Source organism: Pseudomonas sp. ZS1P83 (assembly GCF_054897825.1).
This window is the reverse complement of record NZ_CM142706.1, coordinates 2,853,248-3,647,500: the sequence shown is the minus strand read 5'-3', so window position 1 is coordinate 3,647,500 and position 794,253 is coordinate 2,853,248. Positions and strand designations below refer to the sequence as shown.

The 794,253-nt window shown below is 58.9% G+C and carries 702 protein-coding genes, 6 tRNA genes, 5 rRNA genes and 50 pseudogenes (2 of these 763 only partly in view); 381 read left to right on the top strand and 382 right to left on the bottom strand.

All coding sequences use genetic code 11. The features are described 5' to 3' along the window. Both ACYZT0_RS17405 and rrf (ACYZT0_RS17400) read left to right on the top strand, forming a co-directional pair. Window positions 1–1,745 (top strand): 23S ribosomal RNA (locus ACYZT0_RS17405); it begins 1,147 nt to the left of the window's first position. 160 nt (window positions 1,746–1,905) lie between these two features. Next, window positions 1,906–2,021: ribosomal RNA gene (rrf, locus tag ACYZT0_RS17400) — 5S ribosomal RNA — on the top strand. Window positions 2,022–2,136: 115 nt separating this feature from the next. Here rrf (ACYZT0_RS17400) and ACYZT0_RS17395 read toward each other — a convergent pair. Together ACYZT0_RS17395 and ACYZT0_RS17390 are read right to left on the bottom strand one after the other, a co-directional pair. After that, window positions 2,137–2,421: a hypothetical protein gene (locus tag ACYZT0_RS17395; protein WP_462046658.1), complete on the bottom strand. Its 285-nt coding sequence runs from the start codon at window positions 2,419–2,421 to the stop codon at window positions 2,137–2,139. Next, window positions 2,306–2,704 carry an LLM class flavin-dependent oxidoreductase gene (locus ACYZT0_RS17390; RefSeq protein ID WP_462042286.1) on the bottom strand — a complete coding sequence of 133 codons (399 nt, stop codon included), beginning with the start codon at window positions 2,702–2,704 and terminating at the stop codon, window positions 2,306–2,308. The genes ACYZT0_RS17395 and ACYZT0_RS17390 overlap by 116 nt, the downstream gene beginning before the upstream one ends. Window positions 2,705–3,040: 336 nt before the next feature. Between ACYZT0_RS17390 and mrdA the strand changes: the two genes are divergently transcribed. Beyond that, window positions 3,041–4,933 carry a penicillin-binding protein 2 gene (mrdA, locus tag ACYZT0_RS17385; RefSeq protein ID WP_462042285.1) on the top strand — a complete coding sequence of 631 codons (1,893 nt, stop codon included), beginning with the start codon at window positions 3,041–3,043 and terminating at the stop codon, window positions 4,931–4,933. 12 nt (window positions 4,934–4,945) lie between these two features. Here the strand turns inward: mrdA and ACYZT0_RS17380 are convergent. Both ACYZT0_RS17380 and ACYZT0_RS17375 read right to left on the bottom strand, forming a co-directional pair. Continuing rightward, window positions 4,946–5,065, bottom strand: a pseudogene (locus ACYZT0_RS17380) (LysR family transcriptional regulator); the annotation flags it as partial. After that, window positions 5,064–5,357: pseudogene (locus tag ACYZT0_RS17375) on the bottom strand (LysR substrate-binding domain-containing protein); the annotation flags it as partial. The pseudogenes ACYZT0_RS17380 and ACYZT0_RS17375, both read right to left, overlap by 2 nt. A 4-nt stretch (window positions 5,358–5,361) precedes the next feature. Between ACYZT0_RS17375 and peaD the strand changes: the two are divergent. After that, a pseudogene (peaD, locus tag ACYZT0_RS17370) lies at window positions 5,362–5,937 on the top strand (quinohemoprotein amine dehydrogenase subunit beta); the annotation flags it as partial. A gap of 27 nt (window positions 5,938–5,964) precedes the next feature. Here the strand turns inward: peaD and ACYZT0_RS17365 are convergent. Continuing rightward, window positions 5,965–6,366 carry a lysozyme inhibitor LprI family protein gene (locus tag ACYZT0_RS17365; protein ID WP_462042284.1) on the bottom strand — a complete coding sequence of 134 codons (402 nt, stop codon included), beginning with the start codon at window positions 6,364–6,366 and terminating at the stop codon, window positions 5,965–5,967. A gap of 60 nt (window positions 6,367–6,426) precedes the next feature. Further along, window positions 6,427–6,825 (bottom strand): GFA family protein, encoded by a 399-nt coding sequence (locus ACYZT0_RS17360; protein WP_462042283.1) that lies wholly within the window; start codon window positions 6,823–6,825, stop codon window positions 6,427–6,429. A gap of 221 nt (window positions 6,826–7,046) precedes the next feature. Between ACYZT0_RS17360 and ACYZT0_RS17355 the strand changes: the two genes are divergently transcribed. Then, the gene (locus ACYZT0_RS17355; protein ID WP_462042282.1) at window positions 7,047–7,535 is read left to right on the top strand and encodes an SRPBCC family protein; all 489 of its coding nucleotides are present in this window, start codon (window positions 7,047–7,049) and stop codon (window positions 7,533–7,535) included. Between the two features lie 598 nt (window positions 7,536–8,133). Here the strand turns inward: ACYZT0_RS17355 and inhA are convergent. Continuing rightward, window positions 8,134–8,829, bottom strand: coding sequence for an isonitrile hydratase (gene inhA, locus ACYZT0_RS17350; RefSeq protein ID WP_462042281.1), 696 nt, complete (start codon window positions 8,827–8,829; stop codon window positions 8,134–8,136). An 89-nt stretch (window positions 8,830–8,918) separates the two neighbouring features. On the opposite strand from inhA, the gene ACYZT0_RS17345 reads away from it, so the two are divergent. Next, window positions 8,919–9,902, top strand: a complete 984-nt coding sequence (locus tag ACYZT0_RS17345; RefSeq protein WP_462042280.1) for a GlxA family transcriptional regulator — start codon at window positions 8,919–8,921, stop codon at window positions 9,900–9,902. On the opposite strand, the gene ACYZT0_RS17340 is transcribed toward ACYZT0_RS17345, so the two are convergent. From ACYZT0_RS17340 to ACYZT0_RS17325, 4 genes are all read right to left on the bottom strand, one after another. Then, on the bottom strand, window positions 9,871–10,773 hold the full coding sequence (locus ACYZT0_RS17340; RefSeq protein WP_462042279.1) for an alpha/beta fold hydrolase: 903 nt from the start codon (window positions 10,771–10,773) through the stop codon (window positions 9,871–9,873). The genes ACYZT0_RS17345 and ACYZT0_RS17340 overlap by 32 nt on opposite strands. 34 nt (window positions 10,774–10,807) lie before the next feature. Further along, complete coding sequence (locus tag ACYZT0_RS17335) at window positions 10,808–11,197, bottom strand: hypothetical protein (RefSeq protein WP_462042278.1); 390 nt, start codon at window positions 11,195–11,197, stop codon at window positions 10,808–10,810. 177 nt (window positions 11,198–11,374) lie between these two features. Then, entirely contained in the window at window positions 11,375–13,201 is a 1,827-nt protein-coding gene (locus tag ACYZT0_RS17330; protein ID WP_462042277.1) for a glycoside hydrolase family 15 protein, read from the bottom strand. Continuing rightward, window positions 13,194–13,994: an SDR family oxidoreductase gene (locus ACYZT0_RS17325; protein WP_462042276.1), complete on the bottom strand. Its 801-nt coding sequence runs from the start codon at window positions 13,992–13,994 to the stop codon at window positions 13,194–13,196. The genes ACYZT0_RS17330 and ACYZT0_RS17325 overlap by 8 nt, the downstream gene beginning before the upstream one ends. A gap of 320 nt (window positions 13,995–14,314) precedes the next feature. Here ACYZT0_RS17325 and ACYZT0_RS17320 point away from each other — a divergent pair, with 320 nt between their 5' ends. The 5 genes from ACYZT0_RS17320 (at window position 14,315) to ACYZT0_RS17300 (ending at window position 40,428) form a co-directional block, all read left to right on the top strand. Beyond that, a complete protein-coding gene (locus ACYZT0_RS17320; protein ID WP_462042275.1) occupies window positions 14,315–15,487 on the top strand; it encodes an MFS transporter in 1,173 nt (390 codons plus the stop codon). 198 nt (window positions 15,488–15,685) lie between these two features. Continuing rightward, window positions 15,686–16,420, top strand: coding sequence for a thioesterase II family protein (locus ACYZT0_RS17315; RefSeq protein WP_462042274.1), 735 nt, complete (start codon window positions 15,686–15,688; stop codon window positions 16,418–16,420). A 125-nt stretch (window positions 16,421–16,545) separates the two neighbouring features. Further along, window positions 16,546–27,537 (top strand): amino acid adenylation domain-containing protein, encoded by a 10,992-nt coding sequence (locus ACYZT0_RS17310; protein WP_462042273.1) that lies wholly within the window; start codon window positions 16,546–16,548, stop codon window positions 27,535–27,537. Further along, entirely contained in the window at window positions 27,537–39,302 is an 11,766-nt protein-coding gene (locus ACYZT0_RS17305; protein WP_462042272.1) for a non-ribosomal peptide synthase/polyketide synthase, read from the top strand. The genes ACYZT0_RS17310 and ACYZT0_RS17305 overlap by 1 nt, the downstream gene beginning before the upstream one ends. Before the next feature lie 169 nt (window positions 39,303–39,471). Further along, the gene (locus ACYZT0_RS17300; protein ID WP_462042271.1) at window positions 39,472–40,428 is read left to right on the top strand and encodes an alpha/beta hydrolase; all 957 of its coding nucleotides are present in this window, start codon (window positions 39,472–39,474) and stop codon (window positions 40,426–40,428) included. Window positions 40,429–40,615: 187 nt separating this feature from the next. Here ACYZT0_RS17300 and ACYZT0_RS17295 read toward each other — a convergent pair whose 3' ends face one another. The 5 genes from ACYZT0_RS17295 to pvdM form a co-directional block, all read right to left on the bottom strand. Beyond that, window positions 40,616–43,093 carry a TonB-dependent siderophore receptor gene (locus ACYZT0_RS17295; RefSeq protein ID WP_462042270.1) on the bottom strand — a complete coding sequence of 826 codons (2,478 nt, stop codon included), beginning with the start codon at window positions 43,091–43,093 and terminating at the stop codon, window positions 40,616–40,618. A 214-nt stretch (window positions 43,094–43,307) separates the two neighbouring features. Next, complete coding sequence (locus ACYZT0_RS17290) at window positions 43,308–44,957, bottom strand: cyclic peptide export ABC transporter (RefSeq protein WP_462042269.1); 1,650 nt, start codon at window positions 44,955–44,957, stop codon at window positions 43,308–43,310. A gap of 238 nt (window positions 44,958–45,195) precedes the next feature. Next, complete coding sequence (pvdO, locus tag ACYZT0_RS17285) at window positions 45,196–46,059, bottom strand: dihydropyoverdine dehydrogenase (RefSeq protein WP_462042268.1); 864 nt, start codon at window positions 46,057–46,059, stop codon at window positions 45,196–45,198. A gap of 22 nt (window positions 46,060–46,081) precedes the next feature. Then, window positions 46,082–47,362, bottom strand: coding sequence for a pyoverdine-tailoring periplasmic protein PvdN (gene pvdN / locus ACYZT0_RS17280; protein ID WP_462042267.1), 1,281 nt, complete (start codon window positions 47,360–47,362; stop codon window positions 46,082–46,084). Between the two features lie 30 nt (window positions 47,363–47,392). After that, window positions 47,393–48,742: a pyoverdine-tailoring dipeptidase-like protein PvdM gene (pvdM, locus tag ACYZT0_RS17275; protein WP_462042266.1), complete on the bottom strand. Its 1,350-nt coding sequence runs from the start codon at window positions 48,740–48,742 to the stop codon at window positions 47,393–47,395. A gap of 250 nt (window positions 48,743–48,992) precedes the next feature. Here pvdM and pvdP point away from each other — a divergent pair, with 250 nt between their 5' ends. Further along, window positions 48,993–50,612, top strand: a complete 1,620-nt coding sequence (gene pvdP, locus ACYZT0_RS17270) for a pyoverdine maturation tyrosinase PvdP (RefSeq protein WP_462042265.1) — start codon at window positions 48,993–48,995, stop codon at window positions 50,610–50,612. Between the two features lie 111 nt (window positions 50,613–50,723). Here pvdP and ACYZT0_RS17265 read toward each other — a convergent pair whose 3' ends face one another. Genes ACYZT0_RS17265 through ACYZT0_RS17255 form a run of 3 tightly spaced genes read right to left on the bottom strand, consistent with a single transcriptional unit; the run spans window position 50,724 to window position 55,272 of the window. Further along, a complete protein-coding gene (locus ACYZT0_RS17265) occupies window positions 50,724–52,118 on the bottom strand; it encodes an efflux transporter outer membrane subunit (protein ID WP_462042264.1) in 1,395 nt (464 codons plus the stop codon). Window positions 52,119–52,125: 7 nt separating this feature from the next. Then, window positions 52,126–54,099, bottom strand: coding sequence for a MacB family efflux pump subunit (locus ACYZT0_RS17260; protein ID WP_462042263.1), 1,974 nt, complete (start codon window positions 54,097–54,099; stop codon window positions 52,126–52,128). Further along, window positions 54,100–55,272: an efflux RND transporter periplasmic adaptor subunit gene (locus ACYZT0_RS17255; protein ID WP_462042262.1), complete on the bottom strand. Its 1,173-nt coding sequence runs from the start codon at window positions 55,270–55,272 to the stop codon at window positions 54,100–54,102. Window positions 55,273–55,555: 283 nt separating this feature from the next. Between ACYZT0_RS17255 and ACYZT0_RS17250 the strand changes: the two genes are divergently transcribed. The 6 genes from ACYZT0_RS17250 (at window position 55,556) to ACYZT0_RS17225 (ending at window position 65,129) form a co-directional block, all read left to right on the top strand. Continuing rightward, window positions 55,556–56,038 carry a sigma-70 family RNA polymerase sigma factor gene (locus ACYZT0_RS17250; protein ID WP_033061135.1) on the top strand — a complete coding sequence of 161 codons (483 nt, stop codon included), beginning with the start codon at window positions 55,556–55,558 and terminating at the stop codon, window positions 56,036–56,038. Window positions 56,039–56,187: 149 nt separating this feature from the next. Beyond that, window positions 56,188–57,525: a lysine N(6)-hydroxylase/L-ornithine N(5)-oxygenase family protein gene (locus ACYZT0_RS17245; RefSeq protein ID WP_462042261.1), complete on the top strand. Its 1,338-nt coding sequence runs from the start codon at window positions 56,188–56,190 to the stop codon at window positions 57,523–57,525. A gap of 417 nt (window positions 57,526–57,942) precedes the next feature. Then, window positions 57,943–60,645, top strand: coding sequence for a magnesium-translocating P-type ATPase (gene mgtA / locus ACYZT0_RS17240; protein ID WP_462046593.1), 2,703 nt, complete (start codon window positions 57,943–57,945; stop codon window positions 60,643–60,645). 93 nt (window positions 60,646–60,738) lie between these two features. After that, complete coding sequence (locus ACYZT0_RS17235; RefSeq protein ID WP_462042260.1) at window positions 60,739–61,152, top strand: response regulator; 414 nt, start codon at window positions 60,739–60,741, stop codon at window positions 61,150–61,152. 110 nt (window positions 61,153–61,262) lie between these two features. After that, entirely contained in the window at window positions 61,263–61,898 is a 636-nt protein-coding gene (locus ACYZT0_RS17230; protein WP_462042259.1) for a response regulator, read from the top strand. A 12-nt stretch (window positions 61,899–61,910) separates the two neighbouring features. Then, window positions 61,911–65,129 (top strand): ATP-binding protein, encoded by a 3,219-nt coding sequence (locus ACYZT0_RS17225; RefSeq protein ID WP_462042258.1) that lies wholly within the window; start codon window positions 61,911–61,913, stop codon window positions 65,127–65,129. 3 nt (window positions 65,130–65,132) lie between these two features. On the opposite strand, the pseudogene dkgB reads toward ACYZT0_RS17225, so the two are convergent. Continuing rightward, window positions 65,133–65,225: pseudogene (gene dkgB / locus ACYZT0_RS17220) on the bottom strand (2,5-didehydrogluconate reductase DkgB); the annotation flags it as partial. On the opposite strand from dkgB, the pseudogene ACYZT0_RS17215 reads away from it, so the two are divergent. Further along, window positions 65,225–65,293: pseudogene (locus tag ACYZT0_RS17215) on the top strand (hydrolase); the annotation flags it as partial. The pseudogenes dkgB and ACYZT0_RS17215 sit on opposite strands and share 1 nt — an antisense overlap. Window positions 65,294–65,413: 120 nt before the next feature. Continuing rightward, a complete protein-coding gene (locus ACYZT0_RS17210; protein WP_462042257.1) occupies window positions 65,414–66,856 on the top strand; it encodes a mechanosensitive ion channel domain-containing protein in 1,443 nt (480 codons plus the stop codon). Between the two features lie 11 nt (window positions 66,857–66,867). Here the strand turns inward: ACYZT0_RS17210 and ACYZT0_RS17205 are convergent, their stop codons facing one another. Beyond that, the gene (locus ACYZT0_RS17205) at window positions 66,868–67,119 is read right to left on the bottom strand and encodes a hypothetical protein (protein WP_462042256.1); all 252 of its coding nucleotides are present in this window, start codon (window positions 67,117–67,119) and stop codon (window positions 66,868–66,870) included. A gap of 128 nt (window positions 67,120–67,247) precedes the next feature. On the opposite strand from ACYZT0_RS17205, the gene ACYZT0_RS17200 reads away from it, so the two are divergent. Continuing rightward, window positions 67,248–67,688, top strand: coding sequence for a carboxymuconolactone decarboxylase family protein (locus tag ACYZT0_RS17200; RefSeq protein WP_462042255.1), 441 nt, complete (start codon window positions 67,248–67,250; stop codon window positions 67,686–67,688). 11 nt (window positions 67,689–67,699) lie between these two features. On the opposite strand, the pseudogene ACYZT0_RS17195 reads toward ACYZT0_RS17200, so the two are convergent. Further along, window positions 67,700–67,863: pseudogene (locus ACYZT0_RS17195) on the bottom strand (DHA2 family efflux MFS transporter permease subunit); the annotation flags it as partial. A gap of 200 nt (window positions 67,864–68,063) precedes the next feature. Next, window positions 68,064–68,828 carry an AraC family transcriptional regulator gene (locus tag ACYZT0_RS17190; RefSeq protein ID WP_462042254.1) on the bottom strand — a complete coding sequence of 255 codons (765 nt, stop codon included), beginning with the start codon at window positions 68,826–68,828 and terminating at the stop codon, window positions 68,064–68,066. A gap of 102 nt (window positions 68,829–68,930) precedes the next feature. On the opposite strand from ACYZT0_RS17190, the gene ACYZT0_RS17185 reads away from it, so the two are divergent. From ACYZT0_RS17185 to queC, 4 genes are all read left to right on the top strand, one after another. After that, on the top strand, window positions 68,931–70,067 hold the full coding sequence (locus ACYZT0_RS17185; RefSeq protein ID WP_462046591.1) for an MFS transporter: 1,137 nt from the start codon (window positions 68,931–68,933) through the stop codon (window positions 70,065–70,067). Between the two features lie 114 nt (window positions 70,068–70,181). Further along, window positions 70,182–70,979, top strand: a complete 798-nt coding sequence (locus tag ACYZT0_RS17180) for a hypothetical protein (RefSeq protein ID WP_462042253.1) — start codon at window positions 70,182–70,184, stop codon at window positions 70,977–70,979. A 53-nt stretch (window positions 70,980–71,032) separates the two neighbouring features. Beyond that, the gene (locus ACYZT0_RS17175) at window positions 71,033–71,896 is read left to right on the top strand and encodes a hypothetical protein (protein WP_462042252.1); all 864 of its coding nucleotides are present in this window, start codon (window positions 71,033–71,035) and stop codon (window positions 71,894–71,896) included. A 398-nt stretch (window positions 71,897–72,294) separates the two neighbouring features. Then, window positions 72,295–72,984, top strand: a complete 690-nt coding sequence (queC, locus tag ACYZT0_RS17170; RefSeq protein WP_462042251.1) for a 7-cyano-7-deazaguanine synthase QueC — start codon at window positions 72,295–72,297, stop codon at window positions 72,982–72,984. A 52-nt stretch (window positions 72,985–73,036) separates the two neighbouring features. Here queC and ACYZT0_RS17165 read toward each other — a convergent pair whose 3' ends face one another. Then, complete coding sequence (locus ACYZT0_RS17165) at window positions 73,037–73,900, bottom strand: queuosine precursor transporter (RefSeq protein WP_462042250.1); 864 nt, start codon at window positions 73,898–73,900, stop codon at window positions 73,037–73,039. A gap of 7 nt (window positions 73,901–73,907) precedes the next feature. Next, window positions 73,908–74,504 (bottom strand): helix-turn-helix transcriptional regulator, encoded by a 597-nt coding sequence (locus tag ACYZT0_RS17160; RefSeq protein ID WP_462046590.1) that lies wholly within the window; start codon window positions 74,502–74,504, stop codon window positions 73,908–73,910. 462 nt (window positions 74,505–74,966) lie between these two features. Here ACYZT0_RS17160 and ACYZT0_RS17155 point away from each other — a divergent pair, with 462 nt between their 5' ends. Then, complete coding sequence (locus ACYZT0_RS17155; protein ID WP_462042249.1) at window positions 74,967–75,353, top strand: DUF6124 family protein; 387 nt, start codon at window positions 74,967–74,969, stop codon at window positions 75,351–75,353. Window positions 75,354–75,386: 33 nt separating this feature from the next. After that, the gene (locus tag ACYZT0_RS17150; RefSeq protein ID WP_462042248.1) at window positions 75,387–75,641 is read left to right on the top strand and encodes a hypothetical protein; all 255 of its coding nucleotides are present in this window, start codon (window positions 75,387–75,389) and stop codon (window positions 75,639–75,641) included. A 145-nt stretch (window positions 75,642–75,786) separates the two neighbouring features. Here the strand turns inward: ACYZT0_RS17150 and ACYZT0_RS17145 are convergent, their stop codons facing one another. Beyond that, window positions 75,787–76,938: an MFS transporter gene (locus tag ACYZT0_RS17145; RefSeq protein WP_462042247.1), complete on the bottom strand. Its 1,152-nt coding sequence runs from the start codon at window positions 76,936–76,938 to the stop codon at window positions 75,787–75,789. Window positions 76,939–77,103: 165 nt separating this feature from the next. Between ACYZT0_RS17145 and ACYZT0_RS17140 the strand changes: the two genes are divergently transcribed. Continuing rightward, complete coding sequence (locus tag ACYZT0_RS17140; protein WP_462042246.1) at window positions 77,104–78,096, top strand: diaminopimelate epimerase; 993 nt, start codon at window positions 77,104–77,106, stop codon at window positions 78,094–78,096. A 48-nt stretch (window positions 78,097–78,144) separates the two neighbouring features. Here the strand turns inward: ACYZT0_RS17140 and codA are convergent, their stop codons facing one another. From codA to ACYZT0_RS17120, 4 genes are all read right to left on the bottom strand, one after another. Next, entirely contained in the window at window positions 78,145–79,392 is a 1,248-nt protein-coding gene (codA, locus tag ACYZT0_RS17135; RefSeq protein ID WP_462042245.1) for a cytosine deaminase, read from the bottom strand. A gap of 209 nt (window positions 79,393–79,601) precedes the next feature. After that, window positions 79,602–80,432 (bottom strand): alpha/beta fold hydrolase, encoded by an 831-nt coding sequence (locus ACYZT0_RS17130; protein WP_462042244.1) that lies wholly within the window; start codon window positions 80,430–80,432, stop codon window positions 79,602–79,604. A gap of 84 nt (window positions 80,433–80,516) precedes the next feature. Beyond that, entirely contained in the window at window positions 80,517–80,873 is a 357-nt protein-coding gene (queD, locus tag ACYZT0_RS17125; RefSeq protein ID WP_008152165.1) for a 6-carboxytetrahydropterin synthase QueD, read from the bottom strand. A 94-nt stretch (window positions 80,874–80,967) separates the two neighbouring features. Beyond that, entirely contained in the window at window positions 80,968–82,047 is a 1,080-nt protein-coding gene (locus tag ACYZT0_RS17120) for a patatin-like phospholipase family protein (protein ID WP_462042243.1), read from the bottom strand. A gap of 223 nt (window positions 82,048–82,270) precedes the next feature. Between ACYZT0_RS17120 and ACYZT0_RS17115 the strand changes: the two genes are divergently transcribed. Genes ACYZT0_RS17115 through ACYZT0_RS17100 form a run of 4 tightly spaced genes read left to right on the top strand, consistent with a single transcriptional unit; the run spans window position 82,271 to window position 84,884 of the window. Further along, window positions 82,271–82,579: a PepSY domain-containing protein gene (locus ACYZT0_RS17115; protein ID WP_462042242.1), complete on the top strand. Its 309-nt coding sequence runs from the start codon at window positions 82,271–82,273 to the stop codon at window positions 82,577–82,579. Further along, a complete protein-coding gene (locus tag ACYZT0_RS17110; protein WP_462042241.1) occupies window positions 82,579–82,902 on the top strand; it encodes a PepSY domain-containing protein in 324 nt (107 codons plus the stop codon). Before ACYZT0_RS17115 ends, ACYZT0_RS17110 begins: the two co-directional genes overlap by 1 nt. Window positions 82,903–82,905: 3 nt before the next feature. Next, complete coding sequence (locus ACYZT0_RS17105; protein WP_462042240.1) at window positions 82,906–83,574, top strand: response regulator transcription factor; 669 nt, start codon at window positions 82,906–82,908, stop codon at window positions 83,572–83,574. Further along, complete coding sequence (locus tag ACYZT0_RS17100; protein ID WP_462042239.1) at window positions 83,571–84,884, top strand: sensor histidine kinase; 1,314 nt, start codon at window positions 83,571–83,573, stop codon at window positions 84,882–84,884. The genes ACYZT0_RS17105 and ACYZT0_RS17100 overlap by 4 nt, the downstream gene beginning before the upstream one ends. Before the next feature lie 112 nt (window positions 84,885–84,996). On the opposite strand, the gene ACYZT0_RS17095 is transcribed toward ACYZT0_RS17100, so the two are convergent. After that, a complete protein-coding gene (locus tag ACYZT0_RS17095; RefSeq protein ID WP_462046589.1) occupies window positions 84,997–85,752 on the bottom strand; it encodes a methyl-accepting chemotaxis protein in 756 nt (251 codons plus the stop codon). Between the two features lie 102 nt (window positions 85,753–85,854). Continuing rightward, window positions 85,855–86,001, bottom strand: a pseudogene (locus tag ACYZT0_RS17090) (HAMP domain-containing protein); the annotation flags it as partial. 1,336 nt (window positions 86,002–87,337) lie between these two features. Here ACYZT0_RS17090 and ACYZT0_RS17085 point away from each other — a divergent pair. From ACYZT0_RS17085 to ACYZT0_RS17075, 3 genes and pseudogenes are all read left to right on the top strand, one after another. Further along, entirely contained in the window at window positions 87,338–88,654 is a 1,317-nt protein-coding gene (locus ACYZT0_RS17085) for a Na+/H+ antiporter family protein (RefSeq protein ID WP_462046588.1), read from the top strand. A 206-nt stretch (window positions 88,655–88,860) separates the two neighbouring features. Beyond that, window positions 88,861–89,637, top strand: a pseudogene (locus ACYZT0_RS17080) (cache domain-containing protein); the annotation flags it as partial. Between the two features lie 84 nt (window positions 89,638–89,721). Beyond that, on the top strand, window positions 89,722–90,543 hold the full coding sequence (locus ACYZT0_RS17075; RefSeq protein WP_462046587.1) for a methyl-accepting chemotaxis protein: 822 nt from the start codon (window positions 89,722–89,724) through the stop codon (window positions 90,541–90,543). Between the two features lie 151 nt (window positions 90,544–90,694). Here ACYZT0_RS17075 and ACYZT0_RS17070 read toward each other — a convergent pair. Further along, window positions 90,695–91,372 (bottom strand): annotated as a pseudogene (locus ACYZT0_RS17070) (substrate binding domain-containing protein); the annotation flags it as partial. Between the two features lie 258 nt (window positions 91,373–91,630). Here ACYZT0_RS17070 and ACYZT0_RS17065 point away from each other — a divergent pair. The 3 genes from ACYZT0_RS17065 to ACYZT0_RS17055 all read left to right on the top strand — a co-directional run bounded on the left by ACYZT0_RS17065 (window position 91,631) and on the right by ACYZT0_RS17055 (window position 92,817). After that, complete coding sequence (locus ACYZT0_RS17065; RefSeq protein WP_462042238.1) at window positions 91,631–92,125, top strand: DMT family transporter; 495 nt, start codon at window positions 91,631–91,633, stop codon at window positions 92,123–92,125. Then, window positions 92,125–92,580, top strand: a complete 456-nt coding sequence (locus tag ACYZT0_RS17060) for a DMT family transporter (protein WP_462042237.1) — start codon at window positions 92,125–92,127, stop codon at window positions 92,578–92,580. Before ACYZT0_RS17065 ends, ACYZT0_RS17060 begins: the two co-directional genes overlap by 1 nt. Window positions 92,581–92,652: 72 nt before the next feature. Next, entirely contained in the window at window positions 92,653–92,817 is a 165-nt protein-coding gene (locus ACYZT0_RS17055) for a metallothionein (protein ID WP_462042236.1), read from the top strand. Between the two features lie 26 nt (window positions 92,818–92,843). Here the strand turns inward: ACYZT0_RS17055 and ACYZT0_RS17050 are convergent, their stop codons facing one another. From ACYZT0_RS17050 to ACYZT0_RS17040, 3 genes are all read right to left on the bottom strand, one after another. Further along, window positions 92,844–93,122, bottom strand: coding sequence for a hypothetical protein (locus ACYZT0_RS17050; protein WP_462042235.1), 279 nt, complete (start codon window positions 93,120–93,122; stop codon window positions 92,844–92,846). A gap of 38 nt (window positions 93,123–93,160) precedes the next feature. Further along, the gene (locus tag ACYZT0_RS17045; RefSeq protein WP_462042234.1) at window positions 93,161–93,388 is read right to left on the bottom strand and encodes a DUF6555 family protein; all 228 of its coding nucleotides are present in this window, start codon (window positions 93,386–93,388) and stop codon (window positions 93,161–93,163) included. Window positions 93,389–93,556: 168 nt separating this feature from the next. Continuing rightward, entirely contained in the window at window positions 93,557–94,513 is a 957-nt protein-coding gene (locus ACYZT0_RS17040; protein WP_462042233.1) for a nucleoside-specific channel-forming protein Tsx, read from the bottom strand. Between the two features lie 241 nt (window positions 94,514–94,754). Here ACYZT0_RS17040 and selD point away from each other — a divergent pair, with 241 nt between their 5' ends. Further along, the gene (gene selD / locus ACYZT0_RS17035; protein ID WP_462042232.1) at window positions 94,755–95,789 is read left to right on the top strand and encodes a selenide, water dikinase SelD; all 1,035 of its coding nucleotides are present in this window, start codon (window positions 94,755–94,757) and stop codon (window positions 95,787–95,789) included. Next, window positions 95,789–96,898, top strand: coding sequence for a tRNA 2-selenouridine(34) synthase MnmH (gene mnmH / locus ACYZT0_RS17030; protein WP_462042231.1), 1,110 nt, complete (start codon window positions 95,789–95,791; stop codon window positions 96,896–96,898). The genes selD and mnmH overlap by 1 nt, the downstream gene beginning before the upstream one ends. A gap of 36 nt (window positions 96,899–96,934) precedes the next feature. Here mnmH and ACYZT0_RS17025 read toward each other — a convergent pair whose 3' ends face one another. Then, on the bottom strand, window positions 96,935–97,609 hold the full coding sequence (locus ACYZT0_RS17025) for a histidine phosphatase family protein (RefSeq protein WP_462042230.1): 675 nt from the start codon (window positions 97,607–97,609) through the stop codon (window positions 96,935–96,937). Between the two features lie 309 nt (window positions 97,610–97,918). On the opposite strand from ACYZT0_RS17025, the gene ACYZT0_RS17020 reads away from it, so the two are divergent. The 3 genes from ACYZT0_RS17020 (at window position 97,919) to hemB (ending at window position 100,596) form a co-directional block, all read left to right on the top strand. Continuing rightward, window positions 97,919–98,617 carry a glutathione S-transferase family protein gene (locus ACYZT0_RS17020; RefSeq protein WP_462042229.1) on the top strand — a complete coding sequence of 233 codons (699 nt, stop codon included), beginning with the start codon at window positions 97,919–97,921 and terminating at the stop codon, window positions 98,615–98,617. A 33-nt stretch (window positions 98,618–98,650) separates the two neighbouring features. Then, window positions 98,651–99,493, top strand: a complete 843-nt coding sequence (locus ACYZT0_RS17015; RefSeq protein WP_462042228.1) for a PhzF family phenazine biosynthesis protein — start codon at window positions 98,651–98,653, stop codon at window positions 99,491–99,493. A gap of 128 nt (window positions 99,494–99,621) precedes the next feature. Next, window positions 99,622–100,596 (top strand): porphobilinogen synthase, encoded by a 975-nt coding sequence (gene hemB, locus ACYZT0_RS17010; RefSeq protein ID WP_462042227.1) that lies wholly within the window; start codon window positions 99,622–99,624, stop codon window positions 100,594–100,596. A 122-nt stretch (window positions 100,597–100,718) separates the two neighbouring features. Here the strand turns inward: hemB and ACYZT0_RS17005 are convergent, their stop codons facing one another. Beyond that, complete coding sequence (locus ACYZT0_RS17005; protein ID WP_462042226.1) at window positions 100,719–102,254, bottom strand: FAD-dependent oxidoreductase; 1,536 nt, start codon at window positions 102,252–102,254, stop codon at window positions 100,719–100,721. Between the two features lie 158 nt (window positions 102,255–102,412). Between ACYZT0_RS17005 and ACYZT0_RS17000 the strand changes: the two genes are divergently transcribed. Further along, window positions 102,413–103,507 (top strand): DUF1615 domain-containing protein, encoded by a 1,095-nt coding sequence (locus ACYZT0_RS17000; protein WP_462042225.1) that lies wholly within the window; start codon window positions 102,413–102,415, stop codon window positions 103,505–103,507. A gap of 133 nt (window positions 103,508–103,640) precedes the next feature. Here the strand turns inward: ACYZT0_RS17000 and ACYZT0_RS16995 are convergent. Next, a pseudogene (locus tag ACYZT0_RS16995) lies at window positions 103,641–104,060 on the bottom strand (anti-sigma factor); the annotation flags it as partial. Further along, on the bottom strand, window positions 104,003–104,548 hold the full coding sequence (locus ACYZT0_RS16990) for a DUF3455 domain-containing protein (RefSeq protein ID WP_462042224.1): 546 nt from the start codon (window positions 104,546–104,548) through the stop codon (window positions 104,003–104,005). The gene ACYZT0_RS16990 and the pseudogene ACYZT0_RS16995, both read right to left, overlap by 58 nt. 154 nt (window positions 104,549–104,702) lie before the next feature. On the opposite strand from ACYZT0_RS16990, the gene ACYZT0_RS16985 reads away from it, so the two are divergent. Then, on the top strand, window positions 104,703–105,326 hold the full coding sequence (locus ACYZT0_RS16985; protein ID WP_462042223.1) for a glutathione S-transferase N-terminal domain-containing protein: 624 nt from the start codon (window positions 104,703–104,705) through the stop codon (window positions 105,324–105,326). A 12-nt stretch (window positions 105,327–105,338) separates the two neighbouring features. Here ACYZT0_RS16985 and ACYZT0_RS16980 read toward each other — a convergent pair whose 3' ends face one another. Both ACYZT0_RS16980 and ACYZT0_RS16975 read right to left on the bottom strand, forming a co-directional pair. Continuing rightward, the gene (locus ACYZT0_RS16980) at window positions 105,339–105,779 is read right to left on the bottom strand and encodes a CBS domain-containing protein (protein ID WP_462042222.1); all 441 of its coding nucleotides are present in this window, start codon (window positions 105,777–105,779) and stop codon (window positions 105,339–105,341) included. 9 nt (window positions 105,780–105,788) lie between these two features. Beyond that, window positions 105,789–105,953 (bottom strand): hypothetical protein, encoded by a 165-nt coding sequence (locus ACYZT0_RS16975; protein WP_462042221.1) that lies wholly within the window; start codon window positions 105,951–105,953, stop codon window positions 105,789–105,791. Between the two features lie 84 nt (window positions 105,954–106,037). Here ACYZT0_RS16975 and ACYZT0_RS16970 point away from each other — a divergent pair, with 84 nt between their 5' ends. Continuing rightward, a complete protein-coding gene (locus ACYZT0_RS16970; protein WP_462042220.1) occupies window positions 106,038–108,398 on the top strand; it encodes a DNA polymerase II in 2,361 nt (786 codons plus the stop codon). Here ACYZT0_RS16970 and ACYZT0_RS16965 read toward each other — a convergent pair. From ACYZT0_RS16965 to ACYZT0_RS16955, 3 genes and pseudogenes are all read right to left on the bottom strand, one after another. After that, window positions 108,363–108,833, bottom strand: a complete 471-nt coding sequence (locus ACYZT0_RS16965) for a DUF1810 domain-containing protein (RefSeq protein ID WP_462042219.1) — start codon at window positions 108,831–108,833, stop codon at window positions 108,363–108,365. The genes ACYZT0_RS16970 and ACYZT0_RS16965 overlap by 36 nt on opposite strands. Before the next feature lie 29 nt (window positions 108,834–108,862). Then, on the bottom strand, window positions 108,863–109,684 hold the full coding sequence (locus ACYZT0_RS16960) for an aldo/keto reductase (protein WP_462042218.1): 822 nt from the start codon (window positions 109,682–109,684) through the stop codon (window positions 108,863–108,865). Window positions 109,685–109,852: 168 nt separating this feature from the next. After that, window positions 109,853–110,086 (bottom strand): annotated as a pseudogene (locus ACYZT0_RS16955) (galactose-1-epimerase); the annotation flags it as partial. Between the two features lie 238 nt (window positions 110,087–110,324). Here ACYZT0_RS16955 and ACYZT0_RS16950 point away from each other — a divergent pair. From ACYZT0_RS16950 to ACYZT0_RS16930, 5 genes and pseudogenes are all read left to right on the top strand, one after another. Beyond that, a complete protein-coding gene (locus ACYZT0_RS16950) occupies window positions 110,325–111,074 on the top strand; it encodes a hypothetical protein (protein WP_462042217.1) in 750 nt (249 codons plus the stop codon). A 102-nt stretch (window positions 111,075–111,176) separates the two neighbouring features. Next, entirely contained in the window at window positions 111,177–111,962 is a 786-nt protein-coding gene (locus ACYZT0_RS16945; RefSeq protein ID WP_462042216.1) for a sulfite exporter TauE/SafE family protein, read from the top strand. A gap of 185 nt (window positions 111,963–112,147) precedes the next feature. Then, window positions 112,148–112,747 (top strand): biliverdin-producing heme oxygenase, encoded by a 600-nt coding sequence (locus ACYZT0_RS16940; RefSeq protein WP_462042215.1) that lies wholly within the window; start codon window positions 112,148–112,150, stop codon window positions 112,745–112,747. Further along, window positions 112,744–114,225, top strand: a pseudogene (locus ACYZT0_RS16935) (GAF domain-containing protein); the annotation flags it as partial. The gene ACYZT0_RS16940 and the pseudogene ACYZT0_RS16935, both read left to right, overlap by 4 nt. A gap of 75 nt (window positions 114,226–114,300) precedes the next feature. Continuing rightward, a pseudogene (locus ACYZT0_RS16930) lies at window positions 114,301–114,954 on the top strand (sensor histidine kinase); the annotation flags it as partial. A gap of 20 nt (window positions 114,955–114,974) precedes the next feature. Here the strand turns inward: ACYZT0_RS16930 and ACYZT0_RS16925 are convergent. Next, entirely contained in the window at window positions 114,975–115,343 is a 369-nt protein-coding gene (locus ACYZT0_RS16925) for a VOC family protein (protein ID WP_462042214.1), read from the bottom strand. A gap of 180 nt (window positions 115,344–115,523) precedes the next feature. Between ACYZT0_RS16925 and ACYZT0_RS16920 the strand changes: the two genes are divergently transcribed. Continuing rightward, a complete protein-coding gene (locus tag ACYZT0_RS16920; protein ID WP_462042213.1) occupies window positions 115,524–116,072 on the top strand; it encodes a DUF4174 domain-containing protein in 549 nt (182 codons plus the stop codon). A 434-nt stretch (window positions 116,073–116,506) separates the two neighbouring features. Further along, window positions 116,507–116,875, top strand: a complete 369-nt coding sequence (locus tag ACYZT0_RS16915; protein WP_462042212.1) for a DUF6124 family protein — start codon at window positions 116,507–116,509, stop codon at window positions 116,873–116,875. A gap of 104 nt (window positions 116,876–116,979) precedes the next feature. Here ACYZT0_RS16915 and ampC read toward each other — a convergent pair whose 3' ends face one another. The 3 genes from ampC to ACYZT0_RS16900 all read right to left on the bottom strand — a co-directional run bounded on the left by ampC (window position 116,980) and on the right by ACYZT0_RS16900 (window position 120,967). Continuing rightward, entirely contained in the window at window positions 116,980–118,137 is a 1,158-nt protein-coding gene (gene ampC, locus ACYZT0_RS16910) for a class C beta-lactamase (RefSeq protein ID WP_462042211.1), read from the bottom strand. A gap of 115 nt (window positions 118,138–118,252) precedes the next feature. Beyond that, a complete protein-coding gene (gudD, locus tag ACYZT0_RS16905) occupies window positions 118,253–119,596 on the bottom strand; it encodes a glucarate dehydratase (protein WP_462042210.1) in 1,344 nt (447 codons plus the stop codon). 24 nt (window positions 119,597–119,620) lie between these two features. Next, complete coding sequence (locus ACYZT0_RS16900; RefSeq protein WP_462042209.1) at window positions 119,621–120,967, bottom strand: MFS transporter; 1,347 nt, start codon at window positions 120,965–120,967, stop codon at window positions 119,621–119,623. Between the two features lie 279 nt (window positions 120,968–121,246). On the opposite strand from ACYZT0_RS16900, the gene ACYZT0_RS16895 reads away from it, so the two are divergent. After that, the gene (locus tag ACYZT0_RS16895) at window positions 121,247–121,960 is read left to right on the top strand and encodes a FadR/GntR family transcriptional regulator (RefSeq protein WP_462042208.1); all 714 of its coding nucleotides are present in this window, start codon (window positions 121,247–121,249) and stop codon (window positions 121,958–121,960) included. A 92-nt stretch (window positions 121,961–122,052) separates the two neighbouring features. Then, complete coding sequence (locus ACYZT0_RS16890) at window positions 122,053–122,283, top strand: hypothetical protein (RefSeq protein WP_462042207.1); 231 nt, start codon at window positions 122,053–122,055, stop codon at window positions 122,281–122,283. Between the two features lie 163 nt (window positions 122,284–122,446). On the opposite strand, the gene trhP is transcribed toward ACYZT0_RS16890, so the two are convergent. Then, complete coding sequence (gene trhP / locus ACYZT0_RS16885) at window positions 122,447–123,772, bottom strand: prephenate-dependent tRNA uridine(34) hydroxylase TrhP (RefSeq protein ID WP_462042206.1); 1,326 nt, start codon at window positions 123,770–123,772, stop codon at window positions 122,447–122,449. Window positions 123,773–123,948: 176 nt separating this feature from the next. Here trhP and ACYZT0_RS16880 point away from each other — a divergent pair, with 176 nt between their 5' ends. Beyond that, window positions 123,949–125,010, top strand: a complete 1,062-nt coding sequence (locus tag ACYZT0_RS16880) for an AI-2E family transporter (protein WP_462042205.1) — start codon at window positions 123,949–123,951, stop codon at window positions 125,008–125,010. Here the strand turns inward: ACYZT0_RS16880 and ACYZT0_RS16875 are convergent. The 3 genes from ACYZT0_RS16875 to ACYZT0_RS16865 form a co-directional block, all read right to left on the bottom strand. Then, window positions 125,007–125,189, bottom strand: coding sequence for a hypothetical protein (locus tag ACYZT0_RS16875; RefSeq protein ID WP_462042204.1), 183 nt, complete (start codon window positions 125,187–125,189; stop codon window positions 125,007–125,009). The genes ACYZT0_RS16880 and ACYZT0_RS16875 overlap by 4 nt on opposite strands. Before the next feature lie 101 nt (window positions 125,190–125,290). Further along, window positions 125,291–125,485 carry a hypothetical protein gene (locus ACYZT0_RS16870; protein ID WP_003179723.1) on the bottom strand — a complete coding sequence of 65 codons (195 nt, stop codon included), beginning with the start codon at window positions 125,483–125,485 and terminating at the stop codon, window positions 125,291–125,293. A gap of 234 nt (window positions 125,486–125,719) precedes the next feature. Next, window positions 125,720–126,085: a hypothetical protein gene (locus ACYZT0_RS16865; protein ID WP_462042203.1), complete on the bottom strand. Its 366-nt coding sequence runs from the start codon at window positions 126,083–126,085 to the stop codon at window positions 125,720–125,722. Between the two features lie 244 nt (window positions 126,086–126,329). On the opposite strand from ACYZT0_RS16865, the gene ACYZT0_RS16860 reads away from it, so the two are divergent. Together ACYZT0_RS16860 and ACYZT0_RS16855 are read left to right on the top strand one after the other, a co-directional pair. Further along, on the top strand, window positions 126,330–127,184 hold the full coding sequence (locus tag ACYZT0_RS16860; protein WP_462042202.1) for a shikimate 5-dehydrogenase: 855 nt from the start codon (window positions 126,330–126,332) through the stop codon (window positions 127,182–127,184). Window positions 127,185–127,196: 12 nt separating this feature from the next. Beyond that, window positions 127,197–127,715 carry a cupin domain-containing protein gene (locus tag ACYZT0_RS16855; protein ID WP_462042201.1) on the top strand — a complete coding sequence of 173 codons (519 nt, stop codon included), beginning with the start codon at window positions 127,197–127,199 and terminating at the stop codon, window positions 127,713–127,715. Between the two features lie 7 nt (window positions 127,716–127,722). Here ACYZT0_RS16855 and ACYZT0_RS16850 read toward each other — a convergent pair whose 3' ends face one another. Beyond that, window positions 127,723–128,370: a YceH family protein gene (locus ACYZT0_RS16850; RefSeq protein WP_462042200.1), complete on the bottom strand. Its 648-nt coding sequence runs from the start codon at window positions 128,368–128,370 to the stop codon at window positions 127,723–127,725. A 315-nt stretch (window positions 128,371–128,685) separates the two neighbouring features. Here ACYZT0_RS16850 and ACYZT0_RS16845 point away from each other — a divergent pair, with 315 nt between their 5' ends. The 6 genes from ACYZT0_RS16845 (at window position 128,686) to ACYZT0_RS16820 (ending at window position 133,852) form a co-directional block, all read left to right on the top strand. Next, window positions 128,686–129,663: an NAD-dependent epimerase/dehydratase family protein gene (locus tag ACYZT0_RS16845; RefSeq protein WP_462042199.1), complete on the top strand. Its 978-nt coding sequence runs from the start codon at window positions 128,686–128,688 to the stop codon at window positions 129,661–129,663. A 48-nt stretch (window positions 129,664–129,711) separates the two neighbouring features. Next, on the top strand, window positions 129,712–130,452 hold the full coding sequence (locus ACYZT0_RS16840; RefSeq protein ID WP_462042198.1) for a glycosyltransferase family 2 protein: 741 nt from the start codon (window positions 129,712–129,714) through the stop codon (window positions 130,450–130,452). Continuing rightward, complete coding sequence (locus tag ACYZT0_RS16835; RefSeq protein ID WP_462042197.1) at window positions 130,449–130,727, top strand: lipid-A-disaccharide synthase N-terminal domain-containing protein; 279 nt, start codon at window positions 130,449–130,451, stop codon at window positions 130,725–130,727. Before ACYZT0_RS16840 ends, ACYZT0_RS16835 begins: the two co-directional genes overlap by 4 nt. A 3-nt stretch (window positions 130,728–130,730) precedes the next feature. Then, window positions 130,731–132,251: an ArnT family glycosyltransferase gene (locus ACYZT0_RS16830; RefSeq protein ID WP_462042196.1), complete on the top strand. Its 1,521-nt coding sequence runs from the start codon at window positions 130,731–130,733 to the stop codon at window positions 132,249–132,251. Then, window positions 132,248–133,186 carry an SdiA-regulated domain-containing protein gene (locus ACYZT0_RS16825; RefSeq protein WP_462042195.1) on the top strand — a complete coding sequence of 313 codons (939 nt, stop codon included), beginning with the start codon at window positions 132,248–132,250 and terminating at the stop codon, window positions 133,184–133,186. Before ACYZT0_RS16830 ends, ACYZT0_RS16825 begins: the two co-directional genes overlap by 4 nt. 156 nt (window positions 133,187–133,342) lie before the next feature. After that, window positions 133,343–133,852: a DUF1993 domain-containing protein gene (locus tag ACYZT0_RS16820; protein ID WP_008148402.1), complete on the top strand. Its 510-nt coding sequence runs from the start codon at window positions 133,343–133,345 to the stop codon at window positions 133,850–133,852. A gap of 175 nt (window positions 133,853–134,027) precedes the next feature. Here the strand turns inward: ACYZT0_RS16820 and sstT are convergent, their stop codons facing one another. Next, the gene (sstT, locus tag ACYZT0_RS16815) at window positions 134,028–135,260 is read right to left on the bottom strand and encodes a serine/threonine transporter SstT (RefSeq protein WP_462042194.1); all 1,233 of its coding nucleotides are present in this window, start codon (window positions 135,258–135,260) and stop codon (window positions 134,028–134,030) included. Between the two features lie 280 nt (window positions 135,261–135,540). On the opposite strand from sstT, the gene ACYZT0_RS16810 reads away from it, so the two are divergent. Beyond that, entirely contained in the window at window positions 135,541–136,695 is a 1,155-nt protein-coding gene (locus ACYZT0_RS16810) for an MFS transporter (RefSeq protein ID WP_462042193.1), read from the top strand. 4 nt (window positions 136,696–136,699) lie between these two features. Here the strand turns inward: ACYZT0_RS16810 and nhaR are convergent, their stop codons facing one another. Then, window positions 136,700–137,599 (bottom strand): transcriptional activator NhaR, encoded by a 900-nt coding sequence (gene nhaR, locus ACYZT0_RS16805; RefSeq protein ID WP_462042192.1) that lies wholly within the window; start codon window positions 137,597–137,599, stop codon window positions 136,700–136,702. Between the two features lie 135 nt (window positions 137,600–137,734). Here nhaR and ACYZT0_RS16800 point away from each other — a divergent pair, with 135 nt between their 5' ends. Next, window positions 137,735–137,977, top strand: a complete 243-nt coding sequence (locus ACYZT0_RS16800; RefSeq protein ID WP_462042191.1) for a hypothetical protein — start codon at window positions 137,735–137,737, stop codon at window positions 137,975–137,977. Between the two features lie 29 nt (window positions 137,978–138,006). Beyond that, window positions 138,007–138,756 carry a TerC family protein gene (locus ACYZT0_RS16795; protein WP_462042190.1) on the top strand — a complete coding sequence of 250 codons (750 nt, stop codon included), beginning with the start codon at window positions 138,007–138,009 and terminating at the stop codon, window positions 138,754–138,756. A 77-nt stretch (window positions 138,757–138,833) separates the two neighbouring features. Here the strand turns inward: ACYZT0_RS16795 and ACYZT0_RS16790 are convergent, their stop codons facing one another. Then, window positions 138,834–139,004, bottom strand: coding sequence for a hypothetical protein (locus ACYZT0_RS16790; protein ID WP_462042189.1), 171 nt, complete (start codon window positions 139,002–139,004; stop codon window positions 138,834–138,836). Window positions 139,005–139,171: 167 nt separating this feature from the next. Between ACYZT0_RS16790 and ACYZT0_RS16785 the strand changes: the two are divergent. The 3 genes and pseudogenes from ACYZT0_RS16785 (at window position 139,172) to ACYZT0_RS16775 (ending at window position 140,432) form a co-directional block, all read left to right on the top strand. After that, window positions 139,172–139,901: pseudogene (locus ACYZT0_RS16785) on the top strand (peptidase C39 family protein). A gap of 91 nt (window positions 139,902–139,992) precedes the next feature. Next, window positions 139,993–140,199 (top strand): DUF6021 family protein, encoded by a 207-nt coding sequence (locus tag ACYZT0_RS16780; RefSeq protein ID WP_462042188.1) that lies wholly within the window; start codon window positions 139,993–139,995, stop codon window positions 140,197–140,199. A 17-nt stretch (window positions 140,200–140,216) separates the two neighbouring features. Further along, window positions 140,217–140,432 (top strand): hypothetical protein, encoded by a 216-nt coding sequence (locus tag ACYZT0_RS16775; RefSeq protein ID WP_462042187.1) that lies wholly within the window; start codon window positions 140,217–140,219, stop codon window positions 140,430–140,432. Window positions 140,433–140,484: 52 nt separating this feature from the next. Here the strand turns inward: ACYZT0_RS16775 and pbpG are convergent, their stop codons facing one another. Together pbpG and folD are read right to left on the bottom strand one after the other, a co-directional pair. Beyond that, window positions 140,485–141,423: a D-alanyl-D-alanine endopeptidase gene (gene pbpG / locus ACYZT0_RS16770; RefSeq protein WP_462042186.1), complete on the bottom strand. Its 939-nt coding sequence runs from the start codon at window positions 141,421–141,423 to the stop codon at window positions 140,485–140,487. Between the two features lie 237 nt (window positions 141,424–141,660). Beyond that, complete coding sequence (folD, locus tag ACYZT0_RS16765; RefSeq protein WP_282376466.1) at window positions 141,661–142,515, bottom strand: bifunctional methylenetetrahydrofolate dehydrogenase/methenyltetrahydrofolate cyclohydrolase FolD; 855 nt, start codon at window positions 142,513–142,515, stop codon at window positions 141,661–141,663. A 279-nt stretch (window positions 142,516–142,794) separates the two neighbouring features. On the opposite strand from folD, the gene ACYZT0_RS16760 reads away from it, so the two are divergent. The 10 genes from ACYZT0_RS16760 (at window position 142,795) to ACYZT0_RS16715 (ending at window position 153,102) form a co-directional block, all read left to right on the top strand. Then, window positions 142,795–142,871: transfer RNA gene (locus ACYZT0_RS16760), tRNA-Arg, on the top strand. A gap of 40 nt (window positions 142,872–142,911) precedes the next feature. Continuing rightward, window positions 142,912–142,987: transfer RNA gene (locus ACYZT0_RS16755), tRNA-His, on the top strand. Window positions 142,988–143,041: 54 nt separating this feature from the next. After that, window positions 143,042–143,126: transfer RNA gene (locus ACYZT0_RS16750), tRNA-Leu, on the top strand. Window positions 143,127–143,548: 422 nt separating this feature from the next. Then, the gene (gene tig / locus ACYZT0_RS16745; protein ID WP_462042185.1) at window positions 143,549–144,859 is read left to right on the top strand and encodes a trigger factor; all 1,311 of its coding nucleotides are present in this window, start codon (window positions 143,549–143,551) and stop codon (window positions 144,857–144,859) included. A gap of 93 nt (window positions 144,860–144,952) precedes the next feature. Beyond that, window positions 144,953–145,594: an ATP-dependent Clp endopeptidase proteolytic subunit ClpP gene (gene clpP / locus ACYZT0_RS16740; RefSeq protein ID WP_105344076.1), complete on the top strand. Its 642-nt coding sequence runs from the start codon at window positions 144,953–144,955 to the stop codon at window positions 145,592–145,594. Window positions 145,595–145,700: 106 nt separating this feature from the next. Next, a complete protein-coding gene (clpX, locus tag ACYZT0_RS16735) occupies window positions 145,701–146,984 on the top strand; it encodes an ATP-dependent Clp protease ATP-binding subunit ClpX (protein ID WP_462042184.1) in 1,284 nt (427 codons plus the stop codon). A gap of 161 nt (window positions 146,985–147,145) precedes the next feature. Next, window positions 147,146–149,542, top strand: coding sequence for an endopeptidase La (gene lon, locus ACYZT0_RS16730; RefSeq protein WP_462042183.1), 2,397 nt, complete (start codon window positions 147,146–147,148; stop codon window positions 149,540–149,542). A gap of 147 nt (window positions 149,543–149,689) precedes the next feature. Continuing rightward, window positions 149,690–149,962: an HU family DNA-binding protein gene (locus ACYZT0_RS16725; RefSeq protein ID WP_002552737.1), complete on the top strand. Its 273-nt coding sequence runs from the start codon at window positions 149,690–149,692 to the stop codon at window positions 149,960–149,962. A 233-nt stretch (window positions 149,963–150,195) separates the two neighbouring features. Further along, complete coding sequence (locus ACYZT0_RS16720; protein ID WP_462042182.1) at window positions 150,196–152,067, top strand: SurA N-terminal domain-containing protein; 1,872 nt, start codon at window positions 150,196–150,198, stop codon at window positions 152,065–152,067. Window positions 152,068–152,295: 228 nt separating this feature from the next. Continuing rightward, window positions 152,296–153,102: a DUF2242 domain-containing protein gene (locus ACYZT0_RS16715; RefSeq protein ID WP_462042181.1), complete on the top strand. Its 807-nt coding sequence runs from the start codon at window positions 152,296–152,298 to the stop codon at window positions 153,100–153,102. Window positions 153,103–153,452: 350 nt separating this feature from the next. Here ACYZT0_RS16715 and ACYZT0_RS16710 read toward each other — a convergent pair whose 3' ends face one another. Both ACYZT0_RS16710 and ACYZT0_RS16705 read right to left on the bottom strand, forming a co-directional pair. Next, complete coding sequence (locus ACYZT0_RS16710) at window positions 153,453–154,493, bottom strand: AraC family transcriptional regulator (protein ID WP_462042180.1); 1,041 nt, start codon at window positions 154,491–154,493, stop codon at window positions 153,453–153,455. Window positions 154,494–154,496: 3 nt separating this feature from the next. Then, a complete protein-coding gene (locus ACYZT0_RS16705) occupies window positions 154,497–155,627 on the bottom strand; it encodes a carbon-nitrogen hydrolase family protein (protein WP_462042179.1) in 1,131 nt (376 codons plus the stop codon). Window positions 155,628–155,835: 208 nt separating this feature from the next. Here ACYZT0_RS16705 and ACYZT0_RS16700 point away from each other — a divergent pair, with 208 nt between their 5' ends. Continuing rightward, window positions 155,836–157,875, top strand: coding sequence for an oxidoreductase (locus tag ACYZT0_RS16700; RefSeq protein ID WP_462042178.1), 2,040 nt, complete (start codon window positions 155,836–155,838; stop codon window positions 157,873–157,875). A gap of 50 nt (window positions 157,876–157,925) precedes the next feature. Continuing rightward, window positions 157,926–158,840, top strand: coding sequence for a 1-aminocyclopropane-1-carboxylate deaminase/D-cysteine desulfhydrase (locus ACYZT0_RS16695; protein ID WP_462042177.1), 915 nt, complete (start codon window positions 157,926–157,928; stop codon window positions 158,838–158,840). A gap of 10 nt (window positions 158,841–158,850) precedes the next feature. On the opposite strand, the gene ACYZT0_RS16690 is transcribed toward ACYZT0_RS16695, so the two are convergent. From ACYZT0_RS16690 to ACYZT0_RS16680, 3 genes are all read right to left on the bottom strand, one after another. Next, window positions 158,851–159,399 (bottom strand): cytochrome b, encoded by a 549-nt coding sequence (locus tag ACYZT0_RS16690; protein WP_462042176.1) that lies wholly within the window; start codon window positions 159,397–159,399, stop codon window positions 158,851–158,853. Between the two features lie 184 nt (window positions 159,400–159,583). Further along, window positions 159,584–160,411 (bottom strand): phosphonoacetaldehyde hydrolase, encoded by an 828-nt coding sequence (phnX, locus tag ACYZT0_RS16685; protein WP_462042175.1) that lies wholly within the window; start codon window positions 160,409–160,411, stop codon window positions 159,584–159,586. A gap of 62 nt (window positions 160,412–160,473) precedes the next feature. Continuing rightward, the gene (locus ACYZT0_RS16680; RefSeq protein WP_462042174.1) at window positions 160,474–161,583 is read right to left on the bottom strand and encodes a 2-aminoethylphosphonate--pyruvate transaminase; all 1,110 of its coding nucleotides are present in this window, start codon (window positions 161,581–161,583) and stop codon (window positions 160,474–160,476) included. A gap of 109 nt (window positions 161,584–161,692) precedes the next feature. Here ACYZT0_RS16680 and ACYZT0_RS16675 point away from each other — a divergent pair, with 109 nt between their 5' ends. Then, window positions 161,693–162,556, top strand: coding sequence for a LysR substrate-binding domain-containing protein (locus ACYZT0_RS16675; protein WP_462042173.1), 864 nt, complete (start codon window positions 161,693–161,695; stop codon window positions 162,554–162,556). A gap of 106 nt (window positions 162,557–162,662) precedes the next feature. On the opposite strand, the gene ACYZT0_RS16670 is transcribed toward ACYZT0_RS16675, so the two are convergent. Next, window positions 162,663–163,535, bottom strand: coding sequence for a LysR family transcriptional regulator (locus tag ACYZT0_RS16670; protein ID WP_462042172.1), 873 nt, complete (start codon window positions 163,533–163,535; stop codon window positions 162,663–162,665). Between the two features lie 268 nt (window positions 163,536–163,803). On the opposite strand from ACYZT0_RS16670, the gene ACYZT0_RS16665 reads away from it, so the two are divergent. After that, window positions 163,804–165,129, top strand: a complete 1,326-nt coding sequence (locus ACYZT0_RS16665) for an MFS transporter (RefSeq protein ID WP_462042171.1) — start codon at window positions 163,804–163,806, stop codon at window positions 165,127–165,129. 10 nt (window positions 165,130–165,139) lie between these two features. Further along, complete coding sequence (locus ACYZT0_RS16660) at window positions 165,140–166,531, top strand: FAD-dependent oxidoreductase (protein ID WP_462042170.1); 1,392 nt, start codon at window positions 165,140–165,142, stop codon at window positions 166,529–166,531. A gap of 3 nt (window positions 166,532–166,534) precedes the next feature. Here ACYZT0_RS16660 and ACYZT0_RS16655 read toward each other — a convergent pair whose 3' ends face one another. Next, a complete protein-coding gene (locus tag ACYZT0_RS16655; protein ID WP_462042169.1) occupies window positions 166,535–167,959 on the bottom strand; it encodes a type VI secretion system Vgr family protein in 1,425 nt (474 codons plus the stop codon). A 232-nt stretch (window positions 167,960–168,191) separates the two neighbouring features. Here ACYZT0_RS16655 and ACYZT0_RS16650 point away from each other — a divergent pair, with 232 nt between their 5' ends. Further along, entirely contained in the window at window positions 168,192–168,899 is a 708-nt protein-coding gene (locus tag ACYZT0_RS16650; protein ID WP_282376489.1) for a YebC/PmpR family DNA-binding transcriptional regulator, read from the top strand. A gap of 118 nt (window positions 168,900–169,017) precedes the next feature. Here the strand turns inward: ACYZT0_RS16650 and ACYZT0_RS16645 are convergent, their stop codons facing one another. From ACYZT0_RS16645 to ACYZT0_RS16630, 4 genes and pseudogenes are all read right to left on the bottom strand, one after another. After that, the gene (locus ACYZT0_RS16645) at window positions 169,018–170,331 is read right to left on the bottom strand and encodes a leucine-rich repeat-containing protein kinase family protein (protein WP_462042168.1); all 1,314 of its coding nucleotides are present in this window, start codon (window positions 170,329–170,331) and stop codon (window positions 169,018–169,020) included. 81 nt (window positions 170,332–170,412) lie between these two features. Then, a pseudogene (locus ACYZT0_RS16640) lies at window positions 170,413–170,519 on the bottom strand (cell division protein ZapE); the annotation flags it as partial. 86 nt (window positions 170,520–170,605) lie between these two features. Further along, a complete protein-coding gene (locus ACYZT0_RS16635; RefSeq protein ID WP_462042167.1) occupies window positions 170,606–171,358 on the bottom strand; it encodes an anti-sigma factor family protein in 753 nt (250 codons plus the stop codon). Then, the gene (locus tag ACYZT0_RS16630; protein WP_462042166.1) at window positions 171,355–171,861 is read right to left on the bottom strand and encodes an RNA polymerase sigma factor; all 507 of its coding nucleotides are present in this window, start codon (window positions 171,859–171,861) and stop codon (window positions 171,355–171,357) included. The genes ACYZT0_RS16635 and ACYZT0_RS16630 overlap by 4 nt, the downstream gene beginning before the upstream one ends. A 160-nt stretch (window positions 171,862–172,021) precedes the next feature. Here ACYZT0_RS16630 and ACYZT0_RS16625 point away from each other — a divergent pair, with 160 nt between their 5' ends. Together ACYZT0_RS16625 and ACYZT0_RS16620 are read left to right on the top strand one after the other, a co-directional pair. After that, window positions 172,022–173,110, top strand: coding sequence for a catalase family peroxidase (locus tag ACYZT0_RS16625; RefSeq protein ID WP_462042165.1), 1,089 nt, complete (start codon window positions 172,022–172,024; stop codon window positions 173,108–173,110). Further along, entirely contained in the window at window positions 173,107–173,652 is a 546-nt protein-coding gene (locus tag ACYZT0_RS16620) for a cytochrome b (RefSeq protein WP_462042164.1), read from the top strand. Before ACYZT0_RS16625 ends, ACYZT0_RS16620 begins: the two co-directional genes overlap by 4 nt. Window positions 173,653–173,695: 43 nt before the next feature. Here ACYZT0_RS16620 and ACYZT0_RS16615 read toward each other — a convergent pair whose 3' ends face one another. From ACYZT0_RS16615 to ACYZT0_RS16585, 7 genes are all read right to left on the bottom strand, one after another. Continuing rightward, window positions 173,696–174,847 (bottom strand): M14 family metallopeptidase, encoded by a 1,152-nt coding sequence (locus ACYZT0_RS16615; RefSeq protein ID WP_462042163.1) that lies wholly within the window; start codon window positions 174,845–174,847, stop codon window positions 173,696–173,698. Window positions 174,848–175,330: 483 nt separating this feature from the next. Next, window positions 175,331–175,672, bottom strand: a complete 342-nt coding sequence (locus tag ACYZT0_RS16610) for a DUF6124 family protein (RefSeq protein WP_462042162.1) — start codon at window positions 175,670–175,672, stop codon at window positions 175,331–175,333. Between the two features lie 327 nt (window positions 175,673–175,999). Then, on the bottom strand, window positions 176,000–177,991 hold the full coding sequence (locus tag ACYZT0_RS16605; protein ID WP_462042161.1) for a TniQ family protein: 1,992 nt from the start codon (window positions 177,989–177,991) through the stop codon (window positions 176,000–176,002). Beyond that, a complete protein-coding gene (locus tag ACYZT0_RS16600) occupies window positions 177,988–178,917 on the bottom strand; it encodes a TniB family NTP-binding protein (RefSeq protein WP_462042160.1) in 930 nt (309 codons plus the stop codon). The genes ACYZT0_RS16605 and ACYZT0_RS16600 overlap by 4 nt, the downstream gene beginning before the upstream one ends. After that, window positions 178,910–180,838 (bottom strand): hypothetical protein, encoded by a 1,929-nt coding sequence (locus ACYZT0_RS16595; RefSeq protein ID WP_462042159.1) that lies wholly within the window; start codon window positions 180,836–180,838, stop codon window positions 178,910–178,912. The genes ACYZT0_RS16600 and ACYZT0_RS16595 overlap by 8 nt, the downstream gene beginning before the upstream one ends. Window positions 180,839–181,075: 237 nt before the next feature. Continuing rightward, window positions 181,076–181,663, bottom strand: a complete 588-nt coding sequence (locus ACYZT0_RS16590) for a hypothetical protein (protein ID WP_462042158.1) — start codon at window positions 181,661–181,663, stop codon at window positions 181,076–181,078. Next, window positions 181,660–182,313, bottom strand: coding sequence for a hypothetical protein (locus tag ACYZT0_RS16585; protein WP_462042157.1), 654 nt, complete (start codon window positions 182,311–182,313; stop codon window positions 181,660–181,662). Before ACYZT0_RS16585 ends, ACYZT0_RS16590 begins: the two co-directional genes overlap by 4 nt. A 1,047-nt stretch (window positions 182,314–183,360) precedes the next feature. Here ACYZT0_RS16585 and ACYZT0_RS16580 point away from each other — a divergent pair. After that, on the top strand, window positions 183,361–183,630 hold the full coding sequence (locus ACYZT0_RS16580) for a hypothetical protein (protein ID WP_462042156.1): 270 nt from the start codon (window positions 183,361–183,363) through the stop codon (window positions 183,628–183,630). Window positions 183,631–184,052: 422 nt separating this feature from the next. Here the strand turns inward: ACYZT0_RS16580 and ACYZT0_RS16575 are convergent, their stop codons facing one another. After that, complete coding sequence (locus ACYZT0_RS16575; RefSeq protein WP_462042155.1) at window positions 184,053–185,027, bottom strand: DNA-binding protein; 975 nt, start codon at window positions 185,025–185,027, stop codon at window positions 184,053–184,055. Window positions 185,028–185,218: 191 nt separating this feature from the next. On the opposite strand from ACYZT0_RS16575, the gene ACYZT0_RS16570 reads away from it, so the two are divergent. From ACYZT0_RS16570 to ACYZT0_RS16555, 4 genes and pseudogenes are all read left to right on the top strand, one after another. Beyond that, the gene (locus tag ACYZT0_RS16570; RefSeq protein ID WP_462042154.1) at window positions 185,219–186,127 is read left to right on the top strand and encodes a site-specific integrase; all 909 of its coding nucleotides are present in this window, start codon (window positions 185,219–185,221) and stop codon (window positions 186,125–186,127) included. 644 nt (window positions 186,128–186,771) lie between these two features. After that, a pseudogene (locus ACYZT0_RS16565) lies at window positions 186,772–187,042 on the top strand (type II toxin-antitoxin system RelE/ParE family toxin). Between the two features lie 12 nt (window positions 187,043–187,054). Continuing rightward, window positions 187,055–187,456 (top strand): annotated as a pseudogene (locus tag ACYZT0_RS16560) (addiction module antidote protein); the annotation flags it as partial. Between the two features lie 308 nt (window positions 187,457–187,764). After that, window positions 187,765–188,670 (top strand): annotated as a pseudogene (locus ACYZT0_RS16555) (transposase); the annotation flags it as partial. A gap of 23 nt (window positions 188,671–188,693) precedes the next feature. Here the strand turns inward: ACYZT0_RS16555 and ACYZT0_RS16550 are convergent. The 7 genes from ACYZT0_RS16550 to ACYZT0_RS16520 all read right to left on the bottom strand — a co-directional run bounded on the left by ACYZT0_RS16550 (window position 188,694) and on the right by ACYZT0_RS16520 (window position 195,739). Continuing rightward, window positions 188,694–189,617 (bottom strand): CobW family GTP-binding protein, encoded by a 924-nt coding sequence (locus ACYZT0_RS16550; RefSeq protein ID WP_462042153.1) that lies wholly within the window; start codon window positions 189,615–189,617, stop codon window positions 188,694–188,696. Next, window positions 189,617–191,362: an amidohydrolase gene (locus ACYZT0_RS16545; RefSeq protein ID WP_462042152.1), complete on the bottom strand. Its 1,746-nt coding sequence runs from the start codon at window positions 191,360–191,362 to the stop codon at window positions 189,617–189,619. Before ACYZT0_RS16545 ends, ACYZT0_RS16550 begins: the two co-directional genes overlap by 1 nt. A gap of 61 nt (window positions 191,363–191,423) precedes the next feature. Next, on the bottom strand, window positions 191,424–192,605 hold the full coding sequence (locus ACYZT0_RS16540) for a pyridoxal phosphate-dependent aminotransferase (RefSeq protein ID WP_462042151.1): 1,182 nt from the start codon (window positions 192,603–192,605) through the stop codon (window positions 191,424–191,426). A gap of 49 nt (window positions 192,606–192,654) precedes the next feature. Further along, window positions 192,655–193,344: an ABC transporter permease gene (locus ACYZT0_RS16535; RefSeq protein WP_462042150.1), complete on the bottom strand. Its 690-nt coding sequence runs from the start codon at window positions 193,342–193,344 to the stop codon at window positions 192,655–192,657. Between the two features lie 12 nt (window positions 193,345–193,356). Further along, window positions 193,357–194,070 (bottom strand): ABC transporter permease, encoded by a 714-nt coding sequence (locus ACYZT0_RS16530; RefSeq protein ID WP_462042149.1) that lies wholly within the window; start codon window positions 194,068–194,070, stop codon window positions 193,357–193,359. 51 nt (window positions 194,071–194,121) lie between these two features. Next, a complete protein-coding gene (locus ACYZT0_RS16525; protein ID WP_462042148.1) occupies window positions 194,122–194,895 on the bottom strand; it encodes a transporter substrate-binding domain-containing protein in 774 nt (257 codons plus the stop codon). Between the two features lie 49 nt (window positions 194,896–194,944). After that, complete coding sequence (locus tag ACYZT0_RS16520; protein WP_462042147.1) at window positions 194,945–195,739, bottom strand: ABC transporter ATP-binding protein; 795 nt, start codon at window positions 195,737–195,739, stop codon at window positions 194,945–194,947. 232 nt (window positions 195,740–195,971) lie between these two features. On the opposite strand from ACYZT0_RS16520, the gene ACYZT0_RS16515 reads away from it, so the two are divergent. From ACYZT0_RS16515 to ACYZT0_RS16505, 3 genes are all read left to right on the top strand, one after another. Next, complete coding sequence (locus ACYZT0_RS16515; protein WP_415765008.1) at window positions 195,972–196,892, top strand: LysR substrate-binding domain-containing protein; 921 nt, start codon at window positions 195,972–195,974, stop codon at window positions 196,890–196,892. Between the two features lie 129 nt (window positions 196,893–197,021). Further along, the gene (locus tag ACYZT0_RS16510; protein ID WP_415765007.1) at window positions 197,022–198,632 is read left to right on the top strand and encodes a 5-guanidino-2-oxopentanoate decarboxylase; all 1,611 of its coding nucleotides are present in this window, start codon (window positions 197,022–197,024) and stop codon (window positions 198,630–198,632) included. Window positions 198,633–199,083: 451 nt separating this feature from the next. Beyond that, window positions 199,084–200,577, top strand: coding sequence for an aldehyde dehydrogenase (locus ACYZT0_RS16505; RefSeq protein WP_462042146.1), 1,494 nt, complete (start codon window positions 199,084–199,086; stop codon window positions 200,575–200,577). Window positions 200,578–200,647: 70 nt separating this feature from the next. On the opposite strand, the gene tnpB (ACYZT0_RS16500) is transcribed toward ACYZT0_RS16505, so the two are convergent. Continuing rightward, complete coding sequence (gene tnpB, locus ACYZT0_RS16500) at window positions 200,648–201,130, bottom strand: IS66 family insertion sequence element accessory protein TnpB (protein WP_462042145.1); 483 nt, start codon at window positions 201,128–201,130, stop codon at window positions 200,648–200,650. Between the two features lie 27 nt (window positions 201,131–201,157). Here tnpB (ACYZT0_RS16500) and tnpB (ACYZT0_RS16495) point away from each other — a divergent pair, with 27 nt between their 5' ends. Both tnpB (ACYZT0_RS16495) and tnpC (ACYZT0_RS16490) read left to right on the top strand, forming a co-directional pair. After that, the gene (gene tnpB, locus ACYZT0_RS16495) at window positions 201,158–201,562 is read left to right on the top strand and encodes an IS66 family insertion sequence element accessory protein TnpB (RefSeq protein WP_462042144.1); all 405 of its coding nucleotides are present in this window, start codon (window positions 201,158–201,160) and stop codon (window positions 201,560–201,562) included. 17 nt (window positions 201,563–201,579) lie between these two features. Continuing rightward, window positions 201,580–202,474 (top strand): annotated as a pseudogene (tnpC, locus tag ACYZT0_RS16490) (IS66 family transposase); the annotation flags it as partial. Here the strand turns inward: tnpC (ACYZT0_RS16490) and ACYZT0_RS16485 are convergent. The 4 genes and pseudogenes from ACYZT0_RS16485 to ACYZT0_RS16470 form a co-directional block, all read right to left on the bottom strand. Further along, window positions 202,424–202,621, bottom strand: a complete 198-nt coding sequence (locus ACYZT0_RS16485; RefSeq protein ID WP_462042143.1) for a hypothetical protein — start codon at window positions 202,619–202,621, stop codon at window positions 202,424–202,426. The pseudogene tnpC (ACYZT0_RS16490) and the gene ACYZT0_RS16485 sit on opposite strands and share 51 nt — an antisense overlap. Before the next feature lie 865 nt (window positions 202,622–203,486). Then, window positions 203,487–203,819: a hypothetical protein gene (locus ACYZT0_RS16480; RefSeq protein WP_462042142.1), complete on the bottom strand. Its 333-nt coding sequence runs from the start codon at window positions 203,817–203,819 to the stop codon at window positions 203,487–203,489. 183 nt (window positions 203,820–204,002) lie between these two features. After that, window positions 204,003–204,206 (bottom strand): annotated as a pseudogene (locus ACYZT0_RS16475) (transposase); the annotation flags it as partial. Window positions 204,207–204,270: 64 nt separating this feature from the next. After that, window positions 204,271–205,473, bottom strand: a complete 1,203-nt coding sequence (locus ACYZT0_RS16470) for an NAD(P)/FAD-dependent oxidoreductase (RefSeq protein WP_462042141.1) — start codon at window positions 205,471–205,473, stop codon at window positions 204,271–204,273. 347 nt (window positions 205,474–205,820) lie between these two features. Between ACYZT0_RS16470 and ACYZT0_RS16465 the strand changes: the two genes are divergently transcribed. From ACYZT0_RS16465 to ACYZT0_RS16450, 4 genes and pseudogenes are all read left to right on the top strand, one after another. Further along, the gene (locus ACYZT0_RS16465) at window positions 205,821–206,384 is read left to right on the top strand and encodes an RrF2 family transcriptional regulator (RefSeq protein WP_462042140.1); all 564 of its coding nucleotides are present in this window, start codon (window positions 205,821–205,823) and stop codon (window positions 206,382–206,384) included. Between the two features lie 168 nt (window positions 206,385–206,552). Beyond that, a pseudogene (locus ACYZT0_RS16460) lies at window positions 206,553–207,881 on the top strand (efflux RND transporter permease subunit); the annotation flags it as partial. 44 nt (window positions 207,882–207,925) lie between these two features. Further along, window positions 207,926–209,365 (top strand): efflux transporter outer membrane subunit, encoded by a 1,440-nt coding sequence (locus ACYZT0_RS16455; protein WP_462042139.1) that lies wholly within the window; start codon window positions 207,926–207,928, stop codon window positions 209,363–209,365. A gap of 202 nt (window positions 209,366–209,567) precedes the next feature. Beyond that, a pseudogene (locus tag ACYZT0_RS16450) lies at window positions 209,568–209,738 on the top strand (tyrosine-type recombinase/integrase); the annotation flags it as partial. Between the two features lie 818 nt (window positions 209,739–210,556). Here ACYZT0_RS16450 and ccmI read toward each other — a convergent pair. The 24 genes and pseudogenes from ccmI to moaA form a co-directional block, all read right to left on the bottom strand. After that, window positions 210,557–211,390 (bottom strand): annotated as a pseudogene (gene ccmI / locus ACYZT0_RS16445) (c-type cytochrome biogenesis protein CcmI); the annotation flags it as partial. Continuing rightward, on the bottom strand, window positions 211,387–211,857 hold the full coding sequence (locus ACYZT0_RS16440; RefSeq protein WP_462042138.1) for a cytochrome c-type biogenesis protein: 471 nt from the start codon (window positions 211,855–211,857) through the stop codon (window positions 211,387–211,389). The gene ACYZT0_RS16440 and the pseudogene ccmI, both read right to left, overlap by 4 nt. Beyond that, on the bottom strand, window positions 211,854–212,390 hold the full coding sequence (locus ACYZT0_RS16435) for a DsbE family thiol:disulfide interchange protein (RefSeq protein WP_462042137.1): 537 nt from the start codon (window positions 212,388–212,390) through the stop codon (window positions 211,854–211,856). The genes ACYZT0_RS16440 and ACYZT0_RS16435 overlap by 4 nt, the downstream gene beginning before the upstream one ends. Next, window positions 212,387–214,375 (bottom strand): heme lyase CcmF/NrfE family subunit, encoded by a 1,989-nt coding sequence (locus ACYZT0_RS16430; protein ID WP_462042136.1) that lies wholly within the window; start codon window positions 214,373–214,375, stop codon window positions 212,387–212,389. Before ACYZT0_RS16430 ends, ACYZT0_RS16435 begins: the two co-directional genes overlap by 4 nt. A 3-nt stretch (window positions 214,376–214,378) precedes the next feature. Continuing rightward, a complete protein-coding gene (gene ccmE / locus ACYZT0_RS16425) occupies window positions 214,379–214,834 on the bottom strand; it encodes a cytochrome c maturation protein CcmE (RefSeq protein WP_008026817.1) in 456 nt (151 codons plus the stop codon). Next, window positions 214,831–215,007 (bottom strand): heme exporter protein CcmD, encoded by a 177-nt coding sequence (gene ccmD / locus ACYZT0_RS16420; protein WP_008145547.1) that lies wholly within the window; start codon window positions 215,005–215,007, stop codon window positions 214,831–214,833. The genes ccmE and ccmD overlap by 4 nt, the downstream gene beginning before the upstream one ends. Continuing rightward, the gene (locus ACYZT0_RS16415; RefSeq protein ID WP_462042135.1) at window positions 215,004–215,759 is read right to left on the bottom strand and encodes a heme ABC transporter permease; all 756 of its coding nucleotides are present in this window, start codon (window positions 215,757–215,759) and stop codon (window positions 215,004–215,006) included. Before ACYZT0_RS16415 ends, ccmD begins: the two co-directional genes overlap by 4 nt. A 97-nt stretch (window positions 215,760–215,856) precedes the next feature. Beyond that, entirely contained in the window at window positions 215,857–216,021 is a 165-nt protein-coding gene (locus tag ACYZT0_RS16410; RefSeq protein ID WP_462042134.1) for a hypothetical protein, read from the bottom strand. Window positions 216,022–216,024: 3 nt separating this feature from the next. Beyond that, on the bottom strand, window positions 216,025–217,311 hold the full coding sequence (locus tag ACYZT0_RS16405) for a cbb3-type cytochrome c oxidase subunit II (protein ID WP_462042133.1): 1,287 nt from the start codon (window positions 217,309–217,311) through the stop codon (window positions 216,025–216,027). 2 nt (window positions 217,312–217,313) lie between these two features. Continuing rightward, window positions 217,314–218,771, bottom strand: a complete 1,458-nt coding sequence (locus ACYZT0_RS16400) for a cbb3-type cytochrome c oxidase subunit I (protein WP_462042132.1) — start codon at window positions 218,769–218,771, stop codon at window positions 217,314–217,316. Further along, window positions 218,764–219,270 carry a c-type cytochrome gene (locus tag ACYZT0_RS16395; RefSeq protein ID WP_462042131.1) on the bottom strand — a complete coding sequence of 169 codons (507 nt, stop codon included), beginning with the start codon at window positions 219,268–219,270 and terminating at the stop codon, window positions 218,764–218,766. The genes ACYZT0_RS16400 and ACYZT0_RS16395 overlap by 8 nt, the downstream gene beginning before the upstream one ends. Beyond that, complete coding sequence (locus ACYZT0_RS16390; protein ID WP_462042130.1) at window positions 219,267–219,617, bottom strand: hypothetical protein; 351 nt, start codon at window positions 219,615–219,617, stop codon at window positions 219,267–219,269. Before ACYZT0_RS16390 ends, ACYZT0_RS16395 begins: the two co-directional genes overlap by 4 nt. 1 nt (window position 219,618) lies before the next feature. Next, window positions 219,619–220,857 carry a molybdopterin-dependent oxidoreductase gene (locus tag ACYZT0_RS16385; RefSeq protein WP_462042129.1) on the bottom strand — a complete coding sequence of 413 codons (1,239 nt, stop codon included), beginning with the start codon at window positions 220,855–220,857 and terminating at the stop codon, window positions 219,619–219,621. Beyond that, a complete protein-coding gene (locus ACYZT0_RS16380) occupies window positions 220,854–223,382 on the bottom strand; it encodes a fimbria/pilus outer membrane usher protein (RefSeq protein WP_462042128.1) in 2,529 nt (842 codons plus the stop codon). Before ACYZT0_RS16380 ends, ACYZT0_RS16385 begins: the two co-directional genes overlap by 4 nt. A 173-nt stretch (window positions 223,383–223,555) precedes the next feature. Then, window positions 223,556–224,308: a fimbrial biogenesis chaperone gene (locus ACYZT0_RS16375; RefSeq protein WP_462042127.1), complete on the bottom strand. Its 753-nt coding sequence runs from the start codon at window positions 224,306–224,308 to the stop codon at window positions 223,556–223,558. A 69-nt stretch (window positions 224,309–224,377) separates the two neighbouring features. After that, window positions 224,378–224,983, bottom strand: coding sequence for a fimbrial protein (locus tag ACYZT0_RS16370; protein WP_462042126.1), 606 nt, complete (start codon window positions 224,981–224,983; stop codon window positions 224,378–224,380). Window positions 224,984–225,105: 122 nt separating this feature from the next. Further along, complete coding sequence (locus tag ACYZT0_RS16365; RefSeq protein WP_462042125.1) at window positions 225,106–225,753, bottom strand: response regulator; 648 nt, start codon at window positions 225,751–225,753, stop codon at window positions 225,106–225,108. A 56-nt stretch (window positions 225,754–225,809) separates the two neighbouring features. Next, the gene (locus tag ACYZT0_RS16360) at window positions 225,810–229,046 is read right to left on the bottom strand and encodes a hybrid sensor histidine kinase/response regulator (protein ID WP_462042124.1); all 3,237 of its coding nucleotides are present in this window, start codon (window positions 229,044–229,046) and stop codon (window positions 225,810–225,812) included. 80 nt (window positions 229,047–229,126) lie between these two features. After that, window positions 229,127–230,320, bottom strand: a complete 1,194-nt coding sequence (gene pvrR, locus ACYZT0_RS16355; RefSeq protein ID WP_462042123.1) for a response regulator cyclic di-GMP phosphodiesterase PvrR — start codon at window positions 230,318–230,320, stop codon at window positions 229,127–229,129. Beyond that, window positions 230,307–233,135 carry a response regulator gene (locus tag ACYZT0_RS16350; protein ID WP_462042122.1) on the bottom strand — a complete coding sequence of 943 codons (2,829 nt, stop codon included), beginning with the start codon at window positions 233,133–233,135 and terminating at the stop codon, window positions 230,307–230,309. The genes pvrR and ACYZT0_RS16350 overlap by 14 nt, the downstream gene beginning before the upstream one ends. Before the next feature lie 64 nt (window positions 233,136–233,199). After that, entirely contained in the window at window positions 233,200–234,000 is an 801-nt protein-coding gene (locus ACYZT0_RS16345) for a fimbrial protein (RefSeq protein WP_462042121.1), read from the bottom strand. A 469-nt stretch (window positions 234,001–234,469) separates the two neighbouring features. Then, window positions 234,470–235,084, bottom strand: a complete 615-nt coding sequence (locus ACYZT0_RS16340) for a thiol:disulfide interchange protein DsbA/DsbL (RefSeq protein WP_462042120.1) — start codon at window positions 235,082–235,084, stop codon at window positions 234,470–234,472. A gap of 234 nt (window positions 235,085–235,318) precedes the next feature. Beyond that, window positions 235,319–236,599, bottom strand: a complete 1,281-nt coding sequence (locus ACYZT0_RS16335) for a serine/threonine transporter (protein WP_462042119.1) — start codon at window positions 236,597–236,599, stop codon at window positions 235,319–235,321. A 30-nt stretch (window positions 236,600–236,629) separates the two neighbouring features. Further along, a complete protein-coding gene (gene moaA / locus ACYZT0_RS16330) occupies window positions 236,630–237,628 on the bottom strand; it encodes a GTP 3',8-cyclase MoaA (protein ID WP_462042118.1) in 999 nt (332 codons plus the stop codon). Window positions 237,629–238,168: 540 nt separating this feature from the next. Between moaA and ACYZT0_RS16325 the strand changes: the two are divergent. Both ACYZT0_RS16325 and ACYZT0_RS16320 read left to right on the top strand, forming a co-directional pair. Beyond that, window positions 238,169–238,459, top strand: a pseudogene (locus ACYZT0_RS16325) (IS66 family transposase); the annotation flags it as partial. 249 nt (window positions 238,460–238,708) lie between these two features. Next, entirely contained in the window at window positions 238,709–239,686 is a 978-nt protein-coding gene (locus tag ACYZT0_RS16320; RefSeq protein WP_462042090.1) for an IS5 family transposase, read from the top strand. 336 nt (window positions 239,687–240,022) lie between these two features. Here ACYZT0_RS16320 and ACYZT0_RS16315 read toward each other — a convergent pair whose 3' ends face one another. Further along, entirely contained in the window at window positions 240,023–240,211 is a 189-nt protein-coding gene (locus ACYZT0_RS16315; protein ID WP_462042117.1) for an AbrB/MazE/SpoVT family DNA-binding domain-containing protein, read from the bottom strand. A gap of 288 nt (window positions 240,212–240,499) precedes the next feature. Between ACYZT0_RS16315 and ACYZT0_RS16310 the strand changes: the two are divergent. Then, a pseudogene (locus tag ACYZT0_RS16310) lies at window positions 240,500–240,622 on the top strand (transposase); the annotation flags it as partial. Window positions 240,623–240,675: 53 nt separating this feature from the next. On the opposite strand, the gene argE reads toward ACYZT0_RS16310, so the two are convergent. Genes argE through ACYZT0_RS16290 form a run of 4 tightly spaced genes read right to left on the bottom strand, consistent with a single transcriptional unit; the run spans window position 240,676 to window position 244,230 of the window. Beyond that, window positions 240,676–241,821 (bottom strand): acetylornithine deacetylase, encoded by a 1,146-nt coding sequence (argE, locus tag ACYZT0_RS16305; RefSeq protein WP_462042116.1) that lies wholly within the window; start codon window positions 241,819–241,821, stop codon window positions 240,676–240,678. Further along, window positions 241,818–242,495 (bottom strand): DUF1028 domain-containing protein, encoded by a 678-nt coding sequence (locus tag ACYZT0_RS16300; RefSeq protein ID WP_462042115.1) that lies wholly within the window; start codon window positions 242,493–242,495, stop codon window positions 241,818–241,820. Before ACYZT0_RS16300 ends, argE begins: the two co-directional genes overlap by 4 nt. 11 nt (window positions 242,496–242,506) lie before the next feature. Next, window positions 242,507–242,917: a RidA family protein gene (locus ACYZT0_RS16295; protein ID WP_223513339.1), complete on the bottom strand. Its 411-nt coding sequence runs from the start codon at window positions 242,915–242,917 to the stop codon at window positions 242,507–242,509. A 23-nt stretch (window positions 242,918–242,940) separates the two neighbouring features. Then, window positions 242,941–244,230, bottom strand: coding sequence for a flavin-containing monooxygenase (locus tag ACYZT0_RS16290; RefSeq protein ID WP_462042114.1), 1,290 nt, complete (start codon window positions 244,228–244,230; stop codon window positions 242,941–242,943). A 155-nt stretch (window positions 244,231–244,385) separates the two neighbouring features. Here ACYZT0_RS16290 and ACYZT0_RS16285 point away from each other — a divergent pair, with 155 nt between their 5' ends. From ACYZT0_RS16285 to ACYZT0_RS16270, 4 genes are all read left to right on the top strand, one after another. Next, window positions 244,386–245,264, top strand: coding sequence for a response regulator transcription factor (locus ACYZT0_RS16285; protein ID WP_462040931.1), 879 nt, complete (start codon window positions 244,386–244,388; stop codon window positions 245,262–245,264). A gap of 31 nt (window positions 245,265–245,295) precedes the next feature. Continuing rightward, window positions 245,296–246,678: an aspartate aminotransferase family protein gene (locus ACYZT0_RS16280; RefSeq protein ID WP_462042113.1), complete on the top strand. Its 1,383-nt coding sequence runs from the start codon at window positions 245,296–245,298 to the stop codon at window positions 246,676–246,678. 151 nt (window positions 246,679–246,829) lie between these two features. Continuing rightward, entirely contained in the window at window positions 246,830–248,209 is a 1,380-nt protein-coding gene (locus ACYZT0_RS16275; protein WP_462046586.1) for an APC family permease, read from the top strand. Window positions 248,210–248,519: 310 nt separating this feature from the next. After that, window positions 248,520–250,010 carry an aldehyde dehydrogenase gene (locus ACYZT0_RS16270; protein ID WP_150748332.1) on the top strand — a complete coding sequence of 497 codons (1,491 nt, stop codon included), beginning with the start codon at window positions 248,520–248,522 and terminating at the stop codon, window positions 250,008–250,010. 108 nt (window positions 250,011–250,118) lie between these two features. Here ACYZT0_RS16270 and ACYZT0_RS16265 read toward each other — a convergent pair. From ACYZT0_RS16265 to ACYZT0_RS16200, 14 genes and pseudogenes are all read right to left on the bottom strand, one after another. Next, window positions 250,119–250,415 (bottom strand): annotated as a pseudogene (locus ACYZT0_RS16265) (IS3 family transposase); the annotation flags it as partial. 914 nt (window positions 250,416–251,329) lie between these two features. Continuing rightward, window positions 251,330–252,601 carry a condensation domain-containing protein gene (locus ACYZT0_RS16260; protein WP_462042112.1) on the bottom strand — a complete coding sequence of 424 codons (1,272 nt, stop codon included), beginning with the start codon at window positions 252,599–252,601 and terminating at the stop codon, window positions 251,330–251,332. A 9-nt stretch (window positions 252,602–252,610) separates the two neighbouring features. Beyond that, window positions 252,611–254,035: an MFS transporter gene (locus ACYZT0_RS16255; RefSeq protein ID WP_462042111.1), complete on the bottom strand. Its 1,425-nt coding sequence runs from the start codon at window positions 254,033–254,035 to the stop codon at window positions 252,611–252,613. Between the two features lie 74 nt (window positions 254,036–254,109). Then, window positions 254,110–254,694, bottom strand: coding sequence for an aminodeoxychorismate/anthranilate synthase component II (locus tag ACYZT0_RS16250; RefSeq protein ID WP_462042110.1), 585 nt, complete (start codon window positions 254,692–254,694; stop codon window positions 254,110–254,112). Further along, the gene (locus ACYZT0_RS16245) at window positions 254,691–256,091 is read right to left on the bottom strand and encodes an anthranilate synthase component I family protein (protein WP_462042109.1); all 1,401 of its coding nucleotides are present in this window, start codon (window positions 256,089–256,091) and stop codon (window positions 254,691–254,693) included. Before ACYZT0_RS16245 ends, ACYZT0_RS16250 begins: the two co-directional genes overlap by 4 nt. Continuing rightward, window positions 256,088–257,413 (bottom strand): phenylacetate--CoA ligase family protein, encoded by a 1,326-nt coding sequence (locus ACYZT0_RS16240; protein ID WP_462042108.1) that lies wholly within the window; start codon window positions 257,411–257,413, stop codon window positions 256,088–256,090. Before ACYZT0_RS16240 ends, ACYZT0_RS16245 begins: the two co-directional genes overlap by 4 nt. After that, a complete protein-coding gene (locus ACYZT0_RS16235; protein WP_462042107.1) occupies window positions 257,410–262,911 on the bottom strand; it encodes an amino acid adenylation domain-containing protein in 5,502 nt (1,833 codons plus the stop codon). The genes ACYZT0_RS16240 and ACYZT0_RS16235 overlap by 4 nt, the downstream gene beginning before the upstream one ends. A 34-nt stretch (window positions 262,912–262,945) precedes the next feature. After that, window positions 262,946–264,064: a DNA glycosylase AlkZ-like family protein gene (locus ACYZT0_RS16230; RefSeq protein ID WP_462042106.1), complete on the bottom strand. Its 1,119-nt coding sequence runs from the start codon at window positions 264,062–264,064 to the stop codon at window positions 262,946–262,948. Window positions 264,065–264,095: 31 nt separating this feature from the next. Continuing rightward, a complete protein-coding gene (locus ACYZT0_RS16225; RefSeq protein ID WP_462042105.1) occupies window positions 264,096–264,830 on the bottom strand; it encodes a flavodoxin family protein in 735 nt (244 codons plus the stop codon). Window positions 264,831–264,920: 90 nt separating this feature from the next. Beyond that, window positions 264,921–266,276 carry a serine hydroxymethyltransferase gene (locus ACYZT0_RS16220; RefSeq protein ID WP_462042104.1) on the bottom strand — a complete coding sequence of 452 codons (1,356 nt, stop codon included), beginning with the start codon at window positions 266,274–266,276 and terminating at the stop codon, window positions 264,921–264,923. After that, on the bottom strand, window positions 266,273–267,274 hold the full coding sequence (locus ACYZT0_RS16215) for a phosphopantetheine-binding protein (protein WP_462042103.1): 1,002 nt from the start codon (window positions 267,272–267,274) through the stop codon (window positions 266,273–266,275). The genes ACYZT0_RS16220 and ACYZT0_RS16215 overlap by 4 nt, the downstream gene beginning before the upstream one ends. Then, on the bottom strand, window positions 267,267–268,445 hold the full coding sequence (locus ACYZT0_RS16210) for a hypothetical protein (protein WP_462042101.1): 1,179 nt from the start codon (window positions 268,443–268,445) through the stop codon (window positions 267,267–267,269). Before ACYZT0_RS16210 ends, ACYZT0_RS16215 begins: the two co-directional genes overlap by 8 nt. A gap of 639 nt (window positions 268,446–269,084) precedes the next feature. Then, a complete protein-coding gene (locus tag ACYZT0_RS16205; protein WP_462042100.1) occupies window positions 269,085–269,654 on the bottom strand; it encodes a DJ-1/PfpI family protein in 570 nt (189 codons plus the stop codon). A 980-nt stretch (window positions 269,655–270,634) separates the two neighbouring features. Continuing rightward, on the bottom strand, window positions 270,635–272,131 hold the full coding sequence (locus tag ACYZT0_RS16200) for an aminotransferase-like domain-containing protein (protein ID WP_462042099.1): 1,497 nt from the start codon (window positions 272,129–272,131) through the stop codon (window positions 270,635–270,637). A gap of 177 nt (window positions 272,132–272,308) precedes the next feature. On the opposite strand from ACYZT0_RS16200, the gene ACYZT0_RS16195 reads away from it, so the two are divergent. From ACYZT0_RS16195 to ACYZT0_RS16170, 6 genes are all read left to right on the top strand, one after another. Further along, complete coding sequence (locus tag ACYZT0_RS16195) at window positions 272,309–273,079, top strand: transporter substrate-binding domain-containing protein (RefSeq protein WP_462042098.1); 771 nt, start codon at window positions 272,309–272,311, stop codon at window positions 273,077–273,079. A 57-nt stretch (window positions 273,080–273,136) separates the two neighbouring features. Then, window positions 273,137–274,252 carry a succinylglutamate desuccinylase/aspartoacylase family protein gene (locus ACYZT0_RS16190; protein ID WP_462042097.1) on the top strand — a complete coding sequence of 372 codons (1,116 nt, stop codon included), beginning with the start codon at window positions 273,137–273,139 and terminating at the stop codon, window positions 274,250–274,252. 151 nt (window positions 274,253–274,403) lie between these two features. Next, window positions 274,404–275,090: an ABC transporter permease gene (locus ACYZT0_RS16185; RefSeq protein ID WP_462042096.1), complete on the top strand. Its 687-nt coding sequence runs from the start codon at window positions 274,404–274,406 to the stop codon at window positions 275,088–275,090. A 2-nt stretch (window positions 275,091–275,092) separates the two neighbouring features. Beyond that, window positions 275,093–275,797 (top strand): ABC transporter permease, encoded by a 705-nt coding sequence (locus tag ACYZT0_RS16180; protein WP_462042095.1) that lies wholly within the window; start codon window positions 275,093–275,095, stop codon window positions 275,795–275,797. A gap of 30 nt (window positions 275,798–275,827) precedes the next feature. Further along, window positions 275,828–276,592 carry an ABC transporter ATP-binding protein gene (locus tag ACYZT0_RS16175; protein ID WP_462042094.1) on the top strand — a complete coding sequence of 255 codons (765 nt, stop codon included), beginning with the start codon at window positions 275,828–275,830 and terminating at the stop codon, window positions 276,590–276,592. A 266-nt stretch (window positions 276,593–276,858) separates the two neighbouring features. After that, complete coding sequence (locus ACYZT0_RS16170) at window positions 276,859–277,356, top strand: Lrp/AsnC family transcriptional regulator (RefSeq protein ID WP_462042093.1); 498 nt, start codon at window positions 276,859–276,861, stop codon at window positions 277,354–277,356. A 196-nt stretch (window positions 277,357–277,552) separates the two neighbouring features. Here the strand turns inward: ACYZT0_RS16170 and ACYZT0_RS16165 are convergent, their stop codons facing one another. Further along, on the bottom strand, window positions 277,553–278,599 hold the full coding sequence (locus tag ACYZT0_RS16165) for an ornithine cyclodeaminase (RefSeq protein ID WP_462042092.1): 1,047 nt from the start codon (window positions 278,597–278,599) through the stop codon (window positions 277,553–277,555). Window positions 278,600–278,814: 215 nt separating this feature from the next. Here ACYZT0_RS16165 and ACYZT0_RS16160 point away from each other — a divergent pair, with 215 nt between their 5' ends. Next, window positions 278,815–278,928 carry a hypothetical protein gene (locus ACYZT0_RS16160; RefSeq protein ID WP_462046585.1) on the top strand — a complete coding sequence of 38 codons (114 nt, stop codon included), beginning with the start codon at window positions 278,815–278,817 and terminating at the stop codon, window positions 278,926–278,928. Window positions 278,929–279,400: 472 nt separating this feature from the next. Here the strand turns inward: ACYZT0_RS16160 and ACYZT0_RS16155 are convergent, their stop codons facing one another. After that, window positions 279,401–279,733 carry a hypothetical protein gene (locus tag ACYZT0_RS16155; protein ID WP_095131797.1) on the bottom strand — a complete coding sequence of 111 codons (333 nt, stop codon included), beginning with the start codon at window positions 279,731–279,733 and terminating at the stop codon, window positions 279,401–279,403. Between the two features lie 554 nt (window positions 279,734–280,287). On the opposite strand from ACYZT0_RS16155, the gene ACYZT0_RS16150 reads away from it, so the two are divergent. Beyond that, window positions 280,288–281,010 (top strand): hypothetical protein, encoded by a 723-nt coding sequence (locus ACYZT0_RS16150; RefSeq protein WP_462042091.1) that lies wholly within the window; start codon window positions 280,288–280,290, stop codon window positions 281,008–281,010. A gap of 596 nt (window positions 281,011–281,606) precedes the next feature. Here the strand turns inward: ACYZT0_RS16150 and ACYZT0_RS16145 are convergent. Then, complete coding sequence (locus ACYZT0_RS16145; protein ID WP_462042090.1) at window positions 281,607–282,584, bottom strand: IS5 family transposase; 978 nt, start codon at window positions 282,582–282,584, stop codon at window positions 281,607–281,609. A gap of 34 nt (window positions 282,585–282,618) precedes the next feature. On the opposite strand from ACYZT0_RS16145, the gene ACYZT0_RS16140 reads away from it, so the two are divergent. Further along, a complete protein-coding gene (locus ACYZT0_RS16140) occupies window positions 282,619–283,248 on the top strand; it encodes a LexA family protein (protein ID WP_462046584.1) in 630 nt (209 codons plus the stop codon). A 39-nt stretch (window positions 283,249–283,287) separates the two neighbouring features. Here the strand turns inward: ACYZT0_RS16140 and ACYZT0_RS16135 are convergent, their stop codons facing one another. From ACYZT0_RS16135 to ACYZT0_RS16120, 4 genes are all read right to left on the bottom strand, one after another. Beyond that, window positions 283,288–285,237 carry an acetyl/propionyl/methylcrotonyl-CoA carboxylase subunit alpha gene (locus ACYZT0_RS16135; RefSeq protein WP_462042089.1) on the bottom strand — a complete coding sequence of 650 codons (1,950 nt, stop codon included), beginning with the start codon at window positions 285,235–285,237 and terminating at the stop codon, window positions 283,288–283,290. Then, window positions 285,237–286,052 carry a gamma-carboxygeranoyl-CoA hydratase gene (locus tag ACYZT0_RS16130; protein WP_462042088.1) on the bottom strand — a complete coding sequence of 272 codons (816 nt, stop codon included), beginning with the start codon at window positions 286,050–286,052 and terminating at the stop codon, window positions 285,237–285,239. The genes ACYZT0_RS16135 and ACYZT0_RS16130 overlap by 1 nt, the downstream gene beginning before the upstream one ends. Window positions 286,053–286,171: 119 nt before the next feature. Beyond that, entirely contained in the window at window positions 286,172–287,779 is a 1,608-nt protein-coding gene (locus ACYZT0_RS16125) for a carboxyl transferase domain-containing protein (protein ID WP_462042087.1), read from the bottom strand. A 12-nt stretch (window positions 287,780–287,791) separates the two neighbouring features. Beyond that, complete coding sequence (locus tag ACYZT0_RS16120; protein ID WP_462042086.1) at window positions 287,792–288,955, bottom strand: isovaleryl-CoA dehydrogenase; 1,164 nt, start codon at window positions 288,953–288,955, stop codon at window positions 287,792–287,794. A 252-nt stretch (window positions 288,956–289,207) separates the two neighbouring features. On the opposite strand from ACYZT0_RS16120, the gene ACYZT0_RS16115 reads away from it, so the two are divergent. Then, entirely contained in the window at window positions 289,208–290,902 is a 1,695-nt protein-coding gene (locus ACYZT0_RS16115) for an AMP-binding protein (RefSeq protein ID WP_462042085.1), read from the top strand. Window positions 290,903–291,568: 666 nt separating this feature from the next. On the opposite strand, the gene ACYZT0_RS16110 is transcribed toward ACYZT0_RS16115, so the two are convergent. The 3 genes from ACYZT0_RS16110 to ACYZT0_RS16100 all read right to left on the bottom strand — a co-directional run bounded on the left by ACYZT0_RS16110 (window position 291,569) and on the right by ACYZT0_RS16100 (window position 294,019). Further along, window positions 291,569–292,468 carry a hydroxymethylglutaryl-CoA lyase gene (locus tag ACYZT0_RS16110; RefSeq protein WP_462042084.1) on the bottom strand — a complete coding sequence of 300 codons (900 nt, stop codon included), beginning with the start codon at window positions 292,466–292,468 and terminating at the stop codon, window positions 291,569–291,571. Between the two features lie 128 nt (window positions 292,469–292,596). Continuing rightward, on the bottom strand, window positions 292,597–292,995 hold the full coding sequence (locus ACYZT0_RS16105) for a MerR family transcriptional regulator (protein ID WP_283180941.1): 399 nt from the start codon (window positions 292,993–292,995) through the stop codon (window positions 292,597–292,599). Window positions 292,996–293,089: 94 nt separating this feature from the next. Beyond that, entirely contained in the window at window positions 293,090–294,019 is a 930-nt protein-coding gene (locus tag ACYZT0_RS16100) for a LysR family transcriptional regulator (RefSeq protein WP_462042083.1), read from the bottom strand. A 165-nt stretch (window positions 294,020–294,184) separates the two neighbouring features. Between ACYZT0_RS16100 and ACYZT0_RS16095 the strand changes: the two genes are divergently transcribed. Beyond that, the gene (locus ACYZT0_RS16095) at window positions 294,185–295,414 is read left to right on the top strand and encodes an acyl-CoA dehydrogenase (RefSeq protein ID WP_462042082.1); all 1,230 of its coding nucleotides are present in this window, start codon (window positions 294,185–294,187) and stop codon (window positions 295,412–295,414) included. Window positions 295,415–295,459: 45 nt separating this feature from the next. Here ACYZT0_RS16095 and ACYZT0_RS16090 read toward each other — a convergent pair whose 3' ends face one another. Next, the gene (locus ACYZT0_RS16090; protein WP_462042081.1) at window positions 295,460–296,266 is read right to left on the bottom strand and encodes a TatD family hydrolase; all 807 of its coding nucleotides are present in this window, start codon (window positions 296,264–296,266) and stop codon (window positions 295,460–295,462) included. Window positions 296,267–296,501: 235 nt separating this feature from the next. Here ACYZT0_RS16090 and ACYZT0_RS16085 point away from each other — a divergent pair, with 235 nt between their 5' ends. From ACYZT0_RS16085 to ACYZT0_RS16075, 3 genes are all read left to right on the top strand, one after another. Continuing rightward, window positions 296,502–297,923 (top strand): MltF family protein, encoded by a 1,422-nt coding sequence (locus ACYZT0_RS16085; RefSeq protein WP_462042080.1) that lies wholly within the window; start codon window positions 296,502–296,504, stop codon window positions 297,921–297,923. A 103-nt stretch (window positions 297,924–298,026) separates the two neighbouring features. Then, window positions 298,027–298,461 (top strand): DoxX family protein, encoded by a 435-nt coding sequence (locus tag ACYZT0_RS16080; RefSeq protein ID WP_462042079.1) that lies wholly within the window; start codon window positions 298,027–298,029, stop codon window positions 298,459–298,461. 246 nt (window positions 298,462–298,707) lie between these two features. Then, a complete protein-coding gene (locus ACYZT0_RS16075; RefSeq protein WP_462042078.1) occupies window positions 298,708–299,016 on the top strand; it encodes a class I SAM-dependent methyltransferase in 309 nt (102 codons plus the stop codon). Window positions 299,017–299,034: 18 nt separating this feature from the next. Here the strand turns inward: ACYZT0_RS16075 and greB are convergent, their stop codons facing one another. The 3 genes from greB to ACYZT0_RS16060 are packed head-to-tail and all read right to left on the bottom strand — an operon-like array spanning window position 299,035 to window position 302,768. Continuing rightward, window positions 299,035–299,532 carry a transcription elongation factor GreB gene (gene greB, locus ACYZT0_RS16070; protein ID WP_008148506.1) on the bottom strand — a complete coding sequence of 166 codons (498 nt, stop codon included), beginning with the start codon at window positions 299,530–299,532 and terminating at the stop codon, window positions 299,035–299,037. Window positions 299,533–299,580: 48 nt separating this feature from the next. Continuing rightward, window positions 299,581–302,085, bottom strand: a complete 2,505-nt coding sequence (locus ACYZT0_RS16065; RefSeq protein ID WP_462042077.1) for an ABC transporter permease — start codon at window positions 302,083–302,085, stop codon at window positions 299,581–299,583. Next, complete coding sequence (locus ACYZT0_RS16060; RefSeq protein WP_033057202.1) at window positions 302,085–302,768, bottom strand: ABC transporter ATP-binding protein; 684 nt, start codon at window positions 302,766–302,768, stop codon at window positions 302,085–302,087. Before ACYZT0_RS16060 ends, ACYZT0_RS16065 begins: the two co-directional genes overlap by 1 nt. A 10-nt stretch (window positions 302,769–302,778) precedes the next feature. Between ACYZT0_RS16060 and ACYZT0_RS16055 the strand changes: the two genes are divergently transcribed. The 3 genes from ACYZT0_RS16055 to ACYZT0_RS16045 all read left to right on the top strand — a co-directional run bounded on the left by ACYZT0_RS16055 (window position 302,779) and on the right by ACYZT0_RS16045 (window position 304,810). After that, window positions 302,779–303,384, top strand: a complete 606-nt coding sequence (locus ACYZT0_RS16055) for an arylesterase (protein ID WP_462042076.1) — start codon at window positions 302,779–302,781, stop codon at window positions 303,382–303,384. Window positions 303,385–303,440: 56 nt separating this feature from the next. Continuing rightward, a complete protein-coding gene (locus ACYZT0_RS16050; protein ID WP_462042075.1) occupies window positions 303,441–303,734 on the top strand; it encodes a hypothetical protein in 294 nt (97 codons plus the stop codon). 101 nt (window positions 303,735–303,835) lie between these two features. Further along, window positions 303,836–304,810, top strand: a complete 975-nt coding sequence (locus ACYZT0_RS16045) for a L,D-transpeptidase family protein (protein WP_462042074.1) — start codon at window positions 303,836–303,838, stop codon at window positions 304,808–304,810. 124 nt (window positions 304,811–304,934) lie between these two features. Here ACYZT0_RS16045 and oprI read toward each other — a convergent pair whose 3' ends face one another. Next, window positions 304,935–305,186, bottom strand: a complete 252-nt coding sequence (gene oprI / locus ACYZT0_RS16040; RefSeq protein ID WP_002553018.1) for an outer membrane lipoprotei OprI — start codon at window positions 305,184–305,186, stop codon at window positions 304,935–304,937. Window positions 305,187–305,822: 636 nt separating this feature from the next. Between oprI and ACYZT0_RS16035 the strand changes: the two genes are divergently transcribed. Beyond that, a complete protein-coding gene (locus tag ACYZT0_RS16035) occupies window positions 305,823–306,110 on the top strand; it encodes a GNAT family N-acetyltransferase (RefSeq protein WP_008057026.1) in 288 nt (95 codons plus the stop codon). Window positions 306,111–306,173: 63 nt separating this feature from the next. Here the strand turns inward: ACYZT0_RS16035 and ACYZT0_RS16030 are convergent, their stop codons facing one another. Both ACYZT0_RS16030 and ACYZT0_RS16025 read right to left on the bottom strand, forming a co-directional pair. After that, complete coding sequence (locus ACYZT0_RS16030; RefSeq protein WP_462042073.1) at window positions 306,174–307,250, bottom strand: 3-deoxy-7-phosphoheptulonate synthase; 1,077 nt, start codon at window positions 307,248–307,250, stop codon at window positions 306,174–306,176. Between the two features lie 128 nt (window positions 307,251–307,378). Further along, window positions 307,379–307,822 (bottom strand): PilZ domain-containing protein, encoded by a 444-nt coding sequence (locus ACYZT0_RS16025; RefSeq protein ID WP_462042072.1) that lies wholly within the window; start codon window positions 307,820–307,822, stop codon window positions 307,379–307,381. On the opposite strand from ACYZT0_RS16025, the gene ACYZT0_RS16020 reads away from it, so the two are divergent. From ACYZT0_RS16020 to cysB, 5 genes are all read left to right on the top strand, one after another. Then, entirely contained in the window at window positions 307,821–308,207 is a 387-nt protein-coding gene (locus tag ACYZT0_RS16020; protein WP_462042071.1) for a YbbN family protein, read from the top strand. The genes ACYZT0_RS16025 and ACYZT0_RS16020 overlap by 2 nt on opposite strands. Then, window positions 308,204–309,160, top strand: coding sequence for a putative 2-dehydropantoate 2-reductase (locus tag ACYZT0_RS16015; RefSeq protein ID WP_462042070.1), 957 nt, complete (start codon window positions 308,204–308,206; stop codon window positions 309,158–309,160). The genes ACYZT0_RS16020 and ACYZT0_RS16015 overlap by 4 nt, the downstream gene beginning before the upstream one ends. 25 nt (window positions 309,161–309,185) lie before the next feature. Beyond that, on the top strand, window positions 309,186–310,091 hold the full coding sequence (locus tag ACYZT0_RS16010; protein ID WP_462042069.1) for a 5'-nucleotidase: 906 nt from the start codon (window positions 309,186–309,188) through the stop codon (window positions 310,089–310,091). Window positions 310,092–310,185: 94 nt separating this feature from the next. Next, window positions 310,186–310,689 (top strand): universal stress protein, encoded by a 504-nt coding sequence (locus ACYZT0_RS16005; protein ID WP_462042068.1) that lies wholly within the window; start codon window positions 310,186–310,188, stop codon window positions 310,687–310,689. Window positions 310,690–310,962: 273 nt separating this feature from the next. Continuing rightward, window positions 310,963–311,937, top strand: a complete 975-nt coding sequence (cysB, locus tag ACYZT0_RS16000) for an HTH-type transcriptional regulator CysB (protein WP_449645428.1) — start codon at window positions 310,963–310,965, stop codon at window positions 311,935–311,937. Window positions 311,938–311,946: 9 nt separating this feature from the next. On the opposite strand, the gene ACYZT0_RS15995 is transcribed toward cysB, so the two are convergent. Both ACYZT0_RS15995 and ACYZT0_RS15990 read right to left on the bottom strand, forming a co-directional pair. Continuing rightward, window positions 311,947–312,429, bottom strand: a complete 483-nt coding sequence (locus ACYZT0_RS15995) for a GreA/GreB family elongation factor (protein ID WP_462042067.1) — start codon at window positions 312,427–312,429, stop codon at window positions 311,947–311,949. A gap of 14 nt (window positions 312,430–312,443) precedes the next feature. Beyond that, complete coding sequence (locus tag ACYZT0_RS15990) at window positions 312,444–312,854, bottom strand: hypothetical protein (protein WP_462042066.1); 411 nt, start codon at window positions 312,852–312,854, stop codon at window positions 312,444–312,446. A gap of 124 nt (window positions 312,855–312,978) precedes the next feature. Between ACYZT0_RS15990 and earP the strand changes: the two genes are divergently transcribed. Beyond that, entirely contained in the window at window positions 312,979–314,121 is a 1,143-nt protein-coding gene (gene earP, locus ACYZT0_RS15985) for an elongation factor P maturation arginine rhamnosyltransferase EarP (protein ID WP_462042065.1), read from the top strand. A 48-nt stretch (window positions 314,122–314,169) separates the two neighbouring features. Further along, window positions 314,170–314,739 carry an elongation factor P gene (locus ACYZT0_RS15980; protein ID WP_028619992.1) on the top strand — a complete coding sequence of 190 codons (570 nt, stop codon included), beginning with the start codon at window positions 314,170–314,172 and terminating at the stop codon, window positions 314,737–314,739. Window positions 314,740–314,923: 184 nt separating this feature from the next. Here the strand turns inward: ACYZT0_RS15980 and ACYZT0_RS15975 are convergent. After that, window positions 314,924–315,118: pseudogene (locus tag ACYZT0_RS15975) on the bottom strand (alpha/beta hydrolase); the annotation flags it as partial. Window positions 315,119–315,203: 85 nt separating this feature from the next. Next, window positions 315,204–316,160, bottom strand: a complete 957-nt coding sequence (locus ACYZT0_RS15970) for a LysR family transcriptional regulator (RefSeq protein WP_462042064.1) — start codon at window positions 316,158–316,160, stop codon at window positions 315,204–315,206. A gap of 127 nt (window positions 316,161–316,287) precedes the next feature. On the opposite strand from ACYZT0_RS15970, the gene ACYZT0_RS15965 reads away from it, so the two are divergent. Then, window positions 316,288–317,022 (top strand): sulfite exporter TauE/SafE family protein, encoded by a 735-nt coding sequence (locus ACYZT0_RS15965; protein WP_462042063.1) that lies wholly within the window; start codon window positions 316,288–316,290, stop codon window positions 317,020–317,022. Here ACYZT0_RS15965 and ACYZT0_RS15960 read toward each other — a convergent pair. Next, on the bottom strand, window positions 317,012–317,866 hold the full coding sequence (locus ACYZT0_RS15960) for a LysR substrate-binding domain-containing protein (protein WP_462042062.1): 855 nt from the start codon (window positions 317,864–317,866) through the stop codon (window positions 317,012–317,014). The genes ACYZT0_RS15965 and ACYZT0_RS15960 overlap by 11 nt on opposite strands. Window positions 317,867–317,962: 96 nt before the next feature. On the opposite strand from ACYZT0_RS15960, the gene ACYZT0_RS15955 reads away from it, so the two are divergent. Beyond that, the gene (locus ACYZT0_RS15955; RefSeq protein WP_462042061.1) at window positions 317,963–318,178 is read left to right on the top strand and encodes a DUF1127 domain-containing protein; all 216 of its coding nucleotides are present in this window, start codon (window positions 317,963–317,965) and stop codon (window positions 318,176–318,178) included. 62 nt (window positions 318,179–318,240) lie between these two features. Continuing rightward, window positions 318,241–319,470: a winged helix-turn-helix domain-containing protein gene (locus ACYZT0_RS15950; protein WP_462042060.1), complete on the top strand. Its 1,230-nt coding sequence runs from the start codon at window positions 318,241–318,243 to the stop codon at window positions 319,468–319,470. Between the two features lie 113 nt (window positions 319,471–319,583). Here the strand turns inward: ACYZT0_RS15950 and ACYZT0_RS15945 are convergent, their stop codons facing one another. Beyond that, window positions 319,584–320,930 carry a class II 3-deoxy-7-phosphoheptulonate synthase gene (locus tag ACYZT0_RS15945; RefSeq protein WP_462042059.1) on the bottom strand — a complete coding sequence of 449 codons (1,347 nt, stop codon included), beginning with the start codon at window positions 320,928–320,930 and terminating at the stop codon, window positions 319,584–319,586. Window positions 320,931–321,082: 152 nt separating this feature from the next. Between ACYZT0_RS15945 and ACYZT0_RS15940 the strand changes: the two genes are divergently transcribed. Further along, on the top strand, window positions 321,083–321,838 hold the full coding sequence (locus ACYZT0_RS15940; RefSeq protein WP_462042058.1) for a spermidine synthase: 756 nt from the start codon (window positions 321,083–321,085) through the stop codon (window positions 321,836–321,838). Between the two features lie 174 nt (window positions 321,839–322,012). Here ACYZT0_RS15940 and ACYZT0_RS15935 read toward each other — a convergent pair whose 3' ends face one another. Next, on the bottom strand, window positions 322,013–322,804 hold the full coding sequence (locus ACYZT0_RS15935) for a crotonase/enoyl-CoA hydratase family protein (protein ID WP_462042057.1): 792 nt from the start codon (window positions 322,802–322,804) through the stop codon (window positions 322,013–322,015). Between the two features lie 422 nt (window positions 322,805–323,226). On the opposite strand from ACYZT0_RS15935, the gene ACYZT0_RS15930 reads away from it, so the two are divergent. After that, window positions 323,227–324,900, top strand: a complete 1,674-nt coding sequence (locus tag ACYZT0_RS15930) for a DEAD/DEAH box helicase (protein ID WP_309677529.1) — start codon at window positions 323,227–323,229, stop codon at window positions 324,898–324,900. A gap of 148 nt (window positions 324,901–325,048) precedes the next feature. On the opposite strand, the gene ACYZT0_RS15925 is transcribed toward ACYZT0_RS15930, so the two are convergent. The 8 genes and pseudogenes from ACYZT0_RS15925 to minC form a co-directional block, all read right to left on the bottom strand. Beyond that, window positions 325,049–327,205 (bottom strand): mechanosensitive ion channel family protein, encoded by a 2,157-nt coding sequence (locus ACYZT0_RS15925; protein WP_462042056.1) that lies wholly within the window; start codon window positions 327,203–327,205, stop codon window positions 325,049–325,051. Between the two features lie 78 nt (window positions 327,206–327,283). Then, on the bottom strand, window positions 327,284–327,460 hold the full coding sequence (locus ACYZT0_RS15920) for a hypothetical protein (RefSeq protein ID WP_462042055.1): 177 nt from the start codon (window positions 327,458–327,460) through the stop codon (window positions 327,284–327,286). Between the two features lie 139 nt (window positions 327,461–327,599). After that, a complete protein-coding gene (locus ACYZT0_RS15915; protein ID WP_462042054.1) occupies window positions 327,600–328,889 on the bottom strand; it encodes a M18 family aminopeptidase in 1,290 nt (429 codons plus the stop codon). A gap of 106 nt (window positions 328,890–328,995) precedes the next feature. Further along, window positions 328,996–329,551: pseudogene (locus tag ACYZT0_RS15910) on the bottom strand (hypothetical protein); the annotation flags it as partial. A gap of 82 nt (window positions 329,552–329,633) precedes the next feature. Continuing rightward, window positions 329,634–330,269 carry an RluA family pseudouridine synthase gene (locus ACYZT0_RS15905; RefSeq protein WP_028941050.1) on the bottom strand — a complete coding sequence of 212 codons (636 nt, stop codon included), beginning with the start codon at window positions 330,267–330,269 and terminating at the stop codon, window positions 329,634–329,636. A 181-nt stretch (window positions 330,270–330,450) separates the two neighbouring features. Beyond that, window positions 330,451–330,705, bottom strand: coding sequence for a cell division topological specificity factor MinE (gene minE / locus ACYZT0_RS15900; protein WP_007898843.1), 255 nt, complete (start codon window positions 330,703–330,705; stop codon window positions 330,451–330,453). Then, window positions 330,705–331,517: a septum site-determining protein MinD gene (gene minD / locus ACYZT0_RS15895; RefSeq protein ID WP_462042053.1), complete on the bottom strand. Its 813-nt coding sequence runs from the start codon at window positions 331,515–331,517 to the stop codon at window positions 330,705–330,707. The genes minE and minD overlap by 1 nt, the downstream gene beginning before the upstream one ends. 201 nt (window positions 331,518–331,718) lie before the next feature. Beyond that, window positions 331,719–332,456, bottom strand: coding sequence for a septum site-determining protein MinC (minC, locus tag ACYZT0_RS15890; protein WP_462042052.1), 738 nt, complete (start codon window positions 332,454–332,456; stop codon window positions 331,719–331,721). 118 nt (window positions 332,457–332,574) lie between these two features. Here minC and ACYZT0_RS15885 point away from each other — a divergent pair, with 118 nt between their 5' ends. Further along, window positions 332,575–333,507 carry a lipid A biosynthesis lauroyl acyltransferase gene (locus tag ACYZT0_RS15885; protein ID WP_462042051.1) on the top strand — a complete coding sequence of 311 codons (933 nt, stop codon included), beginning with the start codon at window positions 332,575–332,577 and terminating at the stop codon, window positions 333,505–333,507. A 35-nt stretch (window positions 333,508–333,542) separates the two neighbouring features. Then, a complete protein-coding gene (locus ACYZT0_RS15880) occupies window positions 333,543–334,697 on the top strand; it encodes a patatin-like phospholipase family protein (RefSeq protein WP_462042050.1) in 1,155 nt (384 codons plus the stop codon). An 84-nt stretch (window positions 334,698–334,781) separates the two neighbouring features. On the opposite strand, the gene ACYZT0_RS15875 is transcribed toward ACYZT0_RS15880, so the two are convergent. The 8 genes from ACYZT0_RS15875 to puuE form a co-directional block, all read right to left on the bottom strand. Next, on the bottom strand, window positions 334,782–335,567 hold the full coding sequence (locus ACYZT0_RS15875) for an outer membrane protein OmpK (RefSeq protein ID WP_462042049.1): 786 nt from the start codon (window positions 335,565–335,567) through the stop codon (window positions 334,782–334,784). Window positions 335,568–335,943: 376 nt separating this feature from the next. Next, a complete protein-coding gene (locus ACYZT0_RS15870; RefSeq protein ID WP_462042048.1) occupies window positions 335,944–336,729 on the bottom strand; it encodes an outer membrane protein OmpK in 786 nt (261 codons plus the stop codon). 90 nt (window positions 336,730–336,819) lie between these two features. Next, complete coding sequence (locus tag ACYZT0_RS15865; protein WP_462042047.1) at window positions 336,820–338,178, bottom strand: nucleobase:cation symporter-2 family protein; 1,359 nt, start codon at window positions 338,176–338,178, stop codon at window positions 336,820–336,822. 140 nt (window positions 338,179–338,318) lie between these two features. Then, a complete protein-coding gene (locus ACYZT0_RS15860; protein ID WP_462042046.1) occupies window positions 338,319–339,611 on the bottom strand; it encodes a urate hydroxylase PuuD in 1,293 nt (430 codons plus the stop codon). Between the two features lie 50 nt (window positions 339,612–339,661). Then, the gene (locus ACYZT0_RS15855) at window positions 339,662–340,165 is read right to left on the bottom strand and encodes an ureidoglycolate lyase (RefSeq protein ID WP_454836626.1); all 504 of its coding nucleotides are present in this window, start codon (window positions 340,163–340,165) and stop codon (window positions 339,662–339,664) included. A 139-nt stretch (window positions 340,166–340,304) separates the two neighbouring features. Further along, a complete protein-coding gene (gene alc / locus ACYZT0_RS15850; protein WP_462042045.1) occupies window positions 340,305–341,300 on the bottom strand; it encodes an allantoicase in 996 nt (331 codons plus the stop codon). Window positions 341,301–341,388: 88 nt separating this feature from the next. Then, complete coding sequence (gene uraD / locus ACYZT0_RS15845) at window positions 341,389–341,904, bottom strand: 2-oxo-4-hydroxy-4-carboxy-5-ureidoimidazoline decarboxylase (protein ID WP_462042044.1); 516 nt, start codon at window positions 341,902–341,904, stop codon at window positions 341,389–341,391. Beyond that, a complete protein-coding gene (gene puuE, locus ACYZT0_RS15840) occupies window positions 341,901–342,827 on the bottom strand; it encodes an allantoinase PuuE (RefSeq protein ID WP_462042043.1) in 927 nt (308 codons plus the stop codon). Before puuE ends, uraD begins: the two co-directional genes overlap by 4 nt. A gap of 432 nt (window positions 342,828–343,259) precedes the next feature. Between puuE and uraH the strand changes: the two genes are divergently transcribed. After that, the gene (gene uraH / locus ACYZT0_RS15835) at window positions 343,260–343,613 is read left to right on the top strand and encodes a hydroxyisourate hydrolase (protein ID WP_462042042.1); all 354 of its coding nucleotides are present in this window, start codon (window positions 343,260–343,262) and stop codon (window positions 343,611–343,613) included. Window positions 343,614–343,718: 105 nt separating this feature from the next. Here uraH and ACYZT0_RS15830 read toward each other — a convergent pair whose 3' ends face one another. The 3 genes from ACYZT0_RS15830 to ACYZT0_RS15820 form a co-directional block, all read right to left on the bottom strand. Then, entirely contained in the window at window positions 343,719–344,345 is a 627-nt protein-coding gene (locus ACYZT0_RS15830; RefSeq protein ID WP_462042041.1) for a LysE family translocator, read from the bottom strand. Window positions 344,346–344,424: 79 nt separating this feature from the next. Continuing rightward, window positions 344,425–345,774: an NCS2 family permease gene (locus tag ACYZT0_RS15825; RefSeq protein ID WP_462042040.1), complete on the bottom strand. Its 1,350-nt coding sequence runs from the start codon at window positions 345,772–345,774 to the stop codon at window positions 344,425–344,427. Window positions 345,775–346,102: 328 nt separating this feature from the next. Continuing rightward, the gene (locus tag ACYZT0_RS15820) at window positions 346,103–346,537 is read right to left on the bottom strand and encodes a MarR family winged helix-turn-helix transcriptional regulator (RefSeq protein ID WP_462042039.1); all 435 of its coding nucleotides are present in this window, start codon (window positions 346,535–346,537) and stop codon (window positions 346,103–346,105) included. A gap of 81 nt (window positions 346,538–346,618) precedes the next feature. Between ACYZT0_RS15820 and ACYZT0_RS15815 the strand changes: the two genes are divergently transcribed. Next, window positions 346,619–347,785, top strand: a complete 1,167-nt coding sequence (locus ACYZT0_RS15815) for an aminotransferase-like domain-containing protein (protein ID WP_462042038.1) — start codon at window positions 346,619–346,621, stop codon at window positions 347,783–347,785. A gap of 166 nt (window positions 347,786–347,951) precedes the next feature. Here ACYZT0_RS15815 and ACYZT0_RS15810 read toward each other — a convergent pair whose 3' ends face one another. The 19 genes from ACYZT0_RS15810 to ACYZT0_RS15720 form a co-directional block, all read right to left on the bottom strand. Next, window positions 347,952–348,323: a glutathione S-transferase N-terminal domain-containing protein gene (locus ACYZT0_RS15810; protein ID WP_462042037.1), complete on the bottom strand. Its 372-nt coding sequence runs from the start codon at window positions 348,321–348,323 to the stop codon at window positions 347,952–347,954. 100 nt (window positions 348,324–348,423) lie between these two features. Further along, window positions 348,424–348,969: a GTP cyclohydrolase I FolE gene (gene folE, locus ACYZT0_RS15805; protein WP_010456659.1), complete on the bottom strand. Its 546-nt coding sequence runs from the start codon at window positions 348,967–348,969 to the stop codon at window positions 348,424–348,426. A 22-nt stretch (window positions 348,970–348,991) separates the two neighbouring features. After that, window positions 348,992–350,137 carry a tyrosine-type recombinase/integrase gene (locus ACYZT0_RS15800; protein ID WP_462046583.1) on the bottom strand — a complete coding sequence of 382 codons (1,146 nt, stop codon included), beginning with the start codon at window positions 350,135–350,137 and terminating at the stop codon, window positions 348,992–348,994. Next, window positions 350,041–350,382, bottom strand: a complete 342-nt coding sequence (locus ACYZT0_RS15795) for a hypothetical protein (protein WP_462042036.1) — start codon at window positions 350,380–350,382, stop codon at window positions 350,041–350,043. The genes ACYZT0_RS15800 and ACYZT0_RS15795 overlap by 97 nt, the downstream gene beginning before the upstream one ends. Window positions 350,383–350,857: 475 nt before the next feature. Continuing rightward, window positions 350,858–351,187: a hypothetical protein gene (locus ACYZT0_RS15790; RefSeq protein ID WP_462042035.1), complete on the bottom strand. Its 330-nt coding sequence runs from the start codon at window positions 351,185–351,187 to the stop codon at window positions 350,858–350,860. A gap of 64 nt (window positions 351,188–351,251) precedes the next feature. Then, window positions 351,252–351,584 (bottom strand): hypothetical protein, encoded by a 333-nt coding sequence (locus ACYZT0_RS15785; protein WP_462042034.1) that lies wholly within the window; start codon window positions 351,582–351,584, stop codon window positions 351,252–351,254. A gap of 124 nt (window positions 351,585–351,708) precedes the next feature. Continuing rightward, window positions 351,709–352,161, bottom strand: coding sequence for a hypothetical protein (locus ACYZT0_RS15780; protein ID WP_462042033.1), 453 nt, complete (start codon window positions 352,159–352,161; stop codon window positions 351,709–351,711). Window positions 352,162–352,175: 14 nt separating this feature from the next. Further along, entirely contained in the window at window positions 352,176–352,733 is a 558-nt protein-coding gene (locus ACYZT0_RS15775; RefSeq protein ID WP_462042032.1) for a hypothetical protein, read from the bottom strand. Continuing rightward, window positions 352,730–354,787: a DNA cytosine methyltransferase gene (locus ACYZT0_RS15770; RefSeq protein WP_462042031.1), complete on the bottom strand. Its 2,058-nt coding sequence runs from the start codon at window positions 354,785–354,787 to the stop codon at window positions 352,730–352,732. The genes ACYZT0_RS15775 and ACYZT0_RS15770 overlap by 4 nt, the downstream gene beginning before the upstream one ends. 40 nt (window positions 354,788–354,827) lie before the next feature. Beyond that, window positions 354,828–355,988 (bottom strand): RNA-directed DNA polymerase, encoded by a 1,161-nt coding sequence (locus tag ACYZT0_RS15765; RefSeq protein ID WP_462042029.1) that lies wholly within the window; start codon window positions 355,986–355,988, stop codon window positions 354,828–354,830. A gap of 211 nt (window positions 355,989–356,199) precedes the next feature. Further along, window positions 356,200–356,556 (bottom strand): four helix bundle protein, encoded by a 357-nt coding sequence (locus ACYZT0_RS15760; protein ID WP_462042028.1) that lies wholly within the window; start codon window positions 356,554–356,556, stop codon window positions 356,200–356,202. A gap of 54 nt (window positions 356,557–356,610) precedes the next feature. Beyond that, on the bottom strand, window positions 356,611–357,240 hold the full coding sequence (locus tag ACYZT0_RS15755; RefSeq protein WP_462042027.1) for a DUF1566 domain-containing protein: 630 nt from the start codon (window positions 357,238–357,240) through the stop codon (window positions 356,611–356,613). Between the two features lie 76 nt (window positions 357,241–357,316). Further along, window positions 357,317–357,919, bottom strand: a complete 603-nt coding sequence (locus ACYZT0_RS15750; protein WP_462042026.1) for an Lcl C-terminal domain-containing protein — start codon at window positions 357,917–357,919, stop codon at window positions 357,317–357,319. A 33-nt stretch (window positions 357,920–357,952) separates the two neighbouring features. Continuing rightward, complete coding sequence (locus ACYZT0_RS15745) at window positions 357,953–358,201, bottom strand: hypothetical protein (protein ID WP_462042025.1); 249 nt, start codon at window positions 358,199–358,201, stop codon at window positions 357,953–357,955. A gap of 81 nt (window positions 358,202–358,282) precedes the next feature. Further along, window positions 358,283–358,591 carry a hypothetical protein gene (locus ACYZT0_RS15740; RefSeq protein ID WP_462042024.1) on the bottom strand — a complete coding sequence of 103 codons (309 nt, stop codon included), beginning with the start codon at window positions 358,589–358,591 and terminating at the stop codon, window positions 358,283–358,285. Continuing rightward, window positions 358,588–358,878 carry a hypothetical protein gene (locus ACYZT0_RS15735; protein WP_462042023.1) on the bottom strand — a complete coding sequence of 97 codons (291 nt, stop codon included), beginning with the start codon at window positions 358,876–358,878 and terminating at the stop codon, window positions 358,588–358,590. The genes ACYZT0_RS15740 and ACYZT0_RS15735 overlap by 4 nt, the downstream gene beginning before the upstream one ends. A 444-nt stretch (window positions 358,879–359,322) precedes the next feature. Continuing rightward, window positions 359,323–359,484: a hypothetical protein gene (locus ACYZT0_RS15730; RefSeq protein ID WP_462042022.1), complete on the bottom strand. Its 162-nt coding sequence runs from the start codon at window positions 359,482–359,484 to the stop codon at window positions 359,323–359,325. A 62-nt stretch (window positions 359,485–359,546) separates the two neighbouring features. Further along, a complete protein-coding gene (locus tag ACYZT0_RS15725) occupies window positions 359,547–359,930 on the bottom strand; it encodes a LuxR C-terminal-related transcriptional regulator (protein WP_462042021.1) in 384 nt (127 codons plus the stop codon). A gap of 357 nt (window positions 359,931–360,287) precedes the next feature. Then, window positions 360,288–360,929, bottom strand: coding sequence for a LexA family protein (locus ACYZT0_RS15720; RefSeq protein WP_462042019.1), 642 nt, complete (start codon window positions 360,927–360,929; stop codon window positions 360,288–360,290). A gap of 99 nt (window positions 360,930–361,028) precedes the next feature. On the opposite strand from ACYZT0_RS15720, the gene ACYZT0_RS15715 reads away from it, so the two are divergent. From ACYZT0_RS15715 to ACYZT0_RS15520, 40 genes are all read left to right on the top strand, one after another. Further along, window positions 361,029–361,220, top strand: a complete 192-nt coding sequence (locus ACYZT0_RS15715) for a hypothetical protein (protein WP_462042018.1) — start codon at window positions 361,029–361,031, stop codon at window positions 361,218–361,220. Between the two features lie 171 nt (window positions 361,221–361,391). Further along, the gene (locus tag ACYZT0_RS15710; protein WP_462042017.1) at window positions 361,392–362,096 is read left to right on the top strand and encodes a phage antirepressor KilAC domain-containing protein; all 705 of its coding nucleotides are present in this window, start codon (window positions 361,392–361,394) and stop codon (window positions 362,094–362,096) included. Further along, entirely contained in the window at window positions 362,096–362,845 is a 750-nt protein-coding gene (locus tag ACYZT0_RS15705; protein ID WP_462042016.1) for a DnaT-like ssDNA-binding domain-containing protein, read from the top strand. Before ACYZT0_RS15710 ends, ACYZT0_RS15705 begins: the two co-directional genes overlap by 1 nt. Next, complete coding sequence (locus ACYZT0_RS15700) at window positions 362,842–363,525, top strand: replication protein P (protein WP_462042015.1); 684 nt, start codon at window positions 362,842–362,844, stop codon at window positions 363,523–363,525. The genes ACYZT0_RS15705 and ACYZT0_RS15700 overlap by 4 nt, the downstream gene beginning before the upstream one ends. Beyond that, entirely contained in the window at window positions 363,518–363,727 is a 210-nt protein-coding gene (locus ACYZT0_RS15695; protein WP_462042014.1) for a hypothetical protein, read from the top strand. The genes ACYZT0_RS15700 and ACYZT0_RS15695 overlap by 8 nt, the downstream gene beginning before the upstream one ends. Continuing rightward, window positions 363,718–364,020, top strand: a complete 303-nt coding sequence (locus tag ACYZT0_RS15690) for a nuclease domain-containing protein (protein WP_462042013.1) — start codon at window positions 363,718–363,720, stop codon at window positions 364,018–364,020. Before ACYZT0_RS15695 ends, ACYZT0_RS15690 begins: the two co-directional genes overlap by 10 nt. A 106-nt stretch (window positions 364,021–364,126) precedes the next feature. Further along, window positions 364,127–364,558, top strand: a complete 432-nt coding sequence (locus ACYZT0_RS15685; RefSeq protein WP_462042012.1) for a VRR-NUC domain-containing protein — start codon at window positions 364,127–364,129, stop codon at window positions 364,556–364,558. Beyond that, complete coding sequence (locus tag ACYZT0_RS15680) at window positions 364,555–365,835, top strand: tyrosine-type recombinase/integrase (RefSeq protein ID WP_462042011.1); 1,281 nt, start codon at window positions 364,555–364,557, stop codon at window positions 365,833–365,835. Before ACYZT0_RS15685 ends, ACYZT0_RS15680 begins: the two co-directional genes overlap by 4 nt. Window positions 365,836–365,837: 2 nt before the next feature. Then, window positions 365,838–366,158 carry a hypothetical protein gene (locus ACYZT0_RS15675; RefSeq protein WP_462042010.1) on the top strand — a complete coding sequence of 107 codons (321 nt, stop codon included), beginning with the start codon at window positions 365,838–365,840 and terminating at the stop codon, window positions 366,156–366,158. Window positions 366,159–366,161: 3 nt separating this feature from the next. Then, window positions 366,162–366,857 carry a hypothetical protein gene (locus ACYZT0_RS15670; protein ID WP_462042009.1) on the top strand — a complete coding sequence of 232 codons (696 nt, stop codon included), beginning with the start codon at window positions 366,162–366,164 and terminating at the stop codon, window positions 366,855–366,857. 233 nt (window positions 366,858–367,090) lie between these two features. Continuing rightward, window positions 367,091–367,423, top strand: a complete 333-nt coding sequence (locus ACYZT0_RS15665; RefSeq protein WP_462042008.1) for a phage holin, lambda family — start codon at window positions 367,091–367,093, stop codon at window positions 367,421–367,423. Between the two features lie 3 nt (window positions 367,424–367,426). Beyond that, complete coding sequence (locus tag ACYZT0_RS15660) at window positions 367,427–367,621, top strand: DUF7940 domain-containing protein (RefSeq protein WP_007995563.1); 195 nt, start codon at window positions 367,427–367,429, stop codon at window positions 367,619–367,621. A gap of 71 nt (window positions 367,622–367,692) precedes the next feature. Then, the gene (locus tag ACYZT0_RS15655) at window positions 367,693–367,872 is read left to right on the top strand and encodes a YebO family protein (RefSeq protein WP_462042007.1); all 180 of its coding nucleotides are present in this window, start codon (window positions 367,693–367,695) and stop codon (window positions 367,870–367,872) included. Continuing rightward, window positions 367,863–368,237, top strand: coding sequence for an HNH endonuclease signature motif containing protein (locus ACYZT0_RS15650; RefSeq protein ID WP_462042006.1), 375 nt, complete (start codon window positions 367,863–367,865; stop codon window positions 368,235–368,237). Before ACYZT0_RS15655 ends, ACYZT0_RS15650 begins: the two co-directional genes overlap by 10 nt. A 159-nt stretch (window positions 368,238–368,396) precedes the next feature. Next, entirely contained in the window at window positions 368,397–368,882 is a 486-nt protein-coding gene (locus ACYZT0_RS15645; protein ID WP_462042005.1) for a phage terminase small subunit P27 family, read from the top strand. Continuing rightward, window positions 368,882–370,603, top strand: a complete 1,722-nt coding sequence (locus ACYZT0_RS15640) for a terminase large subunit (RefSeq protein ID WP_462042004.1) — start codon at window positions 368,882–368,884, stop codon at window positions 370,601–370,603. Before ACYZT0_RS15645 ends, ACYZT0_RS15640 begins: the two co-directional genes overlap by 1 nt. Continuing rightward, the gene (locus tag ACYZT0_RS15635; RefSeq protein WP_462042003.1) at window positions 370,603–371,874 is read left to right on the top strand and encodes a phage portal protein; all 1,272 of its coding nucleotides are present in this window, start codon (window positions 370,603–370,605) and stop codon (window positions 371,872–371,874) included. Before ACYZT0_RS15640 ends, ACYZT0_RS15635 begins: the two co-directional genes overlap by 1 nt. A 17-nt stretch (window positions 371,875–371,891) precedes the next feature. Further along, on the top strand, window positions 371,892–372,566 hold the full coding sequence (locus tag ACYZT0_RS15630) for an HK97 family phage prohead protease (RefSeq protein ID WP_462042002.1): 675 nt from the start codon (window positions 371,892–371,894) through the stop codon (window positions 372,564–372,566). After that, on the top strand, window positions 372,566–373,726 hold the full coding sequence (locus ACYZT0_RS15625) for a phage major capsid protein (RefSeq protein WP_462042001.1): 1,161 nt from the start codon (window positions 372,566–372,568) through the stop codon (window positions 373,724–373,726). The genes ACYZT0_RS15630 and ACYZT0_RS15625 overlap by 1 nt, the downstream gene beginning before the upstream one ends. A gap of 42 nt (window positions 373,727–373,768) precedes the next feature. Beyond that, window positions 373,769–373,969 carry a hypothetical protein gene (locus ACYZT0_RS15620; protein ID WP_462042000.1) on the top strand — a complete coding sequence of 67 codons (201 nt, stop codon included), beginning with the start codon at window positions 373,769–373,771 and terminating at the stop codon, window positions 373,967–373,969. After that, entirely contained in the window at window positions 373,966–374,298 is a 333-nt protein-coding gene (locus ACYZT0_RS15615; protein WP_462041999.1) for a head-tail connector protein, read from the top strand. The genes ACYZT0_RS15620 and ACYZT0_RS15615 overlap by 4 nt, the downstream gene beginning before the upstream one ends. Then, a complete protein-coding gene (locus ACYZT0_RS15610) occupies window positions 374,295–374,630 on the top strand; it encodes a phage head closure protein (protein ID WP_462041998.1) in 336 nt (111 codons plus the stop codon). Before ACYZT0_RS15615 ends, ACYZT0_RS15610 begins: the two co-directional genes overlap by 4 nt. Next, a complete protein-coding gene (locus ACYZT0_RS15605) occupies window positions 374,623–375,114 on the top strand; it encodes an HK97-gp10 family putative phage morphogenesis protein (protein WP_462046582.1) in 492 nt (163 codons plus the stop codon). Before ACYZT0_RS15610 ends, ACYZT0_RS15605 begins: the two co-directional genes overlap by 8 nt. Further along, the gene (gene gp17 / locus ACYZT0_RS15600; protein WP_462041997.1) at window positions 375,111–375,479 is read left to right on the top strand and encodes a tail completion protein gp17; all 369 of its coding nucleotides are present in this window, start codon (window positions 375,111–375,113) and stop codon (window positions 375,477–375,479) included. The genes ACYZT0_RS15605 and gp17 overlap by 4 nt, the downstream gene beginning before the upstream one ends. A 58-nt stretch (window positions 375,480–375,537) precedes the next feature. Further along, window positions 375,538–376,029: a phage tail tube protein gene (locus ACYZT0_RS15595; RefSeq protein WP_462041996.1), complete on the top strand. Its 492-nt coding sequence runs from the start codon at window positions 375,538–375,540 to the stop codon at window positions 376,027–376,029. Between the two features lie 9 nt (window positions 376,030–376,038). Further along, window positions 376,039–376,386 (top strand): phage tail assembly chaperone family protein, TAC, encoded by a 348-nt coding sequence (locus ACYZT0_RS15590; protein ID WP_462041995.1) that lies wholly within the window; start codon window positions 376,039–376,041, stop codon window positions 376,384–376,386. A 26-nt stretch (window positions 376,387–376,412) separates the two neighbouring features. After that, the gene (locus tag ACYZT0_RS15585; protein ID WP_462041994.1) at window positions 376,413–376,670 is read left to right on the top strand and encodes a phage tail assembly protein T; all 258 of its coding nucleotides are present in this window, start codon (window positions 376,413–376,415) and stop codon (window positions 376,668–376,670) included. A 25-nt stretch (window positions 376,671–376,695) separates the two neighbouring features. Next, window positions 376,696–379,386 carry a phage tail tape measure protein gene (locus ACYZT0_RS15580; RefSeq protein WP_462041992.1) on the top strand — a complete coding sequence of 897 codons (2,691 nt, stop codon included), beginning with the start codon at window positions 376,696–376,698 and terminating at the stop codon, window positions 379,384–379,386. Continuing rightward, window positions 379,376–379,714, top strand: a complete 339-nt coding sequence (locus ACYZT0_RS15575) for a phage tail protein (protein WP_462041991.1) — start codon at window positions 379,376–379,378, stop codon at window positions 379,712–379,714. The genes ACYZT0_RS15580 and ACYZT0_RS15575 overlap by 11 nt, the downstream gene beginning before the upstream one ends. Window positions 379,715–379,723: 9 nt before the next feature. Further along, window positions 379,724–380,473, top strand: a complete 750-nt coding sequence (locus tag ACYZT0_RS15570) for a phage minor tail protein L (RefSeq protein WP_462041990.1) — start codon at window positions 379,724–379,726, stop codon at window positions 380,471–380,473. Between the two features lie 2 nt (window positions 380,474–380,475). Continuing rightward, on the top strand, window positions 380,476–381,231 hold the full coding sequence (locus ACYZT0_RS15565; RefSeq protein ID WP_462041989.1) for a C40 family peptidase: 756 nt from the start codon (window positions 380,476–380,478) through the stop codon (window positions 381,229–381,231). A gap of 33 nt (window positions 381,232–381,264) precedes the next feature. After that, entirely contained in the window at window positions 381,265–381,687 is a 423-nt protein-coding gene (locus ACYZT0_RS15560; protein ID WP_462041988.1) for a hypothetical protein, read from the top strand. Between the two features lie 43 nt (window positions 381,688–381,730). Beyond that, window positions 381,731–382,339, top strand: coding sequence for a tail assembly protein (locus ACYZT0_RS15555; protein WP_462041987.1), 609 nt, complete (start codon window positions 381,731–381,733; stop codon window positions 382,337–382,339). Window positions 382,340–382,395: 56 nt separating this feature from the next. Further along, a complete protein-coding gene (locus ACYZT0_RS15550; RefSeq protein WP_462041986.1) occupies window positions 382,396–385,974 on the top strand; it encodes a TipJ family phage tail tip protein in 3,579 nt (1,192 codons plus the stop codon). Window positions 385,975–386,022: 48 nt separating this feature from the next. Then, window positions 386,023–386,331, top strand: coding sequence for a hypothetical protein (locus ACYZT0_RS15545; RefSeq protein WP_462041985.1), 309 nt, complete (start codon window positions 386,023–386,025; stop codon window positions 386,329–386,331). Beyond that, window positions 386,328–386,987 (top strand): hypothetical protein, encoded by a 660-nt coding sequence (locus tag ACYZT0_RS15540; RefSeq protein ID WP_462041984.1) that lies wholly within the window; start codon window positions 386,328–386,330, stop codon window positions 386,985–386,987. Before ACYZT0_RS15545 ends, ACYZT0_RS15540 begins: the two co-directional genes overlap by 4 nt. 38 nt (window positions 386,988–387,025) lie before the next feature. Further along, window positions 387,026–388,222: a phage tail protein gene (locus tag ACYZT0_RS15535; protein ID WP_462041983.1), complete on the top strand. Its 1,197-nt coding sequence runs from the start codon at window positions 387,026–387,028 to the stop codon at window positions 388,220–388,222. A gap of 383 nt (window positions 388,223–388,605) precedes the next feature. Next, window positions 388,606–388,935, top strand: coding sequence for a phage tail protein (locus tag ACYZT0_RS15530; protein ID WP_462046581.1), 330 nt, complete (start codon window positions 388,606–388,608; stop codon window positions 388,933–388,935). A gap of 60 nt (window positions 388,936–388,995) precedes the next feature. Beyond that, complete coding sequence (locus tag ACYZT0_RS15525) at window positions 388,996–389,421, top strand: cell wall hydrolase (RefSeq protein ID WP_462041982.1); 426 nt, start codon at window positions 388,996–388,998, stop codon at window positions 389,419–389,421. Between the two features lie 81 nt (window positions 389,422–389,502). Then, complete coding sequence (locus tag ACYZT0_RS15520; protein WP_462041981.1) at window positions 389,503–389,802, top strand: hypothetical protein; 300 nt, start codon at window positions 389,503–389,505, stop codon at window positions 389,800–389,802. Between the two features lie 251 nt (window positions 389,803–390,053). Here ACYZT0_RS15520 and ACYZT0_RS15515 read toward each other — a convergent pair whose 3' ends face one another. The 3 genes from ACYZT0_RS15515 to ACYZT0_RS15505 form a co-directional block, all read right to left on the bottom strand. Next, window positions 390,054–390,611 carry a Smr/MutS family protein gene (locus ACYZT0_RS15515; protein ID WP_007898817.1) on the bottom strand — a complete coding sequence of 186 codons (558 nt, stop codon included), beginning with the start codon at window positions 390,609–390,611 and terminating at the stop codon, window positions 390,054–390,056. Window positions 390,612–390,687: 76 nt separating this feature from the next. Beyond that, window positions 390,688–391,008 (bottom strand): hypothetical protein, encoded by a 321-nt coding sequence (locus ACYZT0_RS15510; RefSeq protein ID WP_462041980.1) that lies wholly within the window; start codon window positions 391,006–391,008, stop codon window positions 390,688–390,690. A gap of 131 nt (window positions 391,009–391,139) precedes the next feature. Next, a complete protein-coding gene (locus tag ACYZT0_RS15505) occupies window positions 391,140–391,730 on the bottom strand; it encodes a cysteine hydrolase family protein (RefSeq protein ID WP_462041979.1) in 591 nt (196 codons plus the stop codon). A 239-nt stretch (window positions 391,731–391,969) separates the two neighbouring features. On the opposite strand from ACYZT0_RS15505, the gene prmB reads away from it, so the two are divergent. Beyond that, entirely contained in the window at window positions 391,970–392,878 is a 909-nt protein-coding gene (gene prmB / locus ACYZT0_RS15500) for a 50S ribosomal protein L3 N(5)-glutamine methyltransferase (RefSeq protein ID WP_462041978.1), read from the top strand. A 115-nt stretch (window positions 392,879–392,993) separates the two neighbouring features. On the opposite strand, the gene ACYZT0_RS15495 is transcribed toward prmB, so the two are convergent. Together ACYZT0_RS15495 and ACYZT0_RS15490 are read right to left on the bottom strand one after the other, a co-directional pair. Further along, the gene (locus ACYZT0_RS15495) at window positions 392,994–393,785 is read right to left on the bottom strand and encodes a hypothetical protein (RefSeq protein WP_462041977.1); all 792 of its coding nucleotides are present in this window, start codon (window positions 393,783–393,785) and stop codon (window positions 392,994–392,996) included. Window positions 393,786–393,879: 94 nt separating this feature from the next. Further along, entirely contained in the window at window positions 393,880–394,890 is a 1,011-nt protein-coding gene (locus tag ACYZT0_RS15490; protein ID WP_462041976.1) for an alpha/beta hydrolase, read from the bottom strand. A gap of 83 nt (window positions 394,891–394,973) precedes the next feature. Between ACYZT0_RS15490 and aroC the strand changes: the two genes are divergently transcribed. From aroC to mtnC, 5 genes are read left to right on the top strand one after another with little or no spacing between them, the layout of a single operon-like run. Beyond that, window positions 394,974–396,065, top strand: a complete 1,092-nt coding sequence (gene aroC / locus ACYZT0_RS15485; protein WP_462041975.1) for a chorismate synthase — start codon at window positions 394,974–394,976, stop codon at window positions 396,063–396,065. Window positions 396,066–396,099: 34 nt separating this feature from the next. Then, window positions 396,100–397,245, top strand: a complete 1,146-nt coding sequence (locus ACYZT0_RS15480; RefSeq protein ID WP_462041974.1) for an MFS transporter — start codon at window positions 396,100–396,102, stop codon at window positions 397,243–397,245. Next, the gene (locus ACYZT0_RS15475; protein WP_462041973.1) at window positions 397,242–397,868 is read left to right on the top strand and encodes a methylthioribulose 1-phosphate dehydratase; all 627 of its coding nucleotides are present in this window, start codon (window positions 397,242–397,244) and stop codon (window positions 397,866–397,868) included. Before ACYZT0_RS15480 ends, ACYZT0_RS15475 begins: the two co-directional genes overlap by 4 nt. A gap of 35 nt (window positions 397,869–397,903) precedes the next feature. After that, a complete protein-coding gene (locus ACYZT0_RS15470) occupies window positions 397,904–398,449 on the top strand; it encodes a 1,2-dihydroxy-3-keto-5-methylthiopentene dioxygenase (protein WP_462041972.1) in 546 nt (181 codons plus the stop codon). 4 nt (window positions 398,450–398,453) lie between these two features. Then, window positions 398,454–399,137: an acireductone synthase gene (gene mtnC / locus ACYZT0_RS15465; protein WP_462041971.1), complete on the top strand. Its 684-nt coding sequence runs from the start codon at window positions 398,454–398,456 to the stop codon at window positions 399,135–399,137. Between the two features lie 203 nt (window positions 399,138–399,340). On the opposite strand, the gene ACYZT0_RS15460 is transcribed toward mtnC, so the two are convergent. Further along, window positions 399,341–399,619, bottom strand: coding sequence for a DUF3509 domain-containing protein (locus ACYZT0_RS15460; protein ID WP_008146103.1), 279 nt, complete (start codon window positions 399,617–399,619; stop codon window positions 399,341–399,343). A gap of 343 nt (window positions 399,620–399,962) precedes the next feature. Between ACYZT0_RS15460 and ACYZT0_RS15455 the strand changes: the two genes are divergently transcribed. Both ACYZT0_RS15455 and ACYZT0_RS15450 read left to right on the top strand, forming a co-directional pair. Continuing rightward, a complete protein-coding gene (locus ACYZT0_RS15455; protein ID WP_462041970.1) occupies window positions 399,963–401,801 on the top strand; it encodes a long-chain-acyl-CoA synthetase in 1,839 nt (612 codons plus the stop codon). Window positions 401,802–401,911: 110 nt separating this feature from the next. Next, window positions 401,912–402,430 carry an ankyrin repeat domain-containing protein gene (locus ACYZT0_RS15450; protein ID WP_462041969.1) on the top strand — a complete coding sequence of 173 codons (519 nt, stop codon included), beginning with the start codon at window positions 401,912–401,914 and terminating at the stop codon, window positions 402,428–402,430. A 208-nt stretch (window positions 402,431–402,638) separates the two neighbouring features. Here ACYZT0_RS15450 and ACYZT0_RS15445 read toward each other — a convergent pair whose 3' ends face one another. Both ACYZT0_RS15445 and xthA read right to left on the bottom strand, forming a co-directional pair. Beyond that, window positions 402,639–403,979, bottom strand: coding sequence for a substrate-binding domain-containing protein (locus ACYZT0_RS15445; protein WP_462041968.1), 1,341 nt, complete (start codon window positions 403,977–403,979; stop codon window positions 402,639–402,641). A gap of 201 nt (window positions 403,980–404,180) precedes the next feature. Continuing rightward, complete coding sequence (xthA, locus tag ACYZT0_RS15440) at window positions 404,181–404,993, bottom strand: exodeoxyribonuclease III (protein ID WP_462041967.1); 813 nt, start codon at window positions 404,991–404,993, stop codon at window positions 404,181–404,183. 247 nt (window positions 404,994–405,240) lie between these two features. On the opposite strand from xthA, the gene ACYZT0_RS15435 reads away from it, so the two are divergent. The 7 genes from ACYZT0_RS15435 to ACYZT0_RS15405 all read left to right on the top strand — a co-directional run bounded on the left by ACYZT0_RS15435 (window position 405,241) and on the right by ACYZT0_RS15405 (window position 416,365). After that, a complete protein-coding gene (locus tag ACYZT0_RS15435; protein ID WP_462041966.1) occupies window positions 405,241–405,891 on the top strand; it encodes a GNAT family N-acetyltransferase in 651 nt (216 codons plus the stop codon). Window positions 405,892–405,956: 65 nt separating this feature from the next. Next, complete coding sequence (locus ACYZT0_RS15430) at window positions 405,957–407,684, top strand: autotransporter assembly complex protein TamA (RefSeq protein WP_462041965.1); 1,728 nt, start codon at window positions 405,957–405,959, stop codon at window positions 407,682–407,684. Beyond that, complete coding sequence (locus ACYZT0_RS15425) at window positions 407,681–411,355, top strand: translocation/assembly module TamB domain-containing protein (protein WP_462041964.1); 3,675 nt, start codon at window positions 407,681–407,683, stop codon at window positions 411,353–411,355. Before ACYZT0_RS15430 ends, ACYZT0_RS15425 begins: the two co-directional genes overlap by 4 nt. A 242-nt stretch (window positions 411,356–411,597) precedes the next feature. Next, window positions 411,598–412,071 (top strand): MarR family winged helix-turn-helix transcriptional regulator, encoded by a 474-nt coding sequence (locus ACYZT0_RS15420; protein WP_462041963.1) that lies wholly within the window; start codon window positions 411,598–411,600, stop codon window positions 412,069–412,071. Further along, window positions 412,068–413,537 (top strand): efflux transporter outer membrane subunit, encoded by a 1,470-nt coding sequence (locus ACYZT0_RS15415; RefSeq protein ID WP_462041962.1) that lies wholly within the window; start codon window positions 412,068–412,070, stop codon window positions 413,535–413,537. Before ACYZT0_RS15420 ends, ACYZT0_RS15415 begins: the two co-directional genes overlap by 4 nt. A gap of 15 nt (window positions 413,538–413,552) precedes the next feature. Then, complete coding sequence (locus tag ACYZT0_RS15410) at window positions 413,553–414,770, top strand: HlyD family secretion protein (protein ID WP_462041961.1); 1,218 nt, start codon at window positions 413,553–413,555, stop codon at window positions 414,768–414,770. Between the two features lie 65 nt (window positions 414,771–414,835). Next, window positions 414,836–416,365 carry a DHA2 family efflux MFS transporter permease subunit gene (locus ACYZT0_RS15405; RefSeq protein ID WP_462041960.1) on the top strand — a complete coding sequence of 510 codons (1,530 nt, stop codon included), beginning with the start codon at window positions 414,836–414,838 and terminating at the stop codon, window positions 416,363–416,365. Window positions 416,366–416,472: 107 nt separating this feature from the next. Here ACYZT0_RS15405 and lpxH read toward each other — a convergent pair whose 3' ends face one another. Then, entirely contained in the window at window positions 416,473–417,216 is a 744-nt protein-coding gene (lpxH, locus tag ACYZT0_RS15400) for a UDP-2,3-diacylglucosamine diphosphatase (RefSeq protein WP_462041959.1), read from the bottom strand. Continuing rightward, window positions 417,213–417,716, bottom strand: coding sequence for a peptidylprolyl isomerase (locus tag ACYZT0_RS15395; protein ID WP_462041958.1), 504 nt, complete (start codon window positions 417,714–417,716; stop codon window positions 417,213–417,215). Before ACYZT0_RS15395 ends, lpxH begins: the two co-directional genes overlap by 4 nt. Before the next feature lie 260 nt (window positions 417,717–417,976). Here ACYZT0_RS15395 and ACYZT0_RS15390 point away from each other — a divergent pair, with 260 nt between their 5' ends. Together ACYZT0_RS15390 and cysS are read left to right on the top strand one after the other, a co-directional pair. Beyond that, window positions 417,977–419,674, top strand: a complete 1,698-nt coding sequence (locus tag ACYZT0_RS15390; protein WP_462041957.1) for a glutamine--tRNA ligase/YqeY domain fusion protein — start codon at window positions 417,977–417,979, stop codon at window positions 419,672–419,674. 21 nt (window positions 419,675–419,695) lie between these two features. Next, window positions 419,696–421,078 (top strand): cysteine--tRNA ligase, encoded by a 1,383-nt coding sequence (gene cysS / locus ACYZT0_RS15385; protein WP_462041956.1) that lies wholly within the window; start codon window positions 419,696–419,698, stop codon window positions 421,076–421,078. Between the two features lie 100 nt (window positions 421,079–421,178). On the opposite strand, the gene ACYZT0_RS15380 is transcribed toward cysS, so the two are convergent. Then, window positions 421,179–422,348, bottom strand: coding sequence for an IS4 family transposase (locus tag ACYZT0_RS15380; RefSeq protein WP_462041955.1), 1,170 nt, complete (start codon window positions 422,346–422,348; stop codon window positions 421,179–421,181). A gap of 217 nt (window positions 422,349–422,565) precedes the next feature. Further along, complete coding sequence (locus ACYZT0_RS15375; protein ID WP_462041954.1) at window positions 422,566–424,398, bottom strand: sigma-54-dependent Fis family transcriptional regulator; 1,833 nt, start codon at window positions 424,396–424,398, stop codon at window positions 422,566–422,568. Window positions 424,399–424,671: 273 nt separating this feature from the next. Between ACYZT0_RS15375 and ACYZT0_RS15370 the strand changes: the two genes are divergently transcribed. The 6 genes from ACYZT0_RS15370 to ACYZT0_RS15345 are packed head-to-tail and all read left to right on the top strand — an operon-like array spanning window position 424,672 to window position 430,608. Then, window positions 424,672–425,766: an ABC transporter ATP-binding protein gene (locus ACYZT0_RS15370; protein WP_461970117.1), complete on the top strand. Its 1,095-nt coding sequence runs from the start codon at window positions 424,672–424,674 to the stop codon at window positions 425,764–425,766. Further along, the gene (locus ACYZT0_RS15365) at window positions 425,766–426,863 is read left to right on the top strand and encodes an ABC transporter ATP-binding protein (RefSeq protein WP_462041953.1); all 1,098 of its coding nucleotides are present in this window, start codon (window positions 425,766–425,768) and stop codon (window positions 426,861–426,863) included. The genes ACYZT0_RS15370 and ACYZT0_RS15365 overlap by 1 nt, the downstream gene beginning before the upstream one ends. After that, a complete protein-coding gene (locus ACYZT0_RS15360) occupies window positions 426,860–427,726 on the top strand; it encodes a carbohydrate ABC transporter permease (RefSeq protein WP_283180876.1) in 867 nt (288 codons plus the stop codon). The genes ACYZT0_RS15365 and ACYZT0_RS15360 overlap by 4 nt, the downstream gene beginning before the upstream one ends. An 8-nt stretch (window positions 427,727–427,734) precedes the next feature. Then, window positions 427,735–428,535, top strand: coding sequence for a carbohydrate ABC transporter permease (locus tag ACYZT0_RS15355; RefSeq protein ID WP_017339615.1), 801 nt, complete (start codon window positions 427,735–427,737; stop codon window positions 428,533–428,535). Between the two features lie 10 nt (window positions 428,536–428,545). Next, window positions 428,546–428,818 (top strand): DUF2160 domain-containing protein, encoded by a 273-nt coding sequence (locus ACYZT0_RS15350; protein WP_449644666.1) that lies wholly within the window; start codon window positions 428,546–428,548, stop codon window positions 428,816–428,818. A gap of 47 nt (window positions 428,819–428,865) precedes the next feature. Next, a complete protein-coding gene (locus ACYZT0_RS15345) occupies window positions 428,866–430,608 on the top strand; it encodes an ABC transporter substrate-binding protein (protein WP_462041952.1) in 1,743 nt (580 codons plus the stop codon). Window positions 430,609–430,842: 234 nt separating this feature from the next. On the opposite strand, the gene ACYZT0_RS15340 is transcribed toward ACYZT0_RS15345, so the two are convergent. Beyond that, window positions 430,843–431,100 carry a hypothetical protein gene (locus tag ACYZT0_RS15340; protein WP_462041951.1) on the bottom strand — a complete coding sequence of 86 codons (258 nt, stop codon included), beginning with the start codon at window positions 431,098–431,100 and terminating at the stop codon, window positions 430,843–430,845. A gap of 325 nt (window positions 431,101–431,425) precedes the next feature. On the opposite strand from ACYZT0_RS15340, the gene ACYZT0_RS15335 reads away from it, so the two are divergent. Further along, window positions 431,426–431,890, top strand: a complete 465-nt coding sequence (locus tag ACYZT0_RS15335) for a GNAT family N-acetyltransferase (RefSeq protein ID WP_462041950.1) — start codon at window positions 431,426–431,428, stop codon at window positions 431,888–431,890. 67 nt (window positions 431,891–431,957) lie between these two features. On the opposite strand, the gene nuoN is transcribed toward ACYZT0_RS15335, so the two are convergent. The 22 genes from nuoN to ACYZT0_RS15225 form a co-directional block, all read right to left on the bottom strand. Beyond that, window positions 431,958–433,421, bottom strand: coding sequence for an NADH-quinone oxidoreductase subunit NuoN (nuoN, locus tag ACYZT0_RS15330; RefSeq protein WP_008146054.1), 1,464 nt, complete (start codon window positions 433,419–433,421; stop codon window positions 431,958–431,960). Window positions 433,422–433,428: 7 nt separating this feature from the next. Further along, window positions 433,429–434,961: an NADH-quinone oxidoreductase subunit M gene (gene nuoM, locus ACYZT0_RS15325; RefSeq protein ID WP_129436914.1), complete on the bottom strand. Its 1,533-nt coding sequence runs from the start codon at window positions 434,959–434,961 to the stop codon at window positions 433,429–433,431. Between the two features lie 39 nt (window positions 434,962–435,000). Beyond that, complete coding sequence (gene nuoL / locus ACYZT0_RS15320) at window positions 435,001–436,854, bottom strand: NADH-quinone oxidoreductase subunit L (protein ID WP_462041949.1); 1,854 nt, start codon at window positions 436,852–436,854, stop codon at window positions 435,001–435,003. Then, window positions 436,851–437,159, bottom strand: a complete 309-nt coding sequence (gene nuoK / locus ACYZT0_RS15315; RefSeq protein ID WP_007946416.1) for an NADH-quinone oxidoreductase subunit NuoK — start codon at window positions 437,157–437,159, stop codon at window positions 436,851–436,853. The genes nuoL and nuoK overlap by 4 nt, the downstream gene beginning before the upstream one ends. Before the next feature lie 2 nt (window positions 437,160–437,161). Continuing rightward, window positions 437,162–437,665: an NADH-quinone oxidoreductase subunit J gene (nuoJ, locus tag ACYZT0_RS15310; protein WP_348058466.1), complete on the bottom strand. Its 504-nt coding sequence runs from the start codon at window positions 437,663–437,665 to the stop codon at window positions 437,162–437,164. A 9-nt stretch (window positions 437,666–437,674) separates the two neighbouring features. Continuing rightward, a complete protein-coding gene (gene nuoI, locus ACYZT0_RS15305) occupies window positions 437,675–438,220 on the bottom strand; it encodes an NADH-quinone oxidoreductase subunit NuoI (protein ID WP_218192018.1) in 546 nt (181 codons plus the stop codon). 12 nt (window positions 438,221–438,232) lie between these two features. Continuing rightward, window positions 438,233–439,240, bottom strand: a complete 1,008-nt coding sequence (gene nuoH, locus ACYZT0_RS15300) for an NADH-quinone oxidoreductase subunit NuoH (RefSeq protein ID WP_462041948.1) — start codon at window positions 439,238–439,240, stop codon at window positions 438,233–438,235. Beyond that, entirely contained in the window at window positions 439,237–441,951 is a 2,715-nt protein-coding gene (nuoG, locus tag ACYZT0_RS15295; RefSeq protein WP_462041947.1) for an NADH-quinone oxidoreductase subunit NuoG, read from the bottom strand. Before nuoG ends, nuoH begins: the two co-directional genes overlap by 4 nt. Window positions 441,952–442,088: 137 nt before the next feature. After that, a complete protein-coding gene (nuoF, locus tag ACYZT0_RS15290) occupies window positions 442,089–443,444 on the bottom strand; it encodes an NADH-quinone oxidoreductase subunit NuoF (RefSeq protein ID WP_462041946.1) in 1,356 nt (451 codons plus the stop codon). Then, window positions 443,441–443,938, bottom strand: coding sequence for an NADH-quinone oxidoreductase subunit NuoE (gene nuoE / locus ACYZT0_RS15285; RefSeq protein ID WP_462041945.1), 498 nt, complete (start codon window positions 443,936–443,938; stop codon window positions 443,441–443,443). Before nuoE ends, nuoF begins: the two co-directional genes overlap by 4 nt. Before the next feature lie 2 nt (window positions 443,939–443,940). Continuing rightward, window positions 443,941–445,725, bottom strand: coding sequence for an NADH-quinone oxidoreductase subunit C/D (nuoC, locus tag ACYZT0_RS15280; RefSeq protein WP_008146037.1), 1,785 nt, complete (start codon window positions 445,723–445,725; stop codon window positions 443,941–443,943). Between the two features lie 72 nt (window positions 445,726–445,797). Beyond that, window positions 445,798–446,472 (bottom strand): NuoB/complex I 20 kDa subunit family protein, encoded by a 675-nt coding sequence (locus ACYZT0_RS15275; protein ID WP_008146035.1) that lies wholly within the window; start codon window positions 446,470–446,472, stop codon window positions 445,798–445,800. A 10-nt stretch (window positions 446,473–446,482) separates the two neighbouring features. Then, on the bottom strand, window positions 446,483–446,896 hold the full coding sequence (locus ACYZT0_RS15270; RefSeq protein ID WP_003223812.1) for an NADH-quinone oxidoreductase subunit A: 414 nt from the start codon (window positions 446,894–446,896) through the stop codon (window positions 446,483–446,485). A gap of 620 nt (window positions 446,897–447,516) precedes the next feature. Continuing rightward, the gene (aceA, locus tag ACYZT0_RS15265) at window positions 447,517–448,842 is read right to left on the bottom strand and encodes an isocitrate lyase (RefSeq protein ID WP_282377694.1); all 1,326 of its coding nucleotides are present in this window, start codon (window positions 448,840–448,842) and stop codon (window positions 447,517–447,519) included. Between the two features lie 494 nt (window positions 448,843–449,336). After that, window positions 449,337–450,098: a secretin N-terminal domain-containing protein gene (locus ACYZT0_RS15260; protein WP_462041944.1), complete on the bottom strand. Its 762-nt coding sequence runs from the start codon at window positions 450,096–450,098 to the stop codon at window positions 449,337–449,339. A 214-nt stretch (window positions 450,099–450,312) separates the two neighbouring features. After that, window positions 450,313–450,738: a GNAT family N-acetyltransferase gene (locus tag ACYZT0_RS15255; RefSeq protein ID WP_017339601.1), complete on the bottom strand. Its 426-nt coding sequence runs from the start codon at window positions 450,736–450,738 to the stop codon at window positions 450,313–450,315. Further along, window positions 450,731–451,900, bottom strand: coding sequence for a ribosomal protein uL16 3-hydroxylase (locus ACYZT0_RS15250; RefSeq protein ID WP_462041943.1), 1,170 nt, complete (start codon window positions 451,898–451,900; stop codon window positions 450,731–450,733). Before ACYZT0_RS15250 ends, ACYZT0_RS15255 begins: the two co-directional genes overlap by 8 nt. Window positions 451,901–451,986: 86 nt before the next feature. Further along, window positions 451,987–453,357 carry an adenylosuccinate lyase gene (gene purB / locus ACYZT0_RS15245; protein WP_074878189.1) on the bottom strand — a complete coding sequence of 457 codons (1,371 nt, stop codon included), beginning with the start codon at window positions 453,355–453,357 and terminating at the stop codon, window positions 451,987–451,989. 126 nt (window positions 453,358–453,483) lie between these two features. Next, entirely contained in the window at window positions 453,484–454,107 is a 624-nt protein-coding gene (hflD, locus tag ACYZT0_RS15240) for a high frequency lysogenization protein HflD (protein WP_131062367.1), read from the bottom strand. After that, complete coding sequence (gene mnmA / locus ACYZT0_RS15235; protein WP_462041942.1) at window positions 454,104–455,249, bottom strand: tRNA 2-thiouridine(34) synthase MnmA; 1,146 nt, start codon at window positions 455,247–455,249, stop codon at window positions 454,104–454,106. Before mnmA ends, hflD begins: the two co-directional genes overlap by 4 nt. Before the next feature lie 59 nt (window positions 455,250–455,308). Then, window positions 455,309–455,755: an NUDIX hydrolase gene (locus ACYZT0_RS15230; RefSeq protein WP_462041941.1), complete on the bottom strand. Its 447-nt coding sequence runs from the start codon at window positions 455,753–455,755 to the stop codon at window positions 455,309–455,311. 75 nt (window positions 455,756–455,830) lie between these two features. After that, window positions 455,831–458,056 (bottom strand): NADP-dependent isocitrate dehydrogenase, encoded by a 2,226-nt coding sequence (locus ACYZT0_RS15225; protein WP_462041940.1) that lies wholly within the window; start codon window positions 458,054–458,056, stop codon window positions 455,831–455,833. Window positions 458,057–458,566: 510 nt separating this feature from the next. Here ACYZT0_RS15225 and icd point away from each other — a divergent pair. After that, window positions 458,567–459,823: an NADP-dependent isocitrate dehydrogenase gene (gene icd, locus ACYZT0_RS15220; protein WP_010458895.1), complete on the top strand. Its 1,257-nt coding sequence runs from the start codon at window positions 458,567–458,569 to the stop codon at window positions 459,821–459,823. Between the two features lie 78 nt (window positions 459,824–459,901). Here the strand turns inward: icd and cspD are convergent, their stop codons facing one another. Further along, complete coding sequence (gene cspD / locus ACYZT0_RS15215; protein WP_462041939.1) at window positions 459,902–460,168, bottom strand: cold shock domain-containing protein CspD; 267 nt, start codon at window positions 460,166–460,168, stop codon at window positions 459,902–459,904. Window positions 460,169–460,393: 225 nt separating this feature from the next. Here cspD and clpS point away from each other — a divergent pair, with 225 nt between their 5' ends. The 3 genes from clpS to ACYZT0_RS15200 all read left to right on the top strand — a co-directional run bounded on the left by clpS (window position 460,394) and on the right by ACYZT0_RS15200 (window position 464,616). Further along, window positions 460,394–460,777 (top strand): ATP-dependent Clp protease adapter ClpS, encoded by a 384-nt coding sequence (clpS, locus tag ACYZT0_RS15210; RefSeq protein ID WP_034146919.1) that lies wholly within the window; start codon window positions 460,394–460,396, stop codon window positions 460,775–460,777. A gap of 30 nt (window positions 460,778–460,807) precedes the next feature. Further along, entirely contained in the window at window positions 460,808–463,078 is a 2,271-nt protein-coding gene (clpA, locus tag ACYZT0_RS15205; RefSeq protein ID WP_449644685.1) for an ATP-dependent Clp protease ATP-binding subunit ClpA, read from the top strand. Window positions 463,079–463,311: 233 nt separating this feature from the next. Continuing rightward, window positions 463,312–464,616: an IS4 family transposase gene (locus tag ACYZT0_RS15200; protein ID WP_462046491.1), complete on the top strand. Its 1,305-nt coding sequence runs from the start codon at window positions 463,312–463,314 to the stop codon at window positions 464,614–464,616. A gap of 136 nt (window positions 464,617–464,752) precedes the next feature. On the opposite strand, the gene infA is transcribed toward ACYZT0_RS15200, so the two are convergent. From infA to trxB, 4 genes are all read right to left on the bottom strand, one after another. After that, on the bottom strand, window positions 464,753–464,971 hold the full coding sequence (infA, locus tag ACYZT0_RS15195; RefSeq protein ID WP_002553999.1) for a translation initiation factor IF-1: 219 nt from the start codon (window positions 464,969–464,971) through the stop codon (window positions 464,753–464,755). A gap of 111 nt (window positions 464,972–465,082) precedes the next feature. Further along, window positions 465,083–465,790 carry an arginyltransferase gene (locus ACYZT0_RS15190; protein WP_449644686.1) on the bottom strand — a complete coding sequence of 236 codons (708 nt, stop codon included), beginning with the start codon at window positions 465,788–465,790 and terminating at the stop codon, window positions 465,083–465,085. Between the two features lie 55 nt (window positions 465,791–465,845). Beyond that, window positions 465,846–466,526, bottom strand: a complete 681-nt coding sequence (aat, locus tag ACYZT0_RS15185) for a leucyl/phenylalanyl-tRNA--protein transferase (protein ID WP_462041938.1) — start codon at window positions 466,524–466,526, stop codon at window positions 465,846–465,848. A 72-nt stretch (window positions 466,527–466,598) separates the two neighbouring features. Next, window positions 466,599–467,558: a thioredoxin-disulfide reductase gene (trxB, locus tag ACYZT0_RS15180; protein ID WP_462041937.1), complete on the bottom strand. Its 960-nt coding sequence runs from the start codon at window positions 467,556–467,558 to the stop codon at window positions 466,599–466,601. 98 nt (window positions 467,559–467,656) lie between these two features. Here trxB and ACYZT0_RS15175 point away from each other — a divergent pair, with 98 nt between their 5' ends. The 7 genes from ACYZT0_RS15175 to cysG all read left to right on the top strand — a co-directional run bounded on the left by ACYZT0_RS15175 (window position 467,657) and on the right by cysG (window position 475,486). Continuing rightward, window positions 467,657–467,869, top strand: coding sequence for a hypothetical protein (locus ACYZT0_RS15175; protein ID WP_462041936.1), 213 nt, complete (start codon window positions 467,657–467,659; stop codon window positions 467,867–467,869). Further along, the gene (locus ACYZT0_RS15170) at window positions 467,866–470,265 is read left to right on the top strand and encodes a DNA translocase FtsK (protein ID WP_462041935.1); all 2,400 of its coding nucleotides are present in this window, start codon (window positions 467,866–467,868) and stop codon (window positions 470,263–470,265) included. Before ACYZT0_RS15175 ends, ACYZT0_RS15170 begins: the two co-directional genes overlap by 4 nt. Before the next feature lie 77 nt (window positions 470,266–470,342). After that, on the top strand, window positions 470,343–470,966 hold the full coding sequence (gene lolA / locus ACYZT0_RS15165; protein WP_449644690.1) for an outer membrane lipoprotein periplasmic chaperone LolA: 624 nt from the start codon (window positions 470,343–470,345) through the stop codon (window positions 470,964–470,966). 132 nt (window positions 470,967–471,098) lie between these two features. Then, window positions 471,099–472,421, top strand: a complete 1,323-nt coding sequence (locus ACYZT0_RS15160) for a replication-associated recombination protein A (protein ID WP_462041934.1) — start codon at window positions 471,099–471,101, stop codon at window positions 472,419–472,421. Continuing rightward, entirely contained in the window at window positions 472,421–472,795 is a 375-nt protein-coding gene (gene crcB / locus ACYZT0_RS15155) for a fluoride efflux transporter CrcB (protein ID WP_462041933.1), read from the top strand. Before ACYZT0_RS15160 ends, crcB begins: the two co-directional genes overlap by 1 nt. A gap of 15 nt (window positions 472,796–472,810) precedes the next feature. Further along, entirely contained in the window at window positions 472,811–474,091 is a 1,281-nt protein-coding gene (serS, locus tag ACYZT0_RS15150) for a serine--tRNA ligase (RefSeq protein WP_462041932.1), read from the top strand. Then, on the top strand, window positions 474,092–475,486 hold the full coding sequence (cysG, locus tag ACYZT0_RS15145; protein ID WP_462041931.1) for a siroheme synthase CysG: 1,395 nt from the start codon (window positions 474,092–474,094) through the stop codon (window positions 475,484–475,486). 131 nt (window positions 475,487–475,617) lie between these two features. Here the strand turns inward: cysG and ACYZT0_RS15140 are convergent, their stop codons facing one another. The 9 genes from ACYZT0_RS15140 to ACYZT0_RS15100 form a co-directional block, all read right to left on the bottom strand. Further along, on the bottom strand, window positions 475,618–476,619 hold the full coding sequence (locus tag ACYZT0_RS15140; RefSeq protein ID WP_462041930.1) for a glutathione S-transferase family protein: 1,002 nt from the start codon (window positions 476,617–476,619) through the stop codon (window positions 475,618–475,620). 90 nt (window positions 476,620–476,709) lie between these two features. Further along, entirely contained in the window at window positions 476,710–477,711 is a 1,002-nt protein-coding gene (locus ACYZT0_RS15135; RefSeq protein ID WP_462041929.1) for a glycosyl transferase family protein, read from the bottom strand. Further along, window positions 477,708–478,043 carry a TusE/DsrC/DsvC family sulfur relay protein gene (locus ACYZT0_RS15130; RefSeq protein ID WP_462041928.1) on the bottom strand — a complete coding sequence of 112 codons (336 nt, stop codon included), beginning with the start codon at window positions 478,041–478,043 and terminating at the stop codon, window positions 477,708–477,710. The genes ACYZT0_RS15135 and ACYZT0_RS15130 overlap by 4 nt, the downstream gene beginning before the upstream one ends. Then, window positions 478,040–478,333 carry a sulfurtransferase complex subunit TusB gene (tusB, locus tag ACYZT0_RS15125; protein ID WP_462041927.1) on the bottom strand — a complete coding sequence of 98 codons (294 nt, stop codon included), beginning with the start codon at window positions 478,331–478,333 and terminating at the stop codon, window positions 478,040–478,042. The genes ACYZT0_RS15130 and tusB overlap by 4 nt, the downstream gene beginning before the upstream one ends. After that, on the bottom strand, window positions 478,333–478,695 hold the full coding sequence (gene tusC, locus ACYZT0_RS15120; RefSeq protein ID WP_462041926.1) for a sulfurtransferase complex subunit TusC: 363 nt from the start codon (window positions 478,693–478,695) through the stop codon (window positions 478,333–478,335). The genes tusB and tusC overlap by 1 nt, the downstream gene beginning before the upstream one ends. Window position 478,696: 1 nt before the next feature. Further along, on the bottom strand, window positions 478,697–479,089 hold the full coding sequence (gene tusD / locus ACYZT0_RS15115) for a sulfurtransferase complex subunit TusD (RefSeq protein WP_223430577.1): 393 nt from the start codon (window positions 479,087–479,089) through the stop codon (window positions 478,697–478,699). A gap of 65 nt (window positions 479,090–479,154) precedes the next feature. Beyond that, a complete protein-coding gene (locus tag ACYZT0_RS15110; protein ID WP_462041925.1) occupies window positions 479,155–479,859 on the bottom strand; it encodes a YoaK family protein in 705 nt (234 codons plus the stop codon). 35 nt (window positions 479,860–479,894) lie between these two features. Further along, window positions 479,895–480,224, bottom strand: a complete 330-nt coding sequence (locus tag ACYZT0_RS15105) for a DUF6388 family protein (RefSeq protein ID WP_462041924.1) — start codon at window positions 480,222–480,224, stop codon at window positions 479,895–479,897. A gap of 20 nt (window positions 480,225–480,244) precedes the next feature. Then, complete coding sequence (locus tag ACYZT0_RS15100) at window positions 480,245–480,493, bottom strand: hypothetical protein (RefSeq protein ID WP_008154823.1); 249 nt, start codon at window positions 480,491–480,493, stop codon at window positions 480,245–480,247. Between the two features lie 161 nt (window positions 480,494–480,654). Between ACYZT0_RS15100 and ACYZT0_RS15095 the strand changes: the two genes are divergently transcribed. Continuing rightward, entirely contained in the window at window positions 480,655–481,005 is a 351-nt protein-coding gene (locus ACYZT0_RS15095) for a hypothetical protein (RefSeq protein WP_283188462.1), read from the top strand. 5 nt (window positions 481,006–481,010) lie between these two features. Here ACYZT0_RS15095 and ACYZT0_RS15090 read toward each other — a convergent pair whose 3' ends face one another. Then, a complete protein-coding gene (locus tag ACYZT0_RS15090; protein ID WP_462041923.1) occupies window positions 481,011–481,439 on the bottom strand; it encodes a GNAT family N-acetyltransferase in 429 nt (142 codons plus the stop codon). A 151-nt stretch (window positions 481,440–481,590) separates the two neighbouring features. Here ACYZT0_RS15090 and ACYZT0_RS15085 point away from each other — a divergent pair, with 151 nt between their 5' ends. Beyond that, window positions 481,591–482,028: a hemerythrin domain-containing protein gene (locus tag ACYZT0_RS15085; RefSeq protein WP_462041922.1), complete on the top strand. Its 438-nt coding sequence runs from the start codon at window positions 481,591–481,593 to the stop codon at window positions 482,026–482,028. 61 nt (window positions 482,029–482,089) lie between these two features. Continuing rightward, window positions 482,090–482,683 carry an NUDIX domain-containing protein gene (locus ACYZT0_RS15080; RefSeq protein WP_462041921.1) on the top strand — a complete coding sequence of 198 codons (594 nt, stop codon included), beginning with the start codon at window positions 482,090–482,092 and terminating at the stop codon, window positions 482,681–482,683. An 8-nt stretch (window positions 482,684–482,691) separates the two neighbouring features. Here the strand turns inward: ACYZT0_RS15080 and ACYZT0_RS15075 are convergent, their stop codons facing one another. Then, window positions 482,692–483,207 carry a methylated-DNA--[protein]-cysteine S-methyltransferase gene (locus ACYZT0_RS15075; protein WP_462041920.1) on the bottom strand — a complete coding sequence of 172 codons (516 nt, stop codon included), beginning with the start codon at window positions 483,205–483,207 and terminating at the stop codon, window positions 482,692–482,694. A 149-nt stretch (window positions 483,208–483,356) separates the two neighbouring features. On the opposite strand from ACYZT0_RS15075, the gene ggt reads away from it, so the two are divergent. After that, on the top strand, window positions 483,357–485,084 hold the full coding sequence (ggt, locus tag ACYZT0_RS15070) for a gamma-glutamyltransferase (RefSeq protein ID WP_462041919.1): 1,728 nt from the start codon (window positions 483,357–483,359) through the stop codon (window positions 485,082–485,084). 67 nt (window positions 485,085–485,151) lie between these two features. After that, window positions 485,152–485,685, top strand: coding sequence for a cysteine hydrolase family protein (locus ACYZT0_RS15065; RefSeq protein ID WP_462041918.1), 534 nt, complete (start codon window positions 485,152–485,154; stop codon window positions 485,683–485,685). Here ACYZT0_RS15065 and ACYZT0_RS15060 read toward each other — a convergent pair. Further along, window positions 485,682–485,876: pseudogene (locus tag ACYZT0_RS15060) on the bottom strand (LysR family transcriptional regulator); the annotation flags it as partial. The gene ACYZT0_RS15065 and the pseudogene ACYZT0_RS15060 sit on opposite strands and share 4 nt — an antisense overlap. Before the next feature lie 89 nt (window positions 485,877–485,965). After that, window positions 485,966–486,373 carry a hypothetical protein gene (locus tag ACYZT0_RS15055; protein WP_462041917.1) on the bottom strand — a complete coding sequence of 136 codons (408 nt, stop codon included), beginning with the start codon at window positions 486,371–486,373 and terminating at the stop codon, window positions 485,966–485,968. 159 nt (window positions 486,374–486,532) lie between these two features. Here ACYZT0_RS15055 and ACYZT0_RS15050 point away from each other — a divergent pair, with 159 nt between their 5' ends. From ACYZT0_RS15050 to ACYZT0_RS15030, 5 genes are all read left to right on the top strand, one after another. Then, window positions 486,533–487,555 carry a helix-turn-helix transcriptional regulator gene (locus tag ACYZT0_RS15050; protein WP_462041916.1) on the top strand — a complete coding sequence of 341 codons (1,023 nt, stop codon included), beginning with the start codon at window positions 486,533–486,535 and terminating at the stop codon, window positions 487,553–487,555. 151 nt (window positions 487,556–487,706) lie between these two features. Then, window positions 487,707–489,566, top strand: coding sequence for an amidohydrolase (locus tag ACYZT0_RS15045; protein WP_462041915.1), 1,860 nt, complete (start codon window positions 487,707–487,709; stop codon window positions 489,564–489,566). 319 nt (window positions 489,567–489,885) lie between these two features. After that, window positions 489,886–491,154 carry an IS110 family RNA-guided transposase gene (locus ACYZT0_RS15040; protein WP_462041914.1) on the top strand — a complete coding sequence of 423 codons (1,269 nt, stop codon included), beginning with the start codon at window positions 489,886–489,888 and terminating at the stop codon, window positions 491,152–491,154. A 143-nt stretch (window positions 491,155–491,297) separates the two neighbouring features. Continuing rightward, on the top strand, window positions 491,298–492,710 hold the full coding sequence (locus ACYZT0_RS15035; protein WP_462041913.1) for a purine-cytosine permease family protein: 1,413 nt from the start codon (window positions 491,298–491,300) through the stop codon (window positions 492,708–492,710). Between the two features lie 140 nt (window positions 492,711–492,850). Next, window positions 492,851–493,309, top strand: a complete 459-nt coding sequence (locus ACYZT0_RS15030; protein ID WP_462041912.1) for a GNAT family N-acetyltransferase — start codon at window positions 492,851–492,853, stop codon at window positions 493,307–493,309. 15 nt (window positions 493,310–493,324) lie between these two features. Here the strand turns inward: ACYZT0_RS15030 and ACYZT0_RS15025 are convergent, their stop codons facing one another. Both ACYZT0_RS15025 and ACYZT0_RS15020 read right to left on the bottom strand, forming a co-directional pair. After that, window positions 493,325–494,185, bottom strand: coding sequence for a phosphotransferase (locus tag ACYZT0_RS15025; protein WP_462041911.1), 861 nt, complete (start codon window positions 494,183–494,185; stop codon window positions 493,325–493,327). Between the two features lie 209 nt (window positions 494,186–494,394). Beyond that, window positions 494,395–494,685: a DUF7693 family protein gene (locus ACYZT0_RS15020; RefSeq protein WP_462041910.1), complete on the bottom strand. Its 291-nt coding sequence runs from the start codon at window positions 494,683–494,685 to the stop codon at window positions 494,395–494,397. Window positions 494,686–494,794: 109 nt separating this feature from the next. Here ACYZT0_RS15020 and ACYZT0_RS15015 point away from each other — a divergent pair, with 109 nt between their 5' ends. Further along, window positions 494,795–495,184: a c-type cytochrome gene (locus ACYZT0_RS15015; RefSeq protein WP_462041909.1), complete on the top strand. Its 390-nt coding sequence runs from the start codon at window positions 494,795–494,797 to the stop codon at window positions 495,182–495,184. Window positions 495,185–495,257: 73 nt separating this feature from the next. Here ACYZT0_RS15015 and phnE read toward each other — a convergent pair whose 3' ends face one another. The 8 genes and pseudogenes from phnE to ACYZT0_RS14975 all read right to left on the bottom strand — a co-directional run. After that, a complete protein-coding gene (gene phnE / locus ACYZT0_RS15010; protein ID WP_462041908.1) occupies window positions 495,258–496,025 on the bottom strand; it encodes a phosphonate ABC transporter, permease protein PhnE in 768 nt (255 codons plus the stop codon). After that, window positions 496,022–496,849, bottom strand: coding sequence for a PhnE/PtxC family ABC transporter permease (locus tag ACYZT0_RS15005; protein WP_462041907.1), 828 nt, complete (start codon window positions 496,847–496,849; stop codon window positions 496,022–496,024). Before ACYZT0_RS15005 ends, phnE begins: the two co-directional genes overlap by 4 nt. After that, window positions 496,843–497,640, bottom strand: a complete 798-nt coding sequence (locus ACYZT0_RS15000; RefSeq protein WP_462041906.1) for a phosphonate ABC transporter ATP-binding protein — start codon at window positions 497,638–497,640, stop codon at window positions 496,843–496,845. Before ACYZT0_RS15000 ends, ACYZT0_RS15005 begins: the two co-directional genes overlap by 7 nt. Further along, on the bottom strand, window positions 497,637–498,488 hold the full coding sequence (locus ACYZT0_RS14995; protein ID WP_462041905.1) for a putative selenate ABC transporter substrate-binding protein: 852 nt from the start codon (window positions 498,486–498,488) through the stop codon (window positions 497,637–497,639). The genes ACYZT0_RS15000 and ACYZT0_RS14995 overlap by 4 nt, the downstream gene beginning before the upstream one ends. 176 nt (window positions 498,489–498,664) lie before the next feature. Further along, window positions 498,665–500,380, bottom strand: a complete 1,716-nt coding sequence (locus ACYZT0_RS14990) for an amidase (protein WP_462041904.1) — start codon at window positions 500,378–500,380, stop codon at window positions 498,665–498,667. Window positions 500,381–500,631: 251 nt separating this feature from the next. After that, a complete protein-coding gene (locus ACYZT0_RS14985) occupies window positions 500,632–501,060 on the bottom strand; it encodes a nuclear transport factor 2 family protein (RefSeq protein WP_462041903.1) in 429 nt (142 codons plus the stop codon). A 35-nt stretch (window positions 501,061–501,095) separates the two neighbouring features. Further along, window positions 501,096–501,668 (bottom strand): chorismate mutase, encoded by a 573-nt coding sequence (locus ACYZT0_RS14980; protein ID WP_462041902.1) that lies wholly within the window; start codon window positions 501,666–501,668, stop codon window positions 501,096–501,098. Between the two features lie 156 nt (window positions 501,669–501,824). Beyond that, window positions 501,825–501,923, bottom strand: a pseudogene (locus ACYZT0_RS14975) (phage infection protein); the annotation flags it as partial. A 13-nt stretch (window positions 501,924–501,936) separates the two neighbouring features. Between ACYZT0_RS14975 and ACYZT0_RS14970 the strand changes: the two are divergent. From ACYZT0_RS14970 to tnpC (ACYZT0_RS14935), 8 genes are all read left to right on the top strand, one after another. Next, on the top strand, window positions 501,937–502,302 hold the full coding sequence (locus ACYZT0_RS14970; RefSeq protein ID WP_462041901.1) for a hypothetical protein: 366 nt from the start codon (window positions 501,937–501,939) through the stop codon (window positions 502,300–502,302). A gap of 292 nt (window positions 502,303–502,594) precedes the next feature. Beyond that, window positions 502,595–504,133, top strand: a 16S ribosomal RNA gene (locus tag ACYZT0_RS14965). Between the two features lie 161 nt (window positions 504,134–504,294). Further along, window positions 504,295–504,371, top strand: a tRNA-Ile gene (locus ACYZT0_RS14960). 30 nt (window positions 504,372–504,401) lie between these two features. Continuing rightward, window positions 504,402–504,477 (top strand) — tRNA-Ala (locus ACYZT0_RS14955). A gap of 236 nt (window positions 504,478–504,713) precedes the next feature. Further along, window positions 504,714–507,605: ribosomal RNA gene (locus ACYZT0_RS14950) — 23S ribosomal RNA — on the top strand. Between the two features lie 173 nt (window positions 507,606–507,778). Next, window positions 507,779–507,894 (top strand): 5S ribosomal RNA (gene rrf, locus ACYZT0_RS14945). Together the 16S, 23S and 5S rRNA genes with 2 tRNA genes alongside form the textbook arrangement of a ribosomal RNA operon. Before the next feature lie 252 nt (window positions 507,895–508,146). After that, complete coding sequence (gene tnpB, locus ACYZT0_RS14940) at window positions 508,147–508,506, top strand: IS66 family insertion sequence element accessory protein TnpB (RefSeq protein WP_076962084.1); 360 nt, start codon at window positions 508,147–508,149, stop codon at window positions 508,504–508,506. A 17-nt stretch (window positions 508,507–508,523) separates the two neighbouring features. Next, on the top strand, window positions 508,524–510,059 hold the full coding sequence (gene tnpC, locus ACYZT0_RS14935) for an IS66 family transposase (protein WP_462044750.1): 1,536 nt from the start codon (window positions 508,524–508,526) through the stop codon (window positions 510,057–510,059). 156 nt (window positions 510,060–510,215) lie between these two features. Here the strand turns inward: tnpC (ACYZT0_RS14935) and tnpB (ACYZT0_RS14930) are convergent, their stop codons facing one another. Further along, complete coding sequence (gene tnpB, locus ACYZT0_RS14930; RefSeq protein ID WP_462044751.1) at window positions 510,216–510,575, bottom strand: IS66 family insertion sequence element accessory protein TnpB; 360 nt, start codon at window positions 510,573–510,575, stop codon at window positions 510,216–510,218. 43 nt (window positions 510,576–510,618) lie between these two features. Then, a pseudogene (locus ACYZT0_RS14925) lies at window positions 510,619–511,031 on the bottom strand (hypothetical protein). A 218-nt stretch (window positions 511,032–511,249) separates the two neighbouring features. Between ACYZT0_RS14925 and ACYZT0_RS14920 the strand changes: the two are divergent. Together ACYZT0_RS14920 and ACYZT0_RS14915 are read left to right on the top strand one after the other, a co-directional pair. Next, window positions 511,250–511,500 (top strand): annotated as a pseudogene (locus tag ACYZT0_RS14920) (group II intron reverse transcriptase/maturase); the annotation flags it as partial. A gap of 2 nt (window positions 511,501–511,502) precedes the next feature. Beyond that, window positions 511,503–512,127: pseudogene (locus tag ACYZT0_RS14915) on the top strand (transposase); the annotation flags it as partial. A 334-nt stretch (window positions 512,128–512,461) separates the two neighbouring features. Here the strand turns inward: ACYZT0_RS14915 and ACYZT0_RS14910 are convergent. From ACYZT0_RS14910 to ACYZT0_RS14900, 3 genes are all read right to left on the bottom strand, one after another. Continuing rightward, window positions 512,462–512,875, bottom strand: a complete 414-nt coding sequence (locus ACYZT0_RS14910; protein ID WP_462046480.1) for a VOC family protein — start codon at window positions 512,873–512,875, stop codon at window positions 512,462–512,464. Between the two features lie 200 nt (window positions 512,876–513,075). Then, complete coding sequence (locus ACYZT0_RS14905) at window positions 513,076–513,678, bottom strand: TetR/AcrR family transcriptional regulator (RefSeq protein ID WP_462046479.1); 603 nt, start codon at window positions 513,676–513,678, stop codon at window positions 513,076–513,078. Beyond that, window positions 513,665–514,516 carry a 3-hydroxybutyryl-CoA dehydrogenase gene (locus tag ACYZT0_RS14900; protein ID WP_462046478.1) on the bottom strand — a complete coding sequence of 284 codons (852 nt, stop codon included), beginning with the start codon at window positions 514,514–514,516 and terminating at the stop codon, window positions 513,665–513,667. Before ACYZT0_RS14900 ends, ACYZT0_RS14905 begins: the two co-directional genes overlap by 14 nt. 165 nt (window positions 514,517–514,681) lie before the next feature. On the opposite strand from ACYZT0_RS14900, the gene ACYZT0_RS14895 reads away from it, so the two are divergent. Further along, window positions 514,682–515,701: an AraC family transcriptional regulator gene (locus ACYZT0_RS14895; protein WP_462046477.1), complete on the top strand. Its 1,020-nt coding sequence runs from the start codon at window positions 514,682–514,684 to the stop codon at window positions 515,699–515,701. Continuing rightward, window positions 515,698–517,512 (top strand): ABC transporter ATP-binding protein, encoded by a 1,815-nt coding sequence (locus tag ACYZT0_RS14890; RefSeq protein ID WP_462046476.1) that lies wholly within the window; start codon window positions 515,698–515,700, stop codon window positions 517,510–517,512. The genes ACYZT0_RS14895 and ACYZT0_RS14890 overlap by 4 nt, the downstream gene beginning before the upstream one ends. Before the next feature lie 143 nt (window positions 517,513–517,655). Here the strand turns inward: ACYZT0_RS14890 and ACYZT0_RS14885 are convergent, their stop codons facing one another. The 5 genes from ACYZT0_RS14885 to gspG all read right to left on the bottom strand — a co-directional run bounded on the left by ACYZT0_RS14885 (window position 517,656) and on the right by gspG (window position 522,849). Further along, the gene (locus ACYZT0_RS14885) at window positions 517,656–518,654 is read right to left on the bottom strand and encodes an NAD(P)H-quinone oxidoreductase (RefSeq protein WP_462046475.1); all 999 of its coding nucleotides are present in this window, start codon (window positions 518,652–518,654) and stop codon (window positions 517,656–517,658) included. Between the two features lie 166 nt (window positions 518,655–518,820). Beyond that, a complete protein-coding gene (locus ACYZT0_RS14880; RefSeq protein WP_462041914.1) occupies window positions 518,821–520,089 on the bottom strand; it encodes an IS110 family RNA-guided transposase in 1,269 nt (422 codons plus the stop codon). A 327-nt stretch (window positions 520,090–520,416) separates the two neighbouring features. Then, window positions 520,417–521,067 (bottom strand): hypothetical protein, encoded by a 651-nt coding sequence (locus tag ACYZT0_RS14875; protein ID WP_462046474.1) that lies wholly within the window; start codon window positions 521,065–521,067, stop codon window positions 520,417–520,419. A gap of 145 nt (window positions 521,068–521,212) precedes the next feature. Beyond that, window positions 521,213–522,400, bottom strand: a complete 1,188-nt coding sequence (locus ACYZT0_RS14870; protein WP_462046473.1) for a type II secretion system F family protein — start codon at window positions 522,398–522,400, stop codon at window positions 521,213–521,215. A gap of 14 nt (window positions 522,401–522,414) precedes the next feature. Next, complete coding sequence (gspG, locus tag ACYZT0_RS14865; protein ID WP_461964671.1) at window positions 522,415–522,849, bottom strand: type II secretion system major pseudopilin GspG; 435 nt, start codon at window positions 522,847–522,849, stop codon at window positions 522,415–522,417. Window positions 522,850–523,044: 195 nt separating this feature from the next. Here gspG and ACYZT0_RS14860 point away from each other — a divergent pair, with 195 nt between their 5' ends. The 21 genes from ACYZT0_RS14860 (at window position 523,045) to ACYZT0_RS14760 (ending at window position 546,763) form a co-directional block, all read left to right on the top strand. Continuing rightward, entirely contained in the window at window positions 523,045–523,653 is a 609-nt protein-coding gene (locus ACYZT0_RS14860) for a lytic transglycosylase domain-containing protein (RefSeq protein WP_462046580.1), read from the top strand. Window positions 523,654–523,857: 204 nt separating this feature from the next. Further along, the gene (gene mnxG / locus ACYZT0_RS14855; RefSeq protein WP_462046472.1) at window positions 523,858–529,689 is read left to right on the top strand and encodes a manganese-oxidizing multicopper oxidase MnxG; all 5,832 of its coding nucleotides are present in this window, start codon (window positions 523,858–523,860) and stop codon (window positions 529,687–529,689) included. Window positions 529,690–529,823: 134 nt separating this feature from the next. Next, complete coding sequence (locus ACYZT0_RS14850; protein WP_462046471.1) at window positions 529,824–531,776, top strand: YncE family protein; 1,953 nt, start codon at window positions 529,824–529,826, stop codon at window positions 531,774–531,776. A gap of 12 nt (window positions 531,777–531,788) precedes the next feature. Continuing rightward, entirely contained in the window at window positions 531,789–532,445 is a 657-nt protein-coding gene (locus ACYZT0_RS14845; RefSeq protein WP_462046470.1) for an SCO family protein, read from the top strand. Next, on the top strand, window positions 532,442–533,080 hold the full coding sequence (locus tag ACYZT0_RS14840) for an SCO family protein (protein ID WP_462046469.1): 639 nt from the start codon (window positions 532,442–532,444) through the stop codon (window positions 533,078–533,080). Before ACYZT0_RS14845 ends, ACYZT0_RS14840 begins: the two co-directional genes overlap by 4 nt. A 9-nt stretch (window positions 533,081–533,089) precedes the next feature. After that, on the top strand, window positions 533,090–534,634 hold the full coding sequence (locus tag ACYZT0_RS14835; RefSeq protein WP_462046468.1) for a cytochrome c/ABC transporter substrate-binding protein: 1,545 nt from the start codon (window positions 533,090–533,092) through the stop codon (window positions 534,632–534,634). A 15-nt stretch (window positions 534,635–534,649) separates the two neighbouring features. After that, the gene (locus tag ACYZT0_RS14830; protein ID WP_462046467.1) at window positions 534,650–535,603 is read left to right on the top strand and encodes a peptidylprolyl isomerase; all 954 of its coding nucleotides are present in this window, start codon (window positions 534,650–534,652) and stop codon (window positions 535,601–535,603) included. Between the two features lie 222 nt (window positions 535,604–535,825). Then, the gene (locus ACYZT0_RS14825; protein WP_462046466.1) at window positions 535,826–536,359 is read left to right on the top strand and encodes a response regulator; all 534 of its coding nucleotides are present in this window, start codon (window positions 535,826–535,828) and stop codon (window positions 536,357–536,359) included. 84 nt (window positions 536,360–536,443) lie between these two features. Continuing rightward, window positions 536,444–538,150, top strand: coding sequence for a GspE/PulE family protein (locus ACYZT0_RS14820; protein ID WP_462046465.1), 1,707 nt, complete (start codon window positions 536,444–536,446; stop codon window positions 538,148–538,150). Further along, window positions 538,131–538,934: a hypothetical protein gene (locus tag ACYZT0_RS14815; protein ID WP_462046464.1), complete on the top strand. Its 804-nt coding sequence runs from the start codon at window positions 538,131–538,133 to the stop codon at window positions 538,932–538,934. Before ACYZT0_RS14820 ends, ACYZT0_RS14815 begins: the two co-directional genes overlap by 20 nt. 1 nt (window position 538,935) lies before the next feature. Beyond that, the gene (locus tag ACYZT0_RS14810) at window positions 538,936–539,481 is read left to right on the top strand and encodes a pilus assembly protein (protein WP_462046463.1); all 546 of its coding nucleotides are present in this window, start codon (window positions 538,936–538,938) and stop codon (window positions 539,479–539,481) included. Continuing rightward, window positions 539,468–540,016, top strand: coding sequence for a GspMb/PilO family protein (locus ACYZT0_RS14805; RefSeq protein ID WP_462046462.1), 549 nt, complete (start codon window positions 539,468–539,470; stop codon window positions 540,014–540,016). Before ACYZT0_RS14810 ends, ACYZT0_RS14805 begins: the two co-directional genes overlap by 14 nt. Beyond that, window positions 540,016–540,534: a hypothetical protein gene (locus tag ACYZT0_RS14800; protein ID WP_462046461.1), complete on the top strand. Its 519-nt coding sequence runs from the start codon at window positions 540,016–540,018 to the stop codon at window positions 540,532–540,534. The genes ACYZT0_RS14805 and ACYZT0_RS14800 overlap by 1 nt, the downstream gene beginning before the upstream one ends. Beyond that, the gene (locus ACYZT0_RS14795; protein ID WP_462046460.1) at window positions 540,531–542,360 is read left to right on the top strand and encodes a secretin N-terminal domain-containing protein; all 1,830 of its coding nucleotides are present in this window, start codon (window positions 540,531–540,533) and stop codon (window positions 542,358–542,360) included. The genes ACYZT0_RS14800 and ACYZT0_RS14795 overlap by 4 nt, the downstream gene beginning before the upstream one ends. A gap of 2 nt (window positions 542,361–542,362) precedes the next feature. Then, a complete protein-coding gene (locus tag ACYZT0_RS14790; protein ID WP_462046459.1) occupies window positions 542,363–542,836 on the top strand; it encodes a type II secretion system protein in 474 nt (157 codons plus the stop codon). 4 nt (window positions 542,837–542,840) lie between these two features. Beyond that, entirely contained in the window at window positions 542,841–543,215 is a 375-nt protein-coding gene (locus tag ACYZT0_RS14785; protein ID WP_462046458.1) for a type II secretion system protein, read from the top strand. Beyond that, complete coding sequence (locus tag ACYZT0_RS14780) at window positions 543,190–543,729, top strand: type II secretion system protein (protein WP_462046457.1); 540 nt, start codon at window positions 543,190–543,192, stop codon at window positions 543,727–543,729. The genes ACYZT0_RS14785 and ACYZT0_RS14780 overlap by 26 nt, the downstream gene beginning before the upstream one ends. Continuing rightward, window positions 543,726–544,115: a curli production assembly/transport protein CsgE gene (csgE, locus tag ACYZT0_RS14775; protein WP_462046456.1), complete on the top strand. Its 390-nt coding sequence runs from the start codon at window positions 543,726–543,728 to the stop codon at window positions 544,113–544,115. Before ACYZT0_RS14780 ends, csgE begins: the two co-directional genes overlap by 4 nt. Before the next feature lie 29 nt (window positions 544,116–544,144). After that, window positions 544,145–544,531: a curli assembly protein CsgF gene (locus ACYZT0_RS14770; RefSeq protein WP_462046579.1), complete on the top strand. Its 387-nt coding sequence runs from the start codon at window positions 544,145–544,147 to the stop codon at window positions 544,529–544,531. 31 nt (window positions 544,532–544,562) lie between these two features. After that, window positions 544,563–545,429 (top strand): CsgG/HfaB family protein, encoded by an 867-nt coding sequence (locus ACYZT0_RS14765; RefSeq protein WP_462046455.1) that lies wholly within the window; start codon window positions 544,563–544,565, stop codon window positions 545,427–545,429. A 965-nt stretch (window positions 545,430–546,394) separates the two neighbouring features. Further along, window positions 546,395–546,763, top strand: coding sequence for a DUF6124 family protein (locus ACYZT0_RS14760; RefSeq protein WP_462046454.1), 369 nt, complete (start codon window positions 546,395–546,397; stop codon window positions 546,761–546,763). Between the two features lie 173 nt (window positions 546,764–546,936). Here the strand turns inward: ACYZT0_RS14760 and ACYZT0_RS14755 are convergent, their stop codons facing one another. Genes ACYZT0_RS14755 through ACYZT0_RS14740 form a run of 4 tightly spaced genes read right to left on the bottom strand, consistent with a single transcriptional unit; the run spans window position 546,937 to window position 552,560 of the window. Continuing rightward, window positions 546,937–548,382: a curlin gene (locus ACYZT0_RS14755; protein WP_462046453.1), complete on the bottom strand. Its 1,446-nt coding sequence runs from the start codon at window positions 548,380–548,382 to the stop codon at window positions 546,937–546,939. 27 nt (window positions 548,383–548,409) lie between these two features. Then, on the bottom strand, window positions 548,410–548,871 hold the full coding sequence (locus tag ACYZT0_RS14750; protein WP_462046452.1) for a curlin: 462 nt from the start codon (window positions 548,869–548,871) through the stop codon (window positions 548,410–548,412). A gap of 60 nt (window positions 548,872–548,931) precedes the next feature. Next, the gene (locus tag ACYZT0_RS14745; RefSeq protein WP_462046451.1) at window positions 548,932–551,178 is read right to left on the bottom strand and encodes an Ig-like domain-containing protein; all 2,247 of its coding nucleotides are present in this window, start codon (window positions 551,176–551,178) and stop codon (window positions 548,932–548,934) included. 35 nt (window positions 551,179–551,213) lie between these two features. Next, entirely contained in the window at window positions 551,214–552,560 is a 1,347-nt protein-coding gene (locus ACYZT0_RS14740; RefSeq protein ID WP_462046450.1) for a hypothetical protein, read from the bottom strand. Window positions 552,561–552,837: 277 nt separating this feature from the next. Between ACYZT0_RS14740 and ACYZT0_RS14735 the strand changes: the two genes are divergently transcribed. From ACYZT0_RS14735 to ACYZT0_RS14715, 5 genes are all read left to right on the top strand, one after another. Next, window positions 552,838–554,286 (top strand): sensor histidine kinase, encoded by a 1,449-nt coding sequence (locus ACYZT0_RS14735; RefSeq protein ID WP_462046449.1) that lies wholly within the window; start codon window positions 552,838–552,840, stop codon window positions 554,284–554,286. Window positions 554,287–554,470: 184 nt separating this feature from the next. Next, window positions 554,471–557,278, top strand: a complete 2,808-nt coding sequence (locus ACYZT0_RS14730; RefSeq protein ID WP_462046448.1) for a multicopper oxidase domain-containing protein — start codon at window positions 554,471–554,473, stop codon at window positions 557,276–557,278. Between the two features lie 17 nt (window positions 557,279–557,295). Next, window positions 557,296–558,306 (top strand): SCO family protein, encoded by a 1,011-nt coding sequence (locus ACYZT0_RS14725; RefSeq protein ID WP_462046447.1) that lies wholly within the window; start codon window positions 557,296–557,298, stop codon window positions 558,304–558,306. Window positions 558,307–558,408: 102 nt separating this feature from the next. Further along, window positions 558,409–559,902 (top strand): sensor histidine kinase, encoded by a 1,494-nt coding sequence (locus tag ACYZT0_RS14720; RefSeq protein ID WP_462046446.1) that lies wholly within the window; start codon window positions 558,409–558,411, stop codon window positions 559,900–559,902. Next, the gene (locus ACYZT0_RS14715) at window positions 559,871–561,301 is read left to right on the top strand and encodes a sigma-54-dependent transcriptional regulator (protein ID WP_462046445.1); all 1,431 of its coding nucleotides are present in this window, start codon (window positions 559,871–559,873) and stop codon (window positions 561,299–561,301) included. Before ACYZT0_RS14720 ends, ACYZT0_RS14715 begins: the two co-directional genes overlap by 32 nt. Before the next feature lie 2 nt (window positions 561,302–561,303). On the opposite strand, the gene ACYZT0_RS14710 is transcribed toward ACYZT0_RS14715, so the two are convergent. Next, entirely contained in the window at window positions 561,304–561,690 is a 387-nt protein-coding gene (locus tag ACYZT0_RS14710) for a hypothetical protein (protein ID WP_462046444.1), read from the bottom strand. A 178-nt stretch (window positions 561,691–561,868) separates the two neighbouring features. On the opposite strand from ACYZT0_RS14710, the gene ACYZT0_RS14705 reads away from it, so the two are divergent. After that, a complete protein-coding gene (locus tag ACYZT0_RS14705; protein WP_462046443.1) occupies window positions 561,869–562,675 on the top strand; it encodes a class I SAM-dependent methyltransferase in 807 nt (268 codons plus the stop codon). Between the two features lie 58 nt (window positions 562,676–562,733). Here the strand turns inward: ACYZT0_RS14705 and ACYZT0_RS14700 are convergent, their stop codons facing one another. Further along, window positions 562,734–563,780 carry an AraC family transcriptional regulator ligand-binding domain-containing protein gene (locus tag ACYZT0_RS14700; RefSeq protein WP_462046442.1) on the bottom strand — a complete coding sequence of 349 codons (1,047 nt, stop codon included), beginning with the start codon at window positions 563,778–563,780 and terminating at the stop codon, window positions 562,734–562,736. Between the two features lie 71 nt (window positions 563,781–563,851). Here ACYZT0_RS14700 and ACYZT0_RS14695 point away from each other — a divergent pair, with 71 nt between their 5' ends. Then, window positions 563,852–564,766, top strand: coding sequence for a LysR family transcriptional regulator (locus ACYZT0_RS14695; protein WP_462046441.1), 915 nt, complete (start codon window positions 563,852–563,854; stop codon window positions 564,764–564,766). Between the two features lie 28 nt (window positions 564,767–564,794). On the opposite strand, the gene ACYZT0_RS14690 is transcribed toward ACYZT0_RS14695, so the two are convergent. Beyond that, window positions 564,795–565,751: a LysR family transcriptional regulator gene (locus ACYZT0_RS14690; RefSeq protein WP_462046440.1), complete on the bottom strand. Its 957-nt coding sequence runs from the start codon at window positions 565,749–565,751 to the stop codon at window positions 564,795–564,797. A gap of 94 nt (window positions 565,752–565,845) precedes the next feature. Between ACYZT0_RS14690 and ACYZT0_RS14685 the strand changes: the two genes are divergently transcribed. From ACYZT0_RS14685 to ACYZT0_RS14660, 6 genes are all read left to right on the top strand, one after another. Next, the gene (locus ACYZT0_RS14685) at window positions 565,846–566,685 is read left to right on the top strand and encodes an AraC family transcriptional regulator (protein ID WP_462046439.1); all 840 of its coding nucleotides are present in this window, start codon (window positions 565,846–565,848) and stop codon (window positions 566,683–566,685) included. A 141-nt stretch (window positions 566,686–566,826) separates the two neighbouring features. Continuing rightward, window positions 566,827–568,086, top strand: a complete 1,260-nt coding sequence (locus ACYZT0_RS14680; RefSeq protein ID WP_462046438.1) for an IS256 family transposase — start codon at window positions 566,827–566,829, stop codon at window positions 568,084–568,086. Between the two features lie 210 nt (window positions 568,087–568,296). Next, window positions 568,297–570,123 (top strand): DUF1302 domain-containing protein, encoded by a 1,827-nt coding sequence (locus ACYZT0_RS14675; protein WP_462046437.1) that lies wholly within the window; start codon window positions 568,297–568,299, stop codon window positions 570,121–570,123. An 11-nt stretch (window positions 570,124–570,134) separates the two neighbouring features. Then, window positions 570,135–571,472 (top strand): DUF1329 domain-containing protein, encoded by a 1,338-nt coding sequence (locus ACYZT0_RS14670; RefSeq protein WP_462046436.1) that lies wholly within the window; start codon window positions 570,135–570,137, stop codon window positions 571,470–571,472. 168 nt (window positions 571,473–571,640) lie between these two features. Beyond that, on the top strand, window positions 571,641–572,990 hold the full coding sequence (locus tag ACYZT0_RS14665) for a DUF1254 domain-containing protein (RefSeq protein WP_462046435.1): 1,350 nt from the start codon (window positions 571,641–571,643) through the stop codon (window positions 572,988–572,990). Beyond that, window positions 572,987–574,372, top strand: a complete 1,386-nt coding sequence (locus tag ACYZT0_RS14660) for a DUF1254 domain-containing protein (RefSeq protein ID WP_462046434.1) — start codon at window positions 572,987–572,989, stop codon at window positions 574,370–574,372. Before ACYZT0_RS14665 ends, ACYZT0_RS14660 begins: the two co-directional genes overlap by 4 nt. 35 nt (window positions 574,373–574,407) lie before the next feature. On the opposite strand, the pseudogene ACYZT0_RS14655 reads toward ACYZT0_RS14660, so the two are convergent. After that, window positions 574,408–575,668: pseudogene (locus tag ACYZT0_RS14655) on the bottom strand (IS110 family RNA-guided transposase). 326 nt (window positions 575,669–575,994) lie between these two features. Then, on the bottom strand, window positions 575,995–577,968 hold the full coding sequence (locus tag ACYZT0_RS14650) for an alkyl/aryl-sulfatase (RefSeq protein ID WP_462046433.1): 1,974 nt from the start codon (window positions 577,966–577,968) through the stop codon (window positions 575,995–575,997). 137 nt (window positions 577,969–578,105) lie between these two features. Between ACYZT0_RS14650 and ACYZT0_RS14645 the strand changes: the two genes are divergently transcribed. From ACYZT0_RS14645 to ACYZT0_RS14610, 8 genes and pseudogenes are all read left to right on the top strand, one after another. Beyond that, complete coding sequence (locus tag ACYZT0_RS14645) at window positions 578,106–578,774, top strand: ABC transporter ATP-binding protein (protein ID WP_462046432.1); 669 nt, start codon at window positions 578,106–578,108, stop codon at window positions 578,772–578,774. Window position 578,775: 1 nt separating this feature from the next. Beyond that, window positions 578,776–581,247: an FtsX-like permease family protein gene (locus ACYZT0_RS14640; RefSeq protein ID WP_462046578.1), complete on the top strand. Its 2,472-nt coding sequence runs from the start codon at window positions 578,776–578,778 to the stop codon at window positions 581,245–581,247. Beyond that, window positions 581,237–582,301 (top strand): lipocalin-like domain-containing protein, encoded by a 1,065-nt coding sequence (locus ACYZT0_RS14635; protein ID WP_462046431.1) that lies wholly within the window; start codon window positions 581,237–581,239, stop codon window positions 582,299–582,301. Before ACYZT0_RS14640 ends, ACYZT0_RS14635 begins: the two co-directional genes overlap by 11 nt. A gap of 62 nt (window positions 582,302–582,363) precedes the next feature. After that, window positions 582,364–582,606, top strand: a complete 243-nt coding sequence (locus ACYZT0_RS14630; protein WP_462046430.1) for a hypothetical protein — start codon at window positions 582,364–582,366, stop codon at window positions 582,604–582,606. Window positions 582,607–582,617: 11 nt separating this feature from the next. Then, window positions 582,618–582,785 carry a hypothetical protein gene (locus tag ACYZT0_RS14625; protein ID WP_462046429.1) on the top strand — a complete coding sequence of 56 codons (168 nt, stop codon included), beginning with the start codon at window positions 582,618–582,620 and terminating at the stop codon, window positions 582,783–582,785. A gap of 778 nt (window positions 582,786–583,563) precedes the next feature. Continuing rightward, the gene (locus ACYZT0_RS14620; RefSeq protein WP_462046428.1) at window positions 583,564–585,270 is read left to right on the top strand and encodes a ShlB/FhaC/HecB family hemolysin secretion/activation protein; all 1,707 of its coding nucleotides are present in this window, start codon (window positions 583,564–583,566) and stop codon (window positions 585,268–585,270) included. A 25-nt stretch (window positions 585,271–585,295) separates the two neighbouring features. Continuing rightward, window positions 585,296–586,111, top strand: a pseudogene (locus tag ACYZT0_RS14615) (filamentous hemagglutinin N-terminal domain-containing protein); the annotation flags it as partial. Then, window positions 586,065–586,562 carry a hypothetical protein gene (locus tag ACYZT0_RS14610; RefSeq protein WP_462046667.1) on the top strand — a complete coding sequence of 166 codons (498 nt, stop codon included), beginning with the start codon at window positions 586,065–586,067 and terminating at the stop codon, window positions 586,560–586,562. The pseudogene ACYZT0_RS14615 and the gene ACYZT0_RS14610, both read left to right, overlap by 47 nt. Here the strand turns inward: ACYZT0_RS14610 and ACYZT0_RS14605 are convergent. Next, window positions 586,493–587,655 (bottom strand): IS3 family transposase gene (locus ACYZT0_RS14605; RefSeq protein WP_462042754.1). Its coding sequence is split into 2 segments (ribosomal slippage): window positions 586,493–587,400 and window positions 587,400–587,655, totalling 1,164 coding nucleotides; the frame shifts between segments, so codons are not numbered across the junction. The two genes, ACYZT0_RS14610 and ACYZT0_RS14605, sit on opposite strands and share 70 nt — an antisense overlap. A 181-nt stretch (window positions 587,656–587,836) precedes the next feature. On the opposite strand from ACYZT0_RS14605, the gene ACYZT0_RS14600 reads away from it, so the two are divergent. The 4 genes and pseudogenes from ACYZT0_RS14600 to ACYZT0_RS14585 all read left to right on the top strand — a co-directional run. Continuing rightward, window positions 587,837–588,280, top strand: coding sequence for an HNH/endonuclease VII fold putative polymorphic toxin (locus tag ACYZT0_RS14600; protein WP_462046427.1), 444 nt, complete (start codon window positions 587,837–587,839; stop codon window positions 588,278–588,280). A 7-nt stretch (window positions 588,281–588,287) separates the two neighbouring features. Continuing rightward, a complete protein-coding gene (locus ACYZT0_RS14595) occupies window positions 588,288–588,680 on the top strand; it encodes an Imm50 family immunity protein (RefSeq protein ID WP_461964637.1) in 393 nt (130 codons plus the stop codon). Between the two features lie 146 nt (window positions 588,681–588,826). Then, window positions 588,827–589,408 carry a hypothetical protein gene (locus ACYZT0_RS14590; protein WP_462030396.1) on the top strand — a complete coding sequence of 194 codons (582 nt, stop codon included), beginning with the start codon at window positions 588,827–588,829 and terminating at the stop codon, window positions 589,406–589,408. A 129-nt stretch (window positions 589,409–589,537) separates the two neighbouring features. After that, window positions 589,538–590,069: pseudogene (locus ACYZT0_RS14585) on the top strand (hypothetical protein); the annotation flags it as partial. 148 nt (window positions 590,070–590,217) lie between these two features. On the opposite strand, the gene ACYZT0_RS14580 reads toward ACYZT0_RS14585, so the two are convergent. Continuing rightward, complete coding sequence (locus ACYZT0_RS14580) at window positions 590,218–590,736, bottom strand: Hcp family type VI secretion system effector (protein ID WP_461964634.1); 519 nt, start codon at window positions 590,734–590,736, stop codon at window positions 590,218–590,220. Window positions 590,737–591,183: 447 nt separating this feature from the next. Between ACYZT0_RS14580 and ACYZT0_RS14575 the strand changes: the two genes are divergently transcribed. Continuing rightward, a complete protein-coding gene (locus tag ACYZT0_RS14575) occupies window positions 591,184–591,861 on the top strand; it encodes a type 1 glutamine amidotransferase domain-containing protein (RefSeq protein ID WP_462046426.1) in 678 nt (225 codons plus the stop codon). Between the two features lie 61 nt (window positions 591,862–591,922). On the opposite strand, the gene hglS is transcribed toward ACYZT0_RS14575, so the two are convergent. The 3 genes from hglS to ACYZT0_RS14560 form a co-directional block, all read right to left on the bottom strand. Next, on the bottom strand, window positions 591,923–593,302 hold the full coding sequence (gene hglS / locus ACYZT0_RS14570; protein ID WP_462046425.1) for a 2-oxoadipate dioxygenase/decarboxylase HglS: 1,380 nt from the start codon (window positions 593,300–593,302) through the stop codon (window positions 591,923–591,925). Window positions 593,303–593,453: 151 nt separating this feature from the next. Beyond that, a complete protein-coding gene (locus ACYZT0_RS14565; RefSeq protein WP_462046424.1) occupies window positions 593,454–594,395 on the bottom strand; it encodes an alpha/beta fold hydrolase in 942 nt (313 codons plus the stop codon). Window positions 594,396–594,417: 22 nt separating this feature from the next. After that, window positions 594,418–595,872 (bottom strand): flavin-containing monooxygenase, encoded by a 1,455-nt coding sequence (locus tag ACYZT0_RS14560; protein ID WP_462046423.1) that lies wholly within the window; start codon window positions 595,870–595,872, stop codon window positions 594,418–594,420. Window positions 595,873–596,065: 193 nt separating this feature from the next. On the opposite strand from ACYZT0_RS14560, the gene ACYZT0_RS14555 reads away from it, so the two are divergent. After that, window positions 596,066–597,139: a diguanylate cyclase gene (locus ACYZT0_RS14555; RefSeq protein ID WP_462046422.1), complete on the top strand. Its 1,074-nt coding sequence runs from the start codon at window positions 596,066–596,068 to the stop codon at window positions 597,137–597,139. Between the two features lie 151 nt (window positions 597,140–597,290). Beyond that, complete coding sequence (locus tag ACYZT0_RS14550) at window positions 597,291–598,532, top strand: M20/M25/M40 family metallo-hydrolase (RefSeq protein ID WP_462046421.1); 1,242 nt, start codon at window positions 597,291–597,293, stop codon at window positions 598,530–598,532. Window positions 598,533–599,521: 989 nt separating this feature from the next. Here ACYZT0_RS14550 and ACYZT0_RS14545 read toward each other — a convergent pair. From ACYZT0_RS14545 to ACYZT0_RS14495, 11 genes are all read right to left on the bottom strand, one after another. Continuing rightward, on the bottom strand, window positions 599,522–600,391 hold the full coding sequence (locus ACYZT0_RS14545; RefSeq protein WP_449645535.1) for an isocitrate lyase/PEP mutase family protein: 870 nt from the start codon (window positions 600,389–600,391) through the stop codon (window positions 599,522–599,524). A 207-nt stretch (window positions 600,392–600,598) separates the two neighbouring features. Further along, a complete protein-coding gene (locus ACYZT0_RS14540; protein WP_462046420.1) occupies window positions 600,599–600,775 on the bottom strand; it encodes a hypothetical protein in 177 nt (58 codons plus the stop codon). 38 nt (window positions 600,776–600,813) lie between these two features. After that, window positions 600,814–601,455 (bottom strand): transposase, encoded by a 642-nt coding sequence (locus tag ACYZT0_RS14535; protein WP_462046419.1) that lies wholly within the window; start codon window positions 601,453–601,455, stop codon window positions 600,814–600,816. Further along, on the bottom strand, window positions 601,452–602,228 hold the full coding sequence (locus tag ACYZT0_RS14530) for a hypothetical protein (protein WP_462046418.1): 777 nt from the start codon (window positions 602,226–602,228) through the stop codon (window positions 601,452–601,454). Before ACYZT0_RS14530 ends, ACYZT0_RS14535 begins: the two co-directional genes overlap by 4 nt. 380 nt (window positions 602,229–602,608) lie before the next feature. Beyond that, window positions 602,609–603,643, bottom strand: a complete 1,035-nt coding sequence (gene astA / locus ACYZT0_RS14525; protein WP_462046417.1) for an arginine N-succinyltransferase — start codon at window positions 603,641–603,643, stop codon at window positions 602,609–602,611. Between the two features lie 61 nt (window positions 603,644–603,704). Continuing rightward, on the bottom strand, window positions 603,705–604,721 hold the full coding sequence (locus ACYZT0_RS14520; protein ID WP_462046416.1) for an arginine N-succinyltransferase: 1,017 nt from the start codon (window positions 604,719–604,721) through the stop codon (window positions 603,705–603,707). Window positions 604,722–604,840: 119 nt separating this feature from the next. Next, a complete protein-coding gene (locus ACYZT0_RS14515; RefSeq protein WP_462046415.1) occupies window positions 604,841–606,190 on the bottom strand; it encodes an APC family permease in 1,350 nt (449 codons plus the stop codon). Between the two features lie 56 nt (window positions 606,191–606,246). Beyond that, a complete protein-coding gene (locus ACYZT0_RS14510; protein ID WP_462046414.1) occupies window positions 606,247–606,999 on the bottom strand; it encodes an N-formylglutamate amidohydrolase in 753 nt (250 codons plus the stop codon). Next, the gene (locus ACYZT0_RS14505) at window positions 606,983–608,314 is read right to left on the bottom strand and encodes a type I glutamate--ammonia ligase (protein ID WP_462046413.1); all 1,332 of its coding nucleotides are present in this window, start codon (window positions 608,312–608,314) and stop codon (window positions 606,983–606,985) included. Before ACYZT0_RS14505 ends, ACYZT0_RS14510 begins: the two co-directional genes overlap by 17 nt. Further along, complete coding sequence (locus tag ACYZT0_RS14500) at window positions 608,311–608,955, bottom strand: cysteine hydrolase family protein (protein ID WP_462046412.1); 645 nt, start codon at window positions 608,953–608,955, stop codon at window positions 608,311–608,313. The genes ACYZT0_RS14505 and ACYZT0_RS14500 overlap by 4 nt, the downstream gene beginning before the upstream one ends. A gap of 2 nt (window positions 608,956–608,957) precedes the next feature. Continuing rightward, entirely contained in the window at window positions 608,958–609,812 is an 855-nt protein-coding gene (locus tag ACYZT0_RS14495; protein WP_462046411.1) for a MurR/RpiR family transcriptional regulator, read from the bottom strand. Between the two features lie 230 nt (window positions 609,813–610,042). Here ACYZT0_RS14495 and ACYZT0_RS14490 point away from each other — a divergent pair, with 230 nt between their 5' ends. The 3 genes from ACYZT0_RS14490 to cobF are packed head-to-tail and all read left to right on the top strand — an operon-like array spanning window position 610,043 to window position 611,479. Next, window positions 610,043–610,228, top strand: a complete 186-nt coding sequence (locus tag ACYZT0_RS14490; protein ID WP_462046666.1) for a hypothetical protein — start codon at window positions 610,043–610,045, stop codon at window positions 610,226–610,228. Then, the gene (locus ACYZT0_RS14485; protein WP_462046577.1) at window positions 610,152–610,724 is read left to right on the top strand and encodes a histidine phosphatase family protein; all 573 of its coding nucleotides are present in this window, start codon (window positions 610,152–610,154) and stop codon (window positions 610,722–610,724) included. The genes ACYZT0_RS14490 and ACYZT0_RS14485 overlap by 77 nt, the downstream gene beginning before the upstream one ends. Then, complete coding sequence (gene cobF / locus ACYZT0_RS14480) at window positions 610,724–611,479, top strand: precorrin-6A synthase (deacetylating) (RefSeq protein ID WP_462046410.1); 756 nt, start codon at window positions 610,724–610,726, stop codon at window positions 611,477–611,479. The genes ACYZT0_RS14485 and cobF overlap by 1 nt, the downstream gene beginning before the upstream one ends. Before the next feature lie 124 nt (window positions 611,480–611,603). Here cobF and ftrA read toward each other — a convergent pair whose 3' ends face one another. Continuing rightward, complete coding sequence (gene ftrA, locus ACYZT0_RS14475) at window positions 611,604–612,578, bottom strand: transcriptional regulator FtrA (protein ID WP_462046409.1); 975 nt, start codon at window positions 612,576–612,578, stop codon at window positions 611,604–611,606. 101 nt (window positions 612,579–612,679) lie between these two features. Here ftrA and ACYZT0_RS14470 point away from each other — a divergent pair, with 101 nt between their 5' ends. Beyond that, window positions 612,680–613,114: a rhodanese-like domain-containing protein gene (locus ACYZT0_RS14470; RefSeq protein WP_462046408.1), complete on the top strand. Its 435-nt coding sequence runs from the start codon at window positions 612,680–612,682 to the stop codon at window positions 613,112–613,114. On the opposite strand, the gene ACYZT0_RS14465 is transcribed toward ACYZT0_RS14470, so the two are convergent. Next, window positions 613,115–613,756, bottom strand: coding sequence for a type 1 glutamine amidotransferase (locus ACYZT0_RS14465; RefSeq protein ID WP_462046407.1), 642 nt, complete (start codon window positions 613,754–613,756; stop codon window positions 613,115–613,117). It abuts the gene before it with no gap. A gap of 249 nt (window positions 613,757–614,005) precedes the next feature. Between ACYZT0_RS14465 and ACYZT0_RS14460 the strand changes: the two genes are divergently transcribed. From ACYZT0_RS14460 to ACYZT0_RS14450, 3 genes are all read left to right on the top strand, one after another. Then, on the top strand, window positions 614,006–614,785 hold the full coding sequence (locus tag ACYZT0_RS14460) for an ABC transporter substrate-binding protein (RefSeq protein WP_462046406.1): 780 nt from the start codon (window positions 614,006–614,008) through the stop codon (window positions 614,783–614,785). Between the two features lie 98 nt (window positions 614,786–614,883). Beyond that, on the top strand, window positions 614,884–615,996 hold the full coding sequence (locus ACYZT0_RS14455) for a succinylglutamate desuccinylase/aspartoacylase family protein (RefSeq protein ID WP_462046405.1): 1,113 nt from the start codon (window positions 614,884–614,886) through the stop codon (window positions 615,994–615,996). A 117-nt stretch (window positions 615,997–616,113) separates the two neighbouring features. Continuing rightward, window positions 616,114–616,830, top strand: a complete 717-nt coding sequence (locus ACYZT0_RS14450) for an alpha/beta hydrolase (RefSeq protein WP_462046404.1) — start codon at window positions 616,114–616,116, stop codon at window positions 616,828–616,830. A 3-nt stretch (window positions 616,831–616,833) separates the two neighbouring features. Here ACYZT0_RS14450 and ACYZT0_RS14445 read toward each other — a convergent pair whose 3' ends face one another. The 3 genes from ACYZT0_RS14445 to ACYZT0_RS14435 all read right to left on the bottom strand — a co-directional run bounded on the left by ACYZT0_RS14445 (window position 616,834) and on the right by ACYZT0_RS14435 (window position 619,310). Then, window positions 616,834–617,421 carry a DcrB/PsbP domain-containing protein gene (locus ACYZT0_RS14445; protein WP_462046403.1) on the bottom strand — a complete coding sequence of 196 codons (588 nt, stop codon included), beginning with the start codon at window positions 617,419–617,421 and terminating at the stop codon, window positions 616,834–616,836. A 124-nt stretch (window positions 617,422–617,545) separates the two neighbouring features. Beyond that, window positions 617,546–618,457, bottom strand: coding sequence for an aromatic amino acid exporter YddG (gene yddG, locus ACYZT0_RS14440; protein WP_462046402.1), 912 nt, complete (start codon window positions 618,455–618,457; stop codon window positions 617,546–617,548). A 58-nt stretch (window positions 618,458–618,515) separates the two neighbouring features. Further along, entirely contained in the window at window positions 618,516–619,310 is a 795-nt protein-coding gene (locus tag ACYZT0_RS14435; protein WP_462046401.1) for a hypothetical protein, read from the bottom strand. A gap of 155 nt (window positions 619,311–619,465) precedes the next feature. Here ACYZT0_RS14435 and ACYZT0_RS14430 point away from each other — a divergent pair, with 155 nt between their 5' ends. Further along, window positions 619,466–620,785: an Nramp family divalent metal transporter gene (locus ACYZT0_RS14430; protein ID WP_462046400.1), complete on the top strand. Its 1,320-nt coding sequence runs from the start codon at window positions 619,466–619,468 to the stop codon at window positions 620,783–620,785. Window positions 620,786–620,787: 2 nt separating this feature from the next. Here ACYZT0_RS14430 and ACYZT0_RS14425 read toward each other — a convergent pair whose 3' ends face one another. Further along, complete coding sequence (locus ACYZT0_RS14425) at window positions 620,788–621,684, bottom strand: LysR family transcriptional regulator (RefSeq protein WP_462046399.1); 897 nt, start codon at window positions 621,682–621,684, stop codon at window positions 620,788–620,790. A 109-nt stretch (window positions 621,685–621,793) separates the two neighbouring features. Here ACYZT0_RS14425 and ACYZT0_RS14420 point away from each other — a divergent pair, with 109 nt between their 5' ends. After that, window positions 621,794–622,396 (top strand): NADPH-dependent F420 reductase, encoded by a 603-nt coding sequence (locus ACYZT0_RS14420; protein WP_462046398.1) that lies wholly within the window; start codon window positions 621,794–621,796, stop codon window positions 622,394–622,396. Between the two features lie 102 nt (window positions 622,397–622,498). On the opposite strand, the gene ACYZT0_RS14415 is transcribed toward ACYZT0_RS14420, so the two are convergent. From ACYZT0_RS14415 to ACYZT0_RS14405, 3 genes are read right to left on the bottom strand one after another with little or no spacing between them, the layout of a single operon-like run. Then, window positions 622,499–623,680 carry an acetyl-CoA C-acetyltransferase gene (locus ACYZT0_RS14415; RefSeq protein WP_462046397.1) on the bottom strand — a complete coding sequence of 394 codons (1,182 nt, stop codon included), beginning with the start codon at window positions 623,678–623,680 and terminating at the stop codon, window positions 622,499–622,501. A gap of 11 nt (window positions 623,681–623,691) precedes the next feature. After that, window positions 623,692–624,357: a CoA transferase subunit B gene (locus ACYZT0_RS14410; RefSeq protein WP_462046396.1), complete on the bottom strand. Its 666-nt coding sequence runs from the start codon at window positions 624,355–624,357 to the stop codon at window positions 623,692–623,694. 35 nt (window positions 624,358–624,392) lie between these two features. Further along, window positions 624,393–625,091, bottom strand: a complete 699-nt coding sequence (locus tag ACYZT0_RS14405; protein ID WP_462046395.1) for a CoA transferase subunit A — start codon at window positions 625,089–625,091, stop codon at window positions 624,393–624,395. Window positions 625,092–625,241: 150 nt separating this feature from the next. On the opposite strand from ACYZT0_RS14405, the gene ACYZT0_RS14400 reads away from it, so the two are divergent. Further along, the gene (locus ACYZT0_RS14400) at window positions 625,242–626,138 is read left to right on the top strand and encodes a LysR substrate-binding domain-containing protein (protein WP_462046394.1); all 897 of its coding nucleotides are present in this window, start codon (window positions 625,242–625,244) and stop codon (window positions 626,136–626,138) included. Between the two features lie 132 nt (window positions 626,139–626,270). Here ACYZT0_RS14400 and ACYZT0_RS14395 read toward each other — a convergent pair whose 3' ends face one another. The 4 genes from ACYZT0_RS14395 to ACYZT0_RS14380 all read right to left on the bottom strand — a co-directional run bounded on the left by ACYZT0_RS14395 (window position 626,271) and on the right by ACYZT0_RS14380 (window position 630,973). Continuing rightward, window positions 626,271–627,440 (bottom strand): IS4 family transposase, encoded by a 1,170-nt coding sequence (locus ACYZT0_RS14395; RefSeq protein ID WP_462041955.1) that lies wholly within the window; start codon window positions 627,438–627,440, stop codon window positions 626,271–626,273. Between the two features lie 115 nt (window positions 627,441–627,555). Next, window positions 627,556–628,398 (bottom strand): NAD-dependent protein deacetylase, encoded by an 843-nt coding sequence (locus ACYZT0_RS14390; RefSeq protein ID WP_462046393.1) that lies wholly within the window; start codon window positions 628,396–628,398, stop codon window positions 627,556–627,558. Between the two features lie 132 nt (window positions 628,399–628,530). After that, window positions 628,531–629,577, bottom strand: a complete 1,047-nt coding sequence (locus ACYZT0_RS14385; RefSeq protein WP_462046392.1) for a class I SAM-dependent methyltransferase — start codon at window positions 629,575–629,577, stop codon at window positions 628,531–628,533. Window positions 629,578–629,995: 418 nt separating this feature from the next. Continuing rightward, window positions 629,996–630,973, bottom strand: coding sequence for an AraC family transcriptional regulator (locus ACYZT0_RS14380; RefSeq protein ID WP_462046391.1), 978 nt, complete (start codon window positions 630,971–630,973; stop codon window positions 629,996–629,998). A 195-nt stretch (window positions 630,974–631,168) separates the two neighbouring features. On the opposite strand from ACYZT0_RS14380, the gene ACYZT0_RS14375 reads away from it, so the two are divergent. Together ACYZT0_RS14375 and ACYZT0_RS14370 are read left to right on the top strand one after the other, a co-directional pair. After that, window positions 631,169–631,438 carry a DUF4242 domain-containing protein gene (locus ACYZT0_RS14375; RefSeq protein ID WP_059402840.1) on the top strand — a complete coding sequence of 90 codons (270 nt, stop codon included), beginning with the start codon at window positions 631,169–631,171 and terminating at the stop codon, window positions 631,436–631,438. Between the two features lie 37 nt (window positions 631,439–631,475). Beyond that, window positions 631,476–632,288 carry a class I SAM-dependent methyltransferase gene (locus tag ACYZT0_RS14370; protein WP_462046390.1) on the top strand — a complete coding sequence of 271 codons (813 nt, stop codon included), beginning with the start codon at window positions 631,476–631,478 and terminating at the stop codon, window positions 632,286–632,288. A gap of 69 nt (window positions 632,289–632,357) precedes the next feature. On the opposite strand, the gene ACYZT0_RS14365 is transcribed toward ACYZT0_RS14370, so the two are convergent. Beyond that, window positions 632,358–633,284, bottom strand: coding sequence for a universal stress protein (locus ACYZT0_RS14365; protein WP_462046389.1), 927 nt, complete (start codon window positions 633,282–633,284; stop codon window positions 632,358–632,360). 157 nt (window positions 633,285–633,441) lie between these two features. Between ACYZT0_RS14365 and ACYZT0_RS14360 the strand changes: the two genes are divergently transcribed. Continuing rightward, a complete protein-coding gene (locus ACYZT0_RS14360; RefSeq protein WP_462046388.1) occupies window positions 633,442–634,515 on the top strand; it encodes an NAD(P)-dependent alcohol dehydrogenase in 1,074 nt (357 codons plus the stop codon). A 66-nt stretch (window positions 634,516–634,581) separates the two neighbouring features. Here the strand turns inward: ACYZT0_RS14360 and ACYZT0_RS14355 are convergent, their stop codons facing one another. The 3 genes from ACYZT0_RS14355 to ACYZT0_RS14345 form a co-directional block, all read right to left on the bottom strand. Further along, the gene (locus ACYZT0_RS14355) at window positions 634,582–635,022 is read right to left on the bottom strand and encodes a hypothetical protein (protein WP_462046387.1); all 441 of its coding nucleotides are present in this window, start codon (window positions 635,020–635,022) and stop codon (window positions 634,582–634,584) included. A 173-nt stretch (window positions 635,023–635,195) separates the two neighbouring features. Continuing rightward, entirely contained in the window at window positions 635,196–636,101 is a 906-nt protein-coding gene (locus ACYZT0_RS14350; RefSeq protein ID WP_462046576.1) for a carbohydrate kinase family protein, read from the bottom strand. 72 nt (window positions 636,102–636,173) lie between these two features. Then, window positions 636,174–637,124, bottom strand: a complete 951-nt coding sequence (locus tag ACYZT0_RS14345) for an AraC family transcriptional regulator (protein WP_462046386.1) — start codon at window positions 637,122–637,124, stop codon at window positions 636,174–636,176. 293 nt (window positions 637,125–637,417) lie between these two features. Between ACYZT0_RS14345 and ACYZT0_RS14340 the strand changes: the two genes are divergently transcribed. The 5 genes from ACYZT0_RS14340 (at window position 637,418) to ACYZT0_RS14320 (ending at window position 642,602) form a co-directional block, all read left to right on the top strand. Further along, window positions 637,418–638,725, top strand: coding sequence for an ABC transporter substrate-binding protein (locus ACYZT0_RS14340; protein ID WP_462046575.1), 1,308 nt, complete (start codon window positions 637,418–637,420; stop codon window positions 638,723–638,725). 143 nt (window positions 638,726–638,868) lie between these two features. Next, a complete protein-coding gene (locus ACYZT0_RS14335; protein WP_462045979.1) occupies window positions 638,869–639,795 on the top strand; it encodes a carbohydrate ABC transporter permease in 927 nt (308 codons plus the stop codon). Between the two features lie 10 nt (window positions 639,796–639,805). After that, on the top strand, window positions 639,806–640,636 hold the full coding sequence (locus ACYZT0_RS14330) for a carbohydrate ABC transporter permease (protein ID WP_462046385.1): 831 nt from the start codon (window positions 639,806–639,808) through the stop codon (window positions 640,634–640,636). Between the two features lie 32 nt (window positions 640,637–640,668). Further along, complete coding sequence (locus tag ACYZT0_RS14325) at window positions 640,669–641,766, top strand: ABC transporter ATP-binding protein (protein WP_462046384.1); 1,098 nt, start codon at window positions 640,669–640,671, stop codon at window positions 641,764–641,766. A 62-nt stretch (window positions 641,767–641,828) separates the two neighbouring features. Continuing rightward, entirely contained in the window at window positions 641,829–642,602 is a 774-nt protein-coding gene (locus ACYZT0_RS14320) for an L-iditol 2-dehydrogenase (RefSeq protein WP_462046383.1), read from the top strand. 116 nt (window positions 642,603–642,718) lie between these two features. Here the strand turns inward: ACYZT0_RS14320 and ACYZT0_RS14315 are convergent, their stop codons facing one another. The 3 genes from ACYZT0_RS14315 to ACYZT0_RS14305 form a co-directional block, all read right to left on the bottom strand. Beyond that, a complete protein-coding gene (locus ACYZT0_RS14315; RefSeq protein WP_462046382.1) occupies window positions 642,719–642,886 on the bottom strand; it encodes a hypothetical protein in 168 nt (55 codons plus the stop codon). Window positions 642,887–643,101: 215 nt separating this feature from the next. Beyond that, window positions 643,102–643,587, bottom strand: coding sequence for a GNAT family N-acetyltransferase (locus ACYZT0_RS14310; RefSeq protein ID WP_462046381.1), 486 nt, complete (start codon window positions 643,585–643,587; stop codon window positions 643,102–643,104). 59 nt (window positions 643,588–643,646) lie between these two features. Continuing rightward, window positions 643,647–645,326, bottom strand: coding sequence for a thiamine pyrophosphate-binding protein (locus tag ACYZT0_RS14305; protein WP_462046380.1), 1,680 nt, complete (start codon window positions 645,324–645,326; stop codon window positions 643,647–643,649). 339 nt (window positions 645,327–645,665) lie between these two features. On the opposite strand from ACYZT0_RS14305, the gene ACYZT0_RS14300 reads away from it, so the two are divergent. From ACYZT0_RS14300 to ACYZT0_RS14275, 6 genes and pseudogenes are all read left to right on the top strand, one after another. Further along, window positions 645,666–646,589: a diguanylate cyclase domain-containing protein gene (locus ACYZT0_RS14300; protein WP_462046379.1), complete on the top strand. Its 924-nt coding sequence runs from the start codon at window positions 645,666–645,668 to the stop codon at window positions 646,587–646,589. 113 nt (window positions 646,590–646,702) lie between these two features. Next, a complete protein-coding gene (locus ACYZT0_RS14295; RefSeq protein WP_461979780.1) occupies window positions 646,703–646,969 on the top strand; it encodes a ParD-like family protein in 267 nt (88 codons plus the stop codon). Continuing rightward, a complete protein-coding gene (gene map / locus ACYZT0_RS14290) occupies window positions 646,966–647,757 on the top strand; it encodes a type I methionyl aminopeptidase (RefSeq protein WP_462046378.1) in 792 nt (263 codons plus the stop codon). Before ACYZT0_RS14295 ends, map begins: the two co-directional genes overlap by 4 nt. 206 nt (window positions 647,758–647,963) lie before the next feature. Then, window positions 647,964–648,977 (top strand): GlxA family transcriptional regulator, encoded by a 1,014-nt coding sequence (locus ACYZT0_RS14285; protein WP_462046377.1) that lies wholly within the window; start codon window positions 647,964–647,966, stop codon window positions 648,975–648,977. Window positions 648,978–649,424: 447 nt separating this feature from the next. After that, the gene (locus ACYZT0_RS14280; RefSeq protein ID WP_462046376.1) at window positions 649,425–650,021 is read left to right on the top strand and encodes an eCIS core domain-containing protein; all 597 of its coding nucleotides are present in this window, start codon (window positions 649,425–649,427) and stop codon (window positions 650,019–650,021) included. A gap of 23 nt (window positions 650,022–650,044) precedes the next feature. Beyond that, window positions 650,045–650,656 (top strand): annotated as a pseudogene (locus tag ACYZT0_RS14275) (transposase); the annotation flags it as partial. Window positions 650,657–650,734: 78 nt separating this feature from the next. Here ACYZT0_RS14275 and ACYZT0_RS14270 read toward each other — a convergent pair. After that, window positions 650,735–652,021 (bottom strand): MFS transporter, encoded by a 1,287-nt coding sequence (locus tag ACYZT0_RS14270; RefSeq protein ID WP_462046375.1) that lies wholly within the window; start codon window positions 652,019–652,021, stop codon window positions 650,735–650,737. 135 nt (window positions 652,022–652,156) lie between these two features. Between ACYZT0_RS14270 and ACYZT0_RS14265 the strand changes: the two genes are divergently transcribed. Continuing rightward, window positions 652,157–652,615, top strand: coding sequence for a winged helix-turn-helix transcriptional regulator (locus ACYZT0_RS14265; protein WP_462046574.1), 459 nt, complete (start codon window positions 652,157–652,159; stop codon window positions 652,613–652,615). A 125-nt stretch (window positions 652,616–652,740) separates the two neighbouring features. Here the strand turns inward: ACYZT0_RS14265 and ACYZT0_RS14260 are convergent. The 3 genes and pseudogenes from ACYZT0_RS14260 to ACYZT0_RS14250 all read right to left on the bottom strand — a co-directional run. Next, window positions 652,741–653,133 (bottom strand): annotated as a pseudogene (locus tag ACYZT0_RS14260) (contractile injection system protein, VgrG/Pvc8 family); the annotation flags it as partial. A 56-nt stretch (window positions 653,134–653,189) separates the two neighbouring features. Further along, window positions 653,190–653,405, bottom strand: a pseudogene (locus ACYZT0_RS14255) (Hcp family type VI secretion system effector); the annotation flags it as partial. Window positions 653,406–653,426: 21 nt separating this feature from the next. Next, window positions 653,427–654,326, bottom strand: a complete 900-nt coding sequence (locus tag ACYZT0_RS14250) for a LysR family transcriptional regulator (protein WP_462046374.1) — start codon at window positions 654,324–654,326, stop codon at window positions 653,427–653,429. Window positions 654,327–654,433: 107 nt separating this feature from the next. Between ACYZT0_RS14250 and ACYZT0_RS14245 the strand changes: the two genes are divergently transcribed. The 11 genes and pseudogenes from ACYZT0_RS14245 to ACYZT0_RS14195 all read left to right on the top strand — a co-directional run. Beyond that, window positions 654,434–655,603 carry an MFS transporter gene (locus ACYZT0_RS14245; protein ID WP_462046373.1) on the top strand — a complete coding sequence of 390 codons (1,170 nt, stop codon included), beginning with the start codon at window positions 654,434–654,436 and terminating at the stop codon, window positions 655,601–655,603. A gap of 45 nt (window positions 655,604–655,648) precedes the next feature. After that, window positions 655,649–656,480, top strand: a pseudogene (locus tag ACYZT0_RS14240) (hypothetical protein). A 166-nt stretch (window positions 656,481–656,646) separates the two neighbouring features. After that, window positions 656,647–657,888 carry an ATP-grasp domain-containing protein gene (locus ACYZT0_RS14235; protein WP_462046372.1) on the top strand — a complete coding sequence of 414 codons (1,242 nt, stop codon included), beginning with the start codon at window positions 656,647–656,649 and terminating at the stop codon, window positions 657,886–657,888. Between the two features lie 87 nt (window positions 657,889–657,975). Beyond that, on the top strand, window positions 657,976–659,010 hold the full coding sequence (locus ACYZT0_RS14230; RefSeq protein WP_282375888.1) for an AbrB family transcriptional regulator: 1,035 nt from the start codon (window positions 657,976–657,978) through the stop codon (window positions 659,008–659,010). Between the two features lie 39 nt (window positions 659,011–659,049). After that, window positions 659,050–659,580 carry a beta/alpha barrel domain-containing protein gene (locus ACYZT0_RS14225; RefSeq protein ID WP_462046371.1) on the top strand — a complete coding sequence of 177 codons (531 nt, stop codon included), beginning with the start codon at window positions 659,050–659,052 and terminating at the stop codon, window positions 659,578–659,580. 3 nt (window positions 659,581–659,583) lie between these two features. After that, entirely contained in the window at window positions 659,584–659,901 is a 318-nt protein-coding gene (locus tag ACYZT0_RS14220) for an FxLYD domain-containing protein (protein ID WP_462046370.1), read from the top strand. 472 nt (window positions 659,902–660,373) lie between these two features. Further along, window positions 660,374–661,344: pseudogene (gene ltrA, locus ACYZT0_RS14215) on the top strand (group II intron reverse transcriptase/maturase); the annotation flags it as partial. A 158-nt stretch (window positions 661,345–661,502) separates the two neighbouring features. Beyond that, a complete protein-coding gene (locus ACYZT0_RS14210; protein ID WP_462046369.1) occupies window positions 661,503–662,063 on the top strand; it encodes a hypothetical protein in 561 nt (186 codons plus the stop codon). A gap of 66 nt (window positions 662,064–662,129) precedes the next feature. Then, window positions 662,130–662,543 carry a hypothetical protein gene (locus ACYZT0_RS14205; RefSeq protein ID WP_462046368.1) on the top strand — a complete coding sequence of 138 codons (414 nt, stop codon included), beginning with the start codon at window positions 662,130–662,132 and terminating at the stop codon, window positions 662,541–662,543. Between the two features lies 1 nt (window position 662,544). Beyond that, window positions 662,545–662,928 carry a hypothetical protein gene (locus ACYZT0_RS14200; protein ID WP_462046367.1) on the top strand — a complete coding sequence of 128 codons (384 nt, stop codon included), beginning with the start codon at window positions 662,545–662,547 and terminating at the stop codon, window positions 662,926–662,928. Window positions 662,929–663,014: 86 nt separating this feature from the next. Beyond that, a pseudogene (locus tag ACYZT0_RS14195) lies at window positions 663,015–663,293 on the top strand (cell wall hydrolase); the annotation flags it as partial. 21 nt (window positions 663,294–663,314) lie between these two features. On the opposite strand, the gene ACYZT0_RS14190 reads toward ACYZT0_RS14195, so the two are convergent. The 5 genes from ACYZT0_RS14190 to ACYZT0_RS14170 all read right to left on the bottom strand — a co-directional run bounded on the left by ACYZT0_RS14190 (window position 663,315) and on the right by ACYZT0_RS14170 (window position 665,736). Continuing rightward, on the bottom strand, window positions 663,315–663,578 hold the full coding sequence (locus ACYZT0_RS14190) for a hypothetical protein (protein WP_462046366.1): 264 nt from the start codon (window positions 663,576–663,578) through the stop codon (window positions 663,315–663,317). 147 nt (window positions 663,579–663,725) lie between these two features. Further along, complete coding sequence (locus ACYZT0_RS14185) at window positions 663,726–664,376, bottom strand: SOS response-associated peptidase family protein (protein ID WP_462046365.1); 651 nt, start codon at window positions 664,374–664,376, stop codon at window positions 663,726–663,728. A 114-nt stretch (window positions 664,377–664,490) separates the two neighbouring features. Beyond that, the gene (locus ACYZT0_RS14180) at window positions 664,491–665,138 is read right to left on the bottom strand and encodes a hypothetical protein (RefSeq protein ID WP_462046364.1); all 648 of its coding nucleotides are present in this window, start codon (window positions 665,136–665,138) and stop codon (window positions 664,491–664,493) included. A 94-nt stretch (window positions 665,139–665,232) separates the two neighbouring features. Beyond that, entirely contained in the window at window positions 665,233–665,442 is a 210-nt protein-coding gene (locus ACYZT0_RS14175) for a hypothetical protein (protein WP_462046363.1), read from the bottom strand. 206 nt (window positions 665,443–665,648) lie between these two features. Further along, a tRNA-Ser gene (locus ACYZT0_RS14170) sits at window positions 665,649–665,736 on the bottom strand. 123 nt (window positions 665,737–665,859) lie between these two features. Here ACYZT0_RS14170 and ACYZT0_RS14165 point away from each other — a divergent pair. Next, on the top strand, window positions 665,860–666,531 hold the full coding sequence (locus ACYZT0_RS14165; protein WP_034147218.1) for a Bax inhibitor-1/YccA family protein: 672 nt from the start codon (window positions 665,860–665,862) through the stop codon (window positions 666,529–666,531). Between the two features lie 65 nt (window positions 666,532–666,596). Here ACYZT0_RS14165 and ACYZT0_RS14160 read toward each other — a convergent pair whose 3' ends face one another. Further along, a complete protein-coding gene (locus tag ACYZT0_RS14160) occupies window positions 666,597–667,034 on the bottom strand; it encodes an Lrp/AsnC family transcriptional regulator (RefSeq protein WP_008155029.1) in 438 nt (145 codons plus the stop codon). A gap of 135 nt (window positions 667,035–667,169) precedes the next feature. Between ACYZT0_RS14160 and ACYZT0_RS14155 the strand changes: the two genes are divergently transcribed. Continuing rightward, entirely contained in the window at window positions 667,170–668,063 is an 894-nt protein-coding gene (locus ACYZT0_RS14155; protein ID WP_462046362.1) for a DMT family transporter, read from the top strand. Window positions 668,064–668,070: 7 nt separating this feature from the next. Here the strand turns inward: ACYZT0_RS14155 and ACYZT0_RS14150 are convergent, their stop codons facing one another. Both ACYZT0_RS14150 and ACYZT0_RS14145 read right to left on the bottom strand, forming a co-directional pair. After that, on the bottom strand, window positions 668,071–669,090 hold the full coding sequence (locus ACYZT0_RS14150) for an FUSC family protein (RefSeq protein ID WP_462046573.1): 1,020 nt from the start codon (window positions 669,088–669,090) through the stop codon (window positions 668,071–668,073). 68 nt (window positions 669,091–669,158) lie between these two features. Further along, window positions 669,159–670,784, bottom strand: a complete 1,626-nt coding sequence (locus ACYZT0_RS14145; protein ID WP_462046361.1) for an NADP-dependent glyceraldehyde-3-phosphate dehydrogenase — start codon at window positions 670,782–670,784, stop codon at window positions 669,159–669,161. 287 nt (window positions 670,785–671,071) lie between these two features. Between ACYZT0_RS14145 and ACYZT0_RS14140 the strand changes: the two are divergent. Together ACYZT0_RS14140 and ACYZT0_RS14135 are read left to right on the top strand one after the other, a co-directional pair. Further along, window positions 671,072–671,319, top strand: a pseudogene (locus ACYZT0_RS14140) (hypothetical protein); the annotation flags it as partial. A 70-nt stretch (window positions 671,320–671,389) separates the two neighbouring features. Then, window positions 671,390–672,508: a glycosyltransferase 61 family protein gene (locus tag ACYZT0_RS14135; RefSeq protein ID WP_462046360.1), complete on the top strand. Its 1,119-nt coding sequence runs from the start codon at window positions 671,390–671,392 to the stop codon at window positions 672,506–672,508. A gap of 49 nt (window positions 672,509–672,557) precedes the next feature. On the opposite strand, the gene ACYZT0_RS14130 is transcribed toward ACYZT0_RS14135, so the two are convergent. Continuing rightward, window positions 672,558–673,229 (bottom strand): class I SAM-dependent methyltransferase, encoded by a 672-nt coding sequence (locus ACYZT0_RS14130; protein ID WP_462046359.1) that lies wholly within the window; start codon window positions 673,227–673,229, stop codon window positions 672,558–672,560. A gap of 191 nt (window positions 673,230–673,420) precedes the next feature. Here ACYZT0_RS14130 and ACYZT0_RS14125 point away from each other — a divergent pair, with 191 nt between their 5' ends. Further along, a complete protein-coding gene (locus ACYZT0_RS14125; protein ID WP_462046358.1) occupies window positions 673,421–673,813 on the top strand; it encodes a GFA family protein in 393 nt (130 codons plus the stop codon). 349 nt (window positions 673,814–674,162) lie between these two features. Here ACYZT0_RS14125 and katG read toward each other — a convergent pair whose 3' ends face one another. The 4 genes from katG to ACYZT0_RS14105 all read right to left on the bottom strand — a co-directional run bounded on the left by katG (window position 674,163) and on the right by ACYZT0_RS14105 (window position 680,265). Beyond that, on the bottom strand, window positions 674,163–676,418 hold the full coding sequence (gene katG / locus ACYZT0_RS14120) for a catalase/peroxidase HPI (RefSeq protein WP_462046357.1): 2,256 nt from the start codon (window positions 676,416–676,418) through the stop codon (window positions 674,163–674,165). Window positions 676,419–676,891: 473 nt separating this feature from the next. Beyond that, complete coding sequence (gene scpB / locus ACYZT0_RS14115; RefSeq protein ID WP_462046356.1) at window positions 676,892–677,686, bottom strand: methylmalonyl-CoA decarboxylase; 795 nt, start codon at window positions 677,684–677,686, stop codon at window positions 676,892–676,894. Then, the gene (locus ACYZT0_RS14110) at window positions 677,683–678,909 is read right to left on the bottom strand and encodes a CaiB/BaiF CoA transferase family protein (protein WP_462046355.1); all 1,227 of its coding nucleotides are present in this window, start codon (window positions 678,907–678,909) and stop codon (window positions 677,683–677,685) included. Before ACYZT0_RS14110 ends, scpB begins: the two co-directional genes overlap by 4 nt. 30 nt (window positions 678,910–678,939) lie before the next feature. Further along, window positions 678,940–680,265: an MFS transporter gene (locus tag ACYZT0_RS14105; protein ID WP_462046354.1), complete on the bottom strand. Its 1,326-nt coding sequence runs from the start codon at window positions 680,263–680,265 to the stop codon at window positions 678,940–678,942. Between the two features lie 165 nt (window positions 680,266–680,430). Between ACYZT0_RS14105 and ACYZT0_RS14100 the strand changes: the two genes are divergently transcribed. The 3 genes from ACYZT0_RS14100 (at window position 680,431) to ACYZT0_RS14090 (ending at window position 683,364) form a co-directional block, all read left to right on the top strand. Further along, window positions 680,431–681,348 (top strand): LysR substrate-binding domain-containing protein, encoded by a 918-nt coding sequence (locus ACYZT0_RS14100; RefSeq protein ID WP_462046353.1) that lies wholly within the window; start codon window positions 680,431–680,433, stop codon window positions 681,346–681,348. A 130-nt stretch (window positions 681,349–681,478) separates the two neighbouring features. Further along, window positions 681,479–682,699, top strand: a complete 1,221-nt coding sequence (locus tag ACYZT0_RS14095) for a helix-turn-helix domain-containing protein (protein ID WP_462046352.1) — start codon at window positions 681,479–681,481, stop codon at window positions 682,697–682,699. A 35-nt stretch (window positions 682,700–682,734) separates the two neighbouring features. Beyond that, the gene (locus tag ACYZT0_RS14090; protein WP_462046351.1) at window positions 682,735–683,364 is read left to right on the top strand and encodes a Vgb family protein; all 630 of its coding nucleotides are present in this window, start codon (window positions 682,735–682,737) and stop codon (window positions 683,362–683,364) included. A gap of 16 nt (window positions 683,365–683,380) precedes the next feature. Here the strand turns inward: ACYZT0_RS14090 and ACYZT0_RS14085 are convergent, their stop codons facing one another. Both ACYZT0_RS14085 and ACYZT0_RS14080 read right to left on the bottom strand, forming a co-directional pair. Further along, window positions 683,381–683,908 carry a CAP domain-containing protein gene (locus ACYZT0_RS14085; protein ID WP_462046572.1) on the bottom strand — a complete coding sequence of 176 codons (528 nt, stop codon included), beginning with the start codon at window positions 683,906–683,908 and terminating at the stop codon, window positions 683,381–683,383. Window positions 683,909–683,986: 78 nt separating this feature from the next. Then, window positions 683,987–684,877: a DMT family transporter gene (locus ACYZT0_RS14080; protein ID WP_462046350.1), complete on the bottom strand. Its 891-nt coding sequence runs from the start codon at window positions 684,875–684,877 to the stop codon at window positions 683,987–683,989. A gap of 83 nt (window positions 684,878–684,960) precedes the next feature. Here ACYZT0_RS14080 and ACYZT0_RS14075 point away from each other — a divergent pair, with 83 nt between their 5' ends. From ACYZT0_RS14075 to ACYZT0_RS14045, 7 genes are all read left to right on the top strand, one after another. After that, complete coding sequence (locus tag ACYZT0_RS14075) at window positions 684,961–686,292, top strand: aminotransferase-like domain-containing protein (RefSeq protein ID WP_462046571.1); 1,332 nt, start codon at window positions 684,961–684,963, stop codon at window positions 686,290–686,292. Between the two features lie 444 nt (window positions 686,293–686,736). Continuing rightward, entirely contained in the window at window positions 686,737–688,854 is a 2,118-nt protein-coding gene (gene nosR, locus ACYZT0_RS14070; protein WP_462046570.1) for a transcriptional regulator NosR, read from the top strand. A 60-nt stretch (window positions 688,855–688,914) separates the two neighbouring features. Further along, the gene (gene nosZ, locus ACYZT0_RS14065; RefSeq protein ID WP_462046349.1) at window positions 688,915–690,834 is read left to right on the top strand and encodes a TAT-dependent nitrous-oxide reductase; all 1,920 of its coding nucleotides are present in this window, start codon (window positions 688,915–688,917) and stop codon (window positions 690,832–690,834) included. Between the two features lie 84 nt (window positions 690,835–690,918). Then, entirely contained in the window at window positions 690,919–692,172 is a 1,254-nt protein-coding gene (locus ACYZT0_RS14060; RefSeq protein WP_462046569.1) for a nitrous oxide reductase family maturation protein NosD, read from the top strand. Continuing rightward, window positions 692,169–693,092 (top strand): ABC transporter ATP-binding protein, encoded by a 924-nt coding sequence (locus ACYZT0_RS14055; RefSeq protein ID WP_462046348.1) that lies wholly within the window; start codon window positions 692,169–692,171, stop codon window positions 693,090–693,092. Before ACYZT0_RS14060 ends, ACYZT0_RS14055 begins: the two co-directional genes overlap by 4 nt. Beyond that, window positions 693,089–693,919: an ABC transporter permease gene (locus tag ACYZT0_RS14050; RefSeq protein WP_462046347.1), complete on the top strand. Its 831-nt coding sequence runs from the start codon at window positions 693,089–693,091 to the stop codon at window positions 693,917–693,919. The genes ACYZT0_RS14055 and ACYZT0_RS14050 overlap by 4 nt, the downstream gene beginning before the upstream one ends. A gap of 24 nt (window positions 693,920–693,943) precedes the next feature. Next, window positions 693,944–694,456 (top strand): nitrous oxide reductase accessory protein NosL, encoded by a 513-nt coding sequence (locus ACYZT0_RS14045; RefSeq protein WP_462046346.1) that lies wholly within the window; start codon window positions 693,944–693,946, stop codon window positions 694,454–694,456. A 70-nt stretch (window positions 694,457–694,526) separates the two neighbouring features. On the opposite strand, the gene ACYZT0_RS14040 is transcribed toward ACYZT0_RS14045, so the two are convergent. Beyond that, window positions 694,527–694,841: a c-type cytochrome gene (locus ACYZT0_RS14040; protein WP_462046345.1), complete on the bottom strand. Its 315-nt coding sequence runs from the start codon at window positions 694,839–694,841 to the stop codon at window positions 694,527–694,529. A gap of 693 nt (window positions 694,842–695,534) precedes the next feature. Then, window positions 695,535–696,323 (bottom strand): alpha/beta hydrolase, encoded by a 789-nt coding sequence (locus ACYZT0_RS14035; RefSeq protein WP_462046344.1) that lies wholly within the window; start codon window positions 696,321–696,323, stop codon window positions 695,535–695,537. A 73-nt stretch (window positions 696,324–696,396) separates the two neighbouring features. Here ACYZT0_RS14035 and ACYZT0_RS14030 point away from each other — a divergent pair, with 73 nt between their 5' ends. Then, window positions 696,397–697,341, top strand: a complete 945-nt coding sequence (locus ACYZT0_RS14030; protein WP_462046343.1) for an aldo/keto reductase — start codon at window positions 696,397–696,399, stop codon at window positions 697,339–697,341. A gap of 18 nt (window positions 697,342–697,359) precedes the next feature. Here the strand turns inward: ACYZT0_RS14030 and ACYZT0_RS14025 are convergent. Both ACYZT0_RS14025 and ACYZT0_RS14020 read right to left on the bottom strand, forming a co-directional pair. Beyond that, window positions 697,360–697,671, bottom strand: a pseudogene (locus tag ACYZT0_RS14025) (glutathione S-transferase family protein); the annotation flags it as partial. Window positions 697,672–697,792: 121 nt separating this feature from the next. After that, window positions 697,793–699,184 carry an aldehyde dehydrogenase family protein gene (locus ACYZT0_RS14020; protein ID WP_462046342.1) on the bottom strand — a complete coding sequence of 464 codons (1,392 nt, stop codon included), beginning with the start codon at window positions 699,182–699,184 and terminating at the stop codon, window positions 697,793–697,795. A gap of 100 nt (window positions 699,185–699,284) precedes the next feature. On the opposite strand from ACYZT0_RS14020, the gene ptrR reads away from it, so the two are divergent. After that, window positions 699,285–700,169 carry a putrescine utilization regulator PtrR gene (gene ptrR / locus ACYZT0_RS14015; protein WP_462046341.1) on the top strand — a complete coding sequence of 295 codons (885 nt, stop codon included), beginning with the start codon at window positions 699,285–699,287 and terminating at the stop codon, window positions 700,167–700,169. A gap of 36 nt (window positions 700,170–700,205) precedes the next feature. Here ptrR and ACYZT0_RS14010 read toward each other — a convergent pair. Further along, window positions 700,206–700,438, bottom strand: a pseudogene (locus ACYZT0_RS14010) (MarR family winged helix-turn-helix transcriptional regulator); the annotation flags it as partial. After that, a pseudogene (locus ACYZT0_RS14005) lies at window positions 700,436–700,549 on the bottom strand (peroxiredoxin); the annotation flags it as partial. The pseudogenes ACYZT0_RS14005 and ACYZT0_RS14010, both read right to left, overlap by 3 nt. A 102-nt stretch (window positions 700,550–700,651) precedes the next feature. On the opposite strand from ACYZT0_RS14005, the gene ACYZT0_RS14000 reads away from it, so the two are divergent. Further along, window positions 700,652–701,659, top strand: coding sequence for an Ldh family oxidoreductase (locus ACYZT0_RS14000; RefSeq protein ID WP_462046340.1), 1,008 nt, complete (start codon window positions 700,652–700,654; stop codon window positions 701,657–701,659). A 34-nt stretch (window positions 701,660–701,693) separates the two neighbouring features. On the opposite strand, the gene ACYZT0_RS13995 is transcribed toward ACYZT0_RS14000, so the two are convergent. The 15 genes from ACYZT0_RS13995 to ACYZT0_RS13925 all read right to left on the bottom strand — a co-directional run bounded on the left by ACYZT0_RS13995 (window position 701,694) and on the right by ACYZT0_RS13925 (window position 716,923). Next, window positions 701,694–703,274 (bottom strand): aldehyde dehydrogenase (NADP(+)), encoded by a 1,581-nt coding sequence (locus ACYZT0_RS13995; RefSeq protein WP_462046339.1) that lies wholly within the window; start codon window positions 703,272–703,274, stop codon window positions 701,694–701,696. 62 nt (window positions 703,275–703,336) lie between these two features. Next, window positions 703,337–704,734 (bottom strand): fosfomycin efflux MFS transporter AbaF, encoded by a 1,398-nt coding sequence (gene abaF / locus ACYZT0_RS13990; RefSeq protein WP_462046338.1) that lies wholly within the window; start codon window positions 704,732–704,734, stop codon window positions 703,337–703,339. 71 nt (window positions 704,735–704,805) lie between these two features. Then, window positions 704,806–705,723, bottom strand: a complete 918-nt coding sequence (locus ACYZT0_RS13985; RefSeq protein ID WP_030132201.1) for a dihydrodipicolinate synthase family protein — start codon at window positions 705,721–705,723, stop codon at window positions 704,806–704,808. Window positions 705,724–705,856: 133 nt separating this feature from the next. Beyond that, entirely contained in the window at window positions 705,857–706,885 is a 1,029-nt protein-coding gene (locus tag ACYZT0_RS13980; RefSeq protein ID WP_462046337.1) for a trans-3-hydroxy-L-proline dehydratase, read from the bottom strand. Between the two features lie 9 nt (window positions 706,886–706,894). Further along, window positions 706,895–707,617 carry an amino acid ABC transporter ATP-binding protein gene (locus ACYZT0_RS13975; RefSeq protein WP_462046336.1) on the bottom strand — a complete coding sequence of 241 codons (723 nt, stop codon included), beginning with the start codon at window positions 707,615–707,617 and terminating at the stop codon, window positions 706,895–706,897. Then, the gene (locus tag ACYZT0_RS13970) at window positions 707,610–708,260 is read right to left on the bottom strand and encodes an amino acid ABC transporter permease (protein WP_462046335.1); all 651 of its coding nucleotides are present in this window, start codon (window positions 708,258–708,260) and stop codon (window positions 707,610–707,612) included. Before ACYZT0_RS13970 ends, ACYZT0_RS13975 begins: the two co-directional genes overlap by 8 nt. 10 nt (window positions 708,261–708,270) lie before the next feature. Continuing rightward, on the bottom strand, window positions 708,271–708,936 hold the full coding sequence (locus ACYZT0_RS13965) for an amino acid ABC transporter permease (RefSeq protein WP_008157202.1): 666 nt from the start codon (window positions 708,934–708,936) through the stop codon (window positions 708,271–708,273). Continuing rightward, window positions 708,929–710,707, bottom strand: a complete 1,779-nt coding sequence (gene lhpI, locus ACYZT0_RS13960) for a cis-3-hydroxy-L-proline dehydratase (RefSeq protein ID WP_462046333.1) — start codon at window positions 710,705–710,707, stop codon at window positions 708,929–708,931. The genes ACYZT0_RS13965 and lhpI overlap by 8 nt, the downstream gene beginning before the upstream one ends. Window positions 710,708–710,717: 10 nt before the next feature. After that, the gene (locus tag ACYZT0_RS13955) at window positions 710,718–711,536 is read right to left on the bottom strand and encodes an ABC transporter substrate-binding protein (protein WP_462046332.1); all 819 of its coding nucleotides are present in this window, start codon (window positions 711,534–711,536) and stop codon (window positions 710,718–710,720) included. A 250-nt stretch (window positions 711,537–711,786) separates the two neighbouring features. After that, a complete protein-coding gene (locus ACYZT0_RS13950) occupies window positions 711,787–712,536 on the bottom strand; it encodes an AraC family transcriptional regulator (protein WP_462046568.1) in 750 nt (249 codons plus the stop codon). A gap of 74 nt (window positions 712,537–712,610) precedes the next feature. Beyond that, window positions 712,611–713,867: an FAD-dependent oxidoreductase gene (locus ACYZT0_RS13945; protein WP_462046331.1), complete on the bottom strand. Its 1,257-nt coding sequence runs from the start codon at window positions 713,865–713,867 to the stop codon at window positions 712,611–712,613. After that, on the bottom strand, window positions 713,864–714,100 hold the full coding sequence (locus ACYZT0_RS13940) for a (2Fe-2S)-binding protein (RefSeq protein WP_462046330.1): 237 nt from the start codon (window positions 714,098–714,100) through the stop codon (window positions 713,864–713,866). Before ACYZT0_RS13940 ends, ACYZT0_RS13945 begins: the two co-directional genes overlap by 4 nt. Next, complete coding sequence (locus ACYZT0_RS13935) at window positions 714,093–715,208, bottom strand: NAD(P)/FAD-dependent oxidoreductase (protein ID WP_462046329.1); 1,116 nt, start codon at window positions 715,206–715,208, stop codon at window positions 714,093–714,095. The genes ACYZT0_RS13940 and ACYZT0_RS13935 overlap by 8 nt, the downstream gene beginning before the upstream one ends. Beyond that, entirely contained in the window at window positions 715,205–716,137 is a 933-nt protein-coding gene (locus ACYZT0_RS13930) for a 4-hydroxyproline epimerase (protein ID WP_462046328.1), read from the bottom strand. The genes ACYZT0_RS13935 and ACYZT0_RS13930 overlap by 4 nt, the downstream gene beginning before the upstream one ends. 114 nt (window positions 716,138–716,251) lie before the next feature. After that, on the bottom strand, window positions 716,252–716,923 hold the full coding sequence (locus ACYZT0_RS13925) for a GntR family transcriptional regulator (RefSeq protein ID WP_462046327.1): 672 nt from the start codon (window positions 716,921–716,923) through the stop codon (window positions 716,252–716,254). A gap of 150 nt (window positions 716,924–717,073) precedes the next feature. On the opposite strand from ACYZT0_RS13925, the gene ACYZT0_RS13920 reads away from it, so the two are divergent. Continuing rightward, window positions 717,074–717,877, top strand: a complete 804-nt coding sequence (locus ACYZT0_RS13920; RefSeq protein WP_462046567.1) for a hypothetical protein — start codon at window positions 717,074–717,076, stop codon at window positions 717,875–717,877. Between the two features lie 41 nt (window positions 717,878–717,918). Here the strand turns inward: ACYZT0_RS13920 and ACYZT0_RS13915 are convergent, their stop codons facing one another. Together ACYZT0_RS13915 and ACYZT0_RS13910 are read right to left on the bottom strand one after the other, a co-directional pair. Further along, the gene (locus ACYZT0_RS13915) at window positions 717,919–718,662 is read right to left on the bottom strand and encodes a hypothetical protein (protein WP_462046326.1); all 744 of its coding nucleotides are present in this window, start codon (window positions 718,660–718,662) and stop codon (window positions 717,919–717,921) included. 302 nt (window positions 718,663–718,964) lie between these two features. Beyond that, window positions 718,965–720,455 (bottom strand): M15 family metallopeptidase, encoded by a 1,491-nt coding sequence (locus ACYZT0_RS13910; RefSeq protein ID WP_462046325.1) that lies wholly within the window; start codon window positions 720,453–720,455, stop codon window positions 718,965–718,967. 262 nt (window positions 720,456–720,717) lie between these two features. Between ACYZT0_RS13910 and ACYZT0_RS13905 the strand changes: the two genes are divergently transcribed. From ACYZT0_RS13905 to ACYZT0_RS13860, 10 genes are all read left to right on the top strand, one after another. Then, window positions 720,718–721,290, top strand: a complete 573-nt coding sequence (locus ACYZT0_RS13905) for a hypothetical protein (protein WP_462046324.1) — start codon at window positions 720,718–720,720, stop codon at window positions 721,288–721,290. A 304-nt stretch (window positions 721,291–721,594) separates the two neighbouring features. Continuing rightward, the gene (locus tag ACYZT0_RS13900; protein WP_462046323.1) at window positions 721,595–722,722 is read left to right on the top strand and encodes an AraC family transcriptional regulator; all 1,128 of its coding nucleotides are present in this window, start codon (window positions 721,595–721,597) and stop codon (window positions 722,720–722,722) included. 148 nt (window positions 722,723–722,870) lie between these two features. Next, complete coding sequence (locus tag ACYZT0_RS13895) at window positions 722,871–724,307, top strand: J domain-containing protein (RefSeq protein ID WP_462046322.1); 1,437 nt, start codon at window positions 722,871–722,873, stop codon at window positions 724,305–724,307. A 354-nt stretch (window positions 724,308–724,661) separates the two neighbouring features. After that, entirely contained in the window at window positions 724,662–725,162 is a 501-nt protein-coding gene (locus tag ACYZT0_RS13890) for a Csu type fimbrial protein (RefSeq protein ID WP_462046566.1), read from the top strand. Further along, window positions 725,156–725,689, top strand: a complete 534-nt coding sequence (locus ACYZT0_RS13885; RefSeq protein WP_462046321.1) for a Csu type fimbrial protein — start codon at window positions 725,156–725,158, stop codon at window positions 725,687–725,689. Before ACYZT0_RS13890 ends, ACYZT0_RS13885 begins: the two co-directional genes overlap by 7 nt. Before the next feature lie 17 nt (window positions 725,690–725,706). Beyond that, window positions 725,707–726,243, top strand: a complete 537-nt coding sequence (locus ACYZT0_RS13880; protein ID WP_462046320.1) for a Csu type fimbrial protein — start codon at window positions 725,707–725,709, stop codon at window positions 726,241–726,243. Between the two features lie 4 nt (window positions 726,244–726,247). Next, the gene (locus tag ACYZT0_RS13875) at window positions 726,248–726,748 is read left to right on the top strand and encodes a Csu type fimbrial protein (RefSeq protein WP_462046319.1); all 501 of its coding nucleotides are present in this window, start codon (window positions 726,248–726,250) and stop codon (window positions 726,746–726,748) included. Window positions 726,749–726,774: 26 nt separating this feature from the next. Beyond that, window positions 726,775–727,560, top strand: coding sequence for a fimbrial biogenesis chaperone (locus tag ACYZT0_RS13870; RefSeq protein WP_462046318.1), 786 nt, complete (start codon window positions 726,775–726,777; stop codon window positions 727,558–727,560). Window positions 727,561–727,608: 48 nt separating this feature from the next. After that, window positions 727,609–729,999 carry a fimbria/pilus outer membrane usher protein gene (locus tag ACYZT0_RS13865; RefSeq protein ID WP_462046317.1) on the top strand — a complete coding sequence of 797 codons (2,391 nt, stop codon included), beginning with the start codon at window positions 727,609–727,611 and terminating at the stop codon, window positions 729,997–729,999. Window positions 730,000–730,016: 17 nt separating this feature from the next. Next, entirely contained in the window at window positions 730,017–731,000 is a 984-nt protein-coding gene (locus ACYZT0_RS13860) for a Csu type fimbrial protein (RefSeq protein WP_462046316.1), read from the top strand. On the opposite strand, the pseudogene ACYZT0_RS13855 reads toward ACYZT0_RS13860, so the two are convergent. Beyond that, a pseudogene (locus ACYZT0_RS13855) lies at window positions 730,997–731,375 on the bottom strand (anti-sigma factor family protein); the annotation flags it as partial. The gene ACYZT0_RS13860 and the pseudogene ACYZT0_RS13855 overlap by 4 nt on opposite strands. 143 nt (window positions 731,376–731,518) lie before the next feature. Here ACYZT0_RS13855 and ACYZT0_RS13850 point away from each other — a divergent pair. Next, window positions 731,519–731,917, top strand: coding sequence for a YfeK family protein (locus ACYZT0_RS13850; RefSeq protein ID WP_462046315.1), 399 nt, complete (start codon window positions 731,519–731,521; stop codon window positions 731,915–731,917). A gap of 198 nt (window positions 731,918–732,115) precedes the next feature. Then, the gene (locus ACYZT0_RS13845; RefSeq protein ID WP_462046314.1) at window positions 732,116–733,306 is read left to right on the top strand and encodes an MFS transporter; all 1,191 of its coding nucleotides are present in this window, start codon (window positions 732,116–732,118) and stop codon (window positions 733,304–733,306) included. Window positions 733,307–733,354: 48 nt separating this feature from the next. Here the strand turns inward: ACYZT0_RS13845 and ACYZT0_RS13840 are convergent, their stop codons facing one another. Beyond that, on the bottom strand, window positions 733,355–742,024 hold the full coding sequence (locus tag ACYZT0_RS13840; RefSeq protein ID WP_462046313.1) for a GH36-type glycosyl hydrolase domain-containing protein: 8,670 nt from the start codon (window positions 742,022–742,024) through the stop codon (window positions 733,355–733,357). 759 nt (window positions 742,025–742,783) lie between these two features. On the opposite strand from ACYZT0_RS13840, the gene ACYZT0_RS13835 reads away from it, so the two are divergent. The 4 genes from ACYZT0_RS13835 (at window position 742,784) to ACYZT0_RS13820 (ending at window position 750,115) form a co-directional block, all read left to right on the top strand. Further along, on the top strand, window positions 742,784–743,908 hold the full coding sequence (locus ACYZT0_RS13835) for an HDOD domain-containing protein (RefSeq protein ID WP_462046312.1): 1,125 nt from the start codon (window positions 742,784–742,786) through the stop codon (window positions 743,906–743,908). A gap of 259 nt (window positions 743,909–744,167) precedes the next feature. Then, window positions 744,168–748,715 carry a PAS domain-containing hybrid sensor histidine kinase/response regulator gene (locus ACYZT0_RS13830; RefSeq protein WP_462046311.1) on the top strand — a complete coding sequence of 1,516 codons (4,548 nt, stop codon included), beginning with the start codon at window positions 744,168–744,170 and terminating at the stop codon, window positions 748,713–748,715. Continuing rightward, on the top strand, window positions 748,715–749,665 hold the full coding sequence (locus ACYZT0_RS13825) for a diguanylate cyclase (RefSeq protein ID WP_462046310.1): 951 nt from the start codon (window positions 748,715–748,717) through the stop codon (window positions 749,663–749,665). Before ACYZT0_RS13830 ends, ACYZT0_RS13825 begins: the two co-directional genes overlap by 1 nt. A gap of 27 nt (window positions 749,666–749,692) precedes the next feature. Next, on the top strand, window positions 749,693–750,115 hold the full coding sequence (locus tag ACYZT0_RS13820) for an EAL domain-containing protein (RefSeq protein WP_462046565.1): 423 nt from the start codon (window positions 749,693–749,695) through the stop codon (window positions 750,113–750,115). A gap of 52 nt (window positions 750,116–750,167) precedes the next feature. On the opposite strand, the gene ACYZT0_RS13815 is transcribed toward ACYZT0_RS13820, so the two are convergent. Further along, on the bottom strand, window positions 750,168–750,584 hold the full coding sequence (locus ACYZT0_RS13815) for an SRPBCC domain-containing protein (RefSeq protein WP_462046309.1): 417 nt from the start codon (window positions 750,582–750,584) through the stop codon (window positions 750,168–750,170). 197 nt (window positions 750,585–750,781) lie between these two features. After that, window positions 750,782–750,985: pseudogene (locus tag ACYZT0_RS13810) on the bottom strand (hypothetical protein); the annotation flags it as partial. Window positions 750,986–751,089: 104 nt separating this feature from the next. Between ACYZT0_RS13810 and ACYZT0_RS13805 the strand changes: the two are divergent. Next, entirely contained in the window at window positions 751,090–751,251 is a 162-nt protein-coding gene (locus ACYZT0_RS13805; RefSeq protein ID WP_462046308.1) for a DUF2986 domain-containing protein, read from the top strand. 437 nt (window positions 751,252–751,688) lie between these two features. Beyond that, window positions 751,689–752,192 (top strand): DUF2867 domain-containing protein, encoded by a 504-nt coding sequence (locus ACYZT0_RS13800; RefSeq protein WP_462046307.1) that lies wholly within the window; start codon window positions 751,689–751,691, stop codon window positions 752,190–752,192. Between the two features lie 383 nt (window positions 752,193–752,575). Here the strand turns inward: ACYZT0_RS13800 and ACYZT0_RS13795 are convergent, their stop codons facing one another. The 5 genes and pseudogenes from ACYZT0_RS13795 to ACYZT0_RS13775 all read right to left on the bottom strand — a co-directional run bounded on the left by ACYZT0_RS13795 (window position 752,576) and on the right by ACYZT0_RS13775 (window position 755,246). After that, on the bottom strand, window positions 752,576–752,887 hold the full coding sequence (locus tag ACYZT0_RS13795; protein WP_462046306.1) for a DUF6966 domain-containing protein: 312 nt from the start codon (window positions 752,885–752,887) through the stop codon (window positions 752,576–752,578). Window positions 752,888–753,105: 218 nt separating this feature from the next. After that, window positions 753,106–753,831, bottom strand: coding sequence for a leucine-rich repeat domain-containing protein (locus ACYZT0_RS13790; protein ID WP_462046305.1), 726 nt, complete (start codon window positions 753,829–753,831; stop codon window positions 753,106–753,108). Window positions 753,832–753,970: 139 nt separating this feature from the next. Then, window positions 753,971–754,441 (bottom strand): hypothetical protein, encoded by a 471-nt coding sequence (locus ACYZT0_RS13785; protein WP_462046304.1) that lies wholly within the window; start codon window positions 754,439–754,441, stop codon window positions 753,971–753,973. Window positions 754,442–754,706: 265 nt separating this feature from the next. Continuing rightward, a pseudogene (locus ACYZT0_RS13780) lies at window positions 754,707–754,946 on the bottom strand (hypothetical protein). Window positions 754,947–755,033: 87 nt separating this feature from the next. Further along, complete coding sequence (locus tag ACYZT0_RS13775; RefSeq protein ID WP_462046303.1) at window positions 755,034–755,246, bottom strand: DUF1059 domain-containing protein; 213 nt, start codon at window positions 755,244–755,246, stop codon at window positions 755,034–755,036. 302 nt (window positions 755,247–755,548) lie between these two features. On the opposite strand from ACYZT0_RS13775, the gene ACYZT0_RS13770 reads away from it, so the two are divergent. Then, window positions 755,549–755,785, top strand: a complete 237-nt coding sequence (locus tag ACYZT0_RS13770) for a hypothetical protein (RefSeq protein WP_462046302.1) — start codon at window positions 755,549–755,551, stop codon at window positions 755,783–755,785. Window positions 755,786–756,026: 241 nt separating this feature from the next. On the opposite strand, the gene ACYZT0_RS13765 is transcribed toward ACYZT0_RS13770, so the two are convergent. The 4 genes from ACYZT0_RS13765 to ACYZT0_RS13750 form a co-directional block, all read right to left on the bottom strand. Then, window positions 756,027–757,592, bottom strand: coding sequence for an amino acid permease (locus ACYZT0_RS13765; protein ID WP_462046301.1), 1,566 nt, complete (start codon window positions 757,590–757,592; stop codon window positions 756,027–756,029). A 94-nt stretch (window positions 757,593–757,686) separates the two neighbouring features. Then, window positions 757,687–758,847 (bottom strand): iron-containing alcohol dehydrogenase, encoded by a 1,161-nt coding sequence (locus tag ACYZT0_RS13760; protein ID WP_462046300.1) that lies wholly within the window; start codon window positions 758,845–758,847, stop codon window positions 757,687–757,689. 3 nt (window positions 758,848–758,850) lie between these two features. Next, the gene (locus tag ACYZT0_RS13755) at window positions 758,851–760,242 is read right to left on the bottom strand and encodes an aldehyde dehydrogenase family protein (RefSeq protein ID WP_462046299.1); all 1,392 of its coding nucleotides are present in this window, start codon (window positions 760,240–760,242) and stop codon (window positions 758,851–758,853) included. 7 nt (window positions 760,243–760,249) lie between these two features. Next, a complete protein-coding gene (locus ACYZT0_RS13750) occupies window positions 760,250–761,623 on the bottom strand; it encodes a glutamine synthetase family protein (RefSeq protein WP_462046298.1) in 1,374 nt (457 codons plus the stop codon). A gap of 196 nt (window positions 761,624–761,819) precedes the next feature. Between ACYZT0_RS13750 and ACYZT0_RS13745 the strand changes: the two genes are divergently transcribed. Further along, the gene (locus tag ACYZT0_RS13745) at window positions 761,820–762,137 is read left to right on the top strand and encodes a carboxymuconolactone decarboxylase family protein (protein ID WP_449643590.1); all 318 of its coding nucleotides are present in this window, start codon (window positions 761,820–761,822) and stop codon (window positions 762,135–762,137) included. 107 nt (window positions 762,138–762,244) lie between these two features. Here ACYZT0_RS13745 and yghX read toward each other — a convergent pair whose 3' ends face one another. Further along, window positions 762,245–763,132 carry a YghX family hydrolase gene (gene yghX, locus ACYZT0_RS13740; RefSeq protein WP_462046297.1) on the bottom strand — a complete coding sequence of 296 codons (888 nt, stop codon included), beginning with the start codon at window positions 763,130–763,132 and terminating at the stop codon, window positions 762,245–762,247. A 479-nt stretch (window positions 763,133–763,611) separates the two neighbouring features. Here yghX and ACYZT0_RS13735 point away from each other — a divergent pair, with 479 nt between their 5' ends. After that, window positions 763,612–765,072 carry an MFS transporter gene (locus ACYZT0_RS13735; protein ID WP_462046564.1) on the top strand — a complete coding sequence of 487 codons (1,461 nt, stop codon included), beginning with the start codon at window positions 763,612–763,614 and terminating at the stop codon, window positions 765,070–765,072. A gap of 70 nt (window positions 765,073–765,142) precedes the next feature. Here ACYZT0_RS13735 and ACYZT0_RS13730 read toward each other — a convergent pair whose 3' ends face one another. From ACYZT0_RS13730 to ACYZT0_RS13710, 5 genes are all read right to left on the bottom strand, one after another. Continuing rightward, window positions 765,143–765,544 (bottom strand): heme-binding protein, encoded by a 402-nt coding sequence (locus ACYZT0_RS13730; RefSeq protein WP_462046296.1) that lies wholly within the window; start codon window positions 765,542–765,544, stop codon window positions 765,143–765,145. After that, a complete protein-coding gene (gene glcF / locus ACYZT0_RS13725) occupies window positions 765,541–766,782 on the bottom strand; it encodes a glycolate oxidase subunit GlcF (RefSeq protein WP_462046295.1) in 1,242 nt (413 codons plus the stop codon). Before glcF ends, ACYZT0_RS13730 begins: the two co-directional genes overlap by 4 nt. 3 nt (window positions 766,783–766,785) lie before the next feature. After that, window positions 766,786–767,850, bottom strand: coding sequence for a glycolate oxidase subunit GlcE (glcE, locus tag ACYZT0_RS13720; RefSeq protein WP_462046294.1), 1,065 nt, complete (start codon window positions 767,848–767,850; stop codon window positions 766,786–766,788). Further along, window positions 767,850–769,349: a glycolate oxidase subunit GlcD gene (glcD, locus tag ACYZT0_RS13715; protein WP_462046293.1), complete on the bottom strand. Its 1,500-nt coding sequence runs from the start codon at window positions 769,347–769,349 to the stop codon at window positions 767,850–767,852. Before glcD ends, glcE begins: the two co-directional genes overlap by 1 nt. Window positions 769,350–769,579: 230 nt before the next feature. Beyond that, a complete protein-coding gene (locus tag ACYZT0_RS13710; RefSeq protein WP_462046292.1) occupies window positions 769,580–771,343 on the bottom strand; it encodes an L-lactate permease in 1,764 nt (587 codons plus the stop codon). Between the two features lie 171 nt (window positions 771,344–771,514). On the opposite strand from ACYZT0_RS13710, the gene ACYZT0_RS13705 reads away from it, so the two are divergent. From ACYZT0_RS13705 to ACYZT0_RS13690, 4 genes and pseudogenes are all read left to right on the top strand, one after another. After that, window positions 771,515–771,751, top strand: coding sequence for a hypothetical protein (locus tag ACYZT0_RS13705; protein ID WP_462046291.1), 237 nt, complete (start codon window positions 771,515–771,517; stop codon window positions 771,749–771,751). Window positions 771,752–771,792: 41 nt separating this feature from the next. Then, on the top strand, window positions 771,793–772,227 hold the full coding sequence (locus ACYZT0_RS13700) for a DUF1801 domain-containing protein (RefSeq protein ID WP_462046290.1): 435 nt from the start codon (window positions 771,793–771,795) through the stop codon (window positions 772,225–772,227). A 45-nt stretch (window positions 772,228–772,272) separates the two neighbouring features. Continuing rightward, a pseudogene (locus ACYZT0_RS13695) lies at window positions 772,273–772,857 on the top strand (hypothetical protein); the annotation flags it as partial. 995 nt (window positions 772,858–773,852) lie between these two features. Further along, window positions 773,853–774,293, top strand: a complete 441-nt coding sequence (locus ACYZT0_RS13690; protein WP_462046289.1) for a cupin domain-containing protein — start codon at window positions 773,853–773,855, stop codon at window positions 774,291–774,293. 13 nt (window positions 774,294–774,306) lie between these two features. Here ACYZT0_RS13690 and ACYZT0_RS13685 read toward each other — a convergent pair whose 3' ends face one another. Next, window positions 774,307–775,737 carry an MFS transporter gene (locus ACYZT0_RS13685; RefSeq protein WP_462046288.1) on the bottom strand — a complete coding sequence of 477 codons (1,431 nt, stop codon included), beginning with the start codon at window positions 775,735–775,737 and terminating at the stop codon, window positions 774,307–774,309. A gap of 134 nt (window positions 775,738–775,871) precedes the next feature. Here ACYZT0_RS13685 and ACYZT0_RS13680 point away from each other — a divergent pair, with 134 nt between their 5' ends. From ACYZT0_RS13680 to ACYZT0_RS13655, 6 genes are all read left to right on the top strand, one after another. Further along, window positions 775,872–776,762, top strand: a complete 891-nt coding sequence (locus tag ACYZT0_RS13680; protein WP_462046287.1) for a LysR family transcriptional regulator — start codon at window positions 775,872–775,874, stop codon at window positions 776,760–776,762. Between the two features lie 499 nt (window positions 776,763–777,261). Beyond that, window positions 777,262–778,599, top strand: coding sequence for a TackOD1 domain-containing metal-binding protein (locus tag ACYZT0_RS13675; RefSeq protein WP_462046286.1), 1,338 nt, complete (start codon window positions 777,262–777,264; stop codon window positions 778,597–778,599). 6 nt (window positions 778,600–778,605) lie between these two features. Further along, the gene (locus ACYZT0_RS13670; RefSeq protein ID WP_462046285.1) at window positions 778,606–779,934 is read left to right on the top strand and encodes a glycosyltransferase family 2 protein; all 1,329 of its coding nucleotides are present in this window, start codon (window positions 778,606–778,608) and stop codon (window positions 779,932–779,934) included. A gap of 1 nt (window position 779,935) precedes the next feature. Then, window positions 779,936–780,784: a hypothetical protein gene (locus ACYZT0_RS13665; protein WP_462046284.1), complete on the top strand. Its 849-nt coding sequence runs from the start codon at window positions 779,936–779,938 to the stop codon at window positions 780,782–780,784. Between the two features lie 6 nt (window positions 780,785–780,790). Next, the gene (locus ACYZT0_RS13660) at window positions 780,791–781,906 is read left to right on the top strand and encodes an HlyD family secretion protein (RefSeq protein ID WP_462046283.1); all 1,116 of its coding nucleotides are present in this window, start codon (window positions 780,791–780,793) and stop codon (window positions 781,904–781,906) included. A 3-nt stretch (window positions 781,907–781,909) separates the two neighbouring features. Further along, on the top strand, window positions 781,910–782,857 hold the full coding sequence (locus ACYZT0_RS13655; RefSeq protein ID WP_462046282.1) for an NAD-dependent epimerase/dehydratase family protein: 948 nt from the start codon (window positions 781,910–781,912) through the stop codon (window positions 782,855–782,857). On the opposite strand, the gene ACYZT0_RS13650 is transcribed toward ACYZT0_RS13655, so the two are convergent. Then, window positions 782,829–783,116: a hypothetical protein gene (locus tag ACYZT0_RS13650; protein ID WP_462046281.1), complete on the bottom strand. Its 288-nt coding sequence runs from the start codon at window positions 783,114–783,116 to the stop codon at window positions 782,829–782,831. The two genes, ACYZT0_RS13655 and ACYZT0_RS13650, sit on opposite strands and share 29 nt — an antisense overlap. Before the next feature lie 32 nt (window positions 783,117–783,148). On the opposite strand from ACYZT0_RS13650, the gene ACYZT0_RS13645 reads away from it, so the two are divergent. Together ACYZT0_RS13645 and ACYZT0_RS13640 are read left to right on the top strand one after the other, a co-directional pair. Then, a complete protein-coding gene (locus ACYZT0_RS13645) occupies window positions 783,149–784,234 on the top strand; it encodes a hypothetical protein (protein ID WP_462046280.1) in 1,086 nt (361 codons plus the stop codon). 2 nt (window positions 784,235–784,236) lie between these two features. Further along, window positions 784,237–784,590: a DUF1428 domain-containing protein gene (locus tag ACYZT0_RS13640; protein WP_462046279.1), complete on the top strand. Its 354-nt coding sequence runs from the start codon at window positions 784,237–784,239 to the stop codon at window positions 784,588–784,590. 13 nt (window positions 784,591–784,603) lie between these two features. On the opposite strand, the gene ACYZT0_RS13635 is transcribed toward ACYZT0_RS13640, so the two are convergent. Then, window positions 784,604–784,798 (bottom strand): hypothetical protein, encoded by a 195-nt coding sequence (locus ACYZT0_RS13635; RefSeq protein WP_462046278.1) that lies wholly within the window; start codon window positions 784,796–784,798, stop codon window positions 784,604–784,606. Window positions 784,799–784,857: 59 nt separating this feature from the next. On the opposite strand from ACYZT0_RS13635, the gene thpR reads away from it, so the two are divergent. Further along, window positions 784,858–785,394, top strand: a complete 537-nt coding sequence (thpR, locus tag ACYZT0_RS13630) for an RNA 2',3'-cyclic phosphodiesterase (protein ID WP_462046277.1) — start codon at window positions 784,858–784,860, stop codon at window positions 785,392–785,394. A 173-nt stretch (window positions 785,395–785,567) separates the two neighbouring features. Here the strand turns inward: thpR and ACYZT0_RS13625 are convergent, their stop codons facing one another. The 5 genes from ACYZT0_RS13625 to ACYZT0_RS13605 form a co-directional block, all read right to left on the bottom strand. Further along, window positions 785,568–786,665 (bottom strand): polyamine ABC transporter substrate-binding protein, encoded by a 1,098-nt coding sequence (locus tag ACYZT0_RS13625; RefSeq protein ID WP_462046276.1) that lies wholly within the window; start codon window positions 786,663–786,665, stop codon window positions 785,568–785,570. A 216-nt stretch (window positions 786,666–786,881) separates the two neighbouring features. Beyond that, window positions 786,882–787,766 (bottom strand): ABC transporter permease subunit, encoded by an 885-nt coding sequence (locus ACYZT0_RS13620; protein ID WP_462046275.1) that lies wholly within the window; start codon window positions 787,764–787,766, stop codon window positions 786,882–786,884. Next, window positions 787,763–788,644, bottom strand: coding sequence for an ABC transporter permease subunit (locus tag ACYZT0_RS13615; RefSeq protein ID WP_462046563.1), 882 nt, complete (start codon window positions 788,642–788,644; stop codon window positions 787,763–787,765). The genes ACYZT0_RS13620 and ACYZT0_RS13615 overlap by 4 nt, the downstream gene beginning before the upstream one ends. A 29-nt stretch (window positions 788,645–788,673) precedes the next feature. Continuing rightward, window positions 788,674–789,816 (bottom strand): polyamine ABC transporter ATP-binding protein, encoded by a 1,143-nt coding sequence (gene potA, locus ACYZT0_RS13610; protein WP_462046274.1) that lies wholly within the window; start codon window positions 789,814–789,816, stop codon window positions 788,674–788,676. Window positions 789,817–790,174: 358 nt separating this feature from the next. Continuing rightward, window positions 790,175–790,936 carry a gamma-glutamyl-gamma-aminobutyrate hydrolase family protein gene (locus ACYZT0_RS13605; protein WP_462046273.1) on the bottom strand — a complete coding sequence of 254 codons (762 nt, stop codon included), beginning with the start codon at window positions 790,934–790,936 and terminating at the stop codon, window positions 790,175–790,177. 281 nt (window positions 790,937–791,217) lie between these two features. Here ACYZT0_RS13605 and ACYZT0_RS13600 point away from each other — a divergent pair, with 281 nt between their 5' ends. Both ACYZT0_RS13600 and ACYZT0_RS13595 read left to right on the top strand, forming a co-directional pair. After that, window positions 791,218–792,594, top strand: coding sequence for a glutamine synthetase family protein (locus tag ACYZT0_RS13600; protein WP_462046272.1), 1,377 nt, complete (start codon window positions 791,218–791,220; stop codon window positions 792,592–792,594). Window positions 792,595–792,849: 255 nt separating this feature from the next. Beyond that, on the top strand, window positions 792,850–794,253 hold the 5' portion of the coding sequence (locus ACYZT0_RS13595; RefSeq protein ID WP_462046271.1) for an aldehyde dehydrogenase. It continues 87 nt past the right edge of the window; 1,404 of the gene's 1,491 nt are visible here — the first part of the coding sequence; the start codon lies at window positions 792,850–792,852; the stop codon falls past the right edge of the window.

The following is a 794,253-nucleotide window of genomic DNA, read 5'->3' as shown; positions in this document are numbered from 1 at the left end:
AGCTACGGGTATCACTTAGGTGATGCGGTAGAGGAGCGTTCTGTAAGCCTGTGAAGGTGAGTTGAGAAGCTTGCTGGAGGTATCAGAAGTGCGAATGCTGACATGAGTAACGACAATGGGTGTGAAAAACACCCACGCCGAAAGACCAAGGTTTCCTGCGCAACGTTAATCGACGCAGGGTTAGTCGGTCCCTAAGGCGAGGCTGAAAAGCGTAGTCGATGGAAAACAGGTTAATATTCCTGTACTTCTGGTTATTGCGATGGAGGGACGGAGAAGGCTAGGCCAGCTTGGCGTTGGTTGTCCAAGTTTAAGGTGGTAGGCTGGAATCTTAGGTAAATCCGGGATTCTAAGGCCGAGAGCTGATGACGAGTTACCCTTTGGGTGACGAAGTGGTTGATGCCATGCTTCCAAGAAAAGCTTCTAAGCTTCAGGTAACCAGGAACCGTACCCCAAACCGACACAGGTGGTTGGGTAGAGAATACCAAGGCGCTTGAGAGAACTCGGGTGAAGGAACTAGGCAAAATGGCACCGTAACTTCGGGAGAAGGTGCGCCGGTGAGGGTGAAGCATTTACTGCGTAAGCCCATGCCGGTCGAAGATACCAGGCCGCTGCGACTGTTTATTAAAAACACAGCACTCTGCAAACACGAAAGTGGACGTATAGGGTGTGACGCCTGCCCGGTGCCGGAAGGTTAATTGATGGGGTTAGCTAACGCGAAGCTCTTGATCGAAGCCCCGGTAAACGGCGGCCGTAACTATAACGGTCCTAAGGTAGCGAAATTCCTTGTCGGGTAAGTTCCGACCTGCACGAATGGCGTAACGATGGCGGCGCTGTCTCCACCCGAGACTCAGTGAAATTGAAATCGCTGTGAAGATGCAGTGTATCCGCGGCTAGACGGAAAGACCCCGTGAACCTTTACTATAGCTTTGCACTGGACTTTGAATTTGCTTGTGTAGGATAGGTGGGAGGCTTTGAAGCGTGGACGCCAGTTCGCGTGGAGCCAACCTTGAAATACCACCCTGGCAACTTTGAGGTTCTAACTCAGGTCCGTTATCCGGATCGAGGACAGTGTATGGTGGGTAGTTTGACTGGGGCGGTCTCCTCCTAAAGAGTAACGGAGGAGTACGAAGGTGCGCTCAGACCGGTCGGAAATCGGTCGTAGAGTATAAAGGCAAAAGCGCGCTTGACTGCGAGACAGACACGTCGAGCAGGTACGAAAGTAGGTCTTAGTGATCCGGTGGTTCTGTATGGAAGGGCCATCGCTCAACGGATAAAAGGTACTCCGGGGATAACAGGCTGATACCGCCCAAGAGTTCATATCGACGGCGGTGTTTGGCACCTCGATGTCGGCTCATCACATCCTGGGGCTGAAGCCGGTCCCAAGGGTATGGCTGTTCGCCATTTAAAGTGGTACGCGAGCTGGGTTTAGAACGTCGTGAGACAGTTCGGTCCCTATCTGCCGTGGACGTTTGAGATTTGAGAGGGGCTGCTCCTAGTACGAGAGGACCGGAGTGGACGAACCTCTGGTGTTCCGGTTGTCACGCCAGTGGCATTGCCGGGTAGCTATGTTCGGAATAGATAACCGCTGAAAGCATCTAAGCGGGAAACTAGCCTCAAGATGAGATCTCACTGGGACCTTGAGTCCCCTGAAGGGCCGTCGAAGACTACGACGTTGATAGGTTGGGTGTGTAAGCGCTGTGAGGCGTTGAGCTAACCAATACTAATTGCCCGTGAGGCTTGACCATATAACACCCAAGCAATTTGCTGACCCGAGAGGGCACCAGATTGCGGTGTGTGAAGACGAAACGAACCGAAAGTTCGAGATACTCACAAAACACCAAACTATCGCATACCCATTCGCTGGAGCGTGAACCTGAAAAGGCCCACGACCTGGCTCCCGAATTTCTTGACGACCATAGAGCATTGGAACCACCTGATCCCATCCCGAACTCAGCAGTGAAACGATGCATCGCCGATGGTAGTGTGGGGTTTCCCCATGTGAGAGTAGGTCATCGTCAAGATTAAATTCCGAAACCCCTATCTGCGTATGCAGGTAGGGGTTTTGTTTTGTCCGCAGGAAAGTGGCGTGACGAAAAAGGGATAGTCGACGGACTATCCCTGGTTCCAGCAGCATCGTTAGTGAAACTTCGGCAGCACGTATTCAGCGATCTCGTCAATAACCTCGGCAACCGGTCGTTCGCTACGACGCAGATGCAAGCCAACGTGCTGCACACTGGCCTCATGCAACGCCTGAAGCTCATCGATTAAGGCTGCCAGATCCAGGTGCACGAAGCTGATATAGGGTTTATCGCCACCGACCTCCCGCCATAGCCCCACTCGACGACGATGTTCCCCTGGAGTGCCGGGGTAGGCGAGCCAGCCGCCCATATTGGCCAATCCACGCCGGGGATTGCTGCCCAAGACCCGCAACCAGCAATGGCACTGGCAGATCTCGCTGCGGTAACACGCGAGCACCTTCCGGCAGGCGACCTTCACCTTGGCTGCGCAACAACTTAACCTTGCCGCGAAAGATCTCCCCCCACTGATCGTAGTCCACACCCAACAACGGATACTCCATCGGTCGGTCGCCACTGGCCACGCCAAGTAGCAAGCGTCCTTCACTCAACTCATCAACACTGTTGACTGCCTTGAGCGTTAACCAAGGCTGACGTAGCAGCAATACAACCGCCGCCGTACCCAGCATGATGTTGTCGGTGATCCCTACCAGGTAGCCAAGGTAGGGAAAGGTTTCGAAGACCTGTGCGGCGTCGCCGAAACCGGGGTCGTAAACCGGGACTCGCGCTCCCGCAGAGCCCGGGAACCAGCCTTGTCAGCCAAGCGTGCCATGGCCGCATTCTTGAGCAAACGCACGAGTCATAAAAATCCGACCGTCATTTTGGCTTTCAAGGACAACCGTTAGAGGAAATCGCACTAAAGTGACCGCACGGTTTTTGGTATGGTGCAGCTCGTTTTTGAACGGACTGATTTTCAAGCCTACGGATCGGCACCCCTCCTTTACAGTCAAAGAGCTGCTGCAGAAATGCCCCAACCGATACCGATCAAGGACCACGAAAAAGAGACGCGCCTGGTCAACAAAAGACTGATGGCTTGCGCCCTGTTCGTTGTTGCCATTACCTGCGCGCTGGTCGTGCGCATGTATGTCCTTCAAGTGGTCGAATTTGACTATCACTCGACGATCTCCGAAAACAACCGCGTCCATGTCCTGCCGATCACCCCAACCCGCGGGCTGATCTACGACCGCAACGGCGTGGTTCTGGCGGATAACCGGCCCAGCTTCAACCTGACCATCACCCGCGAACGCGCCTCCGATGTCAAAGAAGAACTGGATGAGGTGGTCAACCTTCTGCACTTGCCGACGGAAGATCGAACGCTGTTTGACAAGGCAATGAAGCAGGCCCGGCATCCATTCGTGCCGGTCACCTTGTTCTACGAGCTCAGCGAAGAACAAATCGCCGTGTTGGCGGTCAACGAGTTCCGTCTGACGGGGATCGACGTAGAGCCACAATTCGTTCGCCACTACCCGATGGGCGCACACTTTGCGCATTCGATTGGCTACGTCGGCCGCATCAACGAGAAAGAATCCAAAGCCCTGGACACGGTGGAATACCGTGGCACTCAATCCATCGGCAAGACCGGCGTCGAAAAATTCTACGAGTCGCAGTTGCACGGCCAGGTGGGTTACGAAGAAGTCGAAACCAACGCTCAGGGCCGGGTCCTGCGGATACTCAAGCACACCGATCCGATCCCCGGCAAAAACATTGTACTGAGCCTCGACGTCAAGCTTCAGGAAGCCGCCGAGGAGGCCTTGGGCGACCGTCGCGGTTCGGTGGTGGCTCTCGATCCGTCGACCGGTGAAGTGCTCGCGATGGTCAGCAAGCCAAGCTTCGACCCGAACCTGTTCGTCACCGGGATCAGCTTCAAGGAGTACGCGGCGCTGCACGACTCCATCGACCGGCCGTTGTTCAACCGCGTACTGCGCGGCCTCTACGCGCCGGGTTCGACCATCAAGCCGGAAGTGGCCATAGCTGGCCTGGACGCCGGCGTCGTCACCCCACAGACCCGCGTCTTCGACCCTGGTTACTACCAGCTGCCGGACTTCGATCATAAATACCGTAACTGGAACCACAGCGGCGATGGCTGGGTGGACATGGATGCGGCGATCATGCGCTCAAACGACACCTACTTCTACGACCTGGCGCACAAGCTGGGCATCGACCGACTGCATGACTACATGGCCATGTTCGGCCTCGGCGAGAAAGTCTCGCTGGACATGTTCGAAGAGTCTGCCGGCCTGATGCCATCGCAAGCCTGGAAGCGCGCCACGCGCCGTCAGGCATGGTTTCCGGGTGAAACCGTAATCCTCGGCATTGGCCAGGGCTACATGCAGGTCACGCCGCTGCAGCTCGCCCAAGCCACAGCGCTGATCGCCAACAAAGGTGTCTGGAATCGCCCGCACCTGGCCAAGACCGTGGACGGTGTTGCACCAGTGGATGAGCACCCGATGCCAAACATCCTGTTGAAAGACCCGCGTGACTGGGAGCAGGTCAACCATGGAATGCAAATGGTGATGCACGATGCTCGCGGGATTGCCCGGGCGGCAGCGGCGGGGGCTCAATACCGCATCGCCGGCAAGAGTGGTACCGCGCAAGTGGTGGCGATCAAGCAGGGCGAGCGCTACAACCGGGCGAAAACCCTGGAGCGTAACCGCGACAACGCTTTGTTCGTCGGTTTTGCCCCGGCCGAACATCCGAAGATTGTCATCTCGGTGATGATCGAAAACGGCGAGGCCGGCGGTCGAGTCGCCGGTCCTGTGGTGCGGCAGATCATGGATGCCTGGTTACTCGATCAGGACGGTCACTTGAAGCCGCAATACGCTACACCGAGCAAAGTGCCGGGCGACCCTCACGTCTAAGCGGTCAAAGCTTCACAGCACCGGCTCACGAATACTGAGCATGTACTGGAAGCTTTCGAGAAACACGGCTTTTGCCTGACTCATTTTCTGCACACGACTCCATAACAGCTGGATATCGAAATCCACAACCCCACACCTCGATCAGGTCCTTCGCCAGAATACGGTGCAGTACTGCCACACCCATTCCTCGCCTCACCGATTCGAGCTGAACCGCGAACGAGTTCACGCTGATCTGCGCGCGCTCCAGACCCGCGGCCCTTGCCGCACGCATTTGCGGCAACATGTCCAGCGGAGGAAGCAAGGCAATATTGACCGCAGTGGCCGGAGTCACCCCTGGATACCGCTTCAGATAACCTGCATCAGCGAAGACACCGTAAGCGAGCCTGCCTATTGGTCGATAAATCAGCGACGGCGCGCCCAGATGAACACCAAGGCAATTGACGATCATGCAGAGCGGTGACGACGGCACGCTGTATGTGGCGGGGGCGGACATCTACAAGGTCGATGTAAAAACCGGCAAGTTCGATGTGCTGATCCCCAGACGTCACTGGAAACGGGCAAACTACAGCGCGCCGGACGTGCTCTACGTGTGGAACCAGCAGACCTATCGCCATGACTTCTCGTTGCTCTACACCGCCGCGAAATTCAAGGACAAGAAGCAGGATCCGTTGACCGCCGAGTACCTTTACGGGCTGTTCAGCATCGACCTGAAAACCGGCAAGACCGAAACCACCGACTTCGGCCCTCTGACGGAAATCTACTTCAGCGGCATGCGCTCGCCGAAGGATCCGAACCTGATGTTCGGCGTGCTCAACCGCTTGGCGAAGTACGACATCAAGGGGAAGAAAGTGCTCCAGGCGGCGACGCTGGATCATTCCTACTACTGCATTTCCTTCAACAAGGACGGCAGCAAGATCTACGTGGCGGGGACGTTTAACAATGTGGCGATTTTTGATCCCGAAAGCATGAAGCAGATTGGCAGCATCAAGTTGCCGGGTGGCGATCCTACGAACCTCACTAACAATCGAGTATCAAGATCCGGGCACCGGGCAACTCAAATCCCCCTCCTGACACTTCAAATAATTCTTGAAAGTCTCCACCCGCGCCTTGGTCAACTCAGTCACACAGGTGCTGTAGATCAGCGGATACACACTCCCACCTTCCACCCCGGCGCTCGAGAACTTGCACTCGGCATCGCGAAACGCAATCCACGAACGCTGCGCCCCGATCAGCAGTTTTTTGCTTTCGGGGTTGCTCTTCAAACGCGCGTTGATCTGCTGGTAAAGCGCGTTCAACTCCTTATCCGCCGCCTTGTGCTGCTGCGCCACGCACTGATTCATCGCGGCCTGATCGGCGGCGTTGTCGCAGTCCACAGCATAAGCAGCGGTGGTGAACAGCAGAGGCGTCAGCGCCAGAAGAAAGCGTGGGTGCATAGGGATTCTCGCTTTGACGTGGAAAGTTGAGGTGCAGTGTAGCGCGACGCATTGGCCTGGCTATGCCTGCCATTCAAGGTAATTTTCGATCGACTCGTAGTTGAGCCACGGCACATCATGTGACGTCCAGATATGGGCCTGCGGCGTCATTTTAGGATCATCGTCCAGGGTTGCCACACGAACAATGACGTGGGGTTGGGCCAAGCGCTCCGCCATCAAATGTGAACCGCATACCGAACAGAAATGCCGAAGCTTGCCCGGCGAAGATTCATAGCTGCTCAGATGGTCCTGACCTTTGGTCCAGCGAAAATGTTCGCGCATGACCCCGGCTGTCGAGGCGAATGCCCCAGCATGTGCTTTTCGGCAGGTTTGACAGTGACAATGACTGATGGGCATGTCGAGACAATCGAGTTCGTATTCGATGGCTTTACACAAACAGCTGCCATGAAGGCTATTCATGATGTTTCCCTGAGAGCGTGAGTGAGTGTGGGGCTAATCTTCTTGTCTGGTTTGCAAACGTTAGCAGCTTCAATCCGCTGACTCTTTTCTTCAAACCGGTGCTCAGGGGCAGAAATGCCGCCGGATATTTCGTACAGGGTTGATTGCGATACCCGATTGATACAACTATAGGGTTGGTCTTGTGGTCTTACAGGCCTACTGTTCAGTACAGGAGGTGACTTATGAATCCAGCATCAGATCGCATCGAAAGGAAGATCCTGCTCAAAACGCCGCGTTCGCAGGTCTGGCGCGTGCTGGCCAATGCCGAAGCCTTCGGGCAGTGGTTTGGCGTGGCGCTGGAAGGCAAGCGTTTTGTCGCCGGTGAATGGACCCAGGGGCAGATTACGTATCCCGGATATGAGCACTTGCTGTGGAATGCGCTGGTGGAGCGGGTCGAGCCGGAACGAGTGTTTTCGTTTCGCTGGCACCCGTATGCCGTGGAGCCGGAAGTCGATTACTCCCAGGAGCCCACCACGCTGGTGAAGTTCGAGCTCGAAGACATGGATGAAGGCACGTTGCTCAAGGTCACCGAGTCCGGTTTCGATCACATTCCTCAGGCGCGCCGGCTCAAGGCGTTTCGCATGGACAGCCGCGGTTGGGATGAACAGATGAACAACATCGAAGAGTTTCTCAAAGTCAGTGCCAAGGAACGCGAGCGCCAGGAAGAGTGATGGCTGTTCGAACCTAATTGCGACGTATGCTGCCGAAGGTCAGCTGCAGGCCGCTGAACTCGCGGCCTCTATGAATAAAGCCTGACCGGTCTAAGGGTTTTCGGAAGGGCTGTTATAGCGAATGTCTTACACGCGATGGTAGCTATGTCGACTATTGCCGATTGGATCCTAAGCGTAATCTAGCTTCATCAACCGAAGCACAGGAGGTGCTCGGGATCACGGATGATCGACCATAAGCAAGGAATCGCTACCGACAGGGAGTCGTAATGGTCTTGGAAAAACCCGCTTCGGCGGGTTTTTTTTCGCCTGTCGAAAATGCCCCTGGCAGCTGCTAACAGGGGAGGGCTTCATGGCTGAATGGTCAATGGCTTACACCAGAGCGCTGGTATGTCGTCTTTTGATGCGTCGCCGATGTGTTTAATCTGGGTCTATCAACTGAGTCGCAGGATGCACTCAGGATCACGGATGATCGACCATAGGCCCGGATGGCTGCTGACAGGATGTCGCAATGGTCTTGAGAAACCCGCTTAGGCGGGTTTTTTTGTGGGCAATGGAAAGTCCTCGATGCAGCCGGGCGCTGGCAGCACCGAGGAACGGATCAACGTACTGACGCCCGATCAAGCTTCGCCGCAACACGCTCGGTAATTTCCGAGCGCAATTTCAACGATCCGGCAGCACGTTTCCGTGCTTCCTCCAGCACGCTGACCGGCGCTGTCTCAGGACTGCCTGAAGTAAACGGCGGCGCCGGAGCATATTCCAACTGCAACTGCACCAGCTCTGCCGTGTCCTTATCGAACAACTCCGCGGCCAGCGTCAGGGCAAAATCGATGCCCGCCGTGATCCCGCCACCGGTCAGCAGATTGCCGTCGCGCACCACTCGATCCTTCACCGGGATCGCACCCAAAGGCGCCAGCAATTCGTGATAGGCCCAATGAGTGGTGGCGCGTTTGCCCTTTAGCAGACCCGCCGCGCCGAGCACCAGCGCGCCGGTGCAGACCGACGTGATGTAACGCGCGTTGGCGGCCTGAACTTTGATGAAGGCCAGCGTCTCTTCATCCTCCATCAACGGCCCGACGCCGCTGCCGCCGGGGATGCAGATCACATCCAGCGGCGGGCAATCGTCGAACGTGGTGGTCGGTTTCAGCACCAGGCCCGTGCTCGCGGTGACCGGCATCAGGTCCTTCCAGATCAAATGCACCTTCACGTCCGGCAGCGAGGCCAGTACGTCGTAAGGGCCGGTGAGGTCCAGTTGCTGAACCTGTGGAAACAACAGAAAACCGATCTGCAACGTCATGGCATTTTTCTCATGTGGGGGTAGACGCCTTCACTTTAGGCTCGTAGGATTTGGCGTATACGCCAATAACCCCACGAATTACGCCAATCATGCCGAAAACCATTCACGTACTTGCCTTTGCCCATGTGCAATTGCTCGACGTCACCGGGCCGTTGCAGGTGTTCGCCTCGGCCAACGATATTGCTCGCCAGAAAGGCTTGCCGCCGCCTTACGCGCCGACGGTGATTGCCAGCGGCGGCGGGGCGGTCATGTCGTCGGCGGGGCTGGCGCTGCTCGCCGAACCGTTGCCCGAGCAGGGCAGTGACACGTTGATCATTGCCGGTGGCTGGGGTGTTTACGACGCGGCGCAAGACCTACCGTTGGTGGCGTGGGTGCGTGAGCATGCGACGGGGTGTCGGCGGGTGTCGTCGGTGTGCACCGGGGCATTTTTGCTGGCGGCCAGCGGCTGGCTCGATGGCCGGCGGGTGGTCACTCACTGGACGCGTTGCGAGCAGTTGGCGCAAGAGCATCCGCGGCTGCAGGTTGAACCTAATCCGATTTTCATCAATGACGGCCCGGTCTGGACCTCGGCCGGGGTCACCGCTGGCATCGACCTTGCGCTGGCGATGGTTGAAGAAGATCTTGGCCGCACGATGGCCATGGAAGTCGCCCGGCAACTGGTGGTGTTCCTGAAACGGCCCGGCGGCCAGTCGCAGTTCAGCGTGACCCTCTCTTTGCAAAAGGAGGGCAACCGTTTCGACGAACTTCACGCCTGGATCAGTGAAAACCTCACAAAGGATTTGGGCATCCCGACCCTGGCCTTGCAGGCGGGCATGAGCGAACGCAGCTTCGTGCGTCACTACCGCGCCGACACCGGCCAGACGCCAGCCCGGGCCATCGAACTGATTCGGGTCGAGACCGCCAGACGTTTGCTCAGCGACACCGGTGTGCCGATCAAGCGGCTGGCGGTGCAATGTGGATTCGGTAGCGAAGAGACGCTTCGGCGCAGTTTTCTGCGGGCCATGGGCGTGACCCCGCAGGCCTATCGCGAGCGTTTCAGCGTCAGCCCTCCAGCAGATCCAGTAACGCTCTGACCGTCGCCTCGGGCGCTTCTTCGGGAATGTTATGCCCGACGCCCGCCAGCACTCGCCGCTCATAACGCCCGGTGAAATGGGCGATGTCTTCGTCGATCCCCAGTGCCGGTCCAACGCCATCGTCAGCGCCGCACAGGGAAATCGTCGGTACGCTGATCGGCGGCTGTCGGGTCAGCGCTTCTTCAATCCACTCCAGCGCCGGGTCGCCGGGTGCGTACTTGAACCGATGGCGGTAGGAGTGAATCACCACATCGACGAAATCCGGATTATCGAAGGCCGGTGCGCTTAACGGGTACAACTCAGGGCCTTTGCTCCAGGTGGGTGACCACAACGTCCAGAGCAATTCGCACAAGGCTCGGCGATTTTTCGTCAGGCCTTCGACGCCGCGTGGTGTGTGGAAGTAGTACTGATACCAGAGGCGGTGCTCGGTTTGCGGGTCCAACGGTTCGGTGGAATGGGGAATGTTCTGAAGGTTGTAACCGTCGCCGGTCACCAGGCAACGAACCCGCTCGGGCCATAGCGCCGCCACGATGCACGCCGCCCGACCGCCCCAGTCGTAGCCGCACAGGGCGGCTTGTTGAATGGCGAGGCCGTCCATCAAATCCAGCAAATCCTGGGCGAGCGCGGCTTGTTGTCCGGAGCGCAGGGTGTCGGAGTTGTTGAAACGGGTCGGGCCGTAACCGCGCAGGTAGGGGACGATGACGCGGTAGCCCTTTGCGGCGAGGGCTGGGGCGATTTCGTCGTAGGCGCGCGGGGAGTAGGGGAAACCGTGGAGGAGGATGACGGGGTCGCCGGTTGTGCGGCCGTGTTCTTCGTAGGCGAGAGACAAGCTTGGAGTTTTGGTGAAGTGGATCCGCGCTTCATTGTTCATTCGACACTCCAGAGAGGTTGTTCTTGCGGATTTCCTAGACTTCGATTTCCGCCACCTGATTAAAGTACTTTGACCGATCCGGCGTAAACGTCACCACCATTTTTGTCCGCGAACAGGTCAACGCCCGTTCTTCACTCAGATCGATATCCAGATCTTCCCCGCGCAACCCCTGCCACTGAGCGAGGTATTTGAGGGATCCGTATTTTTCGAGTTTTCTCAGGCTCCGGCTGACGCCACCTTTCCAGCCCAGCACCGGCAGTTCGCCGGCAAGGCATCGTTGGGCGAGTTCGGGGAAGCGGGCGGCACGTTGGCGGCCGATCTCCCAGCATTTGATCAGGCCTTTGTCGTGGGCTTCCCACAATTCGTCGCGGTTCAGGCCGGACCTGAGTGGGGTGTCAATGCTGCGGTGGATGCGCTGGGTCATTCTGGTTCCTTGAATTCGGGTTTTGTTGGACAGCTCCGCTGTACCCGTTGACGGTGGATGGTAGGGGGGGATGTAACGGCTGGCAACAAAGGATTTTCGGGGGGTGGAGGCGGGTTTTGTTTATGAAATGTAAGGCTTTGGCCTACACACAACCTGTGGCAAGGGGGCGACTCGGTCTCAAGGCTGCCAGAAATTCTTCTCCCCATTCAGTTTCCGATCCAGAAAACTCGCCGCACTGATCAGCGCCAAATGCGTCAGCGCTTGCGGCGTATTCCCCAGATGCCGCGCATGGCTGTCGAACTCTTCGGCGTATAACCCCAGCGGGTTGGCGTACCTCAGCAGCTGTTCAAATTCCAGATGCGCCTTTTCCACCTGGCCGGCGCGGGCCAAACATTCGACGTACCAGAACGAGCACGCGGCGAATGCACCTTCGGTGCCGTCGAGGCCGTCTATTCGAGCGTCGTCATTGCGATAGCGGTAAACCATTCCATCGCGCACCAGATTCTTTTCGATAGCGTCGAGGGTCGCGAGCCAGCGCGGATCCTTGGCGCTGACGAAGCGCACCAGCGGCATCAGCAGCATTGAGCCGTCGAGGGCGGTGCCGCCGATGTGCTGGACGAAGTGCCCGCGTTCTTCGTTCCAGAAGTTTTCCCAAATGTCGGCGTAGATCGCCTGTCGGGTCTGGTCCCAGCGGGCGAACGGGGCGGGCAGTGAGCGTTTGGAAGCCAGGCGAATGGCCCGGTCCAATGCGACCCAGCACATCAGTCGCGAGTGCAGGAAGTGATGTTGTTCGCCGCGCATTTCCCAGATCCCGACGTCCTTTTGCTCCCAGGTTTCGCAGACCTGATCGACCACTTCCACAGCGTGTTTCCAGCCTTCATGGGAGATGGCGTCGCCGTACTTGTTGACCAGGTACACCGCGTCCATCAACTCGCCGAAGATGTCGAGCTGGATCTGGTCGTAAGCCTGATTGCCGATCCGTACCGGTGTTGCCCCGCCATGGCCAGAGAGGTGCGAGAGTTCGGTCTCCGGCAATTCCTGGCGGCCGTCGATGGCGTAGAGAATGTTGAGTTTCATCGATTTACCGTGGCAATCGCTGACTCGCCCGCGCAACCAACTCATGTAGGCGTTGGCTTCCTCGACGAAGCCCAGGCGCATGAACGCGTAGACGGTGAACGAGGCGTCGCGGATCCACGTGTAGCGGTAGTCCCAGTTGCGCTCGCCGCCAGGCGTTTCCGGCAGGCCGAAGGTCGCGGCGGCGAGGATTGCGCCATGCTTGCGCGAGGTCAGTAGCTTCAGCGCCAGGGCCGAACGATTGACCATCTCCCGCCAGCGGCCGCGGTAGTTGGATTGGCCGATCCAGTCACGCCAGAACTTCAGGGTCCGCTCCAGGCATATCGTGGCGGCGCCTTCCTTGAACCGCGGGTCGTCGATACCGCCCAGCATGAATTCGGCGCTCTGGTCCTGTTCAAGGGTGAATTCGGCGACCGCCGCATGGCCGTCGATACGTAAAACCTGGTCCGAAGACAGGCGCAGGGACGGCTGATCGGCGGCCTCGAAAGTCACGTCCTCTTCATCCATGCGCGCGCGGGTCTTGGCGCGAGCGTAGTCATGACGCACGGCGCAGCGCATGTGAAACGTTGCCTGGCCGCTGACCACACGCACCCGGCGCATCAGCACCGGCGTGTCATCTTCGTTGTCGCCGATGGGCAGCAGATCGGTGACTTCGACGACTGCGCGGTCGCTGAGCCATCGGGTTTGCAGCACATTGGTGTCGGGCAGGTAAATCTGTTCACGGCGAGCGTCGGGTAAATCCGGGGACAATTGGAAAATCCCGGCCTCAGGCGTGTCCAGCAGCGAGCAGAAGATCGATGGGCTATCGAATTCGGGCCAGCAGAAAAAATCCACGCTGCCCTTGTCGTTGACCAGTGCCGCGCTGCGCATGTCGCCGATGATGCCATGGGCATCGATAGCGCTTTGTTTTTCGGGATGATGATCAGCCATTGCCGCGAAACTCCGGATAAAGGCTCATGCCGCCGTCGATGAACAGGGTGGTACCGACAATGTAGTCGGAGGCATCGGAGGCGAGGAAGACCACCCCGTTGGCGATATCCTCGACATCGCCAACGCGGCCATAAGGAATGAGTTTGAGCAGTTCCTGCTCGTGCTCGCCTTCGGTGGCGGCGCGGTTGATCGCCGTGCGAATGGCGCCCGGCGCGATGCCGTTGATGCGGATCCGCTGGTGGCTGACTTCCTGGGCGAGGGTTTGCATCAGCATGTCCACGCCGCCCTTGGACGCGGCGTAATTGACGCGACCGGCCCAGGGAATGCGCTGGTGCACCGAACTCATGTGAATGATCTTGCCCGCGGCCCGCGAGACGCCTTCGCGAATGCCTTGTTGGTTGAAAATTCGCAGGGCGGCGCGGGCGCAGAGGAACTGGCCGGTGAGGTTGACGCCGATCACCTGGTTCCAGTCGTCGAGGCTCATGCCCACCGCCGGTGCGTCTTTCTGCAGGCCTGAGTTGGCGACCAGAATGTCCAGAAAACCGAAGGCTTCGAGGGTTTGTGCAAATAACCGTTCGACGTCTTCTTCTTTGGAGACATCGGCGCCAATGGCGATGGCTCGACCGCCTTCAGCATTGATCGTCCGGGCGAGCTCCTCCGCGGGGGCGGCCTGGGAATTGTAGTTGATCACCACGGCGGCACCGGCGGCGGCCAGGGCCTTGGCAGCGCCTGCGCCGATGCCGGAACTGGCGCCGGTGATCAGGGCGACTTGTTGGTCGAGGGAAATCTGCATGAAGGTTAAGGCCTTGAGTCGAGGGCTTAATTAGCTGACTGGCGTGCGATGGCGAGAGTTCACGTCGAACCATGAAAGTTTCGTCAGCTGATTGCCTGGCCGCCTGATCGTTCCCACGCTCTGCGTGGGAATGCCTCACCGGACGCTCCGCGTCCATTCGGGACGCAGAGCGTCCCAGGCTGCATTCCCACGCGGAGCGTGGGAACGATCAAAAACGATCAGGTCTAGGGGGGACAGCCTTCACATTCAACCAACAATTAGCCGCTTTCCCCTCGCTCAGCGTTTGTGGCAACTTGCAGGCCCTTGTTGAGACCCGAACCATGGCAAACCCCTACCGCGAACTATTCAACGCCCCCGGCAGCCGAGCGTTCGTGCTGGCCGGCATGATCGCGCGCATGCCGATTTCCATGACCGGCATCGGCCTGATCACCATGCTCTCGCAATTGCAGGGTGGTTACGGATTGGCTGGTGCGGTGGCGGCGACGTTTGCCCTGGCCACGGCGTTTTGCGCGCCGCAGGTTTCGCGGTTGGTGGACCGTTTCGGGCAGCGGCGGATCTTGCCGGTATCGGCGCTGATCGGTGGCGGGGCGTTGTTGCTGGTGTTGCTTTGCACTCGCTTGCAGGCGCCGCAGTGGACGTTGTTTTTGTTCGCAGCGCTGGCCGGTTGCATGCCGAGCATGTCGGCTATGGTGCGGGCACGCTGGACCGAGGTGTATCGCGGCAAGCCCGAACTGCAAACTGCCTATGCCCTGGAGTCGGTGCTGGACGAAGTCTGCTTTATTGTCGGGCCGCCACTGTCGGTGGGGTTGTGCGTGGCGGCGTTTCCCGAAGCCGGGCCATTGGCGGCGTTACTGATGCTGGCGATCGGGGTCACGGCGTTTGTGCTGCAACGTAACACCGAGCCGGCGATTCATCCTCATGAAGAACATCATCAAGGTTCGATCATTCGTTCTGGCGAGATTCAGTTGCTGATGCTGTTGATGGTCGCGATGGGCACTATCGTCGGCGTGGTGGACGTGGTCAGCGTGGCGTTCGCCCAGCAGCAGGGCCAGCCGGCGGCGGCGAGCATTGTGCTGTCGGTGTATGCCATCGGTTCCTGCCTGGCGGGATTGGCGTTCGGGGCGTTGCGCTCGAAAGTGCCGCTGCCGCGACTGTTTCTTTACGGCGGAGTGGCGACGGCGGTGACCACGTTGCCGTTGCTGCTGGCGACGAACATTCTCGGGCTGTCGCTGGCGGTGTTCGTCGCCGGGTTGTTCTTTGCGCCGACGCTGATTGTTGCGATGGCGTTGGTGGAGCGCATCGTGCCGCCGGCCAAACTCACTGAAGGCCTGACCTGGCTGGTGACCGGGTTGAGCATCGGCGTGGCGATCGGCGCGGCCAGTTCCGGGTGGCTGGCGGATGCGTTCGGGGCGCGTAGCGGGTTCTGGGTGGCGATTGTGGCTGGCGCCGTGGTGCTCGGTTCGGCAGTCCAAAGCTTCCGCCACCTTAAATAGGCATTCGTTCAGTGACATTCGCGGCGTCTCTTTCGCGGGCAAGTCGGATCGCCGCCCGCTCGCTCCTACAGGCTCAAACCGGACCGTAGGAGCGAGCGGGCGGCGATCCGACTTGCCCGCGAAGGCGTCTTCAGAGACGACTAATTCCCCGCGGCGCTCATCCGTTCTCTTAACAGACAACTTTTCGAGGTAAGCCCGGTGACCCAGCTGACATTGCTCTGCCTGCCCTATTCGGGCGCGAGCGCCATGGTCTACAGCCGCTGGCGGCGCAAACTGCCGGAGTGGCTCAAGCTGCAACCCGTGGAACTTCCGGGGCGTGGCGCCCGGTTTGGCGAACCCTTGCACACCGACATGCGGCGCTTGGCGCTGCAACTCGCACAGGAACAAAAAGCCTCGCTCAAGGCGCCGTACGCGCTGTTCGGCCATAGCCTTGGCGCGTTGCTGGCCTGTGAGATGGCCCATGCGTTTCGCTCGCTGGGCTGTCCGGAACCGGTGGCGCTGTTTGCGTCGGGCACCGCCGCACCGACCCTGCGTGCCGACTACGATCGCGGTTTCGCCGAGCCTAAAACCGATTCCGAATTGATTGAGCAATTGCGCACCCTCAACGGCACCAGTGAAGAGGTGCTAGCCAATGAAGAGCTGATGAGCCTGACGCTGCCGGTGCTGCGCGCGGACTTTCTATTGTGCGGACGTTTCGACCCGCAGCAGCGCCCGTTGCTCAAGTGCCCGATCCATGTGCTCGGCGGCAAGGCCGACCGCGCCACCACCGAGCAGCTGATCGGCTGGAGCAAGGAAACCCGTGGCAGTTTCTCGGTGGACATGCTCGCAGGCGGTCATTTCTTCATCCATGAGCACGAGGCCAAGGTGTTGCGGGTGATCAAGGATCAGCTTGAGGTTCATCATCGGCGGCATGCCATGGCCGCCAGCGCCTGACACGGTCTCCCCTCGTTTACCTCCTTTCTGATACTTGTTCTCATTCGCTAATTTTTCCGGTCTGCATTCGTTTTATAGGGACGACGTGCCTTTGTGCTTCCCGCCACTGATCCGGATGCTAAGAAATGAATGCTGAAGACTCCTTGAAACTTGCTCGCCGGTTTATCGGGTTGCCCCTGGAAAAGCGCCAGATGTTCCTTGCGGCCTTGCAAAAGGAAGGCGTTGATTTCGCCCGGTTTCCGATTCCTGCCGGCGTCGAAGCCGAAGATCGTCAGGCGTTGTCGTACGCCCAGCAGCGCATGTGGTTTCTTTGGCAACTGGACCCGCAAAGCGGCGCGTACAACCTGCCGGGCGCGGTGCGTCTGACCGGGCGTTTGAACCTGTCAGCGCTGGAGCAAGCGTTCGCCAGCCTCGTTGAACGTCACGAAACCCTGCGCACAGTGTTCCAGCGTCAGGCCGACGGCAACCTGCTGCAAGTGCCGGCCAGTACGCCACTGGTGATCGATCAGGTGGATCTCAGCGCATTACCGGCGATTGAGCGCGAGCAGGCAGTGGCTCGCGTGGCCGAGCAACAATCAATGCTGCCCTTCGATCTCTCGGCCGGCCCGCTGCTGCGCGTCACCTTGTTCAAACTCGCCGAGCAGGAACACGTCCTGCTGCTGACCCTGCACCACATCGTTTCCGACGGCTGGTCGATGAACGTGCTGATCGACGAATTCATCCGCTGCTACGACGCCTTCGAGGCGGGCGCGCAACCGCAATTCTCGTCATTGCCGATCCAGTACAGCGACTATGCCCTGTGGCAACGCCGTTGGCTCGAGGCCGGCGAACAGGCGCGCCAACTCGACTATTGGCAGGCGCAACTGGGCGCCGAGCATCCGGTGCTGGAGCTGCCCACCGATCATCCGCGTCCGGCGATGCCAAGCTATCGCGGCACCCGTTACGAGTTCGCCGTCGACGGTCAGTTGGCCGAGCAACTGCGGGCCACGGCGCAGAAACACAACATCACCCTGTTCATGCTGTTGCTCGGCGCGTTCAACGCACTGCTGCATCGCTACACCGGGCAGACCGACATCCGCGTCGGCGTGCCGATTGCCAACCGCAACCGCGCCGAAATCGAAGGGCTGATAGGCTTCTTCGTCAACACCCAGGTGCTGCGCACCCAGCTCGACGGCCAAACCCAGGTCGACGACTTGCTGCGCGCCATTAAGGAAACCGCGCTCGGTGCTCAGGCCCATCAGGACTTGCCGTTCGAGCGCCTGGTCGAAGCGCTGAAACTGGAGCGCAGTCTCAGCCACACGCCGCTGTTCCAGGTGATGTACAACCACCAGCCGCAGGTTGCGGACATTTCCACCGTCAGCACCGCGTCTGGTCTGGCGCTGGGCGTGATCGAGTGGGAAGGGCGCACCACCCAGTTCGACCTGACCCTCGATACCTATGAAAAGGGCGGCAAGCTGCACGCCGCGCTGACTTACGCTAACGACCTGTTCGACGCTACGACCATCGCGCGTATGGCGCAGCACTGGACGCATTTGCTGCACGGCATGGTCAGTGATTCGCAACAACGCCTCAGCGATTTACCGCTGCTTGAGCGGGCGGAATATCAGCGCATCGTGCATGACTGGAATCGCGCTGACGAGGGCTTCGCCCAGGACCTGTGCATTCATGAGTTGATCGCCCGGCAAGCCGCCGCGAGCCCGGAGGCATTGGCGGTGACCTTCGGCACGAAGCAACTGACTTACGCCGAGCTCGACACTCGGGCCAATCGTATGGCCCACAAGTTGATCGAACTGGGCGTGGGCCCGGAAGTCCGGGTTGGCGTGGCGATGCAGCGTTCGGAAAACTTGCTGGTAGCGTTGCTGGCCGTGCTCAAGGCCGGTGGCGCCTACGTGCCGCTGGACCCGGATTACCCCGCCGAACGCGTTGCCTACATGCTTGAAGACAGCCGCGCCCTGGTGCTGCTGACGGAACAGGCTGTCGCCGCGACATTGACCGTCGCCGCCGATACCCAAGCCCTGCTGATGGAGGGTATGGAGTGGGCCGATTACCCAAGCAGCGCGCCGGTGACCCGCGTCACGCCGGATAACCTCGCCTACGTCATTTACACCTCCGGTTCCACCGGCAAACCCAAAGGCGTGGCCATCGCCCATCGCAACGTGCTGGCGCTGATCGACTGGTCGACATCGGTTTACAGCCGTGAGGATATTCAAGGGGTGTTGGCCTCGACGTCAGTGTGCTTCGACCTGTCGGTGTGGGAGCTGTTTGTCACGTTGGCCAACGGCGGTTCGGTGATCATCGCCCGCAATGCCCTGGAATTGCCGCAACTGCCGGCCCGGGATCAGGTGCGCCTGATCAACACCGTGCCGTCGGCGATCAATGCGTTGCAGCGCGATGGGCAGATCCCGCCGAGCGTGCGCATCATCAACCTCGCCGGCGAGCCGCTGAAGCAGAGTCTGGTGGAGGCGCTGTATCAGCAGCCGACCGTCGAGCATGTCTACGATTTGTACGGTCCGTCGGAAGACACCACTTACTCAACCTGGACCCGTCGCGAGGCCGGTGGTCGCGCAAACATCGGCCGGCCACTCAAGCACACCGCCAGCTACTTGTTGGACGCTGACCTGCAACCGGTGCCTCAAGGCGTGTCAGCCGAGCTGTACCTGACCGGTGCGGGCATCACCCGCGGCTACCTGGCGCGACCGGGCATGACCGCCGAAAAGTATGTGCCAAGCCCGTTTTCCAGCCATGGCGAGCGCCTGTACCGCACCGGCGACCTGACCCGTTATCAGGCCGACGGCACGCTGCAATACGTCGGTCGCATCGACCATCAGGTCAAGGTCCGTGGATTCCGAATCGAACTCGGCGAAATTGAAGCGCGGCTGTTGCAGCAGGACGCCGTGTGCGAGCTGGCGGTGTTGGCGCAGGACGGCGTCAACGGTCAGCAACTGGTCGCCTACATCGTGCCGGCCGATCTTGTGTTGCTGGGCGATCTCGACGCTCAAGCGACCCTGCGTGAAACCCTGAAAGCTGCGCTGCGCCAACATTTGCCGGACTACATGGTTCCGGCGTTTCTGCTGTTTCTCGAACACCTGCCGCTGACCCCCAACGGCAAACTCGACCGCAAGGCCTTGCCGGCGATTGACGGCTCTGAGCAACAACGTGAACACGTCGCGCCACGCAGCGTTCTGGAAAAGGCCCTCGCTGCAATCTGGCAGGACGTGTTGGCGATCGAAAACGTTGGCCTGGAAGACAACTTCTTCGAACTGGGCGGCGACTCCATCGTTTCCATGCAAGTGGTCAGCCGTGCGCGTCTGGCCGGGATCGTATTGAGCCCGAAAGATCTGTTCCAGCACCAGACCCTCCGCAGCCTGGCCCAGGCCGCTCGTAGCGGCGAGCAGCCGGTGATCGACCAAGGTCCGGCCATTGGCGCAGTGGCGCTGGCGCCGGTGCAACAGTGGTTCTTCGAACAAGCCATTCCTGAGCGTCAGCACTGGAACCAGTCGCTGCTGCTGGTGCCGCGTGAGGCGTTGAGCGTCGAGGCGCTGGATCGTGCTTTAGAGCAACTGCTGACTCATCACGACAGTTTGCGTCTGCGCTACGAACAGACCGAAAACGGCTGGCAGCAAACCTATTCCGCACCAACCACTGAGTCGGTGTTGTGGCCGCGTCAGGCGCAATCGGTCGAAGCACTCAACGCCCTGTGCGACGAAGCCCAGCGCAGCCTCAATCTGCACAATGGTCCGTTGCTGCGTGCGCTGCTGGTGGCGATGACCGACGGCTCTCAACGTTTGCTGCTGGTCATTCATCACTTGGCGGTGGACGGTGTTTCCTGGCGCGTTCTGCTGGAAGATCTTCAGCAGTTCTACAGCGGCAGCCCTGTTTCGCTGGCCAAAACCAGCACCTATCAACGCTGGGTCGCCCGTCTGCACGATCATCTTCCAGCCTTTGAAAACTGCCTCGGTCACTGGCAGGCCGAACTGCGCGACGCGCCGAACGATCTGCCGTGCGACCGCCCAACCGGCGCGCTGGAAAACCGCTTCGAACAGAAACTCGAACTCAAATTCGACGCCGAGCAAACCCGCAAACTGCTGCAACAGGCCCCGGCGGCCTATCGCACGCAGGTCAACGACCTGTTGTTGACTGCCCTGGCGCGAGCGGTGTGCCGCTGGAGCGGGCAGGGCAGCACGCTGATCCAACTCGAAGGCCATGGCCGCGAAGACCTGTTCGATGACATTGACCTGACCCGCACTGTCGGCTGGTTCACCAGCCTGTTCCCGGTCAACCTGATGCCTTCCAGCGATCTCGGCGCGTCGATCAAAACCATCAAGGAACAACTGCGCGCCGTGCCGGACAAAGGTCTCGGCTATGGTGTATTACGTTACCTCGGCACCCCGGCGATTCGCGCGGAACTGGCCGCGTTGCCGCAACCGCGCATTACCTTCAACTACCTGGGGCAGTTCGATCGTCAGTTCGACGACGGCGCGATGTTCGTGCCGTCCACCGAAGGCAATGGTGTGGCGCAGGATCCATCGGCGCCGTTGGGCAACTGGCTAACGGTCGAAGGCCAGGTTTACGGCGGCGAGTTGTCGCTGAGCTGGGGCTTCAGCCGCGAGATGTTCGACACCGCGACTATTCAGCGTCTGGCGGACGATTACGCACGGGAACTCAACGCGCTGATCGAGCATTGCTGCACGCTTGAGGCAACTCAGGCCACACCGTCGGACTTCCCGTTGTCGCGCATCAGTCAGGTGCAACTCGATGCATTGCCGGTCGCCCTCTCGACCCTCGAAGACCTTTATCCACTGTCGCCGATGCAGCAGGGCATGCTGTTCCACACGTTGTACGAACCGGAAGTCGGCGCCTACATCAGTCAGTTGCGTTTGGACATCCAGGGCCTCGATCCCGTGCGATTTGCTCAGGCCTGGCAAACCGCGCTGGAGCGTCACGATATTTTGCGCAGCAGCTTCCACTGGCAGGGCCTCGATACCGCGCATCAGGCGATTGTCCGCCAAGTGGCGCTGCCGCTCGAAGTGCTTGAAGCGACCGACACCGATACGCTCGCGGACGCCGAACGCGCCCAGGGTTTTGATCTGGGCATCGCGCCGCTGTTCCGTTTGAAACTGGTCCGCACGGGCGTCAATGACTGGCACCTGATCTACACCAGTCATCACATTTTGATGGACGGCTGGAGCAACGCGCAGTTGCTCGCCGAAGTGATCCAGCACTACGCCGCCGGGCAATCGCTGCCAGCACCGACCGGGCAATATCGCGATTACCTGGGCTGGTTGCAGCAGCAATCCGCCGTCGCTGGCGAGCAGTTCTGGAAAGCTGCATTGGCATCGTTGCAAGCACCAACGTTGCTGGCCGAAGCGTTGCGGCCGCCGGTCGGTGCCGAGGGTAGCGAGGAATATCGCGTATCACTCGACAGCCGTGCTACCCAACGTCTGGCCGAGTTCGCCCGTCAGCAGAAAGTCACCCTCAACACCCTGCTGCAAGCGGCCTGGAGCCTGTTGCTGCAACGCTACACCGGCCAGGATTGCGTGGTCTTCGGTGCCACGGTAGCCGGCCGATCCGCGCCGCTGCCGGGGATCGAAGAGCAACTCGGGCTGTTCATCAACACGTTGCCGCTGGTGTGCACGATGAAGCCGGATCAAACCGTCAGCCAGTGGTTGGGCGAGCTGCAAGGGCTGAACCTGGCCATGCGCGAGTTTGAGCATGTGCCGCTTTACGACATTCAGGGCTGGGCGGGGCAGCAGGGTTCGGCGCTGTTCGACAGCCTGCTGGTGTTCGAAAACTTCCCGGTGGCTGAAGCGCTGAAACAGGGCGCGCCGGCCGGGCTGTCGTTCGGCAACTTGCACAACCATGAGCGCACGCACTATCCGCTGACGCTGGGCATCGAACTGGGCAAAGGCCTGAGCCTGGACTTCAGCTACGACGCGGCGCGGTTCAGTGCGGCGCAGGTCGTTGAGTTGTCGGCCAATCTGCAGCACCTGCTGGCGCAATTGGTGGCGCTGCCGGACGCGGCATTGGGCGCGCTGGAGTTACTCGATGAGGCCGGAAAACGTGCTGTGCTCGCTCTCAGCCAACCGGCTGCAGTTAAGTTATCCACAACACTTTTGGCGCACGAACAAATCGCGACTCAGGCCGCCGCTACCCCAGACGCGATGGCGTTGCAGGTGGGCGGTCAGTCGTTGAGCTATGGCCAATTGAACGCCCAGGCTAACCGTCTGGCCCATCGCCTGATCGCCAACGGCGTCGGTCCAGGCTCGCGCGTCGGTCTGGCGCTGCAACGCGGTCCGCAACTGATCGTCAGCCTGTTGGCGGTGCTGAAAAGCGGTGCCGCGTATGTGCCGCTGGACCCGAAATACCCGGCTGAACGCCTGGCCTACATGATTGATGACAGCCGTCTCGACGTGCTGCTGTGCGAGTCCGGTGTGCTGGAAGATGTGTCAGGCGTGCGACGTCTCAGCCTTGAAGACAGCACCGACTACCCCGACAGCAATCCGCAAAACCAGGCGGGCGCCGACAATCTGGCCTACGTCATCTACACCTCCGGTTCCACCGGTCAACCCAAAGGCGTGGCCATCGCCCATGCCGCGCTGCGCGAGTTCTGCCAGACCGCCGCCGACTATTCGGTGCTGTCGGCGTCCGACCGCGTGTTGCAGTTCGCGACCTTCAGCTTCGATGGCTTCGTCGAGCAGTGCTTCCCGGCGCTGTGCGTCGGTGCGGCGTTGATCATGCGTGGCGATGACGTATGGGATGCCGGCCGACTCGCCGCTGAAATCGTCAAGCAGGGCGTGACCGTGGCGGACTTGCCGGCTGCTTACTGGTATTTGCTGGCCCGAGAATGCGCGAGCGGTGTGGTGAGTAACCTGGGTGATTTGCGCCAGGTTCACGTTGGCGGCGAAGCCATGTCGGTCGAAGGTCTGCGCTTGTGGCATCAAGCAGGTTTGAGCCATGTGCGTTTGCTCAACACGTACGGCCCGACCGAGGCGACGGTGGTGTCCAGCGTTCATCAATGCCGACTGATCGATGCCAGCGATGCGTTTGGCATCCCGATTGGTCGAGCCATCGCGGGCCGGGCACTGTACGTGCTGGACGCGGCCGGCCAATTGTTGCCAAACGGTGGTGTCGGCGAATTGTGCATCGGCGCCCCGGCCAGCCTGGCGCAACGCTACTTTGATCGCCCGGCGTTGACCGCCGAACGTTTCCTGCCAGACCCGTTTGCCCGTGAGCCTGGCGCTCGCCTGTACCGAAGCGGCGACCTGGCGCGTTACAACGCTGAAGGGAATCTGGAATACGTCGGCCGCATTGACCATCAAGTGAAGATTCGCGGTTTCCGCATTGAAATGGGCGAAATCGAAGCGTGCCTGCAAGCGCGGGATCAGGTGCGCGAAGCGGCCGTGATCGCTCAGGACGGCTCGCAACTGGTGGCGTACATCGTGGCCAGCGACGACACACTTATCCACAGCGCTGCGGCGACTCAGGCTGACTATCTGGAAACGCTCAAGACCGTTTTGCGCCAGTCGTTGCCTGAATACATGGTGCCAAGCCACCTGATCCTGCTGGCCCAATTGCCGCTTAACAACAATGGCAAGCTCGACCGCAAAGCCTTGCCGCGTGCGGCAGTCGCCGATGCAAAACGGGCGTTCGTGGCGCCGACCGAAGGGCTTGAAACGCAACTGGCGTTGATCTGGCAAGCGGTGTTGCAGGTCGAGCAAGTGGGCCGCGACGACAACTTCTTCGAGTTGGGCGGGCACTCGTTGCTGGTGCTTCAAGTGATCTCCCGGGTGCGTCAGCAACTGCAACTCGAACTGTCCGTGAGCAGCCTGTTCTCCGCCGCCAATCTGGCGGAATTTGCCGAGCGTGCCGCACTGGCGAACGCCAGCGGTCAACCGCTCCTGCAACGTGCAACGGCCGATCAGCCGCAGGTGCTGTCGTACGCCCAACAGCGCCAGTGGATTCTCTGGCAGTTGAACCCACAGAGTTCGGCCTACACCATTCCCGCCGCGCTGCGCCTCAAAGGCTCGCTGAACCGCGACGCCTTGCGCGAAGCCTTTGCGCAATTGCAGGCCCGTCACCACACCCTGCGCACGACCTTCGAACAAGATGGTCAACAGGCGCGTCCGGTGCTGCACGACAACCTGGCGCTGCAATTGGATGAACGCACACTCGATCAGCCCTCAATCGACAGTGCTGTGGCCGAAGAAATCGCCCGGCCGTTCGACCTGCGCAACGGTCCGTTGTGGCGCGTATTGCTGCTGCAAGTGAACACCGACGAACACGTGCTGGTCCTCACCGTGCACCACATCGCCGCCGATGGCTGGTCGATGCAGGTCATGGTCGATGAGTTCAGCGCGCTGTATCAGGCCGCCGTCGAAGGGCATGCGGCAAACCTGTCCAGTCTGCCGGTGAACTACAGCGACTACGCCCGTTGGCAGCGTGACTGGCTGGAGGCCGGGGAGGGCGCACGCCAACTGAGGTGGTGGAGTGAGCAACTGGCGGGCAGCCAGGCACCGCTTGAGTTGCCAAGTGAGCTGACCCGTCCGGCCCGTCGCACCGAGCGAGGTGCCAGCCTGGCGCTGAACGTTGACCGCGAGTTGCTGGCCGGTTTGCGCCAACGCGCCCAGGAACAACAGGTGACGTTGTTCATGTTGTTGCTGGCAAGTTTCCAGACCTTGCTGCATCGCCAGAGCGGGCAGTCGAGCATCAGCGTCGGCGTGCCGAGCGCCGGCCGTTCGCGCCTCGAAACCGAAGGCCTGATCGGCTTCTTCATCAACACCCAAGTGCTGCGTGTCGAGATCGACGGGCAGCAGACGTTCAGCACCTTGCTGCAACAGGTTAAACAGGTAGCACTTGGCGCGCAGGCGAACCAGGACGTGCCGTTCGAGCAGTTGGTCGACGCCTTGCAGCCCGACCGCAGCCTCAATCACAGCCCATTGTTCCAGGTGCTCTACAACCATCAACAGCAGATGGGTGCGAGCGTCGAGCGCACGGTTGCCGACTTGCAGGTCGAGCGTCTGCACTGGCAGCAACACACCACGCAATTCGATCTGGTGCTCGACACTCAAGAGCAGGGCGAAGCGCTGGATGCCAGCCTGACCTACGCCACTGATGTGTACGATGAGGCGTCGATGAACCGCCTCGCCGAGCAGTGGCTGAACCTGCTGCGAGCGGTGGTCGCGGATCCGCAGCAACGCGTCGCCGAACTGCCAATAATTGACCGGCTGCAACGGGATGCTTTGGTGCAGCACTGGAACCCAGCGTTCGAGGCGCAACCGCAATCGCCCACCTTGCATCAGTTGTTCGAAGCCCAGGCTGCCGAGCGGCCGAACGCAATCGCCCTGGTCTACGAAGGCGAGCAACTGACCTACGCCGCGCTCAACGCTCAGGCCAATCGACTGGCGCGCAAACTGCGTGAGCAGGGCGTCGGGCCAGAGGCGCGGGTCGGCATTGCCACCGAGCGGGCGATGCCGCTGGTGGTTGGCTTGCTGGCGATTCTCAAGGCCGGTGGCGTCTACGTGCCGCTGGACCCGCACTACCCGGCCGAGCGCTTGAGCTACATGATCGAAGACAGCGGCATCACGCTGCTGCTGACCCAGCAACACCTGATCGACGGTTTGCCGTCCCGCGACGGTGTGCAAGTGCTGAGCCTGGAGTCGTTGCAACTGGACGACTACAGCACCGACAACTTGCCAGCGCTGGCGTCCGCGGAAAACCTCGCCTACGTGATCTACACCTCCGGCTCCACCGGCCGGCCAAAAGGTGCATTGCTCAGCCACGGCAACGTCGGGCGTCTGCTCACCGCCACCGCTGACGAATTCAACTTCGGCCCGGACGATGTCTGGACGCTGTTCCATTCCTACGCCTTCGACTTCTCGGTGTGGGAGCTGTTTGGTTCGCTGTGCACCGGCGGGCGTCTGGTGATCGTGCCGTATTACGTCAGCCGCGAGCCGCAAGCGTTCCACCGCTTGCTCTGTGATGAGGGCGTGACGGTGTTGAACCAGACGCCGACCGCGTTCCGCCAACTGTTGCCGATTGCCTGCGCCAGCGAGCGAAACCTGGCGTTGCGTCAGGTGATTTTCGGCGGCGAAGCCCTGGAAGTCGCGAGCCTGCGTCCCTGGTTCGAACGCTTCGGCGACCGTCAGCCAACCTTGGTCAATATGTACGGCATCACCGAAACCACGGTGCACGTGACTTACCGCGCTATCCGTTTGGCCGACCTCGACGGCAAGGCCCAGAGCCCGATTGGCCTGCCGATCCGCGACCTGCGCTGGTACTTGCTCGACAGCCAGTTGCAACCGGTGCCGGTGGGTGTGGCGGGTGAGTTGTACATCGCCGGCGCCGGTCTGGCGCGCGGTTATCACGGTCGCTTCGGCCTCACCGCCGAGCGTTTTGTACCGAGCCCGTTCGACGCATCGCAGCGCCTCTATCGCAGCGGCGACCTGGCGCGTCAGCGTGCCGACGGCAGCATCGATTACCTCGGGCGGATTGACCAGCAAGTGAAGATCCGTGGCTTGCGCATCGAACTCGGGGAAATCGAAGCTGCATTGCTGGCCCAGTCGGGCGTGCGCCAAGCGGTGCTGAGCGTGCATGCAGGCGAAAGCGGGCCGCAGCTGTGCGCCTACGTGGTGGCCGAGCAAACTCCGCATGACCCGATCGCCTGGCGCGACAACCTGCGCGTCGCGCTCAAGATTGATCTGCCGGATTACATGGTGCCGAGCCACTGGTTGCTGCTCGATGCCTTGCCGTTGACCGGCAACGGCAAACTCGACCGCAAGGCCTTGCCGGTGCCCGATGCCGAGGACTGGCAACGACCGTTCGAAGCCCCCGAAGGCGATCTCGAACGGCAACTGGCAGACATCTGGGCCAGCGTGCTGGGCGTGGCGCAGATTGGTCGGCGCGACAACTTCTTTGAATTGGGCGGGCATTCGCTGCTCGCCGCTCAGGCCAGTGCCCGTGTGGAACTGGAACTGGGCATCGAGCTGCCGCTGCGCGCGCTGTTCGAATCCACCGACCTTCAGGCTTATGCCGCCATGGCCGGGCAACACGCCCCGGCTGACAACGATGCACGTCTTGATGCGCTTGAGTCGCTTCTCGACGAGATGGAGATCAACTGATGGAACACACCACTGCCCAGCGTATCGCCACCCGCTTCGCCGGCCTGCCTGCCGACAAGCGACGCGAGTTTCTGCAACGCATGCAAGAGCAGGGCGTGAGCTTCGGGCAACTACCGATTCCGTCGGCTGCCGAGCCGCAAACGACCTTTGAACTGTCGTACGCGCAGCAGCGCCAATGGTTCCTCTGGCAGCTCGATCCGCAGAGCTCGGCCTACAACATTCCTGCTGCGTTGCGTTTGCACGGGCCGCTGAATGTCGTGGCGTTGCAGCAGAGTTTCGACGTGCTGCTGGAGCGGCATCAGAGCCTGCGCAGCCGTTTCGTCGAGGACGACGGTCAGGTGGTGCAGACACTGGCTGAATTCACTTCGCTACCGGTCGAACAGATCGACCTGCGCGCACAACCTCAGGAACAGCGTCTCGATCTGGCGATGAAAAGCGTCGAGCAGGAGATTGCCCGTCCGTTCGATCTTCAGCACGGTCCGTTGTTGCGGGTCAGCCTGTTGCAGCTCGATGCTGAAGACCACGTGCTGTTGCTGACGCTGCACCACATCGTCACCGATGGCTGGTCGATGGGTGTGCTGGTGGAGGAATTTTCCCGGCTCTACGCCGCGCATTGTCAAGGTCAGAACGCAGCGCTGGACGCGTTGCCGATCCAGTATTCCGACTACGCGATGTGGCAACGCCGCTGGATGGAAGCTGGCGAACTGGAACGTCAGCTCAACTGGTGGCGCGAAACACTGGGCAGCGAACAACCGCTGCTGGAATTGCCGACTGACCGCCCGCGCCCGGGGCAACCGAGTCAGCGCGGTGCGCGTCTGGATTTCGCCCTCGATGCGACCTTGGCCAGCGGCTTGATGACCCTGGCCAAACAGCGCGGCGTCACGCCGTTCATGCTGTTGCTGGCGAGCTTCCAGGCGTTGCTCTACCGCTACAGCGGTCAATCCGACCTGCGGGTCGGTGTGCCGATCGCCAACCGCAATCGTGCGGAAACCCGTGGTCTGATCGGTTTCTTCGTCAACACTCAAGTGATGCGCGCCGAGCTCGATGGACGTCTGCCGTTTAGCCAATTGCTCGACCAGACCCGCGTGGCATCGCTGGACGCCCAGGACTATCAGGACTTGCCGTTCGAACGTCTGGTGCAAGCGTTACAAGGTGAACGCAGCCTGAGCCACAGCCGGCTGTTCCAGGTGATGTTCAACCACCAGCAAGCCAAATCGGCAGCCGTCAGCGGCTTGCTCGCAGGCCTGCGCGTCGAAGCACTGACCGCCACGGCTCACACCACTCAATTCGATCTGCAACTGGACACTCAGGAAGAGGGCGACAAGCTGGTCGCCAGCCTGACGTATGCCACCGATCTGTTCGACGCCGAGCGCATCGAACACCTCGCCCGTCACTGGCGCAATTTGATGGCCGGGGTGCTGGCGAATCCGCAATGCCCGCTCGCCGAGTTGCCACTGCTGGATGCCAACGAGCGCCTGCGCATTCTTGATGACCTCAACGACACCGCCCAGGACTATCCGGGTGAGGTCTGCGTGCAACGGCATTTCGAAGCGCGCGTGGCTGAAGACGGTGAAGCGACGGCGCTGGTGTTCCAGGGCCAGCGCCTGAGTTACGCCGAGCTGAACCGGCGCGCCAACCGCTTGGCCCATCACTTGCGCGCCCAGGGAGTCGGCCCGGAAGTGCTGGTGGGGATTGCCTGCGACCGCTCGTTTGAGATGGTCGTCGGCCTGCTGGCGATCCTCAAGGCCGGTGGCGCTTATGTGCCGCTGGACCCGGAATACCCGCTCGATCGCCTGAGCTACATGATCGAAGACAGCGGCATTTCGCTGTTGCTGACTCAGGAACATCTGCTGGCGCAATTGCCGACGCCGGACAACGTGCGCACCTTATGCCTGCACGCCGAAGGCGATTGGCTGAGCGATTTGCCGGGTACTGATTTACCCAACCTGGCAATCGCTGAAAACCTCGCCTATGTGATTTATACCTCCGGTTCCACCGGCAAACCCAAAGGCGCGGGCAACCGCCATGTGGCGCTGCATAACCGTCTGGAATGGATGCAGGAAGCTTACAACCTGCTGCCGAGCGACCGTGTGCTGCAAAAAACGCCGTTCAGTTTCGACGTGTCGGTGTGGGAGTTTTTCTGGCCGCTGATGAAGGGCGCCACGCTGGTGATCGCCACGCCGGGCGAGCATCGCGATCCGCAACGCCTCGCCGCGTTGATCGTCGAGCAGGCGATCACCACGCTGCACTTTGTGCCGTCGATGCTCTTGGCGTTTATCGGTGCCGACGAGGCGTTGGCCTGCACCTCGTTGCAACGGATCATTTGCAGCGGCGAAGCGCTGCCGATGGAGCTGCAACGCCAGACCCTGCGCAGCCTGCCGCAAGCCAATCTCTACAACCTGTATGGCCCGACCGAAGCGGCCATCGACGTGACTCATTGGACGTGCGTGGAAGAGGGCCGCGACAGCGTGCCGATCGGCCGCCCGATCGCCAACCTGCGCACCTGCATCCTCGACAGCGAACTGCAGCCGTTGCCACTCGGCGCGGTGGGCGAGTTGTACCTCGGCGGCGTCGGCCTGGCGCGTGGTTATCACCGTCGTGGTGCGCTGACCGCCGAGCGTTTTGTGGTCGACCCGTTTGGCAGCGGCGAGCGCCTGTACCGCACCGGTGACCTGGCGCGTTATCGCGCTGACGGTGCCATCGACTACTGCGGTCGTATCGACCATCAAGTGAAGATTCGCGGTTTGCGCATCGAGCTGGGTGAAATTGAAGCGCGTCTGCAAGAGCATGCCGACGTTCAGGAAGCCGTGGTGTTGGCCCTCGACGGCCCGAGCGGCAAGCAATTGGTTGCGTACATCGTGCCGCAAGATCGAGCCTTGGTCAGCGACGATGCCGAGCAGCAAGGCGCATGGCGCGAAACCCTGAAAAGCCATTTGCTCGCCAGCCTGCCGGATTACATGGTGCCGGCGCAGACCGTGCTGATTGAGCAGATGCCGCTGAGTCCCAACGGCAAACTCGACCGTAAACGCCTGCCCGCGCCGACCGCACAGGTCAGCCACCGCGCGTTCGAAGCGCCACGCAACGAACATGAACAGGTGCTGGCGCAGATCTGGCAGGACGTGTTGGGCGTGGAGCAGGTTGGGCGTCAGGACAACTTCTTCGAACTGGGCGGCGACTCGATCATTTCGATTCAGGTGGTCAGCCGTGCCCGTCGCGCCGGCCTGAGCCTGCAACCGCGTGACCTGTTCCAGCAACAAACCTTGCAAGCGCTGGCCGCCGTGGTCAAAGAACAGGCGGCACCGCTGGCGCAACAGGGGCCAGTGGACGGTGTGCAAAAACTTACGCCGATCCAGCGCTGGTTCTTCGACGAACCGATTCCGCAGCGCGCGCACTGGAACCAGGCGGTGCTGCTGGTGCCCCGCGAAACGCTGGAATTGCTGCGTCTGCAAGCCGCGCTGCAACGCCTGCTCAAGCAACACGATGCGCTGCGTTTACGCTTCAGTCAGGTCGACGGTCAATGGTCGGCGCGCTACGTCGGTGCCGACAGCTGCGATGTCATCGACATGCTCTGGACCGCTCGCGTGGCCAGCGATGCCTCGCTGGAAGCGGTGTGCGACGAAGCCCAGCGCAGCCTCAGTCTGCAAGACGGTCCGCTGTTGCGCGTGGCGTTGATCGCCCAGGCTGATGGTTCGCAGCGTTTGCTGTTGGTGATCCATCACTTGGCTGTGGACGGTGTGTCCTGGCGGGTATTGCTGGAAGATTTGCAGGCCGCTTATCAAGGGCAGGACCTGCCGCCGAAGACCAGCGCCTTCCAAGCATGGGCCGATAAGCTCGACGCTTATGCACGCTCCGAAGCGGCCGCCAGCGAACTGAATTGGTGGCAGTCGCAACTGAGCCTCGCGAATGATTCGCTGCCAGCGGCCAATGCCGAGGCCAGTCAGGCTGGGCATCTTCGACAGGGCGTCAGCATCGGTCTGGACCGCGAGCAGACCCGCCAGTTGCTGCAACAGGCGCCAGCGACCTACCGCACTCAGGTCAACGACCTGCTGCTGACCGCGCTGGCCCGCACCCTCAGCCGCTGGACCGGCCACGCATCGGCGTTGATTCAGCTCGAAGGCCATGGCCGCGAAGAGCTGTTCGACGACATCGACCTGACCCGCACCGTTGGCTGGTTCTCCAGCCTGTTCCCGGTGCGCCTGACGCCGACCGCCGACCTTGCCGGTTCGATCAAGGCAATCAAGCAGCAACTGCGCGAAATCCCCGGCAAAGGCATGGGCTATGGCCTGCTGCGTTACATGGGCGATGCCGCGACCCAAGCGGCGTTGGCCGCGTTGCCGCAAGCGCGCGTGACCTTCAACTACCTCGGCCAATTCGACCAGAGCTTCGCCGAAGACGCACTGTTCACCCCGGCGCGCGAATCCAGCGGTGCCGCGCAATCGGCGGATGCACCGTTGCCGAACTGGCTGTCGGTGGACGGCCAGGTGTATGGCGGTGAACTGAAACTCGACTGGACCTTCAGCCGCGAATGCTTCGACTTACGCGAGATCGAAATGCTGGCGGCAGATTTCCGCGGTGAGTTGCTGGCGCTGATCGCCCATTGCCTGAGCAATGGCGCGGGCGGCGTGACCCCGGCGGACTTCCCGCTGGCGCGCCTGACCCAGGCGCAACTCGACGGCCTGCCGGTGCCTCCGGCGCAGATCGAGGACCTGTATCCGCTGTCGCCGATGCAGGCCGGTTTGCTGTTCCATAGCGTGTACGAAGCCGATTCCGGCGCGTACGTGAACCAGCTCAGCGTCGAAGCTCGCGGGCTCGACGCCGAGCGTTTGGGCCGCGCCTGGCAAGCGGTGCTCGACACCCATCCGATCCTGCGCAGCAGCTTCCACTTCCCCGACGGCTTTGAAGCGCCGGTGCAACTGGTGCATCGTCATCTGCAATTGCCGCTGACCTGCCTAGACTGGCGCAACCGCAGCGATCAGGCCGACGCGCTGGCGCAGTTGATCGACAGTGAACGCTTGCAGCTCGACTCGACCCGGGCGCCGTTGATGCGTTTGACCCTGGTGCGACTCGACGATGAGCGTCAGCAACTGATCTACACCCACCATCACTTGTTGCTCGATGGCTGGAGTCACTCGCTGCTGTTGAGCGAAGTCCTGCAGCGTTATGCCGGGCAAGACGTGCAGGCGCCGATTGGGCGTTTTGCCGATTACATTGGCTGGCTGCAACGTCAGGATGCCCATGCCGACGAGATCTTCTGGCGCGAGCAACTGGCGACCCTCGACAACCCGACCCTGCTGGCGCAGAGCCTGGCGCATGTCGATCTCAAACAGCAGGCGACGGCTGAGTTCGCCGACCATCGCCAGACCTTCGACGTCGCCACTAGCAAGCGCTTCAGCGAGTTTGCCCGTCAGCAAAAAGTCACGCTCAACACCTTGGTCCAAGGTGCCTGGGCACTCTTGCTGCAACGCTACAGCGGTCAACGCAGCGTCGCGTTTGGCGCGACGGTGGCGGGGCGTCCGGTGGACTTGCCGGGTGCCGAAAGCCAGCTCGGCCTGTTCATCAATACCTTGCCTGTGATCAGCAGCCCGGACGCGGTCGAAAGCGTCGGTCAGTGGCTGACTCGCTTGCAGGCGCAAAACCTCGAGTTGCGTGAGCATGAATTCACTGCCCTCGGTGACATTCAGCGCTGGGCCGGGCGTGCCGGTGAACCGCTGTTCGACAGCCTGCTGGTGTTCGAAAACTTCCCGGTGGCTGAAGCGTTGCAACAGGGCGCGCCGGCCGGTTTGAGTTTCTCGATCCCGCAGAACCACGAACGCACCAACTTCCCGCTGACATTGGCGGCCACTGCCGAAAGTCAGTTAAGCCTGAACTGGAGCTACCAGTGCGCGCACTTCAGCAGCGAGGCCATCGCCCGCATGAGCGAGCATTTGGCTGCGCTGCTGGCGGCGATGGTCGCCGCGCCACACGCTGCACTGAGTGAACTGGACCTGCTGACCGCGCCGGAACGCGCACAGCAGTTGCTGGAGTGGAATCCAGCATTCACCGCGACGGAAAACCCGCTCTGCGTGCATCAGTTGATCGAGGCTCAGGCCGTCGCCCGACCGGACGCCACGGCACTGATCTTCAACGATCTGGAATTGAGCTTCGACCAACTCAACCGCAGCGCCAATCAATTGGCCCACCGACTGCGCGCACTGGGCATCGGTCCGGAAGTGCGGGTCGGCCTGGCGATGCAGCGAACGCCTGCGATGATCATTGGTCTGTTGGCGATCCTCAAGGCGGGCGGCGCTTACGTGCCGCTGGACCCGGCGTACCCGGCCGAACGCCTGCATTATCTGATGGAAGACAGCGGCATTTCGCTGCTGATCAGCCAATCGTGGCTGCGAGAAAAACTGCCCTTGCCGCAAGGCTTGTCGGTGTTGGAAATCGACCGCGAACCGCTGGAGCTCATGGCGGACACCAACCCGGTCAACCTGACGTGCGGTGAAAACCTCGCGTACCTGATTTACACCTCGGGCTCCACCGGGCGGCCGAAAGGCGTCAGCGTGGCCCATGGTCCGTTGGCCATGCATTGCCTGTCGATCGGCGAGTTGTATGGCATGACCCCGGACGATCGCGAATTGCAATTCGCCTCGATCAGCTTCGACGGTGCCCACGAACGCTGGCTGACGCCGCTGGTGTTCGGCTCGGCGGTGATGCCGCGCGACGACGAGTTGTGGAGCGTGGAGCGCACTTGCGCTGAAATCGAACGTCACGGCATCACCATCGCCTGCTTCACCCCGAGCTACCTGCTGCAGATGGCCGATTTCATGGGCGAAGCGGGGCGCGATTTGCCGATCCGTTCCTACACCCCGTGCGGTGAAGGGATGGCCAAGCACGCGTTCGACGAGGTGCAGCAGGTGCTGCAACCGAAGCGCCTGATCAACGGCTACGGGCCGACCGAAACGGTGATCACGCCGCTGATCTGGCTGGCGTATCCGGATACCGAATTCGACTCAGCGTTCATGCCGATTGGCCGGCCGGTCGGTAACCGCAGCGCCTACATTCTGGACGGCGGTTTGCAGCCGTTGCCGGTTGGCGTCGCGGGCGAGTTGTACCTGGGCGGCGAGGGCGTCGCGCGTGGCTACCATCAGCGTCCGGACATGACCGCCGAACGTTTCGTGCCGGATCCGTTCGTGCCAGGCGCACGTTTGTATCGCAGTGGTGATCTCGCGCGGTTCCGTGCCGATGGCGTTGTTGAATACCTCGGCCGTATCGACCAGCAAGTGAAGATTCGCGGGTTCCGTATCGAACTCGGCGAAATCGAAGCCTGCCTGCTCGAGCACGAAGGTGTGCGTGAAGCGTTCGTGATCGATCGCGAAGGCCCGGTGAGCCGCCAGTTGGTCGGTTATGTGGTGCCGCGCGATCCGCTCGCTGATGAGCAGGATCTGCGTGAAGCGCTGACGTTGCACCTGCGCAGCCGTCTGCCGGCGCACATGCTGCCGGCGCACTTGATGTGCCTGGCCGCGTTGCCGCTGACGCCGAACGGCAAGCTCGACCGTCAGGGCTTGCCGGCGCCTGAAGCGTCGCGTCAGAACCACGATCAAGTGGCCGCCGCGTCGCCGGCCGAAGCGTTGCTGGTGGAGATCTGGCAAGCGCTGTTGGGGCTGGAGTCGGTGGGCGTCACCGAGAACTTCTTCGAACTGGGTGGTGACTCGATCATCTCCCTGCAAGCGGTGAGTCGTGCCGGGCAGCGCGGGCTGGTGTTCAGTCCGAAGCAACTGTTCGAGCAGCAGACCATTCGTGCTCTGGCCGCAGTCGCCAGCAGCCGTGAAGCGGCGTTGATCGAAGCGCCGAAAGTCGAGGCTTTTTCGCTGGTGCCGCACATCGACGTTGCCGCACGCGAGGGGCTGCAAGACTTGTATCCGCTGTCGCCGATGCAGCAAGGCATGTTGTTCCATTGCCTCGATTCGCCGGAGCTGAACCCCTACGTCAACCAGTTGAGCGTGGCGGTGGACGGTTTGCAGGTGCCGCGTTTTCGCGCGGCGTGGCAGACGCTGGTCGAGCGTCACGAAGTGCTGCGCGCGGCGTTCCGCTGGCGCGATGGTTTGGCCGATCCGCTGCAAGCGGTGTTCGCCGACGTTGAGTTGCCGATCGAAGAGTTCGACTGGCGCGACCGCACCGACACCGAGCAGGCGCTGAGTGAATTGGCGGCTGCGGAACAAGCCAAAGGCTTCGACCTGAGCTGCCCGCCGTTGATGCGCTTTATCCTGGTGCGTCTGGGCGATGACCGTTACCAGATGATCTGGATCTACCATCACCTGTTGCTGGACGGCTGGAGTGCTTCGCGCCTGTTGGGCGACATGTTGCGCCTGTACCACAACGACGGCCTGCCGACCCTGACCGGTCGATACGCTGACTACATTGCGTGGTTGCAACGTCAGGACGGCGCGCAGGCAGAAGGTTTCTGGCGTGAGCGACTGGCATTGCTCGAAGCCCCGACCATTCTGGCCAAGGCATCGGGTGCCGCAGGTTCCGGTCATGGCGTGATGTACAGCAACCTCGACGCCGAGGCGACGCGCAAACTGCACAGCTTCGCCAAGCGTCAGCGCGTGACACTCAACACGCTGGTGCAAGGTGCCTGGCTCTTGTTGCTGCAACGCCATAGCGGCCAACGCAGCGTCGCGTTCGGCGCCACGGTGGCGGGGCGTCCGACGGGACTTGCCGGTGCGCAGGACATGCTCGGCCTGTTCATCAACACCTTGCCGGTGATTCAGACCCTCGATCCGCAACAGCCATTGGGCGAGTGGTTGCGCGCGTTGCAGGATTACAACCTGATGGTTCGCGACTACGAACACACGCCGTTGTCGGACATTCAGCGCTGGGCCGGGCAGGGTGGCCAGGGCTTGTTCGACAGCATCATCGTGTTCGAAAACCATCCGGTGGATCGTGTCTTGAAAGGGGGCGAGGAAGGTGAGCTGCGCTTTGCCGAAGTCGGCAGCGGCGGGGTGACCAACTTCCCGATGGACTTGATGGTCAGCGCCAACGAAGAAGGCCTGGAAGTCGAATACCTGTTCCTGCGTGATCGCTTCAGTGAACTGGAAGTGCAGCGGATTCGTGCGCAGCTCGAGGGATTGCTGCGTGCGTTGCCTGAGGATGCTGCTCGTCTGCTCGGCAACATTGGCTTGCCTGAAGCGCGTTTGAGTTTGCCGCAGGTGTCCGACGACAACGCCGATTTGCTCCACGCCTTCAATCAACATGTGCGCATTCAGCCGCAGAAAATCGCCCTGATCTGCGAGGATCGGGACGTCAGTTATGCCGAGCTTGAGGCGCAGGCCAATGGGTTGGCGCAGCAATTGATCGGTCGTGGTATTGGCCCGGAAAGTCTGGTGGCTGTGGCGTTGCCGCGTTCCGAGCGCACCATCGTCGCATTCCTCGCGGTGCTCAAGGCCGGGGCGGCTTATCTGCCGCTGGACCTCGCGTACCCGGCCGAGCGACTGGCCTACATGCTCAGCGATTCGGCCGCCAGCCTGTTGCTTTGCGACAGTGATCTGGGTGAACGGTTGACGCTGGCTGATAGCCCGCCACGGCTGTTGCTTGATCAGTTGAGCGTTGCCGACAACGTTGCGTGCCCGGTTTCCCAACCATTGCCGGGGAACCTGGCGTACCTGATTTACACCTCCGGTTCCACCGGTCAGCCAAAGGGCGTGGCGGTCGCGAGGGGTCCGATTGCCCGGCATTGCCGCGGCATCATCGAACTCTACGAATTGGCACCGCGCAGCCGCGAGCTGCACTTCATGTCGTTCGCTTTCGACGGCGCTCAGGAGCGTTGGCTGAGTGTGCTGTTGGCCGGTGGCAGTCTGGTGATCCGCGATGACAGTGTGTGGACGCCGGAGCAAACCCTGGACGTTCTGCATCGTCATGGCGTCACCGTGGCCTGCTTCCCGCCGGCGTACCTGCAACAGATGGCCGAAGTGGCTGAACGTCTCGGCAATCCACCGGCGGTCGAGGTGTATTGCTTTGGCGGTGATGCGGTGCCGGAGGCCAGTTTCGAACAGGTCAAACGGGCTCTGCGTCCACAGCGTCTGGTCAATGGTTACGGCCCGACCGAAACCGTGGTCACGCCGCTGTTGTGGCGTGCCGAAGTCAATGAAACCTGCGACGCGGCCTATGCGCCTATTGGTCGGGGTGTGGCCGGGCGTGGGCTCTATGTGCTCGACGCCGACCTCAATCCGTTGCCGGTCGGTGTCAGCGGCGAGTTGTACCTGGGCGGCGAATGCCTGGCGCGCGGTTACCACCAGCGTCCCGGCATGAGCGCCGAACGCTTCATCCCTGATCCTTTCGAGGTCGGTGGCCGCATGTACCGCACCGGTGACCTGGTGCGCCAGCGCGAGTGCGGGTTGATCGACTATTTGGGGCGTCTTGACCAGCAAGTGAAGATCCGTGGTTTTCGCATCGAACTGGGTGAAACCGAAGCCCGTCTGCGCGACTGCGCCGGGGTGCAGGATGCCGCCGTGGTGGTGCATGACACACCGACCGGCAAACAACTGGTTGGCTATGTTGTTGCGGCGGGTGCGACGGGGCTGGATCGTCGACTCAAGGCTGAACTGCAAGCGCAACTGCCGGACTACATGGTGCCGGCGCGGATCATGGTGCTGGAACGCTTCCCGCTGTCGGCCAACGGCAAGCTCGACCGTCGCGCACTGCCTACGCCTGAATGGGCGCTCGGCGGTTATCGTGCGCCGCGCAATGCGCTGGAAACGGCATTGACGGCGATCTGGCAAGACGTGCTCGGCGTGCCGCAAGTGGGCATCGACGACAACTTCTTCGAACTGGGCGGCGACTCGTTGCAGGTGCTCAAAGTCATCTCGCGGGTGCGCAGTCAGCCGCAACTGGGCTTCGAATTGAAGCTGCGGGATTTGATGCAGAAGCCGTGCATTGCCGAACTCAGTGGCTATCAAGCTGCGGAGCCAGTTGCAGCGGCGCCGGACCCGTTGCTGGCGCTGAATGCGCGAATCCCGAACGTGCCGGCGCTGTTCTGCCTGCACGCCGGTTTCGGCACGGTGTTCGACTACGAACCGCTGGCTCGTCGACTGGAAGGACGGCGCACGGTGTACGGCCTGCAATGCCGCATGCTGCTCGACCCGCAGTGGCAGGACGAGTCGCTGCTGGCCATGGCTCAGGCCTACGCGCAACGGATTCGCAGTCAGCAGGCCAAGGGGCCGTATTACTTGCTGGGCTGGTCCTTGGGCGGCGCGTTGACGCAACTGGTCGCTCACGAACTGGAAACCCAGGGTGAGACGGTGGTGTTTGCCGGGCTGGTCGACAGTTACGTGGCCGGCACCGCAGAAGCGGCGGACTGGCGCGAGGACCTGGGCGACTTCCTGACGTTTGTGCTGGGGCTGCCGGCTGATGAGGCTCAGGCGTTGATTGCGCTGAAAGCCGCTGGCTTGAATGAGCGCGAGGGTGCAATCGCGGTGATTGAGGCGGCCATGCACGGTTCCAATGAACAATCTGCGTTGGGCGCGGGGGAACTCACGCAGATCTTCGCCACCGGTTCACGCCTCAAGCAATTGGCCCTGGCGTATCGGCAACTGCCGGCGATTCAGGTCACGGCGCATCGCTGGTGGGTGGCCGAGCGCGACGACGAACGCCGTGTGTTCGAGGCTCAGGTTGGTAGCCACGGCATTGATCGTTTGTTGGCGGGTGGGCATTACGAGTTGCTGCGCGGTGACGAGTTGCTCGATGAGCTTGAAGACCTGTTGGAACGCCATCCAGCCATTGCGTAACTCCTGTGGGAGCGAGCTTGCTCGCGAATGCGATGTGTCAGCCACATCAATGTCGACTGACACTCCCTCTTCGCGAGCAAGCTCGCTCCCACAGGGTTCGCGGATAGTTTCAGGATTGTGTGAAAAACCTTGCTGGATTATTGATTATTTTGTTTGAAGGATTCGTCCCATGGCTGTTTTGCCAGAACTTGAAGCATTTTTAGAACTCGCCGAGTTCGGCCGGATGACCGGCAAAAGTCGTGCGATGCATGAACAGTCGCCACAACAGGCGCGGATCGATTTTGAAGCGTCCTCCGGGTTTCTCGATGTGCCGCTGGACAGTGTTTCCTGGGAGGACTTCACCATTGCCGCGCGGGACGGCTACAGCCTGTCGGCAAGGGTGTATCGCGATGGGCAAGCGGTCGATGGGCTGCAACCGGTGGTGTTGTATTTCCATGGCGGCGGGTATGTGGTCGGCAGCCTCGATTCCCATGATGCGCTGTGCCGGCGATTGGCGGCACAGGGTGGTTTTGCGCTGTTGACGGTGGATTATCGCCTGGCGCCGGAATGGCGTTTCCCGACGCCGGTGCAGGATGCCTGCGATGCGGGTAACTGGCTGGTTCGCGAAGGCGTGGCGCATGGCTTGGACGCGACGCGGGTGGCCGTGGCTGGTGACAGCGTGGGTGCGACGCTGGCGACGGTGTTGTCGATCATGGCGGTGCGTGAACCTCAGGAACTGGCGTTGAAACCGAAGGCGCAATTGCTGGTGTACCCGGTGACGGATGTCACGACGAAACGGGCGTCGCATCGGGATTTCGCCGAGGGTTATTTGCTGGAGACGCCGACGCTGGACTGGTTCTACGGGCATTACGGGCGCACGCCAGAGGATTTGGCGGATTGGCGTTGTTCGCCGTTGCTGGCAGCGGATCTGTCCGGTGTGGCGCCGGCATTGGTGTATTTGGCCGGGCATGATCCGTTGCATGACGAAGGGTTGGCGTACGCCGATTTGTTACGTGCTGCGGGGAATGAGGTGACGTTGTTGGAGCAGCCGGGCATGACCCATGACTTTTTGCGCATGGGTGGGTTGTTGAGCGAGGTGGAAGGGGTTCACGCGGAAGTGGCGGGGTGGGTTCGTTCGCGGGTTTGAGGTGGAATCAGATCGTTCCCACGCTCTGCGTGGGAATGCCGCCAGGGACGCTCCGCGTTCCGCTTCTGAAGGTGACGCAGAGCGTCACGGGATGCATTCCCACGCGGAGCGTGGGAACGATCATGGAGTAGCCATAAAAAATGCCCGCATCTCACGATGCGGGCATTTTTCATTTCAGCTCAGCGACTCAGAAATCATACTTCGCGGTGAGCTGCAGGTTGCGTGGCTCGCCGTAGAACGTGGTGCCGAAGTTGCCCAGGCCCGTCAGGTACTTCTTGTCGAAGACGTTGTTGGCATTGGCGGTGAAGCTCAGGTGCTCGTCGTACTGAAAACGGGTCATCAGGTCCACGAGGGTGTAGCCACCTTGCTTGAGCAGGGTGCTGCCGCCCTCGCCACCGCCCACGTTGGGGCTGTAGCTCTGGCCGTAAAAAGCGCTCTGCCAGCTGACGCCGCCACCGACGGTGAACTGGTCCAGCGCGCCGGGCAGACGGTAGGTGGTGAACGTACGAATCACGTGTTCCGGTTTGCTGGTGGCCAGCGGGAAACCGAAGATGCGTTGTTCGTCCTTGTCACGGGTGCGGGCGTAGGTGTAGCCGGCAGACACGTTCCAGTCCTGAGCCAGTTCGCCGGCCAGTTCCAGTTCTACACCATTGGTGGTGCCGCCGTCGGTGGCTTTGAAAATGCCATCGCCGGTATTCAAATCGGTGCCGACCGATTGAGCGACGTTATCCTGCTCAATGCGGAAGAATGCCAGGCTGGCGTTCAGTTTTCCTTCGAAGTAGGCCGCTTTCAGGCCGGTTTCGTAGCTGTCGCCTTCGACCGGTGCCAGGGTCGCACCGTTGATGTCCTTGTTGATCTGAGGCTGGTAGATCTTGGTGTAGCTGGCGTAGGCCGAGTACGTGTCGTTCAGGTCATAGACCACGCCGGCGTAAGGCGTGACGACGCCATGTTCCTTGTAGCCGGCGTGAGTGTCGCTCAGGGTGCCGCCCGGAGTGTAGGAGTAATCCTCGTTGTACTTGAAGGTGCTCAGACGGCTGCCGAGGATGAACGACAGGTCGTCGGTCGGACGTAGGCGCGTGGCCAGGTAAATACCGTTTTGGCTTTGGGTGCGTTCGTATTTGCCGTTTTTCGGGAATTCCTGTTTCGGCAGGCTACCGTTCCAGTCATAGATGCTGCCCGGCACCAGTTCGAAAGCGCTGGTGTCGTAGGTCGAGCCGGTCTGGCGTGAGTGGGACGCCATGAAGCCGGCCACCAGTTCGTGCTCGCGACCGCCCAGGGAGAACGGACCGGAGACGTTCACGTCAGCCATGTTCTGCACGCGATGGCCTTCCCAGCGCCCCCAGTAAAGGAAATTGCCTTCGCCAGTGGTGCGGTCCGCGGAACCACCGCTGGCCGAGGCCAGCCGGGTATCGTGATCGGTGGTTTTCTGGTCGAAGCTGGCCTTGAATTTCCAGTCATTGGCCAGTGCTTGTTCCAGCGACGAGAAATAGGTGACGCTGTCGAAATCACGACGGCTCCAGTCGGCACCGGGGTTGAAACTGCGAGAGAAGTCGGTACGGCCACCGTCGGTGAAGTACGGCGCGTTACCGGTCCAGGAGCTGCCGCGTGGGGTTGCACTGGACTTGTCGACGCCGAGGGTTAACAGGGTATCGTCGGTGAGGTCGGCTTCGAGGATGCCGTAGAACAGGTCTTTCTTCTGGCTGTAGTGATCGATGTACGAATCTTTGTCCTGGTAGGCGCCCACAAAGCGGCCGCGCACGCTGCCGGAATCGTTCAGCGAACCGGAGATGTCGCCTTCGGTGCGGTAGTTGTCCCAGGAACCGGCGGTGGCGCTGACCGACGCCTTGAATTCCTTGGTCGGCTTCTTGCGCACCAGGTTGACGGTGGCGGACGGGTCGCCCGAGCCGGTCATCAGGCCGGTAGCACCTTTGATGACTTCGACGCGATCGAGGCTGGCCGCGTCGTCGCTGTTGTTCGGGTTTTCACCGTACACACCGTCGTAAGGCTGGTTGACGCCATCGTACTGAAAGTTGGTGATGGCAAAGCCACGGGCGGAAAACTCGGTACGGTCACTGTCGTACTTCTGCGACGTGATGCCGGGGGTGTTGCGCAATACGTCACCGACGCTCTTGGCGCCGCGATCGTCCATCTGCTGACGCGTCACCACGGTTACCGATTGTGGTGTTTCACGCAGGGTCAGCGGCAGCTTGGTCGCGGTGGTGGTCGCGCCGGTGGTGTAGGAACCGGTGTCTTCGGTGGTCAGGCCCAGGGCCTGGCCGGTAATGGTGGTCGCGCCCAGTTGCAAGCTCGAGGAACCGCCGGACACCAGGGTGACGCTGTTGCCGTTGATCTGGAACGAGATGCCGGTGCCTTGCAGCATGGCCTTCAGGGCGTCGGACGGTTCCAGCGAACCGGACACCGCGCGGGACTTGATGCCGGCAACCTGGTCCGGGCTGTAGAGGATTTGCAGATTGGTCTGCATGCCCAGCTCGGTCAGCGCGTTGGAAAGCGATTGACCTGCGATGTTCACTTTCACAGGTGCAGCATTGGCCATCGAGCTCCCCAGCAAGGTGGCGGTCAGCAGTACGCTAATGAACAGGGTGCGATGCAAAGTCGGGCGCTGTACGGCCAGCGCGAGAGGTGTGCGGCGTGGTTGAGGTCGCATTACTTACCTGAGCTCCAGAAAAAGTGTTGTGCAGAGTATTTGTTAATAGGAATGATTATTAGACGCAGCGCGAACGAAAAACCGGAAAGAAACTGGAAAAATAAATGTCGGAAGGCGGTTGTAGGAGCCAGGCTTGCCGGCGAAGGCGTCCTCAAGATCGCTTTCGCCGGCAAGTCGGATCGCCGCACCGCTGGCTCCTACGGGGGCCGGGTTGTCAGGCGGGGGCCAGCTCGGTGACGACCCGGCCGCTTTCCATGCGCACCAGTTGGTCCGCCACGTCGAAGTAACGGTCATCGTGGGAGATCACGATGATGGTCTTGCCCAGACGTTTGAGGTCCGGCAGCAACTCGGTGTAGAAAATCCGGCGGAAGGTCGGGTCCTGATCGGCCGCCCATTCATCGAACACCAGCACCGGACGTTCCTCCAGCCAGGCATTGACCAGAGCCAGGCGTTTGCGCTGGCCGGTGGAGAGGTCGGTGGTGGTGAAGTGGCCGTCCTTGACGCTGACCTTGTGCGCGATCTCCAGCCGTTGCAGGTATTTGTTGGCGTCTTCGGGGATGTGCTGATCGCCTTGGACCACATCATCGAACAGGTAATAGTCGGCGAAGATGGTGGTGAACAACTGGCGATAGTCATCGCGGTTTTGCGCATCGATCGCCTCGCCGTTGACGCGGATTTCGCCCTGTTGCGGTGTGTACAGGCCCAGCAGCAGCTTGATCAGCGTGGTCTTGCCGCAGCCGTTCTCGCCGACAATAAAGGTGATGTCGCCTTGCTTGATCGTCAGGTTCACCGGCCCGAGCTGGAACGGCGCAGCACCTTCGGCAGCCGGGAAGCTGAAACGCACATCGGCCAGTTTCAGTTCGTGTACCGCTTGCTTGACGTTGCCTCTATCGCTGAGCAGCAGGTGAGGTTCCGGGGTGGAAAACTGCTCCGAGAGTTCGGCGATGCGGCGGAAGGCAATCTGCGCGCGGCTGACAATCGGCAAGGTGCTGATCAAATGCTCTAGCGGGCCTTTCATGTACAGCAGCACCAGCACAAAGCCGCTCATTACGGTTTTGTCGGCACTCGGCCAAAAGGTTTGCAGGGCCAGGGCCAGGCCGATCACCACAAAGAACAGCATCGAGCCGAACGTCTTGGCAATGACGAAAGTGTTGATCGAGCGCACCTGAGTGTTGCAGATGAGCTCGGCCGTAGCCTTGATTCCCGAGACGAACATGCGCTGGCGGCGGGGACGATGAATGCGCAGTTCCTTGGCACCTTCGGCAATTGCGTTGTAGTGCTTTTGCAGTTCGTCTTCGGCCTCACGGGCGGCCATGAAACCCTGCACCCCTTTGCTCTGGGCGTAAGCCTGAATGGCCGTGCCGATCAGGATCGCGGCGACCATGATCAGGAACATTGGCCACGACAGAATGGCCAGGTAGCCCATGCAGCCCAGGGTCACGGTGACGGAAATGGCCAGCGGCGCGAAGGCGAAAGCGAAGTCGCTGATGGTGTCGACGTCGTGGGTCAGCACCGGAATCAACCGGTGGCTGCGATAGCGCTCGATCTGTTCGATCGGTGCCGAGAGAACCTTTTCACCCAACTGTTTACGCAGCTTGGCGATGATGTGCTGGCCCACATAGTTGGTGCCGATGTCCGAACAAATCGAACTGGCCAGTGCCAGCAGGCACAGGCCGGCGAACAGGGCGACGACGCCTTGGGTCAGGCCGGTGTCCGAATGCAGGGCGTTGTTGATGGTCGCCAGCAATACCGTGACGCTCAGGCCGCCGACCATGCCCAGGAAAATGGACGCGGCGACGATGAGCCGAAAGGGTTTCAACAGGGCGAACAATTCGCCGATGGCGCCACAGGTAGGCTGGGTCATGGAAGACAGTTCCTTGGGTCGTAAAAGGCAGATACCCAGTAGAACGTCTGGTGGAAGGCTTAATTTACAAGGTCGCCGACTGGTGGCGATCCGATAATAACTGCGTGCCTGATGATCGTTCCCACGCTCCGCGTGGGAATGCATCCCGTGACGCTCTGCGTCACATTCACCAGCGGAACGCGGAGCGTCCCTGGCGGCATTCCCACGCGGAGCGTGGGAACGATCAACACCAGAAAGCTTAAAGGTCACGCACGATGCGGAAACCCATCCAGTCGCCGCGTTCTTGCGGGTACTGGCTGTTGCGGTTGCCGGAGCGCGAGAACACCGGCGCTTCACCCCAGTCGTTGCCGCGAATCCGCACGGCTTCGCAAGTGGGCTCGACCCAGGCGCTGCCATCGGTGGGGGCACCGACGTAATCAGGGTGTTCGCAGTCTTCGACCCATTCGTAGACGTTGCCGTGCATGTCGTACAGGCCGAAGGCGTTCGGCGGGTAGCTGCCTACTGGCGAGCTGTAGCTGTAACCGTCCGCCGGGCCATAGGTGTTGGCGTGTTTGCTGATGCTGTATTCCTTGCCTTCATCGAACGGGAAGGGGAACGGCCCTTTGCTGCCGCCACGCGCGGCATATTCGCGTTGGGCTTCGCTGACCATGTGGTACGTCTGCCCGGTCTTTTTCGACAGCCAGGCGACGTAGTTCTTCACGTCATCGAAGTTCATGCACACCGCCGGCTGACGCGGGCTCTGCGGATAACGCGGCTTGCTGGCGACGCACTCGCGACCCGGCCGGGTGTCGCCATTGGCGATGGTCACGCCACTTTCGCGTACGTAGCTGTCCCATTCGCCAGCGGTGACCTGGAAGCGGCTCATGGCGAACGGTTTGACAAAGGTCACCTCGTGCATCGGACTTTCATCAGGCTCGCGCCCGACTTCCTCGTCCGGCGTACCCATGGTGAAAGTGCCAGCCGGCAGCACGACCATCTCCGGGCAGTCCCGGCAGTCCTTGAACACTTTGCCCGGTTGCGCGGGTGCGGCAGCCTGGGCGGCAGTCGGCAGCAGTCCTGTGAGGAGGGCAGTCAGCGTCAGAGTCAGCAGATCACGGTTCATGAATCAACTCGATTAAAGGAAATCACAGGCTCTTGCTCAACACGGCCATAAAACGGTCGATATCGTTTTCGGTGTTGAGCAGGCCGGGGGCGATGCGGATCACCGGGCCGACGTCGCGGTCCACCGAATCGCAGACCACGCGGTTTTCCATCAGCTGGACGGCGACTTTTTCGCAGTCCCGATCCTTGATTCGGAAGAAGGTAAAGCCGGCCGACAGGTCCGGACTTTTTGGCGTGACCAGTTCGACTTGTGGGTGCTCCAGCAAGCGGTTTTTTGCGTAAGTATTGAGCGCGTGGATGCGCGACTGAACGTCGGCCTTGCCCAGCTCCAGGTGCAGCTTGAAGGCTTCGTCCAGCGCCCAGCGATGCTCAAAGCTGTGATAGCCGCCGGGGGTCATGATGGTCGAGAAGGTGGTGGCTTCGGAGAACGTCGGGATGGTCGGTGTGACGTCCTTGAGCTCGGCCGAACGCGCGCAGATGATTCCGGTACCGCGCGGGCCAAACATCCATTTGTGCGTCCCGGCAATGAAGAAATCGCAGTGCATGTCGGGGAAGTCGAGGTTCTCGACGCCGAAACCATGGACGCCGTCGACCACATACAGGATGCGGTCCTTGTCTTCGCGGTTGCGGTTCTGTTCGTCCACCAGTTTGCCGATCTCGCCAATCGGCAGTTTCACACCGCTGCCCGATTGCACCCAGGTCATGCCGAGTACGCGAGTGTTGCGGCGAATGCCTTTGGCGATCGAACCGAGTACTTCATCCACTGAAACGTCGTGACTGTTCTCGAACAGCTTGAGCTTGCGAACGTTGACGCCGTCCTTTTGCTGGCGGTACGCCAAGGCGTAGTTGGTGGCGTAATGTTCGTGTTCGCTGGTAAGGATTTCCTGGTCGGGGCGCACATGTATGCCGCCGTAAATCAGCGACAGGCCCTCGGTGGTGCTGCCGGTGAGGGCGATTTGCTCAGGTTTGGCCTTGAGGTAACGACCGGCCCAGACGCGCACTTCCTGCTCGCGCTTTTCGGTTTCCCCCAAGTCCCAGTCCATGGCCCGACCGGGATTACGGTCGAGGTTGGCACGGTGCATGTCGATGGCTTCACGCACCGGTCTTGGGTGTGAGGTCACCAGAAAATTGGCGAAGTGCAGGTAATCCGGGTCCTGATTGAACATCTGGCGTAGGTGCGCCCATTTATCCTTCGGCAGCGGCGCCGGATTGGCGGCCAGCGCCGGCAGGTTCACGGCAGCACCCAGGGGCAGGCCGGCCGCGAGAATACCGGCCTGCTTGAGGAATGAACGACGGTTGGTCATGAGCTCGATTCGCTTTTGCAAAAGGGTGGATCAGTTATTGGCGACAGGCTTGGACGATTTTTGCACCTGGTCCCAGACCCGCAGGAAATTGCCGCCCCAGAGCTTGGCGATATCGGCTTCGCCGTAGCCACGGCTGATCAGCTCGGCCGTCACGTTGCGGGCCTCGCTGACATCCTTCCAGCCCTCCAGACCACCGCCATCATTGAAGTCGGAACTGATGCCGACGTGGTCAATGCCGATTTTCTTCACGGCATAGTCGATCGCGTCGCCGTAGTCCTTGAGGTTTGCCTTGGGCTCCTCGTCGACGATGGCGTAGAGCTGACTGGCGTACTCACCGAAACGTTGTTCGGGCCAGACGGTGATCACTGGATCCCCCGGCATCAGCGCCATCTCCAGGCCTTGCAACGGTTGCAGGTCGAAGCGTGCGCGCAGGGCGTTGAGTTTGTCCTGGGTGGCCTGGCTGAGTGGGCGGATGTAGGTCGGGAAACCGACAATCTGCACCACGCCGCCGCTGTTCTTGATCAGCTGCATTTCCTGGTCGCTGAGGTTGCGCGGGATGTCCACCAGCCCGCGTGGCGCCGAGTGGGAAGCGACCATTGGTGCACGGCTCAGCTGGGCGACTTGCTCCAGCGCCTTGGTCGACATTTGCGAAACATCGATGATCACGCCGAGGTCGTTGAGACGGTGCACGGCTTGTTTGCCAATCTCCGAGAGGCCGCCGAGGGCGTCCCGCGAGTCATTGAAAAACGGCAACGGCCGGGACGAGTCGGCCCAGGCGTTGTTGCCCACGTAACTGAAGCCAAACATGCGCATGCCCCGGGCCGCCCATTTGTCCAGGCCGTTCAGGTCGTTGCCCAGCGGATAGGCGTTGAGCATGCTCATGAAGATCGCGAACTTGCCTTCGCCGTGCAGGCGGCGGAAATCGTCGGGGGTGTAGGCGATGGCGACCTGATTGGGGAAGTCACGAACCAGGGTACTGATGATTTTGTAGCGGGTTTCCTGCTCGAACCGTGCCTCGTCGACAAAACCTGCAGTGGGCCGGTGAGGGGCGTTGGCACCGTTCCAGATTTCCGGCCAGCCGAAAATCGTCAGGGCTGCGCCAGACAAGCGTCCGCGCCCGGTCTTGACCAGGTCGAACTGCCCGGTGCCGTCCTTGTCCGCTTCATTGCCGGCGGTGCCGAAGTCCAGCGGGACGGTGACGTGGCTGTCGAAGGAGAGGATTCGCTCGTGCAACTCATCGGCCTGTTTCATCACCTTGACCGGGTAACCGGGATTGTCCTTGAACCCGTAATCCCAGGCTGCAAAGCCTGCACCGGCGCTGATCGCCAGGGCCAGCGGCAGGCCGATGTAAAGCGCCTTTTTCGAACGTGGTTTTGTCATTGCCGTCTCAGTCAGGTTCGCCGTTGGGTGCAGGCGCAGGGGCCTTTGCTATCTGGGAAGAACGAGTGGCCTGCCAAGGAATTTAGTGTTTGTGCCGGCCTCTTCGCGAGCAGGCTCGCTCCCACAGTTGATCTGTGTACGCCTCGGTCCAATGTGGGAGCGAGCCTGCTCGCGAAGCTCTTAAATTTTTTGAGGCAACAAACGTTCTAGCTTGGATAAAGCCTGCTTCATGGCTGACACAGGTAGGGCAATGACGATTTCTCGACGATGGTTCATGGCAGGCCTGGCGCTGACCGGCGCCGCCGTGCCTGCAGCTTTTTATGGGCATCGTGAATGGACGAAACCGGATCCGACGATCAGCCCCGGCGAAGCTTCGTTCGATGTCGCGGATGTCGCCGGCCAGCACCTGGCGAACACCCTTCGCGGTGTCTGGCAGATTCGTTTCGAAGGTCGTGATGCCGGCATCGAAGGCCTGCCACGGGACGGGCTGGAAGTGTTTCTCGACATCGGTCACAAAGGTCGCGGCTTGAACGGGTTCCTCGACACCGCTGCACGTTTGCGTTCGAGCGATGCGCCGCGTTATCGGGTGCTCGGCGACCTGGCCGGCGCCAACTCGGCGCAATTGAGCTGGCGACTGCTCAGCGCCAGCGGCTCAGCGGATTATGAATTCAGCATGGCGCTGGACGAGGTCTGGGCCGGTTTCGGCAACGCCGGCAGCAGCACCCTCAGCGGTCGGGTGTTGAATCTGGACCGTCCGTTGATGTTGACCGCGCAGGACAATCGCTTCATTGCCATCAAGCGCGTGTTCCCCGAAGCCCGCGAGCGAACCGGTCTCAACCCGACGCTGCTGGCCTGGCTGATTTCGCCCGAGCATCGACTGTTTCATCAGCTCTGGCATGCCTCCCGGGACAAATGGCACACGCTGTCCGAAGACAAGCGCGCAGCCCTGCGCGGCATTGGTTGGCAGCCTGGCCCGCGAGACAAGGAGCGTGATGCCCGTGGCGCGCGCAAGGATCGCAACGGCTCGGGTGTGGATTTCTTCTTCATGCACCGGCACATGCTCGGCAGGGCGCGCTCCCTGCAGGACTTGCCGTCCTGGTCGCACTTCCCATTGCCACAGCCGGAGCTGGCGCGGGATCGGCTCGGGTTTGCCGATTATTTCGACAACCACGACGGCACCGCGCTGCCGCCTACCTGGCTGGCCGACGACGATGCCGAGTACTCGCAATGGGTCAGCGACATCAAGACCGCCGAGACCTACCACAGCAATTTCCAGGTCTGGGAGTCGCAGTACCGCGATCCGCGTTATCTGTCGACATTGACCCTGGGTCAGTTCGGTTCAGAGGTGGAATTGGGGCTGCACGACTGGCTGCACATGCGTTGGGCCTCGGTGCCGCGCGATCCATCCAATGGCCAGCCCGTGCCATTTGCCCGGGATCGGGCGGATTTTTCCGCGCGCTGGTATGCGCCGGAAAACGACTTCCTCGGCGATCCGTTTTCGTCCCACGTAAACCCGGTGTTCTGGCACTTCCATGGCTGGATCGACGATCGTCTGGAAGACTGGTTCCGCGCGCATGAGCGCTTTCATCCGGGGGAGGTCAGTCGGCTTGAGGTGAAGGGCGTGCCCTGGTTTGCGCCCGGCCGTTGGGTCGAGATCGACGACCCGTGGCTCGGCCCGAGCACCCATGGTTGCAGCACCACACCGGGGTTGCAGACTGGCAAGTCGGTTGAGATGGATCCGGAAACCATGAAGCTGGCGTTGCGGATTACCTTTGGTGATGACGAGAAGACATTGGCGGATTTGTTCCGCAAAGTGCCGCAACGGCCTTGGTATGCGCGGCATTTGAAGGCCAAACCGGTCGTCACATGATCGTTCCCACGCTCTGCGTGGGAATGCCTCAACGGACGCTCCGCGTTTGGCTCTCGATGGGACGCAGAGCGTCCCGGGCTGCATTCCCACGCGGAGCGTGGGAACGATCAATTACAAAACATGCCACCCGCCACCCAGCGCCTTGTACAACGCAATACTCGCCTGCAACCGCGACAACCGCAGCTGCACATTCAAATCCTGCGCTGCATATAGCGTGCGCTGTGTCTCCAGCACCGTCAGCAAATCCTCGGCACCGGCCTGATAACGGCTTTGCGCAATGTTGAATGCCGTCTGCGCCTGGTTCAGTTCTTCACTTTGCCACTGCCGCTGCTCGTCCAGTCCGCGAATGCTGTTGAGGGCTTTTTCCACATCGGCGAACCCATTGATGATCGCCCCGCGATACGTCTCCAGCAGTTCTTCCTGGCGGGCCGTGGCCTTGTCGCGTTTGGCACTCAGGCGACCGTTGTTGAAGACCGGCGCGAGCAATCCAGCGGTCAGGTTGTAGAACGGGCTGCGCAGGATGTCGGCGGCGCGGTCGGCACCGGAGCCGATGTCTGCGCTCAGGGTCACGGCTGGCAGCATGGCGGCGCGGGCGACGGTGACGTCGGCTTGTGCGGCGGCCAGTTGTGCTTCGGCGCGGGCGATGTCCGGTCGACGGCTGATCAGTTCACTGGGCACACCGGCCGCGATGGTTGGCCATGACAGTTGATCAAAGCGTTCCTGACCCAAAGATAATTCCTGTACCGGCCGGCCGAGCAGGGCGGCAAGACTGATCTGCGCATCCTGAGCCTGTTGCTGCACCAGCGGAAATTGCCGTTGTTGCGCAGCGACCAGACTTTTCTGTTGCGCCAGTTCCAACGCTGTCGCCGAGCCCGAGTCGAAACGCGTCTGCACCCGTTGCAAAACGTTCTTCGCGTTCGCCAGGTTCAGCTCGGCAATGCGACTTTGCTCGTGCAAAGACAGGGTTTGCGCGTAGCCGTTGGCGACGCCGCTGAGCAGCGTCAACTCCACCGTCGCCTGATCGAACTCGCTGGCCTGCAGCCCGAATTGCGCACTGGCGCGGGAAGCGCGTTGCCCGCCCCAGAAGTCGATTTCGTAACTGGCGCTGAGGTTGGCGTCGAAGTAATCCACCGCCTTGTTGCTGCTGTCGGCATCCAGTTGGCTGTAGCCGTTACCGCGCAGCAACTTCTGGCGGTTGGCGTTCAGGGCGGCCGTGACCTCAGGCAGTAGCGTGCCGCCGGCAACCACCATGTCGGCCTGAGCCTGGCGCACCCGGGCGATGGCGGCAGCCAAATCGTAACTGCCGACCCGGGCCTGTTCGATCAGGCGATCAAGCTCGGGGCTGCCAAACTGCGTCCACCATTGCAGGTTGTTGCGCGTGGCGCTTTCAGTGTGTGGCGATTGCCAGGAGGAGGGCGGCAAGACTCCGCTGTCCGGGCGTTGCGCAGGGCTACCACAGGCGCTTAGCAACAGGCAGAGGGTCAGCAAACTCAGTTGCGGCTTCATGGAGAGATCATTCACTGGTAAGGGCCGTGACCGGGTCGAGTCGGGCAGCTTTGCGGGCCGGCATGAAGCCGAAGACAACACCGGTGACCAGGGCGCAGCCGAAGGCGCCGAGCACCGCTATCAAGGAGAACGCGACAGCGACTTCGCTGAGGATCAGCACGCCGCCGACGATCAGCGCCAGGGCGATCCCGGCGAGCCCGCCGACCACCGAAAGCATCACCGCTTCGGTGAGGAACTGGCGCAGGATGTCGCGTTGGCGGGCGCCGGTGGCCATGCGGATGCCGATCTCGCGGGTGCGTTCGCGCACGGTCATGAGCATGATGTTCATCACGCCAATCCCGCCCACCAGCAACGAAATTGCGGCAATCGAACCGAGCATCAGCGACAGGGTATTTTGCGTGCGTGCCTCGGCTTGAATCATTGCCGCGTTGTTGGTCAGTTCGAAATCCTTTTTGCCGTTGTGCAGTCGCAGCATCAATTGTTTGATGGCTTTTTCGGTCTCCTTGACCTTGCGTGCATCGGTAGCGGCGATGGCCACGTATTCGGGATTGTGGGTGCCGAACAGCCGCACACTCGCAGCGGAATACGGAATGGCAATGCGGTCGTCGCTGTCGGAGTCGCCGGAGCTGGCGCCTTTTTCGGCCAGTACGCCGACCACCTGGAACGGCACGTTCTCGATCAGGATGTACTGGCCGATCGGGTTGGCGACGTCCTTGAGCAACTTGGTCCGCACCTTATGCCCGATCACCGCGACCGCCGCCGCATTACGTTCATCGTCTTGAGTGAAATAGCTGCCTTCCACCACCGGCCAGTTGAAGATGGTCGGGAAGTTGGTGTCGTTGCCGCCGACGTAACTCAAGTGGTCGAGGTTGCCGAAACGCACCCCGGCCTCTTGGCCATTGACCGGCATGATCCGCATCACCTGCGGCAGGCTCGCCACCGCTGCGACGTCATCCAGGCTGACGATGCCCAGCGGTGTTCGCGGGTTTGGCGACGAGCCGCTGAGGTAAATGATGTTGGAACCGAACGCGCCCATTTGCGCCATCACCTGGCGCTTGCTGCCTTCACCCACCGCCAGCATCACCACCACCGACGCGACGCCGATGATGATGCCGAGCAGCGTCAGCGCGGTGCGAAAGCGGTTGATCCACATCACCCGCCACGCGGCTTGCACCGCATCGACCAATTCGCCTTTCCAGGCACCGGTGGCGTCGGCGCCTTCGGTGAGGCGCTTGCGCAAGTCCACCGCTTGCAACGCACCGGGATCGGCCGACGTCTGTGCGTAGGGGTTGTCACGGGCGCTGTCGCTGATGATCAGCCCGTCGCGAATTTCGATGATGCGTTTGGCCCGCGCTGCCACTTCGCGGTCGTGGGTGATGAGGATCACCACGTGGCCTTGGCTCGCCAGTTCGTCGAGCAGGGTCATGACCTCAGCGCCGCTGTGGCTGTCGAGGGCGCCGGTGGGTTCGTCGGCGAGGATGATGTGGCCGCCGTTCATCAAGGCGCGGGCGATCGACACCCGTTGTTGCTGGCCGCCGGAGAGCTGGTGCGGACGATTACCGGTGCGTGAAGCCAGGCCGAGACGGTCGAGCAGGGCGGCAGCGCGGGCGTGGCGTTCGGCGGCCGGAGTGCCGGCGTAGATGGCCGGCATCTCGACGTTTTCCTGGGCCGAACCGGACGGGATCAGGTGATAACCCTGAAAGACAAAGCCAAAGGCTTCGCGACGCAGCCAGGCCAGCTGGTCGCTGTCGAGTGCCGCCACGTTTTCCCCGGCGAAGCGGTATTCGCCCGAGGTTGGACGGTCGAGGCAGCCGAGGATGTTCATCAGCGTCGACTTGCCGGAGCCGGAAGCGCCGACGATCGCCACGAATTCCCCGGCATGAATCGACAGGTCTATACCGCGCAACACGTGAACTTCAGGTGAGTCGCCGCCGCCATAGGCTTTGCGGATGTCTTGCAGGTCGATCAGGGGCGTCAGCATTCAGCCGCCACTCCCGTCGGCCGGGCCGATCAACAGGTGATCGCCTTCCTGCAAGCCGTCGAGGATCTGCACCCGCAGGCGATCGCTGATGCCGATGCGAACGTCGCGCTGCTCGATGCGGCCATTTTTGGCGACAACCTGTGCGGTCTGATTGTCGGTTTGAGCGCCGGCTTGCAGGGCCGCGATGGGCGCGGTGAGGACGTTTTTCGCCTGCTCGGCGACGAAGAATACTTGCGTGGTCATTTCCGCCATCAGCGCGTTGTCGGCGTTGTCGACGTCCAGCAGTACGGTGTACAGCACCACGCGAGCGCTGCCGCTTTTGCTCGAACTGGCGGGGCTGCCGCCGCCCTGGCTGGTCTGGTCCAGCGGCTTGGGCGGCACCGGCAGAATCTGCCGCACGGTGCTGTTCCAGCGACGGTTGCCGCCGCTGAGGGTGGTGAACCAGACGGTCATGCCGGGTTTGACGTGACCGATGTCCGCTTCCGACACCTCTGCCCAGACGGTCATCGGCGACAACCTGGCGATGCGCAGAATCAGTGGCGTCTGCTGCTGTGCGTTGAGGGTCTGGCCGACCCGGGCGTCGAGTGCGACGACGGTTCCGCTCATGGGCGCATAAATTCGGGTGTAACCCAGTTCCGCCTGATCGCTGCGCAGGCTGGCCTGGGCCTGGCGGATCTGCGCCTGGAACATGTCGATACGGGCCTGGGTGGCGCGCAGTTCGGCCTCGGCAGTCTGCACATCTTCTTCACGGGTGGCGCCACCGGCCTTGAGGTTCTGCTGACGCTGGAATTTCTGTCGGGCGAGGTCGTGCTGCGCCCGTTGTTCCAGGAGCTGTGCCTTGAGATTTTCGATGGAGAAACGCCCGGCGTCGAGTTTGGCCTGCTGTGTGGAGGGATCGATTTCCACCAGCAACTGGCCTTCCTCGACGGTGTCACCGACTTCCACGTGGATCTTGTGGATCTGCCCGGACGCCTGGGCACCCACGTCGACATAGCGTCGAGGTTGCAGAGTGCCCAGCGCGGTGACGCTGCTTTCGATGTCGGCGCGGGTGACCTGAACGGTGGCGAACTGGTCGCGGCCGGGCGGGATGATCTGCCAGGTGGCCACGGCCATAACGGGGATCAGACATAGTGCTACAAGCAGGGCGCGTCGGGTCTGTCGGGGACGTTTCATGCAGGGTTCCGGCCAATGAATATCGGCCCGTCGTTCAAAACCGTTGAATAGGGACGGGGAGCTGTCCTGTAAACGAGGAAAGTGGCAGGAAATTTAGGCGACGACACAAGCCCGCTCCCACAGGTTCAAGACTATTTGTCGAGCAAGGTGAAGCAACACTTTAAATCTATATGAGAATTACTATAAATTACGCACCTCGAACTGCCACTATCGTGCCACTGCCTATTTCGGCGGTCGTCGATCTGGCTCAAGGACAGAAACCGCACCCCTGCGGCCGGGAGTCATGTTGGAAAACTACTATCGCGAGCTGGTGTGTTTTTTGAACGCCAAGCTGGGCAACCGTCAGGTGGCCGAAGATGTGGTGCATGACGCTTATCTGCGGGTACTGGAGCGTTCCAGCGACACGCCGATCGAGCAGCCTCGGGCGTTCCTGTATCGCACCGCGCTCAATCTGGTGATCGACGACCATCGGCGCAATGCCCTGCGTCAGGTCGAATCCCTGGAAGTGCTCGACAACGAAGAACGCTACTTCACGCCATCCCCCCATCACAGCCTCGATCACGGTCAACGACTGGAGATGCTCCAGCGTGCATTGGCGGAATTGCCACGGTTGTGCCGCGAGAGTTTTCTGCTGCGCAAGATCGATGGCTTGTCGCACCCGGAGATCGCCGAACACCTGGGCATTTCCCGGGCCCTGGTGGAGAAACACATCGTCAATGCGATGAAGCATTGCCGTGTGCGGATGCGCCAATGGGATGCCCATTGATCCGTCCTGCTTCGTAAACAAACAGTATTAAATTTTATTTCATTGTCCTCGTTCCCTATCAACAGACGACCTGCTGTCCTGCTCAAGGCCGGCCAGGTCACTTAGGCTTACTCCCCGATGCTCGGGGGTTCATCCAGAGGACACTGGAAATGACACAGGCAATTGCATCGCCCATCGTTCACGACCTGATCGGCGTCGGCTTCGGCCCTTCGAACCTGGCGCTGGCCATCGCGTTGCAAGAGCGCGGGCCGAGTCAGGGCGAGCTGGATGTTCTGTTTCTCGACAAGCAGGCCGACTACCGCTGGCACGGCAACACCCTGGTGACCCAGAGCGAGTTGCAGATTTCCTTCCTCAAGGACCTGGTGACCCTGCGCAATCCGACCAGCCCTTACTCGTTCGTCAATTACCTCAAGCACCACGGCCGTCTGGTGGACTTCATCAACCTCGGCACCTTCTATCCGTGCCGTATGGAGTACAACGATTACCTGCGTTGGGTCGCCGGGCAATTCACCGAGCAAAGCCGTTACGGCGAAGAAGTGCTGACCATCGAGCCGGTGCTGCACAACCAGCAGGTCGAAGCACTGCGGGTGATCTCGCGCGATACCCAAGGTCATCAGCACGTTCGCACCACCCGTTCGGTGGTGGTCAGCGCCGGCGGTACACCGCGCATTCCCGAAGCATTCAAGGCGCTCAAGGGTGACAGCCGAGTATTCCACCACTCCCAGTACCTGGCGCAGATGGCCAAGCAACCGTGCGTGAACAACCAGCCGATGAGCATCGCGATCATCGGCGGTGGGCAGAGCGCGGCGGAGGCCTTTATCGATCTGAACGACAGCTTCCCGTCGGTGCAGGTGGACATGATCCTGCGTGGCTCGGCCCTGAAGCCGGCGGACGATAGCCCCTTCGTCAACGAAGTATTCTCGCCGGAGTTCACTGACCTGGTGTTCCAGCAGGCGAGCAGCGAGCGCGAGCGACTGGTCAACGAGTACCACAACACCAACTATTCGGTGGTGGACATCGACCTGATCGAACGCATCTACGGCATCTTCTATCGTCAGAAAGTGTCGGGCATCGCGCGCCATGCGTTCCGCACCCTGACCACGATCGAAAAAGCCACCGCCACCGAGCGCGGTATCGAGTTGGCAGTACGCAACAACGCCACGGGTGAAGTCAGGGTCCGTCATTACGACGCCGTGGTGTTGGCCACCGGTTACGAGCGCCAGATGCACCGCAAACTGCTGGCGCCGCTGGAGCAGTACCTGGGTGATTTCGACGTCGATCGCAACTACAAACTGATCACTGACGAGCGCTGCAAGGCTGGCATTTATATGCAGGGCTTCTGTCAGGCCAGCCACGGCTTGAGCGACACCTTGCTGTCGATCCTGCCGATCCGCGCCGATGAGATTGCCGGCTCGTTGTATGACCATGGCAAGGCACGTGGGCAGGGTCGGTCGGTGATGGATTTGTTGTTGGCGACTGCCAGCTGACCCCTCACCCTGATCGTTCCCACGCAGAGCGTGGGAACGATCATCCTGAACCCTTCCTGAAGAATCCTCCGATTCCCCCTGCACACGCCCAAGCATCGTTTACTCTCCAGAAATCGGGGCGTAAGCTTCGCGCGTTTTCAATCAATAGTGGAGACCCACAGTGGGTACTTGTTCGAGTGACAGTAGTCGGCCGGTTTCGATAACCGGCACCTTCCCGGCAAGATAACGCGCCATTTCTCGTGCCGTTGTCTTGCCGAAAAGCGAGCAGCGGCATCCCGAACACGGCCAGTTCTGGCCCGATTCCCGACGTCCTCTCATCGACGCTGAACCGTGCGTGATGTTCGACTTTTTCGTCGTCATCGCGGCGTATCGACACGCCTGCTCGAAGGTTTCCTGGCCGACCCTGGGGGAATTGCCATGAACCTGACCCTGCTCAAAGAATTCTTCGCCGGATTCCTGCGCACCCGCCACATCGCCCGACACTTCCGTCGACTGGCGCTGCTGGAAAACTTCACCGCCACCACGGTCAGCCGCGAGGTGCCGCCCACCCTGGCGCAAACCCTGGTGAGCGCCGCCAACAGCGACACCGGCCAACTGCTGGACAATCTCGGCAGCCACACCGATGGCTTGAGCGAACTCGAAGCCGATGCACTGCGCGTGCAATACGGCCTCAATGAAGTCGAGCACGAACAGCCTCTGCCGTGGTGGATTCACCTGTGGCACTGCTACAAAAACCCGTTCAACCTGTTGCTGACATTGCTCGCGATGATCTCCTGGCTGACCGAAGACATGAAAGCCGCCATCGTGATTTTCTCCATGGTGGTGCTCTCGACCTTGCTGCGCTTCTGGCAGGAAACCAAATCCAACCAGGCCGCCGACGCCCTCAAGGCAATGGTGAGCAACACCGCCACGGTGCTGCGTCGGGACGCGGCACGTACCGAGTTGCCAATCAAGCAGTTAGTACCGGGCGATCTGATCGTATTGTCGGCCGGCGATATGATCCCCGCCGATTGCCGGGTGCTCGGCGCCAAGGACTTGTTCGTCAGCCAGGCCGCGATGACCGGCGAATCGATGCCGGTGGAAAAATTCCCCCGTCAACAGGACAGCGACACCCGCAACCCGCTGGACCTCGACAACATTCTGTTCATGGGCACCAACGTGGTGTCCGGCACGGCCATGGCGGTGATTCTCACCACCGGCAACAACACCTATTTCGGTGCCCTGGCCCAGCGGGTCGGCGCTACGGATCGCGCACCCACCTCATTCCAGACCGGCGTCAACAAAGTCAGCTGGCTGTTGATCCGCTTTATGTTCGTGATGGCGCCGCTGGTGTTGTTCATCAATGGCTTCACCAAGGGCGACTGGACCGAAGCGCTGCTGTTCGCGCTGTCAATTGCCGTGGGCCTGACCCCGGAAATGCTGCCGATGATCGTCACCTCGACCCTGGCCAAAGGCGCGGTGTTCCTGTCGCGCAAAAAAGTCATCGTCAAACGCCTCGACGCGATCCAGAACTTCGGCGCCATGGACGTGCTCTGCACCGACAAGACCGGCACGCTGACTCAAGACAAGATCTTCCTGGCGTGCAATGTCGATGTCTGGGGCAACGACTCCGATGACGTACTGGAAATGGCCTACCTCAACAGCTACTACCAGACCGGCCTGAAAAACCTGCTGGACGTAGCGGTGCTGGAACACGTGGAAATCCACCGTGAACTGAAAGTCGGCACGGCATATCGCAAGGTCGACGAGATCCCGTTCGACTTCACTCGCCGGCGAATGTCAGTGGTGGTCGCCGAGCGAGATCATTCGCACCTGCTGATCTGCAAGGGCGCGGTGGAAGAAGTGCTGGCGGTCTGCACGCGGGTGCGTCACGGCGAGGTCGATGAAGCACTGAGTGATGAACTGTTGGCGCGGATTCTTCAGGTCGCGGCCACGTTCAATGCCGAGGGCTTGCGAGTGGTGGCGGTTGCCGCGCGGCCGATGATTGAAGGGCGCGAAACGTACAGCCTGGCCGATGAACAGGCGCTGACGCTGATCGGTTACGTGGCCTTCCTCGATCCACCCAAAGAAAGCACCGCGCCAGCCCTCAAAGCGCTGGCCGCCCACGGCGTCGCGGTGAAAGTGCTGACCGGCGACAACGAACGGGTGACCGCGAAAATTTGCCGCGAAGTCGGTCTGGAGCAGCAAGGTCTGCTGATGGGTAACGACATCGAACGCATGAGCGACGCCGAACTGGCGGTGGCGGTGGAGACCACCAATGTCTTCGCCAAGCTCACCCCGTCGCACAAGGAACGCATCGTCCGTCTGCTCAAGGGCAACGGTCATGTCGTCGGCTTCATGGGCGACGGCATCAACGACGCGCCAGCCCTGCGTACCGCCGATATCGGTATTTCGGTGGACAGCGCCGTGGACATCGCCAAGGAAGCGGCGGACATCATCCTGCTGGAGAAAAGCCTGATGGTGCTGGAGGAGGGCGTATTGGAAGGGCGCCGGACCTTCGCCAACATGCTCAAGTACATCAAAATGACCGCCAGTTCGAATTTCGGCAACGTGTTTTCAGTGCTGGTGGCCAGCGCGTTCATTCCGTTCCTGCCGATGCTGCCGATGCACCTGCTGGTGCAGAACCTGCTTTATGACATTTCGCAGATCGCCATCCCGTTCGATAACGTCGATGAAGAAATGCTCAGCAAACCCCAGCGCTGGCAACCGGCGGACGTCGGTCGTTTCATGCTGTTTTTCGGACCGATCAGCTCGATCTTCGACATCACCACTTTTGTCCTGATGTGGTACGTGTTTGACGCCAATACCCCGGATCACCAGACCCTGTTCCAGTCCGGCTGGTTCGTGGTCGGCCTGCTGACCCAGACCCTGATCGTGCACATGATCCGCACGCCGAAAATTCCGCTCCTGCAAAGCCGCGCGGCGATGCCACTGATGGTGATGACTGGAGTCATCATGGCCGTGGGCATCTTCCTGCCGATGGGACCACTGGCGCACTACTTCAAATTGCAGGCGCTGCCGTCGCTGTATTTTGTGTTTTTGCCAGTGATTTTACTGGCGTACATGGCACTGACCCAGGCAGTGAAAGGCTTCTACATTCGCCGGTTTGGCTGGCAGTAAAGCGTGCACATTTAGGAAAGGTCCTACAGAAAACTCGACAGGTCTTCCGTAGCCTGCGCCCTCACGAATCCGACACCCTCCTGGGGGCCCCTGTTGTCGAACAAAGCCTTACGCATCCTGATCGCCGACGAACTGCATTTTCACCGCATGAAGGTTGAGCGACTGTTCAATCAACTTGACTACTACCGGATAGCACCGGTGCCCAGCCTGGAAGAGCTATTGGCCCTGGTCGAATACGGTTGCGAGCCATTTGATCTGGTGGTCATCAATGCATCGCTGGCGGGTGGAGCGTTGAACCTGCTCGATTTCTTCCTCGATAACCAACAGGTTCATCACGCCTTGATCTACGACGGCCAGCAGGCGCAGTTGCCGCCCATTCCTGCCTGCGTTCAACAGACTGTTCAGGTGAGCCATGCGACGTTGCCTGATCAGGCGTCCATCCAGCGGCTGATGGCGATCATCGATCCTCGTCTCCCGTTCGTCGGCACTGTCATTTCTGTCAGGTAGTTGCGTCCGGATTTTCATGCAAAAGTCTTTGCGCAGCCGGTGCGTTTAACCGGGCCGGGCTCATGGGCATTGAGCGCTCAATCGTCGTGTTTTTTGCACAGGAAGTTGCCATGAAGTCAGTGCCGTCAGTACTGGTTGGAGACGATCATCCGGTGGTCCGTGCCGCGGTCAAAATGGTATTGAAAGAAGAAGGCTTCAAACAAATATACGAAGCGTCCAGCGGGAACGAGGTTTTATCGATTGTCCGGGAGCATTCACCCGATCTGGTGGTGCTGGATCTGGTGATGCCCGGTGGCGACGGGCTGGATGTGCTGGCGCGGATCCAGGCCAGTCAGGTGCCGTGCCGAGTGCTGGTCTTCACGTCGCAGGAGCCTATGTTTTATCAGGATCGGTGCATGCGCGCCGGTGCCGCGGCCTATGTCACCAAGACCAACACGTTGCAGCATTTGCACAAAGCGGTTCACGCCGTGATGGCCGGTTATACCTATTTCGCCCAGCTTCCCTGCGCGTCGGTGTCGCTGAGCAAGTTGCAACTCAGCGAAAAACAGATGATCGACACACTCTCCGACCGCGAACTGGCGATCTTTCAGCATCTGGCTCGAGGCATGAGCAACAAGGTGATCGCCGACATCATGCACCTGAGCCACAAGACCGTCAGTACCTACAAGACCCGTTTGATTGAAAAACTCAACGTGGAAGCGTCGGTGCACCTGAGGGATTTTGCCAAGCGTAATCATCTGATCTGAGTGAGCCTGATCATGCGCAATTGTTTGTGGGCTTTGTTGCTGTTCTGTGTACTGGGAGCACCGGTTGCGGAAGCTGACGAGCCACAGCTTTTGCATTTGCTGGGGCGTTCCTCGGTGGAGGGCTATCAGGTCCAACTGAATGAAAAGGACTGGCAGTGGCTGCGCGACAAGCGAGTCTTGCGCCTCGGGGTGTCGGGGCCGGACTATCCGCCGTTCGAGATCACGCGCAACGTTGATGAGCTGGAAGGCATCACCGCAGACTATGCCGCGCTGGTGGCGCAACTGCTGCACGTCAAAATCGAGGTGCTTCGTTACCGCACACGCGAAGCGGCCATGAATGCGCTCAAACACGATGATCTGGACCTGCTCGGCACGTCCAACAACTTCGAGGCGGCCGATCCCGAGCTGACCCGTTCCAGTGCTTATGCTGAAGATCAGCCTATTCTGGTGAGCCGAGTGGACGAGCAAATGCCCGTCGATCTGGCGGGTAAGCGCATCGCCATGGTCGATGACTATCTGCCGTCGCAGACCGTCGAAGCCTTCTATCCCGAGGCAAGCCTGCAACGTTATGCCTCGGTGGTCGATGCGCTTGGGGCGGTGGCGTATGGGCAGGATGACGTGTACCTCGGTGACCTCATCAGCGCCAATTACCTGGTCAACTACAACAACCTCAATAACGTTCATCTGGTGGGGCCGTCCGGACTCGACGCTAACCCCTTCGGTTTCGCATTGGCTGGGGGCAATGTGCGTTTGAAAAGCATTGTCGACAAGGCCCTGACGGCGATCCCCATGGATCAACGCTCGGCCATCGAGCATCGCTGGAGCGCGGGCAAGGCCAAAATGATGGGTCAGCAGCGCGTGAGTCTGAGCGCGAGTGAAAAGCGCTGGCTGGATCAGCACCCGACGGTAAATGTCGGCGTGGTCGAGAATTTTGCACCGTTGACGTTTTACGACGCCGAGGGACAGTTCAGCGGGTTGACGGCGCAATTGCTGACGCTGATCAGCCAGCGCAGCGGCTTGAACTTCAACGTGCTGCGGGGGCATTCCCTGGACCAGCAAATCCAGCAACTCAAGGCTGGCGAGATCGACGTGTTGCCCGCCCTCATCCCCACGACTGAAGGCGTCGCCGAGCTGCGTTTTACCAGCCCTTACGTGACGAATCCGTACACGTTGGTCAGTGCAATCAGCCCCGGTAGCCCAAGGACGCTGGACGATCTGGCGGGCAAACGCCTGGCGATTTACCACAGCCATCCGATGCGCTCATTCATTCAGGCAAAGGCGCCGGATGTGCAGATGGTGGATGTCGAAAACCCGGCCCAAGGTCTGGAGTTGGTCATGAAGGGGCAGGCCGATGCCGCGCTCAGTTCATTGTTCATGACCCGTTACCTGATTGCCCGGTATTACCGCGAGCGCCTGCGGATCAGCAGCACCGTGGGCGATGAACCGGCGCGCATCGCCCTGGCCATCGGCCGTGATGCGCCGCAGTTGCAGTCGATTCTAAACAAGGCGTTGCTGAGCATTTCGCCCCAGGAGATGGACGAGCTGGTCGCCCGTTGGAGCAATGATGTGGTGGTGGATGACAGCTATTGGCTGCGTCATCGCGGAGGGATTTTTCAGGCATTTGCTGCGGCGGGCGTCTTGTTGTTGCTCGCACTTGCCTGGATTGCCTGGCAGCGTCGGCAGATCCGTCAGCGCCAACAACTGCTCGGGCAATTGCAAGACGCCAAGAACGCTGCCGATGATGCCAATCGCGCCAAAACCACGTTTTTGGCGACCATGAGCCATGAAATCCGCACGCCGATGAATGCCCTGATCGGCATGCTGGAAATCGCCGAGAAGCGCGCAGAAGAGGGTGTCGCCGACCGTTTCGCCCTTGACGTGGCGTCCAATGCCGCGCAGCAATTGCTGGCGTTGATCGGCGACATCCTGGACATTGCCCGCATTGAATCCGGGCATTTGTCGCTGACACCTGAACGGGCCAATCTACGGACGCTGGTGGCGTCGGTGTGTCGGGTTTTTGAGGGGCTGGCACGGCAGAAAACGCTGGGATGGCGAGTCGAACTGGACGAGCGTAGCGACCGCGACGTGTTGATCGATCCCACGCGATTCAAGCAAGTACTGTCCAATCTGCTGAGCAACGCCATCAAGTTCACCCCTGCCGGTGAGGTGAGCCTGACGCTGCGGGTGGCGTCTGGTTTGCCGGGGCATCTGGCGGTCAGCGTGCACATTGAGGACAGCGGCATTGGCATCAGCACCGCCGACCAGCAGCGGCTGTTTAGCCCGTTCGTCCAGGCCCGGAACTCCCGACAATCTGGCCGGAGCGGGTCTGGGTTGGGGCTGGTGATCAGTCGCACCCTGTGCGAAATGATGGGGGGGCGGTTGCAACTCGACAGCGTGGTCGGACGGGGCACGCAAATCGACGTCAGCCTTGATCTGCTCGCGTTGCAAGCGTTGCCCGCAAGCGAACAGGTCGATAGTGAATGGCAGACAAGCACGCGAACACTGAATATTCTGGTGGTCGACGATTACGCGCTCAATCGACTGTTGATGTCATGGCAACTGAGTGATCTAGGGCACAACGTTCTGGAGGCAGAGGATGGCGAATGCGGACTTGAGCGGTGGCGCGAAAATGAACTCGATCTGGTCATCACCGACTGCAATATGCCAATGGTCAGTGGTTATGAGCTGGCAGGTGCGATTCGCGATGAAGAGCGCGCCCATGGATTACCGCCGACGCTGATTCTGGGATTTACCGCCAATGCACAACCCGAGGAGAAGGTGCGCTGCCTTGAAGCGGGCATGGATGACTGCCTGTTCAAACCGATCCGGCTGGCAGATTTGCGTACCTGGTTGGCGTCCCGATTTGTGAGTGAGCCGCCAGCGCCGGTTGAAGAGCAATCACCGTCCGAGATCGACTTGACCGGCCTGGAGCTATACGTCGGTGAGGACCGGACGCTGATCAATCATTTGTTGCGCGAACTGGCCGAGACCAACCGCTACGATCGCGATGATCTGCTTGCAGCGCACGTCAGTGGCAATTGCCACCGCCTGGAAGACTTGGCGCACCGTATCAAAGGTAGTGCGCGCATGGTCCGTGCAGAACGTTTGATCGAGTGTTGCGAACATCTGGAAACTGCCTGCGCCGAGGGGCGCGCGGCGTTGATCGACGAGGCCGTCGATCAATTGCAGCACGCCATGGCACGCCTGGATCAGAGCCTCAAGCGAGACTGAAGCTTAATCCCAGTATGGCGCGATGCCTTGGGGGCTGGTCAGTCGATGGCCGCGATCAAGACCCGCGATCAGCGCCATGTCGGCGTTGCTCAACGTTCTCCAACCACATCCCGGACTACCGCAACTTGATGACCAGCTACAACACGCTGACCAACAGCAAGTAATGTTGGATTGATGTATAGAAAAGGGCCTCTTTCGAGGCCCTTTTTTGTTTTTCAAAGCTATAACGCCACAAGGGAAATGTGTGCGATCTTCCGTTCCTTGGCCTTCGCTGGAGTTGCTTGATGCTGTCACTGCTCACCGATCACCCGCTGTTCTGCGCGATGACTTTGATCCTTATCGATCTTGGGCTTTGGCGCCTACTCAGTGCCAATGGCAGCCATTGGAAACTGTTCGTGCGGCTGGTGATTTTCTCGTTGTTCAGTGTCCTGCTGTTCAACGAAGGCATGAACCCCATGGAGACAGCGCCCTGGGCCGACAACGTCCCGCTGCACCTGGCGGCCACCGGTTTGCAGATCGGCTGGTGGCTGTTCGGCGCACGAACCCTGACAGTGCTGATCGGCGCGGTGATGATGCAACGGGTCGGGCACACCGGGCGCTTGCTGCAAGATTTGCTCGGCGCGGTGATTTTCCTGATTGCAATCATCGCCGCCCTGGCGTATGTACTCGATCTGCCGGTCAAGGGCGTGCTGGCGACCTCCGGGGCGTTGGCGATCATCGTCGGCCTGGCCTTGCAAAGTACCCTCAGCGACGTGTTCTCCGGGATCGTCTTGAATACCACCAAACCCTATCAACTGGATGACTGGATCTCCATCGACGGCACCGAAGGTCGAGTCACCGATATCGACTGGCGCGCGACGCGCCTGCAAACGGCCCAGGGCAGCATGGCGGTGATCCCCAACTCCCTGGCGGCCAAGGCCAAGATCATCAACTTCAGCCGGCCCAGTGATATTTTCGGCGTATCTATGAGCTTGCAACTGAGTCCGCACGCTCGTCCGCAAACGGTGATCGACGCGCTGGAACGGGCGATGCAAGGATGCCGCTATCTGTTGAACAAACCGGCGCCGAGCGTAGCGTTGAAGGGCTCCAGCGCCACCGGCGTGGAATACGAAATCAGCGGTTTCGTGGTCTCAATGGACCAGAAACGCATGGTCCGTAATCTGCTGTTCGACCTGGCGTTCCGGCACTTGCAGGCCAGTGGTGTCAGCCTGTTGTCGAACGTCGAACCTAATGCACCTGCCAACCTGTCACGGCCACGGGCACTGCTGGACGCGTCGAACATTTTCTCGACCCTGCGTCAGGAAGAGAAAGAAACTTTCAGCCAGAACATGACACTGCAAACCTTCCGCGCCGGTGAAATGATCCTGCCGGCGGGGGAGGTCAGCGACCATTTGTTCATCATTGAATCCGGCGTCGTGTCGGTGGAGCTGAGCCGAGGCGGGGTCAAGTTCGAAACCGGGCGCATGGGGCCGGGAGAGGTGATCGGCGAGGGCGGGATTTTGTCGGATACGGCGTTGCCGGCGGACTTCAGCGCCAAGACGGTCTGCAGCTTGTACCGGATCGAGAAGGAATACCTCCAACCGTGTCTGGACGCGCGGCATGACATTAGCGAAGCGATGAAGACTTTGCTGGATTTCCGCTTGAACAAGGCCCAGAGGTTGACTCAAGAAGTGCCTAAGGTTGTGCAGAAGAAGGGATTTTTGCAGTGGCTGCGCAATCGAGCGTAGGGGCTCGAAGGTCACGGGCGCCCAACGGGGCAGGCGATCAACAGCAAGGCTAGATAAGCCAGGGTTTGTCGACGCGTCAGCGGTTTTTTGTGCACCGACTGCTGCGCTGCGATCCGGGTGCGGTCATGTCCGTGAATCTGGGAGAGCAGAAAGGCTTCACGCGCCTGTTCCGGCATTTCCCACAACAAGGACTCCAAGTGCCAACGTGATTCGGAATTCGGCGAAGTAGCCGGTGGCAAAGGCATTTCGGATGAGGACGACATGGCAATTACCCATGTGGATTATTTTCAAGCCCCCCCATTGGCATCCTCAACTTCCCAATAATTGGCTATTTGCTGCAGGTCAGTGCGCAATTAACGTAGCCCCACACCCTTTGTGACTGGATCCCACCATGCAACCGCGTATCGATTTCTACACTGCTTCCCCTGACGCACTCAAAGCCATGATCGCTCTGGAAACCGCTGTGTCGAAGCTGCCTTTGGAAAAGACGCTGATCGAACTGGTCAAGCTGCGCGCCTCGCAGATCAATGGCTGCGCCTTCTGCGTCGACATGCACACCGACGATGCCCGCAAGGGTGGCGAAACCGAACGTCGGCTGTACGCGGTATCGGTCTGGCGTGAAACGCCGTTCTTCACGCCCCGCGAACGTGCGGCGCTGGCCTGGACCGAATCCTTGACGCTGCTGAGCCAGACCCATGCCCCGGACGAAGACTACGAACTGGTCACGGCCCAGTTCACTCCCAAAGAAATGGTCGACCTGAGCGTGGCGATTTCCACCATCAACAGCTGGAACCGCCTGGCGGTAGGCTTCCGCAAAATGCCTCAGGAGTAACACTAACGGCTGTAGGTCAGCAGCCAGAGCTGATGCAGGCTGGCGGTGACGCCCACGTCACCGCTTTGGCCGAACGCGGCGAAGTTGTTGCCGACTTGGGACAGCCACTGATTCAGCGCTTCGTTGGTGCTGTTAAGGTTTCCGCCAGGCGGGTGAAGTGCAGGTTGGTGCGGTCGGCAATCCCGCGCCAGCCAAGGGCGAAGTTGCGATCTTTCAAGGCGCGCAGATCGACGATCGGATTGGTGAATGATCACCCGTTGCCCCGGCGTCATCCTCGCCAGTTGATCTTCCTTGAAGTTCGCGTCGACCCACAGCCCGAACGCTAGCAGTTCAGCCTGGGCCCGGGCACTGAGGGCCTGGCCGGTCGTCAGTTGCTTATTTGAGCCAGGCGCCAGGGGTGATGCCGGTCATGTCCTTGAAGAAGGCGATGAACGCGCTGTCACTGGCAAACCCCAGGTCGAAGGCGCTATAGCCAATGTTCCGCCCGGTAGCGAGCAGTTCGATGGCGCGCATCAGCCGCCATTGCTGGCGCCATTGCTGATAGCCCATGCCGGTTTCACGCTGGAAGATTCGCCCGATGGTTCGGCCACTGGCTCCGATCTGTTGTTCCAGGGCTTGAAGTTCCGGTGGCAGTTGCTCGAGCATTGCGAGCAGCGGCGCCAGGCGTTTGTCCCAGGGCAATGGCAGTAGCATCGGTTGCGGCACGGCATCGCGGATTTCGCTCAAGCACAGACCCAACAGATTAATGAATTTACCCTGCTGCCAATCGGTGTCGAATTCAGCAACGGCTATGGGTTCCAACACCGCCCGCAGCAACGGGCTGACTTCAATCACACAGACCTGTTGCGGCAGCTCGGCGCACAACGACGGTGTCAGGTAAATCGAGCGATAGTCGACGATCTGCTGCATCACCGCGCGGTGGGCAACCCCAGGCGGAATCCACGCGGCGCGAGAGGGGGGCAGCAGGCACAACTGCTGCGCAAGGGTAATGCGGGTGCAACCCTGACGGGTGAACAGCAACTGTCCGCGTTCATGCTGATGCAGTCCGGAATCGTGATCGCCCAAGATTGCGGCGATGCCGATGACCGACGCCGGGTGGCTATCGGGATCGAATTGCGCGTGGGCATCGAGCCAGGCCATGGATTTGTCCGATTTCAACGATTAATTGGCAGGGTTTGGATAATACGCCAGTCACGGCTTCTTAAACTGCTCGCCAGTTTTTCCTGGAAGAGTGAAGTCGTGATGAACTCCAAAAGCCTGTTGGTATTGGCGATTGCCTTGCTGATGTTTCCGCAGATCGCCCAAACTCTTTACAGCCCGGCGCTGGGAGACATTGGCCGTGCCTTTGCCGTCGGGCCGCAAGAGGCGGCGCAAACCCTGTCTGTGTATTTTCTGACTTTCGCATTGGGCGTGGTGGTGTGGGGCCGGATGTGCGACCGGATCGGACGTCGACCTTCGATGCTCGCCGGCCTGGCGTTGTACGCCGGTGCCTCGATGCTGGCGCTGAATGCGGGCACCTTCGATGCCCTTTTGATGGCTCAGGCGCTGGCCGCGTTTGGTGCGGCGGTCGGCTCGGTCGTGACGCAAACCGTGCTGCGCGACCGTTTCAAGGGTGCGGAACTGGCGCAGGTGTTTTCGGTGATGGGAATCGCGCTGGCGCTCAGCCCGGCGATTGGCTTGTTCACCGGGGCGAGCCTGGTGCAAGGCTTCGGCTATCGCGGCGTGTTGGGATGCCTCCTGCTGCTGTCCTTGGTGTTGTGGCTGTGGTGCCTGCGGACCTTACCGGAAACCCGTCCACTGAATCTGACCACGCCTGCTCTGTTCGAGACGTTGTGGAAAATGCTCCAGGACCGCGATATCTGGCGTTCCACGCTCTTGGTGGCGTTATTCAATATTGCCCTGTTCAGCTATTACAGCCTCGGTCCCTTCATGTTTCAGCGATTGGATTTGAGTGCGCAGTTGTTCGGTTACAGCGGGATAATCCTGGCCTTGGGCTCCGGCCTCGGCGCCTGGCTCAACAAACGCCTGCTGCATCGAGGGCTCAATGGTTTGCAGTTGATCCGGCTGGCGGCGGTGTTGGCGTTGGCGGGCGGTGGCGGCGTTTGGCTGATGCAGGGCCGCGGTCTGTTTGTGCTGCCGATGATGCTGGTGGTGCTGGCGTTCGGCATGGCGATCCCGAATATCCTTGGCTCGGCACTGGCGAACTATGGTGATCGACTGGGCACGGCTGGCGCGTTGTTTGGATTGCTGTATTACCTGCTGATTGGTTTTGGGTTGCAACTTGCAGCCTGGGGGCAGGCGTTGGGTGAAACCTTGGTGGTGTGCGGCGCGTTGGCGTTGCTGCTGACAAGGATCAAGCAACGCCCTGTGGATCGATGAAATGATGATTCGCTGTTTCGCTCGCCGAGACCAGGGCGTAAGAAACATCCTGAAAAAATGCTTATGAACAAGGCCCTTTGCCGCCTGTGCTAGCTTTATTGGCAGGTTTGAAGCGTGCGCAAAACGGAAATTTTGCCAATGGCGGTTCAAATCGATTTTCAGGGACATCGAAAACCGAACTTGCAAGGATGCTCGATTATGCCGCTACAACGGCCCATTTCCTCCTTACCAGCCTATGACACCTTTGGGAATCCCTTCCAGGTGAAAGTCTGCGTCGTCCCAATGACAATAGCGTTAGCGAAACAATGGCACGAAAAGGTTCAGCCTCTCGTCAATAGCAATTACTCACATGATGGCGCAACGAACAGGAAAGTTCGTGCTGACGTTGGATGGCGCTGGCCAACGTATCTAAAACTTGTGGCGATCCATAACTACCTCACCAAATTGCCTGGTAATTCCTCCGAAAAAGGAAAGGCAATGTGTGTTGTCGTCTCGAAAGGTGAGCAAAAGTTTCCGATAGGAATGCTATCCATCGTTCCGAAATTGCATTGCAACGTCGAGGGAGCGGAACGGCAACGCGCTTTCACTTGGTACCTTTCCGACGCACCGTCAGAAGCTTATGAGCAGTTTTTGGAGCAGCCAGCGGTTCGTGGTGTTGCCAAGGCACTGATTGATTGCACGATTCAAGCTGCTTTGGACGAAGGCAATGACGGAGAAATGCTGTTGCATGCAGATCCCAAAGGAGGCAGGAAACTCATCGATTTTTACGAGGCTGGATGCAAAATACGCCGGCTCTCACCCAACAACGGCTGCGTCACGGTGGCATGGCGCAGGAGTCGCCCAGATGAATATTTCCACTTCAATGGGGCAGATGCTCAGGCATTTTCTTCTCGCTATGACACACGGCGATAGGCGGTCATGGTTCCACTCTGCGCTACGGACCACCGGGAGGTAGAGTAAATTTTATGAATGATGCCAGACCCCAACTTTCAAAGGCCGAGCTTGCCTACGCGCTTCGCGAGATGAAGGGGTTCAATGCCGATCTGGAAACGCAAACCGGTTACGAAGCATCCGCGGCGTTGCTCTCTGAAATAATGGCTGACCCCGTTCAGCGAGATCAGCTCGTTGCATTGCTGGAGCAATTTGATGAGTGCGGGGCGGAGCGATCGGATGTTAACTGGGTAAATGATGGTTCACCTTTTGACCTGTCCTCAAGATCATTGGTTCTGGATGATCTTTACTTTGATCTTCCAACGGGGGCTGAAGAGGCGGGTCTGATATCGGGCTCTTCTGTTGCTACTGTCAAGAATTTCCTGAGTAAGTACAAAGAGGAAATGTCCGCTTCCTATGGTTTTAGGTATGAGTCTCCCCCGTTGACTTGTGGCACCTATGTGGCAGTGGCCGAACCACGCTCGTATGAATGTCAGAGGTGTCCGGATCATATTTATTACGATGCCGAGGCTTGGAGCCAAGTGCTGATTTTAGCGAAACAGAAGTTGCAGGACGAGGCGACTCGCCGCACTTCATTTTTATCCCGGCTTGCCCAGGTTTTTAACAGGAATGAGCCGCCAGAGTGGGAAGTCGAAAAGTGCCCGATCGCCCGGGACTCTATTTTAGTTATCTTGCATCATGGCAATGATCACGCCTCTATCGGTTTTGTAGGCAGCGGTCAGAGTGCTTATGTCATGGTGTCGATCAACGATACTGCGTTGACAATGAATGAGTCTTTCCTAAATACCCAAAAGTTTGCGTCTCGTATCGCGGATTTTTTTACCGATGCTCCCAAGTCCGGCCACAAAGCCATCCACCATATGCTCAAAGCATTGTGACGTTGAGTTCTTCAATCCCCCGCGCTTCTACGAGGGATTGGTGAACTGTTTTTGAGCGGCCAACCTGGCACTGGCCACCGTTAACCCATCCTGGCCATCCCGACTGCCAACCCCGGCAAGCCACGCCTCCAGCATCGTCGGATGAGCCTTCAACCACGCCTTGACCGCCGCTCGCGGTTTCTGATGCTGATTCAACACCGAGGAGAACCCTGTTAGGCGCGTTGCAACCGCAAGCGCACGCGCTCCCTTTAACGGTTGACGCTCGGGAGTCAACAAAACTAACAAAAACGGAAATCGGAGACGGTCATTTCGGAAACCTCCCACACCCAGAATTTGAGCTTCCCGGTAGGGTCAACGGCCCCGGCACCCTGTCGGGCACCCCCAAGGAAGAACGAACCATGAACAGAAAGGCCGTTATCGTTTTCAGCGGCGGACAAGACTCAACCACCTGCTTGATCCATGCATTGCCGATGTACGATGAAATTCATTGCATCACGTTTGATTATGGCCAGCGCCATCGTGCGGAAATCGAGGTGGCACAACAGCTTTCAAAACAGCTTGGCGTGAAGGTACACAAAGTATTGGACACTTCATTGTTAAGCGAACTGGCCATTAGCAGCTTGACGCGTGACAACATTCCAATTGCAAGGAGCACGGGGAACGGCGTGCCTGATACGTTCGTGCCTGGCAGAAATATTCTGTTTTTAACCCTGGCTTCTATTTATGCCTATCAAGTAGGCGCTGAAGCTGTCATCACAGGTGTTTGTGAAACAGAGAGCTCTGGCTACCCTGATTGTGGGGATGAGTTTGTCAAGGTGTTGAACAGCGCCATTCACTTGGGCATGGACTATAAGGTACGAATCGAGACGCCGCTTATGCGGTTGAATAAGGCAGAGACTTGGGCTTTGGCTGATTACCATAAGCAACTGGATTTGATTCGTTACCATACATTGACTTGCTACAACGGGATAATGGGAAGTGGGTGTGGTGACTGTGATGCGTGTGCTCTTCGTGCAAAGGGATTGAGTGAGTTTCTGGGGGGCAGAGCGGAGATCTGGAACAGCCTAAAAATAAAACTAGCACTATAAAAGTCAATTTGCTGCTGGGGGAGTTGGCTATTGACGCTGACTCCCCCAGGCTTTATACGGATTGATCTACAGCTATATACCTTTTAAATAGTGATCTTGCTCCGTAGGCGGGTAGGATATTGAAAACGGCGAAACACATTTTTATGGCTATCTGGATATAGGCTATGTGTAGTATTTCGCTGTTTTGCATGGATCCATAAAACGCAATAAAGCAAAAAAGTAGGCTGTCGATTATCACTGCAAAGAATGTACTGAAAAATACTCGCAAAAAGAGAAATCTCGAGTTTGTAAGTTTTTTTATTTTACATAATAAATAAGAGTTTACGTACTCGGAAAAAAGAAAAGAGACGGAGGATGCCACTAATACGGATGAGACATGGTTAATGAGCTCGCCATAGGAAGTATCAAGCTTCCAACTAGGCAGTCCGGGAAGATAGCTAGTGGCGCTTAGCAGTGCAAATATAAAAGCATTACTTGCAAATGCAAACAAAATAGCTTTTCTTACAAGCCTAAATCCATAAAATTCATTCAATAGATCTACTATTAGAAAAGTTAATGGATACAGGAACACACCTGGGGTAACAACGACGTTAAATTGCTCCAAGTAAAACAGCTTCGCTGCTGCAAAATTTGTAAAGATGTATAGCGTAAAAAGTATTAGATTTAATACAACGAAAATAATCCACGCCCCTTCGTGGCGATCATTTATTTCGTATGCGGTCAATGCAGTGCCACGAGAATAGAACTTCCTATACACGCTTTTTATTTCTGCCTTGTTCAAGTTATCCAATATCTCGCTTTTTAATAGCTCGCTCAGCGTTATTTTTATGACTTTACCAGTGGAGAGAATCATTATTATCGCTAGGTTCTTATTGTTTTCGAACCCTAATAATTTGTATTTGCTGTTCTCGATCACGTAATTATTAACCATTAAATCTTTCCTCTACTATTTCTCCTACGACACAGAAAACATCAGAAATAGGAAGGTGGCCACTAATAATAAATAATTTTCTCGTGATTTTGTTGTACATCAATTTCTCTCTGTCGCTATTTAAAAGTCCCTTGTTTATTATCAACAGGTCTCCAGGTTCATTGGCTCCGCTGATTTCACTTTCAAGAAGTACTCCGATTAAGTTGCATGCCGCACCGAAGTAGTATGTCAAGGGATGAAGCGTCGCTAGCTCACCGATTCTTTTGTCCAGATTCTGAATAAGCAAGCTTTCTTTGATTATGGGGACTGCGGCTGGATTCATGTTTCCGTGAAGCGAAATACTACTTTCTATTATCTCTTTCTTCTCAAAGTCTACGCTCTCTATTTCTTTATATGAGACGCCGAAGAAATCAGAAATTTTGCGAATTGTGGACTGTTGAACATTTACAACCTTTCCCTCCAATATGTTGTATATCGTAGTTCTGGTTAAACCAATGGAGTTGCACAAAGATAGCTGCGTCTCTCCTCGACTTTTTATTAAGTATTTAATGTTGTTTTTTAAGTTTTCTGTTTTTTCTTTTCTGTGCATTGAAAAATTACCATTTGGTTGTTGCTGCAAAAAAATCTCCCGGTCTAAACAAAGTAGTCATGGTCATACTATTTTTGGGAGCCCTGCATCCCGTTATGCATGAATTATGTACAAAATCAGGTCGGACGCACGGTGGGCAAACGTTAGATGATGTTTCGCTGCGGGGCATGCCGGTAAAACAAAGAATTTTCTTACAGAAACGAGGAAGTAAGCGTGAGTTTGTGTGTGACACAGTTTGCAGCGACCACTATCGTCTGTTTTTTGTAGCTGCCGTATTGCGCGGGGATGCACAAATATTAACCACTTATATTCATTTTTTTGCACAAGTGTTCAATTGTTTGATTAACAAAGTTGAATTTATTATTAATGTTTTTACCTCTCCGATAACACGCGTACAGTAGCCAATCTAGTCCCGGTTGGCAGTGTGGGACTTGCATTTTTAACTTTGCAAGGAACTATGTTATGAAAAAATCCGCCCCCCAATCCGCGGAATCACCAAACCATTCCCCCAACGACACCGTCGATTCATCCAGTCCCGCCAAAGCCACCGAACAACTCGTCAGCGTGCCCCTGCGCAATCACCCACGTCCCGAATCTGACAAGTATTTCTTCGCCGTCGTTCCGGATGTCGACATGGAATCCCTGCTCTGTCACGCCTCTGAAACCCTCGCCTCCCTCAGTGTCATGGCCACCGATCTCGCCCGTGAACTGGAAGGCCCTCGTCGCCATGTCATTGTGGGTATTCAGCAACTGTCCGCGCTGGGCGAATTGCTGGTCAATCGAGCGCTGGACAACCTGGAGCCGCCCCGGGGATCGTCTGAAGGTCGTCCAACTGCCAACGCTGAATAATCGTGTGCCTTTACCCAATGGAGGTTTTTCATCATGGATCGATACATGCCTATCACTGGCATCGACTGCAACATCCCATCATTGCTGATTGACACTGAAGCACCACTGGACGTGTTGCATGAAACCGCGGCCTACCGCATTCGAACCGCAACGCAACTGCTGGAGAGCTTTGCGTTTGGCGAGGGTGTCCACAGTGAGCTGGCGCGGGTGTTGGTGACGTCACTGCGCGATGGCTGTGATTTGATGGATGTCGTCGGACGACGACTGCAGGTGCACGTTTCAACGTAGAAAAAGGGCGCCATTGGCGATTACCGGCTGATTTGCTGCCGGCGGCGCACCGTCTTGACGGCTGAAGATCAAAAGATCGCAGCACCGGCAGCTCCAGGATGTACGCCATCCAAAGGAGCTGCCGGAGGCTGCGATCTTTTCACTTTCAGACTTTCAACACCTTCCCGCCAATGGCCACCGCCACCAGCAACACCGCCATCAACCCAAAGGCAAAACTCAAACTGCTGCCATGGGCGATAAACCCGATCAACGCAGGCCCCGCAAGAATTCCGGCATACCCCAGTGTGGTAATGGCCGGCACGGCGATGCTTTCGGGCATCACCGTCTGTTTGCCCACTGCGGTGTACAGCACCGGCACAATGTTCGAGCAGCCAACCCCCAACAATGCATAACCTACCAGCGCCGCTTCCCAGCTTGGTGCGAAGGTCGCGACAAACAGGCCCGCCGCAGCCGTCAACCCACCGAACACAATCACCCGCGTGGCGCCGAGACGACGCACGATCACATCACCGGTCAAGCGTCCGACGGTCATGGTCAACGCAAACGCTGCATAACCCAGCCCCGCATACGCTGTGTCGATTCCCCGTTCCTGCGCCAGAAACACTGCGCTCCAGTCGAGCGCCGCGCCTTCGGCGAGGAACACGATGAAACACATCCCGCCGATGAACAGCACGATGCCGTGGGGAACGGCAAACGCCGGCCCCGAACTTTCGCTGCCGTAAGGCAATAGGTGTGGCGCGGCCTTGAACAGGGCGATCAGCAGCATCACGATCACTACCAGCGTTGCCCCTAACGGTGAAACCCCGAAGCCGAGCAGGGCGCTGACGCCCGCAGCACCGACAATCCCGCCGAGGCTGAACAGCCCATGAAAGCCCGACATCATGGTCTTGCCGCTGGCCCGTTCGACGATCACCGCTTGCAGGTTCACCGTCGAATCCACCGTGCCAAGGCCCGCGCCGAACATGAACAACGCGGCAATCAACGCCGGAATCGTCGACACCGTCGCCAACATCGGCAGGGCCGCACAGATCAGCAACACCCCGGCGCTCACCACCCGGCGACAGCCGAAACGCGTGGCCAGAATCCCCGCCATCGGCATCGCCAGAATCGACCCCACCCCCAGGCACAACAGCAGCAAACCGAGCGTCCCTTCATCCAGCCCGGCCCGAGCCTTGGCGTAGGGCACCAGTGGCGCCCACGCGGCGATGCCTAAACCGGCAATGAAAAAGGCGATGCGCGTAGACATCTGTTCCAGGCGTCCGGGAACAAAGGCTGTTTGGGTGTTGAGGTGGGTCATATTGATCCTTGGCAAAAAACGTCGCGTACCCAAGGGACAGTGACTCACCGGTGTGGGTTCGATCAGCGTCCACCCGGGTTTGCGGTCAGGCAGGGTGACATCCTTGCACAGCCCGTTGCGGTTTCGCGATATGTTGTCGCCTTCGATGTTTGTACAGGAGGCGCCATGACGCCGTTCTACGATGCTCGAGGCAACCTCTACGCGGTAGTGGCGCCTGACGCGGTGCGTCGCTTAGGGATTGATTTGCCGGAACAGGCCAGCCTGGCGGCGCAAACCCGTGCGGCATGGGCGTTATCGGCTATCGAGGCCTTTTGTGCCTGGGCACCGGGCGCGCAACTGCCCGGCAGCAAGAGCCATCGCTGCGATGGGATGCTGGTGGGGCCCTTTCAATCAGCGTCGCCGTTCGATCTGTTGATCGTCAACACCGACGGCACCTTGGCTGAACGCAGTGGCAACGGGTTGACGATTTTTTCCCAGGCGCTCAGCGACCAGGGGCTGTTCCCGGAATACGAGGCGTGCCTGCTCAGGGTTCATCACGACAAGACCGATACGCCATCGCCGGGTGAAACATCGGTGAGCGCTGCGCAGGTCGATGAAGTGCAGGGTTTCTGGCTGGATCTGGGCAAACCTGCGTTCGGGCCGGGGGCGGTCAGCGCGCAAGGCGTTGCGGGCGTGGCCTTCAACGGTCGCGAGCTCAGCCACGTTCAACCGCTGTCGGCACTCGAGCCGGCCTGGTCTCGCAGCCAGTTCGTGCGGGTCGGCAATCCGCACTGCGTGACCCTTGTGGACGATGCCGGGGCATTGCCGGCCAATGAGCAGATGCGCGAAGCGGGATTGTCCGCAGGGTTGACGCACATTGCCTACGCCATGCCGACCGGGGCAGGGCGCCCGTGTCCGGCGGGGATCAATCTGCAATGGGCGATGCTTGAGTCCGAGGGGCGAATTGCTGCTCGGGTGTTTGAACGCGGGGAAGGGCCGACAGCTTCGTCCGGCACCAGTGCCAGTGCGGTGGCTTGCGCCGCATGGCGGGTGGGTTGGGTCAGTGCCGGTGAAGTGAAAGTGGTGATGCCCGGCGGCACCGCGCCGATTTTGTTGGAAGAACAAGACGGCGAGTTGAGTCGGGTCAGGTTGTTCGGCGCGGCGCAGTTGATGGGTTGATCATTCGATTGCCTGCTCGCGATAGGCGTCAGCCCAGTCAACCAAAATTCAGTGTTGATCACCAAAAAACTCCACCACCGGCATCTGCCGCCTCATCAACACCTTGCCATCACGCACCGAATACAGCGGCAGGCCCTGGCTGCGGACCACCTCGTAATCGCTGTCCGCCGACAGAATCAGCAAATTCGCCGGCCGCCCGCGTTCCAGTCCATACCGATCACCGAGGTTCATGGCCTTGGCGCTGTTGTCGGTGACCAGGTCCAGCGCGCTTTGCAGGTTGCGGTAACCGAGCATGTGGCAGATGTGCAGGCCAGCTTCGAGCACCCGCAAGATATTGCCGTTGCCCAGCGGATACCACGGGTCGACGATCGAATCCTGGCCGAAACACACGTTCATCCCCGCTTCCAGCAACTCATTCACTCGGGTCACGCCACGGCGTTTCGGGAAGTTGTCGAAGCGTCCTTGCAGGTGAATGCTTTCGGTGGGGCAGGAGACAAAACTGATCCCCGAATGCCCGAGCAGGCGAAACAGTTTGGCGCAGTAAGCGTTGTCGTAAGAGCCCATGGCCGTGGTGTGGCTGGCGGTGACCCGCGAGCCCATATCGCGGCTGCGGGCTTCTTCGGCCAGCACCTCCAGAAAGCGTGAGTGCGGATCGTCGGTTTCATCGCAATGCACATCCACCAGGCAACCGGTGCGCTCGGCCAGGTCCATCAGGAATTTCACTGAGCTCACGCCTTGATCGCGGGTGTACTCGAAATGCGGAATCCCGCCGACCACATCGGCGCCCATGCGGATCGCTTCTTCCATTAACGCCCGACCGTTGCGGTACGACTCGATGCCTTCCTGCGGGAACGCAACGATCTGCATATCGATCAGGTGACGGCTTTCCTCGCGTACTTCGAGCATCGCCTTCAGCGCAGTGAGCTGCGGGTCGGTGACGTCAATGTGGGTGCGTACGTGCTGGATACCATGGGCGGCGAGGGTCTGGATGGTTTTTTTGGCGCGGGTTTTGGTGTCCTCCTCGGTGATCGTCACCTTGCGCTCGCCCCAGCACTCGATGCCTTCGAACAGCGTGCCACTCATGTTCCAGCGCGGCTCGCCGGCAGTGAGCGTAGCGTCGAGATGGATGTGCGGCTCGACGAAGGGTGGCACCACCAGGTTGCCGCCGGCGTCCAGATCATCGGGGCCCAGGGTTGGCGCTTCTGTCTGTCGGGCGATGTTGCTGATCAGACCGTTTTCCAGGTGCAACTCATGCAGGCCATCTTGGTTGCGCAGGCGGGCGTTGATGATGTGCATCAGGCGAATCCTTTTATAGATCTTTTAATGGTGCGTTGGCAGTACGGGCACCCAGCACGCCGGTCAGTAACACATACGTTAGCGCGGCAGGGGCGATCCCTGCCAGCGGCGCGGTCCATGGCGAGCTGAACGCGGCGACGGTGCGGACCGCGTAGACGCCCAGGCCGGACCCCTATATCGCGAGCAAGCCCACATTTAATCCGGTTTTTTCAGGGGGATTTTTGTAGGGGCAAAAACTTCAGGAGCGCCGCGACGATCGCTTCCGGTGCATCTTCCTGTACCAAATGCCCTGCATTGGGAATGGGGTGAAATTGTGATCCTGGAATCATCTGATGCAACTCCCGCCCACGCTCGATGGGAATCCACTGATCGTCTTCCCCCCAAAGAATCTGCACCGGGCAGCGAATCGTTGGGTACAACCCTTCGGCCTCACGGGTATAACGCTCATCCATCTGCGCGATCTGCCGATAGAACGCCGCTTGTCCCGGATCGCCCAGCCACGGCTGTACGTAAGGCGCGAGTTCGTCGTCCGGGATTTCACGCTTGATCGCCCCGCGAATATAGGCCGGCACGATCGCCTGCTGAATGTACTCAGGCAGGCCAATGAACGCCGCCTCATGCTGACGCACATGCTGCACGAACGGCGAACCCCAGGGCGTCAGCGCCACAGGATCAATCAACGTCAGGCTGCGGTAGTCCTTGCCGTTCAGCAGGTGAGCACGCAGGGCAGTGGCGCCGCCGAAGTCGTGAGCGACGACGTCTGGTCGTCCAAGCCCCCAGTGATCCAGCAAGTGAGCCAACAGGTCGTTTTGCACACCCAGCGACACATCGCCCTCGATTTTCTCCGATTGCCCATAGCCCAGCAGGTCGAAGTAATGCACCCGGTGCGTGGCGATGAAGTGCGGCGCAATCCGGTGCCACACATAAGAAGAGAAGGGCGTGCCATGCACAAACACCAACGGCGGGCCGTCACCCCGTACGGCGTAGCGAACGGAGTGCCCGTTGAAGCGGTAGGTCTGAGCCAGCGGCCAGTCAGCCATGCGCGTGTCCTCTTGGCGTGTTCTAGCCAAAAAGCATAGGCATAAAAAAACCACCGGTCTCGGTGGTTTTTTTGATCTATCGGCTTACTCGCCGTGATAGATGCAGCCACTGGTGCACGTCTCGTGGATACGAATCGCGCTGAGCTCCGGCAGCAGAGGCTTCAATTCTTTCCAGATGAATTTGGCCAGGACTTCACTGGTCGGGTTTTCCAGGCCGGGAATGTCGTTCAGGTAGTTGTGGTCCAGACGCTCATAGAGCGGCTTGAAGATCGCCTTGATTTCCGAGAAATCGCGGATCCAGCCCGTGTGCGGATCGAGGTCGCCGCTGAGGTGAATCGCCACTTTGAACGAGTGACCGTGCAAGCGGCCGCACTTGTGGCCTTCCGGCACGTGGGGCAGGCGGTGGGCGGATTCGAAGGTAAATTCTTTGAAGATTTCCACAGTGGTTTGAGCTCTGTCAGGTGGCGATCGCCGCAGCGATTTGGGCAGGCGGCGAGTTTAACAGTTTGCGTTTGGCATTGCGGGAAAACACTGACTAAAGGGTCAGCAAGCGCTCCCCGAGGCGACCGCTGGCGGCCAGTTCGAGGAATTCGTCACCGAGCCTGCGGCTTTCATCCATCGTCGTGCGCCAGTATTTCTGCCGGCTCGGGGCGTCGCCCATGAAGCGCTTGAAGTCGTTTCGGTCCGGGAGTTTGCCGTAGGGCAGGCGCGCCAGGTATTCCTTCGACGGTGACAGCAACAGGACATCCTGCAAACGCGCAGGACAAGCGCGGCGCCACGGCAGGGTCTTGTCGAACCAGCCGGGAATCACCCGGTCGGTGAAATGCGGGTAGAGGACGATGTCGTTGCCGCTGTAGGGCAGGTCGAGGTGATAGTCCAGCAGACCGCCGTCGCGAAATGTCCCAATACCTGCGCCCGGCAGGTCACGCACGCCTTCCATCACCATCGGGATCGAGCCCGAGGCGAGCAAGGCCTGGCGCAGGTTGCCGGTCTCCAGCGCAACGAAGCGCGAGGGGAAATCGTTCAGTGCATTGACCGGCGGTGCCCGGCGCGGATCGTGAATGATCAGCCGCTCGAAATGCCGCGACAGCCGCGCGCGACCGCGCAGGTTGTCGGCGATCACCGATGACAGGCCCAGCGCCAGTCGGCCGCGATGATCGTCCGCCAACAGGCCGTGGCTTTTGACCACCATGATGTTCAGTCGGTAATGAGCGTTGTCCAGAATCGAGGCGTCGCGGCCGTCGAGCAGGTCATCGAGCATGCGCCGGGAGCTCTGGCTGACCTGCGCCATGGTCACGCCCTTGGCGAAGTTCTGCTCGGTGTAGAGGTGACCGAGGCGGCGGATGCCTTCGGCGGCATCCGGCAGACAAGCGCTGGCGAAGCGCCAGGAGCCCACCGACGCACCGATCAGCGAACGTTCCCGGGGCGCCGCCGGTAGCCATTCACCGAACAACGCCAGGTCCAGACCTTGAATCCCCAACGCCTTGGGACCACCGGCGGCACCTGGCAGTGTGCCGACATCGGCGGCGCTCAAACCGTTTTCACGGATGCGCGTCAAGGCGCGAGGGCCGGCCTTGAGGGTCAGGGAGGGGAACTTGATGTGGATTGCGGTCATGCCGGTCTCAATAGTTGGCGAACGTGCGGATTATAAACGGGTGTCATACGATCTGTAGGAGCCAGGCTTGCCGGCGAAGGTTTCAAGCACGCCTTCGCCGGCAAGCCTGGCGCCTACGGGGATTGCGTAAGCCATGGCCAATGATGGCAATTCAGTTTCAGTTAAGTTCAGATCGCTAAGGTGGCTTACGTCGGCAACACACAAAAAAATACGGAAACACCCCATGAAAACCCTGACTGCCCTGTTCACCGCGTCCATCATTGGCATGACCGCCAGCATCGCCCACGCTCGCGACCTCGGCCCCGACGAAGCCCTGAGACTGCGCGACGCTGGTACCATTGTGTCTTTCGAGAAGCTCAACGCCACCGCTCTGGCCAAACATCCGGGCGCCAAGCTCACCGCAACCGAATTGGAAGAAGAGTACGGCAAGTACATCTATCAGGTGGAATTGCGCGACCCACAGGGCCTTGAGTGGGACCTGGAATTGGACGCTGTCAGCGGGCAGGTTCTCAAGGATCATCAGGATACGTAATGAAGGTGTCTTCTTTTTCACAGCGGTGCGCGAGCGGTCGAATGGCGCTGGCGCTTCTGGCTTTTTGCTCGGTGGTCATGGCCCGCGACCTGGATCAGGACGAGGCCCTGCGCCTGCGTCAACAGGGCGTGATCCTGCCGCTGGAGCAGCTGTTGCAGCAAGCGCTGGGCCGCTATCCCGGGGCCAAATTGCTGGAAGCCGAGCTTGAAGAAAAACACGACGCCTACGTTTATGAAGTCGAGCTGCTGACCACCGAAGGCGTGGTCCGCGAACTGGACCTCGACGCCACCACTGGCCAGTTATTGAAAGACAAGGAAGATTGATCGATGCGTTTGCTTCTGGTGGAAGACCATGTGCCGCTGGCCGACGAATTGATGGCCGGCCTCAATCGGCAGGGGTACGCCGTGGACTGGCTGGCCGACGGTCGCGATGCGGTGTATCAAGGCAGCAGCGAGCCTTATGATCTGATCATCCTCGACCTCGGTCTGCCGGGTTTACCAGGGCTCGACGTGCTGACCCAATGGCGGGCCGGTGGCCTGGCCACGCCAGTACTGATCCTCACCGCCCGTGACTCCTGGGCCGAACGGATCGAAGGCCTCAAAGCTGGCGCTGACGATTACCTGACCAAGCCCTTCCACCCCGAAGAGCTGCATTTGCGGGTCCAGGCGCTGTTGCGCCGCTCCCATGGCCATGCCAACCAGCCGACGCTCAAGGCTGCCGGACTGCATCTGAACGAAGGTCGTCAATGCGTGGCCCGCGACGGCGCCGACATCCAGCTCACCGCCGCTGAATTCCGTCTGCTGCGTTATTTCATGCTGCACCCCGAGCAGATCCTTTCCAAAAGCCACCTCGCCGAACACCTTTACGACGGTGAAACCGAGCGTGACTCCAACGTGCTCGAAGTCCACGTCAACCACCTGCGGCGCAAACTCGGGCGCAGCGTCATCGAAACTCGTCGCGGCCAGGGTTACCTGTTCGGAGGGCAAGCCCAGTGAGGTCGATCCAGCGCCGCTTGAGCCTGGGTCTGATCAGCGTGATGGTGATCGTCGGCCTGGTGCTGGCGCAGACCAGCCTGTGGCTGTTCGAAATGGGTTTGCAGCGCTACCTCGAAGCCGGGCTGCGCGACGACAGCGAAAACTTGCTAGTGGCGCTGGTGCGTGGGCCGCAGGGGTTGCAGCTGGATGAGCGGCACCTGTCACCGGCCTATCAGCGACCGTTTTCCGGGCATTACTTCCGCATCGACTTCGCCGACAGCCATTGGCGCTCCCGTTCGCTATGGGATCAGGACATGCCGCGCCTCGACCATGTCGGCCTGCACAGCAACCTGCAATTGGGGCCGGAAGGGCAGCAATTGTTGGTGCTGCGTTCGGACTATCGACGGCTCGGCCAATCAATTTCGATCAGCGTGGCCCAGGATTACACGCCGGTACGCGAGAGCTTCCTGCGTATGCAACAGGTGGGTCTCGGTCTGGGGCTGGCGGGGTTGCTGCTGATTCTGCTGCTGCAACGCATCACCGTGCGCCGCGCCTTGCGCCCACTTGAAAAGGCTCGTGAGCAGATCGCCCAGTTGCAGCAGGGCCAGCGCTCGCAACTCGATGATCAGGTGCCGGTAGAGCTTGAACCGCTGGTGGCGCAGATCAACCATTTGCTCGCTCACACCGAAGACAGCCTCAAGCGCTCACGCAATGCGCTGGGCAACCTCGGCCACGCCTTGAAAACCCCGCTGGCGGTGTTGTTGAGCCTGGCTTCAAGCGAGAAGCTCGACGCGCATCCGGAACTGCGCAAGGTGATTCAGGCGCAACTGGAGCAGGTCCAGCAACGACTCAATCGTGAACTCAATCGCGCACGGTTATCCGGCGACGCGCTACCGGGGGCGTTATTTGATTGCGATGCGCAATTGCCGGGGTTGTTGGCGACGTTGAACATGATCCACGGTGAGCATCTTGAGCTCAGCTACCGTGCACCGGCCGGTTTGCAACTGCCGTGGGACCGTGAGGATTTGCTCGAACTGCTCGGTAACCTGCTGGACAACGCCTGCAAGTGGGCGGACGCCGAAGTTCGGTTGAGCGTGGTCGAGAAGGCCGAAGGGTTTGAGTTAAGCGTGGAAGACGATGGGCCGGGGATTCCCGAACACCAGCGCGATCAGGTGTTCAGCCGGGGAACTCGGCTTGATGAGCAGACGGATGGGCATGGGTTGGGGTTGGGGATCGTGCGGGATATCGTTGATACGTGGGGCGGGGTTTTGAGTTTGGAGGCGAGTGAGTGGGGTGGGTTGAAGGTAGTGATCGGATTACCTCGTCGATGATCGTTCCCACGCTCTGCGTGGGAATGCATCCCGTGACGCTCTGCGTCACCTCAAGAAGCGGAACGCGGAGCGTCCCTGGCGGCATTCCCACGCAGAGCGTGGGAACGATCATTTACACGCGAAACTGATCCATCAAACTCTGCTGCTGATTCGCCAGGCTATTGAGCGACTGACTCACCCGCGCCGACTCATTGGCCTGCTCCGACAGCGACTCCGTCACATCCCGAATGGTCGCCACATTGTTGTTGATTTCCTCAGCCACCGCACTTTGCTCCTCTGCGGCACTGGCAATCTGCAAGTTCATGTCGCTGATCACCGTCACCGCCTCACCAATCTGCCGCAGCGCCGTCACCGCCTGACCCACCTGTTCGACACTGCCCTGAGCCTGACGATGGCTGTTGTTCATCGAGCCAACCACGTCCTGAGTGCCACTCTGCAACTGCTCGATCACCAGACGGGTTTCTTCGACAGACTCCTGGGTCCGACGTGCCAGGTTGCGCACTTCATCGGCCACTACGGCAAAACCGCGTCCGGCTTCACCGGCACGCGCCGCCTCGATGGCGGCGTTTAGCGCCAGCAGATTGGTCTGTTCGGCGATGGCGCGAATCACTTCCAGCACCGAACCGATCTTCTCGCTGTTGGCCGCCAGGCCTTCGACTTGAACCATCGCCGCGCTCATGTCGGCGGCGAGGTTGTCGATGCTGGTGGTGGTGCGGTCGATCACGGTCAAGCCGCGACGGGTTGCCTGATCCGCATCCCGTGCCGCCTGGGCCGCTTGTGCTGCACTGCGAGCGACGTCTTGAGCAGTGGCGCTCATTTCGTGGGAAGCGGTAGCGACCTGATCCACCTGACGGTATTGCTGCTCCATGCCGGCGCTGGTCTGCGTGGCGATGGCGGACGACTGATCCGCCGTGCTGCGGGCGTCCTGCACCGAGCGTTTGACCTCGGCGATGATCGGTTGCAGTTTGTCGAGGAAGCGGTTGAACCAGCCGGCCAATTGGCCCAGTTCGTCCTGCTTGTCGTAGGCCAGGCGGCGGGTCAGATCGCCTTCGCCGCTGGCAATGTCTTCGAGCATGTGTGCCACACCCAGGATCGGTTTGGTCACGCTGCGGGCCATCAGCCACACCAGCAACAGGCCAATCAACGCGGCCAGCACACCCAGGCCGAGTTCGACCAGAGTGCCCGCGGTGTTGCTCTCATCGAGTTGCCTTTTCAACGCTTCGGCTGGGCCGACCAGGACTTTCTCCGGCACATCGAGCAGCACGCCCCAGGACTTGCCACCGGGAATTGGCTGGAACGGCGACAGCACTTTGAGCTGTTGATTATTGTGCAGGCTTTCAGTCTTGCCGCTGGCGGCGAGCAGGCGGATCAGCTCGGCACCGTTGGTTTTGTCCACGGTGTCCAGGCGCTGGCTGAGCTTGCTGGCGTCCGGGCTGTAGCCGGCCAGCAAACCGACTGGGCTAATGATGCTGACGTTGGTCTGGCCGTCATAGAGCTTCTTGCTCGCGCCCTGGCTGATGGCTTGCAGGCTGTTGAGGTTGATGTCCACCGACAGCGAAGCGATGACTTTGCCGTTGACCATCAGCGGGAAAACGATGCTGGTCATCAGCACATTCTGGCCATCGATCACATAGAAGTAGGGTTCGATCACGCAGGGCTTGAGGGTCGTGCGCGGGCAGGTGAACCAGGCGTTGGCCGGTTCGCCGCTGGGGCCGGTGCGGGTGTCGGCCATGTCGCTTTCGGGCAGCGCCATGGACGTCACCTTGCCCGGTGTCGGTTGCGACCAGTACAAGGCGAAACGACCCTTGTCGTTGCTGCCCAGCTCCGCTTGACCGGTGAACAGTGGGTCCTTGCCGTCCAGCGCATTGGCTTCGAACACCAACGACAGACCGAGCAGTTCCGGGTTGGCTTGCAGGGCCGATTTGACTTGGCGAGTCAGGTCTTCACGCAGGTCAAAGGCATCGAGGAAGCGCTTCTCGGCCTGGTCGCGCAGGAACAGCACCTGACGCGAAAAGCCGTGGCCATATTGATAGGCGTCCATGAACTGCTGGCGAATCCCCAGCGCCTGGTTTTCACCCTGGGATTCGATCCGGGCCTGGGCGGCTTCGGTGAGCATCTCCATGCTCGAGGCTTTCACCAGTGCGGAGCTGTGCTCCATGCGATACAGCGAAAGACCCACCAGCAGGGTCACGATAGCCGCCAGGCAAAGCCCGGCCAGCAGGGTGATTTTCCATTGAATGGAAAGTTGTCTGAGCGACATGGAGACGTCCTTTATTCGATAAATATCTGAGACTTTGCACTGTAACGGCTGCAAATCGGCTTTCTTGAGGCTTGCAGCTTGCTGCTGCTTCCTTCAAAGTGCGCGCCCTCTAATAAAACCCCCTCTTTAATCCGCTGGCGGCTCTTTGCAGACTGCCGGCCGGGCTCATTCTGTCTGCTTTGAGGTAACGATGATTAATGCTGTAATTGCCGCGGTCGGCGTCATGCTGATCCTCAGCCTGTCCCGCGTGCACGTAGTAATCGCGCTGATCGTGGGCGCCCTGGTGGGTGGTTTGACCGGTGGCCTGGGCATCGACGCGACACTGAAAGCCTTCAACAGCGGCCTCGGTGGCGGCGCGACGGTCGCGTTGTCCTACGCATTGCTCGGCGCTTTTGCCGTGGCCATTGCCAAGTCCGGCCTGGCCCATGCCCTGGCAGACAAAGCCTTGCTGATGGTCGACCGCCAGCACGCCAGCGGTGGCCGCCAGGTCAAATGGCTGTTGATCGGTTTGCTGTGGGTGGTGGCCATCGCGTCCCAGAATATCTTGCCGATACATATCGCCTTTATTCCGTTGCTGGTACCGCCACTGTTATATGTACTGACCAAGCTGCAACTGGATCGTCGACTGATTGCCTGCGTCATGACGTTCGGTTTGATTACGCCTTACATGTTCCTGCCCGTGGGCTTCGGCAACATCTTCCTGAATGAAATCCTGCTGGCCAACGTCGCCCGTAGCGGCGTGGACATCAGCGGCATCAACGTCACCCATGCCATGGGTATTCCGGCATTGGGCATGGTCGTCGGGCTCGCGGCAGCGTTTGTCAGCTATCGCAAGAAGCGCGTCTACGATCTGGAAAAGATCGAGCAAGTCGAACAGGTCGCGGTGCAGTACAACCCGCTGAGCCTGATGGTCGCCGGTCTGGCCATCGCGGTGGCGTTCATCATTCAGCTGCTGCTGGACTCGATGATCATCGGCGCGCTAACAGGTTTCCTGATCTTCTCGGTCTCGGGCGTGGTGAAGTGGCGCGACACCGATGACCTGTTCACCGAAGGCATGAAGATGATGGCGATGATCGGCTTCATCATGATCGCCGCGTCCGGTTTTGCCGAAGTGATGAAAGCCACCGGCCAGGTACAGACATTGGTCGAAGCCTCGGCCTCGTGGATCGGCCACAGCAAAGGCATTGGCGCGTTGCTGATGTTGCTGGTTGGCCTCTTGGTGACCATGGGCATCGGTTCGTCGTTTTCCACCGTACCGATCCTGGCAGCGATTTTTGTGCCGTTGTGTGTGCAGCTAGGCTTCAGCCCATTGGCGATCGTTTGCATTGTCGGCACTGCTGGCGCTTTGGGTGACGCTGGTTCGCCAGCCTCGGACTCGACCCTCGGACCGACCTCCGGCCTGAACATCGACGGCCAGCATCACCACATCTGGGACACCGTGGTCCCGACCTTCCTGCACTACAACATCCCGTTGCTGGCGTTCGGCTGGGTGGCGGCGATGGTCTTGTAACCACATCTCCCCTCGACTGATCGTTCCCACGCTCTGCGTGGGAATGCAGCCCGGGACGCTCCGCGTCCCAACAGCGTGACGCAGAGCGTCACAGGAGGCATTACCACGCAGAGCGTGGGAACGATCAACCAGGCGCATTCAACTTTTGGTTTCGCGTGCCGTTAAAGCCTTTAACCACGCCAATAGAATCAAAAGAGTGAACCGTCATGCGCATGAGTCTGAAGGCTAAAGTCCTGTCCCTTGCCGTCCTCCCGGTGTTGCTCTTTGCGCTGGTCATCAGCCTGACCACGCTGTTCATTCTGCAGGAGCAAGCCCGCAAGGAAGTCGAGGAAACACGCCAGCGCCTGCTCAGTGATGCCAAGGCGACGCTGCAAAGCTACGTCGCTGTGGCCATGACCACGATCAAACCGCTCTACGATGCGGCCGCCCCCGGTGATGACGCAGCGCGGGCCCAGGTGGTCAAGCTGCTGTCGAGCATCACTTACGGCAAGGACGGCTACTTCTTCGGCTATGACTCCAACACCGTGCGCCTGTTCAAGGCCAACAGCCCGGAAGGCGTGGGCCAGAGCTTCAAGGACAACCGCGATCCGAACGGCGTCTACGTCAACCGCGACCTGGTGAAGGTTGCCAAGGACGGCACCCACTACCTGCAATACAGCTCGCCACTGCCCGGCAATACCCAAGTGCTGGTGCCTAAACTTGGCTACACCGAATACCTGCCGAAGTGGGACATGGCGGTCGGTACTTCGGTGAACCTTGACGGTATCGAAGCGCAAGTCGCGCTGGTTGAGGCAAAGGTTCAGGAGCGCATGCAAGGCGTGGTGCTGAGCATCGTCGGGATTGCCGTGGTGGTGCTGTTGGTGATCGCCGCCGCCGGGATGCTGCTGGCCAACACCATCCTGCGTCCACTGAACCTGATGAAAGCCAACCTTGATGACATCGCGGCGGGCGAGGGCGACCTGACTCGTCGCCTGACCATCACCAGCCAGGATGAGCTCGGCGAACTGGCCGGCTCGTTCAACCGCTTCGTCGACAAAATCCACGGCCTGGTGGGCCAGATCACCGAAATGACCTCGCAACTGACCGGACTGGTGAATCAGGTCTCCGATCAGGCCCAGCGTTCGGATCAGGCGATGGAACGTCAGCGTCACGAGACCGATCAGGTCGCCACGGCGATCAACCAAATGTCGGCGGCGGCCCAGGAAGTGGCGAAGAGTGCGCAAAACGCGGCGGTGGCTGCCCAGCAGACCGACGAAGAAGGCCAGGCGGCCAAGCGCGTGGTGGCCGGCAGCATTGTGAAGATTCATGCGTTGGTGGACGACATTCGCAATAGCGGCGTGTCCCTCGACAGCCTGCAAAAAGACGTGTCGTCGATTGTCAGCGTGCTTGGGGTGATTCGTTCAATTGCCGAGCAGACCAACCTGTTGGCACTCAACGCCGCCATTGAAGCCGCCCGTGCCGGTGAGGCTGGTCGTGGTTTTGCCGTGGTGGCTGACGAGGTGCGAGCGCTGGCCAGTCGGACACAAATCAGCACCCAGGAAATCCAGGGCATGATCGATCGCCTGCAGGCCGGTACCCAATCGGCTGTGGAAGCGATGCGCCGTTCCAGTGAGGCTGGCGACGGCACGTCGGCTCAGGCCAACGAAGCGGGTGCATCGCTGGATACCATGGCCCAGCTGATCGGCACCATCAATTCGATGAACGCGCAGATCGCCAGCGCTGCCGAAGAACAGACTGCCGTGGCCGAAGAGATCAACCGTAACGTGCATCAGATCGCCGTGGCCGTGGACAGCGTCGCCGATGAAACCCAACTCGGCGCCCAGACTTCCCGCAGCCTCGCCGACCTCGGTCAACGCCTGGGCAAACTGGTCGGGCAGTTCCGCATCTGAGTCGCGACGCATAACTTGTAATTGGCGCAGCCTGCGTTCGGCTGCGCAGCAGTCGTGAAATCAGGCAGTGCGGTGTATCAGGGAAATCGCGCGTGCAGGTTTTACGACTGCTTCGCAGCCGAACGCAGGCTGCGCCAGCTGCTACAGGGATTTAGGGCCTGTCCCAGTAGGGCACCGTGCCGAAGCATTCCACGAAGAAATCAATCACCGTCCGCACCTTCACCGACAACCGTCCGCTGCCGGGCCAGAGCACGGCAATCTGCTGCGGCTCAAGGCTGTTGGACACCTGATACGCCCCGAGCACCGGCACCAGCGTGCCGTTGCGCACCGCTTCACCAATCAGCCACGACGGAAACATCACCAACCCCAAGCCTTGTTCGGCGGCTTGAGTCAGGGTGTCGGCGTGGTTGCCGGTGATCGGCCCCTTCACCGAATAGGGCGTCCAGTCCTGCTGATCCTTGCGGAAAAACCAGCGTTGCTGGCCGGCCACGCCTTTGTAGGCCAGGCATTGATGCGCGGCCAATTCTTCGGGATGGTGCGGCGTGCCGTGACGTTCTAAATAGGCCGCGCTCGCGGCGACTTGAAAACGATGGGGCGCCAGAATGCGCGCCTGCATGCTCGAATCGTGCAGCGGCCCGATGCGAAACAGCAGGTCGGCGCCTTCCTGCAACGGGTCGACGTAGCTGTCGGTCTGCTGGATATCCAGTTGCAATTTCGGGTAGCGCTCGCAGAGCTGCCCCAGCCAGGGCATCAGGTGCCGTTGGCCAAACACCACTGGCGCATTGATCCGCACCAGTCCGCTCGGTTCGCTTTGCTGTTCCTGCAAAGAATCCCAGTTCATTGAGACTCCGTGCATGGCGAGTCCTGCTGTGCGAATTGCGCAGAAGTGTTGTCAGGATGCTCCCATTTATCGCAAAGGATCGCCAGCCGATAATGCGCGCCACCACCATCCCCTGTAGGAGCGAAGCTTGCTCGCGAAGACGTCGTACCAGGCGCAGTAGATGCCGTCTGACACGCCGCCTTCGCGAGCAAGCTTCGCTCCTACAGGGGTCGTGTGTTTTATCTGATGACTGGCAGGTGTTTCCCTATGCAATCTTCTTCAATCGAACACGCCGGCGTCGTTATAACGCCTGCGGTAAAACCAAGGTTGCGGCTGTTGCTGCTGCCGCTGGTGATTCTGGCGGGCATGGGCCTTTCCGTGGAAGCCGGTTTGCTCGGGCCGCTCGGGGTTCAGGTCGGGCACTTGTGGGCGACCTTGAGCATCTTCGGTGTGGGTTCGGCGATTCTGTTTTTGCTGTTGCTGTTCAGCGGCCCGCAACAGGGCCCGGCCTTGAATAAGCTGCCACGCTGGCAATTGATCGGCGGTTTCCTGGGGCCGATGTACGTGATCGTGCTGACCATGGCCACGCCGCACATCGGCGTTGCGATGACGATGATCGCGATCCTTTCCGGGCAGGTCGGCAAAAGCGTGTTGATCGACCACTTCGGCTGGTTCGGCGCCACACGCAAAAAGGTCAACGGTGAACGTTGGATAGCCTTGTTGCTGATTGTCGTGGCACTTGTTCTGATCGCTCGGGGTTGATGATGAGTCTGATTATTTTGTTGGCGGTGGTCGTGGCCGCCGGCGCGGTGTTGAGTGTGCAGGCGGCGATTAATGGACGGCTGGGCGAAACGGTTGGCGTGTTGCGCAGCAGTTTTCTGACCTTCGTGGTCGGTGCAGTGACCACCGGGCTGCTGACCGTGTTTTTCGACCCGGCCCATGCCGTGAGTTTGCTGGACGTGCCGAAATGGCAGCTCAGCGGCGCGCTGTTCGGGGTGGTTTACATGATGGTGATGGTCGGCGCGGTGCCACGGGTCGGCACGGCGGTGGCGACTGTGGCAGTGATCGTCGGGCAACTGGGCATGGGGATGTTGATTGATAACTTCGGCTGGCTGGGGAACCCGGCGATCGAGTTGTCGAGTAGCCGGATGCTGGCGATGGTGTTTCTCGCATTGGCGTTGGTGTTCATGTATCGCAGCAGTACGCGGCAGGGCTGACGCAAGCTCCTACACTGGTGGTACGGGCCTTATTTGCGAGACCCGGACGACCACAACCCTGGAGTCAGACTCATGATCAGCAGTGACAGTAAATGCGACTGCCCCAAATGCTCATGCAAACTGGGCGAGCACCCGATCGCGCGCCACGGCAAGCACTATTGTTGTGAAGCCTGCGCCAAGCACCACGAAAATGGCGAAGAATGTGCCAGCAAGGGCTGCAAGTGCGCCAAAGGCTGACATCAGCCACGCACAGAACGTGGAGCCTATTCGGGCTCCACTTCCAGTTTCAGACTTTGATCTTCCAGCCGTTCGGTATGGCGGATGACTCCATTGAGTCGTCGTCCATCCACCTTCACCAACACCGTTTTTGCCTGTTCCAGATCTTGCGGTATAGGGGGCTGGATGCGTAGTGCGAAGCGGGTCGGGTCATGCTCGACTTGTTCAAGGCCGACCTGGCACTCGGCGCTTTTGGTGATTCGACCGAACAGCGTATCGAGGCCGTAGTCGAGGTGTGCCGTGCTGGTGAGTTGCGTTGATTTCATGCGCCGATCCCTCCAAATGTCCAAAGCTGCGCCATCCGTTAATTCGCCGACCGCCACTTGACGTTTTCCACGCCGAATTTTTCAGCCATCGGTTTGCTGGTTTTTTGCACCTTCTCTCGGCCGAAGCGAGGGATTCGTCCGACCCCCGCGTCGCAACTCGCCCAATGCCAGGCCTCCGCGTTATCCATCTTGTCCAGGCGGATGATGAAAGACTTGGGCGCGCCATGAAGGGTGTATTCAATGACGAAAAGTTTTGCGTTGTTCATAGAGCCCGTATTCCTCCCGTGGTAATACAAGGATCGTTTGGGTTACGGAAAATTCACTCGGATTGTCAGATGGATGCCGCCAGTAGCGACGAGACGGGTGGCTCGTTACCCTGCAATCTCTGAAACCTCCAATGATTGCTGCCCATGGGCCTTGCCGCCCACCCAAGTTTAAAACTGATAACCGACACCGGCGTAGTAACCCCAGCCGTCGGAACGGGCGCGGAAGTTACCGTCGCCAAAATTCAACTCGCTGCCATCGTCCCAGTTGCCGCCGTTGTGGAAATAACGGCCGACCAGGGTGAAACGCAAGTGGGTGAACGAGTACAGCAAGACGTTGGTGGCGACGGTGGCGTTGGCGGTGCGAGCCGGGTTGTCCTTGTGCAGGTCCGAGCCGAAGTCGACGTTGGTGAAACCGATGTAGGTCAGTGACGCGCCGTTGCTGAAGCTACTGATCGGCACGATGTATTTGAACTGGGCGCGATAGCCGTCCCACGAATATTCATTGCTGGCGCCGTAGTTTTCCCACTGGTAGCGACCATAGAAGTTGGCCGACAGGTTGACCCGCGAATGGGTGTCGATGTCGGTGCCCAAGCCGCTGTACAGCGTATTGGCGCGGTTGGCGCTATTGCTGCCGTGGTCATAGATCCAGTCGAAGGCGACGTACCATTCCTTGAACGGCCCGATGGCCAGACTGCGGCCGGCGAGGTAGTCGATGGAAATTCGTGGTTCGTGCTCCATGAACACCGGCGAGCCGTGGTCCCACACACCTTTGTCATGGCTGTTACCGATGTCGAAAATTTTCGGAATATCGATGTAGCCATACAACTCGAACGGCCCCTTGCGCCCGAAGTACTCGTATTCCAAGTAGATATCGTCGGCCGGTTGCGGGCCGAAACTGATGTCTTTGCTGCCAATGACGGTCAGGTCCTGGTTGAACCAGTCCGAGAGGTACGCGCCTTTTTTCGGTGGGCTGGCTTCGGGGCTGAGGGTTTCGCCCTGGGCGGATTCTTCGGCGGAGGCGGGTTGCGCCAAAACGGTGCTGCTGAGTAGTCCTGTAACGCTGGCCAGCAGCAAGGAAACAGCAAAAGTGCGCGAGCAAGTCACGCGGCTGGACGTGCGGTGCATTAAAAGTCCCTTTTCGTGCGGATTGAAGGCCCGGTTCTGCGGGCTTGCGCGGTTATGTAGCGAAAACGCTCATATCAGCGACTAGCAAACGTTTGCACAAGGCATACCAGTTTTGCTCAATGCACGGAAAACGCTAAGAAATGGGTGGGTTAACTGTCCTTTCGGTCAAGGATTTGCGGGGCCTCGGGGCGATGACGTTGATGTAGACTCCTCGGCAATGACTTTACGAGGTGTGCCCCCCATGAGCGAACCGATTCGACTGACCCAATACAGCCACGGCGCAGGTTGCGGCTGCAAGATTTCTCCCCAGGTGCTGGAGGTGATTCTGGCCGGCAGCGGGGCGCAGAACCTTGACCCAAATCTCTGGGTCGGCAATGCCTCGCGCGATGACGCCGCGGTGTATGCCATTGACGAAGAACGCGGCGTGGTGTCGACCACCGACTTCTTTATGCCGATCGTCGACGACCCGTTCGATTTCGGCCGCATCGCCGCCACCAATGCCATCAGCGACATCTACGCCATGGGTGGCGATCCGTTGATGGCGATTGCGATCCTTGGCTGGCCGGTCAACATACTGGCGCCGGAGATTGCCCGGGAGGTGATTCGCGGTGGGCGTTCGGTCTGCGATGAAGCGGGGATCCCGCTGGCCGGTGGGCATTCCATCGACGCACCAGAACCGATATTTGGCCTCGCTGTGACCGGTTTGGTGGAAAAGCGCCACATGAAGCGCAACGACACTGCCACCGTCGGTTGCCTGCTCTACCTCACCAAACCGCTGGGCATCGGCATCCTCACCACCGCCGAGAAGAAGGGCAAGTTGCGCCATGCCGACATCGGCCTGGCCCGCGACTGGATGTGCACCCTGAACAAATCCGGCAGCCGCTTCGGCAAACTCGAGTGCGTCACCGCGATGACCGACGTTACCGGTTTTGGCCTGTTGGGGCATTTGGTGGAAATGGCCGACGGCAGCCACGTGACCGCTCGCATCGAGTACGACCGTGTGCCGCGTCTGCCGGGTGTCGAGTATTACCTCGACCAAGGCTGCGTGCCGGGTGGGACGCTGCGTAACTTCGACAGCTACGCCAGCAAGCTTGGACGTCTTCAGGAAATGCACAAACGCGTGCTCTGCGATCCGCAGACCAGCGGTGGCCTGCTGGTTGCGGTCACCCCCGAAGGCAACGAACACTTCCTCAAAGTGGCTGCTGAACTGGGCCTGACTCTTGAGCCGATCGGTGAGCTGATCGAGCGACAGACCAACGCGGTTGAGGTGTTTTGATGTCTATGGAATTCACCGATTACCGCGACATCTTCCTCAACGACCGGCCGATGATGGATGCCCGCGCACCGGTTGAGTTTCTCAAAGGTTCGTTCCCCGGCGTCATCAACCTGCCGCTGATGAATGACCTCGAGCGGCAACGGGTCGGCACTTGCTACAAGGAGCACGGTCAGCAAGCCGCCATCACGCTGGGGCACCAGTTGGTGTCCGGCGAGATAAAAGCCGCTCGCATCCAGGCCTGGGCCGATTTTGCCCGCGCTCATCCTGATGGGTATTTGTATTGTTTTCGCGGTGGTTTGCGTTCGCAGATCGTCCAGCAATGGCTTAAGGATGAGGCGGGCATCGACTATCCGCGCGTCAGTGGCGGCTATAAGACCCTGCGCACCTTCTTGCTCGACACAGTCGATCAGGCGCTTGCCCAGTGTGATTTTGTCTTGCTGGGCGGCATGACCGGCACCGGTAAAACCGAAGTGCTCACGCAGTTGAGCAACGGGCTGGACCTTGAAGGTCACGCCAATCATCGCGGCTCCAGTTTCGGTAAACGCGCCACCGGCCAACCGTCCAACATCGATTTTGAAAACTGCTTGGCGGTAGACATGCTGAAGAAGCGCACCCATGGCATCGAGCAGTTTGTGCTGGAAGACGAGAGCCGCATGGTCGGCAGTTGCGCCTTACCGCTGCCGCTGTTTCAGGGCATGCAACAGTTTCCGATGGTCTGGCTTGAAGACAGCCTGGAAGGGCGGGTCGAACGGATCCTGCGCGATTACGTGGTGGACTTGTGTGCCGAGTTCATCGGCGTGTATGGCGATGAAGGATTTGCATTGTTTTCCGAGCGCTTGCTGGAGAGCCTGAACAATGTGCAGAAACGTCTGGGCGGTGAACGCCACCGGCGGATGTTGATTTTGATGGAAGACGCGCTGGCGGCGCAGGCGAGCAGTGGGGCAGTGGACCTGCATCGGGGCTGGATCGAAGGGTTGCTTCGCGAGTATTACGACCCGATGTATGCGTTTCAGCGGGAGAAGAAGGCGTTGCGGATTGAGTTTGCCGGGGAGCGGGCTGCCGTACTCGAATACCTGCGAGCGCGTAGCAGCCAGAGGGCTGAGGGGTAAGCAGCGCCGCCCCGATCAACCCGCTGCGGCCGACACTTACGTTGGACAGGTCTCGCGCCCGTTATTCAGGCCTTGCTTGTAGGCGTGGCTCTGTACGCTGGCCTTGCCGTTGTGCCAGGTCAGGGTGAGCACGTACAGCGAGTCGTAGTCGCTGGACTCCCAGTCATCCACGATGTTCTGTTTCTTGCCGACGGCTTCTCCAGCGACCTTGTTGATCAGCTCGGGCAGGTAGCCGTGGGACCAAGCGGTGTAGATGACCGAGTTGTGATACTTGTCGTGGAGCAATTCATCCGCCAGGTCGCTGGTGTCGTTGGCCGAGAAGTTGATGTTCACCGGCAAGCCGAGCTTGATCGCGCTGGGACTGATGGTTATCAGGGGGCGGAGGTAGCTATAGGAATTGTCCAGTTCGCCTTCCTCGACATTGCGTGTCGGGTTGGCGGCAAACACGTAGTTGGCCTTGCCGAATTTTTCCGGCAGCAAGGTGGCCAGGTCGATGGCGCGATTCAGACCCTGGCAGTTGAGCTGGCCGAGGCCACCCTCTGGCTTTTCCGCGTGACGCAGGAACACCAGCGTCTGAGTGCCGTTTGCTGGTTGGGCGCGGCTCTCGCGGGACTCCAGCACCAGAAACAACGCGCCGGCCGCCAACAGGGCGGGCAGGAACAGATAAGCGCGATGTTTGAAGCGGTTGGCGAATTTCAGAGGATTCATCATGGGATTAGGGGTTCTTCAATGCATTTAGTTAAGGCTGACAAACCTTATACCGCGAAATTCCTGCATCGGGTGTTTTCCATGTCATTAAGCCGGTCGGTTTCATAGGGGCGGTGCTCAGAGTCCTGTGTTACCCATTTGGTTTGATTCCGGCGGTACCGGCAACCTTGAACGGGTTGGCGCTTAGGTTATCGACAGGATGTTGCCAATTTGTGGACACGTTACACGTAGTGGAAATTACGCCAAAAGGTCGCCGTTCTTCGGTCGCTGACATTATGATCCTCACTCTCAATTTTCTCGTGGATCCTTCCCATGACCGATTTGTCCGCGTTCCCGATTACCCAAAAATGGCCGGCTCAATATCCCGAGTGGATCCAGCTTTACTCCTTGCCGACACCCAACGGCGTCAAGGTGTCGATCATGCTCGAAGAGATCGGATTGCCCTACGAACCGCATCGTGTGGGCTTCGACACCCATGATCAGATGTCCCCCGAATTTCTTTCGCTGAACCCCAACAACAAGATTCCGGCGATCCTCGACCCCCACGGTCCGGGGGACCAACCCCTGGCGCTGTTCGAGTCCGGGGCGATTCTGATCTACCTGGCCGACAAGAGCGGGCAGTTGTTGGCCCAGGAATCGGCAGCGCGTTACGAAACCATTCAGTGGCTGATGTTTCAGATGGGAGGCATCGGGCCAATGTTCGGTCAGCTCGGGTTTTTCAACAAATTTGCCGGCAAGGACTACGAGGACAAACGTCCGCGCGACCGCTACGTTGATGAAAGCAAACGTCTGCTCAATGTCCTCAACAACCGTCTGGAAGGTCGCGACTGGATCATGGGCGAGCGTTACACCATCGCGGACATCGCGACCTTCCCCTGGGTGCGCAACCTGATTGGCTTCTATGAGGCCGGCGAGCGGGTGGGCATCAAGGACTTCCCGAACGTCACGCGGGTGCTGGAGCGCTTTCTGGCGCGGCCGGCGGTGATGCGTGGGCTGGAAATCCCCAAGTAAAACGCTTCGATTTGATCAAGACCAAGGCAGGCCATGCACTCATTCGATTTCAAGCAAGTAGATGTCTTCAGCCGCGTTGCACTCAAGGGCAATCCGCTGGCGGTAGTGTTCGGCGCCGATGAGCTCAGCGATGAGCGCATGGCGGCGTTTGCCAGCTGGACCAACCTCAGCGAAACCACATTCATACTCGAACCGCGCGACCCTCGCGCCGACTACCGGGTACGGATCTTCACCACGCTGAACGAATTGCCGTTCGCCGGTCATCCGACACTGGGTACCTGCCATGCCTGGCTTGAGGCCGGTGGCGTGCCCAAGGGCGAAGACATCATTCAGGAGTGCGGGGTGGGGCTGGTGCGGGTTCGTCGACAGGGTACGGAGCTGGCCTTTCTCGCGCCGCCTCTGATAAAAATCGGGCCGGTGGACGCCGACTTGATGGCGCGTGTGCGGTCAGGGCTCGGGCTGGAGCAGGGCGCGATAGTCAGGGCCCAGTGGGTCGATAACGGCGCCGGATGGTTGGCGGTAATGGTCGAGGATCGCCAGCAGGTGCTGGACCTGCAACCGGATCATTCGCAAATGCTCGGCCTGGCCGTGGGTGTCATCGCGCCCTGGCATCCGGAGCGCGATGGCGATGACGCACAGTTCGAGGTGCGGGCGTTCATCTCCGGCGACGGCATGCCGGAAGACCCCGCCACCGGCAGCCTGAATGCCGGGATTGCCCAATGGCTGCTCAGCGAAGGACTGGCGCCAGCGTCCTATGTGGTCAGCCAGGGCCTGACGATGGGCCGCGTCGGGCGCATTCAGGTCGAGCAAGTGGGCGACGAGATCTGGATCGGCGGCGCAGTGGTGACCTGTATCAGCGGAACCTTGACGCTGTAAGAAGCAGTGATTATTGCCGAACCGGTAAGGGCTTATTCCGCGCCTGAGGTTTGTGCCCTGCGCCTTGCAGGGCATAAGCTTCGTCCCCTACGACTTTCGTCTCGTCCTCCGTTTTTCAGGAACCCCTTATGTCCAGTCAGTTCCCCGAAGCTCGTCCACGCCGTCTGCGCCGCAATGCGAGCCTGCGCAGCCTGTTCCAGGAAACCGAGTTCAGCTTGAACGATCTGGTGCTGCCGATTTTCGTCGAGGAAGACATCGACGACTTCGTCGCCATCAAAAGCATGCCAGGCGTGATGCGTATTCCGGAGTCGAAACTGGCGGGTGAGATCGAGCGTTATGCCCGGGCCGGGATCAAGTCGGTGATGACGTTCGGCGTGTCGCACCATTTGGACGGCAACGGCAGCGACACCTGGAGCGATAACGGTCTGGTGTCGCGCATGTCGCGCATCGCCAAGGATGCAGTGCCGGACATGATCGTGATGTCCGACACCTGTTTCTGTGAGTACACCGACCACGGCCATTGCGGCGTGCTGCACAACCATGAAGTCGACAACGACCAGACCCTGATCAACCTCGGCAAACAAGCGGTGGCTGCGGCCCGTGCCGGCGCCGATGTGATCGCCCCGTCGGCAGCCATGGACGGGCAGGTTCAGGCCATTCGTCGAGCGCTCGATGAAGCGGGTTTCAGCCAGACCGCGATCATGGCCTATTCGACCAAGTTTGCCTCGGCGCTCTACGGTCCGTTCCGTGAAGCCGGCGGCAGCGCGCTCAAGGGCGACCGTAAAAGCTATCAGATGAACCCGATGAACCGCCGCGAAGCCGTGCGCGAATCACTGATGGATGAGCAGGAAGGTGCCGACGCGCTGATGGTCAAACCGGCCGGCGCGTACCTGGACATCATTCGCGACATCCGTGAAGCCTCGCGTTTGCCGCTGTCGGCGTATCAGGTGAGCGGCGAGTACGCGATGATCAAATTCGCGGCGCAGGCCGGGGCAATCGATGAGGATCGCGTGGTGCGTGAGAGCCTTGGCGCGATCAAACGGGCCGGGGCGGATCTGATCTTTACCTACTTTGCGATGGACCTGGCGCTGGCCGGGATCTAAGTATCACCGCAGATGATCGTTCCCACGCGCAGCAAAGGAATGCAGCCCGGGACGCTCCGCGTCCCAGAAGCGGACGCGGAGCGTCTATTGAGGCATTCCCACGCGGAGCGTGGGAACGATCATCAGGGAGCGCCAAAAAACGGCCGAATCCCGTGATCCCGCAAGTACCGCTCAATCACCTTGGGGTCGGCAGAGTTGTCGGCGATCGCCACATACGTATCCGGCCGCAACAGATAAAACCCGTTACGCCCCAGGCCAGCCGCTTCAAACGCCGGCCGCCAATCAAACACATGCAACGGCAAATGATGTTCGTGGCACCAGGCGATCATTTCGTCGCTGGTGTCGCCATACACATGCACCTGCCAGGTCGGACACTTCAGTGATTCGAAATTGTCCCCCTCACCGTCGTGAGCCCAGGGCAGGCGGTCGCCACCGTGAACATGACCGGCAGCGCCCGTGCTCAAAGGCATGCCGCGATAATTCAGGGTGATCTGCGACACCGTCCGAAACAGAAACTCGCGGAATGCCTCAAACGAGGCCATTTTCGGCAGCACGAATGGCGCCAGACGCGTGCGCAGCAAATCGGCTATGCGCCCTTCGGCCGTGACGAAACTGAACACCCGATCGGTGGAGGCGACCAGTTTGCGGGCAAACGCGATGCGTTCGGTTTCGTATGTGTCGAGAAGTTTGGCCTCAGCGCCGCCGCTCAACACCGCCGCGAGTTTCCAGGCGAGGTTGATGGCATCGCCAATTCCGGTGTTCATGCCTTGGCCACCGGCGGGGCTGTGGACGTGGGCAGCGTCACCCAAAAGAAACGCGCGCCCGGTGCGAAAGTGATCCGCCACCCGATGATGCACGCGGTAAGTCGAGAACCAGTTCACCTGTTCGATCTGCACCTTCAAATGTTCGATGGCCCGGCTGCTGACGTCTTCAAACTGGAGGGTTTCGGCATGATCGGCGCGCTCGTCGCGTACCGTGCCGATCAGGCGGGCGCGGCCTGTACCGGCCAATGGAAATATCGCGAGAAAATCCGCTTCATCGAGATCCACGTGCAGTTCGCCGTTGAACGTCGGCCCGCTGGCCTGCACGTCGGCGACGTAGAAAATCTGCTGGTAGGTGCCACCCGGGAAACCGGTGTCCAGGGTCTTGCGCACAATCGATCGGGCACCGTCGCAACCAGCCAAATAGCAGGCCTGGCAGGTTTCCTGCTGACCATCGGGCAGGCGCAGATGGGCGGTGATGCCGTCTCCGGTTTCCTCGAAACTTTCCAGTGCGGTCTTGCGCTCCACCTTGATGCCAAAGGCTTCGAGGCGGTCTATCAGCAACCGTTCGTGCTCATCCTGAGGAAACATTTCGAGGAACGCGTAGGGCGTCAGGCCCTCGCCGATGCGGGTCAGCGGCAAGCGCGCCACGGGTTCGCCCTTGACCCAGAAGTTCGCCGCGCCCACTCGATGACCGTTCTGCACAACGGCAGTGCTGAGGTCGAGCTGGCGATACAGCTCCAGCGTCCGCGCCTGGACGGCCAGCGCCCGCGAAGTGGTTCCGGGTGCCGACGTCTTGTCGAGAATCCGCACCCGGATCCCCAGTTTGCTCAGCCACAGCGCCAGCACCAGCCCGGTCGGGCCGGCGCCGATGATGAGTACGTCGCTACGGTTCATGAGCCTTTCCTTCTCGGGTTGTGGCTCAAGTATGGTTCAGCCCAGGCGTGAGGTCAGGCAGACTGCCCAACGGAACAGGGCGCGGCAGCCACAGTCATAGCCTGCGCCATGCCATTGATCGTATGGTTAACCCGGCTCAACGGATTTGATGGAGCAACATGCAAGCCAATCGATTGATGATGAGTGTCGCCGCGCTGCTGATTCTGGCCGGTTGCGGCACTCAGCGAACGCAGGAACTACCTGCGCGCAAGCCCGCGGAGGTCAAGGCCGAGATCGTGCGCCTGCTGCCGGCCAAAGCCACTGATCGCCAAGGCTGGGCCACCGATATTTACGCGGCATTTGCTGTTCAAAACATTTATCCGTCCACCCAAAACCTGTGCGCGGTACTGGCGGTCACCGAGCAGGAGTCGACCTTTCAGGTTGACCCACCCGTGCCGGGCCTGGGCAAGATCGCCCGTGACGAGATCGACCGCCGCGCCGCCAAAGCCCATATTCCCGGCCTGCTGGTGAGCGGTGCGCTGCAGGTGAGTTCATCCAACGGAAAAAGCTACAGCGACCGACTCAACGCGGCGCGCAGCGAAAAAGAGCTCAGCGCGATCTTCGATGATTTCATCGGCATGGTGCCGATGGGCCGGACGCTGTTTGGTGGCTTTAACCCGGTGCACACCGGTGGGCCGATGCAGGTCAGCATCGATTTCGCGGAGCAACAGGCGAAGGTGTATCCGTACCCGGTGAACGGTTCGATCCGGCATGAAGTGTTCAGTCGTCGCGGCGGCATGTACTTCGGTATCGCCCACTTGCTCGGTTATCCGGTGAGCTACAAACAACCGCTGTATCGCTTCGCCGATTTCAATGCCGGTTGGTACGCGAGTCGCAACGCCGCGTTTCAGAACGCGGTGAGTCGCGCTTCGGGCATACCGCTGGCGCTGGATGGGGACCTGGTCCGCTACGATTCGATCATGTCTGGCACCACGGAATTGGCGGTGCGCACCCTCGGCAAGCGACTGGACATGCGCAATCCGACCATTCGCGATCAATTGGAGGAGGGCAAAAACCTCGAGTTCGAGGACACCCAGCTCTATGCGCGGGTTTTCGCCCTGGCCGAGCAGGCAGAAGGTCGGCCATTACCGCGTGCGGTGTTGCCAGGGATCGTGCTGCAAAGCCCGAAAATCACCCGCAAACTCACGACGGCGTGGTTCGCCAAACGGGTCGATGAACGCTATCAGCGATGTATGGCACGTGCGGGAAAGTGACCGACCGCAACACACAAGCGTAAAAACCCGGCGGATGAGGCCGGTTTTTTCATTGACAAGGCGCCAGTCGCGCTCAGGTGTTTGCCGCCGGAACCTGGGGCGGGGAGTGGCATCCGCGCTTGGGTGATCGCCGTCAGATCACTTTCACCGCTCGACCGATGAACTGAATCGGCCCCGTAGGTTTGCCGGTCGGCGAGCCATTGGGGTTTTCCAGGGTCAACTCGAACAGCTGGTCGGGTTGCAGTGGCGGCAACTTGTCCAACGGCACCGAGAGCATCTGCCCCGGTTTGACCAAGCCCAGGGACACCGGTCCTTGCCAGCCTTCAGCCTTGGTCCAGAACTCCAGTGCCTTGTCGGCCGGAACTTCCCCCACGCCCAGTGGGATCAACTGGATTTCCCTTGAATTGCTGGCCTGAATCACCCAACCCGGCGCTTTGTCTTGAGGGGCGACCAGTACCACCAGATAGGTCGGTTTGACCGTGGTTTGCGTCAACATCAAGGCGCCGAGCAACAAGGTCGCCGCCAACCCCGCCCCCGCGAGCCCGCGCCACAGCACTTCACCGCTTCCTGCTCGCCCTTGTTGGCGGCTGTGCACTCGGCGCTTGGGGCCACGCCACCCTTGAGGGCTACGCGCTGGATGTAACTCACGCCGCTCATCGCGCCTTTGCCCTCGGCCGGGTTGGCCTTGACCAATTGGTAGGGGAGATTACCCGGGCTCGACGGTGCGACGGCCAGTTGGGTGCCGGTGACTTTCGAGCCATCTTTCGCCTGCCAGGTAGCGGGGGGGCCGAAGTAGGTGCCGACCTGTTTGCCGCTGCGATCATTGAGCACCGCTTTGGGCCCGACAAAAACCCATTCGGTCTGGCCGGCTGCATTGGCCTTGTCACGGCATTCGTAAGTGATCTCGCCGACCCCGGTGGTTTCCATGGCGACCTTGTGCCCCTCCGGCACCTTGATGCTGTCGGGCAGACCCGTCTGGGCATAAGCTGCAGGTAGGGCAGCGAGTAAACCGGCAAGGCAAATCAGGTGTTTGGCGTTCATGAATTTCTCTCCGAAAATGAGTAACCCGCTCGGCAGCATCAGGACTGCTACAGGTACTACCCATCGGAAAGCGATTTGGATGCAGTGGGGAAAAGAAATTTTCTAACATTGCCAGCGTCAGCTGCTACAAAGAGACAATCGCAAGGAGGTGTTTATGTATCAGCTCTACGGACACAAGAACTCTGGAGCTGCGGCGATAGAAGCCGCCCTTGAGCTCTGCGAGATTGCTTACCGTTTCATCGACGTTGAGTCCTCTCCTGAAGCGACCCACGCGCTGGAGAAGCTCAATCCGCTCAAGCAGATTCCGACACTGCAATTGCCCGACGGCAGCGTTCTCACCGAGAGTGCGGCGATTCTGATTCATCTGGGGCTCACCTTTCCCGAGTCGAACCTGCTGCCGAAAAACGCCGCCGCGCGGGATCAGGTCATTCGCGGCCTGGTGTACATCGTCAGCCATTGCTATTCGGCGATTGGCATCATCGATTACCCGGAGCGATGGTTGGCCGAGGCGGATGAATCGTCCAGGCAAAACCTCATGGCCGGCACCCGCGCGCGATTGCACTGGAGTTGGGAGGTGTTTGCCGATCAGTTTTCGGGCGATTTGTACCTGGGCGATGAAACGCCGGGGGCGCTGGATGTGCTGGCTGCGGTGGTTTCCAGATGGGCGGGCAGTCGGGAGCATTTACGCAGTGCTCGCCCCGGATTTTTCGCCTGGCTGGAACGCATCGACCGGCACCCGACATTGGCACCGGTCTTCGCGCGGCATTGGCCAGCCTGAAAAGGGCTGCTCTTATTCGCCGCGGATGTACTGTTCCAACTGACGAATCAGTTCAGCCTGTTCGGCGATGGCCTCCTTGACCAGGTCGCCGATCGACAGCAAGCCGATCAATGTACCGTTTTCCACCACCGGCAAGTGGCGCAGGCGTTTGTCGGACATGATGCCCATGCAGGTTTCGACGGTTTGATGGGTGTCCACAGTGATGACCGGCGAGACCATGATGTCTTCGACCGGCGTACCGACGGAGGAGCGGCCCTTGAGCACGAGTTTGCGCGCATAGTCGCGCTCGCTGATGATGCCGACGACATCGCCATTCTTCACGACCGGCAATGCGCCGACGTTTTTCGCGGCCATGACCATCAGCGCTTCCAGCACCATTTGATGCGGCGCAATGGTGTGGACTTCATGATTCTGTTCAGCCTTTAACTTCAGCAGTTGGGCGACGGTTTTCATGGCGGTTTCTCAGGTGTTGTCGTTGTCCTTGAAGAATCGTAGACCCAGGCGCTGAGGGCAAGGGAGAAAGCGGCAGATAACACGCAAAAAACGCCATTCAGTGGTTTTTCTTCTGAAAACCTTACGTACCAGATCGATAAACGCCTGCAATTCGGCAGCGACTTCAAGAGCCACAGGCTGCCAAATCCTTAAGCCTCCACGCTATCCATCCCGATCCCGCGTAGAATCCCCCTCTGAATCAGATTCGAGGTTGCAGTGGTGGATTTACAGCAGGGCTTCGTCCTGACCCGGCATTGGCGCGATACCCCGGCTGGTACGGAAGTCGAATTCTGGCTGGCGACCGATGCCGGTCCCCAGCGGATCCGCCTGCCTCATCAACCGTCCGTGGCGTTCATCCCCGCAGTACAACGAGAGCAAGCCGAAGTGCTGCTGCGCGGCGAAAAGAACGTCGAGCTGCGGCCGTTGGCGTTGCTGGATTTCGAGCACCGTCCGGTGCTTGGCTTGTATTGCCAGCAGCACGGTCAGCTGATGCGCCTGGAAACCACGCTGCGCAAGGCCGGCGTCGACATGTTCGAAGCCGACGTGCGTCCGCCGGAACGCTACATGATGGAGCGTTTCATCACCGCGCCGGTCCGGTTCAGTGGCACGCCGAATACCGAGGGCCTACTGCTCGATGCGCAGATGAAACCCGACCCCGACTACCGACCGAGCCTCAAGCTGGTATCCCTGGACATCGAAACCACCGCTCAGGGCGAGTTGTACTCCATCGCCCTGGAAGGCTGTGGTGAGCGCCAGGTCTACATGCTCGGCCCGCCCAACGGTGATGACAGCGAGGTGGATTTCCAGCTCGAATACTGCGACTCCCGAACCCTGCTGCTGAAAAAACTCAACGAGTGGTTCGCCCGCCACGACCCCGACGCGATCATCGGCTGGAACGTTGTGCAGTTCGACCTGCGCGTGCTCCATGAACACGCCCGGCGTCTGGCAGTGCCGCTGAAACTGGGCCGTGGTGGCGAAGAAATGCACTGGCGCGAACACGGTAGCCGCAACCATTACTTCGCCTCGGCCGCCGGCCGGCTGATCATCGACGGTATCGAATCCCTGCGCTCGGCGACCTGGAGTTTTCCCTCGTTCAGCCTGGAAAACGTTGCGCAAACCCTGCTCGGCGAGGGCAAGTCGATCGACAATCCGTACCAGCGCATGGACGAAATCAACCGGATGTTCGCCGAGGACAAACCGGCCCTGGCCAAGTACAACCTCAAGGACTGCGAGCTGGTGACGCGGATCTTCGCCAAGACCGAACTGCTGACCTTCCTGCTTGAGCGGGCCAGCGTCACCGGGTTGCCGGCGGATCGCAGCGGCGGCTCGGTGGCGGCGTTCACTCACCTTTACATGCCGCTGATGCACCGCCAGGGTTTCGTTGCGCCGAACCTCGGCGGACGGCCACCGCAAGCCAGCCCTGGCGGTTTTGTCATGGACTCGCAACCGGGTTTGTACGAGTCGGTGTTGGTGCTCGACTACAAAAGCCTCTATCCCTCGATCATCCGTACCTTCCTCATCGACCCGGTGGGCTTGATCGAGGGGCTTAAACATCCCAATGACAGCGAGTCGGTGCCGGGTTTTCGCGGTGCGCGGTTTTCAAGAACCCGGCATTGCCTGCCCGCCATCGTCGCCCGGGTTGCCGAAGGTCGCGAAACCGCCAAGCGCGAACACAACGCGCCGCTGTCCCAGGCCCTGAAAATCATCATGAACGCCTTTTACGGCGTGCTCGGCTCCAGCGGTTGCCGCTTCTTCGATACACGCCTGGCGTCATCCATCACGCTGCGCGGCCACGAGATCATGCTGCGCACTCGACAGCTGATCGAAGCCCAGGGGCACACAGTGATTTACGGCGACACTGACTCGACCTTCGTCTGGCTGCGCCGTGCCCATGGTCAGCAGGAAGCCGCACAGATTGGCCGCGCGCTGGTGGATCACGTCAACCAGTGGTGGCGCGAGCATGTGCAGCAGGAGTACGGTCTGGAAAGTGCGCTGGAGTTGCAGTTCGAAACCCACTACAAGCGCTTTCTGATGCCGACCATTCGCGGTGCCGAGGAGGGCAGCAAGAAGCGCTATGCGGGGCTTGTGACCCGAGCCGATGGCACCGACGAAATGGTCTACAAAGGCCTGGAAACCGTGCGCACCGACTGGTCGCCGCTGGCCCGGCAGTTCCAGCAGGAACTGTACCTGCGCATTTTCAATCGCAAGCCCTATCAGGACTATGTACGCGACTACGTGCGCAAGACGTTGGCGGGGGAGTTCGACGACCGCCTGATCTACCGCAAGCGCCTGCGCCGCACCCTCGATGACTATCAGCGCAATGTGCCGCCCCACGTGCGGGCCGCGCGGATTGCCGATGATTACAACGACCAGCAGGGCCGCCCGCGACAATATCAGAACGGTGGCTGGATCAGTTACGTGATCACCGTCGCCGGGCCCGAACCGCTGGAAATCCGCAGCGCGCCCATCGACTACGACCACTACGTCACCCGCCAACTGCAACCGGTGGCGGACGCGATTCTGCCCTTCGTGGACGACGACTTTTCAACCTTGATTGGGGGGCAACTGGGCCTGTTTTGAATCCAGCAGCAACAACGTCCAGTCATCCAGGATGCCGTGGAAATACCGGTCCAGTGCTTGATGAAAGTCGCTGTTAGCGCCGGCAATCTGAGCGAACAGTGTCATGGAAGAGTGAAACTTGAGATCGTCGGGGTGGCCGAATATGGCGGCAATCGAACTCTTTTCGATGTTTAGCACCAACTGAGTGCAGGTGCGCAATCGTGAACCCAGCAGCGGATGATTCAGGTACGCCGCCGCTTCCTCTTTGGAACGAATGGCAAAGTGGCGGGACATCTCGCTGCCGCCTAACCCTGCGAATTGCGGAAAGATGAACCACATCCAGTGACTGCGCTTGTGACCGGCGTTCAGCTCGGCCTTGACCCGTTTGAACACTGGGTCTTGTGCCTGGGTAAAGCGTTGCAGATTAAAGGAATCGAGCTGATCGGTGCTTCTCATGCCGAAGCCCTCTGACAGACTGCGATGGCTCAGACCATGGCCAACCGCTGTTTGCGTTGTGGCGCGCGAAAGGCCTGGTCCAGCGCCTCCAGATCCCCAGCTTCGAGCCGTAATTGCGCGGCTTGCGCATTCAGTTGCACATGTTCAGGTTTGACCGCTTTGGGGATGGCGATCACACCTTCCTGTCGCAGAATCCATGCCAGCGATACTTGGGCCGGCGTCACCCCGTGACGGGCGGCAACCTGCTTGAGGGTTGAATTGACCAGCATATGCCCACCCTGGCCAATCGGACAGTAGGCCATGACTGGCAGGTGTTGCTGCTGGCACCAGGGCAGCAAGTCGAATTCGATGCCGCGCTCTTCCAGGTTGTAGAGCACCTGATTGGTGGCATAGGCCGGCGAGGCCAGTTCTTCCAGGTCGTCGACGTCGAAATTGGACACTCCCCAGCGACCAATCTTGCCTTCTTCGCGCAAACGTTCAAAGGCCTCGACCGTTTCTTCGAGGGGATACTGGCCGCGCCAGTGCAGCAGGTAGAGATCGATGTAATCGGTATCCAGTCGCCGCAGACTGCGCTCGCACGCTTGGGGGATGCCTTTGCGGCTGGCGTTGTGCGGGTAGACCTTGCTGACGAGAAAGACTTTGTCACGCAGGCCTGCAATGGCTTCACCGACCACTGTCTCAGCACCGCCCTCGCCGTACATTTCAGCGGTGTCGATCAGGGTCATGCCCAATTCAATGCCCAGGCGCAATGCAGCTAATTCTTGGGTGTTGAGGGAACGATTTTCACCCATGCGCCAGGTGCCTTGGCCGATGACCGGTACATTGACGCCGGCCAATTCGAGGGTCCGCATCCAAACCTCCTTTCTGAATTCCAATCGATACTTCAGTGGGCAGCAGAATAGCCCGGTGGTTCCGTCGAATTCCAGAAAAGGCGGTAACAGCAAATGCGTCGGCGTCGCAGGTTTATTGGGCAGAAAACTTCAGGACAGTGCTCTGGGTATAGGTCTTGCCCGGGTCCAGTCGAACTTGCCGTTTTTGTCCGGCACTTTCAGCGACTGCAGGATGTCGCCATAGGTAATGACCGTGGCGGTCAGGCCATGGCTGTTGCGCAAGATGTATTGCTCGACGGGTGTGCCGTCATTGGTTTTGCCGAAGACCTTGTGTTCGCTGGACAGGCCCGCAGCCTGGGCGGAGAGGGTGGCGATCATCAGGGACAGTCCGAGGGCGCAGAGTGGGTGTCGGAATTGAAGCATGGTTACCTTCCTTTTTGTTGTTTTTGGATAAGTAGTAATACTAATAAGCGCGTTTTAATGCGATCAAGGCAGGATTTATAACTTATGTATAAGCTGTTGCAATTATAAAGTATGACTAATGTAATTGCTCCCAGCGCTTACGGACCGTCGGCACTGCACTTTTTCAGGATTCACGGCTCTATCCTTGGCCAGCCTGCGGCGATCCCCACCGCCGGCAAATGCCCAAGTTCAAGAACCCATGGCTCGAGTTTTACCCTTCACCACCACGCCAATCCGCCGCCATTGCCTGCTGTTGGCCTGCATGTCGATGCTCGCAGCCTCTGGGTGCAGTCAGCAGCAGGGCAGTGACATCGTTAGCCAGTTCCGCGAAGGCAAACCCCAGGAATTCCTCCAGACGAGCGTCGACCGCATGGCGACCCTGGCGATGCGTGACAACCTCGACAGCCTCTATCTGCTGATGAGCAAGCTCTACCTTCGCAACCCGGACGAGCTGAAAAAATCCGGTTTCCTCGATGCCCGCACCGCTGGCAAGCAAGTGCGCATGGCCATCGAACAGCAACAGCCGCTGCCGACCCTGGGTGGCAAAAAAGACCTGGCAGCGCTGAGTTACGCCATGAGCCCGGAATTTCTCGGCGACCGGGTCGGTGCTTTCATCTATGCCATCGGCAGCATGCTCGTCACCGCCCACGGCAATCGGCTCGAGTTCTACATGACGGATGCGATCAACCCGACGTTCGTCAGCAACGCTGCCCGCAACATCGAGAAAGCCACCTGGATACTCAGCCAGCGGCAAAACAAGCACGGCGAGCCTTTGCTGTTCTCCAACGAAATTTCGGAGGAGGGCAGCAACCTGAGTTTTGCCGTGGAGTTCGGCAAAATCGTCGCGCGGCTGGACCTGCTGACGCAGTTGCTGGACGAACGCTACCGCCGGATCGGTTTGAATTACGCGCAGAGTTTGTTGTTTTTGAATTTCCTGCCGGTGCAGTAAGCGAGGAAGTGCATAAAGATAGATCGCATCGATATAAGTGGTTATAAGAAAAATCGCTATGCTGCGGGCCAGATTTTTCATGCGTTTTTTGTGGGCGTGTTAATGGAATTCGGTAATTTCGGTTTAGTCGTTGCAGGTCTGGTAGTTGGCTTTATTGTCGGGATGACTGGCGTGGGTGGCGGTTCGTTGATGACCCCCATTCTGTTGTGGTTCGGCGTCAATCCGGCCACCGCAGTGGGCACGGATTTGCTGTACGCGGCGATTACCAAGTCCAGTGGCGTGCTGGTTCATAGAAAGAACAAGAACATCGACTGGGCCATTACCGGTTGGTTGACCCTCGGCAGTGTGCCGGCGGTGGCGCTGACGCTGTGGTTCCTGAGCACCTTGCAGGCATCACCCGAGGCGATGAACGCTGTTATCAAACAGGCGTTGGGCTTTGTATTGTTTGCAACGGCGCTGGCGATTTTCTTCAAGAAACGCCTGCTCGATTTCGCCCATAAGCGTGCGGGTGGCAACTACAACCCCAACGGCAACCGCTTGAATGTACTGACCGTGATCACCGGCCTGGTCCTCGGCACCATGGTTGCCCTGACCTCCATCGGCGCTGGCGCCCTGGGCACCGTCGCGTTGTTCATTCTTTATCCGCTGCTGCCGACCCGCCGTCTGGTGGGCACGGAAATCGCGCACGCCGTACCACTGACCCTGGTTGCAGGCCTCGGACATGCGAGCATGGGCAACATGGATTGGCACGTGCTGGGTTACTTGCTGGTCGGTTCGCTGCCGGGGATTTACCTGGGCAGCCACCTGACGGGCCGCATCTCCGATGAAGTGTTGCGTCCTTGCCTGGCCACGATGCTGGTGCTGATCGGTTACAAACTGGCCTTTTAGGCCGACACAGGTTCCAGAAACAAACCACCTCCTGCGCCGTATAGGTGCTACGGTGGAAAGCCCGCCTTCATTTACCCGTGAATGACCTGTCGGCATTTCCCCGTGATCGACAAGAGGTGGCACGTGTACACGCTAATCGCTGAATATCAAAGCCACGAAGCCGGGTATTGCTTCGACACACTGTCGTGACCGCCCTGCCCAAAAGCCTGCCGCTGATTCTCAGTGAGCTGCGCACCGCCACGACCCGGCAGCATCAAGTGCTGGAAAAACGCATTCCGTTTTTTACCGCCGATTTATTGCTCTACACCCGCCTGATCGAGGCTTACTACGGTTTTTATCGGCCGCTGGAAAACCTGCTGTGCCAGATGGCGATGACCATTCCCGATCTGGACTGGCTGATCCGTAGCAAAACTCCATCGCTTGAAGCCGATCTGTATGCCTTGGGTCTGGACGCTAGCGCCATCGATGCCATCCCTCTCTGCCAGTTTTCCTTTCAGCCCCGCTCCATTGCCGATGTGCTGGGCGTGTTGTACGTCCTTGAAGGGGCGACGCTGGGCGGGCAATCGCTGCGCAACGGCCTGTATTCGCGCCTCGGTGTCGATGAACACACGGGCGGCCGGTTTTTTGCGGTGTACGGCACGTCGACCTTGTTGATGTGGCGCGGTTTCCTGGCGTGCCTGTATGAGGTGTGTGATCCCGTTGAACGGGCGGCGTCGGTGACCGCGGCCCAGGCGACGTTCGAGGCCTTCGAAGGTTGGCTCGAGCACTGCGAGGTATTGGTATGAATCGCCTCACTGATGAGCAACTCGACGCCGCGCTCGTCGAGTGCGCCCGCGAAGCGATCCGGATTCCGGGGTCGATCCAGCCCCATGGCGTTCTGCTGGCCCTGAGTGAGCCTGAATTGATCATCCAGCAGATCAGCCGCAATTGTGCGTCGTTGCTCGGTCAGTCGGCGGCGGCGTTATTGCAGCAACCGTTGACGATGCTGTCAGGTGTCACGGCGGCAGAGCAGGTTCGCCAAGCGCTGTTGTTGCATGACCTGGAGGAAGCCAATCCGTTGGTGCTGGAGGTGGGGGCGCAGCGGTTCAACGGATCGCTCAACCGACATGACGGCGTGATTATTCTTGAGCTGGAGCCGTTGCACGACGCTGCGCCGGACAACACCGGCATCCTGCTTCGGGCCCTGCGGCGGATGCAGGCAGCCAGCACGCTGGACGACTTGTACACCGTCAGTGTCGATGAAATCCGCTGCCTGACCGGCTTCGACCGGGTGATGATTTATCGTTTCCAGCCAGCGGGGCATGGGCAAGTTATCAGCCAGGCGCTGGGTGGGATTTTGCCCGGTTATCTGGGTCAATGTTTCCCCGCCTCGGACATTCCCCCGCAGGCGCGTGAGCTGTATCGCCTGAACTGGATCCGGGTGATCCCGGATGCGCGCTTTGTACCGGTGCCGATTCTTCCGGTGTTGCGCCCTGACACCGGACAGCCGCTGGACCTGGGGTTTTCGGTCCTGCGCAGCGTGTCGCCGGTGCACTGCCAATACCTGGAAAACATGGGTGTGCGGGCCTCCATGAGCCTGTCTTTGCTTGCGAGCGATCAGCTTTGGGGACTGATCACGTGTGCCCATCCTGAACCGCTGCTGGTGAGCCATTCGGTGCGCACGATGTGCGCCGCGATTGCCCAGTTGCTCAGCGTGCAGATCACGGCACTGCAAACCCGGGACGAACAGAGCCAGCGTGAACAGAAATCCCGCCTGATCAACGAACTGACCGCAGCGATGCGCCTGGCTGACAGCGATGTGCTGGAGGGGCTGCTCAACCACCCGCAGCCATTGCAAGCCCTGACCGGGGCCAGTGGCGTCGCCGTATTGATCGAAGACCGATTGCAGATGTTCGGTGAGTGCCCAACGGTTGAGCAGGTACGAGCCCTTTACCTGTGGGTGCGCGAACAATGCCTGGAAAGCGGCGAGCCGCTGTTGACCGACCACCTGCAAGGCCTGCACGGTGCCAGCGCCCTCTACAGTGACGTGGCCAGCGGTCTGTTGGCGTTCGTGCTGCCCAAACCGGTGGACAACGGCGTCCTGTGGTTCCGCCCGCAACAGCGATCCAGCATGAAGTGGAGCGGCAATCCTGATGAGCATTTCAGTGCCGGAGGCGACAACCGTTTGCAGCCGCGTACATCCTTTGCGCTATGGGAACAGCAAGTGGAGGGCAGGGCGCGCGAATGGAGCGCGGCGGATGCTTATGCGGTCAGAGAGCTACGCCGCAATGCCATCGAAAACGACCTCGCCCGTCAGGTTCTCCGCGAGCATGAAGCAGTACGCAAGCGTGATGAGTTGGTGGCGGTTGTGTCCCATGACCTGCGCAATCCGATGACCATTATCATCATGCAATGCGGAATGATGCAGCGCCTGGTCGCCAAGGACGAAGGCAAACATACCGTGCGCCTGAGCGCGGCCCTGGGCACCATGGAGGAAGCCACCGCAAGGATGAACACCCTGATTGCCGATCTGCTGGACAAGTCGAAACTCGATGCAGGCGAGTACCCACTCGAGTGCAAGCCGCTGGATGTGGTGAACCTGCTTCAAGAGGCCTGTGGGTTGCTGGTGACCCTCACGTCCCACAAAAACATCGAACTCAATTGCAGCAGTTCTGAAGGATTGAGCATCGACGCAGATCCCCAGCGGTTGTTCCAGGTGCTGTCGAACCTGTTGGGCAACGCGATTAAATTCACCCCCTCGGGCGGACGTATTGACCTTAGCGCCCGCCAGGTAGACGGCAAGGTGCTGATCTCGGTGCGCGACAATGGCGGCGGTATACACGCCGTGCATTTGCCGCACATCTTCGAGCGCTACTGGTCGGTTCGTGACGGTAATCCCAACGGCAGTGGCCTGGGGTTGTACATCTGCCGCAGCATCGTGCAGGCCCATGGCGGAGAGCTTTGGGCCGAGAGCGAACCGGGGATTGGCAGCGTGTTTACCTTTTCCATTCCGACGTTGGTGGCTGACGCGGCTTAGGACCGGGTCAGAATCTCCAGCAGATGCCCGTCCGGGTCATCGAAATAAACCCGCCGGCCACCGCCGTAATCGTTGATCTCGTTCGGTCGTTGCTTGCCGGGGTCGGCCCACCAGGGTTGTTTTCGTGCTTGCAGGCGGGCGAAGGCCGCATCGAAATCGTCGTCACCGATCAAAAACGCGTAGTGCTGGGAGGCAATCGGCGGGTCATTGTCGTAGAAGTCCAGTGACACACCGTTGTCGAACTTGACGATCAGCATCGGGCCGAAGGGTTCGGGGCTGGGCAGGCCGAGGATTTCTGCCAGGTAGTTTGCTGATGTCTGCTTGTCGCGGCACCAGACAATGGTGTGGTTCAGCTGAGCGCTCATGCAGAGGTCCTCACGGCGGATCAGGGCTTTGTTGTTGAGCCATGAGATTAGCTCAGCCTGTTGCGCAATGACCGCCCTGACCTAAGCTTGGGACAAGGCGGAACACAATTGCGGTGCGTCACCCGGAACGAACGCCGCGATGCGCAATCATTAGAGCGTGGATATCAAAAGGAGATGCGCATGCTCATCAGGTCATTGACCCTGACTACTTTGCTGGCTTTCGCCGGCCCCTTGTTCGCTGCCGATAGCGACTCACCTCTGGATATGGACAAGGGCAGGTCCCGGCCACTGATTGTCATCGCTCCGAGTACGGTCGATCCCACGTGGGTCAGTCTTAAAAAGTCGCTGGATGAGCCGGCCAACCGCAAGGGTTTCACCGAGCGAAACATGGTCCTGTATACCGTGCTCAATTTGATGGGCCAGCGCGACGGCCAAGACCTGGGTCCACAAGACACGGCGGCATTGATCCGCGCGCTCAAGTTGGGTGCCGGCGCGAAGAGCAAAGTCATCCTGGTGGGCAAGGACGGGGAAAAGAAACTTGAACAATCGGGTGCGATTGAGCTGACAGAGCTTTTCAAAGCCGTCGACGAATTACCGGCGACAGAGAAAGAAGCCTCGGTGCCGACGCCGGCACCGGTCGCCGAGGTGGCACCGGCCAAGGGCGCCAAGGGTGCAAAACCGGGCAAACCGGCGAAGCCTGCCAAGCCGGCTGAAATGCCGGATGATTAAAAGCAGACTTTTGTAGCCGCCGGATGCAAGCGGCGCCAGCTGATCACGGATCTCGCCTGCAAACTGGAAAGCTCCAACCGCAATGTAGCGCTCGCGCCGGTGTTGGCGATTCAGATGCGCGACGGTTGTGATTTGATGGATGTGATCGGGCGACGATTGCAGACACAACAGTGAAAAATGGGCGACCTCAAGAGGTCGCCCATTTTTTTGCTCGGCAGCTGCTAAAAAAACCGGGTGTTCCAGGGAGAGATGTATTGGCTTCTATTGGTCTCGGAAATTTCCTTCAAGTCCTGTCGGACTTCATGAACTGGTTTCTGTCAGAGCGCACCGCTACCCTTCGTCAGCCACCGCAAAATCACGTAGGACGTGTGAGTCCGCGACATTGAGGGATCCAGGGACGAAAAACACCAATGGCACAAAAAGGAGCCTCGTCTGTGAAAAAATTCAGCAAGAATCAACCGCAAACCCTAACCGACGCCGATCATCTCGATCCCGCGAAGCTGTGTGAAACCTCAAAAGACGCAGTCATCCGAAGTCCCAGGCGTACCGCCACGACCAAGCAGATCTTCACTGTTGCCCCCTGTGTCGACACACTTTCCCTGCTAAATCAGGCCTGTGAAACCCTTGCCTCCCTAAATGTCCTGATTGCGAATTTTACCGGCAAACTGGAAGGCTCGAACCGCAATGTGCTGCTGTCGATTCAGCAATTGGCGTCGGTCGCCGAGTTGTTGGTGAATCAGGCACGGGAAAATCTTGATCCGAGAAGCGATGCGCCTGACGCTCAGCCGCCGACTCGGCATTGAGCTGACGGAGTAACAACAATGGGCGATCTGAAAGGGGGCGCCCATTTTCTATTACTGATATTGACCCCCGCGCGACAGGCAAGTGATTGTCTCCAGAGAACGATCTATTTGAGTAGTGCGCTCAATATTTTGTGAGCGATCTTGATTCGCTCCGGGTTCGGATAATTCTTGTTGGCCAGGATCACGATGCCGATGTCTTTCGACGGCACGTACGCCACGTAAGTCCCGAAGCCGCTCGTTGAGCCGGTTTTGTTGATCAATACGTTTTCTGGTTGAGGTTGCGGCGGGGTCAGCCACTGAGCTTCGTGCGCCTCCATCGCCATCTGCGTCGAGTTACCCGCCAGCAATGTATCGAGGGTGACCGGGTAGTTGTAGTACTCCCAGCCCAACCCCTGAGTCATCTCGCCAACCTTGTAGTAACCGGTATGTGTCGTAGCAATTGCCCGCTGCAGCGGATCTTCAAGGCTGGTCGGTTTCATGTTCGCCTCAACATACCGAATCAGGTCCGCGGCGCTGGTTTTTACGCCATAAGCCTCCGAATCCAGTGCCCCCGGCCCAACCCGCACAGGCTTGTCATCCTTGTTGTAACCCTGAGCATAAAGTCCCATTTGAGCCTGTGGTACCTTGAGGTAGGTGTGCTTTAACCTGAGTTTCGGCAGCAAGGACTTTTCCATCAGCTCATCAAACGGCTGACCCATGCTTTTGGCCGCCAGATAACCGAACAACCCCAGGCTCGGGTTTGAATACTGCCGATGGGTGCCGGCGCCATAGGTCGGTTTCCACTGCTTGAAATAGCCGAGCATCTTGTCCGGTGCATCGGCATCGCCGGGTAATTGCAGCGGCAGTCCGCCGGCGCTGTAGGTGCCCAGTTGCAGCACGCTGATGTGATCGAACGCGCTGCCACGCAGTTCCGGCAGAACGCTGCTGGCCTTGTCGGACAGGGACAGTTTGCCGGTGGCCTGAGCGTAGGCGGCGAGGGTAGCGGTGAAGGTTTTGCTCACCGAACCGATCTCGAACAGGGTGTCTTCGGTGACGGCTTTGCCGTTTTCCTTCGAGACCACGCCGTAGTTAAAGTAATGCGATTGGCCGTTGACGGTGATGGCCACGGCTATTCCGGGGACGGCCTGGGCTTGCATGACCGGTCGTATGGCGGCATTCACCACCGTCTCGATTTGATCCTGTGCGACACATTGGCCGGTGGCGAGCACCGCCACGCAAACGGCGAGAGTCTTCAGCCTATCCATGTTGGTTTTGTCCGTCATTGATTCGATTGCGTGCCATTTTAGGGTGTTAAACGCTACGCTCCGAGCGGTTTTTAAACCCGGCGCCCATAGACGGGCCGGGCTGATTGTTAATAGGCCAGGTGCGACCGCTGAATTAGCGCACCAGACACGGCCGCTTGTTATCGAACTTCCATCCCGGCATCAGAAACTGCATCGCCACGCTGTCATCCCTCGCGCCCAATCCCATGCCTTTGTACAGCTCATGAGCCTTGGCCACCTGATCCATGTCCAGTTCGACGCCTAACCCGGGTTTCTTCGGCACCTGCACGCAGCCGCCGACGATTTGCAGCGGCGCTTTGGTCAGGCGCTGACCGTCCTGCCAGATCCAGTGGGTGTCGATGGCGGTGATTTCACCCGGTGCGGCCGCTGCGACGTGGGTGAACATGGCCAGGGAAATATCGAAGTGGTTGTTGGAATGCGAGCCCCAGGTCAGGCCCCATTCATGGCACATCTGCGCCACGCGGACCGAACCCTGCAGGGTCCAGAAGTGTGGGTCGGCCAGCGGGATATCCACCGATTGCAACTGGATCGCGTGGCCCATTTCCCGCCAGTCGGTGGCGATCATGTTGGTGGCGGTTTTCAGACCCGTGGCTCGACGAAATTCAGCCATGACTTCACGTCCGGAGTAACCGTTCTCCGCGCCGCACGGGTCTTCGGCGTAAGCCAGCACATGATGCTGATCTCGGCACAGGCGAATGGCTTCTTTGAGTGACCACGCGCCGTTCGGATCAAGGGTGATGCGCGCGTCGGGGAAGCGTTCGGCCAGGGCGGTGACGGCTTCGATTTCTTCATCGCCACTGAGCACGCCGCCCTTGAGTTTGAAGTCCTTGAACCCGTATCGGGCGTGGGCGGCTTCGGCCAGGCGGACCACGGCGTCGGCGGTCATGGCTTTTTCGTGACGCACGCGAAACCAGTCGTTGTCGGCGTCCGGTTCGCTGCGGTAGGCAAGATCGGTTTCGTTGCGATCACCGACATAAAACAGATAACCCAGCATCTTCACTTCGTCGCGTTGCTGGCCTTCGCCGAGCAGAGCGGCCACCGGCACGTCCAGGTGCTGGCCCAAGAGATCAAGCAGCGCAGCTTCAAGGCCAGTGACGGCGTGGATGGTGATGCGCAAATCGAACGTCTGTAGCCCGCGACCGCCGGCATCGCGATCAGCGAAAGTCTGGCGTACCTGATTGAGGATCTTTTGGTAAGTGCCAATCGGACTGCCGACCACCCACTCACGAGCGTCTTCGAGGGTCTGGCGAATGCGCTCGCCGCCCGGTACTTCACCGACGCCAGTGTGACCGGCGTTGTCCTTGAGGATCACGATGTTGCGGGTGAAAAACGGCCCGTGAGCGCCGCTCAGGTTGAGCAGCATGCCATCGTGGCCGGCCACCGGGACAACCTGCATGCTGGTGATGATCGGGGCTTTTGCGGCTTCTTGTGCGTTCATTTTCATGTCCTTCAACACAGATATTCAGGCGTGCTTGGGCGCTGGTTTGCCCAGAGCAACAGCCGGTGCGGGTTTCGGTTTATTGCGTGCGGCGAAGACGATTATCGCGGCAATGATCGAGGTCGCGGCCAGGCCGTACAGCCCGCCCTGAATCGAACCGGTGCGTTCTTCCAACAGACCGAACGTGGTCGGTGCGACGAAGCCGCCGAGGTTGCCCACCGAGTTGATCAGCGCGATCACGCCTGCCGCGATTCGTGCATCCAGATAGGCCTGGGGAATCGGCCAGAACAGCGACGACGCCGATTTGAAGCCCAGCGCAGCAAAGCAGATCGCAACGAAAGCGAAGATCGGCCCGCCGGTGGTGGACATGAACATTCCGGCCGCCGCGATCAGCAGGGCAGCGGCGACCCAGGCTTGTTGATGCTTCCATTTGGCCGACAGCGAAGCGAAGGCGTACATGCCGATGATCGACAGCAGCCACGGAATCGAATTGAACAGCCCAACCTGTATGTCGCTCAGGTCGCCCATCTTTTTGATGATGCTCGGCAGCCAGAAGGTCGCGGCGTAGATGGTCAATTGGATGAAGAAGTAGATCAGGCAGAACAGGATGATCTGGCGATCCTTGAGCAGTGTGCTTAAAGAAGGCTTGATCGGCGTCGCGGCTTCGCGGGCCAGTTGTTCGTCGTCGATGGCTTTGACCAGAGCGTCCTGTTCTTCCCGGCTCAGCCATTTGGCGTCGTGGGGTTTGGAGTCCAGCCAGAACCAGACGAACACGCACAGCCCGACTGAGAACAGCCCTTCAATGAAGTACATCCATTGCCAGCCGTGCATGCCGAATCCGTTGATTTGTAGCAGCAGCCCGGACAGCGGACCAGAGATCAGCGAAGCAATGGCCGAACCGCTGAGGAAGATGGCAATCGCCTTGCCGCGCTCCACACCGGGCAACCAGCGGGTGAAGTAATAAATCACTCCGGGGAAGAAGCCGGCTTCGGCCACGCCCAGCAGGAATCGCAGAATGTAGAAGTGGGTTTCGTTCTGGATGAACGCCATGCAAGCGGCCACCAGGCCCCAGGTCAGCATGATGCGGGTCAACCAGATTCGTGCGCCGACTTTTTGCAGGAGGATGTTGGAGGGGACTTCAAACAGCGCGTAACCAATGAAGAACAACCCGGCACCGAGGCCGTAGGCGGCAGCGCCGATCCCCAGGTCATGTTCCATGTGGGCACGGACGAAGCCGATGTTCACGCGGTCGATGTAGTTGACGATGAACATGATCACGAACAGCGGCAAGACATGGCGTTTCACTTTCGAGATGGCGGACTTCAGGACCGAATTGGCGCCATCGTTCATCCCGGATATGGATGTATTCACTTGGTTATCTCCCACTGATTATTTTTATGCGGGGTGTGGCGGCACTGCGATGTTGATAGACATCATACAACTACATTTTTCCGCACTGCAAGCGCCGCGGGCCAACAAAATGGCGATGTATAAAAGAACTTTTATTCTTTTGCGGTTATTCGGCGGCTGATTTGTGGCCGCTGAGGCCGTCTCTGTTGAATGTTGTCATACAAGCTGTCGACGGTTTTCTGAGATTCCCGCCGAGCCGCAGTGCTACGATTCCGTTAGCCCTGCTCTCGGATGATCGCCATGCAAGAAGACCTCGACGCGCCTGCCCGCAAGCGCACCCACAACCTGGCCTATGACTTGGTCGCCACACTGACCCAGAGCATCTTGCTCGGCCAAATGCTGCCCGGGGACAAGCTGCCGTCCGAGAACACGATTGTTCGGGAGCATGGGGTCAGTCGCACGGTGGTGCGCGAGGCGATCTCGAAGCTGCAGGCGTCCGGGTTGGTGGAGACACGGCACGGTATTGGCACCTTTGTTATTGAGCGAGCGCCGGAGCAGGGACTTCGGTTGAACGTCGATACCGCGCTGGGGGTGCGCAGCATTCTGGAGTTGCGCATGGGTCTGGAAACCCAGGCCGCCGCACTGGCTGCAACCCGTCGCACGGATCATCAATTGGCGCAGATGCGCGATGCGCTAGACGACTATCAGCGCCTGCTGGCCAACAATGACAGCTGCGTCGAAGCCGACAAGCGTTTCCATCTGCTGATCGCCGAAGCCACCGGCAACGTGTGCTTCACCGAAATCATGCAGCACCTGGGCAGCGCCATGATCCCGCGAACCCGCGTCAATGCCGCCGAGCGCGGCGCAGTGGACTTGAGCAAGCTCGGGCAACTGGCCAACCTTGAGCACGAGGCGATTCTCAACGCCGTCAAACGCCAGGATCCGGATGCAGCGCGGGCGGCCATGTGGTTGCACCTGACCAACAGTCGCGACCGGTTTTCGGCAGATCGCTGACAGCCGTTTGTCTACTCGATAGCACCTCATTCGCGGCCCTGCTTCCAACGAGTACGGCCCAGAGTTGCTGGACCTCATCAGTGAGGTGCGTCATGGCTAACGATTCGATGTTCCAGGGTGGAACGCCCAATACCGACCCTTCCAGACCCATGCCCGGCACTGACGAGCCGACCCTGGATCATGACGCGCCACCCGGCATGGACCCTTCGCGGGACCCGGCCGAGGCTGACGCAGATCGACCTGAAGACTGGATGGATCCTGAGGCGGGCGAGGACGTTCCTCCGGCAGATGAGCCAACACCGCTGTCCGATGACAGGCGATAAACAGAACCCGGCCAGTGCGCCGGGTTTTTATGCCGTGCAGTTCAACCGCGTCATCGTTCATCGCCGGCAAGCCCGCTCCCACAGGTTTCGAGTCGGATGAGAATAATGTGATCGCCACAGACCCTGTGGGAGCTGGCTTGCCCAGCGCCAGTTGCACATGAATCTAAACTGTGCCCACATCCCGCATCAACAACCCAAACCCCAAATCCACCGCATCCGGAATCGGCAGGTACACGGTGTGCCCATCCCCCGGTGCCACCTCGATCGGCTCGCCTTTGACGTTTTGCAGCTGATGCAAGTCGAATTGGAAGTTGCCCTTGGGTGTCATCAGTTCCATGTGATCGCCCAGGCCAAATCGATTCTTCACCTTGACTTGCGCCATCTGGTCACGCCGCTCACCGGTCAGCTCGCCGACAAACTGCTGCCGCTCCGACACCGAACTGCCGTGCTGGTAGTTCTGGTATTCGTCATGCACATGCCGCCGCAGAAAACCTTCGGTGTAGCCGCGCTGAGCGAGGGACTCCAGATCCGTCATCAGGCTGCGGTCGAACTCGCGACCGGCCACCGCGTCGTCGATCGCCCGGCGATAAACCTGAGTGGTCCGCGCGCAGTAAAAGTGGGATTTGGTCCGGCCCTCGATTTTCAATGAGTGCACGCCCATCTGCGTCAGGCGTTCGACGTGCTGCACCGCGCGCAGATCCTTGGCATTCATGATGTAGGTGCCGTGTTCGTCTTCAAAGGCCGGCATCAGTTCGTCGGGCCGGTTGGCTTCCTGCAACAGGAACACCTGATCGGTCGGGGCGCCGATGCCCAGGGTCGGTTCAGGCTGGAAGGTCTGCACGATCTCGCCAAGCTGATTTTCCGTGGCCGGCTGCGCCGAATACTTCCAGCGACAGGCGTTAGTGCAGCTGCCCTGATTGGCGTCGCGCTTGTTCATATAACCCGATAGCAGACAGCGGCCGGAATAGGCCATGCACAAGGCGCCGTGGACGAACACCTCCAGCTCCATCGCCGGGACCTGCTCGCGGATTTCGGCGATTTCTTCCAGGGACAGTTCCCGCGACAGGATGATCCGGCTCAAGCCTTGTTGCTGCCAGAACTCGACACTGGCCCAGTTCACCGTGTTGGCCTGTACCGAAAGGTGAATCGGCATCTGCGGATAATGCCGGCGGACCAGCATGATCAAGCCCGGGTCGGACATGATCAGCGCGTCCGGCGCCATGGCAATCACCGGCGCCAGGTCTTTGAGGAAGGTTTTTAGCTTGGCGTTGTGCGGGGCGATGTTCACCACCACATAGAAGCGCTTGCCCTGAGCCTGGGCCTCGTGAATACCGAGGGCGAGATGGGCATGATCGAATTCGTTATTGCGCACCCGCAGGCTGTAGCGCGGCTGACCGGCGTACACCGCATCGGCGCCATAAGCGAAGGCATAACGCATGTTTTTCAGGGTGCCGGCGGGGGCGAGCAGTTCCGGGGGGAGCAGGATCATGGCAGTGTCGGTCGCAAAAGCCGCCGAGAGTAAGCGGCTTGCCCGCGGGGTTCATTGATCTGGATCTATGCTTGATGAACAAACGGATGGCACTCGCGCGAACCGTGGCGGACTAAGCATCAGGACGGCTTTTCAGTACAAAAGCCTGCACCCCTGCGGACTGACTTGGATCGGACATGAACGAAGAGACAGTACAAAACAAATCACTGGTGATCTTGCTAGGGCTGGTCACCGTCGCTTTCATCTGGATTTTGCTGCCGTTTTACGGCGCGGTGTTCTGGGCGGTCATCCTCGGCATCCTCTTCGCGCCCCTGCAGCGACGACTGCAACTGAAGTTCGGCTGGGAGCGCAACGTGACATCGCTGCTCACCCTGAGCATCTGCCTGGTGATCGCGATCCTGCCGGTGATCATCCTCAGCATCTTGCTGGTCCAGGAAGGGGCCGCGCTGTACAAGAGCATCGAAAGCGGCGAACTGGACATCGCCGGGTATGTGACGCATTTCAAACACAGCCTGCCGCCGTACTTTCAGCACTTGCTCGATCGGGCCGGGGTAGGCGAGTTGGACGGGCTGCGGGAAAAAATCATCAAGAGTGCGGTGACGGGCAATGAGTTTATCGCCACCAAAGCCTTCAGTTTCGGCCAGGGTACGTTCGATTTCGTGGTGGGGTTTTTCATCATGCTGTACCTGTTGTTCTTCTTTTTGCGCGACGGTGCAGAACTGGCGCGAAAAGTACGCGCTGCCGTGCCGCTGGATGAACAACAGAAACGCCGTCTGCAGCTCAAGTTCAATCGCGTGGTGCGGGCGACAGTGAAGGGTAACCTGCTGGTGGCAATTACACAGGGCGCATTGGGCGGTTTGATTTTCTGGTTTCTGGACGTCCCGAGCGCGTTGCTCTGGGCGGTATTGATGGCGTTTCTATCCCTGTTGCCAGCGGTGGGGGCAGGGATCGTCTGGGCGCCGGTGGCGGCGTTTTTCCTGTTCACCGGGGCGATCTGGCAGGGCGTGGTGCTGGGGCTGTTCGGGGTTTTCGTGATCGGTCTGGTGGATAACGTGCTGCGACCGATCCTGGTGGGCAAGGATACGAAGATGCCGGACTATCTGATCCTCATCTCGACCCTTGGCGGTCTGGCGGTCTTCGGCCTCAATGGCTTTGTGATCGGGCCGCTGATCGCCGCGCTGTTTATGTCGAGCTGGGCCATCTTCATTGAAACCAAACCGCAGGTGCAGCTGCCTTAGGCGCTGAGCTGACTCTGTCCGATTTGTTGTGACAAGGCCTGGGCGGCCGGCAGCGAGGTGAGCGGTCCGCTGATCGGTTCGCCGTCCTGCACCAGGTACCAACAGGCGAGCAATCCTAGCTCTCTGAGCGGTGCGGGAACGGCGCTGCCGATAACGGACATGATCTGAACCTGGGACATAAGTACCTCCATCAATCTATGGAGCTACCTTACGGCCCCGACGCCTTGGGCGGACAATCAACGCTTTCGATAGTCGTCATTGACGCCAATGGGCCTTCGGTTCAGTCGACCACCAAATCAAGCATATGGACCACTTCCTGCTCGTTGAGCAAGCCTTTACGCACCAGGTTTTCTGCCAGCAGCGAAAGAAATTTGGCGCTGCGATGGCCTTCCAGGTGCTTGAGTTCGGTCAGTGCGTTGTACACCTTGCTGGAAGTGCACAAGCCGACAATGCGGTGCGGGTTTTGCGTGGGCATGAGGTCGTCCTTGTTTTTATCAACCTGTTGTTAACGGACAGATCCAAGATTGCGGACCTGACATGACATAAATATGACCGTCATCCCCAACGCGGGGGAAGGGTGGCGCGTCAATCTTGCCAACTTGAACCGCAAAGACTGTCCCGACAGCGACCTTGGCGAGATTTATCCAGACCTCTACCGACGGACGGTCACAAAAAAGGCCCTGCTGTTGAGGCGGGGCCTATGATTCTGTTACCAGCGGTCATAACCGTGGGGAGGACCGTAGTAACCGCGCGGTGGACCGTAATAACCACGTGGCGGACCGTAGTAAACCGGCGGCGGGCCGTAATAGATCGGTTGTTGCACGTACACCGGTGCCGGTTGGTAATAAACCGGTGGAGGTTGTTGTACGTAAACCGGCTGAGGCTGAGCGTAAACCGGTTGCTCTACATAGACCGGGCGGTTGCTGTTGATAATGGCCGAACCGACGATGGCCGAGCCAACGATCGCGCCAAATACCGCCGGTCCTCCCCAACCGTGACCGCCGCCAGCTTCTGCCTGCCCTGCGATAGCCAGAGCACCGATCAGCAAGGCAACTGTGGGGATTTTACGGATCATGATAATTCCTCGGTTCTTCGACCCGGCGCTTGCGTCTGCAATAGACCCAAGGATTGTCGCGGGGATACTTCTAAGACAGCGTAATTTTAAAAATCAGCACAGCCGTTGGGTAAATTTTGTGTAAGGTCTATTCCAGCGTCTTTACGCTCCAGTAATGCCGCGTGCAGACACGCCGTCAGATCAATCAGACCCAATGGAATGGCTAATCCCGTCCATCTGAAAGTGCTATTGAAGGAGATATTTCATGCAGATGAACCCCAACAGAGACACTCAGTTGTGCATGTCGCTTTCCGGACGTCCCGGCAATTTTGGCCTGCGGTTTCACAATCATCTGTATGAGCAACTGGACCTGAATTTTTACTACAAGGCCTTCAGCAGCCAGGATCTGCCAGGCGCCGTTGGCGGCATTCGCGCCCTGGGGATTCGTGGTTGCGGCGTGTCGATGCCGTTCAAGGAGGCGTGCATTGCGCTGGTCGACGAACTGGACGCCTCCGCGGCGGCCATTCAATCGATCAACACCATCGTCAACACTAACGGCCATCTCAAGGCGTACAACACCGACTACATCGCGATCGCCCAGTTGCTTGAAACCCACGAGGTGCCGAAGGAATCGACCTTTGCGCTGCGCGGTAGCGGCGGCATGGCCAAGGCGGTGGCCAGTGCCTTGCGCGATGGTGGCTACAAAAATGGCCTGATCGTTGCCCGTAACGAGCGTGCCGGACGTGCGTTAGCCGAATCGCTGGGCTATCAATGGCAAGCGGAACTGGGCTCTGAGCGGCCGCAGATGCTGATCAACGTCACACCGATTGGCATGACCGGCGGCCCCGAGGTCGATCAGCTGGCGTTCGATGCTGACACCATCGCAGCTGCCGAGACGGTCTTCGATGTAGTGGCAGTCCCCTCGGAAACACCGTTGATAGTGCGCGGTCGTGCAGAAGGTAAGCGAGTGATCACCGGGCTGGAAGTGATCGCGATCCAGGCGCTGGAGCAGTTCGTGCTGTACACCGGCGTGCGGCCGACCGATGAGCAGTTTCACAAAGCCGTGGAATTTGCCCGCGGTAGCCTTGCCAATCCTGGTGCCCAGCAAGCGAAACCGTAACTGAGGTTATTCATGCATCCTGCCATTCTTAATCTGGATCAAGCCGAACTTGAGGCACTGCCCGAAGCGTTTGCCCCTACGGGAGACACTGCCGGCCGCTATCAGCAGCGGCAGGCGCGAATCGGCCAGCAACTCGGCGCGCAGAAGCTGGGTTATCGCCTGTACGCGCTGGAACCGGGGATGCGTGGCAGCCCGTTTCACAGTCATCGAGTCAACGAGGAGATGTTTTACATCGTGGCCGGGGAAGGGGAGATTCGCTTGGGCGCCGAACGCTTTCCCGTTCGCGCCGGGGATGTCATTGCCTGCCCGCCGGGCGGCCCTGAAACCGCGCACCAGATCATCAACACCAGCAACGATGAGCTGCGCTACCTGGCGATCAGCACCCAGCAATCACCCGAGATTTGCGAGTACCCGGATTCCGGCAAGTACGCGGTGATGGACGACTTCAAGGTCGACGCCGAGGGCAATGCCTCGGGCTTCGTCGCTGTCGCCCGGCCGGGCGATGGCGTGAATTATTGGGACGGCGAGTAGCGCAGGGTTATTCGAGGCGGGCCAGACGCTCTTCCAGCGCTGCAATTCGCGCCTCAAGTTCTTCGATCCGCTCAACCGATACGCCGCCGCCAGTGCCACGTTCGACCGGGTTCTGCCGTGCCGCCAGGATCACTTCGATGTCCGCCGGGTCGCCCAAGGCGTGCATATAGCGGTCTTCCCGCTGCCCAGCCTGACGCGGAATCAGCAGTGCCAGATCGCGAGCAATCAGCCGTTCCAGTTGATGCACCACCTGTTCGGCATCTTCGAAGTCATGCATGCGGCCGCTGCGGGTCAGCAGTTCATTGACCGTTTGTGGGCCGCGCAGGAATAACAGCCCCGTCAAAATCACCTGAGCGGGCACCAATTCAAGTGCCTTGTCGACCTTATGCTCCCAGCGGTCCGCACGGCTGCCCATCACCAGTTTGGTAAAACCGCGTCCTTCGAGGGCGCGCAGACTCTGGCCGACCTGACCCTGGGTAAGGTTCATCACCGGCTCGCGGCTGGTTTTCTGGTTGCAGGCAATCACCAGCGCATTGAGGGTCAGTGGATAGGTTTCCGGGCTGGTGGCCTGTTTTTCGATCAACGAGCCCAGAATGCGGATTTCCGTGCTGTTGAGTCGCGGCTCGTCGAAGGTCGTTTCTTGCTCAGTGCTCATGATTCTGCATCCTTCCAGGGTTCATGTTTTTCTACTGCAGGCATGCACTTTAGATTGACGTGTGCCAATGGCAACTGAATTCGTCGCTCCTTCTTCGCAATCGTCACAAAACCTAAATGAATTCTTAACGCCATTTTTACAATCTGACGAGCAACGTATGCATGGCCGAGGACCGCCGCTACTTGTTGCGGGATATTGCGGGTTATTGCATTCTCCCATCGACGACACGAACCTTATTGACTGGACTATGGAGCAAAGCATGAAGCTGACGTGGGTATTGGCCAAGGACAATACGCGGATCGGTGCGTACCCCCTATGACAGTTCTGGTCACTGGCGCTGCCGGTTTCATCGGGTTTCACACTGTTAAGCGTTTGTGCCGGGAAGGTCTTGAAGTCATCGGTATCGACAACCTCAACGACTATTACAGCGTTGAGCTCAAACGCGCACGGCTCAACGAGCTTGCATCCCTGCCAGGCTTTCGTTTTCAGACCCTGGATATTGTCGACAAATCGGCATTGATGGCGTTGTTCAAAGAACATCGTTTTACCGACGTTGTGCACCTGGCAGCCCAGGCGGGTGTTCGCTATTCACTGGACAACCCGGACGTCTACGCGCAATCGAACCTGGTCGGTTTTCTGAATGTGCTGGAAGCTTGCCGTTACTACCGCCCCGAGCACCTGATCTATGCCTCAAGCAGCTCGGTGTACGGTTCCAACAGCAAAATGCCTTTCAGTGTCGAAGATGCTGTCGATCACCCCATTTCACTGTACGCGGCCAGTAAACGTGCAAACGAGTTGATGGCTCACAGTTACTGTCATTTGTATGGTCTGAGGGCCAGCGGCCTACGCTTTTTTACCGTTTACGGACCTTGGGGGCGCCCCGACATGGCGCTGTTCAAATTTACCGAAGCGATCCTCAACGGCCTGCCGATCGATATCTATAATCATGGCCGGATGGCGCGCGACTTCACTTACGTTGACGACATTGTCGAAAGCATCGCCCGCCTGCGCCCACGGCCGCCGATACCGGACGGGGAGGGCGACGGCGTTAACCGAATTTTCAATATCGGGCGTGGCATGCCGGTAGCATTGCTGGAGTTCGTCGATTGTCTGGAATCGGCGCTGGGGATCAAAGCGCAGCGCAACTTTCTACCCTTACAACCTGGCGATGTGGTCAATACCTGGGCTGACGTGTCGGCATTGACCCAGTGGGTCGACTTCCACCCTCAGGTGACGGTGGAATCGGGTGTAGTGGAATTTGTGAAGTGGTATCGCCACTTTTATCAGAGATGAAATGTTCGCCCTTGATAATAAGAAACCAAGGAATAAAGGGGGGACCCTATGAGTCATGAAGTTTTTGTATCTGTATTGATTCCGGCAAAAAACGAAGCGAGCAATCTGAAGCCCTTGATTGAGGAAGTGCGCACGGCCTTGGCCGACGAGGCGTACGAAATCATCGTTGTGGACGATGGCAGTACCGATGCCACCTTGCACGAGCTGCGGCAGATCAAAAACAGCGGCCTGAGCACGCTGCGTATCCTGCGTCATGAGCGTTCGCTTGGGCAAAGTACCTCGCTTTACCATGCGGCAATTGCTGCCAAGGGGCAGTGGCTGGCCACGCTCGATGGAGATGGCCAGAACGATCCTGCGGACATCCCGGGGATGTTGGCGTTGGTGCGCGGTGAACAGGGGCTGGTCGGCGTTCAGTTGGTGGCCGGGCACCGGGTCAACCGCCGCGACAACGCGAGCAAGCGCTGGGCTTCGCGGTTTGCCAATGGATTGCGCAGCCGCATGCTCAAGGACCAGACACCGGACACCGGTTGCGGATTGAAATTGATCGACCGAGCGGCGTTTCTGCGCCTGCCGTACTTCGATCATATGCATCGGTTCATTCCTGCACTGATCCAGCGTCACAACGGCCGAATGATCACCCATCCGGTCAACCACCGTCACCGCACATCAGGGGTCTCCAAATACGGCAACCTCGACCGTGCCCTGGTGGGCATTCTCGACCTGATCGGTGTTTGGTGGCTGATCAGGCGCACGCGCCTGAACGCCAATGCGCAGGAAATCGAAGGATGAATTTCTCCCGTGAAACCCTTTGGCTAGTAGTCGGCTTCGCCGGCCAGCTAGCTTTTACCGGTCGCTTCGTCTTGCAGTGGCTGTACAGCGAATACAAGAAGCGCAGCGTGATTCCAGTGAATTTCTGGTACCTGAGCATCGTCGGTAGTGTTCTGCTGCTCGCTTACGCCATTTACCGGCAAGACCCGGTATTCATTGCCGGTCAAGCCTTTGGCTCGATCGTTTATCTGCGCAATTTGCAGTTGATTGCCCGCAGCAAACACTTAAAGGACTGAGTCATGCGCAGAACGTTATCACCCCGGGTCGAATGCCTGGGTTTGATGTTACTCGCCCTGGTTTTGATCGGTGCCGGGCTGTGGCTACGTCAGCCACAGAATGTCGACGAGGAGCGATTCCTTGGCGTTGCGCTAGAGATGCTGCAGCACGGCTCGTGGCTGATTCCGCACCGTGCGGCAGAGATCTACGGCGACAAACCGCCGATTTTCATGTGGACGGTGGCGTTCTTCGCCTGGCTCACCGGTAAACCCGCCATCGCCCTGTATCTGCCGGGTCTTCTATCGGCCGTGACGGTCACCGCAGTGGTCTATGATCTGGGCCGCCGGTTATGGCATCAACGTGCCGGTCGGACGGCGGCGCTCTTGTACCTGGCGACTTATCAGACCTACAGCATCCTGCAGACCGGCCAGATCGACAGCTTTTTGATTCTGTTCACCTCCGTGGGTATGTACGGTCTGGCGCGGCACCTGTTGCTCGGACCGGCCTGGCGCTGGTTTTACCTGGGCTGCGCCGCCATGGGCATTGGTGTGATCACCAAAGGGGTTGGCTTCGTTCCGGCCCTGATGCTGATTCCGTATGCCTACGCGGTGCGCAAAGGTTGGCCCGGTGTGGTGGCCATGCCGGGCGAGGCGCGCAAGTGGCTCCTGGGACTGTTGGTCATGCTGGGCGCCATCGCGATCTGGTTGCTGCCCTTGGCCTTGTCCATCGCGCTCAATGGCACTGCTGACGAGGTCGCCTACGCGCGAGAAATTCTTTTGCGTCAGACAGCAGGACGCTATGCCGCCGCCTGGGACCATCGCGAGCCGTTCTGGTATTTCTTCGTTCACGTGATCCCGCAATATTGGCTGCCGTTGGTGCTGGTGTTGCCGTGGCTGGTGCCCGCGTGGCGCCGGCAACTGCGCAAGCGCGACGGCCGAGTGCTGGTATTGCTGGGCTGGGTCGTGCTGGTGGTACTGTTTTTCTGTATCAGCAGCGGCAAGCGCAAGTTGTACATCTACCCGGCGCTGCCCGGGCTGGTGCTGGTGGCTGCACCACTGATCCCCTGGTTGCTCAAGCGCTGGTTCAGTCAGCGTCCGCGTGGTCGGCGGGTATTTCAGGCGTTGGTCGTGACCTGGTTTGCGCTTTGGATTGCCCGCAGTTTCATCGAGCCGATCAAGGACGGCCCCAACCCGCATGAGGCGATCATGGCGCAGGCGGCGACCATGACTCAAGGTGCCGACCTGGTATTGGTCAGTTGGCGCGAGGGCCATTGGCTGTTCGCGCGACAACCGATCGTGCACTTCGGGATCGCCGGCTCCACGGTCGAGCAGGCGGCACAGTGGCTGCGCGAACACCCTCAGGCGTACGCCTTGGTCCCCGACGAACTGTTGAGCCAGTGTTTCAATCCCCGGGCCGCGCGTGAGTTGGGTGAAACCTCCCGTGCACACTGGTCGATAGTCGGCGCCGATGCCGATAACGGCCAATGTCGTCCGGGACAACCCATTAATGTCTATCGATTTACTTGGGACCGGAAAAAAACATGAGTAAAACATGGAAGGCTGGAGTTCTGCTTATCGCCGCGCTGGTCGGCGTTAGCGTGGTGTTCGTTTATTATGGCTGGCACCGGCAGTTGTACGCTCACTGGCATAACAGCTGGTATGGCAATCTGGCGCCAGACAAAAACATCTGGCTGCCAGACTACAAGGTCGCGATCGAAGGCAAACCGATCCCGGGCATCACCGATTTGTCCGGTATCGCCTATGACCCTGATCACGACCGCTTGTTGGGTATCACCAATGGTACGCCTATGGAAATTCTGGCGCTGACCCGTGACGGCGATTTGCTCGAACGCTACCCATTGATCGGTTTCCAGGACACCGAAGGCATTGCTTACATTGGCAAAGGGCGAGTGGTCATCGTCGATGAAAGGCTGCAACGGCTGCACATTTTCACCCTGCCGGACACCGCTGGCCCCATCCGTGCAGAGCAAACCCAGTCACTCGCCATTGAGATCAACCTGAGCGAGCATAACAAGGGGTTTGAAGGTGTGACCTATGACCCGGCCAATGACCGCATCTTCGCCATCAAGGAGCGTGATCCGCGGCAACTGTACTCGGTCGACGGCATGCTCGGCTCCATTGGCGGCCAATTGCAGATCCGTATCAAGGACTTGACGAACTGGGTCGATCGCAGCGTTTTCAGCAAAGACCTTTCCGAGGGTTACTACGATTCCCGGACCGGCCACTTACTGTTGCTGAGCGAACAGTCCAGCAACCTGACTGAACTGGACCAGCAGGGTAACTTCGTCAGTATTCTCTCCCTGCGCGCCTTGGCGGGTGACCTCAAGCATTCGCTGCCGCAAGCCGAAGGCATGACCATGGACACCACTGGCGAGCTTTACATTGTGAGCGAGCCCAATCTGTTTTACCGGTTCACTCAATCGAAGGCTGGCCTGTCGGCGAGTGCAGAAAAACACTGATGAAGTTGAAGTTTTAATGCCGGCGAGGGGCTAGCTTGCGCAGATCGTTCAGAGGTTGCGCTGCGTGTTCCCTACCGGATAAAAGAGCCGCCGCAGGGGGACCGCGCATGGCTATAATCGCCCCACGTTTCCCTCCTGTCACAACACGAGACTGCCATGACTATTTCCCTGTACGCCGCTTCCGTTCCGGTTTTCAAACAAATGCTCAACGCCCTGAGCGACGTTTTGAACAAGGCCGAAGCCCACGCCACCGCCAAGAACATCGACCCAAACGCTTTCCTGCAAGCCCGTCTGTACCCGGACATGTTCCCGCTGGTACGTCAGGTGCAGATCGCCGTTGATTTCGCCAAGGGCGTTTCGGCGCGCCTGGCCGAAGTTGAACTGCCGAAATACGACGACACCGAAACCACCTTCGCCGAGCTGCAAGCGTTGATCGCCAAGGTGCTGGCCTTCATCGGCGAGATCAAACCAGAACAGATCGACGGCAAGGAAGGCATCGAGATCATCACCCGTCAGGGCACGCCGAAAGAGAAGCGCTTCACCGGCCAGGCTTACCTGCTGAGCTACGGCCTGCCGCAATTCTTCTTCCACGTCACCACCACCTACGCACTGCTGCGTCACAACGGTGTGGAAGTGGGCAAGCGCGATTACATGGGCGCGTTCTAAACCGCCCTGCGGAAAATAAAGCCCGCCAGGTTCACGCCTTGGCGGGCTTTTTTGATCCTGCGGATCGGGGGATGCTCGGGATTGGCGGCTCATGCAATACCTGTAGGAGCCAGGCTTGCCGGCGAAGGCGATCTCAGGTGCGCCTTCGCCGGCAAGCCTGGCTCCTACAGATACGCTATGCGAGACGTTCAGCCTTTTGCTCTTCACCCAAGCACGCCGCCGCAGTGAACAATACGTCGGTGGAGGAATTCAGCGCGGTTTCCGCCGAGTCCTGCAACACACCGATGATGAAACCGACCGCCACCACCTGCATGGCGATTTCACTGGGAATGCCAAACAGGCTGCACGCCAGTGGAATTAACAGCAGCGAGCCGCCCGCCACGCCCGAAGCGCCACAGGCACAAATCGCTGCGACGACGCTCAGCAGGATGGCCGTAGGAATGTCCACGGCGATGCCCAATGTATGCACGGCCGCCAGGGTCAGCACCGTGATGGTAATCGCCGCGCCGGCCATGTTGATGGTGGCGCCGAGCGGTATCGAAACCGAGTAAGTGTCTTCGTGCAGGCCCAGGCGCTTGCTCAATTCCAGGTTGACCGGAATGTTCGCCGCCGAGCTGCGGGTGAAAAACGCGGTGATGCCGCTTTCCCGCAGGCACATCAGCACCAGCGGATACGGGTTGCGACGAAGTTTCCAGAACACGATCACCGGGTTCATCACCAGTGCCACGAACAGCATGCAGCCCAGCAGCACCGCCAGCAGATGCACGTAGCCGATCAAGGCGCCGAAGCCGGATGTGGCGAGGGTCGAAGCGACGAGGCCGAAGATCCCCAGCGGCGCGAAACGAATCACCAAGCGAACGATCAAAGTCACGCCATTGGACAGGTCACCGAGCACTTCGCGAGTCGTGTCACCTGCATGACGAATCGCAACGCCCATGCCAATCGCCCACGCCAGAATGCCGATGAAGTTGGCATTCATCAGTGCGCTGACCGGGTTGTCGACCACGCTCAGCAACAGACTTTGCAACACTTCACTGATACCGCCCGGCGCGCTGACCGCAACGTCGTGAGTCGCCAATACCAGGCTCGACGGGAACAACGTACTGGCGACAACGGCCACCACCGCCGCCGCAAAAGTCCCCAGCAGATACAGAAACAGAATCGGCCGGATGTGGGTTTCCTGGCCATGCTTATGGTTGGCGATCGACGCCATGACCAGCACGAACACCAGAATCGGCGCGACAGCTTTAAGCGCCGATACGAAGACTTTGCCGATAAACGCAGTGGACTTCGCCACCTCTGGCGCGAACAACGCCAAGGCAATTCCGGCGATCAGGCCGATGATGATTTGTGTGACCAGGCTGGTGCGTTTCAGGCGTAACCATAGCGAAGGGGATAAAGCGGTCATAAAACGGCATCTCTGATTTTTTTAGGTGCGGGGGTATTGCGACATCAATGCCATCAATGGCCGATGAATAGGGTGTACGTATCGCAGGGCGCGGACTCTATCACAGCGTGGCCTTTATCCTTCAGACCTGTGACGATCTGCCGCCCGTGGGGTCAACGAGATCGGCAGGTTCGTGCAACCCTGATTGGAAACACTCTGTTAAGATTCGCCATCCTCATTTTCAAGTCATGCCAGTGGGCCTTCGGGCTATCGCTGGTGTCGTCGTTTTCTGGAGTTCTGCATGTTGTTGCCCATCCTTCTGTTGTCTGCGGCCGGTTTCACGGTGCTGACCACGGAATTCATCATCGTCGGCCTGTTGCCGGCCATCGCTCGAGACCTTGAAGTCACTATCCCTCAGGCGGGTTTACTGGTGACCTTGTTTGCCTTCACAGTCGCCGCATTCGGGCCGTTCCTGACCGCGTATTTTGCCCGGTTCGAGCGCCGCAAGTTGTTCATCTCGGTGCTGATCATGTTCGGCCTGGCCAACACCCTCGCAGCGTTTGCGCCGAACATCTGGGTGATGGCCATTGCCCGGTTGATTCCGGCGCTGGGCTTGCCGGTGTTCTGGGCGCTGGCCAGTGAGACGGCGGTGGGTATTGTCGGCCCGGACTACGCCGGCCGCGCCATCGCCAAGATCGGTTTCGGCATTGTCTGCGCCACAGTGTTCGGCATCCCTGTGGGCACACTGATCTCCGATGCATTCGGTTGGCGCAGTGCCTTCGGCATTCTGGCGGTGATCGCGTTTGCCAAGGCGTTGCTGCTGTTTATCTACCTGCCGAAAACCAATCTGCATCAGCATCAAGTGAGTTTCCGCTCGCAGTTAAAGATCCTGCGCAGCCCGCTCATGGTGGGGCATGTGTTGCTGTCGATCCTGGTGTTCAGCGGCATGTTCACCGCTTACACCTACCTGGCGGACATTCTTGAGCGCTTGGCCGGTTTCAATGGCACCGTGGTCGGCTGGTGCCTGATGGGCTTCGGCGCGGTCGGGTTGATCGGCAACTCACTGGGCGGCCGCGCGGTGGATCGTCATCCGTTGATCGCCTCGATGATGTTCTGCGCGTTCATGATCGCCGGCCTGGTGGCGTTGGTGCCGAACATTCATTCGCCCCTCGGTCTGGCGGCGGCGATGGGGATTTGGGGCGTGACGCAGGCGGCGTTGTTCCTGGTCAGTCATGTGCGCTTGATGAAAGCTGCACCCGAAGCGCCGGCGTTCGCGGCATCGCTGAACATTGCCGGGGCCAACCTCGGGATCGGCCTGGGCGCCATGATCGGCGGCCGGGTCATCGACGGTGTCGGACTGCAAGGCCTTGGTTTCGCGGCCGCCGGTTTTATCCTGGCCTCGATCCTGTTGGCAATCGCGCTGATGACCTTCAAACCCCGCGAAGTCTGCGCCTGACACCTCACAGCTCGGTGAACAGTTCGCGTCGGGCACCTTCGGTAATGGCCACAATGCCGGGGTGCTTGACCTTGCGTTCCACCGAAATGGCGTAGAACGACTCGGTCACCGCGTCGGTCTGGCCAATCAATTCCACGCCGTATTGGCGCTTCACTTCATCGGCAATCACGCTTGGGCCGATGAAAATCCCGCTGCCGGATTGACCGAAAGCCTGCATCAAGGCGCTGTCGTCGAACTCGCCGACGATGCGTGGCTGGATCTGCTGTTCGGCGAACCAGCGCTGTAAGCGACTGCGCACCACGGTCTCCGGCCCGGGAATCAATAGGGGGGCGCCGTGCAGGCTGCGTGGGAAGTCCTGACCGTAACGCGCCGCCAATTCAGTGGTGGCAAAGAAGCTGATCCCGCATTCCCCGAGTTTCTGGCTGTAGCCCTTGATGTCCAGGTGCGATGGCATCGGGCTGTCGGAAATAACCAGATCCAGGCGCTGGATGGCCAGGTCGGCGAGCAGGCGTTCGAGTTTGTCTTCGCGACAGGTGATGCGCAGCGGCTCGCTCAATTCCATGGTCGGCGCAATCAGCCGATAGACGATGGATTTGGGTACCACGTCAGCCACACCCACCCGGAACAGAATCTGCTGCTCATTGGGCTGCGCTCGTAACATCAACTCCAGTTCACCTCCCAGCTGAAACATTTGCTCGGCGTAGGGCAGGGTCTGACGTCCAGCTTCCGTCAGTTCAAGCTGTCGGCCGACTCGGCGAAACAGCTCGATGCCATAGGTTTGTTCGAGTAGCGAAATCTGCCCGCTGATGGTCTGCGGTGTCAGATTCAGCTGCTCGCAGGCGCGCACAATGCTGCCGGTCTTGGCCACCACCCAGAAGTAATGCAATTGTCGATAATTGAGCATGACAACCTACAGTTCGTGAAAACCGAAGTATAACCGCTAAAAATACGAATTTTCCTGAAGTGTTTGCCTCCCTAGAATGCCCCGCTATCGACGGGCGGCCTTTTTGGCCCTGTCTGTTCTATCGAGGGAAGCATCATGAAGCTCAAAATGACGGCGCTGTTGATCACGTCTTTAATGGTATTGGCCGGTTGCGACCAGGCCGAGAAAAGCGCTCAGCAATTGATGGGCAAGGCTGCCGAAACCGCCAAGCAGGCGATCGACGACACCCATAAAGCCGCAGAGCAGGCAATCAGTGATGCCACTGGCGGGCTGATCAGCAAGAAAGAACAACCGGCCAAAGAAACGGACAAAACCGAATCTTCGTCCCAGGAAATTTAAACCGTCTTAAAAAGAGTCAGGACTGACCCATGGAATACCTTTTAGAGCTTGCTGTAAGCCCCACCGCCTGGGTCGCCCTGGCCACGTTGATCGTCATGGAAATCGTGCTCGGGATCGATAACCTGATCTTCATCTCGATCCTGACCAACAAGCTGCCCGAGCAGCATCGGCAGAAGGCGCGGCGCATCGGCATCGGCATGGCACTGATTCTGCGACTGGCGCTGCTGAGCACCATTGCGTTCATCGTCCAGCTGACTGAGCCTGTGATCGATATCTTCGGCCATGCGTTCTCCTGGAAGGACATGATCCTGATCGCCGGTGGCCTGTTCCTGTTGTGGAAGGCGACCACCGAGATCCATCACAGCATGGACCCGGCACCGGATGACCCGAAGTCGGCTACTTCGGCCGTGACGCTGGGCTTCGCTGCCGCCATCGGTCAGATCCTGCTGCTGGACATGGTGTTCTCCATCGACAGCATCATTACCGCTGTCGGCATGACCGAGCATCTGCCGATCATGATCATCGCAGTGGTGGTGTCGGTGCTGGTGATGTTGCTGGCGGCTGATCCTCTGGCCAAGTTCATCAACGACAACCCGACGGTGGTGATGCTGGCGCTGGGCTTCCTGATCATGATCGGCATGACGCTGATTGCCGAAGGCTTCGGCGCCCACGTACCGAAAGGCTACGTCTACGCGGCCATGGCGTTCTCGGCGACGATCGAGGGTTTGAACATGATGTCGCGGCGGTCAAAGCAAAAGCGTGTAGCTACTGAAGCTTAACGGGCGATAAACGAAACGGCCGCCTGCGCTCGAAAGAGGGCAGGCGGCCGTTTTTTTTGCTGTTAAAAAAGTGCCAGTCAATGCGCGCTGGCGTGGTGTGCAGTGGTTTCATCCGTTTTCACCACCGGCGCCGATTGAGCAGGGTGGTGATGGTGCCGACGGGTAATTCGCAGGACTCCCCACAACATGGCGGCAGCAACGGCCAGCCAGCCAGAAATCAACATTGCAATGGTCATTGTCAGGCTCATCAGTGCCTCCTCTTCGCCCTGCCGCGGGCTCACACTCTTTGCAAAGGACAGTCTAGTCGCTGCTGTGTTTCAGGCTATTGACCAAAGGTCGGCTGTCACCAATCAGTTCGCTCTATCGAATGCAATCATCTGCCGGTTAAGGCTATACCGCTGTCGCTCGGCGTCCTATGATCGACGGCCAAGCCGGGCGCGCGAGTGTCTGGCGTCTAAATCAAGAGAGTGATGATGGTGCGGGTATTTTCTCGAATTCGATCTTTAGTGCTGGTCGTCGGCTGCGTTGCAGGTCTGGCTGGCTGCGCGGGGAGTGTGGCGCCTGAAATCAAGCGCCTGCCGGAGCGTGTCGAACTCAGTGGCACGTTCTACCGTGGCGTGGCGAATCAAAGCGGGCCCCAAGTGCTGGCCAGCATGTTGTCCCAGCAAGGCATTGTGATTACGCCAGGTTTGCTCGAAAAACCCTTGCATTTGCCGGGAGCCGAAGCCCAGTTGCAGCAGAACATGCAGAACCTTGCCCGTGAGTACGGCATGGTCGTCTATCCCCTCGACAGCAACCTGCCAGCGCTGTTGACCCAGGTCGCGGCTGGATATCCAGTGATGGTGCGCTTTACTGAAGGCTCGGCGTTCTGGGCTGAACCCCGTTACGCCATTCTTGCCGGGTACAACCGCCAAAAGCGCACTGTGCTGCTGCGCTCGGGAATGAATCGTCGGGAGTTGATGGGCTTCGGTTCGTTTGAATCGGCGCTCAAGGATGCCGGTGGCTGGGCCGTGCTGATCCAGAAGCCGAATCAGCTGCCGGCCAATGTCGATCACCAGCGATGGCTCAAGGCTGCGAGCGATCTTGCCCAGGCAGGTCAGGAGCAAGCGGCAGCCAGGGCGAAGAAAGCGCTGAACGCGCAGTAAGTCCGTTCGTCATCTGTCGGGCACCCCTGCGTTTTGCCGACTTCTAAGGTGTAGAGCCCGGATTTCTACGGGCTGTGAACAGGAGGCGCCCATGGCTCATTCCAATACCCCCGTCGGCCCGCACTCGTCCGAGCATTCGTCGGGTGATGAGTTGGGGTTCGACCCCGATTCACCGGACCTCGCCGATCCTCAGGTGGACCCCATCGGACCCGCCAAGGCCCCTAGGGATGTGAAGCCGGGCGACCATCCCAAGGCGCCTGCGAAGCCTTACGATCCACTCGCCGATCTGAAACCCTGAGCCTTAGTGAGGTGCGTATGTCTACCGATTCGAGTTTTAACGACAAACGTCCGGACAGTGTTCCAACCACCCCTGAAAACGACATCGATCCCGTGTTGGATCCGGACAGCCCGTTAAGGGATCCTCTGGCCAGACCTGTAGTCGTGCCGACGGAGCATCCACAGGGCTGGAAAGACCCAAGTACTGGGGACGGCATTCCGGACGACGATCAGATGCCGCTGCCCAATGATTAACGCAAGACGAAAAAAAGCCCCGAATGATCGGGGCTCTTTTGCTGTCGCTGACTTACTTTGACGCTTCAACAACGCCGCTCTGACGATGCTTGAGGTTCTTGTCGGATTTGTACTGCAAGGCTACAGACGGCACGTTCGCGCCCTTGCCGGTTTCCACCCAGCTGCGAATACGGCTTGCATCGGCAAAGTGTGTGTACTTGCCAAAGGCGTCGAGGATGACCAGTGCAACAGGGCGATTGCCCATGCTGGTGACCAGCACCAGGCAGTGGCCGGCCTCGTTGGTGAAGCCGGTTTTTGTCAGCTTGATGTCCCAGTTCGGCTTATTGACCAAATGGTCGGTATTACGGAATCCCAGGCTGTAGTTGGGTTTACGGAACGAGACGGTTTTTTCCTTGGTGGTACTTAGCTCGGTCAATAGTGGGTACTTGTGTGCGGCGATGAGCAATTTGCTCAGGTCGCGAGCCGTCGACACGTTACGTGGCGAAAGGCCGGTGGGTTCGACGTAATGGGTGCTGGTCATGCCCAGCGCCTTGGCCTTGGCGTTCATGGCGGCAATGAACGCGACATAACCGCCCGGATAGTGGTGGGCGAGGCTGGCGGCGGCACGGTTTTCAGAGGACATCAGCGCGATCAGCAGCATTTCCCTGCGCGGCATTTCGCTGTTGAGTTTGACCCGGGAGAACACACCTTTCATTTCCGGCGTATCGCTGATGTTGATGGAGATGTACTCATCCATGTTCTGTCGAGCTTCAACCACGACCAGCGCGGTCATCAATTTGCTGACCGACGCGATCGGCACGACCACGTCCGGGTTGCTGGCGAAAATGACTTTGTTGGTCTGCAGATCCATCAGCAATGCGCTACCGGAAGCGATCTTCAGTTGTTTGGTGTCACGTGGTGCCTCAGTGGTGTCGGCAGCATTGACCGTTGGCGTGATGAACGTCCCTGTAAATGCAAAAAATAGGCTCAGGATGGAAAGACGAATTTTCACGCTGGCAGACTCATAAGGTGTGGATTAGCCGTTTGTAACGGACTGTTTCTTAAAAACCGACGCATTTTAGGAGTATGGCTGAAGAACTGTCGATGGTTGTTCAATGAACAAGTGAAAGTCCTTGAAAACCCCTACAGAACAGCAGGTTTCCGGCGAGTGGTAGCGTTTTTTATCCGGTCAAAAAGAACCCGCCAATGGCGGGGTTCTTTTGTTCGTCGCTGATGTCGAAACGCGAACTCAGCTGTGCAGTGTTTCGGCTGCGTACAGCGTGTTTTCCAGCAGGCAAGCGCGAGTCATCGGGCCAACGCCACCCGGGACTGGAGTGATCCAGCCGGCGCGGGGCAGGGCGGTTTCGTAGATTACGTCACCGACCAGTTTGCCGTCTTCCTGGCGGTTGATGCCGACGTCGATCACGATCGCGCCTTCCTTGATCCATTCTCCCTTGACCAGCCCCGGCTTGCCGGCGGCGACCACCACCAGGTCGGCACGGCCAACATGGCCTGCCAGATCCTTGGTGAAGCGGTGGGTGACGGTCACGGTGCAGCCGGCCAGAAGCAATTCCATCGCCATCGGTCGGCCAACAATGTTGGAGGCCCCGACAACCACGGCGTCCATCCCGTAAAGATCGACACCGGTGCTTTCCAGCAACGTCATGATGCCTTTAGGGGTGCACGGACGCAGCAGCGGAATACGCTGGGCCAGGCGGCCGACGTTATAAGGGTGGAAACCGTCGACGTCTTTGTCTGGACGAATACGCTCCAGCAGTTTGGAGGCGTCCAGGTGTTCAGGTAATGGAAGCTGAAGGAGAACGCCATCAATCGCCGGGTCGTCGTTTAAACGATCAATCAGATCGGTCAGCGCTTCTTGAGTGGTTTCGGAAGGCAAGTCATAGGCTTGGGAAATGAAGCCGACCTCTTCACAGTCTTTACGCTTGTGCGAGACATAAACCTGAGAGGCAGGATCGCTGCCGACCAGGATCACCGCGAGACCGGGCGTGCGCAGGCCTTGCTGACGACGCTCGTTGACGCGTTTGGCGATCTGCTGGCGCAGGCTGGCGGCGATCGATTTGCCGTCGATTAGTTGTGCAGTCATTGCGCGTGATTAACCATCGAGAGGGGAAAAAAAGAGAACGCATTCTCGCATGTCATGAGGTAAGGGCAAAGGCGCTTGGTCTGCAAATTCCCCTAACCCCTTTAATTAAATGAATTTTTTTTAAAAAAGAGTTGACGACCTCCAGGCTCACCTATAACATTCGTCGCACTTGTCGGGCACAGCCTAGCACTGGTTAAGAAGGTCGAGCAGAGTTGATGTTTAATTCGGTGAGACTGAAAGCACTTAGTTTGTAATCGTCCAAGAATACAGATTAACAAGGCGCCCGTAGCTCAGCTGGATAGAGCATCCGCCTTCTAAGCGGATGGTCGCAGGTTCGAGTCCTGCCGGGTGCGCCATTAGGCAGCTTTGGCACAAGTAACGCAACATGGCAATATGGTGGGCGTAGCTCAGTTGGTAGAGCACGGGATTGTGACTCCCGTTGTCGAGGGTTCGATCCCCTTCGTCCACCCCATATTTAGAAAGGCGCCGGATTAACAGTCTGGCGCCTTTGCTTTAAAAGCTTGATGCGGATGTGGTGGAATTGGTAGACACACTGGATTTAGGTTCCAGCGCCGCAAGGTGTGAGAGTTCGAGTCTCTCCGTCCGCACCATTACAAGTAGCTATTTAATAGCAGAAAACGGCGCAGCACCTGAAAAGGGCTGCGCCGTTTTTGTTTTAGAAGTCTGGATTTTCAAAGCGGCCGCAGGTTCTGGGTCGAGAGGGCAGGTCGGGTCGTCGGATTTATGTTTCTCGATGATGCTGATTCGCCCGTTGATCCCCTCGTGGGGTCGACTGTCAGGGATGGAATGCCGATGGCTTCTATATATAGAAGGATTGGTGCAGAGCCCTGGCATGATTGGCTGTATTTGCTAACAGGGCCAGGCACAACCGTTTGTCCCCGTCTATAAATTGCCTGCTGCTTTTTTACCCGTTTTCAGTAGGGTGACTTCTTGAGTTTGACCCACTAGAATGCATGCCCTTGATTCTGGGGTCGGAAACGGCCGGCTAACGTCTGTGCAACGAGGAATATCCATGCAAGTTTCTGTTGAAAATACTTCTGCTCTTGAGCGCCGCATGAGCATCACCGTGCCGGCTGAGCGCATCGAGACTCAGGTCAACAAGCGTCTGCAGCAGACTGCCCAAAAGGCCAAGATTGCTGGCTTCCGTCCAGGCAAAGTGCCAATGAGTGAAATCAAGCGCCGTTTTGGTGCTGATGCGCGTCAGGAGGCCGTGGGCGATTTGATCCAGTCTTCGTTCTACGAAGCTGTTGTCGAGCAAAAGCTGAACCCGGCTGGCGCTCCTTCGATCGAGCCTAAATCGATGGAAGCCGGCAAAGATCTGGAATACGTCGCCATCTTCGAAGTGTTCCCTGAGTTCACCGTTGCCGGTTTCGAAGGTATCACTATCGAGCGTCTGAGCGCTGACGTGGCTGATGCCGATCTGGACAAAATGCTGGAAGTCCTGCGCAAGCAGAACACCCGTTTTGAAGTGGCTGATCGCGCCGCTCAAAACGAAGACCAGTTGAACATCGATTTCGTCGGCAAGGTCGACGGTGAAGTGTTCGCTGGCGGTTCCGCTAAAGGTACTCAGCTGGTTCTGGGTTCCGGCCGCATGATCCCTGGTTTTGAAGACGGTCTGGTTGGTGCTAAAGCCGGCGAAGAGCGCGTTCTGAACCTGACCTTCCCAGAGGACTATCAGAACCTCGACCTGGCAGGCAAAACCGCTGAGTTCACCGTTACCGTGAACACTGTTTCCGAGCCAAAACTGCCAGAGCTGACCGAAGAATTCTTCGCTCAATTCGGTATCAAGGAAACGGGTCTGGAAGGCTTCCGCACCGAAGTTCGCAAGAACATGGAGCGTGAACTGCGTCAGGCGATCAAATCCAAGGTCAAGAATCAGGTAATGGACGGTCTGCTGGCCACCAACCCGATCGAAGTGCCTAAGGCTCTGCTGTCCAACGAAGTTGACCGTCTGCGCGTGCAGGCTGTTCAGCAGTTCGGCGGCAACATCAAGCCTGAGCAACTGCCGGCCGAGCTGTTCGAAGAGCAAGCCAAGCGCCGCGTTGTGCTGGGTCTGATCGTGGCTGAAGTGGTCAAGCAATTTGACCTCAAGCCTGACGATGCCCGCGTTCGTGAAATGATTCAGGAAATGGCTTCGGCTTACCAAGAGCCTGAGCAGGTTGTGTCCTGGTACTACAAGAACGACCAGCAACTGAACGAAGTTCGTTCGGTTGTGCTGGAAGAGCAAGTTGTGGATACTGTTCTGCAGAAAGCTAGCGTGACCGACAAAGCGGTCTCTTACGAAGAAGCAGTCAAGCCGGTAGAAGCTCCACAAGCCGACTGATCGTTTTTGCGGTAAGAAGTACACACCATAAGCCAGCCTTCGTGCTGGCTTATGCGTATTCAAGACATAACTATTTGGGAGTGACTGCGAGACATGTCCCGCAATTCTTATTATCAGCAGAGCTCTGACATCCAGGCCGCAGGCGGCTTGGTCCCGATGGTTATCGAGCAGTCCGCCCGTGGCGAACGTGCCTATGACATCTACTCGCGTCTGTTGAAGGAGCGAGTGATCTTCCTGGTAGGTCCGGTAGAAGACTACATGGCCAACCTGGTTGCGGCGCAACTGCTATTCCTTGAAGCGGAAAATCCGGACAAGGACATCCATCTTTACATCAACTCACCAGGCGGCTCGGTGACTGCAGGCATGTCGATCTACGACACCATGCAGTTCATCAAGCCAGACGTGTCCACCACCTGTATCGGTCAGGCCTGCAGCATGGGCGCCTTTCTGCTCGCTGGTGGTGCCGCCGGCAAGCGTTTCTGCCTGCCGAACTCGCGCATGATGATTCACCAGCCGTTGGGCGGCTTCCAGGGTCAGGCGTCGGATATCGACATCCATGCCAAGGAAATCCTCCACATCCGTTCGCGTCTGAACCAGCTGTTGGCTCATCACACCGGTCAAAGCCTCGAAACCATCGAGCGCGATACCGAGCGCGACAACTTCATGAGCGCAGAGCGTGCGGCTGAGTACGGCCTGATCGACTCCGTGATCGACAAGCGTAAAATGCCCGCCTAAGCAGCCCAAATGTAGGTGGTCGGGTTAACTGACCGCCTGCGGACTTGAAAAAGCCCGCAATAGCCTTCATCTTGTGTTGCAAGCCTATCGGATTTGGATCGATCGAATGACTGACACCCGCAACGGCGAGGACAACGGCAAATTGCTCTATTGCTCCTTCTGTGGCAAAAGCCAGCATGAAGTGCGTAAGTTGATTGCCGGCCCCTCGGTCTTTATTTGCGACGAGTGCGTCGACCTGTGCAACGACATCATCCGTGAGGAGGTGCAGGAAGCCCAGGCCGAAAGCAGCGCGCATAAATTGCCTTCGCCTAAAGAAATCAGCGGCATCCTTGATCAGTACGTGATTGGTCAGGAACGTGCGAAAAAGGTTCTGGCCGTAGCGGTGTACAACCACTACAAACGCCTGAACCAGCGTGACAAAAAGAATGACGATGTCGAACTCGGCAAAAGCAACATCTTGCTGATCGGCCCGACAGGCTCGGGTAAAACCCTGCTTGCCGAAACACTGGCCCGCTTGCTGAACGTTCCGTTCACCATCGCCGACGCAACCACCCTCACCGAGGCGGGTTACGTGGGTGAAGATGTCGAGAACATCATTCAGAAGCTGCTGCAGAAGTGCGATTACGACGTAGAAAAAGCCCAGATGGGCATCGTCTACATTGATGAGATCGACAAGATCTCGCGCAAGTCTGACAACCCGTCGATCACCCGGGACGTTTCCGGTGAAGGCGTGCAGCAGGCCTTGCTCAAGTTGATCGAAGGCACGGTCGCTTCCGTTCCGCCTCAAGGTGGTCGCAAGCATCCGCAGCAGGAATTCCTTCAGGTTGACACCCGTAACATCCTGTTCATCTGCGGCGGCGCGTTCTCCGGTCTGGAAAAGGTTATTCAAAACCGTTCCACCCGTGGCGGCATCGGTTTCAACGCAGAAGTGCGTAGCAAGGAAGAAGGCAAGAAAGTCGGTGAGTCCCTGCGTGAAGTCGAGCCTGACGATCTGGTCAAGTTCGGTCTGATCCCGGAGTTCGTCGGTCGTCTGCCGGTACTTGCCACGCTGGACGAGCTTGATGAGGCTGCGTTGATGCAGATTCTCACCGAGCCGAAAAATGCTCTGACCAAACAGTATGCCAAGCTGTTCGAGATGGAAGGTGTGGACCTGGAATTCCGGGCCGACGCTTTGAAATCGGTCGCCAAGCGTGCCCTGGAACGCAAAACCGGTGCTCGTGGACTGCGTTCGATTCTCGAGGGTGTATTGCTCGATACTATGTATGAAATCCCCTCGCAATCCGAGGTGAGTAAAGTAGTGATCGACGAAAGCGTTATAGAAGGCAAGTCCAAGCCACTGTATATCTACGAAAACAGTGAGCCGGCTGCCAAGGCAGTGCCAGACGCCTAAGCGTCACGCTGCTGGAATAAAGAAGGGGCCTTCGGGCCCCTTTGCTTTTTGCGCGTTTTAACACCTTCTTTAAGCTTGTTTTTTTTGAAGGTAGCCCCCATCTTGGTTTCAAGCTCACTTCCATCTGTTTACGGCCTTACGGCCGCCGTAGAGGCGAAATCATGAAGACAACCATCGAATTGCCTCTCCTGCCATTGCGTGATGTTGTGGTTTATCCGCACATGGTTATCCCGCTGTTCGTGGGGCGCGAGAAATCCATCGAAGCCCTCGAGGCTGCGATGACGGGCGACAAGCAGATCCTTCTGCTGGCTCAGAGAAACCCTGCTGACGACGATCCCGGTGAAGACGCACTTTATCGAGTAGGTACCATTGCTACCGTTCTGCAGCTGCTCAAGCTGCCTGACGGCACGGTCAAGGTTTTGGTCGAAGGCGAGCAGCGGGGCGCGGTTGAGCGTTTCAGCGAAGTGGACGGCCACTGCCGTGCCGAAGTCTCATTGATCGACGAAGTCGACGCGCCGGAGCGCGAGTCGGAAGTGTTCGTCCGCAGCCTGCTGGCTCAGTTCGAACAATATGTGCAGCTGGGCAAGAAAGTCCCGGCTGAAGTCCTGTCGTCGCTCAACAGCATCGACGAACCGGGCCGCCTGGTCGACACCATGGCCGCGCACATGGCCCTGAAGATCGAGCAGAAGCAGGAAATCCTCGAAATTATCGATTTGTCGGCCCGGGTCGAGCACGTTCTGGCATTGCTGGATGCTGAGATCGATCTGCTGCAAGTCGAAAAACGCATTCGCGGTCGCGTTAAGAAACAAATGGAGCGCAGTCAGCGCGAGTACTACCTGAATGAGCAGATGAAGGCCATTCAGAAAGAGCTCGGCGACAGCGACGAAGGCCACAACGAAATCGAAGAGCTGAAAAAGCGCATCGATGCCGCCGGTCTGCCGAAAGATGCCTTGGCCAAAGCCCAGGGTGAACTGAACAAATTAAAACAAATGTCGCCAATGTCTGCGGAAGCGACCGTGGTCCGCTCGTATATTGACTGGCTGGTTCAGGTGCCGTGGAAGGCCCAGAGCAAAGTGCGCCTGGACCTAGCGCGCGCTGAAGACATTCTCGATGCCGACCACTATGGTCTGGAAGAAGTCAAAGAGCGGATTCTCGAATACCTCGCCGTGCAAAAACGCGTGAAGAAAATTCGTGGTCCGGTGTTGTGTCTGGTCGGTCCTCCAGGGGTGGGTAAAACTTCGCTGGCGGAGTCGATTGCTCACGCCACAAACCGCAAATTCGTGCGCATGGCCCTCGGCGGCGTACGCGATGAAGCGGAAATTCGTGGTCATCGCCGTACTTATATCGGTTCGATGCCAGGAAGATTGATTCAAAAGATGACAAAGGTCGGCGTCCGCAACCCGTTGTTCCTGCTCGATGAGATCGACAAAATGGGCAGTGACATGCGTGGCGATCCGGCGTCGGCGCTGCTGGAAGTGCTTGACCCTGAGCAGAACCACAACTTCAACGATCACTATCTGGAAGTCGACTACGACCTGTCCGATGTGATGTTCCTTTGCACCTCGAACTCGATGAACATTCCACCGGCGCTGCTGGACCGGATGGAAGTGATTCGTCTGCCGGGTTACACCGAAGACGAGAAGATCAACATCGCCGTCAAATACCTTTCGCCAAAGCAGATTACGGCCAACGGTTTGAAAAAAGGCGAGCTGGAATTCGACGCCGAAGCGATCCGCGACATCATCCGCTATTACACCCGCGAAGCCGGTGTGCGGGGGCTGGAGCGCCAGATTGCCAAGGTTTGCCGCAAGGCGGTCAAAGAGCATTCACTGGAAAAACGCTTCTCGGTGAAGGTCACGGCCGAGATGCTGGAACACTTCCTGGGTGTGCGCAAATTCCGCTACGGTCTGGCTGAATCGCAGGACCAGATCGGTCAGGTGACCGGTCTGGCGTGGACTCAGGTAGGTGGTGAATTGCTGACCATCGAAGCCGCCGTCGTGCCGGGTAAAGGCCAGTTGATCAAAACTGGTTCTTTGGGTGACGTGATGGTCGAATCGATCACAGCGGCACTGACCGTTGTCCGTAGTCGCGCGAAGAGCCTGGGGATTCCCCTGGACTTCCACGAGAAGCGCGACACGCACATCCACATGCCGGAAGGGGCGACTCCGAAGGACGGCCCTAGCGCCGGTGTAGGCATGTGCACGGCTCTGGTGTCGGCATTGACCGGGATTCCTGTACGCGCGGACGTTGCCATGACTGGCGAAATTACGCTGCGTGGTCAAGTACTGGCGATTGGTGGTCTGAAAGAAAAACTGCTCGCTGCTCACCGTGGCGGGATCAAGACCGTGATCATTCCTGAAGAGAACGTACGCGATCTGAAGGAAATTCCTGACAATATCAAGCAAGATCTGCAGATTAAACCGGTTAAATGGATTGACGAAGTCCTGCAAATTGCGCTGCAATACGCGCCGGAGCCCTTGCCCGATGTAGCTCCAGAGATAGTTGCAAAGGATGAAAAACGTGAGTCTGAATCTAAGGAAAGAATTAGCACGCATTAGTACGCATTTGCCTGGGGGCTTCCTTGACAGCTTTTTAGAGCCCTTGTTATAAAGCGGCTCTTAAGTGTCTGTAGGCCATTCAGCACTCGTTTTTGCTTTCACCAAAAAACTTAGAATCATACTCAAATAGATATAAGGGGACTTAGAGTGAACAAGTCGGAACTGATTGATGCTATCGCTGCATCCGCTGATATCCCGAAAGCTGCTGCTGGCCGTGCGCTGGACGCTGTAATCGAATCCGTCACTGGCGCTCTCAAGGCTGGCGACTCTGTTGTTCTGGTTGGTTTCGGTACTTTCTCCGTCACTGATCGTCCAGCTCGCATTGGTCGTAACCCACAGACCGGTAAGACGCTGGAAATCGCAGCCGCTAAAAAACCAGGTTTCAAAGCCGGTAAAGCACTGAAAGAAGCTGTTAACTAAGTTCGATTCAGGTTTTTGCCTATCCGGGTCGGGGTCATGCCTGACTTGGCAGCGGAGCGGTAGTCCAGTCGGCGAGTCGCCGATCCGAGACGCCGAGGCTCGCAAGTTCGAGTCATCGGTCCGCTCCGCCAGTTACGAGAAGGCGCATCCTCGGATGCGCCTTTCTTCTATCCGGATTCTACCCACGCTCCACGGTTGCCTAATTTTGAAGTTCAACCGTTTCTGGGGGACGCATGCTGCAGAATATCAGGGACAATTCACAAGGCTGGATTGCCAAGACCATTATCGGGGTCATCGTTGCACTGATGGCTTTGACCGGTTTCGACGCCATCTTCAAGGCCACGACGAACAGTAATGATGCGGCCAAGGTCAACGGCGAAGAAATCAGCCAGAACGAACTGAGCCAGGCGGTCGACATGCAACGCCGTCAGCTCATGCAACAGCTGGGCAAGGATTTCGATGCTTCCTTGCTCGACGAAAAAATGCTGCGCGAATCGGCCCTCAAAGGCTTGATCGATCGCAAGCTGCTCCTGCAAGGCGCAGAAAACTCGAAGTTCGCTTTTTCCGAAGCTGCTTTGGACCAGGTGATCCTGCAAACGCCTGAATTCCAGGTTGACGGCAAGTTCAGCCCTGAGCGTTTCGACCAGGTTATTCGCCAACTCGGCTACAGCCGCATGCAATTCCGCCAGATGCTGGCTCAGGAAATGCTGATCGGTCAGCTGCGCGCTGGTCTGGCGGGTAGCGGTTTCGTCACCGACGCACAGGTTCTGGCATTCGCCCGTCTGGAAAAACAGACCCGCGATTTCGCTTCCCTGAACGTCAAGGTTGACCCGGCGGCTGTGAAGCTGACCGACGTTGAAGTCAAAGCCTACTATGACGAACACGCCAAGGAATTCATGACGCCGGATCAGGTGGTCATCGATTACCTCGAGTTGAAAAAGGCTTCCTTCTTTGATCAGGTCAGCGTCAAGGACGAAGACCTGCAAGCGGCGTATCAGAAAGAAACTGCGAACCTGTCCGAACAACGCCGGGCCGCGCACATTCTGATCGAAGTGAATGACAAGGTGACCGAAGCGCAAGCCAAGGCCAAGATCGAAGAGATCCAGGCACGTCTGGCACAAGGCGAGAAGTTCGAGGCCCTGGCCAAAGAGTTCTCCCAGGACCCTGGTTCGGCGAACAACGGCGGTGACCTCGGCTATGCAGGTCCTGGTGTCTACGATCCAGCCTTCGAAACAGCGCTGTATGCGTTGGCCAAGGATCAGGTCTCGACGCCGGTTCGCACCGACTTCGGCTTTCACCTGATCAAACTGTTGGGTGTGGAAGCACCTGAAGTGCCGACGTTAGCGAGTTTGAAAGACAAGCTGACCCGTGAGCTGAAAACCCAGCAGGTCGAACAGCGTTTTGTCGAGGCGACCAAGCAACTGGAAGACTCGTCGTTCGAATCCTCTGATCTGGCTCAGCCGGCGCAGGACCTGAAGCTGACCGTTCACACCTCCAAGCCGTTCGGCCGTGAAGGTGGCGAAGGTGTTACGGCCAACCGTGCCGTGGTCACTGCTGCGTTTAGCCCTGAAGTGCTGGATGAGGGTGCCAATAGCACCGCCATCGAGCTCGACCCGGAAACCGTGATCGTGCTGCGCGCCAAGGAGCACCTGAAACCTGCGCAACTGCCGCTCGAAAGCGTTGCTGCCAGCATTCGCGTGCAATTGGCCAAGGAGCACGCCAGTGCTGCCGCCAAGACCAAGGCTGAAGAGCTGATTGTCAGCCTGCGCGATGGCAAGACACCGCTGGACAAGGCAATCGACGGCCAGAACTGGAAAGTTACCCAGGCAGCCACTCGTGGCCAGGAAGGGGTTGACCCAACCGTATTGCAAGCGCTGTTCCGCATGCCGAAGCCGGCAGCCAAGGACAAGCCGACCTTCAATAGCGTGACCCTGGCCGATGGTAGCCTGGTGATCGTTCGTCTGAACGCCGTGAACGAAGCCGCTACGCCGACTGAAGAGGAGAAGGCTCAATACCGTCGCTTCCTCGCCTCACGCATTGGCCAGCAAGACTTTGCGGCTTACCGCAAACTGCTGGAAAGCCAGGCTGAGATCAAGCGCTTCTGATGCCTGACTGAGCTTGTCGCGACACAAAAACCCTAGCCGAAAGGCTGGGGTTTTTTAGGGGCGAAACAAATGCAGGGCGGGTTACCCGTCGCCTGGGTATTTACCGTGCGACTTTTTCCTGTAAATGACAGTCAGTAGACGTGTAACTGTTTTAGGCACTAATCGATACTCCGCTAAGCATCGATCTGTTGCACAATACGCCCCGGACCGTTTTCCTCAGGATGTTCAATGTTTAAATCATTTCCCATGCGTGTTGCCGGGTTGGCGTTGTTGCTGGCCGCCGCTGCCGGCTGCTCGTCGAAGAAAGCCCCTATCTATGAGCATGAGAACTTCGATGACTCCGGAACGTTTTCGCGCAGCTACCCTGTGACTGATGCGCAGACGTGCGAAGCCGCCCGTCGGGCGTTGCTCAGCCAAGGCTACATCATCACCAGCTCCGACCCGAAACTGGTCAGCGGACACAAAAGCTTCCAGCAGACTGGCGAGAGCCACTTGGAGATCAGCTTCAGTGTGGTCTGTGCCGATGATGGCAGTGAGGGGCTCCACGCGACCATGTTCGCCAACGCCCTGCAGGACCGCTATGCGCTGAAGAAGACCAATAACTCCGCCAGCGTTGGTGTGGGCGTGCTGGGTTCGGTGTCGATGCCGATCGGCTCGTCCGACGACTCGATGGTCAAGGTTGCCAGCGAAACCGTATCGTCGCCCAAGTTCTACGAGCGTTTCTTCACCTTGGTCGAATTGTTCCTGCCGCCGGAAGCGAAAAAGGCCGCGCACATCAAGGAGAAGCCGAAACCTGATCTCGGCGTGCCTGAACCCAAGGCCGCACCGGCACCTGCGGCAGAACCCGCGCCGGCACCCGCCGAAGCCGCTCCAGCAGCCTCTGAGCCGGTCGCACCGCCGGCCGAAGCCGCTCCGATTGCTCCGGCCGAGAACACCGAACCGTCCCCGGCCACGGAAACTGTCACTCCGCCGCCGCAATCAAGCCTGCCTCCACCCACCGAGCCTATTTCGGCCATTCCTGCTTCTGGCCGTTAATCGGTTCTTGCGCTGTGGGATCGGGTCAGACGACATCGATTGCGCAGCGACTTTCAAGATTGATCCACGTCAACTCAGGCCGTAGTCCTACGGCCTGTATCGAAAAAATCCTGTGATAAATTCCTGACCGCCTGCTACGTTTTATTAAGTAGCCGCTGAGCAGCGTGCCTGCGTCATTTTTCTTTCACGTGGGCACTTTATGCTCGGGGTGCTGGTCATTTATTCAAGCGTTTTTTTCAACGAGTTGTGGGAGATTTAAGATGGACGAATATCAAGAAGAGTTGCTTGAGTATCAGGCATTTGAACTGGATCCGCTGGAGCCGGCTGAAGACGCTACCGAGCTGTAAGCGTCAAGCGGATTGGCGATGACTGCGGCGAAACTCGCCGGGTGTCTGGCCGCTCCAGCGTTTGAAGGCGCGTTGAAACGCTTCGGCTGAGGCAAAGCCCAGCAGGTAGGCGATTTCTCCGAACGCGAGTTCGGTATCGCGGATGTAGGTCATGGCCAGGTCGCGACGTGTGTCGTTGAGAATCGCGCGAAATTGCGTGCCTTCCTCGGCGAGTTTGCGGCGCAAGGTCCAGGTTGGCAGCTTCAGGCGTGCCGCCACTTCTTCCAGGTCGGGTTCCCGCCCACCATTGAGTAACGGCCCCAGTAACTGAGTGATACGTTCACGCAGGCTGCGGGTGCGTGTCAGTTGCTCCAGTTCCCGTTCACACAGTTGCAGCAGGTGTCGCCAAGTGCTTGGGCAATGTTGCGGGTTACGCTGTGCGAGGCTGGCAAGGCTCAAGCGCAGTTGATTGTGTTCGCAGCCAAACTGGATCGGACAGTCACCCAGCACCTCATAAGCTTTGCGGTAATCCGGTTCATCAAACTCGATTTCGATGCGCTCGGCCCGCAACGGGGCAGGGCTTATGCTGGACAATTGCTGCAACCAGCCAGCGATGATTGAGTCCACCACGAAGCGGTTGTAGGCGTTGTAAGGGCTGATGGAATAGAACCGGAGCCAGGCGCCTTGGGCGTCTTCGTGAAAGCTCGATTGCCCGCGATAGTTGGAGCCATATAAGGCTTCGAAGCGAATCAGGCAGCGCGCTGCTTCTCGCACCGTCGGCGCCTGGGTGGCGGTAACCCCGGCCAGGCCGGCCTGGCTCAGGCGACTGAGTTGACCCATGCGCAAACCAAGTGCCGGGTTGTCGGTCAGTTGAATGGCGCTGTGACCCAGACGCATGTAGCGCGGGATCGAGAGCCGGGCGCCTGCTTCGCTCAGGCGAGCCGCGTCGAGGCCGTATTGCTCGAGCAGCGTCTGAGGGTCTACACCGTGGCTGCGCACGGCGTCGGCCAGGCTATGAACAAAGCCCACCGACAGATCGCCGAGCCGCATCGGCAACGGTTTCATCGGTTACAACCAGAGGTTCAGCAAGCGCGCGCCACGGGCATTGCCGTCGGCGAACTGCTGCCCGTTGCTGCTGAGAAAACTTTGACCGGCGCTGCCTTGATCCCAGAACTGACCGCGCAGGAACACGCTCATGCCGGCGATTGCCTGGCTGCTGGGCGGTTGAGCGGTGAGCGTAAGACGATGCCAGGCTTGGCCTTCACTGAGCTCCCCGGCCTTGAGACTGACGGAGCCAGGTGTCGATAACCCCTTGTAACCACGCCACGGTTTATCCCAGGTGCCGCGCCCGACCACAAATGCCGGGACCGCGACGAACTGCGCACCCTGATAGTCGAGCTTGCGGTAATTGTCCGGGTACCAGCTGTCGCTGCCGATCAGCACACCCAGGCGTCCGGCCGGGGTGTCGACGACGTTGAGCGTATGCTCGCCATTGGCTGCGATGACTTCATGTTCATCGAAAATCGGATGCATCTGACGCTGGGGCTGGCCGATCGGCAGGCCATCGCGGCCGAACACCACGGTGCTGTTGTACAACGCTCCGCGGCCGATTTTCAGGGTGCCGTCAATGACGCTAGGCTCGGGCAGCACGATGGAGCCCGCCACCAAGGTCACGTGGAACTCTTTCGCCAGACCACCAAACAGTGCCTGGTAGTCTTTGGCCATGCCTTTGGCTTTCATGCGCAGGTGCGCGTCGTCCAGACGGCTGTCGCCCTTGGCACTGATTAGCGCGCGGACGAACTGCAAGGGATTGCTCACCGCCAGCCAGTTCATAGCTTCCTTGAGCGTGGTGGCCTGGTACAGCTCATCTTTCTCGCCGCTGACCATCAACCAGGTGCCGACATGTTCGGGCAGTACGACGATGGTTTTTTCATTCAGCAAGTCCTGGTCCTGAGCCTTCTGCAAATAGGCCGCCAGCTTGCGGTGCAAGCGCTCGGGGCTTTGGTAGTCGGTGGGAAACAGCTCGGGCTGGATGCCCAGCAAATTGCCGCGATCAGCGGGCGTGCCTTGGTCGACCGCAAGATTGATTCGCAGGTCCGACAGGTAATGACCCACCGGACGGTCCGCGGCCCACATTGCGTAGGTCGTAAGGGCGGCAATGAATGCCATGGAAAAGGTCAGGTACAGAAGTTTGCGCATGGGGAAACAGTCAACGGCCGTGTGCAGGGTTCGCGACTAGGGTAGGGCGCATGCCGGCACTTGCCAAGGGGCGCTGCACATTTGGATCAATAAGTTGTCAGTTACGGTCATTGAGTGACGGCGGCGCGACTCTTAGTCTGTTCAACATGACTGATGGGGGCCGTAGAGCTCCTGCACTTTTCCGTGATCGCTCGATGTGGAGTTACCGATGGCCGCCGCTCATTACCCGCACCTGTTGGCCCCGCTGGACCTGGGTTTTACCACGCTGCGCAACCGTACCCTGATGGGGTCGATGCACACCGGTCTTGAGGAAAAGCCCGGCGGTTTCGAGCGCATGGCGGCGTACTTCGCCGAACGTGCCCGTGGCGGCGTTGGCCTGATGGTCACCGGTGGTATTGGCCCGAACGATGAGGGCGGGGTGTATTCCGGCGCGGCTAAACTAACCACCGAGGAAGAAGCGATCAAGCACCGGATCGTCACCCGCGCGGTGCACGAGGCGGGCGGCAAGATCTGCATGCAAATCCTTCACGCCGGTCGTTATGCCTATAGCCCGAAACAAGTCGCGCCGAGTGCCATTCAGGCGCCGATCAACCCGTTCAAGCCAAAAGAGCTGGACGAAGAAGGCATCGAGAAACAGATCAGCGATTTCGTCACCTGTTCGACCCTGGCGCAACAGGCCGAGTACGACGGCGTCGAGATCATGGGCTCCGAAGGTTATTTCATTAACCAGTTCCTCGCCGCCCATACCAACCACCGTACTGACCGCTGGGGCGGCAGCTATGAAAACCGTATGCGCCTGCCGGTGGAAATCGTCCGTCGGGTGCGTGAAGCCGTAGGCCCGAACTTCATTATTATCTTCCGCCTGTCGATGCTCGATTTGGTGGAAGGCGGCAGCAGCTGGGAAGAAATCGTCCAGTTGGCCAAGGCCGTCGAACAGGCCGGTGCAACGATCATCAACACCGGCATCGGCTGGCACGAAGCACGGATCCCGACCATCGCCACCAAAGTGCCGCGCGGCGCGTTCAGCAAAGTCACGGCCAAGCTGCGTGGCTCGGTGAGCATTCCGCTGATCACCACCAACCGCATCAACACCCCGGAAGTCGCCGAGCAGATTCTGGCCGAAGGCGATGCCGACATGGTGTCCATGGCGCGGCCGTTCCTCGCCGACCCGGACTTCGTCAACAAGGCAGCGGCCGGCCGTGGCGATGAAATCAACACCTGCATCGGTTGCAACCAGGCGTGCCTGGACCACACCTTCGGCGGCAAGTTGACCAGTTGCCTGGTGAACCCGCGCGCCTGCCATGAAACCGAACTCAATTACCTGCCGGTGCAACAGATCAAGAAAATCGCTGTGGTCGGTGCCGGTCCTGCGGGGCTGTCGGCGGCTACCGTGGCTGCCGAGCGCGGGCATCAGGTGACGCTGTTTGATTCGGCCAGCGAAATTGGTGGCCAGTTCAACATCGCCAAGCGCGTGCCAGGCAAGGAAGAGTTCTTTGAAACCCTGCGCTACTTCAATCGCAAGCTACAGACCACCCACGTCGAGGTGTGCCTGAACACCCGCGTCGATGTCGCACAGTTGGTAGACGGCGGTTACGACGAGATCATTCTCGCCACCGGCATCGCCCCAAGAACCCCGGCGATTCCGGGCGTCGAGAACGCCAAGGTGCTGAGCTACGTGGACGTGATCCTTGAGCGCAAATCGGTGGGCAAACGTGTCGCGGTGATCGGCGCCGGTGGTATCGGATTTGATGTGTCAGAGTTTCTGGTTCACCAGGGCGTGGCCACCAGCCAGAATCGCGAGGCGTTCTGGAAGGAGTGGGGCATCGATACGCATCTGGAAGCGCGCGGCGGTGTCGCCGGCATTAAGGCTCAACCCCATGCCCCGGCTCGTGAAGTGTTCCTGCTGCAACGCAAGAAATCCAAGGTCGGCGACGGCCTGGGCAAGACCACCGGCTGGATTCACCGCACGGGGCTTAAGAACAAGCAGGTGCAGATGCTCAACAGCGTCGAGTACCTGAAGATCGACGACGAAGGTTTGCACATCCGCATCGGCGAAACCGGCGAGCCGCAAGTGCTGCCGGTGGACAATATCGTGATCTGTGCCGGGCAGGATCCGCTGCGCGAATTGCAGGAGGGTCTGGTGGCGGCCGGGCAGAACGTGCATTTGATTGGCGGCGCGGATGTGGCGGCGGAGCTGGATGCCAAGCGCGCTATCGACCAAGGGTCGCGTCTGGCTGCGCAGCTGTAATCACCACAACGGCTGTTAAGATGCCGGCTATTCACCCAGAGCCGGCATCGATGCTACTCCCCAACGAATGGCTACCCCAGGCTCCCCTCGAACCCCTTCATCTTGATTGGCTCACCCGATCAGGCATCGAAGCCGCGATCCTGCGTCTGGACCAGATCGATCCACTGATCAGCGGCAACAAGTGGTTTAAACTCATCGAACACCTGAAATCCGCTGACCGCATCGGTGCCAAAGGCATCATCAGTCTCGGCGGTGCCCACTCCAATCATTTGCATGCACTGGCCGCCGCGGGCAAGCGTTTCGGTTTCAGCACCGCTGGCCTGCTGCGCGGACATCCACAAGAAACGCCGACGGTGAAGGACTTGCAAGCGTTCGGTATGCAGTTGCATTGGCTGGGTTACGGCGGTTATCGAGCGCGGCACGAGCCGGGTTTCTGGCAACCCTGGCAGGCGCAGTTTCCCGATCTGTATCCGGTGCCGGAAGGTGGCGGCGGTTTGCAGGGAGCCAAGGGCTGCCTGCAGCTGAGGACAATGGTCAGCGAGCAGCTGAACGGTCTGGGCTGGAACGACTACGACGGCTGGTGGCTGGCCTGCGGAACGGGCACGACCCTGGCCGGTCTGGTGCTGGCCGAGGCGGGCGAACACCCGGTGTATGGCGCGTTGGCCGTGCCCGACGATCATGGGGTTGCGCAGCAGGTCGAGTCGATTGTGCGAGAGGTGGGTTTACCGGATCGCGCTTATGAATTGTTCGACGCCAGCCGTGGTGGCTTTGCCAAAATCGATCCGCTGTTACTCGAGTTCATCGATCAGACCGAACAGGCCAGCGGCATTCCTCTCGAACCGCTGTACACCGGCAAAGCACTGTTGGCGCTCAAGCAGCACGTCGAAGCGGGAAAGTTTGCTCGTGGGACACGCCTGATCTTCATCCACACCGGCGGTTTGCAGGGCCGCCGGGGTTTCCAGTGAGCGGCCGAATTTAGCCGCGCTTGGGCATCATCCGCAGCAAGGTGTTATCGCCCACCACATAGTGGTGATAAATCCCCGCCACGGCATGCAGGCCGATCAGCCAATAGCCGATCGTGCCGCCGAGTTCGTGCCAGCCCTGGATCTGCTTGGCCAACGCCTTGTCTTCCGCGATCAGCAACGGCAGGTCAACGCCGTAGAACATCACTTGATGGCCTTTGGCGCTGGTGACCAGCCAGCCCAGAATCGGCATAGCGATCATGAAAATGTACAGCGCCCAGTGCATCAATTTGGCCAGTACGGTCTGCCAGTGAGGCGAGGCCGGGAAGATTTGCGGTGCCGGGCCCAGGCTGCGAGCAAACAGCCGCAGCCAGACCAATACAAACACCGTCAAGCCCAGCAAAAAGTGCGATTCGGTGATCAGCGTCCGGCCGCCACTGCCTTTTGGAAAGACCCCGCGAAATTCGATACTGGCGTAAACCAGCGCTAGCAGGACCAGCATCAACCAATGCAGCGCGATCGATACGGTGCTGTAGCGTGAGTCGGAATTCTTCCAGGGCATACGGTGTTCCTCACAGGTCAGGTCGAGCCACCGTTCTTGTTCGACGGTGTTCTCTAACTGTAATCCGCTTTGGTGGGTCTGCGTGTGGCTATTTGGGCATTTAATGCTCTGGCTCAGGTGATCGCCCACAAAAAAGCGCCAGTTCCGTTCGGGGAGCTGGCGCTTTTTTATGCGGATTGCGAAATTAGCTGCTTTGCGGCATCTCGCCATTGGCCAGGCGTTTATTGATATCGGCGATCACTTCCGGCAAATCGGTGATGGTGTCGATCATGTAGTGCGGCCGCGAGCCTTCGAACATTGCATGGATGCGTGTGCGTTCGCTGGCCAGCTTGTCGCTGCCCAGTGCGCGATAACCTTCGTAGTCCAGGCCCAGTGCGTTGCCCGAGCAGATCAGCGCCACGGTCCACATGCCGGCACGGCGACCTTCGAGAATGCCCGGCACGGTGTCGTCGATCTTCACGCAGGCCGCGACATCATCGATGCCGAGGGCGATCACGTTGGCCAGCGCCTGGGCCGGCCATGGACGACCGTTAGGCACTTCGTCGGTGGCGACCACGTGGTCGGCAACGTAACCGTTGGTGGCGGCCAGTTCGACAACCTTGTCCATGACCTGTTTCGGGTAACCGGAGCAGGAACCGATCTTGATCCCTTGCTGGCGCAGGTTCGCGATGGTGTCCAGCGCGCCGGGAATCAGTGCCGAGTGCTCGGCGATTTTCTCGATTTGCAGTGGCATGAAGCGTTTGTAGATGGCAGTGACGTCGTCATCGGTCGGCGTACGGCCGAACACCGCGCGATAACGCTCGGCGACTTGCGGCTGATCGCACAGGGTGCGGATGTGGTCCCACTTGCCCATACCCATCGGCCCGCGGGCTTCTTCGATGGAAACCTGGACATCGAACTCGGCGAAAGCTTCGACAAAAATCTGCGTCGGCGCGAAGGAGCCGAAGTCGACCACGGTGCCGGCCCAGTCGAGGATGGCAGCTTGCAGTTTGGTTGGGTTTGTATAGTTCATGGTGATCAGAATCCTATGGCAACTGGCTAATGAAGGGCTGCTTTTGGTGGGAGCGGTGTGGCTTAGATTTCGAGGACTTCCATCTCGCGCAGTACTTCGGCGACCGCCGCCACCGCCGCGTGCATCTCGGCCTGGTTGACGTGGCCGATGCAGCCGACGCGGAAGGTTTCAACCTGAGTCAATTTGCCGGGGTAGAGGATGAAACCCTTGGCCTTGACGCGTTCGTAGAATTCCTTGAACTGGTAGCGCGGATCTTTCGGTGCATGAAAGGTAATGATGATCGGCGCCTGAATGGCGGCGGGCAGAAAGCTGCGCAGTCCGAGCTTGGCCATGTCATCAAGCAGCACCTGGCAGTTGTTGGCGTAGCGCTGATGCCGGGCGGGCAAACCACCTTCTTCGTTGTATTGCAGCAGGGCTTCGTGCAGCGCGGCGACCACATGGGTCGGCGGGGTGAAGCGCCATTGACCGGTCTTGGCCATGTAGGTGTGCTGGTCAAAAAGGTCCATCGCCAGCGAGTGCGAGTTGCCGGCGGCATTCGCCAGCGCCTCTTTGCGAGCGAAGACGAAACCCATTCCCGGCACGCCTTCCAGGCATTTACCCGAGGCGGCGATCAGCGCGTCGAACGGCACCTGTTGTGCGTCGATCGGCAGGGCACCAAAGGAGCTCATGGCGTCGATGATCAGGCGTTTGCCGTGTTGCGCGATGACGTGGGCGATTTCCGGCAGCGGGTTGAGGATGCCGGTGCTGGTTTCGCAGTGAATCAGCGCGACGTGGGTAATGCTGGCGTCGGCGCGCAGCAGGCGGTCGACGTCGGCGGCGGTGGTCGGTTCATCTTCGGCAGTTTCAAAGGTGCTGAAGGAGCGGCCGAGCACTTCGCAGATTTTCGCCAGGCGTTTGCCATAGGCGCCGTTGATCAGCACCAGGACTTTACCGTCGCGTGGCACCAGCGTACCGATTGCCGCTTCGACCGCGAACGTGCCGCTGCCTTGCAGGGGCACGCAGTGGTGGCTGTCGCCGCCGTTGATGATCGCCATCAGTTGCTCGCAGAGGCTGGCGGTCAATTGATTGAAGCGGTCATCCCATGAACCCCAGTCGACCATCATCGCCTGACGGGTGCGGGCCGATGTGGTCAATGGGCCGGGGGTGAGCAGGATGGGTTCGGCAGTACTCATTCTCGTGTCCTCGCAATCGATGGGATGAAGCTACGGGGCTTAAATTGCAATTTGCCGTGCTATCAATCAAATTGTTTGTTGTTATGCCAGCCATCAGTGAGAGTTATTCATGAACCTGTTCCAGCTCCGCGCCTTCGACGCCGTGGCCCGTGAGGGCAGCTTCACCCGGGCCGCTGCGCGATTGTTCATCAGCCAACCGGCGGTCACCGGCCACATCAAGGCGCTGGAGGAGCACTACCAGATCACCTTGTTGCGGCGCACGGCACGACGAGTGGAGCTGACGGAGGAGGGCACCAAACTGGCCGCGATCACCCGGGCGATGTTCGGTCTGGCCGAAGAAGCGCAGGTGATGCTGGAAGCGAACCGGCAGTTGCTGACCGGGCGTTTGGAGGTGGCGGCGGACGGGCCGCACATGGTCATGCCGATGCTCGCCAGCCTGCGCGCTCGCTATCCCGGAATTACCGTGAACCTGCGGCTGGGCAATGCTCAGGAAACCCTGGCGGCGTTGCTGTCGGAGCATGCCGACGTGGCGGTGCTGACCGAGGTCGAACCGCGCAAGGGCTTGCATCTGCAAGGCTTAAGCGAGTCACGAATTTGTGCGCTGGTGCCCGACGGTCATCCGTGGGCGCAGATGTCGAAGGGCGTGCCGCTCAAGGCGCTGGATCAAGTGATCATGGTGTTGCGCGAGCCGAGCTCGATCACCCGGCGCACCTTCGACGACGCCTGCGCGACGGCGTTGGTCAATCCTCGGGTGTTGCTGGAGCTGGACAGTCGCGAGGCGGTGACCGAAGCCGTCGCCGCAGAGTTGGGGGTTGGCGTGGTGTCGTCGGTGGAAGTCAGTCACGACCCGAGGGTGGTGGCGGTGCCGATTATTGGCGAAGGGTTGGTCAATCGGCACATGATTGGCTGCATGGATCGGCGCCGGGATTTACGCTTGATACAGGCGTTTTTTGATTTGGCGCCCACAGCATAGACCGAGGCGCGGCCTTCGCGGGCAAGCCTCGCTCCTACAAGGATAACGTTGAACCTGGAGCGAGCGGTGCGGCGATCCGACTTGCCCGCGAAGAGGCCGGGCCTGCTTATGCCAGACTCTCGCGAACCATCTCCAGAAACGTCGCAACCACCCGCCGCGAACTCTGCTCGCGCAAGCACACCAGCGTTTCCGTCAGCCGTCGTTTGCAATCGGTAATCGGCAACGCGCAAACCCTCGAATCCGCACCGAACTCGGCAGCCGATACCACACCGACACCAATCCCCACGACCACCGCTTCACGCGCTGCTTCCCGACCTTCAACCTGAATCGCCGGACGAATGCGAAAACCGGCCCGGGCCATTTCTTCTTCCAGCGTCTGGCGCGTCACCGAGCCGATTTCCCGCAGCACCAAAGGCGTGTCATCCAGGTCCGCGAGGCAAATAGACTCTCGGTCGGCCCATGGATGATGGCGGGAAACGAACGCCACCATCGGGTCATTGCGCAGCGGCAACGAAATCAATCGTTCGTCACTGACCTCACGCCCCAACAACGCTAGATCGGCCTGGTAGTTGAACAACCGAAACAGCGATTCGTCGGTGTTACCGGTTTCGATTTTCACGCTGATACCGGGATAGCGTTCGCAGAACCGGGCGATCTGCGGTAGCACATGCACCGGTGCATCGACGGCGAGAATCAGGCTGCCGGTCTGCAGTGCCTGTGAGTCTTGAAGTAATTCCTGCGCCTCGGCCTCGATGACGAATAGCCGCTGAGTAATGCTCAACAAGCGCTCGCCCAGATCGGTCAGGCGCACCGAGCGTTTGTTGCGATGGAACAGCAGCACACCGAAACGCTCTTCGAGTTTGCGCACTTGGTCAGAAATCGCCGGTTGCGTGAGGAATAGCCGTTCGGCGGCTTTGGTAAAGCTTCCGTGCACGGCCACGGCGTGGAAGGCTTTGAGCTGGGCGTGGGAAACCGACATCGAAACCTCCAGTAACAAGTTGAGCTTATATTGGAAATACGATAAATCGATTTCACTTATTAAACAGTAATTGTTTTTATCGACCTCAGCTCCGGTGACTGGTCAGTCAAACAGCGTCGGCGGCCATGAGCCTGTGCGTGCAACAGCAGGACTCATCTGACCGATATCGCCTCAGGGAAGCAGCGATATCGCAGTGCTCAACAATAAAAAAACAGGCGTTATTTCTCAATTTCTGCCGGCACACTCACACCCTGAGGTCAGAACCACAATGAACAAGCACATTGGCACTATCAAGCGTTGGCGCGTGCAGATCTTCGCGATCACCTGGCTCGCTTACGCCGCGTTCTATTTCACCCGCAAAGCTTTTTCCGTGGCAAAACTGGGGATCGCTGAAGACCCCACCTTCATGCTCGACAAAATGGCCATGGCCAACCTCGACGCCATCTACCTGACGGCTTACGCCATCGGGCAATTCACATGGGGCATCCTTGCCGACCGCTTTGGCCCGAGGGTCGTGGTGTTTGGCGGGTTACTGATTTCCGCAGCGGCAGCGCTGGTGATGGGCAGTTTCGCGACGTTGCCAATCTTCGCCACTTGCATGCTGATTCAAGGGTTGGCGCAGTCCACCGGCTGGTCCGGGCTGTGCAAGAACCTCGGCAATTTCTTTCCCTCCGAGCAGCGCGGGCGGGTGCTGGGGTTGTGGAGTTCCTGCTACGCCTTTGGTGGTCTGGTGGCGTCACCGTTTGCTGGCTGGTGGGCGTATACGCTGATCGGCACCTGGCATGCGGCGTTCTTTTCCAGTGCGGCGGTGGTTGGGCTGGTCGCTGTGCTGTTTTTTATTTTTCAGCGTAACAAACCCGAAGACGTTGGCTTGCCGGCGGTGGAACCAGAGCCGCAACTGACGGCGGAAGAAGCCGACGCGCAAAGCAAAATCAGCATGCTGGAACCATTCAAAGAAATTCTGCGCAACCGGACCGTGCTGGTTCTTGGCTTCGCGTACTTTTTACTGAAACCGGCGCGCTACGCGATTCTGCTCTGGGGCCCGGTGATCGTCTTCGAGCAAATGCCCTCGGTGGGCAAGGTTGGCGCGGCGATTATCCCCACCGCGTTTGAACTGGCCGGATTGCTCGGGCCGATTCTGCTGGGTCTGACCTCGGACAAACTGTTCGGCGCCCGACGCATGCCGGCGTGTGTGCTCAGCCTGTTGGCGCTGACCGTGACCCTGGCATTGTTCATGGGCGCTCTGCATACCGGCAGCGTGATGCTGGTGGTGGCGCTGCTGTTTGTCATGGGCCTGACCCTGTACGGACCGGACTCGATGATCAGCGGCGCGGCAGCCATCGATTTCGGCACCGCCAAGGCAGGCGCGACAGCGGCCGGTTTCGTCAACGGTTGCGGCTCGGTCGGGGCAATTCTCGGCGGATTGCTGCCGGGCTACTTCGACTCGGTCACCGTGTTCATCGTCTTCGCCGGTTGCGCGTTGTTCTCGGCCCTGGTGTTGATCCCGCACTGGAACAGCCGTCCGGCTGGCCTGCGTGCCGAAAGCGCCTTCGTGCCTAACCAACCGATCACCGTAAAACCTCTGCGTACTTAAGGATTGACCCATGAGACCTTTCTGGCTGGAACAGGCACTGGCGGCTGAGTCCTGCGCGCCGTGCGAACCCTTGGCGGGCGACACCCGCGCCGACGTCTGCATCGTCGGCGGCGGCTACACCGGGTTGTGGACTGCGATCATGCTCAAGGAACAGAACCCCGAACTGGATGTGCTGCTGATCGAGGCCGATATCTGCGGCGCCGGCGCCAGTGGTCGAAACGGTGGTTGTGCACTGTCGTGGTCGGCCAAGTACTTCACGCTGGAAAGGTTGTTCGGCGTCGAAGAAGCAGTGCGTTTGGTCAAGGAGTCGGAGCGCAGCATTCATGCCATCGGCGCCTTCTGCGAGCAGTACGCGGTGGACGCCGATTACCGCCTCGACGGTACGCTCTACACCGCCACCAACCGTGCCCAATGCGGCTCGACCGACGCCGTGATCGCGGCGCTGGAGCGCAATGGCATCAACTCCTTCTCGCAGCGACCGGTTGCGGATGTACAGCGCATGGCCGGTTCCGGCAAACACCTGGAAGGCTGGTTTTCTCCGGCGGCGGCAAGCGTGCAGCCGGGCAAACTGGTGCGCGGTTTGCGCCGGGTCGCCTTGCAACTCGGCGTGAGGATTCATGAACACACCGCCATGACCGGGCTGGAAGAGGGCCGACCTGCGGGCATTCAAACCCCGAACGGCACCATTCGCGCGGATCGCGTGGTGCTGGCGATGAACGCCTGGATGGCCCGGGCGTTTCCACAGTTCGAACGCAGTGTGGCGATCGTTTCCAGCGACATGCTGATCACCGAACCGCGTCCCGATCTGCTCGACGAGATCGGTTTGACCAGCGGCGTCACCGTGCTCGATTCGCGGATTTTCGTGCACTACTACCACAACACCCCGGACGGGCGAATCATGCTCGGCAAGGGCGGCAATACCTTTGCTTACGGCGGGCGAATGTTGCCGGTGTTCGATCAGCCATCGCCCTATGCCGGTTTGTTGCGGCACAGCCTGAGCGAGTTCTTTCCGGCGTTTGCCGAGGTCAAGGTCGAGGCGACCTGGAACGGTCCGTCTGATCGCTCCGTCACCGGATTGCCGTTCTTCGGTCAGATGAGTGCCAGCGGCAACGTGTTTTACGGTTTCGGATACTCCGGCAGCGGGGTCGGCCCGTGTCATATGGGCGGGCAGATTCTTGCCTCTATGGTCCAGGGACTGGACAACGCCTGGACCCGTTCGCCACTGGTCAACGGCCCCTTGGGCTTCTTTCCACCGGAGCCGATTCGTTACCTCGGCTCACTGATGGTGCGCAACGCCATCCGCCGCAAGGAGCGCGCCGAGGATCATGGGCGCCGACCACGGCACCTGGATGTGCGTCTGGCGAAGTTCGCGGCGGCGGCAGGCAAGGCCGACAAGGGCTGAGTGTCAGGGGGCGAGGTCCGAGCGATTGACCAGCCAATCGAGCAGCAAGTGGCTATCGCCACGTAGCTCGGGAGCAGACCGAGTGCGCGGGTGATGGCCCGTCTCGACGCACAGCACCGGCCGGTCCGGGTCGCTGTCGAGAAAACTGATGAGTACCTCGCTGCCGGCCCTTGGCAGTCTGGACGGGTCAATCCGACCGTCCGGCGCTGCGAGGGCTACGGGTAGCCAGATACCCGCAGATTCATCCGGATCCGGTTCCGCTGTTGGCCACAACCTGACCTGCACTCGCCCTCGCTCATCCAGCGCAGCGGGCTGTCCGGCAGGGCCAAGCACACGGGCGGGCTGATAACCCGGGATGCTCGGCCTGGTTTGTTTGAGTGCCGGCCTGAATACCGTTGACCAAGGAATGGCGATGAACTGATTGCGGTAATTCTGGACAGTCACGGGTTTGTCGGCGGCGAGAATCGAAGGCTGTTGCCCCTGATGACGGGTTTCGGTGAGCAGCCATTGATCGTTGAAACTCGACAGGGGATGCGCTGACACTTGCACAATCCTTGCGCTGCGCAGTGCGCTCTGATTGCTTTGACCGTGGATTTGCACGTAATGGCAACGCAGTCGCTCCAGTTGTCGTCGGCTCAGATGATCGCGATGGAGGTGCTCGGGAGCGGGACGGGCCATCACCGGCAAGGGTCGGGTGAAAGCGTGGTTGGCCGCTCCCTCGTCGGCGATCTGCGAGCCACGGTTTCTGGCCTGCAGTCGTGAGGGAGAGGGCGGCGAGTCATGGCGCTGGGACAACTCACTGATCATCGGAAAGTCACTTTCGTCGGGCGCGTTGCCCTGGAAAGGCGTAAGGATCGGTTCCTGGGGGAAACTCAGGCTGTCATCGGCCAGGACCAGCACATGCCCGTCGCGCTGATGTTCGAAGTGATAGTGAATGCCTTCTTCTTCGCACAGCCGTTGCAGCAATGCCAGATCGCTCTCCTCGTACTGAATGCAAAAAGGCCGGGGAGGATAGTGCCCGGTCGACAATTCGAAGCGATAGCTTCCCTCGGGCACATCATGTTCCTCCAGTAGCTGGCACAGGATCATCGGTACGCTGAGGCGATGAAAGACGCGCCGTGAACGCTGTCGGTCGAGCCTCTGAAGGTAGGGCACCAGCACCAGCTTGTAGCCGATCCGGTGTGGACCGCGATGCTCGCGACTGGCACTGTGAAGCACGCCGTGAATACCCTGGCCATCCATCAGGCTGAGGAATACCGGTTGTTGCAGCAATCGGTCGAGGTTCATCGCCGGTGCCAGGCCGATCACTTCGATGTCGAATCGATAGGGCTGGTTGAGGGCTTCTCGGCCACTGAACTGCAACACCTGCAAACTCAAATCGCCGTCGAGGAGGGTCAGGGTGAAGGGGCTTTCCTTGTCGTTGTGCATCGAACGCGCTTCTGCCATGGGATAAGGGCGCAGAGGGTACGAAACCACAGCCCTTTATGGTCACCGCAAATCGGAGTTTCAGAATCGCCCTACAACTGCCGGTGAAGATGCCGATTCACCATGCCCGTGAGCAGGGTGGATTTTTTTGGTCGATTGCCAACTTTAGGCCGTATAAACTTGCGCAAAGCGTCGGCCAATAGATGTCTCGGCGCCACAGATAAGAGAGTGAGTAATGGGCGCACAGTGGAAGGTTAAACACAAAGAAGCGGCGTCTAACGCCAAGGGCAAGATCTTCGGCAAACTGGTGAAGGAAATCACCATTGCTGCCCGTAACGGTGCCGATGTCGCGACCAACGCGCACCTGCGTCTGGTGGTCGAACAGGCGAAAAAGGCTTCGATGCCCCGCGAAACCCTGGAACGCGCGATCAAGAAAGGCTCCGGTCAGCTCGGCGAAACCGTGCAATACCATCGCGTGACTTATGAAGGCTTCGCACCGCATCAGGTGCCGCTGATCGTCGAATGCGTGACCGACAACATCAACCGTACCGTCGCTGAAATCCGTGTCGCGTTCCGCAAAGGTCAATTGGGCGCTTCCGGCTCGGTGACCTGGGACTTCAACCATGTGGGCATGATCGAGGCCTCGCCGGACAGCCCGGATGCCGATCCGGAAATGGCCGCCATCGAAGCCGGCGCCCAGGATTTCGAACCGGGCGAAGAAGAGGGCACGACCCTGTTCCTGACCGAGCCTGCGGACCTGGACTCGGTACAGAAAGCCCTGCCCGAGCAAGGTTTCACCGTGCTGTCGGCCAAGCTGGGTTATCAGCCGAAAAACCCGGTCAGCGGTCTGAGCGATGAGCAGATGGCTGAAGTCGAAGCCTTCCTCGAAGGCCTCGATAACCATGATGACGTGCAGGACATGTTTGTCGGGTTGGCCGGTTAATATTTTTCGCCGGTGACACCGTCATCGCGAGCAAGCTCGCTCCCACAGGGGGGCTGTGTTGGTCACAAATCATGTGTACGACACAACTCCTGTGGGAGCTGGCCGGCTCGCGAAGCGGTCACTGGATATCAAGTAATCGCACAATCTCGCTGAACCCAGGTCGCGCCACCACCTGCGGCTGACAGCAGCGCTGCTGCAACTGCTCCAGCTGCGCACGACCTTCATCGCTCAACCCCGAGTCGATCCGCTCCAACAATTCCCCCAGCAGAACACCAAACGCCCGCACCTCGATCCGTTGCAGCGCACGGCTTTCGAGGCTGTCCGAGGTGGCATGGAAAGACGCCGCGCCAAAATCCCCCAGCAGGCAATCACCGTGCTCATTCCACAGAATGTTGTGGCCGTAGAGGTCGCCGTGGGTGATGCCATGCCGGTGCAAATGTTCGGCTGCCGAGGCGATGCCACAAGCGATGCGCAATGCCACGCCGGCGCTGAACCGGGTGTCGTTGGCGTAAACGTCGCGGGTACATGACGCCAGGCTCGGCAGCCCGGACAGATTGCGATAGCTCGGATCGATCAGATGCATCACCAGCGCGGCCTGGGCTTCTGGATGCCCGACGACTCGCCCTTCAATCCGGATCAGGTTGGGGTGACAACCTGCGGTGATGCAGGCGTTCATTTCGTGCAACGGCGAGCCATCGCTGGTCATTTCGCCTTTGTAGAGTTTGACCGCGACCTGTGTGGCCGGTTGGCCCGGTCGATCCCAAATAGCCCGATGAATCACTCCCGACGCGCCTTCGCCCAGTTGCTGCTCCAGACGCAGTTCGGACCAGGGAATGTGCGGCGTGGCTTCGAGAGCTGCCGCATCGGCTTCGGTCTCCAGCGGGTTACCGGCGTACGCCAGCCAGGTCAGGCTCGGCAGGGATAGCAGCCACTCGGGCAACTCGGTCAACCGATTGACGGCGATGCGGATCAGTTCGAGTCGATGGCAATGACGCAAGCTCTCCGGCAAACGTTGCAAGTGGTTGCCAGCAAGCATGAGTTTTTGCAGGTGCGGGCGTTCACCCAGCTCGGCGGGCAGCTCAGTGATGCAGTTATCGGTCAGGATCAGCCAGCGCAACAACGGTGGCAGGGCGGCGCCTGGCACGCGTTCGATGCGGTTGGCCTTGAAGCCGACCATCGTCAGTGCGGCGCACTGGCCCAGGCAGTCGGGCAGTTCGGTGAACAGATTGTCCGAGCAAAACAGCACGCGCAAACGGGTCAGGCGGTGCAAGTCGTCCGGCAGGCTGCTCAAGGCATTGCCACTGAGGTTGAGGACTTCCAGCGAGTCCGCCAGGTCGAAGATTTCTCGCGGAAATTCCGTCAGGCCGCCGGTGAGGTCCAGGCGGGTGATGCCCGACAGTTGGCCGGCGCGCAGTTGGGCAAGGGTATCCATGAACAGGTTCACTATTGATCGAGAGGAGGGCGCAGAGGCCTGAGAAAGGGCGACATGATAACGGCAAAGGCAGGGGGCGTGTCAGGCCAGATCCCTGACTTCGACCAACTGCCCAACCGGCTGCGCGTGCGCGCCAGATCGATGGCATCGCCGCACAGGCTTTCACGCAAAGACTGCTGTCCGAGCAAATCAGGTGTGCGCTGTGACCGGCGGATGCAGCCGATGCCTTGCCGAAAAAGCGGCGCAGCATAGGCCAGCGTGATGTCGACAACGGTCAGAACTGCGCCGTCTGCTTGAGCATCTGCGCCGTCGGTGTATCAGTCGGGCTGACCATCGCATAGTTGTACCCGCTCCCCGACCAGTACTCGGCCTGCAACTCGCCATCGCTGCGACTGCCTCTGGGCAACAGGTAGTTTTTCGGTCCCGGTGGGCGGACGTAGAAGCTGACTTTATGGCCGCTTTGATCCTCGTAAACCACCATCGCTGCCGGCCCTTGCTCGGTGCTGAGCAGGCGCCCGCTGACCGGTTTGAAACCGGCGCCAGAGAGGTCAGGCAAGCGATTGGCCTGAGTGAAATAGCGGTCGAGCCAACCCTGCATGTCACCGTCATCGCTGACTGTGTAGTCGGCCGGCAGGATGCCTTGCTGGGCAATCAAACGATAGGCCTGCAGGGCATCGGTCATCGGCGGTGGGGCACTGACGAGTGTCATCTCCCGGGCTTGCCAACCGCTGAGCCCGCCGACGCTGACCGCGATCAGCAACACGGCGGCGCTGGCCAGGTGACGGCGAGATTGTCGTTTGAGGCGCTGGCGAATCAGCGCCGGGTCGAGGTCCGGATTGGCCGGTTGCTGCAAGGCGCCGCTCAATGCCGCGCGCAGTTGTTGGGCGTCCTGCTGCCAGGCACGCACTTGTGCAGCCACGTCAGCGTTGCTGGCCAGAAAAGTGTCCACCAGACGTTGATCGGCATCGCTGAGTTGATGGTCGATGTAGGCGTGCAGGTCACGCTCGCTTGGGGGCATGCTGATCATTTGAGTCTCCGCAGAGAAGGGCGAGTGATTTCGCCGTCGCTGAGTTGGCGCAATGCCTGGCGGGCACGGGACAGGCGGGACATCACGGTGCCGGTGGGGACGTCGAGAATCTCGGCGACCTCTTTATAACTCAAGCCTTCCACCGACACCCAGAGCAGTAACGCGCGTTGTTCGGTGGTGAGCTGGTCGAACGCTTGCAGCGTCGATTGGGCGATCACGGTGCGCTCCACCGACGGCTGTGTATCGTCACGCCCGGTAAAGAATTCGAGCATTCGCGCATAACGCCGGGAGCGCCGGTGAGCATCGAGAAACTGGCGATAAAGAATCGAAAACAACCAGGCGCGCAAGTCGCCCTCGGGGCGTTTGTCGCCCCAACGCGACAGCGCGCGTTCAAGGCAAGACTGCACCAGGTCGTCGGCGCTGCTGGGGTTGCGCGTCAACGACACGGCAAACCGGCGCAATCTGGGAATGATTTCTCTCAGTTGTTCGTCGATTTCGTTCATAAAGTTCTGACTAGTCACTACGCTTGAGTGTCTAGGAAGACGCCCGGCAGTCGAGGCTATTCCACGCCTGAAAAAATAAATACCGCGCGATGGAATAAACCGCCGTGGGGTTCGTCTGCTTGATCCTTCTCATTTGTGGCCGATGGCCCTGGAGTCTTTCATGGTAGATCGCTCATCACCGCCAACCCGGCCACCCTTGAGTGCCGCGAGCCTGATATTCCGTCTGGCTGGCATTGCCGTGGTGGTCGCTGCAGTGGCCGCGGCATTTGCCTACGTCAACGGCACCTTTGACCCACAGCGCCTGACGCCGAAAAAGCTGATCAATGTGCTGGAGACCAACAACGGGGTGCACCCGGGCTTCCGGCGTAATCATTCCAAAGGCGTGTGCGTCATCGGGCATTTCGAGAGCAGCGGCGAGGCGCGCAGTTATTCCAGTGCTCAAGTGTTCAATGAGGCGAGGACCCCGGTGGTCGGGCGTTTCGCCTTACCGGCCGGCAATCCTTATGCGCCGGACAACAGCGTACCGATCCGCAGCCTAGCGTTGCGATTCACCCAGGCCAACGGCCAGCAGTGGCGCACCGGGATGAACAGCATGCCGGTGTTCCCGGTGGGCACCCCCGAGGCGTTCTACCAATTGCAACAAGCCCAGTCACCGGATCCGGCCACCGGCAAGCCGAACCCGGCTGCCGTGCCAGCGTTTTTCGGTTCGCATCCGGAAGCGGCACCGTTCCTGGCCTGGATCAAAACCGCCAAGCCGTCGGCCAGTTACGTGACGGAAACCTACAACAGCGTCAATGCGTTTTACCTGGTTAACGCTGCGGGACAGCGGCAGGCGGTGCGCTGGAGCATGGTGCCAGTCGCTCAGGATGCAGCGGGTGCTACGGCACCTGAGGGTGGTGATTTCCTCGAGAAAGACCTGGTTCAGCGTATTTCCACAGGACCGCTGCGTTGGCAGTTGAACATCACGCTGGCTGACCCCGGTGATCCGGTCAACGACGCCAGTAAAGCCTGGCCCGACGGTCGCAAAGTGTTGAACGCCGGCACCCTGGTGCTCGAAAGCACTCAGCCGCAACTCAATGGCGAATGCCGTGACATCAACTACGACCCGCTGGTACTGCCCGCCGGCATAGAAGGTTCTGACGACCCGTTGCTCGCCGCTCGTTCAGCCGGTTACGCCACTTCCTACTTGCGCCGCACCAGCGAAGTCAGCCAGTTGCCCTCTGCTAATAAACAGGAGACTCGTCAATGAGCGCTCAACCGAACCACTTCGCGCCTTTAGCGCGACTCCTGCATTGGCTGATGGCGTTGATGATCATTGCGATGCTGTTTATCGGCGCGGGCATGGTCGCCTCGGTATCCGAGCGCCGTGAGTGGCTGATCCATCTGCACAAACCCTTGGGCGTTGCGATTCTGCTGCTGGTGATCGTGCGTCTGGGCGTGCGTTTTTCCACTCAACAGCCACCGCTGCCGGCGGATCTGCCAGGTTGGCAAGTGCTGGCGGCCAAGGCTTCACATGTTTTGTTGTACGCCTTGATGCTGGTCCTGCCGCTGCTGGGCTGGGCGATGATTTCGGCGGCGGGGGATCCGGTCATGCTCAGCAACTCGTTGCAGTTGCCATCGATCCTGCCCGCGAATGCGCAGGTGTTTGCGTTCCTGCGCAAGGCTCACGGGTATTTGGCGTATCTGCTGTTTTTGACGGTGCTGCTGCATTTGGCGGCGGCGTTGTTTCACGGTTGGGTGCGGCGCGATGAGGTGCTGGACAGCATGTTGCGGGGGAAGGATCGCGGCTAACCCTCTGTAGCAGCCTTCGCCAGTTGCTACATGGATCGGGCAATCAGCGCAGGGTGTTGACCATGTCCGCGACTGTGGTCAGCACATCCTTGCCCAACTGCTTCGAGCGCTTGCCGGACCAGCCGATCAGCGCATTCGGTGCATCGTTGTTGTCCTTGAAGGGCATTTCCAGGGTCAGCGACAGGCAGTCGAATTTCTCGCCGACGCTGTTGCACGCCAGGGTCATGTTGGCGTTGCCCGGCTCGTCTCGGGTGTAGCCGTGCTTGGTCTGGAAGTCCTTGGTCAGGTGCTTCAGATGGCTGCGGAAATGCTCTTCGAGTTTTTCGATCCGCGGCGTGTAGCCCGGGTTGCCTTCGCAACCGGCGGTGAACACGTAGGGGATTTCTTCATCGCCGTGGATGTCGAGGAACAGGTCCACGCCGTACTTTTCCATTTGCTGCTGAACGAATAGAACTTCCGGGCTGACTTCCTGGCTGGCGCTCTGCCAGGCGCGGTTCAGGTCCTGGCCCATGGCGTTGGTGCGCAGGTGACCGTGGAAAGCGCCGTCCGGGTTCATGTTCGGCACCAGGTACAGGTCGGCGCTGGCCAGCAATTTGCTCAATACAGGATCATCGTGCTTTTCCAGACGTTCAATCACGCCTTCCATAAACCACTCGGCCATGTGTTCGCCGGGGTGTTGCTGGGCGATGATCCAGACCTTGCGTTGACCTTCGGCGCCCGTGCCTTTACGCAGCAGCTGGATGTCCCGGCCTTCGACGCTCTTGCCGGTGGCCAGCAGTTCGGTGCCGGCCTTGGCCAGCGCCTGCTCGATCAACCAGTCATGGCGACCGCGGCTGTAGGGTTCGAAGTAAGCAAACCAGGCGTGGGTGGCGGTGGCTTCAAGGCTGAAGCGCAGGCAGTCACCTTCGAATATGGTCGGCACCCGGAACCAGTTGACGTGGTCGTAGGACGCTACCGCCTGATAACCGTCCCAGGCTTTGTTGTACGAGGACTTGCTGGCATTGTTCAGACGAAACCAGTGCTCCTGACCGACGTGCAGACCGCTGGCCTTGAAGTGGAACCACTGAAAGTGCTGGCTACGGGTGTCTGGCTTGATGGCCAGCAGGGCTTGCAACGGATTGCTGATATCCAGCACTTCAATGTTGCCACTGTCGAAGTTGGCACTGATGTCGAAAGAGGATTTAGCCACGGCCATAGTCAATTCCTGAATATGATTTTCATGGCTGCTACTTTACACGCTGGGAAGGGAAAAACCGGGGGAAATTCTGAGGTGAATCGGGGGGCGTCCTCCTTGACGCCGACGCAGCTTAGAGACTGTGCGATTGATTCTCAAGTGCTATTTTTTAATTAGTTTGGGCCAATGATGCCGGGCTTCTCTTGCCAACGAATATTCTTTTGATATCAACCGCGCCATCGAATTTGCAGCACCTAAAGACTTCATTAGCCTGAAGGTAAAGCCAGAATAACTGGCAAAAAAAGACCCGGCAAAAAGCCGGGTCAAAAACCGTGATTAGCCTGATGAGGAGAGAGTCCAGGAGACCGACCTAAGGTCACTTGGACAATCGACTGATCTCGCGACCAGCCGAATGCAATAATAATCATTCTCGTTTGCAAGTCAAATGTTTTTATCTGCTCGATTGGACAATTCTTTCCCGTCCTCCTCGACAGTACCCTCGTCTCACTCGTTCTGATCGCCCTCCAGGGATCGATCCACCATTGCCTTGGCCATGTCGATCATGTGTACCGCCGAAAACGCCAGGTCGCGGTTTGTGCCGTGCAGATTGTTGGCTGATTCGTACGCGGTGGCGGCGGCACAACGCAACAGATCCGAAGCATGGACCAGTGCTTCTTCGCAGCTGATGTTGCGGTTTACGTCAAAGAAACGTTCTTCGACCACTTCCTCTGAAACAGCTGGTTTCAAGTAATAGTCCAACGCGCGTTGCGCGGCGGCAGAGCCTTTGGGCGAGGTGAGGCTGGTATCGATTTGCATGTCTGGCAGGTCGTTGCAGGGGATGGACATGGCGATGGCGAGCTCCGTGATAGATTCAGATCCGTGAACCCATCCTAGCGACGCGTGCCATCAAAGTGTGAACTTACCCAATGAGCTAGAGCGGCTGTCCGGTCGGCGATGTCATGTGCTTGAATTTCAGTGTCAGCAGAACGCGAAATTATCCCTAATCGAGACGTTTACTACTGAAAAAAGTGAGCGCGCTTCAGCATACGACAACTATGTCTGACGGTAACTCATCATGAATTTAATTTTGAAAAGGGCGGGGCGCACAGAATCTAACAAACAAAAGGTGAGGACTTGGCTTTTGTGACCGAGCATTGAACGGGTAGTGAATCTTTAGAAGCGGTTTCTGAGTTGGGCGAAGGATGGATTATGGGGAGCGCGCCCGGGTGATGAGTGTTCACAAGCCAAAACATCTGACAGATAAACAAGGTGGATAACTTTTGAGGTTGTTTGATTGATGCAATCGAACTGGCGAATTAAACCTAGTTTAATACATTTTTCTAACTGGTTTTCAGAAAAATCACCAAGATCCTGCGCCTGGCGTTTTGTTATAAACCGACGGCATTGTTTTTCCATGGACTTCAATGTTTTGTCGTCGTAAAAGGTTTCTCGTAGAGTATTTTTTCGACAGTGTACTTTATTGCTTCCGAATCGATGTGAGAAAGCACGGTGAGACATGTTTAATCGCGCCGCAGCTTCCTTGCTGGTGTAATGGTGTTTGCGCCAGTACCTTAACTCGGAATGAAGGAAATGTGGTAAACGGTTTGCGTCGAGGGATAACATTTTTTTAATATTTCTGACGAAAACTTGAGGTTGTTTGAGCATGATAGTAGTTGTGGCAATTTTTAAATTAAGTTCTTCTGCGATCGCTGAGGGTGGGAGCAAGTATTTTCGGGATTTTCGAACGGGCTTTCGTGAGTCGTTGAATGCGATTATTTGATCTATGACTTTCGAATTGATGGATGCTCTGGGGTAGATCCTGAAACGGGTGTAGGAGGTAGAAGGTAGTTCGAGGGCCTGTATATTAAGAGATTTTAATACTTCATGAAGTGTTGTTGAGAAAATTTTTATAGATAAAGCAGACGCTAGCTCGGAACTGCTAATGTAGGTGGTGGCAAAATTCGTGATGTTTTTTTTTGCTATGAGTATATGCGTTTTGTTGATTTTTATGCAGTCTTTAAAGTATCCGTAGTCTATTAGGTTGTGTATCTGCCTGTAAGGCAAGTGCAGTATTTTTACTGCGTCTAGCATATGGCAATAATCACTCCGAATGATGTTGTGAAAATTCGGCAAATGGTTTGCACATCCAATTTTATCGGCCACAAATTCACACATGTTGTCCGAAGTGTAGTAGCATTTTTTGCCGATGCGTTTTTTGATGACGTTTTTTATGGTTGTGGCTTCAGAGAGCGCTGTCTTGGTCATGGCAAGATGATGAACAAAATAATCAGATGTCAAACTAAATTTTGCACAACAATTTGGTTTTGCGCAGGGAGTACTTTTCCATCGTCGTTGAGCGTTAAGCTTGGCAGTGGTTGCCTGTATCCAAGCGTCATTAGATAAAAGCCAAGGGGCGGTAATGGCGGATGGATGCATTTGCCCATAGCTTTTAATGCCCGCATTGAGGAAGTCTGATAAGCATTTTTCATTTCGCAATCCAATTTCCAGTGCGGTGCGAAAAATGTCAAATTTAGAAGGAGTGGTTGGAGTTCGGATGTTGAGGCATTGAAGTGCAGCAAATGTTCGATTAAAGGTTTCTTGGTCATGGTTATGGAATAGTTTAAGTAGCTTAAGACCTGAATCATCAGTATCGTAGACGGACGGTGAAAGCCGTAAATCGAACCCGCATCGGCAATGATAATCTACCGATTCCTTCCATTTAAAAGGACGATTACACACTGCGCACACTGTCAAATATTGTACGTTATGATAGGGGCACGATTGGAATCCCGCAATGTCTTGAATAAATCTCATATGACCTTCTTGAAGGCAAAGTGGGCAAAATACGCAAGGTCGCCGAAGCGCCGTCCAGGGTACTGTCATTCCAGCAATTATCGTTTCGTCACGATATGTATGCAGTTTCAACAACTGTGAATAGAAATTTTTGTTTAATGGAATTGCGAGGGCAGGGCATTCGCCGCACAGTGCTATACACATATTGCCGTCTGCGAAAACCAATTGCAGCAAACTTTTTGTTTTTGAAATGTTTAGAGCAGCTTTCAGTTCATGAACAGAGTTGTATCCATTATGGAAGGCCGTTCTCATCAGGATGCTACTCGGGCTTTCCTCGTGATAGGGAGTGGCCACAAAGCAGAGGCGTTTCATGGGGAGTGCCCACTAAGTATATTATTTATTGTGCGGGAATCTACGGTGAACGGATTACCCTGCAATGAGAAAAATGGAATGATATCCAGGTCGTCGAATGCTGAGATGCAGTCTTCTCGAGTTAAGGTGTTTTCTTCTCTGAGAAGCGCGACTAGCAGAATTTCCGAAAGCAGCAGACACAACGTATTAAGGTTTCCTCCGCTGATGACATAAAAAATCTTTTTTGTTCGCTCATCTAGGAGGAAAGGTTCTGCACGGAAATCACCAATTTTTACCATCTCACCAATTAAAGTAGCTAGAAATATCTTGAATTCTGAATTGTATCCGAGGTTGTTCAGTCGGGCTCGGAAAGGGTAGCGTCTTGCCAGTTGTGAGTGGTCGTCAATAATGGCTTCACAATTGGGCGTCCCAACTAAAACAAATGGCACCAAAGTGTTATTCATTAGCGATTTTACCCAGTTACACAGGGTCTCGCGAGTTTTGTCGGCTCCTTTTTCAAGCAAGTGGTGGAATTCGTCGAGTATTATGACTTTCGTCTTGCATGTCTTCAATTTGGTTATTATGAGGTGTTCGAGTATGGCGTTTCTGGAGTAGGTGTCGGTGGCGCCTAATTGGTCGAGAATTTCGACGGACAAACTCTTGATGGTGCAGCTGGCTGGAATTGAACACAGGAGAGCTGGTGTATAGCGATAGACGCCATGAGAGTCCTCTGCATCAACAGGTACTCCCAGAATATTTACTAGGTTCCTGCAGATGGTCGATTTACCTGTGCCGGCAGCACCTAACAGCATTGCACTGCTTGGTTCTCGACGTGTGGATGTCACGCTAACGCTGTGCATAATCTTATTGATTGCTCTCTCATATGACGGATATAGTACTGTCAGACTTGAAAACGCTATTAGTTTCGCTATGATAAAGTCATTCATCTTTGTCGTCCTTCGGGGAAATAATTGGGTAGGCGGAAGGGCCATCAAGGTCATCCTTGCGTAAAGCTTCAGCCGGAGCTGGAAGTCCAGGGCGTGTTTTGGATGTTTTCTTGATATTGTTGTGTTGCACATTGGTCTTCTTGGTGGATTTTTTTACTGTAGTTTTATTGGTGGTGACTTTCGCTTTTTTTCCTTCGCTGATTAACTGAATTTCTTTGTGAATTTCGAGAAGTGTTTGCCGTGCGTGAACGTCGGAAAAAGCAAGGCGTTTTTGTTTTAGTTGCTCCAGCACCAGTTTGTGTTCAAATAAGGTCAAATGGTTTTGATAGTGTGGATCGGTAGCGTAGGCTTCAAATAATTCTGTGGGTCGTTCCGGGTGAGCAACCCATACAGTCGACAAGTTTGAGGGGTCATAGTAAATCATTGCCTTTTGATTGGCTTTTAAGCGGTGTGCTATGTCCGACAGCGCGGGGCCGGTCCAGCTTAAATTAAGAAAATGAACACAGCCATTTGCACATTTTCGAAATATTATACTTCGGCAAAGTCCGTCCAGATCTTCTCTAGAATAGCGTTCCGGTGGGAGTTGTTGCGCCAATGCGGCTGTCCAAGCCTGGTGCGGGGTTTGGTGTATCCCGGTATGGTAAAAGTCATGGTATACATCTCGAATCCAACGTGAAAAAACATCATTTAGTTTTTCTAAAGTAAGGCAGGCTTTTTTATCAGAATTATAATCACCTTTCATTTCTCTATTTGAATAGGTGGTGCCGGGTATGGCGTGAATTAAGTTTGTATTAAGTGTGCCAAAAAAACGCTCGATGTGAGCTTTCACATCTGGACAACCAGGTGGCCCGTAGGTGAGTTTAAAACCCAGTATCGCAGCAATGTTTTGGATCGTTTGGTTAGCAGTTTCCATGCCGTTGTCCAATACCAGTTCTTCCATGCGTCCACCGGGCTCGGAATCCTCTGAAGTTTCGAGCGCCATTCGGAACGCGCGGAGCACCTTTTCTGCGCATGGCGGTACAAATGAAAGTTCCCAACCGATAATACAACGAGTCATCACTTCGATCAGTATGAATAGCCAAGGTCGGCCCATGTTGTTGCCGTTTTCATCGACCAGTTCTAAGTCGACCAAATGAGAGTCACCTTCCACGACGGCTAGCAATGCCGCGGGTACATCCTGCTTCAGGCCATATTTATGAGCTTTCTGGGCATGGCTTAAGCCGTGGTGATGCAGATCCAATAAATAGCGGTTTATTTTTCTAATTGCCCGATGAACCGTACTCAATGACGGAATCTCTATTGGGGCGATATTAAGTGGTAGGTTGGCACGGTTTGTGTTTTCAATGTGTGAACAAATGAAACGGTATAAGGTTTTGACAGTTGGATGAGGTCTTTTCAGATAAAAATTGTGAGTGTATTCTCGGATGATGGTATGAGTGGCGTCGTTGAGTTGTTTGCCTCGCGGAAGATTGCTCGGGTGTTTGAGGAGTGCAAGGGGATTGAAGTTGGCTGATCTGTACTCGCGGAACCAGGTATAGACGGTGGTGTAACAAGGTGGTTTTAAGTCGCCAATCCTGGCAGCCAATAATGTCAATTCATTGATTGTTTGGGAGTGAGGTAGCGAACCTTGATATTTTTTTCCAAGGCCGCGTAGATAGTACGCTTTTCGCTGCACGTCCTTGGATTGTTTGGTGTTCAAGTCAACCAAGATGGAAGTGAGTGATTTGTCTATCGGTGCCTGTTGATGCAGTGTTAGCTCCCCGTTCACTTGCAGGGCACGAAACGTATCGTGTGGAATAAATACGTAATGTTTACTTTTGATTGACCGAAGCGCGATCTGCGTGGGATTGACAGTGATTATTTCGTGGATGTCTTGGTATAGAGCGTATTGAGCCCCGGGCCTTATTGGCAAGCTGTTCATTTGGAACTCCAAAGTACTAGTAACGTGTTTAAATTTAATGGTTGTTTACGGTCTATCCAGATATCCCCTTGGATGATGGCGTTAGCGAATAGCCCTCATCGAAGGGGCATCTGATTGCATGAGTAGTTCTCCTATGGATAATGAGCTTTTGCCTTGTATTTCGTTGACTAAGTACTGGTATTCGATTTCTGTGGCTTGCAGTGATCGTAGGTATAGCGTCTAAAGAGCGAACTAATATCATTTAGTTTTTCTAAGGAGAGACAGGCTTTTTTTATCCGAATTATAATTACTTTTCATTTCTCTATTTGAATAGGTGGTGCTGGGTATGGCGTGAATTAAGTTTGTATTAAGTGTGCCAAAAAAACGCTCGATGCGAGCTTTAACAACTGGACAGCCAGGCGGCCTGTAGGTGAGTTTAAAACCCAGTGTCGCCGCAATGTTTTGGATCGTTTGGTTGGCAGTTTCCATGCCGTTGTCCAATACCAGTTCTTCCATGCGTCCACCAAGCTCGGAATCCTCTGGTAGCGAACCTTGATGTTTTTTTCCAAGGGCGCGTAGACAGTACGCTTTTCGCTGCACGTCCTTGGATTGTTTGGTGTTCAAGTTAGCCAAAAAGGAAGTAAGTGATTTGTCTATCGGTGCCTGTTGATGAAGTGTTAGCTCCCCGTTCACTTGCAGGGCAAGAAACGTATCGTGTGGAATAAATACGTAATGTTTACTTTTGATTGACCGAAGCGCGATCTGCGTGGGGTCGGCAGTGATTATTTCGTGGATGTCTTGGTATAAAGCGTGTTGAGCCCCGGGCCTTATTGGTAAGCTGTTCATTTTGAACTCCCAAGTATTAGTAAAGTGTTTAAATTTAATGGTTGTTTAAGGTCTATCCAGATATCCCCTTGGATGATGGCTTTAGCAATAGCCCTCATCGAGGGGGCATCTGATTGCATGAGTAGTTCTCCTATGGTCAGTGAACTTTTGCCTTGTATTTCGTTGGCTAAGTACTGGTATTCGATTTCAGTGGCTTGCAGTGATCGGAGGTATAACGTCTGAAGAGTGCTTTTTCTTGTTAATTGCTCGGGTGGCGGATCTTCAATTTTGAGGAAGCCGTAGTGAAGTTTTCGAGCTTGTTTTTCGAATAAATGCAAAATCTGCAAGTACCCGGGAGAGCACCGATCGAACGTTGGCTTCACTTCTGAGAAATAATCAGTATGGTCATGAGTTCTTACAAAAAAATCCGGGGTGTAATGGATTTTTTTTCGACCGAACCTAAAGTCAGCAGTTACCGGTTGAAGGAAATAAGTTCTGACATTTTTATCCAGCTCTAGAACAACACAATAATCGGCTTCGTGGCGACTTTCACATATGATTTGTTTGTTGTTTTTTTGTGAAGGAAAAAACACAATGTGTTTGCCGTAGTGTGAACGGTTAAAGTTTCTAACTGGTTCTCCCTCTTCGGGCGACCATTCGCGATTTAGCATGTTATGACTCCTGTGGAGCGCTGCAACGGGGTTTGATAGCGGATATGGGCGGCGAGATGAAGTGTCTCCGGGGTGGGGCACGTTCAAGACGCCGAATTCCGCAGTGGAAGCGATCTTTGTTTAGAGTAATTGGCTATATACCTGTACTTCTTGTCGTTTTTCTAAACGGCCTCTATTTTGTTGTTTTGAGGTGTTCGATATAAACAACGTTACACCAGGCAGGTAAAAAAATATAAACCCGTAAAACGTCCCCAAAAAAGCATGTTTTTATATTGCTTGCGGGCTCTAGATCGCGCTTGCTAAGCGGGGCGGAGGTGCGTTGAAAAATACACCCATGAAAAATTTGCCCCGTACATACCGTTGGTACGAATGAGCGTAAACTGCGTTGTACCCGCAAAACTGATCTCGTCCGGGAGCATGATGGCCAGACCGAGGAAATCGAAGTGTCAACACTTTCGCGGCACGCTTATTGCCCATGCGATTGCTGATCTGGTGCAGGTACATCACACAGCATTCGGGTTAACCCGTTGGTTTGAAATCGTGTGCCGGGTTCCTAGATACTCTTTTCCGGATAAGATGTTCCAGGAGTATCTGAGTGGGGTTGTACCCTTCCATGCACGAATACAACAAATTCTCCGGGGTTGTCCTAAGGCGCAACACTGGATCAGACACCCACTCTATCGAGCATTAAGTCAAAATTATGGGGAGTTTGAAGAGTTGCTGATTGACTCTGGGGAGTTTTGCGAAGTATGCGATGGCGATGACTTGATTTTTTTCAGGTGGCTCCCTAATCACTGGGCGGTGGACGTGGAGCTGGCTCGGTTACTTACTATAATATGTGGGCTTCGCCCAAAAGACAGACTCAGGGTGCAATGCTGGAGGTATTTCCCCACTCTTTTGGCGGTAACATGTTATTTGACGCCTGTGGGTTTCGTAAGATATGCACTGTTTGATTTAATAAATAGTCTGCTGGGTATCGAACTGCTAGGGCCTGCGAAGTGGGTCGGAGACGGGTGGCCAAAAACACGCTCGGAATTGGATGCGCTCGTGGCATTCTGGGCCAAGTGGATCAACTCTGCGCGTGTGGTGGGACTGATCAACTCTGATGAAAGTGCGGCTAAGTTAACTCGGCTTGTTCAGAAGCTTGCGGACGATAAACAAAAACATTTGTTTGATACTCTGACGCTTGCGGCCAACGAACACGTTTCTATTTTTCACTATCCTATTTTACGCCGCCTCTATCAGGCGTTGCGTCGTCATCCTCCTTTTATGCTCCAGGTGGGTGACCCTCCCAAGCCCGGTCAATTGGTCAACTGAGATGCGACACGCAAATATATGCACGTTTAGATTGGGGTATTTCCATATACCGATCTCTTAGGCCTCTATCCTTTTCCACTCAAGTATTGGCCGGCTGTTTTCACCGGAGTGTCTTGACGTCGGCCATGAGCGGTCAACCGAACGGTCAGTGCGTGAGGCACAGTTCATACATCACCTCGATCTACGGCAAGCATCACTGGCGTCTGGATCCGCCAATTTGCGACTCAAGGGGGGGCGACTGTCTTTCATCACAAACTAAGTTAAGGCAGGTGCAGAGGCCACCTTTGTGCGCGGTCTTGTATGCCGCCACGTTAAGTTTCAATTGCTCGGTTAACCCTGAATCAGTGCACCATTGAGCCGATGAGATAATCCCCACATGCGCGGAGCCATTGAGTACGGAGTAGTAATGTTGACGAGGTGTTTCAGGTCACAGGTGTGTTACTGCTCTGCTGAGCCAATTGCATTTGGAGCCTCTCGTTTTGCTGGGATATTGCTCGGAGGTCCTTGGTGCCCTGGCGATGCATGAGTAGATAACGTTTGGCTTTTTCGTGTAGCGCCGCCCATTCGGTCGATAGCGCCTGGATTCGCTGTTGGTCCGTTTCTCGGCTCCTGACGCATTCATGAAGCTGTAAACGCAGCTGTTGCAGTTCACGCTCGCACGCCCGGGTTTGCTGCTGTTGTTGCCGTTGTTCGCCGCTCAGGCGTTCCAAGTCGCGATACATCTGGCCGGCTTCCTCCTGCTTGGCCAGTACCTGTCCCTGCAAGGTACGGCGTTCCTGCTGCAGCTGCTGCAATTGAGCCTCATGCCGACGCGACTCTTGGTCACGTTGTTGGGCTTGTTGTTCGCGGTAGTGTTCGAGCGCGGCGCGGGCATGTCGATGCTTGTCTTCGAGGGACTGGATCTGGGCGGCACGCTCCTCCAGCAGCCGGTCCAAACTGTGCTCGGCTTCACGCAGGCGTTGACGTTCGCCTTCGGCCTCGTTTAGTCGTTCGCTCAACGCGCGTTCCCGTTCCAGTCCCTCGCGGCGTTCAGCCAGTGCGGTGGCGTGTGACTGCTGCATCTGCTCCAAACGTGCCTGTTCGGCAATGCGTTGGCGAGCCAATGCCTCTTGTTGGCGTTGCAGGCGTGCCCGGTCTTCGGCCACGGCCGCCAAGGCGTGCTCGGTCAGGCGCTCGGCTAGACTGCTGATGTACGCCAGCAGTTCGTCACCCAGGTTAACGGCGCGTGTACTCGGTCCACGCTCCGCGAGTTCCTTGAGGAAGCGCTGAATGGTGCTTTTGGAGCCGGTGTTACCCAGTTCGACACGGACGGCGTCGATGCTGGGATGCACACCGCGTGCGCGCAAGGCGTCACACGCGTCCTGCACCAGGGCCTTGTTGATGCCGGCACGGGCCATACTGGTTACTCCCAATCGGAGCCTTACTCAGATTATTTCGTACTGTTTTACAGGGTATGTGATTACACCTAACACGCTACGCAGGATTGTGAACAAATTCGGACGAACTGGCGTTTGAGAATCAGGATTTCTTGAACGTGATAAGCCTTTTTCAGTGGATAGTACTGAAATCGCGGTATGCGGGAGGTAGGGTGAGCAACACGGCCGAGCGGTATCTGCAAGCGGCGCGACGCGCCAGCACTGTGCGCCGCTATGCGCAAGCCGTTGAGCACTTTGAAGCGGAGTGGGGCGGGGTGCTGCCGGCCTCCAGTGAAAGCGTCGTGCGCTACCTGGCGGCCTATGGGGCACAGTTGTCCAGCAACACCCTGCGCACGCACCTGGCGGCATTGGCCCAGTGGCATCAGCAGCACGGCTTCGCCGACCCGACCAAGGCGTCGCGGGTGCGCGATGTCTTGCGCGGCATTCAGGCACTGCACCCGCAACCCATCAAGCAGGCCGAAGCGCTGCAGTTACAGATGTTGGAAGCGTGCGTCGAGGGTTTGGCCGGGCAATTGACCTCGGATCAATTAGCGGTGCGGCTGCGTGCGGCGCGGGATCAAGCGTTGATCCTGATCGGCTTTTGGCGCGCGCTGCGTGGCGACGAATTGTGTCGGCTGCGAGTCGAACATATTCAATTGCGCGAAGGGCAAGAGTTGGAAATTTTCCTGGCAAGCAGCAAGACCGACCGCGACCATCGCGGTCGTACACTGGTGGTACCGGCTCTGAAGCGGCTCTGCCCAGTGGATGCCTACCAGCACTGGCTGGCGGTCAGTGGCATCAAGCAAGGGCCGGTGTTTCGTGCAATCGATCGCTGGGGGCACTTAGCGGAAGAGCGAGTCAACCCGAATAGTCTCTCGCGAATTTTGCGTCTGGCGTTTTTGCGCAGCGGTGTTGCTGGCGAGGGTTACACCGCGCATTCACTGCGCCGCGGTTTTGCCACCTGGGCCAGTCGCAACCAGTGGAGCGGCAAGGCGCTGATGGAGTATGTCGGTTGGCGCGATGTGCAGTCGGCGGCGCGCTACATTGAGGCTGATGCTCCCTTCGGCGATTGGGCACGTTGAGCGCACAGACGGCCAAAGGGGATGACCTGGCGGGAAGGGTACGGGTGCATTGCCACCACTGACTCCTGGATGATATCGGCGGCATTGCTTCGCCAATTGTCGAGCGGCAAGCCGCCATATTCGGTGAGCTGAGAATGGTAGGCCGACCATGTTGGTGGTGGACCCGGAGCGGTCGCTCACGAAATGTTTAACCCCCCGTGTAAACCGTTTTTTTGATCGGTAAACCATCGAGGTTAACGCTTCAAAAAATTGGTTTACAGCAGCCGTGTCTCTTCAGCCAATACCCTTACTAGTTACCTTCAGCCTTGAGTGCATGCAGTCAATGCACAAGGCCAGCGCCCGCTTTTGGTTGGTTCAAAATGCTCTCATAGGAATCGACAACCGTCGACAGGGACGCTCAAGCAGTGGGTAAAGCGCTATCAGAATCGACCGGCCGCACTGTCGATCGGTCTCCAGAGTGCTGTCATTCTGGGACGCCATATCTGCAAAGCACTGGACGTTGTCTCCGCGAAATCTTTAGATTTTGCACAGGAATGTATGTGTGCGTTGACGGAGGCTTTTTGCCAGACGTCACTTGGATCTGTACTTAACTAGCGTTCGACAAAGTGTAGTCAGTAGGCTACAAGTGATACTATGATCAACGGATCAGCAAGGCGCCCGAGTTCGATATAGGGCTCGATGGTGTGAAGGGGGTTCAGGGAAAGGCGGCTGTTCTGTCGCGATTGGGCCGAGCCCGGGAAGACAATTTTGGAGATTGCGAGCCGGTAGGCGACGGCGTGAGCGAAATGCGTGTTTTTGTCGACCTAGGTTACAGAGTTTCGCACTGGCCAGACTGCTTACCTAATGCTTTGGGGAAGTGATAAAACCGACCAAAAGAGAGGAATCAAGCGGGCAAAAGAGATCCTTGTCGCCTGAGAGGTAAATGAGATGAACGAATCGAAATTTAATCCCGGGGAAATGCCGATCCTCGACCTTGATACTTCTGGTACCAGCCTCTACGAAGCTTCGCGCTTCCTTGACAGCCCGGAAACCATCAGCGCGTATCTTGCTGAAAGTATGAAGGCCCAAGACCCGCAAATGCTCATGAAAGCGCTCGCCGAGGTCGCCAAAGCCCAAGGCGTGAACAAGGTTGCCCAAGAAGCGGGGGTTAATCGAGAGAGCCTTTATAAATCGTTTAAAGGCGGCGCAAAAATTCGCTTTGAGACCGTCAAGAAGCTGTTGATGGCGGTAGGGGTAGAACTCACCGTGCAGCCGATTGCAGCAAACCAGTCGGCTCCAAACTTCACCAAACCCGCTGCGGCTGTTGCCAAAAAAACTGCGACAGCGAAAAATGCTGTAGCAGCCAAACCATTGGTAAAGAAGCCAGATGCCTCGGGGAAAACACGCAAAGGTAAAGCCATTGCTGCTGCGCGGGGGAAGAAAGGCCAAGTTGAAATTGAGGATAGCCTCGCCGAAGGGTGACATCCGCAGATTCGACCGTACCTTTAGCAAGACGAGTGCATTTCCAATCTGCGGGGTCTTTCTGATCTGAATGGCCGATTGCTCTCAGTCACGAAGGGCAGCAGTCGACCCAGGCTGTGTGAAAACGCTAGTGATTGTCTAACCTTCTGATCGCCTAGATCGTATCGGGGGCGATCATGAAGCGATTCATTGAGGGTGAGACTCGGACGCAGGTGACGCTGCTGCCGGAGCGCCTGGACGACTACGTAACCGAAAAAAATCCAGTCCGAGTGGTCGATGTTTTCGTCGATGAACTCAACCTGGGTGCACTTGGTTTTGAGGGCGTCGATCCTTCGCAAAGACAACGGCAAAGCCATTTTTGCAGCGTATGCCGCCAGTTCGTAGTTCTTTGCCGCAACCTCAATCTCTTCTCTCAGTCGATCATCGCCATCGACGGCAGCAAATTCAAAGCCGTCAATAATCGCGACCGCAACTTCACTCAGGGTAAGGTGAAGGCACGCATGCAGCAGATCGAGCAGAGCATTGATCGCTATCTGGCGGCGATGGATTCGGCGGAACGGGCAACGCCCGAAGTGGCCGAGGCCAAAGCAGTGCGGCTAAAAGAAAAGATAGAAACACTGAAAAAGCAGATGCAGAAACTCAAGGAAATCGAGGTGCAGCTCCACGAAAGTCCAGGCCAGCAGATCTCCCTCACAGACCCAGATGCACGCTCAATGGCCACGAGCGGCCGAGGCACCGGAACGGTTGGCTACAACGTACAAACAGCTGTAGACGACAAACACCATCTGATCATTGCCCATGAGGTGACCAACGTTGGTAATGATCGTGGGCAACTGAGCAATATGACGAACCAAGCGCGTGAAGAAATCGAGGCTGAATCGCTAACGGTGGTGGCCGACCCAGGCTATTACAAAGGTCTGGAAATCCTTGCTTGCGAGCAAGCCGGCATCACTACCTTCGTACTGAAACCCCTCACATCTGGCAGCAAAGCCGAAGGCAGATTCGGCAAGCAGGATTTCATCTATCTTATTGCGTCGGACGAGTATCGATGCCCTGCGGGGCAGTTATTGGCAAGGTACTCCTTATGAGCGGTCGTTCTACTGCATCACACCACCTGAACATCCGCCAACCCCGCTTCCAGCATTTCACGAAGCCCACAGCCGCGGCGGGCGATGAACACCAGTTGTACGGCGTGCTCCGGCGTTTGTCCGGTGGCCAGGCTGAACTGGCTGCGGGCACCGACATGCTGCAACCAGTAGGGCTGTTCGTTGCCTTGCAGTTGCACCAACCCCTTGAGGCGGAAGATGTCTTTGGGAAGTCTGGCCAGCCATTCGCGCAAGGCTTTGGGCGGCAGCGGGTGCGGGCTGTTCCAGACCCAGCTTTCGAACAGCTGGTCATGGCGCTCCGGCAACGGAGTGATCTTCGGGCCCACGCGGTTGCTGCGGTCCGACAGCAGCAACGCATCGGGCAGTTCCGCTTGTACGGTGTCGAACACTGGGGCGCGGCTGCCGAGGGACGCGCGGATACTGTTCAGCTCGGCCGAATCAACCAAGTCAGATTTGTTCAGTAGCACCAGATCGGCACACGCTACCTGCGCTCTGGAGAGCCGAGCGAATTCGCCTTCCAGTGCGCTATAGCCCGTGGCGTCGACCAGCGTGATGACTGCATCCAGATGCACGTTTGCACGCAGTTGTGGATAACCCAGGGTCTGCACGATGCGCTGGGGATCGGACACCCCGCTGCATTCAATAACGATACGTTCCAGTCGCGGCTGCATCTGCGAGAGGCTGACCAGTTGTGCCAAGAGGTCTTCCTGCACGGTGCAGCAGATACAGCCATTTTGCAGGCTGTACACCGCGTCGGTGACCTCAGCAATGATTGCGGCATCGATGTTCAACTCGCCGAAATCATTGACGATCACCGCCAGCCGCCCGCTGTCGGCACGCTGGACCATGCGGTTGAGCAGGGTGGTTTTGCCGGCGCCGAGGAACCCGGCGACCACCGTCACCGGAATGCTTGGGAGGTTCATCAGGCCTGCCCCTCGATGACGGGTGGCAGACCTTGCCAGACGGCTTTCAATGGTGTGTCGCTGAACGTTGACTCGCGGTCGTACACCGGCCGGCCTTCAACAAAGGTCAGTTGCACCTGGGTGCGATGGATGTAATTGCGCGGCGCCTGGGCGAACAGGTCGCGGTCGAGCACGATCAGGTCGGCGGACTTGCCGACTTCCAGGCTGCCGGTCAGATGCTCCAGACCCATGGCGTGCGCACCGTTGAGGGTCGCGACTTGCAGTGCCTGTTCCAGGGTGATCGGTTCGCCGAAACAGTCGGGTTCCTGGTTCCACGGGTTCTGCCGGGTGACCATGGTTTCCAGCGCCAGCCATGGATCGATCGAGGCCACCGGCCAGTCGGTGCCCATGACGGCGATGCCGCCAGCGGCCAGCACACCCTTGAAGTCATAAATGCGCTTGAGGCGTTCCTGGCCGTAGCCGGAGCGCGCGCCGCTGGCGAAGGGTGTCGGGTACCAGGCTGCCGGGGAGAACTCGGCAATCACGTTGAGTTCCTTGAAACGCTTGAGGTTGCCCGGGTGCAGCAAGGTGCTGTGGGCGCACTGATGGCGAATGCCGCTGTAACCGTTGCGCCGCCGGGCTTCGGCGACCGCATCGAGGAACACGTCGGAAGCGCCATCGCCGGTGCAGTGGGCGATCACGCGCAGGCCGCGACGGTCCATGTCCACCACCATGTCGGTGATGTGCTCCGGGGTCAGGTTGAGCTTGCCGCGCCAGCTCGACTCCTGCGACCAGGGGGTCATCAGGTACGAAGACTTGGGCTCCACGGTGCCGTCGAAGTGGAATTTCACCGCGTTGGCGTTCAGGCGGGCGCTGCGATAGTAATGCCGTTCACCGCTGAGTAATTCCCAACGGCGACGGACCGGAAAGATGTCGTCCTGCCAGCTGATCGCTGCTTCTACGCGCAGGGTCAGTTCACCGGCGTCATCCAGTTCCTTGAGGGCTTCCAGACGTCGTTCGCAGACATGCACGTACTTGGTTGCGGTGACACCGCGGGAAGTCTGGAAATGCACGCCATCGCGATAGGCACGGCGCAGCACGTCCACCGGGGTCGGTGGCATCGCGGCGTGGATCAAGGCATAGGCGCCATCGATCAACAGGCCGTTGGGTTCGCCGCTGAGCTCATCGCGTTCCATGTAACCGTTGCGCGGGTCGGCGGTGTGGCGGTCGATGCCGGCCAGTTCGAGGGCCTTGGAGTTGACCATCATGGTGCCCCACATGCGGTCGAGCAGGGCCACCGGGCGGTCCGGCATCACGCTGTCGAGCCACTCGCGGCCTGGCGTCAGGCCGGCTTCGCGGAAGGTGTAACGCACCCAGTATTGCCCATAGATCCAGCCGTCACCGGGGTGGGTATCGGCGTAGGCGTGGATCGCCGCGACCAGTTGTTCGGGCGTCGGGTCTTCGATGCCGACATCCAGGTCGTCGCTGTAACGCGGTGTCAGCGCCAGATCCGGGTGGGTGTGCATGTCGTGCAGGCCGGGCATGCAAAAAGCGCCGTCCAGGTCATGCTGGCGGGTGTGCGGGCCGATCAGTGATTGCAACGACTCAAGACTGCCTACGGCGATGAAGCGGCCGTCACGAATGGCCACCGCCTCGGCCCGGGGTTGTGCCGGGTCGAGGGTGTAGAAACCGCCGTTGTGCAGCACCAGTTCGGCGTACGGGGCAACAACGGAGTGGGTCGAGTTGAATTGGTCTGACGTGGTCACGGGGTCAACCTCTTGATCATTGCCTGCTGCTGGATGGCGGGCATTACAGTCTCTTCAGTATTTAGCGGTTAGCGCGCAGCGACTCGACAAAACCGGCGATGCGTTGGCAGGCGTCTTTGAGGCTGTCATCGGCGACGGTGAAGGAGATCCGCACAAAACCTTTGGCGCTGGCACCGAAGGCCTCGGCATCAAGCACCGACACACCGGTCTGGCGGAACAGCTGCCAGGCGAAGTCCATGCTCGAGAGCCCGGTACGCCGGACGTCCACCAGCATGAACATGCCGGCTTGCGGTACGCGGCAATCCAGCTCGGCGACTCCACGCAAGCCCGCGACCACCAGATCGCGCCGGCGCCGGTAGACTTCAAGGGCGTGGCTGACCACCGGCTCATCCAGCTCCAGCGCCTTGAGCGCGGCTTCCTGAATGAACCCCGGCAAGCCGTAAAGCATGCACAGCAGCAGGTTATCCAGGTGGCCGATCAAGGTCGGCGGGGCGACCACCCAGCCGACGCGCCAGCCGGTCATGGCATGGCTTTTCGACAGGCTGTTGAGCACCACAGTGCGCTCGGCCATGCCCGGCAACGAAGCAATGCTCAGGTGTGGGCGGTCATACGTAATCTGGCCGTAGACCTCATCGGAAATCACCCACAAGTCATGGCGCCGGGCGACGTCGGCCACCGCTTCCAGTTCTTCGCGGCTGTAGACGTTGCCAGTGGGATTGCACGGCGTGGCCAGGGCGATACCGCGAGTCTTATCGGTAATAACGGCTTCCAGCGCCGCGCGGGTCAAGCGAAAACCATTGGACGCCGGTTGTTCGATGGTCGCGATGCGCGCCCCGGAGGCGTGAATGCAGGCTTCGTACGTCAGGTACATCGGCTCCGGCACCAGTACTTCGTCGCCGTGGCTGAACAGGCACAACGCGGTGGCAAACAGACCGTTTTGCGCGCCGGCCACCAGCGCGACGTTTTCGGCTTTCACCGGGATGCCTTGCAGGACGCTTTGCTTGGCGGCAATCGCTTCACGCAACTGCGGTCGGCCAAGGACGTGGGTGTAATGGGTGTCGCCTTGACGCAGGGCCTCGACCGCGGTCTCGCAAATGGCGCTGTCGGTGGCAAAGTCCGGGTCGCCGATGCTGAGGACAATCACATCCTCGCCACGACCACGGGCTTCGATGGCGGCGTAATGAATGTCCCAGGCGCTGACCGACTCGCCGCTGATGCGCTCGACAAAAGGTGAATAACGCATTGTGTTCTCCTCGCTGGTGATGACTGCCAGCGTCAAAAAAAAGGGGGGTTCAGGCCTGGCGCTGCGGGGTTTTGCCCAGGCGCGAGAAACCGTGTTCGATCACAAAAGCCAGGACGATGTAGACCACCGCGACTGCCAGCAAGGGTTCGTAAACCCGCAGGGTCTGGGCCCGTACCAGATTGGCGGCGCCCAGCAGGTCGGTGACGGCCACGGTCGAGGCCAGGGCGGTGGCCTTGAGCAGCAGCACCGATTCACCGACCAGGGTCGGACGAACCATCTGCAAGGCGCGGGGCAACCACACGCGGCGCAACACCAGAAAACGCTTCATGCCATAAGCGCGTGCGGCTTCCAGTTCACCGCGAGGCACCGCGCGCAGGGCACCACGCAACACTTCGCCAACGTAGGCGCCGACACACAGGATCAAGGCCAGCGCCACGTACCAGAAACCTTCACGCAGGTACGGCCAGATAAAACTGCCGCGAATCGGCGGGTAGGCGGCGAACAGGCTGCCGACGCCGTAATACAGAATGTAGATCTGCACCAGCAACGGCGTACCGCGAAACACACTGGTGTAGGCGCGCATGCTGCCGCTGATCAGCCGGTTGGGCGACAGCCGCCCGAGCGCCACCAGCACCGCGAGAATAAAACCGAAGAAACCGCAAAGCCCGAGCAGCTTCAGGGTGATGCCGAGGCCATGCAGCAGCTCGCCGGCAAAACTGTAGATCCAGGAAAAATCCATAGGGCGAACTCCTTAGTGCTGCGGCATCCAGCGATTGATACGCCGCTCGAACAGCCGGAAGGCCCCGTTGGACACCAGGGTAATGATGAAATAGACCGCCGCTACCGCGAGGTAGAACACCAGGTAATGCTTGGTCGACCCGGCAGCTTGTTTGCCCACTGAGAGCAGTTCGCTGTAGCCGACGATGCTGATCAACGCACTGTCCTTGACCAGCACCAGCCAGAGGTTGGACAAACCGGCCATGGCGTACGGCAACATGCTTGGTAGCAGCACCCGGCGCATCAGCAACCAGCGCTCGATGCCGAATGAACGCGCCGCTTCGATCTGGCCAAAGGGAATGGCCTGGATCGCACCGCGGATAATCTCTGCCGAATAGGCGCCCTGAACGATCCCCAACACCAACACCGCCGCCACGAAACCGTTGACCGTGACCACCGGTCTGCCCATCGCCGCCATCGCCATGTTCAACAGGTCGGTGCCGGCGTAGTACAGCAACAGGATCAACAGCAATTCCGGCACCGCGCGGTACAGCGTGGTGTAGGCGTTGGCCAGGCGAACCAGCCAGCGAGGGCCCTTGAGCTTGATCATTGCCACCAGCAGGCCAATGCTCAACCCCAGTACAAAAGCCCCCGCGGAAATCTGCAGGGTCACCACGGCCCCGTGCAGCAGGGCGTTGAGCCAGCCGTCGGCGACGAACAGCTGGGTTATCTCGGACAAAGAAATCATGGCGTATCCAGTCGAAAAGTAGCGCTAGAACAGGGCGGCTTACTGCGCAGCTTATTTTGCAGAGATGTCGACACTGAAGAAGCGGCTGCGGATCTTGTCGTAGCTGCCGTCGGCTTTCAGGGAGGCCAGCGCGGTGTTGATCTTGTCTTTGAGGGCGCTATCACCCTTGCGGATGCCAGCACCGATACCCGAGCCGAACAGCGGATCCTTGGGGGCCAGGCCTTTGTCGGCGAGACCGGCGCCGGCCGCGGTTTTGATAAAGGGTTCGATGGTCAGTGCGTCGGCCAGCATCACGTCGATCCGGCCGCTTTGCAGGTCGGCGGTCATGTCGTCCTGGGTGTTGTAGTAGCGCAGCGTCGAGCCTTTGGCGTAGTACTCCTTGATAAAGGTCGCGTTGGAGGTCGAGCCCTGCACGCCAATCACTCTGCCCTTGAGGCCTTCAGGCGTGGTGACCAGCTCCAGGCTCTTGTCGGCCACCCACATGGCCGGGGTCTGGTAGTACGGCTGGGAGAAATCGATGACTTTCTCGCGCTCGGCAGTGATGCTCATTGAGTTGAGGATCACATCGATCTGGCTCGATTGCAGGGCCGGGATCAGTCCGTCCCAGGACACTTCCTTGAGCGGGCACTCAGCCTGCATGCGCTCGCACAGCGCCTTGATCAGTTCCGGCTCGAAGCCGTTCCAGTCACCGTTGCCGCTTTTCATGGAGAACGGCGGGTAGGGTTCCTGGGCAATACCAAAAACGATTTTTTCTGCAGCGACGGCGTGCTGTGCCAGCACCGCGAACAAGCAGCCACCGGCGAGAGTCTTGAGGATTTTTTTCATGGCTTTACCCTTTATTGAAGTTATTGTTTTCAAGGATTGAAGCGGTCAATCAGCTGCGGTTTTCCTGCGCCATCACGAACTGGCGGCAGCGTTCACTGTTGGGGTTCAGGAAGACTTGTTGCGGCGTGCCTTCTTCTTCCACCATGCCTTGATGGAGAAACATCACCTTGCTCGACACGTCTCGGGCGAAGGCCATTTCGTGGGTGACCAGAATCATCGTCCGACCTTCTTCGGCGATGCCCTGAATCACCTTCAACACTTCACCCACCAGTTCCGGGTCGAGGGCGGAAGTCGGTTCATCCATCAACAGCACTTGCGGGCGCATCGCCAAGGCACGGGCAATCGCCACGCGCTGTTGTTGACCGCCGGAAAGGAATGAAGGGAAGACGTCGCGTTTGTCCGCCAGACCGACTTTCTCCAGCAGATGCTCGGCGTGGGCGATGGCGTCCTTGCGGTCCTCACCCAGCACGTAGACCGGCGCCTCGATGACGTTCTCCAGCACCGTGCGGTGCGGCCACAGGTTGAAGCTCTGAAAGACCATGCTCAGCCGGGTACGCAGACGCGCCACTTGATCGGGGTCGGCAATCAACGGATTACCGGTGCGGTCATTCTTCAAACGCACTTCTTCGCCGTTAATGCGCAGGCTGCCGCTGCACGGAATTTCCAGCAAATTGATGCAGCGCAGCAGGGTGCTTTTGCCGGAGCCGCTGGAACCGATCAGGGAAACCACTTCACCTTCGTTAGCACGCAGGGAAATGCCTTTGAGGACATGGTGAGCGGCATAGCTCTTGTGCAGAGCGTCAATCGCTACCACCGGATTTACGGAGTTGGACTGCAAGTGCAAGGGTTGTCCCTCTTGTTTTTGTAGTGGTGCCGGGCATCACAGACGGGTCGTGGTGGCTACCGAGAATAGCCAATGGCGCATAGGGGTCAATCGAGCATTTTTTGTGTAACCGTGAAATTAAATTCAACAGTTGCCCGAGGAGCCGGGAGTTTTGCTGGCGATGTCTGTCGGACAATTCCCGTTATCGTGAAGGTATGTTCTCCCGTCACTTTCCCCAGTGTGATTTCGACTTATGCGTTTCCCTTCAATGACCGCTTTGCGGGCGCTGGATGCGGTGGCCCGGCTGGGTAGCGTGTCCGACGCTGCCAACGAGCTGAACCTCACGCCCAGCGCCATCAGCCACCAGATCAAGAGCCTGGAGCAGACCCTTGGCTTCGCGTTGACCGAGCGCACCGGGCGCAACATCCGCATTACCTGGCAGGGCGAGCGCTACGCTCGGGACATCCATTTGCTGCTGGCCAATATCCTTGAAGCAGGCCAGCGCTTCGATGGTCAACAGGTCAGCGGGCGGCTGTGTATCAGCAGCCCGGCAGGGTTTGCGACGTACTGGTTGTGTACGCATATCGCGGAGTTCCAGGAGCTTTATCCACAGGTCGAACTGCACCTCATTTCACCGCGCACCCCGGATGACACCAGCGATAACACGCCCGATCTGTTCATCGCCTACGGCATGGGCGACTGGCCTAATCAGCATGTGCAGAAAATCGTCTCGCTGCGGTTTTTCCCGGTGTGCAGTCCGCGACTGGTCAACACCATGGGTGGTTTGAAAAACCCGGAAAACCTGGTCGGCGCGCCACTGCTGCACATGATCGATTACTCCGACTGGCGAGTCTGGCTGGCCGCCGCTGGCGCGCCGAACGTGGACGTGCAGCGGGGGATTGTCTTTGCTGACGCACACTTCGTGCAGTCGGCCTGCATCGCCGGTCAGGGGATTGCCATGGGCGACAACCTGATCAGTGGCGAGGCGTTGGCCAAAGGACTTTTGGTGCGTCCGTTCGAAACCGAAATCGAATCCAACCGGGGTTACTACCTGGTCGCCGATCAGCAGAAAGTCGAGCGCCCGGTGGTGCAGGCCTTCAGTGACTGGGTCAAGTCGCAGTTGGGTGGCATCGTCGGGCTGCACTCGGAAGTCCGTCGCCCGTTGAAAACGTGAATTTTATTGTTCAATCGCCTCGAAATTTTTTGATTGTTGCAAGGCGCTGCTTGGCACTACTGTCCTGCGAATGAATACCTGCCGATTCGCTCGATGACCGTCGGCGCAGAACAATAAGAGGAGTGTTAAATGACCACCTGTGCCCAGTCGCTGGTTCGCTTGCTTGAAGGTTACGGCGTAGACACCGTGTTCGGGATTCCCGGGGTGCATACCGTCGAACTGTACCGGGGCCTGCATGGCAGCCGCCTGCGGCACATCAGCCCGCGCCACGAGCAGGGCGCCGGTTTCATGGCCGACGGTTACGCCCGCGCCAGCGGCAAACCGGGGGTGTGTTTCATCATCACTGGCCCCGGAATGACCAACATCCTCACGGCCATGGGCCAGGCTTACGCGGACTCGGTGCCGATGCTGGTGATCTCCACCACTAACCGCCGTGAGCACCTGCGTCTCGGTCACGGGCATCTGCACGAAATGCCGGACCAGCGGGCGATGGTCGCCGGCGTCTGTGCCTTCAGCCACACACTGCAATCGCCGGCGGAACTGCCTGAACTGCTGGCCCGCGCTTTCGCCATTTTCAAATGCGCCCGACCACGGCCGGTGCACATCGAAATCCCGCTGGACGTGCTGGAGATGTCCGCCGATGACCTCAGCCTGATGCCACGCAGCCTGCCTGGTGCTCCGGCGCCGGCGCCGGCCTCATTGCACGCTGCACTGAATCTGCTGAACGAAGCGCGACGCCCGTTGATTCTGGCCGGTGGCGGGGCGCGCGATTGCGCCGAAGTCCTGCAGCAACTGGCCGAACGTCTGCAAGCGCCGGTCGCGTTGACCACCAATGCCCGGGGCTTGTTGCCGGTCGGCCATCCGCTGCTGCTCGACGGTGTGCAGTCGTCGGCCCATGGTCGGTCGCTGTTCGACGAGGCCGACGTGATCCTGGCTGTCGGTACCGAACTCGGTGAGACCGACTACGATTTCTTTGGCCTCGGACCACTGAAATTCAAGGCGCCGTTGATTCGTCTGGACATCGATCCGATGCAGGTTATGGGCGTGCAGCGAGCCCACGTCGGATTGGTTGGCGATGCTCGCGAAGGCTTGCTGGCGCTCTTGGCCAATGTTGCGGCACCGGTTCAGAGTGGTCGTTGGGCGCTGGATAGCGTGCAGCGGGTCAACCAGATCGAGCGCGACAGCTGGACCGCCAAGCAACAGGGTTTGCAAGGGTTGCTCGACGTGCTGCGCGACAGCCTGGTCGACCCACTGATCGTCGGCGATTCCACGCAACCGGTGTATCAGGGCGCAGTGGGCTACCAGTCGCCGAAACCCAACAGTTGGTTCAATGCCGGAACCGGTTACGGCACCCTCGGGTATGGTTTGCCTGCGGCGATTGGCGCCAAACTGGCCAAGCCCGAGCGCGCGGTTGTTGCGTTGGTGGGGGATGGCGGTTTGCAGTTTTCCTGCCCCGAGCTGATCGCTGCCCGCGAGGCTGGTGTGGGCGTGATCATGGTGCTATGGAACAACCAGTGCTACGCCGAAATCCGCGACTACATGCAGGCCCGGGAGATCCCGCCACTGGGCGTAGACATCATGACCCCAGACTTCGCGGCCATGGCCCGCAGCTTTCACATCGACCACCATGCCCCGAAAGATCCAGAGGCGTTGCGTGCATTGTTACTGGAGTTGGCGACGACGAAAGTGCCAGTGATGATTGAACTGGACGCGGCGGTGTATCTGGCAAACGCGAGTTAAGAGAAACTGGCAGTACTTTGACTTTGCCCAAAAACTTTTGGCGTGGGTTATATCGCCAAGATCGCAGCCTGCGGCAGCTCCACAGAGGAATGCGCTCGGCGGAGCTGCCGTAAGTTCGGGCCGCGTTCGGACGATCTTGGCGGTTTAGGCCGCTGCACAAAGGTCGGGGAATTATCGAAACTCCCCGGCCACCAGCTTATTTCACGGTCGAGTAATCAATGCCGTACCACTTGGTGGACCGAAGAAGGAAAGCGCTTTCTTGCCACCGCCGGTGATCTGCCAGAGCGGATGCGTGCGGAAACTCAGGCGAAGGAGTCGGGTAATCGAGACAACTGCCGCCTGCTGCTGCAGGACTTTTTGGCCGGTCTTTGATACGCAAATTCAACCGTGACCCAGCATACGAATCAGCTTGCTCGATCTGGGCCATCAATCGTGAAACGTGAGGACGATCATGCAGAAGTTAACTTTTAACGATTGGGAAACCAAATCAGCACAGCTGGAAATCGAAGGACGCGCATTCGTTAATGGCGCCTATGTGAACGCTGTGGCTGGGGGTGTATTCGAGTGCATTAGCCCAGTGGACGGACGCTTCCTCGCCAATGTGGCCAGTTGCGAAGCTGCGGATGCGGAGCATGCGGTGAAGGTTGCGCGCGCAACATTCGATTCCGGGGTGTGGTCTCGCTCGTCGCCAGTTTCGAGGAAGCAGGCGATGCTCCGGTTCGCTGATCTACTTGACCAAAACGCAGAGGAACTGGCTCTGCTGGAAACTCTCGACATGGGCAAGCCCATCTCGGATGCGTTGAATGTCGATGTCCCTTGTGCGTCCGCAGCCATCCGCTGGAGTGGCGAGGCGATCGACAAAATTTACGACGAAGTTGCTGCAACTCCGCACGACCAATTAGGCCTCGTCACTCGTGAGCCAATTGGCGTTGTAGCAGCCATCGTGCCGTGGAACTTCCCGCTGATGATGGCTTGCTGGAAATTGGGCCCTGCACTCGCAACTGGTAACTCTGTAATTCTGAAACCGTCGGAAAAGTCGCCTCTTACCGCTATTCGCGTTGCCCAGCTGGCAATTGATGCCGGCATACCTGTAGGTGTTTTTAACGTCCTGCCGGGCTATGGGCATACCGTAGGTAAGGCACTCGCTCTGCATATGGACGTCGATACGATTGTCTTCACCGGCTCTACCAAGATCGCCAAGCAACTCATGATCTACGCCGGCGAATCCAACATGAAGCGCGTATGGCTGGAAGCTGGGGGCAAGAGCCCTAACATCGTTTTCGCCGATGCGGCCGATCTTCAAACCGCAGCAGAGTCGGCTGCCGGCGCAATCGCTTTCAATCAGGGAGAGGTCTGTACCGCAGGTTCCCGTCTTCTCGTCGAGCGCTCGATAAAAGACAAATTCCTTCCGTTGGTCATTGAGGCGCTGAAGGGCTGGAAGCCTGGTAACCCGCTCGATCCTGAAACTAACGTGGGCGCTCTGGTCGACACTCAGCAGATGAATAACGTGCTGTCCTACATTGAGGCTGGTCACAAGGACGGCGCCAAACTGGTGATAGGTGGCGAGCGCGTTCTTCAGGAAACCGGTGGAATGTATGTGCAACCCACTATTTTCGACGGTGTCAGCAACGCGATGAGAATCGCTCAGGAAGAGATTTTCGGGCCGGTTCTGTCAGTTATTACGTTCGATACGGTCGAGGAAGCTATATCGATTGCGAACGACTCCCCATACGGTTTGGCCGCTGCAGTTTGGACTGCAGATATCTCCAAAGCTCACCTCACGGCTAAAGCTCTGCGAGCGGGCAGTGTCTGGGTCAATCAATACGACGGCGGCGATATGACTGCCCCATTTGGTGGCTTTAAACAGTCGGGGAACGGTCGCGACAAGTCGCTCCACGCGTTTGATAAGTACACCGAACTCAAAGCCACCTGGATCAAGTTGTAATGGAGCTCGTAATGGCCGTTCAAAACACTGTTCTTTTCCGTCAACATGCATTCATCGATGGTGAGTGGGTTCACGCGGATACCAGAGCCTGAAGTTGCTCGGCATCCAACTCAACTTCGGAGCCATTCCGCACGCCCGGCCAAAAGAACCGCCCTTGTTGTAAACGCCGAGCCGCAAGCCAGATTCCCACGCTGTCGTGAACCAGCACTTTCATGCGATTGGCGCGGCGATGGGCAAACAGATAAGCACAGTGCGGCTTCGCCGCACCGAACACCGCCACGACCCGCGAAAGCGCGGTGTCGGTACCGGCTCGCATGTCCATGGGCTCGGTGGCGAGCCAGATGGAGTCGATGCGAATCATCGCAGCAGGTCTCGCAGGAAAGCGGAACACGCTGCTGCATTCTCTGCCGGCCAACTCACAACGACTACGCCTTTTGAATGCGGCACTTCGATTCGGATCGTGGCAGGCAGGGCCTGATGCATCGGCACCGGCGGCGATGTCTTGACCGGGATGAAGGCTGTTTGGAGTGTCAGATTTTTGTAACCGCTCCATTAACCCCACGTTTAAAGCTGACGCTTGATGCCCGAAGCTGTGCTCCCGATTTCTCCCAGGAGCCAGAACGTCATGATGCGACCCGACGCTAAAGTCGAAAAGGTGTACCTCTACCCCAAGCCCGTGGACTTCCGAAAATCCATAGACGGCTTGGCCGTCCTGGTCGAATTGGATATCAAAGTCGCGGTGTTCGACCCGGTGCTTTTTGTTTTTCTGAATCGCCACCGTAACCGAGTGAAAATCCTCTACTGGGAGCGCAACGGCTTTTGCCTTTGGCTCAAGCGCCTGGAATCCGAGCGTTTTAAAACATCGCCCGATGTCTCCGACGAGGCCATCGTGTTAAGCGTCCAGGAATTGAACTGGTTGCTCGACGGCTTTGACCTGTGGTGCAACTGCCCTTATCAGGTTTTGACTCCAAGGTTCGTTGCCTGACGGGTATAATCCGCGGCATGATTTCGATGCCCGCGCGCCTTCCTGATGACCCGGAACTTCTCAAGCAAATGCTGCTTGATGCGTTCGACGCGCTGGCTTGTCAGCAGGAAGTGGGTCAAGCTTACGAAACCCATATTCTTGACCTGAAAGAACAAATTAAGCTGCTGCGCGACCGTTTGTTCGGTCGCAAATCCGAGCAGACCGTTGAACCCAACACACCTCAACTGGCGTTGTTCAACGAGCCCGAAAGTGAGCCGATGTCTCTGGTCGGCGACGCCGACGAAGATGTCGTAGCCCCGACTCCACGTCGCGGCAGGCACAAGCCGCTGCCTGCCGATCTGCCGCGCATCGAAGTTATCCACGAACTTCCCGAGCATGAACTGACCTGTGCCTGCGGTTGCCGCAAGCATGTAATCAGTGAAGAAACCAGCGAGCAGTTGGACATCGTGCCGATGCAAATCAGGGTGATCAAACACATCCGTAAAGTCTACGAATGCCGGGGTTGTGAAATGGCGCCGGTCACCGCTGACAAACCTGCTCAGTTAATCGAAAAGAGCATGGCCAGCCCGGGCGTGCTGGCCATGCTGCTGACCACCAAGTATGTCGACGGCTTGCCGCTGCACCAATTTGAACCCGTACTTGCCCGCCACGGCATAGAAATCCCTCGCCAGACCCTAGCCCGCTGGGTCATCCAGTGCGGCGAACACTTGCAACCGCTGAACTTGATGCGTGATCGGTTGCTGGAAAGCCCGATCATCCACGACAATGAAACTCGTGTTCAGGTACTTAAAGAACCTGATCGAGACCAGTCAATCTTGGATGTGGGTGCAGGCCTGCGGGCCTCCTGAGCGAAAGGTCGTCTTATTTGATTACACCTCCAGCCGTGCGCAGGACGCGGGTGTCCAGCGCCTCGGCGTTTAGCATGGCGGCGATATAGCCATGGCCGTATTGGGTTTTTTCTTTAACTTCGGTTGCGGTGATCGCTTGCTCAACCTCATAGATTCGTTGCTCGCAACGTTCGCGAAAGTCCTTTAAGTCCAGCTTGCTATAAAAGGGCATGGTGAGCCTCCTTGTGTGCGGATCGACGGCCAGCCCTCGTACTCCTTGAGAACGTGAACGGTTTACAGCATAGCGTATGAATTTTCCCATTTACTCTCGTCTCCTCTGCTACAGCACGACCACTCGGGCAAGGTCGTTCAGCAGAAACTCCCGCTGAGCAGGGGATAAGATTTTCAACCTCTGTAACTGCTTTATGAAGCCAATTGCTAGGCCATACCGACGCGGTGAGTGACGAGGTCAAACTGTGGCAGGCACTGACGCCAGGCCGTCCCAATGCATGAAAAGCAGTGCAGAAAAATCGTTCAGCAAAACAAAGTCTGAATAACCGCCCCTGTTTCGGCAACGGCGAACTCTAACTGAGCCTTACGTTGGTTTTTTGTTCCGTTACTCCTCAAACCCCAACGACGGCAAAGTGATCGACCTGGATGCACTCGTGGCCGGGTTAAATCTGGGGTGACGGAATTTTCTGGGGTTCCGGCTTAGACCCCCGGTTTGGGTTTAGAACCCCTAGTTGCAATTAATGTGAGCCTGCGCAAATGGATGCAAGCACGTGCCGCTGGATGCAAGCTCAGTCGCAGTTAATGCGAGCACAGGTGCTGCTTCAATCGCAATTAATCCGAGCCTGAAATAGCGTTGATTGCAAGCATGGCCGTTTTCGATTGCAAGCCGCTACAGCTATGGGGCTTGGGCTGGCGAACAGTTAAGCATCGAGATTTTGGATGAAGTAATGGTGTTAAAGCCAGTCCGCGAATACGACTACCGTACCCTAATGTTTGAGGCCTCAATCGACACGAACCGGTCGGGTGACCCGCGGTAACCGAATGCGGTTCAATGCCAGGCGAGCGAGCCAAGTGAGAGTGCCCACTTACATCGACTTGACCGACACCACTTCCACAAACCTGAATTTTTTTCTGGCCGTCTTGGTAGCTTCTTGCTCTGCAACTAGGGAGCTCAGCGTATCGGCCTCATGTACCATCTCGTGCATCTTGCCTTCAAATTCATTTCCCACCCGCAGCGTGACTCTCAGCCTGGGCGTGAAGCCTTTTGAGACTATCTTTTTCTTCACTGCCTTTACCGGTTGCACGATCACGACATCCGGGACGGAATCTTGCACGTGTGAGTTAATTGCCGGCGCAGGGGAGTCAGAATCACCGAATAGCGCCCGGCGCATCTCTTCTTCCGTCAATTCTTTATTCATACCATTTCTCAGAAGGGCGTTATCTATAACCTGACCGATTCTATCAGCATGGCCGGACTCACATTTTCGAAATATTATACTTCGGCAAAGTCCGTCCAGATCTCCCCCTCAAACTTGTCGACTGTATGGGTTGCTCACCCGGAACGACCCACAGAATTATTTGAAGCCTACGCTACCGATCCACGCCGACCAGGCGTTGAAGCGTTTGTAGACCGAGTTCCAGCAGCCGAAGGCGCGGGGCAGGTCTCGCCAGGGGCAGCCCACGCGCATTCGGTAGAGCATTCCCTCAACTGTCATCCGCAGATCTGACTTGTGATAAATCGCTTGTTGAAGCAGAATTTTTTCCAGCTTCGGCCAAAGCTCGTCACTGAGCATCAATCGGGGCATTGCAAACCCGCAGGATTTTTCAGAAGGAAGCGTTATCAAGATAACGCCTCCCAGGGCTGGCATCTCAGGCAATGGGGATCAATGGATCCGCCGCTGCCCACGCTGCATCACGGTTGGCGGCCGGAGGGTAGATCCACACAGTGTTGATCTGCGTCTTGAGCGATTTGCCTTCCTGCCGGGTCAACTTGACCTGGCGATCCCATCCTTCGGTGTAGACCGCACCCCAGCCCCCCAAGTCCAGGCAGGTGACGTACTTGGGCTGACTGTACGAGGTCGGATCCACACCTAAAATCTGCGCGGCAACGTTGTTGCCAGCGTGGCGGCCCAGGACGATGGCGTGCTGGCAAGTCATCAGTACATGGTTGCCAAGGTCATCGGTGGCGGCGTAGGCAACATCGCCGGTGGCAAAGATGTCTTGCTGGCCGATGACTTTCAGGTGGGAATCCACATGCAGACGACCGAGGCCATCGCGTTCACCTGGGATCTGCTCGGTCAGCGAGCTGGCCCGCACACCAGTGGTCCAGACCACGGTCTTCGCTTCAATACGTTGACCATCGTCAAGGGTTACCCCATTTTCATCGATTGCTACCACAGACGATTTCAAGCGCCATTTCACCCCTAGCTCATCGCTAGCCTCGGCGATCGACTTGCTGATTTCGGCCCCCATTGACGCCCCGACTTTTTCACTACGATCCACGATGATCACTTCTATGTCCGCATGATCACCTAGTATGGCCCGCAGACGAGCCGGCATTTCGGTCGCCGTTTCAATGCCGGTGAAGCCGCCGCCAGCAACCACTACAGTGTTGCGGCCTTTGCTTTCTGGAAGGCCTGTCAGGGACTTGAGGTGGTTCTCCAAACGTACGGCTTGCTCGATCTGGTCCACATCGAAGGCGTATTCCGCCACACCTTGAGTGTTGGGCATCGCGAGCCGGCTGCCAGTGGCTAGGACAAGTTTGTCGTAGCTGCGCACTTGCTTGGTGCCAGAGGTATCGATGTAACCGACACATTTTTGCTGAACATCGATGGTCTCTGCGGCTCCCTTGATGAACTTGACACCTACCGCATCGAACAGCTCGCCAATCGGCGCGACCAGTCGGTGCGCATCAGGCTCGTAAAAACGCGGACGGACGCGCAACTCGGCCTGAGGGGCCAGCACGGTCACTTCAACGTCGTTGTGACCATGTATGTCGAACAGGCGCGTTGCACTCAAAGCCGTCCACATGCCACCGAAACCTGCGCCAATAATCAGAATCTGCTGTTTCATTTTTAACCCCTGGTGGGAAGTGATGAATTCGTTGAAGAGTCACGCTTATCGGTAGCGGACGTGAAGCCGGAGCAAGGCGACCCTAGAAGACAGTCACCGTTGAATCTCTAGAAACAACGACTATATTGGTCGTAGTTTTTAGTGGCAAGATATTTTTCATGAGCCTTCTGAGCGAATTTATGAAAAAAATTTATGAGCAAAGACTACTCAATACAATATTTTCACCACAAAATTAGGCGCTTACGTGATTTTTAAAGGTAGAAAGGCCCATGTCACAGCGTGCGAGGATCGTTGCCCACCTCACTAATCGCTGCTAATATATGCGACTAATTTAGTCGGAGATATAAATGTCTCTTTACAGCGCGGGCGTTGAGTACGGCATTCACTGCCTGATTTTTTTGGTGGGCGATGGCGGCGAAAGCCGTGAGGCGAGCGTGCGTGATCTTGCAGAATTGCAAGGCGTACCTCTGGATTACCTGGCGAAGATCTTCACCAAGTTGGCCAAGTCCAAACTGGTCGTAGCAACGGAAGGTGTGCGCGGTGGGTTCAAGCTGTCGAGGCCTTCTGACGAAATCAGCATTCTTGATATCGTCAACGCCATCGACGGCCAGAGGCTCATTTTCGATTGCAGGGAGATTCGTGGCCGCTGTGCTCTGTTCGAAGGCTCTCCGCCTGCCTGGGCGCTAGACGGCCATTGCTCGGTTCACGCGGCGATGATGACGGCACAGAAACGCATGGAAGAAGCCCTCGCCCAACAAACTATTCTTGATCTTGCAAGAAAGGTCGGACGAAAATCTCCAACTGACTTCCCGGCCCAGGTAGGCAGATGGATAAACGATCGTCGAGAAAAGAAAAGCAGCGCGCAGACTTCTGACGACCGGACCATCCAAGTGACCGACATTTCGGACTGAGTAATCGGCGGTCTCAAGGAGCAAGTGCAGCACTTGATGTAAGGTGTTGCCATGTCTACCCAATACAACCACCTGAGTACCGAGGAGCGCGTCACCATTATGGTGATGCTATTTCAACGGCAGACGCTGCGAGCTATTAGGCCGGCATGTGAAACGTCAACAGGCCCTAGGGAAATGTCATCTATTGCTTCGACGGTCGAAGGTGTGGACTTCTCCAACTCGTATGTCGGATCGAACGCTCTTCAGAACACCACCACACCAAACCTGGTCACGTCCTACATCATTCTCAAGCCATTCGGCGATCGGTCGCGTAGTGCCGAGGAAATCAACGCAGAGCTGAATGCCAAGTTCGCGGCCGTCAAAGACGGCGCGGCCTACGCTTTGCTGCCACCTCCCATCCAAGGGCTTGGGAACGGCACTGGTTACTCTTTGTTCCTGACCGACAGAGGCGGGTTGGGATACGGTGCACTTCAACAAGCGTTGGAAAAATTCCAGGCAGAAATCGCCAGTACTCCAGGCATGACCTTCCCGGTCAGCTCGTACCAGTCGAACATTCCACAGCTGGAAGTTAAGGTTGATCGGACCAAGGCTCAAGCCCAAGGTGTAGAGCTCACTGCCATCTTTGACACCTTCCAGACCTATTTGGGGTCGGTCTATGTGAACGACTTCAACATGTTTGGCCGCGTGTACCGCGTTATGGCCCAGGCAGACTCGAGCTTCAGGCAGAAGGTCGAGGACATCAGCAGTCTGCGCGTACGGAATGCGCTAGGCGAAATGGTGCCTATCGGTTCGATGGTCAACATCGTCTCCACCTTTGGGCCTGACCCGGTCATGCGCTACAACGGGTACCCGGCAGCGGATTTGATCGGCGATGCCGACCCTAAGGTTTTGTCGTCGGGCGAAGCCATCAAGAAGCTGGAAGAAATTGCCGCCCGGACTCTACCTCGAGGAATCGAGCTGGAATGGACCGACCTGAGCTATCAGCAAGTAACCCAAAGCAACACCGCCGCGATCGTTTTTCCGATCGCCGTCATGCTGGCTTTCCTCGTCCTGGCAGCGCTCTTTGAGAGCTGGACGTTGCCGCTCGCAGTCATCCTGATCGTCCCTATCTGCATGTTCGCCGCATTGACCGGTGTATGGCTGGCCGGCGGAGACAACAACGTGTTCGTGCAAGTCGGCCTGGTAGTACTCATGGGGCTGGCCTGCAAGAACGCCATTTTAATCGTCGAGTTCGCTCGGGAGTTGGAGATGCAAGGGCGCGAAACTATCCAGGCTGCGCTCGAAGCCTGCAGGCTCCGTCTGCGCCCCATCATCATGACGTCTGTCGCGTTTATTACCGGCGCAGTACCGTTGCTGATAGGCACTGGGGCGGGTAGTGAAGTACGTCATGCCACCGGCGTAACAGTGTTCTGCGGGATGCTCGGCGTGACGTTCTTCGGGCTGTTTTTGACGCCCGTATTCTACGTCGCGCTTAGAAAGCTGGGCGCCACTACCTGATCACCCAACGAGTATGGCGCCTCTCGACGCCGGGAGTATGACCCATGGCTAAGGTGAAAAACGGGTCTCTGCCATTGCTGATGGCAATCCTCCAGGGATGTACCGTCGGGCCTGATTTCCATCGGCCGGATACTTCCCAAGTCCCTGGTGCATTCACACAAACAGGTGCATCTTACGCCGCGCAACCCGAGGCCACGCCTGCTGACTATGAATTCTGGAGCCGTTTCAAGGACCCTCAGCTCACCTCATTCATCAAGGCGGCGCTGGCGGCTAACTATGACCTGCGTACAGCAGTGGCGAATTACGATGCAGCCAATGCTGTACTGCGGGTCGCCAAGTTCGATCAGATCCCGACGGTTACCATGTCTGCCGCGGCGGGGCATCAGAGGCTCAGCACCGACGAAGCAAACGGCACAGCGCGCAGCAATGATGTGTACTCGAACAAGGCATCGCTGAACTGGGAACTGGACTTCCTCGGTCGGGTTCGCCGCTCGGTCGAGTCGCAAAGATCTGAAGTGGCTGCGAAAGCCGGCGAGTTGCAAGCCATGCAAGTGGCGGTGGTCAGCCAGGTTGCAACAGCGTACATCGATCTGCGCGGCGCCCAAAAAATGCTTAGGCTCTCCCAGGCGAACGCAGCTAGTCAGCGCGAAACGCTAAGCATAGTGCAAGGCCGACTGGAGGCTGGTCGGGGTTCGTCCTTCGACGTGTCCAGAGCGCACGCGCAGCTCGATACGACGCTTTCGCGCATTCCGCAACTGGAAGCCAGGGTTGCGGTGAACAGGCATAGGCTAGCTGTGCTAGCGGGACTGGCACCTACAGCGCTGGATGCACAATTGCAAAGCGATGCCGACCGGCCTGAGGTACCTGAGTACATTGATCCAGGAACCCCTGCGAACATCATTCGTCGCCGTCCCGATGTGGCATCGGCTGAGAACCAGCTGCACGCGGCAACAGCGCGAGTAGGTGTAGCCACGGCTGACCTCTTCCCTCGCATCAGCTTGGGCGCGGTAGTCGGTGCCTATTCGTTTACGGGCGGATCCCTGTATTCCAGCAGCAGTGAGTCCAACGTGGCTTTACTCGGAATCGACTGGTCGTTCCTGGACGTGGGGCGGGTCAGGAGCCGAATAGCAGCTGCGGACGCTGAAGCAGCAGCTCGCCTGGCTGGATACCAGCAGACTGTGCTGGGAGCGCTGGAGGACGTCGAAAACGCGTTGGTACGTTTCGGCAGGACGAAGGACGAAAACGCAAGGCTGATGAGCGCGGCGGCTGAATGGGAAAAGGCCGCCGCGCTATCCAGCGCCAAATACCAAGCGGGAGCCATTGAGCTGTTCGAGCTTCTGGACATACAGCGCTCGGTCTATGAGGCGCAAATTTCGGAAGCTGATAGTCAGGCTAGGAGCGCGACTACCGCTGTCGATTTGTTTGTGTCTCTTGCCGGGGGATGGCCTCAGTACACCCCCCCACCGTCCAGCCGTTTGAACTGACCAAATGAGTAACGCGGGGATGCATGTCCCTTGCGTTGCCCATCTCGCAAACCCTACTCGCCGGCGAAAGCTCTGGACTGTCTAACCTACACCCAAAGCGGTAGCTCCATGATGGCGGCTTCCAGGGCGAGTTGGTTTTTGAACGAGCCCCATGAAAGATAGGACACCGTTTCCCCCTTACGATAAGGGATAGGCAAACGGTTACGGTACTCACACGCTACGGCGAACCAAGGCATCGCTGATCAATCGCAGGACGAAGAACCTGAGAGCTGTCCAACTCCTGCTTGGTCATACGAAGCTTGAAAGCACGGTCAGATACCTGGGAATCGATGTCGATGATGCCCTGGAAATGGCGGAACAGACGGAAGTCTGACCATCCATAGTCAGGGCAGCAGTTATCGACAACGCTGTGGGATTCCAGACAGTGCAGGATTATCTGAAACGCATTGAGTACGGGCTCTAGCATTGAACCCATTACCCTGGTCTGACCTAGGAAAGGCACGGCTATCACCTATCGATCACCTACTTTGACACTATTCCAGATATTGAAATCACTCGGTTTGGCAGGAATTCAGCCAGAGAAGATTGACAGTCAATGATGATAGGTAGGATTGACAAAAAAATAGGAAAATGGGGAAAGGATTGACAGACATCACCGTCGATTTATTGAGGAGACGCAAAGAAGATTGACACCTTAGGGTGTCGCACGACCCCAAGTATGTTGGTCAACTCCATGGGGCTCAAGATTCAGTCTCTGGCGATGGATGATCGCGGAGTGGAAGAATCGAGGAGGGGCGAGCTTTCCCACATCTTGAAGTATCGAGATCGCCGCATCTTGTAAACCAAATTTTGTACTTGTTAACTACTAAAACTTACAGTGCAGAAAGTAGGTTTACAGGGTGGTATGAAATGCTGATTTTGCAAGATGATGAAGGGACCTCAGCGAATTCCTCGGCTCCCCACAGAGCCTGAAACCTACCGCAATGTTTTGCGCATATACGAGAATGCAGTCCAGGGAACTGACGCTGCAACTGCGTAAAGCCCGAAAGACCATCGTCAACTTGGTGTAGGCGCATGCTGAGCATGCCCAAATGCTTGGGTCATCGTGAGGACACTCGACAAAGGTTAGGGCCATTTGCTCGACTTGTTCTTTCGGTGTCGCTGCGTTCAACCATTCCCGGGTCTGCTCCGGCGCGATGATCCTAGGTCAAGCTTCTCGGTAGCGCGGGTGATGCCGCCTTGCAGCGCTTCGCGGGATTTATCTTCTGGCGGCAGTTGCGCCAGCAGACGATTCCAGTAATCGATGGCGTCCTGGTAACGCTCGCCTTCGAAGGCTGCGATGCCCAGTAGGCCAAGGCTGGTGACTTCCCTTGGATCAGCCTTGAGTGCTTCGTCGGTCAGGGCCTGAACCTTGTTCGACCATTTTTTGTTGTCGGCAAAATACTGTGCCTGCGCCCATTGACCGAGCAGCTCGGGCTGACGGCCGGCCAGGCTCACGGTGCGCTCGAAGATCTTCGCCGCATCCGCCGGGCGATCCTGAGCCATGTACGTGCGACCGAGGAAGTACATGCCTTCAGCGGATTCCGGCTGAGCGGCGACCGCGCGTTCCAGGCGACGGGTCATCTCTTCCATCGACTGTGGCGCCTGAGCGAATTCGCGGGTCAGTTCGACCTTGTCGCTGGCGCCAAAATGCAGGTACAGGCCAAGACCCAGCACCGGCACCAGAATGGCTGCCAGCAACGGCAAGGGTTTGCCCAGACGCGACACCCGTGGCGCTTCAGCGCCTTCGGTGTCAGCCAGCAATTCACGGGCCGCTTCGGCGCGACCGGCGTCCACTTGCGCCGCATCGAGCACGCCCTCTTCCTGCTGAGTCTGCAACTCAGCCACGCGCTCCTGATACAGCGCGACATTCAGGGCGGTACGATCCTCTTCACGCTGGGCGCGACGGCTGCGCAGCACCGGGATCAGCAGAAAACTCAGGGCGACCAGAAGCAACAGCCCTGCGGCGAGCCAGAAATCAATCATTCTTGGGTTTTATCCAACAGTTGGTCGAGGCGCTGACGTTCTTCGGTGGACAGCGATTGCGGGGTTTCGGCGCGCTGCCCGCGACGCCGGCGGACGATCACCGTGATGATCACGACACCGCCCAGCAGTAGGCCGGCGGGGCCGAACCAGAGCAAGGCGGTCTTGGCATTCACGGCAGGTTTGTAGCGGACGAAATCACCGTAGCGATCGACCATGAAATCGATGATCTGCTGGTTGTCCTTGCCCTCGCCGAGCATGCGGAAAACCTCTTTGCGCAGGTCGGCGGCGATCGGTGCGTTGGAGTCGGCGATGTCCTGGTTCTGGCACATGAGGCAACGCAGCTCCTTGGTCAGCTCGCGATAACGCTCGCGATCAGCCTCCTTGGCAAACTCGTAGGCGTCGATGGCGGCGTGGGCCACGCCCGCCAGGCTCAAACCCAGGACAACGGCAGCGATCCAGCGCTTCATGGCTTGGCCTCATCGACCAGCGCCTGATACTTGGCCGCCAGTTTTTCGCGCCAGACCACTTCGTCGATCACGCCGACATATTTGTCGCGGATGATGCCTTTGGCATCGATGAAGAAGGTTTCCGGAGCGCCGTACACGCCGAGGTTCAGACCCAGGGAGCCCGCCTCGTCACGGATGTCCAGCTGGTACGGGTTGTGGAACTCCACCAGCCACTTCAGGGCATCGGCGTTGACGTCCTTATAGTTGACGCCGTAGATCACCACGCCTTGCTGGGCCAGTTTGTTCAGCACTGGGTGTTCGACCCGGCAGGAAATGCACCAGGTGCCCCAGACATTGACCAGCGCTGGCTTACCCAGAATGTCGGCCTTGGTCAGGGTCTTGTCACCCTGCACGGCCGGCAGGGAAAACGCCGGGAATGGCTTGTCGATCATCGCCGAGGGCAACTCGGCCGGGTCCAGGAACAGACCGCGGTAAAGAAAAACAGCCACCACCAGAAAAATCACCAGTGGCAACAGCATCAACCAACGTCTCATGCCGTGGCTCCCGTCATGCCCAGTGCTTCACGCACACGGCTTTTCACCTTGACCCGGTAACGGCGATCCAGCGCCGCCAGCAGCCCGCCCAAACCGGTGAGCAGACCACCGAACCAGATCCAGCGCACGAACGGTTTGACGTGGACGCGAACGGCCCAGGCGCCGTCGCCCAACGGTTCGCCAAGGGCGACGTAGAGGTCACGGGTGAAACCAGCGTCGATCCCGGCTTCGGTCATCACCGAGTTCTGCACGGTGTACAAGCGTTTTTCCGGGTGCAGCACGCTGACTTCCTTGCCGTCGCGGATCACCCGTACGGTGCCCTTGTCGGACGTAAAGTTCGGGCCTTCGAAGTGCTTGGCGCCTTCGAACACAAAGTGGTAACCGCCCAGGTCCATGGACTCGCCCGGTGCCAGACGCAGGTCGCGCTCGGCACTGTTCTGGCTCGACAGCACGACGCCGAGGGCGCACACGGCGATGCCGAGGTGAGCGACCTGCATGCCCCAATAACTGCGGGTCAGCGTCGGCAGGCCTTTGATCAGGCCTTTGTGGCGAGTTTTGTCGAAGATGTCACGCACGCCGGCCAGCAATACCCAGGCCGCGAGCATGAAGGTCGCGATCACCGCCCAGTTGAAATCGCCATAAGCGACGCCAGCCACCACCGCCAGCGCGGCGCTGCCGAGCAACACCGGGGTCAGCATGTTGAACAGCCATTTGACCGGGGTGTCTTTCCAGCGCACCAGCATGCCGATCGCCATCACCAGCATCAGTAACGCCATCAACGGAATAAACAGCGCGTTGAAGTACGGCGGGCCGACCGACAGCTTGGCACCGGTCATCGCATCCAGAATCAGCGGGTACAAGGTGCCGAGCAGGATCATCGACGCCGCCACCACCAGCACCAGGTTGTTACCCAGCAGCAGGGTTTCCCGGGACCAGAGGTTGAAGCCGACGTGGCTTTTCACGACTGGTGCGCGCAGGGCGAACAGCGTCAGCGAACCACCGACCACAAACAGCAGGAAGATCAGAATGAACACACCGCGCTCAGGGTCGGACGCAAAGGCGTGAACCGAGGTCAGCACGCCGGAACGCACGAGGAAGGTCCCGAGCAAGCTCAACGAGAAGGCAGCGATGGCCAGCAACACGGTCCAGCTCTTGAATACGCCACGTTTTTCCGTGACCGCCAACGAGTGAATCAGCGCCGTACCCACCAGCCATGGCATGAAGGAAGCGTTTTCCACCGGGTCCCAGAACCACCAGCCGCCCCAGCCAAGTTCGTAATAAGCCCACCACGAACCGAGTGTGATGCCGATACCGAGGAAGGCCCAGGCGACGATGGTCCACGGACGCGACCAGCGCGCCCACGCCGCATCAAGACGACCGCCGAGCAGTGCAGCAATAGCAAACGCGAACGCCACGGAGAAGCCGACGTAACCCATGTACAGCATCGGCGGGTGAACGATCAGGCCGATGTCTTGCAGCAACGGGTTAAGGTCACGACCGTCCGTAGGAATCTGCGGCAGGATACGGGCGAACGGGTTCGACGTGACGATTAGGAACAGCAGGAAACCGGTGCTGATCATGCCCATCACCGCCAGCACGCGAGCCAGCATCACTTGCGGCAACTGCCGGGAGAACACCGATACCGCGAAGGTCCAGCCACCGAGGATCAACGCCCACAGCAGCAACGAGCCTTCGTGAGCGCCCCACACCGCGCTGAACTTGTAATACCACGGCAACGCGCTGTTGGAGTTGCTGGCAGCGTAATCCACCGAGAAATCGTCGGTCATGAACGCGTAGGTCAGGCAACCGAAGGCAAACAGCAGAAACGCGAATTGCCCCCAGGCGGCGGGCTGAGCGAGGCTCATCCACAAGCGGTCACCGCGCCAGGCACCGAGCAACGGCACCACGGCCTGAACCAGCGCGAAACACAGCGCCAGAATCATCGCCAAGTGGCCGAGTTCAGGAATAAAGAGTCCGGACGTCATCGATCAACCCTCCTTCGCGGGCGTTGGGGCAGATTGACCGCTGTCTTTCAAAGCCTTGGTCACTTCTGGCGGCATGTACTTCTCATCGTGCTTGGCCAGCACTTCGTCGGCCACCACCACGCCGTCGGCGTTGAGCTTGCCCAAGGCAACGATGCCCTGCCCTTCACGGAACAGGTCCGGAAGGATGCCGCGGTAGCTGATGGTCACGGATTTGTTGAAGTCGGTGACAATGAATTTCACGTCCAGCGAATCGCCGGAACGTTGCAGCGAACCTTTCTCGACCATGCCGCCCGCGCGGATGCGCGTGTCTTGCGGGGCTTCGCCGTTGGCGATCTGGGTCGGGGTGTAAAACAGATTGATGTTCTGCTGCAGGGCGCTCAGGGCCAGGCCGACAGCAGCGCCGACACCCACCAGGATCGCGAGAATGATGATAAGACGCTTTTTGCGCAGCGGATTCACTTGCCGTTCTCCCGGCGCAGACGACGCGCCTCTTGTTGCAGATACCGCTTGCGGGCCAGGATTGGCGCCGCCACGTTGAGGGCCAGCACCGCCAGGCAGATGCCATAGGCTGACCAGACATACAGGGCATGATGGCCCATGGCGAGGAAGTCGCCGAATGAAGCAAAACTCATCGCGCGGCCTCCAGACTGTTCTGCACTTCGGCCTTGACCCAACTGGCGCGGGCTTCGCGCTTGAGCACTTCAAGGCGCATGCGCAGCAGCAGCACCGCGCCGAAGAAACAGTAGAAACCCAGCACCGTCAGCAGCAGTGGCAGCCACATCTCGGCCGGCATTGTCGGTTTTTCGGTGAGGGTGAAGGTCGCGCCCTGGTGCAGGGTGTTCCACCACTCCACCGAGTATTTGATGATCGGGATGTTGATCACGCCGACAATCGCCAATACCGCGCAGGCCTTGGCGGCACTGTCACGATTGCTGATGGCGTTGCCCAGCGCAATGAGACCGAAGTACAGAAACAGCAGAATAAGCATGGACGTTAGTCGTGCATCCCAGACCCACCATGAACCCCAGGTCGGTTTGCCCCAGATCGCCCCGGTGACCAGCGCCACGGCGGTCATCCAGGCACCGATGGGCGCCGCGCACTGCAGGGCGACGTCGGCCAGCTTCATCTTCCACACCAGCCCGACGATGCCGCACACGGCCAGCATCACGTAGACGGATTGCGCCAGCATGGCGGCCGGAACGTGGATATAGATGATGCGAAAGCTGTTGCCTTGCTGGTAGTCCGGTGGCGCGAAGGCCAGGCCCCACACTACACCAACGCCGATCAGCAGCAACGCCGCGACGCTCAGCCACGGCAGCAGTTTGCCACTGATGCCGTAAAACCATTTGGGCGAGCCGAGCTTATGAAACCAAGTCCAGTTCATTTTGTTTCCGATGGAAAACGGGTCGGAGCACGGTCGCCGGGCGATCACATGGAACATGTCCCGGTCACCTCGACGACAGCGCTCCCACGCTCGCTCCTCAAGGATGATTGGGTGTTTGCGCAGCGGCTAAATAGCGGCGTTCGCGCTCGAGCATTATCTGTTTCGGTGCTTCGCTCCAACGTTGAAGTTCGGGGCTGAACCACCAGGCGACGATGAACGCGGACACCATTAGGGTCATGGCGATAACCATTGCGGCGAACATGAGCTATTCCTTTTTCGAGGGTTTGTAGAGGGTGCGCAGATAGGCCACGACAGCGGTTCTCTGCTCATCGGAAAGCATCGACTTCCAGGGCGGCATGGCCGTCCCGGGCACACCGTTGCGCAGAATGTTCTGCAGATAATCCGGGTTGCCTTGCTTGACCTGGAAGTTGGTGGGGCGGGGCGACAGGCTCTGGGAGGCGGGGCCATTACCCTTTCCGCTGGCCCCGTGGCAGCTGACGCAGTTGGCGTCGTACAGCGACTTGCCCAGTGCGACGTCGGCGGGTTGTGCGGGTGCAGTCTCTGGTACGTGCAGGCTTTGTACGTAGAGGGCAAGTGCAGCCAGGGTCGAGCTGTCGAGGTCACGCCAGGCCGGCATGGAAGTCGCGGGCCGTCCATTCCACAACACGTCCGCCAGACGCTCCGTGGTGAAGACCGCATCCCGCAGGTTGGCCGGGCGTGGCAGCAATGACGGCGCCGCCGGGCCATTACCTGCCCCCTCGGTGCCGTGGCAGCTCGCGCAGTTCAATGCAAACGCGGCGGCGCCCTGACGCAATGCAATCGCCCGGTCACTGTTATTGGCAGGCATGACCAGCCCCGGCACCGCGCCATCCAATTGAGGCGTGGCGGCGATCGGGTTCTGGCGGGCATTGAGCGAGGCCGCCATCTCTTCGGCCATCATGCTGTCATGCGCAGTGTCGGAGTCCGCTACCGGCTCGTCGGGCTTGGGTTGCTCAACGGCGGTCGGGTCGTCGTATCCCGACACCTTTCTCGCTCTGCCGAGCGATTGCAGGTAGGCCACCAGATTGAGGCCTTCCGACGTCGGCTTGTCGGCGGCGCCCTCGAAGAGCCACGGATACCCCGGCATGACCGAATCACTCACCACATACCGTGGGTTATACAGGTGAGTCAGTTGCCAGTCGTTGGTGCGCACGCCGGTTTCCCGGGCTAGGTCAGGGCCGATACGACGGGTACCCCAGAGTTGCGGGTAGTCGTACTTGGTCTCCCAGGCTTCGGTAGGAGTACCCCAGCGAGCCACGTCCTGTTCGACGAAACGCACCTGTTGGGTATGGCAATAACCACAGCCCTCGCGGCCGTATACCGCCCGGCCGCGTTCCTCCTGTGCGGTGTAGTCGCGCATGTTGGCAGGGGCGCGTAAATCGATGTTCTTTTGCAATTCCTTGCCCGGCAAAACGCCCAGCAGCATGAACGACAGGATGAAGAAGCCGATGCAGGCCACGAAGATGATGAGGTATGCGCTGTTGAACAGACGATGTTTGACGATCGTTTGCATCGTTAGGCTCCCATGAAAGTAGGTTGGGTGACGGGAGCCGCCAGGACGGCCGGCAGGTTGTTACGCGGCCCGGTGGTCAGGCCTAGGTAGAACGCAATGAAACCGAACAGCAGTGGTACTGCACTCAGGTCCCTGATCCACCAGTAGGTTAGCGAGGCGCGCACGGAATCCATCCACGGCGCAGGGCTTTCCCACAGGTGCGCTTGCACCAGGCCACCTGCGGTCAGGGTGATGAACATCACCAGCAGGCCAGTGGTGATCAGCCAGTAAGCCCAGTTCATAGCCGCATTGTTGTAGCGGGCGTTCGGCATCCGTTGCCAGGCATGGGCGATACCGCCGGCCGCTACGAAGGTGGCGAAGCCGAGCATCGCCAGGTGGGAGTGACCGATCACCCAGTCGGAGAAGTGGGTGAGTTTGTTCACCGGCATCAAGGCCTGGAAAGCGCCTTGCAGGCTGACGATCAGGTACAGGACGATGCCGGTCCAGACGAACCTGAGCGGAACGTCACTCGCCACTTTCGATGACTGCCCGCGTAGTGACATCAGTTGGTTAAACACCACCAGGATCACATCCATGCCCAAGTACACCGAGGCGATGATCGCCGCCTTCTGCGCGTCCATTGGAATGGCCGAGTAGACGTAATGGTGCGTGCCATTGAGGGGATAGAAGAAGAACAGGAACCAGAAGCCGATCATCGACAGGAAGTGGCTGTAGATAGGCCGGTTGGTGGCGGCCGGGATGATGTAATACGAAATCGCCAACACGAACGGCGTGACGAACAGCCCGACCGCATCGTGAATCCACAGCCCGCTGAACGCCGCGCCTTGCGCCCCCGGTACGAAGACCGGAACAAAGTTACCCACGGGGTAGGCTAGCAAACTGAAAACGGCGCCGCCGATGAGGTACCAAGCTGAAATGTACAAGCCACCCTGTTGGCGTTTGAGCAGAAACGGTCCGGCGAACTGGGCGCAGACCAGCAGCAGGCCCACCACTACCAGCACGTCGATGATCATCGGAAACTCAGCCCACTCGATCGACTGGATGGCCAGCCATGGGTTGTCCAGGCCGAGAGAAACTAGCAGCCAGCCGGGCAGCAGCACGCCCAGGTTCCAGAGATAGAAAATTGCCCAACCTAGCTTGCGGTTGAGCACCGGACGATCCGCCAGGCGCGGTACCATGTGATAGCAGCAGGCGAGAAACGCATTGCCCAGCCAGCCGAAGAAGATACCTTGGGTGTGATCGTAGCGAAGACGGCCCCAGGTCATCGACGCGTGGCTGCCCAGCAGATCGGGCATGGTCAGTTTCAACGCGACCAGCAGCCCGGCCACGGCAGACAGGAACAGGGTGATGACCGCCGCGAGGGCATGGGCCTTGACTAGGTCGTAGTCGATACGCGCAAGGGGGGCGAGTTGCTCAACGGCGTGAGGGGATGGCGCTGTACCAGCGACCGGGTTATTCATGGGTCAATTCCTTTATTGCAGGCGAGGTGGAGCTCTTGAGTACCCAGGCGGCAGTCCCGGTGGCCTCCTCATCACTGAGCGGAATGTTCGCGGGGCCTGCGGCGTACCCGTCCCAGCCGGGGCGGGGGTGGGTGATGGCGGTGACCATCAATGCCAGCGCATCGGCATTGAGTGGCTGCGCGCCTATGACCGATTTGTAGCGATCGAGAACGGCGGTCCAGGAAGGCGCGACGAGGCGCTGTGTCGAGTCGTGACAGCCTGCGCAGCGCTGCTGGATCACTGCGGCGCCGACACCGATCAGGACCGCGGCTTGTTCGGTGTCGACCACCGCGGTTATTTCCGCGGGTGGCGCGTCGCCACGCCGGGTGATGTCCGCAGTCGCCTGGGTACGAATGACCGTCCAGCTGATCAGGGTTCCCAGCGCCAGCACGCCAATCGTCATGCTGAGTGCGGCTCGGGAAACACCATGGCCGGACGTGTTAGGGGTGGGGTCGCTCATGGTGTTTCCTTGCCATTGAAGAACATCAGGTAATCAACGATCGGTTCCACGGCCGCATCGGGAATGGGCGCACCGTATTCGTTTCGCATCTTGGCCACCTCAGCCGCCCAGGTAGCCCGTGGGAAAGGCGGTTGGTGGGTGATGAAGCGTGGTGAGTGACACATCGTGCAGAACCCCATGAACTGATTGCGCCCAGGGCCGTCCGGCAGGTAGGGCTCGTCAGAGGGCACAGTGATCGTGTGCACGGGAGGGGCGAAATCGATCTTTGGTGCGTCATTCGCCCAGGCACTCGATGTCGCGAGCACAAGGGCGCAGAGCAAGTGCGTCGAACGCAGATAACTGTTCATTTCATATCACCATGCCAGTGGTTTGCTCGATGACCCGGCGGGCCAGGCCACCACGGTTCCACTGGCTCGTCAGTTGCCCTTCGCCGGCGCGGTTGGTGGCCCGCACCTTGAGCGCGTAGCGGCCTTTTTGGGTGGGGGTCCAGATGAAGCGCCAGCGCCGCCAGGAGTACCGGCCGATCTCCGGATCGAGTTTCGCGTCGGTCCAGGTGCGGCCCCCGTCGAGTGAAACCTCGACCCGCGCGATACCGTCGCCGCCGTCGTTGGCCAGGCCCTCGAGCATGTAGGGGTGATTGACCAGCAGCGCCTCTTCAGGCTCTGGCCGCACGAAGATCGAATGGGTCGCGAAGCGGTTGATGGGAACCGTCCTCGCGGCCAGCTTGCCGGGCTCTTCACTGATCTCGGGGTTGTCGGGAATACGATAGGCTTCGTCCATCCAGATATTGCTGAGCCGCTTGTCCAGCACCTCGATATGCGCCAGGGACTTGATCCAGTAGGTGGCGTACCAGCCTGGCACCACCAAACGCAGCGGGAAGCCATTGAGCATGGGCAGCGCCGCCCCGTTCATCGCGTAGGCGACCATGACGTCGCCGGCATTGGCGTGATCGAACTTCAGCGACTTGACGATCTTCGGCAGACCGGGCATCGGCGACTCGTCCAGGCCCGAGAAGGCCACCTCGACCGCACCGGCCCTAGCCCCTGCACGGTCGAGGAGATCTTTGAGGCGAACCCCGGTCCACTGGGCGTTGCCCATGCCGCCGAACTGCCACTGCAAACCGGCCGGCGTGGGGCCGGAGAAAAGACTGCGGGCATTGCCCGAGCACTGGTTCATGGCGACTAGGGTCACTGGCTCGAAATCGTTGACCAGGTCCTGTAGCGAAAAAGACTGAGGTCTGGCGACCTGGCCATCTAGGCGCAGACGGAAGGTCCGGGTATCGACATGGGTCGGGTAACCGGAAAGGTGCCAGCGCACGAAAAACGCTTCGTTGGGCGTCAGGTCCTGACGGAAATAATGCAACGGGGTTTCCAGTTGCGGCGGGCGGTCGGCAAGCTGAATGAGGCTGGTTTTTTCTGACAGACGCACCAGGCGCCGGTCGGGCCGGGTCGTTTCGTTCAGCCCGGTCGGGGTCAGGTCGTTCCCCGCGAACGAGGGGCGGGGCAACAAACTCGCCAGGCTCGCGGTGGAAGCCAAGCCCAGCAGCCGACGACGATTGAGTTTCCAGAAATCTTCATTACCGTTCATTTTTCATCACCTGGTTGTGAAATATCTGCTTGCCCCGCAAGAGGCTTGCTCGGAAGCAATTCATCGGGTGTGCACACCAATCGATGCCGTTCGTAGTTCAGATCTGGGTTGATCGCGGGCAGCGAATATGAGGCCGAGCACTGCTGGTGGCTCCACCTGATCGATAAGGTGTCCTGATCCTTCTCGACCAGCGCTAGCGCCTTGCCATTGGGGTCGGAAATGGCCAGTTGTTTGCCGCTCGCGTCTTCCACTGACGCGCCGAAGGGGATGAGGTTGTTCTGGGCATCGAACAGTTCGAACTCGACCCGGCGCCCGGTTTTGCTGCTGTAGCGGGCGAGGGCGATGGCGCCGCGACGGGGTACCAGTTGCTGGGTGGCATTGTCGATTTCGATATTGCCACCCAGTTCGCGGGTGTCCAGGCTGACCCAGTTGACGCGGTAGGGTTGCGCGTTGGGGATCACCGCATAGCCGTTGCGCCCGGTTTCAACACCGCTGTAGCTGCTGATCCGGACCCCGCTGACACCCGGAACCTGTGCCAGAGCAAAGGTTTCACCGACCGACTGACCGAGGTTGATACCGCCTGCGTGTGCGACCACGGAGCCGGCGACGTTCACGTTCTGCGAGTCGTAGCCGTGCCCCTGGCTGTAGCCCAGGTTGATATCCGCGACAGCGGTCCGGAAGTTGAGGTTGGCCGAACCCGAGTTGCCGCTGCTGCCGTTGCCGCCCTGTATGGAATACGAGGTGTCGCTGGTGGGCGAAACGTAGCCGTTGATGCCCACCTGGGTGCTGTCGCTGCCTTTCTGCGTGGTAGTGGTGACAAACGCGCGGGGCGCCCGTGATTGACTCCCGAGCGGGAATGACAGTGACAGGTTGAACTGGGTATCCCTGCTCGGCATTCCGCTGAAGCTGAAATCCTCGGTTCGGGTGACATCGAGGCTGTAACTGACATCGCCCCAACTGTTGCCATAGCCGGCGGAAAAACTCCGGTTACCGCCATGACCCCAGTAGCGTTGGTCGCTCGCGTTAACGTAAAGGCTGCCCCATTCGCGGTCGCGACCCAGGCTCTGGTTGATAGTCAAGTCGGTCCGAGTCTTGGCGTTGCCTGTGCGTTTGACCACACCTTCGCTGAGGTCCTGAACGTGATCGGTCAGGGTGCGGTAGCCCTCGGTGGAATAACGGTGGGCCGCCAGGGTGAAACTGGTGTCGGTGCCACTGAATGTCTTGGCATAAAGGGCCCGCACGCTGTCGCCCTGGGTCGTTTGCCCTTGGACCTGGCTTGAGGAGTGGGTCAGGTCGAGCGACACCGCGCCTATCAAGGTATTGCGTCCGAACCCCACGGCCATTGCCTTGTAGTCGTCGCTGGTTTGCAGGCCGAGGATGCCGGTCAGGTTGCTGCCCAGGCCGTAGGCCAGCGTGGCGCTGACCATTTTGGGTTCGGCCATGCCGTCGGTGTTGCTGCGGTAGCGGCCAGCGGAGAGGCTGTATTTCATTTGGCCTTCACGCACCATGATAGGCAGGCTGGAAAACGCCTGCTGGCTCACCCGGCGGCGCCCATCGGCTTCGATGATGGTGATCTCTAGGTCACCGTTGGAGCCGCTGGGGTAGATGTCGCTGATTTCGAACGGGCCAGGCGGCACGTTGGTGGTGTAGAGAATGTAGTCGTTCTGACGAATTTCCACTGTCGCGTTGGACTGCGCCACGCCGCGAATGATGGGGGCATAGCCACGTTCGCTATCGGCCCACATACCTTCGTCGGACGCCAGTTTCAGGCCGCGGTAGCGCACGCTATCGAACAGGTCGCTGTCGGTGAAAATATCGCCGGCGCTGAACTGTCCCTTGAGCGGGGTGACGTCGTGCTGCAGGTAGCTGCGGTTGCTGCTGAAGGTACTCGGCCGACCGGTGCCGTTGCTGAAGTTGGATTCATTGCGCAAACGCCAGGCCCCCAGGTTAATGCCGTTGCGCAGACCCAGGTTATTGGTTAGGCGGGTGTCGCCCTGACTGGCGCTACGACTGTCGTTGAGCTGATAGTTGATGAACGCCCCCGATACGCCATCGTCCCAGAGCTGCGGATCCACGTAGCCACGCATGCCGCGTTGCATCGCCATTTGCGGCACGCTCGCCATCAGGCGCAGGCGGCTGGTGTCGTAGCGCAGGCTGGACTGCTCGATCAGAGACGGCAGGTCGTAGCACGCCTGGGGCGCCGTGGGGTCGAGCTTGCCCTGCGCTTGCAGTTTGCCCATGTCGATACCCAGTTGCGTGAGCAACTCGAGGCTCAGACAGGGTTCGACTCGCCCCGTGCCCGGATTGCGATTGAAGGTAATGTCGCGGCGCCCAATCAGGACTTCGTTGCTATACAGATCAACCCGGTAAGTGCCCGGCAGAACACTGTTTTCAGCCAGCAGAAGTTGCAAGTCCACATCGGCTTGCGCGCCTTGCAGGAAGCTGGTGTTGAACGCGAACAGTTGCGGGTGGTCGGGGGATTCGGATGCCAGCGAGAAACTTGATGGTGCAGCGAAGATGGCCATATACAGTGCATTCAATCGCAGTAATTTGGCACCACGAAGAGATAGACGCGGACGCGCCTCTTTTGCAGGGCCTGGAGCCTGCCTGTTATTGAAAGTGAACGACATGCAAAGGCCTTTATCATGATCGCTCGACTAGAAGTGCCACTGGCATTAGTCAAGTTTCTGGTTTGGCGTCAGGGTGCTGGTTTTGTCTGGGCGGATTTTTCGCTGCTATTACTTGAGCGATCGACTGTTAGTTGGTGTTGGTTTTGCGCGCCGTAATCATTGATGCTGTTGAACGTCAGCTGCGCCGAAGGGTTGCCGTTGAACTTGTGAACCCTGAATGTTTTTGTTTCACCCGGTGCGATCATGGTCGAGTCGGCCGCGAGTTCTTTCTGCCCGCCGGTCTCAAGCGTTATATCGCCCATCGATACGTAAAACAGGCTGGGGTTTTTGACCGTCAATACACCGCCGGCAGCGCCTTGGGACAACGTCCACAGCAGTTGCGAAGGGGCCTTCAGGGGGTCGCCCGGCAAGTGCGCGGGGCGGAAAAAAATCTTGATGCGCTGACGCACGGCCAACTGCAAGGTATTGGCCGTAGTACTCGACTGCGGGATCTCCTGGACATTCAGCCAGACCACTGACTCCTTGTCGGTGGGCATACCTTTGCCTTCATACAGAATGCGCAGCAGTTGCTGTTCACTGGGCAGGACTTTGGCCAGAGGGGGGGTGACGGCAAACGGGGCGGTTTGTGCAGTGTCTTCGCCACTGTCGATCCAGGACTGAACCAGTACCTCCTGTTTTCCATTGCGCACCGTGATATTGGCTTCCTTGTGGGCCCCGTCAAAAACGACCCGCGTACCGCTCAGGGAAATGCTGGCGGTAGCCTGGGCAGCCAGCAGCATGCCCAGTAACCCTAGGCAAGCGGAAATAGAACGACGCAACATGCGAATACCCTTGAATAAAACCTGAGAGCAAGGCCCGAAAGCCTTGCGCGTAATGGATCCTGCGAAGACTTATTCGTATTCGAGGATAAATGGCAGGGTCGCGTCGCCACGACCGGCTGTGGCGCTGCCTTCGGTACCCGTGGTGACGTAGGCTGCAGAGAAGTTGAGGGTGGTTTCACCGCCTTTGCCAACGCCGTGTATTTCGCCTTGAAGCTTGGCGGTGGACTTGGAACTCAGGTCGATGAGGGCTCCCTTGCTGTCGAGCAAGGCGATACCGACGTTGGTGGCGGAGCCGTTGCCGCTGTTCAGCGCCAAGACTTTCTTGCCGGGCACCAGGCCAGAACCGCCGCTGTTGGCGTCGAAGATCATGGAGACTTTGGTGCCAGTGTTGCAGTTGACGTTCAGGTTGAAATCCTGACCGCTGATACGACCCGAAGCTGGATTTTCGGCGGTGCCCATGTCTTTGATCGCGACGTTGCCCATGTCCATGGCAATCACGCGGTCATTATTGGAGCCGTCAATGCTGCAAGCGTCATTGTTGATGGTGCCGGTGAAGCTGATCTTGCCACTGCCGCCCTGAACGGGAACGGGTGGTTTCGGTGGGTCTTCAGCGAATGCATAGCTGGTGGAGGCGATCATCGCCAGTGCGAGAAAGGTTGCAGATATCTTTTGCATGGTATTGCCCGTTGTTGATTTAATAAAAGGTCCTACATGTAACGCAAGCCACAATAATCAGGCTGGCGTAACATTGACATCAGACGATTCTTATAAAATTCGGCGGGCGTACCAGTGCGGTATTAGTTGAAAATGCCGCGGTCTAGGCAGTAGATCAGCAAGTCCTGATCGCTGGTCACTTCAAGTTTGTGCATGGCGGAAACCTTTTGTGAGCTGATGGTTTTGACACTTCTGTTCTGGCGGCGGGCGATATCACTGACACTGACGCCGGCGACGAAAAGACGAAGGATTTCAAGTTCCTTGAGCGACAGACTTTGCAAACGCACATCTAGGCCAGTGCTCGTATCCAGGACCGAATGTTTCACAACATCTCGATGTTGGTAGGGCTTTCCCTGCGCTACAGCATTAAGTGCGCGTTCTATTTCCGTATGCAATTGGTTCTTGCGAATAACCCCGATAACACCCAGTTCATACAGGCGAGTAAGAATCAGCGAGTTGGAGATCATTGTCAGTATCAGCACTTTGACCGCAGGGTAATGACGTTTGAGATAGTCGACCAGTTTGAGCCCATCGCCGTATGGCGAATCGGCGGGCATGTTGTAATCGGATACAACGAGGTCTACCGGTTGCCTTGCCAGCAGTTCGACCAGGCCTTTGGAGCACACTGCCTCGCCGACGATGCAAAAGCGTGGATCGCGCGCGACCAGCTCCCGTACGCCCAGCAGCACAATGGGATGATCGTCGGCGATGATGACCTTGAATTTCTGCATAAGAAAAGTCCTTCGTACCGGGATGCAAGATGGATTTGCCTGAGGGTCTGTTGATTCTATGTCAGGGCCCTCAGAATTGCCGACATCCTGTCCATGACCTCTTGCACCTTCAGTGCCAGCCTTGGATTCAGCCCCGTGCGGGCCAGCTCCGTCTCCAATAGTATGCAATGGTCGGCGAGGTCGATCGCTTGCACAGCGCCCAGGGCGCCGGCAATGCTGTGCAAGCGTTCGCCGAGGATTTTTCCGTCGTTTCGTTCAAGGGCGTCTTCGATCCGTTGCAGGTCCTCCTGCATAGTGCTGATGAACAGCGGCTTCATCACAGGTGACAGGCAGATGCTGCCGGCAAGGCCTGGCATGGCCGCAGGCTTTGGACTTTCGGAAGGGATAGGCGCGGGCTCGCCGTGTAGCGGTGGATTACACAGCTTGATTATTTGCGCACGCAGGGTTTGCAGGCTCAAGGGCTTCACCAGCCAGGCATTCATCCCGGCGGCGATACAGCGCCGGCCTTCTTCGCGCATGGCGTTCGCCGTGACGCCGATGATCGGCAGCCGAGCGTCGTGTTCGCGCAGGGCCATGGCCAGTTCATAACCGTTCATGACTGGCATGTTGACGTCGGTCAGCACCAGGTCGAACTCCGCGGGTTGCCACAGGTGCAAGGCCAGTTCCCCGTTGGCGGCCACCACCACGCTGCAGCCCAGCGCCTCCAGTTGCTCCTTGAGTATGGCCTGGTTGATCGGGTTGTCTTCGGCTATCAGGATGTGTAGGTTCAGCGCCGAGCTGCGTGGAGGCATGGGCGTGCTGACAGCTTCCGGTTGGGCCGAGCGCGCTTGTAGGATGGCCTGGGTGATGGCCCGTATGTCATGGATGTCCACCTCCCAGCCACCCTGGACAGGCTGGGCCGGGTTGGGGCCACCGCTGGTGCAACGGATCTGCGGTCCATCCCAGTGCGGCGCGCGCTCGGCGGGTAGCACATCCACCAGCAAGGTATCGGCCCGCAGGTGCTCCATCTGTAGCGTCGCCAGAGTCGCCGGGATACCCAAGCGGTTGAGCCAATTGCAGTGACTTTGCGCCAATTCCAGTATCGGCGCGCGAACCTGAATGGGTGCCAGTGACGGATCGATGGCCTTTCTGTCGGCGGCGCCCGACGGCAAGATGGGCAAGGTAATGCGCAGGGAAAAACTGCTGCCCAGCCCCGACTCGCTGACCACGCTCAACTGCCCGCCCATCATTTCGCTGAGCCACCCGCAGATTGGTAACCCAAGGCCTGCGCCACCTTCGCTGGAGGCCTCCCGGACCTGGTAGAACAGTTCGAACAGACGGGCCTGTTCGGCCTGATCGATGCCAATGCCGGTGTCGGTCACCTGCCACTCCAGGCTGACTTCGTGGGCGCTTGTCGCCAGCACCCGGGTACGCAGCACCACCCGACCCGCATCGGTGAACTTGATGGCATTACTCAGCAGGTTGTTGAGGATCTGGCGGATCCGCAGCGGATCCCCCATCAGCCGGCCGGGCAGGATGACATCGGTGCAGCCATACAGTTGCAGCCCCTTGCGCTGTGCGAAGGCTGCGTAGGTACGCAGGGTGTCCTCGATCATTTCAAGGGGCGCGAACTCCACGGGTTCGATGGTCAGTTGGCCGGATTCGATCTTCGACACATCGAGCACATCGCTGATCAACTGGAACAGGGTGGCTGAGGAGCGCTGGATCGTCTGCAGGTAAGATTGCTGGCGTGGCGTCAGTTGGGTCAGCCCGAGCAGTTCCAGGGTACCGAGCACACCGTACAACGGCGTGCGAATCTCGTGGCTCATGGTTGCCAGAAACAGGGTTTTGGCTTCGTTGGCCGCGTCGGCGGCCCGCATGGCCTGTTCCAGGGCGTGGGCATCCTCGACGTGGCGCGTGACGTCGTTGAACGCATACAGGCGCACATCCTCGCCCTGGTAGCGAGTCGAGACGAAATTCACTTCCAGATAACGCCCGTCGATCTCCAGCGGGAGTTCGGTAGTGCTGTCGCTGTCGCTGTCGTGCCGGGCATCGAGGGCATTGACCAGTCGGGCGGTGCTTTGCCATTGCCGGGCGCGCTGGTTTTCCATAAGTACCTGGTTGTTTTCTCGGCGTACGACGCACAGGCCGGTGGGCGCGGTGTCGATCACCGCGCGGCTGAACGCGATGCTCTCGGCGATACTTTCATGGGCCTGGCGCGCAGGCAGGATGACTTTTCTCCGGTACCAGCGGTTGGCCAGCCAGCTCAGGCTAAGAATGGCCAGGAAGGCAGCAGCCAGACCGATCAACGGCAAGAGCGCCGCGCGGAAGAAATGCGCGAAGCCGATGGTGTAGATGGCCGTCCAGCCCTGACCGCGGGAGTTGTCCAGCTTGAACACCAGCCCTTCGGCCCTGAGGTTGAAGCCATCGTGCAACGGCGACGCCGGATCGACGGCGCCGATCAGCACTTCTCCCGTGGGTTTCACTAGGGTGAAGCGGTCATAAATCGACCAGTCCATGACACGTTCGAAATCGTTGATCTGTGCCAGATCGAGAAGTAAGGCGAGGGTGACATGGGTACCAGCACCCTTGATAGTCAATTGCTCAGATTCGAGGTCGAGATTGACGTAGGCCAGCAAGCGGGCAGGGGTCGAGCCCCCCGGGTGCTCGACGTAGCTTTTCCAGTTGATGCTGGTGTTGGCCGGCTGCTCGCTCTCTAGCGGCCGACGAGCGAGCACCGTCTTGAACACGTCACTGAAGCGTTCGTGGGTACTCATCACTTTGCCGCGCCCGCGTCCGGCCGAAGGCACGGTGATGTCGTAGTTACCCTGGGGGTTGAACAGGAACACCTGCGGCGAGCGATAATACGAGCCTGCCCAGAAGGTGCTGTAGAAGTCTGCAAGGTTGGCGCCCAAACCGAGGATTCCGGGGGATTCCCCCGACGCGAAGGCGTTCGGCTCGAGCTTGACGCTGAACGGCATCGAAAAGGAAAACGCCTGGCCCTGATAGATGTTCGGCCCTTCTTCAGGCAAAGGGCTGAACACGCGCACCCGGTGGCTGCCGTTTCTGAGCAGGTCGCGCTGGACACTGTAGTGGGTCAGGGCTTCGAGAAATTCCTCTTGCTCCTGGACGTTTTCCATCAGGCGGGCGAAGTGCAGGCGCACCGTGCCCTGGGTTTCTTCAAGCAGGCGCTGTAGCGACCAGGCGCTGAGACCGACCAGCAATAAGGCCATCGCTACCAGCAGCGTCATGCCCTTGTTCAAGCGTGAAGAGCTGCGAGCAAGGTTTTCCAAACGGTCGTTGTTGTGCTTCATAAGAACGGCTCGTAGCGCTTTGATGGGTTGAAATCGGTGCCAACATCCTACTGCTGTTTGCGATTATAAGGCGTGGAGCCTCAGTTGAGATCAGTTGGCCAGTTTCGGACCAGCAGTTGCTCGAACTGATCCACGGGCAGTGCGCGAGAAATCAGAAACCCCTGAGCCTGGTTGCACCCTGTCTTGCGTAGCGCGTCGAGCTGGCCCGGTGTTTCCACCCCTTCGGCCACCACTGTGAGACCCAGCGTGCGGCCCAGGGCGATCAGGCTGTTCAGTGCCGAGGACATGCATTCGTTGTCCTGGCTGCCCTGGACCAGCGCCCGGTCAATCTTGAGTTCGCTGAAGGGGGCCGACACCAGGTTGAGGTAGGAACTGTACCCCTGGCCAAAGTCATCCTGAGCCAGGCCAAAGCCCTTCATGCGCAAGCGGCAGGCACCGGCGTAGTAGTTGCTGGGCTCTTGGGGCATGGAGGATTCCAGCAACTCGAAGCACAATTTGCCGGGCTCGCCCTGGTGGTGGAGAACGAACTCCAGCAGCCGATCCGCCAGGTCAGGGTTGTCGAGCAGGTGGGTGGGCAGGTTGATCGAGACTGGGATGTTGTAGCCTCGTTCGCGCCAGCGTGCCTGGGCAGTCATGGCCTGTTTCAATATTCGCCAGAGCAGGCGGTCTTCCAGTCCGCTGGATTCGAGGGCCGGTAGGAACGCGCCGGGCAACAATATTCCGTGTTTCGGGTGTGCCCAGCGCACCAGCGCTTCCGCTGCGACGATACGGTCATCCTGCACCGAGATCCTGGGCTGGAACCAGGTCTGGAAAGCGTGGGAATCCAACGCCTGAACGAGTGTCTGGCGGTCGAATGTTGCCTGCTCTCGGTGGGGACTTAGCTCTTTGTGCCTCACGGGCCGCAGTTGTTCGATCAGTGTGCGCAGGGTGGAGGCGGTCACGGGTTTGGAGATCAGCCCGACCACCTTGATGCCGAGGTTCTTCGCCACCAAGCTGGCCGCCGTCAGGATGCGCCGGGAAGCGACGCTCATGATCGCCAGATCCGGCTTGTAGCGAAGATTCTCCAGTTGCTGGATGAATTGCACGCCGTCCATACCGGGCATCAGCAGGTCGGTCAGCACCAGGTTGAACTCGCTCTGCTGCAGGCGCTCTAGGGCTTCATTGCCGTCTTTTGCGGTATGCAGGTTGTAGTCGCCCAGCTCCCTGAACAGATGGTGCAGGTACATGCGCTGGAACGGGTGATCTTCGACGATCAGGATGTTATAGGGCTTCACGACGGATTCCATGGTAGGGCGTCAGGCAGTTGTAGAGGGCTTGCAAGGTGAAGGGTTTGACCAGGCAGTGATTCATGCCAGCCGCCAGGCACCGCTCCTGTTCGCCGCGCATAGCGTTGGCCGTGGCGCCGATGATCGGCACCGACTTGTCGCGCCGACGTAGTGCCTTGACCAATCCGTAGCCGTTCAGGTCGGGCATGTTCACGTCGGTCAGGACGACATCGAACCGGCCTGGCTGCCAGCGCCGCAGCGCCTGCTCGCCATCAGCCGCCAATTCCACGCTGCAACCCAGCGCTTCGAGTTGGTCCTTGAGGATCATCTGATTGATGGGGTTGTCTTCGGCCACCAGCACCCGCAGGTCGAGTCGGCGCATCTCGCTATTGCGGATGCGAGCATCCTCCCGGATAACCCATAGCCCCTGAGCCTGGCTGACCGCCTCGTGCAGGGCGGTGAGGTTATTGAGGTTGACGTGCCACACGCTGTTCTCTGTCTGGTGTTCGCTGCGACCATCGGCACTGGCCAGGATCTGTGGGCCGTTCCACCCCTCCACTAGCCTGTGTTGCAATGTGCCGGGATGCAGTTCGAGCAAAACTTGGCCGTGGGGCATGCAGGTGTTCGGAGGTCGACCGATATGCGGCCGGGCGCCCCAACGATGCAGCCAGCCGGCAAGGGTTTCCGCCAGCTCGCGGATCGGCGAGACGAGGTAGATGGGTTCGGCCAGCAGATTGCGCGGCACCGTTGCGTAGCCGGTGCTGGAGGCGACCTCCAGCGGCAGGATGAGGCTGACACTCGTGCCCAGATCACGCTCACTGACCAGGTGGATCTGGCCGTGCATCAACTGGGTCAGGCGCTGGCAGATAGGCAGTCCCAAGCCGCTCCCGGCGATAGCATGATGGTTGCCTTCGGTTTGATAGAACGACTGGAAAACCAACGGCTGAGCTTCCTCGGCGATGCCCTTGCCCGTGTCGCAGACCTGCCACAGCAGGCTCGAACGCCCACCCTCGATGCGCTGAGCACGGGCCCGCAGCACCACGCGCCCGTAATCGGTGAACTTCAGCGCATTGCTAAGCAGGTTGTTGAGCACCTGACGGATTCGGCTCACATCGCCAATCAGCCGCTCCGGCAGGTGGGGATCGAGGCAGGCATAGAGTTGTAACCCTTTGCCGATGGCGGCGGCACTATAGGCATGAATGACGTCCTGGGCCAGTTCCAGCGGTGAGAACTCGCTCAACTCCAGGGTCAGTTGATCTGCTTCGATCTTCGAGACATCCAACACATCGCAGATCAGTTGCAAGAGAGTGGCACACGCCCCTTCGAGGGCCAGCAGGTAGTCGGTCTGCCGGGCGTCCAGCCGGGTTCGCGAAAGCAGCTCGAGGGTGCCCAGGACGCCATACAGCGGTGTACGGATCTCGTGGCTCATGGTGGCCAGAAATAAAGTCTTGGCCTCGTTGGCCGCATCGGCCGAACGGCGCGCTTCGATCAGCGTGGCCTCGACCTGCTTGCGCGTACTGATGTCGCTGAAGGCACAGAGCAGCGCGTCCTCGCCCTTGTACCGGGTGGTCGCACAGCTGATGCACAGGTGGCGGCCATCGACGGTTTCGATGTGATCGTCGCCCTCATCGTAGGGGGAGGCGAATGCCTGCCGAACCCAACCCGCACCCATCAGGTCACGCGCCGGCCCCGCACCGAGCCATTGCTGAGCTAGGTGGTTTTCCAGCACCACCTTGCCGTCACTGCGACGCAGCACGCACAGGGCGACCGGCGCGGTCTGGATCACATCGCGGCTGAACGCCTCGCTTTCCACCAGCGCCTGGATGCGTTGGATGGCCGGAATGATCAAGCGCTGTTCGAAGCGTCGGGTCAGCAGCAGGATCAGGGTCAGGCTGAGCAGGCAGAACAGAAGTGAACCGAGTAGTTGTTTCCACAAGCCATGCAGCACCGACGGCAGATCGATCGAGTACACGAGCTGCCAGTCCGAAGAGGTCAGGTTCTTGCGAATCACCAGGCGCTCGGGGAACAGGCCGCTGCCGATGAAGCCGAAGAAGCTGTCATGTTCTGCGCGACAGAGCTTCTGGTCCGGTGCCGGCGCCGCGCTGTTGCTGAAGACCCGCATGCCATCGGCCGTGAGCATCATGAAAGTGCCGGCACTCTGATCGCTGAGAGCGGTGGACACTTCGTGGCTGTCGATCTCCAGGCCGAGCCAGCCCGCTTGCGCGTCGTGCTCGTCGAGACGGGTGAACAGGTACAAGTGCGAGTGCTGCCCGGTCTGGCCGCTCAGCCACAGTTCGTTAACCGTCGTGGCGCGGGAATCGAGTTCCTTCAGTTGATCGAGGATGCCGGGCGGGATGACGGGTGCTTGGGTTGACGCGTTGTAGAGCCGGTTGATCTGTGGCTGTTCGCCTGTGTTTACGTAAAGCAGACTAACCTTCTTGTCATGCAGGTAATCTCCCAGGCGGCGGGTCAGCCAAAGATTCCAGGCATGGGCGGGGTCGCTGCCCAGAAGCAGGTGGGTTTCCTCGTCCCGTGGCGTCGGTGCTTGGGGTACGGTTTGCGCCGGTCTGCGAACCGCCGTGAGTCTCAGGCTTTCAAGCAGCGCCTGACGGTTGGTGAAAAAGGTATGGGCTTCGGCGATCGCACTGCTCATGTAGCCGCGTCGCTGGGAGAGGTCGCTGTTGAAAGTGAACAACAGAAAGTTGTACACACCACTCAGGATGCCGATCGACAGCACGATGGCAAATATCCGAAGCAGCCAGCGGGCGGCCTCGGGGGTGGATAACACCGGGTTGATCTGCAGCAGGTATCGTCGTAATCGCATCCGCCAATTCTAGGAGGCGGCCTGGCGAGGCGATATCGGACGATTCTTAAATCGCGGCCCAGGGTCAAAGGTAGTTCATGGTGAAGATGACTTCGGTATCTGCCGTACCCGGCCTAAGCGATTCGGAGGGCAGTCGATAGTAGCTGGCGCTCATGGGTATCTGGAAATTGCCGCCCTTGCTGTCGTAGTCCGTGAAGTTCTGGGCAGTGTTCAAAGGGATGGGGTTGCCGCTGCCGTCGCGCAGTTGCAGGGCCACGCCCTTTGCGGTCGAACTAGTGTTCAGGGAAACGATGCCTTGGGATGCATTGATCGGCGGGGTGGTTTCCTTGAGCGTGTAATTGACTTTCTTGATGATGCCAGCAGGGCAATTGTTCAGCGTTATGTTGAAATTAACAGGTTGTGTGGTATTACCGCTGGAACCGAAGTCACTAGGCGTATAATTTCCCATCTCTACAGCTATATTCGGTGTCTCACAAGAGGCAGCAACAATATTTATCGGGTTATTCAGATTGAAGTCCAACACCACCGCTTCGCCGAAAACATATTGTCCTAGTTTTCCAGGTTTAATAGTGCCCAAGGATGAAAGATTGCCGCGCTTGATAATTGTAAGCGTGAATACTTTAGCAGGGGCTACGTAGTCTCCCGCGTTCCTTAATTCGGCTACTCCCATATAAGCTATTTTAGCAGCAAGTCCACTAGTGCCGAGCGGAAATTCGTTACCACTTTGCGGTTGTTTGCCACGAGAAGGGTCGACCACATATCCCAAGAGCGAGTCGGTAGTGCATGTGAATTCAACATACCGAATTGATTGTTGCTCTGAGGTATAGATTATGGTGCCATCCGCCGTATCTCGTGGGATTGTCAAGCTTCCCGCCCCTGTAAAGTTTATATACTGTGTGCCTGGCGTCTTTACTCGACAAAGGGCATGTGCGCCCGAACTATGCCCAAGTAACACGGCAGCGATAAAAAGTGTTGGGGCTCGACAATCAATAGCGACTAAGTTTTTTTTAACTCTATTGATCAGTTTAGATTGTCGATCTAGAAATTTACCAATAAATGTGCAGCACATATAATAAGGTCCTGTAAAAGTTACGCAAGCCTGATTTAAAGGAAAGCCCTACGGCACGCGATTGCTAAAGTAGTGTTGATGGTTTCTTGAGTAGGTCTAGCATTTCATGATGAGAGTTAGCCCGATGGCAAATACCCGAAGCAGCCAGCGGGTGGCCTCGGGGGGGATAACACCGGGTTGATCTGCAGCAGGTATCGTCGTGCCCTTCGTTCGTCCTCCTCCTTTCCTGCCTCCTTCCTTCGCCTTACTCACCTTCTTGCCGAAGTTACTCGCGCACTTTCACCAGTTGACCAAGTGTGTCGAGCATCGCCTCATTGGAAGCCGTCATGCTCGGGCTGGTTACGTATTTGTCATTCGCCACGAAGCTTGGCACCTCGCGGATCTTGTAACGCATCGCCAGCCTGTCGCCTTCAGCGATCTTGCTTTTAACGGCAAATGAATTAACGGCTTGGTTCGCCAGCGTTCTGTCTGCACCGAGGTCAACGAAAAACTCAGTGATCGCATCATCGTTGTCCAATTTTACCCCGCGGCTTGCTAGTTCAAATAGCGCCTGGTGCGAGGCAGCCTTCAGGTTCAGCGCCTCACTGACATAGAATGCCTTGGCGTAGCCCGCCCATTGTTTGTTGCCGAAAGAAACAGGGATTTGTATGATCATAACGTCCTTACCAGCGTCCGACGCCCATTCGGCAACCGCCGGATCCAGTCGACGACAATGCCCGCAAACGTACGAAAAGAACTCGAGCACTTTTGGCGACTCGCTCACGCGTTCCTCTGTAACTTTGTAGTTCTTCCCGGCTTCCGGGGGAGTATTTGTATCTGCCATCGCCAGCGGCGCGAAAAACAATGCGGGTACAACTAGTGCGAGCCAGGTTTTTTTCATGGGACACCTTTTATATCGTGAATTGAAGTTTTCTTTCAGAGGAGTTTTTCGACCATTTTGGCGGTCACTGTCGTGTAGTCTCGAAGAATAAGGCAGGCGACGAGCGTGCCTATCAATATCCCCACAATACTTCCGAGAACAACACAGAAAACAACAGTTCTAAAAATACTCATGGTTCCTCTGTGAGTCTTTGCGGTTGAGAGGCGCAGGTGCCGAATAAATCATGTCGTTGACTCAGGCATTCAGTGAACAGGCCAACGCCGAGATCGCCACCAGGCCCACCGCCGTCACGAAGACGTTGGAAGCCTGACCACGATAACGCGCCATGGCCGGCACCTTGCGGATCGCGTACATCGGCATCAGGAACAGGATCGCGGCGATGATCGGGCCACCGAGGGTTTCAATCATGCCCAAAATGCTCGGGTTCAACGTGGCGACAATCCAGCAGACCACCAGCATGAAAGCTGCCGTCATGCGGTCCAGCGTCTTTGGCGCCGGGCGCTTGCCGCTCTTCACGATCAGACCTTTCAAGCCTTCGCTGGCACCGATGTAGTGGCCCAGGAACGACTTGGAAATGGCCACGAACGCAATCAACGGCGCCGCGAAGGCGATGGTCGGGTTGCTGAAGTGGTTGGCCAGGTACGACAGGATCGACAGGTTCTGCGCCTTGGCTTCCGCCAATTGCGCCGGCGACAGGGTCAGCACGCAGCTAAAGACGAAGAACAGCACCATCACTACCATCAAGGCGTGGGCGCGGGATAGGATCTGCGAGCTGCGTTCTTCGGCGTGCTCGCCGTAACGGCGCTTCTGATCGACCGCGAATGCCGAGATGATTGGCGAATGGTTGAACGAAAACACCATTACCGGAATCGCCAGCCACAGCGTGTGCAGCAGTGCCGATGGTTCTGGCAGCGTCGAAGCGGTGGCGAGGATGCCGCCGTCCCAGTGAGGAATCAGGAACACCGCGAGGAACAGCAGCGCAACAATGAACGGATAAACCATCAGGCTCATGGCCTTGACGATCACCTGCTCGCCGCATCGCACCACCGCCAGCAAGCCGAGGATCAACACGAACGACAGCACGGCGCGCGGTGGCGGCATGATGTGCAGTTGATGTTCGAGGAAACTGCCCACGGTATTGGTCAGGGCCACGCTGTAGATCAGCAAGATAGGGAAGATCGCGAAGAAGTACAGCAAGGTGATTAGCGCACCGGCCTTGAGGCCGAAATGCTCCTCCACTACTTCGGTGATGTCCGCGCCTTCGCGTCCGGACAACACGAAACGGGTCAGGCCACGGTGTGCGTAAAAAGTCATGGGGAACGCCAACACCGCCAGGATCAGCAACGGCCAGAAGCCGCCCAGGCCCACGTTGATGGGCAGGAACAGCGTTCCGGCGCCGACGGCCGTGCCGAACAGGCCAAGCATCCAGGTGGTGTCATGACGGTTCCAGCTTTTGAGATGGCTAGGTGCGCCCACATCAAAGGGGCTATCGGAAGTATTGGCCGGATCGTTCATCCCTCAGGGTCTCCGTAATGCAGTCAGGCGTTATCCGCCCGTAGTGTTCATGAAACGCACGAGTTGCACGGCGTCATCGAGTGCGAAGTGGTGGCGATACGGTTTGACGTTCATTGCGTCGATGATCGACTGCTCCAGTCGCCGGGTATCGCCCGGGTAGCGGCGAAGCACCTGCTTCAGGTCGACGGCGTGCTCATTGCCCAGGCACAGCAGCAACCGGCCTTCCACGGTGAGCCGAACGCGATTGCACGTTCCGCAGAAGTTATGGCTGTGGGGCGAGATGAACCCCAGGCGAATGTGCGGCGCTTCGGCCAGTCGCCAATAGCGTGACGGGCCTTGAGTCGATTCGGCTGAGCCGATGAGGGTGTAGCGCTCGGCAATCCGCTCGCGTACCTGCGCGCTGGAATAAAACGCTTCGACACGGCTGTGCTCGCTGATGATGCCCAGCGGCATTTCTTCGATGAAGGAAATATCCAGCCCCAGATCTATGGCGAAGGCCACTAGATCGTTGATCTCGTGATCGTTGCGTCCTTTCATCACCACGCAATTGAGTTTGGTGTGCTGAAAGCCTGCAAGCTTAGCGGCGTCGATACCCGCGATGACGTTTTTCAGATCGCCTTTGCGAGTCAGAGCCTTGAAGCGATCCGCATCCAAGCTGTCGAGGCTGATGTTTAGGCGCTTGACGCCAGCGTCGAATAATGGCCCCGCCAACTTTACCAGCTGTGATCCGTTGGTGGTCATGCACAGTTCGCGCAGGCCCGGCAGTGCTGCAAGGCGTTCGCACAGGCCGACGACACCTGGGCGAATCAGCGGCTCGCCACCGGTTATGCGGATTTTTCGGGTGCCCAGTGCGACAAAACGTTCTGCTACTCTATAAAGTTCTTCGAGTGTCATGACCTTCTGGCGCGGCAAGAACGTCATGTCCTCGGCCATGCAATAAACGCATCGGGCGTCGCATCGGTCGGTGACCGACAATCTGAGGTAGTCGATCTGACGAGAAAAATGGTCTATCAAAGTTCGTTTGGGCACTACCACCTCCAGTTGCCGCTCAGGCTCGTTAATAAGCGGGTCTGTTCACGTTTTGGAGTAGTGTGTCGTGCTGGTGTAGGCGGTTGAATCAGACGAATCTTAAATCGGGAGGTAGCATTCGAACTGGGCGGAGTGGATATCTTCCAGTTTTGTTTCCGCTAGAACAGTTCCGCGCACGGGGCAGCGAAGCGATCGCAATGGATGCTTGGATTTGTAAAGGTCACTATGCCCCCCGTACTTTCGGGCACCCAACCCCGCCCCGTATCTACCTCGCTTGTTTTCCATCTGTCGAAAATTCTAAGATTAAGCCGTCTGGAGACACCGCGCCCAGCTCCTCTGCAGCACACCAATTTCTTTGTAATCCTTCCAGAAGCGCTAAAGTGCGGCCATACCGCCAGTCAGTTGAACAGCACGAATCAGACCTGCATGCGCAGCCACGAGACGTTTGATTTTAAGCTCCAGAGCCTCTATCTCCACCGTTCGCCTGATTACTACCTCCGTTTGGACGCTTATTGGTGCATGCGCGACGCAAGTTTGTCGATCGAGGCGCAAAAAGTGCAACCCAAGGGCAAAACCGGGCGTGCCGATACAGCCCTGAATCTGATCAACAAGCTGTACGGTGTCGAGCGAGATTTAAAAGAAGCCGGCGATGAACATCGCCATGAAGGTCGACAGCAAAACAGCCTGCCGGTCCTGGCGCAGTTACACGCCTGGCTGGAGAAAACGCAAAACGCGCTGGGCAAAACCATCAGTTATCTGGCCAGCAACTGGGACAAGTTAGTCCGTTACACCGAAGCCGGTTTTTTGCCAATCGACAACAACGCGGCAGAGGTGCGACACGAAGTCGCTTACAGAAGTTGTTCCCCTTGGAGGGAACCACCCGTGTCACCGGGTGAATCTAGAAGGCTGAATCAAGAGCGCCTTTGACAATGTAACGAGGCACCGCAAGGTGCGGGGTATCAATCGCGAGAGGCGTACCCTTCTGGCAGCCATAGCCGGATGAGTACTAGGGAAACTCTGAAGAAGACTTCCAAATCTGGTGAAATACCCGCCTGACACGAACACGACGGTTGAGTCCCGATGAAACAGATGTCCTTCGCCGATGCCGAGTACGCCGGCAAACGTAAGCAGACCCGCCGCGAGCGCTTCCTGAACGAGATGGATCAGGTCGTGCCCTGGAAGGGCTTGGTTACTTTGATCGAGCCGCATTATCCAAAGGGCGAAGGGGGCCGTCCGGCGTATCCGTTGATGGCCATGTTGCGCGTTCATTTGATGCAGAACTGGTTCGGCTACAGCGATCCGGCGATGGAAGAATCACTGTATGAAACGACGATTCTGCGCCAGTTCGCGGGCTTGAATCTGGATCGGATTCCCGATGAAACCACGATCCTCAACTTCCGCCGCTTGTTGGAAAAACATGAGTTGGCAGGCGGGATTTTGCAGGTCATCAATGGCTATCTGGGCGACCGTGGCCTGCTGTTGCGTCACGGCACGGTGGTCGATGCGACGATCATTCACGCGCCGAGTTCGACCAAGAACAAGGACAGTAAACGCGATCCCGAAATGCACCAAACCAAGAAAGGGAATCAGTACTTTTTTGGTATGAAAGCGCACATCGGCGTCGATGCCGAATCCGGCTTGGTGCATAGCCTGGTGGGCACGGCGGCCAATGTGGCGGACGTGACGCAGGTCGATCAGTTGCTGCACGGTGAGGAAACTTACGTGTGTGGCGACGCCGGTTACACCGGCGTGGACAAACGTCCCGAGCATCAGGATCGCAAGATGATCTGGTCGATTGCCGCCCGACCAAGCAGCTATAAAAAGCACGCAAAAAAGAGTCTGATCGGGCGCATGCGACGCAAGATCGAATACGCGAAAGCGCAGGTGCGGGCCAAGGTTGAGCATCCGTTTCGCGTGATCAAGCGCCAGTTTGGTTATACGAAAGTGCGCTTTCGTGGTTTGTTTAAAAACATCGCGCAGCAGACAACGTTGTTCGCTTTGTCGAACTTGTGGATGGTGCGAAAACGGTTGATGGGTATGGGCGAGGTGCGTCCGTAATGCGGGCCAATTGCCCTGAAACAGTGCAATCAGAGGAAAGAACCGTGGATTAAGGACAAGAAAGGTCTGATTTTCGCCGACTTATGATTTTTTGAGCCTCAAGTAGTGAGGGTATCAAAAATCGGTGGGTACTTCAGACCTTCCCTAGATATTCGGTACGGTGAACACATGTGAACCTGCATAAAGATCGTTACGTTGAACGAGCGGAAATGGCTTTTACGCTCGAACCAAAAGGGTAACGGAGGTGGGAACTGCGTCTTTCTGCTACGCGTTCGTGACCCATAGGCCTCCCGGTTGACTCCCGAAAAATCAGGTAGAAGTATGATTGCACGGAGCTCAGGGAGAAGAGGGCTTACTGCGTACTGGCTTTAGCACTATTGCGCCGTCAGTCACCTCGAGACTCAACTCATCACCTAGGTCTAGGCCAAGTCTCGCAAGCACTTCTGGTGGTAGTTCGACGATGACGTCGCCACTTTCATCTGGGGTGTCCTGGCATTTGACCGCCCAGCTTCTGATGTCACTCATGATACGACTCTCACTACATCGTGGGGGAGTCGCTTCATTATGCTCGTGCTTTGTCCTGCATGGATGGAGGAAATTTAACAGTCGCTGATGGCTGAGCGCCGTTCATTAAGGTAAATGGATTTTGAGTGACAAAGCAGTGGCGGTGTATTCGTCAGTCTCGAATGGCTCGGTATCTGGCCCGAAGGGATGCTAGGTTCTGTACGAAATCAGCTGAAACTCATTTGAACCCTGCAAGCGTCGGGACTCAGTAGAGTTCGCGTCCAGGAGCCCACGACGGCCAAACGGTAGGAACGCCCCGACGCAGCCTGGGATTTGGTTGCAGACATCTTCAGTGAACCCCGCCGTAACGGACGCCCACGGGCAGATGATCGGCTGATGCTCAACGGCGTGCTCTGGGTGCTCTGCTCGGGCCGGGAGCAAGCCTCCTCCCACATTTGATTTTTGGTGTCTGGTAGATAGGCGGCTCAGGCGCGGATTGATTCCAGCATCCGCAGTAGCATCGCATCACACCCCGCTAATTGCGCCACACTCACAAACTCATCCGGCTTATGCCCCTGGTCCATGCTCCCGGGCCCGCACACCACCGTGGGAATGCCCGCCGCATCGAACAACCCGCCTTCAGTACCAAACGCTACCGTGCCAAATTCCCGCGAACCGGAAAACGCCGCGATCAATTCTGCCGCCTGGCTGCGTTCGTCGGTGACCAAGCCTGGGTAAGCGGACAACTCGGTAAAACGAATCGCACTCTGGCGACTGACTGCCTGCATGCGCGGCAGCACTTTTTGCATGGCATAAGCCTGCAACTCCTCAGCTACCTCACCCGGATCCTGCGACGGCAAGGCACGAATCTCAAAATCAAACCGACAATCTGCCGGCACGATATTCAGCGCCTTGCCGCCACTGATCACCCCGGTCTGCACCGTGCTGAATGGTGGATCGAAACGCGCATCTTGGGTGTCCAGCAGGCGTTGCCCGATTCTTCCCAATTCACCAATCAACTCCGTCGCATGCTCGATGGCGTTCACCCCATACGGCGCATAGGCCGAGTGACATGCCTCGCCATGCACATCACAGCGCATGGCCAACTTGCCCTTATGGCCGAGCACCGGCTTGAGCTCGGTCGGTTCACCGATAATGCACAGCATCGGCTTCACCGGCCGCTGCTCAAGCACCTTGAGCAACGAACGCACACCGAGGCAGCCGACTTCTTCGTCGTACGACAGGGCGATATGCACCGGGATCCGCAGCGGCGCCTTCACCAATGCCGGCACCAGCGCCAGCACACAGGCTATATAGCCCTTCATGTCTGCCGTGCCCCGGCCAAACAGCTTGCCGTCGCGCTCAGTTAGCTCGAATGGCGGTACCGTCCATGGCTGCCCATCCACCGGCACTACATCGGTATGCCCTGAAAGTGCGATGCCCGGCAATTCCACCGGGCCGATGCTGGCAAACAGATTGGCCTTGCTTCGCTCCTCGTTGTAGACCAGTTCGCTGGCCACACCGAAACCCGCCAAGTAATCGTGCACAAACTCGATCAGATGCAGGTTGGATTCGCGGCTGGTGGTATCAAACCCCACCAGCGTCTGCAGCAGTTCGCGGCTGCTGCTCATCGGTCATCACCGGCCACGCCGTAGCCCGGGGAGCGATCGGGGGCGAGGGCGCGGTCGATGTAGTCTTGGACTTGCGGGCGGTAGGCGTCCCATAGTCTTTGAAGGTCACCGATAGGATTCTCGTCGGCCCAATCCACTCGCAGGTTGATGATCGGCCATGTCAGCTCACCGACCACCACCAGCGCAGCAGAGTGCACCGGACCGGCCTCGCCGCCAGCAGCGATGGCCGCATGCATCGCGGCCAGCAGGCGATCGGCCAACTGGCCTTCGCCTTGCTCGAAAGTACTGACCATCGCCTCGATCACCCCGCGGTCGGCGAGCATGTTGCCCGCCGCCACGCACTGCTCGCCCGACACCGCATTATGGGTACCGAGGGTTTCGCTGCCGCTGAAATGCACGGCGCGCCCCAGGTGATCAATCGCCGTCAGCTGTCGGTATTGGCTGTAGCCATTGCTGGTCAGGGCCTTGTCGAGCGCTTCGGCCGGGGCGAGGCCCTGTTCCAGCAGGTCGAGCACGTCAGGACCCAGGGCCGGCAAGGTGATGTTCTGGGTCGACACCGCGCCCACACCAGGGCGCAGCCATGGGCAACGGGCACCCACGGCGATGCTTGATGAACTGATGGCAATGCCCAGCTGGCCAGTGTCCTCACACCGGGCCACGATTGAAAAGGTCATGGGAAGCCTCCTTACTCCGGGATAACCGCGATTACATCAATTTCCATCAACCACTGCGGCTGACCCAGGGCCGACACCACCAGCCCGGTGGAGATCGGGAACACACCCTTGAGCCATTTGCCGACTTCCTGGTACACCGGCTCGCGGTAGCGCGGGTCAATCAGGTAGGTGGTGGTTTTGACGATATGGCTCAGGTCGCTGCCGGCTTCTTCCAGCAGTTGCTTTACGTTCTTCATCGCCTGTTCGGTCTGGGCGCGTGGGTCGCCGAGGCCAATCAGGTTACCCTCGAAATCAGTGCCCACCTGGCCGCGCACATACACGGTATTGCCGGCGCGTACGGCCTGGCACAGGTCGTTGTCCAGGGTTTGGTTAGGGTAGGTTTCCTTGGTGTTGAACATACGGATACGAGTGTGAGTAGGCATCAAAAAACTCCGGAAAATAGGGATCAGGCGTTGACAGGGGACTGACGAACCACCGGGGCGGCGTCGCGGTACTCAAGGTATTGGCGCTGAATGGCGATATGGTCGGCGACGTACTTGGCGTCGTGCCACACGCCCCAGATAAACGACGAGCCACGGCGCGACTGCCACGGCAAACCGAGGAAATAGATCCCGGATTCGCTGGAGACGCCGCGCTGATGCTGGGGCTTGCCGGCGGCGTCAAACGCATCGACCTTCAGCCAGCTGTAGTCCACGGCAAACCCAGTGGCCCAGATGATCGAGGTGATGCCGGCTTTGTCGAGGTCCAGTCCCAGAATCGGGTTCTTGATACAGTCGGCGTTGGGAAACACGCGACGGGCTTCAGGCTCCAGCGGCAAGTCCAGGCCGTTGCGCTCCACGTAGGCGTCGGCCGCATCCAGCAAGGCCAGGTAGTTTTCATCGCCACGCGCCAGGTTTTCCACCAGGTTGGGCTGGAAGCTGGCGAGGTTGCCGCTGAAGGATTGCGTGAGGCCAACCAGGGTCATGCCTTGCTGGGCTAGCTCACGGAAATCGATTGTCTTGCCGCCGTGTGCACCGCTCACTGCAATGGTTACGTGCTCACGGCCGGGTTTCATCGCCGCTTGGTCCCACTCGCCCAACACCCCCAGCCACCAGCAGAAATCCCGGTTGCGATAGGCGCGGGGCGGGCGGTCGTGGGCGCCGACCGACAGGTACACCTGGCGTCCGGAACGTTGCAACTCATCGGCGATCTGCACACCGGAAGAGCCTGCACCGACCACCAGCACGGCACCGGCCGGCAGTTGGGCAGGGTTGCGATAATCGGCAGAGTGGATCTGATGCAGCGCGGAGTCTTCAGGTGCAATCGGCGGAATCACCGGTTTCTGGAACGGCCCGGTGGCTGCCACTACGCGGTTGGCTTCGATCACGCCTTCGCTGGTGTGCACGGTAAAGCCTGGGCGGCCGACATTACGCACCACCGAGAGTACATCCACGCCGGTACGAATCGGCGCATTGAACTTGCGGGCATAAGCTTCAAAGTAATCGGCGACGCGTTCTTTGGGGGCGAAGCCATCGGCGGCGACGTCATCGAATTCCAGGCTTGGAAAACGGTCATGCCAGGCCGGACCGTTAGCCACCAACGAATCCCAGCGCCCGGTGCGCCAGCGCTCGGCAATGCGGCTGCGCTCCAGCACCAGATGCGGCACGCCTTGTTTGCTCAGGTGCTCACTCATGGCCACGCCAGCCTGACCGGCTCCCACTACCAGGGTGTCTGTTTTTGTTATTGCTTCAGTCATGTGTCTGCCTTGCGTAATGCAGTTGGATTCAGTTCGTGCATGACTTCAAGGCTAGGGGGAGGGGGGCTATTAATAAAATATTATTAAGCTGGGAAGTGAGCATAAATATCGGATGCAGGCTCACCCTATAGGGTGATTTCGATGGTTTTCCGGGTATGGGACCATCTCTAACGTTCTTTCAGCGAGTCTTCGAAGTGGAAAAAGATCGGCTTTCTTCTGCGCAATGGTTTGAACAGATCGCTAAGGTAACCGAGAGCATCGGGCAAGCGGGCTTCGCCGCAACTTTGTTCGAGGCCCTCGGTTGTATCTGGCCGATCCAAGCCACCACGCTCTACCTGTATCCGCACGGTGGCATGCCCAGCGCATTATTTGAATTGGAAGGCCCATGGCTGCCGCAGGGTAATGTGCGTCAGTACCTGTCGGGCTTCTATTTGCTCGATCCGTTTTACGGCGCGTGCGTAGAGGGCGTCGGCTCCGGGTGTTACGACCTTGCCGATGTCGCCCCCGATCATTTCGAGCTCAGCGAGTACTTCCAGTCGTTTTACCGACATTCGCACCTGGAGGATGAGTTGAACTACATCCTGCAGTCCAACAACGGGTTGAGTCTGGCGGTATCACTGGCATTTACGCAGAAGCTGGACGCGGCCACCACCCAACAATTCAAGCGTATAGCACCCTGGGTGCTGGCGGTGTTGGGCAAACACTTCGTTGGTCTGGAAGCGCAGGGTTCCCGCTTTGAAAGCCTGCTGGAGCAGCGTATTCACTCGGCGCTGAACAATTTTGGCTCGTCGATCCTGACCGAGCGCGAATGTCGTATCGCCCAATTGATCCTGCGTGGGCACTCCACCCGCTCGCTTGCCGAGCGCCTGGGTGTATCGGAAGACACAATCAAATCTCACCGCAAACACATCTACAGCAAGCTCGATATCGGTGCGCAATCGGAACTGTTTTCGCTGTTCATCGATTCGTTGGCCGAGGCACAGGGCGTGCTGAGCAAGGACCCCCTTGAAAGCTACATGAACAAGATCCGCTGAGCGGATGACGACTAACAAGAGAGAAAAAAACATGAACCTACCATTCGAACCCAAACGCCGGACCCAGGACTATCAGAAGTCCGACGCGGCCCACCACATCCACGCGTTTCTGGATCAAAAGGCGCTGAATGCCGAAGGCCCGCGCGTGATGGTGCGTGGTGAGGGCCTGTATCTGTGGGACAGTGAAGGTAAGCGCTACCTGGACGGCATGTCGGGTCTGTGGTGCACCCAGCTCGGTTATGGGCGAAAGGACCTAACCGCCGCCGCCGCCGCGCAGATGGACCAGTTGGCGTACTACAACATGTTCTTCCACACCACTCATCCGGCGGTGATTGAGCTGTCCGAGCTGCTGTTCAGCCTGCTCCCGGGCCACTACAGTCACGTGATCTACACCAACTCCGGCTCCGAAGCCAACGAGGTGTTGATCCGTACCGTTCGCCGCTACTGGCAAGTGGTCGGCCAACCCAAGAAAAAGATCATGATCGGTCGCTGGAATGGCTATCACGGCTCCACCCTGGCGGCTTCTGCGCTGGGCGGCATGAAGTTCATGCACGAGATGGGCGGCATGATTCCGGACGTGGCGCACATCGATGAGCCCTATTGGTACGCACAGGGCGGCGACTTGACTCCGGCCGAGTTCGGTCGTCGCTGCGCCCTGCAACTGGAAGAGAAGATTCTCGAACTGGGCGCCGAAAATGTTGCGGGCTTTATCGCGGAACCCTTCCAGGGCGCAGGCGGGATGATTTTCCCGCCGGAAAGCTACTGGCCGGAAATCCAGCGCATCTGCCGTCAATACGATGTGCTGCTGTGCGCCGATGAGGTGATTGGCGGTTTTGGTCGCACGGGCGAGTGGTTTGCCCACGAGTATTTCGGCTTCGAGCCCGACACCCTGTCGATCGCCAAGGGCCTGACCTCCGGATATATCCCCATGGGCGGCCTGGTGCTGAGCAAACGCATTGCGGATGCGCTGGTGGAGCGGGGCGGCGTGTTCGCCCACGGCCTGACCTATTCCGGGCACCCGGTCGCGGCGGCGGTTGCACTCGCCAACCTCAAGGCGTTGCGTGATGAAGGCATTGTTCGCACGGTGAAGGAAGATACCGGGCCGTACTTGCAGCAGATCCTGCGTGAAGTGTTTGGCAGCCATCCGATGATCGGCGAGATCCAGGGAACCGGTCTGCTCGCGGCCATGCAGTTCGCCGAGGACAAAGACACACGCAAGCGCTTCGACAATGAAAATGACCTGGCCTGGCAGTGCCGCACCTTTGGTTTTGAAGAGGGTGTGATCATTCGCTCGACACTCGGCCGCATGATCATGGCGCCAGCACTGGTAGCAACGCGCGCGGAACTCGACGAACTGGTGGACAAGACCCGTATCGCGGTAGACCGCACCGCACGGATCGCGGGAAAGCTGTGAAGTGAGCGGTTTTCCACCCCCGCTCAAGGGTGGAGAATCGCATCGTTACATTGCCCTGCGTACACATAGGGCAGTCCACTTCTCAACGGATAACGGTATCGATTTCATCGGATACCGCGGCGTCCTGCATGCCCATTTCCAGGAGTCAGCAATGAATACAATAACAAACGTGGCCGATACTCCCTCCAATCATTCCCCATCGCAACCCACTTCATCGCGTAGGTTTCGACAGCCCCTGGGGCTCGTCGGACTGGTACTTTTCGGTCTGGCATACATGGTCCCGCTGGCGGTGTTTACAACCTATGGCCTCGTCACCCAGATGACCAAAGGGCACTTGCCCACCGCCTACCTGCTGACCCTTGTGGCCATGTTGCTGACCGCTTACAGCTATGGACGCATGGTCCAGGCGCACCCCTATTCAGGATCGGTTTATACCTATACGCGCAAGGCATTTGGCGCGTATTTCGGCTTTATTGCCGGTTGGACCTTGTTACTGGATTACATCTTCTTGCCGTTGCTCAGTTATCTGCTGATCGGCATCTACATGTCGGAATATTTTCCCGCTGTGCCTACCGCCGTGTGGGTGCTCGGTTCAATTGCGCTGGTCACCGTTCTAAATCTGGTCGGCATCGAGTCCATCACTCGGGTCAACTGGATACTTGTGGTTGCCCAGTTGGTCTTCATCGTTGTGTTCGTCGCGTTATCGCTTCACAACCTGAGTGGGCATTCCGCCCCGGTTTCGCTGCTCGCACCTTTCCATCATGAAGGTTTCAGCGTCCCGCTGATCATGGCGGGCGCTGCGGTGCTCTGCCTGTCGTTTCTTGGCTTCGATGCCGTGTCGACCATGGCCGAGGAAACACCCAACCCGCGAAGAACTATTCCGCTCGCCATTATGGTGGTGTCGTTGTTCGGGGGGCTGTTGTTTCTGCTGGTTTCGTATTTCGCCCAGATGGTGTTTCCGGAATGGAACAGTTTCGCCGACCCTGATTCAGCCTCAGTGGACGTGATGCGCCGCGTCGGCGGTGAACTGCTGGTGACCGCATTTACCGCGACCTATGTAGCGGGCTGTTTCGCTTCGGCAATGGTCTCCCAGGCGAGTGTCTCGCGCGTGTTGTTCGCGATGGGGCGCGATGGTGCATTGCCGAGCGTGTTCGGCAAGCTGGTCACGAAAAAGCGCGTGCCGGCCCCCGCGATCATGCTGGTCAGCCTGTTCTCGCTGATTGCCTTGTTTATCACCCTGGATACCGTCGCCAACATGATCAGCTTCGGCGCGCTCTTCGCGTTTTCGGCGGTGAACCTGGCGGTGATCAAGCATTACCTGGTCGACCAGAAACTGCGCGGCACACGCAACTACCTGATGTACGCGGCGCTGCCGGCCCTGGGGTTTCTCAGCACCATTTGGCTGTGGACGAGCCTTTCCGGTATGTCGTTCACGATTGGTCTGTGCTGGATGGGCTTGGGGCTGATTTGTTTGTTGGGTGTCACGCGTGGGTTCAGGGTGAAGATGCCGGACTTGCAGATGGCGGAGTGATACATCCCAAAACACGCAGGTTTTGACAACAGGTTATTGCGGTTTGAGTCGGCTCAATGACCTGTACCAAGCCGCAGCCCCTGAGTTGAAGGGGGAGGAAGTATTTACCTGAGCAGCAGCAAAAACCATGATTTCGCGATGGCCTGGCTCTGAACAAACGGTGGTTTGTCCCTCCTCATAGGTGCTCGAAAGGCTGGCCGCATCTGACCTGATTTTGTCTGGTAACAGTGCTTCCTGCCTCGATAGTTGCGCACCATCCATCCAGATCAATAACAACTGACCGTGTAGACGGTCAATGTGGGAGTACAACGTGTTCGACCTTAACTACTGGCAGCAGCGTGTTGCCCGCCAATCCTTCATCGACACCGCCTTGATCGGCGGCCAGCCAGTGTCGTCGATATCCGGAGCGACATTCGACGCCATCAACCCTGCGACCAATCAATTGCTCGCGCGTGTTGCCGCATGCGGCGAAGAAGACGTCAACCTGGCAGTGCGCTCCGCACGCCGGGCTTTCAATGCAGGCCCTTGGCGGCGTATGTCCCCCGGCGAGCGCAAGAAAATCCTGATCAAACTTTCCGAGTTGCTGATGGTGCACCGCGAAGAGCTGGCGCTGCTCGATTCGCTGAACATGGGCAAGCCGGTGATGGATGCCTACAACGTGGATGTGCCCGGCGCCGCCCACGTCTTCGCCTGGTACGGCGAAGCGCTCGACAAGGTTTACGATCAGGTCGCGCCTACCGCCCAGAATGCGTTGGCCACCATCACGCGGGAAGCCTTGGGGGTAGTTGCCGCAGTAGTGCCGTGGAACTTCCCGCTGGACATGGCTGCGTGGAAACTTGCGCCTGCATTGGCGGCCGGCAACAGCGTGGTACTCAAGCCCGCCGAGCAATCGCCATTTTCGGCCCTGCGTCTGGCTCAGCTTGCCTTGGAAGCAGGCATTCCAGAGGGCGTGCTGAACGTGGTACCGGGCTTGGGCGAGAGCGCCGGCAAGGCACTGGGGTTGCATCCGGACGTGGATTGTCTGGTGTTCACCGGCTCCACTCAGGTAGGCAAGTACTTTATGCAGTACTCGGCACAGTCCAACCTCAAGCAGGTCTGGCTGGAGTGCGGCGGTAAGAGCCCGAACCTGGTGTTTGAAGACTGTCAGGATCTGGACCTGGCTGCGGAGAAGGCCGCCTTCGGTATTTTCTTCAACCAAGGTGAAGTGTGCTCGGCCAATTCCCGTCTGTACGTGCAACGTTCCATCCATGACGAATTTGTTGAACGGCTGATCAGCAAGTCGCGTGCGTGGATGCCCGGTGATCCACTGAACCCTGGGAGCGCTGCTGGGGCAATCGTCGACAGTGAGCAAACCAGCCGAATTATGAAAGCGGTCGCAGAGGCACGTATTGACGGGGCCACGCTGCTGTCCGGTGGCGAGCAATTGAGCATCAATGGTTCTTCAAACTTCATTCAGCCGACGATCTTTGGTGACGTGACGAGCGGCATGCGCATTTCTCGGGATGAAGTGTTCGGTCCGGTTCTGGCGGTCAGCGCTTTTGACACTGAGGAAGAGGCGGTGCAGCAAGCCAATGACAGCATCTACGGACTGGCTGCGTCGGTGTGGAGCGATGATCTGAACCGCGCGCACCGTGTGGCCCGTGCCTTGAATGCCGGTACTGTCTCGGTCAACACCATCGACGCGCTGGATGTGTCGGTGCCGTTTGGCGGAGGCAAGCAGTCAGGCTTCGGTCGCGATCTATCGCTGCATTCGTTTGATAAATACACACAACTGAAAACCACCTGGTTTCAGTTGCGTTAAGTACGGATGTGAGCGGGTCGCATATCAGACAATATGCGACCGCTGATACCAAGGGCAGGCTCGATCAACACGGATCGGGCCGGCCATTATTGAATCGCCCCGGGTTTTCTAGACACTCTCCAAGCTCGCTGTGTAACGCTTTTCAAACTCTACCGGTGACAGCTGATTGTTGAAACTATGACGTCGTTTTGGGTTGTAAAACATTTCGATGTAATCGAATACATCACCACGAGCATCTTGCCGCGTGGTGTAGATTTTTCTCTTGATTCGTTCCCGTTTCAGCAGCTGGAAAAAACTCTCAGCTACGGCGTTGTCGTGACAGTTACCTCGACGGCTCATGCTAGCGACCAGGTTGTTGGCCTTTAAAAAGCTGCGCCAATCAGAGCTGCTGTACTGGGCGGATTCAACCGGTCGTAGGTGATGTCGGTGATCCAGACTTTGTTGGTCTCTCTGACAAGGTCGTGCTTGATTCATGGTGAGCCTCTCCCGCACCAGTGAGCGTATGCATCGCCAACATCCTCGACCTGATCCGACGGCCAGTAGGGCGAAATCAAAGCCGAGATCAGGTCACTGAGTTTTTGAAATAGCTCTAAAGAAGGTAGAAGACCGGGGGAGAAAAATGTTCACGAAAACGGGCAATTCTTTTCTGGCATAAAAACAGTACGCAGCTGGAATGGCTAAAGCTCTTCATATGGAGCTTGGTGGAACGCATCAGGCGAAAAAAACACTTATGCGCTGACGAGAGGACAGTTAAGAATTGGATGGCCGGAAACAATGGACCGAGAGGCGAGCATTTAGTAGCACTGGTCAAGCACTCTGACCTTGCCCTGGCTGCCTTTCTTGGAATGGCAGGGAGACCATTTGCGCTGACTGCATCAGAACTCCCGTTGCTTAGACAGAAGCTTCAGATGGCTATCGAGGGTATTGATTCGTGCCTAACGCATAGAGATTGAGCTTTGCCACCAGGCCGAAAACAAAAAGTTCTCACTTCTGTGAGGGGCCGCTTTTGGCCGAATTCTGCCGCTGCTGACCGGCAGCTATGGGTCGGTTTACTGCCCTTCGTAACCGGCAGCAATCGACCTAAAGCCCGCCTTAAAGGATGCTGTCAATGGTCTAGACCCAAAGCCGCTCTTTTAGGAAAGATGGGTTGCGCTCCATGCCAACGTCATTCGCAAATGAATGCTGCTTTACCAAGATCAGCCCGCAACCTGGCTGCCGGCATTTGTTCCGTTGAAGGCTGCGCTTAAACGGCCATTGGACAAGATCGCGGGACTGTTCGAACCGCGCACTTGTCGGTGCCTGTCTACAAGCTTTGCAGATCAGTCGCAGGGGATGCCTTGCAGATCGCAGATCATCTGTTCGATGATCTGTCCTGCATGTTCGCCATAGGCTGCTGCGTCCATGTCGATCCGCCCTGAAATATGCTCGGTGTGCTCATCCAGGGTGATTTCGAAAGCCACGCGGCAGGTATCGTTCGGCAATAGCCGCAGGCTCATCCACTGATTGTCGCCCAGGGCGATGCGACTGCCTTCGCTGCGTGAGTTCCAGGCGTTGAACAGCTGGGGAAACGGCAGTTCGAAGCCGGCGGTGCGCGCAGACATGCCCTCGGGATACAACGCTGCCGGTTCTATGTCCTGACGAGCCGCGGCATTGATCACCGCCCGCTGCACGCGCTTTATCACTGCTGCCAACGGCTCGCCGGGCTCATGCCGGGTACTGATCGGGATGGTATTGGACAACGGCCCAACCAGCGTCTGGGCCGCAGCTCCCGGGCGATTGGCAAAGGGGACGCCGGTCACCACAGTGGCGACACCGCTTACTGCACTGATTGCCCGTTGGTAGATGGCCAACAGCAGCACGAACGGCGTCACGCGCTGGGCTCTGGCATAGTCCAGAACCCAGCTGCGTGGTACGGTGGAGGTGAACTTCAGGCTCTGCATGCGGCCTATGCCGCCACCGCCTTTGGTACGCAGTGCATCGAGCCCGTAGGGCCCCGTCCCCGGGTAGATCTCAAGCTGTTGCGCCGCGCTTACTGGCTGCTCCGGCAGGTGCTGCATCCGGCAATAGTCGTTCCAGGCGGTGCAAGATACCGGGGGCAGGCCCAAGTAATGCTTGGCGATATCCTCCAGCAGCAGGTCAATCGACGCGCCATCGCAGGTATAGATCCAGAAGCCGATCCAGATGTGCAGGCCTGCCTCGTCTACCACAGAGGCGATGCGCAGCCCAGGTTCGGCGGCTTGCCTGGCCCGGTAGGCCAGGAAGTCCTGGTCGGTGACTGCGGCCTGCACCCTGCCCAATTGCTCACGCAACGCTTCGCGCAATGCCTGTTCGGTGGGGGCTCGGCCGACCAGTTGTTCTCCTTCGATCTCGAATCGGGCCGCCAGGATCGGATGCCGAGCCAGGGTCTGGGCCACGGCGGCGAATATTTGTGCCTGGCAACACTGCTCGCTGAAGTCCAGACGCAGCGCGCCAGAATAGGCGCGCCCTGTCTGGTCAAGCATCGCCCCGGTCCATTTTTCCCGCAGTCCCGCGACGCTGGATAGCGTCGTGAGTGGTCCCTTGAAGGGCGGGATCAGGTAGTTCTGATGCATGGTGATATCCTACGGCTGGGGGCTCGATGGGGCTGGCTCGAGCGCCAAGGCATTGCGTCCCGCCCAGATCAGCAAGGCCCCTACCGTCATTGCCAGCGCCGACACGGCAAAGGCTGCCACGAAACCGTTGGCGGCGATGGTTGGCACTCCAGTGCTGTCGGAGACCGCCAAAGCCATGGCCGCCAGCAGGGTGACCCCGAACACCTGGAACAGTTGCTGGATGGTGGTGGTGATGCCCGACCCGGCACCGGCGTCTGCCTCGCTAAGGTCGCTGGTGGCCAACGACTGGGCGACCGGTGCGACACAACCGAAGCCGATGGAAGTCACCAACATGGCCGGGAGCACTCCCAGCCAGTAGCTTTGCAGGGGTACGCCGAAGGCAAACAAGGCGAAACCCAGCGCCGAGGTTGCCAGGCCGACCACGGCGGCTGCCTGCGGGTTCCAGCGCTGCATGACGAACTGCGAAAGGAAGATGCCGGGGAAGAAACCCAGGCAGAAGGGCAGCCAGGCCAGGCCAGTCTGCATCGGGCTCAGGCCGAGGTAGTCTTGCAACAACAGAACACCCAGGTAGAACAGGGCGCCGGAGGTCGCTGCCAGGATGGCGACGATGGCGTACCCGGCCATGCGCGGAGAGCGCGTCATCAAGCGTGCCGGAATAATGCCGTTTTCCGAGCGCTTGCAACGACGCAGTACCACGGCGATACCCAATACGCCCAGCAGCAGGAGCGCCACGCGCTGGCCAGGCAGGTGCTCGATGCCAGAGCCCATTACGGCCATCACGGTCGCGGCGACGGCAACCACCAGGATCAGAGCGTTGCCCAGGTCCAGAGGGGTGGAACTGCGGTGACTGAACTTGGGGATCATGACGGCGGCAGCCACGATCAGGAGCATGACGATCGGTACGTTGATCCCGAAGACCCAACGCCACGACAGATAATGCGTCAGTACACCGGACAGCAGTACGCCGATGATCGAGCCCAGGCCGCCCAGTGCCGCCCAGATGCCAAACGCCTTGCCGCGTTCCGGGCCGGAGGGAAACAGCAGTGACACCATTGCCAGTCCGGTGGCAGAGGCCAGGGCTTCACCGAGCCCTTGGCCGGCACGGCTGATGATCAGCACGGTGGCGTCTTGGGCGAAGGTTGCCAGCAAGGAAAATGCGCCAAAAATCACTACGCCGACCTGAAAGGTACGTCGCACCCCGAAGGCGTCGCCGATCCGTCCGCCCAGCAGCAACAGTGATCCAGCGGTGATGAGGTAGGCATTGACTACCCAGGTCAGGGACCCGTCCGTGAGTCCCAGGTCGTGCTTGATCCGTGGCAGGGCCACGTTCACCACGGTGGCATCCAGCAGCAGTATCAGCTGGATGATCGAGATGACAGCCAGTGCCTGCCATCGTTTTTCATTGAGCGTTGCATTGTTGGGTGTGTGCATCATGTTTATCCAATCCTTAGATTTAAAGGGGTGTCGGCCGGCGTCCGGCTGGCACCCAGGGCTTTTTTCTCGAGCGATCAGCCCATGGCGTTGACGTTGGCCAGCGCCAATGAGTTACGAATCATTTTGATCCCGTGGGCGGTGCCGATGCTCTCGGGGTGAAACTGCACGCTTTCGATCGGCCGGGTACGGTGCCGCGCCGCCATGTTCACGCCATCGTCCGAGTAGGCCGTGGCCACTAGCGAGCTTGATGTTCCCGGGTCGGTAATTGCCAGCGAGTGATAACGCACCACGGTGACGGCCGACGGTACATCCTGGAAAACGCCTCGTCCGTCATGATGCACCTGGGCGTATTTGCCATGTTGGGTGGTAGGCGCACGGGTGAGCTTCCAGCCGAAATGTTCGCCCAGTGCCTGGTGCCCCAGGCAGACCCCGAAAATGGCCTGCTGTTCATCCATCTCGCGAATGATCTGCGGGTAGCCATGATCTTCGGGAGTGCCCGGCCCCGGCCCCAGGACCAGTAACTGCGGTTGCCACTGCCGATAGTGGGCTATGGGGTCATCATTGACGCGAACGACCCTGGTTTCTGCACCAACGGCCGAGTAGTACTGCTCAATGACATACACAAAGCTGTCGAAGGCGTCGATTAACATCACTCTCATACGCTGGCTCCCATCGCTCGGGAAAACGACTTGATCTTCGCTCCCGCTTCATTCCATTCCTCCTCGGCCTCAGAGTCGGCGACGACTCCCGCCGCTGACTGCAATACATAGCGTCCGGCATTGCCGACGATCGTACGGATCGTCAGGGCCAGCACCGCGCTGTTGGCTCCGGTGATATAGCCGACACAACCGGTGTACAGCCCGCGAGCGGTGCCTTCCAACTCGGCGATGATTTCCATTGCCCGGACCTTGGGGGCTCCCGTCATGGTGCCCGCCGGGAAATTGGCCACGATCAGGTCCCAGACATCGCAGTGCTCGCGCACCCTGGTTTCCACAGTGGAAACCAGGTGCAGCAAGGACCCATAAGTGTCCTGCTGCATGAACGAACTCACGTGTACGCCCCCGGGAACCGCGCACCGGGCCAGGTCGTTACGCGCCAGATCGACAAGCATCAGGTGCTCGGCGGCTTCCTTGGGAATCTTGTCCAGCGGACTGCCGCGCTGGTCCTCCCGAGTCATGGTGCCGGCGATGGGCCGGACCTGGGCCACACCGTCCTGAAGGCGGATCATCAGTTCCGGACTGGATGACACGACGTGCAGGTCGGCAAGGTCCAGGTAGTACATGTAGGGCGCCGGATTGACCGATACCAGGCGCTCATAAAGATCCACCGGTGCAATCGTCGCGCTGGACACGGCACGTCGGCACAACTGCACCTGGTAGATGTCACCGGCGCGGATGTACTCCTTGGCCCGGGAAACGGCCGCACAGAATGCCTCGCGATCAGTGACGTCCTCGATCACGGCGACTTCAGCGGCAAGGCCTGGCACGGGTGCCGCGGGCGGCTTGCGAAGCACCGTGAGCAGGGCATCAAATTGCGCCTCAGCGTTTTCCCCGGCGTTGAGTACGTCGATCCGCGCCGGACCTTGGGGGTCTTCGTAGCGGATGATATGCCGATAGACCCGCACCACCACCTCCGGCACATCCTGCTCAATGGCAATGTCCGGCAGGTTTTCGACGAAGCGCGCGGCGCTGTAGCCCAGCGCCAGCACCAGCGGAAAGCCTTCCGGCAAGGCCAGGGTCTGCGTGACGCGTCGCAGGCGTTCGCACAGGCTCGCCTGTGAATTGTTCAGCAGCTGTTCGCAAGCGGCCAAGGCCCACTGGAACGGCGCGCCAGCGGACAGGTGCCAGGTGTCATTGACCAGTTTCAGCTCCAACAGTAAGTCGATCATGAAGGTGGTCTGATTGCCGTCGACCGGCAGGAAACCCGCACCGGTCTCGAACAGCGCTGGACACGGATAGAGCTCCAGCAGGCCACGCCGCACCTGGGCGACGGGCGCCGCATCGGCGATTTCGTGGTGCTCCACGCTCCACATGGGGATGGGTTGTAATGAGCTCACAGAACTGGCTCCCGTTGATCGCGGATACGTGCGTGCTTCCAAGAAATGTAGGCACCGGTCTCGGTCCTCGGATCCAGGCTCTGCTCCAGTTGAAGTTGGACCGAGGTGCCGAAATGGCCGGCCATCTGCTCCTGTACCTGGGCCACCGAACGCTCGCCGATACCCGCCACCATCGACACCTCGACATGGTCGCTACCGTCGCTGGCGCTGCAGATCCTGACCTCGTAGCCAGAGACCCACTCGGCCGCAGACAGCACCGCCGACTCGATCAGTGCCGGTAGTACCTGGCGACCGGCCAGGGTCATCACATCACTCACCCGGCCAAAGACCCGTAGGCAACGAGAACGATTGCCGCACCCGCACTCCTCGGCAGAGTGCAGTCGCGCCAAGTCGCCGGTTCGGTAGCGGATCAGCGGCTTGGCCCCGGGTACGAGCATCGTCAGGCACAGTTCGCCTATATCGCCCTCCATTCCAGGAACCGGAAGAATCTCCGCCAGATAGTTGGTCTCGGAGAAGTGCAGGTTGCCGTTGGCGCAGCCAGTGGCCACCGCATGGGCTTCCTGGGAGCCATACAGGCCATGGGTGCAATGGACATTCCAGACCCGGGCAATATTGCTCAGCATCTGCGGCGTGCACAGTTCGCCCAGCACCATGATCTGGCCCACCGCTGTCTCGCGCGGATCGATCCCCTGGCTCGCATAGAGCCGGGCCAGGGCCAGGGCTACGGCGGGTGAGCAGATCAGCGAGCGGACTCCAAGGTCGTTGATCAACTGGGCGGCCTTGACCAGGCCGACTCTAGGGCTTTCCGGCCACAGCCGCACGTAGGGAATTCCCAGGTTGCGGCAGACCTCGCCATAGGTATCACCGAACGCATACAGCTCCGAGGGCCCCATGATCGCGGTGAGGGCATTGGTGGTGCCGAATGTCGACTGATACAGGTCGGCGACGGCCTTCTGCACATAGGCACCGCTGGTCTCCACATCGATCGCCGCCCGAGGGCAGGGGGTTGGCAACCCCGTTGTCCCGGTCGTCTCGTAGTACACCGCGATTTGGTCGAAAGGCAGGCTACAGACCGAGCGGCCCACGGCGCGCAGGTCTTCCTTGGTTGTGAAAGGTCTGCCGTCCAGCGCCGGCAGCGCGCTGGGACTGCCCATTTGCGAGCGCAGGTGCCCGGCATAGAACGCCGAGTGTTCCTGGACATAGTGCAAGACTTCCCGGGCCCGTAGTTGCCCCTTGGCCTCCAGTTCCTGTGGCGTGGTGCGTCCATCCAGGTAGGCGTCCACATCATCCAGCCATTGCTGGTGCAGGTTGTCCTTGATCATGGCTGGTTCCCCGCGTCCAGGCTGTTGGCGAACTCACTGATGGTCTCGGTGAGCATGAGGTTCTCCAGGGGAACGGTGATGGACAGCTGGGACTCGAGTTCGATCTTGATCTTCATCGCCGACAGCGAGTCGCCGCCCAGGTCGAAGAAGTTGTCCTCGGGAAGTACCACCGACTCCTCAAGATGACTGGAGATCACCCGGATAACGGTGCGCAGGATGGTTTGCGGAGTCTTGCTCTTGGAGTCTTTCATGTCATTCCTCAGGATTTCACGCAGGGCCAGTACATCCACCTTGCCGTTCTTCGACAGGGGCCATTGGGGCAACTGCTGGACAGTCTTCGGCACCATGTAGGCAGGCAGGCGCAGGGCCAGGGTCTGGATGATTGCAGGAGCCAGTTCGGGCTCGCCGACATAGACCAGGGCGATCTGCTTGGGATGCCCATCGGGACCAGGCAGGGCTACGGCACAGGCTCGCGAGACACCGGGGCAGGACTCGGCCACGCTCTCGATTTCACCCAGTTCGATGCGCAGGCCATTGAGCTTGATCTGGTTGTCGATACGTCCCAGGATCTCGATTTCACCGTTGGGCAGGTAGCGCCCGAGGTCGCCGGTGCGGTACATGCGCCGCCCGCTGCGCGGGTGCTGGACAAAGGCCTTGCGGGTCAGTTCCGGCTGGCCGATGTAGCCACAGGCCAGGGAAACATCGCTTTCCACCAGCATTTCTCCGGGTACCCAATCCGGGCAATCGGTCCAGTCGCCCGCCACGATGTGATAGGCAGAGTTGCGCATGGGCGCGCCATAGATCACCGAACGCGCCAGTTGGCCTTCTTGCTCGTCGATCTCGTGCAGCACCGACCAGTTGGTGGTCTCGGTGGGGCCTCCGCAGGAGTACAGCCGTGCCTTCGGGTACAGCGCCCTGGCTCGCGGCAGCAATGGCAGAGGGATCCAGTCGCCCGCCATGACGATGTTGGCCAGCGATTCCACCGCGGAGAAGCTGCGCGCGGTTTCCGCAACACTGCACAGCAGGTCCATGATGGCCGGTACGCAGGCCCAGAAGGTCACTCCGTGGCGACGCTGTAGTCGTAGCCAGGTATCGGGGTCCGGTCCTGCTGCCTGGGCAGGAACCACCACCGAGCCGCCGTGCAGCAGGGGGCCGAAGATATCGAATACCGACATGTCGAAGTGCAGGGCGGCAGTGGCCAGGTGGCGAGTGGAGGTATCCAGGCCAAAGCGCTCGACGACGTCATATACGTGGTTGACCACCGCTACCTCTGGAATCTCGACACCCTTGGGGTTGCCGGTGGAGCCGGAGGTAAAGATCACGTAGGGCGAGTAGTCCGCAGCCAGTGGTGCCAGGTCCAGGTCCGTGTGCTGCCCAGCCCAGGCACGCAGGTCCTCATCTGTCAGCACGAGCCGCTGCACCTGCTCCGGCAACTGGGCATCGACACCGGCGATAACCGTGTGCACCCCGGCCTGGGACAGCACCGAGCGGATACGCTCGGACGGTAGGTCGATATCCACCGGCACATACCCGACACCGGCCAGCAGGCAGCCGTAGACAGCCGCATAGTGGCCGCTGCCCTTGGGCAGTACGATCCCGACAAAGCGTTCACCGGGGTTGCGGGCTTGTTGGATCATCTCGCTGATCCGTGCCGCGGCCCGGCCGATTTCGCCCCAACTGTAGCTGCCCTGGGCATCGAGGATTGCGGTTTCCCCGGCGCGTTCGGCAATCCGTGCCAGCAGCAGGTCACGCAGGTGAACCTCCGGTACTGGCGCCTGGGTCGCGTTTACCGCGTGGCGTACTTCGATCTGCGCGGCAGGTCGCAGGTCGAGCCAGGTGCGTTGCCAGATCTCGCTGTCGTCGGCCAGTTGCTGCAGCAGTGTGCAGAATGCGCCGAACATCGATTCCACGACCTCGGGGCGAATGACCCCGGTGAGGTAGTCCCATTTGAAGTACAAGGTGCCCTCGGATTCGCGCAGTTGCACATCCAGGGTGACTTGAGGCGTTTGCGAGACTCCGTAGACCTCTTGCCCAAGACTCGCCGCATCATGGCGTCCCGGGTGCCCGAGCAGGCTGGTGAGGACGATCGGCATCAGTGGCGCACCGCCACTGCGACGGGCCCGGGCCAGCTCGCGCAGCACCTCGACACCGTTGAACAGCCGATGGTCCAGTGCCTGCCAGATGGCGCCTTGCAGCTGCTGGCCGCGAGCCTCGAGGGTATCGGCGGCCGCTATTTCGTAAGGCACCAGCAAGGTATTGGTAAAGTCGCCGACGACCTGGTCGATATCGGCACTGACGGGCATCCGATCCGAGACCGGGAAGTTCAGGGTGAACCGGTCTTCTTCGCTCCAGCAGCGTAGCACTTCGCACAAGGCCAGCGCGACCGCCCCGGATGGCGAGATATTGCGCGCCTGGGCCTGGGCCTGGAGTCGCTCCCAGACAGCGACGGCGAGGGTGCCCTCGTGTCTCTCGAAGCGCGACTGGCCGCTGAACTCTCCGGGCTCCAGCTGTGGCAAGCGCGGTGCTGCCGGCAGATGGTTGATCTTGTCCAGCCAGTATTCGCGGTCGGCCTGGTACTGGGCGCTCTTGAGCACCTTTTGCCGATAGGCGACGTAGTCATGGAAGCTGGTCTGGAGCACCGGCAGCTGTGGGTCATCTTCCAGGTAGAGATCGATCAGGTCGGGGATGATCACCTGGAAGATCGACCAGGCATCGGCGATCAGCATGTCGATGCACAGATGCACACGGCTAGTGCTGGCGCTGATGCGGCTGATGTGGAACTGGAACAGCGGCCATTGCGTGGTGCCGATTTCTTCGTTGGCCATGCGTTCGCGGACCCGGTCGATCTCCCGATCAATCTGCGCCGTATCCAGAGCGCTGAGATCGACGTACTCCACCGCCTGGGTACCGTCGACATCGCCGATGCTCTGGCGTCCGCTGGCATCGATGGTCATGCGCAGCATCGGATGGCGCTCGACCAGCAGCCCCACGGCATGGGTGAAGCGCTCGCGATCCAGGGCCTGCACTTCCCATTCGAAATATCCCTGGCAGCCGACGCCGCCATAGTCGTAGAACGAACCACGACCGATCCACAGTGCCTGTTGGCTTTCGTTGAGTTCGAACGGCAGCAGTTGCTGCTGTGCCGGTAAGTGCTCGAACTTCGGCAACTGGGTATTGCGCGAGGCATTGGCCAGTCGTACCAAGTTCGCCAGTACCGGCTCCTCGAGGAACGCGCCCATTTGCACATGGATGCCATGCTTGCAGGCCAGCTCACCGACCATGCGCAAGGCGCGCAGGGAATCGCCGCCGGCGTCGAAGAAACTCGACTCCAGCATCGCCTCTTCACATAGCGTCCAGGCCAGCCAGCAATCACGCACCGCGTGGTCTGCCTGGGTCACCGGGGCAAAGACTGTCTGATCCGCATCGCGCTCGATAGGGCTGACCTGCAGCGCGCTGTAGTCAACCTTGCCGTTGCGCCCGAGGGGCAGGGTGCCGGTCACGATCTGGCCGGGTTGGGCGGCCGGGTGTAGGCGCGCGGCCAGGTGCTTGCGAACCTTGGTGACCACCTCTGCGGCATCCGGGGCCAGCTCCAGGAACAATGCCAGCGTCGCACCCAAGTCGTTGCTCAAGCAGTTGGCCGCCGCCTTCACCACGCCCGGCACTTGCAGCGCGGTGATTTCCAGTTCAGTCAGGTCGACCCGATGGCCGCGGATCTTCACCACCGAGTCGGTCCGCCCGAAGATTTCCACGGTGCCATCGACGGCCATTCGCGCCCGGTCGCCAGTGCTGTATTGCAAGGGCGAAGTGGTGTCCAGAGTGTTGCCACGAAACACTTTCTTCGTGTCCTCGGGGTTGACGTAGCCCACCGACAGCGTTTCACCGGTGATGATCAATTCACCGACGCAACGGGCCGGCAGCTGCTGGCCATGGCGGTCGACCACATACATCCGGGCGCCGGGTATCGCGCGTCCTACCGAGGGCAGCAATGTGCGGCGTGGTGCGCACAGGTCTTCGATGGAAACCACTGCTGCTTCCGCGGAACCATAGACATTGATCACCCTGTAGCCGAGATCGGTCGGCGGCCATTGCTTGCAGCGCTCACCGGCGATCAGCATGGTGCGCAGGCCGGTCCGGGTTCCACTTGCCCACAACGCCTCGGCAATGGAAGTCATGGCCAGCGTATGGTTCATATCGCCTTCGAGCAGCCAGCGTGCCAGCAGGTTGACGTCCTGCAGCACCTGCGGGGCAGGGATGCATACCGTGCCGCCGGCGCAGAGTACCGGCAGCGGGTCGACCTCGACCATCCCGTAGCCTGGCGACGATAGCCATGAGCCGCGGCTATGCTCGCCAAGTCCGGCCTGATCGATAATGGCATCCAGGGTCGCGGCCATCCCCCGATAGGACAGGCAAACGGCCTTGGGCCGTCCGGTACTGCCGGAAGTGCCGGCGATAAAACAGGCCTCGTTGGTGGTGTCGACCCACTTGCCGTGTTCCCAATCGACGTGGGCAGGGCGCATCTGCACCTTGTCGATATCCAACAGCGGACAGTTCAGCAGATCTCGCGCTCTCTCGGTGGTGCTGCCTGCAGTCAATACCGCATGTGGACTGCACTCTTCGATAAAGGCCCGAATGCGTTCATCAGGATGCGACGGGTCGATCAGCACGCAGGTGCCACCCATGCGTTGCACGGCGATGATCGAGGCCAGATGTTGCCAGCCACGATCCAGGAACAACGCCAGGCGCGGGCTCGATCGGCGGGAAGTGACGCGTTCGCGTATGTGCTGGACCAATGCCTCGGAGGCGTCCCAGAGTTCGGCGTAGGTCAGGGTGCGGTCGCTGTTGTCATCCACTATCGCCGCAGCCGATGGTTTGCTCTGTACATGCCGGTAGATGTGCTCCACCAGGAACTGACGCTCGGCGGCTTCGGCCGGGGTCGGGCAGACGGGCTGGATCGTGGTCGCCGGCAGGGCCTTGGGATCAAGGACTCGGGCGCAAGCGAAGGCCACCAGTTTAAGCAATTCCAGGCGTACCGCCCGGGTCATGCGATCGCTGCGTACCGACAGTTGGCAGCGGCCGTCCTGCACCAGCAGCCAGACCGGTGATTGCGCCGATGACAAGTGTTTACCGTCGCTGATCTCGATATCGGCACGCAATTGCGCCTCGCCATGGGGCGCTTCAGCATTGGCGCGCAACTGCGCGATATAGGCCCGAGTGTCTTCTGCAAGGTTCAATGCCGTGCAATCGACGCTGAGCTGCGACGGCTCGCCGTCATGATGGACTCCCAGGGTTACCCGGCCTTCCGGACTGAGCAAGGAGCCCAGAACCGCGGCGACCGTAATCAGGTCGTTCATACTGGCCGTCAGGCCAGGGGGCAGGGCGATATCTTCCTGGTCTCGTGTGCTGCCGGCTGATTGTCCAGCCGCCGGGCACGCGAACGCGTCCCACAGGCTGCGCTCATTGCCTGGCAGCAATTGTGGCGCGGGGGGTACTGATGTCATGTCGTCCCTCATCTTGTTCATGCCTTCCCTGTTTTCACGCTGTGATTTCGTTTTCGATCGAGTGAATAGCCCCGATCCGCTCCGCCAGAACCGCGGCAGCCTGAAGTACGGCTTCACGCTCCTGGCCGCCCAGTGTCGAGGCATCGACTGCGATGAAGCGTTTGCTGCCCTTGGCCGCGGTTTTCCAGGTCGCGACAGCCCGGCCACCGATGAGCACCACCGGCCGTCCGTTACCAGCCGTGTCGTAGCCGCCGACACGCTCCAGTTCAAGGCAGTCGCGCTGTCTCGAACCGGGCGCATAGCCCATTACCAACGGGTCCCAGGCCGGCAGGAAGCGGATCTGCGCGCTTGCGAGTGCCTGGTCACGTTGAAGAAACTGCTCAAGACGCGCCAGTCCGGCCTGGCTGTGCCACATCTGGTCTGCGACCCGGCAGGCTGCGCAGGCTTGAAGCAACGCGCGCGCGGTTTCCTTTGAAACCGCGAGCCACCAAGCCAGGTCATCGACCGTGACCGGTCCGTAGTGTTCGAGGTAGCGCCCGGCGATATCGCGCAGTAGCGAGTCGCGATCCAGCGGCACACCGTCACCGGGTAGCAACCCATCGGCTGCAGCCGAATACAGCCAGCGGTTCGACCATTGGTTGGCCGCCGGTATACGAACCAATGCGCCGTCATAGGTAGCAACCGAAGTCAACGCACGAGCCTGGGGTGCCGGCAGGTCGAGGGCACTGCCGATATCCTGCAGACGCACCGCAACGCCATTGCTGAAAGTGATCAGTGCCGGCAGCAGTCGCCGGTAATCCTCCAGGCCAAGCCCTACGTCCCGTAGCCGCCACTCGTGGTTGGCCAGCGGCAGGCGGGTGGCGGCAAAGACTTTGCTTGCCAGCTCGCCGGGAAGGAGGAACTTGGAGCGCCGCATGCCCGGAATACGCAGCAGCTCGCTGTCGTTTTCCATCGCCAGTACGCTCTTGCGATCAAGGTTGCGATTGCGCGCCATGACCGCCAGCCAACTGGTGGGCCGCGCTGAATATACGCCGACATAGGCCTGTGCAATCTGTGCCACTGTTGCTTGCGCCAGGCGCTCGAAGTGTTCCGACACGATCCATTCCCGCAGGTGGGTGTCGGTGAGGCCATTGCAGGCAGTTCTCATGCTCATAAGGTTCTCGATAGCTGTTGGGCTGCGCCGTTCAGTCGCCGACGACATCGAAGTTGCAGCTGCGAGCGGCCTCGACCTGGTACATGTCGGACTTGGCCGGGACGAAGAAATTGCCGTCATTGCCTTCGCGATGGCGTTCTCCAGGTACCGAGACCGGCAGCGCCGGCTGCCCGGTGAGTTGTTCGTAGTCGCGGATCAGACGGGTCATGGAAACCATGCGATCGAGCATCCGGCGCAGCATTTCCATGCCTTCCTTGTCGCCCAGTACCTCGCCTTTCTTGTCGCCCACTAGCATTGCCGGGAAGCCGTAGCCGACCATGATCATGCGATTCAGCAAGGCGCACTGGAGCATCTGGTTGTAGACCTCGACGTGGCCCATGCGCCGGCCGGTCACCATGACCCCGGCAACCTTGTTGGTGAGGGTGCGATCGTGGCGCAGGAACCCGGTGCCGACCCGCTCCAGGAACGCCGACATCAAGGGCGTTGCGCCAAAGCCATGGACGGCACAGGCGAAGATCACGCCATCGCTGGCTTCCATGAGGCGCACTGCACGCGCGGCGTCATCCTTCTGAGCACAGGGCTCGTTGCGGAAATTGCAATCGCCGCAGGCCCCGCAGGGGTCGATTTTGGCGTTGGCCAGTGAAAAAACGTCGAGAATGACATCCTGTTTTTCCAGGTACTCGGCCGCCCACTCCAGCGCTCTGGCGTTGTTGCCATCCACCCGTTCCGAGCCATTGATGGCGACATACTTGATCTTGTCCGTCATGGTGCTTCTCTCTCCTTAGAGTTTGCCTGTTCCCGGGCACGACGATCGCCAGACCGTCGTGCCATGTCTCCAGCGCTGCCAGAGACTGTTTCAGCGTGCCAGGTAGTCAGCGATTGGATACTTCACGCACAGCGCCTCGGCCTCCGCGCAGAATTGCTTGCGCAGTGCCGGGTTCAGGGTGAACTCGCTGTCGCCGAGCGGCGTCACTTGGTCCAGGATCCGGCAGAGCAGGTCGACGATTTGCCGGCAACCCTGCGGGTCGACATGGCGCTGGGCGAGGGCGCCGGTACCGATGCGCAGACCACTGGTGACGAAGGACGAACGCGTTTCGCCGGGCACACGGTTCTTGTTGACGACGATTCCGCAGTGCTCCAGTGCGGTCTCGGCGATAGCGCCGGTCATCGCTGCACGCAGGCGAATCAGAATGGTGTGGTTTTCGCTGCGACCGCCCACTACTTCATAGTCCCGGGCCTTGAATTCGCTGGCCATCACATCCGCCGCAGTGCGGATGCGTTGCATCTCGGCATCGAATTCGGGAGTCATGGCGTAACCCAGTGCAGCGGCCTTGGCTGCCATCATGTTGACGGCGGGCGCGCCTTGCATCCTGGGGAACACCGCCAGTTCGAGCACTCGGCTGAAAGTCGCATCGCGGCCAGGGACTTTTTCATTGGCGTCACGGCCCGAGAGAATCAGGCCGCCACGAGGGCCTGCGAGCTGTTTGTGGGTACAGGTAGTGGTAACGTGCGCTGCGTCGATCGGGCTCGGATGGCGCCCGGTCGCCACTAGACCGGCAATATGCGAGATGTCGGCCATCAGGATGGCGCCGGCTTCATCGGCGATCCGGCGGAAGCGTTCGAAGTCCACGACCCTGGAATAGGCCGTGGCACCGCAGATGATCAGTCGCGGCCGATGCTCCAGGGCCAGCCTGCGGACTTCGTCGTAGTCGATCAAGCCTTCTTTAGTGGTGCCATAACCGATGGCGTTGTAGTAAGTGCCTGAGAAAGTCACGGGGCTGCCATGGGTCAGGTGGCCACCGTTATCCAGGGCCATGCCCAGTAGCGTGTCGCCAGGTTCGAGCAGGGCCGCGAGTACCTGGTAGTTGGCGCTGGAAGCCGAGTGCGACTGGACACCGGCATATTGCGCAGAAAAAAGGTCCCGGGCACGCTGGATCGCCAGGGACTCAACCAGATCCACGTTCTCGCAACCGGCGTGATAGCGGCGTCCGGGAACACCTTCGGCGGTCACGTTGACCAGCGCGGAGGAGGACGCGGCCAGGGTGCGGGGCTTGACCGCACAGCAAGAGGCAACCAGCGAGAGGGTGCGTTGCTGGCGAGCGACCTCGGCGTCCAGGATCCGCGCCAGTTCGGCATCATGTTCCTGAAGATCGGCCAGGCCACGTTTGAGCAGATCGGCCTGGGTGAGAAGTGGTTGATGATTGACTGTCATGACTTGCTATCCCTTCCATTGGCGTTGTGTGCTGCGAAAGACAGCACGGTTTCCTCAACCTCGTGTGCATGGGTACGCACGAAGTAATGCCCGCCACCGGCGAGGGTTGCGGCTTGGGTGACGTTGATGAACTTGCTCCATTGCGCGAGTACGACTTCAGGCTCGGCGGTGGCCGGATCCTCATCGCCCAGCAGCACCAATGCCGATACGCCATGTGCCGGGTACTGCGCCAGGTAGCGATAGGCTTCGCAGGCGATCAGATGGTCTCTTCGACCGCGAGCCAGCATGCTCTCGACCTGACTGTCGAGCAGTCCGGTGAAGGCGCCCAGTGAACGCAGGTATTCGGTCCAGATCTGGTCCGAAGTGGTTTCGGCGGCGCGAATTGCGACATCTGCATCCAGCACCGGGCGCGAGGCAGCAACCACCAGCGAGAGGTGTTTGTGGCTACCGGTCATGCTTGAGGCAATGCACGCTGCGGTCGCCGCGCCGGCGCAGTGGCCGTAGATCACCAGGTGGGCGGCGCCGATCCCTTCGATTTCGGTGGCAAGGATGTCGAGCAGGGCTTGAAAGTCCGAGGCGTTCTCGACCTCGAAGTCACCGAAATCCACGCCGAAAACCTGTACATCCGGGTTGCCTTGAAACAGGTTGCGGTAGGCCGTGGCGTCTCCGCCGCCGAAAGGAACCGCAATCACCGCGGTCGAACCTGCGGCTGCTTGCGCATCGCCAAAACAGACCAGGCGAGCGGCTTGTCGGGTGGCTGCGTAGACAATGCGTCGAGCCAGGCCCGCTGCCGTCGGATGCTCGAAAAGAGTCACGATGGGCAAATTGCAAGACAGGCGCGACATCACGCGAATAGCGTCGAAGGAGTCGCCGCCGAGGTTGAAGAAATTGTCTGCATGGCCAACATGCGGCAACTTGAGCACCTCGGCGAAAGTGGCGCAGACGCGAGCCACTTCATCGGCAAGGACTTGTTCATCGAACTGGATGTTTTCAGTCATTCCATTCACTCCTATCCATAAGTACATCAGCGATTTCATTGAGCAGATTGGTGGCTGCACTGGGGTTGCAAAACGGCCCCTCGATCTCCAGAAGCAGTTGCGAAGCACCTGTGCGCCGTATGTCGATTCCCACCGGAAAAGTTGCACTCATCACCTGTGAGGCCGGGATGCCGCGCTGGCCGGCGCCATTGATGAACAGTTCGGACGCTCGACAGCATTCCAGCGCCTGACGCGCTGCCGGACAGCGACGGGCACGTGCCTCAAGGCTGATTTGCCCGGGGAGAGGATGCGCTCCAGGGTTTGCCAAGGAGAGTGGAACAAGGCCCGTCATCATGCCGATGGCATCCTGCTGGTCAGCCTCGCGCCAGTTATGCGAAGAACACAGGGTGTCGCCCTCGACGATGACATCGGCCCGCTGCAGGCAACTCAGGAGATTCGCCATGGGAGGCTTGTCGACATTGATCGAGGCAACGTCCAAGGTGCGCTGCATACTCATGCGCTGCCCTTGGGCGTTGAAGGCCAGGCATCCGGTTTGCAGCAGACGCACAGGCGCCATGGGTTGCGCCACAGATGTGAGCAGCCCGCCATCAACGTCCGCGTACAGTGCTTGTGCCTGGACATAATCGTCATAGAACCCACGCCCTCGACGCATATGCGCCAGCACTGAGTCGACCTCGGCGGATTGCGCTGCTTGCAGCAGGCGCGCCAGAACCGCGAGGCTATGTTCGTCGGCCAACCCATGATGGATCGAGAGGAGACAGTGCAATCCGGTGCTAGTGGCCAGGCTGCCGGCGGCAAATAGCGCAGTGCCGGATCTGACAGCTAGCTGGGCCTTGCGCAAGGCCTCGGGAGCGCTGATCTCGCGAACATCGAGAATTTCAAGATAGTGACCCAGTTCCCCGCCCCATCCAGCGATCACCAGATGACGCAAGAGTCCGAGATCCGGGTCGGCGCCGTCCTTGAGAGGTATTACAGTGGAAACTTCCTGGGAGACCCCGGTGTAGAAGCCCTGGGCGACCATGGCCTTGGCCTCGACACTGAGTCTGGCGTCGGCAAGCACCTGCATCATGCCCATCTGTTCGATTGATTCTGTGGTCGGGCCTTGAGCTGTTGTTTTTGACATGTCAGGTCCTCGGCGCGCAGGCATCATCAGGCGGCGATTTCGATCCATTGGAGAAAGCATTTACGGGCACACGCATCTCTCCCGTTCAGTGGGAAAGCCATAGGGCGCGCACAGTTTTTTGTACGACAGCCTTAGGCGGCCATGTCGTTTAAATGCGTCGGTTATTTACTTTTTTTGAGCGGGCCGATCAGTTTCTAAGGCGCGCGCAAAGGAGGGGGCGTGACGGAGCGTCGGGCAGGGTTCTGAGGGTGTGAGAATCATTGCTTGTAGCATTTCGCTCAAGGGCTGAGGTGCTGAAGGCGGGGATTGCAGGGGGGCTGGCAGGTTCCGGAAAACAATATCGGCAAACAAAAACATTAAGCCATTCCTTAGCTTTGGTTAGAAAAATGTCGCCTCTTGGCGATCTAAATAAAGCATCCTTTGACACGGCTCCAAGTTCATCCTGATGGAGCCAGGGTAAACCCCTGCGCGTCATAAGCGAAATCTTAGTCGGTAATTTCATAAGCGCAAGTAAGTTTCTTCCGTTTTGTAAAAAAATATCGGACCGCTCTAGGCTGCCGCTCAGCAGTGGAAAACATTGTGAGCCTGCCATCAGCGTGGGAGTCGTGGAATGGGTCAAAGCCGGAGGTGCGCTACGGCCGAGTAACAGGCCGCGGCGCCAGGGGAGAGGTAGAGGGGCGCGGGGGCTCAGCAGTGAATGTGTTCAGCCGCATGCATGGCCAGGTAGGCATCGAGCTTCTTGTCGTTCAAACCCAAGGTGTTAAGAATTTGCGCCATGAAGCTGACAGGAGCGCTACCAGGCGCCGTGACCACACCCTGGTCGGCAACGGCATATGGCACATCCTGGTAATAATCCGCTCCGCGGTAATGCACCAGCTTCAGGTTCTCAGCGGAGTTGGACGTATGTTGCAAGTGATCCAGTACTCCAGCCTGGGCCAGGACGCGGGTGCCATCACAGATTCCTGCAACGACGATTTTCTTTGCGTGGGCCGCGCGAACCAGCGCCTCGATTGCTGGTGCTTTGTCTGTTTTCCAGATAGGGCTTCCCGTCACGATCAGCAAGTCGATATCTTCCAGCTGGATGGCTTCGATGGCCAGGTTCGGGATGATGATCATTCCTCCTGATGAGGTCACTGGCTTGCTGCCGGGGGCTGCGAAACGAGTGTCGAAGCCATAGTAGGCTCGTCCCGTGGAGTTGATGAGTGCTGGTTCCCAGTCAGAGAAATTCTCGGTGAGAATAGTGACGGCACGTACCATTTGAGTGTCCTTCTCAAGTATCCATGATGATCAACAGCAATTATCCAGGATGGTTGTCCTGGCGCGTATTGCTATTGAGTGTAGACGCTGACGGCGCTGGTGAATGATGGGGGCTGAGTATCGTCGGGATGCATCTCATTGGACAATGACAGTGGTCAAATGGTCGTCAGGTTGAGCATTAAGATCAGAGAGGGGATGCTTCGGTAAAGTTACGTAACTGATTGATTATCAAAATATAAATCTAATAAATAGTTGTTTGGTTGAGTTGGCTAGTTATACTCGGATACCTGATAGAGGTTATTAGTGGCTGTGGCGCTTGGTGCATAGACTACCCTCAAGAACACCTGAGATTTATACGTTTGACCTTGATGCTCTATTGGTAGGCAAGAGGGGCAAAACCTACCGCAACCGATGATTACGGGCACGGTTGACACTACAACACGAGTGATAACAGGTAATCTTTCGACTGACAAACCCCAAGCTCTGACAGCTATGCGGAGCTTTGAAATTTCAGGCACGCCAGGCGAGCCAAGGTTAACAGGCGAGCGCGGTGCTACTCTGCAAATTGGAGGCGACGAGCAGTCGCTTTAAGTCATTCCGGTTCGTCAGGACGCCGAAGCAGCGGACCTGGCGCCGCTAGTCCGGAGCGTTTAAGCCGCTCACAGCTCGACAGCAAAGCCATTGATGCCGAGGTGGTCATGGAAGAAGCACGGAGCACGACATAGTGGAAAGCTGTACGGTGCTTTTTGCCGTTTGCTGTTGGGCGTGATCTGGCTGCTCTGGGGCGAAGGCTGCCCTTAGGCGAGCGTCCGCTTTTGGCCGATTGCTGCCTGTCGTGAGGGGCTGCAATCGACCCACAGCTGCCGGTGAGCGCTGGCAAAATCCGGCCAATAGGGGTCTTTACATTGAGACCCCCCCAGTCGTTAACCGATCCACAGGCCAAGAAAAAACTTAATGGCGTGTCCGGAATTAGTTGACCACTACAAGTTCTGATGGGCTTCGGCTAGAAAGCTCCAGACAGACGGGTTCTCGCTGAAAGCCACGTTGAAACGCAGCCAAGGCGTCGCTTGCAGGGAAGGGCGGAAGATACAGCCGGGTGATAACAGTATGTTCTGCTTGAGTCCGGCACGCGTCAGAGCCACTGGATCAAAATCGGCCTTGCTACTGCCGATCCACAGGTAGGGAGTGGGGGCGGCGGGCGCCCAGCATTGCCAGCCGAGTTGTTGCAGTTGTTGTCGCGCGGACAATTGCGCGTTGAGCAGCCGAGCGCTCAACTTCTGGCAGCGTTTGCGCTGGGTGCCGTCGTTGAGCATCTGCAGTGCTAACTGTTCACTCAGTTGCGAACTGTACAACCCGGTGGTCATCTTATAATGCAGCAGGGCTTCGGCCACCGCCGGTTCGGCAGTGATGAAGCCGACGCGTAGCGAGGCGGCCAGAGTCTTGGAGAAGCTGCCGATGTGGATAACCCGCTGCAGATTGTCCAGGGCCGCCAGCGGTGCCTGATTGTCGCCGACCAACTGACCGGACACATCGTCCTCAACGATCCAGCAGTCATGGGTGTCAGCCAGTTGCAGCACACGATGCGCCACGGCCGGGCTGTAACTGGCCCCGGTCGGGTTCTGCAGCCAAGGATTTGTGAAGAACGCTTTGGGTTGATGCAGCGCCAGTAACTCGTCGAATTTTCCCACATCCGGCCCCTGCGGAGTCCAGGGTACACCGATGGCTTTGACCTTGTGATCGCGCAGGTTGGCCAGCAGGTTGATGTAGCCGGGATCATCCACCAGCACGCAGTCTCCGGGTTGCAGCAGGGCGCGGACCACCAGATTGAGCGCCTGGCTGGCACCGTTGGTGAGCACAATATGGTCTGTGTGCGCGGGAACGCCGCGATCACTCAGGTAGCGCTGGATCCAGCTTCGCAAACCATGGTCGCCACGGGATTCACCATACTCGGTAATCAGGCCGCTGGAGCGGCCCAGGGCGCGCATCGCCAAGTGCAGGCCTGGCTCATCCAGCCATGTGTGCGGCAGACCGCCACTGCCTGGCTGCAGGGCATCCGCATCTGGGTGAAAGGCGTCATCCAACAGCCAGTAAACATCGCTGAGCGGCGCTGTGATGCGCTGCTGCTCGACGCCAGGGGTGGTTTGCGCGACGAAGAAACCATTGCCTTTACGCGCCTCGACATAGCCCAAAGCAACCAGACGGTCGTATGCCTGAACCACGGTGAAGGTGCTGACATCGAACTCCTTGGCCGCGGAACGGATAGACGGCAGGCGAGTGCCCTGGGCCAGTTGGCCGTGTTCGATGCGCTGGGAAAAGTGCTCTACCAGTTGACCGATGAGTGAGGTTTTACGAGCAAGTTCCATTGGCTGGGGGGGTACATCCGCTGGCTGAAGGGCAATGGCCGCCATTTTAGGAGTGCTGGCCCAGGAAAGGAAGTTACCGGTGCAGTCGCCAGGGGGGATCGTTCTTTTGTCCATCATTGGATCTATCTGCCTGTGCAGGGCGGTCGTGCGCCCCGATTTTTCGTCGCCCCCTGTACAGGTTTTTCAACTAATACAGGTGCGGTCCATTTAGGGGTTGCTGTGTATGGAGCTTGAACGCAGAAGAGATAACTTGGAGGGGCGTTACCAGCACTCATCAGAGGAACACCCCAGATGCGCACAATAAAAAGAATACTCATCGGCTCTTTCATCTTCGCCAGTTGCAGTTTTGCCCAGGCAGAAACCCCAATCGTCCGGATTGCCATTGAAGGGGCCTATCCTCCGTACAATTTCGTCAATCCGGACGGCAGCCTCGGTGGCTTCGATGTCGACATCTCCAACGCCCTATGCGCGCAGATGAACGTCCAGTGCAAGCTGATCAAGCAGGACTGGGACGGCATCATTCCCGGGCTGATGGCGAAGAAGTACGACGCCATTGTCTCCTCCATGGCTATTACCCCGGAGCGCGAGCAAAAGGTCGCATTCTCGGACAAGTATGAGGGTGGCTACTCCATGCTGTTCGGCAGAAAAATTCTGTCAGACAGCGGCCCGGCGGCGCTAAAGGACAAGGTTATCGCCGTGCAGAAAGGCTCGATTCAGGAGAACTTCGCCAAGGGCTACTACGAGAACACTGGCATCCGCGTGCAGCGCTACCCGGATACGCAAACTGCGCTGATGGATCTGAACTCGGGACGTGTGGACGCCGTCGTTCTGGAAGTGGGGATCATCTACGACACGCAGAAAGATTCGAGCCTGAGCGCTTTCCATGCCTTTGGCGATAAGTTCAATGACCCTAAATACTTTGGCGCAGGCTCCGGGGTTGCCGTACGCAAGAACGATCCGGCATTGGTTGGGCAATTCAATCAGGCGCTCAAGACCATTCTCGCCAATGGCACCTACAAGCAGATAAACGACAAGTACTTCCCTTACAACCAGTACGAGTGATGTCTCGCCTGGCGTCGGCTTTTCCACGCCAGGCTGGGCTCTGAATAGGGATATCCCATGCAAAAGCAACAACATGCGCTTGTAGTGCAATCCTTGGGCCGCCCGCGCGAAATCATCAGCCTGCACTTCGGCCCGCAAGGGCAGGGGCCCAAGGCTTACCTGCAGGCTGGCCTGCATGCCGACGAACACCCCGGCATGCTGGTGCTGCATCACCTGAAACTGCGTCTGCTGGAACTCGAGGCTGCTGGCCGGCTAACCGGTGAAGTGGTGCTGGTACCGATCGCCAACCCGATTGGTCTGAGCAACTACGTATTCGGCCGCCAGTTGGGGCGTTTCGAGCTGTCCAGCCGGGAAAACTTCAATCGTCACTACCTTGACCTGGCCGAACTGGTGCGTGAGCAGGTGGCCGACGAGTTAGGAAAGGATGTCGACGCCAACGTGGCACTGATTCGCCAGTGCATGCGCAGCAGCCTGCAAGCGTTGCAGCCCCGCACCGAGCTTGAATCGATGCGCCTGACCCTGCTGCGTCTGGCCTGCGATGCCGACTGCGTGCTCGATGTGCACTGCGACAGCGAGGCCATGGTGCATCTCTATGTGCATAGCGAGCAGCAGGCTGAAGCCCGTGTGCTGGCGGGCCTGACTGGCGCGTATGCGACTCTGCATGCCCAGAAGCAGGGCGGCAACTCCTTCGACGAAACCTTCACCGCGGCTTGGTTTGCCCTGCGTCAGGCCTTTGCGCCGCATCCGATTTCCATGGCCACCTTTGCCGCCACGGTCGAGCTGCGCGGTACCAGTGATGTCAGCCATGAACTGGCTCAGGCCGATGCCGAGGCGCTGCTCGCCTACCTCGGTCACAGGGGGTTGATTGCTGACGCGCAGCCGGTGCTGGCACCGCCATTGTACGAGCCGACACCATTGGAAGGCGTTGAAGTGCTAAATGCGCCGCACGCCGGGCTGGTGGCTTACCGTGCGCCGGTCGGCAGCTGGGTCGAGCCGGGCACCGTTTTGGCCGATGTTATCGATCCACTGACTGATCGGGTCAGCACCCTCACCAGCAACATTTCCGGCGTGTTCTACGCGCGGGTGCTAGAGCGTTTCACCGAAGCCAATACCGAGCTGACCTTCGTCGCAGGGCAAGTGCCGCTGCGTAGTGGATGTTTGCTCGGTGCCTAAGGATTAACCCCTCGGTCAAGCAAGGCTGGTAACAGGAATAACAATAAGATGACCATGAAATTACGTTTCCCGTTGGCACTGATCGGCAAGCACATACTGGCGGGCACCCGCACTGGCGAAGACTTACGCGTCAGCACCGCTTGGAGGAAACATGTTTAACGGATACCTCCCGGCGATTCTCGCTGGCGTGCTGACTACCCTTGAGGTGGCGCTGTTGGCGTTGCTGCTAGCCATTTTGCTGGGGCTGACGGGGGCCTGTCTCAAACTCTCGCCATTCGCCTGGCTGCGCTGGCCGGCGCATCTGTACACCACCATCATGCGGGGCGTGCCAGACCTGGTGGCCATGCTACTGCTGTTCTACGGCATGCAGGTGTTCTGCAACGTCTTCACCGAGGCTTACGGTCTGGCGCAATGGGATATCGATCCATATGTTGCCGGAGTCATTACCTTGGCACTGATTTACGGCGCGTACTTTTCCGAAACCTTTCGAGGTGCCTTTCTTGCTGTCCCGGCAGGTCAGTTGGAGGCGGGTGTCGCCTACGGGATGAGCCGTGCTCAGGTATTTCGCCGCGTACTGTTCCCTCAAATGATGCGCTTCGCCTTGCCAGGTTTGAGCAATAACTGGCTGGTGCTGCTCAAGAGCACCGCCATCGTGACCATGATCGGCCTGCAGGACATGACCTGGATGGCGGATCAGGCTGGCCGGGCCACTCGTCAACCGTTCCTCTTCTACATGCTGGTCTGCCTGCTCTACCTGGGCCTGACGGCTTGTTCGCAAGGTGCACTCGCCACCTTGAGTAAGCGCTATTCCCTTGGTGTACGGCACGCGGAGATTTGATCATGATTGACCTGCAACCCCAGATCATCCTCGACAACTTGCCACTGTTTTTTGCTGGCTTGCTCATGACCCTCAAACTCACTGGCTGCTCCTTACTGATCGGCCTTCTGTTGGCCATGCCATTGGCGCGCCTGCGAGTGTCGCGCAATCGCTGGTTGAGTCAGTCAGTCTGGGCCTACACCTACTTTTTCCGCGGTACGCCGATGCTGCTGCAATTACTGGTGCTGTATTACGGTTTTGCACAGTTCGAATGGGTACGTAACAGCTTGTTCTGGCCCTACCTGCGCGAGCCTTACTGGTGTGCCTTGATTGCCTTTGCGCTGAATACCTGTGCTTACACCACTGAAATATTTGCAGGTTCGATGCGCAACATTCCACCGGGTGAGATCGAGGCCGCGCGTGCCTACGGGATGACTCCTATGACACTGCTGTGTCGGATAATCCTGCCGTCGGCCTTGCGGCGTGCCATCCCGTCCTACAGCAATGAAGTGATTTTGATGCTACAGGGGTCATCCATCGCCAGTGCGGTAACCCTCATGGATCTCACAGGGGCAGGCCGCAGTGTCTACTCGGACTACTACGCTCCGTTCGAGGCGTTTCTCTTTATTGGCATGGTTTACATGGTCATGACCTTCGCTCTGGTAGGCCTCTTCAGGCTACTGGAAGTGCGCTACCTGGCTTATTTGGCGCCACGCACGGCAAATTGAGTCGTCTTATACCGTTCAAGAGGAATAACAATGACAACCCTCGTCGTAGAAAATATTCACAAGCAATACGGCAACAAGGAGGTACTCAAGGGTGTTTCGCTGACTGCGCAAAAGGGCGATGTGATCAGCATCATCGGCTCCTCGGGTTCGGGTAAAAGTACCTTCCTGCGTTGCATCAACTTCCTGGAAAAACCCAATGCCGGGGCGGTCCGCCTAGGCAGCGAAGACATCCGTCTGGGCACTGATCGCCGCGGTGAGTTGCAGGTGCTCGATCACCAGCAACTGCAGCGCATGCGCACCAGGCTGGCCATGGTGTTTCAGCACTTCAACCTGTGGTCGCACCTGACCGTACTTGAGAACGTTATCGAGGCGCCCATCCATGTGCTTGGTCTGAGTCGCGCCGCAGCATTGAACCGTGGTCAGAAGTATCTGCAGCAGGTGGGGCTCGGTGAGTTCGCCAATGTCTATCCGGCGCACTTGTCCGGTGGCCAGCAGCAGCGGGTGGCAATTGCTCGCGCGCTGGCCATGGAACCGGACGTGTTGCTGTTCGACGAGCCGACTTCAGCCCTCGACCCGGAACTGGTCGGCGAGGTGCTCAAGGTTATGCAGGGCCTGGCCGCCGAAGGCCGCACGATGATTGTAGTGACCCATGAGATGGCCTTTGCCCGCGAGGTATCGACTCAGGTGATCTTCCTGCACAACGGCCAGATAGAGGAGCAAGGTACTCCCCAGCAAGTTTTCAGCCAGACCAAAAGCGAACGCCTGCGCCAATTTCTCTGTGGTGCTCTGAAGTAAGCCTGCCCTGACGCGGCAACGCCTGATAACAGAATCACCGTCACCTGGGACAAAGTCCTTCGCTTGCTCAAATGCAGCACTCTGGCCTTGACCGCCAGCGCTGCAACCCGATGACGTTAGCCGGACTCGCTGGCGGCCACCTATACCCAAGGCGCGCAAGCACCTTGGATCTGTTGGTCGTTATGTTGTGCAAGGTGGCGTGGCCAAGGATCTGAATCCCTAGTAGACCACCTCGGCTCTCCGATTGAAGTGAACAAGAATCCAAGATGAATACTAAAGAAATAAATCCGCTTGCCCCCCATGCGCTGGATCGTATCGACCAAGCCATTTTAGAGGTGTTACGCCATGACGGCCGGATAACCTATGAAAAGCTATCGAGCTTAGTTCATTTGACGCCCCGACCTTGCCAGGAAAGAGTACGCAAACTTGAGCGGCAAGGGTTTATTCGGGGCTACAGCGCGATTATCGATATGCAGGCGGTCTCGCCAGGGTTATCGCTGCTGGTGCTGGTGGCGTTGTCTAATCAAAGTGGGCGAACCGCCCAGAAAGCGTTTGAAAACACCGTAAAAACGTGTGCGCATGTGCTCGATTGCCAATTGATCACAGGGCCGTTCGACTACAGTCTGCGTATGCGTTGCAAGGATATGGAACACTACCGTGTTGTTACGGAGACTTGGTTGAACAGCGACCAATTGCATATTGATAAACTTGTTGCTCACCCTGAACTGGCGATTGTCAAAACCAGCGTAACAAGCCATCTTTAGATCAGTACCTTGGTATCGATAGTGCAGCTTGAAGCCTGCTGCTTCGCGGTGGAGCAAACCAGGGATCGCCACTGGCAATCCTGGTTTTTTCTGTCGGTGTTGCAACGTCAATGGCTGATATCGTCCGTGAGGTTGTCAGGCGAATGTTTTTTCCCAATCTCCCACCTGCCAGTCTTTAGTTGGGGGGCGCATTGTTTCAAGCTCGAAGCTTTAATTCGGCTGTTGCTGGCGGCTCCAGCAATGCAAACAGGTTTTTGGGATCTTGCAGTTCTGGCACCAGTTGGATATCACTGCCGATGTTGAGTGCTCTTGCAACGTCCAGCACATAGCGCAATGCAGAGTAATCCTCCAGGGCGAAGCCGACCGAGTCGAACAGCGTTACCTCCTTGGCATGTTGTCGAGCTTGCGCCTGACCATTGACGATTTCCCAAAACTCGATAATCGGTGAATCGGCGGGCATCTGCTGTATTTCGCCTTCTATGCGGCTTTGCGGTTCGTACTCAACAATGACCCGCGCACGCTCCACGATGTCTCGGTGCAACTCGGTCTTGCCGGGACAGTCGCCACCCACTGCGTTGAGGTGCATACCGGGTTCTATCATCTCAGGGGTCAAAATCGTCGCGTATGCCTTGTCGGCCGTCACAGTGGTCACGATATCGGCGCCGCGTACGGCGTCTGCGACGGTTGCGGCAATGGTCACGTGTATTGCGGGGTAGGCACGCAGGTTGGCTGCTAGCTTCGCCGTGGCGGCAGGATCGATGTCGTAGAGGCTGAGTTCGGTAATGCCTAACAGTGTGTGAAACGCCAAGGCCTGGAATTCGCTTTGCGAGCCGTTGCCGATGAGTGCCATGCGACGGCTATCTGGCCGGGCCAGGTAACGAGCCGCAAGTGCAGAGGTGGCAGCGGTGCGAATTGCCGTGGTCAGGGTCATTTCACTCAATAAAACAGGCTTGCCAGTATCGACATCTCCCAGCGCTCCAAACGCCATGACTGTCAGCATACCGTTGTGAGTGTTCTTCGGATGCCCGTTGACATACTTGAAGGCGTACAAAGCCGCGTCAGACACTGGCATCAGCTCGATTACCCCTTCCGGCGAATGGTTGGCCAAGCGAGCACATTTCTCGAAATCTTCCCAGCGTAGGTAGTCTTGACGAATGTACTCGGCCATTTCAGTCAGGCATTGTGGTAAGCCTCTTTCTTGGACGAGACGGCTCAGGTCGTTTACGTCAATGTAACGGGTCATGTGCGTTCCTTTTTTGGATTAATTGCGGTCCGGGGAACTATTGTCGTGGCAATGGAGGGACTATCTCGGCCAATACGGGTCCATGGCGCAGCGGGAGAAGTCGAAAATAGTGCGTTCACAGCGGAATCGGCTAGGCAGTGCCATTGATGTAGATAGGGGGGCGCTAATAGTTGGCGCATTGGTCTAACGATCGTTTCCGTTCGTCCCTGCACCGGGTGATCAACTCTTCAGGCTATGAGCGCTACTCCATCGCGACTTTTTACGACCCGACGTATAGCGCCAGGGTGGATCCCTGTGATCTGGGTATCGACGGGGCGCAGAGCCTGTAAGCACCAGTTGCCGCGGGTGACTACATACTTAAACGCCGACGACTCAATGGCCTACCGCAAAAAAAACTGATGCCTGGTCGATGAATCTGTTCTAGGCCTTGCGCTTCATCCAACTGTTGTACGAAATCGAGCGTGAAGGCCTTATCACCAGCACCGAGTGGCGAAAGCTTGCTCAGCAAGCCGGAACGTTGTTCGCGAGCACCGCAGAGTGCATGGGCGGGGCGAAGTAGGAGGTGTCGGCTGGATCCTACGAAGCCAATACTACCGGCACAAAGCACGTTGATCTCGGCGACCGCTTTTGGCCGATTTCTGCCTGTCGCCACCCTCAGTTATGTGGCTTGGGGCTGGCGACCAGTTAAACATTGAGAGTTGGATGGAGTGATGGTGTTAAATCGACACGAACCTGTTCGGTGACCCGCGATAACCGAATGCGGTTTAATGCCAGGCGGGCGAGCTAAGTGAGAGTACCCACTTACATCGACTTGACCGAGACCACTTCCACAAACCTGAATTTTTTTCTGGCCGTCTTAGTAGCTTCTTGTTCTGCAACTAGGGAGCTCAGCGTATCGGCCTCATGTACCATCTCGTGCATCTCGCCTTCAAATTCATTTCCCACACGGAGCGTGACTCTCAACCTAGGTGTGAAGCCTTTTGAGACTGTCTTTTTCTTCGCTGCCTTCACCGGTTGCACGATCACAACATCCGGAACTGTGTCCTGCACGTCTGAGTTAATTGCCGGCGCAGAGGGCTCAGAATCACCGAATAGCGCCCGGCGCATCTCATCTTCCATCAATTCTGTGTTCATACCGTTTCTCAGAAGGGTGTTATCTATAACCTGATCGATTCTATCAGGATGGCCGGACTCTGTTGTAAAGCGTCGCCGGGGTGAGACCTCAAGTGGTAAAGGGCCAGCAGATACCGGCGAGCGTCAGCGTCTGTTCATCTGCCGCCTATCATGGCGGGCAGCTGCCATAAGCAGTCTTTCAGACTGGGGAAGTAAATCCCCATTTTCTTCGTTGGTTTGGACAGCAAGCCGTCTTTATTCTCAGGTCGATGGTGCTATCGAATCAGGCAAATCACGAGTCGGATAATAGCGTATTGACACCATTTTCAGATATGCTCAGGAGGCCCTTGACGCCCGGGAGAAGGAATTCACGCCGTACACTCATTGAGCAAAATACACATCAAGACCTTTTGCTTATGTAAGGAGGTGGTGCTGCCATTAGGCGATTTCGCCCCGCTGGTCGATCAGAATAATGCGGGGAAATCTACGACTCTCGATGCGATCAGGTTGATGCTTGCACCTAAATCATTTTCAAAACAGGGTGTGAACCCTGCTTGTTACTTAAAGAGCAAATAATGGCGAATAATTTACACATGAAAAAACTAGCAGTGCTCCTTGCTTTTTCTCTTGCTGGCTGCAGTAACACGCAGAATGACAGAGCTGATTATGTTGTTAAGGGCACAAGCAACGAAATAAGATGCCCCGCACCACCTGCGGACATAGTAGAAACCCTTAAAAAGGGTGATTTAGATTTTAGCCTAAAGTTAAAGGAGATCCAAAAAATAGCACTAAATTCAAATATTGGGATTGAAAGAAAGTACGAAAAGATAAGAGATATTGACCCACAACTTCAAACTATCGAGACGGTTCATTATAGGCTTTGCGTAGAATACACAAACGGAACTTTTACTAAAGATGAATACAAAGAAATTATACGAGGACTTCCCTTGTACAATCTCGGCTCCAAAAGCCCACCTGCAAGCAGTAGTGCCGCCAACCCTAATATCGACTTACCCAAAAAAAGCCCGATTGCCCCTGGGGGCACATGGATTGAGGAGTCCTTGGGTCTTGCGGTAAAAGTAGGCGGAATAGGGGGGACCTGCTTGTCACCTTGCAAGCCTATAATAAAGGCAAGCATGGAAATAAAAACATCCTCCTACATTATGCCGAACTATGAGGCAGTTGCAGGATCTGCAATAGCCTTCACCCATAATAATAAAACGTACAAGCTTACGATTGAGGAGATCAAGACAAAACCTGCCTATATAGTGATTTCCGTAGATGAGGTCAAGGCTTAGCAAGTACACGCTCTCGGGTTGCTTTTTTATGCGCTTAAAGCAACTCCACATACTGATATTAGAGGCAAAAGAACTGGCTTGCGCTCACGGAAATTTCGGCAGAAAGAAAAAACTAGGGCTTAGCATTGTGCAACCTCGCTCTTGGCCTTCCATGATCTGAATCTCTGCCGCATATCAACAATTTGAATGACTGGTTCTGGCCGATAGTTGCCTGTCGTGATCGAAAGCTTCAGATGTAGTAGGGCGTAAAAACTGCGAGGCGATTCAGTTTTTGATGATTCTGTTTCAACTTTTAATGGTACTCGTCGCCTAGTACGTACTGTATTTGTGACGAGAGTTTAAATACTACAATTTGTGTTTTGATGGCCGGAGTCCCCCACGTATCGTGCCGCACATGGATAAATGGATTGAATTGGTCAAGGCCAAGATGAGTGAACTCAAAGTCACTCAAGGGAAGGTCTGAAGTACCCACCGATTTTTGATGCCCTCACTACTTGAGGCTCAAAAAATCATAAGTCGGCGAAAATCAGACCTTTCTTGTCCTTAATCCACGGTTCTTTCCTCTGATTGCACTGTTTCAGGGCAATTGGCCCGCATTACGGACGCACCTCGCCCATACCCATCAACCGTTTTCGCACCATCCACAAGTTCGACAAAGCGAACAACGTTGTCTGCTGCGCGATGTTTTTAAACAAACCACGAAAGCGCACTTTCGTATAACCAAACTGGCGCTTGATCACGCGAAACGGATGCTCAACCTTGGCCCGCACCTGCGCTTTCGCGTATTCGATCTTGCGTCGCATGCGCCCGATCAGACTCTTTTTTGCGTGCTTTTTATAGCTGCTTGGTCGGGCGGCAATCGACCAGATCATCTTGCGATCCTGATGCTCGGGACGTTTGTCCACGCCGGTGTAACCGGCGTCGCCACACACGTAAGTTTCCTCACCGTGCAGCAACTGATCGACCTGCGTCACGTCCGCCACATTGGCCGCCGTGCCCACCAGGCTATGCACCAAGCCGGATTCGGCATCGACGCCGATGTGCGCTTTCATACCAAAAAAGTACTGATTCCCTTTCTTGGTTTGGTGCATTTCGGGATCGCGTTTACTGTCCTTGTTCTTGGTCGAACTCGGCGCGTGAATGATCGTCGCATCGACCACCGTGCCGTGACGCAACAGCAGGCCACGGTCGCCCAGATAGCCATTGATGACCTGCAAAATCCCGCCTGCCAACTCATGTTTTTCCAACAAGCGGCGGAAGTTGAGGATCGTGGTTTCATCGGGAATCCGATCCAGATTCAAGCCCGCGAACTGGCGCAGAATCGTCGTTTCATACAGTGATTCTTCCATCGCCGGATCGCTGTAGCCGAACCAGTTCTGCATCAAATGAACGCGCAACATGGCCATCAACGGATACGCCGGACGGCCCCCTTCGCCCTTTGGATAATGCGGCTCGATCAAAGTAACCAAGCCCTTCCAGGGCACGACCTGATCCATCTCGTTCAGGAAGCGCTCGCGGCGGGTCTGCTTACGTTTGCCGGCGTACTCGGCATCGGCGAAGGACATCTGTTTCATCGGGACTCAACCGTCGTGTTCGTGTCAGGCGGGTATTTCACCAGATTTGGAAGTCTTCTTCAGAGTTTCCCAAGAGATACTCGCCGAACGTCTCGGGATGTCCCAGGGCGGCGTGGGTCACTGGCTGAACAAACGCCGTCAGCCGAGCATCGAAGACATGAACCGTGTCTTGCGGGCGCTCGGGATGGATTTTCTGGAGGTGGCGATGGTGATCCGGGAGCCTTTAGTCCTGCAGGACGACGAGATTTCCCTGACGCAAAAGTACAACCCCTATTTCCGCTACCCAGTCAGCGACTGGCGGGCGCCTGCCGAGGTGCGCGACGGTGAGCTATCGGTGTACGGCAAGCCACGTTTCGAACTGACCGATTACCACGCCCAGGGCGCGGCATTCTGGCTGGTGGTGGTCGGCGATGCGATGACTGCCCCCAGCGGTATCAGCATCGCCGAGGGCATGATGGTCCTGGTGGACCCGGCCATTGTGCCGGAGCCCGGAAAACTGGTGATCGCCCAATGGCCCGACAGCGCCGAGGCGACCTTTCGCAAGCTGATCGAAGAGGGCGGGCAGCGTTATCTGGTCCCGCTCAATCCGACGTATCCGAAAGCCCTTTACACCGAAGAGTGCCGAATTATCGGCGTGGTGGTTCAGGCGACAGCCAGGTTCTAATCAGATCGGCCCTCGCAAGACGTAGGACCGATCTTCATTTCACGCTTCTTCCAACTCGACCAACGCACTGCCTTCACTGACCATCTCGCCTTCCTGGCAATACAGCGCCTTGATCACCCCGGCGTGTGGCGCACGAATGCTGTGCTCCATCTTCATCGCTTCCAGCACCACCAGTTGTGCCCCGGCTTCGACCGTTTGTCCGGCTTCCACCAGTACCCGCACGATGCTGCCATTCATGGGCGCGGTCAGCCCGCCCTGATGGCTGTGACTGGCCTCGACGGCACTGATCGGGTCGTAGGACTCGATGCGGCGCAATTCACCTTCCCATTGCAGATACAGGACATCGCCACGGCGAATTGCCCGATGCTGGCGGCGCAGGCCGTTGTGCTCGGTCAACAGTTGCTCGCCCTTGAGATGTGCCGAGCAGGTGTCGCCCAAAGTCAGCGCCCGGTCTTGTCCTTCGCAGCTCAAATGCAACGTGATTTCGCGCGGCAGTCCGGCTCGGAAACCGTTACTGACACCCCAAGGCGAACTCAGGTCATCGGCACGGGTCGTGTTCGGCTGGCTCTGGGTGAAAGCCTGCGCGGCGGCTTGCCAGAACTCGTCACTGAGGTCCGAGGCAACTGGCAGCAGTTCTTCCTGATAACGCGGAATGAACCCGGTATCCAGTTCGGCTGCAGCGAACGCCGGATGGCCGACTATTCGGCGCAGGAAGTTGATGTTGGTCTTGAGCCCGCCAATGGCAAACTCATCGAGCATGCTCAACAGCCGCAGTCGCGCCTGTTCACGATCCTCGCCCCAGGCAATAAGTTTGCCGAGCATCGGGTCGTAGAACGGCGAGATCTCGTCGCCTTCTTCAACGCCGCTGTCGACCCGACGCCCCGGACCTTCAGCCGATTCACGGTACAACTCCAGTCGACCGGTCGCCGGCAGGAAATCATTGCCCGGGTCCTCGGCATATAAGCGCACTTCGATGGCATGGCCGATCAGCGGAACCTCGGCTTGAGTCATCGGCAGCGCTTCGCCGCGGGCCACACGAATCTGCCAGGCCACCAGATCGAGGCCGGTGATGGCTTCGGTGACCGGGTGTTCTACTTGCAGACGAGTGTTCATCTCCATGAAGAAGAACTCACCGCGCGAATCCAGCAAAAACTCCACGGTGCCAGCGCCGACATAGCCGATGGCCTGTGCCGAACGCACGGCCGCTTCGCCCATGGCGCAACGAAGTTCCGGGCTCAAGCCTGGAGCGGGTGCTTCTTCAACGACTTTTTGGTGCCGACGCTGAATCGAGCAGTCACGTTCGTTGAGGTACAGGCAGTTGCCATGCTGGTCGGCGAAGACCTGGATTTCCACGTGACGCGGTTTGAGCAGGTACTTCTCCACCAGCATCCGCGAATCGCCGAACGACGATTGCGCTTCACGCTGGGCAGAGGCCAGGGCTTCGGCCAATTGACTGACGTCCTCGACCACTTTCATGCCTTTGCCGCCACCCCCCGCAGTGGCCTTGAGCAGCACCGGATAACCGATGCGTTCGCAGGCGTCGCGGAAGGTGTCGAGGTCCTGAGCTTCGCCGTGGTAACCAGGCACCAATGGCACGCCTGCGGTTTCCATCAAGGCTTTGGCGGCGGATTTGCTGCCCATCGCGTCGATGGCCGAGGCGGGTGGGCCGAGGAAAATCAGGCCCGCTTCTTCGATGGCGCGGGCGAACCCGGCGTTCTCGGACAGAAAGCCATAACCCGGATGAATCGCCTGAGCGCCGCTGGCCTTGGCGGCGGCGATCAGTTTGTCGATTTGCAGGTAACTGTCAGCGGCTTTGCTGCCACCGAGGTCAACGCGAATGTCCGCTTCCCGGCTGTGTCGGGCTTCACGGTCGGTGGCACTGTGAACGGCCACGGTGGTCAGGCCCAAAGCCTTGGCGGTACGCATCACCCGGCAAGCGATTTCGCCGCGGTTGGCCACCAGCAGGGTGGTGAGAACAGGTGCGCTCATCAACGCGACTCCTTGGTGGTGATTGCGGCTTGCCAGCTCGGCGGACGTTTTTGCAGAAAGGCCCGCAGGCCTTCCTGGCCTTCGGGGCTGACGCGGATGCGGGCGATGGCGTTTTCGGTGTAGCGCCGCAGCGCCGGGGTCAGCGCGCCGTGGCCGACTTCACGCAGCAAGTCCTTGCTGACGCGCATGGCGGCAGGGCTGTTGAGCAGCAAGTTGTCGATCCATTGCTCGACGTTCAGTTCCAGCTCCGCGATCGGATAACTCTCCGACAACAAGCCGATTTCCCGCGCTCGTTGTCCGCCGAAACGCTCGGCGGTCAGCGCGTAGCGACGTGCCGCGCGTTCGCCGATGGCTTTTACCACGAATGGACTGATCACCGCTGGCGCCAGGCCGATGCGCACTTCCGACAGGCAGAACTGCGCGTCGTCGGCGCCGATGGCCATGTCGCAACAACTGATCAGGCCCAGCGCGCCACCGAATGCAGCGCCTTGCACCACCGCCAGCGTCGGGACTTTGAGCTTGGCGAGGTTGTACATCAACTCCGCCAGTTCCCGGGCGTCGTCGAGATTGGTGTGGTAATCGAGTTCGGCCGATTGTTGCATCCAGGCCAGGTCTGCTCCGGCGCTGAAATGCTTGCCGCGTCCGCGCACCAGCAGAAACCGCAGGCTGGCGTCGCTCGACACCTTGTCCAGGGCGAGGATCAGTTCGCGGATCATTTCGGCGTTGAAGGCGTTGTTCTTTTCTTCACGGCTGAGCCACAGGGTGGCGAAGCCACGCGGGTCGGTCAGCAGTTCGAGGGTGTTGAAGTCGCTCATATTTGTCCGTCTCCACAACTCATTCGTGTAGGAGCGAGGCTTGCCCGCGAAAGCGATTTTTCAGTCACATCTGTATTGGATGTACCGACGCCTTCGCGGGCAAGCCTCGCTCCTACAGATCACATCCGGAACACGCCGAAGCGGCTCTGTTCTACAGGCGCATTCAGCGACGCGGACATGGCCAGGGCCAGCACGTCGCGGGTTTGCGCCGGGTCGATGACGCCGTCGTCCCACAACCGGGCGCTGGAGTAGTAGGGATGACCCTGTTCTTCATACTGGTCAAGGATCGGTTGCTTGATCTCGGCTTCCTGCTCGGCACTGAAACCGTGGCCACTGCGCTCGGCCTGCTCGCGTTTCACCTGCACCAAAACACCCGCGGCTTGCTCGGCGCCCATCACACCGATCCGCGCATTCGGCCACATCCACAGAAAACGCGGATCGTAAGCCCGGCCGCACATGCCGTAGTTCCCGGCACCGAAACTGCCGCCGATGATCACAGTGAATTTCGGCACCTTGGCGCACGCCACGGCGGTCACCAGTTTCGCGCCGTGCTTGGCGATGCCGCCGGCCTCGTATTTCTGGCCGACCATGAAACCGGTGATGTTTTGCAGGAACAGCAGCGGAATGCCGCGCTGACAGGCCAGCTCGATGAAGTGCGCGCCTTTCTGCGCGGCTTCGGCGAAGAGGATGCCGTTGTTGGCAAGGATCGCGATCGGGTAACCGTGCAAGTAGGCAAAGCCGCACACCAGCGTCGTCCCGAACAGCGCCTTGAACTCGTCGAACACCGAACCGTCCACCAACCGCGCGATCACTTCTCGCACGTCGAACGGCTGCTTGGCGTCCGCCGATACCACGCCGTACAACTCGTCGCTGTTGTAGAGCGGGGCGATGGGTGTGCGCTGTTGCACTTCGCCGAGCTTGCGCCAGTTGAGGTTAGCGATACTGCGTCGCGCAATGGCCAGGGCGTGTTCATCGCTCTCGGCGTAATGGTCGGCCACTCCGGAAATCTTGCAATGCACATCGGCCCCGCCGAGGTCTTCGGCGCTGACCACTTCACCGGTCGCGGCTTTCACCAACGGTGGGCCGGCGAGGAAAATGGTGGCCTGCTCGCGCACCATGATCGCTTCGTCGGCCATGGCCGGCACGTAGGCGCCACCGGCGGTGCACGAACCCATGACCACCGCGATTTGCGGGATGCCCATGGCGCTCATGTTCGCCTGGTTGAAGAAGATCCGCCCAAAGTGCTCTCGGTCCGGGAACACTTCATCCTGACGCGGCAAGTTGGCGCCGCCGGAGTCCACCAGGTAGATACACGGCAAACGGTTCTGCTGAGCGATGGTCTGTGCGCGCAGGTGTTTTTTCACGGTCAACGGGTAATACGAACCGCCTTTCACGGTGGCATCGTTGGCGACAATCATGCATTCGACGCCTTCGACCCGGCCGATCCCGGCAATCACGCCAGCGGCCGGTACATCTTCGCCATACACCTCGTAGGCCGCCAATTGGCTGATCTCGAGAAACGGCGAACCCGGATCGAGCAGGCGATTGATCCGCTCACGAGGCAGCAATTTGCCCCGCGAGGTGTGGCGTTCTTGAGCCTTCGGGCCGCCACCTTGCTGGACTTGCGCGAGCAGGGTGTGCAAGGCGTCGACCTGTTTGAGCATTGCCGCGCTGTTGGCCGCGAACTCCGCCGAACGGGGGTTGAGCTGGGTATGCAGGATAGCCATGGACAGCTCCGTTTAGCGGGTTTCGTTGAACAGTTCGCGACCGATCAGCATGCGACGGATCTCACTGGTGCCGGCGCCGATTTCGTACAGCTTGGCGTCACGCAGCAGACGACCGGCCGGGAATTCGTTGATGTAGCCGTTGCCACCGAGAATCTGAATCGCGTCGAGGGCCATTTGTGTGGCGCGTTCGGCGCTATAGAGGATCACACCGGCGGCATCCTTGCGGGTGGTTTCGCCGCGTTCGCACGCTAGCGCTACCGCGTACAGGTAGGCGCGGCTGGCGTTGAGTTGGGTGTACATGTCGGCGACCTTGCCCTGGATCAGCTGGAATTCGCCGATGCTTTGGCCGAACTGCTTACGGTCGTGGATGTACGGGACGATGAGGTCCATGCAGGCCTGCATGATTCCGGTCGGGCCGCCGGACAGGACAACGCGTTCGTAATCGAGGCCGCTCATCAGCACCTTCACGCCGCCGTTGAGCACGCCGAGGATGTTTTCTTCCGGCACTTCGACGTCATCGAAGAACAGCTCGCAGGTGTTTGAACCGCGCATGCCGAGCTTGTCGAATTTGTTGCTGCGGCTGAAGCCTTTGGAGTCACGTTCAACGATGAACGCGGTGATGCCGTGAGGGCCTTTTTCCAGGTCGGTCTTGGCGTAGATCACGTAGGTGTTGGCGTCAGGGCCGTTGGTGATCCAGGTTTTGCTGCCGTTGAGGACGTAGTGATCGCCGCATTTGTCGGCACGCAGTTTCATCGACACCACGTCGGAGCCGGCATTCGGTTCGCTCATGGCCAGGGCGCCAATGTGCTCGCCGCTGATCAGCTTCGGCAGGTATTTGGTTTTCTGTTCGTGATTGCCATTGCGGTTGATCTGGTTGACGCAAAGGTTGGAGTGCGCGCCGTAGGACAGGGCGACCGAGGCCGAGCCACGGCTGATTTCTTCCATGATCACCACGTGGGCCAGGTAACCCAAGCCAGCGCCGCCATACTCTTCCGCCACGGTAACGCCCAGCAGGCCCATGTCGCCGAATTTACGCCACAGGTCGGCGGGGAAAAGGTTGTCGATGTCGATCTGAGCGGCGCGTGGTGCGATCTCTTTGGCGACGAAGGACTGAACCTGATCACGCAGCATGTCGATGGTTTCACCGAGGGCAAAGTTCAGGGATGGGTAGCTCATGGGTCACCTTTTGGCTTTTTTGTAGGGTGGGGAGGGCAGTGATTTGGCTCTCACCTTTACGTTAACGTAAGCCTGTGACGGATGGCTGTCAATCACCCTTTACGTTAACGTCAACTTGAGCGACTCTGTAGGAGCAAAGCTTGCTCGCGATGAAGGATAACGCGGTCCTGCAGTTACACCGCAGTGTTCCTATCGCAGGCAAGTCGGATCGCCGCACCGCTAGTTCCTACAATAAAGACAATAGGGGTCGTCATGGATCAACCCAGTGCAAGCCCGCAGCGCAGCTATACCCGTGGTGCCCAGGACAAAGCCTTGCTGGCGATGACCATCGGCCAGGCATTTGATAACACCGTCGCGCAGTATCCGACCGGGGAGGCGCTGGTCGTGCGCCATCAACAGTTGCGTTACACCTGGCAGCAACTGGCCGAAGCTGTGAACCTGCACGCCAAAGCGCTGTTGGCGCTGGGTTTGCAAACCGGTGATCGTCTGGGCATCTGGGCACCGAACTGCGCCCAGTGGTGTATCAGCCAGTTCGCCAGCGCGAAAATTGGCGTGATTCTAGTCAACATCAACCCGGCCTATCGCAGTTCCGAACTCGAATACGTGTTGAAACAGTCTGGCTGCCAATGGCTGGTCTGCGCAGGCGGCTTCAAGACCTCCGACTATCACGGGATGCTGCAAGACCTCGTTCCCGAGCTGGCTGAGCAATCCATCGCAAAGGTGCAGAGCGAACGATTGCCGGAGCTACGTGGTGTCATCAGCCTTGATGCTCAGCCGCCATCGGGTTTCCTGCCATGGTCGCAATTAGCTGATCTCGCGGGGAGCGTGTCGACAGAGCAGTTGAGCGAACGTCAGGACAGTCTGCATTTCGACCAGGCGGTAAACATCCAGTACACCTCCGGTACCACCGGTTTTCCGAAGGGTGCGACCCTCAGTCACTACAACATTCTCAACAACGGTTACATGGTCGGCGAAAGCCTCGGTTTGACCGCGAGTGACCGTCTGGTCATCCCGGTGCCGCTGTATCACTGCTTCGGCATGGTCATGGGCAACCTCGGTTGCATGACCCACGGCAGCACCATGATTTACCCCAACGACGCGTTCGATCCGCTGCTGACATTGACCACTATCGCCGAGGAAAAGGCCACCGCGCTCTATGGCGTGCCGACGATGTTTATCGCCATGCTCGATCAGCCCAAACGCGCCGAATTCGATCTGTCGAGCCTACGCACCGGGATCATGGCCGGGGCGACCTGTCCGATCGAGGTGATGCGCCGGGTCATCAGTGACATGCACATGAGCGAAGTGCAGATTGCCTACGGCATGACGGAAACAAGTCCGGTGTCGTTGCAGACCGGTCCGTCAGACGAACTGGAGTTGCGCGTCACCACCGTCGGCCGCACCCAGCCGCAACTGGAAAGCAAAATCATCGACGAGGCGGGCAACCTGGTGCCGCGCGGCACTATCGGTGAACTGTGCACGCGCGGTTACAGCGTGATGCTCGGTTACTGGAACAACCCGCAAGGCACCGCCGAGGCCATCGATCAGGCAGGCTGGATGCACACCGGTGATCTGGCGAGCATGAACGACGAAGGCTACGTGTGCATTGCCGGACGTAACAAGGACATGATCATCCGCGGCGGTGAGAACATTTACCCACGGGAACTGGAAGAATTCTTCTTTACCCACCCGGCAGTAGCGGATGTGCAAGTGATCGGGATTCCGTGCTCGCGTTATGGCGAAGAGATTGTCGCCTGGATCAAATTCCATCCGGGCCACAGCGCCACCGAACAGGAGCTGCAAGCCTGGTGTAAGGAACGCATCGCGCACTTCAAGACACCGCGTTACTTTAAGTTCGTGGAAGAGTTTCCGATGACGGTGACAGGGAAGATCCAGAAGTTTCGGATGCGCGAGATCAGTATCGAGGAGCTCAAAGCGATACCGTAGGAGCGAGCGGTGCGGCGATCCGACTTGCCCCCGAAGGCTATCTGTCATTCAACAATTATATTGACTGACGGTCGCTTTCGCGGGCAAGCCTCTATCCTACAGGTTTTGATTTTGGTGAATTTCAGAAAGCACAAAGGGGAGCCGAAGCTCCCCTTTAATTTTGTCGTTGCGCGTGCTCTTTTTTTATTATTGAGGGGCGGTCTGTTTTTGTTTTTAGAAACCGTGACCCTTACCGCTGTTTTTGTCGATCCCCATCCGGGATCAAGAGCAAACGTATTTTTTTGAGCGCTGATCTACTTTTTCGCTAAGCGATCCAACCAGTTCGGGAGCTACCTGAAGGTAGTTTTATTGTTCTCTGCCCGGTTGCGGGTTACTCCGAAAAGCACCCTGAAAAGCACATCCTCTCCAAAAAAATCTGTTAGCTGCGTCTCTGCCGTGTTGTTTTTGTTATGTCAGAGTCGTTACGTCTTATTTTTATTAGGTTTGCCGCTTTTTTTGTTCTTGTTATGCAATAGAGATAGCAGAAGCCGTGCCAACTTTTTAAAAGTCTTTAAAATCAATGGCTTGAGATTTTGTAGGATTTTACATTTAGTCAAAGCACGACAATTTGTTTCCGTGTTACTCGCTTCCGCCACGTTCCAGAGGCTGCGGTAACACCCCGAGGCCTCACTGTGCGCTGCGAGCCTTGGCCACGCGCGAACCGGTCGGACGCCCCAGCACCGTGCAAATCTGCTGGCCGGCCAGAATCAAGGCGTCCAGGTCGATACCGGTCTTGATGCCCAGGCCGTTGAGCAGGTAAACCACGTCTTCGGTGGCAACGTTACCGCTGGCGCCCTTGGCGTATGGGCAGCCGCCGAGGCCGGCGATGGAGCTGTCGAACACCGAGATGCCTTCCAGCAGACTGGCGTAGATGTTGGCCATGGCCTGGCCATAAGTGTCGTGGAAGTGCCCGGCCAGTTTTTCACGGGGTACGTCGGCCGACACCACCTCGAACATCTTGCGGGTCGCGCCAGCGGTGCCGGTGCCGATGGTGTCGCCCAGGGAAACTTCATAGCAGCCCATCGCGTAGAGCTCGCGAGCGACCCGGGCGACTTGCGCAGGTTCGACGTTACCTTCGTAAGGGCAGCCCAGCACACAGGACACGTAACCGCGCACGCTGACACCGTGTTGCCTGGCGGCGTCCATGATCGGCACGAAGCGCTCCAGGCTTTCACTGATCGAGCAATTGATGTTGCGTTGGGAAAACGCTTCCGACGCGGCGGCGAACACCGCAACTTCCTTGACCCCGGCCGCAATGGCGTCTTCAAACCCGCGCAGGTTGGGGGCGAGTGCTCCATAGGTCACGCCAGGCTTGCGCTGGATTTGCGCGAAGACCTCAGCAGAGCCGGCCATCTGCGGTACCCATTTGGGCGAGACGAAACTGCCGACTTCTATATAGCCGAGACCGGCAGCGGTCAGCGCGTCGACCAGTTGCACCTTGTCCGCAACGCTGATGGGTTGAGCTTCGTTTTGCAGGCCGTCGCGTGGGCCGACTTCGACCAGGCGTACGTGAGTGGGTAGGGACATGGCAATGGACCTGTTGAAATTGTATGAATGTTCACAAAACTCATGGGAGCTGAGGTTGCTCGCGAAAGCGGTATGTCCTTCAACATCGATGTCGACTGACCTGACGCTTTCGCGAGCAAGCTCAGCTCCTACACGAGCTGCTGGCTCTTGATCGTCTGTTCCAGCGCCTGGGTGCAACGCTCCTGCGCCGTGTCCAGTTCCAGCTTCATCTGTTCGATGTCCAGCATCTGCTGCTCCAGCTGTTCACGACGTTCGGCGATTTTGGTCAGCATGGTTTGCAGCTGTTTTTGATTGCCACCGGTGGGGTCGTAGAGTTCGATCAGCTCGCGGCATTCGGCCAGGGAGAAACCAATGCGCTTGCCCCGCAGGATCAGCTTCAGGCTGACCTTGTCGCGGGGCGAGTAAATGCGTTCCTGACCGCGTCGCTCGGGGCTGAGCAGGCCTTGCTCTTCATAAAAGCGGATGGCCCGGGTGGTGATGTCGAGCTCGCGGGCGAGGTCGGAAATGCTATAGGTCTGGCTGCTCATGGACGCGCTCGAAAAAGGTCATGGCGCTAAGCTAAAGGTAGGTTGACGTTTACGTCAAGCATCGCGCCCTGATCCTTCGTCTATCAGGTGATTCCTACACCTTATCGAGTTTCTTCTCATGTGCCGTCACCTGCTGGCACAACTCGATCATCTGCTCGCGCATCCAGCGGTTGGCCGGGTCCTGATCAGTGCTTTCGTGCCAATAGAGGTGGGTTTCCACCGGCGGCACATCATTGACCGGCAGGTTCACCGAGTACAGGTCATGGCGACGGGCGAAGCGTTCCGGCACGGTCATGACCATGTCGGTCTGATGCAGCACTTGGGACGCCATCAGGTAGTGCTGGGAACGCAGGGCGATTTTGCGCTGAATGCCCATTTTGCCGAGGGCCAGGTCGACATGGCCCAGACCACTGCGGCGGCTGGAAATGTGAATGTGGGTCAGCGACAGGTAATCATCGAGGGTGAATTTCTCTTTGCCCGCCAGCGGATGGCCCTTGCGCATGGCGCACACGTATCGGTCTTCCATCAACTTGACGTGGCGCACTTGCGGGTCAGTGTTGAGCGGCGCATCGACGGCGAAATCGAGACGCCCGGCCGCCAGTTCCTTGGTGGTTTCGCGGCGCTTGGATAGAAAGCTTTCGATGATCACCGTCGGCGCCAGGCGCCGCAAGCGCTGGAACAGTGGCGGCAGGATCACCGCTTCGGTGAGGTCGGTCATGCTGATGCGATAGGTCTTGACCGCCTGCAACGGGTTGAAAATGCGGCTTTCCTGCACCGACACCCGCAGCAAGGAGAGGGCGTTACGCACCGGCCCGATAATGTTCTGGGCCATCGGCGTCGGGACCATGCCCTGAGCGGTGCGCACGAACAACGGGTCATTGAAGGTCTCGCGCAGACGGGCCAGAGCGTTCGAGACCGCCGGTTGAGTAATGCCGACAATCTGCCCGGCGCGGGTCAGGTTGGCTTCGGTGTAGATCGCGTCGAAGACGATGAAAAGGTTGAGGTCGACCTTGCTCAGATTCATTGCGCTGCACTCTTATTGTTGGGCTCTCGATCAGCCGATCATATATCGGTGATGAATGTTAATACACGCCGAGAATAGGCTAGGTAAATTTTCGTAGCTGTTCTAGCATCGATTGCATGACCTGAACAACTCATCAAAACCCTCAGTTAAAAGGTAGAGCTGCCCATGGATTTCGCTTATTCGCACAAGGTGCAAGAACTGCGTGAGCGCGTGACCGCGTTCATGGACACCTACGTCTATCCCGCCGAAGCGGTGTTCGAGCGCCAAGTCGCCGAGGGCGATCGCTGGCAGCCGACCGCAATCATGGAGGAGCTCAAACTCAAGGCCAAGGCTGAAGGCCTGTGGAATTTGTTTCTCCCTGAGTCCGAACTCGGTGCGGGCCTGAACAACCTTGAATACGCGCCGTTGGCGGAAATCATGGGCCGCTCGCTGCTGGGCCCCGAGCCGTTCAACTGCTCCGCGCCAGACACGGGCAACATGGAAGTGTTGGTGCGCTACGCCAACGAAGAACAGAAGCAACGCTGGCTCGAACCGCTGCTGCGTGGTGAGATCCGCTCGGCGTTCGCCATGACTGAACCGGACGTGGCCTCGTCCGACGCCACCAACATGGCCGCCCGCGCCGTGCGTGATGGCGACGAATGGGTGATCAACGGCAAAAAATGGTGGACCTCAGGCGCCTGCGATCCACGCTGCAAGATTCTGATCTTCATGGGCCTGAGTGATCCCGACGCGCCGCGCCATGCGCAGCACTCGATGATTCTGGTACCGGTGGATGCCCCAGGCGTGAAGATCGTTCGTCCGTTACCGGTGTTCGGTTACGACGACGCACCTCACGGCCACGCCGAAGTGCTGTTCGAAAACGTCCGGGTGCCTTACGAAAACGTCTTGTTGGGCGAAGGACGCGGCTTCGAAATCGCTCAGGGTCGCCTTGGCCCGGGCCGGATTCACCACTGCATGCGTTCGATCGGCATGGCCGAGCGGGCACTGGAACTGATGTGCAAACGTTCGGTGAGCCGTACCGCGTTCGGTAAACCCTTGGCACGTCTGGGCGGCAACATCGACAAGATCGCCGACTCGCGGATGGAGATCGACATGGCGCGGCTCCTGACCTTGAAAGCGGCGTACATGATGGACACCGTCGGCAACAAGGTGGCGAAGAGCGAAATCGCTCAGATCAAGGTTGTCGCACCGAACGTGGCCTTGCGGGTTATCGACCGGGCGATTCAGATCCATGGTGGGGCAGGGGTTTCCAACGATTTCCCGCTGGCCTACATGTATGCGATGCAACGCACCCTGCGCCTGGCCGACGGCCCGGACGAAGTGCACCGCGCGGCGATCGGCAAGTTCGAGATCGGCAAATACGTGCCTAAAGAGATGATGCGCAGCAGTCACTGATAATAATGTGGGAGCGAGCTCGCTCGCTCCCACAGGTTCGGTTCGTCAGTCGACCATTGGCAACCCGTAGAATGCTCGCGCACACGCCGTGCTGTGAGCGGCCAGATCTTCCTCGCTCTCCCCACGATGCAACGCCACTTCACGCAACACCTCGGTCAGATACGCCGGTTCGTTGCGACCATTCTTCGGCTTGGGGCGCAAGCTGCGCGGCAGCAGATACGGCGCATCGCTCTCCAGCATTAACCGTCCCCGCTTGATCTCTTTCACCAGCGGATGCAGATGCGTGCCTCGGCGCTCGTCGCAGATCCAACCGGTGATGCCGATGTGTAAATCCAGATCAAGGTAGCTGAATAGCGCCTTCTTTTCGCCGGTGAAACAATGCACCACGGCGGCCGGCAACTGATCACGGTAATCACGCAGGATTTCCAGCAAGCGCTGACTGGCGTCACGCTCGTGGAGGAACACCGGCAATTTCAGTTCGACCGCCATCGCCAGATGCTCTTCGAAGACTTTTTCCTGCTGCGGGCGCGGCGAGAAATCACGATTGAAATCCAGCCCGCATTCACCCACCGCCACAACGTTCGGCTCCTTGAGCAAACTGCGCAGACGCTGGGCGCTGTCAGCGTTCCAGTCGCTGGCGCAGTGGGGGTGAATGCCGGCGGTGGCGAACAGCCGTTGAGCCGTTTCGTCCAGTTGCTGGCACAGCTCCAGAGCCTGCTCGCTGCCCTCGACACTGGTGCCGGTGAGCACCAATTGGCAGATCCCGGCAGCGTAGGCGCGGTCGAGTACAGCCTGGTGTTTGTCGGCAAAACTGGGGTTGGTCAGGTTGACGCCGATATCGATGAGTTGCATGGTGCTACCTCGGACCAAAGGCCGGAAAGCATATCAGAGCTGTAGATTTATAAGAAAAGCCAAGAACTACAATGAGTTGTAGCTGTCTCTTGATGCCGCGAGACAGGTCGGGATGGTCAGAGTGCCATCACTGTGCCAGTCTTTCGCACTTTGCCAGCGCTCAAGGCGCTCTGTTTCTGTCGTTCGATTTCATGAAAATTCTTGAGATCGGCCCAGTATTCTTTCTGGAGAGTGGATGACACGTCCCTCGGTGTTGCTACTGCTGTGTTGTTCGTTGCTGCTGCCGATGCCGGCGGTTGCGCGTCTGGCCGGGCCGCTGCAAGCCGTGCCTTCGAGCAAAGTGCGCGACTTGGCGGAAATCCGCAGCAGTCGTGTGCTGCGGGTGTTGGTCAACCAGAGCCGTAACAGCTCCGGCGAAGTTCAGGGCCAGGCCATCGGTGTTGAATACCACCGTTTGCGCGCCTTCGAGCAATACCTCAACGGTCACGCCCGTGACGGTCAGGAAATTACCCTCAAGATCATTCCCAAAGCCAAGGATCAACTGATTGGCGCTTTGCAGCGCGGCGAGGGTGATCTTGTCGCACCGGGGGAGTTGCTCGACCTGCAACCGGGCCACGCGGTCAGCACCAGTGAGCCAATTGCCAGCAACATACCGTTGGTCCTGGTGGGAATCAAAGGCGAGCGACGTTACACCCGTGTCGAACAACTCTCGGGCAAAACACTGGCGTTGCCGACCGGCAGTGCCGCCGGAGACGCGGTCAGTCAGATCAATCAAAAGCTCGCGCTGCACAAGCTGCCACCGGTCAAAATCGAGTGGGTCGATCCCAGTCTGGCAGTCGAGGATGTGCTGGAGATGGTCCAGGGCGGAATCTTTCACCTGACTATCGTCGAACAACCCATTGCCGAGCGCTGGGGCAAGATCCTGCCCAAGTTGCGTTTCGATCGGCAGGTGCTCATCAGTGAACCGGGCGAAGAGTTCTGGTTCGTGCGCCGCGACGCCTCAATGTTGCGGGCGAGCATTGATCGTTTCCTGCCCGGTTACAAAAAGCCATCGGATCAGGATGCAGCGTTCCTGCGGATCTATCGACGCCTGTATCAAGTGCATTATCCATTGGCCAAGGCTGATCGGCAGCGCCTCGAAAAACTTCGACCGGTGCTGCAAAAGCATGCCGAAGCCCAAGGCATGGACTGGCTGAACCTGGCGGCGCTGGCGTTCAAGGAATCGGCCCTGCAACCCAATGCCCGCAGTGGCAGCGGCCCTACCGGCCTGATGCAGATCACCCCTTCCGCAGCCGAGCGGGTGGGGGTCAACAACATTCAGAATCTCGACGCCAATGTGCAGGCCGGGGCCAAGTACCTGGCGTTGATCCGCCGCAAGTTCTTTGCCAGCCCCAAACTCAACGAGCGCGAGCGCATGGCGTTCGTGCTGGCGGCCTACAACATGGGGCCGGAGCGGGTGCAGGGCATGCGCGCCGAGGCTCGTCGGCGCGGTTTGAATCCCAATCAGTGGTTCTTCCAGGTCGAACGCATCGCCATGGAGCAGGTGGGAATGGGGGCTGTCAGCTATGTTAATAGCGTGAACAAGTATTACCTGGCGTTCGATCGGGAGCGGGAGACGTTGGAGCCCGAGGGACAAAAAGTTGCCTCACGTAAATGATCGAACAAACTGATTGTAATGGCGAATTTATTGCGCTTTTAACATGAGATTTACTGATTAATATAGCGGCCAACCAACACACACTGACAATGGATGACACAGCATGAGCTCACTGATCAACAAGGTACTGTTTACCCGCGCTGGCTACGGCCTGACCGTTCTGCGGATGTTCGTCGGCATCGTCTTCGCTGCCCACGGCTCGCAGAAACTCTTCGGGGCGTTCGGTGGTTACGGTCTGGCCGGAACCGCACAGTACATGGAAAGCATCGGTCTGGCGCCGGGCTACCTGATGGCAACGCTGGCGGGTGGTACCGAGTTCTTCGCCGGACTGGCCTTGATCATCGGCTTGTTGGTTCGCCCGGCAGCGCTCGGCCTGACCTTCCTCTCGCTGGTGGCAATCTTCTCGGTGCACATCCATAACGGTCTGTTCATGGCTAACAACGGTTATGAATTCGCCCTGGCCCTGCTCGGCGGCAGCATCGCGGTGCTGATCGAAGGCGCCGGCAAGCTCTCGGTTGACCGCGCCATCGCCGGCTAACCGCTCTGGCTCAACGAAAAGGCTCGCATTGCGGGCCTTTTTTGTTGTGCGTCATTCTTGACACTGTCCGGTCAGCTTCTCTAGGATGCTGCCCATGCGCCGATTTAAACAGCTACTTGCGGGGCGCCAGGTGACTCATTCAGTTGCCGATAGAAGCTTGATTCAGGCTTCGAAATACCGCTAAAGCGCTGGTTCGGTGTTGCCTCTCACCTGCCATGCAGACTTTTGAGGCAGAGACACGACACGATGAATGCATTAAGCCCCGTTGTACGCCCCGCGCCGATCACGGCACATCTCACCCAGCGCAATCCAAAAATACTGCTTGGCGGCAAACATCAGCCGACACTCTTGCGTTATCTCGATGGCTGGCCCCGTCGCACCGGTGGGCCTGCTGCCTTCCTCATCCAGTTTGTCGAAGACGGTGAATCGCTGGCTCGATTTGCCAGCGACAGTTTCGATCTGGCGGTGATTCAATCGCCCAGCTTCGAGGATGCCCCCGAAGTGATCAAACAACTGACTCGCGTGGCCCGGCAGGGGCTGATTACCCGCCGTTGACGCTTAGAGCGCTGCGGCTCAAAGATAGTCGATCGCCACGATATACACGCACTGCTCGCCGGTCGGTGTCTGGACCCGAACTTCCGCGTCCAGCGCCTTGCCGATCAGGGCGCGAGCCAGCGGTGAGTCGATACTGATCAGGCCTTGTTTCAGGTCCAGTTCATCCGGCCCGACGATGCGATAGCGCGACTCTTTGCCGTCCTCGTCTTCGATCGTCACCCAGGCGCCGAAATAGACCTTGTTCGGATCGCTGGGCTTCTCACTGACGACCTTGAGCGCTTCCAGCCGTTTAGTGAGAAAGCGCACGCGGCTGTCGATCTCGCGCAGCATCTTTTTGCCGTAGGTGTATTCGGCGTTTTCCGAGCGATCGCCCTGTGCAGCGGCCTCGCTGACCGATTGTGTGACCTGCGGCCGCCGAACATGCCAGAGCTCATGAAACTCGGCCCGCATCCGCGCTTCACCTTCGGGGGTGATCAGCGCGGTGCCAGCGGTGCGGGGAGGGCGATAACGGCTCATGGCAACTTCTTGTGGTTGGGTTCTTGTGAACGAGAGTGTTTGAGTCTATCAACCCTCGCGCAGGACTGTCAGTGGGCTGGCGTTCAAGGCCCGACGAGTGCCGAATACACCGGCACCACCGATCAGCACGGCGCCGATCAACGGCAGTACCAACAACCACGGATGCGGATGCCAGGGCAGGTCGAAGGCGTAGCGGTAGAGCACCAGGCTCACCAGTTCCGAGCCCAGCGCTGCCAACAATCCGCTGACCGCCCCAAGCAAACCGAACTCGATCCGCCGGGCCTTGACCAGCAATTGCCGCTCGGCCCCCAGCGCTCGCAACAATGCACCTTGGCGAATGCGTTCATCGAGCGTCGCCTGCAAGCCTGAAAACAACACCGCCATCCCCGCCGCCAAAACGAACAACAGCACGTATTCCACCGCCAGGGTGACTTGGGCGAGGATGCTGCGCAGCTGTTCGAGCAAGGCTTCGACTTGCAGAATGGTCACCGCCGGGAAGGCCCGCGACAGATCCACGATCTGCTGATCATGACCCGTCGCCAGATAAAAACTGGTCAGGTAGGTCGCCGGCAAATCCTTCAGCGTGCCGGGCTGGAAGATCATGAAGAAGTTAGGCTGGAAGTTGTCCCAGTTGATCTCTCGCAGGCTGGTGACTTTCGCTTCGCGGTTAACGCCGCCCACGGTAAAAACCATGTGATCGCCGAGCTTGAGTTTCAGGCTCTCGGCGACCTTGCCTTCGACCGACACCCCGGGAACCTCATCCGGCGCCTGTTCAGCCCACCAGTTGCCCGCCGTGAGTTTGTTGCCCGCCGGCAAATCCGCCGCCCACGTCAGGCTCAGGTCGCGCTGGATCGCTCGATCACCGGCCGAATCCTTGCTGACGATTTCCTGCACCGGCTCGCCGTTGATGCTGATCAGCCGCCCCGGTACCACCGGGTAGAGCGGCGCGGATTGCGCCGACAGTTCGAACAGGCGATCGGTAAACGCCTGTTTGTCCGCCGGCAGGATGTTCAACGCGAAATAGTTAGGCGCGTTTTTCGGCAACTGATTCTGCCAGGTGTCCAGCAATTCACCGCGCAGCAATGCGATCAGCGCCATGGACAGCAGAATCAAACCGAACGCCAGGGATTGTCCCGCTGCCGCCAGCGGATGACGCAGCAATTGGCCCAGTCCCAGGCGCCATGGCAAAGAGGCGCGCGCCAGCATTCGGCGCAGACTCTTCAAAAGCAGCAACAGCAAACCGCCCAGTACCAACGCCGCGATCACACCGCCACCGAGCAGGGCGAAGGTCAATACCAGGTCCAGGCTCAGACGCCACATGATCAACCCAAGGGCGCCCAATGCCGCGCCGTAAACCATCCAGGTGCTGGAAGGAATCGGCAACATGTCCCGACGTAATACCCGCAATGGCGGAACGCGACCCAGTGCAGCCAGTGGAGGCAAGGCAAAACCGGCCAGCGCCACCAGCCCGGTGCCGATCCCAGCAATGGCTGGAAACAGACCGCCCGGTGGAACGTCGGTCGGCAATAAATCATGCAACAGCGCGAACAGACCCAACTGCGCGAACCAGCCGATGAGGGCGCCGCTGATACTGGCGAGCAGTCCGAGCACCGTCAGCTGCAAACTGAACAGCACCATGGTTTCCCGCCGGGACAGCCCCAGACAACGCAGTAATGCACTGGCATCGAATCGGCGGGTGGCGAAGCGCGTCGCCGACAGCGCCACTGCCACACCGGACAGCAGTACCGCGACCAGACTGGCCATATTCAAGTAGCGCTCGGCCTTGCCCAAGGCGCCGCCAATCTGTCGGTTGCCATCGCGGGCATCCTGCAAACGCTGGTTGGCGGCGAGGCCGGGTTTGATCAATTGACGATAGGTTTCCAACGTCTCGGCTTTACCGCGCCAGAGTTCGCGGTAACTGACCCGGCTGCCGGGTTGAACCACACCCGTCGCCGCGAGGTCGCTGAGGTTGATCAGCACTCGCGGCGTGAGGCTGTAGAAGTTGCCGGCGCGGTCCGGTTCGTAGGTCAGCACTCGCGCCAACTTCAGGGTTCGCATGCCGACATCGATGCTGTCACCGATCTTCAAATCCAGCGCGGTCAGCAGTCGCGCTTCGACCCAGGCTTCACCGGGTTTCGGTCCGCCGCCAGGCTCTTCCGGGGCGAAGGGCGCCGGGGCACTTTTCAGTTCACCGCGCAGTGGGTAGACCTCATCGGCGGCTTTAATACTGGACAGCTGAATGCCGTTGTCAGTGGCAATGACGCTGGAGAACTCCACCACTTGAGCGTGTTCGAGGCCCAGCTCCGTGCCGCTTTTGATCTGTTCGGGGCGTGCCGGCGAACTGCCTTCCAGCAGAAGGTCAGCGCCCAGAAATTCGGTGGCGCGCAGCATCATGGCGCCGTTCAGGCGGGCACCGAAGTAACCGATGGCGGTACTCGCGGCGACGGCGACCAGCAAGGCGAAAAACAACACGCGCAACTCGCCGGCGCGGGCGTCGCGCAGCAGTTGGCGGATGGCAAGACTGAACAGGCGCAACAGCGGCAGGCGTGCCATCAAGGCTCCAGAGGGGCGACCAGCAGGCCGGCTTCAAGGCGGATCAGGCGCCGGCAGCGATGTGCCAGGCGTTCGTCGTGGGTTACCAGCACCAGGGTTGTGCCGCGTTCCTGGTTGAGTTCGAACAGCAGATCGCTGATGCGCTCGCCGGTGTGGCTGTCGAGGTTGCCGGTGGGTTCATCGGCAAACAGCACATCGGGTTCGGCGGCAAACGCACGGGCAATCGCCACGCGCTGCTGTTCACCACCCGAAAGTTGGCGTGGCGAATGGGTCAGACGCTGGCCCAGGCCGACCCGTTGCAGCAGCTCGGTGGCGCGTTCACGGGCGTCTTTGCGGCCGTCGAGTTCCAGCGGCAGCATGACGTTTTCCAGGGCGTTGAGACTGTCGAGCAGCTGAAAGGACTGGAACACAAAACCGACATGCTCGGCCCGGATGCGCGCGCGCTGGTCTTCGTCGAGATTGCTCAGGGCTTGCCCTGCGAGGGTGACGTCGCCGCTGCTCGGCAGATCGAGGCCGGCGAGCAGGCCGAGGAGGGTGGATTTGCCGGAACCGGAGGCGCCGACAATGGCCAGGCTGTCGCCCTTGTTCAGTTCCAGGCTGAGTTCGTGCAGGATAGTCAGTTCACCTTCCGCGCTGGGAACCACTTTGCTGAGGTTCTTCGCGGTGAGAATACTTGCGCCCATGGAGAATCCGATGCGTGTGTGGTTTTTGAGTGCTGGCTTGGCCTTGATGTGCATGGCCCAGAACGCAGCGGCGGGTACAGTCCTGATCGTTGGCGATAGTATCAGCGCGGGTTTCGGGCTGGATACCCGGTTGGGATGGGTCTCCCTGCTCGAGCAACGGCTCAAGCGTGAAGGTTTCGACGATAAGGTGGTCAACGCGTCCATCAGCGGCGACACCAGTGCCGGAGGCCAGGCGCGCCTGCCCGCGCTGCTTGCAGCGCATAAGCCTGAGTTGGTAATCCTCGAGTTGGGCGGCAACGATGGCCTGCGCGGGTTGCTGCCAACGCAATTGCAACAAAACCTTGCGGCGATGATCGATAGCTCCCGCGCCAGTGGCGCCAAGGTGCTGCTGCTCGGCATGCAATTGCCACCTAATTATGGCGTTCGTTACACCGAGGCCTTCGCGAAGGTCTACAGCACGCTGGCCAACGAGAAAAAGATCCCGTTGGTGCCGTTTTTTCTCGACGGCGTGGGCGGTCATCCGGACTTGATGCAAGCCGACGGCTTGCATCCGGCTGTCGGGGCTCAGGACAAGTTGCTGGAAAATGTCTGGCCGACACTGAAACCGCTGCTTTGACGCTTTTCTAGTGGCGGTGTTTCGGCTAAGGTGGCGCCCCCGATTTGGAGCCCCCGATGCCACGTCCTGCCTGGTCCCTTTTTGCTTACCAACTGATCGAGCCTGACGACCAGCTGGATCTGTTCGCCTGCCAGGAAGTGCGGGTACATCTGGTGACCCGTCAGCTGGAGCTGGGCGGCTCGGCGGACCGGACCTTATGCGGCAGCCTGCTGCCAGCACAACCGCGCTGGTCGGGCGTCGACCGCCGAGTGTTCCAGGACCAGCGCCTGTGCTCGCTGTGCCGGGCCATTCTGGAATCGCAAAAACGCGGCACATCGCCGATCTGGCCAGAGCTGCGTTTCGAGCTATAGAGCCCGATACATTGCTTGCTATCGGTCAACTCCCCGATTTTCCAGACGCCGGTGTACAATCCCGTTTTATACCCTTGTCGATCATGCGAAGGATTTTCCGGATGTTGCCGCGCTTTTCTGCCGTCACCCGCTGCCTGTCTCTCGCCGCCCTCTGTGTGGCGGGTCCCGTAGCAGCATTGGAGCTGCCCCTGCCACCACCCGGTGAAGACATCATCGGTCAGGTCCAGGTGATCAAGGCCAAGTACGAAGACACCTTCGCCGACCTTGGCACCACCTACGATTTGGGCTATTCGGAAATGGTCGCGGCCAACCCAGGCGTCGATCCATGGTTGCCGGGCGCTGGCACCGAAGTGGTGCTGCCGACGCGCTTCATCCTGCCGCCGGGTCCGCGTGAAGGTATCGTCATCAACCTGGCCGAGTACCGTCTCTATTACTTCCCGAAAGGCCGGAACGTGGTGTACACCTTCCCGCTGGGTATTGGCCGTGAAGGCTGGGGCTCGCCGATTGCCCATACCAGCATCATCGCCAAGACGCCGAACCCGACCTGGACCCCTCCAGCGTCGATCAAGGCCGAGCACGCCGCTGACGGCGATCCGCTGCCGAACGTGGTGCCGGCCGGTCCAGACAACCCGTTGGGGCCGTTCAAGTTCACGCTGGGCACTCCGGGCTACCTGATCCACGGTTCGAACAAGAAGTTCGGCATCGGCATGCGCACCAGCCACGGTTGCTTCCGCATGTTCAACAACAACGTGCTGGAGATGGCGGGCATGGTGCCGGTCGGCACGTCGGTACGCATTCTCAGCGATCCGTACAAATTCGGCATCAGTGGCGGCAAGGTGTATCTGGAAGCGCACACACCGCTGGACGACAAGGGCAACCCCTCTGTGGTCGACAAGCACACCGCGGTGATCAATGCGATGCTCAAGCGTGAGGACATCACCAACAACCTGCGGATGAACTGGGATGTGGTGCGCGATGTGGTTGCCGCTGAAGATGGCCTGCCGGTGGAAATCGGAGTGCCGAATAATGCTTCCGCGCCGATGGTGACGAGTGCACCGATCGACCCGCTGCAGTAATGCTTGAACAGAACCCGCCGACGCTGACTGCGTCGGCGGGTTTTTTATGGCCTGCACAAAACACCGGGCAATAAAAAAGCCGACCCAAAAAATGGGTCGGCTTGATAACAATCCCGAAGGATTATTACTTGCGGCTAGCTTTGTCCAGCATGCGCAGAGCACGCTCGTTAGCTTCGTCAGCAGTCTGTTGTGCTTTTTGAGCAGCAGCCAGAGCTTCATCAGCTTTACGGTAAGCTTCGTCTGCACGAGCCTGGGAGCGAGCAGCTGCGTCTTCAGTAGCTGTCAGACGTGCTTCGGTTTCTTTCGATACGCTGCTGCAACCGGTAGCCAGAACTGCGGCCAGAGCCAGAGCAGAGAATTTCAGAACGTTGTTCATCGTGTTCCCCTTCAAGGACTTTCTATTAAGTAGCTGTCTCCTCAGAGTGAGGAAATAGCCGGCGTACATACTACCCATTACTTGTCGTAAGTAAACTGACGTATGGCAAGAAGCAAAAAAAATTGTAGGCGTTGATTCTTTTTCGAGCAACTTTTAACTGCATTGTTTAAAAAATATCCAGCTGGGAGGCCCGAGCTGAGCGAGGCGCCGAAAAAAGTTTCGCGCGCTCACAGCTCTTTTCCGAGTCTCGGCTAAAGTCTGTCTAGATGGATTCGTCTACACTTTTGTTCGGATTTTGCGTGGTGCCTCTCATATCTTTCTCCATGTTCAGGTGACTTTAACAAAGGGCGCTCGTCTTAAGTCTCAACATCCGGCAATGTTCAGGCTATCGACCTTCAGAGATATTCGGTCGAGCCATCTCTGCGTATTACGGAGCAGCACCGCCAACCCGCGTGATGACGAGCGTACCTTGAGCATTTCTGCCAATGGTGCCTACTATTTGATACGTGCTCGGTTGCGCGAGATAGGTGCAGCTCTTCTCGGTGTCCATGCAGGCACGGGGTGGCGTAGATGTTTCTTCGCCGGAAAAACATCGGTAAGGTAGGGGTCAGAATTCCAGACCCGCGAGGAGTAGTGATGAGCGAGGCGTTGTCCATCCACCATGACCAGGCTGGTCATCAGTTCGAGACCAATGTGGACGGTCATCGTGCCTACCTGACCTATATGGACCTGGGGAAACAGACCCTGGATATCTATCGCACCTTCGTGCCCAACGCACTGCGTGGTCGCGGCATTGCGGCAGCGTTGACCGAGAAGGCGCTGGAGTACGCTGAGGAAATGGGCTACACCGTCATTCCATCGTGTTCCTACGTGGAGCGCTACATGGAGCGTCACCAGCGGCATGCGGCCAAGCTGAGCCAGTAAACCGTACACATAAAAAAACGCCGGGTTAAGCCCCGCGTTTTTTTTGTGCGCGAAAAACGGTGATCAGGTGCGATCACGTTTTGGCAGCACATCCTTGAGCTTGGCATGCATGCTGCGCAAGGTGTTTTCGGTGGCGGACCAGTCGATGCAGGCATCGGTGATCGACACGCCGTATTGCAGGTCGGCGAGGTCTTTCGGAATCGACTGGCAACCCCAGTTCAGATGACTTTCGACCATCAGGCCGATGATCGACTGGTTGCCTTCGAGGATCTGGTTGGCGACGTTCTCCATCACCAGCGGTTGCAGGGCCGGATCCTTGTTGGAGTTGGCGTGGCTGCAATCGACCATGATGTTCGGCTTGATCTTCGCCTTGTTCAGCGCTTGCTCGCACAGTGCGACGCTAACCGAATCGTAGTTCGGTTTGCCGTTGCCACCCCGTAGCACCACGTGGCCGTAGGCATTGCCCTTGGTGGTGACGATCGACACGCCACCTTCCTGGTTGATACCGAGGAAACGGTGCGGGCTGGAAACCGATTGCAGCGCGTTGATCGCTACGGTCAGACCGCCGTCGGTGCCGTTCTTGAAGCCGACCGCCGAGGACAGGCCGGAAGCCATTTCACGGTGAGTCTGGGATTCAGTGGTGCGCGCACCGATGGCCGACCAGCTGATCAAGTCCTGCAAGTACTGCGGGGAGATCGGGTCGAGGGCTTCGGTCGCGGTCGGTAGGCCCATCTCGGCCAGGTCCAGCAACAACTTTCGGCCGATGTGCAGACCGTCCTGAATCTTGAAGGAGTCGTCCAGGTACGGATCGTTGATCAAACCTTTCCAGCCGACGGTAGTGCGTGGCTTCTCGAAATACACGCGCATGACCAGATACAGGGTATCGGACACTTCGGCCGCAAGCGCCTTCAGGCGTTCGGCGTATTCATGGGCCGCCTTGATGTCGTGGATCGAGCAAGGCCCGATGACAACAAAGAGGCGGTGGTCGGTGCCATCAAGAATGTTGCGAATGACTTCGCGTCCCTTGGTGACGGTGCGCAGAGCAGCCTCGCTCAGTGGGATATCACGCTTGAGCTGATCGGGAGTGATCAGTGTCTCGTTGGAGGCGACGTTTAGGTCGTTGATCGGTAAATCAGCCATCGTTTACTCGTCAGGTCACGGGTGCCGGCCGCCAGCGAACCCGCGCGGCGGAGCACAGCAAATTAAGCGCGTCGGGGAGCCGAACCTTAGCGCGTTACGCGCCTGCTCGACAATGGGCAGACACCGGTTTAATCCAGCACAGCCTGTGCAAATGCCTTGCGAACCGTGTCCTGAGAGAACTCATCGGCGTGCTCCTGGACCCATTCGAGGGCCAGGGCTTGAGTTTCCTGCAGATCGTCGTGCGCGTCATGCAGGCGACAGTAACGTTCGATCTGGCACACCTGCTCGCCCATTCGGGCACTGAACATCATCTGCTCATCAACAAAGGCAATGCCTACCAGATAGCCGCGCTTGCGTCGCAGGCACCAAGCCACATAGCCCAGAAAACGCAAGTCGGGGTTTAAGGTAGGCATGCGCACTTCCAGCGCCGTACCGTGGCGCCATGCCCGGTGATAATTGCAAGCCATGCCCCCGAGGCTGATAGTGTGCAGCTGGTCCCGCGAAATACACTCAGGTTTGAGCAACGTTAATTCGACGGGCACATCGTCAGGGTGAGGAATAAAACGTCCCATGAACACGGACTCCATGTGTCGGCCATCTGACATTGTTTCCCCCAGTATAGTGGTCGAATTGGAACTGACTGATTTCGACGCCGACCAACGGCTGCTGGCGATGAGCGGTGTGTCGCTGGTTATTTTCACCAGTGTCGGCTGCGCCAGTTGCCGTTTTGCCCGTGAGCAGTTGCCACGACTCGATCTGAACGTTGATCGACTGTGCTGGATTGATGCGGGGAACAATGGTGGCGTGGTCGAGCGTTATCAGGTCTTTTACTTGCCGTCGCTGTTTGTGGTGCGCGAAGGTGAATTCTACGGGGCACTAAAATCGCGCCTGACCCGCACCGAGCTCAATGAGGCCGTAGGTCATGCGTTGAGTCGAATTGCAGAGGAGTTGCCATGATGGGGGCAGTGACCAAACCGACAATTGGTATTATCGGCACCGGCGCGATCGGCGGGTTCTACGGGTTGATGCTGGCGCGTGCCGGTTTCGATGTGCATTTTCTATTGCGCAGTGAGTTTTCGGCCGTTGCCGAGCACGGATTGCAACTCGACAGTGCGGTACACGGCGCGCTGACGTTGAATCCGGTTCAGGCCTATTCGACGGCCGAAGACATGCCGCCCTGCGACTGGTTGCTGGTCGGCGCCAAAACCACCAGCAACGCGGATCTGGCACCGGCCATCGTTCAAGCGGCGGCACCGAATGCCAACGTGTTGTTGCTGCAAAACGGCCTGGATGTCGAAGACTGTCTGCGCGCGTTACTCCCCGATTCGCTGCATGTGCTCGGTGGGCTCTGCTATATCTGCGTCCATCGCGACGGACCAGGTGTCATCACCCATCAGGCGCTCGGCGCGGTGAATGTTGGCTATCACAGCGGACCCGCAGCCGATGAGCAGGCACGCATGGCGATTGTCGAAGAGGGCGCCGGGCTGTTCCGCGCCGCCGGCATCGACTCCCAGGCCATGGCGAACCTGCATCAGGCGCGCTGGCAAAAACTGGTCTGGAATATCCCTTACAACGGTCTGTCGGTACTGCTTGGGGCGAGCACTACGCCATTGATGGCCGATGCCGACAGTCGGGAGCTGATCAAGGCTCTGATGGCTGAAGTGGTTCAAGGCGCAATCGTCTGCGGTCACGACGTACCCGCTGGATATGCCGACCATCTGTTCATGGTGACCGAGAAAATGCCCGACTACTGGCCGAGCATGTACCACGATTTTCTGCACAAGCGACCGCTGGAGCTGGAGGCGATTTACGCCCGGCCCCTGGCGGCGGCCAAAGCGGCAGGATGCGAATTGCCGCGAATCGAAGCCTTGTATCGCAGTTTGAGTTTTATCGATCGACGTAACACTTGAGTCGATCAACCTTGGGGAGATGGGCATGGCAAAAACGATCGACGACAAACTGGTGCTGGCGATTTCTTCGCGTGCGCTGTTCGACCTGAGCGAAAGCCACAAGGTCTATCTCTCGAGTGGTGTCGAGGCCTATCGGCAATATCAGATCGAACACGAAGATGAAATTCTCGAGCCCGGCGATGCATTCCCGCTGGTACAGAAACTTCTGAATCTCAACGCCAGCCTCGGCCGTGCCCGGGTCGAGGTGATCCTGGTGTCGCGCAACAGTGCCGACACCGGCCTGAGGGTGTTCAATTCGATCCACCACTATGGCTTGGCGATTTCCCGCGCGGCGTTTGTCGGCGGGCGCAGTCCTTATCCGTACCTCAAGGCGTTTGGCTGCGACCTGTTCCTCTCGACGCATGCCGAAGACGTGCGCAGTGCACTGGATGCCGGGTTCGCCGCGGCGACCATTCTGTCGGGTGGCGCCAGCCGTGCGGCCAGTGATGAATTGCGCATTGCCTTCGATGGTGACGCGGTGCTGTTTTCCGACGAATCGGAACGCGTCTATCAGTCCGGTGGTCTGGAAGCGTTTCAGGCCAGCGAGCGCGAAGCCGCCCGCGAGCCGTTGCGCGGTGGGCCGTTCAAGGGCTTCCTCGCGGCCCTCAATCTGTTGCAACGTGAGTTTCCCGATGACGCCTGTCCGATCCGTACGGCGCTGGTGACTGCGCGATCGGCGCCGGCCCATGAGCGGGTGATCCGCACCTTGCGCGAATGGGACATTCGTTTGGACGAGTCGCTGTTTCTGGGCGGCCTGACCAAATCGGCGTTTCTCGAAGCCTTCGCCGCCGATGTGTTTTTCGACGATCAGGCCGGTCACTGCGAGTTGGCCCGCGAGGTGGTCGCCACCGGTCACGTGCCCCATGGCATAAGCAACGAGCAAAAGGTTTAAGCCCAAGGTTCAACGCGTTACGCGGGACGTCGTACTCGCCAAGGCACTGCTAAGCTGAATCAATCTCGGCCATGTTGGTAATCGAGGAGGTCATATGATTCATTCGATGCTGTATGCCACTGACCTCGGCCTGTATGCACCGTTGGTGATGCAACATGCCCTAGCGCTGGCGCGGACATTTAATGCTGACCTCTACGTGGTGCACGCCGTTGAACCGATGGGGTTGTTCGCCGAATCGGTGCTTCAGAGTTACCTCGATGAGCAGGCGTTGAACGAGTTTCACAGCCAGGGTCTGAATACGGTGATTGCCAATATCGAGCAGCGGGTACTCGACAGCTTTCGTGAAGAACTGGGGGGCGAAGGGGAGCAGGACCTGGAACGAATTAAAGCGGTGCGGGTGCTTCAGGGCGACCCGTCGCAGGTGATTCTCGACCAGGCGCAGAAACTCTCCGTGGATTTGTTGATCGTAGGTAGTCATAGCCATGGTGCTGGCGCGGAAACGCCTTTGGGCCGGACTGCAGCGCGGGTGTTGCAACTGTCTCGGGTACCGGTCTATCTGGTGCCGCTGGTGGAACGTCGTCGCCAAGGGGATCGTTAGTGTCCTGCCTCGCAAATACTGTTCCTTTTTGACGGCGTCCGTTTCTGCCATGCTGCGTTGCCGCTCCTCGCCATAGCGGGCTATGACTCGTCGCGGCGCCTTGCCTGGCAGTAACAGCCACTCGTCAAAAGAGGAACGTGTTCACGAGGCAGGGCACCAGAACACGAATAGTGGCAGTTTGATAAAAAAGTTCTAGATTTATTCTTCAAACCATCAATATAGTTATATCCCGTCGCTGATGCCCGTGGCGTCTACCTGCTTTGAGGGATTCATATGAAGCTTCAACAATTGCGCTACATCTGGGAAGTGGCGCACCACGACCTCAACGTTTCCGCTACAGCCCAAAGCCTTTACACGTCGCAACCGGGCATCAGTAAGCAGATCCGCCTGCTGGAAGACGAATTGGGGGTCGAGGTATTCGCTCGCAGCGGCAAGCACCTGACCCGCGTCACCCCGGCCGGCGAGCGCATCATCACCACTGCCGGTGAGATCCTGCGCAAGGTTGAAAGCATCAAGCAGATTGCCCAGGAATTCTCCAACGAGAAGAAAGGCACCCTGTCGATTGCCACCACGCACACCCAGGCGCGCTATGCATTGCCACCGGTGATCAGCAATTTCATCAAGCAATACCCGGACGTGGCCCTGCACATGCACCAGGGTTCGCCGATGCAGATCGCCGAAATGGCCGCTGATGGCACCGTGGATTTCGCCATTGCCACCGAAGCGCTAGAGCTGTTCGGTGATCTGGTGATGATGCCGTGCTATCGCTGGAACCGCTGCGTGGTTGTGCCTCACGGCCACCCGCTGACCAAGCTGTCGAAGTTGACCCTCGAAGCCCTGGCCGAATACCCGATCGTGACTTATGTGTTCGGTTTCACCGGCCGTTCGAAACTCGACGAAGCCTTCAGCCATCGCGGCCTGACGCCAAAAGTGGTGTTTACCGCCGCCGACGCCGACGTGATCAAGACTTACGTTCGCCTGGGTCTGGGCGTGGGCATCGTGGCGAAAATGGCGGTCGATGCCAAACTCGATAGCGACCTTGTCATGCTTGATGCCAGCGATTTGTTCGAATCCAGCATCACCAAAATCGGTTTCCGTCGTGGCACGTTCCTGCGTGGTTTCATGTGCGATTTCATCGAGAAGTTTGCCCCGCACCTGACCCGCGAAGTCATGGCCAAGGCCATCCAGTGCCACAACAAGCAGGAATTGGAAGAGCTGTTCGACGGCGTCGAACTGCCGGTCCATTAATATCCCTTTCTACACCACCTCGGTAACAGAAAACTGTTGCCGAGCACCCGCCACCAGAATCTCCACCTCGTCCCCTTCGAACTTGCCCAGCAGACTCTTGCCCAGCGGTGAGCGAGGTGTGATGACGGTAATCCATTGCCCCACCACGTCGACCTTCAAACCCGCCGCGTCGGGGGCCAGGAACAGCCATTGTTCACGTCCCTTTTCGTCTGCGAGACCGAGCAGGGCGCCGATTTCGATACCGCGCTGATCGTCGTAAGGGCGCAGCGTCAGGTTCTGGCAAAGCGTCAGTGACTGCCTGATTTCTTCCACCCGTCTGGCTTGCCCGGCTGCCAGATAAGAGGCTTCCAGCCCTAGTGTGTCGTACTTGTTCTCGGCGATGTTTTCTTCGTGGGTCGCGGTTTCGTAAGCGGTTTGCGCGGCACGCTCGGCGATGTCGAGATCGATCCGCAGCTTGTCGAGAATCAGTTGGTGGACGGTGGGCTTGTGCATGGTCAGGTTCATGATCAATCGCAGAATTGCTGGACGTTGGCGCGGCTTTTTTCGCTCGGTGCGGTCTGGTCCTGTTGCAGCCAAAACTGGCATTTCGGATTGGCCAGATTACGGCTGCTGCTGCGCGCCTGATCCAGCCTTTGCTGCTGCTCGTTTTTGCGCAGGTTCTCTTCGTATTGTTCGAACAACGGGCTCTGCGCAGGAATGTCCGGCACCGGTTGCACCACCATCGGCGGTTTGGCCAGTTGTTCTATCGCCGCAGCCACGGGCGCCAATGGCTCGTTGAACAGCAGGCGAGAGGCGAGCCAGCACGTCAGCGCGATCGCGATAAACCCCAGCCACACACCCAGGGCAATGCTGCCGGTCAGTTGCAAGGCGCTGAGCTGGATCGGCAACGGGCGGCGCGGGTTTGGACGGTAGGGCATGGCTGCCTCCTGGCGGGTGGTCGCGGGCGAGTGGCGATTGTCGCATGAAGATTAATCGCCGTCGGCTCTTCTGCACGGGGTAATTTATGGGGACAATCGGCGCCTTTGCCAACGGGAGCCTGGAATGCCTGAAATGAAAGCCCGCTGGGATATTTTCTGCACAGTGGTCGACAACTTTGGCGACATCGGCGTGACCTGGCGTCTGGCCCGACAATTGGTGGCCGAGCATTCAGTGACGGTGCGCTTGTGGGTCGATGATCTGCGGGCCTTCGAGAGGTTGTGCCCGGAAATCGACATCAACGCCTCACAGCAGTGGCAACAGGGCGTCGAAGTGCGTCAGTGGACGGCCGACTGGCAGCCCACTGACGCCGCTGATGTTGTGATCGCCGCGTTCGCCTGCCAATTGCCGAGTGCTTACATGGACGCCATGACCGTGCGGGAAAAACCGCCGCTGTGGATGAATCTCGACTATTTGAGTGCCGAGGACTGGATCGTCGGTTGCCACGGTTTGCCGTCGGTGAAGTACAAAAGCGTACAAAAATTCTTTTTCTTCCCAGGATTCCAGAAGGGCACGGGCGGCTTGCTGCGTGAAAGCGGATTGCTTGAGCGTCGTCAGCAATTTCAACAAAACCCCGAGTCCCAGCGAGAATTCCTGCAGGGTTTAGGGATTGATCGCGCCCAAGGTGCGCAGTTGGTCTCGCTGTTTGCCTACGAAAATAAAGGGCTGGCCAGTTGGTTCGATGCAATGGCTGCCGACTCGACGCCCACTCATCTGCTGGTGCCCGAAGGTCGGATTCTTGGGGATGTCGAGCGTTGGCTCGGTGTGGACGGTCTGGTGGCCGGCGCCGTGCATGTGCGCGATGCCTTGACCGTGCAAGTGCTACCATTCGTCCGACAGGACCAGTATGACCTGCTGCTGTGGTGCTGCGATTTCAACGCCGTGCGTGGTGAAGATTCCTTTGTCCGCGCCCAATGGGCGGGCCGGCCGCTGCTCTGGCACATCTATCAGCAGGACGAAGACATCCATCTGGACAAGCTCGAGGCCTTCCTCGCTCTGTACACAAAAGAACTGTCGGAGCCTGCCAGAGAGGCGATCAGCGGTCTTTGGCATTCGTGGAATGCCGGTGAAACAATGTCCGACCACTGGCTGGCGACCCGCAAACACTGGCCAGAACTGCAAAAACACGCCGAAGCGTGGTGTCTGGAACAGGCCTTGCAGGATGATCTTGCCGCAGCGCTGGTACAGTTTTATGTAAATTGGATATGATACGCGGCCTAGATTTTTGTAAATCCCATCCAAATTCGGATATTCGCAATGAAAACTGGTAAAGAACTGAAACCCGGTACCGTGATCCGTCTCGAAAACGATCCTTGGCTGGTTCAGAAAGCTGAATTCACCAAGTCTGGTCGTAACAGCGCGATCATGAAGACCAAGCTGAAAAACCTGCTGACCGGTTACAAGACCGAGATCGTTTACAGCGCCGACGACAAACTGGACGACGTAATCCTCGACCGCAAAGAAGCGACCCTGTCCTTCATCAGCGGCGACACCTACACGTTCATGGACACCACCGACTACACCATGTACGAGCTGAACGCTGAAGACATCGAAGCCGTTCTGCCTTTCGTTGAAGAAGGCATGACCGATGTTTGCGAAGCGATCTTCTTCGAAGAGCGTCTGGTTTCCGTAGAACTGCCGACCACCATCGTGCGCGTAGTTGACTACACCGAAGGTTCGGCTCGCGGCGACACTTCCGGTAAGGTGATGAAGCCTGCCAAGCTGAGCAACGGTACTGAGCTGCAAGTTGCTGACTTCATCGAAATCGGTGACAAGATCGAGATCGATACCCGCGAAGGCGGTTCCTACAAAGGCCGTGCTAAATAAGCACCGCTTCAGGAATGAAAAGCCCGACCATTGAGTCGGGCTTTTTTGTACCTGCCAGAAATATGCTAGAACCCCTGTAGAGCGAGGCTTGCCCGCGAAGGCGGTGTGTCAGGTACGCCGCCTTCGCGGGCAAGTCGGATCGCCGCACCGCTCGCTCCTACAAGGTGTTGTCATTTGAGGTGTTGTAGTTGTCGCCGTGGAAGAACATGAACACCGGCAGCGGGCCTTTGACTCCGGCCGGCCGGACGATGGTCAAGTTGAGTGGTTGGCCGTCGACTTGAATGGTCCTCTCGCTGACATCGGCTTGTGGCAGCGTCAGTTTCACCCCGGCTTGCGCGCCGACCAGCACGGCGCGGGCTTCTTTTGGGGTAAGTTGTTCTCGCAATATGAATTTTTGAAGAAAGTGGGCAAAAGACGATAGGGTCGTGAACGAGTACTCGCGAGCGTATTGAGTTAGAGCTAGGCTAGTGCTGATCGAGGGTGTTTTGCAGCGCCAGATCCCACGGCGGGATCGGGCTGAAGCGGGTCTTCAGGTATTCCAGTAACAATCGACTGCGGGAATTGGGTTGTTGCTCCAGGCGCAGCGCATAAATGCCGGTGGTCTCCGGCGATGGCAGGCCGTTTTCGCAAAACAGTGGCAGCAACTCGCCGCGCAGCAAGTATTCGCTGGCCAGCCAGGTCGGCAAGTGCGCGATACCCAGCCCGGCCAATGCACCGCAAACCAGCGCCTCGGCATTGTTGGCACTCATGCGGATGCGCGCCGGGCGGTGCAAGTGCATCTGCCCACCCCGTTCGAAACGCCAGGCGAACGGCGGGGCCAGGCCATCCCAATCGAGCCCGTCGTGCTCAATCAGCTGCGTCGGATCGGTTGGCACGCCACGCCGTTGCAAATACTCGGGGCTGGCGCAGGCAATGCGCACCATACTCGCCAGCGGCGTGGCCACCAGCCGGGTATCGGCCATTTGCCCGGCGCGCAGCACCAGATCGACCTTACCCAGATTCAAACCCTGCATGTCGACGAAACTGTCGATCAGGTGCAACTGCACGTCGAGGCCTGGGTAGAGCATCAGAAAATCGGCAATTACCGGCGCCAGATGTCGCCGCCCGAACGCTGCTGGTGCATCGATCCGAATCAAGCCTTCCGGTGCGCTGCTCAAAGATACCGCTTCAGCCCGAGCCAGCCGCAGTTCAGCCACAATACGCCGTGCGCGTTCGGCAAAAGCCAAACCTGCCGGGGTTGCGCGCACCGCGTGGGTGCTGCGAATGAACAACTGGCTGCCGACAGCGTTTTCCAGGCTGTCGATGCGCCGCGCCACCGCCGAAGGCGTCAGCGGGTGGCGGCGGGAAGCGGCAGAAAAACTGCCGGTTTCCAGCACGTCGAGGAACAGACCTAGCTGTTCGGTCAATTGATTGGGGTTCATGGTGTTGTCTGCGCTTATGCGAAGTTGGCATAGCCATTGTGCGTTGCTATGCGTTTCCCCGCCAGCGCCGACTGCGTAGGATGAGTAGCCTGACGTGAGGGGAAAATCGCCTGTGATTGAGTTTTTGATGTACCTGGTCTTTGGTGCCGCCCTGGGCACCCTCGGTGGGTTATTCGGCATTGGCGGTGGTTTGATCGCGATCCCGCTGCTGGGCGTGTTGTTCGGCCTCGATCAGCAGGTTGCCCAAGGCACGGCGCTGGTGATGGTGGTGCCCAACGTGATGCTGGCGCTGTGCCGCTATCACCAGCGTAATCGCATTGAATTGCGCCATGCGCTGCCATTGGCTTCGATGGGTTTCTGTTTCGCCTGGATCGGTTCGATTTGGGCGGTCGGCATTGATGCGCAAACCATGCGCGTAGGATTTGTTGCGTTCCTGATTGCCCTGTCGGCCTACAACCTGGTGCGAATGTTCTGCGCCACTACACCGGCGTCTGCGCAGATGAATTATTCATGGCCATGGCTGGGCGTCCTCGGCGCCGCCTCCGGCACCATGGGCGGGTTATTTGGCGTGGGCGGGGCGGTGGTGGCAACGCCGGTGCTGACCAGTCTGTTCGGCACCAGTCAGGTGGTTGCGCAGGGTTTGTCGCTGGCGCTGGCGTTGCCGAGCACGGGTGTCACGCTGGTGACTTACGCGGTGCACCATCAGGTGGACTGGATGATCGGCCTGCCGTTGGCGGTCGGTGGTCTGATGAGCATCAGCTGGGGTGTGAGGATCGCCCACGCACTGCCGGAGCGGTTGCTGCGCGGATTGTTCTGCGGTTTCCTGGTGTTTTGCGCGGTGATGCTCGCCCTTAAAGTTTGAAACCTTCGACGATGTGTTCGGCCAGGCACTCGGTGATCGGCGAGGGGTTATGCAGGTTGCGCACCAACATGATGCTGGCTTCTGGCAGGATCGGCAGGTCTTCGGCTTCACCGAGAATGCGCATGTCATGAGTGACGAGGCTTTCCAGTTGCGCGGTCACCGCCAGGCCGGCACTGACTACCGCCATGATGGCCGACAGGCTGTCGCTGTTGTATGCCACGCGGTAATCGCGACCCATGGCATCAAGCGCATTGCAGGCCCATAGGCGGCAGAAGCAATCACTGTTGAACATCGCCAGCGGCAGCGGCGTTTGCTCGTGGGCGCTGAAACATTGCGCCTCGGCCCATACAAAGCGCTCTTTGCGCAGCAACTGGCCGATTTCGTTGCCCGGCTCACGGGTGACGATGGATAAGTCCAAATCCTGGCGCAGCAGCAATTGTTTTGATGATTCGCAGTGCACTTCGATCTGGATGAGCGGATACGACTGCGCAAATCGCCGCAGAATCCCCGGCAAAAAACGCATCACGTAATCGTCCGGAGTGCCGATGCGCACCATGCCGACCATGTGCGGCTCGCGCAAAGTATTGAACACCTCACTGTGCAGCTTGAGGATGCGCCGGGCATAGCCGAGCAACACCTGCCCTTCAGCCGTCAACCGTACCTGCCGTCCGTCGCGCTGGAATAATTGACGCTGTAACACATCCTCTTCCAGCCGCTTCATCTGCATGCTCACGGCGGATTGAGTGCGGTTGACCAACTCGCCAGCCCGGGTAAAACCGCCCTGGTCGGCGATGGCGACAAAGGTGCGCAGCACTTCGGTGTCGATACTTGGGTAGGCGGACATTCATCAATCTCCGAGATGTGTTACATCAGAAACATTCGTTGGATTGATCTTAGCCCCGGCGCGACACTTGAGCCATCCCAAACGGAGGGCGACACGATGAAAGGTCACCATGAATATCCAGCAGTAGAAAAACAATCGATCCACCTGGTATCCAATCTGCTGCACAAATTCAGTCGCTGGTACGAACTTCATCGGGAGCGCGAGTTGTTGGCGAGTCTGAGCGATGAAGCACTGAAGGACATCGGTATGAGCCGTGCGGATGTGGAGTTCGAGTCGGTCAAACCATTCTGGAATGACCCGATGCAAAAATGAGCAAAGCACAACTACAAACCGTCTCCCGGTGAGGTAGGTTGCGAGCAGACAAGGAGATGCTCATGCCCGCAACAGTGTCCTTTTCCATCAAACAGGCTCGGCGTCTGGCGCTGGCTGCCCAAGGGTTCAACGGGCGCCAGCCGCCAGCGGCGATCAAACCGGTTCAGCTCAATCGTCTGATTGAACGGTTGGGCATTCTGCAGATCGATTCAGTCAATGCGTTGGTGCGTTCGCACTACCTTCCCTTGTTTTCCCGCCTCGGCAATTACTCATCCGACTTGCTCGATCAGGCCGCCTGGAGTTCGGGCCGGCGGCGCACGCTATTCGAATATTGGGGCCATGAAGCCTCGTTGCTGCCCTTGTCGATGTACCCGTTGATGCGCTGGCGCATGCTGCGCGCGACCCGTGGCGAAGATATTTACCAACAATTGGCACGTTTCGGTTGTGAGCAGCAGGACACGATTCGTCGGGTGCTGGCCTCGGTTCAAGAGCTGGGCGCGCTGGGTGCCGGAAGCCTGTCGACCCGTCAGGAGCGGGCAGGCCCCTGGTGGGACTGGAGCGCGGAAAAGCATGCGCTGGAGTGGTTGTTCGCCGCCGGTGAAGTGACCGTGGCCGGGCGGCGTGGGTTCGAGCGGCTTTATGATCTGCCGGAGCGGGTGATTCCTTCGGCGATTCTCCAGCAGCCGTTGCTCTCGGAAGCTGAGGCCCAGCGAGGTCTGTTGCGACATGCGGCGAATGCCTTGGGGGTGGCGACTGAAAAGGACCTGCGCGATTATTTTCGCCTGAGTCCCAGTGATGCCCGTCCGCGCTTGGCGGAACTGGTGGAGGCAGGTGAATTGCTGAGCTGTGAAGTCCAGGGCTGGCGGCAACCGGCTTATTGCCTGCCGGAGCCGAAAGTGCCGCGCAAGGTTGAGGCCAGCGCCTTACTTTCGCCGTTTGATTCGCTGATCTGGGAGCGCAGCCGCACTGAGCGCCTATTCGATTTTCGCTATCGGCTGGAGATTTATACGCCGCAGGACAAGCGGGTCTATGGCTATTACGTGTTGCCGTTTTTGCACAATGAACGGATTGCCGCACGGGTAGACCTGCGCGCCGAGCGGGCGCTGGGCAGACTGGCGGTGCACGCTGTGCATGAGGAAGAGCCGGGGCTGGATGACGAGGGGATGCTGGCGTTGGCGGTTAATCTGCGGCGGATGGCCGATTGGCTGGGGCTTGAGCGAGTTCAGTTGAATTGTCCGCGGGCGAGTGCGGCGCGGTTGCGGGTGGCATTGGCCAGTATTGGCGGTGACTGAGCTGACGCCTTCGCGAGCAGGCTCGCTCCCACAGGATTAGCGCCAGACACATAATGTGTGATCGACGCCGGCCATTGTGGGAGCGAGCCTGCTCGCGAAGGGCGCGACGCGATTTAGCGCCGAACCTGTTTCAGGGTCTCGGCAATCAAAAACGCCAATTCCAGCGACTGATCGGCATTCATCCGCGGATCGCAATGGGTGTGATACCGGTCCGACAACCCGTCTTCGGTAATCGGCCGCGCGCCACCAATGCACTCGGTGACGTTCTGCCCGGTCATCTCGATGTGGATGCCGCCGGCATAAGTGCCTTCCGCTTCGTGAACCTGGAAAAACTGCTTCACCTCTCCAAGAATTTGCGCGAAGTCGCGGGTCTTGTAGCCGCTGCTGGCCTTGATGGTGTTGCCGTGCATCGGGTCGGAACTCCAGAGCACCTGCTTGCCTTCACGCTGCACCGCGCGGATCAACGCCGGCAAATGATCGCCAACCTTGTTTGCGCCCATCCGCGCAATCAGGTTCAAACGACCCGGATCGTTGTCCGGGTTGAGTACATCGATCAGGCGAATCAGGTCTTCGGGGTTCATGCTCGGGCCGACTTTGACCCCGATCGGGTTGTTCACGCCGCGCAGGAACTCGACGTGAGCGCCGTCGAGCTGACGGGTGCGGTCGCCGATCCACAGCATGTGCGCCGAGCAATCGTAGTAATCGTTGGTCAGGCTGTCGCGACGCACGAAGGCTTCTTCGTAATTCAGCAACAGCGCTTCGTGGGCGGTGAAGAAACTGGTTTCGCGCAGTTGCGGCGAGCTGTCCATGCCGCAGGCGCGCATGAACGCCAGGGTTTCATCAATGCGATCGGCCAAGTGGCTGTACTTCTCGGCCAGCGCCGAATTGGCGATGAAGTCCAGGTTCCACTTGTGCACCTGATGCAGGTCGGCGAAACCGCCCTGGGCGAAGGCGCGCAGCAGGTTCAGGGTCGCGGTGGACTGGTGATAGGACTGCAGCAGGCGCTCCGGGTCCGGCACGCGGCTTTTTTCATCGAAACCGATGCCGTTGACGATGTCGCCACGGTAGGCCGGCAGGGTTACGCCGTCGATGGTTTCGTCGTTGGCCGAACGCGGTTTGGCGAACTGCCCGGCCATGCGCCCGACCTTGACCACCGGGCAACCCGCGGCGAAGGTCATGACGATCGCCATTTGCAGCAGGACTTTAAAGGTGTCGCGGATTTTCGCGGCGGAGAACTCGGCGAAGCTTTCAGCGCAGTCGCCGCCCTGCAGCAGAAACGCGCGGCCCTGGGTCACTTCGGCAAACTGACGGCGCAACTCCCGGGCTTCACCGGCAAACACCAGCGGCGGATAACTGGCCAGCGTTTGCTCGACTTGCAGCAAATGTGCTGCGTCGGGGTAGTGGGGTTGTTGCTGGATCGGCAAGGCGCGCCAGCTGTCAGGGCTCCAGGGTTGGCTCATCACGGTCTCTAGTGTTTTACGCTCGGGCGGTCATGTTATCAGCAATTAGTGCGTGACCTGTTCCCGTCGCTTCGCGGACAATCGCGCCTTTGCCGCTGTATACCAGCAGTTTTATTGCGTTTGCCGGGGCCCGGTAACGATCAGGAGACGAAATGACTGAGGAGCGCGTCGAGCATCTGCTCGCTGAGGTGCAGGATGAGTTCGGCGTGATTCGCGTGCTGGAAGTGGCCGATTACCGCTTTCTCGAGTTCGGTGATGCCATCGAGCAGAGCTGCGTGTTCACGGCTGACCCGAGCTGGCTCGAATACGATTACACCCGGGCGATGCTGATTGGCGCGTTGTGCCACGAGCAGCCGGAAAGCGCACTGTTCCTCGGCCTCGGTGCCGGCACCCTGACCCAGGCCTGCCTCAAGTTTCTGCCGCTGGAAGACGTCGAAGCCATCGAACTGCGGCCCGACGTGCCGCGCTTGGCCATTGAATACCTTGGGCTGGATGACGATCCGCGGCTGTATATCCGGGTGGGCGATGCGCTGGAGTTGCTCGATACCGCTGAGCCGGCGGATCTGATTTTCGTCGACCTCTACACCGATGTCGGGCCGGGTGTCGGGCACCTTGCCTGGAATTTCCTGGAAAACTGTCAGAAACGCCTGAATCCGGGTGGCTGGCTGGTGATCAATCAGTGGGCCACCGACGATGGCAAGCCGTTAGGCGCGGCGTTGTTTCGCGGGCTCTATCACCGGCATTACTGGGAACTGCCGGTGAAGGAGGGCAATGTGATTCTGATCGTGCCTTCGGAGCTGGATCAGGAACTGGACATGGATGGCTTGAACGCCCGGGCCGAAGGGCTGGCGCCGCGTTTGGGGTATTCGTTGCAGTCGTTGATCAAGGCAATCCGCCCGGCGACTTGATGCGGTGAGGTCACCTGTGGCGAGGGGATTTATCCCCGTTGGGCTGCGATAGCAGCCCCAAAACCATTCAACCCGGTGCCATCAGGTAAATCGCGCCGACCGACTTTACGACTGCTCCGCAGCCGAACGGGGCGGTGCGGCGTTCCGATAAATCCCCTCGCCACAGGTTGGACGTCAGCAGCCTTTGAAAATGCCCGGTCGCTTCTCGATCATCGACCGCACGCCTTCCTTGGCATCCTCACTGGCCAGCAACTTCCTCACCAGCGGCGGCAATCCCTGTGCCGCGGCTGTTTCTCCTTCATAACGTGCCTGCCTCGCAGACATCAACGTCGCCTGAACCCCAAGCGGCGCCTGCCGGGCAATTCGCTCAGCCAACTCAATTGCCCGTGGCAGCAAATCCTCGCTGGCCATGACTTCCTGCACCAAACCAAGGTGCAACGCTTCATGGGCATCGAATTCATCGCCGGTCAGCAGCCAGCGCATGGCATTGCCCCAGCCAGCGACCTGATGCAGGCGCAACGTCGCGCCGCCGAACGGGAAGATCCCGCGTTGCACTTCTTTCTGGGCGAAGCGGGTGTTGCTGGCGCACAGGTTGATATCAGCGGCCAGCATCAATTCGATACCGATGGTCAGGCAGTAGCCTTGCGCGGCGACAATCACCGGTTTGCTGACTCTGGGGCCAGCGAATACACCCCACGGATCGCAGCCGCCGGGCGGTGCCTGCCAGCCTTCAGCCAGGGCCGCGCTGGCACTGACCAGATCCAGCCCTGCGGTGAAATGCTCACCATGGCCGAACACCACCGCCACCCGCGCTTCGCTGTCGGCCTCGAACTCGCCATAGGCCAGGCTCAGTTCGTTGAGCAGATCAAGGTCGAAGGCGTTGCGTTTGGCCACCCGATCCAGGCCGATCATCAGGACATGACCGTGCCGTTCACGGCTCACACGACTGGAGCAGGGCTGATTCATGGTGCATTTCCTCGGGCGGGAAGGGATACGTGAGACCGCAGGTCTGCGTCACAAGGGTGAACCGTTTTAGCGCGATCGCCAGCAGGGCTGGGCCTTTGCAAAATAGACCGTTGCACGATGATCCGCAAAGCGTGTGACAGAACGCTGTACGCGGTAGTTTTCCGACAAATAAAGCTCCCTTTTTGGGCTATTTCCGGTATAGTGCGCGCCGGCCTTTAACCGGGCCGCGTTTAGGTAGCGCAATTTCCCGAAGTCAGCTTCGGCTGCACGTCCGCACAGCGGACTCTCCCTTGACGAATCTTTTTCATTCATTCGTTTTCGCAAATCCCCGCCGACAAAGCAGCCAGGGCGACTCTTGAGTCTTACACGGCATGCGCAGCTTTGGAGCATGGGTCTTTGCGGATGCACTTAGAGGCAGACCCATGACCCAGGAAACCGGCGGCTTCGCCGCTTTTAATCTTAATCCGAATATTCTTGCAGCCGTCATCGCGACTGGCTACGAAGAGCCTTCGGCTATTCAGCATCAATCGATCCCGATCATCATGGCCGGCCACGACATGATTGGTCAGGCGCAAACCGGTACGGGTAAAACCGCTGCGTTCGCCCTGCCGATCCTGCATCGCATCGATCCTGCTAAGCGCGAGCCGCAAGCCCTGATCCTGGCGCCAACCCGTGAGTTGGCGCTGCAAGTAGCAACCGCTTTCGAAACCTACGCCAAGCAAATGCCGGGCGTTACCGTTGTGGCCGTTTACGGCGGCGCCCCTATGGGTCCACAACTGAAAGCAATCCGTAATGGCGCACAGATCGTTGTCGCCACTCCGGGCCGTCTGTGCGACCACCTGCGTCGCGACGAAAAAGTCCTGTCGACCGTGAACCACCTGGTTCTCGACGAAGCGGACGAAATGCTCAAACTGGGTTTCATGGACGACCTCGAAGTTATCTTCAAGGCTCTGCCTCCAACCCGTCAGACCGTATTGTTCTCGGCTACCTTGCCGCAGTCGATCCGTGCCATTGCCGAACGCCATCTGCGCGATCCGCAACACGTGAAGATCCAGACCAAGACTCAGACCGTTACCGCGATCGAACAGGCTCACCTGTTGGTTCACGCTGACCAGAAGACCTCGGCTGTATTGAGCCTGCTGGAAGTTGAAGACTTCGATGCCCTGATCATGTTCGTGCGCACCAAGCAAGCGACCCTGGACCTGGCCAGTGCCCTGGAAGCCAAAGGCTACAAAGCCGCTGCGCTGAACGGTGACATTGCTCAGAACCAACGTGAGCGCGTGATCGAATCCCTCAAGGATGGCCGTCTGGACATCGTTGTGGCGACCGACGTTGCTGCTCGTGGCCTGGACGTTCCGCGCATCACTCACGTGTTCAACGTTGACATGCCGTACGACCCAGAGTCCTACGTTCACCGTATCGGCCGTACTGGCCGTGCCGGTCGCGAAGGTCGTGCACTGCTGCTGGTGACTCCACGTGAGCGCCGCATGCTGCAAGTGATCGAGCGTGTAACCGGTCAGAAAGTTGCCGAAGTTCGCCTGCCGGACGCTCAGGCCGTTCTCGATGCCCGCATCAAGAAACTGACCAACAGCTTGTCGCCGCTGGTGGCTGATGCCGAATCGACTCACGGTGATCTGCTGGATCGCCTGACTGCCGACATCGGTTGCACCCCGCGTGCACTGGCCGCTGCTCTGCTGCGCAAGGCGACCAACGCTCAGGCGTTGACCCTGGCCGCGATCGAGAAAGAACGTCCACTGGTGCCGAACAACGCACCGCGTGGCGATCGTCCAGAGCGTACCGGTGATCGTCCGGACCGTGGTGATCGTGAGCGTCGTGCTCCGGTTGCATTGGCCGAAGGCCGTGCTCGTTGCCGTACCGCGCTGGGTGCGCGTGATGGTATCGCTGCCAAGAACCTGCTGGGCGCTATCCTCAACGAAGGTGGCCTGGCTCGCGAAGCAATCGGTCGCATCCAGGTGCGTGACAGCTTCAGCCTCGTCGAGCTGCCGGAAGATGGTCTGGAAAAACTCCTGACCAAACTGAAGGACACTCGCGTTGCTGGCAAGCAGTTGAAGCTGCGTCGCTACCGCGAAGATTAATCCGCCCCCGGGCTGATTGATCGAACATAAAAAATCCCCGACAGGTTCGGGGATTTTTTTTGCCTGCCATTTGTAGCAGCTGTCGAGCCTGCGAGGCAGCTGCTACAGGGATCGAGTCTCGACGGTCTATCAGTGTGTGCCAGAAGGGTTATTCCACCACTGACCCGCCGCCCGCGGTGATCACTTGCACGCTCATGCGTGGTGTCGCCAGGTCGAGCCCGGCTTCATCCAGGTGCCGTTTGAGTGACAGGTTGAAGGCTCGGGAAACTTCCCACTGCTTGATCGGCGCGGTCTTGAACCGGGCACGAAGAATCGCATTGCCTGACTCGAAACTCTCGACACCCTGAATTTCCAGTGGCGACCAGATGTTGCGCCGTTGCAGTGGATCGGTGCGCATCTTCTGGCCTACTTCGCGCATCAGTTTGATCGCGTTATCGATGTCCATGTTGGAGGGTATCGCCACCCGGAAAATCGCGTAGCCGAATTCCCGGGAGTAGTTTTTGATGCTTTTGATTTCGCTGAACGGAATGGTGTGGACGATGCCATCGATGTCCCGCAGGCGCACGGTACGAATGGTCAGCCCTTCGACGGTGCCCAGGTGGCCGCCGACGTCCACGTAGTCGTCAATGGCCAGGGAATCTTCGATGATGATGAACAGCCCGGTGATCAGATCCGCCACCAACGACTGCGCACCGAAACCGATGGCCAGGCCGATCACACCGGCACCGGCCAGCAACGGCGTGACGTTCATGCCCATGTTCGCCAGGGCGACGATCAGCGCGATGATGAAAATCGCCACGAACAACACGTTGCGGATCAGCGGCATCATTGTCTGCGCGCGGGCATTTGCCAGGCCTTTGCGCGAGCGGGTGAGGGCGTGGTGCACGGCGGTGTCGCTGAGAATCCAGATCAGCCAGGCAAAAATCAGTGTGCCGCCGAGGCTGAACAGTTTGACGCTGACTTCATGGCCTTCGCCCTCGGTGAATGCGATCAGCGACAGGCCCCAGACCCGCAGGCCGAGTTCGATGAACGCCAGCCACACCACCAAATGAGCGAGGGTGTAGAAGAAGCTTTTCAGGCGATCCGAGTACAGCGCATGGCGCTTCACGCTGCGCTGCGGTTTGAGGGCGTGGCGGCGCACCAACCCGTTGATGACCATGCACAACACCAGCAACACCGTGCAGATCAACGACTGGCGCAGCGCGGTGCTGGTATCGCCAGCGGAGACGAACGTGGCGAATAGCGAGATGCCCACCAACACCAGTGCTGGTACGTACCAGAAGGTTCCGAGAATTTCGATCGTGTCGCTGAGCGCGCGACGGGTCAGGCGTCGGGACAGCGGTTGGTTGCGGATCAAGTGGGCGATGGGGCGACGGAACCGCAGGATGAACAACCCGGTGAACAGCGCGGCCATGACGTTAGCCACAGTTGCGGCGGTATGCGCCAGGTGACTGCCGAGGCTGGCGACCAGTCGCGGATCGTTCAAGGCTTCACCAAAGGCGGCGAAACTGCCGATTAGCCACAGCGGCCGAAAGGCTTGATGCCGCAGAATGTACAAGGCGCGGTGGCGGTGTGGGCCATCGAGCACGGAAAAGGCAATCACGCAGATTGCCGAAAAACAGGTGCCGACCACCAGCGCATAGGCCAACACCATGGCCAGGCTTTTGCCCAACGATGAGGGCAGGGCGTAACTCATGTAGACCGTCATCACCAAGGCAATCAGCCACGGCCCGAGTTTGCGCAGGGCGAAGCGCAACATGTCCAGGGCCTTGGGGTGCTGCGGCAGCTCTTCGGTCAGGCCAAAGCGCATCCGCACCCGGTGGCCGAGCCAGATCAGCGCGGCGGCGAGCAAGCTCCAGACCATCAGGATCATGGAGAAGGCAAAAATGATTGGCAGCCATTCATTGGTCGGCACAACTAGTGCTGCCAGTTCATCCTCGGCCAGTTCGAACTCTTGCGTCCAGCGCGTGAGCGGACTGTCGGCTCCGGAGAATTGTTTCTCGAATTTGGCCAAGGTGCCGCCGATCAGGCCCAGAACACCTTCTTCAGTGGCCGGCTGGGCTTTTAGGGTGGCCTCGCGCAGCTTCTTCAGGTCGGTCAGCAGCTGGGTCCGTTGCTGATCGTTCTCCAGGGATTTGATGACTTCGTCCAGGGATTGCCCCAAGGGCTCTTGCGCTTCTGGCTGGGATTTCGCCGAATGGTTAAGCAAGCCTGGCAAACCGACCGCCTGGGCGGGCGCCATTGGCAGCAGCGTCATGAGGCAGACAAGGACGAAACACGGCAGGGCAAAAAGACGAGCGAACACTAGGCGGTCAACCTCGGGATAAGCGGATCGATCAAGTGTACGAGGCCGTTAAAATCAATGCGAGCCAGGGGTGAGGATTTATTCGTTGAGTTTGGCGAGGATCTTGAAAACCACGGTGGCGAGGATCATCAACATGCCGATCCACATCGCGAACACGCCGGCGTTCTTGTCGCGAAAATTGAAACCGGTTGCCAGCATGATCATCCCGGCGAGAATCGGGATCAGCATGGTGTGAAACGGAGACATCGAGATCATGAGCGACTGCCTTGTCGAGGGGGGGTAGTTAAAGTCTAGGTGGCTTTTGGTGATCGGTGGTGAACACTGTAGGAGCATGGCTTGCCAGCGATGGCGTCCTTAAGATCGCCATCGCTGGCAAGCCATGCTCCTACACGGATTACGGCAACTCGCGGCAGGCGTAAAACGCGCTCAACACTTTGACCAGGTGCGCCAGATCATGGCTGCCGCACAACTCGCGGATCGAGTGCATGGCGAAGGTCGGCAGGCCGATGTCCACAGTGCGCACGCCCAGGTGGCTGGCAGTGATCGGGCCGATGGTCGAGCCACAACCCATGTCGCTGCGCACCACGAAGCTCTGCACCGGCACTTCTTCGGCCATGCACAGATGGCGGAAGAATCCGGCGGTTTCGCTATTGGTGGCGTAGCGCTGGTTGCTGTTGACCTTGATCACCGGCCCGGCGTTGAGTTTCGGGCCGTGGTTGGCATCGTGCTTGTCGGCGTAGTTGGGATGCACGCCGTGGGCGTTATCGGCCGAGACCAGCAGGGATTTCTGAATGGTCCGTACGAACTCATCACCTTCGGGCAACAAACGACGCAACGTTTGCTCGAGCATCGGGCCGTCGGCGCCGCAGGCTGAACAGGAGCCGACTTCTTCGTGATCGTTGCAGACCAGTACACAGGTTTCGTCGGTTTCGGTGGTCAGCAAGGCTTGCAGGCCGGCATAGCACGACAGCAAATTGTCCAGGCGTGCGCCAGCGATGAAATCGCCATGCAGGCCGATGACCGCAGCACTTTGGGAGTCGTAAAAGCTCAGCTCATAGTCGAGCACTACGTCGGCGTTCAAGCCGTGTTCGCGGGCGAGTTGATCGGTCAGCACGGCACGGAAGTCCACACGCTCGTCACCGGCAAATTGCGCGAGGATCGGCGGCAGTTCGGTCTGGGCGTTGATCGCCCAGCCCATGTTGGCTTCACGGTTAAGGTGAATGGCCAGGTTCGGGATGGTGGCAATCGGTGCCTTGAAGTCGATCAACTGGCTCTCGACCTTGCCATCACGACGGAAGGTCACGCGGCCGGCCAATGACAGGTCGCGGTCGAACCATGGCGCCAACAGTGCGCCGCCATAGACTTCGACGCCCAGCTGCCAGAAGCCCTGGCGTTGCAGTTCCGGCTGGGGTTTGACCCGCAGACACGGGCTGTCGGTGTGCGCGCCGACTAGGCGAATACCGCCATGCAGGGGTGAATGACGGCCCATCTTGAACGCGACGATCGAAGAGTCGTTACGGGTGACGTAGTAGCGACCGTTGGCTTCGGTGGTCCATGGCTCGCGCTCGTCGAGGCGTTGATAGCCCGCCGCTTCCAGGCGCTGAACAAGGCTGGCGGTGGCATGGAATGGGGTAGGGGAGGCCTTGAGGAAATCGATCAGGCCTTGGTTCAACTCTTCGCGCATAAGTAGCTCCAGACAGCAGTGGCGCAAGTTTAACGTATTGGCTCACGGCATTGCAGAGACAATGCCGTTCGGTGTGCGTCGGCTGCTGGTTGGCGAGTAGGATGAGTCAACCGGTGATCAGATTGCCATTGAGGAATACTTCGCGACGTTGCTTGCGGCCTACATATTCATGTTTGCTTGCGAGGTACACCTCGTTGAATTTTTCCATCGAGATACCGGGGATCTCCCGAACATAGTCGTCCACAAGGCGGTCATAGGCGGCTTCGGTGATGAGCTTGTAGATGTCCCGGCGATAGAAGAAGCCCAGCTGAAAACCCAAGGTTTCGCTTGGATGATTTGTCTGGCCGGCAAAGCAGTTTTCAAAGTCGGTCTTTGGTGTAACCGAACCCTTGCAGAGAAGGCATTTGTACGCCACGGCGCTGCGCTTCGAGCGTGTTGATCAGCTCTTCCAGCGGCCAGTCGAATCGGCCATTGCGCTGTGGTTTACCAAAGGTGACCCGCACTTTTGCCTTCAAGGAGTCCAGCGGTTGGACCTTGGCAAGCAGCGGCGTATCGCCGGAGGCCAGTGGCGCACTCGCACGGGTGAGCTTGCGGGCACGTCGCTTGTGAATAAGTTGCTCAAGTGCCTGCTGCGCTTCGGTTGAGGGTTGCGCGCTAAGGTTTTAACGCCATTTTCACGTCGATTTGTGACAAGAAATAAAAACGCCCTTCAATGGAAGGGCGTTTTTTTGGTTCAGCGGCTGCTTAGAAAGGAGCAGGACACTCGAAGCGCAAGCGTTCGCCGCTTTGCGGGTGAGTGAAGCTCAGCATGCTCGCGTGCAGGCACAGTCGTGGCCAGGCCGCCAATGCTTGCTCGTGGGCGTAGAGCCCGTCACCCAGCAGCGGGTGACCGATGGAGAGCATGTGCACGCGCAACTGATGGGATCGGCCGGTGATCGGCGTCAATTCGACACGACACCAATCGCCGCAACGCTCCAATACGCGCCAGAAGGTCAGGGCATGTTTGCCGAATTCATGGTCCACCACATGGCGTGGCTTGGTCGGCGGGTCGTAGCGCAAGGGCAGATCGATGCTGCCACTGTCCAGTTCCGGCTGGCCCCAGCACAATGCGGTGTAGGCCTTTTCGGTTTCGCGGTCATGAAATTGCCGAGACAGCTCGCGATGCGTGTCCGGGTCACGGGCCAATAGAATAATGCCGGAGGTTTCCCAGTCCAGACGATGGACGATTCGCGCTTCCGGGTAGCCGTTTTCTTGCAGGCGGGTAATCAGGCAGTCCTTGTTGTCATCGGCCCGGCCAGGGACGGAAAGCAGCAAGGTCGGTTTATCCACCACCAGTACGGCGGCGTCCTGATGGATGATGCGGATGTTGGACAACGGCATTAAAACAGCCTCGTAACAAACGCCAACGGCGGCTCAGGCCCTCGCACTCTGTAGGAGCGAAGCTTGCTCGCGAACGTATCACCTCGATCTATCAGATACACCGAGTTGTCTGCTTCGCGAGCAAGCTTCGCTCCTGCGAAGTGCCAGGAGGTCTGAGCCGCCGTGGCTCCTGTCTGATCGACTAGCGGTCAGGCAGGGTGATATTGAGTTCCAGAATCGAGCAGCTGCCCTGGTTTTCCAGAGCGACGTGCACGTCATCGGACCCGATATTGACGTACTTGCGGATCACCTCGACCAATTCCTTCTGCAGGGCTGGCAGGTAGTCCGGTGTACTGCGCTGGCCGCGTTCGTGCGCCACGATGATCTGTAGACGCTCTTTCGCTACCGACGCGGTGCTGACCTTTTTGCTGGCACGAAAGAAGTCAAAAAGATTCATTATCTACCTCCAAACAGGCGCTCGAAGAATCCCTTCTTCGTTACATCGAGAAAACGATGCTCCACGGTTTTGCCCAGCAGTCGATCGACCGCATCGCTGTATGCCTGACCGGCATCGCTCTGGTCGTCGAGAATCACCGGCACACCCGAGTTGGAAGCTTTGAGTACCGCTTGGGATTCCGGAATGACACCCAGCAGGGTGACGGCCAGAATATCTTTGACGTCTTCGACGCCGAGCATTTCGCCGTCACTGACCCGTTGCGGGTTGTAGCGGGTCAGCAGCAAGTGCTCCTTGATTGGGTCTTCGCCCTTTTCGGCGCGGCGGGACTTACTGGCCAGCAGGCCAAGCATGCGGTCCGAGTCACGTACCGAGGACACTTCCGGGTTGGTCACGACGATCGCTTCATCAGCGAAGTACATGGCCAGGTGGGCGCCTTTCTCGATGCCGGCCGGGGAGTCGCAGACCACGAATTCGAAGTCTTCTTTCAGCGCCATCAACACCTTTTCCACGCCTTCCACGGTCAGCGCGTCTTTATCGCGGGTCTGGCTGGCGGCCAGTACGTAGAGGTTTTCAAGGCGTTTGTCTTTGATCAGGGCTTGTTGCAGGTTGGCTTCGCCGTTCACCACGTTGACGAAGTCATACACTACGCGGCGCTCGCAACCCATGATCAGGTCGAGGTTACGCAGGCCGACGTCGAAGTCGACGATGACTGTTTTGTGGCCGCGCAGTGCGAGGCCGGTACCGATAGCAGCACTGGTGGTGGTCTTACCCACACCACCCTTGCCGGATGTAACCACGAGAATCTTGGCCAAGGTGTTTCACCCCTAAGGAAAAAGGACATTTAGCCCCTGAAAAACATCTCTAGAAAAACTACTGCAGTCGGACAGCCTTGGCTGGAATCCGGCCCAGAACGGCGCTTACCTCGGGTAAACACTGCTTATGGCCTTTTTCCTACTTCGTTTGAGCCGTTTTCGCTACGTTTTAGAGATGCTTGGAAAATGCGGCAGTATCCGTTAAAGCCGAATGATGTTCAACACATCGCCTGACAGGCTGATCTGTACGCCCGCGCCCCACATAGGGTCGCGACGCAGATCCTCCGAAACCTTGTAGTGGCCTGCGATGGAAACCAGTTCAGCGCTCATTTGCTGACAGAAAATCCTGGCTTTCGTGTCGCCTTTGACGCCGGCCAGCACACGACCGCGCATCGGGCCGTATACATGGATGTTGCCATCGGCGAGAAGTTCCGCCCCCGGGCTGACCGACGAGATCACGACCAGATCGCAACCCTGGGCATAAATCTGCTGGCCACCGCGTACGGGCGACGTGATGATCTTCGTTGGTTTGATGGTCGGTTCCGGCGGTTTTTCCGGTTTTTTCGCAACGACGCCTTCGTGCGGGTCAAGCGCACGTTCCCGGGCGCCGGACGGTGGCAGCACCGGCAGGTCGACCGCGATGGCCGCGGCGATGTCTTCAATGCGGCTGGCACGGATCGCCAGGGTGCGCAGGCCATGCTGGCGGCAGACGCGCATCAGGCCCGGCAGATCAACTGCGCCTTCGCTGGCCGGTAGTTTGTCCAGGGCCAGCACCAGTGGCGCGTTACTGAAGAAGTTAGGCGCCTGGGCGACTTTGGCGGCCAGTTGACGATCAAGGTTCTCGAGGTCGTTACGGGCCAGTTCCAGCACCGTAATGGCGAGCATGCTGCCTTTCAGCTGGAACACGGGATCTTGGTCTAGCGGTTCGGTTTGGCTCATGGTCGGCATACAACGACTTGTCACTAAAAGTGCCGAGACTTATAACGAGAACGCCCGCGAGCCGCAAGCCGGCTCGAACGATGTAGAATGCGCGGCCATCGTCTTTCCGGAACCTTTAATGGATCGCCCGCGTTTTCGAACAACATTTCTTTCTCCACGTTTCTGGCCGCTGTGGTGTGGCTTGGGGCTGTTGTGGCTGATTGTCCAGTTGCCGTATCCGGCGTTGCTGATAATCGGTCGCGCCCTGGGCGCATTGATGTATCGAGTAGCGGGCGACAGACGGCGCATTGCCAAGCGCAATCTCGAACTGTGTTTCCCTGAAAAAACCGTGGCCGAGCGCAAGCGCCTGCTCAAGGAAAACTTCGCCTCCACGGGCATCGCGTTTTTCGAGATGGCAATGAGCTGGTGGTGGTCTCGCGAGCGTCTGGCGAAACTGGCCCATGTCGAAGGGTTGGAGCATTTGAAAAAGGCCCAGCGCGACGGCAAAGGCGTGATCCTGATGGCCATTCATTTCACCACGCTGGAAATCGGCGCGGCGTTGCTCGGCCAGCAACACACCATCGACGGCATGTACCGCGAGCACAAGAATCCGTTGTTCGACTACGTCCAGCGCCTGGGTCGCGAGCGGCACAACGTCGACTCGCTGGCGGTGGAACGCGACGACGTTCGCGGCATGCTGAAATTGCTGCGGGCCGGCCGGGCAATCTGGTACGCGCCGGATCAGGATTATGGCGCCAAGCAAAGTATCTTCGTGCCGCTGTTCGGGATTCAGGCCGCGACCGTCACCGCCACCAGCAAGTTTGCGCGGTTGGGCAAGGCGCTGGTAGTGCCGTTCACTCAGGAACGTCTGGCTGACGGCGGCGGTTATCGACTGGTGATTCATGCACCGCTCGAGAGTTTCCCCGGCGAGACCGAAGAGGCCGATTGCATCCGCATCAATCAGTGGATCGAAGGCGTCTTGCGCGAATGTCCGCAGCAATACCTCTGGGCTCATCGCCGCTTCAAGAGTCGCCCACCGGGCGAACCCAAGTTGTACGCAAAACGCGGTTGAACCACCGATCCCGATAAGCACCATGGAGTGTTGCGATGAGTCCTGCTGAACCGGTTACAGGGTTGATTCTTTCCGGCGGCGGGGCTCGGGCGGCCTATCAGGTCGGTGTGCTGGCGGCGATTGCCGAGCTGCTGCCGGTGGGCGCAGCAAATCCGTTTCCAGTGATCGTCGGCACCTCGGCCGGCGCGATCAACGCGGTCAGTCTCGCCAGTGGGGCGATGGACTTCCGTAGTGCGATTCTACGTCTGACAGCCTTCTGGCAGGGCTTTCGCAGTCATCTGGTGCTGCGCAGCGACTGGCCGGGCGTGATCCATCAGGCCAGTCGTTTTGTCAGCCACAGTTTGCTGGGGATTGGCGCTCAGGTGCCGGTGGCCTTGCTCAACAGTTCGCCGCTGCGCGGATTGCTCGATGACAAACTGCAGTTGAGCGGGATTGCCGAGGCCATTGCACAGAAGCAGTTGCAGGCGGTTGCGGTGACCGCGTTCGGCTACGAGTCCGGTCAGGCGGTGACCTTTTATCAGGGCGGCGGCACTATCAATGCCTGGTTGCGCCATCGGCGAATCGGCGTTCCCACGCAATTGACCGTCGATCACTTGCTGGCCAGTTCAGCGATCCCACTGCTGTTCGCGCCGGTGAAAATCGGTGAAGAGTATTTCGGCGACGGCGCGGTACGCCAGTCGGCGCCGATCAGCCCGGCGCTGCACCTGGGCGCCAGTCGAGTGCTGGTGGTGGGCGTCAGCGGCAACCCCCGCGGCGTCGACCCGGAACAACCGCTGCTACGTGCTTACTCCGGTCAGCAACCCACCCTGGCACAGATCGGCGGGCACATGCTCAACAGTACGTTCATTGACAGCCTGGAAAGTGATATCGAGTTGCTGCAGCGACTCAATCAGTTCAGTCATCTGCTGCCCGATGGCACGCCGACACGCGCGCTGGGTGTAGCGCCGGTGGAGGTGCTGGTGATTTCGCCGAGTCAGCCGATCGACGAGATTGCGGCGCGGCATCGGCAGGAGTTGCCGGCGGCGCTGCGCCTGTTTCTGCGCGGTCCGGGGGCGACCAAGACGAGCGGGGCGGGGGTGCTGAGTTATCTGCTGTTCGAGTCGGGGTATTGCAGCGAATTGATTGATCTCGGGCGGCGGGATGCGTTGGCCAAGCGGGATGAGTTGTCGCGGTTTTTGGGGTTGTCATAAAACAAAGATCGCAGGCTGCGCCAGCTCCTATCGGAACTCGTATCCTTGTGGAGCTGGCGAAGGCTGCGAACTGTTGACTCTAAATCAGAAGTGGAGCTTCACCAGCAAGCTTGTGGTGCTTTGATCGGTCTTGAAGAACTGGCTGTCTTTAATCCCGTACTTGTCCGACCAGTAGTCGTACTCCACACCGACATACAACTGCTTCTCGCCGATGCTCAACGCCTTGCCCAAGTCGTATTTGACCTGTGGGTTGAAGTGCAGGTTGGCGTGGTAGTCGCCTTTGGCGTTGGAGTCGTTGTCGACCACCCAATCCATGAAACCATCGATCAGGATGTTCGAATCGCCGACCGGGATGGTGTAGGACCAGGCCGGGGTGATTTGCCACACGTTGTCGCCTGGACGGCCGCCTTCCGTGTGACGCTGGTAAAAGTTCAGCTGGAAGTAATCAAAGCCCGGGATCGCCAGGTCGAAACCAGGACCGATCAGGTAGGACTCGGTATCGCCTTCACCGAACTCGTAGGTCATGGCCAGCAGGACGTCTTTGATCGGGCCGAATTCGATTTTCTGGTCGAGGACCTTGCCCAGGGAAATTCGTGGGCTGAACTCACCGTAATAGGTGTTCGGGCCGACGTTGAAGTCCTTGTCACCGTTGTAGAAGATCTTGTCGACGAAGAAAAAGTTGTCCCCATATTTCCATGCATCGGCATGCTCGAAGGTGACCGTCTGCTGAATGTGCGGGTTGACCTGGAAATCCTTGCCATACAGGTAGGTCAGGCTGTTGTTCTGCCATTGCAGCAAGTCGCCGGCCATGGCCTGGCCCCCCGCCAGCAAAGATCCCGCCAGCATCAAGCTAGTGCACGTACGTTTCATTCGGTTGCTCCCAAAAAGTAGGTGGTTCCACGTTATTTTTCTAAGGTCGGCGCTCTGGTGTGGCGCCTTTTTCTGTCGCTGTAATAAATTATCCAATCGGTCAGCTTCAGTGCTGTTAGCAAGAGCTGAGCCAAGGCTTTTGAGAAGCAAAAAAACGCCCGCTCGGCTGCTCAAGAGCAGTCGATTGAGAGTGGTTTTGGAGTGCCTTGGTACCGTCCAGAACCGGGATAAGTTGGCTTTCTGGTCAGGAATTAAATCTGGGCTTTTTTTTAGACCAGATTCGGGCGGCCGCGGAGAATACTGACTCCTTGGCCAGGTCTCAAGTGCCCCGCAACAGCGCACCGACGGCAGGTTTGGAGCACGGTTGCGGGCCATCTTAAAAGTGCACCTTCACCAGCAGGCTGGCGGTGTTTTCGTTAGTGTCCAGGTTCGAGCTGTTTTCGACCCCGTACTTGTTCTTCCAGTAGCTGTATTCGGTACCGACGTAGACCTGTTTCTGGCCCCAGCCCAAGGCTTTCCCGAGGTCGTATTTGAGCTGCGGATTGATGTGCAGGTTGGCGTGGTAGGTACCGCGGGCGTTCTGATCGTTGTCGATCACCCAGTCCAGGTAGCCGTCGAACAGCAGGTCTGAGTTGCCCAATGGAATGCTGTAGGACCAGGCCGGCGTGATCTGCCAGACACCATCGCCGGGGCGCGGGCCTTCGGTCTGCCGACGATAGAAGTTCAGGGTGAAATAGTTGAAGCCCGGCACCGCGAGGTCGAAACCCGGGCCGATCAGGTAGGCTTCGCTGTCGCCTTCGCCGTACTCGTAAGTCATCGCGAGCAGTACGTCCTTGATCGGGCCGTATTCGAAGCGGCGGTCGAGGATCTTGCCGAGGGACAGGCGCGGGCTGAACTCGCCGTAAAAGGCGTGAGGGCCTTTGTTGCGGTCTTCCTGGCCGTTGTAGAAGATCTTGTCGACGAACAGGAAGTTGTCGCCGTACTTCCATTTGTCGGCGTGCTCGAACGTCACCGTCTGCTGGATCGACGGGTTGATTGCGAAATTCTTGCCGTACAAATAGCTCAGGCTGTTGGTCTGCCACAGCAATAAGTCGCCGGCCATGGCTTGGCTGGCGGCCAAAAGACCACCGCCCAACAGCAGGGTTGTCTGTGTCCGAATCATCTGTTGCTCCCTCTTGTTTTTATTGTTTGAGGCACAGGTGTGGCCACTGTGGGAGCAACTGCTCCCACAGGTTGTATGTCTTTTAGTGTGTCAAAGCGGGTGGGTGTGGCAGTCGTTGATGGCCGCGCGTTCGCTGCCGCCAAGAATGTTGAACAGCAGGTTCAGCGACAGCGCACTCAGCGTCGCCATGGCGATTCCGCTGTGGGTGATCGGGCTCATCCACAGTGGCAGGTGGGCGAAGAATTCCGGACGGACCACCGGAATCAGCCCCATGCCGATGCTCACCGCCACCAGTAACTGGTTGCGACGGTCACCGATGTCGGCTTCCTGAAGAATCTTGATCCCGGTGGCGGCGACCATGCCGAACATCGCAATGGCCGCGCCGCCCAGTACGGCGGGTGGAATCGATGCCACCAGAAACGCCGCTTTCGGCAACAGGCTCAACACCACCAGCAATCCGCCGGCGACGATGGTCACCGAACGGCAGCGCACGCCGGTCATTTGCACCAGACCGATGTTCTGGGCGAAAGAGGAGTGGGTGAAGGTGTTGAAGAAACCGGCGAAGAACGAGGCGCCGGCATCACACAACAAGCCGCGACGCAGCATGCGTGGGCAGACTTCCTGGCCGGTGATTTTGCCCAGCGCCAGGAACATCCCGGTGGACTCGACGAAGATGATCACCACCACCAGGCACATCGAAAGAATCGGTGCCAATTCAAACTTCGGCATGCCGAAATGCAGCGGGGTGACGATTTGCACCCAGGGCGCCTGAGCCATGCCGCTGAGGTCGACCATGCCGATCAGTCCGCAGACCACGTAGCCGAGGCCCATGCCGATCAGCACGGAAATGTTGACCCAGAAACCGCGCATGAAGCGATGGACCAGCAGGATGGTTGCCAGCACCAGCGCGGCGATGGCCAGGTAAATCGGTGAGCCGAATTCAGCGGCGCCAGCACCGCCACCGGCCCAGTTCACGGCCACGGGGAACAGCGACAAACCGATCGAGGTGATGACTGTGCCGGTCACCAGAGGCGGGAAGAAGCGCACCACTTTGGACATGAACGGGGCGATGATCATGCCGAAGAACCCGGCGGCGATGGTCGCGCCGAAGATCCCTTGCAGACCGATGCCCGGCATGCCGGCCATGGCGACCATGCTGCCGACGGCGGCGAAACTGGCGCCCATCATCACCGGCATGCGGATGCCCATGGGGCCTATCCCTAACGATTGCACGATGGTGGCGATCCCAGCCACCAGCAGGTCGGCGTTGATCAGGAAGGCGATTTCTTCACGACTCAGGCCAGCGGCCTGTCCGATGATCAGCGGCACCGCGATGGCTCCGCCGTACATCAGCAGAACGTGTTGCAGACCGACCAGGATCAGTTGCAAAAGGGGCAAACGCTGAATAGCGGGTGCGTCGGGGATGCGCGCTTCGGATAGCTCGGACATGCAACACCTCGGATCTTTTTTATTCTTGTGATTGTGTGCATCAGGTGGACCGCGTCGCGGCCATTCGAGGGCAAGCCTCGCTCCTACAGATCCATATAAAACCTGTAGGAGCAAAGCTTGCTCGCGAAGCTTTTCAACGCTTAATTGGTCGGAGCTCCCTGAACAATCCACGCGCCGATCAGGTCACGTTCCTGCTGGGTCATCTGGGTGATGTTGCCCAGTGGCATGATCTGGCTGGTGACGGCTTGCGCCTGAATGCGAGCGGCGTTCTGACGAATCTGCTCGGGAGTGTCGAACATCACGCCGGCCGGTGCGGCACTGAACAGCGGGCTGGTCGGTTTGGCGGAATGGCAAACCGAGCAACGTTCCTGGATCACGCTGTGCACCTTGTCGAAACTCGGTCCGGCGTTTGCAGCCTGAACCGGCGCTTCAGCAGGCTTCGCGGCGGCAGGTTTGGCACCACCGCCGAGAGCGGTTTCCGGCAGCGGCTGGTACTCGATGGTGCCAGGTGCCTTGGCTACTTCAGGCGCGCTGGGCATTTGCGCCGGGCCAGTCACGTAAGCCAGGCAGATCATGCCCACTGCCGCGACGGGCAAGGTCCAGGCGAACTTATGGCTGTTGTGGCGGGTGTTGAAGTAGTGACGCACCAACACCGCCAGCACCGCGATCCCGGCCAGGATCAGCCAGTTGTACTGGCTGCCATAGGTGCTCGGGAAATGGTTGCTGATCATGATGAACAGCACCGGCAAGGTGAAGTAGTTGTTGTGCCGCGAACGCAGCAAGCCTTTGGCCGGCAGCGCCGGATCCGGCGTGCGGTTCTCGGCAATTGCCGCCACCAGCGCGCGCTGAGCCGGCATGATGATGCGGAACACGTTGCCGACCATGATGGTGCCGATGATCGCGCCGACGTGCAGGTACGCACCCCGACCACTGAACACTTTACTGAAGCCGTAAGCGGCGCCAATGATCAGCACGAACAGGATTGCGCCTAGCAGGGCAGGGCGTTTGCCCAGGGCCGAGTCGCAGAGGAAGGAGTAGACGAACCAGCCGACGAACAACGAGGCGATGCCCAGGGCAACACCTTCAGGGCCGGTCAGGCTGCTGCCCGGTGCCAGCAGGTACAGCGTCGGATTGGAGTAGAACACCACGCACAGCAGTGCGATCCCCGATAGCCAGGTGAAGTAGGCTTCCCATTTGAACCAGTGCAGGTTGTCCGGCATGGTCGGTGGAGCCAGTTTGTATTTTTCCAGGTGGTAGATACCGCCGCCGTGGATCGCCCACAAATCGCCCGCCAAGCCACTTTTCGGGTTGACCCGATTGAGGTTGTTTTCCAGCCAGACGAAATAGAACGACGCGCCGATCCAGGCCACGCCAGTAATCATGTGAACCCAGCGTATGCTCAGGTTCAGCCATTCGAACAGATGTGCTTCCACAGTCTTTACCTCTCGCCTTTCACTCTGTTGTCGAGTGATCAGACCTTCTCTTATTGGTGGGGGGCAAGGATCAAACACTCATCCTCTTTGAAAAAATGCTCATCGCAGTTGTTGCCTGTGCCACTGCGATCAACCACCAGGAAGTCATCCCGCTTTTCGATCGTCAGCACCGGATGGTGCCAAACGCCGCGATGGTAATTAATGCCCTGCCTGCCGTTGGTGACGAAGGCGCGGACCAAGCCTGATACAGGTTCATCGCCAAGTGGCGCGACCACGATCAGAAAGGGGTTGCCGAGCAGCGGAATGAAAGCCTGGCTGCCCAGCGGGTGACGCTCCAGCATGCACACGGTCAGCGGCATGTCCTGCGCGTCGGCGCGGAAGATGCTGATGATCGCGTTGTCCTCTGGCGTGGCGGTTTCAACCGTCGCCAGTTTGTGAAAGCGCATGGTCGAACCGTTGTTGATCATGAAGTGATCGCTACCGTCGGTTTCGATCACGTCACCGAAAGGGGCGAAGGCTTCTTTGGTCAGCGGTTCAATCGTCAATGTGCGCATGCTGGTCTTCTTTTCGTTGAGTTTGATCGTTCCCACGCTCCGCGTGGGAATGCAGCCCGTGACGCTCCGCGTCACATCCAATGCGGACGCAGAGCGTCCGGTGATGCATTCCCACGCAGAGCGTGGGAACGATCGGGTGTTATTTAGCGACTCTGCCAAGGACGCGCAGGCGGCTCACACCACCATCCGGGAACACGTTCAGGCGGATGTGAGTGATGGGGCCCAGTGCCTTGATCTGCTCGGCGAAGGTGTGTTCAGCGTGCATTTCCAGTTTCTGCGCTGGCAGCAATTCGCGCCAGAACAACGATTGGGTTTCAATCTGGCTGTCAGTACCGCCCTTGACGAAGGCGCCCTGGATCGAGCACGTGTCCGGGTAGTTGCCTTTGAAGTGCAGGGTGTCGACGATGACTTTCTCGATTTCGCCGGCATGACCCAGCGCGACGATGACCCAGTCATTGCCAGGGGTACGACGACGCGCGGTTTCCCAGCCGTCGCCCATGTTGATGCCACGGCCCGGGTTAAGGATGTTGCTCATACGACCGAAGTGTTCGTCGGAGCAGGCGAGGGCGCGGCCGCCGTTCAGCGCTGCAGCCAGGTCAACCTGTTCGTTGTCGCCCACAGCGGACCAGTCGCGGAACGGAATACCGTAAACACGCAGGCGGGCCACGCCACCATCCGGGTAAATGTTGAAGCGCAGGTGGCTGACGGCCTGGTCGTTGTTGATTTCGTGGAAGTGGTGGCTGTTGCCTTGCAGCTCGACGGCCGACAGCACTTCAGTCCACTGGGTGCTTTCGTCCGGCTCGCCTGAGGCCAGGAAGCACGCTTCCAGAGAGGCCGATGGCGGGAAGTTACCGGTGAAGAATGAAGTGTCGATGTCCACGCCTTTGATCGAACCCGGTACGCCCAGGCGAATCACCGCGCTGTCGTAGCCTTCGAAGCGCTTGCGGCGCGACTCCCAGCCGTCCATCCACTTGCCGTTGTCATCGAACACGCCTTCTTTCCACACAGCCGGGGTCGGCTGGAACAGGCGGTTGGCATCAGCGAACCAGTCATCGGTGACCGAGATGATTTTGGTGCCCAGACGGGCGTCGGCCAGGTTGACGAACTTCTCGAAAGGTACGGCGTGAGCTTTCATTCTTCTTGTCTGCCTTTAATAAGTTGGCTTGGGATGCTTCCAGGGCCATGGGCGCTTTTCGCGTTTAAGAACGCTCGGGCCAAGGTTGCTAGAGAGTCAGTAATCGGAACAGGGCGATCTTGTTGATCTCTGCCAGCGCACATTTGAATTCGGTATCTGCCGAGTTGCGAATGCGCGTTTCGAACGCTGCGAGGATCTGATGCCGGTCGCTGCCTTTTACCGCCATGATGAAGGGAAACTTGAACTTGGCTTTGTAGGCGTCGTTCAGCTCGGTGAAGCGAGAAAACTCTTCGGCCGTGCATTGGTGAATACCCGCGCCAGACTGTTCTTGGGTGCTGGCTGCGGTAAGCTGGCCCTGAACGGCGGCTTTGCCGGCCAGGTCCGGGTGAGCGTTGATCAGGGCCAGTTGGCTTTCATGATCGGCGCTCAACAGGATGTCGCTCATGCGCTGGTGCAGGGTTTCGATCTCGTCGATCGAAGCGTCCTGACCCAGGTCGAAGGCCTTTTCGGCCACCCATGGCGAATGTTCGTAGATGTCGGCGAAGGCGGCGACGAAGGCATCGCGGCTCAGGGTCGAGGGCTTCAGGATTTGAAAGTGGCTCATTTTGCGGCCCCTTGGTAAGGGTGGGTTTCGTGCCAGTGGCGAGCGATGTCGACGCGACGGCTGAACCACACCTGTTCATGACTTTTAGCGTACTCGATAAAGCGTTTGAGCGAGGCCAGACGCGCCGGACGGCCGATCAGACGGCAATGCAGGCCGATCGACAACATCTTCGGTGCTTCGGCGCCTTCGGCATAAAGTACGTCGAACGCGTCTTTCAGATACTCAAAGAAATCATCGCCCTTATTGAAACCCTGGACCTGGGTGAAGCGCATGTCGTTGGTGTCCAGCGTGTACGGAATCACCAAGTGCGGCTTGCCGGTCGGATTGTTCGGTTCCCAGTACGGCAGGTCGTCGTCGTAGGTGTCGCAGTCGTAGAGGAAACCGCCTTCTTCCATCACCAGACGACGGGTGTTTGGGCCAGTGCGGCCGGTGTACCAGCCCAGTGGGCGTTCGCCGGTGATTTCGGTGAGGACGCGGATCGCTTCGAGCATGTGCTCGCGTTCCTGCGCTTCGTCCATGTACTGGTAGTCGATCCAGCGATAGCCGTGGCTGCAAATCTCGTGGCCGGCATCGACCATCGCGCGGATCACGTCCGGGTGACGCTGGGCGGCCATGGCCACGGCGAAGATGGTCAGCGGGATGTCGAATTCCTTGAACAGTTTCAAAATCCGCCAGACGCCGGCACGGCTGCCATACTCGTAAAGGGATTCCATGCTCAAGTTGCGCGCGCCTTGCAGCGGCTGCGCCGAGACCATTTCCGAGAGGAAGGCTTCGGATTCTTTATCGCCATGCAGGATATTACGCTCGCCACCTTCCTCGTAATTGAGCACGAAGGACAAGGCGATGCGGGCATTGCCCGGCCAGTGTGGGTGAGGAGGGTTACTGCCGTAACCGATCAGGTCGCGTGGGTAGTCAGCGCTCACTGCAGTCTTCCTTCTTATTCGTTCGACTTGTTCAAGGTCAGGGTTGTGTGGCGACCTACCAGTTTGATGACAAGCTGGCGTCACAGCGATGGACTGATTGTATACAACTTTATATCCACTTTGTAAGCCTGATTTTTTGCATTTTTCACTGACTGTCATCTTCACATGATATTGCAAGAAACCTGCCTGATTGGTCAGCTAATGGATGGAAGGTCCTTTGGTCTTATGGTTCGACGCCAGATTCGGTACGAATCCACGTGTAGCGTACATCGTCGTAAAAATGTGATTTTTATTGTGTACAATTTTTTTGAAAAGTGTCTTAATCAGTCGCTCACCGCAACTTTTCGTGCTCCGAATCGGTGCGGTCTCCTTTCAACTGACTTCGGGAGGCGCGAGGTCTGACTGCTCCAAGCAGGCAGGCGCGCAGAATCAATGGGACGTTTAACTACACACGTTTTGGACGCTGCACACGGTTGCCCGGGCAGCTCGATCAAGGTCGAGTTATACCGTGTTGAAGGTCCGCAGCTGGAATTGGTCGCCACTGCGATGACCAACAGCGATGGCCGTGTCGATGCACCGCTGCTGCAAGGCGATGACTACCGCTCCGGGGTCTATCAGGTTCAATTTCATGCGGGCGATTACTACCGCGCCCGTGGCGTTCAGCTGCCGGAACCAGCGTTCCTGGATGTAGTGGTGCTGCGGTTCGGCATCTCTGCAGAACAGGATCACTACCATGTGCCGTTGCTGATCTCGCCGTACAGCTATTCGACCTACAGAGGAAGCTAGGACTTTCCCCCCAGAATCCTGCGCATATAGCTTCTTTGGTCTTTCGCCCGCTCACACTGCGGGCTTTTTTTTGCCTGTCGAAATGTGGCGTTGCCCGCGAAGCTTTCAGCGGCTCAACAGAGAGGCCGCGCCCGCACCACTGAACAACCCCGCACTGATCCGGTTAAACCAGTTCTGACCCTTGCCACTGCGCAAATATCGCGCCGCCCCGTGGGCACCCAGCCCATAAGCCAATTTGCACAACAGATCCAGCACGGTCCAGGTCACAATCATCACCAGCAACTGCGGTAGGAATGGTTGCTCGGCGCTGAGGAACTGCGGCAGGAAAGCAGCAAAGAACAGAATGTCTTTCGGGTTGCTCGCGCCCAGCACAAACGCGCGCCCGAACAGTGCGCGAAAGCGTGGAACCGGTGCGGCCTGGGGCACTTCAGCGCCGTGGGAGGGCTGACGCGATTGCTGCCAGCTCTGCCAGGCCAGGTAGAACAGGTACAGCGCACCGACGATCTTCAGGGCACTGAACAGTTGTTCCGATGCCAGCAGCAAGGCGCCCAAACCCAGCGCCGAAGCACTGAGCAAACAGATCGACGCAATCACGCCTCCCAGAAACGCCGGGTACGAACGGCGCAAACCGTAATTCAGACTGTTACTGATCATCAGCAAAGACAGTGGCCCAGGGATCAGGATCACCACCAGCGCAGCGCCGCTGAACAGCAGCCAGGTTTCCAGACTCATCACTTTCCTCCATATGCACAAAAGCCTCACCCGACGGGGTGAGGCTGTTTTGAAACACTGTTTTTGAAACGTAAACGGCTTACAAGAAAATGAACTTGGCGATGAAGATCGCGCAGAGCACCCACAAACTGACGGAAATTTCCTTGTGCTTACCGGTACAGGCCTTCAGTACCACGTAAGTGATAAAGCCCAGCGCAATGCCGTCGGCGACCGAGAAGGTCAGGGGCATCATGATCGCGGTGACGATCGCCGGAATGCTGTCGGTTGCTTCGTCCCATTCGATGTGCGCCATGCTGCCCATCATCAGCATCGCCACATAAATCAGCGCGCCGGCGGTTGCATACGCGGGGATCATGCCAGCCAGCGGCGCGAAAAACATTGCGGCAATAAATAGCACACCTACGGTCACGGCGGTAAGACCAGTCCGACCACCTGCGGCTACACCCGCGGCACTTTCCACGTAGCTGGTGACCGGCGGAACGCCGACCATCGCACCGAATACGCTGGAAGCACTGTCGGCTTTCAGGGCACGGGAGAGGTTTTCGATCTTGCCGTCAGCATTCACCAGACCGGCGCGCTGGGCGACGCCCATCAAGGTGCCGGCGGTGTCGAACATGTGCACGAAGAGGAAGGCCAGCACCACGCTGATCATGCTGACGTTGAACACGCCAGCGATGTTCATGGCCATCCAGGTCGGTGCCAGGCTCGGCGGGGCGGACACGAGACCCTCGTAGTGCACCAGGCCCAGGCCCCAACCTGCCAGGGTTACGGTGATGATGCTGATGAGGATCGCGCCGAACACTTTGTGGTAGCTGAGCACAGCGATCATCAGGAAGCAGATGGCTGCCAGCAGTGGGCCAGGTTCGCGCAGCGAACCGAGCTTGATCAGGGTAGCCGGGCTGTCGACCACGATACCCGCGGTTTTCAAGCCGATCAGCCCCAGAAACAAGCCCACACCGGCGCCCATGGCAAAGCGCAAACTGACCGGAATGCTATTGAGCAGCCATTCTCGGATCCGCGAAAAGGTCAGGAACATGAACAGCACACCGGAAACGAACACCGCACCCAGAGCGGTTTCCCAGTTGTAGCCCATGGTACCGACCACGGTGTAGGTGAAGAAGGCGTTCAGGCCCATGCCTGGCGCGAGGCCGACTGGCCAGTTGGCGTACAGGCCCATCAACAGGCAACCCAGCGCGGCGGCGATGCAGGTGGCGACGAACGCGGCACCGTGATCGATCCCGGCGTCGGCCATGATGTTGGGGTTGACGAAGATGATGTAAGCCATGGTGATGAAGGTTGTCAGACCGGCAATCAGCTCGGTCTTCACCGTGGTGCCATGCAAGCTGAGTTTAAAGAGGCGCTCCAGCCAGCCATTGCGTAACGGCGGCGAGAGTTCCAGCGTTGGGGCTTCTGATTTACGGCTTTCCACAGCGAATACTCCTCAAGAGTTTTATTGTTATTTCCAGGGCCGGACCCATGAGGGTGGCAGCGGCCCTTTGAGGCACTTGCGAATTTGTTGACTGCTTGGTCAGGAACTCGCACGAAGTGGATTATGCTTTTGTATACAAATAAAGCAAATAATGTTTTTGATTTTGTAGACGAAAAGTTTGGCAATAGGGATATATCGCCGGGAAGGACGCCTTCGCGGGCAAGCCTCGCTCCTACTGAGGATGTGTCGTTTGCCGGGTATGGGAACGACTCAATCCCGTAGGAGCGAGGCTTGCCCGCGAAGGCTTACTGAAGGTCGCTTACATCTTCTACTGGTTCTCGCCAAGCGCCAGGTTCACCGCCAGCCACCCATTCACCGCTGTCTCCCCAGCCTCGGCAAACACCCGCTCGAGCAATTTCACCTGCTCACGCCGCAACGACTGCTCAAACCGCGCGCCATCGTCGGTCAGTTCCAGCAATCGCTTACGCTTGTCGGTCTCGGACGCGACGCTGTTCACCAAATGCATTTCCACCAACTGCCGCAGCGGAATGTTCAACGCCTGCTTCGTCACCCCGAGCAACGCCAGCAGTTCCTTGACGCTCAGGTTCGGGTAGCGGGCGATGAAAAACACGATGCGTTGATGCACCCGGCTCAAGCCGCGACGCTCGAGCATTTCGTCGGCCTTCGCGGTGAAAGCCTGGTAACCGAAGAAAAACGCTTCCATCGCTTGTTGCTGAGTACTGGGGTTTTTAAGGTCAAGCATGTTGACGTATCCATCCGGTCTGTCGTAATTTCGGTCAATCAGTTTGACTCATTTTCCTCAGGCCTCGCTACCGGTGACCCCATGGCATTTTCCGAACGTGTCTCGCGCCTTAAAAGTTCTTTGATCCGTGAAATCCTCGCCGCCGCCCAGCGCCCGGAAGTGATGTCGTTCGCCGGCGGCTTGCCGGCCGAAGCCATGCTGCCGAAAGTCGAGTGGGCCGACATGCCGTTGTCCATGGGCCAATACGGGATGAGTGAAGGTGAGCCAGCGCTGCGTGAAGTGCTGGCAGCAGAGGCGCGGGCGCTGGGCGTGCCCTGCGAGGCGAGCCAGGTATTGGTGGTCAGCGGTTCCCAGCAAACCCTCGATCTGGCGGCCAAGCTGTACATCGATAAAGGCACCGAGATTTTGCTCGAGGCGCCGACTTATCTTGCGGCCTTGCAGATTTTTCAGCTGTTCGGCGCCGACTGCATCACTGTCCCGCTGGACGTCGATGGCCCGAACCTGGCGCAACTGCGTGCTCGTCTGGAAAAACACCGTCCGGCGTTCATCTATCTGATCCCCACCTTCCAGAACCCGTCGGCCGTGCGCTACAGCGAAGCCAAGCGCGATGCCGTGGCCGCCTTGCTCGACGAGTTCGGCGTGACCTTGATCGAAGACGAACCTTACCGTGAATTGACCTTTGACGGCGGCAGCGCCACACCGATTGTCAGTCGCTTGAAAAAGGCCAGTTGGATCTACACCGGCACCGTGTCGAAAACCCTGTTGCCCGGATTGCGAGTCGGCTATCTGATCGCCAGTCCGGACCTGTTCCCGTATTTGCTGCGGCTCAAGCAATCAGCCGATCTGCACACTAATCGCGTCGGCCAGTGGCAAGCGCTGCAATGGATCGGCACCGAGAAATTCCAGCATCACTTGAGCGAGCTGCGGGACTTCTATCGAATTCGTCGGGACGCGTTCCAGTCAGCTCTGGAAATGCATTTTGCTGATTTGGCGGACTGGAACGTGCCCGAGGGCGGGCTGTTTTTCTGGCTGACACTCAAGCAGCCGCTGGACACGCGGACGTTGCTCAAGGCTGCATTGGCAGCGGATGTGGCGTTCATGCCGGGCGAGCCATTCTTCCCCGAGCCAGACAACAATCCAGGGCATCTGCGACTGAACTTCAGCCACATCGACCCGGCACGGCTGGACGAAGGGCTCAAACGGCTGGCAGCGGTGGTGCGTCAGGCTCAAGCGGCGAAAGCGGCCTAAAGGCAGAAACAAATAAACCGGCGCAAGGGCCGGTTTATCTTTGTCCGAAATTTGCGGTGTACTGACGTACGCCTTCGCGGGCAAGCCTCGCTCCTACAGAGGTTACGCGGACCCTGTAGGAGCGAGGCTTGCCCGCGAAGAGGCCATCAATCACACCCCAAAATCATCAGGCTGCGGCAAACCGCTTGTCCAGATAATCAATGATCACCTTGGACTCGTACATCCAGGTGGTCTGGCCATTCTCTTCGATGCGCAGGCACGGAACCTTGATCTTTCCGCCGTGTTCCAGCAGGGTCTGGCGATCCTGTTCGTTGTTCTTCGCATCGCGCAACGCCGCCGGCACGTTCAAGCGGCGCAGGGTGCGGCGGGTTTTCACGCAGAACGGGCAGGCGTGGAACTGATACAGGGTCAGGCCCTTGGCAGCCGTGTTGACCTGGGCCTGAACCTCGGCAGGGCGCTGCTTTTTGCCGGGGCGGGTGATGAAGTCGATGAAGATGATCAGTTGGCCAAGGCCGACACGAAGCGCTTTTACGAACACGGTATAAGCCTCACAGGGGCAAACGAAGGCGCGCAGCTTACCTGATTTTTGCAGGCGAAAAAAAACCGGCGATGAATGCCGGTTTTCTTCGTGCTGCGAATTACTTGATCAGGCTGAGAAACTCGCTGCGGGTGGCCGCGTTTTCGCGGAACTCACCGAGCATCACCGAGGTGATCATCGACGAATTCTGCTTCTCCACACCGCGCATCATCATGCACATGTGCTTGGCCTCGATCACCACTGCAACGCCCAGGGCGCCGGTGACTTGCTGGACCGCATCGGCGATCTGGCGGCTGAGGTTTTCCTGGATCTGCAGGCGGCGCGCATACATATCGACGATCCGCGCGACTTTCGACAGCCCCAGCACCTTGCCGCTAGGGATGTAGGCGACGTGGGCCTTGCCGATGAACGGCAGCAGATGGTGTTCGCACAACGAGTAAAGCTCGATGTCCTTGACCAGGACCATTTCGCTGTTGTCGGAGCTGAACAAGGCACCGTTGGTGACTTCTTCAAGCGTCTGCTCATAGCCGCGGCAGAGATACTGCATGGCTTTGGCGGCACGCTTTGGCGTGTCGAGCAGGCCCTCGCGGGAGACGTCCTCGCCCAATTGGCCGAGAATCGCGGTGTAATTCTGTTCCAGTGTCACAGAGCTGTATTCCGTATGGGTTCTAGAGGGGTACGGTTTCTGTCTGTACCAATTTTGTACCAATCAGGCTTTGCTCCAGCTTCCCGACTTCGCTCCAGTCTTCACTGGAATTGATCCACCGGGCGTAAGTCGTCAGCAGCATTTGCACGCTGTGGCCGAGCTGATTCGCAATGAACCCGAGGTTCATGCCTGCCATTAGGCACATGGTAGCGTAAGTGTGCCGGCAGTTGTATTGCCGTCTGGCCCTGACCTTCAGAGCGACCAGTGCCGCCTTGAAGTGTTTGTCGGTCACGCTAGCCTGCTGAATGAACTCAAAATTCTTCGTCGGCGGGAATACGTACGGCGACTGCTTGTGCTGGCGCCTGCTCTGTTTCGCCCTCAACTCGGCCACGCTATTGGCCACCTCAATCGCATTCAACGCCCTGCTGTTCAGCATGACGCGTCGCGACTCGCGGGTTTTCGTGCGCTCCTCGATCTTATAGTCCGCCACGATTCTGCACACATTGGCGACACGCCCCTCTGTATCCACCTCATCCCAGCGCAACGCCGCTATCTCACTTGGCCGCATGCCGGTGTAAAACGCGAACTCGAAGTAGGCCGCGTAAACACGCATCGAACCGGTCAGCACCTTATATAGGTGCCCGATGATCAAATCCGCCTCCACCACCGTAAACGGATCCACCGGTTTCTTTGCCTTGGCTGGCAACTCAATCGAGCCGACCGGGTTTCTGGTGATCAGCTCATCATTCACCGCGCATTCAAACATCGTGTGCAGGCGTTGGATCGCCGAGCGTTTTACCGTCGAAGATTTCCATTGCGTTTCACTGACGATTTTTCGAAGCATTGCCGAATTGATCTGATCGATCGGGAGCGGCGCCAGGAGCGGCATCCAATAAAGGGTGAGGGAAATCCGGTAGTTCTTCCGGGTTCCTCCAACAACTTCCCGACTGTCGAGCCAGGTCTGCGCGTAGCCGCCGAACAGCGGGGTCGCAGAATAAGTGGAGTAAGTTGAGTTCGGGAACAGCTCGGCGTAACGCTGATCGTCCATCACGCCGTGCTTGATCAGGCTGATTACCGTAGCACGTAGATCGGCTGCTGCTTTAATGCCTTTTGGCGTTTGGGAATAGGCGAGGGTCTCGCAGCGCCGAAACTTCCAAGTGAAGCGAATGCGGACTGATTGGCCTGCGAATTCAACTCCTGCGGGCAATCCCAAAGGCTTTCTAGCCATGCCTCATATCTCCTGATGCTGTAATAAATCTGCCCGTCGATCTCGTTCCACACCCCTTTCGGGATGATGTTGCGCTGGCGCTTGCCCTGGAGCGCGCGCCGGGTGGTTCCGACCATCTCCGCGAAGTTCTTCTCAGCGACTTTGTCGGACAGGTACTCAGCCGGTATCTGTTCTGCTGCTGCCATGATGATGCTCCATGCCGCGCTTGGCGGCAGAAGGTGGGGAGGGGGTTATGCGCCCTTGAAAGGGACGACGTTTTCGAGTTCTTGCTTGACGCCGCCGGCATCGCGGAACGCTTTCCACGCGGCGTGGTGCGCGTCGCAATAATCAATGTCCGGCGCTATCCGGTGGGAGTGGTATTCGCAAATTGGTCGGTCGCAGGTCTTTCCCTCGCCAACCGGGTAGTCGCAGAGATTCACGCCGACATCGCCGCAGTCTGCACAGTGCGGCCCGAGGTTTCCGCAAAGGTGCCCAGTCCGCCTTCGATTCTTGTCGTAGATTGAGTAGCAGCTCATTGCGGCCGTCTCTGAAATTCAGTGCAACGGACGATCACGGTCTGAGCGTCCCGGGCGATTGCCGGCATAGTGCTGAATGGCAGGTGGCTGCAATTGCGGTGGGCGTGAACGCAGGTGCGGCACATACCGCCTTTGGGTTGGTGGGTCATGGCGTAATCTCCTTCACCCAGTCAGCAAACCCAGCCAGCACCGGCTGGATGTTCTTCTCGTCAGCCCAGCCAGCGAACCCTATGAAGCCGTCGGTGTTGAAGGTGACCGCCTCGCGACTATCGAAGTAGAACGACCGGCACCGAATCTCGGCGTAGCCTTCGCGGATTTTGGCTCGCTGGTGGCAGCTGAAGGTGCCTTTGATTAGGCCGCTATCCTTCATCTGTTTGTTGATCAACGTCCGAAGCCGCTGCATGTTTTTCTGGGTGATAACCGAGTAGTTGAGGTTTGCGCCGGAGAACAGAGCGCGAGCTTCATTGCTGTTCATCGCCGCGGCCCCTTGTAGATGAGCCAGGCCATGTAGGCGAGGGCATAGACTGGGATGATCATGCTCAACCCTCCCTGACTCGGCTGATTGGGTGGGGTTCTTTCAGGTATGGCGCGAGCCTCAACTGGAGAACCTTGACGTGGTCGGACTGTTGGTCGATCAAGTTCGACAGATCCGTCGCGTCGTAAAACAACATCAGCTGCTTGATATCTTCGGATAGCAGGGCATCGCGGGAAGAGCTCCAAGCCGCTTCGAAGCTGGAGAGGCTGACAAGGTCATCCGCCAGCTCGACGGCATGATGCCAGGCGAGCGGAGATTCACCCTCGACAAGGCTACGAGCTACAGCCGTACGGTGTTTTTTGAAGGCATCTTTCATCATTTCATTTTCGTCAGGCATGACTTCGTCCTTTCCGCTATAGCGGCTGACTTTGAAGGGGGAGGGAGTTAAAGCATTTCGGAGATGTTGATTCTGACCGGCAGGGCAAAGTAGCTATCGAATTGCTCTTCCGCGCTCGCTTCGTTCATGGCTCGTCGTACTCCATTGGAGGCATGCGCTCGATGCCGATCATTTTCGCGGCGTCACGAAATTGATCAGCGGCCTCGGGATTGGGGGTGAGTGGCTTGTCGAACTCAGTCGGCGGATGCGGCAGACCTTTCAGCGTGCGAATGATCATCAGATGGTCTTCGGCAACAACGCCTGAATCGCCATACCAAGCGCGAAACTGGCCGATCCAAAGCTTGCCGCGCTCAAGCACTTGAGTCAGTTCATCAATCCGCTGATCCGCTGCGTTCAGGCGCAGCTGCAGGGCGTCACGCTCGGCCTTCATGCGTTCGAAGGTCTCGCCGAGTACGTACTGCACTGGGCGATGGCCGCATTCGCAATCAGTCCAAGGGTTGTCCTCTGCCCAGCTCCTGCCGTCACCGGTGCTGGCCTCGCAGGCCGGGCCGAGGTAAATCACTTTTGGCTCGCTCACTTTGAAGTACCTCTTCAATTGTCCGTACCCGTGTAGGTGCGCCAAGGCACCTTGATGCCGTTGACCAGAAAACCCCAAGTGCCCTGGTATGGGCCGCTGATGAACAGGGTGAAGGCTCCGCCGTCGGCCACGGTGTCGATCCGGTGGTACTCGCCGTAACTCAGTGATGCTGTGTCGCCCGGTCTTCGGTCGATGTATTCGGTGGTTTGTGCCGAGGCGGGAACGTTCAGGCCTGCCAGCGATGGGTCGTCGTGATCCAGTAGCCGCTGTTCGGTGTAGCCACCGCGCAGGATGATCGTTCGGGCATTCCATGGGTGATCATGAAGATCGCGGTCACTGTCTGGCCGCTTGATGTGGTGAATCCGGAACGACCATGGGCACCACCAGAGCCGGGACCTGTAGGTGTCCCGGTCGTATGGGTTGAACAACCACCAGCGGCCCATGTACATCTCGGCGCCGTCGGCGGACATGATGTGCAGGTAAGGCGTGCGCTTGGCGCGGGCGATTAACCAGTCAGCTATTGCCGGTTGTGCAAGCAGCTTGGCGACCAGGCGCCAGAAGAGATTGATCATGCAGCCTCCTTTTGTTGGACTGAGTGTTTCCATGGGTCGTTGGCGCGAGCCAGTGCAGCCATCGGTGGCGGGCTGACGCTGTTGCCGCACATGTGGACTTGCTGGGTCTTGGTGAACGGCTTGCCGTCGGCGCCATGGCTGATGATGTAGTCGGCCGGGAAGCCCTGAGCCTTGTACAGTTCAATTGGTTGCAGCATCCGGAGGCAGATGTCGACGATCACGTAAGGCGTTCCTTTTATCGTCACGGTCACCAGTGCCAGGCGGTCCTTTGTGGTGATGGTGGGTGCTGGCTCACCGGCACCGCTCACGTTCTCGGTGCCGTAGTAGCTGATCAGGAATGCCGCGACCCGCAGTGCACCGGCTTCAACCTCAGGCGAAAGCTGGAACTCGACGAGTGAACTCTTGCCGCCACCCCCCGCCGTAATCGTTGGTGCCGGTTCATCGACGGCTTGGCCAACGCTGGCGCCGAACTGGTGCTCCATGAAGGCCGTGACCAAGCCGTGGTGAGTTCCGCCGGCGCTGATGGTGTGCAGCGGATCAGCGACATCCCGCGCATCGCAGTTGCCGCGCAGGTGCACCAGGTTGGCGGTCACCAGCTGCTGCTGGCTGCCGGTGTTTGTCACCGTGGTCATAGGGTCTTCAATGCTCTTGGCGTCGGTGGTGTTGAAGCCACCGTTCATCTGAGCCATGAACACCGTCGAGATGCCCATTGCGTGGGCGGCTCCGGCCGGGCGCTGGTAGTTGCCACCGCTGGTGATCGTTGGAAGCGGCTCGTCGAGCGCCTTGCCCTCATCAGCAAACCGGAACTTCACCAGGTGCGCCGCGGCGAGTGCGTGTTTAACGCCCCCGGCGACCACCGTACCCAACGGCTGATCCAGCCCGGGCACTCGCGGCTCTTGGCCGACGCGCTCGCCGTATCCGGTTTGAATCAACGTCGGACTGATCAGCGTTAACTCACCGCGGTTGGCGCAGGTCACCGTCGGTAGCGGGGCGTGTGGGTCGTTGATCCGATCGCTGCCCTGATGCGTGGCTGGCGCGATGATTGGACTGGCCATGGCGAATGATCCGCCGCGCGGCCAAGAGGTCACGGTGCGCAGCGGGTCGTGTGCCGACTGAACGCTTTCACCGGACCAATTCGCGATCGGCACGATGAATGGGTCAGCCGCATCGATGACGAACTTCTTCATGCCCTTAGCGATCCGGCGCAGGGTGGCAGGAGCCAATGGCTTTGGCCGGTCGAAGATGCTTTTGGTCGGAATCGTCCAGTCGATGCACTCAGCGGCGGTGCGCCACTTTTGTTGGCCCTTCACCGGGTGCTTGGCGTGGGTCGGTGCTGGCCAGACAATCGGCTCACCGTCACAGCGAGCGATCATGAATAGGCGTTCGCGGCTGGTCGGCGCGCCGAAATCGCAGGCCCGGAGGACTTTCCATTCAACGACATAGCCAAGGTGCTGCAGCTCGGCCACAAAGGTTGCCCAGGTCTGACCGCGCCGCTGCGGGTCAGGCACCAGGAACTGTTGATGAACTGGGACAACTTCACCGGTCTCGGCAATGCTGCCGCCCAGTTTCATTACTCGGCCTGTAGCCTTGCAGCGCTTCGCGATCAGCGGCCCCCACTGGAGGATCTGTTTCACATTCTCCAGGCTGATGACGCGGGGCTTCTTCTTGCCTGCCCACTTCAGACCGATCCACGACAGGTTTCGAATCTCTCGTTTGCGCGGCTGGCCGCCGGCCGCTTGGCTGTGGTGTGTGCAGTCCGGCGACATATGGAACCAGCCAACAGCTTTGCCGCCGCACTCTGTATCCGGATCACCGTCGAACACGTCGGTGGTGTAGTGCACGGCGCCCGGGTGATTCACGGTGTGCATGCTGATTGCCTGGGGGCTGTGGTTCTTCGCGACATTCACCGTGCGGCCCAGACCCATTTCCAAGCCGGTACCGGCTCCGCCACCACCACAGAAGAAGTCGACAACGATTTCATCGTCCTGAGTGCTGAAGCCGAGTCCGTATTGAGTTTTGAAATCGAAGGGGTGTTTCTTCTGTTGTGCGGACATAGTGGATCCTCGCCGGTTGGCGTGATTCGTTGAAGTTGGTTTATTTCTTCGGGTAGGTCTTGGTCAGCGCACCATTGACGCTGTGGCCGCGCAGCAACACGACGCGGGCCAGCTGCTTCCTGTCTTTCTCGCTGTGGCTGGCCTGACTGAGCAGGCCGAAGTAGCTGTTCGCGGTTTCGCGCAGATCCTCGGCGGGCGCTGCTGCTGTTCGCTTCAGCGCCTGGGCCAGCGATCGCTTGCGCGTTGATCGCCGCCACGGCTTGATGACGTGACCGACGAAGTCGAGGCCGCGATCCGCTGGCTGCAGGATGGTCTTCGTTGGGTTCAACCTAGCGCCCAGGCTGGGCAGGAATGCTTCGACCTCTGCCAGCCAGGCGTTGAGTTGTTGGGGCGACTCATGCAAAAACACGAAGTCATCGACGTAGCGGACGTAATGCTTGGCGCCGAGCGTGTGCTTGGCGAACTGGTCCAGTGCATCGAGGTACACGTTTGCGAAGAACTGCGACGACAGGTTGCCGATCGGCAGTCCGAGGCGAGCAGGCTGCGCGGTCAGGCGCTTGTGCTGCGGCACCTGGTTGAACAGATGGGCCGAGCTGCGCACCTCGTAGTCTTCACGAGGGTCGTGCATCAGGATCTGTTCGGCGAGTGCCAGCCACCAGGGTTCGGTGATCTTCGCGGCCAACTGCCGGCGCAGAACTTCTTTGTCGATCGCGACGAAGAAGTTGGCCAGGTCGCACTTGAGGTAGAAGATCGGCCTGGACCAGTTCTGGCTGGCGCTGCGGATCTTCGCTTCAAGCCGGGTGGCGGCGTACAACGTGCCGCGCCCGGGAATGCATGCGCAACTGTCCGCTATGAAGCTGGCGTAGAAGCGCGGTGCCACTCGGTTGTACAGTAGGTGGTGGACGACGCGGTCCCGGAACGCTGCGGCCCAAACCTCGCGGGCTTTCGGCCGGGTGACCACGAAGCATATCGAACGGCCTGGCCGGTAAGTGCCGGCGATCAGGTCGTCGTGAAGTTTGATCAAGTTGCGCTCCAAGTCCATTTCGAAAGCCAGCGCGCTGGCACTGTTGCGCTTCGTGCGGCGGCAGTCGTAGTAGGCCTGGACAAGATCGCTGAACGGGTAGGGACCAACAGTCAAATCTGCGGACGGGGCGGACGCGGAGCTCGTTGTTCTTGTCGTTGTTGTTCTGATTGCCATCATCGAAGTTCATGTTGAATGCGTTGTTGGCGGAGCGCTGCGACCTATCGTGCTATCTACGTCGCCAAGCCGAAGGCAGAGCCGATCAGCAAGGAAACTGCGCGAGACCTGCACGGACGCTTTAGACCGTCGGTATCTCTGATGCGCATGGCGGTGACCCAGAGGTCAGCGGCACGACCAGATTCAATTCGCACAGACCTGAAAGCCGTAACTCTCAGATGGCGGGCGCGGTTGGGGTGGAGCGTTTCCAGGCATTCGCCTGTTTGCCAATCGAGGTGGTGACCTCTATTGCATTGGCATGCTGCGGGACGCTGATGAATCGGCTCTCTTTGAAAAGCCGCATCAGGAACTCGATCACCTGCACCTTCTCGACCAGCAAGGTCAGGTGCGGGCGCTTGTCTGGCGTCGAGTTGGCCCGAGCGATCAACATCAGCACGTCGATGCACTCATCGATGACGCGCTTCCCAAGAGACTGCTTCAGGTCACGCGGTATGTTGCGGGTGAGGTTCGTGGCCATCTGGAGCAGGCCCAGCGAAGCTTTGTAGATCTGCAAATCCGTGTGCATTGCCATGAGGCTCGCTCTCCAAGAGCAACCGGCCACAAGCGGCCGGATTAAATAAGCGAATTAATCAATAAGCTCTCTGCGGACGGGGCGGACGCGGAGCTCGTTGCTCTTGACGCCGTAGTACTGACTGCCATCAGCGAAGAGCATGTAGAATGCGTAGTAGGCGGAGCGCTGCGAGGACGACCAGTACGCCCTGGGCCGGAAGGCTTCAGGACCGTCAGCCTTGAATGCCTCGATGGAGGTCTGTGCTGGCGAGTCTTCGGTGTGCAAGAGGCCGACAGGCTCGCTGTTCGGGTTGTCACCACTGCGACCGTACTGCCAGTTCGTTTCAGTGGTCGGCTTGAAGTGGCGATACTGCAGCTCCTGCACATCGCGCGCCGGGATCGCCCAGTCGTTGAAGCCCCCGATATCCAGAGCCAGCACCTGCTGTGCCAGTTCGCTGCCAGCCGCTGCCATCGCCTCGGTGTTGGCGCGGCTGTTGGTAAAGCTTTCAGCACCTTCGACCTTCTCGCCATACTCGCCCCAGGCGCCGCTCAGTTCGTGCGCGGCGCCGGCGGTGATGTTCAGGTAGCGCTTGCCGGTGTCCGGGTCACGGGTAATGCCGGAGAAGAACCCACCGCCGAAGGGATGGCCGATTTCCGGGATGGTCACTGCTGGTGCTGCTTGAGCTGCTTGAGCTGCTGGGGACATGGTCTTTCCTCTTTTTGAAGGCAACAAAAAAGGCGCTGCTGCGCCCGGTGCCGATCAAGAACGAATGATTGAAGGATTAAATAAAGAATCTGCGGACGGGGCGGACGCGGAGCTCGCTGGTCTTGACGTTGATGCTCTGACCGCCACCACCGAAGACCATGCCGAATGCGTTGCCGGCGGAGCGCTGCGAACTCGACCAGTAGTAGCAGTCCTTCGCGAACAGCTCAGGCACATTCACCCAGCAGTGGTACAACTCGGCGCAGGCTGGCAGGTAGAAGTCTGTGTGACCTTCGGCGGTGTAGGCGGCTACCGCTTCGATAGCTGGGTGGTCGCCTTCAGACAGGAGCGCCTCACTGTTGGCCAGTCCGTCGGTCTTACTGGTTGCGCCCGACTCTTTACCACGGCCGCCCCATTCGTGGTCGCCGATGTCACCTTTGGCAATGATCAGGTAGTGCGCCGGGACATCGCCGCGAGCAGCTACCAGCCCGCCGTTGAAACCGCCTTGACCAGGCCACTCTGCACCCAGAGCAGGGATCGAGTAGGCAGTGATCGGCTGAACGTTGGCAGCTGGTGGCAGGGCGTGGGCGAGCATGCCAGCCATCAACAACTGAACCATGCGCTCCGACGTACCTTTGATCTTGAGGCCGTCGGCCTCGATTGAAATCGTGTTGGCTTTCATTGGAATCCTCGGGGTTGTTGTCACACTTCGTTGTCACGAAATGCGAATGTGTTCGGCGAGCTGTTCGTTCGTCATCCGGTCGGCGGCGTGGATCAGGCGAGTGAGCAGGTCCTGCTCTTCCTCTATTCCGGTCCGTTGCATCGAGCGCTTCAAGGCGGCGTCAGTGTTATGAAACAGATCGGTCGTGATGCGCCGAGACAGCAGCCTTTCGAGCCGCTGTTCCTCGGTCATCTTGTTGCGTTTCCGCTCTTCCTGTTTGCGTTCCAGCGCGGTCATGGCCATGGCCAACCTCTTCAATTCCGTGGGCCGGTAGATCCAGCCATGTCTGTCGTCGGCGCTGGCGCACCTGGTTGCTGAGGCGCTTCATGATGTGAACTTGAAGCCGTTTTCTCGGGCTATCAGGCGGGCGCGCTTGGCTTCCATGCCGCAATCTCTCGCAGCTTTGGCAACTGGCGTGCCAGCCTCGGCCAACTCCTTCAGCCTGGGCGCCACCTTGTCCCGCTCGGCGCGCAGTTTGTTGGTGTGGGCTGTGCCGAATGTGCCGTCCTTTGTGCCGCTGACACCCTGTGCGATTTCCTGCACTGATTTGCCGGCGCCGAAGTACTGCTCCAGCTGCTGGTTCAGATTCGCGAGGATTGAGTCTCGCGGGTTGGGCATTGGTACGCCGATCATTTACCCCAGCCCTCGATGCTGACCTTCACACCGTCGGCCCGCGCTTCCAGCACCTGAGCCAGGTTGATTGCTGCCCGCCAGGTGAAGCGGAATCCCTTCACTTTGTTGGTGGACCGCTCGATGACGTGGTAGGCGTTCTCGCCCTTGTTGACTACCTGGAAGCGAACGGCGCGTACTGGTGCGTCCTTGCCGATCATTGCGTAGAACTCGGCGGTGGCCGCGGTCGCGCGGATGCTCAGGGCAATGTTGCCTTCGACTCGCGCTTGCATCAGTGGGTGCATTTGCATGGCTGATCCCTCGGTGTGGGGTTGCGTGTATTCGTCAGCACTCGGCCCGTCTGCTGGTTGCCGTTGGGCGCAGAGGAAAGTACTGACGGATAAAGGCGTGGAAAAAGAAAGGCCCGTTGGACGTTCGGGCCTTTCACAGATGCAGTGATCTTCGGGTTATGGTCTATTTCATGATGGTCATCCTCCTATCGCTCGCTCACTGGGCAGGCAGTGGCCACCTGTTGAATGGGTGCAGATGGCAGGCGTGGCGAACCATTCCTGCTCCCGGCGTTATCACCTCGTCGCGCTTTCAGCTCTACAGCCGCAATCAGGTATCCGGGGACGAATGGGCAATTCCCGCGCTCGGCGGTTCATCTGCTTGTTGCGTTGATGCAGGTGGCCGGTATAAGCCGGGGTTTCGTCCGCATCCCGATGCACCCTGTCGCCAAGGTGCAGCAGTGATGCCTATTCAGCCTGGAGCGCTTCGATTGCCTGCCGGTAGTCGGCGGCGTTGGTGCGGTTGTTCGCTGCGCTTTCATGCTCGCCTTCACGCTCCTGGATCGCTGCGTTGCTCTCGCAGTTGGAGGCATGAATTTCGAGCTGGGCAATAGATGCTTCGTGCTTCATGGGTGGTCACCTCGCTGGTTGTCATCCCAAAGCACCCTCGGGTAAAGGTACTTCAGCGATGCTCAACCAAACAGCTCGCCTATCTCAGCGCGCCGAGCCAGCCGAAGCTCTCCGACTCGCCGATCGCCAACCCTGCGGTTTTGACGCAGCGGCTGGTCGTCGATCATTGCGTGGATGGCTATCACGGCAGCGAGTACCACGCAGACCGGTGAAATGATCTGTCGCTTCATTGCCTCGGCGACCATCGCTGCCTGGCGGTGGACGCCGAGCTTGTACATGGCGCTTGAAAGCCGCTTGACCACAGTGCCTGGCGTAATTCCGAAGCTCTTAGCGATCTCCTTGGCCGTCAGACCCTGGGCAACCGAGAGTAGGAACTGAAGCTCTCGAGGCGCCAGCCCACGGCCGAGTTCGCCCTTCCACGAACCATTTACGATTGTTGTTTCCATCGTCGTGACTCCCGGTTGTTTTCCCGCTGCACCCGGCAAGCCAGGTGCAGCAGTGAAAAATTCCGTTGCTTCCTTCTCTCTAGCCGCGACTCAGTCCGCCAGAACACTTTTTTTGATCGCTTTACGCTGCGCGCCTTGGGTAGTGGCCACCCATCTGAACCGTTGAGGCCGGTTCATCGCTGCCTTGTCCTTGACCGGTAGTTATCCGGCGATGGAGAAACAATACGTTTGCGAATTAAAACGGTCAACACTTTTTAATGCGAAAGCGAATAGTTTTTTGCGTAGGCGAAAAAAAATCCCCGCTTGTTGGCGAGGATTTCGAATTGGAGGATTGAAGCGAGCGGTGTTACGTGCCCGCTACAAGAAGGTGCTTGGGTACTTCACATCGACCACGCGACCGATGATTTCCACCGAATCATCCATTACGAGCATTTGATAATCCGGATTCAGCGGCTTCAAATACTCGACTCCAGCATCACGCACATACTGCTTCAAGGTCTTCTCGCCGTCGGTCCGAAGCCTTGCAATGTAGAACTTCCCACTGATCAGATCGAACCCTTCGGGCTTGATCAACACTCGCATACCTGGCGTAAAACCATTCCCTTGAACAGGGGTCATGGAATCACCTTGGACCTCAAGCCAATAGCCGTTCGGCCCAGCATTTACGTCAGATGCAATCCTTTCATACGGCTGTCCATTATCGCAAGACTCCGTCCAAACACCAGCAGCGACCCAGCTAATCAAAGGATACTCCTTGGCTTCCTTGTAGGGTTGGGCAACAGATAGCACATTCCCGTGGGCAGGACCAAACAGCAACCATTCAGGCGTGACGCTAAGCGCGCGGGCGAGCTTTTCGAGTGTGGCCTTTCTTGGCGTACTGCTATCACCGTTCAAAATTCGATGAATCGTTGGCTGAGGCACACCCGAGCGGCGCCCCAGCTCATTTTCCGATAGATCCTTTTCCAGCATTTTTGTGCGCAGCCGCACTGCGATCGTCATTTGTTCGACCCGGCGTATTAAAGGAGGTCGAAGTGTATTGCCTGTTGTAATTCGGTTGCGTATTATCGCAGATATTACAAATCGCATTGGTAGGCCCTTATGACCATTACAGAAATGCTGGCCGAGTTGGCACAGCACGGCTGGAGCCAGGCTCGAATCGCCGAACAGTGCGAGACGACTCAGCCGACCATTTTCAGAATCACGAAAGGCGGGAGTGCCCGTTACGAGGTCGGTAAGGCAATCGTGGCCCTTCATAAACGGGTTTTGAAAGCCAACCGCACTGCCGCGTAATTCGTTTCCCAGCCGTTCAACCGCTTGATGATGGGCCAATTATCAACGCTGACCAAGTAAACCGAAAGTGAATTGCTTTAGCTGGTGATTCATCCAGTACAAAAAACGTAGACGAAAAAAAGCCGGTGGCTAGACCGGCTTCTTTAAAGCGTACAACTCTGAGGGGCCATTATGAACACGATCGTCGCTCCAAGCAATACGGTCACCATGTCGAGCCGGGAGATCGCCGATCTCACCAGCAAGCAGCACAAGGACGTCATCCGTGACATCCGGGTGATGCGCAAGGCTCTGGCAGACGATGGCGCAGATCTGCGCCATCTCCAGGAGGTCAAGGATGGGCGGGGGTACACCGCCGAATTCCACCTTGATCGCGTCCTGACGGAAACCCTGCTGACCGGCTACAGCATCCCGCTTCGCCATCGTGTCGTGACACGTTTGGCCGAACTCGAAAACGTGTCACGACAGGTTGTCACGATCCCGCAATCCCTTCCCGAAGCCCTCCGCCTTGCCGCCGATCTGGCAGACAAGAATGGTGAGCTTCAGCGCCTGATTTCAGACCAGGCCCCGAAGGTAGCCGCCATCAAGCGGCTCGCAGCTGCAGGCGGAGCAATCTGCATCACTGATGCCGCCAAGCAGCTTGGTATGGCTCCGGCGCGTCTATTCGCATGGCTTGAGCAGCACCGATGGATATTCCGACGGCACGGCTGCAAGCGCTGGGTTGCTTATCAGCCGCGCATTACCACCGGCCACATGACCCACAAGGTCACCGCTTTGAAGCCAGACCCTGAAACCGGCATTGAGCGCGCAGCATTCGATCCTATGGTCACCCCGAAGGGCCTTACACGTCTCGCTGAACTAATGCAGGAGGCCGCGTAATGGCCGGCGATTGGATCAAATTCGAACTCACCACCCTGGACAAGCCTGAGGTCTGCCAGATCGCGGACTTGGCCGATATCGACCCCGATGCAGTCGTCGGCAAGCTGATGCGTGTGTGGGGTTGGTTCGACCAGCAAACAGAAAACGGTAACGCTCCGAGCGTTAGCAAAAAGTTACTCGACCGTCTCGTAGGCGTTATCGGTTTCTGCGAGCACATGAAGTCTGTTGCTTGGATGATCGAACTCGACGGCGTGATCAGCCTTCCTCACTTCGAGCGCCACAATGGTAAGACCGCTAAAAACAGGCTTCTCACGGCAAAGCGCGTGGCAAACCACAAGGCGAGTAACGGTAAAAGTAACGCTGCAAACGTTAGCGGCGCGTTACCTAAAGAAGATGTAGAGAAGAATAAAGAACCTCTCTCTGCGCGAGAGCCTGTCGATCCTCGCATGCCCAGTGAAATGACCCTCGACTGGGTGGCGGATGAAACACTGCTGAAAACCTACGCCTTGCACCGCGGGTTGTCGCTTGATCTGTTCACCGAGGAAGTTCGCGTTGCATTCACTGCTCACTACGAACCTCAGCACCAGGTCAACACCCAGGCTGAATGGGTGGGCATGTTGGTCAAATGGGTCAACAACGACAAAGTTCGATCCGCTGCCTCGAATGTGAAGCAGTTCAAGCCGAAAACAGCACCGGCCTCCGACTTCGATGACGAAGACACCGAATGGCAGAACGGGGTTAAGCCATGAAGAACGTCTCCGTGATTTCTCAGGGGCTCTGGAGCAAAGCCCAGGCCGGCGAGTTCATCGCCGCGACCGATCCAGTACTGGTCGCGAATGAAGCCAACAGCACGTTGGTGTCGGCCATCAATGATCTGTTCAAGGAGCTGCGGTCCATACGCTCAGCGTGGCGCCAAGCCTGGCCCGACAAAGAAACCTACCAAGCCTCAAAGCGTCAATGGTTCCAAGCGTTCCTCGAGGAAGGCATCTGCACTCAGGGTCAGATCGATTTCGGCATGACCCAAGTTCGAAAGCAGCCCGGTGACTTCATCCCAAGCCCTGGCCAATTCATCGAGTGGTGCAAGCCAACGCCCGAAATGTTGGGTTTGCCGCCACTTGCGGCCGCGCACCGGGAGGCATGCCGTAACGCCCATCCCGGGATGGCAGGGCAGGGCAAGTGGTCGCATGATGCGGTTTGGCACGCAGCCAAGGAATGCGGGTTCGAGAGCCTGAACAAGCTCGACACGACGCTCAGCCTGAAGCTGTTCGACCGCAATTACACCATCACCATTCGCCGATTGCTGGCCGGTCTACCGCTTCAGTCAATGCCCAAGGCGCTCCCCGCGCGCGCCGAAGCGAAGGCAAGCCCGGAGGCAGGAAAGGATGCCTTGGCCCAGATGCGCGCCATGCTGGGAGGTGCCCGTGGCTGATTCCCGCTTTGCACCGACCAATCCCGCCGATTACCGCTTCGCAGTGCACTGCTGCGGATACAAGTGGGAGCTGACCGACAAGCCAGACCGCGCAGTCGCACTGTTCGAGCATTCATCGGCGGCGTTGAAATTTGGCCAGGCGATGTGGCCGTCCACCTACGAAGTTGTCGATGTAATCACGGGGGAGCGGGTATGCGCGTGACCTCGAAGAAACTCCGCGCCTCGGCCAACGGCCAAGACTGCACCGTGCGCGTATCTGGCGCATGCAACTTCGACCCGGCCACGACTGTGCTCGCCCATCTGCCTTGCGGGCAAAAGGGCATGGGCATGAAGGGCTTCGACACTGTCGCCGTTTACGCGTGCAGCGCCTGCCATGACGTTATCGACGGCCGCGCCGCCGGCGACATCGATTGGCAGGACATGCCGCGCGCCATCGCTGAAACACACGAGGCCTTGATCCTGGCCGGAATCCTTACCGTGAAGGGGGCAGCATGATCGACCCGAAAACCTTGCTTATCCTGATGATCCTCGCGATCTGGGCGCTTTACGAAGTGTGCCGTCGCATCAATGACCGGCAGCGCAAAGCGCGGGGTGAGCGCAAATGAAGCCGTTCACCCCAAAGCTGTTCAAGCAGACGCCTGCGCGTGCCAAGTCCATCGACCGCGAAGGCCTTGAGCAGGCTGCGCTGATGGCTGAGCTGCGCATCCGGCACCCGGGCGTCGCCGATCTGATGTACCACGTTCCGAATGGCGGGCACCGTCACAAGGCCGTGGCGGCGAAGCTGAAGCAGCAGGGCGTGGTGGCTGGTATTCCTGACCTGGTGCTGACCATGGCACGCGGCGGCTACTTCGGCCTGTACATCGAGTTCAAGGCCACGCCGCCGAACGACGCCGCGATCTCGGCGAGCCAGCACGAGCGCATTCGCAAACTCAACGAGCAGGGCTATCTCGCGGTGGTATGTCGCGGGCACTTCGATGCGATGGAGCAGATCCGCGCTTACCTTCGGCTCACCCCTACAGTGGTGGCTGCATGAAAACCGCAGCAGTGAAGATCACCGACGCCGAGATCAAGCGCCAGGCCATCGGCGGCGTGCGGGATCTCCGGGACGTTGAGAACCGCGGGCTGTACCTGCGCTTCACTCAGGCGCGCGATCGGGCATCGTGGTACCTGGTTCTGAAAGGCGAGTGGAACCGCATCGGTCATTACCCAGAACTCAGCGCAAAGCAGGTCGTCTCAGCGCTCCCGGCAATTCGCCTGCGCCTGGAGGCGGGTGAGGGCTCCAGCATGTCGAAGTGGGCCACGGTCGGTGAGCTGCTGGCTTGGTACGCGGAGCGCATGGCCCGTGATCGCAACCTGTCGAGCAAGCGCAAGAAGACCGGTGCCTCGGCAATCAAGTGCCACCTGATACCGCGTCTGGGTGATCTGCCGCTGACTGGCGTCGACAAGGCGGCTCTCGACAGCCAGTTGATGTGGCCATTGCAGGAGGCCCTGTCCATCGACTACGTGCGTCTGGTCTTCCAGTTGCTGGCCCTGGCCTTCCGCCAGGCGTTCAAGCTGGGTCTGATTGCCACTAACCCCATGGCCGGGATCAAGTTCAGTGACTTCTCAAAAGCCAAGGTCGGGATCAAGCCGTCCCGGCTGCGCGGTGTGCAACTGCCTGACCTGTTGGAGCAGTTGGCCGAGGTCTTCGTCTCTGTCCCACGTGACGCGATGCTGGCCCTGTTGATGCTCTGCCACGGCACGCGCATCGGGGAGAGCCGGTTGACCCAATGGCCGCACATCAGCCTGGCTGAGCGCGAGTGGTTCATTCCCGGCGATCACACTAAGACCGGCGTCGAGCACCACCTGCCACTGACCGAGCAGATGTGCGCGATCTTGCTCCGTTACCGCGACTGGCAATACGCCAATGGGTATGACGGTCAGTACGTGTTCCCAGCGCGCAACGGCAAGCCAATGAGCGAAGGTCAGGCCAGCGCCGTGTTCACCCGGTTGGGGAAAGGCGAGTGGACCAGTCACGACCTGCGCAAGGTGGCTCGCACCGGCTGGGCAGATATCGGCATTGATCACCTGATCGGTGAGCTGCTGATCAACCACGCGATGGGCCACAACGTGAAGGTGTACATCCAGTCGGACGTGATGAGCCGCAAGCGTGATGCCTTGGAACAGTGGCACGCCCATCTAGACCAGAAGGGTTTCAATCACATTCACGGATTGACCGGCTTTAGAACGGGAGATTCTGGTAATGCGCTGCAAGCCACGGAACATAAGGCTTGCGAGGCTATTCAAGAAACAACCATAGGCGAGGTTTAAAAATGATGAAAAAGCAGCATGGACCCGCCTTTGTGCGTCACCTGATCCCGATGACCGAGTGTCCGTCCTGCCATGGCGCCGGTTTGATCCAAGGTGTTTTCCATCAGCTCGAATGCATCGGCTGCCATTCCTCCGGCTACGTTCATGCCGAGACGCTTGAGCCATTGCTGATGCAGGACTTGGTGATTCAACTCGGATTGCGAGTGCGTACAGCGATACAGCAGGTTAATGAGGTGATCAGGCGTCAGTCCTCCGGGCCAGAGGCGCAATACCAGCAGAACAACCGCCGCGGTGCCGGCGGATCGAACTTTACGGGGGATTGAACAATGATCTATCCAGGCATTCTGAATGCAGTTGTTTCGGCCCTCGCTGCTGAAGCCATAGACAACACCAGCAAACAGGCATGGCAGAAGCTGTACAACTCTGCCGACGAGGAAGAGGGCGGGGACCTTGCGACACTGGTTCGCTCTCGCGGTGTCAGCAGCATCGATCGCACTCAGGTGGATTGCTGGGTTTCGGCCAGACTGCACCACGGGCTGGAACCAAAGCATTGGGATGCCCTGGTCGCCAAATACAGCACGCATAAAGGCCGCAAGGTTCAGGCGCTGGCTGCGCTGCAAACCCTAATCACCACCCCGGCGCCGAAGTTGTTCCTTTATAAGGCTGTCACAGCTTGGGCGATTCCGCAGTTGAAGGGAGCTCGGCCAAAAGTCGTGAGCTCGGTATCTGTCGATATTCCGCTGGATGCGCCAGCATGGCGTCGTGATTCCATGGTGAAAGCTGCTGTGGCTGCTGGAAAGGCCAAGGCAAAGAAAGACGAGTCCCGGTCTGCCGACATGATCGTATTGAAAGACAGCTTCTACGACATGAATACCTGGGATAACGATGGCACGCCAGAGTCAACCCGGCGCCGGTGGCGTCAGTCGATCAATCAAGCGGCAGATGACCTGGTCAATGATGCATTGGCTCATGCCGGCGAGATCCTGGAGGCCGAAGGATTGCTCATCGAAAAGGCTGCGTGATTGCTTGTTGACATCAGTGAGCGGATGAGCGAAATTAATCCCATCATGTCGATCTTGCGCGTTATGAGAGACGACGCCAAAGCCCAGCCATCCGCTGGGCTTTTTGCTTTCTGCCCCAAAGCCTCGCCATCGTGCGGGGCTTTTTCGTTCTCGGCTCCACCACACCCATTGCTCCGAGCTGGGAGTGCTGTTGGGGCCGAACCTATCTCGCTCCCCGCAAGGGAGGATGCCGGATGTCACATATGCCAGAGAAGAACCCAGAGACCTGGCTCATTGTTATGGCCTGGCTCAGTCAGCACGCCCCAATGTTATATGCCGCTGCGCTGTCGTGCTGGATCGCCTTCTTGCGTGTCATCTACGGTGGAGGTAGCCGGCGACAAGCCCTGCTTGAGTCGTGCCTGTGTGGCGCGATCACCGCAGGGGCATTCCCGCTGCTCGAATACTTCAACCTCCCATCGAGCCTTGCAGCTGCCGTCGGCGCCTGTATCGGCACCCTCGGCGTGAAGAAGGTTGCCGCCTTGGCTGACCGATTCACCGACTTCAAATTGCCCAAGCGGCAGGAGTGACCCATGCAACTGATCGACAACTGGAAACAAGCGCTGAGCATGACCAGCGTTCAGGCCGGTGGTGCAATCGCTGCCCTTGGCGTGGCTGAGCAACTGATGCCATCGCTTCAGGCAGTGTTGCCACCAATCGCCTATGGCGTGCTGGGCCTCCTGGTGATGATTGCTCGCGTTGTGTTGCAACCGAAGCTGACCAAGTAGGTGACCGGTCATGGCGTGCACTGGATGCGCCGCCCGGCGCGAGTGGATTAAGAAGTGGAGTGCAGTAGCATATGAGCGGGCAAGCGATCTCCTATCTCGCCGAGATACTGAGCGAGCAGAAGAAGCAGACAGCAATCCTCGAACGGATGGCAGAGCAACAGGGCCTGCTGATCCAGGCGATGGCCGAGGACGAGCCTGAAGACTCTGATGCACAGCCCCTCACCTACATGGATGGCACGCCATGCCGCTGAGGCCGCAGAAGCCATGCAATGCCCAGGGATGCAACACGCTCACGCGCAACCCACGCTACTGTGACGATCATGCTCACCTACTGAAGAGCGCGGCTAGGGCCAAGCCCAGAGAGAGCAGCACCAAGCGCCACTACAACTACAAGTGGCAGCAGGCCCGAGCTGGCTTTCTTGCCAAGTACCCACTGTGTCGTCACTGCTCGGCTCGTGGCTTGGTGGTAGTGGCCACCGATGTCGACCACATCATCCCGCACAAGAACGACATGGCCCTGTTCTGGGACAAGACCAACTGGCAAAGCCTGTGCGGTCCGTGCCACTCGGCGAAGACGGCCGCAGAAGACGGCGGATTCGGCAATGCGCGCCGCTGAAAGCAGAAAAACCCCGAAAAAACAGTGAAATTCGGTCAAATGAGAGCGATTCGCGCTCATGGGGAGGGGGAGGGTCGAAAGTTCAGGGTCTTTGGCTTCTAGACCGCGCCCTCAATCGTTTTCTTACACCCGCGAAATTAAAAACTCAGGAGTTGCGCGATGGGAGGCACCGCCACGGTCGCCGGCCGTGGTCGCAAACCCAAGCCGACGGCCAAAAAAGCACTGGCCGGAAACCCCGGCAAGCGTGCGCTGAACAAGGACGAGCCGCAGTTCTCGAAGATCACCAATGTCGACCCGCCTGAGTGGTTGAGCGATCGAGCCGCCACCATGTGGAAGATGATTGTCCCAGAGTTGCTACGCGAAAACGTGGTCGCTCTCACCGACTTGCATAACGTCGAGGCGTTCTGCGTGGCCTACGACAACTGGCGGATGGCTCAGGAATCGATCCAGCAAAACGGCATCGTGGTGGAAGGCGCCACTGGCGGCCCGATGAAAAATCCTGCGCTGACAGCTGCCAACGAAACAATGCGGCAGATGGTCACCTTCGGGTCGATGCTCGGCCTTGATCCGGCCAGCCGAACCCGGCTGATAGGCGGCAACAAGGAGAAAGAAACCAACGAATTCGCCAGCCTGCTGAGATCCTGATGACCAAATCCCTGCACCCTAACGTCGACAAGGCGATGGCTTGGGGAAGGTCTGTGCTTCGCGGGAAGGTGCCGGCCTGCCGGTACGTCCACCAGGCGATCCAGCGGCACTTCGACGACCTGGCCGCCAGTCGCAAGCGCGGGTATCGATACAAGTTCGATCCGGCCAAGGCCGAGAAAAAGCTCAAGCTAATGCAGTTGCTGCCGCACACCAAAGGAGAATGGGCGTTCAAGCGGCAGCTGATTACCTTGGAGCCGTGGCAGCTGTTCGGCATTGCTGTCACTTATGGCTGGGTCAAAAAGAAGGGTGGCCATCGGCGGTTTCGCGAAAGCTACTGGGAGGTGCCGCGCAAGAACGGGAAATCTGTTGTGGCTGGCGGTGTGGGCATCTGCATGTTCGTTGCAGATGGGGAGTACGGAGCCGAGGTATACGCAGGGGCAACCACTGAGAAGCAGGCATGGGAAGTGTTCCGCCCGGCGAAGCTGATGGTGACCAAGTCGCCGATGCTGGTGCAGGCAGCCGGCATTGAGGTGAATGCCTCGAACATGAACATCCCGTCCGACTTCAGCCGCTTTGAGCCGCTGATCGGCAACCCGGGCGACGGTGCATCACCCAGCTGCGCCATCATCGACGAATACCACGAACACCCAACGTCGGCACAGTACGACACCATGCTCACCGGTATGGGCGCCCGTCGCCAGCCGCTGATGTTCATCATCACCACCGCCGGCGCCGACATCGAAGGCCCGTGCTATGACAAGCGCCGCCAGGTCATTGAGATGCTGGAAGGCACAGTCCCTGACGAAGAACTGTTCGGCTGGATCTGGACGCTTGACGAGGGAGACGACTGGACCGATCCGAAGATGCTGGCCAAGGCCAACCCGAACCATGGGGTTTCGGTTTTTCAGGAGTATCTGGAGAGCCAGCAGGCGAGGGCGATCCGGTCCGCACGCTTCACCAACACGTTCAAAACCAAGCACCTGAACCTGTGGGTCAGCGCCAAGTCCGGCTTTTTCAATATGGAAGACTGGAAATCGTGCGAAGACACCACGCTCACCCTGGAGCAGTTCGAGGGCCAGGAGTGGATTGCAGGCTTCGACCTGGCACGCAAGCTGGACATGAACTCCAGGGCTCGCTTGTTCTGGCGAGTGATCGATGGAAAGACGCATTACTACAGTGTCGGCCCGAAGTTCTGGGTGCCCTATGACACCGCTTACAACAGCGACAACAAGCGGATGTCCGAACGGTTTCAGGCCTGGATCAACTCCAAGCATCTGGAAGTAACCGACGGCGCCGAGATCGATTACCGCGAGATCCTCGAAGACACCAAGGAAGCCAACCACCAAGCACCAGTTCGCGAGTGCCCGATTGACCCGCACGGCGCCACGGGATTGAGCCACGACCTTGACGACGAGGGTTTCAATCCGATCACGATCACGCAGAACTACACCAACATGTCGGATCCGATGAAGGAGCTCGAGGCGGCTATCACTGCCGGGCGATTCCATCACGACGGCAACCCAATCATGACTTGGTGCATCGCAAACGTAATCGGGAAGAACCTGCCGGGTAATGACGACGTAGTGCGTCCGATCAAGCAGGGCGACGACAACAAGATCGACGGCGCGGTAGCGCTGATCATGACGATAGGCCGAATCCTAGCCAACACGGATTTGCAGGGCTCCGTCGACGACTTCCTCTCCAGACCGATGAGTATGTAATGGCAGATACCGACTACAGCATAGACCTGCGCACTCGCAGTCCTTTCTGGGCGCGTATGGCGAGCTTCTTTGTCGGCGGCCGCCTGGTTACTCCTGACAAGGGATCGCAGACTGGTCCCGTTTCAGCGTCAGGGGTGGTGGGTGATTCGGTCGTCAACGATGAGCGATCGCTCCAGATATCCACGGTATTCGCATGTGTGCGCCTGATCTGCAGCGTTACCGCATGTATGCCGCTGGATGTGTTCGAAACAAGAGGCGATGACCGCACGAAGGTAGGTCTGGAGAACCCACTGGCCCGCCTTCTGCGCTACAGCCCCAACTCGTTCATGACTGCCTTCGACTTTCGGGTGTCGATGACGATGCAGCTTTGCTATTACGGAAACGCTTACGCGCTGATCGAGCGCAATAGTGTCGGTGACGCGATCAGCCTGCTCCCACTCCTGTCGGCCAACATGGACGTCAGGCTCGAGGGTCGGAAGGTTATTTATCGGTACCGCAGGGACAGCGAATACGCTGATTTCAAGCAGGCTGAAATCTTTCACCTCAAGGGCTTCGGATTCAATGGTCTCGTTGGCCTTTCGCCGATTGCGTTTGCCGCGAAAAGTGCAGGCGTTGCGGTCGCGATGGAAGACCAGCAGCGGGACTTTTATGCCAATGGTGCCAAGTCGCCCCAGTTGCTCATGACCGGCGAGGGCAAGGTTCTAAACAAAGAACAGCGCGCTCAGGTTGAGGAGAATTTCAAAGAGATATCCGGCGGCCCGGTTAAAAAACGGCTCTGGATTCTTGAGGGTGGATTCACGACCCAGGCCATTGGTGTGAGCCCGCAGGACGCCGAGACGATGGCTGCGCGGAAGTTTCAAGTCAGTGAGCTTGCAAGGTTCTTTGGTGTTCCGCCGCACTTGGTGGGAGATGTAGAGAAGTCCACAAGCTGGGGGTCGGGTATCGAACAGCAAAACCTAGGCTTCCTTCAGTACAGCCTGGACCCCTACCTCGAAATTTGGGAGGGATGCATTTTGCGCTGGCTGGTCAAGCCCTCTGACTTGGGGCGGATTCACGCCGAGCACAACCGCGACGGCCTGTTGAGCGGTGACTCCACTGCCCGGGCGAATTACATGAAGTCGCTGGTAGACACAGGCCTTCTGACGATCAACGAAGGAAGGCGGGTGAACAACCGGCCTCCAGTGCCGGGCGGCGATGTTGCAACGCGCCAATCGCAGAACGTACCGCTTACCCAACTTGGCCAACCAAACCCCGCACCTAGCGGGGTTTAGTTTTTCTGGAGGCTGAAATGCCGAGTATTTGCAAAACACTGGCCTTCGATCAGGCCTCGATCAAGTTCGCCAAAGGCGGTGCTCAGGGCATTTTCGAGGGGTACGCGAGCGTGTTCAGCGTCATCGATGGTGACGGCGACATCATTGAACCTGGCGCGTTTGCTCAGGCCCTGAAGACTCAGTCGCGCATGGTGGCGATGTTCTTCAACCACCGGCGCAACGAAATACCGGTCGGCAAATGGCTCGACCTTTCCGAGGACACCACCGGCCTGCACGTTCGGGGTGAGCTCACCCCAGGCAATCCTCAGTCCGACGCCCTAAAGGCCGCGATGATCCACGGCACCGTGGGCGGTATGTCGGTTGGGTTCAGTGCTGCGAAGGGCGATGTATCTCCGATTGATACCGGCTACTCGTTCAAGAGCGTTTCCCGCCTTAATGAGATCAGCATCTGCACATTCCCCGCGAATGAGCTGGCCACCGTATCCACGCTGAAAAGCATGGACACCATCGAAAGCATCCGCGATGCGGAAAATTGGTTGAGAGATTCAGCCGGTCTTTCCAAGTCCGAAGCGCAGGCGTTCATCGCCCGCATCAAGTCCGCGGTTCGGAGCGATTCCGAAGGCGGCGACCAGTCAGAAATCGCCGCGCTCCTGGAGCGCTTGAAAACATTCCCATCGCTGGAGAAGCAATAATGGACTTGGCACAAATTCAGAAAGCCATTGAGACCGCACAGACTCGGATGACCGAGCTGTTCGACGCTCAGAAGAAAGAAATCACCGATACCGGTGAAGTCAGCAAGAAGCTGCAGGGCGAGCTGACGACTGTTCAGGAAGAGCTGAAAACTGCTGGCACTCGTCTTTTTGACCTGGAGCAAAAATTGGCCGGGGGCAACCTGGACAATCCAGAAAACAAAAAGAGCTTTGCCGCTCAAACAGCCATTGACCTGAACAAGTCGTGGGACGGCAAGTCTTCGGGCAAGGTCGATGTGAAAAGCTTCGACAAAGTGCTGGGCAGCACGGCTGGCTCCGCTGGCTCGCTGATCCAAGCCCAAATGAACCCCGGCATCCTGATGCCAGGCCTGCGCCGTCTGACCATCCGCGATCTGCTCGCTCAGGGCCGCATCAGTTCAAACTCGTTGGAATACGTTCGCGAGAATGTTTTCACCAACAGCGCTGCGCCGGTCGCCGAGGGCACGCTGAAGCCAGAGTCGAACCTGACCTTCACCAAGCAGACTGCCAACGTTAAGACAATCGCCCACTGGATCCAGGCATCCCGCCAGGTGATGGACGACGCTCCAATGCTGGAGTCCTACGTCAACAACCGCCTGCTGTTCGGCTTGGCGCTGGTGGAAGAAACTCAGTTGCTCAACGGCGACGGAACCGGCGACAACCTGACAGGTTTGAACCAGGTGGCCACCGCATACGACGCTGCGCTGACTGCGACCGGTGATACTCGTGCCGACCAGATCGCACATGCCATCTTCCAGACCAGCGAGTCTGAGTTCGAAGCGTCGGGCATCATCCTGAACCCGCGCGATTGGCACGCCATTGCGCTGCTGAAGGATGCCGAAGGCCGCTACATCTTCGGCGGTCCTGCCGCGTTCGCCGCGAAAGTCATGTGGGGTCTGCCAGTCGTGGCAACCAAAGCCCAGGCGCTGGGCACCTTCACCGTCGGCGGCTTCGATCTGGCTTCCCAGGTTTGGGATCGCATGGATGCCACCGTGGAAGTCAGTCGTGAAGATCGCGATAACTTCGTGAAAAACATGCTGACCATCCTGTGCGAAGAGCGCCTGGCGCTGGCGCACTACCGTCCAACCGCGATCATCAAGGGTGCGTTTGCACCTGCAGCCTGATCACCAGCGAGGCAGGGACGGGCAACCGTCCCTGTTTGACAGATGAAAAAAATTCGCGCGCTACAACAGTTCTCGCATTTCAACGGGGGTACTTTCGATCAGTACGAGGTTCGGCCTGTCGCTGACGACATTGCAGAAGCGCTGGTAGGCATGAAGTTGGCCGAGTACGTCGATGATGACGCAGAAGCCAAGGAGAAGGCCGAAGCAGAAGCAGAGCCGAAGGAAAAGGTCAGTAAAAAATGAGCATAGCCGTTGCTGATCTGCTCCCGATAGAGCTGATTCGCAAGCACTTGCGCGTGGATTATGAGGACGAGGATGACCTCATAATCTTATACGCCGAGTCAGCTCTGGCTTGGGCTCTATGGTACTGCGACAACCCGAAGCTGACTGATGCCGCTGAGATTCCAGCCAGCTTCAAGTCAGCGATGTTGCTGTTGATTGGTCATTCTTACGCCAATCGTGAGGCGGTGGTCGTGGGAACGATAACTGCTGAGGTTCCGATGGCTGTCGAGGCTCTGCTGTGGTCGTCTCGTAATTGGTCTGGTCCTCCAGATCCAGTGGTGATCCCATGAGAGCCGGTAAGCTTCGCCACCAGATTGACATCCAGCGGCCGCATTTCGAGCAGGATGCCGGCACCGGTGAGATGGTGAAAACTTGGGTGGATGTATGGACAAAAGTTCCGGCCAGTATCGAGCCACTTTCGGCGAGGGACTTCATCGCCGCGGCTGCAACGCAGTCAGCGGTTTCTTCGCGCGTTGTAATTCGGTACCGGCCTGGCGTTGACTCGACGATGCGTATCCTCCATCGATCCAAGATATACAACATTGCGGGCGTTCTGGCTGACGCCGATAGCGGCTTGGAATATCTGACGCTGCCGTGCAGTGAAGGGGTCAATGATGGCTGACGGAGTTGAGTTCAGCATTACCGGCTTGGACTCACTTCTTGGAAAGCTGGAGGCCGTCACTTACGACCTCAAACGGAAGGGTGGCCGGTCTGCGTTGCGCCGCGCCGCGCAGCTTGTGGCGGACAAAGCCAAGGAAGGCGCCCAGGCGCTGGACGATTCCGCAACGGGTCGCTCCATCGCGAACAACATCGCTTTGCGGTGGAATGGGCGACTGTTCAAGCAAACTGGAAATCTGGGTTTTCGCGTCGGCGTGATGAAGGGAGCGGTTCTGGCAAAGCCCGGGCAAAAACCAGATCTTACAGCGGGCGGGGCCACCCCGCACTGGAGGCTGCTGGAGTTCGGTACCACGAAGATGCAGGGCTCCCCATTCATGCGAAAAGCGCTGGCGGACAACATAAGCGCGGCCACCAACATATTCGTCACCGAGTATGAGAAAGCCATTGACCGTGCAATCAAGCGCATTGCCAACAAGGCCAGCCAATGAAATATCCCCCGATTTTTCAGGTCGCGACAGCGGATCCAGCGGTGACCGCGCTGCTCGGCACTAACCCGACGCGCCTGTATCTGTTTGGTCTGGCTCCGGAGACGCCGATTGGAACGTATTGCGTCTGGCAGGTGATCAACGGATCGCCAGAGAACTTCCTCGCGGGCCGGCCTGACGTTGAGGCATACGGCCTACAAGTCGATGTGTACGCAGCAACGGCATCGGCAGCTCGTGCTGCTGGGCATGCCATCGAATACGCGGTGGAGTTGACCGCGACCATTACCAGTTACAACGGTGAAACCAAGGACGCGGAGACAGGCCTGTACAGATACAGCTTCGACGTGGACTGGATCGTCCGCCGGTAACCGAGCCCCAAAACCTGCCCGCCATGTGCGGGTTTTTTTTCGTCCGCAGGAGACACCTATGTCCATTCTCACCCAGGGCACGCAGGTATTTGCCCTTGTTCCGCCACTGACCGGTACCGGCCCATTGACTGTAATGGAAGTCGAATGCGCCACCAGTTTTGATCCGGGCGGCGCGCCGGCTGACCAGATCGAAGACACGTGCCTGAGTGCCAAGGAGCGCAGCTACAAAAAGGGCCTGCGAACCCCTGGCCAAGCATCGCTCGGTCTGAACGCCGATCCCAACAACGCCAGTCACATCCGCCTGCATCAGCTTTCCGAAGCCGATGGTGATACCAGCGTGAAGTGGGCGGTGGGCTGGTCGGACGGTACCGCACCCCCAACGCTTGATGTCGGTGGCGATGACTTTGAATTGCCAGCCACGCGCACCTGGTTTGTGTTCGAGGGTTACGTCTCCGACTTCCCGTTCTCGTTCGCGGCCAACACCGTCGTGACCACCACTGCAACCATTCAGCGTTCGGGCGGCTCCGCCTGGATCAAGAAAACCACGTAAGGGCGCGTCATGAACCTGAGTGAATTGAAAGCCGCCGGCGGCATTGTCGGCGGCGTCATGGTGAAGAAGGCCGTTGTCTGGAAGCACAAAGACAGCAAGGGCAAGCCTCTCGAGGACAAGTTCTTCATCCACGTAATGCCTCAGTCGTTTGGCATGGTTGAGCAACTGTTTTCCTCGACTGACTCGGAGCAGAGTCGCAACGCTAAGTACATCTCCGCCTGCGTGACACTCGGTCCAAAAGGCGAAGAGGCCATTCCATATGAGGATGCCTATCGGCTTGATCCGAGTCTGGGCTGGGCAATCCTCGGCGCAGTCCACGAGGTGAATAACACCGGGGCGGACCGCGTAAAAAACTGACGGCCGCCGATGAGTTTTGGCACGAGATGGTGCTGAACGGAGTCGGCGGGCGAACAGTGGCCGAGGCCAAGGCCAGCGTTAGTTATCCAGAGGCAATGGCTTGGGTGGCTTACCGCAACAAACACGGCTCTTTCAACTTGGCTTCCCGTGCCGAACAGATGGGCGCGATCGTCGCGCTGCAAGTAAATCGAATGGGCGGGGGTAAGGCGGAGTTGATCGACTTCATGCCGCATCACGAAAAAGCAGGCGTCTCTCTCGAAACGGCAATGGCCGAATGGGTTTGACCAGGCTCTCAACAGGAAGTAACCCATGGCTACCCGCTCGCTTGGCACCCTGACGCTGGACTTGATCGCCCGCATCGGCGGCTTCGAGCAGGGCATGGACAAAGCCGGTCGTGTCACCGAAAAACGAATGAAGGAAATGCAGGCCCGCGCGGAAGAGGCAGGCAAGAAGATTGGCGGCGCGCTGGCCACCGTTGTGACTGCGACGTTGGGTGTCGGCACTGCGTCGTTGGTGATGCTGAAAAACACCGCGGCGGCCACCACCGAGACAGACCGTTGGGCTAAGTCCCTGGGCATCGGCACGACAGTTCTGCAGCAGTGGCAGTACGCGGCCGAACGCGCAGGCCTGAGCGGCGACAAGATGGCCGATATCTTCAAGGATATCGGGGACAAGATCGGTGACGCGGTTATTACAGGCGGCGGGGAGGCGATCGAAGGGCTGAAGAAACTTGGCCTTTCGGCTGAGAGCCTGGCCGCGATGTCACCAGACAAGCAACTGCTGGCCATCGCCGACGGGCTCAAGTCTGTAGCAACTCAGTCAGAGAAGATCAACATTCTCGAAAGCTTCGGTAACGACCTTTCGCGCATGCTGCCGCTGCTTGATAAGGGTGGTGAGAGCCTGCGCAAATATCTCGCCCAAGCCAAAGATTTTGGCATTGCGATGGACCCGCAGCAGATCGCGAATCTCGTGCGGGCAAACGAGATCATTCAGGACTTGCGGGGCCAGGCACAGGGGCTCCGGAACGAGTTTGTGTCCGGCCTCGCTAACGTCGATATGAGCCCGCTTCAAAACTCGCTCGACGGATTGCGCGACATCGTCAAGGACCCGGGCTTTCAGCAGGGTATGGCTGACCTAGCTTCACTGGTTGTGAAGTTGACCGGGGCGGCGGCGACCGGGCTGGCTCAGTTGCCGAATGATCTGCGCAAAATGATGGCCGACCTTGAGCATGTCACCTCGTTTTTTTTGGGCGACAAAAAAACGCAACACCTCGCCGGTGTCGCGACCGAGGAAAGCACCAACCGCTCACTGGATGCATACAACAAGGCCGATGGCGGCCTCAACAAATTCGCGGCCAACCCGACACTGTTCGTCGGCGATCTTTTCGGGCAGGACCTTCAGGCAGCTAAGAAAGCATCGGATGAACGCCTGGCCAGTTACAAGGCCTATACCGAGTTGCGTGGCTGGGGTGACAAAAATCTCGTAGAGGGAAACAAGCAGGTAGAGCAGCAGGAACAGAAAGTTGCCATCGCCCGAGCCGGCACGAACGTCGCCACCCTGAAGCTGCTGGATTCGTATGACCGCCTGAACAAGCTTGAGCAGGATCGCACCGCTCTGGTTGCGGCTATGGCCAAGGATCCAGGCAGCGCTGACCGATACGCCCGGGCAATCGCCGAGATCGACAAGCAGGTCGCTCAGCTAAACGGCACGACCAAGTCTGCAACGGAAGCACAGAACAAGCTCAAGGAGCAGCTGAAGCAAGCGGCTACAGCCTTTGACCAGTTGCAGAAGACCTATGACCCGGTGATCGCCGCGGCTGATGAATTCAGAAAGCAGACGATTCAGATCGACCTTCTGCTCAAGAACGGAAAAATCACGAAGCAGGAATACGGCCAGGCCACCGCTTGGCTCGCTGATCAATTCAACGAGGCGGTCAATTCTGCCAATGGCCTTTCTCAGGCGCTCCAGTATCAAGCCGATCTTGAGCGGCAGCTGAACAATCAGCGGGCGCAATACGCCGCTCAGGCCGCAGCGGTCGGCATGGGTAGCAAGGAGTCAGATCGGTATCTGGAGAGACTTCAGCTCGAACGAGACACCAACGATCAGGTCCTTTCACTTCGGACCGAGCTTGCAACGGCCACGACTGACCAGCAGCGCAAGGCGCTTCAGGATCAGATTGACCTGACCAATGAGTATCTTCCGAAACAGATCGCAGCCATGGAAGACGGCTGGGCACAAATGGATGCAGCCCAGAGTGACTGGACCAACGGCGCGCGTGGCGCCTGGCAGGACTATCTCGACAGCGCCAAGGACGTCGCTGGCCAAACCCGCAGCTTCTTCGGTGATGCGTTCAGCTCGATGGAAGATGCAGTGGTCAACTTCGCTATGACAGGGAAGCTTTCGTTTGCGGACTTCACCAAATCGATTCTTGCTGATATGGCCCGTATCGCTACACGGCAGGCCAGTTCGCAACTGTTGAGCAGCTTGGTAGGTGCGGGCGTCAGTTACTTCGGCGGTGCAGGAGCAACCGCGTCTGCTGGATCTACCCAAGCAGGTTACAGCGGCGACCTTTCTGGATTCAGCCCTGGCAGCATTCAGGCCAAAGGTGGCGCTTGGTCGGGCGGAGTACAAATGTTTGCCAATGGTGGTGCCTTCGCCGGCAGCGTGGTCAGCAAACCGACAGCATTCGGCATGGCCGGCGGCGACATCGGCATCATGGGTGAGGCCGGGGATGAAGCGATTATGCCTCTGACTCGAACCGCCGATGGCTCGCTCGGCGTTAAAGCGATCGGCGGGGGCGGAGGCTCAATGAGCGCCAACCAGGTGCTGATTCAACAGACCATCGAAGTCGGCGATTCAGGCGGTGGGGCATCCTCACCACAAGACATGCAGGCGGTTGGACAGGCTTATGCCGATGCGGCCAAGCGTGGCGCTCAACAGGCCATCGCCCAAGAACTGCAAGTTGGTGGGCAAATCTGGAGGCTCGTAAATGGCCGTTGAGACATTCACCTGGTGCCCAAAAGTGGAGCCGACCAGTTCGCCAGAGTACCGAGTGCGAGCCTCAAAATTTGGCAACGGTTACGAGCAGGTCGTAGGCGATGGAATCAATAATAAGGTTGATAGCTGGCCACTCACTTTCGTTCTGAACGAAGCGGTTGCCATTGAAGTGAAGGCGTTTCTCGATAGACACGGCGGATTCAAGTCGTTCCTTTGGACTCCGCCGCTCGGAGAAGTCAGTTTTTTCCGGGGTGCGGCGCCGACGATCACCCCGAACGGTGCCGGCATTTTCACGCTAACCACCACCTTCACACAGTCATTCCTCCCATAAGGGGCATTCATGCCGCTGATCAGTGATATCCAGGTCCTCGAGCCTGGCAGCGAAGTGCTGCTCTTTGAATTGGATGGCACTGACTATGGCGCGGACGTTTTGCGCTTTCACGGCCATTCGATCCCACATACGCCGGCCGAGATCATCGCCGCCGGCGCTGATGCCGACCAACTCCCCGCGAAAGCGATGTGGTGGCAGGGTAATGAGTACGGTGCATGGCCCATGCAGATTGACGGCATTGAGGCTAATGGCGACGGCACCGCGGTAAGGCCAACGCTGTCAGTCGGCAACGTCAACGGGCGGATCACCGCCCTGTGCTTGGCGTTCGACGATCTGCTCGAGTTCAAGCTGACCATGCGCCACACGCTGGGAACGTACCTGGATGCGCAGAACTTCCCGGACGGCAATCCAACAGCAGACCCAACGCAAGAGACGATCGAGGTCTGGTACATAGACCAGAAGACGAACGAGGACGGAGAGTTGGTCAGTTGGGAGCTGGCCAGCCCTGGTGACGTCGGCGGTGAATCCATCGGCCGGCAGGCGACCACTTTGTGCCACTGGTGTCTCACCGGCGGCTATCGGGGGCCGAACTGTGGCTACACCGGCGGGTACGTCACGAAGGACGGCGTGCCCACGGATAACCCCGAACTGGATGAGTGCGACGCCACGCTGGGCAGAGGTTGCATCCCGCGCTTCGGTGAGGGCAACCCGCTGCCGTTTGGTGGCTTCCCCGCCGTTTCGCTAATCGCTCGGAGTTGACCATGCGCAAGCACATCTTGAATGCGATCCAGGCTCATGCAGCAGCCGAGTACCCAAAAGAGTGCTGCGGCGTCTTGCTTGGCATCGGCCGCAAGCAGCAGTACTACCCGTGCCGGAACATATCGACCGAACCGAACGAAGAGTTTCGAATCGATCCGGAGGAGTACGCCGCGGCGGAGGATATAGGCGAAGTGATCGGCATCATTCATTCGCATCCAGACGCCACCAGCAGACCTTCGCCGCGCGACCTTGCGATGTGCGAGGCGACTGCGATGCCGTGGCATATTCTCAGCTGGCCCGAGAGCGACTTGCGGACCGTGATGCCTACTGGCGATGTCCCTTTGCTGAAGCGACCATTCGTGCACGGCGCCTGGGACTGCTGGCAGGTCTGCGCCGATTGGTACAAACGCGAGTGGGGGCTGGAGTTCGAAGCCTTCAAGCGCGCTGATGGTTGGTGGGAGAGCAAAGTTAACGCCAGTCTGTACGAGGCGAACTACGAGGCCGCCGGCTTCTACAAGGTCGATCAGCCGCAGCGCGGTGACATGATCGTGATGGAAGTGGGGCGGACGGTTTACCCGAACCATGCCGGGATATTTCTCGGCACTGATCCGACACTGCTAGATGAGGATTCGGCAACCTTCGGCCCAGGCCCGTTCCTGCTGCACCACTTGTACGGTCGGCCGAGCGAGATCATCGTCTTCGGTGGCCCGTGGTTACAGCGCACCCGCCTGGTGCTGCGTCATCGCGATGCGCAGTGATATGGTTGGCGCCTATCCACAGGAGTGAACCGCATGAAATTGTTCATTGGAGCGCTGGCTGTTGCGTTGCTGGCTGGTTGTGCGACCTCGCCCACACCTTCGAGCCAGGCTATGCAAGCCCCGCCAGGCCAACTTACTGCCTATCAGAGCAAGCCCTCCGGAGCATTCGGCGAGCTGCAGGTTATTCGTGACTCTGGACACACCGGCAGCATGTGCTCAATGGCCGTATTTATTGACGGGAAGCAAGCGGCAAGACTGGATGCCGGTCAAAAAGCGTCGTTCTACCTTCCTCCAGACACCATCTCGGTAGGGGCTGCATACACCGGCTCAGGCATCTGTTCGATGGGGACTGAGCGCGTCGAGCGTGAGGCTGTCGTGAAAGATGGTGCCGTAAAGAAATATAGAGTCTTAACTGGCGGCGACGGGCAGATAGATATCCTTCCCACAACGCTTTGAACATGACCGCCTTCGGGCGGTTTTTTATTGGTTGGAGAAAACTATGGCGCTAGCTATCCAGTACACGCCCACTACAAAAGTGATGCTCTCGGGGTCGTTGTCCAAGAAGTTCTTTCGCAGCAAGCCCTACCTTTTGGATGGCGGATCTGGAGCTGAAGTTCTTCGAGCGCTCAACGCCACGGTAGACGGTTTTGCGGATGAGATTAAACGCCTCGAGCGCCTCGGGATGACATTTGCGATTTTTCGAAATCGAAAGAACGTTGGCATTGATGGTCTTGACCTGGGTGGTACCAGAGAAATCAGGATCGTCCCTGTTATTAGCGGTAGCAAGCGCGCGGGAAGCTTTCAGACGATCATCGGGTCGGTTCTTATCGCTGCCGCCTTTGTGCTGTCATTCACTCCTTTCGCGGCCGCATCCCCGTTTCTGTACCAGGTAGGCGCAGCGATGGTTATTGGTGGTGTTATCCAGATGCTAAGCCCGCAAGCGGGTGGCCTCAGACAAAGCGCATCCCCTGAGAACTCCCCGTCGTATGCCTTCGGCAGCGCCAAGAACACCACCGCCAGCGGCAACCCGGTACCGATTTGCATCGGCGAACGCCGGTGGGGCGGCATGATCATTTCCGCATCGATTCTCGCCGAAGACAAAGCGTAAACCGCACGCAGCAAGCAGGCCGCCATAAGGCGGTTTTTTTTCGCCTGGAGGAAAGCATGGGCGCAGTACAGAAGATCGATATCCACGGCGAGAAGGGCGGCAGCAGCAAGCCGAAGTCGCCGTCCGAAGCCAGCGATAGCCTGCGCTCGACCAACCTGGCCAAGCTGCTGATCGCGGTGGGTGAGGGCGAGTTCGACGAAGTCCCAACCGATTACGACATTTATCTGGACAACACCCCGATCCGGGATGCGAGCGGCAACTACAACTTTCCCAATGTGAAGTGGGACTGGCGCTCGGGCTCTGTCGATCAGACCTATATCCCGGGGATTCCCTCGGTCGAGAACGAAACCTCGCTCAATGTGGAGTTGCGCAGCGACTCGCCATGGGTTCGCTCGATCAGCAACATTCAGCTTTCAGCCGTGCGTGTTCGCTTGGCATGGCCTGCGCTGCAGCGTCAGGATGACGAAGGCAACATTGGCGGCTACCGCATCGATTACGCGATAGATGTGGCCACCGACGGCGGTGCCTATCAGCAGGCGCTGGTCGACGCTGTGGACGGCAAGACCACTACCCGATACGAGCGCTCGCCGCGCATCAACCTGCCGGACGCCACCACCGGCTGGCAGATCCGTGTCCGCCGCCTGACGCCGAACCAGAACAGCAACAAGATCGCTGACGCCATGTTGATTGCCGGCTACACCGAGGTGATCGACGCAAAGCTTCGCTACCCGAACACCGCGCTGCTCTACATCGAGTTCGACGCCGAGCAGTTCACCAACATTCCGGCCGTCACCGTGAAGTGCCGGGCGCGTCGCTGGCAGGTGCCGAGCAACTACGACCCGATCGCACGGACTTACACCGGCACTTGGGACGGCAGCATGAAGCAGGCCTGGACCAATAACCCGGCCTGGATCACGTACGGCGTTTGTACTGAAGATCGCTTCGGCCTGGGCAAGCGCATCAAGCCGTTCATGGTCGACAAGTGGGAGCTCTATCGGATTGCGCAATATGCCGACCAGTTGGTGCCGAATGGCCTTGGCGGCGTAGAGCCTCGCTTCCTGTGCGACATGAACCTGCAAGGTAAGGCTGATGCCTGGTCTCTGCTGCGCGATATCGCCGGCATTTATCGTGGCATGACTTACTGGGCTCAGGGCCAGTTGGTGATGCAAGCGGACATGCCGCGCGCGCAGGACTTCGACTACGTCTTCACCCGGGCGAACGTCATCGACGGCAAGTTCTCGTATGGCAGTGCCTCGGCCAAAACCCGGTATACGCGGGCGCTGGTCAGCTACGACAACCCGGCGAACAACTATGACACTGACGTCATCCCGTTTGCTGATCTGGATCTGCAGCGCCGCTTGGGCGACAAGCCAACCGAGCTGAGCGCCATCGGTTGCACGCGCGCGTCCGAGGCCCAGCGCCGTGGCAAGTGGGCGATTCTGAGCAACAATCAGGACCGCACCGTGTCGTTCAAAACCGGCATGGAGGGCGTGATTCCGCTTCCTGGTCACATCATCCCGATAGCGGATTCGCTGCTGGCGGGGCGCGAGGTGGGTGGGCGCATCTCTGCCGTGTCCGGCCGAGTCGTGACGCTGGACTGTGACACTCAAGCCAAGGCTGGTGATCGCTTGATCATCAACTTGCCGGGCGGGCGGGCCGAAGGTCGCACCGTGCAGAGCGTGAACGGCCGTGCTGTGACCGTCACCACTAATTACAGCGAGCCACCGCGTGCGCAGCTCCAGTGGGCATTGGACGCCGATGATCTGGCGATCCCGCTCTATCGCGTACTGCGGACTAAGCGGACGACTGAGGGCGACTTCGAAATCAGTGCGCTGCAGTACGACCCAAGCAAGTTCGCCTACATCGACACCGGCGCGCGACTGGAAGAGCGTCCGATCAGCGTGATTCCGATCACCGTCGTTCCGGCGCCGGCCAGCGTTACCGTAACGTCGAACTCGGTTGTGTCCCAGGGCATCGCCGTGGCCACCATGACCATCTCCTGGCCTGCGGTGAACGGCGCAGTCGGCTACGACGTCGAGTGGCGTAAGGACAGCGGGAACTGGATCAAGCTGCAGCGCACCGGGATGACCAGTGTTGACGTGGTGGGCATCTACGCCGGTGCATACGTGGCTCGTGTCCGCGCAATAAGCGCCTTCGACATCTCGTCGATCTGGCGCAACTCGATCCTGACCAACCTGAAGGGCAAGGAGGGTCTGCCGCCGGCGCTTAGCTATCTGACGGCGACACCGCTGCTGTTCGGCATCTACTTGAAGTGGGGCTTCCCGGCTGGTGCAGAGGACACGCAGCGGACAGAAATCTGGTACGGCCCGACGACCAGTTTGGAGCTATCAACCAAGCTGACAGACCTGTCGTACCCGCAAAGCGATTTCTCAATGCTGGGCTTGCGCGCTGGGGTGACGTTCTACTTCTGGGGGCGCCTGGTGGACCGCATCGGCAACATCGGTCCATGGTATCCGGTGGGTATGGGTGTGCAGGGCCAGTCGAGCGCCGATGCGTCCGCGATTCTGGCAATGATCGCCGGCAAGATCACCGAAACAGAGCTTGGCCAGGACCTGCTGGACGAGATCGAAAAGATTCCAGGACTTCAAACGCAGATCGATGCGCTGGATGAAAGCTACGACCCAGCCAAGACCTACATCAAGAATGCGATCGTGCGTTCCGGCCAGTTGCTCTATCAGGCCAAAGGCCCGGTTCCGATCGACAAGCCACCGCCGAACACCAGCTACTGGCTGGACGTGGGGCAGTCGGTCGAGACGGCTAACGGGCTGGCGCAGCAGGTAGCAACCAACACGGCTGACATCATCGAGATTGACGGCGAGGTCGCCGCGCAGGCCACGGCATTCCAGGCCCTGCGCGCCTCTTACCGGAACGACAACGGGGAAGGTGACCTGGCGGACGCCCTGAAAGGCTGGACCAGCACGGCAGCCATCGCGAAGGAAGAGAAGGTGCGGGCATCGGAAACCGAGGCAACAGCGCGCGAGCTGAAGACTTACGACGCGAAGATCACTTCCAACACCGACGGTATAACTCAGGTTGCCGCCAACGTAACCAGCCTCACCGAAGTGGTCGCCACGAACAACTCTGCAACTGCAACAAAGATTGATCAATTGAGTGCGTCTGTGGGCAGCAACACTGCCGCAATACAACAGACCTCAACCGCATTTGCGGATACAAACGGCAAGCTCTCAACTATGTGGTCGGTGAAGATGCAGGTCACTGCGGGAGGGCAATACATCGCAGCCGGCATCGGCTTGAGCATCGAGAACACCGGCGCCGGCCTGCAAAGCCAGTTCCTGGTGAGTGCCGATCGCTTCGCCATCGTCAACACGATCGCCGGCGGCGCCATCTCGGTTCCGTTTGCAGTGCAGGGTGGCCAGGTGTTCATGAACTCGGCGTTTATCGCTGACGGCACCATAACCAACGCTAAGATCGGAAGCTACATCAGCTCGACGAACTACATCGCCGGCCAGCAGGGATGGATTCTCAACAAGGACGGAACGCTGGAGATCAACGGCATCGTCCCAGGTCAGGGGCGGCTGGTGATCAACTCGCTGAACGTCTCGGTCTACGACGCCAACAATGTGCTGCGTGTGCGTCTCGGTTATTTGGGGTGAAAGATGGCTTATGGAATGCGGGTCTGGGACGGGAACGGCGGTCTCTCCATGGATACCAATACGTTCACCTACCAGGTTATTTGGCAGGGCGTGATCGACTTCAGTGGCGCCACGCCCAGTTACACGCTGAACATTCCGGGCTTCAACCCGGCCAACTGCGTGTTCATGATCATTCCGACAAGGGCGCAGGATGTGCAGTCATCCGAAACCGACGGGAGCGGGAACCAAAAGTCCTATCCGTTCGTCACGACGGCGGTGGGCCAGGTGGTTGTCAGAAGAAAAAATCCATCTGCAAGTGCTTCCACTATCGGCTCAACGGTTGCTGCCAAGGGCTACGCGATAAGGTACTCGACATGAGCTTTGGATTTCAGAGCATCAACGACACTGCATTTGTTCAGATTGACGCCGAGGCCCCCAGACTTTGCATGCTCACCAAGGGTGCGTATTCGGGGACTACCAATGCGTCAGGGGTGTTTGCCCGAGCAATTACAAGCCAGGACCCGCCGCTAGTGTTCATTCGCCCGGATCAGGGAGCGATTCAGGTTCCGATATCGGTGTGGTTTACCGGCGGGCCGGGAAACTGGACCGGGTTCACCATGAAAGCATCCAACGTCAACGCAACGTTAAGCGGCCAGTATTTCGTGGCCGCCTGGGCGTCCATGGGCACGGCAGCCTACGGTCTGCGGTTGTGGGATCAGAACGCGGCGCTGGTTTACGACAGTGGCGCTCCGGCAGTCGTCGTGACCTTCGCTGCCGGCAACTGGACTTACCTTGGCTCCGATGTCCTCACGGTGGGTCGACGGTATTTCTGGGGGATCAACAAGGTCCTCGGTGTAGGCGAGTATGTTTCCCTCAACCCCTTTGCAATGAACTGCCACAACGATGCAGCCGGAGGTGGTTGCGCGCTCGGTGTCGACTACGCAAACGGCCGCATCATGATGTACAGCCTCGCAACAACTGCTTGGACTGACCAAGGTCACCGTCCATTTCTCTGCGCCAAATTACTGGCCTGACTTCTTTCGCTCTGCACATATCTTTCTGGAGATACTCAATGCCCTGGTACAAATCAGGAACGGTCTCTGTCACCCAAAATTCCAATGCCGTGATCGGTACGGGTACCGCATTCATTGCCAACAGTCGGGTCGGTGACGCGTTCCGTGGGCCGGACGGCGGATGGTACGAAGTCACCAACATTGCCAGCGACACCGCGCTGTCAATCTCGCCGAACTACCAGGGTGTGACCAACGCTGCCGGCGTTTACGCACTGGCGCCGATGCAGGGATACGTCAAGGATTCAGCTGATGCGCTGCGAGCGCTGGTAAATCAGTTCGGCGCGCAGCTTGCGGCGCTGACCAACACCGACGGACTGTCAGAGGGCGCTACCAACAAGTACTTTACCGACGCCAGAGTTCGTAACGTTGCGCTTATGGGGTTTGTTACCACCGATGGGGCGCCAGTAGTTACTGCTGATACCGTTCTGGCCGGTCTTGGAAAGCTTCAGGCCCAAGTGACTGCTCGACTGCCGCTTGCTGGCGGGAAGATGACCGGCGCGATCAACGACGCCACTCCGGTGGCATTGGCTTCGGCAGCGACGGTGGACATTGGCGCGGCAGCATCCAACGTCATCACTATCAGTGGCACAACAGCAATTACCGGACTCGGTACTGTCGCGGCAGGGGCTCGGCGCACGGTGCGATTTACTGGCGCCCTGGTGCTGACCCACAACGCAACGTCACTGATTCTCCCAGGCGGGCTGAATATCGTCACCGCGCTGAACGACTCTGCTGAATTTATGAGTGTGGGTGGAGGAAACTGGATTTGCCTGCGTTACAACCTCGCAAATACCAAGCCGGCGGCCACTGTAGGAACGGTTTTGCAGTCTGGCGGACTACCTACGGGGGCAATTATCGAGACTGGTTCAAACGCTAATGGGTCATGGACCAAATGGGCGGATGGAACAATGATCTGCACCTATCGATTTGGGTTCAATGCAGGCACAAACGTAGCGGCCGGCGTGATCTTTTCGACGGCAACCACGCCCGGAAAGAACTTCCCACAAGCCTTTGTCGGAATTCCTGAGCTTGATGTTGGGGCTTACGCCATCGGCATTGCGGTAATTCCGTCGGCCCTCTCTGACACCGCTTCACCGGTGGCATGGCCGTCCATGCTGTGCTTTGGACCCTATAACACTGGATCGTCTTTCTTCCAGGGGATCTACAACTATGTGGCTATTGGGCGGTGGTTCTGATGAGAATTAAATTAAGTCCGCAGCGTCGTGACGACACATTGTCTGTTGTTCGAGCTGGTGATGCGCTTGAGGTGAATGGCGAGTTGTTCGACTTTTCACAGATGTCGGACGACGACACGCTACCGTGGGCTGCCATCAAATCGATCTGGTTTTCCGGAGATGTGGAGAAGGTTGCCGGCGAACTCACTCTGACGCTATTGCTGCCCAACCCGATCAACTTCAGCGCAGAGCAGGCTTTTCCAGTAGACCTGGTCGATGTCCCTAATGGCGCCGTCGTTTTCCCTGCGCCGCTTTCTGTCGAAGCGGGCGAGCAAGTCGCCATCGAGGTGACGCGTGAAATTTTACCCGGGCAAATCGACTGGTCGCAGCTGGTTACCAAGGCCATGAAGGCGGCCGCATTGCAGGCTGCGCAACTGGCCGAAGCAAAGGCAGAGCTCGCCACAAAGAATTCCAAGGCAGTCACTCAGATCGCCCGAGTTCATGATCGCGTCAACACTATCGGTTACGGCATCGATGCCGGCGAGGCTACCGAGGCAGACGTAGCCGAACAGGCTGCGCTGATCGTCAATCTGAAGGCCTGGAAATCGTATAAGTTCGCACTGGGCAAAGTCACCGCGCAGCCGACCTGGTACGCCGCGCCAATATGGCCAAGCGAGCCGACGGTTCCTGTGATCGTCGCCGACCCCGAAGCCCGGGAAGCTGATCTGACATAGCGCACCGAAATTGCATAACGCACCCGCCATCGAGCGGGATTTTTTTGCCTGGAGAAAAGCATGAGCGTCACTGAACAAGACCGAGACATCCTCGCGCGTACGCTGTGGGGTGAGGCCCGCGGTGAGTCCTTGGCCGGCCAGATCGCCGTAGCCTGGACGATCCGCAACCGCGTGAACGACGGCAAGGCCAAATCATGGTGGGGCGAAGGCTATGCCGGCGTGTGCCAGAAGCCGTACCAGTTCAGCTGCTGGAACAAGAACGACCCGAATTACGCCTACCTGATCGGGGCAATGCCCATCCCGTTCCGCGAGTTCGCTCAAGCGCAGATTGCCGCTGACCAGGTAATGGCCGGCAAGGTGGAAGATCCCACCGGCGGCGCTACGCACTACTACGCGTCCACTATGCCGAAGGCTCCGGACTGGGCGGCGAAGGCCAAGCAGACGCTGAAGCTCGGGCACCACGTATTCTTCAAGGATGTGCCTTGAAAGTGTGTCGTCTGTCAGTGGGACGTTGAGCGCGCCGTGGTTGATTGCGATACTGTTTATTTATACAGTATCGAGCGAGCCATGTACTTCCTTATTACGCGCATGAGAGAGAAGGGTGTCGCCAGGGAGTGGAAGGCAATCCGGCAGACGGTCGGCATTCGAGGTGACATCAACATCAGAAACCAGATGTGCGAGCAACTCAACCGGACAAGCGACATCGCCGAGATCCGTCCGGCAGGCATGCCGCTTGATGCGGTGCCGCTACTGCCGCTGATGGATGCCAGGTTGTCAGGGATGGCGACCAACGCTTTCACGTTGAGTGGCCTGGAAGAAATCGACGGCTGCCTGTATGCGCAGTCGTGGTGGTGCAGGGAGGTGTGATGGTTCGGCAGGACGCCGAGGGAGGGATGAAGCTTGTACCAATTTTTGTACCACTGACCGTGTAAAGCAGGTTAAAACCGGGTATTCCAAAGTAAGGAAGTGCCCGGTTTCATTGGCCCTGAGTACTTTGCCTTACCTCTTTAGAATCGCGGTGTAATTCTGTTCCAGGGACATGAAACTACCTGTGGGATTTTACGCAAAGGTCAAGGGTACGGTGGCGGACACGGCGCTGCAAGCGTGGCGCGACAGCTTTACTCGTCGCGGCCTTCCATCATGGTGCGTTTGAGCATCACATACACCGCGCCGGCGCCGCCGTGTTTCGGTTGGCACGAGGTGAAGCCGAGCACTTGGGAATGCTGACGCAGCCAAGTGTTAACGTGGCTTTTGATCATCGGCCGTTTGCCGTCCAGGCGCACGGCTTTGCCGTGGGTGACGCGCACGCAGCGGATTTCGAATTTGGTGGCTTCGGCGAGAAAGGCCCAGAGGGTTTCCCGGGCCTTTTCCACGTTCATGCCATGGAGGTCGAGGCTGCCTTCGAACGGAATCTGTCCGATCTTGAGCTTGCGCATCTGGCTTTCCTGAACGCCGTCACGCGCCCACATCAGCTCGTCTTCCGGGCCAACATCAATCACGAACTGATCGGACAGTCCGTCAACGGTGGTGGCATCGGTGCGCACGGTGGCGGCCTGGCGCAGTTTGGCGATTTGTGCGCGATCAGCTTTGGGTTTACCGGTTTCGGCGCGATCGTGTTTGATCGGCTTGACGCCTTGTATCGCGCTTTTGAACAGGGAAAAATCGTCGTCTTGCATGTCAGCCTCCGCGAAGGGCGGCCAGTTTACCCAACTCGAGACGGATCGGGGCGCGAGAACACGCAAAGCGTACGGCTCAGTCGTGTTTTTTCATCAAGTGCGGGGAGATGTTCAGCTCACGCGACTGACGCGAGCGACGACGGCAGCGACGCCATAGCCACACGCCGATGTACAGCACGAACAGGCCAACCGCCAGAATCACTGCCGAGCCGACCCGGTTAGTATTCAACTCACCCAAGGCGGGTGCGTGGCCGAGCAGGCTGGCAGCACCGGCCATCGCCAGCAACACACCGCACATCGACAGCAAGGCAGCAAATGCCGCGCCGATTCGAAAACGCCAGTTGCGTTGGCCTTTAGGCCGCAGGCGGCGTGCGTCAAAACCATCGGATAACTTCATTCCGACCTTCCTCAATGGGTATCGGCCCTTCGACCGGAAGTTGACCGGGATGTTCCTGAGGCTAAGACATTTACAGCAAATGATAGACTTTTGCGGATGAGCGGCGGTATGGACCGCTCATCGTACGTCGGTCAGATCAGCTCGTGAGTGAGCGCGAGGGTGGCGAAGTTGTCCGCCATGATCGCCATTTCGGTCTGCTGAACGTGGTCTGCGCTCAATACGCCGCCCTTGTAAGGCAGGTCGCGAGTCGCGCAGGCGTCTTCCACCAACGTGCAACGAAAGCCCAGGTTCTTCGCGGCGCGCACCGTGGTGCTGACGCTGGAGTGGCTCATAAAACCGCACACGATCAGGTCCAGCGAACCGAGTTTCTGCAGGCGTTCCAGCAGTTCGGTGCCGTGGAACGCACTCGGCAGCAATTTACCGATGATGGTTTCGTCGCTCTTTGGTTCAAGCCCCGGGATGAACTCACCGCGCTCGCCCTGTGGATCGAACAGCCCTCCGACGGTGCCGAGGTGGCGGACATGAACAATCGGCCGGCCGGCTGCACGGGCAGCGGCCACCAGTTGCTTGATGTTCGCGACGGCAGCATCCATGCCGCTCAGGGCCAGCGGGCCGCTGAGGTATTCTTTCTGAGCATCGATGATAATGAGGGTCGCTTGGCTCAGTTTGGCCGCCGGGTAACCGCGACCGCTAAGTTGAAACATCGTTTGTGAAACGGACATTCTGGGGCTCCTTTGAGTGGGGCTTTTGCGACATTGTCCTCTGGCTGAGCGCTTCTGTGAATCGCTACCATCGTAGGCACCGCCGTTGCTGGCTTGCAGCCTTGTCAAGATCCTTGTTTTGTTCAATAGCCAACCGAAAAAATGGATAGGTCCTACATCTGATCCGGCGTTTTTCCTGCGTCGTCGGGAAGCGTTTTGGCTGTTAGAATTGCCAGTCGTTTTTTCTGGAGTTTAGCCCCGTGATCACTTCCCGACTTCGTACCCTGCGTGACCATATCCGTTGGGCCGTCAGCCGCTTCCATGGGGAGGATCTGTTTTTCGGCCATGGGACCGACAACGCCTGGGACGAAGCTCGTCAACTGGTGTTGGGTGCCTTGCACTTGCCGTGGGAAATTGCCGACAGCTATCTGGACTGCAATCTGGAGGACGATGAGCTGGTCAATCTGCAACGCTTGCTCAAGCGTCGCATCGAAGAGCGCATTCCTACCGCTTACCTGTTGGGTGAGGCCTGGTTCTGTGGCATGTCGTTCATCGTCGATGAGCGGGTGCTGATCCCGCGTTCACCGATTGGCGAACTGATCGAAAAACGCTTCGCGCCGTGGCTGGGCACCGACCCTGCGCGGATTCTTGATCTGTGCACCGGTTCCGGCTGCATCGGTATCGCCTGTGCTTACGAGTTCCAGAATGCAGAAGTGGTGCTGGCCGACCTGTCGTTCGAAGCGCTGGAAGTGGCCAACCAGAACATCGAGCGTCATGGCGTCGATGAGCGGGTGTACACGGTTCAGGGCGATGGCTTTGATGGCTTGCCGGGTCAACGTTTCGACCTGATCGTGTCGAACCCGCCCTACGTCGATGCGGAAGATTTCGCGGACATGCCGGACGAGTACCAGCACGAGCCGGAACTGGGCCTGGCCTGCGGTGATGATGGTTTGAACCTGGTACGCCGGATGCTCGCCGAAGCGGCGGATCACCTGACTGAGAAGGGTTTGCTGATTGTCGAAGTGGGCAATAGCCAGGTTCACGTTGAAGCGCTGTACCCGGAAGTCGACTTCGCCTGGCTCGATTTCGAGCGCGGTGGGCATGGGGTGTTCATGTTGACGGCGGAGCAGTGCCGCAATCATCAGACGGTGTTCGCTTCCCGCGTCTGACTGAACTGGCTTCTGTGGCGAGGGGATTTATCCCCGTTGGACTGCGCAGCAGTCCCTCTTTTTTGGGGCCGCTTCGCAGTCCAACGGGGATAAATCCCCTCGCCACAAAAAGCCGTTAACGGTGCGTCGCAATCCAGATCAACAGCCCGGCCTGAAACACCGCAAACGCCACCAGGCAGGAAATGGTAAAGCGCAGCCCGGCGTCTTCGCGCTTGTACTTGCTGACCTTTTCTTCGTGCTTCTTGAGTTTGACTTCCTGCTCGGCCAGATTTTGCTCGGCTTGCTGGAGCATTTGCGCCGCTTCAAGAATTTCCACGACCTGCAATTTTTCCGTGTTCCAGTCAGCCAGCAGGTCGCCGACCTGTACTTCTTTGACGCTGCCCTTCAAATGCTGCGGGTCGGCATAGACCACATCGAAACCGTGCATCCGCAAAAAGTGATCGCGACGCAGGCGAGTGTCTTCGTTCAGCGCGTCCTTGTTGTTCAGGTCGCTGCCGTCGACGGTGTAGCCGGGCCAGCGTTTTTTCGCCCAGGTAATGCCCTGGGCCGCCATGTAACGCCCGATGCCACGGTTCATCGGCTCGATCTGCAAACCGCTGTCAGGCCCGAAGTGCACACGCTTGGTGGTGTGATCGACCCAGACATCCAGATGATTCTGTTCCTTACGCACCCGCTGGCCCGGCAGCGAGAGGGTCATGCGCATCAGGCTGTGTTCCTTGCTGTTGCGCTCGGCGTAACCGAACTCGACAAAGCGCAGTGGCCGCCCACCGGTGTTGCGGTCGGTCTGCAACGGCGCCAGGCGGAGCATCTTGTGGTGCTCGACGTGGACGTCCGCCCACGGCAGCTCGACCGCTGGCGGTGCGTCTTTTTCAGCGGTGGTGTCGGGTGAAGTCGGGGTATCAGTCATAACGGCGATTCCTGTCCAAGCGCTTGCCGCCAGTCATATCGCTGGCGACAAAGGCTTATCGGCCGTTTTTTTCAGGACTAGAGGGTAACAGCGCTCAACGGGTGTGAAGTCCGTCAATAAACTCGATGATTCGCGCGCCCAATTCCGCTGCCAGCGGTAAATTCGGGTCTTTGTAGGACGCCAATTGCCGTTTCACATCGTTGGGCACGATGCGCATCACGTGGTTCATGCCTTCGATCACCGCCAGTGTGGCGTCAGGTTTGGCGGCCTTCAGCGCCTTGGCATCGCCGACACCGACTTGAATGTCGTGACTGCCCTGGACGATCAGCGCCGGCATCTTCAAGCGGGCGAAGGCGGCCGACGGATCCTGGCGAAACAGCGAAATCAGGTACGGCTGCACGCTCGGACGGAAAATCACCTGCAATTGCGGCGGGACGTTGTCGTCAGTGTGGCCGGCCTTGAGTCTGTCGAGCAGCTCGTTGCTGCGCAGCATCAGCGGCGGCGGCAGGCGATTGCTCAATTGCTGGCGCAGCACCTCATCCACCGGCCGGGCGCTCCCGGACAGGGAAATCACGCCCGCCGCTTCGGCACTCGGCGCCGCCAGTGTGGCAATCAACGCGCCTTCGCTGTGCCCGAGCAAAATCAGTTGGCCAAAGCGCGGATCGGTTTTGAGCTTCTGACCCCAGGCCTCGGCGTCGGCCACATAGGCTTCAACCGACAGATTGCGTTCGTCGGGGGTCGCCGCAAGGCTAGCCGCCACACCGCGTTTGTCATAGCGCACGCTGGCGATGTTGTGTTTGGCCAGTACCCAAGCGAGACGCTTGAGGCTGTCGTTGCGTCCGCCGTCGGGGTTGTTGCCGTCACGATCCGTAGGACCGGAGCCGGAAATGATCAGGACAACCGGTACCGGCGTGTCGGACTTGGGTAGCAATAACGAGCCGAAAAGCTCGCCGCTACCGGTGTCCAAAGTGATGGGACGTTGCAGGACTGTGGCCTGGGCTACATTGGAGAGCAGGCCGGTAAACAGGGTAAGGCTCAAGGCTAGAACTCGCAGCATCATCACGCCATCATGAACAAGATGCCGGTTGGACTCGCAGGCACCCATAAGGTTCGAGGATGAACTACTTGGGTAGCCTGCGTATACTGGCGCGCATTACGTATTCAGGTTCATTTCACGGAGCGTCCTGCATGTCCGGCAATACCTACGGCAAGCTGTTCACTGTCACCACCGCGGGCGAAAGCCATGGTCCGGCGTTGGTCGCCATTGTCGACGGCTGCCCGCCGGGCCTGGAGATCTCTCTGGAGGATCTGCAGCGTGACCTGGATCGCCGCAAACCCGGTACCAGCCGCCACACCACCCAGCGCCAGGAAGCCGACGAAGTCGAAATCCTCTCCGGCGTGTTCGAAGGGCGCACCACCGGTTGCTCCATCGGCCTGTTGATCCGCAACACTGACCAGAAGTCCAAGGACTACTCAGCGATCAAGGATCTGTTCCGCCCGGCCCACGCCGACTACACCTACCACCACAAATACGGCGAACGCGATTACCGCGGCGGCGGTCGCAGTTCGGCCCGTGAAACCGCCATGCGCGTGGCCGCCGGTGCGATTGCGAAGAAATACCTGGCCACTCAGGGCATCGTCATTCGTGGCTACATGAGCCAGCTCGGCCCGATCGAAATCCCGTTCAAGACCTGGGATTCGGTGGAAGAGAACGCCTTCTTCAGCCCTGATCCGGACAAAGTACCGGAGCTGGAAGCCTATATGGACCAGTTGCGCCGTGACCAGGATTCGGTCGGCGCGAAGATCACCGTGGTCGCTGAAGGCGTGATGCCGGGCCTCGGCGAGCCGATCTTCGACCGCCTCGACGCCGAACTGGCCCACGCGCTGATGAGCATCAACGCGGTCAAAGGCGTGGAAATCGGCGCCGGTTTCGCCAGCGTCGCCCAGCGCGGCACTGAACACCGCGATGAGATGACGCCGGAAGGTTTCCTCAGCAACAACGCGGGCGGGATTCTCGGTGGCATTTCGTCGGGTCAGCCAATCGTCGCGCACCTAGCGCTCAAGCCAACCTCGAGTATCACCACGCCGGGCCGTTCCATCGACATCCATGGCAACCCGGTAGACGTCATCACCAAGGGCCGTCACGACCCGTGCGTCGGTATCCGTGCCACGCCGATTGCCGAAGCGATGATGGCCATCGTGCTGATGGATCACCTGCTGCGTCACCGAGGGCAGAACCTGGACGTGCACGTGAGCACGCCGGTGTTGGGTCAGCTTTAATGACTGACCTCACAGCCGCTGCGGTTTGACGACTGTGGCGGCGCTCCCGTACTGGCGGCTTTCCAGTTTCTATCTGTTCTATTTCGCCTTGCTCGGTTCGACAGCGCCGTTTCTGGCGCTGTACTTCGATCATCTGGGCTTTTCCAGCGCGCGCATCGGCGAGCTGGTGGCGATCCCGATGCTGATGCGCTGCGTGGCGCCGAACATCTGGGGCTGGCTCGGTGATTACACCGGCCGACGCTTGGCCATTGTGCGCTTTGGCGCGGTCTGCACGCTGCTGACGTTCTCGCTGATCTTCGTCAGCAAGACCTACGCCTGGCTGGCGATGGTCATGGCCTTGCACGCGTTCTTCTGGCACGCGGTGTTGCCGCAATTCGAAGTCATCACGTTGGCGCACTTGCAGGGCCAGACTCACCGTTACAGCCAGATCCGCCTGTGGGGTTCCATCGGTTTCATCATCACCGTGGTCGCACTCGGCAGGTTGTTCGAAGGGTTGAGCCTGGATATCTATCCGGTGGCGCTGGTGCTGATCATGGCCGGGATCGTGGTCAGCAGCCTGTGGGTGCCCAACGCTCAACCGATCCAGGGTGAGCGACCGGCGGGGGACGGTTTTCTCAAGCAGTTGCGCAGTCCAGGGGTACTGGCGTTTTACGGCTGCGTGGCGCTGATGCAGATGAGCCACGGTCCTTATTACACCTTTCTGACCTTGCACCTGGAGCGACTCGGTTACAGCCGTGGGCTGATCGGCATGCTCTGGGCGGTTGGCGTGGTGGCCGAAGTCTTGATGTTTCTGGCCATGAGCAAGATCCTCGCGTGTTTCTCCGTGCGTCGGGTGTTGCTGGCGAGTTTTCTGCTGGCGGCGTTGCGTTGGTTGTTGCTCGGTTCGTTCGCTGAATTTCTTTGGGTGCTGTTATTTGCCCAGGTTCTGCACGCGGCGACTTTTGGTAGTTTTCACGCGGCTGCCATCCAGTTCGTCCAACGTAGCTTCGGCGCGCGCCAACAAGGGCAGGGCCAGGCGTTGTACGCCGCACTGGCCGGCACCGGCGGCGCACTGGGCGCGTTGTATTCCGGCTACAGCTGGAATGCACTCGGCGCCACATTGACCTTTAGTATTGCCAGTCTCGCAGCCCTGGCAGCTGCCGTTATCATTGCCACTCGTATGCAAGAGGACAGGCCATGAGCGTTACCCGTGAACACCTTGCTCAGGAAATCATCGATGCCGGTCGTTTTCTGTATGGCCGCGGCTGGTCGCCGGCCACCAGCAGCAATTATTCGACGCGCCTGTCGCCGACTGAAGCGCTGCTGACGGTGTCCGGCAAGCATAAAGGTCAACTCGGTGTCGACGATGTGCTGGCCACCGACCTGTCGGGCAATAGCCTGGAACCGGGCAAAAAGCCGTCCGCCGAAACCCTGCTGCACACTCAGCTCTACAACTGGCGCCCGGAGATCGGCGCGGTGCTGCACACGCATTCGGTGAACGCCACGGTGCTGTCGCGCCTGACGCCGGAAGATTTCATCGAGTTTGAAGGCTACGAACTGCAAAAAGCCTTCAGCGGTGTGTCGACTCACGAATCCCGAGTACGTGTGCCGATTTTCGATAACGACCAGGACATTGTGCGCCTCGCCGCCAAGGTGCAGCCTTGGCTCCAGGCCCATCCCGATTGCGTCGGCTACCTGCTCCGCGGCCACGGCCTCTACACCTGGGGCGCGCGCATGAGCGATGCGCTGCGGCAGATCGAAGCCTTTGAATTTTTGTTCGAGTGCGAGTTGAAGACTCGCTCGGTTTTTTACCATAAAGCATGAACCGTAAAGGCATGAACCGTTAAGGAGTTGCCCTGATGAGCAGCCTGTCCGTTTACCACGTCTCAAGCCCTGACTTGCCAAACAAGGTGCTGACGCATTTCGAAGACATCGCCTCCACCCTGGCCGAACAGGGCGTGCGCTTCGACCGTTGGCAAGCCACGGCGAAGATCCAGCCCGGCGCGAGCCAGGAAGAAGTGATTGCCGCGTACCAGGAGCAAATCGACACGCTGATGACCGAATGTGGTTACATCACCGTCGATGTGATCAGCCTGAACAGCGATCACCCGCAAAAAGCCGAATTTCGCGCCAAGTTTCTTGACGAACATCGCCATGGCGAAGACGAAGTACGATTTTTCGTCGCCGGCCGTGGCTTGTTCACCCTGCACATCGACGAATACGCCTACGCGGTGCTTTGCGAGAAAAACGACCTGATCTCGGTACCGGCCGGCACCCCACACTGGTTTGACATGGGCGAGCATCCACATTTCGTCGCGATCCGTCTGTTCAACAACCCCGAAGGCTGGGTGGCCAACTTCACCGGCGAAGACATCGCCAGCCGCTTCCCGCGTCTCGAGGACTGAGCCCATGCCGATCAAAGCGATTCTCACCGACATCGAAGGCACCACCAGTGCGGTGAGTTTTGTGTTCGACGTGCTGTTTCCGTACGCCGCCAACCACCTGCCGGATTTCGTTCGCCAGCACGACGAGCGTGCGGATGTAGCCGAGCAACTGCACGCCGTTCGCCGGGACAACAACGAGCCGAACGCTGACGTCGAACGGGTCATCGACATTCTTCTGGGCTGGATCTCCGAAGACCGCAAAGCGACGCCACTCAAAGCGTTGCAAGGCATGGTCTGGGAACAGGGCTATCAGGCCGGACAGTTGAAAGGCCACGTTTACCCGGACGCCGTTGAAGCGCTCAAACGCTGGCATCAGGACGGCTTCAAACTGTTTGTTTACTCTTCGGGATCGATTCAGGCGCAAAAACTGATTTTCGGCTGCTCGCAGGCGGGTGACCTGTCGCCGCTATTCAGCGGCTATTTCGACACCACCTCGGGGCCCAAGCGTGAAGCGCAGTCCTACGAGCGCATTACCCAGGCCATTGGCCTGGACGCTTCGCAGATTCTGTTTCTGTCCGACATCGTGGAGGAACTGGACGCGGCGCGCACGGCGGGAATGGCGACGTGCGGGCTGGCCCGTGAAGGCGTGGAGCTGGCGGGGCATGTGACGGTGGACAGTTTTGCGCGGATCGATCCTTCCACTTTTTAAGATCAAGGCACATAACCTGTAGGAGCCGAGCTTGCTCGCGAAGGCGGCGTGTCAGCCGATTCAAATGTTGACTGACACGCCGCCTTCGCGGGCAAGCCTCGCTCCTACATGGATTGCGCGACTGCAGAAACGTCTCAGGCCGTGAAGCGAAAGCGCTCACGGCCTGTTTGTTTGTAGCGCGTTTATTTATACAACCGCAGGATTTACACCGAGTGATAGGTCGGCAGGGCAAACCGCTGCTGGCTTTGCAGCATGGAGATCTGCGGCAGTTCGCTGGCCTGTTCGGCAATGTCACGGCGAATGGCGCTGATTACCCAGGACAACTGATCACCGGCATGCAATTGCTGGTAAGAAATCGAACGTTTGAAGACTTTGCCGTCGGTGCTGCTCAAGGTCAGCAGAATGCCACCGTCGGGACGTGGCTGGGTGGTCACTTCGAAGTTGGAGAACAGGGACGAAAATTTTTCTTGGATCAGGTTCATGTCTATCAGCTCCGTTAGCTCTTGAATGGCAAGCATGCAGAGGTAGTTGCAGTGATTGTGCCAGCACCTGATTTTTTAAAAGCCTTTATAAATCAATAAGTTAGTTTTCAGCTTATTTTTTGCTTTCGTGCAATCTGCATGAATGGCCATCGTGCATCCTGCATTTTGCGTGGTCGACATCGATTCGATGGAACCAATTACCCGGCGCGAGCTCACGATTTCGAATGCCGCAGTCGTGGATACAAATCATTTCAAAAACCGCGTGTACAGTTCAGGAACCGCTGACGTATTTTCGGCCTCAATCAACGCCGCCCGATAATAAAAAGATCGACCGGGAGCAACCATGAGCCGCACGCCGAACGACACGATTACCTGGGGCATGATGCTCCGCAAGCTGCCTTCCATTGCCAAGGCCATTCCTCGAGTGGTGAAGGGCATGAAAGTCGCCAACGTCAAGGACCCAACCCAACCGTGTGGCCTGGGCTGGTGCTTCGAGCAAGCGACGTTGCGCAATCCAAACGGCCCGGCATTGCTGCAGGGCGAGAGGGCGCTGACTTATGCTCAGGTCAACCAGTGGGCGAACCGCATTGCCCATCATCTGATTGCCCAAGGCATCCGAAAGGGCGATGGGGTGGCGATCTTTATCGAAAATCGCCCGGAACTGTTGGTGACGATTCTGGCGGTGGCCAAGGTCGGCGCGATCAGTGCTTTGCTCAATACCTCGCAAACCCGCGATACCCTGGCTCACAGCCTGAACCTTGTAGCGCCCGCGGCAATCATTGTCGGAGAAGAACTGGTTCCGGCGTTTTTGGCGGTGCGCGAACGGGTGTCGATCGAGGCGGCGCGCACCTGGTTCGTCGCCGATCAAGACACCTTCACTCAACCGGGCATTGCGCCCGACGGGTTCATTAACCTGATGACGGCCAGTTCCGACGCATCCAGCGACAATCCTGACAGCAGCCAACAGATTTTCTTCGACGACCCTTGTTTCTATATCTACACCTCGGGCACTACCGGCTTGCCCAAGGCCGGGGTGTTCAAGCACGGCCGCTGGATGCGCAGCTGCGCAAGCTTCGGGCTGATCGCATTGGATATGCGCCCGGAGGATGTCGTCTATTGCACCTTGCCGCTCTATCACGCCACCGGGCTGTGCGTGTGCTGGGGCTCGGCGATCAGCGGCGCCTCGGGCTTTGCCATTCGCCGAAAGTTCAGCGCCAGTCAATTCTGGAACGATGTGCGCCAGTACCGCGCGACCACCCTCGGTTACGTCGGCGAGTTGTGCCGCTACCTCGTAGATCAACCGCCCAGCACCGACGACAGCAAGCACGGCGTGACGAAGATGATTGGCAATGGCCTGCGCCCCGGCGCGTGGGGCGAGTTCAAGACGCGATTCGGGGTGAACCATATTTGCGAGCTGTACGCCGCCAGTGACGGCAATATCGGCTTCACCAACATCCTGAACTTTGATAACACCGTCGGTTTTTCCCTGATGTCATGGGAGTTGGCCGCCTACGACCACGACAGCGGCGCGCCGATTCGGGATGCCAAGGGTTTCATGCGCAAGGTTGCCAAAGGCGAGAATGGGCTGTTGCTGGCGAAGATTGACGACAAGGCGCCGCTCGACGGTTACACCGATCCGCAGAAGACCGAAAAAGTTGTGCTCCACGACGTGTTCGAGAAGGGCGATCGCTATTTCAATACCGGTGACCTGCTGCGCAACATCGGTTTTGGCCATGCTCAGTTTGTTGACCGTTTGGGTGACACCTACCGTTGGAAGGGCGAAAACGTCTCGACCACCGAAGTCGAAAACATCCTTCTGCAACACCCGACTATTTCCGAGGCCGTGGCCTACGGTGTGGAGATCCAGAACACCAACGGGCGTGCCGGGATGGCAGCGATCACCCCCGCCGAATCCCTGGCAACCCTGGATTTCAGTGAGTTGCTGGCTTTCGCCCGTGAGCAATTACCCGCTTATGCGGTGCCTTTATTCCTGCGAGTGAAAGTGAAAATGGAGACCACCGGGACCTTCAAATACCAGAAGACTCGCCTCAAGGATGAAGCCTTCGACCCCGGAAAAACCGGCGACGATCCAATCTATGCCTGGCTGCCGGGGACCCAGACTTATGTGCAGGTTACTCCGCAGTTGCTGGCGGATATTCACGGCGGCGCTTTTCGTTATTGAATGCAGCGCTATTGAATGTGGCTATGGTGGTCCATGAGAAAAAAGAAGTGACAGCCTCGGGGCTGCTCGGGAAACTGTCGCTTTGCGAATAACAGAAAGTGGAGTCCCCAATGTCAGACCAAAGCCGCCAGATGACCCCTGAAGAAGCCGCTGAATTTGCCGAACAGGTATTCAACAAAGCGCGCGAGGGCGATGCGGCCATGATGGCTGCGCTGTTGACCAAGGGCCTGCCGCCGAACCTGCGCAACCACAAGGGCGATACCTTGCTGATGCTGGCGGCGTACCACGGCCATGTGGAGACGGTAAAAGTCCTGCTCGAACACAAGGCCGACCCGGAAATCCGCAACGACAACGGCCAGAGCCCGATTGCCGGTGCGGCGTTCAAGGGGGATCTGGCGGTGGTCAAGGCACTGGTCGAAGGCGGCGCGCAAGTGGAAGGCTCGTCCTTCGATGGCCGTACCGCGCTGATGATGGCGGCGATGTTCAATCGCGTCGAAATCGTCAACTATCTGATCAGCAAAGGCGCCGACCCGAAAGCCAAGGACGCCAACGGCGTCTGCGCGCTTGATGCCGCGAAAACGATGGGCGCGGTGGACACCACGGCGCAGCTTGAGAAATTGCTTGGCTAACGGCTCAAGGAATTCTTGAGGCAAACGAAAAACCTGTGGCGAGGGGATTTATCCCCGTTGGGTGGCGCAGCCACCCCATTACAGTCACCTATGCTTCTCAGGAAGACCGCGTTAACCGGATTGACGACTGCTTCGCAGCCGAACGGGGTGGTGCGGCATTCCGATAAATCACCTCGCCACAGTGTGGTCGGCCTGAATCAGGCGGGCCTCAATACACCCAAACCTCAACCCGCCGATTCTTGATTCGCCCCTCATCCGCGCTATTGGCCGCCACTGGCATCTCGGCGCCAAAACCACGAATCTCGCGAAATACCACGCCGCTTTTCACCAGTTCCCGCCGCACCGCCATGGCTCGCAGTTTCGACAGCAGATCGGCCCGGGCCGGATCACTCTTGGCATCGCCAAACCCCACCAGCGTCACCTGGCGATTGGTTTTGTCACGCTGCTTTATATAGTCAAGCACCCGCGACAGGTCCTGCCGGGCCTTGTTGTCCAGCGTCGCACTGCCTTCTTCGAAACGGAAATTCACTGTCAGTCGCTGGGCGTGACGGCTGAGCGCCTGGTAACCCTCCGGCATCAACGCATTCGGCGTGACAGTCATGGCCTGGACGGTCTGGGCGATAAAACCATTGGCGGCGACAATCGCCTGGCCCTTGCTGCTTTGGGCGAACGCCACCAATGCTTCTGCCCAGTGATTCTTCCCATCGGGGGGCAGGTAAAAGAACAACCGGCGGGATAACGGATAGTCTTCCGTGGCAATCAGACTGTTGAGCGGCAACATGGCTTGGGATTGGCCATCGGCAATCGCCACGGCTTTGGCCTGACGCACATAAGGCAGGCCGATGAAGCCAATGCCTTGCGGGTCGAGGCTGACCGCGTCGGACAATTGCTCGCTGGATTCGAAACGTTTCGCAGCGCTACTCAGCGTTTTCCCACGACGGCTGAGAACCAATTCCTTGAACGTGTCGTAGGTGCCCGATTGGTCATCCCGCGCATAGAGATGAATCGTCCCACCGGTACCGCCGAGTTCTTCCCAGGTTTTCGCCTCGCCGCTGAAGATTCGCGCCAGTTGTTCGGTGTTCAGTTCACTCAACGGATTTTGCGGATGGAGGATGATCGCCAGGCCATCGATGGCGATGACCTGCTCGGCGCCGGGGCTTTTAAAGTCGCCCAAGGGTTTGAGGTCCACCCTTTCGCTGTCCTTGATCGGGCGCGAGGAGGCGGCAAGATCGGCAGTGGCGGTTTTCAGGGCGGTGAAACCGGTGCTGGAACCGTGGGCTGCGACGTCCACCACGACCCGGCGGCCCTGAACGGTTTCGCCGACGACGCGCAGTTCGTTGGCTTTGTCCGAGGCCTCGCTGTGAACCTTGAGCAGACCCCGTTCGCGCATCAACCCCTCAACCAGCGCCGGCCCCAATGCCGCGCCGATGGTATTGGAGCCCTGGATGCGCAGCACCGGGCCAGTCGCGAGCGTCGGCAAATCGCCAGCCGAAGCCGTCAGCGGCAGCCAGGCGCACAGCATCAACAGGAACAACACGCGCAGCGTCATGCCGGCACCTTACTAAAGCCAAAGGGAGTGCCGGGAGAATAAGTCAGTAAGATTTCTGAAAGATGACAGTCTCTAATGATCGTTCCCACGCTCTGCGTGGGAATGCCGCCAGGGACGCTCCGCGTTCCGCTTTTGAATGTGACGCAGAGCGTCACGGGATGCATTCTCACGCAGAGCGTGGGGACGATCAGTGCAACCGGATCAGCTCAGCTCAAGCCAGATCGGCGCGTGATCCGACGGCTTTTCCATCCCGCGCAGTTCGTAATCCACCCCGGCATCCTTCACCCGTGGCAACAACCCGTGGGACGCCATGATCAAGTCAATCCGCAGCCCGCGCTTGGGCTCATCCTCAAAACCGCGGCTACGGTAGTCGAACCAGCTGAAACGGTCGGTCACCTGCGGGTTCAAGTGACGGAAGCTGTCCACCAGGCCCCAGTTTTTCAAACGGGCCATCCACTCGCGTTCTTCCGGCAGGAAGCTGCATTTGCCGGTTTTCAGCCAGCGCTTCATGTTGTCCGGGCCGATACCGATGTCGCAGTCTTGCGGGGAAATGTTCACGTCGCCCATCACCACCACCGGCTGATCGTTGCTGAACTGGCTTTCCAGCAGTTGCTGCAGATCGCTGTAAAAGCGTTCCTTGGCCGGGAACTTGGTGGGGTGATCGCGGCTTTCGCCCTGTGGGAAATAGCCGTTCATGATGGTCACCGGCACGCCATTGGCGTCGGCGAAAGTGCCCCAGATGAAGCGGCGCTGAGCATCTTCTTCATCGGTGACGAAACCTTTGTGCAGCGCGATAGGTTCCTGACGCGAGAGCAGGGCGACACCGTAGTGACCCTTTTGCCCGTGAAAATACACGTGATAACCCAGCGCCTGAACCTCGGCCAGCGGGAATTGGTCGTCGTGGACCTTGGTTTCCTGCAAGCCGATAACGTCAGGCTGATGCTTTTCGATCAGCGCCGCCAGCTGATGGGGGCGAGCGCGCAGCCCATTGATGTTGAAGGAGACGATCTTCATGGTCGGCAGTCCTGGCAAGGCAAAAGGGCGATGCTAGCTGACATGTAGGAATGGGGCCAGTGTTGGGTAAGGGGATTCACTGTGTTCTGTCAGATCTTCATTGGCAGCACTTGCCCGCGAAGGCGGCAGCTCAGTCGATGAAGATCTCGACTTGGTCTATACCTGTCTGGGGAACTGTGAAGCCACCCAAACGCTCGTACCAATAAGAGCGCAGTCATTTGAGCTGTGCCAGGGGAGAAATACCGTTATGCCTGAAACCTCGACCGTCATCGCCGATATTCACATGCTCGACAACGGTTATTCCCGCGAAGCGCGTTCGCTGTTGTATCAGGCTTACCGGCATGAGCCGACATTCGGCTACCTGTTCGAAGCGGAACGTCCCGGTTATGAACAGCGGGTCCGCGCGACCGTGCGCGAGCTGGTCAAACAACACTTTCTTCAGGACTTGCCGGCCATCGGCCTGCTGGTCAACGACCGGTTGATCGGCATCGCGCTGATCGCGCCGCCGCAACGTCGCCTGGGCATCACCGAAAGTTGGGCCTGGCGCTTGCGCATGGTGCTCAGCACCGGGTTCCGCTGCACCCGGAGCTATCTCGAGTATCACGATGCCGTAATGGCTTGCGTGCCGTCCGACTCGGTGCACCTGCTGCCGTTGCTGGGGGTTCATCCGCAATTCCAGGGCAAACACTTCGGCGAACAATTGCTGCAAGCGGTGCACAACTGGTGCGCGGTGGATGAGCACTCCGAGGGCGTGATTCTCGATACCGGGAATCCTCGTTACCTGGATTTCTATAAGCGTCAGGGTTATGAGGAAATCGGTGAGGTCGCCGTAGGACCGATTCGCGAGCACGTGTTTTTCCACGCCAACCCGCAGGTGTTACAAACAGCAACGGCATAAAGGTAGAACTTTCACGCCACGCCAGGCTCTATCACGCTCCCAAGCTCGTGATAGCATCCGCGCCTATGAAGTTTCCAGGAAGAATTACCAGCGGCGTGCTGATGCTGATCACCAGCTGCACGGCGCTGGCCCAAAGTGAATTGGATGTGCGGATCAAACCGTCCAACGATGAACTGAAAGCCAATATAGAGAGCTATATCGGCAGCCCCGGCGATCGTGATGAAGAGGCTTTGTTGCGCTTCAGTCGTGGCGCTGAAGAACAGGCACGCAAGGCCGCCCAGGCCTTGGGCTATTACCAGCCGCAGATCGACTCGCAGGTGAAGGGCGGCAAGACGCCTCGCCTGGTGCTGACTATTGATCCCGGCGAGCCGGTTCATTTGCGCAACGTCACTATTCGCATCGACGGCCCGGCCGCCTCCCTCAAATCCTTTCGTGTACCCAAAAGCAATGCGCTGAAAACCGGCGCAGTGCTCAACCATGGCCGTTACGAAGACGCCAAGCGCGTCATTCAGAACCAGGCTTCGCGCTACGGCTTTTTCAGCGGATATTTCACCCGCCAGAAATTGTCGGTCGACCCGCGAGCCGGCGTTGCCGACATTGAACTGATCTATAACAGCGGCCCGCGCTATTCACTGGGCAAGGTCAGTTTCGAGGGTGATACGCCGTTCGACGAAGACCTGCTGCAACGCATGGTGCCGTTCAAGGCCGGCGCGCCTTATGACTCCGAGCTGATCGCCGAACTCAATCAGGCCATGCAATCGAGCGGCTATTTCGACAGTGTGCGGGTGGATGCGGCGCCGACGGCGTCGAAGAACGATGTCATCCCGGTAGACGTCAAACTCGAAACCCGCAAACCACGGACCATGGGCCTGGGGCTGGGTTATTCCACCGACGTCGGCCCACGGGTCAAGGCCAACTGGACCCGGCACTGGGTCAACCCTCAGGGGCACAGCTATGGCTGGGAGACCGAAGTCTCGGCACCACGACAGAACGTCGGTGTGTTCTATGACATTCCACTGGACCCGCCGCTGACCGACAAACTGCGGTTCGCCGGTGGCTATCAGAACGAAGAAATCGCCGACAAGGATTCCCTCAGCAAACTGCTGACTGTCGGTCCCGAGTGGCACAGCAAGCTGCCCAGCGGTTGGCAGCGGGTGGTGTCGCTCAAATGGCAGCGCGAGGAATACAGGCTCGGCGACGACTCGGGGCTCAGCACGTTGCTGATGCCTGGCGTCAGCTATTCGTACCTGAAAAGCGACAACCGCATCGACCCGCACAACGGTTATCGCCTGGAATTGGAGACCAAAGTGGCCAAGGAAGGTGTGGGGTCGGACACCAATCTGGTCTACGGCACCGCGCTGGTGAAAGGCTTGACCACGGTCTTCGACAAGCACCGCTTCCTCGGGCGGGTGCAGGTCGGCGGTAGCGCCACCAACGGCTACCAATCGGTGCCGCCGTCGCTGCGCTTCTTCGCCGGTGGCGATCAGAGCGTGCGCGGCTACGACTACCAGAGCCTGTCCCCGGTAAACTCCGAGGGCGACCGCATCGGTGGCCGCTACATGATCGCCGGCAGCGTCGAGTATCAGTACTCCGTCGCCGAAAAATGGCGGGTCGCGACCTTTATCGACCAGGGCAACTCCTTCAATACCCTCGAACTGCCGAACCTCAAGACCGGTGTTGGTATCGGCGTGCGCTGGATCTCTCCGGTGGGGCCGATACGCCTCGACCTGGCCCATGCGATGGACGACGACGGCGGCATTCGACTGCACTTTTCCATGGGGCCTGAGCTGTGAGTCGTGGTTTGAAAATAACGCTGTCGGCGATTCTGGCGCTGTTGATGCTGGTCGTCCTGACCGTGGCCTCGGTGTTAGGTACGGCGACGGGCAGTCGCTGGGCGCTGGGGTTTGTGCCGGGTTTGACCGTGGACAATTTTCAGGGGCGTCTGGGCGGACAATGGAGTGCCGACCATTTGGTGTGGCAGCAGGACAGCAGCCGGGTTGAGCTGAGCAAGGCGATTTTCGCCTGGTCGCCGTTGTGCCTGACGCGTATGACCTTGTGCATCAAGCAATTGCAGGCCGATCAAGTCAGCCTGCAATTCCCGCCGGGCACTGAAGAAGAAAGCAGCGGCCCGATAAAGCTTCCGGATTTAAAGCTGCCGCTGGCGATTGAACTGGGTGACGTCAAGGTCGGTAGCCTGCTGTTCAACGGCAGTGAAGAACTCAAGGGTTTGCAACTGGCGGCGCACTGGACGGCCAAAGGCTTGCAGATCGACTCTGTTCATTTGCAAAGGGATGATCTGAGCCTGAATCTTTCAGGCCTGCTGCAACCCAGCGGCCACTGGCCGCTGACAGTCGAAGGCAAACTGACCCTGCCGGCGCCCGGCACCGAGCCTTGGACGCTGGCCCTGAAGGTTGACGGCGATCTGCTGAAAACCCTGAACCTGAACGCCGACAGCAGTGGTTACCTGAACGGCCAACTGACCGGTGAACTGCAACCGCTGGTGGAAAACCTGCCGGCAAAGGTGCGGATCACCGCTGACGGCTTCAAGCCCAGCGCCGATCTGCCGGACACCCTGCAACTTAATCAACTGGAACTCACCGGCGACGGCGACCTGAAAAACGGTTACCAGTTACTCGGCAAAGCCACATTGCCCGCAGAAATTGGCCCGGTCGCGTTGTTGCTGCAAGGCAAGGTCGACGCCAACGGCGCTCAGATCGCCGGGTTGGACCTCACGGCCAACGACAAGCAAAGCCTCAAAGTCACCGGCAACCTCGACTGGAGCAAAGGCCTGAGCGCTGAAGCGAAAATCGACTGGCTGGATTTCCCGTGGCATCGCCTCTATCCGCTGATCGACGAGCCAGAAGTGGCATTGCGCAGCTTCAATGGTGAAGTTTCCTACACCGACGGCCAATACCTCGGCAGCTTCAAAGCCGCACTCGACGGCCCGGCCGGGGCGTTCAGCCTGACCAGCCCGTTCAGCGGCGACCTGACGAAAATCTACCTGCAACAAATTCGACTCGAAGCCGGGCAGGGCAAGGCCGAAGGGCACCTGAACCTGCAATTTGCCGATGGCATTGCCTGGGACACTGCGCTGGACCTGTCGGCAATCAACCCGGCGTACTGGGTCGCGGAGTTGCCGGGCACGCTGGCCGGACCGTTGCGCAGCAAGGGCGAGATGAAGAGTGAAAAACTCAGCCTGACCGCCGACCTCGATCTCAAAGGCAAACTGCGCGGTCAACCGGCTGTTCTGCAAGCAAAAGCCGATGGCAGCGGTGAGCAATGGAACCTCAGCGCACTACAGATTCGCCTGGGCGACAACAGCATCAACGGCAAAGGCAGCCTGCAACAGAAGCTCGCCGGCCAGATCGATATCAAGCTGTCGCGCCTGGCCCAACTCTGGCCGCGACTGCGCGGTCAGCTCAATGGCCGCATCGATGTCGCCGGGACGCTCAAGGCGCCGCAAGGCAAGCTCGGGCTGCAAGGCACACAACTGGCGTTCGAAGACAATCGCCTGCAAAGCCTGAATCTGGATGCAACCCTCGACAGTGCGCAGCGCGCGAAAATCGATCTCAAGGGCAGTGGCATTCAGGCCAGTGATACGTCACTGGGGACGCTGACTGCCAGTGGCCAGGGCGATATCAAAAACCAGAAACTTGCCCTCGATCTGCAAGGGCCGAAGCTGAAACTTGCGCTCGGCCTCGATGGCAATCTGGATAAAGGCAATTGGCGTGGGCGGCTGGCCAGCGGTGATATCCAGGCCGGCGGTCAGGACTGGAAGCTGCAAGGTCCGGCGAAGCTTGAACGGTTGGCAGACGGCAAGGTCAATGTCGGCGCCCATTGCTGGACATCCGGCCCGGCCAGCCTGTGCGGTGAGGATCAGCGCCTGATGCCTGAGCCGAAGCTGCGTTATCACCTCAAACAATTCCCGATCGACAGCCTCGCGCAATGGTTGCCGAAAGATTTCGCCTGGAAGGGCCGCCTCAATGCCGACCTGCAACTGGACCTGCCGGCCAGCGGCCCGAACGGCCAGATCAGCGTCGATGCCAGCGGCGGCACGTTGCGCATCAAGGAGAAGGACCAGTGGCTGGACTTCCCCTACCAGACGCTGACACTCAACAGCAAACTCACGCCCAAGCGCATCGACACCGACCTCAACTTCGTCGGCGGCAAGCTCGGCGAACTCAGGGTCCAGGCGCAGATCAATCCGCTGCCGAACAACAAACCACTGGCCGGCTCGTTCCGCTTGAGTGGTCTGGACTTGTCCGTGGCGCGGCCGTTCGTGCCGATGGTCGAGAAACTGACCGGTCGTTTAAATGGCAGCGGCACGCTTGCAGGCACGCTGCTGGCGCCGCAGGTCAACGGCAATCTGCTGCTCAGCGACGGCGAGATTTCCGGGGCTGAACTGCCGATGGATCTCGAAGCGCTGCAACTTCAAGCCGTGATTGCGGGTGAAACCGTGCAGTTGAACGGCGGTTGGAAAAGCGGCAAGAGCGGGCAGGGCAGCCTGAATGGCAACATCGCCTGGGGTCAGGCGCTGGTGGTGGATCTGGCGCTCAAAGGCACGCAATTGCCAGTCACCGTCGAGCCGTACGCCAAGCTGGAAGTGGCGCCAGACCTGAAGATCTCGATGAAGGACGACAAACTGGCGATTGCCGGCAAGGTGCTGGTGCCAAAAGGCGAGATCACCGTGCGCGAGTTGCCGCCGTCGACGGTCAAGGTGTCCGATGACACGGTGATCGTCGGCCAGCAGACCGAAGCGGGCAAACCGCCGATGGCCATGGCGATGGACATCGATGTGGTGGTGGGGCAGGACAAGCTCAGCTTTGCCGGGTTTGGCCTGACCGCCAATCTGCAAGGTCATGTGCACATCGGCGACAACCTGGACACCCGCGGCGAACTCTGGCTCAACGATGGGCGATACCGTGCCTACGGTCAGCGGCTGACGGTGCGCCGTGCGCGGTTGCTGTTTGCCGGTCCCATTGATCAGCCGTATCTGGACATCGAAGCGATTCGCCAGACCGACGACGTGATCGCCGGCATTCGCCTGAGCGGCAGCGCCGAGCAGCCGACGACACAGATCTTCTCTGAGCCAGCCATGAGCCAGGAGCAGGCGTTGTCGTATCTGGTGCTGGGGCGCCCGCTGAGCACCAGCGGTGAGGACAACAATATGCTCGCCCAAGCCGCGCTGGGGCTGGGGTTGATGGGCAGCTCGGGGGTGACCAGCGGGTTGGCCAAGGACCTGGGTATTCAGGACTTCCAGCTCGACACCCAGGGCAGCGGCAACGCAACCAGCGTTGTGGCCAGCGGCAATATCTCCGAGAAGCTCAGCCTGCGTTATGGCGTTGGTGTGTTCGAACCGGCCAACACCATCGCCTTGCGTTACAAGCTGAGCAAGAAGGTCTACCTCGAAGCCGCCGGCGGCGTGGCCAGTTCGCTGGACATCTTCTACAAGCGGGACTTTTAGTCCTCTCACCCATGATCGTTCCCACGCTCTGCGTGGGAATGCAGCCCGGGACGCTCCGCGTCCCTTCCAAAGCCGAACGCAGAACGTCCGTTGAGGCATTCCTTTGCTGCGCGTGGGAACGATCGGTCGTGAGCCACTCATCACCTAAAGACAAAGCATCCTAACTATTACTTTGACATTCGCTGCCTAGGCAGTAATATCTCGACATACATTCACTGCCTAGGCAGCTAATCGGTGGTCAGATGAAACATTTCACCTCATACGATTTCCATAATTGCCATCTCGGCCTTTTGCTCGGGCGCGCTGCGCTGCTCAAGGACCGGATCATCGACACGCACATGGAACCCCACGGCATCACCGCCGCGCAGTTCAAAGTGCTGATCATCATGGCCCAGTTCGGCGTCGATACCCCGGCGGAGCTGTGCCGTCACCTGTCGCTGGACAGCGGTTCGATGACCCGCATGCTCGATCGTCTGGAACAGAAAGGTTTCCTCGCCCGCCAACGCTCCGAGGCGGACCGCCGGCAGGTTCAACTGGTGCTGACCAAAGAAGGCCAGAAGCTCGCCGACCGCCTGCCGCACATCGGCGCCGATGCGATGAATGAACTGGCAGGCGCGATCACCCCGGAAGAATTGAAAACCCTGGAACAGATCCTGAAGAAAATTTTGGTGGCAGCCGGTGACTCGATCACCCTGCTGCGGGTAGGTGACAAATGAGCAGTAAAACCTTGCGTGCCGGCCTGAGCCTGGTGTTGTTGGCCATGAGCCTCGCCGGCTGCGCCAGTTACAGCGGCCTGACCACCGAGGGCGTCAGCCTCGATGCGAAAAACCTCAAGGCCGGGCAATCGCTCAATGGCGTGACCCTCTCGCCCGCGGCCTGGCCGAAAAGTGACTGGTGGAAAAGCCTCGGTGACCCACAGCTCGACGGCTTGATCCGCGAAGCCCTGCACGACAGCCCTGACATGCAAATCGCCGATGCCCGTGCTCACCAGGCCAGCGCGGCCGCTTACGCCGCCGACGCTGCGCGGATGCCAACCCTAGATGCCAGCGCTGGCGTCAGCCGTTCGCGTCTGGCCCGCGATCAGGACCCGAGTGGGCAGGGTGGTACTTATTCCACCGTGCGCAACATCGGCGCCAGTTTCAATTACAACTTCGATCTCTGGGGCGGTCAGCGTGATACCTGGGAAGCCGCACTGGGCCAGGCTCGTGCTGCCGAAGTCGATCAACAAGCCGCTCAGCTGACCTTGTCCGCCGACGTGGCTCGTGCCTACAGCGATCTGGGTCAGGCGCACATCGTCTATGACCTGGCCAGTGAAGACCTCAAGCGCACCCGGCAAATGCTCGATCTGAGCCAGCGTCGCCTGAGTTCCGGGATCGACAGTCAATACCAGTTCCAGCAGACCGAAAGCCTTGAAGCTACGTCCGAAGCGAGCCTGATCGACGCCGAAAAACGCCTGCAAAGCGCAAAAATCGCGTTGGCCGTATTGCTCGGTAAAGGCCCGGATCGCGGCAATGAAATCGCCCGGCCGAAAATCCTTCAGGCCAGCGCCGTCGCGTTGCCCTCGGTGCTGCCGGCCGAGCTGTTGGGTCGGCGTCCAGACCTGGTGGCCGCCCGTTGGCGGGTTGAGGCGGCGAGCAAGAACATCGACGCCGGCAAAACCCAGTTCTATCCAAACTTGAACCTTAGCGCTGCGGCCGGTGCCGAATCATTGCTGGGCGACGCGATGTTCGGTTCGGCCAGTCGCTTCTTCAACATTGCGCCGACGATCTCTGTGCCGATCTTCGACGGTGGCCGCCTGCGTGCCGACCTCGATTCCCGCGACGCCGATTACGACCTCGCCGTGGCGCAGTACAACAAAAGCCTGGTGAAAGCGCTGGGTGATGTCAGCGACGCCATCAACCAGTTGCGCGACATCGGCCGGCAGATCGGCGCTCAGCAGCACGCCACCGACATTGCCCAGGATTCTTACAACACCGTGGTCCAGCGTTACGGTTCCGGCATCGGCAACTACCTGGACGTGCTCAGCATCGAGCAGCAATTGCTCCAGGCCCAGCGTCAGCTGGCCAACCTGAATGCCGAGCAGATCGACCTGTCGATCCAACTGATGCAGGCGCTGGGCGGTGGCTTCCAGGGCGAAACCCTGGCCGCCGCCAAAGTAACCCCAGCCACGCAGACCCACTAATTCAAGGTATTTGTCATGGCCACTGCCGATACAACTCCTGCTCCAACTAATAAAGCGTCTGACAACGCTCAAGACACGAGCAACCCGCGCAAACGCAAAGTCATGCTGGTGGTGTTGGCGATCGTGGTGATCCTCGCCGGTGTCGGCGTCTGGGGTTATCACGAATTCTACGGGCGCTGGAACGAAAGCACCGACGACGCCTATGTGAATGGCAACGTGGTGGAAATCACTCCGTTGGTCACCGGCACCGTGGTCAGCATCGGTGCCGACGATGGCGATCTGGTGCACGAAGGCCAGGTGCTGATCAACTTCGACCCGAACGACGCCCAAGTCGGTCTGCAAAGTGCCCAGGCCAACCTGGCCCGCACCGTACGCCAGGTTCGCGGCTTGTACAGCAACGTCGACGGCATGAAAGCCCAGGTCAACGCCCAGCAGGCCGAAGTGCAAAAAGCTCAGGACAACTTCAATCGCCGGAAAAACCTCGCCGCTGGCGGCGCGATTTCTCAGGAAGAACTGTCCCACGCTCGCGATGACCTGACCTCGGCGCAAAACGCCCTGGCCAACGCCAGACAACAGCTGAAAACCACCAGCGCGTTGGTGGATGACACCGTGGTTTCGTCGCACCCGGACGTGATGTCCGCTGCCGCGCAATTGCGTCAGGCCTACTTGAACAACTCCCGCAGCACCTTGATCGCGCCGGTCACCGGTTATGTCGCCAAACGCTCCGTACAACTGGGCCAACGCGTCCAGCCGGGTACGGCGCTGATGGCGGTCATTGCGCTGGATCAGTTGTGGATCGACGCCAACTTCAAGGAAACCCAACTGCGTGACATGCGCATCGGTCAACCGGTGGACATCGAGGCCGACCTCTACGGCAGCGACGTGAAATACAGCGGCACCATCGACAGCCTCGGCGCCGGTACCGGCAGCGCGTTTGCCTTGCTGCCAGCGCAGAACGCGACCGGTAACTGGATCAAGATCGTCCAGCGCGTGCCAGTGCGGATTCACATCAACGCCGAAGAACTGGCCAAGCACCCGTTGCGGGTGGGCCTGTCGACTCAGGTTGATGTGAACCTGCGCGACCAGAGCGGTCCGGTGCTGGCGCAACAGTCGCCGCAGAAAGCCTCGTTCAGCACCAACGTTTATGACCGTCAGTTGGCCGAGGCCGACGCGATGATCACTCAGTTGATCCACGACAACAGCGCTGCGGTCAGCAAAACCGCTCAACGCTGATTCGCCAATCCCTCAGCGGCGCCCGTTAAAAGGCGCCGCGCCAGCCCAGTTTCAAAGGATTTGCGATGAGCAATAACGCGTCTTTCACGCCGCCAAGCCTAGTGCTCAGCACCATCGGCCTGTCGCTGGCGACCTTCATGCAGGTGCTCGACACCACCATCGCCAACGTGGCGCTGCCGACGATTTCCGGCAACCTGGGCGTGAGTTCGGAGCAGGGCACCTGGGTGATTACCTCATTCGCGGTGAGTAACGCCATCGCGTTGCCCCTGACCGGTTGGCTCAGCCGGCGCTTCGGTGAGGTGAAGCTGTTTCTCTGGGCGACCATTCTGTTCGTGGTGGCTTCGTTTTTGTGCGGCATCTCGACCTCGATGCCTGAGCTGATTGGCTTCCGGGTGCTGCAAGGTCTGGTGGCAGGTCCGTTGTACCCGATGACCCAGACGCTGCTGATCGCAGTCTATCCGCCGGCCAGGCGCGGCATGGCCCTGGCGTTGCTGGCGATGGTCACGGTGGTCGCACCGATTGCAGGCCCCATCCTCGGCGGCTGGATCACCGACAGTTACAGCTGGCCGTGGATCTTCTTCATCAACGTACCGATCGGTATTTTCGCGGTGATGGTGGTGCGTTCGCAGCTCAAGGCGCGGCCGGTGGAAACCAGTTACCAGCCGATGGATTACGTCGGTTTGATCACGCTGATCATTGGCGTCGGCGCCTTGCAGGTGATCCTCGACAAGGGCAACGACCTCGATTGGTTCGAGTCGAACTTCATCCTCATTGGCGCGGCCATTTCCGTGATTGCGCTGGCTGTGTTCGTGATCTGGGAAATGACCGACAAACACCCGGTGGTCAACCTGCGGCTGTTCGCTTACCGCAACTTCCGCATCGGCACCATCGTGTTGGTGCTGGGTTACGCCGGGTTCTTCGGGATCAACCTGATCCTGCCGCAATGGCTGCAAACCCAGATGGGTTACACGGCGACCTGGGCGGGGCTGGCGGTGGCGCCGATCGGGATCCTGCCGGTGCTGATGTCGCCGTTTGTCGGCAAGTACGCGCACAAGTTCGATCTGCGGCTGCTGGCTGGGCTGGCGTTTCTGGCGATTGGGTTGAGTTGCTTCATGCGCGCCGGGTTTACCAATGAAGTGGACTTCCAGCACATCGCGCTGGTGCAGTTGTTCATGGGGATTGGTGTGGCGCTGTTCTTCATGCCGACCTTGAGCATTTTGATGTCGGATCTACCGCCGAGCCAAATCGCCGACGGCGCGGGCCTGGCGACGTTCCTGCGGACCTTGGGCGGCAGTTTTGCGGCGTCATTGACGACGTGGATCTGGATTCGCCGGGCGGATCAGCATCATGCGTATTTGAGTGAAAGCATTACGACCTATGAACCGGCGACTCGGGATGCGTTGAACAGTCTGGGCGGGGCGGGCAATCCAGCGTATGCGCAGCTGGATCATGTGCTGACCAGTCAGGCGTACATGCTGTCGACCGTGGATTACTTCACGTTGCTGGGGTGGGGGTTTATGGGGTTGATCTTGCTGGTGTGGCTGGCGAAACCGCCGTTTGCGGCGAAGGCGGGGCCTGCTACCTCCGGCCATTAAGCGAATCCGTGTAGGAGCGAGGCTTGCCCGCGAAGGCGTCGTATCATTCAACATTGATGTCGACTGATACGACGCCTTCGCGGGCAAGCCTCGCTCCTACAGGGATCTCATTCAACGGTCAGGCGCGGGTTTCCAAAATCAAACGGCGCCAGCGCAAACCCATTCTCATCCACCTGCAACGCCCACCCCTGACGATCCCAATCCCCCAACACAATCCGCTTGGCCGCCTGCTCGCCAATCTGCAATTTGTGAATGGCCGGGCGATGGGTATGCCCATGGATCAAGGTCTTCACGCCAAAGGTCTGCATGATCCGCGGCACTTCTTCCGGTGTGACATCAACAATGTCATTGGCCTTCATCCGCGTCTGCGCACGGCTTTCACTGCGCAGCTTGCGCGCCAGTTTATGGCGAGTCCGCAAGGGCAAGTGCCGCAGGATGAACAGGGTGATGGGGTTACGCAGATAACGACGCAGCTTCATGTAAGCCTCGTCGCGGGTGCACAGGCTGTCGCCATGCATCAACAGGACCGGCTCACCGTAAAACTGCACGACACTCGGGTCCTTCAACAACGTACAGCCGGCCTGTTTACAGAAGGCCTGGCCGAGCATGAAGTCGCGATTGCCGTGCATCAGAAAAATGGCCGTGCCGCTGTCGCTGAGTTCGCGCAGGGCCTGGCAGATGGAACGCTGAAAGGGCGTCATGGCATCGTCGCCAATCCACGCCTCGAAAAAATCGCCCAGAATGTACAGCGCACTCGCCGAGCGGGCGCGTCCGGCGAGCAAATCCAGAAACGCCCGGGTGATGTCCGGGCGCTCCTCTTCCAGATGTAAGTCTGAAATCAGCAGTATCACTCAATGATCTCGGCTTTCTCGATGATCACGTCTTCTGCCGGTACGTCCTGGTGGCCAGATTTCATGGTGGTGGAAACACCTTTGATCTTGTCGACGACGTCGGTGCCTGCAACGACTTTAGCAAATACCGCGTAGCCCCAGCCCTGAGCGGTCTTGGCGCTGTGGTTCAGGAAGCTGTTGTCAGCCACGTTGATGAAGAACTGGGCGGAAGCCGAATGCGGTTCCATGGTGCGAGCCATGGCCACGGTGTACTTCTCGTTCGGCAGGCCGTTGTCGGCTTCGTTCTGGATGCTTGGGCGCTTGTCTTTCTTTTCTTTCATGCCTGGCTCGAAACCGCCGCCCTGGATCATGAAGTTACCGATGACACGGTGGAAAACGGTGTTTTCGTAGTGGCCGGCTTTAACGTATTCGATGAAGTTGGCAACGGTAACCGGTGCCTTTTCAGCGTTCAGTTCCAGGACGATGTCGCCATGGTTGGTGGTCAGTTTGACTTGGGTCATGATCGGTACTCTTTATATGAATTCGTGGGTTTCGGGGCGTTACAGCCCTCAACCGGTCTGGCCAGCAACAGCCAAGGTGCGCAGTTTAGCGTGCCGGGCGCGAATTTCGAGGCTGTTTTTCATTTGCATCCGATTAAATGCAGCCGTTTTTTGGCCTGCTCTGTCAGCGGCTTGACAGCATCGGCTATGATAAGCCCCTTTGATTTAACAGCCGCTTTGATTTGGCCAACTGGCCGCGCACTTGTACGTTCAAGGATCCTATGAGCAAGCCCACTGTCGACCCTACCTCGAATTCCAAGACTGGCCCTGCCGTGCCGGTCAATTTCCTGCGCCCGATCATCCAGGCGGACCTGGACTCGGGTAAGCACACGCAGATCGTCACCCGTTTCCCGCCTGAGCCCAACGGCTATCTGCATATCGGTCACGCCAAGTCGATTTGCGTGAACTTCGGTCTGGCCCAGGAATTTGGCGGCGTCACGCACCTGCGTTTCGACGACACCAACCCGGCCAAGGAAGACCAGGAATACATCGACGCGATCGAAAGTGACGTCAAATGGCTGGGCTTCGAATGGTCCGGTGAAGTGCGCTACGCCTCGCAGTATTTCGACCAGTTGCATGACTGGGCCGTTGAACTGATCAAGGCCGGCAAGGCCTACGTCGACGACCTGAGCCCCGAACAGGCCAAGGAATACCGCGGCAGCCTGACCGAGCCGGGCAAGAACAGCCCGTTCCGCGACCGCTCCGTGGAAGAGAACCTCGACTGGTTCGCCCGTATGAAGGCCGGCGAATTCAAGGATGGCGCACGCGTGCTGCGGGCCAGGATCGACATGGCCTCGCCGAACATGAACCTGCGCGACCCGATCATGTATCGCATCCGTCACGCTCACCACCACCAGACCGGTGACAAGTGGTGCATCTACCCGAACTACGACTTCACCCACGGTCAGTCGGACGCCATCGAAGGCATCACTCACTCGATCTGCACGCTGGAGTTCGAAAGCCACCGTCCGCTGTACGAGTGGTTTCTCGAGAACCTGCCCGTGCCGGCGCAACCGCGTCAGTACGAGTTCTCGCGCCTGAACCTGAACTACACGATCACCAGCAAGCGCAAGCTCAAGCAACTGGTCGATGAAAAGCACGTTCACGGTTGGGACGATCCGCGCATGTCCACGCTGTCCGGCTTCCGCCGCCGTGGTTACACGCCGAAATCGATCCGCAACTTCTGCGACATGATCGGCACCAACCGTTCCGACGGCGTGGTCGACTTCGGCATGCTGGAATTCAGCATCCGTGACGACCTCGACCACAGCGCCCCGCGTGCCATGTGCGTGCTGCGCCCGCTGAAAGTCGTGATCACCAACTACCCGGAAGGCCAGGTCGAGAACCTCGAATTGGCGTGCCACCCGAAAGAAGACATGGGCGTGCGCGTTCTGCCGTTCGCCCGTGAGATCTACATCGATCGTGAAGACTTCATGGAAGAGCCGCCAAAAGGCTACAAACGCCTGGAGCCGAACGGCGAAGTGCGCCTGCGCGGCAGCTACGTGATCCGTGCGGACGAAGCGATCAAGGACGCCGATGGCAACATCGTCGAACTGCGTTGCTCGTATGACCCGGACACCCTGGGCAAGAACCCTGAAGGCCGCAAGGTCAAGGGCGTCGTGCACTGGGTGCCGGCCGCTGCCAGCGTCGAGTGCGAAGTGCGTCTGTACGATCGCCTGTTCCGTTCGGCCAACCCTGAGAAGGCTGAAGACAGCGCCAGTTTCCTGGACAACATCAACCCTGACTCGCTGCAAGTCCTCACCGGTTGTCGTGCCGAGCCTTCGTTGGGCAATGCACAGCCGGAAGACCGTTTCCAGTTCGAGCGCGAAGGTTACTTCTGCGCGGATATCAAGGACTCGAAACCAGGTTCTCCGGTCTTCAACCGTACCGTGACCCTGCGCGATTCGTGGGGCCAGTGATTCAGCGTTAAGGAGCACTCAGTGCTTACGATCTACAACACGCTCACCAAGAGCAAAGAAGTATTCAAGCCGCTGGATGGCAACAATGTGCGCATGTACGTCTGCGGGATGACCGTGTACGACTACTGCCACATTGGCCACGGCCGCAGCATGGTCGCGTTTGACCTGGTGACCCGCTGGTTGCGGTTCAGCGGTTACAACCTGACCTACGTGCGCAACATCACCGACATCGAAGACAAGATCATTAATCGGGCCAAGGAGAACGGCGAGCCGTTCGACGTGCTGACCGAGCGCATGATCACCGCGATGCACGAGGACGAGGCGCGCCTCAACATCCTCAAGCCGGATATGGAACCGCGGGCCACCGATCATATCCCTGGCATGCTGAGCATGATCCAGACGTTGATCGACAAGGGTTACGCCTACGCACCGGGCAATGGCGACGTGTATTACCGCGTCGCCAAGTTCATGGGCTACGGCAAGCTGTCGCGCAAAAAAATTGAAGACCTGCGCATCGGCGCGCGCATCGAAGTCGACGAGTCGAAACAGGATCCGCTGGACTTCGTGCTGTGGAAAGCCACCAAGCCGGGCGAGCCGAGCTGGGAATCGCCGTGGGGCGCCGGGCGTCCGGGTTGGCACATCGAGTGCTCGGTGATGTCCACCTGCTGCCTCGGCGAGACGTTCGATATTCATGGCGGCGGCAGCGACCTCGAATTCCCGCACCATGAAAACGAAATCGCCCAGAGCGAAGCGGCGACCGGCAAGACCTACGCCAACGCGTGGATGCATTGCGGCATGATTCGCATCAATGGCGAGAAGATGTCCAAGTCCTTGAACAACTTCTTCACCATTCGCGACGTGCTTGAAAAGTACCACCCGGAAGTCGTGCGTTACCTGCTGGTGTCGAGCCACTACCGCAGCGCAATCAACTACTCGGAAGACAACCTCAAGGACGCCAAAGGGGCACTCGAGCGTTTCTACCACGCGTTGAAAGGCCTGCCAAACGTGGCGCCGGCAGGTGGTGAGGCATTCGTCGAGCGTTTCACTCAGGTGATGAACGACGATTTCGGTACGCCGGAAGCCTGCGCGGTGCTGTTCGAGATGGTTCGCGAGATCAACCGTTTGCGTGAGAGCGATCTCAATGCAGCGGCCGGTCTGGCGGCGCGTTTGAAAGAACTGGCCAGCGTGCTGGGTGTGTTGCAGCTTGAAGCGGATGACTTCCTGCAGGCCGGTGCCGAAGGGCGGGTTGATGCGGCTGAGGTAGATGCGCTGATTGCTGCGCGTCTGGCGGCTCGTGCCGGTAAAGACTGGGCAGAATCGGACCGCATTCGCGACCAGCTCACCGCCATGGGCGTGGTGCTGGAAGACGGGAAGGGTGGAACGACTTGGCGTCTGGCTGACTGATTGCTGTGTTTGCTGCAAAACAAAACCCGCCTTGTGCGGGTTTTTGTTTGCCCACTGATCGTTCCCACGCTCCGCGTCACTAGTGTCCGGTAAACATGCTTCATAGCTGAAGGCTGCCTTGGGCAGCCTTCAACTTTTCTCGCTCCTGCCTTCGTCGATCCCTCAATACTGGGGTTCCGGGCCGTTCAAACAGGACATGAACTATGCGAACCGTCAGTTCGAACAACGAGCCGGTAAATCCTGAGCGACGATGGAGTATTTGCAGTAACAGATAGCTGATCAAGGCACTGTAAATCTGCAAACGCACCGCATTTTCGGAGTAGGCATAAAAGCGTTTGAGCTTCAGATGTTGTTTGATCCACTTGAAAAATAGCTCGATCTGCCAACGATCTTTGTACAAGGACGCGATTTCTTCAGCTGTCCTCGTGAAGTCGTTGGTCACCAGAACTAACGGCGTCGCATGCCCCTCGCGCTCAACCACGACGCGTCTTACCGACTTTTCCCAATAGTCGTTCAGGCGTTTGCCGGCCAAATGCTTTTTGCCAAACTGGACGACTTCATCGGTCATGACCGAGCTTTGCTCAGTCACGGTCGAGTGCTCATGCAGCACTTTGATATTGGCGTTTTTCTTCAGGCGGGTGACGAAAAAAGCACCTTTGGTCTGCAACTCGTGCCACCAGTTGTAATCGCAGTAGCCCTTGTCGAAAACATACGTCATGCCGGTCTGGATCGGCATTTCCAGTGCATCGCTCAGGTCGTTGACGTTGGCAGGCGTAATGTTCACGTACACCGGGGCCAGCTGCGCCAGATCCAGTCCGACATGCACTTTGAGGCCTTGGGTGATGCGGGTTTTCGTCGCGGCTGTCCAGCCATCGAAGTGAGGTCCGCGCAAGGTGATCGACGTGGAGTCAATCAGGCTAACCATGGCCCCGACCTCCTTGCGCTGCTGGCGGCTGACGGCGCTCATCAGGTACCCACAAAGGTCCTGTAATGGCCGGTAGTCACGCTTGTTCAAGGCATCGGACATTGTCGAGCGGGCAATAGGGCCGGCATTAAGATGGTAGCTATGCGGGCCGAAATTTTCGGAGATAGTCGCCAAGGATCGCAGGCTTGAGGCTCGGGTCAAATGGCCGCTGATCAGTGTCACCAGCAATTGCCAGGTCGTGCAGCGTTTAACGTAGCGATCAGCTTGGTGTGTTTCGATGGATTGCTGGAAAAACTGGCGCGGGATCGCACTGAGTAGTTGGCTTAAACGGGTGCTGGAAAACATAAGTCAAAATCGAGTCTGAAAAAACCGATTATGCCTCACAGCCGCCAACAGCAAGGGGGAGCAAGCTCCCCCCTCGTTTTTTACCGGACACTAGTGACGCTCCGCGTGGGAATGCCTCAATGGACGCTCCGCGTCCGCTTCGGCATGGGACGCGGAGCGTCCCGGGCTGCATTCCCACGCGGAGCGTGGGAACGATCAGTCAGCTGCGGCTCGCTCGTCACTCGGCCTGGCGCAACCGTTTATAAAGAGTATTTCGGCTAACCCCAAGCCGCCGCGCCAGGTGCGAAATATTCCCCCCAGCCGCCTGCAACTGCCGATTCAAATCCTCTGCATCATTGAGGTCGACGGTCAGTGGCTCTGGCGTATCCACGGGTTCCATCTCCATATCCACAAAAAAATCATCCGGCAAATGCTCCGGCCGCACTGGTTGTTCCTCGGCCATGGCCAGCGCCACCTGCATCACACTGCTGACCTGGCGCAGATTCCCCGGCCACGGATGGCGGCTGAACAACTCCATCACCTCATGGCTCAATCCAGCCCACTGGCTCGGCTCACGGTGTTGCTCCCACAAGCGCTTGAACAGTGCTTGTTTATCGCTGCGTTCCCTTAGCGGCGGTAACTCCAGCGTCAAACCTCCAATCCGGTAATAGAGATCTTCACGAAACCGCCCGAGCTGAACCTGCTCGCGCAATGAGCGGTTGGTAGCCGAGATGATGCGAATATCCACTGGGAACAACTCGCTACTGCCCACCGGTTGCACACAACGCTCCTGCAACACTCGCAGCAGTCGAGCCTGAGTCGGCAACGGCATATCACCGATTTCATCAAGGAACAGAGTGCCTTTGTCAGCCTTGCGGATCAGCCCGATGCTGCCTTTCTGGCTGGCGCCGGTGAACGCGCCTTTCTCGTAGCCAAACAGCTCGGATTCCACCAGTTCGGCGGGGATGGCTGCACAGTTGACAGCAATGAATGGTTTTTTGCTTCGAGAGCTGGCCTGATGCAGGGCTTTGACGAAGACCTCCTTGCCGACCCCGGTTTCGCCGTGGATCAACAACGGAATGTCTTTTTCCAGCAAGCGCTCGGCCTGGCGCACGGCTTTTTCCACGCGGCTGTCACCGAAATGCAGGGTATTGAGGTTGATCGCTGCCGGTGCCGCCACCGTGGGTTCGGCAAACACTCTCGCCTGAATTGCGGCCTGTTTCGGCCGCTTCAACAGGCACTGGAAGCGGTTGCGCCCCGAGGTTTGCAAGGCGAAGGGCAGGCCGTCCGGCTGGTTCAGCAGTTCCAGCAGCGAGACCTTGAACAGGCTTTCGACGCTGACCCGCGACAGGCTGATGCCCAGCAGATTGTCGGCCCGGCGGTTAGCCGACAGCACCTGGCCAGTCTCGTCGAAAATCAGCAGCCCGGCCCATTGGCTGTCGAGGTTGTTCAGCCCAGTGTTGAAGGTCAGCTGGAAATGCTGACCATGGAACAGGTTGAGGATCAGCCGGTTTTCCACGGTCTGACTCATCATCTTGACCATGCCGAGGGTGTGGGACGGCGGCAGGTAGCTGTCGCTGGACACATCCAGCACTGCGATCACCTTGCGCTCGGCATTGAAAATCGGCGCGGCGGAACCGGTCATGAAACGGTTGGCCTTGAGGAAATGTTCATCGTGCTCGATGTGCACCGCCTGCTCGCAGGCCAGCGCGGTGCCGATCGCATTGGTGCCGCTGCACCGTTCCATCCAGCTGGCGCCGGCGCTGAAACCGCGGGTCAGGCTCGGCTCGATAAAACGCTGAGTGCCCCAGGACGTCAGCACCTGACCCTGATTGTCGGCGAGCATGATCAGGCAGTTGGAGTTGCTCAGGATGTTCTCGTAATACGGCAGCACTTCCTGATGGGTGGTTTGTACCAGTGAGTGCTGACTCTCCAGCAATTGCGCGATGCCCTCGGCCGGCAGTTGGTCGAACGCCGGGGCGCTCTGATGATTGAGACCGAACGCGCGGCAGCGGGACCAGGAGTCCTGGATGATGGCGTCGTGGGAGAGCGGCGAGGCGGGTACGACCATGGCAGTCGATCTCTGAAAATGCTTTGTTGTTTTTGTTATGCGCTCGTCTTTGCGAGCCAAAAGCATCCGTAGAGTGTTGTTCACTATTGTTCATTGTCAACGGTTGGATTGTTCAATTGTTCAGCCGCGGTTGTTCATTTCTGTTCAGCAACGAATGCGGTTGCTACTCCATTTGAAGGATTTTCAAGTTGGATCAAAGGCTTGCAATTTCTGGCACGAATGTCGCTCTATCGCTTCGGTCGCTTGACTCCAAATAATAAAAAAGGCCGAGCCATGTCATTAACCCTGGAGCACGTCAGCCGTACCGTCGAGGGCCAGACCTGGATCGACGATGCGTGCCTTAGTTTCGAAGCCGGATCCTTTAACGTTTTGCTCGGGCGCACGCTCTCCGGCAAAACCAGTCTCATGCGCCTGATGGCCGGTCTGGACAAGCCCGACAGCGGTCGCATCCTGATGAACGGGGTCGACGTCACCCAGCGCCCGGTGCGTTTGCGCAACGTGTCGATGGTCTATCAGCAGTTCATCAACTACCCGACCATGACGGTGTTCGAGAACATCGCCTCGCCGTTGCGCCAAGGCGGAGTGTCCAATGAGCTGATCCAGAGCAAAGTGCTGGAAACTGCGAAGATGTTGCGCATCGAGAAATTCCTCCAGCGCCATCCCCTCGAACTTTCCGGTGGTCAGCAACAGCGCACGGCGATGGCCCGGGCGCTGGTCAAGGACGCCGAGCTGATCCTGTTCGACGAGCCGCTGGTGAACCTCGACTACAAACTGCGCGAAGAACTGCGTCAGGAAATGCGCGAGCTGTTCAAGGCTCACCACACCATCGCCATCTACGCCACCACCGAACCCAACGAAGCCCTGGCCCTGGGCGGTACCACCACCATTCTTCACGAAGGTCGGGTGATTCAGAGTGGCAAGTCTTCCGAGGTTTATCACCAGCCGCAAACCGTACTGGCGGCGGAGCTGTTCTCCGAGCCGCCGATCAACCTGATGCCGGGGCGTATCGCCGGCAACGAAGTCAGTTTCGCCAATTTCGTGCACTTCCCGCTGAACGTCGATCTGCGGCCGGTGGGCGAGGGCGAGTTCCGCTTTGGCGTGCGGCCCAGCCATATTTCGCTGGTGCCGAGCAACGACGATGATCTGGAGCTGGCGGTGACCGTCGAGGTGGCCGAGATCAGCGGTTCGGAAACCTTCCTCCATGTGCGCAACGAGCATTTTTTGTTGGTGCTGCACCTGCCGGGCGTCCACGAATACGACGTCGATGCGCCAATTCGCATCTATATCCCGACCCATAAATTGTTTGTGTTCGATAGGCAGGGGCAGCTGGTCCAGGCGCCCGGTCGCCGTATCGCGAGGGTTGCCTGATGGCCGAAATACGTTTGCAACACCTCGCGCACAGTTACACCCGCACGCCGAGCGGCCCCGAGGATTACGCGATTCGCGAGATGGATCACGTCTGGGAGCAGGGCGGTGCCTATGCCTTGCTCGGGCCATCGGGCTGCGGCAAGTCGACCTTGCTCAACATCATTTCCGGATTGCTCAGTCCGTCCCAGGGGCAGGTGCTGTTCGACAACAAAGTGGTCAACGACCTGACCCCGGAGAAGCGCAACATCGCTCAGGTTTTCCAGTTTCCGGTGGTCTACGACACCATGACGGTGTTCGACAACCTGGCTTTTCCGCTGCGCAATCAGGGCATGGCCGAGGCGAAAATTCACAGCAAGGTGCAGGAAATCGCCGAAGTCCTCGACCTCCAGGCGTTGCTGAGCAAGAAGGCGCGCAACCTCACGGCGGATGAAAAGCAGAAAGTCTCCATGGGCCGTGGGTTGGTGCGCGATGACGTCTCGGCGATCCTGTTCGATGAACCGCTGACGGTGATCGACCCACACCTGAAGTGGAAGCTGCGGCGCAAGCTCAAGCAGATCCACGAGCAGTTCAACATCACCATGGTCTACGTCACCCACGATCAACTCGAAGCTTCGACCTTCGCCGACAAGATTGCCGTGATGTATGGCGGGCAGATTGTGCAATTCGGTACGCCGCGAGAACTGTTCGAGCGACCGAGTCACACCTTTGTCGGCTATTTCATCGGCAGTCCGGGGATGAACCTGATCGACGTTCAGCCGCAACCAGGCGGTGTCGGTTTTGCGTCGACCCATTTACCGCTGTCGGACGCCCAACAGCAACGCGTCGCCGAATCCGAGTGGCACACCCTGAAGGTCGGTATCCGTCCGGAGTTCATCCATGTGTGGGACGAACCCTTTGATGACGCGATGCAGGCTCAGGTCGTACACGTCGAAGACCTCGGGACCTACAAGATCATGACCCTGAACCTCGACGGCGCGCCGCTGAAAGTGCGCCTGGCCGAAGACAAGCCAGTGCCTGAAGGAACCGCCTACATCAGCTTCCCGGCCCAGTGGTTGATGGTGTATGCCGACGATTACCTGCTGGAGACGCAGCCATGAACAAGGTGCAGAACAACAAGGCCTGGTGGTTGGTGTTGCCGGTGTTTTTGCTGGTGGCGTTCAGTGCGGTGATCCCGATGATGACCGTGGTCAACTACTCGGTGCAGGACATCTTCGACCAGTCCAGCCGCTACTTTGTCGGCGCCGACTGGTACCGGCAAGTGCTGCTCGATCCGCGCCTGCATGACTCGTTGCTGCGCCAGTTCATCTACTCGGGCTGTGTGTTGCTGATCGAAATTCCGCTGGGTATCGCCATCGCCCTGACCATGCCGACCAAGGGCCGCTGGTCGTCGCTGGTGCTGATCATTCTGGCAATTCCATTGCTGATTCCGTGGAACGTGGTCGGCACCATTTGGCAGATCTTTGGCCGGGCCGACATTGGTTTACTCGGCGCAAGCCTCAAGGCCATGGGCCTTAACTACAACTACGCGGCCAACACCATGGACGCTTGGGTCACGGTGCTGGTGATGGACGTCTGGCACTGGACGTCGTTGGTGGCGCTGTTGTGTTTCTCCGGTCTGCGGGCGATTCCAGACGTCTATTACCAGGCAGCACGGATTGATCGCGCGTCGGCCTGGGCAGTTTTCCGACATATCCAGTTGCCCAAGCTCAAGAGCGTGTTGCTGATCGCGGTGATGCTGCGGTTCATGGACAGTTTCATGATCTACACCGAGCCATTCGTGTTGACCGGTGGCGGGCCGGGTAATGCCACGACCTTCCTCAGTCAGACCCTGACGCAGATGGCGATCGGGCAGTTCGACCTCGGCCCGGCGGCGGCTTTCTCGCTGGTGTACTTCCTGATCATCCTGTTGGTGTCCTGGCTGTTCTACACCGCCATGACTCACTCTGACGCCAACCGCTGAGGCCCGCCATGAGCAAGAGAAAGCTTATCCCGCTGCTGATCTACATCCTGTTCCTGCTGGTGCCGATCTACTGGTTGCTGAACATGTCCTTCAAAAGCAATACCGAAATCCTCAGCGGCCTGACCCTGTTTCCGCAGGATTTTACCTTCGCCAACTACAAGGTGATCTTCACCGATCCAGCCTGGTACACCGGTTACCTCAACTCGCTGTACTACGTGAGCCTGAACACGGTGATTTCGCTGAGCGTGGCATTGCCGGCGGCGTATGCGTTCTCGCGCTATCGGTTCCTCGGCGACAAGCACCTGTTCTTCTGGCTCCTGACCAACCGCATGGCGCCACCGGCGGTGTTTTTGCTGCCGTTCTTCCAGCTGTATTCCTCGATTGGTTTGTTCGACACCCACATCGCTGTGGCCTTGGCCCACTGCCTGTTTAACGTGCCGTTGGCGGTGTGGATCCTCGAAGGTTTCATGTCCGGCGTGCCCAAGGAGATCGACGAAACGGCCTACATTGATGGCTATAGTTTCCCCAAGTTTTTCGTGAAGATTTTCGTTCCGCTGATTGGCTCCGGGATCGGTGTCACCGCATTTTTCTGCTTCATGTTTTCCTGGGTCGAACTGCTGCTGGCGCGAACGCTGACCTCGGTCAACGCCAAGCCGATCGCGGCGGTGATGACGCGCACGGTCTCGGCGTCCGGCATTGACTGGGGCGTGCTGGCGGCGGCGGGGGTGTTGACCATTCTGCCAGGCATGCTGGTGATCTGGTTTGTTCGCAACCACGTGGCCAAGGGCTTTGCCCTGGGCCGGGTCTGAGGAGCTGATGATGGAATGGATGAGTTGGACCACCCCCACAGCAGCGTTCTTTATCGTCATCGGCCTGATTCTGGTGGGAATGACGACCTGGGAATTGCGTTCGCCGAGCATTCTTCGGCGTGGTTTGTTGCCGATTGCCACCACCCGTGGCGATCGGTTGTTTATCGGTCTTCTCGGCAGCGCCTACCTGCATTTGCTGGTAATCGGCGTCACCGACTGGAGCATCTGGGTAGCGTCCGCGTTGTCCCTGGTGTGGCTGTTGGCTGTGATGCGTTGGGGCTAGTCGAATCGCTCGGCAAAGTTGCTCCGAAACCCTAAAAGGAGGTCTCTATGTTCGACAAAAACAATAAGCTGCGACATAGCGTTTCATTGGCAGCCATGCTGGCACTCAGCGGGTTGAGCGCTGCGGCGTGGGCGGATGCCTATGAAGACGCCGCGAAGAAATGGATTGGCAGCGAATTCACACCGTCCACCCTCACCCCAGAGCAGCAGCTCGAGGAGTTGAAGTGGTTCATCAAGGCCGCCGAGCCGTTTCGCGGGATGAGCATCAAGGTGGTTTCGGAAACCATCGCGACCCACGAATATGAATCCAAAACGCTGGCCAAGGCCTTTACCGAAATCACCGGGATCAAGCTGACCCACGACCTGCTGCAGGAAGGCGACGTGGTGGAAAAGCTGCAGACCCAGATGCAATCGGACAAGAACATCTATGACGGCTGGGTCAACGACTCGGACCTGATCGGTACGCACTTTCGCTACGGCAAAACCGAATCGATCACCGACCTGATGGCCAACGAAGGCAAGGCCTACACCTCGCCGACCCTGGACATCAAAGACTTCATCGGCATCTCGTTCACCACCGCGCCGGACGGCAAGATCTATCAGCTGCCCGACCAGCAGTTTGCCAACCTCTACTGGTTCCGCGCCGACTGGTTCGAACGGCCAGAGCTGAAAGCCAAGTTCAAGGAGAAGTACGGCTACGAATTGGGCGTCCCGGTGAATTGGTCGGCCTATGAAGACATCGCCAAATTCTTCAGCGAAGACGTCAAGGAAATCGACGGCAAGCGTATTTACGGGCACATGGACTACGGCAAGAAAGACCCGTCCCTCGGCTGGCGCTTTACCGATGCCTGGTTCTCCATGGCCGGTGCTGGCGACAAAGGCATTCCCAACGGCTTGCCGGTCGACGAGTGGGGCATCCGCGTCGAAGACTGCCATCCGGTCGGTTCCAGTGTGACCCGCGGCGGCGACACCAACGGCCCGGCGGCGGTCTATGCAACCACCAAGTATGTCGACTGGCTGAAGAAATATGCACCGCCGGAAGCGGCGGGCATGACCTTCTCCGAGTCCGGCCCTGTGCCGTCCCAGGGCAACATCGCCCAGCAGATTTTCTGGTACACCGCGTTTACCGCCGATATGACCAAACCGGGCCTGCCGGTGATGAACACTGACGGCACGCCGAAATGGCGTATGGCGCCGTCGCCGAAAGGCCCGTACTGGGAAGAGGGCATGAAGCTCGGTTATCAGGACACCGGTTCCTGGACCTTCCTCAAGTCCACGCCTGAGAAGCAAAAACTCGCGGCCTGGCTGTATGCGCAGTTCGTGACCTCGAAAACCGTATCGCTAAAGAAAACCATCGTCGGCCTGACGCCGATCCGTGAGTCGGACATCAACTCGCAAGCCATGACCGACCTGGCACCGAAACTCGGCGGCCTGGTCGAGTTCTACCGCAGCCCGGCCCGCGTGCAATGGACCCCGACCGGGACCAACGTGCCGGACTATCCGCGTTTGGCGCAACTGTGGTGGAGCCACATCGCCGAAGCCGCCAGCGGCGAGAAAACCCCGCAACAGGCGCTGGACGGTCTGGCCAAGGATCAGGACGCGATCATGGCCCGTCTGGAACGCTCCAAGGTTCAACCGGTCTGCGGACCGAAAATGAACCCGGAGCGGGATGCTCAGTACTGGCTTGACCAGCCGGGTGCGCCGAAGCCGAAACTGGCGAACGAGAAACCTAAGGGTGAAACCGTGAGCTATGCCGAACTGCTGAAATCGTGGGAGGCGGCGCGTAAGTAAACAGCTGGACTTTGAAATGCGAACGGCACCGTAAGGTGCCGTTTTCTTTGGCGCCTGATCCATTGCAATCGCGAGCAAGCTCGCTCCCACAATGATCTTCGGTGTTCACAGCATTTGTGACCGGCACAACTCTTGTGGGAGTGAGCCTGCTCGCGATTGCAGGGGGCGGCGGGGGTAGCCATTTCATTATTGGTCAGGGTGGGTCTGATAGATCCATGTACGCAGATGTGGCTTCTACCTTTCGTAGGTATCTAGCTGGCTGTCTGACAGAGAGGTATCGATGTCATTTGGAAATACGAGTTTGCCCTTCATGGCGCCGATCCGTTTAACACGCGTTTTTTTCAAGGTGATTTTGCCTCGGCGTTCTTTGGCTAACGCATCGAGGCCATCCATCAACTCTGAAAAAATAGTCCGCTTCATGGTTCTTGGATCTCCACTCGATAGGTGATCTTCAAATTTAGCGGCAAATGCCTTCTGCGGAATGTCAGCCATTACTCACCGCTTTGCAGGCAAATTCCTAGAAAGAAGAGGGCATTGAAGACCAAAGATCGCAGCCTGCGGCAGCTCCTACAGAGCGCACACCATTCCAATGTAGGCGCCAGTCGCATTTGGCGGCTTCGATTGACGTGTCGGAACAATCCACTGCACTGTCCAACCATGAATACCCAATATCGAATGACCATGATGTGCTCCTCTATGACCGCTTCCGGCGGGCCATAAGGTCATACGTGTTTGTCATTTGACGTGTACCCAAAGCCCCGCCAGAAATGGACGGGGCTTTTTCATTCCCGTCCGCACATGGCTCATGGAGAGAGAAATGTTCGAGATCAGAAGAGCCACCCCGGACGATGCCCAGATAGCGTTCGACATTCGGCGACTCGCCATCCCGCATCAATGCGTCGGCGCTTACACTGAGCAGCAAATGTTCGATTGGACCAAAGGCTCGGCCGAAGACGGTTACGACACGCTAATGGACAAGCACTTCTATCTGGGCTGCGTTGAGGGCAAGCCCGTGGCGACCGGCATGCTCGATCTGGAGCACCGTGAAATCGGCGCAATCTTCATTCACCCGGATTTCATGCATTGCGGACTGGGCAAGCGTGTTTTGTGTTTTCTTGAAGATCTGGCGCGGGATTTGGGACTGACCGAGGTGTGTCTTGATGCGACGATGAATGCTGCCGATTTCTATCGACGCTGTGGTTACGGCGGGGAGGAACCTGCGATTTACCATTCACCCTCAGGCCTTCGACTGGCCTGCGTGCCTATGGTGAAGAAACTGTGAAGGCCTGAACGCAAAAACGGCACCCGAAGGTGCCGTTTCTGTTTTCTACCCAGTACCGCCTAAGCGATCAACCCGCCAACCCGGCCTGCTGAACCAGGACCAGCAACGGCTGCGGATACAGACCGAGGAAGAACGCCAGTGCAGCGATGGCCAGCAGCATCACGCCGCCTGCGCGTTGTTCCCAGTGCAGTTGCGCATCGTGGCGACGCAGGTTCGGCTCGATCAGGAACAGGGTGACCATGACGCGCAGGTAGTAGAAGACGCCGATGGCGCTGCCCAGTACCAGGGAACCGACCAGCCACCATTGGTGCGACTCGACACCGGTAGCGATGATGTAGAACTTGCCGATGAAGCCCGCGGTCAGCGGGATACCGGCCAGGGACAGCATCATCACGGTCAGTACGGCGGTCAGGTACGGACGGCGCCAGAACAGGCCGCGGTATTCGTACAGGGCATCCGCATCACGGCCGTTGTACGGCGAGGACATCAGCGTGATCACGCCGAACGCGCCGAGGCTGGTGATCACGTAGGTGACCAGGTACACGCCGATGGCTTCCACGGCCAGACCCTTGCTCGCCACCAGGGCGATCAGCAGGTAACCGAAGTGAGCGATGGACGAGTAACCCAGCAGACGCTTGAGGTTGCTTTGGGTCAGTGCCAGCAGGTTACCGAACAGGATCGACGCGATGGCGATGATGGTCAGCACGTCGCTCAGGACACCGCTGCTCGCCGCCGGCGAGATCTGGAACAGACGCACCATCACCGCGAACACGGCGACTTTCGAAGCGGTGGCCAGGAACGCCGCCACCGGTGCCGGAGCACCTTCGTAAACGTCCGGGGTCCAGAGGTGGAACGGTACCAGCGACAGCTTGAACGCCAGACCGATCAGCATCATGCCCAGGCCCAGTTGAGCCAGCGAACTTGGCAGGCCGGTGGCGGCCAGGGCCTGGCCGATACCAACGAAGCTCAGGCTACCGGAGTCGGCGTAGAGCAGGGCCATACCGAACAGCAGGAACGCGGAACCGGCAGCCGACAGCACCATGTACTTGATACCGGCTTCCAGCGAACGCTTGTTGAAGAAGGCATACGCCACCAGACCGTAGACCGGTACCGAGAGCAGTTCCAGACCGATGAACAACCCGGCCAGGTGCTGCGCGCTGACCAGTACCAGGCCACCGGCGGCGGCCATCAGGATCAGCAGGTAAAGTTCTTCACGGTTGCCCGGGTAACCCGAACCGCCATCGCCGAGGTAGGCGTGGGCCAGGGTCACACAGGCGAGGGTGGCGACCAGGATCAGCGCCATGTACAGGCAAGCGAAGGTGTCGATCTGCAGTAATGGAGTCACGGCCAGAGGCGCGACTTTCAGGGCTGGCAGGATCGACAGCAACGCCAGGTTCAGACCCGCCACGGAAATCAGGAAGGTCTGCGAGTGGTTGCGGCGCCAGGCGATCGCCAGCATCACCACGATGATCGTGGCGCTGGTGATCAACAACGGCGCAAGCGCGATAAAGTGTTGAGTCGTGAATTCCATAGCGCTCTTACCGGGCCGAAGCGAGTTGAGTGAAGGCGGTGCCGAGCCATTGCTGCACGCCATGCATCGTCGCAGCAGAGGTATCGAGGAACGGTTGCGGGTACACGCCGATGAAAATCAGCAACGCTGCCAGACCGACCACCATGATCAGTTCGCGACCATCCATGCCATGCAGCACCGCATCCGATTTGGACGGGCCGAAGTAGGCACGGTGGATCATGATCAGCGAGTAGACCGATCCGAACACCAGACCGGACGTCGCGAGGATAGTGATCAATGGAGCGCTCGGGAACGTGCCGATCAGGATCAGGAACTCACCCACAAAGTTACCGGTAGCCGGCAAGCCCAGGGACGCGGCTGCGAAGAACAGGCTGACGGCCGGCAGGTAAGCAATCTTCGACCACAGGCCACCCATTTCACGCATGTCGCGGGTGTGGGTACGTTCGTACAGTTGACCACTGAGGATAAAGAGTGCCGCGGCCGACAGACCGTGAGCCAGCATCTGCATCACCGCGCCCTGCAGCGCCAATTGGCTGCCGGAGTAGATGCCGATCAACACGAAGCCCATGTGGGAAACGGAAGAGTAGGCGATCAGACGCTTGATGTCGGTTTGTGCGAAGGCCAGGAACGCACCGTAGAAGATCCCGATCAGACCCAGGGTCATGGCGAACGGCGCAAACTCGGCCGAGGCATTCGGGAACAGCGGCAGGGCGAAACGCAGCAGACCGTAAGCAGCCGTTTTCAACAAGATACCGGCCAGGTCGACCGAACCCGCTGTCGGCGCCTGGGCGTGAGCGTCAGGCAACCAGGAGTGGAACGGCACCACGGGCAGTTTCACCGCGAAGGCGATGAAGAAGCCGAGCATCAGGATGTACTCGGTGGTCAGCGACATCTTGGTTTTCAACAGATCGGCGTAGTTGAACGTAATCACGCCGGTGTCGTTGAAGTTGACCAGTACCAGACCCAGGATCGCCACCAACATGATCAGGCCGGAAGCCTGAGTGAAGATGAAGAACTTGGTCGCCGCGTAGATCCGGGTTTTCTTGCCGTCCGAAGAACTGTGACCCCAGAGCGCGATGAGGAAGTACATCGGCACCAGCATCATTTCCCAGAAGAAGAAGAACATGAACAGGTCGAGGGCGAGGAACACGCCGACGACACCGCCCAGGATCCACATCAGGTTCAAGTGGAAGAAGCCAACGTGACGCTGGATCTCTTTCCACGAGCAAAGTACCGAGAGGATACCCAGCAGACCGGTCAGCAGGATCATCAACAGCGACAGGCCGTCGAGGGCCAGGTGCACGCTGATGCCGAAGCGCTCGATCCAGATGTGCTTGAACTCAAGCACCCAGGTCGGATCGGCACCCGGTGCCGGAGCAAATGAATAATTACCGTGGGCCCACAGCCAGAGGCCGAGTGCGAGTTCCAGGGTCATGGTCAACAGCGCAATCCAGCGGGGGAGGGTAGCGCCGAAGCGCTCACCCATCCAGCACAGCAGGCCGCCGATGAAGGGGATCAGGATTAGCCAAGGCAGAATCATGACGGGCTCAATTCCTTTCGCAAGTTCGCAAGGTTCATATCAGACCGCTACCAGCACGATGGCGCCGATGACCAGCACGGAGCCAGCAGCCATGGATGCCGCGTACCAACGCAGTTGACCGGTTTCGGTACGGCTCAGGGCGGTGTGACCGCCTTTGGCCATACGCGGGATCAGACCGATGGTCTGGTCGAGCGGGTCTTTGCGCAGTCCGTGGCTGATCGCAAGGTATGGCTTGACGAACAGTTTGTCGTAGATCCAGTCGAAGCCCCAGGCAGCGAACCACCAGGCCGAAAGGAAGCGGCCGATGCCGCTGTTGGCGATTGCAGTGACGAAACGACGCTTGCCAAGGAACAGCAGCGCGGCCAGCAGGATACCGGCAAGGGCGATGGCGCCCGAAGCGATTTCCAGGCTGTGCTTGGCTTCGCCGCCGGCATGGCCGACGCTTTCCGGCAGCACGCCGTGCAGCGGTGGAACGATCATCGCGCCAATGGCGGTGGACAATACGATCAGCACCGACAGTGGCAGCCAGTGAGCGATGCCGTGACCGGCGTGCGCTTCGGTCTTCGCTTCACCGTGGAACGCGATGAAGATCAGGCGGAAGGTGTACAGCGAGGTCATGAACGCGCCGACCAGACCTGCGTAAAGCAGACCGTGGTTGCCGCTGGCAAACGCTTCCCAGAGGATTTCGTCCTTGGAGTAGAAACCTGCGGTCACCAGAGGCAGGGCAGACAACGCCGCGCCGCCGACGATGAAGCTGGCGTAGGCCAGTGGCAGTTTCTTCCACAGACCGCCCATCTTGAAGATGTTCTGTTCGTGGTGGCAGGCAACAATCACCGCGCCCGACGCAAGGAACAGCAACGCCTTGAAGAAGGCGTGGGTCATCAGGTGGAAGATCGCGCCATCCCACGCGCCAACGCCCAGGGCCAGGAACATGTAGCCGATCTGGCTCATGGTCGAGTAGGCGAGGATACGTTTGATGTCGGTCTGGACCAGTGCGGCAAAACCTGCGAGCACCAGGGTCACGCCGCCGACAATGCCGACGAGGTGCAGGATATCCGGCGCCAGGGCAAACAGGCCGTGAGTACGGGCGATCAGGTAAACGCCGGCGGTCACCATGGTTGCGGCGTGGATCAGTGCCGAAACCGGAGTAGGACCGGCCATCGCATCTGCCAGCCAGGTTTGCAGCGGCAGTTGCGCAGATTTACCGACAGCGCCGCCCAGCAGCATCAGGGTCGCCATGACGATCCAGAAGTCGCCGGACTTGAAGTGCTCCGGCGCCTTGATCAGCAATTCCTGGATGTTCAGCGTGCCCAACTGTTGGAACAGGATGAACAGGCCGATGGCCATGAACACGTCGCCGATACGGGTCACGATGAAGGCTTTCAGTGCCGCGTTACCGTTGTTACGGTTGCTGTAGTAGAAACCGATCAACAGGTACGAGCACAGGCCCACGCCTTCCCAACCGAAGTACAGGAACAACAGGTTATCGCCCAGCACCAGGAACAGCATGCTGGCGATAAACAGGTTGGTGTAGGCGAAGAAGCGCGAGTAACCGGCTTCACCGCGCATGTACCAGGACGCGAACAGGTGGATCAGGAAGCCGACGCCGACCACCACACCGAGCATGGTCAGGGACAGACCATCCAGGTACAGGGCGAAATTAGGCGTAAAGCCTTCCACCGCCATCCATTGCCACAACACTTGCGTGTAGTGACCGCCTTCCGGCGGCGCAACGTTGAACTGCCAGATCACATAAGCCGTCACGATGGCCGACAGACCAATGGAGCCGACGCCGATCAGGGCCGAAAGGTTTTCCGAGAGGCGGCCGCGTGAGAACGCCAGCAGCAGGAAACCTATGAGAGGGAATACGAAAGTCAGATAGAGAAGATTCATCCGCGCATCTCGCTGGCAGCGTCGATATCGAGAGTGTGGAAGCGGCGATACAGCTGCAACAGAATCGCCAGGCCAATACTGGCCTCGGCGGCTGCCAGGCTGATCACCAGGATGAACATGATCTGTCCATCCGGCTGCGCCCAGCGGCTACCGGCAACGATGAACGCCAGTGCGGAGGCATTCATCATGACCTCCAGGCTCATCAGCACGAAGAGAATGTTGCGGCGGACCATCAGGCCGACCAGACCGAGGCAGAACAGGATGCCGGCAACCGCCAGGCCATGCTCCATAGGGATAGCAGGCATCGTCATTGCTCCTTGGCTTCGTTGCGGCCCAAGTGGAACGCCGTGACGGCTGCGGCGAGCAGCAGCATCGAGGCGAGTTCGACCACCAGCAGATAAGGACCGAAGAGGCTGATGCCCACGGCCTTGGCGTCTACGGTGGTGTGGCCGATGGCCTGACCGCTGGAATGGCTGAACAGCACGTACAGCAGTTCAACCAGCAGCAGAGCGCCGAGTGCGACCGGGCCGAGCCAGATGCCAGGCTTGAGCCAGACGCGCTCTTGCTGAACCGAGGCCGGGCCCAGGTTCAGCATCATCACCACGAACACGAACAGCACCATGATGGCGCCAGCGTAGGCGATCACTTCCAGCACACCGGCGAACGGCGCGCCGAGGGCGAAAAAGGTCATCGCCACGGCAATCAGCGAAATGATCAGGTAGAGCAGGGCGTGCACAGGGTTGGTGTTGGTGATCACGCGAAGCGTGGACACAACAGCGATACCCGATGCGAAATAGAAAGCGAATTCCATCTTTCTTCCTTAAGGCAGCAAGCTCTTCACGTTGATCGGTTCGGCTTCATTTTGCGCGGCGCCTTTTGGCTTACCGGCAATCGCCATACCTGCAACACGATAGAAGTTGTAATCAGGGTTTTTGCCGGGGCCGGAGATCAACAGATCTTCTTTCTCGTACACCAGGTCCTGACGTTTGAACTCGGCCATTTCGAAATCCGGTGTCAGCTGGATCGCGGTGGTCGGGCAGGCTTCCTCGCAGAGGCCGCAGAAAATGCAGCGCGAGAAGTTGATGCGGAAAAACTCCGGGTACCAGCGACCGTCTTCGGTTTCAGCTTTCTGCAGCGAGATGCAACCGACCGGGCACGCCACGGCGCACAGGTTGCAGGCTACACAACGCTCTTCGCCATCAGGGTCGCGAGTCAGGACGATACGTCCACGAAAGCGCGGCGGCAGGTACACGGCTTCTTCCGGGTACTGCAGCGTGTCGCGCTTGCGGAAGGCATGGCCGAAGATCATCACCAGGCTGCGAAGCTGGGTGAAGAAGCCATGCACGATGTCAAAAATGTACTTCATGATTCTCTATCCTCACTGAGCCGCGACGGCGGGCGTGTTGAGCAACACGATCGCAGCGGTCACCAGCATGTTGACGAGGGTCAGTGGCAGGCAGAACTTCCAGCTGAAATCCATCACTTGGTCATACCGTGGGCGCGGAATCGAGGCGCGCAGCAGGATGAAGAACATGATGAAGAGCGCGGTTTTCAGCGCGAACCAGATGAACGGGATCTGCGGCAGAATACCGAACGGACCGTGCCAGCCACCGAAGAACAAGGTCACCAGCAGCGCCGAAATCAACACGATGCCGATGTACTCGCCGACAAAGAACATGCCCCATTTCATGCCGGCGTATTCAATGTGGTAACCGTCGGCCAGTTCCTGTTCCGCTTCCGGCTGGTCGAACGGGTGACGGTGAGTCACGGCGACACCGGCAATGAAGAAGGTCAGGAAACCGAAGATCTGCGGAATGACGAACCACAGGTTCTGGGCTTGATACTCAACGATGTCGCGCATGTTGAACGAGCCGACCTGGATCACGATGCCCATCAGCGACAGACCCATGAACACTTCGTACGACACGGTTTGCGCCGAGGCCCGCAAGCTGCCCAGCAGGGCGAACTTGTTGTTGCTCGACCAGCCGGCGAACAACACCGCGTAGACCGACAGACCGGCCATGGCGAAGAAGAACAGGATGCCGATGTTGATATCCGCCACGCCCCAGGTCGGGGTGATCGGGATGATCGCGAAGGCAATCAGCAACGAGCTCATGGCCACGACCGGCGCCAGGGTGAAGATAACCTTGTCGGCGAACGGCGGCGTCCAGTCTTCCTTGAAGAACATCTTGATCATGTCGGCCGCGATCTGGAACGCGCCGAACGGGCCAACGCGGTTCGGACCGTAACGGTCCTGCCAGAGGGCGAGCAGACGACGCTCGACCCAGCTCAACAGCGCGCCGCACACCACCACGGCGAGCAGAATCACGATGGCCTTGAGGACCGCAATGATCACGTCAATCACTTCAGGCGTGAACCAGGTCATTGAGCTGCCTCCTGCAGACCGTCAACGGATTTGCCAAAGATCGCCGGCGGAATGCCGGCGATACCGGCCGGCAATGCGACCAGACCGGCACCCAGCTCTTCGTTGATGCGCAGCGGCAGACGCAGGGTCTGGCCGGCCACGTTCAAGCTGAGCATGGCGCCGTCATTGACACCCAGGCGGTCGGCTTCGGATTTGGCCAGCGACACGTAAGCGGTCGGGATGCGCTCTTGAACCGGCGCGGCTTTGGAAGAGTTCTCTTCGCTGCCGAACAGGTGGAAGAACGGCACAACCTGCCAGGTGCCCGGAGCCGGGTTGAACGCGCGAGGAACACTGGCGAACCAGTTCAGCGAGTCACCGGTGCTTTCGATCAGGCGGGTGCCCGGGTCGCCAGCGCGGATATGACCGCCGACTTCGTCCTGGAACTTGTTCCAGGCTTGCGGCGAGTTCCAGCCCGGAGACCAGGCGAATGGCACTTGCTGACGCGGTTCGACCGAGCCCGAGTAACCTTCCATGGAGAACGAGAACGCCGTGTCGTTATCCTGGGAAGTACGCGGTTCGTGCACGCTGATGTCGGCGCGCATGGCGGTGCGACCGGAGTAACGCAGCGGTTCGCGGGCCAGTTTCAGGCCTTTGATACGGAACGCGGCGGACGGCGCGGCACTGACGATGCCGGCCAGTTGCGCAGTGCTTGCAGCACACGCAGCGGTGACGTGGTCCAGTTGAGTCCAGTCGATTGGCTGGTTCAACAGGGTCGCGCGCAGGGCGTGCAGCCAGCGCCAGCCTTCGTGAACGAGGATGCTCGCGTCGAGGTAAGTCGGGTCGAAGACCTGGAAAAAACGCTGGGCGCGGCCTTCCTGGCTGACCAACGTACCGTCGCCTTCAGCGAAGCTGGCGGCTGGCAGAACCAGGTGCGCGCGATCGCTGGTAGCGGTTTTCTGATGGTCCGCCACGATCACCACTTTAGCGGCGTTCAGGGCAGCATCGACACGGGCTTTGTCGGTACGGGTGTACAGATCGTTTTCCAGCACGACGACAGCGTCGGCTTTGCCGTCGATCACCGCTTGCAGGGCCGCGTCCACCGATTCGCCACCGAGCATGGCCAGGCCGAGGCTGTTGGCCTCTGGCACGATCAGGCTGATGGAACCGTTCTTCTCGCGCAGCTTCAGCGCTTTGGCGATGTTCGCCGCCGCTTCGATTAGCGCCTTGGAACCCAACGAGGTACCGGCAATGATCAGCGGACGCTTGGCTGCGAGCAGGGCATCGGCGATACGCTTGGCCAGCTCCAGCGCTTGCGCGTCCAGGCCTTCAACGGCAGGCGCGCTGGCGTCGAGGGCGTGAGCCACGGCGAAACCGATGCGGGCCAGGTCGTCTGGTGCTGCGTGAACGCATTCTTCAGCGATGTCGTCGAGCTTGGTTTCAGCCAGGCTGGCGATGAACAGCGGGTTCAGAGCGTTCTGACCGATGTTCTTCACCGCAGCGTCGAGCCAAGGCTGGACGCGCATGGCGTCGGCCATGTCTTCAGCTTTGCCTTTGACCGATTGACGCAGGGACAGGGCCATGCGCGCAGCAGTCTGGGTCAAGTCTTCACCGAGGACGAAAATTGCATCGTGGTCTTCGATGTCGCGCATGTTCGGGATCGGCAGCGGGCTGTCTTTCAACACCTGCACGACCAGACGAATGCGTTCCAGCTCAGCGGCTTCGATACCGGAGTAGAAGTGCTCGGCGCCGACCAGTTCGCGCAACGCGTAGTTGCTTTCGAGGCTGGCACGGGGCGAACCGATACCGACGATGTTGCGACCGCGCAACAGGTCGGCGGCTTTATCCAGCGCTTCGTCGAGGGTCAGCTTGGCGCCGTTGGCCAGCTTTGGCTGACGCGGGCGGTCTTCGCGGTTGACGTAGCCGTAGCCGAAACGGCCACGGTCGCACAGGAAGTACTGGTTTACCGAACCGTTGAAACGGTTTTCGATACGACGCAGTTCACCATAGCGCTCGCCCGGGGAGATGTTGCAACCGCTGGAGCAGCCATGGCAGATGCTCGGCGAGAACTGCATGTCCCACTTGCGGTTGTAGCGCTCGGAGTGAGTCTTGTCGGTGAACACACCGGTCGGACAGACCTCGGTGAGGTTGCCGGAGAACTCGCTTTCGAGGGTGCCGTCTTCTACACGTCCGAAGTACACGTTGTCGTGGGCGCCGAACACACCGAGATCAGTGCCGCCGGCGTAGTCTTTATAGAAGCGCACGCAACGGTAGCAGGCGATGCAGCGGTTCATTTCGTGGGAAATGAACGGGCCCAGTTGCTGGTTCTGGTGGGTACGCTTGGTGAAGCGATAACGGCGCTCGTTGTGGCCGGTCATCACGGTCATGTCTTGCAGGTGGCAGTGACCGCCTTCTTCACAGACCGGACAGTCGTGAGGGTGGTTGGTCATCAGCCATTCAACGACGCTGGCGCGAAACACTTTCGCTTCTTCGTCGTCGATGGAGATCCAGCTGCCGTCGGTAGCTGGCGTCATGCACGACATGACGATCCGACCACGCTTGTCGTTCTCGTCGGTGTACTGCTTGACCGCGCACTGGCGGCAAGCGCCAACGCTGCCTAGGGCTGGGTGCCAGCAGAAATAGGGGATATCGAGGCCTAGCGACAGACATGCCTGTAACAGGTTGTCTGCCCCGTCGACTTCGAGCTCTTTGCCGTCTACGTGGATAGTGGCCATGGTTCAAAGTTCTTCGTTGGCCCGGTGTCAGCGGGCGTGGCTAATGGAATCTTGTTATCCGCGCGAATCAAAACAGCCGTTAAAGGCGTCATCGCGCGAAAAGCGAACGGCACGGACCGTTCGCTTTTTTTAAAGCGTTAAGCGCCGACTACGATCGGCCTTGCCAGAGGCGGGACGACGGCGCTGGTAGGCGCGATGCCGGCTTCGAACTCATGGCGGAAGTATTTGATTGCGCTGCCCAACGGCTCCACGGCGCCCGGTGCGTGAGCACAGAAGGTCTTGCCCGGGCCGAGGAAACCGACCAGACCCAACAGGGTCTCGATATCGCCGGCTTGCCCTTCACCGTTCTCGATCGCGCGCAGAAGCTTGACGCTCCACGGCAAGCCGTCACGGCACGGGGTGCAGAAGCCGCAAGATTCACGGGAGAAGAACTCCTCCATGTTGCGCAGCAGGGACACCATGTTGACGCTGTCGTCCACCGCCATGGCCAGGCCGGTACCCATACGGGTGCCAACCTTGGCGATGCCGCCGGCGTACATTTGTGCGTCCAGGTGTTCCGGCAACAGGAAACCGGTACCGGCGCCGCCTGGCTGCCAGCACTTGAGCTTGTAACCGTCGCGCATGCCGCCAGCGTAGTCTTCGAACAACTCGCGACCAGTGACGCCGAACGGCAATTCCCACAGGCCTGGGTTCTTGACCTTGCCGGAGAAGCCCATGAGCTTGGTGCCCATGTCTTCACTGCCTTCGCGCGCCAACGATTTGTACCAGTCCACGCCGTCGGCAATGATCGCCGGCACGTTGCACAGGGTTTCAACGTTGTTCACGCAAGTCGGCTTGCCCCACACGCCAACGGCGGCCGGGAAGGGTGGCTTGGAGCGTGGATTGGCGCGGCGGCCTTCGAGGGAGTTGATCAGTGCGGTTTCTTCACCACAGATGTAACGCCCGGCGCCGGTGTGGACGAACAGCTCGAAATCAAAGCCGCTGCCCAGGATGTTTTTACCCAGCAGGCCGGCTGCCTTGGCTTCTTCCACGGCACGGTTCAGGTGCTTGGCGGCGGTGGTGTATTCGCCACGCAGGAATATGTAGCCACGGTAGGTTTTCAGCGCGCGAGCACTGATCAGCATGCCTTCGATCAGCAGATGGGGCAGTTGCTCCATCAGCATCCGGTCTTTCCAGGTGTTCGGTTCCATCTCGTCCGCATTGCACAGCAAGTAGCGGATGTTGATGGATTCGTCTTTAGGCATCAGGCCCCACTTAACGCCCGTGGGGAAGCCTGCACCGCCGCGACCTTTGAGGCCTGCGTCTTTCACGGTCTGGACGATGTCGTCCTGTGCCATGTCGGCGAAGGCTTTGCGCGCAGCTGCGTAACCGTTCTTGGCCTGGTACTCGTCGAGCCAGACAGCTTCGCCGTCGTCACGCAGACGCCAGGTCAGCGGGTGAGTCTCTGCGGCACGCTTGATGCGGTTGGCAGGACCGAAGGAAGTCAGGGTCATACGTAGCCCTCGAGCAATTTGGCAACGCCGGCAGGCTGCACATCACCGAAAGTGTCGTCGTCGATCATCAACGCCGGCGCCTTGTCGCAGTTGCCGAGGCAGCAGACCGGCAGCAGGGTGAAACGACCGTCGGTGGTGGTCTGACCCAGGCCGATGCCCAGATTGCACTGGATTTCGCTGACAACGGATTCGTGGCCGCCGATGTAGCAAACCATGCTGTCGCAGACACGGATGATGTGACGGCCGACCGGCTGACGGAAGATCTGGCTATAGAACGTCGCCACCCCTTCAACGTCGCTGGCCGGGATGCCGAGGATCTCGCCGATGGCGTAGAGCGCGCCATCAGGCACCCAGCCACGTTCCTTCTGGACGATCTTCAGGGCCTCGATCGACGCCGCGCGCGGGTCTTCGTAGTGATGCAGCTCGTGCTCGATGGCGGAGCGCTCGGTTTCGCTCAGGGCGAAACGGTCTGTTTGGATAAGCGTGCTGTTCATGCTTAGCGGTCCACGTCGGCCATAACGAAATCGATACTACCCAGGTACGCAATCAAGTCCGCGACCATGCTGCCTTTGATCACCGAAGGGATCTGCTGCAGGTGCGGGAAGCTTGGGGTGCGAATCCGGGTGCGGTAGCTCATGGTGCCGCCATCGCTCGTCAGGTAATAACTGTTGATGCCCTTGGTCGCCTCGATCATCTGGAAGGATTCGTTGGCCGGCATGACCGGGCCCCACGAAACTTGCAGGAAGTGCGTGATCAGGGTCTCGATGTGTTGCAGCGTGCGTTCTTTCGGCGGCGGCGTGGTCAGCGGGTGATCCGCCTTGTACGGGCCTTCCGGCATGTTGCGCATGCACTGCTCGATGATCTTCAGGCTCTGGCGCATTTCTTCGACACGCACGATGCAACGGTCATAGGCATCGCCATTGGCCGCCAGCGGCACTTCGAATTCGAAGTTCTCGTAACCGGAGTACGGGCGAGCCTTGCGCAGGTCAAAATCGCAACCGGTCGAACGCAGGCCAGAACCGGTGACGCCCCATTCCAGGGCCTCTTTGGTGTTGTAGGCGGCGACGCCGATGGTCCGGCCACGCAGGATGCTGTTGTCCAATGCGGCTTTCTGGTATTCGTCCAGACGCTTTGGCATCCACTCGATGAAGTCTTTCACCAGTTTTTCCCAGCCGCGCGGCAGGTCGTGGGCGACGCCACCGATGCGGTACCAGGCCGGGTGCAGACGGAAACCGGTAATGGCTTCGATCACCGTGTACGCCTTCTGACGGTCGGTGAACGTGAAGAACACCGGAGTCATGGCGCCGACGTCCTGGATGTAAGTCCCCAGGAACAGCAGGTGGCTGGTGATCCGGAAGAACTCGGCCATCATGATGCGGATGACGTCGACCTTCTCAGGCACTTTGATGCCGGCCAGCTTCTCGACCGAGAGCACGTACGGCAGGTTGTTCATTACGCCGCCGAGGTAGTCGATACGGTCGGTGTACGGAATGAAGCTGTGCCAGGACTGACGCTCGGCCATCTTCTCGGCACCACGGTGGTGGTAACCGACGTCCGGCACACAGTCGACGATCTCTTCACCGTCCAACTGCAAGATGATGCGGAATGCACCGTGCGCAGAAGGGTGGTTAGGGCCGAGGTTGAGGAACATGTAGTCCTCGTTCGCCCCGGAACGCTTCATGCCCCAGTCTTCAGGCTTGAACCGCGCGGCTTCTTCCTCAAGCTGTTGCTTGGCCAGCGTCAGGCTGAACGGGTCGAACTCGGTGGCACGGGCCGGGAAGTCCTTGCGCAGCGGGTGACCTTCCCAGGTCGGCGGCATCATGATGCGGGTCAGGTGCGGGTGGCCGGCAAAGTTGATGCCGTACATGTCCCACACTTCACGCTCGTACCAGTTGGCGTTAGGCCAGATGCCGGTAACGGTCGGCACGCTAAGGTCGCTCTCGGACAAGGCGACCTTGATCATTACGTCACTATTACGTTCGATCGACATCAAGTGATAGAACACGGTGAAGTCGGCGCCGCTTGGCAGCCCTTGACGCTTGGTGCGCAGACGCTCGTCCACGCCGTGCAGGTCATAGAGCATGACGTACGGCTTGGGCAGGTTGCGCAGGAAGGTCAGGACTTCGACGAGTTTGGCACGGGCAACCCAAAGCACCGGCATGCCGGTGCGGGTAGGCTGGGCGGTGAACGCCTCGGGGCCAAAACGGTTGTTCAGTTCGACGACCACATCCTGGTCGTCTGCCTTATAAGGCGGGATGTACAGAGCACTGCCTGTAGTCATGGTTATTTATCGCTTTCGGTCAACGTAAAGAATGAAGCCAGTGTCTCGTTCTATTAAAGAAGCAGATCTGGATCAGACTTCGTCGGGGCTGCGCAGGTTGGTGACTGCGATTCGCTGTTCGCGGCGCTGTTCCTTTTGCGAAGGCATCTCGGCGCGGTACACGCCTTGATCGCCGACGACCCAGGAAAGCGGACGACGCTCCTGTCCAATCGACTCCTGCAAGAGCATCAAACCTTGCAGAAAAGCTTCAGGGCGGGGCGGGCAGCCAGGCACGTAGACGTCCACGGGCAGGAACTTGTCCACCCCTTGAACGACGGAGTAGATGTCGTACATGCCACCGGAGTTGGCGCACGAACCCATGGAGATAACCCATTTAGGTTCGAGCATTTGCTCGTAGAGACGCTGAATGATCGGCGCCATCTTGATGAAACAGGTACCGGCGATAACCATGAAATCCGCCTGACGCGGCGATGCCCGGATAACCTCGGCGCCAAAGCGCGCGATGTCGTGGGGCGCCGTGAAGGCGGTGGTCATTTCCACGTAGCAGCACGAAAGACCGAAGTTATACGGCCACAGGGAGTTCTTGCGCCCCCAGTTGATCGTGCCGTTAAGCACGTCTTCGAGCTTGCCCATGAAAATGTTTTTGTGAACTTGATCTTCTAACGGATCGGAAACGGTTTCCCGTTCGCCAATCGGATACTGCTCGTTAGGAGCATCGGGGTCGATCCTGGTGAGATTGTATTGCATTGCCAAAGCCTCATTGTTTCAGCTTCGCCTGCCGCTTACGACGAGCTTCCGGAGCCCAATCAAGGGCGCCCACTCGAAATAGGTAGACAAGACCTGCCAACAGAATTGCTATGAAAACGAGAGCTTCGACGAATCCGGTCCAGCCGCTTTCGCGGACGGACACAGACCAGGCAAAGAGAAAGAGGGCTTCGATATCGAAGATCACGAAGAGCATCGCGACCAGATAGAATTTGGCTGAGAGCCGCAAGCGGGCACCACCTGTAGGTAGCATGCCGGACTCGAACGGTTCGTTTTTGCTGCGGCCCCAGGCTTTTGACCCGAGGAGGCTGGAGACGCCGAGCATGAAGGCGCAAAGGCCGACGACGCCCAAAAGGAAAATGGCAAAGCCCCAGTTGTGGGCCATGAGTCCTGTCGCTTCGGGCATGCTGGTAATCCTTAACAGAGAGCAAAGGTCTCTGAGCTTGAAAAGAAACAAAGCAGTGACGATATGTCGCAGCAATCAATCCCGCTGATTTTATGGCACATCACCGTGCAAGTAAAATTCAGATAGCGAAATTATTTAATAGAATAAGGACATAGCGTGCCTCCAAGGCCCCGCAACCCATGCGTTGCGGGCTTTAGCCGGGATTTCATCAATATTGTCTTGTTGGGAATGTAACGAACATAGTTGCAGCTAAATGATAATCACTATTGTTTGTGGTGGTTTTTAAACTGTTTAACGGGTGGGTGGCCAGGAAGTTGTCATATATGCGCGTTACTGCAAGTAGCGCACGGGGTCGTTTTACCTTGTTTTCCTGATCAAAAAACTGCTCTGGATCAATGATTTTTCCGTGCTTTTGTAGGAGCGAGGCTTGCCCGCGATGAGCGATGACGCGGTATGCCTACAAGACCGTGGTGTATTCTTCGCGGGCAAGCCTCGCCCCTACAACAGCGTGTGAATTCGCGGGCAAAAAAACGCCCCGAACCAGTCGGGGCGTCAGTTTTGCGACGTTGCGGTTAGCTTTCTATTCGGTCCGCAACGGCCGTTTGCTCAGGCGAATCAGATCAGTGGAACTGTTCTTCTTCAGTCGAACCGGTCAGTGCGGTTACCGATGACGAGCCACCTTGAATCACAGTGGTCATGTCGTCGAAGTAGCCGGTGCCCACTTCCTGCTGGTGAGCCACGAAGGTGTAACCCTTGGCAGCGTCAGCGAACTCTTGCTCTTGCAGCTTCACGTAGGCAGTCATGTCGTTACGGGCGTAATCGTGCGCCAGGTTGAACATGCTGTGCCACATGTTGTGAATGCCGGCCAGGGTGATGAACTGGTGCTTGTAACCCATGGCGGACAGTTCGCGCTGGAACTTGGCGATGGTCGCGTCGTCCAGGTTTTTCTTCCAGTTGAAGGAAGGCGAGCAGTTGTACGACAGCAGTTGGTCCGGGTATTCCTTTTTGATCGCTTCGGCGAAGCGACGAGCCTCGTCCAGATCCGGCTTGGCGGTTTCGCACCAGATCAGATCGGCGTACGGCGCGTAGGCCAGGCCGCGGGAGATTGCCTGGTCGAGACCAGCGCGCACTTTGTAGAAACCTTCCTGAGTACGTTCGCCAGTCACGAACTCTTTGTCGTACGGGTCGCAATCGGAAGTCAGCAGGTCAGCCGCGTTAGCGTCGGTACGTGCCAGAATGATGGTCGGAGTACCGGCAACGTCAGCAGCCAGGCGAGCAGCGGTCAGCTTCTGTACAGCTTCCTGGGTAGGAACCAGTACCTTGCCGCCCATGTGGCCGCATTTTTTCACGGAAGCCAGTTGGTCTTCGAAGTGAACGCCGGCGGCGCCTGCTTCGATCATGCTCTTCATCAGCTCGTAAGCGTTCAGTACGCCGCCGAAACCGGCTTCAGCGTCAGCCACGATCGGAGCGAAGTAGTCGATGTAACCTTCGTCGCCCGGGCCTTTGCCGGCTTTCCACTGGATCTGGTCAGCACGACGGAACGAGTTGTTGATGCGCTTGACCACGGTTGGAACCGAGTCCACCGGGTACAGCGACTGGTCCGGGTACATCGATTCGGCGGAGTTGTTGTCCGCAGCGACTTGCCAGCCCGACAGGTAGATTGCCTGGATACCGGCTTTAACTTGTTGCACAGCCTGGCCGCCGGTCAGGGCGCCCATGCAGTTGACGAAATCTTTCTCAGGACGGAAGGACGGCTTGGCACCTTGGGTCACCAGGTTCCAAAGCTTCTCGGCGCCCAATTTTGCAAAGGTGTGCTCAGGTTGAACCGAGCCGCGCAGGCGGACGACGTCAGCAGCGGAGTAAGCGCGTGTCACGCCTTTCCAGCGTGGGTTTTCAGCCCAATCTTTTTCGAGGGCTGCAATTTGCTGTTCGCGTGTCAGTGCCATGGAGATAAACCTCGTCGCATAGGTCTGGGTGGAAAATTCCTGCTCCTGCCAAATACGCATTAGAAACGTAAAAGGCTGCTCGCTGACCAGAAGCTTAGGTGGTCAAGTCGGATTCGACGGGGATGGCGACGGGATGAACGATGGGCTCGAGGGGAAGTGAGCAGGTAAGGGCGAACTGGCGAGCGCATTCGGGCGTCGTGGGCCTTGGTGCAAACTTCAGTGTGGAGCCGGGTTACCTAATTACGCTTCCGTCCCTCGGGACAACTTCGTTCCAGTCGGCAACCTCGTCAAACACACCTTGTGGGCGGTACAGACACGAAGCGGCTCGCGGGGTAGGTGCGAACGGCGCCTCGAAGGCCCTTGCCAGGGCCCCTGATTAGCGGGAGCGAGGCCATCATGCCTTCGCTTTTTTGTATCGTCAAACGTTTTGTAGTGCTTTTTTTCGAGCACTACATCTTTGGTCTAATACGACTAATCAGTCAGTTTTCGGTGGTTTAGTCCAAAGTATCGACTTTCACCCGCAGGGTCATGTCATCCCGACCCTGAGTCGAGTAGCTGCGGGTCTGGCCCTGTTTGTCGGCCTGTGTCTGGCGATTCACGCCAGCCAGGGTGATCCACTCGCCAACCCGGCCCGTGATAGTTGTGTCGGTACTTTGCACATTCACTACATCGGGACGTTCCTGGCTCATGCGGTCACGGTTTGTGCTGATCGCCAAGTGAACGATGTTGCCGGTGACGCTGGCAGTGACGTAGAAGCCTTGGGTGACGTTGCGGTATTCGGTCTGGCTTCGCAGGTCGCCGTAGGCGTCGGTTTGAGTGCTGGTGAGCGGCACGCTCTGACCGACCTGGATCAGGGCCGGTGCGCCTTCGCTGGCCTGAATCTGTTGGATCCCGCCATCACGGCTGTCGGTGCTGCGGTTGATGATGCGGGTCTGACTCGGTTTGGCACCGTTCACCGAATAACCCTGATCGCTCTGGAAGTTGTTTTCGTTGGTGTCGACGGTGATCAGCAGGCGTTTGGGTTGGGTGTCGAGTTGCGCAATCAGGGCTTTAAGTTCGTCGATCTTGCGCTGTTCGGCATTAACGATCAGTTGGTTACCGTAGGCGCTGACCTGGCCATCCTTGCCGATGAAATCCTGTGCCATCGGCAGCATGTCGGCGCTGGTGTGGTAGTTCAGGGGCACGATCTCGGTGGCTGCCATGACCGAGCAACTGCAGGTCAGTAGCAGCGTGGTGAGCAGGGTGCGTAGGGACATATCCGTTATCTCCGACATCTTGAAGTGTTGATATTGCCAGTTTGTCGGCCCGGCGGGGGGCAAGTTGAATCGTAGACAGCAAAACGCCCCGGCATCCGAGGATGGCGGGGCGTTTTGTGGTGTCCTTAAGTACGCCTTCGCGGGCAAGCCTCGCTCCTACAATACGCAGATAACTGTAGGAGCGAGGCTTGCCCGCGATGGTAGCGACTCGGTCTTACGCCGAGTGCCGCACCATGTCCACATGCGGAATCCCTGCTTCCAGGAACTCCTCACTGACCAGGCTGAAGCCCAAGCGCTCATAGAACGCCGTGGCTTGTACCTGTGCGCTCAGCATCTGCTGCTTCAGCCCGCGCTTCTCGGCTTCACCGATCACCGCTTGCATCAGCGCGTCCCCGACTTTCAAACCGCGCCAGTCTTTCAGCACCGACACCCGGCCAACGTGGCCATCGGGCAGCAGGCGAGCGGTGCCAATCGGAAAGTCGCCTTCGAAGGCGAGAAAATGCACCGCAGTTGCGTCATCAGCATCCCATTCCAACTCGGGTGGAACGGATTGCTCGGCGATGAACACCGTCTCACGAATGCGCCGGATCTCGGCGTTGTCCTTTTGCCAGTCTGCGACACGTACGTGAATTTTATTCATCAGCAAACCCCAGGCTTCCTTGCTTGATCAGTTCACACAGCAGGCCGCGACCGTCTTCGTCGCTCAGCCAGTCACCGAGGTTGTCGGTGTGCAGCGCGTCTGCGGCGCAAATCAACTTCAGCAGCTCGCGCAGTTTGCCCGGCAGGTAACGGCTCTGGCCGCTGGCGAACAGCAGCAGGTCGTCATCGACTTCGGACCAGGCCATGCGCGCGCTCGGGTTGCGGATCAGTACTGCGCCTTGCTCAAGGCTGGTGAGCAGGTCGTCTTCTTCGATCTCTTCCGGGCCCGCCACCAGTTCCGGGTAACGTGGCTCGGTCATGAACTGGCCGAACCAGGTCAGCAGCAGACGCTCGTCGCTCATGTGTTCGGCGAGCAGGCCTTTCAAGCGATCAAGGGCGTCGTGCTGGATCTGATGTGGGTCGACCGCAGGCAGGGCGTCGGCGTCGGTGTAACGCTCTTCGTCCGGCAGGAACTGGCTGAGGAAGTCGGTGAAGTGGGTCAGCACTTCAGCGGCGCTCGGCGCGCGGAAACCTACCGAGTAGGTCAGGCAGTCATCAACGGCAACGCCGCAATGGGCCAGGCGCGGGGGCAGGTAGAGCATGTCGCCCGGTTCCAGGACCCATTCGTCGGTGGCCTCAAAGTCGGCGAGGATGCGCAGGTCGGCGTGTTGCAGCAGCTTGCTCTCGGAATCGCACATCTGGCCGATTTTCCAGTTGCGCTTGCCGTGACCTTGCAGCAGGAATACGTCGTAGTTGTCGAAGTGAGGACCGACGCTACCACCCGGGGCGGCGAAGCTGATCATCACATCGTCGATGCGCCAGCTCGGCAGGAAGCGGAAGTTTTCCAGCAGCTCAGCGACTTCCGGTACGAATTGGTCGACCGCTTGAACCAGCAGCGTCCAGTCGCGTTCCGGCAATTTGCTGAATTCGTCTTCGGCGAACGGGCCGCGGCGCAATTCCCAAGGGCGCTCGCCGTGCTCGATCACCAGGCGCGATTCGACTTCTTCTTCCAGCGCCAGGCCGGCCAGTTCGTCGGCGTCGATCGGGCTTTCGAATTCAGGAATCGCCTGACGGATCAGCAGTGGTTTTTTCTGCCAGTAGTCGCGCAAGAACTCGCGCGCCGTGATGCCGCCCAGTAGTTGAAGAGGAATGTCAGGATTCATGTGTAACCTATTGAAAAAAAGCACTTTTCAGACGGGAATAAAAACGCCCGGCGCTGCCGGGCGTCTCAAACGGGTAAAGCGGTCAATCAGATGCGCTTGGCTTGCTCCACCGCGTTACCGATGTAGTTCGCCGGGGTGAGCAGCTTCAGCTCGGCCTTGGCTGCGGCTGGCATGTCCAGACCGTCGATGAAAGTTTGCAGCGCTTCAGGGCTGATGCCCTTGCCACGGGTCAACTCTTTCAGTTTTTCGTATGGGTTCTCGATGTTGTAGCGACGCATGACGGTCTGGATCGGCTCGGCCAATACTTCCCAGCACGCATCCAGGTCAGCAGCGATTTTCTGAGCGTTGAGCTCCAGTTTGCTGATGCCTTTGAGGCTTGCTTCGTACGCGATCACGCTGTGGGCAAAGCCGACACCGAGGTTGCGCAGTACGGTGGAGTCGGTCAGGTCACGCTGCCAGCGGGAAATCGGCAGCTTGCTGGCCAAGTGCTGGAACAGCGCGTTGGCGATACCCAGGTTGCCTTCGGAGTTTTCGAAGTCGATCGGGTTGACCTTGTGCGGCATGGTCGACGAACCGATTTCGCCAGCGATGGTGCGCTGTTTGAAATAACCCAGGGAAATGTAGCCCCAGATATCGCGGTCGAAGTCGATCAGGATGGTGTTAAAGCGTGCGATCGCGTCGAACAGCTCGGCGATGTAGTCGTGCGGTTCGATCTGCGTGGTGTACGGGTTGAAGCCCAGGCCCAGCTCGTCTTCGATGAAGGCGCGGGCATTTTCTTCCCAGTCAATCTCAGGGTAAGCCGAGAGGTGGGCGTTGTAGTTGCCGACAGCGCCGTTGATTTTGCCCAGCAGCGGAACGGCAGCGACCTGGGCGATTTGGCGCTCCAGACGGTAAACCACGTTCGCCAGCTCTTTGCCCAGGGTGGTCGGCGAAGCCGGTTGACCGTGGGTGCGCGACAGCATCGGCACGTCAGCGAAACGAATCGCCAGTTCGCGGATGGCTTCGGCAGTCTGGCGCATCAGCGGCAGCATCACGTCATCACGGCCTTCGCGCAGCATCAGGGCGTGGGACAGGTTGTTGATGTCCTCACTGGTGCAGGCAAAGTGGATGAACTCGCTGACCTTGGCCAGTTCCGGCAGCTTGGCCGCTTGCTCTTTGAGCAGGTACTCAATGGCTTTTACGTCGTGGTTGGTGGTGCGCTCGATCTCTTTGACACGCTCGGCGTGCTCCAGAGCGAAGTTTTCCGCCAGGGTATTGAGCACCGCGTTGGCTTCGGCGGAGAACGCCGGCACTTCGCTGATGCCAGGATGAGCGGCCAGGCGCTGGAGCCAGCGCACTTCAACCAGAACGCGAGCACGGATCAGACCGTATTCGCTGAAAATTGGGCGCAGGGCCTGGGTTTTGCCGGCGTAGCGGCCGTCAACAGGGGAAACCGCAGTGAGCGAAGAAAGCTGCATGGGGTGTTCTCGGACAGTCGGGCAACGAAATGGGGCGCGTATCATACATGAAAAAATCCGCAGGTCCGTTGCCAACTGACCAGCGTCTTACGCGTTACACATTACAAAAGGTCTTGCGGGCGCGGTTCAGCTGCTGCGCATCAGCGGGTAAAGCTCTTTCAGTAACTTGCGACGACTGATCACCAACTGCCAGCGATGACCGCCCAACTGCCGCCACAGCCGAGCCGATCGAATCCCGGCCAGCAGCAGGGCGCGGATTTTCGAAGCGTTGCTCGGTTGCTGCAGGTTACGCATGTCGCCATGGACCTGAATTCGTTGGCGCAGGGTGCTCAAGGTGTCCTGGTACAGCGCACCGCAGGCCGCAATCACGTTTTCGTGAGCCGGGCCGAAATGCTCGACCTGGGACTGAATCTGCGGCAAGCGCTTACCGATCACGTCCAGCATGTCGTCGCGCTTGGCCAATTGACGCTCCAGGCCGAGCATCGCCAGCGCATAGCGCAACGGTTCGCGCTGAAGGGTGCTCGGGTCGCGTTCCAGGGCGCCAATCAATGCGCGGTAACCTTCACGCAGATTGATATCGTCGCCGCCGTAGACTTCCAGGGTGTCCTTGGGATCGCGAATCAGCAGGCTACCGAGCATGCAGGTCAGGCCGGCTTCGGTGGTCTGGCCGGTCTTGGCGATCTTGTCGACCAGCACGGCGGCGAGGAATACGCCGCCCAGTGCCGTCAGTTGTTCCTGCGTCGGGCTCATTGCGGCTCGCCTTGAGGAGTGCCCTTGCTCGTCCACGGTTCCGCAATTTCGATCACGCCGCCGCCGAGGCAGATTTCACCGTCGTAGAACACCACGGACTGGCCCGGGGTGACCGCGCGTTGCGGGTCATCGAAGGTGGCGCGGTAGCCGGTGGCGGTCTTTTCCAGCATGCAGGGTTGATCGCTCTGGCGATAACGGACTTTGGCGGTCAACTTGCGCGGCTCGGTCAGATCAATCGGGTTGACCCAATAAATGTCTGAGGCGAGCAGGGCGCGGGAGAACAGATACGGATGGTCATTGCCTTGGCCAACGATCAGTTCGTTGTTCTCAAGGTCTTTGATCAGTACGTACCACGGCTCGTCACCAGCGTCTTTCAAACCGCCGATGCCGAGGCCCTGGCGCTGACCGATGGTGTGATACATCAGGCCGTGGTGATGGCCGATGACTTCGCCTTCGGTGGTCTTGATCTCGCCCGGCTGGGCCGGCAGGTATTGCTTGAGGAAGTCGCTGAAGCGGCGTTCGCCGATAAAGCAGATCCCGGTGGAATCCTTTTTCTTCGCGGTGGCCAGATCATGTTTCTCGGCAATCGCGCGCACTTCGGGCTTTTCCAGTTCGCCGACCGGGAACAGGGTTTTGGCGATCTGTTCACCGCCGACGGCGTGCAGGAAGTAGCTCTGGTCCTTGTTCGGGTCCACGCCCTTGAGCAGTTCGGTGCGACCCTCGATATCACGGCGGCGCACGTAGTGACCGGTGGCGATCAGGTCGGCGCCGAGCACCATGGCGTAGTCGAGGAACGCCTTGAACTTGATTTCGCGATTGCAGAGGATGTCCGGGTTTGGCGTGCGACCGGCCTTGTATTCGGCCAGGAAGTGCTCGAACACGTTGTCCCAGTACTCGGCGGCGAAGTTGGCGGTGTGCAGCTTGATGCCAATCTTGTCGCACACAGCCTGAGCGTCCGCCAGGTCATCCATGGCGGTGCAGTATTCCGTTCCATCGTCTTCTTCCCAGTTCTTCATGAACAGGCCTTCCACCTCATAACCCTGCTCGATCAGCAGAAGAGCGGAAACGGAAGAGTCCACGCCGCCGGACATGCCGACAATGACGCGCTTCTTTTGTGTGTCAGAAGGGGCTGGATCACGCATAGGGATTCAATGAGTGTCTTGAAAAAGGACGCGATTCTAACAGGCCCAAGCCCGCAAGGCTAAAGAGAAGGGCGGATCAGTTCGAGACCGAAGTGTTGGCCGTCCAGATAATCATCAATACAGCGGATGATCAGCTCACTGCGCCAGTTTGCGCGCTGTGCCAGCAGTTCGTCACGCGTGAGCCACTTTGCGCCGACGATGCCGTCGTCCAGTTGATAATCGGGGTGGTGTTTGATCGGTTTCGCGGTGAAACAAACCCGCTGATACGTCACGCCGTTACTCGGAGCGGTATAGAGGTAAATGCCCACCACGCCCGTCGGCTCGACGTCCCAGCCGGTTTCTTCGAGGGTTTCACGCACGGCAGCGTCGATCAGGGTTTCGTCCGGGTCAAGGTGGCCGGCGGGCTGGTTGAGCACCGTTCGTCCACCCTTGGATTCTTCGACCATCAGGAAGCGGCCGTTGTCTTCGACGATGGTGGCGACGGTGATGTGGGGTAGCCAATCCATAATTAAAACCTCCTGTTGAGGGGCAGAAACAGAAACCCCGGCACAGGGCCGGGGCTTCTTTGCATCCTTACAACCTTAAACCAGCGCAGCGATCGCGGCGTTGAAAGTGTTGCTTGGGCGCATGGCCTTGCTGATCAGTTCGGCATTGGCGTGGTAGTAACCGCCGATGTCCACTGGCTTGCCCTGAACGGCGTTGAGCTCGGCGACGATGGTCGCTTCGTTCTCGGCCAAGGTCTTGGCCAGCTGGCCGAACTGCGCTTGCAGTGCAGTGTCTTCGGTCTGGGCAGCCAGGGCTTGAGCCCAGTACAGCGCCAGGTAGAAGTGGCTGCCGCGGTTGTCGATGTTGCCGACTTTGCGCGATGGCGACTTGTTGTTGTCCAGGAACTGGCCGGTGGCCTGATCCAGGGTCTTGGCCAGAACCAGCGCCTTAGGGTTGTTGTACGTCACACCCAGGTGCTCAAGGGACGCGGCCAGGGCCAGGAACTCGCCCAGGGAATCCCAGCGCAGGAAGTTCTCTTCCAGCAGCTGCTGAACGTGCTTCGGTGCCGAACCGCCAGCGCCGGTTTCGAACAGACCGCCGCCGTTCATCAGCGGAACGATCGACAGCATCTTGGCGCTGGTGCCCAGTTCCATGATCGGGAACAGGTCAGTCAGGTAGTCGCGCAGTACGTTACCGGTCACCGAGATGGTGTCCTTGCCTTCGCGGGTACGGCCCAGAGTGAAGGCCATCGCGTCGACGGGCGACATGATGCGGATGTCCAGGCCTGCAGTGTCGTGATCCTTCAGGTAAGCCTGAACTTTCTCGATTACCACACCGTCGTGGGCGCGCATCGGGTCCAGCCAGAAAATCGCTGGCGTGCTGCTGGCGCGAGCACGGTTGACGGCCAGTTTGACCCAGTCCTGGACCGGCGCGTCTTTGGTCTGGCACATGCGGAAGATGTCGCCGGCTTCAACCGACTGCTCCAGCAGCGTGCGGCCAGCGCCGTCGGAAACCCGAACTACGCCATTTGCCTTGATCTGGAAAGTCTTGTCATGCGAGCCGTACTCTTCGGCTTTCTTCGCCATCAGACCAACGTTTGGCACACTGCCCATGGTGGTTGGGTCGAAGGCGCCGTGTAGCTTGCAGTCTTCGATCACCGCCTGGTAGATGGTGGCGTAGCAGCGATCAGGGATCACAGCCTTGGTGTCGTGCAGCTGACCGTCAGTGCCCCACATTTTGCCGGAGTCACGGATCATCGCTGGCATCGAGGCGTCGACGATAACGTCGCTCGGCACGTGCAGGTTGGTGATGCCTTTGTCGGAGTTGACCATGGCCAACGACGGACGAGCGGTGTAGACCGCCTGGATGTCCGCTTCAATCGCAGCTTGCTGCTCAGCTGGCAGGGCTTTGATGCGAGCGTACAGGTCGCCGATGCCGTTGTTCAGGTTGAAGCCGATCTGTGCCAGCACGTCAGCATGCTTGGCCAGTGCGTCTTTATAGAACTCGGCAACGATCTGGCCGAACATGATCGGGTCGGAGACCTTCATCATGGTGGCTTTGAGGTGAACCGACAACAGCACGCCTTTTTGCTTGGCGTCTTCGATCTCGGCAGCGATGAATTTGCGCAGAGCGTTTTTGCTCATGACCGCGCAATCGAGGATCTCACCGGCTTGCACGGTGGTTTTTTCTTTCAGGACGGTGGTGGTGCCGTCTTGAGCGATCAGTTCGATTTTGACGGCGTCAGCGGCGTCGATCAGGGCGGCTTTTTCGCTGCCGTAGAAATCGCCGGTGCTCATGTGCGCTACGTGGGACTTGGAGTCTGCAGCCCAGGCGCCCATTTTGTGCGGGTGCTTGCGCGCGTAGTTCTTGACCGACAGCGGTGCGCGACGATCGGAGTTGCCTTCGCGCAGAACCGGGTTCACGGCGCTGCCCTTGATCTTGTCGTAACGCGACTTGGCGAGCTTGTCGGCGTCGCTGGTCACGGTTTCCGGGTAGTCAGGCAGTGCGAAGCCCTGGGCTTGCAGTTCCTTGATCGCGGCTTGCAGTTGCGGAACAGAGGCGCTGATGTTCGGCAACTTGATGATGTTGGCTTCAGGCGTAACGGCCAGGTCGCCCAGTTCGGCGAGGTGGTCGGCTACGGCTTTGTCACCCAGTTGCTCGGGGAAGCTGGCCAGAATACGCCCTGCAAGAGAGATATCGCGGGTTTCCACGGCGATATCAGCGGAGGCGGTGAAGGCCTCTACGATAGGCAGCAGTGAATAGGTGGCGAGGGCGGGAGCTTCGTCGGTGAAGGTATAGATGATCTTCGAGCGGGTGGGCATATTCGGATTAACTCTCTCTTCTTTGCTAAAGCGTGCGCAGAAAAACTCGAGGGGCGCCGGGTAAGCGCGTTCGTTCAAAGTCATCCATGAGCCGAATGTCGAGATTTGTGCGCGGTGATGTTGGGTGCATCAGTCGAGCGTCAAGCGGGTGGACTGCGGTAACAGTCCGGCTTTTTCGGGCCTGGAGTCTCGGCTACTTATTCAGTTGCAGGAGAGGTCGACCGTCGTGACTCTGTGGTCAGCGGGCGGTATTATACATAGGTAGCTGGCAATCTGCCGATGGTTCATAAGCAACGAATATCGTCCATTGGTCTAAAGGTCGCAGGGGCGAGCGGGGCGTAGAGTCTTGCACCGTGCTTGAGTTTGGCGCTTTTCCCTTTGCTTTCAGGCTTGTAGGCCGCGAACTGTGCAGCTTTGCGGCAGATGGATGGAACATAGGGTTTGCGTGCCGATTTAACTGGGGTACGCTCGAACGAAGCCAGATGTTCAATCCAAACAATGGAGTTCAGCATGGGATACAAGAAGATTCAGGTTCCAGCAGTCGGCGACAAAATCACCGTCAACGCGGACCATTCTCTCAATGTTCCTAACAACCCGATCATCCCCTTCATCGAAGGTGATGGTATTGGCGTTGATATCAGCCCGGTCATGATCAAGGTTGTCGATGCTGCTGTTAAGAAGGCTTACGGCGGCGAGCGCAAAATTTCCTGGATGGAAGTCTATGCCGGGGAGAAAGCGACTCAGGTTTACGATCAGGACACCTGGCTACCTCAGGAAACCCTGGACGCGGTCAAAGATTACGTTGTTTCCATCAAGGGCCCACTGACCACGCCGGTCGGCGGCGGCATTCGTTCCCTGAACGTGGCCCTGCGTCAGCAGCTCGACCTTTATGTTTGCCTGCGCCCTGTGCGTTGGTTCGAAGGCGTGCCTAGCCCGGTCAAGAAACCTGGCGACGTCGACATGACGATCTTCCGCGAAAACTCGGAAGACATTTATGCCGGTATCGAGTGGAAAGCAGGTTCGCCGGAAGCGACCAAGGTCATCAAGTTCCTTAAAGATGAAATGGGCGTCACCAAGATCCGTTTCGACGAAAACTGCGGTATCGGCATCAAGCCGGTTTCACTGCAAGGCACCAAGCGTCTGGCGCGCAAGGCGTTGCAGTATGTGGTCGACAACGACCGCGATTCGCTGACCATCGTGCACAAAGGCAACATCATGAAGTTCACCGAAGGTGCCTTCAAGGAGTGGGCCTACGAAGTGGCGGCTGAAGAATTCGGCGCGACCCTGCTCGATGGCGGTCCGTGGATGCAGTTCAAAAACCCGAAAACCGGCAAGAACGTTATCGTCAAAGATGCCATCGCCGACGCCATGCTCCAGCAGATCCTGCTGCGCCCGGCCGAATACGATGTGATCGCGACCCTGAACCTGAACGGCGACTACCTCTCTGACGCCTTGGCGGCGGAAGTGGGTGGTATCGGTATCGCACCGGGTGCCAACCTGTCTGACACCATTGCGATGTTCGAAGCGACCCACGGTACTGCACCGAAGTACGCTGGCAAGGACCAGGTCAACCCGGGTTCCCTGATCCTGTCCGCAGAGATGATGCTGCGTCACATGGGCTGGACCGAAGCGGCTGATCTGATCATCAAAGGCACCAACGGCGCGATTTCGGCCAAGACCGTGACCTATGACTTCCACCGTTTGATGGAAGGCGCGAAACTGCTGTCTTCTTCAGCGTTTGGTGATGCACTGATTTCGCATATGTAAGCGAACAGGTAATAAAAAACCGCCCTACTCGAGTGATTGAGTCGGGCGGTTTTTTATGACTGGATGGTTGCTGCGAATTCAAGCCGTGACGGTTTGTTGTCCGGTGGGAGCGGCCACATTCTGAGTATCCTGAGGCGCGCCGATATTCATGGCGTGCAGGCCTTTGGGTCCCTGGATGATCTCAAAGACGACAGCCTGTCCGGCCTTCAGGGTTTTATAACCGTCCATCTGGATGGCCGAGTAGTGGGCGAACAGGTCTTCGCTCTTGCCTTCCTCGTTGATGAAGCCGTAACCCTTGGCATTGTTGAACCATTTGACCTTGCCGCTGACCTTGACACCTGACATACCCATATCCCTCTGCAACAGACTCCATCACTGGAGTATCATCCAGTACATCCGCAGTCAGGTCTTAGAAATAAGATTGACTCCGCGGACCTTTTTTACCCACTGTGGGCTCTATTGGTTGTAACACCGTTTTGCCGATAGTCAAGGTGACCAGGCAGTCGGAGTTGAAATCGACGATGGTCGCCCCCACCACTGTATTTGCACAACTGACGAACCTTTCTTTCCATGCATGCAATCAGCCAGATTCGACTAACATTCAATCAGGATCGCCCGACTCTCCAAAAAGATCATCCGGAGGAACACGACGACGATTCCGCAGGCATTGCTGTTCAGGAGGCCAAGCCTGCTTTACAGGCGCCGCCGATGTACAAGGTGGTTTTGTTTAATGATGACTACACACCGATGGATTTCGTCGTCGAAGTGCTCGAGGTGTTTTTTAACCTGAATCGAGAGCTGGCGACCAAGGTCATGCTGGCCGTCCACACAGAAGGACGGGCAGTATGTGGAGTGTTTACCCGCGACATCGCCGAGACTAAGGCCATGCAGGTCAACCAGTACGCCAGGGAAAGCCAGCATCCGCTACTCTGTGAAATCGAGAAGGACGGTTAATCGCCGACCACTCGGGTATGAGGTGAAGCTATGTTAAACCGCGAGCTCGAAGTCACCCTCAATCTTGCCTTCAAGGAGGCCCGATCGAAGCGTCATGAGTTTATGACCGTCGAACACCTCCTGCTGGCCCTATTGGACAATGAGGCTGCCGCCACCGTATTGCGTGCCTGCGGCGCAAACCTCGACAAACTCAAGCATGATCTGCAGGAGTTCATCGACTCCACCACGCCATTGATCCCCGTACATGACGAGGATCGTGAAACCCAGCCAACCCTGGGTTTCCAGCGTGTTCTGCAACGTGCTGTCTTTCACGTACAGAGCTCGGGCAAACGCGAAGTGACTGGCGCCAACGTACTGGTCGCGATCTTTAGTGAGCAAGAGAGTCAGGCAGTGTTCCTGCTGAAACAGCAGAGCGTTGCGCGCATCGATGTCGTCAACTACATCGCACACGGCATTTCCAAAGTGCCGGGGCATGGCGATCACTCTGAAGGTGAGCAAGATATGCAGGACGACGAGGGCGGTGAGTCTTCATCTTCAGGCAATCCTCTGGATGCTTATGCCAGCAACCTCAACGAACTCGCGCGCCAGGGTCGTATCGATCCATTGGTAGGTCGTGAGCTGGAAGTCGAGCGCGTCGCACAGATCCTGGCGCGTCGTCGCAAAAACAATCCGCTGTTGGTGGGCGAGGCAGGCGTGGGTAAAACCGCGATTGCCGAAGGCCTGGCTAAACGCATTGTCGACAACCAAGTGCCGGACTTGCTGGCCAACAGCGTGGTGTATTCCCTCGATCTGGGCGCCTTGCTGGCCGGGACCAAATATCGCGGCGATTTCGAGAAACGCTTCAAGGCGCTACTCAATGAGTTGAAAAAACGTCCGCAGGCGATCCTGTTCATCGACGAAATCCACACCATTATCGGTGCGGGTGCCGCATCGGGTGGCGTCATGGACGCCTCGAACCTGCTCAAGCCGCTGTTGTCGTCGGGTGATATCCGTTGCATCGGTTCGACCACGTTCCAGGAGTTCCGCGGGATCTTCGAGAAGGACCGTGCCTTGGCACGACGCTTCCAGAAGGTCGATGTATCGGAGCCTTCGGTGGAAGACACCATCAGCATCCTGCGCGGCCTGAAAGGGCGTTTCGAAGCGCACCACGGCATTGAATACAGCGATGAAGCCCTGCGTGCGGCGGCTGAGCTGGCCTCGCGCTACATCAATGACCGGCACATGCCGGACAAGGCCATCGACGTCATCGACGAGGCGGGTGCCTACCAGCGCCTGCAACCGATCGAGAAGCGCGTGAAACGCATCGAAGTGCCTCAGGTCGAGGACATCGTTGCGAAAATCGCGCGGATTCCGCCTAAGCACGTCAACAGCTCCGACAGAGAGCTGCTGCGTAACCTTGAGCGTGACCTGAAACTGACAGTGTTTGGCCAGGATGCCGCGATCGACTCGCTGTCAACCGCGATCAAACTGTCCCGTGCCGGCCTCAAGTCGCCTGACAAGCCCGTCGGTTCGTTCCTGTTCGCAGGGCCTACCGGCGTCGGTAAAACCGAAGCGGCGCGTCAACTGGCCAAAGCGTTGGGTATCGAACTGGTTCGCTTCGACATGTCCGAGTACATGGAGCGCCACACCGTATCGCGTCTGATCGGTGCGCCTCCGGGCTACGTCGGGTTCGATCAGGGCGGTCTGCTGACTGAAGCGATCACCAAGCAACCTCACTGTGTGCTGTTGCTCGATGAGATCGAGAAGGCGCATCCGGAAGTCTTTAACCTGCTGCTGCAGGTCATGGATCACGGTACGCTCACCGATAACAACGGGCGCAAAGCGGATTTCCGAAACGTGATCGTCATCATGACGACCAACGCCGGTGCCGAAACGGCAGCGCGCGCTTCGATCGGCTTCACCCATCAGGACCACTCGTCTGATGCGATGGAAGTGATCAAGAAGAGCTTCACGCCGGAGTTCCGCAACCGTCTGGACACCATTATTCAGTTTGGCCGCCTCAGTCATGAGGTTATCAAAAGCGTGGTGGACAAGTTCCTTACCGAGCTTCAGGCGCAGTTGGAAGACAAGCGCGTGCAGCTGGAAGTGACGGACGCGGCGCGCAGCTGGTTGGCGGCAGGTGGCTACGACACGGCAATGGGTGCTCGACCAATGGCGCGTTTGATCCAGGACAAGATCAAGCGTCCGCTGGCCGAAGAGATCCTCTTTGGCGAATTGGCCGATCATGGTGGGGTGGTTCACATCGATCTCAAGGACGGCGAGCTGACCTTTGACTTCGAGACCACGGCAGAGATGGCCTGACGGTTGTTGATCTGTTGTAAAGCGAAAGGCGCCTTCGGGCGCCTTTTTGCTGTCAGGGTTTTGGTGTTTTGTGTACATATCCGTTGCTGCGATAACGGCTGCTTAGGGTTTCGCCCTTACGGCCATCCCTTTCAAGGTCTTTGATAAAATCCCCCAAAACTCCAGTCCAGGACAACGAGACGATGTGGGCAGAGGTTGTAGCGCGGTTCGAGAAAAAAGCACCGGCCAGTGTCATGGCCAAATTGGTTTTGGAGCAGGCCGTTGCGCCCGAGTGGGTCGATCAGGTGTTCGAAGAACATCGTCAACGGCAGTATCCGCGTGAGCTTTTGTTTTCGACCATCGTTGAGCTGATGTCCCTCGTTTCACTGGGTTTGCGACCCTCGCTACATGCCGCGGCGCGGCAGATGGAAGATCTTCCCGTCAGCTTGGCTGCGCTTTATGACAAGGTCAGCCGCACGGAGCCCGCGCTGCTGCGTGCGTTGGTAGTCGGCAGTGCGCAACGCCTGGCTCCGACAATTGAAGAATTGGGCTGCTCGGCCATTTTGCCTGGCTGGCAACTGCGGGTTGTTGACGGCAACCACCTGCCTTCCAGCGAAAAACGTCTGGGCGCTTTGCGCCGTGAACGCGGTGCCGCCCGGCCTGGTTTTTCCGTTGTGGTTTATGACCCTGATCTGGACCAGGTCGTCGACCTTCAGCCCTGCGAAGATGCTTACGCGAGTGAGCGCGTCAGCGTGCTGCCCTTGCTGGAAAAGGCCCGCGCGGGCCAGCTGTGGATGGCTGATCGACTTTACTGCACGCTCCCGGTCATGGAGGCCTGCGAAGAGACCGGGGCCTCATTCATTATCCGCGAACAAAGCAAGCATCCACGCCTGCTTAAGGAAAGCGACTGGCAGCAGCCTGTTGCGGTCGCGACAGGCAGCGTGCGCGAGCAAACCATCGAAGTAAAAGGTGGGCGCCAGTGGCGGCGTGTCGAATTGAGCCTGCACACCCCCACCGAATCAGGCGACACCGCATTGCTGTTCTGGAGCAACCTGCCCGAGACCATCAGCGCTGAGCAAATCGCCGATTTGTACCGTCGTCGCTGGAGTATTGAAGGAATGTTTCAGCGCCTGGAGTCGGTGCTGGAAAGCGAAATCAAAACCTTGGGCAACCCCAAGGCCGCCCTGTTGGGGTTTGCGTCGGCCGTGCTGGCTTACAACGTCTTGTCGGTGCTTAAGCGCAGCGTTGAACAGGCTCATCGCCAGACCCAGCCCGAAGACTGGGAAGCTTCGATCTTCCACCTGACGGTACAAGTACGCAGCGGTTACGAGGGCCTGCAGATTGCCTTGCCGCCAGAGCACTTAGCCATCCCAATCCGCGCAGGAGGGCTGGCTCAGCACTTGCTGGCGCTGGCTAAAAACATCCCGCCCAAATCCGTCGCCAAAAGCAAACGAGGTCCGAAGGTGCCGAAACCCAAGGAATGGCTGGAAGGCAAGGCAGTAAATGCTCACGTGTCGACAGATAGGGTGCTCAAGGCCGCCAAGGTCAAAAGACCTTGAAAGGGATGGCTGTAAGAGCGAAACCGCCAGAAGCCCTAACCGCAGCAACGGATATACACCAAAAACTAAAGAGCCCCACCAAATCGCAGACAAACAAAAACGCCCGGCATAAACCGGGCGTTTTGTATTGACTTGATTAGCGAGCGCGGTAAGTGATGCGCCCTTTGCTCAAATCATAGGGCGTCAGCTCGACGCGCACTTTGTCGCCGGTAAGAATGCGGATGTAGTTCTTGCGCATCTTGCCGGAAATATGCGCGGTTACGACGTGCCCATTTTCCAACTCCACACGAAACATGGTGTTGGGCAGGGTGTCGACGACAGTGCCTTCCATTTCGAAGCTGTCTTCTTTCGACATGCAGTAAAGCCCTCGGTGTCCAATGAATGGCCCGGTGCAACTGCGCCAGGCAAAAGCGGCGTGCATTGTGCCCGAAAAATGGGGTTTAAGCCAAGGGGTTTACGGCTTGCTCTAGTTCAGGATGACCCAGCGCTGATTAATCAGCAGTTCGATAGGACGATATTGAGTCTTGTAACTCATCTTTTTGCAGTTTTTGATCCAATAGCCCAGATAGACAGCTTCCAGCCCCAGACGCTGAGCCTCGGTGATTTGCCAGAGAATCGCATAACGCCCCAGGCTGCGTCGTTCTTCAGCGGGCTCGTAGAAGGTATAAACCGCCGACAGACCGTTCGGCAGTAAGTCGGTGACGGCCACTGCCACCAGTCGTCCTTCGAGGCGAAATTCGTAGAACCGAGAAAACGGCAGGTCACGTACCAGGAACGTCGCAAACTGATCGCGACTCGGCGGGTACATATCACCATCGGCGTGACGCTGTTCGATATAGCGCTGATAAAGGTCGAAATACTCTTCGCTGAACCCTGGCCGGGCGGGACGTATCTGCAAGTCGGCATTGCGCTTGAAGATGCGTTTTTGCTGGCGGTTGGGCTCAAATTGCGCCACAGGGATGCGCGCCGGCACGCACGCATTGCAATTCTGGCAATGAGGCCGGTAGAGATGATCGCCGCTGCGACGGAAACCCATTTCAGACAGATCTGCGTAGACATGCACATCCATGGGCTGACTAGGGTCGAGAAACAGGGTCGTGGCCTGTTCCTCGGGCAGATAACTGCAAGAGTGGGGCTGAGTGGCATAGAACTTCAAGCGCGCCAACTCGGTCATGATCAACCCTCGGGATAGCTTTTGATTAAGTGTAAGCCACGCGGGCAAAAGTCGCTCAGCAAACCCAGGTTGCGCGGCTGGGTTGATCCAGATGCTGCTCAAGGTAGTCGGCAAACTCGCTGCGTGGAATCGCTCGGGCGCCGAGGCTGTGCAGATGATCGGTAGGCATCTGGCAGTCGATCAGCACAAAGCCTGAGTCTTTCAGATGTTGGACTAGTGTGGCAAAGCCATATTTCGAGGCGTTGTCGGCGCGGCTGAACATGGATTCGCCGAAAAACAGCTGACCCATCGCCAGGCCATAGAGCCCGCCGACCAGTTCATCCTGGTCCCAGACTTCCACCGAATGGGCGTACCCGCGCTTGTGCAGCTCGAGGTAGGCGTTCTGCATCGCTTCTGTGATCCAGGTCCCGTCGGCGTAATCCCGTGGCGCGGCGCAAGCGCGGATGACCGCGGCAAAATCCTGATCAAAGGTCACTTGATAGCGTTGCTGGCGCAACAATTTGTTCAGGCTTCGCGAGACATGCAGTTCGTCGGGAAACAGTACGGTGCGTGGATCCGGCGACCACCAGAGAATCGGCTGGCCGTCCGAGAACCATGGAAAACAACCGTGGCGATAGGCCTGAATCAGGCGATCGGCGGACAGATCGCCGCCCGCGGCCAACAACCCGTTGGGATCGCGCATGGCTTTTTCCAGGGGCGGGAAGGTCAGGGTATTGCGTTGTAACCAAGTCAGCATGGCATCCGGGCTTGCAGAAGGGCAGAAGGGGAGGGCAGTGGCGGGCTGATGGGCCCGCCGTAAAGTGTGCCGTCAAACGGTGGGAATGTCGTCGAGATACTTCTCGGCGTCCAGCGCGGCCATGCAGCCGGCCCCGGCGGAGGTCACGGCCTGGCGATAAACGTGGTCGGCGACGTCGCCGGCGGCAAACACGCCTTTGATTTCGGTGCTGGTAGCATCGCCTTCGCTGCCGCCCTTGACCAGCAGATAGCCGTCACGCATTTTCAGCTGGCCTTCGAACAAATCGGTGTTGGGCTTATGGCCGATAGCAATGAACACACCAGCCAGCGGCATTTCACTGGTTTCGCCAGTGTGGCTGTCCCGCAGGCGGGCGCCGGTCACGCCGCTGGCATCGCCCAGCACTTCATCCAGATTCTGGTTCCAGTGCAGGCGGATATTGCCGTTGGCGGCTTTTTCGAAGAGCTTGTCCTGGAGGATCTTCTCCGAGCGCAACTTGTCGCGCCGGTGAATCAGGTGAACTTCCTTGGCGATGTTCGACAGGTACAGCGCTTCTTCAACCGCCGTATTGCCGCCGCCAACGACCGCGACTACCTGATTGCGGTAGAAAAAGCCGTCGCACGTCGCGCAGGCCGAAACCCCTTTGCCGGCAAATGACTCTTCCGATGGCAGCCCCAGGTATTGCGCCGAGGCGCCGGTGGCGATAATCAGCGCGTCACAGGTGTAAGTGCCGCTGTCGCCGATGAGTTCGAACGGGCGCTGTTGCAACTTGGCGGTGTGGATGTGGTCGTAAACGATCTCTGTATGAAAACGCTCGGCGTGTTTTTGCATGCGTTCCATCAGGACCGGGCCGGTGAGGCCTTCGACATCACCGGGCCAATTGTCGACTTCGACGGTGGTAGTGAGCTGGCCACCTGCCTGTATGCCGGTAATGACAACGGGTTTGAGGTTGGCGCGGGCGGCATAAACGGCTGCGCTGTAACCCGCAGGGCCGGAACCCAGAATGATCAGGCGGGAATGCTTCGCTTCGCTCATAAAAACACCTCATAAGCCTTTGTCACAAAAGAGAATGCATGCTCAAATTGAACCGCGAGTAATGCGCTGTTGGCTATGCTACACCTTGGGTTTCAAGCATGGCATCGGACGAACAAACCCGTACAATGCCTGCCTGTGACAGTGCTTGTAATAAAATAAGCGGTGCGCGCCGTGTTTATAAAAACCGGAGCGTAGTGTTAAAAGTAGTCTCAGTTACGCCTGTTAACTTTTTTACCTGCCTGGATTGGGCAGTTTTTTTAAGTCATTCAACAGATGGACGCGCCATGGGCGCAGGAAAAGAAGCGTTTTGAAGAAATCCACCGCAGCACCAAAAACAGTCGTTCCGCTCTGGCGCCAGCAATTGCACTACCGGCTCAAGGAAGGTGCATTGATCGCCATCGGCGGCTTGTGCCTGTTCCTGATGATGGCCTTGTTGACCTATGGCAAGGACGATCCGGGCTGGAGCCATAACAGCAAGATCGACGATGTGCAGAACTTCGGCGGACCGGTCGGCTCCTACAGCGCCGATATCCTGTTTATGGTGTTGGGTTACTTCGCCTACATCTTCCCGCTGTTGCTGGCGATCAAGGCTTATCAAATTTTCCGTCAACGCCACGAGCAGTGGGAGTGGAGCGGCTGGCTGTTCTCCTGGCGCCTGATCGGCCTGGTGTTTCTGGTGCTGTCGGGCGCCGCCCTGGCCCATATCCATTTCCACGCCGCTACCGGCCTGCCGGCTGGTGCTGGCGGCGCTTTAGGTGAAAGCCTCGGCGACCTGGCCAGGAACGCCCTGAATATTCAGGGCAGTACGCTGTTGCTCATCGCGTTGTTCCTGTTTGGCCTGACGGTGTTCACCGACCTGTCGTGGTTCAAGGTAATGGACCTCACCGGCAAGATCACCCTCGACCTGTTTGAATTGTTCCAGGGTGCGGCCAATCGCTGGTGGGCCGCCCGCACCGAACGCAAGCAACTGGTCGCCCAATTGCGTGAAGTCGACGACCGCGTCCATGACGTGGTGGCGCCGACTGTCACCGACAAGCGCGAGCAGGCCAAGGTCAAGGAACGCCTGATCGAGCGTGAGCAAGCCCTGAGCAAGCACATGTCCGACCGCGAGAAGCAGGTGCCTCCAGTGATTGCGCCCGCACCGCCCAAGCCAGCGGCTCCCAGCAAGCGCGTGGAAAAAGAGCAGGCGCCGCTGTTCGTTGACAGCGCCGTCAAAGGCACCTTGCCGCCGATCTCGATTCTCGACCCTGCAGAAAAGAAACAACTCAATTATTCGCCTGAATCCCTGGCGGCGGTCGGTCACTTGCTGGAAATCAAGCTCAAGGAATTCGGCGTCGAAGTCTCGGTGGATTCGATTCACCCAGGCCCGGTCATTACCCGTTATGAAATCCAGCCAGCGGCAGGCGTCAAGGTCAGCCGCATTTCCAATCTGGCGAAAGACCTGGCACGTTCCCTGGCCGTGACCAGCGTGCGTGTGGTCGAAGTGATTCCTGGCAAGACCACCGTGGGTATCGAAATTCCTAACGAAGATCGTCAGATCGTGCGCTTCTCCGAAGTGCTGTCGACCCCTGAGTACGATAACTTCAAGTCGCCGGTCACTTTGGCCCTGGGCCACGACATTGGTGGCAAGCCGGTCATCACCGATCTGGCGAAGATGCCCCATTTGCTGGTAGCCGGTACGACGGGTTCCGGTAAATCGGTAGGTGTGAACGCGATGATCCTGTCGATCCTGTTCAAGTCCGGCCCGGAAGACGCCAAGCTGATCATGATCGACCCGAAAATGCTTGAGCTGTCGATCTACGAAGGTATTCCGCACCTCCTGTGCCCGGTCGTGACCGACATGAAGGACGCGGCCAACGCCCTGCGCTGGAGCGTGGCGGAGATGGAGCGTCGCTACAAACTGATGGCGAAGATGGGCGTGCGTAACCTGTCGGGTTTCAATGCCAAGGTCAAGGAAGCACAGGACGCCGGCACGCCGTTGACCGATCCGCTGTACAAGCGCGAAAGCATTCACGACGAAGCGCCGTTGCTGACCAAGCTGCCGACCATTGTCGTGGTGGTGGACGAATTCGCCGACATGATGATGATCGTCGGCAAGAAGGTTGAAGAACTGATCGCCCGTATCGCCCAGAAGGCCCGTGCTGCCGGTATCCACTTGATCCTTGCGACCCAGCGTCCGTCGGTTGATGTGATCACTGGTCTGATCAAAGCCAACATTCCGACCCGCATGGCGTTCCAGGTATCGAGCAAGATCGATTCGCGAACCATCATCGACCAGGGCGGCGCCGAACAACTGTTGGGCCACGGTGACATGCTCTACATGCCGCCGGGCACCAGTCTGCCGATCCGTGTCCACGGTGCCTTCGTGTCCGATGACGAGGTTCACCGGGTGGTCGAAGCCTGGAAACTGCGTGGCGCGCCGGAATACAACGACGAGATCCTTGCGGGTGTCGAAGAGCCCGGTAGCGGCTTTGAAGGCGGCAGCGGCGGCGATGACGACAGTGAATCCGATGCGCTCTACGACGAAGCGGTGCAGTTCGTACTGGAAAGCCGTCGTGCGTCCATCTCTGCGGTTCAGCGCAAGCTGAAAATCGGCTACAACCGCGCCGCGCGCATGATCGAAGCCATGGAAATGGCCGGGGTCGTGACGTCCATGAACACCAACGGTTCGCGTGAAGTCCTGGCCCCTGGCCCGGTGCGCGACTGATTTGACTGATCTGATTTGAAAAAGCGGTGGCGCACTGATGTGCGGCCGCACTCCCCACGAATGTTATGAGGACTCCCATGCGTCTTATCCGCATGCTGTTGCTGCCGGTACTGGCTTTGACCACACTTTCGGCCCACGCCGATGACAAGGACGTGGCGCGTCTGACCCAATTGCTGGAAAAATCCCAGACCCTGACCGCGCGTTTCTCGCAGCTGACCCTCGACGGCAGTGGCACCCGGTTGCAGGAAACGGCCGGTCAAATGTCCCTGCAGCGTCCTGGCCTGTTCTACTGGCACACCGACGCACCGCAAGAGCAGCTGATGGTCTCCGACGGCAAGAAAGTTTCCCTGTGGGACCCGGACCTGGAGCAGGTCACCATCAAGAATCTCGACCAGCGCCTGACCCAGACCCCGGCGCTGCTGCTGTCCGGTGACGTGTCCAAGATCAGCCAGAGCTTCGATATCAGCGCCAAGGAAGCCGGCGGCGTGATCGACTTCACGCTGAAGCCGAAAACCAAAGACACCCTGTTCGACAGCCTGCGTCTGTCGTTCCGCAATGGCTTGGTCAATGACATGCAACTGATCGACAGCGTCGGTCAGCGCACCAATATCCTGTTCACTGGTGTGAAGGCCAACGAGCCGATCCCTGCGTCCAAGTTCAAGTTTGACATCCCTAAAGGCGCGGACGTCATTCAAGAGTAAAACGCGGAAGCTGTGGGAGCGGGCTTGCTCGCGAATGCGGTGTTTCAGTCGCCGTGTATGTCATCTGGCATTCGCGAGCAAGCCCGCTCCCACATTTCCAGCGGTGTTCACAGTGAGGTTTCATAAGTAGTGATGGACCTGTTTCGCAGTGCCCCGATTGCTCAGCCCTTGGCCGCCCGTTTGCGGGCAGCCAATCTGGACGAGTACGTCGGTCAGGAACACCTGCTCGCTCGCGGCAAGCCTTTGCGCGAAGCCCTGGAGCAGGGTGCCCTGCACTCGATGATCTTCTGGGGGCCGCCGGGCGTGGGCAAAACCACCCTGGCGCGGCTGCTGGCGGAAGTCTCGGACGCGCACTTCGAAACGGTCTCGGCGGTACTGGCCGGCGTGAAGGAAATCCGTCTGGCGGTGGAAATCGCCAAGCAACAGGCCGGGCAGTACGGCAAGCGGACCATCCTGTTCGTCGATGAAGTGCATCGCTTCAACAAGTCCCAGCAGGATGCGTTCCTGCCGTACGTTGAAGACGGCACGCTGATTTTCATCGGCGCGACCACTGAAAACCCCTCGTTTGAACTCAACAACGCGTTGCTCTCCCGGGCCCGCGTCTACGTGCTCAAAAGCCTCGACGAAGCGGCCCTGCGCAAACTGGTGCATCGCGCGCTGACCGAAGAGCGTGGCCTGGGCAAGCGGCAACTGAGCCTCAGCGATGAAGGCTTCCAGATGCTGCTGTCGGCCGCCGATGGCGATGGCCGGCGTCTGCTGAACTTGCTGGAAAACGCCTCGGACCTGGCTGAAGACAACAGCGAGATCGGCGTCGACCTGCTGCAAAGCCTGCTCGGTGATACCCGTCGGCGTTTCGACAAGGGCGGCGAAGCGTTCTACGACCAGATCTCTGCGCTGCATAAGTCGGTGCGCGGCTCTAATCCCGACGGCGCGCTGTACTGGTTCGCCCGGATGATCGACGGCGGTTGCGATCCGCTGTACCTGGCCCGGCGCGTGGTGCGCATGGCCAGCGAAGACATCGGCAACGCCGACCCCCGCGCCCTGAGCCTGTGCCTGGCTGCGTGGGAAGTGCAGGAGCGCCTCGGCAGCCCTGAAGGCGAATTGGCGGTGGCTCAGGCCATCACCTATCTGGCTTGCGCGCCGAAAAGCAATGCGGTTTACATGGGTTTCAAAGCCGCCATGCGCAGCGCCACCGAACACGGTTCGCTGGAAGTGCCGCTGCACCTGCGCAACGCGCCGACCAAATTGATGAAGCAACTGGGTTATGGCGACGAATACCGTTACGCGCACGATGAGCCGGACGCCTACGCGGCCGGCGAAGATTACTTTCCGGAAGAACTTGAGCCACAACCGTTCTATCAACCGGTGCCCCGCGGACTGGAGCTGAAGATCGGCGAGAAGCTCAATCACCTCGCGCAACTTGACCGTCTCAGCCCACGGCAGCGGAGAAAATAGTGATTCCTTTGATCGTTGCCGTTTCTGTGGGCGGTATCGCCGGAACGCTTTTGCGCTTTGCCACCGGTAACTGGATCAACGCTAATTGGCCGCGGCACTTCTATACCGCGACGCTGGCCGTTAATATCGTCGGCTGTTTGCTGATCGGCGTTCTATACGGTCTGTTTTTGGTACGCCCGGAGGTGCCGATTGAGGTGCGCGCCGGGTTGATGGTCGGCTTCCTCGGGGGGCTGACGACTTTTTCATCCTTTTCACTGGATACGGTGCGCCTGCTGGAAACCGGGCAAATGCCGCTGGCCCTGGGCTATGCTGCCATCAGCGTATTCGGCGGGCTGCTCGCTACCTGGGCTGGCCTGTCCTTGACCAAACTTTGATAACGAGAGACCGACATGCTCGATTCCAAACTGTTACGTAGCAACCTTCAGGACGTAGCGGACCGCCTGGCATCCCGTGGCTATAAGCTGGATGTTGCGCGCATCGAAGCGCTGGAAGAACAGCGCAAGACCGTCCAGACCCGCACCGAAGCACTGCAGGCTGAACGTAATGCGCGCTCCAAATCCATCGGTCAGGCCAAGCAGCGTGGCGAAGACATCGCGCCGCTGATGGCTGACGTCGAGCGCATGGCGAACGAGTTGAGTGACGGTAAAGTCGAGCTGGACGGGATCCAGACCGATCTGGACTCGATCCTGCTCGGTATCCCGAACCTGCCACACGAATCCGTGCCGATCGGCGATGACGAAGACGGCAACGTCGAAGTGCGCCGCTGGGGCACCCCGACCGCGTTCGATTTCCCGGTTCAGGACCACGTGGCCCTGGGCGAGAAGTTCGGCTGGCTGGACTTCGAAACCGCCGCCAAGCTGTCCGGCGCCCGTTTCGTCCTGCTGCGCGGCCCGATTGCTCGTCTGCATCGCGCCCTGGCGCAGTTCATGATCAACCTGCACACCAGCGAACACGGTTACGAAGAGGCCTACACGCCTTATCTGGTTCAAGCGCCGGCGCTGCAAGGCACGGGTCAGCTGCCGAAGTTCGAAGAAGACCTGTTCAAGATCAGCCGCGAAGGCGAAGCCGATCTGTACCTGATCCCGACTGCTGAAGTGTCGCTGACCAACATCGTCGCGGGCGAAATCGTCGATTCGAAACTGCTGCCAATCAAGTTCGTTGCGCACACGCCGTGCTTCCGCAGCGAAGCCGGCGCCTCGGGTCGCGACACTCGCGGCATGATCCGTCAGCACCAATTCGACAAGGTCGAGATGGTCCAGATCGTTGAGCCGTCGACTTCGATGGAAGCGCTGGAAGGCCTGACCGCCAACGCCGAGAAAGTCCTGCAACTGCTGGAACTGCCTTACCGTACCCTGGCGCTGTGCACCGGTGACATGGGTTTCAGCGCGGTCAAGACCTACGACCTGGAAGTGTGGATCCCGAGCCAGGACAAATACCGCGAGATTTCGTCGTGCTCCAATTGCGGTGACTTCCAGGCCCGTCGTATGCAAGCGCGTTTCCGCAATCCGGAAACCGGCAAGCCTGAACTGGTTCACACACTGAATGGTTCCGGCCTGGCGGTCGGTCGTACACTGGTGGCAGTGCTGGAAAACTACCAGCAGGCCGACGGGTCGATCCGTGTGCCGGACGTGCTGAAACCGTACATGGGTGGCCTTGAGGTCATCGGCTAAATGGACTATCTGCCGCTGTTTCATAACCTTCGCGGCAGTCGTGTGTTGGTCGTCGGCGGGGGGGAAATTGCCTTGCGCAAATCCCGCCTGCTGGCCGAAGCCGGTGCGCTGCTGCGAGTGGTCGCACCTGAAATCGAACCGCAACTGCGTGAACTGGTTGCCGGCAGCGGTGGTGAGTGTTGGGTGCGTGGCTACGTCGAAGCGGACCTTGACGGTTGCGGGCTGATCATCGCCGCCACCGACGACGAACCGCTGAACGCGCAAGTCTCCGCCGATGCCCATCGGCGTTGCGTGCCGGTCAACGTGGTGGATGCGCCGGCCTTGTGCAGCGTTATCTTCCCGGCGATCGTCGACCGTTCCCCTTTGATCATTGCGGTATCGAGTGGCGGCGACGCGCCGGTGCTGGCGCGGTTGATCCGCGCCAAACTGGAAACCTGGATTCCTTCCACCTACGGTCAATTGGCCGGTCTGGCGGCGCGTTTCCGCAGCCAGGTCAAACGCCTGTTCCCGGATGTGCAGCAGCGTCGGGCGTTCTGGGAAGACGTGTTCCAGGGCCCGATTGCCGACCGGCAACTGGCCGGGCAGGGCGCCGAAGCCGAGCGCTTGATGCTGGCGAAGATCAATGGTGAAGCACCTGTAGCTACCGGCGAAGTTTATCTGGTGGGCGCAGGACCGGGTGATCCGGACTTGCTGACCTTCCGCGCGTTGCGTCTGATGCAGCAAGCCGATGTGGTGTTGTATGACCGCTTGGTGGCGCCCGCGATTCTGGATTTGTGCCGTCGCGATGCCGAACGGGTTTACGTCGGCAAGCGTCGCGCCGATCACGCTGTGCCTCAGGATCAGATCAATCAGCAATTGGTGGATTTGGCCAAGCAAGGTAAGCGTGTTGTGCGTTTGAAGGGTGGCGATCCGTTCATCTTCGGACGTGGCGGTGAAGAGATCGAAGAGCTGGCTGCCCATGGCATCCCGTTCCAGGTGGTGCCGGGTATTACGGCGGCCAGCGGTTGCGCGGCGTATGCCGGGATTCCGCTGACTCACCGCGATTACGCGCAGTCGGTGCGTTTTGTCACCGGGCACCTTAAGGACGGTTCCAGCGATTTGCCGTGGGCCGACCTGGTTGCGCCGGCGCAAACCCTGGTGTTTTACATGGGGTTGGTGGGCTTGCCGATCATCTGCGAGCAATTGATCAAGCATGGTCGCGCAGCGGATACGCCGGCGGCGTTGATCCAGCAGGGCACCACCGTCAATCAGCGGGTGTTTACCGGCACCTTGGCGGACCTTCCAAGGCTGGTGGCGGAGCATGAAGTGCATGCGCCAACGTTGGTGATCGTTGGTGAAGTGGTGCAGTTGCGCGAGAAACTGGCGTGGTTCGAAGGTGCTCAGGCGCAAGTCTGAACACCCCGTTACTGATCGTTCCCACGCTCCGCGTGGGAATGCATCCCGTGACGCTCTGCGTCACAGTGTCAGAAGCGGACGCAGAGCGTCCATGGCGGCATTCCCACGCTCCGCGTGGGAACGATCGTCAGTCAGGCCCTGCGCCAAACCCCTTTCCCGCTCAACCGCTCCCGATCATGCGGCGCCGTGAAAGCCTGCGCCGGCCCTTTCGGCACAACCCCCGTTGGGTTGATGGTCTTGTGGCTGCCGTAGTAGTGATGCTTGATGTGCTCGAAATCCACCGTCTCGGCAATCCCCGGCCACTGATACATTTCCCGTAGCCAGTTCGACAGATTCGGATAATCGTCGATCCGCCGCAGGTTGCACTTGAAGTGGCCGTGATACACGGCGTCAAAGCGAATCAGCGTGGTGAACAGCCTGATATCAGCTTCAGTCAGGTACTCACCCGTCAGGTAACGATTAGCACCCAACAGCTGTTCCAGACGATCAAGCTCGCCAAACAATTCATCGAACGCCTCTTCATAGGCCTTCTGCGACGTGGCAAACCCTGCGCGATACACATCATTGTTAACCGCTGGATAAATCCGTTCGTTCAGCGCGTCGATCTCGCCCCGCAGCGGCGCCGGGTAGAAATCCAGGTCATTACCCGTCAAATCATCGAAGGCGCCATTGAACATGCGGATGATCTCCGCGGATTCATTGTTGACGATGCGATTCTGCTGTTTGTCCCAGAGCATTGGCACCGTGACGCGGCCGGTGTAGTCGGCAGTATCGGCGGTGTAGCGCTGGTGCATGAAGTCGAAGTGATCGAGTTTGTCGCCGGTCGATCCGAGCTTCTGGTCGAAGGTCCAGCCGTTTTCCAGCATCAGCCAACTGACCACTGACACATCGATCAAGCTGTCGAGACCTTTGAGTTTGCGCAGGATCAGCGTGCGGTGAGCCCACGGACAGGCGAGGGACACATAGAGATGATAGCGCCCGGCCTCGGCCGCAAAGCCACCAACACCGGTCGGGCCAGGCTTGCCGTCGGCGGTCAGCCAGTTACGACGCTGCGCTTGTTCACGCTGGAACGTACCGTCCTTGCCGCTTTCGTACCACTGGTCATGCCAGCGACCTTCAACCAACAAACCCATGTTCAAGACTCCTCAACCAATAAGCGTTGGAGAGGAGTCTATTCGCATAGGTTCGATAAAAAAGCGCAAAGGTTGGGCGCTTATGATCGGTTAAATCGATCTGTCCCGAGCATCCCAGTACTGCTGGGCGGTTTCGAAGGCGCTTTCGCGGGTTTGGCCGAGGCCCCGCAAGGCCAGGGCCATGGTCGAGATCAGCGCCATTTGCGGATAGCTGTCGACCACATCACCACACCACACGGCTTTCAGGTGCTCGGGATCGAGCGCGGCCGGTTTGACATGGCGCTGGCTCGACAGTTGCGGCCATTTTTCATCCCAGCTTTCGCCGCCGGTGGTGCCGTACAGATGACTGTCGGCGTCCGGGTTGATCTCGATTTCGCCGCCGTCGCCTTTCACCACGATCGCGGTGTCGCCGAGCAAGCCACTGGCATCGCGATGCACAGCCTGGTAACCGGGGTGGAAAATGCTTTGCAGGCCACAGCGAGCACCCAACGGATTGAGAATCCGCGCCAGGGAGTGGATCGGCGAACGCAGGCCCAGGGTGTTGCGCAGGTCGATCATGCGCTGGAGTTGCGGCGCCCAATCCACCAGCGGCATGAAGGCCAAACCGCCGTTATCAAGCGCCACACCCACCTGCTGCCAGTCGCGGCACAACGGAATCTTCAACTCATCCAACAATTGTTCGCTATACAGCCGACCCGCCGTGTGCGCGCCGCCGCCGTGCATGAAGATGCGCAGACCATTTTGCGCCAGGCACTTGGCCGCCAGCAGATACCACGGCAGATGACGTTTCTTGCCGGCATACGTCGGCCAGTCCAGATCGACGGCCAGCGCTGGAGGATTCAGACGTTCGCGCAACGCTTCGGTGAAGCCCGCCATCTCCTCAGCACTTTCTTCCTTGTGCCGCAACAGCATCAGGAAGGCGCCAAGCTGGGTGTCTTCGACCTTGTGGTCGAGCACCATGCCCATCGCTTCGCGGGCTTCCTCGCGGGTCAAGTCGCGGGCGCCGCGTTTGCCTTTGCCGAGGATGCGCACGAACTGGGCGAACGGGTGTTCGGCGGGTGTTTCGAGGGTCAGCGCTGGGTAATCGGTCATAAGCAATTCGTCGGTTTGGGCAGGCCCGCCAGTTTCGCGGCGAGTTTGGCAGGGGTGCCTTTGAACAGTCGGTTCAGGTGCAGGCTGTTGCCCTTGTCCGGGCCCAGCTTCGTTGCTGTGTACTTGATCAGCGGACGGGTAGCTGGCGACAGCTGGAATTCGGCATAGAAACTGCGCAGCAGTTCGAGGATTTCCCAGTGTTCGGGGCTCAACTCGATGCCTTCGGCGGCTGCCAGGGCGCTGGCCACTTCAAAGGACCAGTCGCTCAGTTCGACCAGGAAACCGTCCTTGTCCAACTCGATGGCGCGTGCGCCGACCGTCAGGGAGTTCATAGCCAACTGTTGACCTTGTCGTATTGAATCGACAGTTCGACGAAGGCCGGGTAATCGATGGCTTTGGCCCAGTCAGGTAATGGCAGGGCGCGGGCCTGGGCGTCTTCAGCCAGCACAAACAGTGCAGGGCTGCGGGCATTCAGCGCGCTGAACGGCGCGGTGCCAGGCTGCAACGCGTAAGTCGCGTCGCCGCACAGCAGCAGCGCATCGCCAGCGCCGATCACGCGCAAGCAACTGGTCAGGCGATCGTCGCCGAACGGGGAATGAGACAACACATGCAAAGTCGACATCAGAGGGTAATCACCTGGTCGTAACGGTCAATTAATGCGGTGATTTCGTGTGCGGCCAGCACTTGAGCTTCTTCCAGCGCTAAACCGGCCGGGTCCAGACCCCGTTCTGCAGCACTTTCGCCACAGACGAAAAGGTCTTCGACACCAAACATCGGCAAGGCTTGCAGGTTGGCGCTCAGGTCCTTCTGCTGGAGGGTCTTGGCGTCCTGTTTCGCGGCGAGCTGGAACACCCCGTCATCGAGAAACAGCAGGCCGATCGGCAGGTCGAACGCACCGCCAGCCAGCACGATGTCCAGCGCTTCCCGCGCACTCGGTCCGGACCATGGCGCCTGACGGCTGATAATCAGCAAGGATTTAGGCATCTCACGCGCCTCCGAAACAGATCAGACGATCAGCGTCCTGCACCGCGTCATGCAACTGGCCGAGTCCGGACAATTCCCACGGTGCGCCTACAGCAACGGCTTCACGCTGATAGCGTCCGGCTTCTTCTTCGTTCAACACACCACGGCGCAGGGCCGCGGCGATGCACACGACACCGTCCAGTTGATGCTCGGTAACGAAGTTGCGCCATTGCTTGGGTAAGTCCTGCTCATCCTGCGGCGTGACCACGCTTGCGGAGGCGTTGTAGACGCCGTCCTGATAGAAAAACAGCCGGACAATCTCATGCCCGCCGGCCAGCGCGGCCTGGGCGAACAGCAAGGCGCGGCGCGAGGAGGGCGCATGGGCGGCGGAAAACAGCGCGATGGCGAACTTCATGACAGACTCGATCAGCAAAACTGCGGCCATGATAATGCTTTATCGCCGGGGCGGCGAAGGGCGTTTCAGCGCGGCATATACCCCAACTGCCAACGCCGCGGAATTTTCAGCGACAGCAGTCCGATGGCGCCGGCCAGCAGACCGCTGACAAACAGGGCCCTGAGCCCCAGGTGATGTTCCAGCACGGCGCCGATGACCGCGCCAGCAAACATCCCGGTCCAGGGGATCAGTTGCACGCGCCAACCGTTGCGACGTTCGCCGAGCATCCAGCGTCCCAGCCCACGGCCGAAGCGCGACAGGGCGCCGGTGACGTAGGTCAGACCAACCGGCAGACCGTTCACTTCCTCGACGGCGGCATTGAGCATGCCCATGGCGATGATGGCCGCCAGCAACGCCGGCAATTGTTCCTCATAAGGCCAGGCCGCAGCCCCACACAGCAGCGTGGCGATGCACAGCAGCAAGGGCAGCGCCCGTCGGCCGCCGAGGCGGCTGACGACGATACCCAAGGCGTTGCCGACGATGAAGGTGCCCACGAGTATCATCAGGCGCAAGGTCAGGCCCAGGTCGCCATCGCTGATCGCCACGGCGAGGCGGGTGGTGTTGCCACTCATGAACGAGACGAAATCGCCGCTGGCCATGAACCCGATGGCGTCGGTCATGCCAGCGAGCACCGAGAGGCTGGCCACCAGCGACATTCCGATGCGTCCCCGCCATTTCCGGGTATGCAGATGGCCTGGGCTGGCGCGGTCAGTTGAAAGGGATGGCAACATCAGCGAAGGTCGTCCTCAGGCAGCGACCGTGATGGTCACTTACTCAATCCATATAACTCGCAATACTCCAGCCAGTCCATGCCGGCCATCTCGGCCACTTCCTTGTGCACTTCCAGGCGTTGTACCTGATAGTCCTCGGCCGTCGCCGCGGTCAGTTGCAGCGTCAGCTCCCAGGCAAACAATCCCAGGCGCTCGGCCTCGGCTTCAAACGCTTCATGCAAGCGCTCCTCGCGGTACTGCGCCACGGTCTCGCCCTTGGCCTGAGCCAACAGAGGGTTGAGGTTGTCGAGTTCGACGCGCAGTTCAGGGCGCTCATCGAGAAACTTCTTCAGCGCTTGCTCGTGTTGCTGTTCGGTTGCCGCCATGGTCGCTCCTTGAGGCCGGGTTACGAAGATTGCTTCTTGCTGGCCTTGGCCGCTGCTGCCAGGCACTCAAGGGCAAACTGCTCGGGGTACGTCATTTGAATCGGCGTGGTTTCACCTTTGACGGTTCTTTCGCCGTCGAGGATGTAACGAATCCGCTTGTCGGTGACGCCAATTCGCTTGGCAATCCAGGACGGCGTCTGACCGATCTGGCTGATCAGCTTGTCGGCATATTCAGCGGTCGGTTTGTAATATTCAGCGTTGGGTGTCATGGCCTTTCCAAAAAATGAGCCCGGAAAAATGGGCAATGCGGCGTTAATGGCGCGACAGGGTGCGCGAATCGTCACTCGGTGTCGCGGTATAAATGAAGTAAAGCAGAACGATACGCCGTGCCGCGGTGATACAGTCCGCTTTTTCTCGAAGAGCGAACGTAATGCGAATTCTGATGGTGGCGCTGGCCGTAACGTTGCTGGCGGGATGCGCCGGCTCGGCGATGAACGATGCCCGCACTGGAACCCCGTACAAAACCCTGACGTCGGACAAGCCGGAAAAAGTCGTCGCCCAATGTGTGCAGTTTTCCTGGCAGGACGAGGCGGTGTTCGGGGTCGATGCGGGCGCGTATTTGCAGCCTGGCAAGAAGGGTGGTTCCACCGTTTACACGCGCTCGGCCGAGTCCTTTGTGGACGTGACGACTGACGCTTCCGCAACCGTGCTGAATTATTACGCGCAGCATGACGACTTTGTGGCCAAGCGCCGACTGGCGGCGTTGGCGACCTGCTTGTAAGCCGTTTAGCTATTGATCAGGCGCTTCTGGAAAAAGAAGCGCTTGTGACCCGGCGGATAGTCAGCGATCTGGCCTAACTCGCTGTAGCCGAGTTTCTTGTAAAACGCCGGCGCCTGGAAGTCGAAGGTGTCGAGCCAGATTCCGATGCATTCCTTCTCCCGTGCCAGGTCTTCGGCCATTTGCATCAGCTTGGTGCCCATGCCCTGTCCCCGGGCCTGCTCCGGTACCGACAGCAGATCGATGTACAACCATTGGTAAAACACTCGACCGTGAAGGCCACCGAGAATATCGCCACTTTCGTCACGCACCAGCAAGGCAATGGGCTCCTGCGTTGAGACGCCGGCCTTTGCGACGTTATAGGCGCGCAACGGCAACAGGATCGCCTGACGCTCTTCATCCGTGGGGTTTTGCGACCGTTCGATTCGCAGGGTCATCAGCTATTTCCTTATGGCTTGAGTGGACAACAGCCCCAAGCCTATCGCGGTCAGCGGTCGTTGTTCCAGCCCCTGAGGTGGAACCCTCGCCATCGCGCAGATGTCTAGCCTCAAGAGCGTCATTCCAGAACGCGGCCTATGAGGACAATCCGTGAATATTTTTGAAGCCTTGCGCGAAAGCCATGACCGCCAACGCACCTACGCCGATGCGCTGATCCAGACCAACGGCGATACCCCGGAGCGGGTCGAGGCTTACAAGCGGTTCAAGTCCGAACTTCAGGCCCACGAAACCGCTGAAGAGCGCCATTTCTACATCCCGCTGATGGAGTTTGATAACGGCGTCGACCTCAGTCGCCATGCGATTGCCGAACACCACGAGATGGACGAAATGATGGAAACGCTGGACGAGACGGAGATGTCCAGTCCGGCCTGGCTGGTGGCCGCGAAGAAGCTCGCCGAGAAGGTCAATCACCACATGGAAGAGGAAGAGCAGAAGTTCTTCCAGATGGCCGGCAAGTTGCTCGACGACAAACAGAAAGAGACGCTGGCGGGGCAATATGTGAAGGAGTACAAGGCCCAGCTTTCTTAGCGCCAGGCTTTCGTTTTCGCCTAACATGTGCGCCTTCCGACGAAAAAAGGGATGCGTTGTCATGTCGAACACAGCCGAGCGGGTCAACCTCATCGAGTCCCAGGTGTTGTCCCACGACTGGTACCTGCTCAAGAAGATCACCTTCGATTACCTGCGCAACAACGGCGAATGGCAGCGCCAGACCCGCGAGGTCTACGACCGTGGCAATGGCGCGGCGATTCTGCTGCTCAACCGTGAAAAGAAAACCGTCGTGCTGACCCGGCAATTCAGATTGCCGGTGTTCGTCAACGGCCACGATGGCTTGCTGATCGAAGTGGCAGCAGGGCTGCTCGAAGGTGCGGCGCCTGAAGAGCGCATCCGCGATGAAGCAGAAGAAGAAACCGGTTATCGCGTGCACCATGTGCACAAGGTGTTCGAGGCCTACATGAGCCCCGGTTCGGTGACTGAAAAACTGCACTTCTTCATCGCTGAGTACGATGCCGCGTCTAAGGTCAGTGATGGCGGCGGACTGGAGGAGGAGACCGAGGAACTGGAGGTGCTGGAGTGGAAATTCGAGGACGCGCTTGAGGCGTTTTACCGCGGGGAAATCTGCGATGCGAAGACCATCATGCTGTTGCAGTATGCGGCGATGAAAAATATCTTCGCCGACGCTTGAGCGTTAAATCAAAACAATTCCCCCGTCCTGCTGAGGCCTGACCACTCGCAACCTTCAAGCATCAGCAGCCGCTCCTTTGCCTCAAGCCCCCCGGCAAACCCGGTCAACTTCCCCGAAGCGCCAATCACCCGATGACACGGCGCAACAATCGACAGCGGATTCTTGCCATTCGCGGCTCCGACCGCCCGAACCGCACTGGGATTACCGATCTGCCTGGCAATCTCGCTATAGCTGCGTGTCTCACCAAACGGAATGGTCAGCAACGCCTGCCACACCTTCTTCTGAAAGTCCGTCCCGGCAAACTCCAGATCCAGCTCGAAACGATCGCGTGTGCCGGCAAAGTATTCCTGCAACTGTTGAACGGCGCGCACCAGGATCGGATTGTCCGCCGCCTCACTCATCGGCCCGAGCCGTACGCGGTTCGGTTTGTCGTTTTCCCAGAGGATGGCCGCGAGTCTTGAACCGTTCGCGACCAGCTTCAGCTCTCCGACCGGAGACGCCAGGGTGGTGAAGGTATAACTCATGCCGGCGAACTCCGAAAACTGTCAACAGGAGGCAAGCATACTGCCTCGACGGGGAGGCGCAATACGCAATCCCAGCCATACTTGCTTCTGCTCTTGAAGCCTCCCCTCTGTTTTTGTACAGAGCCTAAAAACAAAAAAGAGACCGACTCATGAAGTTCGAACCTTTTGCCAAATCGCTGATTGCGACCTCATTGGCGCTCAGCTGCCTCAGTGCTTACGCGGCCTCCGTGGCGCCGGTCGCGGCCGAAAACGGCATGGTCGTCACCGCGCAGCATCTGGCCAGTCATGTGGGCGTCGAGGTGCTCAAAAACGGTGGCAACGCCGTCGATGCCGCCGTAGCGGTCGGTTACGCGCTGGCGGTGGTTTACCCTGCAGCGGGCAACCTGGGTGGCGGCGGTTTCATGACCATTCAGTTGGCGGACGGGCGCAAGACCTTCCTCGACTTCCGGGAAAAAGCGCCGCTGGCCGCCACGGCAGACATGTACCTCGACAAGGAGGGCAACGTCGTCCCTGACCTGAGCACCCGTGGCCATCTGGCCGTTGGCGTGCCCGGCACCGTGTCGGGCATGGAACTGGCGCTGGAGAAATACGGCACCAAACCCCGCAAGGAAGTCATCGCCCCGGCCATCAAGCTCGCCGAAGACGGTTTTGAACTGGAGCAGGGCGATGTCGAATTGCTGGAGTACGCCACCGACGTGTTCAAAAAGGACATCAAGGATTCCGGCTCGATCTTCCTGAGCAACGGCGAGCCGATGCAGGTCGGGCAAAAACTGGTGCAGAAGGATCTAGCCAAAACCCTGCGGGAAATTTCCGAGAAGGGCGAAGACGGCTTCTACAAAGGCTGGGTGGCCGACGCCATCGTCACCGCCAGTCAGGCAAACAAGGGCATCATCACCCAGGCCGACCTCGACAAATACAAGACCCGCGAACTGGCCCCGGTGGAGTGCGACTACCGTGGCTATCACGTGGTGTCGGCGCCGCCGCCAAGCTCCGGTGGCGTGGTGATCTGCGAGATCATGAACATCCTCGACGGCTACCCGATGAAAGACCTGGGTTACCACTCGGCCCAGGGCATGCACTACCAGATCGAAGCGATGCGCCACGCCTATGTGGACCGCAATAGCTACCTGGGCGACCCGGACTTTGTGAAAAACCCGATCGCTCATTTGCTGGATAAAAACTACGCCACCAAAATCCGCGCGGCCATCGACCCGCAGAAGGCCGGCGTGTCCCGCGAGATCAAACCTGGCGTGGCGCCCCACGAAGGCAGCAACACCACCCATTACTCCATCGTCGACAAGTGGGGCAACGCGGTCTCGGTGACTTACACCCTGAATGACTGGTTCGGCGCTGGCGTCATGGCCAGCAAAACCGGGGTCATCCTCAACGATGAAATGGACGACTTCACCTCGAAAATCGGTGTACCGAACATGTACGGCTTGGTTCAGGGGGAGGCCAATGTCATCGCTCCCGGCAAGGCACCGCTGTCGTCCATGAGCCCGACCATCGTCACCAAGGACGGCAAAGTCGTGATGGTCGTCGGCACTCCCGGTGGTAGTCGCATCATCACCGCGACCTTGCTGACCATCCTCAACGTGATCGACTACGGCATGAACATCCAGGAAGCGGTCGATGCACCCCGTTTCCACCAGCAATGGTTGCCGGAAGAGACCAACCTGGAGACCTTCACCACGAGTCCGGATACGGTGAAGATGCTCGAAAGTTGGGGGCACAAGTTTGCCGGGCCACAGGATGCCAACCATGTGGCGGCGATTCTGGTCGGCGCGCCTTCGCTGGAAGGCAAACCGGTGGGCAAAAACCGCTTCTATGGGGCGAACGACCCACGGCGTAATACCGGGTTGTCGCTCGGTTATTGAGGGTTGTTTTTGAAGGGGACGGATTATTTTTCGTCCCCCGATCCACTGACTTTGCAAGGAAGGAACCATGGCTACCGCACTGCTGATCATCGACGTCCAGCGCGCCCTGTGCACTGGCGAGTACGAATGTTTTGAGATCAAGCGCGTCATCAAGAACATCAACGGCCTCAGTGTCCGAGCCCGAGAAGCCGAGATACCGGTCATCCTCATCCAGCACGAAGAAGAGGGCGACTTACTGCAACACGGTTCTGAAGGCTGGCAGTTGGCTGACGGGCTGGAAACGTCACCCCAAGACCTGCGCGTTCGCAAAACCACGCCGGATTCTTTCTACCAGACCAACCTGGGCCAACTCCTTCAAAAACAGGACGTTGCCCGCCTGATCATTTGCGGGCTGCAAACCGATTATTGCGTCAACGCCACCGTGCGTGAGGCGCTGAAACTGGGGTACGACGTGGTTCTTGCTGCTGACGCCCATTCCACCGTCGACAACGGCAGCATGGCCGCCGACGACATCATCGCCGAGCACAATACTGCGCTGGCGCGGCTGACGAGTGCGATCTCCCGAATCGACGTTATCCCGACCAGCGAAATCCGCATCTAAGTGCCGAAGATGTCGATCAACTCCGCTAGAAAAGCGCTCACCACATCACGCTGACGCGCCGAATGCCTGACCGCCGCATGAAAGCCGACCTCATAGCGCAGCAGCTCAGGATTCAGCGGATGTAGCTGACCCAGCTGTTCATGCTTCGCCGCATAGTGCTGCGGCAGAAAGCCCAAATGCTGGCCCGACAGACAGTACGTCCGCAGTACCTTCGAGCAGCGGTTGGGGTGATGCATTTTTGGAGCAAGTTGCCAGCACCTCATCGGCACTGGTTCTGAAGCTACGCGTCAGGTTGGCTCTTTACGCGCTTAATAGCTGTCGTCACATGAGGCACCGCATACGTCTTGTACCAATGATTCATCCCTTCAATGGTTTTCTTGGCGGGAGCGACGTCGTAAGCCCCGACCAACTCCGCGCAAGCCTGCGCCATGGCAACCAGAATACGAGCTGCTTCCGGTACGTAAGGGAGGTCACTCCCGGCCTCATGCCGCTCACGAATAATCTGATAGCGAAGGTTCTCAGGCAGTGTCCAGGCACTGATCAAGAACTCCTGAACGGAGTAATCGACGCCTTTGATAGCTACGGTCGCGGCGCGATGTTCTTCGCAGTAACCCGCCGCTTCGATCTGCTCACAGCTGTCGATGACAGTGTTCATCATTTCTCGAATTTGCTGCCAATCCGTTTTCATTCGAACTCCTTTTCAATGGGGGATTTCAGAGGCTCCCAAGCGTACTCAGTTCTCAATTCGGCGAAGGTTTTATCTGGATAGCTGTATCGCGCTGGACGCCATAACCGCGGCTATGGCATCGTCGAATTAATACACCATGTAGCAAACAGGATCAAAGCAATGGAGGAGGGTGACGAAGTCGGCGCCAATACGTCGATGGCAACGCTGAAAGCATTCAATCTGTGCGTGCTCCAGCTAGGTCGTCTTGCCCGAGAGCGCGGCGCCTCCCAATTCATCGCGGACGGCCTGCAGGCCTTCCGTCAGTTGGTGCCCTTCGCGTCAGCCTGGTGGGGCGAGATGTCCGCATCAGGCGCCAATGCTCCGCCCAAAAGCTGGATGCACGGACGAATCAATCTGACCGAATCGTTTGCCGCCGAATGGCACAAGAGTGCGGGTAACGACAGATTTTCCCATGACACCTTGAGTCAACCCGGCGAGGTCGTGCGCGACAGCGGGTTCACCGACCCGGATGAAGAAGTGGACGCGTTCGCTCGGCGCCACGACCTCTACCACCTGATGTGCATCACCTTCGAATTGCCCGAAAGCGGTTTGATGTTCTTCGTCTGCCTCTACCGCGGCAGTGATGCTGCGGCGTTCACTGACAGCGAGGCCGGGTTGTTTTCGGCGTTCTGCGATCATCTGTTGCAGCTGTGGCGCTTTCAGGTGCAGGACATGATCCGCTTCGACACGGGCAACGGGGCGACTGATTTCGGCGTCGCGCGTATGGACGGCAGTTTGCTGTACGTGGGCGCAAGTCTGTGCGCCGCCATTCAGCGCGAGTTGCCCGGGTGGAGTGGTTCAATGCTTCCCGTTGATGTGATCGCGCAGCTGCAAAAGGCCCCTTGCGTCATGCGCCTGGGTCGCTGCGCGCTGACACTGAGCCCTAACGCCGAGCATGTCATCCTGTCGCTCGAAACACAGTCGCGCGGGGCGGTGCTGGCGCCTCGCGAGCGCACTGCCGCGATGCTGTTCGCGGCGGGCCATTCTTATAAGGAAATTGCCAGGATCCTTGCCTTGAGCCCTGCGACAGTGCGCACTTATTTGCGCAACTGCTACTTGCAGCTCGGTGTGAAGAGCAAGGTGGAACTGGGTTCTGCCCTGCGTTCACCGACCTCGCTTGCGGATGCAGCGCGTCGCGATTAACCCCCGCTATTTCCAATTAATCGCCTTACCCCTCCTCATTTGTGGAGGTCCATCCGACCCCCATGCTCTATAGGGTATGCCCTGCATATCAGGGGTTTGCACGGCAGTCTGTTCGGGCACTTCTAAAACTATAAGAACAGAGGTGAGGCATTTGAAATTTTCCAGGCTATTTATCGCCGTTGCCGCGACAACGGCATTTTCTTGCGTGGCGCTGGTGGGGTGTCAGACCCAGGGTTCGACACCCGCTGACATGGTGATGCGCAACGGCTATGTCTACACCGTCGACGGCCAGAATTCGGTGCAGCAGGCGATCGCCGTCACGGGCGGGAAGATCGTGTATGTCGGCAGCGATGAAGGCGTTTCTTCGTACATCGGCAAGCAGACGCAGCTGATTGATCTGGCGGGCCGCATGGTGATGCCGGGCTTCATCGATGCGCACATGCATCCGGGGGACGGCGGCCGCGCCATGACGCTGTGCGACCTAAAATACCAGACGATGACCCGCAAGGTTTTCCAGGAAACCATTCAGGCATGCCTGGATGCCGACAAAGGCAAAGGCCCCGATGTCTGGCTGGAAGTGGGCAGTTGGGATCGCATAGGCATGGACGGACTTGACGGTGACCCGGACAAGTCGACGCTGGATGCGCTCAAGACCCATCGACCGATTCAGGTTCGTTCCACCGACTTCCATACCGTGCTGGCCAACTCACGCGGCCTGGAAGTGGCTGGCATCAACAAGCACACGGCCAATCCCGGGGATGGCAAGTACGTGCGCGACAGCGCCGGCAACCCGACCGGTATTTGCGAAGACGGTGCTGCCGATGCCATGGCCTCGGTGGTGCCGCCAGCTACCGATGCAGAGAAACTCAAGCAGACCCGCGCGGCGCTCGACGCCCTGCGTCAGCAAGGCATCACCAGTTTCTTCGATGCCTTGTCGGGGCCGGAGAATGGCAAAGCTTTCACCACGTTGCAGCAGTCGGGCGAGCTGACCGCCCGGGCCTTGCTGGCGATCAAACTGGACCCTGCCGCCGCGGCTGCAGACCCGGCGAAAACCATCGCCGAGGCCAAGGCATTGGCCACGACTTACGACCAGGGCGAAGCCAAACCCGCGCCGGGCGTGAGCATGCGCCACGTCAAATTGTTCATGGATGGCATCATCAACGCGCCGGCGGACACGGGGGCAATGTTGACGCCGTACCTGCGCAATGCCGGAACCGATGCAACGCCAAAATGGACGCCAGGCAAGAATGTCGGTGAGCTGTATTTCCCGCCACAGGTGCTCAACCCGTTGCTGCTGAAGGCCGTCCAGGCCGGCCTCGATCCGCACCTTCATGCCACTGGCGATCGAGCGGTGCGTGACTCACTGAACGGCATCGAATACGTGCGCCAGCAACTGCCGGGCAATGGCTTCCGCCCAGCCATTACGCACAACGAGTCGGTGGATCCCGCCGACTATGCGCGCTTCAAGGCACTCGATGTGACCGCCAACATGTCCTTCCAGTGGGCCCAACAGGCGCCGTCCACGGTCGACGGCACCAGCGATCATCTCGGGCCTGCGCGTTTTGCCCGCATGGAGCCCTCCGGCAGCATCGCGCGTGCCGGCGGACGTGTTGCGTATGGCAGCGACTGGCCCGTCGACCCGCTCGACGAATTCCTCGCGCTGAAGGTCGGGGTCACCCGCTCAGGCGATCCACTGAACCCACACAGCTACGGTCCCAAGTACGCGGGCAGGCTGAATGCCGACCCGGCGCTGTCGCGCAATGAAGTGCTGCGCACCATCACCATGAACGCCGCCGAGCAGCTGAAACTGGACGCTGTCGTCGGTTCGGTCGAGGTCGGCAAGTTCGCCGACGTGATCGTCCTGGACAAGAACTTCATGCAAGTGCCCGAGGATGAGCTGGCACGCAATGACGTGCTGCTGACTGTGGTCGGCGGCAAGGTCGTGTGGGCCAAGGCGCCGTTCGCAGGTCTTGATCAGCCAGTTCGAGTAGCCGCAACCCAACAACAATAAAAAGTCTGCCCCAATGCCCGTCAGTTAAACGCGATCTATTGTGGGAGCGAGCCTGCTCGCGATATAGGTAGTCCGTTCCTTTCTCTTCCATACTGACTTCGCTGGAAGTTGGCTGTCGGCGAGGAAGGAACATGCACCTGCGGGCTACGAATATGCTCGCGCAGCACTCGATGATTACGCCTTCACCTTCGAGTCCACAGGTGCGCTTGCGCCCTCTAACGAATTCTCAGGGAAAGCCCGACACGGCTCTCTATATCGCCTTCGCTGGACGCAAGCATGCATGTCCCTGCATGTACTTTAGCGCCTGTGGAGGTGTTCCATGCAAACGCTCCTGTCTCAGAATTTCACTGCTTATATCGGAATTGATTGGGCAGACGCCAAGCACGACATCTGTTTGCAGATTGCTGGAGAGGCGCAGCGGAGTTTCGAGGTCATCGACCACAAGCCCGAGTCGATTGATCGCTGGGCCAAGTCGCTGCATCAACGTTACGGTGGCCCGATCGCGATCGCCGTGGAGTTGAACAAAGGGCCACTGATAGCGGCTCTGCAAAAATATGAGTTTTTTTGTATCTTTCCGATCAATCCGAGCATCTTGGCCCGGCACCGTAAAACCTTCGTCCCCAGTGGCGCCAAGGATGATCCAACGGATGCTCAATGGGCGCTTGAGCTGTTGCTGAATCACCCCGAACGGTTTCCTCAACTGGTCCAGCAAAGCTCCGCCATGCGTTCGCTCGCCAGCCTGACCGAACATCGCCGCGGGTTGGTCGATGACCGGGTCAAGATCAGCAATCGTCTGGTCTGCATGCTCAAACAGTATTATCCGTTGGCTCTTGAGCTGTTTCATGACCATGACACGCTGGTTTTCTGTGAGTTTTTGGCGCGCTGGTCGACATTTGAAGTGCTTAAGCACGCTCGGCCAGCCAGCGTTTTGAAGTTCCTTCACGCGCATAATGTTCGCCATGCTGAGCTCAATCAGCAGCGTTTGGCATTGATCGCCAAAGCCATGCCGTTGACTGAAGATCCAGGCGTGGTCAGTCCTTCAGCGCTGTATGTGCTGGCCCTGGTCTCGCAACTGAAAGGGGTCATCACGGCGATCAAAGATTTTGATCGGGAGATCGAAAAAACTGCCAACACCCTGGCCGACTATCGACTCTTCAAGGCCTTGCCCGGCGCGGGACAGCAGCTTGCACCACGGTTGATGGTCGCCTTTGGTGAGCAGCGTGATCGCTTCAAGGATGCCAGTGCTGTGCAGCGATATGCCGGGATTGCCCCGGTCACCGAACGCAGTGGCAAGAAAAAAGTCGTCCACTGGCGCTATCAATGCGCAACTTTTTTGCGCCAGACCTTTGTTGAGTGGGCTGCACACAGCATCAATCAATCGGTGTGGGCAGAGGCTTATTATCGCCAGCAAAGGGCCAAAGGCTGCTCATACCAAGCGGCCCTCAGGGCCCTGGCGTTCAAGTGGATCCGGATCGTTTATCAGTGCTGGAAGAGCAGCACCGTGTACGACGAAAAGGTTTATTTACAAGCCTTGCTCCGGCACGGCTCACCGTTGACCAGCGAGCCGGACACAGCAAAACCGTGTTGACGGAAAGGCTCAGGGCGTGAAGGCGGTGTATCAGTCGACATTCAGGCTGCCTGATACGCCGCCTTCGTGAGCAGGCTCGCTCCCACATGGGTTGCGTTAACTGCCAGACATTGCCGTCTGCCCATAAGAAGAGAACCCCGTAAATGACCAAGGTCAGCGATAGTCAGCAGCGAAGTCCCCTGATCGAGACACGTTCGATCGATTACATTCCCGAGGCCGAGCGTCATGGCAGCCTCTACAGCCAGTTCACCCTGTGGCTCGGCGCCAACCTGCAGATCACGGCGATCGTCACCGGCGCACTGGCCGTGGTGCTGGGCGGCGATGTGTTCTGGTCACTCATTGGCTTGCTGATCGGTCAGGTGCTCGGCGGTGCGGTGGTTGCCCTGCATGCGGCGCAAGGGCCGAAGCTCGGGCTGCCGCAGATGATCTCCAGTCGTGTGCAGTTCGGGGTCTATGGGGCGGCCATCCCGATTGTGCTGGTGTGCCTGATGTACCTCGGCTTCAGCGCTACCGGCGCGGTACTGTCAGGGCAAGCCATTGCCCAGTTGATCCATGTCAGCGACAGCGCCGGCATCCTGATTTTTGCCACCTGCATCGCGTTTCTGACGATCTTCGGTTACCGGGTTATCCACGTGGTCGGCAGGGTGGCCAGCGTGCTGGGCATCATTGCCTTTGTCTATCTGTTTACCCGGTTGATGACGCTCAACGATATCGGCCTGTTGCTGGAGAACCGCCACTTCGGCTGGAGCACTTTCCTGCTGGCCGTGTCCCTTTCCGCGTCCTGGCAGATCGCCTTTGGCCCTTATGTGGCTGACTACTCACGCTACCTGCCGAGCAAGACCTCGTCCTGGAAGACGTTTACTGCCGTCGGGCTTGGAACGGTGCTGGGCGCCCAGGCGTCCATGGTGCTGGGGGTATTCGCCGCAGCGTTGGCCGGTGCGAACTTCCGCGGTCACGAAGTGGCGACCATCGTCGGGTTGGGCAGCACCGGTGTGATGGCGTCCCTGTTGTACTTGAGTGTGGTGTTCGGCAAGGTCACGGTGTCGACGCTCAACGCTTATGGCAGCTTCATGTGCGTGGCCACGATCATCAGTGGCTTTCGCAGTCGTCTCGAGATCTCCGCCAGGCAGCGCATGGTATTTGTGTTGGTGATTGTCACGGCGTCCACCACGCTCGCGCTGCTGGGTCAGTACTCGTTTCTCAACACCTTCAAGTACTTCATCCTGTTTTTGTTGACCTTCTTCACCCCGTGGAGCGCGATCAATCTGGTGGATTACTACTTCATTAACAAGGAACGCTATGACATTCCGGCACTGTCTGACCCGGCGGGTCGATATGGCCGCTGGAACATGCGCGGGATCAGCGTGTATGTCATCGGCGTATTGATCCAGTTGCCCTTCGTCGATACTCACTTCTACTCCGGCCCGATGGTCGCGCAACTCGGCGGTGTCGATATTTCCTGGATTGTAGGTTTGGTGGTGCCGGGCATCCTCTACTACCTGCTGGCCAGGACCTCAGCGCTTGCTGTATTGCCTGAACAGGGCTCAAAGGCCTGAGATCCGGAACAACTCTCACACTCTTCGCCGGGTGTGAGAGCGCGCTGTCCAGTGACCGGGACAATTGAATAACCGGTGCTAGACTTTCAGGCTGATCAGCCTCAGGCGCTTTCGACAGCTTTCGAACGGAGAAGACATCCATGGACATCCAGGCCCTACGCGCCGACGCATCCCACATCGATAAAATCGCCAGCCTTTTCGACGCCTATCGAGGCTTTTACGGCCAACCGTCAAACCTGGCGCAGTCTCGCGCGTTTATCGCCGAGCGCATCGCCCAGGATGAATCCGCGATCTTCTACGCCCAGGACACCCGCGGCGAAGCGCTGGGTTTCGTGCAGTTGTTCCCGACGTTCTCCTCCATCGACGCACACCGCACCTGGCTGCTTGGCGACCTCTTCACAACACCCGCCGCCCGAGGGCAAGGGGTAGGCACGTTGCTGATGAACACCGCGCGAGCCTTTGTGCTGTTGACCGGTGCCAAAGGCATGGTGCTGGAAACGGCCACGGACAATGTTGGCGCGCAACGCTTGTACGAATCCTTGGGCTATGTGCGCGATACGGGTTACTACACCTACTGCCTCGATTTGAAGCAAGGCTGAGCCATCGGCTGCCGGTTACATCAGCTCCTGCAGGAATGCAGCTTGGGCCTTGGGGCACGTGAGGATGCGGTAACGCGTGCTCCGTGACACATCACGGTCGCGAAAGCGCGTATACACCGGCTGGAAAACTTCACGGCTCAATCCCGGGTGCTGATGCTTCAGGTAGCGTTCACAACACTCGTTGTAGTGTTCAACCGATATGAACGTGTTGAACCAGAAGCGATAGAAATAACCCAGCAGAAAGCCCAGGCTGAAGTCGTGATCCAGCACCGAATGCGCACAGCATTCGAAATCGATCAGGCGCAGCCTGCCATCGGGGCCAATCAAGATGTTCTTGGGATGCGGGTCCATGTGAACAAAGCCCTCGACCAGCGTCTGCCCAAACAATTGGAAGATGTCCAACAGCAACGTTTCGGCCTGTTCGGGTTGGGCGATCAGTCGTTCATCGACGCTGCAATGGTTGTCGAAAAAACTGACCAGCAAATACTCTTCCTTGAGAAACGGAAATCGTCCGACATGGCCGAATGCGGCCACTCTGGGCGACGATTCTGACTTTGCGGACACCACCGACAGATTGATGAATTCGTTGGTCAGGTCATGCAGCCCGAACACACGCTTGAGGCCCAGGAAATTCTGCAACTGCTTTTTCCAGTGGATCAGGCGGTTGTGTTTCAACACCCATTTGCGCTCACCTTCGAGCAGGAACACGCAGCGGGTTTCCTCGGGAATATCCAGCAAAGCATGTTGATCCGGCTTGGCAAAAAAACGCTGAAGCACAGCCACCAGTTCGTTCTGGTCAGACGGATCGAAATGGAAGGTGACGCCAGCGATCTTTTGCTGATTCAGAGGGGAAGTAAGGTGTCTGAGGTGGCGCATGTAAAGTCCCTGCTAAGGCTTTCGGGTCCATAAAACGGCGGCAACGAGCGCGACGCCTTGTCGTTATCGGCAGGACCCCGCAGACCCTTAGCATGCCGAGAATTTCGACCTGGACATGTTCGTCAGCGCGATGACGTGAAACAGATGCAGCGTTACAAGCCGGAGTGGAAGGCGCTCAAACCGCGCTTTTGAGTTCCGTCAGCAAGCGCTCAATCTGCGCCAGCTCCCAGCTCCCAGGTGCTGAGCAAGCTGACCGGGTCGGTGCCGTAACGTTGCCAACTCTCGAACACGCCCTCACGGCCCTCACGGCCGTCCGGGCTCTGGCACCGTCGGCTATGGCGCAGGCGGATGCCATCGAAGTCGAGGGTCAGGCGCCAGCCCTCGATATCGACCTGTACCTGGCCGGGCTCGGATTGTTCCTCGATGCGCAGCAAAGGGCGAATGCCCATCGCGGCGTCGCGCAGTGGCTGGTAAACCTCGCGGGCGGTCAGGGGCGGCACAGGTGTCTCCGGTGAGTTCGTGGCGTAGAAACGGGGTGCACAGGATAGACGATCATGGTGAAATCTCCGCGAGCTTCTGCTCTGGACACCCACTGATCTGGAACCCTACATGAAGAAAGCCGCCGTACTCACCTTCGCCTTGGTACTCAGTACGGGGCTGTTCAGCACGCAAGCACACGCGGCCGGCGATGCTGAAGCGGGGGCGACACTGTTCAAGCGAATATGCGGTGGCTGCCATCAAGTCGGGGAGTCGGCACGGGGTTCTTTCGGTCCGCAGCTCAACGGCATTTTTGGACGCCATTCTGGAAGCACGACGGACTACCAATATTCCGACGCGATGAAATCAGCAGGCATCGTCTGGACCCGCGAAACGCTGACCGCGTACCTCGAAGATCCAAAAGCAGTGGTACCTGGCACGCGCATGATTTTCTGGGGGCTCAGCGACTCGGAAAAGATCGAAAATCTGTTGGCGTACCTTCAGACGTTTCAGCCGCAGTAGGACTTTGTTCGGCGCGCTACATTGATTTGATGGTGGATGAACTGGGTAGCTGATGCTGCTTCTGCGCAAACAGTCAGGCCTTGACCCAGCGTTGACGGCTCCAGCTGCTCAGCGTATCGACGGCCAATACCAGTAACAGCATGGCCAAAATAATAGTGCTGGCTTGAGCTTCCTGGAACAGGCTGAGACTGACATAGAGCATCTGGCCCAAACCACCCGCGCCGACGAAGCCGAGCACGCTGGCCATGCGGATGTTGTTCTCCCAGCGGTACAGGATGTAGGCCAGTAGCTGTGGCAATAGATTGGGCAGTGTGCCGTACCAGAAAGCCCACACGGCATTGGCGCCCTGCAGGCGGATAGCTTCGGCCGGTTCTGGTGGGGTGTTTTCCAGCGCTTCGGCGAACAGGCGGCCGAGCACGCCGGTGGTGTGCAGGGCTAATGCCAGGGTGCCGGCATTCGGACCGAGCCCGGCGGCAAGGACCATCAACGCGGCCCACACCAGTTCCGGAATCGCGCGCAGGGCGTTGAGCACAAGGCGCGACGCGCTCTGCAGCGGCCAGCCGAAACGCCCGGCCGCGGGCAATGCCAATAGCAGACCGAGCACCGCCGCGAGCAGGGTGCCAAGGGCGGACATGGCGATGGTTTCCAGGGCGCCATGGCTGATGGCTTGCAGATGACCAGTGCTCAGGTCCGGACTGAGAAAACGCTGCGCATAGGCACCCATCTGGTTCAGATTGCCGGTGTCAGCCAGTTCGGTGAGGTCGATGCCCAGATAGGTGAACGACGCGGCGACCGCTGCGCCGATGCACAGGACCAATACCAGGTTGAACAGGCGATTCATGCCAGCCTCCAACGCAGCAGGCGGCTGAGTTGATCGGCGAGCAGCACCAGGACGAGGAAGGTCAATAACAAACTGGCCACTTCACCGCCGGCAAACATGCGCAGCGACAAATCCATTTGCTGGCCCAGACCGCCGGCGCCGACGAAGCCCATCACCACCGAGGCGCGGATAGCGCATTCCCAGCGGTACACCGTGTACGACAGCAGCTCCGCAGCGACATTGGGCAGGATCCCGTAGCAAAAGGCCGCGAGCCGACCACTGCCGGCCTGCAGCAGCGCGTGGGCCGGGCGCTGATCGACCGACTCGAAAATTTCTGCGTAAACCTTGCCCAGCATGCCGCTGTAGGTAATGGCAATCGCCAGGACTCCGGCAGTCGGGCCGAGGCCGACGGCGCGCACGAACAGCAGGGCCCAGACGATTTCCGGCACGCTGCGCAGGAAGATCAGTAAACCGCGTACTGGCCAACGTAGCAGTTGGCCCCAATAGCTCGGGTGACCGGCACGGGAGGCAGCAGACAGCGACAGCGCCCGACTGGCCAGCAGGCTGGCGGGGATTGCCAAAAGTAACGCCAGGGCCATGCCGGCCGTGGCGATGGCCAGGGTCTGCAGGGTGGCTTGTAACAACAGCTCAATGAACGCCTCGTCATGGGCCGGAGGCCAAAAGGCTGAGACAAATTTGCCGATCTCGCTCTGACTGTCACTTGCTACCAGTACGCTCAGGTCCAACTCGCTGTAGTGGATGCCAGGCCACAGCAGGGCAAGGGCCAGCAGAATGAGCAGCAGGCGGGGGCGGGAGGCGGGGTCTCGGGTATCGCGCGTCAGCATCGGGGAATCTGCACACTCATGGGTGCCGGAGGAATGGGCGAGGCTTGCAGCTGTTCGTTGGCGTAGAGCTTGTCGAGTAGCTCGCGGTCGACAGCGCCGGCCGGCAGGTCGAACATGATCTGTCCATCACGCAGGCCGATGATGCGCGAAAAATGCACCAGGGCCAGTTCCACCGCATGCAGGCTGGCGACTAAAGTGACGTTGTGCTCTCGGGCATGGCGGCAGAGCACCGAAAGCGTGTGCTCGGCGAGCACCGGGTCCATGGCCGATACCGGCTCATCGGCCAGCAACACCTCGGGCGCTTGATACAACACGCGGGCAATGCCCACGCGCTGTAGCTGCCCACCCGACAGCTGCCGGCATTGCGCGAACAACTTGTCACTCAGGTCCAGCCTCGCCAATGCCGCGCGTGCGCCCGGAATATCCAATGGGTGCAGCAGGTTCAGCAGGCTCTTGCCCAGACCCCACTGACCCAGCTTTCCGGCCAGAACCGCGGTGACCACGCGCAGGCGCGGTGGCAAGGGGGGCGATTGATGTGTCAGACCGATGCGAGCGCGCAGACGCTGACGCTGACGGGCAGAAAGCTGCCAGGGTCGCTCGCCGAGCACCTGCAGCTCGCCGTTGTCCGGTCGCAGAGCGGTGGCCAGCAGGTTGAGCAGGCTCGACTTACCCGCGCCGGACGGACCGATGATGGCGACCTGTTCGCTTGCACCGATGTGCAGGTCCACGCCACGCAGCGCCTGGACGCCGTTGGCGTGGGTAAGGTTGACCTGGGTCATTCGCAACGTCATTTGAGCAGTTCGGCGGCGCGTGCGGCTTCCTCGATACCCTTGTAGTTTTCAGGTTTGGTTTCGATGAATCGGCTGGCGGCCTGCAGATCCAGAATCTCCTTGTCCTTCGGGTTCGCCGGATCGAGAGCAAGGAAGGCTGCCTTTATCTTGGCCGTCAGCGCCGGGTCGAGCGTCCCGCGCACGGTCCAGTTGTAGTCGTAGTAGGCCGGGGTGGTAGCAAACACTCTGACCTTGGTGGTGTCGACTTTGCCGGCGGCGACCAGTTTTTCCCACACGCTGGCGTTCAGAACCCCGGCGTCTACCTTACCGGCCTGGACCCAGGCGACGGTGGCGTCATGGGCACCGGAGTAGCCCACGCGACTGAAGTACGTTTCCGGTTTGATGCCGTCCTTCAGCATGAAATAGCGCGGCATGAGACTACCTGAAGTGGATGACACCGAACCGAAGGCGAAGGTCTTGCCCTTGAGATCAGCGAGGGACTTGATGGTTGAGTCGGCGGTGATGAACTTGCTGGTGAACTGGGCGTCTTGTTCGCGCTGTACCAGCGGAATGGCATTGCCGGTTTTCAGGCGTGCCTGCACGAACGTGAAGCCACCCAGCCAGGCCAGGTCGATTCGGTCGGTGGCCAGCGCCTCGACCACGGCCGGATAGTCGGTAACGGGCACGAACTCGACCTTCATGCCTAATTGTTGTTCCAGATAGAGGCCCAGGGGCTTGAACTTGCGTAGCAGTTCGGTAGGCGCTTCATCAGGAATGGCGCTGACTTTCAGGGTGTCGGCGGCCTGCGCCAGCAGGGTACAAAAAGACAGGGTTAAGCCGATGGTCAATGCCAGGGTACGCTTGAGCATGTAAGTTCTCCGTTTCATTAGCGCAAGAATGTCGATGCGCTAGGCACACGCTGATTGCTGAATGGCGCTTTTTGAGGGTAGACGAAACGCAGCGTCTATATGAACGCCTGCGTCGTTGGCCTGCTTTGCCGTGAGTGGGCGGGATTAGAGCGCGTAATGCCCTAATCCCGCCATGGCTACTTTTTGCCACCCGACAATAGCGGGGTGCGAGGAGGGATTAATCGTTTTGTCCCAATTGACTCGAATGCCGACGCCAAGCGCAGCAGCGTCGAATCGTCATAGGCACGGCCGGCAAATGTCAGCCCGACGGGCATACCGATGTCCGGCATGACGCCCATCGGCACGGTGACCGTGGGAACACCCAGGTGCCGGATGGCGAGATTGCCGTTGGCGACCCATACACCGTTGCTCCACGCGATATCCGCAGACTTCGGGTCGACATCGGCATTCGCCGGCCCAACGTCGGCCACCGTCGGGAATATCACCGCATCGAGCCCCAGCCGATCCATCCAGTCTTCAAGATCGATGCGACGCGTCTTTTCAAGTCCGCGCAGCCCGTCAGGCAACGTGGTGATCTGGTCCCACGGTGTGATGCCGCGCTCGGCCATCTTCACGTACTCGCCCATGCCAGCGGCAAGCTCGTCCTCCCGGTTGGGGAGAGTGCCCGGGTCGTGCGGGAAAATCAGCGGTCCGTCGACATCGGCCAGGCGGTTTAACGTGGGATCGCCATTGGCCCGCAGAAAATCATCGAACGCCCAGGCCGACAGGTCCCACAACTCATGGTGAAGGAACTCTTTGGACACCAGGCCCCGAGTAAACACGGTCGGCGCACCGGGACGATCACCTTCGCAATTGGAGACCAACGGGAAATCGACTTCGACCACTTCCGCACCGGCCGCTTCGAGTGCCTGGCGAGCGGCTTCCCAGAGACCGATCACGGAAGGACGGGTGACGATTCGCTGCCCCGTCGGACCACCGATGCCAGGCGTATCGCTCGTACCGGCATCCGGATCCGCGTTGATGTACATACGGGGAACGCCAAATCGCTTTCCGGCGAGCGCATCAGTATTCGCGGCAAGCGACCCATAGGAGGCGGGACGCACCGAGGCGACACTCGGAATCGGCACCCAGGGTTGCATCCGCCACAGGTCGCCCCGTGTGTCGGGATCATCCGCCACCACTACGTCGAGCACCTCGAGGAGGTCGGCCATAGTTCTGGCGTACGGCACGACAACGTCCATCGTTGGCGTCAACGGCCAGTTCCCGCGCACCGAGATGACCCCGCGCGAAGGCGTATAGGCACACAGACCATTGTTCGATGCAGGACCGCGTCCGCTCGACCAGGTTTCTTCCGCGAGGCCGAATGCCGCGAAACTGGCGGTGGTGGCTGTACCGGCGCCGTTCGATGAGCCTGATGCGAAAGGGGCGGTGAGATAGTCGCCGTTGTACGGGCTCTCCGCACGGCCGTAGACCCCGCGCTGCATGCCGCCGTTTGCCATGGGTGGCATATTGGTCTTGCCCAGACAGATCGCGCCCGCGGCGCGAAGCCGTTCGATCGTGAACGCATCGCGATAAGCATTCAGGTTCGCGAACGCGGGACTTCCCGAAGCGGCGGTGAGCCCCTTCACCAGATAACTGTCCTTGGCCGTGTAGGGAATGCCATCGAGCGGACCCAGCGTCTCGCCCTTGGCCCGACGGGCATCGGACGCCTGCGCCTCGTTGAGCGCCTCGGTGTTTCGAACCACCACCGCGTTGAGGGCGGTGGGCGTGTCGGGTCCGTCGTAGGCATCGATCCTGGCGAGGTAGGCCTGGACAAGCTCAACCGCAGTGGTTCGGCCAGACTCGAGCGCGGCACGCAGTTCGGCAATGGAAACCTCGGTGACCTCGATCATGCTGTTACCACCGGCGGCTGATGGGGGGAGGGGGTGAATGTTTCCATCTCGCTGGGTACTGGGCTCAGGGGCATCACTTGTCTCAAAATGGGTATTCATCGGTGTTCTCGTTGCGCGGCTTTACACGTTCTATTTAACACCAAGCAGGGAGCAGAGGCATCGGTGTAACGGTCACCCGTTCTCCGGGGTTTGCACACTAGCAGGTGGGGCAGGCGCGCGAATGAATGCTCGCCCAAGGCGATGCAACGTCATCAGGCTTTGCTGGCCGCCAGGTAAGCGCCAAGGCGTTGTCCCATTTGCTCGCCTAAGGCTTGCAGGCCACTCAAGGGACGGACCATCACCTCAAATTCAACGATTTTTCCTTGTTCATTGAACCGGATGATGTCGATGCCCTTTAACTCTTTTCCACCGACGTTGGCGCTGAACTCCAGGAAGACGTTCAGCCCGTCGGTCGTCGACAGTTCCCGGTGGTAGACAAAATCCTCAAATACATCAATGACCGTGTTGAGAATCATCGATACCACGGCCGCTCCCGGGTAAGGCGTGTGAGCCATCGGGGAGCGGAATATTGCCTGTGGGTCCAGCAAACCGGGCAAGGCGCTCAAGTCACGCTTGCTGATCATTTCATGCCATTGGTTCAGGGATTCTGCGGCTTTGGGATGCAATTTCAGTTCAGGCATTTTCAACTCCTGTATTTTTGTTGTTTTGCAAACGCTCATCGATTAGCGACACACAGCTCCCCGGTGGCGCGTATCAGTGCCTGACCATGCAGACCGTCCTTGATCAGGCTGGATCGTTCTTTGGCTAGCCAGTTCGCGCATTCCGGGTCATTGCGATAGGGCGCGAAGTCGGCGTATTGCTGCAACAGACGGTTTTGCAGCTCATCCAGTTGGGGCCGAATTTGATTGGCAAGGTCCGGCCTTGGCGTGTCAGGCGCCTTGCCAACCGCTCGCCAATGAGCGAGCAGTCCGTACTGCACCAGCTTGCTGGCTTCTATCTGTGCCGCGATCAATTCGGCCACTTCGTCCGGGTCCAGTTTGCGGTCAACGGCCATCTGCCTGGCGTTGGCGATGACTTGCGCTTCCCGGGCACTGTCCTGGATCGGTTTGCCACTGTCCCACTTGGTCAGCGCCACGAGATCACCCATGTTCAGGCGCTCGTTCAACGTCACCAGCAACGGTTGCAAACTATCGGGCGCCGGGGAGGGCGCGATGGCTTGTGCGCTGCAGGCGAGTAATCCGAGGACGGCGCAGGTCAGCAGTTGCGGTAAGCGTGGGGAACGGGGCATCGACAAACCTCATTGGGTACGGGACTCACAATCAGGTGTTATGTATCACAGGTGCGGCGGAGGCATTAAGTAGGGATTGATTTATTTTGTGCACGAAAAAGCCCGGCTATTCAGGCTGGGCTTTTCGTTGAGTACTGCGGTAACGCTATTCATTTATGCAGCGCGGTTTTCGATCAGACGATCGGAGCCACCTTCAGCAACACGACTTTCAATCAGACGATCCGAGCCGCCTTCAGCGACAACCGGGTGAGCAGAGTGAACGAGCCCCATGAAAGACAGGACACCTGTCCCTCTTTATAGAAGGATTGGTTTTGCTCTCCTATATATAGAGGGGAATGGGCTGGTTTTCAGCTTTCTACAAGTGATTGATAGAAAAGCGCAATTAAGGGTTGACGGCAGATTCTGGAAGTCTATAATTCGCCCCACTTCCGGCGCAGTCGAAACGGAAAACTCTTTGGTAAACAATGAGTTACGCAGTTTTCGACAGCGAGTTGTTTCAGGTCATCGAAGCCCAGAAGGAGTTGCTGGAGTCGTGTTGTTTGGCTCTATCAACGGTTCGATCCACTCGGTCGAAAGCGGTGTAAAAGAGGTGTTGACAGCAGCGAGTAACGCTGTAGAATTCGCCTCCCGCTAACGAGAGATCGAAAGCGCAAGTGGTTGAAGTTGCAGAGGAAACTTTGAAAACTTCTTAAAATAACCGCTTGACAGCAACAGAGGCTGCTGTAGAATGCGCGCCTCGGTTGAGACGAAAGATCTTAACCAACCGCTCTTTAACAACTGAATCAAGCAATTCGTGTGGGTGCTTGTGGAGTCAGACTGATAGTCAACAAGATTATCAGCATCACAAGTTACTCCGCGAGAAATCAAAGATGTAACCAACGATTGCTGAGCCAAGTTTAGGGTTTCTTAAAAACCCAAAGATGTTTGAACTGAAGAGTTTGATCATGGCTCAGATTGAACGCTGGCGGCAGGCCTAACACATGCAAGTCGAGCGGCAGCACGGGTACTTGTACCTGGTGGCGAGCGGCGGACGGGTGAGTAATGCCTAGGAATCTGCCTGGTAGTGGGGGATAACGCTCGGAAACGGACGCTAATACCGCATACGTCCTACGGGAGAAAGCAGGGGACCTTCGGGCCTTGCGCTATCAGATGAGCCTAGGTCGGATTAGCTAGTTGGTGAGGTAATGGCTCACCAAGGCGACGATCCGTAACTGGTCTGAGAGGATGATCAGTCACACTGGAACTGAGACACGGTCCAGACTCCTACGGGAGGCAGCAGTGGGGAATATTGGACAATGGGCGAAAGCCTGATCCAGCCATGCCGCGTGTGTGAAGAAGGTCTTCGGATTGTAAAGCACTTTAAGTTGGGAGGAAGGGCATTTACCTAATACGTAAGTGTTTTGACGTTACCGACAGAATAAGCACCGGCTAACTCTGTGCCAGCAGCCGCGGTAATACAGAGGGTGCAAGCGTTAATCGGAATTACTGGGCGTAAAGCGCGCGTAGGTGGTTCGTTAAGTTGGATGTGAAATCCCCGGGCTCAACCTGGGAACTGCATTCAAAACTGTCGAGCTAGAGTATGGTAGAGGGTGGTGGAATTTCCTGTGTAGCGGTGAAATGCGTAGATATAGGAAGGAACACCAGTGGCGAAGGCGACCACCTGGACTGATACTGACACTGAGGTGCGAAAGCGTGGGGAGCAAACAGGATTAGATACCCTGGTAGTCCACGCCGTAAACGATGTCAACTAGCCGTTGGGAGCCTTGAGCTCTTAGTGGCGCAGCTAACGCATTAAGTTGACCGCCTGGGGAGTACGGCCGCAAGGTTAAAACTCAAATGAATTGACGGGGGCCCGCACAAGCGGTGGAGCATGTGGTTTAATTCGAAGCAACGCGAAGAACCTTACCAGGCCTTGACATCCAATGAATCTGCTAGAGATAGCGGAGTGCCTTCGGGAACATTGAGACAGGTGCTGCATGGCTGTCGTCAGCTCGTGTCGTGAGATGTTGGGTTAAGTCCCGTAACGAGCGCAACCCTTGTCCTTAGTTACCAGCACGTTAAGGTGGGCACTCTAAGGAGACTGCCGGTGACAAACCGGAGGAAGGTGGGGATGACGTCAAGTCATCATGGCCCTTACGGCCTGGGCTACACACGTGCTACAATGGTCGGTACAGAGGGTTGCCAAGCCGCGAGGTGGAGCTAATCCCAGAAAACCGATCGTAGTCCGGATCGCAGTCTGCAACTCGACTGCGTGAAGTCGGAATCGCTAGTAATCGCGAATCAGAATGTCGCGGTGAATACGTTCCCGGGCCTTGTACACACCGCCCGTCACACCATGGGAGTGGGTTGCACCAGAAGTAGCTAGTCTAACCTTCGGGAGGACGGTTACCACGGTGTGATTCATGACTGGGGTGAAGTCGTAACAAGGTAGCCGTAGGGGAACCTGCGGCTGGATCACCTCCTTAATCGACGACATCAGTTGCTCCATAAGTTCCCACACGAATTGCTTGATTCATTGAAGAAGACGATAAGAAGCAGCCCTGAGGGGTTGTAGCTTGGTTGGTTAGAGCGCACCCCATGCTCGGTGGTAGAGAGCAGGGTGAGGTCGGCCTTATAGCTCGAAATTGGGTCTGTAGCTCAGTTGGTTAGAGCGCACCCCTGATAAGGGTGAGGTCGGCAGTTCGAATCTGCCCAGACCCACCAATTTTGTGTGGGAAACGCCTGTAGAAATACGGGGCCATAGCTCAGCTGGGAGAGCGCCTGCCTTGCACGCAGGAGGTCAACGGTTCGATCCCGTTTGGCTCCACCACTAACTGCTTCTGTTGTTGAAAGCTTAGAAATGAGCATTCCACCAAGACGGTGATGAATGTTGATTTCTAGTCTTTGATTAGATCGTTCTTTAAAAATTTGGGTATGTGATAGAAAGATAGACTGGACGTTACTTTCACTGGTAACGGATCAGGCTAAGGTAAAATTTGTGAGTTAAATTGCGAATTTTCGGCGAATGTCGTCTTCACAGTATAACCAGATTGCTTGGGGTTATATGGTCAAGTGAAGAAGCGCATACGGTGGATGCCTTGGCAGTCAGAGGCGATGAAAGACGTGGTAGCCTGCGAAAAGCTTCGGGGAGTCGGCAAACAGACTTTGATCCGGAGATGTCTGAATGGGGGAACCCAGCCATCATAAGATGGTTATCTTAAGCTGAATACATAGGCTTAAGAGGCGAACCAGGGGAACTGAAACATCTAAGTACCCTGAGGAAAAGAAATCAACCGAGATTCCCTTAGTAGTGGCGAGCGAACGGGGACTAGCCCTTAAGTGGCTTTGAGATTAGCGGAACGTTCTGGAAAGTACGGCCATAGTGGGTGATAGCCCTGTACGCGAAAATCTCTTAGTCATGAAATCGAGTAGGACGGAGCACGAGAAACTTTGTCTGAATATGGGGGGACCATCCTCCAAGGCTAAATACTACTGACTGACCGATAGTGAACTAGTACCGTGAGGGAAAGGCGAAAAGAACCCCGGAGAGGGGAGTGAAATAGATCCTGAAACCGTATGCGTACAAGCAGTGGGAGCCCACTTTGTTGGGTGACTGCGTACCTTTTGTATAATGGGTCAGCGACTTATTTTCAGTGGCGAGCTTAACCGAATAGGGGAGGCGTAGCGAAAGCGAGTCTTAATAGGGCGTCTAGTCGCTGGGAATAGACCCGAAACCGGGCGATCTATCCATGGGCAGGTTGAAGGTTGGGTAACACTAACTGGAGGACCGAACCGACTACCGTTGAAAAGTTAGCGGATGACCTGTGGATCGGAGTGAAAGGCTAATCAAGCTCGGAGATAGCTGGTTCTCCTCGAAAGCTATTTAGGTAGCGCCTCATGTATCACTGTAGGGGGTAGAGCACTGTTTCGGCTAGGGGGTCATCCCGACTTACCAAACCGATGCAAACTCCGAATACCTACAAGTGCCGAGCATGGGAGACACACGGCGGGTGCTAACGTCCGTCGTGAAAAGGGAAACAACCCAGACCGTCAGCTAAGGTCCCAAAGTTATGGTTAAGTGGGAAACGATGTGGGAAGGCTTAGACAGCTAGGAGGTTGGCTTAGAAGCAGCCACCCTTTAAAGAAAGCGTAATAGCTCACTAGTCGAGTCGGCCTGCGCGGAAGATGTAACGGGGCTCAAACCATACACCGAAGCTACGGGTATCACTTAGGTGATGCGGTAGAGGAGCGTTCTGTAAGCCTGTGAAGGTGAGTTGAGAAGCTTGCTGGAGGTATCAGAAGTGCGAATGCTGACATGAGTAACGACAATGGGTGTGAAAAACACCCACGCCGAAAGACCAAGGTTTCCTGCGCAACGTTAATCGACGCAGGGTTAGTCGGTCCCTAAGGCGAGGCTGAAAAGCGTAGTCGATGGAAAACAGGTTAATATTCCTGTACTTCTGGTTATTGCGATGGAGGGACGGAGAAGGCTAGGCCAGCTTGGCGTTGGTTGTCCAAGTTTAAGGTGGTAGGCTGGAATCTTAGGTAAATCCGGGATTCTAAGGCCGAGAGCTGATGACGAGTTACCCTTTGGGTGACGAAGTGGTTGATGCCATGCTTCCAAGAAAAGCTTCTAAGCTTCAGGTAACCAGGAACCGTACCCCAAACCGACACAGGTGGTTGGGTAGAGAATACCAAGGCGCTTGAGAGAACTCGGGTGAAGGAACTAGGCAAAATGGCACCGTAACTTCGGGAGAAGGTGCGCCGGTGAGGGTGAAGCATTTACTGCGTAAGCCCATGCCGGTCGAAGATACCAGGCCGCTGCGACTGTTTATTAAAAACACAGCACTCTGCAAACACGAAAGTGGACGTATAGGGTGTGACGCCTGCCCGGTGCCGGAAGGTTAATTGATGGGGTTAGCTAACGCGAAGCTCTTGATCGAAGCCCCGGTAAACGGCGGCCGTAACTATAACGGTCCTAAGGTAGCGAAATTCCTTGTCGGGTAAGTTCCGACCTGCACGAATGGCGTAACGATGGCGGCGCTGTCTCCACCCGAGACTCAGTGAAATTGAAATCGCTGTGAAGATGCAGTGTATCCGCGGCTAGACGGAAAGACCCCGTGAACCTTTACTATAGCTTTGCACTGGACTTTGAATTTGCTTGTGTAGGATAGGTGGGAGGCTTTGAAGCGTGGACGCCAGTTCGCGTGGAGCCAACCTTGAAATACCACCCTGGCAACTTTGAGGTTCTAACTCAGGTCCGTTATCCGGATCGAGGACAGTGTATGGTGGGTAGTTTGACTGGGGCGGTCTCCTCCTAAAGAGTAACGGAGGAGTACGAAGGTGCGCTCAGACCGGTCGGAAATCGGTCGTAGAGTATAAAGGCAAAAGCGCGCTTGACTGCGAGACAGACACGTCGAGCAGGTACGAAAGTAGGTCTTAGTGATCCGGTGGTTCTGTATGGAAGGGCCATCGCTCAACGGATAAAAGGTACTCCGGGGATAACAGGCTGATACCGCCCAAGAGTTCATATCGACGGCGGTGTTTGGCACCTCGATGTCGGCTCATCACATCCTGGGGCTGAAGCCGGTCCCAAGGGTATGGCTGTTCGCCATTTAAAGTGGTACGCGAGCTGGGTTTAGAACGTCGTGAGACAGTTCGGTCCCTATCTGCCGTGGACGTTTGAGATTTGAGAGGGGCTGCTCCTAGTACGAGAGGACCGGAGTGGACGAACCTCTGGTGTTCCGGTTGTCACGCCAGTGGCATTGCCGGGTAGCTATGTTCGGAATAGATAACCGCTGAAAGCATCTAAGCGGGAAACTAGCCTCAAGATGAGATCTCACTGGGACCTTGAGTCCCCTGAAGGGCCGTCGAAGACTACGACGTTGATAGGTTGGGTGTGTAAGCGCTGTGAGGCGTTGAGCTAACCAATACTAATTGCCCGTGAGGCTTGACCATATAACACCCAAGCAATTTGCAGGCTTTGAGCTGAAAAGCGAAAGAGCACCAGATTGCGGTGTGTGAAGACGAAACGAACCGAAAGTTCGAGATACTCACAAAACACCAAACTATCGCATACCCATTCGCTGGAGCGTGAACCTGCAAAGGCCCACGACCTGGCTACCGAATTTCTTGACGACCATAGAGCATTGGAACCACCTGATCCCATCCCGAACTCAGCAGTGAAACGATGCATCGCCGATGGTAGTGTGGGGTTTCCCCATGTGAGAGTAGGTCATCGTCAAGATTAAATTCCGAAACCCCTATCTGCGTATGCAGGTAGGGGTTTTGTTTTGTCCGCAGGAAAGTTCGTACAAAGTTCATCTCTGCTGTCGACATCTTCAGGGGGCGAGTGGGCTTACCGATACTTGATCACAATCCCTTAGAGTTTCCGATCCTCGATGGTTTTTACGTCGTAAGCGATCCACCGTACCCACATTCAAAGCCGCCAGTTGAAGCCTGATGCTGTGCTCTTGATCTCTTTCAGGAGCTCGCAACCATGATGCGTCCCGACGCCAAAGTCGAAAAAGTTTATCTGTACCCCAAACCCGTGGACTTCCGAAAATCCATCGACGGCCTGTCCGCCCTCGTCGAATTGGATATCAAGGTCGCGGTGTTCGATCCCGTGCTTTTCGTTTTTCTGAATCGCCACCGTAATCGAGTAAAAATCCTCTATTGGGAGCGCAACGGCTTTTGCCTTTGGCTCAAGCGCCTGGAGTCCGAACGTTTCAAAACATCACCTGAGCTCAGCGATGAAGCTATCGTGCTGAGCGTGCAAGAGTTGAACTGGTTACTGGACGGCTTTGACCTCTGGCGCAACCGCCCACATCAAGTTTTAACCCCTCGATTCGTCGCCTGATCGGATATAATCCGGGCATGAATTTGATGCCCGAAATGCTCCCTGATGATCCTGTTCTGCTCAAGCAAATGCTTGTGCAGATGCTCAGTGAGCGTCAGTTGGACAAGGGCCAGATTGTTGATCTGAAAGAACAGATCAAGTTGCTACGTGACCGTTTATTTGGCCGCAAATCCGAGCAGACGGTCGACGCTGAGACACCGCAATTGGCGCTGTTCAACGAAGCCGAAAGCGTTGCCGTGCTGGAAGAAGGTATTGCTGAAGACGAAGAAGTCGTTGCCCCGACCCAGCGCCGCGGTAAACGCAAACCGCTATCCGCCGACCTGCCGCGCATTGAAGTCATCCACGAACTGCCCGAACACGAACTGACTTGCCTTTGCGGTTGCCGCAAACACGTCATCGGCGAAGAAACCAGCGAACAGCTGGAAATCGTGCCGATGCAGATCCGCGTCATCAAACACATCCGCAAGGTCTACGCGTGCCGTGGTTGTGAAACGGCACCGGTCACTGCTGACAAACCGGCACAACTGATCGAAAAGAGCATGGCCAGTCCCAGCGTCCTGGCGATGCTGCTGACCACCAAATACGTCGACGGTTTGCCACTGTATCGGTTCGAAAAAGTACTTGGCCGACACGGCGTCGATATCCCCCGACAAACCTTGGCGCGCTGGGTGATCCAGTGCGGCGAACACTTGCAACCGTTGCTGAATTTGATGCGCGACCGATTGCTGGAAAGTCCGGTGATCCACTGCGACGAAACGCGGGTACAAGTGCTGAAGGAACCGGATCGAGATCCGACCAGCCAGTCTTGGATGTGGGTCCAAGCCAGCGGCCCGCTTGAGCGCCCGGTTGTCCTGTTTGACTACACCACCAGCCGAGCGCAGGAGGTGCCGTTGCGCCTGCTTGCCGATTATCGCGGCTACCTGATGACCGACGATTACGCCGGCTATAACGCCTTGGGCGCGCAGCCAGGTGTCGAGCGTTTGGGCTGCTGGGCGCATGCGCGACGTAAGTTCGTCGATGCGCAAAAAGTGCAGCCCAAGGGTAAGACCGGGCGAGCCGACATCGCGCTGAACCTGATCAATAAACTCTACGGCATCGAGCGCGAGCTCAAAGAGGCCAGCGACGACCAGCGCTTTAGCGCTCGACAGGAAAAAAGCCTGCCGGTACTCGCAGAACTAAAAAGCTGGCTGGAGAAAACCCATCCCCAGGTGACGACGCAAAGTGCCTTGGGCAAAGCCGTCGGTTATCTGGCCAGCAACTGGAGCAAGCTTGAGCGTTACACCGAGGCTGGCTTCCTGCCCATTGATAACAATAGGGCCGAGCGAGCGGTAAAACCCTTTGTGATCGGTCGCAAAAATTGGATGTTCAGCGACACGCCCAAGGGCGCGACGGCCAGTGCGCAGATCTATAGCCTGGTCGAAACTGCCAAAGCCAACGGCCAAGAGCCCTATACGTGGCTGCGCGACGTACTTGAACGCCTGCCACAAGCTACTTCGGTAGAAGACTTCGAAGCCTTGCTGCCGTGGAACTGTTCCCCGACTATCTTGCGCTAAATGCACACATCGGTTTTTTGCCATGTGTGGTTTACGGGTCGCTTACCTTCGGTAGAAGACTTCGAAGCCTTGCTGCCGTGGAACTGTTCCCCGACTATCTTGCGCTAAATGCACACATCGGTTTTTTGCCATGTGTGGTTTATGGGTCGCTTACCGTCAAGCGACGAATCTTGGCGTTAAAACCTTGTGAGGACGGTTGCGCCAGAGATCAAATCCATCCAGTAGCCAGTTCAGTTCCTGAACGGTCAGCACGATAGCCTCGTCCACCTCATCAGGTGAAATTTTAAAACGCTCGGACTCCAGGCGCTTGAGCCAAAGGCAGAAGCCGTTGCGCTCCCAGTACAACACTTTGACGCGGTTGCGGTGGCGATTTAGAAAGACGAAAAGCACGGGGTCGAACACCGCAACTTTGATGTCCAGTTCGACCAATGCAGCCAGGCCGTCGATGGACTTTCGAAAATCTACAGGCTTCGGGTAGAGGTACACTTTTTCAACGCTGACATTGGGACGCATCATGGTGATGGGCTCCTGATGGAAATCGGGAGCACAGCATCAGCCGTCAGCTATCCGCTGGAGTGTGGAGTTCATGGAGCGGATACTTTACGTCGCGAGCCCAAAGCGGTCCGTTGACATAGGCGCCCCCCGGTTGGATATGGTCGTAGACCACCACCACGGCATCGCCGCCGAGTTTGGCGGACTCATCGCGCAGTTTTTCTTCTACCTGGGTGATGGGAGGGGCAGGTTCGACGCTTGCATCGATGAGCACTTCACCTAATCGGACGTGAGGGCGCTAGGTGCACGCAGCACCACGACCTCGCTGGCGAGCGTCGGCGCGGGATGCTCAACGCCTACATAGGCCTTGGTCCGGGCGTCGAAGCTAGTGCACCCACTCAGCGCGAGCAGAGTGGCGAGTCCTCCAGCCAGCAGTGACAGTTTGAAAGGAGTGGACCAAGGCACGTCATAGGCAGGCATAGGGGTTCCTCCGAACAATCCGCGGCTGTGAGAGTGTAGCGTTTTGCCGGTAGCAGATCCGACAGGCGTAAGCAGGAAGGTCGCGCGAATTACCCTGGGAAATCTGTGCGTTAGCCACTGAGCTACCGAGCGTCGAGAGGCAACGGGATGAACGTGCAGAAGTCAGCCGAAGCCGTAGTAAGTGGCGGTTAACCTCGCCACCAAGGGCCGAACAAGTTATGCCGCCAGTAGGCGTCAAAGTCTCGTTGAATACCGAAAAGCAGAAATTCTCCCAGAGAAGACTGTTACTCCGAGTCCCGGACGGAATCCGCGGGGGACGGCTGGCAGTGCGCAGGTATCGACGGCGTCTGTGACGTGGACGAACGCGGAGCCAGACACGCTGATGGAGCGGGTGCTTGCACTCGCCAACCTCAGACGTGCGTATCAGCGCGTAGTCAGCAACAAGGGCGCACCGGGTGCCGATGGCATGGAGAAGCGATTTGTGAGGCGGTAGCTCGACCCGATATGCGCTTCGTGCCGATCAAGACGACAGAGCTGCAAGGGTCTTGGCCATGCATCGTGCGCGTCAGGATTTTGTTAAGGCGCCTACCGCACAAGCGAACTCGATTCGAGGACTGCTCGGTGAGTTTGGCATTGTCATTGCGCAAGGGATCAGGCATATCACCGAGCGCTTGCCGGGCATTCTGGAGGATGGCGAGAACGGTCTACCCGGACCATTTCGGCAACTGATGCAGCGCCTAGGCGATCATCTGAAGGAGCTGCAAGAAGCTTTGCCAATGGCCAATAGATGGCGGCATGGCTGGGGTTGGTGGCACGACAGCACTCAAGCGGAGGCAAGTCCACGCTGTTGGGTATCAGCAAGCGGGGCGATTGCTATTTACGCACATTGTTGGTTCACGGTGCACGGGCCGTAGTCCGCTACGCCGAAAGTAAAACTGATCCTTCAGCGGATTGGTTGAAGGGTTTGTTGGCGCGTCGCAACACGAATGTGGCGGTCATTGCGCAGGCCAACAAAAATGCCCGCATTGCTTGGGCGCTGTTAGCCCATGACTGCAGATTCCGACCCGGCTATACCCCCCACATCGCAGGGGTGTAGCCGGGTCGGTGGAGTCAGGCGATGATGCGTTATTAGAGGGAGTACTTCCAAGGTTGCCCCGGCAATCATGACGTGATGGCAAGACAGGTCAGACCGGGATCGGATAACTCTGCCCTCTTACAGGCGCTTCGAGCGCGTAGTGGTGATAAGAGCCCGATCAGCGAATTCCATCAGGGACAGAGGCAGAGCCTCACATAAAGTCCGGATGTATGGCTGCAATCTCAACCCCGTCTGTGTTGTCGAATTGAAAGCTCGACGAACTGGGGCCGTCCATGTATGTGAGAGGACGGCGGATGTGAATCCGCCTCCTACTCGATCCTTGAAACAGTGAGTCTCACTGATCTTTTTCGCAATTCACCATCCACGACACACCAAACCGATCAATCAGCATGCCGAAGCGAGCCGCCCAGAACGTGGCTTCCAGTGGCATGTCCACCTTGCCGCCGTCCGACAACGCAGAAAACACCCGCTCTGCCTCAGCAATGCTGTCGACGTTCAGCGAAACCGAACAACCGCTCATTTCGTCAGTTGGACGGTCAGGTGTTGTGTCGGAGCCCATGATCGCCTGATCGCCTACCAGCAGGCGGGTGTGGATGATCAGGTTGTGGTAGTCCGCCGGAAAGTGCTCGTGCGCGGGACTTTCACCGAAGGTCATCATGACTTCGATCTGGCCTGGCAGGCTTTGGGCATAGAAGGTGAATGCGGCTTTGCAGTCGCCGTTGAAGATCAGGTAGGGATTGATTTTCATTTTGGCTCCCGGTATCGAAGGTGGCGGAGGGAGGCTGGATTCACCTCCTGCTCCGCAGTGATTGGGCCCCCATTAGCTAAGCGTTATATGGCGCGATTGGCAGTAATCTTTTAGACGTTTTCTCTATTGAAGTGGCGTGGCTTATGGCTTCCGGCACTCACGGGTCAATCCACGATCACGGGGATATCGTCCTGGGTCCCTCAGGCCACTGCGCGTGGCACCAAGGGACGCAGCAAACGTTCGATGGCTCCACTCACCAGACTCTCCAACAGCTCAACGCGCTCTCGCTCATCCAACGAATGTTGCGCCAGCCAGCCGGGTGCGCTGTTGAGTAAGTTGGCGATTGCATGTCCGGCGGCCAGCAGACCCTGCTCACTGAAGTGGGACCGGGCCCCGAGTATCAGCAACAATTTGCGCTGATATTGCTCGCGCAATTGCCGAACCCGTTCCTGCTGTTCTTCATTCAGGCAGCCGCTGTCACGCTCTGCCAGACGAAAATGCCAGGGCATCTCCTGATGCAGGTTCAAATGCGCTCGGATAAGGGCATGGAGTTTGTCACGTTTTGCGGGGGCCTTTTGCTCGATGCGCCCCAAGGTTGCCAGCAGCTCCTCGTAGAACTCCTCGATCAGGTCGAGCAGCAAGTGCTGTTTACTGGGGTAATGGTGATACAACGAGCCGGGGGCGAGCCCCAGGCAGGTCGCGAGCTCACGCATGCCGACCTGGCCGAAACCCTTGCTGGCGAACAGCTCCAGCACCTTGTCCCGATACTCGGCAAAGCGCGAGCAACGCTCAGGCATAGGCATGGAAGCCACGCCCCGTTTTGCGCCCCAGGTAGCCGGCGGCGACCATTTCCTTGAGCAGTGGAGCAGGGCGGTACTTGCTGTCGTTGAAGCCGTCGTAGAAGGATTCGAGAATCGCCAGCACGGTGTCCAGACCGATCAGGTCCGCCAACGCCAGCGGCCCGATCGGCTGATTGCAGCCCAGGCGCATGCCGGCATCGATGTCTTCGGCACTGGCCAGGCCTTCCTGAAACACCAGAATCGCTTCGTTGATCATGGGCACCAGAATCCGGTTGACCACGAAACCCGGACGGTTGCCAGCGGTGATCGCGGTTTTGCCGAGTGTTGTCGCCATGTCCAGCGCCAGGGCGTGGGTGGCGTCGCTGGTTTGCAAACCGCGAATCACCTCGATCAGGCCCATCACCGGCACCGGGTTGAAGAAGTGCAGGCCGATGAAGCGTTCAGGCTGGCTCACACTGGCAGCGAGCTGGGTGATGGACAGCGACGAAGTGTTGGAGGCGATCACGCACTCGGCGCTGACCTGCGCGGCGATTTGCTGCAGCACGCGCAGTTTCAGGTCGAGGTTTTCGGTGGCGGCTTCGATCACCATTTGCACGTTCCGCAGGTTGCTGTAGTCGGTGCTGGTGTGGATTTTGTCGAGGGCGGCGAGCTTTTGTTCTTGTGTCAGCGTGTCCTTGGCGATCTGCCTGTCGAGGTTTTTGCCCACGGTCGCGATGGCTTTTTGCAGGGCGCTCTCGGAGATGTCGAGCAAGGTCACGTTGAAACCGGCCAAGGCGCAGACTTGCGCAACGCCGTTGCCCATTGTGCCTGCACCGATTACGCCAATGTTTTGCAGATTCATGTTCCGTCCTTCCGATCAAACCCCGCGATACCTTGGCCGCCGTAGTGGCCGAAGGCGTACTATTGGCCGCGAGTCTAGAGCCGGCAGGGCGGTTGTTCTATGCCGAAACTGTTCAACGGCACTGGTGTTTTTTGCCATTCGGGTGATGGGGAGAGAAGCGTTCACATGCGGGAAAAGGACTCGGTTGCCGCCTACTTCGTGCAGGCAATGATCCATGGGCTGGGGGAAGATCCGCAGCGCCTGAGGATTGCGCTTGAACAGGCGGGTATCGACCCGGCGTTGATGGAGCAGCCCACTGCGCGCGTGCCTGCGAGTGCGTTTGCCGCGCTGTGGTTGATTCAGATCCGAGAACTGAACGATGAATTTTTCGGGCTCGACTCCCATGGCATGCCGCCGGGCAGTTTCGCCCTGATCTGCCGGGCATTGATTCAGGAACCTGACCTGCACAAAGCCATGCGCCAGTGCCTGGCCAATTTCGCGCTGTTCCTCCACGACTTTCGAGGCACGCTGACGGTGCGCGGCAAACGTGCGGTGATCAGCTTGCAGAACCACTCGCCAAACTGTGACGTCAGTCGTTTGGGCGAGGAGACGTTTCTGGTGTTGATGATCAGTCTGCTGTGCTGGCTGGGTGGGCGGCGCATCCCCATCGACCGCGCAGATTTTCGCCATGAGCGTGTGGCGCTTAGCGATGACCGTTTGCTCTGGGGACCGAACCTGACCTTTGGTGCAGAGCGAACTGAAATCGAATTCGCCAGCCACTACCTGCGTCTGCCGGTGGTCCAGGATCTGGCATCACTGAAAGTGTTTTTGCGCACCGCGCCGCAATGGCTGGTGATCCGTTTTCGTAATCAGCACGGCCTGGCGTCGCAGGTCCACCAGCGCCTGCGTAGCAGCCATTACAGCCAGTGGCCGACCTTGCAGGCCTTCGCCCTGGAACAGCACCTGAGCCCCAGCACCTTTCGCCGAAAACTGGAGCGGGAAGGGTGTTCATATCAGGAGATCAAGGACGAGGTGCGGCGCGGTGTTGCGTTCGAGCAACTGCGTCAGAGCAAGGCGAGTATCAGCGATATTGCCGAGCAGCTTGGCTTTCAGGAGCCGAGTGCGTTCCATCGGGCGTTCAAGAAGTGGACGGGGGAAAGTCCGGGACGGTATCGGGCCAGGTATCAGGGGGAGCTCACGAAGTGAACCCTGTTCTTGATCGCTTCACCTCATTACTCGACCAGGCGAGACGCGCCTTGCTGCTGGTCTGGGCGACGTCTCGCGGACTGTTTCTGGGATTGGTGCTGGCGACGCTGATCGCCGGAGTGCTTCCGGCACTGGCGGCCTGGTTGGGGCAGCGGATTGTCGATGCAGTGGTCACCGCCATGCAGTTGCACGCGCAACAGGGCAGTGCGCCGTTGTGGCCGGTCGTGCGTTACGTGTTATTCGAAGCGGGCGTGCTCGCGTTGCTGTCCGGGGCCCAGCGTGCGCTGTCGGTCCAGCAATCGCTGTTGCGGGTGCAGTTGGGGCAGAAGGTCAACACAATGATTCTGGAAAAGGCCCAGACGTTATCGCTGGTGCAGTTCGAGAATTCCGAGTTCTACGACAAGCTGGTTCGGGTGCGGCGCGAAGCCTCGACCCGGCCGTTGGCGCTGGTGATGAAGTCGTTGGGGCTGATCCAGAACCTGATCGTGTTGATCAGTTTCGGTGTGTTGCTGGTGCATTTTTCGCCGTGGGCGTTGGTGTTGCTGGTGGTTGGCGCATTACCGGTGTTCTTCGCCGAAGCGCATTTTTCTGGTGATGCTTTCAGGCTGTTCACGCGCCGCGCGCCAGAGAGTCGACAACAGAATTACATCGAGACACTGCTCTCCCACGAGGGCTACATCAAGGAAGTCAAACTGTTCGGCTTCGCGCCGTTGCTGTTGAAGCGTTACCGCGAGACATTCGCACGTCTCTATGCCGAAGACCGGCGCCTGACGCTACGTCGAGATGGCTGGGGATTTGTTCTCGGTCTACTGGGCACCGGCGCGTTTTATCTGGCGTATGCCTGGGTCGTAGTCGATACCGTCCACGGCAACATCAGCCTCGGGCAGATGACCATGTACCTGGTGTTGTTCAAGCAGGGGCAGACGGCGGTCAGCAGTAGTTTGAGCGCCATCAGCGGTCTCTACGAGGATGGCCTTTACCTCTCCAGCCTCTATGAATACCTGGCCGAGCCTGTTGTGGCGGATACCGGCCATCTCATCGTGGGCGCGATACCCGGCGATGGCCTGCGTTTCGAAAACGTCGGTTTCCGTTATCCGGGCGCCAGTCGCGCCGCGCTCGAAGGCATCGATCTTCACCTGGTACCCGGGCACAGTCTGGCGCTGGTGGGGGAGAACGGTTCGGGCAAGACCACGCTGATCAAATTACTGACTCGGCTGTACCACCCCAATCAGGGCCGCATTCTGCTGGACGGCAGCGATTTGCAGGCGTGGGAAGAAGACGCGCTGCGTCGGCGCATCGGTGTGATTTTTCAGGATTACATCCGTTACCAGTTTTCCGTGGGCGAAAACATTGGCGTGGGTGACACGCTGGCGTTCAATGATGAGCAGCGCTGGCAGGAAGCCGCCGCCGAGGGCATGGCCGCACCCTTCATCGAGGGACTGGATAGAGGGTATGCCACGCAATTAGGGCGGTGGTTCGCCGGGGGGCAGGAGTTGTCCGGTGGGCAATGGCAGAAGATCGCGTTGTCGCGCGCCTACATGCGGCGCAACGCCGATATCCTCATTCTGGATGAGCCGACCTCGGCACTCGACCCGGCGGCGGAAGCGGCGGTGTTCGAGCATTTCAGTGAGCACACCGAAGGCCGCATGACGTTGCTGATTTCCCACCGGTTTTCCAGCGTGCGCAATGCGGATCACATCATCGTGCTGGATCAGGGCGCGATCCTTGAGCGCGGCGATCATGACAGTCTGGTAGCGGCGGGCGGGCGCTATGCGCAGCTGTTTGATTTGCAGGCCCGCGGTTACCGATAGATCTCAAGACGCCCCAGAAACCCGAGTCACCGCCGGCCCGGCTACTTACCACGAACTGAAAGTCCTCAAGGTTGGCGAAGTGCGCAGCGAAGCCGCCGAACACGGCTTCTATTCGGTGTGCGTGAACTCGGGAGGGCTACTGATCAGTCCACACGCAAGACGATCTTGCCAATGTGATCGCCGGCTTCCATCCGCGCATGAGCCTGTGCCGCGTCGGTCAACGGATAGACCTTGTCGATTATCGGCAGGCAACGCCCGGCGGCGAGAACGGGCCAGACGTACTCGCGCAACTGTTCGGCGATCGAGGCTTTTTCTTCGCGGGTGCGCGAGCGCATCAGTGAGCCAGTGATCGTCGCGCGTTTGCCCAAGATCGCCAGCAGGTCGACGTCTTTGGCATGGGCGCCACCGAGGAAACCCAGCATCACCAGCCGACCGTCCATGCCCAACGCCGCGATATTCGGATTCAGGTACGAGCCGCCCATGATGTCGAGAATTACATTGACGCCTTTACCTGCGGTTTTTTCCTGGATGACCTGGACGAAATCCTGGTCGCGGTAGTTGATCGCCTCGGCGCCCAGCTTACGAATCGCCGCGCATTTTTCCTCACTGCCCGCCGTAGAGAAGGCCTTGATGCCGAATTCGCGGCAGAGCATCAGCGCGGTAGTGCCGATGCCACTGGTGCCGCCGTGAATCAATGCGCGCTGGCCTTTGCTGGCGCCGCCCATGTCGAACAGATTGGCCCACACCGTGAAGAAAGTTTCCGGGACCGCCGCCGCTTGCACCCAATCCATCCCTTCAGGTATCGGCAACGTCTGGCCGGCCGGTGCAACGCAATATTGCGCGTAACCGCCGCCGTTGGTCAGTGCACAGACGTTATCGCCGACGATGAACTCGCTGACGCCTACGCCGATCGCCACCACTTCACCGGCCACTTCCAGACCAGGAATCGGGCTCATGCCGGGTTTCATCGGGTACTTGCCTGCGCGTTGAATCACGTCGGGGCGGTTGACCCCGGCAGCGTGCACGCGAATCAGCACGTCGCCTGCGCCTGCGGTTGGCACCGGCTCCTGGCGCGGCTTTAAAACCTCCGGGCCACCGGGTTCGGTGATTTCAATGAGGGTCATGGTGTGGGGCAGCGTCATGTCGGCGTCCTGTTGTGAAAGTCATCTGTAGATGGGATCGCATAAGTGAGCGAATGATTCAGTCCAATGCACGGCCCCCTTGTGGGATCAGCTTGCTCGCGAAAACGGTGGTTCAGTCGACATCAATGTTGAATGACACGCCGCCTTCACGCCCTGAGCCTTTCCGTCAACACGGTTTTGCTGTGTCCGGCTCGCTGGTCAACGGTGAGCCGTGCCGGAGCAAGGCTTGTAAATAAACCTTTTCGTCGTACACGGTGCTGCTCTTCCAGCACTGATAAACGATCCGGATCCACTTGAACGCCAGGGCCCTGAGGGCCGCTTGGTATGAGCAGCCTTTGGCCCTTTGCTGGCGATAATAAGCCTCTGCCCACACCGATTGATTGATGCTGTGTGCAGCCCACTCAACAAAGGTCTGGCGCAAAAAAGTTGCGCATTGATAGCGCCAGTGGACGACTTTTTTCTTGCCACTGCGTTCGGTGACCGGGGCAATCCCGGCATATCGCTGCACAGCACTGGCATCCTTGAAGCGATCACGCTGCTCACCAAAGGCGACCATCAACCGTGGTGCAAGCTGCTGTCCCGCGCCGGGCAAGGCCTTGAAGAGTCGATAGTCGGCCAGGGTGTTGGCAGTTTTTTCGATCTCCCGATCAAAATCTTTGATCGCCGTGATGACCCCTTTCAGTTGCGAGACCAGGGCCAGCACATACAGCGCTGAAGGACTGACCACGCCTGGATCTTCAGTCAACGGCATGGCTTTGGCGATCAATGCCAAACGCTGCTGATTGAGCTCAGCATGGCGAACATTATGCGCGTGAAGGAACTTCAAAACGCTGGCTGGCCGAGCGTGCTTAAGCACTTCAAATGTCGACCAGCGCGCCAAAAACTCACAGAAAACCAGCGTGTCATGGTCATGAAACAGCTCAAGAGCCAACGGATAATACTGTTTGAGCATGCAGACCAGACGATTGCTGATCTTGACCCGGTCATCGACCAACCCGCGGCGATGTTCGGTCAGGCTGGCGAGCGAACGCATGGCGGAGCTTTGCTGGACCAGTTGAGGAAACCGTTCGGGGTGATTCAGCAACAGCTCAAGCGCCCATTGAGCATCCGTTGGATCATCCTTGGCGCCACTGGGGACGAAGGTTTTACGGTGCCGGGCCAAGATGCTCGGATTGATCGGAAAGATACAAAAAAACTCATATTTTTGCAGAGCCGCTATCAGTGGCCCTTTGTTCAACTCCACGGCGATCGCGATCGGGCCACCGTAACGTTGATGCAGCGACTTGGCCCAGCGATCAATCGACTCGGGCTTGTGGTCGATGACCTCGAAACTCCGCTGCGCCTCTCCAGCAATCTGCAAACAGATGTCGTGCTTGGCGTCTGCCCAATCAATTCCGATATAAGCAGTGAAATTCTGAGACAGGAGCGTTTGCATGGAATACCTCCACAGGCGCTAAAGTACATGCAGGGACATGCATGCTTGCGTCCAGCGAAAGCGATATAGAGAGCCGTGTCGGGCTTTCCCTGAGAATTCGTTAGAGGGCGCAAGCGCACCTGTGGACTCGAAGGTGAAGGCGTAATCATCGAGTGCTGCGCGAGCATATTCGTAGCCCGCAGGTGCATGTTCCTTCCTCGCCGACAGCCAACTTCCAGCGAAGTCAGTATGGAAGAGAAAGGAACGGACTACCTATATCGCGAGCAAGTCGGATCGCCGCACCGCCGCTCGCACAGGGATTTGTGGAGTTTTTGTGATTAGTGTTTGTCAGCTCTTTTTGTCATCCCCCGGCTCACCACCAACATGCACGCCATGGTCATCGCCTATTTCACCGGCGCGATGGACCCCATGGTCATCGCCTATTTCGCCGGCGCGGTGAACTCCGTGGTCATCACCCACTTCACCGGCGCGGTGAACCCCGTGGTCATCGCCGACTTCACCGGCGCGATGGACACCGTGATCGTCGCCCACTTCACCGGCACGATGAACGCCGTGATCGTCCCCCGGTTCGGCGTGGGTGCCGCTGCGTCCGGATGACGATGAGGCGGAGTCGCCGGAGTGCCCCGACCCATGGTCGCTGCCACTGTGGCCGCCACCATTACCGCTGTTACCGCCGCTTCCACTTCCACCATGGCCACCGCCATTGCCGCCACCGCCAGAGCCACCGCCGCCATTGCCGCCACCGCCAGAGCCACCGCCGCCATTGCCGCCACCGCCAGAGCCACCGCCGCCATTGCCGCCACCACCAGAACCACCGCCACCGCCGCCTCCACCTCCACCAGAGCCACCTCCACCGCCACTCCCTCCATCTTTAGCGTGGGCGCTCGATAGACCCGACAGGCTGTCCGGCACCAGCACCGTAGATGCCGACAGAACTGCGCCAACAGCCAATGCCAGCAAAAGCTTTTTCATGTGCATATCGTTCTCCGTCTTCTTATTCAAGTTGGAACGTTGATGAATGCAACTTGCGCTTGATTCAGTGGGTAAACACCTCAACGTACGGACTTATTCAGTTGTAACGTCGATGAGCTCTAAAACGTCCATCTCGATCCCGTTCCAGGGTTCAGTGGATACTCGAAGCCAGCTCGAAAATCGGGATGTACATCAGGATCACGATCACCCCGATCAGCAGGCCGATGAAGGTCATGAGCAAGGGTTCGAACAGCCGCACAAACCATTCGATCCAGCGGCTGATTTCTTCGTCGTAGAAGTCGGCGCTGCGCTCCATCATTTGCCCGAGGTTGCCGGACTGCTCGCCGGCGCGCAGCAAGCGCAGGGACACGGGGGTCACCAGATGATTGAGCTCCAGGGCGGCCGACAGCGACTGACCCTCGCGCACCCGTTCGCAGGCCTGGTCCAGGCGCACGCGGGAGGCGACGGTGAGCAGGCCGCGAACCATGCCCATGGCGGTGACGAGGGGAATACCGCCCTGCAGCAGAATCCCCAGCGAGCGGTAGAACCGCGCCAGTTCGTACATGAAGATGCGTTGATGGACGGCCGGGAGTTTTTCAATCACGCGGTCGACGCCCCGGCGAAAGGCTGGTTGGCGCTGGAGGAAGCCGAGGGCGACGATGATCGCCAGCAATGCGCCGAAGAATTCGCCCTGATGGGCGTGGAGGAACATCCCGCTGCTCATCAGGATCTGCGACAGCCACGGCAGGTTCGAGCCCAGCCCTTCGAACACCAGACTGAAACGCGGGACCACGTAGCCCATCAGAAACAACACCACGCCACTTCCCACCACCAGCAACAGCATGGGGTAGATCGAAGCGCTGACGATTTTTTGCCGGACCTCGTCCATGCGCTGGCGATAGCTGACATATCGGCCCAGGGCATCGCCCACGGCGCCGGTCTTCTCGCTGGACTGTACTAGCGCAACATAAAGAGGGGGGAAAACCGCCGACAACTGGCCGAGTGCCTGGGAGAACGATTTGCCTTCATAAAGCAGGCGCACCAGTTCGCTCAAGGTTTTGCGGGCCTGGGGCGCGCTCTCTTTTTCCGCCAGGCTTTCCAGCGCATCGATCAGCGGCAGGCCTGCATTGAGCAACGTCGTCAGTTCCTGGCTGAACAGTACCAGGTTGAAGGTCTCGCGCTGTCGTAGGCGCAACGCACGCCAGTGACGCTCGGCGTACAGGCTCACCACCCGATAGCCCTGGTCTTCGACGATGCGCCGGGCTTCGCTGTGGCCGAGCGCCTCGACGGTCATCGAGACTACGCCGGCCTTGCCGACGGCTTTGAGATGAAATCGCATGGTCGCCACTCCCGTCATTGCCAGCTGGTGACTTCGGCGTTTTCGCCTTCGCCTCCGGGTTGGCCGTCCTTGCCCATGGACAGCAAGTCGTATTCGCCGTTTTCACCGGGGTAGCGATAGGCGTAGTTACGGCCCCACGGATCCTGCGGCAGTTTTTTCTGAAGGTAAGGGCCGGTCCAGCGGGTTTCATCGCTGGGTGCGGTGACCAGCGCCTGCAAACCCTGTTCGGTCGATGGGTAGTGACCGACCTCCAGGCGGTACAGATCCAATGCTTTGCCCAGGCCTTCTATTTGCGCCTTGGCCACCTTCACTTCGGAGCGGCCCAGTTGGGCGAAATACTTCGGCGCGACGATGCCGGCCAACAGCCCCAGCACCACCAACACCACCAACAGTTCGAGCAGGGTGAACCCGCTTTGAGTACGCGGGGTGGAACGCAAACGCTGATTCATGATGACCTCACACAGTTGGCAGAAGGGTCGCCGTGAAGGGTTATGCAATTGCCATGCACATGCTCGGACATTCTTCTGCAACCCCTGAATTGCGGGCCTTCGCGCATCCGGCACAGTGCTTGCGTATGGCTGGTGTACTACCGGCCATTGGGGCATTAGCCCCATTTTTCGGGGCCGGGCAGGGGAGGCAAAATGATGAAAACACTCACCACAGGACTGCTCGGTCTGCTGGTGCTGACCGGCGTCGTACAGGCCGATGTGTTCGTTTCCGTGGACACCAAGGGCAGCTACGTTCTGTCCAATGTCCACCGTCCCGGCCGCACCTATGAACGGGTGATTCACGAGCCCGAACCCGCCAGGGTCAACATGGATCAACAACCGCAGATGATTGCCCGGCAGCCCTATGCCGAACTGGTCTCGGCCGCTGCTACGGCCAATCAGTTACCGGCGGCGCTGTTGCATGCTGTGATTCAGGCCGAGTCCGCCTACGACTCCGGCGCGCGGTCACCCAAGGGGGCGGGAGGTTTGATGCAGTTGATGCCCGCCACCGCTCGGGAACTGGGGGTGAAAGACGTCTATGACCCCAAGGCCAACATCCAGGGCGGCGCCCGTTATCTGAAGCGCCTGATGACCCTGTTTGACAACGACATCAGCCTCGCCGTGGCGGCCTACAACGCCGGTGCGCAAGCGGTGCTCAGCCGTGGCGGGGTGATCCCACCGTTCGCCGAAACCCAGCGTTACGTGCCCAGTGTCTTGCGCCAATACCGGCGTTTGCAGGGCCTTGCCGCGGATGCGCCGCTGTAATGGAGAGCGTGGGGCACGTTCCCCCAATAGTGGGGAATCGTGGACCCGGCCGAAAAGTGGGGAATAAGTGGGGAATATCCCCCGAGGCATTAAGTCGTTTACGTAAGTGACTGAAAAACCTATTAATTATTTATGGCATGCGGATTGCTCAAGGGATTTGTCAAGAACTATTCCCTGTGAGAACCCACAGCGAGGCCCGTGATCATGACCGGCATACCCAACGCTCCGTCGTTGTTAAATCTGCTGCTGTTGGTGACGTCGATGCTTGGCATTGAGCTGGTCGAGGCGGCCGTGCGCTGCGAGCGCAATCTGGTGGCCAACGTCGTGGCGCTGGATCAGCCGCTGATGTTCAACCGCCTCGGCGCGCAGAACGTCAACGGCATGATGTTCGCCCTGCGCCGCGATGTGGTCGATGACCACGAGATGTCCCTGGCCCAGGGTGGAGCGGCGGTGCCGGGCAACGTGTCGCTGCGGCCCGACAAACGCTCGCGTCCATTGGTGCTTCGCGTCGCGGCCGGAGACTGCCTGACCATCAACCTGCAGAACCTGCTCGCTTACCAGGCCAACCCCGGCAGCCATGAAAACGGCGAGGTGGGAGACGGTGAGATTGAGGGCGAAGGCGCCATCGGCAACAAAGAGGAATTCAAGGTCGATGAACAGGTGGCCGACCGCCACGTCGGCTTCCAGGTCAATGGCCTGCAAGCAGTCAACAGCATCGACGACATTGCGTCCTATACCGGGCGCAACGCCAATACCTTGATTCCCCCCGGCGCCACCCGTTCCTACACCTTGTACGCCGAGCGCGAAGGCGCGTTTGCCGCCAGCAGCCGCGGCGCGACCTTCGGTGGTGAAGGGGATGCGGGCAACGTGGCCAACGGACTGTTCGGCCAGGTTGTTGTGGTGCCCAAGGGCGGCCGCACCTATCGCAACACCGTGACCGAAGAGGAAATGCGCCTGGCCAGCGTCGGTCGGACTCCGACCGGTCAGCCGATCGTCGATTACCAGGCACGCTACCCGCAGCGCGAACCCTGGATCCGTGAAGGCAAGGCCGGCCGGCCGATCATCAGCATGGTCGACGGCAATGAAATCATTTCCAGCGAGAGCGACGCGGTTGTGATGGGCAGCAACGCCGATGGCAGCTTCCCGCCGTCGACCTATCCGCTGGAAGCCATCGGCAAACGCAACCCGGCGATCCCCAATCGACTGGAACCGTTCCGCGATTTCGCCTCGCAGTTCCAGGATGAAACCGCCGCGACCCAGGCGTTCCCCGCTTACTGGGCGGACCCGGTGATGGCTCACGTGCTGGAGCCGACCCGCGACTCGTTCATGATTAACTATGGCTCCGGCGGCATGGGCGCCGAAGTGGTTGCCAACCGTTTGGGCGTCGGGCCGATGCACGATTGCCTGTCCTGCGCCTATGAAGAATTCTTCCTCAGTTCCCACACCGTCGGCGATGTGGCGATGCTGGTGGACGTGCCGGCCAACGTCGGTCTGGAAGGCATTCTCCCCGGTCAAGTACCGAGCGCCGATCAGGTCGGGGTCAAGGCGACCATGGCGCTGTATCCGTCCGAGCCGTCCAACGTCAACCACAGCTACATCGGTGACTTCATCAAATTCCGCAACACCCACAACGGCCACGAGCAGCATATCTTCCACCTGCACGGGCATCAGTGGTTGTTCAACCCCAACGACGACAACTCCGACTATGTGGACGCCCAAGGCATTGGTCCGGGCGCCGGCTACACCTACGAAATCGCCAACGGCGGTTCGGGCAACCGCAACCGGGTTGCGGGCGATGCGATCTATCACTGCCACTTCTACCCGCATTTTGCCCAAGGCATGTGGAGCATGTGGCGGGTGCATGACGTCTTTGAAGAAGGCACCGAACTCGAGGTTTCCCAGCAGGGCGCCGACGGTTATCACAGCGAACCTTATGCGCTGCGCAGCGGTAAACCGGCCGCTGGTGCGCGGGCCTTGCCCGATGGCGAGATCGTTGCCGGCACACCGATTCCAGCCGTAGTGCCGCTGCCCGGCAAAGCCATGGCACCGATGCCGGGCAAAGTCGCGGTCGTGCCGAAAATCGGCGAAACCCTGGTGGCCGGTGGCGATGACGACGATGACGAGGAGGATGACGACAGCGAACATCACGGCGGTAACGGCGGCGCTCAATCCATCGGTTCGCTGGCCCTGGTGGATCGCAGTGAAGCCAACCGCAATGCCGACGGCAGCCTGAAAAACCCTGGCTATCCGTTCTGGATTGGCGGTATGGAAAGCTCGGTCGGCCAGCGTCCACCGACCCCACCGCTGGACATGCTCGACGCTGCCAAGGCGCAGTCCTTGAAAACCAGCGGCAACGCCTTGTGGGCCAACCTCGACCCGGCTCAGTCCGGTGGCTGGGACGGCGGCCTGGGGCGCCATACTCTGGACGGCTTCTCTTCCGGAGGCCAGGCGCACACCATTACCACGTCCCTGGATTTCTCCAAGGAAGTGACCCGGGCCAAGCCGATTTATATGCCCGAAGAGGGCACCGAAGTCGAACAGGCGGCCATGGCGTTCCACGCCAAAAAAGACCATCCGAGCTTCGCCCTGCTACCCGGCAATCAAGTCGTGGCGCGCAACTTCCGCACCAACGGTGCCTTGCCGATAGCGGGCGCACCGTATTACGAACCGTGCATGGATGATCGGCAAAAACGCCTGACCAGCAGCGCTGGCACCGGCGAGTTCAACAGCGGTGAACGGGTCGACGGCATGTCCTTCACCGGCTCTTCGACCTTCACCGCCGACCGTCCACGGGTCTATAAAGCGGCGAACATCCAGTTCGACGCGGTCTACAACAAGGTCGGTTACCACTTCCCGCAAGCGCGCATTCTCGCGCTGTGGGAAGACGCCTGGCCGGTGATTACCAAGCAGCGTCCGCCAGAGCCTTTGGTGATGCGCATGAACACCTTCGACTGCGTGCAATACCAGCAAACCAACCTGGTGCCGGCCACCTATGAAATGGACGACTATCAGGTGCGCACGCCAACCGACGTGATCGGCCAGCACATTCACCTGCCTAAATGGGACCTGACCGCTGCCGACGGGTCGGCCAACGGCTGGAACTACGAGGACGGCGTGCTTTCCCCCGGTGCGGTGCAAGAGCGCATCCACGCCATTCGTGAGTTCAACCAATGTGCAGGCACTGATCCACGCGACGGTACACCGGCCTGCCCGAAAGCCAAGACGCATCCGTTCTTCGGCCAATACGGTCGGGCCGACTGGGTCGGGGCGCGTACTGCGATGCAGCGTTGGTTTGTCGATCCGGTGATCAACAGCAAAGGCATCGACCGTGGCCTGGGGACAATTTTCACCCACGACCACCTCGGCCCATCGACTCACCAACAGATTGGTCTGTACGCCACCGTGCTGGCAGAACCTGCCGGTTCCACGTGGTTCCACGCCGAAACCGGCGAGCCGTTGTACAGCGGCGCGCGGCAGGACGGCGGGCCCACCTCGTGGCAAGCGGTGGTGTCCACCGGTGACCTGGACGGCGACGGCAAGAACGACAGCTTCCGTGAGTTCTTCCTCGAATACAGCGACTTCCAGCACGCCTATGAAGCGGGTGTGTACGTCGGCGCCGGTCCCATCGGCGTGCCTAATCCGCAAGCCTTCCCGGCCACCGCTGATAGCTTCCGCTACGCGATCAATCCTCCGGTACGCAAGGACGCCGAGACCCTGCTTGAACAGGTGGTCGAGGCCCGCGGTGGACTGATGCCCGGTTGTCCAAGCCGGCCTTGCCCACAAGCCATCTCGATTGATGACCCTGGCATGTTCGTGGTCAATTACCGCAACGAACCGCTGGCCCTGCGGGTGTACGACCCGAACAAGGTCGGCCCGGACGGCAAGCGCGGCATGCAGGCCGACGGCCTCGGCGGCGACCTGGCGTACGCCATGCAAAGCCGTACTGACCGCGCCATTGCGGCGATGAACCTGGCGCCCAACCTGGTGACCGCAGCTACCGGTCCAACCGGCGGCACCACGCTGTTCCCGCCACACATCAACCGTGGCGGCGCAGAACCGGGTGATCCGTTCACCCCAATGCTGCGCACTTACACCGGTGACAATGTGCGTCTGCGGGTGCATGCCGGTGGTCACGAAGAAGAGCACAACGTGACCCTGCACGGCGTGAAGTGGCTGCAAAGCGGTTCCGGTTACGGCAACAGCTCCAACTCCGGCTGGCGCTCGTCGCAAATGATCGGGATCTCCGAGCAGATGGGCTTCAATGCGCCGGTCTCGATGATCTCCAGCTCGGCTGCGACCAGCGGGGATTACCTGTACTCGATGGACGCCTCCCTGGAAGGTTACTGGAGCGGGATTTGGGGCGTGATGCGCAACTACACGGCCCAACGCAGCGACCTGTTTGCGCTGCCGAACAACGCGAAACCGGCCGGTATGCGCAACACCGTGGCGTTCGATGGTATCTGCCCACGGTACGGCGCCAACCCTAACGGCATCGGCACCCGGCCGACGCCAAAACGCAACTATGAAGTGGTTGCGGTGCTGGCCAACGACATCCTTGGCAATCCGCTGAACCTGTCCATCGGTGATCCGGCGGGGATGGGTCAACATGTCGGCGGGCCGTTGAAGCCGGCGGGCGGCACCTTGGTGTACAACTCGCGGGCAGTGAGCATTCCTCAGGTGACGGTGAACGACCCCGAGGACGGGACGACCGTCACCATCGGCGGGCAAAGCGGGCCGTTGCATGACCCTACGGCAATCCTCTATGTACGCAAGGCTGACCTCGATCCGGTCACCGGCAAGCTCAAACCCGATGTGCCTGTCGAACCGCTGGTGCTGCGCGCAACGGCGGGTGACTGCATCAACATAACCCTGGAAAACCGTCTGCCCAGCGTGATGCCGGACCTGACCCAGACGGCCTCGGTGATGGGCATGGTCAAGCGTGACCGCAACGATGGCGAGGGCTCGACCACCTTCAGCAATAACCTGATGCGGCCCTCCAGCACTGTGGGCCTTCACGCACAACTGTTGGCTTACGACATCACCAAATCCGACGGCACCAACGTCGGCACCAACCCGATCCAGACCGTGCCACCGCGTGTGGGTAACACCGGCGCGTACCCGAGCCGTGCCTATCAGTACTACGCCGGGCACCTGGAGCGTGAAGGCAAGCCGATCACGCAATTGGGCCGCAGTGTCGACAACATCAACGCCACGGCGGTGGAGTTCGGCGGGTTGAATTTCACCCCGGCGGACGTCATCAAACAGCCGCAAAAAGGCCTCGGTGGCGCGATGAGCATCCTGCCGATCGGCGCGACCTGGGCTGACGATGCTCGCAAAGTGTCGGCGACGGTCACCGCCCCAGGGCAATCCATCTACCGCGATTTTGCGATGGTCTGGCAGAAGGCGTTGAACATGCGCTGGGCCAATGGGCGTCCGGTGGAAGGTATTGCCTCGCAGGCCGGTGTACCGACCGATCCGCAGGACAACTCCAGCATGGCCATCAACTACAAGACCGAGCCAATGTGGTACCGCTTCGGCCTGCCACCGGATGCGCCGTTCGGCCACGCCGACGGCCATGGTTACGGCGACGTGCCTAACGCGCACATGGCTTACAGCAATGCGCTGGTGGGGGGCGATCCGCAGACGCCGGTGCTGTATGTGAAACCGGGGCAACCGTTCCGTACCCACATCATGATGCCCACCGGTGGCAGTCGCGGCACGACCTTCCAGCTTGACGGTCACGTCTGGTCGGTCAACCCGTTCCAGTCGGAAAAGAGCGATACCGGTGGTTATCCGATGAGTACGCCAGGGGTGGGTTCGGTGCGGTTCGGCTACAACCCGATGTCGATGTACATCGGCGCCCACGAAAGCATCCTGCCGGCGGCGCACTTCAGTTTCATGCACCCGAGCGCCGGGGGCAGCAACGCGATACCGGGCGATTACCTGTTCCGTGATTACGGCGCTTATGGCAACACCGCCGGGCTGTGGGGATTGCTGCGGGTGACCAACGAACCTGAACCGGCTCCGGCACCGTAGGTGAAGGTGTAGGAGCGAAGCTTGCTCGCGAAGAGTTCACCTCGGTTTTGGTGGTGTGACAGATGACGCCTTCGCGGGCAAGCCTCGCTCCTACAAGGGAAAAGGCAGACACAGATCTGAAGGGGAGAAGCATTATGAACAGGACCATCATAGTGGCCGTTTGGGCGCTGGTTGTAGGGTTGGCGCTGATCGGGCTGGGGGTATGGCGCGCGTCGCAGCCGATTATGCTCAACGACGTGGCACTGCCGAAGACCTGGAGCAAAAACACGCTTGAGCGCGATGGGGTGTCGGTGGCGCTCGAGGTGCGGCCGCTGGCGGAGGACGGCGTGCTGCGCGAGGGTGGATTTGCCGACGTACGCTTGCGGGTCACTGACAGCGCTTCGGGCCAACCCTTGTCGGGCGTGAACCCGGGGGCCTGGCTCGATCCGGAAACCATTGCAGCCGACCAGGCCCAGGGCCGGGAGCACAGCTGCAAATCGCGGGTCGGGGCATTTCTGAACTCAAGCATTGGCGCGCGGCCGTTGCTCGATCTGAACAGCTATTTCCTGCTGGTGATGAACCGCGATGCCAGCGTCTCGGTGGTCGACCCGTCGGTGTCGGTGGGCGGGATCACCAGCACGATGGCGCGGATTGATATCAAGCAGCCGCCGATGGACTGGGTGACGCCCCGTGACAACAAGCGGGTGTTCGTCTCGATGCCAACGGTCGATGAGATTGCGGTGATCGACAGCGAGCAATTCAAGTTGATCGACTCGGTCGCTGCTGGCAGCAACCCGGTGCGGCTGGCATTGCAACCGGATGAGCGTCTGCTGTGGGTCGGCAACAACGCGAAGTCGGCCGAGGAGTCCGGGGTGACGGTGATCGATACGCGCAGCCTCAAGACGCTCAAGCACCTGGCCACCGGTGCCGGACATCACGAAATCGCCTTCAGCAAGGACAGTCGTTTTGCCTTCGTCACCAACCGCGATGACGGCACGCTGAGCCTCATCGACATCGCCAGCCTGACCATCAGCAAGCAACTAAAAACCGGCTCGCACCCCTTGTCAGTGGCGTACTCGCCGCTGTCCCAGGCGGTGTATGTCGCCGATGGCAAGGACGGCACGGTGACCGTGGTCGACACCGCAAGCCTCGCGGTACGGCGAGTGATCAAGATGAAACAGGGCCTGGGCCCGATGGGTTTCAGCGCTGACGGTCGTTTCGGCATTGTGCTCAACACCTTGGAGAACCAGGCCTCGGTGATCGACGCCGCCACCGATGCGTTGATCCATGAACTGGACGTGTCCGCCGAACCCTATCAAGTGGTGTTCACCAAGGCCTATGCCTACATTCGCGGACTGGCCTCGGCCAAGGTCACGATGATCAACTTGTCATCCCTCGGCGAGGGTCGCGCGCCCATCAGCCAGGGTTTCGAAGCGGGGCCTCAGGCGCCACGGTTGGCGGGTGATTTGCCGTTGGCATCGAGCCTGGCCGTGTCGCGGGACGACAACGCGGTGTTTGTGGTCAACCCGGTGGACAACACCACCTACTTCTACGCCGAAGGCATGAACGCACCGATGTCCGGCTACCCCAATCGCGGGCAAGTGGCCCGGGCGGCGATGGTCATCGACCGCAGCCTGCGCGAAGTCGAGCCGGGGCTGTACAGCGCCCGGATCAAACTGCCCACCGCCGGGCGTTTCGACGTGGCCTTCCTGCTGAACCAGCCGAACATCATCCATTGCTTCACGGCCTTGGTTGAGCCGGATAAAACCCTCAACCCGCGCGCGGGTGTGCCGAAGGTTGAATTCATGCTCGACAAATCCACGGCCGCGCTCGGCAGTCCTTACGTGGTGCGCTTTCGCATCGTTCAGGGCAAACAGAAGGTCCAGCGCAGCGGGGTCAAGGACGTTCAGGTGCGCTACTTCCGGGCCCCGACGTCCCGGGCCCGGCAAGTCGCCGCGCTGGAAGTGGGCGACGGCGTTTATGAAGCCCCGGTGACCCTCGACCAGAACGGCGCCTGGTACCTGCACGTACGTGCGGCGTCGCTGGGCGCGAGTTTCGACGACAAGACTTTTGCCAGCGTTCGGGTCCTGCCCGGCAATGCCCACTAAAAGGAGTTCGACATGAACCGATTCGCAAACCGTGGACTGCTGACGTTCTGCCTGTTGGCCGCCGGCATCGGTCAGGCCCTGGCCCACTCGGCGGATGAGCACGCCGGTCACGAAATGCCGGCCAAAAGCGCCCGTTCGGAAAGCGCCCAGGTCAAGTTCGCCGACGTGGCGCTGGTGGACCAGAACGGCAAACCGGTGCGCCTGGAAAAAGACCTGGTCACCAACAAGATTGTGGTCATGAGCTTCATTTACACCCGTTGCACCACGGTCTGCCCAGTGGTGTCGTCGATCATGGGCAAGGTGCAAAAACAGCTGGGTGCCCGGGTCGGCAGCGAGGTGCAGCTGGTGTCGATCAGCATCGACCCGCAGCGCGATGACGCCAAACGCCTGAACGACTACGCCCGCAACTTCCAGAGCGGTCCGGGCTGGAGCTGGCTGACCGGCAGCTCGCAGTCAATCAACGAAACCCTCAAGGGCCTGGGCACCTTCAGCGGGGACTTCAAAAGCCATCAGCCACTGATTCTGGTGGGGGACGGCAACAGCCGCCACTGGACCCGCTATTACGGCTTCACCGACCCGACGGTGCTGGCCCGTGAAGTGGAGAAACTCAGCGGTCAGCGCAACGTCCACGCCAAGCACACGGCCATCGCTATGGAGCAGCAGCCATGAGAGCCCTCGACTGGATCACCCTGACGGTTTGCTTTTGCCTGTTCAGTTCGCTGGCGTTCGCCCACGAAGGGCACGAAGAGCCAGCGCCGGCGGTGGCCGCCGTTGCCGCACCACCGGGCATGGTGACGGGCACTGGCACGCGCGATGCAAAAACCTGGTTTACCGACACGCCGTTGCAGGACCAGAACGGCGAGACCCTGCGGTTCTACAGCGACGCGCTGCAGAACCGCGTGGTGCTGCTCAACGTGATTTTCACCCGTTGCAACGATGCCTGCCCGCTGATCACCCGCAAGCTCAAGGAAGTACGTGAGTTGCTGGGTGACAAGGCCGACGGCATCACCTTTATTTCCCTTACCAGTGATCCGCTGCGGGACACCCCGGCGGTACTCAAGGCTTACACCTTGAAGCAGGGCGTTGATGGTCCTCACTGGCTTTTTCTTACTGGCGACAAGGCGCAAATGGACCTGGTGCTGGGCCGCATCGGCCAGATCGTGCCGACCCCCGAGCAGCATTCAACACAACTGATCGTGGGTGACGTGGCCAACAAACGCTGGAGCAAAATCCGCCCCGATGCCCCGGCCGCCGCCATTGCCCAGCGCTTGCAATTGCTGACAATGCCCGTGGCCGGCCGTTGAGCCTGCGCCATGAAAACCTCACTCATCCTCGGCCTGTTACTGCTCGGCGGCCTCCATTTCGCCGCCGAAGCGTTGCCGCTGAGCCCCAACGAAAGCGCCGGTAAACGGCTGTATCGCGAGGGAGTGTCCGGAAGTGGCGAGCCGATCATGGCCCGGGTCGGGGCGGCGGGAATGCTGTTGCCGGCCACTAGCCTGCCGTGCGCCAACTGCCACGGGGCCGATGGCCTGGGGCGGCCCGAAGGCGGGGTGCGACCGCCGGAGCTTAGCTGGTCGCGGCTCACCAGCACCTACGGCCAGCAGCAAATCAATGGCCGTAATTACCCGGCGTATACCGAAGGCACGTTGGCGCGTGCCATTCAGGAAGGGCGTGATCCGGGCAACAATCGGCTCGATCCGGCGATGCCGCGATTCGTCCTGTCGACGAATGATCAGCGCAACCTCACGGCCTACCTTAAACGCTTGGCCGATGAACGCGACCCCGGCCTGACCCCCGACAGCCTGCACCTAGGCACCTTGTTGCCACGCCAGGGACCGTTGAGCGAGGAGGGGGCCACGGTGGCGGCGGTGCTCCGGGGCAGCGTGGCGCGAATCAACGACGCGGGCGGGATTCATGGCCGGCAGTTGCGCCTGACCATCGTCGATCCGGGCCCGGACCGCGCCAGTGCCGAGCAGGCGCTGGATCAATTGATCGAGCAGGAACAGGTGTTCGCCCTGATCGCGCCGCTGGCACCGGCACTGGACCTGGCCGCGCGCCTGGAGCGGGCCGGCATTCCGCTGATCGGACCGCTGTCGTTACTGGGTACGGCGCAGGCCAGTCGGCAGATTTTCGAACCGCTGCCGGGTTTGCGCGAGCAACTGATCGCCCTTGCCGATTACGCCACCGACAGTTTGCGGGTGCTTCAGGGACCGACGCTGATCACCTACCCCGACGAGCCCAGTCAACGGTTGGCGGCGCAGAACCTCGGCCAGTACCTACAAGATCACGCCTGGCAAAAGGTCAGTCTGCAAGCCTACGACTCGGTGCAGGACGAATTGCCACTGGGCTCGCGTTCGGTGTTTTACCTGGGCAACGGCGGCGGTTTCAGTCGCCTCGCCGAGCGCTTGCAGGCGGCGGGGCAAGTGCCTTATCTGTTCGCCGCGTCGAACCAGGTGGCGGGTGATCTGTTGCAGGTGCCCAGTGGTTTTTCCCGGCGGGTGTTTCTGGCTTATCCGTTCGTACCCAGTGACTGGACGCAGGCCGGACGCCTGGCCCTGACCCAATTGCGCAAACACCAGGGGCTCGGCGGTCAGCATGCGGTGCTGCAAGTCGGCGCGTTCAGTTCGATGTTGCTGCTCAGCGAAGGCATGAAACAGGCGGGGCGCGATGCCAGCCGCGAGAAACTCATCAGTGCGTTGGAAGGCCTGCACGACTTCGATACCGGGCTGACCCCGCTGATCAGTTTCGGTCCGGGCCGCCGGCTGGGCTTGAGCGGCGCGCATATCGTCACCATGGACTTGCCCAACCAGCGCTTTTATCTGGTCGCACCCTACAAACCTATTGCCACTACACCCTGACCGGAGGTCTCGATCATGATGCTCAAGACTCTGCTGCTCCTGCTCACGATGTGGGTTCCGTTGGCGTTCTGCCGCGATGACCCGGCCGCTGCGCGCGTTAATGGCGAGGAAATTTCCGAGTTCCGCCTGGAGCGCTATTTCGCCGAGTACCTGGAGGACCAGGGCCGGGCGCTGGGCAGCCTGCGCAATCCCAAGGCCTACAAGCAATTGCGTCAGGCGGCACTGACAGCCTTGATTGACAAAGAATTGCTGTGGCAGGAAGCCGTCAGGCGCGGGGTGGTGATCAGTGACGAGGTGGTGCAAAGCCAGGTCGATCAGACCCGGCAAGCCATGGGCGGTGCCGACGTGTTCGCCCGGCGCCTGGAAGACGCCGGCTTCGACGAGGCCGCGTATACCGAGTACGCCCGCCGTGAGCTCGCGGCCCAGCAAGTGTTTGCTGACCTCGCCAAGGTCGCCGGGCCAGACGAAAAACAGGTCCGTGCGTTTTATGAGGAGCATCGCACCGAGATGAGCCGGCCGGAAGAAATCCAGGCACGGCACATACTGATCAAAGTGCCTCAAGGCGCTGATTCCGCCACAGTTGAAGCAGCCCGGCTACGCTTGGAGGAGATGCAGGTGAAAATCAGTCAGGGTGAGGACTTTGCCAGCGTGGCCCGGGCCGGTTCCGAAGACGTTTCCGCCAGCGAGGGCGGTGATCTGGGCTATTTTCCTCGTGGGCGGATGATGCCTGAATTCGACGCGGCGGCCTTTGCCCTGGTACCGGAGGCTGTCAGTACGCCGGTGCGTACACCGCTGGGCTGGCATTTAATCTACCTACAGAACCACTTGGAGGCGACCGATGTCTCAGAGGTTCAAGGGCTTGAAATGGTCAGGGCTTACCTCGCCCGACGGCAACAGGCTCAGGCTCGTCTACAGGTGCTCGCGCAGCTGCGATCAAGCAATCGAATCGAACGGATTGACGATGATTGAAGGTTCCCCCCCAATAGTGGGGAAAAGCTTAAAGGCACATCCGAGTGCTTCCCCGCCTTTGGGGGATGGAGATTCTGGACGAAATGGTTTTTTCATGGAAATCAAAGACGTGCAACGGTAAAAAAACCGGCGCTCAGCCTGGCATGAAGTGTGCGTTAGCCTCAGTGAAGGCGCGTACTCCCAGGGCTGGAACATCGGACCTGCGGTTTCAAGGAGTCGACCTTGTTAAACAAAGTACTGGTTGTCGAAGACGAACAGCTCCTTGCCGAAAACCTCAAGGATTACCTTCAGGCGCAAGAGCTCGACGTCCGGATTGCACATGACGGTGTGACGGGTATCGGTGAAGCCGAACAGTTTGCACCTGATGTGATGGTGTTCGATTACCGCTTGCCCGACATGGAAGGCTTTGAGGTGCTCGATGCTGTCCGCCAGAACAGGAAGTGTCATTTTGTGCTGATTACCGGGCACCCCACCGCTGAAGTCTGTGAGCGGGCCCGGCAACTGGGAGTCAGCCATATCCTGTTCAAACCGTTTCCATTGGCGGAATTGGCCCGAGCAGTCTGCGACCTTCTGGGGATGGAGCGCGAACCCAAAGCAGGCATGAGCAATTCCGAAGGTTTTGTCGAACGACGCCAGAGCAGGACCGAGAGTTTCCCGCTGCAGTTGTACGACGGCAGTTGGGTGCTGGCAGATCGTCGACGAAGTCTATCGACCTCCATGGCACCAGACGACGAACAATTGCTCACCGGGGAGTAGTGGCGCGACAAGACGTTCCGGCATCCGCCGCAATGGCCTGCCGCGTCGACAGGGCTCAAAGCCCCCGGCGTTGGAGAGCATGCCATGGACCGTCTATCCCTTGCCGTCGAACCGGCGCTGTTGGACTGTGTACCGTCTCGATTTTCCAGTGAGCAATTGGCCCAGGCCCGGGCCAGGGCCACCCGTTCCGGCGAACGTATTCTGGAAGCCCTTGGGGTGTTGTGCGAACTGGCCCCCATGCCCTTCATCCACTGCCTCGGCGCTACCCTGCATTATCCGGTGCTCGACACCGACACCCTGTTTCAAGCCACCCCGGTGTTCGACCGGGTCACCCTGGCCCAATGCCTCAAACGCGAATTCATCCTGCTGCGTCACGACGATGCGGTCATTGGTGTGTTTGCCGACCCCTTTGACACGACTCGCCTGGCCTGGATCGACGACTGCCTGCACGGCGCGCCGCTGTACCTGGTGCATGCCGACGACCTGAAAGCCTACCTGGCACGCCACGAAGAGAGCTTCCACGCCGTGGAATCGCTCAACGCCCAAGCCGACGCCAATATCGAAATTGACACCCTGCAAAGCCTGTCCCTGACCAGCATCAGCGAAGACGCCAGCGTGGTGGTCAAACTGGTCAACTCGACCCTCTACGACGCGCTGAAAATGCACGCCAGCGATATCCATCTGGGCACCACCGGCAGCGGCCTGGTGATCAAGTACCGGATCGATGGCGTGCTGAACAACATCAGCAAAATCCAGGGCAGCGAATTCGCCGAGCAAGTGATTTCCCGGGTCAAGGTCATGGCCGAACTGGACATCGGCGAAAAACGCGTGCCCCAGGACGGTCGCTTCAAGATCGGCATCAGCGGCCGGCAGATCGACTTTCGCGTCTCGATCATGCCGAGCATTTTCGGCGAAGACGCGGTACTGCGGGTCCTCGACAAACAGGACCTGGCCGACAAGGTCTGCGGCGTGCAGTTGCAAGCCCTGGGCTTCGAAGACGAAACCCTGCGCCATCTGCGTCGGCTGGCGGCCGAACCTTACGGCATGGTGCTGGTGACTGGCCCGACCGGTAGCGGCAAAACCACCACGCTGTACGCGATGATCACCGAGATCAACCACGGCGTGGAAAAGATCATCACCATTGAAGACCCGGTGGAATACCAATTGCCGGGCGTGCTGCAAATCCCGGTCAACGAAAAGAAAGGTCTGACCTTCGCCCGTGGCTTGCGCTCGATCCTGCGCCATGACCCGGACAAAATCATGGTCGGTGAAATTCGCGACCCCGACACCGCACAGATCGCCGTGCAATCGGCGCTCACCGGGCACCTGGTGTTCACCACCATTCACGCCAACAACGTGTTCGACGTGATAGGCCGTTTCACCCAAATGGAAATCGATCCTTACAGCCTCGTCTCCGCCCTCAATGCCGTGCTGGCCCAGCGGCTGATCCGACTGGTCTGCGCCAGTTGCAGTGCGCCGGCCAATCCGACCGAAGAAGAGTTGCGCCTCTCCGGACTCGATCCGCAACAGGTCAATCACTACCACTTCGTCCATGGCAAGGGCTGCGGCCATTGCCGGGGCACCGGTTACCGCGGGCGTACGGCGATTGCCGAACTGCTGCACCTCGACGACGAGCTGCGGCAAATGATCGTCGAGCGCCAACCCATTTCGAAAATCAAGACCCTGGCTTGCAGCCGTGGCTTGCGCTTGTTGCGCGAGTCGGCACTGGAGCTGGTTGCAGCGGGGCGGACCACGCTCGAGGAGATCAATCGTGTCACTTTTATCTCGTGATCGTTTTGTCGCCGTACTCGGCGCCAGTGGTGTCGGGCTGGGCCAGCGCCGTGGCAGTGAAACCCTGTGGCTGGGCAGCGTCGGTTTTATCGACGAAGGCTTCCATGCCTGGGCCGTGGCGCTGGAAACCCTCGACCGTCTGCTGGCCGAACACACCCGTCCCGGTGCCGAATTGAGTGTGGTGATCTCCGGGCACTTCAGCCGCTTCTGTCTGGTGCCCTGGAGCGAACAGATCAGCAGCCCTGCCGAATTGCTCGGGTTTGCCCAACTGTGTTTTGAAGACCTTTACGGTGTGCCGACTCAACCCTGGAGCATGGTGCTGTCGGCTGAACCGGTGGGCTACGACCGGGTCGCCACCGCGCTGCCGCAGGATTTGCTGACGCAGCTGCGCACGCTGGTCACCGGTCGTGGCCTGCGCCTGCGTTCGGTGCAGCCGTACCTGATGGCGGCGTTCAATCATTTCGATAAAAGCTTCGACGCCGGGGACTTTCTGTTCGTGGTTGCGGAGCCGGTACGCAGTGTGTTGCTGCTGGCCCGGGAAGGGCGCTGGACGTCGGTGCGTTCAGTGGGCAGCAGCGACAGCGACGCCGCACTGACGGCATTGATCGGTCGTGAAAACCAATTGCAGGCGTCCACCAGCGACCGGCCACTGAGCGTTTACCTGCATGCACCGGCGCGCATTGACTCGCACCCTGACGTACCCGGTGTGCACTTGCGAACCCTCGAAGAAGACCGGACATTCGTACGCGATGGCTTGTACGTCATGTCCCGGGCGGTGGCCTGATATGCGCGCCCTGATGCTCGACTTCCAGCCGCCTCGCCGCTCGGGCCCTTTGGGCTGGAGCCTGCTGGCTGGTGGCGTGGTGCTGACGCTGACCTGCTTGCTGGTTCAGCAGCACCTCAGTGAACAGGCCGCGCAACAGCAAGGCCATTTGCAAACTGCCCAGCGCGGACTCACCGGCGACACCGGCGGCAAGGTCAGCCTGACCCCGGCCGAAACCCGCGAACAGGCGCACAACTTGGCCGAGATGCGCAAGGTGTCCCAGCAATTGCGCCGGCCTTGGGAGCGTCTGTTCGCCATGCTCGAAGCCATGCCCCGGGACGACATTGCTTTATTGACCCTGACCCCGGATGCCCGCAAAGGCCAGGTGCGAATCAGCGCCGAAGCGCGGGATCTGGAAGCCATGCTCGACTTCCACCGCAGCCTCGACGCCAGCGACGAGCTGTCCGATGTGTCGCTGCTCAGCCACGAAATCGTCGCGAACGTGCCGGAACACCCGGTGCAATTCAACCTGTCGGCTACCTGGGAGATTGGCGATGCAAATCCCTAGATTGATCGTCCACGAATACCTGCAAGGCTTGGGCATTCCCGGTCTGGCAGGGCTGGCGATGTTGCTGCTGGCGCTGGCGTATGGCCTGGTGGGCCTGATGCCGGACTGGCAGTCGCTGCAAACGCTCAGCCAGCAGACTCGCGAAGCCGGCGAATACCTGGCCAAAGTCGAAGACGGCACGGTTGCCGCTCCGGTGGTGCCGCAACGTCAGCTCGACGATTTCCGCAGCAAGTTGCCGTCCCAGCCTCAGGCCACCGTGGCCATCGACAAGATCTACGCGCTGGCGGCCCAGGAACACATCACCCTGGCGCGCGGTGAATATTCCCTGGGCATCGACCCCAAGACGCACCTGGCCCGGTATCAGATTCTGCTGCCGGTGCGCGGCAGCTACCCGCAACTGCGGCGCTTCCTGCATGCCTTGCTCGGCCAGTTGCCGGCGGTGGTGGTGGAGGACGTGGAGTTCCAGCGTAAAAAAATCGCCGACACCGACCTGACCGGGCGGATCCGCATGACCCTTTACCTGTCGAGGTCATGATGAATACCAAACGCGTAGTGGGCTGGGTGGCGTTCTTCGGCGTGGCGGCGGCACTGACCTGGTTGCCTGAATACTTCACGCAGTCGCAGGAGGGCGATGCTTCGGTGGCAGCCGTGGTCACACCGATTAACAGCAAAATCCGCGGTGCACTGCCCGCCGCGTCCGCCGGTAAAACGCCGTCGGCAGTCAAGGACCTGAGCCCGGCTGGCGACCTGTTCGCCGCCCGCAACTGGAAGACCGCGCAGCAGCTGGCCACTGTCACCGAACAACCCTTCAACCTGACCCCGGTCGTGCAAGCCCCCAGCGCACCACCGATGCCTTTCCAGTTCATTGGCAAGCTGAATGACCGTTCGGACCTGCAAGTGTTTTTGCAGAACGGCGAAAAAATATACGTCGTACGCAAGGGGGATGTGATCGACGAAACCTGGCGGATCGAAGGGATTTCCGATGTGGAACTCAGCTTTGTCTACCTGCCTCTGCATTTGTCTCAGACTTTGTCTGTGGGGAGCACGCAATGAACAGATCTCGTTTGCTGATGAGCCTTTGCCTTTGTGCAGGGTTGGCCGCGTGCAGTTCCGCGCAGGTCGCCAAGCAAGAGGCGACCGACCTGATCGAGTCGGGACAGTACGAAGCCGGCCTGGCCCGCATCCAGGAAGGGCTGAGGGAAAACCCTCGCGACACCGCGCTGCACCTGGCCCTGAACAGCGGCCGTGCCCGTGCGGTGACGGCGCTGTTGACCCAGGGCGACATGGACCGCGCCCAGCGTGATTTCGCTTCTGCCCGCCAGGCTTACGGCCGGGTGTTGACCATCGAACCGAACAACCGCCGTGCCCAGGACGCGTTGCGTCAGCTCGATCACATGCGCAGTCTGGATGAAAAACTCGAACTGGCCCGTGGCGACTTGCGTCGTGGCGACATCTTCGGTGCCGACCGCCAGGTGAAGCAGATCCTCGAACTGGACCCGAAAAATGAAGGGGCGCTGGAGCTGCAAAGCAACGTCCGCCTGGTGCAAAGCCGCAACGTGATTGCGTATCCACAACTGCGGACCCGTCTGGACCGTCCGGTGACTCTGGAATTTCGCGACGCCAACTTGAAAACCATCTTCGAAGTGCTGTCGCAGGTCGCCGGTTTGAATTTCATCTTCGACAAGGATCTGCGCCCGGACATGAAAGCCACGATCTTCGTGCGTGACGTGCGCATCGAAGACGCTGTGGAATTGCTGCTGCAACAGAACCAGCTGCACCAGAAAGTGGTGAACGAAAACACCTTGCTGATCTACCCGGACTCGCCACAGAAGCTCAAGGATTATCAAGAGCTGGTGATGCGCACCTTCTACCTGACCAGCATCGATGCCAACACCGCGCTGAACATGATCAAAACCATGCTCAAGACCCGCGACGTGTTTGTCGATGAACGCCTCAATACCCTGACCATGCGCGACTCCGAAGACGCGATCCGCATGGCCGAGAAACTCCTGCAATCGCAGGATCAGTCCAACCCTGAAGTGGTGCTGGAAGTGGAGGTGATGGAAGTCGCCACCCAGCGGATTCTCGACCTTGGCCTGCAATGGCCGAACACCTTCGGCGTGGTCAACAGCGACGGCTCGGCCGTGACCCTGCTCGATCAACTCAAAGGCATCAACTCCAGCCGGATCTCCATCTCGCCGTCGCCGCAGGCCAAGATCAACGCCCAGGACAACGACATCAACACCCTGGCCAGCCCGGTGATTCGCGTCAGCAACCGCGAACAGGCGCGCATCCACATTGGTCAGCGTGTGCCGATCATCAGCGCCACCTCGGTGCCCTCGACTCAAGGTCCGGTGATCACTGAAAGCGTCACCTACCTGGACGTCGGTCTGAAGCTCGAAGTGCAGCCGACCGTGCATTTGAACAACGAAGTGGCGATCAAAATCGCCCTGGAAGTGAGTAACGCCACGCCACTGGAACCCACCCGTCAGGGCACCATTCCGGTCCAGGTCGATACTCGCAACGCCCAGACCACCTTGCGCCTGCATGACGGCGAAACCCAGATCCTCGCCGGCCTGATGCGCGACGACCATGGCGCCACCGGCAACAAAATCCCGGGTCTTGGCGACATTCCCGGCCTGGGCCGCTTGTTTGGCAGCAACAAGGACACGGTCGGCAAATCGGAGCTGGTGCTGTCGATCACGCCGCGGATCGTGCGCAACCTGCCGTACCAGAGCCCGTCGGACATGGAGTTCACCACCGGTACCGAAACCAGCATGCACATTCAGGCACCGGACCGTGGGATGGACCCGGCGATTCGCTCAGAGACTCTCGATGCTCCGGTTGCCTCCACCCACGTTGTCGTCGAGAAGCCTTGATCATGAACGCCTCGCAACGCGGTTTTACCCTGATCGAAGTCGTGGTGACGCTGGCCCTGATCGGCCTGCTGGCCGGCATGGCCGCACCGTTGACCGAGACCGTGGTGCGCCGGGGCAAGGAGCAGGAACTGCGCGCTGCGCTGTACCAGATTCGCGATGCCATCGACGCCTACAAACGTGCTTTCGACGCCGGCTACATCGAGAAAACCCTGGACAGCAGCGGCTACCCGCCGAACCTGCAAGTGCTGGTGGACGGTGTGCGCGATGTGCGCAGCGCCAAGGGTGCCAAGTTCTTCTTTCTACGGCGCGTGCCCCATGACCCGCTGGCGCCGGTCAAGCGAAACGACGAAGGCGGCTGGGGCGTGCGCTCCTACGACAGTTCGGCTCAAAACCCGCGTGAAGGCGAAGACGTCTTTGACGTTTACTCCAAGGCTCGCGGCAAGGGTCTCAACGGCATCGCCTACCGGGAGTGGTGAGATTATGCGTCGGGAAAAGGGGTTTACCCTGCTGGAACTGATGGTGGTCATGGCAATCATCGCCACCCTGATGACCATCGCGTTGCCACGTTATTTCAACAGCCTCGAGGCCGCGAAAGAGACCACGCTGCGCCAGAGCCTGTCGGCCATGCGCGAAGCACTGGATCACTACTACGGCGACACCGGACGTTATCCAGATTCCATCGAACAGCTGGTCGAGCAGCGTTATCTGCGCAACCCGCCAAGGGACCCGATCGCTGAACGCAAAGACCTCTGGGTGCTGGTGGCGCCGCCTGACGGCGTCCCGGGCGGGGTCGCCGATATCAAAAGCGGAGCCACAGGGAGGGCGCGTGATGGCAGCCTTTATTCCGAGTGGTAAACCCGGCAGCGAGGCCGGTTTCACTTACCTGGGCGTGCTGTTTCTGATCATGTTGATGGGCATGGGCCTGGCCAGCGCTGGCGAGTTGTGGTCCACCGCCTCGCGCCGTGATCGTGAACGGCAGCTGCTCTGGGTCGGTACTCAATACGCCCAGGCATTGCGCAGCTACTACCGTACTTCACCGGGCCTGGCTCAGTACCCAAAAGAACTGGCGGACCTGTTGCAGGACGAGCGTTTTCCGTCGCCCAAACATCACTTGCGCAACCTGTACCCGGACCCGATCGGGGGGGGCGAATGGACGCTGATGCGCGGTTTCGACGGGCGCATCACCGGCCTCAACAGCCCCTCTACGGACACGCCGCTCAAGCAGGCGGATTTCCCCACTCAATGGTCGGACTTCACTGGCATGGCGAGTTACAAGGACTGGCAGTTCGTGGCCGAGAAGGCCTTCCTCGATGGTGCGTCCGGGCCGGCGAAAAGCCAGAGCAAAACACCTCAGGCGTTGCAGCCATGAACCGATTCTGCATGGCTTTGATCCTGGTGTTATCGACCTCTGTGGCCTCGGCCGCCGAAGAAGACGAAATGTTGGGTTTTATCGTCGACGACACGATCTCGCACATCGGCCACGACTTTTATTACTCGTTCAGTGAACGCCTGCGCGCCACCAGCCCGATGGATTTCAACCTGGTAGTGCGCGAACGACCTTCGGCTCGCTGGGGCAGCCTGGTGACCGTGGAATATCAGCAACGATTGGTTTATCGGCGCTTCCTGCCGCCGAACACCGTGGAGTTGAAGGACGAGGCCTACGAGGCTGCCGATCGGGTCCGCGTGCAGATCGTCCAGCGCAAGCTGGAAGCCTTGTTGCAGGACACCACCGACCTTGAGAGGGACGAACTATGAACACTGGAACTTTCTCGAAACGCACGGGCATGTGGTTATTAGGGCTGGGCAGTTGTGGGCTGGTCCAGGCCACTGAGCTGGTCTATACGCCCGTCAACCCGTCGTTTGGCGGCAACCCGTTGAACGGGACCTGGTTGCTCAACAACGCCCAGGCGCAGAACGATTACGACGACCCAGACTTGAAGAGCCGTGCGTCCGCGACCGGCACATCGGCCCTGGAGCGCTTCACCAGTCAGCTGCAATCACGGCTGCTAGGGCAGTTGATGGACAACATCTCCGCGGGCAATGCCGGGAGCCTGACCACCGACGCTTTTATCGTCAACGTCATCGACGACTCCGGCGCACTGACTATTGAAGTGACGGACCGAGCGAGCGGTGAAGTTTCCGAAATCCAGGTGAATGGCCTGGCCCCTTGACGGGGATTTGGGTCGATGGGGAGTTAAGGACATGAAAAAAATAATAGCGCTAGGGCTGATGTTGGCGGCATTACAAGGGTGCAGTTTGCGTGAGCCGATGGGTGCCGAGCAGGACACTGAATCACCGACCCTGACACCTCGGGCGTCGACCTATTACGACCTGCTGAACATGCCACGACCCAAGGGCCGGTTGATGGCGGTGGTGTATGGCTTCCGGGATCAGACCGGGCAGTACAAACCGACCCCGGCCAGTTCGTTTTCCACCAGCGTGACCCAAGGGGCGGCCAGCATGTTGATGGATGCGTTGCAGGCCAGTGGCTGGTTTGTGGTGCTGGAGCGTGAAGGGCTGCAGAACCTGTTGACCGAGCGCAAGATCATTCGCGCCTCGCAGAAAAAGCCCAATACACCGGTGAATATCCAGGGCGAGTTGCCGCCGTTGCAGGCCGCCAATTTGATGCTTGAAGGCGGGATCATCGCCTATGACACCAACGTGCGCAGTGGCGGGGAAGGGGCGCGGTATCTGGGGATCGATATTTCCCGGGAGTATCGGGTGGATCAGGTGTCGGTGAACCTTCGTGCCGTGGATGTGCGCAGTGGGCAGGTGTTGGCCAATGTGATGACGAGTAAGACTATCTACTCTGTTGGGCGCAGTGCCGGGGTGTTCAAGTTTATCGAGTTCAAGAAGTTGCTGGAGGCTGAGGTTGGGTACACCACGAACGAGCCGGCGCAGTTGTGTGTGTTGTCGGCGATCGAGGCGGCCGTTGGGCATTTGCTGGCGCAGGGGATTGAGCGGCATTTGTGGCAGGTGGCGGGGGATAATTCTTCGCCTGACAACAATGCGACGCTTGACCGTTACCTGACTCAGAACAAGGTTGTGCCTGAGGGTGAGGAAGAGTGAGCCGAGGCGGCTTTCGGGCCGACCTGGTTTTTGATCTTTTGATCTTGGCGGCCTGATAGCCGACCAAGCTCTTGCAGATGTACCCAGATCAAATGTGGGAGCTGGCTTGCCTGCGAAGGCGGCCTGATAGCCGACCTATTTCTTCCAGGTGTACATATCCATTCCTGCGGTAACGGCCGCTAATGGTTTCGCCCTTACGTCGAGTCCCTTTTGGCAAACGCCCCAAAAGGAACCAAAAGGTCTCGCCCCGGGCGTCCGGCCCCTCGCCTAGGCTCGGCGTTCCTTCGCTCCGGCATTCATCTGGGGGCATCGCCTCCGGTCGGCTGCGCTTCGACCTCCTCTCGATGTGTTCGACTGCGTCGAACGGCGCTGCGCGCCTGCCCCCCAGATGAACACCTCCACTCAGCCTCCCGAAGGGGCGGGTGGATCAAGATCAAGAGCTGCAGGCGAGCTAACGCTCGGCCTGTTGAGTGGTGAGAAGCGGATGTACGCCGAATACTGTAGGAGCGAGCGGTGCGGCGATCCGACTTGCCCGCGATGGCGGCCTGACACCCGACCAATCTCTCATGGATGTACCCGCTCCCACAGGGGGATATGTAATGATTTGAAGAGGATGTTTAAGAGCGTTTAACGTTACTTCCTGAAAGCTACACCACGTTGCGTCGTTGCCTACAACTACGCCAGAATCCGCCGGCTTGTGCGCCTTGGCCCTGGTCTCTATCGTTCCTCATCGCTGCCAATTCAGCGATCGGGTTTAGCAGCTCGGTGAATATCAAGGCACGCCAGTGTCACCTCTCGATCAGTCGACTTTTTTTGTCCTCGCTGATCTGCGTTATGGTGGCTGTGCGTGGGGCACTTCGGTGCGCCGGGTTCCTTGATCCCTGGTCTGCTAACCCGCGTACAGTCGCCACCCTTTTTCGTTTAGCAGCGATGTGTGGCGGCTCCATTGATCAAGGAGCTTCACCATGTTCAAAGCCACACCCAACCCCCCAGAAACCGACACCGTTTCCCCCTACGCGTCACCCGATTCCAAAAAACTCCACGAAGCCGCCGACCGCGCCCTCGACCATTACCTCAATCCCCAAAAAGACACGCGTGAACGCAAGCCCAGGACGATGTTCGTCATCGCCCCGGACATCGACACCGAAAGCCTGTTGGCCCACGCCTGTGAGTCGTTGGCTTCCGCCAGTGTCATGGCCACTGATTTCGCGGTGTTTCTGGAGGGGCCACAGCGCAGCATGTTATTGGGCATCCAACAGGTCATCATGCTGGCCGACCTGGCGGTAAATCGGGCGCTGGATAACATCGATCCGCAGGACTCACCCACGTACTGATCGTTCCTACGCTCTGCGTGGGAATGCCGCCGGGGACGCTCCGCGTTCCGCTTCTCGATGTGACGCAGAGCGTCACGGGATGCATTCCCACGCAGAGCGTGGGAACGATCGACCGGGACAGACAAAAAAACCGCGACCCCCCACCCAGGGCCGCGGTTTTTTACGCCTTGCGATTATTGCTGCAACACAGTCGCCCGGTTGTCGCTGCCCGTTTGCTGCACAGTCGCCATCTGGGTCATGCCACTCTGATTAACACTGGCAATGTTGCCGGTGCCGCCCTGAGTGACATAGGCCACGTTCATGGTGTCAGCCTGTTTGACCGTGATCATGTTGTCGTTGCCATACTGCGTGGTGAACGCCTGGTTGCCGGTGCCGGACTGGTCGAATTCGGTGCTGTTGCCAGTACCGTTGCTGCTGCCCTGGGCCAGGTTGGTGGTGCCGCGCTGGTCGGCGATGAGGATGTTGTCGCTGCCGTTCTGGTCGAAGTACAGCTCGTTGTAGTTTTCAGCCTGGGTGACGGTGGTTTTGTTGCCGGTGCCGGTCTGGCTGGTGGTCATGATGTGGCCGATACCCTTCTGGGTGAAGTTGGCGACGTTGTTGTCGCCGTTTTGAGTGATGGTAGCGCGTTGGTTGCTGCCGAATTGGCCACCCTCTTGCGGGCCTTTCCAGTTGCTGGCGTAGACCTTGTTGCCGTTACCCACGGAGGTTGCGTTCAGCACATGGCTGTCACCATTTTGGTAGGTGAAGTGCACGTTGCTGGTGCCTTGCTGGTACAGCGCCAGGGTCGAGCCGATGGATTCGAACTGGTCGGCGTAGATCGCGTTGAGGTCGCCGACTTGCAGCACCTCGGCGACGTTGTTTTCGCCGAAGCTCTGGTCCACCACGGTTTCGTTGGTCAGCCCGATCTGGTTGACGGTGGCGTGGCTGTCGGTTTGCCCGCCCTGCCAGAGTTCGGTGCTGTTGAAGTCGCCGAACTGGTTGATGGTCACCGTTCCGCCGTTGCCATCGCGCTGGTCGCCGTAGGCATAGTTGCCTTCCCCGGCCTGGTTGATGCCGATCTGGCCGCTCATGTGGTTGATCTGTTCGGCGGTCGCGTAGTTGGTGGTGCCGTACTGGATGATCATCGCGTTGTTGGCGATACCAAACTGAATCTGTTCGATATTGGCTTCGTTGTTATCACCGAACTGGAAGGTTTGACCGGTGGTGCCATTCTGACTGTCCTGATAGACGAACGAGAAGTTGCCGGTGCCTTGCTGTTGTTGCAGCACCTGGTTGGGGCCGAAGCCTATCGACTGGCTGGCATGGCTGGTGTTTGAGCTGCCGACTTGCTGCTGGGAGATGGTGCTGCCGTCCTCGAACAGTTGCTCGGCATAGCCGGCGTTGTAGTCACCGAGCTGGTTCTGGTCAATGGTGCTGGTGGCCGTGTCTTGCACGGCGGCTGCGTCGTTGCCCTGACCCACTTGCTGCTGGGTGGCGGTACTGAACGGGGCCGCGGTCTGTTTCACATCCGCGACGTTGGCGGTACCGAGCTGGTCCTGGGTGGAAACGCTGTCGTCGGCCATCGCCTGGGCACTGACAATGACCAGGATGGCGGCGGTGAGGGGCGTCAGTTTGAACATGATGAAACCTCCAAATGGTGCGGTGCTTTAGCGGTATTGTTTGACCGAAACGCTCATGCCATTTCCGGATTGGGTCACGGCGCTTGAAAGCCCCGTACCGGCCTGGTCGATGCTGGCGTCGTTGTTGTTGCCGTTCTGGGAAATCTGCGCGCGGTTGTGGCTGCCGGTCTGAGTGATCGAGGCGGCGTTGCCGGAACCTTGCTGAGTGATCATTGCCATCAGGTCGCTGCCTTGTTGCAGGATGTAGGCTTCCTGATTACTGCCCGACTGGACGATGCGACCGAGCAGCGACTGGCCGTTCTGTTGCAGCAGCGCGACGTTGGCGTGGCCGTTCTGATCGATCAGTGCTTGCTGGCCCATCGGCGGTGGCAACTCGCCGAGGTCGGCACCGGGGGCCAGGTCGTCGTTCTCCATCAAATCATCGGCGCGCACGCCCGCACTGCTGCAGAGCAGAAGCAGGCAGAGCAGGGCGGTGGTCGGCGTTTTCATGGCTGCGTCCTTTAGGAAGAGGCCGGCCCCACTCACCGAATCGGCGAGCGGGGCGAGGGCTCAGTTGGAGATCACCGACACCGTGCGCACGGTGCCTTGGGACGAGGTGATGGTGGCTGTCGGGTTCGCCGACGGAATCACCGTGGTGGTGTTGTTCACCGTCAGCCTCCAGCGACCGGTCGCTGGCACCGTGGTAGTGCCCAGGGTTGCCAGCCCGGTCGGGGTGGAGACCTTGATGGTGATGGTGTTGCCGGTGATTACCGATGAGGTGCCTGCAAAGTCCCAGGTGAAGCGGTTATTGGAGCGGGCTGACACCGTTGCCGTGGTCACCGTGAAGGTTTCCGCAGCAGGTCTTGGCGAGACTTGCACCGTGACCGTGGCCGGTGACGTCGACAGGGCGCCGAAGCTGTCCCGGGCGATGTAGGTGAAGGTCGTGGAGAAGGCCGTCGTGACCGTGGCCGGTGGGGTGTAGGTGATCACCGTGCCGTTACTGCTGACGGTGCCGCGACCTGCCGGTGGTTGGGTGAAACTGGCGACCGCTAGAGGCACGTTGCCTTCCGGATCGGTGTCGTTGGCCAACACGTTGATCGGAACCGCCACGCCCAGGGTTGCGATGCTGTCGGCAACCGCCACCGGAGGCCGGTTAGGCGCAACGGTAATGGTCACGGTCGCCGCAGCGGTCGAGGCCAGGCCTTTGACGTCTTGAGCCTTGTAGGTGAAGGTCGTGGTCAGCGGTGCATTGACTACGGCAGGCGGGGTGTAGACCACCGCTGTCGTGCCGCTCAACGCCACGGTGCCCTGGCCGGCGGCCGGTTGGGTCAGCGCGGTAATGCTCAGTGGCGTGTTGCCGTCAGGGTCACTGTCGTTGGCCAACAGGTTGAGGGTGATGGGCACCCCGAAGCTGGTGCTGCCGGTATCGGAGACGGAGAGCGGCGCCCGGTTCTCGCCGGTATCCGGTGCGGTCCCGACAACCACGACGAGCTCGGTATCGCTACCGCCCGCCGCGGATTTGACCGTGACGCTGGCCGGTGGCTGAGTCAGGTCGGCGACGGTCAGGCGTTGCAAGGTGCCGGATTTCGACAGCCTTGCGTAGCCTTGCGCGACCATGTCTGGCACCGCCACTTCGTCAGTGGACGTGGCCTCGATCAGCAGGCTGTGATTGCTCCAGTTGTAGCGAGCGGTCTGGATTTTCACCAGGTCGGTGAGCTTGCTCGAGACCGCCGTAGGGCGGGTGGTGCCGGCCGGGTTGGTGGCGGTGAGCACCACGACCGGAGGCACGGGGCCGCTGAACAGACGCTGGCCGAAGTACAACCCGGTGCCGTCACCCACCATGTTGGTCAGGCATGGCGTAGGCGGTGGGCCTGGCACAAGGGCGATGGTTTCGCGCAAGCACAAGGTAGAACTGTTGTCCGCTTTGCCAAAGACTTCGACCCGAGTGCTGGTACCGGTGCCCGAGGCGGTGCGGCGGTAGGTTGCACGGCTAAGGTCTACGTGGGTTTGCGCACGATTGTCGAGGACTTTGCCGGCCAGTGTGAACAGGTTGCTCTCGATCGTCCCGGCCGGGCCCTGGATGCGCACAAAGTTGGTGTTGTTGGGGCTGCCGGTGACTTGTTCGGTGAGGTTGGGGTCGCCGACGAAGGTTTCGATCGCGCCGGTGTCCGGGTTTACTTCGGTGTAGGGGCCATTGACGCTGCGCAGGAAGGGTCCGATAGCACCGTTCAATGCCCCGTTGAAAACTCCCGGCACACCGACGCCGATGTCTCTGGTGATGTTGATTGCGCGACGACCGGGGGTGGTGACGTTGACCGTTTCCACGCCATAAGGGTGAGTAATGGTGTAGGTCCCGGCGACGGGCACGTTTATCCGCATACGAATCCGCGCAAAGCTGATTTGATCGCCGTCTTTAGGAGTCCCGCCCGCAAAAGCGGCTTCTATCCCGGCCACGTAGGCGTCCATTCCATAGCCAGCAGCATTGTTGGGAATATTCGTCCCCGCGAGGAACCAGAAGGCTTCGTCTGGCCAGTTATCCGGGAACACCATCGGCAGGGTGTCGTCGAAAATGCCCGGTGTCGGCAGCAGGGTGCACATGTAGGCCGGTGGCGTGGCAGCCGGTACCCTCGAACTGGTGGCTCGGGACTGGCACAGTTCCATCGACAGCAGATTGTTGTCCTGATACCAGATCGGGAATTTCCCCGAGGCAAAGGTATAAGGACCGGGGTCGACGGCAGCGAGTTGCGCGAACGCACTGCCTGACAGCGATAGAGTCAGTCCCAGGGCGTTAAGCGCCAGGCGTGGCCAATTGTTCATGATGCCTCCTGATGAGGATCTGGGCATGTGAGCGTTCATTGCACGATGACCACTTCTTCGGTGTCGCTGCCGCCATTGGATGACGTCACTCGAACCTTGGCCGGTGGAATCGGCGAGATCCCGGTGGCCAGGGATTTCACTGCGCCATCGCCACTGAGTGCGCCGATGGCGACACCTGTGCCAGAGGTGGCAGTGAGCACCGGTGGCGAAGTTTCGTCGCTGGTCGAGGCCACGACCGTTATTTGCCCGGTGCTGAGGCTGTATTCGGCACGTGAAATCACCACCAGGTCAGTCAGGGGCAGGGGTAAGGTGGTCGGCGTGCTGCCAGCGATGGCCAGGTGGTTGTCGGCGGTCACTTGCAAAGTGCTGGGCAAGCTCGGGTTGGTCGAAGACTGCGCGTACCAGTTGCCGGTGGTGTCGGCCTCGGAAAAGTTCAACACGGGGTTGTTGCTGTCCAGGGTCACTTTGGCCGGTGGCGGCGGGGCCACGACGAACACGTCTTGCTGGGCCACCGGAGCGCTGGCGCCGGGTTTACGCGAGTAGGTGCTGCGCTGGGTGATCATGGGTGTCGGCCGGGCCACGGTCGACAACTTGCCGGAAATGGCCATCACCGTAGTGCGCAAATCCAGCCCGTTGGGTCCTTCAATGCGGATGTAGTTGGTATTGAAAGGGCTGCCGGTGAAGGCTTCCACCAGGTTCGGGTCGCCGACGAATTGCTCGGCTGAGCCGGTGACCGGATTGGTCTCGGTGTAGGGGCCATTGACGCTGCGCAGGAACGGTCCAACGTCACCTTTGAGCGCGCCCTCGTAGGTCTTCGGCACGCCGATGCCAATGTCCCGGGTCATGTTGATCGCCCGACGCCCGGGGGTGTCAACGTTGAAGACATCGACGCCATAGGGGTGGGTAATGACATAGGTGCCCGCGGTCGGTACATCGATACGTAGGCGTATGCGGGCGAAGCTGATCTGGTCACCTTCCACTGGGTCGCCACCGCTGAAGGCGGCTTCAACGGCGCTGACATAGGTCAGGTCGATACCTCGGGCTGCGTCGACGATGGTGCCGTCGCCGGTGAACCAGAACGCCTCATCGGGGAAGTTGGTCGGGAAGACGAGCGGTTGCGTGTCGTCGAAGATCCCGGGAGCCGGCAGCAAATTGCACATGTACGTCGGTGCGCCCGGTGCGCCGGGCACTCGCGAGCTGACGGCCTTGGACAGGCAAAGGTCGAGGGTTCGACCGTGAGTGTCCTGATACCAGGCCGCGAACGAGCCGTTGGCCGGAACATAGGGGCCGGGGTCGACGGCAAAAAGCGCCGCTTGGGCGACGCTTTGGGCCAGAGCGCTAACGACCAGGGCGGCCGCGGTTTTGGACAGTAAAGGGTGCATGAGTTAAGCCCTCTATCAAAATGCCTGCCCATGGAGACGGGTCAGTTGAGGGGGGCTTCGGCAACTTCCATACCAACCAGCGAAAACGGCCGGCAGAGGCCCGAGCCAAGGGCGTGTCACGCCCAATCGGCTTCAGATCGCGGGTTTTGGGAACGGGCCACTTTCCCCAGCATTGGGGGTAGATGGGGATAAGGGGGAAGTGGGGGACAAGACCCAACGTCGGGCAAACGGCCATGAGTGGGCTATAACCCTATAGGGGAATCGCCGGGACACGTCCATGGAAATGCTTACTAAAACACTCCCGTACGAGGAGTGTGATATTCACCTGCGTTCGCGCAAGCCACCGTTCAATTTACTGCGCTGGTTTTCGCTCATCAGCCTGGCGGTGATTGGCACGGTGGCGGTGGCGTTGGGGGCGGTGTCCACCCGGTTCGTGATTACCGAGAGCGTGCAGCGTGATGCATTGTTGACGTCCCAGTTCATTCAGGCGATTGCCTCGGCCGAGGTGCACCATGTGTCGATTCTTAACGTGCGGACCATGGGTGAACTGCTCGATCCGCGCAAAGACACGGACTTTCCCGACGTCGATCCGCTGGCCCGTGCCGATGCCCGGGGCGAATTCCTCGACCATGTCGAGCACTTGCCGGACGTGATCCTGGTCAACATCTACGCCCCCGACCGCAGGGTGATCTGGTCGACCAACCCGGCGTTAATGGGCACCACGATCCACGCCGACGAAGACCTGGATCGAGCCTTTACTTCCAAAATTCCTGTGTCGGCCAGTTATCACGATGTGGACAAGAGCCGCCAGGAACAGATGTTCGTGACGCCTCCGGAATACATCTTCATCGAGAACTACATTCCGTTGTTCGATGCCGACGGCGACAAGGTCACGGCGATGGTCGAGATCTACAAGGAACCCAAGGACCTGATCAGCCGCATGGAGCGCGGTCTGGTCCTGATCTGGCTGGCCACTGCACTGGGCGGCGGACTGATCTATCTGGGGCTGTACTGGATCGTGCGCCGGGCGGCGATTCTGTTGGCAGCGCAACAAAAGCAACTGATCACCAACGAAACCTTTGTCGCCCTGGGCGAGATGTCGTCGGCGGTCGCCCACAGTTTGCGTAATCCGCTGGCAACCATCCGCTCCAGTGCCGAACTGGCGCTGGAGTTCGACAGCGGCCCGGCCCACAAGAACATCAACGACATCATTGGCCAGGTGGATCGCATGTCAAAGTGGGTGAGGGAGCTGCTGCAATCCTTGCGCCCGCTCAATGACGAAGCCGAGCCCGTAAATCTGGTGGCGGCGCTGCATGACAGTCTGATGGTCTTCGAGCATCAAATCGCCAAAGCCTCGGTCCACGTGGTGTTCGACCCGCAGTTGACGCCCATGGTCCTGAGCCAGCAGGTGCAGTTGACGCAGATCCTCAACAGTTTGCTGGCCAATGCACTGGAAGCCATGGACAAGGGCGGCACGTTGACCATCACGCTGGAGCCGACCGATTTCCATGGCATCAGCGTGGTGGTAAGCGACACCGGCAAAGGCATGAACGAAGAACAGCGCAGCATGGCGTTCCGGCCGTTTTTCACCACCAAGCAAGGCGGGCTCGGTGTCGGGCTGGTTTTGGTCAAGCGGATCATGGAGCGGTTCGGCGGTACGGTGACCCTGGAAAGCCGTGAAGGCGAGGGCACTTGTGTCCGTCTGTCGTTCAATTTGGTCACCTGAAAACGGGGGTGAACTTCCCCCGTTAGCGGGTGTCATTCCCCAGTCTGCTTCCCTGTTCATGGCACATTGATGTTGATAAGCCATTGTTTTGTTGGGTATTAATACTTTCGTAAAAACCGTTACAAGTCTGGCGAGGTCCTTGCAAAAGCCCCATTACCCCTTCACGACTTCGAGGCGGCTGGTGATGGACAGAACGGCACGGTACCCCTTCAAATGGTTCGACCTCCTGACGCATGTAAGCGTCCTTCTGACAATGACGCTGGGCGCAGCGACTCTACGTGCCAGCTCGATCGACGATGAGCGACAGCCCGAACCGTCCGACCCCTCGGCTTACTACGACGAACCGGCTGACAAAGCAGCCGCCCTGAACGCCATTTTGACCATGCCTGAGGCCAACAAAGATTCCTTCGATTTGCCCGGTGGCGTCAAAGGCAGTCGAGACGACACGCGTAAGGAAAACATCCTGCCGCCGGCGGTGCAGACCAGTTTCAACTACCCCACCAATGGCAAGCCGAGCCCGCTGTATGGTGCTCAGCCGTTCACTCAGCAGCTGGTGTTGTTCGAAGAGTTCGGCCCGGAAAAACTCGACCCCACCACACCGGCGGCGCCGTTGGGGTTCCCACCGGCAGCCATCGGCCCGTTGCCACAGCAGGACCCCACCAGTGCGGCCCGCAGTGCACCGCCCAGCGCTGCTCTGGATGCGTTTTTGCGCCAACCGGGGCTGACGCCGTTCCCCAGCCAGTACTCCAACGTGGTCGACCGTAACCCGTGGCAAGCGCAAATCGAATTTTTCCTCAACCGCCGTATCGGCTCGTCGGCTGAAGGCCGTCCGCCAGGAAAAGGCTGGTCGCACCAGCGCTGGAACGAGTTTTACCCGCAAATGGCCTACAAGACCGTGCAAACCGGCGCACGGTTGAATACCGGTTGGCGTGATAGTCGTCAGATGCACGGCTATGCCTTGGGTGAATTTGGCCCAGGCGGCCTCTATCACAACGTGGCTGGCGTACCGGCGACCGATGGCACCGCCAAGGGCGTCGATCCGCGTTTCCACCCGAAAATGCCGGTGCAAAATCACAACTCGGTCTGGACCTTCGACGGCACCCTGCCGCCCAAATTGCTCATGGTGCGTTATGGGCAACCGGTGTTGATGCGCCATTACAACGGTTTGCCGATCGACCCGTCGGCGAACATGGGGTTTGGCTTGCACACCATCACCACCCACGAACACAACGGCCACGTGCCGGCGGAAAGCGACGGTTTTGCCAACGCGTTTTTCTTCCCCGGGCAGTTTTACGACTATCGCTGGCCGATCCAGTTGGCCGGCTACGACAGCATCAACACCAAGGCTGAAGACCCGCGTGCAGCATTTCCGTGCTCGCCGGGCGAAACCCTGTGGACCAACGACCTCACCCCCAGCCGCAAGACCTGCGACAACGGCACGATCAAGATCCGCGGCGACTGGCGCGAAACCATGAGCACCCATTGGTTTCACGACCACATGCTCGATTTCACCGCGCAGAACGTCTACAAAGGCAACGCGGCGATGATGAATTACTACAGCGCCCTGGACCGCGGCAATGAATCGGTGAATGACGGCGTCAACCTGCGTTTCCCCAGCGGCAGCGCCTTGCCGTGGGGTAACCGCGACTACGACGTCAACCTGATGTTTGCCGACAAGGCGTGGGATAAGAACGGTCAACTGTGGTTCAACCCCTTCAACACTGACGGCTTCCTTGGTGACCAGGTGCTGGTCAACTGGAAGTGGAAACCGACCCTGGATGTGCGCGCCCGCAACTATCGGTTCCGCATGCTCAATGGCTCAGTGTCGCGCTACTTTAAACTGGCGCTCGTGCGCGAGATCAAGGGCACCAGTGGCGAGTTCCAAGGGCCTGCCGGGTCGGGCGTGTCGTATGCCCGCGTGCCGTTCCACATGATTGCCAACGACGGCAATATCATGGAACACAGCGTGCCGTTCGACGGCAGCATGGACCTGGATGCTGACGGTGATAAACAGAACCACAACGCGATCCTGCCAACCATGGGCATCGCCGAGCGTTTCGACATCATCGTTAACTTCTCGAAAAACGGGATCAAACCGGGCGACAAGCTGTTCTTCGTCAACCTGCTGGTGCACGAAAACGGCAAGGGCCCGCAAGAACCCGTCTCCCTGGCTGACGTGCTGTCCGAAAAGTACAAGGCGATCCTCAAGCAAACCAGCAAGGGACCCATGTGGGACGGGGGCGACCCGGCAGTGGGCAAGGTCTTGCAATTGAACGTCAAGGCCTACACCGGTCAGGACCTGGCCATGGATCCGGCAGCGTACGAACCGGCCAAACCGGGCAAGGCTGAAGGCCTGGTGATGATTCCGTTGAAGATCCATCGCGACAACGCCGCTGACAAGGCGCTGCTGGCCAAAGCCCGTCACCGCACCTTCACCTTCGGCCGTTCCGACGGCACCGATGAAGCTCCGTGGACAGTCAAGACCGATGGCGGCTTCGGCTTCCACATGGACCCTCGTCGTCTAAATGCGGCAACCCAGTTGAAAAACGGCCCTACCGATGCCGGCACGGCCGGGTTCGGCACCCTGGAAGTGTGGAACATCAAGCTCGGCGGTTCCGGCTGGAGCCACCCGGTGCATGTGCACTTCGAGGAGGGGATCATTCTCAGTCGCGGCGGCAAGGCACCACCGGAATGGGAAAAATGGGCACGCAAGGACGTGTACCGCATCGGCTCGGAAAAAGACGGCCTGGACAACGTCGAGATGGCGATCAACTTTCGCGAATTCGCCGGGACGTACATGGAGCACTGTCACAACACTCAACATGAGGACAACTCCATGCTGCTGCGCTGGGACATTGAAAAACCCGGGCAATTCCAGCTGATGCCGACACCACTGCCCAGCTGGGATGGCGTGCGCTACGTGAACTCCGCCGCGCTGCCAACCTTCCGCACCGGTGATGGCTTCGGCCCCAAAGCGGTGGTGACACCATGATCCGCGGGGGAGCCGACATGAAAATGCATACGTCGCGCTCCCGCGCCCTGGGCATGCACCTGATATTGATGCTGGTCACCTGCCTTCTGGCCAGTCAGGTACTGGTGGCCCATGAAGGGGCACTGTCGCCGCCAGAGTCGGCGACACCCTGGGGCGGCGATTACTTCCCCAACACCTTGCTGACCGATCAGGACGGTCGACAGGTGCGTTTTTTCGATGACCTGATCAAGGGCAAAGTGGTGGTGATCAACTTCATCTTCACCACGTGCAGCGACTCCTGTCCGCTGGAAACCGCGCGCCTGCGCCAGGTGCAACAATTGCTGGGCGACCGGGTCGGGCAGGACATTTTTTTCTACTCGATCAGCATCGACCCGTTGAGCGACACACCGCAAGTGCTTAAAGCCTACGTGCAGCGTTTCAAGGTCGGACCGGGCTGGCAATTTCTCACCGGGGAATTCGAGGCCGTCACTGACCTGCGCAAAAAACTCGGGCTGTTCATCGAAGGCGTCGACAACGGCCGCAGCAAGGATCACAACCTGAGCCTGATCGTCGGCAACCAGACGACAGGCCGTTGGATGAAAGCTTCACCTTTCGAAAATCCGTGGATCCTGGCCGATCAATTGGCCAACACGCTGCAGAACTGGAAGCAGCCCAGCATTGAAGAAAGTTACGCGAATGCGCCCGAGATTCGTCCGCCGAGCAATGGTGAAGAACTGTTCCGCACCCGTTGCGCGTCGTGCCACAGCTTGGGTCCGATGGACGGGCAGGGCATCGGCATGCGCAGCATCGGCCCGGACCTGATCGGCGTCACTCGCCAGCGTGATCCGGCATGGCTGAGTCGCTGGATTCGCGAGCCGGACCGCATGCTGGCGGAAAAAGACCCGATCGCGATGGAACTGTTTGAACGTTTCGACAAAATCCCCATGCCCAACCTGCGTCTGGATGAGAACGCTGCGCAGTCGATTATGGGATTTTTGCAAGGAGAAACCGATCGTCAGCAACCGCTACAGGCAGCGCAAACGCAATAGCGGCGAAATACTATCATTGGCGCCGTCTGTCTCGATCAATGCCACCTACACTGATCGGAAACACGGCTGAAAGGCTTGATGCAAGGCATCCGGGAAGGTCCTATGCAGATATCAGGACAACAAAAAATACCTGCGCCGGTTACGTCGGCAGCAGTAGGCAAGGGCTGGCGAGGACAGTTCAATTTGCTGCGCTGGTTTTCCCTGGGCAGCTTTTTCATCATCGCCGCCGTGGCGCTGGGGTTGGGCTACGTTTCCACGCGTTTCGTCGTCGATGAGAGCATCGAGCGTGATTCCATGCTGACGGCGCAGTTCATTCAGGTCATTGGTGATGCGGAAATTCGCCATGCCGGCATCACCCAGAAAAGAACAATGGGCGAAATGCTCGATCCGCGCGATGACAATGCCTATCCTGACGTAGATCCGGGGGCCCGTGCCGCTGCCCGCATAGAGTTTCTCGATCATGTCGAACACCTGCCGGACACGCTGTTGGCGGTGGTGTACGCCCTGGATCGCACCGTGGTCTGGTCGACCAATCCGAAAATGATTGGCATGCGCGTCGAAGGTGATGAGGAACTGGACGAGTCCTTCGAAATGAAGGAACCCGTGTCCACCAGCTACCACGAAATCGATGAGGAACGTCCCGAGCAGCAACTGCTGCGTGAGCCTGAATTTCTGTTCATCGAGAACTACATCCCGATGTTCAATGCCGACAAGAGCAAAGTGATCGCCATGGTGGAGATCTACAAAGAACCCGTGGACCTGGTGGAACGTATCCAGCGCGGCTTCAAGTTGATCTGGCTGGCAACCGTACTCGGGGGTCTGGCCATCTACCTCGGGCTATTCTGGATTGTGCGGCGTGCGGCAATGCTGCTGCAGAGCCAGCAAAAACAACTGATCAACAATGAGACCTTTGTGGCGCTGGGGGAAATGTCCTCGGCGGTGGCTCACAGCTTGCGTAATCCGTTGGCAAATATTCGTTCCAGCGCCGAACTGGCTCAGGAAATTGCCAGCCAGAACGCGCAGAAAAATATCGGCGACATCATCAGTCAGGTCGATCGCATGTCGCGCTGGGTTCGGGAGTTGCTGGTGTCATTGCGACCCATGAACGACGACTACGAAACGGTAGACCTGGTGCTGGTCATCGACGACACGCTGAGTGCGTTCGACGCGCTGATTAAACGCTCCAACGTCGAGGTGCGTTTCACGCCTCGCAGTTGTCCGCCGGTCGTCAGCCAACAGGTGCTGCTCACGCAAATTCTTAATAGCCTGTTTTCCAATGCCCTGGAAGCCATGCCCAAGGGCGGCGTGCTGAGTATCGATGTCGAAACGCCGCAGCCCGGGATGGTGCGCATGACCCTGAGCGATACCGGCAAAGGCATGACCCAACAGCAGCAACAAATGGCCTTCAAGCCGTTTTTCACCACCAAACAAGGAGGGTTGGGCGTGGGCCTGGCCCTGGTCAAAAGAATAATGGAGCGTTTCGAAGGCTCGGTCGAACTGACCAGCCGCGAGCAGGAAGGAACCCGCGTCTGTCTCAATTTTAAAGTGGCAACGGGAGGGGCATATGGAGCACAGCATTCTGCTGGTCGAGGATGACGAACTCCTCGCCGAGAATATTCAGACCTACCTGGAACGCAAAGACTTCGAGGTGACGGTCTGCCACTCGGCTGAGGATGCACTGGAGCAATTAAGCACTTTCGTCCCTGATGTGGTGCTGACCGATAACTCGCTGCCGGGCATGAGCGGTCACGACCTGATCCAGAAGCTGCGCATCAGCGCGCCGGATTTGAAGGTGATCATGATGACCGGTTACGGCAACGTCGAAGACGCGGTGGTGGCGATGAAAGAGGGCGCTTTCCATTACGTCACCAAACCGGTGGCCTTGCCGGAGCTCAAGTTGCTGCTGGACAAGGCCCTGGCCACCGACCGAATGGAACGCACGCTGTCGTTCTATCAGGAGCGCGAAGCGCAGAAGTCAGGGGTGCAGGCATTGATTGGCGAATCGGCTCCGATGCAGTACCTGAAAAGCACCATTGGCCAGTTACTCGACGCCGAACGACGCATGGCCAATACCGATCTGCCGCCGGTGTTGGTGGAAGGCGAGACCGGTACCGGCAAGGAACTGGTGGCCCGGGCGCTGCACTTCGATGGCCCGCGTGCCAAAGGCCCGTTCATCGAATTCAACTGCGCCTCGATTCCGTCCAACCTGGTGGAGTCGGAACTGTTCGGCCACGAGAAGGGCGCCTTCACCGACGCCAAGGATCGCCGCGTCGGGCTGGTGGAAGCGGCCGATGGCGGAACGCTGTTTCTCGATGAAGTCGGCGAGATGGACCTGTTGCTACAGGCCAAACTGCTGAAGCTGCTGGAGGACCGGACCATCCGCCGGGTTGGCTCGGTGAAGGAGCGCAAGGTCGATTTGCGGGTGATCAGCGCCACCAACTGCAACCTCGAACAAATGGTCCAGCAGGGCAAGTTCCGCCGCGACCTGTTCTTCCGTTTGCGGATCATCTCGATCAAGGTGCCGCGCCTGTATGCCCGTGGCGAAGACATTCTGTTGCTGGCCCGGTATTTCCTGGCGATCCACGGCAAACGTTATGGCAAGCCGCACCTGCATTTCAGCGACCAGGCCGAAGCGTTGATGCTCAGTTACAGCTGGCCGGGCAATGTGCGCGAGTTGCGCAATATGCTTGAGCAAACCGTGCTGCTGGCCCAGAGCGACACCATCGCCGCCCATCAGTTGAATGTGTGCCTGAGCCTGGTCGATGAGCCGCTGGTGTTTCAGCAAGAGCCGCAATACAGCGAGCCGCGTCCGGTCTACAACGGCACCGAGTCCATGAACCTGCCGGAAGTGGAGCGCGACATGGTGCGCAAGATGCTCGACAAGACCGACTGGAACGTCACCAAATCCGCACGGCTGCTGGGCCTGAGCCGCGACATGCTGCGTTACCGGATCGAAAAACTCGGCCTCGCGCGCCCGGACAGACGCCAGTGGTAAGCCTATTGCATCAATGGCCCCTGACGGCTGAGGCACGCGAGCAGGCACGTGGGGTCGAGGACTTCTTCGTTCACATAGACACCGCGTTCCTGATCGTAAGAGCGGATGAATACGCGAACAGTGGCATCCGCTACCGTCGGCAATCTTGAGTCGTAGAACTCATGCTGGCTCGAAATGGGGATGAAATCCTGGGGGGCTGTCGGGATGTACGATCCGGGCGGCACCGTGCTCAGGGACGGAGGCACGGGATGAGCGAAGGGTTGGTCGGCCCCGTAATAGTTGAACTCACTGTTGTAATCGCTAGTGGGGGTCAGGCTGTCGTCCGCGCGAGCACCGGTTGTGGCGGTCAGGCAGAGGGCGAACAGTAGCGTCAAATCGGTTTTTTTCATGGCGACACCTGCGAAATCGGTTTTCCCGCATTTCCCCAAGGTCATTAACTATAGCTGCCGTACGGGGACGCGTTCGCGATGCCCGGATTACAAGATTTCAACAAAGACAGAATGGGGTTTTTCATACCGCTGATCTAGACTCGTGCCGGTCAATCAAGACCCCAGTCTGGAGTGCGCAATGGAAATGCCGTCAAAAGAAAAGGCTATCGCCAGCAACCGTGATGCCTGGAATGATTCCGCCCGACACCACAAAGACACCCCCGAATGGCAGGACCGTTTGACGGCTGTTGGTTATGGGGATTTTTGCTGCCTGGACGACACCCTCCGAGGTTTGCTGGAGCAAGTGGGTGTCGACGGCAAGAACGTCGTCCAATTGGGCTGCAACAACGGGCGCGAAAGTATCTCGCTGTTTGCGTTGGGGGCCCACAGCGTCGTGGGCGTCGACCAGTCCAAGGCCTTCCTCGATCAGGCGCGGGAGCTGGCGTCACGCTCGCCCCATGCGCCTGAGTTCATCGAGGCTGACATTCATCATCTGCCGCTGGAGCTTCACAGCCGTTTCGACGTGGCGCTGATCACCATTGGCGTGTTGAACTGGATGCCGGACATCGCCGCATTCTTGCGCCATGTCGCACAAACCCTCAAGCCCGGTGGTAGCCTGGTGGTGTACGAAACCCACCCTTTCCTGGAAATGTTCGACCCCGAGTCAGCCGATCCGTATCGGCCGGACAGCTCGTACTTTCGCCGTGAACCTTTCGTGCAGGATCAGCCGATCGTCTACGAAGGCAAAGTCGACCAGCCGGCGCCTTCGTCCTACTGGTTCGTCCACACATTGGGCGCCATCTTCACGGGGGCGATCGACGCCGGATTGCAGATCAGTCACTTCAAGGAATATCCGCATTCCAATCGCGAGGAACTTTATGACCGCTATCAGCAGCGGGAGGCGCAGCTGCCGTTGTGTTTTACGTGGGTGGGGGTGAAGCGCTGATCTAATGGGGAAGCGTAGGTGGTATTCGTTTGTTTGAGGTAGTCCCTATTTAGTCAACCTAAATTCGGAGCCTCTCCCCACCGCGTCCGATACACCCCCGATACACCCCCGGTGCGCACCCGAACCAGCGCAAGCATGCGCGGTTGAAGCTCTGCACATCGCTGTAGCCCAATCGATCTGAAATCTCCACCAATTCCAGTTCTGCCCCCTGCAACAGGTCCTCGGCCTGGCAGCAGCGATACTCATCGAGCAGTTCCGAAAAACTCCATCCCAGCGCCTTCAAGCGCCGGGCTGCGGTGCGTTCGAGCAAGTGATGGTTGGCGCAGAACTGCTGCCAATGGGCGCTGGCGAGATCGGCGATCAGATGATCGCTGACTTGCTCCAACAGGGTCGGTTCGCTGTTGCGCCGGGTCTGTTCCAGCAATTCGACCAGCGTCTGTTCCAGTTCATGATTGCCGGGGGTCAGCGCCGCAACGAACAGCTGCGGATCTAGGCGGATCGCATGGTGCGGCTGCGTCCATTGCACTGGCGCACGAAACGCTTGCTCATGATTCTCGGGATCGGCCGTGCGTGCCCAGGACAGACTGACCCCGAGAATCGGATCACGCTCCAGGCCGCTGGCGAGAAACTTGCGGCGCAGCATGCTGCACAGGCTGATGAGGATGTAATCGGTAATCGGCGCGCTGGCTTTCAGGCTGCCATAGTCGAGCAGGCGCAATTCGACACCCTGGTTGTCGCGCACGATTCGGGCCTGGAAATGCCCATTGAAGAACGGGAAGAAACGCTCGAAATAGGCGCAGGCACTTTCCAGCGACGCCGCTACGTCGAACAGGTAAGTCAGGCCGTTGGTGGCGGTCGAGACAAAGCGCCGACCCGCTGCCAGCCCGATCAGCGGGTCACCGGTCTGCTTCAGCGCAAACGCCCAGAAGCGTCGCGACAGAAACAGCGGAATCCGCATGAACGGTGTGCGCAGTTCGAACAGGCTGCGCCGAAACAGCTCTTCGAGGGTTTCCCTGGCAACGCCTCGGGCCAGCAGTTCTTCGATGGCCGGCAGCAAGGTCGGTGCGTAAAACGCGTTGGGCAATGGCTGATCGCTTTTTGTCATGTAGGGCTCACAGCTTGTGTCCGGACACTGGTTAGGCTGCGCGACGTTAAGCGATTTTCCGGAGCAAGACCATGCTTGATTTACGCCAGCTCGATCTGAACCTGCTACTCGCCTTCGATGCCATTTACCAGCAGCGTAGTGTCACCCGTGCCGCCGAGGTGATGTGCCTGTCCCAACCGGCCATGAGCAACGCGCTGCGACGCCTGCGCGAATTGTGCGGTGATCCGTTGTTCATCAAAAGCCGTCTGGGTGTGACGCCGACGTTGGTGGCGCATCGTCTGGCGGACTATGTGCGCGCGGCTCTGGAATCGTTGCGCGACGGCTTGCGGATGATTCCGGCGGCCCGCCAGAACAACCCGTTGCTGCGTGTCAGTTGCCTTGACTGCCTGCAACCGGTGCTGCTGGATGCATTACTCGAAGCGCCCCACGCCGACTGGCAGGTGCGCTACTTCCAGCCACGTCGTCGCGATGCCTTGCAGGAATTGGCGAGCGGCAAACTGGACATCCTGGTCGACCTTGACCAGCCCTTGGCCGGGCTCGCCGGTCTGCACAAGCAGGTGTTGCCCGCTGATCATTACGTGTTCGCCTATGGCGCCGCGCTCAAGGAACCGCCGCGAACCCTGCAAGCCTATCTGGAACTGCCGCAGATTCAGATCTCGAGCCGTCGCGACGGGCTCAGCCCGGTGGATTTGCACCTCGGTCTCAAAGGCCTGCGGCGGACACTGGCGGTGAATACGCAAAGCACGCTGGCGGCAAAGCTGATTGCCGATCGACAGCCGTTCGGCATGAGCCTGCCGAGCCGGGTCGCCGGTGTGCTGGGTTTGCAGCAAGTGCCGCTGCCGCTGGACGAACCGGTGGAGCTGAAACTGGCGCTGTACATCGAATCCCGTTACCGCTTCGAACGCAGTCGCGAGGAAGCGATGCATTGCCTGTTGCGTGCCTTGGGAGAACCACGGGCGCTGCAGGCCTTCGCCCGACGCGCGTAGATACCGTCTTGAACCTCACCGAGCAAGATCAAGAGATCGCAGCCTGCGGCAGCTCCAGTGACTCCTGATTTGCCGCGAGCAAACGTTGGTCCACCGCCAGAATCGCATCGACCATCGCCAGGGCTGCCGGTGTCAGCGAGTACCCGGAGCGGCTGACGATGCCGTAATGCAGCTGCAAACCGGGATCGTCGCGGGGCACGTCGACAAAATCCAGCAGACGGATGAGTCCTTGTTCAGCCATTTCAGCGAGGGCTTCCATGGTCGCAATACCGACCGCATTGGAACGCATCACCACGCGGCGGATCGCATCGAATTGCGCGCATTCGACACTCGGGTTGAAGTCCGGCTCACCCAGCACGTCGGCGAGGATCTTGCGGATCATCGGCGGAATCCGCGTGCCGACCACGGCGTAGTCGAGCAGCGCGCGAAGGGGCAATTTTTCACGCGTCGCCAACGGGTGGTCGATGCGGCAGAAGAACCGTCCACGTCGCGATCGCAGCAGTTGCACCTGATACTGCGGATCGCCGGTGAAGTAACGCGCATCCGCTACCAGGAATTCGATTTGTTGCTCCCGCAGCCACAGCGCCAGTTGTTCCCAATCGCCCAAGTGAAAGCGGGTGCGAATCGCCGGATGCGCCTGGATAAATTCCGCCAGCGCTTCCGGCACCAACAGTTGCGCGGGGTAAGGGCCGCTGCCGAAATGCAACTCGCCGCCGGTGAGGCCGTTGTATTGGGTCAATTCGTTGTGCAGCGCCTGACTGCCGGCGAGCAAACGCCGGGCATGCTGCACCACCAGTTCGCCTTGCCCTGTGAGGCGGAACTCGCGGCTGCTGCGTTCCACCAGCGCGCAATCGAGACCCCGTTCGAGGGTCTGGATGCTGCGACTGAAAGCCGGTTGGCTAAGATTGGTCGCCTCGGCGGCACGGCCGAAGCTGCGGTAATCGGCCAAAGCCACCAAGTGGCGAAGCTGGCGTAAATCCATCATGCGTCTCCTGCATTCTGCAGATACTTTTAATGCATTTGATCGATATCACAGGGACTGGCATAAGTACAACCCTGTCTTTTCGCCGTAGCCTGCCATGCCCAGTCATCCATTCGCTTCCAGCGCTTTCACCCGCACCATTCTCAGCCATGCGCAACAGTCCGGCCTGTGCCAGGACCAGCTGTTACAGCGCGCGGGCATCAGCCTGTCGTGGCTGGATGGCCAAGGGCAGCACATTCCTGCGCACCTGGTCGAACAGCTATGGAGCGAATGCGAAAGTGCCGGCGCCGGGGCCACATTCGGCTGTGACCTGGTCAACGGGATGGCGACTACTTGTCTGCAAGGTTTGAACATCCTGCTGGACTCCGCCGCGACGTTACGCGCCAGTCTGGCGTGCTTTGTCGAGTTCCTGCCGCGGGTGACCAACTACGTATTGGCTGAGTTGGAGGAGGGCGACGGACAGGCTCGCCTCCACCTGAAAGCTGCCCACGAGCAGCCGCATTTTTTCGGGCTGGACGCGGCGACGTTAAGTCTGGTGCGCAACATCGCCCGGCGGGTCGGGCGAGCACCGGGGGATGTGTTCGTCGGTGTCAGCCTGACGCCGCAACAAGCGGCCGGACAATGGTTGCGCAGGGTCGGCATCGAGGTCGAAGAGGGTGCGCATCCTTGCCTGAAATTGCCACTGGCGAGTCTTGATGAGCCGTTGCTTGGGGCTAATCCGTTTTTGCATCAGAGCATGCTTCGGCATTGGCAGATCGAGGTTGGGCAACACTTGCGCAGCGATAGTCTGGAGATGGCGCGGCATTGGCTGACGGCGGGGGATCAGCCGATTGAACGGATTGCGGAGCGGCTTGGGTATCGACAGCCGAGCAACTTTATTCGGGCGTTTCGTAAGCAGTTTGGGATTACGCCGAAGCAGTTTCGGTTGGGGGTGTAGGGCGCGTTTTGATTGGGGGTTTATCCGTTTTTTGGTGATGGCTGATATTGGCCGTAAGGGCGGAATCATAAGTAGCCATCACCAAAAAAGGGAGTGTCATAAATTTTGTGTTCGGGCATAACATGTTGCAGAGGTGCATGTATGCCGATCAAGAAAAAACCGGCCCGTGAGGCCACGCGAGACCTTCCAGCCATTCCAAAAGAGCTGATTGATCAGTTCGTCAGCGGCCCAATGAGCGCGGAAGCCATTCAGGACGCTTCGATGGCGTTCAAAAAAGCGCTGATCGAGCGAGCCCTTGGTGCCGAGCTCGGCCACCACCTTGGCTATCCTCAGGGCGCGGAGCGCCCTGAGGATTCGAGCAACCAGCGCAACGGTAAAAGCGGCAAGACCGTGCTCACCGATGACGGTCCGCTGCGCCTGGACATCCCCAGAGACCGGGATGGCAGCTTCGCTCCTATCCTGATCCCCAAGCACGAGCGCCGTTTTACAGGCTTCGATGACAAGATCATTGCCATGTATGCCCGTGGCATGAGCGTTCGCGAGATTCGTGCATTTCTCTCGGAGCAATACGGGACAGACGTCTCCCATGACTTCATCAGCTCCGTCACCGATGCTGTCCTGGAAGAAGTCAGTGCCTGGCAGCAGCGGCCACTAGAGCCGATGTACCCGGTCATTTTCTTCGATGCTCTGCGGGTCAAAATCCGTGACGAAGGGGTGGTTCGCAATAAGGCAATCTATTTGGCCCTGGGCGTATTACCGGACGGCACCCGAGATATTTTGGGCATCTGGATTGAGAGCACTGAGGGCGCCAAGTTCTGGATGAAGGTCTTCAATGACCTCAAGACCCGAGGCGTCGAAGACGTTTTGATTGCTGTAACTGACGGACTTAAAGGCATGCCAGAAACCTTGAATGCGGTATTTCCTCAGACGACGTTGCAGACCTGTATCGTCCACTTGATCCGTAACAGTCTTGATTACGCGGCGTGGGACAAGCGTCGCGAACTGGCCAAAGCCCTGAAGCCGATCTATCAAGCGCTCAACGCTGAAGTTGCCGAGCAAGCTCTAGATGCGTTCGAAGCTGGACCTTGGGGCAAGCAATATCCGACGGTGGTTGCCGCCTGGAGACGTGCCTGGGACCGAGTCATCCCGTTTTTCGTCTTCCCGCCAGCCATACGAAAAGTGATCTACACCACTAACGCCATCGAGAGCATCAATGCTCAGTTGCGCAAGATCATCAAGACAAGAGGTCACTTTCCAACCGACGATGCAGCGACGAAATTGATCTGGCTGGCACTGCAAAATATCACTGCTAATTGGGGCAGTGCGGCCCATGATTGGAAGAGCGCCATGAATCAATTTGCGATCTTGTACGGAGATCGATTCATCAGGCCGAGCTGTTGAAAAGAAGGCCTGCCTGACGGCAGGCCCTTACCGGCCCGCACACAAAAAATCTGACACTCTCCCAAAAAACGGATATGTACCCAACCCCAGCACCCCGGCAACAACAACCCCATCCTACTGATGATCATTTTTTGTCACCCATCGCTTGCGTGTCCCAGCCAAACATAAGCCACCGTGTCCGCGCTGAGTAATCCTGACCGGAGCCTAATAATGATAAGAAAAAGCTCGGCCACAGCCGAAGTCCATCCACGACTTCACCGGCTTGGCCACCCCCGCCCGCAACCCCTTGCGCTGGCGATTCTTGCTGTCCTGACAACACCCAGTTATGCCACCAGTTTCGACATCAACGAAGACTGGAGCCTGTCGACCAAAACCACCCTGACCCTGGGCAGCAGCTGGTCGACGCAAAACCCCGACAAAAGCCTGATGACTCGCGCCAACGCCCTGCAAGCCCAAGGTGTGAGGGCCAATGGCACCAGCGTCAGCGCCGACGACAATCGACTGAACTTCGAAAAGGGCGACCCCATCTCGCAGAACTTCAAGGGCCTCACCGATTTCAGTCTCGATGGCCAGGGCCAGGGCGCGTTCATCCGCTTCAAATACTGGTACGACCACGCCTACGAAACTCGCGACGGCCGCTTCAAGGATTTCGACGATTCGGGCTGGGACGACCTGTCGAAGTTCAAGGGCTTCCAGACGCTCGACGCCTATGTTTGGAAAGACTTCCAAGTGGCCGGGCACCCGTTGACTGTAAAGGTCGGCAATCAAGTGTTGTCCTGGGGCGAGTCGCTGTTGATCCAGAACGGCATCAACGTGATCAACCCGCTGGACGTCTCGGCGTTCAACCGCCCCGGTGTGGAAATCAAGGAAGGTCAGTTGCCGGTGGAGATGGTTTCGTTCAGCTTCGGGCTTTCGGACACAACCAACCTTGAAGGCTTCTACCAATACAACTGGCGCCCTAGCGTGCTCGACGGTTGCGGCACCTTCTTCGCCAGCAGTGATGCGATCCAGAAAGGTTGCGGGCCGTTGTATCTCGGCCAGGTACAGACCGATCAACAGATGCAGGCCTCCGGGTTGTACGCCACGTCCCGTGGCAACGAATCGCCGTCCGACAACGGGCAGTTCGGCTTCGCCTTGCGCCAGATGATCCCGGCGCTGAACGATGCCGAAGCGGCGATCTACTTCATCAACTATCACTCGCGGCTGCCGTACTTCACCCTCGACGCAAAAAACACCAGCGTGCGCGGGACGTTCCCCGGGCGTGTTCAGGCGCCAAGCTACGCGGCAGCGTTTCCGGAAAATATCCGTCTGTATGGCATCAGCCTCAATGGTGTCGAGCCGAACAGCGGCATCTCCCTGGCCGGTGAGCTGAGCTATCGACCGAACATGCCAGTGGCGATCAACGCGCCGGACATCAACGTCGCGGTGATTTCCGGGGCTCCCGGCAGTTCCTGGGTCCAGTTGCCGGCCGGCTTCAACATCAATCGCGGTAACCGTTATGACGGTTGGGAGCGCAAGGGCGTCTGGCAAATGACCGGTTCGGCGACCCAGGCCTTCGATAACGTGTTGGGCGCCACCCGCCTGAGCCTGTTCGGCGAGGCCGGCGCCGTGCACATCGAAGACATCGGCGACGAGCGCCTGGGTCGTAACGCCGCGTTCGGGCGTAGTGCGCCGCGCAATGGCACCGCCTGCAACACCGTGGCGTCCGGTGTCACCAACCAGTACTGCACCGACAAGGGCTTCGCCACCGACTGGTCGTGGGGCTATCGCCTTCGCGCGAGCCTGGAGTACAGCGACGTGCTGCCCGGCATCAACCTGATTCCGGCCATCAACTGGCGGCATGACGTCTCCGGTTATTCCTACGATCCGCAAGGCCCGTTCCAGGAAGGCCAGCAAGCCCTCGGCGTGAGCCTGACCGGGACCTACTTCAACGATTACAGCGTGGAACTGGCCTACAACGCGTTCTTCGGTTCCAACGACTACAGCACCCTCGACGACCGCGATTTCGCCTCCGTCAGCTTCAAGGCAGATTTCTAAGGAGAATCTCTATGCGTATGCAATTGTGCGTGCTGGCGCTCGCCTGCACCGTCGGCCTGGCCCAGGCCAAAGGCACTGACTCGGCCGCTCTCGGCAAAACCCTGACGCCGATGGGTTCGGAAATGGCCGCCAATGCCGATGGCAGTATTCCGGCCTGGTCCGGTGGCCTGGCGAGCAACGCCGGCACCGTCGACAGCAAGGGCGGTTACAGCGACCCGTATGCGGCGGAAAAACCGCTGTTCACCATCGATTCGAAGAACGTGGCGCAGTATCAGAAGTTTCTCAGCCCAGGTCAGGTCGCGTTGTTCAAACGTTTTCCCGACAGCTACAAGATGAACATTTACCCAACGCATCGCAGCGCCAATCTGCCCAAGGATGTGTTGGCGCAAAGCCGTGACAACGTCGCCAAAACCAGCATGGCCGATGGCGGCAACGGTTTGCATGACTACGCGCGGGGCATTCCGTTTCCACTGCCCACCGAAGGTCTGGAGGTGATGTGGAACCACATGACACGTTATCGCGGCGGCAGTTACGAACGCATCAGCAGCTCGGCGCTGGTCCGGGAAAACGGTGCGACCAGCTACGTGCGCAACCAGTCGCTGATCAACTTTGCCGACACCGTGGGTGGGCTGGAACCGGGCTCCAACATCCTGTTCATGTTCAAGAGCCGGGTGCTGGAACCGGCGCGTCTGTCCGGTGAAGCGGTGCTGGTGCATGAGCCGATTGACCAGGTCTCCGAGCCGCGTTCGGCGTGGCAATACCTGCCGGGCCAGCGTCGGGTTCGCCGCGCGCCAATGATCGCGTACGACAACAGTGCCCGTTACAGCAACGGCCTGATTACCGCCGACAACATCGACGGCTACAACGGTGCGCCGGACCGTTTCGACTGGAAACTGATTGGAAAACAGGAGCTGTACATTCCTTACAACAGCTACAAGATCGGCAGTCACGCGCTCAAGTACGACGAAGTGATCAAGCCCAATCACATCAATCAGGACCTGGCGCATTACGAGAAACATCGGGTGTGGGTGGTGGAAGCGACCCTCAAGCCCAACGCCCGGCACATTTACGCCAAGCGCCGCTTTTACGTGGACGAGGACAGTTGGCAGATTGCTCAGGCGGACCAGTACGACAGTCGTGGCGAACTGTGGCGCAGTGGTGAACTGCATGCGATTCAGCAGTACGACCATGGCTTCACCTACAACGTGCTGGAAACTTCGTATGACCTGATTTCCGGCCGCTATTACGCCGGTGGTTTGGCCAACGAAGAGACCGAACCGATGCGCGTAGGCTTCGCGGCCAAGACGGATGACTACACGCCTTCGGATCTGCGCCGCTGGGCGAAGTAACCGCAAATCCTAAGTTCCCCAACAAATCCAATGTGGGAGCGAGCCTGCTCGCGAAGGCGTCGTGTCATTCAATGATGATGTTGAATGTTAAAGCCTCTTCGCGAGCAGGCTCGCTCGCACAGGGATTCGGATTGGGGTCTGTTTTCGAAATCAGCCAGGAGACCTGTCGTGCGCTACTGGATATCCGCAATGGCTCTGGGCGCAAGCCTGGGCACCGTTCACGCTGCAACCCTCGATCAACCCCAGGCCAAAGCACTGGCGCAAGAGGCTTATGTCTTCGCCTACGCCACCGTCGAGCATGACAAAGTGCTCACCGCCATCGCCGCCAGACTGCCGTTCAACCGGCTCTACAGCGAGCCGCGGTTGCTCGGCCCGCAGGACAATAAAGTTGTGTCGCCGAACAACGACACGTTCTACTCCCGGGCCTTGCTCGATTTGCGCGGCGAGCCCGTCGTTCTGCAAGTGCCGGCCGTGCAAGGGCGCTATTACAGTTTTCAACTGGTGGACATGCGCACCGACAACCTCAATTACATCGGCACCCGCGCCACGGGCAATCAGGCGGGGCGTTACCTGATCGCCGGACCGGACTGGCAGGGCGTGTTGCCGAAGGGGTTCAGCGCCGTGATTCGCTCGCCAAGTCGTCTGGTGTTTCTACTCGGGCGCACCGAGGTAAAGGGCGAAACCGATCAAAAAGATGCGGCGAACGTGCTGATGGGCTACGCCTTGCAACCGCTGTCCCGAGTGATCGGTGACGCCGCGCCCGAGGCGTTGGCACCGCTGCAGTTACCGGCGTATCAGGACACCAAACAAGGGCAGGCGCAGGCGCTGTTCGGCCGCTTCAACGCGCTGGCGCCACTGCATGAATGGACACCGAGCGAGCGCTTGAGACTCGAGCGTTACGCCGCCATTGGTGTGATACCCGGCAAGGCGTTCGCCCCGCCAGCATCATTGAACAAGGCCATTGCCCAAGGCGCTGAAGCCGGCCGCGATCAGGTGCAGACGGCGTCGAGTCAGCTCTCGGTGGAACAGCAGGGCTGGTTTCGCTCACCGAGCAACGTCGGCAAATTCGGCGACGATGACCTGACCCGCGCAGCGGTGGCCTGGCGCTACATCTACGCCAACGATCCGGTGGAAGCCGTGTACCCGATGGCCTTGCATGACGCTGAGGGGCAAACACTGGACGGCACCAAAGCCTATCGCCTGCATTTCCCCGCCGGGCGACTGCCGCCAGTGAACGCCTTCTGGTCGTTGACCCTGTATGACGGCAAAACCCAATTGCTCGCAGCCAATCCGATCCAGCGTTACGCCCTGGGGGATCGCAGCCCCGGCCTGCATTATGACGCTGACGGCGGCTTGACCCTGATCCTGCAAACCGACGCGCCGGCGACCGCGCAGCAAAGCAACTGGCTACCGACGCCGCAAGGTCCGTTCAATCTGCTGCTGCGTTTGTACCTGCCCAAAACCGAGGCGCTGGATGGCGCTTATCAATTGCCGACTATCGCGAGGGTGGAGCCATGAACTTGATTTTCAGTCGTCGATGGGTATTGGGCAGCATGGGTGTATTGGGAGGCAGTCTGATGTTTCCACCATGGTTGTTGGCCGCTGAATCTGACGATGTTCGCGCGATCGCCCAAGAGGCCTGGATCTACGCCTACCCGATGCTCATGCATTACCAGACCCTGGAAAGACAGGTGCTCAACCCCGACGCGACGGAATACGTCGGTGGCTTCAATCGCTTCCGTCACTACAGCGAGCTCTACACCCCGAAAAATCGCGAAGTCGTCACGCCAAACAACGACACACCTTATTCCTGGGCCTGGCTCGACCTGCGCAGCGAACCGCAAATATTGAGTGTGCCGGCGGTGGACGATGACCGTTACTACGTGCACCAATTGGTCGACGAGTACACCCACAACTTCGCGTACGTCGGAGTGCTCAGCACCGGACGCGAAGCGGGGGACTACTTGATTGCCGGTCCTGATTGGCAAGGCCCAACGCCGGCTGGGATCAAAGCCGTGTTGCGCAGCGAAACCGCGATTGTCATGGTGCTCGGGCGGACCGGATTGAAAGACGCCGAAGATCTGCCGGCCGTACGCGCGTTGCAGCAGCAATATCGGTTGCGCGGACTGCATGAATACACCGGTGATCCCGCGCCCTTCGCGGCGCCAGCGCTTGCGTGGCCTGTATGGAACAGCAAGACCGGTTTGGGATTGGATTTTATTGCGATGCTGAACCAGATCCTCACGTTGTGTCCGACTCATCCGTCCGAGGAAGCGATGCGTGCACGGTTCGCGCGAATCGGCATCGTTCCCGGCCAGGGCTTCGACACCGCCACATTGCCGACGGACACGCGCCAGTCGTTGATTGCCGGAGTTCAGGACGCCCAGGCGCAACTGCAAGCCAGCTCCGCAAAGGTGCGCAACACCCTCGGCCTGTTCGGCACGCGCGAGGTGCTGCACGACAACTACCTCAATCGCGCGGTTGCAGCGGCGGTTGGCATCTACGGCAACAGTGTTGAAGAAGCGTTTTACACGGGTAGCCGACTGGACAATCAGGGGCAGCCACTGCAGGGCGGGCGTCGGTATCGACTGCGCTTTGCACCGGGGCAATTACCGCCGGCGAAGGAGTTCTGGTCGTTGACGCTTTACGATTTGCCGGACCGGCAACTGGTGGCCAATTCGATTGATCGTTATTGCCTGAGCAGTCGCGATCGTTTGCAGGTGGATGCGGAGGGAGGCTTGACGCTGGTGATGCAGCCGACGGCGCCGGGAGAACAGAGCAACTGGCTGCCAACGCCGGCAAGTGGAGCGTTTACGTTGGTGTTGCGGCTGTATGGGCCAGGGCAGCAGGTGATCGAGCAGCGGTGGCAGATGCCTGGGGTTGAAGTGATTTCTGTGTAATTCCGTCCGACGCCTTCACGCCCTGAGCCTTTCCGTCAACACGGTTTTGCTGTGTCCGGCTCGCTGGTCAACGGTGAGCCGTGCCGGAGCAAGGCTTGTAAATAAACCTTTTCGTCGTACACGGTGCTGCTCTTCCAGCACTGATAAACGATCCGGATCCACTTGAACGCCAGGGCCCTGAGGGCCGCTTGGTATGAGCAGCCTTTGGCCCTTTGCTGGCGATAATAAGCCTCTGCCCATACCGATTGATTGATGCTGTGTGCAGCCCACTCAACAAAGGTCTGGCGCAAAAAAGTTGCGCATTGATAGCGCCAGTGGACGACTTTTTTCTTGCCACTGCGTTCGGTGACCGGGGCAATCCCGGCATATCGCTGCACAGCACTGGCATCCTTGAAGCGATCACGCTGCTCACCAAAGGCGACCATCAACCGTGGTGCAAGCTGCTGTCCCGCGCCGGGCAAGGCCTTGAAGAGTCGATAGTCGGCCAGGGTGTTGGCAGTTTTTTCGATCTCCCGATCAAAATCTTTGATCGCCGTGATGACCCCTTTCAGTTGCGAGACCAGGGCCAGCACATACAGCGCTGAAGGACTGACCACGCCTGGATCTTCAGTCAACGGCATGGCTTTGGCGATCAATGCCAAACGCTGCTGATTGAGCTCAGCATGGCGAACATTATGCGCGTGAAGGAACTTCAAAACGCTGGCCGGCCGAGCGCACTTCAAATGTCGACCAGCGCGCCAAAAACTCACAGAAAACCAGCGTGTCATGGTCATGAAACAGCTCAAGAGCCAACGGATAATACTGTTTGAGCATGCAGACCAGACGATTGCTGATCTTGACCCGGTCATCGACCAACCCGCGGCGATGTTCGGTCAGGCTGGCGAGCGAACGCATGGCGGAGCTTTGCTGGACCAGTTGAGGAAACCGTTCGGGGTGATTCAGCAACAGCTCAAGCGCCCATTGAGCATCCGTTGGATCATCCTTGGCGCCACTGGGGACGAAGGTTTTACGGTGCCGGGCCAAGATGCTCGGATTGATCGGAAAGATACAAAAAAACTCATATTTTTGCAGAGCCGCTATCAGTGGCCCTTTGTTCAACTCCACGGCGATCGCGATCGGGCCACCGTAACGTTGATGCAGCGACTTGGCCCAGCGATCAATCGACTCGGGCTTGTGGTCGATGACCTCGAAACTCCGCTGCGCCTCTCCAGCAATCTGCAAACAGATGTCGTGCTTGGCGTCTGCCCAATCAATTCCGATATAAGCAGTGAAATTCTGAGACAGGAGCGTTTGCATGGAATACTTCCACAGGCGCTAAAGTACATGCAGGGACATGCATGCTTGCGTCCAGCGAAAGCGATATAGAGAGCCGTGTCGGGCTTTCCCTGAGAATTCGTTAGAGGGCGCAAGCGCACCTGTGGACTCGAAGGTGAAGGCGTAATCATCGAGTGCTGCGCGAGCATATTCGTAGCCCGCAGGTGCATGTTCCTTCCTCGCCGACAGCCAACTTCCAGCGAAGTCAGTATGGAAGAGAAAGGAACGGACTACCTATATCGCGAGCAGGCTCGCTCCCACATTGGATCTGCGTCGTTCACGAATCCCCTGTGGGAGCGCGCCGCGGTTTAAGGCGTCACGATATTGAACTGCGGACTAAAGCTGTCCAGGCTCCCCAGCAACTCCCCAAGCTTCTTCCCGTTCCCCTGCAACTTGATCAACCCCTTCTGAATCGCCGTCGGGAAATCCAGTTGCTTCAAGCTGATCTGATCCAGTGTCGCCTTGCTCAAACTCACACTGGCGTCCGCCACTGGATTGAGTCCGCTGCGATGGGTCAGCACGCCGTTGCGCAGGGTCAGGTTGTAGTCCTTGTTCTGGTCTTCGAACGTCCAGTTCAACGTGAGGTCATGACCCACCGCTTTGTCGCTGTCGAGGCGGATCGCGAGGTAATCGAAGAACATGTCCGGCGTCATCGCCCGCACCATGTCCACCGACACTGAACTGCCGGCATGCTGCGGCACGCCGTTACGCAGTTCCATCGCCCCGGTCAGGTACATGTTGCGCCAGGTCGCGTTCTCGCTTTGATAACCCAACTGCTCCAACGCTTCAGCCTGAGCGCTGCGACCAGGCGTATTATCTGGCTCGGCAAACAGCAACTGGTTGCCCAACTGCGCCGCCCAGCGGTATTCACCCTTGGCCATCGCTGCGCGCATTTTTTCGATCACCGCCGCGCCGCCACCCATGGCCTCGACGATGCGTTTGGCGGTGTCCACCGGCGGCAGCGGATTGAGGTTGGCCGGGTTGCCGTCGTAAAAACCCATGTAGCGCTGGTACACCGCCCGGGAATTGAAACTCAGCGAACCGTAATAACCACGGGTGTACCACTTTTGATCGAGGTCGCCGGGCAGCTTCTGCATGTTCTCGGCGATTTCCATCGGCGTCAGGCCCTGGTTCAGCAGGTGCAGCGTGCGGTCGTTGAGAAACGCGTACATGTCGCGCTGATCGGCAAGGAAGGTGCGAATCCGCTCGCCGCCCCAGGTCGGCCAGTTGTGCTGGGCAAACAGCACGTCGCTCTTGTCGCCGTAGCGCGCCAGGCTGCTGTCGAGGTATTGCGCCCAGGCCTTGGCGTCACGTACTTGCGCGCCGCGCGGGGTAAGGATGTTGTGCATCATCTGCGTGGCGTTCTCGGCCATGCACAACGCGCGAAACTGTGGCAGGTAGAGGTTCATTTCCGACGGCGCTTCCGTGCCCGGCGTCAGCTGGAATTCCACCTCGATACCGGCAATGGTGCGGGTCTCCAATTCCTTGCTGATAAGGTCCGTCGGCTCGATCAGCGTGATGGTGCCGCCTGTAGGCAGGCTCTTGCCCATGCCCGAATCCACCTGGCCTTTCTCGCCACGGGGCAACAGGCTGCCGAACTGATACTGCGAGCGGCGGCTCATGGCGTTGCCGGCGTAAACGTTCTCGCTCATCACATGTTCCATGAACCCGGACGGCGCAAACACCTTCACCTTGCCGGCCTTGACGTCAGCCTCGTCGATCACCCCGCGTACGCCACCAAAGTGGTCGACGTGGGTGTGGCTGTAGATCACCGCCACTACCGGCTTCTGCGGACGATTCTGGTAGTACAGCGCCAGGGCTGCCTTGGCGGTTTCGGCCATGGTCAGCGGGTCGATGATGATCAGCCCATCGTCGCCTTCGATGATGGTCATGTTGGCCACGTCGAGGCCGCGCACCTGGTAAATCTTCGGGCTGACTTCAAACAATCCGGCGTGGGCACTGAGTTGGGCCAGGCGCCACAGGCTCGGGTTGACCGAGGCCGGTGCCTGATTCTTGGCGAGGAAGTCGTAGGCCGGGATGTCCCAGATGACCTTGCCGGCCGCGTCCTTGACCTGACCTTTGAACGGCGCGGTCAGGCCACGGTTGACCGACTCGTAATCCGTCCGGTCGCTGAAGGGCAGGTGTTGCAGGACCGCAGTGTTGTTCGTGGCAGTGATGGGGCTGGCGTTGGCCGGTTCATCGGCGGCGTAAATCGGTTGTGTCAGGGATGCCGTGATCAGGTAGGCCAGCAGGCCACGAGGGCTCAAAATGAAACGAGGCATGGCGTCTCCGTTTTTTATCGTTATGGTTAGACCAGCCTCGAGGTTAGAGCCGCAGCCGGGCGCGGCTGCAATCGTCACCGGACAAAAACCATGCAGGGCCGCTATCCTTGCCCCACGCCCCTCTATCAGGTTTATCCATGCTGCAGGTCCAAGGCGTCTTCAAAAGCTACGCCACACCGCAAGGTCCGCTTGCGGTGTTGCAGGGTGTCGACCTCACCTTGAAACCCGGCAGCAGCCTGGCGTTGATGGGTGAGTCGGGCAGTGGCAAGAGCACCTTGCTGCACTTGATTGCCGGGCTGGACAAGGTCGATCGCGGCAGCATCCGCAGCGGCGAACATCGGTTGGATCAGATGAGCGAAGGGCAACTCGCGAACTGGCGGCGGACCGAAATCGGCCTGGTGTTTCAGCAGTTCAACCTGATCGGCAGTTTGCGCGTGGAGGACAATCTGGCCTTCCAGGCGCGACTGGCGGGGCGGCATGATCCGCGCTGGCAGGCGCATCTGGTGCAACGTCTGGGGTTGGCTGATTTGCTGCGGCGTTATCCGGAGCAGCTGTCCGGCGGCCAGCAGCAACGGGTCGCTTTGGGCCGGGCCCTGGCGTCCCAGCCAAAACTGCTGCTGGCCGACGAACCCACCGGCAGCCTCGATGAAGCCACCAGCGATGAGGTCTTGAAGTTGTTGCTGGAGTTACTCGACGACAGTCCCACGACCTTGTTGATGGTCACTCATAGCCCACGGGTTGCCGCGCGAATGGCAGAAAAAGTGGTGCTCCACGGTGGCCGTCTGGCTGGCGCGGACGAGCGCTGAGGTGCGGGTCTTGCGCGAGACGCTGCGGGCGCTGCTCAGTCATTGGCGGCAGCATCCGGTGCAGTTTTTCAGTGTGCTGACCGGGCTCTGGCTCGCCACCAGCCTGCTGACCGGCGTGCAGGCGCTGAACAGCCAGGCGCGTGAAAGTTATGCCCGGGCCAGTCAGTTGATCGGCGGCGAACCCCAGGCCAGCCTCAGTGCGCCCAGCGGCGCGACCTTTCCCCAGCAAGTGTTTGTCGACCTGCGCCGTGCGGGTTGGCCGGTGTCGCCGGTCCTGCAAGGTCGGGTGACGCTCAAGGGGCATGACGACCAGCGATTGCAGCTGATGGGGATCGAGCCGGTGTCGCTGCCCGCGGGTTCCGCAGTGGCCGGGCAGGCGTTGGCGATTGAGCAGATTGTCGAGTTTTTCAGCCCCCCGGGCAGTACCTGGATTTCGCCGCAGACGTTGCAGGCACTGGGTCTGCACGAGGGCGAACGCCCGGTGAGTTTGAGTGGTCAGGCCTTGCCGCCGCTGCATGCCCAGTCCGATATGGCGCCCGGTGTGTTGCTGGTGGACATCGGCTTCGCCCAGCAGATTCTCGGCCTGCCGGATCAGCTGTCGCGCCTGTTGCTGCCGAAGGATTTCACCGCGACCCTGCCTGATCAATTCAAGGGACAACTGCAACTCAAGACCCGCGACGAAGAGAACAATTTGTCGCGCCTGACCGAAAGCTTTCACCTGAACCTCGATGCCCTGGGTTTTCTGTCATTCGTGGTCGGCCTGTTCATCGTCCACGCCGCGATCGGTCTGGCGCTGGAACAACGCCGTGGCTTGCTCAGAACCCTGCGTGCCTGTGGCGTCAGTGCGCGAATGCTGATGACTTGTCTGACGGTCGAGCTGGGTGGCCTGGCGTTGATCGGCGGACTGGCCGGGGTCGCCAGCGGCTACCTGCTGGCCAGCGTGCTGTTGCCGGACGTCGCCGCCAGTCTGCGTGGGTTGTACGGCGCCGAAGTGGCGGGGCAGTTGAGCCTCAGCCCTTGGTGGTGGCTCAGCGGCGTCGGCCTGAGTCTGTTCGGTGCGTTGTTGGCCGGTGCCAACAGTCTGTTGCGGGCAGCGCGCCTGCCGTTGCTGGCCCTGGCCGATCCGCAAGCCTGGCATCAGGCTCACGCGCGCTGGTTGCGGCGCCAGGGCTGGGTCGCCGTGATTGCCGCGGTGGTCGCGCTGCTGGCGTTGATCTTTGGCGACAGCCTGAGCAGTGGTTTCGTGCTGATGGCAGCACTGTTGATCGGCGCCGCACTGGCGTTGCCGGTGGTGCTCAACATCGTGTTGAACCTGGTGCTGCATCGCAGTCGCTCGGTGCTCGGCCAATGGTTTCTCGCCGACTGCCGTCAGCAACTGCCGGCCCTGAGCCTGGCGCTGATGGCGCTGTTGTTGGCACTGGCGGCGAACATTGGTGCGGGCAGCATGACGGCTGGTTTTCGCCAGACCTTCAGCGATTGGCTCGAACAACGCCTGACCGCCGAACTGTACGTTAATCCGCGAAATCCGGCCCAGGCCAGAGAGCTGCAAACCTGGCTCAAGCAGCAACCCGGACTCACGGCGGTGCTGCCCAACTGGCAGGTGTCGATCCAGTTGAAAGGCTGGCCGGCGGACGTCGTCGGCGTGATCGATCACCCGACGTATCGCCAGCATTGGCCGCTGTTGGAAGCCTTGGGCGACAACCCTTGGGACCGACTGGCCAAGGACGATGCACTGATGCTCAGCGAACAACTGGCCCGTCGGTTGAAGGTGCGCCTGGGCGATCACCTGACGATTCCCACACCGAACGGCGCTTGGTCGCCACGGATCGTCGGCATCTACGCCGATTACGGCAATCCCAAGGGCCATCTTCTGGTCAACGTCAACCATCTGCTTCGCGGATGGCCGCAGCTGACACCGAGCCGTTTCAACCTGCGCATCGACCCGCCGTTGATCCCCGCCTTCCTGACCGCGCTGCAAACACGCTTCTCTCTGGACGACAGTCGCATTGTCGACCAAGCCCGGCTCAAGGGTTGGTCCACGCAGGTGTTCGAACGCACCTTTGCCGCGACCGCCGCGCTCAACAGCCTGACCCTCTGTGTGGCGGGCGTGGCGCTGTTCATTAGCCTGTTGACCCAAAGTCAGAGCCGCCTCGGGCAACTCGCCCCCCTGTGGGCGCTCGGTGTGACTCGCCGGCAATTGATGCTGCTCAATCTCGGGCAGACCTGGTTGCTGGCGGTGCTGACCCTAGTGCTGGCGTTGCCGTTGGGGATCGCGCTGGCATGGTGCCTGGACACGGTGATCAACGTCCAGGCCTTCGGCTGGCGCTTGCCTCTGCGGGTGTTTCCGATGCAGTTGCTGCAGTTGATGGGGTTGGCGCTGCTGGCGACTTTACTGGCGTCGGCGTGGCCGCTGTACTCGCTGTATCGCACGCAACCGGCGGATCTGCTGAGGACGTTTGCTCATGAAGATTAAGCTCGGCGTGTTGCTATTGGCGTTGTTGAGTGGGTGCGATAACTCGGCGCCTGTTGAGAAAGGCTTCGCGGGTCTGGGTCATCAGGCCGCCGCGTTTACGCCGGTGGTGCCGGGTCGGGTGTTCAGCTTTCCGGCGGATCACGGTCCTCATGACGGTTTTCGAATTGAATGGTGGTACGTCACCGCCAACCTCAAGGACGATCAGGGTCGCGAGTTCGGCGCGCAGTGGACGTTGTTTCGCAGCGCACTGAAAGCGACGCCCGAGGTCGCGGGCTGGGGTAGTCAAATTATCTGGCTTGGCCACGCGGCCGTGACATCGGCGACGGTGCATCACGCCGCTGAGCGCTATTCCCGTGGTGGCGTGGGTCAGGCCGGGGTGAGTCTCGCGCCGTTCAACGCGTGGATTGATGATTGGCGTTTCAGCAGTCAGGGTTCCGATCCTTTGGCGGATCTTCAACTCAGCGCCCGGGACAAGGATTTTGGCTATCAACTGCGGCTGACCTCCACACGTCCTTTGGTGCTTCAGGGAGACCAAGGCTTCAGTCAGAAATCCGAACAAGGGCAGGCGTCGTACTACTACAGCCAGCCGTTTTTTCAGGCCCGCGGCACGCTGGAAATCGATGGCAAAACGTACCAAGTCAGCGGCCCGGCCTGGCTCGATCGTGAGTGGAGCAGCCAACCCCTGACCGCCAACCAGACTGGATGGGACTGGTTTTCCCTGCACCTGGACAGCGGCGAACAGGTGATGCTCTACCGCATGCGGCAGAACGACGGTGCGCCTTACCTCACCGGCACTTGGGTCGACGCCCAGGGCCAGACGCAGTTGCTGAACGCCGCCGACATCAGCCTCACACCGCAAGACACCGCCACTGTCGCCGGACGTTCGATGCCGGTGCGCTGGTCGATCAAAATTCCCGACAAACACCTCGACATCACAATCAGCGCGCTCAACCCCAAAGCGTGGATGGCGTTGCGCATTCCCTATTGGGAAGGGCCGGTGCAATTGAGCGGCAGCCATGGTGGGCAGGGTTATCTGGAAATGACCGGGTATTGAGTCGGAACTCTCGGTTGGGCGACAGCCTCCTAAGTTAAGACACCGGTACACAGGAGCCCGCCATGAGCGACGACCTCAAACCACCTGACCTTGCTTCCTGGCAGCGCCTATTCGACGACAAGGCCTACTGGCAGCAGTCCCCCGACGCTCATTACACCGAACTGTTGCGGGTGGCCGATGACTTGCTGGGGCAGGGCGCTATCGACCTGGAACAGTGGCAAGCCCTGAAAGCCAAGGCCGATCAATCCCATAAGGACTCGCCTGCCGTGAACGTCGCCCATGAAGTTGACGATCCCGACGCCTGAGGAGAACCTACGTGAAACCGACAAACCCCACTGAGCACCCTGACGAACCGCGGCCGCCGGGTGAAGTCGAGCGCGACAACGATGCCCTGCGCCCGACTGATCCGACCCGACGCAAGGAAAGTGGCAAGGGCACAGACAGCGGTGAATCCACGGCACAAGAAACCGCAAAAACGCCCTGATCAGCGTCTATGCTCATCTGCACAGAAGGCGCTGGACTGGGGTTCAGCGCTCTTTCCGACCGCCATCAACATCGAAACCTGAAATTCAGAAGAAACTGAAGGATCTGAAAGCAGGGCAGAGCGTTGTGGTGACCTACACCGTTATATTGAAAATGACCCGTCATCACGACAGTTGAGTGTTAGCTCTATATATTTTTGTACAAGTTTTGTACAAGAATAATCAGTTTTAATGGTCGACTTGGTTAATTGAAGTCGCTTGTTAAAATAGTATTTGGGCCGACATTTAATCAATGTTGTTTCGATAAATTTCATGTTCATATACGCGGACATATTCGAAAACTTCAATTAAAATACTTCCCGTTCGCCCAGTGTCAGGGCTCTTTACCAGTGCATGGATTGCCAGGCCATTCCACTGGGCGAACACCTTCTCGACGTGCGATACAATCTCGCCCTGCAGCACATCAAAGTCATCAACCTGATACTGGCGTCAACGAGTGAGCGGCTTATAAGAATCGAGTGTTGGTTAAGTACGCGTTGATGAGGCGCTACTTGAAATGCCGGTTGGAATATAAAAAAACGGGCGATCTTAGGATCGCCCGTTTTTTTGTCCTTTAAATCTGAGCCTGAATTGATTTTGCGGATTGGGGCGCTGACGGCGCTGACGGCGCGGATGTGTGGGATGCGTCGAGGGAGTCGAATCATTAATTGACGCCAGAATAGTGGCCATATAGCATTGCGCCACTATTTGGCCATCAGTCTCCATTTCGAGGGATCGAACATGTACCCACCCGCCCTCGTGGCGAGGTTGTGCCTGGCTTTGCTGTGCCTTTCTCCGCTAAATCTTGCTCACGCCGCCCTCACCCCCGGTGAAACCGACCTCATCCGCGAACGTCAGGATCGCCTGCTCGAAGAGCAACGTCGGCGTCTCGAAGAGCTCAAGGAATTGCCCGGCAAGGCCGCCAAACCCGCGCAACCGGCAGCCCCCGCCGACACCCGTTGTTTCCCGATCAAGGACATCGAGCTCAAAGGCGCCGACAGTCTCTCGGACAGCGATAAAAATCGTTTGCTCAAGCCATATATCGGTCAGTGCCTGGGCGTTACCCAGCTCAATGAACTGTTGAAAGTCATCACCGACCACTACATCGAAAAAGGCCTGGTCACCAGCCGTGCCTATTTGCCGCAGCAGGATTTGTCCGGTGGGCATCTGAAAGTGCTGGTGGTCGAGGGCCGGCTTGAAGGGTTGAAGGGTGCGCAAGACAGCAAACTGTCGGACCGTGAGCTGGCCATGGCTTTTCCCGGCAAGACCGGTGACCTGGTCAATCTGCGGGAAATCGAGCAGATGGTGGATCAGTTGAACCGCTTGCCGTCGAATCAGGCGCAGATGGAGTTGACGCCGGGCAAGAACGTCGGTGGCAGCGAAGTGTTGGTGAAGAACACCCCGCAAAAGCCCTGGCGTGCCGGGTTGTCCCGCAGCAATGACGGCCAGCGCAGCACCGGCGAGCAGCAGTGGGGCACGACGTTTGATTGGGACAGTCCGTTGGGCTTGGCCGATCAGTTGATGCTGCGTGGTGGTCACGACGCGATGACCGATCACCAGCACATGTCCAACAACGCGATGCTCTATTACAACCTGCCGTGGGGCTGGTGGAACTTCAGTTACACCTACAGCCAGAGCGAGTACCGCTCGCAAGCTCAAGCTAACGGCTTCAACTTCAAGCAGACCGGCGACAGCCAAAACCATCAGTTGCGCGCCGAGCGTGTGATCCATCGCGACGCGGTGAGCAAGACCTCTCTCAACGCGGGTATCTCTTACCTGCGCAGCAACAATTTCATCGAAGACAGCAAGCTCAAGCTGAGCAGCAACCGCCTCAGCGAAATGCAGTACGGCATCAACCACGGTCGACGGGTCGGCAGTGCGTTCGTCAACCTCGACCTCGGTATGCAGCAAGGCATCGGCGCGTTCGACGCCCAGAGCAATGGCCATCCTGGTCTTGGCGAGCCGGACGCGCGCTACCGCAAATACACCGCCACCGCGAGTTACCTGCAGCCGTTCAAGGTGTGGGGCGAGTCCTTCAGTTTCACCAGCCTGATGACCGGCCAGCGCAGCGAAGATGTGCTGTTCAGCCCGCAGCGCACCAGCCTCGGCGGGCAGTCGTCGATTCGCGGTTACAAGGATCAATCCTTGTCCGGCGACAGCGGCGGCTACTGGCGCAACGACCTGCGCTGGAGCCGTCCGGTGACGCTGGAATGGCTGCGCCCGGTGTTTGCCGAGTACGGCACCAGCCTCGGTTACGACCAGGGCGTGATTCGTGGCGATCGCTACAACGGCGATCAACACGGACGCATGTCCAGCAACTCGGTTGAGTTGTTTGCTCGCGGTCAGCATGTGGCCGCCAGCGTGACGTTCGCCCATTCCCTGGAACGCCCGGACACCCTGACCGAGCGCGAAGCGCCGATCTATTTCCGCGTGGATTTCTTCCTCTAAATTCTGCTTTAAACGAGACTCGATCATGGACGTTCGCCACTACGCTTTTCTCGCTCGCCAGCCCTCTGCGGATCTGAAAGCCCGAGAACACTTCTGGGGCATGCCCAAGCGTGGGTTAGCGTTCCTGTTGGCCAACGTCATGTTCTGGCAGCCGGTGTGGGCCCAGGCCGAGGGCATCGTCGTGGCGACGCCGGGCACCAGTCTCGGTCAGGCGGGCAATGGCGTGCCGATCGTCAACATCGCCACGCCCAATGGCAGCGGCCTGTCGCATAACCAGTTTCACGATTACAACGTCGGCGCCCAGGGTGTGATCCTCAACAACGTCGCCGCGCAAACCGGTGCGACGCAGTTGGGCGGGATCATCATCGGCAACCCCAACCTGACCAACCGGATCGCGGCGCAGACCATCCTGAACGAAGTGGTCGGCGGTAGTCCGAGCCAGTTGCGCGGTTACACCGAAGTGGCGGGGCAGTCGGCGCGAGTGATCGTCGCCAACCCGTATGGCATCAGTTGCAACGGTTGCGGTTTCATCAACACCCCGCGCGTGACGTTGACCACCGGCAAACCGGTATTGGATGGCGCGGGTCGGCTGGATCGTTTTCAGGTCGATCAGGGCAGCGTCTCCATCGACGGCGCCGGGCTGAACGCCAACAACGTCGACCGCTTCGAAATCATTACCCGCAGCGCGAAAATCAACGCCGAGATTCAGGCGAACAACCTGACCCTCATCGCCGGACGCAACGACGTCAACGCCGACAGCCTCAACGCCACCGCCACCGCCACCGCCACCGCCGATGACGGCAGCGCCAAGCCACAATTGGCTATCGACTCCTCAGCTCTGGCCCGGACTTCTTGAAGCTGGTATTGATCGTGAAGATGCACGCGCACTACTGGAGGATAAGGATTTCCAGAGCAAAGTGCTGTTGCAGTTGAGCTCGTTGGTAGGTCAGGATCCTGGCTCGATTGCTGATGCAAAAGCTGCTCTTGAGCCGATCACTGGTGAAAAAAATATCGTGGTTAAGGGCAAAGCCTTTACCTTGGATCAGCGCATTGTGTATGGCGCTGCCACCATCAGCGAATACATCCAGAATAATCCCGATAAAGCAGAGGCTGTGGAGTACGTTCTAGCTGCTGCTCAAGGTCCCAAGGGATTGATTTTACTAGCGGCCCAAAAAGCGCTAGGTGCTACTTCCGCAGGCCAGGCTATTGCTGAGTGTAGTGGTCAACTAATCCCGGACACGACGTTAAGTTTTTCTTCGGCCCGAGCTGGCGCCAGCCCACCGTTGAATTGATGGGGCCGAATCCAGTTGTACCGATGCATCAAGAAATGACTGATATCGCGTTGGGCTTCTTGAGCCGTCCTGTAGCCCGTGGTCGGTATCCATTCGGTTTTCAAGCTGCGGAACACGCGCTCCATCGGCGCGTTGTCCCAGCAATTCCCCCGACGACTCATGCTCTGACGCATGCGATAACGCCACAGTCGCTGGCGAAATAAACGACTCGCATACTGCGACCCTTGATCCGAGTGAAACAGCAGCCCCTGAGGCCTTCCCCGTTGTTCGTAAGCCATATCCAGCGCCTTGATAACCAGCTCGGCGTCCGGCTTTTCCGATAGCGCCCAGCCCACCACCCGACGCGCGCAAAGGTCCATCACGACAGCCAGATAGTGCCATTTCCCCTGAGCCCAAATGTAGGTGATGTCGCCGCACCACACTTGGTTGGGTGCCGGGACATCGAACTCCCGATTCAAGATATTCGGGATATCCAACCGTTCAACCGTTGCCCGTTTGTAAGCATGAGAACCTGGCTGTTTGCTGACGAGGTCAAGCTCACGCATCAAGCTGCGCACTTTGAACCGACCGAGTTGCTCACCATCGTCACGCATCAACGAGAGGATGCTACGGCTGCCGGCAGCACTGCGACTTTGTGAAAACAACTCGCTCACCCGGCTGCGCAACCGAAGCCGTTCGACATCCGGCGTTCGGTGCTTGAGGCGGTGGGCGTAGTAACTTGATCGATTGATCTCAAACACTTTGCACAGCCAATCAATCGGCTCATGGACGCTCAGCTGATGGATCAGCGCGTACGCTCGTGATCTTCCGACATCAAGAGCGCGGTAGCCTTTTTTAATATCGATTTTTCCCGTTCAAGGCGGGTAATTCGGGCTTCCAACTCCTGAATTTTTTGCTGTTCCGGTGTCAGCGCTTTGCTCTGCGGGGTGACTCCTTGGTGTTCCTGCTGAACCTGGTCGACCCAGCGGCGTAGTGCCGACTCGCCGACACCGAGTGAACGGCTGGCTTCGATGTAGCTGTAGTTTTGCTTGAGCACGAGGTCGGCAGCCTCGCGTTTGAATTCAGCAGAAAAGGAACGGCGTTGTTTGGTCATCTGACACCTCGATCTGGCGAGCATTCTCGCCTAAATGGGTGTCCGGTTTCATTAGACCACTACAGAGTATGAAAATACAGCAACGGAGAAAGTTGGGAAGCTGATAGCCGACAGCCTGGATGGGAAAGAGCATAAGCTGAATAACGCAGACGACGCCTGGGTTGTCGGGGGCGGCAAGCTCATGGCTACCCTGCTGATTGGGGCGTCCGTAGCTGGTGGGGCCAAGACTATCAGTGCGGGTAGAAAAATTAGCTTCGAAGGAAATGATAGGGTAAAACTTGATGGCCTGAACGGTCCGAAGGTAGTAAGCAGACCGGGGGCCTTAAATGCTGCAAAGAGAGACTTAGGCATTCCACGCTCACAGCATCCTGATGCCGTTAATCGTGTTCCGATGACTCGAAATGGTGAAAAAATTCTCGGTTCTGACCATAAACCAATTATGACTCGTGAGTACACGTACACACGCCCAGATGGGAGCAAAGTAGTTATTCAAGATCATTCGGCAGGCCATGAGTTTGGCCAGGGTGGTGTTGGAGACCAAGGACCTCACCTCAACGTACGACCACCTGAAAATACCCGCAATGGCACGGTGCCTGGTACTGAAGAGCACTATTATTTTGAATAGGACTGAAATGAGTAATTGGACTGATTTTCTGACTGATGCCGCCGGTCTGCAGGCGATTTTTGGCGATGAATTACCTACTCTGAATCAGGTCGATCTGCATGAGGTTATAATGCATAGGGATGGTCCAAGAGTGGTGCTGCGGTTTGACTTATCAGAGTTTCCATTAACCTCCCCCAAGAAATGGGTGCAGGCTGGATATAACTGCGTACAACTAAAGTTAGTGGCAATAGGAATTCGTGAATTTTTTGTTGACGGGTGGTGCTCGGAGTGCAAGTGCAATATTGTTGTTGGCTCTTGTGGCGGTTCTGTTGAACTGCGTGTTGAAAGTGAGTTGGTTAAAATAAAAATTGTTGCTGATTTTTTGGTTTTTGATGGCGTAAGTGCCTATCGAGCTACATAAAAGAAGCAGAGGGAGAGGGAAGGGGCGAATTTATTTGAGCCAAAGCAGTAACCCCCCCTTTGTTTCCTTAAATAACTTGAACATCCCCCCAATCTCGTAAAATATCGCTCTTAAATTAACATAACCTTCCACAAGGACGAATTGACATGCGTGTGTTGGCTTTACTGTTGGCAATCTTATTTTTGTCGGGCTGCGCCTCGAAGCCGGATTACTACATCTCCCCCTCGCCGGTTCAGATCCCGGCGACCGCTACCTACTGGATCGATACCTTCGACGTTGAACTGATCGGCAAGAATGAGCGGTTTCTGCCGCAAGACACGTTGCGCGAGCAGCTCAGCGTTGAGCTGATCAATCAATTGTCGAGCGCTAATCGCTATGCAGCGAGCAAGGAAAGTGCCGACTACCTGCTGGATGTGAACACCGTCTACAAGCGCCGGATCGGCAACTCGAATGGCGGATTGGTGTCGATCATCGTCGACGACGATACGATCCTTGCCAGTGTCGATTTCAGTTATCAGGTCAAGGTCAAAAAGGCCGGCGCCGAAGTCTTGCATTTCTCCCATGCTCGCGAGGGGCTGCAGCCTGGCGGTGCACTTGGCCAGCTTCGCAATATGAAGACGATGGTGGCGGCGCTGACTCACAAGGATAATTCGGACGTGGAGCCTTTCTATATCCGTACCTTGCCGAAATATATCGTGTCCGACATCAGGGATATTCCTTCGCGCTAGACATCCCACAGATGCGGCGGATCCGGTAATCGCATTAACCGGTTTTGCGGCTGCTGCGCAGTCGAGCGGGAGCAAACTCCCTCGCCACCGGTGTGGTTCAGCACTTCTTTAGAGAAAAGGGGACACCCCTTTTCGATTAGTCCCCTTTTCGGTAAGGAAAGCGCCAACACGGACCTGAGTCTGGCTGTCGGTGGTTTCCTCAATGTCGGCGGCAGCCTGTTGCACGTCGGCACCGGCACCTTCGACATTTCCACCGCCAACGTCACGGGGGCCGGCGGCTCCATCGTGACCCGTGGTGGCTTGACCCTCAACGCCGACAGTTGGACCAACAGCAGCGTGATCCAGGCCGGACGCCTGAACGTCAACGTCTACAACTTCAGCCAGCCGCCCGCGGTCAGTTGCTGGCCTCTGACAGTTTCGTCGGTAGCGGTGTCAATTGGTACAACGAAGGTTGGTTGCCAGTGATGGCAGCCTCAGCCTGAGCCTGGGCGGTGCTTACTGGGGCGCTGGTCGTCTCAGCAGCCAGGAGACCCTTGGCCTGAGCGCCGCGCAAGTGAGCCTCAATAGCGTTACTTCCAGCATCGCCGGCGGTAGCGACACCAGACTCAATGTCAGCGGCCAACTGAACAACGCCGGTCGCCTGACTTTCAAAGTGAGTTTGATTGGCCGGCGCGAACATCCCTTGTTCCTCGTGCAGTGCTGCGGCGTTGCCAATGCCGGAAAAAGGAATCAGCAGACGCAAAATTCTGGAAGGGCGAAAACAACATCGACCAGCAGAGCTGGCCGATGCTTGAAACGGTCGGCCAGACTTAGCCAGCGACCGGGGAACGCCAGTCATCGGAACCCGAAGTACCGGATACTTCGTGGGTCCAGGTGATTTTGCGGTAGGTGAATTGCACTTCTTCCAGGTGAGTGAAGTGCGAGTTCGACGGATCCTGGCAGTTGTGCATTTTGTTGTTGATGGCGACGATGATCGCGTCTTCCAGTTTGGTGGTGTAGTAGTGCTCTTGGGTACCTTGAGCCGAGGTGCGGTACCACTGGATAACGATTTCGCTCATGCGCTCGCCGGAGGTCAGAGCCGCCTGCAGCAGTGGCGAAGCCTTGTCGTATACCTTGGTGATCACGACTGGCTTGTGTACGCGCTGACCGGTCGGTTGGCCGGACTGCGGGTCACGCGGGATGATCACATCGTGGCTGAAAGCCTGAACCATGACCTGGTCTTCGTGACCCTCCTGGTAGGTGTTGCCAACCGAGTCGGCAGTGAACGCGCCGGCAGTGATCAGACCTTGTTTTTCGCCAGTGACGGACATATACGCGGGTGTAGCCATGGATGCTCTCCTTGCTAAATAAGTGAGGGTGCCCGGGAGGCGGTATCGCCCGGTGGGTACCTGACTGTTATCAAGGTCCGTGCCATAAACAATTAAATCTATATGAATCAGTTGGTTGATAGGTTTTACAGAGGTCGCGGAGCATTTTCGGCAGAGATCGCCTGTGAATGTGCGCAATAAGTTGCGCAGTACTGCGCAACTTCTTGCGCACTTGGCTGGGGCGCCTGACAGGCCGGGCGATCAGCGACCCGGAAAGGGCTTTCTCAGCGTTGAGTGCGCAACTTCTTGCGCATCAAGGCTGTTAGCCATCACCCGGGTGACCCATCGTCTTATTGGCCGAAAACCTTTAGCAGAACCGCTAGGGTGACAGGTGCAACGAACAGTGCTGCCTGAAGGTCAAACTCAGCGCCGAGATGAATGAACATTTGCGAACTCAAGGAGAACGAGATGAAAATCCTGATGGTTTTAACGTCCCACGATCAATTGGGTAACACGGGTAAGAAAACCGGCTTCTGGCTGGAAGAATTCGCCGCTCCGTATTTCGCCTTCAAGGACGCCGGCGCTCAGCTGACCCTGGCCTCGCCCAAGGGCGGCCAACCACCGCTGGACCCAAAAAGTGACGAGCCGGACGCGCAAACCGCGGCCACTGAGCGCTTTCGTAAAGACTCCGCCGCCCAGTCCGCCTTGGCGTCTACCGCTCTGCTGAGCAGTGCGAGAGCTGAAGATTACGATGCGATTTTCTACCCGGGCGGCCATGGCCCACTGTGGGATTTGACCGAAGACAAAATTTCGATTGCCTTGATCGAGGCGTTTTACAAGGCGGGCAAACCGGTCGCGGCCGTCTGCCACGCACCCGGGGTGTTGCGTGACGTCAAGGGCGCGGACGGCCAGCCGTTGGTCAAAGGCAAGCGCGTGACGGGCTTCACCAACTCTGAGGAGGAGGCTGTGCAACTGACGAACGTCGTGCCGTTTTTGGTGGAGGACATGCTAAAGGAGAAGGGAGCTGTCTATTCCAAAGGTGCGGACTGGGCGAGCTATGTGCTCACGGATGGATTGCTGATCACCGGTCAGAATCCGGCGTCGTCTGAGGCTGCCGCCGAGGCGTTGTTGGCGAAGCTGAAATAAGATCAAAAGATCGTCCGAACGCGACCCGAGCCTTCGGACGATCTTTTTGAGGCATTAACGTTTAATCGTTCAATGCGGCAAAACATTCCTCGATCGAGCGCCGCTGCGTCTCGGCATACAACGCCAACTCATCAATGGTCGATCGCCCCAGCGCCTTCTCGAACACCTGCCGGTTCGAATGCACGCCATAGTGGGTTTGCGCCGCATCCCCCAGGTTCGACTGAAAAATTCCCGCTGCGCTAACCGGCAGGAAATCTTCGTACACCAACGGTTCAACCCGCAAATACCCGCCGCTGAGCAAATCCTCCAGCGACCACGACTTCAGTTCATCGGCCCCCCAACCCTTTTCCGTGACGAAATAGCGAAAGTACGCCAGTTCCTGTTGGCGCATACCTTCGTAAGTGTCAGGAAATTCGCTAAAGTGTTGCGCCATCAGCGCGTTGTAGCGCGCAGCGTTGGCTTCGTTGGGGAAGTCCTTGAGTTCGTCTCGGGTGGCATTGAGCAAGCGGTCGTAAAGCGTCCGGCCCTTGGGGGTGAGTGCGGCGCCGCGTTGCTCGATTTCGCCGAAACGGGCGCTGTGGCTGCCGCGAGTCTCGGCTTGATCGGTGAAAGAGACAGGTTCGTCCAGGGCTTTGAAACTGGTCTGGCGTAGCAAAATCGGGCACTGACGGCGGGGCGGGCCTTCGATCACCGCTTTGGGGGTGATGCCGTGGGCAGGCATTTGCGCCTGGACCCTGTCGATGTCCAGGGTGCGCGGCGTCAGGTGGTTGATATGCGGGCCTGTGAACGCCACCACGTCGGCGATCAGGCGATGCTCGGCAATAAGTTTGCGGTACTGCTCGGCGGTGACGGTGGCGCTGTGGTGCCAGCGGAACGTTTCCAGCGCCTGCTCGACAAAGTTCTTGGCCTCTTGTTCGGTGAGGCCGCCCTGGGTTTCGGCGCGATCGATGAGGGTCAGCGCGGTGGGCGTGAAGATTGAACGCTTATCCAGCACCGATTGGGCGAACGCTCGCAGTTCCAGGTCGTCGATCAGTTCCAGGCGCAGCAGGGAGGTGAAGACCCGGAACGGGCTGACCTGCAACGCCGCCTCATGCACCGCGCGAAAAGCGGTGGAATGCACCGGCACGCCGGCCGGAGTCAGGTCGTAATAACCCACCGGCTGCATGCCCATCACCGCAAACAGCCGGGCGAGGGTCGCCAGTTCATCGGCAGTGCCGACGCGGATCGCGCCATGCCGCTCCAGGTCCAGGCGCTGGATTTCGCCGGTGCTGTTCAGCTGCCGGGCGATCTGCGGGTTGCTGTCCAGCACGTGACGGTTGGTCTGTTCCACCAGTTCCATCAGCTTGCCGTACAGCGGCACTTCTTCGCGGTACATGTCGGACATCGCTTTGGAGAAGCGTTGGCGGATCAGGTCAGGGCTGACGAAGTTCGGGTGGTTCATGAACAAATTCCTGGTGCGGTGACGTAAAGGATGCGGGAAAAGATCGCAGCCTTGCGCGGCGCCGACAAACGAAGAATCTTACGAACTTCATTCTGCAAAGGACTGCTGGTTGTAGCAGCTGCCAAACGCAGCCTCGCAGGCTCGACAGCTGCTACACGGGAAGTTCCGAGCGCAGCGATGCCAGAAATTCCCGATACAACCGCGCCGTGTTCGTCGGTTGTTCCACCATCGGCATATGCCCGGTGTGGTCCCAGACTTCCACTCGCAGATCGGCGATGCCTTTGCTCCAGATCGCCACGCTGCTGACATCGATCAAGCGGTCCTTGCGCCCCCACAACAACAGCGCCTGGCACTTGATGTCGGGCAGTTTCGGCTCCATCGGCGGGCTGGCGCGCAAGTCCCTGAAAATTTCTTCCAGCTCCTCGCATTGCTGTTCATAGCGCTGAGCGATGGCGTCCAGTACCACCTTGGGTACCCACGGAGGGTCGGCCATGGTCATGGCGTAGAAGCGCTGGAATTCTTCCCGTGAATGGATAAGGAACGGGTTGTGGCCCTTTGCCAAATGCCGCTCCAGGTCGCTGACTTCCGGGGCGGTGACACCCGCCGGGTCGATCAGGGCGACCGAAACAATGCGGTCGGGATACGTGGCCGCGAGCCACGCCGCCATGTAACCGCCCATCGAGTTGCCGATCACATGGACTTTCTCGACGCCGCAGACATCGAGCAATTGGATCATCCGCTTGGCCTGCAAAGGAATGTCGTAGCCGCCGCCCGCCTTGAAGCCGGTTTCGCCATGGCCGGCGATGTCGGGGATGATCACCCGATAGTTGCCGACAAAGTGCCGGGCAAAACGCAGCCAGATGTTTTTGTCGGCGCTGTAACCGTGGAGCATCAGCACGCTGCTAGAGGCTTCGTACGGCCCGCCTTGCCAGGTCGAAACGGTCATTTCGGCGATCGGCACGACGATTTTGTGCAGTCGATACAGCTTGGCCTCTATCGACATGTTCAAGTCATAGAGCCAATAACCGATGGCCGGGTAACTCAACCAGCTCCAGGCCACGAAAACTGCGATAGCGACAACCAACACAAGCATCAGGCATCTTCCTTTTACGTGATCAGGACAGAATGTGATCGGCGGGTTTCAGCGCCTTGGTCAACCGGTGATAACTGAAACTGAACCCTGGAAACATCGCAATCACATGACCGCTCTTGCTTTGATACCAACTGTGGCAGCCCCCGGACTTCCATACGGTGCGTTCCATCTCCCGGTGGATCATTTCAGTGTAGGTACGTTCTGCTTCGGGGCGTACTTCGATGCTGCGCAAACCGTGTTCTTTTAATGTGCGGATGCAATCGAGTATGTAATTCATCTGGGACTCGATGATGAACAGCGCCGAGGTGTGGCCGATGCCCGTGTTGGGGCCGGTGACGATGAACAGGTTGGGAAAGTCCGGCAGGCTGGTGCCGAGATAGGCCCGCGGATACAGGGCCCAGAAATCGCTGAGTTGCTTGCCGTTTTTTCCGGTGACCGGGTAGGAAATCACCCCGTCGGTGGCGTCGTAGCCGGTTGACCAGACGATCAGGTCCAGGTCGATGTGTTGGCCGTCCTGGGTGAAAATCCCGGTTTCGTCGAGGGAGGCGATGCCTTGCTCGCGGCTGTGTAGCGTCACGTTACTGCGACCGAGTGCCGGGTACAGGGTGCTTGAGATGATTATCCGTTTGCAGCCGATGGCGTAATCCGGCGTCAGTTTGCGCCTCAGTTCCGGATCGGGCACTTGCCGTTTGAGAACGCGCAGGGCGTGTTGCTGAACCAAACGGATTGCCGGCCGCGAGTATTTGAAGGCAATCACCCGGGTTTCGAACTGCCAGTAGATCATCCAGCGCAACAGTTTGTAGGCCGGTTTGAGCCCCAGCAACCAACGCTGGAAAGGCCCAAAGGCGCGGTCGGCCCGAGGCAATACCCAGTGGGGCGTGCGCTGGAACACATGCAGATGCTCGACGTCCGGGGCAATCGTCGGAATCACCTGGGCCGCGCTGGCGCCGCTGCCAACGATGGCCACGCGTTTTTGCCGGTAATCGTAGGCGTGGTCCCAGTTGTTGGTGTGAAAGGTCTTGCCCTGAAACCGCTCCTGGCCGTCGAAGTGCGGGATCACGGGTTGGCTCAGCGGCCCGGTGGCGTTGATCAGGAACTGTGCGTAAAACGTGCCTTTGCTGCTGGTGTGCACCGCCCAGCGTTTGCCGTCATCGTCCCATTCGATGCGTTCGACATTGGCCTGCAGTTCCACCTTGTCTCGCAGGCCGAAGTGTTCTACCACGTACTGGGTGTAGTGGTGCAGTTCGGCCTGTTCGGCGTACATTTGCGTCCAGCGGTAGGGTGCGAAGGACAGGGAATAGAGTGGCGAGGGCACGTCGACCGCCGCACCGGGGTAGGTGTTTTGGCACCAGGTGCCGCCGAAAAAGTCCCGCCGTTCCAGCAGGCGGAAATCACTGATGCCTGCCTTGAGCAAATTGATCGCCGCGCACTGGCCGCCAAAACCGCTGCCGATGATCAACACTTGAAAGGTCTGCATGGGCCTCCTTTTTTATCGTTATTGATCGAACCCTCCTTTCATGTATAGCCAAACATTGGGCGCTCGCCTCATGGCTATGCCTGGGTATTCAGACCGCCAGCCGGTGATGGCTATTTGACGTTACCCTGATAGACTCTCACCACACTTGAAACCCTAGTGTTTTCAGGTTCCGTTCTGTGGCGCAGAGGCTCCTATGGGAAAAACGGGAGGAAAAGGACTTTCACTGGCCAGGAGGCTTTATACATCGCGAATCCTGGGATTAGCTTTGGGGCTGTTGCTCGTGAGCGCGGCGATGTATCCACTCAACCCGGCACCGTGGGTCTGGGTGGCGATGCTGCTCAACGCCGCACTCTGGCCGCACCTGGCTTATCAATGGGCGCGCCGCGCGCAAGTGCCTTATCACGCTGAACACCGCAACCTGCTGGTGGACGCCTTTCTCGGCGGCTTTTGGGTCGCTGCCATGCAGTTCAATCCGCTGCCCAGCGCGACGACCCTGTCCATGATGGCGATGAACAACGTGGCCATTGGCGGATTGCGTTTCCTGTTGGCGGGAACCGTGGCGCAGATTCTCGGGATAGGTGTCGGACTGCTGATTTTCGCCCCCGCATTCATCCCGCAAACCAGCCAAATGCAGCTGTATGCCTGTCTACCCTTGATGTGTTTGTATCCGCTGGCATTGGGCTGGATCTGCTTTCGCCAGGCCCACACCCTCGGCCGACAAAAGCGTGAGTTGCTAGCCCTGAGCCGCACCGACAGCCTCACCGGCCTGCTGAACCACGGCGCCTGGAAGGATCAACTGGAAGTCGAATTTCAGCGTTGCAAACGTCAGCAGCAGGGCGGGGCAATTGCGCTGATCGACATCGACCATTTCAAAACCATCAACGACACGTACGGCCACGTTGCCGGGGACATCGTCCTGCGTCAGTTGAGCAAAATGCTCAAGCAGAACCTGCGCGCGGCGGATGTTGCCGGGCGCTACGGTGGCGACGAGTTCTGCGTGATCCTCCCGGACCTTCCTCTCACGAGCGCTGCGGCCGCCATGGATGCCCTGCGTGATCGCTTCGCCACCTTGGGCTACGAACAGAGCCCGACGCTGAAAGTCAGCCTGAGCATTGGCCTTGCCGCCTTCAACCCGACCCACACCGACGCGACCCTGTGGCTCAACGACGCCGACCAGGCGCTCTACGAAGCCAAAGCCACCGGTCGTAACCGCGTCATCTGCTGCGGCGATGGCATACCGCATCACGAATTACTTGATTCGGTGTGAACTGTGATCGTTCCCACGCTCCTGCGCGAGAATGCAGCCATGGACGCTCTGCGTCCGTTCTTCGCGTTGCAAGTGTCGTATACGATCTAGAGCCTTGCGCCGTAGTCAGGTAGGGTGTTTTTCACCCCCGACACGAAACAAGGACTGATTCATGACGTTCAATCTCCTGCGCTCCCTGCTGGCCACCAGCCTCGGCCTTACCCTCGCCCTCGGCGCTTTTGCTCCCGCAGCCCTCGCCGAACCGCACAAGCAAGTCCTCGCCGATTCCGAACAGTACAAGGGGGAAGCCCTGAAGTTACTCGAGCGGTTGGTGAACGTCGACTCCGGTTCAGGCTATGAGCCCGGCCTGACCCAAGTGCGCGACATCGCCATCGACGAGTTGAAAAAACTCGGCGCGACCATCGAACTGGTGCCCAATGCGCCGGACAAAAGCAGCCACGTAATCGCGACCCTGAAAGGCACGGGCAAGGCGAAAATCCTGCTGATGGCGCACATGGACACCGTCTTCAAGGAAGGTTCGGCCGCCGAGCGTCCGTTCCACATCAAGGACGGTCGCGCCTACGGGCCGGGCGTGATGGACGACAAGGGCGGCATCGTTGCCGGGATCTATGCGCTGAAAGTCCTGAAAAACCTCGACTTCAAGGACTACGCGCAAATCACCTTCCTGCTCGACGCCAGCGAAGAAACCGGCTCGGACATCGCCACCGACCTGATCAAGAAAACCGCCAAGGCCCATGACGTCACCCTCAACCTCGAACCCGGTCGCCCGGCGGATGGCCTGGTAGTGTGGCGCAAAGGCAGTGCCACTGCAGTGGTCGAGGTCAAGGGCAAGGCGGCTCATGCCGGGGTCGCGCCAGAGCTGGGACGCAACGCCGCCATGGAAGCGGCGCACCAGATTTTGCAGCTCGGCAAACTGGGCGACGCGGAGAAGAAAACCACGATCAACTTCACCGTGCTCAAGGCCGGCGACCGAACCAACGTTATTCCGGATCAAGCCACTGCCAAGGCCGATGTGCGGGCGGCGGTGCCGGAGGAGTTTGACCGGATCGAGAAGGATCTGGCGCGGGTTTCGAAAGACAAGCTGATTCCCGAGACGGAAGTCACCACCACACTTCAACGCGGATTGCCGCCGATGCCGCAGACGCCGGAATCGGATCGGTTGATGGCCATGGCTCAGGGGATTTACGGGGAGATTGGCCGTAAGTTGACGGAAGAAGGCAGTGGTGGGGCGGCGGATGCGAGTTTGTCCGCGGGTGTGGGTACGCCGACGCTGGATGGGTTCGGGATTGTCGGCGGCAACATTCATACGCCGGAGGAATATGCGGAGGTTGAGAGTGTGACGCCGCGGATTTATTTGTTGTCGAGGATGATTATGGAGTTGGCCAAGCACTAATCTCACCGCTGATCTTTCCCACGCTCCCGCGTGGGAATGCAGCCCTGGACGCTCCGCGTCCCATCCGAAGCCGAACGCGGAGCGTCCGTTGAGGCGTTACCACGCAGAGCGTGGGAACGATCAATACGCTGGAGGAATATGCGGAAGTTGAGCGCGTGGCGCCGCGGATTTATATGTTGTCGAGGATGATTATGGAGTTGGCCAAGCCCTGATCTCACCGCTGATCGTTCCTACGCTCCCGCGTGGGAATGCAGCCCGGGACGCTCCGCGTCCCATCCGAAGCCGAACGCGGAGCGTCCGTTGAGGCGTTACCACGCAGAGCGTGGGAACGATCAATACGCCGGAGGAATATGCGGAAGTTGAGCGCGTGGCGCCGCGGATTTGTATGTTGTCGGGGATGATTATGGAGTTGGCCAAGCCCTGATCTCATCGCTGATCGTTCCCACGCTCCCGCGTGGGAATGCAGCCCGGGACGCTCCGCGTCCCATCCGAAGCCGAACGCGGAGCGTCCGTTGAGGCGTTACCACGCAGAGCGTGGGAACGATCAATACGCCGGAGGAATATGCGGAAGTTGAGCGCGTGGCGCCGCGGATTTGTATGTTGTCGCGGATGATTATGGAGTTGGCCAAGCCCTGATCTCATCGCTGATCGTTCCCACGCTCCCGCGTGGGAATGCAGCCCGGGACGCTCCGCGTCCCATCCGAAGCCGAACGCGGAGCGTCCGTTGAGGCGTTACCACGCAGAGCGTGGGAACGATCAATACGCCGGAGGAATATGCGGAAGTTGAGCGCGTGGCGCCGCGGATTTATATGTTGTCGCGGATGATTATGGAGTTGGCCAAGCCCTGATCTCATCGCTGATCGTTCCCACGCTCCCGCGTGCAGCCCGGGACGCTCCGCGTCCCATCCGAAGCCGAACGCGGAGCGTCCGTTGAGGCGTTACCACGCAGAGCGTGGGAACGATCAACAGGCAAAACACTCTCGCCGTCATTACTCCTTAACACTCATAAACTCTTCCGCCCAGCGGATGTATTCCTCAGGCTGCGTATAGGTGTGGGTCAACTCGGTAGCGCTCAGGTCCGACGCCTGAGTAAAGATCTGCCGTTGTTCCCGCAGGCTGTCGTAAGTGGCCTTGATCGCGGCGAAGTAGGCGCCGTGACCATCGATAGTGACCCGCACGCCCAGTTCGGCCAGGCGTTTATCGTCACGCAACAGTGGATTGCCGTAGGTGACCAGCATCAGCGGCACGCTCAGGTGCTCGGCGATCTGTTCCAGTTGGTCAAAGTCCTGCACACCCACCATGCAAATCCCATCCGCACCGGCCTGCTGGTAGTGCTTTGTGCGGCTGATGATTTCCTGGATCGGCAAAATCCCCGCGTTCGTGCGGGCAATGATCGCCATCTCCGAGTCGACCCGGGCTTCCAGCGCCGCACGAATCTTGCCGACGCCTTCCGCCACCCCGATCAGGTCGGTGGACTTGCGGCCGAACTGGGCCGGCAGCAGCGTGTCTTCGATGGTCAGGGCCGCCACACCGGCGCGTTCGAGTTCGACGATGGTACGCATGACGTTGAGTGCGTTGCCATAGCCGTGGTCGGCGTCGGCGATGACCGGCAATTGGGCAACACGGCCGATGCGGGTGGCCTGCTCAGCGAATTCGCTGAGGGTGATCAAGGCAAAGTCGGGGGCGCCCAGTACCTGCAACGACGCGACCGAACCGCCCAGGATCCCCACTTCGAAACCCAGGTCAGCAGCAATACGGGCCGACATCGGGTCGAAGACCGACGCCGTGTGATAGCAGGCGTTGGAAGCGAACAGCTCGCGAAAGTTACGGCGTAAATCTTGATGAGAAAGCCTGGACATATGAGTTCCACCACTGCAATGGGAATGGAAGGGCTTGAGCAAAAGTGTCAACGCCGAAGGAACAAAAGGCTAGCACGCGGGCGAGGGAAGGATGATGACGAATTTGCAGAAGCCTGCAGTTGATTGCTGAGTGATACCTCTTGGTGAAAAAAAGGCTGCAAACCTTGTCAGTCTGCAGCCTTGGTAGTGCGCTTAAAGAGAGCGATTTCAGCTTTGGGCCGGCACGCCCCAGATTTTCTTGATCTCGTGGATATTACCCACGTTATAACGAGGTATGAAGTTAAGGCATAGTTCTACCGACGTTGTCTTGATCGGCGTGTTGATTACGTTGGTTCCAGCGCGCAGAAGAGGAGCTTCGTTCCAGTTGTTCATTGGTTTGTTCATGATGATTTTCCTTTTTAAGATTAGTGAAGCAGCAATAGCTACTCGCCTTGTAGCAGTGACAGCGTGCTTTCAAAGAATGCTGTTTCCTGCATAGCAATACCGGGGTAAGTCGGTACATAGTTTTCGTCGAAGCACCAAGCTTCTTCGGTGATATCCGGCCGTTGTGGGTGAATAAGCAAACTCAACGATGCGGACATTGTTCTGGGTGGAAGTTGTTTATGTATTTCCTTTAGTGGGAGCATGTGCAGAACCTCTCCGGGTGCTAGTTTAAGTACGCGCTCTTCACTGAGTGCTGGTCTGGCACCGGTTTGTATTGGTGTATTGTCAAGTATCTTTCGTGTGACAGTTGTGTACCCATCGCCGCTATAACCCACAGCATAGATTTCAAAGTCGTGAGTGTGGTTCAGGTCATAGATGAACGTTTCACTTTCATCTTGTGACGTGACCGGAGACCAGAAGCCCAGGCGAACTGTAAACATATCATTGTAGGACAGTACAAAAGCATATGAACTGTAGAGGCTGTTGCTAGTACTAAACCCTTCTCGCTGAATAGTGGTGTAAAGGTGCTCGCTCAGCAACGTTCGATTTGTAGCCAGTTGACGCAAATCCTCTATGATTTTTGGCTTGTCTCGCTCAAGGTCGTAAGTTGCCATACGCCCAATAAACGCCTCCAGTTTCATGCCGCCTCACTTTGCTCGTCGAGTAAATGGTTCAGGCGACTGTTTTGCAGTTTTCTCAACAGCGGCACGTAATGCAGTGCGGCCTGCGGATCGGTTTGCTGAATCAACTGAAACGCTTTCCACGCAACGGCAGGGTGGTAGTGATAAACCAGTTCTTCGGCCACTTTTCCGGCCTCGGGATCTTGTGCGGCTTCAAGTAACTCAAGGCTCACCAAGTAACGGGCGGCGCTGTCGTCATGAGGGAACCAGGCGATTTTGCGCAATGAGGTGCGATCAAATACACCAATGTCTGCACTGCTGTCTGGCAGGTTGATGCTGCCGATAAATGCCGCATGCCCGGTGCCCATCGGATTGCTGTCGAACAGGACCTTTGAGCCGTCAATGAACAATGGGTTGTCAGCGTCGACAATGATCTGCTTCCCGAGTGTCAGGTGGTTATCCTGTACCGTATACAGCTGAACGGGAAATGATTGATCGTTGATGGCGAACAAAATACTGTTCCCTGGAACGGTGTAGAGCAACTGTGATGCGGATGCGCTGTCAGGTGTCTTGAGGCTGATGTTCCCACTTTCGTTGCAGTGCAGCAGCAATGTTCCGGTATGAATGTTCGTTAACTTCATGATCGCAGCAGTTTGAGAAACGGCATGGGTGCGTGCGGTGTCTTCGCGCACCTTGCTGACCAGTTTATTAATGTCGGAGGTGATGTCGAAGGTTTTGAGAGTGGTTAAAAGTCGGTCTGGCGATAAGTCGGCGTTTAAAAGTGTCTCGATCATGAAAGGCTCTGCTTTTTTATTTTTTGAGGTTGGGCAACTATTAGTCGGGGTACGTAAAAAAAGAATTCGGGTTTCAGTGTTGATCATATGAGAAATATAAAATGCGGCATTGGTTCTTTCTGCGGGTTGTATGGTTAATTCGTTTCGTATGATCGGTTGATGTTTTGGAGTATGGAGGGGGCGTTTGGTAAAGGCAATTTGGTAGTTGTTAGTTAATGTTGTTAGTTGTCAGCGGATATTTTTTCGGAGAAATCAGATTGCAGCTCCGTGCACCGCTTGCGCAGTGGCTGGCCATTAGCGGTAGTTCGAGAGAGACGCTTCAGACTACGGTGATCGTAGTTGAACCTATACTGGCTCGACCCGTTTCAAACTGGAGTGAATCACGCCGCCGCCGCCTGCTGCTGCTGATTGAGCAACGGCACGGCGCGTACCGAGTTGCCGGGTTGCAGTTGCAGGCGTTTGGCGGTGAGGCGGTCGACGATCAGGCTGTTACCCACCTGTCTGGCCTGCGCTGCGGTGATGCGGCAGTTTTCCAGGCGACGGTTGTGGATCATCCACACCGGGGCCTGCTCGTCGGGTGTGCCGATGGCCAGCACCAGCTGTTGGCTGTCGCGCACGGTACGGATAGTCGAGACAGGGGCTTCGATCACGGGGCCGGCGTCAAAGATGTCGATGTAACCCTTATGGGCAAAGCCTTCGGCGGTGAGGATTTTCAAGGCCGGTTCGGTGTTCGGGTGCGCCTTGCCGATCACGGCCTGAGCCTGTTCGGTGAGCAGGCAGGTGTAGAGCGGTTGGCGTGGCATCAGTTCAGCGATGAACGACTTGCTGCCCAGCCCCGACAAGTGATCGGCGTGGCTGAATTCCATCTTGAAGAAGTGCCGGCCCAGGCTGTCCCAGAACGGTGAACAGCCTTGTTCGTCGGCGCTGCCACGCAGTTCGGCGATGAGTTTGTCGCCGAACAGGTGCTGAAACTCGGCAACAAACAACAAACGTCCCAACGACAGCAATCGACCGTTACTACCCTGGCGTTGATCGGGTCGCAGAAACAGCGAGCAAATCTCCGATTGGCCGGTCATTTCATTGTTCAGGAACAGCGTCGGAATCTGCCGTCGAATACCCAGGTCCGGTGACGAACTGACCGTGAGCCCGACCCGGTAGTTGTACCAGGGCTCGCGCAGGCCCACGGCGCCCGCCAGGGCACTGACGCCCACCAGTTGCTGATCGTCGTCTTCGAGCACGAAGAGGTAATCGGCATCGGCGCGTTCGACCTGTTCGGCGAAGGTTCGTTGCGCCCAACGTATCCGGTGGGTCAGGCGTTCTTCGTTGGCCGGCAGGGTCGTGAAGCCGGGGCCTGCCTGATGCACCAGGTTCAGCAAGGCGGGCAGGTCGGTGACGTGAACCGGGCGGACAATCATGATGCAACTCCTTCTGCACGCCTGCTCGGGCGCTGTCGTTGGGCACGGGGCCGGGTGATGCTCACAGGGCGATCAGCCGGATCGGGCTGCCTTCGGTCACGTTCAGGGCGGCGCACATCTCGGCGCTCAATCCCACAGGTTGCCCGGTCTGGTAATCCAGATCGGCGACGATGGCGCGATAGTCCTTCAGCGAATCGTTGCTGACCAGAAAGCTGCCGCGTGCGTCGATGGACGAATCCAACCGAGCCGTGCCAGTCTGACTCTGGGCAATAGAGCGGATACCGGGGGTGCGCGCATACAGCGTCGGACCACCGTCGAACAGGTCAATGTAGCTGTTGGTCTCGAACCCTTCGCGCTCGAGGATATCGAAGGCTTCCTGGCCATCGGGGTGGATACGGCCGATGCAGTCCTGCGCAGCCTGCGACAGCATCGGCACGTAGATAGGGTATTGCGGCATCAGTTCGGCGAGAAAGGTTCGGCTCTCCAGACCGCAAAGCCGCTCGGCCTCGGCGTAGGGCAGGTCGAAGAAATGCTTGCCCACCGCATCCCAGAACGGCGATTGCCCTTCATCGCTGCTGAAGCCGACGATCTCGGTGATGACGGCTTCGGCAAAGCGCCGCGAGTGCGCGGCGATGAACAATAGCCGCGCCCGGGACAGCAGTTCAGAGAACCGCGTTCGCACCAATGCCGCGTCAATATGAAAACCCCGCAGCAAGGTATGGCCACTGAGGTCGTGACACAACGACAGCGCCGGCACGCCGTGCTCGATGTTCAGCTCCCGCGAGGCGCTGGTGAAATGCCGGTTGCGCAGGCTGTAGAACGGCTCGCTGAAACCGGCGGTGGCAAGGATCTCCGAGCAGCCCACCAAACACTCTCGGGTGAGATCTTCCAGCACGAAGAAATAATTCTCCGGACCCTGACCCTCAACGTCTTTTTCGAATGAGGCACAGGAGTCGAGAATCTTCTCGCGCAGGCATTCGGTGTCGTCCGGCAAGGACGTGACGCCTACCAGACTGTCGCGCGCCAGTTGTTGCAACTGGGGCAGGTCGGTTAACTCGACTGGGCGTAAGACCAGCATGGATGCACTCCTGTATCAAAGGGTTCGGCGGTTAGCACCGAACCTGACTATCACTGTCGGTTTCCACGCGATATATCGGCGGTCGCCTGAATTTTTGTCAGACGCCGCTCTTTTTCTTGTCAGCCGTTGCTCGGGTCGGGCAGTACCGTGCCGGTGCCCAATTTGTTGAGTACAAACAGGTAGACCAGGCCCAGGGCAATCCAGATCAGGCCGAGTTTCTGTGCATCGACGCCCATGTTGTACATGATGGCCGCGACGATGATGAAGCCGATCACCGGGCAGATCAGGTGACGGATCACCTGTCCGGATTTCTGCCGACGCCAGTAGTAGTTGATGACCGTCAGGTGCAGCAACATGAAACCGCTCAGTGCGCCGAAGTTCACCAGCGAGGTGAGGGTGTCCACCGAGTTGATGAACAGGTAGCAGATCACCAGCGACAGCACGGCCACCAGATAGATGCTCACGTACGGCGTGTTGTGGTTGGGGTGAACCTTGGCCAGTACTTTGGGCAGCTTGCCGTCTCGGGCCATGCCGAACAGCAGACGAGACACCGCCGCTTGAGAGGTGATTGCCACCGCAACGCCCCAGGCCAGGGCCGTAGCCACGGCGGTCAGGGTGGCGAGCCAGCTGCCGGCCGCGATTTCAGCGATTTCATAAAACGCCGTGTCAGCTGATTTGAAACCCATGCCGGCCGCCAGATCCGTCGCAATCCAGGTCTGCACGACGAAGATCACGCCCATGACCACCAGCGTTATCAGCGCGGCCTTACCGACACTGCGGCCCGGGTCACCCTTGACCTCTTCGGCGAGGGTGGAAATCGCATCGAACCCGAGGAACGACAGCACCGCAATCGACACTGCTTGCATCAGCAGGGCGAAGTTGAACGTCTCGGGGTTGTACAACGGCGCCAGTGTCAGCTGACCGTTACCGCCGCCGCTGTGCAGCGCGTTCCAGGCGTAGAACAGGAAGATTCCCAGCACCACCAGCTGCGCCAGCAGAAAGATGATGTTCATTCGCGCGGTGAAAGTGATGCCCCGCAGATTGACGAAGGTCGCGCTGACCAGGAAGGCCAGGATGAAACCGACTTTCGGAATGTCCGGGTACAAATGATTCAGCGCCATGGCCGCGTACACATACAGCAGCGGCGGAATCAGCAAGTAATCGAGGAGCATCAGCCAACCGGCGATAAACCCTATGTGCTGGTTCAGGCCGCGCTGGGCGTAGGAGTAAACCGAGCCAGCAATCGGAAAGGCCCGAGCCATGCTGCCGTAACTCAGGGCAGTGAAGAGCATCGCCACCATGCCGATGATGTAGGCCAGCGGTACCAGCCCCGGTGCCTCGGCGTTGACGTAGCCATAAACACCAAACGGTGCGATGGGGATCATGAAGATCATCCCGTACACCACCAGGTCGGTCAGCGACAGGCTGCGTTTCAATTCTTGCTTGTATCCGAGTTCTTCTAATTCCATGAAGCCATTCTCCTGGGATGAATGCAGCTGCAAGCTGCGAGTTTGAAGCGATTCCTTTACAACAGCGGCGCCAGGTATTCGGTCCAGCGACTGACGTCTTCAGGCGTGCGCAGCAGGTCGTTGCGCACCTCGATCAACACCGACTCCAGGCCTCGTGCATCGCCGTGGACCGGCACGGTCATGTCACCCAGCGGGTTGATTTTGTACGGCTCATTACCGGCAACCTTGAGTGGATGCTGGCTCAAACCATCGATCAATCGCTGGGCATACGCCTTGGCCTCTCTGTACAGCACGCCAACTTCCAGCACGCGAGGCTGGCCGTGATAGGCCGGCGTGAAACTGTGAATGCCCACCACCCGTACTGGCCGGCCTTGAGCGATACGTTGGTCAATCAAGGTGTGCAGTCGAGCATGAAATGGCTCGAACAAGGATTGCCGACGGTACTCGCGGGTGGCTTCGTCCAGATCCCGATTGCCCGGTACCTGATAAATCTCGCTCTGCGCCGGAATGCTGTCCGGGGCGTGGCGCGGTCGGTTGAGGTCGACCAACAGTCGCGAATAGTTGGCCGCCAACAGCGTTGCGCCCAGTGCCTGGGACAAACCCTCGGCCAGCGCCAGGGCACCGATGTCCCAGGCGATGTGCTCGCGGGCCGCCTCGTGACTCAGGCCCAGGTCATTTAACCCGGCCGGAATAAAACGACTGGCGTGCTCGCACACCAGAATCAACGGGTGCCCGGAGTCTTCCCGGCTCAGGGTGTACGCGGGCTCGGTGTAAAGACCGAGCTCAGCAGATTCAGTACAGGCGCGCATAGTGCTCACAGCGTTCGGCGGGCGACAGCCGTTCCGTCAGCGTCAGTTCCTCGGTTTTAAGGGCGAAGTAGGTGTCCAGCAACGCGCTCGGCAGGGCTTCGATCAGTGCCTCGCTGTTGCGCAGGCAATCCAGGGCCTGGGCAAGGGAAGCGGGCAGGGCGACGATGCCGCGCGCCTGGCGTTGTTCTTCGTTCAGGGAGTCGGGGACTTCATCGGTGATGGCGTTCAAGGCCAGGCGTTGCTCGATGCCCAACCGACCGGCAATCAGCAGCGCGGCCATGGCCAGGTGTGGCGAGGACGTGGCGTCCATGGCGCGAAATTCCAGGTTGAATTGCGTCGCCACCGATTTTCCGCCCAGGCTCGTCGTCGGGCAGATTCGCAGCGCCGCTTCGCGGTTGCGTTGCCCGAGGCAAGCGTAGGACGCGCTCCAGTGATGGGGCTGCAAACGCGCGTAGGACACCGGCGTCGGCGCAGTAAATGCACACAGCGCTGGCAGGTAATGCAGGATGCCAGCGGCCCAGTGCTGGCCGAGGGTCGACAAGCCATTGGTGGTGCCAGCGTCGTACATCACCGGTTGGCCGGCCAGGTCCAGCAGGCTGACGTGCAGGTGCACGCCGTTGCACACCGCCTGCTCCGAGGTCTTGGGCGCGAAGCTCAAATCCAGGCCCATTTGCCGGGCGACCTCGCGGGTGATTTCACGAACGTTCACCGCGCGGTCGGCAGCGGCCACCCCAAGGGTCGGGCGACAGGTGATTTCGTATTGATGCTTGCCATACTCGGGCAGGAACATTTCCGGTTCGACGCCACCGGCGCGCAAGGCGCTGAGCAACCAACCGCCAAACTCCGCACCCTGACGCTGGGCTTGCAGAGAAAACGCCAGGTGTTCAACTTCGCCGGCGTTCACGTTGAATTCATGCTCGAACGCAGCATTGACCTGCAAACCCAACTCGGCGCGATAACGCTCTACCTCGTTGCGCAACAGCGTACGCGGGCAAGCACCCCACGGGCGGCCATCGGTTTCGCGAATGTCGCTGTGAATAAAATCCAGCGCCGGGGCGTCGGGATCGGGGCCGTTATTGACCGTCACTCGGCTGACCAGATCGGGCATCAGCCGCAAGTCCCCATAAGCGCCCCACGGGTTGGTGGAGGCGATAATGTCTTGCGGGGTCAGGGCACTGTTGGCCGGCACCCAGCCGCAACCCGCCCTTTGATAGTGCTCGAGTTCGTCCGTGGGAAAGGAGCGACCGCGTGTCACGCCAATCAGGTCGGTGGTGACGAGGGTAGTCATGGGCAGTGGCAACAGGCGCTCGCTCATGGCTGCATCTCCTGCAACCGGCCGAGCACGGTCTGGGTGTCGGTGATCCAGCAGTAACCCTTGATTGCATTCAGGCAGGCCTGATGACGCTCGGCTGTGTAAGTCGCGCAGGCATCGTCCACCAGCGTCACGAGGTAACCGCGGTCGGCGGCATCACGCACGGCCATGTCCACGCACTGGTCGGTGACGATGCCGGCGATGATCAGGTGCCGCGTCCCGAGGTTGCGCAGCACGTAGTCGATGTTGGTGGAGTTGAAGACCCCGGACGAGGTCTTGGGCAGCACGATTTCGTTTTCTACCGGGGTCAGGTCGTCGATGATCCGCGCTTGCGGGCTGCCCTTGGGCAAGTGCATGTCCGAGAGTTTGTGGTCCAGCGAGCGGTCGCGGCCATCAGCGGTGAGGCTTTCGATGAGGGTGTGCAGCACGTTTTGCCTGGCGCTGCGAAAGGCGCTGAGCAGCCGGCGTTGATTGGGCACCACCTGCATGTGGGTGCGGGTCAGGAAGTACTCGGCGTCCGGCCCGTTGAGGTGCGGGTCGAACTGCGGCTCAAGCCAGGCGCATTGCATGTCCACCAGCAACAGCGCGGTGTGATCAGTGACGAACGGCAAATCCCGAGGCGAGTGGTGGGGGAGCGTGAACATCCTTATTTTTCCTCCAGCAGGTGAGTGTCGAAGTCGGTCCGCAGGGCGTCGATGCCTTCCAGGCGATCGGCCAGATCAGGACTGCGCAGGGTCAGGCAGGCAATCAGCGCCTCGACCTGAGCCAGCGCCGGGACCATGGAGTCGAAGGCCGACACCGATTCCACCGGCGCACTGATAATCAGGTCGGCCATTTCCCGCAGCGGTGAAGCATAGATGTCAGTGAACAACACCATGCGTGCATATCGACTTTTCGCCGCATTGGCCACGCGCAGGGCCTGTGATTGGTAGCGGCGATAGTCGAACACCAGCACTACGTCCTGACGCTGCACGTCGAACAATCGGTCTGGCAGTTGCGCGTTGTCTTCCAAGGCGAAACAGCCCGGACGCAGCAGGCGCAGGTGGTTGAGCAAATAATTGGCGAGGAAACTGCTGAAGCGCCCACCGAAGCAATGCACCTGATGGCGGGTGTCGAGCAGCCACTCCACCAGAATCCGTATATCTTCGGGTTGGGTCAGGGCATGGGTGTCCACCAGCGCTCGATGGCTGTCCGCCAGATAATGGCTCCAGGCGTCGCCTTTCTGAAGATGAGAACGAGGCTGCAACAGGGCGCTGGGGGAACGGAGGCGGTGGTCCATGTCGCTGAGCAGGGCATCCTGGAAATCGGCGTAACCGCTAAAGCCCAGTTTTTTCACCAGCCGCACGATGGTGGGATCGCTGACACCAGCATGTTCGGCCAACCGTGACATCGGGCCCAGTCCGTTGCGCGGGTACTGGTCCAGCAAGGCACGGATGACTTTGCGTTCCGACGGCGTAAGTTCCAGGCCGGGATCGGTGATCAGGTCTCTGAGAGAAGGCATCCGGGCTCCTGCTGGATGGATGTGTCGGTTTTGTTTCACAAATTGCTAAAACAGTATTTATGTAGCGGACTCAACATGTCTAGTGAATTTTTCCATGGTTTTTTAAAGCCCCAAATTGGGGCGAAAAACACGTGGGCCTTGAGCTACATGGATGTCGACTGAGCTTGTAGGCCATTGCCCATAGTGGTGTCGGATATCGCCGATTTTTCAGGTGAGATGAGTTTTCGAACGTGTATGACTGGATCAAACGAAACGCCCTGGATCGCGCTTCTTGCGGCACAATTGCGCAATTGTCGCGGCGTGATTCCGCATTCCATCCCATCGACAGAGTGATCCTTGGTGCAGGCAACCCGTTTAACCCTGATGTGCCACGCTCGAACCGTCGCACAGAAATTGGCGCGTTTTCCTACGAATGAGCCGCTGGAAATGGATTGGCAATCGGCAAGGGGATCTCGTTGTGCTCAGTTCAAAGGGACGCCACGACTGGTGTGTGGACCTGAACTGAGAACCCGGCAAACCGCCGAGCTGTTCGGCAGCGACGTGGAGATTGTCTGCGCACTGAGGGATTGCGATTTCGGGAACTGGAAAGGCGCGCGGATCGACGATCTGCAAAAATCCGCAGCCGAAACCCTGCAGGTCTGGCTCGATGACCCGAATTCGGCACCCCACGGTGGCGAGTCGGTGGCGCAACTCGCTGAGCGGGTGGCCGCCTGGCTGAAAACTCTGGAGGCCATACAGGGGCACATCGTTGCTGTCACCCATCCGTTTGTCATTCGCGCCGCCCTGACGCACGTGCTGCAAGGCGCTTCGTTCAACCTGATCGACGTCGAACCGCTGTCGACCATCGAGTTGCGGTTCAACGGCCGCTGGCGCCTACGCTTGCTGGGCACTGACCCTGAGGGAACACGTTGATGAAAAAACTTCTGGTCATCGGCATCGGTGCCGGCAACCCCGATTACATCACGATGCAAGCCGTGAAAGCGCTGAACCTCGTCGATGTGTTTTTCCTCATGGACAAGGGCCAGAGCAAAGACAAACTGATCGACCTGCGCCGCGAGATCTGCGAGCGCTACATCACCGATGGCGACTACCGCTTTGTCGAAGCCCACAGCCCGGAGCGCGAGCGTGGTGATGTGGACTACAAGGCCAGCGTGGAAGACTTGAATCTGGCCAAGCAGCAGACCTTCGAACGGCTGATCAACGAGGAAATGAATGACGACCAGTGCGCCGGTTTTCTAGTGTGGGGCGATCCGGCGCTGTACGACAGCACTGTCCGGATCTTGCAGGCGATTCTGGTCTCGGGCCGGTGCGTCTTCGAGTTCGAAGTGATCCCCGGCATCACCAGTGTCCAGGCGCTGGCGGCGCAGCATAAGGTGCCACTGAACCGCATTGGCCGCTCGATTGAAATCACCACCGGCCGGCGGCTGGCGGCGGGGCAGGTGAGCGATGCCGACAGCCTGGTGGTGATGCTGGATGCGGAGGATTCCTACCATCAAGTGGTGGATCAGGAGACAGAGATTTACTGGGGGGCCTACCTCGGGACGCCGGATGAAATCCTGATCAGCGGCAAGCTCAAGGAGGTGGCGGATGAGATCGAACGGGTGCGCAAGGCGGCGCGGTTGGCCAATGGGTGGATTATGGATACCTATTTGTTGCGTAAGCCTTGAGATAAGCAGTGTCCGGGCTGACGCCTTCGCGGGCAAGCCTCGCTCCTACAAGAACACCGCCGTACCCGTAGGAGCGAGCGGTGCGGCGATCCGACTTGCCCGCGAAGGGGCCCTCAAACACACCTCAAATTATTGCTTTAACCTCACGTCCAAACCGCTCCCGATACACCGATGGCGGCACCCCGACCACGCTACGAAACGCCACCCGAAAACTCTCCACCGAGCGATACCCACAGCGTTGGGCAATCTGGTCGGTGTTCTGATTCGTGCACTCAAGCAACTCGCGGGCCCGGCCCAGACGCTCATGCTGCAACCAGGCTTTAGGCGGCATGCCAGTGGCTTCAGTGAATCGGCGCAGAAACGTCCGTTCACTCATGGCTGCCTCACTTGCCAGCTCGCGAACCTCCAGCGGTTCATGTAAACGCTCCCGCGCCCACTGCATGACGCGGGACAAATCGCTACGAGGCGTAGGACTGACCGGCGTCGGAATAAACTGCGCCTGGCCCCCGGTGCGTTGCGGCGACATCACCAGCCGCCGCGCCACCGAGTTGGCCACCTGCGTACCGAAGTCCCGCGCCACCAAGTGCAGGCAGGCATCGATACCAGCAGCGCTGCCGGCCGAAGTGATCAACTGACCTGAATCGACATAAAGAACGTCCGGGTCCACCAGAATGTTCGGAAAACGCTCGGCCAACTCAGCGGTGTAACGCCAGTGCGTCGTGGCGCCGCGACCGTCCAGCAACCCGGTGGCCGCCAGCACGAACACCCCCGAACAGATCGACAGCAGCCGCGCGCCCCGTGCATGGGCCTGGCGCAGGGCCGCGATCAATGCCTCAGGCACCGGGGCGCTGCGATCACGCCAGCCGGGAATGATGATGGTCCGGGCGTCCTCGAGCAGTTCCATGCCGCCATCGGCCAGCACCTGAATACCGCCCATGGCGCGCATCGGGCCCCGATCGACAGCGGCGATCCGATGCTCGTACCAAGGGAAGTCGAACTCCGGACGTGCCAGGCCGAAGATCTCCACGGCGATGCCGAACTCGAACGTACAGAGGCCGTCGTAGGCCAGAATCGCGACCAATCCAGGGGTGGGCTGCATTTGGCGGAAAGTTCCCGGTGAGTGTCTTGTTCGCCACTGTAGTCGCAAGCGTCGGGCGGATAAAGTCTTCTCACACCCACCGAGACTTTGGAGTACTGCCCATGACCAGCCTGGTCCGCGAGATTCCCGCCGCCCCATCGGCCATCGCCCTGATGCATTTCAGCAACCGTCTGACCTTCGAAACCGATTGTTCCGACGTCAATGGCAGCCAACAGGCCGGCGAGGTGGATTTTGTCCTGGTGGATGTGCGCGGCCCGCTCGCATTCGAGCGTGGGCATGTGCCGGGAGCGATCAATATTCCGGGGCGACTGCTGACCGCTGAAGGTCTGGCGGCTTACCCGAAAACCAGCTTGTTCGTGGTTTATTGCGCCGGACCCCACTGCAACGGCGCCAATAAGGCGGCGGTGAAACTGGCGGCGCAGGGTTACCCGGTCAAGGAAATGATCGGCGGAGTGACCGGGTGGCTGGATGAAGGGTTTGAGTTGAGTACTGCGGTTCAACGGTCAGTGAATGCTGTGATCGGATGCGAGTGTTGATCAGGTTGTAACCTGCGCCTCCCACCACCCATCCAGCGTCGCCTGCAACCACTCGAACACGGTTGCGTAGGCGGCGCTTTCCTGTTGACCTCGGGGCAGCGGTGACTCGTCGGAAAAATGCGCATTGAGCGTCGCCACTGATTCAGCATTCCACTCTGGATGAAACTGCAAACCCACCCGCGTCGGCCCGACGCAATACATCTGCTGCTCGCACTGATCACTGCTGGCCAGCAACTGCGCGTGGGGCGGCAAGTCGATCGCGTCTTCGTGCCATTCCAGCACCTGCAACGTCTGGCCATTGATAAAGGTCACAGACGTCCATCCGGTTTCGGTGCGGTCCATCCGCCGCACATTACCGTCCAGACTCAGCGCCAGCAGCTGCGCCCCCAGACAAATCGCGAACACCGCCGCGCCTTGATCCAGGCTGCCCGCTAACCACTGGCGTTCAGCTTCCAGCCAGGCCGGCCCGGCGTTGGACTCATAAGGCCCGCCCAACAGGATCACGGGTGCTGCACTGACTGGCGGCAACTGGCCGAGGTCAGCGCGAAAGACGTTCAGCGTCAGTCCTCGGCACTTGGCCCAGTCGGCAATGGAGCCAGGACCTTCGGCGGGGTGGTGCTGGATCAGATTCAATGTTGGCATCAGGGCTCTCTTGTAGTTTTTGCGTGTGGTTTTTGTCTGAAAAAAGGGCTTGTCCTACAGTCTTTGCACCGGCTTGGCGCACGCTTCGAGGAACTCGAATCCGTCGGCCACTTTTCTATAAGAATTTGTCGCTTAAACACAATTTGCCCTCCTGAAGCCGCTCTAGACTGCCGGCCACTTCGGTGCTCTCCAACCGGACGCAGCCTACCGAAAGCTGCCAATAAAAGCCTTCGCATACAGGAGTTATAAATGAAGAAGCTAGTGATGTTCGGTGCCTTGGCACTGTCGATGTTGTCCCTGACGGCTGTGGCCGAAGACGCCAAGCCGATCCGCCTCGGTATCGAAGCCGGTTACCCGCCATTCTCGATGAAAACCCCTGACGGCAAACTCACTGGTTTCGACGTGGACATCGGCGACGCGCTGTGCGAGCAGATGAAAGTGAAGTGCACCTGGGTCGAGCAAGAGTTCGACGGCCTGATCCCGGCTCTGAAGGTCAAGAAAATTGACGCGATTCTGTCGTCCATGACCATCACTGACGATCGCAAAAAGAACGTCGATTTCACCATCAAGTACTACCACACCCCGGCGCGTTTCGTGATGAAGGCAGGCACCGACATCAAGGACCCACTGACCGAACTCAAAGGCAAGAAAGTCGGTGTGCTGCGCGCCAGTACTCACGATCGCTTCGCCACTGAAGTGCTGGTGCCGGCCGGTATCAATCTGGTTCGCTACGGCTCCCAGCAGGAAGCCAACCTGGACATGGTCGCCGGTCGTCTCGACGCGATACTGGCCGACTCGGTCAACCTGGATGACGGTTTCCTGAAAACCGACGCGGGCAAGGGCTTTGCTTTTGTAGGCCCGACCTACGAAGACGCCAAGTACTTCGGCGGCGGTGCCGGTATCGCTGTGCGCAAGGGTGATAAAGAGCTGGCGGACAAATTCAACACCGCCATCACTGAAATCCGCGCCAACGGCAAGTACAAGCAAGTGCAAGATAAGTATTTTGACTTTGACGTTTACGGCCAGTAATCACGCGGATCAAACAAGTGGCAACCGTTGACGCGGGTGCCACTTTTTTTATGTCTTCATGATTTATTCTGCGCAGATCACGAATACAGGAGCACGCCATGCAACGCATCGACCATTCACTGCCCTGGAGTCACCTGGGCACCGAGCGCACCCTCAGCGTGTTTCGGTATGGCGCGGGCACTCGCAAGGTCTATATTCAGGCCAGCCTGCACGCTGATGAACTGCCGGGCATGCGCACGGCGTGGGAGCTGAAGAAGCGCCTGACCGAACTCGACACCCAAGGCCAGTTGCAGGGCGTGATTGAACTGGTCCCGGTGGCCAATCCCATTGGCCTCGATCAGCACCTGCAAGGCAGCCACATGGGCCGCTTCGAGCTGGGCAGTGGCAAGAATTTCAACCGCTCCTTCGTTGAACTCAGCACACCGGTTGCCGAGTTGATCGGCGATCAGTTGGGCAGCGATGCGGCTGCCAACATCGCGCTGATTCGCCAGACCATGGGCCAAGTACTCGATGGCTTGCCGGCACCAGTCTCGCAGCTTGAAGCCATGCACCGCTTGCTGCTGCGCCACGCCTGCGATGCCGACATCACCCTCGATCTGCATTGTGATTTCGACGCGGCGATTCATCTTTATGCCTTGCCGCAACACTGGCCGCAGTGGCAATCCCTGGCGGCGCGTTTGAAGGCTGGGGTTGCATTGCTCTGCGAAGACTCCGGCGGCAGCTCATTCGATGAGTCGTGTTCATCGCCGTGGTTACGCCTGGCAAGGGCTTTCCCTGAGGCCGCGATCCCGCCGGCCAACCTGGCGACGACGCTGGAGTTAGGCAGCCTGGGTGATACGCGGGTCGATCAGGCTCAAGCCAATTGCGAGGCGATTCTCGGGTTCCTCGCCGAGCAGGGTTTCATCAAAGGCACTTGGCCTGCGGCACCAAGCGAATGCTGTGAAGGCATGCCGTTCGAAGGCACCCAATACCTGTTCGCGCCGCATCACGGGGTTGTCAGTTTCCTGCGCGATTCGGGTGAGTGGGTGGAGAAGGGCGATGCCCTGTTTGAAGTGGTTGACCCACTGAGCGACCGGGTCACCACCGTCTGCGCCGGGACCGGTGGCGTATTGTTTGCAATTGATCGCGGGCGCTACACCCAGCCGGGCACCTGGCAGGCGAAGGTGGCGGGGCGTGAGCCGATTCGTGTCGGAAAGCTAATCAACGACTGAGAATTTTCGTTGTCGCCCGATCGTTCCCACCAGAGTGTGGGAACGATCGTTGGGGCGGCGTATCCGAAAAGAGATGTTAGGCTCTGCCCCGAATCCTGCACGTGTGAAGGAAGGTTTATGTTGAAGTTTTTCGTTCTGCTGACACTCCTAGCGTCCGCCGCCGTCCACGCTCAAACCCCGCTGCAAACCGATCTGCCGCTCAAGTACCTGGAGCAGGCCGACCCCGAATCGCGCAATCAGCCTTTGGTGATTTTTCTCCACGGTTACGGCAGTAACGAGGAGGATCTGTTCGGCATCAAGGATGAGTTACCCGCGCAATACAACTTCCTGTCCGTGCGGGCACCTATGACGATGGAAGAGGGCAGCTACCAGTGGTTTCGCCAGAAAGGCCAGGGCGCCTACAACGGTGAGACGGATGATCTGAAGTCCAGCGGCCAGGTGTTGCTGGATTTCGTCGCACAAGCGGCGAAGAAATATCATACCGAACCGAACAAGGTTTTCCTGGTGGGTTTCAGCCAGGGCGCGATCATGTCCTACGAGGTGGCGCTGCGTCATCCCAAGGCGGTGGGCGGGATCGCAGCGTTGAGCGGGCGAATTTTGCCGGTGCTCCAGTCCGAACTGAAACCGGATGAAAACCGCCAGAAGCTGGCGATTTTTATTGGACATGGCACGGCGGACAAACGTCTTCCCTACAATGACGGCACGGACGCCGACAGCCTGTTGCAGAGCCTGTCACTCAAGCCTGAATTTCATGCCTACCCTGGCGTCGGTCACAGCATCAGTGCTGCCGAAATGCAGAATTTGAGCGCCTGGTTGCAGCGGCTCAATCCCTGATTCTTACTTGCCGGTGACGATCTGTTTGACCAGCGTCTCGTGGCCAGCATTGTCGCTGAGGCGGGAAATAACCTGAACGATCGCCATGCGCGTGTTGGACGCAGCCATCACTGTGGTGTCGAGGGTTTTGCCGCCGCCCTGGGTGGCGGTACTGTCGATCTGGCGCAGGCCCAGGCCGGTGCCTTTCTGGGTCAGGCTTTTTTCGCTGAGCTTGGTGAAGTCCGGCAGCGCCTTGGCTTGTTCAGTGGCGAAGTCGGACGCCGCCGAATCGAGGAACTGACCGTCGTTGTCTTTGACGTTGAGGCCGCCGGGGATGGTGTTTTCAGCCGCGATCACGACGGTTTTGGTGGCCTGATTGGTGTACATGGTGCCCGTTGCCCCGGCGGTACCGGTGGCCGCGTCGCCGGCGGGCAACGGGTTGGTAACGAAGCCTTTGGGCAGGGTGAACTTGAACTTGCCGCCGAGCATCGAGACTTTCTGTGCTGGCGCGGTATCGTTGGCAGTGGCCTTGGCGGCCTGCGCATTCAGCACTCCCAGACTGGCAACCGCCGTCAGCAACAGGACAACGGCTTTTTTACTCAACAATGACATTCAGAAACTCCAGGGGATGGTCGCGCTTTGAGGTCGATCATCCCATGGAATTCACTTTGTAGCAGCCCTCACATGAGGCTGATGGTGGGCGAAACCCGTTCGATTGACGTACACGCTTTTTGCTTTACTCATTCGAAATTATCGAACGTGTTGTCGGCACTTTAGAGGTTGATCGCGAGGTGGCGATGGCCGCACCGGCGATAATCAGCAGTGCAGGGACGATTAGAATCGGGCTGGCATGGCTGCGCCCGACGGTGATCAGCAACAACGTGGAAATCAGCGGCGCGAGGTAGGAAAGCGCCCCCAGCGTCGCCAGACTGCCGTGTTTGGTGGCGTGGTCCCAGGCAAAAAACGCCAGTCCGACCGGCCCCAGACCGAGGACGACAATTGCGGTCCATTGGTTGAAGTCGGGCTGTACCGTGGTTTCGAAGGCCAGGTGACAGACCAGTCCGGCCACGGCGACCAGGCCGCAGATTCCGCCAATGATGCTGCTGGGTACTTCGCTGAACCGGCGGTTGATCACCGAATAAACCGACCAGATCAGCGCACAGCCAAACGCCGCGAGATAACCGGCGATGGGCATCGCGGTATCAGCATTCGGGGCGCGCTGCTGCATGATGAAAGCCGTGCCGGCCAGGCCCAGCAGTGCACCGAGCAATTGCCGTTTGTGCAGCTTTTCTCCGGCCGAAAACGCCGACAGCAACACCAGCAACAGCGGCCAAAGGTAATTGATCAGGCTGGCTTCGGCCGCAGGCGCAGTTTTGAGCGCGAAAAAGTACAACGCGTGATAAACGAAAATTCCGACGAACCCGGTCGCCCAAACGGCCCAGGGCTGGCGCCAGCTATTGAACCCGGCGATTCCGCGTCGGCCCAGAATCACCAGGCTCGCCGCGAACGCCGCGCCGAAACCCAGTGTCAGCAGTTCAAACGGTGGAATACCTTCGGTGAGGGTGGTCAGCAACGCCAGGGAGGACCAGAGCACTATCGCAATCACGCCGACGGCCGTAGCGCTGTGGCTGTTTCGGAGCTGAGTCATGTCTGTTCCTTCAGCGCGATGAGCGGGCGACCATCCTGACCCGATGACATCAAGCAGCTTAGCGTTTGATTGCCGTACGTCCAGCGTCCGCCGCCAGGCTCACCGGTTTTGCCAGCAAGCGCTTGGTCACCCCGAGCATACCCACTGACACCGCGACGCCAAGGGCGAACGCGGTCAGACCCATGCCAGGCAACGCCAGCGCCAACACCAGGCAAAACGCGGCGAACGAATACATCCCGGTCGCCGTCGCCCGCAGCAAAGCAGCGGTAAACGCCGGACCGCGGGTTTGCTGGGAGAACACCGCCATCACGCTGCCCAGCACCGGGAACACGGCGAGCAGGCCGCTCCAGCGTTCGCCGACGGTGCTGGCCAACAAGGTGACCGCGAGGGTGAGCAAGGCGCCGGCAATCATGCGCAACAGCAGTTTGTCGGACTTCGGCACCGGGACTGAAAGGATTGGCTGTACCGAGGGAAACAGATACGGCGCTGCCAGCAGGGCAGTTGCGGCGGCGATCACAGAGAACACCAGGGACATCGGAGTCAACGACAGCACACCGGCCGCCGTAGCCCAGACCAACAGCGATATGAGCAGCGCCCACGGCCAACTCGCGCGTTGTGCAACCTGAGCGTAGGTCACGCAAAAGGCAATCATCGCGAACATCGCAGACAGCGCTGCCGTCGCCGATTGAGCGGCGAACACCTGGCCCTGTTCGATGGCGAGAAAGAACAGTATCGGCCCGACCACCACCGGCAACCCCGACAACCACCCGGCGACACTCGGTCCCCAGCGTTTACCGGCCAGGGAAATCAACAAGAGAAATCCTGGGATGACCAGCAGTTTGAGTATCAGCACGCAAGCACCTCCGACCTGAATGAGCGGCAACGTTAGCATTGCGGAGGGTGGTTTGCTTTATGGATTGCTGAGTTTTGTATACAAAGCTACTGCCCCTTGGGTGCGCAGGGCGAAACGTCTAAGCTGCCCCCTTCCACCTGTTTCTGGATGATTTCGTGAAATTCAGTTTGCCCAAAACCGCCACGGCGCCTTTCTGTCCGCCGGAAGTGGCCGGCAGCGTTGCCGTCGATCCCCGCGCCTCGTTCTTCAAACGGATGCTGCGCTTTGCCGGTCCTGGTTTGCTGGTTTCCATCGGCTACATGGACCCGGGCAATTGGGCGACCGCCATCGAGGCCGGCTCACGGTTTGGTTACAGCCTGTTGTTCGTGGTGCTGCTGGCGAGTCTGGCGGGGATGGTGGTGCAATGTTTGTGTTCGCGCTTGGGCATTGCCACTGGGCGTGATCTGGCGCAGTTGTCCCGGGAGCGCTACAGCACGCGGACCGCACGGACCCAGTGGGTGTTGGCGGAAGTCTCGATTATCGCCACTGATCTGGCCGAAGTGCTCGGCTGCGCCCTGGCGTTCCATTTGCTGCTGGGCTGTTCGCTGACTTTCGGCATCGCGCTCACGGCGTTCGACACGTTGCTGGTGCTGGCCCTGCAAAACCGTGGCTTCCGCCGACTCGAAGCGATCATGCTGGTGCTGGTGGGCACTATCGGCGTGTGTTTCTTCGTAGAATTGCTGCTGATCAAACCTTACTGGCCGGACGTCGCCCGTGGTTTCACGCCATCACTGTCAGCCATCGGTGATGCCGCGCCGCTGTACCTGGCCATCGGTATTCTCGGGGCCACGGTGATGCCGCATAACTTGTACCTGCACACCTCCATCGTGCAGACCCGGATGATCGGCAAGGACCTGGCCAGCAAGCAGGACGCGGTGAAACTGGCGCGCATCGACACCATTGGCTCCCTGGCCTTGGCGTTGCTGGTCAACGCAGCCATCCTGATCCTCGCTGCTGCGGCGTTCCACAAGACCGGGCATTCCGACGTGGTGGACATCCAGGACGCTTATCACCTGCTTGATCCGTTGGTGGGCGGGGCGCTGGCCAGCGTGTTGTTTGGTGTTGCGTTGCTGGCGTCGGGTCAGAGTTCGACTTTCACCGGGACCATCGCCGGGCAGGTGATCATGGAGGGTTTCCTCAACCTGCGGATTCCCTGCTGGCAACGACGATTGATCACGCGCGGGCTGGCGCTGATCCCGGCGTTCATTGGTGTCTGGCTGATGGGCGACAATGCGATCGGCAAGCTGCTGGTATTGAGTCAGGTGGTGTTGAGTCTGCAATTGCCGTTTGCGTTGTATCCGCTGATTCGCATGACCAACGATCACAAGCTCATGGGACCGTTTGTAAATCGATTGTCGACGCGGGTACTGGCGTGGGGGTTGTTTGTGGTGATCAGCGCGGCGAACAGCTGGTTGATCTTGCAGTTTCTGGATTGACCTCAGCGGAGTGAAAACGCCTCGACCACAAAGTCGATGAACACCCGGGTCTTGGCCGGCATCAACGTCCGGCTCGGGTAATACAGCGAAATCGGCCCCGCGTCGGCGTGCCAATCGGGCAGCAGGCGCACCAGTTCGCCACGCTGGATATTCGCCCGCACATCCGGCAATACCAGCAGTGTTACGCCCAAGCCCAGTATCGCCGCTTCGCGCATGGCGGCCGGATCATTGAGCACAATGTTTTCGTTCAAATTGGCCGGTGCTTCATTGCCCGCGCCATCGTGCATCAGCCATTGGCGAATCCGCCCGGTGTGGGTGCCGCGCATCACAATGCCGGTGTGTCCGGACAGGTCCGCCGGACTGTCAGGCAGGCTGCGTTGCGCGAGGTAGGCCGGTGAAGCGACTGCCACGACATGCGCCGCCGCCAACGTCCGCGACACCACCCCGGGCGTCAACTCGAAACCGCCGCCAATGGCCGCGTCATACCCTTCGGCAATCAAATCCACGGGACGGTTTTCGAAGTGCCAATCCGGGCGAATCAGCGGGTAGCGTGCCAGGAATCCCGGCAGCAGCGGCAAGACATGACCGATGCCAAAGGTCGGCGCGAGGCTGACTTTGAGCACTCCCGCTGGCTCGCCTCGGTCACTGCTCACCGCGCTGATCGCTGTCTGTAACGCTTGCAGATTGCCGCCGATGCTCGTCAGAAAGCTTTCCCCGGCTTCGGTCAGGGACAACTTGCGGGTCGAGCGCTGGAACAGCCGCACGCCGATGTTGCGTTCGAGCATCGCCACGTTGCGGCTGACAGCGGCAGGCGTCAGCGCGAGTACCCGTGCGGCGGCGGAAAAACTGCCGGTTTCGGCGCTGCGTACGAAGGATTCGAGGTTGGCAAGGGTTTCCATGGCAGGCACCTGCTAGTCATGCTTGAAAATCATTCAAGGCATTACCCTCTAATCAAACGCTAATGGCAAGCGCAGTATCACTCCATCGACAACCCACGAGTGAACCACCATGAGCACCATCGGAATCATCGGCGCCGGCGCAATCGGCGCAGCCTTTGCCAGAGCACTCTCGCGTCAAGGCATTGAAGTCGTTATCGCCAACAGCCGTGGCCCGCAAAGCCTGGTCTCGCTGGTGGAAGAACTCGGACCAACAGCGCGTGCCGGAACTCGCGAGGAGGCCGCCGCACAAGCCATCGTGTTGGTCGCGGTCAACTGGTCGAAGTTGCCGACCGCGCTCGCCGGTCTGGTGGATTTTGGCGGACGGATTGTCATCGACGCCAACAACTCAATCGAGGCGCCATCGTTCAAAGCGGTGGATTTGCAGGGCCGCAGCTCCAGCGAAGTGTTTGCCGAATGGGTGTCCGGTGCGAGGGTGGTGAAGGCGTTCAATCACCTTCAGGCGCGTTTTCTGGAAAGCGACCCGGCGGCGGAGGGTGGGCGGCGAGTGATGTTTCTTTCTGGTGATGATGCCGACGCGAAAGCTCAAGTGGCAGCGCTCATTGAACATCTGGGATTCTTCGGGATTGATCTGGGGGAGTTGAGCGTCGGGGCGCGGCTGGTGCAGTTTCCAGGCGGTCCGCTGCCGCTGCTGAATCTGGTGAAATTCGCCTGACGGCCAGATAAAAAAAGAACCCGGTGCGATGTGAATCGCACCGGGCATTTTGCCAGACGGCGAACGGATATTCGTGGGTCCCCGCGCCATCTGTTGAACGCTTTACGCCCGTTCGATCGCCAGTGCCACGCCCTGCCCACCACCGATGCACAGGGTGGCGAGGCCTTTCTTGGCGTCACGCTTGATCATTTCATGCAGCAAGGTCACCAGCACCCGGCAACCCGATGCACCGATCGGGTGACCCAGAGCGATGGCGCCGCCGTTGACGTTGACTTTGTTCAGGTCCCATTCCAGGTCCTTGGCCACCGCCAGAGATTGCGCAGCGAAAGCTTCGTTGGCTTCGATCAGGTCCAGTTGGTCGATGGACCAGTTGGCCTTGGCCAGGCAACGACGAGTAGCGCTGACCGGGCCGATGCCCATGATCGCCGGGTCGACGCCCGCATTGGCGTAAGCAGCGATTTTCGCCAGCACTGGCAGGCCGAGGGCCTTGGCTTTTTCGGCGCTCATCAGGATCACGGCGGCGGCGCCGTCGTTCAGGGACGAGGCGTTACCGGCGGTCACCGAACCGTCTTTTTTGAAGGCAGGTTTCAGTTTGCCCAGCGCTTCAGCGGTGGTACCTGCCCGGGGTTGTTCGTCAACCTGGAAAGCAACCGGATCGCCTTTGCGCTGAGGAATCAGGATCGGCGTGATCTCGTCGGCAAAACGCCCGGCTTCGATGGCGGCCGTGGCTTTCTGCTGCGAGGCCGCGGCGAAGGCGTCTTGCTGTTCGCGGGTCAGGTTGTACTTGTCTGCCAGGTTTTCTGCGGTGATGCCCATGTGGTAATCGTTGAACGCATCCCACAGGCCGTCGCTGATCATGGTGTCGACGATTTGCGCGTGACCCATGCGCAGACCGGTGCGCGCACCGGGCATGACGTAATTGGACAGGCTCATGTTTTCCTGGCCGCCGGCAATGATCACGTCGGCATCGCCGCAACGAATCGCCTGGGTCGCCAGATGCAGCGCTTTGAGGCCCGAACCACAGACCTTGTTCAGGGTCATGGCGGGTACCGTAAACGGCAGGCCAGCCTTGATCGCTGACTGGCGCGCCGGGTTCTGCCCAGCGCCGGCGGTCAACACCTGGCCCATGATCACTTCATCGACTTCAGCAACGTCCAGGCCGGTTTGCGCCAGCAGCTGGCGGATCACCGCAGCGCCGAGGTCAACGGCGGAAACATTCGCCAGCGCACCCTGGAAACTGCCGATGGCGGTACGGGTGGCGGCGACAATGACGACTTCTTGCATGGAATGATTCCTCACTGAGCAGCGAACTGCATTTGCGGAACGTGATCCGGCACGATCAGTTTACCAGCGGTCTTGGCGACTATCTCCTCGACGCTGACGCCCGGTGCGCGTTCCTTGAGAATGAACGCACCGTCCTTGATTTCCAGGTAGGCGAGGTCGGTCAGCACACGCTTGATGCAACCGGCGCCGGTCAGCGGCAGGCTGCAGCGTGGCAGCAGTTTCGACTCACCGTCCTTGGAGGCGTGGGTCATGGTGACGATGATGTTTTCCGCACCGGCCACCAGGTCCATCGCGCCGCCCATGCCCTTGACCAGCTTGCCAGGGATCATCCAGGAGGCGATGTTGCCTTCCACGTCGACTTCAAACGCACCGAGTACGGTGAGGTCGACATGACCGCCGCGAATCATCGCGAAGGACTCGGCCGAGGAAAAGATCGACGCGCCGATACGTGCGGTCACGGTTTGTTTGCCGGCGTTGATCATGTCGGCATCGATGGTTTCTTCAGTAGGAAAGGGGCCCATGCCGAGCAGGCCGTTTTCAGACTGCAGCATGACTTCCATGCCTTCAGGGATGTAGTTGGCGACCAGGGTCGGAATGCCGATGCCCAGGTTCACGTAAAAGCCGTCCTGCATTTCACGGGCGACGCGTTGAGCCATTTGTTCGCGGGAAAGTGCCATTGTTGTTATTCCTTCATTCGGTCCGGGGGCGGGGATTACTTACGCACGGTGCGCTGTTCGATGCGCTTCTCGAACGTGCCGCAAATGACCCGGTCGACGTAGATGCCAGGGGTGTGGATCTGCGCCGGGTCCAGCTCGCCGGGTTCGACGATTTCTTCGACTTCGACCACAGTGATCTTGCCGGCAGTGGCGGCCAGCGGATTGAAGTTCTGGGCGGTATGGCGATAGATGACGTTGCCGAAATGGTCGGCTTTCCAGCCTTTGACGATGGCGAAGTCACCGGTGATGGATTCTTCCATCAGGTACTTGCGGCCGTGGAATTCGCGGACTTCCTTGCCGTCGGCAACCGGAGTGCCGACGCCAGTGGCGGTGAAGAAAGCCGGGATGCCGGCGCCGCCCGCACGCATTTTTTCGGCCAGGGTGCCTTGAGGGGTCAGGTCAACTTCGATTTCGCCGCTGAGCAGTTGTTCTTCGAACATCTTGTTCTCGCCCACATACGAAGCGACAACCTTGCGAATCTGTCGGTCTTCCAGCAGCACACCGAGGCCGAAACCGTCGACGCCGCAGTTGTTGGAAACCACGGTGAGGTCGCGGGTGCCTTTGCGCTTGATCTCGGCGATGAGGTTTTCCGGGATCCCGCACAGACCGAAGCCGCCGGCGATCACGGTCATGCCGTCTTCAAGACCTGCCAGAGCTTCCTCATAGGAACTCACGCGCTTGTCGAAACCTGCCATATGCACCTCTTTTATTCTTTGTGGGCGGCTGGCTAGCCGTAGGGGTTGAGTGTCTCGTCAGTGAATTCATTTGTTAAGTTGATTTTTAAGGTTGATTGATAGATAAAACTCACCAATTACCTGCCCCGTACTACGTTGGAGACACCGGTCATGACAGTCAAGCAGATCCGCGCGTTCCTGGCCGTGGCCCAGAGTTTGAGTTTTGCCGTGGCCTGCGAGCGGTTGCACCTGTCGCAATCGGCGTTGAGCCTGACCATCAAGGCGCTGGAGGAGGGGCTGGGCGGGCGTCTGTTCACCCGCAATACACGCAATGTGGCGTTGACGGCTGAAGGCGAGTCGCTGGTGCCACTGGCTCGGCGGCTGATTGCTGATTGGGACAATGCCGAGGATGAACTGCGGCAGCGTTTCACGCTTCAGCGCGGTCGCGTGACGTTGGCGGCAATGCCGTCGTTTGCCGGCAACCTGCTGCCGCCGATCCTGAAAACCTTCCGCGCGCGGTATCCCAAGGTGAACGTCACGGTGAATGACGTGATCAACGAGCAGGTGCTGGAAATGGTGCGTGATCGGCAGGTCGAACTGGGGGTAGCGTTTGAGCCGACTCAGAGTTCATCGCTGGAATTCACGCCGTTGTACATGGACCGTTTCGTTGCGGTGGTGCCTCATGATTCTGCGTTCGCCGAACTGGTCGATATCGATTGGCAGACCTTGCTCAAGGAGCCGTTCATCACATTGCAGCGACCGTCGACGGTGCGGGTGATGCTGGAAGAACACTTGCAGGCTCGAGGGATGAAGTTGCCCGTGGAGTTTGAAAGCCATCAATTGGCGACGGTTGGGCGGATGGTGGCGAGCGGGTTGGGGGTGAGCGCAGTGCCGGCGTTGTGCGCCGGGCAGATGCGGGAGCTGGGCGCGCGATGTATTACCTTGCGAGACCCGGTGGTGGAGCGGGCGATTGGGGTATTGACCAAGCCTGGGGTTGAATTGTCGGCAGCGGCTCAGGCGTTGTTCGACATCCTCAAAGAAGAAAACCTGGGCCAGCGCCTCCACTGATCCTAACTGATCGTTCCCACGCTCCGCGTGGGAATGCATCCCGTGACGCTCCGCGTCACATAAAAAGCCGAACGCGGAGCGTCCGTTGAGGCATTCCCACGCGGAGCGTCACTAGTGTCCGGTAAACATGCTTCATAGTTGAAGGCTGCCTTGGGCAGCCTTCAACTTTTCTCGCTCCTGCCTTCGTCGATCCCTCAATACTGGGGTTCCGGGCCGTTCAAACAGGACATGAACTATGCGAACCGTCAGTTCGAACAACGAGCCGGTAAATCCTGAGCGACGATGGAGTATTTGCAGTAACAGATAGCTGATCAAGGCACTGTAAATCTGCAAACGCACCGCATTTTCGGAGTAGGCATAAAAGCGTTTGAGCTTCAGATGTTGTTTGATCCACTTGAAAAATAGCTCGATCTGCCAACGATCTTTGTACAAGGACGCGATTTCTTCAGCTGTCCTCGTGAAGTCGTTGGTCACCAGAACTAACGGCGTCGCATGCCCCTCGCGCTCAACCACGACGCGTCTTACCGACTTTTCCCAATAGTCGTTCAGGCGTTTGCCGGCCAAATGCTTTTTGCCAAACTGGACGACTTCATCGGTCATGACCGAGCTTTGCTCAGTCACGGTCGAGTGCTCATGCAGCACTTTGATATTGGCGTTTTTCTTCAGGCGGGTGACGAAAAAAGCACCTTTGGTCTGCAACTCGTGCCACCAGTTGTAATCGCAGTAGCCCTTGTCGAAAACATACGTCATGCCGGTCTGGATCGGCATTTCCAGTGCATCGCTCAGGTCGTTGACGTTGGCAGGCGTAATGTTCACGTACACCGGGGCCAGCTGCGCCAGATCCAGCCCGACATGCACTTTGAGGCCTTGGGTGATGCGGGTTTTCGTCGCGGCTGTCCAGCCATCGAAGTGAGGTCCGCGCAAGGTGATCGACGTGGAGTCAATCAGGCTAACCATGGCCCCGACCTCCTTGCGCTGCTGGCGGCTGACGGCGCTCATCAGGTACCCACAAAGGTCCTGTAATGGCCGGTAGTCACGCTTGTTCAAGGCATCGGACATTGTCGAGCGGGCAATAGGGCCGGCATTAAGATGGTAGCTATGCGGGCCGAAATTTTCGGAGATAGTCGCCAAGGATCGCAGGCTTGAGGCTCGGGTCAAATGGCCGCTGATCAGTGTCACCAGCAATTGCCAGGTCGTGCAGCGTTTGACGTAGCGATCAGCTTGGTGTGTTTCGATGGATTGCTGGAAAAACTGGCGCGGGATCGCACTGAGTAGTTGGCTTAAACGGGTGCTGGAAAACATAAGTCAAAATCGAGTCTGAAAAAACCGATTATGCCTCACAGCCGCCAACAGCAAGGGGGAGCAAGCTCCCCCCTCGTTTTTTACCGGACACTAGTGACGCGGAGCGTGGGAACGATCATCGGGACAGGTGTTGTGTCAGCAGGGGTAGAAGCCGCTCACAAGACCCCTCAATTTTCAAATCAAGGATGTCATCCGCCCGAGTCTTCCCCAAATTAATCGCAATCAACGGCTTCCCCTGATCCGCCACCACCCGGCACAACCGAAACGCCGAATACGCCATCAACGAAGACCCGATCACCAACAATCCCGCCGCCTTTTCGACCGCCGCCATTGCCTTGGCCGCCGTCGCCTGCGCCACGTTCTCGCCAAAAAACACCACGTCCGGCTTCATCCGTTCCCCTGTGCAGTGCGGACAATGCGGCACCTGAAAGCGCGCTTCAAAAGCCGCGTCGAGCAGGGTATCGCCATCCGGTGCCTGCACCGCGTCCACCCCGGCCAGATAAGGGTTCTGTTCTTCCATCAGTTGCTGGATCGAATCCCGTTCGCTGCGCTTCCCGCAGTCCAGGCACAGGACCCGGTGCAGGCTGCCGTGGAGTTCGATGACGTCATGGCTGCCGGCCTGGTCGTGCAGGGTGTCGACGTTTTGAGTGATCAGCCCGCTGATCTGCTGCGAACTTTGCAAACTGGCCAAGGCCTCGTGGGCCACATTCGGCTGAGCCTGGCGCACCCGCGTCCAACCGAGCATCGCTCGCGCCCAATAGCGGCGCCGAGATTCGGGGGACGAGAGAAACTCCTGATACATCATCGGTTGCCGGCCACGCCGCACGCCCTGGTTGTCGCGGTAGTCCGGAATGCCCGACGGGGTGCTGATGCCGGCGCCGGTGAGGACCACAAACGGCTGGTCAGCCATTAACTGCTGGAGGCGGTCGAGTTGTTCGCGGATGGGGCTGCCTGGCATGTTCAACACTCCGGGGACCATGAGTGTTTGCAGGGTAGCATTTGCCGACCACCCTGCAGGAGCACGGCTTGCCGGCGATGGCGATCTTACGGACGCCATCGCCGGCAAGCCGTGCTCCTACATTTGCGGTAGTTACTTACGCGCCTCCAGAATCAGGTTGAACGGTGTTTCCGTGGCCCGACGGAACGTCTTGAACCCCGCCTCGGTGAAGACTTTGCGCAGTCGCGCCTCGCCAGCCTGGGCGCCGAGCCCGAGGCCGACTTCCTGGGACAGCGAGTTCGGTGTGCAGATGAAGGTCGAGGCGGCGTAGAACAACCGACCAACGGGGGTAGTGTTTTCGTCGAGCGAGTCATTGGCGAACGGTTCCACCAGCAACACCGTGCCGTCCGGTTTCAGCGAGTCATAAGCGTGCCGCGCTGCACCCACCGGGTCGCCCATGTCGTGCAGGCAGTCGAAGTAGCAGACCAGGTCATAGTCGTCGCCGGGGTAGCTTTTTGCCGTGCCCTGAAAGAACTGCGCCCGCCCGGACACGCCACCTGCTTCGGCGCGTTGGGTGGCGACCGTGACAGAGGGCGCGTGGTAGTCGAAACCGACGAATCGCGAATCGGGGAACGCCTGGGCCATGATCACGGTTGATGCGCCATGCCCGCAGCCGATATCTGCCACCTTGGCGCCAGCCTTCAGTTTGGCGACCACGCCTTCGAGTGCTGGCAGCCATTCGGCGACCAAGTGCGCTTTGTAACCTGGCCGGAAGAACCGCTCCGTGCCGCTGAACATGCACGGATGGTGATCGCCCCAGGCGAGGGCACCATCGCCGCGCATGGCGTTGACCAGTTTGTCCTTGTCATGGAAAAACGATGCGACCACCCCGATACCCCCCGCCACATAGACCGGTGAGTCTTCGATCGCCAATGCCAGAGCCTGCTCTTCGGGCAGGCGGAACTGGCCGTCGCGGTGTTCCATGTAACCGGAAGCAGCGTGGGCGCTGAGCCATTCGCGCAGCAGGCGGGTGTTACAGCCGGTTTTGTCGGCGAGGGCTTCAGGGGTGACTGGCTGACTGTCGGCCATGGCCCGGTACAGCCCGAGCTCTTCACCGAGGATGACATTGGCGAGCATCGCCGCGCCGCCCATGTCGTTCACCAGTTTGCCCATGAAATCATTGAGTCTGGCCTCGTCCATCACGTTTGCTCCTTCAGCAGGATCACGGTCCAGAAGCCTTGTTTTCCGAGGCGTTCACTTCTGGGCGGTGGTCGTGGGAATGAACAGGACGATAAGCGCGCCCTGCGTGCAGTAAGTTTAGTCCGGGGTCCGTGCACCGCTGCCTGGAGCGACGAAAGCCCCTTGGGGGATAGGTGTGATGTATCTCTGCGTATCTAACCAACCGCTCGATACAGTGCCTTGAACTATCGCTCACCGAGGGAGTTCAGGCGCTTGGCGGCAGCATCAATTTAACGGGGAGTTGGTGTCCGGTTTTGTAGGGGCAAGTCCAGTCAGTCCCCTCTACCCCTTGGGGTGTTCGTACCGGACAGTGATCCAGCAGTTGCTGGAAGAGGCTAAAGCGCCCGCTGCGTAATGCTTCAAGTCAATGGCTCAGAGGCTACGCGCCGCGGGCCAGTGGTTTTTTCTCCTGACTGCGCCGCCACGCGGCGGGTGGTGCTCCGAACTCACGACGAAAAGCCCGGCTGAACGCCGTGTCGGTCTGATAGCCCACCTCTTCGGCAATCCGCATCAACGAGCTGTTACTGCTGCGTAACAGGTTGGCCGCCAGCAACATGCGCCATTGCGTCAGGTACTGCATCGGCGAACTCCCCACCAGTTGCTGAAAGCGCTCTGCCAACACCGACCTTGAAGTACCGGCAGTGCGCGCCAGTTCATCCAGCGTCCAGGCGTGACAAGGTTTTTTGTGCAACGCGTTGAGGGCGGCGCCGACAATCCGGTCGCCTACGCCCGCCAGCCAACCGGTACGCCCTTCGCTCTGTTCGTGCATGTACAGGCGCAGCACCTCGATGAATAGCACCTCGGCCAGTTTCGCCAACACACCTTCGCCGCCGGGGCGGGGCGAGCGTGCTTCGGCCAGCGCATAACGGACCGACGATTCCAGCCAGATACCGGCATTCGAGCCGCGCACATTGACCCGGACCACCGCCGGCAGTCCGGTCAGCAACATCCCCGCCAACTGCGTATCGCACGCCAGATAGCCGCACACCAGACGCGTTACCGCGCCGCCACCGCCATAACTCAACTGCCGTGGGCGGCGCGCAAGTACCACGTCCAGTCGCGCACCGGTGGCGGGTGCGAGCCCCGGTTTAGAACTCATGCGATGGGCGTCCCCCTGAGGGAAAACCACCACATCGCCGGCCGTGAGCAGGAGAGGGGAATCATCACCCAGCTCGACGTAACACTCGCCTTCGGTGATCAAGTGAAAGATCACCACGCGTTCGGCACCGGGCTCCAGAAACGGCGCCGCCGTGTCGGCGCTCGGCGACTGGTAGCACCAGGGTGCAGTGAACCTGGCATTGATGAAAATCGCGCCGACCAGGCGGACGACGCGCAGCGTCTGGGACAGGGCATCCATGGTGGTTTTCCCGTGTTGGCGGGCTGCTCTTGGTGGGTGAGCTTGATTGTGAGCCTGTCGTGCCAGAGCGTGAAATCTCCGGACGATCGGACAGGGTTGGCCGACGATCGGGCAGGACGCCAGCGTTGCCCGGCGCGATAGTTGGCAAACAGGGTCCGCCGACCCTGTCATCGATAATAAGAATGAGAGGTTGCCATGCCGAAGTTCGTCATAGAACGCGAGATCCCGGGCGCTGGAACACTGTCAGAAAGGGATTTGAAAGCCGCTTCGCAAAAGTCCTGCAGGACGTTGCGCGACTTGCCAGAGGTGCAGTGGCAGCAGAGTTATGTCACCGGTGACAAGCTCTACTGCGTGTACATCGCGCCCAACGAAGAGTTGATCAGGGAGCACGCCAGGCAGAGCGGTTTCCCGGCCAACCGCATTTCCCAGGTCACGGCTATCATCGATCCGACCACGGCAGAATAAGCCGGGCTGCGTTCCAACCCGCAACGGAGCGGAATTCATGAGTACACCCATTGATCTTACTGCCTTGAAAAACCGTCAGATGGCCTCCTGGGCCAGTGGCGACTATGCCGTTATCGGCACCACTTTGCAGATTGTCGGCGAGCAACTGGCCGAGGCCTGCGACCTGCTTTGCGATGAACGCGTGCTCGACGTGGCCGCCGGCAACGGTAACGCGACGCTCGCTGCTGCGCGCCGTGGTTGCCATGTCACGTCTACCGACTATGTGGCCGCGCTGCTTGAACGCGGCGAAGACCGGGCCAGGGCAGAACGCCTGGAAGTGACGTTTCAAGTGGCCGACGCTGAAGCATTGCCGTTCGAGGATGCGAGCTTCGATGCCGTGCTGTCGACCTTCGGCGTGATGTTTACGCCGGACCAGCCCAAGGCCGCCACGGAACTGGCGCGGGTCTGTCGTCCCGGAGGCCGGATCGGCCTGGCGAACTGGACGCCCGAAGGTTTTGTCGGTCAGATGTTCAAGACCCTCGGTCGCCACCTACCGCCACCGCCGGGGGCACAACCGCCTTCGCAGTGGGGCACCGAAGCCTGGTTGCGCACGCACTTTGACGAACGTGACTTTCTGGTTCAGGTAGCGCGAAAGACCTTCAATTTCCGTTACCGCTCGGCCGCGCATTTCATCGACACGTTCCGCACTTGGTACGGCCCGGTTCATAAGGCGTTCGCGACGCTGCCTCCTGAAGGCGCCCAGGCGCTGGAAAACGACATGACCGAACTGATCAACCGTTTGAACAGAGCGGGAGAAAAATCACTGGTGGTGCCGAGTGAATACCTTGAGGTGGTGATCACCCGGCGTTGACCTGGCAACACAAAACCCCTGTGGGAGCGAGCTCGCTCCCACAGGGGTTTGTGTTGCCCGGTAGATCCATCACTCATCCAGCAGCTCGGTGTACACCACCCAAACGCTACACGGCATTTTGTACAGCAGATGCTCCACCGTACTGCCGATCAATCGGCCCATGCCGCGATGGCCGATCCGCCCCATGACAATCACGTCGACGTCATAAGCATCGGCATAGCGGGTGAGGACCTTGGCCGGGTTGCCCATGATCATGTGCCGCTGCTCCGGCCCGATGCCGTTGCGCTCAGCCAATTCGTTGAAGGCATCCTCCTGGTAATCGAACACGGTCTTGGCCTTGCCCGACGAGAAGAACGCCGAACCGTTGTCGAAGCCGAACTCGTCGGCGCTGATGGATGAAAGGTCATAGGCGTAGACCACATCGAGCTCGGCATTACAGGCGCTCGCCAGTTTCGCCGCTTCGTGAAGAATTCGGTCGTTGAAGGTTTTGTAATGGTCATCGCGATGAAAGGGGTCGACCGCCGCGACGATCTTTCGCGGCAAGGCGTGCACGGCGTGGCTCACAAAATGCAGCGGCACCGGGCATTCGCGCAGCAAATGCACATCGAGCGGGGTAAACATCAGCCGCGACAGCAGCGATTCGTGCTCCAGCGCCTTGATCAGCACGTCCATCGGCTGTTCTTTGAGGTGAATCAGGATTTCTTCCAATGGGCGTTCGACCCAAGCCACTTCGGTGGTGACGTACACACCGATTTTGCGCAGGGGGCGCGCCTGTTCCTCAAGCCATTGGCGATGGCGATCGACGTAGCCCAGGCGCATCTGTTCCAGGGCCTTTTCGTTGACCAGACTGGCGGTTGCCAGGCCTTCAAGATAGTCGAAGGCGACGATGTGCAATGCCGCGTCTTCGGCCTTGGCCAGCGCAGCGGCCCTGTCGAAAGCAGGGCTGTGTTCCATCAGCGGTGATGCAACCAGCATGAAGCGGGATTGACCAGACATGACGAACCTCCCGAGGGATTAGCCGCCCGACGTGCGGCTCGTGCGACGTACATCCAGTCTCTAAGTATTGACCATGATCAACCTCTCGTCCGTAAACCGGGCGCAGGCTGAAGTTCGTGCTGAACTCAAGCGCACGTGAACGCTCAGGAGAGCTCCGATGGCAACCATGAAAGCCGCGATATTCGTTGAGAAAAACCGCATCGTGCTGGATGACAAGCCGATCCCCGAGGTCGGGCCGCTGGATGCGCTGATCCGCATTACCACCACGACGATCTGCGGCACCGACGTGCACATCCTGCGGGGTGAATACCCGGTGGCCAAAGGGCTGACCATCGGTCACGAACCGGTGGGCATCATCGAGCGGCTGGGCTCGCAGGTGCGTGGTTTTGTCGAAGGACAACGAGTGATTGCCGGGGCCATCACCCCCAGCGGGCAAAGTTACGCCTGCCTGTGCGGTTGCAGCTCACAGGATGGCCCGGACACCCGCCATGGCTTTCGCGCCGCCGGTGGCTGGAAGTTCGGCAACACTATCGATGGCTGCCAGGCCGAGTACGTGCTGGTGCCGGATGCGTTGGCCAACCTGTGCCCGATCCCCGATGGCCTCAGCGACGAACAGGTGCTGATGTGCCCGGACATCATGTCCACGGGGTTTTCCGGGGCGGAGCGCGGCGAGGTCAAGATTGGCGATACCGTCGCAGTGTTTGCCCTCGGGCCAATCGGCCTGTGTGCCGTGGCCGGCGCACGCCTCAAGGGCGCCTCCACCATTATCGGCATCGATACCGTCGCTGAACGAATGAGCGTCGCCCGGCAGTTGGGAGCGACCCACGTGGTCAATTTCAAGGACGGCGACGTGGTCGCGCAGATCATGGCCCTGACCGACGGTCGAGGTGTCGACGTGGCCATCGAAGCGCTGGGCACCCAAGGCACTTTCGAGTCCGCGCTAAGGGTGTTGCGCCCCGGTGGTCGTTTGTCCAGCCTGGGAGTTTATTCCAGTGATCTGCGCATTCCCCTCGAAGCCTTTGCCGCGGGGCTCGGGGATTTCAGCATCGTCAGCACCCTGTGTCCCGGCGGTAAAGAACGCATGAGACGCTTGATGGCGGTGGTGCAAAGCGGTGGCGTCGACCTGTCGCCGCTGGTGACGCATCGCTTCAAACTCGACGACATCGAAGCCGCCTATGAGTTGTTTGCGCATCAGCGGGACGGGGTGATGAAGGTTGCGATTACGCCCTGAAGTTGTCCTAATCAACTGCAAGGGACCCGTCCTCGGGCACAACAATCGCCGTGTCATCGTTGAACGCTAACTACACGTGACGTTAACGGCCTTCGCGGCGCGTTGCAGTTCTTGTTTAACATCGACAGGTATCCGCTGTTTCACGAGGCGCTGTTCGAGGAATGTCTGATCGCCTCGAGTATCAACCTCAGCGTCAATTGCAGCATCCACCGTTTCTATGGCGGTAGCGTGAGCCTCGATGACCGCGTCAACCTCCGCGTCACTGGTGGCGGCGTCGAGAGCACCAATGAGTGTCGCCACTTCGTCTTCTTCAGACTTTGCATAGGCGTCTACGGACAGTCCGGCAGCCAGCGCTCGCGCTCGGATTTCCACGCCTTTCAGAGCCTGCTTGGCCTCTCCACACAGAACGTCATGTTTGTGGTTTTCGGCGACTTTCCATTGGAAAAATCCAAACGTCATCGTGCCGATAATCGCTACGGTGATACCACCGATCAGGATCCGCTTCATGGTTGCAGTCGTGAGCGTCTGGGGATTGAGGGTTCGGTGGACATCGCTTCGTTCTCTATTCGAGGAAATGAAAGCGTAGCACCGGAACCGGCCTAGCCCCGTCCAACGTCAATGCAAATAGAGTGGCGAAGGAGAGTAGGGGCGCGTCTTCGTGTCAGAACAACCTCCTGCGATCAATGACCTGATGCATCAAGTAAACCTTTCACATCGGCCCATGTTGGAGCATGGGCCCCGGCATGGCGGCAGGACAGGGATGCGCAGGCTGATGAAAATCGCAAGCGTTCCGTGAAATCGGTCATTCCGAGCAAGTCCGATGCCAGCCAACCGGCCATGCAAGCGTCGCCTGCACCTACCGTGTCTGCCACGTCTACGGCGATGGCCGGCTGCTCGTATCGGCTGTCGGGGGTGTACAGAACCATGCCATGTTCACCTCGGGTAAACAGGATCTCAGCCACTGGATTAAGTGCGCGAAGTTCATCCAATGCCTGGTGTTCGGTCAGCCCTGGATAAATGTGCCGAAGGTCTTCGTCGGAAAGCTTAATCATGTCGGCCAGGGCGGTCATCGTCGGGAACGTCTGCTCCCGATAACGGCTGTCCATCAAATTGCGCCAGTTCGGATCAAAGCTAATCCGTTTACCCGCGCCTTTGGCCTGCTGAGCGAGTTTTACCAATCTGTCGCCAAGCGGCTGACGCGCCAGGCTGATACAGCTGAAATGGCAGACTTGGGCATGCTCAATCCATCCTTGCGGCATCAGGCCTGGATCGAAAAACTGATCGGCCTCTCCAGCAAAAAAGTACCGTGGAGGACGGCTTGATGGAACGATGGCCACCAAGGGATCTTGGTCTACTCGTTGGATAAATCGCCTGTCCAGACCTGCCAGCTCTGATTGCCTGGCTATCTCGTCGCCCAAGGAGTCGGTGCTGATTGAGCCTGCGAAAGCGCTGCTAACGCCCAAGCGACTGAGCGCTCGTGCGACATTCCAGGGCGCGCCGCCTGGATAGCCTGTCCACTGTCCGGGAGCGCCTTGGACAAGGTCGGTCAGGGCTTCGCCAAATACGACTGCGCGAGGCAATACCATCGTCATTTCCTCAATATTTTCTAAGAGGGATTGCTGCTGGCTGATCAGAGTCGACCACCGGGCATCACTCACTCAATGGGCTCGGGTGAAAGGCAGGGATGGGTGAGCACCGTTGCGATTGAACATCGTCATCGCCGTTTCGCGACGATATTCGCTCGGTGTCTGTTCCATTTCGATGCGAAAGTGCCTGTTGAAGTTGGAAAGGTTTTCATAGCCAACCTCAAAGCAGATGTCAGCCACCGACATCTCTGTTTGCAACAACAGCCTGCAGGCGCGCTGAACCCTGAGTTTGCGCATTAGATCGATGAAGCCGTGGCCGGTAATCCTTTTGAAGAAGCGCGAAAAACCCGGCTCGCTCATCTCCAGGCGCTGAGCGATAACCGACAGGCGAATGTCGCCGGTGAGCTCAGTCAGTAGATAGTCAAAGGCCTTGTTGATTCGCTCGGAACTGCGGGCATCCAGGGTGGGCGCGTAGCAAGCGCTGGCGAGCAAGTGAACATCATGCGAGGGGGCTTTCATCAGCGCGTTGATCAATTGCAGGAACAGAATCAAACGCTCGAGACCTTGCGCGGGGCCAATGTCCTCCAGCAGTCGCGCAGCCTGTAGAGCCGTTGCCCCAGTGAACTCCAGGCCGCGACGCGCGTGTTCAAAAAGGTGTTGAAGCTCGCCCAGCTCAGGCATCGTTGCGCGTAAGGCCAAAATGGCTGCGCCATCAAACTGCAGCACCACATCGCGCCCCGCCAGGTATTCACCAGGCGCGAGATCCCCTATCCAGTCATGGGGAAGGTCCGGGCCGATAAGCGCTACGTGACCGGCACCGAACGCACCGATGTAATCGCCCGCGACGAGCTTGCCGCTGCCTTGGCGGATCAGATGAATTTCGAATTCAGGGTGATGATTCCAGCGAGCCAGGGAGTAGGGGTAATCGTGTTCGTACCAGCGAAAGCAATGATCGGGCTCAGGAAGAATAACCTCCAGCTCGGCGGGTCGCTGCTCGAACAGGGCTGCTCGGGTATCAGGCATGTCATGCCCCTATTTCATTAATTGTTCTTCGAATGCGTCCAACATACGCCTTCTCGGCCAGCACCTGCTAGCTCACGTATTGCCTGCAACTGATACTTTTTTGATCCCCGGCTGCCAGGCCGTACTCGGTTAAAAAAGTATCAGATGAGCATCCGCTACGCGTTTGTCCGGGCCTTTTTAAGCTGCTGTAATCGAGTCGTCCACCATTGCCGGTCAGACGTATTTGATCAGCGGTGGTTAACAACAAAAATAAAAGCTCCCGTCGTCCAAGGCGCGGAGCGGAGAGCACTACGATGAAAATCCCGAAAGCGCTTTTCCTTTCCGCTGGCCTATCCTTCGCCCTTGTCAGTCAAGCCGCCGAAACAGTGACCATTGCCACCGTCAACAATGGCGACATGATCCGGATGCAGCGGCTCTCCAAAATTTTTGAACAGCAGCATCCTGATGTGAAGCTCAATTGGGTGGTGCTGGAAGAAAATGTCCTGCGTCAGCGCCTGACTACCGATATCGCCACACAAGGCGGCCAATTCGATGTGCTGACGATTGGCACCTATGAAACGCCGCTTTGGGGTGCCAAGCGTTGGCTCGAGCCCATCACCGGGCTGCCTCCGGAGTACGACCTGGAAGACATCTTCCCTTCGGTACGCCAAGGCCTGTCGGTCAACAACACGCTCTACGCGTTGCCTTTCTATGGCGAAAGCACGATCACCTATTACCGCACCGATCTGTTCAAGCAAGCAGGCCTGAGCATGCCGGAGCATCCGACCTGGACGCAGCTTGGCGAATTTGCGTCCAGGCTCCACCAGCCTGACAAAGGACAGTACGGCATGTGCCTGCGTGGCAAGGCTGGTTGGGGGGAGAACATCGCACTGATGAGCACCATGGCCAACGCCTTTGGTGCCCGTTGGTTCGATGAAAAGTGGCAGCCGGAACTTTCCAGCCCAGAGTGGACAGCAGCGGCGCACTTTTACGTCGATACCCTCAAAAAGTATGGGCCGCCAGGTGTATCCAGCAATGGGTTCAACGAAACCCTGGCCCTGTTCAACAGCGGCAAATGCGCGATCTGGGTGGATGCCAGTGTCGCGGGGTCGTTCACCACCGACAAAGAGCAGAGTAAGGTCGTCGACAGTGTGGGCTTTGCGCCTGCACCGACTGAGGTGACCGACAAAGGTTCGTCATGGCTGTATGCGTGGTCGCTGGCGATACCGGCAACCTCCAAGCACAAGGACACCGCCAAGGCCTTTATCACGTGGGCAACGTCGAAAGAATACATTCAGCTGGTCGCTAAAACGGACGGCATCACCCATGTGCCGCCAGGCACTCGACAGTCCACCTACAACGAGGCCTATATAAAGGCCGCACCTTTTGCCCAAGTGACCTTGCAGATGATGCAGCACGCCGATCCTGCGCACCCCTCGATCAAGCCTGTTCCTTACGTGGGTATCCAGTACGTCACCATTCCCGAGTTCCAGGCGATCGGCACTTCCGTCGGGAAGCTGTTTTCGGCTGCGCTTACTGGACAAATGTCGGTCGATCAAGCACTCGCCGCCGCACAGACCTCCACCGAACGTGAAATGAAGCGCGCCGGTTATCCCAAGTAACCCGGCACTACCTGTAGGAGCGAGGCTTGCCCGCGAAAGCATTCTGTCAGTCGATAAAGATGGTGAATCTGACGGCCTCTTCGCGGGCAAGCCTCGCTCCTACAGTTGATCTTCATCTACCTGTTCTCAATCGGTTTAACGCCATGAATACTTCAACTGCCAACGCTCACATGGACATTCCCCAACCGGTGCGTAAAAGCCGGTTGGCCAACCCCGGCTGGTTTCTGGTCAGCCCCTCGGTGGCGTTGTTGCTGCTGTGGATGATCGTGCCGCTGGGCATGACCGTTTATTTCTCGCTGATCCGCTACAACCTGCTCTACCCCGGTGAGAACCAGTTCGTCGGGCTGGAGAACTTCAGCTACTTCCTCAGCGACTCGGGGTTTCTGCCCGGCGCCACCAACACCTTGTTGCTGGTCGGCAGCGTGCTGTTGATCAGTGTGGTGTTCGGGGTGCTGATCAGTGCGCTGCTGGAGGCCAGTGAGTTTCTCGGTCGCGGCATCGTGCGGGTGATGCTGATCTCGCCGTTTTTCATCATGCCTACCGTCGGCGCGCTGATCTGGAAGAACCTGATCTTCCACCCGGTGTCGGGGATCCTCGCCTACGTCTGGAAGCTGTTCGGCGCGCAGCCGGTGGACTGGCTGGCGCATTACCCGCTGCTGTCGATCATCATCATTGTCTCCTGGCAATGGCTGCCCTTTGCGATCCTGATCCTGATGACCGCCATGCAGTCCCTCGACCAGGAACAGAAGGAAGCCGCGCGCCTGGACGGTGCCGGCCCGATCGCGATTTTCTGGCACCTGACTCTGCCGCACCTGGCGCGGCCGATTGCGGTGGTGGTGATGATCGAAACCATCTTCCTGCTCTCGGTGTTCGCCGAAATCTTCACCACCACCAACGGCGGCCCCGGCTACGCCTCGACCAACCTCGCCTACCTGATCTACAACCAGGCGCTGGTGCAGTTCGACGTCGGCATGGCGTCCGCCGGCGGCTTGATCGCGGTGGTGATCGCCAACATCGCGGCCATCGTGCTGGTGCGCATGATCGGCAAAAACCTGACAGACAAAGCCTGAGGCCTGCGCCATGACCCTTCAACAATCCCGCCGTCTGCAAAGCCTGCTGCTCGGCACCCTGGCCTGGGCCATCGCGATCCTGATCTTCTTCCCGATCTTCTGGATGGTGATGACCAGTTTCAAAACCGAAATCGACGCGTTCGCCACGCCGCCGCAGTTCATCTTCACCCCGACGCTGGAGAACTACCTGCACATCAACGAGCGCAGCGATTACTTCAGCTTCGCCTGGAACTCGGTGGTGATTTCCTTCAGCGCCACGGCCCTGTGCCTGCTGATCGCGGTGCCGGCGGCGTACTCGATGGCGTTCTACGAAACCCAGCGCACCAAAGGCACGCTGCTGTGGATGCTCTCGACCAAGATGCTGCCACCGGTGGGCGTGCTGATGCCGATCTACCTGCTGGCCAAGAGTTTGGGCCTGCTCGACACGCGCATCGCCTTGATCGTGATCTACACGCTGATCAACCTGCCGATCGTGGTCTGGATGATTTACACCTACTTCAAAGACATCCCCAAAGACATCCTCGAAGCCGCACGCCTCGACGGCGCCACGCTGTGGCAGGAAATGGTCCGGGTGCTGCTGCCGATCGCCAAGGGTGGCCTGGCTTCCACGGTTTTGCTGTCGCTGATCCTGTGCTGGAACGAGGCGTTCTGGTCACTGAATTTGACCTCGTCGAAAGCCGCGCCACTGACCGCGTTGATCGCCTCCTACTCAAGTCCCGAAGGTCTGTTCTGGGCCAAGTTGTCGGCGGTGTCGACGCTGGCCTGCGCGCCGATCCTGATCTTCGGCTGGGTCAGCCAGAAACAATTGGTCCGCGGCCTGTCGTTCGGCGCCGTGAAATAGCCCTCAAGCATAAGCACAAAAGGAGCGCCACCATGGCCAACCTGAAAATCAAGAATCTGCAAAAAGGCTTCGAAGGTTTTTCCATCATCAAAGGCATCGACCTGGAAGTGCACGACAAAGAATTCGTGGTGTTCGTCGGCCCGTCGGGCTGCGGCAAATCCACGTTGCTGCGACTGATCGCCGGTCTGGAAGAAGTCAGCGGCGGCACCATCGAACTCGATGGCCGCGACATCACCGAAGTCAGCCCGGCCAAGCGCGACCTGGCGATGGTGTTTCAGACCTACGCTCTGTACCCACACATGACGGTGCGCAAGAACATGTCCTTTGCGCTGGATCTGGCGGGTGATAACAAGCAGGACGTCGAGCGCAAGGTGACTGAGGCCGCCCGGATCCTGGAGCTGGAACGCCTGTTGGAACGTAAACCGAAGCAACTGTCCGGCGGCCAGCGTCAGCGCGTAGCCATCGGCCGCGCCATCGTGCGCAATCCGAAAATCTTCCTGTTCGACGAACCGCTGTCCAACCTCGACGCCGCCCTGCGGGTGCAGATGCGCCTGGAACTATCCCGGCTGCACAAGGAACTGCAAGCCACGATGATCTACGTGACCCACGACCAGGTCGAAGCCATGACACTCGCCACCAAAGTGGTGGTGCTCAACGGCGGTCGAATAGAGCAGATTGGTTCACCGCTCGACCTCTATCACCAGCCTGCCAATCTGTTTGTGGCAGGTTTTTTGGGCACCCCGAAAATGAGCTTCCTCAAGGCCACAGTGGTTGCCAACAGTTATCAGGGCGTAGAGGTCGAGCTGGCCTCCGGTCGACGTTTGCTTATCCCTCGTGACGCAAGCTCGTTGAGCGTGGGCAACCCGGTCACAGTCGGCATACGCCCTGAACACCTCAGCCTGGATGATCAAGGGCAACTGCCCATCACCACAGACGTCACCGAGCGCCTGGGCAGCGACACCTTCTGCCACGTCGTCGCCAAGTCCGGTGAAGCACTCACCGTACGAGTCAATGGCGATTGTGATGTCGCTTATGGAGAGCAGAGGTGGGTTGCGCTGGACGTTGCGCATTGCCATTTGTTCGACGAGCACGGGAAGGCTATAGCCCCCTTGGTGCGACTCGCCGCCTGATCTTCAAGCCTCTTGCCCTCGGTTGGGCGTACCCGATATTCAAGAAAACGGATGAACAATCAATGAAACGACTAGACGGTAAAAGCGCGCTTGTCACCGGATCCGCCCGAGGCATTGGCCGTTCTTTTGCTCAGGCTTATGTGAATGAAGGCGCAAGGGTAGCCATCGCTGACATCAACCTTGACCGCGCTCGGGCCACGGCTGAAGAACTCGGGCCAAACGCCTACGCTGTCGAGATGGACGTTACTGACCAAGTGTCTATCGAGGACGCGATGGCTGCCGTCATCGCACAGACAGGCAAGTTGGATATCTTGATCAACAACGCTGCGTTGTTTGATCTCGCCCCCATAGTCGACATCACCCGCGACAGCTTCGAGCGCTTGTTTTCGATCAATGTCGCAGGAACACTGTTCACCCTTCAGGCCGCTGCTCGTCAGATGATTCGGCAGGGGCATGGCGGCAAGATCATCAATATGGCCAGCCAGGCAGGCAGGCGAGGGGAGGCGCTCGTGGGTGTGTATTGCGCGACTAAAGCGGCCGTGATCAGCCTTACACAATCAGCAGGTCTGGATCTGATCAAGCATGGGATCAATGTGAATGCCATCGCGCCAGGCGTGGTAGACGGCGAGCACTGGAATGGCGTTGATGCGATGTTCGCTCAATATGAGAATCGGCCCTTGGGTGAAAAGAAAAGGCTCGTGGGTCAAGAGGTGCCTTTTGGGCGGATGGGGACTGCTGATGATCTGACGGGAATGGCGATATTCCTCGCTTCGTCCGAGAGCGAATATGTGGTGGCTCAGACCTACAATGTCGACGGTGGAAACTGGATGAGTTGACCTCAAAGCATCACAGGCAATTGCCATGGCTACACGTACCCATCAATGCTAAAAAAGCGGCCAACTCGACCCAGGTCTATGGCCGCTTTTGACGCCAGCCAGCGTCAAGCATCTGACTAGTTGCCGTCCGCCACCTTGCGTTCTATCTCAGCTATTTTTCGACTGAGCGCCTCAGCGTCCTGCTCCTTGGTTCGGGTTGAAGAGGGCGTAATGGTTTCATCCACGTCAGGGTCCCTGTCCTCAAGATCTCCTTCGACGTCGTTAACACTGTCATCATTGTTCATATCGCTTACCTCCATTGACCTGAACATTGGATTCAACGCTATGGCTGGAGTTCGAGATTTTTGTCGGTGTGCCCACGAAATGTTCCGGTGGTCAGGCCGCACGAATTTTTCCCTGATGGCGATACTCCACCGTCCGAGGAGCAGCCGCTCAGGCACTGACTAAAGACTATTGTTCCGACCCATGCGGACGCACAGCAAACAGACGCGTCTGTTAGTCAGTTCCGTAAAGTCCAGAGCATTGTCTGAACCATGACATGCGGATGACTGACTAAAGGTTCCCATTCATCGGTGAAAGAGAAACCCTGCTTCAGATAGAAGTTCGAGGCTCTTGCATTGTCCGGAGAGACGTCCAAAAAAACGCGATCATGCCCTTTTCCGATCGCGCGAGATTTCACCGCCTCAACAAGCTGAGTGGCCACGCCAGAGCCACGTGCCGCGGGTTCAACCCACATTCCGATCAAGTTATAGCGATTCGCTTGACTGACCCCGCCACCGATCATTCCCACCGGTTTATCTTCCTTGATGGCCAACCAGAATTCCGGTCCGGCCGCCGACGAGGCTCGTTCTTTCCACTGCTCGTCACTGTAATTAGCGGCAGTTTGGTAACTCACGCCAAATGCAGTCGGCGTGTCCAGAAGCGCAGCAAGACGGACTTTCTTCAACAACATCCAGTCTTTTGCTTCCGTTAATCGAATGTCCATGATCTTCCTTAAAGATGGCGAAACTTCATCGTCCCATAAGAGTGTCGAGGAGACATACCTCACTGTTTGCTTGATTGCTCTCTGATCTGGGTTAGGCTAAGCCGAGGTGTCAATGCTTCAGGGTCGACTCTGACCTCAATCAAGGATGGCCGGGACACTTCAAGGCAGCGCTCGAACGCTGGTGCAAATTCCGACGTCGTTGTGACCACCTCGCCATGGAGTCCATAGGCTTGGGCAAGTGCTGCGAAATCCGGGTTGTGCAAATCAGTTCCTGACACGCGTCCAGGGTAATTGCGTTCCTGGTGCATTCTGATGGTTCCGTACATACCGTTGTTGACCACAACGAAAATCACGTTGGCCCCATATTGCGCTGCAGTCGCTATCTCCTGACCGTTCATCAAAAAGCAGCCATCCCCGGAAAACGAAACCACCACTCGATTCGGGCAAGTCAGTTTGGCGGCCACAGCAGCAGGAACGCCGTAGCCCATCGAGCCGTTGGTAGGTCCTAATTGGGTGCGGTAATGGCGGAACTGGTAGAAACGTTGAAGCCACACAGCATAGTTTCCAGCACCATTGGTCAGGATCGCGTCATCCGGAAGTCTGCGATTCAACCATTCAATGATGTCGGCCATTTGGACTGGGCCAGGGGAGGATGAGCGTTCCAGGTTTTGCTGATAGTTTTGGTTCAGCGTGCGGGTCCACTCACTGTTCCTTTGGGGGGATGTTGCCGGGACTCTTGCTGCTAATTTCGCAAAGCTCGACATGCTGCTGTTTATCGCCAACGCCGGTTGGTAGACCCGTCCCAGCTCCTCAATACCTTGGTGAATGTGGATCAAGGTTTGCTTGGGGACAGGAATATCCAAAGCAGCGTATCCACCCGTCGAAACCTCTCCCATTCGAGAGCCTACGACCAGGAGCAGATCGGCGTTTTTTACGGCTGACGACAGTTGTACTGAAGCCGCGAATCCAAGATCACCGGCATAGTTAGGGTGTCGATTGTCGAACAGGTCCTGGCAGCGAAAGGAGGCTGCAACCGGGATATTTTGCTGTTCAGCAAATAGCCGAATATCGAGCACTGACTCGTTATCCCAGCCGCTGCCACCCAGCACCATCAATGGCCGCTCTGATTGCTCAAGCAGTTGCTGCATGGCGGCCATTTGCTCGGCTGCCGGCGTCATCAAGACCCGTTTGAAAGGGCCGGCATCATTTACTTCCGCCATTTCGGTCAGCATGTCTTCCGGCAGTGCGACCACTACGGGCCCTGGCCTGCCATTGACCGCTCGGTGGAATGCCTGGCTGATCAGTTCGGGGATTCTGCTGGTGTCGTCTATTTGTACGACCCATTTTGCCAAGGGGCCAAACATCTGGCGAAAATCAATTTCCTGAAAGGCTTCGCGATACTGCTGATCGCGAGCTACCTGGCCAATGAACAGAATCATCGGCGATGAATCCTGAAACGCTGTGTGAACGCCAACAGAGGCATTTGTTGCCCCCGGGCCACGCGTGACGAAACAGATGCCTGGCTCTCCCGTCAGCTTGCCATAGGCTTCTGCCATATAAGCCGCCCCGCCTTCTTGACGGCATACGATCAGATCGATTTCTTCTTGTACATCATGCAATGCGTCGAGAACCGCGAGGTAGCTTTCTCCCGGAACACAAAAAGCCCTTTTGACGCCATGGATGCGCAAGGCATCCACCAATATCTGACCTCCGCTACGACGAGAAATGGCTTTATTCATTGTTATCTCCTGAGTCGAATAGAGCGGTGTGAAGAGGCGAATTTGTTTTCCGTTTATGGCTCGGATATTGAGCATCATCGAGTAGGGGGACAAACGATGATTGCTCAGCACTTCATTCCCTCAGCTATTGAAGTCACTTAAGCAAGCGTTAAGGGTGTGGCTCGTTTTCGACAAAGCTCAACTTTTGGTAGGTATTGCCAATAAGAATGGAAGCAGCCACGTCTACATGAGGTAGCGCATGAGCAATTTACCGCCAGCGAATCCGGACCATCCTGAAGCCTTTGTACCGCAGATCGCCGTACCCAAGGTTATGCGCTGGAGCAACACAAATCCCAGCAAGTGGGCGCGCAATCTGCCGACCACCTCCTTGTCGAGGATGTTCGCACGTCCCTGACGCCTTACCTGGAAAGCGTCAATAAGTTGTTCAAGGCCGTTGACCGTGGGAATGATGCCGAGGTGCGCCGGATCGACAATGACGAGGGCGACTCACGGTTCGAAAAGATTGAAAAAGTCGTCCTGCAAGCAGCGGCCCATCACCACGAGGAGTCTATCGTGGCGCTGGAGAAGCTGCGCACGCGGGAGGCCTTCAACGCCAATACCACTCCCATCGTTTTTATCGCCGGGCTGCTTCTCGCCGGCCTGTTCGCCCAAGTGCTGTGGCGCACGCGTGTCGAGCTCGACAGTCAGCGCAGGGACGCCTTGCACGCTTCGCTGCATGACAAGCTCACCGGGCTGGCCAACCGGACCCTCCTGGCTGACCGTTTCGAGCAGTCACTGCGCCTGGGACGGCGCCAGGGGTCAACCACGGGCCTGTTGCTGATCGACCTTGACCGGTTCAAGGAAGTCAACGACACCCTGGGCCACCACTACGGGGATCGCCTGCTCGACCAGATCGGCAAGCGGCTGATCAGTGAGGCACGGGAAATCGACACGGTCGCCCGGTTGGGAGGTGATGAGTTTGCGATTCTGCTTCCCTCCGTCGAAGGCCTGGAGGGTGCTTTGAAAGCAGCGCAACGGCTGCACGCCGCTATTACCGCATCGTTCGAAATCGATGGGGTCGCACTGGATGTCGAGGCCAGCTTTGGGGTAGTGGTTTCGGGACTGCACGGTGACGATACTGCGACGCTCATGCAGCGCGCCGACATCGCCCTGTATGCAGCCAAGAAACAGAGCAAGGGCATACTCGCCTACAACCCGGGAGCGGGATCGAGCGAAAGCGCAAGTAGTTCAACAGCCTCTCACCGATTCGGGTACTTGCGCTGATATTGACGAACCGTCAGCGCCGTCAGCGCACCCTCGTTTTTTCAGTGAAATTGCAATCCCACACCCTCATCAATTAATATATGTTTCATATACATTTCATATTGGGTGAGCCAGTGGGTATCGTAAAAATTTCAGAGGGCATGCACGAGAATCTGCGCGTCGCCAGCGATGCGCTGAGCCGCTCGATCAACGCCCAGGCCGAGCACTGGATGCGCATAGGGATGCTTGCGGAGTTACATCCCGACCTGGATCACCGCGACCTCTGCCGTTTGCTGATTCGTGCCGAACTGGCGGGTGGCCTCGATTTAAAACAGCTCTGCGCACTCGCCGATTTTTCGCAAAGCTCCCAGGTTCATGCAACACCGGGAGCCAAGCAATGAAGGCGAATGTCGCTATCAACAGCCCGGCAGAAATAGCCATGTCTCGCGCTGCAGGCACGCTGGCCGCCGAGGTCCTGGCCATGATTGGTCCCCACGTCAAAGCGGGGGTCACCACCGACGAACTTGATCAGCTCTGTCACGACTACATCGTCAACGTGCAAAAAGCCATACCAGGCAATGTCGGCTATCACGGCTTCCCGAAAACCGTGTGTACATCGGTCAACCAGGTGGTCTGCCATGGCATCCCTTCGGCCAACGCTCTAAAGGATGGCGATATCGTGAATATCGACATTGCCGTTATCAAGGAGGGTTGGTACGGCGACACCAGCCGCATGTACTTCGTGGGTGAGCCCGGCCCGGATGCTCGACGCCTGGCGAAGACGACCTATGAAGCGATGTGTGCCGGTATTCGCGTCGTCCGCCCCGGCGCTACGCTGGGCGACATTGGCCATGCCATTCAGACCGTGGCCGAAAGAGACGGATTCAGCGTCGTGCGCGAATACTGCGGTCACGGTATCGGCAAGGTTTATCACGATGAGCCGCAGGTCCTTCATTACGGCTACCCAGGCCAGGGCCTGAAACTGAAAACCGGCATGATCTTTACCATTGAGCCTATGCTGAACGCTGGCAAACGCCATGTGAAAACGCTGGCTGATGGCTGGACCGTGGTCACCAAGGATCACTCACTCTCGGCTCAATGGGAGCATATGATCGCTGTCACTGACGATGGCTTCGAGGTTCTGACCCGTTGGCCCGATAGTGTCGATGGGTATTCCGCCATCGTTTAGGCGCGTCGTTCATCACACTCGAGTGGGCCCGGATTACAGGCCACAACACCATTCTTGTCGATGATAAAGACCCACTTCGTAACGGCTTTCAGCTTGCCTGATCAATCGGATAATGGCGCTAGTGGTTTTGAAACTTTTGCGGTTAGCATGCGCGTTATCAACGCACCCAACGACAGGGTCGTTAACGTAACCGAGTGGATCAAACATTGATCGAGCGACGCCAATTTAGCGGAGGCATGAAGGGGAAGAATCTTCGCTATTTGAACGATAACCCCAACGAGACGACTGAAAGGGTTCGGGCAGGATTTCTGTTGCTCGAGCATTTCTCGCTGCCCGCATTCACGCAAGCACTGGATACGATTGTCACCGCGAATCTACTACGACCCCTGTTGTTCTCTTCCCGAACATTTGGCTTGACCGAGGGGGAAGTCGTCAGTGACCTGGGCCTGGTCATTCGGCCAGATGCCCGCATCAATTGTTCAGCGATCCAGGACCTGGATTTGCTGGTCATTTGTGGTGGCTACCGAACAGAACTGAAGGCGAGTGATGACCTCATCAGCCTGTTGAGAGCGGCGGCAGACCAGGGTGTCAGTCTGGCCGGGTTGTGGAATGGCGCATGGTTCCTGGGAAGGGCAGGCTTGCTTGACGGATATCGTTGCGCGATTCACCCCGAACATCGCCCCGCACTCGCGGAAATCTCCAAGGCGACGCATGTCACCAGTGAGCCCTACGTCATTGATCGAGACCGGCTCACGGCTTCCAGTCCCTCGGGGGCGTTCCACATGGCGTTGGACTGGATCAAAGGGCTGCACGACAAAGCACTTGTCGAGGGTATCGAAGACATCCTGGCTTTCGAGGAGTCTCGTTATCGGCGCATAAAACCGACTGAAAATGTCTGCGTGAGCGCGCCATTACGCGAGGTGGTGAAACTGATGGATGCCAACCTCGAAGAGCCTCTGGAGTTGGAGCAGTTGGCCGTTTACGCAGGCCGTTCGCGTCGACAACTCGAGCGTTTGTTCAAGGAGCAACTGGGCACAACGCCGCAACGGTATTACATGGAATTGCGGATTACCGAAGCGCGCCGACTCCTCCAGCACACAGAACTGTCCCAGGTGGACGTGTTGGTTGCTTGTGGTTTTGTATCGCCCAGTCACTTCAGCAAGTGCTATAGCTCGTACTTCGGATACAGACCTTCCAAGGAAACGCGACTCGTCAAATAAGGGCGGCGGCACGCGGTCCACGTGGCGCGGAGAGTGCGAACCTCGAGCGTTGACGATCCTTCTCGGCCATAGGTGAACGCTTTAGGGTTTGAAGCGGCAACGATACAAGCGTCATTGATGCCCCGTTTTTTCAGCGTTTCAGCAGCTGACCTCGTGAAGTCCAGGTCGATGACGGGAATTGTCCCTGTAGCAGAAGCCGCGACCGAAACCAATAGATTGCCCGCGACGCAGAGCGTTGAAATTTTCAAGGTTGGATTCCCTTGTCATCGATTTATTATTTGATTAACGCGCGGAGCGTTCCCCAGCGTTGGGGGGATTTCTGAAAGTAGGGCGGCCTGTCGCTTGCAATTATTTGGGGGCGCTTAGTTCGGGACTACGCTAAAGCTATGCGGGTCGTCGATCTATTGTGACCCACTGTTCGCGCTGCGTCCGTCCCTGGAGCGCCCAATGCCGCCCATCACCTCGCGCCTGGTTGCGCTGTTTGTTCTTTGCCTGGCTCTTGAAGTGCCAGCCCAGACCAACGCCTGCCCAGCTGGCGAGAAACAAGTGTGCCTGGACGGCTGCATCTGTCTGCCAGACGTGGGACAGCTGCTCGGTCCTCTGCCTGATGGCATCTACCAGATCGCGGCACCTGCCCTGGCGCTGTGGCTGACCCAAGCCCGCGCTGAAGCAGCCAACGCCGGCATCCAACCCATTCCACCGCACATCCGGGAGCAATTGCTGCGCTGGTACGACCCCAGCGTCCTCGATTCCGCGCGCTACAACGTTAGCGACAACGGCCAATTCAGCGCCGCCACTGCCATGCTGCAAAATCCCGATGTCGGGGCCGTGACGCTGATCGACATCATCCTCTTCCGGGACGCTCAAACCGCAGAACAGAACATCGCGCTCTGGGCTCACGAATTAAAGCATGTGCAGCAATATCAGGAGTGGGGGGTAGAAGGATTCGCCCAGCGGTATACACAAGATTTCAATGCTGTGGAGGCGCCGGCTTATGCCATACAGGCTGAGGTCAGACGGTTGGTGCGGGAAGGGACTGACTGAAGGGTAGTGGATCAGTCACGGTCTCCTTAGGTTTTGCCGGCGCTATTCCAGCAGACCCAGGCCGGCCTGCTTACCACCCCCGCGATCCTGCTGAAGATCTACATCTAGGGCTATCTCAACCGCATTCAATCGAGCCGGCGTCTGGAACGAGAAGCCCAACGCAACGTCGACCTAATGTGGCTGACGGGCGTTTGATGCCTGATTTCAAGACCATCGCCAACTTCAGAAAAGACAACAGCAAGGCCATCCGAGGTGTCTGCCGCCATTTCACCAGCGCCAAACTGAAGCGGCGAATGGAAGAGCCCGCGAGGCGATGGCGTCAGATACGTTGTCGGTAGTGGCTGACCGAGGTTACTTCAAAAGAGAGGAAATTCTGGCTTGTCATGATGCGGGCATCACCGCCTATGTGCCCAAGCCGATGACCTCCCGAGACAAAGCGGATGGGCGCTTCAATAGCGATGCCTTCATCTATGACGCGGCAAAGAACGAATCCATTTGTCCGGCTGGAGAAGCGCTGATTTGGCGTTTTTCCAGCGTTGAAAAAGGCCTGACGTTTGCACCGTAACTGGAGTTCCAATTGCCAGGGATGCGCACTGAAATCGAAGTGCACACCGAGCAAGGAACGGCGAGTTCGGTGAGGCCCATTTTGATAACCGAGAAATTAACGCCCCATATGGCAGTAATCGAGATTGCGAGGAGCAGGTGCCGGGCTTTCATACTGATCTTCCTTGAAGGGGCGGTGAGCAATGACTGGTAAAAATCCATAGCGCCAACGCCATAGCGCTGATCAAGGCGCCCAACAGGCTGACGGCCATCCACCCCCAAAGCGCATAAACCTGGGTCGCGGCTGCTGCCCCCAACGCACTGCCGGCCGAGTAGAAGCACATGTAGGCGCCGACCATGCGACTTTGGGCGTCGGGTCGTGCGGCAAAAATAAGGCTCTGGTTGGTGACGTGGACTGCTTGCACTGCGAAGTCGAGCAACACCACTCCGCAGACCAACGCGATCAGGGACGTTTCGGCAAACGTGATGGGCAGCCAGGAAAGCGTCAGGACGCCCAGCGAAAGGCCGGTCACTCGTTGACCAAAACCTTGATCGGCCCAGCGACCTGCTCTTCTCGCAGCCAGCGCACCGGCGACGCCGGCCAAGCCAAACATGCCGATGGCAGTGTGTGAAAGCGACAGCGGCGGAGCGCTCAACGGCAGCACCATGGCTGTCCATAGCACGGAAAAAGCGGCAAAAATCAGTAAGGCCAGCAGGCCCCTGATGCGCAAAACCGGTTCGGTCAGGAACAGCTTGAAGAGCGACCGGGTGAGAGCGGGGTAGGCCTGTTGATTGGGTGGTGGCGACACCGCGGCCGGAATCACTTTCCAGAACACCGCCGCGATGGTCAGCATCAGCCCTGCGGAAACGAAATAAACGGCGCGCCAGCCTGCCAGATCTGCGATCAGCCCCGAGGTAAACCGCGCCAGAAGAATGCCCAGGACAATGCCGCTGGTTACGGTTCCCACTGCCTGCCCACGTTGTGATGGCGTTGCCAGCACGGCGGCATAGGCTACAAGCACCTGAACCACCACTGCCAGTAAGCCCACCACGATCATGGCTCCCAGCAGGGCCAGCCATTGCTGTGATACGCCGACTGCTGCCAGCGCGGTTGCAGACAGCATCAGCTGAGTCAAAATCAGCCGCTTCCGGTTGACCACATCCCCCAGCGGTACAATGAACAGCAGTCCGAGCGCGTATCCCACCTGAGTGGCCGTCACTACGACCCCGATCAATCCTGAAGTGACGCCCAGGCTCTCAGCCATTGAGGCGAGCAGGGGTTGGGCAAAATAAACGTTGGCAACGGCGAGTGCGCAGGTGACGGAAAACAATAACGTGAGCGACGGAGAAAGCCCTGGAGACAGGTCGGTACCGCTGCTTTCTCCGACATCCGTATGCGTCAACCCCGAAGGCTGCGGGGACAAACGTTTGGTGGCTGAGTCGGTATCTGCTGTCATGCACGCCTCCATGGCGGTAAGCTGGTTTCAATTAAAAACTGGTTCCGATTATTGGTGGAACAGGTTTCAAATTGCAACCGCGTTGCGCTAGATTGATCAACAGACCCGGCAACTCTTATCCAAAAGGTAAATATGATGGTCGAAGGCCCTTCACCGAAAAGCAGCGAATGCCCGGTAGCAAGAACACTGGAGGCAATTGGGGATCGCTGGTCGCTCATGATCATCCGCGACGCATTTGACGACATTCGCCGATTCAGCGCATTTCAAAAGAGCTTGGGTGTGGCCAAAAATATTCTGGCATCGCGCCTGAAAACGCTGGTTGAAGTCGGTGTATTCGACGTTCGACCGGCGTCAGATGGAAGCGCCTACAAGGAGTACGTCCTAACGGACAAAGGACGGGAGATCTTTCCAGTTGTGGTCAGTATGAGGCAGTGGGGCGAACGTTTCCTGTTCAAGCCGGAAGAGACGCGTTCTGTGCTGTTGGACAACGAGTCCGGACAGTCTCTGATGCCGATTGATGTTCGCTCATCAAGCGGTCAAAAACTTGGACCGTCTGACTGCCACAGGGTGAGATTTGTTGACGGCGAGTCGTGAATCGACAGCAGACTTACCTCAAACCAGAGCGCCCATGGGGGAATTCAAGCCAGAATGCAAGGCGCAGTTGACAAGAGCATGTCCGCTTTAAACGCGTTCCTACGCAAATTTGAGGTCTACTGAACCGGGTCATTGGCGACCATGCCGGAGTCTTGCTGGTAGGCCACGGGCGCGAGTTTCGGGAACACCGTCTGGTCATCGCCGAACACCAGCTTGTGAGCGGTGGCGCTTTGCTGAAAGTGGTAATGGATACCTTCTTCCTCGCACAGACGCTGGACGAACTGCAGGTCCGATTCATCGTACTGAACGCAGTAAATTCGCTCCGAATAAATCGCCCCGGCTTTGAATGGGTAGGCATTGCTTCGGATGCCGTGCTCTTCGAGGATGCTGCCGATGATTTTCGGCACCGTGAGGTTCTGGAAAATGCGTTGGTTGATGCGGTGCGCCAGGTAAGACAGTTGCGGGCGCAGGGTCATCGCGTAGCGGGTCAGGCGCTTGCCGGAATCACCCTGGCCGGCGCGAACATCCCTTGTTCCTCGTGCAGTGCTGCGGCGCTTGAAACGGTCGGCCAGACTTAGCCAGCGACCGGGGAACGCCAGTCTTCGGAACCCGAAGTACCGGATACTTCGTGGGTCCAGATGAATTTGCGGTAGGTGAAGTGCACGTCTTCCAGGTGAGTGAATTGCGAGTTCGCCGGGTCCTGGCAGTTGTGCATGTAGTCCTTGATGTCGACTTCGATAGTGGTCATGCGCTCGCCCGACGTCAGGGCCGCTAGCAGCAGTGACACCGCGCATCCAACCACTCAAATCATTCACTTGGCTCGCAGGGTCTGCTCGATGATTTCGACAAATGCCTTGACCAGCGGGCTGCGCTCGCGTTTGCGCGTCAATACCAGCAAGGGTGCGGTGGCCCCGGGTTCGGCCAAGGGCCGATAGGTCACGCCGCGCTTGACCAAGGTCTGGGTGCACTGGGGCACTACGGCGACGCCACGGCCTGCGGCGACCAGGGCGATGATTGAGGTGATCTGCTTGCCCTTCGGCGCGGGCAGGGGTGTCAGCGCCTGACGCCGATATAGCGCCTCGATGATCTCGTTCAATCCGGAACCGTAGTCGGTCGGGAAGGCGATCAACGGGTAGGCGCTCAGCTCGGCGAGTGTCACCTGTTCTTGCCGGGCGAGCGGGCTGTCACTGGCAATGGCCGCGACCAGCGGCTCGTTGTCCAGGCAGATGGCTTGAATCTCGGCATCTTCGGCGGGCGGCTGCATACGACTCATGCCGATATCCAGACGTCCCTCGATGAGCTGCGACCATTGGGTGCTGGACGCGCCTTCTTCCACGGTCAGTTGCACCTCCGGATACGCCGAGCAGAAGGCCTGAATGGTCTGACTGAAGATGTCCGACAGCGCAATCGAACTGGCGTAGCCCACCGCCAGATGACCAGCGGAACCCGCCGCCAGCTTGCTGGTAATGCTCGCCGTCAGATCGACTTGCTCCAGCACCGCCCGGGCGTAGGGCAGAAAATACCGGCCCTCGGAGGTGAGCGTGACGTTGCGGGTGCTGCGATCGAACAGGCGAAAGCTCAGTTGCGCCTCCAGTGCCGAAATCTGCCGCGTCAGTGGCGGCTGGGCGATGTGCAGGCGTGCCGCGGCACGGCCAAAGTGCAACTCGTCGCTGACGATCAGGAAGTAGCGCAAGCGGCGGAGGTCAATCATCGTCATCCTTGAGGTATCAATCGGTCAGAAATAGGTATTGGATCCTTTCGACGGCCTATCTTATAAAGTTGTTTAAAAATATTACAATTAATCTTGGGAATCATTGCGTGAGTTGTCCTCGAGTTGCCTTGTTTCTGGCTGGGTGCGCCGCTTTTATCAACCTTTATGCCACTCAAGGTCTGCTCAACGAGTTGGCCGCGGCGTTTCACATTTCCGCCAGGCAAGCGAGCTGGAGCATCACCGTCACCACCCTGGCCGTGGCTATCACCGCCCCCTTTGTCGGCCGGTTGACTGCGTGGGGCGAGCAGCACCGGGTCGTCGCCGTGGCCGCGATATTGCTGGCACTGCCTGCGGTGATGGCGGCCTGCTCGGGCAGTTTCAGCGAGCTGCTGCTCTGGCGAGCGGTGCAAGGCACGCTGATTCCGGTGGTGTTTGCCACCAGCGTTGCCTACATCGGCGTGCGCTGGAGCGGCGGTGACGTGACGGAAATGACCAGCTTGTATATCGCCGGCACGGTTCTGGGCGGCTTTAGTGGACGCTTTTTGACTGGCCTGGTGACCGAGTTCGATGATTGGCGCCTGGCGCTGACAGTGCTGGCCGGCTTGAACCTGATCATCGGTCTGGGGATTTTCCTGCTGTTGCCGCGCAACTTTCGGTCGCCCGTACAAACGCCTGTCGATCGCCAGGCAATGCGCAGCGAATTGCTAAGCAGGCCGTTGCTGGCCACCTACGCCGTGGGTTTCTGCGTGCTGTTCGCCCAGGTCGCGACGTTTACCTATGTCGGAATACACCTGAGTCGGGCGCCGTTTGCGCTGGGCACCGCTGCGCTCGGTTCGATTTATGCGGTGTTCCTGCTGGCACTGGTGGTGGTGCCGATCGCCGGGCGCATGAGCAAGGCCCTGCCTCGCAGTGAATTGGTGAGGGTGGCGGCATGGCTGGGCGTCAGCGGCTCGGTGCTGACCCTGTGGCCATCGTTGTGGCTGATCGTTGTCGGTCTGGCATTCAGTTGCACCGGCGTATTCCTCGTCCAGTCCGCGGCCAATGCCTTTATCACCACCCATGCCCGGCAAAACAAGGCCGGCGCCGTGGGCGTGTATCTGACCTGCTACTACCTGGGAGGCAGCTTCGGCGCCTTTGTGCCTGGCGTGCTGTGGGAGCAATGGGGCTGGCCTGGCTGTATCGCGTTGATCGCGGTTTTCCAGTTGCTGCCGCTGCTGATCGTGCGGGGTGGTTGGAAGTATTCCCCATTGCCGTCATCGCCGCTCCCGCGCCCGTGAATGTGCCTGAAATCATCATCCAACAAGGAAAAAAGTGAGATGACCGTGAGTAACCTGCTGACGCTGCAAAGCCAGTTGTTGAACGTGATAGAGCCGGTGCTGGAGCTGATGCCGGCCGGGGTTCTGAAGCAAGCATTGGTGGATGCGTTTCGCAGCCAGGAATCGGAACTGCTGGACATCGAAAGTTCGTTCCAGACGCTCACCTCGCGCCGCCATGCTGCGCCGCAGTTGCGCAAGTTCTTTGGCAGTTGGTCGAAAACCAACAACTCGGCCGCCAGTGTGTCCGGTCTGGCCAACCGCATCACGCTGCTGGCGCGCTCCGAGCAGTGGGGCGAAGCGGCGCAACGGCTCTACCGGGTCTGCGGTCTGCGGCAGTCTGCAACGGATCACCGACGAGGACCTCGGCGCACTGAGCAACACGCTGCATTCCGAGCTTTTTTACAACATGGCAACGCCGATCTGCGGTGACGATCAGTGGCTGCTGAAAGACAACTGCCTGCCGTCGGCGCAGGCCTTCAAGGACTGGACGGACGCGCGACGCCTGCGTGACCGCGACCTGTTGCAGGGGCTGTTGGTCACCCTGGTTCAAGAGGTCTACACCCACGGTGAAGTGGAGTTCATTCATCCGCTGTTCAAGCAATGGTTCGAACGCGACATGGGCGTGCCGCCCCCAAAGGTACGGGCCACTGTTGCCTGGGTCACCGTGCACACCGGCGGCACCGAAAGCAATCACTTCGCCCACGCGGTTGCAGGGGTCGAGGAGTTCGTCGATGCCATGGGCATCGCGGTAGTCAAGCCCGCCGCCCAGGAAATCTTCGGCCAATACCTGCAGCGCAAGGCTGCAGTGATGCGTGAGTGCGGCCAATACCTGGACTGACAGACAACGACCTGAACAGCGCTTGGGAAAGTATCAATAACGACGGAATCGGTATTGGCCTGTACTTCAGGTTTTTATCAAGATACTGAAGCTCCGGATCCGGCGTGGATTTGATGTGCCTGGGGTTGGAGATTTACAAACTATGGATGATTGCAAGGAAAGCCGTATGCAGCTCATTGTTTTTTGCCCGCCGAAAATTCTTCTCCAGCACTCTGCCGCGAGCTGGTCTGCCGCGCTTGGCCAGGGAGGCATGCTATTGAGCTGCGCCTCGCGATCTCAAGATATTGCGGCGCATCTGGGCCATACCGTCCGCTTCCAGCTCTTCGACAACTTTAACGACAGCGCGCTGGTCGAGATCGATGTCTATGAGCTTGCACGGGAGCTCCATGCGCCGCTGTGTGTGGCACTGGCCGAGATCGATGTGCTGCGGGTGGCGCGCATCAATGATCGGCTCGGGATTAGGCTGGGTGCCGAGGATCGCGCCTCGTTTTACCGGGACAAGTTCCTGATGAAGCAACGCGCCAGGGACTGCGGGTTTGCCATCGCCGAAATGGCATCGATCAGCAATGCCACGCAAGCGGTTCGCTTCAGCGAGCGCTTCGGTTTCCCGGTGGTCATCAAGCCTCGCGATGGCCGCGGCTCGAACGGCGTGGAGGTACTCGACGACGCGCAGCAGCTGCGGGAATGGCTGGCCGGGCGCACTTCAAGCACGTTCCACAACCTGATGATCGAGAGCTATGTGCGTGGCAGCCACTACATCGTCAATGGTCTGTACATCGATGGCCGTCCGATCCTGGTTTCACCGGTTCGGGTCATGACCTCGGCGCTGGATTTCCTCGGCGGCAAATCACATGACCTGCACATGCTCGACGCCGACAACCCGATGCGCGACAGGCTGGTTCGCTATGCGCGTTCGCTGGTCGCAGATGTGCTGCCATCCGATCCGACCATGCTGTTTCATCTTGAACTTTTCGTGGATGGAAATGACGAGATCGTCCTCTGCGAAATCGCCTCGCGGTTGGGCGGGGTGTTCTTCAACCAGGAGCTGACCCACGCCTGGGGCATTGATCCGCGGATGAGCTTCCTGCGCGCGCTGCATGATCCGTTCTACCGCCCTGAGCCAATGGCTGCGCCGCTGCGGATGGTCGGGCATATCAGCATCCCGCCGCGGGTCGGTCTGCTGCGCGACGTTCCGCAAACCTGCCCGCTCAACGGTGTCCTGGAGTACCGAATTTCAGCCAGGAAGATGACCTCCTATGGCGGCATGAAATTCACCAACTCGGAAATCCTCAACGCCATCGTGGCAGGCCAGGATGAGGCCGAGTTGCGCGACAAGCTGCATCAGGTCGAAGCCTGGTTCCACGAGAGTTGCGACTGGTCGGGCAGCGAAATCGCCGCCGCGACATAGACCTTATCGCACAACCTTTCGACATTAATTGAGCTGACCTTCCTGAGCTGGACGGAATCGTCACGCCCGCAGAAAAGTGGATATCCAATGAAGACTGTGTTCGAAAGCCTTATCCCGATTCCCGTGGCGGCCCTGGGCGCATGGCTCGGTTACATGACCGGGCTTGCGCTTGGTGAGCTGATCGGCGCGATCTGCCTGGTCACGGCGCTCAGCAAAATGGGTGTGCGCATGCGCATGCCGTATCCGTTCGTGGCTACCGTGCAGTTGCTGCTAGGGGTCAGTGTCGGCTCCATCGTCACCGCCTCGATGATGCACGAGCTGACGGACTTCAGCATTCTGGTCGGTCTGCTCATCTGCATGACCACGCAAATTTTCGTCGGCTATAACTGGCTGCGGCGCATGGAGCGCTGGGGGCATTTAGAAAGCCTGCTCGGGTCCATTCCCGGCGCAATGGCGGCGGTGATGACGGTCTCGGGAGAGGAGGGCCCGGCCTCCGGGCGCATCGCGTTCGTGCACATTGTCCGTTTGCTCGCGCTGTTGCTGGTGGTGACGATCATTGCCGGTGGGCACGCCGAAAGCGCGGCGCCGGTGCTGGGCTCGTTTGATGATTACCTTGGCGTGATCCCTCCGGCGATCGCGGCTGTGGTCGCCGGCTATCTGCTGGAGCGCTTCGATGTTCCCGCGCCTTACATGTTGACCGGGCTGATTTGCTCCGCCGCGGTCAACGTCGGTTTTCCTCAAGTCCATCTGCATGTTCCCGATCCGCTGGCGATCGTTGCGCTGATCCTGCTCGGCGGTCTGATCGGCATTCGCCTCAAGGACATCACGCTCAAAGATTTCGTGCGCTACATCCGCGCCGGTCTGGTGGTTACTGCCCTGACGTTCTGCACGACACTGCTGGTTGCCTTCGCGTTCAGCAAGCTGACCGGCAAGCCGTTCCTTTCGCTGTTCATGTCGTGGGTTCCTGGTGGTGTTGAGGTGATGACCGCAGCGGCTTTGCTACTCAAGCTCGATCCTGCCTTCGTGATGCTCAATCACGTGGTGCGGATGTCGATCATCCATATTTCGCCAGCGTTCCTGCCCAAACGGCTGCTGCAGGAAAACCCGCAGCCTGAACAGTAATTGCTGCAAAAAACTTCGAATGACAAGGATTTGATCTCGATGAGTATTGCTATTCACGACCCAACGCTGCGCGACGGAAATCATGCTGTCTCCCATTCGCTGAGCCTGGAGGATATTGCCTCCTACTGCCAGGCTGTCGATGGCTGCGGCCTCAGCGTTGTAGAAGTCGGCCACGGAAATGGCCTGGGTGCGTCCTCCCTGCAACTCGGACTTGCGCGCTACAAAGACAGTGAGATGCTCGAAACAGCGCGAGCCAACCTGACGCATTCCAGACTCGGCATCCACATGATTCCCGGGTTTGCCAGGCTGAGCGACATCGATACCGCACTGCAGATCGGCGTCGACGTGCTGCGCATCGCGTCCCATTGCACCGAGGCTAGCCTGACCGAGAGCTACATCGAACATGCGCGGGCCAAGGGCGCGTACGTCCAGGGCGTGCTGATGATGACCCCGGCCATCGCGCCGGGTTTTTTGTGGGTGAAGGTTTGCGCGTCGATTTGCTGTCGCCAGTATCTTGACATCACGAAGGCAATCGGCAAAAGTGGGATCCAATCCACAAACAGAGCCTGACCGATGCGTAAGATTCTTGCCCTAGCTGCAATTCTTCTCTCCACCGTAGCGATTGCCGAAGACCGAGTGTCCGTATCCGGGCTTCAGGTCACTAAAGCTACTGCCGGCTACCCAGCCGTTCAGGGCATAGCCCACAACAATACGAATGCAACGATTGCCAACGTTTTCGTGAAGTTCAAGCTGTATGACGCAGAAGGTAATGTTGTCGGAAACACCATCGCTCATGGCGCGGACATTGGCCCGGGTGAGAATTGGAAGTTTTCAGCACCTGCGATGGTGCCTTTCACTGAAGTGAAGCTGAGTAGCATTCAAGCGCTGTAATCAAATTTTTTATAGAGCCCTGCCATCGAGCAGGGCTTTTTTGTGGTGCGCCAGGCATGGCGCGTTGCGCGCAAGCGCAACCAGCTTGGCTGTGGTGGCCACGCTGGTGACTTGGAGGTGAAAGTCCTCTACACACCCGGCAAGGGGAAGTGTTAGCCAAAGGCAAGGGTGTCGCGGGTGACTGCGAATCTGAAGGAAGCCCGAGGCAAAATGCTGACCTGACGAACAGGAAGCGGATAGAGGCGGTGCAGCGGGGTAAGAAGGCCATAATCTTCAAAGCCCAATACTTGCACGGAACGCTGTGACATAGATCCGACAGGCATAAGCAGGAAGGTCGCGCGAATTACCCTGGGAGATCTGCACGTTTGCCACTGTGCTACCGAGCGTCGAGAGGCGACGGGATGAACGTGCAGAAGTCAGCCGAAGCCGTAGTAAGTGGCGGTTAACCGCGCCACCAAGGGCCGAACAGGTTATGCCGCCAGTAGGCGTCAGAGTCTCGTTGAATACCGAAATGCAGAAACTTCTCCCAGAGAAGACTGTTACTCCGAGTCTCGGACAGAATCCGAGGATGACGGCTGACAGCGCAAAGGTATCGACGGCGTCTGTGACGTGGACGAACGCGGAGCCGGACACGCTGATGGTGCGTGTGCTGGCACCCGCCAACCTCAGACGTGCGTATCATCGCGTAGTCAGCAATAAGGGCGCGCCGGGTGCCGATGGCATGACGGTCGACCAGTTGGCGGACTATGGAAACAGTATTGGCCGACCCTCCAGAAGAGGTTGCTGGCCGGCGAGTACCACCCGCAAGGTGTACGCGCCGTCGACATCCCCAAACCCAAAGGCGGCACCCGGCAGTTGGGTATTCCCCGCCTGATCCAACAGTCTCTGCTGCAACAGCTCACGCCGATCTTCGACCCGCTATTCTCGGACTATAGCTACGGCTTTCGACCGGGCAGAAGCGCCCACCAAGCCATCGAGAAAGCCCGCGCCCATGTGGCAGGGCATCGCTGGTGCGTGGAACTCGATCTTGAGAAGTTCTTTGATCGGGTTAATCACGACATCCTGATGGCTTATCTGGCGCGCCAAATCGAAGACAAGCGGGTGCTCAAGCTGATCCGTCGTTACCTCGAAGCGGGAACGATGTCAGGCGGACTCGTCAGCCGACGGCAGGAAGGGGCGCCGCAAGGCGGCCCGCTCTCGCCGTTGCTGTCGAACATCCTGCTCAACGAACTCGATCGCGAGCTGGAACGACGGGGTCATCGTTTTGTGCGTTATGCCGACGATGCGAACATCTATGTGCGCAGCCCTCGTGCAGGCGAACAAGTGATGAGGAGTGTTGAGCGCTTCCTGAATCAGCGCCTGAAACTGACGCTGAACCGGGACAAGAGCCGAGTTGCGGGGTCTTGGAAGTGTGATTACTTGGGTTACGGGATGAGCTGGCATTACGATAAACCGGCTTAGCCGCATAACCTGAACCGCTTCCTGGGTCGCAAGGTAGATTCGTTATAAAGGCCCTCGCAGCTGCAGCCATCATCGCGCTCATTGCCTGCCTGCTACTGGGCATCCAGCACTTCCAGGTCATTGCACTCGAAGGGCAGGTGATGATCGAGGCCAAGAGCAAGGACGACGCCATTGCGGCTAACACTGAGAGTCAGGCGACGATCACCACCCTTCGTGTCGAAGCCCAGTGTAACGCCGCCTACACCGCCGACCTCAACAAGCGAATCGCCGTCGCTGATCTGGATAGCGCCATCGCCAAGGCGGTAGGTGCTGCCAAGGATGCTGGCCTGCCTCAAGGCCTGGGTCGTATCTCTCTTGCACGGGCACGCCCAGGTACAGACCAACATCATGGTGAGCTGAACTGTTCAATGCTCTGGATTGATCTGTCAGTACCAGCTACTTTGAGATTTCACGCAAGGAGTTCGGACATGGCAGATAAATATGTTGGAAAAATAGTTGGGGTTGGCACGGATAACTTGGACTACGTGATTAACATCTATCAGGACGAGACCATTGAGCGCTCGCCAAGCGGCATGGTTCGACATGAAGGCCTGAAGCATTTCGAAATGCAATTTGGGGGTGCCGTGAATAAGATTTCCGAAACTGAATACGAGATTGTGGCTACGGGAATGAGGGTCACTGTGCATGATGGTCAACGCTAAGAGGGTCGGCCTTTCATGTGAGACTTGGATTAGGGGGCGCATGGCAGGCCAGATTAATCACTGAGCATGCATGTCGTTCAGACGCTGGCACTCTTTGTATGCGGTATCTTCATCTTCGTACGGCTCTCTGAAGTAATCTCCCGTTCGCGTATCCGCTATGCACTTTCTCCTAGCGTTGCTGGGCAGCCGGTCTGCTCGGTCACTTTTACTTACAGCAACTACCTGGCTGTTGGGACATTAAAGTTTCCAAGAGCAATGAGGGTGAATCCTACTGCCAGTTTCTTGGCAGGATCTCCGGTCTCTTTCACTGTTACCGGCGGTGGTGGCGGCGGAATCGCATTGGACAACTTACAGATCGCTGCAATCGGTAAAGAGTCTTGCTTCCTTGGTGCCGCGATATCCACCTCCTTTGGCATAGGCTATGGCACTTTGCTGACCTTCGGTTCATCCCCCAACCTATTCTTCTCGGCCGAGGTTTGACATGTACAAATATTCAGACGACGTGATCCTTCGCTTGTCCGATGGCGCTTACATCCCAAAAGATCCAGAAAATCGCGACTACGCGGAATACCTGGCCTGGGTTGAGTCCGGAGGGGTAACGCTTCCAGAGTTCACCGATGAAGAGCTTGCCAGCCAAAAGCTACTGCTCGACACCTCGATTGAAACTGTCTGGCGCGCGGCGGAGCTGCTGATTGTTGCGCGACAGCTAGAAGCCATTAAGGAGGATGAGGCCGACGAGGCGCCTCCCGACCTTATGCCCGGCACCCGAAAGCAGTGGTTGAAGTATCGGGGGCAGGTTAGCAACTGGAAGGAAGGCGCCGGATCATTCCCTGATATTGCGCAACGCCCAGTTCGTCTGTCGTAACAAAACAACTGAGCCTGTCGCCCGCCATAGAGCGGGTATTTTTTTGCCCGGAGAAAAGTGATGACCATTACTGAAAAGACCGCGACATCCTCGCGCGCACGCTGTGGGGCGAGGCCCGCGGGGAAAGCCTGGCAGGCCAGATCGCTGTAGCCTGGACTATTCGCAACCGGGTGAACGACGACAAGGCCAAATCGTGGTGGGGCGAGGGCTACGCTGGTGTTTGCCAGAAGCCGTACCAGTTCAGCTGCTGGAACAGGAACGACCCGAATTTCGCCTACTTGAGTGGTGCGAAGCAGATTCCGTTTCGCGAGTTGGCTCAAGCGCAGACCGGCGCCGACCAAGTGATGTCAGGAAAAGTGCCTGATCTACCAGAAGTCGGATGGGGGTCAATGAACTGCCGAGGATCTGGGAACTGGGACGTGATCAAATTTGGAAATTTCTTTGATCCAGAAGCGACGATATTTAGTTTGGTTTGGCGATAGCGGTTTGTGATTTGACCAGGGATGCTCAGTTTTCAAGCTGGCGCGGTACGCCTCCCACTCCTTCTCCTCGGCCACTTCCTGGGCCCTTTTTTTATCATCGAACCAGCCAAGTACGTAAACTTCGCCCTGATCCACACCGTGCTCGATCAGTAGATAGATATCTTTCATAAGCTTGAACCCGCTACTACACGTTCTAAAATCCCCTAATGTTGGGGGCATTGTGTTGACTATCGGCAGGCACTTCCGGTTATTGAGTTTTATCGATGAATGGCGCGAAGGTCGATCTTCAGTACAATCGCCTAGCCGATTGCTGGATCAGACTGCGTTATCGATCAAAGGAGTGATGAGCTCCTGCCCCTGATTCCGCACGTTGCCCACCGCCCGGTCCACCGTAAACCACTTGAACGCTTCTGTCGGCTCTCCCTGGTGCAAGATGATCTGTTCGGCGCGTTCCTTGGGTGTGGCTGGGTCCAACCATTCCCGGGCGAGTTCCGGCGATAACGCCACTGGTCGCCGATCATGGATATCCACTATACCGCCGGCGCTGTCGGCGGTGATGATAACGAAGCCGTCGTGCTCGCTCGGTTCATGCTCGGCGATCGGATATTGACCGATTGCGGCACAAAGGATTGGCGTCCGATCACGGTGGCGAATCAGGTAGGGCTGCTTCTTCGGTCCGCCTTCATAAACCCACCCAAACCAGTTGTCGATGGCGATGATCGCGCGGTGGGGCCAGATTGCTTTGGGCGCGGCGCGGTCTTTGGCCCAGTGCGGGAGCCAGCCCCAGCGAACCATGTCAGCGCGCAGAAACTGACCCTCTTGGTGAAAGAGGGCAAGCTGCGTGGTCGGCGCGGCGTTATAGCGCTCGAAAGGCTGGTCGCCGGCATAGTTGATCAATGCGTTGGGAATGCTGAGTGCCGCAACGAAGTCGTGAATGCCCCGGTACTGGGAAAGGCGTCCGCACATGGTTGAACCCTCCGACTGTATATTCAGGGTAGACCAGTGGCCGCCGGCTTCGGTACAAACCCTCTTCCAGCGCATGTCGGGCAATCTTCACGCCGATCAAAACGATCAAAACGATCAAGGCAAGCGGGGCAGGTGCGGAATTTGGCCAGGTCGAGACGCGGCCGCACTCTTTCGAAAGTACGTAGATCGCAGCACTCGCGGCCAATTTGTGCAGCGTCCACCAGCGCGCGGTAGATGTCTGGATCTTCTATCGGGCTCGTGGGTGATCCCCTCGAGTGTTCGCCCGGTTTCGACAAGATCGTATTGCTGCCCATCAGGTAGCGTCAGTAAAAGCCCGACAATTCTTGCAGTAACACCGAACGGGCTGAAAACAAGGTTCGCCCCGGTGGCATCGCGGTAAATCTTCCCGTCGTATGAGGATCGTGCAATGTCGGCAAGCGTGCTGGTGGCATAGAAAATTGACTGTCCAATGCGACCGAATAGCTCGCCATTGCCACGCTGCACAACGTCGTAGGCAGAAGCGCCGCAGTAGCGGGCTGGCGAGGTATGAAGTTCTTCCACTGCGTGCCAGTAAGCGGCGTTCGCCATTTCGTTCATATCGAACTGCTGAAGCTCATCGATTAACTCCTCGGTGACAAGGGTGGCGCTCATTGAATGAAGGGTCTGGCGATGGGCCTCGGGGTTCTGCATAGGAAAGTCGTGGTCGTCGAGGGTCGAGCGGCACTGCTGAAGTCTCAGCGCTTTAGCCTGGTCGAAATTCATGGAAATGGGTTCGCTGTACAAATACTGGTTGCATGTACAGTAATTGAGGTGCAGCTATCGTGGCGAGGATGAGGCGACTAGCTGTCGCTCTAGGTCACTCCGGGGTCATCAGAACTGCGAGCGTAAGCTTGATGAACTCCTCGTTCTTGTCGATGGCGTCCAAGGCGCCGCGCACGCTGTCGGCGACGTCAGCCGAGCCGCGGGCCTCGACCCAATTGGAAAGCTCCAGGATGGCGGCCTCAAGGGCGAGCTGATTTTCATTAATCTTGAAGAGCAGGGAAGGGAGCAGGTCTGAGTTTGGCATCGCGATTCCTCGGTTTTTGAGGATAGCGTAGCATCGCGTTACATGAAGGATGTTTAACCATCGGCAGGACGCCGGAGGCGGGTAAAAACGGGTTAGTTCTGGAACGCTTCCATAATAGTTATGGAACACATGCCGAGCGGCGAGATTGTCGCCAAACCCCAGAAACGACAAAGCCCTGAATAATCAGGGCTTTGTCGGTACAAATATGGCGGAGGCGATGGGATTCGAACTCATGGACCTGTTACAGTCGACGGTTTTCAAGACCGTTGCCTTAAACCACTCGGCCACACCTCCGTTTGCGTTGCGGGCGCCATAATACCTGAATGAAACACACTGTCAAACTCTCTGCATGGCTTGTTACAGAGCGTCTGTTATGATCTTTGCGTCTCAACGTTTCAAACCAACAGGAGTGTCGCCATGCGCGAACAGGATTACGCAGTTAATAACAGCGTGCAGGCTGAGCAGCTAGAGGTTAGCCGCGTCCTGCGCAACACTTACGGCTTACTCGCTCTCACCCTCGCATTCAGCGGCGTGATGGCGTTTGTCGCCCAGCAGATGCGTGTCGGCTACCCGAATATCTTCGTGGTGCTGATCGGTTTCTACGGCCTTTTCTTCCTCACCAACAAACTCCGTGATTCTGCCTGGGGCCTGGTGTCTGCATTTGCCCTGACCGGTTTCATGGGTTTCCTGCTCGGCCCGATCCTCAACCGTTACCTGGGTATGCAGGGCGGCGCCGAGGTGGTCAGTTCGGCCTTCGCAATGACGGCGCTGGTGTTTGGCGGCCTGTCGGCCTATGTACTGATCACTCGCAAGGACATGAGCTTCCTCGGCGGATTCATTACTGCAGGCTTCTTCGTGCTGCTGGGTGCGACACTGGCGAGTTTCTTCTTCCAGATCAGCGGTCTGCAACTGGCGATCAGCGCAGGTTTCGTGCTGTTCTCCTCGGTCTGCATTCTGTTCCAGACCAGCGCCATCATTCACGGCGGTGAGCGCAACTACATCATGGCGACCATCAGCCTATATGTATCGATCTACAACCTGTTCATCAGCTTGTTGCAGCTGTTCGGCATCATGAGCCGCGATGATTAATCGTCAGCCTTGAGGAAAAAACCCGCTTCGGCGGGTTTTTTCTTGCCTGCGATTTGAGTAAAGGCTCACGCCATCGGTGGCAACCGGCGCTTGACCGGGGTTTTCTTGACGATCGCCGTGTTGGTTTCGGCGTGGGTGTTGAGGCGGTCGAGCAGGGTGTCCAGTTGCTCCATCGAACGCACATGCAGACGGGCGATGAAACAGTCGTCGCCAGTAACCTTGTCGCACTCGGTGAATTCAGGGATGGCCTGGATCTGCCGCTCCACTTCCTGCAACTGACCCGGCAGCGGGCGAATGCGGACGATCGCCTGAAGTTGATAACCGAAGCATTTTGGGTCGATCTCGACGGTATAGCCTTTAAGCACGCCACGCTCTTCGAGGCGGCGCAGGCGCTCGGCGACGCTGGGCGAGGACAGGCCGCTAATTTGCGCCAGGGCCTTTAGCGAGCGGCGTGAGTCTTCCATCAAGGCCGTGATCAGCACTTGGTCGATATCGTCGGTCATGGCGAAACCCCTGTTAGGCAATTAATTCAAACCGCCTTGATAAAAAAGGCAGAAGCCGAGTTTAGCCTGCTTTTTGCGCTGGAGAAGCCCCCCGACGGATTGGCATACTTTGGGCTCAAACACAGGAGTCTGGTGATGGACAAAACAATACGTCACGGGTCATTCGAAATGACCGCCGCCATGTTGATTTCCGGGACCATCGGCTGGTTCGTGCTGGTGTCCGGGCAGCCGGTGCTGGACGTGGTGTTCTGGCGCTGCGTGTTCGGCGCCGGCACGTTGTTGCTGATCTGCGCGGCATTCGGCTTCCTGCGCCCAGGCATTTTGACTCGCACCACGTTCTTGCTCGCCGTGCTCAGCGGCGTGGCGATTGTCGGCAACTGGGTGCTGTTGTTTGCTTCTTATTCCCGTGCCTCGATTGCCATCGGCACGGCGGTATACAACGTTCAACCGTTCATGCTGGTGGGGTTGGCCGCGTTGTTCCTCAACGAGAAAATCACCCTGCAGAAACTGTTCTGGCTGGGTATCTCGTTTCTCGGGATGCTGGCGATTGTCAGCGCACATGGCGGGCAGGGCGAGAGCGGCAATGATTACCTGGTGGGCATCGCTCTGGCGCTGGGGGCGGCATTCCTTTACGCGATTGCCGCGTTGATCATCAAACGCCTGACCGGCACACCGCCACATCTGATTGCGTTGATTCAGGTTCTCTCCGGCGTGCTGTTACTCGCGCCATTCGCGCACTTTTCGGCGCTGCCGCAAGCTCCGAGCGCGTGGGCCAGCCTGGTGACCCTGGGCATCGTCCACACCGGCGTGATGTACGTGCTGCTCTACGGCGCCATTCAAAAACTGCCGACGGCACTGACCGGTGCGTTGTCATTCATTTACCCGATTGCGGCGATTTTCGTCGACTGGTTCGCTTTCGGCCATCGCCTGGAGCCGCTTCAATGGCTCGGTGTCGCTGCGATTCTGTTGGCCGCTGCCGGCATGCAACAAGGTTGGAGTTTGAAGTCTCGTCGAACGGTAACTCAATAAACAGTCGTCAGATGTTCCAGCGCGGTGCAGTCTTGGCCAAGCGCTGGCGCATCTCGCCGATGTTGGCGGCTAGCTGCCGGACCAATAACCGGTAGCCGTCCAGCGGACTGTAAACCGGTGCGGCCAGGTGTGAATCCGACGGCATTTCGACGGGCCGACTCAGCCGCTGGGAGGCACCGGATTTCAGCGCTCGGGCCATACCGATCAGTTGTACCCGAATCAACCGATGTTCGGCTTTCAAGGCCGATTGCAGATGGGCCATGGCGTCCGGGTCACTGGCATCCGGTCGGGTGTTGCCGAGGATTTCCAGGGTGCTGACGCACATGCGCAAGTGGCGCTGAATGGCATCGAGTTCAGTCATGGAGATCCGCACTTCCTTGGACACCGACGGCATCAACGAGCGCAGTTGCACCATCACCGTGTTCAGGCGGCCCACGAGTTTATGGTGTTCGTCATCGGTGACCGACTGGCCATTGGTGATGCGCCCGTAGATTGTCGCGCAGTCGCGCAAGGCGTCGGCCAGGTTATAGCGCCAGGAATAAACCGCGTAGAGCGGCAGGGCGAAAGAAAACGCCAGGGCCAGCGCGATGCCGATCAGGATGTCCACACCACGCCACAACCCGTCGGTGATTGGATTGTCGCCATGCCCCGCGACGATAAACACGGTAATCGCCGAGAGCAACGCGGTGTAACCGCCCTTGCCGATGGCGTGGTACGAGAAGAACCCACAGACCACCGCCATCGCGAAATAGGTGAGCCACGGCATCCCGAGCCAGGCCTGTTGTGCCACCAGCAGCAAGCCGACGCCGGCTCCGATCAAGGTGCCGATGGCGCGTTCGGCGGCTTTTTTGCCGATGTTGCCGTGGTGCTGCAAACCGCCAATCACCACCAGCATCGTCACCGACGCCCACTCACCGTGGGGCAGGTGAATGCCGGTGGTCAGCAGGATGGTTGCCAGCAACCCCAGCGACACGCGCACCGCGTGGATCACTCTGGCGTGGCGATAGCGCCGATACGGGTCCAGCAACGGACGCAGCAGTCGGCGCAACAGCGGTGGCAGTCGATTGGCTCTGAATGTGCTCAGGCTCGGTCTCCTCAGAAGATGTAATCGGTAGTCAGGAAACTCGAACTGCGTCCGCTGATGATCTCGCTGATGAGTTCTTTGTTGGTTTCCTGGAACTTGGTCGCCACCAGTGTGCGAATAGAAAACACCCGCAGCGCATCATGTACCGACAGCGTACCTTCAGCGGAGTTCTTGCGGCCGTTGAACGGGAAGGTGTCGGGGCCGCGCTGGCACTGGGCGTTGAGGTTGATCCGGCCGACTTGGTTGGCGAAGGTGTCCACCAGTCGGCCGACCGCCACCGGGTTGGTGCCGAAGATACTCAGCTGCTGGCCGAAGTCCGATTCCAGGACGTAATCGATCACCGTGTCCAGATGCCGGTAAGGCACGATCGGGACGACCGGGCCGAACTGTTCTTCCTGATAGACGCGCATCTGCGGCGTCACCGGGTACAGCACGGCGGGGTAGAAGAACGAAGCACGGGTTTCACCGCCATTGGGGTTGACCACGGTGGCGCCTTTGCCGACGGCATCCGCGACCAGCGAGTGCAGGTAATCGATCTTGCTCGCTTCCGGCAACGGCGTCAGCGCCACGCCGCTGTCCCACGGCATGCCGGGTTTGAGACTGGCGAGTTTGGCGTTGAATTTCTCGATGAAAGCGTCGACCACGTCCTCATGGACGAAGAGGATTTTCAGCGCGGTGCAGCGCTGACCATTGAACGACAGCGAGCCGGTGAGTGCTTCGCTGACCGCGTTGTCCAGATCCACCTCAGGCAGCACAATGCCGGGGTTTTTCGCGTCCAGGCCCAACGCCGCGCGCAAGCGGTGCGGTTTTGGATGGAGTTTTTTCAAGTCGCTGGCGGCCTTGTTGGTGCCAATGAACGCAAAGATATCAATCTTGCCGCTGGCCATCAGCGCGCTGACGGTCTCGCGGCCACTGCCGTAGATCACGTTGATCACCCCGGCCGGGAAGCTGTCGCGAAATGCTTCCAGCAGCGGACGAATCAACAGCACGCCCAGCTTGGCCGGTTTGAACACCACGGTATTGCCCATGATCAGCGCCGGGATCAGCGTGGTGAAGGTTTCGTTCAGCGGGTAGTTGTAAGGTCCCATGCACAACGCCACACCCAGCGGTACGCGTCGGATCTGGCCGAGGGTGTCCTGTTCCAGTTCGAAGCGGCTGGAGCGGCGATCGAGTTCTTTAAGCGCGTTGATGGTGTCGACGATGTAATCGCAGGTGCGATCGAACTCTTTCTCTGAGTCCTTGAGGTTCTTGCCGATTTCCCACATCAGCAACTTGACCACGGCTTCGCGCTGTTCACGCATGCGCCCCAAGAAGGCTTCGACGTGCTGGATGCGCTCGGCCACGCGCATCGTCGGCCACAAACCCTGGCCTCGGTCATAGGCGCGGACGGCGGCGTCGAGGGCGGTCAATGCGGTGTCGGCATCGAGCAGTGGCGTGCTGCCAAGAATCACTTGTTCATCGCCATTTTCACCCGTCAGGTACACCGGGCTACGGACTTGGGCGAGGGGCCCGGACCAGGTTTTCAGCTCGCCGTCGACCAGGTATTCACGCTGCTCGGTCTGGCCGTCGAGGCGGTATTTTTCCGGTATGTCGGTGTAGTCGGGAAACAAGTTGCCAAGGATGTGTGCTGTGGTCATGTCGCTACCCCGTGTGTGGTGTAAGCCATGCGCTGGCGGCTTGCAGTTCGCAATTCACTTCAAAGGTTATACGCCTTAATGACTCGACTTTTTAACTGCAATCAAGCGCAAATGGGCAAAGCAGAGGGGGGAAGGTCTGGATCTTGTGTCCCAAGCGTAGACCGCTTTGCTCTGTACCGGACATTCAGCTGGCAGGGAAGTGGCTAGTCGAAACCGCGACAAGCGCACCCCGGCAGGGTCAATATTGCCGTCTATGATTTTGCGAGCTGACTGCGTACGTCGAGGGCGCCAAATTCCTCTGGGACACGCCGCTATTCGCTGTCGAAGGAAAGGAAATGACCCGCCACCTTGGCTTACCGGACGGGCCAAGCGATGAGGAGGTCGCCAGCCGCTATCATGAAATGGTCTTTGGCGGGCTGTACAAAATTTATCTCTATTGCGCACAGAGCTCGGGCGAACAGGTCCTCGAAACCTTGCGCAGTCGCTATGCCAGTCTGCAGCCCCCACCGTCATGCAAAGGATTGCATCCAGCTGAGCCATTCCAGAACTACAATTACAGCGCTTCGTGCCTGACTATTGACCCTGTCCCGCAGGGAGGACTTTTCATGGAAAGCGATGTCTCGGAAATAAGCACTGCGATCGCTGGCAATCGAAAAAAATGGACCCTTGCCGCCTACAGGTATATGGCGAGAAAACGGCTGGCACGGAAGGCGGAGATCAACTTGAAAAGCCTGGCGGTGAAAAGCTGGGATATTGCGCCGGGTGGGATATCGCATTCGCCGCCAGCTATCTTCCTGCCCGGTCAAATGGAACGTGTGACAGGATGGGAGGCGAAGCGCTTTTATCCTTTCGAGCATCCCGCTCGCACCATGGAAGGGCTGGGTGACGTGGTACACGGCCCGACACGTGGCTACTTGGTCAAGGATGTCTGGCTGATCGATGGCGCGCTCTACAAGGACAATGCAAGTCTGTGGTTGTCTCTCAAACCGGGTATGTTTCCGCGAGTTCTCGTGGAAAACGAGATCGACCGCGGGGCCGTCTTCTGCACGCAAAATGGAAATACATGGTTTGGCACATGGTTGATGGAAGACTGCCCGACCTATTCGTTGGCCTGCGACGAAGGCGTCCCGGTCACCACCGCGCCATCCGCCAGGTTCCCCATATTTACCCAGACCCCCGCGTATGAGGACTGGTTTGGCATGAAACCGGTTCGCTTGAACGGTGCGTTTTTTCATGAGCTCGTGCTATTCGACGATCTGAGCAACAATCGAAGCAGGCATCTACGTTTCCGTGCCATGGGTGAAAAGCTACTGTCGCACGTGAGCTATGAGTCTCACCCTGGCGTGTTCATTCTCCGGGGTGGCGACGGTGACTTGCGCTTTTTGCGCAATGAAATTGAGCTCGCTGAGCATCTGCGCAAGAGTAGGGGGTTTCGCATAATCGATCCTTTGAAAACCGATGTCCCGACCATAGTGGCGAAGTGTGCCGGGGCGCGGACCGTGGTGGGGGTCGAAGGGAGCCAGTTAGTCCATGGTGTCAATGTACTCCAGCCGGGTGGTTCGTTGCTGGCACTGCAGCCACCGAACCGTTTCGTCAGCTACTTCAAGTACCTGACGGATCGCGACAACCAGAATTTTGGCTTTGTGGTCGGTACGCCAGAGGGCGATGGCTTTAAAATCGACATTCAAGAGGTTGAGCGCACACTGGACCTGTTCCCATCATGACGGCCGCCTGGAAAATTCGGCCAGGGGCGTGAATAACCGGATGTGGGGCTTACCCCCGTTGCTCGGCCACCAACAGCAACGACTGCGGCACAGGACTTTGCGGGTGCTGCGGCTCCTGCAGGCCCGCCAGCCGAAAACCGGCCATGTCCAGCGCATTGAGCCAGCTGGACAAGGTGCGCAAGTACCACGGCATGGGTTGCCACTGCCCCTTGAACCCAGCGAAGGTCTCTTCCCGCCAACCATCTTGATAGTCGCCCGCCGCCGCGGTCCACGGATGCAGTGTCTGGATTACCAGCGCGCCGCCAGGGGCGAGCAGGGCGTTCATGGCGGCGAGCAGAGGGATGATGTCCTGGTGCAGCAGAGCGAAGTTGGCGCAGATCAGGTCGTAGGCGCTGCCGATGTCCACCTTCGCCTCCACCAACTCTTCATAGCTCGCCAAATGCACCTGAGAAGAGCCCGCCGCCCGCGCCGCCTCGACCAGCGTAGCATCGCCATCCACACCGACCGCTTTGATGGCCCGTTCGGCCAGCGCACGCAACAGCCAGCCCTCGCCGCAACCCAGGTCGAGCACACGCTCGGGCTGGCGGCTTAGCACTGCCAGCAGGATTGCCTGGTCGGTGAGCTTGAGGCGACTTTCGAGGGTGCCGGTGCGAATGGCTTCGATCCAGGATTGGGCGTTGTGGTGCCAACTTTGGAGTAGGGTAGATTCGGAGGCGGGCATTTCGATCTCCGCAGTTGTTGGTTGGATGGAAGGATAGGACATCTGTTGGTCGATGGACTTTATCGGTGACGTTTTACCTGCGTCACAATCACCGATAGTTGCCTTTTGCGAGGTCACACCGGCGCGTCATTCGGGAAGACCGGCTGTGCGTCGCAAACATTCCGACCGCTTGATTTTAGAGGAGACGCAGCATGGAACGATTCACGGGCGGTTGCCTGTGCGGCAACGTCCGAATTGAGGCGTCGGGACGTCCATACCGGGTCGGCCTTTGTCACTGTCTCGACTGCCGAAAGCATCATGGGGCCCTTTTTCACGCCTCCGCGGTGTTCCCTCAGAGTGCCGTGACGATCAATGGCGAAACACGCGACTACGCCGGGCGGTTTTTCTGTCCCCGCTGCGGCTCGTCCATTTTTGCACGCACCGCCGACGAAATCGAAGTGAACCTGGGATCCCTGGATGCCCCTGACCAGCTGATGCCAACCTACGAAAGCTGGATCGTCCGTCGCGAGTCCTGGTTGCCGTCGTTTGCGCTCACGAGACGATACGAGCGCGATCGTGACGCGACGGGGCGCTTTGAGGAGTAGGCCGCGCAGTAAATAAAGCCCGCTGAACCGGTGACGGTCAGCGGGCTTTTACGTGGGCGGTGTTTTGTTCTGATCCGTATTTTCCTTCGTTATCTGCATATGTAACCCACGCCGCCGCCGGCTCACAATGACAGCACGCTCAGCAGTTTCGGCAACCGCTGTACTGCAAACTCATAACGTAGGAGGCCCAATGGGCAAGATGGCAATTTTCCTGGGTGGATTTCTGGTGTTGACCATTTTGATCGGTGCCCTTGCCACGATTTCTCCCGTTTAGTCACTTCCTCTAATCAACAAAAAGCACAACGCCTCCACGTTGGGAGGCGTTGCAGGTTCAGTAACACCGCTTGCGTTACTTAAGATCGAAGCGATCCAGGTTCATCACCTTGGTCCAGGCGGCCACGAAGTCTTTTACAAACTTTTCCTTCGCATCAGCGGTTGCATAGACTTCAGCCAACGCTCGCAACTGCGCATGTGAGCCGAAGATGAGGTCGACACGGGTGCCTGTCCACTTCACTTCGCCGGTTTTGCGATCGCGCCCTTCAAACTCCTCGTTAGCCTCCGAGACCGGTTTCCATTCCACGCCCATGTCCAGCAGGTTTTTGAAGAAGTCGTTGGTCAACGCCTCTGGCTGCTGGGTGAACACGCCGTGTCTGGTTTGTCCGACGTTGGTGTTCAGCACGCGCATACCGCCAATGAGCGCGGTCATTTCTGGCGCGGTGAGTGTCAGCAGTTGCGCCTTGTCGATCAACAGCTGCTCGGTCGGTACGCGGTATCTGCCTTTGAGGTAGTTACGGAAGCCATCGGCGATGGGTTCGAGGAAGCCGAAAGACTCTACGTCCGTCTGTTCCTGGGAGGCGTCCATCCGTCCCGGTGTGAACGCAACCGTCACGCTGTGGCCAGCATTTTTTGCCGCCTGTTCGACGCCAGCGTTACCGGCCAGCACGATCAGGTCTGCCAGCGAGATCTTCTTGCCGCTGTTGTTGAACTCGCTCTGAATGCTCTCGAGTTTCGCCAGCACGCTCGCCGTTTGCTCAGGCTGGTTGGCTTGCCAGAATTTCTGCGGAGCCAGACGCAGACGCGCACCGTTGGCGCCGCCGCGTTTGTCAGAGCCACGAAAGGTCGAGGCCGCCGCCCAGGCAGTTGATACAAGCTGCGAGATTGTCAGGCCCGAGGCCAGGAGTTTGCTCTTGAGTGCGGCGACGTCACTGTCGTTGACCAAGGCATGGTCGACCGCTGGAATCGGGTCTTGCCACAGCAGTTCTTCGCTCGGCATTTCTGGGCCGAGGTAGCGGGAGAGGGGGCCCATGTCGCGGTGGATCAGCTTGAACCAGGCGCGGGCGAACGCGTCGGCCAATTGGTCCGGATTTTCCAGGAAACGCCGCGAAATCGGTTCATAGATCGGGTCGAATCGCAGCGCCAGGTCCGTGGTCAGCATGGTCGGATTACGACGCTTGGAAGGGTCGTGAGCATCCGGAATGATGCCGGCACCAGCGCCGTTTTTCGGTATCCACTGATTCGCGCCCGCGGGGCTTTTGCTCAGTTCCCACTCGAAGCCGAACAGGTTTTCCAGATAGTTGTTGCTCCACCGGGTGGGCGTGGTGGTCCAGGTGACTTCCAGGCCGCTGGTGATGGTGTCCGGCCCTTTGCCGGTGCCGAAACTGTTCTTCCAGCCAAAGCCTTGTTGTTCCAGGCCTGCGGCTTCGGGCTCGGCGCCGACATTGTCGGCAGGTCCGGCGCCGTGGGTCTTGCCGAAGGCGTGGCCGCCGGCAATCAGTGCCACGGTTTCTTCGTCATTCATCGCCATGCGCGCGAAGGTCTCGCGGATGTCTTTCCCGGCGGCAACCGGGTCCGGGTTGCCTTCCGGGCCTTCAGGGTTCACATAGATCAGGCCCATTTGTACCGCAGCGAGCGGGTTTTCCAGGTTGCGCCCTTGCTCGGTACGGCTCTCCTCATTTTCCCCCGGCTCAGCAACGAGTGGGCCTTCGCCGGGCTCTTGCATGGGCTCATTTTCTTTGCCATAGCGGGTGTCGCCACCCAGCCACTTGTTTTCCGAACCCCAGTAAACATCCTCATCCGGTTCCCAGACGTCCGGACGACCGCCGGAATAGCCAAAGGTCTTGAAGCCCATGGACTCCAGCGCGACGTTGCCGGTGAGGACGATCAGGTCAGCCCAGGAGATGTTGCAGCCATATTTCTGCTTGATCGGCCAGAGCAGACGGCGCGCCTTATCGAGGCTAACGTTGTCCGGCCAACTGTTGAGCGGCGCAAAGCGTTGTTGGCCGGAACCGGCGCCACCACGACCGTCACCGGTGCGATACGTACCGGCGGCGTGCCAGGCCATGCGAATGAAGAGGGGCCCGTAGTGACCGAAGTCCGCCGGCCACCAGTCTTGCGAATCGGTCATCAACGCAGTCAGGTCTCTTTTGACCGCTTCAAAGTCCAGGGTTTTGAATGCTTCGGTGTAGTTGAAACCCTCGTCCATGGGGTCGGACAGGGACGAGTGCTGATGCAGAATCTTCAGATTCAGTTGGTTCGGCCACCAGTCTCGGTTTGTCGTGCCACCGCCAGCGGCGTGATTGAACGGGCATTTCGATTCATTTGCCATGTGTGAGCTACCTTGTCGTGTTCATCCGGCTATCCGGCCCAGCGTGGGCGTTAAATAGCAACGAGCGAAACCAATGACACAGGCTGCAGGGCCAGCAGTTTGAACAACTGATTGTTTGATCACACGGGAATTCTGAACAGCAGCAATCGAGTTGCCTGCACGGTGGCCTACGGCAGGTTTAGTCAGGCTTCTGACCCATTCCTATCTCCTTATCAGCTCTTGACCGGCCGGCTAGAGTGCCAGCGCTCGACTAAGGTTAGACCCCAGTTGAGAAGTCAGCTAATAGGGGGAGTATTAGGCTGTGATAGGCAGAGTCTTTTACAGGCATCAGGGGAACTTGATTTGTGCGGGCCTCATCGCGGGCAAGCTACGCCGTTCCCCAAGTATGTGAACGACTCAAAACCTGTGGGAGCGTGGCTTGCCCGCGATGACGGTAGCACAAACACCGAAGCTTTCAGATCAAATCCCCGGTGCTACTTTCCACTAAACACCGCCGGCCTGCGCTCGGCAAAGGCTGCCAACCCTTCGCTAAAGTCGCTGCTCTCACACGCCTGTCGCCGCAGTTCCGCTATCTGCTCCATCGCCTGCACGGGCATCGGTTGCAGGTCTTCCAGAATTCGCAATTGTTCCTTCACCGCCGCAATGGCCAGCGGCGCTTTGGCGGCGATGCCTTGGGCCATGTCGAGCGCAGTCGATTCCAGCGCGTCGCTGTCGACCAGCCTGTTCACCAAACCAAACCTTTCAGCGCGTTCGGCATCAAGCTTCTGCGCCGTGAAGAACATTTCCTTCAACACGTGAATCGGCAAATTGTTGAAGAACCGCAGCAACCCGCTGGTGGTGTAGGGCAAGCCGATGTTGACCGGGGTCATTGCGAAGCTTGCACTGCGATCGGCAACGACCAGGTCGCAGCTCATGGCCAGGTCGACCGCGCCGCCCCATACCGAGCCGGAAATCAGCGCGATCACCACGCCGGGGTAGGCGCGGATGCGGCGCAATACCTGTTCGAGGGGTTTGCCGTAGGCGATCGGGTCGCGGTCATGTTGCAGTTCGCGGATGTCGTGGCCGGCGCTCCACACCAGTTGGCCCACTTCGCTGCCAAGTATCACAACGGGGATGCGTTGTGAGGTGAGGGCGGCGAGACTTTCGTCGAGGGATGCCAGCAACTGCGCGCTGAGGGCGTTGCGGTGGGTGGGGTTGCTGAAGACCAGCCGCGCGATGCGTTCATCGACCCGGTTGACGGTCACGGTGGCGGAGGAGGTTGGTTTCATTGGGCGGTTCCTGTTGATTGTGCGGGCGAATCGTCGGTGTCCTGAAACACGACCTTGGCGGCGAGCAGTGCGTTAATCGATGCGGCATCGAAACCGCCTTCGCGCAGGATTTCGATGCTGTGTTCACCCAGCAGCGGCGGCGGGCGGCTGGCGGCGCCGTCGGTGGCGCCGAACACCGGTGTCACCACCTGACGCAATGCGCCAAGTGTCGGGTGCGTGAGTGTCTCGGTCAGTTGGCTGTGCAGCACTTGCGGATCGTCGAACACTTCGTCGAGTGTGTTGATCGGGCCGGCGGGCAATCCTGCCTCGACGAACAGCGTGGTCCATTCGAGTTTGCTGCGAGTTTTCAATCGGCTTTCCAAAATCTCCCGTAACTCGTCACGACGTTCGACTCTCGCTTCGTTGGTGGCAAATCGCGGGTCATTCGGCAACTCAGGCAAATCGAGCAGCACGCACAAACGTCCCCACATGGCCGAAGTGATCGGCGCCAGATTGAGCGGGCCGTCCAGCGTCTGGAACACACCATAAGGCGCAATCACCGAATGCGCATTGCCCGTACGGCGTGGCACATCTCCCAGGCTGAGGTAGCGTTGACCGTGCACACTCAACAGCCCGACCAGACTGGCCAGCAACGACGTGCTGACGTGTTGGCCTTGGCCGGTAGTCGAGCGCTCAAGCAAGGCCGCCAACACGGCCGTCACCAGCCACATGCCTGAGGTCAAATCGCCGATGGCGGTGCCGGTACGCGTCGGGTCGCCATCGACGAAACCGGTCAGGCTCATCAACCCCGAATAACCCTGTGCAATCTGGTCGAAGCCCGGCCAACTGCTCATCGGCCCATTTGCGCCAAAGGCGTTGATGCTGCCCATGATCAGTCGCGGATTGCGGGCCCTGAGCACGTCATAACCGAGCCCCATACTTTCCAGCGTGCCGGGTTTGAAGTTCTCGATGACGACGTCCGCCTCATCGATCAACCGCTGGATCGTGGCCAATCCCTGGGGATTGCGGAAGTCGATGCACAGGCCGCGCTTGTTACGGTTACACGACAGGTAATAAGTGCTCACGCCCCGGTCGAATGGCCCCCACGTGCGGCTCATGTCGCCGGTCGGGCCGGGCTCGACCTTGACCACATCCGCACCGAGGTCCGCCAGCACCATGGTGCAGAACGGCCCCGACAGTGCGCGACTCAGATCAACAATCTTCACGCCTTGCAAAGCTTGCATAGGGTTCTCCAATGAATGGTCAGGTGCGCGTTATTGCGGCAAGGTTTGATCACGGGTTTCGACGGCGAACGGCAGAATCAGAATGCCGGCCACGAAGGCCGCGGCTGTCCAGGCGATGGGCGCGCCCAACGAGCCGTACCCGTGGATCGCCGCGGCCAGCAGGAAGTTGACGCCCGCGCCGATGAAGCGGCCGACCGAGGCATTGAAGGCGAAGGCCGTGGCGCGGATCCGGGTCGGATATTGCTCGGGCAGCCAGAGCGAGAAAATCGCGAAGTTGCCGCCGAAGAAGCCGAGGAACACCAGCGACACCATGAACAGATGAAGGCCATCGTCCATGTAGAACACCCAACCGAACGCAACGACGATCGATGTCGCCATGCCGGCGAAATAGATCCCCAGTGCAACCCGCCGGCCCAGTCGCTCAGCCAGCCAGGGCGCCACGAGGCAACCAAGAATCGTGCTGAGCGCCAGCACCGCCGCGCCAATGGAGGCGAGGTGCACCGCGCCGACGTGATCGATACCTGCTTGGGTGGCCAGCGTGACGACGGCCGTTGCTTCATAAACCGAGCCGGCCCACAAACCGACGATGGCGACGCCGACCAGCAAGGAGCTGGTCAGCGTGCGGCGCCGGAAGGCCGGTGCAAAGATTTCCCACCACGACGCGCGGGTTGCAGGCTTCAATGCGGGCGTTTTGACGTTGAGCGCAGCCTTGCGCACCTGGCCAGGCTCTTTCACTTTCAGCGCGGTATAGATCGCAATGAACGCCGGGAACAGTCCGCAGAGAAACATCACGCGCCAGCCATAGGTTGCGCCGACGGTGTAGTTCAGCAGCGCGGCAATGAAGAAGCCAAAGTAGTAGCCGGTTTGCAGATACCCCGCGCCCATCTTGCGCCGGTCTTCCGGCCAGCTCTCGGCGACATAGGTGCCGGCGAGTGCCCACTCGCCGCCGACGCCAATCCCGGCGATCAGCCGGAACGCCGCCAATTGCCAGATGTTCTCCGAAAACGCCGCCGCGCCGGTAAACAGCGAGTAGACCAGAATGCTGGCGGCCAGCATCTTCACCCGGCCAAAGCGGTCGGCGAGCGGCCCCCAGATGAACGACAGGCCCCAGCCGATCAGAAACAACCCGAACGTTATCGAACCGTACATGGCGATGTTGGTGGCGGTGGGCTCAATGCCCGAGGCGGGCAGCAGTTCGGTCAGGGCAGGAATCAAAACCAGTGCGAAGATCACCGAATCCACGCCATCCAGAACCCATCCCACGTAGACCGTCCAGAAGCCGCGAATCTGCTCGCGGGTCAGGGGCGTTTTGATGGGCTTCACGCCCGTTGCTGATGCTGTTAACACTCTAGACATTGAGATCTCCCATTGACCTTGATCAGGCCTATAGAAGCGCTGCTTGCCGGTGGCGGCCGTTAGCACTTCGTTTGTTGTGAGACGAGTCTAGGCGTCGTATCTCATAAGCTTCAAATATGATATTCCTCTGTTTCCATCAGAAAGTTATATGGCTTTGGAGGATGCATGGACCTGCGCCAGTTGCGGTATTTCATCAAGGTGGTCGAATGCGGCAACATCACTCGCGCCAGCGAAGCGCTGCATATCGCGCAGCCCGCGATCAGCCAGCAAATGCGCAATCTGGAACTGGATATGGACATGCAACTGCTCGAGCGCAGCGTGCATGGCGTGGTGCCCACGGCGGCGGGGCAGACGCTGTATAGGCATGCCATCGAACTGCTGCGCCAGGCTGACGGCACCCAGGAACTGTTGCGTCAGGACGCCGAATTCCCGCAGGGCAAAGTGGCGGTCGGCATGCCGTCGAGTACCGCGCGCATGTTGGCGATTCCGCTTGCGCGCACGATTCGCAGTCGCTATCCGGGCATCAAGCTGGAGTTGATCGATGCGCCGAGCGCCGACCTGGGGCGCCTGATCACTGTGGGGCGGGTGGCACTGGCGGTGAATGTCGATGCGGTCGAAACCCGTGGCATGGCCATGCAGCGGCTGTTCACCGAAACGCTGTACCTGGTGGCGTGGCCCGAGTTTTCATTACCGGATGAACCGCTGTCGATTGAAGCGTTGGCGAAGATGCCGCTGGTGCTGCCCTGTGCGCCAAACACGATCCGCAGCCGGGTTGAGTCAGCCTTCCAGGAGGCCGGCCTGCACTGCGAGGTTGAGTTTGAGGCCAACTCCACTGACCTGCTGTTCTCGGCCGTCCTGGCCAAACTGGGTGTAACGATCCTGCCGTGGGCAGCCGCCCATGTTGAACTTGAGCAACACAGGCTCAAGCTGGCCAGGATCGATCATCGACTGTTTATCCGAGATCTTTCGCTGTGCTGGCATGACACGGTCGTCGAGAGCAACGCGGTGCAAAAGGTCAAATCGACTATTTTTGAATTGTTCGAAGAATTTAGGCGGCAGCCGGGGTGGGCGGCTGGGCAGTGATTTGTGTCGGCTGTGAGGGCACAAGCACAGGATATCCCGGAGCAGCCTTCCTCATATTCATCATGCCGTCGTGAGATAGACTCAACAGCGGACATCCGACGGTAGGAGTGACAACTGTGGCGGGATTCATATGGATTCGCTGATCACAGCCGCAGCACAGGCGCTGGCAGCGGGTGATCCGCTTGGCGCGCTGAACCGGGTCGCGTTGCGCGACGATGCGCCAGCGCTGGCGTTGCGCGGTATTGCGATGGCGCAACTCGGCGATCTGGTTCGGGCCAAGGCGCTGGTGCAGAAAGCAGCGCGGGCCTTCGGTTCGAAGGAGGCCTTGGCTCGGGCGCGGTGTGTGGTCGCTGAAGCCGAGATCGCGTTGGCCTCACGGGAATTGGGCTGGCCGGTGAAGGCACTCGACTCGGCGCGGGTGACGCTTGAGGCGCACGGCGATCGAGTGAACGCCGCTCATGCGCGGTACCTGCAGATTCGGCGTTTGCTGCTGATCGGGCATCTCGATGAGGCCGAAGTGCTGCTCGCCGAGCTTGACCCCGCACCCTTACCGCCGGCATTGCGCGCCGCCCACGAACTGGTCGTGGCGGGGATCGCGATGCGGCGACTCGAGACGCAGAAGGCGCGATCAGCACTCACCAGGGCCGAGCACGCCGCACGCGATGCCGGTATTCCTGCGCTGACGGCCGAGGTGGAATACGCTGTCCTTGCCCTGAACACGCCTGTCGCGCGGCTGATTGCCCGTGGCGAAGAACGGCCTCTGTTGCTGGATGAGGTTGAAGCGCTGCTCGGGTCAACGTCGCTGGTCGTGGACGCGTGTCGCTACGTCGTGCGTGGTGCCGGCATGTCGGTTTCCCTCGCCACACGCCCGGTCTTGTTCGCTCTCGCACGGGCACTGGCCGAAGCCTGGCCGGCTGACGTGTCGAGGGAAACGCTGATTGCCCGGGCCTTTCGTTTGAAGCTCGCCGATGAGTCCCTTCGCGCGCGGTTGAGAGTCGAAGTCGGGCGACTGCGCGCGGCGCTTAAACCCTGGGCCGGCGTCACCGCAACTAAACGTGGTTTTGCGCTGGTGTCGCTGGTTGCTTCCGACGTTGTGGTGCTGGCGCAACCCGTCGAAGAGAAGCACGCGGGGGTGTTCGCCTTCCTCGTCGACGGTGAATCGTGGTCGAGCTCGGCACTGGCACTGGCCCTTGGCATCAGCCAGCGGTCGGTGCAACGGGCACTCGACGAACTGGCCTGCGCGGGCAAGGTGCAATCCTTCGGTCGCGGCCGGGCGCGTCGCTGGATGACCCCGCCGGTGCCGGGTTTCGCGACGACCTTGTTACTCCCGGTGCCACTACCGGGTGACTAGGATGAACGCCACCCACCCGAAACGAGGACACCAACATGAAACAGTCAACAGCTCAAATCCTTCGTGAATATGGACCCTTTGCCGGTGTCGACACGGTGCATGGCGTCACTTGGGACGGCCGGCACGTCTGGTTTGCAACCGGCGACACACTCAACGCCCTGGACCCTGCGAGTGGCAAGACACTGCGCTCAATCGACGTCGCCGCCCATGCCGGCACCGCCTTCGACGGCCAGCACCTGTTCCAGATCGCCGAGGATCGCATCCAGAAAATTGACCCGCAGACTGGCCGCGTACTTGGGACTATCCCGGCGCCTGGCGGCAGTGACTCAGGGCTGACATGGGCGGAAGGGACGCTGTGGGTCGGCGAGTATCAGGATCGCAAGATTCATCAGATCGATCCCGAGACCGGCGCGATTCTTCGCACTATCGAATCCAACCGCTTCGTCACTGGGGTGACGTGGGTCGAGGGGCAGCTTTGGCATGGCACGTGGGAAGGGGATGAGAGTGAGTTACGCCATGTTGATGCGAAGACCGGCGAGGTGCTGGAGAGCGTGAAGCTGCCGGCCGGCGTCGGGGTGTCGGGGCTTGAATCGGACGGTGGCGATCAGTTTTTCTGCGGCGGCGGTGGCAGTGGAAAGGTGAGGGCGGTGCGGCGCCCCAAATAAAGCGCCGCTCAATCACTCAAGGCGCCCCAAACAACATGGTCCAATAAACCCCCTCATCGCTGCGCGCGTCTGCTGCATAGGCTGCACCCATCTGAGTAAACATCGGGTTCATCAAGTTGGCGCAATGCCCCGGACTCGCCAGCCAACCCGACATTGCCTTGCTGGGTGAGCCCTGCCCAGCAGCGATGTTCTCGCCGATCTGCCGGCCACGGAAACCAGCGGCTCGCGCCCGGTCCGCTGGCATCTCACCGTCGGGGTCCTGGTGTGCAAAGTAGTTGCCGTAGGCCATCGCTTTGCTGTGACCTTGCGCCGCTGCGCCCAAGGCCAGGTTCGACTTCAACGCCAGCGGGGATAATGCGCGACCCGCGCGCCCCGAGCAGCGATCGGGGTGAGCGCGGTAGTCGTTGATGGCTTCCACCAATTGCCTTTCGGCACCGGCGTGGGCGGGGTTGGCGAACAGGGAAAACAGAGGAATGAAACAGAGCGAGGCAACGCGAATGGACAGGAGGGCTTGGCGCTTGGATGGACAGCTCTGAGCGAGCAAGTGGATTTCACGGTTCGGCGATGACTGGCGCGTCAACACAAGGTTCACGAACGCAAGAGACCTATTTGTCGCACTCGCTCACTTCGAAAACTTTCGCGCCCCGGCAACGCAAAGGATTACCGCGACGGTGACCCCCAGCATGCCGATGCTGACCTGCTCGTGAAGCAGCGTGGCCGCCAGCGCCAATCCAAAAAACGGCTGCAGAAGTTGAAGCTGGCCGACGGCAGCAATTCCCCCTTGGGCAAGCCCGCGGTACCAGAAGACGAAACCGATCAGCATGCTGAAGATCGATACGTAAGCCAGGCTAATCCACGCGGGTGTTGTAATTCCCGAGAACGAATCAGGGGCCATGAACCAGGTCATCGGGACCATGACGGGCAGCGACAGCACCAGTGCCCAAGAAATCACCTGCCACCCACCCAGTGTTCTTGAAAGCGTTGCACCTTCTGCATAACCCAGCCCGCAGGCGAGGATGGCCAGCAGCATGAGCATGTCGCCTGTCGGAGAAGCGGTCAGGCCTTGAGAGACCGCAAACCCCACGACTAACGCGCTTCCCAGGACCGAGAAGAACCAGAACACTGGCCGGGGACGCTCCCCTCCACGCAACACGCCGAACACCGCTGTGGCGAGCGGCAACAGGCCAACAAAGACGATGGAATGCGCCGACGTCACGTACTGAAGCGCCAGCGCCGTCAGCAGCGGGAACCCAACTACAACGCCCATTGCCACGATCACCAAGGGCAGCAGCTGATGCTTGGCAGGACGTTTTTCTTTAAACAGCACAAGCATGCAAAGCGCCAGAACCCCGGCAATCGCCGCTCGGGCAACCGTCAGGAAGACCGGGTCGAATTCCAGCACGGCCAACCGAGTGGCAGGCAGCGAGCCGCTGAAAATCAGCACGCCGATAAACCCGTTGAGCCATCCGCTCGCGGTTTTCTTCATCGTTGGGTTTTGCAGGGTCCGTTCCATTTCCAGGCACTCTGAATTTGCAGAGATCCATCGTATGATCGACGGTCACTACAATCAAAAAATTGTCATGGATACATCTCGACATGCCTCGCTCACGGTACAAGTCATTAGTGGATGCTTTTGCGGCTGACATCCGGTCAGGACGATTGTTGCCGGGCACGCGATTGCCAACGCATCGTCAGCTTGCAGCGACAGAAGGGCTGGCGCTGGTGACCGCCACTCGGGTCTATGCAGAGCTCGAAGCCATGGGCCTGGTCAGTGGGGAGACGGGGCGCGGCACGTTCGTGAGGGAGACTTCGTTGCCGCCTGGCTTGGGTATCGACCAGAAAAACGTTGCCGTCGGAATGACCGACCTCAACTTCAACTACCCCTCGCTGCCAGGGCAGGCGGAACTCTTGCGAAATGCGCTGCGCCAACTCGCGTCGGGCGGTGATCTGGAGTCGCTGTTGCGCTACCAGCCACACGCCGGGCGTCTGCATGAGCGGGCCTCTGTGGCGCGCCATTTGCTCGCCCGAGGACTGACGGTGGATGCCGAGCAAGTGTTAGTGGTCAGCGGTGCCCAGCATGGACTGGCTGTGACAATGATGGCGCTGCTGCAACCCGGTGATGTGATTGCAGCGGATGCGCTGACCTATTCAGGTTTCATCGTGCTGGCCGAAGCCTTGCACCTTGAAATCGTGTCCATTCCCGTGACCGAGAAGGGACCTGATCTGGAGGTGCTGGACAGCCTGTGCCTTCGTCGTCGCGTGCGGGCGGTGTACACGATGCCGACGCTGCACAATCCGCTGGGATGGGTGATGAGTGCCGATCAGCGCGAGTCGCTGGTGACGATTGCGCGCAGGCATGACTTGCTCATCATCGAGGACGCCGCTTATGCCTTCCTTGCTGAGGACCCGCCGGCCCCGTTAGCGCAACTGGCCCCCGAAAGGACCGTTTACGTTTCAGGGCTCTCCAAAAGTGTGGCCACCGGATTGCGCGTAGGTTTTGTCGCAGCCCCCGCCGAAAAAGTGCCCGCGTTGGAGCGAACGATCAGGGCGACCACCTGGAATACCCCAGGCGTGCTGACGGCGATCGCGAGCACGTGGCTCGACGATGGCACGGTCATGCAGTTGGAAGCTGAAAAACGCCGGGATGCGCAGGCCAGGCAAGCCATCGCCACAGAAGTGCTGATGGGGCTTGCGTGCGTTCGTCACCCGTCGTCGTATTTTCTTTGGCTGCCTTTGTCTGAAGATGCAAGGGCCGACCAGATTGCCGCGGCTCTGATGCGTGAAAATGTGGCGGTTTCAACCGCTGAGCCTTTTACTACTTCTGCTCATGTACCGCACGCGATTCGCTTGGCGCTAGGCTCAGCGGAGATGGGCGCACTGCGTGAGGCGCTTGAAAAAGTTAAGTGGGTGATTGGTGCTTATTCATAGCCTGAAAAGGGTCGCTTTGACCCATTGCAGGCGTTCTCTAATGTTTGCTGTAAGCAATATATTAGATCTCTATGTTCGTTGAAGAGGGCGGATTATTATCGCGCCGTAGAGTCTACTGAAGTGGCCAGAAATAATACGGATCGAGTAGATGGGTGATTGTTTGTGCACAAGGCGTTGTTTGGTCTCTATTAAATTTATATTGAACTATTTGAGATATCTTATATTGAAAGTTTTCGCAGGCGAGTGACGGAATATGTTTGCTATGTCTGTGACGAAGGAGGAGTGTTGAAAAAATAAGTCCAATGAAGAGGCGTCGGAGCGTCAATGTTTCCCTGCTGGTCATCCAGTAGAGATCAATCGCTCAGCGAATCCATGATTATTCCTGCGTGTTCAAAGTCCAGTGTCCCGCACCCATTCAAATATGGGCAAATACTTCTGTTGGTCATGTTGTTTTGTGGCTGCTTTGGATTACAAGCGAAGGAATACGGCGGACTGGAGCAGCAGCGGATAGAAAAAACCTTTCCTGACAGCGATAACCTTTCCGAGCCTACGGGCGAGTTCAAGGTTCGCACCATCAGCACCGGAAAAACGCTACTCGGTTATGTGTTCCAGAGTCAGGACGTGGTGGATATTCCGGCCTATTCGGGCAAGCCGATTAACATGCAGGTCATCCTCGATACCCACGGTGTCATCCAGGATGCCTACGTACTGGAACACCATGAGCCGATTCTGCTGATTGGCATTCCCGTGGAAAAGCTTCATGCCTTCGATGCCAAATATAAAGGGATCAAGGCCGGCCAAAGGGTGGTCGTCGGTCACTCCAGTGATCCAGAGGCGGTGACAGTCGACGGTATTTCTGGAGCAACGGTAACCGTCATGGTGGTCAATGAGATCATCATGCGCGCTGCGCACAAGGTGGCCGTATCGCTGAAACTGATTGAGGACAAGGGCGGCGCAACACAGAAGCCCGCCACCGTGCGCCAGGACTTTTACGAACCCGCCACCTGGGAGCAACTGACCGGCAACGGCGCCATCCGCCGGTTGAATTTGACCCGTGGTCAGGTCGACGCCGCCTTCAAAGGTACGGAGGCCGCGGGTCTCGACAATGCCGCTGCCGATCAAGTTGATGACACCTTTATCGAGCTCTACACCGCCGATTTGAACCCGCCAGCCATCGGTCGCAATTTGCTGGGTGACAATCAGTACCGTTTCCTTATGCAGGATCTCAAACCCGGCGAGCAGGCCATCGCAGTACTGGGGCGTGGCCTGTATTCCTATAAAGGTTCGGGTTATGTGCGCGGCGGGATTTTCGATCGAGTGCAATTGCGCCAGTTCGGCAACGTCATCAGCTTTCGCGACATGGACCATCAACGGCTCTCCGACGTGTTTGCCAAGGGCATGCCGGAATTTACTGAAATGTCGATTTTCATCGTGCGCGAACCGGCCCGGTTTGACCCAGGATCGCCCTGGTCCATGGAGTTGCTGGTGCGTCGCCAGACCGGCGCGGTCAACGGCGTGTTCAGTAGCTTCGAGCTGTCGTACCAACTGCCCGAACAATACCTTTTGCGTCCACCGCCCAGCGCCGAAGAACTGGCCGCCATCGAGGTTGCCAACAGACCGGCGTGGGTCAATATCTGGTACCAGAAAGCGTTTCAGATCGGGATCCTTTGCACGGCCCTTGCTGTGTTGATGGTGATTTTGTTCCTACAGGACACCTTCACCAAATACCCGCGCTTCCTGCACTGGCTGCGTCGCGTCTATTTGGTTTTCACCGTGGTGTTCATCGGCTGGTATGCCCTGGGGCAGATTTCGGTGGTCAATGTCCTGACCTTCGCCCATGCCCTGTTTGAGAACTTCCGCTGGGAACTGTTTCTGACGGACCCGATTGTTTTCATCCTCTGGACCTTTACCGCCGCCAGCATTCTGCTCTGGGGCCGTGGCGTGTTCTGTGGCTGGTTATGCCCCTTCGGCGCCATGCAGGAACTGATCAACGAAGCCTCGCGCAAACTCAAGGTTCCACAATTTGAATTGCCCTTCGCGTTGCATGAACGCTTGTGGGCCGTGAAGTACATCATTTTGCTGGTGTTATTCGGCATCTCCCTGGAGTCGATGACCACCGCCGAGCAATTTTCCGAGGTGGAACCGTTCAAGACCGCCATCACCCTCAAGTTCGATCGCCAGTGGTGGTTCGTGGCCTACGCGGTGGCGCTGCTGGTCATCAACATCTTCACGCGCAAAGTCTATTGCCGCTACGTCTGCCCGTTGGGCGCCGCGCTGGCTATCCCCAGCAAGCTACGTCTGTTCGACTGGCTCAAACGCCGCAAGGAATGCGGCACGCCCTGCCAGCTGTGCGCCAAGGAATGCGAGATCCAGGCGATCCACCCGGATGGCCACATCAACGCCAACGAGTGCCATTACTGCCTCGATTGCCAGATGACCTACCACAACGAAAACAAGTGCCCGCCACTGGTGCTCAAGAACAAGCGCAAGACGCGGGACAAGCCAGCGCCTTTCCCTCAAAGCGCCGACCTGATTCCGGTTGTGCAAGTGTTTGAGCCCTGACCCGGAACAAGCATCGATTGACCGAACTTACTCATATCTGCCCCCGATGGAGCAAAACCCATGAGCGATAAAAAGTCGAAAAACGATCATGAAGCAATGAATGGCGCAGGCCTTAACCGACGCGGTTTTCTGGGTGTCTCAGCCCTGACCGGCGTTGCGCTGGCGGGTGGTACGGCGTTGGGTAGCGCGGTATTCAGCCGCGAGTCCTGGGCCGCGGCGGTCAAGGACGCGCAGTCGAAAATTCATGTGGGGCCGGGCGAACTGGATCAGTACTACGGTTTCTGGAGCGGCGGCCATCAGGGTGAAGTGCGGATCATGGGCATTCCGTCGATGCGCGAGTTGTTGCGTGTTCCGGTGTTCAACGTCGATTCCGCCACCGGGTGGGGCCTGACCAACGAAAGTAAACGGGTCATGGGCGACAGCGCCCATTTCCAGAATGGCGACTGCCACCACCCGCATTTGTCGATGACCGACGGCAAGTACGACGGCAAGTACCTGTTCATCAATGACAAGGCCAACAGCCGCGTTGCGCGTATCCGTCTGGACATCATGAAGTGCGACAAGATGCTCACCGTGCCGAACGTGCAGGCCATTCACGGGTTGCGTCTGCAGAAAATGCCCCACACCCAATATGTGTTTGCCAATTCCGAGTTCGTCATTCCGCACCCCAATGACGGCAGCACCTTCGACCTGCAGGACAAGAACAGCTACACGATGTTTAACGTCATTGACGCCGAAAAAATGGAGATGGCCTTCCAGGTCATCGTCGACGGCAACCTCGATAACACCGACGCCGATTACACCGGAAAGTATGCGGCCTCTACCTGCTACAACTCGGAGAGGGCCTATGACCTGGGCGGCATGATGCGCAATGAGCGCGACTGGGTGGTGGTGTTCAACATCCAGCGCATCGAAGCGGCGATCAAGGCCGGCAAGTTCATCACGGTGGGTGACGCCAAGTCGCCGGTGGTCGACGGTCGTAAGAGCGAGGGAAAGGACAGCGAGTTCACGCGCTATATCCCGGTGCCGAAGAACCCTCACGGGATCAATATGTCGCCCGATGGCAAGTACTTCATCGCCGCCGGCAAACTCTCGCCCACCTGCACGATCATCGCCACCGCCAAGCTGGATGACCTGTTCGACGACAAATTCAAAGACCCGCGCGACGTGGTGGTCGGCGAGCCCGAACTGGGGCTGGGGCCGCTCCACACCACCTACGATGGTCGCGGTAACGCCTACACCACCTTGTTCATCGACAGTCAGGTGGTGAAATGGAACGTCGATGAAGCCGTACGCGCCTACACCGGCGAGAAGGTCAACTACATCAAGCAGAAACTCGACGTGCAGTACCAGCCGGGCCACAACCATGCATCATTGACCGAAACCAGTGAGGCTGACGGCCAGTGGCTGGTGGTGCTCAGCAAGTTTTCCAAGGACCGTTTCCTGTCGACCGGTCCGCTGCACCCGGAAAACGATCAGCTGATCGATATTTCCGGCGACGAGATGAAACTGGTGCACGACGGCCCGGCCTTCGCCGAACCTCACGATTGCGTCATGGCCCGTCGTGACCAGATTCGGACCAAAAAGATCTGGGACCGCGACGATCCGTTTTTCGCCGAGACCGTGGCGATCGCCGCGAAAGACGGGATCAAGCTGGAAACCGACAACAAGGTCATCCACGACGGCAAGAAAGTGCGCGTCTACATGACCTCAATGGCCCCGGTCTATGGTGTCACGGAGTTCACTGTCAAGCAGGGTGATGAGGTCACCGTGACCATCACCAACATCGATAAGGTGGAGGACGTGAGCCACGGGTTCGTTATGACTAACCACGGCGTGAGCATGGAAATCAGCCCGCAGCAGACGTCCTCGATCACCTTTGTCGCCGACAAGCCGGGGTTGCACTGGTATTACTGCAGCTGGTTCTGTCATGCGTTGCACATGGAAATGGTCGGCCGAATGCTCGTCGAGAAGGCTTGAGCGGCTGGGCGTATCAGGGCCGCGAAAAAGGTGATCGCAGTGTTCAGACCCCTGGCAAATGACTCACTACACGGCACGGCACTTTTGGTATTGGTGTTTCTATCGGCAGTTGCCCAGGCGTCGCCACGGCCTATCACCGAGCTGCCCCTGCAACCCGATGGCGATCACCACTGGAAGCTGCCGGCCGGAGAGTACCAAGGGCAGTTCAGTGTCGATCAGCCGATGCAGATCGATTGCGAGAAAGGTGCGGTCATCAATGCGCAGGGGCAGGGCAACGCTCTGTTCATCAGCGCCCCCGACGTGCGGATCGAGGGCTGCACATTGCTCGACTGGGGGCGTGACATGACGGCCATGAACGCAGCGATTTTCATCGGTCCCAAAGCCCAGGGTGCGGTGATACGCAACAACCACATGAAAGGACCAGGCTTCGGCATCTGGGTGGACAGCACCCACGACGTCAGCCTGATTGACAACGACATCGAAGGCGACCCGCGCATTCGCTCCCAGGATCGCGGCAATGGGATTCATCTGTATGCCGTGCACGGCGCCCGGGTGATCGGTAATCATGTGCGGCAGACCCGCGACGGGATCTACATCGACACGTCGAACGGCAACTTGCTGCAGGGCAATACCCTGGAAGACCTGCGCTATGGCGTGCATTACATGTACGCCAACGACAACCAGTTGCTCGGCAACACCACCCGCCGTACACGCACCGGCTATGCCTTGATGCAGAGCCGCAAGCTGACGGTGATTGGCAACCGTTCCGAGCAGGACGAGAGCTATGGCATCCTGATGAACTACATCACCTATTCCGAGCTGCGCGACAACTTTGTCAGCGACGTGCGCAGCGGTTCCGCCGATGGCGGTATGGTCAGCGGTGCCGAGGGTAAGGCGCTGTTCATCTACAACTCGCTGTTCAATGTCATTGAGCACAATCACTTCGAGCGCAGCGCCGTGGGTATTCACCTTACCGCTGGCTCCGAAGACAACCGGATCGCCGACAACGCCTTCGTCGACAATCAGCAGCAAGTCAAATACGTCGCCACCCGCTTACAGGAGTGGTCAGCCGAGGGGCGGGGCAATTACTGGAGCGATTACCTGGGCTGGGATCGCAATAACGATGCGGTGGGCGACGTGATCTACGAACCCAACGACAACGTCGACCGTCTGCTGTGGCTGTACCCACAGGTCCGTCTGTTGATGAATAGCCCGAGCATTCAATTACTGCGTTGGGTTCAGAGCAGTTTCCCCGTGACGAAATCGCCGGGGGTCAAAGACAGTTACCCGTTGATGAACCTTCCGACGATGCCTCAGACACAGCGGCCGACCTTATGAACGCCGTCGAGATCGAAGGGGTAAGCCAGCGTTACGCAAGCATGACCGTGTTGCACGATCTGACACTGAGTCTGGGAGAAGGCGAGGTGTTGGGACTGTTTGGCCACAATGGTGCGGGCAAGACCACGGTGATGAAACTGATCCTTGGCTTGCTCAATGCCAGCGCTGGTCAGGTGCGCGTACTCGGTTGCCGACCCGCACAAGCCGACGTGCGTCGCCAACTCGGTTACCTGCCGGAAAACGTGACGTTCTACCCGCAACTCAGTGGCCGCGAAACCCTTCGGTATTTCGCCCGCCTCAAGGGAGCCGCACTGACGCAAGTGGACGAATTGCTCGACCAGGTCGGGCTTACGGGGGCCGCAGACCGACGGGTGAAAACCTATTCCAAGGGCATGCGCCAGCGGTTGGGCCTGGCTCAGGCGGTGCTCGGCCAGCCGCGTCTGCTGCTGTTGGACGAACCCACTGTCGGGCTGGACCCGATCGCTACCCAGGATCTTTACCTGTTGATCGACCGTCTGCGCCAACAGGGCGCGAGCATCATCCTTTGCTCCCATGTGCTGGCAGGAGTCGAAGCGCATATCAACCGTGCGGCAATCCTGGCGAATGGCTGCTTACAGGCGATCGGGAGTCTGTCCAGACTGCGTGAAGACGCCGACTTGCCGGCGCGGATCCGGGCCAGTGGTCTTTGCCGACGCGAGCAGTGGTTGCAGCGCTGGAATGCCGCCGGGCACACCGCCACGGCCATGGGCGGCAACGGGGTCGAGGTGATGGCTGTCAATGGCCACAAAGTTGATCTGCTACGCCAGTTGTTCCACGAGGATCAACCGCAGGATATCGAGATACTGCAACCGTCCCTCGAAGACCTCTACGGCTATTACATGAGTCGTGCGAACACCGGCACAGAAGGTACTCATCCATGATGCAGATCTGGAATATCGCCGGTAAGGAATTCAGTGACGGGCTGCGCAATCGCTGGCTGCTGGCAATCAGTCTGTTGTTCGCCATTCTGGCGGTGGGTATCGCCTGGCTCGGCGCGGCGGCGTCCGGGCAAGTGGGTTTCACTTCCATCCCGGCAACCATCGCCAGCCTGGCCAGCCTGGCGACGTTCCTGATGCCGCTGATTGCGCTGCTGCTGGCCTACGATGCCATCGTTGGCGAGGACGAGGGCGGCACGCTGATGCTATTGCTGACCTATCCGTTGGGCCGTGGACAAATCCTGCTGGGCAAGTTTGTCGGTCACGGTCTGATCCTGGCCCTGGCCACACTGATCGGGTTTGGCTGTGCCGCCGTGGCCATTGCCTTGCTGGTCGATGATGTCGATGTGGGAATGCTGCTCTGGGCGTTCGGCCGCTTCATGGTGTCTTCCACGCTGCTGGGCTGGGTATTCCTGGCCCTGGCCTACGTGCTGAGCAGCAAGGCCAGCGAAAAATCCAGCGCAGCCGGGATGGCCTTGGGCGTGTGGTTTCTCTTCGTGCTGGTATTCGACCTCGCGCTGCTGGCGTTGCTTGTGCTCAGTAAAGGCACGTTCAACCCGGATCTATTGCCGTGGTTGCTGCTGCTCAACCCGACCGACATTTATCGCTTGATCAACCTCTCCGGTTTCGAAGGCAGCGGTAATGCCGTCGGCCTTATGGCATTGAGCAGCGATTTACCGGTGCCGGCTTCATTGCTATGGCTCTGTTTGCTGCTCTGGGTAGGGGTTTCGCTGCTGTTGGCTTATTGGATGTTTCGCCGCCGGCTGACTTGATTTTTTACGCTCGGGACAATTGATATGAACACTCTGTACCTGGCCGGGGCCCGCGTCCTGGTCGTCATCATTACCTGTTTTGGATTGGCGGCGTGCAACGATCGCGCAGAGGAAAAGCAAACCCTTGGGCCCGTGGCCTTCCATCAAAGTGACGAATGTCATGTCTGCGGGATGATCATCGCCGACTTTCCGGGCCCCAAAGGTCAGGTCGTGGAAAAAGGCACGGTCAAGAAGTTCTGCTCCACCGCGGAAATGCTCGGGTGGTGGCTTCAACCGGAGAATCACCACACGGATGCGAAATTGTATGTGCACGACATGGGGAAAAGTGCCTGGGAGAAACCCGACGACCATTATCTGATTGACGCAACCAAAGCCTACTATGTCGTCGGCACTCGGCTTAAAGGTTCCATGGGTGTTGTTCTGGCGTCATTTTCCGAGGAGGCCACCGCACGCAAACTGGCCAGCGAGCAGGGCGGCAGGGTGCTGCGTTTTGAGGAAATCGATCTGACGCTTTTACAGCAAACCCCGACGATGTAGCCGAGTGGCCCGTTTCGCAGAAGAGAGCGGGCTCGCTTCTGCGGTTTGGGTGATTTTTACTCGGGCAACTTTACTTCAGCGTCAGGATCCAGTCGGCCAAGATCTTCGCTTCTTCGTCGGTCACCTGGTTGGCCGGCATTGCTATCGGCCCCCATTTGCCTGTACTGCCTTCTTTGATGCTCTTGACCAGGGTTGCCGATGCGTCAGCCTGGCCGGCATATTTGGCCGCCACTTCTTTGTAGCCTGGACCGACCATTTTGGCGTCGATCATATGGCAGCCAACGCAGGGTTTGCTCTTGAAGAGCGCCTCGCCATCAACGGCTTGAGCTGACTGCAGCGTCAGCGCGGCACCCAAGGCCAGCAGTGGAACAAGAATACTTTTCATCAGTAACTCCTCAGACAAAGAAGCAGATTCGAATGACCTGCCCCGGTTTACCCAACAGGCATCGTGTTGAATATTATGAAGTTTGAATTTGTCGTTCAGGCAAATTCATCACTGCACAGTTGATTATTATTAGTCGGTCATCGGTTTTGTTGAAAAACAGGTGCTGCTTTTGTTGGAGGATTGATTTTCAGCAAACGTTCACTTTATTAGCACGCATTGGGAGGCGCGATGCTAATGATCGAGCGTAAAAGTTATTGGCTCGTTGTTGATTGGGTCGCATTCAGGGAACCTGTCGCTAACGTAATCGGTCGCTTTTCGGGCTGGAATACTGTCTGAATTGATCAGATATTAATAATATAGCGGGCTGAATTTAATGATTTAAATCGTAGTGTTGGTGGTTTTTAATTTAGCCATTTGAGAACTAATTAGTTGATTTTAATCCGGGTGTTAGATGGGGCCAAAAATCAGCTCGTACATCCCAATGCTTGCTTGCCGACGTATGAGGATAACCAACGACGTCTATATTGAAATGTCCAGTCCGAGATTTCGCTGCCGGTGGCCGTCACCGTGTTTCCAGAGGATGTCTACTGCCCGCCAGAAACATGGGCACGGCGCGCCTATAGCAACCTGATCTACTTCCACCAGGCCGACAAGTGCGGCCACTTCGCGGCTTGGGAACAGCCGCGCAGCCACTTACAAACCATCACCCAAGACCTTGAGATACTCGGGGCTCTCGGATATTGAGTTGTGCCCCGTGTCGGGTATGACCTTCAGCGACGCCACCCCGTTGGCGAAATGCGTGAAGAGCCGCTCTGTGCTGGAGCGTGGTATCACTTCGTCGTGCTCAGCGGCGATCAAGAGCGTCGGCACCGTGATGTGGGCGGCGTACTTCCAGGATTCAAAGGTGTCCTTGAGCAACCACTTCACCGGGAAAATGGGGAACTGCCGGGCGGCGAGTTCTTCAAGGCTGTTGTAGGGCGTGATCAGCACCAGACGCGCCGCCGGGCGTTGGCTGGCGAGGCGCACGGCGACACCCGAGCCCAGGCTGCGACCGATCACCGTAATGTGTGGATGGGTGGCGTAGACCTGGTCAAATAAGGTCATGGCGTCGCGCGAAATCATCTCCTCGGAGGGCGATCCGGAACTGCCACCGTAGCCTCTGTAGTGAAGCAAGTAGAGGGCGTGATCGGCAAAGGCTTCGGAAAACGAAGGCAGGCTCCGGGAGACGTCCTCGGCATTTCCACCGAAATAGAGCAACGCTTTGGGCCCCTCATGCGGTCTGACGGATACCAGCACCTGCGCGTCGTCGACTGACAGCGTGAGTAACGTGGCCGATGTGCCGACAGCGCGGGGTTGCGGGTAGTAGATGAGGGCGCGCTGGAAGATGAACAGCGCAGCGCTGAGCGCCAGATATAAAACGGCAATGATGACGACGAGGGACACCAGTGTTCGTGACATTCGGCTAACTTTAGTGGGCGGCATTGACGGCTCTGGCCGGAAGACGGCTATCGCTTGATCGCTGTCAGAGTGTAGTAGACCGATAGCGGACAATTCCATGAGCCACACTGATGGGTACACGCGTCGAAAAATACTCAGGCTGGCTGCCGGAGTTTCGGCGGTTTTCACCTTCGATCCGGCCTTTGCAGCATCCACGCCGTCGACGGAAACAGGAGGCAAGAACATGCTGACCCGGGCCATTCCATCCAGTGCCGAACCATTGCCGATCGTCGGACTGGGCACGTATCGCGGCTTTGATGTCGAGTCTTCAAGCCCCGCCTACAAGCAACTGCCAGCCGTTCTCAGTGCGTTGTTCGAGAAGGGCGGGACGGTGATCGACAGTTCACCCATGTACGGTCGCGCCGAACAGACGACCGGGGAACTGCTGTCGATTCATGAGCCGCGCTCGCCGGCCTTTCTGGCCACCAAGGTGTGGACCCGTGGCCGCGAAGAGGGCATCGCGCAGATGGAACAGTCCTTCAAGCTGTTGCAGACCGACCGTATCGACCTGATGCAGATTCACAACCTGCTGGACTGGAAAACCCATTTGCCGACCTTGCGCCAATGGAAGGAAGAAGGGCGCATCCGCTACATCGGCATCACCCATTACACGGCGTCGGCGTATGACGAGGTGGAAGCGTTGCTCAAGGCCGAGCCGTTGGACTTTTTACAGATCAACTATGCCCTGGACGATCGCGGCGTCGAGAAACGCATCCTGCCGCTGTGTCGTGAGAGGGGCGTGGCGGTGATCTGCAATCGGCCATTCGGCGGCGGTGATTTGCTCGCCCGCTTGAAGGGCAAGCCGCTACCGGGATGGGCCGCGCAAGTGGGCGTCAACAGCTGGCCGCAACTGGCGCTCAAGTTCCTGCTGACGCATTCGGCGGTGACCTGCGTCATCCCCGGCACCGGCAACCCGCGTTACATGGCGCAAAATGCGCGTGCCGGGTTCGGCCCGATGCTGACGGGGGCGCAACGCGAGCAGTTGATTGACGTGGTGGGGTAGGCGCGTTTGCAACAGCCGTCAGGTGTTATCCGGCGCCAGAAGGAAGCACTTCGGGATGGCCTCGGCAAACGGATAAAACGAAAACCAGGGCCTGGCTTCGTCGATGACCCGTTGGACGGACGGTCTGTTCATCAGTCTGTCGAAATAGGCTTTCAAGTGACCGTAGTCGTTGGGGAACGGCTCAAGCGTGCGTGTCAAATCGCCGTTAGCAGCGCGCATACGATCAAAGACAATCTGTTGGAGCGGCCCCTGCAGATAGTGGTCGCAGACACGGTCCCACAGACGAACCTCCAGCGCGGTGTCCCAATCGTTGGGAACGAGTGGATGGCCTTCATCAGCATAGTCGCCGCTGCGGATTGGTTCGGAACGCGATTACTAACAAGCTGTATTACTTGAACGAATAGAGCGCGAGCGCCTGGGAGCCCAAGGCTCCCAGGCAGCTTGGATGCGATCAGCGCCGATCCAGCCACACCGTCTGGGCATTGCAGAATTCGCGCACACCGAAATGCGACAGCTCACGGCCAAAACCGCTTTTCTTCACGCCGCCGAAGGTGACTCGCGGATCGGATGCGCAATAACCATTGATGAACACGCCACCGGTTTCCAGTTCACCGGCCATCTGTTGGGCAAGCTCGACGTTGCGTGTGTAAATGGTTGAGGCGAGGCCGAATTCACTGTCATTCGCCAGTTCCAGTGCATGCGCTGCATCTCGCGCCGTGATGATCGACGCCACCGGGCCAAACAGTTCCTGTTTGAACGAAGTCATCTGGTCGGTGACATCACCGAAGACCGTGGGCTCGTAAAAGTTGCCGGGGCCTTCAGCCTTCTTCCCGCCCATTAACAGCGTCGCGCCTTCTTCCAGGGTGTCCCGCACCTGTTGATCCAGTTCATCACGCAAATCAAAGCGGGCCATGGGGCCGATGTAGGTGTCGGTGGCCAGTGGATCACCGACCACCAGTTTGCGCGTGGCGTCGACGAACTTGCGCGTGAACTCCTCGACAACGCCTTGCTCGACAATCAGGCGTTTGGCGGCCGCGCAGACTTGCCCGGTGTTTTGGTAACGGCCAATCACGGCGGCTTTGACCGCTTCGTCGAGGTCGGCATCGTTGAGCACAATGAAGGGATCGGAACCGCCCAGTTCCAGTACACATTTCTTCAGCGCCGCACCGGCTTGAGCGCCGATGGCCATGCCAGCTCGCACGCTACCGGTGAGGGTCACCGCAGCGATGCGTGGATCGGCGATCGCGGTGGAGACGCCGTCCGGCGTGACATTGATGACCTCGAAAACACCTTCGGGAAAGTCGGCGCGTTTGAAGGCCTCCTGCAGCAGATAAGCGCTGCCCATCACGTTCGGCGCATGTTTGAGCACGTAAGTGTTGCCGGCGATCAGCGCTGGAACGGCGCCGCGCAGGACCTGCCAGATCGGAAAGTTCCACGGCATGACGGCGAGTATCGGACCGAGCGGGCGATATTCAATGCGCGCGTTGCCCCCTTCAACCAGCGTCGGTTCAGCGCTCAGCATCGCCGGACCGTGCTCGGCATACCATTCGCAGAGCTGCGCACATTTTTCGATTTCGCCGCGCGCCTGAGTGATCGGCTTGCCCATCTCCAGGGTGATCATGTTCGCCATTGCTGCGGCGTTGTCGCGCAATGCCTGAGCCAGGGCGATCAACAGCTGCGAGCGTTGGTCAACGGGTTGACTGCGCCAGACGCGGAACCCGGCAGCGGCGCGGGCAAGGGCGGTGTCCAGTGCCGATGTGGATTGGAAAGGGTAGTGGCCAATCAGCTCGCCGGTGGCGGGGTTGATCGAAATGGCATGGGTGAGGCTGGAAACTTGGGTCATGGCACCGTCCTGCGAGGTGGGGATGCGCTCAGGTTACGGTGGTGTTTGTTTTCTGGAAACTGAATAATACTGAGCATATCGTTCACGTTTGGAGAATGACTTGGATCTGGTTCAGCTCGAAATTTTCAAAGCCGTCGCCGAGCACGGCAGCATCAGCGCGGCCGCTCAGCACATCCACCGGGTGCCTTCGAACCTGACGACGCGGATCAAGCAGCTGGAGCTGGATCTGGGCGTGGACCTGTTTATCCGCGAGAAGAGCCGTCTGCGCCTGTCGCCGGCCGGCTGGAGTTTCCTGGACTATGCCCGGCGCATCCTCGACCTGGTCCAGGAGGCCCGCGCCACCGTGGCGGGCGAAGAACCGCAGGGATCGTTTCCCCTGGGATCACTGGAGAGCACCGCTGCGGTGCGTATCCCTGAGCTGCTGGCCGCCTATAACCAGAAGCACGCCAAAGTCGAGCTGGATCTGTCCACCGGCCCCTCGGGGACCATGATCGACGGGGTGTTGTCTGGCCGATTGGCGGCAGCTTTTGTCGATGGACCGGTTCTGCACCCGGCACTGGAAGGCGTGCCGGCGTTTGAGGAAGAAATGGTGGTGATCGCACCGCTCAACCATTCCCCCATCCATCGCGCGCGGGATGTTAACGGTGAAAACATCTATGCCTTCCGCTCCAATTGCTCCTACCGGCACCACTTCGAAAGCTGGTTCGCCAAGGACGCGGCGGTGCCCGGCAAGATTTTCGAAATGGAGTCCTATCACGGCATGCTGGCGTGCGTCAGTGCCGGTGCAGGCCTGGCGCTGATGCCCCGCAGCATGCTCGACAGCATGCCCGGATGCACCACGGTGAGCGTCTGGCCATTGTCGGAATCGTTCCGCTATTTGCACACATGGCTGGTGTGGCGCCGGGGGACGGTGTCACAAAGTCTGACCATGTTTGTGCGCTTGCTTGAAGAACGCGGGGTGGTGAGAGATGAAGCGTTGCGCTAGCGTGCGAATGTCCAGATCGGCTTGCCGGCTCAATCCAAGGCTTTCGTCGACTTGATGAGATTGTTGCGCAGCTTCACGATCGCCTTTGCAAAAAGCCACGGCTTCCAGCTTCTTCAGGATCGGGGTCAGCGTGTTCGATTCGAGAAACAGCTTTCACCCAGGCTGCCGACGGTCTGATTGTCTTCCTCCCCTAGCGCGACGATGGTGATGTATTGCGTATAGGTCAGCCCAAGCTGCTCGAGTATCGGCTTGTAAGCCTTGCCGAACGCCGTCAGGGCCTTGATTTGCACGTCGATATTGCCTCGCGTCGCCTTCGAGTACGGGCAGATTTGGTCTGCGGCGTGCGCCAGCTCCGTCGCGACGTCTTGCCCCAAGCCCGGCGTTGCCGAGATATGCCGAATTCGTCGTAGACCGCGCCTAAAGCGATCAAGCCGTGGCGTCTGGGATGGGCCAGTCTGGACGATCTGTCCAAGGAGCTGATGATGATCCGACTGTCCCTGGCCGAAGCTCGCGAGCTGGCCGAATCGATCTTGCTGCACAACGGTTTTAACCTTGCCCACGCTCAGGCGGTGGCCGCCACGGTGATTGCTGGCGAGCGCGATGGCTGCGCTTCCCACGGTCTGTATCGGGTATTGGGGTGCGTGAATTCGCTCCAGGCCGGCAAGGTGGTGGCCAATGCCGAGCCGCGGGTGATCGACCAGGCACCTTCGATCGTGCGGGTCGATGCGGCGGGTGGTTTCTCCCAGTTGGCGTTCCAGGCGGGTCTGCCATTGCTGGAGGAGAAATCCCGGGCAAACGGGATTGCGGCGTTAGCGATCAATCGCTGCGTGCATTTTTCCGCACTGTGGGTCGAGATTGAACAGCTGACCGCTGCCGGTTTGGTGGCGCTGGCCTGTAATCCCAGTCATGCCTGGGTCGCGCCGGCAGGTGGGAGTCAGCCGGTGTTCGGGACCAATCCCATCGCCTTCGGCTGGCCGCGTTCGGGCACGGATCCCTTTGTGTTCGACTTCGCCACCAGCGCGATTGCCCGTGGCGATATCGAATTGCATCGACGTGCCGGCCAAGCGATTCCCGAGGGTTGGGGCGTGGATGCTGACGGGCAGCCGAGCACCGATGCGAACGTGGTGCTCGATGCGGGCGCGATGCTGACGTTCGGCGGGCACAAGGGCTCGGCGCTGGCCGCCATGGTGGAGTTGATCGCAGGGCCGTTGATCGGTGATTTGACCAGTGCCGAATCACTTGCCTATGACGCCGGCAGCAAGTCATCGCCGTACCACGGCGAGCTGATCATCGCCCTCGATCCGCGGCGCTTTCTTGGCGAGGCCACCGAGCAGCACCTGGCCCGCGCCGAAGTGATGTTCCAGAGCATACAAGGGCAGGGCGCACGCTTGCCGTCGCAACGGCGTTACGAGGCGCGAGCACGCAGTCTGGTGGACGGCGTGCAGATTCCCGAAGCCTTGTACAACGACTTGAAGGCACTGCTGGATTGAAGGGAAAACGGGCGCCAGTGGCGCCCGTTTAACTTTACAGCGGTTGGCAATGGCTGTTGCCGTCGACCAGACGGGTGATGCCCAGCGGATTGGCGTTTTTCAACGCCTCGGGCAAGAGCGCATCCGGGCAATTCTGGTAGCACACCGGGCGCAGGAAACGCTCGATGGCCAGGCTGCCGACCGAGGTGCCACGGGCATCGGAGGTGGCGGGGTAGGGCCCGCCATGCACCATCGCATCGCAGACTTCGACGCCCGTCGGGTAGCCGTTGAACAGTACCCGGCCGACTTTCTGTTCGAGCAGCGAGAGCAGCTCGCCATGGGTTTTCAGGTCACCGGCTTCGGCAATGAGGGTGGCCGTGAGTTGACCGTGCAAGCGCTGCAATGCCCGTTGCAGTTCAGCCTTGTCGGCCACTTCCACCAGCACCGTGGTCGGCCCGAAGACTTCTTCCTGCAGCAGCGGGTCGCCGTTGAGCAGCAGGCTGACGTCGGCTTTGAACAGCTGCGGCTGGGCTTGTTTACTCTGTTGTTCGCGGCCGGCCAGATGGGTGATTTGCGGATGCACGTGCAAGGCCTGTACGCCCTTGGCGTAGCTGGTTAACGTGCCGGCGTTGAGCATGGTTTGCCCCGGCTGTTCGACCATTACCGCGCTAAGCGTTTCAATAAATGCGCTGAACTCGGGGGAGCGAATACCGATCACCAATCCCGGGTTGGTGCAGAACTGGCCGCAGCCAAGCACCACTGACGCGGCAAGTTCGCGGGCGATTTTCTCGCCCCGTAGCCGCAGTGCTTCGGGCAACACCAGCACCGGATTGATGCTGCTCATTTCGGCGAATACCGGAATCGGTTGTGGCCGTGCAGCGGCCATGTCGCAGAGGGCGCGACCGCCCTTGAGCGAGCCGGTAAAACCCACCGCCTGGATCGCCGGATGCTTGACCAGTGCTTCACCGACCCCCGCGCCGTAGATCATGTTGAACACGCCTTTGGGCATGCCGGTGTGCTCGGCGGCGCGAAGGATCGCATCGGCCACCAGCTCGGCAGTCACCATATGCCCGCTGTGGGCCTTGAACACCACCGGGCAACCGGCGGCCAGGGCGGCTGCGGTGTCGCCTCCGGCGGTGGAGAACGCCAGCGGGAAATTGCTCGCGCCAAACACCGCGACTGGGCCGACACCGATCCGGTACTGACGCAGATCGACCCGTGGCAGCGGCTGACGCTCGGGCATGGCCCGGTCGATGCGCGCACCGTAGAAATCGCCACGGCGCAGGACTTGGGCGAACAGGCGCATCTGACCACTGGTGCGACCGCGCTCACCCTGAATGCGCCCGGTCGGCAGCGCCGTCTCGCGGGTAACCAGGGCAACAAACTCATCGTCCAGCGCATCCAGTTGCGCGGCGATGGCCTCGAGAAATTCCGCGCGGCGGCTCGCCGGCAAGTTGCGGAAGGCCGAGTAGGCTGCCGCGGCGGCCTGAGCGGCGGCGTCGACTTCTTCAACGGTGGCTTGCATGAATGAATAGGGCAGCGCTTCACCGGTGCTGGCGTCATGGCTTTGCACGGTGATGTTGCCGGCAGCGCTGCGCGCACCGCCGATGTAGTGGTGGCCGATGATGTGGGGCATGAAAAACTCCTGTCGAAAAAGGGCAAAGGGAAAAGCGCGCCGGCCACAAATATTCACCAGCCTCAAGCCAGTGAATCACCCCGACATGCAGTGGCGGGTTTGGCGTCGTCCAAGGCAGCGATGCGCGCCGCGGATTCGCTGTCCACCAGGTGCAGCGATTTACCACGGGTTTCTCGAGTCAGGCCGACGGCGACGATGGAGATCAGCGCCGCGCCCACCAGGTACCAGGCGATCGGTGTCGAGCTGTGATACTTGTTGAGCAGGGTGAGGGCAATCAACGGCGCCAAAGAACCCGCGAAGATCGGTGCTACCTGGTAGCACAGGGACAACGCGGTGTAGCGCACGTGGGTCGGGAACATTTCCGCCATCAGCGCCGAGTAGGGCGCGTAGGTCATCGACTCGATCGCCAGGCCCAGGGTGATGGCCGCGATGATCAGCCAGTTGTTGCCGGTGTCCATCATCGGGAAACCGATGAAGCCCCAGAACGCGGTGAGGATTGCACCCGTCAGGTACACCGGTTTGCGTCCGACCAGGTCGGACAGATAACCCATCAGCGGGATCATGAAAAAATGCAGAAGGTGCGCACCGAACATCAAAAACAGAATCTCTGAGGTGTCCTTGTGCACCACCAGCTTCAGGTAGGTAATCGAGAAGGTCACGACGGTGTAGTAGAGGATGTTTTCGGCAAACCGCGCACCGATGCCGACCAGCACTGCACGCCAGTGATGACGCAGCACTTCGACCACGCCCAATTGTTGTTGCTTGCTTTGCGCCTGACGGGCCTGGGCTTCCTTGAAAATTGGCGCATCATCGACGCTGGTGCGAATCCAGTAGCCGATCACCACCACTACGGCCGAGAACCAGAACGCGACACGCCAGCCCCAGGCAAGGAATTGCTCCTCCGACAGGTTCGACGACAGCAGCAGTAACGCGACGGTCGCCACCAGATTACCGGCCGGAACACCGGCTTGCGGCCAGCTGGCCCAGAAGCCCCGGCGATTGTCCGGGCAGTGTTCGGACACCAGCAGAATCGCACCGCCCCATTCACCGCCGAAGGCGAAGCCCTGGATCAGACGCAGCAACACCAGCAACACGGGTGCGGCGTAACCGATTTGGTCGAAACCGGGTAGGCAACCCATCAGGAAGGTGGTGATGCCGACCACCACCAGGCTCAGTTGCAGCAGGCGTTTTCGGCCGAATTTGTCACCGTAATGACCGAACACCAGACCACCCAACGGGCGGGCGAGGAAGCCGACGGCATACAGGGCGAAGGCCGCGAGGATGCCGTCGATCGGGCTGTCGGTCTGGCGAAAGAACAGCTGACCGAAGACCAGCGCCGAGGCGGTGCCGTAGAGGAAGAATTCATACCATTCGGCGACAGTGCCGGCCATGGCGGCGGCCACGACACGTTTGAGTCCCGAGGGTGTGGTTGCGCGGGAGGTGCTGTGAGGATTGGACATGCTGACGTTTCCTGTAGAGGCGCAAAGACAGGCAGCCGGGCCGGGTCCTCAAAGACCCGCCCGGCAATCACTCAGAGACCGACGTCCGGCAACTCCGGACGATTGGCCAGGGCCTTGGCCATGATCTGCTCGACGAAAACGCGATCGGCTTCCGGCAGGGCCAGACGGGGTGGACGGGTCAGGGCGCTGCCGCGACCGGCGATGGCTTCGCACAGTTTGATGCACTGCACCAGGTCGGCCCGGGCGTCGAGGTGCAGGATCGGCATCAGCCATTCGTAAATCGGCATGGCTTCGGCGAAGCGACCGGCCTTGGCCAGGCGGAAGATGGTTTCACCTTCTTTCGGGAACACGTTGGACATGCCCGAGACCCAGCCTTCGGCCCCCACGGCGATGCTTTCCAGCACCACGTCGTCGAGACCAGCGAACAGCACAAAGCGGTCACCGACTTCATTGCGCACGTCGATGAAACGCCGGGTGTCGCCGGAGGAATCCTTGAAGCACACCACGTTGTCGCAGTCGGCCAGGGAAATCAGGATGTCCGGGGTGACGTCGTTTTTGTAGATCGGCGGGTTGTTGTAAACCATCAGCGGGACATCGGCATTCTTGGCCACGTAGCGGTAGTGCTCGGCGGTCTCGAATGGCTTGGAACCGTAGACCAGCGCCGGCATCAGCATAACCCCGTCGACGCCGACCCGGCGCACGGCGTTGGCGACCTTGGCCGCTTGCACGCTGGTGAATTCGGCCACACCGCAGATCACTGGCACGCGGCCGCGGGAGGCGTCGACCGCGACTTCAGTCACGGCGATTTTTTCTTCGGCGGTCAATGAGGTGTTTTCCCCCACCGAACCGCACACCACCAGGCCCGACACGCCGTCACGGATAACGTTGGAAATCACCTGGTGGGTTTTTTCCAGGTTGATGGTGAAGTCGTCGTTGAATTGAGTGGTCACCGCGGGGAAGACGCCACTCCAGTTAATGCGCTTGCTCATTGTTGCCTCCGGTTCAGTAATTGTATTTCGTATACGATATTGCAAGTGACAACACTCGGCCAGTGCTTTTTTCAGTTATGTAGAGTTTTTGCTAGCCGTTTATCAGAGTTTTTGATGTGGTTTTAAGACTTGCTCAGGCACCAGGCCAGGTGTCAGAGAGTCGATAGCCTTGTGGCCACGGATCGCTCGGATCGAGCAGCAACTGGTGGGTGCCGGTTATCCAGGCCCGGCCGGAAATGCACGGGTAGATCGCCGGGCGTCCGGCCACTTCCGTCAGTGAGTCGATGCGGCAATGGAACTCGGAACCGATGATCGAGCGGCCAATAAAACGCTCGCCCACCTGCATCAATCCCTTGGCCTGCAGCACCGCCATCCGCGCCGAGCAACCGGTGCCTGTCGGTGAACGGTCGATCTTGCCGGGTTGAATCACCACCGCGTTGGCCCCGGTGGCGATGCCATGTTCAACGACGATGGGCGCGGCAATCTGGCAGAAGGAAATATGCGACCACTCGGGGTTCAGCGGATGGACGAAGCCCAATTGTTCGTTGGCCGCGCGGGTGATTTTCAGCCCGACTTCGACCAGTTCAGCCGCCTCATCAGGACGAATGGAGAAGCCCAGGTGCTTGGCGTCGGCGATCACAAAACTGTCGCCGCCGTACGCGGTGTCGACCTGCAATGAGCCGAGGCCTTCGACTTCGATCCAGGCATCGAGGCGGTCAGCGAAGGAGGGCACGTTCTTGATTTCCACCCGTTCGACCTTGCCGTCACGGCAGTCGGCAACCGCTTCGATCAACCCGCCCGGCGCTTCGAGCACCAACCGGGTTTGCGGTTCAGTCATCGGCAGGATGCCGCTGTCGAGCAACACGGTGGCCACGCACAGCGAGTTGGAGCCGGACATCGGTGGTGTGTCGGCCGGTTCCATAATGATCCAGGCCATCTGCGCCCGAGGATCTTTGGCCGGTACCAGCAGGTTGACGTGGCGAAACACCCCGCCGCGAGGTTCGTTGAGGACGAAGTTGCGTAAGGTCTGATCCTTGGCAATCCAGCGCGACTGTTCCCACACCGTGGCCCCGGGTGGCGGGGCGACGCCGCCGACGATCACGTCACCGACTTCACCTTCGGCATGGCAGCTGACCACGTGAATTACTTTCGATGAACGCATTGTCTGCTCCTATTTGACCGACTTGAGGAAGGCCGCGGTTTCCGCATGCACCGGATTACCAATAACCTGATCCGGCGAGCCGATCTCGTGCACCAGGCCATTGCGAAAGAACGCCACGCGGTCGGACACATCGCGGGCGAAGCGGATTTCGTGGGTCACCAGGACCATGGTCATGCCGTCTTCGGCGAGCATGCGCATGGTGTCCAGCACCTCGCCCACCAATTGCGGATCGAGGGCTGAAGTGGCTTCGTCGAACAGCATGTAGTCCGGCGCCATCGCCAGAGCACGGGCGATCGCCATGCGCTGTTGCTGGCCGCCGGAGAGCTTGCCGGGAAAGGCTTTGAGCTTGTCGCCCAGACCGACGTGGGTCAGTTGTTTGACCGCCAGTTCCTCGGCGTCGCACTTGCTCTTGCCCAGCACTTTGCGAGGCGCCAGCATCACGTTTTCCAGCACGGTCAGGTGCGGGAACGCGTTCCATTGCTGGAAGACGATGCCGATCTTCTGCCGCAGGCGATTGAGGTCGGTGGCGCTGTGGTGGACCTCCACACCGTCGATGCGGATGTTGCCTTTCTGGATCGGTTCCAGGCCGTTAATGCACATCAGCAGGGTCGACTTGCCCGAGCCAGAGCCGCCGATGATCGACACCACCTCGCCCTTGCTCACCGTCAGGTTGACGCCCTTGACCACTTCGAGGTCGCCGAAGGATTTGTGTACGTTGTCGATCTCAATCATTTTCTTGCCACCTTCTTTCCAGACGAGCGCCCAGGCGAGCGACCACCAGGCTCATGACGTAGTAGATGAGGCCCGCGATGCACAGCACCAGCAGCGGTTCCTGAATGCGGGTCACGATGGTTTGCGAGGCGCGCAGCAGTTCGACGATGCCGATCCACATCACCAGCGCGGTGTCTTTCATCACGCTGAGCACCAGGTTCAGCCAGCCGGGGAAAGCCACCCGGGTGGCCATCGGCAGGACGATCCAGCGCAGGTCCTGCAGGAAACTCAGGCCCAGCGAACGACTGGCCCGACGCAGGGTGAACGGCACCGAAAGCACCCCACTGCGCACGATCTCGGTGAAGTACGCGGCGGCGTAGACCCCGAGCACAATGCAGCCGACGCTGAAGGCGCTGATGTTCAAACCAACGATGCTCTTGAGCGAGTTGAACAAAACAAACTGGATCAGCAACGGCACGCTGCGAAACACGTCCAGCACCCAGGCCAATGGCAGGCTGGCGCGCGGCAACAGCGCCCGCAGTAAACCGAACAGCAGCCCGGCGAAGGAGCCGAGGATGATCGACCAGAACGTGAGTTTCAGAGTGACCCAGGCGCCATCAAGCAAGAACAGCAGGTCATTCCAGGAAAAACTGGTGGTCAACATGGTCACCTCCTCAGTAACGGAACAGCCGCCAGGCCATCAGCCGGGCGACGGCGACGATTGCCTTGGCAATCAGGTAATACAGCGCCGCGGCGATGGCGAAGTATTCGAAGGTGCGGAACGTCTTGACGTTGTAATCCTGGGTCACGCCGGTGAGGTCATTGTTCAGCCCGACGATTACCCCCAGCGACGTCATCAGCACCGCCCAGACCATCTGGTTACTTAACGGGTAGAACACGATCCGCAGCAGCTGCGGGACGATAATCATCCGGTAAGCCTGGAAGGCACTCATGCCCAGCGAGCGCGCGGCGCGCACTTGCGTGCCGGGTACAGCCTTGAGGCCTCCGCGAAAGTTTTCCGCCAGGTAGCCGGCATTGTTGAAGGTGATCCCGGCCAGCAACGCGAACCATGAGCTGACATGCAAATCCAGCGAGCCGAGGCCGAAGTAGAGGACGTAGATCTGGAACAGCGACGGGGTGTTGCGGGCGATCGACACCCAGCCATTGCCGATGCCGCGCAACAACGGTTGTTTGGTTTCGCGCATCACCGTCAGGGCCAGGGCGATCAACACGCCGAAAATCATCGACAGCGCGGCGGTCTCGAAGGTGACCCAGGCGCCGGCAAGCATGTCCGGCAGGGCGCGCAGGGTCGCGCGCCATTGGAAGGTGTAATCAAACATGCGCGTGGCTCTCCAGAGGGGCGGCCGATTGCAGCCAGGCCGGCAAACAACCGCTGGCCGTGGCGTTGCAGGCGGCGTCGACGCATTCGGCGAGGTTGGCGAAGTGCACCTCGCGGCCCACCAGGCCGGGTGCGTAATGGGCGTACTTGCCCGAGTTGGTCATCAAGGTTTTGGCGGCCAGCGGGATCACCGGTTCGCCGAGCATGCACCAGCAGGTGTCGGTGACCAGGGTCGCACCGAAGGCTTCGATCACCGCGATATGTCCGGCCTCACGGGCCTGCTCCAGCACCGCGCGACCGCAGGTGATGGCGAGCACGACCTCGGGGTGTTTGTGCCGACCCCGACACAGCCGCGCCAGATGCGCGAATTCGCTAAGAGAGAAATGCGGGTTGCCCAGCGAGACCACATCCACCTGGCTGTCGCGGGCGCTGTTGAGCTCACGCCAGCTGAGCAGCAAATCCTTCAGGCGGATTTTTTCCACCGGCACAGGAGCATCCGCCCCCAGCACCTGCGTCGGGTCGAGTGCTTCCGGCGTCACCCCGGCGATATGGAACAGCGGCGCGGCGGAGGTGGTGGCAAAAGCCGCGCCGAAGGCTTTCAGGTCATCCAGGCTCGGCTTGCTGTGTTCCAGGCCCAGCACCAGCGGAATCCGGCTGCCGGCCAGGGCACCGATGTGGTAACCGAGCAGCGGGTAGAAGGCATCATCCAGTTCGCCCAAAACCGGCAATTCGATTTGCAGGTTCGCTTTACGTTGCGCGTCCAGATGGCAACCAATCAACGGCGCGCGGCCGGTCAGGGCGATGCAGATATCCAGGTAGTCCGGGTATTTCAGGGTGCGTGCGCCGAGCACGCTGTTGGCGTAGACCACCGCATTGGATTCGGCCCAGACAATCTGCTCGCCGGCCTTCGGTGCGCTGTCGAGCAAGTAGGGTGCGCAGGTGAAACTGAGTTGCGCGCCCATCGCCATATAGGCATCGCCCAGGGCACTGGCCGGTACGCCTAGCGCCGGGTCGATGCCCAACTCACGCCAACGACGCTGGTCGACGGAAATCGAATTGAGCGTGGTCGGCACCCGTACTTTTGCTCCCCACTGCACCAGTTGTTCGGCGAAGCGCAGGCTCGCAGGTCCCGTATAGATGCAGCCGTCGATGTGTGCCTGGGTGACATCCACCAGGTGGCGCGCACCTTGCAATTGAGCCATGCGCAGGACGATCTGCATGGCGACCTGGGCGGCTTTGCCATGCTCGCCATTGAGCAGCGCCCGATCGTGTTCGGTGAGTTCGATAGAGGTGATTTTTTCTTCTATATGCAACGGACTGTCGAGTACCTGCCAGGCATCACCCGGCAGGCGGTCGAACACGGTTACCGTTGATGCTTCGACCCGAGCAAAGGCCTTTCCACGCAAGGTGGCGAAGGCCTCCCGGCCGATGCACAGCACCGGCAGGGAACGCTCGAAAATGGTCTGTGCCACGAGCACGCCCAGGGTCAGGATCTCATCGGGTTCGGCCAGCACCAGTGCGGCCGGCGCATGACCGTTGCTGATCAGTTCCATCAGCACACTGCTTCCGGTGCACGAGCCGCGGCCGCTGGGAATGGCCAGCACCCGGCCGGCCAGGTATTCGCCGCTCAGCGGGTGGTGACGGTCGATGACCTCGCCGCTAAACGGGTCGACTCCGCCCCAGAAACTCAAGGCCACATCGGCAAACAGTAGGGCGCCTTGTGCGGCGCCGGCGACCAGGCTGCGACCGGTCAGAGAGGTTGGCCTAGGCATGCCGGACACCTCAGTAATAGACCTTAGGCACGGTCAGGTCGGAGGGTGAAATCTCGGTGCCGACCCATTTGGTGAACAGCTCGTTGTAACGGCCACTGCGCACTTGCTGGTTGACGAACAGATTGAGGTAGTTGAGCAGGCCATACTCGTTGCGCTTGGCGCCCAAGGACACGTAGTCGATGGTGTACGGCGCGTTACCGGCGATTTTCAGGTTCTTGTATTTGCCCGACTTGATCGTGGCGGCGGCCACGGTGTTGGTGACCACGGTTGCGTCGATGTGGCCTTGGGCGACCGCCAGCAGCGTGTCGTTCTGCGACTGATAGGCGCGGAAGGTGCCGGTGCCCCAGTTCTTCACGTCTTTTTCCAGGGCGATGGCTTCATAGGTGCCGCTGGTGTTGCCCAGAGCTTTGCCTTTGATATCGGCGAAGCTGTTGATGCCGGTGTTGTCGCGGGTCAGCACCACCATCTGGAAGGCGAAGTACGGCACGGTGAGGCCGACGGTCTTGGCCCGTTCGAGCGTGTCGGAAGTGGAGGCGACGATCACGTCGGCGCGCCCGGAGACCAGCGCTGGAATTCGATCGGGGAACGGCGTTTCAACCACTTCAGCCTCGACCCCGAGGATTTTCGCCAGGTCGCGGCAGTAGTCCACGTCGAAACCGGCTGGGTTGTTGCCTTCATCGCGAAAACCCATGGGCGGGAAGTCCAGGGTCACTGCGCAACGCAGCTTGCCCGAACCGATGATCTCGTCGAGCTTGTCGGCCTGGGCGGTGGCAATGAAGGAAGTACTGAGAACAGCGCTGAGGGCTACGGCAAATGCGGGGTTTTTCATAGAGGCCTCGTGGTCGGAAAGTGCTGTTAGATATCGTATTGTGAATTTCGTATACGATATTAGATTAGCAATGAGCGTGCCTGTTTCCGAACACCGGCGAGAATTACTCGCCAAACCTTGAGTTAAACGTCCTGCAAGAGGGTGGGAATAGGGCGCGGCAGAAGAACCCCTCGATGGCCTGTATCAGGCGGTGTTACAGAAGGGAGCAGTTGAGACGCCGGGCGCCCCTTAAAGGAACACTCGCCCGGGTTCAGCGACGGCTTTCGCGATACTGACTGGGTGCCAGACTGGTCAGAGCGCGGAACTGCCGGCTGAAGGCACTGTGATCGGTGTAACCGCAGCGCAGGGCGATCTCGGTGATGGGCAGGTCAGTGTGCAGCAACAGCCGGGAGCCTTCTTCCAGACGCGCCTTATGAATCATCTGCCGTGGGGTGAGTTGGAACACCCGCTTGCAGTGGCGCTCCAGTTGCGCCACGGAAAACCCGGCGATCGCAGTCAGTTCGGCGAGGCTGATGGGCCGGGCGAAATGGCTGCGGATATGCGCGTCCACCGCCGCGAGTTTGTGGAAAGCTGGATGGCTTGACTGTGGCAGTTGCAGGTCGCGGGAGATGCCGGCCAAGCCGACCACATGACCCTGCAGGTCGCGCAGCGCGAGTTTGTGAGTCAGGCACCAGACTGGCTGGTTACCGTAATACAGGTGCAGTTCGAGTTGGTCGGCCAGTTCGCGGCCGGTGGACAGCACCTGCCGATCCTGCTCGGTATACAGCGGGCCAAAGCGCTCGGGAAAGACCGTGTCGGCGGTGCGCCCGAGCAACTCGTCAGTGTGTTTGAAGCCGCAGCGCCGGGCCAGGGTCTGGTTGACGAAGGCGTAGCGGGCCTCGCTGTCCTTGATGAAAAACACCACGTCCGACAGGGTATCGAGCAGCGCCGCGATCGGCTGCAGACTGCTTAGCAGGGTCGGCAGGTCGCAGGGTTTGAAAGTGGTGAGCGAGGCATACATGGCGCTGGGCGTCTGGTGGCAATGCCCCGGATCATAGAGACTCGGCAGCGGACCCGAAAGCCCCGGGCCGGCATTCAGGACGGTGGGGTGTCGTCCAGGCACAACAACGTCTCGATCCGCGCCGGACTGAAAGGCGGGCGTGGTGCCGAAGGTTGCCAGCCGAACAGGTGCTGCAATGCGCCGCCACACACCCGGCCTTGGCACGCGCCCATGCCACAGCGGCTGGCCAGTTTGGCCTCGCGCCAGTCAGCGTGCCCTGCAAGCAGCCCGTAAGGCACGTCTTCGCAACGGCACACCAGGGTGTCGGGTTGCGTCAGCGACTTGAGTTGCGGGTCGAGGGCGAATGCCTTGTTCAGCGCGTTGGCGAAACCCTGCCAGCGCGTGCGCCGAGGCCACAATGCTCGGGCCGAATCAACGTCACCGACCGCGGCATGTCCAGCGATCGCCCCTTCGACCAACGCCAGTTCACTGCCACCGAAACCGGTGCATTCACCGGCCGCGAAGTGGTCGGCGCGGCTGCTGGCCTGCCAGGTATCGACCGAGAGCGCCTGGCCGTCGAGGTCGCAGCCCAGGGCCTGGCCGAGTTGGGTATTGGGGATCAGCCCGAAACCGCAGGCCAGGCGATCACATTCCAGTTCGAGGATTTTTCCTTGTTGTTGCAGGCGCACACCTTCCAACCGTCCATTGCCCAGGGCGGCCAGTACATGGGTGCCAGTACGGTAATGGTGGTCGAACAACGTGATCGACTGCATCAGTTTGTTGGGCCAACGTGGCAGTCGGGCGGCGAAACCGCCGACGGCGGCCGAGGAGGCCTGCTCGGCAATGCGCAGCACCCGGGCGCCGTTGTGTTTCGCGGTGGCGGCGCTGGCTAGCAATAACGGTCCGCTGCCGGCAATCACAATGCGCTCGTCCTGCACTGGCAGGCCGCCCTTGATCAATGCCTGGAGGCCGCCAACCCCCGTCACACCGGGCAGCGTCCAGCCGGGGAAGGGCAGGAGTAACTCGCGGGCGCCGGTACACAGAATCAGTTTGTCATAGCCGATCCACCAGCCACGATCAGCGTCTTCAACCAGCAGTTGTTTCGGCCCGGCGCAGGCGATCACCCGCGTGCCGGAGTGGCGGTGGATGTTGCTGCACGCCTCGAGTCGCTCGCGCATCTGACGCGCCGGGTTCGGCAGGTTGGCCTGAGGCCCGTCACGCCAGATTTGGCCACCCGGCAATGGGTTGTCGTCGAGCAGGACGATGCGTGCACCGCTTGGCGCCGCAGCGAGCGCGGCGGCCATGCCGGCGGGGCCGGCACCGATGATCAGCAGGTCGGCGTATTCGCTCATGCTTGAGTCTCCACGTGCATGCCGTCACGGCAGAGCGTCTGGCAGGCCAGGCGCCGTCGACCGTCGATGGTCACCCGGCATTCCTGGCAAATGCCCATGCCGCACAGCGGGGCGCGACGTTGGCCACTGACCGATGTGCGAGTGCAACCATCGCCACCAAGGGCCAGCGCGGCAGCGACGCTGGTGCCCTCGGCAACCTTCAAGACACGCCCGTCCAGCATCAATTCAGGCATAAACGGGCTCTCCGAGAAAACGTTGCGGCAGATACGGTTGCGCGGCCAGCGGCGGCGCTTCGTCGAACAACTGCGCGACCAGCAGGTCGGCGGTGCCGGGGGCGGTCGTCACGCCGAGGCCCTCGTGACCGACCGCCAGCCATAAGCCTTTGCGTTGCGGGTGCTGACCCACCAGCGGCAGGCCGTCGGGGCTGGCGGCGCGAAAACCGGTCCAGGCGCGGATGCCGTTGAGCTGAGCCAGCCCCGGCATGTACTCGGTGGCACGTCTGAGCATTTTCGCCAGCATCCAGCCCTCGACCTGTGGGTCGGTGGTGCCAAACTGTCGCGAGGCGCCGATGAACAACTGTCCGGTCGGCCGGGGCTGGATATTGCAAGCCGTTGAAGGGCCGCTGGCGTTGTGGGCACTGGTGACGTAACCGAGCTCCACCAGGGTGTGGGTGACCTTGCCGGGGTAGCGGTCGGTGATCAGCAAGTGACCTTTCTTGGGCTCGATCGGCAATTCGGGGCAGAGCGCGTTGGCCTGGATACCGTTGGCCAGAATCACCGCTTCGGCGCTTAGCCAGTGGCCGTCGTCGAGTCGCACGCGGTTGCCATCGACTTCGCTGACCCGCGCCCGGCGTTGGCTGATGTTCGGTGTGTCGAGCATCCAATTGGCCGTCGCCGGGGCATAAAGAATGCCATCGCCATTAATCAGCAGGCCGCCTTCCAGACCCTCGCGCAATTGCGGTTCGCGCTGGCGTAAGTCGCTGCAGGTGATCAATTCGCAGGCCACGCCTTGGGCCTGCAAGTTCAGGTATTTGCTGTGGGCGACGGCCATTTCTTCGGCATTGGCCGCCAGCCAGAGGGTGCCGTTACGGCGGTACGCGCAGCCATCGGGAAGGGCCGGCGCCAGTTCGCGCCAGCGTTGCAGGGAATATTGACTGAGGGCCAGTTCGGCCGGGTTGTCATCGAGGACCAGCAAGTGGCCCATGCCCGCCGCCGTAGCGCCCGGCAGGCCTGCGTCCAGCACCAGCACGCGCAAGCCGCGACCCGCCAGCGCCTGGGCACAGGCAGCGCCGATGATGCCGGCGCCGATCACGATCACATCGGCCACCCGGCCCTCGCTCACGGGCGAATGCCCCAGGCGAACGGGTCGTCTTGTTCGATGATCAGGCTGGCTTCGGCGCTGATAAAGGCGCGGCCGCGAATGGTCGGCACGATACGCTCGCCCTGAAGTTCATAGGAGCCTTCGAACTCGCTGCCGATGACACTGGCCTGACGCCAGATCTGTCCCGGCTGCAATTTGTCGTCGGCCGCCAGGCACGCCAGTTTGGCACTGGTGCCGGTACCACAGGGCGAGCGGTCGTAGGCCTTGCCGGGGCAGAGAACGAAGTTGCGGCTGTCAGCCTGCTCGTCATCGGCGAACAGCTCGACATGGTCGATCAAGCCGCCGTCTTCGCCGCGGATCCCCTGAACTTCCAGTGCTTGCTGCACGGCAAAGGTGTACGCGGTCAGCGCTTCAAGGTTGTCGCCGGCAATGTCCAAGCCATGCTCGGCGATCAGGAAGAACCAGTTACCGCCCCAGGCAATATCGCCGACCACCTGGCCGACACTCGGCACCTGCAGCGCCAGCGCTTTGTGGTAACGGTACGCCGGCACATTACGCACGCTGACCGAATGGTCTTCGTGCAGCGTCGCCTGCACCGTGCCAACCGGGGTTTCGATGCTGTGCACGCCAGGGCCGATTTTACCCAGGTGCGCCAGCGAGGCCACCAGGCCAATGGTGCCGTGGCCGCACATGCCGAGGTAACCGCTGTTGTTGAAGAAAATCACACCGGCACAAGCGGACGGGTCCACCGGCTCACAGAGCAGGGCGCCGACCAGCACATCACTGCCCCGTGGTTCGAGTACGCAGGCAGCGCGCCAGTGGTCATGCTGTTCGGCCAGCCGCTGTCGACGTTCGGCCATGCTGCCGCTGCCCAGGTCAGGAAAACCGGCGGTCACCAGGCGGGTCGGTTCGCCGCCGGTGTGGGAGTCGATCACGGTGATGCGTTTCATGGGAGGGCCACGTCCGTTCAGATGGTTGAACGCAAGAGTGGCTGGTGCGGGGGCTTGCCGGCTTGATGGTTTTATCCAGTGCCGATGACGAAATCGGCACAGTGGATTGAGCGGTCAGTGGCTGTGAGGCAGGTGCTCGAACAAGGTCTTGCAGACGCCGGCAATGTGCTCGTCGAGTAGCTTCACCGCCAGTTCTACGTCACCGGCGCGACAGGCCGCAAGGATTTCCCGATGTTCGTGGTCGGCGCGATCCTTGCCGGCAGAAAGGCTCATCTGCATGCGCAGGTAGCGCTCCAGCTTGTCGTTGACCGAGCGGATCAGACTGACCAGAAACGGCCGCTGCGCCGGCTCATAGAGGCAGGCGTGCAATTCCCAGTTGAGCTCGGCCCAGCGTCCCACGTCATCTTCGCCGATGAACTCCTGGCAGATGCGTTCGGCGCGCGCGAAGGTGTCTTCGGTCATGTTGGGAATGGCCAGGCGCAGCACCTTGTCTTCGAGCAACATGCGCACTTCGAACATCTGCGCCAGTTCCGCATCGGACACCCGCGTGACCATCGCCCCGCGATTGCGCTGGAACATCACCAGGCCTTCGGCCTCCAGGCGCTTGAGGGCTTCGCGCACCGGAATCTTGCTGACGTTGAACTGGCGGGCGATGTCGTCTTGACGAATCGGCTCGTCCTCGGCGAAATGCCCGGCGACGATGGCGTCACGCAGATGACGGGTGATGATTTCCGACGTCGAAGGCGAATTGCCAAGGTCGGGAGCATTGAGTTTTGTCAGGGCCACGGTCGTGATCGTTCGCAATGATTTGCAGATAGGGTATACGAATTTGCCCTGGTGTTCGTCGGCCATGGCCAGCCACTAGAATATCTTCACCATCTGGTTGCAGCTGCTAAGCTTCGATCTGGCGACGCTCAACCTGCACGGAGGCGGGCGATTGTGATCAATTGCGTTGGCAATTCGAGTGTGGACATTGCTCCCGAACGACTCGGTCGGGAAGAGGTAGAGCGGGTGCTGGCGCTGCTGCTGGCCAGTCCGTTGTTCGCCAAATCCAGGCGGATGGGCAGCCTGCTGCGCTTCCTGGTCGAGCACGACCTCCAATTCTCCGATACGCCTCTCACCGAGCACGCCATCGGCATCGCGGTGTTTCGCCGCGACCCGGCGGTCTACTGCACGGGCGATGATCCCGTGGTGCGGGTTCAGGTAGGCCGGTTGCGGCGCAAGCTCGCCAGTCATTACGCCACGCTTGGCCAACAGGATCCGGTACGTCTGAACGTGCCGGCCGGTTGTTATCGACTGACGTACGAGCGGCAACGACCCCGGGCAACCGGCACACGCCATCCGGTCCTGCAACTCCAGCCGTTTACCTGCATCACCCGCGACGGCGACGACTTTACCCAAGGCTTGTGCGAAGAGTTGAGTTGCAGGCTTTTCGAGTCATTCGAACAGACGCAAACGCCGGCGAACCATGTGCTGATGAAGGTGCCACGAAGTAGCGTAAAAGCACCCGACCTGGGACGGGCCAGGCGCGGCAGCTATTCCCTGGAGGGCAGCGTGCGGGTGGAACCGGCGCGTGTCCGGACCTCGGTACGCTTGATTGATGTCGCTCAGGGGCGAATCCGTTGGTCAGCGCAATTTGATCGAAATCGACCTTATGGCATCGCCACTCAGGAAGACCTGGCCGAGTCCATCTGCCGGTCGTTGACCGGATATTTCGCCAAGGGTGGCAGCGACGATTGATGAGCAGAGAGGCAACCGCAAGGTTGCCCCGGATGCTGGCGTTACACGACGGTCCAGCTACCGCCAGAGTAGAGGCGGGTCGCACTATTATCGAAGGTCAAATCGATTTCAATTGATTGCGAGCGCGAGGTGCTGAACATGGTGCTGGTCTGCACGTTCTGTTCAAACCACACCAGAATGGTCTCGACGGGGGTTAGCACGGTCTGGCCGGTGACTACTTGTGCCGAGGCCACGTAGATAGGTGTGCTGATCTGCTTGCCATCGATGCCCGTGGACAATTGGCTGATGCCGGGGTGGATCGCACCGTAGTTGTTCACCAGGGTGATGGAGGTGTCGGGGCCACCACTCGTCGCCGAACCCAACAGGCCGGCATTGTCGAGTATCGACTGTTGGCCCAGTCCGATATTGACGATGTTGGTCGACACATCGACTTGAACGTTGGCCTGGAAAGAGTTGGCACCGAACAACTGATACTGGGGCGTCCAGCTGAACGTGCTGTTGCTCAGGTACTGGACGTAGGATTGCCAGACCACATTGTAGGCTTCATTGCCGACCTTCTTGGCAAAGCACAGCTTGTAGCCTGATTGTTTGAGCAAGGTCAGGTCACCGGCGGCGATCTGGATCTTGACCGACTTTTGGGTGGCCGCCAGGGTCGACGTCAGCACCTTACTGTAGTCGGTGGTTTTCAGGGCTGTTGGGGCGACGCTCTGAAACGACTTGAAGGCCTCTTGCACATCATTGTGCAGCTGCTGGCTTTGTTTGCTTACTGGGTTTGACTGACTCATGGTTTCCCTCTTCCTTGGTTGAGTGTTGGACAATCAATGGGCAGCGGGCTAGCGATCGGGCAGCACCCGTGGCGTTCTTCCATGCCTCCAGTGACGGGAGGCGGGCGGTGCCGATGATGTGTCACAACCCTGTAAGCACATTGACGGCTTCACGGTAGGCGAGTCGCGCAGCACTGCGAAGTGTCTTGGCGTAACAGTCTGGAGGGTCATGGGCGCCGGTGCAGATCATGAAGTAACAGCCTGCGTAACAACGTTGTATCAATGGGGGGCAGCTATCGCTCAGGTGGCCTGAGTCGACGGTATCAGCGTTTGGGCAGATTCCAGCGCTCGCGAAGGTGCTCGTATTCCACCTCGGGCATTTGAACCAGCAGAGGGGACTGGCGAGGATCCAGCCAATTGAACAAGCGAGAAATATCTGCTTGATCCATGGCCGTACAACCCAGCGTCGGGGAAGTGGCACCACGCCAGATATGGAAGAAAATGCACGAGCCCGAGGCGGGGGACGCCGGCGTATTGTGTTCGATGAAAATGCCTTTTCGATACAGGTCGTCATCGCGACGCATACGTTCGGAGGTGTTCCAGTCTTTCGATACAGTCGCTCCGTCGACAAGGTCGTTATAGTGTGCGGAGTGGCTGTCATCCACGCATTCGATGGTCGATGTCAGCGCAAGGTAAGGCAGTTGGGTGGCGGCCGTGTTGTCGTAGCCAAACGCCGTTCCCAGCTTGAATACCCCGGCGGGCGCCTTTCCATCCCCTTCGCGTTTGACAGGACCTTCGCGTTGTTCAACGCTGCCAAGACCCTTGCCCCACGCAAGCCCGCTCTGGCCGACCACCACCGGAAACGGCGCTTCGTATTTTCGAAAGGTGTTTCCCTGCCGTTCATAGCGCTGGGCGGTGCCCTGGATGTCGGTCCAGTTTTTTGTGGTGACCACAATCAGTTGATGGCTGGTGGCGAGAGCATCGCTTGCACCCAGCGGCGTAATGGGGAAGTCCATGACGTTCTTCGACGAACCTTCTCCACTGTATGTGAAGTGCCACCATTCCTTCGAGTACCCGGCAAATCCTTCTTTCTCCATGGCCCTGCTGAGCGTCTGGCGATTGTCCCTGGCGGCAGCGTTGATCATCGGGTTGTAGGTATGCGCCCGCTCATCGAAGCAATCGAAACCGGTGCCCATATCGAGTGCGCCATCGCGCCAACGCTGGCCATAGGGAGCCGTGCAATCGACTTGCTCGGCTGACGGCGCCCAACTATCGGCGGGCAGAGCATCCGGACCGGTCAGTGTCAAATCCACGGTTGAGCCTTTGGAGTGGTTCGACACCCGTGCCACGTAACCCAGACGCCAGAAGTCCTGCTTATCCACACGCGGATAGAACTCGGCCTTGCGTGGGTCACCCGGTTCCGTCGCGAAGCGCCCCATATCGGCAACGGCACGGCTGGGTCGATAACAGTCAAACACCTTCAAACCATAGCCCTGCGCATGCAATGCCTTTTGTACCCGAGCGAGGGCCTTGGCAGCCTCCAGTGACAACAGGCACTGCCCAGCGGTGTAACCGTCGAGTGGGTGCCCGGTGAAGTTGTGAGCGCTGGCATAGCGAATGTCTTGCTCAATGCCCGGATCAATCATACGCAAATAAACCATGTTCTCGGGTTGAGGCTCTGCACCGGCCATGCAGGGCACGACAATGCTCAGGCACAGGGCCAATTGCAGCCAAGACCGCGGGAGCAGGCTGAGTGAGCGAAGCGAAAACAGAGTCGAGGAGGGCAGAGGCAGAAGGCTGGAGGGATAGCGCATGCGGTGCTCCAAAGAGGCTGGTTCTCAAGCCAAATCAGGGGATGGGTCGAGTCGGTGAGCTCTAGCGTATGTCCGCTGTTGGCCGATTACCGTCTCTGGCCGAGAAAAAACTTAATGTCGTGTCCGGGATTACTTGACCAGTACAGTGCCGGCACATGTGAACGAACGCTCATCTTGAAAATGCAATTGCTAATTTGTATCATTCGCCTTCAATTCAGCGAAGCAGGGAACGCAGCGCCCAAATAATAAAAAGGTCAAGGCAATGCTCAAAATGCTTCTCGTATACGGTCATCTGCTCGCTACGTGTATTGCCCTGGGGCGGGTGTTGCAGGCTGATCACAAGCTTTGGAGTTGGCGCAAGGAAACACTGGACCAAGCGGGGCTTGAGTACCTTGATGAAACTCAGAAGATCGTCAGCCTCGCACTGCTGGCCCTTTGGGCAAGCGGACTGTTGCTGGTGCTTCAGGGTTACCTCAGTGAAGGCGACGCGTATTTGCTCAATCAGAAACTCTGGGCCAAGGTGACTGTCGTCGCGCTGCTTAGCCTGAACGGTGCATTATTGCATCGAGTCGGCTTCCCGCTGCTGCAAAAGGCTCCATTCGTCGCACTGCGCAGTGCAGGCCGCGCCCGGCTCGCCTTGTTGGGTGCGCTTTCCATGAGCGGTTGGCTATTCGCCGCTTTCCTGGGGGTGGCTCGAGCCTGGAATCACGTATTGCCTTATCTACATGTGATGGGCGCATTCGCCGCATTCTCGTTACTGGCTTGTTGCGTGGCACTTGCAGTCGCCGGTAGGGCGGGCAGTGTCGGTGCGCAAAAATCCTCGGTACCGGGGTAGCTATCAATAACGTGCAGCCGGTAGCCTGGAATTTGTCGAGCCATGGTGGTCATTGTCCGCTGCTGCCACCGTCAGCGCTTGAACCTGCTCCCGTCCCGGCGCCGCTGCCACTCGAACCGCCCTTCTGGCCGAAACTGTGTAAAAAACATCAGTTGGCTTCTACCCAAACTATTTGAAGGTTGCCGAAGCCGTTAGGCTTGGCTTTCTGAATGGAGGGCGGTTACTAGACCACTGCACATCGCCTCTCGGGGGCTACGCTCGCCGTGGATTGTCTTTAATAGCATGCAAAACGACTCTGTAATGAATGGCCATTAGTATGAATTTCAGAGCAAATTCGCAATGGCTCACTAAAGGATGCTTGGTTCAACAGGACTTTGAGGTCGTCATGTATAGAGTGGGTACAGGCTATACCAGTGTGTTGGTGAATACGCTCTCGGCTCAGGGCTTGGATGTGATCAATTTATCCCGGGAAGCCGGGTTGGATATGATGCTTCTGAGTCAGCAGCAAGCCTTCTACAAACGAAGTGTTATTTACCGTCTGTGGGAATTGGCGGCGCAGGCGTCTGGCGATTCGAATATTGGTCTGAAAGCTTACGGGCATGTACATCCGAGTAACTTCCAGATTGTGGGGTACACGATGATGTCCAGCTTGAATCTGAAGCGGGCGCTCGAACGCCTCGTGCGTTTCAGCCCGTTGATTAGCTCTGGACTTAGCCTGTTTTTGGGTCAAGAACAGCAGAATTATCGACTGGCCGGGCTGGATCACCAGTGCGACTCGGTCAAACCACGGCAGTACACCGATGCCGGACTCGCGTCGCTGTTGGGATTCTGTAGTTGGCTGGCAGGTGGCAAATTGCCGCAACCGTTAAGCGTGGAGTTCACCTATCCCGAACCTGAAGACATCTCGGAGCATCAGCGGCTGTTTGGCTGTGAGCTGCGTTTCGGGGCGGCCTATGACAGCATCCTGTTCGATGGCCAAGAGCTTCTGCGTCCGTTGAGCATGGCCAACGAGGCGTTGGCTATACTCCATGACAGTTTTGCCGAAGCTCAGCTGGATCTATTGTACGGCTTCACCATTGTATGCAGGATTCGTGGACTGATCACCGAGCGCCTGAGTCAGGGGCAAGGGCAGTGTGATATGGAATCGATAGCCACCGCGCTGAACATTAGCAAGCGAACGTTGCAACGAGCACTCGAGAAGGATGGCGCCCAGTTCAAGGACGTGCTGAACGATGTGCGTCGGCAGTTGGCCGACTTCTACCTGCGTCATTCCCATTTCAATATGAAGCACGTGACTCACCTGCTCGGGTTCCACGACCACAGCAGTTTCCACAAAGCTTGCATCCGCTGGTTCGGCATGACGCCCGGTCAGTATCGAGTCGATGAATCCCTGCTAAAGGCCAAGGATGCAAAGCCTCGTCTAGTCGGCTAAGGAATGCCGTCTCTCGAGCAGCGAAGTCCGAAACCTTGCAAACGTTGAAAAACGTTACCACTCGAAAGGCTGAGATTTTAGCCCGAGCGCAATAGTTGGTTAGATCTGGCACGCAAGCAGCATGAGAATAAGACAGGTACGAGACGCTATGGGGAGTAGGGATCCGAAAGGCTACTATGCCATTCTCAGGGTAGATAACGACGCTGATGGCGCGTTTATCAAAGCCGCCTATCGTCGGCGGGCAATGGAACTCCATCCTGATCGGAACGCGTCAGCAGGCGCGACCAGCCAATTTCAGCACCTCAATGAAGCTTACGCCGTACTCTGCGAACCAGAGTCTCGAGCCGAATATGACACGATGTCGGTCGAGGCAGCCAAGAAGGTCTGCGCCGAAGATTTCGAGGCGCCCGAGCCAATCGTCTGCTCATGTTGCGGCAAAGTCTCTGCTCAGCCTCGTTACGTGATTTTCTTAAAAGCCAAGAGCTTCCTGGTTTTCACGGTACGCTCAATGACCCAAGGGGTTTTTTGTAGCCCTTGTGCCGAAAAAAAGGCACTTCAGGCCACCGCGATTACCTGGGCCTTGGGATGGTGGGGTTTTCCGTGGGGGCCGATCTATTCCGTCCAGGCCCTATGGGTCAATATGCTCGGAGGCAAGCGACCGGTGTTGCCTAACGCGCGATTGGCTGCCCATCAGGCCCGTTTCTTCGCCGCCACAGGCCGCCCCGATATGGCGCGCGCAGTTGCCTTGGATGCACTTAGCTTGGCGCAAAAAATTCCTCGCAAGAAAAAGTCCGACGGTAGGTACGTCGATGACGAAGGGGCCAAGTTACGCGCACACATTGAAGTGTTTTTAGACGCGCTCGGCGGCAGTAGTGTCCGCCTTAGGAACGCGTGGAAACTCACGCAGCGTCGGTTTTTTGTGCAAGTAGGGGTAGTCGCTGTAATTGCCGCTGGCATCTCCTCAGTAATACTGAATGCGCAGACGAACACTTATGCTCCGCCGCGAAGCCCTGAGCCATACGTAGCTGAAGCTACGGCGAATGTCGACCACGGCAAGCAGACTTCAACTGCCGGGATACCTTCTCCGAATGCGGCTGGGACGAGTTCAACGCGCCAGCCTGTGGCTCAGGGGTATTCGACGATCGCTGGCACTGCGGTCGTCAAACAAGCCTGGGTCAGGCCACCGAAAGCACCAAACGGGCAACCTTGGCCGAAGTTGGCCTCTTATTTGAAGGGGTTCCCTCAAACCAACGTTAAAGGGCGTTCGACCGTCACCATCGACAACGGACAGAACAATTCGGACGTCTTTGTAAAGCTAGTATCCCTAAACGGAAATCACGCCACGCCGGCCCGCTTCGTGTTCATTCCTGCACACGGACGTTTTACGGTCAAAGCAGTTTCACCTGGTGGTTATGATGTGCGCTATAGAGATCTAGTTTCCGGCTATCTGTCGCGCTCTGAACAGTTCATGCTTGAAGAAAAAAAGACTTCTCAAGGTCCGCAATACAGTGACCTCACGCTGACGCTGTATAAAGTCAAAAACGGCAATATGACCACCTATAATCTTGCCGAAGATGAATTCTGATTATCGGGTGTCCGACCCAACTCTGATTCCGAAATATTGGTGTGAGGCTGTGGCTAGCGTCATCAATCCTGCCTTGACTGTCACAAACACGAGGTTTGCTCTATCTGCGCATTACGCAAGTCAAAGAGCCCATTCGCGGCGTTCTCCATTGACCGGATGTGTCTCAATGACCACTTTGAGTGTTTTGTACCGATGCGCCAAGCAGAAGCTAGATAGGAGTTTATGAACTCGGCTTCAGTGGCATGTGGAGGATTCGGCCGACTGGCAAATTCCCCCTGCGTTGCTAACCTCATTCACAGCAATCACCCCTTTACAAGGATTGGGGCAGTGAAGGGACACACAGTCTTGGCAGTCATGAGCGCGATGCTCTGCAACACGGGTTACGGTGCACAGCTCCAAGTGGAGGTGCGCATTGACGTGCAGCGTGGTTGCCAATTGGTGGGTACCACTCGCAGTACCGGTATCGAACAACTTGGGGTGCTGGATTTTGGCAGCGGCCCGCGCCTGGATAACCCCGCTGGCCCGTTGAGTGCCGCGCTGATCAGCCAGCGCCAACCACGCCTGGAGTGCAACCCGGACACGCCCTATCAGGTACGAGTCGACGGTGGCCTGCACGGTGGCGTTGGCGAGGTGCGTTACCTGGCTGCCGCGTCTGCGTCAGGCAAACCCATTCCCTATCGGATTTATACCGACGCCGCCCGGCGAATCCCTCTGGCCGTGGATGTGCCGGTCAGCGGTCGTGTACCGGATTCAGGGTCGGTGAATTTGCCGCTTTACGGGCGTATTGAGCCACTCAAGGACATTCCCCAGGTTGGGCGCTATTCCGACCTGCTCAAGGTGACGGTGACATGGTAGCCCGCCGTTGGGCCTTCGCGGCGCTGGCCGGCCTGTTGCTGCTGGCCGATGACACCAACGCTGCCGTCAGCGGGCAAATTCACGCGCGGCTAGTGATCACCGCCAGCTGCGAGGTGAGCAAAGGCACTGACAGCGCCCCGGTCAGCCCGGACGGCCAGGTGGCGGTGCTGGATTTCGGCAACCATGGCCCGACTTGGGACAACCAACCGAGTGCCGAGATCAGTGACAGGGCACCGTTGGCGGTCTCTTGCAACCCGTCGGTCCGCAGCTTCACTGTGACCATCGATGGTGGTGCCCATGGCGACGGCAGCACCCGGCGCCTGAGCAATGGTCGACAGACCATTCCCTATCGTCTTTCTGCTGATGCTTCCGGTCGCAACACCTACAGCATCGACCAACAACGCAATTTCGTCGTGACCAAGAGCACAAAAATACCGATTCCGGTATTCGGCTCGGTGGAGGTGAATGCCAGGGCCTTACCGGTCGGGATCTACACAGACACCCTGACGGTGACACTGGATTGGTAAACCATGAGGAGAACATCATGCATGCACTTGTCTCGAAAGTAGGCCTTCCGTTGATGGCGCTGGTGTTGGCCTCCAGCGCTCAGGCGGTGACCACCGTGACCGGGCAGATCAGTTCCACCCTGATATTGACCAACAGTTGCCTGGTCAATGGCGTGGGCGGTACCACGGGCTTGAACTTCGGTACGCTCAATTTTGGTACCACCAACAGCCAGTTCGCCACGGCCACCGGCCAAGTGCTGGGCGGCGGTGGGGGCGCCTTGTCCGTTCAGTGTTCTTCGGGCACCTCGCCGGTGATCACCGTGGGCGCAGGGGCCCATGACGGGCAATCGACGGGCGGTACCCGGGCGTTGTACGACGGCGTTGCCAATTTTGTACCTTATGATTTCTATACCGACTCCGGGCATTCGACGCTCCTGGCTATCAACGGAACGATCAACGTGGGCGCGAGCACTGGCCTGGCGCAAACCGTGAATATCTACGGTCAAGCCGTGGGCAAGACGGGGCTGCCGGCCGGTACTTACACCGATACGGTATCCGTGCAACTGACGTTCTAGAGCCATGAAGGGCGTCTGGTACACGACGGCGGCGGTGGTTATCAGCTGGGGGATGCCGCTGTCACTGCTGGCGGTCACCAGCCAGACATTCCAGGTCAGCGCGACGATCACGCCGGGTTGCCTGGTGGTCGGCGGCGGGTCGAACTATGGCAGTCTGACCTTCGGCACTTATTCGGCGTTATCCACGAGCAGCGTCTCCGTGCCGCTGAACGGCAGTGTGACCTTGCAATGCACGCCGGGAGTGACCCTGAACATGAGCGTCGATGGCGGTTTGTACAACAGCAGTGGCCGGCACCTAAAGCTCAATAGCGGCAGTGCACAGGTGGCGTACCAGTTGTTTCGGGATGCCGCGCTGAGCCAGAGCCTGGGGATCAGCCAGAGCGTCAGCGTGGCCTACAGCAACGCCAACAACATCACCCTGCCGATTTACGGACAGGTGCAGTTACCGGGTAATCAGCCTGGGGGGACGTACAGCGACGTGTTGCAGGTGCAGCTGTCGTGGTAAGGCTATTGGCATAAGGAGTGGGGTCTATGTATTCAGCGTCCCAGCGGTTATGGGTTGCGGGTTTTATCGGGCTGGTGGCGTTGGGCATGGGAAAGGTTCAGGCCGCCAGCTCCGTGCTGATCTGGCCCATTGATCCGGTTCTGGAAGCGGATCAACAGGCCAGCGCGTTGTGGCTGGAGAACCGTGGCACCGAGACTGCCAACCTGCAAATCCGTGTGTTCGCGTGGAGCCAGAGCGGGTTTGATGATCAATACCAGAACCAGCGTGACGTGATTGGCAGCCCGCCGGTGGCCAAGATCGAACCTGGGCAGAAGCAACTGGTGCGCCTGACCCGAACCCGGGAAGTGCCGCCGGGCCAAGAGCTGGCCTATCGGATCATCATCGATGAAATCCCTTCGGCGACGCCGGTAGCGCCACCGGCCGATGGCAAGACGGCTGCTGCCATCCGCTTTCAGATGCGTTATTCGGTGCCCTTGTTCGTCTATGGCCCCGGCCTGTGGAGCAAGGACGACAGCACCCGCCAGCGGGACCCGAAAGGCGCGGGCAAGCCTGATCTGAGCTGGAAGAAGGTCACCGTCGCCGGGCGTAACTATGTGGAAATGCGCAATCAAGGCGCGGTGCACGCCCGGCTGACTGATGCCGCGCTCAAGCAGGGCGGCCAGCCTCGGCCGCTGGTGGAGGGCTTGCTCGGCTACGTGCTGCCGGGCGCGACCATGCGCTGGCCGGTACCGGATATGATGCCGGCCGATCAGCCGTTGCAGGTGCGGATCAACGGGGCAACAAACGTGGAAAACATTACGCCAGGACGGTAGTGCCACGGTCTGGAGCGTGATGCAGGGGCAGCCCCTGCTTTTAACAGGATGGAGATGTCCATTGAAGGACACAAAGCCGTCATGAGCCATGATCGGCATCGTTATCTGTGGCGATCGGTGGTGGCAGTGTACCTGTATGGCCTGGTGTTCGCGCCTCTGGGCATGGCCACTGCGTTGCCGCCGCCCCCCGGCAATATGGAGGCCGTTGCCGATGCACAGTTGTTTCTGGAACTTGTGGTCAACCAGATGGACACCGGCCGGGTGGTCGCCGTCAATCAGCGTGCCGGACGGTTGTTTCTACCGGCGGCCACCTTGCGTGACGCGGGTATGAAACTGCCCGCTGGCATGACCGAAGAAGTCGCCCTCGACAGCCTGGCCGAGCTGCACAGTGAATACGATAGCCAGGGCCAGCGCTTGCTGTTGAATGTACCGCCGGCCTGGTTGCCGGATCAGTTCATCGGCAATCGCAGCAACTACCCGCGCACCCAGGCGATGACCAGTTTTGGCGCCTTGCTCAACTATGATGCCTACCTCAACGACACCGACGACAGCGGCACCTACCTGGGGGTCTGGAATGAAGTCCGGCTGTTTGATACCTGGGGTACGCTGTCCAACACCGGCCAGTACCGCAGCACCATGGGTGCCCAGGTGGAAGGCAGCGCCCTGAACAATGGCTACCGGCGCTATGACACCACCTGGCACTTCTCCGACGATGAGCGCCTGCTGACTTACGAGGCTGGCGACGTGATCAGCGGTGCGTTGCCCTGGAGCAGTTCGGTACGCCTAGGTGGTGTGCAACTGTCCCGGGACTTTGCCGTGCGCCCAGACTTGGTGACCTACCCCTTGCCACAGTTCACCGGTGAGGCTGCTGTGCCATCGTCGGTGGACCTGTTTATCAACGGCTATAAATCCAGCAGTGCCGACCTGCAGCCTGGGCCCTACACCCTCACCAATATTCCGTTTATCAACGGTGCGGGCGAAGCGGTTGTGGTGACCACGGATGCTCTGGGGCGGCAGGTCTCGACCACGGTACCGTTCTACGTCACCAGTACGCTGCTGCAAAAAGGCCTGTCGGATTTTTCGGTGGCTGCCGGAAATTTGCGCCGGGACTACACCATGCGGGATTTTGGCTATGGGCCTGGGGTGGCCAGTGGCAGTTTTCGTTACGGGGTATCGGACACCTTCACCCTGGAGAGCCATGCCGAAGGCTCCAATTCCCTGACCCTGGGCGGGTTGGGCGGCAACGTGCGGCTGGGCAACTTTGGTGTGCTCAACACGGCCCTCAGCCAAAGCCAGTTCGACGGCGAGAAAGGCCAGCAATTGAGCCTGGGCTATCAGTACAGCAACCAGCGCTACAGCCTGTCCTACCAGAGGGTACGGCGCCGTGACCAGTACGCCGATCTGACCCTGATCGACACGCTATACGCCAGCCTCAGCAAGCGCAGCGAACAGGTGACCCTGAGCCTGAATCTGGACAGCTACGGCAGCATTGGCGCCGGCTATTTTGATGTGCAAGCGGCTGATGATTCACGCACGCGGCTGTTGAACCTTACCTGGAGTAAACAGCTGTGGCACAACACCAGTTTCTACCTGTCCGCCAACCGCGAGATTGGTGACAGCAACTGGGCCATGCAGGCGCAACTGGTGATCCCCTTCGACATATACGGCAGCCTGAGCCTGAGCAATGAGCGCAGCCAGGCCGGAGAAAACCGTCAACGGGTCAACTACAGCCGTGCGGTCCCCACCGACGGTGGCGTGGGCTACAACCTCGGCTACGCCCGTGGCGACGGTCCGGCCTATCGCCAGGCCGACTTGACTTGGCGCCTGCAGTCGGTGCAGTTGCAGGCTGGCGTGTATGGCAGCAGCGATGCGCAAACCCGCTGGGCGGACGCCAGCGGCTCGCTGGTCTGGATGGACAAGCAAGTCTTCGCCGCCAATCGGGTCAATGACGCCTTTGTGGTGGTCAGTACCGATGGCTTTGCCGGCGTGCCGGTGCTCTACGAGAACCAGAAGATAGGGGAAACCGACCGCAACGGGCATTTGCTGGTGCCCTGGAGCAGCGCCTATTACCGCGCCAAGTATGAAATCGATCCGTTGAACCTGCCGTCCAACGTGCAAACCCCGCAGGTCGAGCAACGCGTGGCCGTTCGCCGAGGCAGTGGTTATGTGCTGGAGTTTGCGGTGCGCCGGGTCATTGCGGCAAGCATCACCCTGATGGATGCCCAGCACCAGGACCTGCCCCTGGGCAGCCTGGTGCAGCATGAGCAAAGCGGCGCGCAGGCGGTGGTGGGCTGGGATGGCCTGGTCTACCTGGAGGGCCTGGCCGAGCACAACACGTTGCGGGTGACCGTGGGCGAGGGCCACACCTGCCAGGCGACATTCGAGCTGGACATCACGCAGGAACAGGTGCCGCTGATTGGCCCGCTGGTTTGTCAATAAAGTGGAGGAGTGTGGACATGCGGCTCAAGCAAGGGGTGTACTCACTGGCGCTGCTGGCAAGCCTGGGTTTCGCGGCACAGGCCCGGGCGGCTTGCTCAGTGGTGTCGACCGTGCCGGCCGGTTTCGGCTCGGTGAGTTCGATGACGGTGCGTACCGCCGCCCAGACCAGCTCGACCACCAACGCCGGCTTGAGTTGTGGAGCGACGTTGATCTCGCTGCTGGCGGCCAGCGATCACTTCTATGCAACGATCACCTCGGCGACCAGCGGCATGGTCGGCCCGACGGGTGACGTCATTGGTTATACGATTTACGCCAATAACAGCACCAGTTACCCGATCACTCGTGGGACCCAGTTCGACTTCGCCAGCAACAATATTGCCCAGAGCCTTGGCCTGGTATCCGGGCCAGGCAACAAGACAGTGCCGATTTACCTGGGCAGCATTACTGGCAGTAACGTTGCGGCCGGGGTCTACAGCGAGACCTTGAGCATCTTCTGGAGCTGGAACTACTGTGCTGCGCTGGGCACTGGCTCCATCTGCCTGGGGCGGGATATCGGCACCGGCACCGCCAGCCTGACCGTCAGCATGACCGTGACCAACGACTGCCAGATCACTGCGCCCAACATCAGCTTTGGCAGCGCACCGGTGGTCAGTGGCTTCAGTGCCGTGACCGGGCAGACCATCAACATCGCTTGCACCAAGGGCAGCGCCTACACCGTGGGCTTGAGTGACGGCCAGAACCCGGCAAGCGTGGGCGGGCGGCGGCAGATGATCTCCGGCAGCAATCTGCTGGCCTATGACATCTTCAAGAGCGCCACCACCACCCGTTGGGGCAGTGTGACGACAGCGCGCCGCGCCAGCTCCACGGCCGAGGTCAACCCGGGCAACGGCCTGGGTACCGGCAGTCAGATTTTCAACTACAACGCCAAGATCTACACGGACCAGAACACCCCACCGGGGGGGACGTATATCGACAATGTGGTGCTGGACGTAGGTTTCTAGAGCCGCAGGGTTTGCTTGAGCATTTGTGTGGTCGGCCGGTCCGACGGGCTGACCATTGCATCGTTAGAACCGCCGCCGGACCAGCACTCGGCTTGCAGCCCATCGGAATGGCTGCTGCCACGAGCCAGCAGTTGTTCTGCGGGCCCGTTGGCCGGATGTAGTAGCTGATGCGCCGGCCCTGTTGATCTTCATACAGCACCATGGCCGCCGCGCCTTGTTCGGTGGCGAGCAGGCGCCCACCGAACTCCTTGAAACCTGCCTGGTTCAGGTCTGGCAGACGGTGGGCCTGGGTAAGTAGCGGTCGAGCCAGGCTTGCATGTCGCCATTGCCTTGCACGTTGTAGTCGGCGGGCAGGATGCCGTTCTGGGCAAACAGGATCAGTGGTTTAAACGGATTAAGGTTTGAGTTGCAAGGCGGTGTAGCTCGGACGCTTACTTTAAGTCCGTGCTTGTCCTGGCACATAAGTGGTATCTGTTGGAGGTAGCTACATTCATTCCATTTCAGGGTGAGGAAGAATCATGCGGACGTGGATAGGGGCGGCGGCTCGGCCCATCAGCCATTTGCTGATTGCAGCGGGTATTAGCCTTATCGCAATCGTAACCAATGCGCAGGCTCAAGCCACACCTCAAGTCACTCAAGAGATAAAGGGCTTGCTGGACTTTGTCGAGCACAGTCAGTGTCAGTTTATGCGTAACGGGAGCGAATACCCAGGTCCCCGGGCTCGGGCGCATCTGGAGAAGAAGCTGAATTATCTCGAAGGCAAGAACATGGTGAGCAGCGCAGAAGATTTCATCGATCTTGCTGCCACTAAAAGCAGTATGAGTGGCCGCGCCTATGAAGTGCGATGTACAGAAGGCGTACAACCGGCAAGCACTTGGCTAAAGAAGGAACTACAGAGGCAACGGCAGCTTCATTGAGTTTGTCTCAAGTCGAACAACGCTCTGGATGGCGTTGGGCTTTTTCACTTGCATCATGTGAAGCACCCGTTGAGTAAAGTGGTGCCGGTGCTCATCGTCTGGTTTAAGCGGCCGCTCTGGCGGGAACCTGGTTCGCCTGCAAGCACTACTAAATAGCTTTTTCAGTCTCCTTGATGCCGATGAGTTCAGGATGAAAATATGAGTAGCGAAAGTTCAAACACCAAAGCTGAGCCTTTTCGTATTCCGCGCACGATTTGGGCTCTTGGCTTTGTCAGCCTATTCATGGATCTATCGTCCGAGCTGGTACACAGTTTACTGCCTGTGTTTTTGGTCACTACATTGGGGGCGAGTGCATTGGCCGTCGGAGTGATCGAGGGTATTGCCGAGTCGACCGCCATGCTCGTCAAGATATTTTCTGGCGCTATCAGCGACTTTATTGGTCGGCGCAAAGGATTGCTGTTGCTTGGGTATGGTTTAGCCGCGCTGAGCAAACCACTTTTTCCTTTAGCTCATTCGGTGGAAGTGGTCTTTATAGCACGATTGCTGGATCGCATTGGCAAAGGCATTCGTGGGGCGCCACGAGACGCTCTGGTCGCAGATGTGTCGCCACCAGAAATCCGTGGCGCCTGCTTTGGCCTGCGACAGTCGATGGATACCGTAGGGGCTGTTCTTGGCCCTGCTCTGGCCATCTTGCTTATGTTATGGCTCGCAGATATACAGCTTGTCCTGTGGTTTGCAGTGATTCCGGCAGTAGTGGCGGTGGCGCTCATTGTCACAGGAGTAAAAGAGCCCATACACCTCGCCAGCGAACACAAATTTAGATCTCCAATTCATTGGAGAGTCCTTCACGACTTCTCCTCTGGGTATTGGTGGGTCGTCATAATTGGGGGGGTGTTTACGCTTGCTCGTTTCAGCGAGGCGTTTCTGGTATTACGAGCGCAACAGATAGGCCTGTCGATCACCTGGACTCCACTGGTGATGGTGGTCATGGCACTTTTTTATGCGCTGTCTGCTTATCCTGCCGGCTGGCTATCTGATCGCATCCCTCGCACGAAATTGCTCTGCGTAGGGATGGGGATACTCGTTCTGGCGGATCTGGTGCTCGCTCAATCCAGTTCCGCCATTACGATGATGTTGGGCGTCGCCTTGTGGGGGCTTCATATGGGATTTAGCCAAGGCATTCTTGCCTCGCTGGTAGCGGATAAAGCTCCCACAGAACTCAAGGGCACGGCCTTCGGCATTTTCAATCTTGTCAGTGGTATATGCATGCTGATCGCCAGCGTTCTTGCGGGCTGGCTTTGGCAAAGCATTGGGTCAGATAGCACTTTCCTCGCGGGTGCACTGCTTGCCACAACAGCTCTGTTGTTACTGTTATTCAAGAAGCAGTAAGCGCAAACAAAAGCAAAATAAATGGTTCTGAACGAACAGCTCACCGCTTTAGGCGCCACTCGTTGTTCCGGTTCTATGCGTCGGGCAGGTCGCCAAAATACGGTGTTCGATCCCATCGTCCAGCAGTCCTAACGTCGCATCGGTGAGTAGCTTGCCATCCAGACTGAGTGTGTGTGTTGCGTCTTCGTTTTGGCGCACCTCGATGTGGTAAAGGGTTGCACCGAACCAATAGTGGAGGGTGAAACCCGGCCAATCGGCTGGCAGCACCGGTTCAATGCGCAGCGAGTTGGCGCAGCGTGTCAGTCCCAGCAGTGATTCGACGATCAGGCGATACGTCCAGCCCGCCGATCCGGTGTACCAGGTCCAGCCGCCGCGTCCTGTGTGGGGCGCAACCCCGTAAACATCGGCGGCCATCACATAAGGCTCAACCTTGTACGTTTCGATTTGTGCAGCGCTGCGACGGCTGACGGGATTGATCATGCGTAGCAGCTCCCAGGCCTTTTCGCTGTCGCCGAGACGGGCGAAGGCCATACTTGCCCAGACAGCAGCGTGAGTGTACTGGCCACCGTTTTCGCGTACGCCGGGTACGTAGCCTTTGATGTAACCGGGATCCAGTGCACCCTTGTCGAACGGCGGATCCAGTAATAACACCACGCCGGTATCGCGCCGGACCAAGTGCAGATCCAGTGAATCCATGGCCGTTCGGCGCCGTACCTGCGATGCAGCCCCGCTGAGCACCGACCAGCTTTGCGCTATGGAGTCGATACGACATTCCTCGTTACTCGCAGAGCCCAATACCTGGCCGTCGTCGAAGTAAGCGCGGCGGTACCAAGCGCCATCCCAACCCTGATTTTCCAGGCTCACACGCAAGGTTGCCGCCTGGTCGGTACAACGCTGGGCGAAGACCATGTCGCCTTCCAGCTGCGCAGTACTGGAGAATTGCAGCAGCACCTCGTAGCCGAAGAAGCCAAGCCATACGCTCTCACCAAGGCCTTGCTCGCCAACTCGATTCATTCCGTCATTCCAGTCTCCGCCCCCCATCAACGGCAGCCCATGGGATCCGCGCTTGAGGCCATGCTCAATGGCGCGCGCGCAATGTTGATAGAGGCTTTCCTGGAGTTGCGAAGTGCCGGGCAGATCGTAGTAGGAGTCTTCGCCAGCATTCAGTGCGCGTCCCTCGATATAACCCACCACCTCGCTCAGTACGCTACGATCACCGGTGATGTCCACGTAGCGGCTGGTTGCCAGGGGCAACCAGAGAAAATCGTCGGAACAGCCCGTTCGCACACCCCGACTTTGCGGTGGATGCCACCAGTGTTGTACGTCGCCTTCGGGGTACTGATGCGCGGCGCAAAGCAGCAGGTGGCGGCGTGCGGCAGCCGGGTCGGCATGGATCATTGCCATGCTGTCCTGCAATTGATCACGAAAGCCAATGGCTCCGCCGGATTGGTAATAGCCGCTACGCGCCCAGAAGCGGCACGCGATGACCTGATACATCAGCCAGCCGTTGACGAGCACATCGATGGCTGGATCGGGCGTCTGAATTTGTATGGCCCCCAAGGTCGTGCGCCAATGCATACGCACAGCGTCCAGTTCACCCGCCGCGGCCTTGGCGCCGCGGTATTTCTGCACCAGGTGGGTGGCTGATTTGGCATCCTGCTCGGCGCCGAGACGGAACACCACGTCCTGGCTTTCGCCGTCCGCCAGTTCCAGTGCGACCTGCATCGCTGCGCACGGGTCGAAACCACCACCGCAACGTCCAGACAGTCGGGCACGAGACAGTGCTGCCGGAGTTTTCAGGTTTGCGTTGCGACCAATAAATTCGGCACGATCACCGCTAAAACTGCGCCCCGTCGAGTCCGTGTCGAGAAAGGCGACGCGCCCGGAGAACTCGATCGAAAAGGCGTTGCGCGCGAATAGCGCGCCACTGAATGGGTCCACCTCCGTGACCACATGCATGGCCGACTTGCTGCGCAAGTCCCCCAGTACCCACTCCACATAGCACGTTGCCGACAAGCGCCGCGGCCGGCCGCTGGTATTGCGAATTTTCAGGCGCGAGAACTTGATCGGTGCATCCAGCGCCACATAGACCCACAACTCCGTTTGGATGCCGTCCTCTTCATACTCGAATACGCTGTAGCCGAAACCATGGCGAGTACGGTAAAGGCCACTACCTGGGCAGGGTTGCGGGGTCGGCGACCAGAAGTGGCCGGTATCTTCGTCGCGCAGGTACAACGCCTCACCGCTGGGGTCAGAGATCGGGTCGTTATGCCAAGGGGTGAGACGATATTCGTGAGCATTCTCGCTCCAGGTGTAAGCTGCGCCGCTTTCGGAAATCACCGTACCGAAGTGCGCATTGGCCAGCACATTGGCCCAAGGCGCGGGTGTGGGTTGGCCTGGTCGCAGGGTCACTACGTATTCGTTACCGTCCGGGCTGAAGCCACCGAAGGGGTTGCTCAATATCAAGGCAGGGTCGGTTTGTGCGGCACAAACCACAGGGGGTTGCTCCACTCGCACAAGACTCGGTTCGAGCCTGGGGAGCAGAGGGTCCGCGCGGCGACGATGGACCTGATCGGCCAGACTGCCGTGGCCGTCATTGAGTACCAGGCGGGCCACCGATAGCATCAGTGTCCGGTCCTCGCCCGACAACTGTTGCGCCTGCCGCACAAAAATCCCGCCAGGACGGTCGACCAGGCTCGCTTCACTGCCCGAGGTAACCAGCCCCATAATCAGGTCTTGCAGTTGCTGGCGATAGCCGGCCTGATCCTCGTTCCAGATCACCAGATCTACCGACAGGCCCTTCAGACGCCAATAGGCATGAGCTTTGACCACCTGCTGCACAAACTCGATGTTAGCCAGATCGCTGATCTGCAGCAGCACGATGGGTAAGTCGCCCGATATCGCCTGGCCCCAGAGGCTGGACTGGTTACGCCGGTTGGCCACCAGCACGCTGCTCTCGGCCCGTAATGCAGCGCTGGCGTAGATGATCGACGCGGCCATCTGCTCGAACAGACGTGCGTCGCTCAGTGAAGCGTTGAGCTGGCGCAGCAGCACCTGGCTATGGGTCCAGGCCAAGTCAAAGACGCGATCGGCCAGATGACGGTCGCGGTACTTGTCGATCAGGTGCAGGCAGTTGTCACGGCTATCGGCAAGGCCGGTCACCAGGTCGATGGTCGCCGTTTGACCGGGGTCCAGGGTGATGCGACAACGTATCGCTACAATCGGATCAAGTACCGGGCCTGCGGTTCCTGATAAATGTTCGACCTCATCGTCCAGTGCCGCCGGGGCCACGACACTGCGTCCACGACCGATAAAGCGCGCACGGTCGGTCTCGTAGGAGAGCGCATCGACATGCACACCATGCGCTGCCAGCAAATGACACATCCAGGGCACTGTTTCCTGGCTGGAGCGTGGCCGACGCGTGCAGATGATTGCCTGCAGCGGGTGCAACAGCTCGGTCTGCACGAACAGATTACTAAAGGCTGGGTGCATCGCATCGCTGATGGCCGAAGCCAGCACTACCTCGGCGTAGCTGGTGAGTTCAATACTGCGGCGCGTTTGCGCGCGGTTGGTGATGTGCAAGCGGCGCAACTCGATGTCGTCCTCCGGTGATACGACGATTTCAGTATGAGTGTCGAAGTCTTGCTCACGTACACGGAATTCGGCACGGGCATCAGTGAAGATGGCTTCGTAGCTTTCCGGATGGCGCAGCGTCGGTTGGTGCGCGGCGGACCAGAACGTGCCGCTTGCAACATCGCGCAGGTAACAGAACATACCCCAGTTGTCGCAGGTGAAGTCTTCATGCCAACGGGTGACAGCAATCTCGTTGCTGCGGCTGTAACCTGCGCCGGCACTGCTGACCATCACATGGTAGCGGCCGTTGGAGAGCAACTGCACCGCAGGGCGTTTGCGGTCAGGATCGGAAAAGACTCGCAGCTTGGTTTCATGTATTCGTGATGCCCGGTCCGCAGCCGGCGCGCTTGCGGCATGCAGGTACTGTGCGGCGGTCTTAGGCACACGCTCCTGCAACAGCAGGGTGGTCGCCTGGAATTGCGGGTCGGATTCGAAACGTCTCTGCATCGGACGGTCAAGTAGCAGGAAAGTCAGCGCGAGCAGGCTCATGCCCTGGTGATGCGCCATAAAGGAATAGACGACTGCGCAACGCTGCCCGCGTTGCAAGCGCGCCTCGGTGAAATCCACGGCTTCATACAGGCCATAGCGCCCATCCAGGCCCAGCGCGGCAAGACGCTGCAGGTTCCGGCACGAGGCCTCGGGGGCCACCATCAGCGCCAGAGCGCTGGCATAGGGGGCGACAACGGTGTCTTCGCCAAGGCCTCGCTTGAGACCCAGGCCTGGTACACCGAATGCGCGATACTGGTAGTTGGAGTGACCATCCTGAATGTTGTAACCCGACTCGGAAACCCCCCAGGGAATGCCCAACTGATTGCCGTACTCAATCTGCAAGGCGACCGCTGCGCGGCAGGTCTGGTCGAGCAGGGTACCTTCGTAGTTGGGCATTACCAGCATGGGCATCAGGTACTCGAACATCGAGCCTGTCCATGACAGCAGCACGGGTATGCCGCCGCTGCTGGTGAGCAGCCTTCCAAGGCTAAACCAGCCTTCTTGAGGTAACTGGCCTTGAGCGATAACCACATAGTTGGTCAGTCGCGCCTCTGAGGCCAGCAAGTCGTAATAACCCGTATCCAGCTTGTGCTCGCTGGCGTTATAGCCAATAGCGAAAAGGTTGCGCCGGGAATCATAGAGAAAGGTGAAGTCCATGTTCGCCATGGTGTCGGCCAGATTGGCCAGGCGGGTGACCGAGGCAATGCGCTGCACAGCCAGGCGCTGCACAGACGTCACTTGAGCCTGCTGAGCCGGCAACCAGCGAGCGACATCGATTTGCGCCAATTGGCGCCAGCTGAGTGCCAACGGCTCTGCCCTGTCGATGGCGGGCGGCAGTCTAAAGCGCAGCAGCTCGGCCTGCAGATCCTGACATTGCGCGCACAATGCCTTGAGCCAGAAAGCGGCCTCACCGACCGTCGCCAAGGCGCTGAGGGCAGTGGGTGCATTCATGCGCTCCAGCAAGGTCAGGAGCGTCTCGGGGGCGTCGTCAGGGTTCGAAACAATCCGGGCCTGCGCCAGGAACGCTTCGTCTTGCAGGGTTCGTACCTCGGCGTCGTCCAGGCCCGCGGCGAGAAGGGTGTCTTGCAGCACATTCAGGGTGTCGATCAGCCCATTGACCACCCGCAGATCAAACAGTGGCGCATCAATCAGGTCCAACAGCCCTGGGCGCAAGGTCAATAGCAGCCCTGCCAGATTTCCGCTATCTACCGTCGATACGTAGAGCGGTGGCAAGGGCTTGAGCGTCAAGGTGTCATACCAGTTGTAGAAGTGCCGGCGGTAGTTCTCAAGGCCAGCCATGCTGGACAAGGACTGATCGAGGCGCTCCAGTAGCCGCTCGCCACTCAGATAGCCAAAATCATGCGCGGCCAGATGGGACAGCAGCGCCATGCCCATATTGGTCGGCGATGTACGGTGTGCAATGGCAATGTAGGGCTGCTCCTGGATGTTGTCAGGGGGTAACCAGTTGTCGGCCGGACCGACGTATTGATCGAAGAACGCCCAGGTTTTGCGCGCCAGGGAGCGCAGGAAGCGCAGCTCCTGCGCTGAAGGATTGAACTTCGCCCGGGGGGAAGGCCGGCTGAGCCACCAAGCGACAGCCGGGCTCGTCAGCCACAGCACCAAAAAAGGTCCGGCCAAGGCGAGCACGTTCGGAGTGGGTAGTAACAGTACAAAAAGGACCGTCGTCAGCAATGGGGCTATCCACATTGTGCGGTACAGCTCAGATAGCGTGTTGCTGTCGCTGCGTTCCACTTCCCGTGAAGGGTTCCACTGCAACAGACGACGCTTGCTGATCAGCATGCGCCACAGCGTACGGCCGATTGCATCCAGGCTGTATAACGCTTCGAACGGCAGCCAGACCAGAGGAAGGACCGCCCGCATAAAGTGTTGGCTGGAGGTGCCCAGGGCAGCGGTCAAATGCTGCTCGATCGGAACGTCGACGGTTTTGTGCATGAGCTCCTGCAAGGCGCTCGAAAGCGGTGGGATCAGTACCAGGATAAGCACCGCGAAGGTCCACGAACGAGGCTCCATTGCTCCAAGCCAGCCCCACAGCAACATTATCAGGAAAGCGCTCGGCTCCAGACTGCGCCGAAGATTGTCAAAAATTTTCCAGCGCGCCACGGCGCAAAGACGATTGCGCTCTAGCCCTCCACCTGCCTTGGGTGTCCAGGGCATGACCCAAGGCAGCAACTGCCAGTCCCCGCGAATCCAGCGATGCCGGCGCTTGACGTCGGCGCTGTAACGGGCGGGGTATTCTTCAAACAGTTGCACGTCGCTGAGTAACCCCGAGCGGGCATAACACCCCTCGATCAGGTCGTGGCTCAGGATGCGGTTCTCCGGGAAACAGCCTTCCAGGGCGTGCTCGAAAGCATCCACGGCGTAGATTCCTTTGCCAATGAATGAACCCTGCTGGAAAAGATCCTGATAGACGTCCGAAACAGCACGGGTGTAAGGATCGACGCCAGCATCGCTTCCGAACAGCCGGGCATAGGAAGAGCGTGCAGTGCTCGGCAGGCTGATGCCCACTCGCGGTTGCAAAATCGCATAACCGCTGATGACATGGCCCTTGTGCGGGTCGAACACGGGGTGGTTGAGCGGGTGCTCCATCGCGCCGATGCATCGCTGTGCAACATCACGTGGTAATTGGGTATCAGTGTCGAGGGCGATCACGTAACGAACGGCAGTCAGTGCCTGGATATTGCCCACGATCAGTGAAAAGTACTCCAGGCCCCGGCCTCGCAGCAGGGCATTAAGCTCGGCGAGTTTGCCGCGTTTGCGCTCATAGCCCATCCAGGTGTGCTCGGCCTCGTTCCAGCGTCTTGGTCGGTGCAACAGGAAAAAGCGGTCATTGTGTGGGTCGGGGTATTTCTGATTTAACCCTTCAATCAACCGCCGTGCCAGCAACATCAGGCTCGCATCCTGCTCCAGCTCCTGGGTGGGGGCATCCATGAAATCGGTGAGCAGGGCGAAGTGCAGATTGGCATCCCGATTGGCCAGGAAGCGTACTTCCAGGCCTTCGACCAACTCTTCGACATCCACGCAATGGGCTATCAGGGTGGGAATGACCACCAACGTGCGCGCTTGCAGCGGGAGACCCTGGCTGTAATCCAGTCGGGGAAGAAAGCTGGGAGGCATGGTGAGAGTGATCAGCCAATTGACCAGCCCGATGGCCAGGCGGCTGGACATCAGCAGCGCGGGTATCGCGAGCAATACCAGCAGGTATCCAGGCCTTGCGTCGCGATAAACGGTCTCAAGGAAAGGCCAGGCGAACAGCGTTGACAGGGTCAGCACCAGACCCAAGTAGAAGGTCAGCGGTGCGCGCAGCAGCAGGCGTGACCATTGCTCGCCCAAGGGCACTCGAGCGGCAATTCGATGCTCGAGTTCATTGAGCCCAGGGCCCACCAGGTAGTAACCCACATGTGCAGCCACGTCACCCTCGGGCGGGGGCCTTATCCGGGCATCGGCCAGGGCGATGGCCGCTTGTGCGACGCTTTTTTCAGCCTGGTCACAGTTCCTGGCCAAGCGTTCGACCACGTGCCGATAGTGATCACGGGTCGCGAAATCCATACGCGCGTAGACCCCTGCCGGATCTGTGCGCAACACATGCTCGACGTGGCTCAGCTGTTCGACGAACTCCTGCCAGTCGATGGCCGACAGCAGACGCAAGCTGGCGATGCTGTTGCTGATGGACACCTGATCGGCGGCTTGCTGCTGGGCATCCACCTGCACCAGGCGTTCAATGTTGAGTCCTGACTCGCTGAGCATCTGCTCGATCCAGGCCAATGGCAGTATCAGCGCGGCACTTTGCCCTTGTAGTCGTCGCGCCAGTTCAGCGACGAATGATGAGGTCATCGGCGGCTCCGAGCGCGCCATGTCAGCTACCGTCAGGACCACGCTTTTGGCATCGCGCTCGGCGGTTTCGATCAAGTGATCGGCCCAGTCATTGGCCAGGTTGCGGTCATCCCAGTTAGCCATGACGCGCGAAGCTACTCGCCGCAGATTCTCGATCAGAGCCAGGCGTAGCATGATCGGAATCGCCCACAATTCGCCGAGTGTGAGTGGTGTTATCGTCTGATAGAACACTACAAAACGGCTCAGACTCTCCTCATCGACCCTGCCGTCGCCATGTGAAATGGTCTCCAGAGCGATGTCGTAGACCCGTGGCAATCCTGCCGACGGGCCATCGGCCAATTGCGGCAACTCACGGCTGTAGCCTCGGGGCAGGTGAGACTTGGTGGTGCGAATTTGTTCTTCGACCAGGTAATAGTTGTCCAACAACCATTCCGCTGCCGGTGTTGCACGCCGGGCGGACAACGGTGCCGCAGTGAGCGCCTTGCAGCTACTGGCTAGCGTCGTCTCGTTGTCGGCCAGGCGCGCCAGCAGCGAGTCTTTCGCCGTGCGGCCGCTAATACGGTGCTGTTGGGCCAGTAGAGTTCCATGGCCGGCCATCTGTTCGGCGCTGAACAACTCCGAGCGCAGCAGTGATTCGTACTCGAATTTACGACGTGATTCGCTCCACTGGCGATAGTAAATGGCAGGCAGACGCCAGAACCGGAAGAAGACGTGGGGCCAATGACTGTCCGTGTTTCCTTGCATGACACGCCCTCGACGAATGGAGTGATGAGGGTGGGAGTGCTCCCGACGCAGCTCGAGACCTGATGGCTGCGTCACGATCACCTTGCAGCACACAACGACGGCAGGCTTGTAGTCTGCCAAAAGCGCTGGCCGATGTTTGTATGCCTAGCGAGCATAGCTGCGTCAGCGGCTGATCGGAATGTTATGTCCACCTGACTTGCGACATAACGGACGTTGGCGTCACACCGTCGCAGTGCAGGGCTTGAGAGCGCACTTCACTACGTCGCGCCGGTAGGAGGGAAAGAAGAATACATTCAGCGCGGGATGCGCAATATCGCACCGTATCTCCATGATGGGCGGGTTCCTGTTTAAACAGACTTCCAAACAAGGAATCGAATGAGCACCGATAACCGCCGGGCTTTTTCAGAATGGGCTAAGGCGAACCCATACCGTGTGCTTCTGAGAGGGTGCCAATTTGGGGGCCGGGAACAGCGAGCAGCAGGACGGAACCACTCGAGTAACTGCGCTATCGCAGCATTCATGCATCCCCCCGCCTATTTACCTGCGAGCTGTTTGCTTGCTTGTATAGTTCGCCGGTGAGGAATAGATTCGGTTGTGAACCTTTTTACACCCAAAATTGAAATGGATATCGCCGTGACTCAATCCCGATTGCTCGTTCACAACCGTACTTCCTGACGTCAGCAACCTCTACTTTATCGTCGAACAAACCCGGGCCGTAAAGCCTTTCGAGAAAGTGCATTAATCCAGTGCGGTGACCGAATGCGCGTGATGATTCTGGATGATGATCCCTGGATAGCAGACCTTCTGAAACAGCTGGTTTTGAGCATCCGTCCGCTGGCGCAAGTCGATTGCTTTGGCGATGTTGCCAGTGCCTTGTATGCCTGGCAGCAGAATGTCTACCAGATGGTCATGGCCGACTGGAATCTACCGGATGCCAGCGGTGTAAGCCTGTTGCAAACAATTCGCGCACAGGATCTGAAAATACCGCTGATTATGATCACCGGGCGCTCCGATCGAGAAAGTGTCTTGGCAGTCAAGTCTCTGGGGATCAGCGCTTTTTTTACCAAGCCGTTTCAAGTGTCACGTGTCGTTGAATGCCTCAAAGCGCTCCTTCCTGCTGATACGTCTGTGCAAGTGCCCGCTGTTATTGATGAAAACCTGATCGACTATCTCAGCGGATTATCCACCCATGAACTGGACCTGCCGTTACTCGCTCAGGTGAAGGAAAAACTCCAGCGGGGATATGGGGGAGAGCAGCTGGATATTCGCGAATTGGTCCAGGATTGGCAGCATGATCCGGCGCTGTGCGCTCACCTGATTGCGGCAGCCAACAGCGCGGCTTATCACGGGGTGGGCCAACCCTGCACCAGTTTGATCGATGCCATTAAACGATTGGGAGGGCTTACCAGTGTGAATCTGGCGTTGAGCCAGGCCCTGCGGCAGGCCAATACCCAAACCAATGGGGTGCTGATGACCCGCATGCAGACTTATTTGGATGATGCCGAGGGTCTGGCTGAGCAGGTTGTTTTCCTGGCTCGACGATGCAAGCTGGATCCGACGCCACTACAGAGTGCTGCGTTGCTGCACCGAATAGGCGAGCTTTGTGTGCTTTATCAAATCCAGAAGTGGGAGGGCCAGGGGCATAGGGTGGATGAAGAAGTGCTCACCCATTCCCTGCGTGATTTCGCCGCCCCCTTTGCCATCAAGTTGAAAGCCTCCTGGGGACTCCCTCAAGCACTGCGTGAGTTAATAGGCGCGATCTATGCGTTGCCTCCCATGCAGATACGCCGCGAACAAGTGGTCATGCGTCTTGGGGCTGCTATGAAAAATGGAGAGCCTGAAGTGGACCTCGAAAGACTTCAACGATTGGCGGGCCTGGCCTGAGCGCATTCGGGGACACGACAGGGCGTCTCACCGCCGAAAACCGAACGAGGATTATTAAAATACAAGGGATTTGCGAGGGTCAAAGGAATTGCGCGACACGTCGTATATCTATATATCCGTTCTATTCCCTTGGCTCAAATATGCACATCTTTATCCACGGGGTTCATGGTTAACGTGATGCATACGAACTAGTTGCAGCGGCTCTCAACAGGGTTCGAACTTTAATATTGAAGGCTTGAAGGTCTTCTGCAATGGGACAATGCGGGTGAGAAAACATAAGTTTTTTGCATTGAGTTGGGGCGTAGCTATCACTCTGGTGGTGGGGTTAGGGGCAAGCATTCTGGGTGGCTGGATCCTCGAACGCATCAACGAGCAGCAGGCTCAAGAAGCGATCGCCGCCGCCACCGAGGAAGCCGCAGAGTTGGTTTTAACTCGCCTCGATCTTTACCAATACGGATTGCGTGGCGCTCGTGGAGCAGTGCTGATAGCGGGTGAACATGGCATCAGCCGCGAAGTTTTTGACCAATATCACCAAACGCGCGACCTCGCTGCCGAGTTCCCCGGCGCAAGTGCTTTGGGCTTTATCAGGCGAGTACCGGAGCGCGATGAACGCGAGTTTCTCAAATACGCTCGGGCCGATGGCAAAGCCGATTTCTCCATTCGTCAATTCTCGCCCCATTCAGGCGAGCGTTACGTTATCCAGTATGTCGAACCGGCTGAGGGAAACCAGGCTGCAATTGGTTTGGACATTGCGTCGGAAACCGCACGGCGAGAGGCTGCCCAATCCTCGATACAAAGCGGTAGGGTACGGATTACCGGGCCCATCACTCTGATACAGGACACAGGGAAACCGCAGCAGTCTTTCCTGGTGTTGATGCCCATCTTTCGCGGCGGAGAGACACCGGCGACCGCTGTTGAGCGAGAGGCCGCAGCGTTTGGCTGGAGCTATGTCGTGTTGCGGACAGAGCAGGTACTGAGGGGCCTGCGCATAGAAAATGAGACGGTGCATCTGCGGCTGAGGGATATCACCGTCCCAGGGCAAGAGAAGCTGTTTTATGAAAGTATCAACGACTCGACTAGCCATGAAACGCTAATGACACACCAGGTGGAGCGCGAGGTATACGGGAGGCGATGGCAAGTTGAACTCAGCGCGCACCCGTTGTTCATCCAGCGCCTGCATCAGGTTTCACCAAAGGTCGTCCTGTTGATGGGGGTTTTGCTTACTCTACTTCTGGCTACGCTGGCGGGTGTTGCGAGTGTCAGCCGGCAACGCCGGCGGCAGATATTCGCCGAACAGGCAAGGCTGGCCGCCATCGTCGAAAGCTCGGCCGATGGCATTATTGGAAAAACACTCGATGGCATCGTCACCAACTGGAACAAGGGTGCCGAGCACCTTTTTGGCTATACCGCCGAGGAGGCTGTTGGCCAGACGCTGGTCAGTCTGGTTGTTCCTGAGGAGTTTGTAGCTGAAGAAGCCCATATCCTTGCGCGCATAAGGGCCGGGGAGAGTATCACTGGCTTTGATACCCAGCGCCGCCGTAAAGATGGCCGGCTGATCGATATCTCTGCCAGCATTTCACCGATTTATGGCGAGGGTGGTCGCGTCATTGGCGCCTCCAAGACGTTAAGGGATATCTCGGCGAAAAAAGCAGCAGAGGCCCGAATTCTCGAACTCAATTCAAACCTGGAGGAGCAGGTTGCTCAGCGAACTTCCGAGTTGCGGCATCTCAATCTATTGTTAGGCACCGTGCTGCGCTCGGCCACTGAGGTCTCGATCATTGCGACGGATCTCGATGGCGTTATCCGTGTGTTCAACAAAGGTGCCGAGCATTTGTTGGGCTATCACGCCGATGAGTTGCTGGGGCAGCGCACACCTGAATCGATACATGTGCCAGAGGAAGTCGCTGCTCGCGGCGTTGAACTGAGCGAGGAGTACGCTCAGGCCATCGACGGTTTCCGTGTGTTGATCCATAAACCTGAGCTTGAAGGTGCAGAAACCCGGGAGTGGACTTACATACGTAAGGACGGCTCGCGGTTTCCTGTCACGCTGGTGGTCACTTCCATGCGTGATGACGACGGGAAATTGAGCGGCTACCTAGGCATCGCGGTGGACATCACCGAACGTAAAGCGGCGGAAAGGGAGCTGGCGGCGAGCCTGGTGACGACACAGAAACAACGTAGTGAACTGATGGCGATTCATGATCAGTTGCTGATGGCTGCTGAAGTAGCCGAACTGGGCGTCTGGTCCTGGACGTTGGCGGACAATGCCTTGCAGTGGAATGATCGTATGTTCGAGTTCTACGGTCAGCCACTGACGTTGCGCAATAATGGTCTGGATTATGAGCACTGGTATTCGCGAGTTCACCCCGACGATGCGGTGGCAGCGGCTGAAAAGCTGAGTGCCGCCGTCGAGGGGAGTGGTGTGTACGACACCATTTTCCGTGTCGTCCGCCTGGACGGCCAGATCCGCTTCATACAGGCAGGTGCGCAGGTCGAACGCAGTCCGAGCGGTGCGGCGCTGCGTGTGACGGGTATCAATCGGGACATAACCTCCCAGCGCGAGCTGGAGTCACACCTGCTGTACGCCAAGGAACAGGCTGATACCGCGAGTGCGGCCAAGTCTGCCTTCTTGGCCAACATGAGCCATGAAATACGCACGCCGATGAACGCCGTGCTGGGCATGTTGCAGTTAGTGCAGAACACTGACCTGAATGGTCGTCAACTCGACTATGTGACCAAAGCACAGTCTGCTGCGAAATCACTGCTGGGCTTGCTCAATGACATCCTTGATTACTCCAAGATTGAGGCCGGCAAGCTGCAACTCGACGTGCACCCGTTCGAACTCGAACCGCTCATGCGTGACCTCTCCGTTGTGCTGGCCGGCAACCAAGGCGAGAAAGAAGTCGAGGTCATGTTCGACTTGGACTCCAATCTACCCAACGACCTGATCGGCGATAGCCTGCGGCTGCAACAGGTGCTGATCAACCTGGCGGGTAACGCCCTCAAGTTCACCCTGGAAGGCCAGATCGTGGTCAGCGTCGAGCAACTGATGCGCACGGAAAACTCTGTGAGCTTGCGCATCGCCGTTTCTGATACCGGTATCGGTATCAACCCGGAGCAACTTCAGCGCATTTTTGAAGGATTCACTCAGGCCGAGGCTTCAACCACCCGCCGCTTTGGCGGCACCGGTCTGGGCTTGGTGATCTGTAAGCGGTTGGTCAGCTTGATGGGCGGTGAGCTTCAGGTGGAGAGCCAGGAGGGCATGGGAAGTCGCTTCTGGTTCGATATCACCCTGGACGTAGCTCCGAATTCGCTGCTGAGATCTGACAGCCCTGGAGTCGATGTGTCCATACGGATACTGGTCGTCGACGACAACGCCATGGCGGGTGAATTGCTGTTGCGAACAGTTCATGCATTGGGGTGGGAGGCCGACCACGTGAGTGGTGGCACGCAAGCAGTGGAATGGGTGAAAAACGCCCAGGCGAGAGGCGAAGCCTACGACGTGGTACTGATGGACTGGCGGATGTCCGATATGGATGGGCTGAGCGCTGCACAATTGATCCATCAGCAGGGCAACGGCGTACCTCCTCCAATGATCATTATGATTACCGCTTACGGCCGTGAAGTGCTGGCCGACGCAAACGAGATGGAAGACGCTCCCTTCGTGGGGTTTCTCACCAAGCCTGTCACTCCCAAGCAGTTATCCGACGCTGTTCAGCAAGCACTCAACGGCAAAGGCCTTGCGCAGTCACTCCCGTCCAAGTCAACTGTTGACAGGCCGCAGCGCCTGGCCGGGCTGCGGCTATTGGTGGTGGAAGACAACATGCTTAATCGGCAGGTTGCCGATGAGTTACTGACAGGAGAAGGTGCTCAAGTGACGCTGGCTGAAGGTGGTCTGGAAGGTGTGAGCAGGGTGATGGCTGAGAAGGTGCCCTTCGACGCCGTGCTGATGGATATCCAGATGCCGGATATTGATGGCTTGGAGGCGACCCGTCGCATTCGATCGAATCCACGCTTTGCAGCGCTGCCGATAGTGGCGATGACCGCAAATGCCTCCAATACTGACCGTGAGGCCTGTCTTGCTGCGGGGATGAATGAGCATGTCGGCAAGCCCATAGATCTGGAACAACTCGTCGCAACATTGCTTTTGCAAGCGGGCCTTGAGGATCGCCAGGCATCTCCAGGCTCGGGCCAAGCCAATAGAAAAGGCGTGATCGAGTCTCGTGCATCGATCATTGACCGCTTTGGTGGCGACCTCGATTTGATCCGCAATGTGCTGCGAAACTTTGGCCCTGAGCTAGAAAAACAGCTTGGCCGATTGCACGATCAGATCCAGCGGCAAGACGCATCGGGGGCAGCTTTCTTGCTCCATTCCATAAAAGGCAGTAGCGGGACCATGGGTGCCAAGGCGGTGTCGCTACTGGCCGGCGACCTGGAGCACACACTGAAATCCGCAGATGCAGAGTCTGTAGCGCGCCTCTTTGCTGACGCAACATGGTTTGATGAATTAAGCAGGTTACTGCAACAAAGCCTTGAACAGATGAATGTCGACTTTGGTCAGAGCCCGAGCGCAAAGGTCTGTGTTGACTCCGAATTGATGGCGCTCACGCAATGGCGAGAATCCCTTGAGGAGATTTTGCTGTTGCTGGAAGCGGGCAACCTTCAAGCCATAGAGCTGGCAGACGCATTGGCGTCAAAAACGCCGCAATCCCTGCGCCCACAGTTCGACGAACTGGTTGTCATGGTGCAGTCGCTAAACTTTTCCGCTGCGATGCCGATGGGTCGTGAACTGTTGAGATTTGCCTAATGGAACAATCGATGGAAACCTGGTTGCCACACCCCCATAACCGTCCAAAACTCCTCATTGTCGACGACCAGCCGATTAATATCCGGGTACTCCATGAGTTGTTTCGTGAGGACTGTGATGTGTTCATGGCCACCAGTGGTGAGCAGGCGATCACGGTATGCCAGACTCAACTACCCGATCTGATTCTGCTGGACGTGGTTATGGAAGGCGTGGACGGGCATGAAGTATGCCGTCGACTCAAGGCTGACCCTGCGACCCAGGGCATCCCCATCATCTTCATTACCGCACAGCAGCAGGAGTCGGATGAGGTACTAGGTCTGGAACTTGGCGCGGTGGACTTCATCAGCAAACCCATCAATCCAATCATTGTTAGAGCACGTGTGCGAACACACCTGACCCTGAAACTACAGAACGATCTGCTGCGCTCCATGGCATTAATGGATGGCCTTACTGGAGTGGCTAATCGACGCAAATTCGATGAGGACATATTGGCGGATTGGCGCCAATGCTTTCGAGAGCAAAAGCCGCTGTCGCTCATCATGGTGGATGTGGATTTTTTCAAACGCTACAACGACCAATATGGGCACCAGGCTGGAGATGGCTGCTTGAAATCTGTTGCCCAAGCGCTATCTGAAACAGTTAAACGACCCTACGATCTGGTCGCTCGGTATGGTGGCGAAGAATTTGCCTGCATTCTACCCAATACAGGTCTTTGCGGAGCGGTCCAACTTGCAGAAAAAATGCAAGAGCATATCCGGGCGCTGGGTATTGAGCATTCTGCTTCTGATGTAGATCGTGTGGTGACTCTTTCAATAGGCGTCGCAACATTGACGCCCACTGACGACCTTGAATTCAAGGCGTTGATAGAAGCTGCGGACAAGCAACTTTACGAGGCGAAAAAAACTGGCAGGGCCAGGGTATGTTCATCCTTTAGCGATGAATATCTTTAATCCTTTTTCTGTAAATAGCTCGGTTCCCTGGCCAGGCAAAGCGATCAAGCCAACGAGCTAATTGTACGGAGCGTTGTCGATCGTGGTCACAATCTTGGCTTGGCGGTCATCGCCGAAGGCGTAGAAACAGCCGACGTGCTCGATGCGCTGGGCGATTACCACTGCGGCATGGCCAAGGGTTTCCACGTCTTCCGACTGGTAAGCGCCGAAGCGTTCATGCAGTGGTATGAAGAGCGAGAGCGCCAGTGGCTCAACAGCCTCTCAGCGACTCTGTATACATCCGATGACAAGCGATCCCGTTGCCCATTGAACGCTACTGGCCGATTGCTGCCAGTCGGGAAGGGCCACAATCGACCCTATGCAGACGTTCGCAAAGTTGCAGGGTGGCTAAGGATTTTAGCGACCATTCCAACCCGCTGCCGGAAGCGGGGAGACTACTGCGAGGCATGAGCGAGTACGCGAAGCTTTAAGTGATCGGGTGCGGCCTCTATGGGCTTCGCTGTTACTCCGTGGTGAATTGCCGCTCGACGTATCGAGCGAAGCGGTTAAGGACGATTTGCCATTCCTTGCGCTGCTGATCTTCTGGTTGCGTTGATTCGGCGTCGAAGGTCTGACGAATCGTGACGCCCTTGTCAGATTCGACAAAATCTAATCGAACCACGCGGCCGTCGTCGTCTCGAAATTCAATCAGTCGGTTTAGCTTTATCTGCGTGTAGGTGGCAGCGAAGTCGAATCCCAGACCGCCGTCATTGGCTTCAATGCGTAACAACAGCTTCCCGCCAACCTTCAGATCATTCGATGCCCTAGTGGTGTGCCAATCGTCAGAGGCGTCCCATTGCACGATGTCCTCGGGATTGTTGAAAGCTTGCCAAGTGTCAGCGATGGAAGCGGCAACACTCGTTTCGATGTTGATTTTCATAATGTAATGATCATTTCTTTAGTTCAGCAAATGGAAGCACTGAATGACGATTGAATCCATCGGTGAAGCACAACATCAATGCGTTGCCCTTGCAGGGTCAGCACTGAGCGGTGTTAGATCGCGCCTCCCGAAATGGCGGCTATTGGCCGATTTCGGCCCGTCATGACTGATGGAAATCCACGACCCATAGCGGTCAAGAGTTTGCTGTCGATTGCTAGATTACACACAGCCACGTCCCGGGTTTTGTATGCTAGCTCAAGCTTCACTCGAATCGCCCAGGTATCCCTGAGCCGGCGTGGCGCTTTTTGCCCCACGAGCTTTCCTTTGTTCCAGGGCGCCCGGCTCGAATCTTGGTTACGGTCATGGTTCGTCCTCCGTCTGAATGAATGACTAGAGTGCATGTCCAACGGAACTGACCGCCGACCGCCCTAAGTGAGCATCACCGGGATCTGGCCCAGTATTTAAGCCGATATCATTCAATAACTTACAAGCCGAGTAGAAAAATATGAATCGTCGTAAAAAAATAATTCAGTTATTAAAGGCTCACGCCAAAAAGGCTAGTGCCAAATTGGCACCGCCAAGCAAGTCTAAATACATTAGTAAAGCTGACCGATTGAAGCTGGCTGCTGAATCCAGTCACGACTCAATCATTTCCTCTGAGAGCTGATCTATGTAGCTTAAGCACCACCGGAATTTACAAATTTGATTGGGCTATTCATTCCGATGGCACATACCGCGAGGACGCGGCCTAACAATTCATTCAAGCCGAAACCCCTTCTCGGCTCTGAATCGAACCAGATTCCCTCGGTACATTCGACTGCCTGCTTTTGGCCGATAGCTGCCTGTCACGAAGGGCTGAAATCGACCCGTAGCGGCCGGTTGTACCCGGCAGATATTCACCCAGTGAACAGTTAAGGGATATTTGGGGTAATCATGACGTAGCATGGCTACATATGATCAGCTTCCGGTGTATCCGGAATGGCAGCCGGGCCACTGAGGCGAGTGAATGGTTTGTTGCTGGAGTCATGGTTTGCGGCAGCGCTTTATTCAGGGGCAAAAAGCTGAAAAAATCGAGAGTTTTCGCTTATGTCGGGGAGATAATGTTTGGCTACCACATCACCTGTTCACACTCTGCGTACGCTGTCCGAACTTGATTACTATGACAGCAGGTCGATCCCGCTCCCCGCTGAAATCACCGTTCTTGACGCTTGGAACATCATGACGGCCGAACCGGGACTGCTCATGCGGCTAGCTTTCCGAGCAAGGGACGCGATTTCCTCGTTATTCGGCGTGAAGCGGATCGGCGGGTTCTCCATCGCTAGGCGAGAGACAGTGCAAGCGGGCGAACAGCTGGATTTCTTTCTGGTGGAACATTGTGCCCCCGACATGTTGGTTCTGACCGAGCGTGACCGACACCTGGATGTCATGATTTGTCTTTCGATAACAGATCGTGTGCTTATGATCACATCCTCTGTCGTCACGCATAACGCCTTTGGGCGCATCTACATGTTGCCAGTAGGTCCAGTGCATAAGCTGATCGTCAATAGTGATCTCAGGCGACTGAAACGAAAGCTAGAAGGGATGGCATCAAATCTCACGAGCAAATAGATATATACGCTTGAGCGGGAAAGCCCGGAGCTCTCGCCAAGTAATATCCGCACCTTCCATCAAAGTCGCGAAACTTCTAAGTTGTGCGACGACTCACTCGCGCCTTACGGTAAAGGATTTGCGATGTACCTGAGTCTTTCGCAGGTGCTCAATTATCCTGCGACATGAAATGCGATAGATGTGGCATTGCGAAGGATGGGAGGTGAACGCGATACCCTCGGGTACCCACGCTGACGAGTTCATGTCTGTCACGACTGACCGGAAATGGCCGATTGCTGTCTGTTATGAAAAGTTCAGCTTTCGACCCATAGCTGCCTTTGATTAAGGTTGGTACGGAGTCTGTACGAGCGTATCGACTCAGCCGTTGAACAGGCCTAGATAGCTCATGAGCGACTAATCGTATAGGCGAGCTGAGCCGTATCGCTGCGTAATTTATCGAATTTGTCATTTAACTCGACATGGCCTGGCTTCCAAGTAAAAACGCCGTCCTCATGGCTCTGGCCGAGCACAAGATCGTTGAGCGAACCCATTCCTCCATAGGCCGACAACACATAAGCGATCCCGGAGTAATCAGAGTTGAGTAGTCGCGCTCGTGCATTGCGCGCCCAATGGCTCCAGTGAGCCTCTCCGTCGCTTTCAAGCACCTCCGCAAGCTGGTCAAGCACGCAAATCAGTTCTTCAGTTTTTGGCCCCATTTCTTGATGTCATCCAAAGTAATTAAGTCATGACGGGAAATATGCCGTCGAGTATGCCTTGCGAGCTACGCTGAACAAGGTGCCGTTTCGGGAACCTAATTTTCACCGGCTACTTCTGGCCGATTATGATTGACCGACATCGACCCAAAGCAGACAGTCCCGTCTAACTAAAGAAAGGACAGAAATTGGCACCAAAAGCGTCTGAAACAATCAAGTTGTTATGCGTCGATCATCATTTGTTCGAACTCATGGGTGAGCTTTTCAAACCGTGGCGCATCACAGACAGGGCAAATAATAGGCATTTTTCGTCCCGTAAACATGGACTTAAGGCTACTGCACTTCACACAACGCAGATGTGTTCTTAAGTATGCCGTCAAAGGTTCGACAAGCTGCTCGTTTAACCGACTTGCCAGAAAAGCGACCTGAGTTCGGTCAAACTGATTTGTCAGGCTCAAATGGCGAAGGTGCGTACAGCGAGCGAGACTAGTGATATCGTCGACCTCGAGCGTCGCATTAGCCAGCGAAAACTTGGTGAGCTTGGAAATACGTGACACAGGTTCGATTGAGTTAAGGCGTATAGGTGATGAGCCTCCACCCAGATTGCCGGACAGACGCAGTTCGGTCAGTTCGCTTAGCTCCTCAATTCCGTCGAGTCGACGCAGCTTTGGGAAGTCTTCAACTGCCAGATGCGTCAGGTCTCTCAGCTTGAAAACAGGTTCCAGCGCTTCAATTTTTGTCGCCCATTCCAACTTCAATCGGCGCGTATTAGTTAACTTATCGATCCCCTCAAGTGACGGTAGTTTGAGGTTGTATAGGCGTAGTTCGATTGCTGTACATCTAGATAGCACTGTCGGCCATATTTTTGCTGAAACGTTCCGAAGATCAAGCTCATCTCCTTCAGAAAGTTGTTGTTCGGGGAACTGGCGATCTAGGCATAAAATCATGTTTCACCTCCTACGCAATTGTTCCGTGAAGCGAGAGAAGAGGCCCCTGAGGCTCCGTGGAGGCAGAGCCTATCGATTCATAGCTACCGGTCACGCTGCCTTTCAATACCCCACTCCTGCGCGAGTGCCGTTTAGCCAGTTATAGCTTTTTCTCAATAGCTTCGATGGCTGCCACATAAGCATCATTGCCGATCCCGACTTGGCCCCACACCTCACGTTCTTCTCCGCCTTGACGGTCATATTGTTCATCAGCATCCCAAAGCGTGAGTATCTGGTTCGGAAAGCAGTACTCATACCGGTCGAACTCATGGGCGCCGGAATCGTCCGAGGCAGCCATTAGTGAAAACAACTCAGTTGCAGATATAGCAAAAACATCAACCCCTCTAAACATGAAGTTGAGCTGAGAGTTTCCGGAGACGCCTATGAACTGGACTTCATCGCCTGGGCCATACTCAAGCTGGATGGAAGCTTTGCAGAAATAATCGACGCGGCCATAGGATCGTTCTAGCGGGAATCCATTCACAGACATTGCTTCCCTTGCTGCTGCGCGTGAAGCGCCAAGTCGTGCGGGGCCTATTGCTTCCAGCGGCAAAATTTCGAAAACAGGCATTCACAATGCTTCCTGAAAATGAACAACCTAATCATTAACCGGGTGCGATTTCAACATGTTAAAGCGTCGTTCCCAAAGACCGCTTTTGGCCGACAGCTGCCTGTCAGCCTGGATCCATAGCGGACGGTCCGTCTGGTGAACCTAGGGACTCTGTATTGGTCACGGGTCCACCAAGCTAGCCTGAGGCAATTCGCCAGCACCTGACGAAGGGATTAGCAGGGTTTTGCAGGAGATCGAACCGAATGCTCGCTTCGCTGCCGCTCTATTAATTTTTGCACTCCGCCAACACCACTTGGCAGGTATCGGCGTGCCACCGGATCGGCCGGCATAGCGTATGCAATTAGCCAGGGATTTTTTGCGAGCCGTTCAAGGTGGAGCCCCAAGCCAGGCCGCTCCCTCGCCGGTAGTGGGTAGCGCTTTTGCATAGCGGCTTGAGCCTAGCTTGGGGTCGAATAGCGAGCCGGGACAGTTTACCTGCACATCCCGCTGTCAGCGCCAGGGGCAGAAGTGGTCGTCAGGCCTGCGGGGCTCATCGAAAATGGACCCCGTAGGTGCTTATGGATGACAATCACTCCTCTGAAACCCCTGAATACTAAGCGGGACGCGGTGCTTCAACAGGTGGGGTGCCGTCGTGAAACATCGTCTTCAGTTGAGCACGCAGTTCCGGTGAGTCAGTGTGCTTGTGAACACTGACCGCATGCTGTGCGGCAGCCTCGAGTAGTTCGTTTTCAGAGTCTGCGGACAGCGCGACAGAGCATTGGGAATCGCTTGGAAACTCGCGACAGTCGATGTATTTACGCGCCATGATCTTCTCCTCGCTACGATGAAGGCAGGCCGTGGCCTGCGTGAACGATCACTCGACGCGCCGCCCCCTACATCAAACACGATCGCATGTCGCACCGAGTGTGCCGACTCTCAAAGTATAGGCCCGCCACAAGGCGCATCGTGACAGGCTTGCAACGACTAAGTCTTCAGGATTGCCGACATTTCGGGTTGGAGGAGCGCTTTTTGTCCAACCAGTTTCCCTTTGTTCCAAGGCTGACGAGCAACAATGATTGAAGTGTTCATGACATAGCCATGCACTTTTCCCATTACGAGGATCGCACCATGCGCAAATATATTCTGGAATACCTGTTCAACGGCGAGCCACGCACATACATGTTTGAATTCAAGCAGCCCCAGCTGTCCATACATGAGGCGGCGATGCACCTGCTACAGCTGCATTTTGGGGATGGAGAGAACAGCCTGATCATGCCCACTGCGGACGCGACGCCGGAGGAGATTTTAGAGCAGGCTGCGCGGGTAGGGCTGACGCAGATCAAGATCGTCGATCAACCCAGTTGAGGACAGGTGCAGCGACCAGCAACGCACGCCTCGGCAGATTTGAATTTGCCCGGAAGCGACTAGTCGTCGTCCTCACTCGAATCCACGTGCCCTATGACTTTCAACTCCCGTCGATTGCCGACATCAAAGCTGGCAGAGATCACGGCGAACCGAGTGCTGGATCAAATCGATCCACCTGCGTAGGCGCGGTCCGCTGTGGCGAGGGGGCGGGGCCTCCCTCGCCACGGTTTGCTCAGCGCAATCAACTCCCCACCTGTTTATTCAACGCTTCTTCAGCCGCGGCAATTTCAGCCTGACGCTTGACGATCATGTCGCCAATCGGCGGACCCTGAAAGCGTCGGGCTTCAAAACCGAACCAGACGATGGCCGTCAGAACGAGAAAGCCTATGGTGATGTACAGCGCCCAATCGTTCGGTGGCTGGATGCCGATGACGAAAATGATCACCATCGAGAGGATTGAGAGGATGGCGAACACTGAGTACCAGAAGCGCCCCATGTTCCACGGCCCCATGGTTGGCCACTTCGAAGTCCCGTAGGTAAACAGGCCCAGCACGATGGGGATGACGAAGGAGAAGAACAGGAAGATCACCGTGCAGGACACCACGATGGTATAGACCGGCGTCGCACCGACCGATATCACCGACGATCCCCAGACGAACAACACCGCGAGGGTGGCACCGGTCCAAATCGCCGCCACCGGGCTGCGAAGGGTAGGCGAGACCGAGGCCAATGTTTTGGAGAAGGGCAGGCCGCCGTCACGTGAGAACGCGAAGATCATGCGTGAGACCGAGGTCACAGTCGCCAACCCGCAAAGAAACTGCGAGATGAAAATCGCCACGTACAGCGCCGTTTTTACCGTCGGGTTCACCTGAGTGTCCATGGCCCAGAAAAACACGGTCCAACCATGCTTGGCCGCCTCATCCATGCTCGGCAGCATCAGCACAAACGAGCTGAGCATGACCCAGCCGAACAACAACGACCAGACCACCGACATGACCATGCCGCGTGGCACTGACATGGCCGCATTTCGGGTCTCTTCCGAGGTGTGCGCGGAGGCGTCATAACCCGTGATGGTATAGATCGGCAAGAGCAGGCCGAGCATGAAAATCCAGCCGTTCGACACCTGTGGCCAGACGCTGCCGCCCGCCTCGCCGGAGTAGTTGCTGAAGGTCCATAACCGGGCGAAATCATAACTGGGCGCCGATATCAGACAGACGATGGTCAGCGCGAGCGCCGTGGCGAAGATCAGATACCCCGAGAAGTCGGTGAGCTTTGCCGTCAGGCCGATACCCAGGTGGTTACACAAGGCCTGGAGGCCGGTCAGGATCGCCAGAAAAATCACCCGGGTCGTGGTGGTGTCTTCCATCCCCAGAGCCGGTCCGAAGGCACCGAAAAAGAAGTAATAGGTACCGACGTTGATTGCGCCGAGCACGGTGACCAGCCCCAGCAGGTTGAACCACGCGGTCAGCCAGCCGGTGAAGCGGTTACCGAGAATCGAGCCCCAGTGATAGAGGCCGCCGGCGGTGGGGTAGGCCGAGGAAATCTGTGCCATGGCCATGGCGAAGACCCCGGAGATCAGGCAACCGATCGGCCAGCCGATGCCGATTGACGCACCACCCGCACCCGAGGTGCCCTGGGCAAGTGAGTTGATACCACCCGAGAGAATGCAGATGATCGAAAAGGAAATGGCAAAGTTGGAGAAAACGCCCATCCGTCGCGACAGCTGCTGGGCGTAGCCCATGCTGTGCAGCACCTTGACGTCATCGTCTTGCGGCGCGCTTGTGCCGGGCTGGCTTGCTGGCTTCATGTTGTGTGCCCCTTGTCAGGTTTTGGTACAGGCCGAACTGAGCCGCCGTAGGCTGCGACCTTTGTTTTTTTGTAGGAGCAGCCGGTCGACGCTCCTACAGACGGCCGTGGTACGCCGCGTCGAAAATTTCTGCCGCGCCATTTCGGGTCAATGGCAGCGGGTTCCCGCCAGCGCAAGGGTCGACAACCGCCATGTCCGCGATCAGGTCGGCCTGCTGGTCATCCACCCCCAGCTCAAACAGCGTGTGCGGCACGCCGATGTCCTTGCGTAACTTGAGGACGAAGGCCAGAAAACTGTCGAAGCCGGGAGAGGGCAGACGCAAATAAGCCGCGAGGCGGGTGATGCGTTCCTCGATGGCCGGGCGATTGAACTTCAGGACATAGGGCATGAACACGGCATTGGTCATGCCGTGATGGGTGTCGTACAGGGCGCCCACCGGGTGTGAGAGGGCGTGCATCCCGCCCAGACCTTTCTGAAAGGCGGTAGCGCCCATCGCGGCCGCCGCGAGCATTTCCGCTCGCGCCTCCAGGTCCGAGGGTGTGTGTACGGCTCGCACCAGGGCATTGGCGACCAGGCGCATGCCTTCCACCGCAATGCCTTCGGCCATGGGATGAAAGCCGGGGGCGCAATAGGATTCCAGGCAATGCGCAAAAGCATCCATGCCGGTACCGGCGGTGACCTTTGCCGGCATACCGACGGTGAGGGCAGGGTCGCTGATGACCACGCGCGGCATCATTTTCGGGTGGAAGATGATGCGCTTGGTGTGCGTACGCTCATCGATGATCACCGCCGCACGGCCCACCTCGGAGCCGGTACCCGCCGTGGTCGGCACCGCAATGATCGGGGCGATGCTGCTTTCGTCGGCACGTGTCCAATAGTCGCCGATGTCTTCGAAATCCCAGACCGGGCGGGTCTGGCCGCTCATGAAGGCGATGAGCTTGCCCATGTCCAGGCCGCTGCCACCGCCGAAGGCGACCACGCCATCGTGTTTGCCGGCGCGCCAGGCCTCGAGCCCGCCCGCCAGATTGGCTTCGACGGGGTTGGGTTTAAGGTCGCAAAACAGCGCCACGCCAAGGCCGGCGGCGCGCAAGGCGTCCACCGCTGACGTGGTGATTGGGGCACGCGCCAGGCCACTGTCGGTGACCAGCAACGGTCGCTGGATTCCTTGGCTGCGGCAGATCTCGGCGAGTTCGGCGATGCGGCCGACACCGAAGCGGATGCTGGTGGGATAGTTCCAGTTCGCGGTCAGGCTCATGGCTCAGATCTCGTGGCGCAAATGGAAGGATTTCACTCGGGTCAGGTGGTCATAGCCCAAGCGCGACAGCGTGACGCCGCGCCCGCTGTTCTTCACCCCTGTCCAGGCCAGAGCCGGGTCGAGGTAATCGCAGCGGTTCATGAACACGGTGCCGGTGTCGATCTCGTTGCCCAGACGTTCGGCGGCGGCAAGGTCTTGCGTCCAGATGGAGGCGCTGAGCCCGAACTCACTGTCGTTCATCAAGACAATGGCTTCGTCGTCGCTGGCAACGGGCATGATGCCGACCACCGGACCGAAGCTTTCCTCACGCATCACTGACATTTGATGGGTGACATCCACTAATACCTGCGGCGCGAGGTAGGCGCTGCCCGGCACGTCGGCAGGAAAATCCTTTGGATCGATCAGCGCCCGAGCGCCCTGTGTCAGTGCTTCGGCGATCTGACTACGCACGAATTCAGCAGCGCTCGGTGTCACCAGCGGACCGAGCGTGGTGGCTTCGTCCAGCGGGTTGCCCAGCACGTATTGGCGAGTCAGGGCGACGAAGCGTTCGACAAAGGCGGGGTAGATTCTCTCATCGACATAAATGCGCTCCACGGCGCAGCAGCTTTGCCCTGCGTTGAAGAAGCTGCCGTCCACCAGGTTTTCCACCGCGTGTTCGAGGTTGGCGTCTGCGCGGACGTAGGCCGGGTCTTTGCCGCCAAGCTCCAGGCCCACGCCGAGGAAACCTCCGACAGCAGCGTGTTCCATGGTCTTGCCGGCTTCGACCGAGCCGGTGAAGTTCACCTGCTGCACGCGTCCTGAGGCAATGATCATCGCGGTATGGAGATGACTCAGCTGCAGGTTTTGGAATAATCCTTCGGGCAGATTGGCACGGCGAAACGCCTCGGCGAACCGTTCACCCACCAGCAGCGTTTGCGACGCGTGTTTGAGGATGACACTGTTCCCGGCCATCAGCGCCGGGATGATCGTATTCACCGCCGTCAGGTAGGGGTAGTTCCAGGGTGCGACGACCAACACCGTACCCAGCGGCTCGCGTTTGATACAGCGTCGAAAACCGGCGACAGGCGTGGGTTCAAGCGCCGTCAACGCTTCAGGCGCAATGGCAATCATATGGCGGGCACGCTCTTCGAACCCGCGCAGTTCGCCAGCGCCAAAGCGCACCGGGCGGCCCATCTGCCAGGCCAGTTCCGGCACGATGTCAGCCTTCATTGCCAACATCGCATCCACCGCGGCGCTGCAAAAGGCGGCGCGTTCGCTCAGCGGCCGACGTTTCCATTGCGCCTGGGCAGCTTCGGCAGCCGCCAGTGCCTGATCAATCTGCGCAGCATCGGCGCAGCGGCGTTCGGCGTAGACCCGGCCATCGACCGGTGAGATGAGTTGAATGGTCGAGGTCATGGTGGTCTCAATAGCGCTCAAAACCGCGCTGCAATTCCCAGTCAGTAATCCGCCGGTCGTACTCTTTCTGCTCCCATTCGGCGGTGTGCACGTAGTGGTCGACCACTTCATCACCGAATGCCTCGCGCAACATAGTCGAGGTCTGGAGCGCGGCGCAGGCTTCGCGCAGGGTCTTCGAGACTTCAGGCAAATGCTCGTCGAGGTAGGCATCGCCCTCGAAGGGCGGCGTGAGGGTGAGCTTCTCGTCGATACCGGCCAGTCCTGCAGCGATCAAGGCAGCGAAGGCCAGGTAAGGATTGAGGTCGGCGCCGCCGATGCGACATTCAATGCGGATGGCTTTGCTGCCTTCTGCGCACAAACGAAAGCCTGCGGTGCGATTGTCCCGACTCCACACTGCACGGGTCGGTGCAAAGGTGCCGGCCTGAAAACGCTTGTACGAATTGATGTAGGGCGCGAGAAAACAGGTGATGTCGTTGGCATATTTGAGCTGCCCGGCCACCCAGGAACGCATCAGTTTCGACATGCCAAACTCCGTCTTGGGGTCGAAGAACAGTGGCTTTTTGGCGCTCTTGTCCCACAGCGAATTGTGGATGTGGCTGCTGGAACCGGCGGCGTCATAGCGCCACTTGGCCATGAACGTGATCGCCTTGCCCTGCAGTTGCGCGATCTCTTTGCAGGCATGCTTGATGATGACATGGTGGTCGGCCATGGTCAGGGCATCGGCATAACGGATATTGATTTCTTCCTGGCCCGGGCCCCATTCACCCTTGGAATTTTCCACGGGAATACCGCAGGCCTGCAGATGTTTGCGAATCGCCCGCAGCACCGGTTCCTCGCGGGTGGTCTGCAGGATGTTGTAGTCCTCGATGTAGTGACCGGCCGTCTTTGGCTTGTGGTAGTTGCGCTCGTGGATGGCCTCGTAGCTCTCGTCGAACAGATAGAACTCCAGTTCCGAGGCGAACATGCCGGTGTAACCGCGCTCGCGCAGTCGCTCAATCTGCTTTTTCAGGATCGCCCGCGGGCTGTGTGGCAGGTCGCGCCGATGGTGATGATCGAGCACATCGCAGAGCACCAGCGCCGTGCATTCAAGCCAGGGCACCCGCCGCAACGTGGCCATGTCGGGCTTGAGCACAAAGTCGCCATAGCCTTTGCTCCAGCTGGCCGCGGCGTAACCTGGCACCGGCTCCATGTCGATGTCGTCGGCCAGCAGGTAATTGCAGCAGTGGGTTTCTTCGTGGCCGCTGTCGATGAAAAACTCGACCTGGAATCGCTTGCCGACCAGTCGCCCCTGCATATCGACCATGCACACCAGCACGGTATCGATCTCGCCGGAGGCGGCGGCACGTTTGAGTTCGGCTAAGCTGAGGAAGGGCTCGGTCATCACGTCAGTCCTGCGTGAATTGTTTGGGCCTGTCTGAAATAGCTATTGCAGACGCTCTCCAGAACAAACCAAAACCTGCAGACGCGAGCATCGTGGGCAATAAGCTGATGTAAGCGTAGCCTACTGCCGCAGAGTGCAAGTTTCGGAAATCGAAGCCTGATGATTCTGTTCGCACCGCCAACGCGAGGACACAAAGATGGCAAAGAAGAGAGAGCACAACACCTACCAACGTCTCGAACAGCAGTACCCGGATTACTTGGCCGCAGTGGAGGCCCTGGGTACGGCGGTGCGTCACACCGGCCCACTGGAGGAGATCGTTGTCCAGCTGATCCAGCTCGGTGCCGCGGCGGCCATCCGCTCTGAGGGTGCGGTGCACAGTCATACCCGACGGGCACTGGAAGCCGGCGCTACGCCAGAGCAGATCCGTCACACGCTGATCTCACTGACGAGCACCATCGGTTTCCCGACCGTCGTTGCGGCCATCAGCTGGGCGGACGATGTGATCGAGACCTGAACGAGGGCTTATTGAGCCGCGTTTGAGCAGCTGACTCGCCAGCTTTTCGAAAACCTCCATTCATGCGAAATCTGGCAACAGTGTCAAAGCAGACTTCAGCTTTACCATTAAGCCAGATACAGTCGAAACCACCCCAGTGTCCGGTCCCAGGCCAGCTTGGCAGCGGCGTCATCGTATCGAGGCGTGGAGTCGTTATGGAAACCATGGTTGGCGCCGGGGTAGATGTAGGCTTCATACGTCTTGCCCGCGGCTTTCAATGCCTTCTCATAGGCGGGCCAGCCTTCGTTGATGCGCGTATCCAGTTCACCGTAGTGAAGCATCACCGGTGCCTTGATTCGGGCGACATCTTTGGCTTCTGGCTGTCGGCCATAAAAGGACACGGCAGCCCCCAGTTCCGGATAGGCCACGGCTGCGGCATTGACAACGCCACCGCCGTAGCAGAACCCGGTGATGCCGACTTTTCCGGTGGTCGCGTCATGCTTCATCAACCACTCGATGGCGGCGAAAAAGTCGTTCATGAGCTTTTGAGGGTCGACGGTCGCCTGCAACTCCCGGCCTTTGTCATCGTTGCCAGGATAGCCGCCCACCGACGTCAGGCCATCGGGGGCGAGGGCGATGAACCCTGCCTTGGCCACACGCCGCGCGACATCTTCGATGTAAGGGTTGAGCCCGCGGTTTTCATGCACGACTACCACGGCCGGCACCTTGCCGGTGGCTTTCGCCGGGCGCACTAGATAACCACGGACCTGCCCGTTGCCCTTCGGAGATGGATAGGTGATGTATTCGGCAACAATGTCCGGGTCGGTAAATTCAATCTGCTCGGCGAGAGCATAATTCGGACTCAGGGCGGCGAGGAGCGCGCTGGCGGTCAAACCACCCAAGGTGAACAACGCCGCTCGATCCAGAAATTCACGCCGGTTGATCTTGCCGTGGGCGTAGTAGTCGTACAGTTCGAGCAATTCCGGGGCAAAATCTTTCGCAGTGAGACGGGTCATCTGTGCGCTTCCTCTTGGGCGGGTCGATTGCTCTGTCGGCTGGACAGCGTGAGCGATACCTATCGAGCGTAGCCGCTCGAAAAAAGAATCCTCATAAACTGTGTGAAAAAGCGGAGAGGGTGACTCAAGCAAACGCCCGAGATTGTTTGGGGTGCTGCTTTTTGGGGTGGGGCAGACGGAAAAGGGCTTTAAGCCCATCAGTGCCATCAAACAATATGAAACAAATAGTCGATTGAGTTGTTATGTAACGAAATTATAAAAGTGTTCTGCTTTTCCGCGAGAAAAGTTAATTTTTCGTACGTTGCAAGTTGCATTCTTAAACCCTCGCCATGGAGGTGCGCAGGGCTCGTTTCACGGAAGCATTGAAAAATGTCCCGTGACTTTTTTGAGGTAATAAGGAGCTTGTAGCAATGGTGTTAATAAGTGAGGCAGCACAACACAGTGCAAAATCAAAACGATGGTCAGCCCTAAGCGTGCTGATGCTGCCAGTATTACTGGTCACCGTAGACAATACGGTGCTTGCATTCGCGTTACCCAAGATTGCCGAGGCCCTGCGTCCGAGCGCTAGTCAGCAGTTATGGATGATCGATGCCTATTCGCTGGTATTGGCGGGATTGCTGGTGTCGATGGGCAGTCTGGGCGATCGAATCGGTCATCGTAAGTTGTTACTGGCTGGGTCTTTGGGTTTTGTCATTGTGTCGGTACTGACCGCCTATTCCGATACGGCTACACAACTGATTGCCGGGCGAGCTTGCATGGGGATTTTCGGTGCGATGCTGATGCCCTCAACGTTGGCATTGATACGTTCGGTATTTGTGGATCGAGAAGAACGGAGAGTCGCTGTCGCGATCTGGGCAACAACGCTGACGGTAGGATCGGCACTCGGTCCTTTGGTCGGTGGGGTTTTGCTGGAATTTTTCAGCTGGGAGGCGATTTTCCTGTTGGCAATACCCGTATTGGTGCCGTTATTGGTATTGGGACCGGTGTTGTTGCCCGAGTCCGAGCAAGACTGTTCAGGACCATTGGATCCGCTCAGTATCTTGGAATTGATGGTTGCCCTCAGTGCCATCGTTTACGGCATTAAACACAGCGCCAGTAATGGTCTCGACTGGATGGCGCTGACAGCATTTGTAATCGGCATGGTTGCTGGGTGGATGTTTGTGCGTCGGCAGTTACGTCTGCCTGTGCCGCTGATGGATCTGAGTCTGTTCCGAAGTGGCACCTTCAGCGGCTCAGTGCTGATCAATCTGATGAGCCTCGCGTTCCTCGTCGGCTTTGTATTCTTCACCACTCAGTTCTTACAGATCGTCCTTCAGATGTCGCCCTTGAGGGCTAGCTTGGCGTTAGTACCTGGTCAGATCATGGCGATCGTAGTGGGAATGGCAGTCGTGCCTGTGGCGCGTCGAGTACAGGTGCATGTGCTGGTGCCGATTCTGATGGCGTTTGTTGGGGCGGCGTTTTTGTTGGTCGCCAGCATCGGCAGCAGCCTGTTCGTTCTGGTGGTGGCTTTTGCCTTGCTGAACATTGGCGTGGGCGCGATCGCCACGGTATCCAACGACGTGATTTTGTCCGCCGCACCGCCGGATAAGGCGGGTGCAGCGTCGGCCATTAGTGAAACAGCCTATGAAGTGGGCGTGGTTTTGGGGACGACAGTGCTCGGTGGCCTCGTCACAGCCTACTATCGCGGTGCATTGCAGCTTCCGGGCTTTTTGAGCGAGGTGCAGACGATGCTGGCGAGTGAGACGCTATCCGGTGCTAATCATGTAGCGGTGCAATTGTCGGGAGATCAAGCACGAGCGTTGATGACGCAGGCGGGAAGTGCATTCGAGGGTGGAATTAATTTGGTTTCGTGGGTGACGTTCGGCTTGGCACTCATGGCAATTTTAATTGCCTGGCGCGCTCTGCGGACACCGAAGACGGAACTTGCTGAAGGGCAGTGATCGAGAACGAACGTCGGGCCGTTTATCACACGGCCCGACCATTTCAGCGCTCAGCTCAAATCAGTTCGGCTCAGTTCAGGCATTGCGCGCCGGCTTTGGCGACTTGTGCGTCCTGCTCGGCTTTGACACCGGACACCCCGACCGCGCCGATCACCTGGCCGTCGACCATGATGGGCACGCCACCTTCCAGCGAGGTCAGTAATGGCGCCGACAAAAAGGCATGGCGGCCGCCATTGACCATCTCTTCATAGCCTTTGGATTCGCGCCGACCGAGGGCCGAGGTGCGGGCCTTTTCGGTGGCGATGTAGGCGCCAATCGGAGCGCAACCGTCGAGGCGTTCGAGGGCCAGGGGGTGGCCGCCGTCATCGACAATCACGATGGTCACGGCCCACTGATTGTTCTGCGCTTCGGTGCGTGCAGCCGCGAGGATTTGGCTGACTTCGGTCTGGCTCAGTACAGCTTTGCTTTTCATGGCAGTTCTCCAGTGCTCGGTTGTGGCAAGGCGGCTTCGACCAGTTCGATCCAGTGCCTGACAGGGGTTCGGCCCGCACCATCGAGGTGGGACTGACAGCCAATATTGGCCGTGACAATGACTTCGGGATGTCCGCTTTCCAGCGCATTGAGCTTGTTGTCGCGCAGTTGCCGGGACAGTTCGGGTTGGGTCAGCGAATAGGTGCCCGCCGAGCCGCAGCACAGGTGACTGTCGGGAACCGGCGTGAGGTTGAAGCCCAGACTCGTCAGCATCGCTTCGACCGCGCCACCCAGTTTCTGCGCGTGCTGCAATGTGCAGGGGCAGTGGAACGCCAAGCGTTGATCGCCATGGATGCCGAGCTTTTCCAGCGGTTCGTCGCGCAGCACTTCAATCAGATCCTTGGCCAGTGCACTGACCGTTCTAGCCTTTTCGGCATAGGCCGGATCGGTGCTGAGCAGGTGACCGTAGTCTTTGATGAAAGCGCCGCAACCGCTGGCGGTTTGCACGATGGCCTCGGCACCTTTTTCAATGCTCGGCCACCACGCATCGATATTGCGGCGGGCGCGATCAAGGCCGGCCGCCTGAGCGTCGAGGTGATAATCCACGGCACCGCAGCATCCGGCTGCGTTGGTCGCGGTGACGCTGATCCCCAGTCGATCCAGGACTCGGGCGGCGGCCGCGTTGGTATTGGGCGACAGACTCGGTTGCACACAGCCTTCGAGCATCAGCACCTGCCGGGCGTGGCGAGTGGTCGGGCGCGGCTTGGCCGGATAGACGTGGCGAGGCAACTTTATCTGCAAGGTGTTGGGCAACAACGCCCGGAACACCTGGCCGCTGCTGACCAGTCCTTTGAACAGCGCAGGATTGGGTACGACGCTGCGCAGTCCCTCGCGCAACAACCGCTGGCCGAGTGGGCGCGGCACCGCCGCATCGACCACGGCCCGGCCGATGTCCAGCAAGTTGTGATAGTCGACACCGGAAGGGCAGGTGGTTTCGCAATTGCGGCAAGACAGGCAGCGATCCAGGTGCTGTTGGGTCTTTTGCGTGACTTCGTTGCCCTCCAGGACCTGCTTGATCAGGTAAATGCGGCCCCGCGGTCCATCCAACTCATCGCCCAGCAATTGATAGGTCGGGCAGGTGGCATTGCAGAAACCGCAGTGCACGCACGTGCGCAGGATGCTTTCGGCTTCTTCGGCGCGGGGCAGTTGGCGTGCGCGTTCGCTCAAGGTGGTCTGCATGGGTCAAAGCTCCGCGTACAGGCGTCCGGGGTTGAAGATTCCCTGGGGATCGAGTTGTTGCTTCAAGTTCCGGTGGTAGCGCATCAGTGCGGCAGGCAACGGTTGAAACGGGCTGTCGATCAGGCCATGGCTGTAGCAGGTCACATGCCCGCCGACTTCTTCCACGATCGAGCGAATGAACGTTGCCTCTGCGTCGGTTTTGAGCCAGCGCTGTGCACCGGCCCAATCGATCAGCTGACGGCCAGGCAGGGAAAGCCGAGGCGTGTTGTGAGGAACGGACAGGCGCCAAAGTGCCTGGTCCTCATCGAAAAAGCTCAATCGATGCTCGTTGAGATCAACCCAATACGAGGAGTCCAGCAACTCGCCGCCCAGTCGCTCATGAGCCGCCGCCACCGAGCCTTCGCCACCCTCAAGTCGCAGGTGCAGGCACTGCCCATCGTGGCACGCGGCGCTGATCGGCAGCGGTTGTTGCCCCCATTCTGCGAGGCGAAGCAAGGCGCGATCACTGTTCATTTCCAGACTGAGGCTTAAGGCTTGACGCGGCTTGGGCAGGACCTTGAGCGAGACTTCGGTCACCACGCCAAGCGAGCCGTAGCTACCGGCCATCAAGCGCGACAGGTCGTAGCCGGCAACGTTTTTCATGACTTCGCCACCGAAGCGTAAATGCTTGCCATGACCCGTGATGACGCGTGTCCCAAGGACGAAGTCCCTGACGGACCCCGACCAGGGACGCCGTGGTCCCGACAGCCCGCTGGCGATCATGCCGCCGACCGTGGCGCCGTCGCCGAAGGAGGGCGGTTCGCAAGGCAGCATCTGCTGCGCTGCATCCAACACCTCAGCAAGCTCTGTCAACGGCGTCCCGCAGCGGGCGGTGATCACCAGTTCGGTCGGGTCGTAGCTGACGATGCCTCGGTGGCTACGCGTGTCGAGGACTTCGCCCGCCACGATGCGCCCAAGAAACGCCTTGCTGTTGGAGCCTTGAATGCGCAACGGCGTGGTGTTTTGCAGCGCCTGGTTGACCTGCTCGAGCAGCGCGCCGCTGTCGTCGATATCGTGTTCACTGCGCATCAGAAACGCTCCAGATCAGGGAAAGGCATCTGACCCAAATGAACGTGCATGGCGCCAAACTCGGCGCAGCGGTGCAGCGTCGGAATGTTTTTCCCAGGATTGAGCAAACCACTCGGATCGAAGGCGGCTTTGACGGCATGGAACACGGTCAGCTCTTCGCTATTGAACTGCGCACACATCTGATTGATTTTCTCCCGGCCCACGCCGTGTTCACCGGTAATGCTGCCGCCGACCTTCACGCACAATTCGAGGATCTTGCCGCCCAGGGCTTCGGCGCGATCGAGTTCGCCCGGTTGATTGGCATCGAACAGAATCAGGGGGTGCATGTTGCCGTCACCGGCGTGGAAAACGTTGGCCACCCGCAGGTCGTACTCGGCGGACAACGCGGCAATTGCGTGCAGCACACCGGGCAGCTCGCGGCGCGGGATCGTCCCGTCCATGCAGTAATAATCCGGTGAGAGACGGCCCACCGCAGGAAAGGCATTCTTGCGTCCGGCCCAGAATCGCACGCGTTCGGCTTCATCGCGGGCCTGGCGCACTTCGGTGGCGCCGGCCTGTTCCAGCACTTGGCGGACGCGGTCGCAGTCATCGTGGACGTCGGCTTCAACGCCATCGAGTTCGCACAGCAGGATGGCTTCGGCGTCGACCGGATAGCCGGCGTGGATGAAGTCTTCGGCGGCGCGAATGGCCAGGTTGTCCATCATTTCCAGGCCACCGGGGATGATGCCGGCGGCAATAATGTCACCCACCGCGCGACCGGCTTTCTCGACGGAATCGAACGCTGCCAACAGCACTTTGGCAGTTTGCGGTTTGGGCAGCAGTTTGACCGTGACTTCGGTGATCACCCCGAGCATGCCTTCGGAACCGGTGAACAACGCCAGCAGATCGAAGCCCGGAGAGTCGAGCGCCTGAGAACCCAGGCTCAGGTATTCGCCGTCGACGGTCAGGATGTCGACCTTGAGCAGGTTGTGCACGGTCAGGCCGTACTTCAGGCAATGCACGCCACCGGCGTTTTCGGCCACGTTGCCGCCAATAGAGCAGGCGATCTGCGAGGAGGGGTCCGGCGCGTAATACAAGCCAAACGGCGCAGCAGCCTGGGAAATCGCCAGATTACGCACCCCCGGCTGAACCCGAGCCGTGCGGGCGGCGGGGTCGATGTGCAGGATATTATTGAAGCGCGTCATCACCAGCAGCACGCCTTTTTCCAGCGGCAATGCACCACCGGACAAACCGGTGCCGGCACCGCGGGCAACCACCGCGACATGCCGCTCATGGCAGAGCCGAAGCACACCTTGCACCTCGTCGATGTGGCGCGGCAGCACCACCAGCATGGGTGTGGTGCGGTAAGCAGACAGTCCGTCGCATTCGTACGGTTTGAGCTCTTCCTGTTGATGCAGGACTTCCAGATCCGGCCACTGCGCGTGCAGGGCCTGCAACAAGGCAGCTCTGTCGACATCAGGCAGGACGCCGTCGACGCGTTCATCGTAGAGAATGTTCATAGTCGGTTGACGACCCTCAGTTGTTTCTATTGGAGGTCTGTGTCCGGTTACCACTGACTTGTATCATTGGCCTGAGGCGTTCTACTGTCTATGTGTTGTTGGCTGGTCGAACCAGTTTGCTGCGCGACAGCGCGGCGTCGAAGACGGGGCGGGGCCTCCCTCACCACAAAGTGAAACATTGCCGCCATGCCCCGGCGATGACCCGGGCATGGCTGACAGGTTTTCGTCAATCAATGCCCGCCCACCACCATATGGCTGAACGGCGCCACATACGCCTGCAACGTCACCAGGCCACCGACCAGGATGGCCAGGATGATCGAGTGGAAGAACACATAACGCAGGATTTCCCCTTCATGGCCGTACCAACGCGTGGCGGTGGACGCCACCACGATCGACTGGGCGTCGACCATCTTGCCCATGACTCCGCCGGAGCTGTTGGCCGCGGCCATCAACACCGGGCTGATCCCCAGCTGCTCGGCGGTCACCCGTTGCAAGCCGCCGAACAGCACGTTTGACGCCGTATCCGAGCCGGTCAAGGCCACGCCGAGCCAGCCGAGCAGGGTGCCGAACATGGGGTAAAAGATGCCCGTCGCGGCGAAGGCCAGGCCCATGGTGGCATCCAGGCCCGAATAACGGGTGAGGAAACCCAGGGCGAGCATCGCGACGATGGTGATCAGCGAATAACGCACGACCCAGATCGTTCGCACGTACTGTTTGATCAGCTGCGGAATGGAGTAGCCCATCAGCAGCCCGCCGAGGATCGCCGCCAGCAGGATGCCGCTACCGGTGCTGGTGAGCCAGGTGAACTTGTAGACCGCGTCCTCTTTTTTAGGCGCGGGCACCACGGGCGGGACCTTCTCGATCTGCTGGTGGATAGTGGTGAACGTCAATACTGGGGCGAAGATCGGGTTCGCTTCGCGCATCGGTTTGCCTTGAGGGTCGAGCTTGGCCGAGTTAGTGGCCGGATCAATCGCCGGGCGGGTATCGAACATGTTTTTGAAGCCCTGGGTGCCCCAGGCGAAAACGAACACGGTGAGGATGATCCACGGCATCCACGCGCGCATGACAGCAGGCTTGGCATCGCTGGCAAAGGCCGCACTGGCGACGGGTTTTTCGTCATGCTCTTCGGCTATTTTGGAGTTGTCGACTCGCCCGGACAGTGCGGCGGAGGTATGCACAGTGGCCGGTTTCCAGACCCTTAGGAAACCGGTCAGGCAGGCCATGGAAATCAGTGCGGCGATCACGTCCACCAGCATCGGCCCGTGGTAGTTGGACACCAGGAACTGCGGCACGGCGAAACTGACCCCGGCCACCAGAATCGCCGGCCAGATTTCCAGCATCTTGCGCCATCCGGCGAAGGCCCAGATCAACCAGAACGGCACGATCACCGAGAAGAACGGCAATTGCCGGCCGACCATCATTGACAGTTCCATTTCATCCAACCCGGTCACCTTGGCCAGGGTGATGATCGGCGTACCCAGCGCGCCGAACGCCACAGGCGCGGTGTTGGCGATCAACGCCAGGCCAGACGCGGCCAGCGGCGAGAAGCCCAGCCCGATTAGAATCGCCCCGGTCACCGCCACCGGCGTGCCGAAACCAGCAGCCCCTTCGAAGAAAGCACCGAAGCAGAAAGCAATCAGCAGTAATTGCAGGCGTCGATCGTCGGTGATGCGCGCCAGGGAATCCTGTAGCACCTTGAACGAGCCGTTCTCGGTCGTTAGCCGATGCAGGAAAATGATGTTAAGCACAATCCAGCCAATGGGCAGCAAGCCGTTGGCGGCGCCGTAAAGTGCGGCCGAGCCGGCCATGTTCGCCGGCATGCCGAAAGCGAAGATCGCGATCACTAGCGCCGAGGCCAGGGCCAGCAATGCGGCCAGATGCGCCTTGATATGGAAAAACGCCAGGGCTGCCAACATCACCACGACCGGCACTGCTGCCATGATGGTTGAAAGTATCGGGCTGCCGAACGGATCGTAGATTTGCTGCCAGACCATGTTCCACCTCTGCTTTTTATTGTTGGGCGTGCAGACCCCGTGGGGCGGTGGCTTCTAGTATAGGTGGCATTACGCCGCTGTCCTGGCGGGCCTTCTAGTGGACCGCACTGAGCTAACATGGCCCATAGGTAAATGCGCTACTCGGCCTTCAACGACGAGAGGAATGCAGTAATGACTGAACGCCATATGGTCCATAGGGAAACGCTGTCGAACGGATGCAAGATAGAGGTCAAAGCCGAGATATTGAGGGACGGCTCGCTGGAAATGTTCATCGGTGTGTACCGGCCGGACGGCACGGTCATTTTTGAGGATCACGATCCAAAACCGCATCTGCTGGACATGGAGGCTGCCTTTGACTGGGGGATCGAAAAGGCAAAGACCCTCGGCAACAGTCAAAAAACTCTGTAGAGCCCGGTTTTGGACACCCTTATGAAGAAGGCGACAACCCCATGAAGAAAGAGCAGGTCGGCGCAAAGGAAGAAGAGGGGGGAGATTCGGCCTCTCAGCTTATAGACGCCAGAATCAAGGAACTGGGAGATTGGCGGGGCGAGACGCTCGCTCGGGTCCGAACGCTCATCCAGCAGGTCGACCCGCAAGTGGTCGAGGAATGGAAGTGGCGGGGGGTTCCAGTGTGGTCGCACGCCGGAATCATCTGCACCGGTGAGACGTACAAGCAGGTCGTGAAGCTGACGTTTGCCAAGGGCGCCTCGCTGGAAGACCCTTCAAGCCTCTTCAACGCCAGTCTGGAAGGCAACACCCGACGTGCCATTGATTTGCATGAGGGCGACAAGCTTGATGAGAAAGCGTTGAAGGCGCTCATTCTCGTCGCCGTCGCGCTCAACACCTCGGCACGAGCGGCCGCTCGCAGCAAACGGGCTGAATGAGCGGGCCTGTGAAACCCTGACGAGATGACCGCTACGATGTCTCTCGTCATGAGCGTGTTTCAGTTTGTGTACGCGATTTCCATGCTGTTCGCCGGCCGCTTCGTTGACAAGATCGGCACCAAGACCGCCTATGTGGTAGCGATCGGCATCTGGTCGACCGGCGCAATAATGCACGTTTTGCGGTGCCAATGTGGGCGCGGTCCTGGCGCCGATCTGCGTGCCGCTGATTGCCGGCCTATGGGGCTGGGAAGCGGCTCTCATCGTGATCGGTGCGTTGGGCTTCGTTTGGGTGGCGGTATGGAGGTTGCATCAGTTTCTGGGTGCCGGTGCTGCTGATCGGCGTGGGCGCTTCGGCGCACCAGGCGTGGTCGTGCAATATCTTCACCACCGTGTCTGACATGTTTCCGCAAAAATCCATCGCTTCGGTGCGGCATTGGTGGTTTGGCAGGCGGCTTGGGTGGCGTAGTCATGACCAAGACCGGCGGTTGGGTGATCGACCATTACAAACTGATTGGCGATATTCATACCGGCTACATGATCCTGTTTGCCATCTGTGCGGTGGCCTATCTGGTGGCGTGGAGCGTGATGAAGACGCTGGTGCCACGCCATAAGGAAATCACTGATCTGTAAATGACTGGCACGACTCAGTAAGCCGAAAGCGTGGGGGTACACGACGACTATTGTCGGCGTGTACCCCAGGGGACGGCGCTCGGCATTTGACCTTGAGAGGTGCGTCACTGGCGATAGCATTTTTCCATCCTGCCGTGCTTCCCACAGGGCAAAATCGTTCTAAAAAAGCTCGCCTTGTACTTTGGACTTTGGACTACTCTTGAAGTTGTAGGTGAAGACGCAGACTGATGCGCAAGCGGATGGCGAGGAAACGTGGGGCGCGTTCCGAAGGGTACACGGTTAGAAAGATCTCCGCGCTGAGATCCAGCCCTTATGCCGTGTGAAGCAGGACAGCACAAAACTGTTCTGTGGGAGTCCTGATAAACCTTGTAAGCCGGAGACCAGCACCGGCCACCTACTCGATTTCAAAGCCCGCCTTGTGCGGGCTTTTTCGTGTGCGCCCGGCATGGGCGCAATCTTGTGGGTGAAAGTCCCGCCGTAAGCTGACCACCGCGAACGAAGTGAAGCGCAACTGCATGAGGGCGACCGAGTGTGGGGAGCAAGCGTGAATCGAAGCCGCGAGTCGATGGACAAGAACCGGATACAAAGCGATGCCGATCAGGGCGAGCGGGCAGCAAACCGCGAAGCTCTTGTGGTCAAGGGTCAGGCAGCGTAAATCCGGCGGTTGTGTGATGAAGGATTGCGTTCTTACCTGGGGAGATCTCGCCTCATGCCTTAAAGGGCGACGGGCGTCTACCGGCCTAGTCCGGTACGGCGTATAGCCATTCCCAAACCTGACGGCGGTCAACGCGAGCTGGGTCTATGAAGACCGTCCCCTATGCCGATGTCCGCAGGATCTGTTTGTATCGGAACGTATCCAGCGCGGCTGCAGCTAACTTCGTATACAAATCCAAGGCCTTGGCGACACTTGCGCGATACATGGCGACCTCTCAATAGGGCCACCGCATCCGCGGCAACCTGCGCGCGACTTTCCGCGCACTCATTGGAGAAGTGCCATGTCCCGATTCAATCACCGTATCTCCGCTGGCATGCTCGGCGTCGCCGTTGCCGCGGCACTCACTGCCTTCGCGGGCCTCGCTCAAGCTGAAGAGGCGCCTCCAGTAAAAAGCTGGCAGGCGGGTCTTCACCGTACCGATCTGCTGCGCCAGAATCTCGACGTCGCCGGGCGTGAGGTGATCCAGGTTCGTGTTGATTTCGAGCCGGGTGTGGTATCCCCCAAGCATTCTCATCCGGGCGTGGAAGTGGCCTACGTCATTGACGGCACGTTTGAGTATCAGCTCGAGGGGCGGCCACCGATAACGCTCAAAGCCGGCGACTCCTTGTACATCCCCGCAGGCACTGCGCACGTCGCGAAGAATATCGGCGCGAGCAAAGCCTCTGAATTGGCGACATACATTGTGAAGAAAGACACGCCACTGGTCGTGCTGGAAAAGTAAACGCCGTGTCGGGTTACCGGCGGTTATGACGCATTGCCAACGCGCGGCTTCCCAGCGCGATGGCCAGTGCGACAGCGACCAACACCAGCGCCACGGCAAAGGTGATTCGCATACCGCTGGCAACCGCTTCGGGTCGCGCTGTTGCAATGTCGACAGCGGCCGAAGCGAGCGCGAAGACCGCGCCCAAGGCGGACGCACCGGTGATGAGCCCCAGATTGCGCGACAGGTTGAGCATGCCGGAGATGACGCCGCGTTGGTCTGGCTGAACATCCGCCATGACCGCCGTGTTGTTGGCTGTCTGGAACAGGGCATAGCCGATAGTGATCACAACCATGGGCAAGAGGTAGCCGACGATGCCGAATGTCTCCGGCAGCACCGATAGCGTGAAGCAGCCAGTCGCCATTGCTGCGAGCCCGGCGAGGGTCATGCGTCGGGCGCCAAAGCGGTCGGCAATACGGCCTGCGGGCACACCCGTCAGTGCCGCGACAAACGGCCCGACCGACAGGACCAGCCCCACCAGAACGGCATCGAGGCCGAGTCCATGCGCGAGATAGAAGGGGCCGACTACGAGCGTTGCCATCATCACTGTCGCGACGAGCAGGCTCATGGCGAGGCCGCCACTGAGCACGGGATCACGGAACATCGCCAATCGAATCAACGGTGAAGTGACACGAGCCTCGGTGAACGCAAAGAGGCCGACACCGACGCCCGCCGCCAACAGCAAGGCAATGTTGATCGGGCCGAAACTGCCTCGCCCAAGGGTCATGGCCAGCGCATAAGCGGCGAGTGTCAACGCCAGCAGTAGTGTGCCCAGCGGGTCGAAGCCGGCACGATCGGTCTTGGGTTTCTGGCGATCGGCGGGCAAGTAGCGATGCGCAAGCACCCACGTCAGCAAGCCCAGCGGTACGGTGATGAGGAAGATTGCCCGCCAGCCGAACCCGCCAATCAGCAGGCCACCGAGCGACGGCCCCATCGCGGTGCCTATCGCCGACATCGTCCCGAGCAAGCCCATGGCGCTGCCGGTTCTCGCCTTCGCTACCGTCTCGCCGACAAAGGCCATGGTCAGCGCCATCATGATTGCCGCACCGAGTCCCTGCAGCGCCCTGGCGCCAATCAGCATCCAGAGCGAGGGCGCAAAGCCGCACAACGCCGACGCCAGCGTGAACACGCCGATGCCGGCCAAGAGCAGCCGCCGACGCCCAGTCATGTCACCGAGCCGACCGACGCTGATGATCAGGGTGGTGATGGCGAGAAGGTAGGCGAGGACGATCCACTGCACTTCCTGAAAGGAGGCGTTGAATACCTGGGCCAAGGTCGGCAAACCCACATTGGCGATACTGGTGCCCAGCGAGGACAGCAGCATCGACAGCGAAAGACTGGCCAGCGCCCACCGAGCGGACGGTGTCTGTTGCGCATGTTCTGCGACTGCACTGATTGATTTCATACTGTTCCTCTTTTCTGGCCACTCCCGAAGCGGAGCTATCAGAAATCTACGCTGCGGCCTAACATGGCGGAAGGCGCACCCTTTGCACTTAATTCGTGCGTTCAACGCCATATCACTCTGCCGCGGGGCGATGCATGTCCACTCCCGATCTCAACTTGCTGGTCACCCTTGATGTGCTGCTCGCCGAAGGCAGCGTGGTGCGCGCCGCCAAACGCTTGCGGCTGAGCCCGTCGGCGATGAGCCGGGCGCTGGCGCGATTGCGTGAAACCACCGGCGATCCGCTCTTGGTCAGGGCCGGACGTGGTCTGGTTGCCACCCCGCGAGCGCTAGAACTGCGCGAGCGGGTCAGTCAACTGGTGCAGGACGCAGAAGCGGTCCTTCGACCTGCCGAGCAACCCGATCTCAAACAGCTGAGCCGCACGTTCACGCTGCGCACCAGTGAAGGCTTTGTGGAAAATTTTGGCGCGGACCTGATTGCGCGCGTCGCCGAGCAAGCCCCAGGCGTGCGGCTGTGCTTCATGCACAAAACCGACAAAGACAGCACGTCACTGCGCGACGGGACGGTCGATCTGGAAACGGGTGTGGTGGGGAAGGCCGCTGGCCCGGAGTTGCGCACGCAGGGCTTGTTCCGGGATCGTTTCATCGGCGTTGTGCGAAGGGGGCATCCACTGAGCCAGGGCGAGATAACCCCTGCGCGTTATGCGGCGGGCAGCCACATCAGTGTCTCTCGGCGCGGGCTCGACAAGGGGTCCATTGATGAGGCCCTTGAACCCCTGGAGCTGGAGCGGCAGATAGCAACGATCGTTGCAGGCTTCTCCACTGCGCTGGCACTCGCCCGGGCCACCGATCTGATTGCCAGCGTTCCCGAACGGCACACTGCCAACCTGCGCACCAGCATGCACAGCTTTGCGCTGCCACTGTCTCTGCCGGCGTTCACCGTCGCAATGCTCTGGCACCCGCGTCTGGACGCTGATCCGGTGCATCGATGGTTGCGTAGCTGCATTCGGGATGTTTGTGCTGATTAACAAGTTGCAAGATTTGAGCAAATGTTCATTATTGAAACACTGCATGTTTCACTCGTGTAACTCTTCAGTTTCGTTGTGTTGTTATTGTTATATGGATTGGCGAATTTGATATAAAAACCCATTGAACCTATTAATTTTATAGCGGTCTTGGCTACGTCCAGCGCTGACAATGCTGGCAATTAAAAAGTAGTGAGCATAGTGGTAATGTTTTATTTGCTAAGTGTGTATAAGTATTTGAAATATCAACAATTATTATTTTTATAGTCATGGATACCGCTCGTATTGAAGCGCAGTGTACAAAGACGGAAGGCGAGTAAGTTAATGACAAAATAGTGGCATTCGGCCTATCAAAAAATAACTTCACAATAAAGTTGGCGCTTTTCTGGCGCGGTGGTAGTGTTTGTAACTCCTTTTAACCGCACTTGTCTGTCCGCAGAGGCCGTGCGACATGCCGACTCCAACTCCACGGATTGCGATACTCGGTAATAGAGTTCCAAGCTTGAATCTTCCGAAGCTTGAACACTTCGCCGACCTAGGCAGCTTGTTGGCTGCACCCGCATTTGATGTCTTGCTGCTGGACCTGCCAGCGGCTTATTCCGGGCAGGTGCTTCGAAAGCTGCGCTCGATTCCCCCTTATCGCTACACCCTCGTTTTTTGTTGCCGTGATCAGAATGACTGGTGTGAAGCCTTGGGTGACGGTGCGTGCCCTGTCGAATCCAGCGAAATAAGAACCCTCTGGGAGGTATGGCAAGAACGCTACCGGCTGTTCAATCAGGGCTGCGCCCCCGAGCGTTTTGAAAGTCGGGTGCTTTCCTGGTTGTGGTTGCGCGACAACGCCCACATCTATGCCCTGCGAGACCCGGAGGTGCCTCAGCATTATCGCTATCCGCTGCTGGACGCCCTGGCTGATAACGAGCAGGTCAATTCGTTTGTCTGGCTCAGTTTGATGGTGCAGCAGGACTGGCTGGAAGAGGGGGTTCTGGTCGATCGTGTTCGCCTCTGTTCGGACTGTGGTTCGGGCCGGCTCAATTACATCGATGTGTGTGTCGAATGTCAGGCGTTGGACATTTCACGGCAGCCTTCATTGCACTGCTTTACCTGTGGGCACGTGGGGCCACAGGAATCCTTTCTCAAAGACGGGGTGTTGTTGTGCCCCAACTGCTTGAACCGGCTGCGCCATATCGGCAGTGATTACGACCGCCCTATGGAGAATTATCGCTGTCGGTCATGCCAGGCGTTTTTTGTCGATGCCGAAGTGCAGGCTCGCTGCCTGGACTGCGGCCTGTCACACACGCCTGACAAGTTGCGAGTACGCGAGGTCAGAGATTTCCGCCTGGCCGAGGCCGGACGTTTCCGCTGCCGCCAGGAGTTCGGCGATCAATCGGTTCATCACTTCGGTCGACTCACTCTGTTAGGCGGCAAGGATTTTTATGATCTGCTGACCTGGCAGATGCAAGTCGTGCGCCGCTACCCGTTGCCTGCCTTCTCACTGATCGGTCTGCGCTTCATCAACCTGGCCAGTACGTTGTCTCGCCTGGGCGAACACCACGGCCATGCCTTCATCGACAGTGTGGCCGACCGTTTGAAGGAAACCGTCAGGGAAACCGACCGCTGCTCTCGAAGTACGGAAGAGTACTTGTGGATCATGCTTCCACATACCGATGGCAAGGGCCTGGAAAGCGTCAAACAACGCTTGAGCCGGGTCGCCGAGTTGTTTTCAGCACCGGAGGTCAGTGACATTTCACTGCGTGTCGTCAGCATCACGGCGCCCCACGATCTTCTCGAACAGGAAGATGGCGAATTACTACTGGCCCGTCTGGCCAGTGAATTGGTGTGAGACGCCATGAGCCCTTTAATGGAGCAACTCTTCAACGCACTCAGCGCGCTCATGGGGCCAGATGGATTGAGCCGGTTGTTTTTCATGCTTTTCCCCTTGTTTCTGATCTTTGAATTGCCCCTCATGATCATGGTCCTGCTGGGTGTATTGCGCTGGTTTACGCGTCGACGCACTCGTATACCGAAGATCAGCGTCTATCGCCCCAAGGTCTCTTGCATCATTACCTGCTACAGCGAAGGGATGGATGTTCAGACCACGCTGTTAAGCCTGTGCGAGCAGACGTACCCCGGCCACATCGAGATGATTCCGGTGGTGGACGGGGCCACGGTGAATCAGCCGACGCTGAGCGCCGTTCGCAGTTTTAAGGTGGATCCGCAGTTGTACCCCAGGCGTCATTTGCGCCCGATCGCCAAATGGCAGCGGGGCGGGCGGGTATCGTCATTGAACGCAGGTCTGTCGCTTGCCAGCGGTGACATCGTGATGGCGCTTGATGGTGACACGTCCTTCGACAACAACATGGTCAGCTCTATCGTGCGCCATTTCGAGGACCCGTCGGTGCCTGCGGTCGCCGGTAGCCTGCGTGTGCGCAATGTCTGGGGTTCCTGGGTCACCGCGATGCAGGCGCTGGAATACCTGCTATCCATCCACATGTCGAAAATCGGTCTGGCCGAATGGAACCTGGTCAACAACGTCTCGGGGGCCTTCGGGGCATTCCGCCGCAGCTTTCTGGTGAAAATCGGTGGTTGGAACACCCACACCGCGGAGGATCTGGACCTGACGTTGCGCATCAAAAGTTACTTCAAGCGACATGACTTGAGGATTCCCTTCGAGCCGGAAGCGATTGGTCACACCGATGCACCGTCGACGCTTGGTCAGTTTCTGATGCAGCGATTGCGCTGGGATGGCGACCTGTTTTTTCTGTACGTCAGAAAGCACAACCACAACATCAACCCGAACTTATTGGGCTGGCCGACCTTTCTGATGATCCTGCTCAGCGGCTTCTTTTTTCAGCTGGTGCTGCCGTTCATCATCTTCAGCTACACCTTGCTGGCGTTATTTATTCTGCCGGGCAAGACGCTGTTGTTTCTGTTTGCACTGATCTATGCGCTGTACCTGATGATCACCACGCTGTTGTTCGGCGCATTGTTGTTGATGGTGTCCGACCGACCTCGAAAGGACATGATCCTGGGGTTGTTGGTGCCTTTCTTTCCGCTGTTCATGCTGTTTCTGCGGTGCTGGAGCGCAGTGGCCATGCTCAACGAGATATTTCGTCGGGGCCATGAAGAAACCTCGATGGCGCCGTGGTGGGTGCTTAAACGAGCCACGAGGTTTTGATATGCGATCGATACTTCTGCTCCTGACGCTGTCGTTGCCAACGACAATAATGGCCGCACAACCACTGCCGCTTCAGGCGGCGGGGTCGCAGTCGAGCCAATGGTCCCAGGCCAGTTATGTCTGGGACAGCGAAGCATTGCTCGATCCCCATCAACGTAAAGCGGAGCTTGAGCAACTGCGTAAAGCCGGGATGGACAAGATCTACCTTGGCCTCAAGGCCGCCCAGTTGAAAGACCTTGTCACGACGCGCCAACGGCTGAAGCAATTGCTGCAGGACGCGGCCGGCGAGGGGGTGCAAGTCAGCCTGTTGCTCGGCGATTCGGCCTGGATCGAGCCGCAGGAGCGCCATCAGCTCACCGATTTATTGGCGAAGCTGAAGGGGCTTTCATTCAGCAGCCTGCACCTGGACCTGGAAGTCGAGCAGCTGGGCGTACCGGTCCCGGATCAGCGTTTGAAGGACTTGCTCGACACCTTGCGCGCGGCCTCCGCAGCGAGCCCCTGGCCGGTAGAGATTTCCAGCCATCATCGCTGGTTCGCCGAGGAAAAACCCGGAAAAACCTGTCTGCCGTGCGCGCTGCCCGAAGCGGGCGTGCGTCAGGTCAGCCTGATGATCTACACCCGCAACCCGCAAAACAGCGCACGAATGGCAGAGCAGATCGCTCAACGCTGGCCCGATCTGCAGTTTCGCCTGGCGCAAAGCACCGAGCCGCAATTGGATGCCACGGAATCCTGGGCCGGCGCGTCGACTGAGCAGTTGCAGCACCAGACGAGTGCCTGGCGCGAACAGCTGCAACCACGAGGAATTGCCGGCATTGACTGGCAAGCCTGGCGAGACTTTCCAAAACGGTGAGCCGTCATGAAGATTCGATTCGATAGTCGTAAAGAGCTGAACCCCACGCAGGAACAGGGTTTGAGTGTGCTCTACGCTCCGGGCAAGCGCATGGCGTTTCGCGTGCGTTGGTATTTGATCTTGTTTCTGGTCGCGAGCCCGTTGATCTGGCTGGGAGGAAAGCTGACCTACGGCCTGCTGATGATCGACGCGCCGGCGCAATTGCGCCTGCCGATTCTCGAGGTGCGCGCACGGGATGCCGGTCGGGTCGATCAGCTGTTTGTCATGGCCGGGGAACAGGTCCAGGTCGATCAGCCGTTGGTCAGTCTCGACAATCCCGAATGGCGTGCGCGGCTAATGCAGCTCGCCGCGATGCCCACTAATACGGTGCGCGCCGCCAACACCAAATTGGACACTCGGGAGCGTCAGTTGCTCAGGACCCGAGTGAGCAGGACGGAGCAACGCGTGCAGGTGCTTGAAGACCTCGTTGTTTCAGGCGCCGTCTCTCGTGGAGAAGTGCTGGCAGCCCAGTCTGAACTCGATGCTTTTAAAGCGGACCTGTTGGCGTTCGAGCGCCGCGAGCAACTGGCTCGTCAGTCGCCGTTGAGCGTTGAACGCGAGATTATTCAACAGAACGCCGAGCAACAGTGGTTGAAAACGCGCCTCGCCGCGTTGTCGGTCAAGGCTGCGCAGAGCGGTCGGGTTGCGGAGGTATTGGTCACTCCCGGCGAAAACGTCGGTGCCGGTACGTTGTTGATGCGCCTTGAGCGGCTGGAAGAGCCCCTGTTGTGGATCTATCTCGAACCGCTGAACATCAGCTACGCCGCGATTGGTCAGTCGTTGCGCGTTCGCATGCCCGATGGCGAGTGGTTGGCGGCCCATGTTGTCCAGGCCGTCGACAGCGCCGGTCGCACGCCGACGGTGTTGCGTGGGCCGTTCGCCGCCAGTGAAATGGGCTTGCAGGTCGCCGCCCGGTTTGATCGCCCCCTGTCGCCCCGCTGGAGAATCGATCAACTGCCGTTGAATGTTCGCTTTCCGACCGACTGGCAACGAATGCTCAGTGACAGCCGTGAGCTCATCGAGCAATTAGGGGACTTCATTGCGATGGATCGAACACCCACCACCGCACCGGGGAGTAAATAAATCATGACTGCCGATCGAATTCTCGTGACGGGCGGTGCCGGTTTCATCGGTTCGCACCTTGTCGAAGCACTGCTTGAAAACGGTTATAGCGTCCGGGTTCTGGACGATCTTTCTACTGGCAAATTGTCGAATCTGCCGATTGATCGCTGCCATTTGACCTTGGTAGTGGGGGATGTCGCCGATGCACCGACGGTGGAGCGGGCGATGAAAGACTGCAGTGCGGTGGTTCATCTGGCTGCGGTGGCCTCGGTGCAGGCGTCGGTCGAAGACCCGGTCGCTACTCACCAAAGCAACTTCGTCGGTACGCTGAATATCTGCGAAGCCATGCGTCAGACAGGCGTCAGACGGGTGGTTTACGCGTCCAGTGCGGCGATCTATGGCAACAATGGCGAGGGCATGGCGATTACCGAGGACACGCCCAAGAATCCGCTGACTCCGTATGCCGTCGACAAACTGGCCAGCGAACATTTCCTCGATTTCTATCGACGCCAGCACAGTCTTGAACCGGTCATTCTGCGTTTTTTCAATATTTACGGACCGCGGCAGGACCCTTCATCGCCTTATTCCGGTGTCATCAGTATTTTCAGCGAAAGGGCCAAAAAAAATCTCCCCATTACGGTTTACGGTGACGGGGAGCAAACAAGGGATTTTGTCTACATAGAGGACCTCGTAAAGGTCCTGGTACAGGCGGTCAAAGCGTCAAAGCCGAGCATAGGACCGGTCAACATCGGGTTTAACCGATCCACCAGCCTTAACGATCTGGCGGCAGCGTTAAGTGAACTCCTCGGGCGGCCCCTGACGTTGAACTACGACGCGCCGCGTTCCGGTGATATCAAGCATTCGCGCGCCGACAACAGCCGCCTGCTTCAGTGCTTCTCCCCGAGCACGCCGACCTGTTTTGCCGAGGGCCTGGGGCAACTGCTCAGAAGTATGGATTCCGGCGGGCGGTAGAAGAGGCGAGCTCAGTCACCAGCAAATGCTCAGCCAGCACATCATTCAGGAACCGGAACTGATCATTGAGCCCGACCACTTCATTGTTGAAGTGGTTGGCGGCCGCCGGCATCAGCAACGCCTCGAAGTTTTCGTCGAACACCCGTTCGAGCGTTTTGCGCGAAGCGAATGATTGGGAATAGTGGATGATCCTTTCAACCCCAAGCGAACAAACACCAACACCTATACTCAAATTAATAGGCCTTTGAACACCGGACATCCGTTCGGGCAAGTCTGTAGGGAACCGCGATCTTGAACCTGCGTTCGCTGATCGTCGCCGTGTTGGTGGTGTTGGCGGGATGCGTCACGCCTGCGCGTGCCCCGGTGGAAGTGGCGCCGGTGGTTATTTCCCAAAGCACCTGGCAGCGGGTGGATCGTGAGATTGTCACGGCGTCGCAATCGGCCACCGAGCAGACCAAAATCTACGCGCGCGGTGCCATGGATTACTGGCGCACGCGAGTCTATCAACTGACCGAAGAGAACTTCATTCCATGGTTCAGCAGTTACTGGACTCAGGAATGGCTATCGATGAAGGTCAGCTGGTACACCCTCAGCGCCAAGGGCGAGCAGGATGCCTCAGCCAAGCGCTTGGCGGCCTATCTGCTGGAGCAATACCAAGCGCGCGTGCTGGCGCCGGTCGCGGTGGAGATCGATCCCGACGCGATTCTCGGCCTGGCAACGGCGTTCTACGTGGACATTCTTCAGGAAGAACTGCAGCGAATCTCCCAGCGCCACGGCGTGCCGATGGCTCAGCTCAACGGCCGTCTCCAGAAAATCCCCGCCATCGCACTGGGGCCGCCACCCGCCCGCGACGCCTCGCTTTATCAGATCGTGCACACCCAACCTCTGAATACGTTGCCGGCCTACGCGGCGCTGATCGAGAAAATCCACAAGGCGGGCGGCGACAAGGGGGTGGGTTCGACTGACACTGCCATGGCGCCGGTGGCCAAGCGCGCCAGCCAACGGATGGAAGCCGAAATGGTCCCGCGAGGTGCGGCCAGTGCAGTGGCCGCTGCGGCGGGCAAATTGGCCGGGGGCTTGATTTCCGTGGGTGTGGCGGGTATTCGCGCGATCATTCAGGCCAACGACCGGCCGGACAGCGAGGCACTGATTCGCAGCAGTCTGGGCAACACGTTCGACAAGGCATGGCTGAAGCTGGTGCAGAATCCGACCACCGGGGTGATGGCCGGAACGTTGTACATGGCGGCGCAGATCGAAGGCAATCTGGCGGGGAGCGCTGAAGTGCCGTCGGTCAGTTCGGGCAGCGGAGCTGTCGATTTGGGTCCGACGGAATCGACTAACCAGCAGATCGACCCTCTACCCCCAGCAGGAGAATGACCATGTCCTACGTTGATGGCTTTATCGCAGCCGTACCCACCGCCAACCGTGAGAAATTCAAGAAACACGCTGAAACAGCCGCTTCCATTTTCAAGGAAAGCGGTGCCCTTAGCCTCGCTGAATGCTGGGGCGACGACGTGCCTGACGGCAAAGTGACCTCGTTTCCGATGGCGGTAAAACTCAAGGACGACGAAACCGTCGTGTTTTCCTGGATCGTCTGGCCGGACAAAGCCACCCGCGATGCAGGCATGGAAAAACTCATGACCGATTCGCGCATGCAGCAGGACGTCAACCCGATGCCGTTCGATGGTCAGCGGTTGATCTTTGGCGGTTTCGAAATGATCGTCAAGGCCTGAGCTGACGGCAGGATCACTCCGGTGTCGGGGTGGTCCTGCAACTCTTGCGATGACGAATCTCGCTGTCTGTCGGCCGCTCTTTGACGAACTCGAAGCGTGGCTCACCTTCGTTGTAATGAACCAGCCAGCCCCATTCCAGCTCGGACTCATCTTGACCGGGTTTCGGTGGCACGGCCCACCATGGCTCCTTGCTGATGATCGCTCGCATGGCCCCTCCAGTTGAATCGTTTGCATGAACTATAACGTGGATGTCAGGAGGTGCCAGGTATGAGCGACGAATCCCATGAGCCGTTAAAACGGCTGTTTTTTGCCCTGAACTGCGCACCCGAGCAACGTCGGGCCATTGCTCAGTGGCGCAGCGCGCTTGGGCTCAGGAGCGGACGCCCGGTGCCGGCGGAAAACTTTCATCTGACGTTGATGTTTTTGGGCGCGGTTGGCGTGGCACAGATTGCCGATGTCTGCACGGCCGCCGCGAATGTTCGAACGCCGGGTATGCCTTTGAGGGTTGCGCTTGATCGGCTGGATGTCTGGCGCAGGGCAGGGGTGTTGGTGCTTGCGCCTGAGCAGGCATCGTCGGCGTTGCTTCGCCTGGTGTATGCCCTGGAGCAGGCAATGCTGCCGTTTGGCTTTGAGGATTCACCCAAGGAATTCCGCCCGCATTTGACCCTGATGCGCGACTACCGAGTGCCGGTGCCTGAGTCCGCGACGCCTCCCGAGTTTTACCTGCGGGCCGATCACTTCACCTTGTTCGAATCCCATAAGGGCCGTTATCGAGCATTGGCCGAATGGCCACTCATACCGTAATTCCAGGTGCAAAAAAAAGGCGCCCGAGGGCGCCCGAATTCACCTTGACCGAGGAAGCCAGGTGAGGCCGTTCTGCAGATAGGAGTGCAGCGGTGGTAAGGCGCTGCGTGAACGGAAATCTTTGACACCGATCGTTCCCACGCTGAGCGTGGGAACGATCAGTGTCGGGTGAATTACTTACCGAGCTTCACCCGCGTCCACCCGCGAGTCACCACCCGCTGAACACCGATCGGCATGTCCGGAATGGCATACAACGTCGCCATCACAGCCTGCGACGGATACGAACCCGGATCATCCCGAATCGCTTCATCCACCAGTGGCGTCGCGGCCGCGTTGGCGTTGCTGTAGCCGATGTTGTTGGTGATCTCGGCGATGATATCCGGGCGCATCAGGAAGTTCATGAACAGGTAGGCGTTCTCGACGTTCGCCGCGTCCCGTGGGATGGCGACCATGTCATAGAAACTGCCGGCACCTTCTTTCGGAATGCTGTAGTCGACCTCCACTTTGTCGCCGGCTTCCTTGGCGCGAGCCTTGGCTTGCAGCACATCGCCGGAGTAACCGACGGCGACGCAGATGTTGCCGTTGGCCAGGTCCGAAATATATTTCGACGAATGGAAGTACGCCACCGAAGGACGAATCTTCATGAACAGCGCTTCAGCTTCGGCGATCTGATCCTTGTCCTGCGAGTTCACCGGGTAGCCCAGATAGTGCAGGGCGGCCGGGAGCATTTCGGTCGGCGAATCGAGGAAACTGATGCCGCAGGCTTTTAGCTTGGCGGCGTTTTCCGGTTTGAACAGCAGGTCCCAGGAGTTGGTCGGCGCGTTGGCACCGAGTACTTCCTTGACCTTGTCCGGGTTAAAACCGATGCCGATCGAGCCCCACATGTACGGGAAGGCATGACCGTTATCCGGGTCGCTGGCAGCAGCGTTTTTCAGCAGGACCGGGCTGAGGTTTTTCCAGTTCGGCAGCTTCGACTTGTCCAGTTCCTGATAGACGCCAGCCTTGATCTGCTTGGCCAGGAAACTGTTGGACGGCACGACGATGTCGTAGCCGGATTTGCCGGCGAGCAGTCGTGCTTCGAGGGTTTCATTGCTGTCGAACACATCGTAGGTCACGCGGATACCGGTCTCGTCTTCGAACTTCTTGACGGTGTCCGGGGCGATGTAATCCGACCAGTTGTAGACGCGCAGTACCTTGTCATTGGCCTGGGCGCCAGTAGCCATTGCGCCCAATAAGGACAGTGTCAGCAGAGTCCTGCCAAACATTTTCATCGGTACAACTCCATTCTTTTTTTATCAAATCACACAAAGCAAAAATGCAGTGAACACAAAACCTGTGCAGTAAACACAAACCTTGTGGCGAGGGGATTTATCCCCGTTCGGCTGCGCAGCAGTCGTAAAACCAGTGAATGCGGTGTACCTGATACACCGCGGTTGCAGGTTTTGGGGCCGCTTCGCAGCCCAACGGGGATAAATCCCCTCACCACATTAGGCCGTCGCTTCTACCATTTGCTTTTTAGGTTGCTGCCAGGATTCGCTGGCGGTCTGGTCCATGGCTTCCTGGATCGCGCGTTTACGGGTGGCTTCGGCACGGCGGCTGAAATACCAGACCATGAAGGTCACGATCGATACCGCTAACAGAATCAGGCTGGCCACGGCGTTGATCTCAGGCTTCACGCCCAGGCGTACCGCCGAGAACACTTCCATCGGCAGGGTCGTCGAACCCGGACCGGACACGAAGCTCGCCAATACCAAATCATCCAGCGACAGGGCAAACGACATCATGCCGCCGGCCGCCAGTGACGGCGCGATCATCGGAATGGTGATCAGGAAAAATACCTTGAACGGCTTCGCCCCGAGGTCCATGGCCGCTTCTTCGATGGACAGGTCCAGCTCACGCAAACGCGCCGAGACCACCACTGCCACATACGCCGCGCAGAACGTGGTGTGTGCGATCCAGATGGTGACGATGCCACGTTCCATCGGCCAGCCGATCAACTGAGCCATGGCCACGAACAGCAGCAACAGCGACAGACCGGTGATCACTTCCGGCATCACCAACGGCGCCGTCACCAAACCACCGAACAACGTACGACCCTTGAAGCGTGTCACGCGAGTCAGCACAAACGCCGCCAACGTGCCCAGCGCTACAGCGGCAATCGCGGTGTAGCAGGCGATTTCCAGCGAGCGCAGCACCGAGCCCATCAGTTGCGTGTTGTCGAGCAGGCCAACGTACCACTTCACCGACCAGCCGCCCCACACCGTCACCAGTTTCGAGGCGTTGAACGAGTAGATCACCAGGATCAACATCGGCAGGTAGATAAACGACAGGCCGAAAATCAGCATGAACTTTGAAAATCCGAAGCGTTTCATCCCCGACCCTCCATCTCTTTGGCCTGACTACGGTTGAACAGCAGAATCGGCACAATCAGGATCAACAGCATCACCACCGCCAGGGCGGACGCCACCGGCCAGTCGCGGTTGTTGAAGAACTCTTGCCACAGCACACGACCGATCATCAGCGTCTCCGGGCCGCCCAACAGTTCCGGAATCACGAACTCACCGACCACCGGAATGAACACCAGCATGCAGCCAGCGATGATCCCGTTCTTGGCCAGCGGCACGGTGATTTTCCAGAAGTTGTTGAAGTTGCTCGACCCCAGATCCGACGCGGCTTCCAGCAAACTTTGATCGTGCTTGACCAGGTTGGCGTACAGCGGCAACACCATGAACGGCAAGTAGGCGTAAACAACCCCTATATAAACGGCCGTGTTGGTGTTGAGGATCTCGATCGGGTGCGACGTCAGCCCGGTCCACATCAGGAACGCGTTGAGCAAACCGTTGTTGCTGAGAATGCCCATCCACGCATACACGCGGATCAGGATCGCGGTCCAGGTCGGCATCATGATCAACAGCAGCAGAACGTTCTGCGTTTCCTTGCTCGCCTTGGTGATCGCGTAGGCCATCGGGAAACCGATCACCAGGCACATCAGCGTGCTTAAAAACGCGACCTTCAGCGAGCCGAAGTAAGCCGAGATGTACAGCTCATCTTGGGTCAGCAGCGAGTAATTACCGATGTTCAGCAGCAGCTGAAATTTCTGCTCGGCGAAGGTGTAGATCTCTGAGTAAGGAGGAATGGCCAGGGCCGCTTCCGAGAAGCTGATCTTCATCACCAGGAAGAACGGCAACAGGAAAAACAGGCACAGCCACAGGAAAGGAATCCCGATGACGAGCTTTCGACCACTCGGCATCAGCCGCATAAACTGCTGATTGAGTGTTTTCATGAGCGCAGTACCACGCCGCTGTCGTCTTCCCACCACACGTAGACTTTGTCGTCCCAGGTCGGACGTGTGCCACGGCGTTCGGCGTTGGCCATGAACGACTGCACCACCTTGCCGCCAGGCAATTCCACGTAGAACACCGAGTGACCACCGAGGTAGGCGATGTCATGCACTTTGCCTTGGGACCAGTTGTAGCGAGTATCAGGTTTGGTCGTGCTGACCAGCATTTTTTCCGGGCGGATCGCGTAGGTGATCGACTTGTCCTGCACCGAGGTGCTGACGCCGTGACCGACGTAAATCTTCTGCTCCAGGTCCGGGCTGTGAATGATCGCGTGACCTTCAAGGTCTTCCACAACCGTGCCGTCGAAGGCGTTCACGTTGCCGATGAATTCGCAGACCATGCGGCTGACCGGCGCCTCATAAATGTCCACCGGGCTGCCGATCTGCGCGATCCAGCCGAGGTGCATGATCGCGATGCGTTGGGCCATGGTCATGGCCTCTTCCTGGTCGTGGGTCACCATCACGCAAGTCACGCCAACGCGCTCGATGATCTCGACCAATTCCAGTTGCATTTGCGAGCGCAGCTTTTTATCCAGCGCGCCCATCGGTTCGTCGAGCAACAACAGCTTCGGACGCTTGGCCAGGGAGCGAGCCAATGCCACACGCTGACGCTGACCGCCAGACAGTTGATGCGGCTTGCGCTTGGCGTACTGGGTCATATGCACCAGCCGCAGCATCTCCTCAACGCGGGCGTCGATTTCGCTGGAGGACAGGCGATCCTGCTTCAGGCCGAAGGCAATGTTCTGCGCCACTGTCATGTGCGGGAACAAGGCGTAGGACTGGAACATCATGTTGATCGGCCGTTCGTACGGCGGCATGTCGGTGATGTCGACACCGTCGAGCAGAATCCGTCCTTCGGTCGGGCGCTCGAAGCCTGCGAGCATGCGCAGCAGGGTCGATTTACCGGAACCGGAGCCGCCGAGCAGGGCGAAGATTTCGCCTTGATAGATCTCAAGCGAGACATCGTCCACAGCGGTGGTTTCGTCGAATTTCTTAGTGACGCGGTCGACTTTCACCAGCACCTTTTTCGGTGACTGGTGACCTTCAAGAGCCTTCCTGTAGATGCTGGAGGCGTTTGCCATGTGAAACTCCCAACAGGTTTCAGTCGTCGGGCCAACGCGGCCTGACTTAATAGTGGATTGCAAGCCCAAGCCGGTGGTGTCAGTCAGCGCGCGGACCCTGTAGGAGCGAGGCTTGCCCGCGAAGACGGAGTGTCAGTCGACATCATCGTTGCCTGATACACCGCCTTCGCGGGCAAGCCTCGCTCCTACAAGGAATTGCGCTCGCCTGTTCCATACCGGTCGGGCTTATTCGGCGCCGCCGTCCTGGCTGCCTGTTCGTACTTGTTGTTATTGCATTTGTTGTTGTCGTGAGGGACTGGCGCGCAACGGCGCGCCCGTCTGACTCACGGGGGCAGTAAGTGATTAATCGAGTGTTAAGTCAGCGCGTATTGCGCAGCGCCGCCCGTTGCCGGCACGCCTCGCCAAACGCCTGGAAAATACTCAAATAAGGGGGGTTCGAAAGCACCTGCCATTCCGGGTGCCATTGCACGCCGACGGCAAATGCCTTGCTGTGCTCGACCGAAATCGCCTCGATCAAACCATCCGGCGCGACAGCTTCGGCGCGCAGGCCGGGAGCCAGCCGATCGATACCCTGGCTGTGAATCGAATTGACCTGGAACACCTGCGGCAAATCCAGCGCCTCGAACACACCGCCCGATTGCACGTTGACCGCGTGAGCCGCTGCGTACTGCACAGCCAGGTCCGGATGATTCGCTTCCCGGTGATCCAGCATGCCGGGCAGTTCGTGGACCTTTTGATGCAGGCTGCCCCCGAACGCCACGTTCATTTCCTGAAAGCCGCGGCAGATGCCGAGCACCGGCACGCCGGCCGCAATGGCTGCACGCAATAAAGGAAGGGTGGTGGCGTCCCGTTGCGGATCGTGATCCGTACCGGGGGCGCTGTCGGGGCCTTGATAGTGGAAGGGTTCCACGTTCGAGGGTGAGCCGGTCAGCAGCAGACCGTCGAGATGCGCGAGCACATCTTCAATCTCAGTCAGTTCGCCTAAGGAAGGAATGATGACCGGCAGCCCCAAAGCCGCGACGCTGACAGCACGCAAGTACTTGTCGCCGCTGACATGGTAGGGGTGCAGGCCAATCTGTTTGACGCACGCAGTAACGCCGATCAATGGCTTGAGTGCCATTTTTATCACCTCGAAGTTTCACACTAGAACGAGCTTTTCCGGAGCTTAGCCTTGTTGATTTTAATTAACAACTCTCATGTAAAAAATTCTAAACGCCGTACGTCCGAAGTTGAGGATTTACGCGGCTCGCAAGACTGATCTGGCACTCTCGTGCCCAAAAAAGGCCAGAAAATAAACGATGAAAGGCCAAGTGTTCGCTATTGACTTCACTTTGCCTTTCGGATTGACTGGGCTCGTGAAAGGGTAGTGAACATAATAATTAACAGCTAAATAGGTGCATCATGTCGGTCCCTCTGCGTGCCGTTCAACTCAACGAAGCAAACGCATTCCTTAAGAAATATCCTGAGGTTTTGTACGTCGACCTTCTGATTGCGGATATGAACGGTGTGGTGCGCGGCAAGCGCATCGAGCGCACCAGTCTTCATAAGGTTTACGAAAAAGGCATCAACCTCCCGGCGTCATTGTTTGCTCTGGACATCAACGGTTCCACGGTGGAAAGCACCGGCCTGGGTCTGGACATCGGTGACTCAGACCGAATCTGCTTTCCCATCCCTAATACGCTCAGCATCGAGCCTTGGCAGAAGCGCCCAACCGCGCAACTGTTAATGACCATGCACGAACTCGAAGGCCAGCCGTTCTTCGCTGACCCTCGCGAAGTGCTGCGTCAAGTCGTGAGCAAGTTCGATGCAATGGGCCTGACCATCTGCGCCGCGTTCGAACTCGAGTTCTATCTGATCGACCAGGACAACGTGAACGGTCGTCCGCAATCGCCACGCTCGCCGGTGTCCGGCAAACGTCCGATGTCGACCCAGGTCTACCTGATCGACGACCTGGACGAATACGTCGATTGCCTGCAAGACATCCTCGAAGGCGCGAAAGAGCAGGGCATTCCTGCCGACGCCATCGTCAAGGAAAGCGCCCCGGCGCAATTCGAAGTGAACCTGCATCACGTCAATGACCCGATCAAGGCCTGCGACTACGCGGTGTTGCTCAAGCGTCTGGTGAAGAACATCGCCTACGACCACGAGATGGACACCACCTTCATGGCCAAGCCGTATCCGGGCCAGGCGGGCAATGGTTTGCACGTGCACATTTCGATTCTCGACAAAGAAGGCAACAACATCTTTGCCAGCGAGGATCCCGAGCAGAACGCCGCGCTGCGTCACGCGATCGGCGGTGTGCTCGAGACCCTGCCGGCGCAAATGGCGTTCCTCTGCCCGAACGTCAACTCGTACCGTCGCTTTGGTGCGCAGTTCTATGTGCCGAACTCGCCGAGCTGGGGCATCGACAACCGTACCGTCGCGGTACGTGTGCCGACCGGTTCGCCGGACTCCGTGCGCATCGAACACCGCGTGGCGGGCGCCGATGCCAACCCGTACTTGTTGATGGCGTCGGTCCTGGCCGGTATTCACCACGGCCTGACCAACGAAATCGAGCCGGGCGCACCGGTCGAAGGCAATAGCTACGAGCAGAACGAGCAGAGCCTGCCGAACAACCTGCGTGATGCACTGCGCGAGCTGGACGACAGCGAAGTCATGTCGCGCTACATCGACCCGCTGTACATCGACGTGTTCGTGGCGTGCAAGGAAAGCGAGCTGGCCGAGTTCGAGAACTCCATCTCGGACCTTGAGTACAACTGGTACTTGCACACGGTCTGATGGGCCTGAGCGGTGGATCAATTGCCTTCGATGCTGAATGTGATGGCCCCTTCGCGGGCAAGCCTCGCTCCTACGGGGGGCGATGTGTCGGACACTGAAGAAGTGTTCGCAGCATCTCTCTGTAGGAGCTGAGCTTGCTCGCGAAGGCGGCGGAACATTCAACATTGATGGCGCCTGATGCGCCGCTATCGTGAGCAAGCTCAGCTCCTACAGGTTCTCCAACGACTACTTATTCCTCTGCGTCGAGTCACAACAATGACAAACACTCGCAGCGACTGGGAGCAACGCTTCCAGTCCTTAACAATCGAAGGCCGCGCATTCATCGACGGCCAATACCGCGTGGCACTCAGCGGCGATACCTTTGAATGCATGAGCCCGGTCGACGGCCGCTTCCTGGCCAGCGTCGCCAGCACCGACGAAGCCGACGCCAATGCGGCAGTCGCCGTCGCACGCCGCACCTTCGACTCCGGCATCTGGGCCAAACTCGCCCCGGCCGAGCGCAAGCGCGTCCTGATCCGCTTCGCCGATCTCATCCTGGCTAACCAGGAAGAACTCGCCCTGCTCGAAACCCTCGACATGGGCAAACCGATCAGCGACGCCATGAACATCGACATCCCGGCGACCGCCAACGCGATCCGCTGGAGCGCCGAAGCCATCGACAAGATCTACGATGAAGTCGCTGCGACACCGCACGACCAACTCGGCCTTATCACCCGCGAGCCCGCAGGTGTGGTCGCTGCCATCGTGCCGTGGAACTTCCCGCTGATCATGGCCAGCTGGAAGTTTGCCCCGGCCCTCGCGGCAGGCAACTCGTTCATCCTCAAGCCTTCTGAAAAGTCGCCACTCACGGCCATCCGCATCGCCCAACTGGCGCTGGATGCCGGCATCCCGAAAGGCGTGTTCAATGTCCTGCCGGGCTACGGCCACACCGTCGGCAAGGCGCTGGCGTTGCACATGGACGTCGACGTGCTGGCCTTCACCGGCTCGACCGCGATTGCCAAGCAACTGCTGATCTACGCCGGGCAAAGCAACATGAAACGCGTCTGGCTCGAAGCCGGGGGAAAGAGCCCGAACGTGGTGTTCGCCGACGCGCCGGATTTGCGCGCGGCAGCACAAGCGGCGGCCGGTGCGATTGCCTTCAACCAGGGCGAAGTCTGCACCGCCGGTTCGCGCTTGCTGGTGGAGCGATCGATTCGCGAGCAGTTCATTCCACTGCTGGTGGAAGCGCTGCAAGCCTGGAAACCGGGGCACGCCCTCGATCCAGAAACCACCGTCGGCGCAGTGGTCGATCAGCGCCAACTGGAGAACGTGCTGCGCTACATCCAGATCGGCAAAGACCAGGGCGCGCAACTGATCGCCGGCGGCTGCCGCACCCTCGAAGACACCGGTGGCCTGTACGTGGAACCGGCGATTTTCGATGGCGTGACCAACGCCATGACCATCGCCCGGGAAGAAATCTTCGGCCCGGTACTGTCGCTGATCACCTTCGACACCTTCGATGAAGCGCTGGCAATTGCCAACGACAGCATCTTCGGCCTGGCCGCCGGCGTGTGGACCAGCAACCTGAGCAAGGCCCACATCTTTGCGCGCGGCTTGCGCGCCGGCAGCGTCTGGGTCAACCAGTACGACGGCGGCGACATGACCGCGCCGTTTGGCGGG

What these genes read in the sequence shown, in the direction of transcription:
- ACYZT0_RS17390 (WP_462042286.1), bottom strand. Translation starts at nt 2,704, where the DNA reads ATGCTGGGTACGGCGGCGGTTGTATTGCTGCTACGTCAGCCTTGGTTA.
- mrdA (WP_462042285.1), top strand. Translation starts at nt 3,041, where the DNA reads ATGCCCCAACCGATACCGATCAAGGACCACGAAAAAGAGACGCGCCTG.
- ACYZT0_RS17365 (WP_462042284.1), bottom strand. Translation starts at nt 6,366, where the DNA reads ATGCACCCACGCTTTCTTCTGGCGCTGACGCCTCTGCTGTTCACCACC.
- ACYZT0_RS17360 (WP_462042283.1), bottom strand. Translation starts at nt 6,825, where the DNA reads ATGAATAGCCTTCATGGCAGCTGTTTGTGTAAAGCCATCGAATACGAA.
- ACYZT0_RS17355 (WP_462042282.1), top strand. Translation starts at nt 7,047, where the DNA reads ATGAATCCAGCATCAGATCGCATCGAAAGGAAGATCCTGCTCAAAACG.
- inhA (WP_462042281.1), bottom strand. Translation starts at nt 8,829, where the DNA reads ATGACGTTGCAGATCGGTTTTCTGTTGTTTCCACAGGTTCAGCAACTG.
- ACYZT0_RS17345 (WP_462042280.1), top strand. Translation starts at nt 8,919, where the DNA reads ATGCCGAAAACCATTCACGTACTTGCCTTTGCCCATGTGCAATTGCTC.
- ACYZT0_RS17340 (WP_462042279.1), bottom strand. Translation starts at nt 10,773, where the DNA reads ATGAACAATGAAGCGCGGATCCACTTCACCAAAACTCCAAGCTTGTCT.
- ACYZT0_RS17335 (WP_462042278.1), bottom strand. Translation starts at nt 11,197, where the DNA reads ATGACCCAGCGCATCCACCGCAGCATTGACACCCCACTCAGGTCCGGC.
- ACYZT0_RS17330 (WP_462042277.1), bottom strand. Translation starts at nt 13,201, where the DNA reads ATGGCTGATCATCATCCCGAAAAACAAAGCGCTATCGATGCCCATGGC.
- ACYZT0_RS17325 (WP_462042276.1), bottom strand. Translation starts at nt 13,994, where the DNA reads ATGCAGATTTCCCTCGACCAACAAGTCGCCCTGATCACCGGCGCCAGT.
- ACYZT0_RS17320 (WP_462042275.1), top strand. Translation starts at nt 14,315, where the DNA reads ATGGCAAACCCCTACCGCGAACTATTCAACGCCCCCGGCAGCCGAGCG.
- ACYZT0_RS17310 (WP_462042273.1), top strand. Translation starts at nt 16,546, where the DNA reads ATGAATGCTGAAGACTCCTTGAAACTTGCTCGCCGGTTTATCGGGTTG.
- ACYZT0_RS17305 (WP_462042272.1), top strand. Translation starts at nt 27,537, where the DNA reads ATGGAACACACCACTGCCCAGCGTATCGCCACCCGCTTCGCCGGCCTG.
- ACYZT0_RS17300 (WP_462042271.1), top strand. Translation starts at nt 39,472, where the DNA reads ATGGCTGTTTTGCCAGAACTTGAAGCATTTTTAGAACTCGCCGAGTTC.
- ACYZT0_RS17295 (WP_462042270.1), bottom strand. Translation starts at nt 43,093, where the DNA reads ATGCGACCTCAACCACGCCGCACACCTCTCGCGCTGGCCGTACAGCGC.
- ACYZT0_RS17290 (WP_462042269.1), bottom strand. Translation starts at nt 44,957, where the DNA reads ATGACCCAGCCTACCTGTGGCGCCATCGGCGAATTGTTCGCCCTGTTG.
- pvdO (WP_462042268.1), bottom strand. Translation starts at nt 46,059, where the DNA reads ATGAACCGTGATCTGCTGACTCTGACGCTGACTGCCCTCCTCACAGGA.
- pvdN (WP_462042267.1), bottom strand. Translation starts at nt 47,362, where the DNA reads ATGACCAACCGTCGTTCATTCCTCAAGCAGGCCGGTATTCTCGCGGCC.
- pvdM (WP_462042266.1), bottom strand. Translation starts at nt 48,742, where the DNA reads ATGACAAAACCACGTTCGAAAAAGGCGCTTTACATCGGCCTGCCGCTG.
- pvdP (WP_462042265.1), top strand. Translation starts at nt 48,993, where the DNA reads ATGACGATTTCTCGACGATGGTTCATGGCAGGCCTGGCGCTGACCGGC.
- ACYZT0_RS17265 (WP_462042264.1), bottom strand. Translation starts at nt 52,118, where the DNA reads ATGAAGCCGCAACTGAGTTTGCTGACCCTCTGCCTGTTGCTAAGCGCC.
- ACYZT0_RS17260 (WP_462042263.1), bottom strand. Translation starts at nt 54,099, where the DNA reads ATGCTGACGCCCCTGATCGACCTGCAAGACATCCGCAAAGCCTATGGC.
- ACYZT0_RS17255 (WP_462042262.1), bottom strand. Translation starts at nt 55,272, where the DNA reads ATGAAACGTCCCCGACAGACCCGACGCGCCCTGCTTGTAGCACTATGT.
- ACYZT0_RS17250 (WP_033061135.1), top strand. Translation starts at nt 55,556, where the DNA reads ATGTTGGAAAACTACTATCGCGAGCTGGTGTGTTTTTTGAACGCCAAG.
- ACYZT0_RS17245 (WP_462042261.1), top strand. Translation starts at nt 56,188, where the DNA reads ATGACACAGGCAATTGCATCGCCCATCGTTCACGACCTGATCGGCGTC.
- mgtA (WP_462046593.1), top strand. Translation starts at nt 57,943, where the DNA reads ATGAACCTGACCCTGCTCAAAGAATTCTTCGCCGGATTCCTGCGCACC.
- ACYZT0_RS17230 (WP_462042259.1), top strand. Translation starts at nt 61,263, where the DNA reads ATGAAGTCAGTGCCGTCAGTACTGGTTGGAGACGATCATCCGGTGGTC.
- ACYZT0_RS17225 (WP_462042258.1), top strand. Translation starts at nt 61,911, where the DNA reads ATGCGCAATTGTTTGTGGGCTTTGTTGCTGTTCTGTGTACTGGGAGCA.
- ACYZT0_RS17210 (WP_462042257.1), top strand. Translation starts at nt 65,414, where the DNA reads ATGCTGTCACTGCTCACCGATCACCCGCTGTTCTGCGCGATGACTTTG.
- ACYZT0_RS17205 (WP_462042256.1), bottom strand. Translation starts at nt 67,119, where the DNA reads ATGTCGTCCTCATCCGAAATGCCTTTGCCACCGGCTACTTCGCCGAAT.
- ACYZT0_RS17200 (WP_462042255.1), top strand. Translation starts at nt 67,248, where the DNA reads ATGCAACCGCGTATCGATTTCTACACTGCTTCCCCTGACGCACTCAAA.
- ACYZT0_RS17190 (WP_462042254.1), bottom strand. Translation starts at nt 68,828, where the DNA reads ATGGCCTGGCTCGATGCCCACGCGCAATTCGATCCCGATAGCCACCCG.
- ACYZT0_RS17185 (WP_462046591.1), top strand. Translation starts at nt 68,931, where the DNA reads ATGAACTCCAAAAGCCTGTTGGTATTGGCGATTGCCTTGCTGATGTTT.
- ACYZT0_RS17175 (WP_462042252.1), top strand. Translation starts at nt 71,033, where the DNA reads ATGAATGATGCCAGACCCCAACTTTCAAAGGCCGAGCTTGCCTACGCG.
- queC (WP_462042251.1), top strand. Translation starts at nt 72,295, where the DNA reads ATGAACAGAAAGGCCGTTATCGTTTTCAGCGGCGGACAAGACTCAACC.
- ACYZT0_RS17160 (WP_462046590.1), bottom strand. Translation starts at nt 74,504, where the DNA reads ATGCACAGAAAAGAAAAAACAGAAAACTTAAAAAACAACATTAAATAC.
- ACYZT0_RS17155 (WP_462042249.1), top strand. Translation starts at nt 74,967, where the DNA reads ATGAAAAAATCCGCCCCCCAATCCGCGGAATCACCAAACCATTCCCCC.
- ACYZT0_RS17150 (WP_462042248.1), top strand. Translation starts at nt 75,387, where the DNA reads ATGGATCGATACATGCCTATCACTGGCATCGACTGCAACATCCCATCA.
- ACYZT0_RS17145 (WP_462042247.1), bottom strand. Translation starts at nt 76,938, where the DNA reads ATGACCCACCTCAACACCCAAACAGCCTTTGTTCCCGGACGCCTGGAA.
- ACYZT0_RS17140 (WP_462042246.1), top strand. Translation starts at nt 77,104, where the DNA reads ATGACGCCGTTCTACGATGCTCGAGGCAACCTCTACGCGGTAGTGGCG.
- codA (WP_462042245.1), bottom strand. Translation starts at nt 79,392, where the DNA reads ATGCACATCATCAACGCCCGCCTGCGCAACCAAGATGGCCTGCATGAG.
- ACYZT0_RS17130 (WP_462042244.1), bottom strand. Translation starts at nt 80,432, where the DNA reads ATGGCTGACTGGCCGCTGGCTCAGACCTACCGCTTCAACGGGCACTCC.
- ACYZT0_RS17120 (WP_462042243.1), bottom strand. Translation starts at nt 82,047, where the DNA reads ATGACCGCAATCCACATCAAGTTCCCCTCCCTGACCCTCAAGGCCGGC.
- ACYZT0_RS17115 (WP_462042242.1), top strand. Translation starts at nt 82,271, where the DNA reads ATGAAAACCCTGACTGCCCTGTTCACCGCGTCCATCATTGGCATGACC.
- ACYZT0_RS17110 (WP_462042241.1), top strand. Translation starts at nt 82,579, where the DNA reads ATGAAGGTGTCTTCTTTTTCACAGCGGTGCGCGAGCGGTCGAATGGCG.
- ACYZT0_RS17105 (WP_462042240.1), top strand. Translation starts at nt 82,906, where the DNA reads ATGCGTTTGCTTCTGGTGGAAGACCATGTGCCGCTGGCCGACGAATTG.
- ACYZT0_RS17095 (WP_462046589.1), bottom strand. Translation starts at nt 85,752, where the DNA reads ATGGAGCAGCAATACCGTCAGGTGGATCAGGTCGCTACCGCTTCCCAC.
- ACYZT0_RS17075 (WP_462046587.1), top strand. Translation starts at nt 89,722, where the DNA reads ATGACCTCGCAACTGACCGGACTGGTGAATCAGGTCTCCGATCAGGCC.
- ACYZT0_RS17065 (WP_462042238.1), top strand. Translation starts at nt 91,631, where the DNA reads ATGCAATCTTCTTCAATCGAACACGCCGGCGTCGTTATAACGCCTGCG.
- ACYZT0_RS17060 (WP_462042237.1), top strand. Translation starts at nt 92,125, where the DNA reads ATGATGAGTCTGATTATTTTGTTGGCGGTGGTCGTGGCCGCCGGCGCG.
- ACYZT0_RS17055 (WP_462042236.1), top strand. Translation starts at nt 92,653, where the DNA reads ATGATCAGCAGTGACAGTAAATGCGACTGCCCCAAATGCTCATGCAAA.
- ACYZT0_RS17050 (WP_462042235.1), bottom strand. Translation starts at nt 93,122, where the DNA reads ATGAAATCAACGCAACTCACCAGCACGGCACACCTCGACTACGGCCTC.
- ACYZT0_RS17045 (WP_462042234.1), bottom strand. Translation starts at nt 93,388, where the DNA reads ATGAACAACGCAAAACTTTTCGTCATTGAATACACCCTTCATGGCGCG.
- ACYZT0_RS17040 (WP_462042233.1), bottom strand. Translation starts at nt 94,513, where the DNA reads ATGCACCGCACGTCCAGCCGCGTGACTTGCTCGCGCACTTTTGCTGTT.
- selD (WP_462042232.1), top strand. Translation starts at nt 94,755, where the DNA reads ATGAGCGAACCGATTCGACTGACCCAATACAGCCACGGCGCAGGTTGC.
- mnmH (WP_462042231.1), top strand. Translation starts at nt 95,789, where the DNA reads ATGTCTATGGAATTCACCGATTACCGCGACATCTTCCTCAACGACCGG.
- ACYZT0_RS17025 (WP_462042230.1), bottom strand. Translation starts at nt 97,609, where the DNA reads ATGATGAATCCTCTGAAATTCGCCAACCGCTTCAAACATCGCGCTTAT.
- ACYZT0_RS17020 (WP_462042229.1), top strand. Translation starts at nt 97,919, where the DNA reads ATGACCGATTTGTCCGCGTTCCCGATTACCCAAAAATGGCCGGCTCAA.
- ACYZT0_RS17015 (WP_462042228.1), top strand. Translation starts at nt 98,651, where the DNA reads ATGCACTCATTCGATTTCAAGCAAGTAGATGTCTTCAGCCGCGTTGCA.
- hemB (WP_462042227.1), top strand. Translation starts at nt 99,622, where the DNA reads ATGTCCAGTCAGTTCCCCGAAGCTCGTCCACGCCGTCTGCGCCGCAAT.
- ACYZT0_RS17005 (WP_462042226.1), bottom strand. Translation starts at nt 102,254, where the DNA reads ATGAACCGTAGCGACGTACTCATCATCGGCGCCGGCCCGACCGGGCTG.
- ACYZT0_RS17000 (WP_462042225.1), top strand. Translation starts at nt 102,413, where the DNA reads ATGCAAGCCAATCGATTGATGATGAGTGTCGCCGCGCTGCTGATTCTG.
- ACYZT0_RS16990 (WP_462042224.1), bottom strand. Translation starts at nt 104,548, where the DNA reads ATGAACGCCAAACACCTGATTTGCCTTGCCGGTTTACTCGCTGCCCTA.
- ACYZT0_RS16985 (WP_462042223.1), top strand. Translation starts at nt 104,703, where the DNA reads ATGTATCAGCTCTACGGACACAAGAACTCTGGAGCTGCGGCGATAGAA.
- ACYZT0_RS16980 (WP_462042222.1), bottom strand. Translation starts at nt 105,779, where the DNA reads ATGAAAACCGTCGCCCAACTGCTGAAGTTAAAGGCTGAACAGAATCAT.
- ACYZT0_RS16965 (WP_462042219.1), bottom strand. Translation starts at nt 108,833, where the DNA reads ATGAGAAGCACCGATCAGCTCGATTCCTTTAATCTGCAACGCTTTACC.
- ACYZT0_RS16960 (WP_462042218.1), bottom strand. Translation starts at nt 109,684, where the DNA reads ATGCGGACCCTCGAATTGGCCGGCGTCAATGTACCGGTCATCGGCCAA.
- ACYZT0_RS16950 (WP_462042217.1), top strand. Translation starts at nt 110,325, where the DNA reads ATGGCTCGAGTTTTACCCTTCACCACCACGCCAATCCGCCGCCATTGC.
- ACYZT0_RS16945 (WP_462042216.1), top strand. Translation starts at nt 111,177, where the DNA reads ATGGAATTCGGTAATTTCGGTTTAGTCGTTGCAGGTCTGGTAGTTGGC.
- ACYZT0_RS16925 (WP_462042214.1), bottom strand. Translation starts at nt 115,343, where the DNA reads ATGAGCGCTCAGCTGAACCACACCATTGTCTGGTGCCGCGACAAGCAG.
- ACYZT0_RS16920 (WP_462042213.1), top strand. Translation starts at nt 115,524, where the DNA reads ATGCTCATCAGGTCATTGACCCTGACTACTTTGCTGGCTTTCGCCGGC.
- ampC (WP_462042211.1), bottom strand. Translation starts at nt 118,137, where the DNA reads ATGACGGACAAAACCAACATGGATAGGCTGAAGACTCTCGCCGTTTGC.
- gudD (WP_462042210.1), bottom strand. Translation starts at nt 119,596, where the DNA reads ATGAACGCACAAGAAGCCGCAAAAGCCCCGATCATCACCAGCATGCAG.
- ACYZT0_RS16895 (WP_462042208.1), top strand. Translation starts at nt 121,247, where the DNA reads ATGCAAGAAGACCTCGACGCGCCTGCCCGCAAGCGCACCCACAACCTG.
- ACYZT0_RS16890 (WP_462042207.1), top strand. Translation starts at nt 122,053, where the DNA reads ATGGCTAACGATTCGATGTTCCAGGGTGGAACGCCCAATACCGACCCT.
- trhP (WP_462042206.1), bottom strand. Translation starts at nt 123,772, where the DNA reads ATGATCCTGCTCCCCCCGGAACTGCTCGCCCCCGCCGGCACCCTGAAA.
- ACYZT0_RS16880 (WP_462042205.1), top strand. Translation starts at nt 123,949, where the DNA reads ATGAACGAAGAGACAGTACAAAACAAATCACTGGTGATCTTGCTAGGG.
- ACYZT0_RS16875 (WP_462042204.1), bottom strand. Translation starts at nt 125,189, where the DNA reads ATGTCCCAGGTTCAGATCATGTCCGTTATCGGCAGCGCCGTTCCCGCA.
- ACYZT0_RS16870 (WP_003179723.1), bottom strand. Translation starts at nt 125,485, where the DNA reads ATGCCCACGCAAAACCCGCACCGCATTGTCGGCTTGTGCACTTCCAGC.
- ACYZT0_RS16865 (WP_462042203.1), bottom strand. Translation starts at nt 126,085, where the DNA reads ATGATCCGTAAAATCCCCACAGTTGCCTTGCTGATCGGTGCTCTGGCT.
- ACYZT0_RS16860 (WP_462042202.1), top strand. Translation starts at nt 126,330, where the DNA reads ATGCAGATGAACCCCAACAGAGACACTCAGTTGTGCATGTCGCTTTCC.
- ACYZT0_RS16855 (WP_462042201.1), top strand. Translation starts at nt 127,197, where the DNA reads ATGCATCCTGCCATTCTTAATCTGGATCAAGCCGAACTTGAGGCACTG.
- ACYZT0_RS16850 (WP_462042200.1), bottom strand. Translation starts at nt 128,370, where the DNA reads ATGAGCACTGAGCAAGAAACGACCTTCGACGAGCCGCGACTCAACAGC.
- ACYZT0_RS16845 (WP_462042199.1), top strand. Translation starts at nt 128,686, where the DNA reads ATGACAGTTCTGGTCACTGGCGCTGCCGGTTTCATCGGGTTTCACACT.
- ACYZT0_RS16840 (WP_462042198.1), top strand. Translation starts at nt 129,712, where the DNA reads ATGAGTCATGAAGTTTTTGTATCTGTATTGATTCCGGCAAAAAACGAA.
- ACYZT0_RS16835 (WP_462042197.1), top strand. Translation starts at nt 130,449, where the DNA reads ATGAATTTCTCCCGTGAAACCCTTTGGCTAGTAGTCGGCTTCGCCGGC.
- ACYZT0_RS16830 (WP_462042196.1), top strand. Translation starts at nt 130,731, where the DNA reads ATGCGCAGAACGTTATCACCCCGGGTCGAATGCCTGGGTTTGATGTTA.
- ACYZT0_RS16825 (WP_462042195.1), top strand. Translation starts at nt 132,248, where the DNA reads ATGAGTAAAACATGGAAGGCTGGAGTTCTGCTTATCGCCGCGCTGGTC.
- ACYZT0_RS16820 (WP_008148402.1), top strand. Translation starts at nt 133,343, where the DNA reads ATGACTATTTCCCTGTACGCCGCTTCCGTTCCGGTTTTCAAACAAATG.
- sstT (WP_462042194.1), bottom strand. Translation starts at nt 135,260, where the DNA reads ATGACCGCTTTATCCCCTTCGCTATGGTTACGCCTGAAACGCACCAGC.
- ACYZT0_RS16810 (WP_462042193.1), top strand. Translation starts at nt 135,541, where the DNA reads ATGTTGTTGCCCATCCTTCTGTTGTCTGCGGCCGGTTTCACGGTGCTG.
- nhaR (WP_462042192.1), bottom strand. Translation starts at nt 137,599, where the DNA reads ATGCTCAATTATCGACAATTGCATTACTTCTGGGTGGTGGCCAAGACC.
- ACYZT0_RS16800 (WP_462042191.1), top strand. Translation starts at nt 137,735, where the DNA reads ATGAAGCTCAAAATGACGGCGCTGTTGATCACGTCTTTAATGGTATTG.
- ACYZT0_RS16795 (WP_462042190.1), top strand. Translation starts at nt 138,007, where the DNA reads ATGGAATACCTTTTAGAGCTTGCTGTAAGCCCCACCGCCTGGGTCGCC.
- ACYZT0_RS16790 (WP_462042189.1), bottom strand. Translation starts at nt 139,004, where the DNA reads ATGAGCCTGACAATGACCATTGCAATGTTGATTTCTGGCTGGCTGGCC.
- ACYZT0_RS16780 (WP_462042188.1), top strand. Translation starts at nt 139,993, where the DNA reads ATGGCTCATTCCAATACCCCCGTCGGCCCGCACTCGTCCGAGCATTCG.
- ACYZT0_RS16775 (WP_462042187.1), top strand. Translation starts at nt 140,217, where the DNA reads ATGTCTACCGATTCGAGTTTTAACGACAAACGTCCGGACAGTGTTCCA.
- folD (WP_282376466.1), bottom strand. Translation starts at nt 142,515, where the DNA reads ATGACTGCACAACTAATCGACGGCAAATCGATCGCCGCCAGCCTGCGC.
- tig (WP_462042185.1), top strand. Translation starts at nt 143,549, where the DNA reads ATGCAAGTTTCTGTTGAAAATACTTCTGCTCTTGAGCGCCGCATGAGC.
- clpP (WP_105344076.1), top strand. Translation starts at nt 144,953, where the DNA reads ATGTCCCGCAATTCTTATTATCAGCAGAGCTCTGACATCCAGGCCGCA.
- clpX (WP_462042184.1), top strand. Translation starts at nt 145,701, where the DNA reads ATGACTGACACCCGCAACGGCGAGGACAACGGCAAATTGCTCTATTGC.
- lon (WP_462042183.1), top strand. Translation starts at nt 147,146, where the DNA reads ATGAAGACAACCATCGAATTGCCTCTCCTGCCATTGCGTGATGTTGTG.
- ACYZT0_RS16720 (WP_462042182.1), top strand. Translation starts at nt 150,196, where the DNA reads ATGCTGCAGAATATCAGGGACAATTCACAAGGCTGGATTGCCAAGACC.
- ACYZT0_RS16715 (WP_462042181.1), top strand. Translation starts at nt 152,296, where the DNA reads ATGTTTAAATCATTTCCCATGCGTGTTGCCGGGTTGGCGTTGTTGCTG.
- ACYZT0_RS16710 (WP_462042180.1), bottom strand. Translation starts at nt 154,493, where the DNA reads ATGAAACCGTTGCCGATGCGGCTCGGCGATCTGTCGGTGGGCTTTGTT.
- ACYZT0_RS16705 (WP_462042179.1), bottom strand. Translation starts at nt 155,627, where the DNA reads ATGCGCAAACTTCTGTACCTGACCTTTTCCATGGCATTCATTGCCGCC.
- ACYZT0_RS16700 (WP_462042178.1), top strand. Translation starts at nt 155,836, where the DNA reads ATGGCCGCCGCTCATTACCCGCACCTGTTGGCCCCGCTGGACCTGGGT.
- ACYZT0_RS16695 (WP_462042177.1), top strand. Translation starts at nt 157,926, where the DNA reads ATGCTACTCCCCAACGAATGGCTACCCCAGGCTCCCCTCGAACCCCTT.
- ACYZT0_RS16690 (WP_462042176.1), bottom strand. Translation starts at nt 159,399, where the DNA reads ATGCCCTGGAAGAATTCCGACTCACGCTACAGCACCGTATCGATCGCG.
- phnX (WP_462042175.1), bottom strand. Translation starts at nt 160,411, where the DNA reads ATGAACTATACAAACCCAACCAAACTGCAAGCTGCCATCCTCGACTGG.
- ACYZT0_RS16680 (WP_462042174.1), bottom strand. Translation starts at nt 161,583, where the DNA reads ATGAGTACTGCCGAACCCATCCTGCTCACCCCCGGCCCATTGACCACA.
- ACYZT0_RS16675 (WP_462042173.1), top strand. Translation starts at nt 161,693, where the DNA reads ATGAACCTGTTCCAGCTCCGCGCCTTCGACGCCGTGGCCCGTGAGGGC.
- ACYZT0_RS16670 (WP_462042172.1), bottom strand. Translation starts at nt 163,535, where the DNA reads ATGTCGGTTTCCCACGCCCAGCTCAAAGCCTTCCACGCCGTGGCCGTG.
- ACYZT0_RS16665 (WP_462042171.1), top strand. Translation starts at nt 163,804, where the DNA reads ATGAACAAGCACATTGGCACTATCAAGCGTTGGCGCGTGCAGATCTTC.
- ACYZT0_RS16660 (WP_462042170.1), top strand. Translation starts at nt 165,140, where the DNA reads ATGAGACCTTTCTGGCTGGAACAGGCACTGGCGGCTGAGTCCTGCGCG.
- ACYZT0_RS16655 (WP_462042169.1), bottom strand. Translation starts at nt 167,959, where the DNA reads ATGCACAACGACAAGGAAAGCCCCTTCACCCTGACCCTCCTCGACGGC.
- ACYZT0_RS16650 (WP_282376489.1), top strand. Translation starts at nt 168,192, where the DNA reads ATGGGCGCACAGTGGAAGGTTAAACACAAAGAAGCGGCGTCTAACGCC.
- ACYZT0_RS16645 (WP_462042168.1), bottom strand. Translation starts at nt 170,331, where the DNA reads ATGGATACCCTTGCCCAACTGCGCGCCGGCCAACTGTCGGGCATCACC.
- ACYZT0_RS16635 (WP_462042167.1), bottom strand. Translation starts at nt 171,358, where the DNA reads ATGATCAGCATGCCCCCAAGCGAGCGTGACCTGCACGCCTACATCGAC.
- ACYZT0_RS16630 (WP_462042166.1), bottom strand. Translation starts at nt 171,861, where the DNA reads ATGAACGAAATCGACGAACAACTGAGAGAAATCATTCCCAGATTGCGC.
- ACYZT0_RS16625 (WP_462042165.1), top strand. Translation starts at nt 172,022, where the DNA reads ATGGTAGATCGCTCATCACCGCCAACCCGGCCACCCTTGAGTGCCGCG.
- ACYZT0_RS16620 (WP_462042164.1), top strand. Translation starts at nt 173,107, where the DNA reads ATGAGCGCTCAACCGAACCACTTCGCGCCTTTAGCGCGACTCCTGCAT.
- ACYZT0_RS16615 (WP_462042163.1), bottom strand. Translation starts at nt 174,847, where the DNA reads ATGGCCGTGGCTAAATCCTCTTTCGACATCAGTGCCAACTTCGACAGT.
- ACYZT0_RS16610 (WP_462042162.1), bottom strand. Translation starts at nt 175,672, where the DNA reads ATGTCCATCCCCTGCAACGACCTGCCAGACATGCAAATCGATACCAGC.
- ACYZT0_RS16605 (WP_462042161.1), bottom strand. Translation starts at nt 177,991, where the DNA reads ATGAAACGCCTCTGCTTTGTGGCCACTCCCTATCACGAGGAAAGCCCG.
- ACYZT0_RS16600 (WP_462042160.1), bottom strand. Translation starts at nt 178,917, where the DNA reads ATGAATGACTTTATCATAGCGAAACTAATAGCGTTTTCAAGTCTGACA.
- ACYZT0_RS16595 (WP_462042159.1), bottom strand. Translation starts at nt 180,838, where the DNA reads ATGAACAGCTTGCCAATAAGGCCCGGGGCTCAATACGCTCTATACCAA.
- ACYZT0_RS16590 (WP_462042158.1), bottom strand. Translation starts at nt 181,663, where the DNA reads ATGAACAGCTTACCAATAAGGCCCGGGGCTCAACACGCTTTATACCAA.
- ACYZT0_RS16585 (WP_462042157.1), bottom strand. Translation starts at nt 182,313, where the DNA reads ATGCTAAATCGCGAATGGTCGCCCGAAGAGGGAGAACCAGTTAGAAAC.
- ACYZT0_RS16575 (WP_462042155.1), bottom strand. Translation starts at nt 185,027, where the DNA reads ATGGCCCGTGCCGGCATCAACAAGGCCCTGGTGCAGGACGCGTGTGAC.
- ACYZT0_RS16550 (WP_462042153.1), bottom strand. Translation starts at nt 189,617, where the DNA reads ATGAACCTCCCAAGCATTCCGGTGACGGTGGTCGCCGGGTTCCTCGGC.
- ACYZT0_RS16540 (WP_462042151.1), bottom strand. Translation starts at nt 192,605, where the DNA reads ATGCGTTATTCACCTTTTGTCGAGCGCATCAGCGGCGAGTCGGTCAGC.
- ACYZT0_RS16535 (WP_462042150.1), bottom strand. Translation starts at nt 193,344, where the DNA reads ATGGATTTTTCCTGGATCTACAGTTTTGCCGGCGAGCTGCTGCATGGC.
- ACYZT0_RS16530 (WP_462042149.1), bottom strand. Translation starts at nt 194,070, where the DNA reads ATGATTTCTTTGTCCGAGATAACCCAGCTGTTCGTCGCCGACGGCTGG.
- ACYZT0_RS16525 (WP_462042148.1), bottom strand. Translation starts at nt 194,895, where the DNA reads ATGAAAAAAATCCTCAAGACTCTCGCCGGTGGCTGCTTGTTCGCGGTG.
- ACYZT0_RS16515 (WP_415765008.1), top strand. Translation starts at nt 195,972, where the DNA reads ATGCGTTTCCCTTCAATGACCGCTTTGCGGGCGCTGGATGCGGTGGCC.
- ACYZT0_RS16510 (WP_415765007.1), top strand. Translation starts at nt 197,022, where the DNA reads ATGACCACCTGTGCCCAGTCGCTGGTTCGCTTGCTTGAAGGTTACGGC.
- ACYZT0_RS16505 (WP_462042146.1), top strand. Translation starts at nt 199,084, where the DNA reads ATGCAGAAGTTAACTTTTAACGATTGGGAAACCAAATCAGCACAGCTG.
- tnpB (WP_462042145.1), bottom strand. Translation starts at nt 201,130, where the DNA reads ATGGAGCGGTTACAAAAATCTGACACTCCAAACAGCCTTCATCCCGGT.
- tnpB (WP_462042144.1), top strand. Translation starts at nt 201,158, where the DNA reads ATGCCCGAAGCTGTGCTCCCGATTTCTCCCAGGAGCCAGAACGTCATG.
- ACYZT0_RS16485 (WP_462042143.1), bottom strand. Translation starts at nt 202,621, where the DNA reads ATGCCCTTTTATAGCAAGCTGGACTTAAAGGACTTTCGCGAACGTTGC.
- ACYZT0_RS16480 (WP_462042142.1), bottom strand. Translation starts at nt 203,819, where the DNA reads ATGAATAAAGAATTGACGGAAGAAGAGATGCGCCGGGCGCTATTCGGT.
- ACYZT0_RS16470 (WP_462042141.1), bottom strand. Translation starts at nt 205,473, where the DNA reads ATGAAACAGCAGATTCTGATTATTGGCGCAGGTTTCGGTGGCATGTGG.
- ACYZT0_RS16465 (WP_462042140.1), top strand. Translation starts at nt 205,821, where the DNA reads ATGTCTCTTTACAGCGCGGGCGTTGAGTACGGCATTCACTGCCTGATT.
- ACYZT0_RS16455 (WP_462042139.1), top strand. Translation starts at nt 207,926, where the DNA reads ATGGCTAAGGTGAAAAACGGGTCTCTGCCATTGCTGATGGCAATCCTC.
- ACYZT0_RS16440 (WP_462042138.1), bottom strand. Translation starts at nt 211,857, where the DNA reads ATGAAGCGCTGGATCGCTGCCGTTGTCCTGGGTTTGAGCCTGGCGGGC.
- ACYZT0_RS16435 (WP_462042137.1), bottom strand. Translation starts at nt 212,390, where the DNA reads ATGAGACGTTGGTTGATGCTGTTGCCACTGGTGATTTTTCTGGTGGTG.
- ACYZT0_RS16430 (WP_462042136.1), bottom strand. Translation starts at nt 214,375, where the DNA reads ATGACGTCCGGACTCTTTATTCCTGAACTCGGCCACTTGGCGATGATT.
- ccmD (WP_008145547.1), bottom strand. Translation starts at nt 215,007, where the DNA reads ATGAGTTTTGCTTCATTCGGCGACTTCCTCGCCATGGGCCATCATGCC.
- ACYZT0_RS16415 (WP_462042135.1), bottom strand. Translation starts at nt 215,759, where the DNA reads ATGAACTGGACTTGGTTTCATAAGCTCGGCTCGCCCAAATGGTTTTAC.
- ACYZT0_RS16410 (WP_462042134.1), bottom strand. Translation starts at nt 216,021, where the DNA reads ATGTTCGCCGCAATGGTTATCGCCATGACCCTAATGGTGTCCGCGTTC.
- ACYZT0_RS16405 (WP_462042133.1), bottom strand. Translation starts at nt 217,311, where the DNA reads ATGCAAACGATCGTCAAACATCGTCTGTTCAACAGCGCATACCTCATC.
- ACYZT0_RS16400 (WP_462042132.1), bottom strand. Translation starts at nt 218,771, where the DNA reads ATGAATAACCCGGTCGCTGGTACAGCGCCATCCCCTCACGCCGTTGAG.
- ACYZT0_RS16395 (WP_462042131.1), bottom strand. Translation starts at nt 219,270, where the DNA reads ATGAGCGACCCCACCCCTAACACGTCCGGCCATGGTGTTTCCCGAGCC.
- ACYZT0_RS16390 (WP_462042130.1), bottom strand. Translation starts at nt 219,617, where the DNA reads ATGAACAGTTATCTGCGTTCGACGCACTTGCTCTGCGCCCTTGTGCTC.
- ACYZT0_RS16385 (WP_462042129.1), bottom strand. Translation starts at nt 220,857, where the DNA reads ATGAACGGTAATGAAGATTTCTGGAAACTCAATCGTCGTCGGCTGCTG.
- ACYZT0_RS16380 (WP_462042128.1), bottom strand. Translation starts at nt 223,382, where the DNA reads ATGGCCATCTTCGCTGCACCATCAAGTTTCTCGCTGGCATCCGAATCC.
- ACYZT0_RS16375 (WP_462042127.1), bottom strand. Translation starts at nt 224,308, where the DNA reads ATGTTGCGTCGTTCTATTTCCGCTTGCCTAGGGTTACTGGGCATGCTG.
- ACYZT0_RS16370 (WP_462042126.1), bottom strand. Translation starts at nt 224,983, where the DNA reads ATGCAAAAGATATCTGCAACCTTTCTCGCACTGGCGATGATCGCCTCC.
- ACYZT0_RS16365 (WP_462042125.1), bottom strand. Translation starts at nt 225,753, where the DNA reads ATGCAGAAATTCAAGGTCATCATCGCCGACGATCATCCCATTGTGCTG.
- ACYZT0_RS16360 (WP_462042124.1), bottom strand. Translation starts at nt 229,046, where the DNA reads ATGAAGCACAACAACGACCGTTTGGAAAACCTTGCTCGCAGCTCTTCA.
- ACYZT0_RS16350 (WP_462042122.1), bottom strand. Translation starts at nt 233,135, where the DNA reads ATGCGATTACGACGATACCTGCTGCAGATCAACCCGGTGTTATCCACC.
- ACYZT0_RS16340 (WP_462042120.1), bottom strand. Translation starts at nt 235,084, where the DNA reads ATGAAAAAAACCTGGCTCGCACTAGTTGTACCCGCATTGTTTTTCGCG.
- ACYZT0_RS16335 (WP_462042119.1), bottom strand. Translation starts at nt 236,599, where the DNA reads ATGAACGATCCGGCCAATACTTCCGATAGCCCCTTTGATGTGGGCGCA.
- ACYZT0_RS16320 (WP_462042090.1), top strand. Translation starts at nt 238,709, where the DNA reads ATGAAACAGATGTCCTTCGCCGATGCCGAGTACGCCGGCAAACGTAAG.
- ACYZT0_RS16315 (WP_462042117.1), bottom strand. Translation starts at nt 240,211, where the DNA reads ATGAGTGACATCAGAAGCTGGGCGGTCAAATGCCAGGACACCCCAGAT.
- argE (WP_462042116.1), bottom strand. Translation starts at nt 241,821, where the DNA reads ATGAGCAGCAGCCGCGAACTGCTGCAGACGCTGGTGGGGTTTGATACC.
- ACYZT0_RS16300 (WP_462042115.1), bottom strand. Translation starts at nt 242,495, where the DNA reads ATGACCTTTTCAATCGTGGCCCGGTGTGAGGACACTGGCCAGCTGGGC.
- ACYZT0_RS16295 (WP_223513339.1), bottom strand. Translation starts at nt 242,917, where the DNA reads ATGCCTACTCACACTCGTATCCGTATGTTCAACACCAAGGAAACCTAC.
- ACYZT0_RS16290 (WP_462042114.1), bottom strand. Translation starts at nt 244,230, where the DNA reads ATGACTGAAGCAATAACAAAAACAGACACCCTGGTAGTGGGAGCCGGT.
- ACYZT0_RS16285 (WP_462040931.1), top strand. Translation starts at nt 244,386, where the DNA reads ATGGGACCATCTCTAACGTTCTTTCAGCGAGTCTTCGAAGTGGAAAAA.
- ACYZT0_RS16280 (WP_462042113.1), top strand. Translation starts at nt 245,296, where the DNA reads ATGAACCTACCATTCGAACCCAAACGCCGGACCCAGGACTATCAGAAG.
- ACYZT0_RS16275 (WP_462046586.1), top strand. Translation starts at nt 246,830, where the DNA reads ATGAATACAATAACAAACGTGGCCGATACTCCCTCCAATCATTCCCCA.
- ACYZT0_RS16260 (WP_462042112.1), bottom strand. Translation starts at nt 252,601, where the DNA reads ATGCATCAGAACTACCTGATCCCGCCCTTCAAGGGACCACTCACGACG.
- ACYZT0_RS16255 (WP_462042111.1), bottom strand. Translation starts at nt 254,035, where the DNA reads ATGATGCACACACCCAACAATGCAACGCTCAATGAAAAACGATGGCAG.
- ACYZT0_RS16250 (WP_462042110.1), bottom strand. Translation starts at nt 254,694, where the DNA reads ATGAGAGTGATGTTAATCGACGCCTTCGACAGCTTTGTGTATGTCATT.
- ACYZT0_RS16240 (WP_462042108.1), bottom strand. Translation starts at nt 257,413, where the DNA reads ATGATCAAGGACAACCTGCACCAGCAATGGCTGGATGATGTGGACGCC.
- ACYZT0_RS16235 (WP_462042107.1), bottom strand. Translation starts at nt 262,911, where the DNA reads ATGACATCAGTACCCCCCGCGCCACAATTGCTGCCAGGCAATGAGCGC.
- ACYZT0_RS16230 (WP_462042106.1), bottom strand. Translation starts at nt 264,064, where the DNA reads ATGAGCATGAGAACTGCCTGCAATGGCCTCACCGACACCCACCTGCGG.
- ACYZT0_RS16225 (WP_462042105.1), bottom strand. Translation starts at nt 264,830, where the DNA reads ATGACGGACAAGATCAAGTATGTCGCCATCAATGGCTCGGAACGGGTG.
- ACYZT0_RS16220 (WP_462042104.1), bottom strand. Translation starts at nt 266,276, where the DNA reads ATGACAGTCAATCATCAACCACTTCTCACCCAGGCCGATCTGCTCAAA.
- ACYZT0_RS16215 (WP_462042103.1), bottom strand. Translation starts at nt 267,274, where the DNA reads ATGACTGAAAACATCCAGTTCGATGAACAAGTCCTTGCCGATGAAGTG.
- ACYZT0_RS16210 (WP_462042101.1), bottom strand. Translation starts at nt 268,445, where the DNA reads ATGGATCGAAATCGCCGCCTGATGATGCCTGCGCGCCGAGGACCTGAC.
- ACYZT0_RS16205 (WP_462042100.1), bottom strand. Translation starts at nt 269,654, where the DNA reads ATGGTACGTGCCGTCACTATTCTCACCGAGAATTTCTCTGACTGGGAA.
- ACYZT0_RS16200 (WP_462042099.1), bottom strand. Translation starts at nt 272,131, where the DNA reads ATGGACAAAAGAACGATCCCCCCTGGCGACTGCACCGGTAACTTCCTT.
- ACYZT0_RS16195 (WP_462042098.1), top strand. Translation starts at nt 272,309, where the DNA reads ATGCGCACAATAAAAAGAATACTCATCGGCTCTTTCATCTTCGCCAGT.
- ACYZT0_RS16190 (WP_462042097.1), top strand. Translation starts at nt 273,137, where the DNA reads ATGCAAAAGCAACAACATGCGCTTGTAGTGCAATCCTTGGGCCGCCCG.
- ACYZT0_RS16185 (WP_462042096.1), top strand. Translation starts at nt 274,404, where the DNA reads ATGTTTAACGGATACCTCCCGGCGATTCTCGCTGGCGTGCTGACTACC.
- ACYZT0_RS16180 (WP_462042095.1), top strand. Translation starts at nt 275,093, where the DNA reads ATGATTGACCTGCAACCCCAGATCATCCTCGACAACTTGCCACTGTTT.
- ACYZT0_RS16175 (WP_462042094.1), top strand. Translation starts at nt 275,828, where the DNA reads ATGACAACCCTCGTCGTAGAAAATATTCACAAGCAATACGGCAACAAG.
- ACYZT0_RS16170 (WP_462042093.1), top strand. Translation starts at nt 276,859, where the DNA reads ATGAATACTAAAGAAATAAATCCGCTTGCCCCCCATGCGCTGGATCGT.
- ACYZT0_RS16165 (WP_462042092.1), bottom strand. Translation starts at nt 278,599, where the DNA reads ATGACCCGTTACATTGACGTAAACGACCTGAGCCGTCTCGTCCAAGAA.
- ACYZT0_RS16155 (WP_095131797.1), bottom strand. Translation starts at nt 279,733, where the DNA reads ATGAACACAGAATTGATGGAAGATGAGATGCGCCGGGCGCTATTCGGT.
- ACYZT0_RS16150 (WP_462042091.1), top strand. Translation starts at nt 280,288, where the DNA reads ATGGCGAATAATTTACACATGAAAAAACTAGCAGTGCTCCTTGCTTTT.
- ACYZT0_RS16145 (WP_462042090.1), bottom strand. Translation starts at nt 282,584, where the DNA reads ATGAAACAGATGTCCTTCGCCGATGCCGAGTACGCCGGCAAACGTAAG.
- ACYZT0_RS16135 (WP_462042089.1), bottom strand. Translation starts at nt 285,237, where the DNA reads ATGAGCGCACCTGTTCTCACCACCCTGCTGGTGGCCAACCGCGGCGAA.
- ACYZT0_RS16130 (WP_462042088.1), bottom strand. Translation starts at nt 286,052, where the DNA reads ATGAGCGACTTCAACACCCTCGAACTGCTGACCGACCCGCGTGGCTTC.
- ACYZT0_RS16125 (WP_462042087.1), bottom strand. Translation starts at nt 287,779, where the DNA reads ATGGCTATCCTGCATACCCAGCTCAACCCCCGTTCGGCGGAGTTCGCG.
- ACYZT0_RS16120 (WP_462042086.1), bottom strand. Translation starts at nt 288,955, where the DNA reads ATGAGCTACCCATCCCTGAACTTTGCCCTCGGTGAAACCATCGACATG.
- ACYZT0_RS16115 (WP_462042085.1), top strand. Translation starts at nt 289,208, where the DNA reads ATGGATCAACCCAGTGCAAGCCCGCAGCGCAGCTATACCCGTGGTGCC.
- ACYZT0_RS16110 (WP_462042084.1), bottom strand. Translation starts at nt 292,468, where the DNA reads ATGTCCCTACCCACTCACGTACGCCTGGTCGAAGTCGGCCCACGCGAC.
- ACYZT0_RS16105 (WP_283180941.1), bottom strand. Translation starts at nt 292,995, where the DNA reads ATGAGCAGCCAGACCTATAGCATTTCCGACCTCGCCCGCGAGCTCGAC.
- ACYZT0_RS16100 (WP_462042083.1), bottom strand. Translation starts at nt 294,019, where the DNA reads ATGAATCTGAGCAAGGTCGACCTCAACCTTTTCATCGTCTTCGACGCG.
- ACYZT0_RS16095 (WP_462042082.1), top strand. Translation starts at nt 294,185, where the DNA reads ATGGATTTCGCTTATTCGCACAAGGTGCAAGAACTGCGTGAGCGCGTG.
- ACYZT0_RS16090 (WP_462042081.1), bottom strand. Translation starts at nt 296,266, where the DNA reads ATGCAACTCATCGATATCGGCGTCAACCTGACCAACCCCAGTTTTGCC.
- ACYZT0_RS16085 (WP_462042080.1), top strand. Translation starts at nt 296,502, where the DNA reads ATGACACGTCCCTCGGTGTTGCTACTGCTGTGTTGTTCGTTGCTGCTG.
- ACYZT0_RS16080 (WP_462042079.1), top strand. Translation starts at nt 298,027, where the DNA reads ATGAGCTCACTGATCAACAAGGTACTGTTTACCCGCGCTGGCTACGGC.
- ACYZT0_RS16075 (WP_462042078.1), top strand. Translation starts at nt 298,708, where the DNA reads ATGAATGCATTAAGCCCCGTTGTACGCCCCGCGCCGATCACGGCACAT.
- greB (WP_008148506.1), bottom strand. Translation starts at nt 299,532, where the DNA reads ATGAGCCGTTATCGCCCTCCCCGCACCGCTGGCACCGCGCTGATCACC.
- ACYZT0_RS16065 (WP_462042077.1), bottom strand. Translation starts at nt 302,085, where the DNA reads ATGGCACGCCTGCCGCTGTTGCGCCTGTTCAGTCTTGCCATCCGCCAA.
- ACYZT0_RS16060 (WP_033057202.1), bottom strand. Translation starts at nt 302,768, where the DNA reads ATGGGCGCAAGTATTCTCACCGCGAAGAACCTCAGCAAAGTGGTTCCC.
- ACYZT0_RS16055 (WP_462042076.1), top strand. Translation starts at nt 302,779, where the DNA reads ATGCGTGTGTGGTTTTTGAGTGCTGGCTTGGCCTTGATGTGCATGGCC.
- ACYZT0_RS16050 (WP_462042075.1), top strand. Translation starts at nt 303,441, where the DNA reads ATGCCACGTCCTGCCTGGTCCCTTTTTGCTTACCAACTGATCGAGCCT.
- ACYZT0_RS16045 (WP_462042074.1), top strand. Translation starts at nt 303,836, where the DNA reads ATGTTGCCGCGCTTTTCTGCCGTCACCCGCTGCCTGTCTCTCGCCGCC.
- oprI (WP_002553018.1), bottom strand. Translation starts at nt 305,186, where the DNA reads ATGAACAACGTTCTGAAATTCTCTGCTCTGGCTCTGGCCGCAGTTCTG.
- ACYZT0_RS16035 (WP_008057026.1), top strand. Translation starts at nt 305,823, where the DNA reads ATGAGCGAGGCGTTGTCCATCCACCATGACCAGGCTGGTCATCAGTTC.
- ACYZT0_RS16030 (WP_462042073.1), bottom strand. Translation starts at nt 307,250, where the DNA reads ATGGCTGATTTACCGATCAACGACCTAAACGTCGCCTCCAACGAGACA.
- ACYZT0_RS16020 (WP_462042071.1), top strand. Translation starts at nt 307,821, where the DNA reads ATGAACACGGACTCCATGTGTCGGCCATCTGACATTGTTTCCCCCAGT.
- ACYZT0_RS16025 (WP_462042072.1), bottom strand. Translation starts at nt 307,822, where the DNA reads ATGGGACGTTTTATTCCTCACCCTGACGATGTGCCCGTCGAATTAACG.
- ACYZT0_RS16015 (WP_462042070.1), top strand. Translation starts at nt 308,204, where the DNA reads ATGATGGGGGCAGTGACCAAACCGACAATTGGTATTATCGGCACCGGC.
- ACYZT0_RS16010 (WP_462042069.1), top strand. Translation starts at nt 309,186, where the DNA reads ATGGCAAAAACGATCGACGACAAACTGGTGCTGGCGATTTCTTCGCGT.
- ACYZT0_RS16005 (WP_462042068.1), top strand. Translation starts at nt 310,186, where the DNA reads ATGATTCATTCGATGCTGTATGCCACTGACCTCGGCCTGTATGCACCG.
- cysB (WP_449645428.1), top strand. Translation starts at nt 310,963, where the DNA reads ATGAAGCTTCAACAATTGCGCTACATCTGGGAAGTGGCGCACCACGAC.
- ACYZT0_RS15995 (WP_462042067.1), bottom strand. Translation starts at nt 312,429, where the DNA reads ATGCACAAGCCCACCGTCCACCAACTGATTCTCGACAAGCTGCGGATC.
- ACYZT0_RS15990 (WP_462042066.1), bottom strand. Translation starts at nt 312,854, where the DNA reads ATGCCCTACCGTCCAAACCCGCGCCGCCCGTTGCCGATCCAGCTCAGC.
- earP (WP_462042065.1), top strand. Translation starts at nt 312,979, where the DNA reads ATGCCTGAAATGAAAGCCCGCTGGGATATTTTCTGCACAGTGGTCGAC.
- ACYZT0_RS15980 (WP_028619992.1), top strand. Translation starts at nt 314,170, where the DNA reads ATGAAAACTGGTAAAGAACTGAAACCCGGTACCGTGATCCGTCTCGAA.
- ACYZT0_RS15970 (WP_462042064.1), bottom strand. Translation starts at nt 316,160, where the DNA reads ATGAACCCCAATCAATTGACCGAACAGCTAGGTCTGTTCCTCGACGTG.
- ACYZT0_RS15965 (WP_462042063.1), top strand. Translation starts at nt 316,288, where the DNA reads ATGTACCTGGTCTTTGGTGCCGCCCTGGGCACCCTCGGTGGGTTATTC.
- ACYZT0_RS15960 (WP_462042062.1), bottom strand. Translation starts at nt 317,866, where the DNA reads ATGTCCGCCTACCCAAGTATCGACACCGAAGTGCTGCGCACCTTTGTC.
- ACYZT0_RS15955 (WP_462042061.1), top strand. Translation starts at nt 317,963, where the DNA reads ATGAAAGGTCACCATGAATATCCAGCAGTAGAAAAACAATCGATCCAC.
- ACYZT0_RS15950 (WP_462042060.1), top strand. Translation starts at nt 318,241, where the DNA reads ATGCCCGCAACAGTGTCCTTTTCCATCAAACAGGCTCGGCGTCTGGCG.
- ACYZT0_RS15945 (WP_462042059.1), bottom strand. Translation starts at nt 320,930, where the DNA reads ATGAGCCAACCCTGGAGCCCTGACAGCTGGCGCGCCTTGCCGATCCAG.
- ACYZT0_RS15940 (WP_462042058.1), top strand. Translation starts at nt 321,083, where the DNA reads ATGACTGAGGAGCGCGTCGAGCATCTGCTCGCTGAGGTGCAGGATGAG.
- ACYZT0_RS15935 (WP_462042057.1), bottom strand. Translation starts at nt 322,804, where the DNA reads ATGAATCAGCCCTGCTCCAGTCGTGTGAGCCGTGAACGGCACGGTCAT.
- ACYZT0_RS15930 (WP_309677529.1), top strand. Translation starts at nt 323,227, where the DNA reads ATGACCCAGGAAACCGGCGGCTTCGCCGCTTTTAATCTTAATCCGAAT.
- ACYZT0_RS15920 (WP_462042055.1), bottom strand. Translation starts at nt 327,460, where the DNA reads ATGATCTCGATGTCTCCGTTTCACACCATGCTGATCCCGATTCTCGCC.
- ACYZT0_RS15915 (WP_462042054.1), bottom strand. Translation starts at nt 328,889, where the DNA reads ATGCGCGAAGAGTTGAACCAAGGCCTGATCGATTTCCTCAAGGCCTCC.
- ACYZT0_RS15905 (WP_028941050.1), bottom strand. Translation starts at nt 330,269, where the DNA reads ATGCCGTTGTCCAACATCCGCATCATCCATCAGGACGCCGCCGTACTG.
- minE (WP_007898843.1), bottom strand. Translation starts at nt 330,705, where the DNA reads ATGAATCTTTTTGACTTCTTTCGTGCCAGCAAAAAGGTCAGCACCGCG.
- minC (WP_462042052.1), bottom strand. Translation starts at nt 332,456, where the DNA reads ATGAGCCAAACCGAACCGCTAGACCAAGATCCCGTGTTCCAGCTGAAA.
- ACYZT0_RS15885 (WP_462042051.1), top strand. Translation starts at nt 332,575, where the DNA reads ATGGATCGCCCGCGTTTTCGAACAACATTTCTTTCTCCACGTTTCTGG.
- ACYZT0_RS15880 (WP_462042050.1), top strand. Translation starts at nt 333,543, where the DNA reads ATGAGTCCTGCTGAACCGGTTACAGGGTTGATTCTTTCCGGCGGCGGG.
- ACYZT0_RS15875 (WP_462042049.1), bottom strand. Translation starts at nt 335,567, where the DNA reads ATGAAACGTACGTGCACTAGCTTGATGCTGGCGGGATCTTTGCTGGCG.
- ACYZT0_RS15870 (WP_462042048.1), bottom strand. Translation starts at nt 336,729, where the DNA reads ATGATTCGGACACAGACAACCCTGCTGTTGGGCGGTGGTCTTTTGGCC.
- ACYZT0_RS15865 (WP_462042047.1), bottom strand. Translation starts at nt 338,178, where the DNA reads ATGTCCGAGCTATCCGAAGCGCGCATCCCCGACGCACCCGCTATTCAG.
- ACYZT0_RS15855 (WP_454836626.1), bottom strand. Translation starts at nt 340,165, where the DNA reads ATGCGCACATTGACGATTGAACCGCTGACCAAAGAAGCCTTCGCCCCT.
- alc (WP_462042045.1), bottom strand. Translation starts at nt 341,300, where the DNA reads ATGAAAGCTCACGCCGTACCTTTCGAGAAGTTCGTCAACCTGGCCGAC.
- uraD (WP_462042044.1), bottom strand. Translation starts at nt 341,904, where the DNA reads ATGAGCCACTTTCAAATCCTGAAGCCCTCGACCCTGAGCCGCGATGCC.
- uraH (WP_462042042.1), top strand. Translation starts at nt 343,260, where the DNA reads ATGGGACGTTTAACTACACACGTTTTGGACGCTGCACACGGTTGCCCG.
- ACYZT0_RS15830 (WP_462042041.1), bottom strand. Translation starts at nt 344,345, where the DNA reads ATGAGTCTGGAAACCTGGCTGCTGTTCAGCGGCGCTGCGCTGGTGGTG.
- ACYZT0_RS15820 (WP_462042039.1), bottom strand. Translation starts at nt 346,537, where the DNA reads ATGCTTGACCTTAAAAACCCCAGTACTCAGCAACAAGCGATGGAAGCG.
- ACYZT0_RS15815 (WP_462042038.1), top strand. Translation starts at nt 346,619, where the DNA reads ATGGCATTTTCCGAACGTGTCTCGCGCCTTAAAAGTTCTTTGATCCGT.
- ACYZT0_RS15795 (WP_462042036.1), bottom strand. Translation starts at nt 350,382, where the DNA reads ATGGCAGCAGCAGAACAGATACCGGCTGAGTACCTGTCCGACAAAGTC.
- ACYZT0_RS15790 (WP_462042035.1), bottom strand. Translation starts at nt 351,187, where the DNA reads ATGAACAGCAATGAAGCTCGCGCTCTGTTCTCCGGCGCAAACCTCAAC.
- ACYZT0_RS15785 (WP_462042034.1), bottom strand. Translation starts at nt 351,584, where the DNA reads ATGCCTGACGAAAATGAAATGATGAAAGATGCCTTCAAAAAACACCGT.
- ACYZT0_RS15775 (WP_462042032.1), bottom strand. Translation starts at nt 352,733, where the DNA reads ATGATCAATCTCTTCTGGCGCCTGGTCGCCAAGCTGCTTGCACAACCG.
- ACYZT0_RS15770 (WP_462042031.1), bottom strand. Translation starts at nt 354,787, where the DNA reads ATGTCCGCACAACAGAAGAAACACCCCTTCGATTTCAAAACTCAATAC.
- ACYZT0_RS15765 (WP_462042029.1), bottom strand. Translation starts at nt 355,988, where the DNA reads ATGATGGCAATCAGAACAACAACGACAAGAACAACGAGCTCCGCGTCC.
- ACYZT0_RS15760 (WP_462042028.1), bottom strand. Translation starts at nt 356,556, where the DNA reads ATGGCAATGCACACGGATTTGCAGATCTACAAAGCTTCGCTGGGCCTG.
- ACYZT0_RS15755 (WP_462042027.1), bottom strand. Translation starts at nt 357,240, where the DNA reads ATGTCCCCAGCAGCTCAAGCAGCTCAAGCAGCACCAGCAGTGACCATC.
- ACYZT0_RS15750 (WP_462042026.1), bottom strand. Translation starts at nt 357,919, where the DNA reads ATGAAAGCCAACACGATTTCAATCGAGGCCGACGGCCTCAAGATCAAA.
- ACYZT0_RS15745 (WP_462042025.1), bottom strand. Translation starts at nt 358,201, where the DNA reads ATGGCCATGACCGCGCTGGAACGCAAACAGGAAGAGCGGAAACGCAAC.
- ACYZT0_RS15740 (WP_462042024.1), bottom strand. Translation starts at nt 358,591, where the DNA reads ATGATCGGCGTACCAATGCCCAACCCGCGAGACTCAATCCTCGCGAAT.
- ACYZT0_RS15735 (WP_462042023.1), bottom strand. Translation starts at nt 358,878, where the DNA reads ATGCAAATGCACCCACTGATGCAAGCGCGAGTCGAAGGCAACATTGCC.
- ACYZT0_RS15730 (WP_462042022.1), bottom strand. Translation starts at nt 359,484, where the DNA reads ATGAAGCACGAAGCATCTATTGCCCAGCTCGAAATTCATGCCTCCAAC.
- ACYZT0_RS15725 (WP_462042021.1), bottom strand. Translation starts at nt 359,930, where the DNA reads ATGGAAACAACAATCGTAAATGGTTCGTGGAAGGGCGAACTCGGCCGT.
- ACYZT0_RS15720 (WP_462042019.1), bottom strand. Translation starts at nt 360,929, where the DNA reads ATGACGATCGCAGTGCGGCTGCGCACAAAAATGCTGGAAAAGGATCTA.
- ACYZT0_RS15715 (WP_462042018.1), top strand. Translation starts at nt 361,029, where the DNA reads ATGACCATTACAGAAATGCTGGCCGAGTTGGCACAGCACGGCTGGAGC.
- ACYZT0_RS15710 (WP_462042017.1), top strand. Translation starts at nt 361,392, where the DNA reads ATGAACACGATCGTCGCTCCAAGCAATACGGTCACCATGTCGAGCCGG.
- ACYZT0_RS15705 (WP_462042016.1), top strand. Translation starts at nt 362,096, where the DNA reads ATGGCCGGCGATTGGATCAAATTCGAACTCACCACCCTGGACAAGCCT.
- ACYZT0_RS15700 (WP_462042015.1), top strand. Translation starts at nt 362,842, where the DNA reads ATGAAGAACGTCTCCGTGATTTCTCAGGGGCTCTGGAGCAAAGCCCAG.
- ACYZT0_RS15690 (WP_462042013.1), top strand. Translation starts at nt 363,718, where the DNA reads ATGCGCGTGACCTCGAAGAAACTCCGCGCCTCGGCCAACGGCCAAGAC.
- ACYZT0_RS15685 (WP_462042012.1), top strand. Translation starts at nt 364,127, where the DNA reads ATGAAGCCGTTCACCCCAAAGCTGTTCAAGCAGACGCCTGCGCGTGCC.
- ACYZT0_RS15680 (WP_462042011.1), top strand. Translation starts at nt 364,555, where the DNA reads ATGAAAACCGCAGCAGTGAAGATCACCGACGCCGAGATCAAGCGCCAG.
- ACYZT0_RS15675 (WP_462042010.1), top strand. Translation starts at nt 365,838, where the DNA reads ATGATGAAAAAGCAGCATGGACCCGCCTTTGTGCGTCACCTGATCCCG.
- ACYZT0_RS15670 (WP_462042009.1), top strand. Translation starts at nt 366,162, where the DNA reads ATGATCTATCCAGGCATTCTGAATGCAGTTGTTTCGGCCCTCGCTGCT.
- ACYZT0_RS15665 (WP_462042008.1), top strand. Translation starts at nt 367,091, where the DNA reads ATGTCACATATGCCAGAGAAGAACCCAGAGACCTGGCTCATTGTTATG.
- ACYZT0_RS15660 (WP_007995563.1), top strand. Translation starts at nt 367,427, where the DNA reads ATGCAACTGATCGACAACTGGAAACAAGCGCTGAGCATGACCAGCGTT.
- ACYZT0_RS15655 (WP_462042007.1), top strand. Translation starts at nt 367,693, where the DNA reads ATGAGCGGGCAAGCGATCTCCTATCTCGCCGAGATACTGAGCGAGCAG.
- ACYZT0_RS15650 (WP_462042006.1), top strand. Translation starts at nt 367,863, where the DNA reads ATGCCGCTGAGGCCGCAGAAGCCATGCAATGCCCAGGGATGCAACACG.
- ACYZT0_RS15645 (WP_462042005.1), top strand. Translation starts at nt 368,397, where the DNA reads ATGGGAGGCACCGCCACGGTCGCCGGCCGTGGTCGCAAACCCAAGCCG.
- ACYZT0_RS15640 (WP_462042004.1), top strand. Translation starts at nt 368,882, where the DNA reads ATGACCAAATCCCTGCACCCTAACGTCGACAAGGCGATGGCTTGGGGA.
- ACYZT0_RS15635 (WP_462042003.1), top strand. Translation starts at nt 370,603, where the DNA reads ATGGCAGATACCGACTACAGCATAGACCTGCGCACTCGCAGTCCTTTC.
- ACYZT0_RS15630 (WP_462042002.1), top strand. Translation starts at nt 371,892, where the DNA reads ATGCCGAGTATTTGCAAAACACTGGCCTTCGATCAGGCCTCGATCAAG.
- ACYZT0_RS15625 (WP_462042001.1), top strand. Translation starts at nt 372,566, where the DNA reads ATGGACTTGGCACAAATTCAGAAAGCCATTGAGACCGCACAGACTCGG.
- ACYZT0_RS15620 (WP_462042000.1), top strand. Translation starts at nt 373,769, where the DNA reads ATGAAAAAAATTCGCGCGCTACAACAGTTCTCGCATTTCAACGGGGGT.
- ACYZT0_RS15615 (WP_462041999.1), top strand. Translation starts at nt 373,966, where the DNA reads ATGAGCATAGCCGTTGCTGATCTGCTCCCGATAGAGCTGATTCGCAAG.
- ACYZT0_RS15610 (WP_462041998.1), top strand. Translation starts at nt 374,295, where the DNA reads ATGAGAGCCGGTAAGCTTCGCCACCAGATTGACATCCAGCGGCCGCAT.
- ACYZT0_RS15605 (WP_462046582.1), top strand. Translation starts at nt 374,623, where the DNA reads ATGGCTGACGGAGTTGAGTTCAGCATTACCGGCTTGGACTCACTTCTT.
- gp17 (WP_462041997.1), top strand. Translation starts at nt 375,111, where the DNA reads ATGAAATATCCCCCGATTTTTCAGGTCGCGACAGCGGATCCAGCGGTG.
- ACYZT0_RS15595 (WP_462041996.1), top strand. Translation starts at nt 375,538, where the DNA reads ATGTCCATTCTCACCCAGGGCACGCAGGTATTTGCCCTTGTTCCGCCA.
- ACYZT0_RS15590 (WP_462041995.1), top strand. Translation starts at nt 376,039, where the DNA reads ATGAACCTGAGTGAATTGAAAGCCGCCGGCGGCATTGTCGGCGGCGTC.
- ACYZT0_RS15585 (WP_462041994.1), top strand. Translation starts at nt 376,413, where the DNA reads ATGGTGCTGAACGGAGTCGGCGGGCGAACAGTGGCCGAGGCCAAGGCC.
- ACYZT0_RS15580 (WP_462041992.1), top strand. Translation starts at nt 376,696, where the DNA reads ATGGCTACCCGCTCGCTTGGCACCCTGACGCTGGACTTGATCGCCCGC.
- ACYZT0_RS15575 (WP_462041991.1), top strand. Translation starts at nt 379,376, where the DNA reads ATGGCCGTTGAGACATTCACCTGGTGCCCAAAAGTGGAGCCGACCAGT.
- ACYZT0_RS15570 (WP_462041990.1), top strand. Translation starts at nt 379,724, where the DNA reads ATGCCGCTGATCAGTGATATCCAGGTCCTCGAGCCTGGCAGCGAAGTG.
- ACYZT0_RS15565 (WP_462041989.1), top strand. Translation starts at nt 380,476, where the DNA reads ATGCGCAAGCACATCTTGAATGCGATCCAGGCTCATGCAGCAGCCGAG.
- ACYZT0_RS15560 (WP_462041988.1), top strand. Translation starts at nt 381,265, where the DNA reads ATGAAATTGTTCATTGGAGCGCTGGCTGTTGCGTTGCTGGCTGGTTGT.
- ACYZT0_RS15555 (WP_462041987.1), top strand. Translation starts at nt 381,731, where the DNA reads ATGGCGCTAGCTATCCAGTACACGCCCACTACAAAAGTGATGCTCTCG.
- ACYZT0_RS15550 (WP_462041986.1), top strand. Translation starts at nt 382,396, where the DNA reads ATGGGCGCAGTACAGAAGATCGATATCCACGGCGAGAAGGGCGGCAGC.
- ACYZT0_RS15545 (WP_462041985.1), top strand. Translation starts at nt 386,023, where the DNA reads ATGGATACCAATACGTTCACCTACCAGGTTATTTGGCAGGGCGTGATC.
- ACYZT0_RS15540 (WP_462041984.1), top strand. Translation starts at nt 386,328, where the DNA reads ATGAGCTTTGGATTTCAGAGCATCAACGACACTGCATTTGTTCAGATT.
- ACYZT0_RS15535 (WP_462041983.1), top strand. Translation starts at nt 387,026, where the DNA reads ATGCCCTGGTACAAATCAGGAACGGTCTCTGTCACCCAAAATTCCAAT.
- ACYZT0_RS15530 (WP_462046581.1), top strand. Translation starts at nt 388,606, where the DNA reads ATGAAGGCGGCCGCATTGCAGGCTGCGCAACTGGCCGAAGCAAAGGCA.
- ACYZT0_RS15525 (WP_462041982.1), top strand. Translation starts at nt 388,996, where the DNA reads ATGAGCGTCACTGAACAAGACCGAGACATCCTCGCGCGTACGCTGTGG.
- ACYZT0_RS15520 (WP_462041981.1), top strand. Translation starts at nt 389,503, where the DNA reads ATGTACTTCCTTATTACGCGCATGAGAGAGAAGGGTGTCGCCAGGGAG.
- ACYZT0_RS15515 (WP_007898817.1), bottom strand. Translation starts at nt 390,611, where the DNA reads ATGCAAGACGACGATTTTTCCCTGTTCAAAAGCGCGATACAAGGCGTC.
- ACYZT0_RS15510 (WP_462041980.1), bottom strand. Translation starts at nt 391,008, where the DNA reads ATGAAGTTATCCGATGGTTTTGACGCACGCCGCCTGCGGCCTAAAGGC.
- ACYZT0_RS15505 (WP_462041979.1), bottom strand. Translation starts at nt 391,730, where the DNA reads ATGTCCGTTTCACAAACGATGTTTCAACTTAGCGGTCGCGGTTACCCG.
- ACYZT0_RS15495 (WP_462041977.1), bottom strand. Translation starts at nt 393,785, where the DNA reads ATGACTGATACCCCGACTTCACCCGACACCACCGCTGAAAAAGACGCA.
- ACYZT0_RS15490 (WP_462041976.1), bottom strand. Translation starts at nt 394,890, where the DNA reads ATGGGTGCCTGCGAGTCCAACCGGCATCTTGTTCATGATGGCGTGATG.
- aroC (WP_462041975.1), top strand. Translation starts at nt 394,974, where the DNA reads ATGTCCGGCAATACCTACGGCAAGCTGTTCACTGTCACCACCGCGGGC.
- ACYZT0_RS15475 (WP_462041973.1), top strand. Translation starts at nt 397,242, where the DNA reads ATGAGCGTTACCCGTGAACACCTTGCTCAGGAAATCATCGATGCCGGT.
- ACYZT0_RS15470 (WP_462041972.1), top strand. Translation starts at nt 397,904, where the DNA reads ATGAGCAGCCTGTCCGTTTACCACGTCTCAAGCCCTGACTTGCCAAAC.
- mtnC (WP_462041971.1), top strand. Translation starts at nt 398,454, where the DNA reads ATGCCGATCAAAGCGATTCTCACCGACATCGAAGGCACCACCAGTGCG.
- ACYZT0_RS15460 (WP_008146103.1), bottom strand. Translation starts at nt 399,619, where the DNA reads ATGAACCTGATCCAAGAAAAATTTTCGTCCCTGTTCTCCAACTTCGAA.
- ACYZT0_RS15455 (WP_462041970.1), top strand. Translation starts at nt 399,963, where the DNA reads ATGAGCCGCACGCCGAACGACACGATTACCTGGGGCATGATGCTCCGC.
- ACYZT0_RS15450 (WP_462041969.1), top strand. Translation starts at nt 401,912, where the DNA reads ATGTCAGACCAAAGCCGCCAGATGACCCCTGAAGAAGCCGCTGAATTT.
- ACYZT0_RS15445 (WP_462041968.1), bottom strand. Translation starts at nt 403,979, where the DNA reads ATGACGCTGCGCGTGTTGTTCCTGTTGATGCTGTGCGCCTGGCTGCCG.
- xthA (WP_462041967.1), bottom strand. Translation starts at nt 404,993, where the DNA reads ATGAAGATCGTCTCCTTCAACATCAATGGGCTGCGCGCTCGCCCCCAT.
- ACYZT0_RS15435 (WP_462041966.1), top strand. Translation starts at nt 405,241, where the DNA reads ATGCCTGAAACCTCGACCGTCATCGCCGATATTCACATGCTCGACAAC.
- ACYZT0_RS15430 (WP_462041965.1), top strand. Translation starts at nt 405,957, where the DNA reads ATGAAGTTTCCAGGAAGAATTACCAGCGGCGTGCTGATGCTGATCACC.
- ACYZT0_RS15420 (WP_462041963.1), top strand. Translation starts at nt 411,598, where the DNA reads ATGAAACATTTCACCTCATACGATTTCCATAATTGCCATCTCGGCCTT.
- ACYZT0_RS15415 (WP_462041962.1), top strand. Translation starts at nt 412,068, where the DNA reads ATGAGCAGTAAAACCTTGCGTGCCGGCCTGAGCCTGGTGTTGTTGGCC.
- ACYZT0_RS15410 (WP_462041961.1), top strand. Translation starts at nt 413,553, where the DNA reads ATGGCCACTGCCGATACAACTCCTGCTCCAACTAATAAAGCGTCTGAC.
- ACYZT0_RS15405 (WP_462041960.1), top strand. Translation starts at nt 414,836, where the DNA reads ATGAGCAATAACGCGTCTTTCACGCCGCCAAGCCTAGTGCTCAGCACC.
- ACYZT0_RS15395 (WP_462041958.1), bottom strand. Translation starts at nt 417,716, where the DNA reads ATGACCCAAGTCAAACTGACCACCAACCATGGCGACATCGTCCTGGAA.
- ACYZT0_RS15390 (WP_462041957.1), top strand. Translation starts at nt 417,977, where the DNA reads ATGAGCAAGCCCACTGTCGACCCTACCTCGAATTCCAAGACTGGCCCT.
- ACYZT0_RS15380 (WP_462041955.1), bottom strand. Translation starts at nt 422,348, where the DNA reads ATGTTTTCCAGCACCCGTTTAAGCCAACTACTCAGTGCGATCCCGCGC.
- ACYZT0_RS15375 (WP_462041954.1), bottom strand. Translation starts at nt 424,398, where the DNA reads ATGGTCGTACCCGCCTCGCCGCTCTCCCACGACGCCATCATCCAGGAC.
- ACYZT0_RS15370 (WP_461970117.1), top strand. Translation starts at nt 424,672, where the DNA reads ATGTCATTAACCCTGGAGCACGTCAGCCGTACCGTCGAGGGCCAGACC.
- ACYZT0_RS15365 (WP_462041953.1), top strand. Translation starts at nt 425,766, where the DNA reads ATGGCCGAAATACGTTTGCAACACCTCGCGCACAGTTACACCCGCACG.
- ACYZT0_RS15360 (WP_283180876.1), top strand. Translation starts at nt 426,860, where the DNA reads ATGAACAAGGTGCAGAACAACAAGGCCTGGTGGTTGGTGTTGCCGGTG.
- ACYZT0_RS15355 (WP_017339615.1), top strand. Translation starts at nt 427,735, where the DNA reads ATGAGCAAGAGAAAGCTTATCCCGCTGCTGATCTACATCCTGTTCCTG.
- ACYZT0_RS15350 (WP_449644666.1), top strand. Translation starts at nt 428,546, where the DNA reads ATGGAATGGATGAGTTGGACCACCCCCACAGCAGCGTTCTTTATCGTC.
- ACYZT0_RS15345 (WP_462041952.1), top strand. Translation starts at nt 428,866, where the DNA reads ATGTTCGACAAAAACAATAAGCTGCGACATAGCGTTTCATTGGCAGCC.
- ACYZT0_RS15340 (WP_462041951.1), bottom strand. Translation starts at nt 431,100, where the DNA reads ATGGCTGACATTCCGCAGAAGGCATTTGCCGCTAAATTTGAAGATCAC.
- ACYZT0_RS15335 (WP_462041950.1), top strand. Translation starts at nt 431,426, where the DNA reads ATGTTCGAGATCAGAAGAGCCACCCCGGACGATGCCCAGATAGCGTTC.
- nuoN (WP_008146054.1), bottom strand. Translation starts at nt 433,421, where the DNA reads ATGGAATTCACGACTCAACACTTTATCGCGCTTGCGCCGTTGTTGATC.
- nuoM (WP_129436914.1), bottom strand. Translation starts at nt 434,961, where the DNA reads ATGATTCTGCCTTGGCTAATCCTGATCCCCTTCATCGGCGGCCTGCTG.
- nuoL (WP_462041949.1), bottom strand. Translation starts at nt 436,854, where the DNA reads ATGAATCTTCTCTATCTGACTTTCGTATTCCCTCTCATAGGTTTCCTG.
- nuoK (WP_007946416.1), bottom strand. Translation starts at nt 437,159, where the DNA reads ATGCCTGCTATCCCTATGGAGCATGGCCTGGCGGTTGCCGGCATCCTG.
- nuoJ (WP_348058466.1), bottom strand. Translation starts at nt 437,665, where the DNA reads ATGGAATTCGCTTTCTATTTCGCATCGGGTATCGCTGTTGTGTCCACG.
- nuoI (WP_218192018.1), bottom strand. Translation starts at nt 438,220, where the DNA reads ATGAAGTACATTTTTGACATCGTGCATGGCTTCTTCACCCAGCTTCGC.
- nuoH (WP_462041948.1), bottom strand. Translation starts at nt 439,240, where the DNA reads ATGACCTGGTTCACGCCTGAAGTGATTGACGTGATCATTGCGGTCCTC.
- nuoG (WP_462041947.1), bottom strand. Translation starts at nt 441,951, where the DNA reads ATGGCCACTATCCACGTAGACGGCAAAGAGCTCGAAGTCGACGGGGCA.
- nuoF (WP_462041946.1), bottom strand. Translation starts at nt 443,444, where the DNA reads ATGACCCTGACTTCCTTCGGTCCTGCCAACCGCATCAAGCGTGCCGCA.
- nuoE (WP_462041945.1), bottom strand. Translation starts at nt 443,938, where the DNA reads ATGAACAGCACGCTTATCCAAACAGACCGTTTCGCCCTGAGCGAAACC.
- nuoC (WP_008146037.1), bottom strand. Translation starts at nt 445,725, where the DNA reads ATGACTACAGGCAGTGCTCTGTACATCCCGCCTTATAAGGCAGACGAC.
- ACYZT0_RS15275 (WP_008146035.1), bottom strand. Translation starts at nt 446,472, where the DNA reads ATGCAATACAATCTCACCAGGATCGACCCCGATGCTCCTAACGAGCAG.
- ACYZT0_RS15270 (WP_003223812.1), bottom strand. Translation starts at nt 446,896, where the DNA reads ATGCCCGAAGCGACAGGACTCATGGCCCACAACTGGGGCTTTGCCATT.
- aceA (WP_282377694.1), bottom strand. Translation starts at nt 448,842, where the DNA reads ATGGCACTGACACGCGAACAGCAAATTGCAGCCCTCGAAAAAGATTGG.
- ACYZT0_RS15260 (WP_462041944.1), bottom strand. Translation starts at nt 450,098, where the DNA reads ATGTCCCTACGCACCCTGCTCACCACGCTGCTACTGACCTGCAGTTGC.
- ACYZT0_RS15255 (WP_017339601.1), bottom strand. Translation starts at nt 450,738, where the DNA reads ATGAATAAAATTCACGTACGTGTCGCAGACTGGCAAAAGGACAACGCC.
- ACYZT0_RS15250 (WP_462041943.1), bottom strand. Translation starts at nt 451,900, where the DNA reads ATGAATCCTGACATTCCTCTTCAACTACTGGGCGGCATCACGGCGCGC.
- purB (WP_074878189.1), bottom strand. Translation starts at nt 453,357, where the DNA reads ATGCAGCTTTCTTCGCTCACTGCGGTTTCCCCTGTTGACGGCCGCTAC.
- hflD (WP_131062367.1), bottom strand. Translation starts at nt 454,107, where the DNA reads ATGAGCCCGACGCAGGAACAACTGACGGCACTGGGCGGCGTATTCCTC.
- mnmA (WP_462041942.1), bottom strand. Translation starts at nt 455,249, where the DNA reads ATGCGTGATCCAGCCCCTTCTGACACACAAAAGAAGCGCGTCATTGTC.
- ACYZT0_RS15230 (WP_462041941.1), bottom strand. Translation starts at nt 455,755, where the DNA reads ATGGATTGGCTACCCCACATCACCGTCGCCACCATCGTCGAAGACAAC.
- ACYZT0_RS15225 (WP_462041940.1), bottom strand. Translation starts at nt 458,056, where the DNA reads ATGCCCACCCGCTCGAAGATCATCTATACCTTCACCGACGAAGCTCCC.
- icd (WP_010458895.1), top strand. Translation starts at nt 458,567, where the DNA reads ATGGGATACAAGAAGATTCAGGTTCCAGCAGTCGGCGACAAAATCACC.
- cspD (WP_462041939.1), bottom strand. Translation starts at nt 460,168, where the DNA reads ATGTCAGGTGTCAAGGTCAGCGGCAAGGTCAAATGGTTCAACAATGCC.
- clpS (WP_034146919.1), top strand. Translation starts at nt 460,394, where the DNA reads ATGCATGCAATCAGCCAGATTCGACTAACATTCAATCAGGATCGCCCG.
- clpA (WP_449644685.1), top strand. Translation starts at nt 460,808, where the DNA reads ATGTTAAACCGCGAGCTCGAAGTCACCCTCAATCTTGCCTTCAAGGAG.
- ACYZT0_RS15200 (WP_462046491.1), top strand. Translation starts at nt 463,312, where the DNA reads ATGGCCAAATTGGTTTTGGAGCAGGCCGTTGCGCCCGAGTGGGTCGAT.
- infA (WP_002553999.1), bottom strand. Translation starts at nt 464,971, where the DNA reads ATGTCGAAAGAAGACAGCTTCGAAATGGAAGGCACTGTCGTCGACACC.
- ACYZT0_RS15190 (WP_449644686.1), bottom strand. Translation starts at nt 465,790, where the DNA reads ATGACCGAGTTGGCGCGCTTGAAGTTCTATGCCACTCAGCCCCACTCT.
- aat (WP_462041938.1), bottom strand. Translation starts at nt 466,526, where the DNA reads ATGCTGACTTGGTTACAACGCAATACCCTGACCTTCCCGCCCCTGGAA.
- trxB (WP_462041937.1), bottom strand. Translation starts at nt 467,558, where the DNA reads ATGAGCGAAGCGAAGCATTCCCGCCTGATCATTCTGGGTTCCGGCCCT.
- ACYZT0_RS15175 (WP_462041936.1), top strand. Translation starts at nt 467,657, where the DNA reads ATGGCATCGGACGAACAAACCCGTACAATGCCTGCCTGTGACAGTGCT.
- lolA (WP_449644690.1), top strand. Translation starts at nt 470,343, where the DNA reads ATGCGTCTTATCCGCATGCTGTTGCTGCCGGTACTGGCTTTGACCACA.
- ACYZT0_RS15160 (WP_462041934.1), top strand. Translation starts at nt 471,099, where the DNA reads ATGGACCTGTTTCGCAGTGCCCCGATTGCTCAGCCCTTGGCCGCCCGT.
- serS (WP_462041932.1), top strand. Translation starts at nt 472,811, where the DNA reads ATGCTCGATTCCAAACTGTTACGTAGCAACCTTCAGGACGTAGCGGAC.
- cysG (WP_462041931.1), top strand. Translation starts at nt 474,092, where the DNA reads ATGGACTATCTGCCGCTGTTTCATAACCTTCGCGGCAGTCGTGTGTTG.
- ACYZT0_RS15140 (WP_462041930.1), bottom strand. Translation starts at nt 476,619, where the DNA reads ATGGGTTTGTTGGTTGAAGGTCGCTGGCATGACCAGTGGTACGAAAGC.
- ACYZT0_RS15135 (WP_462041929.1), bottom strand. Translation starts at nt 477,711, where the DNA reads ATGACCGATTACCCAGCGCTGACCCTCGAAACACCCGCCGAACACCCG.
- ACYZT0_RS15130 (WP_462041928.1), bottom strand. Translation starts at nt 478,043, where the DNA reads ATGAACTCCCTGACGGTCGGCGCACGCGCCATCGAGTTGGACAAGGAC.
- tusB (WP_462041927.1), bottom strand. Translation starts at nt 478,333, where the DNA reads ATGTCGACTTTGCATGTGTTGTCTCATTCCCCGTTCGGCGACGATCGC.
- tusC (WP_462041926.1), bottom strand. Translation starts at nt 478,695, where the DNA reads ATGCCTAAATCCTTGCTGATTATCAGCCGTCAGGCGCCATGGTCCGGA.
- tusD (WP_223430577.1), bottom strand. Translation starts at nt 479,089, where the DNA reads ATGAAGTTCGCCATCGCGCTGTTTTCCGCCGCCCATGCGCCCTCCTCG.
- ACYZT0_RS15110 (WP_462041925.1), bottom strand. Translation starts at nt 479,859, where the DNA reads ATGTTGCCATCCCTTTCAACTGACCGCGCCAGCCCAGGCCATCTGCAT.
- ACYZT0_RS15105 (WP_462041924.1), bottom strand. Translation starts at nt 480,224, where the DNA reads ATGGCGGCAACCGAACAGCAACACGAGCAAGCGCTGAAGAAGTTTCTC.
- ACYZT0_RS15100 (WP_008154823.1), bottom strand. Translation starts at nt 480,493, where the DNA reads ATGACACCCAACGCTGAATATTACAAACCGACCGCTGAATATGCCGAC.
- ACYZT0_RS15095 (WP_283188462.1), top strand. Translation starts at nt 480,655, where the DNA reads ATGCGAATTCTGATGGTGGCGCTGGCCGTAACGTTGCTGGCGGGATGC.
- ACYZT0_RS15090 (WP_462041923.1), bottom strand. Translation starts at nt 481,439, where the DNA reads ATGACCCTGCGAATCGAACGGTCGCAAAACCCCACGGATGAAGAGCGT.
- ACYZT0_RS15080 (WP_462041921.1), top strand. Translation starts at nt 482,090, where the DNA reads ATGTCGAACACAGCCGAGCGGGTCAACCTCATCGAGTCCCAGGTGTTG.
- ACYZT0_RS15075 (WP_462041920.1), bottom strand. Translation starts at nt 483,207, where the DNA reads ATGAGTTATACCTTCACCACCCTGGCGTCTCCGGTCGGAGAGCTGAAG.
- ggt (WP_462041919.1), top strand. Translation starts at nt 483,357, where the DNA reads ATGAAGTTCGAACCTTTTGCCAAATCGCTGATTGCGACCTCATTGGCG.
- ACYZT0_RS15065 (WP_462041918.1), top strand. Translation starts at nt 485,152, where the DNA reads ATGGCTACCGCACTGCTGATCATCGACGTCCAGCGCGCCCTGTGCACT.
- ACYZT0_RS15055 (WP_462041917.1), bottom strand. Translation starts at nt 486,373, where the DNA reads ATGAAAACGGATTGGCAGCAAATTCGAGAAATGATGAACACTGTCATC.
- ACYZT0_RS15050 (WP_462041916.1), top strand. Translation starts at nt 486,533, where the DNA reads ATGGAGGAGGGTGACGAAGTCGGCGCCAATACGTCGATGGCAACGCTG.
- ACYZT0_RS15040 (WP_462041914.1), top strand. Translation starts at nt 489,886, where the DNA reads ATGCAAACGCTCCTGTCTCAGAATTTCACTGCTTATATCGGAATTGAT.
- ACYZT0_RS15035 (WP_462041913.1), top strand. Translation starts at nt 491,298, where the DNA reads ATGACCAAGGTCAGCGATAGTCAGCAGCGAAGTCCCCTGATCGAGACA.
- ACYZT0_RS15030 (WP_462041912.1), top strand. Translation starts at nt 492,851, where the DNA reads ATGGACATCCAGGCCCTACGCGCCGACGCATCCCACATCGATAAAATC.
- ACYZT0_RS15025 (WP_462041911.1), bottom strand. Translation starts at nt 494,185, where the DNA reads ATGCGCCACCTCAGACACCTTACTTCCCCTCTGAATCAGCAAAAGATC.
- ACYZT0_RS15015 (WP_462041909.1), top strand. Translation starts at nt 494,795, where the DNA reads ATGAAGAAAGCCGCCGTACTCACCTTCGCCTTGGTACTCAGTACGGGG.
- phnE (WP_462041908.1), bottom strand. Translation starts at nt 496,025, where the DNA reads ATGAATCGCCTGTTCAACCTGGTATTGGTCCTGTGCATCGGCGCAGCG.
- ACYZT0_RS15005 (WP_462041907.1), bottom strand. Translation starts at nt 496,849, where the DNA reads ATGCTGACGCGCGATACCCGAGACCCCGCCTCCCGCCCCCGCCTGCTG.
- ACYZT0_RS15000 (WP_462041906.1), bottom strand. Translation starts at nt 497,640, where the DNA reads ATGACGTTGCGAATGACCCAGGTCAACCTTACCCACGCCAACGGCGTC.
- ACYZT0_RS14995 (WP_462041905.1), bottom strand. Translation starts at nt 498,488, where the DNA reads ATGCTCAAGCGTACCCTGGCATTGACCATCGGCTTAACCCTGTCTTTT.
- ACYZT0_RS14990 (WP_462041904.1), bottom strand. Translation starts at nt 500,380, where the DNA reads ATGATCGAGGTCACCGAGGTTTCCATTGCCGAACTGCGTGCCGCGCTC.
- ACYZT0_RS14985 (WP_462041903.1), bottom strand. Translation starts at nt 501,060, where the DNA reads ATGCCTGAACTGAAATTGCATCCCAAAGCCGCAGAATCCCTGAACCAA.
- ACYZT0_RS14980 (WP_462041902.1), bottom strand. Translation starts at nt 501,668, where the DNA reads ATGCCCCGTTCCCCACGCTTACCGCAACTGCTGACCTGCGCCGTCCTC.
- ACYZT0_RS14970 (WP_462041901.1), top strand. Translation starts at nt 501,937, where the DNA reads ATGAAAGACAGGACACCTGTCCCTCTTTATAGAAGGATTGGTTTTGCT.
- tnpB (WP_076962084.1), top strand. Translation starts at nt 508,147, where the DNA reads ATGATGCGTCCCGACGCCAAAGTCGAAAAAGTTTATCTGTACCCCAAA.
- tnpC (WP_462044750.1), top strand. Translation starts at nt 508,524, where the DNA reads ATGAATTTGATGCCCGAAATGCTCCCTGATGATCCTGTTCTGCTCAAG.
- tnpB (WP_462044751.1), bottom strand. Translation starts at nt 510,575, where the DNA reads ATGATGCGTCCCAATGTCAGCGTTGAAAAAGTGTACCTCTACCCGAAG.
- ACYZT0_RS14910 (WP_462046480.1), bottom strand. Translation starts at nt 512,875, where the DNA reads ATGAAAATCAATCCCTACCTGATCTTCAACGGCGACTGCAAAGCCGCA.
- ACYZT0_RS14905 (WP_462046479.1), bottom strand. Translation starts at nt 513,678, where the DNA reads ATGCCTATGCCTGAGCGTTGCTCGCGCTTTGCCGAGTATCGGGACAAG.
- ACYZT0_RS14900 (WP_462046478.1), bottom strand. Translation starts at nt 514,516, where the DNA reads ATGAATCTGCAAAACATTGGCGTAATCGGTGCAGGCACAATGGGCAAC.
- ACYZT0_RS14895 (WP_462046477.1), top strand. Translation starts at nt 514,682, where the DNA reads ATGCGGGAAAAGGACTCGGTTGCCGCCTACTTCGTGCAGGCAATGATC.
- ACYZT0_RS14885 (WP_462046475.1), bottom strand. Translation starts at nt 518,654, where the DNA reads ATGACGCTGCCCCACACCATGACCCTCATTGAAATCACCGAACCCGGT.
- ACYZT0_RS14880 (WP_462041914.1), bottom strand. Translation starts at nt 520,089, where the DNA reads ATGCAAACGCTCCTGTCTCAGAATTTCACTGCTTATATCGGAATTGAT.
- ACYZT0_RS14875 (WP_462046474.1), bottom strand. Translation starts at nt 521,067, where the DNA reads ATGCACATGAAAAAGCTTTTGCTGGCATTGGCTGTTGGCGCAGTTCTG.
- ACYZT0_RS14870 (WP_462046473.1), bottom strand. Translation starts at nt 522,400, where the DNA reads ATGCGATTTCATCTCAAAGCCGTCGGCAAGGCCGGCGTAGTCTCGATG.
- gspG (WP_461964671.1), bottom strand. Translation starts at nt 522,849, where the DNA reads ATGAATCAGCGTTTGCGTTCCACCCCGCGTACTCAAAGCGGGTTCACC.
- ACYZT0_RS14860 (WP_462046580.1), top strand. Translation starts at nt 523,045, where the DNA reads ATGAAAACACTCACCACAGGACTGCTCGGTCTGCTGGTGCTGACCGGC.
- mnxG (WP_462046472.1), top strand. Translation starts at nt 523,858, where the DNA reads ATGACCGGCATACCCAACGCTCCGTCGTTGTTAAATCTGCTGCTGTTG.
- ACYZT0_RS14850 (WP_462046471.1), top strand. Translation starts at nt 529,824, where the DNA reads ATGAACAGGACCATCATAGTGGCCGTTTGGGCGCTGGTTGTAGGGTTG.
- ACYZT0_RS14845 (WP_462046470.1), top strand. Translation starts at nt 531,789, where the DNA reads ATGAACCGATTCGCAAACCGTGGACTGCTGACGTTCTGCCTGTTGGCC.
- ACYZT0_RS14840 (WP_462046469.1), top strand. Translation starts at nt 532,442, where the DNA reads ATGAGAGCCCTCGACTGGATCACCCTGACGGTTTGCTTTTGCCTGTTC.
- ACYZT0_RS14835 (WP_462046468.1), top strand. Translation starts at nt 533,090, where the DNA reads ATGAAAACCTCACTCATCCTCGGCCTGTTACTGCTCGGCGGCCTCCAT.
- ACYZT0_RS14830 (WP_462046467.1), top strand. Translation starts at nt 534,650, where the DNA reads ATGATGCTCAAGACTCTGCTGCTCCTGCTCACGATGTGGGTTCCGTTG.
- ACYZT0_RS14820 (WP_462046465.1), top strand. Translation starts at nt 536,444, where the DNA reads ATGGACCGTCTATCCCTTGCCGTCGAACCGGCGCTGTTGGACTGTGTA.
- ACYZT0_RS14810 (WP_462046463.1), top strand. Translation starts at nt 538,936, where the DNA reads ATGCGCGCCCTGATGCTCGACTTCCAGCCGCCTCGCCGCTCGGGCCCT.
- ACYZT0_RS14805 (WP_462046462.1), top strand. Translation starts at nt 539,468, where the DNA reads ATGCAAATCCCTAGATTGATCGTCCACGAATACCTGCAAGGCTTGGGC.
- ACYZT0_RS14800 (WP_462046461.1), top strand. Translation starts at nt 540,016, where the DNA reads ATGAATACCAAACGCGTAGTGGGCTGGGTGGCGTTCTTCGGCGTGGCG.
- ACYZT0_RS14795 (WP_462046460.1), top strand. Translation starts at nt 540,531, where the DNA reads ATGAACAGATCTCGTTTGCTGATGAGCCTTTGCCTTTGTGCAGGGTTG.
- ACYZT0_RS14790 (WP_462046459.1), top strand. Translation starts at nt 542,363, where the DNA reads ATGAACGCCTCGCAACGCGGTTTTACCCTGATCGAAGTCGTGGTGACG.
- ACYZT0_RS14785 (WP_462046458.1), top strand. Translation starts at nt 542,841, where the DNA reads ATGCGTCGGGAAAAGGGGTTTACCCTGCTGGAACTGATGGTGGTCATG.
- ACYZT0_RS14780 (WP_462046457.1), top strand. Translation starts at nt 543,190, where the DNA reads ATGGCAGCCTTTATTCCGAGTGGTAAACCCGGCAGCGAGGCCGGTTTC.
- csgE (WP_462046456.1), top strand. Translation starts at nt 543,726, where the DNA reads ATGAACCGATTCTGCATGGCTTTGATCCTGGTGTTATCGACCTCTGTG.
- ACYZT0_RS14770 (WP_462046579.1), top strand. Translation starts at nt 544,145, where the DNA reads ATGTGGTTATTAGGGCTGGGCAGTTGTGGGCTGGTCCAGGCCACTGAG.
- ACYZT0_RS14765 (WP_462046455.1), top strand. Translation starts at nt 544,563, where the DNA reads ATGAAAAAAATAATAGCGCTAGGGCTGATGTTGGCGGCATTACAAGGG.
- ACYZT0_RS14760 (WP_462046454.1), top strand. Translation starts at nt 546,395, where the DNA reads ATGTTCAAAGCCACACCCAACCCCCCAGAAACCGACACCGTTTCCCCC.
- ACYZT0_RS14755 (WP_462046453.1), bottom strand. Translation starts at nt 548,382, where the DNA reads ATGTTCAAACTGACGCCCCTCACCGCCGCCATCCTGGTCATTGTCAGT.
- ACYZT0_RS14750 (WP_462046452.1), bottom strand. Translation starts at nt 548,871, where the DNA reads ATGAAAACGCCGACCACCGCCCTGCTCTGCCTGCTTCTGCTCTGCAGC.
- ACYZT0_RS14745 (WP_462046451.1), bottom strand. Translation starts at nt 551,178, where the DNA reads ATGAACAATTGGCCACGCCTGGCGCTTAACGCCCTGGGACTGACTCTA.
- ACYZT0_RS14740 (WP_462046450.1), bottom strand. Translation starts at nt 552,560, where the DNA reads ATGCACCCTTTACTGTCCAAAACCGCGGCCGCCCTGGTCGTTAGCGCT.
- ACYZT0_RS14735 (WP_462046449.1), top strand. Translation starts at nt 552,838, where the DNA reads ATGGAAATGCTTACTAAAACACTCCCGTACGAGGAGTGTGATATTCAC.
- ACYZT0_RS14730 (WP_462046448.1), top strand. Translation starts at nt 554,471, where the DNA reads ATGGACAGAACGGCACGGTACCCCTTCAAATGGTTCGACCTCCTGACG.
- ACYZT0_RS14725 (WP_462046447.1), top strand. Translation starts at nt 557,296, where the DNA reads ATGAAAATGCATACGTCGCGCTCCCGCGCCCTGGGCATGCACCTGATA.
- ACYZT0_RS14720 (WP_462046446.1), top strand. Translation starts at nt 558,409, where the DNA reads ATGCAGATATCAGGACAACAAAAAATACCTGCGCCGGTTACGTCGGCA.
- ACYZT0_RS14715 (WP_462046445.1), top strand. Translation starts at nt 559,871, where the DNA reads ATGGAGCACAGCATTCTGCTGGTCGAGGATGACGAACTCCTCGCCGAG.
- ACYZT0_RS14710 (WP_462046444.1), bottom strand. Translation starts at nt 561,690, where the DNA reads ATGAAAAAAACCGATTTGACGCTACTGTTCGCCCTCTGCCTGACCGCC.
- ACYZT0_RS14705 (WP_462046443.1), top strand. Translation starts at nt 561,869, where the DNA reads ATGGAAATGCCGTCAAAAGAAAAGGCTATCGCCAGCAACCGTGATGCC.
- ACYZT0_RS14700 (WP_462046442.1), bottom strand. Translation starts at nt 563,780, where the DNA reads ATGACAAAAAGCGATCAGCCATTGCCCAACGCGTTTTACGCACCGACC.
- ACYZT0_RS14695 (WP_462046441.1), top strand. Translation starts at nt 563,852, where the DNA reads ATGCTTGATTTACGCCAGCTCGATCTGAACCTGCTACTCGCCTTCGAT.
- ACYZT0_RS14690 (WP_462046440.1), bottom strand. Translation starts at nt 565,751, where the DNA reads ATGATGGATTTACGCCAGCTTCGCCACTTGGTGGCTTTGGCCGATTAC.
- ACYZT0_RS14685 (WP_462046439.1), top strand. Translation starts at nt 565,846, where the DNA reads ATGCCCAGTCATCCATTCGCTTCCAGCGCTTTCACCCGCACCATTCTC.
- ACYZT0_RS14680 (WP_462046438.1), top strand. Translation starts at nt 566,827, where the DNA reads ATGCCGATCAAGAAAAAACCGGCCCGTGAGGCCACGCGAGACCTTCCA.
- ACYZT0_RS14675 (WP_462046437.1), top strand. Translation starts at nt 568,297, where the DNA reads ATGATAAGAAAAAGCTCGGCCACAGCCGAAGTCCATCCACGACTTCAC.
- ACYZT0_RS14670 (WP_462046436.1), top strand. Translation starts at nt 570,135, where the DNA reads ATGCGTATGCAATTGTGCGTGCTGGCGCTCGCCTGCACCGTCGGCCTG.
- ACYZT0_RS14660 (WP_462046434.1), top strand. Translation starts at nt 572,987, where the DNA reads ATGAACTTGATTTTCAGTCGTCGATGGGTATTGGGCAGCATGGGTGTA.
- ACYZT0_RS14650 (WP_462046433.1), bottom strand. Translation starts at nt 577,968, where the DNA reads ATGCCTCGTTTCATTTTGAGCCCTCGTGGCCTGCTGGCCTACCTGATC.
- ACYZT0_RS14645 (WP_462046432.1), top strand. Translation starts at nt 578,106, where the DNA reads ATGCTGCAGGTCCAAGGCGTCTTCAAAAGCTACGCCACACCGCAAGGT.
- ACYZT0_RS14635 (WP_462046431.1), top strand. Translation starts at nt 581,237, where the DNA reads ATGAAGATTAAGCTCGGCGTGTTGCTATTGGCGTTGTTGAGTGGGTGC.
- ACYZT0_RS14630 (WP_462046430.1), top strand. Translation starts at nt 582,364, where the DNA reads ATGAGCGACGACCTCAAACCACCTGACCTTGCTTCCTGGCAGCGCCTA.
- ACYZT0_RS14620 (WP_462046428.1), top strand. Translation starts at nt 583,564, where the DNA reads ATGTACCCACCCGCCCTCGTGGCGAGGTTGTGCCTGGCTTTGCTGTGC.
- ACYZT0_RS14610 (WP_462046667.1), top strand. Translation starts at nt 586,065, where the DNA reads ATGACGGCAGCGCCAAGCCACAATTGGCTATCGACTCCTCAGCTCTGG.
- ACYZT0_RS14600 (WP_462046427.1), top strand. Translation starts at nt 587,837, where the DNA reads ATGGCTACCCTGCTGATTGGGGCGTCCGTAGCTGGTGGGGCCAAGACT.
- ACYZT0_RS14595 (WP_461964637.1), top strand. Translation starts at nt 588,288, where the DNA reads ATGAGTAATTGGACTGATTTTCTGACTGATGCCGCCGGTCTGCAGGCG.
- ACYZT0_RS14590 (WP_462030396.1), top strand. Translation starts at nt 588,827, where the DNA reads ATGCGTGTGTTGGCTTTACTGTTGGCAATCTTATTTTTGTCGGGCTGC.
- ACYZT0_RS14580 (WP_461964634.1), bottom strand. Translation starts at nt 590,736, where the DNA reads ATGGCTACACCCGCGTATATGTCCGTCACTGGCGAAAAACAAGGTCTG.
- ACYZT0_RS14575 (WP_462046426.1), top strand. Translation starts at nt 591,184, where the DNA reads ATGAAAATCCTGATGGTTTTAACGTCCCACGATCAATTGGGTAACACG.
- hglS (WP_462046425.1), bottom strand. Translation starts at nt 593,302, where the DNA reads ATGAACCACCCGAACTTCGTCAGCCCTGACCTGATCCGCCAACGCTTC.
- ACYZT0_RS14565 (WP_462046424.1), bottom strand. Translation starts at nt 594,395, where the DNA reads ATGCTTGTGTTGGTTGTCGCTATCGCAGTTTTCGTGGCCTGGAGCTGG.
- ACYZT0_RS14560 (WP_462046423.1), bottom strand. Translation starts at nt 595,872, where the DNA reads ATGCAGACCTTTCAAGTGTTGATCATCGGCAGCGGTTTTGGCGGCCAG.
- ACYZT0_RS14555 (WP_462046422.1), top strand. Translation starts at nt 596,066, where the DNA reads ATGGGAAAAACGGGAGGAAAAGGACTTTCACTGGCCAGGAGGCTTTAT.
- ACYZT0_RS14550 (WP_462046421.1), top strand. Translation starts at nt 597,291, where the DNA reads ATGACGTTCAATCTCCTGCGCTCCCTGCTGGCCACCAGCCTCGGCCTT.
- ACYZT0_RS14545 (WP_449645535.1), bottom strand. Translation starts at nt 600,391, where the DNA reads ATGTCCAGGCTTTCTCATCAAGATTTACGCCGTAACTTTCGCGAGCTG.
- ACYZT0_RS14540 (WP_462046420.1), bottom strand. Translation starts at nt 600,775, where the DNA reads ATGAACAAACCAATGAACAACTGGAACGAAGCTCCTCTTCTGCGCGCT.
- ACYZT0_RS14535 (WP_462046419.1), bottom strand. Translation starts at nt 601,455, where the DNA reads ATGAAACTGGAGGCGTTTATTGGGCGTATGGCAACTTACGACCTTGAG.
- ACYZT0_RS14530 (WP_462046418.1), bottom strand. Translation starts at nt 602,228, where the DNA reads ATGATCGAGACACTTTTAAACGCCGACTTATCGCCAGACCGACTTTTA.
- astA (WP_462046417.1), bottom strand. Translation starts at nt 603,643, where the DNA reads ATGATTGTCCGCCCGGTTCACGTCACCGACCTGCCCGCCTTGCTGAAC.
- ACYZT0_RS14520 (WP_462046416.1), bottom strand. Translation starts at nt 604,721, where the DNA reads ATGCTGGTCTTACGCCCAGTCGAGTTAACCGACCTGCCCCAGTTGCAA.
- ACYZT0_RS14515 (WP_462046415.1), bottom strand. Translation starts at nt 606,190, where the DNA reads ATGGAATTAGAAGAACTCGGATACAAGCAAGAATTGAAACGCAGCCTG.
- ACYZT0_RS14510 (WP_462046414.1), bottom strand. Translation starts at nt 606,999, where the DNA reads ATGCGCGCCTGTACTGAATCTGCTGAGCTCGGTCTTTACACCGAGCCC.
- ACYZT0_RS14505 (WP_462046413.1), bottom strand. Translation starts at nt 608,314, where the DNA reads ATGAGCGAGCGCCTGTTGCCACTGCCCATGACTACCCTCGTCACCACC.
- ACYZT0_RS14500 (WP_462046412.1), bottom strand. Translation starts at nt 608,955, where the DNA reads ATGTTCACGCTCCCCCACCACTCGCCTCGGGATTTGCCGTTCGTCACT.
- ACYZT0_RS14495 (WP_462046411.1), bottom strand. Translation starts at nt 609,812, where the DNA reads ATGCCTTCTCTCAGAGACCTGATCACCGATCCCGGCCTGGAACTTACG.
- cobF (WP_462046410.1), top strand. Translation starts at nt 610,724, where the DNA reads ATGAAAAAACTTCTGGTCATCGGCATCGGTGCCGGCAACCCCGATTAC.
- ftrA (WP_462046409.1), bottom strand. Translation starts at nt 612,578, where the DNA reads ATGCAGCCCACCCCTGGATTGGTCGCGATTCTGGCCTACGACGGCCTC.
- ACYZT0_RS14470 (WP_462046408.1), top strand. Translation starts at nt 612,680, where the DNA reads ATGACCAGCCTGGTCCGCGAGATTCCCGCCGCCCCATCGGCCATCGCC.
- ACYZT0_RS14465 (WP_462046407.1), bottom strand. Translation starts at nt 613,756, where the DNA reads ATGCCAACATTGAATCTGATCCAGCACCACCCCGCCGAAGGTCCTGGC.
- ACYZT0_RS14460 (WP_462046406.1), top strand. Translation starts at nt 614,006, where the DNA reads ATGAAGAAGCTAGTGATGTTCGGTGCCTTGGCACTGTCGATGTTGTCC.
- ACYZT0_RS14455 (WP_462046405.1), top strand. Translation starts at nt 614,884, where the DNA reads ATGCAACGCATCGACCATTCACTGCCCTGGAGTCACCTGGGCACCGAG.
- ACYZT0_RS14450 (WP_462046404.1), top strand. Translation starts at nt 616,114, where the DNA reads ATGTTGAAGTTTTTCGTTCTGCTGACACTCCTAGCGTCCGCCGCCGTC.
- ACYZT0_RS14445 (WP_462046403.1), bottom strand. Translation starts at nt 617,421, where the DNA reads ATGTCATTGTTGAGTAAAAAAGCCGTTGTCCTGTTGCTGACGGCGGTT.
- yddG (WP_462046402.1), bottom strand. Translation starts at nt 618,457, where the DNA reads ATGACTCAGCTCCGAAACAGCCACAGCGCTACGGCCGTCGGCGTGATT.
- ACYZT0_RS14425 (WP_462046399.1), bottom strand. Translation starts at nt 621,684, where the DNA reads ATGGAAACCCTTGCCAACCTCGAATCCTTCGTACGCAGCGCCGAAACC.
- ACYZT0_RS14420 (WP_462046398.1), top strand. Translation starts at nt 621,794, where the DNA reads ATGAGCACCATCGGAATCATCGGCGCCGGCGCAATCGGCGCAGCCTTT.
- ACYZT0_RS14415 (WP_462046397.1), bottom strand. Translation starts at nt 623,680, where the DNA reads ATGCAAGAAGTCGTCATTGTCGCCGCCACCCGTACCGCCATCGGCAGT.
- ACYZT0_RS14410 (WP_462046396.1), bottom strand. Translation starts at nt 624,357, where the DNA reads ATGGCACTTTCCCGCGAACAAATGGCTCAACGCGTCGCCCGTGAAATG.
- ACYZT0_RS14405 (WP_462046395.1), bottom strand. Translation starts at nt 625,091, where the DNA reads ATGGCAGGTTTCGACAAGCGCGTGAGTTCCTATGAGGAAGCTCTGGCA.
- ACYZT0_RS14400 (WP_462046394.1), top strand. Translation starts at nt 625,242, where the DNA reads ATGACAGTCAAGCAGATCCGCGCGTTCCTGGCCGTGGCCCAGAGTTTG.
- ACYZT0_RS14395 (WP_462041955.1), bottom strand. Translation starts at nt 627,440, where the DNA reads ATGTTTTCCAGCACCCGTTTAAGCCAACTACTCAGTGCGATCCCGCGC.
- ACYZT0_RS14390 (WP_462046393.1), bottom strand. Translation starts at nt 628,398, where the DNA reads ATGCCAGGCAGCCCCATCCGCGAACAACTCGACCGCCTCCAGCAGTTA.
- ACYZT0_RS14385 (WP_462046392.1), bottom strand. Translation starts at nt 629,577, where the DNA reads ATGGACGAGGCCAGACTCAATGATTTCATGGGCAAACTGGTGAACGAC.
- ACYZT0_RS14380 (WP_462046391.1), bottom strand. Translation starts at nt 630,973, where the DNA reads ATGGATGCCCTGTCCCAGACGCTGCGCGTCGTCCGCCTGGTCGGCGCG.
- ACYZT0_RS14375 (WP_059402840.1), top strand. Translation starts at nt 631,169, where the DNA reads ATGCCGAAGTTCGTCATAGAACGCGAGATCCCGGGCGCTGGAACACTG.
- ACYZT0_RS14370 (WP_462046390.1), top strand. Translation starts at nt 631,476, where the DNA reads ATGAGTACACCCATTGATCTTACTGCCTTGAAAAACCGTCAGATGGCC.
- ACYZT0_RS14365 (WP_462046389.1), bottom strand. Translation starts at nt 633,284, where the DNA reads ATGTCTGGTCAATCCCGCTTCATGCTGGTTGCATCACCGCTGATGGAA.
- ACYZT0_RS14360 (WP_462046388.1), top strand. Translation starts at nt 633,442, where the DNA reads ATGGCAACCATGAAAGCCGCGATATTCGTTGAGAAAAACCGCATCGTG.
- ACYZT0_RS14355 (WP_462046387.1), bottom strand. Translation starts at nt 635,022, where the DNA reads ATGAAGCGGATCCTGATCGGTGGTATCACCGTAGCGATTATCGGCACG.
- ACYZT0_RS14350 (WP_462046576.1), bottom strand. Translation starts at nt 636,101, where the DNA reads ATGGTATTGCCTCGCGCAGTCGTATTTGGCGAAGCCCTGACCGACCTT.
- ACYZT0_RS14345 (WP_462046386.1), bottom strand. Translation starts at nt 637,124, where the DNA reads ATGCCTGATACCCGAGCAGCCCTGTTCGAGCAGCGACCCGCCGAGCTG.
- ACYZT0_RS14340 (WP_462046575.1), top strand. Translation starts at nt 637,418, where the DNA reads ATGAAAATCCCGAAAGCGCTTTTCCTTTCCGCTGGCCTATCCTTCGCC.
- ACYZT0_RS14335 (WP_462045979.1), top strand. Translation starts at nt 638,869, where the DNA reads ATGAATACTTCAACTGCCAACGCTCACATGGACATTCCCCAACCGGTG.
- ACYZT0_RS14330 (WP_462046385.1), top strand. Translation starts at nt 639,806, where the DNA reads ATGACCCTTCAACAATCCCGCCGTCTGCAAAGCCTGCTGCTCGGCACC.
- ACYZT0_RS14325 (WP_462046384.1), top strand. Translation starts at nt 640,669, where the DNA reads ATGGCCAACCTGAAAATCAAGAATCTGCAAAAAGGCTTCGAAGGTTTT.
- ACYZT0_RS14320 (WP_462046383.1), top strand. Translation starts at nt 641,829, where the DNA reads ATGAAACGACTAGACGGTAAAAGCGCGCTTGTCACCGGATCCGCCCGA.
- ACYZT0_RS14315 (WP_462046382.1), bottom strand. Translation starts at nt 642,886, where the DNA reads ATGAACAATGATGACAGTGTTAACGACGTCGAAGGAGATCTTGAGGAC.
- ACYZT0_RS14310 (WP_462046381.1), bottom strand. Translation starts at nt 643,587, where the DNA reads ATGGACATTCGATTAACGGAAGCAAAAGACTGGATGTTGTTGAAGAAA.
- ACYZT0_RS14305 (WP_462046380.1), bottom strand. Translation starts at nt 645,326, where the DNA reads ATGAATAAAGCCATTTCTCGTCGTAGCGGAGGTCAGATATTGGTGGAT.
- map (WP_462046378.1), top strand. Translation starts at nt 646,966, where the DNA reads ATGAAGGCGAATGTCGCTATCAACAGCCCGGCAGAAATAGCCATGTCT.
- ACYZT0_RS14280 (WP_462046376.1), top strand. Translation starts at nt 649,425, where the DNA reads ATGCCGCCCATCACCTCGCGCCTGGTTGCGCTGTTTGTTCTTTGCCTG.
- ACYZT0_RS14270 (WP_462046375.1), bottom strand. Translation starts at nt 652,021, where the DNA reads ATGACAGCAGATACCGACTCAGCCACCAAACGTTTGTCCCCGCAGCCT.
- ACYZT0_RS14265 (WP_462046574.1), top strand. Translation starts at nt 652,157, where the DNA reads ATGGTCGAAGGCCCTTCACCGAAAAGCAGCGAATGCCCGGTAGCAAGA.
- ACYZT0_RS14250 (WP_462046374.1), bottom strand. Translation starts at nt 654,326, where the DNA reads ATGATTGACCTCCGCCGCTTGCGCTACTTCCTGATCGTCAGCGACGAG.
- ACYZT0_RS14235 (WP_462046372.1), top strand. Translation starts at nt 656,647, where the DNA reads ATGCAGCTCATTGTTTTTTGCCCGCCGAAAATTCTTCTCCAGCACTCT.
- ACYZT0_RS14230 (WP_282375888.1), top strand. Translation starts at nt 657,976, where the DNA reads ATGAAGACTGTGTTCGAAAGCCTTATCCCGATTCCCGTGGCGGCCCTG.
- ACYZT0_RS14225 (WP_462046371.1), top strand. Translation starts at nt 659,050, where the DNA reads ATGAGTATTGCTATTCACGACCCAACGCTGCGCGACGGAAATCATGCT.
- ACYZT0_RS14220 (WP_462046370.1), top strand. Translation starts at nt 659,584, where the DNA reads ATGCGTAAGATTCTTGCCCTAGCTGCAATTCTTCTCTCCACCGTAGCG.
- ACYZT0_RS14210 (WP_462046369.1), top strand. Translation starts at nt 661,503, where the DNA reads ATGATCGAGGCCAAGAGCAAGGACGACGCCATTGCGGCTAACACTGAG.
- ACYZT0_RS14205 (WP_462046368.1), top strand. Translation starts at nt 662,130, where the DNA reads ATGCATGTCGTTCAGACGCTGGCACTCTTTGTATGCGGTATCTTCATC.
- ACYZT0_RS14200 (WP_462046367.1), top strand. Translation starts at nt 662,545, where the DNA reads ATGTACAAATATTCAGACGACGTGATCCTTCGCTTGTCCGATGGCGCT.
- ACYZT0_RS14190 (WP_462046366.1), bottom strand. Translation starts at nt 663,578, where the DNA reads ATGAAAGATATCTATCTACTGATCGAGCACGGTGTGGATCAGGGCGAA.
- ACYZT0_RS14185 (WP_462046365.1), bottom strand. Translation starts at nt 664,376, where the DNA reads ATGTGCGGACGCCTTTCCCAGTACCGGGGCATTCACGACTTCGTTGCG.
- ACYZT0_RS14180 (WP_462046364.1), bottom strand. Translation starts at nt 665,138, where the DNA reads ATGAATTTCGACCAGGCTAAAGCGCTGAGACTTCAGCAGTGCCGCTCG.
- ACYZT0_RS14175 (WP_462046363.1), bottom strand. Translation starts at nt 665,442, where the DNA reads ATGCCAAACTCAGACCTGCTCCCTTCCCTGCTCTTCAAGATTAATGAA.
- ACYZT0_RS14165 (WP_034147218.1), top strand. Translation starts at nt 665,860, where the DNA reads ATGCGCGAACAGGATTACGCAGTTAATAACAGCGTGCAGGCTGAGCAG.
- ACYZT0_RS14160 (WP_008155029.1), bottom strand. Translation starts at nt 667,034, where the DNA reads ATGACCGACGATATCGACCAAGTGCTGATCACGGCCTTGATGGAAGAC.
- ACYZT0_RS14155 (WP_462046362.1), top strand. Translation starts at nt 667,170, where the DNA reads ATGGACAAAACAATACGTCACGGGTCATTCGAAATGACCGCCGCCATG.
- ACYZT0_RS14145 (WP_462046361.1), bottom strand. Translation starts at nt 670,784, where the DNA reads ATGACCACAGCACACATCCTTGGCAACTTGTTTCCCGACTACACCGAC.
- ACYZT0_RS14135 (WP_462046360.1), top strand. Translation starts at nt 671,390, where the DNA reads ATGGAAAGCGATGTCTCGGAAATAAGCACTGCGATCGCTGGCAATCGA.
- ACYZT0_RS14130 (WP_462046359.1), bottom strand. Translation starts at nt 673,229, where the DNA reads ATGCCCGCCTCCGAATCTACCCTACTCCAAAGTTGGCACCACAACGCC.
- ACYZT0_RS14125 (WP_462046358.1), top strand. Translation starts at nt 673,421, where the DNA reads ATGGAACGATTCACGGGCGGTTGCCTGTGCGGCAACGTCCGAATTGAG.
- katG (WP_462046357.1), bottom strand. Translation starts at nt 676,418, where the DNA reads ATGGCAAATGAATCGAAATGCCCGTTCAATCACGCCGCTGGCGGTGGC.
- scpB (WP_462046356.1), bottom strand. Translation starts at nt 677,686, where the DNA reads ATGAAACCAACCTCCTCCGCCACCGTGACCGTCAACCGGGTCGATGAA.
- ACYZT0_RS14110 (WP_462046355.1), bottom strand. Translation starts at nt 678,909, where the DNA reads ATGCAAGCTTTGCAAGGCGTGAAGATTGTTGATCTGAGTCGCGCACTG.
- ACYZT0_RS14105 (WP_462046354.1), bottom strand. Translation starts at nt 680,265, where the DNA reads ATGTCTAGAGTGTTAACAGCATCAGCAACGGGCGTGAAGCCCATCAAA.
- ACYZT0_RS14100 (WP_462046353.1), top strand. Translation starts at nt 680,431, where the DNA reads ATGGACCTGCGCCAGTTGCGGTATTTCATCAAGGTGGTCGAATGCGGC.
- ACYZT0_RS14095 (WP_462046352.1), top strand. Translation starts at nt 681,479, where the DNA reads ATGGATTCGCTGATCACAGCCGCAGCACAGGCGCTGGCAGCGGGTGAT.
- ACYZT0_RS14090 (WP_462046351.1), top strand. Translation starts at nt 682,735, where the DNA reads ATGAAACAGTCAACAGCTCAAATCCTTCGTGAATATGGACCCTTTGCC.
- ACYZT0_RS14080 (WP_462046350.1), bottom strand. Translation starts at nt 684,877, where the DNA reads ATGGAACGGACCCTGCAAAACCCAACGATGAAGAAAACCGCGAGCGGA.
- ACYZT0_RS14075 (WP_462046571.1), top strand. Translation starts at nt 684,961, where the DNA reads ATGCCTCGCTCACGGTACAAGTCATTAGTGGATGCTTTTGCGGCTGAC.
- nosR (WP_462046570.1), top strand. Translation starts at nt 686,737, where the DNA reads ATGTTGTTTTGTGGCTGCTTTGGATTACAAGCGAAGGAATACGGCGGA.
- nosZ (WP_462046349.1), top strand. Translation starts at nt 688,915, where the DNA reads ATGAGCGATAAAAAGTCGAAAAACGATCATGAAGCAATGAATGGCGCA.
- ACYZT0_RS14055 (WP_462046348.1), top strand. Translation starts at nt 692,169, where the DNA reads ATGAACGCCGTCGAGATCGAAGGGGTAAGCCAGCGTTACGCAAGCATG.
- ACYZT0_RS14050 (WP_462046347.1), top strand. Translation starts at nt 693,089, where the DNA reads ATGATGCAGATCTGGAATATCGCCGGTAAGGAATTCAGTGACGGGCTG.
- ACYZT0_RS14045 (WP_462046346.1), top strand. Translation starts at nt 693,944, where the DNA reads ATGAACACTCTGTACCTGGCCGGGGCCCGCGTCCTGGTCGTCATCATT.
- ACYZT0_RS14040 (WP_462046345.1), bottom strand. Translation starts at nt 694,841, where the DNA reads ATGAAAAGTATTCTTGTTCCACTGCTGGCCTTGGGTGCCGCGCTGACG.
- ACYZT0_RS14035 (WP_462046344.1), bottom strand. Translation starts at nt 696,323, where the DNA reads ATGCCGCCCACTAAAGTTAGCCGAATGTCACGAACACTGGTGTCCCTC.
- ACYZT0_RS14030 (WP_462046343.1), top strand. Translation starts at nt 696,397, where the DNA reads ATGAGCCACACTGATGGGTACACGCGTCGAAAAATACTCAGGCTGGCT.
- ACYZT0_RS14020 (WP_462046342.1), bottom strand. Translation starts at nt 699,184, where the DNA reads ATGACCCAAGTTTCCAGCCTCACCCATGCCATTTCGATCAACCCCGCC.
- ACYZT0_RS14000 (WP_462046340.1), top strand. Translation starts at nt 700,652, where the DNA reads ATGATCCGACTGTCCCTGGCCGAAGCTCGCGAGCTGGCCGAATCGATC.
- ACYZT0_RS13995 (WP_462046339.1), bottom strand. Translation starts at nt 703,274, where the DNA reads ATGCCCCACATCATCGGCCACCACTACATCGGCGGTGCGCGCAGCGCT.
- abaF (WP_462046338.1), bottom strand. Translation starts at nt 704,734, where the DNA reads ATGTCCAATCCTCACAGCACCTCCCGCGCAACCACACCCTCGGGACTC.
- ACYZT0_RS13985 (WP_030132201.1), bottom strand. Translation starts at nt 705,723, where the DNA reads ATGAGCAAGCGCATTAACTGGAGTGGCGTCTTCCCCGCGGTGACCACT.
- ACYZT0_RS13980 (WP_462046337.1), bottom strand. Translation starts at nt 706,885, where the DNA reads ATGCGTTCATCGAAAGTAATTCACGTGGTCAGCTGCCATGCCGAAGGT.
- ACYZT0_RS13975 (WP_462046336.1), bottom strand. Translation starts at nt 707,617, where the DNA reads ATGATTGAGATCGACAACGTACACAAATCCTTCGGCGACCTCGAAGTG.
- ACYZT0_RS13970 (WP_462046335.1), bottom strand. Translation starts at nt 708,260, where the DNA reads ATGTTGACCACCAGTTTTTCCTGGAATGACCTGCTGTTCTTGCTTGAT.
- ACYZT0_RS13965 (WP_008157202.1), bottom strand. Translation starts at nt 708,936, where the DNA reads ATGTTTGATTACACCTTCCAATGGCGCGCGACCCTGCGCGCCCTGCCG.
- lhpI (WP_462046333.1), bottom strand. Translation starts at nt 710,707, where the DNA reads ATGCCTAGGCCAACCTCTCTGACCGGTCGCAGCCTGGTCGCCGGCGCC.
- ACYZT0_RS13955 (WP_462046332.1), bottom strand. Translation starts at nt 711,536, where the DNA reads ATGAAAAACCCCGCATTTGCCGTAGCCCTCAGCGCTGTTCTCAGTACT.
- ACYZT0_RS13950 (WP_462046568.1), bottom strand. Translation starts at nt 712,536, where the DNA reads ATGTATGCCTCGCTCACCACTTTCAAACCCTGCGACCTGCCGACCCTG.
- ACYZT0_RS13945 (WP_462046331.1), bottom strand. Translation starts at nt 713,867, where the DNA reads ATGAGCGAATACGCCGACCTGCTGATCATCGGTGCCGGCCCCGCCGGC.
- ACYZT0_RS13940 (WP_462046330.1), bottom strand. Translation starts at nt 714,100, where the DNA reads ATGCCTGAATTGATGCTGGACGGGCGTGTCTTGAAGGTTGCCGAGGGC.
- ACYZT0_RS13930 (WP_462046328.1), bottom strand. Translation starts at nt 716,137, where the DNA reads ATGAAACGCATCACCGTGATCGACTCCCACACCGGCGGCGAACCGACC.
- ACYZT0_RS13915 (WP_462046326.1), bottom strand. Translation starts at nt 718,662, where the DNA reads ATGAGTCAGTCAAACCCAGTAAGCAAACAAAGCCAGCAGCTGCACAAT.
- ACYZT0_RS13910 (WP_462046325.1), bottom strand. Translation starts at nt 720,455, where the DNA reads ATGCGCTATCCCTCCAGCCTTCTGCCTCTGCCCTCCTCGACTCTGTTT.
- ACYZT0_RS13905 (WP_462046324.1), top strand. Translation starts at nt 720,718, where the DNA reads ATGCTCAAAATGCTTCTCGTATACGGTCATCTGCTCGCTACGTGTATT.
- ACYZT0_RS13900 (WP_462046323.1), top strand. Translation starts at nt 721,595, where the DNA reads ATGGCCATTAGTATGAATTTCAGAGCAAATTCGCAATGGCTCACTAAA.
- ACYZT0_RS13895 (WP_462046322.1), top strand. Translation starts at nt 722,871, where the DNA reads ATGGGGAGTAGGGATCCGAAAGGCTACTATGCCATTCTCAGGGTAGAT.
- ACYZT0_RS13890 (WP_462046566.1), top strand. Translation starts at nt 724,662, where the DNA reads ATGAGCGCGATGCTCTGCAACACGGGTTACGGTGCACAGCTCCAAGTG.
- ACYZT0_RS13885 (WP_462046321.1), top strand. Translation starts at nt 725,156, where the DNA reads ATGGTAGCCCGCCGTTGGGCCTTCGCGGCGCTGGCCGGCCTGTTGCTG.
- ACYZT0_RS13880 (WP_462046320.1), top strand. Translation starts at nt 725,707, where the DNA reads ATGCATGCACTTGTCTCGAAAGTAGGCCTTCCGTTGATGGCGCTGGTG.
- ACYZT0_RS13875 (WP_462046319.1), top strand. Translation starts at nt 726,248, where the DNA reads ATGAAGGGCGTCTGGTACACGACGGCGGCGGTGGTTATCAGCTGGGGG.
- ACYZT0_RS13870 (WP_462046318.1), top strand. Translation starts at nt 726,775, where the DNA reads ATGTATTCAGCGTCCCAGCGGTTATGGGTTGCGGGTTTTATCGGGCTG.
- ACYZT0_RS13865 (WP_462046317.1), top strand. Translation starts at nt 727,609, where the DNA reads ATGGAGATGTCCATTGAAGGACACAAAGCCGTCATGAGCCATGATCGG.
- ACYZT0_RS13860 (WP_462046316.1), top strand. Translation starts at nt 730,017, where the DNA reads ATGCGGCTCAAGCAAGGGGTGTACTCACTGGCGCTGCTGGCAAGCCTG.
- ACYZT0_RS13850 (WP_462046315.1), top strand. Translation starts at nt 731,519, where the DNA reads ATGCGGACGTGGATAGGGGCGGCGGCTCGGCCCATCAGCCATTTGCTG.
- ACYZT0_RS13845 (WP_462046314.1), top strand. Translation starts at nt 732,116, where the DNA reads ATGAGTAGCGAAAGTTCAAACACCAAAGCTGAGCCTTTTCGTATTCCG.
- ACYZT0_RS13840 (WP_462046313.1), bottom strand. Translation starts at nt 742,024, where the DNA reads ATGCAAGGAAACACGGACAGTCATTGGCCCCACGTCTTCTTCCGGTTC.
- ACYZT0_RS13835 (WP_462046312.1), top strand. Translation starts at nt 742,784, where the DNA reads ATGCGCGTGATGATTCTGGATGATGATCCCTGGATAGCAGACCTTCTG.
- ACYZT0_RS13830 (WP_462046311.1), top strand. Translation starts at nt 744,168, where the DNA reads ATGCGGGTGAGAAAACATAAGTTTTTTGCATTGAGTTGGGGCGTAGCT.
- ACYZT0_RS13825 (WP_462046310.1), top strand. Translation starts at nt 748,715, where the DNA reads ATGGAACAATCGATGGAAACCTGGTTGCCACACCCCCATAACCGTCCA.
- ACYZT0_RS13815 (WP_462046309.1), bottom strand. Translation starts at nt 750,584, where the DNA reads ATGAAAATCAACATCGAAACGAGTGTTGCCGCTTCCATCGCTGACACT.
- ACYZT0_RS13805 (WP_462046308.1), top strand. Translation starts at nt 751,090, where the DNA reads ATGAATCGTCGTAAAAAAATAATTCAGTTATTAAAGGCTCACGCCAAA.
- ACYZT0_RS13795 (WP_462046306.1), bottom strand. Translation starts at nt 752,887, where the DNA reads ATGGGGCCAAAAACTGAAGAACTGATTTGCGTGCTTGACCAGCTTGCG.
- ACYZT0_RS13790 (WP_462046305.1), bottom strand. Translation starts at nt 753,831, where the DNA reads ATGATTTTATGCCTAGATCGCCAGTTCCCCGAACAACAACTTTCTGAA.
- ACYZT0_RS13785 (WP_462046304.1), bottom strand. Translation starts at nt 754,441, where the DNA reads ATGCCTGTTTTCGAAATTTTGCCGCTGGAAGCAATAGGCCCCGCACGA.
- ACYZT0_RS13775 (WP_462046303.1), bottom strand. Translation starts at nt 755,246, where the DNA reads ATGGCGCGTAAATACATCGACTGTCGCGAGTTTCCAAGCGATTCCCAA.
- ACYZT0_RS13770 (WP_462046302.1), top strand. Translation starts at nt 755,549, where the DNA reads ATGCGCAAATATATTCTGGAATACCTGTTCAACGGCGAGCCACGCACA.
- ACYZT0_RS13765 (WP_462046301.1), bottom strand. Translation starts at nt 757,592, where the DNA reads ATGAAGCCAGCAAGCCAGCCCGGCACAAGCGCGCCGCAAGACGATGAC.
- ACYZT0_RS13760 (WP_462046300.1), bottom strand. Translation starts at nt 758,847, where the DNA reads ATGAGCCTGACCGCGAACTGGAACTATCCCACCAGCATCCGCTTCGGT.
- ACYZT0_RS13755 (WP_462046299.1), bottom strand. Translation starts at nt 760,242, where the DNA reads ATGACCTCGACCATTCAACTCATCTCACCGGTCGATGGCCGGGTCTAC.
- ACYZT0_RS13750 (WP_462046298.1), bottom strand. Translation starts at nt 761,623, where the DNA reads ATGACCGAGCCCTTCCTCAGCTTAGCCGAACTCAAACGTGCCGCCGCC.
- ACYZT0_RS13745 (WP_449643590.1), top strand. Translation starts at nt 761,820, where the DNA reads ATGGCAAAGAAGAGAGAGCACAACACCTACCAACGTCTCGAACAGCAG.
- yghX (WP_462046297.1), bottom strand. Translation starts at nt 763,132, where the DNA reads ATGACCCGTCTCACTGCGAAAGATTTTGCCCCGGAATTGCTCGAACTG.
- ACYZT0_RS13735 (WP_462046564.1), top strand. Translation starts at nt 763,612, where the DNA reads ATGCTGCCAGTATTACTGGTCACCGTAGACAATACGGTGCTTGCATTC.
- ACYZT0_RS13730 (WP_462046296.1), bottom strand. Translation starts at nt 765,544, where the DNA reads ATGAAAAGCAAAGCTGTACTGAGCCAGACCGAAGTCAGCCAAATCCTC.
- glcF (WP_462046295.1), bottom strand. Translation starts at nt 766,782, where the DNA reads ATGCAGACCACCTTGAGCGAACGCGCACGCCAACTGCCCCGCGCCGAA.
- glcE (WP_462046294.1), bottom strand. Translation starts at nt 767,850, where the DNA reads ATGCGCAGTGAACACGATATCGACGACAGCGGCGCGCTGCTCGAGCAG.
- glcD (WP_462046293.1), bottom strand. Translation starts at nt 769,349, where the DNA reads ATGAACATTCTCTACGATGAACGCGTCGACGGCGTCCTGCCTGATGTC.
- ACYZT0_RS13710 (WP_462046292.1), bottom strand. Translation starts at nt 771,343, where the DNA reads ATGGTCTGGCAGCAAATCTACGATCCGTTCGGCAGCCCGATACTTTCA.
- ACYZT0_RS13705 (WP_462046291.1), top strand. Translation starts at nt 771,515, where the DNA reads ATGACTGAACGCCATATGGTCCATAGGGAAACGCTGTCGAACGGATGC.
- ACYZT0_RS13700 (WP_462046290.1), top strand. Translation starts at nt 771,793, where the DNA reads ATGAAGAAAGAGCAGGTCGGCGCAAAGGAAGAAGAGGGGGGAGATTCG.
- ACYZT0_RS13690 (WP_462046289.1), top strand. Translation starts at nt 773,853, where the DNA reads ATGTCCCGATTCAATCACCGTATCTCCGCTGGCATGCTCGGCGTCGCC.
- ACYZT0_RS13685 (WP_462046288.1), bottom strand. Translation starts at nt 775,737, where the DNA reads ATGAAATCAATCAGTGCAGTCGCAGAACATGCGCAACAGACACCGTCC.
- ACYZT0_RS13680 (WP_462046287.1), top strand. Translation starts at nt 775,872, where the DNA reads ATGTCCACTCCCGATCTCAACTTGCTGGTCACCCTTGATGTGCTGCTC.
- ACYZT0_RS13670 (WP_462046285.1), top strand. Translation starts at nt 778,606, where the DNA reads ATGAGCCCTTTAATGGAGCAACTCTTCAACGCACTCAGCGCGCTCATG.
- ACYZT0_RS13665 (WP_462046284.1), top strand. Translation starts at nt 779,936, where the DNA reads ATGCGATCGATACTTCTGCTCCTGACGCTGTCGTTGCCAACGACAATA.
- ACYZT0_RS13660 (WP_462046283.1), top strand. Translation starts at nt 780,791, where the DNA reads ATGAAGATTCGATTCGATAGTCGTAAAGAGCTGAACCCCACGCAGGAA.
- ACYZT0_RS13655 (WP_462046282.1), top strand. Translation starts at nt 781,910, where the DNA reads ATGACTGCCGATCGAATTCTCGTGACGGGCGGTGCCGGTTTCATCGGT.
- ACYZT0_RS13650 (WP_462046281.1), bottom strand. Translation starts at nt 783,116, where the DNA reads ATGTCCGGTGTTCAAAGGCCTATTAATTTGAGTATAGGTGTTGGTGTT.
- ACYZT0_RS13640 (WP_462046279.1), top strand. Translation starts at nt 784,237, where the DNA reads ATGTCCTACGTTGATGGCTTTATCGCAGCCGTACCCACCGCCAACCGT.
- ACYZT0_RS13635 (WP_462046278.1), bottom strand. Translation starts at nt 784,798, where the DNA reads ATGCGAGCGATCATCAGCAAGGAGCCATGGTGGGCCGTGCCACCGAAA.
- thpR (WP_462046277.1), top strand. Translation starts at nt 784,858, where the DNA reads ATGAGCGACGAATCCCATGAGCCGTTAAAACGGCTGTTTTTTGCCCTG.
- ACYZT0_RS13625 (WP_462046276.1), bottom strand. Translation starts at nt 786,665, where the DNA reads ATGAAAATGTTTGGCAGGACTCTGCTGACACTGTCCTTATTGGGCGCA.
- ACYZT0_RS13620 (WP_462046275.1), bottom strand. Translation starts at nt 787,766, where the DNA reads ATGAAACGCTTCGGATTTTCAAAGTTCATGCTGATTTTCGGCCTGTCG.
- ACYZT0_RS13615 (WP_462046563.1), bottom strand. Translation starts at nt 788,644, where the DNA reads ATGCCGAGTGGTCGAAAGCTCGTCATCGGGATTCCTTTCCTGTGGCTG.
- potA (WP_462046274.1), bottom strand. Translation starts at nt 789,816, where the DNA reads ATGGCAAACGCCTCCAGCATCTACAGGAAGGCTCTTGAAGGTCACCAG.
- ACYZT0_RS13605 (WP_462046273.1), bottom strand. Translation starts at nt 790,936, where the DNA reads ATGGCACTCAAGCCATTGATCGGCGTTACTGCGTGCGTCAAACAGATT.
- ACYZT0_RS13600 (WP_462046272.1), top strand. Translation starts at nt 791,218, where the DNA reads ATGTCGGTCCCTCTGCGTGCCGTTCAACTCAACGAAGCAAACGCATTC.